The organism is Clostridium sp. AWRP, from assembly GCF_004006395.2.
In the GTDB taxonomy this organism is placed as follows: domain Bacteria; phylum Bacillota; class Clostridia; order Clostridiales; family Clostridiaceae; genus Clostridium_B.
The window spans coordinates 2479871-3402616 of record NZ_CP029758.2 but is presented as its reverse complement, the minus strand read 5'-3'; the positions used below and the strand labels follow the sequence as shown (position 1 = coordinate 3402616).

The window sequence follows — 922746 nt, the reverse complement described above, 5'->3', positions numbered from 1 at the left end:
ACCAAATGACCGAACAGGAAATTAAAGAGGCCAATACAGGAGATAAAGTATTTATATCAGGAAATCAAAAAATTGTTGATGTTATGGAAGACATTCAATTTGCAATAGCAGTTTAGGGGGGATTATATATGAATTCAATTGGAAATTATAATGAAGAAAAAACTATGTATGGTAACTTTGGTTCCGTATGGATTGACGATCAACAGGTTAGTGAGGCAACTGGACTTCAAGCAAAATTCAAGATGAATAAATCTGAAGTACCTATGTGTGGCACAATGTTTAAAAAATATAAGATAACATCTGTTGAAGGAAGTGGAACTTTGACTATGAATAAAGTTTCTTCAAGAATGATACTTTTGATAGGTGATTCAGTACTAAATGGGAAAGAACCTGTGTTTAATATTATAAGTAAATTGTCTGACCCAGGAAATGGAGGAACAGAAAGAATAAAGCTTATTGGAGTAAAGTTTGATGAATTGACACTTGCAAACTGGAAAGCAAAGAGCCTGGGAACAGAGTCAGTACCATTTACTTTCGAAGCTTTTGAAACATTGGATACTATTAACCCAAGTATAATATAAACTAAATTTGAGGAGGATTTTCGTATTATGAACAATAAAGTAGATTTGTTACTAAAATTGGATAAGACAAAACTTGTAAGACCAACAAGGGAAATTGAGATAAAAAGGCTTTCTGAAAATTTAGGAGAGCCTTTTGTTATTACTTGTCAAGCATTAACTTCTGATGAATATGAAGAATTGCAGGAAAGTGTGTCTTTGAGTGCTGACGGTAAAATAAATACTGATAAAAATATACAAGTAGAAACTGTAATAAGAGGAGTAAAAGATCCTAACTTGAATAATCAAAAGATAGTTGAATATTTTGGAGGTATAAGTGCATCTGATGCAGTAGGAAAGATATTTTTACCTGGAGAGGTAAGCTCAATTTATACTGTGGTAACTGAATTAAGCGGGTTTAATAAAGATGCAGTCAAAGAAATAAAAAACTTATCGACTCAGATGGGGAAATCAGGCTCATGTACGAACTCTGGAAAGAAAAAAGAATAACAAAGCCGTCTGAGTATTGGAATTATAGCTCTGGTGACAAATTGTTTACCAGAGCTTTTTGGAATAAGTATATTGAAGATAGAAACAATAAAGTGAAGGGTATGGAGATAAATAAAACACCTGTATTTCCAGTTAGTGTTATATAAATTGTATTTTTAAGTAAAAGGAGGTGAGCAATTGGCAGAAATAAAGACAAGTTTGAGTTTAGAAGACAACTTTTCAGCTCAAATAAAAAAAGCAATAGATAGAACAGATACTTTTGCTGATTCTGTAGCTAAAGCTAAAAAGCAGATGGAAGGTTTGTGTTCAAGGGAATTTAAAGTTAAAGGTAATACCGTAAAAAAATTAACTCAGACTAAAAGGGCTATGGAAAGTATGCGAAGAGATATTATAATAACCATAGCTGCTAAAGATGTTGCATCAAGTAGTATTAGTAGAATTGGAGGACACTTAAAGTCATTTGCATCAGAGACATTCAAGCCAACTATTAAGATTAAAGATGAAGCAAGTAAAGTATTGAAGGATATAAAACAAAAATTGACTAGTATAAGGAATGCCACAAAAAGTATTATAAATATGGATGTTGGTAAAAAACTATATGGCTGGACAATTGGAAGTGCTTCATCTAATGAACAGCAATTATTTAATATGCAATCTATAATGAATAGCAAAACAAAGGGATCTGAAATGATGGGTTTTGCTTATAAGGAAGCACAGAATAATTCACTTAAAAGTTCCGATACAATAAATGCAGTGGGACAACTTGCTTCAAATGGTTTAGATGCTAAAAAATATTTAGAACCATTAATGAATCTGAGTGTCTCACATAAAAATGCTTCTACTGAGGATATAGCACATGATTTTTCACTAGTTAAAAATGGACAAATGGGAGAAGCACTTGATGGATTAAAGAAACTAGGTATTAATAATGGATTAAAGAAACTAGGTATTAATAAAAGTGATTTAGAAAAATCAGGAATGAAGTTTAATGATAAAAATGAAATTACAAATATGAAAGGTGACCAGGCATTAAACTCTGTAATGAATATTATAAATTCTAAGTATGGCAATTCAACAAAAGATTATTCAAATACTGCCCAAGGATTAATAAACAGGGGACAAAATTCTATTGGAAGTATGGGAAGAAGCCTTGCAGGAATAAATGATAAAGGTGAAACTATAAAAGGAGGATTGTTTGATAATTTTAAGAAGCAGTTACAGGCAATAGACCCATTACTTGAGAAAATTCAAAAATCAAAAGCCTTTGCTGAATTGCAGAAAGAGATTGGCAATATAGCAACAGTTGGCGGAAACAAGCTGCAAGCTTTTCTGAAGTCTTTTGATAATCCAGCCAAAGTAAAACAATATGGAAATACTATTAAAACAATGGCTGGAGATATTAAAGCAGTTGGAACAGTTGGAATTCAATATATAAAGAATGTGTCAACAATACTTATGCCACTTATAAAAACAGCTGCTGCACATCCAAAATTATTTGCAGGGTTGTTTGTTGGACTTCAGGCAGGTAAAGGTGCTTTTAATATAGTATCTACTTTTAATAAAATAAAAAAAGAATTTCCAATTCTCAATACTGCGGCAAAAATGTTCGGCAAAAATTTTGGAAATGCAATGAAAACAGTTGGAACCATATTTGGCAGTGTAGGGAGAAACATTATAGGATTTGCTAAGTTAATACCAGGTGTACTTAATACTGTTATTGGTACAGTTAAATTATGGGTAGGTGTAATAGGAAATTTGTTAAAGAGTCGCCTTATTAGTACAATAAAAATTGTAGCATCTAGAATTATAAGTATTATTAGGTCAGTATTCTTATTTATACAGGCAAATCCTATAGTCTTAGTTATAACTGTAATAATAGGAGCATGTGTGCTTCTTTATGAAGCTTGGAAACATAACTTCGGTGGTATAAGAGATAAAACACATGAGGTTATTGAATTTGTAAAAACTAAAATTGAAAGTGTCAGAGAAACATTTGAAAGTGTCAAGAAACATGTGTCTGATTTTGTAGCAGATATTAAAAAACTTTGGGGCGGGTTAAGAGATTTTTTTGCTCATCCGATAAAGGGAACTATAAATTTATGGAAGAAGTTAACTGGTAGCGGAACAGAGAAGGGTAATGCATTAGGCACAAGCTATTTTGAAGGCGGATCTACCTGGATAGCTGAAAATGGACCTGAGATTGTAGAGCTTCCCTCAGGGAGTAAGGTATATAACAATAGGCAGACTACGAATATTTTAAAAGGAATGAATGCTCAGGTACCAAAGGCTCAAGGAATGTCCATGGTCCCAAAGTCTATGGGAGCATATGCACCAACGATTAATACATCTAAAATAGCAAACCAAATGAAGTCTTTAAAAACTCAATCCGTAAAATGGGGAAAGGATGTCCCAGGAAGTTTTGGAACAGGCATAAATAATAATATGAAACCTATAACTGATTCTGTAACTACCATGGCCACAAAAATAAAAGAGCTAATCCACTTTTCATCACCGGATAAAGGCCCATTAAGTGATTTTGATACCTATCCAGTTGACATGATGAAAACTTTTGGCAGTGGAATTAAAGATAATACAAAACTTGTAACTAATCCAACAACCAATATGAGTACACATGTAAAAGGTGTTTATTCAAACTTGAATACAGCTAGTCTTTCTTATGGATCTCAAACAATGCAGGAATTTGGTTCAGGAATTCAAGCGAGTGCTGGTAATGTAGTTGCAATAGTTAAAGCTCTTACAGATAAGGTTATTGAACAATTCAAGACAGGTTTTGGAATACACAGTCCCTCAAAAGTTATGTTTCAAATGGGTGGACATTTGATGCAAGGATTAATTAATGGAATGTCATCAAAAGATGTAAAATCGTTTATACAGAATTGGATAGGAAGTATAATGAGTGCAGCAGGTGGAACAGTAACTGGATGGCTAACAGCTGCAATAGCATTAACAGGTGCTCCAATGAGTTGGCTACCTGCATTACAGATGATTGCTATGGGTGAATCTGGAGGAGATCCAATGAGTATAAATTTATGGGATATAAATGCTCAAGAAGGACATCCTTCAAAGGGACTCATGCAGTTAATTGATGAAAATATGGAAGAATTTCATTTGCCCGGTATGACTGATATATGGAATCCTATAGAAAATGCAGCAGCTGCAATTAGGCTAATTGAACATGATTATGGAAATCCATGGAATACACCTGGAGTTAGAAGTGAAATGTCAGGAGGAGCTTATAAAGGATATGCAGTTGGACTAACAAGAGTTCCTTATGACAATTTCCCGGCAATGCTCCATGAAGACGAAAGAGTTTTAACTGCCAATGAAGCGCGTAACTATAATAAGAAAGCTGATGGAGCTTCAGTAATAATTCAAAAATTGGCGGATAAGATTGAAGTTAGAGACGATAGTGATATAGATAAAATAGCCACTGCTTTAGCTAAAAAGTTAAAGTCTGTGGCTTTTAACATGTAGGGGGTGTTTTAATTGAAAGAATTTTGGCTAATGCAGGGCAGTGAAAAATTAAGGCTGCCTGTTCCTCCTGGTAATTATTCTATAAAGGGCTCTAACAATAATTCAAGTTTTAGTGTAGAAAATTTTGGAGAAGTTAGTTTTTTGGGCAAAACCAATTTATGCGAAATAGGAGTTATAGAGACTTTTTTCCCAAATAAGAATTATACCTTCTGTCAGTATTTAGAATTTCCAAAGCCCTGGGATTGTGTAAATTTAATAGAAAAGTGGAGAGTTAGCGGCAAACCCATTCGTTATATAATAACGGATACACCTATAAATATAGCCTGTTCTATAGAATCTTTTGAATATAAAGAAAATGATGGAACAGGTGATATTTCTTTTTCACTTCAGCTTAAAGAATACAGAATAATAGATGCCACTACAAGAAAGTTCAATAGTCTATCAAATGGATATCAGAATGTAACTTTTTTAGCTGCAGATATAGCTGCGGTAAACAAAAGGCCAATTGATAAACAAACGCCGACTCAATATACGGTTAAAAAAGGAGATACTTTGTATCTAATAGCAAAAAAGGTGTATGGTGATGGTTCAAAATGGCAGGAGTTAGCTGAGAAAAATCTCATCAAAGATCCTACAGATATCCCTGAAGGGACAGTGCTTAAATTATGATTAAAATTTACAGTATGTATAAACGTTCAATAACTACGGACATAACAAATTACTGTAAAACAATAGTTTGGTCTGGCGATAAGGAACAGGTTGCAAGGAAACTGGAAATAACAATAGCCTATAGTATTTTTGACAAAAATCAATTAAACACGCAGATAGGTCCGGGCAATTTAATATGGATGCTGGAAGATGGAAAGGAATTGTTCAGAGGGTACGTTTTTGATAGAGACATAGAAAGCAGTAATCAGGAACTTACATTTACTGCTTACGATTACTTAATTTATTTCACAAAATCAAAAGGAACGTACAATTTTAAAAATGTATTACCTGAAGATATAGTTGGAGCTGTTTGTGATAACGCAGGAATACCTGTGGGGGACATCGGGAAATCAAATTGGAAAATAGATTTATTGGCCAAAGATAAGACTTTTTATGAAGTAATAATGATGGCTTATACTAAAGTTTGGCATCTGGATAATGGAAAATATAACTTTATGCCCTATGCTGAAAAAAACAAGTTGGGACTTATGAATATGGGAATTCCCATAGATAACTTGATAATTACTCCTGATATAAATGTAGGAAATACCTCATACAGTGATGCAATTGACAGTATGATAAACAAAGTAAATGTATATAAATCAGATGGAACTTACGTGGGTACTGCATGGCAAAGAGATTGGATTAATATGTATGGAATACTTCAAGATGTTTATGAGGCTGAAGAAGGAAAAGATGCTATGACAGTTGCAAATAGTATGCTGCATGGAGTAGACAGAACGGTTAAAATAAGTGTTTTAGGAAATACGAAATGTACTACTGGTTGGGGTGTAAATTTAGAAATCCCATATATTAGTGATCTTAGTAAAGTAACAATGTGTATTGATACGGATACTCATACCTGGGAAGTAGCTTCTGGGAAATATACTATGGAGTTAGACTTGAATTTTGAAACTAAAATGAAATTGATAGAGGAGGACAAATCTGAATGAATGTAAAGAATCCTTATAGTGAAATAATTAATTTGATGAGAGATCAGGGCTCGCAATATAATCCTTCATCAATTGAATTGGGAATAGTTTCAAGCACAGATCCTATAGTGGTACAATTGGGGGATTTACCTTTAGACAAAGACAACTTATATATTGCGGACTATTTAAAACAAGGATATTCGAGACAAATAAGTATACCTTCCACTGATGCTTCTGGCTCCACCTCCAATGGAAGCATCAGTTCCATAGGTCTTCCAAAAGCCAATTTAAACTTTTCAGATAGTGGATTAAAAGAAGGAGATATTGTTGCACTGATCAAAGTGAGTACAACTAGATACTTAATACTATTAAAGGTGGTGGCAGCATGAGCATACTTCCAAATCAAACTGTAGATATAAATACAGTAATTGAAAGTACTACACAATCTGATAATTTACCGATTCCAAAAGAATACGGGTGGGACTTTGAAAAAAATGAGTTTATTCTTAAAGATGGCAAATTTATAGTAGTGGAAGGAAATGAGGCAATAAAAATATGGATATGGAAGGTTTTAAATACGCCAAGGTACAGGTACCTGGCCTATACTTTAAATTATGGGAATCAAATAGAGGAATTAATAGAAAAATCACTTAGTAGAAGTGTAATAGAATCTGAAGCTAAAAGATATGTAGAGGAAGCACTGTCTATTAATCCATATATACAGGAAATCGAAAGCTTTAGTATAGAATTTGAAGGAAGTAGGGCAGTTATTAATTTTACAGCTAAAACTTTATATGGAGAGGTTGATATAAGTGTATAGTGAAGAAAATAGTCAGCAGATAATCTTGAACAGAATGTTAAATGATATACCTTCTGATATAGATAAATCAGAAGGTAGTTTTGTGTATGACGCTGTTTCTCCTGCTTCAAATGAAGCAGCACAAATTTATATTACAGATGATGAAATACTTAAGAGAACTTCACCATTTACTGCAGCAGGTACTGATTTAGAAAACATAACAAATCCTGTTGGAATTAAAAGAAAACAAGGTGATAAAGCAGCCACAAAACTTAGAGCTACAGGAGTGGATGGAACAGTTATTTTGGCAGGTACTTTTGTACAAACTAAACATGGCTTAACGTATGTAGTGCAAAATGACACTGTTTTAAACAATGGTCAGGCATTAGTAGATATACAGGCAAGGGATGTGGGAAGCAAATATAATGTACCTGCAAATACCATTACACAAATGACCATTATGATTCAAGGAATAATGTCCATTACCAATCCTGATCCTGTAATTAACGGATATAATATCGAAGACGATGATAGTTTAAGAAAAAGGTACTTTGAAAGGATGCAAACACCGGCAGCAAGTGGAAACAAAGCACAATATAAAAGCTGGGCCAAGGAAGTTACAGGAGTTGGAGATGCTAAAGTATTTCCTCTGTGGAATGGAAATGGTACCGTAAAAATAGTTATAGTTAATGAGAACAAAAGAGCTGCAGATCAACAACTAATTCAAAAGGTCAAAAATTATATAGATCCTGAACCTTCTTCACAAGGAGAAGGTCAAGCACCTATAGGTGCAGCTTTAACAGTAGTGTCTGCTTCGGAAAGGGCAATAAATCTATCTGCAAAAGTAATTCTTGCAGAGGGATATGTAATACAGCAGGTACAGGATAATTTTGCGGCTGCAATTGAACAGTACCTTAGCGATTTAGCATTTAAAGATACTTATGTAAGTTATGCTAAAATAGGCAGAGTGCTTCTTGAGGTTGATGGTGTTGTGGATTACAGTAATTTGATTTTAAATGATAATACGGTAAATGCAGCCTTGGACAATGAAGAAATTCCTGTAATGGGTACGATAGATTTGGGGGTGTGATAAATGGCATATCCACAAGAAGTAGATAAATTTATAGAAAAATTGAATAAGCTGGACAAAAATACCTATGTAATAGAAGAAGAGGTACAGTTAACAGATGGTATATATGAAGGTGAGCTGCAGCATGACAATGTGAGTTTGTCTTCCATAAATGTATATACGGGTTCAAAACTTACAGGAAGTAAAATAGAAAATGTTATAGTATCAACTCCAAGTCTTACACCATGGAAAAGGGATGTTAAAATATTTTCAAGCAAATCTACTGTTTATATTACCTATGAAACTACAGGGGATACAGTGGAATCGGATGATATAAATAAAGTACAGAATAGTATTATAAATACACAAACCGAACTGGATAGATATAAAAGTACTAATAACAACAGGGTATCTGACGATGAAGCTAAACTTGATGCGGTAGAAAATAATAAAGCGGAGAAGACATATGTTGATACTGAACTTTTAAAAAAATCAGATAAAACAGATACTTATACGAAGGAAGAAACGGATCAGAGAATACAAAATGTTGTAGGCGCTGCTCCTTCAGCATTAGATACTTTAAAAGAAATTGCCGATTCTTTAGGTGACGATAAAGATTTTGCTGGTACTATGACAAAAAATTTATCTCTAAAGGTTGATAAAGTTGATGGAAAACAACTTAGTACAGAGGATTATACCACAACAGAAAAAAACAAATTGGCCGGTATAGAAGAAGGTGCAAATAACTATATTCATCCAGCAACACATCCTGCTTCGATGATAACAGAAGATAAAAATCATAGATTTACCAATGATACTGATAAAGCAAATTTAAAGGATGTAAATAGTAAAAAACATATTCACAGTAATTTAAGTTTACTGGAAATTTTAACTCAAGATTTAATAGATGGGTGGAATAGTGCTGTAAGCCATATAACAGATAAAGTTAAACATATAACTTCAGATGAAAGGATGCTGTGGAATACAGTAAGCAGTAAGGCTGATAGTAATGATGTATATAGCAAAACTGACAGTGACAATAAGTTTACAACCAAGACGGAACTAAGTAATGCTGGTTATGGGAATATGCTGAAAAGTATTTATGATAAAGATGATGATGGTGTGGTAGATGGATCTGAAAAGCTTATAATACAAGATACAAGAAATGTGAAAACTTCTCCCGGAGATTATTCTAAAACGCTGTCAATTAAATTTAAAAATTCTTCAGTAGTAGGATTATCTGGTGGTACTTATTGTACAATTATAGGATTTAGAGGATGGAGTGATGATAGTGGGGATGCTGCCCACGAAATCGGATTTCAAAGTGATGGAGTGATAAAAGTTAGGACAGGTACCACAGCTTCAGGATGGGGAGCATGGAAAATGTTAAAGGGGTCTGTAACCTGGAATGATCTTAAGGGGGTGTAGTGAATGTATGGTAATAATCTTTATGGAACAATAGAGTATGCAGAAGATAATATTTCAGATGAAGAGATCAAGCCATATATTCCAGATCTAATGAAATATCTTCCTCCATGGTACTACAATACTTCAATAATGAATAAAATTCAAAATTCCATAGGAAAAGAAATGGGTTCGGCTAAGTACAATCAGCAGGATTTGCTTAAGCAATTTTTTATTGATACTGCAACTTGGGGATTAGGAATTATATGGGAAAAACCTTTGAAAATTGCCATAGATTTAAATAAGAGCTGCGAGGATAGACGTGAAATTATAAAAGCAAAGATGAGAGGCTCTGGAACAACTACAGCACAAATGATAAAAAATACTGCAGAGGCTTTTAGTGGAGGGGAATGTAATGTAATATTTCATCCTGAGGGATATTATTTTACAATTCAATTTGTTGGAATAAAAGGTATTCCTAAAAATATGGAAGTTTTTAAGAAAATGCTTGAGGATATTAAACCAGCCCACCTGGGATATGATTTTAAATATACTTATACAGTTTGGAACTTTTTGAAAAATAAAGGTCTTACAGTAAATCAGGCTAAATCAAATACATGGGATAGCCTAAAAGTTTATGATGGATAGGAGGATGATGTAAATGAAGAAAACAGCAAATTATGGGTTAAAAAAGCCAGAGGGTACAGATGTAGTAGATATACAAAATTTCAATGACAATGCTGATATTATTGATGCTGAATTAAAAAAGAGAGCTTTAAATACTCAAATACCAACTGTACCAGTTAAATCTGTAAATAGTAAAACAGGTGCTGTTACTTTATCTGCAAGTGATATAAAGGCAGCAGATGGGGCAACTTTAGAAGCTGCAAAAGGAAAAGTTAGTTCGCATATGGCAGATACTACGGCTCATGGTATTGGTGATAAAACTAAGCTTAATACAACTGCAAAGAATACTATAGTGGCGGCAATCAACGAGGTTTTTCAATCTGGCACTAGCGTAAAATCTAGTACGATTAGTGCCGTAAATAGTAAAGGACAAAGTCTTAGTACCACATCTACATGGGATCAGATTATAGCTGCTATAAATTCTATAGCAAGAGGACAAGGTAATGCAGTGGAATCTCAGGTATTGAGCGGAGTAGATTTTAGTAATGCAGATGGAAAGTTAAGGCATGGTACTATGCCAAATAATGGAGCAATAAATATTACACCTTCAGGTTCAGCGCACACAATACCTGCAGGATATACTAGTGGTGGTTCTGTTAGTGCTGTTTCAGTGCCTGTAGCAAATGTTTTATCTGGCACTACTATTGCAGGTCAAGTAGGTACTATGCCCGACTATAGTAATACTACAGATCAAATAATGAATTATCCTTCTTGTATAACTAAAATTGATAATCTTAATACCGATGGAGATGGAGTAAAATATGGAGTTTTACATGCAATAGTAAATATAAATGGCCATGTTAATGAAAATACAGAAATTCAACAACGTGTAAATGGATTAAATCCAGCAGTTATAAAAGCTGGGCACTCATTAGGTAAACCCGGTTTACTTACAGGTACTTTTACATCAGATGCAACAGCAACAATAGATGATATAGTATCTGATAAAACAGCTTATGTAAATGGAAATAAGATAGTTGGAACGGGAAATAAAGCCAAAAGATTTGTTAGTGGAACAGTCACAGCTGATAGTCAGGGCAATTTTGTAATAGAGCCTAATATTAATATCACTGTAGCTATCATTTCATTTACTTCGATTAGAGGACTAAAAATAACAGGTATTCTTATTATTCCTAATAGATTTGAAAGTCAGTTTTTTATAGGTTCAGATGGTAAAGTATATAGTGGTTATAGTGTAGATATTATGCAAGGGAGAATCAGGGGTTGGGTTGATGCTAATGTAGATGTAGAATATAAAATTTATGAATAGGAGGGCAAATAGCCGAATAAGACTACAAAGCATAATATAAAGGTATTGAATTACAGGTGAGAGGTATGACATGGGAAATGAAGTATTTAAAATTGCAGTTAACCAGGGAATATGGGTGGCGCTATTCGTAGTACTGTTTTTTTATAGTCTAAAAGAACAGGAAAAGAGGGATAAGAAAGCAGAGGAAAGAGAGAAAAAATACCAGGATATAATTTCAAAGCTTACAGATAAGTTTAACATTCTTGAAGATGTTAAAAAAGATGTGGCAGAGGTAATAGAATATTATTGCGAACCAAACCAGAAATTAACTTCCTAAACTTAAAAGCACCAAAACATCTAATAGTTTTACAGAAAGGTTGATACAAATGTATAGTGAAGAAAATAGTCAGCAAATAATTTTAGACAGACTGTTGAATAATACACCCTCTGATGTAGACAAATCAGAGGGCAGTTTTATTTATGATGCTGCGTCTCCTGTTTCCAATGAGATAGCACAAGCATACATAAATATGGATGTTATATTAGATAAAGCCTTTGCTAAAACAAGTTATGGTAAATGGCTGGATATGATATCCGAATCACATGGAGTTCCTAGAATCATAGGCAATAAATCAACAGGGCAAGTTACATTTACGGGAAAAGACAATACATCTATTTATAAAAATACAGTAGTTCAAACTAAGGCAGGATTAAGATTTATAACAGATAAGGATGTGGTTATTACAAATGGATCTGCATCAGTAACCATAACTGCAGAAGACATTGGAAGCAAATATAATGTACCTGCCAGTTCTATAGATCACTTAACTTTTAATATAAATGGTATAACAAGTATAAACAATGATGATGAAGTTAAAGGAGGAACCGATACGGAAACGGATGATTATTTAAGAAGCAGATTACTGGAAAAAGTTCAAAATCCACCTAGCAGCGGTAATATGCAAGATTATAAAAGATGGGCTAAGGAAGTAAGTGGTGTAAAATATGTAAAAGTAGTTCCACTTTGGAATGGGAATGGTACGGTAAAACTTATAGTTTCAGGGGAAAATGGAGCACCGCTGGATGAGACTGTACTTCAAAATGTTAAAGATTATATTGACCCTCATAACGGAACTGGAGAAGGTAAGGCACCTATGGGAGCAAATGTGACTATTGTTACATCAACGCAGATGAAAATAGATGTAAATATCTTAGGCTTAAGTATTAAAGATGGATATGAATTGAGTACTGTAAAATCTAACATTCAAGCAGTTGTAAACAAATATTTAAATGGTTTGAATCCAGGAAGCGTAATAAACTACAATAGCATTAGAGCTTCAGTAACTTTTGCAGAAGGTGTAAGTGATTTTATAAATGTAACAGTTAATTCAGAAACGGCTAATATAAATACTTCGGATGAACAAAAATCAGTTTTAAATACAATAACATATAGTTAGGGGGCGGGTATATGGATTTAAAATCTTATCTGCCGCCTTTTATTTTTGATTCAAAAGTATTAACAAACTTATTTGATGGATATGAAATTGAATTAGATACTTTGAATAATAATTTACAAGATTTATTAAATCAGTTATTTCCTCAAACCGCTTCATGGGGATTAAAGTTTTGGGAAGAGTTTTTAGGTATACCTGTAAATGAAAGTTTAGATATAATAATTAGAAGAAGCAAAATACTTTCCCAAATGGCAATGATTAGTCCAATGACCTTTAATAGATTCTGTTCCATAATTTCTAAATTTGCTGATAAAACAGAGGTAGAACAACATTTTAGTGATTATAGCTTTGATGTAACGCTTATTACAAAACATAATTTTAATATTAATTTGCAGGATATTGCTAAAACTATTGAGACTATAAAGCCAGCTCATTTGGGTTATTCATTTAATTTAGAAACTCAAAAGGATATAAACATTGCTGTAAAAAGGGAGTTTGCATTTAATCCTTTAAATATGTGCGGGGATTTTTATTGTGGAGATGGAATTGTTGTAAGCAGCTGTGGTAGGAGTTATTTAAGTTCAATAGCTGCTCACGCTGATTACAGTAAAAATATTAAAAATTATGACCTAACTGGAACAATAGTTTCTAGTATAAATCCAGACAATGAAAATGGAATAGCAACAATAGGAAGAGCTTATTCAGTAAATGAAAATATTAAAGCTGCTGAAAACCACCTATATGATACTCAATTAAGTAAAAATGATGTAAGTGCTTCTGTTGTAGGGAGCATTAATAATTTATCTTTACAAATACAGACTAAAAAAAGTAATACTATTAAGAATTACACACAAGCAGGAACAATTTTATCTAGTGAAAATGTAGATGGCGAAGAAGGAGAAACTATAATAGCAAAAACTTATGATTCAACAATTCGAGAGAATTTAAACAAAACTGATTCTATAAAAAAATATAATCAAGCAGGAGATATCCTGGCTTCAGAGGAGGAATATTTATGATAACTTCGATAGGCTTTAACAATGTATTAAATTATATTTCAGGCCTTATAAGCAAAGGCAGGTATGTTTTAGATGGAAATAATGTAGATGTACCTATATTGAGTAAAAATATAGATGGCAGTACTTTAACTGTAAATATATTTTTAGCAGATGGTACTGGGGGAGCAGTAACAGATATAAAGTTGATAGGTACTGACGGACAAGTATTTGCAGATAAGCCTGATACTATTGAAAAACTAGCAGCTCAAGGAGTGCTAGTTATTTTTAAATTTACAATTACGGAGGTATAGTAAATGGATTATAGTAAAACATTATGGAAAGACCATATCAAAGATCAAAATGGAAATGTTATTCAACAGGGGACGCCAGTATCTGCACAGCATTTAAACAATATTGAAAATGGATTAGCAACAGCAGTTGAAGAAATAAATAATAATGTAGGAATGATAAGAGAAACAATACCTAGTGGATTTACTACATTAAGTGATTTAGATTACGGTTATATGGCGACTAATCCTAATCAGATAAGGTTATCAAGTGACAGTGTAGCTTTTGTAAATGGATACAAGGTTACTATACCAGCAGGAACAATAATTCAATTAGATACACCTCCAACTTATGATCCAGTCGCTAAAACAGGAGTGGCTTCTAGGGATGATTTAGTATTTTTAGAGGTATGGAAAATGCCTGTAACAGATACAGGTGGAGAAAAGATAAATTGGAGAATAAGAGTAGTTGATGGAGTAGATTTTGACAAAGTATATCATTCTGGAAATACTACAGATAAATTCTTAGGGTGGGATGACCCATCACACTGTTCTAATATAACTATGCAAGGGGGTAATATATCTCCTACGTCTATTGATTTTCGTAATGTATTTAGAAATGCTAATATTTCTATAGGAGATTTTAAAGGAATAGATGATGCTGGTTTATGGTTATGGTATCCTTCTAGTGATTGGGAAATTCCTGATGCAAAGGACTATTCAAGGACAGTGGATGGTTATGTATATGCTATTCCAATGTTTAAGGTTAATAGAAGAAATTCTGGAGGATATAGTGTTAATAATGGCAATGGAAGTATTCTATGTTCCTTTATTAATATCAATAAGAATAATCAGGTTATAGGTGATACAGTTATATCATTAACTGGTAATAATAATGTTCCTTCAGTTGAGGGTATATTCATAGGTGATACAGTTAGATTTTACAGATATGATAATCCAAAGGATTACTTTATACGAACTATTACTGCTATAGACACTATTAATAAAACTGTCACATTAAACACTGGAATTCCAGAGAATATGACAGCAGGATGTTATTTCATGGTAAAAGAGACTTTAAGACCAGATTTACTATATGCAGATATAGTAGATGATAGAGATATATTAGATTTACGTCATCAAGTTTCTTTAACTGGATTTAATTATCAAGAACTTTTAGAGGAAAACTTTGATAAGTTATTAAGGGGAGAATTGCAAACAAAAGAAAGAACTAAAATGCTTAAAACTTATCATGGTATATCTAAAACACCTATAGATGCAAATACTGTTTTTTATGCTAGTTTTGATGGAACTACTACAGCGGAAGTAGGAAATACACCCACAATAATAGGTAGTCCTTCATTTAAATCTGGATTAACAGGATTAGGGGTAAAAGTAAATCAGAATAATAGATTAGAATACAGCTTAAATTTAGATACTGCATTGACATATACAATAGATTTTATATTAAATATGCATGATAATACCTTGTATAACAACTATATATTTATTGCTTGTGCAAATAATAGTTTAATAAATCTATTTAGTCTAATGCAAAGAGCCGATAATACTATAATGTTATATTATACGGATTCCTTAAATATGGATTTTATAATAGATAATAATAAAGAAAATCATATACGTATTATACGTAAAGCAACTTCAGCTAATATATATGTAAATGGAAAATTCATTGGTTCATTAACTGGACTTCCTGCTCTTGCTAGTGGGGAAAATACTTTAAAGATTGGTTCTTCTTCATCTGATGTAACTCCAATAATATCTGATTTATCTATATCTAATATAGATAGAGGTTCTACTTTTGCAACTTTACCACAAGATTTTATAGATGGTTATGCTAGAATAGCACCCGCATTTAATAGTCAAAGAAATGTATTTAGTGATGCATTAACTACAGAAACTAAGCAGGAACTTATAGATGTATCTGGAACAGGTAACAAGTCCTATATTAAATTAGGGGATGTTACTGATTGGATAAAAGATGATAGTACAAAGTGGAACGCAGGAGATAAAATAAAACTTGATACCTTAACTGGTGAGATAATAACTGGAGTAATAGATACAGATACAGCTATAGCTAAAATAATAAAATACGTTCCTACAGTAACAAGTGGAAGTTTTAATATTAATGTAGATGATATAAGTAAGTTATCAGTGGGAGATACCTTACATGAAATACAAGCTAATGGTACAGACTATAATCAGACATATACTATTACTGCTATAGATACTACAAATAATATAATAACTGTCACTTCTAATATTTATCCACTTTATCTATCAGCAGGAGATTTATTATTTGAAACTACTCCTTCATCTTCTTCACCTTTAGTTAAATTTAATGCTACTGGAACGGCACAAGCAGGAGGAGCAAATACTATTACATTACCTTCAACTTTTTCCACCACAGATGATGCTTATAATGGTTTAGTAATTAGTGTAGATAGTGGAACGGGAGCAGGACAGCAAAAAACAATTACAGATTATGTAGGAAGTACGAAAGTAGCAACTGTAGATAGTAATTGGACTATTGAACCGGACAATACTTCTGTTATTACTATTCATAATATAGATGTTGATGGTACATGGAGTGGATTAGGAACATCAGAAGCTATTTATACATTACCTGCAACATTACCTGACACTATGACTCACCAATATCTATCCTTAACTTATGCTATAACAGAAGTGTCTGGACAGGGTGGAATTCCCGAAGTACTTACACAAACATTAGCAGGAGAATATAAAGGGGATAAATTAAATCCTAATCCTAGTTATCATATACTAGATGATTTTGCAGGAAAAGTATCAGGAAGTGTAGTTGAAAATCCTAATATAGTAAGACATAACAATAATGGTTCACAAGCATCTTTAATACCACCTTTGAATTTTCCTAGTGAATTTAATCAGAATTCCTATAATGGTATACAAGTTTTAGATGGTAATAGTATGGGTGTAACCAATTTAACAAATAGTAGTATATCCCAACAACTATTTGCTTTTAATTTAATAGAAATAGTAGAAAGAAAATATGGAACTATATCAGGAAGTACAACAGCAGATAAAGTTACATGGTTAAAAGCTAATATAGCTAGTATTGTTTGTAATTGGTGGGGGTATGGTAGTTGCCCTAGTGGTAATAAAGCTTATTTTACACTTTGGAATCCTATTACAAATGAATGGCGTTCAAACAGTTATAATATTGCTAATGTACCTGCAAATTGCAGATGGACAACAGATGAATATGTACATGCAAGTGATTTAATTGATAATAACGGCTTTTTATTTGCTTTAGCTTATACAAATGCTTCAGACGGAACAACACCTTCTACTATTTTTACAGACTATATAAATATAGAAGTAACATTAAAAACTCCTTCTGGTTATGATGTTTTAGCTCCAGAAAATCTTAGAAGGGATTCAGGAAAGAGCAATATACTTCTAGTAAGAAAAGAAACTAAAGAAATACAATTAATGTTTGGTAGTGGAGATAATTTATCTGGAATAGTTACTTATGGTAATTATAATCCAAAACAAGGATTATTACCTCCTAGTAGTTTAGTTGGTGGATATAGTTTAGTAAAGCCAAAAGCTTATTTAACTACCCTAACCACCAGAGCTAGTAATATGCTATTTTCACCTAATACTAATTTTGATTTCTTAGATGAATATTTAGCTATAGATTCAACTATAAGTTCAGCACTTACAGATGGAAGTAAATTATATCCTAATAATGTCTATATGTGTTCTATGTTAGAATTAACTAAGATTATAGGCAATAGTCACTATTATTCTCCTGTGGACATAGGGAAAATTACATTTATAAATTCAGGTACTTTACAATTAGCAAATAACGCTTGGTTAATAAGATTCATGGATACTACACCATTTAATATTAATTCTCAATTTGTATATTTACTTTCTTTATTATGCAAGGATATAAATGGAATACTATATTTAATCATTTGTGCGGCTAATAAAGCATTGACTGAAATAAATATGAGTAATAATACCTGTAGGTTACTAGCATTTCAATTAGATAAAAAGCCCTTAATAAAAGGAGGTAACTAATCATGAAAGATATTTATGTAGGTAGATTTTCGGGGAAAGTAATTTCTTCCCCTTCTCCTGCTTGTATTACTATACAGGTAGATGATAATTTTGATTGCGAAAAAGTAATAGAAGTTCAACAGGGAGAAAAGCAGAAAACAGATGATAAAGGTAATTTGTTATATCTAGACAAAAATAAATTAAATGTACAAGACAATCCTACAGAGACAGCAGATTCCAGAGATGTAACAAAGACGGAAGATAAACAAGTAACTAATAAATGGGTGGATGATAAAGGAGTAGAACAATCCAAAACTATTACAGTTCAGGAACCTGTAGAATGTTATGATAATGAGCCTGTAATGATTCCTAATATGGTTGATACTATTATAAAATATTCTACTAATCCACAAGAGTTTACTTTGGATGAAATACTTGAAGCTAAATATAAAACTATACTAGAAAATTCACAGGAAGATAATATTATAGCAGATATGTTTATAGAAGAATCAGATATAGACTTAACTAATAAAGATCATAAAGCTAATACAGGTATAGGTATAATGGAATTACTACCTAATGGTCAAGTAGTAACCAAAAGTATCTCTTTAGCAAAATCTACTAGTATATTTACTCTATTAGAATTTAATACAGATGCAGGAGTAGATATCTGTATAAATAATACTAGGTTTGTAAATGGTACTATTACACTTGCAAGTGCTGTAGATAATGTAACTATAAAATTTGTTAATACAACTAATATGCATAAGGTAATTAAATCTTATGCTATCGGTTATTAGATAAGGAGAAGTTTATACATGATTAAACAAAAAAGAACTACCCAAAAGAATCCAAAAGAAAAAACAGATAAGGAAAAGATTGATGATTTACAAGCACAAGTTTTTCATTTAACAACTCAATTAATGGAGAAGGGGGCAATATAATAAATGGATTGGTTTGTATTTTGCAAGTATTATTATGATTTGGGTATAGCAAATAAAGATAATTTAAAAATCTATATAGCTAGAGGGAAAATAACAGCGGAAGAATATAAACAAATAACGGGTATGGATTATGAGGCATAATAAAATATAAGATTAAAGCAAGGACTAGAAGTAGTCTTTTTATTTTGCTTAAAAATACTTAAATGGGAGGGAATATATGGCGGTAACCATTAGCATTGTAATTGCATTATTATCTGCGACTATAGCTTTAATAAGCTTACTCAGGGTATTTAATAAAGACGGAAAGGGGGTGACACAGGATTTTACCAGAGTGGAAACCAAAATAGATTATATAGGTGGAGATATAAAGGAAGTTCGTGATGATGTAAAAGCCCTTGGATTAAGACAGGAAGATATGGCAGAAAGACTTGTAAAAGTAGAAGAATCTACAAAGTCAGCACATCACAGAATTGATGGATTGATCGAGAAAGTCAAATAAAGAAGGGAAATGATTTTATGAAAGGGATAGACGTATATGAAGGAGATAACATTTCAGATTGGAATGTTATTAAAAATACAGATGGCATTGATGTAGTAATTCAGAAGGCAACGCAGGGCATATCTCATATAGATAGCCTATTAAGTTACAGGTATCCTAGAATCAGACAGGCAGGTCTTAAACTAGGTTTTTATCATTTTGCTAATGGAGATAATCCGATAGCAGAGGCACAGCACTTTTTATCGGCAATTTCAGACTTAAAGAGTGATACTGTTTTATGGCTGGATATAGAGGGTGAGGAGAACTGGAGCAAAAGCCATGCAATCAATTTTACAAATGTATTTATCAAATATGTACAATCACAAGGATATAAGTTAGGAATATATTCTGGATACGCATTTTATAAAGATTATTTGGAAGGTAATATTCCAGAAGTTCCACTTTGGCTTGCCAGTTATGGCAAACAGCCGCCCTTATATCCAGACAGAGCATCATGGCAGTACAGCGAATCTGGAGAACTTAGAGGTGCAGTAGGTGCAGTAGACTTAGATTATTTTCTTGAAGACATATTTACTGGAGATATTATATCTAATAAGTTTGTAGATCAGATAAAAGCACTTCAGTATAATCTAAACTTGGACTATAATGCAGGATTATATGTAGATGGAAATGCAGATTCTAAAACAATGGCAGCATTAAGAGGTATACAAGATATTATTGTTAAAGGTCACAGATCTCATGTAGTATTGTGGATACAACAAAAGCTAGAAGGCTATGGTTATTTGAAAAAAGACAGTTATACTCCAATGATTTATGATGAGGCTACGTTCCAGGCTGTGACCAATATGCAAAAGAACTGGGGCAAAAGTACAGATGGAATTTTAGGACAAGAAACGTGGAGCATATTTTTAAACAATTAATTGAGAGAGCTACAGAAGCTCTTTTTTAATATATATAAATTTATGGAGGAATGTATAAATGATTAATTTTAATGATATTTTAGCAATTGGAGGAATACTTGTTGGTATAACTGGAAGTATATTTGGAGCAGTACCTTATTTAAGCAAAAAGAATTTTAACATGGATAAGATATTAAATACAACGGAGCAAACTCTTACTGCAGTAGAACCCTTGATTCAGCTTGCTAAAGCTGTTCCTGGCTTAAAATCAGAGGTAGTTTTAGTTGATTGGATGGAGCAAAAAGCTAAGGCAGGAGTAAAAAGTGCGCAGCAATTATATCATGCAGGGCTTTTAAAAAGTGATGAAGATAGATTTAAATCTGCCCAGGATACAGTATATGCTGCGTTAAAGGAAATTAATGTAGAACCTACATTAAACCAGAGAAAACTTATTTCTGATTTCATTCAGGAAGCCGTCAATGATCTCGGACATGCTACGCCTACAGAGACTGAAAAAAATGCCAAAATTCAAGAGGCACAGCAAGATTTAGTTAAAGTACAGCAAGAAAATGAACAATTAAGAAAAACTATATCTACTATACAAGGATTTGTAGCTGTCCCACAAGATACAACAAATTAGTTGGCTTAAAAATTTTTCTTTCATCTATTTCGGCATCTATTTTTTTGTGTGTCATGTTATAATTTTTTTTATATAGTTACTGGTTAGTTATAATAAAAGATGATAAACTTAGTATAGAATATATGAGTTAAGGCATTTGGAAGGAAATAACAAGTCGAAAATGCCTAAGGAAGGATGAAAGGTAAAATAATGAAAATAGAAAATTTAAAAGTATATGATCTAGAAGAAAGCATAAAAGCAAGTAAATATCCTATGGCAGTAGATACAGATAAATGTAATTCTGATATTACAAATACAGTTAAAAATCTAGCTAAATCACCTAAAGGAGAAGCACATGATCAATTTCTATCTGGAATACGTGTTGCCTTTGATTTAACATTTACTAATAAGGCATGGGTTGAGTTAGAAAGATATAGATTTATCACTTTCGTAAGCAGTCAGAGTACAATGCATAGAATATCTAAATTTGATTTATCCAAGCAGTATAATGAATATGTAGATAAAAGAATTATTGATATTATAGAAGAATTAAAGGATACATACAATAAAACTCAGGATAAAGAAGATTATTTAAAGCTTCTATACTCTAATCCTGCAGGATTTGAACTTACTGCAAGGCTAACTACTAATTATAGATGCTTAAAAGGTGTATATAGCCAGAGAAAGAATCATAGATTACCAGAATGGCGAGAATTTTGTAAGTGGATTGAAACTCTACCCTATGCTAAAGAATTGATAATTTAAATTATATAAAGTGAGCACTGGCTGAAACCAGTGCTTATTTTTATAATGCAGATATTTAAATTATAAATATTAAATGCTAATTAAAAAACGTAAATAATATGAGCAATATAGCCATAGGAATAACTGAAAACACAACTAATACTGCAGGTGGTATGTCATCTTCTTGTACAGGTCTATCGTTAAGTTTATTTAATTCTTCAATTGGCGGCTGTACAGTACGATCCTTTTCTATTGATTTTTGTCCTAGAGAACCTAAGTTTGCCATCAATATACACCTCCTTATATTAATTTTATACTTAAACAAAAATCTTCTTTTCATTAATCCTTATCTAAGTATACGTTTACAGAATATCCACATTTTAACTGAATTTGAAATAGTTTAATATATCTCTTATTTATATTATATACAAATGTTTCCGGTTTGTGAACATTATTTGAATAATTTATAAAATTTAATTTCACTAAATTTAGATTATATAAACAGAGTTCTTGGTTTCAGGTGGAGTTTTTTCTCCATCTGAAACTTAGAAATCGTTATCCAGGGACGTACCTGCTCTTTACTCCAACTTGGATAAGTGGGAGTATTAGAGCAGGTAGTCATCGGATAAATTATCTGCTAAATGTCTGGGTGTCTCCCAATAAATTAATGGAATTATTATCAACAATTATTCCGCCAGTATTTTTAATTGCATATACTGTATCTGTTTTTTCATTTAGTACTTTATTTATATAGTTTTTTTGTACTTCTGTTCCTTTATAATGAACTTCAATGTCAAAATCTTTAATGAAGTTTAATCCTTCATTATATGAGAATGTGTCGTAATCTTCATCGGGAGTGATATGATACTCTTTTATCTGAATCATTGCTCCAGCACTACTGCCAATAATTGTTCCAGTAAAATTTTCAATTTCATTTATTAAATCAAATTCATTTAAACGGTACATCATTTTATCAGGAAGACCTCCAGTAAAAAATAGTATATCACTGTTTTTTATTTTGTTTTTTGCGTTTCCCTCTGTATCTTCAAAATAATTTATACAGTTTATATTTTTTTCTTTGATTCCGCAGCTTAAAAAAGGTTTTATGATAGCTTTATAATGATTGCCATTATCTTTGCCAAACTCATTCTGCCAATCCACATTGTTTTTTATGTTTTCACCAAAAGAAAATGGGATTATTAGAACCTTATTACTACAATTTATATATTTTGATACTGCATCTTTTGCCCAAGTATCATTAAAATTATATAAGCTAAATAACATATTTACCATTGGTATTTCCCCTCACTAATTTTTCATAAATTTTTAATATAAACATAATTCTATTGTAGATATTATATCATATTGAAGATATTTTAAGCTTATCATAATTCTAAGGTAAGTTCATTTTGATGAAAGGAACAATAAAATTATGATAAATTCCTATTTATATAGGATATAATATAATTGCAAGAAAGTAGTGAAAATGGATAAACGGTGTTATATACACTTTTTCCCTACATGACAATGCATAAGATTATCCTATATAATAGTAGCATACTAAAAATTTTGGGGAGAAGGTTAAAAAGTAGTATGAAGAAAATAAATGAAATTTTTAGTGATTATGAAACAGAAGGTAACATAAGTGCTGCCATTGTAGAATCTGTAGCCTTAAGTAAAAAAACTAAAACTTTAGAAATGAAAATTAACTCAGATAAGTATATTGAAATAAAAGAAATCCAGCGCCTTAATAAATTTATAAGAGAAAGATTTTCACTAAAGAATTCTAAAATTGCTGTAAAGTATGCTGAAGATACAGATAAAAAACCCATAGAAGATGAATTGAAAAATATTATATTTTTGGTAGCAGATAAGCATCCTGCTTTGAGAGCAGTACTCTTAAATAATAGTGAATATGAAGTGAATGAGAATACCATAAACTTTAATTTAAAAATCTCAGTATCAGAATTTTTAAAATCTATGAATTATGATAAAAAGATCTCTAAGGCTATAAAAAGCATGTACGGTACAGAATATAAAATAAACTTTGTTGATAAATTAGGAAGTAAAGAATTAATAAAGTTTGAAGAGGATAAACGTGAAAGCGAAATGCTGTTTATTAAGAAGGAAATTAATAGTATACGAAGCAATAATGTTTCTAAATTGCCCAATAAGCCTGTAGAAAAAAATCAGGAAATGAAAACAGAAACTCATAGGAAAAAGGCTAATAATCCATTCTTGATATTTGGCAGAAGTAGTAGTATTAGGGAACCTGTAGTAAAAATTACTGATATTACACCAGATGAGGGTAAAATAGCTATACAGGGCGAAATATCCAATATGGAATCAAAGGAACTCCGAAGCGGAAAAATATTGATTTCTTTTGATTTATATGATGGTTCAAGTTCCATGACTTGTAAAGTATTTTGCAAGCCTGGTGAAGACAGTGAGGTATTATCCAGACTTAAAAATGCTAAGGGTATTAGGCTTTCTGGAAATTCAGGTTATAGCAAGTTTTCTCAGGAAATTGAGATTATTGCCAATACTATAATTGAAACAGAAGGCATGAAGAGAGTTCAGCGACAAGATAAATCTGAGGTGAAGAGGGTAGAACTTCATATGCATACCCAAATGAGCCAGATGGATGCTATGACCAGTGCTACTGATTTAATTAAAAGAGCCATGAGCTGGGGGATGAAATCAATTGCTATAACAGATCATGGAGTAGTTCAGGCTTTTCCTGAAGCACATAAACTTTTAGGAAGAGATAATCCAGATATGAAGATTATATATGGAGTTGAGGCCTATCTGGCACCGGATAAAAAGCCATCTGTAGTAAACCCTAAAGGGCAGATTATTGATACTACCTATTGTGTATTGGATTTGGAAACCACAGGATTTTCGCCAGTAACAGAAAAAATTACTGAAATAGGAATCATGAAAATCAAGGATGGAAAGGTAATAGACACATTCAGCACTTTTGTAAACCCTGAAAAGCCAATTCCGTTAAGAGTTGTAGAGGTTACAAATATAACTGATGATATGGTAAGAAATGCAGAAACCATAGAACAGGTATTTCCTAAAATGCTGGATTTTATTAAGGATAGTGTTTTGGTTGCACATAATGCTGAATTTGATGTGGGATTCTTAAAGCATAATGCCAGGATTTTAGGTTGTGATTTTGATTTTACATATGTAGATACCTTGTCCTTAGCACAGGAGGTCTTCCCTGATTTTAAGACCTATAAATTAGGGAGAATTGCTAAAAACCTTGGTATAAAGGTGGAAGTTGCCCATAGAGCTTTGGATGATGTGGCAACTACTGTTAAGGTGTTTAATGTAATGATTGAAAAGTTAAAAGAAAGGGGAGCAGAAGACCTTAAAGATATAGATGTATATGGGCGTGATGAGGCAGCTAAAAAGGAAGAGTATAAAAAGCTTAAAACTTACCATGCAATAATACTAGCGAAAGATTATGTAGGATTAAAGAATTTATATAAGCTGGTGTCTTATTCTCATTTGGATTATTTCTATAAAAAACCTCGTATATTAAAGAGTATGTATAAAAAATATTCTGAGGGTTTAATTCTTGGTAGTGCCTGCAGTGAAGGGGAGTTGTATCAAGCAATACTACTTGGAAAATCCGATGAAGAAATTGAAGAATTAGCAAAAGGATACGATTATTTGGAGATCCAGCCTCTAGGAAATAATGATTATTTAGTAACGACAGAGCAGGTACCTGGTAAAGAATATCTAGAGGAAATTAATAAAAAAATTGTAGCTCTGGGAGAAAAATTAAACAAACTTGTAGTTGCTACAGGAGATGTCCACTTCATGGACCCGGAGGATGAGATATACAGACGTATACTGGAAGCAGGACAGGGATTTAAGGATGCAGATAATCAGGCTCCATTGTATTTGAAAACTACAGAGGAGATGCTTGAGGAATTTTCCTATTTGGGAAAAGAAAAGGCCTATGAGGTGGTAGTTACAAATACCAATAAGATATCAGATATGTGTGAGCCAATTAGCCCTATTTCACCGGAGAAATGTCCACCCCATATAGATGGCTGTGAACAGACTATTAAGGATATTGCTTATGAGAAGGCCCATGAACTGTATGGAGATCCACTTCCGGAAATTGTTCAGTCCAGGCTGGACAGGGAGCTGGAATCTATTATAAAAAATGGCTTTTCTGTAATGTATATTATTGCTCAAAAACTAGTATGGAAATCAAATGAAGATGGCTATCTAGTAGGTTCTAGGGGATCTGTTGGTTCCTCTTTTGTAGCAAATATGACTGGTATAACGGAAGTAAATTCTCTACCACCCCACTATAGGTGTCCTAAATGCAAGTATTCGGATTTTTCGGATTATGGCGTTAAAAATGGATTTGACTTACCGGATAAAGTGTGTCCCGTTTGTGGAGAAAAGCTAGCTAAGGATGGTATAGATATACCTTTTGAAACCTTTTTAGGCTTTAATGGAGATAAGGAGCCAGATATAGATTTAAACTTTTCAGGAGAATATCAGGCAAAGGCTCATAAATATACAGAAGTTATCTTTGGAAAGGGCACAACCTTTAAAGCTGGAACTATAGGTACTATAGCAGAAAAGACAGCTTTTGGTTACGTAAAGAAATATTTTGATGAAAAAAATGTTCCAGTAAACAAGGCAGAAATAACTAGAATTGCAGCAGGTTGTACAGGTATAAAAAGAACTACCGGACAGCATCCGGGAGGAATTATAGTTGTGCCAAAGGGACGTGAAATTTTTGAATTTTGTCCCGTACAGCATCCTGCAGATGATCCTAATTCAGATATTATAACTACACATTTTGATTATCACTCTATTGACCAGAACTTATTGAAGCTTGATATACTTGGACACGATGATCCCACAGTTATAAGAATGCTGCAGGATATAACTGGGGTGAATCCCCATGAGATACCTATGGATGATAAGGAAACTATGTCTATATTTTCATCTACAGAAGCTCTAGGAGTAACACCAGAGCAGATAAATTCTAAGGTAGGAACCTTTGGTATTCCTGAATTTGGTACTAAATTTGTAAGGGGAATGCTTGTAGATACAATGCCAAAAGCATTTTCTGATTTAATATGTATATCAGGACTTTCTCATGGTACCGATGTGTGGCTTGGAAATGCAAAGGACTTGATTGATGATGGAATAGTTACATTAAGTGAAGCTATATGTACCAGGGATGATATTATGATTTATCTTATCAAAAAAGGTTTGCCGCCAAATAGTTCCTTTAAGATAATGGAACTGGTACGTAAAGGAAAAGTATCGAAGCAGCCTGAAAAATGGGCAGAATATGAGGCTTTAATGAGGGAACACAAGGTACCGGAATGGTATATAGATTCCTGTAAAAAGATAAAATATATGTTTCCTAAAGCTCATGCCGCAGCTTATGTAATGATGGCATTTAGAATAGCCTGGTTTAAGGTTCACATACCTAAAGCTTATTATGCAGCATACTTCACTATTAGAGCAAAGGCTTTTGACAGTGAATTTATGATATTTGGAAAAGAAAAGGTTATAGAAAAGATGCGAGAAATTCAAATCATGGGTAATCAAGCTACCCCTAAGGATAAGGATATGTATGATGACTTAGAGATAGTTTTGGAAATGTACGAGAGGGGATTTAAATTCTTACCAATTGATTTATATAAATCTCATTCTACCAAATTTATAGTAGAGGAAGATGGCTTGAGACCACCTATAAATAGTATATCTGGCATGGGAAATATCGCAGCAGAAAGTATATTTAGTGCAGCACAAGAAGAGCCCTTCAGCTCTATAGAGGATGTAAAGAAACGTGCTAAGATTGGGAATTCTGCTGTAGATTTACTTAAAAAATTTGGCTGTTTAAAAGGTCTTCCAGAAAGTGATCAAATAAGTTTTTTTGATGTAATTTAAATTATCAACCTGCAGCTTATATAGAATTTATATGAAAAGTAGGTTTTAAAAATAAAAGCAAAAAAAGCCAGGAATTATATAGACATAAATATTATAATATTTATAAATATTGGAGGTGTTTAAATGGAAAACCAAATTTGTCCGCACTGCGGTAAACTGAGAGACATGATAGTATCAGTTAATGAGATAGATGAAAAAGATGAAGAAGGAAAGTCCTTCAAAATAATAACAAATAACTATCACTGTTCAGTATGTAATACTTTTGTGTATTCTACTGATAAAAAAATTATTAAAGATAATTAAAAAAACCAGGGATTTAAAATATCCCTGGTAAAAAAAATTAATCGAAGAAGGCTAATGTTGAATTCATACAATATTATGTGTAGAATAAAATTATTTATACATGACTCACAAAAATTATCACATTATGCTATTACTTTATTTCTTCCAGCATTTTTAGCTTCGTATAATTTTTGGTCTACTTCTTTTATTAGATCTTCTTCATTAAGGTTCTCATCAAATAATGTTTTAACGCCAAAGCTTGCAGTGACTTTTATAGAGGCACCTTCATAATTAATTATAGTGTTTTCTATTGCTTTTCTCATCTTTTCAGCAACTTTTACTGCTGTATCTTTACTTGCATTTTTTAAACAAATTATAAATTCTTCTCCACCATAACGGGCTGTCCAATCTACATCTTTTCTAACAGAACCACTAAGTATAGAAGCAACCACTTTAAGGACTTCATCTCCAGCTACATGTCCATAAGTGTCATTTACTTTTTTGAAAAAATCTATATCTGCCATTATTAATGACAACGGCCTATTGTTTAATAAGCTATTTATTATGTCAGCTGGAAGTCTTTCGTATATAAATCGCTTATTAAAAACTTGTGTAAGAGGATCTAATACTATTAGTTCATTTATATGATTTACTGCATGGCGTATAGTGTCACTATCTTTATTTTCTATATTTTCTATAACTCCACTTTTAGTTACATCCTTGAGAAGTTCAAGAACTACTGGTAAATTATCAACTTCAAGTGGTATAGCAGTGATCATGTAGACTTTTGTGCCAGTGTACTCTATTTTTACAAAAGTTTCTTTTTCATTATAGGCTCTGGCAGAAACACAATTACTACATACTTTTCCCATCCTCCAAAGGTTATAACAAGAAGATTCCAATTCATTAACCTTGTTTAACTTTAAATCTAATAATTGCTTTTTTACTGGGTTTACTATCCTAATTACGTCATACAACGTCTTAAATATTGACATGGTGTTAATTAATGTATTCATACTAATACTTTTATTATTTGTATTAACTTTTTCCATATTGTTTCCTCCTAAAATAGAGTCCATTATTTTTAATGATATCATAAATATTATGTTTTCTGTAGTAAAAAAACTCCAGTAATTTTTTAAGTTATAAAACTAGCTATAATAGCAACCTGTTTTATTGCAATTACATACTTGTTAATTGAGAATGAAAAAGAAGATAGCTGACCGCTATCTTCTTTCCTTGTATTTAAAAATTTTATTTTCTTTAACTATTTTTTCAATTCTGCATTGTATACATCCATAGCAGCTTGAGCTACTTGCATGTCTTGTTCAACAGATCCGCCGCTTACACCAACACCACCTATAACTTTTCCGTTATATGAAAGTGGATATCCACCTCCAAAGGTGATCATTCTAGAAACAGACTGGACACCAAATAGAGGAGCTCCAGGTTGGGAAAGTTTTGAAACTTCGTCTGTTGGAAGCTTAAGAGTAGCTGCTGTATATGCTTTGTTTAATGAAATTTCTCTACTTGCCAGCAAAGCTTCTTCCATTCTTTGCTCTAAAATTAGATTACCGCCTTTGTCTACTGCGGAGAACCACATTGGTACACCGATTTCAGCAGATTTTTTCTCAACTGCAATAGCCATTTTTCTGGCTAGTTCAACATTAATTCCATAATCAGTTATTTTAGTGCCAGTTATATTTTTAGATGCCTCTGATTGTGTTATTACAGAGTTGCTCTTCAAGCCTTCAGCAATTTCTTTATATTTTTTTAAACCAGCTTGAGCTACTTGCATGTCTTGTTCAACAGAACCACCGCTTACACCAATAGAACCAATAACTTCGCCATTTAGTAGTAGAGGGAAACCTCCACCAAAAATAATTATATTGCTATTATTTTGTATACCATATAAAGATGATCCTGGTTGAGAGAGAGATGTAAGTTTACTAGTTGGCATTTTTAGTGCAACGGCAGTATATGCTTTACTCTGTGATATTTTTTCACTAGCTAAAATTGTTCCAGCCATTCTATTAATAGAAATTAAGTTTGCATCAGCATCGTCAATAGTAATATACATAGGAACCTTTATCTCTTTTGCTTTTGCCTCGGCTGCGGTAGTAATTTGTTTTGCAAGAGCTAAATTTACAATAGATCGGCCTACTTTGATATTAGTATTTTTGGCTTCAATTGTTGCAGGTTCTGTAGTAGTTTTTGATTCATTGTTTCCAGTAGTATTTTCACAGCCAGAAAAAGGTACTACAGACATAAGTGATAAAATTAATGCAAGAAATGATTTTTTATTTATTTTCATTAATAAGACTCCTTTCTTGGAATATATGATTTACTTAAAACTTCAAACGTACTTTTTATCCGATCGCTACCATTGCTAACACCCCCATCTTCTATCAAAGTGGGGGATAAGCACTGCTACGCGCCTGGATAACGATTTCTAAGTTTCAGATGGAGAAAAAACTCCACATGAAACCAAGAACTCTGTTTATATTTTTTCCTTAAAAGGAGAGGAATATGTACTTGTTAATTTTTATTAATGTTATATTGCTTTACATATTTGATAAAATCACTAACAGTAAGAGGTCTGCTAAAATAATATCCCTGAAGTTCATCACATCCTTCATCAATTAATCTGTTAATTTGTTCCTGTGTTTCTACACCCTCTGCAACGGTTTTTAGATTAAGAGTTTTTGCCATAGAAATAATACTTGGGGTAATATTCTTGTGATTTATATTTGCAATATCGTCTATGAAGGATTTATCAATTTTTAAATAATCTACAGGCAAATGAGTTAAATAACTCAGGGAAGAAAACCCTGTGCCGAAGTCATCTATTGAAATACCAATTCCTAATTCCTTTATTTCCAGCAAGTTTTGTATTGCTTCTTCAATATTCTGCAGCAAAAAACTCTCTGTTATTTCAATTGTTAAATCAATATTTTGAGAACTATTATCTTTGAAAATTTCTCTAATTTTTGAAACTAAATTGTTATTTTCAAATTGTTTTGATGAAATGTTAATTGATAATTTAATATTAATACCACTGCTTTTTAATACTTTATCAATTCTAAAAATTTCTTCTAATATCCAGTTACCAATAGGTATTATCATTCTATTGCTTTCAGATATAGGTATGAATTTATCTGGTGTAAATATTTTACCATCTGCTGTTTCCCACCTAATAAGGGCTTCAGCACCAACTACTTTAAAGTCATTTCCGTCAAAAGCAGTTTGCGGCTGAAGATATAAACTAAATTCATTATTGCGCAGCGCTGTAGTCAATCTTATGTGCATTTCAAGAATTTCATGATTTTTCCTTTCAATTTCCTTTGACGAAAAAGAATATATTCCTTTTCCGGATTCCTTTGCGTCATACATTGCAGCATCTGCTTTTCTAATTAAGCCTTCAACAGTACATTCATCATAGGGTGCCATGGATATTCCTATACTTACTCCTAAAGTTATTTCCTGGTCAAGTATATTATAAGGAATGAGTATTTTATTAATGATAGATTGTGCTATAGTTTTTACATATTCTTGATTTTCTACGTTTTCAAGTATTACAGTAAACTCATCTCCTCCTAATCTTGATACAGTATCAGATTTTCGAATATTGGATTTAATGCGGAATGCGACTTTTTTAAGAAGTAAATCTCCAGCTGCATGACCTAAGGAGTCATTAATGAATTTAAAACCATCTAAATCCATAAATAGCAAAGCTACTGCTTTTTTGTTGTCATTACCTCTTATAAGTGCCCTCTCAAGTCTTTCATAAAAGAGAGTCCTATTTGGTATACCCGTTAATGGGTCATAATAGGCAAGATTGTGAAGTTTATCTTCTGTCATTTTTAGTTTACTAATGTCTGTAGAAATAGCAATGTAATTTTCTACAGTCCCATCCGATCCATTCAAAGATGTTATTGACATCCATTTAGGATATAGTTTTCCATTTTTGGCTTTATTCCAAATTTCACCTTCCCAATAACCATTAGCAATTAAATTTTGCCACATATTTAAATAGAATTTTTTATTGTGACGGCCGGATTTAAGTATTCTAGGGTTTTTTCCAATTAAATATTCTTTTTTATACCCCGATATTCTTTGAAAAGAATCATTCACTTTGATAATATTTCCAGAAGCATCTGTTATCAATACACCTTCCATGGCAGTGCCGATTATTCTATATGAAATTAATAATTCATCATTTAGTTGTTTAAGGTTATTAGTGTATTCCTGCATTTTAGTTATATTGTGAAAGGTAAATAATCTGCCAATTTCAGATTTATCTGTATCAAAAATAGAAGATTTATATACTCTATAGTAAAAAGTTCTATTGTTGAAGTTAAAAGTAATTGTATATTCGCTGCTTGTATCACTTATTGTAGCAACGTGTTTTATATTTGGTACGAATTCTAATAGGTCATTAATTTTTATTCCTATAAAATTCATCTCTCGTTTAATATTAGATTTTTTATTTTTGAAAGACATTATAAGTTTAATGCCTGCTGGATTGATATCTATTATTTTGTTAGAAGAATCTACTATAATAACAATGTCTTTAATATTTTCTACTAGAAGATCTCTGGCAATTGGTACCATTACTAACTTGGGCATATGAAATATTCCCCAGTATAATACAATCAATGTTAATAGTATGCAAATAGGAGTAGCATCTATAAAGACTAATTTTGAATTAGAACTAATAAACAAAAAGTTGAGCCCGATTGATATAATTGTACCTATAAAAATAAATGTACTTTGTCTGCGATATAATTTTGGAGAATTTAGTGATCTTACCATGAGAATATAGCATCCAATCAAAATGCTGCAGTAGGTATAAATGAGATTAATGTAGAATCCGATATTTGGCACGTATAACAATATGGGAATACCATTAATATATGACATACTAACATGTGACATAAATTTGTAGGGTATACTGTTAGAAATTAAAGACAGTAATGATAATATTGGTATAATAAAAATTAATAAAATAAAGTAAAGATCTTTTCTATTTCTATTAGCATATTCATTTATTATTAACAGGTAAAGTGGTGATATAAATACTATACTGATAAATTCTATCTTCTGAAATAGAATTGCAATTTCGTTTGTTTTTATATAATAGCTAAGTATTTCCATTAAAAGCCATAAAGAAACAAGCACAGTACTTATGATCAATAACTTTGTGATGGCAGCATTTTTTACTCTATACAGAAGAACTAATAAAATTATAGAAACTGCAAAACTTATACTGAATAAAATTCCATACATGGTCATACTCCTCTAAACTAATCTATATACTGCTTATAATTTATTTTAAGTCATAACATGTACAATTACAAAATTTTTTGTAGAAATTTTATCTTTTGCAAGCATTGACTTAAAATTAAGGAAGCAGTAATAGATACTTTAATTAGATTAGAACAGTAAAGCAAATGGATTTTCCATCCTCACTTCTAACTGAAATCTTTCCATGATGAGCCTGTACAATGGATTTTGCAATGGAAAGTCCAATTCCATACCCTCCAGTTTCTCTGGATCTTGAGGAGTCCGCTCGATAGAATCTGTCAAATAACTTGTCTAAGTTTTCTTTATCAATGTCATCTGTTGTATTATATACTTCTAGCTTTGATCCTTTCTTTGCAGCAGACAAAGAAATTTTGATAGTTCCTTTCTCATTAGTATACTTCACAGCATTGTCCACAAGAGTAGAAACGAGTTGGTGGATACTATCTTCATCCCCATGTAAATTCAGTCCTGGTATAATGTCCATTAGAAATTTTTTATTCTGTGTTTCTGCAATGGTCGCAAATGGAGCGGCCGTTTCAAAAACTGAATCACTCAAATCAAAATCAGTAAACACCAATTTAATATTTCCTTCATCCATCTTTGAAAGTGTTAGTAAATTTTTTACAAGCTTATTAAGACGGAAAATTTGATTTCGAGTGCTTGTAATCCATTCACTTTTACCGTGAGTTAGTTCCAGCACATCTGCATTAGCTGAAATAATGGCAAGTGGCGTCTTGATCTCGTGTCCTGCATCAGTAATAAACTGTTTTTGTTTTTCCATATTTTCAATAATAGGATTAATCGCTTTTTTAGAGAAAATGGACACGAGAATAAACACAAGCAAAAGAGTTATTAGTGCAACTCCACAAGAAGTTAGTAAAAATAAAGTAGCTATCTGTATCTGGCTTCTACAATCAATGAATACAAGCATTAGACCATCCGGTTTATTTACTACTATATATTTATAGATGTCACTATATCCATTAGTTTTACCGCCATCTAGTACTTTATTGGCATATCCTGCTGCATCGGTTGAAGAAACAGCAGCAATATGGTTTGTATCAATTTCTCGGATACTACCGTCTTTATTGACCTTTACTATAAAATACCGTGTTTCAAACTGAGTTTCTGCATTCATTTGAAAACCAAATCTTTGCTCATTAGGTGGCAGCTTTCCTTTTTTATATATTGGAAACTTTCCCTGATTTTCTGAAAGAATTTTAAGGGCACCATTCACTTTACGGTCTATCTGATAAAGATTAACTACATTAATGGAGCCAAGGAGAATGAATACAACCAAAGCCAATGAACCCATTGTAATCATAATGAATTTTCTCTGTAATTTTTTAATCATTTAATCTCCTCCAATGTATAGCAGGAATCTCTCCTTGAATTAATTTTTACATTAGCACCTAAAGATGACAGCTTTTTACGCAGATAAGAAATGTATACCAGCACCACATTGATTTCAGCTTCCTCATCATATCCCCAAATTCTTTCAATAAACTGTTCTGTGGAAATTAAACATTTTGGATTATTCATTAGCATCTCAAGCATCTGAAATTCCTTGTTGCCAAGTCTTAGAGAGGATTTTTTACTTGATAATTCATAGTTTTCTTTGTTGAGGATAATATTTCCTACTTTAATTAAGTTTGGTGTAAATTCACTCTTTCGTCTGGTTATAGCATGAATTCTGGCTAGCAATTCCCCCATAGCAAAAGGTTTGCTTAAATAATCATCTGCGCCTGTATTTAGTCCAAGAATTCTATCTTCAATCTCAGCCTTTGCAGTAAGCATTAAAATAGGTGTATGTATTCCTTCTTTTCTTAGATTTTCTAACACCTCAAGGCCATTTATCTTTGGCATCATAATATCTAAAATAATTACATCATAACTTTTGGATAATCCATATTTTAATGCATCTGCTCCATCATATACAGCATCCACTGAATAATTGTTATGTTTTAAAATGATAGCTAGTGCATTTGACAATTCTTTTTCATCTTCTGCAAGTAAAACTCTCATAATATATCTTCTCCATCTTAAGGGATTTGAAAGGAACTAATAAGTCAAAGATGTGACGCAGTATGATAAAAAATAGGCTAGCATACTGACTGGTTATTTCTTTGAAAATCCCTAATATTGTATTTCATTTAACATATCTGAAATAGTTTGCAAATTTAAATCTGTTGAAGCAATTTCATCTGCACAACGTTTTAATTCATTTATAATCATTTTTTCATTAGAAATGTTTTTCTTGTATTTTAACTGGTGCTCTAAACTTGCCCAACAATCCATTGCAATAGTACGTATTTGAATCTCACAGTACACCATTTCAATCTTATTTTCTAGATGTAATGGCACTTGTAAAATCATATGATAACTACGATAGCCATTTGGCTTTGGATTGCAAATATAATCTTTTTCCTTAATAATCTTAATATCCTGCTGGTTCTTTAACATGTTTACAATCCAATAAATATCATCTAAGAATGGACAGATAACACGGATTCCAGCTGCATCGTGGATTTCCATTAAAGCACTTTCTACCGTAACAGGTAAATTTTTTCGCATCAATTTTTCTTTCATACTTTCAGCCGACTTAATTCTCGCCTTACAGTGTTCAATAGGATCTTTACATTGTTTTGCTACTTTGTATTTTCGAATAATATCCAATCTGGAGATAACTTCAATAATTGCTCCTTCTAATAGTATATAAGATTCTTTATAAAATTCATGTTCAGGTGACAATGTTTCATATTTAATGCCATATTTATACTGCTGCATCAGGTATTCCTCCTTACCTAAATAGTTATTTTCAATTTCTAATATCAATGAATCTTACCTATTGGAAGTGTTATAGTAGGTAGCCATCAGATAAAATATAACATTGTAACCTTAAATATAGGTTAAATTTATAATAGTATAAATAAATAACTCAACTTTTGCATATGTAAAAGTTTGACTTAATATAAAAAACTTGCGTCGCAATTTGATTAGTTGAGAATTGAGAGTGGAAAGTGGAGAGTTAATGTGGATTTTTTTCCGTTACACTACAAAAAATCTTTAATTAAATTTTGAAGCCTTGTTTCGCTAAAGTCAAACATTGATGGTTCATATAAGTTTAAAGATTTTTTGCGATAGCTAAAAATCAACCGTCACTCTCAACTCTCAATTTTCAATTTTCAACTTTCAACTTTCAACTTTCAACTTTCAATTAAAAAAATTAGGTCGTAATTTTTTTAAACTGCGAAAGTTGAGTAAATAATTCAGCATTTGTATTATAGTAGAGTTGCCCAAATGCTTGAATTTTGATAATATAATAATAAATCTGACAAATGGTCAAGCTATTTTCTATCAAGGAATCTTACTTAGTGGGAGTGTTACAGTAGGCAGCCATCAGATAAATGATATAGGGGGCAATTAAATGTTTAAAATTCAAAAGTACAATAACATATCACAAGAAAAACTTAATACAATGCCAAATGATTTATATGAAATTGGGGAAAATTTCGATAATCCAGACGGAATTCTTCTTAGAAGTTTCAATTTGCTTAATGCCGAACTTCCTCAAAATCTTAAAGCAATTGCAAGGGCAGGAGCTGGAGTTAATAATATAGCAATAGACAAATGTTCTGAAAATGGAATTGTTGTATTTAATACCCCAGGAGCTAATGCAAATGCTGTTAAAGAGTTAGTTTTAGCATCTCTTTTTCTTTCTTCAAGAAAGATATATAGAGGAATAAATTGGACTAAGTCTCTTAAAGGAAAAGGTGAAGATGTTGCAAAGTTAGTGGAGAAATCCAAAAGTCAGTTTCAAGGCCCAGAAATTAAAGGAAAAAAGCTTGGAATTATAGGACTGGGTGCTATAGGAGCAGCAGTTGCCAATGATGCACTTGCACTTGGTATGGAGGTAATAGGGTATGACCCATACATATCCGTAGATTCAGCATGGAATCTTTCTCGAAAGGTAGAAAAAGAGATGAATTTTGATAGCTTACTTGCTGAAGCAGATTATATTACTATTCATGTTCCACTAAATAATAATACAAAAGGTATGATTAATAAAGAAAAGTTTGCAATTATGAAAAAAGGTATGAAAATAATAAACATAGCAAGAGGTGGACTAGTTGTAAATAAAGATTTACTTGAAGCAATAGAAGATGGCACTGTAAGCTGCTATGTCACAGATTTCCCAGAGGATGAATTAATAGGAAATGATAATATTATTACAATTCCTCATTTAGGAGCTTCAACGCCTGAATCAGAGGAAAATTGTGCAGCTATGGCAATAGAGGAACTTAGAAACTTTCTTGAAAGAGGTACTATTAAAAATTCAGTAAATTTCCCAAATTGTGATCTAGAGTACAAAGGTCACATAAGGCTTTTAGTGGGAAATATCAATGTTCCTAATATGGTTGGACAGGTAACAACTATATTAGCACAAAATGAAATAAATATTGCCAGTTTGCTAAATAGTCATAAGGGAAAAATTGCATACAATATAATAGATGTTGATGGTAATGTAACTTCTGAGGTACTGGAAAAAATTAAGGCAATCAATGGAGTTGTAATGGTAAGAATTATTAGATAGTTATGCTATAGTTTCTTAATAAAAGGATAGCACATGGTATTTATTTTATATATAATGCATCACCTTATACTATACAAAGGTGATGCATTATTAATTAATCACAAAATTGAGAAAAAGTTAAATTAAATTTTTCAACTTACATTAATGTAACTTCATATTATCAACCAATACCTGTGAATTTTCAGTAATTTGTGTTATTGCTGCAGATACTTCTTCTAATGAACCGGCTTGAGTTGTGGCTATTTGGCCCAATTCATTTATAGTATCTATTATTACTTTCATATTATTGTTCATTTCGACAAGTGCTGATGAGATCTTTTTAGAAGATTCACTGCTATTTGATGCCAATTTCCTCATTTCTCCTGCTACTACAGAGAACCCCTTTCCATATTCTCCAGCTCTTGAAGACTCTATTGCAGCATTAAGTCCAAGAAGATTAGATTGTTTTGAGATGCTTTCAATTAAATTAATAGCCTCATTGCTTTCAGTTATTAATTTTTTTGTTACTTCAGTATTTTCTATAATATAATTTAACTTTTCAGACAATTTAACAGCATCGTTAGTAATTTCTGATATACTTGAGCTTGTTTCTTGAAGAGAACTCTTTAATTCTGATGTGGATTTTTTAATTTTTATAGCGCTTTCTATGTCTGTTGATAAAATTAATACGCCAACAACTTGTCCGTTTTTATTAATTGCAGGAATTATGGTAACTTTAGCATCTATACCATGTTCATTCTTATTAAATATAGCTCTAAATGTTTCCTTTTTATTAAAAATGGTATCACTGGCACCAACATTTTCAATAAGATTCATGTCGGATTTGTCGCCGGCTTTTACAGTAGATTTTTTATTTTTACTGTCTAGAGCATATATACATTTTTCTTTATCCCAAATTGTGATAACTGTATTTCCTTCAAGTGCTTCACTTATGACTGGTGCAGTATTAATCAATGATTGAAAAATTTTCTCCATTTATAATTCCTTCTCTCATAATTTTGTGAAATATTTTATTAACAATATATCACAATTTAGAAGCATTTTCTACTTTTAATAAAGAGTATATATTTCCAGTTGCTATAGATCAAGTTATACTTTTGATTATGAAGAAAATATGAACTTGAAGAAATATATCAAAGATGACATGCAGTTGTCATGTTATGTTTGATATATTATATAGTAAAATAAAATCTAAGAAGGTGGTAAAATGGAATTAATAAAGGTTACGGAAGAAAATATAGAGGAAGAACATATTTGCTGTGCAATTTCAAGCAATAAAGATTGCCAGGTTGTTTCAAAAAAAGAATGGCTGAAGAAACGTTTTAAAGAAGGACTGGTATTTTTAAAAGGAAATGTCAGGGGAAAGTGTTTTATAGAATATGTGCCAGCAGAAAATGCATGGTGTCCTATTGAGGCAAAGGGTTATATGTTTATTGACTGTCTGTGGGTATCGGGGCGATTTAAAGGAAAGGGATATTCAAATGAACTTTTGAATGCCTGTATTTCTGATAGTAGGGAAAAGGGGAAATTAGGGCTAGTCATATTGTCTGCTAAAAAGAAAATTCCTTATATTTCAGATTCTAAGTATTTAAAATATAAGAAATTTGAATTGGCTGATACTTCAAAGCCTTTCTATGAATTATTTTATTTGCCATTTCATGAAAATGTACTTAAGCCCAGTTTTATGAAACATATAAAAGTACCTTCAATTAAAGAGCAAGGTTTTGTTTTATATTATTCAAATCAATGTCCGTTTACTGCAAAGTATGTGCCTATCATTGAAAAGGTTGCTTCTGAGAAAAAAATTGCATTTAAATCAATACGATTTGAATCAACTAAGGAAGCAAGAATGTCCCCAGCACCGTTTACTACATATAGCTTGTTTTATAATGGTAAGTTTGTTACAAATGAAATCCTATCTGATAAGGCATTTCAAAAAATGATACATAAGGTTATTGATTAAATATAAGAGTATCCTGTAAGATTATATACGATATCATTTTCCGTGTCTATTCTGCAGGATACATTTTTATTTTAAATATAGGATAGAGTAATTAACCTATGTATGTCATATGTTAACGGCTTTTTATTTTCTTTATTAATTCCTGGGCAACTTTTTGTCCTGAAATTAACATACCTCCAAAAATTGGTCCCATTCTTTGACCACCAAAAGTTGCATTGGCAGCCATACCAGATACATAAAGACCAGGGTAAACTTCACGGGTATTTTCAACCACCTGTTCTTCTCCTCGATTTGCCCACATTGGCTTTTCGCCTTCCAAAGTTCCGTTAGGAGTGTTTAAAACATTTCCCATTCTGGTTACTAATTTATTTACAACTGATGCATCATGTCCGGTAGCATCAAGAACATATTTTGATTCTATCATTATAGGATCAATAGGCATTCTTGTTTTTTCAACAGCGGCCCAATTAATAACTAGACCTGAAATACATTTATCCTTAACAATTACATCTTCTACTGTAATCAAATTTAATATTCTGGCTCCAGATTGTGCTGCATTGAAAGTAAGTCCAGAAACACATTCAATGGAATCAGCTGTATAGTAATTTTCTTCATATTTTTTGTATCCAATGTTAGATTCATCAAGGATGCTTTTAGCACTTTCTTGAATAACGATCTGATTCATCATCATACCGCCGCCCCACATGCCGCCGCCAATACTCAAGCTGCGCTCTAAAAGGGTTGTTTTAATTCCAGCTTTAGCAAGATAGCTTGCAGCTACTAAACCTGAAGGACCTCCTCCAACAATAATTACATCTGAATGTAAAACATCTTCTAGTTTATTTTTGTAAGTATCAATAATAGCCTTTGAAATTTTTGTGTCTTCTAAATACATTTTTCTTTGCTCCTTTACTATGTAAATTGATAAATTAAAAAGCACACCCGTAGAAACAGGTGTGCTAAATATTTTAAACCTTCCCTACGCGGACATTACTCCGATCAAGTTATAAGAGTCAGGTACTTACTAGTCCTTTCTCAGCCCAAAACATGAGCTCCCCATTAAAATATAGTTACTATTTTGTTTTTGTTACTTTTAGTATCATTAATGACATCTAATTATTACTAACAGCTTTTATAATACCACTTATATATAATTTTGTTAATATAATTTTTTAAAATTTTTTACTTCTAAAAATAAATGGACGATGTTTAATCTATTATCAGCTAATTAAATACTTTTTTAAATAACTATACATTATGAATATTTTGACTAATAAATTATAACATATTATAACATATTATTAAGTAAAATCCGCTGATTATAAAAAAAATATCAAAATATTACTATTATTTTAAATAAAATGTAATAATATATGTTATAATTTTCAGTTTATGGAATAATATCAAAATAAAGAAATAGCAAATAAGTATGAAAGTATTATTTTCTATACAAAATATTCATTTTGTTTAATATGAGGAGGGGCTCTAATGAACTTATTGAAAAATGTAAAAGTAAAAGTAAGATTACTTATTTCTTATTTAATTGTAGCTGCATTGATTTTAATTGTAGGAATAGTGGGAACAATATCTTTAAAGAAAGTTTCAAGTAATTCCCAAAACATGTACAATCAAAATATGCAGATTGTTTATAAGTTATCTGATATGAACAGGAATTTATCTGATATAAGGTCAGATACCTTAAAAATGGTTTATCAAAAGAGTGATATAAAAAGGCAAGATGCTGAAAAAGATATAAATGCCAAAAAAAGCAATAATGCCGAATATATTAAAACTTTTGATACATTTCAAATGGATGCTTCACAAAAGAATGCATGGGAAACATTTAAAAATCAATTGAAAAGTTATAATGCTGAAGTTAAAAATATTGATGATTTTTCATCAAAAAAGGATTATGAATCTGCAGAAAGTGAACTGCTAAATAAAGCGACACCTATGAGAGAAAATATGTCTAAAAGTTTAAATGATTTAATAAATTTAAATCTCAATTATGCAAAAAACGATAATCAAGACGATGTAAAATTATACAATATGTCAAGTGTAATAATGGCTATATTGATAATTTTTGGATTTGCTCTTGCAATATTGATAGGATTGCTTACATCAAATGACATAAACAAGGTACTTCATGACATACTTAATTTTGCACATAAACTAGAGAGATATGATTTATCATATAAATCTTCAATGGCCAGAAAAGACGAATTTGGAGAAACTGTAGTTGCCCTTACAAATGCTAGAGACAATATAAAAAATCTTATTCACAATATAATGGAAAATTCTCAGGATATGAGTGCAGCCAGCGAAGAATTATCTGCTACTGTTGAGGAACTTTATTCTAAAACTGAAAATATGCAAAATGCTGTGGACAATATTACATCTGGAGTACAAGAAACAAGTGCATCTACTGAAGAAATTACAGCATCTATCCAGGAGGTTAATTCTAGTATAAGTGAGCTTTCACAAAAATCTTTAGATGGAAGTAATAGTGCAAACCAGTCAAAAGAGCATGCTTTAACTGTACAGGAAAGTGGTAAAAGGGCAATCGAGCGAACAAGAAAAGTCTATAATGAAAAAAGAGAAAAAACATTGCAGGCAATTGAAGATGGTAAAGTAGTAGAAAACATAAAAATTATGGCTGATACGATATCGAGCATAGCGCAGCAGACCAATTTACTTGCATTAAATGCAGCAATAGAAGCAGCAAGAGCTGGAGAAAAAGGAAAAGGATTTGCTGTAGTTGCGGATGAAGTAAGAAATCTTGCTGAGCAGTCTTCAGAAGCAACAACTGGTATTCAGGACACTATTTCAAAGGTCCATGAAGCATTTAAAAACCTGTCATTGAACAGCAATAATATATTGGATTTTGTACATATAGATGTGGGTAAAGGATTTGAAGCTTTTGGAAGTATGGGAAATCAATATTATAGCGAGGCTGAATTTGTAAGTAAAACGTCGGAAGAAATTGCGTCTATGTCAGAAGAACTTACTGCAACCATGAATCAGGTGAGTGAAGCAGCACAGAATATGGCAGAAGTAGCTCAGAAATCTTCAGAAGATGCATTTGTGATAAAAGAGAGTATAAATGAAACTACACAGGGAATTGAACAGGCGGCTAAAACAGCACAAATCCAGGCAGGCAGTGCTCAGAAACTTAATGAACTTGTACAAAAGTTTAAATTATAATTATGGGTTTCGAGGCAAATATTAAAACATTTACTATTTTTAAAGAAGAAAAGAGAATGGGTATAGATTTGTGTAAAAAACAAATCTATACCCATTCCCGAATGTTCATATGGTTTTAGACCTAGAAGAGATGCACTACGAGCTATAATTTAGTCATTGCCATTTTCTTTAGTGTATTCTTGGACTTGCTTTTTATGATTAATAAAGCAATTGTTAGTAGTAGTGTAAATACACCACATGAAAAATATCCAAAGCCTGCGCCTGCCTGTTGCATAACAGCACCTGCAAATGAATTCCCAATAGGAGCAGAACCTGAAGTAATTAAAGAATATATGCTCATAACTCGTCCCCTATACTCATTTGTTATATTAAGCTGTAAGATAGAATTTGACATGTTTAAAAATGTTAAATAGAAAAATCCTATAAACACTATCAAAATAGCAACTATATAATATTGCCTAAAAAAGTATGTAAATATTTGAGCTATTGATATTAATATTGCATCTCCAATTTGTATGGTCTTGCTAAGTCCAAGCTTACTTCTTAGTACCATAAAAATCGCACCGCTTAATGCTCCTACACCAAATGCTGATAAAAGAAAGCTGTACTCTTTTGCTCCCATTTTTAGTATTTCACTTGTGAATACTGGTATTATAACTTCTGAATTTGCTGAAAATACACATACTATAATCATAAGTAGAACTGTAAATTTTAAAATATCATTGTCTGCTATGTATTTAATACCATCTTTAATTTCTTTTATTACATTCTGATTATTTCTCTTTAACTTATTCTCTTTAACTTTTATTCTACATATTCCATAAATAACAGGTATAAAACTTATTCCATTAATAAAGAAACAGGTAGTAGTACCGAGTTTCACCATCAAGATACCTGCAATAGAAGGTCCAACAATCTTTGCCAAATTAATAACTGTAGAATTTAAAGAGATTGCATTCATCAAATCCTCTTTTCCTACGAGTTCAACGTAAAATGATTGTCTTACGGGTAAATCAATAGTTTGGGCAAATCCAAAAATCACTGCAAGTACAGCAATGTGCCAATATTTAGCCACATGTATCCATACTAAATAAGCTAATACAAGTGATTGTACCATAAAAATAACCTGAGTTAATATAAGCAGTTTTTTCTTAGAAAATCTATCTATAAAAACTCCAATAAACAGTGAAAATAAAAATACAGGCCCAAATTGAAAGACTCCTAATAATCCTAAAAGAAATGCTGACTTTGTAATACTATATACAAGCCATGCTTGTGCTGTTCTTTGTATCCATGTGCCCATTAATGAAATGCACTGCCCTGTCCAAAAATATCTAAAATTTTTATGCTTAAGAGCAGAAAATGTACTGTTTAATTTTGATATTAGTTGCATATTATATTACCTCTTATATTGCATCAAATTTTTCAGTAAAAACTAAATATACGAAAGTCTCTGTATACTTTTTATTAATACTCTTAGTCTATTATAAATCCAATAATGTTATTTGAATAATACTATTAATGTTATATAATTGATAGGATAATACTATAATAATTTAATTTAATGAGTTAAAATTCATATAAAGAGAGGATTTTATTAATATGGATTTTCATCAATTAGAATATGTAATAGCTATAGCAGAAGAAAAGAGCTTCTCTAAAGCTGCAAAAAAACTTTATATATCACAACCGTCTTTAAGTGAGTATATTATGAGATTGGAAAAACAATTAGAAGTAAAACTATTTGATAGATCTACAAGCCCCCTTACTTTAACTTTTGCGGGAGAAAAATACATTGAAACAGCTAAAAATATTCTTAATTCAAAGAAATGTTTAATGAAGGAACTTTATGATATATCAGATTCAAGAAAAGGACGTATTACAATTGGTATTCCAGTTCCTACAGAAAGGTATATTTTACCCTTGGTTCTGCCTGAATTTTATAAAAAATTTCCTAATGTAGAAATTGTTATTGAAGGATATTCTGCAAGACAGTTAGAAGAACTGCTAATAGCAGGAAAAATTGATATTGCCATTTTGCATTTACCAACACAAGATAGTCGTATAGTATATGAACCTATATCAATTGAAAGGGTATTTCTAATAGCTCCTCCAGGGGATCATACAGAGCTTGAAAAAAGGCAAAAGTTAGATTTTAGCTGCTTAAAAAATGAAAAATTTATCTTAATAAAGCCGGGGCATAGAATGAGATTCATCGCAGATGAATTGTTTAAACGTGCACAATTTAAACCTAATATTATTATTGAAGTTAGAAATATTGATACTGCATATAATCTTGCAAATGCAGGTATGGGCTTTACCTTAGTCCCAGAAAGTGTAATAAGTTTTTTTAACACAAACAATTACAAAAACTACTTTTTAATAGATGACATAAACTTCATACTTGCTGTGGCTTATAGAAAAGGAGATTATATAACAAAGGCATGTCACGAGTTTATTAAAATTACAAAAGAAGTTATAGCTTCAAAGCAGGGATAGGTAATATCTGATAATAAGATATATCATAAGATTTCTGAGTTAAAATAGAATAAACATATTAGAGATTGAAAATTTAGAAAAAAGCTACAAATATAATAAGTTGGAAAATCAATCATAAATTTTCTTACTAATGGTGTATAATAATATCTAAAGTTTTAGAGAGGGTGATGATAATATGCAAACTGTAACATTAGGAAAAACTGGACTAGTTGTAAGTAAAAATGGATTTGGGTCACTTCCAATACAGCGTATTTCAAAGAAAGATGCTGTATATTTATTGCAGAAGGCATTTTATAATGGTATCAATTATTTTGATACTGCAAGAGCGTATTCGGACAGTGAGGAAAAGCTTGGAGCTGCCTTTTTTTACATAAGAGATAGGATTACTATAAGTACAAAAACAGCAGCACAAAATGCTGATGATTTTTGGAAGGATTTAGAGCAAAGTCTTAAAAGTCTTAAGACAGATTATATTGATATCTATCAGTTTCATAATCCTGCATTTTGTCCAAAACCTGGTGATGAATCGGGACTTTATGATGCAATGCTTGAGGCAAAAAAACAGGGGAAAATCCGTTTTATCGGAATTACAAATCACAGATTGGCAGTAGCAAAAGAGGCAATAGAATCAAATTTATATGATACGCTTCAGTTCCCATTCTCTTATCTTGCAAGCAGTGCAGATATAGAAATTGTGAAAGCATGCAGGGAAAATAATATGGGTTTTATTGCAATGAAAGCTTTATCAGGAGGACTTATTACAAACTCTGCCATAGCATATGCATATCTTGCAAAGTTTGAACATGTTGCTCCAATCTGGGGTATACAGCGTGAGAGTGAATTGGATGAATTCTTGTCATATAATGATAATCCACCAGTTTTGACAGAAGATATGAAAAAGCAGGTTGAACATGACAGAAAAGAATTATCTGGTGATTTCTGCCGTGGATGCGGGTATTGTATGCCCTGCTCTGCTGGAATTCAAATTAATGATTGTGCAAGGATGAGTCTTCTTCTCCGCCGTGCACCGCAGAATGTATATCTATCAAAGGAGTGGCAGGAGAAGATGAAAAAAATAGAGGATTGTATTCACTGTAACAAGTGTATGAGCAAATGTCCATATGGCTTAAACACTCCGGAACTTTTAAAAAAGAATTACGATGACTACAAGACCTTTTTATAAGGGCTTGAAAGAAAATAACAAACCAAAGATGGAGCGGATATTTTTTATCTGATGATTAGAACTTTGTTTATCAGACAAAGAGGCAGGTTCCTTAGATAATGAATCCTATCTAAGGAATCGGGAACGTACCTAGATTTGATTTACACAAATCTGGGTACGTTCTCTTAAAAAGAAATTTTTCATTGACTTACACATTATTTTCTCTTTCATGTTTAACTATATCTTGAGCAATTTTATGAGCGTTTTTTGCTATTTCATCTGTATTCATGGTAATAAGCTTTCCATCTATTGAAACTATATTTCCGTTAACAATGGTCATTTTGGTATAACTTGAGTTCCCAAGGCATACTAATGAAACAAGTGGATCATGGCATCCGGCATATTCAATTCCGCTAAGATCAAATAATATTATATCTGCAGCTTTTTCGGTATCTAGCCTTCCAGTATCAGTTCTTCCAAGCACATCTGCTCCACCTCTTGTTGCAATCTTTAATATTTCATAAGCATTAAGTCCTTTTGTTCCATACTTTAAATGGTTTAGAAGGTAGGCACGTCTAACTTCCTCCCACATATTAGAACCATCATTACTAGCACTTCCATCAACCCCTATACTTATTTTTCCGCCTTTTTGAACGATTTCAGAAGTCCTGCAGATTCCACTGCTGAGCTTCATGTTGGATGAAGGACAGTGTGCAATACCTGTTCCATTTAATCTATCTATTTCTTCATCGCTAAGATATATACCATGTGCATACCAAACATCAGAGCCAACCCATTCAAGTTCTTCCATAAGTTCAAAAGGTCTTCTTCCGTATTTTTCAATGCAAAATTTCTCTTCATCCAGCGTTTCTGCAAGGTGAGTATGCATCATAACCCCTCTTTTTCTAGCTAAATCCTTCGTTTCAAGCATTAACTCTTTCGTAACTGAAAATGGTGAGCAGGGTGCTAGTGCGATTCTTGTCATTGCAAAATCATTTGCATCATGATACTTGCTTATAAGTCTATCACTATCTTCTAATATTTTATCTTCTTCTTGAACAACTGTCATTGGAGGAAGTCCTCCCTGATCCCTGCCTAAAGACATGGAGCCTCTTGTTGCAGTAAAACGAATTCCTATTTCTTTTGCTGCTCTGATTTCATCATCTATTAAAGTTTGAGGCTGATTGTTTGGAAATACATAGTGATGATCTGAAGTTAAGGTACATCCGGTTCTTAATAGTTCACTAAAACCAACTAAAGCACCATAATATACTGCATCGGGAGTTATGTTTTTCCAAAATTCGTACAATCCAATAAGCCATGGAAAAAGTGGCTTTTCTTGAACTTCTTTTATTCCTCTAAATAATGTTTGATATAAGTGGTGATGGGTATTTACAAATCCGGGCAAAGCTATAAGATTGGTACAGTCTATTAGCTCTGCTCTATCAGGTACACTAAGGTTCTTGCCTATTGAAGTTATTTTTGGACCTTCTATTAATATGTCTACATTTTTAAGTATTTCATCTTTGTCATTAAATGTTACTACAGTTCCAATATTCTTTAAAAGTAATGCTTTCATAATAAAACCCCCTTAAAAAACAAAAAAACCGCTTTGAATGAGTATATTTCAAAGTGGTTAACTCGACACTGATTTGTACAAATGTAAAGTTGTTTTTCTTCTAATATTATATTACCAATTTTATGAATACTTGTATAGCTTTTTATTATTTAAATTCTGTAAGGTGATTCCAATATCTTCTGGGCATGCAGCGGCTGCGCAGCCTTAAATTTTTACGTTCTTCTATGTTGACGGATTTATAAAAAGTTTTCCAGAGAGCTTCAAATTTGCCATCTGCTGAGTTTAAAATTTTAGCATCTTCCTTTTTAAATTCAGTTATGATAGCGGTCTTTTTGTTGTATATTATTGCAAGCTCTCTTTTTAAATCATGAATTATAAAATTCTGATCGGAAAATCTTTTTGCAAAATGATTGAGTATCAATGGTAAAATATTATGATCAGGTTCTATAGGAGCATAAAAACTTAAGGGTGCTATTTCTTTAAATCTTACAAATCCATTGAAGTTATGAGCTTCAGCAGTAACTTTTCTAATATATTTATCAACTAGAATTATAATATCATTATTTTTAGCCAAATTAATATTTGTACCATATTTATAGCAAAGTTTAAGATACTTTAAAGCAATGGAATTGGAATCTGGTATTCCACAAAGATATAAGTAATAAATATTTGTTAAAACTTTTCTGTTAAGTTTTTTTATGATGCTCTTATAAACTCTATCAAATTTATCGTACTCAGTTGAAATATTTAAAATTTCATTGAGAAATGAAGGTATATAGTCTTTTGACTTGGTTATGATGCAATCTCCTTTGCAGCTGTAGGCATAGAAAATAGCTGTAAGTAAACCTTCAAAAGTATCATCATATATATATTCTTTCAAGACATAACCTCCTATAATTCACCAGTAATTGAGGTGGACTTATCATTTAACAAAAGCAGCTTATTATTCGATGAAATTTTAGGGATAGTTAAATTATCCATATTATCAAAGAAACTTAATTGTTTTCCCTTATCTATTGAATTTAAATCAATTTCAGGAGAAAGAGCCTTCTTAATTCGCATATCATCAAATCTCACATTTCCATAATATCTGCCTTTGCAAGTAATAAAATATTGTGCTCTTTTAATGACTATGCCAAGTTTTTTTAGATCAAAAAAGTCCAGTGAACCAATTCTGCGAGCACTTATTATCTTATGTGCACCACGTATTCCAATTCCAGGAACCCTTATAAGAATGTTATAAGGAGCCTTATTTATTTCAATAGGAAATAGATGAATATTATTTAAGGCATAGGTCGTTTTAGGATCAAAGTTGATATCAAAGTTAGGATTTTTTTCATTTAATAATTCTTCTGCTTTAAATCCATAAACCCTCAGCAGCCAATCACCTTGGTACAGCCTGTGCTCTCTTAAAGTAGGTGGAGTTTTAATATCTGGAAGATTGGGAGTACTATTAACAGGAACATATGCGGAATAGTAAATTCTTTTTAGATCAAACTTGTTATATAAGTTTTCTGTTAAGTTTAGTATATTTAAATCATTTTCTTTTGTAGCCCCAACAATAAGTTGGGTGCTTTGTCCTCCAGGAACAAATACAGGTGAATTTTTATATTTTCTACGGTCATACTTATTTGCAACAATATTATTTTTAATATCACCCATAGGTTTAAAAATATCATGCTTATTTTTTTCAGGTGCCAATAGTTTAAGTGATTTTGCTGATGGCAGTTCTATATTTACACTCATTCTGTCTACAAGGGAACCAGCCTTTTTTATAAGGTCTTTGTCAGCCCCGGGAATTGCTTTCATATGAATGTAACCTCTGAAGTTATAGTCATTTCTTAGTTTATAAGCAACAGTTGTAAGCAGTTCCATTGTAAAGTCGGCATTTTTCACAATTGATGAACTTAAGAATAAACCTTCTATATAATTACGTCTGTAAAAATTCATGGTCAGATTTACAATTTCATCGCAAGTAAAAAAAGCTCTTTCAATATCATTGGATTTTCTATTGATACAGTACGAGCAATCGTATATGCAGCAATTTGTTAAAAGTATCTTGAGCAGGGATATACACCGTCCATCTGGAGTAAAACTGTGGCATATACCGCTTATATCTGCTGAACCAAGACTGCCTTTTTTTGAATGCCTATTTGAGCCGGAAGATGAACAAGATACATCATATTTGGCTGCAGAAGATAAAATTCTTAACTTTTCACCTATTTCCATACTTCATCACCAATCTTTGTATTTCTATGAATTAATTATAACTCATTTTTTATAAAAGAACAAGTGTTCGCAAACTGAAATTAGACTAGAAAAATGTATATGTAATGAATTTGTAATACTAGGATATTTAGCATCAAGTTGTAGTTAGGTGGAAGGTATAAAAACGTTTTATCTTGGGTATATTACGTCTGTAAATAAAGGGAGGTATTATTTATGCATATTCCAGACAATTATTTGAGCCCATCAACATGTGTTATTATGGGGGCTGTTATGCTGCCCATATGGGGAAGAGCGGTAAAAAAAGTAAAAAAGGAAGTAAGCAAGAGAAAGGTGCCTTTAATGGGAATAGCAGCAGCATTTTCCTTTCTAATTATGATGTTTAATATACCATTACCAGGAGGTACAACTGGTCATGCTGTGGGAGGTACATTAGTAGCAATTCTTTTAGGACCGGAAGCCGCATGTATTTCAGTTTCAACGGCTCTTTTAATACAAGCATTATTATTCGGTGATGGAGGTATTTTATCCTTCGGTGCAAACTGTTTCAACATAGCATTTATTTTGCCTTTTACCGGATACTATATATATGTATTTCTTAATAAAAGATTAAAAAGTGAAAAAAAAAGCTACATATCTGCCTTTATAAGTTCTTATATTGGAATCAACATTGCAGCTTTTTGTACAGCAATTGAATTTGGTATTCAACCTTTACTGTTTAAAGATGCTGTGGGTATGCCATTGTATAGTCCCTATCCTTTATCAATATCTATTCCAGCAATGATAATTCCTCATATTTTAGTAGCAGGAGTATTGGAAGGAGTAATTACTGCAGGAGTTTATGCTTATGTTAAAAAGGTTTCACCAGATGTTATTTATGAAGGTTCTGCTAAAAAAGCAAAACCTATTTATGGCTTAATAATTGCACTTATTGTATTTACACCCCTTGGACTTTTAGCTAAAGGAACTGCATGGGGTGAATGGGGAACAGATGAAATAAAAAATGTTGTAGGTTTTGTTCCAAAAGCAATGAAAGAAGGATTTAATTTTAATGCGATAATGCCAGAATATTCAGTTAATGGAATTCCTGAAAGTATAGGATATATTTTATCTGCAATAGCAGGAGTTGCACTATTGATTATTTTGTTTAAACTCATAAGTTTAAACAAAAAGTCCTCAGACAACAGCTAGAATATGGGTACAGTGGACATAGGTGTAAAAACTGGCTACGTGGTGGAATTAATACCCATTATGTGGCCAGCTCTTATTTCATTGGGATTGAAACAGTCATATCTATCTTATTTAATAAAAAAATGTATATATTAGAACTTAAAAGGTGGAATGGTGAGGAGTATCATCAAAAGGGTTTAGTACAATTAGGAGAATACTTAGAGCAATATGGACTTGATGAAGGGTATCTTTTAATATTTGATTTTAGAAAATTAAGTAATGAATTAGGAAAGCTGAAAGAAGCGGCTGTAACTATAGGGGACAGAAAAAAGAGTATAGTGGAAGTCTATTGTTAATGTAAGGTGAGATAAAAGGGCATCTAGTTATTGAGGTAACTAGGTCCTTTTTATAGTTTAGGAAGGTGTTAAAATGCTAGAAAGAGCTATAACTACAAATGTACCATTACACCAACAAATGAATCCTGATCCATTTGTTATCATATATGCATAAGCCATAACAGTGCTTTACTAAATCTTTTGGAAATTTCAGTAAAATGGCCGCCATTATTCCATTCCAGTGTTATGTTTTGTGTAGATACAAGTTGTTTTGACAATATAGAAAAGGTCTTTTTAGTGCAATCTCCAACTTTGGCCATGCGCTGATTTCGACTGCGTTCTTCACTTTTGCCAAGAGAGAGGTATATTTTTGCAGCAGTATTTATAGGAGAATTGGAACTCATGAATTCAATCCACCCATCATACCATAATGAACCAGATAAGCTTCCTACTTTTCCAAAGGTTTCAGATAGGTAAAGGCTGTATAAAGTTGCAAGCCCACCTAGGGAATATCCAATCAGTACAGTGTTTTCAGGTTGAGTTTTTGTCCTGTAATGTGTATCTATAAAAGGCTTGATAAGCTTAGTAAGGTTACTTAGATATTCATATGCACCTCCACTAAAGTCTTCTCTGTTTTTGCTTAAAGCTGGTGCAGGCCATGGAGAAAAATCATTATTCCAATTTTTTGATTCAATACTTATAAGTATAAAAGCACTGCAGTCTACATCAAAATGAGATTCTATGGAATTTAGCATTTCTTCAATATTGTTATCTCCGTTAATGTATACAACAGGATAATTAACATCAAGTATATTGTAGTCAGGTGGAAGGTATAGTGAACAATGATGCTCATTTATATTTAAATTTTGAATAGTTCCCTTCATATCTTTACTCCTTAAAATATGTAAATTAATAATTATTAATTTACAGCAAATTATGGAGAAGTACAAATTTTTTTTTGGTTTTATGAAGAAGCGTTTGTAATGAATTTGGAACAAGATAAAAAATACTTATGTGGGGGGTGTAAACCTCTATCTATAGGATATATGATAAAATAATAAAAGATGTTTATAGAAAGGAAAGTACTTATGATTAAAATTGCAGTTTGTGATGACGAAGTATTTCAGAGGATAGATATTGTAAAGAAAGTTAGAAATGTTTTAGAAAATAATTATGACAATGTTTGTTATGAAATAGAAGAGTATAGTAGTGGAGAAAAATTGATTTCTTCTGGATACTATTTTGATATTGTGTTCTTAGATATAAAAATGGACAAGCTTTCTGGAATAGATATAGCTAAGAAAATAAGAAAAAGCAATAATACTACCAAGATTATTTTTATAACGGCTTTTAGAGAATATGTTTTTGAAGCCTTTGATGTATGTGCATTTCATTATCTTATAAAGCCTATAGATGAGAAAAAAATATTAGAAGTTGTAGATAGAATTTTAAAGATGTTTGATGATGAAAAAAATAATGAAAAGTGCATTATAATTAATAAGGGAAAAAATACTACAATAAAGGTACTTTTAGATGATATAAGTTTTTTTGAGGTACAAAATAGAATTATAAGTATACATACTGAAAAACAAATTATACAGTATTATGATAAGATAGCAAATGTAGAAAAACAGGTTCCTAAAGAAAGTTTCTTTAGGTGTCATAGGAGTTACATAGTAAACTTTAAATATGTAATGAAATTTAATAAGACTGAAATAGTGCTTGATAATAATACAAAAATAATATTAGCAAAAGGTAAATATGATGAATTTTCTAGAGCCTTTTTAAGATATATAAAGAAAGGCAGAGTATAGAATATGCTTATTTTTAGTATAATAAAGAATCTATTATTTTTTGCTTCATGTGTACTGAATTTCTTTATTCCATATATATTACTAGAAAAGTTTTTAAGATTTAAAGTAAAATCTTGGTATGTAATTGTATTGATGCTAATAACATGTAATATACCTTTTCTAATTGTAAGTAAATTTAGCATTGAAAGTGTGTATCAATGGATACCAACAGCTATATGGATTTTTATCTTTTCTTTAATATTTTGTAAAGGTACATACTTAAAAAAAATCATAATAACTATAGCATATGTTTGTTTTAATGAGCTTATTCAGTATGTCACAATTCCTGTGACTTATATGATAGATTATTACGTTATTATAGCAAATTCATCTTATGAAACAGAACAAGTGAGAGCAATAATTAATTATATATTTTTAATTATTTTACAATTGTTGTATCTCTTAATACTCAATTTTATAGTGAAAAATCATTATTTTGATTATAAATTTAAGAATTTTAAGTATACGATATTTTTTGTTGTCCCTAATGTATTCATAGTATCATTAATATGTGAATATTTTAAACTATATTATAAAAATAATATGAGAAATTCGTTACTAGGTAATATCAAAATGTTGGGTTTTGCATTCACTGGATTAATTTGTGCCGTATTTACAGTAATAACTTTAGCTAAAATTGCACAAGAAAGTATTATAAGAGAAAGGGAATTACTTTTAAAACAACAGTTTAGTATACAAACTCAGCATTACAAAGATTTACAAGTACAAATTAGAAATACAAGAACATTTAGACATGATATAAATAATCATTTGATTTGTATCAAAAACTTATTACTTCAGGGTGACATAAAAAGTACAGAGAGTTATTTGAAAAAAATAACCAGTTCATTAGAAAAAATTAGTTTAAGGGTAAGTACAGGAAATTCATTTGCAGATGCCGTTATAAGTGAGAAATATAATATAAGTATAGACAAAGGGATAGATTTTAAGTGTGATGCCAAGATACCTAATAAAATAAAAGTTGATCCTTTCGATTTATGTATAGTACTTGGTAATGCCCTGGATAATGCGATAGAAGCTTGTGAAAAAATTACAGATAATAGCATAAAAAAATATATACATATAACGAGTACTATTAATAAATCATTTATAGTGTTTGAAATAAAAAATAGTATGAAAGGCTATATAAAAGAGAAGCATATTTCTACTGATAAATGTGATTATGTAAATCATGGAATAGGTATGATGAACATACAAAATATTGCGGATAAATATTTTGGAAATACATATATTGAAAGCAGAGAAAATATGTTTATATTAAATATTATGTTTCAAATTTGATATATATTCACTACAAATAAAAGCATGTTCACAACAATATATATTATTTTAAGTAAATACTTTCCGAGAATTTATATATAATTTTATTTGACAAAATGGAGGTATATACATGAAAATAAATATTATATCAAATACAATGATTAATAATATGAAACATAAAGCAAATAGTACTAGCACTGGTAAGTCAAGTCCTCTAGATAAAGAAAAATTACAGCTGCAGCAGCAAATGAAAAAAATTGAGGAAAGTGATGTTTCTGAAGAAACAAAAGATGAGTCAATTAAGGAAATTCAAAAACGTTTGTTAGAAGAAAAGTCTAATAAGTTGGATAAAAAATCAGAAACTAAAGAAGATACTAAACAAGAAACGGAAGAAGAAGCTTATGACAAATCTCAGGGTATAAATAAAGAAATTATGATGGGACTTATGTCAGCTTCGTTTCATCAAAGGAATGGAAGAGTTGCATATTCTGAATATAAAAAGGCTAAAGCAAAAGGAAATATGGGACAAGCTGAAATAGCATTAAATTATACTTCGTCTGAGATAAAAAAAACATCACAAAGTGCAAAGTTAATTCAAAAAGGAATTGGAGAATATAAAAAGCAATTGGATAAAATCAAGAAAAAAGATAATCCAGTAAAATCTACAGAGAATAAGCCTAATGCAGATGATAGAACAGTTGAAGTACATAATAAAGTTGATTCAAAAGAGAAAAATAGTGATAACAATACTATTCAAGTTAAAGGTGAAACTAGTGTAAAAAAGCGTAAAAATGTGAAGTAAACTTACTGTACCCTAAAAGTAATGACAATGGTGTACTTTTAGGGCATTTTCTTATTTTTACAAAGAAACAATATTATGCTGCTTTCTAAATTTGTTGTAAAGCTGATTTAAATTATAATCATTAATTTCGCCAACAAAAATTTCATTAACATATTTATGTAATAGTATTACAAATATGATATAATTTTTACGTATTTAGTCAAAACTGTCATTAAATTTGTAGTTACTACAGACATGTAATAACTATGGAGTAAGTATTACGAATAATATTTGTGAAAAGATACAGCAAATTATACGTATATTTTATGGAAGGTGGAATTTGTCATGGAAAAAGTAAGCAATCTGTTAAACAATAGTTTTAACTTAGAAAGAAACTTAAAGCAGCAGGTAAATGGTAAGTATGATTTTAACGAAATAATGAATGAACAAAACTTAATTAGCAGTTTAGACGGTAAACATAATTCTACAAGTGTTGTTTGTGATGAATTTTGAACAATGACAACTATAACAATACCACTTAAATTGCAGAAAGAAATGGCTGCTAATCCAGAAAAAAAGAAGTATGTTGACAGTGTTATAAAAGATTTTTTTGCACAGCAGCCTGCTCATAACAGTTTTCTTGCGGCTCGAGGTGATATTCAAACCCCGGCTACCATAACTTTTAATGAAGATGGATCATGGGTTGAAAGTGGTGGCTCTGTACCGTCACCTAAGAAACTAGCTGAAATTGAAAAAGCTAGAGAATTAAAACAAAAGAAAAAACAAGAAGATGATGATGAAGAGCAGCGTCAAATAGAAAATTATTATGAACAATTAGAACTTGAAAGTAAAATTAAGTATAATTTTCAAGTAAATAAAGTGAGTAATATAAGTGATACTGATGATTTACTAAATTGTTGTATATGTCAAGTGAAATTTAGGTCATCTGCTCATTGAATTTTAGGTCACTAATTATAAGATGTTACACCTATGAATTTTCATAGGTGCTAAATTTTAGCATTGGCTAAGAGACTCATGAAGTCTATAGGAGTCACCTGTCATGTCTATGATATGTGCTTTGTGTGTAAGCCTGTCTACCATAGCACTTGTTATAACTGGGTCAGCAAATATTTCTTCCCATCTGTCAAAGGATAAATTGGTGGTTATTATTATTGATTTTCTTGATGCCCTTAAAGAAAGATTTGTAAAAAGCAGCTCAGCACCTTCTTTATCAAAAGAAATATATCCAAGTTCATCTGCTATTACTAAGTCATACTTTTCAAATCTACGTTCAAAATAAGTTAATGTTTTCTGGCTGTTACATTCCTTAAGCTTAGTTATTAGCAATGGAATAGTGGTAAACAACACTTTGTATCCTTCCATACAAGCTTTTATACCTAGTCCTATACTTACATGCGTTTTACCTGTACCTGGATTACCTACTAAAATTACGTTTTGACCTTTTTCTATAAATGCCAGAGTACTGAGTTCAGGAAGCTTTTTCTGCATACCTTCAGGCAGATATTTTATGTCAATATCATCAAGGTATTTTCTATATGGAAACTTTGCATTACGTATCCGGCACTCAACTCCACGTTTATCTTTTTCATCAATCTCAAGCAGCAGTAGTTTGTGCAAAAATTCTTCATAATCTCTGGATTCCTCAATAACTTCCTCAAAGTGGTCATGTATTCCTCTGAGTTTGAGTATATTGCAGAATTCTTTAATCTCTTCATTGAATTTTATTTTCATCCCTATACCGTCCTTTCAAATTGTAGATTAGCAAGCTTATTGTACAAAGAAAGGCTTGTCCTTGACTTTTCCGACAGGGTATCTGTATAGTTTTTCCTAGTACTGTATTTAGTTTGTGAAGTATAATCGCAAATAGCCATCACTTTATCTCTACTCATATCCAGTGGCGATATTCTTTCTAATTTTATTAAGGCACTGGCAACATCATCAACACCTCTTTCATAGATAATCTCTAAAACTTCTAGAAATGTTTTTGCATCTTTGCTATAATATTTGTTGAATATGTTTTGTATTTTGGTGTCCTCTTGAAGCAGTGCTGTGCTTTTATGTAGGGCACCTGGTTTTTTATATAGAGTTTTAAGATAATGTTTGAGCTGAATATTCCAGCTGTGATTAAGATAGTTTCTTTTATGAACTGCAACAATGATATTTTCATGATAAATAACAATTTTATCTGTATATACTTTAACTAGCAGCATTTTCCCAACAAGGAAATCAGGTACTGAATAATGATTTTGACTTATTATAATAGTCGAATATTTGTCTACTCTATATTCTAGGGCAATACAGCTTTCAAATATAGGCAAGCGTGGATTTAAATGCATTTTTTCCTGATGAAATACTTCTAATGGAACTGTATCATTAGAAATAGGTTTACTATTTATCTGCATACAGCATTCTAATAGATGCTTGTTAGCATCTGAAATAGAGTCAAAACATTCCTTAATTTTAAATGCTTTTCTTCTTACAAATTCAACGCTTCTCTCTACATGTCCTTTCTCATTTCCAGCAGCAATGTTGCAAAATCGAAAATTGAATCCGTAATATATATAGAGTCCCATAAGAGCTTTTGTTGGTTCTTTTTCATAGGGCCCGACAAACTTTCTAACTGCAACTTTCATATTGTCATAAACCATACTTCTAAAAGAACCCTGACAGTGTTCAAAAAAATCAGCATGTGCCTGTTGAAATGCTGGAGTATCTTGTGATTTAAACAACATTGCAAAGCGATAGTTGCTTTTAGCAGCAGTAAATACTGCCATCTGATATTTTTTAAAGCCTTCTTCACCTATATTAAGTTTAACTTCTCCCCAGTCAAATTCACACACGTCACCATAATCATATTCCTGGCGAATAAAGGCTTCCTTGTGTTTTTCACATATCTCTTTTACAAGACGTTTTACAGTGGCATAACTTATATTAAACCCTTTTTTTAACAATTCTTCATGTATATCAAGTTTCTTGAGAGTTTGTTTTTGTCTTCCTTCTGCACGTTTTTTACGGTTGAGTTCTAAAAGGACTTCAATTTCCTCCATCATTTCAGGTGTTACTTTAGTAGGTCTGCGTCCATCAGAATTGTATTTAGGTTTCTCTACAATTGCTTGAATAAGCTCTGAAGGGTCCATTTCTGGATTAGTTTGTAGTAATTCTGACTTTTGATTCTGATATTCTTTAATATACTTGTTGACGGTATCCTTGCTAATATGTAACTCCCTTGCAATGGCTCTATTGCTCATTCCTTCAATGTGTTTTAAAATAATTTTCTGTTTCTGTAACAATTTAATCACTTCCCGCTATCCTCCTATTAGCATATTGCTAATAGGATATCATAATTTCTTCGTTAAGTGACCTAGTTTTCAATGAGCACTTGACCTAATATTAGATTAGCATAAACAATTGTCTTTTTTAATGAATCGATTATAAAAATTGAATATTTTAATTGAACACCACATTATTCAAGCTGAACCTTGTGGTATTTTTGTTTAGCTTTGAAAATATTTGTGATTGCTTTTACTAATATCAATAATATACATTTTATATACAACATTTCTCAAAGAAAAGGCAATAGTTTCTACTTCCTTAGAGGTTTAATTTTGATGATTCTATATATGTAAATTAGATTTGTTATTTTATGCATTATAACCATAATTTAGAGGAAATCTAGTTTTCTGTAGAAATGTACATAATAATCAAATTAAAGATATATTTGGGATAGTAAATATAATGTATATAATATTTATGATAGAAATGAAAATATGGGGATTTAGCATGAAGATTACGGTGAAAATAAGCAAAGATGCAGAACTTAAAAGAGAAAAATAAAATAACAGCAAATAAAATCAAGCGGTAATCTCTTTACTTCTTTATAATAAATGTGTAGGACGGTTGAAACGAGGTGAACAGACGAATGTACGAGTGGCAGAAGCAAATTCAAATAATCGTTGATGAAATTGACAAATGTATTAAAAATTATAATGATGAAGCCTTGACACTATGCTTTCTTTCTCGAAGGCTGGGTTATTCTGAATTTTATACAACGAGGAAATTCAAAGAAGTATCGGGTATGCAATTTAGGGATTATCTAGGGCATAGAAAATTAGCCTTTGCACTAAAAGAGGTTCGGGATAGTGAAAAAAGCATTTTGGATATTGCCTTTGATTATGGTTTTTCATCACATGAAGCTTTTACCAGAGCTTTCAAGAGGACATATGGGGTAACTCCAAGTGAATACAGAAAAAAGCCTAATCCTGTCGTTCTTCGTACAAAAATAAGCACTTTCGACCGCTACTTTTTAGGATTGGGAGAGATTGGTATGATAAAATCTACAGATGATGTTAAAATTTATTTTGTAACCATTCCCGCACACAAATTTTTGCACATTAAAAACTATGAGAGTAATGGATATTGGGATTTTTGGCAAAAGCAAAGTCTTATTCCAGGACAGGACTGCGAAACAATCTGCGGCTTACTGGATAGTATCAAGGGCAAATTGGATGATGATGGTGGGAGCGAATCTAACAGCGGCAGCGGTCAGATTATGGCGTACATTAATGATCCGGAAGGCAGACTTTGCGATTGGAGTATTCCACGTACAGAGTGTTATGGAGTACGTCTTCCTATTGATTATAAAGGCGAAGTACCACCACAAATGCTTATGATTGATGTTCCTGAATCCGAGTATATTGTTTTTGAACATGGGCCATTCGATTATGAGCAGGAAAATCGTAGTGTGGAGGAAAAGATTGAAAAGGCAATGGCAACTTTTGATTTTTCTGGCACTAGTTACTGTTTTGATACTTCTCCCGGTAGAATAATTTATTTGTATTATGATCCAGAACGATTTTTTAAGTATATCAGACCAGTGAGAAAGTAAATAAAATTGACTGCCTATTCACTATTGTTTTTCTAATGAGAAAACCAAAACTGAAAAGATAGCAAATACCTTGTGCTAAGGTTTTGCTATCTTTTCTTATACCAATAATTGAAACGGAGTAAAGTCAAACAAACTTAAGATGAAATTAAGATCATATTAAATCCACCTTAAACTCATACATATACAATCTAACTGAAGTCAAATACAGGAGGAAATATTAATGAATATAATGGAAGTTAGAGATGTAAAAAAGGTGTATGGTTCAAAACACGGTGGAAGTAAATCAAATGCACTAAATGGAGTGAGCTTTTCTGTTCAAAAGGGTGAATTTCTTGGAATTATGGGACCTTCAGGAGCAGGTAAGTCCACATTGTTAAATGTGATATCAACTATTGATACTCCAACATCAGGTACAATTGAACTTAATGGAAAAAGTTTTTTAAATCTTAATGAAGATGAATTATCAATGTTTAGAAGAAAGCAGCTTGGATTTATTTTTCAAGACTACAATCTTCTTGATACTTTAACCTTAAAAGAAAATATTATTTTACCACTTTCTTTATCTAAGGTAGATGTGGCATCTATGGAAGAGAAATTAAAAAAAATTAGCCGCATCTTGAATATTGAAGACATATTAGAAAAATATCCTTATGAAGTTTCAGGAGGTCAAAAGCAAAGGGCTGCAGCGGCAAGAGCTATAATAACTGATCCAGAAATAGTCTTTGCAGATGAGCCTACAGGAGCACTGGATTCAAAATCTTCAACAGAGCTTTTAAACAACCTTTCTTTATTAAATAAGGAAAATGGAGCCACAATTGTTATGGTAACTCATGATGCATTTGCAGCAAGCTACTGTGAAAGAATTATATTTATAAAGGATGGAATACTTGATACTGAGATTGAGAAAACAGCCAGTAGAAAAGATTTCTATAATAAAATACTAAGCACTCTTGCTAAAGTAGGGGGTGCTGAAAGTGACACTATTTAATCTTGGAATAAACAATGTAAAACACAATTTTAAAAATTATGTTTCCTATTTTATAAGTACGGTAACTTCAGTTTTTATCCTCATGATATTTTATTCCATATACTATAATCACGAAATACAATTATTTAGCTCAAGCAAGGTTAAGGTTGGTGCTATTTTTAAAGCTGCAGCTTTTGTAGTTATAATATTTTCAGCTATTTTCATAGGCTATGCTAACAGCTTTTTTATAAAAAATAAAAAGAAAGAAGTTGCTATATATTCATTGCTTGGTATGAAGAAGAAAGAAATAGGCACACTCATGTTCTTCGAAAATATCTTCCTAGGAATATTAGCCTTAATTGTTGGCGTACCATTAGGAGCATTTACCTCCAGATTCTTCTTAAAAATACTTAATGTATGTATAAAATCAAACAAGTCTATACAATATACTTTTGATATTAGATCTATATTAATGACGATTTTTGTTTTTATGATTATATTTTTGTTAAACTCCATAAAAGCTTATGGAATAATATATAAGTTTAGGCTTATAGAGCTTATACATGCGGCTAAGGAAGGAGAGAAGAAACCTAAATTTTCTAGAGTTTTAGCATTATTATCATTAATAATGGTTATCGGCGGATATATTGGTGTATTAAAAATGAATATGGAGTCTGGTGGAGTCCAGATGCTGTACAAAGGTCTCCTTATAATGCTGCTTGTTGTTGCAGGAACTTATATATTGTTCAACAATTTCATAATTTATATCTTTAAGCTATTTGAGAAAAATAAAAAAGCTTATTATAAAGGAGAAAATTTAATAGGAGTATCTCAAATAATCTACAGAATTAAAGGAAATTCTAATCTTCTGGCAACCATAGCTGTTGTATCTGCTGTTGCCATTACAGCATTATGTTTTACATTTAGTCTTAGCTTGACCCTTGATAAAATTGCACCAAGTGGATGTCCGTTTTCAATAATGTATCAAAGCGGCAGCAAGGAATTAAATAAAAAAGTTGAAGCTGTTATTAATAATCATAAAGAAATTAAAACAACTTATAAAACAGATATTGTAATGATAAATGGAAGTGGGCTTACACAAAAATATAAAGGTCCCTTTGGAAAAGATTTAAAAGCTCCTTTTGATATGTTTGTAATGTCTGCATCTGAGTACAGGGATATTGTAAATAATTCAGGTTTTAATGATGGTACAGATGTTGTTGATAGAGCTAAGGACATTAAAATTAATAAAGAAAATCAATGCTTTTTCATTGAAGTAAGCAATTCAGTTGAAGCAAGGGGAAGACTTGCAGGGGATCAGCTTAATGCAACTATTGGAGGAAAAGCTTATAAACTTGATATATCCGACTCAAGTAAGAAATGTGTTTTAGGAGTTAAATTTCAAAAAACAACTATAGTAGTACCAGATACATTTTTTAATAAGCTTTTAAATGATAATAGAAATAATACAACTGTTATAAGGGCATATAATTTTGACAATGCATTAAAAAGTGGAAGTGTTGTTACAGAGGCTTCTCAAATGATGCCAAAGGACAGAAATTTTTCTTCTTACTATGATATGTATACTGAGGTTCATACTTTGTATGGAAGCTATGTGTTTATAGGTGCATTCCTAGGTATACTCTTTGTTGTTTCCACTGGAAGTATAATGTATTATAAACAGTTAACAGAAGCTTATGAAGATAAGAATAGATACTCGGTACTTTCCAAAATAGGTTTAACTAAGAAAGAAACTTTAAGAATTATATCAAAACAACTGGGATTTATTTTTTTAATGCCGCTTTTATTTGGTATTCTTCATAGTATATTTCCACTTATGGCCTATATGAAATATCTCTGCGGCTTTTCAATAACACAGCTGGAATGGATGGGTATGACAATGGGAGTGTATGTAGTAATTTATTTATGTTTTTATCTTCTTTCTGTTAAATCTTATATGAAAATCATACAAAGAAAAATATAGAAAATTTAAAAATTATCTTGTATAATTAACATAAAAGGAGATGATGCTTTGTCCGCAAAAGGAATAACATATCAAGCAAAGGATGTACTTTTTAAAACTCTAAGTGAAATGTTTAAAGATAAAGCATTAATTATGTATGGATTGGATTATCCTAAGATAGTTGAGATGCTTCCAAATGAATTCCCAGAAGTAAAGGCAGATGAACGTAGAGCTGACAGTGTATTTTTACTGGAAGATGGTTCAATACTTTTGCTTGAATATGAAAGCAATAATAGAATAACAGAGAACATGTATAAATATATTGACTATGTTTTGAGAATTTCAAGAAAATATTACGAAGAAAATAGAAAGATTAAAAAAGTAAATGTGGCAGTAATATATGCAAGTAATATTGAAAAAGCGGAAAGCAGATTTAGTATGGGAAGCGTTGGAATAAACGTAAAATCTGTGTTTATGAAAAATTATGATGGAGATATTATATATAAAGATGTTGAAAGTAAAATTAAAGAAAACAAAATTTTAGAAGACATGGACCTTATGAATTTAATATTACTTCCACTAATGAGAAGCAAAAAGGATAAGCATGAACTTATTAAAGATACCATAGAATTAGCTAAAGAAGTAAATGACGAAAGAAATCAGTATTTTATTATAGCTGGAGTGTTAACTTCTACAGATAAGTTTATTGACGAAGAATATGCTAATGTGGTAAGGAGTTGGTTAAAAATGACTAAGGTAGAAAAAATATTTGAAAAGGAAAAAGAAGAAGCTATGAATCAAGCTGAAAAGGGTAAAGCAATAGAAATTGCTAAAAATATGTTGTTAGATAACGAAGACATAGAAAAAATAGTAAGATACACAAAGCTTAGTATAGAAGAAATCAATAAGTTGAAAGAGGTCATAGGTCTATAAATAAATTTATTCAGTTTGGTAAAGTTAAAAAAGCTCAAGTCGTATTCAATTTTAGACTTGAGCTTTTTATCTGCAATAATAAAAGAGGTGTTTTTGGGTGGATTTAGTAAGTAATGCAGATAAAAAAATATTACTTATAGATGATGAAGAAGATATAACGGATTTAATAGAGGATATTCTATTAAAGGAAGGATTTAAGAATATTAGAAAAGTTCACTGCGGATTAGATGGTATAAAAATATGTGAGAATGAAAGGCCTGATATAGTAGTACTTGATATAATGCTTCCAGACATTGATGGAATAGAGGTATGTAAAAGAATAAGGCAATTTTCTTACTGTCCAATTTTATTTTTATCTTCAAAAAATAGCGATGTTGATAAAATCGTTGGACTGAGTATGGGAGGAGATGACTACATTACAAAACCCTTTAGTCCAAGAGAAATTGCCTTTCGCATTAAGGCACAGCTTAGAAGACAGCAGTATGATGGTATAAAGGAAGACAGCAGTAGTGAAAATGAGAATATAATCATTGGCAGCATTACTATTGATAAGTTGCACAGTCAGGTATATAAGGATGGTTCAGAAGTAAAACTTACAGCAAAGGAATATAAGCTTCTTTTATATCTGGCAGAAAATTCAAATAAAATAGTCAATAAGGAAAGATTATGTGAGGTAGTATGGGGAGATGATTATTTTGGATATGATAATACAATCTCCGTTCATATAAGACATTTAAGAGAAAAGCTTGAGAAAAATCCTTCTAAACCGGAAATTATAGTTACTGTAATAGGACTTGGATACAAGCTTGTAAAGAGGAATGAATAGATGAAAAAATCAGGATATAAGATAATATTTAATTTATATTTTAAGTTTTTTATTGCCTTTCTAATTTTAATTTCAATTTTTTTAGGGATAGGGCTTTATCTATTGAATGTTAATATAAGTAGCGAGAATAGTTATGCTAACTGGAGCAGCTGGCCTGCATATTTTACATCTAATTTTTATAAAAAAATTAGTTTTGATAAAGGTAAACCAAAACTTAAGGATTCAGCAGTAGGTGAATTAAAAAAGTACAAGCTTTCTTTTCAAATTGTTGATAAAAATGGAGATGTGGCTTTAGAATATAATGAACCTAAAAGTGCCCCAAAACATTATTCTCCAATAGATACTGTGCAGTTATATAAAAATGGAGATAATGCAGGGGAACATACTATGTTTGTTGGAAGTGTTAATAACAGCGGAGAAAAGTGGACTTACATTATAGGTTTTCCTGCAAAAATATCAAAAATAACCTTATACATGAATTATAACAAGGTTTTAAAGATAAAGTTTGTTATATTGGCATTATTTATAGTACTTATACTTATTACTGCAGTTTATGGTATATGGATGAATCGCACATTGTTAAATATAACATCAGGCATAAGAAGACTTGCTTCAAATGATTATATTCCCATGAAGGAAAAAGGAACGTATAAGGATATAAAATGCAGTCTTAATATTTTAGATAGTAAACTTAAAGCCAGCGAAGATGAGAGAAAAAAGAATCAAACTTTAAGAGAGGAGTGGATAGCCAATATTTCACATGATTTAAAAACTCCACTATCTCCAATAAAAGGTTATGCAGAAATACTGAGTGATCCTAAGTATGATGTTACATCTCAGGATGCAAAAAAGTATGGAAAAACAATACTTAGAAATGCAGAAAATTTAGAGAGCATAGTTGAAAATTTGAATTTTACTTATCAATTGAAAAATGGAATGTTTCCTATAAATCGTCAAAGTCAAAATTTAGTGCGTTTATTAAAGGAAGTAGTTATAAGTATATTGAATAATCCTAAATATGAAAAAAGAAATATTATTTTTAACTGTGTAGAAGATATTGTAGATTTTAATTTTGACAATACACTTTTAAGACGGGCTTTCACTAATTTGATTTATAATTCAGTAATTCACAATTCTCCAGATACTGAAATAAGAGTTTCTATAAAAAAGGAAGATAAAATATATATAAATATTGATGATAATGGAAAGGGCATGTCAGAGGAAGAGGTGAAAAAGCTTTTTGAAAGATATTATAGGGGAACTAGTACTTCTGTAAATGTTAAAGGTTCAGGCCTTGGAATGGCAATTGCAAAGCAAATAATAGAAGCACACGATGGAAAAATTAATGTAAAAAGCAAGTTGAATGTTGGTACAAGCATATATATAGAATTCTCAAAAGAGAGGGTGGACATAATATGATAAAATGACCACCCTTTTTAAATATTGAGTTATAGGCTATTTATTCTTGAGAAAATCTACTAACATTTCTATTGTAAATTTGGCAAATTGTTTCTTATCTAAACCAAAGTGATTTGTATAGGTATTACCTGATAAAGAAAGCAATTGGAAAAAACCTGTAACAACAAAAACTGAGGAAAAGGCAAGTTCAGATATTTCTAAATCAGAACGAATACTCCCGTCAGTTTTTCCTTCATGAAACGTCTTTATTAGTTCCTCAAATAAACATTTGTCTAAATCTGTAAATTTATTACGATAAGGAACGTTCATACCTACAGATCTGGATTTTATAATTCCACTCATATTTATTAATTGTATCAGTTCAGGAAATTTGCAAAAATAATCATAATAGGTATAGTAAGATAAACGTATTTTTTCAAAGCCTGTAGTACCTTTCTGGATATCATTTTTCATCATGTCAAAAAGACGGTTATAACCTCTTAATGCAACGGCGAAAAATAAATCTTCTTTGCAGGTGAAATATCTGTAAATTGTCCTCTTAGTAAATTCACATTCCTTGGCTAGAGTGTCCATAGATACTTTTTCAAATCCATACTTACAAAATAGTTCTTCAGCTTTGGAAATAATGGCTTCTTTTCTTTCTAACTGTTCATGCTCACGTCTAGTTAATTCCTTCAAAAAACATCTCTCCCATCTGTTGACAAAGAAATAAGAAATAAGTATACTACCAGTATATTAGTATACCGATAGTATACTTTAATAAATAAATTTAGTCAAGCAATTGAGAGTGAAGGAGAGTGCAAAGTGGAGAGAAACATCAGACTTAATAAAATTTATATAATCAGGTTATTAGTTATATTGGTCTTAGTTTCGGCATTGGTTATTATGAGAAAAATTGAAACAGGTTTTCTCATTTATAGTAATGGAGCAAATGTGTTGGATATGCGGTTTGGATATAGTGCCAGCGATGTGTTTCAACTGTTTACAACTTTGGGTGCAGAGGGTAGGTCAATTTATGTAAAGTATTTACTAGATGACTTTATATTTACTGTGGTGTTTGCAATAGTACAGAATTATATTTTGAAATTCATTATGGGCAAAGCTGTGTTAAATAGTAAGTGGCATGTTTTACTGTATATAGCTTATTTGCGTGCCTTTTTTGATGTTATAGAAAACATTATTATACTTATTTTATTAAATAGTTTTCCATCAATGTTATTATCCCTTATAACAGCAGCAAGCAGTGTAACCAGATTAAAGTTCATAGTATATGGAATATGGATACTTACTGTACCTATTTCACTTGTTGTAAGACTAATAATGAGAAAAAAAGCAAAGGTAGGGGTGATATAATATGAAGTCAGTTGTGATTTATTACTTTTCAGGCACAGGAAACACTGAGATTGTTGCCAATATGATTAAGGAAGGGTTCTTTAATTACCAATACAATGTTACTGTAATAAGGATTGAAGATGTATTAAAGAATAATCTTAAAATAGACCTTGAAAAATACGATTTAGTTGGAATTGGGTGCCAAGTTATTGGGTTTGGCACTCCAAATATTGTACGTCATTTTATTAAACTTCTTCCTAAACAAAAATACAAAAAGACATTTATTTTCCGAACTGCAGGTGGCGTAACACCTATTAATTATAACGCTTCAAAGCCAATTATAAGAAAGCTTTCAAGAAAAGGATACAAAGTGTTTTATGAGAGGTTATTTTCCATAGGAAGCAACTGGATGAATAAATTTGATGATGAAATTATCAAACAGCTCTATGCGGCAACAGCCAAGAAGGCAGATATAATGTGCCAAGAAGTGATTCATGGCAAAAAACGAACACTTAAAACTGGCATTGGACTTAAGGTGCTTATGGAAGGTATGATGTTTATAATTTCACGGATAATTTTTTTGCTAGGAAAAGATTTGAAAGTCAATGAAAATTGTTCTCATTGCGGACTTTGCATAAAGAATTGCCCTGCAGAAAATATATATGAAAAAAATGAAAAAATTAATTTCAGACTTTCCTGTAATGGTTGTATGAGATGTGTTTATTCCTGCCCAAAATCTGCTATTAATTTTAAGTCCTTGACTTCTTTTCCAATACCAGGTGGCTATAACATAAAAGAAATACTAAAACAACCATCTGGTGATGGCAAAATAAAAAATAAAGTTCCTCCATTTTTTGATAGTTATATTAAAGATGACACGTTATAAATATAATTTAGATATTAAAAATCGTATGAATGAAAATAGTGAAGAATCCTTATCATTAAAGGATTCTTTACTATTTTAGGCTATTTACCACTTAAGATTGGATTTATGTTCAACATATTCAACTACTGTACCATCAGGATGTTTTACAGTCATATTCATCCCAGTTGGTACCTTTTTCAAGTCTCTAATAACAGCAGCACCATTATTTAATAAAAATTCTTTGAATTCAATGATGGAATCAACTAAAAATGTTGCTTGAGTATCTCTAAAAGCCTTTAATGTCTCATCAGAACCGCTTATTATTAAAGTATTTCCTACTGTTACCAATTCTAAATTTGCTTCAGGATATTTAAATCTATTTTTAGATTTTTCATTTAATATTTTTTCATAGAATTTTATTGCTTTTTCAATGTCATTTACATAAAAACGATTTAAAACTTTTTTTATTTCCATTTGATTATACTCCCTTTTAAAATTGATTTTTATTTTTGAAGTTACTATAATATTATGGTAATAGGTGTAACCATTCAAGTACGTACTTTTTTGTTACATACTAACAAAAATAGTACTATTGAGGAGGAAACAAGCTAAATGGCAAGAATATTAAAAAATCCCCAGTCTAATAAATCATGTCCAATAGCAGCAGTACAATATTTAATTTCAGGAAAATGGAAAATGATAATCCTTTTTCATTTAAACGAAAAAACAAGGAGGTTTAATGAACTTCAAAGGTTATGTAAAGGGATTTCTCAACCAGTACTTACCAAGCAATTAAGAGAACTAGAGGATGATGGTATGGTGCATAGGGAAATTTATAAGGAAGTACCTCCGAGAGTTGAATATTCATTAACAAAAATGGGACGCTCTTTTATACCTGTATTAAAAAATATGGGAGAGTGGGGGAAAATTTATATAAATTCTATGGAAGAAAATGAGTAATCATTCTATAAAGAAATAATATGCAATTGAAAATGTAAAGTTTTTAGCTTATTAAATTTATAATATAATGGTACTAGAAGGAAGTGATATTATATGAGAATTTTAGTTGTAATTCCATTAAGTGAAGATGAAAAACAAAAACTTAAATCAAAGATGCCAGAAGAGGAGTATATTTTTATATCAACTAAAGAAATTAGCAATGAAATTGTAAAAAGTGCTGATATAATTATTGGAAATGTTCCTCCAGAGTACATAAAGGGAAGTAAAAAGCTTAAATGGCTTCAATTAAACAGTGCAGGTACTGATGGATATTGCGAAGCTGGTGTAATTCCTGAAGGAGCATACCTTACAAATGCATCAGGCGCTTATGGACTTGCAATATCTGAACATATGCTCGGTATGTTATTTGAAATTAAAAAGAAGTTGAATTTATATTATATGAATCAGAAAAAACATATATGGAAGGATGAAGGAAATGTTACCTCAATAGAAGGAAGTACAACATTAGTTGTAGGTCTTGGTGATATTGGAGGGGATTTTGCTAGAAAAATGAAGGCACTTGGAAGCTATACCATAGGAGTAAAGAGAACTAAAGGACAAAAGCCAGAATATATTGATGAATTGTATACAATGGAAGCTTTGGATGAACTTTTGCCTAAAGCTGATGTAGTGGCTTTAAGTCTTCCTGGGACAAAGGATACTCACCATTTATTTAATAAAGATAAATTTAATTTAATGAGAAAAGATGCAATCATTCTTAATGTGGGAAGAGGAAGTTGTATATGTACTGAAGATTTGTGTGATGCTCTTGAAAATGAAATTATTAGTGGTGCAGGTCTTGATGTAACGCAGCCAGAACCGCTGCCACCTGAACATAGATTATGGGATGCGCCAGGGGTTGTTATTACTCCTCATATATCAGGATTTTTTCATCTTCCAGAAACTTTAAGAAGAATTGTTAACATAAGTATTGAAAATCTTGAATATTTTAAAAATCAGCAGCCATTAAAGAATATAGTGGATTTTAAAACTGGTTACAGAGTTAACAAGGAAAAAGTTTAATAGAAGTATATTAAATTATATATAAAGTCATAAGTAAGAGATATTAGTAAATAAAATGTTGCAAAAAGTGATAATGGCATTTATCACTTTTTTATTATAGTAAAATTGACTCAAAATAGTATTTGAAATTTTTAGTTTTATAATATACTTCTTAAATACCCATAAGAGAACTTACGCCTGAAATTTTTAAAAGTTTTACATCAGATGCTAAAACAAAACTAATCTGACAGGTTCTAAAGGTGATGTGTATTGGTTTGTTAATGAATGGAATAACTATCTTAAAGATAATATTTTAGATAAATCAAAGGATATTAAAGGAATTGTTTCTAAAGGAATGGATTTTATAAGCAATAAATTTAATAAAATTTCTTCATTAAAATATCCTGATAAAGTTGATTTGCCAGCGGCTTCTATAGCTATAATTAGAATTAACAATAATAAAGTAGAATATTTTTTACTTGGAGATTGTACACTTATAGTTGAGAATAATAATGGAAATTCAAGTATTATTAAACAGACTTTGCTTGATAAATTGGATAATATAGCTAAAGCTGAAATGAACGAGTTAATGTTAAATGAAGGAATAAGTTTTGTTGAAGCTAGACAGAGGATAAATCCACTGCTTATTAAACATAGATTGCTTAAAAATACTCCCAGAAGGTTACTGGACATTAGAATTTGATAAAAGTGCAGTAGAAAATTCTCTTTATGGGTATTTGGATTTGGAAGAATGTAAAAAGGCTTTATTAATGTCAGATGGGTTTTCAGCAATTTTTGATAATTACAAATATATGGAGGCTGATAACCTTATTTCAATTATTGAAAAACAAGGATTGCATCAAGTATATAAGACTTATTGAAAATGAGGATGCAGATGTAGTGAAATTTCCTAGATTTAAAAAAAAGTGATGACTCATCTGCAGTGATATTTTTACAATAAATTTAAGTGGTATTGTGCTAAAAATGAGGGGCTGTTACATTAAGAATAAATATTACAACATATTGTATATAAATTTTTTAATGTTTCAGTCCCTTTATCCGATCGCTATCATTGCTAATACCCCAATCTTCTTCAAGTGTGGGATAAGCACTGCTACGCGCCTGGATAAGTTCTTCTAAGGCTCAGATGGGTAAAATGCCTAAATGGCATTTTACGAGCTTTTGCTCAGGTAAGAGGTATTCCTCACAAGCAAACTCCACCTGAGTCTAAGAATCACTTGATATTTAAGCTAGAGTATTTGTCTCATAAGTTGTTGAATCTTCATTTTCTGATGATTTATATACAGCAAGTGCGTTTTTTACATGAGTACTATTTTTTTTATTATTTATAGAATCAGATACATTAGAAATTTTAGAAGAACCTTTTAGTGTATTCTTTATTTTTAATTTATTTGTAATACCAGTTTGCGTAGTGATATTATCTAATTGTTCTGGAATAGATTTACTTTTATTAGAAATATGTTTATTATTTTTAGCTTTTTTCCCAGAATTAGTTTTTTTAGTTTTTCCTTTCATTTTTGCAGATTGTTTTTCCTGTATTTTAGCTTCAATTGATTGGAGTTCACTTTTTAAAGGACTAATCAATTCATCTTTAGCCTTTGATGATGTAAAATCACCTTTTATACTACTAATTTTACTGTTTAAACTTGATTTTTTTTGTTCAAGACTTTGTATTTCATTATCAATTTGATTTTCATTTCCATAAATATCCTTTGGGGAATCATCATTGGAGCTGTTAAAACTATTGTTTAACATTGGATTATAAGTAGTTGAATTAATTTGCATACAAAACATTCCTTTCTTAAAGCAGTCCTCAATTAATAACTAATTATTTTTTACTTTAAGCATAATATTTAAAATAAATTTATTTTTTTCTGATATGATATCTAAAATTCCATTATATTTTTTTACTATAGTTTCTATATTAGATATTCCTATGCCGTGACTATTTTTATTCTTTTTTGTACTTATAATTTTATTATCCTTATATTGAAGTTTATTTGCGGAGGTATTTGAAACTTCTATTAGCAAATATAAATCGTGGATATAAGAATTAATGGTGATTTTCTTGTTAATAGTTTCGTCTTCAATTTTCATACAAGCTTCAATTGCATTATCTAAACAATTGCTTAATATTACGCATAAGTCTACAGAATCAAGTATAATTTCGTCAGGTATGATAAAGTTACAAATGAATTCAATATTATTCATTTTAGCAATATTGTATTTTTCATTTATAATGGCATCAGAAATTACATTTCCTGTTTTGATTTTATAGTTCAATTTTTTTATAGTTTGTCCAAGTGTGTATAAATACTTGTTTATTTCTTTTGTGTTTCCATTTTCAGCTAAAATCTTTAAACAAAGTAAATGATTATTCATGTCATGCTTAACACTACGTATACTACTATAGAGAGCTTCAAGATTTTTACTATGGTTAATTTGAAGTCTAAACTGTTGATCCATTAATAAGTTTGTTTGTTCAATTTTTTGTATTTCAATTACTTTTTTAAAGATGTATGCATTAATAAGTATAGAAATTAACAATATAATACATACAAATGGCACGACAAAGTAAATTTTGGGAAAAATTGAAAAAAGATAATAGCTTTTATTATCAACATGAATATATTGAGTAAAATAAAAAATTAATATCAAGCTATAAGTTGCAAAACAAGGAACAAACAAATATAAGCTTTGGTAAACATCTACAATTTTTTCTTTAAAGCTCAGAAAACTATTTATTTTTTTCAATAAGATAAATAATATAGTTAAGTTTATAGACTCTCTAGCAATGTTTAATGCTTACTTATTGATAAAGAGGATAAGCGTAGTAAGATAGTCACTGTAGATATGTAATGTCCAAGACCAGAAGTTATAGAAAAAATGAAAATAGCACTAAAAAACAAAGATAAAAAATTACAGGAAAAAGATATAGGAACATTCTCTGCATTGAAAATAAAAGTAAATAGAAATCCAGCTAAAGGCTTTAAAAATAATGTTAAGTATCTTAACATTATTTTGGGTATTGATATAGTTGTTCCTGAAGGTTATGGTATAGAGCTTATATCAAGTTCTATTGCTTTAAGTAATAAAGGTAAAATAGAATATAGCTGTCCTAAGGCATGTAAAGATATAGAAGCAAGAACAGGATACAGGAGAGATAGACATAATCCGAATAAATTAGAGCCTGTTTTTGGATATAAAGCAGTAATTATGACTTCAGTAGAAGTAGAACTGAATTTATAGATTCCTATTATGGTTGAAACGGGTTCAGGGAATATAAATGAAGCTGAAACATTTATAAAACTGAATAAAAAACTTAAAGAATATTCAGCTTTTGAGACAAAATATCATATTATGGATTCAGGTTATGACTATGAGTATGTGTATAAAGAAGTTAGAAAAGAAGGGGCAGTACCTATAATTGACTATAACTTTAGAAATGAAAAATTAACAAAGGAAGCTCTTAAACGTAGAGGATATGATGAATTAGGACGACCATATGCACCCTGTGGCAAAGTATGTAGCCCAAATGGGCATGATTCAAAAAGGAAGTCTGTAAAATATATATGTGGAAAGAAAGAAAAAGAATGTGAGAACTGCGAACATTATAATAAAAACATGGATATACAAAAGACATGTCTATAAGGGATAATCCACGTTTAACAATAGAAGTGCCAAGATGCAGCAAGAGATATAAACAAATAAAAAGCATAAGATCATCTTCTGAAAGAACTAATAGCTACGCTAAGCAGTGGAGTGGTTTAAACAACCTACGGTTAATTGGCACAGTTTCTCATGCAGTAAGAGTTACACTTGTATGTATAGTAGTTATGCTGAAAAAAATCATGGAGTTTATTGAAAAAATGACTTTATATTATAAAAATCCTGCTATCGCAGTAAAGATTTATGGTGAGTATAGGGAAAATACAAAACAAGTAGATTAGTTAACAATATTATGAAACGGGGTGATAAAAATACGTAAAAGTATATAACATTCATTTTTACTATTGGTATTAATGGCATCAAGGATATTGTCAGCTTTTTTAATTTGGCATAATTATCCTTGTATTTTTAAGACAATAAAAAACTAACCATAAAATTACCAATGTAAATTGTGGTAATCCATAGTTAGTTCTTAAATTAACTCAAGTATTAGTAACATCTCTATTGACAAGTTGCATAGTCAGGTATACAAGGATGGTGCAGAAGTAAAGCTTACAGCAAAAGAATACAAGCTTCTTTTATATCTGGCAGAAAACTCAAATAAAATAGTCAATAAGGAAAGATTATGTGAGGTAGTATGGGGAGATGATTATTTTGAATATGATAATACAATCTCCGTTCATATAAGACATTTAAGAGAAAAGCTTGAGAAAAATCCTTCTAAACCGGAAATTATAGTTACTGTAATAGGACTTGGATACAAACTTGTAAAAAGGAATGAATAGAATGAAAAAATCAGGATACAAGGTAATATTTAATTTATATTTCAAGTTTTTTATTGCCTTTCTAATTTTAATTTCAATTTTTTTAGGGATAGGGCTTTATCTATTAAATGTTAATATAAGCAGTGAAAATAGTTATGCTAACTGGAGCAGCTGGTCTGCATATTTTACGTCCCATTTTTACAAAGAAATTAGTTTTGATAAAGGCAAACCAAAGCTCACAGATTCAGCAGTAGATGAACTAAAAAAGTACAAGCATAAAAATTGAGTTTCCAAAGGAGAATTAAGTTTAAAAAAACAGCTCTACACCATGAAGTGATGAACTGCTTATGCATCAAAATCTATTTAGTTAATCAAAGAATATCTATTGCTCCATAGCCGTCAATTTGCACGATTTCTCCAAGATGTATAGGCACAGGAGCTTTATAAAACGGTGCATAAGTTACAAGAGTATGATATTCGCCGTTTTCGCCACAAACATCAGCTCCAGTTTGTCTTATTTTATTCACAAGCTCAGTCGTGAGTTCTCTGCCTAAGAATTCATCATCAAGATACTTATGGTCAACAACTTTAATAACAGCAGTAATGCCAGATTCAATTTCTTCTTTAACTAACGTTTCTCTGGAAGTTCCCCAAAGTGGAGTAATGCATTCAAGTTCTGCGGCATTACAAACGTTCTTATTCCATTCCAAATGCTCATCTATATCTATATCACCAAAGACGCACACCTCAGCACCCAGAGTTTTAGCTTGTAGCAAAGCATTTGTAAAAGCCTCAACATATTTCTGTCTTTCAGTAGAACTGGCTGTTATAATCGGTAAACCGATTGAGTCGGCACTCTTTTCCGCTATATTTTGTGATATGCCGTGGAACCACGATCTACCATCCCTTTCATTTATAGCAGTGATAAGACAGATAGGCTCGTGTCCCGCTTCAATCATTTTATACATGGCAAGAGCAGAATCTTTGCCAAAACTATAAGACATTGCAAATTTCAAATCTTTCACCTTCTCTTTAATTATTAATTATATAGGCTTTTAATGAATTTTTGAATACCTTAAGGTTTTTTCTATTGGATAAAGTTATATTCCGAGTATTTCTATCAATGGAATAGTTCCAGAGATTAAAGTTGTTTTTTCAAACAGAGCAATTAGCAACAAGCAAATATTTTTTTAGGATTTCAACATAATTATTATAGCACTTTACAACATAACTTTGTACAAGTATTTTTCAAGTATGGAAATGCACATTAAATATTGAAGCTTTAACCAATTGTCAATAGTAGCCATATAACTTATTGAATATTTTTCATAATAATTAAATTATACATACTATGAATGGTATAATCTTATATAAGATTATTTCAATATTTAAAATAGGTAGTATGAGTTTGTTAAATATTGCAAGTGGAATAATGGATTCTAATATGTAGTAAAAAGCTTTGGAATGTGCTAAGATATTTAAATAATAATCGTTGCAAATAGTGATTGTTTTTTGATTTAATAGGTAAAAATGTGCTGTATTTTTATTGTAGAAGTATTTAAAAAAATGACTTTTAATTGCTCAGCAAAAATTAATTATTTCATTTGGAGGTAGAGATGAGAGTTATTAGTGTCTCCAGCCTGAAGGGGGATGAAATCCTTGGAAGGCAAATTTATGATGAATTCGGTAGAGTTTTACTTAACGTTGGAGTAAAATTAAAACCTTATTATATTAAGAGAATTAAAGAAATTGGAATTAATTGTGTATATATTGATGACGATATATCGAAAAATGTGATTATTGAGGAAAGTGTTTCTCAAAAGACAAGGCAAATGAGTAAACATGCTGTTAGGCAAATGATTGGAACATACTGTCGAGAAGGAAAGACTGATAATAGCAGTATTATGAATTCAGTAGACGCAGTAATTGAAGATGTGGTATCGAATAAAGAGGTTTTGATAAATGTTGCAGAAATAAGTGCAAGTGATAACAATATATATTCCCATTCGGTAAATGTTTGTGTATTAGCTACAATAATAGGAACTCATATGGGATATGGTGTAATGAAGCTTAAAGATATAGCTACAGGTGCTTTGCTTCATGATATAGGTAAGATAAAAATTATGAATGATAGGAAACTTTTAGATAATTTTAAGACTAAGGAAGAATTAGATAAATACATTACATTAATGCATCCAAAGGTAGGTTATGATTTTTTAGGATCACAGTATATTTGGAATGCATCCGTAAAGGTAGTTGCATTAATGCATCATGAAAGAAGTGATGGCAGCGGATACCCTTTAAAATTACAAGGCGATGAAATAAACAAAATTGCAAAGATGGTGTCCATATGTGACGTATTTGATAATATGATATCAGGTAGAAATGGTTTCAAAAGTAAAAGTGTCAATGAGGTTATTGAATATCTTGTTGGTATGAGTAATACTTATTTTGATGCAGAAATGGTAAGAAAGTTCACTATGAATATAGCCGCTTTCCCAACAGGAAGTGGAGTTATTTTAAGTTCAAATGAAAAGGGCTTAGTGGTAAAGCAAAACAAATCAATGCCAATGAGACCTGTGGTAAAAGTTATATATGATAAAGCTGGAAATTTACTTTTAGAACCTTATGAAATTGATTTATTGAAAGAATTAACTCTTTTTATTACGAAAACTTGTGAGCTTTAAAATTAGGGGGGATTTTATGAAAGGTGAAGGCAATTACCCAAATGTTAATTATTCCAATGGTTTCTTGAAATTAATTCATAATACTTTTCAGAAATTTTTAGATGTAAATAGTAATAATTATCAGATTGAGTTAAAAAAATCATTGGAGGAAATAGGCTTATTTTTTGATTTGGATAGAATTTTTATCTATTACTTTTCTAAAGATCCTACTTTTATGCAAATAGAGTGCCAATGGAATAAGAAAGGTATAAAACCAAAAAGAGAGATCGAGGAGGAAGAGGTAGTTTATGCTTTCCCATGGCTGATTCGCCAGATTAAGAATAAGGATTTTGTTGTAGTGAATGATGTAGAAGAATTTCCTGATGAAGCAGTATTTGAAAAAGAGGCTTTTTTAAAGGAAGAAATCAAAACTTCTCTTATAGTTTCATTAAAAAGTGAAAATAAGTTAATTGGATTCATAGGTTATGAAAGTTTGTCAAAGCCTGTGACATGGAAAGAGGAGCAAATTAGAATATTAATAGACATTTCAAAGGCTTTTTCAAATACTAGGGCAAGAATTGTAAAGGAAAAAACATATAAAAAAGCTCTTAGAGGGCAGGCAATTTTACTTAATAATTCTGAATCGCAAATATGGGCATTAAGTAACGTTACTTCTTATGCAGCTGTAAATGAAGCCCATGCAAGGTTTTTTGGAAAGAATAAAAGTGATTTAGAATATCAGGATTTATACGATATATTTGATATAGATACTGCAAATAAACTTTCTGCAAGTAACTGGGAGTTATTTCAAAAGAGTGAGTCGGCAGAAAAAGAGATCGAGATTAGAAACTTCAAAGGTGAAAATAGACTGCTTCAAATTAAAAGTAAGCCCCAGAAGGATAAGACAGGTAATATCAAGTATCTTATTTGCACTGCTGAGGATATCACAGAGCAGAGATTAGCAGAAAGAGAGTTATACAAGGCAAAAGAACAAGCAGAAGCAGCAAATATTGCAAAGAGTCAGTTTCTTGCAAATATGTCTCATGAAATAAGAACTCCAATGAACGGAATATTTGGATTCCTCGATTTGCTTCAATCAACTAATTTGTCTTTAGAACAAAAAGACTTTATACGTGAAGCAAAATCTGCTTCAAAGGTATTATTGTATATTATTAATGATATACTGGATTTTTCAAAGATTGAAGCTAAAAAGCTAACCATGGAAAAGATTAGATTTAATTTAAGAAATACTATTGAAGATGCGGTTTCACTACTTGTTCCTAAGGCAGTAGAAAAAGGACTTGAACTTTATACCATGATTAGCGAAAGTGTTCCTGAAGAGGTTGTTGGTGATCCATCAAGGCTTAGACAGATATTAAATAATCTTATAAGTAATGCAGTAAAATTTACTAACAAGGGTGAAATTTCTGTTACAGTTGATTGTTTAAAGGAAGAAAATGAAACAGCTGTACTTAACTTTGAAGTAAAAGATACTGGAATCGGAATTCGTAAGGATCATATTAATAAGATATTTAAATCTTTTAGTCAAGCAGATACTTCTACAACTAGAAATTATGGAGGAACGGGGCTGGGGCTTGCCATATCTAGTGAATTGGTGAAAATGATGGGCGGTGAAATTCACGTTGAAAGTATATTTGGAAAAGGGTCTATATTTAAGTTTGATGTGAGATTGAAGATTGTAAAAAGAGCATCAGGGCAGAAATTTGCATTTGAAAAGCTTGATGGTATGAATATTTTAATTGCTAATGATGATGTAAATAACAGGAAAATCATTAATTCATATCTTAAAGAAACTGGTCTTAAAGTATTTGAAGCTGAAGACGGAAGTAGTGCCATTACCACAATTCTTTCAAATGCAAATACAAAAAACAAAATAAACATTGCTATCATAGACTGTCAAATGAATGATATGAGTGGTTATGAACTGGCCAATACGTTAAAAACAATACCTTTTTCAAAGGATATTAAATTAATACTTCTAACTAATATAACTCAAAAGGGAGATGCTGAGGCTGCGAAAGAATATGGTTTTTCATCATATTTGAGTAAACCTGTCAGAAGAGATGACTTACTTGCTTGTATTGCTATGGTATTGGGCCTTAAAAAAGAAGATGGAGAAGGACATCAGGTTATAACGAAGCATGTAGTTAAAGAAGTTCAAAATGCATTAGAACCAAGAATTTTATTGGTTGAAGATAATAAAATGAATCGTAAAATTGTTATAACTATGCTTAAATCACATGATATGATTTGTGATGTGGCGGTGAATGGTAGTGAAGCATTAAAAGCAGTGCTGCAAAAAGATTATGATGTTGTTTTTATGGACTGCCAGATGCCGGTAATGGATGGGTATGAGTGTACATCTAAGATAAGGATGTTAGAAGGAGACAAAAAGCATACTACAATTGTAGCAATGACTGCTAATGCTATGGATGGTGACTCAGAAAAGTGCATTAAAACTGGCATGGACGATTATATTAGTAAGCCTATTAATTTTGATAAGATGTTTAAGATGATAGAAGCCAATACTAAAACGAGAGAGTGTGTAGATGATTATAGTAAAATAATAGACGATAATATTGACTGCTTTATTAAAACTACAGGACTTGGAAAAGATGATGCAAAAGAAATACTTGAAGAATATATAAGATGTTTACCTGATTTATTATCAGATATTAGCAAGGCTATTGATGGTAATGATTTTGATAAATTGGCTTGGTTAGCTCACGAGTTAAAGGGTTCTTCTGGAACTCTAGGAATACTTTCTATTCATGAATTAGCAATAAAATTAGAGCAGGCAGCTTTAAAACATGAAATAGATGAATGTGCTAGATTTTTTGCTAAAATAAAAGATTTGCTTCACTAAAGAGGGTCTTTAAAAATTAGGGATATAAAGGAGTTTTTAATATGAAAAAGGTATTAATAGTTGATAATTCATCGTATATGAGGATGTTCGTAAAAAAGATTATTGAAAAGGGAGGTTTCCAAAGTATATTTGGTGCATCAAATAAACAGGAAGCAGTAGAGCTATTCAAGCTTGAAAAACCAGACATTGTGCTTTTAGATTTGAATATGTCTGAGGTTAGGATGGATGGTGTTGAAGTTTTAACTGATATAATGAAAATTGACCCTAACGCAGTTGTACTTATTATGTCAGCAGTAGGTCATGAAGAAGTGAAAGATGAATGTATAAAACTAGGAGCTAGTGGCTATATTAGGAAGCCTTTTCATACTGAAACTTTATTGAAGACATTAGAAGAATATAAATAAACTTAATGAATACATAGTGACCGTATTGGAGAAATGATGTGTTTTAAGGGTATAGAATTCTTTTTATTTTTAACAAATTAAAAGCTTCATGAATACATTAAAATGGAGGCATTGGCATAACAAGTTAATAGACTCCTTTTGTCCTAAGTATTTAAAAATACAATAGGAGGAATGATTTATGAAGATAATGAATGGAATAGACGTATATGAAGGAGATAATATTTCAGACTGGAATGTTATTAAAAATACAGATGGTATTTCTGTAGTAATTCAAAAAGCAACACAAGGTCTATATCGTGTAGATAGTTTATTAAATTATAGATATCCAAGAATTAAACAGGCAGGACTTAAATTGGGATTTTATCATTACGCAAATGGCAATGCTCCAACAGCAGAAGCAAAGCACTTTTTAGAAACTATCTCAGGATTGGAAAGTGACACTGTTCTGTGGCTTGATATAGAGGGAGAGGAAAATTGGAGCAGGAGCAATGCTATTAATTTTGCAAATGCGTTTATCAAATATGTACAGTCACAAGGTCGCAAGATAGGAGTATATTCTGGATATGCATTTTATAAAGATTATTTGTCAGGTAATATTCCAGATGTTCCACTTTGGATTGCAAGTTATGGAAGTCAGCCTTCCTTATATCCAGATAATGCTTCATGGCAGTATTCAGAAACCGGAAAATTAAACGGAGCTGTGGGATATGTGGACTTAAATTATTTTATAGAAGATATATTTACTGGAAATGTATCACCTGTTAAGCCTAATACTCTTGTGCAGCAGATAAAAGCGCTTCAGTATAATCTGAATTTGGATTATAATGCAAAATTAGCTGTAGATGGTATTGCAGGACCTGCCACGACTGCGGCACTAAAGGGAATACAAAATATCATTGTTAAAGGTCATAAATCTCATGTAGTGTTGTGGATACAGCAGAAACTTGAGCAATATGGCTATTTAAAGAAAAATTCTTATACTCCTATGGTTTATGATGAAGCCACTTTCCAGGCTGTAACTAATCTTCAGAAGAATTGGAGAAAAGCTACGGATGGTATTTTAGGTTCAGACACATGGGGTATATTTTTGAATAACTAAATTAAGGAAGCTGTGAAAATAGGTGCACCTCAAATGTTTTATACGTATCTAACATTTGGGGTGCACTTTATTACATGTATTTGTTTAAGTATCTGTATATAGTAGGCTCGGAAACCAAAAGAGCCTTAGCTACTTTAACTACAGCACCTTTCAAATTAAAAGCTCCTTTATCGTATAAATATTTTACTACACAAATCTTTTCATTAGCAGACATGCGTTCTGGAAGAATATTTATTTCAGATATAGCCTCATTGATCATGGTACATAAGAGATCGTCCACATTATCATAAAATTGCTCTTGTGTTTTTATGTTTTCACTTTCGCTCACGTCGGTATTTGATACAAAACTTAATCTATCCATTAAATCCTTGACTTTATTATAAGGTTCAATATCTATATTTACACAAAGTAATCCTATTATCTTGTTATCATTATTTTTAATAAAATAGCTTGAAGATTTGAAAGTTTTAAAATTACCTTCTGCTTTGTAGTTAGTTGCGTAATTTTTATTAGTATAAGTTTTATTCTGAATTATATTAAGAACTAAGTTAGTAAGGGGACTACCTATATTTCTTCCTGTTAAATGACCGTTTTTTATAAAAATTATAGAATTGTTAGGAGTAGTTATATCTTGGATTACTACCTCGCAGTTATCTCCTAGAATTTCAGAAATAAATTTAGCTACAGGTATGTACTTTTTTAATAATTCTCTGTTATTCAAATTTCTCACCCCAATTATTATTTAACTTATAACAATAAAGATAATAAATAAAAATAACAATATACCACTTAACGATAAAATTATTAAAATATATAAAAATACTTATTTAGATTATAACATTAAACTCACATATTAAAATACATATTTTTAAAATTTTCTATAAATATAATGCCTATAATGAAATATACAAGCATATAAAAATGCTTTTTTTAGAAAATAATATATTATATTCAATTAAATTAATGAAAAAGTATGCAGCTTAATTATAAAAATCGTAAAAATACATATGCTATAGCATTATTTTTAGCATAAAAATAAAAAAATATTAATAAATTTGTAATTTTACTATTGTATTATTTAAAATATGCAACTATAATACTTAATATAATAATATATTATTACTATTATAAAATATTATCACGATAAAAATGATAAATAAGCAAAAACACTTTGCATAAAATAACGAAAATATAAAAATACTTTTTAAAATGCTAACTACTATATTTTATTTCTAGATATATTTAAAAAGCAAATGAATAATAAACTATAAAATTATTCACTTGCCTTCTAATAATATTATTCTAAATAATAAGGGGGAACTAATAATGAAGAAGAAAAAAATACTTATCTTTTTACTTGTACTTGTTGTTATTACAGGATTATTTGCAGGATGTTCGTCATCTGACACAAGCTCTACTGGAGTAAGTACTACTTCTGGAGGAAAGAAAATAGATAAAGACAAAATAAAAGTTGGTTTTATTTATGATGGCAGTTTAGGTGATGGTGGCTGGGTTGATGCCCACAACGATGGAAGACTGGCACTTGATAAGATGGGAATCAAGACTATATATAAAGAAAATGTTCCAGAATCCCAGAAAGTTGAACCTGTTATAGAAGATATGATTAGTCAGGGATGTAATGTAATTGTAGCAGCTAGCTTTGGATATATGGATTATGTTTATAAGGAAGCACAAAAACATAAGGATGTTATATTCCTACATAATGCAGGATATAAAACAGCAGATAATATGGGCGCATATTTTGCTAAATACTATCAATCAACGTATTTAACTGGTATATTGGCTGGCATGAAAACTAAGACAAACAAAATAGGTGTAGTAGGATCTATGCCGATACCAGAATTATATAGGCAAATTAATGCTTTTGCATTAGGAGTACAGTCTGTTAACAAAAATGCTGTAGTAAATGTAAAGTGGACTCATACTTGGTATGATCCTGCAAAAGAAAAAGAAGCAGGTAAGGCACTTGTTGATCAGGGAAATGATGTTATAAGTGAAGAACAAAATACTACATCTGCTTTAGATCCTGCTGAAGAAAAGGGACTTGCAGGTATAGGATTTGATAGAGACAAGAAGAATGAAGATCCTAAAATGTACATGACAGCACCTGTTTATCATTGGGATGTGTATTATAAACAGCAAATTAATGATTTAATAGCTGGAAAGTGGAAATCTGAGAAATGGTTAAAGGGTATTGAATCAGGAGTTAATGATCTTGCACCAATTAGAGCAGAAAGTGCACCAGCAGGTGGAAAAGAAGCTGTAGAAAAAGCTAAAGCTGATATAATTTCAGGTAAATTGAAGATATTTGCTGGACCAATTAAGGATCAAAAAGGTGAATTAAAAGTTAAAGAAGGTCAGGTTTTAGATGACAATTATCTTGAAAAAATAGATTGGTTTGTACAAGGCATAAATGGTGCAAATGAAAAATAGGAAGGAAGTGTATCCTTTTGAATGAAGAATATTATTTAACTATGAAAAATATAACTAAAAAATTTGGTGACGTAGTTGCTAATAACAATGTTAATTTTAATGTTAAAGGTGGAGAAATTCATGCACTGTTAGGTGAAAATGGTGCAGGCAAAAGTACACTTATGAACATGCTGTCAGGAATATATATTCCTGATGGCGGTTCAATTTTTATACATGGCAGGGAAATTAGGTTTAAATCACCTACTGATGCTATAAAATCTGGTATAGGTATGATATATCAACATTTCAAACTTATAGAATCCATGACTGCAATACAAAATATTATTTTGGGAAAGAAAAAAAAGTTATTTTTAAATTATGATAAAGAGGTAAAAAAAGTTCAACAAATAAAAGACAAATATGGCTTTGATGTAGATTTAAACAAATACGTTTATGATATGTCTGTAGGAGAAAGAGAAAATCTTGAAATATTAAAGGTGCTGTATAGGGGAGCTGATATTCTTATTTTAGATGAACCCACAGCAGTATTTACCCCTCAAGAAACCAAGAAATTATTTAACTTAATGAAAAGAATGAAAAAAGAAGGATGTTCTATTATATTTATAACTCATAAATTAGATGAGGTTATGCAAGTAGCGGACACAATTACTATACTTAGAAAAGGTGAATCTGTAGAAACTGTTACAAAAGATAGTACTACACCTAAGGAATTAGTAGATAAGATGATAGGTTATCATGTAGATTTAGCTATAGAAAAATCAAATACGACTATTGGCAAATCCATATTAAAAGTTTCAGATTTAAACTTAATAAATGATTTGAACATTCCTATACTTAAAAATATAAATTTTGAGATACATGAAGGAGAAGTAGTTGGAGTCGCAGGAATTTCAGGATGTGGTCAGAAGGAACTTTGTGAAGCCATAGCTGGAATTACTAAAATATCTAGTGGAAAAATAGAATTTCAGGGAAAAGACATAACTGATAAAGATGCTTCAAAACTTTCAAAAGAAAATTTAGGAATAAGTTTTATACCGGAGGACAGGCTTGGTATGGGACTTGTAGGATCTATGGATATGGTCGATAATGTGTTTTTAAAATATTATAAAAAACAAAAAGGATTGCTACTCAAAAAAGATGATGTTGAAAAGAAAGCTGAAAAAATTAAAGAGGATTTAGAAGTAAAGACCCCAAGTATACATTATCCAATTAAAAATCTTTCTGGAGGAAATATACAAAAAATACTTTTGGGAAGAGAATTAGGATTAAATCCTAAGTTGATTTTAATGGGTTATCCAGTAAGGGGCCTTGATATAAACACTTGTTATACCATTTATAATTTAGTAAATGAAGAAAAGAAAAAAGGTACAGGTATATTATTTGTTGGAGAAGACCTGGATATACTTTTAAGTATTTGTGACAGAATTATAGTTATGTATTCAGGGGAGATAACAGGAAACTTTGAAAGCAAAAATGTTACAAAGGAAGCAATAGGATATAAAATGCTTGGCAATAAGCGTAAGGGTGATGAGATTTATGAAAATGAAGTTTGTTAAAAGAGAGAATATAAGTAAAAATAAAGAAGTGTCTATTAGAATAATTGCCATATTATTAGCTTTTGTTGTAATGGGAATTCTTTTTGCAGCACTTAAGTGCAATCCTATATCAGTTTATATTTCAATGTTTAAAGGTGCCTTTGGAGGTTCTAATCCAATTAAGCAGACTATAAATTCAGCTATACCACTTGCAATCACTGCCCTTGGAATCGCAATAGGTCTTAAATTAAAATATTATAATATAGGCGGTGAGGGTCAGATAATAATGGGAGCTTTTGGAGCTGCACTTGTTGCATTTCATTTTCCTAATATGCCATCTCCTATCCTCATCATTTTAATGTTTGCAAGTGGAGTACTATTTAGTGGAATATGGGGATTTATACCAGGCTTTTTTAAAGTGAAATGGAGGGCCAATGAAACTATAACTACCCTTATGATGAATTATATTGCATTAAAATTTGTAACTTATCTTCAATATGGTCCATGGAAAGATCCTAGTTCTTTGGGATTCCCTAAAATGCCTAATTTCTCTTCTAACGCAGTACTTCCAAGTGTCTTTGGCGTTCATATTGGATGGATAATAGCTATATTACTTGCTATTTTTGTATATATATTCTTAAATCACACTAAAACTGGTTATGAAATTTCTGTAATTGGTGAAAGCGAAAATACCGCTAAATATGCAGGAATAGGTATAAAGAAAACTACTTTAATTGCTATAGTACTTAGTGCTGTATTTTGTGGAATAACAGGAGTAATACAGTCTTCTGCTATAGAACAAACACTTTCTACTGAAATAACAGGTGGGGTTGGATATACTGGAATAATAATAGCTTGGATATCAAATTTAAACCCTGTTGTAAGTATTTTGGTATCAATTCTATTTGCAGGTCTTTTGCAAGGCGGATCGTTTATCCAAACAGCATTTGGTATACCAAATTCAGTAGCATCAATACTTCAGTCAGTAATTTTATTTTTTGTACTTGGAAGCGAATTCTTTATTAGGTTTAGACTGTCAAAGGGCGATGTAAATGAAAATTATAACGAAAATAAAAAAGTTGTAAATGAGGTGTAAATAATGAATGGAGTAATTAGCTTTTTAGCAGCAGCAGTAGTTGCAGGAACTCCCCTTCTTTTTGCAACACTAGGAGAAATTTTAACTGAAAAAGCTGGAAATTTAAATCTTGGCGTTGAAGGATTAATGCTTATGGGTGCGGTTATGGGATTTAGTATAGGATATAATACTGGAAATCCAATTATGGCTATTTTGGCAGCTATGGCAGCAGGAGCCTTTGGCGTTCTCATATATACGATTTTAACGGTTAACTTAAAAGCTAATCAGACAGTTTCAGGACTAGCTATATCTATATTTGGAACTGGATTTTCTAATTTTATAGGTAAAAGTATAGTTGGCAAGAATATACCAGGAGGTGTTAAAAGTTTTTTTGAACCTGTAAGTATACCAATACTTTCCCACATACCTTTTATTGGACCGATTTTTTTCCATCAGGATATTTTAGTTTATATTGGATATGCAGCTGCAATTATTATGGGAATTTATTTTTACAGAACTTATAAGGGATTAAATCTTAAAGCAGTAGGAGAGAATCCGGCAGCAGCAGATGCTGCTAGTATAAATGTAAATCTTTATAAATATATTCATATACTTATTGGTGGTGCACTTTGTGGACTTGGTGGTGCTTATTTATCACTGGCATATGTTCCTAGCTGGCAGGATAATGTTACAGCAGGTAGAGGTTGGATTGCAGTAGCACTGGTTGTATTTGCATCATGGAATCCTTATAAAGCTATTTTTGCATCTTATCTTTTTGGTGGACTTGATATCATTAGTTTTAGAATGAAAAATATGTTTATTTCTCAATATTTTATTGATATGCTCCCATATCTAGTAACTATTATAATACTGGTACTTGTATATATGAGAAAATCAAATAAAAATGCTCCACCTAAAGCATTAGGTAATGCCTATTTTAGAGAGGAACGTTAGAAAAAAAGTTTCAATAAATTTGCTTAAAGATTTTATGAAGAAAGTAGAGGAAAAGTGTAATGAGTAAAAAAGATCACTTATATTATTTAAGAAGGGCAAATGAAATTGCTAAAAATTCAAGAGAACATGGAAATACTCCATTTGGAGCACTGCTTGTAGATAAGGATGGTAATATACTTTTAGAACAGGAAAATATAGAGATAAGTACAGGAGATTGTACGGGACATGCTGAGGCTTCCCTTATGAGGAGGGCATCTCAAAAATATTCTAAAGAATTTTTAGCAGAGTGTACACTATATACTACTTTTGAACCATGTGTCATGTGTTCTGGTGCCATTTACTGGGGCAATGTAAGAACAGTTGTATATGGACTTACTGAAAAAGAACTTTTAAATCAAACGGGAAATGACAAGCAAAATCCAACTTTTGACCTTTCCTGTAGGGAAGTGTTTAAGAAAGGACAGAAAGACATTACAGTAATAGGACCTTTTAATGAATTAAAAGATGAAATATTAAAAACTCATGAGGGGTACTGGGGGAAAAGTAATTGAGAAGCTATTTGGAAATAAAAAAACTTATAGAATGTGGACTAGGTGAAGTATATTGTGATTTAAAACTTTCAAATGTTAATCTCGTAAATGTCTATTCTGAAGAAGTATATGGTACAAACATCTATATAAAAGATGGTAGAGTTGTGTGTATTGATCCTGATGTTAATCTGAAAACTGAAAAATCTATAGATTGCAGTGGAAAGTATGCTATTCCAGGATTCATTGATTCCCATTTGCATATTGAAACTACATTGCTTTCTCCTGAAGCACTTTCAGATGTAATAGTACCTAAAGGTACTACAACTCTCTGTGCAGATCTTATGGAAATTGCAAATGTATGTGGTATAGGTGGAATAAAAGCTCTGCTTAATTCCATAGAGAAACTACCTTATAGAACTTATATTGAAATACCATCAAGAGTACCTACGGCTCCGGGACTTGAAACTACAGGAGGGGTAGTGGAATTAGAAGAAGTTATAGAGGCGCTTAGTTGGGATGAGACGTTGAGCTTAGGGGAACTTGACCCTTCAAAAATACTGTGTAAAAAAGAAAAATATTTAAAGAAAATTGAGGCTTCGCTTAGTAGAAGAAAAATAATTAATGGGCATGCTATTGGAATAACAGGAAAGAATCTTAATGTGTATGCTGCTTCTGGTATGAGTGATGATCATGAATGTGTATCTTTTGAAGAACTTCTTGAGAGAATAAGACTTGGTATGGACATATTTATAAGAGAAGGAAGTTCTGAGAGAAATGTAGAAAAGCTTATAAAGGGAATTGTAGATAAGAAACTTTCTTTTGAACACCTTATGTTTTGTACAGATGATAAACATGCCAGTGATATAAAAAATGAAGGACACATCAATTATAATGTGAACAAGGCCATTTCTCTAGGGGTTTCTCCTATAAATGCAATTCAGATGGCAACTATAAATGCAGCAAAGCATTTTAGAGTAGAAGATGAAATAGGAAGTATTACTCCAGGAAGAAAAGCAGACATTCTGGTAGTAGAAAGCTTAGAAAATATAGAACCATCCATGGTATTTTTTGAGGGTAAACTTGTAGCTGAGCAGGGAAATTTAATTTCAAATAAAGTAAGTGCACAATATCCCATCTGGATAAAAAATACTGTAAAATTTAAAACCCCAATAATACCAGAATCTTTTAAGATAAACTCCAAATGTAATGATACAGCTTGTGTAAATGTCATAGAACTTATTAAAGATCAGATAATAAACAAGTGGATAAAAGCAAAACTTCCGGTAAAGGAAGGACTAATTCAAAATGATGTAGGAGAGGACATTTTAAAACTTGCAGTAGTTGAAAGATACGGAAAAACAGGTGGAGTCGGAATTGGATTTGTAAAAGGATTTAATATTAAAGATGGCGCACTGGCTTCTTCTGTATCTCATGATCACCACAATATAGTTTGTGTTGGAACTGATGATTATAATATGTCTACAGCAGTTAATGAAATTAAGGATATACAGGGAGGTTTTGTATTAGTAAAGCAGGGCAAAGTCATTGGAAAGATGATTTTACCTATTGGTGGGCTTATGAGTGACCATGATGCAGATTCTGTTATAGAGAAAATTACTAGTTTAAACAATCTTACACATGAGATAGGCTGTACTCTAGCTGCACCCTTTATGACATTGTCATTTATTTCCCTGCCTACTGTTCCGGAACTAGGGCTTACGGACATTGGACTCATTGATGTACTTAAGCATGAAATAATTTCTATGGAAAGTAAGAATGATAAATAAGAAGGATAGGAGTAGATAGTCAAAATACTGAAGCTAAGCTTCAGTATTTTGACTATCTACTAATAGAAATTTATTTAATATGATTAGTTTTGATGAATATATACTGGAGTTACTATTAACTCTATAGAATCATATATAGAATCTGGAATAACGCCAGTTCCCCCGATTATTTGTGCATGAGTATTTTTGAAAACTGTATATCTAATATAGTATATAGCATTATCTGTTGCAGGTGAGTTATCTTTGTCAACTAATACTAATGGGGCACTATATTTTCCAGCTAATGTGGAAGCAACTAATGCGTCTGCGTAAAGGTTATCCGGTATGACTGCACTTGCATTTGCTACATAAAGTTTATCATTTTTAAAGTCACTCTTGAATGTTTTTAACACAGCTAAGTTAGTATTAAACCTGTTTGATCCACCGTTTACTCTAACAGCATCTGAGCCAAAAGCACTCTTTATTGTATCGCTTATAACGTTTGAAGTTCCAACAATTGTAACCTTAGAATTGTTATCTTTTGCAAAGTTAATTACTGATTGAACTGAATCCTGGTCATTATTTGCTAATAACAGAATTTGTCCCTTTGCTGCTGCTACTGGTGCTACGGAAAGTGCATCGGCATATCCTTCACCTGATACTAAAACGACATTGTCTGAAGTTGTCCAATTTTTTGTACATATTCTAAGTCCCCTTATTTATTATACATTTGTTATATTGTGGTAATACAAGCATATAGTAACATATTGTAAGGTTTGAAACAATAAAAATGACTACTAATACAGTACAATATTACTGATATATATGGTCATTTTTTAATTTTGAAATTTATGGAGCCAATTTAAAACTTTATACGTCATATAATGTGAAAGGGAATTTTGATGGTAAAATTAAGTATATTTAATTCTAATTTTTAAAGATTGTATAGCAGGAGGAAATGTCTTGAAAGAGATGTTATTGATATATGGATGAGAAAATAGAAGAGTTAATGGACAGCTATGGAAATGACGTACTTAGAATGGCCTATCTATATTTAAAGGACAAGTATTTGGCTGAAGATGTTTTTCAAGAGGTTTTTATAAAAGTGTATAAAAATTTTAGTAAGCTCAAAAAAAGCAGCAGCGAAAAAAACTGGATTATGACTATTACAATAAATACTTGCAGGGATTTATTAAGAATTTCCTGGTTCAAGAAAGTTATTCTGTCAAAGGATGTGTATGATAATTCCTTTGTAGATATCTGTGAAAATGTAGATGACAAAGTCATAAATAAAATTCAACATGAAGAATTATTAAAACAGGTCATGGATATGCCTCGCAAATATAAGGAAATTATAATTCTTTACTATTATGAAGAATTATCTACAAGGGACATAAGTAAGGTACTGAAGATACCAGAAGGTACTGTGCGCAGTAGACTTTTTAGAGCAAGGTCAGTATTGAAATCCAATATAGATGGGAAGATTGAATATGAAAGATAATATGAAAAATTTTAGGGATGAATCAAATGAAATTCTAAAAAATATTTGTGTTACAGATGAATTAAAAAGAAAGACACTAGCAAGATGTAGTAACATAAGATCATTGCAATTAAAACCGGTTTTAATTGTATCAGCTGTTTTTGCCATTCTAATTTTTACGTTTAAATTGTACAATTTTTCTCATAAAACTGATATTGCACGCAGTTATGTAAAACCAGCTCAAAAATATGTAGATAAATCAATAAATAATGATCATAAAGGAACTAAAGATAATGAAACGTTAAAGGAAATATCAAAGGCTGATAAAATAGAGAATTCAATAGTACAGGATAAATCAAATGAAAAAAATTCTCCCCAAAATGTAAATTCAAATAAGGATACAACAATTCAAAATAAAAATGTTTTACCACAAAATACAGATAATTACGATGCTGAATCTCCTGGTACTAGTCAAAAAAATGAAAAAGATGATGATAAAAATCATAGTGAAAATTTAAGTGCAGTAAGACCTGGTGGAGTAGCTTCTCCAGCAGAATCCTTAAGTATGAAAGACGCTGAAAAATATTTTGAAAGTAAGGTGCTGCTTCCATCATATGTTCCTGAAGGATTTGAACTTTCAAATATATCTATTCCCTGTGAAGGAGTTAAAAGCATAAGCATAAAGTATAGTTTAAATTCCCAATATTTTACAATACAGGAAAGTAAGAACTTGTTAGGATTAAAAGGTGATAAAACCTTATATATTGGTGCTGGTAAGGCTTATGTAAATTACTTTAAAGATGAACAAGCAACAAGTGTATCATGGATAATGAATAATGTGGAATACTCTTTATATGGAAATATACAAGAAAATTCCCTAATTGACATAGCAAATTCAATTAAATGAATTATGAAGCGAAACCTAGAATCTATACGTCTAATAATTGAAAAAGATATTTAAAAGAGGAGGAAATTATATATGTTTAAAAAGTTATTTATACCTATGTGTTTTGTACTAACTGTAGGAGCTGTATATATGCCAGCTTCAGTAAAAGCTCAAGGAACATCTAAGATGCAATCTTCAGTATCTAATATCAGTAAGAATAAACTTATTATTAAGAATGGACCTAATATAATGTGCAATAAAATTGACTTTGAGACTATATCCTGTGATAATGCACCAAAAGCTTTAACTAATGGTATAGATTCCTGTAAATCCAGTGAAGGATTTTTGTACTATTTGGATAGCAGCACAAATTATCTATATGTAGCTGTAATGAGAGGACAAAAGCCTACAGGAGGTTACGATATTAAAGTAGATTCTGTAGAAGATGTAGAAGGAAGAGGAAATATAATTGTAAAGGAAACAGATCCGGACAAAGGGGCCATATTACCTCAAATTGTAACTTATCCCTATACTATAATAAAGGTTAAATTACCTGATTTTAGTATAAGCTTAAAAAATTCTTCAGGTAAGGTATATGATTATTTAGGTGCAGGAGAAAGCAATATAATAGGTGCTTCCTGGGTAATTGGTAATTTAGAAAATATATATACTGATAAAGATTATATATTTATAAAGGTTAAATATGAAAATGGGGATACCGAGCTTTTCTATGTAAAAAATAATGATGAAGGGAAAAATCAAATAAAGAATTTAAAAGTAAATAGTACTGTAAGTGTAAGATATGCACTTGGAACTCCAGAAAAGTACAATGGTGAAGCTGCATTTCCTTTAATAGATGTAAAAATGCCTGTAGATAAGAGTATGTTTACAGATAAAGGATGGGAGGATTTAAATTCAAAGGACTATTTGAATATTCTGCGGGATAAACAATGGACGATAAAGTTTAAAGATCAGCTTAATGAGCAGAATGTAAATGACTCAAATATATATGTAGTAGATAGTTCTGGAAATATAATTCCAACAGCATTGTCACTACAAGATGATAAGAAATCTGTAAAAGTTATTCCCTATAAACCTTATAAACTGGGACAAAAATATTACTTATTTATATCAAGCAAATTAAATGATAATACATCTTCTTTAAAAGGATATAGGATGGGTTTTCAAATATCAGATAGCATACGTATAAAATAAAATAACAAAGTCCAAATAATAAAGAACAGATAAAGATGATTTTCATCGTACCTCAGGAAATCTATAATTTTAATATTTTCTGACGTTAGGAAGAAAATTATCCTTATTTGATATTTGGACTTTAAACTTTGTTCTTTAAAAAAATGAAGGTTGATTTGTGTTTAGAAACTCTATAATCCTTCTGTAATTTTTTTTATACAGTCACAAAGCCAATCTACATAAGCATTTTCTCTCATAATGGCTCCTCGTAAAACGATATAGTCACCAAAACCAGAAGAAGGCACTTTAGATATATCCTTTACCTTTAAAAGCTCCTCCATGGAATTTTTAAGATAATTTAATCTTTTAGTATGTTTATCTAATTGACTTTTAAATTGTTTTAATAAAGTGTCAGTGTCCATTTCATCACAAAAATAAGCTTTAAGTCTAAAGACGTCTTTGGGAGTTGGCTCCAAAGGTTCATCTTTTGCAAGCCATTTTTGTAAAGATTCTTTTCCTTTTTCAGTTATAGAATATAATTTTTTTTCTAATTTTTCTCCTTGTATTACCGTTTCATATGAAATAAGACCTTCATCCGTCAATTTCTTTAATTCAGGGTATATTTGACTATGCTTAGCATACCAGAATTCTACTAATGCATCATTAAATTCTTTAGTTATATCATATCCAGTTGATGGTTTTCTATTAATAAGTCCTAAGATTGCGTATTTTAAAGTCCTCATATCTGTTAGCACCTCGTTCTTTCCATATAATCATTTTATCATGCATGAATATAAAGTAAAGTAAAACGTGAAAAATCAAACATGTAAATATTGACATGATTTGTAGTAATATATATAATATAGGTAAAGATAAATATGTAATCGTATTTATTGATAATTTCAACAGGAGCCAGCATTTTAATACTTATATTATTTAAATTTAGGAGTGGTTTTATGAATAAGTATAAAAAATTATTTGAACCAGTTAAAATTGGAAAGTGTGAAATAAAAAATCGTTTTGCACTAGCACCTATGGGTCCACTAGGACTAGCTGACAGTGAAGGAGGATTCAACCAAAGGGGAATTGATTACTACACTGAAAGAGCAAAAGGTGGCACTGGCTTAATTATTACAGGAGTTACTTTTGTAGATAATGAAGTTGAAGAACATGGTATGCCAAATTGTCCTTGCCCTACACATAATCCTGTTCAATTTGTAAGAACTGCAAGGGAAATGACGGAGAGAATACATGCATACAATGCAAAAGTATTTTTACAAATGTCAGCTGGATTTGGCAGAGTAACTATACCTACTAATCTTGGTGAATTTCCACCTGTTGCACCATCACCAATTCAACATAGATGGCTTGACAAAATTTGCCGTGAGCTTACAGTGGATGAAATTAAATCCATAGTGAAGAAATTTGGAGATGGAGCTTACAATGCAAAGAGAGCTGGTTTTGATGGAATTGAAATTCACGCTGTTCATGAAGGATATCTTATAGATCAATTTGCTATTTCGTTATTTAATCACAGAACAGATGAATATGGAGGAAGTTTGGAAAACAGACTTCGTTTTGCACGTGAAATAGTTGAAGAAATTAAAAATAGATGTGGAGAAGATTTCCCAGTAGTTCTCAGGTATTCACCAAAGAGTTTTATCAAAGATTTGAGGGATGGAGCACTTCCAGGAGAAGAATTTGTTGAAAAAGGAAGAGATTTAGATGAAGGAATTGAAGCCGCTAAATTACTTGTATCTTATGGATATGATTCATTAGATACTGATGTTGGATCATATGATTCATGGTGGTGGAGTCATCCGCCAATGTACCAAAAGAAGGGACTATATAGACCATATGCTAAATTAATGAAAGAAACTGTAGATGTTCCTATTATATGTGCAGGAAGAATGGATGATCCGGATATGGCACTTGAAGCCATTGAAAATGGCACTTGTGATATGATAAGTCTTGGAAGACCGTTACTTGCAGACCCTGATTATGTAAATAAGTTGAGGGCAAATAAATGTCAATCAATTAGACCTTGTATATCCTGTCAAGAAGGTTGTATGGGACGAATTCAACACTATTCAATGATAAATTGTGCAGTAAATCCACAAGCATGTAAGGAAAAAGACAATGCACTTCTTCCTATATTAAAGAAGAAAAAAGTTTTAATAGTTGGTGGTGGAGTAGCAGGATGTGAAGCTGCAAGAGTTTTAGCGCTTAGAGGCCATGAACCAGTAGTTTATGAAAAGAATTCTAGACTAGGTGGTAACCTTATTCCAGGTGGGGCACCAGATTTTAAGAAAGATGATATTGCCCTAGCTGATTGGTATGCAAATACATTAAAAGAATTAAATGTAGAAGTAAATTTAAATAGTGAAATTACTAAAGAACAAATTTTAAAAGCTAATTTTGATAGTGTAATAATTGCGACAGGGTCTACACCAAAAATATTCTCACTTGGAGACGATGATAAAGTATTTACAGCAGCAGATGTACTTACAGAAAAGAAAGATTGTGGAGGCACTACAGTTGTAGTTGGTGGTGGACTAGTTGGATGTGAAACTGCACTTTATCTTACTAAAAAAGGCAAAAAAGTAACTATAGTAGAAGCATTAAATAAAATACTTGCATTAAATGGACCGCTGTGTTCTGCAAACAGTGAAATGCTTGAAAGACTTATTCCCTTTAATGGTATTGATGTGAAAACAAGTTCTAAAGTTAAATCATATAAGGATGAAATTCTTGAAGTAGAAACGGAAAAGGGAACAGAAAAAATAAAATGCGATTCAATAATACTTTCTGTTGGATATAAAGAGGAAAATTCATTATATAAGGAATTAGAATTTGAAATTCCAGAAATTTATCTTTTAGGAGATGCACGAAAGGTTTCTAATATTATGTATGCCATTTGGGATGCATATGAAGTTGCCAATCACATATAGGGTTTGTAAATGAAAAATCAACTTATATTCTGGACATTGTTGTAAAAATGGGCCTGTATATAAGTTGATTTTTAAGTTAGGACCACCATAGGTGTAAAGTTAAAATAATATATAGCTCTAGGAGAGTGATAATTATGATTGGTGATGAAAGAGTTCTTGAAATTGTAAAAAGTATGAGGCTTCAAAAAGAAGCAAAAATAGAAAAGTTTAGTATTGTAGGCAAAGAGGTTTTTATTCCAACTAGAGAGGGGAAAACTCGCTGTCTAATTTATAGATCTAAAAATAAGAGATCAATGGTCCCGGTTTTTTTTGATGTCCATGGTGGTGGTTTTGTAATGGGATCGCCTGAAAATGACGATAAATTTTCTAACTTAGTTAGAAATGAATTAGATATAACTGTTATTTCAATTGATTACAGATTAGCTCCTGAGTATAAGTGCCCAACAGATAAAAATGATGTTTATGATGTTGTAAAGTATGTAAGCTTCCATAATGATGAGTTTGAAATTGATCCTAATAATATGGCAATTGGCGGACATAGTGCTGGTGGTAATATATCAACAGTAGTATGTATGATGGCAAAGAGAAAAAATGAATTTTCTTTTAAATGTCAGATTCTTGATTACCCACCGCTTGATTTAGCCACACCAGCCAGAAAAAAGTTCTATGTAGAAGGTGCAATACCACCTGAAAGAGCTGAAATATTTGATAAATGTTATAGAAGAGAAGAATACGCTAAAAATTCATATTGTTCACCAGTATTTGCAGCTGTTGACGAGCTTAAAGATCTACCACCAGCAATAGTTTTAACTTGTGAAATAGATTCTCTTAGAGATGAAGCAGAAGAATATGCTAAAAAACTTATAAAAGCAGGGGTCGAAACAACAGCAAAGAGATTTTATGGGGTATCCCATGGTTTTGCAATTTCTAAATTTGAATTGCCTCAAAGCAGTGAAGCACATAAAATGATGATTGATGGATTAAGAAAATATTTACTAAAATAAAAGTTTCAAATCTAGATTTAAGCAGCAATGTACATCTTTTGACTTATGTTGTATAATAAACAGAGTTCTTGGCATCAGATGGAGTTTTGACTCCACCTGATGCTTAGAAATCGTTATCCAGGGACGTAGCTGCTCTTTACTCCTACTTGGAGAAAAGCAGATATCCCAAATCTTTGATTTGGTGATAGTCGATTTCACAGAGTGCGTGGGAGCATTAGAGCAGGTAGTCATCGGATAAATTAAAAATTTGAATTGAAAATAGGAGGATGTACGATGGAGTGTCCTTATTGTAATGGGGAGATGGTTAAAGGCCATATATATGGGGATAACTATAGAATGAAATGGCTGCCTGAAGACAAGAAATTGTTTTTAGGAATATGGGCCAAAGGAGGTATTGAACTAGGAGAATCCGGTTGGATAGGAAGACCGAAAATTAAGGCATATATGTGTAAGACATGTAATAAAATTATCATTGATGTAGAACAAAATAAAGGATAATGAAAACCAGGGATTTAATTATCCCTGGAATAAGATGTTTAGGAAATTCGAGTTATACAAAGTAAGCTGTGTTGTGTAGTATAGGGGTTAAAAATAAAGAATTAAATGCTGGAGATTTATCATCTCCAGCATAAAGTAATACCAATATGTTAGAGAAAGAATATTATAGTTTGGGTGAAACTTAGATATTTAATAACTTTAACACATTAATATCCTTATGCTAATAGAATGTGCAGAACCTAAAATATTATGCTGGTAATTTGAGGATAAACATCCTTTTGTTTTAGAAGGTATAAAAAGTTTACTATATAAGAACCTATGTATATAGGAGGTGGTAAGCTTGGATAAGAAAAGAGTAAAAGAAATAATTGAGTCTAAAGGAGTTATAGAGGTAAAATATAAAGATAATCCCATATGGCTTGAAAGTATAAATACAGATGAAGATGGTAAAATACAAGTGAAAAATTTAAATACAAATAAACATTTTAATGTAGATATTGCAGATTTGAATGAATGAGTTTATTCTAAAATGTGCTAGGTAAAGCATAATAAAAATGAAGGAAGAATCTTAAGATTTCTCCTTCATTTTTTAGTTACTTACTCTTTTTCTGTCTAGATTGTTGATTTAATTTTTTAGCTTCATCTAAATCACTGCTATTTGAAACATTTGAGAAAGAAGATGAACTTTTGCCTGAAACTTGTGAGTTTAATTGTCTAGCTTCTTGAACATCGGGGCTATTATAACCGGTAGTGCTAGTAGCACTTGACATATTTCCCTGTTTGGATTGTTTATTCAATTTTTTTGCTTCTTGAAGATTTTTATCATTTTTATTCATAATAGTATCCTCCTTTAGTCTAATGGATTTATATTAAATATTTTAGATTTAATTCATATTGAATTATGCTACTTTAATATTTTGTCCTTGCGGCATTAATATATACTATAGAATATTAATGACTATTTCCCAGAAGAAGAAGACTCTTTTTGTAACTATTTTTAAAGTTTTACATAACATAAATTGAAGTATTTAATTTGGAGGATATTATGCATTTTGACGAATATGAATGTCCCTTTATAAATCACAATTATTGTGGATATAGGGGTGATATGAATATGCATGCTAGAAAAGCTGTAGCCCATATAACTGGAGGACCTTTAGCTCCTAATATAAGAGGTACTGTAACTTTTACTCAGGTACGTGGAGGAACTGAAGTTTCTGTAGAAGTAAATGGATTACCTCCTTTTAGACCAGCTATGAATGGAAATCCACAAATTGGACCCCATGGATTTCATATACACCAAAATGGGACATGTGCTGTAGGTAATCCTGAAGAACCATTTAAAGCTGCTGGAGGACATTGGAATCCAACCAATCAGCCACATGGCAATCATGCAGGAGATTTTCCAGTTCTTTTTTCAAATAATGGTTATTCTAGAATGACCTTCTTTACAAATAAGTTTAATGTTGCTCAGATTATCGGAAAATCAGTAATCATACATGAGAGTCCGGATGATTATAGAACTCAGCCTTCTGGAGCATCTGGTAAAATGCTAGCTTGTGGTGTTATTAAGGCAATGATGTAATTAAAAAAATGTTTACAGGGATGTTTCCTTTGTGTAAAAAACTTACATATGAGGCATCCCTTATTTAGCATATTATAAATTTATTATTTTACAAAAATATAAATATATTCACAATTACGTATTTTACAATGTATTTGGTGTATGATTTCTACATATATTAAAGAGAAGTATTAAAATAGGTAAAGGAGTACTAATATGCGTCAAAAGATATTAATTATTATTTCAGCTGTATTTGCATATTGTGTCATGTTTCTTGTAAGTTCAGCAAAAATTAATGTAATGAAGAAAACTAAACCAACACCCCAAAAAGTAATTCATAAAGAATCACCTTATGAAAAATACGGATATAATATAAATGCAGGTTTGTTAAGATATAAAAATAAATTGAATAATACAAGTACCCAAAAGGTGAGAATATATTGTATAGGCGAATCCAATACAAGAGGAGAATATTCCAGTGATGAGATAAATAAATCTTGGGTTGGTGTAATGAAGTCATCACTGCAAAATCAATTTGGAAATGCAGGGGAAGGATTTATTAGTATATACGAAGGTGCTCTTCCTTCTGGCACTAAACCTAGATGGAAACTAGGAACAGGTTGGAGTGTTTCTGGTGCTTCTAAAGAGTTCACTTCTAATGTCGGTGGTTTTGGTGGATGCTTTGGAATTTCTAATAAAAATATTTCACCAGCAGCTTTAACTTTCACTGGGAAAAATTTAGATTTATTATATTCTAAGGCAAAAGATGGAGGTACAGCTGTTGTAACCATAGATGGCAAAAAAGTAGGGACTATAGATTGTTTAGGAGAAACAGAAAGTTTTTCACATAGAGTTTCTTATTCAGGATTAACTAATACATCTCATACATTAGTAATAACTCCAAATAAAACATCCAATATTTTTATAGAAGGTGCAATTGCCTCATCAAGTACTACAGGAATTGAGATAGACAAGATAGCAATTTCTAGTAAAATGGCAAGTTATTTTACTACAGACACCACAAAGAAAATTTGGAATGTATCACCAAAGCCTAATTTAGTGCTGCTGTCTTTCGGACTTAATGAAGCAGGACGAGGTATTTCTGTTCAAGACTATAAGGAAAGTATGATGAATTTAGTGAGTTACTGGAAAGAAAGAGGCAGTGATGTATGCTTGGTGTCAAATCAAATGCCTGCTGAGACATGGACAACAAACTGGACTGCTTATGTAATGTCTTTATACGAAATAGCAGATGCTTATAATACAGGAGTTATAGATATTTATAAAGCTTATTATAAGGATTATACTGCTGCACAAAAAGAAGGTTTGTTTGGAATGGCTAAAAACGATTATTCAGGCGGAAGTGGAACAAATACAGCACATCCTAGTGACAAGGGTTATAAATATATTGGAGACATTATATATGGTAACCTGCAGTAATTTTAATGCTTTACAACCATTTAATCTCACTATATAATTGGATAAAGAAGAAGATAAAACCAGTTGTTAATGTTTACAAGGAGTGAGAAAAATGGTTAAAAATATTTTAGTACTTACAGGAAGCCCAAGAAAAAATGGTAACAGTGAAATGATGGCAGATGCATTTATTAAAGGTGCTAGGGCCAAAGGTCACATTGTAACGAAATTTGAAATGGCAATGAAAAATATTAATGGTTGTAAGGCTTGTAATACCTGCTGGAGTAAGGGTACTGCCTGTTCATTTCAGGACGATTTTAGTGAATTAGAGCCACTACTTGAAAGCGCAGATGTCATTGTATTTGTAACACCTTTATATTGGTCTGGTATCTCATCACAAATAAAAGCACCAATAGATAGACTATATGCTTATGTATCACCTAATTGCAAACGTCCACTTAAAATAAAGGAAAGTGTATTTATGATTTGTGGAGAAGGTAACGAAGATGGTATGTTTAATGGAGCAATTGAAACTTACAAAGGTATTATTGATTATCTTAAGTGGAACAATCTAGGAATAATTACTGTCCCAGGAGTGGCAGATAAGGGTGATATTGCTAATACTGATGCTTTAGAAAAAGCCGAAAATCTTGGCATGAGTATTTCTTTTATTTATTAGAGACAAGCATCATCTATATGAATTATAGATTTACTAAAAAATACATAATAGTAGGCACTAGCAATTTGCTAGTACCTACCTAAGCTTACCTTTTGATATTTAATACCAATCGTCATAATCACCATACATGATTACAGGGAATACGAATGGCATGAAAGGTCTATGCATCCATCTACGTCTTCTTCTACGTCTGGGTCTTCTACGTCGTCTTCTTCTAGGTCTCCCTTGCCTATACCCATCTTCAGGATCGAAGTCATATTCATCAGGATCTTCGTCCTCGTATTCATCATCTATTGGTTCATCATAATAAGACATTGAGTAATATGGACATATATTTTGGGAAATATCGAAGTCTTCAGTATTTTCTTTGCTACTGCTGTCGCTAGTAGAATTGATATTCATGTAATACCTCCGTGAAAATATTTATATTATATACTATGTTTAAAATTGAAATCTGTTAATAAAATATAATTATTTTAATTGGAAATTACTGTCCTTACTCTCAAATCATATTTTGACGGAATGTAAACAGAATTTTCTCCACTGACATCTTTTTTACTTCTTATGTTAATATCTGTAGGTGACAATGCAGCATGAATGTCAATTCTATCTCCAGGCTTTATGGAGCCGTCTTGAAATTTATAGGTTACATTTTTACCATTTACGGATACAGATGTAGGATTCAGTTTTCCACCAGTGCTCTCATTTGTAAATATAAAATCATCATAGTACAATCCATAAATACTATCGTCTATATCCTCATCAAATGCTATTGTTACAGAGTTATTTCCCGTGGTGCTGCGTGCAAACCATAAGCTGAAATTAGTTCTTGGAGGAAGCTGCATGCTATATACCTTGTCTGATACTTGTTGTAGAATACGCCCTGCTATATCTTTAGAGATTGAATTTCCAATTGTAAATAATGCATTAACTCCAGCTGACTTCACCGTGTCGATTTTTACGTTATCTTGAACCTCACTAGCAAAAGTAAGAATTACTTTCCTTCCCGATATAGTACCTCCATCGGGAGTCATTCCTGCAATTTTAAAGTCACTTAGGTTTAAATTGTCCAGATCAGAAGTTAGAATAAACTGTACCTTTAGGTCATCACCATCGTAAAAAAATTTTACAGTATTTGAAACAAGAGATGGCCCTGTACTATAATCTCTACTTATGTTATCAACATAGGCTATTCCTGATAAAGTATTTAGAGATTTATCCTTAACATATTCCACACCTACTTTGAGTACATTATTTTCTGAAGTCCCATAGCTTAATATATAATTAGATGGAAATTTAATGAGTACATAAGTATTATCTTCACCAGGAGTAATTACTGCATTATAAGGCAATGCTTCAGTGTCACCTGTACCATTTACAAAATAATAATTTGAAGGATTCTTTAGTGAATTTACATCCATGGGTTCATTGAAAAAAACAGCTATTTCTTGAGGATTATCTGATTTTTGAATTATAGCTGTAACTTTGGGATTTATGTTATCTATTCCATTAAAAGTTACAGTATAATCATCCATCACATTAGGTTTTAAATTAGTATCAATGATATTTTTAATAACTAAAGTGTATGTTAAATCTGTTAAAGCATTATCTCTTGTGAATTTTATATTATAGGAGATTGTGTTGTCATTACTTAACCTGGTAGCTGGTGCTATTTCATCAATTTTATAGGTTATGTCTGTTCCATCAGAATCAAGTAATTTATAATTTGATTTATTGGTTGCATATATATTCATTACATATTGGTTGAATTTTATGTTTATTGTTTGACTGTCGAGTATTTTAAATTGTGTAATTTGTGGTTTTACAGTATTATCTTCAACTTCAAAACTCGTACTGGAATTGTCATATATGTTATTGCCATAGGCGTCTTTGACATTGTCTAAGACACTTACAATATTACTACCAATATTAAGTAAAGAATTTATAATTCCTATTTCAACAATTTTATCATTTGATCCCGGGCAAAAGTCTATTGAGGAGGCCGCTATTGTATTTCCATTTATTTTATAATTATTTATATTAAGTGCGGTTTTAGTATCCATAGATCTACTGTAAGTTATATAAACAATGCCATCTGTAGTATAATTAGCTTCTGCAATTTGAGGATTGTCCTTTAATGAATTAACATTAAAATTTATAGAAGTTTCTTCTATAGGAAATCCTGCAGCGTCATCGAACTGTTCACCTGGGATTCCCCGGGAAATTTTAAAAGTATTGATGCCTTCTTTAAGGGGTGTATCAAAATAAAATGCTACTTTCATTGACCATACGCCTGATTTTTCATAAAAAGTACTTAAGGATGTATTTAATCCAAGGCCTACTATACTTTGACCATTGATTTTAATAGAAGATAGATTATCTGTCTTTATCCTTATTGCTTCTGAAAATTGAAGTATTAGTTTATTACTGCCGTACAATGTTAGTGCTTGTATTTTAGGTGCAGTTATGTCTAGAAAGATAATTTCCTTTTCAATTTTAGACGATATTACATTTAAATGCTTATCTAGCACAGTGCTTTTTACAGTAAAAATTATGTTTTTATATTGTGGATATGGATTTGAAAGGGTAACTAGTACAGTCCTATTATCATTCTGCATCGAAGCTGAAGATATATTGGGGGTAAGATCAATTCCGTCAATTTGATAATTTCCAACAAATTCAGCTGTTTCTTTGTTGATTTCAGTGTTGAATGTAATTTTAATTTGATTTAGTCCATTTGTAGTTATTGAAACTGCGTCACTGGAAATTGCGTTATTTATCTTTGAGATAATATTATCAGAAATAACGTTTTTTCCACCTATTGCATTTAAGTCTGTTAAATTAGTTGCTTTATTTTTTATGTAGTTTAATGCTTTCTCTGTAGATGGGGAATTATCACCATCTACAAGCACCAATGGAGATGACCACTTACCAGCTAAAGAAGAGGCTATAAGAGGATCTGGGAAATCTTCTCCACCTGCATTTGCTATAAACAGCCTATCATTTTTTAATATATCCTGGTATTCATTTAACATATTTAAATTGGTTTCAAATCTGTTAGCTCCACCATTTACTCTTTTCACAGCACCTATTTTATTGTACATAGTGTCATTTAATACATTTTGCGTACCAATAACTGTAACACTTGAATTGTTATTTTTAATAAAGGTTAAAACTGCTTCCATTGAGTCGTCATCATTGTTTCCAAGTAAAAGAATTTGTCCTTTAGCTGCTGCTATAGGTGCAGCTGATAGGGCATCTGAAAATCCTTTTCCTGAGACAAGCATAATATTTTGGGCACTAACACCTAATTTGACTAATTCATTGGCAACAGATACATTGGTTTCGTATCTACTTTTTCCGCTTAATTCTATTAAATTGTAACCATAACTTTTAAGTTCATCTCTTATATTTTGTGATACACAGGAGGTCCCTCCTATAATATATATGTTTTGGGGTTTTAAGGTGTCTAATGCAGATTTAGTATATGAATTAAGAAAGTTAGAAGTAGTTAAAAGTATAGGAGCATCTAACTTTTTTGCAAGGGTTACCCCACTTACTGCATCTGCATATATTTCACCACATACTAATACTACATTTTTGCTGCTAGTCCAATTTGTAGTTGCACTTTTAGCAGCAGTTGCATATCTATTAAATTCTCCGATCCTAGAAACCTGTCCAGAAGCAGCGTGAACTGATTTTGGCATTAAGATTAAGAAACAAATTAGAAATATAAATATGCTATTTATTATAAATCTTCCATAAGTTTTCCACATTTTACAATGCTCCTTATAAGGCATTTTTTTTCAAATGCTTAAATGATTTTAAATAGTGTAACTAATTTAATTGTAATTGTAATTTAGTATCTTCACAACTTATAAAATCTAGTATAAAATCTACTATTATGAAAATGATTATTTTTTATCCAGATTATTTTTTTATGAATATTTACATAATGTATATGGTGTCATATTGTTAGAGATATTGGGTAATATAATAGTGTCCTAGGGAAATGACCTTAGCGAAAATGAGGATAGTATAATTATATGTATCTATTGAAAGAGGTAAGTGCTGGTAGCTAACGGTGCTTACTTTCTTATTACAAAGAAGTAAAAAATTTAAAAACATTTATACTTATTAGTTTATATTACAACAAGTACTAAATATTCATTCAATTACCTAGAGTAATTTTTTTAAAAATGTAGAAACTTTAAATGTAAGCAGTAAAGTTTACTATAAAAAGGAGTGAGTACTATGACAAATAGTAATAATCCAGTAGTTCCACAAGCTAAAGCAGCATTAGATCAATTCAAAATGGAGTCAGCTAAAGAAGTTGGAGTAAATCTAAAGAATGGTTATAATGGAGACTTAACTTCAAGAGAAGCAGGCTCTGTAGGTGGAAATATGGTTAAAAAAATGGTTCAGGCTTATGAACAAAATTTAAAGTAAATATATGATAAAAAATCTGTACTCTAAATTAGGGTACAGATTTTTTATTAGAATCAAGACATATTGAAAAAATAACTAGTCGGTATGCTAGTCTATTTTGCGTCTTTGACTTGTTATTTTGTTTCATATGCTTAAGTTAACAACATTTTAATTCATAAAGTATTAAAAAAGTAAATAAATATTTAATATATTTGACACCATATTGTCACATATAATAGTTAACATTAGTAATATACCGATGAAACAAAGATAGCATAATATTTTGATCCCCAATTATTATATTATGAAAAATAGGCACTGGTTATTGCTAGTGCTTGTTTTTTATGTAGATAATTCAAAATATATTTTGAAAGTTTTATGAAATTTAATTCATTTATATATTTAAATGAATATATTATAATAATGGTAGAGGGGAGGAATGGCTTTGAAAAAAACTTATGTTTTAGACACCAATGTTATTTTGTATTCACCAGGGGCTATATTGACTTTTGATGATGGAGATGTGGTTATACCTGAAGTGGTACTAGAAGAGCTAGATGGATTTAAAAAGAATAAAAATGATCTTGGTGCCAATGCTAGGTATGCAGCTAGGCTTATAGATGACTTTAGGAAAAGCGGTAAGCTTAACCAAGGAGTGGACTTGCCAGGTGGTGGAAAGTTAAGGGTTGAAATGAACCACTATGATGTACAGCTGCCCCCAGCTTGGGATAAAAGCAAACCGGATAACAGAATAATACAGGTGTGTAAAGGCCTTAAAGAAAGTGGTGAAAATGTATGTTTGATAACAAAGGACATATTTGAAAGAATTAAGGCTGATATAATAAATATAGAGGTAGAAGATTTCTATGAAAAAGTTGTTCCCGAAGATGAAAGTCAATATACAGGAAGAATAGATGTATACGCTTCTGAAAAGGATATAATAGAATTTTATAGTAACAAATATATGAAAGTTGATAAAATAACTTGTTATAATGAGGAGAATGCAGAATATTTTGCTCCACCTCTTTATGTAAACGAGTTTATTATAATACATTGTTTGAGTAATCCTAAACAGACTGCCCTTGGAAGATTTGACGGTAAAGAAATAGTTTCACTTTGTTTTAAGGATAGTGCACCTCTTGGAATAGTTCCGAGAAATGTGGGTCAGAAATTTATGCTGGAGGCACTTTTAACAAATGCAGAAAAGGCTCCACTTGTGATAATAAAAGGTCCTGCAGGAACTGCAAAAACTTTATTTTCGCTGGCAGTAGGTCTCCATAGTATAATGGAAGAGGACAAAGGAAAGTATAGAAAGATGCTGGTATGCAGGCCTAATGTTACTATGGATGAAGATATAGGATTTCTTCCAGGTACAGAACAGGAAAAAATATCGCCTTTTATGAGGCCGATATTAGATAATCTAGAAATATTAGTGGATTCTGATGAAAAAGAAAGATATAAAAATGAAAAGGAATTAGCTGATAAAATAAGAGAATTATTTGACAGGGGAATTATAACTACAGAGGCAGTAGGTTATTTAAGAGGAAGATCTATTGTAAAAAATTGGCTCGTAATTGACGAAGCTCAGAATCTAACTCCAAAACAGGTAAAAGCAATTATAACAAGAGTTGGAGCAGGTACAAAACTGCTTTTAGTAGGGGATCCAGAGCAAATAGATCAAGCTTTTTTAGATTCGAGATCGAACGGGTTGTGTTATGCTTCAGAAAAGATGAAGGGAAGTAAGTTATGTTATCAAATAACGTTGAAACATGATGAATGTGAGAGGTCTCCTCTTGCATATGAAGCGTCAAAGAGACTGTAAATAGAAAATACAACTTTTGAAATATATGAAAAATTGCAAAAATATAATTATAATTTGAAACTTTATTTAAGAGCACTTTGGTGTTAAAAAATGGATTGTATATTTAACACCAGAGTGACTTTTCTATTTAGTTCTTTATATTATATAAAGTTTTTAGTATGTTCATAATTATTTCTATTTAAAAATTTTATCATTTATTGTACAATGTTGAAGGATATATTTTTTTAGAAAGGAAAGGTTTCAACATATGAAGAAGGGGAAAATTGAAGGCAAAAAGAAACGGCCAGTTTGGAAACTCATACTGTATTTCATATTATTTGAGTTTATATTTACCGGGATGACTGCTCCATTTTTAGTGTTTTACGGTCCTTTTGAAAATGTAAAGAAAACAGTAGTAGGTGCAGCCATGACCACTTTGAGTCATCAGTATATAGCAAAGATATTTTTATCAGATAGTGAAATACAAAAAATACTAAGTGAAAACAAACCTAAAAATATAGAAAAAGATAATTCACCTTTAAAATTTGAAAATAAGCATGATAGTAGTATAGAAAGGGAAGAAATAAGTGATGGAAGAAAGTTTAAAGGTTATATGCTTATAATACACGATCCGACTAGAGTTAAGGTAGGATACAGTAAAAAATTAGGCGTAGCTGGAGAACTTACAAGCCAAATAGCAAAAGATCATAATGCTGTAGCTGCTATAAATGGAGGAGGTTTTACAGATAGTTCTTCTAGTGATAGTGACAATAAGTGGACGGGTACAGGAGGAAAACCTACAGGCATACTTATGAGTAATGGGCAGATTGTTGCTAATGATATAACTGATCCTGATGATAAATCAAGAGGTGTAATGGCACTTACAAACAAAGGAGAACTTATAGTAGGACATCACAGCTTAAACGAACTGAAAGAGAGAAATGTTACAGAAGCCATATCTTTTGAACCTGCCTTAGTAGTGGGTGGAGAAGGTACCATAAAATCTGGTGACGGTGGTTGGGGAATAGCCCCTAGAACTGCAATAGGGCAAAGGTCAGATGGTGCTATTTTATTTCTTGTTATAGATGGACGACAAACTAAAAGTATTGGTGCTTCCCTGAAGGATGTTCAAAATATAATGCTTCAATATGGTGCAGTAAATGCTACAAATTTAGATGGAGGTTCTTCTTCAACTATGTATTATGAAGGAGATGTAATAAACAACACTTGTGATCCTCTAGGTGAGAGATCAGTGCCATCAGCTATTTACGTAAAACCATAGAAGGTTATAAGATAATTATTAAAGGGGAGTAACGGATGAAAAATTTTAAGAGAATTATTACTTGGATAACTATATCTCTGGCAGTACAATTTGCAGGATTGTTTTATATAAATAATTATTTTTTATCATCTCAAACAGAGATAAAAACCAAAAAAATTGTAAAGAGTGAGCCCAAAAAAGCAGATGTTGTTATAAAGGTACCAGAAGATGCTAATAATATTAGTGTTTCCTTTGATGGCAGGTATCTGTCATATTGTGAATCAAATGTTTTGAAAGTAGTGGATACAAAGAATGGGAATGAAAAAAATATAAAATTTAAGGATGGAGTTAAGGTATCTTTTTATAAATGGCAAAAAGATAGAAATAGAATACTTATAGCAGAAAAAGAAAGTTCTGATGACGGTTCAAAATTTGAATTATCATATTATGAAGCTGGTAAGGATATAAAAGAAAATATAAAAGCACTGGATTGGACAGATGAAAAAGCTAAAATTGATGATATAGAAGAATCTCCCTTTACCAATGTTATATATGTTAAAATGGAAAGTAGCGGGGAAAGGACAAATATATATAGAATTGACATAATGAATCAAATGCAAAAAGTAACTACAAGATCTTATATGGTAGGTAATATGGGAATATTATCTTTAGATGATAAACTCATATATGAAGATAAAGTATACAGTAAGATATATGTTACAGGCGATGATAGATCACTTACGATAAATGGGGTAGAAAATCCTGTTTGGGTAGGAGTAGATGAAAATGATAAAATATACATAGCTGATGAAAAGGACAATAAAATATCAAATATCTACTGTGGAACTGTAAATGACGGTGGAAGTAATTATCAAAACATAAATTTGGGCCAATCTGTAAATAAGGATGATGTGTTTGTTATGCCTTCAGGCAAAATATACATAAATGACAATTTAAAAGGAATTGTTACAGAAGTTACAAGCGGCAAACAATATGTATATAAAGGAAATTTTGTGCAAATATATGAAGGTGGAATTGCATCAATAAATGGTGGAAAGTTGCAAAAAGTAACGTTAAATTAGTAAAAAGAGGGGATGAAATTATTTGAATGAAATGATATTGAATAAGATACTTATTATACCAGGAATACTTATAGGGCTTACATTCCACGAATTTGCTCATGCCTTTGTGGCAGATAGATTAGGAGATAAAACAGCTAAATTTCAAGGAAGACTTACTTTAAATCCGTTTGCACATATAGATATTATAGGCTTTATAATGATATTACTTGTAGGGTTTGGATGGGCAAAGCCTGTTGAAATTAATCCAAATGCCTTTAAAAATAGAAATAAAGATGATTTGAAAGTTTCTGCGGCAGGTCCTTTGGCTAATTTAATAACAGCATTTTTAGCTGCACTTTTGACAGTGTTTTTATATAAATTTATATTTTCATCTAGTAATTATAATTTAGTTTCAAATATAGTAGTTAAAATTGTGTTGTATGTAGTAAATATAAATTGTATGTTGTTTGTGTTCAATTTAATACCTATACCTGGATTAGATGGATTTCATATACTAAGGGATTTGTTTCCTTCCTTTTACTATAATATATCAGATACTTTATACAGGTATCAGCTTATTATACTTCTTATATTTGTAGCTACACCAATTGCAAACTATGTGGTAGGTATTCCATCAATGGCTATATACTCTAAACTTATGACCATTGCAAATAGTATCATCGGATAGGCAGAGGAAGATTGTAAATTTATTCTTTATTTACAATCTTCCTATTATTTTTTGCTGTGAAGTGCAAAGTAATTGTTTATTTCTTCAAATATGGCTTGGACTCCATTACCCCAATTTGAATCTTCTGCATATTTTTTACCTATCCACATAAAAGGATTGTTTTCCTTTGGCCTATTTTGTGATAGATTTATGACAGTTCTGGCAGCTATTCTTGAAGAATCTTTTATATCAGTATTATATTCCTGCCAACTGTGATATACGTTAAAAGGGTTATTAGCTATTTTAGAGGCACTTGGAGTATTTACGGGTACGAAGTCCTGTTCTTGTCCTGTTATAGCAAATAGTAAAATTGGATTTAAATTGAACTCTCTTGCAGTATTCATTATAGTAGAAAAGTATGGATCTTTGCCCAGGAGTGAATTGCGGCTGCTTAAGTAGGATTTCAATTTATTTTCATCTATTGTTTGATATTTTAAATATTCAGGAAGATATACATTTGGAAAATTTTTTTTAGGATTTTTTAAAGATATTTGGTTAACTAGGTCTTTTAAATAGGTATTCGCACTTTCAGAAGTACTGGCTATATAAAAAGGGGTTTTAAATAGGTTTTTTTGAAAAAAAACTTGTCCTAATACTTGAGAAATTAAAATAAAAAATATAATTGAAGAAAATATTAGGAGTTTTTTATTAAATTTTAACTTGAAAGGTATAGTTGGAGCAGATGTAGTTTCAATAGTTCTATTGGGACTAGCGGATTCAGTTATTTTGTTATTTAGGTTTTCATCTGTAACAGGATCTATTTTTGAATTTGTTATCCCTAAATAGTTGTTTAAATCTTTTTCTTCAACTGTATTTTCTATGTTTGCATTTATCCAGCTGGTAATTTCTTTTATAAAATTTTTTCTTAAAGGTTCGATTTTAATACAGCAGAGAAATACATCATACATGAAAATTGAAGCTTTATTTTTAGAGAGGGTACTTTTCAAAGTGTTTATTTTTACAGTTTGTCTGTAACTTTCTGGCAGTTCCTTTAGATTCGTATCTAAAATATGGTGTATGGTGTTGGAAAGCATTTTTGCTTTTTCGTTGGATGGAATCTTAAAATATTTTTTATTAATGTATTCTTGCATTGTTTTTATATCATCAGTGTTAATTATCTTTTTGTTTTTTAGTTCTTCTATAAAGTAATCCATAATTTTCACAACCTGAATAGTATAATAATTTACTTATTATTATCGTATGTTGTAGAAAAAACTTTAATAATGTATAGAAAACAATATTTATATAATAGCATTGACAGTTTTGTAATTTAAATAGATAATTTATTTTGTGATTAAAAATTTGGAAAGGAATTTAGAATATGAGACTTAGAAAAAAATGGTGGGCTAGACCTGAAATGGAGGCTAGTTCTTTAACTATAATAGAACCACAAAAGTATAAGGGAAAATGGAAAAAAGAATTTAAAAATCAGAATGATATATATTTGGAGTTAGGCTGTGGAAGGGGAAAATTCTTGTATACACAGGCGCTAAACAATACTAATGTAAATTATATAGGCATTGATTTAAAAGATGAAGTTTTAATATATGCACTTAAAAAGATTCAAGAAGCTGAAGTTACAAATGCAAGGATAATGCCTATGAACATAGCTCAAGTTGAGGAAGTTTTCGATAAAGACGAGATAAGCAGGATATATATAAATTTCTGTAACCCCTGGCCTAAAAGGAGGCAAAATAAAAGAAGACTTACTCATACTGTATTTTTGAACAGGTATAGAAAATTTTTGAAATTAGGCAGTGAAATATGGTTTAAAACGGATGACAGGGAACTTTTTGAAGAATCTCAGGAGTATTTTAAGGAAAATGATTTTGAAATAAGGTATCTTACTTATGATCTTCACAGCAGTGATTTCACTCAAAATGTAGTTACAGAATATGAGGAAAAATTCACCTCACTTGGAATGAAAACTATGTTTTTAATAGCAAAGATGTTGTAACTAAATTATAATTGAAAGAAGACTTAAAAAAATTCTGTTTATCTCCTATTTCTTTGATATATGGAGGATTAAGATATGGATAAAAATACACTGAAAAGTTTTGCCATAGAAACAAGAAATGAGCTAATAGATAAAATAAAAGTGAAGGCTCGTCAATATGGTATAGAAAAGGATAGTGTAAAAAATTCAAAAATAGTTAGCAGTGATTCTATAGTTATTAATGGAAGGACTCTTAGCAAAGATGAAAAATTACAAAGAGAAAAGCTTATAAAAAAAATAGAAATTATAAATGAAAAAGGTGAAGATGGATATAGTAGTGTAATTGAGGAAGTTGCATATACTTGGTTCAATAGATTTACAGCATTAAGATTTATGGAAGTAAATAATTATATGCCTACAAGAGTTAGACCTTTATCATCTACAACTCCAGGAAGTGTTGAGCCTGACTTAATAAAAGAAGCAAGCAATGTGGACCTTCCAGTAGACAAACAAAAAATATATAAATTGAACTTAAATAATGATATAGAAGCATTATTTAAGTATATGATAATAGTTCAATGTAATTCTTTAAGCACAATTCTTCCATTTATGTTTGAAAAGATAGGACATTATACGGAATTATTGCTTCCAGATGGTCTTTTAAATGAGGGAGCTTTTGTTAGAAAACTTACAGACACTAATTTTATACCAGAAAGTGATTGGAAAAATGTAGAGATTATAGGATGGCTTTATCAATATTATAATTCAGAAGAAAAAGATAGAGTTATAAAAGCTAAAAAGAAATATAAAAAAGAAGAAATTCCATTTGCTACTCAGCTATTTACACCTGATTGGATAGTTAGATATATGGTTCAAAACTCATTGGGCAGGTATTGGGTGGAATCTCATCCGGAACATAATGAATTAAAGAAAGAGTGGGAATTTTACATTGAGAACCCTAATCTAGAATCAGATTTTGAAGAAAAATTAGCTCCATATATAAATAAAGAACTAAAGGTAGAAGATATTAAATGTTTTGATCCTGCTTGTGGTTCAGGGCATATATTAGTTTATATGTTTGATGTATTATATCAAATATATGAAAAATGTGGATATATGAATAGAGAAATACCAAGGCTTATTATAGAAAATAACCTTTATGGACTTGATATAGATGATAAGGCTTATAAGCTTGCTTGTTTTGCTGTTGTTATGAAAGGAATGAAGTATAATAATAGACTTCTTAGAAGTATAGAAAGAGAAGGAATAAGTATAAATATAGCGTCTATACAAGAAACTAATGACTTAAATGAAGGAGATATAGAGTATATAGCAGGAGAGCCTTCAGGAGAAAATTACGATAAGACAAAAGCTTTTATAGATCAATTCAAAAATGCAAAGATATGTGGTTCACTTATAAAGATAGAAGAGTTTGACAGAAAATTCTTAGAAAAAAGATGGAAACATATATTAAATGACCCTGTAGAGGATTTAGTGCAAGAGGAAAGTAGAAAAAAGGTTGTTAATATATTACCCAAATTAATGAAACAGACAAGCATAATGGTGAAAACATATGATATTTTATCAACTAATCCTCCATATATAGGAAATAAGTATTTAAATCCTATATTGGGAGAATTTATTAGTAAAAATTATTCAGCTGTAAAGTCAGATATTTTTTCAGCATTTATTGTATATAGTTTTTCTAAAGTTAAATATAATGGTCAATTGGCATTTATGACTCCGTTTGTATGGATGTTCATTAAATCATATGAAAAATTAAGAAATATAATTATTGAAACAAAGAATGTAAGCACTTTAATTCAGTTGGAATATTCAGGACTTGAAGAAGCTACTGTTCCAGTTTGTACATTCACATTAAGGAATTATAAAAGTAACATATTAGGTAATTACATTAAGTTATCAGAATTTAAAGGTGTTAAGAATCAGCCAATAAAAACAAGAGAAGCAATAGTTAATCCTGAGGTAACATATAGATTTATAATTAGTCAGACTAAAATGAACAATATACCAGGAAAGAGGTTTGGGTACTGGTTAACGGATAAGGAAATAGATATATTAAATAAAGCAAAAATAATAGATGATATTTCATTCCCTTGTACTGGAATGCAGACAGGAAGTAATAGTAAATATACAAGAGAGTGGTTTGAAGTAAAAAATAAGTCTATAAATTTTATGAATGAAAAAAATAATAATAAATATTGGATACCTTATCAAATGGGAGGAGATGCTCGTAAGTGGTATGGCAATATTTCAGAAGTTATATATTGGAAAAACAATGGAGAAAAAGTTAGAAGTGAAAAAAGTTCAGTTATAAGAAATGAAAGATTTTTTTTTAATTACAATGGGATAAGCTGGAAAAGAATAACATCTGGCATAAATACTATAAGAGTATTAAACAAAGGATTTATTTTTGACCAATCTGCAGATTCTATATTTGTAAAAGATGAATCAGACTTTAATTATATATTAAGTTTTTTTAACACTAAAATAATTGCTAATATTTTTGAGTTCATATCTCCAACATTGAATTTGACAGCAGGAACTGTTAAAGAAATACCAATATATATGGAGAAGAATAATAACATAAGAGATAAAATAAATTTAATTTGTCAAGACTGTATAGATATATCAAGAGAAGATTGGAACTATTTTGAAATCTCATGGAATTTTAAAAATCACCCTATATTAATGTATAAAAATAATAATGATAAGATAGAGCAAGCTTTTAATAACTGGGATAGTATCACAAAAAATCAATTCTATAAGTTAAAAGAAAATGAAGAAAAAATAAATAAAATTTTTATAGACATTTATGAACTTCAAGATGAAATAACTCCAGAAGTTGAAGAAAAATATATTACTATAAGAAAAGCAGACAAAGAAAGAGAAATTAAATCATTTATATCTTATGCAGTTGGTTGTGTATTTGGTAGATATTCTTTAGACCAGGAAGGACTGGTATATGCTGGAGGCAGGTTTGATTTTTCAAAATATAGAACATTTAAGGTGGATGAGGATAACATAATACCAATACTATCAGATAATTATTTTGAAGATGATATAGTAGCTAAATTTGTGGAATTTGTTAAAGTTACTTTTGGAGAAGAAAGTTTGTCAGAAAATCTTAATTTTATAGCTGAAACGCTTGGTAAGAAGAATAACGAAACGGCAAAAGATACTATAAGAAGATATTTCCTTAATGATTTTTTTAAAGACCATGTTCAAACATATAAAAAGAGACCTATATATTGGTTGTTTACATCAGGAAAACAAAAAGCTTTCAACTGTTTAATTTATATGCATAGATATGATAAAACAACTTTATCAAGAATAAGAAGGGACTATTTACATGAGCTTCAAGATAGACTTGATACAGAGAGAAAATCTTTATTAGATGTAATAGATGGAGCTTATGATACTAAAGAAAAGAATGATGATAAAAAAAAGCTTATAGCCACTGATAAGCAAATAGATGAGTTAAAGAAATATGATGGAGTTTTACATCATATGGTAGATATGCAAATAGAAATGGACTTAGATGATGGTGTAAAAGTAAACTATCAAAAGTTTAAAGGATTGTTAAGTAAAATATAACATAATAATGTAGTAAATGAGTATATATCATTTAAAATATATGATAGAAAAAGGTGAAAATAAAGTGAGTATTGTATGTATTGGAGATAGCATAACTTTTGGTTTTAGAGTTCGTAAAACAGAAAGTTGGGTTAGTGTATTATCTGAGAAAATAAAGGAAAACATTATTAATAAAGGTATACCAGGTAATACAACAGCTGAAATGAAGGAAAGATTTGAAAAAGATGTTGTTGAGTTTAAACCATCTAAAGTTCTAATTATGGGTGGAACTAATGATGTATTTTTAAAGATAAGTATTAATGATATTTTAAAAAACATAGATATGATGGTTCAGATGTGTGAAAAAAATAAATTTGTTCCTATAGTTTTAACGCCTCTTCCAGTTAAAGATGATATTGTAGAAAAAACATGGTTTAAGGATAGGGATTATAGAGAGGTTAATAACTATTTAGGCAAATTTCGGGAACTGTTAGTTGAATATGGTAAGAAGAAAAATATTGGAGTTATAGATATAGGAACTATTTTAGCTGCAAGTGGAAAAATGAAAGAATATTTCTTAGATGATGGAATACATGTGTCAAAAGAGATTCATAATGAAATAGCCCAAATAATAGTTAATTCAAATATAGTACAGTATAATTAAATAAGTGTATTTTTTAATTTTCTAAAATATATTAATAATTTATGAAATGTGTTTTAAACCAAGCTACAACTTTATTTATATAGCTTGGTTTAATATTATTGAATTTATATATAAATAGTTGGGAGCCTTTAAAAAATTTCTTTTATAAGGAAGATTAACGTTTTAATCCATAACTCCAATTACCAATTCCACCAAGGTTGTAAATTTCTTCAAATCCTAACTTATTTAGTATTTTAGAAGCTTGAGAAGCTCTCATACCGCTTTGACAGTATACTACAATAGGGGAGTCTAACTTTAATCCCATTTTTTTAATAGAATCTTCAAAATTTTGAACAGGAATATTTTTGCTTTTTGATATATGTCCTCTAGAATATTCTTCTGGGGTTCTAACGTCAATTAAAAGTGGGGGAGTTGAACTTTCCAGCATTTCTTTTAATTTTTTATCAGAAATTTTACTAGAAGATTTTTGTGTAAATAAATTAAAAAAACTCATTTGTTACCTCCATGAATGTTTGATAAACTGCTATCTTTATTTAATTATCTTAATTTACTTATCGTTTCACAACCTGTGTATCTTGGTCTAAAATTAATTTTTCAGAATTGGAATTAATTTCTTCAGACTTTTTAGGAACAAAGTTTAAATTTGATGTACTTTTGTAGCCACCAGTTATATTTTTAACCTTAAATCCATTTTGAGAAAGTATTCTCGAGGCAATATATCCTCTGAGACCAACTTGGCAATATTCAATTATTTCTTTATTTTTATCTAATTCTCCAAGTCTTTCTCTTAAATTATCTACTGGAATATTTAAAGCTCCTTCAATGTGACCATTATTAAATTCTATATCTGAACGAACATCTAAAAGAATAGTATTATCTTTATTACAATTTAAATATTCTTCTGGAGTGATAACTTCAGTTTTTCCAGTAATAACGTTTTCGGCTACAAAACCTGCCATATTTACAGGATCTTTTGCTGAAGAGAATGGTGGTGCATAACACAATTCAAGCTCCGTTAAATCTGATACTGTTCCACCAAATCTTATTGCTGTAGCAATAACATCAATTCTTTTATCCACACCATCGTAACCTATAGCTTGAGCACCTAAAATTTTACCTTCATTACTAAATATAAGTTTTAATGTTAAAGGGAGTGCACCAGGATAATAGGATGCATGGGAAACAGGATGAATAGTTATAACTTTGTAAGGTATATTAAGTTTCTTTAGGGTCCTTTCATTATTTCCTGTACTTGCAGCTGCTAAATCAAAAATTTTAATTATTGAACTACCTTGAGTACCCTTATAGGTTGAATTTAATCCTGATATATTATCTGCAGCTATTCTCCCTTGTTTATTTGCCGGTCCAGCTAAAGGTACTGCAGTATTTTGTTTGTTAACAAAATCAACTACTTCAATTGCATCTCCAACAGCATAAATATTTTCTATATTTGTTTGCATTTTGTTATTAACTAATATATGTCCTTTAGCACCAAGCTTTATTCCGCTATCTTTTATAAAATCTGTATCAGGAGTTACTCCAATAGCTAATATAGCTAAATCAGCAATAATTTTTGTATTACTGTTTAGAATAATTTCAACATTATGCTCACTAGCCTTATAAGAGATTACTCTATCGTTTAATATTAAGTTAATTCCGTTTTTTACAAGCTCTTTTTCTGCTGTAACTATTATATCTGAATCAAAGGGTGCAAGAATATGAGGAGCAGATTGAACTAAAGTAACCTGTAATCCTCTTTCTCTTAGATTTTCAGCCATTTCAACGCCTATATAACCACCACCAACGACAATAGCATTATTTATTCCCTCGTTATCAACCAATGATTTTATGTTATCTGTATCTGGTATATTTCTTAAAGTAAAAATTCTATTACTGTTTATATCTTCAAATTTGGGTTTAACAGCTTTTGCACCAGGGGATAACACTAAATAATCATAATTCTCTTCGTAAATTCCCTTATCTTTACTTTTTACTTTAACTACCTTTTTATTAACATCAACACCTATAACTTCACTATTAATTCTTACGTCTATGTTGAATCTATGGAACATACTTTCAGGTGTCTGAACAAGAAGCTTTTTTCTTTTTTTAATTGTTTCACCTATATAATAAGGCAAACCACAATTTGCAAAAGATATATATTCATCCCTTTCAAAAAGTATTATTTCGGAACTTTCATCCAATCTCCTGAGTCTTGCAACTGCAGATGCTCCTCCTGCAACTCCACCAACGACTAATATTTTTTTGCCCATTAAAACGCCTCCTTTTACTTGTATATTGTTATTATTAGTTAAACTCTATAAAATTATTTTTAGTTAGGATAAATATGTTTGATGCAGGCTAAAAGTGGAATAATAATTGTAGATTTTATTTAGAATTGATAAACTTGAAGAAAAAACTATTAAACCGGGAGTTTTGATTCCCGGTTTAATAGTTTACTTTAGTGCTTCCCTAGCTTTTTCTACTTCAAAATCAGCAATAAAATTTTTAATGTCTTTTAATTTTGTATCCTTTGGAATGGAATTAGGTATATTAAGTTTTTTATACAGTTCGTTTAAATCAATTTTAAATGCTTCAGATATTTCTTGCAAAGTCATATAACCTTTTATTTCTTCAGGATTTATTTTAATTTCAGAAGTTTTAGCTTCAAGAGATATTTTAGAAGGCGTATCCTGGTATATTCCTGTAAGTTTAGTAATGCCTATTCCTCCAAAGAACAATAAAATTACAAAGGTTAAAACAAATACTGGCTTAACGGATTTATTTTTAATTTTAAATTCTAAGGCATTTTTTTCAGGACAAGATAGTATACAAGTTTGACAATTAATGCATTCAGCAGATTTAATTTCTTTAAGCTCAGAAACTTTAATATTAACAGGACAATTTTTGCTGCATAGACCACAATTAATACAGTTATCATTATTTCTTACTATTTTTGCTGGACTTATTTTTGAAATTATACCGTAAAATGCACCCATAGGACAGAGGTATTTACAAAAGAATCTGTCATATAATAGAGAACCAACTATAGAGACTATGAGTATAATAAAACCAATTAAGTATTCACCAGTAAGGGATGATATGCCTTCAGATATATGCCCATATGCTGCCCAGGGATCATAAGGGTTCATCCACAAACCAGCAGTTTTCCATGCGAAATATAGTGTTGCTGCAAGAACAATATATTTAAGGTATCTTAATGGCTTGTCTATATTTTCTGGAACAATAAGTTTTCGTTTAAATATTTTTTTGCCCATAATCCCAAAGAACTCTTGAAGAGCACCAAAAGGACATATAAGCCCACAAAAGCTTCTCCTGAAAATCAATGCTATTAATAATGTTATGATAAGTAGGACAAGGGTGCCTGAAAATATTTTTTGTATGAATGTTCCAGCAAAAATCAAGCTGTAGAGTGATTCTAAGGCTCCATAGGGACACAGTGCATGTATAGATGGTGATTTGCCACCTCCAAGCAGTTGATGGAGGTAAGCTTCAATTGTAATAAGTATCAAGAATACTGCAAGTAAAATATAGCGTAAGTTTTTTAATAATTTATTGTTTTTCATTCATTTGCCCTCCCAATATTTTTAATTTAAATTTATCATAGGAAAGTTTCCCCTTTGCAAGTTCTTCACATATAGAAGCATTATAATTATTGCTTTCAATTTCATTTTTGATATTCAAAAATTCTTTCGTAGCTATTTCACATTTTGCATATCTCTCAATAAGTATAGGGGTATAAGAATTTGAATATTTAATATCTTCAATAATAGATTTCCTCTCTATAAATTCATCTGCAGTAATTGCACTAGAAGCATATTTTTCTTTAAGTATATCTAGAAGCTTTATTATAAAGGGATTTAAGGGAGGTTTATTTTTTAATACTAAAAATATTAAGACTGAAATAACTAATAGAAGAAATATTAAAATATAAGAACCATAAAACCCTAATCCCATATAATAGTCATGTCTCATCATAGTTTCACCTCATTTTTAGGTTTTGCTGGAAAAGAAATAGTTATTTTTGTTCCTTTTGTAAGTTCGCTTTCTATAGAAAAATGTCCATTTAAAACTTTTACTAATCTTTTTGCAATTGAAAGTCCAAGTCCGGTTCCGCCAGTGTTTGAAGTTCTTGATCTATCAGCTTTGAAAAATTTTTCGCCTAAATATTGAATTTCATCTTTAGGTATACCAATACCATTGTCTTCAATAGTTATACAAACATTTTCACTATGGGAATATGAGGATATCTTCAACTTACCTTTATTTTGTGAAAACTTAATTCCATTATCTAAAAATATTATGAGTAATTGCTTCAACTTGTCATAGTCACTAAATAAGGGTTGTAAATTATTCTGTAAAGATAGCTGCAAATCTATGGATTTAGCATCTATTATGGGTTTAATACTTCGTATGGTATCATTAACTAGCATATTGATATCCAGTTTATTAAAATCAATCTCTAATTTACCAGACTCCAATTTACTTAGATTGAGCAAGTCTTTAACCATTCGTTCAAGCCTGTTAGTTTCTTTTAAAAGTGTAATGCATGTGTCAGTTATATATGCTGGCTTTGTTACTCCATCTATAACTGATTCTAAATTACCTTTTATAACAGTTAAGGGGGTTCTAAACTCATGAGAAACATTTGAAATAAAATCTTTACGCATCTGTTCAAGTTTTTCTTTTTCACTTACATCTTGAATAAGAATTACACCACCTATAATTTGATTTAAGTTATTTTTTATAGGAGATATAGAAAAATTTAATACTTTATTTAGATATTCTTTTACAATAGAGTTTTTAGTATTATTTGATATAGCAAAATTAAATTCTTCAATTACATTTAAATTTAGTAATATTTCATTAACTTTTGTGCCTGATTCAATGTCTTTTAAAGACAGTAGGTCTAAGGTAGATTGATTCATATTTATAATATGAAAATTTGTATCTAGAGATAAAATACCCTCGTTCATACTTTTCAGTATATTACTTAACTTATTTTTTTCTTCAAAAAGCTTATCTATGGTGTACTCAAGTTTTAGAGATAATAAATCAAATGAATTTGATAATTCGCCAATTTCATCTTTTTGGTAGATATTTGTCTTTATTCCATAGTGACCTCTTGCCAGTTCAAGTGCAGATGAATTTATTTTTTTTAATGGTTTAGATATATTTTTGGAAAAATAATATCCCATAAATCCAGCAAGGCATATTTCGCCTATAAGAGTTAAAACTATATATATAAAAAATTTGTTCATAGAATTTGATAAATCATATAAAGAAGAATTAAGAATTACTGCACCTATTACAGTGCTGCTGCTATTTTTTATTGGAACTGCTGTAGTCATCATGTATTCTTTATAGTAAGGGTTGTATATTTCATCGTATGTTTCTGCACCAGTGAATACTTTTTCAGTAATAGAATTGTATGTTTTTTTCACATCAGCATAGTTAATGCTAGTGAGAACATTATCTTTATTATTTGATGCACTTATAATATTTTTACTAGAATCCAGTATCCAAAGTTTTGCGTTATCGATGGAGTTTATTAAATTTACAATATTTACAAAATCTTTTTCTTTAGTGTTTTCAGACATATAAGGGCTAATAGTATTTGAAATTTCCAAAGCATGTTTTTTCATGTTATTTCTTTTGATTTCATAGATGTTATTTTTAAATATACTTAATGCAATAATTCCAATTAAAAGAGTTGAAACGATAACGATTGTTAAAAAGCCAAGGGTAAGTTTAAAAGTAATATTTTTTTTAAACATCTTTTACCTCAAATTTATATCCTATACCCCAAATAGTTTTAATGTCCCAGTTATATTGTCCATTAAGGTGAAGCTTTGACCTTATCCTTTTTATATGGGTATCCACTGTTCTTGGGTCTCCAAAGTAATTCACACCCCATATGCTGTCCAGTAAATCATCCCTTGAAACTATTTTGTTAGGTGAACTTGATAGCATCCATAAAACCTCGATTTCTTTTTTTGTAAGATTAATGTTTTTACTGTTTAGTTTAACTGAGTAATTGTCAATGTCTAATTCAAGAGATTTATATTTAATTAGTGACATTTCATTATTTTCAGGAAGAGTGATCCTTCTTAAGACAGCCTTTATCCTTGCTATTACTTCCCCAGGGCTAAATGGCTTTACAATATAATCATCAGCACCGGAATTTAACCCTAAAATTTTGTCAGCATCTTCACTTTTTGCCGTTATCATTATTATTGGAGTATTTGATTTTTCTCTTATTTTATTGCAAACTTCAAATCCATCCATTAAAGGCATCATAATGTCAAGTAATATTAACTGTGGATTATAATGGTTAAATTTTAATAATGCCTCTTCTCCATCAAGGGCAAAAATTACGGTAAAACCCTCTTTTTCTATATAAGGCTTTAGGATTTTAATGATTTCTATATTATCATCAGCAATTAAAATATTTTTATCCATCTTGTATCACCTCGTTATCTTGTTTAGATTATATCATCCGTAATAATTAAAAGTGTGAAATAATTGTGGACTATAATTGTTATGATTGTGATTTCATTGCAAATACATTCAAGTAAATTTTAATAAATATAACACAATTAGGACACTTTTTTATATTCAAATTTGTTTATTATCATAGTATACCCAACAAATTGAAAGTAAAATTAAGGAGGAATGAAAATTGAAAGGAAAGAATTTTTTAGCAGCATTGGCGGTGGTGCTGGTAGTAGGAGCAAGTGCCACTGTTTATGCAGAAACAACAACTAATTATACAAATCATGGATTAGGATTTGGAAGAATAACTTCCATGAGAGGCTATGATTATGTATCTTCTGTATTAAAGGGCAAACTTGGAATGACGGACAAGGAAATAACTGATGGTCTAAATTCAGGAAAGACCATGTATGATTTGGCAAAAGACAAGGGTATGACTATAGAGGAATTCAGAACAGCACTAATTGAAGAAAAGTCAAAATCTATTGATGAATCAGTATCAAAGGGAACAATTACAAAAGAGCAGGGTGATTCTTTAAAAGAAAATATAAATGATAATATAAATAGCTGTAACGGTAATACTGGTCATATGCAGGGAAATGGTATGAGGGGAAAATGGCATAAGTAAATGAGAAATAGTATAATACATTGATTTTTGGTTACAAATTTAATGTATTATACTATTTTTTTATTTTCAGGGAATGTTAGTGTGACTAAGTCACTTAGATATTTAAATAATTAATTTATAATAAATTCATAAGAACTAAGCAATGGAGGGATTTAACTTGAAAAAATTTTTTAAATTGTGGAAAAAGTATTCATTTACATTATTAATTGCATTTGTATTATTGGGATTAATTGACCTTAGATTCTCAGTAGCAGCTGTCATTTGTATGGCAGGACCTATAATTGTGTCTGTATTTAAGGGGAGATTCTGGTGCGGCAATTTATGTCCAAGAGGAAACTTTTATGATAATATAGTTTCTAAATTTAGTAATAAAAGAAAAGTACCTAAGCTTTTAAAATCTTATTATTTTAGAATTTTAGTTGTAGTATTTATGATGACTATGTTTACATTAGGAATTAAACGAAATTGGGGAAATCTTTATGGTATTGGAATGGTATTTTATAGGATTATTGTTGTAACGACAATAATTGGTATAATATTATCTTTATTCTATAATCATAGAATCTGGTGTAGTTTTTGTCCCATGGGAACTATAGCATCAATAATATCAAAATTTAGAACTAATAAAAAAGTACTACAAGTATCATCAAATTGTGTTTCTTGTAAAATATGCGAAAAAAAGTGTTCGTTAGGAATAGTTCCTTATGAATACAAAGGTGACCTCCTGAGTCATCCTGATTGCATACAATGTGGAAAATGTGTAAGCGCATGTCCTAAAAAGGCAATAGGACATAATAAGATTGACTTGAAATCATTGTAATTATATGACAAAATTGTGGAGGAAAATAAATGGTTAATCATGATGGAAATTTAAGCAATAGGTTAAAAAGTATAAAATCTTTATATAAAGCATACCCGGTATTAGAGAAAATCGATATAAATAATAATGAAATATTAAAAAGAAAAGTAATTTTTAAAATTATACATTTTAATGAGTATGTAAAATTAATAGAGGAAACATGTGAAGGAGTTCCATTTGTCATAAAAGGGACAATAAAAATACAAAAAATTAATGAAGATGGAGATGAAACTAATCTTTATAATATAGAAGAAGGAGAATTTTGCCATGAAGCTTTGAGTTGTTTGTCAAACTTGAAATCTCTAAAAATAGTAGGTAAGGCGATTCAGGATTCTGAACTATGTATAATTCCATTTAACATAGTTGAAAAGTACCTTATAGAGAATAATGAGTTTTTATCATATATATATAAAGATTTATATAATAAATTTAATATTGTTATAGAGAACAAAGAAAGAATAATTCATGAATCTTTAGAATCAAGGCTTATCAGGTTACTTATTAATAAAGATAGTAATATAATTTATACAACACACAGTCAATTAGCCTTTGAGGTTGATTCGGTTAGAGAAGTTGTTAGCAGGAAACTAAAAGGTCTTGAAAAAAGAGGATATATAAAATTAGAAAGAGGAAAAATAGTAATACTTAAGGATTTGAACGAAATATTAAAAGACTAGACTTATTTTATGCTGGACTAAATGCTTCAGATTTTATATGTTTCAGTAAAAACAAAAAAGATACTTGCAAAGAGTAAATGAAGTACATTTATTGGGCATGTTCTTGCAGCATTGCTTGGAATTGTCACACCATTTTGTTCATGTTCTGCAGTACCGCTTTTTATTGGTTTTGTTGAAGCAGGAGTACTGGGATTCGGAATAGTATTTACCGGTTATTTATTTAATTTTGTAATAAGATAAGTTTTATTATGCTATGCACATATTGACAAAATTTAAGTAAAACAATAATATAACTATATAGTAATGTGCTTATATAGATACTCAACTTTCGTAATTTAAAAATATTCACATTAACTATTAATTTTTCATTCTTAACTATTATATATAAAAATATGGGAGGGTATAAATGGGAGAAATAGAAAAAGCTAAAATAATATCAAAACTACTAAGAGTATTGTCTAATGAAAATAGATTGGTGATAGTTTGCTATTTAATAGAAAAGCCTATGACAGTAAGTGAACTTCATGAAAAAATGAGTTATTTGACTCAACCAGCTTTGTCACAACATTTATCAATACTTAAAGCTAATAGAATATTGGATTCAAATAAAAGTGGATTGACAATAACTTATTTTATTAAAGACGAAAGGATAGTTAATATAATACAAGTATTGAAGGAAAACTATTGTAAATAAAATTTATGCTAAATGTAATTTGCATATTGACAAAAATAAAATAGCATCTTAATATAAGTATATAAGAAAGTTATTATATATTTATTAGGAGGTAATATTATGACAAAGGCATCAGAATATCATAAGCAAGGATATACCTGTGGAGAAGCTATAATTAAGGCGTATAATGAAAAGAATGGTACTAGCATTCCAATAAGCCTTGGCAGTGGCATGGGTGCAGGGTTTACTGTTGGAAGTACATGTGGAGCTGTTGGAGCTGCAGCTGTAATCATAGGTTTTATAAAGGGAAGAGAGAACGGTACAGACAAAAATGAAGCGAGAGGACTTACAAACGAATTAATGCAAGATGTAAAACAAAAATATGGCACAGAGACATGTAAAGATTTAAAGAGGAATGGTATAGGGTGTGCAGAAATTATAGAACATACTTTTGAAGGCTTAAATCATGTTTTAAATAAATAATAGGAAAAAATTTTTTAACTATTATATTGCTATATTTAAATATAACAATATAAATTTAACTTAAAAATAATTTGTTATATTTAAATATAGATTAAGATAAAAATATTAAAGGAAGGTGAATTTACTATGGTTAAGGTTACTAAGCGGGCAGTTGAAAAGTTTAATAAAATTAAGCAAAAAGATGAGAGTATGGTAAATGCAATGTTAAGGATTAGTTTTGGAGGTTATGGCTGAGGTGGTCCAAAATTACAATTAGCTCTGGATGAGTTAAAAAATAATGACGATATACTTGTTAAAGTAGAAGGCATGAATATTGTTTATAATTTGGAACTCGAAGCGTATGTAAATGGATCAATTATTGATTATTCAAATAATTGGTTTAGCCCAGGATTCACTATAAGTAGTCCCAATTCTTCTTCATGTTAAAAATACAAACAATTGTGGAATGAGGGGAAGTGGTTAAATGCATAAATTTGATATTAAAAAGTTAGAGAAATTGGATAATCCAAAAAGAAGAGAGAGTATGCCTCCTGAAGAAATTTTAAAAAAGTTTAAAATAGGGGATAAAGGTACATTGATAGATATAGGCTGCGGTATAGGTTATTTTACTATACCAGCATCAAAAATTATTACTAATGGAAATGTAATTGGTGTAGATATAATGACGGAAATTCTTGATATTGCAAGAGAAAAAGCAGAAGATATATCAAATATAGAATTTAAAAAGAGTGAAGAATATTCTTTCCCAGTAGAAGATAGCTCTATTGATTATGTTTTTGTATGTAATGTTGTTCATGAAATAGAGGATAAGGTAAGATTTTTCACTGAAGTAAAAAGAGTACTAAAAAATAAAGGATATGTTTATATAATTGATTGGGATAAAAGAGATATGAAAGATGGTCCATCTGTAAATGAAAGAATATCAAAAGAAGAATTAAGGAATATAGTTGAAAATTTAGATTTTACATTTTTAGAAGAAGTAAATATTAATACTGAGCATTATGGATTAAAATTTAAAATATAATGGAAAAGATATGTTTTAGTAAAAATTATTGATAATTATATCGCTATATCTGAATATATAAATGCAATATCATACATGATATTTGAAGAGAAGGGAAAAATTATAGATAAGAATTTTAATAAATATAATGCAACTGCTGAGATACTTAAATTATTATCATATCTGGTTGATAGTTAAAAGTCTTTTAGATAATGGAGAATATAATGATTGGAGGAAATATATATGAAAAAAGTAGTGATAGTTGGTGGAGTAGCTGGAGGAGCATCAGCTGCTGCTAGACTTAGAAGACTTGATGAAAATGCAGAAATAATATTATTTGAAAAAGGCGAATATATATCTTTTGCAAATTGTGGATTACCTTATTATATTGGAGAAACTATAAAGGAAAGAGAAAGATTATTAGTGCAAACTCCTGAGGCCATGAAGGCAAGTTTTAATATTGATGTTAGAGTAAATAGTGAAGTAATAACAGTAGATACTAAAAGTAAAAAAGTAAAGGTTAGCAGTAGAGACAAGGGTGAGTATGAAGAAAGCTATGATTATTTAATTTTATCACCAGGAGCAACTCCAGTTAAGCCTCCTATTCCTGGAATACAAAGTGATAAGATATTTACATTAAGAAATGTACCTGATACTGATGGAATAAAAGCTTATGTAGATAATGAAAATATAAAGAATGCAGTTGTAATTGGTGGAGGATTCATTGGTGTTGAAATGGCAGAAAACCTTAAAGAGAGAGGTTTAAATGTAGCTTTAGTTGAAGGGGCACCACACATATTAGCACCTTTTGATTCAGAAATGGTAACTTTTGCAGAGAAGGAATTAGAGGACAACGGCGTAGGAATTGTATTAAATGATGGAGTTAAAGAATTTAAAGAAGATGGAACAGGAGTAAATGTAATTCTAAACAGTGGAAAAACTTTGTATTCAGATATAGTTATACTTGCAATAGGTGTAAAACCGGATACAGCATTTTTAAAAGAGTCAGGAATAGAGTTCGGACCTAAAGGTCATATAATAGTAAACGATAAAATGGAAACTAAGGTGAAAGGTGTATATGCAGTAGGAGATGCTATTGAAGTAGTTGATTTTATAAATAGAAGTAAAACTGCCATTGCACTTGCTGGACCAGCAAATAAGCAAGGAAGAATTGCAGCAGATAATGTATGTGGTTTAAATTCAGTTTATAAAGGAACTATGGGAACATCAATTATTAAAGTATTTGGATTGACAGGTTCAAGCACAGGAAATAATGAGAGGACATTAAAAGCAAAGAACATACCATATAGGGCTATATACCTTCATCCCAATTCAAGTGCTGGCTACTATCCAGGTTCAGTGCCAATGACAATAAAGCTTATTTTTAATAAGGTCGGAAATATACTAGGAGCTCAAGCTTTTGGATATGCTGGAGTAGATAAGAGAATAGATGATATAGCCGTTACAATGAGGCTTGGTGGAACGGTTTACGATTTAACAGAATTGGAACTTGCATATGCACCGCCTTATTCTTCAGCTAAGGATCCTGTAAATATGGCTGGATTTATAGCGGAAAACGTTTTAAGCGGCAAAGATGAAATAATACTTCCAGAGAATATAGATAACAGAGATAAGGATAAAACACAGCTTGTTGATGTGAGGACTGAATTAGAATGCAGCAACGGCAGCATAGAAGGATCTATAAATATACCTTCAGAAGATATAAGAGCTAGAATGAATGAACTGGATAAAAACAAAGAAATATTAGTTTATTGTCAAGTAGGACTTAGGGGGTATATAGCTGCAAGAATTTTAAGGGCTAATGGATTTAAAGCCAAAAATCTAACAGGTGGATATAAAACCTATACTATGAGTAAGTTCAAACCAAGAGATGTTGTAATGAGTAATAGTGGTAAAGGCGGTTCTATGGATTTAAGAGGAAAAAAATCTAATGTAAGTTTGGAAAGTAATTTAAATGAATATAAAGAAGCTGATGAAGCCTATAAAAAAGGAGGCTTTGACAAAAACCTTGATGCTTGTGGAATATGCTGTCCAGGACCTTTAATGCGTGTTAATAGTAATATACAGGATATGAAAGAAGGAGAAGTATTAAAGGTAATGGCATCAGATCAGGGATTTTATGAGGATATAAAATCTTGGTGTGAAAGAACTAATAATGAACTTCTTGACAGGAAAAAAGATAAAGGTAATATAATAGCTTTTATAAGAAAAGGCAATAAAAAACAAGCAGCTCAAAATAGTGAATCAGTAAATAATGGCACCATTGCACAGAAAGACAATAAAACATTAGTTGTGTTTAGTGGAGATTTGGATAAAGCGTTAGCATCCTTTATAATAGCTAATGGAGCAGCTGCTATGGGTAAAAAAGTTACAATGTTTTTTACCTTCTGGGGACTTAATATTTTAAGAAAGCATGAAAAAGTTAGTGTTTCAAAGGGATTTATGGATAAGATGTTTGGCTTTATGATGCCTAGAGGAGCTAAAAGATTAAAACTTTCTAAAATGAATATGCTTGGTATGGGTACAAAAATGATGAAAATGGTAATGAGAAATAAAAATGTTTCTTCACTGGATGAGCTAATTAAAGCAGCTATTGACAGTGGAATAGAAATAGTTGCATGTCAGATGAGTATGGATGTAATGGGACTTAAACAAGAAGAACTAATAGATGGAGTTAAAGTAGGTGGTGTAGGATACTATCTAGGAGAAGCAGAGGATTCTAACGTTAATCTATTTATCTGATGACTACTTACTTGTAGCACGCCCACTTCCATTGAAGTGGGCTATACTTCAAATAATCTGCTAATATACTTATAAGCAAATTTCTAAGCATCAGATGGAGTTTTAACTCCATCTGATGCTTATTAACAGTTCCTTTCATAGAGTGCGTTGGAGTATTAAAATGGTTAGTTACGGGATAAAATATTAAAGTAGAATTGAAAGTTAGTTATAGATTACAATAGGTGTGGAACATAATGGAATTAGAATATTATGTAACAAAATTAGGAGGTTAAAAATAGTGAATAATATTATTTTATTTATTGTTATTGGATGTATAGCAGGTATTTTGAGTGGATTATTTGGTATAGGTGGTGGAATCATAATAGTACCTGCATTAATTTATCTATGTGGATTCACTCAGTTAAAAGCCCAGGGCACATCTCTTGCAATTTTGTTACCACCGGTAGGTATACTTGCATTTATAGACTATTACAAAGAAGGTCATGTCGATGTTAAAGCAGGAATATTAATATGTATATTTTTAGTTATAGGTTCAGTTTTAGGCGCTAAAATGTCTCATGTTATACCAGTAGATATTATGAGAAAATTATTTGGCATTTTAATGGTGCTAATAGCTGTTAAATTCATTTTCGGTAAATAAAAATTAATTTAATAAATGTTTTGTGAAAGAGAGAAATATTTAATTAGTTATTGAAAGTGATAATTTTAAATGATACTATAATATTAGTAAACCGGTTTCTAAAAGAAGAGGTGATATACATAAAGCCTGAGAAAAAAATTGTAATTGATGATGTGGCTAAAAAAGTAGGAGTGTCTAAATCAACAGTATCCAGATATTTAAACGGAAAATTTGAATATATGTCACAAAAGACTAGAAAAAATATCGAAAGGGTAATAGATGAATTAGATTATAAACCGAATAGTATGGCCAGAAGTTTAAAACTTAAAAAGAGTATGCTTATACAAATTATAATTGCAGATTTGACCAATCCATTTTCTTCTTTGTTAATAAAAGGTGTAGATGATGAATGTCGAAAGTATGGATATAAGGTTATAATAGCCAATACGGATAATGATAAAGATAAGGAAAGAGAATATCTTCTTTCTCTTACATCCCAGAGTGTAGATGGATTGATAATAAACGGTACTGGATATAATGGAAAATTACTAAAAGATATATTGGATCAAGGTATTCCAGTTGTAACTATGGACAGAATTATAGATGATAAGGTATTTGATTCTGTTACAAGTAATAACTATGATATGACATTTAAAACTATAAATTATTTAATTGATTCTGGGTTTAAAAATATAGCATTATTTACTCAGCATGTAGATAAAATAAGTGTGAGGATTGAGAGAGAAAAAGCGTTTTTAGATGCTTGTAATAACAGATTAAATAGTTCCAATTTTAATGTTTATACTATAGATAGACATGATACAGGAAGTGTGGAACTTAGTTTATTTGATTTCTTGAATAATTATAAGGGTAGTAAGGCAATATTTGCTGTTAATGGAGTAGTGCTTTTAAATGTACTGCAGTGTATAAATAAATTTAATTTAAAAATACCTGAGAATATAGGAATTTGCGGGTATGATAATTGGGGATGGGCATCTTTGATATCACCTGGAATTACTACTATATCACAACCATCCTATGACATTGGAATGAGATCGGCAAAAATACTTTTAGATAAAATAAATCAGGACAAAGGTGAGAAAAATATATGTATTTATTTAAGATCTAAACTTGAAATAAGAGGGTCTACTGTACTTAAATAAACTTGTGTACAACAAATGTAAACCGGTTTCTATAAAAAATAAATTAAAGTGTCTAAATAAATACAGATTAATTTATGAAAATGGAGGAACTATATAATGAGTGAATTTTTAACTATTGGAGAGCCATTGATATTGTTTGCTGCCACTGGAGAAAGTGAAATTGATAAAGAACTAAAAGATGTGAAATTTTATGAAAAGTTTTTAGCGGGAGCAGAAGTTAATGTATGTGTTGGACTCTCGAGACTAGGACATTCTACACAATATATTACTAAAATAGGACAAGATCCTTTTGGATATTTTATAAAAGAAAGCTTAAAAAAAGAAAAAATAGGAACAGATTTTATAGGGGAAACTGATGAATATTTTACGGGACACCAATTGAAATCAAAAGTTAGTTATGGGGATCCAAAGATATTTTATTTTAGAAAGAATTCTGCAGCATCTCATTTTTCAGTAGAGGATTTGAAAAAACTTGATGTAAATGGACTAAAGCATATTCATTTAACGGGTATATTCCCAGCACTGTCTAAAAATTGCAGGGAGTCTATTTATAAATTATTAGAAATTGCTAGGGAAAATAATGTTACAATTACATTTGATCCTAATTTAAGATTACCTCTATGGAAAGATAAAGAAGAAATGAAACGTGTAATAAATGATATAGCATTTAAGAGTGATATTGTGCTTCCAGGAATAAGTGAGGGATTAATATTGACAGGAAGTGATAATCCAGACGATATTGCAGATTTTTATTTAGATAAGGGAGTTAAAATTGTTATTATAAAACTTGGCAGTAAAGGTGCTTATGTAAAGTCTAAAGATGATTCCTTTATAGTAAAGGGCTTTAAGGTAGGAAAAGTTGTAGACACAGTAGGGGCAGGAGATGGATTTGCAGTTGGACTCATAAGTGGATTGTTGGAAGGTTTAGATATTAAAGAGTCAGTGCAAAGAGGAAATGCTATAGGAGCACTTGCTGTAATGTCTGCAGGTGATAATGATGGTTATCCAGATAAAATTCATCTTGATGAATTTATAAGTAAAAATAATTAGAATATAAAAACTCTGTTTATTTTAGCAAAATATATTGAATTTATGAAAGTATATGCTATAATAAAAGCATAACTACCATACAAGTATGGTTGTATGGTAGTATGGTTGTATGATTAAAAAGAAGGAGAATTAATAAATGATTCTTGAGACAGGAAAAAAGTTAACAAGTAAAAGGTTATATCAAATTTTAAAAGAAGAGATTATAAAATTGCATTTAAAGCCAGGACTTAGTATTTCTGAGAAAGGTATTTCAGAAAAGTTTGATGTAAGTAGAACTCCGGTTAGGGAAGCGTTTTTACTTTTATCTCAAGAAGGACTATTGGATGTATATCCACAAAAAGGAACTTTTGTGTCACTTATTGATTTGGATGCTGTAGAAGAAGCAAGATTTTTGCGTGAGCATGTCGAGAGAGCAGTAGTTAAACTTGCATGTAATGAGTTTCCAGAAGAAAAAATGTTTTTCCTTGAAATGAATTTGAAAGTTGAAAAAATGTGTATGGATAAAAACGACTACACAGGTTTTTTTCAAGCAGATGAGGAATTTCATAGGACAATTTTTGAAGGATGCAATAAAAAAAGAACCTGGGATACAATTTGTCAAGTTGAAGCAGATTTTCAACGTATCCGTGTATTATCATTGTCTTTGAAGTTAAAAATAGATAATGTATATTCACAACATCTGGTAATTACAGATGCAATAAGAGATAAAAAGCCAGATATAGCTGATAAAGTTATGAGAGAGCACCTGACTATGGTTAATTTTGATTCGGTTAAATTAAAAGAGAAGTATCAGGAATATTTTAAATAAATATATAAACTTGTAAGTTTATATATTTAGGTTACATGCAAACGTTATTATTAAAAAAAGAGATTTGTCAAGAATATTCTAAAATGGGATACGAGTATTCTTAACAAAATCTCAAAGTAAAAAATTATACAAAATATATTATATCACAATTTCAAAAGAATATATATTCTTTTAGACATTATTAAATGTTAAATGCTTATTTAAGGAGGCATGATAAAAATGAGTTATACAAAATTTTTTAATTTTGCAAAGTAAATATTTTTAGAAAGAAGGTAGCAATGTGGATTTAAATAAGGAAGGTATAAAGAAAAAAGATGACTGGAATAAAGTAGACATAAAATTACCTGAGTTTGATTATGATGAAATGTGCAAAAAAACTATAGAAAATCCAAAATGGGTTCATTTTGGATCAGGCAATATTTTTAGGGGATTTATAGCTGCACTTCAGCAAAAACTTTTAAATTTAAAAAAGGCTGATACTGGAATTGTTGCAGTGGAAACTTATGATTATGAAATCATAGATAAAATATATACACCTTATGACAATTTGAGTCTTCAAGTAATTATGAATCCAGATGGAAAGCTAAGTAATACTGTAATTGCAAGTATTGGAGAAAGTATTGCTGCAGATGGCAAAAGAGAAGAAAATTGGAAAAGGCTTAATGAAATGTTCTCAAATCCTTCACTCCAAATGATAAGCTTTACTATAACTGAGAAGGGATATAAATTAAAAAATTTAAATGGAAGCTTTACAGATGAAGTAGCTGAAGATATAAAAAATGGACCATTTAAACCTAGTAATGTAATGTCTAAAGTTACATCACTTTTATATACAAGATTTAAATCAGGAGAGCTTCCAATTGCAGTAGTTAGTATGGATAACTGCTCCCATAATGGAGAAAAATTATATAACTCCATTAATACAATTGCAAATGAATGGACTAAGAATAAATTAGTTGAGAAGGAATTCATTGATTATATAAATAATGAAGAAAAAGTTACATTTCCTTGGAGTATGATAGATAAAATTACACCAAGACCTTCTGACAAAGTTAAAAAACTACTTAATTCAATTGGGCTAAATAACATTGAGCCTATTATAACAAGCAAAAATACTTATATAGCACCGTTTGTAAATACCGAAGGACCGCAGTATCTTGTCATTGAAGACAGTTTCCCAAATGGACGTATGCCTCTTGAAGATGCAGGAGTGTATTTTACAAATAGAGAAACAGTAGAAAAAGTTGAGAGGATGAAAGTATGTACCTGTCTTAATCCGCTTCATACATCTATGGCTGTATTTGGATGTTTGCTTGGATATACTTTGATTGCAGATGAAATGAAAGATGATTGCATTACAAAACTTATAAAGAAAATAGGATATGATGAAGGAATGCCTGTTGTTACAAATCCTGGAGTAATTGCCCCTGAAGATTTCATAGGAGAAGTTATCAAAATAAGACTACCAAATCCATATATACCAGATACTCCACAGAGAATTGCAACTGATACATCACAAAAAGTTGGAATAAGATTTGGAGAGACAATTAAGGAATATGTAAAAAGAGATGATTTAGATCCAAAATCTTTAAAATATATACCTCTTGTTATTGCAGGATGGTGCAGATATATGCTTGGAATAGATGATAAAGGTGAAAAATTTGAAATTAGTTCAGATCCACTTTTAGAAACACTGAAAAAATATTTGTCAGGTGTAAAACTTGGAGGAAAGTATGTAGATGGAACCTTGAAACCAATACTTTCAAATGAAGATATATTTGGTTCAGATCTTTATAAAGTTGGACTTGGAGAAAAAGTTGAAAATTATTTTGCTGAGATGATTACAGGAGATGGTGCAGTTAGAAACACACTTAGAAAATATTTAAATTGCTAATTAGAGAAAGGGATGTTTTTTATGAAGATGACATTTAGGTGGTTTGGCGAAAATGATGATAGTGTTACACTTGATCAAATACGTCAAATACCAGCAGTTAAAGGAGTTGTAGGATTTTTACCTGATATTCCAGCTGGAGAGGTATGGCCTATGGAGCGAATACTTGAATATAAGAAAAACATAGAAGCTCATGGTTTGGAACTTGAAGTTATAGAAAGTGTAAATGTTCATGAAGATATAAAGCTTGGATTACCAACTAGGGACAAGTACATAGAAAACTATAAAGAAACAATAAAGAATTTAGGACAATCAGGTATAAAAGTAATATGTTACAATTTTATGCCAGTATTTGATTGGCTTAGAACAGATCTTGCATATAAACTTCCGGATGGATCTTATGCAATGTTTTATGATGATGATAAGTTAAAGGGAATAGATCCAATTGATCTTGTCAAAAGTACTGAAGAAAATTCAAATGGGTTTACACTTCCAGGCTGGGAATCAGACAGACTTAAAGAATTAAAAAATGTATTGAAGCTGTATGAAAATATAGATGAGGAAAAGTTATTTGAAAACTATAAATATTTTCTTAAAGCAATAATACCAACATGTGAAAAGTATGATGTAAAAATGGCAGTACATCCAGATGATCCTGCATGGAATGTATTTGAACTTCCTAGAATAGTACATTCAAAAGAAAATTTAGAGAGAATAGTAAAAATGGTGGATAGTCCTTATAATGGTATAACTTTATGCAGTGGAGCATTAGGATCAAGCACTAAAAATAATATACCTGAACTCATAAGATATTTTGGAGCTATGGGAAGAATACATTTTGCCCATGTTAGAAATATAAAAATACTATCTGAAAAACATTTCCATGAAGTATCACATTTATCAAGTGATGGCTCATTTGATATGTTTGAAATAATGAAAGCATATCATGATATAGGATTTGAAGGTTATATTAGGCCTGACCATGGAAGAATGATATGGAATGAAAAGGCAAGACCTGGATATGGATTATATGACAGGGCTCTTGGGGTAACTTATTTAAATGGATTGTGGGAAGCAATCAATAAAATGAGTAAATAGAAATTAATTTATATAAATAAAAAAAGACATATCATAATTTGTTAGGATAAAGACTACCATCTTAACATAACAAATTATGATATAAAATGTTTAGGCATCTTCAAAATTTAATATATCACAAATTAAATTAACTAACAAATGTGTTGAAACAGTTTTTATTATTTTTTAATATCCAAAAAACGTTTTCTAGTGCACAAGTTTAAGGGTATGTTTAGAATATCAAATATTTGCTATGTATTAAGTGTTTTTGTTATAAGAGGTTTTCTATAAAGCTTCTAATTAGAAGTCAAGTTACTAATTTAGCGTTATTACTAAATAAAATTTAGCTAAATTTATATAAATGGAATGGGAGGAAAAAGTTATGAAAATTTCAAGAGTTTATGGAAAAGATGATCTTAGAGTTGAAGAGGTAGAGATACCTAAAATTGCAAAATCAGATCAAGTTTTAATAAAAACAAAAAGAGTTGGCATTTGTGGATCTGATGTTCACTTGTATCATGGTGAAAATCCATTGGCTACACTACCAAGAGTTATGGGACATGAAGTTGTTGGTGAAGTTGTTGAAATAGGTAGTGATGTAAAAAATCTTAATGTTGGTGATCATGTTGTAATTGAACCAATTAACTATTGTGGAAAATGTTATGCATGTCGTCATGGTATGCCTAATGTATGTAAAGATTTATCTGTATTTGGTGTTCATGAAGATGGCGGTATGAGAGAATACTTTACAATACCTGAAAAACAATGTCATGTAATAAGTAAAGATTTAGATTGGGATACGGCAGTATTAGCTGAACCATATACAATTGGTGCTAATTCTACAGCGCGTGGTAATGTTGGTGTTGGAGATACTGTACTTGTTCAAGGTGCTGGACCTATAGGTATATGTATCCTTAAATTAGCCAAGATCAAAGGTGCTACAGTAATGATAACAGATGTTGTTGATGATAAGTTGAAATTTGCTAAAGAAAATGGTGCAGATAGAGTTGTCAATGTTGCAAAGGAAGATATTAAGGAGGCAGTTAAAGATTGGACAAATGGAGAAGGCGTAAATAAGGTTATTGATGCAGTTGGATCTCCAAAGACATTTGAACTTGGATTTAATTTGGCATCACCAGCAGGTACTATTGTTGTTTTAGGCTTTTCTGAAAAAGCATCACAAATTCCACAATTACCTATTACAAAAAATCAATTAACTGTTGTAGGTACTAGATTACAAGCATATCAATTTGCTAATGTCATTCGTCTAATGGAATCTGGAATGTTGAAAAATGATGGATTAATTACACATAAATTTAAGTTTGATGAAATTGAAAAAGCTTTTGATTTTATTGACGAACACTCTGAAGAGGTTAAAAAAATGATTCTTACCTTTGATGAGTAGCTAAAATTATTTTTGTATATTAGAAAATAAAGTTAAATTTTTTATAAATAGTAAAGAAGGTGTAGTAAAAATGCAGAAAAGTGATAATAATACTTATCAAATCGAAACAAAAGAATTAGTTAAAGTTGCTGCAAGTGGCTGGCTTGGAACTGCAATGGAATTTATGGATTTTCAGTTATATTCTCTTGCAGCAGCTATTGTTTTTAATAAAATATTTTTTCCAAATGCAAGTCCTGCCATGGGTTTAATAATGTCCATGGGAACATATGGAGCTGGATATGTTGCTAGGTTAGTTGGAGCATATATCTTTGGAAGAATTGGTGATAAAATGGGACGTAGAACAGTTCTTTTTGTTACTATAACTCTTATGGGACTTGCATCCACACTTATAGGTTTTTTGCCTACTTATGCAAAAGTTGGCATATTAGCTCCAATAGGATTAGTTGTACTACGAATTTTTCAGGGTTTAGGTGCTGGAGCAGAAATAAGTGGTGCTGGTGTTATGGTTGCTGAGTTTTCAAAGGTGAAAAATAGAGGTTTGATTGGTAGTTTAGTTTGTTTAGGAACTTCATCTGGTACATTATTAGCGAATTTAATTTGGACTATCATTCTAACAAATATTAGTGCAAACGATTTACTTACATGGGGATGGAGAATTCCATTTTTCGCCTCCTTTATTGTCATGATTGCAGCAATTTTAATTAGAATTTTTGTTAAAGAAAGTCCAGTTATGGCAGAGAAGAAAAAGTTGCTTTTAAAAGAAAGAGAAGAAATAGAAAAAAATAGTAAACCAGTTATAGTTAAGAGAAAAGGAAAAAAGAGTTTTGTAGTTGCTTTGGGATTACGTTTTGGACAAGCCGGCAATAGTGGTGTTCTACAAACATATCTAGCTGGTTTTGTTGTTACTGTTCTTTTGATGCAAAAAACTGTTGCAACAAATGCCAATATTATTTCATCTTTAATATCTTTTATAACTATTCCTGTGGTCGGATATCTTGGTGACAAATTTGGAAGAAGAAAAGTATATATGACGTTATCACTTGCCATGGCAGTTTATGCAATTCCAATGATGATGATGATTAATTCAAAAAATGTTGTTTTACTAACTATTGGACTAGTAATTGGTTTAAATATTGGTTGTCAAGGAATGTTTGCTTTAGAAAATGTAACGTTAAGTGAATTATTTGGATCAAAAAATAGAGTTACTCTGGTTTCTCTTGCTAAAGAAGTAGCAGGTCTTATAGCTACTGGTTTTGGACCTTTAATTGCAGCTAGTTGGGTATCAGCAGTTTCAGGCAGTTGGGTTCCAGTTGCTGTAATGCTTATTGTTTTTTCTTTAAGTACATTCTTTAGTTCTTATGTTTCTGAAGATGTCACTGGAAGAGATTTAAATGATTTAGATGATGCAATGTAAATTTAGTTTTATTTGACTTATATATGTTGATATTAATGAAAAATATATGGAACGCATGAAATATTTATAAAATTACTGTAAAAAATAATTTTAAGTAAGGAGATATATGCAATGATTGAAAAAATTGAAACTCTAAGAAAAATTGAAGAAGTAGGTGTAGTAGCTGTTGTAAGAGCTGAGACTCCAGAATCTGCCGAAAAAATTTCTAAAGCATGCATAGATGGTGGCATACCTGCAATTGAACTTACCTTTACAGTGCCTGATGCAGATAAAGTAATAGCTTCTTTAAAAAGTAAGTTTCCCAAAGATGAATTAATATTAGGTGCTGGAACAGTTTTAGATAGTGAAACTGCAAGAATAGCAATACTTGCAGGAGCCAAATACATTGTAAGTCCTGGTTTCAATTTAGAAACTGCTAAACTATGCAATAGATATCAGATACCTTATATGGCAGGTTGTATGACTGTAACTGAAATGATAACAGCAATGGAAGCTGGTGTATCTATAATAAAATTATTTCCTGGAAGTGCCTATGGTCCAAGCATAGTAAAGGGGATAAAGGCACCTCTACCACAGGTTCCTATTATGCCTACTGGTGGAGTAAGTCTTGATAATGTAGATCAGTGGATTAAAAATGGTTGCGTTGCTGTTGGAGTAGGTGGAAAACTTACTGGTGGAGCAAAAACTGGAGACTATGATAAAGTAACTGAAACTGCTAAGAAGTTCGTACAAAAAGTTAAGGAAGCAAGACTTTAAATTTGTTAATACCTGCCATTTTAGCTATAATGGCAGGTATTAATATTTATTTAAGTGATTTATTGGTTTCATTTTTAAATATCTACATAGAGCTTTAACAGTCTCATCTATAATACGATTCCTGTCAATTGAACTTTTATAAAAAGAAACATCGTCTACTACAGAATTTATAATAAGTGATGTAACTATGGCGGCAGCTTCATAGTCGTCTATATCAATGTATTCTTTATATAGTTTTATAAAATAAAGTGCAGCATCTTGTATTTTTTTCCTTTGCTCATCTGAAAGTGCTGCAACTTCTGGATCATAGTAGTAAAGTGTTTTTACTTCTCTTTGAAAATCCACAGACTTATCATGAATATCTATAAGTATTAACATGAATTCACGGAAACATTCTTCTGGTGATTTAAAAAGCAGCATTTTATTCATAAATTCATCTCGAAGCTTATCAAATTGTTCTTGATATTTTTTAAGGAGATCTAAAAAAATTGTATGTTTATCTTTAAAGTAAGAATAAAGGCATCCTATTGAAACACCAGCTTCTGCTGCTATTTCTGAGGTTGTTGTTTTGTAATAACCATTTTTACAAATTAATTTATAGCCGGCTTTAAGTATTTTATCTTTTTTTTCTATACTTCTTTTTTGCTGGGGTTCTCTTACTTTACGTTCATTTATCATGTTATCACATCCCTTATATCAACATTTTAAAGGAATAATAATAGGTTGTCAATAAAAAATATGAATAAAAGTTCTTATTTATATATTGACTTATGGATAAACTTGGCGTAATATAATCAACATAAACAAGAACAAATATTCACATTCTAATTTGGAGGCTATAATATGAATTCAATGAAAAGTAAAACAGGAATAAGTACAGTAATTATAATTATGCTTGGTACATTTATATCTAGCTTTGATGTAAATGTCGTAAATACTGCCCTGCCGATAATGCAGTCGTATTTTCATGCCAGTATGTCATCTATAGAATGGGTAATAGTAGGTTACTTAATGGTACTTGGTGCAACACAACTTACGTTTGGAAGACTTTCTGATATCCTTGGACATAAGAAAGTTTATGTGGCAGGTTTAATCTCATTTACAATAAGTTCTCTTTTTTGTGCACTATCAACTTCTATTGTCATGTTGATTGTTTTTAGAATTACTCAGGCAATTGGAGCTTCTATGATTTCTTCTAGTGGAAGTCCAATTATAATTGATACAGTAGATCCTAAAAATAGAGGAAAATCCTTGGGAATGATAGCTATTTCTGTAGCTGTAGCTGTTTGTACAGGTCCGGCATTAGGAGGACTTATAGCTTCTAAGGTAGGCTGGAGCAGTATATTTTTTATAAATATTCCAATTGGTATAATTGTTTCTGTATTAGCTATTAAAGTTATTAGAAAAGATGATAAAAGAAGAAATGAAGTTCAATTTGACTTTGCCGGGAGTACATTAATTATTGCTGCTATTTTCTTAATTCTACTTCCATTAAACCTTTTGAGTAAATCCTATTTTAATATAGGAAGTATTTTTTTTCTTTTAGGAGGTATTTTTGCACTCGTATTATTTATAATGTTTGAAAAGAAAGCAAAGCATCCAATACTTAACATGGAGCTTTTTAAAAATAAAGTTTTTACAGGAAGTACCTTTGCAACTATGTTTTTTTATATGGGAGAATTTATTCTAGCTTTTCTAGCTCCGTATTATTTACAGAAGATGAAAATGTTCACACCTTTTATGTCTGGAGTAATGATGTTACCTATGTCAATAGCTATGATTATAGCAGCTCCATTAAGTGGTGCAATCTCAGATAATTTTGACAGCCGCTATATAGGATGTATTGGACTTGCGGTAGTGACATTAGCTACTTTATTCGTTGGAGGATTTAATGCTTCAACACCAATTTTGATGATAACTGCAGTTTTCTTTATATATGGTTTTGGGGGAGGACTTTTTCAAACGCCTAATACTAGTGCAGTAATGGGAAGTGTAACTGCAGATAGAAGGGGAGTTGCTTCAGCAGCTCTTGGTACGATGAGAACTTTTGGGATGATGTCAGGGGAGGCAATTTCTGCAGCACTTATTGCCTTTAGCATGAACAATTCAGCATCTACATTCATATCAAAGGGGTTAAAAAGTACATTACTATGGCAGGCAGAATTTGGATTTGCAACTAAGGTTACATGTATTGCCGCAGCAATATGTGTTATAGCAGCAATAATATTATCATTTGCATGTGGAAAGGTTGCAGCACCATGTGAGAATGCTGCAGTTAAAACAAATTAGCTGCCTGATATAGTTATATTACCATCTGAAGATGAAAGATTAATATTCTTTTCTTTTAAAGAATGATCTACATTTGAAGCAAGATTATTAGTTACTTCACCCATATGTGATTTAGCAGATAAATTAAATTTTTCATCTTTAGGAAGTTTTAAGTTTATATTTCCTAAGTTTGAATTTACAGTAATATTACCACATATATTATCTAAGGAAATTTTGATATTGCTATCATGTACATCACATTGTATATCCTTTGAATTTGAATTTAATATGTTTACTTTGCTTAATTTAGATTTTATATATAGTTTATTTTTATAACTTTTTGGTATATCGATATTCAATCTTAAATTTTCACAACCACCAATACAAAATGTACCTATTTTACTGTCTGAGGTAACATTTAAAACATTATTTTCTATGTTGGCTTCAAAGTTATAAGTTCCAAATACAAATCCTTTTTTAAGCTTAGAAAAGCTGCATTGTATATCCCTTGAATCAGAAGATGTAATATTAACATCAAAATCCCCATTTAATGATATTTCCTCTAAATTTGATATTTCTTTTGAAGTAAAGATTCTTTGCGAATCCTCAGCTTTAGCTGGTGAGAAAAACAATATGCCTCCTGCTACAGCTAAAATTGCCACAAAAATTAATAATACTTTTTTTATCATGATGTTGCCTCCTAAGTTTCAAGCATTCAATTTTTTGAATTTAATATAAGTATATATTGCTAAAATTAATGTTTTATTAATGTAAACTTAATACAGCATTAAATTTGTGATAATTTTTACTTCTAAAATAATTTTTGATTTAAAAGTTTCCTACAGAAAAGCTGTTTTTACAAGGCTAAGAGTATTTAAAGGGCTTAATAGCTTGAACTTGACGCAGTTTAATAAGCATATTAAACTACTTAATATAGGAAATTATAAAACAATTGTCAATTTGGCAATTAAGGAGTAAAAAAATGAATTCAATTTTAATTGTAGACGATGATAAGGAAATTGTAGAATTAATAGATTTTTATATGAAGAATAATGGCTATAATACTTATAAAGCATTTAATGGTAAGGAAGCATTAGAAATCTTTGAAAAGGAACAAATAGATATTATAATATTGGACATAATGATGCCTCAGCTTGATGGCAAAGAAGTTTTAAGAAAAATTAGAGGGAAAAATAATACCCCTATAATATTTTTATCTGCTAAAGGTGAAGATATTGATAAAATTGACGGCCTGTTTCTTGGAGCAGATGATTATCTTGCCAAGCCTTTTAATACTCTAGAACTCGTTGCAAGGGTTAAAGCTCTTTTAAGAAGAAGCACTATGCTTAACACTCCCAAAGAAGTAAATAATATTACAGTAATTAATGAACATCTAAAATTAGATGAAACCACTTGTAAAGTATATAAGAATGATGTACAAATTCGATTGACTTCCTTTGAATATAAGCTTATATGTTTTCTTATAAAAAATAAAAATAAAGTTTTTACTAAAGGGCAGTTGTATGAAGAGGTATGGGGGCAGTGTTACCTTGGAGATGAAAAAATTATAATGGTTTATATAAGTAAGTTAAGAGAAAAAATAGAAGACAATCCTAAAGAACCTAAATTTATTAAGACCATAAGGGGTCTTGGTTATATATTTGAAGGTAATTAAAATTATGAAGATTAATTTTAATATTACTAAGAAAAAATTAGGTGTAAAAAGCTTCCTCATTATAAATTGTTTAATAACTTTTCTAATACTATATGTAATTATACAGCTGTCATATAAATCGTCAACCCTTATTGTAAAAAAATTTATTTTTAAGGATCAACAAATAAGCAATGTAGCAATGGCTTTTTATTATAATGAAGATTTTGATAAGATAAAATTAGGTGCCCTCTCTGAAATGGGCGCTTGGGAAGAAGTTCTGAACGAAGATAAAAAAGTAATCTATGTAAAAGGTGAAAAGAAAGATAACATAATGCAATATACTGAAGAACAGCTGTTTAGATTATCTTCCGTTGGAAATTACTCACCTCAAAATCCTTACTTTGGAGAAGTGTTTTCAGTAAAAGGAAAACATGGTGAGCCCTATGTTTTTCTTTACAAAATTGATAGAAGAAAACTTACACTTTCATTTACCTACAAACCTAATTTATATACTAAAGCTGACAGTCTTCTCTCTTTTAAAGTCTATGGTGTATTATATTTAATTCAGTTTCTTTATTTATTAATAGGTTTATATATTTACAGCCGTATAAGTTCAAAATTTATAACAAATCCTCTTAAAACCTTTGTACATAGTATAAAAAATTTAAAAAAACTTGATTATGCTACTAGAACTAACGTAAAAGGTTTAAAAGAACTTCAAGAAGTAGAAAATGAATTTAATGAAATGGTAATAGAACTTGAAAAGGTTAAAGAAGAAAATAAAAGAATAGATGCAAGTAAAAAAAGACTTTTAGTTGATATATCCCATGATTTAAAAACTCCTATAACCTCTATTCAAGGATTCTCCAAGCTTTTATTAGAAGAAAATGTAACCCTAGAGGAAAAAAATAAATTTTTAAAAATAATACATAATAAATCAGTATATTCTACAGAACTTATTGAGGATTTATTTGCACTTTCAAAACTAGAAGATTCAGAATACAGCCCTTCTTTAGTGAAACTTAACTTTACTGAATGGCTTAGACGTCTTATTGTAGAATACTATGAAGAATTTCAAAATAAGCACTTTAACCTAGATATTAATATTAGTGAATATCCTATTGTGTTCAAATTTGATGAGAAACTTATGAAAAGAGCAATTTCCAATATATTAAATAATGCTTTAAACCATAATGAAAGTTATACAAAATTAAAGATTGTATGTTATTTAAAAAATAATAATGTAATCTTAGAAATTGGTAATGATGGAGAAAGTATTGACAAATCAATAAGAGATGCAATATTTGAACCATTTGTAAAAAATAGTTCTAGTGGAAGCGGTCTTGGACTCGCCATAACAAAAAAAATTATAGAGAAGCATGGTGGAACTATAAAATTAACTTCCACTGAATTTGAAAAAAACTTATTTGTTATCTCTATTCCTCTTAAATTTTAGATTTTATTAAGGTTAGGTTAGCTTTATATTAAGGCTAACCTATTATTATGTTAAATGGAGTTATTATTTAAATTTAGGAGGAATACTATGCTTTCAATAAAAAATGTTTCTAAAAAATATTCAAACAATTTTACAGCCCTTTCAAATTTCAATCTTGAATTAGATAGAGGAATAATAGGTCTTTTGGGTGCAAATGGTGCTGGAAAATCAACGTTAATGAAGATGATTGCAACAGTTTCAAAACCAACTGAAGGTGTTATTACCTGGAATGGATGCAACATCCATAAAAACGGAGATGAACTTAGACATGCTCTAGGGTATTTACCTCAAAGCTTTGGAGTATTTCCTAATTTAACTGCGGTTGAATTTCTAAAATATATGGCAGCTTTAAAAGGACTTAATATGAAAAAAGCAGCAAACAGAATAAATGAACTTATTTATTTATTAAATCTTAGTGAAGCTGCAAATAAAAATATAGGAAAGTATTCTGGTGGTATGAAGCAAAGAATAGGTATTGCACAAGCTCTTCTAAATGATCCTAAAATTCTTATAGTAGATGAACCTACTGTTGGGTTAGATCCTAATGAAAGAATGAACTTTAGAAATCTAATTAATAGTTTATCAAAAGATAAAATAATCATATTGTCTACCCATATAGTATCTGATGCAGAAGCTTCAGCTGAAAAAATAGTTCTTATTGATAAAGGTAAACTTATATGTTTTTGTAAAAATGAAGAGCTTTTAAATTCATTACAAGGAAATGTGTGGGAATGCTTAACTGAAGAAAGTCACCTTAAAGAAATAAAAGACAACTATATAACAGGGAATATCATAAGAAGAAGTGAAGGAATGGTTGTAAGAATAATATCAGAATCAAAACCATTATCAAATGCATTAAGCGTGCTTCCTACCCTTGAAGATGCTTATATTTATTATACCTCAAAAAAGAGAGGTGAAAATATTGAATAGCATATATGAAATTTACTATATAGGAATATCTGATTTTTTAGATAGAATAAGAAGAAAAAGTACATTCATTATAACTCTTTTAATGATGTATATATCCTATTTATTCTTCCCACAGAATAACAGCAGCATTTACTATACATTAAATTATTCTTTTGGTGAATACTTTTATAGAGGTATTTATAATTCGGTATGGCTTGGCTGGGTTTCTACCATAGCCTTTATCAGCGTTGTAACTTTAATTGGCTTTTACTTTGTTAGGAATTCTATAAAGAGAGAGAAGGAACTTTTAATAGGTGAAATAACCGCTTCTATAGGAACAAAATCCTGGATATTTATATTTGGGAAAGCTTTTGGTAATTTATTATTTCTTCTGGTTCAAATGTTTGTAGTTATTATAATTACTATTATAATGCAATTTGTTAGAGGTGAAAGCTACTATTTACAACCAATTAAACTTTTAACACCCTTTTTAATATTAGCAGTCCCAGCTTGTTTTATTACAGCAGTTATAGCAATAATTTTTGAAGTTATTCCTTTTCTAAGGAACTCTTTTGGAAATATAGCCTATTTCTTCACTTGGTCTGGTATATTTATATACTCTATTACAAATAGAACTTTTATCTTAGCAGATGTTTTTGGAATAAATACTATTTCCAAAATAATATTAGAACAATTAAAGCATAGCTTTAAGGAGTTTTCCAGTGTAGATTCTTTTAGCCTTGGAACAAGCGGGCCGCTTCATAACAATATTAAAACTTTTATAATGGATAAAGTAACTATTGGTTTAAATATACTACTTGGAAGATTATTTTGGATTTTTATAGGGATCCTTTTGCTTTTTTTAGCCTCCATGTTTTTCAAAAGAACTTCTCTTATTAGAACAAAAGCTTCTGCAAATGTTAATAGTCTTGTAAAAGAAAAAGAATATACTTCTTTTAAAAGAACAGTGTTAAGTGAAATTTTTGAAAACAAAACTTATTCCAATAACCTCAGCATATTAAAAAGTAATCTTAAAATTATACTTGCTTATCCTAATTTATACTGGTATGCAGTCTTAATTTTCTGCTTTATAGGAGTATTCTTTTCAGAAGGCGACAACTTAAATAAACTTTTAATTCCTGTAATATGGATTTTACCTATTTTAATATGGTCTAAATTAGGTACTATTCAAATGGATTTTAATATGGAAAGTTATCTTTTAACTTATAAAAATTACAGGAATGCAGAGCTTTTAAATTCAGCTACTGCTGGAATTTTATTTACTATACTTATAAATACATCTGTGATAATAAAGTTTTTACTAATGCATAACTTTTTAAGAGCTGCTTATATTTTAATGGGAATCTTCTTTGTAAATTCCTTAGGAATTTTTATTGGAAATTTTGCTAGAAGTTCTACCGCTTTTGAAATAACTTATATAATTTTGTGGTATGTAGGTATATTAAATGGTTTAACAAATTTAGATTTTCTTGGCATTACCTCAAAGGCTGCAAACTGTCATATTCCAATTATATTTTTAGCAATTGGAGCTTTTCTCATAGCAGCTTCAATGGTAATAAAAAATAGTAGAATTAGGAGTTATTAATATGGATGTTGGGGTATAGGCAGCAAAACGCGGAAATTATACACTAAGGATTAAAAAATCAAGTTAATATATATAGAATTATTTTCTACCATGATTTAAAATAAATTCTTACATATTAAGATATAGATTACTAAATTAGATTGCAAATAAATTTATTTTTTCTGATCTTCTGTAATTCCTATATATCTTAAAGTTTGAGATTTTAGGGAATGATTGAATATATCCCATAAGCAATTCTAAACATGTACCATAAAATTATAGAGAAGCATGGTGGAACTATAAAATTAACTTCCACTGAATTTGAAAAAAACTTATTTATTATCTCTATTCTTCTTAAATTTTAGATTGACTATATATTACTCAAAAAATATGCAAGTAGCCATATTTTAATTATATTTTTGGTAATAGTGATCATAGTTAAAAACAATAGGGTATGTATTTTACATTAATACATACCCTATATAACTTTTATATAATTAGTTAATAACCTTAACCCAAATATTCATGTTTTCAAAGCCCCCGCATATATTGCAGTTATTTATTAGTTTACCTCTAAAGGTATAGTTGTGTTTACTTAATACAAAATTGATGCTGGGATTTATTGCTCTAGAAAGGCTATATAGACTAATAAATCCCATTTTCTTAAGATCTAATTCTAAAAAATAAATTATATTTGATAATATGCCTTTACCTCTGTAATCAGGATAAGTAGCACAATCAGTCATTTCTGCATTTAAGTTTTTTTTGTCTAAATCTGCCGATGCTGCTCCGACTATTTTTCCATTGTCCACAGCGACTTTGTATAAAACTTTTTTATTCATAGTTTGTTTTAAATATTCTTTGTCACATACAGGTGATGGGTACGTAATGAATATGCTAGAAAATAAAGCTATTAATTCATCTATATCATTTTCTGTAGCATTTCTTATATTGTATTTAAAGGTATTTTCTTTAAATACAAAGTTATTTTTAACATTTAAACTTTGTAGTAAAAATAGATTCTCTTTCTCTTCATTTTTATAGCTTTTTCTGCTATCTGTTATGAAATATGACATACAAAAAGCGTCTTTACCTTTAAAGAAAGCGTCAATTTTACCTTCTAGTTGGAATCCAGAATTAAAAAGAGTTTTGTAGGAATTAATATCACAATTGCAAATAATTTTGCTTAAATGATGATTTGAAGCAAAATGTATTATCTGTTTTACGCTTTGCAGTGATATATTATTAAAATTAATTATTTTTACACGATTATTAGTATGATCAACATATATATCATTTTCATCTATTTTGGTATGGTAATCATAATCAGATTTAGGTCTATTTATGAGCACTATTTATTTCCCTCCTTCTCATTCTAAAATTATCTTTTGGAATTAAGCAGTTTTTTTCATTTCTAAAAAGTTTTTCCAGCCCTTTAGACTCATAATTTTTAAATTTATCACATATTCCGCAATGTTTACATTTATGGGATTTATCAGAAGGCTCCGTGTAGGTGCACAATACTCCTTCATAGTTTCTAAGAATTAGTTTGTCAGGTGATTGAGAAACTACATATTGAGGATTAATAGGTATTTTACCGCCTCCTCCAGGGGCATCAATTACAAAAGTGGGAACTGCAAATCCAGAAGTATGTCCACGTAATAATTCCATAATTTCGATACCAGCGGATACAGGTGTTCTAAAATGTTCTATTCCTTCAGATAAATCGCATTGATATATATAATAAGGTCTTATTCTATTAGCTACTAATTTTTGTACAAGGCTTTTCATAATGTATGGGCAGTCATTTATATTTTTTAGAAGTACAGATTGATTTCCAAGAGGAATTCCAGCGTCAGCAAGCATATTACAAGCTAATATTGAGTCCTTGGTTATTTCATTTGGATGATTAAATTGTGTATTAATCCAAACTGGATGATATTTTTTTATAATATTGCATAGTTTAGAAGTTATCCTTTGAGGCATAACAACAGGAACTCTTGTACCAATTCTTATCACTTCAACGTTATCTATTTTACTTAATTCTTTTAATATAAATTCTAATTTTTCATCTGAAACACATAGTGCGTCTCCACCAGATATTAATACATCACGTACTTCTTTATGAGCTTTTATATATTTGAAAGCTCTTATCAAATTACTGGTTGATAAAGTTTTATCAGCATGTCCTGCAAAACGTCTTCTTGTACAATGTCTGCAGTACATAGAACATTGTTGGGTAATAAGTAGAAGGACTCTGTCTGGATATCTATGTGTCAATCCTGGAACTGGTGAATCAAGAGTTTCATGTAATGGATCATTACTGTCACATTTAGAAATTTCTGTCTCATAAATTGTCGGAATTGCCTGCCTTCTAATTGGACAATTATAGTCATTAGGGTCAATTAATGTAGCATAATAGGGTGTTATTGCCATTCGTAATTTCTTCAGACTTGCTTGTACACCATCTTTCTCTTTATCATTAAGATTTACAACTTGTTCTAATTCTGCTAATGTCGTAATTCTATTAGAAATTTGCCATTCCCAATTGTTCCATTCGTCTGGGGAAGTATTTCTCCATAATGGTATGTCTTTATAGTTCCTTTGCAAGTTAAAAAACTCCTTTCAAAAGTTCGTGATTTGTAAGATGATGCTTAATCACTGCAAAAAATAATAAGCTGCAGAGAAGTGAAATGCAACTTATTAAATCTACTAATTATATTTATAGTAAAAAAAGCACAAAATATATATTATATATTGAAACTTCCCTTCAATGCTTACGAGATTAGCTGACGGATTCGGATCGAAGAAATTAACCCTACCTATCACGTGGATAAGATTCACCCCAAAAATTGGTTCTCCCGCTCAAAGTGATTAAGCATTATCAATATTTAAATTATATATATAAGTATATCATAGCAACATATATATGTCAACATATATATGTTGCTATACTAAATTCAAACATATGCTAAATTAAATTTATTTTTTACTGGAATAGTTTTAGATTTGAAATTATAATTATAGATGGCATTATAGTATTATATATTTGGAAAATTAATTTTAATCATAGAATACTAATACTGAAGTGTAATAAATAAATTAATTAAAGATCATATATGGAGGTTGTTTTGATGAATAGGGAGCTTGTTTCTAAAGAGTATATTGTATCTAGAATGGAGGAATTGATATCAAAAAATGAAGGCCCTTTTAGTATTGTAATTGCAGATATTGACAATTTTAAAAATATAAATAATTTATATGGAAATGATATTGCTGATAAAGTAATAGAAAAGCTTATATTAATTTTAAATAATAATTTGTTACCTGAAGATAGTATTTATAGACATGGTGATGAATTTAATATATTACTTGCAAAACAAGGTGCTGAAAGGGGATTTATGCAATTAGAGGAAATAAGGAGGTATTTATCAGATAATACATTTGACATAAGTGATAATATGAAAACAGAAGATATTTATTTTACTTTAAGCTTTGGAATTGCAAGTTATCCAAGAGATGCTAAGAATGTAGTTGAACTTTTTAGAGTAGCAGATAGTGCTTTGTTTAGGGCTAAAGAACTGGGCAAAAATAGAATATGTCTTTCTGAATCAGAAAGTATGGTTTTAAAGTCTAACTATTTTACAAAAACACAACTTGATAGACTTTCTAGACTTTCTAAGTCAACAGATAGAACTGAAGCATTTCTTTTAAGAGAGGCTCTTGATGATTTGTTTAAAAAATATAGTAAATAATGTTTGTTATAAAAATAAAAGGCGTTTTATTTTTATAATAGGATGGCATAGGTATTAAAATTAATATAAGAACAGCAGTTAATTACTTCTGCTGCTGTCCTTATATTAGAATATCAGTTATAGTATAAAGTATTTCTTTAGTTTATTTACTTTAAAGCAAACTCAACAGCAGAAACAGCATGGATTGTTGTTGTGTCAAATATTGGGATATCTACATCTTTTTGTTGTATCAAAAGAGGTATTTCGGTACAGCCAAGAACTATTCCTTCAGCACCATTTAAATGCAGATTGTTTATTATTTGCTTATACTTTTCTCTTGATGAATTTTTTATTACACCTTTACATAATTCATTGTATATGATTTGGTGAATAACTTCTCTACCATCTTCATCTGGAATACTTACGTTTATATTGAATTTATCTTTAAGAACTTTTTTATAAAAACCTTCTTCCATAGTAAATTTTGTTCCAAGGAGTCCTACAGTTTTTATATGTTTTTCAATTATTTTTTTACCTGCAGCTTCTGCTATATGTAAAACCTTGATTCCAGCTTTGCTTTCTATATCAGGAGCTAGTTTATGCATTGTATTAGTACATATTATGATAAAATCAGCGCCGCCTTTTTTAAGACTTTGAGCAGCATTAACCATTATATTTGATAATTCCTCCCATTTATTTTGATGTTGAAGAATTTCTATTTCATTAAAGTCTACCGAATATAATATACATTCAGCTGAATGAAGTCCTCCTAAGGTTTTGTTAACAGTTTCATTTATAATTTTGTAATATTCTAAAGTGGATTCAAAACTCATACCACCTATTAAACCAATTTTTTTCAATTTAAACATCTCCTTTAAATTATTTCAGATATACTAAGTTGCAATAACTTTATACCTTTTATAATTTCTTTATTTTTAGGATAAGTAAAATTTAACCTTATAAAATTACCTTTTTCATCCTTTTTAGTGTAGAAGGAGTTTCCAGTGACATAATTTACTCCATTTTTTAAAGATATTTTTAAAAGTGAATTTAAGCAAATATTATCTGGAAGCTTACACCAAATATAAAAGCCACCTTCAGGTTTAAAAAACTTTATACTTTTAATATTGCTTGTAAGTTCTTCAGACATCAAATCTCTTTTTAGAGAATAGCTTTTTCTTATTTTTTTAATATGCTCTTTATAATAGCCCTGTCTCAAAAATTCACATACAATATGCTGACTTAAGGTATTTACATGTAAATCAGTAAGCTGCTTAAACAAACTCAGTTTAGCTATTACCCTTTCTGGAGCAGCGATCCAGCCAACTCTTAAACCGAGAGAAATTACTTTTGAAAATGTACTTAAATATATTACATAACCACTTTTATCTAATGCTTTTAAAGGCGGTAGATAGTTACCTTCATATCTGAGTTCGCCATAGGGATCATCTTCAATTATGGGGATTCCATATTTTTCTGAAATTTTAATGAGGTCATATCTTCTTTCAAGACTCATAGTGATTCCTGTTGGATTTTGAAAATTTGGTATGGTATAAATAAATTTTGGGTTAAATTTGTTAATTAAACATTCTAGTACATCAACTTTCATGCCGCATTTATCCATAGGAATACTTATGATTTTAGCACCCAGTGTCTGAAGAAGTTGGATAGCTCCAAAGAACGTTGGGTTTTCCACTAATATTACATCATTATAATTTACAAAAGTTCTTACAACTAAATCCAACCCCTGCTGAGAACCAGAAGTAACAATTATGTCGCTTGTAGATATTCTAACTTCTTTATTTAACATAAGTTTTCTAATTTCATTTTTTAAATCTTTGTTTCCAGATACGGGACTTTGAAAAAACATGTTTTTTGCTTCATTTTTTAATAAATCCATTTGTATTTTCTGAAATTCCAATTGAGGAAATAGATCTGGTGATGGCATACCGCCGCCAAACGAAATCATTTTGCTATTGATATCAGTATTCATAATTTTACTTATTGTATTATCAAAATTATTATTTGAACTTTTGCTGTATATTTCATCCCAAAACAAGCACTTTTTATGATCATTTTCTTCATGGTTGTCATAAAAGCTAATATAAGTGTCTCTTCTAGCATTTGAATCAATGAGACCTTTTTCTTTAAGCTTGTCATAGGCCTTAATTACTGTACTTCTATTAACTTTTAATGTATTTGCAAGTTGTCTTTCAGATGGTAATGTGTAGTTTTCAGGAAGTATTTTGGAATAAATCATATTTTTTATTTGATTTTCAATTTGAACGTATAAAGCAATTTTACTTTTTCTGTTTATTTTAATTTCCATACAATCACTCACTTAGCTAAGGTTGTTCTTAAGTTTATTATATCAACTTGGGCGTATTTCAAAAACATCCAGTTTAAATATTTATAATACCATCCAGACTTCGTTGACAAACAAACTGTCATATTATAAAATGAATTATATATTCAGTTTTACATTGGCGGAGGGTAAAATGGCTCAAATAAAAAAAGACAAAATTAGGCAGGCAATTGAAGGTTCAGCGATAGATATATTTCTGGAAAAAGGGTATCTGAATACAAAAATGAAGGACATCTCTGAAAAGGCTAATATATCAGTAGGAAATATTTATATTTATTTTAAAAACAAAGAAAATTTATTTTATACTGTTTTACCACAATCTTTTGTAGATGCTTTTAGAAATTATAATTCTAATATATTTCCAATATTAACAAAAGCCTTTTTTAATAATGAACAAGATTTACAAAAGTATATTCCAAATCATAAACAGGTAGAGGATTTAATAGCGAATCGTAAAAGATTATTGATATTGTTAAGGTGCAGTAAGGGTACAAAATATGAAAATTTGAAAGAAGAGATATTAGAAAATGTAATACAGCGGGAATGTAGTTATCTGCAAAAATATAATTTTGCAGATAACTGTAGGACAACTCAAAATTATAAAGTAATAAGAATGGTGTTTTACAATATGCTCAATATGCTGCTAGATTCCCTAGAAGGTGATATGAATGGGGATGAACGAAGAAATGTGATAAGATTTGCGTTTAAATACAATTATGATGGATTTAAAAGATTACTCACAGAATACACTAAGTAAGACTATTGCTGTATCTTAAACATAAGTCATAAATAGATTAGATATATTGTATAAAGTATTATAAGGCGGGGGATAAAATGATAGATTTATTTAGAGCATTTGCTACAAAGGATGATTTTTTTTATGATGGTGCATTTATTGCCAAGGTAAAATACCAACGATTTCAATCAAAATTAGAAAATGAAACTTACAAAAATGAGATTATGAAAAGAAATAGACGACTTTGTATAATTAATTGCAGTGGATATGTTAATAATGAAGTTGTAGAAACGTTAACAGTTTATTTAATGATGAATGCAGTAGTTAAAGAAGCTACTCAATTAGAACCTATCAAAGATGTGGGTACTTTATGGCGTAATTTTTCAAAAGAAGAAATTGTAGATTTTAGTCATCTTACAGGAGATATAAATTCCATTCATCTCACTGAAAATCCCGTTGTACAAGGATTGCTTATACTAAAAGAACTTTGTGATACAATTCAAACTAATGAAATAGAAGTAAAGTACGTTCATCCTGTTTATGGGGGTAATCCAGTTTATATAAAATACGAGGAAAATCTTATTGAAGGTTTTAGTAATGGTATATTATGCTTTAAAGCAACCCTGCTTTAAAATATGAATAAGAAAAGCATAAAATTACATTGAAAAAGGAGTAAAAACTTTATGATGAATGTAAATAGTGAAAAGTGTATAGGATGCGGACAATGTGTTAAAGATTGTTTTGCAAGAGACATAGAGATAATAGATGGTAAAGCTAAAATCAATAATATTACTTGCATAAAGTGTGGGCACTGTATTGCAGTGTGTCCTAAAAATGCAGTATCAACAGACGAATATAACATGGAAGATGTAAAAGAATATAATAAAGAAGATTTTTACATAGATGCTGATACTTTATTAAATTTTATTAAGTTTAGAAGAACTATAAGGCAATTTAAAGACAAAGAGGTAGAAGAGGAAAAACTACTTAAAATTGTAGAAGCTGGAAGATTTACCCAAACAGCAAGTAATATGCAGGATGTATCTTACATAGTTGTAAGAGATGGAATACAGGATTTAAGAAAATTAATAATTGAAAGTTTAAATCAAATTGGAGAAAAAATACTTAAAGATACAAATGAGAAAAATATACTTTATCAAAGATATGCTAAAATATGGATTGATATGTATAAGGAATATAAAGAAAACCCTAAAAATGATAGATTATTTTTTAATGCTCCAGTAGTAATAGTTGTTACGGCAAGACAGGAAGTAAATGGAGCTTTAGCATCGTCAAATATGGAACTTATGATTAAATCTTTAGGACTTGGAACGTTGTTTAGTGGTTTTTCTGTTGCGGCTGCCCAAATGGATGAAAAAATAAGTAAGTTTCTTGGAGTTAAGAAAGGGAGAAAGGTTGTAACTTTCATGATAGTCGGATATCCTAATGTGAAATATTTAAGAACTGTACCAAGGAGAAAAGCAGATATACGATGGAAGTAAATATTACAAATTACAAAGTGGTATATTGTAGGGCTTCAAAGAAGCCCTCTGTTACAAAGCAGATACCATGCATTTATTAAAAATGTTCATTTTTTCTATACGATTAAATGCTTCATTCATTTTTTGGGTATTTACTGTCATGGCAAGTCGTATGTATCCTTCACCACATTTACCGAAAGCATTACCAGGAAGTACAAGAACATGAGCCTCATTTAGCATTTTATCTGCTACTTCTTTTGAACTAAGTCCCGTATCTTTTATATTGACAAAAAGGTAAATACTGCCCCGTGGTTTTAAAACCGACATATTTGGTATTGAACAAATTCTATCATAGGCGTAAAAAATCCTCTTTTTATATTCGGAAACAATCTTAGGTTGTATTTTATCTCTATTTTTAAGTGCATGAATAGCAGCACGCTGGGATATTGAAGGTGAGGCAAACACATTATTTTCATTTATATCTTTAGCAGTTTGAATGATAAATGAAGGTGCAATAAGATAGCCTATTCTCCATCCTGTCATGGCATAGTTTTTGGAGAAACTGCCAATTGTAATTGTACGCTCACGCATTTTTTCAAGAGTAGTAATTGGAATAAATGGTTCCTCGTAGCTAAATAGTGTGTAAATATCATCTGCAATTATGATTAAATCATATTTAATGGCAATTTCTGCAATTGCTTTAAGTGTTTCTTTTTTAAAACATGCTCCTGAAGGGTTATTTGGTGTATTTATTATTATTGCTTTTGTTCTATTAGTAATTAAGTTTTCTAATCTTTTGGGATTTACTTGAAATCCTTCTTCTTCAAAGGTTTCAAGATGTACAGGAATACCTCTAGCTAGTTTTATTTGCTGTGGATAGGGAGTAAAATAAGGATCGTGTATTATGACTTCGTCTCCATCATCGAGAATAGCTTCTAGAGCAAGCCACATTGCATGACATCCACTTGTGGTGATCATGCATTCATCGCTTTTAACGTTATAATCATATTTATCTAAATAAAATTTGCGTATTTCTTTACGAAGTTCTGGATCACCTAAAGAGTCTGTATAGTGTGTATGACCATTCATGGCATCTTCAAATGCTTTTTTTATTATAATTTCGCTAGTTGTAATATCAGGATCTCCGAGACTGAAATCAATAATATCATCAAATTTTTTTAAAAGATCATTACTTTCACCCATTGGAGTGGATATACTATTCCAATATCTTTTAGATAAAAATTTATTTTTCATACTAAATTATCTCCTTATAATAAAAATTACTTCTGAAACGGTGTTTCAAAGACTATTATAGCATGTATAAAAATATTTTCAATAAATATTCAATAATGTTTATAAATATTCAATAATAAATTGACGTAATTTATAGATAATATTATTATATTAACATAGTGTAATAGAGGAGGGGTTCCTTTTTGACTAATAATTCACAAAATTATGATAGTATTTCTATGGTTGATAGAGCAATTCAAATTATAAATGAAATATATAAATCAGAGGTTCCTATTGGTGTTTCTGAAATATCTTCTAATCTTGATTTACCAAAGGCAACAGCATATAGAATTTTAAATACCCTTTTTCAAAATTCCATTATAGAAAAAGATAAAAATGGAAAATATGGTTTAGGATTAATCTTTATTCAGTATAGCGAAAAAGTGAAATCTAAAGTTGACTTAAATTTGATTGCGAAACCTTTTATGGTAGATCTTTCTGCAAAAACTGGAGAATCTACAAATTTGGGAATATTAGATGAGGATAATGTAGTGACAATTTTCAGTGTAAATGGAGAAAGTTCAGTACTTGTTTCAAGATTAATACCTGTATCTCCTCTGCATTGTTCATCTATGGGAAAAATATTTCTTAGTTATCAGGATGACGAAATTATTAAAGCTTACTTTAAAAGGCATAATCAAAAAAGAACAGTAAACACTATATCAAATTATGAGGATTTTTTGTTAGAAAAAAAGAAGATAATAGCAGAGCAAGTTTCTTACGATATAGAAGAGTATGAATATGGTTTAGGATGCATTTCTGCACCTATATATAATAGTAAAGGAAAGATTGCAGCAGGGATAAGTGTTTCAGGACCTATCAGCCGCATGAGGTTTAAAGGTATAGAGTATATTGAAAATGAGTTAAAAAATATAGCAAATAAGATTAGTGAGAAAGTGAAAGTATTAGGGATTAATATTACATATTAGGGTGGTTGTAAAGTAGTTATGGAAAAATCAGATATTAATCAATGACAAGTGAGATAAAGTGACTATAATAAAAATCACTTGTAATTTTTATATTAGCATCAAATGTTATATTTTTTCATACATTTTTTAAAATTGAAGATAATATGTATGAGAGGAGGAATTATTGTGGAAGGAGATAGAACTAAAGATGGTTCCATGGAACTGCCAATTGAAAAACACGATACTGCAGCATGGGCAAATATCCATAAGGAAAAATCAATTTCGAAAGTATCAGTGCCAAGTGAATTTGATGTTAAGAATGCTAAAGAATATGTAGATTCTAATGAAAAATAATTCCTATTATAAAAGACCTAACTGATTGGTTAGGTCTTTTATCTGATGGCTACCTATTTGTAACACTTCCACTTCTATCAAAGTGGAAGATAACAGTAGCTACGCCCCTAGATAATTCATCTAAACTTAGTGGGAGAAACAGAACTCTAAAGAGAAAGCGACTATCACCAAATCAAAGATTTGGGATATCTGCTTTTCCCACTAAGTAAGATTCATTGATTGTAATCAATATTTTATTGATGATAATTTCTTGTAAATATCATATCTTTCATGGGCATTGTTTTCAGATTCTTTAAATGCTTTTTCAACTGCATCAGGGAAGATAGTTTTTAATGAAGAATAACGGAGTTCTCCATTAATAAAGTCTATATATGATTTTGTAGGCTCTTTGGAGTCTAATATAAATGGATTTTTACCTTCCTGTTTTAATAGAGGATTATACCTATATAGGTGCCAGTAACCGGATTCAACAGCCTTTTTCTCTTCTGCCATACTAGTACCCATTCCAGTTTTAATACCATGGTTTATACAAGGTGCATAGGCTATGATTAGAGAAGGACCTTTATAAGCTTCTGCTTCTGTAATTGCTTTAATGGTATGGTTCATATTTGCACCCATGGCTATTTGAGTTACATATACGTATCCATAAGTCATGGCCATCAACCCAAGATCTTTTTTCCTTATTTTTTTACCGCTGGCAGCAAGTTTTGCAACTGCTCCCGTAGGAGTTGATTTTGATGATTGACCACCAGTGTTTGAGTAGACTTCTGTGTCCATAACAAATATATTTACATCATCACCTAAGGCAAGTACTTGATCTACACCACCAAATCCAATGTCATAGGCCCATCCATCACCACCGATTAACCAATGAGATTTTTTGATTAAATAATCTTTTTTCATAAATATTTCATTTAAAATACTATTATTTTTTAAACTTTCATTGCTCAGGATTTTTAGTATTTTTGCAGAAGCTCTTTTTGAAGTATCTGCATCATTGAATCCAGCAAGCCATTCTTTAAAGGCTTCTTTCAGTTCAGAATTAATGTCCATTGTCATGGCTGTTTCCATCAAATCAGCTAATCGTTCTCGCATTTGTTTTACACCAAGGAACATTCCATATCCGTATTCTGCGTTATCTTCAAATAATGAATTACCCCAGGAAGGCCCTTTGCCCAAATTGTTTGTAGTGTAGGCTATTGCAGGTGCACTTGCTCCCCAGATTGATGAACAGCCTGTTGCATTTGCTATCATCATTCTATCTCCATAAAGTTGAGTTAAAAGTTTAATATAAGGAGTTTCCCCACAGCCAGGACAAGCACCATTAAATTCAAGAAGAGGTCTTGCAAATTGACTTCCTTTTACTGTATGCAAATCCATTAATCCTTCTTTAGGAGTGATTTTGAAAGCATATTCAAAGTTATCAGACTGCTCTTCTATTTCTTCTTGTGCAGGTTTCATTATCAAAGCTTTTCCCGGAGCAGGACATATATCTGCACAATTTCCACATCCGGTACAATCAAGTGGACTTATTTGAATACGATAATGTAAATTTTCAAGGCCTTTACCAACAGTTTTTTTAGTTAGAAAATTTTCAGGAGCATTTTCTTTTTCTTTATCATCTAGTAAGCAGGCTCTTATTACACTGTGAGGGCAAACATAGGAACATTGATTGCATTGAATACATTTATCAAATTGCCATTCAGGTACGAAAACTGCAATTCCACGCTTTTCGTAGGCTGTTACGCCAAGTGGGTAAGAACCATCTTCCATTCCATTAAAAGCGCTGACTGGAAGTTCATCTCCTTCATGTCTTGCCATAGGTTTTTCAATTCTATTTATAAAATCAGGAAATTCTTTTTTTGGCACATCTGGATCTTTAGCATTTTTCCAGGATTCTGGTACAGTAACTTTATGGCCAGCATTTGTTCCTGCATCTATTGCTGCTTTGTTTGCATTAACTATAGTTTCGCCTTTTTTACCATAGGCATATTCTACAGAGTCTTTTAAGTACTGGATTGCCTGATCTACAGGAATTACATTGGCTAATTTAAAGAAAACAGCTTGCATTACCATATTTATTCTAGAACCTAATCCAACTTTTTGTGCTATTGAAATTGCGTCTACTATATAGAATTGTATGTTATTTTCAGCAATATACCGTCTCATTGAAGCTGGTAGATGTTCATCTAATTCGTTTTCGCTCCAAGGGCAGTTTAAAACAAATGTGCCATTTTCCTTCAATCCTTTTAATACATTTATATTGTAAATAAAGGACTTATTGTGACAAGCAGTATAATCTGATTCATAAACTAGATAAGGTGATTTTATTGGTTTATTGCCAAATCTCAAATGAGAAACTGTACTTCCACCTGATTTTTTACTGTCGTAGGAGAAATAAGCCTGACAATATAAATTTGTTTTATCGCCTATGATCTTAACTGCTGTTTTATTTGCACCTACAGTACCATCTGATCCCAAACCATAGAATTTACATCTTATAGTTCCTTCTGGTGTTGTATCTATTATTTCTTCCTCAGCCAGAGATGTATTTGTAACATCATCAACTATTCCAATTGTAAATCTATTTTTTGAATTAGGATTTTTAAGGTTTTTAAATACAGCTAAAATTTGAGAAGGTGTTGTATCTTTTGAACCCAATCCATATCTTCCACCAACAATTACAGGTTTATCTGCATTATTATAAAATAGATTTACTACATCTAAATAAAGAGGTTCTCCTGTAGAACCAGGTTCTTTTGTTCTATCTAAAACAGCAATTTTTTTAACTGTTTTAGGCAAATATTTAAAGAAGTAAGAAGAAGAAAATGGTCTGTATAAGTGTACTTTTATGAGTCCTACTTTTTCATTATTTTGTCTTAAATAATCTACAGTTTCTTCTACAGTATCACAAACTGATCCCATGGCAACAATTATAAATTCAGCATTTGGATCTCCATGGTAATCAAATGGATGATATACTCTTCCAGTAAGTTTTTCTATTTCTCTCATATAGCTTTCAACAATATCTGGAACAGCATCAAAGAACTTATTTGAGGATTCTCTTTGCTGAAAATAAATATCGGGATTTTGAGCAGTTCCTCTAACTGAAGGATGTTCAGGATTTAAAGATTTGTCTCTAAATCTTTGGATTGCATTATAATCAACTAATTTTGCAACATCATCATGGTCAATTACTTCAATTTTTTGATATTCATGAGATGTTCTGAAACCATCGAAAAAATGTAAAAAAGGAACACTGGCTTTAATTGCAGAAAGGTGGGCAATATTCGCTAAATCCATAACTTCTTGAACACTTGATGATGCTAAAAGTGCAAATCCAGTTTGCCTTGTTGCCATAACATCCTGATGATCACCAAAAATTGATAGTGCATGAGTTGCAATTGCACGGGCAGTTACATGAAATACTCCAGGAAGTAGTTCACCTGCAATCTTATACATATTAGGTATCATAAGAAGTAGTCCCTGTGAAGCAGTGTATGTAGTTGTCAGTGCACCAGCAGCCAATGATCCGTGGACAGCTCCAGCAGCACCGGCTTCGGATTGCATTTCAACAAGTTTAACTGGTTGACCGAATATATTTTTTTTACCATGGGAGGATAGATCGTCTACAAGTTCAGCCATCGGAGTAGATGGTGTTATGGGATAAACAGCTGCAACATCTGTAAAAGCATAGGAAGCTTCAGCAGCAGCTTGATTCCCATCCATGGTTTTTAAATTCTTTGTCATATTGTGCTTCCTCCTCTATAAATAATTTTTAACATATTTAGTATTTACAAAGTATGCCTATTGAATTCATGAATTTAGGTTAAATCCTTAATTATTAATTCTTAACTCTTAATTTTTAATTATATTTTATCCCATTTACGCTGAAAGCAGGTTTCATGAATGGAATTTTAGGGAGCATGAATATATGCACATTTTCTTCTAAAATTAAACTACTCAATATATAAACTTTAATTCCACAGTATTCATATTCATCATAAATTTCTTTTTTACTAAAATACTTTAAAACCTCAACACTGAGATTTGTGACTTTCGTCATCTCACCTGTTCAACAGCTTATGCAGTTAGAACGAGTTCTAATTAGAAAACAGCCTTGAATTTTTTTAGCATATTTAAGGGCTTTTTCTTGAATAGTTATCATATATTTATCGCCTCCATAAATTTTGTCAACAAGTTTTGTGTATACATAATTGAAATCTTAAAAAAAGTAACATATACTATAAGATATACTAGTATTCAATTAAAGGCAACTATTAATATTCTTAAACTATTAATTAAAAAAATTTTGTATGTGCGAAAGTTGAATATATAAAAAATAGTGTGGAGGAAAAATGCAGGGAATAAGATATTATTTCAGTGATTATAATGGAAATGTAGAAATAAAAAAATGTGAAAACTCAATACATTCATGTAAAGAACATTTTCATGATGAAGTTTCTATCGGATTAGTTGAAAAGGGAAACTGCAGTACAAAAATGCAAAGTGGGAAATATGAAATCTCGGAAAATACAATTTTGATAATTCCACAAAATACAGTTCACAAATGTACTCCTTATAGCTATAAAAATTGGAATTTTAGAATGATTTATATAAATGAAGATTGGTTTAAAACTGTATTTAATAGAGATAAATTGGATATAAAATTTTCATATATAAAATTAAACAAAATTGCATTTAAAGATGCTTATAAATTATTTGCAAACATTGAAAATAACATAATGAATATTGAAAATGAGACTAAACTTATAAATTATATTTCCTTTTTAGAATATAACAGGGACAAAAATTGGAATAAGCAAGCCGTTAAAGTTCCCAATTTAGCTGAATTAGAAAAAATTAAAAAATACATAGATAAAAATTATCTAAATAATTTAACTCTGAAAGATTTAGCTGAAATATCACATATGAGTAAATACTGCATAGTTAGACAATTTGAGAATTGTTATGGAATATCACCACACAAGTATATAACTAATTTAAGGATAAATTATGCCAAAAGGCTTATAAGAAAAAATAGAAATTTTACGGATGCAGCGTTGGAATCTGGATTTTATGATCAAAGTCATTTTATAAAATATTTTAAAGATTATACAGGAGTTACACCAGGTATGTATAAACAATAACTGCAGCCCACAAGTGCTGCAGTTATTATTAATGAAATTTTCTATTTTAATGTTGGTAAACTTCCGGTTAAGCTTGTAATTGTTTTTTTACTGCCGTATAAACAAATTCCAAGATAGTTTAATTCTGATGAATCAGTGCAAGATAATTTTTGTATGTAATCATCATATATTTTGCATTTTTGAGCTACGTCATTAAAGTCAATTATGGTTATTTCTTTGCTGTATTTTTCTTTTACTCTATTATAGAAATCTCTTATTTTATTTTTGGTTGATGATAGTATTGGTATTGGTATTTTAACAATTCCCTTATGTGGAAAGTTGTCGATATCAGAAACATCTTCACCAACAATACTTCCTATAGATTTACCTAAGGTACAACCTAAGATAGCTGAAGTATTGGCAATTAACCCTAAGGGCAATTCTCTATCAATTATAATAACGCATTTTTTATCAGTACAGTTCATATATAAATCCTCCTAAGTTTTTCTATAGTATAATATAATGATTTATTCATATATAGTAAAAAATTGCAGAGGTAAATTTAAAGTTTTATCAAGTGGAAGATTATATTGAAAGGAGCTATATAAGCATGAAAAAGCACTTAACTATTGCTTTTTCAGTTATACTTTCAGATGCTGGAGAAGCAACGCGTGCTCTGGAGATAGCAGATGGAATTAGAAAATTTTGTCCTGAGAACTATGAAGTAGACATAGTTTTTTTATCTACAGGGAGTAGGTTTGAAGAAAAAGTAATTTCTAATGGATTTAAAATTTATAAGTGTAATCCTAAACTTCCTGGAATAGGATTTCATCAGGATTTTAAACCTACTAGTTTTAATTTAATTGGTGATAAAAAACTTGCTTTTGAATTGATTAAGGGAGAAATTGATGCACTTAATGAATTAAAGCCTGATGTAGTTATACATGGCTTTTACCCAATAGCAGGTATTGCACGTAGAATGATTAATAAACCGGTGCCTGGTATTTGCTATCTTCCCATACCTTTACATGAAGACACTCTTAATAAATTGATGAAAGATATTCCAGACATGGTTAAGCCTCTAACCTATCTGCCATTAAAGCTTCGTAAAAAAATAATAAAATCTATACCAAAATCTTTAATGCTAAAAAATCCATCATTTGTGCAAACTAATATTAGAGAAGCTTTTAGAAAATTTAATTATAGAGGACAACCTATAAATAATTTATTTGATATGCTAAGAGCTGACTTTACAATTGTAAATGACTTTGAGGAATTTTATAAAGGTATCATGCTACCAGATACTTTTAAAATTGTAGGACCATTGTATGCATCTTCTTTAAATGATAGAGTAGTAGATGAAAATATTTTAAAAGTTTTTAACTCTGATAACAAGAATTTAAAAATTTTTTGTACTCTTGGAAGTTCAGGAAAAAAGGAGTACCTGTTTGAGGCTATAAAGGCGTTAACTCAAGGTATAGGCAAAAAATGGAGTGCAGTAATTTTAGCTCCTAAGGCAGTATGTCCAATTGATGAAGCAATTGCCTGTGCAAAAGATAGCTCAAATATTTATATAACAGATGCATTTGTACCAGCGCCCCTAGTTAATTCGCTTGCAGATGTAGTTATATCTCATGGTGGACAGGGTACAATACAAACTGCCATTGCAAGTGGAACACCCATTGTTGGATTTGCCATACAGCCAGAGCAGCAGATAAATCTTGATAATGTAGAAGCTAGAGGTGGAGCAATAAGAATTCCCATACACAAATGGAATGCAAATAACATACAATCTGCAGTAAAAACTGTAGAGAAAAATCCTTCTTATAAAGAAAGTATAAAGGAGTTGAAAAAAGTTTTGGATAGGGTAGATGGTAAGAAGAATTCTGCTCTTGCAATATGGAAATATATATTAAAGAACGTATCTTATAGTGTTTAAAAAAGCAGTAATTAAAACGAAGTTTTTATTGATGAAGAGTATAGAAGAAGGGGATTGGGAAAAAAGCTAATTGAATTTATAAATAATTATCCAACCATAAAAGATACAAGTAAATTTCTTTGGACAAAGTATGCTGAAAAATTATATTTCAAATGTGGTTTTAAAGAAGAAGATTGTTATAAATATATGTTTAACAGACCTTTAAGTTTATGAAATAATGTAGAAAGTGGAGATAAATATGGAATTTTTAATACAAATGTTAATTAGGACCTGTATAGAAACAGTATATTTGACAGGTATAATAATACTAGTTGGAATGTTACTTGGGGTTATGAGAAACTACACTATAAAAAATTTTGCTAGAAGTTTTGGCATGAAATCCATAATGATAACGGGCTTTATAGGGGTTCCAGTACATGAAATAAGTCATGCAATATTTGCAGCTATTTTTGGACACAAAATAACTGCCATAAAGCTTTTGCAAAAACCTGATGAAAATGGGGTAATGGGATATGTAGAGCACAGTTATAATCAAAATAGTATATACCAGCAGGTAGGAAACTTTTTTATAGGAACGGCACCTATATTTGGAGGTATCTTGTCTGTGGTTGCGCTACTGCATTTTATGATACCTAGAGCTTATGATGAATTTATAAGTATTTTAAAGGTAAATTCCCATGTAACTGTTATAAATAAAGCTGCAGCTATACATATGTTAAGTATGTATAAAGTCTTAGTGAAAACTATATTTTCTCCTGCTAATTTTCAGAATATATACTTTTACATATTTTTATTTATAGCAATCTGTATATGTTCTCATATATCATTGAGTTATGCAGATATTAGAGGAGCTTCAGGAGGATTAATTACTATATTTTTAGTATTGTTAATGCTTAATGTTCTTGGGTGGACAAAATATTTATCTATTGAAAACATAGTTAAATATAATGTTCTCATAACAGTTTTTTTGAGTTTAGCTGTACTGCTTTCTGCAATAACATTTCTAATAAGTTTAATTTTAACTATAGTAAAGCGCTGACCAAAAAATAAAATTAGGTATTTGAATTTTAAATATGGTGAAAATATATAGGAAACATTTGCATTGAAAGGAGGCATGAAATTGGAACGTTATGTTCTTGTATGTACTATAGGAGGTAATGCATTAAAGTTTCATGAAAAGTTGAGAAATGATGTATGCTATAAATTTCAAAAAAGCAATCATAAGATTCAAATAAAAATCCAGTAACCTATACACATCAATAATTGAAAGTTAAAAATTGAGTTAAGAATTAATAGTGAAAAGCGGAAGAAAAGCATCCATAACTATTAATTCTTAACTATTAATTCTTAACTACTTTTTATTTGCTATGTTACTTAAGGTATCTGCTACTACGGAAACTTCTTGAACATTAGCAGATACTTCTTCTATTGCAGATGTCTGTTGTTCTGTAGTTTCAAAAGTTGCGTTAGAAGTTTCTATTGCCTTATCTACAGATTCCTGTATTTTTTTAGTAAGGTCTGTTATTTTAGAAGCAGTTTCTTTAGAATCCTGAGATAGTTTCCTTATTTCTGCAGCTACTACACTAAATCCTTTTCCAGCTTCTCCAGCTCTAGCTGCTTCTATAGAAGCATTTAAACCAAGCATTTTTGTTTGATCTGCAATACTTTTTATGGAATTCAATATAGAATTTATATCCATAGATATATTTTTCACTCTGCTTATTTCCTCATTTAAAAGATGTTGATTGTTACTTACATTTACAGCTGAAGCAGCTAATTCTTCCATAGTTGCTGAAATTTGACCAAAGTTTTCAGATAAATTTTTAGTAGATACACCAAGTAAAAGTGCCTCATAACCTATTTTAGAAAGTGAATTTGCCACGATAAATAAAACTTCAGCAGCTGCTCTTACGCTTTTTTCACTTACTGTATAGACTTTGTTTGATGCATCTACATATCTATCAGCATTTATATCCATTTCTGCGGCATTTTTTCGAACGACTGATTCATCTACCTTAGAATAAGCAACTTGTCCACCAAGTATTGTTCCTATTGATTTACCTTCTATTATTATAGGAGCAGCAAAATCAATCAAACCCGCATGGCAAGTATAAATATACGGTTTGCCAAGCCTTGTTGCTTCTGAACCTCCCCTACGGTGTGACTCTGCACAGCGGGAAGTTCCTTTGGAAGTTGACTGGGTGAGATTTAAACAAAAGTCAGTGTAAGAGCTTGGTTTTGTTACAGGGTTCCCGTTTTTGTCAACTGTAACGCTTGCAATATTCATACTATCAGCAAAGTTATCCTGGAACTTTTGAAGTGTGCTAATATCTAAAACATCCTGTATTTCCAATGAATCTAAGTCAATTTTATCATTATCGGTAAATCTTATCATAAATATATCCTCCTATGTTATATAATGTAATAATGGTTTGCTAAAAAGTAATTAAACCATAGTCTATAATACTATATCGTATATAAAAAGCAAGGATTTAGTGATTATTATATGGAACTGAGGCTAATTATTAGTAAATGTATACAACTGTAAAACAAAATGTTATAAAAAGTGAGCAAAAAACTGGTTATTAAATAACCAGTTTTTTAACATATAAATCTTTTTCTTTTTTTAAGTCAAGGAATCCACTGTCATCAAGTAAAAGAGGATTTTTCAAATCATTCATGTTAACCTGGATAACTTTACAGCATTGCTCATTATTTAAAAGTACATTTTCACCCATATAGTAATTTACTATGTGATTTAAAAACATAGTGCAATATTGACAATCCAGTTTTCCAAGACTTTGCTGTTGAATAATTTCTAAAGCTTCAAAAGGGCCACTTAGTTCTTTACAATATCTATTGGAACTTAAATCATCAAACAAATCTGCAATAGCTATTACTCTAGCAAATTTATGAATTTTATCTTCTTTAATACCTAGTGGATATCCAGAGCCATCCATTCTCTCATGATGCATTAATACACCATAACTTACTGAAGAATCTAAATAGGGGATTTCTTTTACAAAATTATAACCTATGGCAGGGTGAGTTTTGAAAACTTTGTATTCTTCTGGGGTGAGATTTCCCTCTTTATTTATAATATCTTTACTTATCTTTATTTTCCCAAAGTCATGTAATACGGCTGAGTAAGTCAATAAATTTATATCCCTTTTGCTAAATCCCAACCATTTTCCAAGTATAAAACTTACGGCTGCTACGTTTACGCTGTGTCTGTAAATGGTATCATTGCCACTTCCATGGAATACTATATTTTTAATAACTAATCCTGTAGAATTAAACTCTTCCTGTATTTTTTCTGAAAAAGTTCTTACTTCCTTTATTTCAGGAGCTTTTAAATTAGAAATGGTATCAAATATATTTTCCAAGTTATAAGAAAATTCATTAAAAGTATTCTCAAGTTCCTCTACAGTTTCAATTTTAGCAGTTAAAGGATCTTCCGAAGTATCTTCTACATAAATTTCTACTTCGTCAACAATAATATTTTGTTTTAGCTTTTCTATAGCCGATTCCGTAATTGCAATATCTTTAGCTAACAGCATTTTATTTTCAAAGGTTATATCACTTGCTGATATCATTCCTGGTTTTAATTCACTTATTCGAACTAATTTCTTTTTTGACAACATACTATCTCACCTCATATAAATCATTAGAATAGCAATATATAGTAACTATGTATATGTTATCGTAGTATTATTGTATTTCTAAACATGTTTATAGCAAAATTTAATTTTATTTATACCTATATTTAAATTTGCATTCAATATATGGAACATATGAGGCTTCTAAGTGGAAAATCTAATTTTTAAAGCTGTGAATTGGAGCAGGAATTCTTCCACCTCTAGCTATAAAATTTTCACTTGAAAATTTACTTACAGGCATTATTGGTGCTTTCCCCAGAAGTCCCCCAAAATTTGCTTCATCTCCGATATTTTTTCCGTACACAGGGATTACTCTTACAGCAGTTGTTTTATTATTAATCATTCCAATAGCAGATTCATCTGCTATTATGGCAGATATAGTGGATTCAGGAGTATCACCAGGTATACCTATCATATCAAGACCTACAGAACATACACAAGTCATTGCTTCTAATTTTTCAAGGTTAAGAGCACCTGAATTTACTGCACTTATCATACCTTCATCCTCACTTACAGGTATAAATGCACCACTTAATCCTCCAACTTGAGATGCTGCCATTATGCCTCCTTTTTTGACTGCATCATTTAATAACGCTAGAGCAGCAGTAGTACCTGGACATCCACAGCTTTCAAGGCCCATTTCCTCAAGAACTCGCGCAACACTGTCTCCTACAGCAGGTGTAGGTGCCAGTGATAAATCTACTATACCAAAAGGAACGTGTAATATTTTTGAAGCCTCTCCAGCAACTAATTGCCCCATTCTTGTTATTTTAAAAGCTGTCTTTTTTATTGTTTCTGCAACTACATTGAAATTTTGCCCCTTAACTTCTTCTAGAGCACATTTTACAACGCCAGGACCACTAACACCTACGTTTATTATGGAATCAGCTTCTCCAACTCCATGAAATGCTCCTGCCATGAAAGGGTTATCTTCTACTGCGTTTGAAAATATTACTAATTTTGCACAACCTATACTCTCATTTTCTCTAGTGAGATAGGCAGTTTCCTTTACTATTCTTCCCATGTCCTTTACTGCATCCATGTTTATTCCTGCTTTTGTAGTTCCTACATTTACAGAAGAACAGACTTTTTCAGTGACAGCTAGGGATTCTGGTATGGACTCTATAAGTATTTTGTCACCTTTAGTATAACCTTTATGTACAAGTGCGGAAAAACCTCCAATAAAGTCAATACCTAAAGTTTGGGTAGCTTTATCTAAAATTTTGGCATATTCTACATAGCTTTTATCAGAACTTGCTTGGGCTATGAGTGAAATAGGTGTAACGGATACTCTTTTATGTATTATGGGTATACCATATTCTGTTTCAATCTCTTTGGCGGTTTTTACTAGGTTTTCGGCCTGCTTAGTTATTTTATCGTAAATTTTAGTTCTTGCTTTTTTGCCATCACTATCTATACAATCTAAAAGCGAGATACCCATAGTTATGGTTCTTATGTCTAGATTTTCTTTGTCAATCATGTTTATGGTTTCCATAATGTCTTTAGTATTTATCATTTAACTCAACTCCTTAGTTTAAATTTGGTGCATAGAAGTAAATATGTCTTCTCGTTGAAGCTTAATGACAACTCCTATTTCTTTAGCTTTATTTTCAAGGTCATTCTTTAGTTCTACAAAATCTGTTTTCATTTTTGATAAATCAACTAGCATTACCATTGTAAAATAGCCTTCTATGAGAGTTTGGTTTATGTCTAAAATATTTATGTTATTTTCAAATAGTACGGAAGTTACCTTGTAAATAATACCTGTTTTGTCTTCTCCAAGCACGGTTATAAATGATTTCATTTTATAATCCATCTCCTTTAAATAGTTTGTATTGATTAATTCTATTATTAGCAATTATAAAAAAAAAGACCAAATTAAATTAGTCTCTGGAAAATAAGATTTTAAACAATAACTATTAATTTACTCAATAATTATTATTTTGTATAAAATCCTCTGTCCCTTGTACCTGAGAGTTTCACCCAACTTTGGCTTTCCCCTTCGGTGCTCATAAGAGTCTCTCCAGAGGTTCGTCTAATAACGGTTTAAAAGTTTAATCCCATTATTTTCATCCGACCCTTTTAAATTATCACAATTATATCATATTAAAAAAGCCAATTCAAATATATTATTGCAAATTTCACTTAATGAATGTCATAAGTTAAGTTGATGTTAAAAAAAGTTTTATTTAACATTAACTTAAAAATACCATATTAAAATAAAACATATAATTGATGCAAATTTATATGTTGGAGGAATTTTATGTTAAAAAAACTACATTTAAACATCTCAAAGTTATCTTTTGGTAAGGAGAAAAAGTTTAATCTATCTTTTTTTAATAGTGTGGGAGTAAAAATAGTTTGTGAGATTGGAATACTTATAATATTCATATGCAGTATATTAGGATTGACATCTTATTACAGTGCTTATAGAGCTATGGAAGATAGTATAAAATCTTCGCTTGAAAGTAGGGCAGTAGAATCTTCTAAACTCATAGATGCGACTTTAAAACAGGACGTTAAAGCAATTGAAGAGTTAGCATCAAATGACATTATAAAATCAATGAATACTTCAATGCAGATATCTCTTCTTAAGATGAGAGCAAAACAATTAGGATATGTGAACTTAAATGTGATGGATTCAAGTGGTATGATTTATATGCAAACTGGTGAAAAGACTAGAGCTAATTTAGAGGATACCAAGAATTATTACCTTAAAAATGCGTTAAGTGGGAAAATATCGATTTCAGATCCAGTGATGAATACAGATGGGCAGCAGATAATGGCGGTGGCAGTTCCAATAAAAGATTCTTATGAAAAAATTGTAGGAGTATTATTTTCAAATGTAAGTATGGAAAGTTTAAATAAATTAGTTCAAAATGAAAAGCTGGGTAAAAGCGGATACTGCTTTATAATAAATAAGGAAGGGGTTAAGGTAGCACATAAGGATTTGAAACTGGTGCTAAATAAAGATAATACTATAGAAGATGAAAAAAAAGATCATTCTTTAAATGAACTGGCGATTTTAGAAAGAAATATGATAATGGGTAAAAGTGGCTCGGGATACTATAAAAAAGATAATGAAGATATGTTTATGGCCTATGCACCAATAGCTGATTCAAATTGGTCATTGGGGCTTACTATAGATAAGAGTGAAATATTTAGTGAAGTAAATATGTTAAAATACAAAATAATTATGATAACTGTTCTATTTATTATGATAGGATTCTTTATAGGGTTATTTATAGCTGGGACTATAAAAAAACCACTGCATAAAATAAGAAAGTATGCCCTGGAGTTATCAAAGTTTAATTTAAACTACAGAATACAAATTGACAAAAGAGATGAATTTGGAGATACGGCTTCAGCATTAAACTATGCAATGAATGAAATAGAGTATATTATAGAACAAGTAAAACTAAAAAGTGGAGAAGCTTTGGAAGCTGCGGATAATGTAAATAAAATGTTTGAAAAATCCCATTCGGAAATAAAATTGGTTTCAGATGAATCTTCACAAATATGTTCTAATATGCAGGAAAACTTATCTTCTATAGAAGAAGTTAACCAAAAGATATCAAATGTAAAGTATGAAATAAAAAACTCAGCAAAAGAGGCAAATCAAGGTCTGGATCTTGCAAAAAACATAAGGGAAAGGGCTTTAAATATTAAAAAAAATACGGAAAGCTCAAAACATGACTTTGAAAATTATTATACACAGTATAGTGATGAATTAAGAGATGCACTGGAAAATGTGAAAGTAGTAAAAAATATTTCTATAATGGCTGAAGAAATAAAAACTATATCAAATAGAACAAATATATTAGCATTAAATGCCAATATAGAAGCTGCAAGGGCTGGTGAATATGGCATGGGATTTATGGTGGTGGCAGAAGAGGTAAGAAAATTAGCTATGCAATCTTCTGATATGGTAGGTAATATACAATTAAATGTAAAAAATGCTTTAAAATCTGTAGAGAAACTAGCCCTATCAGCGGAGAGTATATTGAAAATTTTAGAGGAAAATATTTTGTCGGATTACAGAAAAATGGTGGACATAAGCAAAGATTATGAAAAGGATGGATTGAGATTTGAATCTGTATTAAAAAAGTTTTGTGGGCTTATGGAAAATATAGATGAATCTTTTTTAGTAATAACTAAAATAATGTGTATTATAGTAGACTCGTCAAATAATGGAACTAAGGCATCTGCAGATATATCAGAGAATATAGATGAAATAGCAAATGAAAATAGGGCAATATCTTTGTATACTATGAGAAATGCAAGTGGATCTGAGGAGCTTCTTCACATTTTAAGTAAATTTAATGTATAATATTAATTGAAAAGTAAATTTTATGTTAATATAGGAAGTGTGAAATTTATATGGAAAATTTAGGCGGGAAAGTAGCAATAGTAACAGGAGCTTCCAGAGGAATAGGAAGAAGTGTTGCTGTAAATTTAGCAAAATGCGGTGCAAATGTAGTAATAAATTATAAAAAAGATGAAAAAGGGGCTTATCAAACTTTAGATATGGTAAAACAAGCTGGTTCCGTAGGAATGGTAGTACAAGGAGATGTTAGTTTATATAGTAATGCTGAAAGGATGGTACAAGGTACCTTAAGTAAAATGGGAAGAGTAGATATACTTGTTAATAATGCAGGAATTTCTAAAATAGGACTTTTTATAGATATGAAAGAAGATGAGTGGAATTCTATTATAGATGTGAATTTAAAGGGAGTACTTAATTGTACGCACTCTGTATTAAAACATATGATTTCTAAAAAATCAGGATCCATAATAAATATTTCTTCTATGTGGGGAAATGTAGGTGCTGCTTGTGAATCCATTTATTCTGCATCTAAAGGAGCTATAAATCTTTTTACAAAATCTATTGCGAAGGAAATGGCACCTTCGAACATAAGGGTAAATGCAGTTGCACCAGGGGTAATTGATACGGAAATGAACTCCTGGTTAAAAGAAGATGAGAAGAAAAACTTAATGGAAGATATACCTATGGGCAAATTTGGACAATGTGAAGACATAGCCAAAACTGTATGCTTTTTGGCAGGCGATTCATCCGCATATATAACAGGACAGATAATAACCGTAGACGGTGGAATGATATGAGAAATGAACCTTTAGTGTAATATACATATAAAATAATAGTAGTAGTGGACGATAAATAGAATATGGAAAAAATTAATTTTAGTAAAAGGGATGGTTAAAATATTGATGTTATAGGATGAATAATTATGAACAAAGTTATAATATTAGATGATATGATATATGTAAGATATAGGGTGAGACGTGTATTAGAAGATGCGGGTATTGGGGTATATGAATGTGGAAATTCCTTTGAGTTCTTTAATAGGTTATATGATAAAAAGGAAGAAATAAATTTGATAATACTTGAGGTGGGATTAAGCACTGAAGATGGATTTGAAGTACTTAAAAAGATAAAGGCTAAAAAATTAAACATTCCTGTAATGATACTTACAAAATTAAATTCTAGAGAAGCATTTATAAAAGGTATAAAAGAAGGTACTTCAGAGTATATATTAAAACCTTTCAATAGTAAAAATTTAGTTAAAAGAATAACGAAACTCATAAAATCTACTAGAAATTCAGATAGACCAGAAGAAATAGTATATTTGAATTTTCAAGAGTATATTGCCAGACAAATTGAAAAATGTGGGGCACAAAATAAAAAGCTTTCAATTATCATGGTAAGCTTAATAAAAAAATATTATACAGAACAAGATGAGAAAATAGAAGTAAAGGATAGTTACCTTATTTTACTTGATTTAGTTTATGAAAAGTTGAGAAGTCTTTTTAAGGTACCAGATTTATTTGAAAAATATGGATTATCTACTTTTATAAGTGTAGTTCCAGACTGCAATTATAGAAAAATTGTTTCAATTGTTCATGAAATGGAACATATTTACAATAAAATAAAAATTATGAATGAAAAGTATAGAGAATACGATCTTAAATGCAGCTATGTTATTTTTCCTGATGATGGAACAAATAAAAAATATTTAATGGATAAATTAAATATTAAAATGAAAATGAAGATAAATAAAGAAAAGTAATGTTTTTTGGCAATAAAAAATAATATTGTGTAGAAATTTCTACACAATATTATTTTTTATTTATTTTATGTAATCTGAATGAACATATCCTGTTAAAGAACCAACAGTTACTTTATACCAACGTCCATCCGTGCCTGTTATGGTTACTTTGGTTCCAGAAGATAGAGTGGATATAATACGACCAGTCCAGGGATTATTTCGTAAGTTTAATACCGAAGACTTATTACTTAATGTTACAGTACCAGTTTTCAAAGTTGTAGACTGAACTTTTGCAGCAGTTGTTACTATGGACTGTGAATTGCTTATGTAGCTAGAAGAAACATATCCTGATTTTCCGTTTGCAGTTACCTTATACCAGCTTCCGCTAGTTCCTAGTATATTTACAGCGGTACCATTAGCAAGTGAGCCTATTACAGAACCTCCAGGAGATGTTCTTAAGTTTAAAGATGATCCACTGTCATTAAGCTTGACATAACCTGATTTTGCAGAAGCTGGAGATAAATATTGTGCTTCCGAATTAGAAGAAGGATGACTACTAGTACTAGATTGTGAACTTGCGTTTATAAAAGAAGAACTCACATATCCGTAAGAAGAATTATATTTAATTTTGTACCAACTTCCAACTGATCCTACTATAGAAACGGATTGACCTTTCTTTAATCCTCCTATAACGCTAAAGGATGTAGCCGCCCCATTTCTTACATTCAATGTGGAACTGCTATTTGAAATATTAACAATTCCTGTTTTAGAAATATTAGTAACAGGAGTTGAATTTGAATTACTGTGACTACTAGGTGAGGGATTATTAGCTGGAATGGATTTCCTGCCATCTCCTACATATATATATCCTTTAAGATATAAATTTCCTCTATTTTTTATAGCTTCTTTTGAAAGCGTTTTTTCACTTCCATCATAGTTGCCTCTTATATTGAAGTTGCCTTCGTTAAAATATACGGTATTTCCGCTTACTTCTTCTACAAAACCAACGTGACCGTACCCATGTGGACCTCCACCCCATACAATTATGGAATTTGCTTTAGGTTCCAATCCATAAGGGTATACGTTTGAACTGGCATTTGCATACCACCAATCCACTGCATTACCGTAAAATTGTGATGGTAGTGCAATTCCTAATTTTTCAAGTACTCTTCCATAAGTAAACCAGGTACATTGCCCGGTGTATCCTGATTTTGCAAATATATTTCCAACAGCAGTATAAGCGCTACTGCTCATATTTGGTACATCAGCGGCATATACAGTACTTACCAAGCCCTTACTATTCATAAGAGATGCTGACATAAAAAAAGCAAAGATCAGTTTTTTGGACGTGTTCATGCTCTTTCCTCCTGAAATTATAGTATATTTAAAAATAACATTTTAAATTCATATAAATTTTATATAATATACTTATTTTTAATAATGTTAAAAAAATGTTTAATTTAATTATACTATGGTTTAAAATAATTTTCCATTAGTTTTAGTAAAGTTTTCATATTTTATACTATAAAAAATAAATAAAATTGGAAACTTACTGTGTCAACTAATTTTGAAAATGTCCCAAAAAGTTTTAATTATTAGCACCAGCAATAGCTGGTGCTTTGTTACGCTTATAACATTATTTTTAGGTATAGCAAACACATCCATCAACTTAAAGTTTTTTAAGTAAAAGGGCTTTTTAGTTCTTTAAGCTATGTTTTCTTTTTGTCTATGAGCCTGCTTATTGCAATAATGTTCAAATGAAGCCTGCTTCCATGGGTGACTCATCGGCGGTATATAGTGTTTCTTTGGAGTTTTTGAGGTCTTCGCAAGATCAAAATTTTTTGATGAAGGAACATGATCCGGAAGCAATTCAAGTGCATAAACTTTTTCGTTTGCACAAAAATATAGATCATTGTTAAATGCCTTTATTACTATACCGCAGGTACCTTTATGGTAATATACTGGGTGACCATTAGCATCTACTGGAAGATAATATCCTTTATTGTATTTTACACAACTCCCATTGTCTACTTTCCTACTAGCAAGTACACCAAGAATTAAATTGATTTTCTCAATATCAGGTTGCGTTTCGAATACAGATTTGATATTATCAACAGGTAAAGCAAATCGAGCATTGAATTTTTTTATGTAGGAGTTTAAAAATTCATTTGCCTGCTCAATCGTGCTTATACCAGCTAAACGCAATTCGATAGGAAGTCGTGATTGCAGTGTTTGAAACATTCGTTCCACACGCCCCTTGGCTTGTGGAATGCTGCTGGTTTTAATCTCAATTCCTAACTGCTTGCAGGCATAACCGAATTGGGTAAAAGTGTCCTCTTCGATAGAAGGGGATTTCTTTTGTTTATACTCAAAAACTGTACGCCTATCGGTGTAAAACATATAAGGAATACCATAGGTTTTCAATATTTGCTCAAGTACATGGTAATATCCATTTAGCGTTTCTTGAACATCGAAATAAGCACCTACAATAGCACCTGTGGCATCATCTACAGCTATATGAAGCTGACTTTTTTCTCCACCAAACCAAGGATGAAGAGAAGCATCCATCTGAAGCATTTCTCCAAAGTAGGCACATCTCGGACGCCTAGGATGAGCATCTTCGATAGCAAGAATAGAACTTTGAATAACACTAGCCTGCTTTTTTGACTTTGTAGATTTTTGCATATCTTTAAGTTTAGTGTATAGAGCCTTCTTAGAAGAACGTTTTGCCTTAGGAGACAGGATGAATTCCTGCAAAAGGATGGAACGTATAGTGTTTGATGAAACTTTGATTCCTTCAAATTCTTTTAAGAGTTCTGAAAAATGAGTTAAATTGGTGCCTTCATATTTTGTTCGATATAAGTCAACAATAGTCTGTTTTGTAGAATTATCTAAAGCATGGACAGGTTTTTTACCACGATTTCCATGTATAAAAAAGGCTTTTCCCTGCTCTTTATACCCTTTAATCATTCTGTTAATGTGCCTAACAGTACAGTTAATCTGTACAGCAGCTCTTTGCTTGTTACCATTGCTCTCTACTAATTTCTTGATTATGTTATATTTTGCATTCTCATTCATTGTTAAAACTACCTTTCTGATTTTGTCCACCTCACTTCTTAGTCATGAGGTTTTATTATACTATAAACTTATTTATTTGGGACATAATCAAATGCGGTATACTAAGACATTATCACAATTCAATCATAAAAATAAATAAAATTGGAAACTTACTGTTGACATAAAGAATAAACATGTTATAATTGAGAACAAATAGATTAAGAATTAATTTATAAAATTAGTGGCATTATTTGCAATGGAGGGTAAATTCAATGAAAAACATCATTAGAAAGGAAATAGAAGCAATAAGTGAAAAATATTATTTTAACTTTACTTTTAGCTGGGGCTATTTTTATTTTAGCGCTAGTTACTTTTGCTTCCCAAAAAAATTGAATCCTTTTCTAATGAGTAATATAATTGTAGATACATGATTGAATAATTTTACGTACACAAAATGTATTTGATTAATTTAGGCAGAGCTCATTAGGAGCCCTGCCTTTTTTATATCATTAATTAAAATTTCAAGGTAAATAACTTCTAAAGCTAGCGTAGAAGTTAATAATATAAAATTTTAGGAGGTACTAAAAATTGATAGTTATTATGAGACCACAAACCACACAGGAAGAGATAAATATGCTTAAACAAAAAATTGAAAGTGAGAATGAGGTAACAGTGAATGTAATAAACGGAAAAGAATGTTCTATATTAGGACTTGTTGGAGATACTACAAAAGTGGATGCAGATAAAATAAGAGCTAATGAATTTGTGGAAAATGTTGAGAAGGTACAGCAGCCGTACAAACTGTCCAATAGGCTATTTCATCCGGATGACACTGTAATAAAAGTAAAAAATGCTTCTATAGGTGGGGATGAGCTGGCTGTTATAGCAGGACCCTGTTCTGTTGAAAGTGAAGACCAAATTGTAAAAATTGCACAAGATGTAAAAAAAAGTGGCGCTAAATTTTTAAGAGGTGGGGCATTTAAACCAAGAACATCACCTTACAGCTTCCAAGGTCTCAGAGCTAGAGGATTAGAGCTTTTAAAAATAGCAAAGCAGGAAACAGGGCTGCCTATAGTAACTGAGATTATGTCTGCGGATATGATAGACAAATTTGTGGAGGATGTGGATGTGATACAGGTAGGAGCAAGAAATATGCAAAATTTCGAACTTTTAAAACAGTTAGGTAAAACAAATAAGCCAATTCTTTTAAAGAGAGGACTTTCTGCTACTATTCAGGAGCTTTTGATGTCTGCAGAATATATAATGTCTGAAGGAAATGAAAATGTAATACTTTGTGAAAGAGGAATAAGGACTTTTGAAACTTATACAAGAAATACTTTGGACTTAAGTGCTATTCCTGCCATAAAAAGATTGAGTCACCTTCCAGTAATAGTGGATCCAAGTCATGCTGCAGGACTTTGGTGGATGGTAGAGCCATTAGCTAAGGCAGCAGTGGCAGTAGGGGCTGATGGACTTATGATAGAAGTACACAATGATCCTGCTAATGCAAAATGTGATGGACAGCAATCCATAAAACCAAAAGTATTTGAACAGCTGATGAACGATATAAGCAAAATTCCAGGAAAAAGAATTCATAAAGCATATGATACTGCAAATGTATAAAAATTTTAAGACAGGGGGAATATGGATTGGACGATTCTGATTTTAAACTTAATATAGCAATTGTAGGAATGGGGCTTATTGGCGGGTCTTATGCCATGGCCCTAAGGCCACTAAATACTGAGCAGATTATTGGAATAGATAATGATAAAAAGGCACTTGAAAGTGCCTTGAATATGGGAATTATAGATAGAGCCTATGAAAATGGTGGAAGTTTTTTAAAAGAAATTGATCTTATAATAATTGCCCTTTATCCTAAAGATACGGTTAAATTTGTAAAGGACAACTTTAAATATTTAAAAAATGGAGCTATTATAACGGATACTTCAGGTATAAAACAGTGTGTGGTGAGTGAAATAAATTCATTCTTGCCACAGCACTTGGAATTTGTACCAGGACATCCTATGGCAGGAAATGAATTTAAAGGTATTGCGGGAGCTTCCAAAGATATTTTTAAAGATGCAAATTATATAATAACTCCTACAGCTAAAAATAGCTCTAGAGGTATTGAATTAATAGGTAAAATGGCTAAAAAAATAGGGTGCAGCAATGTAACTTGTATAAGTCCCGAAAGGCACGATAGAGTAATTACTTTTACAAGTCAACTTCCTCATGTTATAGCTGTATCTCTTATGAATTCACAGGATCAGAATGAAGAAAACATAAAGTCATTTACAGGTGGAAGCTTTAGGGATGCAACTAGAGTAGCCCAAATTAACACTTCACTGTGGGCTGAACTATTTACTATGAATTCGGATATGTTAGTGGAAGAAATAGAAAAGTTTGAAGAAAGTATTAATTTATTAAAAAAAGCTATAATATCTAAAGATGTAGATTCTATAAAAAATATTTTTGAAAAAGCATCCTCCAGTAGAAGAGAATTAGTTAAAAGATAAGGATGGTGATTTTGGTGAATACAATTTCTATAAATATAAATCTTAAGAAGAAACAATATAAAATTTATATGGAAAGAGGAATTTTAACTTCCATAGGAAAAAAGTTACGCCAAGTTTATGAGGGAAGAACTTTAGTTGTAATTACGGATAAAAATGTTGAACGATTATATATTCAAGAATTGAAGCAATCTTTTTTGGATAACGGATTTAAAGTAAATGTCATATCTATAGAACCGGGAGAAAAAAGCAAAAGTTTGGATATGCTAAAGGAAATATATGAAAATTTGTGTGAATTGAAGATAAAGAGAAAGGATGTAATAGTTTCTCTTGGAGGAGGAGTAGTTGGAGATTTATCAGGTTTTGCGGCAGCTACTTATTTGAGAGGGATAAGTTATGTTCAAATACCAACATCACTTTTGGCACAAGTAGACAGCAGTATAGGTGGGAAGGTAGCTGTGGATCTTCCTTGGGGAAAAAATCTAGTGGGAAATTTTTATCACCCGGATGCTGTATTTATAGATCCAGAGGTACTTAAAACTTTAAGTGATAGATTTTTTAGTGATGGAATGGCTGAAGTTATAAAGTATGGTTTTATAAAGGATAAAACTATTTTAGAAGATCTAAATTCCTATAAAAGCAAAGAAGAAGCTTTGAACAATATAGAAAATATAATATATAAATGCTGCAGTATAAAAAAGCAACTGGTAGAAGAAGATGAAAAAGATTTAGGAAATAGGATGCTGCTAAATTTTGGACACACCTTGGGGCATGCCGTTGAAAGATATTATAATTACAGTAAATATAGTCATGGAGAAGCAGTTTCTATTGGTATGGCATATATAACAGGAAGAACGGAAGAACTTTCTATTACTAAAGAAGGTACTTATTCTTATATGGTAGATATTTTAAAAAAGTATGGGCTTCCAGTTTATATACAGGGTGTGGATAAAAATGTTTTAGTAGACACCATAGCACTGGATAAAAAATCTTCAGATAAAAATGAAATTAATTTAATAATGGTTGAAGAAGCAGGAAAGAGCAGGATAAGAAATACTAAATTGTCTGAAGCAGCTAATTTTTTATTTCCTGAAAATCTAATCAAATAAATAGAAAGGGAGCAGTTTATGAAATATGTATCTATAAAACCTACCAAACTTAAAGGGAAAATACAAGTTCCTCCTTCTAAAAGTGTATGCCATAGAGCACTCATATGTGCTGCTTTAGCTCAAGGGGAAAGCAATATAAAAAATGTGGATTTTTCAGAAGATATAGAAGCTACTTGTAGTGCTCTAAAAGCTTTGGGGGTAGATATTAAAAGAGATAAGCATACTTTAAATGTAACAGGTAGTTCTGTTATTAGAATGAAAAATTCAAATATACACTGCTTTAAATCTGGTTCTACTATTAGATTTTTAATACCTATAGCTGCTACTTTAGGAGAAAAGGTGACTTTTACGGGAGAAGATAAATTAGTAGAAAGACCTCTAGATGTTTACTATGATATATTTGACAGGCAAAAAATTTTTTATAGTAATTTTAAAGGTAAATTGCCTTTAACTATAAATGGAAAGCTAAAGCCTGGGGAATACAGGGTAAAGGGAAATATAAGTTCCCAATTTATAAGTGGCCTTTTGTTTGCGCTGCCTCTTTTAGGTGGAAATTCAAAAATAGTAGTGACCACAGAACTTGAATCTAAATCTTATGTAGATATTACGCTGGATATGCTAAAAAAATTTGAAGTTTATGTGGATAAAAAAGACTATAGAGAATTTTTAATTAAGGGAAATCAGACCTATAAAAAAAATAACTGTAATATAGAAGGAGACTTTTCTCAGGCCGCTTTCTGGATGACGGCAGGAGCTCTTGGAGATGGAATTATATGCTCTAGTCTTAATATGAATTCTCTTCAGGGAGATAAGGTTGTAATAAGGATATTAAAAGATATGGGAGTTGAAATTGAAGAAAAAGGTGATACTTTAAAAGTTAATCCTTCTAAAACTCATGGAATGCACATAGATGCTTCTCAGTGTCCTGACTTAGTACCAGTACTTGCGGCACTGGCATCTGTAAGCAGTGGTACCACTGAAATTACAAATGCAGCTAGACTTAGAATCAAAGAATCAGATAGACTTAAGGCTATATCTACGGAATTAAATAAACTTGGGGCAGATGTAAAAGAAAGAGAAGATGGACTTATTATAAATGGTAAGGAAAGACTCAAGGGAGGAAAAGTTACAAGTTGGAGAGATCACAGAATAGCAATGGCACTGGCTGTTATATCTTCAAAATGTGTAAATCCTATGATAATGGAAGAAGCTGAATATGTTAAAAAATCATATCCTGGTTTCTGGCAAGATTTTATACAATTGGGAGGTAATATAGATGAGTGGAATGTGGGGGAATAAGATAAAACTATCAATTTTTGGAGAATCTCATGGAAAAGCTATAGGTATTGTAATAGATGGACTAAAGGCTGGAACAGAAATTGATTTAGAGTACATAAGAAATCAGATGAAAAGGAGAGCACCAGGCTTTAGTAAACTTTCTACTCCTAGAAAAGAGCAGGATGAATTTGAAATTTTAAGTGGATATTTTAATGGAAGAGCCACGGGAACTCCTCTTTGTGCAGTGATACAAAACAGCAATACTCATTCTAAAGACTATGAAAAAACAGCTTCTCTTTTAAGACCTGGCCATGCTGATTTTACGGGAAGAATAAAATATAGAGGATTTAATGATTACAGAGGCGGTGGACATTTTTCAGGCAGACTTACAGCACCTATAGTTTTTGCAGGGGCTTTATGTAGAAAGATATTAGAGGAAAAAGGTATATTTATAGGCAGCCATATAAAGAGTATAGGTACAATTGAAGAACCAAAATCCTTTAAATTCACTTCTATAGAAAAAAGTAGTTTAGAAAAACTTTCTGAAAGTAAATTTCCAGTTTTAGATGAAAACTGTGGTGAAAAAATGCAGCAGAACATTTTAAAGGTAAAAGAAGAAGGAGACTCATTAGGAGGAATTGTAGAAACTGGAGTTATAAATTTGCCACCAGGCATAGGAGATCCTTTCTTTGATTCCGTAGAAAGTACTATTTCGGGGCTTTTATTTTCTATACCCGCAGTAAAAGGGGTAGAATTTGGAGAAGGTTTTGATATATCAAAAATGAAGGGTTCTGAAGCAAATGATGAATATTTTATATCAGACAATAATGATATAAAAACCTACACTAATAATAATGGAGGAATTTTGGGAGGAATTACAGATGGAATGCCGCTTATATTTAGAACTTGTATAAAACCTACTCCATCTATATCAAAAACTCAAAAAACTGTAGATGTTGAAAAAGGAGAAAATGCACATTTAGAGATAAAGGGAAGACATGATCCCTGCATTGTACCTAGAGCAGTGCCAGTAATAGAAGCAGCTGCAGCACTTTCACTGCTCAATTTGATGGAAGATTAAATTACTTCAGGAGGTGATATTTTGGAAGATTTAGAGTATTTAAGAAATCAAATAAATGAAATAGATAAAGAAATGATTGAACTTTTTGAAAAGAGGGCAAAAGTATCTCGCAAAGTGGCAGAATATAAAATGGAAAATTCTATGGATATACTTGATAAATCAAGAGAAGAAGAGGTAATAAAGGTTAACTTGAAAAATCTTAAAGATAAATCTATAAAAGATGAAACTAAAACCTTTTTGAAGAATGTTATGGAAATAAGCAGAAGCATACAAAAAAGAGAATTCAAACAATCTTCTAAAAGTAGTGAAATTAAGTCTAAAGGGCAAAATAGTGATGCATTTAAAATTGGATTTCAAGGAGTACCGGCATCTTTCAGTCATGAAGCACTGTTAGAGTATTTTGGAAATAAATCAGAAGCATTAAACTTTGAAAGCTTTAAAGATGTATTTGAAGCTCTAAAAAATGGGACTATAAAGTATGGTGTTCTTCCTATTGAAAATTCTTCTACAGGAGGCATTCCACAGGTTTATGATCTTATAGGAAAATATGATTTTTATATAGTTGGAGAAAAATGTATTGAAGTAAATCATAACTTATTGGGAGTAAAAGGAGCGTCTATTTGCGATATAAAAGAAGTTTATTCTCACAGTCAAGCATTTATGCAGAGTAGTAAATTTTTGCAAAAACATAAAAATTGGAAGCTAAATCCTTATTTTAATACGGCTAGAAGTGCTAAATATATAAGTGAGCAAAATGTTAAAAGTAAAGCTGCTATAGCAAGCAAAAATGCAGCAAAGCTTTATGGACTTGATATAATAGAAAAAAATATAAATTATAATAGCAATAATTACACTAGATTTATAATAATAGGAAAAAATATAAAAAATGATAAACAATGTGACAAGATAAGTATATTAATTACTTTGCCTCATGAACCAGGAACTCTTTATAATGTTTTGAAATATTTTCATGAAAATAATTTGAATATGACTAAAATAGAATCAAGACCTATAATAAACAAATCCTGGCAGTACTTCTTTTATATTGATTTTAATGGAAATGTTATGGATAAAGATACTAGGTATGCTTTAAAGGGTATAGAAGAAGAAAGCGGATATTTTAAACTTTTGGGGAATTACAAAGGAGATTGTTTTTAGATAGTAAATAAATAGGAGGCGATTCATATGAGCAACTTGCAGGGACTTATAGGGGAAAAGTTATCACACAGTTATTCAGCTGTAATACACAAATTGGTTTTAGAAAAATTGGGCATAAATGGAGAATATAATTTATTCGAAATAGAACCTCAGAACTTAGGTAAAAGTATGGAGGCTTTTAAAGTTTTAGGATGCAAGGGAATAAATGTAACCATACCTTACAAAATTGCCGTTATGAACTATATGGATGATATATCAGAAGAAGCAAGGAATATAGGTGCTATAAATACTATAGAATTTAGGGAAAATAGTTTAAAAGGATATAATACAGATTACTATGGCTTTGGTCTTACTCTAAAAAAGAATTATATAGATGTATTAAATAAAAATGTAGTGATACTTGGCACAGGAGGAGCATCTAAAGCTGTAGTCAGGTATGTTTTAGATGAAGGTGCCTCAAATATTATCTATGTGAGCAGATATCCTGAAAAAATTAAGCAAAGTGATTTTGAAGTTATTTCTTATGAAAAATTCAGAGAAATAAAAAGTGGAGATATAATAGTGAACTGTACTCCCTGCGGTATGTACCCTAATTTAAATAATTGTCCTGTAAATAAAAAGATATTGGCCAAATTTAATACAGCTGTAGATTTAATATATAATCCTGAATATACACTTTTTTTAAAGATGGGGAAAGAAATGGGACTTAAAATTGCAAACGGACTATATATGCTTGTAGCACAGGCTGTGGCAGCAGAAGAAATTTGGCATAAAAAGAATATATCTTTAGAAACTATAAATGAAATATATGATGAATTAGTTAAAATAGAGTACAACAAATAGGGAGGAATATAATTATGGAGACAGAGACTAAAAACATAGTTCTTATAGGTATGCCTGGATCAGGAAAAACTACTTTAGGCAATCTTTTAGCCTCTAGATTAAATAGAAAATGTATAGATTTAGATGATTATATAGAATCAGAAAACGGATGTAGTATTCCAGATATCTTTAAAAACGGTGAAGAATGTTTTAGAAAATTAGAATCAAAGGCAGTAGAGAAAGTAAGTGTAGAAAAAAATATTATAATAGCTACAGGAGGTGGGGTAATAAAAAAGAAGTGCAATATAGAAAATTTGAAAAAGAACGGAATTGTAGTTTTTATAGATAGACCTTTAGAGAATATAATTTCTGATGTTGATATATCAGGGAGGCCTCTTTTAAAGAAAGGAATTAATGAAATAGAAAAGATTTATAATGAAAGATATGATATCTATAAAGCATATTGCGATTTTTCAGTTCACAATATACTGAATCTTGAAACAATAGTAGATGATATAGTTAAATCTTGTAATGAATATCTGTAGTAAAAAGCTGAAGACGAAGAGATTTTGTCTTCAGCTTTTTAGCATATTCTCTGACTTACCAATAATATTATAATATGTACGGTGTATTATATACTTAATAGTATTTTTCTATTTTAAGGTAGGAGAGGATAGCTGTGGAAAAACTAAAATTAAAGCTAAAATCTATTTTGCTTGAAATTTCTATCATAATTATAATACTTTTAATTGTTTGCGTAGCGGCATTTGTAGACATAAGGTCTGGCAGGGAGTATTCTGCCAGTAATAGTACAACTAAAGAAATGTATTTAAGTATTCAGCAGAGCCAAAATGAAGTTCAAAATTTGAAAAATAACCTCCAAAAAGAGCAAAATAGTTTAGAAAAATTGAAGAGTCAGGTAGATTCTACAAAGTCTCAAGGAGAAACCAGTAAGTGGAATAATACAGTTATAGCATATAATACTCAACTTGAACAATATAATGTAGACATGAAAAATTATAACGATAAGTTTAAAATATATAATCAAAGAGTGAAGCAATATAAGAAAATGGACAAGAAAAATAAAAATGTAATAGAATGGATTAAGAGTATAATTGGCATAGATTGATAAATTAATGTAAAATATAATAAAAATACTACAAAAGGTAAGTGATGATTATGAAAAAGAAGCACATAATTTTCCCATTGTTATTTCTTGTTTTTGGCACAGCTATAATAGCAACTATTTCTGGGTTATCTATAAAAAGATATATTAGGCAAAATGAATTTAAAAATATTTCAGCTAAAAATAATGTAACCGAAAAGGACATACAGGCGCAAAAAGGAAAGTTGTTTTTTGAAGCTCCAAAGCAAAAACCGGAAAAAACTTCAATAAAAATTTATAAGGGAAAAAGGATAATGGAATTATATGGAAACAATGAATTAATTGGAAGGTTTAAAGTTGGACTTGGAAGAGTCCCCTCAGGTAAAAAAGAAAAAGAAGGGGATTTAAAAACTCCAGAAGGAACCTATTATATATGTTATATAAATCCTAAAAGTAAATATGATTATTTTTTTGGAATAAGTTATCCAAATATAGACGATGCTAAAGAAGCTTTAGATAAGAAAGTCATAGGTAAAATTAATTATGACAGAATAGAATGGGCTATAAATAATAAAGAACAGCCGCCCTGGCATACTTCACTTGGGGGAGAAATAGGAATACATGGTGGTGGCTCTAAATACGACTGGACTTATGGATGTATTGCTCTATCCAACAAAGATATGGATATACTAAAAAAATATGTTGGACTTAAAACTACGGTAGAAATATATCAATGAATATATTAAAAATTGAAAATTTGTTATAAATAAGAATATATATGGTAAAAAAGGTGCAAAATAAAATAGAGAAAACATATATGAGGTGGTGCCTATGACTCATCAGAGATGGTTTAAAGTTTTTTTTATTTTATTTTTAGTAGTACTTTTTTTAAGCAGCGGATTTATAATAATGCAGTATAAGTCAAATTCTATGGCTAAAGATTTGGAAGAATACAGATCCTATTATTTTGTAATTACAGGAGATAAAACCATATGTAAGATTGACACGGTTACAAATCAAATTATAAGTAAAATTAACGTGGAGGGTAAACCAGAGGACATTCAAATTTCACCGGATGGTAAAATTCTGGTAGTAGTTACCTTAAATTCTAAAGATGAGGATGATACAGGATTTTTGTTATTTTATCAGATTAAGGATGATAAGCTTTTAAAAAAATTGGAGGTAGGCAAACATCCTTCAAAAATTTCATTTACTCCAGATAAAAAATACGCACTTGTAGCCAATAAAGAGAGCAATGATATGTCTTTAATAGATTTTCAAAATTACACCGTACTTCAATCTATAGCTGTGGGAAGGAAACCTAAGAACTTTTGTATATCTTATGATGGAACGTATTGTTATGTGGCAAATACAGGAGAGGATACTTTAAGTGTAGTGGATATGAGAAGTTTTAAAAGTATAAAAAAAATAAGAGTAGGTAGATATCCTACTGACGTTACTATAGATAAAGCTAATGGAAATATTATGGTAACTTTAAGTAGGGAAAAAGCTGTGGCTCTTGTGAATCCCAACACAGAAAATATCGAAAAAGTAGATTTGGATGATAAACCTACAAAAATATATAATTAAATTTATGCTTAATAATTTTGGGTATATAAAAAATAAACTAATTATTTTTTATATACCCAATTTGTTTATTTTGTACATAAACTGTAATCTTATGTGTAATCATTCTGGTGTAAAAAATATATATATAAGAAAGGTGGTACTAAATATGTTTTTTAAAAGCAAAATAAAAAAGATTGTGCATGTTGAAGGAATGAGTTGCAGCCACTGTGTCGATCATGTTAAATCAGCTTTAGAATCAGTAGATGGAATTTCAAGTGTTAAAGTTGATTTAAATAGCAAAACTGCAGTGGTAAAATGTTTACAAGAGATAAATAATTCTGACATAGAAGCTGCTGTTAAAGATGCAGGTTATGAAGTGACAAGTATAGAAGAAGGATAGAATAAAGTATTTTATAAGCTACAATGAACAATTGAAAATTTGTTAGATATATGTAAAGCATTAAAAGTAGCTATGTAAAAATATTATATTGTTAACCTTACACAGATATATTGTTGACAACATTGCTTGGTTGAATTACCATTTATACATATAAAATTTGAAAAATTATTTTAAGATTTGAATAAAAAGGCATTTATAATTGTGTATATTCCATTTTTAATGAGGATTTCTTGAAAGCAGTAATTATTACATTTATGCCTTCAAGATTGAATAAGGAGTTGAGGAAAGATTAATACTGAAAAAAACAATTTAAGGTGTAAAAAGGTTTATATAATAGGAGGACTTAGAACTCCAATAGGCAAAACTAACGGATGTTTAAGAGATTTTCTTCCTGAAAAACTAGCAGCTTTCTTAATTCGCAGACTCATACATAAGTATGCTCTCCAGAAAGATTCCATAGAGGAAATTATTCTTGGAAATGCTGTTGGACCGGGTGGTAATCTTGCAAGACTCAGCTTACTAGAAGCAGGTATGCCCTTTGATACAGTTGGTACAACTGTAGACTTTCAGTGTGGTTCCGGACTGAAAGCTATAAATTTAGCAGGAAATTTAATAAGATCCGGTCAGAGGAATATTGTCATAGCAGGTGGAGCAGAAAGTACAAGTCTAGTTCCCAACAAGCAGTACAATCAAAAGGACACTAGATATAAGGGAAAAAATATATTTTACAAAAGAGCACAATTCTCACCTTATTCAATTGGTGATCCTGATATGGTAGAAGGGGCTGAGAATACAGCAAAACATTGTAATATTACTAGAAAGGATATGGATATATGGGCACTTCAAAGCCATAACAAGGCATTAGCAGCAAGAAGCAAAAATAAACTTTACGATATAATCTGCGGTATACAAACTGATAAAAAAATCATTAAAGAAGATGAAAATATTAGAAGAAATCCTTCGTTAAAGCTTATGGAGAGAGCTATCCCAGTTCTTGGAGAACAGGGCACTATAACCGCAGGAAATGCTTGCAGTACTAATGACGGAGCAGCTCTTATAATTATGGCATCAGAAGAAGCGGTACAAAAATACAGTTTGCATCCCCAAGCCATATGGGTTGGTGGAGAAAGTGCAGGTGTTGACCCAAACCTGTTTCCACTTGGGGCTATTGCTGCTTCAAGAAAGCTTCTTAAAGTATATGATTTTGGAATTGATGATATGGATTTTATAGAGATAAATGAAGCTTTTGCTGTAAAGGTAATTGCATTTTTACAGTATTTTAATTACCATAAAGATAGAGTGAACATATTTGGAGGAGCATTAGCTTATGGACATCCTTATGGGGCATCAGGAGGTATTATAATGCTTCATCTTTTGGAAGCTTTAAAGGATAAAAACAAGAAAAAAGGAATGGCAACATTAGGAGTTGCAGGAGGGCTTGGAGAGGCAACTATCATAGAGAGGTGTGATTAGTTTAATATGTTGATTTTTTCAGGAATATTTAATAACGCAAAAAAAAATCCAGAAAAAATGTGTATGACTTTTGATAAAAGAATTATTTCATATGGAGAACTTGCAAAAAACATAAATGAAAAGGCAGTATTTTTGTCAAAAAAGTATGAAGCAGGAAATAAAGTAATAATAAAAAATATAGATCCAATAGACGCAATAATTAATCTTTTAGCCTGTTCTAGAGCAGGATTAATTTCAATTCCAGTGGAAGCTAAAACAACTCCCTTGAAATTAAAAAAAATAGTAGAAAAAGTTAAACAATGCTGTATTATAGATGAAAGATTTCATTTTGAATGTGAGGATAAAGAAGATTCAAAATTACCCCATATCGAAGATACATGTATTTTCCTTGCAGCTTTGAGTTCCGGAACTACAGGACATAATAAAGTTATATGGAGAGATCATAGCAGTTGGACAAGTGCTTTCAAATATCAAAGTGAGATGTTTAATATAAGTTCTAGTGATGTACTTTTTATTGTAGGATCCCTTTCATATACAGGAAATCTTAACAGCGTAATACATATGTTAAATGAAGGTGGCAGTGTAGTATTCTCTAAAAGCATTTATCCAGGCAGATGGATAAGGGAGATTCAACAAAATAATGTTACGAGTATATTTATGGTGCCTGCACGCTATAGAATATTGTTAAAGGAACTTAAGATGAACCTTAGAGGTGTAAATTCTATACTAAGTGCAGGAGACAAACTTGATTCGAAAACAGTATATTTATTGAAAAATCGATTTCCAAATGCCAGCATTTGCGAATATTATGGTGCAAGTGAATTAGGCCATGTGTCTTATATAAATTTTAGAGAAAATAATATGACAGATAGCGTTGGAAAAGTATTTCCGCAGGTAAAGCTATGGATAAAGGATGGACTGGTATGGGTAGAAAGTCCATATATAGCTCCTGACTTTAAACCTAGAGCTTCTGTTGGCGATATAGGAAAAATTGACGGAAAAGGAAATTTATACATTTTAGGAAGAAGAAATAACACCATAAACAAAGGTGGTGTAAAAATACTTCCTTATAGTATAGAGAAGGTACTGGATGCAAATCCTGAAATACTTAAATCTGTGGTATACGGTGAAAAACATCCAATAAAAGGTGAAGAAATATGTGCAGTAATTGTACCAAAAACTGATGTACTTACTGTTGAAAATATTAGAAATTACTGTAAAAACAATCTCGAATCATATATGCAGCCAAGGAAAATAAAAATAGTAAAAGATTTAAAATTGAATTCTAGTGGTAAAATTGATAGGAAATCTCTGATATAGGGAGAACATAAAATAGAATAACAGAATAAAAATTATTTTAAATTACTATAGGATTAAAATGATATGTTCCTATAGTAATTTTTATTTTAGACAGATAACTAATTAAATTGAAATATTACTAATATGCTTTAGGACATAAGTTAGTTTTAAGCCATAAATCCCATATATAATAATATTATTAAAAACATGTTATAAATTTTATTGACAACTAAAATACATTAAAGTATACTTAAAACATAAATATATGAACACATGAACATATGTTAATAAAATTGAGAGGCGGATTAGCATGAATAATACTATGGAAGCAAAATTGCAAGATAATATAAAGTTAAAAAATAATTGTAATAATCATAGCAAAAAAGAGTTCATCCTTGAGGGGCTTGATTGTGCACATTGTGCTGCAAAAATAGAAAATAAAGTTAATGAGCTTCCTAAAATAAAGAATGCCTCTGTAGATTTTTTATCTAAAAAGCTCAAATTTGAATTATATAATGAGAAAGAATTTAATAATGCCATGGAAGATATAAAGTCTATAGTTAAAAAATTAGAACCAGATGTAAAAGTTATATATGAAGTTAATGAAAAATCAAGAAAAATTGGTGATTTACCTAAAGAAAAAAATAAAAAAATTGGAGATATAATTTCAATAATTGGTGTTTTGATATATATTACAGGCGTAATATTTAAATTTTCATTTCAAGTTGAATTCACACTTTTCCTTTTAAGTTATATTGCTATTGGAAAGGATGTACTCTGGAAAGCAGTTAAAAATATTTTTCGAGGACAGGTATTTGATGAAAATTTTTTAATGTGTATTGCAAGTATAGGCGCTTTTACAATTGGACAGTTTCCTGAGGCTGTTGCAGTTATGTTTTTTTATAAAATAGGTGAATATTTTCAAGATAGGGCAGTAAATAATTCAAGAAAGTCTATAGCAAACCTTATGGATATAAAACCTGAATTTGCAAATGTAAAGACTGAATCAGGATTTAAAAATACGAATCCTGAAGATGTAAATATAGGTGAGCTTATTTTAGTAAAACCAGGTGAAAAAATACCTTTGGATGGAGAAATTGTAGAAGGAAAATCTATGGTGGATACTTCTGCATTAACTGGAGAATCTCTTCCAAAAGAAGTAGGATGCAAGGATATGGTGCTTGGTGGATATATAAATAAAAATGGAGTTTTAACTTTGAAGGTAACTAAGAGTTTTAAAGAATCTACTGTAGCTAAAATATTAGATTTAGTTGAAAATGCCAGCAGTAAAAAAGCTCCTACAGAAAATTTTATTACAAAGTTTGCTAAATATTATACGCCTACAGTTGTGGCATTTGCAATAGGGCTAGCTTTATTGCCACCATTTTTAATGGGAGGGGAAAGTTTTTCTAAATGGATTTATAGGGCTCTTGTATTTTTAGTAGTTTCCTGTCCTTGTGCACTGGTTATTTCAGTACCTCTTGGATTCTTTGGAGGAATAGGAGCAGCTTCTAAAAATGGAATTCTTGTAAAAGGCGGAAATTACCTTGAAGCCTTAAATAGCATAGATACAGTAGTCTTTGATAAGACAGGAACACTTACTAAAGGAATATTTAAAGTTACCCAGGTAAAAGCTTTTAATGGTTTTACAGATGGAGATGTTTTAAAGTATGCAGCTTTTGTAGAATCTTATTCTAACCATCCTATAGCTTTGTCTATAGTGAAGCAGTACAATCAAGATATAGATAGAAATTTAATAAAGAATTATGCTGAGATTTCAGGTGAAGGTATTAAAGCAGCGGTAGATGGAAGAGAAATTATTGCAGGAAATTCCAGACTTATGGAAAAAGAAAAAATAAATTATGATATGTCAGAAGTTATTGGAACTGTAATTCATGTTGCACTCGATAAAATTTACATGGGTTATATAGTGATATCTGATGAAGTAAAAGAAGATTCTAAAGATACAATTAAAATGTTAAAAGATATAGGAATAAAGAAAACAGTTATGCTTACAGGAGACAATAAAAAAATTGGAGAAGCAATAGGATATAAGTTAGGATTAGATGAGGTTCATGCACAGCTTCTTCCGGATCAAAAAGTAGAAAAATTAAATGACATAATCACTGAAAAATCTTCTAACAGAAAAATGATTTTTGTAGGAGATGGAATAAATGATGCTCCTGTGCTTGCAAGAGCAGATGTTGGAATTGCTATGGGTGGTATTGGTTCAGATGCTGCTATTGAAGCTGCAGATGTAGTTATTATGACAGATGAACCTTCAAAAATAGTAACTGCTATTAAAATATCTAAGAGAACTAAAAAAATAGTATCCCAAAATATAGTATTTGCCCTTGGAGTAAAACTGGTGATTTTAGTTTTAGGAGCTGTGGGAATAGCTAATATGTGGGAAGCAGTTTTTGGAGATGTAGGGGTAGCTCTTATAGCAGTATTAAATTCTATGAGGGCAATGAAAGTAGAAAAAGCTAAGTGTTAAAATAAATATGACTAATAGAGTTTCTAAACAAAAAATAAACTTATGTTGCGAATATTTTTACAACCACAAGTACGGTTAAATATTTCTACGCATGAGTTTATTTTTTTAGTTAGAACGCTTGTATTCATCATGTATATTTTAGTATACTTTCACTTCCATATGTAAGATCAATTATCAAATGATTCTTAGGTTCAGGTGGAGTTTGCTTATAAGGAATACTTTTTCTCCATCTGAACCTTAGAAGAACTTATCCAGGTGCGTAGCAGTGCTTATCACCCATTTTGAAAAAGATAGGGGTTAGCAATGGTAGCAATCGGATAAAATGAATATAAATTGTACCTATAGGAAAACATTTATTATATAATTAATATGGAGATTCTAAGTTGAAACATACTTTAGTATATTTATGAGTATAAGCTCAAATTTTACTTAGGATTTTACATATAAACTTTAGAAAAATAGGGGGAAGAACATGATAGAAGAATTACATAAATTGCAAAATGGTACTGATATAAGGGGAATTGCAATTGAAAATCCAGAAAAGAAAGTTAATTTGACTACTGTAGAAGTAAAGGTTATAGCAGGTGGGTTTGTAAAATGGCTTAAAGACAAAAAAAATATAAGGAAAGAAAAAATAAAAATTGCAGTAGGCATGGATTCTAGATTGTCAGGACCTGAAATTAAAGAAGTTATTTTAAATGAACTTGTAAATTTGGGATGTAGTGTATATGACTGCGGACTTTGTACTACCCCAGCTATGTTTATGACTACTGTACTGGGAGATTATAAATGCAATGGATCTATTATGATAACTGCAAGTCATTTGCCTTATTATTATAATGGATTAAAATTTTTTACTGAAAATGGTGGATGTGAAAAAGAGGATATAAAATACATATTAGATAGCGCAGAGGATAAAGGATTTAAATACCCTTCGTACAAAGGAGAAATTTCTAAAGTTGACTTTATTGACACATATTCAAGTTTATTAGTTGAAAAAATTAGGAAAGGTATAAATTTAAATGAAAATTACGAAAGGCCCCTTTCCAAGTTTAAGATTATCGTAGATGCAGGTAATGGAGCAGGAGGTTTTTTTGCAAGTAAAGTTCTAAAAAAATTAGGCGCAGAAGTTGAAGGAAGTCAGTTTATTAATCCAGATGGAAGATTTCCAAATCATATTCCTAACCCTGAAGCAAAAGAAGCCATGGATTCCATTAGAAAGGCAGTACTTGAAAATAAAGCAGATCTTGGTATAGTATTTGATGCAGATGTAGATAGGGCGGCTATTGTAGATGCTGGAGGTATGGAGATAAATCGAAATTCCCTAATAGCTTTAATATCTTCTATAATTTTAGAGGAACATCCAGGCAGCACTATAGTAACTGATTCTGTAACTTCAAATGGATTAAGTGAATTTATTGAAAATTTAGGTGGAAAACATCATAGATTCAAAAGAGGTTATAGAAATGTAATAAATGAGGGAATAAGGCTAAATGACCAGGGTGAAGAATGCTACCTGGCTATTGAAACTTCAGGACATGCAGCACTTAAAGAAAATTACTTTTTAGATGATGGAGCTTATTTGATATCTAAAATATTAGTAAAAATGGCTAAACTTCATAAACAAGGTAAAAGTATAGAGGACTTAATAAAAAGTCTGAGAATTTCACCTGAAAGTTTAGAGTTTAGATTTAATATTTTAAACAGTAGTTTTAAAGACTATGGATATAAAATACTGGATGATTTAAAGAACTATGTAAAAAAAATCAATGGATGGAATGAAGCACCTAATAATTATGAAGGAGTTAGAGTAAATTGTAATAAACTTAATGGAGATGGATGGTTCCTTCTTAGGATTTCTCTTCATGAACCAGTATTGTGTTTGAATATAGAGTCGGATTCCAAAGAGGGAATAAAAGTTATTATGGACAATTTAAAGAATTTTTTAATAAACTATAATGAACTTAATATTAGTAGTTTTAAATAGGAAAATGTGTTATTATATGCTATACTAAATATGCAATTTGTACTATACATGTTAATAATGATATACTATAATATATTATATAGTATATCATTATTGCTTTTATAAATTAAATAAATTGTATATATTAAAAAGGAGAAAATGACCATGATTTTCTATGATGAGAATAATTTAGATATAATAGAAAAAGACTTAAGATATCTTCAATTATTATCTAGAGAATATCCCACAATATCTAGTGCCAGTACGGAAATTATAAATCTTCAGGCTATATTGAATTTACCAAAAGCTACAGAACACTTTATAAGTGACATTCATGGAGAATATGAATCTTTTACTCATATGCTTAGAAATGCATCTGGTGTAATAAAGAGGAAAATTGATGATGTGTTTGGAAATTCATTGAGAGAAGAACAGAAGGCATCACTGGCAACCCTTGTATATTACCCTGAGAGAAAAATAGAATTAATTAAGGAAAAAGAACACAATTTGGAAGAATGGTATAGAATAAGTTTATATCAATTAATTGAATTGTGTAAGAATGTATCTTCAAAATATACTCGCTCTAAAGTGAGAAAAGCACTTCCAGCTGATTTTTCATATATAATAGAAGAACTGCTTCACGACCAGGATGATAAGGTAGATAAACAAGCGTATTATAATGGTATAATAAAAACTATAATAGATATAAATCGTGCACCTGAATTCATTATAGCTATTTCAAATGTAATACAAAGGTTAGTTGTAGACAGGCTTCATATAATAGGGGATATATATGACAGGGGACCAGGAGCTGAAATTATAATGGATGCTCTTATGAAACATCATTCTGTGGATATTCAATGGGGAAATCATGATATGCTCTGGATGGGAGCGGCAGCTGGCTGCGAAGCTTGTATAGCTAATGTACTTAGAATATCGCTTAGATATGCTAATTTGCATACTATTGAAGATGGATATGGAATAAACTTACTTCCGCTTGCTACTTTTGCTCTTGAATTCTATAGAGATGATCCTTGTAAGAATTTTATTCCTAAGACTTTAAACAAGGATATAAGTAAAAATGAACTTAATTTACTGGCAAAAATGCACAAGGCCATAGCTATAATGCAATTTAAATTAGAGGCAGAAATAATAAAAAGGCATCCTGAATTTAAGATGGATGATAGGCTTTTACTTGATAAAATAGATACAGAAAAATGGGAAATAGATATATATGGTCATAATTATAAGTTAAATGATAGCAAGTTCCCTACTATAGATTGGAATGACCCATATAAACTTACGGATAGGGAACAAGAATTAATTGAAAAGTTGACTAGTTCTTTTGTAAACAGTGAGAAACTTCAAAGACATATTAAATTCTTATATGGTAAAGGAAGTATATACCTGGTATATAATTCAAATCTTTTATACCATGGCTGTATTCCATTGAATAAAGATGGTAGTTTTAGAGAAGTTAAAATAGGAAAGATAAGCTACAGTGGCAGAGAACTTTTAGATAGGTATGACCGTTTAGCGAGGGATGCTTTTTTCTTTAAAAATAATACAGAAAGTAAAAAATATGGTATGGATATGATGTGGTATATGTGGTGTGGAGAGGATTCACCTGTGTTTGGAAAAATTCGAATGACAACTTTTGAAAGGTATTTTATTGATGATAAACTAGCACACTATGAAAAGAAAAATTATTACTATCAGTATAGAGATGATGAGAATGTATGCAAAAATATATTGGCAGAATTTAATTTGCCACCTGAGAGCTCTCACATTATAAATGGTCATATTCCAGTAAAAACTAAAGAAGGAGAAAGTCCCATAAAGGCAAATGGAAGGCTACTTGTAATAGATGGAGGGTTTTGCAAGGCATATCAGCCTGAAACTGGAATAGCAGGGTATACTTTGATATATAATTCTTATGGATTGCTGCTTACTTCTCATGAACCGTTTGGTGCTATAAAAAATGCTATAGAAGAGGATAAAGATATTTTATCTTCTACAGTGATTTTGGAACATGTAACTAAAAGGAAAAGGGTAGAAGATACAGACATAGGAAAGGATCTAAAAAAACAGATAGCTGATTTGGAAAAGCTTTTAATAGCATATAGGAAGGGATTAATTAAAGAAGATAACAATCAAATTGAGTGAAATTATCAATAAGGGGATTTGCTATGCTAATAAATTAGTGTGACAGCCCCTTTAATTGTCAACTGTCCGTTGTTAATTTCCAAATTTTACGCTATAACAATGAAGAAAATATTTTGCAAAAAGCTTCAAAAAATTTAGTGAAAAGAGATAAATTATCAAAGTATTTAGTACTAGCTATCTTGCTGTTTTTAAGATCATGGAAAAATAAATCTTCAAGTTCCACGGTAGTATCCTCATCATATATCATTGCATTTATTTCATAATTTAATTGATAGCTTCTTATGTCCATATTAGCAGTACCTATAGTACATATTTTACCATCTATAGATGTGGTTTTAGAGTGAATAAAACAATTTTTATTATAGAAATAAACCTTAACACCACTTTTAGCTAAATCTGCTAGGTAGGTTCTTGAAGCATAGTATACCAATATATGATCATATCTTCCAGGAAATAGTATCCGTACATCTATACCGCTTAAAGATGCAATTTTAAGTGTATTTAATATACTTTCAGTAGGTATGAAGTAAGGAGTTGTAATGTAAATATGATCCTTTGCCATGCTAATCATCTTTAAAATGGCTTGTTCAATAGCTGGAAATTCAGAATCTGGACCACTCTTTACCAGCTGCATTATTTTATTGCTGCTTCTGTCTGGTGAAATTTCAGGAAAAATTTCTTTAAAGTTTCCGTCATAAAAGAAATATTCTTTATTAGCAGACTTTATTGTGACAAAGTCATCTATGAATACTGCCTGAAGTCCCAAAACAAAATCACCTTTTACCATTATATGAGTGTCTCTCCAATATCCATATTTACTCTTTCCTATATATTCATTTCCTATATTTATGCCACCTACAAAACCTACTTTTCCATCAATAACTACTATTTTTCTGTGATTTCTATAGTTTATCTGGGTATTTATGTACTTCAAAATTGGTGCTAGGAAGTAAGAATATTGTACTACGTTAACTCCGGCACTTTTTAAATCATTTATATACTTTTTATCAAGTCCTATACAGCCTACCCTATCCAATATGAGACGTACGTCCACACCACTTAAACATTTTTTTATCAATATATCTTTTATTTCATTCCCAATTTCATCACTTTTTATTATGTAATATTCCATATGAATATGATGTTTTGCATTTAGTAATTCTTTTTTAAGATATTCAAATTTTTCAGCTCCATTTTTGAATATCTTTATGGAGTTGTTTGTAAACAATGGTGACTCACTGTTTTTAGAAAGAAGTTCAATTAAAGAGGTATAAGTTGTATCTTTTACATTTTTAATAGCTTCAGATATTAACTCTTTTATATTTACATTTGTTTCATTGTTAAGTTTATGCTTTTTCCAATTTCGCCCTAAAAATATGTAAGCTATTAAACCAAAAGGAGGCATAACTATAAAAATTAGCAGCCATGCAATTGTTTTTTCGGGATTTTTTCTTTCTAACATTATAATGACTATGGACAATATGGCATTTATTATAAAAATTGAGTAAAAAATATTTCGCATAAAAAAATGCCTCCTATTAAAGTCTATATTAATTGGTAAATTACCTATAATAATAGTTTGATTTTTATAGGTAGATAATATACACTTTTTATATGAAAATTATAACATTTTTATAATTTTTTATAAGTGTAATACGATAAAACCTGTGCTATAATAATAGTATAAAATATAATAAAAATCCACTATAATATAATTGGGAGGGAATAAATTGTTAAAATGCCAAATATGTGGTAAACCAGCGGATAAACATCATATAGTTTATAGATCTCAGGGAGGAGTGGATTTCCCTTTGAACTTTAAATATCTTTGTTCAGAACATCATAGAGGAAAGAGCGGACCTCACAAAAATAGAAAATTGGACTTGTTGTATAAAGTGGAAATGCAGCAAAAGCTTGAAAAATTACTTTACAAAGAGTTTTATACGTTGGATGAATTAGTTAATCTCCTACAAATAAATAAAGGAATGTTAAAAAAACTTCTAAAGGAATATAAATTGTATAAAGAAGGATACAGAAGTTTTGATGTTATATATAGATTAATGGGAAAAAAGAAATACACAAAATATATGCTTGAAGAATATTATGATTTTATAGGAAACTTTTAACAACACAGCTTTTTGAAATGGATGTTTCATGCTGTTAAATATCTGGAGATAAGTGAGTAAGTATAAAAACTTGTCATTTATTATAATATAGATTTTTTAATAAAAATTATCTCTCGATAAACGCTTTATATTAACTTAAATTTTACGAAATATATTAAAAGGGATAATGGATGTAAGTCGCTTTCTAAAAAAGATTAAGTTAGATAAGGGGGTTATTAACATGAAAGAGAATATACTTATGCTGTTAACGTTGGAGGAAATAAGTAATATAACTAAGGGGCTAAAACTTACTATAGAAGCTGTAAAGAACGATAATGTTGAAATTGATGAAAAATTAGAAGATGATATAGAGGAAGTACTTAAAAAGTTACTTCAAGTAGAGGCCGAATGTTCAAGATAGTATTATGAGGGTCAATTATTATTTCTTCTTAAGATTAATAATTGACCTTGTAATTAAGTTCTTCGATTCTAAGATTGTGTAATTTCAAATTTAAATAGTATATTTAAAATAAAAGTATTAAGGAGTAGAAAGACATATGAATATAGCATTTTTTCTAACACCTAAAGAGGAAGTTGTTTGTGAAACTCCAAATTCAACTATGAGACAGGCACTGGAAAGAATGGAAAGACATAGATATACAGCAATTCCACTAATTGACAGTAGCGGTAAGTATGTTGGAACTCTGACAGAAGGTGATTTGTTGTGGAAATTAAAAAATACTCCAGATTTGAATTTTAAAAATACCAGTAAAGTATTGTTGAAACAAATTTCTAGGCGTATGCATAATAAACCAGTGAAAATTAATTCTAACATGGAAGACTTGGTATCACTTGCGGTAAATCAAAATTTTGTACCTGTAATAGATGATAAGGACATATTTATAGGTATCATAAAAAGAAGTGACATAATAAACTATTGTTACAGACAAATATTTAATGAAAATAATAACTCAGCTTATGGTGCTAAATAAAAGTGAAAATACTTATTGACATGAAGAAGAATAAGTGATAACATATACTTAATTTAATAATAAATCCTTTGACGAGGAATAGTAGCAATATTATTAAAGTTATAGAGAGTTGGGAATGGTGGGATCTCAATACTATTGTATGTTGTGAATGGACCTAAGAGGAGTAAATTGAAATTGGCAGAGCGAAGAGTAGTGGTTAACGTATTCCATACGTTATAATGGATAGGACATGTTAGTGTCTGAAAAAGAGATGCTTTTTAAAGTATAATTTAGGTGGTACCGCGGATATCTCCGTCCTAGTTTTTAGGATGGAGTTTTTTTATTTTATTAATTTATTAAAAAGAAAAGTTAGTTAGAAAGAAGTATAGGTGGTGTATGCTATGTTGTGAAAGAAAAATAAAGAAAATTTATTTATAGATAATTGTAATAATATCAGTTGTATTTTTAATTTAAAGAATATTCAAATTAGATGGAATATTCAAACTTTATTTTAAGGAGAGTGTAAATATGAACTTAAAAAAGATGATTATAAATTCTATACTACTTGCTATAGGTGCAGTGCTGCATCAAATTACACCACCACTTATACTTGGAATGAAACCAGATCTTTCTCTTGCAATGCTTTTTATAATACTTGTGTTTAATAGGGAATATAAAACTTGTCTCTGTGCAGGTATTGTAGCAGGTATTCTGGCAGCCGCAACTACTGCTTTCCCTGGTGGACAATTTGCAAATGTAATAGACAAATTTGTAACTATAAATATAATGTTTGTGCTTATAAAACCTCTTAGAGATAGGATAAATAACCAAATAACTATTCTATTAGTTACTGCTGTAGGTACAATTATAAGCGGCTCCACATTCTTAATGGTAGTATTGCTTACAGTAGGATTAAAGACAAGTTTTACAGCATTGTTCTTATCTGTAGTTTTACCTGCTGCAGTTATAAATACCATAGCAGGAGCAATTTTATTTAATATAATAAATGTAGCTTTAAAAAGAGGAGCTATAAGACAAATATAAAAGCTATATAGATTGTAAATTTTAAAATTAAATCTATAATCACTCAAAAATGCTAAAGGTATAAATCTTGCTTGGATTTATACCTTTAGCATTTAAATCAAACTGGTAACTTGGATAGGTTTAATTGTAACGTTAACTGTCCATAGAGTTTCTAATTGAAATTTGTCATTACATGCTCTGTATAAGTAAACTTTCTATTTAGAAACTCTATATTATTTGTTATATTTTTTTAATATTCCTTCCAGTATTCGGGCATGACGTCCTTCATCCTTGGAAGCTGAATTGAAAAATTCTTTTGCTGCATCTATTTTTTGTCCTTCTGCTTTTAGAGCATCTTCACGTTTTGAATTGTTTGCAAAAATTTCTCCTTCTAGCATTTGCTTTATATCTTGGAAACAATCATCTGTTATCATATTGTTCAATTCTGCACAAGTTGCAGCATGTTCTACTTCTTCTTTTGCAAGAACTTTTAGTATTTCGGCAATATCGCCATATCCCTGCCTTTGAGCCTGACGTGCTATGGCAGTATATAATCCTGCTTCCTTGGTTTCACCATTAAAAGTTTGTTTTACAGACCTTTCCAAATTAGTTCCCTTAGTATCTCCTAAAGTTGTTTCATAAGATAATTTTACATTTTCCATATTAATACCCTTCCTTTTTTTAAATATTTTTATGTGATAAATAAGATTCCTGTATTTTGTCTGCTATTTTTGAATTGTCCAATTTTATATCATTCAAGTATAGGAGCACACTGCCGTTATAATCTTTTGGGTTACCAAATAAAATTACTTCGCAGGCACTTCTTAAAATATTTATTATGCAATCTTCATCGTGGTATGCATTACAATTTTTACATTGATTTAGTATAAAGCCAACAGTGTCTATTACAGAGGATTCATCAAAAACTTTTGTATCAAATAAAGGAATGTTTTCTATTTCATTTTCTAGAAATTGTTCGTTAGATTTAAGACAAGCAAGTAGATCTTTTTTACAATATCCTATAATGCAATTGGAAGTATCACACTTACCTCCGCAGTTTTCCTTTCCTAAACAACAGGTTTCTACAGATGTTATTAGGGAATTGAAATCTATATCAGTTTCCATATCATATCATCTCCTCTTTATAACAATAATTATATAATATTTATTATTAGTTGTAAAGGGATTATCTTAAATTTTCCAAAAAACTCAAGTTAAAATATAACTTATAATAATATTTCCTCCAATGCAAATAATAAAGAAAATAATAATTTTATTTAAGAGGGAAGTATGTACATATTAATTTTTGCTATAGGTTTTATTATAGGAATATTATTAAATACTGCAATAGAAAGTATCTCATATAATATTATTAAAAGTAATAAAAAAACCGGGAGTATTTTTATACCTATTATTTGTAGTCTATCCTTTGAAGTACTATTTTTACGATTGGGGTTTACTATTGTACTCGCTAAGGCAATGGTGCTGACATCAATTTTAGTTATAATTTCTTTTATTGATCTGAGGTATAGAATTATACCTGATTTTATGGTCATTATAGCTTTGAGTATGGGAATAATGTTTTCCTTTTTCATTAGGAGTTCATTTACAGATACAATACTTGGAATGATATTTGGAGGAGGAATAATGTTTTTATTATCCCTTGTTCCTAATGTTATGGGTGGTGGAGATATAAAGCTTATGTTTGCTATTGGCTCTTTTTTAGGATTAAAAAAAGCCTTGTGGACAATTTTTTTATCTTTTGCTATGTCTTCTATAGTTGGAATTATTTTAATATTAATTAAAGTAAAAGGAACTAAAGATTACATTCCATTTGGTCCATTTTTATCACTAGGAAGTCTTATTTCACTATTAATTTTTATGTAAATTTAATTTGGTCTGGTTGTACTTTAAATGAAGGGAGAATATGATGAATAATATAAACTTGGATATTAATGCTATTAATAAAATAATCAAAAATGTAATAGATGAGATAAGTTCAAGTAGAGGGCAAGTACTTAGTATTGTTGATTATATAAGAAAAGATCACGAAGATTTAAAGCTTAAACTAGATGAAATTAAAAAAGATATTGCTAGTGTTATAGATGAAGTTGACGAACTGGAAGGACAGGATAAGGCGGCTAGAAGAAGATTGGCTCATGTATCTGCAAATTTTAATAAGTATACTGAAGATGATATTAAGGAAGCTTATGAAGCAGCATCTGATATGAGAATTAAGTTTTATACGAAGATAAATGAAGAAAAGTCATTGAGGAAAGAAAGAGATAGCCTAGAAATAGCCATAAAAAAGATAATGGATAATATTGAAAGTGGTGAAAGGATAATTAATCAAATAAGTATTGCTATGGGTTATTTAGAAGGGGATGTTCTTTCTGCTTTAGAGGGCTCAGATAAGAATTCCGAAATGTTTATTGGCATAAAGATTTTAGAAGCTCAGGAAAGTGAAAGAAAAAGAATTGCAAGGGATATTCACGATGGGCCGGCTCAACATATGGCTAATGCAGTTATGAAAGTAGATATATGTAAAATGATTATTGAAAAAAATTTGGAAGAGGGACTTAAGGAATTAGAAGATTTGAAGGAAAGTGTTAAGGTGGCATTAAAAGAAGTTCGAAGTATTATTTTTGATTTAAGACCTATGTCTTTGGACGATTTAGGTTTAAGGCAAACTATAGATCAAACGGCAAATACTATTTTCAAAGAGTCAAATATTGATATAAAGATAAAAATGAAGCCAATCCAAATGGAAATAGAACCTATTATTCAAGTAGCAGTATATAGAATTGTTCAAGAAATATTTAATAATATCAGGAAACATTCTAAAGCAAAGCATGCAAAGGTAAGAATGGATTTTGGTACAAAGTATTTAATGCTAATAATAAATGATGATGGTGTTGGGTTTAATGTAGAAGAGACTTTAAAGAGGGTAAAGACAAAAGGAGCTTCCTATGGACTTATTGGAATTTTAGATAGAGTAAAACAACTTCAGGGAGAAATTGAAATCAAATCCTCTGAGAAAGTAGGCACAACTTACACTGTTAAGCTTCCTATTAATCGAGAGGTGATAAAAAATGAAGAACAAGGTGATTAGAATATTAATTGTCGATGATCATGATATAATAAGGCAGGGGTTAAAAAGGATTATAAGTTTTGAAAGTGATATGGATATTGTATGTGAGGCAGAAAATGGAGAGAAGGCTCTGGAATTTTTAAAATATCATGAATTAGATGTTGTTGTGTTGGATTGTAATATGCCAATTATGGATGGTATTCAGGTTCTTAAAAGTATAGAGGATAAAGACAATAAAATTAAGGTTATAATGTTAACTGTTGAAGATGATAGAAAGACCCTTAATATGGCTATAAGTATTGGAGTGGACGGCTATATGCTTAAGGATTCAGCTGGAACAGATATTGTAGAAGCAATTAGAAAAGTATATAAGGGTGAAAAATACATTGATAAGTCTTTGGTTTCCACACTTTTTTCTGACATAAAAATTAAGGCAAAGAAAGCATCTAGTATTTTAGATAATCTCTCAAAAAGGGAAATTGAAGTGCTTAATAAAATTTCAAAAGGATTTAGTAACAAGGAAATAGGAGAGCAGTTGTACATTTCTGAGAAAACAGTTAAAAATTATGCTACAAATCTTTTTAAAAAAATAAATGTAGACGATAGGGTCCACGCCGCAATTGTTGCAATAGAAAATAATATTGATGAATATTATAGAAGTAAATATGAAACTTAATGATAGGGTAATTACTTATAAAAATAGGGACTTTCGTCTCTATTTTTTTCTGACTTTTTTACCTATGATATGTGACTTTTGCAATCTGCCAAGTTAAAGACGGTAGATTTATAATAAAATCAACAAGAAAATAAATTTAAGGGGGATGAATAATATGCTGCAAAAATTTAAAGGATATGTCTTAAATAAATTAAAAGAAGAAAAAGGACAAGGTATGGTTGAATATGCACTAATAATAGGACTTGTAGCAATAGTAGTTATTGCCGTATTAGTACTACTTGGACCAGCGATTTCTTCAAAATTTCAGGATATAATAAATGCCCTTCAATAAAATAGAAAAAGTTCTGCCGAGGTTTTTCCAAAATACTCTAATCACAAAAATATGGTTAGAGTATTTTGAAAATTAATCAAAAGGAAGTGGTTATATTGAAAAACTTAAAGAATGAAAAGGGGCAGGCTTTAGTTGAATTTGCAATGATTCTTCCAATACTTCTATTGCTTGTGATGGGAATAGTTCAATTTGGAATGGTAATAAATTCCTATCTTACTATCGAAAATGCATCGAGAGAAGGTGCAAGGGCAGGAATTATAGGCAGCACTGATGAGGAAATTCGATATTTAATTGCAGCTACTTCTCCTAATTTAGATCCTAAGAATTTAACAGTAACTATAACTCCCGATGAAAGCAGCAGAAGATCCGGTGATAGCCTTATTGTAAAAGTAACTTATAAATATAATCTCACTGTTCCAATTATAAGTAGTCTTTTCAATAATGTAATAGAATTAAATGGACAGACAACTATGAGGGTTGAGTGAGGAGAGATATAAATGAGAAAGTTAAATGATAGAGGAAATGTTGCTATTATTTCATGTCTACTCATTACTGCATTACTTGGGTTTACTGCTTACGTACTTGATGTAGGTATGGTTTATATAGAAAAGACAAAGTTAACAAATGCAATCGACTCAGGGGCTTTAGCAGCTGTACTTGAATTACCTGATAATGACATGAAGGCAAGGAGTGTAGCTGTAGATTACCTTCAAAAAAATAATGTAGATCCAGGTCTAGCTGTAATAACTTTTGGTGCAGATCATAAGAGTATTCAAATAGAAGAAGTTAAAAATGTAAAGCACCTATTTGCTCAAACAATAGGAATAAACAGCAGCGATATAAAGGCTAAGACAAAGGCTGTGGTTGCACCTGCAAAATCAGTAACAGGTGGGATAAGGCCTTTTGCTGTGGAAGCATATAAATTTTCTTATGGAGACTTAGTAACACTTAAAGAAGATGCAGGAGATGGATACTCAGGAAATTATGGTGCAGTTTCCCTTGGTGGGTCTGGTGAAAGTGTTTTTAGAGCAAATGCACTATATGGTTACAGTGGAACGATATCAGTAGGTGATTACATAGATACTGAACCGGGTAATATGTCAGGAGCTTGTAATGAGATAAAAAAGTATATCAACTCTGAATACAGCACTTTTGATAATTTCCCAAGAGATTCAATAAGACTGTGGATAATGCCTTTAGTAGATTCTTTAGCCGTAAGTGGACAAAAGTCAGTATTAGTAGTAGGATTTGCAGCGTTTTATGTAGAGGATGTAACTAATAATTCAGGAAAAATAGAAGTTAAAGGAAGGTTTGTTAGATTTGTTTTAAATTGTCCGGCTGATACAAATTTAAGTGACACAGGGTTATATGGTGCAAAATTGTCAAAATAAGTAGGATTGCTCATATGAGATGAAGGAGGATAGCGATGAAAGGCAGAGGACAAAAATTGATATTGATATCTTTTATTTTAGCGCTAATAGCTGCAGCCGCTGCTTTTATATATTTACAATCGTTGAAATCGTCAAGTGAAGCGGCTAAAAAAACAACAATTTTAGTAGCAGCTGAGACAATATCTTCAGGAACCCTTATAGATAAGAAAATGGTAAAAAAGGTACAGGTGCCTTATAATCCTATTTTTGATAACTATATTAAGGATTTTTCAAAAATTGCTGGAAAATATGCAACTCAAACAATTTCAAAAAATGAAGGGTTTCATATTGATAAACTTTTGGAGAAAGGTGGAGATGAACTTAATTTAAAAATGGATAATGATTATAGAGCGATTTCTATTAGTGTTACAGGTGATTCAGGGGTTTCAGGATTGTTAAAACCAAAAGACTATGTGGATATCATTGTGTATACATCTGAAAAGAGGGATGGAACAAAAATAGTTAGACCAGATGAAGCAAAAATTGTATTACAGAACATCCAGGTATTAGCAGTAGATAAACAAATAAACAGAGAGAATAAAGAAAATAATAGTAATAAAAGCAGTGATAATGGAAAAGCACCGACAAATTTTTTAGTAACCCTATCAGTTAAGGTATCAGATCTGGAAAAGGTAATACTTGCTCAAAGTATAGGAAGTATCAAGTTAGCTCTTAGACCCTTAAAAGATAATAATACCACTGAAACAAATGGAACAACATGGGAAGAACTATCTGTTAATGATAATAGTAATGAGGTGTCAGATCATAGTAACGATAACAATTTAAGTAACATAAGTGGTGAAAAGTATAAAAGCTATACAGTGGAACCTGGGGATACGTTAAAAAGTATTAGTACACAATTTTATGAAAATGAAGACAAATATACAGCTATAAAAGAAGCAAATAATATACAGGATGAAAATTTAATACTAACTGGAGAAGTAATTAAAATTCCAATACTTGGACAGTAGGGGGATGAAACAATGAATAAGATTAGGGTATTAATTGCAGATGACATTGAAGAAACTAGAAATGTAATAAAAAAAATATTGAAGTTAGATAAAGAAAATATTGAAGTTGTAGGAGAAGCGGATAATGGTGAAGAAGTATTTAAAATTATACCAAAGGTAAAGCCTGATGTGGTTTTGATGGATATTAACATGCCTGTTTTAAATGGCTTAGAAGCTACTGAAAAAATAACCATGGAGTACCCTTCTGTAATGGTAATTATTATGTCTGTTCAAGCTGAAAGTGAGTATTTAAAAAAGGCAATGTTTCATGGTGCTAAAGAATATATAATAAAACCTTTTAACTATAATACCTTAATTGATACTATAATAACAACTTATGAAAAGTGCAGGGAACGACAGGTAAAGCTTACAGGAAGTACAGAAAAGGTGAAAGATGCAAAAACTATAGCTTTCTTTAGTTCTAAAGGTGGTGTGGGAAAATCAGTTTTGGCTGTTAATACAGCTATTATTTTAAGTAAGGAATCCGATAAAAAAGTACTTCTTATGGATATGGATTTACAGTTTGGTGATATATCCATGCTGGTTAATAAGTATAATGAAAAGACTATTTTAGATGCAGTAGAGGATGGACAAATAGATTCTTATGAAAATATAAAACCTTATTTATATAAATATAATGATAATCTTGATATATTCTTTGCTCCTCAAAAACCAGAAGCAGCGGAATATATAACAAAAGAAACTATTGAGAAAATAATGAAGGTTGTAAGAAAAGAATACGACGTAATTGCTGTAGACACAGGTATTAATTTTAATGATAGCACCCTTTATATTTTAGATATGGCACAAAAAATACTTATGGTGTCGACTATGGAGATTATAGCTCTTAAGAATACTAAATTGGGTCTTAAAGTTATGGAATCCGTTGGATATGATAAAGACAAAGTTAAGCTTGTTATAAATAGATTTAATGTAAAGTACGGAATAAACAAAAAAGAAGTGGAGATGGCTTTTAAGGATAGTGTCTTTGCATTTATACCAGATGAGGAAAAGACTGTTATTCCTTCAGTAAATAAAGGAATTCCTTTATGTCATGATGACAAATATTATAAATTAAAAGTAGGAAAGGCACTGGATGAAATGTGTAAGAGCTTGATTGAATGATTTTCAAAGAAATAACCAGTCAGTATGTGAAGAATGTGTGACTTGTTATTTTCTTTCAAATAACTAAGTAGGAGGAATTACTATGTCTCTTATGAAAAGATTGGAAGAAATAAATGTAGATAAAAAAGCCAATAAATCTGTTAAGGAAGAAATGGATCCTTATTATGAATTGAAGATGAAAATTCAAAACAGGGTAATTGAAGAACTTGATATAGATTTTAGTGAAATTTCTGAACATAATCAGGAATTAAAGAAAAAAATTGATTATATTGTTACCAAGCATATTGAAAAGGAATCACTAAATATGACTAATAATCATAAGAAAAAAATAAAAGAAGAGCTGTTAAATGAAATTATAGGATTTGGTCCGATTACAGGATTGCTTTTAGATAACAGTGTTACTGAAATTATGGTTAATGGTCCAGAGTATGTATATATTGAAAAAAACGGAAAGCTAGTACTTACAGATGCTAAATTTAAAGATGATAATCACGTACTTCATGTTATAAAAAAAATTGTAGCACCAATTGGAAGGAGAATAGATGAAAGTTCACCTATGGTAGATGCTAGACTTCCTAATGGTTCTAGAGTAAATGCTATAATATCCCCCTTAGCCATTGATGGTCCCTCTATTACCATTAGAAAATTTGCAGAAGATCCATTTAAAGTAGAGGATTTGGTTAGCTTTGGAACAATGACTCAAAGCATGGCAAAACTTATAAAATATTGTGTAGAAGGAAGATTAAATGTAGTTGTTTCAGGTGGTACAGGAAGTGGTAAAACTACTACGTTAAATGTTCTTTCCTCATTTATACCTGAGAATGAACGTATAGTGACCATTGAGGATGCAGCAGAACTTCAGCTTTCTCAGGAGCATGTGGTAAGGCTGGAGACAAGGCCTGCAAATGTAGAAGGAAAAGGGGAAGTTACTATAAGGGATTTAGTTAGAAATAGTTTAAGAATGCGTCCTGACAGAATTATTGTAGGTGAGGTTCGTTCCGGAGAAGCTTTGGATATGCTGCAAGCTATGAATACAGGTCATGATGGATCTCTTACAACAGGACATGCTAATTCACCAAGAGATATGTTATCTAGAATTGAAACCATGGTGCTTATGTCGGGGATGAATCTTCCAATTAAGGCTATCAGAGATCAGGTGGCTTCTGCTATTGATATAATAGTTCAGCAATCAAGGCTCATGGATGGAAGTAGAAAAATCACTTATATAACGGAGATCCAAGGTATGGAGGGAGATGTAATTATACTTCAGGATATATTTAAGTTTGAGCAAAGGGGCGTTGATAATAGGGGAAAAGTAAGAGGAGAATTTGTTTCTACAGGTATTATGCCCAAATTTGTACAGAAGCTTAAGGAGAAAGGTATAAATGTACCAGCAGATATTTTGAGATAATTTCTTAAAGCAAAATCAAGGAGGAGGGTTTATTGATATATGTCATAGTAACAGTGATATTTTTAATGGTGTGGCTTTTTATAAGCACTGTATTAATTGCCTTATTTAGTAAAGATAAACCTATTCGTAAGCTTAAATATTTTGATGAGGATTATGGTATTTCCCAAAAGTATAAAGATAATAAGAAGGACAGGATAAGCATATTAAAAACTCTATCAACCTTAATTCCTAAGATTTGGTTAAATAAAAAGAAAGATAAAAAGCTTGAGGTTGAACTCATGAAGGCAGATTTATCTATTACTGTAGAGGAACTTCTGGTTATAAAAATACTATTTTCATCTGCTTTTGCTTTCCTGACATTTGCAGTTTTTAAAAATTATTTTATTATTATTTTAATTTACATTCTAATATGGAACGTTCCCAAATTTATAATAAGAAAGAGGAAAAAAGATAGAATCAAGCACTTTGACAGTGAATTAAATGAAGGTATAACTATAATTTCAAATTCTTTAAAAGCAGGATATTCTTTCTTACAAGCTATAGCCGTAGTATCAGAAGAGACCAGTGATCCTTTTTCAAAGGAATTTAAGAAATTACTTAAAGAGATGAGCCTTGGTATTTCTGAAGAAGATGCTTTAAAAAATTTGCTTAATAGAGTTGAATCAGAAGATCTTAGACTTATAGTAAATGTTATTTTAATACAGAAAGATATAGGAGGAAATTTATCTGAAGTACTTGATAATATTTCGGAAACTATAAGGGAGAGACAAAAGATAAAAAATGAACTAAAAACACTGACAGCTCAGGGAAGATTATCGGGCATTATTTTAATGCTTATACCTATTTTTTTAGGAGTAGCGATTTATCTTTTTAACAAGGAGTATATACTTTTGCTATTTACAACTTCTATTGGTTTAATTATGGTAGCGGCTGCTGTATTAAGTGAGCTTCTTGGATTATTAATGATAAGAAAAATTATTAATATAGATATGTGAGAAAGGAGAGAAGTACATGCTTTATCTTGCATTTTTTATCTTCTTTTTATCAATTTTTTTTCTTTCCTATGGAATACTAATAGTTATAAATGGTGACAAAATAAAAATTGAAAAGAGATTTACAGATCTTAACGAGCTAGATAATAAATTAGAAGAAAAAATTGAAAATAAGACTTTTTCAGAAAGAATGATAATGCCTTTTTATGAGAACTTTAGTAAGGTTCTGCTTACCATAACGCCTCATCAAAAAATTGTAATGCTTAACAAAAAGCTAGAAAGAGCAGGGGTTTTAAAAAATAGTACTGCTCAAAAATGGATGCTTAAAAAGAGCATGATTATCTTGATTTTTTCTACAATTCTAGGAGTACTAGTGCTAATGGTTGATTTTAATATAATGAAAGTTATTGTTTTTACAATACTTGTAGTGATAACTATTAATGTCTTCTTTAATTTTTATCTATCAAGAAGAATTCAAAATAGAAAAAACAAAATTTTAAAGGACTTACCTTATACTTTAGATTTAATTACAGTTAGTGTTGAGGCAGGTTTATCCTTTGATGGTGCTATAGCTAGAGTTATAAGTAATATAAGTGGAGAACTTTGTGACGAATTTGCAAAGAGTCTTAAAGAAATTACTATGGGAATAGAGCGAAAAGCCGCGCTTAAGAATATGAGTGAACGTTGTGACGTAAAGGAACTTTCCATGTTTATTAGTTCATTAATTCAGGCAGATGAATTGGGAGTAAGTTTAAGCAAAGTGCTCAGAATTGAATCTGCAAATTTGAGAGAACATAGAAGGCAGGTGTCTAGAGAAAAGGCCATGAAGGCTCCTATTAAAATGCTTTTTCCATTAATATTTTTTATTTTTCCTACCATATTTATAATTATACTAGGTCCTGCCGTTATAAGGATGATTACTATATTTGCTAAGAGGTGATAATGTGGTCAAGATTTTAATGTATGAGTCAGAGGTTATAGCTGAAATATTTATAGCAGATAGTTTTGTTAAAAGATTTTTAGGGTTTATGTTTCGGAAAAAACCACATCATGAGGGAATTTTGATTAAGCCTTGTAACAGCATTCATACATTCTTTATGAAATTCTCTATTGATGTTTTGTTTGTAAGTGAGGACATGAAAGTGATAAAAAAAGTAGAAGACCTGAAACCAGGGAAGATTATAATGCCCCAGGGAAAAGCTAAAATGGTTATAGAAGGAAGCACTGGAACATTTAAAAATGTTGAAGAAGGAAAATTAATAGAGATTCGTCAAAAAATTTACATAAAGTAAAAGAATGCAATCTTTTTTACGATTCAGAATAAAGCTTCATGCCTTCAATGATACTTTTCTTTTTGATGTATGAAATAAAGTTATGAACAGCAGGAGGAAAAATCCTATTTTTCTTATAAGCAAGGTAAATTTTCCTAGAGTATTTGGGATTAGTGATTGTTAGTTTCTTTACTTTTGCATGTTTTAGTGCAGGTGCTTCTGCTATGATAGATATACCAAAGTTTGCAGAAACTAGAGCAGTAATTGCATATTCATCTGCAGCTTCACAAATTATTTTGGGTTTTATATTTATACTCTTCAGTAAGTTAGAAATAAATTTTCCAAGACCAGAATCTTTGTCATATCCCACTAAAGGATAAGGTTTGATATCAACAAGATCAATATTATTAAATTTTCCAAGAGGGTGGTTTAGTGGAACTATAACAAATAGTTCTTGTTCAATAATTGGCACAAAGGTTATATCTGGTTCCTCTTCTGAATAAGATGAAAAAATCAGGTCATATTTATCACTTTTTAAGCCTTTAATAAGTTCATTTGTAAATCCTTGGTTGAATGTAAAAGTAACATTTTTATTCTCTTCTAAATCTAAAAAGTTACGTACTGTATTTGGAATGTACTGATGTGCTAAGGGAGAAATATATGCAATGTCAACATGTCCTGCATCACCACTGGCTAACTGCTTCATCTTTTTTTTAGCATTTTCCAATTCATCGAGAATTCTTTCTACATCTTTTAAAAATATACGACCATATTTTGTTAGTGTGACATTTCTACCTTGCTTTTCAAATAAACAAAGACCAAGTTCTGATTCTAAATTCGTCATTGAATTACTTAAACTTGGCTGAGAAATATTTAGTTCAGATGCTGCTTTTCTAAAGTGTTCAAGCTTTGCAACAGTTCTAAAATAATATAGTTGATTTAAATTCATATAATATTCCCTCCAATATACATTAAAAATAATATACCATAATTCATAGAGAAAAGCTATCAATAATCATAAAAATATGTATTAGAATTATGGAAGATAATGAATTATAATGTAATTAAGAAATGTTAAAAAAATAACTATTATGTCATTAAAGGTAATAATATGTTTATAAGTTGAGAAAGATTTTAATATAGAAATGTACTTTTATTGAATTATCTAGGGGCGTAGCTGCTGTTATCAGATAAATTTAGTTAAAAAATAAAAAAGATTGGCATTCAATTTTTTTATGAGTTGCGATAACGATTACTATAAAATCGGAAGGAATGAAAATATGAAAAGTATAGTAAAAGTTAAAAATGTAAAATTAGGGGAAGGAATTCCTAAAATTGCAGTACCTTTTATGGGAAGAACTAATGAAGAGTTAATAGATGATGTTAAATACTTAAAGGCAATCAGCCTTGATCTTGTGGAATGGAGAATTGATTACTACAAGGATGTAGAAGATATTGAAAAGGTAAAAGAAATTTTAACTAAGCTTAGAGTTCAATTAGGTGATATTCCACTACTGGTAACTTTTAGAACTGCAAAAGAAGGTGGAGAAAAGGAAATTACTCCAGAATATTATGTTGAACTCAATAAGGCAATTGCATCAACTAAGAATGCAGATTTAATTGATGTTGAATTATTCATTGGTGATAGGAAAATAGTAAAAGAAATTGTTGATACAGCACATGAAAATGGAGTAAAGGTAATTATGTCAAATCACGATTTTCATAAGACTCCATCAAAGCAAGAAATAGTATCTAGACTGTGTAAGATGCAGCAACTGGGAGCAGATATACCCAAGATAGCAGTTATGCCTTCAACTCCTGATGATGTACTTGAACTTTTAAGTGCAACTAATGAAATGAGACGTGATCACGACCAAACTCCAGTTATTACTATGTCAATGGGACCTCTTGGAGTTATAAGCCGTTTAGCAGGTGAAACTTTTGGTTCAGCACTTACTTTTGGTTCAGCTAAAGCAGCATCAGCACCAGGACAATTACAAGCAAATGAATTAGATAAATTACTTAGACTTATAACATCAACTAAATAGTAGACTATAAGTAAAAATAAAATACGAATGGGAGAGGTTACTATGACAGAAAGAATTACAGGACATACAGAACTTATAGGATTGATTGCATATCCCATAAGACATTCAAGTTCACCAGCAATGCATAATGAAGCATTTGCAAAATTAGGACTTGACTATGCTTATCTTGCATTTGAAGTTGGAAATGAAGAACTTGAAGATACTATAAAGGGTTTTAGAGCAATGAAAGTACGAGGAGCAAATGTATCAATGCCCAATAAAACAGTAGTACATAAATATCTAGATAAATTGTCAGAGGCAGCAGAACTTTGTGGGTCAGTAAATACAATTGTAAATGATAATGGCGTTTTAACTGGACATGTTACAGATGGTATTGGATATATGCAATCATTAAAGGATAATGATATAGATGTAATAGGAAAGAAAATGACAATAGTAGGTGCTGGTGGAGCTGCTACAGCAATTCAAGTACAAGCGGCACTAGATGGAGTAGCAGAGATATCAATATTCAATAATAAGGACAAATTTTTTGAAAGAGCTAAGAAGACAGTAAAAGATATAAATGAAAGAACTAAATGCAAAGCTAAATTATATGATTTGGCTGATCTTGATAAATTAAAGGAAGAAATAGCAGATAGCTACTTGTTTGCTAATGCAACAGGAGTAGGAATGAAACCTTTAGAGGGTAAGACATATATTCCAGACAAAAGCTTTTTGAGGCCAGATTTAATTGTGACAGATACTGTTTATGCACCAAGAGAAACAGTACTTCTAAAAATGGCAAAGGAAGTAGGATGTAAGAAGATAATGAATGGACTAGGAATGATGTTGTTCCAGGGAGCAGCAGCTTTCAAATTGTGGACGGGAAAAGATATGCCTATTGAACATATGAAGAAAGTATTGGACATTGAATATTAAAATAGGGATTGTATTTTAGTATTTTTGCGAGAGGTATTGAGCTTTAAGCTCCTTACCCTTGCTATGTTGTTTTTTTAAAGATAAATTTCGGAAAATTCTGTATTTTAACTGAATATGTTTTTTCGTATGCACTTGAGAGCATCAAATTTTTTGTAGCATATACTTTTATCATATTTGTTATGAGCAAGGTAGAATATATGAAAATGGAGGAATAGAAAATGACAAAATATAAAAATATTTTTAGTTCACTAAAAGTAAAAAATATGATAGTAAAAAATAGAATAGTTATGCCGCCAATGGGTACAAATTATGCAGCAGAAGATGGAGAAATCAATGAAGAACATATTAAATATTATGAGCAAAGAGCTAAAGGTGGAACTGGATTAATAATTATAGAGAACGTAGCTGTTGATTTTCCACTAGGTTCAAATGGAACCACACAACTTAGAATAGATCAGGATAGTTATATGCCTGGACTGTATAAATTAACTGAAAGATTACACAGATATGGTGCAAATGTTGCAGTACAAATCAACCATTCAGGTGCATCAGCAGTTCCATCTAGAATAGGTTGCCAGCCGGTTTCTTCTTCAAATATACCTTCTAAAACTGGAGGAGCTGTTCCAAGACCACTTGAAAAACATGAAATACTAGATATAGTCCAAAAATATGCTGATGCAGCAAAGAGAGTTCAAATAGCCGGTTTTGATGCAGTAGAAATACATGCAGGTCACTCATATTTGATAAGTCAATTTTTATCTCCTCTCTATAATAAACGTACTGATGAATTTGGAGGGAGCGTTGAAAATAGGACAAGATTTGGAAGAATGGTAATTGATAGTGTGAGAAAAGCAGTAGGCCCTAAATTTCCAATATTATTGAGATTTAGTGCAGATGAATTTTTAGAGGGTGGTAATACTCTAGAAGATACATTAGAAATATTAGAATACTTAAATGATGAAGTTGATATATTTGATGTATCTGCAGCTTTAAATGATTCAATACAATATCAGATAGACAAGGCAGATCTTAAAGATGGATGGCGTTCATATATGTCTAAAGCTGTAAGAGATAAGTTCCATAAACCAACAATAACAGTAGGAAATATAAGAGATCCAAAAGTAGCTGAAAAAATATTAGCTGATGGAGAAGCAGATTTAATAGCAATAGGTCGTGGATTAATTGCTGAACCTAAATGGGTATTAAAAGTTAAAAATGGAGAAGAAGACATGCTTAGAAAGTGTATATCATGTAATGTTGGATGTGCAGGACATAGAATAGGTTTAAACAAGCCAATAAGATGTACAGTTAACCCAGATATTATATATGAAGATGCTTATAAAAAAAGAAAAGTTACAAAACAAACTAATGTAGTTGTTATAGGCGGTGGAACTGCTGGACTTGAAGCAGCTTGTACAGCAGCAGAATTAGGATGTACCACATTTTTATTTGAAAAGAAAGCATATGTAGGTGGACTTGCAAGAGAAATATCAAAATTCCCAGCTAAGTACAGAATAGCTTATTTTCCTAGTTATCTAATAAAAAGAGCTGAAAACTTAAATAACCTAACAATATTTACAAATACCAGAGCTGATATTAAGAAAATAGAAAATCTTAATCCGGATTTAATAGTAAATGCAACTGGATCAAAACCATTACTTCCTCCAATAAAAGGACTTGAAGAAAATATAGGTAAAGAAGGAGGAAAAGTAGATTCAATTTTTGGTATATTTAGTAAAATTAATGAATTTGAAAAAATGGATCTTACAGGTAAAAAAGTGGTTGTTATAGGTGGTGGAGCTGTAGGCTTAGATGTTATAGAATTTTTCTCAGAAAGAAAAGCAAAGACTTCAATAGTTGAAATGCTTCCTATGCTTGGCAAAGATTTAGATGTAGTATCAAAATCAGCTGTAAAAGAAATGCTGAAAAAATATAATGTTGATGTAAATACAAGTACAGCTCTTGTGGAAGTAAATGAAGATAACTTCAAGGTTAAAAAAGATGAAAAAGAAGTAACGATGAATTTTGATTATGGTTTCGTATGTCTTGGAATGAGATCACAAATTGAGGGATTAAAAGAAATTCAAGAGTACTTCGGAGAAAAGGATGTTGAAATAGTAAATATAGGTGATAGTGTTAGAGCAAGAAAAATAATTGATGGCGTTAGAGAAGGAAGAGATGTTATTCTCGCATTAGAAAAAATAGGTGTACTGTAATTTTCGTTTGTTGTAAAGGTTTTATGATAATTAAGCATATTTAATAACAAAATTTTTGATGGAAAGAGGAATGTATCATGACTAATGAATGCAAGAAAAGTACTTGTAAGCCGCCAATCACAGTAAGTTCATGGACATTAGGAGATCAATGTAAATTTGAAGAAAGAGTTAAAGCTGCAAAAGAAGCAGGTTATGATGGAATAGGTCTTCGTGCCGAAACATATGTAGATGCATTAAACGAAGGTTTGTTCGACGCTGATATTCTTGATATTCTTAAAAAATATGATATGAAAGTTACTGAAGTTGAATATATTACACTTTGGGCTGAAGATAATCGTTCTTATGAACAAAAATACAAAGAGCAAATATGTTTCCATATGTGTGAATTATTTGGAGTTCAACATATAAACATTGGTTTAATGGAAACTTATAGTGTAGAACATACTGCACAGAAGTTAAGAGAATTATGTCAAAGAGCAGGCAAATATATTATTGGTGTTGAGCCTATGCCATACAGTGGTATTCCAGATATCAAAAAAGGTTGGGAAGTAGTTAAAGGCGCTGGCTGCGATAATGCCAAACTTATCTTGGATACATGGCATTGGGTAAGAGCAAATCAAGAAAATGATATTAAATTATTAGAAGGCATTCCAGCTGATAAGATTGTATCTATACAGATTAATGATGTTTATGAAAGACCTTATGCAAAATCCATATTAAGAGATGAATCAATGCATGACAGACTCGCACCAGGTACTGGAATTAATGCAACAGAAGGTTTTGTTCGTATGATCAAAGAAAAGGGAATCAAACCTGTATGTATTGGTGTTGAAGTAATAAGCGATGCTATTTTATCAAAAGGTGTTGCTGAGGCAGCTAAATTTACATATGACAATGCTAAAAAAGTGCTTGACAAAGCTTGGCCAGAGGTTTCTCCAAAGACAAAATAGTAAGTGCAATCAATCTTAAAAAGTGAAAGGATGATTTATTTTATGATATTTAAATCTATGTTTACACCAATAAAAATTGGTCCTATGACAGTTCCAAATCGTTTTGTAGTTTCGCCTATGGGAAATAATTTTGCAAATACCGATGGGTCTATGAGTGACAAATCTTTGGCATATTATAGTGCTCGTGCTCGCGGCGGTTTTGGATTAATTACTTTTGAGGCTACTGTTGTTGATAAGAAAGCTAAGGGAGGAATTCGTAAACCTTGCTTATATGATGATAGTACTGTAGAAAGCTTTAAACGTGTTATAGATGCATGTCATGAGGCTGGTTCAAAAATATCCATTCAACTTCAACATGCTGGAGCTGAAGGAAATGCAGAAGCTGCTGGGTATCCTTTAAAAGCTGCCTCTGCAATTCCAGCAGCAGTAGGTCGTGATATACCTATAGCTATGACAAACAAAGAAATTTATGAATTAATAGAGGTATATGGAGATGCAGCAGTACGTGCAAAAAAAGCAGGAGCTGATGCAGTTGAAGTACACTGTGCACATGGCTATTTGGTTAGTAGTTTTATTTCTCCAAGAACAAACAAGCGTGTGGATGAGTTTGGTGGATGTTTTGAAAATAGAATGAGGCTACCTCGTCTTATTATTGAAAATATACTTAAAAAAGTTGGACATTCTATGGCAATTATTTGTCGTATAAATGGATCAGATGAAATGGATGGAGGGCTAGATGTTCACGACAGTGCAGCAGTTGCTGCTTATTTAGAGGAATGTGGATCAGATGCTATCAATGTTTCACGTGCGGTACATCTTCATGATGAGTATATGTGGGCACCTACGCTTGTACATGGAGGATTTAATGCTGAATTAGTTACGGAAATTAAAAAAGCAGTAAATATTCCTGTTATTGCTGTAGGACGCTTTACAGAACCATATTTTGCAGAATTATTAGTTCGTGAGGGAAGATGTGACTTGGTAGCATTTGGACGTCAGAGTTTAGCTGATCCAGATACACCTAATAAAGCTGCAGCTGGATGTTTGGATGAATTAAGTCCATGTATTGCTTGCCTTCAAGGATGTGTTTGTAACATGTATCAAGGAAAGCCAATAACTTGTCTTGTTAATCCGCTGCTTGGAAGAGAAGCTGAACTTAAGAAAGTAGATACTAGCAAAAAAGTAGTAGTTGTGGGCGGTGGAGTTGGCGGTATGCTTGCAGCATGGATATCTGCTAAGAGAGGACATGATGTAACATTATTTGAAGCAACTGATACACTTGGTGGACAAATGCGTTTAGCAGCTTATCCTCCTGGAAAAGGCGATATTACAAATTTAATACGCAGTTATATTACTAAATGTAAAAAGTATGGTGTAAAAGTTTGTTTAAATACAAAAGTAACCCCTGAACTTATAACTGAAGAGGAACCGGATGCAGTAATTCTAGCTACTGGAGCAACACCACTTATATTACCTATACCAGGAATTAATGAATCTGGATTAATTCATGCAGTTAACCTTCTTGACGGAAAAGATTCCTGTGGCAAAAATGTTCTTGTTGTAGGTGGTGGAATGGTTGGATGTGAAGTTGCTGATTTCTTAGCTGAATTAGGCCACGAGGTTACTGTTATTGAGCTTCGTGATGAAGTTGGAGCTGATGTAATTTCAGAGCATCGTAAATTTTTAATGAAGGACTTTGATAAATATAAAATTAGGACTGTTACTGGAGCTAAAGTTGCAAAGTTTTTTAAAGGTGGAGTTTCGTACACACTAGCAGATAATAATGAATACAAGTTAGAAGGATTTGACTCCGTTGTCCTTGCTATGGGATCACATAACTATGATCCATTAAGTGAAGAAGTTAAAAAAGTTGTAAAAGAAACTTATGTTGTTGGTGATGCAACAAGAGCACGTAGAGCAATAGATGCAACAAGAGAAGCATTAGATGCAGCACTTAAAATATGATAATAAAATGTTGAAACAGTTTTAGGAGGCTTATATTTATGGAAAAAAGAATTTCAGGAACGACATCATTATACAGCTTAATAGGGACGCCGGTAGGTCATTTAGGATCTCCTGCTATGTATAACTACAGTTTTCAAAAGTTGGGAATAGATTCTGCCTATTTAGCTTTCGATATTTCTCTAGAAAAAGTTCCTGATGCTATTTCAGCTATTAGAACATTAAATATAAAAGGATCAAATGTTACAATGCCATGTAAAAATGAAGTAATTAAATATATGGATGAATTATCTCCTGCCGCGCGTATAGTTGGAGCAGTAAATACTATAATCAATAATAATGGAAAGTTAACTGGTCACATCACAGATGGTGTTGGGCTTGTTCGCAGTTTAAAAGAACAAGGTGTAGATGTAAAAGATAAAAGTATAACTATTATAGGTGCAGGTGGCGCTGCAACAGCCATTCAAGTGCAGTCTGCATTAGATGGAGCTAGGAGAATTTCAATATTTAACATAAAAGATGACTTTTATACAAGAGCTGAAAAAACTATTGAGAAGATAAAAAAAGAAGTGCCGGAATGTATCGTAGAGGTATTTGATTTAGCAGATAGACAAAAACTTAGAGAAAAGATTTCATCTTCAGATATTTTGGTAAATGCAACAAAAGTAGGAATGTACCCACATAAAGATGAGTCTCCAATAAAAGATACTAAAATTTTTAGAAAAGGTTTAGTTGTATCAGATACAGTATATAATCCCAGGAAAACAAAGTTTTTAAAAGATGCTGAAGCTGCTGGCTGTAAGATAATAGAGGGTACAAAAATGTTGTTATGGCAAGGAGCAGAATCTTTTAAATTATATACTGGGTTAGAAATGCCAGCTAAGGAAGTTGAAGAATTATATTTTAAATAGTTTTTTAAGGTATGTACTTAAATTTTATTGTAAATATTTTAAATTGGGTTGGATTTTGTGTCCAACCCGACTATTGAGGGTAAAAGGTTAAGAAATTAACAATAAAGTAAAAATTACAAAGATGATAAATTTATCCGATGACTACCCGCACTAATAATCCCACTTCTTCTTCAAATGGGAGTAAAGAGCGGCTACGTCCCTGGATAACGATTTCTCCTAAAGGATAACGCCTTCTAAGTGATGAAGCACTTAGAGTCCTGTTAATAAGCATCAGATGGAGTTAAAACTTCATCTGATGCCAAGGACTCTGTTATATGCATTAAATAGATGGATACATTAAAAAATAACGTTTTCTTGAGAGAGTGAAAGGAGTAAGGAAATGAATAATAAAAAATATTATCCGACGGCTTTGGCATTATATTTAGCCTATTTTATACATGGTATTGGAGTTTCAATTTTAGGACAGTACAAACAAAGCTTTGCGGGTGTATGGGGTGCAAAAACATTAGCTAATGGTACTTTTGATGTAAGTGTAGTACTTGCTGTTATTGCTGCACTTGGATTAGGACGTCTTATTGGATATCCTTTTGCTGGACCTGTTTCGGACAAGCTTGGAAGAAGAGTCTCTGGATTAATAGGTATAGTTTTTTATATCTTATATTTTATAGGTATTATAATAGCACCAAATATGTATGTTGCATATATATTTGCACTAATCGGTGGAGCAGCTAATTCATTTTTAGATACATGTATCACTCCATCTTGCCTGGAAATTTTTGTAAATTCAGGTGACGTTGCTAACATGTTTACAAAGTTTTCTATATCATTAGGACAACTTTTGCTTCCGTTTGGGATAGGTTTTGTTTCAGCAAGCCATATGTCGTATAAAACAATCTTTATTGTAACAGCTATTTTACTTGTTATAGATGGTATTTTGATTGCAACTATGCCTTTCCCACCAATGAATAATAATGCCAAGGGTAAACCTAAAGAAGAAAAGATGAAATTTACAGTGACTAGTATTGCATTAATTTGTATAGGTTTTACATGCACTTCTACATTCCAGTTATGGTTAAATTGTAACCAAGAATTAGGAAAGTTATATGGACTTGCTAACCCAGGACAAATTCAATCATACTATGCAGTAGGATCAATGCTTGCTGTATTAATAACAGCAGTTCTTGTAAAAGGATTTCTTAAACCAGTTAGGGTACTTGTTCTATACCCTTTAATTTCTACAATTATGCTTATAATTATATATTTTATACAGACACCAACTATTTGTTTAATAGGTGGATTTGTAATTGGATTTACAGCAGCAGGTGGAGTGCTTCAGTTGGTTACATCTACAGCAAATGCAATGTTTCCAGCAAATAAAGGTAAGATTACTTCTATAGTTATGATTGCATCTAGTATAGCAAACTATGTTATTTTAAATGCTGCAAGTGTTATAACAAAATCAGGCGGTGCAAATGGGTCAAGATATGTTGTATTATTCAATGCTGTAATCACTATTATAGGAGTCTTACTTGCAATATTTGTAAATAGACAATATGCAAAACATGCAATAGAACAATAGAAATAGAGTTTAATAAATAAATTTAATTGCAGATATTACAATACCTGCAATTAAATCATATATATTTCAAAAAAATAATTGTTTGAAAATTTTTGAAACTTTAATTGCGAAAATTAAAATTAATTCAAACAAATTTAATCAAGAATGGAGGAATAGCAATGCGATAATATGACACGAATAATTTAGAAAAAAGCAACTAAAGAAAGGTGGTTTACATGGTTTTTGAAATGTTTTGATGTTAAGTGAGTATGATGGTTATTGGTATAGGAATTGTATGTTAATTTTAAAATTATGTTAAATCAATAGTTAAATTAAATAATTTTTTATAAAGGAGGAATATATTAATGGAAACTTCAACAAAAAAAATACCTGGAGCAAGATGGCTGTATATTATGCCAGTATGCTTTATTACAACCTTTTTCTATTTTATAGACCGAAATATTATAAGTATAGCGCTGCCAGGAGGTCTTCAGAAGGGGCTTGCATTAAATTCTACAATGGCAGGTTTAGTAGCAGGTGTTTTTTCAATCGGCATATTGTTTCTTTCTGTACCAGCGGGGCAGATGGCTCAAAAAGGAAAGGTTAAAAAATTTGTTTCATTTTGTATTATTGGATGGAGTGTATTTACTATACTTACTGCATTCGTTCAAAATGGATGGCAGCTAGTGGTAGTTAGATTTATTATTGGATTTTTTGAAGGTGCATTTTCTCCAGCAATCACTACTATATTTACATTTTGGTTTCCAGATAAACATGGAGAACGAAATAGAGCAAATTCAACTTATTTTACAGCTATTTCAATAGCAGCAGTTTCTATGGGACCTATTGGAGGAACTCTCATACAATTTTATGGATGGAGAAATTTATTTATCATACTTGGTGTATTAAGTTTAGTAGGTTTTGTTTTATGGCAATTTATTATATTTGATAGACCTGAACAGGCAAAATGGTTGAGTAAAGAAGAAAGAGATTACATAGAAACAACTATACAGCAAGAACGTGAAGAGGCTAAAAAAGTAGCAGGGGATGTTGAAGTAAAAGGTGAAAAGTTGCCTTTAGGGCTTCTACTGCGTAACAAATATGTGTGGTGCTTATGTATTGTAGGTTTTACTGTAAATATTGGCCAGTTTGGATATACAATTTGGATGCCGACTATGATTAAAACTATTACGAAAACTAATATTTTAAATGTAGGTTTTATATCCATAATACCAAATATATTTACGGTAATCGGACTTTGGTTGTGGACTTATCTTGCAACTAAGATAAAGAGTAGGAGACTTACTACAGGTTTACCACTTATTATGTTTGCTGCATCTTTGGTAATAGCAAGTTTACCGTTAGGGTTAAACCCAGTAATTAAAATTGCACTATTATGTCTTGTTAGTATATTTGTACAAGGACATATGCCAAGTTATTATTCAATACCATCTCTTGTACTGGTAAAAGAACTTGATGGTCCAACAAGAGGTTTGATGGCTGCAGCTATGGGATTAGGATCATTTGTTGGACCATATGCAGTAGGTTATTTAATTACATTAACTGGTTCATCAAGTGTTGGAATGTACTTTTTAACAGCCATGCTTGTAATAGGAGGCTTGTCTACTCTAATATTACCTAAAAATATGGTAGCAGGTTCTTCAGAATCTAAATAAGTATAAAGCTTATGATAACGTTTGTAATCTATTGTCAAACTTTAATTATTAAGCGGTGATTATATTCTGTAATATTTATACAATAAAAATATTACTACAATTAGGAGGAGATTGTTATGTTGACTAATAATGATGGAATTGGTGTGGAAGTATCAAATGAGGCATTAATAATGTTGGATGTAGAAAAGGTTTTTAAAAAAACTTACTTAGATGTTCCATATGCCAATGAAAGTAAACATCAGAAAATGGATATAATTATTCCAAATAAAGGAGAAGGTCCATTTCCAGTAGTTATTAATATTCATGGAGGTGCATGGTTCTTTGGAGATAAGAGAAATGTGCATACAAGGTCAGCAATTCAGTTAGCTTTTGAAGGATATGCTGTTGCAACTATCAATTACAGATTAAGTGGTGATGCAAAGTGGCCTTCACAAATATATGATTGTAAGGCAGCTGTAAGGTTTTTAAGAGCAAATGCAGATAAGTATAATATAAAAACAGATAAAATTGCAGTGTTAGGAAGTTCAGCAGGAGGACATCTTGCTGCGATGCTGGGGGTCACAAATGGACGCCCTGAGTATGAAGATCTATCAATGGGTAATTCAGAATGTTCTAGCGATGTACAAGCTGTAGCAACATGGTTTGGAGTTTTTGATTTTGTTAATACAGAAAATCATAAAAGACAGCTTGTTAGAGAAGGAGAAACTTATAAATATCAAGATGATGGTGTTGCAGACCGTCTAATGGGATGCAGCATGGAACAGAACAAAGATAAATATATTTCAGCATCTCCAATTTATCAGATGAGAAAGAATATGCCTCCAATGTTAATTCAACAGGGTACATCTGATAAAGTAGTGCCATATCTTCAAGCAATAGAGTTCTTTAATAAGTATATAAAGATTTGTGGAGATGAAAATGTACATATTGATTTGCTTGAAGGGGCTGGTCATGGTGATGATGCCTTTAGAACTGATGAAAATATGTACAAAGTTATTAGGTTTATGGATAAATATATTATGGGAGTTAAAGATAGGACATATGGTCCAATTCCTAAGATACCAATGACTAAATAAATATTAGAAAGTTATTATTTAAGGAGTGACATATAATGAGAGTAAAATTACATCCTGGATACGAGGTGTTAGAAAATCTTCCATCTGATGTAAAAGAGGCAAACAAGTTGATTGAAGCATTTAAGCATTGTGATATAGCCGATGATATTGAAATATATGATTCAAAAGTTCCTGGCATAGATGGTGAACCTGATGTGCCAATAAGGGTTTATAGAAAAAAGGGCAGTTCTAAGGCTCCATTAATTTTAGGCATACATGGAGGAGGATTTGTAGCTGGAAATATAGATAATGATAATGTTAGAGATGTTGGATTTGTAGATAATGTTCCATGTACTGTCATTTCAGTAGACTACAGATTGGCGCCTAAACATCCTTATCCTGCACAACTCAAGGATTGTCTTGCTGCATTAACTTATGCACATGACCATCCAGATGAATTTGGTATAGATCCTGAAAGAATTGCAGTATTTGGAACGAGTGCAGGTGGCGCAATTGCAGCAGGATTATGCTTGTATTTGCGTGATCATAATGGCCCTAAAGTTTGTATGCAAATTTTAAATTTTCCTACTGTGGATTATTTAGCTAATACAATGTCAGCTGCGCAGATGTTTGATGATGTACCTATGGTTAAAGGTAATGGTTTATCTGATGTATGGAAATTATATCTTGGTGATCATGGATTTAAAGGAATTCAACCTCCATATTATGCAGTTCCTGCTTTAGCAAGAGATTTATCTGGTTTGCCAGCTGCATTTGTTGTTACGCTGGAATATGATCCACTTCGTGATGAAGGTATAGATTATGCTAGAAGATTAATGGAATTTGCAGTACCTACAGAATTGTATAGTTTGCCGCGTGTTTGTCATGGTTTTGATATGGTACCTGCTAATTTGACATTGTGGATAAGAGAGGGCATGTATAATTCCCTTAGACGTGAATTTAATATGCTATAAGTATACAAGCTTAAGAAGAATATATTAGAATGATTTAAAAAATAAAACTACTTTAAATAATAAGGTAGTTTTATTTTTTTGTGTAAATACAAGTTATATTGATTGCTTTTTAACTATATAAATAATATAGAAAATTAAAAGGCAGTGTGATAGGTAAATGAATACTCGAAACAAGGTTATATGTCCTTTAATCGCAGATAAGGAACATAGTTCAAAGACTTTTACCAGAGAAGCTATAGATTTAATTGAAATGGGAAAGACAAAAAAATTAAATGCTATATGGCTTGAAGTAACAGGATGTTCAGGAAATATTATTTCTTTTTTAAATAGTGAAAATCCTGGACTCGATTATATTTTAGAAAAACTCATTAATTTAAAATACAACAATACTCTAATGACTTCAGAAGGGGAGTATGCTTTTAAACAATTCTTAGATACATTGAATACTGAATTTATACTATTAGTAGACGGAGCAGTATCTACTGCCCAAAATGGTTTTTATAATATTGTTGCAAATTATGAAGGAAAACCTGTTACTGCACTTGAAGCTGTAAAAATGGCAGGAGAAAAAGCAAAGTATGTCCTTTGTGTAGGAACTTGTGCATCCTATGGTGGAATTTCTGCTGCCAGGCCAAACCCTTCAGAAAGCAAAAGTGTTAAAGAAATACTAAATCGTGAAGTCATAAAACTTCCAGGCTGTCCATGCCATCCGGATTGGGTAGTTGGAACTTTAGCACACTTGGTTGCTTTTGGAAAACCACAATTGGATAAAGAAGGAAGACCTCTTCTTTTTTATGGAATTACCATTCATGATAGTTGTACAAGAAGAGGATTTTTTGATAACAGAATTTTTGCAAAGAAATTTGGAGAAAATGGATGCATGTTTAAACTTGGATGCAGGGGACCTGTAACTAAAACAGATTGTCCTAGGAGAAAGTGGAATGGATACGTGAACTGGCCTGTTGAAGACAATACTAACTGTATAGGATGTGCAAATTCTAGATTTCCAGATGGTATGGAGCCATTTGTAAGGTACTAATAAGGAGGATGCTATGAAAAAGAAAATTACAATTGATCCAATTACGAGAATAAGCGGTTTTTTGGAAACTAAAGTGCAAGTAGAAAAAAACATTATAGTAGATGCTGAAACTAGTGGATTGCTTTTTAGAGGATTTGAAAAAATGTTAAAGAACAGAGAGCCGCTGGATGCAGTATATTTTACAGAAAGAATTTGTGGAATATGTTCAACAGCTCATGCTGTTGCAGCTGCGGTAGCTCTTGAAGATGCTTTGAAGATAAAAATTAGTGTAAATGATTCGTATATGCGTAATTTAATACATGGTTTTGAATTTATACAAAATCATATAAGACATTTTTATAATTTGACCATACCAAGTTATGTAAAGATGCCCGATGTAAATCCTCTTTCTTCAGATCAATATGAAGATTATAGATTGCCTTATAACCTAAATAAAAAGATAAGTGGAGATTATATTGAAAGTATTAAATACAGCAGGTTAGCCCATGAAGGGCTGGCTACCCTTGGAGGAAAAGCTCCCCATAATCATGGAATTTTTGTTGGAGGAGTTACCATAAATATAGATTCATATAAACTCACAAAAGTTAAATCTATTATTTCTCAAATTAATAAATTTGTAAGTAGTGTTATGTTAGAGGACATGAATATAATTTCAAAATACTATGCTGATTATTTTAAAATGGGAGGAGCTTATGGAAACTTTATGACTTATGGAATTTTTGACAAGTATGCTGATCCTGAGATAAGTTATGTAGGGCCTTCTGTATTAATAAATGGACGAAAGTATAATTTCAATAGTAATAAAATTACGGAAAACATACTCCACACCTGGTATACAAGCGATGATGAAACGATAAATTTATCTAAAGAAACAGGTTACAGCTTTATAAAATCGCCAACCTATGATGGCTATTCTATGGAAGTAGGACCTCTAGCAAGATTGATACTTTCAGGTGAGTATACTGGAGGAAGTTCCTGTATGGATAGAAATGTTGCCAGAGTACTTGAAACAAAAAAGATTTTAGAAATTATGCAAGGACTTGCAGATAGGATTCAGTTGATTCCATCAAAGCAAAGAGTATATGAAATCCCAGATAAAGCATTTGGTGAAGGATTAATTGACACAACTAGAGGATCTTTAGGACACTGGATAAGTATAGAAGATAAATTTATAAAGCATTACAATATTATAACTCCTACAGTGTGGAATATGGGACCAAGGAATCAATCAGGTGCACCTGGAATTGGAGAAAAATCTTTAGTTGGAACGAAAATAAAAAATATAAAACAGCCTATAGAAGTTGGGAGAATTATGAGATCCTTTGATCCTTGTGTTTCCTGTGCAACTCATTTGATAAGTGATAAATATGAACCAGTAGATGTACAGGTTATAGTATGAAAGCAAAAGTTATTGCTTTAGGGAATATATTAATGGAAGACGACGGCATTGGAATTAAGATTCTGGAAAATATAGAAGAGGAACTTGCACATAATCATATTGAATCTATAATTGGAGAAACAGATGCTGAATATTGCATTTCCCAAGTAAAAGATGGTGATTTTATATTTATAATAGATGCTTCTTATAATGGAAAAGTTCCAGGTACGATAACAGTTGCCAGCTTACAAGATTATAAGTGTAAAAAGAAATATTATACTCAGCACAGCTATAGCTTCATAGATTTGATAGGAGTTTATTACAAATCCTTAACTGGATTTATTATTGAAATTGAAGCAGCTAGTATAAGCTTTAAATTGGGACTTAGTGATAACTTACAGAATAAGCTTAAGGCTATTTCAAAAGATGTATTGAAAAATATTTTTCTGAGATTGAATGATAGAGCAGGGGAGGAAAAATAGTTGGATTTCTATTTAATGAAAAAGCTGAAGACAATTAGGCAAAAAATAACTTTTTATAAGAAAAGTAGTATGTTTGCTGTGTGTCCTTTTATAAAAAGTCATTATAGACATCTTACGAATATTCAAATAGGGGAATTAGAAAAACTAATGAATGTAATGAACAAAGATATAGTAAGACAGGAAAAACAATTTACTTTGGAAGAACTCTCGAAATACAATGGTGCCGGTGGTTTTCCGGCGTATATTGCTGTAAATGGAATAGTGTATGATGTGAGTTTGTCTCCAGTATGGGGTGGAGGGACGCATTTTGGTCTGTATGCTGGAAAAGACTTAACTTTACAATTTAACGCATGTCACAGTGGAGAAACAAAGATATTAAATGGCCTACCTAAAGTGGGAAGGCTAAGGATTTAATAATAAATTAGTTAAAAAAGGGGTAAATAATAAATGCACGATATGATTTTGTTGAGTAAAATATCCAGAGCTTTAAACGAATGCTGCAGTTTAAATAAGATTTCAAAGATAAGTAAGGTAGTTATAGCTGTAAATAGTTGCAGCCATGTTAATACATCTAATCTTTATGATTATTTAAGAAACTATAATGAAGATATAACTGATGAATTAACAGAAGTTAAAATTCAAATTGAAAATTTACCTGATCAAATGGCAATAATTAAAAATATAGAAGGTTACCAATGTGAAGATGAAAAGTAGAAATGATATTATGGATTTGGACGGCATAATTAAAAAGGTTATTTGTGTTATTGTAAAACTATTTCTATAATCAAAAGTTGACAGGAAAACAGAAAGCAAATTATACTTATAATGAAAAGATGGTGAAACATATGAAAATATTGCTTATGAAAATTACCTTGAGAGCGTCCTGGGTTCATTCATTAAAAGAAAAAAGAATGGTAGTAAAAAGCATAGTTCAAAAGTTAAAAAATAAGTTTAACGTATCTGTGGCAGAAGTTGATGAACAGGATGTTCATCAAATGATAGTTATAGGAGCTGCAGGAATATGTGGAACTTCTGCACAAGTAGATTCAACAATGGAAAATATCATAACTTTTGTAGAAAACAATACTGACGCAGAAATAATAGATATTCAAAAAGAAGATGTTGAAGGTATATGAGGCAGCATTTAATTAATAGTTAAGAATGAAGAATTAATAGTTAATGTGGATTTTTTTCGTTATACTACAAAAAATCATCTTTCACTATTAATTTTTCGTTATTAATTCTTAACTTGCAAGGTGTGATTCACAAAGTTTTCATATTAAGTCAAAATTTTGTATGCGTGGAAGCCAATTACTTAAATAATAAGGGGTGTACATATGAGAAAAAAATTAATTAGTTTACTTTCTGTTTTTATGTTTGTATTTATATTTTTTGGTGTGAAAGTTAGTGCTGCTTCACCGGAATCTATAAGATTAGGTGGACAAGATAGATATGAAACCTGTTCACAAATAGTAAACCAGGGTTGGAAGAATTCCAACTATGCAGTTATTGTGAATGGATATAACTTTCCAGATGCTTTAAGCGCGTCAACCTTAGCTAAAAAATATAATGCACCAATACTTTTAAATGGCAGTGATAAATTAGAGAATACTACAATTGAGCAAATAAAGAGATTAAGTGTTAAACAAGTTTTTATTGTAGGAGGCACTGGAGTTATAAGCAATGAAGTTGAGGATGAGCTTCATGGGATGAATATATCAACTGAAAGATTTTCTGGACTTAACAGAACTGAGACCTCTGTATCAGTGGCAAATCAAATAGGGACATCTAATGGAATAATTTTAACTACAGATAGTGATTATACTGATGCACTTTCTATAGCTTCTATAGCTGCAAAATTGCAAATGCCAATTATATTAGTTCCAAAGGATTCAGTACCAGATTCAGTAAGTCAATTGGTAGAAAATAAAAATATACCAGTAACCTATGTATTGGGTGGACAAGACATAATAAGTAATTATGTGTCTTCCAAATTTCCAAATGTTAAGAGGATTTCTGGCAGCGATAAATACGAAAGAAATATAAATATAATAAATGCTTTTTCTGATAAATTTGATTTTAGTTCGATTTGTCTGGCTTATTCAGAAGACTTTGCAGATGCACTAAGCGGATCAGCTTTGGCTGCATTAAATTCAAATCCGATAGTTTTAGTAGGAAGCAGTATAGCTCCTGTAACACAATGTTTTATAGAGAACAAAAGCTTTAGCAAGTTATATGTATTTGGAGGTGAGGCTGGTATAACTGGAGACGTAGTAGCAACTTTGACAAATAGCAAAATGTCGGACAATCCTCAACCATCACCACAACCGCAGCCAGTACCAGTTGACCCATCACCTGAGCCAACTACACCAACAGATACTTCTGCTTCCCATTCTGAGCTGCAGAAAAATCTTTATAATTATCTTAGCGATGAAGATCATAGACAATCAGTTTTAAACAGAGCTATTGAACTTCACGGTGGTGACACAAGCAATAACTGTGTATATTTTCAAAGTGAAGCTTTGAGAAGATCAGGGCTTACTGATTTGCCAGAGTCGGTATGTAATACTGTGGGGCTTACATCACAGCTTTTACAAAGAGGGTGGACTAAGTGTAAGGATTTAGCACAACTTCGACCTGGAGATATATGCTTTACAACGAATGGTCCAAGCCATACCTATACTTTTATGAAGTGGTGTGATCCAAAAAGTTATGATTATGCTTATATATGTGATAACCAGGGAAATGAGTATGGAGGAAATGCTTATCATAAGAGAAATGTGGATTTTGCTACAGTATTAAAAGATGCTATTGCTTATTTTATGTATGAAAACTAAATTCATGATGTTTCTAAGTAAAAAATATAACTTATACTTCAAATAGTTTTTTCAAATTACAAATTGTAAGTCATTAAGGCATATACTTGAAATGAAAGAAATATTGTAAGAAAATTGCTTATGGACTTTTAAATATGGACATTAATGGAAAAACTAGAAGATACTATAGAGTGGACTTTAAAAACAGTGGGAATGTCAGGGTATGAAGATAAAAGCCCTCACAATTTAAGTGGTGGACAAAAGAAGAGAATTGCACTTGCAAGTGTACTTGCTATGAAACCAAAAGTTATTTAAGAATTTATAATTTTCACAGAACATATTTTATAGTTTATCTTATTTAAGAGAAGTTGTATGATAATACTTAGTTGTAGGTGTTTTTATATAACTTCTCTTTTTCTATCTAGAATATTTTTGTAAAATATTTTAAATATTTAAGTTTTAAATTTAAATCATATTAAATTTAAAACTTAAATATACGAAAATAGAATTAATAGATTCAAATAGGAAAGGGGATTATTATGTCTATAAAAAGAAAAATACCAGTACTAATAGCAGCTGTTATTGTTGTTCTAATGGTCATAACAACTTTCTTTGTTAGCAATCGAACTAGCACCATAGTGGAACAGAAAACTAATAGTGAAATACTAGGAATAGCTGGAAGCGCTTCAGAAACCATAAGTGTAATAATAGAAAAAGAAGCTTTAGCAGCTAGAATTTTTTCAGAAAAAAATGTAGTTAAAAATTTAGTACAGGTAAATAAAGATTCTCCGAACAGTGAAGATTTTAATAAACAACAACAGGATATGAATTTAGCTTTACAGGACTATGTAAAAGAAGCTAAAAATCTTGAGCAAGCATTTTTAGCAGATGCTAAAGGAAATATAATTTCAGATAGTGACAAAAGCGGCATAGGTAAAAGTTTAAGTGATAGATCCTATAATAAGCCTACACTTGAAGGTAAAAGTTCTATAAGTGAAATGGTTCTATCAAAAATAAGTAGCAAACCTATAGTAGTTTTTACAAATCCAATTAAAGTAAATGATCAAATTTTGGGATATGTTGGAATGGCCATATATGCAAATAGTTTTTCAAAATATTTAACGGGCGTCAAAATGAGGGATTTTTCATCTAGTTACAGTTTCTTGATGGATAACAAAGGTAAAATAATTTACCATCCTGTTAAAGAAAAAATAGGAAAAGACCCAGATATTGATGAACTTAAAACTATATATGATAAATTAAATAGAGGTGAAAGTATAAAAGAAGGTTTAGTGAAATATGTTTTTAACAAAGTGGATAAAATAGCAGGTTATACAGTTATACCTGAAACAAACTGGGTTATAGTAATAACTGCTGACAGGTCAGATATGCTGAAAGATATAAGAGCTACAACTTATGTTATAATACTTATAGCAATGGTGCTGTCAATTATAGCAATAGTAATAGGTTATGTATTTTCATTAAAAATTACAAATCCTATTATAAAAATAGTTGATCTTATAAATAGAACAGCTAAATTAGATTTGAAAAATGATAAAAGTTTTGAAAAACTATACAAATATAATGATGAAGTTGGAACAATGTCTCGTGCTATAGCAAACATGAGAAAAGTATTGAGGGAAATGGTTGAAAATATGAAAGAAGCTTCAGGCACAATAAGTTCTAATGCGGTTATGGTTGAAAATTTAATTGTTGAATTAAAAGGGTATGCTCAAGAAACTGCATCAGAAAGTGAAAATCTTTCAGCAGGTATGCAGCAAAATGCAGCTACTGTAGAGGAAGTTTCAGCATCTTCTGATGAAATGAGTGGGGCAGTGAATTCTATGGCTAAAAAAGCTACAGATGGTTCAGTTAATGCTAATAGTATTGCACAGAGAGCAGAAAATCTAAAACATGATGCTGTTAGATCGAATGAAAGTACTAATGAAATATATACAGTAGTGAAAAGTGATTTGGAAAAGGCTATTGAAAAGTCTAAATCTATAGAAGAGATAAATTCCCTCTCCATTGATATACTTTCAATAACAGATCAAACTAATTTACTTGCGCTAAATGCTTCTATAGAAGCAGCTAGGGCTGGTGAGGCTGGTAAAGGCTTTGCTGTAGTAGCTGAAGAAGTTCGTAAACTAGCTGAAGAATCTTCTACAACAGCTAGTAATATTCAAATTGTAGTTGGTAAAGTTACAGAAGCAGTAGAAAATTTATCAAATAGTTCTTCAAAAATTCTTAATTTTATTAATGAAACTGTTTTAAATGATTATGCTAAATTAGTGAAAACTGGTAACCAATATAATGAGGATGCTGAAATGGTAAACGATTTCATGACTGACTTTAGCGCTGTAGCAGAAGAACTAAGCTCTTCTATTGAAGGAATAACTAATGCCATAGGAGAAGTAGCTAATACTGTGAGTGATGGTGCTAGAGGTGTCACTGAAATAGCTAGTAAGGCAAGTAGTATAAATGAAAAATTAAGTGATATAAAATCTACTGCTGAAGATAATAAAAAGAGTGCAGATAATCTGCAGAATATTATAAACAAATTTAAAATTTAACTTTTTTGTTATTAATTCAATAGAGTATTAATTTTAAAATTGCACAAAATTTAAATACACAACTAATAAGTACTTCAATAAAAATCTATCAAAATCCTAAAGGGGGAATTAATTATGTCAAGTAGAAGTAATAAATCATTAGTTCCAGAAGCAAAAGAAGGTCTGGATAGATTTAAAATGGAAGCAGCTAGAGAAGTTGGAGTAGATTTAAAAGATGGATATAATGGTGATATTACAGCAAGGGAAGCTGGATCAGTAGGAGGACAGATGGTAAAAAGGATGATAGAATCCTACGAACAGAATTTAAAGTAGAATAAATATTAAAAAATAGACCGGGCGATTGAAAAATCTCCCGGTTAATTTTTATATGAAAGGTTTTGCAGTGGTATAATGTATGTATATTTGAAAATAGTAATTAATTAAAATATGAACTTTCGCAGTTTAAAAATATTGCGACCTAAATGAATTCACAATTCATAGTTCACAATTCACAATTTCGGTAGATTTTTCTCCGCTGTGCTACGAAAAATTTTAAATTTAAAGCTTATTGAAGCTTTGCTTCAATGGTGCTATATTTTAGATTTTCTGAAGTTTTAACGGAAGAAAATCATCCTTAATTGTAAACTGTGCATCGTGCATTGTGAATTAATTGTTTCGCAAATTTTTTATATTATGTCAAAATTTTATATATGCCAAAGTTGAGTTAAAATTAAACTAAAGGAGGGGGACGGGTTTATGCCTGAAAAATATTGGCCAGAAACAGTAGTATTATGGGGAGCTGGTGCTACTAAAAATTTGGGACTTCATCCTACAAGTGAGTTAATACAATTGGTTCTAAAAATCAGTAAAAATGATTTTTCATTTTTGAAAGATAAAGACGAAAAACTAGCAAGTGCTTTTAAAAAATTAGTAACAGAAGACCTGATTAAGGATTCTAAATTGTCAAAAATTTATGATTTTAAGGCCCTTGAAACTATAATAAATACAAATACTAAGTTTAATATGCATGAATTATTTACTATGTTAGATCAACTTATTGATAATAACATGGGCTTTAATGCATTTTGTGCTGGAAAAAGAAAATTTTTAAGGGTAGAGAGAGTACAGGCAGCTAAAAGATGTCTTATACTTCTTATTGAAGAATTGGAAAGATTGAGTATACAAAAGGTACCTGGATATATGGATGAAGAAAAAATGGAACCTTATTATCAATTTGGAAGAATTCTTGCTGAGCTTATGGTAGAGGAGGCAAAAGTATTTGAAAGCAGAGGATATAAGATGGATACAAGGAGGTTTTACCTTTATTCCTATGCTATAATATCTTTTAACTGGGACCCTGTAATACTTTGGAATATATTTAATGTGCACAAAGAAGTGAACATGGATCCTATTTATTTAGAAAATGGATTAAAGCTTCAGCTATATGATGATTTTGGAACTCAAATAGCTTCTGCTGGATTAGACGGAAATGAATGCGAAATACGGTATACGACAAATGAATCCCAGTGCAAGGTTATAAATGATTATAGCTATCCTTCTAGAACAATGAGAATAGGTAAAGTATTATTTCCTCACGGAATGTTTGGATCAAGGATTTGCCCTGAATGTGGAAAATCTATAGTAACCTTTGCAGAAAGATGGGATAGATTATCTTCAGAAATTTTTGGACCTTCTATTTTAAAACCTTTACAAAGAAATTGGAAGTATAGGACACCTAAGGAAAAGTTAAATAAGAGAGGAGCAATAGAATGTCCTTATTGTGGACAGATAACTTATCCCTATGATATGACACTTATAATACAAAGCCTTTCTAAAAAAAAGAATATACCTGCTTTAGAAGAGTTAAAAACCGAGATGGGACTTCTTATAAAAAATGCAAAACATATAATTTTTGCAGGATACAGTTTGCCTATAGACGATATTATGGTCAAAACTTTTTTTATGTCATCTATATCGGGAAATGATAAAGAAAAATTAAAATGTACTGTTATAAACTATGATGACAAATATAAAGGGGCAGATTGGCTAAAGGGAGAAAAAATAGATGAGTACATAAGAAAATCTAAAAATAATTCTGTTGTAGAATGTATAAAAAATGTATGTGACATATTTCCTAAAGAAAATGTACGGGTTTATTTGAAAGGAATACCTGATATATTTATGAAAAACGGAAAATGTAGTAGGGAAAAGGTAATAAATTTACTGTATCCTAAAGAGTGTTTTAAAGATGGCTTTCCAATAAAACGAGATTAATGCTATATTTATCATTTATATATTGAACTTTTGGTTAAACATGATAAAATTAAATCGTCAGTATTTATTAAAATAAAACTGAACTAAATTTTATAAAGGAGGGTCCGTGTTGTATCTATATAAGGCATTTTATTTCAAATGCCTAAGAACAACAACGGAAAAAATTATGGAAAGACAAATAAAAAGTCATTCAAAGTTTGGAATTAGACAGATTACTGTAATTGGAATGCTGTCTGGAATTTCTATTGTACTGGGAATCACAGGACTGGGTTTTATACCTATTCCGCCGGTAAAAGCCACTATAATGCATGTACCTGTCATAATAGGTTCTATTTTAGAAGGACCTGTAGTTGGTGCCTCAGTAGGGCTTATTTTCGGTATATTTAGTGTGATTCAGTCTATAACTGCACCTACACCACTTTCTTTTGTATTTATGAATCCACTGGTATCAGTTTTACCTAGAGTACTCATAGGTATAATACCTTATTATGTATACAGGTGTTTGAGTATGAAGAAAAAAATTATTCCTATAGGAATAGCTTCAGCAGTAGGCTCATTGATGAATACCATTGGGGTTTTAGGAATGATATATGTTATATATCTTGGATCTTATGCAAAGGCTTTGAATATAAGTTCAAGTGCTGCACAAAAGGGAATTATAGCTGTGGGTATTACAAATGGTATACCTGAAATGATTTTATGTATACTTATTACAATATCTGTAGTTACTGCGGTTACTAAGATAAAACACAAATAGATGCAATTATGTTTTATCTTAAAGTGATAAATATAAATAAGGGCTGTTTCACTAATTAATATCAGCATTTTTAACACGTATACATGTTTTTAAACAGTTGACAATTGATAGTGGAGAATTGAAAAGCTATGGGTGATTTTCTTATGCTAATACTTTAGAAAATCTTAAATATAGTAACATTGAAGTTTTGCTTCAATTAACTGGAAACTGTCCATTTTCAATTCTCAACTTTTAAGCAGATTTATCTATAAAAGGGACTGTTCAAAGCAATTTAAAAAATTGCTATTGCAACATTCCCTTTTGATATAGGAGGAAAAAATGAAGGAAATAATATTTAATAGTATAGAGGGAATGAGAATAGGAAATTCTCAAAAATTAAATGGACCTACAGGTTGTACTGTACTTGTGTTTGAAAAAGGAGCAAGTGCTGGAGTTGATGTAAGGGGAGGTTCTCCAGGTACAAGGGAAACTGATCTTTTAAATCCCGTAAACTTAGTAGATAAGATTCATGCTGTAGTACTTGCAGGAGGAAGTGCTTTTGGGCTCGATGCAGCGGGAGGAGTAATGCAGTACTTAGAAGAAAAGAGCATTGGTTTTGATGTATCAGTTACAAAAGTGCCTATAGTTTGTGGAGCTGTTTTATTTGATTTGAATATAGGAGATTTTAGAGTAAGACCAGATAAGACTATGGGATATGAAGCTTGTAAAAATTCAGAATTAAATCTGTGTGAAAATGGAAATATAGGTGCTGGAGCAGGTGCAACTGTAGGAAAGATACTTGGAAGTGAACATGCAATGAAGGGTGGACTTGGAACTTTTGCAGTTCAGATTGGAGGACTTAAGGTAGGGGCTGTAGTTGCAGTTAATTGTCTTGGAGATGTAATAGATAGCAAGAGCCAGCGTATAATTGCAGGAGCCCTAAATGAGGATGGAAAATCTTTTGCAGGCACTGAAAAAGTAATGATTGAAAGATATTCTGAAAAGAAGAATCTGTTTAATGGAAATACTACTATTGGAGCTGTGGTAACCAATGGAAATTTTACAAAAACACAAATGAACAAAATTGCTTCAATGGCACATAATGGCTATGGAAGAGCAATGAGACCTGCCCACTCTATGTTTGATGGAGATACTATTTTTGCTGCATCATGTGGAAAAGTAGAAGCTGATTTAAGTGTGGTTGGATTTTTAGCTGCTGAAGTTATGGAAAAAGCTATTGTAAGAGCTATAAAAAGTGCAGATTCAATTTTACAATATAAAAGTTATAAAGACCTTTAAGTATGTATGGATGCATAGAAATCGTTATCCAGGGACGTACCTGATCTTTACTCCAACTTGGAGAAAAGCAGATGTCCCAAATTTTTAGATTTGGTGACAGTTGCTTTCACAGAGTGCGTGGGAGTATTAGAGCAAATAGTCATGGGATAAAAATAACTTTATATAGCATTTGTGATAAAATATAATTGTTAAAATGGTATAGTGATTTTAAATAAAAATTAAACTATAACAATAACAGAATGGGAGATGAAATTTAATGGACAGTGATAATGAATTAAATTCAATGAATGAAGTTATGGATCAAATTGATTCGTCTATGAAAAATGTGAGAAATGGAGAAGTAGTAAAAGGTAAAGTAATCTCTATAACTGATGAACAGGCTACGGTAAATATTGGTTATATAGTTGATGGAATATTGCCTAAAAATGAAATATGTAAAGATGAAAATGTAAATGTGGATGAAGTCTTAAAAGTTGGGGATGAGATATACGTTTATGTAATTAAAACAAATGATGAAGATGGAAATGTACTGTTGTCAAAAATTAAAGCAGATAGGGAAATATGTTGGGACAGACTTACTGAGCTGCTAAAGGATGACAAAGAATTTGAAATAGAGGTAAAACAAGTGGTAAAAGGTGGAGTAATCGCTGATTTATATGGCCTTAGAGCATTTATACCAGCTTCACAACTTTCAGTTAAATATGTTAGTGATTTAAACGAATTTTTAGGAAAAACTCTTTTGGTGAAGATAATAGAACTGGATAAAAGTAAATCAAGAATCGTGTTATCTAGGAAGGAAGTAGAAAAATTAGAGGTTGAAAAGAAAAAAGAAAAACTTTGGAGCAGCATATCTAAAGGAGATAAGGTAAAAGGAGTAGTAAGCAGGATAACTGGATTTGGAGCTTTTATTGATTTAGGTGGTGTAGAAGGACTTGCACATATTTCAGAACTTTCATGGAGAAGAATAAAAAATCCTTCTGAAGTAGTGTCTGTTGGAGATTGTGTAGAGGTATATGTGCTGAACGTGGATAAAGATAAAAATAGAATATCACTTTCCTTAAAGGATACGGAAAAAAACCCGTGGGATAATATGGATGAAAAGTATAGCGTAAATGATATAATAGAGGGAACTGTGAGCAAGATTATAAATATAGGTGCATTTGTAGAAATTGAACCAGGAGTAGAAGGACTTGTCCATATTTCAGAAATATCTGAAGAACATATTGCAAAACCATCTGATGTATTAAAAGTAGGTGATAGAGTAAAAGTAAGGGTATTGGACATAAATATAAAAGATAGTAGAATATCGCTTAGTATAAAAGATGCAGTAGATAATCCTAAAGATAATTTTAAACAGTATTTAGATGAAGATGAAAGTGGAGTTACCCTCGGGGATTTACTAAAAGATAAATTAAAAAACATAAAATTTGAATAAAAGTGTTTTCAAAATCATGAAATAATTATATAATTTAAAGACAATATGCAAATTTATTAACACTTTCAAGTAAGATTTTAAAATATGATTATAATAGTAACAATTTAAATAGTAAAATATATTATACAATCCCTGTAAATAAATGAGGATGAAAGTTGGTGCCCATATGGCCTTTGTATTAGCTGATGTGATAAATATATCCGAACTTAAAAATTTAATGGAAAGATTTTATTCTATAACTTCAATAGCCTGTTATGTAAAAGATATAAGTGGAGAAGTACTTAATATAAATTCACAAAAATACATACATATATTTGATAAATTAGGTGATGACAAAAAAGAAGAATATATATTAAATCAAATTATAAACGAAAGGGAAATAGGAGTTTTCGAGGGATATGGTAATTTAGTTTACATAGGTATACCAATTACCATAAACGAAGAGCATATTGGCACAATTTTTTTAAATCCTGTTTTTCTTCAAAAGTCTGATAAAGATTGTTTTAAAGTTAAATTTGAAAAATTTAACTTTGATGAAGGAAAATATAAGCTTCTAATAAAAAATACACCTGTTATTTCGGAAAGGTATATTGAAAAAATTACCCAGTTTTTTCATTATGGGTTGATATTAGCACAAAAGACGGAAGATGGATTTATCATGGATTTGGATACAAATAAAAAGCTAAATCAAAGTTATGTAGAACTTTTTGGTATATATGAACAATTATGTGCATCAGAACAGCAGCTTAGATCTAAATATGATGGGATAAAAAAATTGGCCTATTATGATCAATTAACTAACTTACCTAATTGGAATCTTTTCAAAAAGGAAGTTGAGAAGAGAATAGAAAAAAAATCAGGGGATAATTTTTCTATATTCCAAATAGATTTGGATAATTTTAAAAATATAAATGATATCTTTGGATATGAGTATGGAGATAAACTGTTAAGAAAAACAGGAGAGGTTTTAAGCCAATTGCATTTGGGCATGGTTGCAAAGATGGGCGGAAGTGAGTTCTTAATTTTAAAAAATGGATATGATAATAAACGGCATTTGGAAAACATAGCTCAGTGTATGATAAATACTATAAGTGGACTTTGGAATATAGATGGAACGGAAACTTTAATATCGGTTACTGTAGGAATAACTGTATATCCTAGAGACGGAGAAGAAGTTGCCACTTTACTTAGAAATGCAGATATAGCGTTAAATAGAACTAAATTGATAGGTAAAAATTCTTATAAATTGTTTGAAAAATCCATGTACAATGAAATTTTGAAAAAAGTTGAGATGGAAAAGGAACTGAGAAAGGCAATAAAAAATAACGAATTTATTTTATACTACCAACCTCAAGTGGATATGGAAAATACAAAAGTAGTAGGGTTTGAAGCCTTAATTAGATGGAATAGTCCTAAATTAGGATGGGTTATGCCTTTGGAATTTATAAATTTGGCAGAGGAAACAGGACTTATAATACCTATAGGAGAATGGGTTTTGAAAACTGCTTGTTCTCAAAATAAAATATGGAAGGATAATGGATATTCTTATGATTTCATATCCATAAACGTGTCACCAATACAACTTAAAGAGGATAATTTTGCATATACGGTGAAAAAGGTTCTGGAGGAAACTGAATTAAAACCAGAATACTTGGAAATAGAAATAACTGAAAGTGTTATGATGGAATCTCTTGAAAGTAATCTTAAGGTGATAAATGAGCTCAAAAATATTGGAGTAAAAGTTGCACTTGATGACTTTGGAAGTGGATATTCTTCTTTGAACTATTTAAAAAGTATTCCAATAAATACGCTTAAAATTGATAAGACTTTTATAGATGGCATATGCAGTGATTATTATGAAGACATTATAACGGAAGAGATAATAAAGCTTGCCCATAGAATGAAATTGGAAGTAGTGGCAGAAGGTGTTGAAGAAGAAGATCAGATTGAATCTTTGAAAGGTAAAAATTGCAATAAAATCCAGGGATATTATTTCGGAAAACCAATGCCGTCAGAAGATATAAAAGATTTTTTAAAAAAACAGCTTTAATGTAATAAATGCCATAATATTTATTACATTAAAGCTGGCTTACCTTCTGGTAAGTCAATGACTTAACGTATATTTTTAACTGTCACAAATAGTTCCAACACCAAAATCAGTATTGTTCCAAAGTACTTCTATATTTTGTTCTCTATCCAAAAACGAATAATTTTCTTTAAACCAATTTATCAATTTTTCATCTCTTTCTATGCTTGTGGAATTTTGTGTAAATATATTTATGCATCCATATTGAAAGTATTTAAGCAGATACTCTATATCTTTTTTTATCATTTCAGTGGTCTGTCCTTTTATGCCAACTAAAAGGCATATAGACTTAAAATATTTGGCAACTTCAGCTGGACCGGAAAAAACAGCACCTTTATGTAATATCTTATTTCTGAAATTATCGTCAAAGGTTTCAATACCACATTTAAATATTATAGGTACTTTAAAAAAATCCTCCATTTCATGAAGCCTGTCTTTGTAAAGCCAGTGGCTTTCAAAAAATAACTTTTTTATGCCTTTTGAAACTACCACAGATCTAATGTATTCCAGCGTTTCAAGGGGTAATTCAAAGCAGCTTCCTGAATTTATGGTTTCTAGAGTTTTATATTTTCCTGTAACTTTTTTGAGAATGTTCTCATTAAAAGTTATATTTGAATTAGTGTCTGTGCTGTTGTCATCTATGTAATCACAAAAACTGCAGTGTCCCCATATGCAAGGAGAGGCTTTAAGTAAAACAATCTCCCTGGGATTTTTTTGTGTTACTAAGCTGTATCTTATCATATTAAAATCCTCCCTATTTAGTGCATTTATCTTAAAATATGTTCAGCTTTAAAGATTTGCGTGTTTATAATACTACAAAATTAATAAGAATGTAAAGAAGAGTTATTGCCAGGATTAAAAATTTGTTAATTGTGAATTCTTGACTGCATTTTAAGTAACATTTATCTAAAAAAATAATTTTTTAGATAAATGTTACTTTTTTATAAATTCAGGGAGGAAAAAACAATATATTGTAGAATATATAAAATGGGCTATATAATTACAAAAATTTTACTAAAGGAGTGTAGTGTAAAATGAAAAATTTAAAAAAATCTTTATTAAGCAAAACAATGAAAACAGTAGGTTCATTATCTCTATTTTTGGCAGCAATAGTTATAACTCCTACGTCATTAGGTGGTGCTCATCAGCCCAAATGCCCTGATGAATTTTTAAAGTAATTATTCATCTTTTTGTAAATGCTGTAGTTAAAAATTTTTACACAGAGCATAAGAACATTAATTTGCAATCTACAGCATTTATAGAAAATATCCCAGAGCTAAAGGAGGAATTCATACGTACCTTATTGTAAGAGAAATAGTACTAGATGTTATAGAAGTGGTACTTCTTTTAGGGATTTTTGAAGCATTATATGATGAAAAAAAATTTATAATACAGAATAAAATTAAAACAGGGTTATTTTGTATATTGGCTACTTTTATAACTTATTGGTGTACATGTCATATGTCAGTAGCATATCATTCACTGATTCCTATAGTAGTTGATATTTTATTACTTTCATTAACTTTAAAAATAAAAATTTTTGATTCTACAGTTATAGTATCGTTATTAATTACAATAATTTTTACTACGGAATTTTTTATCCAAACCATTGAAATGTTTATATTTAACATAGATTTGAATCAGATTTTTTTAAATTCTGAATATCTTTGGATTTTTATAATAGTTACTAAGATCTTGCAAATACTTATTGTATTAATGATTTTCAAATTCAACTTATATTTTATTAAACTCAAATTATTTAAAAAAGAAGGGGTTATATTTGCTAATTTAATAATTGAATTAGGCGTATTTGCTATATTTGTATTTTGTATTAATTATGGTATTTTTAATATAGACAATATTCAAATCTATAATATTATTATTTTTAGTATTTATTTTGTATTTTTAATAGCAAAATTTAGGAGCTTAAAAGAAAAACATACCCTTGTAAACATAAATGCTAAGTATAAAGTTCAAGAAAGCCAAATTAAAAATATGGAAGAAATAATTAGTATAATAAGGCAGGAAAAACATGATTTTGCTAATCACATAAATGTCATACAAGGACTATGTATGTTAAACAAGCCTAATACTGTTGAAAGAATAAATGACTATGTGTTAAAAATTTCAGATACCGTACATTCCTCTTTTAAGTACTTGGATACAGGAAATGATTACATAGATGGACTATTGTCTATCAAAAATAACTATGCTGCGAAAAATAATATAGATTTTGAAGTGATGATCGATGAACCTTTTGACTTGATAAAAATTAGGCAGGATGAGTTGATAAGCATTATAAGTAATCTAGTAGACAATGCTTTTGAGGCATTCCAATCTAAAACATATACAGATTATAAAGAGATCGCCGTAAGTACCTTTAGAGAGCATGAGGATTTTTGCATTGAAGTAGCTGACAATGGGGATGTTATTTCAGAAAGTATGAAAAAAAGGATTTTTGATAAAGGTTTTTCTACGAAAACCAGCAAAAAAAGTGACCATGGTTTTGGACTATACATTATCAAACAGCTAGTTGAAAAAAATAATGGAAATATACATGTTGAAAGCACTGCAGAAAACACTAAATTTTTAGTAAAATTTAAGATAGAAGGATAAATAAATGGATGAACTTATAGGATCTATAGTAAAGAAAATTTCTGAAACAAACCCACAATTTTCTGATTTGGAACTAAAAAAGATGGAATATGGATTACTTTGTATCTTTGATGAAATAACAAAAATTATTCCATACTTTATTATATTTTGGCTGTTTTCATTGCAGCAGTATTATATAGTTATTCTTATATTTTTTTGCCCAATAAGGATATTCTCAGGAGGGTATCATGCAAAAACCTATTGGGGATGTTTTTTCATTAGTTTTATTGCATTTTTATCTATAATAATTGTTGGAAAATATGTTTCATTTAATACATACATATTGTTGATGTTGGAGTTTATTTCCTTTGTACTTATTTGTATTTTTTCTCCTGTAGATAATATTAATAAAAGGATAAAAAGTAAAGAACGAAGAATGAAACTTAAATATGTTTCTATAGCAATTACGTCCTTTTTAATTATATTATGCTGCTTTTTACCACATAAGTTTTTAAATACTGCAGTAATATCCATTGCTAGTGCAGCAGCATTTATGGTTGCTGGTAAATTCAAATAATTAATAATTTTAACAAGAACTGGTATCTACCAATTCTTGTTTTTTGCTTTTAAATACAGTTTATGAATACTATGGTGGTATTTCCAATAGATTAATATTTATAAGAATTTCCTTCCTTTCTATACTAAATTGAGAGAGGAGGGAATAGTATGAGTGAAATTGAAGAAATATTGCAAAAAATAACTGAATTAAGAAAAAAGCTAGAGAATTTAATTGAGCAAAAGAAAAATTTGCTTGATCCAGAAGTTGTTGTTGCAAGTCAAATGTTGGATTCAATTTTAAATGAATACAATAGAATAGTAAAAAGTAAAACGGACAGTTAATAAGGCGGGCGCACTAATTAATTAGTGTGCCCAGCATTTATCTATAAAATTGCTATTGAAATAACCCCATATAAAAGTTAGCATACTGGGAAATAATAGAGGGTATCAATTTAGAACAAAAAAACTATTGACATTATATTTGTTGTGCTTTATAATATATATTGCAGTTACAAAAAATTCCCTAGTTTTTATAGGTAGAGGAATAAATTAGTACACTTAAGTATATAACCTATAAATTAATGATTTCTATGGTGTTTTTAATTTATGGATACTTATTCATATATAAGAAGAAGGAAATCTGTTTAGCGTTGGGGTGTAGCCAAGTGGTAAGGCAATGGACTTTGACTCCATCATTCGTAGGTTCAAATCCTGCCATCCCAGCCATTGGTTTACTAGCTCAGTTGGTAGAGCACATGACTTTTAATCATGTTGCCCGGGGTTCGATTCCCCGGTAAGCCACCAATTTAATGAAGGTTGTAGTTTTGTGGTAAAGTTGTAACGTGGAAAAATCCTAATATTTATTTTTTATATGCAGGTGTGGCGGAATTGGCAGACGCACTAGACTTAGGATCTAGCGCTTTACGGCGTGGGGGTTCGACTCCCTTCACCTGCACCATTGATTTACAAGAAAGTTCAAGTTATGAATGATAAGAATAGCTTGTAGGTTACACATAGGTATAATAAAAGGATTTTATTGCAGGAATTAGACTTATCATCTAATTCCTATTTATTTTATTATCTAAAAAATAGATGAAAGGACGATTGTGCGCATGGATGTTACCTGGCAGAGTATAATATTCGAACTTATGTTGTTATTAGTACTCACGGTGATTAATGCATTTTTTTCAGCCATAGAAATGGCTATAGTTGCTTTAAACAAAAGTAGAATTAATTATTTAGCAGAAGAGGGAAATAAAAAGGCAAAGAAAATATTGAAGTTATTAAAAGAACCAAATAATTTTCTAGCTACTATACAGGTGGGCATAACTCTTGCTGGATTTTTAGCTAGTGCGTTTGCAGCTACTACATTGTCGGAGAAGTTTTCATTTTTTTTGGTTAAACTTCACGTTCCCTATAGTGACAAACTGTCTGTAATTATAATTACAGTGCTATTATCATATGTTACCCTTGTATTTGGAGAATTATTTCCAAAGAGAATTGCACTTCAAAAATCAGAAATGATATCAATGGCATTAATAAATCCAACTTTGTTTATAAGTAAGTTGATGTTACCCTTTGTAAAATTACTTTCAGGTTCTACTAATATCCTTTTAAAAATATGTAACATAAGTACAGAAAATATTGAAGATGAAGTATCTGAAGAAGAAATTAGATCCATGATAGAACTTGGACAGGAGACAGGAGTTTTTAATCAATCTGAAAAGAAAATGATAGAGGGAATATTTAAGTTTGATGATAAGCTAGCAAAAGAAGTTATGACTCCTAGAACAGAAGTATTTGTTATAGATATAAATGATATAGATTCAGATACAATTGAAAGTATTATTGAAGAAAAATATTCTAGAATACCTGTTTATATGGATGATATAGACAATATAATAGGTATATTGTATGTTAAGGATCTGTTTGTGAAACTTATGAAAACTTCTGCAGATAATATAGATATAGAGCCACTACTTAGAACACCTTATTTTATACCGGAAAATAAAAATATAGATGTACTTTTTAAAGAACTCCAAAGTACTAAAAATCATATGGCAATTTTAATTGACGAATATGGTGGATTTTCTGGAATTGTAACTATAGAAGACTTGATTGAAGAGGTAATGGGAAATATATTCGATGAGTATGATGATAATGACCAGTATATAAATAAAATTGATCAAGATACTTATTTAGTAAGTGGATTAGTATCAATAGATGAAGTAAATGAATTTTTGAATTTGGAATTGGAATCAGATAACTCAGATACTATAGGTGGCTTTGTAATAGAACTCTTAGGAAGTATTCCTAAGGAAGGAGAAGAAAATACTGTTGAATATGAAAATATAATTTTCAAAGTGGAAAAAGTAGATGAGAAGAGGATAGAGAGCTTAAAGATATATATTCCAAATGAAAGTCATAGTAATGAAAATTAAATGTGTAATTGTTTTGTAGTATATAAGTATTTTAAATATAGTTTTATTTTTCAAGAAAGGAAGATATGAAGATATGGGATTAGATAAAATGTTTTTTAAAAAATTTTTACAGGGTGTTTTTTCAGACACTGTAGTAGTTAAATATTGGGATGGTTCTGAAGAAAAGTATGGAGATGGAGACATAAAATTTAAAGTATGTATGAATAAACCCATTTCTGAAAAAGACATACTGCGAGATCCTTTTCTTACTTTAGGAGAGGCATATATGGATGGGGTTCTTGATTTTGAAGGAAATATTAGAGAAATATTAGAATCAGTATATAAGAATAAAGAAAGTTTTTTAAATAAGGCAGATGTATTTTCCAAAGTGTACAAAATACTTCCAAATACTTTAAAGAGAAGTAAAACGGATGTACAGTATCACTATGATCAGGGAAATGACTTCTACAGTTTATGGCTTGATAAAACAATGAGTTATTCTTGTGCATATTTTAAGTATGAAAATGATTCCCTTTATCAGGCACAATTGAATAAGGTAGATCATATATTGAAAAAACTTAATTTAAAAGAGGGACAAACACTTTTAGATATAGGATGTGGATGGGGAGAACTCATTCTCATGGCTGCAAAAAAATATGGAGTAAAAGCTGTAGGCATAACTTTAAGTAAGGAACAATTAAAAAAAGCAAATGAAAGAATAAAAGAAAATAATTTACAGGAGCAAGTTGAAGTTAGACTGGCAGACTATAGAGAAATTGCAGATAAAAAAGAAAAATTTGATAGAATAGTAAGCGTAGGAATGATTGAACATGTGGGAAGAAAAAATCTGTCTACTTATATGGAAGATGTAAGAGATATGTTAAATTCAGGAGGAGTGTCACTTCTTCATTGTATTACTGCACAAACAGAAGGAGAAGTTAATGAATGGATAAAGAGATACATATTCCCAGGAGGATATATACCATCTATAAGGGAATTAGTTAGTTTAATGGCAGATAATGATCTTCACCTTGTGGATGCAGAAAGTTTGAGACTTCATTATTTTAGAACATTAAAATGTTGGGCTGAAAATTTTGAAAGTGCTATGGATGAAGTTAAAAAAATGAAAGATACTAGATTTATAAGAATGTGGAGACTTTACTTAAATGCTTGCGCTGCTTCATTTCATTATGGGGTAGTAGATATACATCAGTTTGTATTTACAAAAGGACTTAATAATGAACTGCCAATGACAAGAAAATATTTGTATGAAGATTAAAATTATTGTAAAATCAGGGTTATAGACCCTGGTTTTTTTAAGTGGTATAATTACTCATTAAAAAAACTAATTTAAAAAAGTGGGTGATGAAAATAAAGTATGAAGAAATAAGAGAAATGCTTTTTAAAAATGATTTCCAAGGAAATAGTCTTGTTATAGATGGAATAAGCGGCAGTGGTAAAACTACTTTAGCACAAGAAAAATATAGACGTATGATTGAATCTCAAAAAATTAAAAGTGAAGAGATTTTAGTATTTGTTATGAATTTAAATCAGATAATGGCATGGAAGAGGAATCTTTCTTTTAATTTTTGTGGTCAGTGTAAAATAAAAACTTATGCCAATTTTGTAAAAGAAGAAATTATAAAATATTGGCCAATAATTGAAAAAAGTTGTAAGTTGGTAAGAAAAGGTGAAATAAGGCCTGAATTTGTAAATTATGATACTTCAAAGTACATGATGAAAATGCTAATTGATTATTATAGAAGAAGAAAAGGATACTTTTTAGATATAACAGCAGAGTCTAAAAAAATTGCTGGGACTTTCATATCAAACATGAGTCAAGCTGCATGTTCATTAATTGATATGGATAAAATAGGACACAGGTTATATAATTCTTTAAAATTGAAGAAAAATGTAAATGCCAAGAATTTTGATAAGATGGATGAAGTAATAATGCATTACACCAAAAGTTTTTTGAATTCAGGAACTATTGATATAGCTATGGCGATACAGCTTTATAACAAATATTTACTTAAAGATGAAGGTTATTTAAAAAAACTTGAGGATATAAAATATGTACTGGTAGATGACATGGATGAAATGTGTGCTGCTGAACTTAATTTAGTACAAATAATTTCTCAAAATGCACATAGGTGTTACTTTTTTTCTAATATGGAGGCAGGGTTTTGTAACTCCTATGGTTCAGATATAGATTTTATAAAGAAAAGTAAATTTTCTAGCGGTGAACTTATAAATTTAGAGGAACATTTTTTATGTAGTTCTGAGTTTTGTCACATTTTAGAAAGCCCCAATAAATTCAAATGCTCAGATAATATTTATACGGATACAGGGTCCTCCCTAAGAAGTGAAATGATTGAAAAAATCGGAGATAAGTTAAAAGAGCTTATAGATACTGGGATACCTCCGGGAAATATAGCTATTATATGTCCTATAAACGATTTTGTATTGAATTATGAATTACAAAGTAGGTTTAAAGATGCACCTTTTGAAATCAACAATTTAGGAAAGAAAAGCAAACTGATGGATAATGTGTATGTTCACTGCATTATAATGATTATATGCATGTGCATTGAAGATATAGAATATAACTTTACAATGGATGATTATAGAAAACTTTTTTCAACGCTTTTGGTCACAGATGCAAAAACTTCATGGATTTTATCTAAGGAAGTTGTAAATTTTCGAAAGCTAGGGGATTTAACGGATACTCAAAAGAATATTATGGGAGATGAGAGAGTCTCTAAATATAACTATATTATAAATTGGATAAGAAACTGCAGCAAAAATATTAGAAGTGGCAGTATAGATATGCCAGAGCTTATAAGACTAATATTTTTAAATATTATGATAGAACTTCCAGATTCAAGAGAAAACATAGGTATATGTGAAAATTTAGGTGAGTTGGCAGATAGGTTTATAAATACTCTTGATAAATTTAAAACCATAGATAACCCATCACAAAAATTCGTAGATTTTATAATAAACGAAGCTGAAAATTTTTGTTCCTTTAGAGACATAGAAGATATGTATTTTGAAAAAAAGAATGTAATTTTAAGCAGTGCCTTTAATTTCCTAACCAGTAATATAAAAAGTTCTGTACAAATTTGGACTGATGTGACGAGTGATTTGTGGAGTCCTAGAAATATAAAAAAATTTTCAAATGACTGTGTGTTAAGGAAGAGTTGGAATGAAAATGTTGTGTATACAGAGGAAATTGAAACAAGAAATAGAAAGAGAAATTTATATAGTGTAGCCAAAGCACTTTTAAGGAAGTGTAGTGGTAGAATATATTTATATGGAAGTAAATATTCTGAAATGGGATATGAGCAAAATGGAGGATATATGGATATATGAAATTTAGAGATGATCAGCTGCCTATAATGAAATATAAAGGCGGTACTATGGCAGTTTCTGCAGTGCCTGGGGCAGGGAAAACCTTTATTACAGCACAGCTTGTTTGCAAAATAATAGAAGAAAAATTGAACAAGCCTGGAAAAGTACTTGTAGTTACATATATGAATAGTGCTGTAAATAACTTTAAAAATAGAATTTCTCACATGCTTGAGGAGAGAGGAATAGATTCAAATAATGACTATGAAGTTATGACAATACACGGTCTTGCAATGAAAGTATTACAGGAGAGGCCGGATGTAGCGGGATTAGATGAAAATTTTAAGGTAATAGATGATGTACAAAAGATCTTCTATTTAGATAATGCTGTAAAGATGTGGAGAAAGCTCGGAGGAGAAAAGATATACAGAAGTCTTTTAAGTGAGTATGGTACTAAAAAGTATGATGAAAAAGGTGAGAGATGGTGGAAAGATTTTTTACAAATATCAGATGTGCTTATAAGTGAATTAAAATTAAATAGAATAACTCCTAAAAAAGTAGAAGAAAACAGAGAGCTCTTAGGAAATAATAGTATAATTCATATTTTAAATTATATTTATTCCAGATATGAGAAAATGTTGAGTTTAAATGGATATGTGGACTATAATGACATACTTGTACTTGCTTATAAGGCACTGATTTCAGATGAGGATTTGAGAAAAAAGTTTCAACAAAAATATAGTTTTGTATTTGAAGACGAATGCCAGGATTCAAATTTGGTGCAGTGTGATATACTGTCCATTATTTCTGAAAGGATAAGTGCAGATAATAAGAAGAGAGAATGTAATTTGGTTCGGGTAGGAGATTTAAATCAAAGCATAATGGGGAGTTTTACATCTTCAAATCCCATATATTTTAAACAATTTTTAAGAGAAGCAGATGAAAATTATGTAATGAACAGATCAGGCAGAAGCACAAGGAATATAATGAATTTAGCTAATTTCTTAGTTGAATACACGGTAAAAAATCATCCAGAGGAAAGATGTAGAGGGGCGCTTAGATATCAAAAAATACATTCTGTAGAAGATATAGAAGATTTGAAAAACCCTGAAGTTGACGAATATGGTATCTATGCATACAGCATGAGCTCCTGGGAAGATGTAAAGAGAAAGACTATAGGAGAGGTAAAAAGTTTTAAAAGAAAGCATCCAGATATGACACTTGCTATATTAATTCCATTTAACAGCCATGTAAAAGAAATAGCAGAAGAGCTTAGAAAAAATGAAATAGAATGTGATGAACTGTCAAGCACATCTTCAGAGAGACTTAAAATTATAAATATTTTAGGGAAAATGTTAGGATTTTTGGGAGAACCGGACAACCTTGTAAAATTTAGAAATTTGATGTATGAAATTATAGATGGAGACAATGAAAAAAAGAATGTTATAATAAATAATATTACAAGTTTTAAAATTGAGGATATACTAGAAGAAAGTGTATTTAAGACTACGTCTGTTTGTAAATTAGAGGAGATAGACAAGAATATATTTGAAGATTTTATATGTAAATTGAGAATGGTAAAAGATATATTGAGCAATTTGAATATGCCTTTGCAAGAATTGATTCTATATATAGGGTATAAACTTAAATTAAATAATGAAGATAAAGCTATCCTTCAATATGTAGCATCTTATGTAAGGCATAAGAATGCTGAAAATAATTCTGTGACTTTGGATGAAATTTCACAGGAACTTTTAGATATAAGAAGTTCTGCATTTACACATATATGCAATGTAATTTATGATATAAGGGGATATGAGCCAGTCCCAGAGAAAGTTACGGTTACAACTTATCATAAATCAAAAGGCTTAGAATGGGATTGTGTATTTTTATTGTATTTAAATAATTATATATATCCCTATAGCATTAAGGGAAAATTTAGATCAGAACATTATTACTTTAAAGATGAATTTAAAAATCCCACAGCTATAGGAAAAGCAGAAGTACAAAAGCTACTTCAAAATGATGTTTACTACAACCCTATTATAAAGGCTAGGGAAGAAGTGGTATGTGAAAAAATACGACTTTTGTATGTGGCTATAACAAGGGCAAAGAAGTACTTAATACTCATGGCCCACTATGATGAAAACAAAAAAGACTGCCCATCTAAGTATTTTGAAGTCATAAAAAAGTTCATTTGTGAGAATAAACAGAGTTCTTAGCATCAGATGGAGTTTTGACTCCACCTGATGCTTAGAGATCGTTATCCAGGGACGTAGCTGCTCTTTACTTCCACTTGGAGAAGTGGGATTATTAGAGCAGGTAGTCATCGGATAAAATTTAGAAGGTATAAGTGGTGAAAGTTTTGGATATAAGTAAATTGGAATATTTTTATTACAGTCAAAATTCTATAAATACATTTATAAAGTGTCCTCTTAAGTTTAGACTGAAGTACTTGGAAAACTTATCCTGGAAGAGGGAAGGTTCTGTAGAAGAAAGTTATTATGAGAATATAAAGCAGGGATTGGATTTTCACTTAATATGTGAAAGGTATTTTGCAGGGATTCCACTGGGAAAATTAAATGATGATGACTTAATAAAAAAGGTAAATTCTTTAAAGGACACATTTAAAATAAACAAAAAAAATAATTATTTAGTAGAGTATGAAGTGAAAATGACAAAAGATGTCATGAGACTTCAGGCAAAGTATGATTTGATAATAGTAACACCGGATAAAAAAATTCAAATATGGGATTGGAAGACGGAAAATAGAAAATTATCCATAGAAGAGATGAAAAAAAGAGTTCAAACTTTAGTATATATGTATGTATTAGCTGAAAATGTTGAAAATATGTTTGAATTTGAATGTAATCCGGAAGATATAACAATGAACTTTTGGCAGCCTCAATACGAAAATGATATTATAACTATAGAGTATAGCAAAAAGGTTCATATTGAAAATGAAAAGTACCTGAGTAAAATAATAAGAAATATAAATTCCTATGATTTTTATGGCTTTAATAGCAAACTGTACTCATCCCATTGTAAGTTTTGTGAATTTAATTATCTTTGCAATAATAAAAAAATACACAAGTAGTAATATATGGAAATAAGTATATTTATTATAGATAATGGACTTATAGGCGGAGCTCTGGGTACTATATTGTGAAATTTCACAATATTGCGTATAAACATAAAAAATCACTTTTTTCATGTATAATAAATCAGGTATATTACGAAAAAGGGGATAAAATTATGGATATAAGTAACTTTGTTGTTTTGAAGGAGCATGAAAACGGGGATTTTGAATATGGAATAAAGCTAATACCAAAACGTGCAATGGACAAATTTGTAGATAGCATTTTCATTTCTAATGTTAGCAATGTAGGAGGATGCAGCAATTATAAAATTTCCTTTCAAAAAAGATGCGGCTTTAATACTGTACTAAATGATTTTAAACTTGGAGAAAAAGACTTTTTAAGTTATATAGAATTTTTAAGTGAATTTAAAAGTTCTAGTTTTAAAAGCAGTAAGTTTAAAGTACGCAATTTTGGAGAAATAGAATTGACTTACTTGCAGAGTGATATAATAAAAATATCTTCAACAAATGACTGTAATAAATTATTTTTTACTATATCAAAAGAAGAATTAGCATACTATATATGGATTTTAAAGAAAGTTCACAGGGAAAATTTGGACAACTCTTTTAATCCTTATAAAAATTCTACTATGAATCCTATAACTAGCATGGAAAAAAGGGAGCTGTATACTGAAATTTTATATACTTTGATAGATGGAGCTTTGGACAGCAATAATAAGAAATTATTTTACTCGCTGTGTAACAAATTGAAAATAAGCTGCTGGAAAGTTAATTAATACTTAGCTTCCTGGCAGCTTAATTTAATTTGCAATGGACAGATTACAATGAATTGTGAATTATCTTCTTACTCTAAAGTGATATTCAGGGGTGTTTTCTGTAATTGTTTTGAATTCATATCCCAATTCCTTGTAATGTTTTATTATTTTAGAGAGTACCACACAGGTGTTTTTATTTTGACTGTCACAATGAGCAAGTAAAAATATTTTATTTGGATTGACGCACTTTCCAGTACCTTCTTTGTATAATTGGTCAACTGATGTGTTATAATCTATGCCGTCGGACAAAGGTAAATTCCAATCATATATCTTATAGCCTGAAGAATGAAGTTTTTCAAGAAGTGAATTAGTTAAGTGTCCATTACTTCCTGTGGGAAATCTTATTATTTTAGGTGCAAATCCTACTACTTTTTCAATTTCGATGCTAGTTTTATTCATTTCATCGAGAAAAGAATCAGAGCTTGAATATATTTTACTTGATTTATGAGTATATGTATGGAGACCTATACTGTTACCTTCATTGAATATTCTTTTTACTATATCCTCTCTTCCTTGAATTTTACAACCTATTATAAAAAAAGTGGCCTTTACGTTTTCTTCTTTTAAAGTATCAAGTATTTTTGGTGTAACTTCTGTACTTGGTCCATCATCGAAAGTAAGGTATATTGTTTTATTACAGGAAATTTGTTCTGAGGTGTTCGGTGAAGATGCAGAAACTGCAGAATTTAAGCTTATACATAAAATATAGAATATGGTTAATAAAAAATATTTAACTTTCATTAAAATGTCCCTTCTATTCCTAGTTTTTATCTATAATAGTATGTGTTCTTACAAATTTTTTTATAAGTTTATAACATGAAAATTGTTAAAATAGATTTTGTCTATAGCATATAAGTGTGATAATATATGTTATATTGGCTTTTTATGATATTTTAATTATTTTTACGTATACGAGGTGAAAGATAGTGGAAGTTTATTTTGACAACAGTGCAACAACTAGACCTTATGATGAAATAATAAATTCAATGGCAGAAACTATGAAAAATTATTATGGAAATCCATCTTCTTCTTATTCTCTAGGATTGAAAGCAGAGTTAAAGATGAATGAAAGTAGAGATATAGTGGCACATACCCTAAATTGTAGTAGAGATGAAATAATATTTACTTCTGGTGGAAGTGAAAGTAATAACTTTTTAATAAGGGGTTTTATAAAACCTGGACAGCAAATTATAACTACAAAGATAGAACACCCAAGTGTTTTAAATACTTGCAAAGCACTAGAAAGACAAGGAGTAAAAGTTGTTTATTTAAATGTAGATAACAGAGGAAAAGTAGATCTTGAAGAACTTAAAAGAAGCATTAATAAAGAAACTAGAATAGTAAGTATAATGCACACTAACAATGAAATTGGAATGGTACAGGACATAGAAACTATAGGAAAGATTATAAAAGAAAAAAATAGTGGAGCAAAGTTCCATGTAGATGCAGTTCAAGCCTATGGGAAGTATGATATTGATGTTAAAAAATGCAATATAGATTTGCTATCTGCAAGTGGACATAAAATACATGGACCAAGAGGAGTAGGCATTGCCTATGTAAAAAAAGGTCTTAGACCTGAACCACTTATATATGGAGGGGGACAGGAAAAAGGGTTTAGATCGGGCACTGAAAATTTGGCAGCTGTTGTTGGATTTGCGGAAGCGGCGGAGAAAGTATACAAAAATAGAAAAGAAAGTTTTAGTAAAGTAACATGTGTAAAAAATTATTTTATAGAAAAACTTAAAGCTATATCTAATATTAAAATAAATAGTGATGGGAATGACTATTCACCCTATGTATTAAGTGTATCTTTTATAGGTGTACGAGGAGAAGTATTACTACACTTGCTGGAGGAAAAAGGTATATATGTATCTACAGGGTCTGCGTGTTCTGCTAAAAATAATGAAGATAGTCATGTGCTTAAAGCTCTGGGGTTGAAGAAGGAAGAAATTAAGGGAACTATAAGATTTAGCTTTGATGAAGATAATTCAAAAGATGAAGTTGATTATACTTTAAATGTACTGGATGAATCTTTAAAATTTTTAAGGAGTGTGGGTAAATGAGAAAATTGTTACTTTTAAAATATGCTTCAGAGATATTTTTAAAGGGATTAAATAAGGGCAGATTTGAGAAGAAGTTAAAGGATAATATAAAAAATGTTCTTGGAGAGACTAAATACGATTTTGTTGTAGATGAGGGAAGATGGTTTATAGGCTGTGATAATATGGACGAAGCTATTGCAAAATTAAAAAAGGTATTTGGAATAGCTGAAATTTGTATAGTAGATGAAGTAGAACCAGATATGGATAGTATAAAGGAACAATGCCTTAAAAGTATACAGCAAAATTCAGGAAGTACCTTTAAAGTAATGACTAAAAGGGCAAATAAAAAATTCCCTCTTAATTCTATGGAGGTAAGTAGAGAAGTTGGAGCTTATATTTTAAAAAATACTGAAAATTTAACAGTAGATGTAAGAAAACCAGATTTCTTTGTAAATGTAGAGATAAGGGATAGTGCTTATGTATATTCAAAAAGGATAAAAGCCATAGGTGGAATGCCTTATGGAACAAATGGAAGTACAATGCTTATGCTTTCAGGAGGAATAGATTCACCAGTAGCTGGATATATGATGGCTAGAAGGGGAGTCAGATTAAATTGTGTATACTTCCACAGCCATCCTTATACTAGTGAAAGAGCTAAGGAAAAAGTCAAGGAATTGGCTAGAATATTGAGGGAATATACAGGGACTATAAATCTCTATGTAACTCCTTTTACAGAAATACAGATGCAGATAATTAAAAATTGCAGGGAAGATGAACTAACTATAATAATGAGACGATTTATGATGAGAATAGCCTGCAAGTTGGCGGAGAAATACAATGTGGATTCAGTAACTACAGGTGAAAGTGTTGGACAGGTGGCAAGTCAAACTATGGAAGGCTTAATTGTAAGCAATGACGTAGCAGACAGACCAGTTTTCAGGCCTCTTATTGCCATGGATAAAGTAGACATAATGGATGAAGCAAGAAAAATTGGTACTTATGAAACTTCAATACTTCCTTATGAAGATTGCTGCACTATATTTGTGCCAAAGCATCCTAAAACTAAGCCTAGAGTTTCCGAAATAAGAAAGGCTGAAAGTGTTTTGAATATAGAAAGCTTGGTAGAAGAAGCAGTTAAAAATACGGAACTTTTCAATTAAAAAAAGGAGGACAGCTTTACCTATTGTAGTTGAGAATATAGATGGATTTGTGTAAAATAGATTTGATTTAGTTTTATATAACTGGAAATTTTGATTTTCAGTTATATTTTTTTATATTTGAGTAATACTAATACTGATTAATATTACATTCTTATTGTTTGTATAATATACTTAATTATGCAATAAAATAAGAAAAAATATAAAAATTTTAGCTAAATCTTAGAGTATCTCTTCGCCTAGTTTATCATTAAACACAATAGTTAATTGTGCCAATGTCATTCCCCAATTTTGGGATGGAGAAGTCCATTTTTCCATGACTTTCTCAGTAGCTAGGTAAAGAGATTTTCTAAGTGCTTCATCATTTGGAAATACTGTTCTTATCTTCGTAAACTTTCTAAGCTGTCGGTTGAAACCCTCTAATGCGTTTGTAGTATAAATAATTTTCCTGATTTCCGGTGAGTAATTAAAATATGTTGATAACTTATCCCAGTTATTATACCAGGATTCAATTACTATACTATACTTCTGATCCCATTTTTTCTTTAGATTATCCAGGCCGTTAATTGCAGAATCTTCAGTAGGTGCTTTATATACGCATTTTAAATCTTTCATAAATTCCTTTTTATCTTTGGAAGCTATATACTTAATAGAATTTCTTATTTGGTGTATTATACAATTTTGAATACTAACATCCGGAAATACGGATTTTATTGCATCTGGAAGCCCTTTTAGTCCATCCATACAGGCAATCAGTATTTCTTTTACTCCTCTATTTCTTAAATCATTGCAAACTGACAGCCAGAATTTTGCTCCTTCGGCTTCACCAATCCATATGCCCAAAATATCTTTATATCCTTTCATATCAAGGGCCATACATATATAGGCAGCTTTTGTGACTATTTTATTTTCTTCCCTAACCTTAAAATGTATTGCATCCATATAAACAATAGGATACACGTCATCCAGTGCCCTATTCTGCCATTGTGCAGCTGAATCCATAACTTTATCAGTTATTTTTGATATCATTGTTGGCGATACATCGATGCCATATAATTCTTCCAGTTCTGACTGAATGTCTCTTGTAGACATACCTCTTGCGTATAATCCTATAATTTTCTTATCCAGTTCATTGCATACAGTTTCATATTTTTTTACAACTTTAGGTTCAAAGTCAGCTTTTCTATCTCTTGGTATATCAAGATTTACATCACCAACACTGCTCCTAATACTTTTCTTTGAGTATCCATTTCTATAATTTTTATTTTCTGAATCCTCACTTCTTTGATATTTTTCTCTGCCAAGCAGTTCTTCCATTTCTGCCTCAAGCATATTTTGTATAACATCCTTTAAAAGTCTCTGCAGCAAACCATTTCTGCCAACTACGTCCTCCATAGTTTTGCATTTTTTAACTTCTTCCTTATAATCGATATCTGGTACTTCAATTTCTTTCATTTGAAACTCCTCCTAATTTATTTAAGAATATTGTTCCAAATCTTCCATTCCATTATACAAAAATAATGGGTATAGATTTGGTTTTTACACAAATCCATACCCATTCCCTTGTAGTTGGCTGTACCTCCCTTTTTAATTATTCTTCACATCCATGACAGCTGTCACAGCTGCTGCAGTTAGAAGTCTGGGGCTTGAATACAGGATCTAAAGTAAATCCTCCAAGTCCATTTTCACTTCCACACAGCAATATAAAACCGCTAAATTGTATAAACAGATCACTATCTACGATAAAAGTTATGTCTTTTACTTTTTGAATCAAATCATGATCTTTTTTTTCATCTACAGATATGTTAAAAGATGGTCCGTGGCAGGTCATGCCAGCCAAATATATTCTTATAGCACCAGAAGTTGCGTTATTCTCATCTAAAAATTTTTTGAATTCCTGGTAAGCTATATCGCTTATTTTTAAAAAATCCATATAAAAAACCTCTCTTAAAATTATATTTTGTATATTTATTGTATCAAAAATCTTAAAGTTATACTATTAAAAGTTGTGATAAAATATAACTTGTAATAATTCAAATTGAACTTTTAATGAATTGGAGAGATAAAGTATGAATAAAAAAGATTTGGCAAGTATAAGAAAAGAGTTCAAACTAGGAAGTTATGTACTTCCTATTAAAGAGGTATACAGTGTGTATCTGAAAAAGGATAATGGAGAAATAATAACTAGAGAACTGGAACATTTTGAGATGATGGAAGTGGAAAAAAGGGAGCTGTATTTGAATAACTTTAAAAAAGTGCTTACGGGAACTCTGGATTCTAAAATATTTGAATTGGATTTTAAAGAAAGCAGTGGCGATGAAGATGGTGAACACACTCAAAACATATTATATCAAGCGCTAAATTCTGGACAAAATATATCTGAATTTGGAGATAAGATAGTAGATAAAGTTTCTAAAAATTATACTTATGATACAGATGTAGTTATAAATTTTGTAAAAGCAGAATATTATAATGCAGGTAAGAAAAAGGGAGATGAGGATTCTCCAGAGGAATATGTACATGCTATAGAATTTATATTGTGTAGTGTGAATAAGGTAGAAATTCCTAAAAAGGTACTAAAATTTGATTATGCTGAAATGAGATTTAAACCAAATTCTGCACTAGATATGGTTATAAATTTAAATTCACCGCTAGATGGATTTATGTTTCCAAGTTTTTCTTCCCAGTATGTAGATATAAATAAAGTGATATATTATTCTCAAAAGGCAAAACAAATAAACAGTTCTTTTGTCCAACAAGTATTAAATTGTACTATAAAGCCTACAGCGGTAGAAGAAAAAGAAAGTTTTAATGCTATATTAGGTACAGCAGCAGGGGGCAAAATAAATCCCGATACAATGCAGGAAATATATGAAAAAATGAATGAAAAACTAAGTGAAGAAGAAGAGGATGAGGAAGAAACTACTTTAGATATGAAACAAGTAACGGAAGTGCTTGGAGAAAGCGGTATAGAAAATCCACAAGTTGTAAAAAGCGCATTTGAGGAAGTATGTGGGGGAGACTATGAATTTAAAGTTAGAAATATAATTCCTGATTTTAAAAGTAAATCTATAAAGATAGAGAATGAAGATACAAGTATAACAATAAATCCCCATGACTTGGGAAGTGTAAAACAGGTAGTAAATAAAAATGGGAGAAAATGTATACTTATAGAATTAAAAGATGATATGGTGGTAAATGGTCTTAAACTTGAAACTGAAAAAATGGAAGATTATATATAAGTTTTAGTATTTCGTCTAAATTTAATTGCTTAAAAGAAAGTATAGTATTATGAGGAATATCTATATAGGTTTAGGACAAAGTATGATATAATAAACTAAAAAATTTTCTGATTTAATTTTCCATAAAGAAAATATTATTTAGAAATTAAGTTGTTAAGGAACAGTATAGATTGAAGGCTACAGGGTAAACAATTTAAATTATTTATTAGGGGGAGTGGGCGTATTGGAAAATGCAATATACATGCTTCAAAAAAAGTTAAAACAATCAAATATTGAATTTATATTTTCAGGAACATTTTCTCAAGGATTAATAGAAGAACTTGGAATAGCTCTAAAGCAAAGAATGCAGCTTCAGCAAGCTAAAAAGAGGAAAATTAGTTCGGCTTTTTTCACTTTTGTTGAACAAACACAAAATATTAAACAATATGAGGTATCAAAAGAAAATACAGAAGATTTTTTCGCTATAGTTGGATCTGGTGTAATAGCTATTTCAAAAACTGATTCAGGATATTGTGTAAATTCAGGTAACACTATATTAAACAGAGATATTTCAAGTTTGAAAGAAAAGCTAGATAAAATAATATCTATGAATTATGAAGAGCTTACTGATTATTTTAGAGAAGTATCAAGAAGAGAAATCGATATGAATAATGGAAGGTGTGGGCTTGGTTTGATTCAAATTGCAAGAAAAGCCACTAAAAAAGTTGAATATAACTTTGAGAAAATAGATGACAGTTATTCCTATTACACATTAACTGTTACGGTATGAGGTGAAAAATGAATAATTTTATGGTTGAAAGTACAAAAAGTACTCCTTATGTAGAGTTTAATTCAGAACATAATGAACTGGTTTTCAAAGGAGAGTCTTATCCAGAGAATGCCTATAGTTTTTATGAACCCATTTATAAATTGATAGATGAATATTTTATTAATTTTAAAAAATTAACTGTAAATTTTCAACTTTCTTATATCAATACTAGTAGTATAAAGTGCCTAATTATATTGTTTGATAAGCTTAATACTAATTATAAAAGTGGAAAGGATATTATTATAAATTGGTATTATGACGAAGATAATGGCTTTGATTATGACATGGGACAAGACTTTAAAATGGATATAGATATTCCTTTTAACTTTATTGCAATTAATGATGAGGAATAAGAAATGAAGAAAAAAGAGCCATCTAAAGAATTTAGCCAATCTTATATAAAAAATATTTTTAGAATAATTTTTATATCTGGTATAATTATATCTTTTGCAGTAATTGCTACAGCTTTTTTAGGATATATAAATATAAAAAATTCTCTTATAGCTAAAGCTAAGTCCCAAGACATTGTTTTTATGGTAAAATCAATGGCATCTAAGATAGATGGACGTATTGGCAGGGCTGTTGAAACTTCTTATATTTTTGCACGAGATCCCTTGAATGTAGAGTGGGTAAATGGAAAAGAAAAGGATCAAAAGGTTGGGAAATTGGTTCTAAGCAATTTGAAAAGCATTGCAACTTCCTATGATTATAATTATTTTTTTATAGCAGGAGTAAAAACAAAAAATTATTATTTTAGGCAAAGTTTAAATAAAAACGATAAAAATTTTATAGTGTTGTCGGAAAACAATCCTGAGGATAGATGGTTCTTTGAAACTCTTAAATCTAAAGAGCAAATGAGTTTTAATGTAAATTATGATCGTGTAATGGATGATACTTTTCTTTTTGTAAATACAATTATGGGAAGTGTAGAGAATCCTGTTGGTATAACTGGTGTTGCTTTAAGTCTCAAAAGCATAACAAAGGAATTTAAAGAATTTAAAGTAGGTAAAAAAAGCAACCTATGGATGGTAGATGAAAAAGGTGTAATTAAACTATCTGATAAAAGAGAAGATGTAGGAAAAAGAGTTGGAGAATTTTTACCAAAAGATGCTGTTAAGCAGATTCAAAATCGACCTGTTGTAAATGTTAAAGTAGCACAATATTATGATTCTAATAATGAAATTATGGACTATGCTTACTGTAAGTTAAACTCCACTGATTGGACTCTATTTTATGAAATTCCCAGAAAAGAAAGTATTTCTCTTATTGACTCATTAAGAATTAATACTACAATAACTGTAATTTTAGTTTTGTTATTTTTTATACTTCTATATTACTTTATTTCTAAAAAAATTGCCAATCCATATAAACAAGCTATGATGATTAATGAGGAACTTGAAAATAAGGTTAATGTAAGGACTCAAGAGTTAAAAGAGTCTAATGAAAAAGTAAAAGATAGCATTGAATATGCTAAAAGGCTGCAGGAATCTATATTACCTTTAGATAAGGAAATAAAAAGAGTCTTTACAGATAGTTTTGTGATTTGGAGACCTAGGGATATAGTTGGAGGAGATTTTTTTTGGCTAAAAGAAATTGATGATATGATTATATTAGCAATAGGGGATTGTACAGGACATGGTGTCCCAGGTGCACTTATGACTATGACTGTAAATGCAATATTACATAATATAGTAACTACTATAAATAATGATGATCCTAGCATAATATTAAAAGAACTTCATGCCAATCTTAAAGAAACTTTAAATAAAAGCTCTAATCCTCAAAGTGTAGATGATGGACTGGATATAGCATTATTTTGTATAAATAAAAAATCTAATGTGGCGTATTGTGGTGCTAATTTGGATTTATATATTAAGCGTGATAAAGAAGTAAAAATTGTTAAACCTCAAACTAGAGGAGTTGGATATGGTTATATAAAATTAAATCAATCCTTATGCAGTGAGGTTATATCAGCCGAGAAAGGAGATATACTTATTGTTAGCACTGATGGTTTTATCCATCAGAATGGGGGACCCAAAAACTATCCTTTTGGAAAGAAACGTTTGTATAACATGATACAAAAATGTGAAGCTCAAGATTTGGATTCAATGAAAACTGAATTTGAAACCACATTGCAGAATTATATGGGAAGTAAAGAGCAGAGAGATGATATTACTGTTTTTGCATTTAAGGCAAAATAACTATAGATATGGGGGAAAAAGTAATGCCAGGTGATTCTGATTTTTTTGAAGCTGAAAAAGCATTGATTAAAGAAGCACGAGAATTAATTAATGGTAAAAAGTGTGATAAAGAAACTTTATTGAAAAGTTTTACTATTCTTACTGAACAGTTTGATAAACTCATAAGAGATGTTGAAAAGATAATAAAAATTAGTGATGGTCAACAAGAATACCTTCATAGAATTCAGGGTGATTTAAAAAAGGAAATTGAAGATAGAATAAGAGCAGAAGAAAAGCTAAAATATTTTGCAGCTATAGATTCACTTACGGGATGCTATAATAGAGGCATGGGATTAGCATTTTTAGATAATGAATTGAATGCTGTAAAGAGAAATAAGAGTTTCTTTTCTATATGTTATATAGATGTAAATGGATTGAAATATGTAAATGATAATTTTGGACACTTTGAAGGCGATGAACTTCTGGTAATGGTTTGTAGATTTATAAAAAAAGTTATAAGAAGTAATGATATTTTATGTAGATTAGGAGGAGATGAATTTTTAATTATTTTTTCAAATAGCAAAGAAGAAAATGTAGAAAAAGCTATAGAAAGAATTAATTTTGACATAAATTCAGAAAATGAAAAGAAGCTGAAGCCTTATTCTGTTTCATTTAGTTATGGAGTATTCCAAGTGGATTATGGTAATAGTTTAAGTATTGATGAAATTATCCAAAGAGCAGATGCAAAAATGTATAAAAATAAGCAAAAATATAAGAAATTAGGACAAGATTGAGATCTATATAAGGTTTACAGCTTGAAAGTTAACTTATACGAATCATGTAATGACAAATTTAATCACGTTAAAAACTTTAATAAGTCTAAAGCTCGATATTTTGAAAATCTAAGAACCTTAGCTAAATTCATACTTCAAACATATCTAAATTTCTAAGATTTTCTAAAATACCTAGCTAAGACTTATGGAAAAGTTTTTAAATGTGCTTTCAATTTTGTCATTACATTTTATGTATAAGTTGATTTTTTGATTAGAAACTTTATAGACTATTTATAAATGAGGAATATTCAGCATACAATTTTAATTTATCCTCTGTAGTAGCAAAAGAAAAGTTTATTCCATTTTCCGTAACTTTTTTAATATCTTCAAGATCAAAATTTTGATATTTTACAAGATATTCAAACTCCTTAGTGATAGTAGTATTTGATACAGTTGTATTATCTGTATTTACAGTTACAGCAAGTCCATAGTCTAAATATTTTTTTATAGGATGTTCTTCGTAAGAATTTACAGCAGAAGTATTTACATTACTAGTTATACACATCTCCAATGGAATTTTATTTTTTGCTAGGTATACAAGGGTGTTTTTATCTTTATAGGCATAGGTCCCGTGGCCTATTCTTTCAGCGTGCAGCAAATTTATGGATTTCATTATATTTTCCACTATACCTGTTTCACCAGCATGTACAGTACGGTGAATATTATAGTCTTTAGCTAAATCAAAAGGTTTTTTGTGTATTTCGGGTGGGAAGTCTGCTTCGTTTCCTGCTAAATCCAGAGCAACTACTCCTTTACCTGCATATTTTTTGGCTGAATTGATAAGTTTTACGGCTTTTTCTACAGGTTCATGTCTTAAAGCACATATAATTAAATTTGACATGACATTTAGGTTACTTCTTCCATAATTCATAGCAGAAAGCACAGTTTCTATAACTTCATCTAAAGTTAACCCACCATCTAAATGGTTTAAAGGAGCAAATCTTATTTCAATGTACTTTATGTTTTCTTTTAACGCATCTTCTAATAATTCTAGTGTAACTCTATATATGTGTTCCTTTTTTTGCATTATTTTTATAGGTAAATAGAACTTATTTAAATATTCTTTTAAGGAATTACATTTCCCTAATATTTTAACTTCTTTCTGAAAGTTACTTAAATCATCATTTATAGTAAGAATATGTTCTTTTTTTGCAATATCCAAAATGGTTTCAGGTCGTATACTGCCATCTAAATGACAATGGAGATCTGTTTTGGGAATAAGTTTAATAAGTTTATTTAGGTTCATTGGTGTCCTCCTATTTTTCATCTTATTGGAATATTTATGGAAATTTTATATTATAATACCATTATTAATAAAATATTTCAATATAAGTACCATATTTCATAGCAATTTATATAAAAATATATTTTTAACAAGTATTGTAATTTATTAAAGAAAGTAATACAATAAAAAATGTTAGTAAAAAATTTTCACGGGGATGGTAGATTTATGGAACAAATGGAAAAAATTAGAAAAGAATTAAATGAATTAGTTATTTTAAGTAATGATTTGTGTAGGGGAGAAGTATTAAGGCTAAGTCAGGAATTGGACAAGCTAATTTATTTACATTATAGAAATATGAATAATTGTAGAGAAAATATGAGCTCATCTCTAATTTCTTAGAGGTTGAACAAATTTTTTATATTAGGTTATTAAAAAACTTATCCAGGTGTATCTAAACATGATATTTGTAGAAATGTATTAAAAACGGATGAAAAAGTTAGATAACTTATTTAAGTGAAGAGTAGATGTGCTGTAGTTATTACTTTATATGATATAATAATTTTTGTTCCGTTGGGATATGACAGCAAGGTTGAATTATTTGAAAGTGGATTTATAAGTTAATTTTCAAGTAATGTTGACAAAATAAAAAAGACATGATATACTATAAAAGTTGTCGAAGTGAGACAGCAAAATGATCCTTGAAAATTAAACAGAGGAAGATATAAGTACAACTTATTTAGAATAAACCAGCAATTCTTTTGAGCTGCGAGAGCAGCTAAAAAAGTAATTTCGTAATTTGGTGTATTACATTTAGTAATATACTAAAATCAATAATAACGAGTAGTTCAAGGAAAGCCTTGAGCGAGGAGCGGAGTTTACTTAAGTAAATGAGCACCACAGCGAAAGGTTTGACGCAGAAATGCGAAGTTAGTGTTGATTTTCTATAGAGCCATATAAACTTTTAAATTAAGAGTTTGATCCTGGCTCAGGACGAACGCTGGCGGCGTGCTTAACACATGCAAGTCGAGCGATGAAGCTCCTTCGGGAGTGGATTAGCGGCGGACGGGTGAGTAACACGTGGGTAACCTACCTCAAAGAGGGGGATAGCCTCCCGAAAGGGAGATTAATACCGCATAATAATCAATTTTCACATGGAAACTGATTTAAAGGAGTAATCCGCTTTGAGATGGACCCGCGGCGCATTAGCTAGTTGGTAGGATAACGGCCTACCAAGGCGACGATGCGTAGCCGACCTGAGAGGGTGATCGGCCACATTGGAACTGAGAGACGGTCCAGACTCCTACGGGAGGCAGCAGTGGGGAATATTGCACAATGGGCGAAAGCCTGATGCAGCAACGCCGCGTGAGTGAAGAAGGTTTTCGGATTGTAAAGCTCTGTCTTTGGGGACGATAATGACGGTACCCAAGGAGGAAGCCACGGCTAACTACGTGCCAGCAGCCGCGGTAATACGTAGGTGGCGAGCGTTGTCCGGAATTACTGGGCGTAAAGAGTGCGTAGGCGGATATTTAAGTGAGATGTGAAATACCCGGGCTTAACCCGGGCACTGCATTTCAAACTGGGTATCTGGAGTGCGGGAGAGGAGAATGGAATTCCTAGTGTAGCGGTGAAATGCGTAGAGATTAGGAAGAACACCAGTGGCGAAGGCGATTCTCTGGACCGTAACTGACGCTGAGGCACGAAAGCGTGGGTAGCAAACAGGATTAGATACCCTGGTAGTCCACGCCGTAAACGATGAGTACTAGGTGTAGGAGGTATCGACCCCTTCTGTGCCGCAGTAAACACAATAAGTACTCCGCCTGGGAAGTACGATCGCAAGATTAAAACTCAAAGGAATTGACGGGGGCCCGCACAAGCAGCGGAGCATGTGGTTTAATTCGAAGCAACGCGAAGAACCTTACCTGGACTTGACATACCCTGAATATCTTAGAGATAAGAGAAGCCCTTCGGGGCAGGGATACAGGTGGTGCATGGTTGTCGTCAGCTCGTGTCGTGAGATGTTAGGTTAAGTCCTGCAACGAGCGCAACCCCTGTTGTTAGTTGCTAACATTTAGTTGAGCACTCTAGCAAGACTGCCGCGGTTAACGCGGAGGAAGGTGGGGATGACGTCAAATCATCATGCCCCTTATGTCCAGGGCAACACACGTGCTACAATGGGCAGTACAGAGAGAAGCAAGACCGCAAGGTGGAGCAAACCTCAAAAACTGCCCCCAGTTCGGATTGCAGGCTGAAACTCGCCTGCATGAAGTTGGAGTTGCTAGTAATCGCGAATCAGAATGTCGCGGTGAATACGTTCCCGGGCCTTGTACACACCGCCCGTCACACCATGAGAGCTGGCAACACCCGAAGTCCGTAGTCTAACTTAGGAGGACGCGGCCGAAGGTGGGGTTAGTAATTGGGGTGAAGTCGTAACAAGGTAGCCGTAGGAGAACCTGCGGCTGGATCACCTCCTTTCTAGGGAGTCGAAAGATAGAGTATAATCTATCTTATAAATTGATGGTTTAAGTAAGTTTACAATCTACTCTGTTTAATTTTGAAGGATCATAGATTCTTCTTTCATTTTACAACCAATTAGGAAAGTAAAATGAAAAATTGTCCTTTGAAAATTGCACAGTAAATAAGAAATTAAAAAATTGATAGTAACAAGCAGATCAAGGAAAAACATGAGCGAGGAATAGAGTTTACTTATGTAAATGAGTACCGCAGCGAATGATTTTGACGAAGATATGCGAAGTTAATAGCAATTTTTAAAAGTAAAGCTAAGGTTATAATATAACCTTTGTAGTAGATGTGTTTCATTGTTGAAATACAGTTTATGTATCGTTTTAAACATTTAAGATGATACAAAGAAAATTGATAGTAACGAGCAGATCGAGGAAAGATTTGAACGAGGAGTGGAGTTTACTTATGTAAATGAGCACCGCAGTGAAAAGCTTGACGAAGATATGCGAAGTTAATAGCAATTTTCGATAATGAAAGGTCAAGCTACAAAGGGCGCATGGAGGATGCCTTGGCACCAGGAGCCTAAGAAGGACGCGATAAGCTGCGAAAAGCTCTGGGTAGGCGCAAATAGCCAGAGAACCAGAGATATCCGAATGGGGAAACCCACCTAGCAAACACTAGGTACTGCAAACTGAATACATAGGTTTGTAGAGGCAAACCCGGGGAACTGAAACATCTAAGTACCCGGAGGAAGAGAAAGAAACATCGATTTCCTAAGTAGCGGCGAGCGAAAGGGAAAGAGTCCAAACCAGGAACTTGTTCCTGGGGTTGCGGATAGATTATAAATACTGTGAAGTGCTAATTGAAGAGAGCTGGAAGGCTCTGCCGGAGAAGGTAAAAGCCCTGTAAATGAAAGCAAAGAACAGTCAGATCTAATCCAGAGTACCACGAGACACGAGAAACCTTGTGGGAAACAGGGAGGACCACCTCCCAAGGCTAAATACTACCTGGTGACCGATAGAGAAGGAGTACCGTGAGGGAAAGGTGAAAAGAACCCCGGGAGGGGAGTGAAATAGAACCTGAAACCGTGTGTCCACAAACAGTCGAAGTACGTAAAGTACGACGGCGTGCTTTTTGTAGAACGAGCCAGCGAGTTACGATGTGCAGCAAGGTTAAGTACTTAAGGTACGGAGCCGGAGGGAAACCGAGTCTGAAAAGGGCGCGAAGTTGTATGTTGTAGACCCGAAACCGAGTGACCTATCCATGGCCAGGTTGAAGCGGAAGTAAAATTCCGTGGAGGACCGAACCACGTTGGTGTTGAAAAACCATGGGATGAGCTGTGGATAGCGGAGAAATTCCAATCGAACTCGGAGATAGCTGGTTCTCCTCGAAATAGCTTTAGGGCTAGCGTCGGAAATGAGTAATGGAGGTAGAGCACTGAATGGGGTAGGGGCTGACAACAGTTACTGAACCTTATCAAACTCCGAATGCCATATACTTGAATTCCGGCAGTCAGACTGCGAATGATAAGATCCGTGGTCAAAAGGGAAACAGCCCAGACCACCAGCTAAGGTCCCAAAGTGTAAGTTAAGTGGGAAAGGATGTGTGATTTCTAAGACAACTAGGATGTTGGCTCAGAAGCAGCCACTCATTTAAAGAGTGCGTAATAGCTCACTAGTCAAGAGATCATGCGCCGAAAATGTCCGGGGCTAAAACTTACCACCGAAGCTGTGGACTCGAAAGAGTGGTAGAGGAGCATCCTGTATGAGTAGAAGTCGTACCGGAAGGAACGGTGGATTGTACAGGAGAGAGAATGCTGGCATAAGTAGCGAGAAATAAGTGAGAATCTTATTGGTCGAAAACCTAAGGTTTCCTGGGGAAGGTTCGTCCGCCCAGGGTAAGTCGGGACCTAAGCCGAGGCCGAAAGGCGTAGGTGATGGACAATCGGTTGAAATTCCGATACCGCATAAAAGCGTTTGACAAAAGGGATGACGCAGGAGGATAAGGTGTGCATACAATTGGATGTATGTCTAAGCACCGAGTCAGGTATACCAGGAAAATCCGGTATATCAATGATGAGGTGTTATGGGGAACCTGTAAGGGGAAGTACCTGATTTCACGCTGCCGAGAAAAGTCTCTATGGAGTTTTTATGTGCCCGTACCGCAAACCGACACAGGTAGGTGAGGAGAGAATCCTAAGACCATCGGAAGAATTGTTGTTAAGGAACTAGGCAAATTAACCCCGTAACTTAGGGAGAAGGGGAGCCACGCAAGTGGCCGCAGAGAAAAGGCTCAAGCAACTGTTTATCAAAAACACAGGTTTCTGCTAAAGCGAAAGCTGAAGTATAGGAGCTGACGCCTGCCCGGTGCTGGAAGGTTAAGGGGAAGACTAAGCGTAAGCGAAGGTCAGAACTTAAGCCCCAGTAAACGGCGGCCGTAACTATAACGGTCCTAAGGTAGCGAAATTCCTTGTCGGGTAAGTTCCGACCCGCACGAATGGCGTAATGATTTGAGCACTGTCTCGACAACAAATCCGGCGAAATTGAAGTGCAAGTGAAGATGCTTGCTACCCGCGATTGGACGGAAAGACCCCGTAGAGCTTTACTGCAGTTTAGCACTGAATTTCGGTATTGTCTGTACAGGATAGGTGGGAGACTAGGAAGTAGTGGCGCCAGCCATTACAGAGTCGATGTTGGGATACCACCCTGACAGTACTGGGATTCTAACCGGGCTCCATGAAACTGGAGACGGGACAATGTTAGGCGGGCAGTTTGACTGGGGCGGTCGCCTCCTAAAAAGTAACGGAGGCGTACAAAGGTTCCCTCAGAAGGGTTAGAAATTCTTCGAAGAGTGCAAAGGCAGAAGGGAGCTTGACTGCGACACAAACAAGTGGAGCAGGGACGAAAGTCGGGCTTAGTGATCCGGTGGTACCTCGTGGGAGGGCCATCGCTCAACGGATAAAAGCTACCTCGGGGATAACAGGCTGATCTCCCCCAAGAGTTCACATCGACGGGGAGGTTTGGCACCTCGATGTCGGCTCGTCGCATCCTGGGGCTGAAGTAGGTCCCAAGGGTTGGGCTGTTCGCCCATTAAAGCGGCACGCGAGCTGGGTTCAGAACGTCGTGAGACAGTTCGGTCCCTATCCGTCGCGGGCGCAGGAAATTTGAGAGGAGCTGTCCTTAGTACGAGAGGACCGGGATGGACCGACCGCTGGTGAACCAGTTGTTCCGCCAGGAGCATAGCTGGGTAGCCAAGTTGGGAAGGGATAAACGCTGAAAGCATCTAAGTGTGAAGCCCACCTCAAGATAAGATTTCCCATAGCGTAAGCTAGTAAGACCCCTCGAAGAACACGAGGAGATAGGTCAGAGGTGTAAGCAGGGCAACCTGTTAAGCTGACTGATACTAATAGGTCGAGGGCTTGACCAAATGAAAAGCGAAAGAAAAAAGTTTACTGTGCAATTTTGAGAGGACAGAACAATTTGAACTCTTAAAAGATAATATATAAGAAAGCTGATAGCAATTTTTGATAATTTAATGAGACTCAATCAGCTAAAGCTGATGAGTACCGATTTATACCAAAATCAAAGATTTTGACAAATCGGTATCTGGTGGTAATGACGTGAAGGTAACACCCCTTTCCATACCGAACAGGAAGGTTAAGCTTCAGAGTGCCGATGGTACTGCAGGGGAGGCCCTGTGGGAGAATAGGTCGCTGCCAGGTAAGTAAAATACCCATTGTGTAGAATATTCTATGCAATGGGTATTTAAGTATATGTCGAAAAGTAAAAATTAAAAAAGAAATGAAAGTAACTCAAGCTACTTTCATTTCTTTTTAACCACAAATATATTATTTTTGTTTAACAATTCTTTCAATCCTATCTTTAGTTTCTTTAGGAAGCTTTATATCATAGTATCTTACAGAAGTGTTGAAATCCATATCAAGTGCTATACTTGCCGCAGTTTTTGTAGACAATATATTGTTGCTGCCAGGCATTTCACGTACAGCCATAATTTTGTTTATCCTTTTTTGAAGTAATAGTAATTTATCAAAATCTTTATTCATAAAGGTTTTATAAGTCTCGACCATTAATTTTGCTTGAGTATTAGTTTGAGTTCCTACAATACCATTTCCACCTATTATAAGGTTTGGTATAAGGTATTCATCGATTCCAGAGAAAACAGCAAAGTTTTTATGGATACTTTTAACCTTTTCTACAAAATTTCTTACATTAGCTAGGGATGGAGTAGTATCTTTTACGCCGCCATTTGCTATGTTTTCATATTTATTAGCTAATTTTAAGACTAAATCTGGAGATAAATTTACCTTTGTATTTTGAGGAATATTGTATAATATCATAGGCAAATTTGTATTCTCTGCTATAATGGAGAAATACTCAAAAACATGATTGTCATCTAACTTAAAGTAAAATGGAGGTAAAACCAATATTGCATCTGCATTATTCTCCTCTGCAAATTTACCCAGTTCAATAACCTCTTTTAAATTGGTACTACCTGTGCCAACTATTAATTTAACTCTTCCATTTATAACTTCTGATGCAAATTTTATGTACTGTTTTTTTTCTTCAAAAGTTAAATTAAAAAATTCACCTGTAGTTCCTAGTATGCATATTCCATATATTCCATCAGAAATTAATTTTTCAATCATAGCTTTATTTGATTTATTGTCAAACTGACCGTTTTCATCAAAAATAGTTATCATTGGTGTAAAAACACCTTTTAGCATAATACAATTCCTCCCAAGTTTTAGTATAATACTCCCATTAAATTAGAAATATTAACCTTTTTATATTATAATTATAATAAGATTAATTTTAAATGAATAACCTTACAACATAATTATCGTATTTATCGGAGTATATAGCAATGTTCAATTGCACAAATATTAATCGTTATCAGTTAAACATTTTCATTTATGTGCACATTGTAGCAGAATAAGATTTGCTCTTATTATATAGTCAGGGGGAAGATCAAATGGATATTAGCGCCAAATTGGCTGAAGAAATAGCGGATAGAACTATGAAAGCTGTGAATAAAAATATTAATATAATGAATAAACAGGGTATTATAATAGCATCAGGTAATAAAGATAGAATTGGAAGCGTTCATGAGGGTGCAGTTCTTGCAATTGGAAGAAAATCTGAATTCAGTATTGATGAAAACCAATGTAGAAAATTGAATGGAGTAGAACAGGGTACAAATATAGTTATTGAATTTGAACATGAAATTGTAGGAGTAATAGGTATTACTGGAAAAAGAGATGAGGTTATAGGCTACGGTAAGCTTATCAAAATGACTGCAGAAATGATAATAGAACAAGCTTATGTTATGAAGGAACTTGAATGGAGTAATAGAGTTAAAGAGGATATGATACTTTCACTTATTAAAAATGATCAGGGATCATTTCGTTTGCTTGAAAAGTATACTAAAAAATTTAAAATAGCTTCTAATTATCCGATGACTATTTTTATTATACAGGTTAATTTTAAACAGATTTCAAATAGAAAAGATTTGGATATACTGAAAAACATAGTGTCAATTTTGGAGGGTAATCTTAAAGAATCATTAGTAGCAGTTATTGATTCGAAAACTATTGTTTTATTATATAAGTGTCCAAATATAAAATATAAAGCTATAACTTGTAAGGATAGAATAGAAGGGATTTATGAGAAAATACAAGATCAAACTAATACTGATGTAAAAATATCTGTTGGAAAGGTATATACTAAACTAAGTGATATGCATAAATCCTATGAAATAGCCAGAGAAACACTTTTATTTGGAGAAAAAAGCCATCCTGATAATAACGTATACATTTTTGATGTATTGAAGTATGAGATGCTATTTTTTCAGGATAATGCACAATGGAAAATCAATGAATTAAAGGATTCTTATGGACTAATTGAACTAAATGATAAGAATGGTGAATTAAGAGAAACACTAAAAGTTTTTATAGAAGAAAATGGAGAGTTAAATAAAGTATCAAATAAATTATTCATACATAGAAATACCCTTAATTATCGTCTTAACAAAATATATAAGATTACTAATATGAATCCTAAAAATTATATTGATTTATTTTGGCTGTACTGCTCTATTATTAATTTTGAAACTAATAAAAATTAGTGGTTATAATTATATAAAGAAGGGGATTGATATTTTGAGTTTAATAAGTGATGAAGAGATAGAACAAATTAGAAACATAAATCAAAAAAGACTGGTAAAATTACCAGACGGAACTTTAGTACCGGCATTAGGACAAGGCACATGGTATCTGGGTGAAAATTCACAAACGAGAAAAAGTGAAATAGAAACTCTTAGAATGGGAATAAGACTTGGAATGACACTTATAGATACAGCAGAAATGTATGGAGATGGTGGTTCTGAAGTTTTAGTAGGACAGGCAATAAAGAACATTAGAGACAAGCTGTTTATTGTATCTAAAGTGTATCCGCACAATTCAGGATTTTCAAATATAGTTACTGCTTGTGAAAATAGTTTAAGAAGATTGAATACGGATCATTTAGATTTATATCTCTTGCATTGGAGAGGAAGTGTGCCTTTTGAAGAAACTATAAAAGGCATGGAAAAATTAAAAAAGCAGGGAAAGATATTGAGATGGGGAGTATCGAATCTAGACACAGAAGATATGAAAGAATTTTTTAGTTGTAAAGATGGAGAAAATTGTATGGTTAATCAGGTATTATATCACCTGGGATCAAGGGGAATTGAATTTGATTTACTGCCATGGCAGAGAAAGCATAACATGCCAATTATGGCGTATTGTCCAATTGCCAAAGGTGGTAAACTGAGAAGGCAGTTATTAGATAATCCTATATTAATAGATATGGCGAAAAAATATAATGCAAAGCCATTACAGATACTTTTAGCCTGGAGCATAAGGGCAAAGGATGTTATTGCAATTCCTAAAGCTTCTAGTGAGGAACATGTAATAGAAAATGCGAGAGCTGGGTTAATTGTTTTATCTAAAGAAGATTTAATTGAACTTGACAGGATATTTCCAAAGCCTACTAGAAAAGTGACTTTGGATGTACTTTAGGCATTTTCAAAGAAATAACAAGTCAGTATGCTAGCCTATTTTTTATCATACTGCGTCGGTAGAACTCTTAGATAGGATTCACTATCTGCGGAACCTATCTCCTTGTCTGATAAAAAATATACGTCGCATCTTTGACTTTTTATTTTCTTTCAAATGCCTTAAAAATTTTTATTTGGATTAATCTTTGAAATACATCTTCGTTTTGGGTATAATTAATGGAATAAAACTTTATTCAGATATGTAAATATTTATCATAACGGAGGGAGTATTATGAAAATAAATCAATTACCCAAGTATTTCAAAGAAGTTGACGGTGAACTGTGGTTTGAGGAGTTTGAAGTTGAGAAAAAAAATTTAAAAATCACTTATAAAGTTAAGAAGGTACTTTCTTATTTGAAATCCCCCTATCAAGAGATAGCTTTGATTGACACTGCGGCATTTGGCCCATGTCTTGCACTAGATGGAATAATGCAGTCCACTTCTGCAGACGGGTTTATATACAATGAAATGATAACCCATATTCCAGTGCTTACACATAAAAAACCAGAAAAGGTTTTGGTAATTGGTGGAGGAGATTGTGGGGCAGTGCGTGAACTTTCAAAGTATGAAGAGCTTAAAGCAATTGATATGGTTGAGCTGGATGAAATAGTAACAAAGGAATGTATAAAGTTTCTTCCAAAGATAAGTGGAGGAGAAAATTTTGATAAAAGGGTGAATTTCAAATTTGGAGATGGAGTTCAATATGTAAAAAACACAGATATTAAATATGATGTAATAGTAGTTGATTCACCAGATCCAGAGGGACCTGCCAAAGATTTATTTGGAGAAGAATTTTATAAAAATGTGAAAAAAACATTGAATTCTGACGGAGTAATGGTATGTCAAAGTGAATCTCCAATGCTGCATCGTGATATAATTGAAAGTACGAGAAAAATATTAAAGGATAACTTTAAAATTGTAAAAACATATGTAGCTTTTGTTCCTACTTATCCTGGAGGATTGTGGAGCTTTACAATGGCATCAGATGTCTATGATCCTTGCAATATAGATGTAGATAGATTGCCTTTAAATACCCGTTATTTAACAAAACAAATTGTAAAGTCCTGCTTTGACCTTCCAAATTTCATAAGTGATTTAAAATAAAGAATAATAAATTTAGCTAACATTGTTATGTTAGCTAAATTTATTTGGGGAGGATTATATGGTAAATAGTTTAAATGTAAAGGCAGTTAAATCTGATTCTCCAGTTAAATTAAAACCTTTACTAATATCAATTTTAATTGGAGTACTAATTTGTTTTATACCTAAACCCAATATGGTACCTAGAAATGGATGGTACCTCTTGGCAGTGTTTATTGCTATTATAGTTGCCTGTGCTTTAGGTGCTGTATCACTTGGACTAGCATCCTTTATAGGCATATTTATTTTAACTTCCACACACATTATTACAGTAAAAACAGCATTTTCGTCCTATGCAGAAGGAGTTATTTGGCTAATTGTATGTGCTGATTGCCTTTCTATAGGAATAACTAAAACAGGCCTTGGCAAAAGGATTGCCTATAATCTCATTAAGAAGATAGGTAAGAGAACTATAGGCGCAGGATATTCTTTGGTTATATGTGAAATTATATTGTCTATGTTGATTCCAAGTTCTGCTTCTAGGTCTTGTGGAATAGTATTTCCTATTGCAAAATCTTTATCAAGAGCTTATGGATCAAAAGTTGGAGATGGAACTGAGAAAAAAGCAGGAGAATTTTTAATGCTTACGGCACTACATAGTAATCTTATTTCATCTTCTCTATTTATGACATCTTCGGTTGTAAATTTACTAGCAATTACTATGGCTAGAGATTTGGGAGTAAAAGAGAATATAACTTTTGGTATGTGGTTTTTAATGGCATTACTTCCATCATTGATAGCTTTTATAGTTATACCTATAATCATTTATTTTTTATGTCCTCCAGAAATAAAAAAGATGGACAATGTTAAAGAATTGATGGATAAAAAATTAGAAGAATTAGGACCTATAAGTAAATCAGAGAAACTAATGATTTTTGTATTTACAATAGTAGTTTTCCTTTGGATCATTGGTAATAAGATAAATTTAGATGTTACAACTGTAGGTGTCTTAGGACTCATAATATTAATTTCCACAGGAATTGTGTCTTGGAAAGAATTTACTGGCAAAAAAGAAATATGGAATTTACTCATATGGCTAGGAGCATTTATGATGATGGCAGGTCAATTAAACAAATTGGGAGTTATTAAATGGATAAGTAGTATAGTAAGAGACCACATATATACAAAATCATGGATGCTTACACTAATTATAGTATGTATTATAATGTATTATTTGCATTACTTGTTTGCAAGTAATACGGTACATTTTACTGCCCTATTTTCAGCCTTTTTAACTATATTGTTAAGTGCTGGAGCTCCAACAATAGTATCTATATTTTTACTAGTTAACATATCAGCTTTAAGTTCGGGACTTACTCATTATGGATTAGCACAAGGAGGAGTTTATTTTTCGGAAGGATATGTTGAGCAAAAGAAGTGGTGGTTTGTTGGCTTTTGTGTTTCAATAGTACATCTTTTAATCCTTATTGGAATTGGGATGTTGTGGTGGAAATTTATTGGAATATATTAAGTATTTATTTACAAACCTTTTTAAGTTCTAAGCCTCTATTATGAGAAATCATATATTCTTAAATAAGGCACTATGCAATTACATAAAAACAAGAAGTGATAGCTATGACTATTTATGCAATTGAATATTGATATTACTTTAAAAAAATATGATGATTATATTGGAAGAGAGCAGAGGAGGTATTAGAATGTGTAAGGAGAATGGAATTGGACTTATCAGTAAATACATTCAAACTTCTGGTGGACTTGAAGCTGTTGGAAGAGAAGTTAAACAATTTGGAAAAAGAGCTTTTATTATTGGAGGACAAACTGCACTTGGAGTTTCCTTTGATAAAATAGAACAAAGCCTGAAAAGCGAAGAAATCGATTATAAGGTACATATATTTAGTGGCTATTGCACAATAGCACAGATAAACCGTATTGGAGAAGAGGCAAACGAATTTAATGCTAATGTTATTATAGGTATTGGAGGAGGAAAGGTTTTAGATATAGCTAAAGCTGCAGCCGATATTTTTAGTAAAAAAATTGTTACAGTACCAACTACTGCGGCACAATGTGCAGGTTATTCTAGTTTTAGTGTAATATACTCTGATGATGGAGTGGTACTAGATAATATGCTTCTCAAACATAAAGTAGATTGTGTAATTATAGATACAAATATTATTGCTAAAAAATGTCCTTCTCGTATGCTGGCGGCTGGGATAGGAAACGGAATGGCAATGTATCCAGAAATTCAGTTTAGAATGTCATCTTGTCTCAAGTTAAATAAATCAAGTTCAATGTCTTTAGCTATGCAGATGGTGAAATTTACCTGGAACAAATATATAGAAATGAGCAGAAAGGCTGTAAATGATGTAAACAATAATTGCAATTCACAGGAAGTAGAGGACACAGTTTGTGCTAATATTGTATTAACTGGTATGGCATCGTCCTTGGCTAATAGCGGAAATCAGTTGGCAATTGCACATTATTTTTATAATTGCATAACCAAGTATTTTAAAGAACAACAAGCTAAGTTTTTTTATGGAGAATTAGTTTCTTTGGGAGTATTACTTCAAATGAAAATTAATGGATGTTCAAATGCTGAGATTGAGCAATATAAAAGCTTTTTACGATCCATTAATTTGCCGATTACATTAAGAGATATACAATTAGATGCTACGGAGAAAAATTTGAGGATTATTGGTGAATATATTGCTAGTAAAATAAAATGTGGTGAAGAGGATAAAAAGTTAATTTGGAATAGTATGCAATCTATGTGGTAAGCTTAGAACCATTAACAGGAGATACTAGCATAATTAGCATTTATCCAAGTGAAATACCTTAGTACTATTTGCACTTGTAATAATATCAGGAAAATATTTATGCATATATATATAAAAGTAGCTATGATAACGGTTAAAATTTATTCAGATGAACATTGAAGCAAAAATAAAAAAATATGATAATATAAATGATTTATATTTTATAGAAATACAGAATTTGGAGGAGGCTTAATATGATTAGTAAAGGTACACCTATTGTAACAGATATGAAGGTTATTCCAGTAGCAGGATATGATAGTATGTCATTAACATTAAGTGGAGCTCATGCACCATTTTTTACAAGGAATATAGTTATTATAAAAGATAATTCAGGTAATACAGGGCTTGGTGAAATACATGGAGGAGAGCATATTAGGAAGGCTTTGGAAAATTATAAGCCATTTGTTATAGGCAAACATATAGGTGATTATAAGGGTATAATATATGAATTAAAAAATAAGACTTGGGGTGCGGATCAAAATAATGGGGAAGGTATTCAAGAACTTGATTTAAAAAACTTGTGTTTTGTGGTTCATGCTGAAACTGCTGTTGAATCTGCATTACTGGATTTGTTAGGACAATATATGGATCTTCCAGTAGCATCTTTACTTGGAGATGGTAAACAAAGAGATGCTGTGAGAATGCTTGGTTATTTATTTTACGTAGAAGATAAGAATAAAACGAATTTATCATATATTGATGAAAGTAATAGCAAGGACCCATGGTTTAAAATAAGAAGAAAGAGAATGGTAACTGTAGAAGATATTATCGAAGAGGCTCATGCAGTAAAAGAACGTTATGGAGTAAAAGATTTTAAATTAAAGGGAGGAGTATTTGAAGGAGAAAAGGAGATAGAAACTATAAAAGCTTTAGCTAAAGAATTTCCAGATGCTAACGTCAATATAGATCCTAATGGGGCATGGTCTTTAGAAGAAGCTATAAGGTTATGTAAGGATGCTGGTACAGCTTTATCTTATGCTGAAGATCCTTGTGGTCCAGAAAAAGGTTTTTCAGGAAGAGAGATTATGACTGAGTTTAAGAGAGCTACAGGACTAAGAGTAGCAACAAATATGATAGCAACAGATTGGCGCCAGTTTGGTCACTGCCTTTTATTAGATTCACTCGACATAATTTTAGCAGATCCTCATTTTTGGACAATGAATGGTGCAGTACGTGCAGCACAAATATGTAATGAATGGGGATATACTTGGGGTTCACATTCAAATAATCACTTTGATATATCATTAGCAGTATTCACTCAAGTTGCTGCCGCAGCCCCAGGAGAAATTACATCAATGGATACTCATTGGATTTGGCAAGATGGACAATACTTAACTAAAACTCCATATAAAATATCTAATGGGTTGATAGAACTTCCTAAAAAGCCAGGGCTTGGTTTGGAGGTTGACATAGACAAGGTTATGAAAGCTAATGAATTATACACTAAAATGAGTTGTGGAGATAGAGATGATTCTATATCCATGCAGTATTTAATAAACAATTGGGAATTTGATAGTAAAAAACCGTGTATGGTAAGGTAAATTATAAATATATAGAGAAAGAGTTGCATTAGTATAAAATGAAGCCTTTGTTAAGGATATTTTATATTAATACATCTCTTTTTTTTAATCCTTTATATAGTAAAAATAAAAGAATTAATGCAATATATTATATATATTTTAATTGAATATTCAGAGAAAAATTGAAATTTTCTAAAAATATTTATGCATATAGATGAAAAAATGACTCTGATAATGATTAAAATTTGTGCAGGTGAATATTGAAGGGAATATAGAAAAATATGATAATAAAACTACAAAGTATTTATAAGAATTCTATAGTACTCAATTTTAAGTATTTTAGTATATCATATGATTATCCCAAGGTTGTATTAAAAGTAAAATTAAAAGTAAAGTAAATGTTTGCAATAAAATAATTTATTAGATTAGGAGATAATTTTATCAAAGTATGTTATAAAATTTTAAATAATTTGATAAAACACGATTAAGGAGGAGTTTTACATGTCATTAGTTATAGTTGGTATTGGAGTAATATTGCTTTTGGTATTGATGATACCTTGTAAACTTAATGGATTTATTTCTTTAATATTGGTTTCGTTGGTAGTAGGTGTTCTTGAAGGAATGCCACTAGGAAATGTTACTAAATCTATGTATAAAGGTATTGGAGGCCAGTTAAATAGTTTAATACTTATACTTGCATTTGGAGCAATGCTTGGTAAACTTATGTCAGATTGTGGAGCTGGACAGCGTATTGCCACTACCTTGATTAATAAGTTTGGAATGAAAAGAGTTCAATGGGCTATGCTGGTAACATCAATTATTGTAGGAATCACAATGTTTTTTGAAGCAGCATTCATTCTATTAATACCAATTATTTATAGTATAGTTAAGGAAACAAAGTTACCTTTAATCTATGTTGGATTTCCAGCTGTTGTTGCATTGTCAGTAACACACAGTTTTTTACCACCTCATCCTGGTCCAACTCTTGTGGCTTCTGCATTTAAAGCTAGTGTAGGAGAAACACTTCTTTTAGGACTAATTCTTGCAATTCCAGGGGCTATAATAGCAGGAATTTTATTTTCAAAAACAAATATTGTAAAAAATGCTAAGACGCATATACCAGAAGGTTTAACTACAAGTAAGTTGTTTACAGATGAAGAAATGCCTAGTTTTGGAAAGAGCTTATTTACAGCAATTATACCTGTAATTTTAATAGCTATTTCCGAATTTAGTGGAATGTTTCTTCCTAAAGGATCTTCACTTTTAAAATACATTAAGTTCTTTGGAGATGCACCTATAGCATTGATGATTACAGTAATTATTGCAATGTTTACTTTTGGATTTGGATGCAATAGAAGCTTAGACGATATAACAAAGAGTATGAGTGAGTCTGTAAAAGCTATTGCAATGATTATTCTTATAATTGGTGCAGGAGGAGCGTTTAAACAGGTATTAGTTGATTCTGGAGTAGGAAATACAATTGTTTCTATAACAAAAGGATTGAATTTTTCACCAATAGTATTGGCGTGGTTTATTGCAGCAATTTTGAGGACAGCACTTGGATCAGCTACTGTAGCAGTAACGGCTGCAGCAGGATTAGTAATGCCGCTGGCAGCTTCATCAGGAGTTAATAGTAGTTTAATGGTACTTGCAGTTACTACAGGAAGTATATTTGCATCTCATGTAAACGATCCTGGATTTTGGATGTATAAAGAATACTTTGGACTATCAGTAGCAGATGCAATAAAAACTAGGACAAGTTATACGTGTATTCTTTCTGTTATTGGTTTAATTGGTGTTTTGATCCTAAATATTTTTGTACATTAGTCAATTTAAAAGGTATCTGATTCACTAGATGCCTTTTAAATTATATATTACATTTTATTATAAAAGTAAGAGTTCTAATGCTGATTATTGTAAGTTTACTAAAAACCATATATTTAATGTTATGAATGTAATAAAAAAGGAGAGCTAATATGGAAATAAAAAAAGGTGGAATAGTATCTAAATTATTGGAAAATGTATATATCCCAAGGATGTTTAAGGTAAAGCAAATTTTTCCACGACCTATTATTGAATCAAAAAACATACCTGAACTAGTAAAAAAAGAACTAACACAAAAGAAATTTTCTGATAAGATTAAACCGAGAATGAATATTGCTATTACAGCTGGCAGCAGAGGTGTTGCTAATGTAGCTATTATAACAAAATCCATAGTAGATTTTGTAGCATCTAAAGGAGCAAATCCATTTGTTGTTCCTGCAATGGGGAGTCATGGTGGGGCAACTGCTGAAGGACAACTCGAATTATTAGCAGGTTATGGCCTTACAGAAGAGTATTTAGGATGTCCAATTAAATCTTCTATGGAAGTCAAAATGATAGGACATACAGAAGACGGCAGAGAAGTGGTAATAGATAAAAATGCTGCAGAAGCTGATGGCATTATAATTTCATGTCGTATTAAACCTCATAATGCCTTTAGAGGTAAATACGAAAGTGGAATTATGAAAATGATGGCAGTTGGTTTAGGTAAGCAGGTTGGAGCAGAGCATGTTCATGAACAAGGAATGCAAAATATTGCAAAGAATATACCTATTATAGGAAATGCAATTATTAAACATGCACCAATTCTCTTTGCCATACCGTGTATAGAAAATGCTTTTGATGAGACATGTAAGATAATAGCAGTTAACAGCGATGAAATTGCAGAAGAAGAGCCGAAGTTATTACAAGAGGCTTTTGCTAATATGCCTAAGATTATAGTTGGAAGATGTGATGTACTTGTTGTTGATGAAATAGGAAAAAATTATAGTGGAACAGGTGTGGATCCTAATATTACAGGAACATTTTCTACAAAATATGCATCAGGTGGTGTAAAAGTACAGAGAACGGCAATGCTTGATATAAGTAAAGAATCTCATGGAAATGGTTTAGGTGTAGGACTTTCAAATGTTATAACAAAAAGACTGTTTGATAAATTGGATTTAGAAAAAATGTATCCTAATTGTATTACAAGTACAGTACTGGAATCTGCAAGGATACCTTGTGTTGTGGCAAATGACGAAGAAGCTATACAGCTTTGTATTAGAACATGTGTGGAAATTAATAAAAAGGAGCCAAAGATAGTAAGAATACCTAACAGTTTGCATATTGGTCATATTATGTTATCAGAGGTCTACTATGATGAAATGAAAAACTACCCTGATCTAGAAGTGGAAAGTGAACCAGAATATATGCAATTTAATGAAGAAGGAAACCTGTAATAGAAAGCTTCTTTCTTTATTAAATTACAACTTGAAGGGTATTATGCATATCTATAAAAATAAGTTGACGTTAAAGATTAATATATGTGCAATTGAACATTGAATAGAAAATTTGAAAGTATAATAATTATATTATAAAGTAATATAAGTTTTATTGAAAAACAAAGGAAAACGTTATTATGGAGGTTAGAATATGAATGACAATAAAAATATGATAAAGAATACACCTGTTGTTACTGAAATGCAAGTTATTCCTGTAGCAGGACATGATAGTATGTTATTTAATTTGAGTGGAGCACACGGACCTTTTTTTACACGTAATATTGTGATTTTAAAGGATAATGCAGGAAATGCTGGTGTTGGAGAAGTGCCAGGAGGCGAAGCTATACGTAAGACAATAGAGGATTCAAAATCGTTAGTTGTGGGACAAAGTATTGGAAAATACAAATCAATAATTAGAAATGTAAAAGAAACTTTTTCATCTAGGGATTCTGGTGGACGTGGACTTCAGACATTTGATTTGCGTACTACTATACATGCAGCTACTGCAATAGAAGCAGCATTACTTGATTTAATGGGAAAATTTCTTAATGTACCGGCCTGCGAATTATTAGGTGAAGGTCAGCAGAGAAAATCAGTTAAGATTTTGGGTTATTTATTCTTTGTAGGTGACAGGAAAAAAACAAATTTACCTTATGTAAGTGAACCTGATTCAAAGGATGATTGGTCACGATTACGTATTGAAGAAGCAATGACTCCAGAAGCTGTTGTAAGACTTGGAGAAGCTGCACAGGAACGTTATGGATTCAAAGATTTTAAATTGAAAGGCGGAGTTTTAAGTGGAGAAAAGGAAATAGAAGCTGTAACAGCTTTGGCTAAACGTTTCCCAGACGCTCGTATAACTCTTGATCCCAATGGATCATGGTCATTAGATGAAGCTATAAAGTTGTGCAAAAACATAAAAGGTGTTTTGGCTTATGCCGAAGATCCTTGTGGAGCTGAAAATGGTTTTTCAGGACGTGAGGTCATGGCTGAATTTAGGAGAGCTGTTGATTTGCCAACTGCTACTAATATGATTGCAACAGACTGGAGACAGATGGTTCACTCTCTTCAGCTGCATTCAGTAGATATTCCGTTAGCTGATCCACATTTTTGGACAATGGAAGGTTCAGTGCGAGTAGCACAAACTTGTAGAGATTTTGGACTTACCTGGGGTTCACATTCAAATAATCATTTTGATATTTCACTTGCAATGTATGCTCAAACAGCAGCTGCAGCTCCAGGAAATGTAACTGCAATTGATACACACTGGATATGGCAGGATGGTCAGTATTTGACTAAAGATCCATTTAAGATTGTAGGTGGTATGATAGATATCCCAGACAAACCAGGCTTGGGTGTAGAGATAGATATGGAACAAGTCAAGAAAGCTAATGAATTATATACAAAAATGTCATTAGGGGCACGTGATGATTCAGTTGCTATGCAATTTTTAATTCCAGGTTGGAAGTTCAATAATAAACGTCCTTGTTTAGTAAGATAAAATATGTTTTTATTTAGGACTGCTACACTAATTATTAGTGTAGCAGTCCTAAATTTATATGTGAGAGTATAATCATTAATACGTTATCCTTGTATTGAATTTATCTCTGTTTACAAATATGAGTTAAAGAGTTATGCATATATATGAAAAAATGCTTATGATAACGATTTAAGTTTGTGCAGCTGAACATTGAATGAAGTGTTGGAAAATATGATAATAAACTTGTAAACATTTATGAAAGTCTTAAGGCATTAAAATAACCTAGGTAAATAATAAGTTAATTATTAAACAATCATGGAGGAATAAAAATATGTATACGGAAAAAAAACCTACAAAAGTACGTTTTTTGATATTACTAATGCTTTTTGTGGCTGTTGCAATCACATATCTTGATAGGGCTAATTTATCAGTTGCGGGAACTGCAATTCAAAAGCAGCTGAAAATAAATTCTACACAGTTGGGAATCTTATTTTCGGCATTTACATGGTCTTATGTTATAGTTCAAATACCAGTTGGAATGATATTAGATAAAATTGGAGCAAGATTCTTATATGGTGGAGCTATGGTATTATGGGGATTTTTTACATTTATTATGGCATTTAGTTCGCAGGGATTGTTTGCAGGGATTGGTGCTTCATTTATGGTACTTATAGTTTGCAGAATATTGATTGGAATAGCTGAAGGACCTGCTTTCCCGAGTAATACAAAAATAGCAGCACTTTGGTTTCCAAGTAATGAAAGGGCTAGAGCAATAAGCATTTATTCATCTGCACAATATATAGGATTAGCAGTATTTACTCCTATATTGGCTATGATGGTTGCTAAAATAAGCTGGGAATCAGTATTTTATCTTTCTGGTGGAATTGCAATCGTTTTTGGTATCATATGGTTGACTGTATACAGAGACCCTAAAGACAGTAAAAGTATAAACCAAGAGGAATTAGATTATCTAAAAAATAATGGTGCTTACAATCCTAATGAAATTGGAGAAAAAAAGGAAGATAAGATTTCATTAAATGAGATTTTATATGTAATAAAGCAAAGAAGAGTGTGGGGAATCTTTATTACACAATTTGCGGTAGCATCTACTTTATATTTTTTTATGACATGGTTTATTGTTTACCTTCAAAAAGGATTAAAATTACCAATACAAAAAGCGGGATTTATGGCAATATTACCTTACATGATGGCCATGGTAGGAGTCTTATTTGGAGGGTTTTTAAGTGATTATTTATTGAAAAAAACATCATTGACTGTGGCTCGTAAAGTACCAATAGTTGCAGGTTTACTTTTTACATCCATTTTATGTTTAGCGAATTTCTTTGAAAAGACACCTATTGTAGCTGTAATTATTTTATCAATTGCATTTTTCGCAAATGCGGCTTCTAACTTAGGTTGGGTAGCTCTAAGTGATGTTTTACCTAAAAGTATGATAGGTAGAGTCGGAGGTGTACTTAATCTTTGTGGAAATTTGTCTGGTATAGTTAGTCCAATAATTTTTGGAGTCTTACATCAAAAAACTGGTAATTTTCATTTAGCCATGGAGTATACTTCTGCAGTTGCTGTTGTTGGAGCTTTGGCGTTTCTGTTTATAGTAGATAAAGTGGAACCTGTTGATTTAAGTAAAAAGTTTCATTCAAGCGAAAATATGAAAGTTGTTAAGTAACAACAAAAACTTTTATTATAGTATAGGATTTGACATTGACATTAAGTTCAATGCTAAATCCTATTTTATATATAAGAGGTAGGATCAAAAATAAGTTATGCAAATAGATAAAAAGGAAATATTAAAGGTAAATGATATTTGTGCAACTGAATATTGTTTCATTTGTAAAAAAGTACAATAATAAAATAGAAATAAATGATAAATAGTAAACGCTTTTAATAGAAACATCTAACTTTAATATAGAATTTAGATATATTAGAAAAGCTAGGTTATTGAATAGATTTTAGGCAATAGGAGGGTTTAAACATGAAAAAGGATTTTAGTATTTTGCTGGCACCAGATTCCTTCAAAGAGAGTATGACTGCAAAAGAAGCTTGTGAAGCTATGGAAAAGGGAATAAAAAAAGTAAATAAAAATATTAAGTGTATACAAGTCCCTATGGCTGACGGGGGAGAGGGAACAATGCAATCTCTTGTTGATGCTACAGGAGGAGATATATATAAATTAAAAGTAATTGGACCGCTTGGAGATGAAGTAGAAGCTGAATATGGTATTTTAGGAGACGGCGAAACAGGCATTATAGAAATGGCTAGTGCAAGCGGAATAGGTCTGGTGCCAAAAGAAAAGAGAAATCCACTCATAACAACAACTTATGGAACAGGACAATTAATAAGAGAGTGTTTAAACCACAATATAAAAAAATTGTTAGTTGGCATAGGGGGAAGCTCTACTAATGATGGTGGTGTAGGTGCAATTCAAGCTCTAGGTGGAAAATTTATTAATAGAGATGGAAAGGAGATTAGATTTGGCGGTGGTGAGTTAGGTAAAATAGAAAAAATTGATTTAACAAATTTTGATGTTCGCTTAAAGGACGTGAAATTAGAAGTAGCTTGCGATGTTACTAATCCTCTCTGTGGAAAAGAAGGGGCTTCTAATGTCTTTGGACCACAAAAAGGAGCTACTCCCGAAATGATTAAAGTATTGGATAATAATTTAAAGCATTATGCTAAGATAATTAAGGAACAAATTAATGTAGATGTATTAAATATACCTGGAGCAGGTGCGGCTGGTGGATTAGGAGCTGGACTTATGGTTTTCTTAAAAGGAGAACTGAAAAACGGTATCGATATAGTTATAGAATATTCTAAGTTGGAAGAAAAAATTAAGCAAGCAGATGTAGTTTTTACAGGTGAAGGTAGTATTGATTTCCAAACGCAATATGGAAAAACTCCAATTGGAGTAGCTATGATAGCAAAGAAATACAATAAACCTGTAGTAGCACTGGCAGGTAGTGTTGAAAATGGTATAGATGTACTGTATGAAAAGGGAATAGATTCAATTTTTAGTATTGTTAGAGGTGTGACCACATTAGACTGTGCTCTAAAAAAAGGCAGTGAAAATATAGAGAAAACAGTTGAAAATATAGTAAGATTAATGAATGTAAAATAGTTAAAATAATATATAAGGAGGTTAAAGTTAAATGGATAGTAATCAATTAAAACCTTTGTATATTAAAGTTAACCCTGAAGACAATGTGGCTATAATAGTAAACAAAGGTGGACTTAAAAAGGGAACTACTTTTGAAAATGGATTGAAATTACTGCAGGATATACCGCAAGCTAATAAAGTACTTTTAAAAGATATTTCAAAAGATGAACCTTTTATTAGATATGGAGAAATAATTGGATTTTCAAAAAAAGATTTAAAAAAGGGAAGTCGGGTATCACATGATGAAGTTAGACTACCTAAGGCACATTCTTTAGATGAATTAAAAAGCGGTAAAATGATTGATAAATATAAACCTTTACAAGGTTACACATTTATGGGATATAAAAATGAAGATAGCAGCGTTGGAACTAAAAATATACTTGGAATAACTACAACAGTTCAATGCGTACAAGGTGTTGTCAATGTTGCAGTAGAAAGAATCAAAAATGAGCTTTTACCTAAGTATAAAAATGTTAATGCTGTTGTGGCTTTGAATCATTTATATGGATGTGGTGTTGCAATACATGGTGATAATTCTGAAATCCCTATAAGGGCAATAAGAAATTTATCCCAAAATCCTAATTTTGGTGGACAAATGCTGACGGTATCCCTTGGATGTGAAAAATTAGTACCTACATTACTTTTTCCTGAAATAAAAGATGAAAATCTTGTAATACTACAAGAATGTTTTGGATTTGATAAAATGATTGATGAAATTATGAAAAGAGCAGAAAAAAAACTTAAAAAGCTAAATTCAAGAGTTAGAACCAAATGTCCAGTATCTGATTTAGTAGTTGGACTTCAGTGTGGTGGAAGTGATGCTTTTTCAGGAGTTACGGCAAACCCAGCAGTAGGATTTGCAGCAGATTTATTAGTTAGATCAGGCGCAAAGGTAATGTTTTCTGAGGTGACTGAAATTAGGGATGCAGTTCATTTGCTGGCACCTAGAACAGTTAGTGATGAAGTACTTGCAAAACTTGTTAAGGAAATGAAATGGTATGATAAATATTTGGATGAATCACATGTTGATAGAGATGCTAACCCTTCACCAGGAAATAAAAAAGGTGGACTTTTAAATGTTGTGGATAAAGCACTTGGATCAGTAGCTAAATCAGGTAGTACAAGCATAGTGGATGTATTATCTCCAGGAGAGCGTATTAGAAAAAGAGGTATGACCTATGCTGCAACACCAGCAAGTGATTTTGTTTGTGGGACAATGCAGTTATCATCAGGTATGACTTTACAAGTGTTTACTACTGGAAGAGGTACTACATATAATTTAATGATTGCCCCTGTTATAAAAGTTTCAACTAACACAGCACTTAGAGAAAAATGGAATGATTTAATAGATTTAGATGCAGGTAGAATTGCCACAGGTGAAAAGACAATTGAGGAAGTTGGCCTAGAACTTTTCAAATTGATAATAGATATAGCTAGTGGAACTAAAAAAACTTATGCAGATGTACATGGAATTTATAATGCATTATCAATCTTTAATCCTGCACCAATTACGTGATAATTGCCTTGGTGACAAAATAGTAGATGGATGTAGATTATAAAATGTTATGCATATATATAAAATAGTTTGCTAGTAATAAATTATATTTGTGCAAATGAACATTGAATGATAAATGCAAAGGTATGATAATATTATTATAAAATAGAAATACAGGAGGATTGACTTATGAAAGTAGGATTTATCGGACTTGGAATAATGGGAAAACCAATGTCAAAGAATTTAATAAAGGCAGGTTATGACCTTGTAGTTTATAATCGCAGTAAGGCATCAGAAGAGGAACTCCAAAAAGCAGGAGCTGAAAGAGGAGCTTCACCAAAAGATGTTGCAGCTAAAAGTGATGTTATAATAACGATGCTTCCAAATTCTCCACAGGTTAAAGAAGTTGTCTTGGGAGAAAATGGTGTTATCGAGGGAATAAAAAAGGGCTCTGTATTTATTGATATGAGTTCCATAGCACCACTTGTTTCTAGAGAAATAGCTAAAAAATTAGAAGAAAAAGGAATTGACATGCTAGATGCTCCAGTAAGTGGTGGAGAACCAAAAGCTATTGACGGAAGTTTATCTATGATGGTAGGCGGAAAGAAAGAAGTTTTTGAAAAATATAAAGATTTACTTTTGAAAATGGGCACAAGTGCAGTACTATGCGGTGATGTTGGTGCAGGTAATGTAACAAAGTTAGCAAATCAGGTAATTGTTGCATTAAATATAGCAGCTATGTCAGAAGCTTTTGTACTAGGAACTAAAGCTGGAGTATCTCCAGAATTAATATACAATGCTATTCGTGGAGGACTAGCTGGAAGTACTGTATTAGATGCTAAAGCTCCAATGGTACTAGATAGAAATTTCAAACCAGGATTCAAAATTGACCTACATATAAAAGATTTAAATAATGCTGTTGAAACTGCAGCAGGAGTAGGAGCACCACTTTTCCTTACAAATCAAGTATTAGAAATGCTTAGAAACTTGCATTTAGATGGAGAAGGGCAAAGCGATCATTCTGCCCTAGTAAAATTCTATGAGAAATTAGGAAAAGTTGAAGTAACTAAATAATTTTGTAGGAATCTGAGGAATTTTAAAACAAAAAGTAAACTTACTTGTGCTTAAGATTAACATAGGTAAATGTAAAAAAGGATTTAGCATTGAGACCAGACTCTTGATACTAAATCCTTTTTTATTGGAAATCCTTTTCATTAATTATTAACAGCTGTGTTTTGAAAAAGGCATAGAAGTTCATTTTTTCTATTTACTTCTGTTTTTCTATAAATATTATGAACATGAGTTTTAGTAGTGCCAATTGATATATATAATAGATCACTTATTTCTTGATTACTTTTGTTTTCTAATAAAAGGTGAATAACTTCTTTTTCACGGTTAGTTAAATTGTAAGTACTGCAGAAAAAATTTAGCTGCTTTTCAAATTCAGAAGTATTTGTATTTGCATATGTAGAATAATTTTTAGTGTGGAAAATACTATGAAGAACTTTATAGGATATTTTAATGGCCATAATAGAGAAAAAAATAGATAAAATATCTTGACTAAAGTTTCTTTCATTTATATTCTGCAGTGGTAAGTAAACACTTAATCTGGCTAAATTTGGAATCATAATACTATCTTCTAGAGCAATAAAAATTGTAATGATAAAAGTCATGATAAAAAATATTCGGTATGGCTGTATACTAGCTTTATAGTCAGAATTGGCAGAGAACTTGTGGCAATAAAAATAAAAAAAGCAAAGACTAATGATATATAGTTGTTGTATTCCATAAAAGCATTCCAATTTCATGATGGATTCGGGCAATGTAGTCAAATAAATAGAAAGCAAGAAAAATGATATTGGAAATAATGAATGTTTTATATGAAAGTCTTTTTTTAATAATGTAAAAGTAATTAGTGAATAAAAAATTAATATTGCTGTTGTAACTAGTACTTTTAAAGGAGGATATGTAATATGTGGAACTACACTTATATTAAAATTAATGCCATATAGGAAAAATTCAGCATCATAAATTATAAACTCATCTAAAATAAAAAAGGTAAAAGTAAGGCCGCTGTATAAATAAATCTTTTTTTTAGAATAACAGTAAGCAAGGAAACAGCTGGTAGACGCCATGGCGTACATAACAATTAAAAAAATATTATAAGAAAAGAAAAATAATTTCATTTTACAATCTCCTTTCACAGTGTTAGCTCATCTAGAAACTATTGCATTCCATTGAACATAAAATAATTTTATCATTTTTCTAATGAAAAAAATAGTCAAATTACAAAAATAGATAAAAGTTTATGTCAGTTTATATAGTAAATATAAAAAATATATCCAAGGGTATAGAGATTATATACCTATAGATGGATTTATAATTCTCCTCCAGATGGTAAGCTAGGAAATGCAAGTTCATGAAAATGAACAAACAACAATAAAAAATATAAATTTTTAGGAGGAAGAAAAAATGGCAGTAAAAGATTTTATTGACACAAATGATTTTAAAAAGGAGGATTTAATAGATATTGTAAATCTGTCCTTAAAGTTAAAGAAATGTATCAAAAATGGATATTATCCACAGTTACTCAAACATAAAACATTAGGAATGATTTTTCAGCAGAGTTCAACTAGAACAAGAGTATCTTTTGAAACAGCAATGGAACAACTTGGTGGACATGCCCAGTACTTAGCGCCAGGTCAGATTCAGTTGGGAGGACATGAAACTATCGAAGATACAAGCCGTGTTTTATCTAGATTAGTAGATATTCTTATGGCACGTGTAGACAGACATAAGAGTGTAGCTGATCTTGCAAAAAATGCTACAGTACCAGTAATTAATGGTATGTCTGATTACAATCATCCAACTCAAGAAATGGGAGACATTTGTACTATGGTAGAACACTTACCAGAAGGAAAAAAATTGGAAGATTGTAAAGTTGTATTTGTAGGAGATGCTACTCAGGTATGTGCTTCCTTAATGTTTATTACAACTAAATTAGGAATGCATTTCGTTCAATATGGACCAAAAGGTTATCAGTTAAAGAAAGAACTTACTAAGATTGGAGAAGAGAACTGTAAAGTATCCGGTGGCTCATTATTGATTACAGATAACGAAGATGAAGCATTAAAGGATGCAGATTTTGTTTATACCGATGTTTGGTATGGCTTATATGATGCTGAACTTTCTAAAGAAGACAGAATGGCAATATTCTATCCTAAATATCAAGTAACTAAAGAGATGATTGCAAAAGCAAGCCCTAATGTAAAATTTATGCATTGCCTACCTGCAACAAGAGGAGAAGAGGTAGTAGATGAAGTAATAGATGCAGACTATTCTATCGTGTTTGATGAAGGTGAAAACAGATTGACAGCTATGAGAGGATTGCTTGTATATTTCTTAAATCAAAATGCAAAAGAAGAAGATAAAGTTGCACAAATGAGGTCTAGAGCTGAATTGGAAGTAGTTTTAGATGCTATTACTTCAGAAAAATAGATTGGGGTGTATAAAATGGATGAATTAATGACAAACCCAGAAGTAGATGCCAAAGAGAGAGAGTTAGGTACAAAACCTGTAAAGAGTTTATATGCAAGATATAGCTTTGTTACTTTAGTTGGAATGATAGCACAATGTATTATGGTTATGTTTGAGGGAGTTATTATAGGTCGTGGATTAGGAACTTTAGGATTAGCTACAATAAGTATTATTATGCCACTTGAAAATTTAAGCCTGGCACTAGGGGGATTCTTTGGGGTTGGTATCAGCAGTATTGCAGCAATAAAGTTAGGTAATAATGATCATGAGGGTGCTAGAAAAGTGTTTGCACAGGGATTTTGGCTTTGTACAATATTTATGATTGTATTGTCAGCTCTTATTTTTACTAATGTAGGAAAAGTTGCTGGATTTTTAGGTGCAACGCCTCAAATTACAGGTGATGTGGTAAAGTTTATAAAAATATTTATGATAGGATATCCATTTTGTGTAATTGGACAAGTATTGTGCTATGTATTAAGAGTAGATGAAAAGCCAGGAATAGCTTCTTTCTTTATGTCCTTTTCATCTGTAGTTGCATTAGCAGAACTATTCTTATCTGTAATTGTTTTCAAAATAGGAATTGCTGGTGCTGCTATTTATTATGCATTGTCAATAGGATTATGGTTTGGCTGTATATATTATTTCTTATTAGATAAAAAGACTTTATTTAAAATCAAATTATCTGACTTAAAAATAGACTTCGATAATATAGTACCTTCATTAAAAACAGGATTACCGTTCTTTATTATACAAGCAGGTACATTTATTTTTGGCATTGTGATTAATAATATGCTTGGAAGGCTTGGAAATGAAACAGATATTGCTGCTTTTTCAATTATTAATGGTTATGTCATTTATATTCTTATGATGATTTGTAATGCTATGCTTGGTGGTGTTCAGCCAATTGCTAGTTACAACTATGGAGCTAAGAATGGAAGTCGTTTGAAAGAATTAATTAAATGTAGTGTTTCAAGTAATTTTATTATAATTATGATACTTGTCATAATTACTGAAATATTTGCTAGACCAATTATTAGTGCATTTGCTGGAAATGATACGGGACTTGTAAATTCAGCGGCATTTTATACAAGGATAGTAGTTTCTTTTGCGGCTTTTGGATTTACTTCTAATTTGATTTCAGGATATTATCAGGCAGTGGACAAGGTTGCAATATCTACTGTAATTGGAATAAGTCGTTATGTGTTGTTTGCTATTCCAATTATATTTGTATTGGTAAAACCATTTGGTATGATGGGAATTTGGTACAGTCAGCCAGTTGCTGATATACTAGCATGCGTATTGTCATTAATTTTATTAGCAAGAGAAATAAAATCCATTAATAATTTGGGATAGTTTGGTGCTTAGAAAGGGGAAGTTTATGAATAAAGCAGATGTTGTTTTAAAAAGTAATCATATTTTTACAGGAACTTCAAAAGAAGTTATGGAGGGTATTGTTGCAGTTAAAGATAATAAAATCATTTATGTTGGAAGTGCATCTTATTTAGATGAACTAACTGACGAGCATACAAAAATATATGATTATGGTGATCAAATAATTATACCAGGATTTCATGATGCTCATGTCCACACCTTAATGTCAGCACTTATGTTTGATAAAAAAATACTGCCTATTGAAGGTTTTTCAGAACAGGAATGTGTAGATGCTATTGGTGATTTTGCAGATCGATTTGGAGAAGATGAATGGGTAATTACAACAGGCTGGTATCTTCCTGTGTGGGAAAATAAAGTGTTACCTACAAAGGCTTCTTTAGATGCAGTTTATCCTAATAGGCCTGTGGCAATGCTATCAGGAGATTGCCATGCATTGTGGCTTAATTCCACAGGACTTAAAAAATTAGGGATTACTGAAGAGTCAACTCCACCAGTTGGAGGAAAATATGGGAAGGACGAACAAGGACATTTAACTGGTGTTTTCTTTGAAACGGCAGCCTTTAGTGCTACTTCAGAAATCTTAGAGTCTAATGATGATTGTTTACTTAATGCATATATAAAGTTTCAAAATCATTTAGCAGAAAATGGAATAACATCTATTTGTGATGTGTCCATGATGCCTGTTGAAGGAAGAGATCAACTTAAAGATGATATATATCAAAAGTTATTAGATGAAGATCTATTAAAGGTACGTGTTAATATGTTTCCAACTATAACAAAAAATTTGGAGCGTCCTTTAAAGATGAGAGAAAATTATAAAGGTACTATGTTGAAATTTGGAGGAACTAAGCAGTTCTTTGATGGTGTTTCAAGTACACATACTGCATATCTTTCAGAACCATATTCTAATGCTTATTTTGAAGGTGACAATGGGAGAACTACCATTGATCCAAAAGATATGGAAGATCTTATTATGTCAGCAGTAGAAAATGATATGAGTATCAGAATTCATACAATTGGAGATGGAGCTATACACCTAGCTTTAGGTTCTTTTGAAAAAGCAGAAAAGAAATATGGAAGAAAGCCAAATTTACAGCATACTTTAGAGCATTTGGAAAATATTCAAAAAGAAGATATAAAGCGTTTGGCTGATTTGCATGTAATTGCATCTATGCAGCCTGGACACTGTCTAATAGATCCAGCAGGCATTGAAAAGGATTTAGGATTGGAAAGAAGTAAATTAATGTGGACTTTCCGTGATATGCTTGATAGTAATGTTACACTGGCATTTGGAACTGATTCACCAATTATTGATACAATTCCTTTGCTCACAATTTATTATGCTGTTACAAGAGAAAATGTACAGGGAGAACCTGAAGGAGGTTGGGAACCTCATCAGAAGATTTCAGTAGAAGAGGCATTGATAGCTCACACTTATGGTTCAGCATGTGCTGCTGGCCGCGGAAATGAGCTGGGCACATTGGAAAAAGGTAAATTGGCTGACATTACAGTCATCGACAGAGATGTTGTTAATTTGTCACCTAAGGAGCTTCTAAATGCTAAAATATGCTTTACTATGACTAATGGAAAAGTAGTATATAAGACAGAGTAGTAGTTTTAAATAAATTTTATCTAATTAGTATTATAGATTAACTTTAATAATCTAAATATATTATATTAAGGAAGGTATTTATTGTGAAAACGTTAATGTCAATACCTAAAGAAGATGGATTTAGAATGCCAGGAGAATTTGAGAGGCATAATGGATGCTGGATGATTTGGCCTGAAAGAACGGATAACTGGAGACTTGGAGCAAAACCAGCACAAAAAGTATTTGTTGAGGTTGCAACTGCTATTAGTGAATTTGAACCAGTAACTGTATGTGTCAGCAATTCTCAGTATGATAATGCAAGAAGCAAACTTTCAGGGCAGGTGCGTGTAGTGGAAATGTCCACAGATGATTCATGGATGCGTGACTGTGGTCCTACTTTTGTAACCAATGGAAAGGAAGTAAGAGGAATTGACTGGACTTTCAATGCATGGGGTGGTTTGTTAGATGGCTTGTATTTCCCATGGGACAAAGATGATCATGTTGCTAGAAAAATTTGTGATATCGAGAGAAAAGATAGATATCGCCTGGATGACTTTATTTTAGAAGGTGGTTCAATTCATGTAGATGGTGAGGGTACGTTGATTACAACGGAAGAATGTCTATTAAGTAAGGGACGTAATTCTCATCTTACAAAATTAGAAATTGAAGATATATTAAAGAAATATTTAAATCTGGAAAAAATTATCTGGATCCCTTATGGAATATACAATGATGAAACGAATGGGCATGTAGATAACATTCTTCAGTATATTGCTCCAGGTGAAATCGTTCTTGCGTGGACAGAGGACAAAGATGATTCACAATATGCTATTTCTGAAAAAGCATATGAAATTCTAAGTAGGGAAAAGGATGCAAAAGGTAGAAATCTAAAGATTCACAAATTAATGTTACCTAAAAACATTCTAATTACGAAGGAAGAAAGTGAAGGAGTGGATTCTGTAGATGGTACTCTTCCACGTTGTGAAGGAGACCGACTTGCAGCCTCTTATGCAAATTTCTATATTGCTAATGGAGGGGTTGTATTCCCAATGTTTGGAGACCCTAATGATGAAAAAGCAAGAAAAAATCTTGAAACTTGCTTCCCGGGACGTAAGGTAGTTGGAATATATGCTAGAGAAATTCTGCTTGGCGGAGGAAACATTCATTGTATTACACAGCAACAGCCTGGTATAAAATAATTAGTCATAGAAATTTTTATAAAAAAGGAGAAGAAATATGTCAAGAATTGTGATTGCCCTTGGTGGAAATGCCCTAGGAAAAACTCCAATAGAACAGCAAAAAATGATAGATAATGCAGCTCCATCGCTAATTGGATTAATAAAACAGGGACATGAAATTATTATAAGTCACGGTAATGGTCCTCAAGTAGGTATGATCAGCCTTGCACTTGATATTGCTTCAGCTAACAATGATAAAGTTGCAAAATTTGAGTTACCAGAGTGTACGGCTATGAGTCAGGGATATATAGGATATCATTTGCAAAAGGGCTTAAAAAAAGAACTAAAGAATCAAGGAATGCCATGGAATGTGGCAACTGTAGTAACGCAAATGTTAGTAGATAAGAATGATAATGCTTTTAAGTGTACTACAAAACCAATTGGCGGATTTTACTCTAAAGAGGAAGCATTAAAGATGATGGAAGAAAATTCTAAATTGGTGATGAAAGAGGATGCAGGAAGAGGTTACAGACAAATGGTTGCATCTCCTAAGCCTGTTGACATAGTGGAAAAGGACTCCATATTGAATTTGCTTGATCATGAATTTATAGTTATTGCATGCGGAGGTGGTGGCGTACCAGTTATTTTAGATGAAAATGGAGATTATAAAGGTGTTCCAGCTGTTATTGATAAAGACTTTGCTTCTGCAAAGCTTGCAGAACTTGTAGACGCAGAATACTTGTTTATTTTAACAGCAGTTGATCGTGTTGCTATTAATTATGGGAAGCCAAATCAAAAAGAATTAAAAGAGGTATCGGTTAAAGAAGCAAAAGCATTAGCTGAAGAAGGACACTTTGCTCCTGGAAGTATGCTTCCTAAAGTAGAAGCTGCTATTCAGTTTGCAAGTAGTAAGCCTGGTAAAAAAGCTGTAATTGCTTCTTTAGAAAAAGCACCACTTGCAATGCAAGGACTCAGTGGAACTCTAATTAAAATGTAGCACAATAGTAATTTTAAATATACCTGGTGAGGTTAATAGTTTCACCAGGTATTGATTTAAAAAAATATAATTATAGTACATTCAAAAATTGTAGAAGCTATGACTAATGTCGTTAAAACCTCTTATAAGAAGGTAGGTGAAGAAAATTTACAAAACTTGATTAAAGAAATGTTGGGTTCTAATTCGGACTCTGGTACACTAGGAGTAGGTATATGGTTTGAACCTAATAAATTTGATTCCACATTAAAGTACTTTGGACTATATGCATATAAGAATGAAGGTAAAGTAGTTTTTATAGATGCGTATAGAACTGGGCAGGATGATTATTTTAAAGATAGCTGGTATAAGGTAAATATTAATTCTAAAAAAACTGTAAAGTGGTCTTCGGCACTGTGGGATTCACTTGCTAGTAATACTACTTTAAAAGTAACTTTAGTTTCTGCAACATAACCTATTTATGACGATAATCATAATTTTATAGGTATAACTTCTGCTGATATTGACATAAGTTCTATTCAGGAGAATATTGCTAACATAAAGATTGGAAAGAGTGGAAGGGATTTTTTAATAGATGAAAAAGAATTATATGCAGGTGTAACTTTTCTAATGAATTAAGTTCTTCTAGTGAAAATTTGTCTGAAACAGTGGCAAAAGTTAATTCACAGTTTCAAACTATTAATGAAGCTATGAAAGAAATTAATGGAGGGGTACAAGAAACTACAGCTACTGCGGAAGAAATATCAGCTTCTATGACTGAAATTGGAGCTAATGTCAATACTTTATCGGATAAAGCACTTGATGAAAGCAATAACTCATTAAAAATAAGGAAAAGAGCTTCAGAAGTTGAACAGAATAGCAGCAATGCAATTCATGAAACTGAATTAATTTATGGAGAAAAAGAAAACAAAATTATTGAGTCTATTAAAGAGAGTAAAGTAGTTGAAGAAATTGATATAATGGCAGATACTATAGCAGATGTAGCCAAACAAATAAGTTTGTTATCTATAAATGCAGCCATTGAAACTGCAAGAGCATGGGAAAAAGGTAAGAGTTTTGCGGTAGTTGCTGATGAAGTAAAAAAACTAGCAGAACAAACCTCTGAAGCTGTTAAGAACATAAAGGAGATTATTAGTAAAGTGAAAAATGGATTTACTAATCTTTCAAATAATAGTAATGAATTATTAGTTTTCATGAATAAAAATGTAAGAACTCAATTTAAGTACTTTAATAGCATCGCAGTCCAATATCAAGGAGATGCTAAATTTGTAAGTGACATGTCTAAAAATTTAGCAGAGTCATCTCAACGGTCAGCTGAAAATTCAAATCTTATTCATAAAAGTATGGATCACTCTGAATTAGCAATGGATCAGATATTAAAAACTTCTCTAGATCAAGCTGAATTAGTTCAAAAATTGAATAAGCTAATACAAAAATTTAAAATAAGCTAATTGGAGAAAAATATTTATCCATACATTAGAACAGAAATAGAGTTATTGAATATAATAACTAATGGTAGTAAATAAAAAAGGAGCGTATATATATTTGAGTATATATGTAGTCCGTCCAGGGGATTCTATATGGTCTATAGCCAGAAGATTTGGAGTTTCTCCGGACAGTATAATAAAGGCCAATGACCTAAATCCAAGGGAAAGTTTAGTAGTTGGACAATCAATTGTAATTCCATCAAGGGAAAGAGGCTATAGGGTTAAAGCAGGAGATTCACTGTGGTTTATAGCCCAAAAGTTTGGAGTTTCCGTAAACAGCATACTAAGTTTAAATAACATGTCAAGTTCTTCTGCTATTTATCCAGGCATGATACTTAGGATACCTGAAAAATCCAAAAACTATGGAACTATTGAAACAAATGGTTTTATACAACCTTCTACTGATGAAAAAGAAACTAGAATTGTAATTGATGCAGCACCATATCTAACTTATATAACTCCTTTTAGCCATCATATTAGTGTGGATGGGGGATTGACTCCACTTAGAGATGAAACAATTATTGCGGTTGGAAAAAATAATAGGGTTGCACCATTACTTTCAGTTACAAATTTATCTGGAAAAAACTTTGATACTGAGTTAATAGGAAAGTTCCTTAATGATGACAATGCTCAGAATAATCTTATAAATAATATGATAGATATGATGAGGAGAAAAGGTTATTATGGAACTATAGTAGATTTTGAAAGAATTCCACCAGAAGACAGAACTAAGTATAACCGCTTCCTGGAGAAATTAGTGGCAAGGCTTCACCCACTGGGATATGTAGTTGGAACTGCATTGGCACCTAAAACATATGATGTAAAAGCTGGTGCATGGCATGGAGCTCATGATTACAGAGCCCATGGAAGGATAGTTGATTTTGTAATAATAATGACTTACGAATGGGGTTGGTCGGGAGGCCCACCTATGGCCGTCGCTCCAATTAATGAAGTGAAAAAAGTAATAAATTATGCAGTAACTGTAATACCTCCTAATAAGATAATGATGGGAATGCCGCTTTATGGATACGATTGGACACTTCCATACACTCCAGGAGGAGAATTTGCAGAAAGCGTAGGAAATAGAGAAGCGGTGGATAGAGCAAGAAGATATGGAGCTGTCATAAGGTATGATCAAAAATCACAATCGCCATATTATAACTATATAGATGAAGAAAGGCGGCAGCATGTAGTTTGGTTTGAAGATGCAAGAAGTGTAGAGGCCAAATATAAACTTGTAAATGAATATGGACTTCGAGGTGTTAGCTACTGGGTTTTAGCAAAGCCATTCCCAGAAAACTGGCAGGTACTTGATAATATGTTCAATATTGAAAAAGTTATACCAGCTAGGTGATATGGTTAGAATATAACTGCTTAATATGAAAATTTTCATATTAAGCAGTTTTTTTGTACCTATTTTACATAAAAAGTATAATTCACTTTTTTAATGTCTTAATTTGTAGTTAAAAATTTATATTGATATACACATTAAAGAACACAAAAACAATAGATAAGGCTGCTATTTAAAAAGATTAAATGTGCGCTCGTTTTTTATTATCATTTAAATACAAGATGTTAATTAAACGTAACATACAGTTAACTAATTGAAACGTTATATATTTTACAAGATATATAATACATAATAGAATGGCTTTAAACCGTATTCCTATATTTGGCATGATATTTGCTTAGTTTATATTATGTAAGTCGAGGATTTGTTTATTACAAATTTAATTATGAATTAATGCAAATAAGTTTATAAAGGAGGATAGTTATGATATTTAGAAACTTTAATGAATTAATTGAGAAGGTTAAAAATACTGGATCAATGAAAAAGGTTGCAGTAGCTGTAGCACAGGATGAACATACCTTGCAGGCTGTATTCAGAGCAAGAAAAGATAATATTGTAGATCCCATATTAATAGGAGACAAAGCAAAAATAAAAAAGGTACTTGGCAATTTGAATGAAAGCTTATCAGATAGTGCTATCGTAGATGAGGAAAGTGATGTATTAGCAGCAGAAAAAGCTGTGGCATTAGTTAATGAAAATAAAGCAGATTTCATTATGAAGGGAAAAATTCAGACTGCAGATTTATTAAGGGCTGTAGTAAATAGGGAAAAAGGACTTAGAACAGGGAATATAATGTCTCATTTTGTTCTTAATGAAATACCTAACTACCATAAGTTAATAGTGACTACAGATGGTGGAATGGTGATGTATCCTGATGTAAATCAGAAAAAGCAAATTATTGAAAATGCAGTAAATGTACTTAGAACTATGGGATATGATAAACCCAAAGTAGCAGTTTTAGCTGCGGTTGAAAAGGTTAATCCTAAAATGCCTGAATCTGTTGATGCTGACATGTTGAAAAAAATGAATCAAAATGGAGAAATTAAAAATTGTATTGTAGAAGGTCCTATTTCTTATGATTTAACTATGAGTAAGGAATCTGCAGAAATTAAAGGCTTTGATAGTCCTGTTACAGGAGATGCTGATATTTTGATTGTGCCGAACATTACTGCAGGGAATATATTGGGAAAATGTTTGGTATATTCTGCAGGGTCTAAAATGGCAGGATTTATTGTTGGAGCAAAGGTTCCTATTGTTTTAACATCAAGGGGAGCTTCTGCTGAAGAAAAATATTTATCATTAGTATTATCTGCATCTGCAGTTAAGTAATTAAAGAATAAAACATGTACTAAGGAGAGTGAAAATATGAAGAAATTATTAACAGCAAATGAAGCAGTAGCTCGGGGTGCTTATGAATCAGGAATAACCTATGCAGCAGCATATCCAGGCACACCAAGTACTGAAATAATGGAAAATATAGCAACTTATAAAGGTGATATTATTGCAGAATGGGCACCAAATGAGAAAGTTGCATTGGAGTCAGTAATAGGTGCATCAATTGCAGGAGCAAGAACATTGGCATCTATGAAACATGTTGGTGTAAATGTTGCAGCTGATCCATTATTTACATTTGCCTATACAGGTGTAAATGGAGGAATGGTATTAATAAGTGCCGATGATCCAGGATTACATTCATCCCAAAATGAACAGGATAATAGACATTATGCTAAATCTTCAAAAATTCCTATGTTGGAGCCAAGTAATAGCCAGGAATCAAAAGATATGGTTAAGGTTGCTATGGAATTAAGTGAAAAGTATGATACTCCCGTAATGATGAGAATGACTACAAGGGTATGCCACAGTAAGTCCTTAGTTGAGATAGGTGAGAGAACTGAAGTACTTAAAAAACCTTATGTGAAAAGTCTTCAAAAATATGATGTAGTACCAGCAGTATCAAAGGTATTGCATGAAAAAGTTGAAGAAAGACTTAATAAACTTGAAGAACTTTCCAATAAAACACCATTGAATTTTATTGAATGGAATGACAAGAAAGTAGGCATCATTTCAGCAGGTGTTGCTTATCAGTATGCAAGGGAAGTATTTGGAACAAATGCATCTTATCTTAAGTTAGGTTTTACATACCCACTTCCAATGGAAAAAATAAGAGAATTTGCAAAACAAGTTGATACTCTTTACGTAATTGAAGAACTTGATCCTTTTATGGAAGAACAAATAAAGGCTGCAGGTATTAATTGCATTGGTAAGGGGAAAATACCTATTACGGGAGAACTTAACCCTGATATAATTGCAAAAGTATTGCTTGGAAAAGAAAATAAAACAATAAGCTATGATGAGTCTATACTTGCTAAAAGACCACCTGTGTTGTGTGCAGGCTGTCCACATAGGGGATTTTTCTACGAGCTTTCTAAAAGAAAAAATGTTATGGTGTCAAGTGATATTGGATGTTATGGCTTAAGCAATGCTGCTCCACTTAATGCAAAAGATACATCTATGTGTATGGGAGCAGGTTTTAGTATGGCTCATGGAGCTCAGAAAGTATTCAATAAATTTAATGATAACATGAGAGTTGTTGCTGTACTTGGTGATTCAACGTTTTTTCATTCTGGAATGACAAGTCTTCTTGATGCTGTTTATAACAGAAGTAATGCCGTTTTCTGTATACTTGATAACAGAATTACAGGAATGACAGGACATCAGCAAAATCCAGGCACTGGATTTACACTTCAAGGAGATCCTACTAATTTGACAGATGTTGAAGCAGTAGTTAAGGCACTAGGTGTTAAAAAGATTAAAGTAATTAATCCATTGAAGCTAGATGAAGTGAAGGAAGCATTGGATTGGGGACTAACACAGGACGAACCTGCTGTTATAATAACAAAATGGCCTTGTGTGCTTAAAAAGCCTTCACAAAAAGATAAGGATGATTTTGGAGACTACAAGGGATTATGTAGTATTGATGAAGAAAAATGTGTAGGTTGTAAAGCTTGTATGAAGACAGGATGTCCTGCACTTATATCTGATAAAAACAGTAAAAAAGTAACAATTGATAAAACTCAGTGTGTGGCATGTGAACTTTGTGTTCAAGTATGTCCTAGAAATGCTATTAGTAGGGTGGGTGAATAATATGAATGATACGATAGAAATAAAAAATGTTATGCTGTGTGGAGTAGGCGGGCAAGGTACTATACTTGCTAGTAAGATATTATCTACAGGCCTTGTAGATGCTGGATACGATGTAAAAATGGCTGAAATTCACGGTATGTCGCAAAGAGGAGGAAGTGTTACTACACAGGTTAGATATGGCAAAAAAGTATATTCGCCAATTATAGGAAATGGCTCTGCAGATATTCTTGTTTCTTTTGAAGCTATGGAAGCATTAAGATATTTAAAGGAATTAAAGCCAGATGGACATGTAGTAGTAAATGAATATAAGATTCCAACTTCTACAACGCTTGCTGGACTAGAAGAATATCCTGAAGATGTAATCGAAGTAGTAAAGAGTAAGGCTAATACAAATGTAATTGATGCTGCAAAAATTGCTGGAGATTTAGGAAATAAGAAGGCAATGAATGTGGTATTACTGGGTTCATTGATAAAGCTTATGAAACTTGAAAATTTAAATTGGGAAGATGCAATTAAGAAATGTGTAAAACCTGCTTTTATAGAATTGAATATTAAAGCATTAAATGAAGGAATGAAAGTAGTACAGTAAAGTTCATATTAAGAAGGCAAAATTTAATTTTGCCTTCTTAATAATAAAGAAATGATATTTATTATAAAATTTGTAGCATAAATGTTGTAAAAGGTTACTAAAGGAGGAACAAACAGTGGACTATGATATACTAGCTATCAATCCGGGATCTACTTCAACAAAGATAGCAATATATAGAAATGAAAAAGAAATATTTTGTAAGACACTAGAACATCCTGAAAGTGAAATTGAAAAGTATAATAGAATCCAAGATCAATTTGAGATGAGAAAAGATGCAGTCCTTTCATTATTAAAAGAAAATGATTATGATATTAATAAATTATCTGCTGTAGTTGGAAGAGGAGGAATGGTTCCATCTGTAAAACCGGGAGCCTATAAGGTAAATGATGTAATGGTAAATAGGCTTAAAAATAATCCTATTGTTGAACACGCTTCCAATCTTGGTGGATTAATTGCTTATGAAATCGGGAATATGCTTTCTATACCTTCATATATATATGATTCTGTTAGGGTAGATGAATTAAATGATATAGCACGTATATCCGGTATGCCAGATATACCTAGAACAAGTACTTGTCATGTTTTAAATTCAAGAGCTATGGCAATGAAAGTAGCAAAAAAATATGGTAAAAAGTATTCTGATATGAATTTTATTGTTGCTCATATGGGTGGTGGAATTTCTATAAGTGTCCATGAGAAAGGTCATATAGTTGATGTAATGGCTGATGATGAAGGAACATTTTCGCCTGAAAGAGCAGGAAGAATACCTTGCAAGGAACTTGTAGATTTATGTTATTCTGGTAAGTTTGATAAGAAAACTATGCATAAAAAATTAAGAGGAAATGGTGGATTAAAAGCATACCTTAATACGGCTGATGCTAGAGAAGTTGAAAAAATGATTGAAGAAGGAAATAAGAAAGCAAGGGTAGTATACGAGGCTATGGCATATCAGGTTTCTAAAGGGATAGGTGAACTTGCGACAGTAGTAGAAGGCAAAGTAGATGCTATTATTATTACAGGTGGAATAGCATATTCTAACATGATGACTAATTGGATAAAAAAACGTGTAGAGTTTATTGCACCAGTTGAGATTATGCCTGGTGAAAATGAAATGGAATCTCTAGCATTAGGAATTCTTAGGGTACTAAAAGGGGAAGAAGAGGCTAAAAAATATACTGAATAAAAATGGGACAAACATTATATGACAATGTTTGTCCTTTAAAATATAAAGAAAAAATATGCTATATATTAATGCAAAAGTAATTAGGAAGTTTGCCCATACAAATTGGTGTTTCCATACTTGTTGGTGTATGGTATGTAGTTGCTGGTGTTGATAAGTTTCAAAGATTGCTGTTTAAATTATTTGATAAATAAAGTAGCTCATATGAAGTGAATATTATAGAGCAAGCAGTGAACTATGTTAATCGTTATAACTTTTGATAATTCTTAAATTTCAGTATAAACTTATTTATAGAGTAAAGATGTATCTACTAAATGATAGTAAGGGATGAATATTTATGGATAGAAAAATAGGTGTCATTGCTTCTGATATGGAACTAAAAAATAGTTTTATGCAGTTATTTGCAAAAGAAGTCAATAAGGGTAACATGATTATTGATATTTTAAAACCAGATAATATGGAAAAACAGGGCATAATTCTAGAAAGCAAAGGTGTGAAAGCAATTATAGCTAGAAGCGGTGGATACCGCCATACCATTGGAAAAGTAAGTGTTCCTGTTATAAATCTAAAGGTAACTACTTTAGATATTTTGTATGCAATAAAAACTGCAAGTAAGTATAAGAAAGATGTAATATTGATTATCTCAGACTTAGAATACTTTGATTATGATGAGTGGAAAGATGTAATTAGTGAGAATGTAATAATTGAAAGGTTTTGCGATGCTGAAAACATAGAAGATAGAGTAAAGAAATATGCTGAAAGAAGAGAAAGTGTTGTAATAGTTGGAGGAGGAATTCCTTGTGCTTGTGCTAGAAGACTTGGTATGAATAACGTCCACATAGGTGCTAGTGATGAATCAATTTATGAAGTGGTAGCACGTGCTGAGGAATTAATAGACAATCTGAATGAACAAAAATTAAAAAATGAAGTCTTAAAAAAAATTTTAGATGGGGTGCACGATGCTGTTGTTGCAATAGATCGACGTTGTAATGTTATATTGTATAATAAAAAAGCAGAGGAGTTGCTAAAAAAGCAAGCAAGAAATGTGATAAATAAAAGTGTAGTAGATGTTTGTCCAGAACTTAGCTTTATGGTGGAATTTTTAAAAAATAATACTAGTGAGAGTAACGAACTAAAAAAACTAAAAAAAATAACGGTTATGGCAAATACTTCAATATTAAGCTTAGATGAAAATACCTATGGTGTTCTGTGTTCTTTTCAAGATGTAACTAAACTTCAAAGTTTAGAGAAAAAGGTAAGGTATGAATTAAATAAAAAAGGACTTATAGCCAAGTATAAGTTTGAAGATATTATTGCAAATGACCCTGTAATGAAAAATACATTAGCAAAGTCAATTAAAATAGGACTAAGTGATGGTACTGTGATGATTTATGGAGAAAGTGGTACTGGTAAGGAAATGATTGCACAAAGTATACATAACATAAGTAGTAGAAAAGATGGGCCTTTTGTGGCAATTAATTGTGCAGCTATTTCAGAAAATCTCTTGGAAAGTGAACTTTTTGGATATGAGGAGGGAGCATTTACTGGAGCTAGAAAAGGTGGAAAGCCTGGATTATTTGAACTTGCCCATAAAGGTACTCTATTTCTAGATGAGGTAAATAGTATTTCTCCTAATTTACAAGGAAAGTTATTACGTGTTTTAGAGGAAAAGGAAATAATGAGAATAGGATCAGATTATGTAATTCCATTAGATGTTAGAATTATAGCTGCTGCAAATGAGAAATTAAAAAGCAAGGTTGAAGATGGAACTTTTAGAGCGGACTTATTTTATCGATTAAATATTTTGAAAATGAGAATTCCTCCCCTTAGAGAAAGGAAAAAAGATATAATCCCATTATTTAAATATTACGTAAAAATTTTATCAAACGAAAGTAATGGAATAGAAATAAGTAAAGAAATTGAAAAAAAGCTTCTTGATTATCCCTGGAAGGGTAATGTAAGAGAACTGAGAAATATTGCTGAAAGGTATGTAATTTTTAGCGAATTAGATTTAGATGAAAATGAAAATGGAATTATAGAGGATAAAAGAGATTCTATTAGAGAAGATTATGATCCTAATGGTAATAACTTAATTGACCTAAAAAAAATTGATCGTTTTGTAGAAGAAAAAGTAATAGAAATGCTTGCAGGCAAAGGAATGACAAAAACGGAAATAGCCCAAAAACTTGGTATAAGCAGAACAGCTTTGTGGAAAAAATTAAATCGTAATGAGAATGGAGGGAGTACGAATGGTAGAAAAAAGTAAATTATATGGTAATAGAATAAGGGGAAAGTGTAAGATATTTAAAAAATATAAAATTAATGCTTTTTCAAAAAGCTTCTTATCAAGGAAAAGAAGGCGTTTGTCCACACTGTCATTCTAGAAACTTTTATCTAGATAGAGAGTCTACACATTCTATTTGCGAATTATGTGGTATTGAAGGTGACATTAAAATTGTAGATGGTAAGGTAAAATTTGAATTTCCAGAAGAACAGTTAGAACATGCACATGATACTTTATCTGGGAAATTTAAGCACGGTGATGATGTTGGAAAGACTATATCTACAATTGCAGATATGAAAAAAACTGATAAGTATAAACAACGTTTGGAAAGTTATAAAAACTTTATTACAGCAACAATGCCAGAAAGGTAAAAGTTTAAAATAAGATGATTAGTATAAAATTTTAGTTTAGCTGTAATATCAGGTATGGCAATGTAAAATGACCGTATTGAAGAAATTGAGCCTGTGATAAAAAGTCTGTAAATCAAATAAAAACATAAAGCTTTCTATGATAAAATAAAAATTATAGGAGGCTTTTTTTATGGCAAGGAAAAAAGATGTTTATAAGGTAAAACCAATGACAGATGGTAAGAGAAATATTATAACTTCTCTTATAAGTGAGTATGATATCAAATCTGCAGAGGACATTCAAGATGCACTGAAAGATCTACTGGGAGGAACTCTTCAGGAGATGCTGGAAGGTGAGATGGACAACCATCTTGGCTATGAAAAGTATGGACGCTCAGATGAAGCTAACTACAGGAATGGTAAGAAAAGCAAGAAAGTACGAAGTAAATATGGTGAAGTAGAGATTGATGTACCTCAAGATAGGAACAGTACATTTCAGCCGCAGGCTGTAGCAAAGCGCCAGAAGGACATATCAAGCATAGAAGACAAAATAATATCGATGTATGCAAAAGGTATGACTACAAGACAAATATCTGAAATTATTGAAGACATATATGGTTTTGAAGCAAGTGAAAGTATGATATCTAACATAACAGACCGCATATTACCAGAGATTGAACAGTGGCAGCAGCGTCCATTGTCTACAGTTTATCCAATTGTTTTCATAGATGCAGTACATTTTTCTGTTAGAGATAATGGTATAGTAAAAAAACTTGCGGCCTATATAATCATGGGAATAAATGATGCCGGAATAAAAGATGTGCTTTCCATAAATATAGGTGAGAACGAGAGCAGCAAATACTGGCTTGGTGTTTTAAATGAGCTTAAAAACAGAGGAGTTAAAGATATTCTTATACTTTGTGCAGATGGTCTTTCTGGCATAAAAGAATCTATAAATGCGTCCTTTCCGGACACAGAATACCAAAGATGCATCGTACATCAGATAAGAAATACACTTAAATATGTATCTTATAAACACAAGAAAGATTTTGCAAAGGATCTTAAGAGTATATATCAGGCTCCATCTGAGGAAACTGCTCATAAAAATCTGGAAATTGTAACTAAGAAGTGGAATGATAAATATCCAGGATCTATGCGAAGCTGGTTGAAAAATTGGGACGCCATAACCCCTATATTCAAATTCTCACCAGAAGTGAGAAAAGTAATATATACAACGAATGCCATAGAAAGTCTTAATAGCACATACCGCAGGTTAAACAGTCAAAGAAGCGTGTTTCCAAGTGATACTGCACTTCTAAAGGCACTTTATCTTGCAACATTTGAAGCAACTAAAAAATGGACGTCAGTCCTCAGAAACTGGGGTAAGGTTTATGGTGAACTATCCATAATGTATGATGGCAGACTTCCCCAATAAAATTTTTATAAAAATAACGCCTTTTTTCTTAGGCGTTATTGACATACTTATTTTTAAATTATATATTTGAAATTAAGACAGAAATAATTTTTTACACAGCTGTCTTTCTAAAATATCATAGAAAGCTAATTTACAGAAAAAATCTCACACTCTCAAGAAATTTGATATGGTTATTCTATTTAGTTAAGAAAAATAATATTTTTCAGGCGTTATATAACCATTAGAAGCATGTATTCTTTGCCTATTATAAAATATCTCAACATATTCAAATACAGTAGCACGAGCTTCTTTACGTGTTTTAAAGTGATTTCCATAAAGCCATTCACATTTCATTTTACCCCAGAATGATTCCATAGGAGCATTATCCCAGCAGTTATTTTTACGGGACATACTTGCATATAAATCCATACTTATTTATTAAATTTTGGTAATCGTTTGAGCAATATTGTGACCATCTGTCCGAATGTAGAATAACACTGTTAGTCTTCCTACATGTTGATATGCGTTGATTACTAATTCTTTTGTCATCTTTTTATATTCATTCCTTTCGATTCGCTCAAGGCACAAAATATAATGAAAATACTTGGCTTCGAGCAAATTTTTGTTTTATTATTAAGTCATAGGGGTTTCGGTATACTACAAATCACGGATGGGGCTGTCTGACTTGTCAGATGACCGTATTTTTATATGTGTAGGCCGCCTTTTCAAGCACAAATAAGTGTACCTTTGAGTACGCAACCTTATCTTTGTTTTAACAATATCGTTTAAATGCTAGACTGTCAGTCAATGCCATTTCTTCCTATAATTTTTAGAAACTTTTAAGTTTAGAAAGGAGTACCCTATGGCTTTGAAAATCGTGTATAAAATCTACGAACAAATATTGGAGTCCAGTGTACAATGTCTTAGAAAAAAACTGACAAGAAAGATGCGAAATGGATTGCTGACCTGTTTAAGCATGATCTTGTTGACGGTTATATTACACCTGAACAGGCTGGTAAATTAAAGATCATCAAAAAACATCTTGAAGATTTAGAATCCTGGAAAACAGAGTTAGAAGAACTAATTCTTTCGCTGGCCAATCCCTATCAGCAAGAACTTGATCTAATTCTAACTGCTCCATCATTTAGAAATCCCTTCTCTGAAATAACTGTGATTTTAATGACACAGTTTCAAGGTTATAAAATCAAGTCAGTTACCTAACCTTAACTTGCTGAATATTTAATTTTTAACCTTCATTCATAGGCTTTCGCTTTTTTTAATATTTCATTTTCTTCTTTAATTCCGTTTATAAAAAGCAAGGAGGCCGCGAGTTAAGAATGAATAGAAGTATCCAAGCCGAAGGCTCTTTTATAGAGATAAAACAGAATATGGGATTCCGTAGATATCTAAGTAAAGGTAAACAGAATATTTTGGCAGAAAATGTTCTGTTAGCAACAGCCCCTAGTTGAGTTGACAAAAATTATTGTTCCCGTATAATTAAATTGTACCTTTTTACAAATGAATAATAATTAATTATATAATATAGCTGATAATATATTAAATATTTGGATATACAAAGAGGGAGAAGAAAAAATGGATAACTCAAATGTGGAAATAGATTCCATGCTACGAAAAAAAATTTTGGATACTTTAGATAATCAATCTGCCATTAATATTCAGGTTAATTTTTGGCTTAATGAAATGATGAAATATCACGGAGTTAATTATTCTGCATATCGTATAATCAGACTTTTAAGAAGATATCCTGATGGAATTGAACCTTCAGTCATTGCTGATAAATTAGCTATTATAAGACAAACTGCAACCAATATGGTAGATGATTTGCAAAAAAAATATTTGGTAAAAAGAATTCCGCATCCAGTGGATAGAAGACGTGTTATTGTTAAATTAACACAAGATGGTATAGAACTTGCCAATAAATTAGTAGAAGAAATGGCAAGTGTACAAAACAATGTATTATCGCAATTTACTAAAGAAGAGATGGAAAAATATTTAGATATAAGAACAAAAATTATAAAGTATACGGAGGATGAAATTAAAAAAAGATATGCAGAAGAAGGTTAAAAATCTTTTGGTAAAAATACATCATATTTGAATATATGGTCTGAGTCAAGTACCATCAGCTGAACTCAACATCATAAACTTAAGAACTTTTTAGTATTACTACTGACATTTTTTATTGAATAAAGCGTTAACTAATTATTTGAAGTCAAAAAAGATCAAAAGAATCTTATTTCAATAAGGGTAAATTTTTCTTTAAACAATCCTATTGTTATATTTTTATTGACATTGATAGGATATTTATATTTACGTTTCTATGTTTCTTTTTCTATATTTTTATTTGACGAATGTAAGGTTCTGTAGCATATTATAAACAACTATTTGTGCCCAAAAGTTTTGATATACACATAGTGTTGCTTTCCCTGTAACACTTTTTAACTTCATTTTATTCTTCAGGGTATGATATTTTTTCTCAATTTTCCATCTCTAAAAATATAGATTTCCTATTTCTTTTCCACTAAATTCAATTGGAAAATTTGTTATCAAAGCGAGTTCATTTTCAGATGGTAATTTAGATAAAATGATTCTCCATGAAGTATACTTTTTTGTCCTTAATTTTTCGACAATTTAAAGATACTACTTACTAAAGATCTCACCTCACCTTTGGCATGATTATTAGCGCATTCTCTCAAAAATGAAAAAACTTTATAGTTTAATTTTTTACTATGCTGTAAATATCTCTGTTTTGAAATATTCATAACACAATATATGAAAGAGGCATTTTTTTTAAATCTATTAATATAGTTATTAAACATATAACCACCTCTGCTTTTATTTTAATGTATATATATAAATAAGGAAACCTGATAAACAAAAATGTTAATCAAATTCCCTTAAGTTTATGATGTTGGGCATTACCGGTGGTTGTCTCGATAATAAAAGAAGGTTGAATTTAGCTAATCAAATTCAACCTTCTTTTATTTTTATAAAAATTCATACTTAAAATTTAAGGGAATATTGAAAAATAATATTGTAATCGGCTTCATTATGTGCTAACATTTGATTATAAAGTTATTATCAAAATATTTATTATTTTGCGATTATAGTATATATTGTTTATAATTCCTTGTTTTATAATTCTATAGTTTAATAATAGATACGTATGATATATATAACTAATTTAAAGTTGTTATATTATATTATAAATTTATCAAATATTTTATTAATATTAAGGAGGCAAAATATGAGTAAAATCGTTGTAGAACCATCAAGAAAGGTGCCAGTCTTTGATGAAGCTGATATTTTAGTTATTGGTTCTGGTCCTGCCGGACATTCAGCAGCTATTGCAGCCTCGCGTGCTGGTGCTCAGAAAGTAATTCTTGTGGAACGTTATGGACATTTGGGAGGTATGGCTACAGGAGGCTTTGTTATTTTAATTCCGCATATGTCATTTGGAAAGGAAAGAATGATTGCAGGATTGCCACAGGAATGGATTGACCGTATGGGTAAACTTCCATATGGCTCTATCGGACCTAAAAAGGAAGAAACAGGAAGTACAGACTCAGAACTCTTAAAAAAATGGGCTGGTTATTGGGGGTTCGTACTTAATGGCAGTATTAATTATGGCGCTTATTTAGATCCAGATCAACTAAAAGTTGTATTCGATCAAATGATTAGCCAAGAAGGTAAAAAAATTATTCCTTATCTAGAATGTTGGGGTGTTGGCGCTATAATGGATGGTGATACCATAAAGGGTGTGGTCATTGAAAGTAAGGAAGGACGGAAAGCAATTCTTGCAAAGGTCGTAATCGATTGTACAGGCGATGCTGACATTTGTTCATTTGCAGGCGGTGCCTTTGATGAAGACCGTGACCAGTCACTTAGAAGTGCAAATACAGCATCTGTTTATCGCTTAGGCGGAATAGATTTTAGGTCATTTGCAGAGTGGAAATCAGATAATTTTCAAGAGTGGTATAAAGTTCATATGCCTAATATGGCTAAGATTACAGGTTTTAAGATGTCTCCTCATGCAACACCGCGTAATGATCAATGCTGGATAAATAACTGGCTTCCGAAATACTGCCTAGATATCAAGGACTTAACAGAAACACAGATGAGCGTACGCCGTACAATGTTTAAGGCAATAGAGTATTTGAAGAAAAATATTCCAGGTTTTAAGAATGCATATTTAATAGATATAGCACCCCAGACAGGTACACGTGGCAGCAGAAGAATTCATGGACTATATAAATTGACGAAGGAAGACCTAGGCAATACTTATGAACATGAGGACACCATATCAGTAGTTCCGCCATTCAATTTTAATGTTTGCCAGACACCTACTGAAATACCTTACAGGGTTATGGTACCTGTGAAAATTGAAAATCTTTTAGTTGCCGGACGTTCTTTCTCATCAACCCATGAAGCTAATGACTGGTCAAATCTTATTCCACACTGTGCAAGCTTGGGACAAGCAGCTGGAGTAGCAGCAGCAGTATCATTAGAAGATAATACAAACGTACGTCAAGTAGACATTAAGAAGGTACAAAAAATATTAAAAGATCAGAATGTTTATCTTCCAAGGTAAAGACATTTTATATTTAGGGGATGTGTAACCATATTGTTAAATAATTTTAGGTAATACAATATGAAATTGTGCGCAATAAAGCGAAAAAACATGGGAGGATAATATTATGTCAGAAGTTAAAAAAACTGATTTTGAAAATATGACATCCAAGAAAAAGACACTTTGTGCTATTGCAATCTTGATCTGTGGTTTTGCATATTGGTCTACTAGGTACAAGGCAAATGCTCTTCTGCCGATGATTTCAGGAGAATTAAACGGCCTTACATATTATTCATGGGCACCTATGGTGTTCAGTTTAACAGGTGCTATTGCCGCACCATTTTGGGGTAAGATGGGTGACATTTATGGTAAGAAAAAAATACTGCTAATTCTATTAGCTCTGATGATAGCCGGCGAGGGATTATGTTTTTCTGCTACAAATATCTGGTTTTTTATTGCTGGATATGCAGTTAATGGATTTGGTGCTGGAGCTATGCAGGGTACTTACATGGCACTTTTAGGTCAATTATTCCCTCCAACAGAACGTGGTAAAATAGGCGGAACTATACTTTCAGTAATGAGTGTAGTCCAATTGACCCTGCCTACATTTTCAGCCGTCATTTCAGAACACTGGACATGGAGATATGTATTTGTACTTACAGCAATAATTTTTCTTATAACATTTTTATTTGTAATGTTTACTATTCCTAATGTTACTAAAGAAAATGTTGATAAAAGAGTTGATATTTTGGGAGTTATAGCACTTGCAATTTCTGTTTCCAATTTCTTATTGGCTTTGTCTTGGGGAGGATCACGATATAAATGGAGTTCTCCTACGATTATTATCATGCTGTTAATAACAGCAACAATTTGGGTTTTATTTTTAAAACATGAAGCAAAAATCCCAGAGTATGCAGTAATATCTACTAAATTACTCAAAAATAAAAGCTTTTTAATGTGTTGTCTTATTTCTGTAACTATGACATTCGGACTTACATGTGTAGCAACTTATCTAAGCCTTTATGTACAAGGTGTTATGGGAGTTTCAGCAACTATTTGTGCAACACTTGAAATTCCAGCAGGCTTTATAGGTATTTTCATGGGCACTTTTGCAGGAATCCTAATGGATAAAACTAAGCATTATAAATGGATGCTTGTGCTAGCTCCTTCATGCACAGTGGGAACTATGTTGTTCTTTGGGTTTATGCCTGCTACAATAAGTTTAATGGCAATAATTGTTGTCAGAGCTTTTTATAACATATGCGGAGGCTCGTGGATGCCTTCTATTAATACCCTAAGTGCTATGTCCTATGTTGATCAGGAAGATTATGGTGTTGGCAATGGTACACTATTTTTCTTTACTTCATTAGGAAATGCCCTTGCACCAGCACTGCTTGGCTCTGTACTAAATGCTGCCTATGCTAAAAATATTGCAAGCGCTATATCCAATTTTTCTTTAACTCCAAAACAAGGATCATTGGTATCTACGGCACGTGTGTTGGTAAATAAAAAGTCATTAAATCAATTGCATGCAGCATTTACTGATCCATCTCAATATAATGTGGTTGTACAAGCTGTAAGACATGCTTTACAGATGTCTTTACGTACAGTATTCTTGACTGCAGCTGGTTTCATATGTATCGGTGTTGTTTCTGCACTATTGCTAAAGGAGATTCCTTTAGACCAGGTGCCATATAAGACAAAATTGAGAAAATAATTTTATCATGATTCATTTTCTTATTAGCATTCTTTTACGCATAAGTTAATAAGAATTATTTTTAACAAATTATCAAGTTATAGTTATATATCAATTAAAAGAAGGTTTAAGTATGACAGTAAAAGCATATATCATCGATGATAATTTGGAATATTTTAACAACAACAGTGAAATTAAATGCCATATAGAAAACAATTCTTTCGAAGATAATGACGCAAATACTGATAATGAAAATAAAGAAAAAAGTAGTCCTGAATTAAAATTTATTGTACCCGGTTGTATTACAGGAAATAATTGTAACAACTGTGGAAATTGTCATTAGATATACCGAAAAACAACTAAATTCCATAAAACAAGGGAGTGTCGCACTTAAGTAATTAGTGTGGTGCTTCCTTGTTTGTGCAAAATGGTCTATAGCAATTTAAAAATACTTATAATGTGGATACATGGATTTCTTAACTTCAGTGGCTGTTCATATGAAGATAGGGCTGAGTTAATAAATGTTATATTGGAAGAATTAAGTCATTGACAGTTTATCTTATATAGTGACTAAATTTTACATAATATATGGATTGATTATGTATGTGTAATCTAAGCATGGTTAACAAATAGTAAAAAAATAATTAATACAATTTACAGTATTTCTAATTTATGAAGTTATGGTCCAGCTTTAAATTTTGGCATATTCAGAATAAAAGCTTGATCATAGACAAATTTAGTGGTATGCTTTGCACAAATCTTAGAAAATCTTCCTCAAAAATTTCCCATTTGAGAATCTTTAGCCATCTCTAATTTTAGAGATTTTAAAATAACTTTGAAGTAATCAAACATGTCTATAATTCCTCCACCAGATGCAAAAACTGTATTAAAATACAAGATTATATCTGTCCATTTTTTTGTAATATTTTAAGCATCTGACGTGGTGCTGCCTGATTCTCCCTTATACGGGAGTAAGTAGAATATACATCTGTTAAATCCATCTCCTCAATAAATTGACTTAGCAAACGCACCGAATCATCATCTGGGATTATGTACTCAATATTTAGTGGAAGTTTTAATTGATAATTTCCACGATTTGAAGTATAATTTTTATGTAAATTAATGTATTTAGGCATATATTAATTTTACCATAAATCTTTCACTCTTCTGAGTGAGAGATTTATTTTTTTATATAATAAAAAACTGCCGCACTAATTTTTTAGTGTGACAGCCACATTTCCAAATAAATTTTATCCCGTATATTCTACCTTACACAAACCTATGGATGTTCCCTACCTCAGATTATATTTTAAACTTAGATACTTCTTTGTTCATGCCATCTGTCATGGATGCCAGTGTATGTGCTGTTGCGGCTACTTCTTCAGAAGATGCATTCATTTCCTCAGAAGATGCAGCTATTTCTTCAGATGAAGCTGAAACCTCCTCTGAAACGGCAGATATCCCTTCAACCTTCTCAAGGATGGAAGACTTCTCATCGTTGATGTTTTCTGTAAAATCATTAACTGCCTTTATTTTAGATCCTATATTGCTTACTCCACTGACTATTTTCTTAAATGATTCAATTGCAGTATTTACAACGGAAATCTGAGAAGTAAGTTTTTCTTTTATATCTTCTGAAGATTTTACCATTACCTTTGAGTCATTTGAAACATTTTTTATAAGATTACTTATATTTTTTGAAGATTCTGTTGTTTGCTCTGCTAATTCCCTGATTTCTTCCGCAACTACTGAAAAACCTTTACCTGCCTCTCCTGCTCTTGCTGCTTCAATTGCTGCATTTAGTGCAAGAAGATTAGTTTGCTCTGCAATACTATTAATTAAATCTGTTATTTCATTTATTTTATCTATGTTTTCGCCAAGCCCTGTAGTCTTTGATACGAAATCATTAAATGAATTACTTAATGTATTCATGGATTCAGCCAGCTTTTCCATTTCAGCATTGCTTTCTGTTGACATTGTATTTATGCCTTTTGCATTAGAATCCACTTCTTTAATAGAGTTATTAATTTGTCCTAATTCTTCACCAAATTTATTTAATGTAGTTGTAATATTTACTAAATTTTCAGCCTGGGTACTTGCACCCTTTGCAACATCCTGCATTGATACTGCAATATTATTTGACGAAGATGACATTTCCTCCGATGTTGCAGATAGGTTATCTGCATGACTGCTTATTTCAGAAGAATTTGTTTTAACAGTACTAATCATGCTTACAATTGATTCCTGCATGGTTTTTATGGCTCTTGAAAGTTCTCCTGTTTCATCTTTATTTTTTAAACCTTTTAAAGATACAGAGCCGCTCAAATCTCCTGTAGTAAGTACACTCAAATATTTAACTGCTTCGATAAGATTTTTAGTAATACTGTTTGACAACATGTAAACTAAAATAATACCTGCAATTATGAAAATTACTGACAATACACTTACCCAAATCTTTAAGACATTTGCTCCCTTTAAGACATCTGATCCTTGTGCAGTGATTGCAATTGACCAGTTTGTACCTTTAACAGGTGCATACCCTAAATATTTGCTTACACCAGTATGTGTATATTCTCCAATTCCAGATTCACCATTCATCATTTTTTTCTCAATATCTGCAAGAGGCTTAAAATTAGGATTCTTTTTAACATTTTCATTAACATTGTCACCCTTTAACACTAGGTCCTTATCAATATGAGCAACCGTAGTACCCTGTTTGTTTATCATGAATGCCTGTCCAATTTTACCAAAGGTTATATCTTTTGTCATATCGCTTAATGCATTGCCATCCCTTGTTGCAGCAAGTACTCCTACAACTTTATCTCCATTTTTTATAGGTGCTGCATATACCAAAACCATAGAATTTGTTGTTTTACTTAAAGTAGGATCAGATACGCTTTTTTCACCTGCCATGGCCTTCTTGAAATAATCTCTGTCTTTAATGTTAGTTTTCGTATCATCAGTAGTTTCAGCATCTCCATTCTCATCTGCAATATACATTCTTATATGTCCACTTCTTTTTACTTCGGCTTTTAATATTGCTTCTTTATTTCCCCATGAATTATTCATGTCACTTATCTGTGGTTCTGCTGCTATTGCTTCTAAAGCATTAAGCTGATTTTCTACCCTGCTTTGAACGGTTTTTGCAGATTGTTGTGCCATTTGAGGTAAATTTTCATTTAAATTACTAATTAGAGCATTAGATGAAATGTTATAAGAAATTAAACCTAATCCAATGCAAATAACTAGTAATAATACTCCAAAACACACTATTAATTTTGTTTTTATACTTCTCATAAAATACCTCCAATTTTATTATTTTGCATATATCATCATCATGTATAGTATACATCAAATTAACCCTATTTTTCTATATTTTCTCATTTTATTTGTAGAATATTGAGAATATATGTATCTAATTATGTTACTATTTATGAAAATGGTAAATCAAATTTGGGAAAATATAAAAAATATCCTTTTATTATCATTAAGCTACAAATGTATATTGTGTGGACTCTTTTAATTTTTTATTTTTAAATGATTTAGCATCCATGATAATTATCATAGAGTTTCTCTTTTTTAAAGGTAAGATATAAAAAAGAGATCAAGGGTATAAAATTTAGAAGCTACTATTAGAAGCTACTATTAGAAATTGATAGTATAAGGCCTTATTAATATAATTACTTGAAATAACATTAATAGAATTTTAAATTTCGAATTGAGAGGCTTGAAGTTTTTTTATGGTCACACAAATATTAATGATTTTATGAAGTCCTTTTTATTGCAAAATAATATAACTGTTATAAAAAGATAATCTGTAAATTTGTAGAGTAAACAGATTGTTTATAGACTTTACTTATTCATAGCTTATTTTGTGATATATTATTATATTCATAAACTCAGTAACTAGGCCACTTGTTGATGATGTTAATTAACATGGTCGGGAGGCCTACCTATGGCCATCGCTCCAATTAATGAAGTGAAAAAAGTAATAAATTATGCAGTAACTGTAATACCTCCTAATAAGATAATGATGGGAATGCCGCTTTATGGATACGATTGGACACTTCCATACACTCCAGGAGGAGAATTTGCAGGTACTTGATAATATGTTCAATATTGAAAAAGTTATACCAGCTAGGTGATATGGTTAGAATATAACTGCCAAATTAGTTTTTCATTATAATTTAATTCCAAAGACTGTTTAATGCTATTTTATATATGGTGTTAAACAGTTTTCTATTTAGCTTGCTTTTGTATAATTTACTATTAGTTTGTTTAATTTCTATGGATTCTTTCACTGATTATACTAATTGTTATAATAGATTTTTGGAGGATATCTTGACCTGTATATATGTTGTTTTTAATAAAGCAATTCACGTTTTATGGTATCAAAACTTATCCCCATATATATTTAGAGAAATAGTAAGAAAATTAATTAGCCAAATTTTGATGTTTTTTTAATAGTTTTGTTGACAAAGGTGACAAAATGTGATAAATTTAAACCATACCACATATGTGAATTAAATTCACGTATATGAATAACAAAAGGAGGGAGTTTTATGATTGCAAAATTTATTAAGAGTAGTTCGTGAATTTCCTAATATTTGTTCTGCAATCTGAATAGACAAATATTTGATAAGATTAGCATTTAATTTGTCTCAGGGTAATATAGCATTGTTCATTTTTGTAAAATTGTAAGATTGTTAAAATGCATTAACATTTGTTATGTATACGTTTTAATTTAGTACTTTTATTATAAGTGATATGAAAACCTTTTGAGTAAGGCAATAATATAATATAATTTACATTACATGATCATTGGGCAATTCGGAGCATATCGCGAATGTAAAAAATAATGTTTTTGCATTAAGTTAGATTAAAAAAAGGGGGATTATTAAATGAGTGAAGAGATAAAAAAAGCAGTTCCTAACGGACGCTGGTTACATATACTTCCACCATTAGTCTTAGTGTATATAGTTGCTTTTATGGATCGTACAAATATCAGCTTTGCACTTGCAGGTGGTATGGACAAAGATTTAGGCATGACTGCTACAATAGCTGGTTTGGCATCAGGAATTTTCTTCTTCGGATATATGTTTTTACAGATACCTGGAGGAAGATTAGCAGAGCGTGCAAGTGCAAAAAAATTTATAGCATGTACTATAGTTGCTTGGGGAGGTCTTGCAGCATTATCAGGTATGGCTCAAAGTACATCCCAAATACTTATTATTCGATTTTTACTTGGAGTAGCAGAAGGTGGAGTTTGGCCAGCAATATTAACTATTATTAGTCACTGGTTTCCAGTACACGAACGAGGCAGAGCAAATGCAGTTTTTATGATGAATGCTCCAATAGCTTCAATAATAACAGGCCCTTTGTCAGGTTTTATTGTATCAGCATTTAGCTGGAGATATGTATTTATTATTGAAGGAGCAATTGCTATAGTACTATTATTTATATGGTTTCCACTTGTTGCTGACCACCCTAAAGATGCAAAATGGATAAGTAAAGAGGAGCAAGAGTATATCGAAACAGCTCTTCGTAAAGAGCAGATAGCATTAAGTGGTACTGTATCTGTAAGAAAGATACCACTTTTAGAAGTTATGTCCAGTAAATTGCTATGGATTTTATGTATCATATACGGATGTTATCAGGCAGGTATCTACGGATATTCTTTATGGCTTCCTAAAATTATACAAGGTGTAAGTAAGAGTGGTATGACTGGAATAGGGTTACTTTCCACAATACCTAATATAATTGCTATATTTGGATTGATTTACTTTTCAAGAAAGTCAGATAGTACAATGAACAGAAAAAAGTATACAGCATTACCTATGATAGGATTTGCAGTATGCTTGTTTATATCAATACAATTCAAGGCTTTTAATCCTTTAGCTTCATTTGCATTTATAGCATGCTGTGGATTCTTCCTATACTCAGCAAACAGTGTATTCTGGACTATACCAGCTCAGGTGTTTGAATCTGATATGGCTGCACAATCTCGTGGAATTATCAACATAATTGGAGGACTTGGTTCATTTGTGGGCCCTTATGCAGTAGGATTTCTTACAACAGCTATTAATACATCGGCAGGACTATATGCGTTAATAATATTATTAATTATAGCATTTGTTTTAACAATAGTATTGCCAATAGAAAAAGATAAAGGAAGCATAGAAGCTTAAAGTATAGTTTGTTAAAAATAAATATTATATATAATAAAAAAAGGAGTGATTTTATATGGAATTTGGTACAATGGGAAGAAAAATTAAAGAAATAAGAGCATATGTTGTAGAAGGTGGTGGAGCAGATTATCACGATCAAAAGCAAAGTCATTGGATAGTTAATCAAATAGCTACACCAATGAGTGTTTATCCAGAATATAAAATGACTAGAACAAGTTTTGGTATCAATGCACTTAAATCATTGGTAGTTGAAGTAGAAGCAGATAATGGTGTTGTAGGTTTTGCAGTATCAACTGGAGGATATCCTGCAGCTTGGATTGTTATGAATCACTTAGATAGATTTGTTGTAGGACAACCTGTTGAAAATATAGAGAAAATTTGGGATCAAATGTACAAATCAACTATGTATTATGGACGTAAAGGAGTTGTCATGAATGCTATTTCTGCAGTAGATTTAGCTCTTTGGGACTTGCTTGGACAATTAAGGCAGGAACCAGTATATGCTATGCTAGGAGGAAAAGTTAGAGATGAATTAAACTTTTATGCAACAGGACCTCGTCCAGATCTTGCAAAAGAAAAAGGATTTATAGGAGGGAAATTACCACTAATTTATGGACAAGCAGATGGTGAAGAAGGACTTAAGAAAAATATAGAACGTCTTGCTAAATATAGAGAAGAATGTGGTGATGAATTCTGGTTAATGTGGGATTGTTGGATGGCATTAGATCTTCCATATGCTAAGAAATTAATGCAAAAATCAGCAGAATACGATCTTAAATGGATAGAGGAATGTTTTAACCCTGATGACTACTGGGCTTATAGAGATTTAAAGAAATCAGCTCCTAATAATATGATGGTAACTGGAGGGGAACATGAAGCTACAAGGTATGGGTTCAGAATGTTAATGGAGATGTGTGATATTGATATAATTCAGCCAGATGTTACATGGTGTGGAGGTATGACTGAATTAAAGAAAATTGGTGATTTAGCTAAGGCCTATGGCAAAATGGTTATTCCTCATGGCTCAGGTCCTTATTCACACCACTTTGTAACTTCACAGACTAATTCACCATTTACTGAATATTTAATCATGAGTCCGGATGCTGATGCAGTTATACCACAATTTTACCCATTATTGTTAGATGAACAAGTTCCTACAAATGGTAAATTAGTAGTAAGAGATAAGCCAGGATTTGGTGTTACTCTTAACAGAGAACATGGTTTAATTGAAATTAAAAAGGGACAGAGAATATAGATATTAAAATAATAGTTGTTAGAAAATTACTCAGATTTTAGGAGCTATATTAATAATCGGGGAATGAATGGTTTTGAATTTGTTCCCTGATGTATTCTTCTCATTTTTAAATTCTATTGTAATCTATACATTAGTTAAATCTATTTTATTAATTTAATTGACAAGTATAGATGAAAAATAGTAAATTTAATATGTACATGAATTTAATATACATACATGAATAATTTGAGAGGATGATAGTTTATGGCTGTAAAATCTGCTGAAAGAGTGTTACGAATTTTTGAGCATTTATCCGCATATCCTGATGGACAAACAATTAATGAAATCAGTACACAACTAGGGTATGCAGCTAGTAGCACCCATGCTTTATTAAAAACTCTTTTAGAGAATGGTTATTTATATATTGATGAAATGAAAAGGTATATGCTTGGTCCCAAATTGATTCAGTTGGGAAAAAGTGCATCTTCACATATGAGCATTAATAAAATAGCGCAACCTTTATTAGAGGAAACAATGGAAGAGTTAGAAGAGACAATTTTTATGGCTGTTCTATTTAAAGAAGAGGTTACTTACGTTGCTAAAGCAAATAGTTATAAAACGGTAACAACAAATGCACAAATTGGAAGTAGAAAACCTATCTATTGTACAGGATTGGGTAAAGTTTTTTTAGCATTTATGGATACTGATGAAAGGTCGTTAATATTAAATAATCTTGATTTTAAAAAATTCACAAATAATACAGCAACATCTAAAGAAGCATTGTTAAAGCAATTAGTTTCTTTTAAAAGTCAAGGTTATGCTATTGATGATGAAGAAATTGAAGAAGGACTTTATTGTATTGCAGTGCCAGTTTTTGATGCATCAAAACGTGTTATAGCTGCATTGAGTGCTTCAGGTCCAAAACAGAGAATGTTATCTAAAAAGGAACATATTATAAAAAAAATGCTATCAGTATCACATTTATTATCTTACCAATTAGGTGATGTAAAATGAGATAGAAAGAAGGACTGAAATGGTTAATTTAAAAGGAGTTTACCCACCTATTATTTCTATTTTTGATAAAGATGGAAATTTTGATGTGGAAGCAAATAAAAAACAAGCTGACTATTTAATAAAAAGTGGAGTTGATGGAATTACTTATCTTGGTACATCTGGAGAATTTTCTTCTATGAATATCAAACAGAAGAAAGAAATTCTTGATGTAATGGTACCCTATGTACAAAGTAGAGCTAAGGTTATTGTAGGGGTTGGAGAATGTAATTTATTAGATACATTAGATATGATTAAATATGTTGAAAAATTAGAAGTTGACAGTGTTCTAGTAGTAAATCCATATTTTAATATATATACAGATGATATGATAATTGCTTATTATGATAAAATTGCAAAATCTACGGATCTACCAGTACTTATTTACAATATACCTGATTTAAGTGGATACAATTTTAGTGCAGATGTTGTAAAGGCTATTGTACAAAATAATAGCAATGTGACTGGAATTAAAGAATCATTAAATGATTTAGAGCATATTAAAACTATTGTTAAAATTAAAGATATAAATCCAGATTTTGTTGTATATGCTGCGTATGAAAATTTAGCATATGACGCATTAAATCTTGGAGCAGATGGATTTATCAATGCAACTGCAAATTTTGCTCCAGAATTCACAGTTAATACTTATCAGTCATTTATGAAAGGTGATATAAAAAAATGTAAGGAATATGCATCAAAGATGAATGATGCTATGAAAATCTATAGTTTTAGTAAACCTATCTATTTAGCTTGTAAACAAGCTGCTTATTCTAGAATTATTGGAGAAGATAAATTTGAAATTTTACCAGCTTTGTCATTAGATGAGAAAACTAAATTTAATATAAATCAGGTTATGAAAGAATTAGGGTTGTTGTAAGAACAATGATAACAATTGAATAGACAAATATTAAGTTAGTGTGAAATTAGATATAAAGAAATACTAATAAAAAGTAATGTAGAACTTTCTTATTATGAATATTAATTGGAGGAAAAAACTATGATAAATAGATTTGTTTTAAACGAAACATCATATCATGGAATAGGTGCTATTAATAGTATTGCTGATGAAGCAAAAATAAGAGGATTTAAAAAAGCATTTGTATGTTCAGATCCTGACTTAATTAAATTTAATGTAACTAAAAAAGTACTGGATGTATTAGATAAAAACGGATTAGTATATGAAGTATATTCTAAAATTAAGCCAAATCCAACTATTGAAAATGTTCAAACTGGCGTAAGGGCTTTTAAGGCATGTGGTGCTGATTATATTATTGCTATTGGTGGTGGTTCATCAATAGATACTGCAAAAGCGGTAGGCGTTATTGTAAAAAATCCTGATTTTGCTGATGTAAGAAGCTTGGAAGGTGCTGCTAAGACTAAGAATAAGAGTATTCCTATTATCGCAGTTCCAACTACAGCAGGTACTGCAGCAGAGACAACAATTAATTACGTTATTACTGATACAGAGAAAAACCGTAAAATGGTATGTGTAGATCCACATGATATACCAGTTGTTGCAATAATTGATCCTGATATGATGTCATCTATGCCAAAAGGTTTAACAGCAGCGACAGGTATGGATGCACTGACACATGCTATTGAGGGATTCATAACAGCAGGAGCATGGGAGCTATCTGATATGTTTCACTTGAAAGCAATTGAAATTATTTCACGTTCTTTAAGAGGTGCAGTTGATAATACACAAGAAGGTAGAGAAGGAATGGCACTTGGTCAGTATATAGCTGGTATGGGATTTTCTAATGTAGGACTGGGTATTGTGCATTCTATGGCACACCCACTTGGAGCGTTTTATGATACACCTCATGGCATTGCTAATGCAATTATCTTACCAACTGTTATGGAATATAATGCAGAAGCAACTGGCGATAAATACAAATATATAGCACAGGCTATGGGAGTTACAGGAACTGAGAATATGAGTGTAGAAGAATACAGAAAGGCTGCTGTAGATGCAGTTAAAAAACTAGCCGAGGATGTTGGAATTCCTACAAACTTAAAAAATATTGTAAAGAGAGAGGATATCCCTTTCTTAGCACAGTCTGCTTATGATGATGCGTGCAGACCTGGTAATCCAAAAGAAACAAGCGTTGAAGATTTAATAAGCTTGTATGAATCGCTTATTTAAGTTTATTATTAAAAAAATATAGCGTTGGTACTGTATAAATGCAAGTGTTAAACTATTATAAGGTTGGCATTTGCACTTATTTTACTATAAATGATAAAAAATTTATATTTACAATGTAATTCTATTTTGAATATGTATTGTATGAAATTGGTGTGATAAAATTGATTTAAATGATGAATTTATTATTTTATAATTTTATAATGTGTTCTCATATTAAGTTTTAATAGTTAGGAATGGGGAGGAATTTTATGTTTACTGATGCTAGAAGCAAAAAATAGGAATTAACATTGTATTAGCATACGCTGGGGCTCCTGTATGTGCAAATCGATTTTGCTGTACTATTATGGATATATATAGTTGTATGAGAATAGATGATAATCTAGGACAAAATATATCTTCTTTTTATGCAGAAATATTAAAAATCAAAAATATTGTTAAAGCTTCAAAAGAAGGGAAAAAAGTATTATTTTTATTAGATGAAATTTTTAAAGGAACTAATTCAAAAGACAGGCATACAGGAGCTATGATTTTAGTAAGACAATTAAGTAGAACTGGAAACTTGGGATTTATATCTACTCACGATTTAGAGTTAGGTGAAATGGCAAACCATAAAGACTCAAAGGTTAAAAATTATCACTTTTCTGAATATTATAGAGATAGTATGATTTATTTTGATTACAAATTGAAAGTTGGAATTTCAACTACAAGAAATGCCATGTATTTAATGAAATTAGCACTGAAATTCAAAGAAATTGATGATAAGTATGGATTTCAACCACAATTATGTGTATACAACTGTGCTGAGTATGGGAACTTATCAGAACAGATTAAAGTTAATCAACAGTTATCTGACCCATATGCAGGTTTTGTAAATTTAAATGGAACAAAGATAGGAGAGGGTATTCAAAGTTCAATTCCTAGCATAGAATTTCTTGCAAAAGAGTATGGAGATGCTAAAAGTGATATATTGTTTGATTATAAAAGTGTTATATGTAAATGGACTGATATGCATTTTGACAGAAACCCTAATCTGGATAAATCAATTTTATTTTTAGATTTGAATACAAGCGTTATGTGGAGATAGCAAATATAATTCCCAAGAATTGTATCTGCTATCTCCTTATTTAATGTAACACATAAAAAGTGTTAGCAAGTCTTCAAACTGTTCTTATATGGTTGCTAATTACTAGGAATGTTGTCGTTATTTATTTTACCAATCATCATCATTATTACTGCACCTAAAATTGATATTACAGCAGTATTTAAGAATCTATATGGTATGAAGTAGCATGATACAATTAATAGGAAAGTAATTATTATAGAAATGTATTTAAGCTTCCTTCTTCGTTCTTTACTTTTTATTCTTTTATTAAAGTTGTCTACTGGAGCAAAAATGCAAACAAATATAAATGAAATAATTAATAAGGGTATTAAGATAATACTATTAAATGAAATATACTTACCTATAATAATCATTCCTAAAAATATAATAAAGCTAATAAAGAAGCATCCCCAGTAAGTTTTTGCATGATATCCACCTGAAAATAATCTAATGGGACAGAAAAATATGAGAATAATTATGTAGTATTTTTGAAGTGAAAGCAGCCAGAATATAATAAAATATGGAATAATTTTTGTTATTTCATCAAAAATACAAAGTAAGCCATATTCCATCTTTTTTAGTTCCAAATCAGAAAATTGTGGGTTTGTTTCAGAAATTTTCTTTACTATAGATCCTATAAGTTCATCCATTTATTTATCCTTCTATCTTAAATTTTACTAAAAATTTAGTGTTTTCTGCAGTGCTTTCCACATATATATTTCCATTATTTTTTTCAACTAGCTGTTTGATAATGTATAGTCCAAAACCATGGTCACTTTTTTTGCTGGTTTTCGTAGAAAAGCCCTTATCAAAAATCTTTTTTCTCATGTCTTCTGGAATGACATCCCCATTATCAGCTACTTCAATATAAAAATATTCATGTTCTCTAAAGGTACTAACAGCTATCTCTTTATAATTGGTATATGATTTAGATTGGAATGCTTCAAAAGCGTTATCCACTAAATTACTTATAATGCTTATTAATTGATCCTGCCTGATTTTTATCAAATCAAAAGGTTCATCAATCATTACATCAAATTCTATATTATTTTTTATGGCATAGTTATTTTTGATGGACAACAATCCATCTATGTAATCATTTCCTGTATCCAAGTACTTAAAAGAAGATTGTATGGTATCTGAAATTTTCAGCACATAGTCGTTTATTTTTTCAACAGTATTAGGCTTGTTTAACAGGCATAATCCCTGTATAACATTTATGTGATTGGCAAAGTCATGCTTTTCTTGCCTTATTATACTAATTATTTCTTCCATTTGTTTAATATGATGTTGTTGAACTTTATAATTCATGCGTATATTTACAGCTAATTGTTTTTCTTTTAAACTTCTAAATTTTGATATTAAAAATATAAAATAAATAATAAAGATAATAAGATTATAGATTTGTATATTTTTTATACTGAAAATACCATAGTTTACACAAATTATAAATATAGTAAACACTCCTAATTCAAGTATTAAATTAGCAAAGATAGCTCCTTCTTCTTCAAATAATTTAAGTTTGGTAAAGTATGAACTAAACTTAAAAATTAATGCTACAATAATTATTTGTAATATTTTAGATATTATCATTAAAATATTAAAATACATAGAATTCAAAAAGATTTGATTTAAGTTTATATTAAATATAAGTATCTCGATAACTTGAATAACAGTTTCTGTAGTTAAAATTATTGTAAAAAATAAAGAGGTTATAACTGCAGAATGAAAAATTTTTATTTTTGTAATGCAGGCAAGTAATAAAATGTCAAATATAACAAGTAATAGTGTGTGGTAAACTAACGTGATATGGTATGTACTCCAATAAGTTACAAAGATATATAATATAAAAAATAACCCTGTTCTAATTTTATTATGTATTATAAACTTCTTTTTATCATACAGTGATTCAAAAATGACTAAAAAAAGTAATGCTTCTATAATATCTAATATTATTTCATGTAAGGCAACATACATATAATTTTCACTTCGCTTTCGCATTTTTTATAAATGTTGTAGATTAAAAATTAATGTTTTTGGATTTTTTATAAAATTTTTAATTACAACATTTATAAAAACTAAAGTATTAAGTAATTACTACTTTAAGAGATCATCAGGACACTTTGGTTGGTGAGCGCCTATTGCAGATGTTGGAACTATAACGATTGTTGCCAAAGACAAAGACAAGTCACCTACCACTTTCATACTTTTCTTCAATACATTTTCTTTTAAATTTTTCATTTTTTATATCCTCCTAACTAATAAGTATTTATTTATAAGTTCTACAAAATATTGAATTATCCTTCTATAATTTACAATTTTGCAAAAAAAAAAAATAAAACTTAAAAAAATTAAGTTTTATTTACCTAAAGTTTCGGGTGTTTTTCAAGAAAGCTTAATGAAGTAAGTTTATAATAAGAGACGATAAGCTTGTCCAGTTCTTGACTTACAGATAATATTTCTTCATCAGTAAATTCACCAGAATCTAACATAGTATATAGTTTATTTCTTACTTTTTCTAACGTTTCTTTCATTAACTTTACATCCTTACCAATTTTCAACAACTTAAATAGTATACTATAAAAATATAAATTGTACAAATCAAATTTGAAACTTTTTTGATTTTTAAAAATATATAAGGATAATGTAAACTTCAATTCGTAATTTGGGTGTAGCTATCCAACCCTGCTATACTAGAGCCAAGGTTGGATCAAGAAGCTTCCTTACTTCTGCGGAATAACTAGCATACAACTGAATAAATTCAATAAAGGGAAATACACCCAAATATTGACCAGAATATATTATAACGGACTTTTACTTTCTTTTATCTTTAAAGCTTTCAGATAACTTGCTTATAAGTCCAATGTTTTTCATTTTTAGAATTATTGTATCTATAAAATTACGAAAATATACCTGTGAAAGTATATGAAAAAATGTGGTACAATTTTTATATCAATTAAATCACAATCGTAAATTATTGAGGTAAAAATTAAAAGAAATGCTTTCATTCATGACATTTGCTGTCTTAAGAAAGGAATGGATATAAGTATGAAAACAGTGGTAATATATAAATCAAAAACAGGTTTTACAAAGAAATATGCAGAGTGGATTTCAAAAGAATTATCAGCAGATATTTTTGATGCAGTAAATGTTAATATTAATATGCTGGCTAAATATGATACCATAATTTATGGTGGTAGTTTGTATGCCGTAGGCATTATTGGCATAAATTTAATTACAAAAAACTTTAATAAATTAAGAAATAAAAAGATTGTAGTTTTTGCCACAGGGGCATCACCTTCAAGAGATGAAGTGATAACTGAAGTTAGAAATAAAAACTTTACTACAGATCAACAAAAGTCTATCAAATTTTTCTATTTAAGAGGTGGATTTAATTATAGTAAACTAAATATTTTTGATAAATTTCTTATGACACTATTGAAATGGAAAATAAAAAATAAAAAGCAGGAAAATTTATCGCCTGATGAAATAGGTATGCTTTCTATATATGATAAATCAGTAGATTATACAAATAAGAAAAATATAGAAGAAATAATAACTTATATTAATTCGTAAAGTTCTTTTCTTGTGATGCAATTAAGTGTTATCAAAATGCAGGATTTGTTAAAGAAAAAGTAAATAATTTACTGAAACGCCGTATTATTTAAAAAATTTTACGGTGCCCTAATATATGCCAAATATAATTGCTAGTAACAAAGTAAAATTAATAATAGTAATAATAATGCTAATATAGTTTACCTCCAAGACAACCACCATTTTTAAGATAATAATTATGGCATAATATTTTATCGTTGTGACGCAAGATAAGAAGATTCTGAACCTACTACTTAAATTTTTCTGGGTTCTCTACATACCATTCTGTATAGCCACAGATAGGACATACATATGGATATAACTCACTATATTCTTTAGCAAAAGGCTTTATTGGAACCTTATAAGCTGTTAAATTGAACATTGTACCTGTTTTTGCAACACATTTTGTTAATTTGCTATTACACTTTGGACATAAATGTTCCATAGAAATTCCTCCCTTCATTCACAATTAATTTATCGTATTTAATTTCTTTTTTAAGATAATCTCTAACTTTTATAATAAACAATATTTTACAAATGCGAACTAACTCACTCTACAATATTATCACTTAATCCCATACTTTAGAATGGTTTTTGCAGCTATGATTCTCTTATTGTTTATATGTTAACAATGTTGAAGTCTAAGATTTAAGCCACTTCTAAGCGCACAAGTATAGATAAACCAACAAAACCTATGTTAATACAATAATTGAATAGAAAGTTAAATTTGTATAAAATGTAAGGCAATTATGGATAATATAATCTTAACATAGGCAAGAATTTTAGCACTTTATATAAAAATTTTTATATAAATGTACTTTACCTACTTCTGTAACCTCTAACTCTCTACTTATTAGAGATTTTTTAATCCAACATAATTCAATCAATCCAGCAGCAATTATGTGTCCTAATTTACCAGCTATATGATATTCTTTTTCACTCCAATCATAACATTTAACACCATTTAAAGAATTTATATCTTTAAATTTACTTTTTATAATTCCTAGTTCAATAAATTTTTTATAACCTAATTCAGTAATATAGAATATATCATTTTCTAATTTAATATAGTTAGATTTTAAAAGAGATTCTTTAAGTTTTACTCCTAATTTTCCGGCAACATGATCATAACAAAGCCTTGCATATCTTAAAGCATGTGAATGTATAGATTGATTTAATGAATTTATTTTAGGTGATTTTGAAAGTTTCATAAGTAATTCAAGCAACTTTGCAATATCGTCATTAGCTAATTTAAAATATCTATATCTACCATATGCATATTTTTCAATTATTCCAGCACTAACCATTTTAGATAAATGAAAGGTTGCTGTTTGTGGTTTAATACCTGCTGTCTTAGCTAATTCTCCGGCTGTACGTTGTCCTCCAAGTAGGCTCATAAGCATTATACATCTAGAAGGCTCTGCTATTAATGATGCTATATCATTTACCATAGGATCTGGTTTCAAAACAATCTCCTCCCAATTTGTATATATTGAAAATGTCATTTCCATATTCATCGAAATAATCTTGTTTTATAATTATATCATAAGTTAACTTAAAATTTTATTTAGCGTGGAGGCTTTTTATGAAAAAATTTAAAAACATTAAACTATGCGTTTTTGATGCATATAGTACATTATTTGATATTAATTCAGTCACAAAAATAAATTGCGAAAAATTAGGGGATATAGCAGAACCTTTTTCAAAACTTTGGAGATCTAAACAATTAGAATATTCTTGGTTACGCAGTCTTATGAATAGATATGAAGATTTTTGGTATATAACTAAAGAATCTTTAGATTATGCTATGGATTATTTTAATGTTAAAGATAAAGTTTTAAAATTAAAACTTTTGAACACATATGAAAATATTAATTGCTACGAAGAAGTTCCTGAAGTTTTATCTGAATTAAAAGAAAGAAAAATATCCACTGCAATATTATCCAATGCTTCGCCCAATATGTTAGATAAGGCAGTTAAAAATTCTAAAATAGATCAATATATTGATAACTCATTTTCTGCGGACAGCCTTAAAATGTATAAACCATATTCTAGTGTTTATAATTTGGTTATTGAGAAATATAATCTCGCAAAGAATGAAATATTGTTTATTTCTTGTAACACTTGGGATATCGCTGGCGCAAAAAGCTTTGGATTTAATGCATCTTGGATAAATCGTTTTAATGGTAAGAAAGAAGTATTGCCTTTTGAACCCGATGTTGAGTTCAAATCTTTAATTGAACTGCCTAATGTACTATAAATGTTCAATTAAAATGTTCAATTATAATACTTTTAGTACAATAGGATAATTCTATAATTTGTAAATTTCTTAAAAGACGTATCAATCGTTGATGCGCCTTTTTGTTATATTAATTACCATAGTTTAGATAATTTGTTCGTGGACATGTTCACTGATATTACACAGCTTTTTTCATAAATAGCAATTTCATATTATAACATTTAATTTTCAGTACATGATACGAATGCTGTTTTTACCTCAACTTGTTTATGTTTTATTATTCTAATTTTATAATTAATTCTTCTTTTCTAGTCTTAACCATTGGTATAATCTTAGTAGAGCTATATTTGTAAGTGAGAATATGTATCACAAGTAAGATCCTGAATATTTTATCAAGAAAATTAAGTTAACCAGTGGTTAATTTTTGTGAATAAAAAATGAAAATGTTTCAATTTAATACAAACTTAAATAATGATGCAAGGATTAACACCTGCAAAGAAGCAGTGCTATTTTGTAGTGTATGGAAAACAGCTCCAGCTTATGAGAAGTTACATGGGAACTGCAGCAGTAACTAAAAGATTAAATGGTAGGATTTCTAATATACCATAGTGAATCAAAATGTGGTAAGAGCATTTTTGTCTGCCCTTGGACACAAAAATATTTAAAGTCAAAAGAAAATAAATAAGTGTAAAAATGTTGAGAATGTATTTAACAAACAAACTTATTTATGAGCATAAACATTTGATTCTACAATTTGATTAGAATATAATATTCTTAATTATGTGATGTAAAAGTAAATTTTTGTAAAGAAGGTTAATGAGATGAATAAAGACAAATGTATAAAGAAGCAAAATATTTTATATTTAAATATTTTTGTTGTTTCAATATTATGCTATTTTTATGCATTATCATTTACAACGTTGGAATTATGGAAACAAGTATTAATTATATTGGCAGCAACTCTTATTATTTTAGTTGTAGAATTTTCAATATTGTATGCATTCAAGAAGCATATTAAACATAAAAAGTTCAACTGAAAGTAAATTAAAAATAATAATATGTGTATTTAGTGTCCTGTTAAACTAGAGAAATGGTTTTAATTAGTTCTACTTTTTATGTTATTAAAGGCAGTTATAAATATTCATTCAGTAAAATATGAGCATAAAAAAAGCAACAATCACTTTATATAGCAGATTTAAAAAAAGAATTGGAAGAATAAATCAAGTTTGTGGAGGAAATAGGATATGGCTTCTAGTCAAGAGTATTTGGACTTTATTATTGGACAGTTAGATACACTGAACAATATTTCCTATAGAAAAATGATGGGAGAATATATATTATATTTTCAAGGAAAGATTTTTGGAGGAATATATGATGACCGTTTTTTGGTTAAGATAACCAAAGCTAGCAAACAGCTCATGTTAGGGGCAACAGAGGAATTGCCTTATGATGGTGCAAAACCAATGCTTTTAGTTGATGATGTTGATAATAAGAAGTTCTTATATCAACTGATTACTGAGCTTTATAAAGAACTTCCTGCTCCAAAAGTAAAAAGGAAAAAGTGATTTTTAAGTTTAAGGTAGTAGTATAACTAGTAATTTGAATTGGTGGTTATTTATATAAAGTCAAAAAAGACAAAGCAAAGAAAGTCGAGAAATTCTCTTTCAAGGTTTCTATAATAGAAATTGTCAGGAGGTGATACAGATGATAGAAAAAGTGGAAGCAGTTCAACGAATGCAAAATTATATTGAGGCTCATTTAACGGAACGCATTACGTTGGCAGATTTGTCTGAAGCTGCCTTTTTCTCTTCGTGGTATTCCGCCCGGTTATTCAAAGAACTGACTGGGTTGGCTCCGGCAGATTACATCTGGCGGCTCAAACTGTCCAAATTAGCACTCCGGCTGCGCGATGAGACCTGCAGGATTATCGATGTGGTCTATGATATGGGATTTGGAAGTGTGGACGGCTACCAACGAGCATTCTTTCGGGAATTCGGCTGTAACCCCAAAGAATATGCTCTAAATCCGATTCCTTTGTATTTGTTCACTCCATATGGCGTAAAATTTAGATAACTTTGGAAGGAGTCAAGTAACGTGGAAAATATAAAAAATGTCTTTATTCAGGTAATTGATAAACCCTCCCGCAAAGTTATTATCAAACGCGGTCAAAAGGCAATGGAATATTGGGCGTATTGTCAGGAGGTTGGTTGTGACGTATGGGGTATGATCACAAGTATGAAATCTTTGTGTGGAGAACCAGTGTGTCTCTGGCTACCTGAGCAGTATCGCAAACCCGGAACCTCGAAATATGTTCAGGGCGTTGAGGTAGATGCTGATTACAACGGTCTCGTTCCCGATGACTTTGATGTGATCGCATTGCCGAAGGTTAAATATCTGATGTTTCAGGGAGAACCCTTCACGGAAGAAAACTACTGTGAGGCAATTGAAGCAGTGCAAACCTCTATGAACCGCTATGATCCGACAGTCATTGGATATGCCTGGGATGATACAAATCCCCGCATACAGTTAGAACCCATTGGTACGAGGGGATATATCGAACTACGGGCAGTTAAGTAAGTACTTGATTATGAAATTATAAGCATAATGTAAAGCTGGTAAAATTCAATTTGTCGGATTAAATTTTGAAGTACTTTTGGTTAAATATGTTAAATATATAAAATAAAGTCAAAAAAATAGCTTCTGATTATTATCTAAAAAGTTATACAAACACTGTTAAAAATAATATTAACTGTAATTATAACAATGGTTTAGCTGAAGGAAGTGTAAATAAACTTAGGTTAGTTAAAGGAGTTATACATGGACGTAATAGCTTTTAAAAGATATTACGTCTTGAACTAATAAAAATCAACTAAAGTTGGAAAGAACATATTTGACACTTACTATTTAAGCACTAACTTTTAATAAGTGTTTTTTAAATGGAGTTGTCGCACTAAAAAATTAGTGCGGCAGTTTTTTATATAATAAAAAAATAAATCTCTCACTCGGAAGAGTGAAAGATTTATGGTAAAATTAACATAATGGAATTGATTCTGAATATATAGTATGGCTTACTATAGGTGCTAAGCCTACAGATACAGCAATGGTGATTCCATTTATAAAAAGCATGAAGAACTTCTTGTATTTTAAGTATTTTAAAATTACTAGTGAAAAAACAATTTATACATGTGAAGATTGCAGTAACTGTAAATATAAGAGTAAATGTATAAAAGGACATAACTGTAAAATTCCATTAGAAGAAAGAGTTAAAAATTTTGAAACTTCAAAGCTGTTGAACATGCTTCGCAAAGAGAATCTTGAAAGAATTGTAAGTGAAGAAAGCTGCGAATTAACAATGAATAGAAGTATCCAAGCCGAAGGCTCTTTTGCAGAGATAAAAAAGGATATGGGATTTCGTAGATATCTAAGTAAAGGTAAAAATAATATTTTGGCGAAAAATGTTTTGTTAGCGATGGCACATAATATAAATAAGCTCCATAATAAAATTCAGTCAGATAGAACAGGGACATATCTTTTTCAACTTAAAAAGAGTGCTTAATTTTAAAATTTTAAAGATTTCTGTGTTAGTGGTAAAAAGTCTTAATATCGAGGGCTTATTAAACTGCGTCATTTTTTAGTTATCAAGCTTATTTTGCTTTGTTTCATCCAATCCCAAATATCTAATTATTTTTGATTGGCTATCATTTAACGGATTCATCAATATCCTTCTTTTCATACCGTTTTCCTTGATAACAAATATTAAAACATTATGAAATATTGAAACTATAGACTTTAATGTAAGTTTTATCATTTTTATTTTTCCAGGACCAATTATGATTTCGCCTCTTCAAGTGCATCTTGTATTTTTACAGTATCCTTGTAAATATCAAATCTAAGAACATATTTATACTTCTGTTCATAATATTCTTGTATTAAATATAACGGTTTGTGGCTGTCACATAAATTTACTATCATCATTTCAGCTAAAGTTCCATATGAAATATCGGGCTTCCGTCCATTGGATTTTGAAAGAGATTTTTCAATTATTTCAGAGACTTTTAGTTTTTTACAGATACCAGCTGCAAAATTCATTTTTCCATGAAAATATGCTCTTACATTTTCAAGTATATTTTCCATTGTCTGAATTTCTCCTATGATACTTTATAATAAAATCATAGACAAAATACAACTAAAAATATACAGAAAATTAATTGGTTGGTTGGAAAATTTAGTTATGCAAAATATGAGTTATATGTATAAATCAATAAATTTAAATATACGGATGTTTTTGACAATTGAATAATATGGTGGATTATATTATTAATGTTGGCTAATTCAGAATAGTAAAATATTATATAAAAAAATAAAAATGTTTATAATGAATACATGGGTGGGTTTTATTACCTAGTTGGTAAAAAATATTGAAAAATTGTAATAATGATATAAAAACTTTTAATAAATATGAAAAAACATGAGAATATTTTTTATTATTAACGTTATATAGAGTGTAAGAGCTTTTACAAAATACCTGTTTATAGGGAGAGTTAATATGAAACTAAATGAAACAAACTATATTCAAAAACTAAAAAAAGGAGATGATAAGGCCTTAGATTATATCATAGACCAATATCTTCCATTGGTTAAAGGCACAGTACGCAAGATTTTGCTGCAATTCAACGATTCAGGATTTATAGAAGAATGCATTAATGACGTTTTTCTTTCTGTGTGGAACAATGCTGATAAATTTAAAGGAAAAACAGAAGATTTTAAGAAATGGATTTTTGCCATATCAAAGTTTAAAGCTATTGATTATTATAGGACAAAGATTAAGGGTGCAGAGGTTGTTTTAGACACTATTGAGATTTTAGGTGAGGCTTCTGCTGAAGATGAACTGGTTATTTTAGAAAATAAAAATGAAATAATGAGACTAATAGATGATTTGGAGCCAGTGGATAGAAAAATTTTTGTTCTAAAATTTATTTTAGGGTACAAGTCCACAGAGATAGCTGAAAAATTGAATATAACCAAAGCAGCTGTAGACAATCGAATATACAGAGAAAAACGAAAACTTAGAAAAAAATTGATAAAATCAAATTTGGAGGTAGTTTAGTATGAAGGACATTTACGAAATCCTAAATGATGTTGATATAGATGAAAAAGAATTTGAAGAGGCTTGTGTAAGTGAGGAATATAAAGCTAGAATTAAACTTAATTTAAGAAAGACTATAACTAAGAAAAAATTAAGTGGTAAAAAGAAGGCAGTAATTGTAGCTACTTTAACTTTCATTATTTGTTCTTCCATAATATCAGTTAATCCAGCATTAGCAAATGGAATACCAGTGATTGGGGATTTATTAAATAAGAACTTAATTAGTGTAAACAAACAGTACAAAGATTACATTGATGTTATTGGCAAAACAAAATCTGATCAAGGTATAGATGTAACTTTTGAAAGTGCAGTAGCAGATGATAATGAGCTTTTCTTAAACTTTATTGTGAAAAATAACAATAAGGAAATTAAAGATGACTATGTAGATGCTCTTATGATACCTACATCATTGAAGGTAAATGGCGAAAGATTAGATATAGGTAGTGGAGCTTCATGGGAGTTTATTGATAATAATACTGTTAAAGTACTTCAGAAAATTCACTGGTCTCAATATGAGAAAAAAGATAAGATGAATATAGATATGGATGTAAGTAAACTTTATGGCAAGAAAGGAAACTGGGGAGTCAGTTTCTTCATTGATAAAAGCAAGTTAGTAAAAAATACAGTTAAATGTAGCGTTAATAAACAAATTGGAATTAATGGTATAGAGGGAAAAGTAGATACTGTTATAGTCTCACCTTTAACAGTAGTCATAAAGGGTACAGGAGATATTAATAAATATGTTGAGAAAAAACAATATGTGGATTTTATAGCATTTAATGATAAAGGGTGTGGCTTGTTATGGAATGGAAGCGGAAATGACAATTCAGCAAATTTAAGTAGATGGTCAACAAGGTTTATTAATACAGGAAACTCAAATAGCATAACAGTCATACCAGTATATATCGCGACTAATCAAGAACAAAAAAAGCTTCCTTCTGTAAAATTAGATGTTAGTACAGCACCTAAACCACTAGTATTACCTATAAATGCGGATATAAGTCTTAAGATAAAGGATTACTTTATTGAAGGTGATTATTTAGTTATAAAGGAAGCTATGCAATACAATGGTAAAGAGAGTCTAAGAAATGTAATTAATACACCAACATATTTGGCTGTTGATGGTAACGAAATAAGGGAAGCTACTGATGATATTGCTAAGAGTCTATATAACAAATATAGGAATGATACTCAGCCAATATGTATATATAAAATTGGAAAATCTAGAGATATTAAGATAGGAACATATGACGGTTCCAATTTAACAATTATGAAGGATAAGAGTATTACAGTTAAAACAAAATAATAATTAGATGGTTTAAATAATAGTTAAAAGAATTAGCAATTTTTTAGAACACCACGTTATTCATTTGAATTTTGTGGTGTTTTTGCATCGCATTTCAAATATTCTGAGAATGAAATATTTGAGACACAACGTTTGATACTTTAAACACGAACGAAGGCTTTTGATAACTGAATAATACAGTGTTAAAGGTACCTATACTTTTTATATACCTGTGAAAATATATGAAAAAATGTGCTACAATTTTTATATCAATTAAATTACAATTGTAAAATATTTTTAACTAATTCATGTGTTGTTAAGAAAGAATGATAATTATATTTTAAGGGAGGGATTTATAGTGACTGAACAAGATATTTTAACTGTCGAGGATGTATTTTGTATGTTAGATTCAAAACTTGAAAAAATATATTGATGAACAATATTCTTATCTTGTGCCACAATGATAGATTATTACGAACATCATATATATAATGATGAACCAAAAAAATTATAGATATATTATCAATTTGTAAATAATCTCTAAACACTAATTCATCAGAGATATGTGGGTTTCCTTTTTGATAAAATAGACAGTCCTAATTATCAAATGGAAAACCCAAAATTGTATTATCATTTCTTGAGTATTCTCTTTAAACTTCCGATATCTAATAAATTCACTGTTTCAAATTTCCCTTTATAAAACACAGCATAGTTATTAAAAACAAAAGGCAATTCCTTTGCCTTTTGTAGTATATCCACTTGAATTGAAGATACAGGAACATTATTCATTTCACAATACTGTTTTATCTTCTCAATGTTTTTATAGATATAAGGGCATTGCATATCATAATAAATTGTTAAATCTCTACATTCAATTTCTTGCTTTTTAGAATTTTGTGTGAATTTTGGTGTTGTTCCATCAAAAGAAAGTGCAAGTAGTTCATATCCATTGTTGGTAGTATCAACAACCTCAAAACCAAACTTCTTTGCAAATGATTGATCAGAAAGCCAATGTTTTTGTTTCTTCGCTCCGAGCATACAAATGCCTGATTTACCCTTTTCTCTTGCATCTGCCAAGCAATACTCCATTAGTGATTTTCCATATCCTTTTCCTTTATAACTACCGGAAACCCATAAACAATATATATAGTAATAGTTATCACCGGTTATAGGAACCCAAGCTGTTTCAACAGGAGCATATTCAATAAAAACTGCTGCCTTTTCATTTAACTTTCTAAAAACATGACCTTCATTTAGTCTATCAGAAAGCCATTGTCTTTTTTTGTCAATACCTTGGTGGGGTTTTTTACTGTGTATAATACAGCATAAATGTTCATTAGCAAGATTTTCTGTTGTTAAGTTAACAAAATCAGTACACATATTTTAATTTTCCTCTCTTATAAATTCTGATTTATTTTCATTCAAATCATCTATACAAATTGCTATTTAGCATAATACTTAGTCTTAAATTGAAATTAATAATCAACTTAAAATTGGAAATTACCTATATTCTAAAATCTCATCAATCATTTCATATAGTTTTTTTGGATTTTCTATCATAATCATATGGCATGCATTATTAATAAACCTAAAATCTAATTTTGATAATGCTTCATTGGATAAATTTAAGTCAGTAATTTTATTTTTATATTCTGGCCTGTTTCTATCACCATAGATAGCATATACTTTTTGCGTAAGTTCTTTTAAATATTTTGTATAGTCAAATTCCTCTTGAATAGATTTAAATAAATTTGAAGTATAAAACTTTCTTTCTTTTTGAAACATTGTAAGAATATCATTACCATATTCGGTCATATGCTCAACAGTCATTAGATTTCGATAGAACTCATTTGCTGGTCTTAAATTTGTGTCTAAGTAAATTATCTTATTAAACTTCATTTTATATTTCGAAGCTAATTGTAAAGCAACTATTCCACCAAGACTATGTCCAATAACTGCATCATAAGGTTTACCATTATAAGTTTCATAAACCCATTTTGAAATAGTATCTATATCATTTGCTTTTTGTGTAATCTCATGTGGGTATTCTACATAAACCACTTCATAATTATCTAAATATGGGCGAAGATTATCCCATATTTTGCGTGTACAATTAACTCCGTAAAGCAATAATATTCGCATTTTAATACCTCTCAATTATCTATTTATTTGAGTTCAAACTAAACAATTAAGCTACTCTATAAATTACTATTTACTGAGTTGTTTTACATTTTTCATAAGCCGCATTGATTTATTATTTTGAACAGCGTTTATTTCAATCTCCCAAAATATCAAATTATAATAAAATTATAACACCAATCTAAAGTATTAATAAATAGGAGTGATAGTGTGTTTTATTTATCAAAAGGTCAAAAACAAATAGTGGATCTATTAAAGCAATTTGGACATCTTACTATTTCTCAAATTAGGATCTAACGGGAATGAATAATATAGATAAATTAATAGAATCTCTTACATATAAAAGGATACCCTATTAAAAAAGAGAAGGTGACCTTCTCTTTTACCCATCAGTTATACACTCCACCACAGGGAGTTACCCATAAACCTTTTTTGCTTTTAATTTCAGGAAATATAAATTTAAACAATAATATTCCATTTTGACTATTAATTAATACTCCTCTACCCGAACATATACTTTAATAAAAGAATAAAAATATTAGCATCCATTTCCGTTTATACTCCATTCATTGCATATAATTTATTTATACATGTTTCGTAGCTCCTTACATTTATTCATTAGATTATATTTTAGCAAACATATAATATATAAATTTCATTGATGCTTGCTATCCCTAATAACTTTTTTAGCCTTTAAATAGAATAAAAGTTCTTTTTTATCTTCTATACTCCAATCTTTAAAGTCCTGAAGCAGATTAATTATATGAATAAAATCTGCATCATCAATGGTGCTAGAGAATATACTATCCTTTGAATCTTCTATGAAATAAGAAATTGGGGTTTCAAGGGCAGTAGCAATAAGCTTTAGATTTTCAAAGGAAGGATTGCTTCTGCCATTTTCTATATCACTTAAAAAGGATATAGATATTTTACCATTAATTTTAGAAGATAATTGTTTTAATGAAAGTCCAGTTGCTTTTCTAATTTTTCTTAATTTAGTTCCTATTATACTCATAATATAAGCCTCGTTTATTCCGTAAATAACGTAATAATTAGAGTATAAACAAAATCAGAAAGAATGTAAAATAGCAAGAAAAAATTGCAATGATTACGTGTATAACATAATTATTGCTTGAATTAATACGCTAAAATCGTATAATAATATTATGGAGGTGGGAAATTTGGACAATATAGGTAAAAAGGTTAAGGAAGAGAGATTGAAAAAGAGATTAAAACAGTATGAGTTAGCAAATAAGGCAGGCATTTCTAATACATATCTTTCAGATGTTGAGGTTGGCAGAACAAATCCTTCAATAAAAACATTGGACAAACTATCGAAAATTTTAGAAGTGGATATTAGAAAATTTCTCTAATGTTACATAATTAGTATTCGAGGTGATGAAAAATGATAATAATTTATAGTATAAAATAACTGATATTAATAATAGAATTAAATACGTATAAATAATACATATTTTACTTCCTTTAGACTAATATATTCTCAAAATTATCCACCACTTTTTATGTCAAAGATAAATAACAAGTAATGTAGATATTAGCAAGAGGTTAGGGGACGATATATTTTGAATGAATCAAAAGATAGATTGACAATTAAAGAAAAGATAGAAAATTTAAGAGAAAAACTTAATAATGATATTATTAGAAATATAGAACACAAAGATATTGAAGAGAGCAAAAGTATATTAGCTACAAGTGAAGAACTTGATAATGTTATAGTTGATTATATCAAGAATTTTAATCAAGAAATTTGAAATATTTTATTGAAAATAGGATGTATTACTTGTAGAATCGCTTTCAAGCAGTAATACAAAAAAATTACCTACTAAAATTAGAATTTTGTGGAAAATTTATTTATAGTTTTGTAAATAATGAGTATACACTTGTCATAAAAAATTTAAAAATAAAATTAAAGGTTATAAGATAGAAGATAAAATTTGTTATGAAGTGTAAATTAAATTTGCTGCATTTTATATTTATTTTGTTTTTGTTGTTTTAGCACCGGCAAAAATAGTAGAGGCAGACATAGAAATTGGAGCTCTAAGCGGTTCTTATGCGGTTTTAACTAGCAGTGCTAGTGCTATCTCGGTTTTTAAACCTTTTATACAGCATTAGGGAAGGTCTTATTTTTAAACCATTTCGTTTTTTCTCTCAAGCTTGCAATACATTTTTTCCTGCTGTTTTGTTGTAAATTGAAAGTAAATTTCTGTATTTGTAACAGATTTGTGCCCAAGCCACCATTGTAGTTCTTTTATATCCATGTCAGACTCTGCCAAATGAACTGCTGTAGTATGCTTTATAGAATGAAAATGATATTTACTTTTATCATAAATATTAGCATGAGAACAATATTTTTTCATCATATAATCAAGAGTTTGTCTGGAAATTGGTTTTCCTCTTTGGCTTTTAAATAAAATTTCAGAATTAGATGATAATTTGCTTTCATGTATATACTTATCTAATGCATTTTTAGTTTTAGTATCAAGTCTTATAGTATTATTGTAACTGCCCTTTAATCTTTTGCAGTAAAGTTCACCCTTGGAAGCATTATAATCTTCCAATTTAATTAAAGCAATTTCAGAGGCCCTCAAGCCGCATCTATAAGCAACTCTAAAAATTGCTAAATCTCTAACTGCATGTATACTATCTAAACTGATAATGGCTTTAAAAAGATTTTTTGCTTCTTCTTGGGTAAGATATTTTATTTTTCTGTCACTTTTTCTTTCCATTTAGTTTCCTCTTTTCAAAATAATTATACATTATAAATATTTTGTATAATAAATTATAACATAATATTGAGTAAAATCCAATTATTATAAGAAGAATATCAAAGTAATGTTATAATTTGCAATAAAATGGAATCAAAAATAGAATTATTTTTAATTTATGGAATTAAATTAAAAATAATGAATAAAAGATAAGTATAAAATCATCATTTTTAGAACAAAATATTTATTTCGTCCTAAATAATAATATGACGTTTTTTATTAACCAGAGTGAAATTTTAAAGTTTTGAGGTGTTGTCCTATAAATAAATACTTATTTATTACAAGATATTTACTTAATAGTGTATTTCTTTTCATTTCATTTCTTTTTATATGGAGTCAATTTTTTAAAAATAAAGGACATTTATTAAATCCATCATCTTCTGTATGGATAAGAATGCTATATGGAATTACTGCAGGAGCTTTAGGTGGATTTTTGATACCTTTTATCATGGAAGGTAAAGATTACATACCGGTAGATTTTCAAAATTTTGCTATACTTATTTCAGCAATAAACGGTGGATTTTTGGCCTCATTTATTACTGGTTTAGTAATTTCTTTCTTTTCGATAGTATTTGTGGGAATAAGTTATCAAACAATACTTACATCAATTACAATATTAAGTATAAGTGTTGGCTGTGGACTTATTTCTAAATGCAATGTACAGAAAGCAGAAAAATGGATATACATGATTAGTAGTAGCTTGATTCTGCATTTCCTTTTTATGAATATAGTATTGTCAACTGCAAAAATTAATAACACAATTTACAAAAAATTTATTATATATTCAATTTTAACAATTATATTTGGATTTATAATATATTATATTTGTAAGTATATAAATCAATCAAGTTTGCTTTTTATGCACTTTAAAGAAGATTCCTACAAGGATTTTTTAACTGGGCTTAATAATGTTAGAAATTTCAACAACTTGTTTAATGATTTATCTAAAAAGGCAGCTGAGAGAAAAGAAAGACTTTCACTTATTATGATAGATATTGATTGGTTTAAAAAAATTAATGATACATATGGACATCCTTCAGGTGATGAAGTGCTAAAACAAATTGCTTTAATACTTAAAAGGACATGCAGGTCTTTTGACATAATTTCAAGAAACGGTGGGGAAGAGTTTTCAATATTATTAATAAACTGTTCTAATACACAAGCTATAGAAATTGGTGAACAAATAAGAAAAGCAATAGAAAATCATGAATTTATACTATCTACGGGTGAAAAAATTAATGTTTCTGTATCTATTGGTGTTACAACTTATCCTGATATTGTCAATAGTATTGAAGAAATTATAGAAAGTGCAGATATCGCTCTATATGAAGCAAAGCATACAGGTAGAAATAAGGTAATTCCATATTATTAATTTTATTTGTAATATTCTAATTTTAAATAAGGCTTTTGCCATAAGGAAAGATCTGTGTGTAATAATCTCAGGAGGAGATATTCCCCATATAGACTCTGTAACTTTGAGTATTCCTAGACCAAGTTTGTCAGATTCAAATAAAAGAAGTGCCACAATGTTAGTTTTGAATTTGTTTATTCAGATGAATATAACTAATAATAAATTAGATTCATAAAGTGAGCAGGCATGTGGAAAATACTTTTAGAAAAAGATATTTGCCACACGCCATTTTTATGTAAAATATAATATTAGGGGAGAATCTTATAACTATTAAAATTATTTTGTAGCGAATTACCTTTGTATAAAATTACTTTATTTTTACCTTCATTTTTAGCTTTATATAGAGCAGTATCTGAATCACTAAGTAGATTATCTATATTGTCAGTTATACTAGGATAAGTTGAAACTCCTGTTGAAATTGTTATATGAACAGTGGTTTTATCAGAAATATGAAACGAATAAGCTTCAACATTTTGCCTTATTCTTTCAGCAACTTGGACTGCGTCTGCAGCTGGACAATTTAATAGTAATATAGAAAATTCATCACCACCATTACGAGATATAATATCAAAGGCTCGGCATGTGTTGGTTAGAATGTTAGCCAAATTTTTCAGTACAATATCACCTGAACCATGACCATACTTATCATTTATTTCTTTAAAATGGTCAATATCTAGAAATATTAATGATAAATATTGAATTTCCTCTTTTTTTTGTACTGCAATGTTAATTCGATGTAAACTTTTATCAAATTGCCTTACGTTATTCAAGCCAGTTAAAAAATCTATTGAAGCTTCCGTTTTAAGATTTCTATATGCTTCAAAAGCTTTTGATAAATGTTCCATAAATTTATATATAAAATATGTTAAAAGTAAATCATTAATATAGTAAATTATTAGAAACTGAATTAACAGCTGCGTATTTTTAATAAGAATTATACTTCCAATAGAGCTTACTATCAATGAATATAAAGTAGAATAAACCCATTTATTTTTTATTGTTGTTTTAGTATTTGAGATAAAAATAAATCCAATTACTAAAAACAAATTAGTAACTAAAAAAAACATAGAAACTATAGAAAACCTAAATATCAAGAAAAATAGAATATTAATTATAACAGTAGTTACAATTGTAGATAAAATTCCTCCATAAAGAGATGATAAAATAATTGGTAGAGCATGAAAATTGATTGATAAATCAGGCATAACTTTTATAGGAAATAGTATCAATAATATTTCTAGTATCCCACCAATCATACCAATAAAGAGTTTTTCACGTATAGTTGTTGATGACTTTGAAATTAGTATTTTATCTTTAAAAAAAATACTAAGGACACTTATAGAGGTTATCAAAACACAAGAATTGATAAAAAATTCAATAATCATCATATACACCTCTCTACTCAAAATAATTTTGTTAAATATTAAGTCTATATGATAATCGGATAGTATTATACTAACTTTATACTTAATAAAGGCGAATTTACTATTTATTTGTTTAAATATGTCGAAAAATAATTATTTTTCATAATAGTATTTTAATTAAATTATATTGTTAAAACAATAATATGATAAATTTATCTTCTGACAAAAATGAAATTACAGATTATAATGGAAAACAAGAACAATGATTTTTGAGAATTAAATAATGCGGTGTGAAAAAAGAAGTAATTAATGATTATATATGTAGAGGAGATTGCTATGTTGCATATATTAATGACAATACAGTTGGAGTTTTTGTGTCGGTTAAGACAGGGCCTTTAACTTTGGAACTTGCAAATATTGCAGTTTTGGAAAGATTCTTATTTTGTCTATCATCAGCAGGCAGTCCAATTTTATCTTAAATTTGGACTGCCTGCTTTTAGAATATACCACTAAGTTTAATCCATTGTGACCATGTAGTTTTAAAGTTGTCATCATTTTCAACACAATATATATAAAATCTTTTTATTAATTTAGCTCTTTGTTTGGAGCGGTTCATTAGGTATAGTTCATCTCTAAGTAAGTTCTTTCCTCCTAGTAAGACCTGTCTATTCATTATATTTTGGAGACTAACATTTTTAGCGTTTTTCATAATATCATACATTACCATAAAAGTACCTGTTCTTCCCACTCCGCCTTTACAATGAAAATGCAGCCAGGTATTTTTGGGCAATGACTTAACGAATTTTATAAAATAATCAACCATGTCATTAGTAGGCTTTTCTTTATCTGTTACTGGTATACGCATATATGACATACCATAGCTTTGAACTAATTTTTCTTCATCTTCAACCTTCTTCGGTATTAATATTTTATTGCCAATATATAGTGGTTTGTTTAATAAGATGCTTTGTAATCTCGTATTCTCATCAAATAAAACTTCTTCTTTAGTTAAACCTTTATTAGCTTTGTTTCTGTTACCTGACCAACTTATCGCTATACCGTTAATAAATCCATGTGATTCTTGTCTTAAGTCAACTATAATTATTGGCATAGCATCACCTAGGGATTGTTTAATTAACATAAGACTACTTTCAGAAAATTGAGAACTGCCAGATATATTTAAATTAGCTAATCCATTTAAGTTTATAACTTTATTACCTTTAAAATTAGTTAAATCAGTAGTTTTACGAAAGTGTTTAGATAACTTTTTTGTATTATTAGAATTTATAACAAGGTGCATATCATTATTTGGGGGTTCATAATAGCGTTCTTGTATCATTCTATCATTCATATGCAAGCTATATTTATAAAAAAATGGATTCCAATAAGCAGGTACTTTATATGGACAACAGTGTAAATAATAATAAAAATACAAATATTTACACAAACAAGCATACCAGCCATAATGGTTATGTTTAAAACTATCCTCAACTAAATTGTAATTTGTGGAGTTATTTAAAATTATTTTATTTTGTTCCATATATAATTCTCCATAAAAGTTCTTCACATTATATTGTATGATATTAACTCATATTGTTCTTAATTATTTCTACCAATTTTATAATTTTATTATGGAATTAGTGCTTTTTATTACTGGGTATAAAGATATGTTTATCAATTAAATATTATATGAAAAAGGATGAAGCAAATAAATTTAGAATTAGTAAATTTATATCACAACAAGGGAAATGTAATACATGTGGGGAAAAGGTAGCGATAATATCAAAGCCTAACCTATTGGCATCACATCAAGTTAGTAAAGTTATGGTTGAGATAGTTGCAAAATCATCAGGTAATAAGTTAAAACATATGATGAAATTAATGCATAAATTACCAAAGTTGATAGCTGAGACGAAAGAAAAATATGATTAAAGTTAATGTATATCAGGGAGTATACATGATACCTATAGGTTAAAAAAGTAGGAAATTATTTCTCTAAATCTTTCGTTGATGAAACTGCCATTAAAAAGGATATCACCAATATAGCCGTATCTGATGCCGATACACTCCTCATAAAATAATCAACTAAAGTCATTGTAAGCATTGTTGATATTGTATCTAATATAACGAATAGTATCTTTGCTAATTTCATAGTAATTTTATCAAGTGATAGCAAGATTTTCGGAAGCCATAATGCAAAAATTTCTATTGGGAAACCTACTACAGCTACTATCGCAAAAAATAAAATAATACTCCTAATTGAATAATACTTAAAACCGAATAATTGCATTATTCCTCCACCAAATATTGAAACAACAGAAATACTTGCTATTAAAATTATGGCTACAATTCCATAACCTATAATTAATTTTAATAATTTTTTTAGTTTTTTTATCATTCATTTACCTCATAAAATAGAAAGGACTATTTATTGTCAAAAACATAGTAAAACTTCATGTATGAAAACATGGCATTGAGTTTTATAGTTTACCTTTTTGAATTCTTATATCTATCTAAAAAATATTTTAAATATAGAAATCTTTTTTCTATATCATTTTTCCAATCATCAAGTTGATTTAATCCGGAATACCTATATCATTATTTGAAGCATTAGTAATGGGATGGAAATTTATGATTATTCGATATGCTATTAATATACCTGTAATTATTCTAATAGCGTATATTACAGATAAAGTTATTTCATCAAATGAGAAGAAAACCATTTATGAAAATGTTGAAATACTTAAATAGAAACTTTATCTTCTATTTATTGGAGTTTAAAAAAAGGAGCTTAACCTGGGGACTCTGTCCCCAAACCCTTGAAGTTTATCACTATCTGTTTCTGGAAGAACATCAATAGACTTTAAGGTCGCTCCTCAGCAGTAGCTTATCCTTTAGCAAAATTATCATTACCTTTTTTATTAAAAACTTCATTCCATGTTTTTTCTGCATATGGTACAAAGTCTTCTGCTGATTTTGTTATTTTTTTATGAAATTCATTGTCATGAAGCATTTTTTCTGCTCCCGAATCGTCAGGTTTTGCGCCAACCTCATTACATACATTAATTATAACGTTTGTGTTATCTATCATCATACATGGTCTTAGCATATTTTTATTATAAGGTTGTATTGACCTTAGCTTTTTGAAAAAAGGATCCCTAAAAGCATCAATTAAATGCCTACCTTTTAAGTTAACTGTTGAAAAGTGAGAAAATATACAAGGTTCAACATCTTCTTTTGAATTAACATGAAAATAATATTTACCTGCTATACACCCACCTACATATGGGGCATCATTAAAGAAATCTAAAGTAAAATAGGGTTTATTAGATCTTATTTCTCTAGTTCTTCTGCCAAGGTAATCTCTCTGTTCTGCTGTAAGCATCATATTAAAATCTTCATCTTCGCCATTAACAGGCATGAATAAAAAGTACCAACTCATTTTAGAACCTTTTTCAATTAACATATCTGTGAATTCATCACTGAGTACGGTGTTTATATTAGTTTTTGTAACTGCTGAAGATACTCCGAATAATATACCCCTTTCATGGAGCATGTCCATAGCTTTTAAAACTTTTTGGTATGTTCCTTTTCCCCTACGAGCATCAGTATCATTTTCAAATCCCTCAATTGAAAGCATAGGTATTACATTACCGCATTTCTTGATCCTATCTGCAATTTTTTCATTGAGTAAAAGTCCACTAGTAAATGGTGTAAACATTACATCGTCATATTTTTCATATATATCCAAAAGATAATCATTGAAGAAAGGCTCGCCACCTAGAATAATAATATAATAAATTCCAAGATCTCTTGCCTCTCCTATAATTCTATCAACTTCTTCAGGAGGAATATCATCTTTCTTACTGTAGCTTGAAGCATAACATCCTTTACAGTGAAGTGGACACCTCATGGATGGACTTAAAAGCATGACAAATGGTATTTTAGTATTTTCTTCATCCATGTATTTTTGCCTTTTAGGACCAGCATACCAATTTGCATTTGCAAAAAAGTTAGTAAAAAACTTCTTTAAACATTTAGTATCTGTATTTTTTAAAATATCCTGAATAAATTCATGTTTGGATTTATCGTTGTTGTAGTAATTCTCAACAAACTCAATCTGAGCTAATGCAGACTTATCTTTTGTCAGCATTTTAATAGCTGAAAATATCTTATCTACATTTTCTCCTGGGTTTTTATCAAGATAATTAACGATTTTGTTTACAATAGCTTGTTTAGTGTTTTTTTCTAAAGCATTTTTTATTTTCATATAAGAGTCCTCCTAGTAAATTTTTTAAAAATTTTGGCCTATTAACTGCTAAAAAAATTTGTTCGCTTATATCCCCATGAAATTTTTAGTATATTATACAAGTACTATAAATTAAAATTGAACTAAAGAATATAATTCATCTTTATTTTCTTGAGTTATCCCAATATATCTAAGAGTGATCTTTTTTGATGAATGATTAAATGTATACATAATAAGACCAATATTGTATCTGCTCGCCTTATAAGTCCAGTATCCCCATGTTTTTCTTAAGCTGTGAGTACCAAAATTCTTTATATGCAAACTTACAGCTGTAGCTTTTAGAATTCTATAAGCTTGTGTGACACTTATGGGTTTATTTAAGCCTTTTCTGCTCTGAAAAATATAAAAAGTTTGTCCAAGATTATTATGTTCTATATAGGTATTTAGAGCTTTTTTAAGGCTGTTATTTAATTTGATTTTCTTTTTTTGAATTACAAGATCATCCTTGAAACTAAGATAGGAAGTCATTAGATCTTGTACTTTAACTTTAATTACGTCACTAATCCTTAATCCCGTGTTTAATTGAAATTTTGCTAACAGCCAGTCTCTTTCACTTTTATTTTTTAAATGCATGAGCAAGGCGTCTATCTTATTTTTATCTTTAATTGGATCCACAACCATCACTTTTTCCTCCTGAAAGTTATGTATTGTTTTCTATATTATATCACAAAAACAATACATTGAAACAAAAAATAATATAAAAATATGAATATTATGTATATATTTTAAACTATGTAGTTTAAAATTGAATTATGCAGTATTTGTTAAAAGGCAAACTTAAAAAAGCAAAAGCCTGATGAATTTCTATCAGGCCTTTGCTGATATTGTCATGGAATTATATAGTAATCAACTCATATTCACGGTTGCCAAGACCTACTTTTTCTGCATGGGCAAGGCAGGTACGCCACTCCGATTCTGGTGTGGAGTTGGTAAAATGGTCATGATGATCTTTAAAGTTAGGTTTTGACATATTGTCGGATAATTGGCTGTTTGGCAGCGGTGTAGCTGACATACAGGCATCCACACAGGCCTGATCCAGTGCTAATGGATCGAAGGAAGCGAACATGCCTAAATTTGGTAGGATTGGAGCATCATTTTCGCTGTGGCAGTCACAGTTAGGTGAAACATCTATCACAAGGGAAATGTGAAAGCAAGGGCGACCGTCTACTACCGCTTTGGTGTATTCCGCCATGCGGCAATTCAATTCCTTATTGGCTGCCCAGTTTGTAAATGCGATAGCGCCAAAATTACATGCACCTAAGCAGCGTCCGCAGCCTACACAGTTTTCTGTATTGATAGTCATTTTCTTTTTTACATCATCAAACATCAAACCATTATTGGCGCACTCTCTTTGGCATCTGCGGCACCCCTTACACTTCTCCTGTATGATATGAGGTTTACCATTAATATGTTGGTCTTTTTTCCCAGCACGAGATCCGCAGCCCATACCAATGTTTTTGATGGTACCACCGAAGCCGGCTGCTTCATGGCCTTTGAAGTGAGTCAGGCTGATAAGTATGTCAGCATCCATAATTGCATGACCGATTTTTGCCTCTTTTATATATTCACCACCTATTACCGGTACTGTGATATCATCGGTACCCTTTAGGCCATCACCAATGATGACGGGGCAGCCTACTGTAAGTGGAGTAAAGCCATTTTCCCATGCACATTCTAGGTGCTCAAGGGCATTCTTGCGGCTGCCAGGGTACAGGGTATTACAGTCAGTTAAAAATGGCTTTCCACCAAGTTCTTTAACAACGTCGGCTACAGCCTTTGCATAATTTGGACGCAGAAAACCTAAGTTGCCTAGTTCACCGAAGTGCATTTTGATGGCAACGAACTTGTTATCCATGTCGATTTGTTCGATATCTGCTTTTTTAATTAGCTTTTTTAACTTGGTTGGAAGACCTTCTCCAAGTTTTGTACGAAAATCTGTAAAATATACCTTTGATTTTTTCATTATAATCACCCCTGTTTTAAAAAATATTGATTGATTTTATGTATTCTGTGCGGTGAAATCACCTATAGCTTCCTTTTCCTAATTTTAAATTTACTATATCATATTTATTGTAGTAGATAAAGTTAGCTTTAGGTCAAGAGATTTTTTATAAATTTAAAGATTGTAATGAAAGAGTAACGTCTTGAAGGGCCATTCTAATACTCCGAATAGCATTTTTATGAATAAGAATAAAAATGTTATAAGCTCGGTGAAGTCGGCTGAGAGTACACCCTAACGGGTCAAGCTGAGGAAATGCGAATTAGAGGTAGTCGAGTGCATGATAGGTCGGGAATCCATAAAATACTTATGGTAAGAATGGTCATGGATAAATAAGTGACTGACGAAATTCTGAATGAAAGAGTCTAGAATTATACATGATAGAAATATCATGCCTATCTAAAAACATAGGGTTTGTGGGGACGAGTAAAATACACCGTTATGAAAATCCTTATATTGTTAAAGGCAGTATCAAGCAAACAGGTTTAGAGGAATTACCTAAGAGTATATGCAAGGATAAGATTATTGGAACGTGGTAAGCTGATACCGTGGAGGACTTATTTCCTAAAAAGTGGTTTCAAGGAAAGATGTAAATTATAACTTGCTTTAATATCAGTGAAAGTAGTGGCACAGTACCATTGAAGCTGATGAAAGTCAGTGGAGGGATAGCCACAAGTCAATATTTACAATAAAATTTACAAATACAATAATTATTAGGTTCGTGTAAGACTAAGAGAGATGAAAATCGTGAGGTGAGTAATCGACTAATGGCAACAAATGAAAAGAAGTTGAAAAAGAGACGAATGGTAAGGAATAATGAGTATTATGATATTCAAAAAATATTTGATGAACTATACAGAAAAAGCTTAAGTGGTAAGAAATTTGATAACCTGCTAAGTTTAATACTAAACGAACAAAATATATTATTAGCATACAGAAACATTAAGAAGAATAAGGATAGTAAAACAAAAGGAACTAATGAAAATACAATTATGGACAGCTTCAAAAGCATTTTACTTTTTTAAATTTTTGTATCTATCTAAAAAATATTTTAAATACAGAATTCTTTTTTCTATATCATTTTTCCAATCATCAAGTTGATTCAATCCGGTGTCAGTAATAGTATAAATTTTTTTTGCAGGTCCTGAATTAGTTGTATCCCACGAAAATATTACTGCACCATCATCTTCAAGTTGCTTAAGAGTACGGTATATAGCTCCTTGGTCACACTGAAAATCAGGTATATTTTCTATAAGTGAAGTATATATTGCACCACCATATGCAGAACATTCAGCTAGTGTCAGTAAAATAAATGCAGGAAGATGACGAGATTGTTTTCTTTTACCAGTCATAAAATATCTCCTTTTTATTTATAGTATAATAACATTATATTACTTCATACATCTTATTGCAAATAATATATTAGTGTTATTGACACTATCAAAAAATAGATGTATGCTAATAGTGTTAAATACACTATTATATTTATTACACTATGATGTTTAATTTTACACAACTAATTGTATGAGGAGGTAAAAGAATTTTATGTTTACTATGGGATTATACTTTTTAATGTTTATTTTAGTACTTGTATCACTAATTAAAAGCCGCGAAAAAACTTTACTGGCTCTAAAAAAAGCTTGGAAGTCTTTTGAAAATATCTTGCCGTTATTCCTTTCCATATTGTTTATTATAGGGATTATGCTTGCTATTTTAAGCCCGCAGGTTATTTCAAAAATAATGGGTCATCAATCTGGTATATTAGGTTTAGCGTTAGCTGCACTTATTGGATCTTGTACTGTAATACCTGGTTTTGTCACATTTCCATTAGCAGCTACTTTGCTAAAAAATGGAGCTGGTATGGCTCAAATAACAATGCTTATATCAACGTCAGTCATGGTTGGAATTATTACAATTCCTATTGAATCAAAATATTGGGGTAAGAAAGCCACATATGTTAGAAATTCACTTGCCCTTGTGTTTTCTTTTGCAATTGCTTTTGTGATGGGAGTGTTAATATGATGAAAAGAATATTAAAAAGATATAGAACTTTTGGTATTATTTTAATAATAAATTTAATTTTATTGTTAGTAAAACCTTCATTGGGAATAAATTCGTTAGAGGGAACGGCAGATAATTTAAAGGAACTGCTTGCTATTATGCCACCGATCTTTATTTTGATGGGGCTTTTGGATACTTGGGTACAAAAGGAAACAATGATAAAACTTATGGGAAAAGGTTCAGGATTAAAAGGTATGATTATTGCTTTTCTATTAGGTTCATTTGCTGCTGGACCGGTATATGTTTCTTTCCCTTTTGCTGCAGTTTTGATGAAAAAGGGAAGTGCTTTTTTCAATGTGCTAATTTTTATAGGAGCATGGTCTGCTACAAAAATACCTATATCATTATTTGAAGCATCAGTAATGGGATGGAAATTTATGATTACCCGATATGCTGTCGATATACCTATAATTATTATAATAGCATATATTACAGATAAAGTTATTTCATCTAATGAGAAGAAAACCATTTATGAAAATGTTGAAATACTTAAATAAAAATTTAATATTATAGATAGATTAAAATTTTTATACTATATTTTATGTATAATAAAAGGTGTAAAGAAAAATATAAAGGAGAATATGATGATAAAGAATAATTTAAAAATAGAAAATATCCCTGCAATTTTGTGGGGTAAAAAATCGGATAAATTATTTGTAGCGATACATGGTAATATGTCAAATAAAGAAGACGATGCCATTACTATAATTTCAACACCTATTGGACAAACACTCTATTGGGATTACTACTGCTATGTAAAAGAACATCCTATTTCTGCTTGGAATAAACCAACTTCAATTCTTTATGGTTCAGAAGATAATTTGTGTGAGTTTAATGTGATAGCTTCATTTGTAAAACGTTTCAACTGCAATTTACAGGTTATGGAACAAGGAGAGCATTATTTCCATACCGAAGAACAACTACAATTTTTAAGACAGTGGATTAAAAAATATATCTAGGGTTAATGAGTTTAATACTTAGTAAATCTATTGAATTAGGATATAGGAAAATTGCACATTTTACAAAATGCGGATACAAGTTTGGAAACTGGTATGATATGATTTGGATGGAGAAAATTATCGGAGAGCATTCTGAAAATCCAAAACCAGTAATTCCAATTTCAGAATTTCAATTTAGAAAGGAAATAAATTAAATGATACGTTTGCTTCAAGAAGAAGATATAGAAATTGTTTGTAAAATTGTCAATGATAATTGGAGGTCTGTATATGATGGCTATGTAAATGAACAATTGCTCAATGATAATGGTTGTTTTAATAGGAAAAAGAGATTGAAAGCAGATTTCTTATCTGATAGATTATCAAACTATGTTTATGAATGTAATGGGCATATTGCAGCACTATTATCTATTGGAGATACAGTTGATGATGATAAAATAGGAGCTTTTGAAGTTTGGCGTATTTATATTTCGGAGGCTTATCAAAATCTAGGCATTGGAAGTCAATTGATTAACTTTACAGAGCAGCGGGCGTTTAAATATGGTTATAAAGAAATTGTCATATGGGCTTTTAAGGGAAATAGTAGAGCTATTTCATTCTATAAAAAACATGGATATATAAAAGATAAAGAAGAATATTTTGGAGAGCCATATTTAACGTATGCTGTTAGATTTAATAAAAAATTAAATAAGTAAGTTCAAAATTAAAATATCGACTAATATACTTTTTTTATTAAACTTCACTTTATAACATCTCCTTTGGAGTTACAACATTGTAATATTGACGTAATTAAATACCCAAAGCACTAAATTATTTTAGTGTTTTGGGTGCTGAATTATTTGATCCTAATTTTATTTGTGCAATAATCAATGTTACTATTGGTAAGATTACTTGAAATGGAACAGCATAATACATATATATATTATTAGCCCAATGAAACATTTCCATAGTATTATTATATAGTATTTGTGATAAATTTATCATAAGAAGTCCTATCGGAGCAGCCATTATTTCGTAATTGTTTATATTAAATACTTTAGCAATGCCTGTTGATGCTGCATACAAGCACACGCTTACTTTAACAAATCCCATGAATATAAATATCAATGCAATAACAATTTCAAATCTTTCAATAAAATCACCTATTTTAATCGTTCTTGTGGATGTATATGGAGGGAAGTATAAATCTGTAGTTGTTTGAACTCCTAGAACAATGATATTATTAATAGAAGATAATAAAAGATATGTGCCACTTATTAATAATCCTGTAAGAAATACCTTGAATATTTTCTTTTTATTTCTCAGTGAGTGAAAAACTGTAGTGAAGATAACTGACTGGGTAAATGGAAAAGAAAAAGAAGAAAATGCTCCTAGTAAAACTTGTTTTGTATCGTTATATAATATAGGCTTTAAATTTATAAAGTGGGCGTTAGTATAGAGAAGAGGTACAATAATTAATGTAATTACCATAAGTAATGGTAAAAAAAACATGGAAAAACGACCTAAAACCTCAATACCGGATTTTACAATCCAAATGCACAATAAACCAAGAAAAATAGCAAAAATGAATTGAGGTGTTTCGGGAAATGAAACAACATTTACAAATTCGGAAAAAACTCTTATTACTAAAGCTCCCAGATGGAATACATACCAAATAAATAATACTGAAATTGCTTTACCCAATTTTTTACCAAGTACATACTGAAAAATATCATATAGATCTTTTCCAGGAAAATTATTAAGTAGTTTTGAATAGACAAAAACCATCGGTAGTGATATAAGTATTCCTAGTGCGATGGATATCCAAGCATCTTGTTTTGCATTTTTAGAAACTCCCAGTACAATGGAAGTACCAATCAGGAACATAGTCAATATACATACACCTTGGGAATTGGATATTACTTGTTTATCCATGTATTTTCCTCCTTTCAATTAACCTTGCAGTTTGAATATAAACTCAATAAATCTTCTTATTGGTACTGCTGAGCTAGGAACTTTGACATGGAAGGCAGAGAATATATCAAGTATAAGTGAAAATAGCATGAAAGATGCATAAATAGTAAGCAATTTCCAATTTTTAATACTAATTATTGGAATTAAGTCATGTATAGTAAAGAATATAATTATAAAAAGATATAAAGCAAATAACATTATAGATTACATCCCTCTTCTAATTGCATTTGAATTAATTGAGCTATTTCGAAGCTGAATTTCTACATTTACGTTTACATTTATGTTTTTAAAGACATCGTTCCATTCATCTTTAACATCATCCCAAGCTGAAGGCATGTCAGCCCTTATATGTTTACCAAATCCAAAAATATCAGCATCATATTTATTTTGTACTTTATTAATAGTATTTTTTATTGACTTTTTTAGCGATTTTTCAGAGGCTTGTTTGAGGACATTTAGATTGTTTTTATTGATAAAATTTTTGCTTCCTTCAATCTCTGCAATTGATGCATCTATTCTAAGATTCATGTCGATACTTAGTTTCCCATCTTTGTATACTGGCTTAATTTTTGTTTTGTTTCCAAATACTTCTAAGGTTATGTTGGTATTTTGGATGCCATCTGAAATTTTTTCAACCAATAGTGTTTTGTCAATTTGATCTGTTGCAAAAAGAAAATATTTTGATTCTTTTCTATTTAAGAATCCTACAAGTATATCTTTTTTAAATACGGCTGTACCATTTAATTCTACAATTTGCTTATCAGTATTTGTTTTTATATCGCAGAGAGGTAAAACAGGAGATATATCGCTTTCTTCAATATCATTAACCAGTTCATAAACCCTTACAATAGGTTCATTGCCAAGTATTTTTTGATTTTCTACCATTTTAGTAATATCAAAACACTTTAAATTTGAGCTTACAGTCTTACTTTGAAGAATTTCTTTTGCTGTGGCTCTGTTTGAAATTAGCACATACATTTCTTCTCTTATTTCAGCCCCTCTGTAACATAAGTCAAGTGATGGAATGACACCTTCTTCTGCTATATCCTTACTTATAATAAAAACTCTTGCGTGACCCCAATATAATTTTTTACCAGTAAAATTTATCATATTTCGTATTGCATCAAATATAGTGTTTCCTTCGGATTCAATTACATTCGATATTGTTTTGGCTCCTTCTCCGGACATTTGAAAGTCAAGTATTTCTGCACTTACTATATATTTATTGTTTTTCTTATCCTTATCCAGTGAAAGTCCTGTTACAAGTGAATATTTTTCAATATCTGTATAATTCCAGCAGCCGGATAATAGTACTGAGGATAATAGTAATAGTAAAACGGGAAGTATTCTTTTTTTGATCTTCAATTTTTACTACCTCCAGATGATTTCCTTATTAAATTATTGGCAGCAATAAATTTTGGACGGTATTTCATGTAAAACCAGGGAGCTCTTATAGCAGTATCTTTTAAATCTTGAGGTTTTAATGTCATGAGACTGAGCATGTAAGGTACTCCAAAAGAACGCATTTTGAATAAATGAATCATTAATCCTATGATTCCAAAAATAAAACCATACAGTCCTAATATGGAAGAAAATATTAATAATATTATTCTCAATAAAATAGAGGCTCCTTTAACTTTTGGAATCGCAAGTCCAGTTATTCCTGTAAGGGCTATGACAATTATCATTGGTGCACTTACAAATCTGGCATCAACTGCTGCTTGACCTAATACTAGTGCACCCACTATGCTGAAAGCCTGCCCAATTTGATTTGGCATTCGCACACCAGTTTCCCTAAGAATTTCAAATGTTAGTAAAAGTCCCAAAGCTTCTACTACAGTTGGAAAGGGTACATCCTGTCGTGCCGCAGATATGCTTATAGCAAGTGGTGTAGGTATTGCTTCAATATGGAATGTAGTTAACGCTATAAAAAGTGAAGGCAGGCTTATAGTTATTATAAAACTTAGTATTCTCAGCAATCTGCTTATGGAAGAAAAATAAAAATTAATATAATAATCTTCATTAGCCTGGAAAAGTTCAATAAAAATATGTGGCACAGTTAACACAATAGGAGTGGCATCTACCATTATTGCAATACGTCCTTCCAATAATTTGGCTGCAACGATATCTGGTCTTTCGGTATTTCCTATTGTCTTAAATGGCGAAAAAGGTTCATCATTAATAAGTTCTTGTATGTAACCAGAAGCTAAAGTTCCGTCTATATCAATGCTATTTAGTCTTTTATTTAACTCATCAAGTATTTTGTTATTGACGATACCATCTATATAACATAAGCAAATTTTTGTTTGTGTTCGTGTGCCTAAAACTCTAAATTTAAACTTTAAGTCTGGAGTTAATAGTTTTCTTCTTACCATGGAAATATTTACCATAAGAGATTCTGTAAATCCTTCTCTTGGACCTCGTATTGTTTTTTCTCCTTCTGGCTCTTTAATCTCTCTACTTTTCCACCCAATAGTACTTACAATTAAAGCTTCTGATTCACTTCCTAAAAAAAGAACTGTATTGCCATTTAAGATGGATTCAATGATCTTATTTACATCATTAGTTTTGTTAACGTTGTTTGAAAAGATTATGTGATTCAAAATATTTTCAATGTTACTATGTTCTTCATTTAAATAGGTACTTTCAATTATTGGCTTTATAATATTTGTGTTTATTGTTTCATTGTCTATCATTTCTTGAAGAAAGATTATGCAACATTTAACACTATTGTTTTTTTGGTTTTCGAAATATCTTACGACAAGTGTATCATCATCATTAAAGATCTCTTTAATTAGACTTACATTTGACTGAAGAGAATTACTAAGTATGTAATTCTCTAAAAAGCTTTCATGTGAAGTTTTGTTATTAGATTTTGTGTGTTCATTACACATAGTTATAATAAGCCACCTTAATATATAATTTTATAATATTATTTATCAAAGTTGTGGATAACATACATAGTTCTATATAATTATTTAATTTTATTATTCTATGTTATCAAGTATAAAATTTTAGATTTAAAAGTTACAAAAAAATGATGATTATTAAGGAAAATATAAAAGAATTGAAATTTTGTTAAAAGCCAGTCTCTTTCATTTTTATGTATCAAATTATATGTATCTATAAAACGGGAAAGCGATGATTAAAGTTTAGAATATATTTTTATATATTAGAAAATAATATTAAAAGTTATAATAGGTTAATATTATTTGAAAATCATAAAAGGAGAGAATATGAAATTCAAGAAAAATATAATTCCAAGGATAATATGTACAGTTATAATTTTGGTTATTAATATAATTTTGTTTACTGGAGCAGCAAAAGCTTTTAAGAGTGGGTGAAGTATCTGAAAATGAAGTCAAAAGTATACTAAAAAATAGCAGAAGGTTGCAAAATCAAAAAAAATATTCAAAAGCTATAGAAGGATATAATATAGTTTTAGAAAATAAGAATATGTCTAAAAGTATTATAAACGAAGCAAAAATATGTAAACTGCTTGCAGAGAGGAAAGTGCCAGTTTTAGATAAGTATTCTTTCCTCCCGGAGTATATGAATATTGGGAAAAGTGGTGCCGACTATTATAAAAACAATAAGTGTAATTACACATTATATAAAGAATATGATCCTGTAAAAAAATATTTTAATTATCAGCCGGATTGGGCTTATCTTGAGTCTCCTAGTTTTAAATATGATAAAAATGGCATACCTATGGTAAAATACAATGGCAAATTTTATTACAATGCAGTTACTATATGCCAATATGCACTTTATTTATATGATGGATATATGGATACTGGAGCTAATAAAGATAAATTTTTAAATACAGCGGATTTTTTAATAAAGAGTATAAAAAAAGATGGATCTCTAAGATATGAGTTTAAATTTGGATATTATGAGTGCTTAAATGAAGGATGGGCTTCAAGTATGTCCCAGGGGCAGGCACTTAGTGTATTTACTAGAGCCTATCATTTAACTAAAAATTCAAAGTATATAAATGCAGGACAGAGAGTACTTAAATATCTTTTAACGCCTGTTTCAGAAGGTGGTGTTATGGATAATCTAAGTGCTTTAGATAAAAGTCTTGAAGACAAGATATTTTTTCAGCAGTATGTGGGAAAAACGTCTACCTATACATTAAACGGGTATATATTTACATTGATAGGTTTATATGATTGGAGCAGTGTACACTGTCCTCAAAATATATACTATTCTAACATGGCTAAAAGATACTGGAATAAAGGACTCCTAAGCTTAAAATATATACTGCCCTATTATGATATAGGGAATTTCACATCCTATGATTTATATCACATTATAAAAAATGGACCTCCCAGCAGTTCTGACTTTTATCATTGTATTCACATTGAAGAAATGAATGTGCTTTATAATATTACGGGGGATGAATATTATAAAAATATAAGAAATATGTGGATATCTTATGTTAAAAATTAGTATTTGAAAGGTTTAAAAATTAATGCTGGTAGTGTAACATTATAGTTATATGTGAGGTGTATTGCTATGAAAAAAAATCTTCTCAGCATTGATTGGGATTATTTTATTCCTATAAGAGAGGAATGGTGCGGCTCTTATATTGAGAATAAGAGAACAAATATTATATTGTGGTATAGGAGATATTTTAAAAATAGGCAAATGGGAGAAAACATTGAAAAAACAGTTAGAACCGGTAATGAACTGAAAGGCTTTTGGAGTAAAATAAAACAATGTTTTTTCATAGAAAGTAAAGCTAAGGTATATGTATCTGACTCCCATAAGTTTTCTTATTTCATAGCTCAAAACAATAATTGTGATGAAGTTATAAATTTTGATGCACATTCTGATTTGGGTTACGGTGGGATGAAGTCACTTGATTTTGAATTGAATTGTGCCAATTGGCTTGGAAAACTTTTAAAAGACAGTATTGTAAGAAAGGCAAGTATAGTTTATAGTCCTTATACTTATGAAGAAAAAAGTGAATTTGAGGAAATAAATAAATCGTTTTCTATAAAGTATCCTAAGGTAGAGCATTTAGTAAATAAGAACATAAATGTAATTCACATATGTAGGTCGGGAAGTTGGACTCCTCCCTGGCTTGATAATGAATTTTATAAGTTCATAAATGACTTGCATATGCCATACAAAATTATGAAATGTCCTAAAAGGTGCTGGAATCCTGGAGAGCTTACACTCTCGGATAAAATATATATAATGCTTTGAAAATGTGTTTAATTTTGTAAAGCAGTACTTAGTATAAAAACTAAATACTGCTTTTTGTATAATGTTACTTTGTATAGAATTTTTTAATAGTTTCGCACACAAAGTTAACTTCATCTTCAGTTATTTCAGGGTATATAGGAAGAGCTAAAACTTTAGTTGAAAGTTTTTCAGCTACAGGGAAATCACCCTTTTTATAGCCTAAATAATCAAAGCATTTTTGAAGATGAAGAGGGATTGGATAATAAATACTAGTTCCAATTTCATTTCCCTTTAAGTATGCAGCAAGTTCATCTCTTTTTTCTACTAATGTATTAAATGCATAATATACTGGCTTTTGATTTCCTTTAACTGTAGGAAGTTTTATATAGTCACAATCAGCAAGTCTTTCTTTGTACCAATCAGCTACCTTTTGTCTTTGTTTAAGTGCATTATCTATATATTTTAGTTTAACTAAAAGTACAGCAGCTTGAATAGAATCAAGTCTTGAATTATATCCTATATAGTCATAATGATATTTTTTAGAAGCACCATGTACTCTAAGCATTTTAGCAGTTTCAGCTAACTTGTCATTATTAGTTACTATCATTCCTCCGTCGCCATAACCACCTAGTGTTTTTGTTGGAAAAAATGAATAAATACCAATATCTCCTATAGTACCAGAATGTTTGTATTCACTTGAGGAACCTCCCCACTGCATTCCAAAAGCTTCTGCAGCGTCTTCTAAAACACTTAAATTATGCTTGGATGCTATATTCATTATTTTGTCCATGTCTGCCATCTGTGAAAAAAGATGTATTGGTAATATACTTGCAGTTTTTGAAGTTATTTTTTCTTCTATTTTATTTGCATCTAGATTAAAAGTATCTTCATCTACATCAACAAAAACTGGTTTTGCATTTAATTTAGCTATACAAGAAGTTGAAGCTAAAAATGTAAAAGGGGAAGTTATAATTTCATCTCCAGCTTTAAATCCAAGTGCATGAGAAGAAACCAAAAGTGCATCTGTTCCAGAAGCTACAGCTATAGCATGCTTAGCTCCTGTATATTTTTTTATTTCTTCTTCAAGTTCTGATACTTGAGGTCCAAATATAAAACTTCCACTTTCAAGTACAGCTGATATAGCCTTATCAAATTCTTCTTTCTTTTCTAAGTATTCTCTTGTAGGTGTAAAAAAATTAACTTTCATTTTTCGTCCTCGCTTTCAATTTATTTCATGACTTTTTCTACAGCAGAAATTAATTCTTTAACGACATATTCTGCATCTTCCAATTTAAGAAGAGAATAAACTGGTACAGAAATTTCATTTGCATAGTGATTATATGCATTTGGATAATCCTTTATATCGTAACCTAAATTTTTGTAAAGTGTAAACATAGGTAAAGGAGTATAGTGAACATTAGTAGCTATATCTTTTGCCGCAAGGGATTTTATTACTTCATTTCTTTGATCTTCACTAAAGTCTTTTATGCGAAGAAGATATAAGTGGTATGAAGTTTCACGTATAGCATCTTTTTTAAATGGAATTATAGCCCAATCCTTTTCACTTAAAAATTTAGTATATAAATCAAATATAGCTTTACGTTTTTTTAGCATTTCTTCATATCTTGGGAATTGTGCCAAACCTATAGCTGCAGCTATATCAGTTAAATTGCATTTACCTCCATCGGTAACTATATCATATTTCCATGCACCTGCCTGCATTTTGGAAAGAGCATCTTTTGATTGACCGTGTAGGGATTCCAACTTAAAATCCTTATATAAGTCTTTTTTACCAAATTTATCATTCTCGCTAAATGTTATTGCACCACCTTCGGCAGTAGTGAAATTTTTTACTGCATGAAAGGAGAAAACGTGGAAATCAGCTTGCGAACCAACTCTTTTGCCTTTGTATTTTGCACCAAAAGAGTGAGCGGAATCCGATACAAAAATTATATCCTCACGATTTTTATCCTTTAATATTTTGCGAACAGCATCATAATCTATAGGTACTCCTGCAACATCTACTGTATATATAGCTTTTGTCTTAGGTGTTATAGCATCTGCTAATTTTTCTAAATCAATTAAGAAAGAATCTTTTTCTATATCTACTAACTTTGGTTTAATTCCTCTACGTATCGCTGCACTTGCTGTTGCAGTATAAGTATAAGGAGTAGTTATGACTTCATCTCCTGCTTTTATGTCAAATTCCTTCAATACAAGTTCTAGTCCAGCAGAATTACTGTTTACAGCTAGTGCTTTATCACTATTACAATATTCAGCAATCTTTTTTTCAAATTCAGTACATTTTGGACCTGTAGTAATCCATCCTGATTTTAAAACTTCTACAACTGCGTTTATTTCGTCTTCACCTATATCTGGTGGTGAGAATGGTATTTTCTTATTCATTTATAATCAATCCTTTCATTTTGTTTCGTTGTTTATTATATAAGTTTTTAGATTGTAGGTTGATGTATAAAACTATTTCCTACTTTCAAAAAAACCAGTATCTTTTGTTATATAAATATACCCATTTTTGTTTATTTCAGACTGCAAGTACTCTGCAAAGGATTCAAGTTTATTTTTGTCAAATGTAGTTTTTGTGTTGCCAGGCATAGAAAATATATAATCTATGAGAGGAGATGCAGCTGTTAGCTTTAAGTTATCACTATATCTTTTCATTTTTACATTCTTAAACCACTTAGAGAGTTTTAACAGACCATTTTCAAGTTGAAAACTTTCTGTAATATTAAAACTATCTGTAGTTATATTCTTAAAGTTATATTTTTTAACGATTTCTCTCATTTCCTTCATATGATTTTTACCTACAGTTGAGGCATAAAAATAACCTTTAGGTTTTAAAACACGATAAATCTCTGAAAGGGATTTGTCTACATCACCTACATGGTATAATACATGATTTGCTATTATTACATCGAAACTATTGTCCTCATAAGGTATATTTTGTACATCTGCTATTTTAAATGTAAATCTTTTTGAATTAATGCCTAAATTATTTTTTGTATCCTGAAGCATTCCAGGGGAAAAATCAGTAAGAGTAATGTCCCAACCTTCAGGAATTTTATCTAGATTTTTTTGCCATAATTCCCCATTACCACATCCAAGTTCCAAAATAGAAGATTTGAAAGGAATATTTAATTGATTAAAAAACCATTTCATCCATCCTCGCTTATTTGTGCTGAAAAGTTCATGAATTCTTATTCTGGCTTTTAAATTAGAGGCATTTTCGTATTGTTCCATCCACTTTTGATCTGTATTTACTATGCTTATTATGTTTATAAACTTGTTCCAATTGAGTTCCTTGTTATTGTCAAGCATATGAACAGCTTCATCTATGGATTTTATTACAGCTTCAATGTGGTATATTTTTTCTTTCATTATCTTTTTTTGTATTTGGAGAGATCTTTTTAAGTCACCCTGATTTAAATCATAGTTCATTATTTTAGATATATCCTCAAGTGAAAGACCTATAAATTTAAGAGTAAGTATTTTTTGAAGCTTACCAAAATCTTCAACATTATATAATCGGTGACCAGACTCAGTATAGGAACAGGGTTTTAAAAGACCTATTTTGTCATAGTACCTTAAAGTCCTCAAGGTAACACCTGATTTTTGGGCGAATTTGCCGATACTTACTAATTCTGATTTATGGGAACTCATTATTTATCACCTCTGCCTAAATTATTGTAACACATGACGTAAGGTAAGGTACAACAAAAACTTTTATTTTTAAATATATTTTTGTGATATTATGGTTATATTAGCATAAATAAAGGGTTTGTGTTGAATATAAAATCATTATATGGTAATATCAAATAAAAGTATTTGATATATAATTTATTTTAAAGGAATGTTTATCATGAACATGGACTTTTTCAATATTTTCTACTTTATTCTGTTGTTTATGTGCATAACTGCAGTTTTTTCTGGCGTTTTACAGGTACATAAAAATTTTAAAGAAAGTATTAGATATAATTTAATAGAATGTATAGTTTTAAGGGCATTGAGTTATCCTAAGAAATTATATATAAAACAGTATGTCAGTTATGAAAAATATAAAGTGTGGATATACTTTACACAACCTTATTTAAAAATAATGTTTTAAAATATAATAATTTATAGATAGGAGATATTATATGAACATTATTTTTAATTTACTGGGCGCTTTGCTCAATCATGTATTCAATTTTACGGGAGATTGGGGCATTGCAGTTGTTGTTCTCACTTTAATTGTAAAGGTATTTTTGATGCCTATGTCTATGAAACAAAGGTTCAGCATTTTAAAGCAGCAGAAAGTTGCTAAAAAGATGGAAGACATAAAAATTAGGTATAAAAATGATAAGCTTAAGATGGAAAAGGAAATCCAAAACTGTTATAAGAATAATTTAAAAAGTATGATGGGATGTTTGCTTACAATTATTCAGCTTCCCATAATAGGAGGACTCTATAAAACCATTATAAGCATGCCTGTAGTTTCAGGTACGGTGCTTATACCTTGGGTAGCTTCAATAAAATTAAGCGATAGTTATTTCATAGTGCCTATAATGTATTCGATCATTTCAATGCTGCCTGGTCTAGTAAATTCTATAGATTATTTTAAAGTCTATAGGGAAGTGCAGTACAATAAGATGTCAGCTATACTTCCTGGAGTAATTGGACTTTTAATAACAATTAAAGCTCCAATAGCACTTGGATTGTATTTTATAACATCTAGTATTTTTTCACTTGTAGAAGAGATAGCCTTTAGAATTTATATTAAAAACAAGGAATTTGTATAGATATTTAGAAAAGGCATTTACTTATAAAAAATGCCTTTTCTTTAAATCAGAGAATCCAAATCGTGATTTGGTCAGGTAACGATTACCACTCTGATGTACATATAAATAAGTAAATAAGTTTTAGAAAAGGATGGTTAACTTATGGAAGAAAGCAAGAGTTCATCAAATTTTATTAAAAACATAGTAGAAGAAGACATGAAGTCAGGAAAGTATAAAAAAATAATAACAAGGTTTCCTCCAGAACCTAATGGATATTTACATATAGGCCATGCAAAGTCAATAGTTTTAAATTTTGGATTGGCAGATGAATTTGGTGGAAGAACTAATTTAAGATTTGATGATACTAATCCTTCAAAAGAAGATACGGAATATGTAGAATCAATAAAAGAAGATGTAAAATGGCTTGGATATGACTGGGATGAATTGCATTTTGCCTCCAGCTATTTTGATGAAATGTATAAAAGAGCGTTACTTTTAATAAAAAAAGGTAAGGCTTTTGTGTGCGATTTGACACCAGATGAAATAAGAGAATATAGGGGTACTTTAACTAAACCTGGTAAGGAAAGCCCTTATAGAAATAGAACTGTAGAAGAAAATCTTGAATTATTTGAAAGAATGAAAGATGGAGAATTTAAAGATGGAGAAAAAGTTTTGAGAGCTAAAATTGATGTGACTTCTCCTAACATAAATATGAGAGATCCAATTATATATCGTATAGCACATGCCCCACATCACAATACTGGAGATAAATGGTGTATATATCCTATGTATGATTTTGCACATCCCCTAGAAGATGCAATTGAGGGAGTAACTCACTCCATATGTACACTTGAGTTTGAAGATCACAGACCTCTTTATGATTGGGTAGTGCGTGAATGTGAAATGGAAAATGTTCCAAAGCAGATAGAATTTGCTAGACTTAACATTACAAATATGGTAATGAGTAAAAGAAAACTTAAAAAATTAGTAGATGAGAATTTTGTAGATGGTTGGGATGATCCACGTATGCCAACTATTGCAGGACTTAGAAGAAGAGGATTCACACCAGAATCTGTCTGTAAATTCTGCAAAGCTATAGGCGTGGCAAAAGCAAGTAGTGTAGTAGATTCTCAAATGCTAGATTACTTTTTAAGAGATGATCTGGAAACAAAAGCACCTAGAACTATGGCTGTTTTAAGACCACTAAAAGTCGTAATAACAAATTATCCTGAAGGACAATGTGATACTTTTGAAATTGAAAATAATCCAGATGATCCTACAGCAGGAACTAGAAAAGTATCTTTTTCAAAGGAAATATACATTGAACAAGAAGACTTTATGGAAAATCCACCTAAAAAATATTATAGGTTATTTCCGGGAAATGAAGTTAGATTAAAAGGTGCTTATTTTATAAAATGTGAAGAAGTCATAAAGGATGAAGAAGGAAATATAAAAGAGCTGCACTGCAGCTATGATCCTGCATCAAAGGGCGGAAATAGTCCTGACGGAAGAAAAGTTAGAGGTACACTTCACTGGGTAAATGCAAGTACTGCAATTCCAGCAGAAATAAGACTTTATGAACCCTTAATTTTAGATGAAAAGGAAGAAGAAGGCAGTGATTCATTTTTAGATAATGTAAATTCAAAATCCTTGGAAATATTAAATGGATTTTTGGAGCCTGATATGAAAAATGTAAAATCAGGCCAAAAATTTCAATTTTTCAGACATGGATATTTTAATGTTGATCCTAGGTTTTTTCAAGAAGGTAAGCTAGTATTTAATAGAATAGTATCCCTTAAGAGTTCTTTTAAAATAAAAAAATAATCTAAAAAAACTATAGAGAAGTTATAGACTATAACTTCTCTATAGTTTTTTTATGCCAATGAATAATTTCAGACTCTTTAGAATATATCATTAAAGAGTTAAAACAAATTACAAAATGATTACATTTTGTCATAATGTATAGTAAAATACGATTATTTATTATACTATAAATAGGGAAATTAATGAAGTGAAATTAAAGGAAGGTATCGAAATGCTATTTTTTAATTTTACCTGGGCATTTTCAAAGAAATATTTAGTCAGTGTGCTAGACTATTTGACTTGTTATTTTATTTAAATGCTGTATGACATTAGAATCTTATTAGGGAGATGGAACTGATGAATAAATATGATGACAAAATTAAAAAAAATAGAATCATCAAAAGAAGAAATAATGTAATTATAGGAGTAATTTTATTATGTGCTTTTGGTTGGGCATTTTTTATAGGAACTAAAGTTGCATATAAAAAACATGCAGTAGTAACTACTTCTAATAAAGTAGCGCATCAGAAAAGCGCTGAAGAAAAGCAGCAGGAGGAACTAAAACAAAGATTTACAACAAAACAGCCTGCAGGAGCGTATATGCCCTGGAAAACCAAGAGAACAGATGGAAAGAAAGTGGCTTACTTAACTTTTGATGATGGTCCTTCCCCAAATACTTTAAAAATACTTGAAATTTTGAAGCAAAATAATATAAAAGCAACTTTCTTCTTAATTGGACAAAATGCTGAGAGAAATAAGGACTTAGTAAAAGAAGAAGTAAAAGAAGGACATGTAGTTGGAAATCATACGTACAGTCATGAACTTAGATACAGGCAAGATCCGTCAGTATTTGTAAGTGACATAAATAGGTGTGATGAAGTGATTAAGTCCATAGTTGGAAAAGATTATAATTTGAAACTTATGAGATTTCCGGGAGGTTCTTTTAACACTCGTCATTTAAACTTGAATCCTTTTAAAGATGCAGTTACAAAAGCAGGATATCATTATGTGGATTGGAATGATTGGATTGGGGATGCTATGAGAAATAATGTTCCTGTGGATGTTTTATTAAATGAGCTTAGAAAATACAGTAATGACAATACTGTAGTAGTTTTAATGCATGATGCTGCCACAAAGGGAACAACAGTACAAGCTCTTCCCGAAGTAATACAGTATTTAAAGTCAAAAGGATACACTTTTGAAACATTAAATTAGAGTAATTGAAAACTTCTGCCTTCAATAAATACAAAGATTTATTCACATATACATTTTTTAAATCATAGATTAAATTATATGTACATTAATAATATTTATTCGGAGGCGGCTTCTTATGTGTGGAATTGCAGGATGGATTAATTTAAAAGAGGACATTTCTAAAAACAGAGATGTTATTTTAAATATGACAGATACTTTAAAGAAAAGAGGACCTGATGATGCAGGCTATTACTTTTCTAAAAATGCACTTTTAGGGCACAGGAGACTTGTAGTTGTGGATCCTTCTGGTGGTGTTCAGCCTATGTCAAAAAGTGTAGGTGGCAGGAGATATATTATTGTATACAATGGAGAACTTTATAATACTGAGGATTTAAGAAAATTACTTATAAAAGAAAATTATTCTTTTAAATCCTATTCTGATACAGAGGTACTTCTAACCAGTTACATTCACTGGGGAGTAAATTGTTTGAAACATATAAATGGAATATATGCTTTTGCAATATGGGACGAAAGTAAAAATCAGATATTTATGGCAAGAGATCCGTTAGGAGTAAAACCACTATTTTACACAGTAAAAAATAATTCACTTATATTTGGTTCGGAAATAAAAACATTACTGGCGCATCCCTTTATTGAACCTGTAGTTGATAGGGATGGTTTGACTGAAATATTTGCCCTTGGTCCTGCTAGATCTTTGGGTGGAGGTGTATTTAAAGGCATATATGAAGTACCACCTGCTAATTATGTTTTATATGATAGATATGGTATTAAGCTGCGAGAATACTGGAAACCACAGTGTAAAGTTCACAATGAAGATACAGAAACAACAGCTCAGCATGTAAAAACACTGCTTGTGGATGCTATTAAGAGACAGCTTGTAGCAGATGTACCCGTTTGTACACTGCTTTCAGGAGGACTTGATTCTAGTATTATATCTACAGTAGCTGCAGCAGAGTTTAAAAAGCAAGGGAAAACTTTAAATACCTACTCTATTGATTATGAAGATAATGACAAATATTTTAAAGCAAATTCCTTTGAACCTACACCGGATAGAGTCTGGGCACTAAAAATGTCGGATTATATAAAAAGTGTTCATCATGGGATTATAAATACAAGTTCTGATTTAGCAGATGCCCTTTATGATTCTGTAAGAGCTAGTGATTTGCCAGGAATGGCAGATATTGATTCCTCACTATATCTTTTTTGCAAGGAAATAAGGAAAGACAATACAGTTGCACTGTCAGGAGAATGTGCAGATGAAATTTTTGGAGGATATCCGTGGTATAGAAGACCTGAAGACATTAATGCAGATACTTTTCCATGGTCAAAATCTATTAATTCAAGAAAGGAAATATTGTCTGGTGAATTAAAGGCACTTGATTTGGAGGAATATCTAAATGAACAATATAAAAGCAGTATAAAACAGGTGCCTCACATAGATGGTGAATCCAAATTAGAGTACAGAATGAGAGAACTGTTTTATTTAAATATAAAGTGGTTTATGATAACACTTTTAAATAGAAAAGATCGTATGAGTATGTCTAATAGTTTAGAAGTTAGGGTACCTTTTGCAGATTATAGATTGGTGGAGTATGCTTTTAATATACCACCGGAGATAAAATTTTATAAAGGCAGGGAAAAGGGATTACTGAGAAAGGCACTAGAGGGAATACTGCCAAAGGAAATTGTTGAAAGGAAAAAGAGTCCTTATCCAAAAACTCATAACCCGGAATATACAAAAATAGTTACAAAACGGATGTCAGATATTATGAAAGATAAGAGTTCTCCTATTTTACCACTGATAGATAAAAAATCAGTTAAGACATTAATAGATACAGGAGGATCTTCTTTTAAAGCACCTTGGTTTGGCCAACTTATGAGAGGACCACAGCTTCTTGCTTATCTTATTCAAGTAAATACATGGCTTAAAGAGTATAATATCAAGATAGAATTTTAAGAAATAGAGTTTCTAGCTTGAAAGTTAACTTATAAAGATCATGTAATGACAAATTTCAGCACCATAAAAACTTTTGACAAGTCTAAAGCTCGGTATTTTGAAAATCTAAGAACCTTATATAAACTCGTACCTCAGACATATCTAAGTTCCTAAGGTTTTCTAAAATACCTCGCTAAGACTTATGGAAAAGTTTTTAAAGGTGCTTTCAATTTTGTCATTACATTTTATGTATAAGTTTAAAATTTGGAAATTAGGAAATCTCGTACAAGAAGTATTCCTAAAAATGAATGTATAGAAGAACTTAAGGTGCGTCATAAACTTATTTTTGTGGTAAAAAATATTGATTTTCTCTTCTAACTGATAATTTTTGAGAAAATTCCTTTGCAAATTTTATATAGTTAGCATCATTCATGTTTTTTGATTGAGATGGACAGTAACGAATACAGCGGAAACAAGAAATACAGAGTTCCGAGTTAATTGTGCTGCAATCTGAAGCTATAGCACCTACAGGACAATTTTTTACACACAGTCCGCATTTAGTGCAAGTATCACTTGTATGTGGACGAAAAGTCCCACCGTTACCGCCTTCCACATATGGACGGTTCCCTTTTATAGGTAGTTTTGCATTGCCTTTGCAGGGAACTTTTTTTAATGTTTCCAAAAAGTTTTTTGCAAATTGCTGATTTTCTTTCTCATCAGATGCATTTGGCCTACCTACTTGAATTTCACCAAATGTATGCTGTCCAACTAGAGCTGCGGCCGCTTGTACTACAAATCCATTTGATTTTACAAGGTCAGCTAGTTCCAAGAGTGCATCATCATAATCTCTATTACCGTAAGTAACTGTTACTATACAGGGGGTTTGTTTTCCACTAATATTACCAAGACGTTGTGCTGCTATTTTTGGAATACGGCCCCCGTAAACAGGTGTCCCAAATACAACAAAATCATTTTCAAAAAATTTAACCTTTGTTTCTCTTGCTGCATAAGTTGTAAGATCTACTCGTCTAAAGTCCTTTCTTTCTGCTTTTTCTGCCAATTCACCTGTAATGCTAACTACACTCTTTTCGGAAGTCCCTGTTGGTGAAAAGTAAATTGCAGTATAATTCATAGTGTATTCCTCCCAGTTTTATTGATTTTTAATAGTATAACAAATTGGTTTTTATTTAGCATCCTTTAATACAGCATTCATGCTGCCAGTTTTATAACCTAATAGATCTAGGGTTACGTATGTAAAACCTATTTCTTTTAATTTTTGTCCAACCTTATCCATCAAATCTACATTGAAAAACTTAGCTCTTTCTTCTGGAGCAACTTCAATTCGAGCAATCTCATTGTGATGTCTTACCCTAACTTGTTTAAAACCTAAATCCAGAAGAAATTGTTCTGCATCTTCTACCATTTTTAGTTTTTGACTGTTGATCTCATTTCCATAAGGAAATCTGGAAGATAGGCATGCAAAAGAAGGCTTGTTCCAGGTTGGAAGTCCCATTCTTTTTGAAAGATTTCTAATATCTTCTTTGGTAAGTTCAGCTTCTTTTAGGGGACTTAATATGCCTAGTTCTTTAGCTGCTTTCATACCAGGTCTAAAGTCTCCAGTGTCATCTAAATTTGCTCCATCTAAAACATAAGCTGCATTATTTTCTTCTGCAATTTTTTTTAGTTTTGAGAATAATTCTTTTTTACAGTAGTAACATCTGTCTACAGGATTTTCTTTATATCCTTTAATATCTAGTTCTTCTGATTCTATAATTAGATGTCTTACACCTATTGATCTGGCATATTTTTTAGCTTCTTCCAATTCCCTTTTAGGATAAGTAGATGAAGCAGCGGTAACTGCTATTACTTTATCTTCAAGGATATCATGGGCAATTTTTAACAAAAAAGTACTGTCCACTCCACCTGAAAAAGCAATTACTCCACTTTTAATATTTCTTAAATTTTCTTTTAAGTCCTCTAGTTTTAAATTTGTTATATCCATAATTATCCCCCTAATATGCTATAGTTTTAAGTTTATGTATAGTATAACATAGAATTTGCAATATGATTTAAAATCGTATACTTGTGTGTTAAAATGAAATATATATTAAAAACAAAGATACATAGGGGGGCTTTTTATGAAAAGCACAAATTTAAAAAATATTTTTGAAATAAGATATGTAAAACTAGCTTTTGATTCAGTATCTATCTATAGAAATTTACTTGAAGATGAGGTAATAAGAAATTTGAGAAATCTTATAAGCTATATTGATATGGGGAAAATCAATATAGGTTGTGCTGTAAACATGTACAATGATTTCTTTTTTAAGTTAGTAAACAGTGGATATTGTTCTCTACAGGAGTATATCATGGATAAATTGATTTTTAATGAAAATCCATTTTCCATGAAAGCTGAAAACAAAGAATTAAAAAAAGAAGAAGATGTAATTAAGGAAGCTGCTAAAAATGATTTAAGAAATCTTTGCTGTATTGCTAAATTAACTTCCGCAGATGTAAAGGAAAGTTTGCTAAAGTATATTTCTGACGGCAAATTAAAACAGATAGTAGAGAGATTACCGGAGTGGAAAGTAGAAGTTGATTTTGAAGGTATAAATAGTCCAGGGTATGTAAGAGACATAAAACAAAAACTTTATAATAGTGATAACTGGGATGAGTGCATAGATGATATTCAAGATTTTCATAAGCACTATGGTTGTGGAATTTTTGCTCGTTATAGGGCTTTTATATGGGAACATATTGAGGGTAAAGGCTGCTTTAGAGGAATTGAAAGTCCTGATCCTATTGATCTTTCAGACCTTATTGGATATGCGAGAGAGCATCAAATAGTAATAGAAAATACACTGCAGTTTTTAAATGGATTTTTTGCAAACAATGTACTTCTTCATGGAGATAGGGGTACAGGTAAATCGTCCACGGTAAAAGCCATACTCAATAAATATTATACTCAAGGACTTCGTATGATTGAACTTCCAAAATCTTATCTTGTTGATTTTCCCAATATAATAAGAAAATTAAAAAACAGGCCTGAAAAATTTATTATATTTATAGATGACCTTGTATTTGGGGATGATGAAGAAAGTTATACTGCACTTAAGTCTATACTTGAAGGGGGACTTGAAAATAAATCTTCAAATATTATAATATATGCTACATCAAATAGGAGACATCTTGTAAAAGAATATTTTAATGAGAGAATGACGTCTTCCTATTCCGGATCAGAAGGGGAAGTACATGAAGGAGATAGTGTGCAGGAAAAACTTTCACTGGCAGATAGATTTGGAATAAATGTAGTATTTGTATCTCCAGATAAAAATAAGTATTTGCAGATTGTAGATGGAATAGCTGAAAGAAGAAAATTAAATATAGACAAAGATACTTTACATAGAGAGGCTCTTAAGTGGGAACTCTGGTATAATGGACGTTCTGCAAGAACTGCAAGACAATTTGTAGATTGGATAGAAGGGCATAACATTATAGAGAAAAATAATATTAATTAAAAGAAAAACTCAGGAAATCAAGTTCCTGAGTTTTATTTATTCAGATAAATCCTTAAGCTTGTCTACCAATTCGGATAAGTTATTTATGGAAGAATCTATTTCGTGAATTTTGGAGAATTGGTTATTAAAAGTATCTTTTGTTGATGCAAGACCTTCAGATATTTTGGCTACAGATTTTTCTATTTCAGTTAATGTAGAATTTATTTCGTTTATAGACTTACTGCTGGAGTTAGATAACTTTCTTATCTGGTTTGCTACTACTGTAAATCCTTTTCCCTGATCTCCAGCTCTTGCTGCTTCAATAGATGCATTTAATCCCAGTAGATTAGTTTCAGATGCTATATTTCTTATAAAATTTAAAACTTCATCTGTATTTTTAGTTTTATCAGAGGCATCGTTTACTTCTGATAATAGTACTTCATTATGTTCTGTCATTTCATCTATATCAGAAGATAGTACACTTGAGGTTTCTGAAAGAGTTTCTATTGCACTTGACAGTACTTTAGACATCTCAACAAATTTATTGTGCCTCTCCAAACTTTTTACGAGTACTATGCTTCCTATTATTTCATTACCTTCCTTTACAGGTAGTCCTATAGCTTTTATTTCTACACCAAAAGTTTCTTTAGGAACTATAGTAGAAATAGGTTTTCTTGCTTTTATACATTCATAAGCTGCGCCAGTAGGTCTTAAAGGATCACCTGGTTTTGCATTCATATTAATGTTTTTGCTATTTACTACTCTTAAAAAATGAGTTGTAGTTGACATGGTAAAGGCTATTTCATCATCAAAAAAGTAATGCATATAGGGGATTAAAGTATCAAAAGCTTGTTGCAACTTATTAGTAATTTCTAATTCATCCATAAGTATTATGTACCTCCAAATTTTTATGGTATAGTTAAACATTTTCACATATAACTATATCATATATTTTAAATAAGACAAATTTCTAATTGTGACTAGCAAAAATTAAAAGTAACATTTATTAACTTGATTAATATTATAGAAGTATAGAACAGATGATGAAAAGTGAGAATCAATAAATATTTATAAAAATATTAAAAGAAGACAAGGAGGGAAACTTTATGTCATGTAGATGTGGGGGTTACGGAAAAGAGGTAGTAATAATTATAATATTATTATTACTATGCTGCGGTTGTGGATGCTAGTAGTTACTAATCTTAAAAATGTAAGTTTTTCAACTTAATAGTAACCTTTATAAACTTAATTAATATAATAAAGTGTAGAGCAAATGATGAGAAATTAGATAGCTTAGAATTATTTTAGGAAGATAAGGAGGGTTCTTTATGTCATGTTGTAGACGCGGTAATAGAGGAAAAGAAGTAGTAATAATAATAATACTGTTATTGTTATGTTGCGGTTGTGGATGCAGATAATTGTACAATAAGTAGTAGAGAAGGAAACGAAATTTTCGTTTCCTTTTCTCTATTTAAAATGAAAGGTATTATTATCTGTTATTTACTCTTTAGACTTAGTAACATATGTTACAGATTTTGTGACTGCATTTTATTATAATATAGACAGTAAAGTAAGGAGGAGAAAATATTATGATAAGAAAAATTGTTAATATAAATAAAGAGAAATGCAATGGATGTGGACTTTGTGTAAATGCATGTCATGAAGGTGCTATTGAACTTATAAATGGAAAAGCTGAACTTATAAGTGATGAGTATTGTGATGGACTTGGTGACTGTCTTCCTGAATGTCCCACAGGAGCTATAAGCATAATTGAAAGAGAAAGTAAGGATTATGACGAGGAACTAGTTGCTAAAAAGGCTAAAGAAAAGGAAAAGAAAGAAGTTATGCCCTGCGGATGTCCGGGTACAGCATCTAGAAAGATAGAGAGAGCGTCAGGTAAAAATGTGCATACAGATAAAAAGAATTTAGAAGATTTTAGTGCTGCTTCTGAGTTAACACAGTGGCCTGTTCAATTAAGACTTATAAATACCAATGCACATTATCTTAGAAATGCAAAGTTACTTGTAGCTGCTGATTGTACTGCATATGCCTGTGGAGATTTTCATAAAAAATTCATAAGGGATAACATTACGGTAATAGGATGTCCTAAGTTAGATGACATTAAATATTATGAAGATAAATTAACTGAAATTATAGAAAAAAATGATTTGAAAAGTATAACTGTAGTGAGAATGGAAGTACCATGCTGCTCAGGTATTGTAAATGCAGTGAAAAATGCAATGCTTAGGGCAAAGACAATAATTCCTTATGAGGAAGTTATAATATCAATTTAAACAATTCACAATTTAGTCAATGCACAATTCACAATGCACAGTGCACAGTTAATGAAATTTTGCCTGAAGGCAAAATAAATTTAATTGATTTTCAGCAAAAGCTGAAAATCTTCATTAATTGTGAACTGTGAACTGTGAATTGTCAACTGTTCTCAAAGGTTCCATATACTACTGGCTTATAATTTTGAATCATAATTTTGCCTTTACTTATGAGGGTATGTATTTTTAGTTTTTTATCCAATAAAATTAGATCAGCATCATAACCTTCAAGGAGAGAGCCTTTATGTTCAAATTTTAGAAATTTTGCAGGAGATGAAGTGAAAGGAATGAGAGATTCTTCCATAGATAGCCCTATTTTTATACATTCTCTTATTGACTCCATATCTGTAGATGGAAGCCCTACCGTTAATTTTGTTAAATTGCCTTTATCATCAAATATAGGCATGCTTCCTCCTGCATCAGAGCTCATAGTTACATGATAAGGAGATATATTTTCCTTTAGAATTTTACTGTAGAGTTCAGGGGCACTTTGAGCAGTATCCCCTTCATTTTTAATTCCAGTAGTTATATCTATAAATCCGCCTATTTTTAAATATTCTAAAGCTTGCTTGGATACTAAACTGTTTCTATTTACATGTGTAGGCAGCAAGTTTTCAAAAGGTATGTCTGATTTATCTATTAAATCAAATAGAGGAGTCATACCTTTTTTACCATCTCCTAGATGCATGTGAAGTACACCACATTTGCCTGAAATGATTCCACCTATTCTCGTTTCACAAGCTAAATGTATTAAATCTTCTTCAGAAGGATGACTGTCCCTGTGATCGGATACAGCTATTTCACCAGCCCCTATTATTTTATCTACAAGTACAATATCTCCTCTCACACTGTCTGTAAGAGTCCTTGTGGGAACGGAGTAACATCCTGTCCAGCAGTATGTTGTTATGCCTTCCTTTTCAAGAGCCCGGGCTTTAGCTATAAGTCCACCCATGTTTCTTGTAATTCCATCTGTTCCCAAAAGCCCTACACAGGTAGTGATACCGTTCAAAGTAAGATTTGTAAGGTTTAGTTCAGGAGTTCTGTTATTAAAGCCTCCTTCACCTCCGGCCCCGTTTATATGTATGTGGAGATCAATTAAACCTGGAATTGCAATTAAGTCATCGCCATCTATTATTTCAACTGTAGGGAAATTACTAGATGGAAAGTCTATCTTTTTAGATATGTAAGCTATTTTATCAAAACAGGTTAATATACTTTTTTTCCCCATGGATTTAGGATTAAATAATTCTACATTTTTTATTAAAATCATTTTTTAGCACATCCTTAAATATATTTTGCTACTACTTCTATTATAATTTAAATATAAAAGTTTTAACCATTTTAAATATATTTATCTAAGCCTCTTATAGAAATTTCTCCCGATATTAATTTTTCAAAAGAACCATTTTTATATTGTACGATTAATCTACCATCCTCAGCTAGATCTACAGCTTTTGCCTGTCTTTCATTTTTATTTTGAATTATACGTATATTTTTACCTATAGCAGCAGAATTATTTTTGCATACTTCTATAGAGGATTCAATAGTTCCTTTTTGAATAAATTCTTCATATAGAGGTTCAAAATTATTTAATATAGTTCCTAAAATAATTTTTCTATTCATAGTTGATCCTGTCTCTATTTTAAGAGAAGAGGCCTTATTTAAAATGTCTTCTTGGAAATCTTCTTTATTTAAATTTACATTTACGCCTATTCCAGTAATTACATAATTTACTTTATTTAACTCGCCGCTCATTTCTGTCAAAATACCGCAAACCTTTTTACCATCTATTACTATATCATTTGGCCATTTTACTTTAGCTTCTATTTTTAATTTTTTTAATCCCTGTATTATGGCAGCAGCAATTATTTGTGTTATCTTTGGAACTTCCATAGGATTTACATTCGGCCTCAATATTATAGAAAAATATATGCTTTTATATTTAGGAGATGACCATGATCTCCCGATCCTGCCCCGCCCTGCAGTTTGTTCCTCAGCTATAATTATAGTCCCATTTTCTTCTCCTTGTTCAGCTAATTTTTTTGCAGTTGTATTTGTAGATCCTATACTTTCATAATGAATAATTTTTTTGCCTATATATTTTGTATTCAAATAGTCTTTAATTTCTTCAAAAGTAAGTATATCAGGGGAATTTATAAGTTTATATCCTTTTTTAGAGGAAGAGTCTATAGTATAACCTTCTTCCTTTAATGTTTTTATATATTTCCATATAGCAGTACGGCTTACACCTAATTTTTCACTTATAAGTTGACCGGAAACAAAGTCATTTCTATTTTCTTTTAGTAAGTAAAGAACTTCATAATGTTTCATGTAAAAACCACCTTATTATAATACTTAATGGTATTATAACACAGTTATACTATTAAATATTTGTTAGGTTTATATTAAAAAAATAAAATTTATCTGTAAATTCTTGCTTAAAAGTAATATAATCAACTTAAAGAAGTTAATATTAAATAGGGGGTTTTCTTATGTTAAACGGAAAAAAAATTCGTGATATAAGAGTAAGTTTGGGATATACTACTTTGGATATTCAAAATCTTGCTAAAGATACCAGATTTCAAACTTCAATTTCAAAATCTTATTTGGAAGAATTGGAGAGAGGAGATAAGAAAAATCCAAGCCTTGAAAAAGTTGCAGTGATTGCAAAGATACTTGGCTGTAAAATTGATGATTTAATATTAAGTGCATGATTGCCATAAAAACTTCTTAAATAAAATTTATAATAGATGAATTATTTTAAAACACTTATATAATTAAGGATTTATCACTGAAGGTGTAGATGATCTCAGGATAAATCCTATTTTTTATTTTAATCTCTCAAGTGATAAAAAATTAAATTGAGTTCTAGCTTAAAAACAGACATTAGACATATACTAATTAGAAGAGAAGGTGGAAATTATGTTAGACTTATGCTTACTAGGATGTGGAGGGAGTATGCCTGTGCCAGATAGGTATCTTACATCTATGATAGCATCTTATAATGGAAAAAAACTACTTATAGATTGTGGTGAGGGAACTCAGGTTAGCTTAAAAATACTTGGCTGTAAGATAAAAAATATAGACGTAATTTTATTTACACACTTTCATGCAGACCACGTAGCAGGCCTTCCAGGATTGCTTCTTACCATAGCTAATTCTGGAAGAAATATGCCTATTACTATAATTGGGCCTATTGGATTAAGAAAAGTAATAGAGGGACTTATGGTAATAGCGCCTGTGCTCCCCTATAGCATAAACTTACTTGAACTTTGTGGTAAAGAAAGTTACTTTGAAAAAATAGGAGATTTTAATATAGGTGTATTGTCTGTAGACCACGGAATGCCCTGTTTTGCATATTCCATAGGTGTAGATAGAAATAGAAAATTTGATAGAGACAAGGCTTTAAAAAATCAAGTGCCGTTAATCCTTTGGAACAGACTTCAAAATGGAGAAAAGATAGAATATGGAGAAAAAATATATACTCCTGAAATGGTACTTGGAGACAAAAGAAGTGGATTAAAAGTGTCTTATTGTACGGATTCAAGGCCAACCCATGAATTAGTGCAATTTGTAGAAAAATCTGATGTATTTATATGTGAGGGGATGTATGGAGAAGATGAGAATATTTCAAAGGCCATTCAGTATAAACATATGCTATTTTCAGAAGCAGCTGCTCTTGCAAAAATGGCAGAAGTGGGAGAATTGTGGCTTACTCATTTTAGTCCTTCTATGCCTAAACCAGAATTGTATCTGCAAAATGCTCAAAGTATATTTAAAAAAACAGTGCTTGGAAAAGATAGATATGTAAAAAGTATAAATTTTAGAGATTAGAAATTACAAATAAATGACTATGACCTGGGTAGTAATATTATATGTTTTACCATATAATAAAATTATGAGAAAAATTTTATTGTGAGGTGATTTTTTAAATGATAGAACATCATAATGATATGGATACATTTTTTAAGAACTTAGAGGAAGATATTATTCTTTTTAAAAATAAAGCACTGGTAAATATAAATGAGTATATGTTTATGCTCTACTGGAAGATAGGAAATTTAATTTTAATGCGAGAAAAAGAAGGCTGCCAGTCGGAATTTATAAGTGAAACAGTAGAATATCTTAAAGGTAAGTTCCCAGGTAATCTATGTTTTACAGAAAAGAATTTAGAAAATATGGCTAGATTTGCTGAAGAATATAATTCTCAGGATTATGTAAATCGATTATCATCTAAAATAAGCTGGTCGTGTAACTTAATTCTCATGAATAAGATAAGAAATATTGATAAAAGAAAAGAATACATAGATAAGATGTGGGAAAAGGATTGGTCCGTTGAAGATTTAATAGGGGAGATAGATAAAGAGTGCGGAATTCAGGACTTAGATTATGCAGAACTTTTTAATACAGAATCGCCTGAAAAAGAAAATATTGAAAATAAAGGTATTATTACTTCTGAGGAAAAAAATTCTGAAGAAGAAAAGGATGAAGAGAAAAGTAAAACAAAATCTGAAGACAGTTTTTGTTTCATAAAAGACACCATTTCAAAAGAACATGGAGAAGATCTATCTGAAGATCATATTAAAAAATTTTCTCCTATACTAAAAGATGAGTATCTCATGGATTTTATGGACATTTCAGATGAAATTGAAGAAAAGGTTTTTCAGCAGCATTTTATAAAGAGTGTAGTAGAATTTTTTCTAGAACTGAATTCTGGATTTGCCCTAGTTGGAAAAAAACATCATATGGAACTTTCAGGTGGAGATTATTATGAGGATTTACTTTTTTACAATTTGAAAATAAAATGTTATATAGCTGTTGAACTAAAAATAGGAAAATTTAAGCCAGAATATCTTGGAATTTTAACTTTCCATCTTTCTGCCATGGATGACTCAGTAAGAGATGAAGGGGACAACTCATCTATAGGTATAGTTTTATGTAAGGATGGAGAAAAGCTAATTGTACAGTATGCCTTTAAGGACGTAGATGATCCTAAAAATGCAGAATATATGTTAAGTGAAAATATTCCAGAGCAATTTGAGGGAATATTACCTACTATAAAGGAGATAGGACGTGGAATTAAGATAAAATTAAAAGATTGAAAAAAAGGATATTGAATTAAACTTCAGGACTATAAGGCATTTGAAAGAAAATAACAAGTCAAAGATGCGACGAATATTTTATTTCTTTGAAAATGCCTAATAAACCTGAGGTTTTTTTAAGGACAAATTTCGGTACTTACTAAAGGATGTGATTTAATATGGAGTCAAAAAACAGAAATATAATAATTGCAATAATGCTAGCTACATTTCTTGGTGCAGTAGAAGGAACTGTTGTAACTACGGCTATTCCAACTATTGTGAAAAGCTTAAATGGGTTTGAATTAATGAGCTGGATATTTTCTATGTACTTACTTACTTCTACTATAACTACGCCTATATATGGTAAATTGTCAGATTTATACGGAAGAAAAAATACCCTAATTGTGGGAATATCAATATTTTTATTAGGAAGTTTTTTATGTGGAATATCTATGAATATGTATTCACTTATAGCTTTTCGTGCTCTTCAAGGAATAGGTGCAGGTTCAATATTTACAGTAACATATACTATAGTTGGAGATTTATTTGCTGCTTCTGAAAGGGCAAAGATTCAAGGATGGGTAGGTACAGTATGGGGAATTGCCAGTCTACTTGGTCCTTTCTTAGGAGGCTTTCTAATAGACACACTCTCCTGGCACTGGATATTTTTTATAAATATACCTTTCGGAATAATTTCTATAGTGCTTCTTAAAAATAATTTAAAGGAGAATTTTAAGAAGAGAAAAGTAAGAATAGATCACATGGGAACCCTGGTTTTAACTACCTCTATAGTACTTATTCTGTATGGATTTTTAAGTGTGGGGAAAAAAAGTTCTTCTGACCTGCTTTACCCAGTTATATGCATAGGTACAGCTTTAGTACTTATGTTTGTATTTTATTTTGTGGAAAAAAAGTCAGAGGAACCTATTATGCCTTTTAGAATATTTACAAGAGTCAACATAATTGTCAGTATAATAGGCTTTTTAGTATCAGCTTCGCTAATCGCAATTGATGTATATATGCCAATTTATATTCAAAATGTGCTTGGATTTGGAGCAACTGTTTCAGGTATTTGTATTGCCCCTATGTCATTTACCTGGCTTATATCTTCTATAGTTCTTTCAAAATGGCTGACTATATATAAGGAAAAAAGTATAATTTTAATATGTTCCATTATATTGTTGCTTTCCAGTTTTATTTTATTGACTTTTAGTGTAGGTTCAACATTACCTTGGATTATATTGTGTATTTCTATAATGGGTTTTGGGTTTGGAGGTACTTTTACAATTGTCACTATAGTGGTGCAAGATTCTGTAGATTATGCTATGAGAGGAGCAGCTACGGCATCAAATATTCTTCTTCGAAATTTAGGACAAACTATAGGCGTGAGCATATTCGGCACTATATTTAATTTAAATATAATAAAGTATTTTCAAAATATAGGAATTAAAGGTATAAATCCAAGCAATCTTTATTCTTCATCCATTTCAAATAGTGGTGTTTCACTTCAAATGATAAAGGAATCTTTGATTTCAGGGTTACATCTTTTATTTATATGTGTTATTGGAATAAATTTGATTTCTTTCTTATTTGGATTGCTTTTTCCAAAAGGCTTTAAAATCAGGTAAAAAAATATTATATATTATCGTAAGATACTTGATTTTAAATACTCATGTTACAAAATATAGTTTCATACAATATACTAAGAACAATATAGAAAGGTATATTTATGAAGAAAAGAGATGGATATTATATTCAATTAGATAATGCAGCTGAAAACATGCTTAGGAGGGCAAATTTTTTAGGATGTGGGCATAATGGAATTGTTTATTTATTAGAAGATAATAGTAAAGTGATTAAAATATTTAAAAGCAAATATGTTTGCAGAAGTGAATATAACATATTACAAAAAACTAGTAAGAGCAAGTATTTTCCTAAAATATATTGTCATGGACTTTATTATATTGTGAGAAGTTATGCAAAAGGAGAGAGACTTGATTATTACATTAAACAAAATGGGTTAAATGAAAAAGTTGCAAAGAACATTATTAATCTTATTAAAGAGTTTCAGAAACTCAAGTTTACTAAACTGGATATAAGGTGTAAGGACTTATATTTATGTAAAGATTCTTCCATAAAAGTAATAGATCCTAAAAATAATTATTCCAAATGCTGCGATTATCCAAGACATTTAATGAAAGGATTAGATAAATTGGGAGTACTAGATGAATTTTTAGAATTTGTAAAAGAAGACTATGGCGAAGTTTATGAAGATTGGAACTATAAAATAAAAAGGTACTTATGCAGGGGGATAAAGTAATAGATATTTAATACACTTCAGTGTATATTTAAAGTATAATTATTTATAAATACAGTGGCAACAGGGAGGCAAATATGGTTTTTATAGTAACAGCATTACATTGTGAGGCAAAGCCATTTATAGAAAGGTTTGATTTAAAAAGGGATAATTCCGTAAATAAATTTCAAGTTTTTAAAAATGAAGAAATTGTACTTATAGTAAGTAAAACTGGAGCAATAAATATGGCTTCTGCTTGTGCATATATTATAGCTAAATTTGAAGCTGATCAATACGATACCTTTATAGATATAGGCGTTTGTGGAAGTAAAGATAGAACTTTTAAAATTGGCACATCAGTACTTTGTAATAAAATAATTGATAACATTACGGATAAGGATTTTTATCCTGACATGATATTTAAACATCCTTTTAAAGAGGCATGTTTGGAAAGTTTTGCAAAAATATTAGATAAAAATGATCTAGAAAAAATAAGAGGGGACATTGTAGACATGGAAGGGGCTGCTTTTTTTCAAGCGGTATCTATATTTATGCCGCCCCATAGAATTTATTCTTTGAAGATAGTATCTGACTATTTGGATGGAACAAATGTAACTTCAGAAAAGGTTACTGAATTAATTTTTGAACAGTCAGATGAAATATGTAGTTGGATACAGGATATCGAACACGAATGTGCAAAACCTAAGGATATATTGGATGAAAAGGATATGAACTATATAAATGAAATAGTATGCAATTTTAATTTATCTGTTTCTATGCAGCATCAGTTAAGGAAGTTAGCTAAAGGATATAAGGTTAGAAATGATAACTTAATCCTAGCTCTTGAGCCCTTTACACAGATTTACTGTAAGACTAAATATGAGAGGAAGATGTATTTTGAAAAACTTGTACAGCAGCTTGAACTTATGTAGTTTTTCTCATATTTATGTGGAAAAAGGGGTTATTGAAAATAAAAATACAAAGAGGATACTGTCTAAGTTTAAAAAATCCGATGTTATAAAAATAAATCATTATAAAGATGTATTTTGTAGACACAATCAAGATTTTCTGGTGCAAAAAAAGTCTCCTAAACTAATACTTGCACGAAATGACGGAAACTTAATTTACGAAGGTGCAAGAGTATGTGATGATTTTGGAAACGAACATTTTTATTATACTTCATCTATTATGAATTGCTTGTATAATTGTGAGTATTGTTATTTGCAAGGAGTTTATTCTTCTGCAAATATAGTTCTATTTGTGAATTTGGAAGATGTTTTCAAACAGGTGGAGTGTATTCTAAAAAAGCACTCCGTTTATTTATGTATATCTTACGATACGGATCTTATGGCCTTTGAAAATATAACAGGTTTTGTTAGAAAATGGATACAGTTTGCAGAAAATCATAATAATTTAAAAATAGAGGTAAGAACTAAAAGTTCCAATTTCAAAAGTATAGAAGATGTAGTACCGCAGGATAATGTGATACTTGCATGGACTCTTTCACCGGAAGAAATTTGCAGGAAATATGAAATGAGTGCTCCAAGTTTTAAGCTCAGATTGAATAGTATTAAAAGTGCTGTAGATAGAGGATGGAAGGTGAGAGTTTGTTTTGATCCACTGTTATATGTACATAATTGGGAAAAGTATTATAAAGATTGTATAGAAGGTACATTCAGGGTTATTCCGGAAGAAAATATACAGGATGTGAGCATTGGTGTATTTAGAATTGGAAAGGATTATTTGAAGAACATGGAGAAAATGAATCCACAATCGCTATTACTGGCGTATCCATTTAAAAATGAAGATGGAACCTGCAGTTATTCAGAACAGCACCATAAGCTTTTGGTGAATTTTGTATATGATCTGGTTTGCAAATATGTTAAAAAATCTAAAGTGTTTGTACAATAAAAACAATACAAAATTATAGAGAAGGTGTAAGGATGAAAACGGCAATTGTAACGGGAGCTTCTTCAGGTATAGGATTTGAAATAGCTCAGAAACTGCTGAATATGGGTTATAAGGTTTATGGATTTGGTAGAGATTTTTGCAAGGTAGAATTTGATAGCCCCAATTTTATAAGAGAAATTTGTGATATAACAAATACAAATAAATTCTTCCAGAGAATAGATGAAATAAAGGCCAAAGATGAAATATTTTTACTTGTGAATAATAGTGGAGTAGGATATTTTGGCCCACATGAAGAATTAAATCCTAGAAAGATACATGAAATGATAACAGTGAATTTAGAAGTACCTATGGTACTCAGTAGTATACTGATGAGGCAGCTTAAGAAAAATAAAGGAATTATAATAAATATATCATCAGTTACGGCAAAGGAGATAAGTACTTATGGCTGTGCTTATTCTGCTACAAAAGCAGGGTTAACTCATTTCTCTGAAAGCCTTTTTAGTGAAGTGAGAAAAACAGGTGTAAAAATAATAACAATACATCCAGATATGACGAAATCAAATTTCTATAGAAATGCAAATTTCAGTGAAGATGATAGCAGCGAAGACTTTTATATAAATTGTAAATATATAGCAGATGTAGTGGAATGGGTACTTGAGGAACCTTCTAACTTGGTAGTAACAGAACTTACTTTAAAACCTCAGAAGCATAGAATAAAGAGAAAGTAGTAAAATATCCACAAATATAATATATTTGTGGATATTTTTAACTTTTATAACAGAAGGTTTAATGTTATAATACAGGTGTATTTTGTTAAAAAAATAACTAAGATTAGGAGTGGTTAAAGATGTCAAGAATTATTATTTCTACGGGAAAATATGTACAGGGAAACGGCGAACTTAAAAATATATCTAACTACGTTGAAAATCTTGGAAATAGTTTTTTTATCATAGCTAGTGAAAATGGAATTAAGAGAACAAGAGGTACAATAGAAGAAAGTTTTAAAGGAAAGGATTCTTCGTTAGCATTTGAAGCTTTTAATGGAGAATGTTCCAAGAATGAAATAGATAGATTGTGTAAAAAATTAAAAGAAAATAGAAATAATGTTGTAATTGGTATAGGAGGAGGAAAAATATTTGATACAGCAAAAGCTGTAGCATATTATGCCAAAATACCAGTTGTAATAGTTCCAACTATAGCAGCAACAGATGCTCCATGTAGTGCACTTTCTGTAATATATACAGATGAAGGGGTATTTAGTGAATATCTGGCGCTTCCTAAAAATCCAGATCTTGTACTGGTAGACTCATCTATAGTTGCAAAAGCACCTGTAAGACTTTTAGTTTCGGGTATGGGAGATGCATTAGCTACTTATTTTGAAGCAAGGGCTTGTGTCAAATCAGGGGCTGTTACTATGTCAGGCGGAAAGGCTACAAAAGCTGCTTTTGCACTTTCAAAGTTATGCTATGATACGCTTTTAGAAGATGGTCTCAAAGCTAAAATGGCGGTTATAAATAAAGTCCCAACTAAAGCTGTGGAAAATATAATTGAGGCAAATACCTATTTAAGTGGAGTTGGATTTGAAAGCAGTGGACTTGCAGCTGCCCATGCTATTCATAATGGATTTACAGTACTTAAGGAATGTCATGGATTATATCATGGAGAAAAAGTTGCTTTTGGAGCTTTAGTTCAATTGATGCTTGAAAACAGTCCTATGGAAGAAATAGAAGAGGTTATAGATTTTTGCTTGCAGGTTGGTCTTCCAATTACATTAAATGATTTGGGTATTAAGAAAGTAAATAATGAAGACATAATGAAAGTAGCTGAAATTTCCTGTGCTGAAAATGACACTATGCATAATATGCCATTTGAAGTTACAAAGGAGGACGTATATTCTGCTATACTTGCTGCAGATGAATTAGGAAAGCAATATAAATAAGGAATATAAGTAAAAAATCAACTTATACGCAATATAAGTTGATTTTTTACTTAGAAGTCTATATATTTTGAGAGAAGGAGCTCTGTTAGTATTTTTGCTATGATACTTTCAGCTCCTTGATTTGAATTTACTTCATTTTCCATTATTCCATCCATGCCTCCTCTTGTAAAACTATCTACAAGTGATTTTTTGGCGGAATTTTTACCTAAAAACCATTCATAACATAATTTTGCTTTATCCAAGTATTTTGCGTCTTTAAGTAATTTGTAAGCTTCCATATACATGAGGGCTGTTCCGCAGGCTTCTAAAGGCTGTTCATCAAATTCAGACGGGTGAGAATCTCCCTTTTTAAACCAGGTATTGTTTCCTATAGGTTTGAAATAACCTTTTCTAAAACAATGTTGTTCTAAAAAATTTAAAGCCTCTAGAGCAATATTTAAATATTCCTTACTATTTAATGTATTGCTGCTTTTTAAAAGGCACCAGGGAAATATGCCATTAGCATAAGTGAGATTATTTTCAAACCACTTCCAGGAATCACTACTGTAACATTTAAAATTTTCTACAAGAGAATCTGAAAGCATAGTTATATCTTCTTTTACAGTATGCTTTGAAATTTTAAATGTAGAACTGGTTTCTAAAAGTTCGCTGTAAATAAAGTTTAGTCCCAAAAGGCAGTAAGCTTTACTGTGAATGTAAGACAATGATTTTACATTGGGTAAGGCTTTTGATATCATATTTTCAGCTGCATGTTTTATAGAGGATGGAATAGTTTTTGATTGGAACATATATCCTAGTGACCACAGGCATCTTCCAAAACAATCTTCAGAGCCTTCCTCTTCAATGAAATTTCTATTGTAATCCATAAAATTTTTAAAGGTTCCCCTTTTATTTTGAGCATAGAGTAAAAATGAAGTGTATGTAAAGATTAATTTTATATACTTTTCACTTTTGAATTTTTCATACAGCATTACAGCTGTAATGAGAGCTCTTGCATTATCATCTGTAGTGTATCCTGAGTTCGGATCTGGAACTGAAAATACACTGTGCTGTATCATTCCGGTATCATCAGTCATGATAAAAAGGGGCGTACAATCTTTTTCTTCAAAGGTAATCATATATTACACCACCTGAGTTGCAATTTCACTGCTTTTTATAACAGAAGCAAATAGATTTTCATATTGTGCTGCAACAGAAGGCCATCTCATTTTTATGCCTAACTTCATGGTCGAATTTTCCATATTACGCCGTTTAATAGGGTTATCTAATAAGAAATTTACAGCCTTTGCCAGTGAATCTGCATCTTTAAACTTTGCGAGAATTCCTCTATTTTTGCTTAGCATTTCTTGTGCATACCTATAAGGAGTAGAAACAATAACTCTACCATAGCCTGCTGCATAGGCCAAAGTACCACTTACAGCCTGTTCTTTACCTAAATAGGGAGTCATGTATATATCAGATAAAGTTAGGTATTGCACTATTTCTTTTTTTGTAAGATATTTGTTTACGAATTGTACATTGTTCTTAATATCAAATTGTGATACTAAATTCTTAAGTCTATTTCTATAACTTTCACCTTGTTCCTTTTTTACACAAGGATGAGTTTGACCTAACACAAGATAAAGAACTTCAGGATGTTTCTTTGCTACTTTTGAAATAGATTCTATAGCATATTCAATGCCCTTTCCAGGACTTAGAAGTCCAAAAGTACTTACTATGCTTCTATCTTTGTATCCTAGTTTTTCTTTTAAACAATTTCTATCTTCTACAACAATATCCGGGACTCCATGAGGAATAAGTATGATTTTGTTTTCAGGAATATTATATGTGTTCATCAAAATTTTTATAGAACTTTTTCCCATAGTAATGACTTTCTGGCTCTTATTACCTAGAGTTTTGAGTATAAATTTTTGTTTCTCAGAAGGCATTGAAAGTATGGTATGAAACGTAGTTATAAATGGAATATTTAAATTATTTACAAAATCTAATATATATTCTCCGCAGTCCCCGCCATATATTCCATATTCATGTTCTAATGCAACTAAATTAGTATCGGAATTATTTAGCATATTAGCAAGATGAATATAGGATTTTTTGTCAAATTGATTTAATGTGAAGGATACTTCCTTTGGATATTTATAATTTTCATCATTGACAGCAGCTATTTTATAGGAATTAGAAGAAAATTTATTTCCCAAATTTTTCACAAGATCGGCAGTAAAAGTAGCTATTCCACAGGCACGTGGCGGATAGGTACTCAAAAATACTATATTTTTTTTCAATGATATCACCTCTTAAGTTTTTATATTGCAAGTAAATTATTATTATAATTGTTTGAAACATAGGCTGAATTAGTTATGTTGCAATATTTTTCTATAGTGCAATCTGAAGCTACCACAGAATTTGTCAGATTAACATTTTCATGTACATTTATTCTATCCCACAGTACACTCTTGCTTACATTGCAGGAAACACCAATATGGCAATTATTACCTAAAACTACATAAGGACCTATCTGAGAGTTTGCTTCAATGATACAGTCCTCACCTATAAATACAGGTCCTATTATTTTAACACTGGGATGAATTTTGACACTTTTATTTTTAAAAATTATATTACTCTTATTTGTAAGATTTTTTGTTTTCATAAGTTTATTGCAGTTGCTGTACAATATATCTACATGTGCTTTTATATATTTTTTTATTGTGCCTATATCTATCCAGTAGTCGGTGTATTTGTAGGCAGCCATTTTATAGCTTTTATTCAAAATCAGGGGATAAGTGTCTTTTTCTATAGATACAATCTCCTTTTCAGGTATTTCTTTTAGTACTTCTGGCTCAAATATATATACTCCTGCATTTATCCATTTTGAGTTGGTTTCTCCTTCTTTAGGTTTTTCTTTAAAAGCTTTTATATAGTTGTCTTCATCAAATTCTATAACGCCATACTGAGATGGATCTTTTACTTCAGTCATAGCTATGGAAACAGAAGCTTTCTTTTCTCTATGAAATTTTATGAAATCAGAGTAGCATAAATTATGTACTATGTCTGAATTCATGATTATAAAAGTGTCATCAAAGAAACTTTCGGCATTTTTTATGGCACCTCCTGTACCTAAAGGCAAGTCTTCGGAGATATAATGTATTTTTAATCCATATTTTTTACCATCACCTAAATAATTTTCAATATAATCAGATTTATAACAGGTGCTTATGACAATTTCACTAACACCAGATTCTTTTAACTTTAGTATAGTTCTTTCTATAAGCGGTTTACCCATAATTGGAACCATGGGTTTTGGAAGTTTGTCTGTCAAAGGCCTTAGTCTAGTGCCCTTGCCTCCAGCTAAAAGTAATGCTTTCATATTGATTCCTCCTTATGCTGAATAAATTTTTAAAATTTAATAAACATCTTAATATATAATTACAAAGATGTTTAGGCATTTTCAAAGAAATAACCAGTTAGTATGCTAACCTATTTTTTATCATACTTTATCAACAGAACCCTCAGATAGGATTCACTATATGCGGAATCTGCTTTCTAGTCTTATAAACAAAGTTCTTGGCATCAGATGAAGTTTTAAACTCCATCTGATGTTTAGAAATTGTTATCCAGGGACGTAGCCACTCTAATGTTCACACTTCTTCAAGTGTGAACATTAGAGTGGGTAGTCATGGGATAAAAAATATTCGTCACATTTTTGACTCGTTATTTTCTTTCAAATGCTTTTATTAATAAATATTTTTCAGTTATTAACAATTATCTTTTTAAAGGTAATGCTTTTAGATAACTATTGCCGATCTTAAACTTAAAGTAAGAGATCAGGTTAAGATATGAATTTATAACTGTGAAATTTAAGATATTTTTAAACCACCAAATTGATAGTAATTTATGGTATATATTGTTAATAATTTTATTTTAATCCAAAAAGACTATTATGTCAACCATATTTTTAAAAATTCTAAATATAAAATTAATTAAAGCCTGAAGATAATGTTATAATAAAATAGATAATAAATAGAATTATGTCTATGTTTTAAGTTAATTAGCTATAGGAGGAATTTTATGAAAAAAAAGATAGGTACATTTATAATGTCATTTATGATTATAATTTCAACCCTATTTGCAGCAGGTTGTTCTAATGATTCAACTGCAACTTCAGCTTCAGCTAAAAAAGATAAAATTAAAATAGCTGCTTTAAAGGGACCTACTGGAATGGGTATGGCAAAACTTATGGAAAACAAAAATGATTATGATATCACTGTTTATAATTCTGCTGATCAAATAGTGTCTAAAATTGTAAACGGAGAATTGGACGGTGCAGCAGTTCCATCTAATCTTGCACCAATTCTATACAATAAAACCAAAGGTCAAGTTGAGTTAGTTGGAATAAATACATTAGGTGTTTTATACATTGTGGAAAATGGAAATACAGTAAACAGTATAGCTGACTTAAAGGGAAAGACCATTTACTCAAGTGGTAAGGGCTCTACTCCTGAGTATGTGCTAAATTACATATTAAAGAAAAATGGATTGGAACCAGGAAAAGATGTGACTATTGATTATAAAATGGATCACAGTGATTTAGCTGAAGCAATAGCATCTAAAAAAGTGAATCTGGCTGTTTTACCAGAACCTTTTGTAACTACAACTAAAATGAAGGATAGTAATTTAAGAATACCTATAGATTTGACAAAAGAATGGGACAAGGCTTCCCAAGGACAAAGCAAGCTTGTAATGGGAACTTTAGTTTTTAGAAAATCATTTATAGATAAGAGAGGAAAAGATTTAGATACTTTCTTGAGCAAATATAAAGAATCAGTAGATTTTGTAAATAAAAATAAACAAGAATCAGGAAAACTTATAGCAAAGGAAAGTATAATTCCAAAGGCTAAAGTAGCAGAAATGGCTATTCCAAAGAGTAATATAGTATTTATAAGTGCTAAAGATGGAAAACAAGCTCTGGAAAAATTTTATGAAGTTTTGAATGAGAATAATCCAAAATCCATTGGAGGAAAAATGCCGGATGAAAATTTCTATTACAGTGGAAACAAAAATAATTAAAAAACTATCTATACTGATATTTTGGATGCTGATTTGGGAGCTTTGCTCCCTTTTTATGAATAATTCTCTTCTTTTACCGTCACCCTTTGAAGTATTAAAAACTCTAATAATTCTAATGGGGAAAAATTATTTTTGGGAAAGCGTTTTTAATAGTATATTAAGAGTGATTATTGGAATTTTATTATCCATAGCTATTGGAATTATAACTGGTGTAATTGCAGGAATGAATAAATTTATAGAAGAATTATTGGAACCTCTTGTGGTTACTGTAAAATCTACTCCAGTTATATCTATAATTATTATAGCCTTAGTGTGGTTTAATTCATCTAATGTGGTGATTTTCACAGCCATACTTATATGCTTTCCAATAATATATACAAATGTAATTGAAGGTATAAAGTCTGTAGATAAATATTTAATACAGATGGCAAGTGTATATAATGTAAAGCAAAAGTATGTGATAAAAGATATATATCTACCAAGTATAAAAAATTATATTATATCAGGAATATTTATGTGTCTTGGAATCGGATGGAAAGTTTCAGTGGCATCTGAAGTATTAAGTACTCCTAATTATTCTATAGGACTAAATCTTTTAAATGCTAAAACAACTTTGGAAACATCAGAACTCTTTGCTTGGACTATTGTAATTGTAATTTTAAGTTTTATTTTTGAAAAAATATTTAAGTATTACTTGAGTAGAGCAAAAAAGTAGTTGTTTACTAGAATTGTAAATTGTGCATTGATAAAGAGGGGGATTTTATGGAAGAGCAAAATGAAGACCAATATGAAGTTACAATAAATAGATTGAGTAAATACTATGAGGAAGTACCTGTTTTTTATAATTTGAATATGAAATTTTTGAAAAATAGGATTACAGCTATTCTTGGACCTTCAGGATGTGGCAAGACCACATTGTTAAATATAATAAGTGGAATTGAAAAAGATTATAATGGAGAAGTTAATTTAAAAGGAAGTACCATATCTTATGTGTTTCAAGAGGATAGATTGATTCCATACCTTAGTGTATATGATAATGTTGCTTTTGTATTAAAATCTACTATGGACAAAGGTAGAGTAGATTTAGCTGTAAGAAAATTTTTGAATATGGTAGAATTGTGGGATTATAAAGACAAGCTTCCTTACAAATTAAGTGGAGGAATGAAAAGAAGAGTTGCACTTGCCAGGGCGTTTGCTTATAAAAGTGATTTGCTTTTAATGGATGAGCCCTTTAAGGGACTTGATGATAGATTAAAAAGTGATATAATAGAGAAATTTTTAATGATTTACAGCGAAAATAGAAGGACCATTATACTGGTCACTCATGACAAAGCGGAAGCTGAACAATTAGGTGATGTGATCTATTCACTGGATTAAAAATTAAGAATTTACTAATATATGGCTGGTATAAGTGAATTTTATACTTATACCAGCCATATTAGCTATTTAGAGCTTATTACATATTGAGCCAATTCAGACATTTGACTTTCACTTAAATTGCCCATAGAAGTAAGTTGATAGTTTATACCATTATCTTTCCACTTTAATGCACATTCTTGGCTAAACTTTTCTTTGAGCTTAACATTTTTTTTCGGACTTCCCATACCAATTAGAACTTCCTTGCCATCTTTGATATCCTGCTTTTCTTTAGCTGAAAATTTAGTGCCTTCAGGTGCTTCATGTACTTTATATTGTGTAAAATATCCTGTAATGCTGCCCATTTTTACAGGTACGGCATTTTTAAATATTGGATCATCTGCTTCTACAGATCTCTTTGAAGCTCCAAGAGATAAGGTTGTTTTTCTATCATTATTTATGGAATAGGTTGCATATGCGCCTCTATTATCATATTGGTTGTCTGGGGTTGCACCATTTATATGCCCATCTACACCAGCTTCAACCAGTTTATATCCTCCAGAGAGAGAGTTAGGTATTTTTACACTGTAACCTAAATCCTTTTGTAAATCTGCTTTAGATGGAGTTTTATTGTAATTCTTCATATCTGTATAACCATCAACATGTTTACCTATACTTTGAAGAGCTGAAGCCCTTAAATTTGGTGATGCAACAACTGAGCCTGCCAGTATAAGAAATCCGCAGGAAGCAGCAATGACAGTTTTTTTAATATTTAAACTAAAAGGTAAGAATTTTTCTCTAGACATATATTTATCACTCCTATTTGATTTAATTTCAGATTTTATATTTTCAAACATGTTATCAGATGGTACTATACCCTGAGATTTGTTTAATAAAGCTCTTTTTATATTTTTATCAAATTGTTCTTGATTAAGCATTTTCATTACACCTCACATCCTTATTATCATTAAAATAGTAACCTTCAAAATTTTCAGTTAAAAATTCTTTCTTAAGTAATTTTCTAGCATTATGCAGCCGAGATTTTATCGTACCTTCAAAACATCCTAATACATGTGCTATTTCTTTTATGGACAACTCATTATAATAGTATAGGATAACTGTTGTTTTTAAAGGCATACTCAATTTATCAAGGGCCTTATCCACAAGATGTTTTATTTCATTTTTTTCTGTTATGTCAGATAGTGAGTTGCTTGAAACTGTATTTTTATCATTGATATCATCAATACACAGGTTGTTTTTTTGTTTTGAACAGTACCTCCAGCATATTCTTGTAAGAAGGCGATAGAACCATGATTCAAATGCCTCTGCTTTTTTTAATTTCTTTATTTGATTGAAACATTTTATAAATGCTTCTTGAGCTATATCTTCTGCAATATCTTTTTGACCGGTTATAAGATATACAGTACGTACAGCTTTTACACTGTATTCTTCAAATAATATATTAAAGGCATCTAGATCACCTTCTTTGCAGCGCTGTATTATGTCGATGTTATTCACTTAATTACCTCCTCTTTTAGGTGCACCTATTATATAAGAGACACCTTAGCTCAAAAAGGTTCAAAAATTTATTATAATTTAATTATAATTCTTTATAGAGTGTCTAAATAGAAAGTTTACTTATACCAGCCATATACTAACAAATTTCATAATACTAAAAACTTTTTATAAGTCTAAAGCTTGGTATTTTGAAAATCTAAAGAAGCTTATATAAACTCGTACCTCAGACATATATAAGCTTCTAAGATTTTCTAAAATACCTCACTAAGACTTATAAAAAAAGTTTTTAAGTGTAATTTCAATTTTGTTAGTATATTTTATGTATAAGTTAAAATTTCAATTAGAATCACTTATATATAGATAATTAACTCTGTCATTAAACTTATCTAAATTACCAGTTCGATTTAAATAGTAAAGTTATAGATTCAACCAAGATTTATCTGATTGCTACTGTTGCTAACACCACTATTACACTCTACGAAAGCGACTATCAAAGTGGGGGAACAAGCACTGTGGATACACGCCTGGATACGATTTCCTCTAAAGGATAACACCTTCTAAGTGCTAGAGGTACTAAGAAGCTTGAATAAGCATCGTTGGAGTCAAAACTCAACCTGATGTCAAGAGATCTGCTTATAATTAATAATTTTGGGCACTTATAGATTTAGTTTTAAACTTTACAATCTACATAAGTATTCTAACTTAAAAATCAACTTATACATAGGTATATTTTCACAATAATGAAGCTCTTTTAAATACTTAACGAGCTGAAGTTTGTAAAAAATATACGGAGTATAAGTTGATTTTCTGGTTACAAACTTTAGATGAAAAGTTTAATTACAATTGGTATAGTAACTATTGAAAGCAGTGATGAAAAGGATACTATAAAAGCAGAATACTCTTTATTCTTGTTAAAGTTTTCTGCAAAAATTGTTGTAAACGCTCCTGCAGGCATAGCTTGCATTAAGATTAGTGTCTTTAATACCATAGAATGTTCTTTAAATAAAAGTGAAACTATGTATAATGCTGCTGGAATAAGTATAAGTTTTATGAGTGAACCATAGTACATACTCTTGTCCTTAATGATTTTGCTAAGCTCACTTCTTGACAATAAACTTCCTATTATAAGCATAGATATGGGGGTTGTCAGACCTCCCACCATTTTCATTGTGCTCATAAACATAGGTGGGATTTTTATTGAAAATACCATAATTAAAAGCCCGATTACTGCAGAAACTATTCCTGGATTTTTAAGAGATTTTATTACTTCTTTAAAGCTGCTTGTATTATTAAATAACATTACACCATAAGTCCATACAAAAATATTGAAAACCATGTTAAATATAGCAGCATAAACAACTCCCTCATTTCCAAAAATACTTTGAGCTACAGGAAATCCCATAAAGCCGCAGTTTGAAAACACCATTGCAAATTCAAGAACGTTCTTCTTGCTTTTATCAACTCCTATAAGTAAAGGCTTTACGAATAGTGGAGTTAATATAAATATTATGAAGCTGTAAATAAAAGTCCTTATAATATTATCTGCAATATTTGAACCATAAGAAATACTAAATGAAGAAATAACTAAAAAAGGAGTGGTTATTTCTACTAATAGCCTGGACAATCCATTTGATAAATTTTCATCTATAATATTTTTCTTACCACCATAAAAACCTACTAATGCAACTAAAAATAATGATATTATTTGAGTTATTACTGTATTTGTTCCCATATACTAACCTTCCTATTATTCTTATAAAAAATTATATAAACAAATTTATCATATACAGATAATATGTAAGTTGTCAAACATTAAGTTAGCAATTGAAAAGCTTTTATATCTGATTCAAATAGCGTATAAAGGGGGATAAATAAGAAATTGAAATAAATATTGACTTATTAGTAAATAAGATTTACACTAATGCTTGATAAACTGGTTCTTTCTATACAATTCGTTAGAATTATGGAATGGAAAAGTTTAGCGGCAATAAATTTTACATTGCGGCAACATAGACGAGCCTTGGGAGCAAGTTACCTTGTCTCGATTATTTTAAGTCAAGTTATCAGCAACGTACCTAGTACAATTTTGAACTTTTTTTTATAGTAGAATGTGAAAAATGGGGTTTTATCATGGAAATGAATTTAATTTGTTCTGAAAATATGACCAGAGTATTAGAAGAAATACTTAATACCCGGAAAATAGAAATTAATAAGGATGCCAAGGTGTGTGTAATTGAAAAAGGATTTCCTTTAGAAAAGGGAAAAATAGGCATATATTTTGATATGACGACCATAAATGTTTTAATGGATTATTTAAATGAAATTTCAACAAGCAAAGAAGAATTTAAAAATATAATTACAGGAAGATGTGAAAAGGACGAACTTAAAGTCTTAACTTATGATGAAATTTACTATTTTGAAGCTATGGGTAATGACGTTTTCGGCAGAACAAGGGACAAAAAATATAAAGTAAAGGAAAAGCTTTATGAGTTAGAAGAAAAGCTGGAAAGTAAAGGATTCATAAGAGTGAGTAAATGTTTTGTTGTAAATATAGAGAAGGTAGATCGTATAATTTCCTGGTTTAATAGTAAGCTTATATTAAAAATTATGAATATAGATGAAGAGGTTTATGTTACACGAAAATATTTGAACGATTTTAAGAAATTTCTTGGCGTATAGAGAGGTTTATAAATTTTGGGGTGATTTGAATATGAAGGAAAATGTAAAAGATTTTTTATTTAACTTAATAATATCTATATTTATTGGATTATTTGTTGGTATGTGCCAAGTAACGGTTGTAAATATGAATGGCGTAGTTGCGTCTATATTAATTATATCTTGTATACTTGGTGGTGTAATTGGAACAATTTCTAGGCTTATGTTTATATATATATTTGGTATAAAACAAATGGATGTAAAGGTAGCGTTTATAGTGGTATTTGCTATAATTGGAGCTATTTCTTGTATCCCATCCTTATATTATCATTTGGTTTATAATGAAAAAATTGTAACAGTGACATTAGCCTCAATTTTAATATCAGCGGAATTTCTAGGAATGAGCTTTTGCTACTATTCCTATAAAAAATATTTGAAGTTTAATTTAAAACTTATAAGTAAGAAAAAACAACTAAGAAGAAATCGTTAAATGTGTCAAAAAGTAACTAAATAAAAAGTAAGGTTCAAAATTCTATGTGAATCTTACTTTTATTTTATCTACTTTTTTAAATTTACTCTAACGGCATAGCCAGTCGTTATTTTATATACTCCCTGCAGAGAAACTACATTTTTATTTAAAGATTTAAATTGAGATTTATCATTTCTAGTATCGTATTTAATGTAAAAGTCATATTTACCATCGCTGTCAAAATCTATACTTTGAGAAATTACTTTAGGTATATTTTTACCTGTATAATCAACTTCAACAAAGCCTTTAGATCTATCAGAAAAAAGGCCCTGAAATACAGGCTTGTGTATTTTTATGGTATAATCCTTGAAAGAAATAGTCTTATTTATTTCACCGCCAGTATATATAGGAGAAACTTTTAGTGAAGTTATATTAACAAACTCTTTAGCCCAGAAGTCATTAGCTATAAAAGTGGCTAGTACTACAAATAAGGATAAAACAGCAGCAGTATACCCTAAAAAAGCTTTCAATTTGATCATTTTTAATCCGCCTTTCTCTTTATTATTTAATTACTTCTAAAAAAAGCTGCCTGTAGTTATAAGTTTTAAAAGTCTATATACTCCCTTAATCATAGCTCCACCGCCAATTGTAAGCGCAAAAATATATGCAGGATAGAGAAATAAATACCTTGATAAATTAGTTTTTACACCTATTTTTGTACCTTTTATGTGATAAGATACAGCAGAAACAGGGCATGTATCTATACATTTTCCGCATTTGGTACAGGTTATTAAAGCTTTTCCATTTGCAAGACTGTTCTCATCTATCGAGTAAGTTGGGCATTCTCGTACACACTTTTTGCAATTTAAGCATTTGTTTTTATCTATTCTTATTTCAAATATATTTATTTTGTTAGAAAAGGATTGGAAGGCTCCGAAGGGACAAAATAGTCCGCATTGAGTTCTTTTCCCAGTAAGTATAGGCAGTATTATAACTAAAATTAAGAATAAGGAGTAAAAAACTATAGTTTTAATTAACACTATTGTGGAAGTTATTTGTTCTGCTTCTGTAACTGCTTTAAAGGGACAAAGCCAATCACAGTAAACAGGAGCAAGAGTAGCAGCAGACAATAAAACAATGGATATTAAAATAGCAAAGGATAAATAAGTCCACTTTCTATTTATTTTCAACTTTGGCTTTTTACATAGTGAAGAACAGCCTTCATCAAGTCCTCCATAAAAACAAGCCCAACTGCACCAGCCCCTTCCAAAGGCTATACTAGCGCCAAGCCAAATTACTATCATACTTGCAATGCTAGCAAATCCAGTTAAAAGTGAACCGGGAAAAATTATGGTTTTGGTTAAAGCAGCAGGTATTATAATCATTGGAATTACCATATGACAAAATGGAGTTTCTCCATTAATAAAAGTGGATTCATTATAGAAAATGCTGCCTCTAACTTCTATTAAATTAGTCATAAAACTGACTGCAAAAAGTAAGGCATATATTACAAAAAATATCTTCCTATATTTATAAGTTTTCTTTGTGTACACCATAAGAAAAAATATTATATTTATAAAAACGTAGCCTATGGAAAAAGAAATTCTCATTAAAGGTTCCTTTGGAAGGGAACTGCCGCCGCTTAACAAAACAATACTTAACAGTAATATTGGTATACAAGCAGCTACTGATTTTGCAAACTTTTTGCCTGTACTTGTTTCTGCTATTTTTTTAGTTTCTAAATTATTCAATTTAACATCATCTCCTTAAAAAGCATCATTATTCCTGAATACATGTAAAACACTCCAATTATCAAAGAACACATTTGACCTATTAATTTAATTTGCTTACCTTTTAAAACACCTATAAATGGAATGGGTATGAAATAAACAGCAGTGCCTACGAAAAAGGCAGCAAAGTAAAAAATACTGCTGAGGATATTAGTAAAGAAAGCAGCATCTGAAAAAGCTAAAATGAATGGTGGACATACATTTATACCTGTTAAAAAGCCTAAAAGAACTACAGTAGTAAATCCTTTTTCTTTATTTGAGTAGTTAGAAAACTTACTAAAGTATTTAATATTGCAAAATCTATGTGACTTTGAAAATGTGTAAACTATAAGTGTAAATGATAAAAATATATAAGACAGTGCAAATATAATTTCTTTATAGTGAGATTGTTTTATTATAAAGTTTCCTGTAATCCACGCCAAAAGAGCAAATAGTATATAACCAAGAAGTCTTCCTAACATGAATTTGGATAAACAAATAAAATTCCATTTTGTCTTTTTATCTTCACTTAAAATATAGGGAACAAATACAGGAATACAAGAAGCAAGGCAGTAGCCTCCGCTTGAAAGTCCCAAAATGAATCCTTTGAACATAAATTAACCTCCTTTTTATTACAAATTTATTATATTGAGTTTTATAAATGTAAGCTATAGTTTTCTTTTAACATGCAATATAGAGCATATAAGATGCATTAGAATAAATAGTATTATAAATACGCTCAAGAAAATTATGGCGTTTTTAGAATACTTTTAAATATTTTCTATATGAAGTTTCAATTTAATATTAATAAAAACATAAAGCTAATAAATGAACATATCGAAAAATATTGTAATGATAAAAGTTATAAGATAATTAATTGGAGGTGAAGTTAATTGATAAGAATTAAAAGTATTAGAACAAGAACTATTATAGCTATTCTTCCCGTTACAATAATCATTTTAATTATTTTATCAGTACTAAGTTATTATACTGGAAGAAAAATTATCAGCCAGCAAATTGATAGTAAAATATCTTACAAAATGAATGAACTAAAATTATCAGTTAATAACAGAATTACTTCACACAATAGAATTGCTGAGACTTTAGCAAGAACTATTGAAGTTTCAGGAAATACCATGTCTACAGATGATTATAAGAACTTAGTACAAAAATATGCCGCAATTAATGATGATACTTTTGGAGTAGGGGTATGGTTTGAACCATACAAATATAAAGATAATATAAAGTTTTTTGGACCTTATGCCTATAAAGATAATGATAAAGTTATATATACAGAAGATTATATGAAAGATGATTATAACTATCCTTCTCAGGATTGGTATAAGGCAGTAAAAACCACAAAAGATAAAGTGAGTTGGACTCCTCCATTTTATGACGATAATACAAAGGTTACTATGGCAACTGCTTCGGCACCATTTTATGATGAAAAAGGTAATTTTATTGGAGAAACTAGTGCAGATATTAATTTAACTAATCTACAAGATATGGTTAATAAAATTAAATTTGGTGAGTCTGGAAAAGCTTTTCTCATTGCAAGTGATGGATCATATATTGCTGGCGTAGATTCAAAAAAAGTAATGAAATCTAAAATAACAAGTGATTCCAAATTTTCACTTATTAGTAAAGATATACTAAGCGGGAAAGATGGTAATGGTTTTTATATGGAGGACAACGATGAGAGAGCCATTTATTATACACCTATAGCTTCAACAAATTGGATATTGGGTATTACTGTTTCACAAAAGGAATTATACAGCCCTTTACAAAACTTAGTATCTATACTTGTTATACTTAGTATACTTTTAATAGTAATAATTACTGCTGCCATATTATTTTATAGCAATTACATAACAAAAAATATAAAGCAAGTTACTAAATTGACTTCTATTATCTGTGATGGAGATTTAACTCATACTCTGGATGTTAATTCTGAAGATGAATTGGGTCATATGAGTCAGAATTTAAATAAAATGTCATCGAATTTGAAAACAACTTTTCATTCTATTAGCAATAACCTTGACAATGTTGTAGGTACATCTGAAGAGCTAACTGCGAGTGCAGAACAAACTGGGGAGGCTGCTGAACAAGTAGCCCTATCAATGCAAAAAGTATCTCAACATGTTGAAGCACAAACTAAAGATACAGAATATATATCTGAAGCAGTTGCACAAATTCATGCAGGTATAAAAAATATAAAAGAAAATGTAAACTTAACAACTCAATTATCTTTTGATTCTACAAAAGTGGCTAAAAATGGTAATAATATAATAAATGATGCAATACATCAAATGGAGAATATAAGTTTACAGGTTTCTGAATCAACACATATTGTGAATGTGTTAGGTGAAAAATCTAAAGAAATAGATAGTATTATTAATATAATAAATAACATATCTGAACAAACAAACATTCTTGCCTTAAATGCTGCAATAGAAGCAGCTAGAGCAGGGGAACATGGAAGAAGTTTTGCTGTAGTTGCTGAAGAAGTTAAAAAATTAGCAGAACAATCAGGAACTGCATCAGGAAAAATCGGTGATCTTATAAAGGAAATACAGCAGCATATTGCTAGTGCAATGGCAGCTATGGGTAAAGGAAATGCATCAGTAGATATGGGGAAAATTATGGTAAATCAGGCTAGTAACTCATTTAAGGATATAAGCGTTTCTGTTAAAGATGTTGCAGAACAAATGGCTCAAGTAGAAGAGATTATTGAAGGGTTACACAGTCATTCTAATAATATGGTAGATAAAATACAAAATATTTCTGATATTTCAACTAAATCTTCTAATTACATTGAAACTGTTGCAGCAGCTTCAGAAGAACAAACTGCACTTATGAAACAGGTATCATTTGCTGCTCAATCATTGACTCAAATAGTGATAGAATTACAAAGTAAAATATCTGAATTTAAAGTCAATTAATATAGGTATGATTTTTGAGTGAATAATAAAATAAAAAGTAAAGCTTAAATAAACACTAAAACTTTATTTGAACTTTACTTTTTTGTTTATATTCAATTACAATCTTCTCTAACGTAATTTTGTATAAGTTCTTTTTTAGGATAATTTTTTTATTATTTTTATCACAGGTTTCTTATCCATGTATATAGAAAAAGCATACTAGTACATTTGAGAATTAATTTCTATGAATTTAATATACATATAAGTATAAGGATAAGTTATGAATTTACGAGGTAGGGGAGATTACATGAATAATAGGCAAATCTTGATAGGACAACTAGAAACAATAAGAAAAATGATAATTAGAATTCATGGGTTAGATCAAAAAAGAGCTAAGTATGAGAAAAAAGGAAAGAGACAAGTTCAAATTTCAGGGAGTTTATTTGTGCTTTTCCTTTCATTTGGAATAATTTCAAATGAATCTTATAACAGCATAGCTTCTTTGAGTAGTTTTTTTATTGGAAAAGATGTTAACACAAATATTTTTAAGTATTATGCATCACAATTTACTGCAATTTTAGCAGGTATATTTATTTTAACAATTATATATAGGTTAGCTTCTAAACGAATAAATAGTAATATAATTGGCCAAATTGTTATTGAAATTCAGAAACTACGCACACGTGTTGAACAAAATGGGGTTGTACATAGTGACTACTGTAATGAAAATGCGTTAAATGCATTTATAGGATATTTAAAACGTGGGCAAGCAAGAAACTTGCAGGAGTGCATAAATTGTTACACAAATAGTCAATATGTAGATAGAATTGTCAATGGATTGGAAGGAAAGCATACATTTTTGCAGTAGAATTTAACTGTTCAATGGATGAAGAAATTTTTTGCAAAGCTGTTGATTGTTTAGATGATATGCCTTTTATGAAGCTAACTATCTCTTCTTAGTTCACGTACTATAGTAAAGACCTCCTCATCAGTAGTCTGTTCAAAGTTTTTATAATGTAAGCCTACAGCATAAAATTCATCGGGTATAAATAGGCATATAACTTCATCTACAATTTCCTTCAATAAAGAAATTGTATCCCGTGGGGCTACTGGTACAGCTAGAATAATTTTTTTTGCAGCGTGTTTTTTAATAGACTTTATAGCGGCCTGTATTGTAAAACCAGTTGCAATTCCATCGTCAATAATTATTACTGTTCTATTCTTTACATAGGGAAAACTTTCATTTCCTTTATATTTATTTAATCTTCTTTTAATTTCTTTTATTTGGTTAGATAATTCTTTTTCTATATACTCCTTGGATATATTTAGCATATGTATATATTCTTCATTTAAAAGATAGGTCCCATCTGAAGATACAGCACCAATGGCAACTTCTTTATTACGAGGTGAACCTATTTTCCTTGGAATGATTAAATCCCATTCAAATCCAAATTTTTTTATAGTTTCACAAGCTGTTACTATTCCTCCTCTTGGAATAGCAAGAACAATAGGGTTTTCATTTTTAAATTTCTCAAGTTTTATAGAAAGCTTTTCACCAGCATCTTTTCTATCTACAAACATATTATCAACTCTTCCCTAATTATATAGATTAGTTTAAGTTGAAAATATAGAATTATGCAAGAGATTTTAAATTTTTCTCTATATATTATATAATAGTAACATAATATATGGCAGGGAGGTTTGTCTTTATATGAAGAATATACTGACACAAGAAAATATTGACAAATTAAGAGAAGAATTAGACTATAGAATGACCGTAAAAAGGGCTGAAATAGCAAAGGAAAAATTAGTAGCTGCTGCACACGGCGATAGGTCTGAAAATGCAGAGTATAAAGAAGCTTGTGCAAACTACAGAGAAAATGATAATAGAATTCAGTATCTATTAAGTATGATTTCAACTGCAACTGTAATAGATGTTAAAAGTGCAGATAAATCGGTAATAGGTGTTAATAGTAAATTTAAAATTAAATTTGTGGAGGATGAAGATGAAGAAATTGTATCGTTAGTAACTACTATAGATGCCGACCCAGAAAATATGCGTATAAGCATAGAGTCAGATTTAGGAAAAGCATTAGTAGGAAAAAAAGTTGGAGATACAGTTGAAGTTAATGCTCCAAGTGAAAAATATGCGGTAGAAATATTAGAAATGTTATAGTAAGTTTTATTTTAAATGATACATACAGTATCTGTTCTAATATGAAAGATAACTGGGTTACGAAATTAGAAGATAAATATTTTTAAAGAGGGACTGTAAAATGCAGCCTCCTATGATAAAATCAAAATATCATAGGAGGCTATTATAAATTTAACTGATGATTATAGACTGAAAACTTTATTTTTGTATTATACTAAAATTATTGACTTTTTATATAAGAAATTAATAAGGAGATTAAAACAAATGAAAACAAAAAATAAATTCCCTAAATTATTCAAGATAAATGAAATACAAACTTTAGTACTTGGTTTCTTGATAATAATACTATTGGGTGCAGTACTTTTACATCTTCCTATTTCATCTACAAACAGAGCATATACGAGTTTTATAGATTCACTATTTGTATCAACCTCGGCTACATGTGTAACAGGACTTGTAACTGTAGATACGGGAAATCACTGGAGTTATTTTGGAAAAGTAGTAATTATGATACTAATTCAAGTTGGTGGCTTGGGATTTATGTCATTTTCAACTCTATTTGCACTAATTATTGGAAGAAAAATTACGTTAAAGGAAAGAATGATAATACATGAATCTTTAAACTCATTTAATCTACAGGGACTTGTTAAAATGTCAAAATACATATTAATTTTTACTTTTTTAACTGAATTTATAGGAGCTGCAATTTTATCTTTTCAATTCATACCTCAATTTGGATTTATTAAAGGATTGTTTTTTTCAGTATTTCATTCTATATCTGCTTTTTGCAATGCAGGTATAGACTTATTTGGGGATGGAAAAAGTTTAACTTCTTATCATAACAATACCCTTGTTATATTTACAATAAGTTCTTTAATTATAATTGGAGGTCTTGGATTTTATGTATGGCAGGAATTATGGAGTATATTTTATAGCTCAAAGCGAGTTAAGTTATCACTTCATTCAAAAGTAGTACTTATTACAACTTGCATTTTAATAGTTTCAGGTGCAGTATTATTTTTTATATTTGAAAGAAACAATACTGCAACTATAGGCAATATGAGTACAAAAGGTAAAATAATGTCTTGTATATTTGCATCCATTACACCAAGAACTGCAGGTTTTAACTCTATTTCACTTGCTGATATAAATGGAAATAGTAAACTGTTAACTATGATACTTATGTTTATAGGAGGTTCACCAGGTTCTACAGCTGGGGGAATAAAAACGACTACCATAGCTATCATTATATTAACGGTTTTATCTATAATAAGTGGTAGGGAAAATACTGAAATTTGTAATAGAACAATAAATAAAAATACAGTGTATAAGTCACTGGTAGTTTTATCCATAGGAATAATTGTAGTATTTGTATCTTCAATCATGTTATCTATAACTGAAAGTGGAATTACTATGGAAAGTATATTGTTTGAAAGTGTATCTGCTTTTGGAACGGTAGGACTAAGTTTGGGTATTACACCTGATTTAACTTCTTTTGGTAAATTGATTATATCAATGGTGATGTTTTTAGGAAGATTAGGAGGCCTTACAATAGTACTGTCCATAGTAAAGAGAACAACCCCTAATTCTATAAAATATCCTAAAGGCAGAATATTAATTGGATAGAATAAACTTAAAAAATGGAGGAAATATGATGTCAAAAAAACAATATGTAGTTTTAGGCTTAGGTAAATTTGGAGCTTCAGTAGCTACAACACTTTACAATTTAGGTAATGATGTACTAGCAGTGGATTCAAAAGAAGAAGTAGTACAGGAAATAAGCCCGTATGTAACTCAAGCTATACAAACGGATATATCTGATGAAGAAAATTTAAAATCTCTTGGTGTTAACAACTTTGATGCTGCTATAATAGGGGTAGGTACTAATCTCCAAGGTAGTGTTATTGCTACTCTTATATTAAAGGAAATGGGTGTAAAATATATTCTTGCTAAAGCAAATACGGAAATTCACGCAAAAATATTATATAAAATAGGTGCTGACAAAGTGGTTTTCCCTGAAAGAGATACTGCGTTTAGAGTTGCTCATAGTTTGGCATCAGAAAATATACTTGAACTTATAGAGTTATCTTCAGAATACGGTATAACAGAAATATTTGCATTTAAAAAGTGGTATGACAAAACTTTAAAAGAGTTAAACATAAGATCTAAGTATGGAATAAATATTATAGCTATAAAAAGAAATGATACCATTTATGTATCTCCTAAATCCGATTATAAAATATTAAAAGGTGATATTTTAATTGTCATAGGTAAGTATGATGAAATTGAAGAGCTAAAGTAAATTAGCTGCTTATGATGGTTCTAACTGGACATGTTATGGAGAAATAGCAGATTCTGATAGAAGGTAGAGGAGAATTTATGAATAATGATAATTGTACAATAAAAATAACACCAGAAGTATCAAGAGCGGATGAGTCAGTTGATATAGAAATAAATGGTCTTTCAAAAAATGAAAAAGTTACAATTCGTGCGGTAAGCAGCGATTATTACTGCATTAACACTTCTATACTTGAGATAGGTGATAATACATTGTGGGAATCTTATGCGGTCTTTGAAACAGATGAATGTGGAAATATTGATTTGAAAAATGCAGTGCCAGTTGATGGAACTTATAGCAATTGTGATAAAATGGGATTATTTTATTCTATGAGGCCAAGGCAGATCCGTAAGAGCAAGTTAATACAAAAGTTAAGTAATATAAATGAAAATAGAAAGTACAAAATTACATTTACAGTAGAGAAAAATGGAAAAATAATTGCATCAAAGGAACATACAAAGGTTTACTGTGATGACACAATCGAAAGTATTGATATAGTAGAAAAAAATCTCTTAGCAAGATATTTTACTTATAAAGATAATATAAAACACCCTGCAATAATTGTTTTAAGTGGAAGTGATGGTAGAATTGAAAAAGCACAGGCAATTGCTGAACTATTTGCCATGAGAGGATATTCTGCATTAGCGGTTTGCTATTTTGGACTTGAAGGAATACCAGAGGATCTTAACATGATACCACTTGAGTACGTTGAAAATGCAGTAAAGTGGCTAAAGAGGCAGGATACTGTTGACGAAAACAAGATAGCTATATATGGAAGATCTAAGGGTGGTGAACTGGTGCTCCTTGCAGCATCTATGTTTAAAGATATCACCTGTGTTATTGCAAATACTCCAAGTTGCTACGTATATGAGGGGATTAAGAATGGAAAACTTCCCTCTCATCATTCTTCATGGATGTATAGAGGTCGCGAAATACCTTATCTAAAATTTAGTTTCCATATTATACTGCGATTGATAATAAAAATGATGAAAAAAGAAAAAGGAGCACTGGCATGGATGTATAAAAAACTAATTGAAGAAGGCGATAGGGACAAGGCTACTATTGCATTGGACAAGATAAATGGATCTGTTTTAATGATATCATCAGCAGCAGATGAAATATGGCCTTCAAAAATGCATTCAGAAACGGCTTGCAGTATATTTGAAAAATCACATTTTAAACATGAATATAAGCACATTACCTTTGCAAAGTCAGGTCATATGTTGACAGTGCCTTTTCAGTCAATATATCCATCAGAGAAATATCCATATGATGTAGAAAGTTGGGCACAGGCAAATATGGACTCGTGGAATGAGACAGTCAAATTTTTAGAGAAGTGGGCAAGCAAATAAATATTAAATATCAAATTTGATGAATAGAAACATTCAACTTTGCTTACAGTCACTTCGTTTTCTTAACTTGATGTCATTGAATTAGAATATTCAATTGCCCACTTACATAAAGTTGATAAAACAGGTAAAAGGGTTTTACCCTTTTCTGTAAGAGAATATTCTACTTTAGGAGGAACCTCAGCATAGACAAATCTATTCACTAATTGATCTTCCTCCAATGCTCTAAGCTGCTGAGTAAGCATTTTTTGAGTAATATTTGGCAAGGCCCTCTTTAACTCATTGAATCTCAGAGTATTTTCACCTAAGTGCCATATAATAAGAGGCTTCCATTTGCCGCCTATGATGTCTAAAGTTAATTCCATGGAACAGCTGTATTCATTACCTTTAAATTTCAACATTTGCTATATTTAGCGATGGGACATATAACTTACAGAGCTTTAGTATATTGTCATCACTAATATTCACCTCTCTTCATTATAATAATTAGTTATTATAAGTATACAAATGGGTACTATATTACTTAAAAGTACCTACTTCCATAAAATGATAGTACAGTATATAATATCTCTTGTAAAGTATTTTACAACATTAATTTGAAATTACAACAGAAATATGAAATTTTATTGAATTAGAAACTATGCAAACTTATTATATGACAAGGAGGATTGTGATATGAGAGTAATAGCTATTAATGGAAGTCCTAGAAAAAATCATAATACAGCAACTTTATTAAATAAGGTTCTTGAAGGAGCCGCTTCTCAAGGGGCTGAAACAGAAATTATTCATCTGTATGATTTAAACTTTAAAGGTTGTGCTAGTTGTTTTGCATGTAAATTAAAAGAAGGTAAAAGTTACGGTAAATGTGCCATGGTAGATGATCTTTCTCCTGTGCTAAAAAAGCTGGATACAGCAGATGCAGTGGTTTTAGGTTCGCCTATATATTTGGGTAATGTTACGGGTGAAACAAGATCATTTATGGAAAGACTATTTTTTCCGTTGATAGAGTATACTAATCATCCTACACTTCTGCCTAGAAATATTCCTGCAGCATTAATATATACAATGAACATATCTGAAGAGAAAATGAAAAATATATGTTTAGATAAATATCTTGAATCTAACGAAATGCTATTTAAAAAATTCTTTAGAAAATGCAAAACATTGTATTGTACTGATACTTACCAATTTAATGATTATTCAAAGGTAGTTTCAGATATGTTTGATTATGAAAAAAAGCTCAAAAGGCATAAAGAAGTATTTCCCAAAGATTGTGCTAAAGCATTTGATATAGGAATTGAATTTGTGAAACACAAAATTTAAGAGGTGAATATTAATGGATTTAATTAAAGTAGATAAATCATTATGTATAAAATGTGGAGCGTGTACAAAAGTTTGTCCTACTACAGCTTTATATATGAAAGAAGATGGGCCTGAAGCTAATAAAAATTCTTGTATTGCTTGTGGACAATGTTCTGCTGTATGTCCTTATGGTGCACTTGATAATGTTAAAACTCCACTATGTAATCAAGTAGATATAAAAGAGTTTAAAGGCTTAGATTCAAAAACTGCTGAATATTTTCTGAGATCCCGAAGGTCAATAAGATGTTACAAAAATATACCTGTGCCTTATGAAGAGTTGTTAAAACTAGTTAATATTGCACGTTTTGCTCCTACTGCTAGCAACTCACAAGGAGTATCTTATATTATCGTAAAAGATAAAAAAATATTAGAAAAATCTACTGAAATAATAGTTAAGTGGATGGAAGATAATATTGAACTTCATTGGAGTTTTTCAAGACATATAAATAATTATAGAAAAAATGGCATAGATTCAATTTTACGTGATGCTCCTAATATTATATTAGCAACTGCTCCAAAGGATTTTAAAAATGGAAGAGAAAATAGTATTTCTGCATTATCCTATGTTGAATTATTTGCACCTACATTAGGATTAGGTTCTTGCTGGGCGGGATTATTTGAATTTTGTGCATTTTCAAATCATGCTCCATTATTAGATTTATTCAATATTTCCAAAGATAAAGTAATAACAGGTGCACTTATGGTTGGATATCCTAAATACAAGTATAAAAGGTTAGTAGATCGTGATAAATTGGATGTTGCATTTATATAAACAAAAAAATGGCATGATCAAATTGAGCTTTGATCATGTCATTTTTTTTGCTTTCTGTTTTCTCTAAATCTGCGAACTTTTATAAGAGTTGCGCAGGTATTGTCACACCATTTTCGTGTATGACTTTTACTTTCATCATAAAAAACCCATCTACAGTCAGGATTTTCACAAAGTTTAATTCTGTCTATATCGTATTTTGAAATCATTTGAGCAAAAGAAGAAATTATTTCAAATATGATTAGATCTGAATTGGATTTAACAGGAACAGTTTTTATGCAAAATCTATCTTCATTTTTTTCTAATACCTTATAAAATGAAGAAGCTTTAAGATAATCATTTATTTTATTTATGTCTTTTAAATCTAATGTTTTTTTTATACATAGTTTATTTATGACGTAACTTAAAAAATCTCTAAGTTCTAATAATTTATTAACCATTTCTTTATCAGGTATATGAGCAGCTGATAAATTCCATTTTGCACAAAAATCTTTCAGCCAATTTTCATCCTTTAGAGGATCCTTAAAAATTTTGTGAGTTTTGTACCATTGACTATTGATAAAATCCATACATAAGAACTCCATTTTATGTAACCTCCATTATATATATTGACCGTTACTTAGGCCGATGTTATTATTTAATTATACCAATGTAACTGTATTATGTAAAATTGATAGTTACACTATATATATTAAAAAGAGGGGTGCGGGTAAATGAAAAACTATGCAAATAATTTCATAAAGAAGGTTGAAGAATATGGTTTTAAGGCACAAGTTATTTCCTTTAAACATATGGAAGAAATAAGATTAGACATAGAAAATATGAAACAAACTTATGAAGATATCAATGTTAATATTGGAAAATATTTAAATAAGTTTGATTATAAAGTATCAGATGATTTTTTAAAACCAAAATCAATTATTATTATAGCGGTTCCACAGCCAGCAGCAAGAGTATATTTTACTTTAGGTTTAAAAAGGTATGCTGTAATTATGCCTCCAATGTATTTATTAAATTCAAGCAGTGAATTTGAGAAAAAACATAAGAAAATATCTGAGATAACTGAAATTGCTGAGAAGATACTTTCCTATGAAAATTTTAAGGCAATTAAGGTTAATATTCCATGTAAGCCATTAGCAGTAAAAAGTGGACTAGGTACATATGGGAGAAATAATATTTGTTATATAAATGGTGAAAGCAGCTTTTATTGGCTTGGAGTATATGTATCAGATATGCCTTGCGAAAATGACTCCTGGATGAAATATACCGTTATGGCTACATGTAAAAATTGTGATCTGTGTTTAAAAAATTGTCCTACAGGAGCAATAGCAGAGGATAGATTTATAGTACATGCTAACAAATGTATTACACTTCAAAATGAAGATAGCGGAGATTTCAAAAAAAGCTTAAGACCAGAGTGGCACAATTGCTTAATAGGTTGTATGAGATGTCAAATTATCTGTCCTGTAAATAAAAAATGTATAACTAGCATAAAGGATATTACCGAATTTAATGATTGGGAGACAAGAAAAATACTTGCTAAAACTCCATTAGAGGAATTGCCAGAAACAACCTACAAAAAGCTAGAATCAATTAGTTTTATAGAAGACTATAAATTACTTCAACGCAATTTGAAAGTTTTAATAATGAAATGATTTAAAAGATAAGTTATAATAATCATAATATGGCATATATTGTGCAGATATAATTATGGAGGAGAAAATGAGCAGTAATAATAAAAGTAAAATTACTTTATATTTAATGAGACATGGACAAACCATTTTAAACAAAGCTAATAGAACTCAGGGATGGTGTGATGGAGTTCTTACTGGGGAAGGAATTGAGGTAGCTGTAAATACAGGGCTTGGACTTAGAAATGTTAAATTTAAAGCAGCCTACAGCAGTGATTTGGGTAGGGCAGTGAAAACCGCAAAAATTGTTATAAAGGAAAATAGGGCAAGTGAAAATTTACAGTTAAAAGAACTTGAAGGACTAAGAGAAATGTATTTTGGAAAATACGAAGGAGAACTTGAGAGTATAATGTTTAAGGATATACTTAACTACCTTAATGTAAGTTCCTTTAAGGAAGCAGAAGAAAAGTATGATTTCCAAAGAGAATACTGCAATTCATGTGCAGCTCTGGATGATACAAAGGAAGCGGAGTGTTATGATACAGTAATAAAAAGAGTTATGAAAACACTAACAGGGATATGCATGGAAAATTCTGATGGTGAGAGTGGAAATATACTTGTAGTAGCTCACGGTGGAATAATTAGATTGATTATTGATTATTTGGACAAGAATTTTAATGTGCGAGATATGGATAATTCAAGTATATCCAAGATTACATATGAAAATGGAAATTTTAAAGTAGAATCTGTAAATGACACTAGTTATAGTGAAAAAGGTAAAACTATGAAATGTGTCTTGGAATAATAAAATTGAAAGTGGCATAATCAAGTAAAGTTTTATTTGATTATGTCATTTTTCATTATCTGAATAAATTTTCGCTTATAAAAATAATTTATGTTGAATTGTGCGGAATTGAATTGATTTACATGGAATTAACTTATTTGTAAAGTTGTCTTAACAAGCTAAGTGCATAATTCTAGTTGTAGACAACTTGAAAGGAGATTAGTGTATGAAAAAGTTAATATTTATACTACTAGATGGACTTACGAGAAAAGGTGCAAAAGATCATATGGGATATTTATGGCATATGGTTGAATACAAAAAAGCTAAATATGTAAATATAAGAGGTGAACTTCCCAGTCTTTCTAGGCCTTGTTATGAAACTATATTTACTGGTACACCTGTGTGTGAACATGGTATAACATCTAATAATATTACACGCAATTCAAATATGGAGAATATTTTTTCTTTAGCTAGAAAAAGTAATTTATCTACAGGAGCTGCAGCTTATAGCTGGATAAGTGAATTGTATAATATAAGTCCCTTTAATAATATCCGTCATAGGCAACTTCATGATGATGATTTGAATATTCAACATGGTATTTATTATTTTGATGACAGTTATCCTGATACTCATTTATTTCTAGACGGAGAATATTTAAGAAATACATATTGCCCAGACTTGTTGGTGATTCATCCTATGGGATTGGATTTTGTTGGACATAGGTATGGTTCTAGTTCTAGAGAATATGAATCAAAGTTGGTTGAAATGGACAGCATTCTAGCCAATTTAATACCATTATGGTTAAAAGATGACTATTCAATAATAATAACTTCTGATCATGGAATGAGTGAATTAGGAAATCATGGTGGCAATGTTGATTTGCTTAGAAACTTACCCTTATTCATATTTGACAACAGTGTAGATTTTGAAAAAGAAGAATACTCACAGCTTATAGTCGCACCGCTAATATGTGAAATACTTAAAATAGATCCGTCACCCTATATGAAATTTAAATTTAAGTAATAATACAAAAGTTTAAAGGAGCGAAGATATGTTTAAAAATTCTAAAAGAGCCATAATATTAAGTTTAATTGTTACATCAATATTTACATCTACACTTGCAGGATGCGGAACCAAAAGAGATGCTGTAAAAACAAATAGTAATGATGCACAGCTTCAAGTCAGGCCTACAAAAGAAGCTGTAAAAAAAGAAGGAAAACTTATTTCTTATGGTATGCCTGATACTTGGGCAAACTATATCGAAATTTTTAAAAATGTTGAAAATCAATATGGAATAATTCATCAAGATACAGACATGACAAGTGTAGAAGAACTTTCAAAATTCAAAGCTGAAAAAGATAAACCAGTAGCTGACATAGGTGATGTGGGAATAACTTTTGGTGATATTGCTAAATCTCAAAATATAGTACAACCTTATAAAAACAAATATTGGAATGATGTCCCTGACTGGGCTAAAGATAAAGATGGATATTGGACAGGTGCTTATACAGGAACTATAGCCTTTTTTGTGAACAAGAAGCTTGTAAAAGACGTACCCCACAGTTTTAAAGAGCTTTTAAACCCTGAATATAAAAAATGTATATCTGTAGGAGATGTAATGAAGGCTGCAGAATCACAAAATGCTGTACTTGCGGCAGCATATGCAAATGGTGGAGATGAAAAAAATATTCAGCCGGGTATTGATTTTTTTAAGAAGTTAAATGCTATGGGCAATTTAAACAATGTTGATGAAAAAGTAAGTAATTTTCAAAAAGGAGAAATTCCAATTGGTATTGTGTGGGATTTTAATGCTTTAAATTATAAAAAACAAATTGATCAAGCAGGTGATTATGAAGTTGTAATTCCTACTGATGCTACAGTTATGAGTGCTTATGTATCAATAATAAACAAATATGCTCCTCATCCAAATGCAGCTAAAGCTTTCCAGGATTATTTATTTAGCGATCAAGGTCAAATAAATTTGGCTAAGGGATTTGCAAGGCCTATTAGAAAAGTTAATCTTCCTGAAGATGTAAAAAAACAAATGCTGCCAGATAGTGATTATAAATCTGCAAAAACTATAAAGGATTATACTGTGTGGAATAAAACATGTAAGGAGATACCGGACTTATGGAAACAAAATATATTAGCACAATAAAAAATGAAATAAGAAGGAGAAGCCTTTTATGGCTTCCTTTCATATTTTTAATAATTTTAGTTTTATCATTTGAAATAATACCTGGAATTTATGTATTAATAAATAGCTTTATTACAAATAGTGGAATAGGACTTTCTAACTATACAAAAGTATTTACAAGTAAATTTTATTTAAAGTCTTTAACGAATGGGTTAACTGTATCTATTTGTTCATCATTAGTCGGTTTGATTATAGGTACTTGTGCTGCAATATGCTTAAAATCGTTAAAGAAGGATATTGCTGAAAGATTAGTTTCTATTGTGAACATGACTTCTAACTTTTCCGGAGTACCTCTTGCCTTTGCTTTTATTGTATTACTTGGAGCTAATGGGTTGATTACCATATTTTTTAAAAGCAAACTAGGCATTAATTTATACAACAGTGGATTTGACTTATATTCTTGGATGGGGATAATTCTTGTGTATATATACTTTCAAATTCCTTTATCAATAATGCTCATGTATCCTGCTGTTTATGCAATAAACGACGATATTATAGAGGCAGCTTCAACGCTTGGTGCAAGTAAATTTACTATTTGGACTAAAATAGAAATACCTACATTACTACCTTCATTAGCTGGAAGTTTATGTATCCTTTTGGCAAATTCACTAGGTGCCTATGCAACTGCTTATGCTCTAGTTGGTTCTAATAAAAATCTAGTTGCCATAACTATTGCAAATCTTGTATCTAATGATATAGCTTCTGATCCCTCACTAGCTAGTGCATTGTCTATGGTTTTAGGTGGAATTTTAATGATATTTGTTTTTGTGAAAATTAAACTTATTAAAAACATAGATTAAATTTTGGAGGAAAAGAAATGAAAAAGAGTATAGGGAAAAAGATTTTTTTAGTACTATTATTTATATATTTATTTGTACCAATGCTCGCTATAATTCTGTTTTCTGTGGCAGGCAGTTGGGATACAACTATTTTGCCTACAAGCTATACTTTTAAATACTATAGTTTGATATTAGGAAATTCTCAATTTAAATTAGCATTATTAAGAAGTGCGGTTATAAGCATTTTGACTTGTTTAATAAGTATTATCATTATGGTTCCAAGTATATACCTTGCTAGTTTACATTTCAAAAAGTTGGAAAAGATTTTTGATGTATTGTCATTACTTCCTTTTATTATGCCAGGTGTGGTACTTGTTATAGGGCTTATACAGATCTATTCTAAAGACCCTATAAATATATCTGGAACCATGTGGATATTATTAGGAGCATATTTTATAATATGTTTACCATTTATGTATCACTCTATAAGAAATAGTTTTAGGGGAATAAATGCACCTAATCTTAAGGAAGCTGCAATGATTTTAGGCTGCACTGAATTTCAAGCATTTATTAAGGTTATAGTGCCCAATATAATGAGAGGATTGATATCTGCAGTACTTTTATGTGTAGCAATATTATTTGGCGACTTTGCCTTAGTTAACCTATTGGTTGGCAGCTCATACCAGACTGTTCAGATGTATCTTTATAATATTTTAAGCCAAAATGGTCACGCAGCTAGTGCAGTTGTAACAATTTATACAATTGTTATATTTGTTATTTCATATATTACAACAGTATTAACAACACCAGGAAAAAAATGGAGGGTTAAAGAATAATGGACTATATTTTAATAAAGGGGCTAAATAAGAATTTTAATAAAGTAAAGGCTTTAGCTAATATAAATATTAGCATAAAAAAGGGTGAATTTGTATCATTACTTGGACCATCCGGATGTGGAAAGAGTACTTTGCTTAGAATAATAGCTGGACTAGAAGATCCAAGTAGTGGAGAAATTTCTGTAAATAATAATGATTTAGCAAACATTCCAGTTAATAAAAGAAATATGGGGATGGTATTCCAAAGTTATTCTTTATTTCCCAATATGACTGCTAGAGAAAATATAGCTTTTGGACTTAAATTAAAAAAAGTACCGCAAGAAGAAATAAAAATTAAAGTTCAGGAAATTATAAATTTAGTTGGTCTCAATGGGCGTGAAAATCATTATCCAGGCCAACTTTCTGGAGGACAACAACAAAGAGTAGCACTTGCAAGGGCTTTAGTAGTAAACCCTGATGTACTTTTACTTGATGAACCACTAAGTGCTTTAGATGCTCAAATACGAATTACCTTGAGAAAGCTAATAAAACAAATTCATAATAAATTTAAAATAACAACACTTTTTGTTACACATGATCAAGAAGAGGCTTTATCTATTTCAGATAGAATATTTATTATGAATAAAGGAGAAATTGTTCAGTATGGTACCCCTGAAAAAATTTATAAAAATCCAGAGACAAAATTTGTTGCAAATTTTGTTGGAACTTATAATCTTTTAACACCTAAATTTTTAAATCAACCTGAGGATTGTAGTAATATTTTTATACGACCTGAACATATTAGCATTATTTTAGAAGATACGGTAATTGGTAAAAACACTTTCAGGGGAGTTATTAGCAATGTATATTTTTTAGGCAATATTGTTAGACTAAATGTAATTGTAAATGATACGATGCTGCTAATTGATACGTTAAATAGAGGCGATAATGTTTATTATGAAGGTGAAAAAATAAATGTCTATGTTCCAAGTGATAAATGTTTAAAAATAAAAAGTTAGAAATCTGGAGGAAAATAAATGCTTGCTGGAGAACGACAGGAACAAATATTTAAGCTTATAAGAGAGCAAAAAAATATAAAAACATCTGAACTTATGGAAATTTTTAATGTTTCAAATGAAACTATAAGAAGAGACTTAGATTATCTTGAACAACAAGGTTGTCTAAAGAAAGTATATGGTGGTGCAATTTTAACTAAAAAATTAAGCTGGGAACCTTCATATAATGAGAGAGCATTAATAAATAAAGAAGAAAAAAAGGCAATTGGAATAGAATGTGCTAAGTTAATAAATGATAATGATATAATTTTTATGGATTTAGGTACAACTCCCCTAGAGGTTGCAAAAAATTTAGGAGACAAGCTAAATTTGACTATTTTTACTACTTCCCTTTACGTGGCAGGGTTTGCAACTGAGCAATTAGATGCAAAATGTATAATTTTAGGTGGAGAAGTTAGGAAAAAAGAAAAATGTTTAAATGGTCCTCTTACTGAACTTGTTTTAGAGCATCTTCATTTTGACAAGGCAATACTTTCAGCAGGTGGAATTGATGATGAAATTGGTCTTAGTGATTATGATTTAAATGATGTAAGTGTAAAAAAGAAGGTAGTAAATTGTGTGGATGAAGCCATAGTAGTTTCTGATTCTTCTAAATTTGGTGTAAAAGCCCTTTCACAGGTAGTACCATTAAAAAGTTTATCAGTTATAGTCACAGATAATAATATAGATAAAAAGTGGAAAGAAGAGATAATTAAAAGTGGTGTAAATTTGATAATTTGTAATTTAAACTAAAAACTCACTCTTAATTTGTAAAAAGTGTTTTTGTGTGATGAGAGGGTCTGCTGCAATAGCCATTTTAAATAAATCTGATTAAGAATTGAGACTGGCGTACTAATGACTAGCAGCAGACTCCTTAAATATTAAAAATGCTTTGTAATTTCCTGTTGTATTCTGCTTATTTCTTTAGGTCTTAATCCAGTTTCGTCTTTGATTTCTTTACTGGTTTTACCAGAAATAAGCATTTCTCTAGCTTTTTTCTTTTTTTCATCTAAGCTATCATAACTCATGCATAGAACTCCTTTCTATATTTTGCCTTCCATTTTCATTCTAGCTTTAGTTACATCATGCTCATTGAGGCCTGTAACTTCTTTTATCTCTCCCATACCTGTACCTTTATGAAGTAAATCTTTAGCTTTTTCCATGGATTTTTCATGATGACCTTTATTTTGATGTGATTTCATCGCTTAAGCCTCCTAATTTGTTTTATTAATAACTTTATATATAGAATGTTAATTTTCAAAAATTAATCCAAATGTTTTTCTGGTGGAGAACCAAACTTTATTCTTGAACTTTCATCCTGAGGGTCATGGTTTATATTTTTCTTTTTAAATCTACTGTCTTCTTTTTTATTATTAGTAGTCTTACGTATTTTGTTTTGCATAAATGTCTCTCCTTTCTAATACAATGTAGGTTTTCCTCAAAACTAGTTTTTATGCTTGGTTTTAAATAGTATGAGTTTACTTTTCTAATATATTTAGTAAATCTTAAGATTTACTTTATTATTTTTTGAATATTTTATTTTAATATGTATATACAAAATAAATATTTTAGGTAATAATGATATTAAGTTAAATAGGGAGGGAATTATAGTGGATATAAGATTGAAAGAAAAGGTAGAACTAATGGTAGAAAACTATAGTGAACTTAAAAGCAATTTTAAATGGGATACAAGCTTGTTAAAACACTTTTGTGCAATGATGCATGCAGCAAGAGGTGAAAAGGTAAATATAGATAAAATTGAAGAAATAAAAAAGTATATAAAGCAGGAAACAGGATGGACATCTGATTATAGAGGGAATAATGGATTAATTATAGCTACTCTTTTATGTTTTGAAGAGGATTATAAAGGCTTTTTTCAAAAAATGATTGAAATTCATGAAAAAATGAAACAGGAAGGTTTTAGAAAAAGTACATATCTGCCGCTGGCTACTTATACCTTTGCAGAAGATGTTCCTAGAGAGTATTGGAATTCTAAAATCCAGAGAATGAAAGAATTCTATAAAAATATGAAAGAAAATCATTTTTGGCTAACTTCTACTGATGATTATGTTTTTGCAGCGGTACTTGCTGCTACAGATTTGGATGTAAGACAAACTATGGAAAAAGTAGAAGAGTGCTATAAAGAATTAAATAAGGGAGGATTTTGGAAGGGAAATGATCTTCAGACATTATCTCATATTTTGGCACTTGGAGAAGAGTCCGTTTATGAAAAATGCAAGAAGGCAAATAGACTTTATAATAAGCTTAAAAATGAAAAATGCAGTCTTAGATACAATGGCCTGGCAACACTAGGAGTGTTAACTCTTATTGCAGATGATGAAGATCAAATAGTTAGAGAAATAAAAGAAGTCAGTGATTTTATTCATAAGAAGCCTGGATATGGCATATGGAGTTTAGATAAATATACTAAAACAATTCTTTCAGCTAATTTAGTTTGTGACTTCTATGTAGATGGTATGAAAAAGGGAGTAATTAAAGTAGCTTTAGCAAATAGTATTAATGCTATTATTATTGCTCAAGAACAGGCAGCAATTGCAGGATGTGCTGCAGCAGCTGCTGCTGCGTCAGCTTCTTCATCGAGTTCATCATAGATAAATTCAAACAGGGATTTTTTGTTAAGCAGGATTGTTTTGGAAATAGCCAATCCTGCTTGACTAGCTTTACCATAAGCCAATGTTATTGTTGTGAATTTTAGGTAAGTTTTTAACTTACTCTCAATAGCTTCACTTATTTTGGTGTATAAATTGGCTGTTATATATATCATTATACAAACCGCCTTTAGCTAATAATTCGCTGTGGTTTCCTTGTTCAACAATATTTCCTTTGTCCATGACCAGTATCTTATCTGCATTTTTTATTGTAGATAATCTGTGTGCTATTATAAAGCTTGTTCTTCCTTTCATCAGATTATCCATGGCATTTTGTATTTCTAATTCTGTACATGTATCTACACTTGAAGTTGCTTCATCAAGTATTAAAATATATGGATTTGCTAAAATAGCACGGGCAATACATAAAAGTTGCTTTTGTCCTTGTGATATTGAAGAGTTTTCATCATTTAAAACTGTATCATAGCCATGAGGAAGTGTTCTTATGAAATAATCAGCTCTGGCAAGTTCTGCGGCTTCTTTGATTTCTGAAATTGCAGCTTTTTCTCTGCTGTATGCAATATTATCTTTAACACTTCCATCAAATAGCCATGAATCCTGCAGGACCATTCCAAATAAAGATCGCAAATCACTTCTTTTAAGTTCAGTTATATCGATACCGTCAATTTTAATTTTCCCATCATTCAATTCATAAAATCTCATAAGCAGGTTTATTAAAGTAGTTTTTCCTGCACCTGTTGGTCCAACTATAGCAACTTTTTGTCCTGCTTTTACCTCTAGGTTTATTCCTTTAATTATAAGATCTTCTCTATATCCAAACTGTACATTTTCAAAGGTTACATTGCCCTTTGGATTTAGTATTGTTTTATAGTTTATAGGGTCTGTTTCTGACTCATCCTCATCTAAAATTTCAAATACACGCTCAAGTGAGGCAATAGCTGCCTGCATTGAATTTAAAATATAAGCTGCTTCAGTTAACGGCTCTGATGCTTGATCTACATATTGAAAGAAGGCTTGTATTAGTCCTATTGAAAGCCTGCCTTGAATAACAAAGACAGCACCAAGAGATGCTATTAGCACATATCCTATTTGATTCATCAGACGGATTAAAGGATCTATAGCATAGGTAATAAATTGTGCTCTTTTTTCATCAGAATACAATTTATTATTAGTTATTTCAACGCGATTAATTATTTCTTCTTCCATATTAAAGGTCTTTACAACCATCTGACCGGTAAAATATTCTTCTATTTGTCCATTAAATTTACCTAAGGATTCCTGTCTGTTTGAAAAATAATTTATGCTCTTTTTCCCAATTATAGAGGTAGCGATACCTCCCATGATAATAGTGAAAATGGCGATTAAAGTTAGTATCCAATTTATTGAGAGCATGAGGGATACAGCTCCTATAATTGTGAGTACTGCCGTAATAAATTGCATCATACCTGACTGCAGTGTCTCAGATACTTTTTCCAGGTCATTTGATATTCTGCTTAGAATTTCCCCTTTTTTGTGTGTATCATAATATTTTAAAGGAACTTTTGAAAGTTTTGTACTTATATTTTTCCTTATAGATAATACCAAGGTTTGAGATACAGCAGCCATTATGTTCTGCTCAATATAATTGGCCAATGAGGATAGTAAATATATAATAAGAAGTATCAATGAAAGCCTTTTTATGATATTAAAATTTATATTGAAGTGACCAGTATGTGATACATTCTTTATTCCTTCATAAATAGTATTGATAGCTTTGCTAAAAATTAATGGAGCAGTCATTGTAAAGGCTAAGCTTATGATAGTAAAAAATATGACAATAATTATTTTCCACTTTTGATTTAGAAGTAATTTTATTAATCTTATAACAGTTTTTCTTGTGTCTTTAGCTTTCTCTACGGACATTTCAGTATCAAAAGAAATTGCATCTGTTGAATTTTCTTCATTTAGCATATCAGTTCCTCCTCACTTAATTGTGATTCAGCTATTTTTAAATATATGGGACAACTTTTAAGGAGTTCTGTGTGGGTACCTATTCCGGCTATTTTTCCTTCTTCCAGGACTACAATTTGATCTGCATCCATAATTGTGCTTATTCTTTGGGCAATGGTTATGACAATTGAATCTTTTAATCTAGGTTTTATGGCTTCTCTTAACTTTGCATCTGTTTTATAATCCAGGGCAGAAAAACTGTCATCAAAAATGTATATATCACTGTCCTTAATTAAGGTCCTTGCTATGCATAATCTCTGCCTCTGCCCGCCTGAGAAATTATTGCCACCTTGTGATACAAAGGATTCATAGCCTAGATTTAGCTCAGAAATAAATTTATCCGCCTGAGCCATTTTTGCAGCACTTTTTATCTCATTTATAGTTGCATCCTTTTTCCCGTGCCGTATATTGTCAACTATGGTTCCACTAAATAGGAATGCTTTTTGAGGTGAAAAACTTATCATATTTCTTAAATTTTTTTGAGAAAAATATTTTGTATTGACACCATTAATTAAGATTTTACCACCTTGTATTTCATGTAATCTTGGTATTAATTTTCCAATAGTACTTTTCCCTGAACCAGTGGCTCCTATGATTGCAGTAGTTTTACCGCTTTCACATACAAAGCTAACATTTTTTAAAACAGGTTTTTCGGCATCTTTATAGGAAAATGTGACATTTCTAAATTCTAAGGTCTTTCTATTATTTGAAATGGCCTCAGTTATTTTTTCATCTACTATTTCAGGTTTGTATTGTAATACTTCCAATATACGAATTGAACAGGTACTAGCACGTGGTATATTAATTAATACAATAACAGCCATTACTAGATAGACCAATATTATTATTGCATATTCAATAACGGCCATAATGTCTCCTACCTGCATAGTTCCTCTATTTATTCTTATTGTTCCAAACCATAAGACAGCAACAGCACAAACATTCATTATAGCCATTATAGTTGGCATAACTACAGCAAATGTCTTATTAAGTTTTACATTAATATCTGCATAATTTGTAAATGCAGCATCTATTAATTCTTTTTCATGTTTTTCTCGGTTAAAAGCACGTATAATTCGTATTCCTGAAATATATTGCCTTACTCTAGAATTTATTTTATCTAACCCAACTTGGATTTTATTCGATAAATTTATTACTTTTTTACTTATAAGCATAATAAATATTATAAAAATTGTTCCTGCTATAGAGATTATAAGAGCCATATATTTATCTTTGGAAAAAGCTAAAAACATTCCTACCAGAGTTATAAATGGAACTGGAATAATCATTTCAAAAAACATGGTTAATGTATTTTCAATCTGATTTACATCACTTGTACATCTTGTAATTAAAGATGAGGTGGAAAAATGTTTAAAATCATTTATTGACAGTTCTTGCGCGTGAAAAAATATTTTGCTTCTAATATCTCTGGAAAGTGTTGATGATAAATTTGAAGAAAAATATGTAGAAATTATGGCAAGTATTCCTGTAAATACAGCAGTTCCTATCATTATTCCGCCAGTTCTTAATACATAATGTATGTTACCTTTTATTACACCGTTATTTATTATATCTGCAGTTAATGTTGGGATATATAAGGTACCTACAGTTTTAAGTAAAATTATTACAAATAGTGAGCCTAAAAGTATTTTATTAACTTTAAAGTGTTTAAATAGCTTTAGCATGATAATATCCTTTCATATGTAATTTTTATGTATAAGCAATATTATAAACTGTACAGTAACTTGACAGTCAATACTTTTCAAGATAGAATATCTTCAAAAAGAAAGTTATTATTAGATATTATAATAATTATAAAAGGTATAGGTTATGAATGATTTTATAAGTTCAAAAAAATATTTAACTATAGGGGCTTTTTCTAAGTTGTCTGGTATAAACAGAAAAAATTTAATATATTATGATAATGTAGGAATATTGAAACCTATATTTGTAAAGGAAAATGGCTATAGGTATTATTCCTATAGTCAATTAGATGAAGTAAGCATTATCCTTGCTTTAAAAGATTTAGATATACCATTAAAGAAAATAAAGAACTATATGGAAAATGTATCTCCTCGTAATCTTATTAACTTAATTACTGACCAGAAGCAAAAAATACTAGAGGAACTCAATAGGTTAAATCAAATGAATTATATTATAGAACGGCGAACTAGTAATATTCCTGTTATATCTAATATTAGTTGTGACAAGATTTTTTTGGAAAATTGTAAGCAAGAATTGTTGTTTTTAGGACCGGAAATGAAATTTCACATTGACAATTTTGAAGAAGATTTTATTAGTTTTATAGATTATTCAAAAAGTAAAAAATTAGTTTATGGTTATCCATTAGGTGTCTATCTTGATTATGATGGGGCAATTGAGGATAGCATCAAAACTTATAGATATTTTTATAAGGTTTCTCAAAATGTAAATGTAGAAAAAACCATAAAGCCAGCAGGACTTTATGTTATAACTTATAATAATAGCTATTTAGCTGAAGACATGAAAAATTTTGATAAATTAAACGAGTTTATAGAGAATAATCATCTTAACATTTGTGGAAGTGTTTACATAGAAAATATGTCAGATGAAATAATAACTAAAAACCCCAATAAATATTACTCAAAAATGTCTGTGAAGGTAAAAAAACAGGGGATACAGTATGGTGTTTGGAAGTAGAGCAAGCATTAGAAACTTATAATCCTGAATTAGTTGTTATTTTTGCAGGTGCTGCACAGTTGACAGAGAGAGGTATCCCCATTACCATGAATAAAGAGGATATATTTCATATTTGCAAAAAAGTGCCAGAGTCTAAAGTGATTGTTGTTCACATGGAGGCTTGGAATCACTGCGGCCTTATGAGAGAGAAACTAAGAAGTTTTTTAAAGAATAATTCGCTTTTAGGACAGGTTTCTATTCCAAACGATGGAGAATATATGGAATATTGAGTAATAAATAATAATGTACTAGGAGGAAGGTTTGTACAGTTAAAGTCTACAGATGAAGTTGAATTTTAGAGAGGGACATCAAAATCAACAGTAAACAATATGACAGTATTTTATAAGTGATGTCATATTGTTTTTTTATTATAAAGGTGGTATTATTATTTTAAGATGACTGGTCAAAATAAAATAATCACATATTAGGGGGAATTGTATGCCTAAAGTTGGGATGGAGCCTATAAGAAGAAGTCAAATAATTAATTCAACACTAGAGTGTATTTGTAAGGTGGGTATAGAAAAAATGTCACTGGACATGGTGGCAAAACAGGCTAATTGTTCTAAAGGTGTTATTAGTTACTATTTTAAAAGTAAGGACAATCTTATTCTTGAAGCCTTTAAAGCATTTTTAAGCTATTATGGTACAAAGATAAATAGTGAGGTAAGGAAGAATATGACCCCATTTCAAATTCTGAAAATAGTTCAGAAAAATGCTTTGCCAGAGTATTACAACATTGATAAGGAATCGGAACCTAAATTAAATGTATCTGAAATTCATGGGGTGGGGTCAATGAATATTCCGCCAGCAAAAAAAGCTAAGTTATTTGTAAGTTTCTTTTCAAGGGCAATGGTAGATGCAAAGCTGCAGGCAGTTTTACATGAAGTATATAAAGGCGATTGTAAAGGAATTTCATCAATTATTAATTATGGAAATAAGGTTGGTGACTTTAGAGAAACGGATATAAATAAGTCTGCTTATGCAATAATAGCATTGTATATAGGTATAAGCATGCTGAGAGTAGTTGGCTTTAAACCAAAAGAAATCCATGATGATATTGATGTATTTTGGAGTGTTTTAAATAGCATGTTTGGTAAATAGTGAAAGGAGTTGAATATCTATGCCATTAAAAACTGGTCGATTTTATGAATGTGCTGAAGTTAAAGTAGATAAAAACAAATGTACAACCTGTGGACTTTGTGTAAAAGTATGTAAGGGAGCACCATTATTTATAGAAAATAAAATTGTTAAAGTAGACCATAGTCGAGTATTTGGATGTATTGCTTGTGGACAATGTATGGCAGCTTGTCCAAATAAAGCGATAAAAGTTATTGGCAGAGATATAACGCCAGATGATGTCATGGAATTACCAAAGTTTCAAGACAGAACCAATTATGAAAATTTAAAGTCATTAATGATGTCTCGTAGAAGTGTGAGAAATTATAAAAAACAAAAAGTAGAACGTGAAATAATAAAAAAAATATTAGAAGCATCAGCGACAGCTCCTAACGGTCTTGGAAGTTCCGATGTTGAAGTTTTGGTTTTAGATGGCAATGAAAAAGTGGAAGAATTTACACTGGATTTAATCAATATTTTGAAAAAAAATAGATGGCTGTTTTCACCTATAATGCTTAAAATTTATAGGCTATTTATAGGAAAGGATGCATATGATTCTTTAAAAACTTTTGCTTCAACTGCTATAGAGACATTTATAAAAAATTATGATGAAGGGAAGAACTGGCTAACATATTCTGCACCGTTAGCAATGTATTTTCATGCTTCTCCATATGCTGATCCTGCTGATCCATATATTCCTGCAACTTATGCAATGCTTGCAGCACAATCATTAGGATTAGGAAGTTGTATGCTTGGTACACCAAATGTACTGTTAAACTTTTTTGGAAAGAAAATAAAAGAAAAGTATGGGATACCATTGAAAAATAAAAATGGTATTATGGTCATATTTGGCTATTCTGATGTTAAATATAGTTTTGCGATAAAAAGAAGATTTTCAAATATTAAATTTTATTAGTACGGCAAAAGAGTTTAATTTTGAATGAAAGAATATCGATTTAAAGAAAAAATGAGTACAGGCTAGCTTAAAAATAAGTCTAATACTCATTTTCCCAATAATTACATATCGATTTCAGTAAATTTTTTTTAGATCATTAATAAAATTTAAAACCATAGACTCTTTTGTTGCCCAAGAAGTTACAAGGCGAATAACAGAGTTATATTTATCTGATTTTCCAGCCTTACTGATTTCCTTCCTAAGTAAATCTGCCATGGCATTTGCATGCCTTGCCAAATCAAAATATAAGTCATCTTTGAAAAGTCCTAAGAATTGTCAAAAATCTCCTCTTACATTTTCATTAACTTTCTTTTTCTTATTACTAAAATGTTATACCTTATATTGTAATATTGTAAAAGTCAATACTATTGGAACTTCTTTACTAAAACCCTTATTTCGACCAAAATCGCTTGACGTTTCCAAGGTGAAGTGATAATATTATGAATATTGTATAGAAAAAATGTAATAACATTCGTATAGCACAAACATATATTAATACTTTGTTTAATATGAAGTGATTCTTAGATTAAGATCGGATAAACTTAAAAATACAAAGGAGGGCTACTTATAATGAGAAAAAAAGTACTTTATTTAATGTTAGTACCTGGAATTTTAATAATTTTGTTCTTTTTAATGGCACCACTTATAAATATACTAATTCCTACAGTTGTAAGTGATAAAGGTATTACACCTAAGTTGTACTTATCTTTCTTTAAAGATAGTTATTTAATGAACATATTTTTTCGTACTCTTAGAATAGCAATTATAACGACTATTGCTTGTATAATACTTGGAGTACCAGTTTCTTATTATTTATCAAGAAGTGATAAAAAAATAAGAGGATTACTTCTTGCACTTACGGTATTTCCACTCTTAACCAACTCTATTGTTCGTGCATTTGCATGGATGACTATACTTGGTAAAAATGGAGCTATAAACACGCTACTTATAAATTGCCATATTATAAGTGAACCACGAGAAATTCTTTATACGGAGTTTGCAATAATTATAGGAAGTGTATACTTATTTTTACCCCTTATGATTGTTTCTTTGGTTGGAGTTATGGAAAATATTAATAGTGATTTCGTAGAAGCTGCCCAAAGTCTTGGTGCTAGCAGAATAGCAGCCTTTTTTAAGGTCATTTTTCCACTAAGTGTTCCAGGAATGATAGTGGGAAGTATTCTTGTTTTTACTGGTGCATTAACAGCATATACAACACCCCAACTTCTTGGAGGAAATAAAAACACAGTGCTTGCAACGCTCATATATCAAAAGGCTATGACACTAAGTGATTGGACAGGCGCTTCTGTAGTTTCTGCTGTAATGATCATAGCTACATTGATTGTTATGTTTGGAATTAATAAATTTGCATCAAGATTATATGAAAGGGGTGTATAGAATGAAAAAAAATAAGTTGCTTACATTATTCGTATTTCTTGTATACATATTTCTATTTGGACCGCTTTTGATAGTTGCTGTAACAGCTTTTGGAACAGATAATTTCATAGCATTTCCACCTAAGCATATAGGAATAAGATGGTTTATACATGTTTTCCAGTCACCAACTTTTATGACTACGTTAGGTATAAGTTTGGAAGTATCCATAGCTGCAACTTTAATTGCACTTATTGTTGGAATACCTGCATGTTATGTGATTAGTAGAAATGATTTTAGAGGAAAAAAGTTTATTAACAATATATTTCTATCACCAGTTACAATACCAGGAATAGTACTTGGATTTGCACTTTTTAGATTTATAACAATTACTCTTAAAATGAATATTTTAACTAGCTTATTAATTGGACATGTTGTTATAGTAATTCCATATATAATAAGGGTCATTGGCTCAAGTCTTGGAGGATTGGATTATTCTATTGAAGAAGCTGCTATAAGTCTTGGAGCTTCTAGAATAAAAACATTTTTCCTAGTTGTTATGCCCAATATAACGTCTGGCATAATTGCAGCTTTTATGTTGGCATTTATAAATTCCTTCAATAATGTACCTGTATCTATATTTTTAACAGGACCGGGAGTCAGTACACTGCCAATAAGTATGATGAGTTATGTTGAATACAATTATGACCCTAGTGTTTCAGCTCTTTCAGTCATATTGATGTTTATGACTATTATAATAATGTTTATTGTTGAAAAAACTTTGGGATTAAATTATTTTACAAAATAAAATATGGAGGTGCTACATGGCTTTAATAAATTTAAAAGATATTGCAGTTTCTTATGATGGAAAAACAAATATATTAAAAAAATTAAACCTTGATATTGAAAAGGGAAAGTTGGTTTCACTTCTTGGACCAAGCGGATGTGGAAAGACTACTACATTGAGAGTAATAAGCGGCTTCTTAGAGCCAACAGGTGGTCAATTTATATTTGATGGTAAAGACTATACTAAAATACCTGTTAACAAGAGAAATTTTGGAATGGTATTTCAAAGTTATGCACTTTTCCCTCATCTCAATGTTTTTGATAATATAGCTTTTGGACTCAAAATGAGAAATGTAGATAAAAAAACTATAACTGAGTCAGTTAATAAATTTCTTGAAATAGTAGATTTAAAAGAATATGGCAAAAGGTATCCTGCAGAATTGTCAGGAGGACAAAGACAGAGAGTTGCTATAGCTAGGGCACTGGTTATAAAACCTGATCTTCTTTTGCTAGATGAGCCACTTAGTAATTTAGATGCTAAATTGAGATTAAAAATGAGGGTAGAAATTAGGAAATTGCAGCAGCGTTTTGGAATTACAACTGTTTTTGTAACTCATGATCAGGAAGAATGTTTTTCCATATCAGATAAAGTTGCAGTAATGAATAAAGGTGTAATTGAACAATATGATACTCCAGAAAAAATATATTCAAAGCCTAATACAGAATTTGTTGCAAAGTTCGTAGGATTCGAAAATTTTATTGACTTAGAATATGTTAAAGATGATGTATTTAATGCAGATCACAATATTGAAATTCACATTAAAAATCATGAAAATGTTCCTGGTAAAATAAAAGCTACTGTAAGACCTGATGATATTAAAATATTAGCATCTGATTTTACAGACAAGGAAAATATACTAGATGGAACAATTGAAGTTAGAACATATTTAGGAAAAGCATATCAGTATTCTGTCAATACAAAGCTTGGATCAATTATTGTAAACAATGGAAATGACGAAGTGTATGATATTGGAAATGAGGTAAAGCTTTATTTACCTTCAAATAAATTAATAATTGTTAAAAAATCTGAGGAGGAATAAAAAATGAAAAAATTACCTTTAGCTTTAGCATCCATATTTTTGCTATCAACACTTTCTGGATGTGGAAGTGCAGCGCAAAGTACAGATTCAAAAAGTGATCAAAAGCAGCTTGTAATATCAACATGGGGGTTAAATGAAGATGCTCTTCAAAAAGATGTTTTTAAGCCTTTTGAGAAAGCAAACAATGTAAAAATAGTTTTGGAAACAGGAAATAATGGAGAAAGATTAACTAAACTTAAAAATAATCCAAACAGTAACGTTGATATAATGTACCTTGCGGAATCTTTTTCTGAACAAGGCATACAAGATGGATTATTTGAAAAAATTGATTATAGTAAAGTACCAAATGCAAAGAAAGTAATACCTAAGGCACAAAAGTTTATAACTGAAGGATATGGTCCAGCATATACTTTAAATAGAGCAGCTATAGTTTATAATCCTGAAAAAGTAAAGGGAAATATAGCTTCATGGAAAGATTTATGGAGTCCTGACTTTAAGGGTAAAATAGCAATACCTGATATAACAACAACATTTGGACCTGCTATGGTTTGTGCAGCTTCAAAGAAGGATGGTGTTGATGTGACAAGTGATAATGGTGCAGATGCATTTAAATCACTTCAAGCTTTAAAACCAAATATAGTTAAGACATATACTAAATCTTCTGATCTTGTAAATATGTTTTCTAATGGAGAAATAACAGCTGCAGTTGCTGCGGATTTTGTTTATGGTTCAATTAAAAAAGCAGTTCCTTCAGTAAAATTTGTTGATCCAGGCGAAGGAGCATATCTTAACTTTAATACTGTAAATATAGTAAAGAGTTCAAAAAATAAAGAGTTAGCATTGAAATTTATAAATTATGTATTAAGTGCAGAAGTTGAACAAAAAACATCTAAAGATGTAGGAGAATCACCAGTTAACAGCGATGTAAAATTACAAGGTACGGAAACGCAGGGCCTAACATATGGAGATGAAGTTGAAAAATCAAATGTTTTGGATTTCAAGTTTATAAATAAGAACAATAAAGACTGGATTGATAAGTGGAACAAAATTTACAATAATTAGTTTTAATTTTAAATAGAAGACATCTGAAAAATAATGAATCCATATGCTGATGAACTTATTTTTTCAGATGTCTTATTTACGTTTAAGAAAGGTGATCATATGGAAGCAGATTTAATCATAAAAGATGTTTATGTTTTTAATGTTTATTTTAAAAAATTTATATACGGTGATGTATCAATATTAAATGGAAGGTTTTTATATATAGGTAAGGATTGTCATGAAAAAATAAGTGCAAGAAATATTATAGAAGGTAATAAGAAATATCTAATACCAGGCCTTATTGATATACATATGCATATTGAAAGTTCAATGACTACACCAACAAACTTTGCAAATGCTGTTATTAAGAATGGAGTTACAACAGTTGTTGCTGATCCACATGAAATTGCAAATGTGTTTGGAATAGAAGGCATAAAAGCTATGATAAATTCTGACAGGCAGCATATAATGGATATATTTTATGGCATTCCAAGTTCTGTACCATCAACATCAGCTAAACTTGAAACTACAGGTGGACAAATAGGCATAAAAGAAGTATCAGAACTTATAAAAAATGACCGTATATGGTGCATTGGTGAAGTTATGAATTTTAAGGATTTAGTTTATAGTGAAGATTCACTTATAAATAATATAATTAAATTGATAAAAAAGGAAAAACCTCATTTCAAAATAGAAGGACATTGTCCTAAAATATCAGGACTTGATCTAGCAAGATATATATATCAAGGGGTAGATGCAGACCATACTCAGCAAAATCCAAAATCCATTGAGGAAAAGATATCAAATGGTATGTTTTTAGAAATTCAAGAAAAATCAATGACGAAAGAAAACATGGAATATTTAATTTCCAATGATTTATATGAGCATTTTTGCTTTGTTACTGATGATACAATGGCAGATAAATTAATTACTTCGCATTTGAATGGACTTGTTAAAAAAGCCATTGAAATGGGTATGAAACCGGAAATGGCTGTTTATGCAAGTACTTTTATTCCAGCAAGAAGAATGAATTTTTATGATAGAGGAAGCATTGCACCTGGAAAGATAGCTGATTTTATTTTATTAGATGATTTAAAATCATTTAGTATAAATGAAGTATATAAAAATGGTGAACTTGCATGTAAGGGTGTTAGTGAAAAAAAAGAACATGAGTTTCCAAATCACTTTTATAAAAGCATTAAAATGAATCCAGTTAGAGACTCAGATTTTTCAGTTAAAGCACCTGTAAAAGAGGGTAAAGTAAAATGCAGAATAATGAAGGTTCAAAGTAATAGTACATTTACAAAAGAAGAAAGTGATTTTGTAGAAGTGAAAGATTGGAGGCTTTCTTTTGAAACTTCTAAGTATGCACTTATTACGGTTTTTAATAGATATGATAATACTAAAAAAAGATCTTATGGACTTGTTTCAGGCAGCGTAATCGAAAGAGGAGCAGTTGCTTCTAGCTATGCTCATGACCATCATAATTTAATGGTAATGGGAAAAAATGCAGAAGATATGAAGGCAGCAGCAAATTGGGTTATTAAAAACAATGGGGGTTACTGTGCAGCTTTGAATGGAAAAATTATAGCAAGTCTTGCTCTTCCCGTTGGTGGAATATTGTCTGAAGAACCAGTCGAGTCCATAGCTTTAAATTTAAAAAAAGTGAGGATGGCATTAAAGAAACTTGGATATAAACATAATAATGAAATAATGTCTTTTAGTACGCTATCTCTTCCAGTAAGCCCGGAACTAAAAATTACGGATAAAGGTCTTATAAGAGTTAATACCCAGGAAATAGTAAGCTTATTTTGTGAGTAAATATCGAAATTATTTATATGAGGATGATTTTATGGATAGAACAATAATAAAAAATGTAAATATAATTACTATGAATAAAGAAAAAGAAGTAATAGAAAATGGAGTAGTAGTTATAAATGAGAATATAATTGAGGATATAGGAAAAAGTGAACTTTTAAAGAAATATGCTGGAGAGAAAGTAATAGATGGAAATAACGGAATATTAATGCCTGGCATGGTAAATACCCATACTCATGCATCTATGTTGCCATTTAGAAGTCTTGGAGATGATTTAGCCGATAGGCTTAAGAAGTATATATTTCCACTTGAAAGCAAGTTTGTCGATAGGAAGTTTGTTTATGAAGGAGCAAGAGCTGGAATAGCAGAAATGCTCTTAGGCGGAGTTACAACATTTGCTGATATGTATTACTTTGAAGATGAAGTTGCAAGGGTTGCAAAGAAAATGGAAATTCGTGCAGTATTGGGTGAAACAGTACTTAATTTTCCATCACCAGATTCTAAAGAATCCTATGGAGGAATTGAATATGGTGAAGAGTTCATTAAAAACTGGAGAGAAGAAGAATTAATAACTCCAGCAATAGCACCTCATGCTCCCTATAGTAATGATACTGAGCATTTAGTAAAAGCGCATAATATTTCTCAAAAATATCATATTCCAATGATGATGCATGTAGCAGAAATGGATTATGAAACTGAAAAATATAAAAAGGAATACAACATGACACCTGTACAATATTTAGATAGTATAGGAATTTTAGACGAAAATTTTGTAGCAGCACATTTAATAAATATAACGGGTGAAGATTTGGAGATTGTCTCCAAAACTAAGATTGGAATAGCTCACAATATGGGTGCAAATTCAAAAGGAGCAAAGGGGGTTTCACCAGCAGTTAAAATGTATAAAAGAGGTATGAAAATAGGACTAGGAACTGATGGACCGATGAGTGGCAACACTCTTGATATAATAACTCAAATGGCTCTTGTTGGCAAAATTCATAAATTAGTTAATAGAGATAGAACTCTTTTCCCAGCTGCTGAAATAATTGAAATGGCAACTATTGGTGGTGCAAGAGCACTAAATATGGATAAAATTATAGGATCTATTGAGAAGGGAAAAAATGCAGACTTAGTCGTAATCGAAACTAAATCTATGAATATGCAGCCTATATATGATTATTATTCAGCAGTAGTTTATTCTGCTAACCCAGCAAATGTGGATACAGTAATTATAAATGGTAAAGTTCTTGTAAAGGATAGAAAACTTATAGGTATGGATATTAATGATATTATAGATAATGTAAATAGCATTAAAAATAGTATAATTAAATTTTTCTAAAGAAAAGTGAAATATATATAAGAAAACGGATAGAGTAGAACTATCCGTTTTTTTTAAAACAAGTAATTTTTACATTGATAATAGAAATGCCTTCAGACAGAGTGTTAATTTGTTCCATTGATAATTTAGTAAGTATGTAATAATATTTTAGTAATACACTGTTAACCGGAGGTATCATATGAAAAAATTTATTTTACCTATCATCCTTATAGCTTTATTAGTAGGTATATCTCCAGCTTTTAATGATTCTAATATGCACAGTCATATTAAGGCAGATAAAGGAATTCTAAATTTAAGTAATTATGATTTTGAGAAAAGAGGAAATGTAAAGATTGAAGGGCAATTGGAGCTGTATGTGAATAAACTTCTTAAACCAGAACAAGTGCAGTATGAAAAAGCTGATAAGTATTTAATTTTACCAGATAAATTGACAACACAGTTAAATGGAAAAAATACTGGATATATGACAGTGCACTTGAAAATATTTCTTCCAGAAGGGGTTGTCTATGGGCTTAGAATAGGAAGTTTTTTATCAGCTTCAAAGATTTGGGTGAATGGTGTTTTACAAGGACAAGTTGGACAAGTAGGTAAAAGTTATGAGAAAGAAAAATCTATATACTTGCCAAGTTATATATATTTTACAGCACAAAATGGAGCGGCTGATATAGTAATTCAAGCATCCAATTACAGAATCCTTTATCCAGTATTAAAACCTTTTGATCTTGGACTTAAGGATAGAATTATGAATAGATTCATAGTAAATGCTGGTGGTGATTTAATTATAATAGGAGTCCTATTTATTGTAGAATTGCTATTTTTATGCTTGTATACACGTTTGAAGAATAATAAATTTTTCCTATATTTTTCTATATTATGTTTACTTACACAGCTAAGGTGTTTGATTTTAAATGAAAGAATAATTGTTCACATTTTTCCCAATATGCCTTTTGAATTGCTTAGCAAAACAGCAGCAATCACATATTATTTATACATACCAATTTATATTTTACTTTTAAGAAAATTATTTCCGGATTTTCCTAAAAAGTTAGTTGATATATCATTGTGCTTTTCAATAGTCTTTACCACTATATGCCTTATAACTAATAATACTTTTTACGATAGATTATCTTTTTTTGGTGAAGCTATTTTGATATTTATTGTGATTGGTATATTACTATTTTTTATAAAAAAAGTAAGAAAAAAAGAAGGAATAATATCATTTGTGGCATTTATTACTTTAATTGCTACAGCAGCAAATGATATACTCATAAACAATGGGATGATATATGGCAGGTATGGTTTTCAAGTAGGTATGCTTATTTTTGCCTTTTTAGAAACTTATGTAATTGTAATGCAATATTCTGATGAGATAGTTAATGCAGAAAAACTAAAGATAGAAAATCGTATTATATATGAAAAGTCCATTAGAGATGACCTCACAGACTTGTATAAAAGAAATTATATTGAAGAAATATTAGATAAAGTTATAAAAAAATATATAAATGAAGGTGAAATATTTAGCATAATGATGTTTGATGTGGATTATTTCAAATTGATTAATGACAATTATGGACATCTACAGGGTGACAAGGTTTTAAGTGATATAAGTAAAATAATAATTGAATGTATAGGTGATACAGGCTATGCAGGAAGATATGGTGGGGAAGAGTTTATTGTCATTTTACCTAATACCAAACAAAAAATGGCAGTAGAAATAGGAGAAAAAATTAGAAGTAGTATTAATGATTTTAAATGGCAAGATGACATAAAAGTTACTATAAGTGGCGGATTGTATGAAAATAAGTCAAATACAAATATGGAATGTATAAAAATTGTCGATGATTTATTATATGAAGCTAAGAATAGTGGAAGAAACAAAATTGTAGTATAGCTAAATATGTTGAACTGAGTAGTATGTCAAACTTTTTAACACGTACACATATTTTTAAACAGTTGGCAATTAACTGTCAACTGTTCATTGTCAATTCTCATCTTTTAAGCGTATTTATCTACAAAAGTTTATATTAGATGAATTTGGTATCAGTTTTAGCTAATAAATTTGTAATTTCCTTGTCTGGTGTAGACTCTGTAATAATTGTATTTATATCATAAAGGGTAGCAAATTTATAAGTACCATCAATGTAAAATTTACTATTTTCCATAACCAAAAATATTTCTTTACTGCCATTTATTATGGCTTTTTTTGTGTTCCCATCTTCTACATCAAAAGTAGTGACACTTTTATCAAATATGTTTACTCCACAGCTTCCTATAAAACATTTGTTGGGCTTGTAGTTAATGATACTTTCAATAGCCATTGAACCTGTAAAGCCATCTAAATCTTTGCTAAGAACTCCTCCAGTACAAATAACTTTAATGTTATTATCTTGTTTATTTAGTATTGAGATTATATCCAGCATATTGGTTACCACTGTGAGCTTCTTTGGGCTCTTTGAAAGCTTTTCGGCCAGCATCATATTTGTAGTTGATATATCTAGAAAAATCGTTTCATTTTCAAAAATAGAATTAAAGGCTTTTTCAGCTATAATTTCTTTTGATTCTACACTGATATTTTTCCTTATAGAAATGTCCTGCTTGGGAGCTGATTGTCTAACAGATACGGCACCTCCATAAGTCCGCTGTAGCAAATTTTTATTTTCTAATATTTTCAAATCCTTTCTAATGCAGTCCTCTGTTACATTAAATCTGGAGCTTAAATTTTTGACAACAACTTTTCCCTCTTTATGTAAAATGCTTATTATTTTATCATGTCTTTCTTCTGGAAACAAAAGTTACCTCCCCTTTATGTTACATAATTGAATCTTATTGATTCATACTAATATTATTATATCAAAATTTCATTTATAATGTGGAAATACATTGAAGAATTCAAAAAAGATTATGATTGGAGCAAATGTAAAATGGCATAGATAAGATAATTAATGTTTTTACTGAGGAGGATATAATAATGAATGACATAATAAATGGAGACCTTGTTGTATTAGATTTAGAGGCTTCTTCTAAAGAAGAAGTTATTAGAAAGCTCTCAAAGCTTATAGAAAAACAGGACAAATTAATAGATTTTGATGGCTATGTCAAACAGGTATTTGAAAGAGAAGAGGATTTTCCTACATCTATAGGATTTGATGTAGCTATTCCCCATGGAAAATCTGACTCCGTAAAAAGTGCTGCAGTAGCTTTTGCTAGACTAAAAAAAGAAGTTAAGTGGAGTGAAGAAGAATCGGTAAAGTATGTATTTTTAATTGCTGTACCAGAGAAAGAAGCCGGAGATAGGCATTTGCAGATCCTTGCTCAGCTCTCCAGAAAGATTATGAGAGAGGAGTTTAGGACTAAGCTACAGGAAGCTTCTAGCATAGAAGAGATATTAGAAGCATTAGATAGTTAAAAGTTGAGATATTAAATAATAAGAGTGGAGGTAAGTAAAATGGATGATTTAAAAGATTTATTAAAAAATACAAGACAGCATCTAATGACAGGTGTTTCATACATGATTCCTTTTGTTGTATCAGGAGGAGTTTTATTAGCACTTTCAGTTTTATTATATGGTTCAGCAGCAGTTCCACCTAAAGGAACAAGGTTGAATGATTTGTTTAATATAGGAGCAGCTGGACTTGGATTAATGGTTCCTATATTAGCAGGATTTATAGCGTTTTCAATGGTAGATAGGCCAGGTATAGCACCAGGAGCTATTGGTGGTTATCTATCAAATCAAATTGGAGCGGGATTCTTAGGAGGAATTATAGCAGGTTTGCTTGCGGGTATAGTAGTCTTTTATTTAAAGAAAATAAAAGTTCCTTCTATTATGCGTTCTGTAATGCCGATATTTGTTATTCCACTAATAGGTACATTTATCATTGGTATACTTATGGTTTGGGTTATAGGAACTCCTGTTGCAGGAGCTATGACGGGAATGAAGACTTGGCTAGAAGGGTTAGGTACTGGAAATTTGGTGCTTTTAGGAATAGTTTTAGGTTCAATGATAGCTTTTGATATGGGAGGTCCGGTAAACAAAGTTGCATATGGATTTGGAGCGGCAATGGTAGGAACGATAAATCCTACAACTGGAATGGCAAGCCCTATAGCATTAAAAATAATGGCAGCTATAGGTGTTGCAATATGTACCCCTCCAATTGGTATGGGTGTAGCTACTTTTTTAGCACCTAAAAAGTACTCAACGGAAGAAAAAGAAGCAGGAAAAGCTGGTATATTGATGGGGTTAATAGGAATAACAGAAGGAGCTATACCTTTTGCTGCATCGGATCCGTTAAAGGTTATTCCTTCTTTAATAGCGGGTTCTGCCAGTGGAGCAGTTACTGCAATGTTATTAGGGTCTGGAAATCCTGCACCTTGGGGTGGATGGATAGTACTACCAGTAGCTACTGGTAAATTTGGATACATTATAGCTACTTTGGTAGGTGTTGCTGTAACAGCATTGATGGTAAATGTTTTAAAGAAACCAGTCACAGAAAAACGTAATGATGATCATGGTGGAGATGGTGAAGAATTAAATTTGGATTTCGAATAAGGCATTTGAAAGAAAATAACAAGTCAAAGATGCGACGAACATTTTTTATCCGATGACTACCCACTCTAATACTTACACTTTTCCAAGTGTGAGCAAAGAGTGGCTATGTCCCTGGATAACAATTTCTAAGCATCGGATGAAGTTTAAAACTTCATCTGATGCCAAGAACTTTGTTTATCAGATAAGGAGGCAGGTTCCGCAGATAGTGAATCCTATCTAAGGGTTCTACCGACGCAGTATGATAAAAAATAGGCTAGCATACTGACTAGTTATTTCTTTGAAAATGCCTAATATAAACTAAAACAAGATAATAGGAGATGAATTAGAATGAAGATCTTAGCAGTTACGGCTTGTCCATCAGGAGTTGCACATACGTATATGGCTGCAGAGGCATTGGAAAAAGCAGCAAAAGCCAAAGGAATTGAGATAAAGGTTGAAACTCAAGGCTCAATAGGCATAGAAAATAAAATTACTATGGATGATGTAAAAGATGCAGATGTAGTTATATTAACTAAAGATATTGGTATAAAGGAAACAGAAAGATTTAGCGGATTGCCAACCGTCAAAGTTGGAGTTAGCGATGTAGTTAAAAAATCAGATCAAATAATTGACAAAGTTGAAGCGTATGTTAATAGTAAAAAACAATAATAAATAAGCTGTTGGTTACTCCAACAGCTTATTTGATATAATTTAAATATTTGAAAGAAGTGGGAAGCATAATGGTGAAATTTGCTGTAATAGGAACAAGTAAAATCACTGATAGATTCATAGAAGCAGCTAAGTTATGCAAAAATTTTGAACTAACTGCAGTGTATTCAAGGACAAAGGAAAGAGCTTTAGAATATGGAAGTAAATATGAAGCTGCATTGGCATATGATGATTTAGATGAACTTGCAGCAAGTACAGAAGTAGATGCTGTTTATATAGCTAGTCCAAATAGTTTTCATGCTTTTCAGTCAATTAAAATGTTAAGGGGTAAAAAACATGTATTGTGTGAAAAAACTATAGGATCCAATAAAAAAGAATTAGAGCAGATGATAAAAGTAGCTAAAGAAAATGGAGTAATTCTTTTAGAAGCAATGCGTTCTGTATTTGATCCAGGATTTAAGGCCATAGAGAACAATCTTATTAAGCTTGGAACTATTAGAAGGGTTACATTTCAATATTGTCAATATTCTTCCAGATATGATAATTTCAAAAAAGGAATTGTTGAAAATGCATTTAATCCCATTTTTTCTAACGGTGCACTAATGGATATTGGGGTATATTGCATTCATCCATTAGTTAAGCTTTTTGGAATGCCTAAAAGTATATGGGCAAATTCTGTAATTTTACAAAACGGAGTGGATGGTGCTGGAACTATTATGGTGAACTATGGAAATATGCAGGGGGAACTTTTATACTCTAAGATTACCAACTCTAAATTACCAAGTCAAATTCAAGGCGAAAAGGGATGTATGCTCATAAAAGAAATAGCTGATACAAGGCAAGTTACTATTATATATAATAATGGAAAAGAAGAGTATATAAATATCAATAAGTATGATAACAATATGTATTATGAGGTAGAAGAGTTAATTAGGCTTATTCAAATAAAGGAAAATGCAGATGAGTATAATAAGTGCTCTCTTATGGAACTTAATATAATGGATGAAGTGAGAAGAAAAATGGGGATTAAATTTCCAGCAGATGTTTAGGCATTTCTTTCAAATGTCTTAAAGCTAATATCATAACGTAAAACAATAATAAACAATAAATAATAATACAAATATTGTTGTAAAAATCTAAAAATTACTGTATAATATAAGTGTAAATAATAGATAACAATAAAAATATTCTATAGGTAATAAAGAAGGTGAGTTGTATGGAAGAGTTAATTCAAACGGACAGAATAGCCTGGTTAAAGAAAAAAATGATGGATGAGCCAAGATACGTATCTATTGAGCAAGCACTTATTATCACAAAAACATATAAAGAAAATGAAGATAAACCCACTATTATTAAAAGGGCACTTGCTTTAAAAAATGCACTGACACACTTGAATATTGCAGTAGAACCAGAAGAGATGATTGTTGGAAATCGTACAATGGGTGTAAGATATGGTGTTGTATTTCCCGAAAGCGGAAGCTCCTGGGTTGATCGTGAAATAGAAACCCTTCCAACAAGGCCTCAAGATAGATTTAATGTAAGAAAAGAAGATATTACTACTTTTAGAGAATTTATTAAACCATATTTTAATGGAAAATCCTTGGAAGATGTAATTAGAAAACGGTATGGAAAAGAGATAGATGAAATTGCAAAGGTAGTTAAAATCAATCAAAAAGATCATGCACAGGGGCATATTTGTCCAGATTGTGAAAGCTGGTTAAAATATGGACCTGAGGGGTTAAAAAATCAAGCTGTTTTAAGATTAGAAGGTGCTTCTAAGGAGCAGCAGTATTTTTTAAACAGTGTCATTTTGGTTATGGAAGGTACTCAAAGGTTTATGATGCGATATCATGATCTTTTAATAGAAAAATCAAAGGAAGAATCAAAGGAAGAAAATAAGGCTAACATGCTTCAAGCTGCATTAAATTGTAAAAGCTTGAGTATGAATCCTCCAAATTCTTTTCATGAAGCTGTACAGTCTATTTGGTTTTTATTTGTTATTCTTCACATGGAATCAAATGCATCTTCTTTTTCACCAGGTAGAATGGATAAATTCTTGTATCCATTTTATAAAAAAGACATTGACAGTGGAAAGATTGATAATCAAAAAGCTTTGGAAATTATAGAATGTCTTTGGCTTAAATTCAATCAAATTGTCTATTTAAGAAATTCACACAGCGCAAAGTTTTTTGCAGGTTTTCCAATTGGATTCAATGTTGTAATTGGCGGCCAAGATGAAAAGGGTAGTGATTTTTTCAATGAATTATCTTTTCTGTTTTTGAAGGCACAAGAACATTTGGGACTACCACAGCCTAACTTATCAGTAAGGCTTCATAAAGAAACTAATGATAGGATTCTAAAGGAAGCAGTAAAAGTAGTATCAAAGGGAAGTGGAATGCCCCAATTTTTTAACGATGAAGCTATTATTTCTTCCATGGTGAAGTTAGGTGTAAAAGAAAAAGATGCAAGAGATTATGCTGTTGTAGGATGTGTGGAAATCACTACTCAGGGAAATAATCTTGGTTGGAGTGATGCTGCTATGTTCAATTTAGACAAAGCATTGGAGTTAACTTTAAACAATGGAAAGTCTCTATTGAGTGGAGATAAAATTGGTCCTGATTTAGGAAATTTAACTGATTATGAAACTTTTGAAGAATTGGAAGAAGCTTTTGCAAAGAGTGTCACTTATTTCATGGATAAAATGATACTAGCCTGTGAAGAAGTAGAAAAAGCACACATGGATATATTGCCATCTCCATTTTTATCTTCTGTAATTGACAATTGCATTGAAAAGGGAATGGATGTTACAAAAGGAGGAGCTGTTTATAACTTTTCAGGAATTCAGATGATACAAATAGCTAATCTGGCAGACAGTTTAGCTGCTATTAAACTTTTGGTATATGAAGAAAAGAGAATATCAAAAGAAGATTTACTAAAAGCACTGCAAAACAATTTTGAAGGATATGAAGTAATACGTACTATGCTGCTCAAGCGTGCACCAAAGTATGGCAATGACATTGCTTATGTTGATGAACTTGGTACAAAGTGGGCAAGATTTTTTAGTAAAAAGTTAAGCCACTATACAAATTATCGCGGAGGCAAATACCATACAGGAATGTATACCGTTTCTGCTCATGTACCTATGGGAGAAAATGTTGGAGCTTCACCAGATGGAAGATATGCAAAAACACCTCTGGCAGATGGGGGGATGTCTCCCGTATATGGAAGAGATATTACCGGTCCAACAGCAGTACTAAAGTCAGTTTCTTCATTAGACAATTATTTAACAACTAATGGTGGACTCTTAAATATGAAGTTTTTACCTGAATTTTTTAAAACTGAAAGCAATATAGATAAGTTTGCTAAATTTTTAAGAACTTTTGTGGATTTAGAAATACCACATATACAATTCAACGTAGTGAGAAAAGAAGATTTGATTGCAGCACAAAAAAATCCTGAAAATTATAGAAGTTTAACTGTTAGAGTGGCGGGATATACTGCTTATTTTACAGAATTAGCAGGAGAACTTCAAAATGAAATTATTGCTAGAACAAGTTATGGTAATATATAAGTGCAGGTGATTAAATGATTGGTAAGGTATTTGATGTTAGGAGATTTTCAACACATGATGGAGAGGGAATTAGAACCACAATCTTTTTAAAGGGATGTCCACTTCACTGCGTGTGGTGCCAAAATCCGGAGGGATTTTCCTTAGATCCTAAGCTCATGTACTTAGAAAATCAGTGTATACACTGTGGAAACTGTATTAAAGCGTGTAAAAATAAATCCATTACTTTAAAGAATAACAAGCTTTATATTGATAAAAGTGCTACAGATGAGTGGAAAGAGCCTATAGATGTGTGTCCGGCAGGATGCTTGACTATGGATTGTAAGTTATATACTGTGGAGGAATTAGTAAAGTTTGTATTAAAAGATAAAGCATTTTTTAAATATGGTGGAGGAGTTACCTTATCGGGGGGAGAACCACTTTTTCAAAAAGACTTTGCGATATCCTTACTAAAAATGTTAAAAGAAAATGGAATCCATACAGCAATAGAAACTTCACTTTATGCAGCTAAAGCTACAATTAAGGATGCTCTTTTTTATTTGGATTCTATTTATGCAGATCTAAAGGTATTTAATAGGAAAAAACATAAAGAGTTAACTGGAGTTTACAATGATAAAATAAAAGAAAATATAAGATTTATATTGGAATCAAATAAAAAGAGTAGGGTAATTATTAGAACGCCGCTTATTCCAAAAATGACAGCAACTAAAGAAAATATTTACGCTATAGCTAAATTTATTACTGGCATTTATCCAGATGTAAAATATGAATTATTGAATTATAATCCTCTTGCCAAGGCAAAGTATAATTTAGTGGAAGAAGAATATTGCTTTTACGATAATCCTAAAATGTATACTGAAGATGAAATGGATGAGTTTAGAGAAGTGGCAAGAAGTGCAGGAGTAAAAAGCCTTATTATTGAAGGTTAAAATAAATTGCAATATGCAGTGGAAGAAAGGAAATCAGATTTATGAAACTTATTGTAGATTTTGCAAATTTAGATCAAATTAAGGAAATGTATGCTTATTATCCAATAGATGGAGTAACTACTAATCCATCTATTCTAGCTAAAGAAGGAAAAAATCCCTATGAGGTATTAAAGGCAATTAGAAAGTTTATTGGAAAAGATGCAGAACTTCACGTACAAGTTGTTTCCAAAGATGCTGAATCAATGGTTAGAGAGGCACATAAAATTCAACAAGAATTGGGCTCTAGTACTTATGTAAAGGTTCCAGTATCAAGAGAAGGATTAAAGGCAATAAAGGCTCTTGCAGCAGAAGGTGCTAATATTACAGCAACTGCTGTTTATACACAGATGCAGGCTTATTTGGCAGGAAAAGCTGGTGCTAGCTATGCAGCTCCATATGTAAATAGAATTGACAACATAGGTGCAGATGGTATAAAAGTTGCAAAAGATATTCATGATATATTTAAAAAGAATGATTTAAAAACAGAAGTTCTTGCAGCAAGTTTCAAAAATTCACAACAAGTTTTAGAATTAGCGAAATATGGTGTTGGTGCCGCAACAGTTGCTCCAGATGTAATTGAAGGATTAATTAAATTGGATGCAGTTGATTCTGCAATAAAGGCATTTACAAGAGATTTTGAAAAGCTGTGTGGTGAAGGAAAAACTATGCTAGATTGTTAATTTAAGATGGAGCCTGCTTCAAAATTATTTTGAGACAGGCTCCATGTATTTGTAAGAGAACGTTAAAAAATTTTAATATTAAAATTCTTTGAAGATTTCTTTCTTTGCACCACAAACTGGACAATCACTTACATTATCACCCATGTATGTATATCCACAAATTGGACAAACATATATCTTTTGGTTTGGAATATCTTTTCCTGATTTAGCTGCTTCCTGTGCACCCTTAAACATATTTGCATGTATTTTTTCAGCTTCCAGTGCAAAATGAAATGACCTTTCAGCATCTTTTTCATTTTGAAATCTTGCAGTTTCAAGATATACAGGATACATTTGATCTACTTCATGAAGTTCTCCATTTATTGCACCCTGGATGTTTTCTACAATATTGGTATTTCCAAATACAGCACCAGCTGCAACTGTATTGTCACCAACTTGATTTTTAAGTACATTGAAATGATTTTTAGCATGTGCCCATTCTGCATAGGCTATGCCTCTAAAAAGTCTAGCAATGTTAGGATATCCAGCTTTCTCAGCGTGATCTCCCCAAATAAGATATCTCATATGAGCCATGCTTTCTCCACCGTATGCAGACCGTAAAAAATCAGCGGTCATTGCATTATTTAATGCCATTTTGTACACATCCTTTCACATTTGTAATATTATTATTATCTATAATTCATATTAATATTCATATGTAAATTAAATTGCTTACATGATACCCATCAGCCACTGCATGTGATATTGTGACAGTAAATGGCATTTAGTTATCTTTTTATATAATTACTATACATATTTCTCACATCATTTAACTTATCCATTTTTCTCATATAATCATCAGCGCATAAAGCAATTTTAAGAATAAGACAATCAATAATAGATATTGAAGAAATTGCTGAATGATATTCAGTAGGGTCTCCTCTATAATTATATAATGTAATATTAGAAATGTCATTTATAGGAGAAACCAATAAATCGGTAAATGTTATTAAGGAATAATTAACTTTTTTCTTATAATCAAGTAAAATAGAGGATTCAGGAAGAATTTTAGAATAACTAAATAGTAGTACTAAGTCTTCCTTTGATATATTAATTAAATCTTCGTAAATAGAAGAACCACCTTGAATAGAAAAAAATTCTATACCAAATCTTTTAAGTCTATATTTAAGTATTTCAGCAATTCCCATAGAAACATCTGGTGCATATATGTATCTTTTTTTCTTTGCAAGTATAAGGTTAGCGGCATTATTAATTTGAGAGGAAGTTATATGCTCTAAAGTTTTTTCTATCGTATAAATGTCTCTTAGGATTATTTCTTTCATTGAATTATCACTATTCTCTAGTTTAGAAATTGTATTTTTTAGCTTTGAAGCAGGTGTTGTATTTGATTCCTTTTTTAGTGCTTGTTTAAAAGCTTTTATATTCTCGTAACCTATTTTGTTCCAGAACCTAGATAAAGTTGAATGACTTATACCAAGTTGTTTGGCAATATCAGTTGAAGTTACATAGAGAATGTCCTTTTTATTTTTTAAAAGGTAATCTACAATAATGACTTCGCTGGGTGTAAGATATTCATGCTTTTCTAAAATATTAGTCCACAAGTCCATAAAATCCCTCCTAGATATATAAATTATACTATATTCTAATAAATTTTTGCAATAAAATGTGCAAAAATAAAAAAATGAAAATAAATAACCAATACTTAACATAAACGAAATGTATTCTTAAAGTAAAAATGAAAAAATATAAGCAGAAAAAACGTAGATAAAAAAGTATAGACAACAAAATAAAGGAGTGAAAAGAATATGATACCAGTGTATTTTAGCTCTACATTAATGTGGAACTCTTCCCTAGAAGAAATATTCAAAAAAGCTTATACAGAAGGATTCGAAGGTATTGAATTTTGGGCACAGCATTTTGAAAGCAGAGGGTATTCTGAAAAGGAGTATAAGGAACTTAAAGAAATATACCCTATAAAAACAATAATTCATAGTTATAGTTGGGATCTAAATATGTCCTCTATAAATGAAAGAATTAGAGCCACATCTATAAATGAAATATTTAAAGCTGTTGACCTAGCTTATAATCTTTCAGCAGAAGAAGTAACTGTACACCCGGGAAAAGAAAGTATAGTTTGTTTTAAAGAATATCAGAAAAAACTATTAAGAGCTTCCTTAAAAGACATTCTTGAGTATTCGAGAAAAAAGAAAATGAAAATTTCAATTGAAATTATGGAAAAAATAGCAAAGGAACTTATAACAACGGATATTGAACTTAAAGATGTTCTTAAAGATTTATATTGGGAGTTTACATACACCGTTGATACTGCACATTGTAGTAATGAATACGAAGTGATGCACTATTTGGAAAACATCCATGGAATTTCAAAAATACATATAAGCAATAAAAATGGCAATAAGATTCATATCCCTTTAAATCAAGGAGACTATGATTTTTCAAAATTAATTTTCAGTTTAGCTAAGAAAAACAAGCCTTTAGTAATTGAAGGTTTTGACGACAGTAATGAGGTTTCAGTTCTTAACAATGATATTAATTATATAAAAAGTATTAAGGAGGAATTTTTATGTCAAAGATAAAAAGAATATTAATTGGATTTTTAGCAGTAGCAACTATAAGTACTGGATTATTAGGGTGTCAACAGAAAAAAGATGCTAAAAAAACTTCATTAGATGGTGAGATAACACTTTATACATCACAACCTGAAGAAGATATTCAAAAGTTAATTCAAGGTTTCAACAAGAAACAGCCAGGTATTAAAGTTAAAGTATTTAGGTCAGGAACTGAAGAAGTCGTAAGCAAGGTGCTTGCTGAGAAAGCATCAAGTTCTGTTCAGGCAGATGTATTATTTGTTTCAGATGCAGTAACTTTTCAAACGTTAAAAAATAAAGATATGCTTTTGACTTACAAATCACCTGAATTAAAGGGAATAAATAGTCAATTTATTGATAAAGATAATATGTTTACAGGGACTAAAGTAATATCAACGGGTATTGTTATAAACACAAATAAGGTAAAGACGGAGCCAAAATCTTTTAATGATTTGTTAGAGGCAGAAGCAAAAGGAAATGTTATTATGCCTAGCCCATTGTATTCTGGTGCTTCAGCATATAATTTATCCGTAGTGACAAGAACTAAGGGATTAGGATGGAATTTTTATGAAGGATTAAAGAAGAATGAAGTAACTGTAGATAAGGGAAATGGAGGTATAATTAAAGCTGTTGCTGATGGACAGAAAGCATATGGCATAGTTGTTGATTACATGGCAGTTAGAGCAGCAAAACAAGGATCACCAGTTAAGTTTATTTACCCATCTGAAGGAGTACCTGTAATTACAGAACCGATTGGAATACTAAAGACAACTAAAAAAGCAAAATTAGCACAAGCTTTTGTGGATTATGTTCTTTCAAAAGATGGACAAACATCAGAGGCAAGTATGGGTTATGCTCCAATAAAATCTGATGTGAAAGCACCAGAAGGTTTAAAAACTATAACTGAGTTAAAGACTATTTCTGGGGATAATGAAGAATTATTAAACGCAAGAGAAGGAGACAAGAAAAAATTCAGTTCTATATTTAATTAATTTACTTCTGTGAGAAAATAAATAATCTTTAACGAAGTTGTTTTCCATGGAGGGATTGTATGCTAAGCTTTTTGAAATGTAATAGATCAAAGATTCTAAAAATACTATTTTACTTATTTATTATAATTACGTTTATTATGCCTATAGTGAGACTTGTAATTATGAGTTTTAAAGTGTCCAATGGATATTCTTTAGGCAATTACGGTGAATTGCTAAAAAGTCAAAGGACGATTTTATCCATAAAAAATACCATTATAATAGGTGCTGTTTCTAATTTAATTTCTATGCTATTGGGTGCAATTTTTGCTTTCATGATAGCTTATACCAACATAAAAAGAAAAAAGCTAATGGAGTTATTAGTATTGTTACCGTTTATTATACCTTCATATATTGTAACTCTTTCATGGAGCAATCTATTATTACCCAATGGTACTATAAATAATATTATTGCAAAATTAGGAATGGGGAAAATAAATATTTATTCAATTCCAGGAATTGTATTTGTACTTGGAATTTCCAATGTTCCTATAGTATATCTTATAACTTTAAATATGCTCAGAAAAATTCCTAGGGATTTAGAATGGGCATCTAGAGTTTTAGGATATAACAAATGGGAAACTCTGTATAAGATAAACCTGCCACAGGTAATGCCAGCATTAATTGGAGGAGGAATACTGTCATTTTTAGCAGCAATAGATAATTTTGCAGTGCCGGCATTTTTAGGAATATCCTCTGGAATACCTGTTTTGAGTACATATATATATGAGAAAGCTATAGCTTTCGGACCAGCTTCTTTTAATTATGCTGCTGTCTTATCAGTAATAATTTCCATTATAGCTATAGTAGGAACAGTTTTACAGGGGCTGTTAGTTAAAAAAAGTATTAATATAGATAGCATAAAAGATGATTATTCAGTAAGAATTGAGTTCTCCAAAAATGTTAGAAAGTCTGTAGAGATTATTACTTTTGTATTTCTAACTTCAATAAATATAATCCCCATAATAACAATGATAACTTCATCATTTCAAAAAGCATATGGTACAAAGTTTACATTAAAAACAATATCCTTTGAAAATTACAGTTTTCTTTTTAACAATGAAGGAGTTAGGTCTTCTATACTGAATAGTTTAGTATTGGCGACTACAGCTACTATATTTTGTATAATAATAGGTACTTTTATTGCTTATATTAAAGTTAGAAAAGATTCAGAGTCAATGAAACTTGGAGAAATGGCAGCTACACTTACTTATGCAGTACCTGGGATTGTTCTAGCTTTGGCTATGATATTTCACTGGGTTGAGCCATTACCAGGAATTAGACCTGGTATATATGGGACTATAAAAATCTTGATAATAGCGTATGTAACTAGGTATCTGATACTCCAAATAAAGGGCAGTACTAGTGCAGTAATAACAGTAGAAGAAACAGTCGAAGAAGCAGCGAGGGTTGCTGGAGCATCTAAAATAAAAATCTGGTTTAATATAATGATTCCGCTTTTATCAAAGCAAGTATTATCAAGTGCATTTTTAATATATATATCAGCTATGACTGAATTAACAATATCTTCAATGTTAGCTTCTGCAGGAACAAAGACTATAGGACTTACTATTTTTAACTTTCAACAAGCTGGAAATTATAACATTTCTTCAGCAATGTCAACAATAATAGTTTTATTGGTTTTAACAATTTATTTTATTCCTAAGTTAATAAAAATTAAAAATTTCAGGGGGGATAAAGATGTCAATTAAGATAGACAGTATAACTAAAAAGTTTGGAAATTCAACAGCATTAAATAAAATATCTGTTAATATCGAGGATAAAGAGTTTATTGCTATACTTGGGCCATCAGGTTGCGGAAAAACCACATTATTAAGGTTAATTGGTGGTTTCATAAAGCCTTGTGAGGGTACTATAATGCATGGAGAAAAACTATACTCATCAAAAGATTATCTGCTGCCAGTGGAAAAACGCAATTTAGGAATGGTTTTTCAATCCTTTGCATTATGGCCACATATGAATGTAAAAGAGCATGTAATGTTCCCACTGGATAGTAGTAAGCATAGAAATATGAGTAATGCAGAGAAGGATAAATTAGTTAACAAAACATTAAAGATGACTGGATTGGAAAAACTTTCAAATAGATTTCCTGGTGAGTTATCTGGAGGGCAAAAGCAGAGGGTAGCATTGGCAAGAGCTATTGTGGGTAAGCCATCTATGTTATTAATGGATGAGCCTCTAAGTGCATTAGATGCAGAGCTTAAGATTGAAATAAGAAAGGAAATACAGAATATTCATAAAGTGACAAGCACTACTATAGTTTATGTTACTCATGATCAAAGCGAGGCACTAGCTATGGCGGATAGAATAATAGTAATGAGAGATGGAAATATAGAGCAGATAGGTACTCCAAATGAAATATATTTAAATCCTCAGAATGAGTTTGTTGCTACCTTTGTTAGCAAATGTAATATTATTAAGGGAAAATGGGAGAAGGATAGCTTTAAAGTAAAAGGTACAAATATTGTATATGATGGAAAAGGTATAGCTGACTATTTTAAAAGAAATAATATATATCCAGTAAGACCTGAACAATTTGAAATTTCCAATGATAAGAATGGTATTAAAAGTAAAATAGTCAATAAACAGTATCAGGGTAGGGAAATACATTACACAATAGATTGTGAAGGAAAGCTAATTACAGTATATGATTCGAATTTAAAAAAATATGATATTAATGAAAATGTAAGTTTAATAAAAAATTAGTAAGGAGATATAAAAATGAAGGCACTCATGGATTTACACGTTCACACGATTTCAAGTGGACATGCCTTTAGTACTTTAAAGGAAAATATAGAAGAAGCTAAGCTTAAGGGACTAAAGGTACTTGGAATATCTGATCATGCAAGGGCTATGGAAGGAACTGCCCATCCGTTTTATTTTGGAAATCTTAGCATTATTAATGAAAAAATAATGGGTATTAGAATTCTAAAGGGTATTGAGGCAAATATAATCAACTTTCAAGGAAATATTGATGTAAATCAAGAATTAGCTTCAAAATTGGATTATGTGATTGCAAGTTTGCATCCGCCATGTATAAAGGCAGGAACAGTAGAAGAAAATACAAAATCTATTATAAGAGCTATGGATAATCCATATGTAAAAATTATTGGTCACCCAGATGATAATAGATTTTTGCTGGACTATGAAAAAGTAGTACTTGCAGCTAAGGAAAAAAACATATTGCTGGAAATGAACAATTCTTCATTATCTTCAAGAAGTCAGAGAGAAAATTCAGTGGAAAATCAGAAGAAGTATTTAAATTTATGTAAGAAATATGAGGCAAAAATAATTCTTGGAAGTGATGCACATATTTATTATGATGTTGGGGAATTTACAAACTGTTTCAACTTGCTAAAGAATGTAGAATTTCCTGAAGAACTTATATTTAATTCTAATACAGATTCATTAAAGTGGTTATTGGAAAAGAAATAAAGTGGCGTTTGCATTAAAATATATCCAAAATCGTGTAAAGTTAATATAGGATGCTGTTACACTAACAATTAGTGTGCAGCTCCTTATTAAATTTATCTATTGTTTCTTGTATGCTGTTAATTAATTTGCTTACATGATATCCATCAGCCACTGCATGTGATATTGTGACAGTAAATGGCATTAACCATTTTCCGTTTTCTTTATGATATTTCCCATAGGTTATAATTGGCATTAAAGATGGATTGGATTCACTGCTGTATGTTGAATATCCTGTAAATGTAAGCCATGGGACACAAGATATGCAGTAGAAATTTTTAGGCTGGTTTGGCTTAATTTTTACACCTTTAATATGTGAGTATTTTTTCATATCACATTTATAATTATCATAAAATTTATAAAAGTCATCTGTATATTCTGACCAAATGTCTGAAAATGTATGATCATCTTTATGAAAAATTGTATAGTTAGGATGGACAATATCATATACAATTAATTGATTGTTTTCTCCAAAACGCATACGAAATTCCGACATAGAATTTATGTTATAACTAACACAATATATAAATGAAGGATAAAATTTTAAATTATTTTTTCTTAATGATTCCTTAAATAAAGTAACATCAAGATTTGCGGTAATACTATAGGCACATTTAAGCTGCTTGGTATAATATTTAAAGTGTTCACGTCTTTCCCATTTTTCAAAATCAACTATATGAAACATAAACTAACCCCTTATTCCTTGTACTATATTATAGATTATTTACTCAACTTTCGCAGTTTAAAAACTTTGCGGCCTAAATGAATTCACAATTCACAGTTCACAATGCATAATTTCGGTAGATTTTTCTCCGCTGTGCTGCGAAAAATTTTAAATTTGAAGCTTATTGAAGCTTTGCTTCAATGGTGCTATATTTTAGATTTTCTGAAGTTTTAACGGAAGAAAATCATCCTTAATTGTGAACTGTGCATCGTGCATTGTGAATTAATTGCTTCGCAAAGTTCTTATATTAAATCAAAATCTTATATGTGCGAAAGTTAAGTTATTTATATTCTAATTATAGCATAGGATGTTTGTTTAATAATATTAGCTATAATTATTTTGACCAATATCTTGGGCGGATTATCATTATAGGCAGTTTTGTATGTGAATTACCCCTAGCTGTGTTGATTTGGGACTGAGTAAGAAAGATGCTTTTTGAGATATTGGCTCCGCTGAGATCAGCATCTCGCAGGTCAGCTCCAATTAGATCAGCATAACTTAAATCAACTCCTCTAAGATTTGCAGCAATAAGGCATGTTCCCCTTAAGTCTGCACCTCTAAGATTAGTTTTTCTCAGGTCTGCACCAAAATAATCTAATCTGTGAGATAAAGGGTTCTTTTTATGAACTTTGGAGCGTATAAGCTCGCTTGTATTTCTAAGTACTACATTAACCTTTTTTCTATGATTTTCTACATCTAGTGATAATAGAAAATCAATGTCAAGAATAGTAAGGCCTTCAGTATTTTCAATTAAGGAGTTTATATTTTTTTTGATACTGTTATCTGCTTGCAGGGTATAAGCTTCAGAAAGATACCATAGTATTTCGTGAAGCTGTCTCATAATTAAGAAGGCATCAAACATTTTCTTAGCATATTCAGAGTCTTCATGCCAATCACGCCCGCTGCAGGTAATCTGGGCTAATTTTTGACCAGCACCAAAGCAATCATAGGCAGTACAACCTTTAAGACCTTTGTTCCTAAGATTTTTGTGAACAGAGCAGGTGAAGTTTGATTGCAAATTTATACAGGGATTACCTGCGTCTTTGTTAGTTGGGAAACCTTCGGATGCTGAGAAGTATAATGCAACGCAGCATAATCCAAAACATTTTTTACAGTCAACTCTCAATTCTTTATTACGTTTATCTTCATGTTTATATATCATATTTTTAACATTCTCCTAATTTGTATATTAGTTAATATATTTGAAGGGATAACAAATCTTCATTTCTATCAGCAATATATTTATAGCAATCATAAACTCCCTGATTATAAAATTCTGGAGCTAATTCTTCTACTATAAAATCTAGTATCAAGCTTGAGGCTAAATCACCCAATTCTTCATCTCTTTCGTTTAGAAAATAGTCCTTTATTGTAGAAATCATTTCTTGTTTTTTTTCTTTGCTTAATTTAATTTTGTTCATTATAGCATACCTCCATTTAAAATTGTTATTTTTCATAATTCTAAAACAGTTTATTAATTATATCATAATTCTTGTCATAATTTTTAATACTTATGTGTTAATATTATAGATACCAAATTTAATAAAAAAGGTATCAAGTATATTCTAGAATATATTAATCAAAAGCTTTTGAACAAGAGTACCTAGAAGGAGGAATACAGTCAAAAATATGGGTGTTATCAGTTATTTTAAGAAGAAAAAATATGAGCAAAATTTTAAAGCTGTATATGAGAAATATTATGACACCATCTTCAGAAGAATTTCCTACCTTACTGGGGACATGCATGCAGCTGAAGATTTGGCACAGGAAGTATTTATGAAATTATATAATTCACCACCTGACCACAATAACATTGCTGCATGGTTAAATAAGGTTTCTACCAATACTTCCTACAATTATATAAGAAATAAAAAAATTCATGAGGGAAAAAATGAGATGATTTACAAAAAAGAAACAGATAATGTTATTTCAATTGAAGAAGTTGCAATTAATAATTGTGAAGTAGATTTAACTAAAAAAGTACTGAATGCACTTCCACCTAGAGATCGTATGTGTCTGGTTCTTAAATTTTCAGGATACAAATATAGTGAAATTGCAGAAATGATTGGAGTAGATAAAAACTCTGTAGGTACACTTATATCGAGAGCACAAAGAAAATTTAAAGAAAGCTATTTAAGCTTAGAAGAGAGAGGTGAATAAAAAGTGAAGTGTCTAAGTGAAGGAAGCATTCAAGCATATATTGATGGAGAACTTAGTAATACTGAAATAAAAGAAGTAGAAATGCACCTTTTTCAATGTGGAAAATGCAAAGAAGTTTATAAAGAATTGAAGTCTATAAATAGTTTTGCCGTGGAAAAGCTTCAGGATTATGAGAGAGATTTTAAAATAAATCATGTAGAAATAGAAAATAGGGATATTGAAGTAAAAAATAGAAAAGGAGATTTTAGAAATATGAAAAAATATAAAAAAATAGCAGCAGCTGCTTGTGCAGCACTTGTCATAACTACTTGTGTTTCTGTAGAGCCTATAAGAGCATCAGTTATTAATGCAGTTTCAATTTTTAGAGCAAAGGATATTAAAAGTGTAAATATTTCATTGGATGATATTACAAAACTTAAAACTGAACTCATAAACCATAAGGCAGATATTAATATTGATAAAATAGGCAAAGTTAAATATCAGGGCGGTGAACAAAAAAATGTTACTATAGATGAAGCAAAAAAAACACTGCCATTCACAATATCTATACCTCAAAATATGCCATCAAAAGAAGTAAAGAATATTTTAATAAATAAACCTTCCAAAATGGATTTCACCCTAAATGTGGAAAATATAAATGGGCTTCTTAAGTCTTTAGGAGGAAAAAAGCTGTTTCCTAAAGACTTAGATGGAAAGACTTTTTCTCTAAACATGGCTGGAGAGTTAAGCATTATGTATGAAGATTCAACAAATGGTGAGCGTATAGCTGTGTCAGAAACCAAAGTACCGGAAATTGTGGCACCTGATGGTGCAGATGTGGATCAAATATTTAATGCTCTTTCAGATCTTTCAGTACTGCCGCAAGATATGCAAAATCAGCTGAAATCCATGAAGGATTGGAAAAGTACTTTGTATATTCCAAATGTAGGAGGAAAAGCTGAAGAAATGAATATAAATGGCATGAAAGCCATTGGATGCTTTGATACCGATCAAAATGACAAAGAAAAGAAACATTCTTCCATTTTAATTCTTAAAGACAATGTTTTAGTTAGCATTGATGGTAATGTAGATAAAAATAAATTACTGGAAACAGCAAAGTCTATGAGGTGATAAATTTGGTAATTGAAACAGAAAATCTTTCTAAAATATATGAGAATAACAAAGGATGCAGAAATATAAATATATCTGTATCTAAAGGTGAAATTTATGGATTTCTAGGACCTAATGGTGCAGGAAAAAGCACATTTATAAAAACCATTGTGGGACTGCTGTTTCCCACTTCAGGAAATGCACGTATATTAGGTAAGCCTATTGGGGATTTGGAGACCAGGAAAAGGATAGGATATTTACCTGAACTTTTTAAATATCAAGAATGGATGACAGGATTAGACCTCCTGTCCTTCCACTCTTCATTATATAAACTTGATAAGAAGACTTCTTCTATGAAAATAGAAGAAGTCCTTGAAATTGTTAATTTAAAGGGGGCTGAAAAAAGTAAAATAGGTACTTATAGTAAAGGCATGCAGCAGAGAATAGGAATTGCAAGTGCTCTTCTTTGTGATCCTGAGCTTCTTTTTTTAGATGAACCTACTTCTGCATTAGATCCTATAGGTAGAAAAGAAGTTAGAGATATTATGTTGAAACTAAAAGATATGGATAAAACTGTATTTTTAAATAGTCACCTTTTAAGTGAAGTAGAAATGATTTGCGATAGTGCAGCTATTATAAGTAAAGGAAGTATTGTAAAACAAGGAAAAATCAATGATCTTTTAGAAGGAAACACTGTTTTGGATATTCATGTAGAAAATATAAGTAATGAAATTTTAAATAAGCTTGAAAAAATTGATGAAGATATTATTTTTGATGGAAAAAATATTAAAATGCATGTTAAGGAAAAATATGAAATACATGAGGTTGCTTCACTAATTATATCAGGTGGCGGAAAACTGTATGGACTTACTCCTCACAGAAATAGCCTGGAAGACATATTTATAAAACTTATTGAAGGAGGTGAAGAATAATGTTTAGTATTGCACTTTCCACTTTTAAGGAAATTTATAGAAAGAAAATCTTTCATTTTATAGGCATATTGACCATAGTGTACCTTATCCTTTTAACTATTATTTTTAAATTTACAAGTAATAATGCGATTGGTAATAATGGCATGATAGATATGATTGCTAATCTTTCTTCAACTATTTCTATAATTGGGTTTTATTTTTCCAGCATACTTGTAGCATTTTTAACTATAATGCTCTCCATAGGAATGGTTTCTTTTGAAATAGAAAATGGAACTATTTTAACCATTTTAACAAAGCCAATTAAGAGAGAGGAATATATACTTGGGAAATACATGGGTACAGCTATTCTCATTATTTTATACAGCATTTTTCTTTATATAGCAGTAATTATTATTTCCACTGCAAATAAAATATCTATGGTAGAAACCTTTGGCATAGCATCACTTGCTAAGGGATTCTTGTTTTTTATTTTGCAGCCTTTGACTATATTATCAATATCTCTTTATGGAAGTACTAAATTCAAAACCTTAAATAATGGGATAGTAATAGTGGCTTTATATGTACTTGGATTAATTGGTGGAGTAATGGAGCAAGCAGGAGCATATATTAAAAATGATTCTCTTTCCACAATTGGAATAATTTCAAGTTTAATTTCTCCTTTTGAAGTAATTTATAGAAAAATGATTTCTACTATTTTTACTTCTTTAGGGACATTTAATCCTATGGCAGGTTTTGGTTTTGGTATATCAGGAAAGTCTACTACACCAAGTGTATGGATGATGGTTTATGTATGTGTATACTTAGTATTTTTCATATTTATGAGTATTAAAGGATTTGCTAAAAAAGATATTGGCTAAAAATACATGGTAGTAATTTATTTACTGCCATGTATTTGTCTTACGTATATTTAACTTAAAAGGCGCTAGATGAATAATTAATCTTTTGCTTTTAGATATATTTGGCTTTCCCATTTTGTTTTTTATACTGCATAGGAGTCATACCAGTAATTTTTTTGAATGTTTTTGAAAAATGTTTCTCATCAGAAAAGCCAACTTTTTCAGCAATATTGTAAATTAGTTCGTCACTTGAAGAAAAAAATTCCTTGGCTTTTTCTACTCTATAGTTAATAATATATTTTATAATACTTGTACCAATCTCTTTTTTAAATATCTGACTTAAATATGAGTTGCTAATATTTAAGCTGGATGCAATAAGATTTACAGTAATATCCTCCATATAGTGAATATGTATAAAGTTTAATACTTGAATAACTATAGAATTCTTTATCATATATTTGTTGGAAAGCTCAGACTTGAGCTGATTTATAGAATCTATAAACTCACTGCATTTATCCTCTATTGAGGTAAAGAATACTTTTTTGTGAGGTAAGTTCCTTGGTAATATTTTTTTATATAGATTGCTATACCTGTCAACCAATGTGGATGATAATGAAGCCTGGCAATAATAATAAAGATTATAGTCAAGACTTGGTTTTACAATATCTAAAAATAGTTTATATATTAACTTATTTAATTTTAAATTAAAAATATCATAATTTATAAGTTCTTTTATTTGTTTTAGAGTGTTGTCTACTAGGGGATAGTCTATTTCTTTTTTTATTGAATTGATATATTTTTGAGTGAGTAATTTAGCGTCAGAACAGAAAAAATTATATGCCTTTAAATAATGGAAAGATTCATAAGCATCTCTCATATTTTCAATGTCTTTGATATAGCTGCTCATATATCTGAATGCTGTCTTAGATTTTGTTACGTTATTCAATTTGTTAGTAATTTCAAAAAGTTTATTTTGTTTGCTAGCAATACTTCTACAATTAAAATCATTGATAATTATGCACAAAATATCGGGATTAATATAAAAAACCTCACCTCCACTGTACTCGTCAAGAACGGTTTGACATTCTTTAATAAATTCTTCTCCAGTTAAGTAGTAAATATTTTTATTTAAGTAGTGGTCTGAATATTCAATCTCCATAAGATTACAAATATATACGTAGTAACCGTAATTATTTAGATTTAAGTGTACTTTTTTTTTATAATATAAAAATTCACTTTTAATTACTCCGCGTAAAATATCTTTTAGATATTCTGTTTTTTCTAGCTGACTGATTCTGAAGTCCATTACCAAATTTGAATTTTTGCCTTCACCAATATAGTTAAAATGACAAGTATATTTTTCACTTAAAGACTGAGTAAAAAAGAATTTTATTTTATTAATATAAGTAATGTCTTTGTGACTTGTAATAGAGTAGATAATTTGATTTTCTGAAATAACATTAAAAATTAGAATCATTGGATATATATTTGACATTGCTAAATCATAGAAAAAGTTATGAATTTTATATACAGGGTGTTTAAGTTGAAGAATTATAACTTGAGCATTAAGTTCTATTGCTTTTTCAATACTGTTTTTATAAGAGTTAGCAATATAAGAAATAGAAAAATTACTTTTAGTTGTTCTGTAGAAGTTATATATCATATTAGCAATTTTATCTTCTGCATATAAGATAACCTTAGAAAACATTTACATAGTACCCCCCCAGACTATCTAAATTACTAGTATAGATTTTTAACTATGATTTTATTGTATATATATATTAGAAATTTGTAAATATTATTTCCCAAATATATAAAAAGTTATGTGTTAAAAAAATACATTTAAGAATAACAGATAAGTGAATTAATATAGAAAAGTACACGTTTTCATAAAAAAAACACACTTAAGTTAAGACTAAATAATATAAAATTAATAATTGAGAAGTGGTGAATAAAATAAAAAGGAGGAGCTAAGTTTTTAAGATATGCCATTTTATTTGGAAGGTACATTTTGCAATCGTTTACTATTATTAAAGAGTTTTAAAACTTGTAAGTTATGCTGTATATCTGTTTTTATTTTGTTTAATTTGATAATACAAGTATAAATTTGAAAAGGAGTTGATGAAATAATGGAAAAAACAGTGAATTTGTATGAAAAAAGTGGTGATAAGCCTGGATTTTATAAACTCCCTACCAAAGAAGTAGTGGGATATTCCCTTGTAGATGGAGGAATGAATTTAGTTTTTCAGTCAATTTTAATGTTTCTCACATTCTATTATACCGATGTTTACGGATTAACTGCTGTAGAAGTTTCTGTTATGTTTCTTATTTCTAGAGGATGGGATATGATATGGGACCCTACTATGGGTGTTATTGCAGAAAGAATGAATCCAAAGCATGGTAAGTACAAAAGTTATCTTATTTATGGAGCTATTCCCTTTGCTCTTGCAGGTATTTTGACTTTTACAGTACCTAATTTGGGACATACGGGCAAATTGATATGGGCATATGCTACGTACAATTTGATGCTCACATTATATACTTTCATAATTAATCCATATGTATCTTGTACAACTGTCATGACAGCAGATCCTATGGAGAGGACTAGGCTAAATTCCGTAAGAATGATGTTTGCTCAGTCTGGTGGTGTGGTAGTTGCACTGTTTATTCCTATTTTATCGCAGTTTTTCGGTAGAGGTAATGCAGCAAAAGGTTACCAGATGACTATTATTTTACTTTCTATTATTTGTGCGTCTATCTTGATTTATAGTTATACTACTTTGCATGAACGTATCAGAGTAAAATCTCATCTAGATCCAGTTACTTTTAAAGGATTTATTTATCAGATTACACATAATAAACCAGGTGTCGTATTATTTTTACTGTTTGTAGGCGTTTATGCATTTTCGTCTATACAATCAGCTTCAGGAATTTATTATATGACTTATAACGTAAATAGAAAAGATCTAGTTGCTTTATTTTCTATGTTGAATGTTTTACCTTCAGTTGTGGCAGTTCCTTTTGTGCCTGCGCTTTTTAGACATATAAAAAAGAAAAACACTGTTGCACTTGGTTTGAGTTTAGGTGCCATTGGATCAGCAGCTTTATATATCATTCCGGTTTCACAAATTGCAGCAATGATGATAGCTAAATCAGTAGCTGCATTTGGCTATGGTATACTTATGGGCAGTTTGTGGTCAATCATTCCGGATGCAGTTGAGTATGCTGAGTACAATACTGGCAAAAGACATGCCGCAGTTGTGTACTCACTTATTACTCTTGGATTAAAGGTTTCATTAGCAGTAGGGGGAGTTATACCTACATTGATATTAGCTAATGTTGGATATATTCCTAATGTACCTCAAACTGCAAAATCTTTGAATGGAATTTTAATTATGACATCTATTTTGCCAGCTGTTGTTTGTGTAGTTACATTGATCATATTCATGGTATTCTATAATTTAACAGAAGAAAGAGTAGCTGATATAATGGCTGAATTAGATATAAGACATAAAAATGATAAAGAAAATTGTTTGGTTGAGTTAGTAGAGGAAATCCCTGACCAATCAACAAAATTATAAATATAGGAAGGTGTTATTATGGAAAAGAAGCTTAGTGATTTTTCAATGAATGCATTTTCACTTAAAGGTAAGGTAGCTGTGGTTACAGGTGCAAATCAAGGTCTTGGTATGGCTTATGCTGTTGCTTTTGCAAAAGCAGGTGCTGATCTTTTTATACCTCACTTTACTGATGATGTATCTGAAATTAAGAGCCTCATAGAAGAAACTGGCCAGAAGGTTAAGTTCTTGCAAGGAGATTTAACGAAAAAGGATTATATTGAGCAGGTTGTAAATACGTGCTTGAAAGAATATGGTAAAATTGACATTTTAGTAAATAATGCAGGTGGAAGTACGTTTGCGGAATTTTTAGAGTATCCAGATTCAGCATGGCAGAAGATTATTGATATTGATTTAAATTCTGTGTACTATCTCAGCCACAGGGTAGTTAAAGAAATGGTTAAACAAAAATCCGGTAAGATTATAAATATTGGTTCAGCATTATCCTTTACTGCGGATAAAAAGTGTCCGCCATATACAGCAAGTAAACATGCTATTCTTGGTTTGACAAAGGTATTTGCCAATGAGGTTGGCAAATATAATATTCAAACCAATGCAATTTGCCCTGGCTTCTTAGCAACTGATGTTAACAAGGAGTTACGTGCTGATAAAAATTTTTACGATAAAATTACAAATAGAATTCCAAGTGGCCGCTGGGGTGAACTTAATGATTTAATGGGAACTGCCGTATTTTTAGCAAGTAGTGCATCAGATTATATTAATGGATGGTATATAAGTATTGATGGTGGATTCCAGACAACATTATAAAATAAGGAGGTTTTAATTTATGAAGACTATTGCTTGTGTTAAGGTAGGAAGTTTAAAAGATCCTGATGTTAATAAAAGGGGACGTGTTCAGGTTATAGATATGCCTGAGCAGGAAATGGGAGATGAGGATGTTAAAATAAAGGTTGCTTACTGTTCAATATGTGGTTCTGATCCACATGTAATAGAAGGAGTTTTTGGCCTTGAACCTCCCTTTGGACTAGGACATGAGATTTCAGGTACTATTGTGGAAATTGGTAAAAAGGCTACTAAAAAGGGATTAAAAGTAGGGGACAAGGTTGCAGGAAACTTTTTAAGATTTTGCGGTACATGTTATTATTGCCGAAATGGTCAGGAGCAGTTCTGTGAATATCAGGATAATAAGCCTGGTATGTCCGAATATGTAGTGTGGCATGAATCCCAGGTTTTTAAAGTCCCAGATGATGTCAGTTTAGAAGAAGCATGCTTGTTAGAACCTGTGTCAATTGCAGTTAGAATTGTGGACAAAACAAATATGAAGATCGGTCAAAGAGTTGCTATTTCAGGAGGAGGACCTATAGGATTATTGTCACTTCAAGCAATGAAAATGTTTGGAGCTACGTCACTTACACTTATAGAACCTATCAAGGAAAGACAGGAACTTGCCAAAGAATTTGGTGCTGATTATGTTATTAATCCTTTGGAGCAGGATGTGTGTGTAGAATCTAATAAAATAACTAATGGATTGGGTTTTGATCTTGTAATAGAGGCTTCGGGATCACCTAATGCTGCACCGGCAGCCAGTGAAATAGCTGCAAAAGGAGGAACTGTTCTTTATATTGCAATGTTTCCTAAAAACTATAATATGCCCCTAAATCTATATGACAAATTGTATAATAAGGAATTGACTATTTCTAGTATAAATGTAGCTCCATATGCATTTCCACGTGCCGCTCAAATTATGCCTAGAATGAACTTGAAACCTTTTATACAGAAAATTTTCACTATTGATCAGGCAGAAGAAGCTTTTGCTGCTCAAATTAGTGGAAAATATCCTAAAATACTTATTAAGTGTAATGATTTTTAACAACCTCTATTATAAATAAATGAAAAAAGGAGATGCCTATTATGTATTGTAATGTTGATATGGAACAAGTTAAACAATTAGAAGATAAGGCAGTAGAGATTCGAAAAAAGTTATGCTCATTTATCTATGAAATAGGTATGGGTCACCTTGGAGGGGAATTGTCTATTGTTGATATGGCTGTTGCTCTCTATTACAAGTACATGAACTATGATCCTAAAAATCCTAAATGGGAAAAAAGAGACAGATTGATTTTAAGTAAAGGTCATTGTGGAGAGACATTGTATACTATATTTTCAGATTTGGGAATGTATACAATGGAATATATGATAGAACATTTTGAAACCTTAGATACTGCTAAATTTGGCATGCATCCTAATAGAAAATACGTTCCTGCTATTGAAGCATCAACAGGTTCTTTGGGGCATGGATTATCTATAGCTACTGGTTTAGCATTAGGTGCTAGAATGTCAAAGGCCTACTGGAGAACCTTCTGTATCATAGGAGATGGTGAAATTGAAGAAGGTTCAAATTGGGAAGCCTTTATGGCAGCAGGACACTATAAGCTTGGCAATCTTGTAGCAATTGTTGATAAAAATCGTCTACAGATGACTGGCTTCACAAGGGATGTAATGAATATTGATCCTTTAGGAGATAAAATAAAAGCTTTTGGATGGGATGTTATAGAGATTCAAGGAAATGACATGTATGAAGTTTGTAATGCCCTGCAATCTCTTCCACCAGCAGATCCGGAAACTAGAAGAAAGCCAATATGTATTATTTCAAATACCACTAAGGGCTGTGGTGTTTCATTTATGGAAAATAATGCAGTATGGCATGGCGGTGGAATTGCCAAAGAGCAGTTGGACGAGGCACTAAAATCAATAGAAAATAATAGAAAGGTGAGATAAATTATGGCAGTTGAAACAACTTTCGATTTTGATCAGATGTTATCATCCGCAAGAGAAGCTTATGGGGTCGAACTAATGAAAATGGCAGATGAAGGATTAGAATTTGCATTTACTTATTCTGATAATGTTGCACCATCCACATCTACAGGAAAGTTTATAAAAAAATATCCTGAACGTTGTTTTAATATTGGCATTGCGGAAGCCAACCAGGTTGGTATATCTGCTGGATTAGCTCTTTCTGGCAAAATTGTATTTTCACAAGTATTTGGACCATTTCTTCCTTTGAGGGCAGCAGATCAGATACACACAGATATTGCTTATAATGATGTGCCTGTAAGATTGATTGGAACTCATTCTGGAGTTACATCTGGTGGAGGTCCTACCCACAATGTTATTGCTGATTTGTCATTTTATAGAGCAATACCAAACTTGACAATTTGTGTTCCAGCAGATGCAGGTCAGTGCAGGAAAGTGGTAAGAGAATCAATGACTTATAAAGGACCTATGATTATCCGTATTGCAAGAGGTGCTGAGCCAGATGTATATAAAGATAACAATTATGAATTTAAAATTGGTAAAGCTATTGCTGTAAAGGAAGGTAATGATTTGACTTTAATTGGGACAGGTAACAGCGTGTATTGGTCTCTTATGGCAGCAAAGGAGCTTGCAGAAACAGGTGTAAATGCCAGAGTTATAGATATGCATACTATTAAACCTTTTGATGTTGATATAGTTTTAAAATCTGCAAGGGAAACAGGTTTTATTGTAACTGTCGAGGATCAGAGCATTAATGGTGGTCTTGGTGGTGCAGTAGCTGAGGTTATAGCAGAAGCTGGTATAAATTGCAAGTTTAAGAGAATTGGTTTACCTGATGAGTTCAGTGTTATTGGGCCTGATACTGAGATCTACAAATATTATGGACTGGATTCACATAGTATTGCTGAAACAGTAAAAAAGATGCTTGCTGCTGCTACTGGTAAGTAAGAAACAGTGTATAGAGGCTGTAAGAACATGATCTATAGGCCCATCAAAATAAGGACATGTGAATTATACACAAGGCTATTAAAAGTTATATTAAGCAGGTGAAATATATGAAAATAGGAATTTTGACAAGTGGAGGAGATGCTCCAGGAATGAATGCTACTATAAGAGCAGTAGTAAAATCTGCAAATTATAATAGCATAGAAGTTTTGGGTATAAAATACGGGTATAAGGGCTTGATAGAAGAAGATATAATAAAATTATATAATTTAGATATAGACGGTATTGCAGAAAAAGGAGGCACTATACTAAAAACGGCTAGGTGTCTAGAATTTATGGATGAAGGTGGAAGAAAAAAAGCTTTAGAAACATTAAAAAAATTTGAATTAGATAGTCTTGTTGTAGTTGGAGGAGATGGGTCTTTTCAAGGGGCGGAAGAACTTAGCAAGCTAGGAATAAAGGTTATAGCATTACCAGGAACTATAGATAATGATTTGGCTTATACAGATTATTGTATAGGGTTTGATACAACTTTAAATACAGTTTTAGAATGTATAGGTAAAATAAGAGATACAGATTCTTCCCATGAAAAAACTACTATTGTAGAGGTAATGGGAAGGTATTGTGGTGATTTAGCGCTATATTCAGCTTTAGCTGGAGGAGGAGAAATAATATCTACTCCTGAAAAAAAATTAGATTTTAATACTATATGTAATAAATTGAGCAAAAATATAAGCAGCGGAAAAAATGATAATGTGATAATAATAACTGAAAGAATGTATGATATAGAAGAACTTCAAAATTATATAGAAAAAAGACTAAATATTAGTATAAGAAACACTGTTTTAGGGTTTATACAAAGAGGGGGAAATCCGTCTGCTTTTGATAGAGTATTAGCGAGTAAAATGGGGGTTAAAGCTGTAGAACTATTGATAAAAGGTTTTGCAGGAAGGGCTGTTGGAATTAAGGATAACAAAATAATAGATGTAGACTTCAGCAAGGTAAATAGCAAAAATACTGATAAACAAAAGGAATATGATTTATTAAAGTTGCTCTTATAGATTTTCACACTATGGGTTTAGAAATAGCGGTTAAATATAAAGTATCGCATAGAATTGATATGCATTTAAAAGAAAATTAGAGGCACATTGAGAAAGTACTGCCTCTAAATTTTCTAAGAAAGCGATTGCACTCTTTACTTTTTAAAAGTAGTAATTTAACTACTGCCATGTATTTATTTGCTTTACATACATAGTCCTTGAAAAGAAAAAGTAAATTGTCTGGAGTAGAAAATAAATTCCAACTATAATCATTAAATAAAGGCTAAGGCTTGTTTGTAATATATTGCTTAAGGCCTTTATTGCAAAACTAGTGTGAATAAAGGATACTGCAAAAGGGAGAAAGAACATTATAAAGCATTGAGTACTTACTATTTTTTTTATTTCATCTGTAGACATTCCCATTTTTTTAAGAGCTGTAAATTCATGCTTATCATTTTGAATTTCATTAAATAATTTAAAGTATATTATGCTGCAGGTTGCTATAAAGAACAATACTGAAATAAAGGTTCCTATGAAGAAAAATGTAGACATAACTTCCATCATTTTAGAAAAGCTTAATACTCTTTCAGAAAAACTGTTTTTCATTTCCTTTGGAATTTCACTTTTTATCTTTGATACTGAATTTACTGCTTTAAATCCATTTTTTATAGTATAACCATAATAAACTTGAAGATTATCATCCTTAATATCAGCTTTAAGTTTCTTAAAGTCATCATCGCTTATTACTGCAGTATTAGAGTTCTGTTTATCCTTATTAATTATTCCACCATTTATTTCATTTTTAAGCTTTAAATTTATGGAAGTATCTTCGGTATTTAATTTTAAATAATTTTTATCAGCAAATAATTTTGTATCTTTAGTTGCAATGACATTATGATAGTGAACAATTACTTCACCATTATTTAATTTAATAGGTGTTTTCTTTTGCTCACTTGCTAAAACATTATAATCAGTATTGGACATAATATAGAAATTTTTTCTATTTACGAGTTCTTCAAAATTTGAGTGCTTATTTGAAGATAAGTCATTATTAGTTGCTTTTATAAGAATAATTTTACTTTTATATTTTATTTCATTTCCATAGGATTTAAAAACTTTTTCTACTTCTTTAGGAGATATTACATTGTGTGCATTTAATCCATTTTCAATAAAACTTATGTCTTGTGGGTAGTCTAGCATAGTTTGTTTTTGTACAGTTTTTTGAAATGAGTATACGCTTGCAGAAGCTGTCAAGGTTACAGCTGAAAGTATTGAAACAGCAAATAGTATTTTTGTATTGTCACTGAGTTTATATATTATTTGAGACAGTGTTATCATATTGATGCCTTTATAAAAGATTTTATTATTATTTTTAAGTTTACTTGTAATGTATATGCTGAATTGAGAGTACAGCATATAGGTGCCAGTTACTACTACAATTAAAATAGGGAACATAGTGAGTACAATAGCCTGACCTGAAAAAACCGCTAAAATGTATCCAAATACAATTAATATTATAGATAAAACTGATTTTTTACTAGAAAATTTAGGTACTGGCTTTGCAACCCGTGAGCCTTTTAAAAGTTCTATTATATTATTGCTCTTTATCTTATAACTTGCTTTTAAACAGGTTATTTGAAACAATACTAAAAAACATACTGAAGTTAATAGTACAGCTTTAATTGATATGGTAAAGGGGATTTCAGCATTCAAAATCAAAATAGCTGAAATTGCCATAAAAAATAATTTGGAAAAAAGAATACCAAAGATGACCCCTGTTGTTATTGAAAATAAAGAAACAATGAAGTTTTCAAAAATAACATAATTTCTTACCTGGCTTTTTGTCAGTCCAAACATTGATAAAAGTCCAAATTCCTTTTCTCTTGATTTTAAAAAACTTGATATGGAGTAGTTAGTAAATACAACTGTGAATATGAGTATTACAAACTCACAAAGATAAACTGTTTCTGTCATAATTGCTCCAGCCTGGCCCATGTTTTTTAAACTGGAAGCCTTAGGATTTAAAAGAAAATTTCCAAATATGAAAAATACCATAACTACAAAAGTATTGCTTAAATAGTACATTATAAATTTATTTAAATTTCCCTTTATATTTTTAACAGCGATGTTATGCAATGTCATTATAATGACCTCCTATTAAAGTAAGTGAATCCATAATTTCCTTGAAGAAAGCTTGACGATTACCTCCTTTTACAATTTCTAAAAAGAATCTTCCGTCCTTAATCATTATTATTCTTTTACAAAAGCTGGCTGCAAAAGGATCATGAGTAACCATCATTATAGTTGCTTTTCTTTCATTATTTAAATTAGTCAAAGATTCCATAACATCCTGAGAAGCTTTAGAATCAAGATTTCCAGTAGGTTCATCTGCAAGTATTATAGATGGACTATGAATTAGTGCTCTTGCACAAGCGGCTCTTTGCTGCTGGCCACCTGAAGTTTCATAAGGCCTTTTATCTAAAATCTTTCTTATATTTAAAAGTGAAGCAATATCATCTACTTTTTTTTCTATTTCATGAGTATTTGTTTTATTAAGTACTAGTGGAAGTATTATATTTTCCTTTATTGATAGGGAATCTAGTAAATTGAAATCTTGAAATATGAATCCAAGTTCCTTTCTCCTAAATAGTGCAGCTTTCTTTTCGTCAAGTTTTTCTGGATTAATTTCATTTATGAAAAGTTCTCCTGAGGTTGGAGTATCTATTGTTGCAAGAATATTTAAAAGGGTACTTTTCCCACTTCCTGAAGGCCCCATGACCCCTACAAATTCTCCTTCATCTATGCTAATATTAAATTTATCAAGGGCTTTTACCTGTAAGCTTCCTCTTTTATCACCATAAATTTTACTTATATTTTCAGCTTTTAATACTGACATGTTATCATTCCTTTCATCTATTAATCTCATGTCTGCTGTCCATAATATTCTCATTTTTTTAGATGAGAAATATCTTGAACTTTATGTATATATTATAAAAAAATTAGAGAAATCAATGTATCGATTTCTCTTTCAAATACAATTTTAATCTTACAATATTGAAAGATTAAAATTTAAACAAGTTTTTACCCTTGAAAAATACAATAGAAAAGGTGGAACCTTTGCCTTCTTCCGATTCTACAAGGATTTCATGACCAAGTTTGTCACATATTTTTTTTGTAAGATACATTCCCATACCTGTAGATTCATCACTTTTTCTTCCATTTTTACCTGTAAAGAAAGCATTAAATACTCTATTTAAATCTTCTTTTGGTATACCTATTCCTTCATCACTTATGGATAACATAATTTTTGAATTTTCATCCTTGATTTTAAATGTAATATATTTGTTGTCCTGAATTTTCAGCTTTGAATATTTTATAGCATTTATAACTATTTGATTTATTACAAAGTAAATCCATTTTTTATCTGTTTCTACTGTTATATCTGTATCAGATGTAATTTTAGGAAATACATGGTTCCTTATGAGCGCTTTCTTATTGTCATTTAAAACATTTCTAACAATGGATATAATGTTTAAGCTTTCTACATTAAAATCCAGATTAAATTCATTAACTCTTGCATTACAAAGCATCATATCAAGACCATGAGATAACTTTTCATTTTCTTCTAATATACTGTCAAATAGAGCTCTATTATCTTCATTTATTTCATCTTGAAGTATGAGATTCATAACAGATACAGGAGTTTTCATTTGATGTACCCATTTATTTATAAAATTTATGTATTCTTTGTGTGTTTCTTCGTATTTTATAGTTCTTTCACTACATATTTTATAAGTTTTAAGCAAGAGTTTTTTAAATATTTCCTGCTCACGAGTGCTGCAACTTCCTATATTAAGTATATTATCTAAATCTTCATTTGAATTTAGCATTATGTTAAGTTGATTATAAAAATGTTTATTTTTTAAGTAGTCATATATCAAAAATAGTATAAAAAAGATTATTGAAATTAACCACGCATAAAGTATGTTATTATTCATAAGTTCAATTTTGTTTATGATTAAAGTAAGATACATTACAAGTATAACTGCAGCAGTAGTTAAAAAATAAATTACTGCAAAAGGTATCTTATCCTTAAGAAAGTCTTTAAAATTCATTTATTTCACCTGCTTTGTTTTACCAATTAGGTACTATTTTATAACCTTGCCCACGCTTGGTTTCAATAACTTTAGTAATTCCAAGTTCTTCAAGCCTTTTCCTAACTCGGGTAATGTTAACAGATAAGGTATTGTCATCAACAAAATCTACATCATTCCATAAAACTTCTAGCAAACTTTCTCTGGAGACAATTTTATTTGCATTTTTGATCAGAGAGTATAAAAGTTGAAATTCTTTTTTGCTAAGTTCTATTTTTTTACTTTGATATTCTACTATGTTTTGATTTAAATGCAAAAAAAGTCCATTTGATTCAAATACTTCACTGCTGCTGTTTTCGGAATAACTGCCATAAACTCTTCTTATAACTCCTTTTATTTTTGCAATGAGTACTTCGTAGGAAAAAGGTTTGGTTATATAATCATCCCCTCCATTTTCAATGGCCATAACTTGATCCATATCAGAATTTCTAGCTGAAAGAAATATTATAGGTACATTAGATATTGTTCTTATATCTCTGCACCAGTAAAAGCCATCATATAAGGGTAAGTTAATGTCCATGAGAACAAGATGGGGGTTATTTTTAATAAATTCAGTTTTTATATCACAAAAATTATTTACACAGCAAGTTTGATATCCATACTTCTTAAGATGATTTCTTATAAGACTATTTAATTTTTTATCATCTTCAATTAGCATTATATTGTACATTTAATACACCTCTTAAAAGTAATGTTGCTTATTTACATTTTATCATAATATAATATAATTAATAATTCATTTTCAATTGGAATGAATAAAAATTAAGAAAGGATGCCTAAATAATGATAGAACAAAAAAATAAGTGTAAGGTTATTTTTATAACATTAGTTTCTGCAGTACTTTTTTGCTTACTGATAGTTATGATATCTCTTTCACCACTTTCTAAATCCGGTCTACATGCCAATAAATTCAATTCTTTTGGCATGTGGTCATCTGTAGGTATTATTTTATTATTTTATATAGTACCTTTAATGATTTATATATTAGGAATAAGAGCAGTGAGATTTGTATTGGCATTTGTTCTTGCAATTGGAATATTATCAGATTTTTCATTAATAACAGTTGTTTTTATTTCTAATTTGTTTGCTAAAAATTTATTATATACATTAATAGGAGTTATTTGCATTGCATCATTAATTGTAAATGCTATTTGGTTTTTGGTAGTATTTCATTCATCATCAAAATGATGTCAAATGTGATTATACAAGAAAGGATAATTCTATGATAATTAATTCAGCAGCAAATTGCATATCGGTTTTAAGAATATTTCTTGCAATTATGATGTTATTTGTAAGACCTTTGAGTGAATCATTTTTTGTAATTTTTCTTGCTTGTCAAATTACTGATGTTCTTGATGGATATTTAGCAAGAAAAACACATACCCAAAGCAAACTAGGTGATAATCTTGATTCTATTGGGGATTTTATAATGATATTGGTATTAATAATTGTACTGTACCCAGTTATTAAACCGACAATTAGAATTATCATCTGGGTTGCCATTATAGCAATGATTAAAATAATATCAATGATAGTGATATTTATAAAGTATAAAACTTTTGAGATGCTTCATACTTATGGAAACAAATTCACAGGATTTATACTGTTTGTGTTTATAATATCACTTGCTTTTGTGCAATCAAATATGATTATTTATATAGTTTGTACTATTGCAAGTATTTCTGCTATTGAGGAATTATTGATTAATTTATCTTCAAGTGAATTACAAATAAATAGGAAAAGTTTATTTACAAAATAAAGCAGATATAAGAATTATTATTGGAGTGATAAAAATTGAGAGAAAAAATATTAGTAGTAGATGATGAAGAGGATATAATATCTTTTTTAAAAGATTCATTGGAGGAAGATGATTATGAAGTTTTTACTGCTTCTAGTGGTGAAGAAGCCTTGGAAAAAATAAAGTTTTATCCAGATTTAATATTGCTTGATATCATGATGCCAGGTAAAAGTGGATATGAGGTATGTAATGATATAAGAGATATAGTAAGCTGTCCAATTATCTTTTTAACTGCTAAAGGAGAAGAAAGAGACATAATTAAGGGTCTTGCTTCTGGTGGAGATGATTATATTCAAAAGCCATTTAGTTTAAGACAATTAAAAGCAAGAATACACGCTCATTTAAGAAGAGAAAAAAGAAACACAAATAATTGTGAAAAGGCTAATTTATATTTTAAAAATGTAAGTATAAACTTAAGAAATAGAGAAGTTTATTGTAATGGCCAGTTAGTAATTTTAACTAAGAAGGAATTTGATATAATTGAATTTTTATCAGTAAATTGTGGACAAGTTTTTTCAAAGGAACAGATATATGAGAAAGTATGGGGTTATGATGCTGAAGGAGATTCAGCATCGGTAGCGGAGCATGTTAAAAAGATAAGACATAAGATTCAAAGCTTTGATACTGAAGAAGAATATATTTCTACTGTCTGGGGAGTAGGGTATAAGTGGGAAAAGTAAGATTAAGCCAAAAATCTGGTTTAGTCTATTTTTTATGCAATAAGTATAATAACTTTTATAAATAAAATTTAAAACTTTAAGAAAACTTTAAAATTGCCTCTTATAATTACCTTGTGTTCAAAAAGTATTAGTAATTAGGAGGCATTAATTTATGTCAAGTGAAAAAATTGCAGTTAAAAATGTGAGCAAAAAAATAGGGAAAAAAACTATATTAGAAAACATTTCCTTCAATGTTCATGAAGGTGATATCTGCGGCTTTATTGGACCCAACGGTGCAGGAAAAACTACTATGATTAGAATAATAACAAATCTAATTTCACCTACGGAAGGAGAAGTAACTATAAACGGAACTAATGTAGTAAAAGAAAGAAAAAATGCATTATTAAAACTTGGAGCAATAGTTGAAGAACCTATATTCTTTCCATATATGTCAGGAAGAAAAAATCTTCAGAACTTAGCTATGTTAAATCCAGGTATGTCAAAGTTTGAACAAAAAGAAAAGGTGGAGGAGGTTTTAAAGATAGTAGACCTTCAAGATAGAGGCTGTGATAAAGTTAAAACTTATTCCTTAGGAATGAAGCAGAGACTTGGTATTGCACAAGCACTTTTAAACAATCCAGAAGTAATTATTTTAGATGAACCTGCAAATGGACTTGATCCAATGGGCATGAGAGATTTAAGAGAACTTATATTTAAGCTCCAAAAAGAAAAGAAAATAACTTTCTTTATATCAAGTCATTTGTTAGATGAACTTCAACAGCTTTGCAATAGATTTGTAGTAATAAACAAAGGAAAACTTGTATGGCAGGGAAGTAAGGATGACCTAGAATCAATGGGCAAAAGCGGCAGATTAGAGGATGCCTTTATAAAATTAGTAAGTGGATGTTAGGAGGAAGATGTGATTATGAAACAATTATTTATTAGTGAATGGCAAAGATTGTGGAATAGGAAATCTACTTGGATTTCATTTATGCTAATACCACTGGCAATTATAATTGCTATAAAACACTATATTAAAATAGATGCTTTAATTACTCCAAATAGCCCTAAATATGTTTCTTGCTTAAATTTTCCAAGCGTAATCTTAAGAAACGAAAGCATATTGTTTTTTGATGTTATAGTAATCCTTCTTATTATCATGGCTGTAACCAGTGAGTATAGAGAAGGGCAAATGAGAATGGTAATGCTAAGAAGTTTTTCTTTTAGTGAGATTTTCAAAGTAAAGTATCTAGTTACATTGAGTACAGTATTTTTACTTTTAATTACGAATTTTATTTTAAGCAGTTTTTTAGGATATTTAGCTTTACCAAAGCAGGAAGTTAAGTTTCCTTATTATTCAAGTAAATTTACAATAAATGAAAGTATGATCTACAATATAAAATACTATGTTATTGCCTTTTTAGCTTTAGCTGCTGTTATATCAGTTATTATGTGTATATCAATGATGTGCAAAACTACTATAGGTGCACTTTCAGCTAGTTTAGCATTTATACTTGTATCTATAATTTTACCAGAGATATTTTCCTTCCTTATGGATAATACTTCTCAAATATATAACATTTTGTACTTTTCGTTTATTACAAGAATTCAATATATAGGGATAGAAACACTTTTAGCACAAACGCCCCAGCAAGTGGGGATAATATTTACATCCATTGCTTTTCACATAATTGTTTTTTATTTAATTGCACATAGTTTATTTAGTGATCAAGATTGTTATTGTTAGGAGGTAACACGAATATGAAAAGATTAATAGCTTCAGAATTTCAAAGAATTTTTGAGAATAGAAGAAACCAATTACTATTAGCATTTTATTTAGGTATGATAATACTAATGTGTATATTTAGGTATATAAGTCCGCAGGGCTCCTATGATGGTGTAGATTATAATGTAGATTTGAACAGACTTAATTTTTCACCTTTTACATTTTATGAAATAAGAGTAGAACTAATATATTTAATTTTGCCTATTTTATTTATATCTTCAATTAATTATGAACAATCCATAGGTGCTTTTAGAATGTATGTAACAAGACCTTATAAAAAATATGAATTTATAGTAAGCAAATGGGCAGCCTTAACTGTAACTACCTTTATACTAATGTTCATAGCGTTTATAATAAGTACAATTTTCGGATATCTGTTTATGCCTAATGTATCAAGTGTAAGGTTTTATAAAATACAACAGGAATTTTCAATGTCTGGAGCACTTTTATACACTGCTAAATTTTTCATTATACAATTTATAATAGCTTTATGTGTCTTATCAATATCAAGCATTATAGGATTAGTAATAAATAATCCTATAATTTCAATTTTAGCTGTTATAGCTGCACTCTTAGGCTTGAGCTTATATATAAAACTTTTTGAGTTTTTGGATAAAACTACAGAATATGGTTTTCATGTTTTATCAAATACAGCTCCTATGAGTTTTTACATTACTTTAATAAGCACCTTGCTTGGGGGATTACTTGTAAGTATATTTTTATGGCAAAAGAAAGATTATCTTTATTAGGAGCTGGTTTTATTGAAAAAAATTATAATTATAGTGATTTCTGCATTTATATTTATACTAATAGGCATTGGAATTAATAACCAATATAGTAAATATAAATTAAATAAAGTTGTACAGGCTTTTAAAACTAAAGCGGTGAATTTAAAAACAGTAAAGTATAATAGTGGTTTTGAAGATTTGATGCCTTTAAAACCTATATTAAAGGATAAAAGAATTGTTGCCATGGGAGAAGCTACTCATGGAACTAAAGAATTTTTTCAGATGAAACATAGAATGTTTCAGCTCCTTGTGGAAAAAATGGGTTATAATGTTTTTGCCATGGAAGCTTCACAACCTGATTGTATGGCAGTAAATGACTACATTTTAAATGGTAATGGTGACCCAATTAAGCTTATAAAAAATTTGGGATTTTGGACCTGGGATACCAAGGAAGTTTTAGATATGGTAGAATGGATGAAGGAATATAATAAAACACATGAAAAGAAAATTAAGTTCTATGGTTTTGACATGCAGTCCAGCCATACAGCAGCTGAAAATGTTATAAATTATTTAAATAAAGTTGATCCATTCTATGAAGTGAGTGTACATGAAGTGCTTTCAAAGTTTAATGACAGAACATTGGATTATGGAGTAAAAAAGCAGCTCCCAATTGATGGCATTAAGGAGATAAAAAATATTTTTCAAAAAAACAAAGATGAATATATAAAAAAGTCTTCAAAAGAACAATATGAGCTTTATATGCAAAATTTAAATGTCATATGTGAGTTTTATGATATGTTCGGCACAGGAGGCAGTGATTTTCAAAAAGAAACTAAAAGAGATAAATATATGGCCGAAAATGTAAAGTGGATTTTAGATCATGAAGGAGAAGACAGCAAGATAATGTTGTGGGCACATAATTTACATGTGTCAAAAGGAATAGACAAGTTTGGTAGTTCAAATTCAGATTATCCAGAAGGAAATGTAAAGAGAATGGGCTCAAATTTATATGATATGTATGGCAATAAAATGTATGTTATTGGCTTTGAGTTTAATAAAGGTGACTTAAGAGCTAACTATACAAATAAGGAAAATGGACAAACAGTTAATGGAAAATGTACCTTAAAAGCAGCAAAAGAAAATTCAGCAGCATACATCTTTTCTAAGGTAAATCCTATTTTTTTCATTGATTTTAACACTTGTAAGAAAAATAAATATGCAAAAAACATTTTGTCAAAACCTCAATATTGTCATGATATAGGTGCCGTTTTTCCTGGAGAAAATAAAAGCTTTGAGTCTGAAATTTTAGACCTTCGATATGATGGATTGATATTTGTAGATACTACAAGTAGTGCAAAGCCTAACTAATTATATAGGAGCAGATTACATATGGGGAAATTAAATATAATAAAAAATATAACTTTTAAGAGACAATTTATGATTTCAGTGATTTTGGTGATTATATTAAGTGTTTTTTTTGCCATAGTAGGTTTAATATTGGATATTTATCTTATTGATAAAGGAGTAATATTACGAGCAGGTTATTATAGTGATTTAGTACCTGGAATAAAACAATATATAAATAAGAATAAGGATAAAATATTAAATAAAGATTTTAAAAATGAACTTGAAAAAGTAATACCTACAGCTGGTATTGAATATGAGGTAGTAGATTCAACTGGCAAACTTTCTTATGGTTATTTTAAAAAGCCTATTGCATCAGAAGTGCCTATAAGCAAAGATCAAACAACCAAAATTAATGGACGGATAAACCCAGAAATTATAATGTCTATCCCTATTATAGATAACAAAGACTTAAAAGGAATGGTTATATTAAAATATTATATAAGAAGTAGTGCTAAAAATCCTAAGTTTAATTTTATTGCTAGGTATTCAGATACTTTTGTAATACTTTCCCCATTTATGTATATCATATTATTTAGCATATTCTTTGGCCGTAGATTTAACAAGAAATTAAATGTACCTTTAAAACAGTTAATGGAGGCTGCAGAAAGAATAAGAGTTAGGGACTTGGAGTTTAAGATAAGTTATGAAAATAATAATGAACTTGGAAAACTCTGCAAGTCATTTGAGAATATGAGAGTAGATTTAAAGAAGTCATTAGAAAACCAGTGGAAAATGGAAGAAGAGAGAAGAGAAATAGTAAGTAATGTTGCACATGATTTAAAAACACCCATTACAATTATAAAAGGGCATGTAGAGGGACTTTTAGAAAGTAAGAAATTGGACAAGGATAAGCTATATAGGTATTTAAATTTAATAAACAGGAATATAGATAGAATGTCCAATCAAGTTCAAAGAATAAATTTACTAACTAAGATTGAAAGTGAAACTTTTAAACTAAGTGATAGTGAATGTGATTTAGTAGCTTATATAAATGAAAAAAGTATGGATTATGATGCACTAGCACAGGGCAAAAAAGTAAAATTTGTATGTACTATTCAAGATTTGAGAAGTTCTAATGATCTAATAAAAATAGATACTTATGTATTGTCAGAAATACTTGATAATTTAGTTTCAAATAGTTTAAGGTTTACTAAAGAAGATGGAAGAATAACTTTAAATTTGAAGTTAAATTCAGATAAAGTTATTTTTTCTGTTTGTGATAATGGATGTGGATTTTCAAGAAAAGATTTAGAAAATGTATTTAAAAAGTTTTATGAGGGGGATGAATCCAGGTCAAAGGAAAAAGGACATTCAGGTTTAGGACTCTATATTGTCAAAACTTTGGCAGACAAATTAGGTGGTGATGTTGAAGTTAAAAATAATGATGGAGGTGGAGCTGAAGTTAGAGTTTGTATACCTATAAAAAATCCAAATAAACAAAGTTCTTGGCATCAGATGGAGTTTTAACTCCACCTGATGCTTAGAAATCGTTATCCAGGGACGTAGCTGCTCTTTACTACCACTTGGAGAAGTGGAAGTATTAGAGCAGGTAGTCATCGGATAAAAGTGCATAGTAAAAGAATTATTTATATAGCAGTGATTTAACTTTTACATCAGTATCCGTTTTTGAAAGTGGAGTATTGACAATTAATTTTAAGTTTGAGCTATCAGAAATATCAAAACTGTTAAATTCAAAAGTCATTGTACCTACAATTGGATGGTTGATTTTTTTATGGATTTCACTTTTTATCTGTACATTATGTTTTGACCAAAATAGATTAAATTCTTCATTTTTGATTTCAAGATTATGGACAAAGCTAACCATCCAGGGATCATCAATATATTTTGCATAATTTGAACGAAACCGAGATATTATTCCTTGGGAGGTAGATTCCCAATCTATAAACAAATTTTTATAATCAAAATTGTTGAACATCATCCATATAATATTTCTCTGGGTTACCTGGATTTTATTAAAGTTTGCAAATACGACACTTGCTGATTTATTCCATGCGATAACATTCCATCTTGCGTCCATGATATAAGATGGGCTTAATATTAAATTATCTAATACATGCTGGAGAGATGTATTTACAGTTGATTGATATAAGGGGATAGCAGATGGAGGTACTTGCTTTGCCAGAGTATAAAGGTGTACTCTCTCCTGTTTATCAAGCATTAGTGCCCTTGACAGACTTTCTATAACTTCTGCAGAAACGTTTATAGGTCGTCCTTGTTCAAGCCATGTATACCAGGTTAAGCTTACGCCTGAAAGATATGCAACTTCTTCTCTTCTAAGACCTGGAGTACGACGTCTTAAACCTTCTGGAAGCCCTACTTGTGATGGTGAAATTTCACTTCTCCTTATTTTTAAAAAGTTTCCTAGTTCTTCATAACGTTGTTCTTCCATATTTAAAATCCTCTTTCTATCCTATTATAATTTATACTAGTATAAATTAACTCCTATTACAATTATAAATGATGAGTTAATATATTTACAACAATATAAATGGAGGAATATTAAATATGAAAATACTATTTTTAAATGGATCACCTAGGAAAAATGGATATACGGTTGCTATAATGAAATGCATTGAAAAGGCAATTGACCCGAAGCATACTGTGGAATGGATACATGCATATGATTTAAATATAAAACCATGCCGAAGTTGTTTAAAGTGCAGACCTGATAGAATATGTGTTCTTTCAAAAGATGATGGGCATGATGTATGGCATAAAATTTGTTCTGCTGATGCAGTAGTTATTGGCAGTCCTACTTATTTTGGAAATATGTCAGGACCTTTAAAAATACTTATTGATAGGAATCTTACTGCTTTTGAGAAAATGGGTTCAAGTGGACTTGAAAAGCCCATTCCTCTTCACAAAGGTAAAAAGGCTGCTGTGGTTACAGCATGTAATTCTCCATTTCCAATTAGTCAGCTTATAAACCAAGGTAAAGGTACACTACAGGCTGTGGAAACGGTGTTTAAAGCTGGAGAATTTAGTGTAATTGGCAGTATAATTTTAGATGGAGCAGGTTTTAGAAATGGCATTCCATTAGAAATTCAGGAACAAGCAAAAATTATCGGAGTAAAGTTGCAATCATAATTAGATTATATAAGATTTAAATTAGAAATGGATGAGAGCCTAAAGCCCTTATTTCTAAGGATTTTAGACTCTCATTTGTTAGTTATTTAAGAAAATATCTTTTGCAACTGAAACGGCATTTAGGACTCTTGGGAAACCAACGTAAGGGATGCACTGTAGAAAAACTTCTACAATTTCTTTTTCTGTTATTCCAACATTTAAGGCGCCATTAATATGAACTTTTAGTTGCTTTTCACATCCACCTAATGCAGTTAGTGCAGATAAAGTAACAAGTTCTCTCTGTTTCAAGTCAAAAGTTGGTCTGGTATAAATGTCACCAAAAGCAAATTCAATAATGTATTTTCCTAAGTCTGGAGCAATATCTTTAAGAGATTCTACTACTTCTGTTCCCCCTGTTCCATCAACTTCCTTAAGCTTATTTACTCCTTTTTCATATCTATTTTCCATAATTGAAATACCTCCTAATTTTATGATAGTATTATCATATATGATGGAGTTAACTCCATGTCAATAGGGGGAATTGAATTGAATTATTATATTGGAGAGTTTTCTAAAAAGATTGGTTTGAGTATTGATACATTGAGATATTACGAGAAACTTGGTTTAATTTATCCTGAGAGGAACAAGATTAATAGAAGAATATATAGTGAAAAAGATATAGAGTGGTTAAAGTTTATAATTCGTCTAAAAGAAACAAATATGCCCATTAAAGATATACAATATTATTCTAAATTGAGATATGAAGGAGACAAAACACTGGAAGAACGATTAAAATTATTAGAAGAGCAAATGTATAGGTTAACTTTTGAAAAAAGTAAAATAGAAGATAATATACTGAATCTTGAGAAAAAAATCAATACATATAAGAAAATGATAGCTAAGACAAAGTTTTTAAAGTAAAAGATATTGCAAAGCCCCATTAGTAATTCTTATACCTTCTATTTAAATGAGGTAAGCAGAGGACTTCTCAAAGGCATTGTTCTTCAAGGTTAGAAAATAATATGCTATAATATACAATATATAATAAAAATTCCATTAAGGAGGTATAAAAATGAGTTCATCTGTAAATAGTATTTCTAGTGGTAATTCTTATGCTTATCCTGTAGTAACAGATAGTAAAGATAGCAGCAATGATACAAAGAAATCAAAAAAAAGTAAACAAGTTATATCAGAAAAAGTAGGAAAATATTATTGTACATATGTAGTAGATGAAAGTAATAATAAGCATTTAATAAGTAAAATTCCTATTGATAAAATGGAAAAGAAAAAATTATCGCAAAATTTAGCAGGGTATGATGCAGCACAATACTGCTTATCTGCTTTATCAGGTAAAAGCCATATGTCTATCGACCATAAGGTAAAAAAGCAAGGTGCTAATGAAACGGACTTATTACAATTAATGAATGTTTTAAAGGGAGGCACATTTTAAATTAAAGTTATATTTAACTGCTTTATATTTAACATAGAGTAGTTAAATATAACTTTTTATTGAATGACATCATTCATTATGATATTATAGACTTAATGAATGATGTCATTCAAAGTGAGGAGGAAAAAATGAGCAGGACAGTTAAAGAACCAGAAGAGAGGAAAAAAGATATATTAAAAGCAGCACAAAGGCTGTTTAGAGAAAAAGGCTATGAAAAGACAGTCATAAGTGACATTGTAAAATTAGCAGGTATAGCTCAAGGTACATTTTATATTTACTATAAGTCCAAAGAGGATGTTTTTCTTGCAGTACTTGAAAATTTATCAGAAGAAAGAGTTGGAAAAATTATTGATATTCAAAAACGAGAAGAGCTAAATGCAATTCAAAAGTTTAATTTAATTGCAAAAATTGAATTTGACTTAAATAGAAGACAAGATGATTTGTTTTTAGAGCTTCATACTGAAAAAAATGCTGGGGTTCACCAAAAATTTATTATAAATTCTATAAATAAACTAATACCTGTTTATGCTTCAATTATAGAACAGGGAGTAATTGAGGGAGCATTTAATACTAAGTATCCAAAACAAGCTGCAGAGTATATGCTAGTAGCTACTGGATTTATGTTTGATCCTGGAATTTTCCATACAAATCTTGAAGATTTAAAAATAAAGGCTAAAGCTTGTGAAGATATAGCTGAAAGAATATTAGGAGTACATAAAGGAAGCTTAAATATACCTAATATTGGCCAATTAGTGAAGGGAGAAAATTAATTATGAAGGTAATTTTTAAAGATGAGCAATTTTCATTTCAGGTACTGAGACTTCTTGGAGGAGCTGTTTCTGGAGCTTCTGATATAGGAGAAGTAATTTCAACTGCAAACAAGATATTGGAAGGAGATTTTGAAAGTTGGTGCACAGAATGGACTAAACTTGCAAAGAGAATTCATGCATTTGCAGACAAATGTTATTTGGAAGGCCATTTGGTTAGTGCAAAAGGGGCATATCTCAGAGCTTCTAATTATTATAGGACAGCTGAATTTTATTTGCATGAGAATCCAAATGATTCAAGAATAAATGAACTCTATGATGCAGGTGTTAAATGTTTTTCCAAGGTTATGAAATTAAATAAACCTGTTATAGAAGCTGTTAAAATACCATACGAAAATATAACATTGCCAGGACATTTTTATCATGGAGGAGATGAAAAAAAACCTGTTTTAGTAGTTGTGAATGGATTTGATGGAACTAAAGAAGAATTTTATGGAATGGCAATGTCAGCCTTAGCAAGGGGTATGAACTTTTTTACCTTTGAAGGTCCTGGACAGGGAGAAGCTGTTAGAAAGCAGCATTTATTCTTTAGATATGATTATGAAAAAGTTGTAACACCTGTAATAGATTATCTAATTTCAAGAAAAGAAATAGATCCAAATCGTATTGTGCTTATGGGGGAAAGTTTTGGAGGATATCTTGCCCCAAGAGCGGCAGCATATGAAAAACGTATAGCAGCTTGCATTGCTAATGGAGGGGTATATGATTTCATGGGGTTCAGGAGACCTTCTAATTTTTCAAGGGAAGGTTTTTTCAAATATGTGCGTAATAATACAGAAGAAGTTAATAACAGTATGTGTGAAGAAATGAAAAAAAGTTCAGCGATTAAGTGGTCAATTTCAAATGCAATGTATGTATTTGACGCAAAGACGCCTGCTGAGTGTTTCCTAAAAACAGAAAATTATTACCTTAAAGGAACAGCAGAAAAAATTGAGTGTCCTACACTTGTTATTGATACTGAAAATGAAGGATACTTTAAAGGACAAGCAAAACTTCTCTATGATAATCTCAAGTGTAAAAAGGATTTTATGCTTTTTACTAAAGAAGAAGGAGCTGAAGAACATTGTCAGGTTGGAGCTAAGTTAATTGCAGGTGAACGTATTTTTAACTGGATTGAAACAATTTTAAATAAAAAGCATTAGAATATGGAGTATATATTTTAAGAAAAGAGTGTACCATGAATGTTTCTATTTTGACATTTATAGGTGCATTTTTATTTTTTGGTAAATCTTCAATTACAATTAGCAGAATTTACATATTTATCAATTTATGAGTAGTATAATTTAATTACAAAATTTTTTATATTTGTGGATAGAATATGTTAATTGGAGGGGGAGATATTTGTGAACAGTTTAAATCCATTTAAGATTATATATAATATTGAAAATGAATCATTAGAATTTGAAAAAATGGCTGTTAAGGATGCGGTAGGTGCTGCAATTATTTATGTGATTATACTGTGTCTTATAGGAGGTTTTACAAGAGCTTTTTCTATAAATGACAAATCTCAATTAGAGATGTTTATGCTCAATACAATTATGGCATTAATGATACTTGCTGTAACTACAATTATATTTTACAAACTTTATATAATTAGGTCAGATAAGGATCTTTTTTTAAAAGAAGTTTATAAAAAATTTACTATAAGAAATATTTTTTATGTAACTGTAGCTATAGTGGGATTTGAAGTTATTTCCAATAATTTAGTGATTTTTGTGCTTGATCCTTTTAGTAAAATACTAATGCCTAAATCTATGTTGAAATCTATTGGTGAAATTATTCAAATGCCATTTATCATATATGTTTGCATTGTTGGACCTGCTATGGAGGAATTTGTATTTAGAGGAGTTATACTTGGAGGATTATTAAAGAAATATTCAGTTAAAAAGTCAATAATAGTATCAACTTTATTATTTGGTATAGTCCACTTAAATGGAATCCAATTTATTAATGGCTTTTTACTAGGTGTTTTACTAGGATATGTTTATGTAAAAACAAAATCAATATACCTATGTATGTATTCTCATGTGTTATTTAATAGTATTGCGTTTGTACTTGCATATGTACCACATATGTATAAAATTCAAAATTTAATTGCAGTTGTTTCCCTTACAATTTTAGGAATTGTATTTATAATTTATGGATTAAAAAAAGTAAGTAATTTCCGGCATTTAGATAAAATTTTATGAATATTAAAAAATATATAACATGAGTTAGTTCCATGCTGCAATATATCAATGAATCTTATTTAGTGGGAAAAGCAGATATCCCAAATCTTTGATTTGGTGATAGTCGCTTTCACAGAGTGCAAGCAGATATCCCAAATCTTTGATTTGGTGATAGTCGCTTTCGCCGTGTGCGTGGGAGTGTTACAGTAGGCAGCTATCAGATAAAAACTTTAATAAAAACTACATATTTGAAAAATAATACTAGGGATTAGAAATTTGATTTAAAAAGGAGAAAACTGATGAAATTTGTAAAAAAAGTATTCTTAGTTTTTAGTATTATCATTATTTTTTGCAGCGATATAGGGCATGCTTCAGTAAGTTTAAATAGTAAAAATGGAAAGGTTATGTTTAATGAAATGCTCTGTACAAGCAAAAAATATCATGTTTTAGGAAAATTTGATTCTGCGATTAAAGGATATAATTCAATATTAAAGAGTAAGGCACCAAGGTATATTAAAAATGAGGTACTTGTCTATAAAAAGTTAGCTGATGTAAAAAAACCAATTTCTACAAAATACAGATATTGTCCCGATTTTATTCAAGTAGTATCTAAATCAAAAGAGGAGTATAAGTTAAAGGGATATTCAGCTGAATTGAGTCATTATTATAGTCCTTATAAGTGCTATTTTGATTGTGAAAAGAGTAATTATGAAAACTGTGCTGATTTTAAGTTCGATTCAAATAATATACCTATGCATAAATATAATGATGAGTTTTATTATAACCCTGTATCAGTAGAATTGTATGCATTGTCTATGTATGGCAAATATATAAATGGAAATGATACGAAAAAAAGTTTTTTAAACTGTGCGGATTTTTTAATTAATTATATGGATAAAAGAGGTGCTCTAAAATATAACTTTGCATACAATCACTATGATGACTTGAAACCGGGATGGACATCGAGCATGGCACAAGGTCAGGCATTAAGTGTATTTGAAAGGGCATTTAAAATAACGGGAGATAAAAAATATATAGAAGCTGGAAATAAAGCTCTAAAATATCTTATTACACCTGTTTCAGAAGGAGGTGTGATGGATACACTGGAGGCACTGGACACAAATTTAAGAAACAAGATATTTTTTCAAGAGTATGTAAATACTACTAGTTCCTATACATTAAATGGATATATTTTTACTCTAATGGGATTATATGATTGGTGGCACGTTAAAGAAGCTCAAAACAAGTACTATTCTAATATTGCCTATGAGTATTTCAATAAGGGAATTGACAGCCTTAAATGTATTTTGCCTTACTACGATATTGGAGGTTTTACGAGTTATGATTTGTACTATATAACAAACAATTCCAAACCCAATAGTGCAGGATACTATCACTCCGTACATGTAAAGCAGCTTGACACAATATATTATATTACCAAAGACAAGTACTTTAAAGACATGAGGGATTTATGGAATAGTTATGTTACACTTATATAAAAAATAAATTCTGAAGATAAAACTAAATCCAAATATAATCCTGTTAAAAAGAGTTAAATTATGAAATAGAGGTTTGCTGTACTAATAGGCCTTATCATATCAAAAAATGGAGCTATGGTTTAACATAGTTCCATTTTTGATGAATCTTACATACCAAATATTTACAAAATAAAAATTATTTTTTTATTTCTATTTTTTTTTGTAATATATAGCAGGAAAATCTAAATTATTGTAGAACTTATAAATTAAAACATTATAGGAGGTATATGAAAAATGAAAAATTTAAAAGAGAGTGTTTTAAAGAAAAGTATGAAAATGGTAGGTTATTTGTCTTTGTTTCTAGCAGCATTAGTTATAACTCCAGCATCATCAGGTTGTGGTCATCAACCAAAATGTCCTGATGAACTTTTAAAGTAATATACTAACTTATGATTTTTTATAAATGTTATGATTAAAAATATTAAATTGTAACGTTTATAAAAAATCAAATTTAAAAACAAAGGGGATAGTATATGATTATTATAAGAGAAATAGCATCAGATACTATAGAAGCTTTACTTATTTTAGGTATTTTTGAAGCGTTATATGATAAGAAAAAATTTGTGATTCAAAATAAAGTTAGGTCAGGACTATTTTGTATACTGTTTATTCTTGGAACTTATTGGAGTACATTTCATATCTCCTTAACTTATCATTCACTTATTCTTGTAATATTTGATATTTTATTACTTGCCTGGGTTACAAAAATAAGAATATTTGATTCTATGGTTATAGTTTGTTTATTTTTTACAATAGTTTTTAGTACAGAATTTTTTATTGAAGTTATTGAAATGTTTGTATATAATGTAGATTTAAATCAAGTCATTTTAGAGTCTAAATATATTGAAATCATGATAGCAATTTCTAAAGTATTACAAGTTTTTATTGCAGCTGTGATTTTTAAATTTAATTCCTATTTTGTTAAACTTAAAATATTTGAAAAAGAGGGGGCTGTTTTTTCTAACTTAATAATTGAATCAGGAGTAGTTACTCTCTTTGCATTTTGTATTAACTTTAGCATTCTTAATATAAAAAATATACAAACCTATAATATCTTAATTTTTACTGTATATTTTATATTTCTAATTTTTAAATTCAAAAATTTAAAAGAAAAACAAACACTTGTAAATATAAATTCTAAGTATAAGGTTAAAGAAAGCCAAATTAAAAATATGGAGGAAATAATTAGCATAATAAGGCAGGAAAAGCATGATTTTGGAAATCATATTAATGTTATACAGGGACTATGTTTGTTAAACAAGCCTAATACTGTTGAAAGAATAAATAACTATGTGTTGAAAATTTCAGATACCGTAAAATCAACTTTTAAATACTTGGATACGGGAAATGATTACATAGACGGATTGCTATCTATCAAAAACAATTATGCTGTGAAAAATAATATAGACTTTGAAGTAATGATTGATGAACCCTTTGATTTGATAAAAATTAGACAGGATGAATTGATAAGCATAATAAGTAACCTGGTAGACAATGCTTTTGAGGCATTTCAATCTAAGTCATATACAGATTATAAGGAGATAGCTGTAAGTACTTTTACAGAACATGAAGATTTTTGTATTGAAGTAGCTGATAATGGGGATGTCATTCCAGAGAACATAAGAAAAAAGATTTTTGATAGAGGGTTTTCCACAAAAACCACTAAGAAAAGTGATCATGGCTTTGGTTTGTATATTATTAAGCAATTAGTTGAAGAAAATAATGGAAGAATATATGTGGAAAGTAGTCCTGAAATCACTAAGTTTTTAGTGAAATTTAAGATAGAAGGATAAATAATGGAACTAACCTAAGGTAGTTCTATTATTTATCTCTGAGAATTATAGGTATCGAATTAGTATTTCCTGTTTTCAATTTTTAAGTTGCCCATTTTTAGTGAAGACATAAATAATTTTGGTATTTGATAAATACATATGTAAATTATTGCAGCAAGAATAACTCCTCCAACAATATCTATGATTGAATGTTGTTTTATAAATACTGTAGAAGCACATATTAATAGTGCAGCTATAAATGATAAATTTTTAATTAAAGTTTTATCTTTTAATTTATAACAGTTAATTAAGCCTATATGAACTCCAATGGAATTACAAACATGAATGCTTGGAAATACATTGTTTGTGCCATCATGGTCATAAATAAAATTAACTAGCCTAGAAAAAATATCATTACCTGGTACACTTGGTCTGGGAAATTGAGAATTTGGATATAGTATAAATATTATAAAGGAAATAGTCATGCTTAATGAAAGAAATAGTTCCATTTTATAGAAATCTATTTTTGATACAAAACCAAGATATACAAAACCGATAGACATATAAGCAAACCAGAAATAATACGCTAAAACGAATTCTTTCACAAAAGGTATTTTAGAATCAAGATAAGAATACATAATATGTTGAGAAACTATAGTTTTTTTTAGATATGCAAACCATAAGGTTAAAAATATAAATATAGTTAACGACAAAAAGTGGTTGTATTTTTTATTTGCCTTTTTATTCTGTTCCATAAACAAAATCCTTTCTCATGTTAAGGTTCAAATTGTGTAAATTAGCCATTTCTTATTTTTATTATAATCCTAAAAGTATTGATAATAAAGAGTTTCCTAAAATATTTCCAACCGGTTTCTAATTTTTAAAATTATAATAAGAGATCTATATAAAGATTTTAGTATAGATGAAGTTAAGAGAAATCATAATCTAGTAGAAAGGCGTGTTAGTAAAAATACAAATATAGTGAACTGATTATTAGAAATTATTCAAGTATATAAATAAGATTTAAAATAGATACATCTTAAAACCTGTACTTTAATGGGTCAATACAGGCTTTGACAGTATTTGTCAAAATATAAATTTATTAATAAAATGATAGCATTAAATAGTAATTTATTCAATAGGTAATAGCATATAATTATATATAGAATCTAGATCAACCCTCAGTTAGGCATATCTTTTTCGATATAATTTAATTGTTTTTAAAATTTCAATAAATTAACAAATTGTTATTCTTTAATTTACCATAATTATGGTTTAATGTGATATAATGTATTTAGTAGCAATAAATTATGTTATGCAAATTACCTCCTCCCGTAATTGCTATATGAGTGGATTGCAGGTATAATGGGTTGACACAATGGGAGGAGGTAATATGAATGAGCTTTTTCTTTTTGTGCATTATAGTGCTTTCCATAACTGAAGTATCGAGTTTGTGTATTTTATCAGTATTTTGTTATAAACAAGATAAAATTAAAATGTTTTTTGAAAGCAAGACAAGTGTTTCAAAAGATAAAGTTTTAAATGATGTTAGGGTCGATGTAGATAAACCTAAAAAAGAAAATAGCAAGTAGCTTCGGCTAAAAGCTACTTGCTCATATAAGTTTTTTCATGCATGACATAGTTTTGTGAATGTATACAGCTTCCTGTAATCCACTCACCCTACATATTTACTATTATATTACAAACTAGGTGAAAAATACACTATATAATTAAAATTTGTGTTATATTTTTATTATTTAAATTTACAACATGAACATCTCCTAATTATTTTAGTTATTTTAAAATATTAAATGTATTGATGACATTAAAAAGGAAGCTCCGGAAATCCGGAGCTTTTTCAATTTCTACATTAATGTATGGATTATAATTGTTCTACATATTTCTTGGCATCCCTTAAATTAAGATGCAAATCATGTTTAGCTTCTTTAATTGCTCTAATTTTTTTGCCCTGAGATAGAAGCAACCTTAATTTATCATCAATATCAGAATCGTTATCTGATATTATAATCATATTTTCTGAGTTAGATTTTTTCCTTACCTTATGGATAACATGAACTAAAGCTCCAGCTGAAAGTAATCCAATTGCAAATAATTTTGTTTTATTTTTCATTATGAACCTCCCCTAAATATGTAATATTTTTTATAGTATACCATATATAAGTTAGAAATTTGTATATAAAAATAAATTTCTAATTTGTATTGTTAAAAAAATGATTTTGCAGGGGACTATAATATAACAGTGTATATGAAAAATTCACTTTCAACAAAGGATTATGATGGCATGAAAACTATGGCTGCTAAAGTGTATGCTCAACCTACTATGACTTATACTGGTTCACCAAATTTTATCTTTATTGGAGGTACTGTGAATTATACTATAAGTGAAGTAAATGGTTCTGGCAGCGCACAATATAGATTTGTGGTTATGAATGGAAGCAGCATAGCAGCTGATAGTGGTTATTTAAGTTCAAATACTTTTAGTTTTAAACCTGCAGTTGCAGGAAGTTATCAAGTAATAGGATACCTTAAGGATTCACTATCCGAAAAAGCCTTTGATGTTCAAGGTACCTTAAATTTAAATGTATATAATCCTCAAATCAAAAATTTAGATGTAAGTGGATACTTTTATGTAGGAACTGCATTAAGTTTTTATGCTAACAGCACAGGTGTAAGTCCTTCAGGGATGGGTTAAGTACAAAGAGCTATGATAGTATAAAGCAGTTTAATATTACAATAAATAGTAAGCCTTTGTATATTGCTACATTGCCTTTAAGTTTAGGAATGAGAAGTAATGATGTAGCAGCACTGCAGAATGTTTTAATAAAATTGGGATACAGTATTTCTAGTGCCACAGGATATTTTGAAAGCCAAACTAACAATGCAGTAATAGCTTTTAATGAAAACAGGAACTTTGATATTTATTCAAGGTTCCTGTTTTCAAGTTGTCATTTAGTCCAGCAAGTCTTTGGCTTTGGTATAATTAAAAATAGGTCCTTCAAGGCAAACGTAAGTTTCATTTATCTTACAGTGGCCGCATTTACCTACTGCACAAGACATTTTTCTTTCAAATGATACCCATATTTTAGAATCTTCAACACCATTTACAAGTAACTCCCTACCTGCAAAATGCATCATTATTGGAGGACCAACCATAATTACATTGTAGTCTCTAAAGCTGCTAAATGGGATTTTTTTGATGTGTGCAGTGACCATTCCAGTTTCAAATCCCTCTGCTTTATCATTGTCTAAGGTGCAGATCATATTGAATTTAGACTTGAATTTTTTAAGATCATAGTCAAATAAAACGCAGTTTATATCTTTGAAACCTATAATCACATTAACTGATTTGATCTCATCCGGGTGATCATAAAAATAGTTCAAAAGAGTTCTAACTGGAGCTAGACCTGTTCCACCAGCAATTACTATCAAATCCTTGTTCTTGAATTTATCTATCGGCCAGGAGTTTCCATAAGGTCCTCTCATAAACAACATATTTCCAGGCTTTAGAGCAAAAAGACCATTGGTAAGTCGTCCTACTTTTCGTATAGTGAACTCAATCCAGCCATTTCCTTTGCCACTTACAGATATTGGAGCTTCACCTACTTTGGGGATTGATAGTTGAAAAAATTGGCCGTGTTTGGTTTCAACGTCACACTCTACCCTGAAGGTGTATTCTGCATTAGTTTCATGTATGATATTTAGAATTTTATGTGGTGACGGTAGTGTGATATTTTTCATTATTTAGTCACCTCCGTAGATGATTTTTTCTCATTTGATATTTTTGCTGCTTCTTCACTCAATTTGCTTATAGTATCAGAGAATGAAATCTCTTGAGGGCATCGTTTAATGCAGCGGCCACATCCCACACACATATGTTCATCTCCACCAAAGCGTGAATTGTAATCATAGACCTTGTGTAAGGTTTTAAATCGCATCCTTTCACCAGCTGTATTTCTAACACCATGTCCACCAGCCATAATTGTGAAATCTTCAAGCATACAGGATGACCATACTCTTCTTCTCTCTCCGTTAAGGCTGGTTTCATTATATATTATGTCTCTGGTATCGAAACAGCTGCATGTTATGCAGACTGTATTGCAAGCACCACAACTTAAACACTTATCATTGAAGTCTTTCCAAAATTCTAAGTTGTACACTTTTTTCAAAGTGTTAGTGCTATCGATTTTTGGTAATTTAACTTTTTTTTGATTGTTTTGAACGAACTCAGGAGTAAAGTTCCTTGAAGTTTCGCCGTCAAAGTATTTTTTGAATTCATTATCTTTGATTTCTACTAGTAAGCCATTTTGCTCGAACCTTACTGCGGCACTGTAATTGTCAGTTTGATTTGAACCCATGGACACACAGAAGCAATTATCAAACTCTTCCCGGCATTCCAACATAAAGATTTTTAATTTATTACGCAGCCGTTTATAATAGTTATCCTCCTGATTACCATTTTTAAGGAAAATGGTGTCTAATCTCTTAATGCCGTTAATATCACAAGGACGTGCAAAGAGAATGATATCTTTACTATTATCAATGCTACTTTCTTTACAATTATCTTCAGTAAAATAAAGAAGCGTCTGACTAATAGGATAAAAGACTTCCTTTGGTGAAAAATCGGATTTTTCATCATAAACGATCTCTGATACCGAATTAATTTCATCGTAACGTATTAAGTCGGTATTAGGCTTCCAACCGCGGTTTTTAAAACGCTTTGGAGCATAAATTTTATATTCCTTTTTTAGTTCATTGATTATTTGATTCATTCTTTCCGAACTTACATAGTAACCCAATGATTAATCCTCCTATCTTTCTATAAATTCTTTTATAACACATATTTATATTCAATCTGTCAAACTTTTCAAAATTGCATAATCCAATTCCAAGTAGCTATCAGTGATTTTTCCAATCCCTTTATAAAATTTTGTATCAGCATATCTTTCTATATCAGAACAAAATCTAGGAACCCAATTCAACAGATGCTTACTTAGAAAATCCATCTGCTCTTTTATACAGGACAGGAATTTTGATTCATCCTGTGTGCCTAAAATGTATTGTGTCTCATGGCATAGAAAAGCCATAAATTCCAGTTCTAAAGATATATGGTCTTCATAAAATTCAGACCCTTCATCATCATTTTTTTTAAGACCTTTTGCGGCATATATCGACTTTACTTGATCATAAGCATCCTGCATAATAATCTTTTTTTTACTAGTATATACTGATTCGTATGGGAAGGCAGCAGAGCCGTCTGCTATACCTGCAGCAAGAAAAATTTTTGCATAGTCGCTGGCTAGGTCGGTAATTGGATCACTGCTGCAATTATCAAGATATTCTCTAAGTATCCGGTATCCTTCACTGAGTTTAGTTTGGCAGCACTCTACAGGAAAGTTCATAGCTTTCATTTGTGTAAGTAACGGTTCATCTATTTCTATTTTATAAAGACGTATCAAAAAACGATATAGATTCTCACGGCTTTTCATAAGCTTCAAGGAATCTGATTTTCTATCCACCTATCTTTTCCTCCCATCTTGTTCGTTACACTCCTGTGGAATAACATCAATCCATTTGTCACGGCGCAAAATGTATCGAACAGAAGGATGATTACCAAAATCACGAAGACTGTATACATTTTCACTCCCAGCTTCTTTTAGTGCTATTGATACATCGCTATTAGGATCGTTGATATCACCGAAATATAGGGCTCTGCTGGAACAAGTTTTTACACATGCAGGTTTTTCACCATTTTGTGTTAAATGAGAGCAAAGAGTACATTTATCCATTACCTTCATTTCGTTGTTGAAGTTGTTTATTTCGTAAGGGCAGGCTCTATGACAGCTTTTACAACCAATACATTTTTCTTTGTCAATAACAATAACACCGTCCTCACTGCGTTTATAACATGCCCCTGTAGGACAGACTTTGACACAAGCAGGATCCTCACATTGCTGACACATCACTGGTAAAAAATACATTTGTATATCTGGATATGTTCCAGTGGGGCCTATGGTCAATAATTTGTTCCTTGAGGAGCCGAGAGCAACTCCATTCTCCATTTTACACGCTACCTTGCAGCCATAGCAGCCAATACATTTATCTACATCAATTACCAAAATATTCTGTTTCATTACTTAACCACCTCCGTAGGATCAGATGGCTGAGGAAGCCATGCCTTAAACTGCTCAGGTTTTGTCCAGACACCTTTTGGTGGACCATCATCGGCTCTTGAAATTTTCACAAGATAGCCTCTTAAAGTGTACGTACCAACAACATCATTAAATGGAGCAGTTGATTTTGAAAGTACATTGACGTTCATTTCACGCCATCCTTCGGTCTCAGTATGATAATTTTCGGGGAAAGTAAAACGCTCCATGTATACGGTTCCGGGATTTATGCCTTTTGTTACATTAGCTTTTGCTTTAATTTTACCCCTTAGAGATTCTACCCATACCCAGTCTCCATGGGAAATACCATAAGTTTTTGCAGCTGTAGGGTGAATCCATATTTCAGGCACAGGATACATCTCCCTTAACCATGGGACATTTCTTAATGTATTATGATGATAAAAAGGAATTCGTCCATTGGTCATAACTAAAGGATACTCTTTAGCCAGTTCACTGCCTTCAAGAGGACTTTCAGAAGGCTCTAAGTAGTATGGCAGTGGATCGTAGTCTTTTGAAGCAGGAGGTAATTTATATGTTGAATAAGGCATTCCTGTTCTTCCTAAAGTAATAAGGCTTTCCAAGTAAATTTCAATTTTCTTAGAAGGTGTATCAAATCCTCTTGCCTTACCTGTCTTTGGATCGATCTGTTTGTAAACATAGTACTGTTTCCACTCATTTTTAGGCAAGAATTCAAAAGGAGCTTTTTTCTTGAATTCATCCCATGTCATATCAAAAACACTTGTACAACGATTAAGAAGCTCTTCCATGCTATCCCAGTAAGGAAGATCAGCACCCATATATTCTTCATCAAATGATTTCTTACAGCTTTCATGTCCAAGTTCTGCACAGCGTTTTGCCAGCTTTGACCAAAACAACGTTTCATCCATGGTTTTCCATAGGTGTGTAACAGCTTGTCTAGCAAAGACTTTATTACATGATTCTACAGGCATATCTGTTTCTAGCCATTCTGATGCGGGGAGGAGTAGATCTGCATAGTTAGAGAATGAAGTAGGATACATGTACATATGTACAATAAAGTCCATTTCTTTAAGAGCAGGAACCCATGATGCACTCTCAGCAACAGCACCTAACTTATTACCGGATCGTTCAATCCATACTCTTGGTTTATAAGGTTTTCCGGTAATAATTGCATCCCTAACACTGGAAGGTTGAGCTGCCCACCACTGAAGAAGCCCTTTGTATTCGGTACCACCCAGACGCTTTTTTAGTTGTTCTTCAGGAAGCATTTTCTGGGCAGGTGGGACTATATACGTTAAAACAGGTGTAGCACCACTTGTTGCAAAACGCTGCATCAACGTTCCAGGTTTTTCAATATTACCCATTAGTGCATTTAGGTTAACTGCTGCCATAGCTGCTTGTACTGAGTTAGGGCTTTGGTCGGTAGCAACACCTAGGTTAAGACCTGAAGGGGAATTTTGTGTGTATAAATTAATAGCTTCTTCAATTTTGTTTACATCAAGCCAACAGGTTTTTGCTGCCTTTTCAAGAGTATAAGGTTCAACCCTCTCCTTTAAAAGCTGAAAACCAGTTTTACATTCAATTCCGTTCACCATGAAAGTTCCTTCGAGCGCAGGAGCTAGGTTATCATTCCAAGGATAGGTAAGTGGCTTAGCTGAGTTAGTTTTTGTATCCCACACCATAAAGGTATCGGGGATTTTGTGGTTATTACTTTTATCAGCACGCAATAACATCTTAGTTTTGACGTCTACAAGGTAGGGCAGATTTGTCCATTTCATGACAAAATCTTCATCGTAAAGTTTTTTATCGATAATGTAGCGTGTCCAAGCCAACATGAGTGCCACATCGCTTCCAGGCCTTATAGGTAACCAAACATCAGCCTTGGCTGCATCTGGAGTCATACGAGGGTCGATTACAACGGTTTTTACTCCATTGGCACGAAGGTCTGCAACGGCGCCTCCGCCCATTGCAGGACTGGAGTATGAAGGAGCGGATCCCCACATGACTAGACATTTGATTGGTGTCTCATCGGAATCGTAAATTTCTAGACAGTTTGAATCGGCGATACTGTAGTCCGAACCGCCATACATCAGACCATTGGCTAATGTACGTGGTAGATAACATTGAGCACAACCAGGCTCAAACCAGTTAGGAGTACCAAATACATTACAAAATCTAGAAATACTCCAAAACTCAGGGTTTCCACCTCCTCCAGTAGAGCATATTACAGCTTCTGCCCCATATTTTTCACGGGTTTCCATGAGCTTATTGGCAAGAATGTCAATAGCTTCATCCCAAGAAATACGCTTCCATTTATTTTCACCTCGTTTGCCAACTCTCAGCATTGGATACTTATTACGATTTGGATTATAAAGAGCTTGTATGCCTGAGAGTCCTTTGGCGCACATTGATCCTTTGTTCATTGGATTCTCAGGATCGCCTTCAAGCTTGATTACTTTCCCATTCTTAACATGGGCAATAACACCACAATTGGAAATACATGCTCTACAACATGTTCTGACGATTTTAGCCGTAGATGATGCATCATCCTGTACTGACTCACTTTTTACTAATCCATTTGAGCCGTTAATAGCTGATGTAATTCCTGTTATGTTTGTTGCACTAAGAAAATCGTTCGTATTCGTTTTTTGATTTTCCATTTGTTTACCTCCTTTACTACTAATAGGCTTAGATAATTATGTGCATATTTTGTGAATAAATTAATTATCTAATTTTAAGATACCATCTTATATACTAGCTTTCCAATTCAAAAAAAGCTGATTGCTTATTCCAAAAATGAATAATTGACTTTATAGTTCATATTTTTCTTAACTGTATTGTACAGGTAATTCATGTAAAATGGTTTGCTGTAAAATAAAGGAAATCACTGAACGGAACTCATATTGGATTTGAATAAAGTAACAGCAAGTTCATTTGCTATTTTTGATATTTAAACTTGCTGTTATGGAGAGTGCAATTAAATTTTAGATTGTGTATAAATTATTTAACTCCAATTTAGATATGATTAATAATATGCATCAGGGAGGACACAGGATTTTATAGAGAACTTCTAAGATTTATTTTTGTTATTTGCCATTTTAGCTATTAACATATTGACTAGTTCGTTAATCTTAGGATTCTTTTGACTATGTTTATTAATAAATGCACCTAGTGTAATTGAAATACTAGGTGAAAATGGTATTAAAACAACATTATTAAATGATGAATTACTTGCTAGTTTACGTGTTGTTAAAGCAGCACCATAGTTAGCTTCTACACCACTCAAAATAGTTTCAGGTCTTCCTCTAAATATAATATCTGGAGCAATATCATGTTGTTCAAAAAAAGCCATACATAAGTTAGATATACATGTATAGGGTTCCATTAACATAAGAGAAGAATTTTTTAATTGTTCTGGAAAAATAAAATGTAATTTTGCTAAAGGAGTATCTTTGTGAACAGCTAAAACAAGTTCATCTTCAGCAGCAGGAATAAAAAGAATTTTACTATTATCTGGATTTTCTCCATACCAATAAGTTAGTGCTATATCAAAACTATTATTTTGCAATCTATGAAATAGTCGTGGTTCTTCTAGTTCTACTAGATTGATTAGAAAAGAAGGATTCTCTAGTTCAAAGCGACTCATTGGAATATATAAATTAAAATTACCGATAATAGGCAAAGACAGTACTGTTATTCTATCTTTATAACCAGGCTGTAGTTTTTTGGACATATATGTTAAACGATAAATCTCGTCTAATGTATGCCTAGCTTGGGGTAATAATCGTTTCCCTTCAATAGTTAATTTTACACGTCTATGTTTACGATTAAAGAGTTGAACACCTAATTCACGTTCTAATGCTTGTATTTGTTTACTAACAGAAGATTGAGCAATATTTAGCTCTAAGGCAGTTTCCATATAACTGCCAGTATCTACTACAGTTATAAAATATTTTAATTGTTCTTCTGTCATTTTACCTCACCTATTCTGTTTTTTAATTAATTATATAATAACTTGAAATTGATTACAAGCATCATTTTTGCATAGGATTCTTTCGATTAATAGATATTATATTTTCAGAATAAAAGTCTTTCCTTTAAAATATAATAGCAGTAGGAGGTGAATTTATGTTTTGTAACGTATTTAAGGTAAATGGAGAAAAGCATATTGGAAAACTTATTATAAGTATTGTAATTGCAGAAGGAGTCGGAGCTATTAGTGCTTTTCTAGGAATGTCTAACCGAGAAATGTACAGTCAGCTTGTTAAACCTGTGTTTTCACCGCCTGGCTGGATATTTCCTATAGTGTGGATTATTTTATTTTTTCTTATGGGTACAGCTGCATATAGAATATGGATTAAAGGAAAGCAGGGAGAAGATGTTAAGAGGGTGCTGGCGCTGTATGTTGTCCAACTGGTATTAAATTTTATGTGGACAATTATATTTTTTAGATTTCAGTTATATGGTTTAGCTTTTCTAGAACTGATGATTTTGTTAGTATTTATTTTAATGACGACTTTTGAGTTTAGTAAAATTGATAAAACAGCAGCTTATTTAATGATACCATACATACTTTGGGTGTCATTTGCAGGCATATTAAATTATGCAATATGGATGCTAAATAAATGACATATATAATTAGGTATTGTTGTGAGAATATTTGAGATTTTGCATATTCACTCTTGAATGTTAAAATTAACTATTTTACGTTCAGAAGTGAATTTTTGTTTTTAAAGATATGTATAAAAGAATTAAACTTTGATATAATATGTGTTTAAATTTGCCTTTTTAGCATGTTGACCAATTTTTGTTATTGTAGTAACATAGAAATTGGATAGATAATGTAAAAATTAAATAAAATTAGTATCCCAGGGGGGCTGGTGTTACCGGCTGAGAGTAAGAATATAATTCTTAGACCCTATACCTGATCTGGTTAATGCCAGCGTAGGAAGAGGTTTTTATGTAATTGATAAATAAAGGTACAAGCTTCCTAAGAGGTTTGTACCTTTTATTTTTAATTAATAATGTGTATGTCAGATGAAAAAGGAGTAATTTATTATGAAAACGTCTATGAAATTATACGAAAGTGTAAAAGATATATGGGATTCTTACTATGAACATCCATTTGTAAAGCAAATAGGAAAGGGAAACTTGGAAATAGATAGATTCAAGTTTTATATGATTCAAGATTACATATATCTTTTGGATTATGCAAAAGTGTATGCCTTAGGGGTGGTAAAATCCAGTGAAGAAAGTATAATGCAGGGATTCTCAAAGATGGTGGACAATATATTAAATGGAGAAATGAATATTCATAGGCATTATATGAAAAAAATAGGCATTAAAAAAGAAGAAATAGAAAATGCTAAAGCTTCTATTGAAAATATTTCATATACAAGCTATATGCTGTCTGTGGCTCAAATGGGAGATTTAATGGATTTAACTACTTCTCTTTTAGCTTGTATGTGGAGTTATTATTTAATTGGTAAAAAATTGAGTAAAATAGATGGGGCACTGGACAATGAGTTTTATGGACAGTGGATAAAAGGATATATATCTAGTGATTATGAAAAGGAGACTAGGTGGGTGATAGATTTGTTAGATTATTTGACAGAAAATATATCGAAAAAGAAATTTAGCAGGTTAAAGGAAATATTTATAAATACAAGCAAGTATGAATATATGTTCTGGGACATGGCTTATAACAAGGGGATGTGAAATCATGCTGAAATTTAAAAATGTAAGTTTCAAATACGAGGAAGATCCTGATTTTATTATAAAAAATCTCGATTTTGATGTAGGTAAAGGGGAATTTATAAGTATAGTAGGTCCCAGCGGATGTGGAAAAAGTACTGTATTTAGACTTATTTGTAAGCTGGAAAAGGCTTTTGGGGGAGATATAATTTTAAAAGATAAAAATATAAATGATTTAAAAGGTTACATAGGATACATGCCGCAAAATGATCTCCTTATACCCTGGCGAACTATACTTCAAAATGTATATCTTCCCCTTGAAGTTAAAGGTGAAAATTTAAAAAAGGCACAGGTTCAGGCAGAAAAAATGCTAACAGATTTTGGACTTGAAAAATATAAAAATAAATATCCAAAGGATTTATCAGGAGGTATGCGGCAAAGGGCGTCTTTTGCAAGAACTCTGCTTACGGGAGCAGAGGTGCTGCTTTTGGATGAACCGTTTAGTGCATTAGATGCTATAACAAGAGTTTCTATGCAGGAATGGCTCATTGATAAATGGCTAGCTTTAGATAAAACTATATTATTTATAACCCATGATGTAGAAGAAGCTCTTTTTTTATCAACTAAGATATTTGTTACATCAGAAACTCCAATAAGAAAATTTAAAGAAATAAAAGTGCCTCTCAACTATCCAAGGACTAGAAGTATGATAGATACACCTCCTATATTAAAGATAAAAGAGGAACTTATAAGTGAACTAAAAAAGGGGGTTAAGCTGTGAAAAGGTATAGATCATCCATAATAGTTGCTGTATTGTTTTTTGCAATATGGCAGGCTCTAGCAATGTATATAGATGCAATGTATATACTGCCTTCTCCTACTGCCATTTTAGAAAAAATATGGGAACTTAAAGATGTTTTATTTTTAGTACATCTTCCTGCTACTCTTTTGATTACTATTGAGGGACTTTTTATATCTATAGTGCTTGGGGTAGTGATTGCTGTGGCTATGAATATAAGTGAAAGAATACAAAGAGCTCTCTATCCAATTGTAATTGTAACCCAAACAGTTCCAATTACTGCACTTGCACCTATATTCATACTTTGGTTTGGATACGGTATATGGAGTAAGGTACTTGTAACGGTACTTATAACATTTTTCCCTATAACTATAAATGTATATGACGGACTTCGTTCTACAAGAAAAGATATGGAAGAACTTTTAATTACCTATGGTGCTAGCAAAAAAGATATATTTATGAAGTTAAAGTTTCCGGCTTCACTCCCTTACTTTTTTTCTGCACTTAAAATGGCAGTACCTTTAAGTGTAGTGGGGGCAGCTGTAAGTGAGTGGCTTGGAGCAGAAGCAGGCCTTGGATATTTTAGTAAGAGAATGATGACACAAATGGATGGGGCAGGAGTGTTTGCACCTATTGTCATATTATCACTAGCTGCTCTAATTTTAGTGGAAATATTAAATGTTTTAGAAAACAAAATAGTAAAATGGAGGAATGAAGTATGAAAAAAAATAAATATTTATCTTTTGTAATGGCATTCTTATTGATAGCTGTTATGTTAGTAGGATGTGGAAATAGTAGTGATTCATCGAAAGGTAAGGATGGCAAGTTAGAAAATGTGGATTTAGTACTTGATTGGTATCCAAATGCAATACACAGTTTTATATATGCTGCTATTAAAAATGGATATTATAAGGAAGAAGGACTTAATGTAAACATTAAATTTCCATCAGATACTACAGATCCCCTTTCACTTCCAGCAGCGGGAAAAGCTACTATTGGAATATACTATCAACCGGATATTGTAATTGCAAGAGCAAATCAGGGTGTTCCTGTAAAATCTATAGGAGCTATTGTACATACACCGCTTAATGTAATAATAGCTTTAAAGGAAAAAAATATAAATTCACCGAAAGATCTTCAAGGAAAGACTGTAGGTTATTCGGGGAATTCTTTAAATGTTCAATATGTAAAAACTATGGTAAAAAAAGAAGGTGGAGATCCAAATTCTGTTAAAATGGTTGATGTAGGATTTGATTTATTATCTTCTATGGTAACTAAAAAAGTAGATGCAACTACAGGAGGACTTATAAATCATGAGGTTCCAGTACTTCAAAATGAAGGACATCCTGTAAATTATTTTGATCCTGCAAAGTATGGAGTGCCAAATTATTATGAAGAAGTATTTGTAACTAGTGACAAAACTCTTAAGGAAAAACCTGAAGTACTTAAAAAGTTTATGAAGGCATCTCAAAAGGGATTCGAATATACTAAGAAAAATCCTAAGGCAGCTTTAAAAATACTTATGGACAACCAAAAAAAGGATAGCTTCCCTCTAGTACAAGCAGTAGAGGAAAAAAGTATGAATATACTTCTTCCTAAGATGGAGTCAAATGGTGAGCCTTTCTTGAATCAGGATAAAAGTGTTTGGCAGAACAATATAGATTGGTTAAAAAAACAAGGACTTTTAAAGAAAGATATAAAACCAGAAGATCTTTATGTAAATATTTTGGACAATAGTAAGTAAGATTAATAAAATCACAGTCTTAGAAATATAATATCCTAAAACTGTGATTTTATTAACTTTGTTAAGAATACATATGGATTGTTTGTCCTGACATATAACTTGATTCGTTGGAAGCTAAGAATACATAGGCTGGAGCAACTTCAAATGGCTGGGCAGCTCTTCCCATTGGTGTTTTTGAACCCCAAACGGCAACTTTATCTGCAGGTAATCCTGCTGGAATTAGAGGTGTCCAGGTTTCACCTGGGGCTACACCATTTACACGTATACCTTTTGAAATTAAACTGCGGGCTAAATTTATAGTGAAATTGGCAACAGCAGCTTTTGAAGCCTCATATTCTAGGGATATTCCATAAGGAGGATTGAAAGCAACTAGTGAAGAAGTATTGATGATAGAACTGCCTGGTTTCATATAAGGTAAAGCTGCTTTGGTTAAATAAAAATAGGAAAATACATTTATACGAAAAGTCCACTCTAATTGCTTGCTAGATACTTCTTCTATAGAATTATTGTAATAAAGTACTGCAGCATTATTTACAAGAATATCTAATTTACCAAAATGATTTATAACTTCTTGAATTATAATTTTACTATTTTCTTCGACCCCTATGTTGATTGGAATGGTTAAACATCTTCGCCCCAATTTTTCTATTTTAGATTTTGTTTCTTCTGCATCCACATGTTCATTTAGATAGACAATGGCAATATCAGCCCCTTCTTTTGCATAAGCACATGCTACAGCACGCCCGATGCCGCTGTCTCCTCCTGTTATTAAAGCTACTTTGTTTAATAATCTTTTTCCTGTTTGATATTGTGCACATAATGGTGGTTCGAAAATTGGTCTAGGTGTCATAATATATTCAATACCAGGTTGATGTGGCTGGTGTTGAGGTGGAAAAAAGCGCGGGAATTTGCATCTAATGTGATTTGAATGCATATAATAGTTCCTCCAATATTGTAAAGTACTTCTATATAATATATGAATTTCAAAAATATGTGTGATTGTAAACCACAATTTTTGAAACAGTGTAAACTTTTAGAAGTATAGGTCTTATAGCATTTTATCTGTAACTATGATAAAATATATTTCGTATTTTGTACGGTTAAAAAAGTTATATATATTAGCTATAGGATAAAAATAATATATGGAGAAAACAAAATGAAAAATGAAAAGATGTTTCAGATAAACGAAATTTCTATGATAATTGGAGGTTTCGCAGTACAAGCTATGATTTATGAAGTTTCTTGTTACCCTAGTCCTGGTCTGGTGTCACCTGTGTCCTGTGGTGCTCATAAGGATATGAACTTTTTTACTTTTATAGACAGCACTTCTGTTTTAAGCAGATATATGACTATGTTTGTTCAAGAAGGACTTTCAGATAAATCCTATAAAGAACTATTTAATAGTATTAGAAATTTAGGAATGGAAGCTGAAAAAGATATGTTTATTAAGACAAAAGAAGTTAATACCCACAAAGGAATGCTATTTTTAATGGGTGTTACCTGTGCAGCTGTAGGAAAAGCCATTTATGAGGGGAAAAAATTTGGTAAAATTAGAAGCATTATAAAACAAATGACAAAGGGTATAGTTTCAAAGGAACTTTTTACTTTAAAAGATAGTACAAATTTAAGTCATGGAGAAAAATTATTTATTAAATATAAAACAGAAGGTGTACGGGGAGAAGTAGAGAGAGGATTACCTACAGTTTTTGATTTTTCCCTGGATTTTTATAAGAAAAATGTGGATTTAAATACTAATGATAGATTGGTACATACTCTTATTGGAATAATGCAAATTTGTGATGATTCAACTATAATATACAGGCATTCGCCTGAAGTTTTAGAGGAAGTTAAAGAAAAAGCTAGGGAAGTACTTTCAGCTGGAGGAATGAGGATTAGTGAAGGAAGAAAAAAAATAAATGATCTCTGCAATGAATTCATAGAGAAAAACGTAAGCCCAGGAGGAAGTGCAGATTTATTAGGGGTAACTGTGTTTTTATATTTAGTAGAAGAATATATGAAAAGTTTATAGAAGTAAGTGATAAGGTAGCTGCATAAATTTATGTTTTATGCAGCTACCTTATTTGTTTTTATATAAAATTTTTATAAAAATAGGAGTATTTTTATTACTTCCATACTGGAATTTAATGTTAAAACATATATTAATAAATGTTAATATACTTAACATTTGTTGAAAGAAATGTTTCTAAAAAGAAGACTATAAGACTATTTTAAAGCCTGAATACGATTATAAGAAGAAAAATGCAAGAATTTATTTAAATAAATGTTTAGTTTTGTTACAAATGTTTTGACAAAACTAAATAAGTTTGCTATTATATTAGTAAATTAAGAAAGAGATTAAATTAAAAACTATAAGGGATATTGTTATAAACAATTTAATTTAGCATTTATTTATAAGTTTAATATAAAAAGGAGGCACGGTTAGGTTTATTACTGAGCCTAACTAGAAAAGTATGGGTATGAATGTAAAAGAAGAATCCTTAAAATTACATAGAGAAAAGCATGGTACCATAGAAGTCGTTGGAACAATGCCTTTGAGAAACGGCGATGATTTGGCAGTAGCTTATACACCAGGTGTAGCAGGTCCATGTCTGGAAATTGCCAAGGATAAAGAAAAGGCATATGAGTATACAATAAAAGGAAAGACAGTAGCTGTAGTTACAAATGGAACCGCAGTATTAGGACTTGGGAATATAGGATCAGCAGCTGGACTTCCGGTAGTTGAAGGAAAAGCATTATTACTTAAAAGATTTGCAAATGTAAATGCAATACCAATATGCGTAGATTCTACAGATCCTGATGATATAGTAAAAACTATTAAAAATATTGCACCGGGATTTGGCGGAATACATCTTGAGGATATAAAAGCACCTGAATGTTTTTATATTGAAGATAAGCTAAAAGAAGAATTAGATATACCAATATATCATGATGACCAGCATGGTACTGCCATTGCAGTTTTAGCAGGCCTGTACAATGCTTTAAAAATAGTAAATAAAGATATTACTAATATAAAAGTTGTTATAAACGGTGCCGGTGCTTCAGGTATTGCAACAGCTAAGCTTTTGATTTCGGCAGGAGTAAAAAACATAGTACTTTGTGACATAAACGGTATAGTTTACGAAGGAGATGACCGCTTAAACGAACCTCAGAAACAAATAGCAAAGGTAACAAATAGAAGTTTAGAAAAGGGAACATTAGAAGATGCAATGAAGAATGCAGATGTTTTTATAGGTGTTTCTGCTGGAAATGTAGTAACTGGTGAAATGGTAGAAGGTATGAACAAAGATAGTATAATTTTTGCGTTAGCCAATCCAACACCTGAAATAATGCCTGAGGAAGCAAAAAAAGCAGGAGCTAAGGTTATAGCAACAGGAAGGTCAGATTTTCCAAATCAAATAAACAATGTTTTAGTTTTTCCGGGAATTTTCAAGGGAGCTTTAAGTGTAAGAGCTAGGGAAATATGTGATGAAATGAAAATTGCAGCAGCTAAAGGACTTGCAAATTTAGTAAAGAAAGATGAATTAAATGAAGAATATATAATACCAAGTGTATTTAATAGAAATGTTTGTGATGCAGTTTCCAAAGCAGTTATGGATGTAGCGCAAAAAAATAATAAATTTACAGCATAATTATGTATTTGTTGTTGACTTAGAGAGGAGGTGGCTGCAGTGGAATACCTTAGTTTACAAGAAGAAATAATAGATAAAAGAGATTTTAGAAGACTGCAGGAAGTAGAACAATTTCTTTTAAAACAGGGACTAAGATTTGATAAAAATGTAGAATACACAGTTGCTATATATGAAGAAGATAAAATAATTGCTACAGGGTCCTTTGAAGATAGAATTTTAAAATGTATAGCCGTAGATGACAGCTGTAGGAGCATGGGAATCTCGAACAAAATAATATCTGAACTGGTAGCAGAAGAATACAGACGTGGAAACAGCCACCTTTTTATTTACACGAAGCCTAAGAACTATAAAATGTTCAGTGATATGGGATTTTATAAAGTGGCCAAGGTTATGGACAAAGTTCTTTTGCTGGAAAATGATCCTTTAGGTATATATAAGTTTATAGAAAAGTTAAAAAAGAAGAAGGTAGATGGAAGGGTAGTTTCAGCTCTTGTTATGAACTGCAACCCTTTTACTCTAGGTCATAAGTACTTAATTGAAAAGGCTTCTAGAGAAAGCGACGTAGTTCATGTATTTATAGTATGGGAGAACAAATCAGTTTTTCCATCTGATGTGAGATACGAATTAGCCAGGCAGGGAGTACAGCATTTAAACAATGTAATATTTCATAAAGGTGAAGATTATGTAATTTCAAGCGCAACTTTTCCATCCTATTTTATAAAAAAGCAGAATGAGGTAGCCAGGCTGCAGTCGCTGCTGGATATAGAAATCTTCACTAAAAACATAGTACCTGCGTTAGGTATTACTAGAAGATATGTAGGAGAGGAACCCTTTTGTGATGTTACTAGAACTTACAATAATGTGATGAAGGAAGTGCTTCCTCCTTGTGGCGTAGAAATTATGGAAATCCCAAGGTTTAGTACAAATGAAGAAGTTATTAGTGCATCAAGGGTAAGAAATCTCATAAAAGAGAAGAAACTTTCACAGGTAAAAGATTTAGTACCGGACACTACCTACAGATTTTTGTGTTCAAAAGAGGCAATACCAATAATTAATAAAATTGAAAATAAAAGAGATTTAATATAGGAGGTTCACTTATGGAAATAAAAAAAGCTGCTATAGCAGGAACATTTGAGTCCAGCGATATTACGATATCAGTACAGCCTAATCCAGAGAATGAGGTGGCTATAAAGTTAAAAAGTTCTGTGGAAAAACAATTTGGAGACCAGATAAAAAAAGTTATAATGGATACTCTAAAGGAACTAGATGTAAAAAGTGCCATTGTAGGTGCCAATGACAAAGGGGCTTTAGATTGTGTCATAAAAGCAAGGGTACAAGCTGCAGTTATGAGGGCAGCAGAAGAAACAAAATTCAACTGGGAGGTGGAAAAGTAATGTACAAGTTAAGAAGAACAATGATGTATGTACCGGGAAACAATCCAGGAATGGTTAAGGATGCACATATATATGGAGCAGATTCTCTAATGTTTGATTTAGAGGATTCAGTATCCCTAAATGAAAAGGATACAGCTAGATTTTTAGTATACAATGCACTAAAATCTATAGATTATGAAGGTATAGAAACAGTAGTAAGAATAAATGGTCTTGATACGCCTTTTGGAATGGAAGATTTAGAGGCAATAGTAAGGGCACAACCTGATGTTATAAGACTTCCAAAGACAGAATGTGCACAAGATGTCATAGATGTAGAAAAAGAAATCGAAAGAATTGAAAAGCAATCAGGAATACCTGTTGGAAAAACAAAAATTATGGCAGCTGTTGAAAGTGCTATAGGAGTTATGAATGCCTATGAAATAGCTACAGCAAGCAAGAGACTTATGGGAATAGCAATAGGGGCAGAAGATTATGTTACAAATTTAAAGACAACCCGTTCTTTAGATGGAATAGAACTTCTTGCAGGAAGAAGCCATGTATTATTAGCTGCCAGAGCAGCAGGAATATATGCCTTTGATACAGTATTTTCCGATGTAAACAATGAAGAAGGATTCATAAATGAAGTAAAACTTATAAAGCAGTTGGGATTTGACGGAAAGTCCGTAATAAATCCAAGGCAAATTGCCCCTGTTCATAAGATATATACACCTTCACAAAAAGAAATAGATAAATCCGTTCGTGTTATAAGAGCTGCAAAAGATGCTGCAGAAAAAGGATCTGGAGTAGTTTCGCTAAATGGGAAAATGGTAGATAAACCTATTATAGAACGTGCACAGAGAGCTTTGATGTTAGCAGAAGCTTCAGGTATATGCGTAAGTGAAGGAGGAGAAGACATTGACTAAGAATAAAATAGGAAGAGAAATACCAGATTACATAGAAGGAATTGGAAAGCTGGTACCTTATGGCGGACCGTTTGATTTTAAACCAACAAAGAAAAAATTTGCAAGAAAAATATCCAGTATAAAACCTGGAGAAAGTAAATTGCTTGAGAGCATAAAAGAAGCTGTAATAAAGACAGGATTAAAGGACGGCATGACAATATCATTCCACCACCACTTTAGAGCTGGAGATTACATATTAAATATGGTGCTGGACGTTATAGCTGAAATGGGAATAAAAAACTTAACTTTAGCACCAAGTTCTTTAAGCAGTGTTCATGAACCAGTAATTGAACACATAAAAAATGGTGTTGTTACTAAAATCATAACTAGTGGTGTTAGAGGACCACTTGCAGAAGCTATATCAAATGGAATATTAGATACACCTATTATAATACGTTCCCACGGTGGAAGAGCAAGAGCTATAGAAGCAGGAGATTTAAAAATAGATGTGGCATTTTTAGGCGCACCTAGCTGTGACGACTATGGAAATGCCAATGGATATACAGGAAAATCTTTTTGTGGTTCATTAGGATATGCTAAAATAGACGCAGAGTATGCAGACAAAGTAGTACTTATTACAGATAATTTGGTACCATATCCAAATGTACCTGCAAGTATAGAACAAAATAATGTAGACTATGTAGTTAAGGTAGATGCAATTGGTGATCCTAAGGGAATAGCATCCGGGGCAACAAGATATACAAAGAACCCAAGAGAACTTTTGATTGCACAGTATGCAGCAGAAGCAATAGAAGCTTCAGGATATTTTGTACCAGGATTTTCAATACAGAGTGGTTCCGGTGGAGCATCCCTTGCAGTAGCAAGATTTTTAAAGGAAAAGATGATTGAAAAAAATATTAAAGCTAGCTTCGCATTAGGTGGAATTACAGGCCAGTTTGTAGAAATGCAAAAAGAGGGCCTTATTTCAAAAATCTGTGATGTACAGAGCTTTGACTTAATAGCAGCAAAATCCATAGGAGAAAATCCAGATCACTATGAAATAAGTTCATCCCTATATGCTAATCCACATAATAATGGATGTATTTCTAATAAATTGGATATAGTTATATTAAGTGCACTGGAAGTAGATACAGACTTCAATGTAAATGTAATTACAGGTTCAGATGGAGTAATTAGGGGAGCATCAGGTGGACACTGTGATACTGCAGCAGGAGCAAAACTTGCCATGATAGTTTGTCCACTTATTAGAGGCAGAATACCTACTGTTGTGAAGAAAGTAAATACTGTAATAACTCCAGGAGAAACAGTAGATGTAGTAGTTACAGACAGGGGAATAGCAGTAAATCCACTTAGAAGTGATTTACTTGAAAAATTTAAGAAAGCAAAGCTGCCAGTATGTACTATAGAAGAGTTAAGAGAAAAGGCAGAAGAAATTACAGGAAAACCTAAGGCTATTGAATATGGTGATAAGATTGTTGGTGTAGTTGAATACAGAGATGGTACTATTATCGATGTTATAAAGCAAGTAAAATAGTGAGGTAATAATTATGGAAAATGCAAGCAATATACTTGATGAAATACTTGAAGCTAAAGAAAAAAGGTCACAAATTCAAAAAGAATTATTGAATATATTTAAAGTTACACTAATTTCATTTACATTAAATGTACCAGGAGCAGAAAAAAATAATGAATCCTTTGCTAAGCTTCATAAAAAGGGGATTTGCTTGCTGGAAGAAGAGTTAAAAAAGAATAATATAGATATACTTCACAAAATGGTAAATACTTCTGCTGCTGGTGCTGAGGCATTTTTAAACGTAGATGCAGATGCAATTAGTGTAAAAAGAATCACTGTATCTATTGAAGAAAACCATGAGCTTGGAAGAATATTTGATTTTGATGTATTCACTAAAACTGGAAAGCAGATTAGTAGGACAGACTTAGGTGTAAGTGAGAGAAAATGTCTTTTATGCGGTGAAAATGCTAAAGTATGCGGAAGAAGCAGACGTCATTCCGTGGAAGATCTTTTAAACAAAATTTATTCGTTAATGGATAAGTTCTTATAGCATGGTATACCAAGATTGTTAAAATGAAGGAGGGAAGTATGTCTCTCCTTTATTATATTATTAATAATGGCATTAATTAGAATTTGAATAATGGCATCCTACTAAAATTCATTTAACATTTGACTATAATTAAAAACAAATGTTAAATGAAGTATTAAGTTAACGAACAGCACAGATAAAATATTATGTAACAATATGACAATATTTACGATTAAATAGATAATATAGGGAAAAATCTGCACTTTTACTTTTAACAGTTGTTAAATATTTTAACAACTGTTTGACAATAAGAATAAAATCTGTTATTATAATACCAAGGATATGGTAAACATATAAATTTTTTATTAGTTGATAACGTTTATAAATAAGTCTTAAATTAATTCATATGAAAAATTTGGATGAGTTTGAACAAAATATGAAAACGTAATAAAATGATGCAAGTAAGATAATTGATTTTTAGATACAAGTATTTGATGAATTAGGAGGCAATTTATATGAGTTTACAACTAAAAAAAATTGATGTTACAGATTTAAGACCTATTAGAGAGATAGTATTAGAAAGACTTAGAAAGGCAATCTTTGATGGAAGCTTTGAATTGGGAGAAAGATTAGTTGAAAGTTATATAGCAGAGGTAATGGGAGTAAGTAGAACTCCAGTTAGAGAAGCACTGAGGCAGTTAGAGATTGAAGGATTAGCAGTTAATGTTCCTAGAAAAGGTACCATAGTTAAAGGTATTTCAAGGGAAGATGCTTTAGAAATTTATGAAATTAGGGAAGTACTTGAAGGATTAGCAATTAGATCAGTATGTGCAAATATTTCTAAGTTACAAATAATGCTTCTAAAAGAAAATAATATGAGAATGAAACAGGCTATAGAATTAAAAGATATTGATGAGTACAATAAGTTGCATGAAGAGTTTAATAATATTATTTTACATATTAATAATAATAAAAGGCTTATAAATGAAATGAAACATATTTATGAATACTTAATAAGTCTTAGAAGTATAACTTTATCCGATGATGAAGCAAGAAAAAAAGCATTTGAAGAACATAAGGCAATAATTGAGGCTATTGAAAAACAAGATGAAGAATTGGCAGAAAAATTAGCAAGAAAACATGTAAGAGAAGCAAAAAAACGTTTTATAGAGAGTAAGAAAAATTGATATACATTTGTACGAATTGAATTGTATACAGGTATACAATTTATATAAAATTTAGTATTCAAATGTATTTGTTTAAGAAAGGTAGGAAGTAATAATGGCAGAAAATATAACTAGAAAGATTATTAAAGCCCATTTAGTGAAAGGAGAAATGACTGCAGGAGAAGAGATATCTATTAAAATTGACCAAACCTTGACTCAAGATGCTACAGGAACTATGGCATATTTATCTTTTGAAGCATTAGGCCTGCCGAGAGTTAAAACAGAAGTTTCAGTAAGTTATATAGATCATAATACTCTACAAACAGGCTTTGAAAATGCAGATGATCATGCATTTTTAGAGACTATTGCTCAAAAATATGGTATATATTGTTCAAGACCAGGAAATGGGATATGTCATCAAGTACATTCAGAAAGATTTGCAGTACCAGGAAAAACTCTTTTAGGTTCAGATAGTCATACGCCTACTTCTAGTGCATTAGGTATGATAGCTATAGGAGCTGGTGGAATGAGTGTAGCAATGGCTATGGCAGGACAACCATTTCCACTAATTATGCCTAAAGTAATTAATGTCAAATTAACTGGAAAATTAACAGCAGGAGTTGCGGCTAAAGATATAATACTAGAGCTTTTAAGAAGAATGACTGTTAAAAATGGAGTAGGAAAAGTAGTAGAATATAGCGGTTCAGGAGTAGAAACTTTAAGTATACCTGAAAGATGTACTATAACTAACATGGGTGCAGAATTAGGTGTTACTACATCCATTTTCCCGAGTGATAAGCTTACTTATGAATTCATGAAATCACAGGGAAGAGAAGACGATTGGGTAGAACTTAAAGCAGATGAAGATGCTGAATATGATGAATTAATAGAGATAAACCTTGATGAATTAGAGCCAATGGTTGCTAAACCACATATGCCAGATAAAGTAATTAAAGTAAGAGAAGCTAGAGATGTAAAAGTTAGCCAGGTATTCATTGGAAGCTGTACTAATTCATCTTACTCAGATTTAGCTAAGGTTGCAGTTATATTAGATGGTAAGATTGTAAATCCTGAAGTAAGTCTTTGTATAGCACCAGGATCAAGACAAGTTTTTGAAATGATAACTAGAGATGGCATACTTCAAAAACTAATTTCCGCTGGAGCAAGAATTCTAGAAAGCGCATGCGGTCCTTGCATAGGTATTGGACAAGCACCACAATCAGGTGGAGTATCATTAAGAACAAATAATAGAAACTTTATTGGAAGAAGTGGTACTGCTGATGGACAAATTTATTTGGCAAGTCCAGAAGTTGCTGCTGCTAGTGCTATAACTGGAGTAATAACAGATCCTAGGGATTTAGATGGTATAAATTTAGAAGATTTAAAGAAAGTAAAAGAATCAACAGAACGTATTATAGATGATAGGATGATACTTTCGCCAATAGACAATACAGATGATGTTGTTGTAAGAAGAGGTCCAAACATCAAACCTTTACCGTTAAGAGGGGCAATGGAAGACAATGTAGACGGTAAAGTACTTTTGAAGGTTGGCGATGACATTACAACTGATGATATTATGCCAGCTGGATCAAAAATTCTTCCTCTTCGATCAAATGTACCAGCAATTTCGCAATATGTATTTTATGGAATAGATAAAACATTCCCTAAAAGAGCAAAAGAAAACAATGGTGGAATTATTGTGGGAGGAGTAAATTATGGTCAAGGATCTAGTAGAGAACATGCGGCACTTGCACCTATGTATTTAGGAGTAAAAGCTGTTTTAGCTAAATCTTTTGCTAGAATCCATCATGATAATTTAATCAACTATGGTATATTACCATTAAGATTTAAGGATCAATCTGATTATGACAAAATTAGTCAAGATGATGTTTTAGTAATAGATAATGTTAAAGATAAAATTAGAAATAGTGAGTTTGTAATATTGAATAAAACAAAGAACATAAAAATAGAAGCTTTTGCAACTATTTCAGATAGACAAAAAGATGTGTTATTAAGTGGTGGACAACTAAATTATATCAAAAAATTATTATAATTAATTGATAGTAAACAATTTTGATATATTTGGAAACGTTACGTTAAACTGCGCTATCGGAGGGTTAAATCCTGTAGCAGTAGAAACTGGGTTAAAAATGGGAGCTAAAGTAAGTATGCTTTCCAAAATGAAATATTTATTAAGTTTATTATACGAGGAGGAATATTCATGATAAGTTTAATTGTAGTACTAGCAATAGCAATTTCTATTGCCTTAGGATATAAGACGAATATTAATACAGGATTTTTTGCTATTGCTTTTGCATACATAATCGGATGTTTTGTTTTAAATCTAAAAGCTTCAGCAATTATTGCAATGTGGCCAATCAGTATTTTCTTTGTAATTTTTGCAGTTTCACTTTTTTATAACTTTGCTCTTGTAAACGGTACATTGGAAAAGCTTTCTCAGCATCTTTTATATGGATGCCGTAAGGCTCCAAAGTTACTTCCATTTGCTGTTTTCTTTGCAGCAGTATTAATTGCAGGCTTAGGTGCAGGATTTTTTACAGTAATGGTGTTTTTGGCTCCTCTTACACTAATGCTTTGCGAGAAAACAGGCATGAGCAGACTTGTGGGTGCAATTGCATTAAACTATGGTGCACTAGCAGGTGCCAATTTTATGACAAGTGCTAGTGGAATTGTATTTAAAAGCTTGATTGAGAATGCAGGTTTTAAAGATTCAGGATTTGTCTATACAACATATATCTTTATTATTACTATGATTATTCCTATTCTTGTAATTTCAGGATTTATAATGTTCTCAAAAAGTATTAAGAATATGGGTAAACACATTGATATAGAAAAGCCTAAGCCATTTAATCAAAAGCAAAAGATAAATCTTTATCTTATAGTTCTTATGGTAATTATAGTTCTTGCACCACCGATTTTACATATAATTATGCCTAAAACCGCTATTATTACATTTATAAATTCAAAAATGGATGTGGGACTTGTTTCAATTATATTCTCCGTTATTGCTTTTATGTTTAATCTTGCTGATCAAAAGACAGTTATTGCAAAGGTTCCATGGAGTACTCTTATTATGATTTGTGGTGTCGGTATGCTAATATCCGTTGCAATCAAAGCAGGAACTATAAAATTACTTGCAAGTTGGATTGGCGGTAATATGCCTGTTCTATTGGTTCCTATAGCACTTTGTGTGGTTGGTGGTATAATGTCATTCTTTAGCAGTACATTAGGTGTTGTTACTCCTGCACTTTTCCCAATTGTTCCATCAATTGCAGCTGCTACAGGACTTAATCCTGCTATTCTGTTTATTTGTATCGTTATTGGTGCACAGGCAACATCCATATCACCATTTTCATCAGGTGGAAGTCTTGTATTAGGTTCTTGCGTAAATGAGGAAGAACGTACTAAATTGTTTCCAAAGTTGCTTTTTTGTGCAGTCCCTATGTGTCTTGCGGTTTCAACAGTGGTAAGTATAATTATTTCTCTTATCATTAGGTAGACCATATTAGTATAGAAATTAACTATAGGCGGCGAACTAATAAAAATGGTTTGTCGCTTAAGTAATTAGAAAAGATTTTTAATGAAGTCAAATATTTAATTGTGGAAACTTTAAGCAGTATATACTTAGAATCTAACTATCTATAAAGGAAGGGGCTTAGAAAAAATTATGAAAGTAAATATTACAGAAACTGTACTTAGAGATGCAAATCAATCTCTTATTGCCACTAGAATGCCTTATAGTGATTTTGAAGATATTCTTCAAAAGATTGATGAGGCAGGATTTTATTCTATAGAATGTTGGGGAGGAGCTATTTTTGATTCCTGCTTAAGGTATTTAAATGAAGATCCTTGGGATAGGCTTAGAAAAATAAGAACAAAGGTGAAAAAAACTAAGCTTCAGATGCTTTTAAGAGGTCAAAATTTATTAGGATATAAGCATTATCCAGATGATGTAGTTAGAAAATTTATCAAACATTCTGTTAAAAATGGTATAGATATAATAAGAATATTTGATGCCTTAAATGACTTTAGAAATATCGAGACAGCAGTAGATGAAACAATTAAATGTGGAGCTCATGCTCAAGGAACTATTGTATATACTATAAGTCCTATACATAATATTGAAAATTATATTCAACTTGGGAAACAGCTTGAAAATATGGGGGTAAATTCTATCTGCATAAAAGATATGGCAGGTATTATGGCGCCTCAGGAAGCTTATGATCTTGTAAAAGCACTTAAGAAAGTTGTAAAAAAGCCGATTTTTATTCATACACATTGTACAACTGGACTTGCTCCTTTTACATATCTTAAAGCAATTGAAGCAGGATGTGATGGAATAGATACCGCTATATCATCATTCTCTGGTGGAACTTCTCAACCGGCTACTGAAACAATAAATTACACTCTAAGAGATATGGGTTACGAAACAGAATTACAGGATGATAAATTAAAAAATATAAACGATTTTTTTAAACCAGTGAAGGAAAAGTTCATTAAGTCTGGACAACTTGATCTTTATGTACTTGGAACTGAAACAGATGCGCTTGTGTATCAAGTACCTGGAGGGATGCTTTCTAACCTTATTGCGCAATTAAAACAGCAGAATGCTTTAGATAGGTTTGATGAAGTTTTAAAGGAAATACCAAAAGTTAGAAAAGATATGGGATATCCACCTCTTGTAACACCTATGAGTCAGATGGTAGGTGTTCAAGCAGCTATTAATGTTCTTTCAGGTGAAAGATATAAAAATATATCAAAGGAAATAAAAGCATATTTGAGAGGAGAGTATGGAAAAGCTCCTGGTCCCGTTAATTCCGAACTAATTAAAAAGGTATTAGTAGAAGAAAAGCCAATTCAAGGAAGATTTGCAGATACACTTCCTTTTGTATTTGATTCAACTAAAGAAAAGATAAAGGAGTTTGCAAAAACTGATGAAGATGTACTTTCTTATATTCTATTTCCACAGATTGCAGAAAAGTTTTTAAAGGAAAGAGAAGAAAGAAAGTCAGTGAAGGTTTTCTATACTATAGAAAGTTGTAGGAGATGATATGATTGACATTTTTTAATAGCCTTAAGGTTTCACTTTTTGGCATAACAATAGTGTTTATGGTGCTTATTATATTAAATATTTTAGTAAGGATTCAATCTGCTGTGATTAGGTCAATAAATAAAAAAAATAATCAGAGGTTAAAAGTAGAAAAAGATAATAAGTTGGAACTCAAACAAAACATCAAGGTATCAGGTGAAAAGTTAAAGCTTATTAATACTGATGAGAGGACAGCAGCTATTATCATGGCAATTGTAAGTGATGAAAGTAAAATACCGCTTGAAGAACTTCAATTTAAAGTGATTAAGTGTCTTGATTAACTATTAATTATATATAGAACGTGGCAATTAATAATTGCTGCGTGAAGATAAGGAATACAGGAGGAATAATATGAAATATATTGTAACGATTAACGAAAAAAGGTATGAAGTACAGGTTGAAAAGGGAGAGGCTAGCGCTGTACTTATGGATAATAATTTAGCTTCGAATATAAAACATAATGAAAAGGTTGAAGCTAGAGATGATGTGAGAAAGACTTCTGATTCTTTAAAGGTTGATCAAAACAAAGCTTCAGTTGAAGACACTATTAAAGCTCCAATACCCGGAGTAGTAGTTGATATTAAAGTTCAGGAAGGAGCTTCCGTAAAAAAAGGAGACATACTTTTTATAGTTGAAGCAATGAAAATGGAAAATGAAATAATGTCACCTAGAGATGCTGTAGTATCTAGGATCATGGTGTCAAGGGACAAATCTGTAGAATTAGGTGATGTTCTAGCTTATTTAAAGTAAGAGGGAGGGAGTATTTATATGTCATTTTCATTTACTGATACTATAATAAAGATATATAATCAATCTGGTTTTAATGCAATCACATGGCAGCAGCTTGTAATGCTTGCTGTTGCATGTGTACTTATATATTTAGCGATAGGAAAAAAATTCGAACCTTTGCTGCTTTTACCTATAGCGTTTGGTATGTTGTTGGCTAATTTGCCACTTGCTGGACTCATGGATCCACCTAAATCAGGTTCTACTGAACCAGGAGGACTTCTGTATTATCTATATATGGGAGTTAAGATGGGAATTTATCCGTCTCTAATATTTCTTGGAATAGGTGCTATGACAGATTTTGGACCTCTTATTGCAAATCCTTCTAGTCTATTCCTAGGAGCTGCTGCTCAACTTGGAATATATGTAGCATTTATAATTGCAATTGCTTTAGGTTTCTCTCCTAATGGAGCAGCTTCCATTGGAATTATTGGTGGTGCTGATGGACCAACAGCTATATATGTAACTACTAGACTTGCACCCGACCTATTGCCAGCAATAGCTATAGCGGCATATTCTTATATGGCTCTTATTCCACTTATTCAGCCACCTATAATGCGTTTGCTAACAACAAAAAAGGAACGAGAAATAAAGATGGATCAGTTAAGAGAAGTTACCAAGCTTGAAAAAATTGTGTTTCCTATAGGTGTAACAATTATAACAGTAATACTTCTTCCATCTGTAGCACCACTTATTGGAATGCTCATGATGGGTAACTTAATTAAAGAATCTGGAGTTGCGGATAGACTTTCAGACACAGTACAAAATGCACTTATGAATATAGTTACAATTTTTTTAGGAACTACAGTTGGAGCTACTGCTGTAGCAGAAAGATTTTTAAGACCTGAAACCTTAAAGATAATAGCTTTAGGACTCTTAGCATTTTGTTTCAGTACAGTTGGTGGAGTACTTTTAGGAAAGATAATGTGTTGGATTACAAAGGGAAAGATAAATCCGCTGATAGGATCAGCAGGTGTTTCTGCTGTGCCAATGGCTGCTAGAGTTTCTCAAGTAGAGGGACAAAAGGCAAATCCATCTAATTTTTTGCTTATGCATGCAATGGGACCTAATGTATCAGGTGTTATTGGTTCTGCGGTTGCAGCAGGCGTACTTTTAGCACTCTTTGGAAAGTAGTAATGTATATTAGCGGTCTACACATATAAATATGCGATCATCTGACAAGTCAGGCAGCCCATTCACCATCCTGTGCTTTGTAGTATATATAAATTTCTATGACTTAATAATAAAACAAAAACTCGCTCGAAGCCAGGTATTTTCATTATGTTTTGTGCCTTGAACGAAGCGAAAGGAATGGATATAAATATGAAAAATATAATGTTTGTTGCAGTATCGGAAAAAATGAAAGAAGTAGCTTTGCAAGTGAATTCTGACATGGGTTTAGATATTCCTGTTATAGTTAGTTCTATGGAAAAAAGCAGAGATATTGTAAAAAGCAATCCTAATATAAATGTTTTTATTAGTCGAGGCAAGACAGCAAAATTACTACAACAATTTTCTGGCAAAACTGTAGTTTACGTTACATGTTCAACCGGTGATATTCTAGAACCCATACAGAGGCTAACTGCTTATGGAATTGATAAAATTGCTGTAGTAGCATCACCATTTTTAATTGGTGAAGGTTTTTATGATTATAAAGTGGGAAACACGGAAATATATATTCGTCCCTATGAATTAGAAGAGTTGGATAAGTTAGTTTTTAAACTTGAAAAGCAAGGAATAAGAGGTGTTGTTGCTGGATCAACTGCAATTAGGGCAGCAAAAAAGTATGGTATGAAAGTTGAGCCGCTAGATACAAAAAAAGTTTCTATTAAACGGGCTATAGATGAAGCTATTGGAATTGTTAAATCAAAAGAAAATGAATATTTACAGGAGAAAAAAAGGGCTGAAGAGATTCGCCAATATGCTTCCAAATTATATTCAGCTATAGAACAATCTAATGCTGCTGTTGAAGAACTAGCTTCTTCTTCAGAGGAACTTGCTTCTATGAGTCAGGAAACTGCTAATATTATAACTAAAGCCTTCAAAGAAGTAAATAATACTTCATCAATATTGGAAATTATTCAGCAAGTGGCTAAGCGTACGAATTTGTTAGGTTTGAATGCCGCTATTGAGTCATCAAGAGCCGGCGAATATGGAAGAAGCTTTTCTATTGTTGCATCGGAAATTCGTAAATTATCTGCGGAAAGTAAGGTTTCTGCCAGCAAAATAGGTGCTATGCTGAATGGATTACGCAATTCTGTTGAATTTGTATTAAAAAATGTTGAACAAAGTAATGCTATTACACAGGAGCAAGCGCAGGCAAGCCAAAATATTGCTCATATGTTAGAAGAACTGAACAATGTCGGAGGCAAGCTAATAGATATGATGAAAAAATAAAATAGTTTTATAGCAGGTATACCAAGGTTGTTAAAATAAAGGAGGGAAGTATGTCTTTCCTTTATTTTGATATAATAAAATAAAAGAGAACGTACATAGATTTGTGTAAATCAAATCTATGTACGTTCTTTTTATGTATGTAGAACTGGTAATAGTGGTAATAATAAGTATAAATAATTTTTGAGAGGAGATCTAAATATGAATATACTGGAAGTACCAGACATTGATTTAAAAAAGGAATTAAAGAAGTGTAATAGTATGGAGGACTTAGTAGGTAAAAATGGACTTATGCAAAGGTTATTTGGAGGCATAATACAGCAGTTTTTAGAAGCAGAAATGGAAGAACACCTCGGAAGAGAAAAATATACAAGGCTGTCTGACGAAGATAAAAACTATAGAAATGGATATAGTTCTAAAAATATTAGGACCAGTTTTGGCCCGGTTAAAGTAGATGTACCAAGGGATAGAAAGTCTGAGTTCGAACCTAAGATAGTCAAGAAATATGAAACTGTTTGCAACGAACTTGATAAGAAAGTTATAGGTTTATATGCACGTGGTATGTCTGTAGATGATATAAAATCAGAGATAGATGAACTTTACGGAGTAGATATATCCCCTGCAATGATATCCAAAATTACAGATAAGGTTATGGATACAGCCCTAGCATGGCAAAATAGAGCTCTTGATCCAATGTATCCTATAGTATATATGGATGCCTTGTATTTTAAAGTCAGAGATGAACATAGAATTGTAAATAAAGCTGCCTATGTTTGTATGGCACTTGATGTAAAAGGCCATAAAGACATACTTGGAATATGGGTTGGCGAACAGGAAGGAGCAAAATACTGGTTATCTGTATGCAATGATCTTAAAAACAGGGGTGTTAAAGATATTTTAATAGCCTGTATGGACGGACTTAAAGGGCTTCCAGATGCAATCAAAGTAGTTTTTCCTGAAGTTAACATACAGAATTGTATAATACACCAGATAAGAAATTCTATAAAATATATACCTTCAAAGAATGTTAAGGCTTTTATGAAGGATTTAAAAGAAGTATATAAGGCAGTTAATGAAACAATGGCAAGTCAGGCATTACAATCACTGAATGATAAATGGGGAGATAAGTATCCTATAGTTATACAGTCATGGCAAAATAACTGGGAAAATCTATCTACATATTTTGATTTCCCTCAAGATATAAGAAAAATAATATATACAACTAATGCTCTGGAAGGTTTCAACAGACAACTTAGGAAATTCACTAAGGTAAGGACGGTATTTCCTACAGACGATTCCCTTCTAAAAGCTCTATACCTGGCAACCGAGCAGATAATGCTTAAATGGACGGCACCTTCTTCAAACTGGGCAAATACACTGGCTCAATTAACCATAATGTTTAAAGATAGAATAGAGCCATATATATAAAGATAAAGCCTGTACTATTTTGTATAAAGATGAATAATAATAGTATTATTGCTAACAATACTATTATTAGAAAGCTAAATCACACTATTATTAGTTATTTCCTAAAAAATAAAAATTACTACAGGAATTTAATCCTATAGTAATTTCCAAATAAATTTTATCCCGTCTATTCTATTTTACACAAATCTATGGATGCTCCCAAATAAAGTATTAATGTTGTCTTTTGGATATAATGTTCTGGAGATTTTTTATAAGTTTTTCCTTTTTTGTTATGGAAGTTTTTAAATTATTAATTTGTCTTTCGAAAGAGACATTTTTATTTTGCATAATATTTAATCTATCCTTTAAATCTTTTACTTCCCTCAATTTTTCATCTAATATAGGTTTATATGCAGTATCAATAGTTTTTTTCTTATCAAAAAATAAATTCAAATTTCGCATACCAAAAATAATTGACTTTTCAATTCTTTTTAGATATTTTAATATTAAGGTATATACTTTATCCATTTTAGACACCTCTATATAATTTTATAAAATTATAAGCTATAGAGCAATAGCTATATATTAACTCAACTTTTGCAGTTTTAAAATATTACGACCTAAATGGATTCACAATTCACAGTTCACAATGCACAATTTTGGTAGATTTTTCTCCGCTGTGCTGCGAAAAATTTTAAATTTAAAGCTTATTGAAGCTTTGCTTCAATGGTGCTATATTTTAGATTTTCTGAAGTTTTAACGGAAAAAAATTATCCTTAATTGTGAACTGTGCATCGTGCATTGTGAATTAATTGCTTCGCAATATTCTTATATTAGTCGCTAATTTCATATGTGTGAGAGTTGAGATATTAGCAAATTGGAAAAGAGGAATGTATGTGAATGAAAATGAGAATATGCTGCATAAATTTATAAAAAACTATACTGAAAATAAACAAAATAGAGCCGGAAATTTAGAAACAAAAAAAGAAAAGTTAGAAATTCAATTAAGGAAGGAAGAAGAAAAATTAGATAAACTTTCAGCTATTAAGAAGGAACTTATTTCAAAGGAAAAATCTTATGATGAAGTTTACGCCTATCTTTTGCAAATATTGAAATCAAGGGGTATACTATTTGATATTCCAAGAAGTGCAGTAGAAATTGAAGAATGGGATAATTTGTATATAAAAAGGAAACAGGGAGTATACAGTCTGATAGATAAAAATCAACAGGTTGTATACTCTATAGATGAAAAGTACTATGATTCTATAGAACATATAGTTACTAATTACAAGTATAGTGCAGTTGTAGTAAGAAAGGATGCTTATTTTTTAAAAGTGCAAATCAGAATATTATAATATCTCTATGCTATAATGAAAATATAGATTATGTTACAGGGGTGAAATCATTGCTTAGTAGTGCTTTGGAAATTCTACATAAATATTATGGGTATAGTGACTTTAGAAAGGATCAAGGAAAAGTAATTGAAAGTATACTAAAGGGGAAGGATACTCTAGCTGTAATGCCCACTGGAGGAGGTAAATCCATATGTTATCAGATACCCGCAGTGCTATTTGATGGGGTAACAGTTGTAATATCTCCACTTATTTCACTTATGAAAGATCAAGTAGATAACATAAAGGATTTAGGAATAGGAGCGGCTTATATAAATAGTTCTATTTCACACCAGGATATTTTGTATATATGTGAAAGCTTAACTGCAGGAAATATAAAAATTTTATATGTGGCTCCAGAAAGATTGGAGTCTTCTGAATTCTGCCAGATTATAAAAAGAATAGATGTGTCTCAAGTAGCAGTAGATGAAGCACACTGTGTTTCTCAGTGGGGACATGATTTTAGAACTAGCTATACATATATATGGAGATTTATAGAAAACCTTTCTAAGAGACCTGTAGTTACAGCTTTTACAGCTACAGCTACTAGAGAGGTTAGAGAAGATATTGTAAAGCAAATAAAGCTGAATAAACCTGAGGTTTTCATATCTGGTTTTGATAGAGAAAATTTGAAAATTGGATGTTTGAAAATTGGAAATAGGCTAGGGTATATGCTAAAATACATAAAAACTAATGAAGAACAATCTGGAATAGTATATGCAGCTACTAGAAAAGAAGTGGATAGCATATATGAAAAACTTAAGGAAAATAATATAGCTGTTACTAGATATCATGCTGGTCTTTCTGATAAAGAGAGAAAAAATAATCAAGAGGATTTCGTATATGACAGGGTAAATGTAATAGTTGCGACAAATGCCTTTGGAATGGGTATTGATAAGTCAAATGTAAGATATGTTATTCATTACAATATGCCTAAGAACATAGAAAGCTATTATCAAGAAATAGGTAGGGCAGGTCGTGATGGAGAGAAGAGCGACTGCATTTTAATGTTTGCTCCTCAAGATGTTATTACTCAAAAATATCTTATTGAAACAAGTATTCAATCTCCTGAAAGAAGATTAAATGAATATAAAAAACTTCAACAAATGATAGATTTTGTACATTACAATGGATGTTTACGAAAATATATATTAAATTATTTTGGAGAACAGGTGGACTATGAAGAATGTGGAAACTGCAGTAATTGTGTAAGTGAAGGAGAATATGTAGATAAAACTATAGATTGCCAAAAAGTACTTTCTTGTATATATAGAATGAAAAGAGAATTTGGAGTAAATATGATAGTAGATGTACTCAGAGGTTCTTCACAGAGAAAAGTGATTCAGTATGGATTTGATAAGTTGTCTACTCACGGCATAATGAAAAATTATTCAAAGGAAGAACTTTCAAATTTCATAAATACACTTATAGCTCATGGGTACATTTCATTAAAAGAGGGAGAATATCCTACTGTGGTATTGAATTCTAGATCCATAAAGGTTCTAAAAGGAGAAGAAAAAGTAACCTTAAAGGAAATAGTTAAAGCTAAAAAGATTACTTTAAATAATGATTTGTTTGAAATTTTGAGAGTTTTAAGGAGGGAAATAGCAGGCGAGGAATCCATACCTCCTTATTTGATATTCCCGGATACTACGCTAAAGGAACTTAGCAGTAGGTGTCCTGTAAATTTTGAGCAGATGATGGATGTATCTGGTGTAGGTCAATTGAAATTAGAGAAATATGGTGAAAGATTTTTAGAAGCTATAAAAAACTATTTGGATGAGAGTAAAATTAAACCACAGTGGATTTTTAAAAATGAGTTAAAAAACGATAAAAATGGGAAAAACGACAAAAATTTAAAGCTAAAAACTTATGAAATAACGGCAGAGATGATTAAAGAGCACAAAGACCTTGAACAAATAGCAAAAGACAGGCAAATTACTGTATCTACGGTACTTTCACATATAACAAAGTATGCAGAAGAAAAGGGTGCTTTAAATTTAAATATAAATTTTGGTGGAATATTTACAGATGAAGAAGAAAATCAAATTTTAAAAGTTACGAAACGGGTAGGAATATCAAAATTGAAACCTATAAAAGAGAAACTTTCTGAAGATATAAGTTATGATAAGATAAAGGCGGTTATATTAAAAGACTATATTTTAATAGATAAAAATGCATAAGGAGGCGAAATGCTGTTTGAAAATAAAATTTAAAGCAGCAAGTATATTATGAGTGAACTTTCTAGAAGATTAAATCAGTGTAGAAAACCTGCAGGGGAAGTAGGAAAATTTATAGCTAATTCTATGAATGAAGACCACTTTGAAGTTACTACCTGGGGGCTAGATAAAATTTCTATTAAGGAAGATGATACTATTTTGGATATTGGCTGTGGAGGTGGAAGAACTATAAACAGATTAGCTAATATAGCCAAAAAGGGAAAGGTCATAGGGGTAGATTATTCTATTGATTGTGTTAACTGGTCCAAAGAATTTAATAAAGAGTTTATAGATGAAAAAAAAGTGGAGATATATAATGCAAATGTAGAAAAACTCCCTTTTGAAGATGATAAATTTAATGTAGTAACTGCAGTTGAAACAATATATTTTTGGCCTGATTTATTAAAAAGCTTTAAAGAAGTTAAAAGAGTTTTAAAATCAAATGGAACTTTTACAGTAATAAATGCCATGTACATAAGTGATAAATTTAAAGATAGAAATGACGAATATATGGATAAAATGACTATGCACACCCCGGAACAGTTAAAGCAGCTTTTTGTAGATGCAGGTTATGAAGATGTATCTATATGTGTATGTGAGGAAAATAACTGGATGTGCTGCAGCGGAAGGGCATAATATAAGTTCAACTAAGATTGATTTAATATGAGTGGGAGATGTTAATATGAAGTTTTTAACATATCTGTATAAAGAAAAAGAATCCATAGGAATTTTAAAGAACAACTCTGTCATAGATTTTGATAATGTATTTAAAAATATAGGAGAAAAAAATCCACCTAAAACTATGCTGGAACTTATAGATTATCTGGACGATTGTAAATTGAATATAATTAAAGAGTGCATAGATAAGAAAGGTATAGAAACTATATCAATAGATAATATTAAAATTGAAGCTCCTATACCATATCCAAGGAGAAATGTTTTTTGTCTTGGAAAAAATTATGCAGAACATGCTAGGGAAATAAAAATTACTAGAATAGCTGGAAATGGTATTCCAGAGGTACCAATTTATTTTACAAAGGCAGCATCACCAGCTGTGGGAACGACCGACAATATTGAATTTTCTAGAGAAGTTACAAATCAAGTAGATTATGAGGTTGAACTTGCAGTTATAATAGGCAAAGATGGTAAAAATATAAAAAAAGAGGATGCTGAAGAGTATATTTTTGGGTATACTATAATAAATGATGTATCTGCAAGAGATCTTCAAGGAAAACATATACAGTGGTTTAAGGGAAAAAGTTTGGATACATTCTGTCCTATGGGACCTTACATAGTTCATAAAACTGAAGTACCATTTCCCGTTAATTTGGATATAAGTTGCACTATAAATGGAGAGGTAAGGCAAAAATCTAATACAAAGAATTTAATTTTTGATATACCTTATATAATAAGTGATTTGTCTAAAGGTATTACATTAAAAACTGGTGATATTATATCAACAGGCACACCAAGTGGGGTTGGAATGGGATTTACACCAATTAAAGTGTTAAAACAAGGTGATATAGTTGAATGTAGTATTGAAAAAATAGGAACTTTGGTAAATAAGGTAGTAGAACTTCATTAGTGCATTAAAAATAAAAAGATTGTATGCATACAAAATGTATAAATTACTTTAGATTTAAAAAATCTTCAATAGTTATTTTCTATTGAAGATTTTTTTAACTTTGTATTTTAAGGTATTTCAAATCAATACAAAACAAAAAATTTTTAAATTTATATTGAATTATTATTAATATAAATGTATAATTATAAAATATCAATAAATTAGTATGAAGATATTTCTAATGTCTAAAGTAAAGTTTAAGGAAATATTTGTTTCCTATATTTATAAAAAATGCTTTTAAGGGGGAAGAAAAATGATAGATTTAAAGGGTAAAAGTTTTTTAACATTAAAAGATTTTACAAAGGAAGAGATAAAGTATTTTATTGATCTTGCAAAGAAGTTAAAGAAAGAAAAATATAGTGGAACGGAAAAAAAGAGATTGCAAGGGAAAAATATTGCCCTTATATTTGAAAAAGATTCCCTGAGAACAAGATGTTCCTTTGAGGTCAGTGCTTACGATGAGGGTGCAAATGTAGTTTATATAGGTGCCCAGGGAAGTCATATGGGTAAAAAAGAATCTGTGAAAGATACGGCTAGAGTAATGGGAAGGATGTTTCATGGTATAGAATATAGGGGATTTTCTCAAAGAGATATGGAGGTACTGGCAGAATATTCAAAAGCACCTGTATGGAATGGACTTTCAGATGAAGATCATCCAACTCAGGTGTTAGCGGACTTTCTGACTATAGAAGAACACATAGATAAACCATTAAAAGATGTAAATTTTGTTTACATTGGAGATGGAAGAAATAATATGGCAAATGCCCTTATGATAGGTGCTTCAAAAGTTGGAATGAACTTTAAAATAGCAGCGCCTAAAGAGCTTTTCACGGAAGATGATCTAGTTAAAGAGTGTAAAAAGGTAGCCGGGGAAAGTGGAGGCACTATTACAATTACTGAGGATTTGTATAAAGCTGTAGAAGGGGCAGATGTCCTTTATACTGATGTATGGCTTTCCATGGGAGAGGAAAAAGAACTTTGGAAAAAGAGAATAGAAACTTTAATGCCATATCAAATAAATAGCAAGCTTATAGAGGCTTGTAAAAATAAAAATGTTAAGTTTATGCATTGTCTCCCAGCTTTTCATAATACGGAAACTAAAGTAGGGGAAGAAATATATAAAAAGTTTGGATATGAAGCACTAGAGGTAACTGAAGAAGTATTTGAGGGACCTAATTCTATAGTGTTTGATGAAGCTGAAAACAGGCTTCATACTATAAAGGCTGTTATGGTGGCAACTTTAAGTAATATTTAGAAAGAAGGAATAAAATGAATTCCATATTGTATTTAGAAGATGGAACTGTATTTATGGGAAAAGCCATAGGATACAAAGCAATAACGGCAGGAGAGTTGGTTTTTAATACCTCTATGACAGGATATCAAGAAATACTTACGGATCCATCCTATAGGGGACAGATAATAACAATGTGTTACCCTTATATTGGTAATTACGGGATTAACTATAACTTTAGTCAATCTGGTGAGATACAGGCTAAAGGTATGGTAATAAAAAATATGTATAATAATACATCACACTATTTGAGTGAAAATAGTTTTGAAAATTTTTTAAAGGAAAATAAAGTTGTAGGTATAAGTGGTATAGATACACGGAGTATAACCAAAAAGATAAGATCAAGTGGAACTATGAAATGTGTAATATGCAGTGAAAATGAATCTATAAGTGAAATAAAAAGAATGCTAAATTGTTATGAAAATAAAAATTTAGTATCTCAGGTAAGTACAAACTCCATAAAGCATATTTCAGGAAATGGACCTAAAGTTGCACTTTTAGATTTTGGAAGCAAAAAGAACATTATTGAAAATTTGAAGGATAGAGACTGTGATATAACAATATTTCCTTACAATACTTCTTATGAAAGTATAATGAGTATAAATCCTAAAGGTATACTTCTAAGTAATGGCCCTGGAGATCCTAAGAATTTAGGAGAGATAATGGGTACTATAAAAAAGTTAATAGGTAATTTACCTATATTCGGAATATGTCTTGGACACCAATTATTATCACTTGCACTTGGAGGAGATACCTATAAGATGAAGTTTGGTCATAGAGGTGGAAATCATGGTGTATATGATAAAGATATAGATAAAGCTTTTATAACATCTCAAAATCATGGCTATGCAGTTAAAAGAGAAAGTTTAAATAAAGACAGTATTGAAGTAACTCATTTTAATTTAAATGACCATACGGTAGAGGGAATTAAACATAAAACGTTACCTATATTTTCAGCACAATTTCACCCTGAAGGCTCTCCAGGACCTACTGATACGGGCTATTTATTTGATAAATTTTTGAGATTAATGACTTTAGTATAAATAAGGCATTTTTAAAGAAATAATAACTAGTCAGTATGCTAGCCTATTTTGACTTGCTATTTTCTTTCAAATGCCTAACAAGGAGAAGTGATATAATGCCGTTAAGAGAAAACTTGAAAAAGGTTTTGATAATAGGATCGGGTCCTATAATAATAGGTCAGGCTGCGGAATTTGATTACTCGGGAACACAGGCCTGCGAGGCTATAAAAAAAGAGGGAATACAAACTGTTCTGGTAAATAGTAATCCTGCTACTATAATGACTGATAAAAATATTGCAGACAAGACCTATATAGAACCTTTAACTGTTGAATCACTAGAGGCAATAATAGGAAGAGAAAAACCAGATGGGGTTTTAGCTGGATTTGGTGGACAGACTGCCTTGAATTTGGCCATGGAGCTTAATGAAATTGGGGTATTTAAAAAATACAATGTAGAACTTCTTGGAATAAAAACTGAATCCATAAAGAATGCGGAAGATAGGGAAAGCTTTAAAAATCTAATGAACGAGATAGATGAACCTATAGCTATAAGTGAAATTGCTACAAATCTAGAAGAATGCAAAAAGTTTTTAGATAAAGTCAGCCTTCCAATTATAATAAGACCTGCATATACCTTAGGAGGAACCGGAGGCGGTATTGCAAGTACTTATGAGGAATATATGGAAATATGTGAAAATGGATTGGAAGAGAGTCCTATAAATCAAATACTTCTTGAGCAAAGTTTAGCTGGGTGGAAAGAATTAGAATATGAAATAATGAGAGATAAAAAGGACAACTGCATGGTAGTTTGTAATATGGAAAATTTGGACCCTGTGGGAATACACACAGGAGACAGCATAGTGGTAGCTCCATCTCAGACACTTAATGATAGAGAGTACCAGATGCTTAGAAGATCTGCTATAAAGATAATAAGGACCTTAAAAATAGAAGGTGGATGTAATATTCAATTTGCATTAGATCCTAATAGTAATAGGTACATGGTTATAGAAGTAAACCCTAGAGTAAGCAGATCTAGTGCACTGGCCTCAAAAGCAGCAGGATATCCTATAGCTAAAATTGCAGCTAAAATTGCCCTTGGATATACTTTAGATGAACTTAAAAATTATGTTACAGGAAATTCCAGTGCACTGTTTGAACCGGCTCTAGATTATTGTGTAGTTAAAATGCCTAAGTGGCCTTTTGATAAATTTAAAACTGCAAACAGGACTTTAAAAACTCAGATGAAAGCTACAGGAGAAGTTATGGCTATAGATAGGAGTTTTGAAAGTGCTCTTTTAAAAGCAGTTATAAGTTTAGAAGGAAAAATAATAGGACTGAAATTAGATAAATTTGAAAATATGAGCAAAGATGAAATAATAGCAAAGATAAATAACCAGGATGATGAAAGACTTTTTGCTTTAGCAGAAGCTCTTAGAAAAGGAATGACTATAGATGAGCTTCATGAATTAACCAAAATAGATGAATGGTTCTTAGGTGGAATAGAAAATATAGTGAATATGGAAAATGAATTGACAAGCAATGTGCCAAATGTTGAAACTATTCAAAAAGCTGAAATCATGGGATTTACAGATGAATATATTTGCAAATTAATAGGTATGAAATTAGAAGATTTAAAGAAACTTAGAGAAGTAAATGGCATAAAATCTGTTTATAAAATGGTAGATACCTGCAGCGGGGAGTTTGAAGCAAAAACCTCTTACTATTATTCTTGTTATGATTTAGAAAGTGACAATGTTGTTTCAGATAATAAGAAAATACTTGTAATAGGTTCAGGACCTATTAGAATAGGACAGGGAATAGAGTTCGATTACTGCTGTGTTAATGGTGTGTGGGCTATAAAAAAAGCAGGTTATGAAGCTGTTATAATAAATAATAATCCAGAGACAGTAAGTACTGATTTTGATATTTCAGATAAGTTGTATTTTGAGCCCCTTTATATAGATGACGTTATGAATGTAATAAATGAGGAAAAAGTGGATGGAGTTATAGTACAATTTGGAGGACAGACTGCACTTAATCTATCTAAAAAGTTAAATGACAGAGGAGTAAATTTACTTGGCACATCCTTTGAATCTATAGATTTGGCAGAAGACAGGGAAAAATTTAGAGTACTTCTTAAAGAACTTGACATAAATTCACCTGTAGGTGGATCTGTAACAAGCCTTGAAGAAGCAGATAACTTAGTAGCTGAAATAGGTTATCCTGTTATTGTTAGACCATCTTATGTAATAGGTGGTAGGGCTATGAAGGTTGTCTACAATTATGAAGAGCTCTGTAAATATTTAAAAGATGCCGTAAATTTATCTAAGGAACATCCTGTTCTTGTAGATAAATATATAGTGGGAAAAGAAATAGAAGTAGATGCCATATCAGATGGTAAAGATTTAATAATTCCTGGAATAATGGAGCATATAGAGAAAACAGGGGTACATTCTGGGGACAGTATAGCGGTATATCCAGCATCAGATTTACCAGAGAATGTGCTTAAAAAAATAGAAGATTATACAGTAAAGATTGCCAAGAAGTTGAATGTTAAAGGACTTTTAAATGTTCAATATGCTTTTGACGGAGATAAGGTGTATGTAATAGAAGTAAATCCAAGAGCATCGAGAACTGTACCTATTTTGAGTAAAGTTACTAATATTCCAATGGTAGAAATAGCTGTAGGAGTTATGTTAGGTAAAAAAATAAAAGATTTTCACTATAAACAGGATATGTATAAGTACAGCAATATTTACGCAGTTAAAATGCCTATATTCTCCAATAAAAAGTTATCTGGAGTGGAAGTAGCTCTTGGACCTGAGATGAAATCTACAGGAGAAGTCTTAGGAGTGGATTTTGATAAAGACAAGGCTATATATAAAGCATTTAAAGCTTCAGGAGTTAAGATACTGCAAGAAGGAAATCTTTATGTTTCTGTAAATGATATAGATAAAAAGGATTCACTAAATGTAATCAAAAAATATGGAGAACTTGGATTTAGTATAAGTGCATCCAGAGGAACTTATAAGTTCTTAAGTGAAAATGGAGTAAAATGCAGTGAGTTTGATTTAGATACTGCAGTGGAATATATAAAAGATAAGAAAATAGATATAGTTATAAATACAGCCACTCAAGGATATAACACTACAAGGCAAGGTTTTATACTCAGGCGTACAGCTTTAGCTCATGATAAAATAGTATTTACATGCTTGGATACAGCAAATGCCTACATTAATGCTATTTTGACAGAGAAAAATGAAGAAAATATAGAATACAGAACTATGGGTGAATATTTGCAGAAACCAGCACTTAGAAGTTAATAATTATATGGGGCTTACAGTTAGAGAGTTAACTTATACAATATTATATAATGACAAATTTCATCATCATAAAAACTTTTAATAAGTCTAAAGCTTAGCATTTTGAAAACCTAAAGGGACTTAGATAAACTCGTACCTCAGACATATCTAAGTCCCTAAGGTTTTCTAAAATACCAAGCTAAGACTTATTTATAAAAGTTTTTAAGTATGATTTCAATTTTGTCATTATATTTCATGTATAAGTTTAAGTCTCAATTAGAAATTCTACATATGGATATTCTAACTTAAGAATCAACTTATACGCAGTCATATTTTTACAATAATGAAGTTCTTTTAAATATTTTGCATATAAGCCTTAGTAAAAAATTCGTAAAAACTTAGAGCTTTTGAATTGTCTGAGGTATGAGTTTTCAAAAGTTCTTAGCTTTTTTAGAATTTTTTACTTAGACTTATCAAAATATTTAATGAACTGAAGGTTGTAAAAAATATCCGTAGTATAAGTTGATTCTTTGTTTAGAATTCATATATGGTAATGAAATTTGTCAGCATTAGTTCTCTTCGAAGGTAGACTTAACTTGCCTTAAAAGTACCCTGATTGGAAGATGCTGCGGGCAGTTATCTTCACATTTTCCGCAGTGTATGCAGGAAGATGCCTTTGATTTTTTTGGCATATTATTATACTTATTAAATATAGATTCTTTACTTTTATACATAAAGTAATTATTATACATAGAAAAAATATTTGGAATATCTAAATCTACCTTGCAAGGGGAACAGTACCCACAGCGGGTGCATTTTATTTTCATAAGGGCATTGAATTTTTCTTTTGCTTGTTCTATTAAATCCATGTCTTCCTCAGAAATTGAATTAGGAAAAGTTTTTGATGCTATAGATATATTTTCATTTACTTGTTCTAAAGAATTCATTCCACTTAGTAATACTGATACTTCAGGATGATTTAGTACCCAGCTTAAAGCCCAGTCAACCGGACTTTTTTTTACTTTTGATTTATTGAATATGTTGTTTATATCTTCTGGAAGATTACCAGATAAAAGTCCACCTTTTAAAGGTTCCATTACAACTACTGATAGACCTTTATCGGCTGCATATTCTAGTCCATCTATACCTGCCTGGTAATCCTCATCTAAATAATTAAATTGGATCTGGCAAAATTCCCAGGGAAATAGATTTATTATGTGTTTGAAAGCCATTAAATTATCATGAAAAGAAAAGCCTACGTGATTGATTTTACCGTCCTCTAGGGCTTTATTTAAAAACTTAAAAACACCCAGGTTTTCCAGCTTATCCATTCTGTCTTTGGTCATGGCATGGAGAAGGTAATAATCAATACAGTCTATGCCAAGCCTTTTTAATTGTTCATTCAAATATTTATCAAAATCTTCATATTTTTCTACTAGCCATACAGGCATTTTAGTTGCAATTCTAACTTTTTCTCTGTAACCATCTTTAAGTACTTTACCTACTAAAATTTCACTATTTCCGCCGTGGTAAGGATATGCTGTATCTAGATAATTTACACCATTATCAATTGCATGTCTTATGATTTTTAGTGCTTCTTTTTCATTAATTTTTGAAGAATCGTTGTTCATTATTGGAAGTCTCATGCATCCAAAACCTAAAGTAGATACTTTAAAACCATCTTTACAAAATTTCCTGTATTGCATAAAATATCCTCCTTAAAATATATTTATGTGCATAAACTCTATAATAAGTATAGTACAGTGATAGTTTAGTTCTGTCAACGCAGTAAAATCATGCTATAAAATTTCTTACTGTTAGAAGTTTGTCAGCCTATTTTTTACAGCCTCTATACGAATGCATAATATAAATCCATGAGCAACATAATATAAGTAGAGAACCCAAATCTTCGATTTGGTGTGAATCACTTACTCATTCGACTGATAAGGAGAAGGAGTTACCCAAATTAGAACCCAAATCTTCGATTTGGTGTGAATCTACTTACTTATTTATAAGGAGCCTATATTATGAAAAAGAAGATAATTATAGAAGCACTATTATTGATTTGCGTATGTGTAAGCCCTGTAAAGGCATTGACAGATGATTATTATACCACAATGAAACAGGATATTTTGTGTCTTATGATGGCCTACCCAGAATATATTACAGATTTGGAAAAAGGCAATGATGGAAAGGTATATGTACTTACAAAGTCCGGTAAAAAAATTTTATATGATGATAAGAGCAGCAAAAGTTTCCAACAAAAAATGTATGATACGGATCTACAGGACATGATGGAACAGTCCTATCCAATAGGCACTATAAATGGAGTAATGGAAAAGAATTTTGATCCTGGAAGAATTAGGACATATCCACTTTTAAAAGAAGTTTATGGCTGTGATAGAAAGTCTATAGAATCTAATCTTAAAATGGCTAATCTAGGATATAGGAGATTTCAATTTAATGGCAATAATAATGCCTCTAAATCTCTTGAAAATGCAGTAAAAGAGTTGTTGCCTATTTCTCAGACAAATCCAAAGGTTTCCAGGGCATTATTTCCTAGTAGTGGTACATTTAATTACAGATGTATTTCGGGAACTAGCTTACTAAGCCCACATTCTTTTGGAATAGCTATTGATCTTGCTAGAGATAGGAGAGATTATTGGAAATGGGTGACTAAAGAAGAAGGAGATAAGAGAATACAGGAATACCCAAAAGAAATTGTAGATGCATTTGAAAAAAATGGCTTTGTATGGGGTGGAAAGTGGAGTCATTTTGACATTCTGCATTTTGAATACAGGCCAGAAATAATTTTAAAATCAAGATATTTTGGACAAAAAAATAGTGACAGTAAATTTTGGTATTCACAGGCACCCCACAATAATAAATTGGTAAATGGATATATTCAAAAGATAGATGAAAAATTAAAGTAGTAATAAATATGAAACCTTGGGTGAAATTCACAGAGTGATTATTATTCTAATTGGGAATAATAACTATGCAAAGTATATGATAATTCTACGTAGTTAGTAAATTAATTATATGAGGAGTATGGTTATGAAAATTTCTCTAAAAAAAAGATTTCTCCAAATCATGGTTATCACTTTGTTCATATTTCTGATATGCCCGTTTTGTAGGCCTAAAGGTGAAGAAATTAGTACAAAAGAAGAGGTTGCAAATTCTATACAAGATATATTCCAAAACAGGAATAGAGCTATATTAAATGGAGATTTAAAATTAATAGAAGATAATTATGATAGAAGTACAAAATATGGGAAATGGGCTTATGAGCACGAAGAACAGAAGATGAAATATCTTAAAAATTGGGGGGAAAAGCAGGGAGTAAAGTTTACTGAAATTATGCCAGAGGTAATGATCAATAGAATTAGAGGTAAGGATGATAAGTATTCTGTAAACTTAATATGTTCCACAAAATATAGTTATATATATGAAGATGATCCAATAAAAGTTAATAGCTGTAAAATTGGTACTTCTCATGTTTTGAATATTTCAAAAAAAGGGAACAATTGGGTAATAAGTAAGGAGTGGTATAAAGATCCTTTTGCTGATTCTCTAAATTTAGGAAATTTAAAAGTTGACGCTATAAATCAATATATAAAATCTCAACAATCAAGAGATTTTTCTAATATGAACAATAGAAGAAAAGGAGCAGTAAAATATGCAGATAGGTACTGTGGAATAGCGTCGGATAAAGAGTATGGGTATAGCTACAATAGAAAGTATAGAAATTATAATTCACGGGGAGGAGATTGTGCAAATTTTGCATCGCAAATACTTCATGAAGGAGGTAAGTTTAGAAAAAATTCTGGCTGGAGTTATGATGGTTCTGGAGCCACTAGATCTTGGTTAAATGCAGATGGATTTAAGAGCTATATGATATACAGCGGAAGAGCTTCACTAGTAGCCCATGGAAGTTATGAAAAAGTATATAAAGCTTCTTATAAACTTTTGCCTGGAGATTTTGTAGCCTATGAAAAGAAAGGAGATATAACTCATATTTCAGTAGTAACAGGTGCGGATTCTAAAGGATATTCTCTTGTAAGCTGTCATAATACAGATAGAAATAGAGTACCTTGGGACCTTGGATGGAGTGATAAAAATATAAAGTTTTGGCTAGTTCATGTGAATTATTAGAGAAGCTGCTGTATAGTGAATAAATATTTATTATACAGCAGCTTCTCTTACTAAGTAATATGATTTATTGATGCTGTTAGTTTAGTTCAAGTGTAATATTACCTTTAGCCTTTATTCCTATGCAGTCAAGCTTAATATTTTTAGCATCTTCCTTTGAAATTGTTAAGGTTTTGTTTGTTGGGTTTATCTTTTCAAATAATACTTTTTTATCATTATAAATTTTTATGGATACATTTCCACTTTTTATATCTGTATTTATTTTTATACTATAGCTAGTTTTATGAGAGGTTATTTTATACGATTCTATCCCATTAAAGAAATCAAAATCAGCTGCGAATATATTATTTTGAAAATTAGAACTCCAATATTTTTGAAAGCCATTAAAATCCAATTCTTCAAATTGAAATTCATCTGTACTGTTAAAATTTAGTGAGTTATTGCTTGCAAAATTATTATTTTCACTAGAATTCATATTGTACACGGAGCCATGGCCTTTCATAGAATTTATTAAGTAATTCATAATGCTTTCATAGTAAGGTTTGGAATTGTAGTTATTACTATTTGGTTTTGCCTTAGAAATACCACTTGTTAATCCTACTGTGGTAATAGCAGTGATAACTAAAATTCCACATATTATATTTTTTAAAGAACTCTTTTTATGTTTTGATATCATAGTAATTCTCCTTTTGATTTCGGAATTATTTACAGCCATAGGAGCTGAAGTAATTAACGAAGGTGAGTTATTCTCTAACTGCAGTATTTTTATAATTGTGTTTCCATAATTTATATTTCTATCTATGCCTAAATACCTAAGGGCATAAGCATCACAGGATGTTTCACAATCCTGTTTCATTTTATAAAAACCATATCGTATTATTGGATTGAACCAGTAAACAGTGTTTAAGATTATTATAATCCAGTTAATAAGTAAATCTTTTCTCTTTAAATGGCAGAGTTCATGTATTATAATATGTTTAAATTCATCTTCTGAAATATTTTTTATAATATTTTGTGGAATAAATATTGTAGGTTTAATTAATCCGCATAAGCATGGATTGATTGATTTATATGGGTACATTAAAGATACACTTTTATTTATATTCATTATATTTAGGCAGCTGTTCAATATATTATTGAAATTAGAATCTTTATTACTTATTGCGTTTTTCTTTATAAGTTGAATTTTTCTAATTTCATATAATGTATTAGCTATAAAAAATACTATTCCCATTAGCCATATAAAAAACAGTATGCTTTTATAATTTATTTTTTTATTTAAACTCTCTATATTTTTATTTTTGCTTAAATTACCAGGAACATTGGAATCTTTAAGTTTATTTTTAGATATATTACTTGTTTTTAAATAATATTTACTGGAAATAGTTTCTTCCTTCTCAGTTACAGCACTAAATATGTTAAATATGCTCAAATTACTTTCGGGCCCATAGGGCATAATGAGTTTTATTATTAAAAGAAACCATATGAAATAATGAAATTCAGCTTTTAATTTTTTCTTTAATAGCATCTTTATTAAAAGTATTAGTATAACTAGCACGCTTCCATTAAGTGATGCCATAAAGATGGTTTTTATTAAAGTTGACATATAAGCACCTCTTACTCATGCTTTTTATTTAAAATATCTTTCAGTTCTTTAATTTCACTTTCAGATAATTTTTTGTTCTCAACAAAGTTTAATACCATTGAGATGACAGAGCCATTGAATATTTTATTTAAAAAAGAATTGCTTTCTGCATTTATATAATTTTCTTCCTGAACTACAGCATAATAGTAATATTCTTTACCCTCCTTGTTAAAGCCAATTACATTTTTTTTTAATAATCTATTTATTAATGTCTTTACGGTGTTAGGTTTCCACTTAGTTTTATCTGATAGTTGTTCTATAATTTTATTTGCAGTTATATTGGGACTTTTCCATATTATCTTCATAATAGTAAGTTCTGCATCTGAAATGCTTGATATTTCGTTCATGGATATATGCTCCTTTCATTTCTGTTTACACGTGTAATTCGTAATTTAATATTACATCTGTAAACGGAAATAGTCAATACGTTTTTCTTAATTATAAATAGTCAACTGTTTAAAAACATGTATATGTGTTAAATGGGCTGATGTACTAATTAATTAGCACATCAGCCCATTAGAAATCTGGTTACATTCTATCCATTAAAGGAATATTTTCAGTGAATTTATTTACTACACTTTTTATATTGTTTTGGACATTTCCTATGGCTTTTGATTTACCTACAGAAGAGTCTTCTGTGCCTTCTACCAGTATATAGTCAAATTTATTCACTCCTAAGAATTTAAATACATCTCTAAAATAATCGATGGCATGATTAAACTTGGAATTAAATATTTTAGGATATACTGCTGCTGAAGATTGAATATAGACCATATTCCTCTTTTTATCATCTAAAAGGCCTTTTATGTCTTCCTCAGAAATTTTAATTAATCTGTTATTTATTATAATACAATCTAAATAGGATTTAAGCCTTGCTGGATAACTTACACTCCACATAGGAGCTGCAATAACATAAGTATCTGCACTTAAAAATTGATTGCATAGTTCATTTATTCTGTCTACTATTCTTTTATCTTCATCTGATAGGGCATTGTAATCATTTCCTGAAACTAATTCGGCCCTGCCTTTAAATATCCTATGGTTTATTTCAGGAATATTTTCATTGTATAGATCCAGTTCTTCTACCATATAATCTGCATTTTTCGATAAGAATTCTTTTACAAAGTTTCTACCAACAGTTTTGCTGACAGACAAAGATTCTGGTTTTGTATTTGCAGTTATATATAATAATTTTTTCAATTTATATACCTCCCAATTAAAAATATTTTAAGTGTTGTATGTCTTCATTATATTTTTAACCTAATATCTTAATTTATGCTAGATCATAGGAGTGTATAAACTAATAAAATAGGGAAATGATATAAAAAGAATATATTTTACTATTTAAAAGAAAGATATACATGGAAGTGGGGAAAGATGTATGTTGTTTAAATTAAGTAAAACTCAACAGATAACTGGTAATATATATGTGGTAAGATCACTCATTTCTAATTTTTTTATATATTCTGATTTCAAAACAACCATATGTTTTGATACAGGATTTATACCTTCCCTTGTAAATCGGGAATTAAAGAAAATAAATATTGAGCCTAAATCTGTATCTCATGTATTTTTAACTTATCCTAATTTTTATCATGCAGGATGTATTAAATTATTTAAAAATGCTGATATCTATTTTTCTGCTGAAACTTCTTTAAGAAAATCAGGAAAGAGTATGTTTTCTTGTAAAAGTGAGGAAAATGAAAAATACAAAAAACTTAAAGATGGTGATGTAGTAGACGTAGATGGTATAAGAATAAAATCAATTGTATTTCCTAAGCATAAATTAGGGTCTATATCATATATGGTTAATGATGATATTCTCTTTATATAAATACTGCTATGGAAGTTTACCTTTTAAAAAATTAAATATTAGATTAAAAAGCATCCCTAAAGTATTTGTATCAATGCAAAAAATTTAGGGATTATTTTAGTTATTTAAATAGGTATGTTGACTTTATTACTAGACTAGTGTATTATTATATCAGCACACTAGATAAGCTACTTGTGGAGGTGATAAAATGGATGTTGAATTTGATTCCAATATACCAATATATATGCAGATAATAGATATTGTAAAGAGAAAAATAGTAAAAGAAGAATTGAAACCAGGAGATAAACTGCTTTCTGTAAGAGAAATGTCCTCAAAACTTAAAGTAAATCCCAATACTATTCAAAGAGCTTATCAAGAATTAGAGAGAAATGATATTGCTTATAAGCAAAGAGGAACGGGTACTTTTATAAAGGAGGATATATCTATGGTAGAAAAATTAAAAGAAGAAATGGCTCAGAATATTATATATAGTTTTATAATAGGAATGAAGGAATTAGGATTTTCTTCAGATGAGATAATAAAAATTGTAGAAGAAAAAGTACAGGAGGGTAAATAGATATGGAACCGCTGCTTAAGAGCACAGATTTAAAAAAGATTTATTTTAGAAAACAAGCTTTAGATGGGCTTAATTTAGAAATCCAAAAAGGAAAAATAACAGGATTGTTAGGTCCTAATGGAAGTGGCAAAACTACTTTTTTGAAGATTGCAGCAGGAATATTAAGGCAGAGTTCAGGCGAAATACTTATAAATGGGAATAAGCCTGGTACAAAGACAAAAGCTGAAGTATCCTATTTGCCAGATAAGGATTATCTTTTTAAATGGATGAGGATAGAAGATGCAGTTAACTTTTTTAAAGATATGTACGCAGATTTCGATGAAGATAAAGCTCAGGACATGTTAAAGTTTATGAATTTGGATCCAGATAGTAAAGTTAAGACTTTATCAAAGGGAATGAGCGAGAAATTATATTTAAGTTTAGTACTTTCAAGAAAGGCAAAACTTTATATACTAGATGAACCTTTAGGTGGAGTCGATCCTACAACTAGAGAGAAAATACTAGATGCAATACTTGAAAATTATACGGAAAACAGTTCTGTGCTTATAACCACACATCTTGTTAGCGATATTGAGAGATTGTTTGACGATGTGGCTTTTATATCTGAAGGAAAAATAGTACTCTTTGGAAATGCAGAAGAACTTAGAAATGAGAAAAAAATGTCAATAGATGAAATATACAGGGAGGTATTTAAGTAATGTTTAAGTTAGTAAAATATGACCTTCAAGGATATTTTAAAGATTTTTTGATTATGATATCTGCTATAGTAATCTTAAATGTAGCATTGTTTACTAGAGTAAATGTTTGGAATTCAGCATCAATATTAGCCTTAAATATGGCCATAGGATTTGCAGCAGAAATTATAGTTGTCATATGGAATGTAAAATTATTTAGCAGGGATATACATGAGGATACTTCTATTTTACTTTTTACCCTTCCTAAGAGTGGAAAAAATATATTGATGAATAAAATTGTCACAGCTCTTATACAAATGGTTATAGTACAATTTGTTATATTTATTTTTACGGCTATGTGGATTCAAATATTTAAAGTTGTTCAAGGTGGGGTAATTGATATAAAAGTGACTTTTTTAGAACTAATAAGAATTGTAAATGTTAAATTTGTATTATTTTCAATTATAGTAGTTTTGATTATATACATTACCTTTTTGCTTACTGTATATATTTCCATAACTTTAAGTAAAGTGGCAATAAAGAATAGAAGATTTGGAAAACTTGGGTCTTTTATAATATTTGTAATTTTATGTATAACTCAGGGAAAAATAGATGAATCCATTTCTGGCATATTTCCTCAAAGCTTTAAATTGAATGTGTTAAACTTTAATATGGCTTCTCATACTCCTGTTAATATTACAACATCTGGAGTTGACATTAATATAGCATCAATTTTTATGTCTATAGCAATACTTGTAGGATTATTCTATGCTACAGCATATCTTATAGAAAATAAATTGGATTTATAGAGTTTCTAAACGAAAAATCAACTTATACTCTGTATATTTTTTACTAAGCTTTATTTACAAAATATTTAAATGAGCTTCATTGTTGTAAAAATATGCCTGCGTATAAGTTGATTTTTAAGTTAGAAAACTTCTAAACTTCTTTAAATATATTGTTGTGTAAATTATAATATAGAATTATATTATAATTATGTATGTAAGTTTTTGAGTTGAAAGTTGAGTTAATTAAAAAATAATATATTTTAGGAGATATTTAAATGAGCAAGACTATTTTAATGGTAGATGATGAAGAAAGAATGAGGTTTCTCATAGAAGCCTATTTAAAAAGTGAAGGATTGAATATGATTCCAGCAGGAAATGGTCAGGAAGCACTAGAAAAATTTAAAGAAAATCATGTTGATTTAGTAGTGCTGGATATAATGATGCCTGTAATGGATGGATGGACGGCATGTAAAGAACTTAGAAAGATTTCCAATGTGCCTATAATTATGCTTACAGCTAGAGCTGAGGATGAGGAGCAGCTTTTAGGATTTCAACTTGGGACGGATAGTTATGTAACTAAGCCAGTGAGTCCAAAAGTATTGGTAGCCAAAATAAAGGCACTTTTGAAAAGAACATATTCTGAGGAAGAAAATCAAAATAAGCAGAATAGTTATGACGGACTCTACATAAATAAGGAAGGTCATGAGGTTAAAGTAGATAATGAGAATGTATATCTTTCTCCAAAGGAATTTGAATTACTTTGCTATTTAATAAAAAATAAGGATATAGTTTTAAGTAGAGAAAAAATTTTAGATGCAATTTGGGGAATAGACTACTATGGAGACCTTAGAACAGTAGATACCCATGTTAAGAGACTCAGAGAAAAACTAGGAGTTAAATCCTATTTAATAGCCACCGTTAGAGGAGTAGGTTATAAATTTGAGGTAAAAAAGCAATGAAAATAAGCCATATCATAAGTGAAAGCAAACTTGTTACCAGAATAAGAAAAAATATAACATGGAAATTGTTTGTAATAACGGCTCTGGTGTTTATAATTTTTATAAGCAGTACATTAACATTTCAGATGCTATTTTTTGGCAGGTTTTATATAAACAAAAAAGAAAGCAATATGCTAAATCAGGTTGAAAAGTTTAGAACGCTTTATAATAAGACAAATGATGAAGATAAGATAGCTAATTTAATTAGAAGATTTGAACAGGATAATAACGCTAAAATAGTTATAATGGATAGAAGTGGAAAAATAAAATTTATAACAAGACCGGAAGACCAAAGTTATGATAAAGTTAGAATAAAAGCTATAAATGATATTATAGTAGATTGGACTATGAATTCTGATTTATTAGAGCAAGTAAAAAGAGATAATAGGTCTGTAACTGTAATTACCGAAAAAAAAATTAATGGTACAAAAAATATATTAACAGTTGTACCTAATAAAAAAAATATGGAGATAATATTTTCAATTACATCCTTGCAGCCTGTAAATGAAGCATCTTCAGTAATAAAGGAATTTTACTTTTATTTTTATATAGGTGCCATAGTTTTAATTTTGATATTATGTTTAATGTATACTAATATGGTTTCAAAGCCCTTAGTAAAATTAAATGACACAGCAAAGAAAATGGCAGCACTTGATTTCTCTGAAAAGTGCAATATTAAAAATAAAGATGAAATAGGAAATTTGGCAAGTACTTTAAACTTCTTATCATACAATTTAGATAAAGCACTAACTTCAGTTAATGCAGCTAATGAGAAACTGGAAAAGGATATAAAAAAAGAAAGAAATATAGATAAGGCTAGAAAGGAATTTATAGCTGCGGTTTCCCATGAACTTAAAACTCCAATAAATCTAATAGGAGGATATGCAGAAGGGTTAAAAGATGGAATATTTAAAGAAAATGAAAGAGACCAGTATATTGATATCATAATAGATGAGAGTAATAAGATGGCAAATTTAGTATCAGATATGTTAAATTTATCACATCTTGAATCTGGGACCATGAAACTTTCTAAAGAGGAGTTCTTTATAGATGATCTTATAGAATCTGTAATAAAAAGATTTTATAAAGTCATAAAGGATAAGGGTATAAGCATAAATTGTAATATTATAGCAAAAACTAAAATCTGTGCAGATTGGGACAAAATGGAGCAAGTAATAACCAATTTTACAACTAATGCTATAAAAAACACTTATGAAGGAGGAATTATAACTTTTGCTATTGAAGAAGAACCTAATAAAACTATTGTGTCTGTAGAAAATACAGGTAAGGGTATACCAGAAGAGGAATTAGGGAAAATTTGGGATAACTTCTATAAACTAGACAAATCAAGAAATAGAAAGTTAGGCGGTACGGGTATAGGTCTTGCTATAGTGAAGAATATATTGATACTTCATGGATATAAATATGGTGTTAAAAACACAGACAATGGTATAAAATTTTATTTTGTTGTATGTAAAGCTTAAGTATGTTAACGATTTATTAATAATTTGTTAACATACTTGCCATGCAAGTGTCACTTATATATTGTAAAATTCTTTTTATAAATTAAAATACTCGGTTATAAAAAGGAGAAGAAATGAAGATTACGGATATAAAAAATAGTAAATTATATAACTTTGCAGTGGATATAAGAAATAGCAGATTATTTAATCTTGTGGTTAGTTTACTATTTGATAATTCAGATATAATTTTATTTTTTATTATAATTTTTTGGAAATTAATATCTTATGAAAAAGATATATCATCCAGCTTTGTACCAGTATCTGTAAGACTTGCAATAGCTGCTTCTATATTGATATTGATAAGTTTTTCACTGCTTCTTAAAAAAAAGAGCAGAATAAGTTTTTTATATACAGTAGATATAATAATAAGTTTAATACTTATAGCAGATTTAATGTACTATAGGTATTTTAAAGACATTACTACAGTAGCAGCTATAAAAAATGCTAAACTGTTAAAAGGTGTATCTGCAAGTGTAACTAGTGTAGCTAGTGTTAAAGACTTGTGGTATCTGGTAGATATACTTATTTTAGTTCCTTTAAAAAGGAAGTATAAAAAAGCAGAGTTCGGTATAGTTCCTATGAGAAGAAGGCTGGTGAGTTTTATAGTGATTTTGGCAGTAGGAGTAGGTATCAATGCAAAAACATTTTATAGGGTATCTAAAGAACAACCTACACTCTTAACTGCCATGAGCAACAGAATATATTTAACTACGATGATAGGAAATGTAAACTTCCATATAGTAGATTCATATAACTATATAAGCACGAGCCTTAAAAACTCAAAAAAACTATCTACGGATGAAGAAAATAAGATAAAAACTTTTTTACAAAATAATAATAATACCACAGGAGAAACTAATTTTAAAGGTTTGGCTGAAGGTAAAAATTTAATAGTAATTCAGGTAGAAGCACTTCAGGGGTTTGTTATAAATCAAAAAATAAATGGACAGGAGATAACACCAAATTTAAATAGATGGGTAAATAAGTGTATGTATTTTGATAACTACTATTATCAAGTTGCAGGGGGGAACACCTCTGATGCAGAACTTATGTCAAATAATTCACTGTATCCTGCACAGTCAGGAGCAGCTTACTATACCTATAGTGGAAATAAATATGATTCTATAGCAAGTGAACTAAAAGATAAAAATTATTATACTGCAGCACTTCATGGTAATACTGAAGGATTCTGGAATAGAAATGTTATGAACAAAGCTCAGGATTTTGATGACTTTTTTGGAGAACACAGCTTTGATGCAAGTGAACAGATAGGACTTGGAATTAGTGATAAGTCGTTTTTAAATCAGTCTCTTGAAAAGATGAAGACTTTTAAACAGCCCTATTATTCTTTCTTAGTTACATTAACAAGTCACTATCCTTATGAGGCCGTGGACAAGTATGGAAGTTTTGATGTAGGTCAATATAAAGGTACTCTTCTTGGAAACTACTTACAAGCAATACATTATACAGATGCACAGCTTGGAGAGTTTTTAGATAAGATGGAAGAAGAAGGAATGATGAAAAATTCTATTGTGGCGCTATATGGAGATCATTTTGCTATACCAAAGGATAATATAAATCAGCTTTTTAGTTTTGAAAATGAAAGTAGAAATGATGATTATGCTTGGTTTAAATATCAAAAAGTACCTTTATTGATCCATTTTCCAGGAGACAAGTATGCAGGAGTTAATCACAAGTATACTTGCCAGATGGATCTATATCCTACTTTAGCAAATCTATATAATTTACCTAAAAACTATATGTTTGGTAAGGATATGTTAAATGGGGACAGTGAAAAAGTTGTTTTTAGAAATGGTTCCTTTATAGATGGAAAAAATTTATATGTGTCTTGGACAAATACTTATTATGATTTAGCAACAGGAAATAAAATTTCAGAAACGGATGCACTTAAAAAGGAAAAAGAAGAGTATACTAAGGAATTAGAATACTGTGATGAGCTTCAAAATCATAATTTAATAAAAACCTTTGATCAGCAGAAAACAAATTAGTTAAATTTTTTAGTATATGAAACGAACTTTAAGCATAGTATTTATAGATATATAATTTAAAGCGAAAAATGATATATGATAACTAAAAGTATATTACAGTTTGTTTTTACTATATTTATATTTATTATACCTATAAGTTTAGTGGTTTTGGTATATGTTGACTTGAAGGAATTAGTTTATAAAATAAAAAACATTCGAAGGAAATAGTAAAAAATAATTTATTTAAATTATTTTTTACTATTTTAAATTATATGCTATAATTGAGTTATACTAATAAGTGAAGGAAGAGAGGAAATAATATGGATTTTGTAAATAAAAGTTTTCCGGTGATTTGGAAAGTATTGTTGGTATTAGTGGTAGCTTTTATTTTGGTAAGAATAGTACCTTTTGTTGTGGTAGCTGGAACTGTATTATTTGCATTTGTAAAAATAAAAAAATATTTTAAAAGTAAGAAAAATACTTCATCTAAAATGGAAAATATGAATAATATGGTTGACGATAAAGAGGACCCATTTAATTTCTCTAATAAAAAAGTTATAGATGTAGAATATGATGAAGTTAAAAAGTAAAATATATTAAAAACTGCCTGGTGCAGTTTTTAAATGAAAGGAGTTGAAAACCTTTTAATAAAGGTTAGCATATGATAAATACGGCTATAATTACAATGAGTGACAAGGGATCTCAGGGTAAGCGAGAAGATAAAACGGGGCCTGCTATAGAAAATATGTTAGATAAGTCCCAATATAAGGTTGAGTATTATAAAGTTATACCAGATGAAATAGAAGAGATAAAAAAACAATTGTGTTATATATGTGATGACTTGAAATTAAATTTAATTCTTACTAATGGAGGAACTGGTTTTTCTGTGAGAGATGTAACACCAGAGGCGACTTTAGAAGTTATAGATAAAAATGTGCCAGGAATTGCTGAGGCAATGAGAATGAAATCATTAAGTGTAACTCCAAAGGCAATGTTGTCTAGGGCAGTTAGTGGAATAAGAAAGAAAACTTTAATTGTAAATCTTCCAGGAAGTCCAAAGGGTGCTGTAGAAAATCTTGAGTTTATATTGCCGGCACTTCCGCATGGAATTGATATACTCATGGGTTGGGATTCTGAATGTGCTAGATAACTTTAAACAAAGGAGGACAGATTTATGGAACTTACTCATATAAACGATCAGGGTAGAGCTAAAATGGTAGATGTAAGTGAAAAAGGTAATACTGAAAGAAAAGCAGTTGCTGCAGCTTCCATATACATGAAAAGGGAGACTCTAGATATCATTGCACAGGGAAAGGCCAAAAAGGGAGATGTGCTTTCTGTAGCCCAGGTAGCAGGAATAATGGCTGCAAAAAATACTTCAAGTTTAATTCCCATGTGTCATCCATTAAATATATCTGGATGTGACATAAAGTTTGTATTGGACTTTGAAAAAAATAAAGTTGACATTGAAGCTTCTACGAAAATTGTGGGAAAGACAGGAGTAGAGATGGAGGCATTAACGGCAGTTAGTACAGCAGCTCTAACTATATACGATATGTGCAAGGCTGTTGATAGGGGAATGATAATATCTGATATTATGCTTCTTGAAAAAAGTGGAGGGAAATCTGGTATATTTAAGAGGAAATTTTAATCACTTTTATAGTTAGGAGGAAAACTATGGCTAAAGTCATTTCAGTAAACATAAGTGAAAAAAAAGGTGAAATAAAAAAACCTATAGGCAGAGGATTTTTTAAGAAAGATAATGGTCTTGAAAATGATGCTCATGCAGGAAAATGGCATAGGCAAGTTAGTTTACTTGCGCAAGAAAGTATAGATAAAATGACAGCACAGGGAGTAGAAAATTTATCTAGCGGTAAATTTGCAGAAAATCTTACTACAGAAGGCATTGTGCTGTATGAACTTCCTGTAGGCACCAGACTTAAAATAGGTGAAGTACTTATGGAAGTAACACAGATAGGTAAGGAATGTCATAAAGGATGTGCTATACGACAGCAGGTAGGAGATTGTATTATGCCAAGAGAAGGTATATTTACAAGAGTTATTGAAGAAGGATGGATATCTGATGGAGATAGCATAACTTTAGTTAATTAATAGTTATGAATTATTTTATTCCGTTAGAACTGAAGAAAATCTAAGATGTGATATTATTTAAACTTTGATTCAATAAGTTTCAAATTATAAATTTTAAATATGGATTTTAACTAAAAATAAACTTATACGTAAGAATATTTTTGCAATAAACAATAACATTTAAATATTTTGTATATAAATTTTATGCTTAGACTTATCAAAATATTTAACGAGTTTGTGTTTATAAAAATATCTGAAGTATAAGTTTATTTTTTACTTTCAAGCTACATTTTATTAATCGTGAATTTTTACATCTAAAAGATCAAGTATGAACATAAAAAGCGGAATACCTATAAGAAATCCCCAGGCACCCATTATATGTTCTGAAACTATAAGTATTATAAACGTAAAGAATATAGGAAGTTTTACTTTTGAAGACATTAATTTCGGATTTAAAACATAACTTTCAATAATATGAATTATGGCAACCATAATTAGTACGTATATAACTTTTGTAAATCCACCTATACTGAAGGCAATCATAGAAAGAGGGATAAGTGATATTATAACTCCTGCTACAGGAATTAAGCTGAGTACAAATATCATAAATCCAAGTGTAACTAATTGTGGAAAGTTCATAATGGAAAGCATTATAACAGATATAATGGTATTAAAAAATGCTATAATAATCTGAGCTTGCATTACCTTTCCAAAAGAATTTAAAAAGTTTTTACCGAAAAAACACAAGTAGTCATATAATCCTGATACTTTGCTGTCTTTGAATTTTTTCAAGAAATCAATAATATTATGTTTTCCAAGTATGAAAAATAAACTTAACATTATAGAAATAAATATGTTTACACTCCATTTCCCTACGTTTGTTGCCAGTTGAAGGGATATATCGAAACCAGATTTCAAGTAACTTTTTATATCTATTTGTCCTATCATAGTGACTAAATATTTTTGTAATATATCTAAACGCGAATTAGTACTAGCAGGATGCATTTGAAATTGTGAAGCATGATTTATCATATATTTTGTTTGATTTATTAGTTGAGGAATATAATTTACAACTAACAATACAATAAGTAAAAACAACAGCGAATATAAAATAATTGTTGTAATTTTTTCTTTTGTTGCAGTAACGTTTTTAATGTGTTTCAACAGAAAATTCTGAAGACTATTCATTATATAGGAAAATAGAAAGGTTAACAGGAATAAATCAATTATAGATTTAGACCAATAGACCACTAATATTAAGCAAGTAAAAAAAAGTACTCGTTTTGTGGATTCTTTTGAAAAAAATTCTTTGATAAAAGACATCTGATCTCTCCTTAAATTTATTGTCATTATATTATATATTATAGAAAGTATTTTACCCAAAATTCAAGTAGTATTTTATATAAAAACAAGTAATTTTGATAATAATTTTTTAATTTTATGTTAATATAACGAGTCTGGTCTTTAAATTAACTCGTTCAAGGAAATATTTTGACAAATTTTATTATTCTAAAAAATTTTTTAATGAGTCTAAGCTTTGTATTCTAGGCATTAAATTTGAAATATAAAATATAATTATAGTAAATAATATTTGACATGCAAACATATGTTCGGTATAATAATTTTAAGACAACATAATGATTGCAATTTTTAGTACAAATTAATAAATATCAATCTTAGGAGGTAAAATGAGTAATTATAATATATTTGTAAGTATAAATTATAAGGGAGATAAATCTGAAGAATTATATAAGAAGACTAAAGTAAATAATTTCAATATAAATTCAAATAAATATCTAATAGGCGGTGGCATTTATAACAGTAAAAGGGGCGGAAAGATTGTATTTACTGCAAAAACTTTAGAAGAGATAAATCAAATAACTAAAAAGAAACCTTTGCTAAAAAATAATATACCTATGAAATACAGTATAGCATTTATTCCTAAGAAAATATATTAAATTGTGAAATACATATTTTTTATTTCCGAATTTTTTAATATTACTATTGCATAATTATAATATTAAATGTATAATTATAAAAAATGAGGGGGCAAAAAATATGAAAAAAATAGGTATGATAATGTTAAGTGCAATTATGGTGTTTACACTTTTTACAGGATGTGGTAGTAATGCAGGAGAACAGGATAATTCCCTTAATAGAGTTAAGGATGCAGGCAAATTAACTATAGGATTAGATGATTCCTATCCACCTATGGAATTTAGAGATAACAAGAATAAATTGTCCGGGTTTGATATAGATTTAGGCAATGCACTTGCTCAAAAATTAGGGGTAAAGTTAAATATAGTAGTCACAGATTTTAATGGTATAGTTTTAGCACTTCAGTCAGGAAAATTTGATGTTATACTAGCTTCTATGAGCATAACTGACGAGAGAAAAAAGAAAATAGATTTTGTAGGACCTTATATTGATGGTGGACAAATAATAATAACTAAAGCTGGAAATAGTTCTATAAAAACTAAAAATGATTTAAAAGGTAAGGTAGTAGGCGTACAACTTGGGGCTACAGGGGAGCAGGCTGCTGCGAAAGTAAGTGGAATAAAAGAAATTAAAAAATATGACAAGATAACAGAAGCTTTCCACGAGGTTAACATAGGTAGAATTGATGCAGTAGTATGTGACGCTCAAGTTGGACGATATTATATTTCAAAAGATAAAAGTAATTATGTTATTTTGCAGGATAGACTTACAAAGGAACCTATAGGAATAGGTATAAAAAAGAAGGATAAAAAGTTAGAAGAAGCTTTAAATAAGGCATTAGATGATCTTAAAAAGGATGGAACTATGTCTAAACTATCAACTAAATGGTTTGGATATGATATATACAAATAATATCGACAGCAGGTTCTCTGTTTAAAACATAGGGAACCTGTTAAATTTTTATTGTTTATTTATTTCAAATATAAATTCATTTTTATGCATTAATTCAAGGATATGAAGGGATAAGTATATATGATGTATAATATTGGGATCGTTAAGATCTATTTTCATAATCTGTTTTATCTTATCAATACGATAAAACATTGATGCACGATGTATATGTAGTATGTTTGCAGATACTGATTGATTTCTATTATTCATCAAATATACATAGAGACTTTTAGTTAAACAGGTGTTATTTTTACGATCATATTGAATTAGCAAATGTAGAGAAGGGTGACAAAATCTCTCTATATTTTCGTAAGTAGAAAGATTATCTAGTAAATCGTATACTACATAATCTTCATATATATAAAATACCTTGTCAATATTAAGGCTAACCCCAAGTTCAATTGCCTTTAATGATTGTTTATAATAATATTGTAAATTCGTAAAATCTGTTATGCAGTTACTAAGTCCCGCATATAGATTATTTTTTTTAAGAAATTTTTTAAGAACTTCAAATTCATTTTCAAAAATGCTAATTTTTGTATTATGGTTAATGAGCAAAACAATATGATTATTATATATAAGTGATTTATTTTCTTGAATAATACCAGAAATTTTATATCTCAAGTATGTTAATGGTATTTTTTTTTGAGAATACTGGTTGATATCAAAAATAAGTATATAAACTCCTGAGCTAATATCAAAATTCAAAGACCTTACTTTATTCATCACTAGTTCCTTATCTGTAACAGCATTATCTAACAAATCTTTTAGAAAGCTTTCATAAGTGGTACCTTTAGTGTATTTGTAGAATTTGTCGTTTCTCATTTGAGTTTCGATTACATCACATAATAATGAAACGAGTTCAATATCTCTATCTTTAAAAGGTCTTTCTGCTTCAGTAACTGATATATATCCTATGATAATATTATCAATTGTAACTTTCTCAATAATCATATTATTATCATCTATACCTTTTACCATAACAGGACAGTTTTGCCTATCAACTTTTTCCCATATTCTACTAAATTTTGCAGACTTCATGGCATCGTTGGAAAAGTAACCTTTTTTTATATGTTCATCCCAATAATGACCAATAGACTTGTTACATATGGAATTGGCTATAATTTTGCTGCTAGTATCATTAAATATAATAGGATTTCCGAGAAGTTTAAATCCAATATCTATAATATGTTGAATACCTTTTTCATGTATGAGTGCATTTAATAGTTCTTCCATATATATATCTACATTTTTAAGGTCTAAGATAATGTCCTGTATTTCGTTGAAAAGAATATATTTATTTTTATCAGTATCAATTAAAAGAATATTTGAATTTTTAAAATGGTCAGGGACTTTATAATGACTTACACACAAAAGGTTTACTGGATAGCTTGCTGTTTGAAGATTTGTTAAATCTGAAGAGTCTCCAACGTATAAAGTATTTGGATAAAAGGATTTTGTTTCACTTAAGAGTAATTTAACTAAGGTGATCTTTGTAAATTTTTCATTTTTTAATATTAATTTGTGAGTGTAGTTTACTAATTTAGATGAAAGAATTTTAATATCTATATTCATATGAAATCACCTCATAATAAAGTATATTACAAAGTGTAACGTTTTGTAAACTTACTTTTTAACATTTGTAGGATGACTTGCAAGCTTTAGACAATTATAATTATAAATATAAATAGACTAATTCTATAAATAATGGGGGTATGGAGTTATATGAAAAATGGACTAGAACTATATAATGAGCATTTAGGAAGACTTGAAAAAGTTATAGCACTGAAGAAAGCAGACAGGACACCTATTAATTTAAATGCAGATTCTTTTTGTGTTAGAGCAGCAGGAGGAAAGCTAGCAGATCTTGTGACAAATATGGAATACGGAAATGAACTGTTACTTCAAGGTATGAAGTCATTTGGTGATATTGATTGTACGCTGGGATATGGATGCTTTCCTCAAACTAAAGGAGCTTTTTTCCTTTCAAATATTAAGTTACCTGGACGTGAATTACCTGAGGATGCTCTTTGGCAAATTGATGAAGTTGGATTTATGACAGAAGATGATTATGACACTATAATTGACAAAGGTTGGAATAAGTTTTATATAGATTTTTGTAAAAATAGATTAGGAGACCCTTTAAAGATAATGGAGGATATAATAAAAATACAGCCTAAAATAGTACAGAGTTATAAAGATGCAGGTATTGTAGCAATAATAGGTAATGCTATGATAGGAGCTCCTTATGAGACCTTGTTTGCTGGTCGTTCAATAAAAAATTTTGTTAAAGATTTGATAAGAATACCTGATAAAGTCATAGCTGTAATGGACGTTATGGCTGAAGAAAGTTATGAGGATTTAAGAAAAGCAATACGTGCTGATAAACCTTTAGCAGTATTTTCAGGAGGATCACGTATGGCAGGAGATTTTATATCAGAAAAAGCTTTTGAAAAATTTGCATGGCCATATTTAAAAAAAGGTGTTGAAGTTGCGGTAGAAGAAGGGGCAAATGTTTATCTTCATTCGGATTTATGTTGGAATCGTTTTTTAGATTATTTATGTGATCTTCCAAAAGGCAAATGTATTTTCCATCCTGACAGTACAACAGATATTTTTAAAGCGGGAGAAGTACTTAAAGGACATATGTGCATTATGGGAGATGTTTCACCTTCACTTTTAACATTAGGTACACCGGATGAAGTATATGGGTATAGCAGAAAATTGATTGATCGATTTGCATCACAAGGGTTTATTATGGCTGCAGGATGCTGCATACCGGCAAATGCAAAAGTAGAGAATGTAAAAGCAATGGTTGCAGCTGCTTTAGAATCATAAAGTGTATATTGCGAATAAAGAATAGTACAAGTAACAGTCCTGGTGTAAACGGTTTGAATAATTATTAAAATAAAAGGGGTGAAATAATGGAAAATGTAAGTGGAAAAAAGTCATTATGGATATTTGCAATACTCTCTTTTGGATTTTTGATAATGGCAACGGGAACTACTTCTCCTGCGCTGGCAAATATATCTCAAGCCTATCCTAAATTACCGTTTAGTTTGGTTGTGCTTATTGCTACTATACCTACTTTGCTTTTAATTCCATTTTCATTAATATCAGGTAAACTAGCTGGTACGGTTATAACTTATAAAAATCTTACTATTATTGCAATAGTTCTATTTTTAATAGGTGGAGTTGGTCCTTATTTTATAAGTAACTTTGGTTTAATTCTTGTTATGAGAGGAATTTTAGGAGCGGGGCTTGGAATAATGTCACCTCTTGGTGGTGCTCTTACATTAACTCTTTTTGAACCAAAGGAAGCGGAAAATCTTATGGGTGCAGGTGTTGTTGTTGGAAACGTTGGCGGCATAGTATTTCAACTTCTTGGGGGAATATTTTGTGCAGTTAATTGGAGATTTACTTTCCTTGCTTATCTTTTAGGAGCAGTATCACTTATTATAGTTATATTTTTCTTTCCAAAAGTTCCCTTGACTGCAAAATCCAATTCTGAAAAAGTTAAAATGCCGGCATACGTATATATATGGTCAAGTATATATGGAATTTTAATGTTATTAGTATATCCAATGTTTACAGGAATGTCTTCGCTAATTCTTACAAATCACTATGGAAATGCTGCTGGAGCGGGATTGGCACTTACCATGTTTACAGTTGGCGGAATGATAGCAGGAGCAATCTTTGGAACAGCATTTAGAATGTTGTCCAAGTTCGCTATTCCTATAGGTATTGTATTAACTTCTGTGGGATTTATATTCTTTGCATGTGGAACGAATTTAATTCTTTTTATAATTGGAGCAACTATTGTTGGTATAGGGTTTAGCCTTTCTGGTACCGCTATCATGATGCAGGTGGGAAGAGCAGTCCCAGCATCTGGAACTGCTGTTGCAATGTCTATTGTCATGGCATTTATGAGTATAGGTGGTTTTGTTTCAGGATTTGTATTTGCATTTATTGAAAAAATATTTAATATAACATCATTGAGATTTCCATTTGAATTTTCACTTGTATGTTTTATTATTTATGCAGTTATCCATTTAGTGGTGAATTTTAAGACTCCAAAAAAGCAAAAGGTTTCAATTTAAAATTATTTAGATAAACAGAGTTAATGTTATTTAATAAATAAAAAATTGTTAATAATTTCAATTAAATGGAGGGATTAATATGAAAACTGGGAAAGAATTGTATGATGAACATCTTAACAGACTTAAAGGTGTAATAAATATGAAAAAGACTGACAGGGTACCAATTGTACTTAATGCAGATGCTTTTTGTACCAAGAACGGAGGAGGCAAGTTATCAGATCTTGTCAATGATGTAGTGTATGGAAATATGGAATTATTAAAGGGTATGCAGGCACTTGGAGATATTGACAGCATAGAGATACCTGGGACATACCCTCCATCTATGGGTGCATTTTTCCTTTCTAAAATTAAAGTACCAGGAAGAGAATTGCCTGATAACATGATTTGGCAGATTGATGAAAAGTCATATATGACGGAAGATGATTATGATACTATAATTGATAAAGGATGGAATTACTTTTTTATGGAATATGCCAAAAAGCATATTCCTGAAGGACTTAAGGAAGTAGAGTATTTTAGTCAATTTGCTCCACAAATAGAGCAAAATTTTGTTGATGCAGGGATTGTTCCCTTATGCCAGGGCAGTGTAATGACCGGTGCACCATTTGGTGCTTTGTGTCCTGCACGAGGAATATCTAAATTCCTTATTGATTTACACAAGATTCCTGACAAGGTTCAGGCAGCTATGGATGTTATAGAAGAGGAAAATGAGAAAGTGTTAAGGAAGCAAGTCCGTGAAGTAAAACCTTTAGCAGTATTTGCAGGAGGTGCTAGGGAAGCAGGCGATTTCCTTTCTTTAAAGGCATTTGAAAGATTTTCATGGCAGTACACAAAAAGAATTATAGATATTATTGCAGAGGAAGGTTCTGTTGCCTACCTTCATCTGGATATGAGTTGGGACAGATTTATAAATTATTTCCTTGACTTGCCTAAAGGTAAATGCATTTTTTCACCAGATAGCACAACGGATATTTTTAAAGCTGGAGAAGTATTAAGAGGGCATATGTGTTTCATGGGAGATGTTGCACCTTCGCTTTTAACTTTAGGTACTCCAGATGAAGTTTATAAGTATGCCAGAAGATTGATTGAAGAGTTTGCACCTCAAGGGCTTATTATGTCATCAGGATGCAGCATACCTCCAAATGCCAAAGTTGAAAATGTAAAGGCTATGGTTGCGGCTGCCCTTGACAATTAGTACATCTGAATTGAATAAATATTTTTGTTAAATTTACATTAAATATAGCATCATTGTAGTAAATCTGCAATGGTGCTATATTTTTTAGTTAATAATTAAGACAAGTTATTATCAATAGAGATATATATCACTATTGATAATAACTGTGCGAGTGATATAATTATTGTGACAAATTTTGATAAGGCATTTTAAAAAATAACAACTCAAAGATGTGACGAATATTTTTTTAAAATGTCTAAGTAGGGAGGAATAAGTTTTGGAGAAGATTGCACTTATAACAGATAGTACTAGTGATTTAAGTAATAGCACTATAGAAAGATATAATATAAAAGTACTTCATTATAGGATAATATATAAAGACAAGGAATTTATAGATAAAGTAAGTATAACTCCAGAATATGTATATAACAATTTAGATAAGGAAATACCTACATCGTCTATGCCATCTATGAGTGAAATGGAAGGTTTGTTTACAAATTTAGAAAAAGAAAATTACACACATGCTATAGTTGTAACCCTTTCAGCTGGATTAACTGGCTTTTATAACGGAGTAAAGTTAGTAAGTGAAAATCACCCTAAAATTAACACATATATATTTGATTCTAAATCAATTTCTCTTGGAGAGGGTTTTATAGTAACTAGTTGTGCAAAACTCATAGAAAAAGGTGTAAGTTTTGACGAGATAGTTAGGACAATACCAATTGTAAGGAGTAAGATAGATCTATTTTTTGTAGTTGGAACTTTAGAATATTTAAAAAAAGGTGGTAGAATAGGTAAAGTAGCAGGCACCATAGGGGAACTTCTAAATATAAAGCCTATTGTATCAATTGATAATAATGATGGAAAATACTATACATACGATAAAGTAAGGGGAAGAAAGAAATCCTTGAGTAGGTTGGTTGAAATTGCAAATGAAATTCTTGACAAAAAAAAGTGTAAACTGTGTATTGTACATGGTCATGCACTAGAGGATTCAAAAAAAATATTTGATGCAATAAAAAATCATAAAAATGTAACTTCTGCAATTTTTGGTGGAGCACTAAGTCCTGTAGGAGGAGTTCATAGTGGGCCTGGATTAGTTGGGTTAGTATTATTTGAGGAAGAATAAATTCTATGAATAAATTTGATCCTAAAGAAAACATAAAGGAAGAAGAAAAATTTCTTTATAAAGAATATAAAAAGAAACTAGCAGAGTTAAAAAAGGTAAAAAAGGAACAAGAAGCTGTAGGGCAGGTTTTTACAAAAGGACTTCTCCCTATATATGCACTTTATATTTTAAGCATAAGTCCAACTAATGGAAATGATATATCTCATAAAATAGGAGAAAGGACAGGAGGAAGGTGGATACCAAGTACAGGAGGAATCTACCCAATCCTAAGAAAACTGGAAAAGGATAAGTTAGTAATTGGCAAATGGGATAACTCTAAAAATAAAATGCAAAAAATATATACTCTTACAGATTTAGGAGTATGTGAATTGAAAAATAGAAAAAATCTTCTAAGAGATAAAATAGAAGATTCTCTAGAAGTATTTAAAATTGTATATAAAGATTTGTATGACGAATTAGAAGAGAATAAGGATTTATCCGATGACTAGCCACTCTAATACTCCCATTTATCCAAGTGGAAGGATTAGAGTGGCTGCGTCTCTAGATAACAATTCCTAAGTGGTTGTTGCACTAAGAAATTTACATACGAAATATTGTTTTATTATATTAACTGTTACTTTTAAAATAATCTTCCTTAAATTTTTTAAAGGAATAACTTACAGGTTTGTTTACTCTATATAATCCATATAGTAGTACTATAATTGCAAAGCCAAAGGACACTATATTTGTTAGTACAGGTGATGTGAAACCTGCTAATATTTTATCTTCTAGCATCATATTTAAGGATGTATGGGCCAGTACAGCACCTCCTAAGTATATAACCATAGGGTGTTTATTCATAAGTTTTGCTACAAACTGACTCCCAAAAAATATTATAGGAATATTTAATACTAATCCAAATATTATACTGGGCACATGTCCATGAGCAGCAGCAGCTATTGCAAGTACATTATCTAGACTCATGGTAGCGTCAGCTATTACTATACTTGATATTGCACGGAAATATTTATTTGAAGTACTGACTTTTATATTTTCCTTTTCAGATTTAGGACTTATAAAATTCCAGGTTATTTTTATAAGTAAAATTCCACCTATTAATTTTATAGGAAGCCATTCTATTAACATTATGTAAGTGATAAGGCAAGCAAATATTATTCTTAGAAAAATCGCAGCAAATACCCCAATCATAGAAGCAGATTTTGCATGTTTCTTTGGTAAATCCTTAGTTGCTAGTGCTATAACTCCAATATTATCACCACTTAATACTATATCTAATAAAGTAATTTGTAAAGCTCCTAGCAAAAAAGTAGTTAAATTATCCACGCTGTTTACTCCTTTTATCTCCTAATTTTTAAATTAAGTTAGTATTGTATAAAGTAATATATTCATTAAATATGATGAATATTACCTATTTATTTTTTCTATAGTTTATTGTAACACATAAATAAAAAGATATAAAGCATATAAAACAAAACAATTTATCATATAATGTGGTTTTTATATCTATATATATTTCAAATAATGATGAGTATAGAAAATTCTGACTTATTATTTTATTTAATTCCTATGTGTGATAAAATTAAATTTGAACAGATGTTTATATGAAATTAAAACGATTGCAAATAGGGGGAAATTAAATGAAAAACTATACTAATTTATTTAGAATTAAGTCAAATGATAAGTGGGGTTATATGGATAATAATGGACAAATTATTATAGAACCTGTATTTCAATATGCATGGGATTTTTGGGATAGTTTAGCTGCTGTTAAGATGAACAATAAATGGGGATATATAGACTGCAACGGAAAAACAGTTATAGACTATAAATATAAACAGTCATGGAATTTCTCTGATGGATTTGCTCCTGTAAAAATAAAGGAAAAGTGGGGGATTATAGATCATAATGATAATATGGTCATAGAACCAAGTTTTAATTTTATTGATGAGTTCTCAAATGGAATGGCACTGGTAAACAAAAATAATAAGTATGGTTTTTTGGATAAAAAAGGTAATTATCCAATAGCATTGAAATATGAAAATGCCTTTAGTTTTTCAGAAGAGGTTGCTAGGGTAAATAATGGTGACAGGTGGAAATACATTAATAGCAAAGGAGATGAAGTAATAAACTGCGATTTCGATTGTGTCTTTGACTTTCATGAAGGATTAGCTCAAGTTATGAAAAACTTTAAATATGGATTTATTGATAAATCGGGTAATTTAGTTATAGAACTCAAATATGATAGTACAGATGGTTTTTATGAAGATACAGCCAATGTAAAAATAGGTGAAAAATGTGGATACATAAATAAAAAAGATGAATTTGTTATAGATCCTATTTTTGATGAAGCTCTTAATTTTAGTGAAGGACGAGCTTTTGTGAAGATGAAGGATAAATGGGGATGCATTGATAAAAGTGGAAGATTTATATTGAAACCTCAATTTGATGATGTAAATAATTTTTGCAATGGAGCAGCTATGGTAATATTGGATGATAAATATATATATATTGACAAAGAGGGAAAAAGAATTTGGAAAGAACAGTAGATACAATTGAGAATTAAAAGTTAAGAATTAAGAGTTAAATGGGCATAGATTTGTGTAAGAGTGAATCCATGCTCATTTATTATTGAATATAATGCAATTTTTTGGACATATAAAATTTTTAATTAATATAAAAAACTTGCGAAGCTTTGCTTTGCAAAGTTTTTAAACTGCCAAAGTTAAGTCTATATTTTTATGGTTCTTAGATATATAATAGGTTTTGTGACTTAATTATTATGAATGCGTTTGGAGGACTGAATATTTTGAAGTTATATATTTCAGACTTGGATGGAACTTTATTAAATTCAAATCAAGTCGTAAGCAAAAATTCAATTAGAATTATAAATAAGTTAATAGATTCAGGATTAAAATTTACTATTGCTACAGCTAGATCCTATGAAGCTTGTAAAAGTATATTGGAACCATTAAATCTAAATATACCTATTATTTTAAATAATGGAGCTTTCATATATGATACTACTTTGGCTAAAAATATAGTAGAAAACTATTTAGATGAGTGTGCGGCTTATTTTATTTTAAAATATTATAAATTAAAAAAAATTTCACCTATAGTGTCTGCAGTGGATTCAAATGGAAATAAAAAGATATTTTATAGGGGTATTTTTAATGAAGGACAAAATATATACATAAATTCAAGAATAAAGCATGGCGATACAAGGCTTACTGAGGTAAGTGATTTTTCAGAAATAGTTAATTATAATATAATAAATATTTTTGCAATAGAAGCAAAGGGTGTTTTGGATGAAACATATCAATTATTTACAAAAATAATAAAGGGAAGTTTTCATTACACAGAGGAAATTTATGCGAAAGGTTTTTTCTGGCTTGAATCAATGAATTATAATGCTAATAAAAGATTAGCAGCTAAATACTTAAAGGAAAGTTTGAAAGCAGACAAGCTTATTTGTTTTGGAGATAATTTAAATGATGAACCACTTTTTGAACTTGCGGATGAAAAATATGCAGTTAAAAATGCATATGATGAATTAAAAAAGTTGGCTACAGGAATTATTGATTCAAATAATGAGGATGGAGTGGCTAAATTTCTTGAGAATAATATTTGTAATAGTTAAAAAATATTATTTGTGGCAAATGTATAATAAAGGTTTGAAGATGGTATAGTAGGGTTAAACCTATGTTGAACTAAATTTAGTAATAGTATATAATATAATTATACCCCCTCTAGGGGGGAGGGAGGAAAAATGAACGAAGAAAAAAAGAAGGCCATACAAGCTTTAAAAACTTCAAAAGGACAAATAGAAGGTATAATAAGGATGATTGAGGAAGGAAGATATTGTATTGATATATCTAATCAGATGGTTGCAGCTCAATCATTACTAAAAAAAGCTAATTTGCTTATTTTAAAACAACATCTTAATAATTGTGTAAAAGATGCTTTTATTAACAATAGTGGTGATGAAAAGGTAGATGAGATAATAGGTTTACTTTCAAAGTTACTAAAAGAGTAATATACAACTAAAAAATATACGCCTCCTCTTGCTTCTTATCTTATATTAAAGGTTTTACATCTAGCAATGTAGGAGGTGTAAAATAAAAGCGTAAATGATAACTTATAATGAAATACCACCCCTCAGGCGGGGGGTAAATATAATATTGAATGTAAAAGTTCAAAATATAAATAGTAGTTTTAAAGTTATATATCAGAACAGAAGGAGGAAGGAGCAATGACAAAAAGGACATTAAAAATAGAAGGAATGACTTGTGCAGCTTGTGTTAAAGCAGTGGAAAGAGCTTCAAAAAAACTAGATGGTGTGTTAGATGCTAATGTTAATTTGGCAACGGAAAAATTGAGTGTAAGTTTTGATGAGTCAAAGGTTAATGTTCCAGACATACAGTGTGCAATAGATAAAGCTGGCTATAAGGCTTTAATTGACACTACAAATAAAGTTTTGAAAATAGAAGGAATGACCTGTGCAGCTTGTGCTAAAGCAGTAGAAAGGGTTTCAAAAAAACTAGAAGGCGTATATGAAGCAAATGTAAATATTGCTACAGAAAAGCTAAGTATAGCATTTGATGCTTCAAAAGTTAATGTTCAAGATATAAAAAAGGCAATAGAAAAGGCAGGATATAAAGCTTTAGAAGAAGAAATATCTGTAGATACAGATAGGGGGAAAAAAGAAAGAGAAATAAAGTCGTTATGGAATAGATTTGTAATATCTGCTGTATTTGCAGTTCCATTACTTATAATAGCTATGGTACCAATGATTAGTGAAAAATTAGGATATATGCTTCCACAGGCTATAGACCCAATGAATCATCCGCAGTTTTTTTCAATAATACAGTTACTTTTAGTATTACCTATAATGATTGTTGGTAGAAAGTATTTTACTGTTGGATTTAAATCATTATTTAGAAGAAGTCCCAATATGGATTCACTTATAGCAATAGGTTCATCTGCTGCTTTTATCTATAGTGTTTTTGCAGTATATGAAATTTTTATAGGAAACACAAACTATCATTTATATTTTGAATCAGCGGGTACAATACTTACTCTTATTACATTAGGTAAATATCTGGAATCTGTTGCTAAAGGAAAAACTTCAGAAGCTATAAAAAAGCTTATGGGGCTTGCACCAAAAACTGCTACTATAATTAGAGAAAATAAAGAAATAGAAATTTCCATAGATGAAGTTGAAGTTGGAGATATAATTGTAGTAAAACCTGGTGAAAAAATACCTGTAGATGGAGAGGTTACAGAGGGAATTACTTCAGTAGATGAATCCATGCTTACAGGTGAAAGTATACCTGTAGAAAAAAATCCTTCCGATAAGGTTATTGGAGCAAGCATAAATAAAAATGGTTCTATTAGGTATAGAGCTACAAGAGTTGGCAAGGATACAGCACTGGCGCAGATTATTAAATTAGTAGAGGAAGCTCAGGGGTCAAAGGCTCCTATTGCAAAATTAGCAGATGTTATATCAGGATACTTTGTACCGGTAGTAATGGCATTAGCTACAATTGGTGCTTTAGCTTGGTACATACATGGTGAAACAGGAGTATTTTCACTTACCATATTTATATCAGTGTTAGTAATTGCGTGTCCTTGTGCTTTAGGATTGGCAACACCAACTGCTATTATGGTTGGTACCGGAAAAGGTGCTGAATATGGAGTGCTTATAAAAAGTGGTACTGCACTGGAAACAGCACATAGAATTCAAACTATAGTATTTGATAAAACTGGAACTATAACTGAAGGTAATCCAAAGGTTACAGATATAGTTACAATTCCAGATATAGATGAAAACTATTTGCTGCAATTAGCAGCTTCAGGTGAAAAATCATCAGAGCATCCTTTGGGAGAAGCAATAGTCAAAGAAGCTGAAAATAGAAAAATTGAATTAAAAAAATTGGATTCATTTAAAGCTGTACCAGGTCATGGAATAGAAGTTAATATAGAAAACAGTAAAATATTGCTTGGTAATAGAAAACTTATGGTTGAAAGTAATATCTCCTTAGAAAAATTAGAGGAAAAATCACAAGTTTTAGCAGATGAAGGCAAAACTCCAATGTATGTTGCTGTTAAAAATAAGGCAATTGGTGTAATTGCTGTAGCGGATACAGTTAAAGAACACAGTAAGAGGGCTATAGATAAACTTCATTCTATGGGAATTGAAGTGGCAATGATAACTGGAGATAACAAGAAAACTGCTGACGCTATAGCTAAACAGGTTGGAATAGATAGAATACTTGCAGAAGTTTTACCACAAGATAAGGCGAAGGAAGTTAAAAAACTTCAAAGTGAAAACAAGAAAGTTGCCATGGTTGGAGATGGTATAAATGATGCGCCAGCCTTAGCACAGGCTGATATAGGTATAGCTATAGGGTCTGGTACGGATGTAGCCATGGAATCTGCAGATATAGTTCTAATGAGAAGTGATTTAATGGATGTAGTCACAGCTATAGATTTAAGCAAGAAAACAATAAAAAATATAAAGGAAAACTTGTTCTGGGCTTTTGGCTATAATAGTTTAGGAATTCCGGTAGCTATGGGAGTGCTTCACATATTCGGGGGACCACTTTTAAACCCAATGATAGCAGCTCTTGCCATGAGTTTAAGTTCTGTATCAGTTTTAAGTAATGCTTTAAGATTGAAAGGCTTTAAGCCATCAATATAAATAAACATTTATAAAATGAAGGGTGGAATAAATTATGAAAAAGAAGATAATCGTTGAAGGAATGAGCTGTGGACACTGTGTTAATCATGTAAAAACAGCATTGGAGGAAATTAAAGGTGCATCCAATGTATCTGTTGATTTAGACTCTAAAACAGCTTTAGTTGAATTTAGTGGCGAAATTAAAGATGCTGATATAAAATCTGCTATTGAAGATGCAGGTTATGAAGTTGTTTCCATAGAGCAAGCATAAAAATACTCCCCTTAGTATAAACAGAGAGAACGTACATAGATTTGTGTAAATCAAATCTATGTACGTTCTTTTTATGTATGTAGAACTGGTAATAGTGGTAATAATAAGTATAAATAATTTTTGAGAGGAGATCTAAATATGAATATACTGGAAGTACCAGACATTGATTTAAAAAAGGAATTAAAGAAGTGTAATAGTATGGAGGACTTAGTAGGTAAAAATGGACTTATGCAAAGGTTATTTGGAGGCATAATACAGCAGTTTTTAGAAGCAGAAATGGAAGAACACCTCGGAAGAGAAAAATATACAAGGCTGTCTGACGAAGATAAAAACTATAGAAATGGATATAGTTCTAAAAATATTAGGACCAGTTTTGGCCCGGTTAAAGTAGATGTACCAAGGGATAGAAAGTCTGAGTTCGAACCTAAGATAGTCAAGAAATATGAAACTGTTTGCAACGAACTTGATAAGAAAGTTATAGGTTTATATGCACGTGGTATGTCTGTAGATGATATAAAATCAGAGATAGATGAACTTTACGGAGTAGATATATCCCCTGCAATGATATCCAAAATTACAGATAAGGTTATGGATACAGCCCTAGCATGGCAAAATAGAGCTCTTGATCCAATGTATCCTATAGTATATATGGATGCCTTGTATTTTAAAGTCAGAGATGAACATAGAATTGTAAATAAAGCTGCCTATGTTTGTATGGCACTTGATGTAAAAGGCCATAAAGACATACTTGGAATATGGGTTGGCGAACAGGAAGGAGCAAAATACTGGTTATCTGTATGCAATGATCTTAAAAACAGGGGTGTTAAAGATATTTTAATAGCCTGTATGGACGGACTTAAAGGGCTTCCAGATGCAATCAAAGTAGTTTTTCCTGAAGTTAACATACAGAATTGTATAATACACCAGATAAGAAATTCTATAAAATATATACCTTCAAAGAATGTTAAGGCTTTTATGAAGGATTTAAAAGAAGTATATAAGGCAGTTAATGAAACAATGGCAAGTCAGGCATTACAATCACTGAATGATAAATGGGGAGATAAGTATCCTATAGTTATACAGTCATGGCAAAATAACTGGGAAAATCTATCTACATATTTTGATTTCCCTCAAGATATAAGAAAAATAATATATACAACTAATGCTCTGGAAGGTTTCAACAGACAACTTAGGAAATTCACTAAGGTAAGGACGGTATTTCCTACAGACGATTCCCTTCTAAAAGCTCTATACCTGGCAACCGAGCAGATAATGCTTAAATGGACGGCACCTTCTTCAAACTGGGCAAATACACTGGCTCAATTAACCATAATGTTTAAAGATAGAATAGAGCCATATATATAAAGATAAAGCCTGTACTATTTTGTATAAAGATGAATAATAATAGTATTATTGCTAACAATACTATTATTAGAAAGCTAAATCACACTATTATTAGTTATTTCCTAAAAAATAAAAATTACTACAGGAATTTAATCCTATAGTAATTTCCAAATAAATTTTATCCCGTCTATTCTATTTTACACAAATCTATGGATGCTCCCTAAACAGATTGGGGCTGTCTACTCTAAGGGGAGTATTTTGCTTTAGTTTGTGTACATTTTCCTAAATATAAATACATTAATGTTTAAACTAGAAATTAACCTTTTGCCCATTATACATATACTGCAATAGCTTTTTCATTTCTTCCTCAGTTATTGCTCTAGGATTGGCTCCAGTGCAGGCATCCATCATAGCATTGTGAGCTATAAAATCCAGGTTTTCATTAAAATCGTTTTCGTTTATACCATAATCTTTTATGGTGAGAGGAATATCCATCTCTTTGTTCATAGTACGAATCATTTCTGTTAATGAATCTATTAATTCATCTTCATTATTTCCTGATAGATGGAGTTTTTTAGCTATTTTAGCATATCTTTCTGAACAAGCTTTCTTGTTAAAATCTATAACATAAGGTAAGTATATGGCATTAGCACACCCATGAGGTATGTGAAATACTGCACCAGTTTTATGTGCTATACTATGAGTTATTCCAAGGAGTGCATTTGAAAATGCCATTCCAGCCAGACATTGGGCTATATGCATATGGCCCCTGGCTTCTTTATCCTCTTCATAGGATTTCAATAAATATTTATGAATCATGGTTATAGCATGCATAGCAAGTGGATCTGAGAAATCTGAATGTAAACTTGCTACATATGCTTCAATTGCGTGAGTAAGTGCATCCATTCCAGTGTGTGCTGTAAGCTTTTTAGGCATTGTTTCCGCAAGAGACGGATCTATTATAGCTATATCAGGGGTAAGGTTAAAATCTGCAAGAGGATATTTTATTTTAGCTTTATAGTCTGTTATTACAGAAAATGATGTTACTTCAGTTGCTGTTCCACTTGTAGAAGGTATAGCAACAAATTGTGCCTTTTGCCTTAATTTAGGAATTCCGAAAGGGACTACCGCTTTTTCAAATGTAAAGTCGGGGTATTCGTAAAATATCCACATTGCTTTGGCAGCATCTATGGGAGAGCCTCCACCTATTGATACTATCCAGTCTGGGTTAAAGTCTCTCATTACTTTAGCACCATTCATAACAGTATCAACAGATGGGTCAGGCTCAACACCTTCTATTAATTTAACTTCCATACCAGCTTCTTTTAAGTATTCTTCAACTTTGGCTAAGAATCCAAATCTCTTCATAGATCCTCCGCCTACAACAACTACTGCTTTATTTCCATCTAAATTTTTTAAGTTTTCTAAGGCATTTTCACCAAAGTAAATATCCCTAGGTAAAGTAAATCTTCCCATTTTTGTCCTCCTTATTATTAAGTTATATTACTTTTTTAGAATTTAATTATTGGGGTAATTAAATTTTTGGTTTATATTTAATTAAATATATAAGCAAGTATTGTGCCAGTATATTTTTTATCATGAAAAGATTGAATATAGATGGATATTTTATAGAGTTTAGTTACCTTTTTGAAAGACTGTTGTAAAAAGCAACAATTTCCTTTAAAATATTGTTGCTTTTTACAACAGTGTTGCTTTTGTACACACTTTAAGAAAAATTAATTTGATATTTTTTTATCTTTTTATACAAAGTACTTCTATTTATTTCTAAAATTTTAGAAGCTTTTGACATATTATGATTACAATTATTTATACAATTTATTATTGCTTTTTTTTCCCATTCTTCTAATGAGCACATATCATAGGCAAGGTTTGTAGCACAAGGACTAGTTTGCTTATTTACTGAAAGATTATTTTGAAAGTCAAAAGAGGTATTCCCATTCATATTTACGATGTTTTCAATACAATTTTCTAATTCTCTCACATTTCCGGGCCAATTATGGTTTAAAAGCTTTTGATATATATCAGGTCTTACTGTTGGAATGGGTTTTTTTAGTTTAAAAGCTTTTATCTTTAAAAAATAGTTTATTAGTACTTTAATATCCATACCTCTTTCCCGCAGTGGCGGTACATATATAGGTATTACATTTAGTCTGTAGTATAAGTCTTCGCGAAAAGTTCCTTTCTTTATCTTTTGTCTTAAATTTTTGTTGGTAGCGGCTATAATTCTTACATCTATTTTGATGCATTTATTTCCACCTATTCTCGTAATGCAGTTGTCCTGGAGAACCCTTAAGAGATTTACTTGCATATCTAAAGGCATTTCCCCAATTTCATCTAAAAATAAAGTACCACCATTTGCAAGTTCAAATTTTCCTGCACGTCCTCCACGTTTTGCACCTGTAAATGATCCATCTTCATATCCGAACAATTCACTTTCTATTAGATTTTTTGGTATGGCACCGCAGTTTATTGCTATAAAACTTTTGTTTTTTCTATTACTGTCATTGTGAATTGACTGCGCAATAAGTTCTTTTCCTGTACCACTTTCACCTTGAATTAGTACAGTGGAAGGACTGTTAGATATATTTTTTAATTGTTCTTTTAAATTTATCATTTTTTCGCTGTCACCAATTATATCATCAAATGTGTAAGCAGCAGATCCACTTGTATATTTGTTAACCAAGTTATATACATTTTGTATATCTTTAAATATAACTACCATACCAGTTACAATATTACTTTTATCTTTTATAGGATATACATTTAAATTAAACCTTTTCTTATCATCCGAATATAAAATTTCCTTATCCGTATATACATTCCCTGATTTGAGTTCATCAAGTATATACTGCCAGTTATGTAAAACTTTATGAACATTTTTATCTATAATATCTTTTTGGTTTATGCCGAGGAGACTACAAGCACTGTTATTTATAGCCTTGACTATTCCGCTATTATCTACAGCAAAAATTCCAAAATCCATGGAATTCATGATTTTATTTAAGTATTGGTATGCTTTAAATAATTCATTTTGAGACTTATTTAATTTTAAGTGATTTTCAATGGACTTTACTGCTGATACAACAAGACCCAATGTATGGGGATGAGCCAATTGACGTTTTCCAGTTAAAGTTAGACATCCAATTATGTCTCCGTTTTCATCATGTATGACAGACGCACAGCAGGTATAAATCTGAAAAGTATTTATAAAATGTTCTTTGCCTGAAAGTTGAACCGACAAATTTTCAAAAAGAGCAGTCCCTGCTGCATTTGTACCAGCACTTTTTTCACTCAAATCAACACCTTCTGCTATTCCAGCTTTTGCTTGTTCTATTACAATATCTTTGTCACCTATGATAGTCAATACAATTCCATTTTTGTCTGTGAGATATAATGAGAAACCTGACCCACTTAAAAAATCATAAAGTATTTCCATAAATGGTTTTGCTATTTTTATAATATCCATGTTTTCTTTTATTAAGTTGTCGAATTCTCTGCGGCTAAGTGTTCGTTTAGGTTTTGGTATACCTTTTTCTATATGGTATTTAATACATCTATTAAGAGACCTACTGACTATTTCACTATGAGTAAATGGTTTAAACATTATTAGATTACCTTCCTTTTTATATCAATGAATCTTACTTAGTGGGAAAAGCAGATATCTCAAATCTTTGATTTGATGATAGTCGCTTTCTCTTTAGAGTTTTGTTTCTCCCACTAAGTTTAGATGAATTATCTAGGGGCGTAGCTACTGTTATCTCCCACTTTGATAGAAAAGCAGATATCTCAAATCTTTGATTTGGTGATAGTCGCTTTCACAGAGTGCGTGGGAGTGTTACAGTAGGTAGCCATCAGATAAATAGATTTATCTTAGGGTATTATTATAGTTATGTTTATTTTGAAATTATAATATATAATTTTATCATAAATTAGGTGTATATGTTGACTTACCCATAGTATATATTAATTAAATTTTAAATTGGTAATTAGAAAGATTTATAAGTTTATCCGATCACTACCATTGTTTTAGGTAAAAAACTGCCGCATTTTTTAATGCGACAGTTCTTTCATATTTATGAATTTTTAGAATGTAACTACTGATTTAATTAAATCTTTTGGCTTGTTTTTCATAAGCAAAAGAGCCTTTTCAATATTTTCTGCACCATCAAATACATGAGTAACAAGTTTGCTCAAATCAACACGTTTATATAGAACAAGGTCTCTTAGCATTTCCATTCTAAGACGTCCACCGGGACATAACCCTCCTCTTATAGTTTTGTGAGCCATGCCGCAGCCCCATTGAACACGAGGTATTGGCAAAGTATCACCGCTTCCATGGTAGTTGATATTAGAAATTACGCCGCCAGGTTTAACCATAGTTACTGCTTGCGCCAGTGTTTCAGCACCACCGCCTGCCATGATTACACGGTCTACACCTTTACCATGAGTTAAGTCCATTATTTGTTCAACTATATCACCATTTTTATAATTTACAATATCAGTTGCTCCATAAAATTTAGCTGTTTCAACACAAACAGGTCTACTTCCAACACCGATAATTCTGCCTGCTCCTCGAAGTTTTGAACCGGCTATTCCCATTAATCCAACGGCTCCTATACCAATTACTACAACACTGGAACCCATTTTTATGTCTGCAAGTTCTGCACCATGAAAACCAGTAGTCATCATGTCTGTCATCATAACTGCGCTTTCTAAAGATATTTCATCTGGAAGTATTGCAAGATTCATATCTGCATCGTTTACATGAAAGTAATCTGCAAATACGCCGTCTTTAAAATTGGAAAACTTCCATCCTGCAAGCATACCATTTGAATGCTGCTGAAAACCAGCTTGGACTTCTAAGGATCTCCAGTCAGGTGTTGTGCATGGTACTATAACTCTATCCCCAACTTTAAAATCTTTAACTTCGCTTCCGACTTCAGCTATTTCACCTACAGCTTCGTGACCTAAAATCATATTTTCTCTATTACCAAGTGCTCCTTCAAAAACCGTATGTATATCTGATGTACATGGGGATACAGCTAGAGGATGTATAATAGCATCATAAGGACCTGGTACTGGGTTTTTCTTTTCAATCCATCCTAATTTGTTAATACCTAACATTGCAAAACCTTTCATAATAGAACCTCCTAATAAATTAAATTTAAAAATTTTAGTAAATAAAATGGTATTTTTAAATATCTATTAAATATATAAGCAAATGTTGTGCCAGTATATTTTTTATCATGAAAATGTTGAATTTAGGGGGCTAGGGTTTATAAAGTTAATATAGATAATTCAAAAATGCCGTAAAAAACAACATTTTTCAAGAAAATAATGTTGTTTTTTACAACAAAGTTGTGTTTACATACACTTTAAGAAAAATTAATTTGATATTTTTTTATCTTTGTGTACAATGTGCTTCTATTTATCCCCAGAAGTTTAGAAGCTTTTGCAATGTTACCATTACAATTATTCATACAATTTATTATTGCTTCTTTTTCCAAGTCCTTTAATGAACATATATCGTATTCAAATTTTGTAGTACAAGGATTAGTTTGGCTATTTACTGAAATACTATTTTCAAAATTAAAAGATGTATTTCCATTCATATTTACGATATTTTCAATGCAATTTTCTAATTCTCTCACATTTCCGGGCCAATTATAATTTAAGAGCTTTTGATATATATCAGGTCTTATTATTGGAATGGGTTTTTTAAGCTTAAAAGCTTTTATCTTTAAAAAATAGTTTATCAGTATTTTAATATCCATATCTCTTTCCCGCAGTGGAGGTACATATATAGGTATTACATTTAGTCTATAGTATAAATCTTCACGAAAAGTTCCTTTGTGTATTTCTTCCCTCAAATTTTTATTAGTAGCGGCAATGACTCTTATATCTATTTTTACACATCTGTTCCCGCCTATTCTTGTGATACAGTTTTCCTGAAGGACTCTTAAGAGGTTTACTTGCATATCTAAAGGCATTTCCCCAATTTCATCCAAAAATAAAGTACCACCATTTGCAAGTTCAAATTTTCCTGCACGGCCTCCATGTTTTGCACCTGTGAATGATCCATCTTCATATCCGAACAATTCACTTTCTATTAAATTTTTGGGTATGGCACCGCAGTTTATTGCTATAAAACTGTTGTTTTTTCTATTGCTGTCATTGTGGATGGACTGTGCAATAAGTTCTTTTCCTGTACCGCTTTCACCTTGAATTAGTACAGTGGAAGGGCTGTTAGATATGTTTTTTAACTGTTTCTTCAAATTTATCATTTTTTCACTGCTGCCAATTATATCATCAAATGTGTAAGTAGCAGACCCACTTGTGTACTTATTAACCAAGTTATATACATTTTGTATGTCTTTGAATATAACTACCATTCCAGTTACAGTATTATTTTTATCTTTTACAGGATATACATTTAAATTAAATCGTTTCTTTTTATCAGAATATAAAGTTTCTTTATCTTCATATACATTTCCTGATTTAAGTTCATTAAGTATATGTTGCCAGTTAAATAAGACTTTATCTACACTTTTATTTATAATGTCTTTATGATTTATGCAAAGCATGTTGCAACCACTGTCATTTATAATTTTAACTGTTCCGTTGGTATCTATAGCTAAAACTCCAAAATCCACAGAATTCGTGATTTTGTTTAAGTATTGATAAGCTTTAAATAATTCATTTTGAGATTTATTTAATTTTAAATGATTTTCAATGGATTTTACTGCTGCTACAACGAGACCTAATGTATGTGGATGAGCCAATTGACGTTTCCCAGTTAGATTTAGACATCCGATTATATTTCCTTGTTCGTTGTGTATGACAGATGCAGAGCAGGTACAAATCTGAAAAATATTTATAAAGTGTTCTTTACCTGAAATTTGAACTGACAAATTTTCAAAAAGAGCAGTTCCTATTGCATTTGTACCTGCACTTTTTTCACTCATATCAGCACCTTCTACAATTCCAGCTTTTGCTTGTTCTGTCAATATATCTTTGTCACCTATAATAGTTAATATAATTCCATTTTTGTCTGTAAGATATAATGAAAAACCTGACCCATTTAGAAAATCATAAAGTATTTCCATAAATGGTCTTGCTATTTTCATAATATAGTTGTTTTCTTTTATTAAATTGTCCAATTCTTTACGGTTAAGATTTCGTTTAGGTCTTGGGATACCTTTTTCCATATGATATTTAATGCATCTATTAAGAGACCTATTGATTATTTCATTATGAGTAGATGATTTAAACATTATTAGATTACCTTCCTTTGTATATCATAAATAACTTTATGCTAGTTATAGTTATGTTTATTTTGAAATTATAATATATAATTTTATCATAACTTGGGTGTAAATGTTAATTTATTCACAGTAGATATTAATTAAATGTTTAATTCATAATTAAAAAAATTACAGGTGAGGGTATCCACCTATAATTCTCAATATTTAAAAAATATGAAATAAATCATATAATATAACTGTGACAAATGATATAAACAAAAACAAGTATACTATATTTACATGTTTGAAAATTTTTATGTTTTTTTGTTTATCATGTCTAACCAACCTATCAAATATGCACATGAAACCTATAACTACCAGTACATTTCCCCAATAAACATACTTTATAGCTATTTCATTTGCAGTGCTAAATGAAAATCCTAAAACAATATAAATAATAACACTCTTTAATATAAAATTTAAATTTTTACTCATCAAATTTCTCCATCTTAGTTAATTAGATTATAGTCTTATTTTGTATATATTATATATTATCACAATTCTATAATTAAGCATATATTAAAATACAATAATCTTATATTGAAAAACAATAAAAAAATATTGAAATTCAATTTAAATTGATATATAATACAATAAAATATAAAAAGAGGATTAATTATGAAAAAAGTTGTATAGGTACTGTATACAAGACAGATGCTTTAAAAAAACAGGCTTCTATAGTAATTCAAAAGCTTAATAGAGAAGTAAAAACAATTGAACAGACAGGAGAAGAATAGACTGTGTAATTTAAGAAATATATGATAATTGGAGGGATGAATATAATATGTTTTGTAAAAGAATAAATTTAATGGGAAAACTTATTGTTAGATTTAATGGAGAAAAAAACTTTATAATAAGCTTTTTAAATGTGATTCTAAATATTTTCTTTGTAATGAGTTTAAGTAGTATGTTAATATTTCCATTTTTTTTAGCACTACCTTTTAATATTCCTATAAAACATTTGATTTTTTTGGAGTTGGAATTAGCATTAACTAGCCTTATACTTTATGAGTTAAAGAATGTAATAGAGAGAATTAAAAAAGATAAGATATTTATTATTGAAAATGCAGATGGATTTACTAAAATAGGTATGTATGTTTTCCTCGGGGGTATTGTATATGAAGTAAATAGTATAATAAATGCATATTGTGAACCGCCATTTAGGCTTGATGGAATGCTGTTTAGATTTGGGGACGATGGAAATTTGAAACCCGATATTTTTGTATTTATAATAATAGCATGTATTTCTCTCGTTATTGGGGAGGTGCTCAGGAAAGCAGTAAAAATAAAAAATGAAAATGACTTAACTATTTAGGTGGGATAGATTATGGCAATTATAGTTAATTTAGATGTAGTGATGGCGAAAAATAAAATTTCTCTTTCAGAACTTGCAAATAGGGTAGGAATTACTAATGCCAATTTGTCAATACTCAAGAATAACAAAGCAAAGGCAATAAGATTTTCAACACTCGAGGCAATTTGTCGTGAACTCAGCTGTCAGCCTGCAGATTTATTAGAATATAAAAAAGAATAATAAATACTCTTTTCAAGTTAAAAATACGATAAGGAGAATTTTAAAATGAATGGAAAAAATAAAACTTTACTAATTATTGCAATTATATTTATGGCATTTAATCTGCGATCACCTATTACTGGAGTTGGTTCACTTATCAGTATAATAAAAACACAGTTAAATCTTTCTGCAAGTTCATCAGGAATTATTACAACCATTCCTTTGATTGCATTTGCAGTTGTATCGCCTTTTGTAAGCAGGCTAAGTCAAAAATATGGTTCAGGACACCTTATGTTCTATGCACTAATTTTTTTGGCAGCTGGAATTATGATTCGTTCTTTTACAGGGACAGCAGGGTTATTTATTGGAACAGCCATTATTGGTATAGGAATAGCAGTGGGCAATGTAATGATTCCAAGTATTATAAAATCTGAGTTCCCCTTAAAGATTGGAATGATAACAGGCATTTTTACTACCTCAATGTCTATTTTTGCAGGTATATCTTCTGGAATTAGTGTGCCACTTTCAAAAGATGTAGGGTTAGGTTGGAGAAATGCACTGGCAATTTGGTTTATACTTGTAATCGCTACTATGATAATCTGGATTTTTGAGTGGAATTTACAATTGAAAGGAAAAAATCAATTTGCAAATGACAGTCTTAAGAAAAATGTGTACAAGTCATCTATTGCCTGGTATGTTGCTCTGTATATGGGAATACAATCATTTTTGTATTATTGTTTTGTGGCCTGGCTTCCTACGATTTTACAGGCAAAGGGAATTAATGTTGAAACTGCGGGATATTATGCTTCGGCTTATCAAATAATTGCGATTCCAGCATCCTTTGTTGTTCCTTTACTAGCAGTAAGAAGGAAAAATCAGAAGCTAGTAACAGGTATCATTTCCTGTATTTATGCAGTTAGTATATTCATGTTTTTGATTGCAAACAGTACTATGATTATTGCAGTTTCTGTTCTACTATGCGGTTTATGTTCAGGAGGCTGCATTAGCCTTGCAATGTCCTTTATTGGACTTAGAAGCAGCGGGGCAGGGGAGGCAGCAAAATTATCAGGAATGGCACAATCGTTAGGCTATACCCTGGCAGCTATTGGACCTTTTATAATTGGAAGTGTATTTGATTTATTTCATTCCTGGAATATACCACTTGCGGGATTAATTATTATGGCAATATGTCTTCTTATTGTAGGAAATAAAGCAGGCGAGGATGTAACGATATAATTATAGAATGAGAAATGAGCATAGATTGTGTTTGCTGCACAAAAATCCATGCTCATTTCCTATAGGACTAATCCAATTTATTTACCAAATAAGCTATATTTTCAGAAAATCTCTTTACTGTTCTCATTCCTTCTTCATCTTTTAAAGCTTCACCAGGTTTTTGTCCGAAGACTACATTCCAGTATGTTGAGCCTGGTATAATCATGTCATTGTAGAGATAGAACATAAGCATTTCCTGTATCGATGATGTTTGGCCAGCACGCCTTGCAACAGCAATAGGTCCTCCTACCATTCTGGATAAGAAATTTCCACCTTTCATAGATGCCATAGCTATTCTTTGAAGTGCTGTCATAAGCTCTGCTCTTGCAGTTCCCCAATAAACAGGTGATGCTACAATGAGTCCCTTAGCACACTTTATTTTTTCAATTATTTCATCAAATCCATCATTATAGCCTCCTTGAGGGTTCATGGAATCTTTTAAGTTCATTCCAGCTAAGGATACAACTTCAGCTGAAACTCCATTTTGCTCTATTACTTTTGCACATTCTTTAAGGACTTGCATAGTGTTGCCTTCTGGATTTGGACTTCCGCTTAACAATATTACTTTTTTCATATGTAATATCTCCCTTCAATTTTAGAATATAATTATTATTACATAATCATAGTCCTAAATAAAGACAATATCAATATTACATTGCTTTGCATGATTAAACTTTATAGCTAATCAAAGTAATATTATGCTAATTGTTTGACTGAATTTGTTTAAATTTGGGAAATAAGTTGGAAATAGTGCAAATATTTATCAAATTATGTTATCATTAATATAAGAGATATATCATAAAACCCACTCTTGTAAAGGTTATCAAAAGGAGGATACAAAATGAAAAGTATTAAAACTAAGTTAATGTTATCCATGGGACTGTTACTTTCAATTATATGTATTGGTCTTGGAACAATTTCATATTATAATTCGTCAAAGGCCTTAATTGGTAATGTAAATGAAGTTCTACCTCAAATAGCAAAAGAGTCTGCAAAAACTGTTCACAGCAGAGTGGAAAGTCAGCTGAATGCTTTAGAAGTTATAGCTAATCAAACACAGATAAGTGATATGAACAATTCATGGGACAATAAAAAGGTTATATTAGATGCAGAAGTAAAAAGAAGCGGACATATTGAGATGAATATTGTAGATAAAGATGGAAATGCTATAAATACTAATGGTAAAACAGCTAATATAAAAAATAGAGATTATTTTAAGAAGGCTCTAGGAGGCCAAAAAAATGTATCTGATCCTGTTTTAAGTAAAACACAAAATGCTATGGTTATAATATATGCTGCACCTATAAAAAATGGAAATCAAATTGTGGGTGTGATTACTGCAGTAAGGAATGGTAAGGCATTAAGTGATATAACAAAAGATATTACCTTTGGGAAAAGTGGACAAGCATTTATGATAAATAAGCAAGGTACGACGGTTGCCAATGTAAATGAGCAAATGGTTTTAAAAGGAGACAATATTAATGAAGATGCTAAAAAAGATCCTAAATTAAAGCCTCTTGCAGATATTGAGAAAAAAATGATAAGTGGTGAGTCTGGAGTAGGAGAATATACTTATGGTGGTGTAAGAAAATATTTAGGATATGCACCTGTTAATGGTACTAATTGGTCCATTGCAGTTACTTCGCCAAAAACTGAAGTATTAAGTTATTCAAGCACTTTAAAATTATGGGTTGGTGCAGCATCTATAGCTTTTATAATCTTAGGTTTGATTTTTGTATTTATGTTTTCACAAAAGGTTATTAAAAATATTATTGCAGCAATTAAATATTTAGAGACCATATCTTCTGGTGATTTGAGTTCAAAAATAAGTCCTAAATATTTAGAACTTGAGGATGAAACTGGTACTCTAGCAAGAGCTGTAAAAATAATGCAGGAATCAATTATAAGTATGATAAAGACTATTAGTACAAACTCTTCAGAAATTAACAGTCATGCGGACAATTTATCTTCAATATCAGAAGAAATAGCAGCTTCATCAAGTGATGTTGCAACGTCAATGCAGGATGTTGCAAAGGGTGCAAGTTCTCAGGCAGAAAATTTAGTAAACATTACAGATATACTAAATAAATTTGGAAGCGAACTAGTTGAAATCATTGCTTCTATAAAAGAAGTTGATTCTAATGCAAAGGGTATAAATACTATGTCTGCAAAAAGTAATACTGAAATGGAACAGCTTGCTCAGTCTATGAATAAGTTGAGTGATTCTTTTAATGATTTTATATCAAAGACTACTACCCTTGGTCAAAATATAAAACAGATAGATGAAATAACAAATCTAATTAATAGTATAGCAGAGCAGACCAATCTTCTTGCATTGAATGCGGCAATTGAAGCAGCAAGGGCAGGAGAGGCAGGTAAAGGTTTTTCAGTAGTTGCAGAAGAAATTAGGGAATTGGCAGAGCAGACAACGGAATCTTCAAAGAATATAAGCACATTGATAAGTAATGTATCAAGTGATTCAGATGTAATAGCTAAATCATCAGGAGATATAAAAAATGAGTTAAATTCACAAATTTTAATTGTAAATACTACAATTGATTCCTTTAAGCTTATAGTAAATGAAATAGCTAAAATTAATTCTAAAATTAATGTGGTCACAAATTTAACAGCAAATATTGACAATGAAAAATCTGAAATAATAGGTAAAGTTGAAGAAATATCTTCTGTTGCACAAGAAGTTTCAGCTTCATCAGAGGAGATAGCAGCATCGTCTGAGGAAATGAATGCATCCACTGAGGAAGTAGCAGCAACAGCACATACTTTGGCAGATATGACCAATGATATGAAAAAAGAAGTTACTAAATTTAAACTTTAGAAAATATGATACTTGAAAAACAGTTAGTAACACTAAGCATACTAACTGTTTTTTACAATTACTTATCTATTAGATTTTTTTCAAATTCCTCTACCATTTTTTTAGTCATTAAGCCGCCAACCAGTCCGCCATTATGGCCATTTAATTTTGAAGTATTGTTTCCCTTATAGCTGTCGTTAAATTCCATGCTAAATTCATTTGAATACTTTGTTTTTAATTTATCCAGTTTTGGTTTTGCTTCTGGAACTAAAGGTCTTCTACTCATAATGCAACACCTCCATTTCAATATTAGTTTTATACTTTTATGCAAACATATACTTAGTAAATTGTTCATTTATTTGACAGTTAATTTAATCTCATAGTAAAATGTAAATAATATAATAAATTTTAGAAGAACTTATGTATGTATTGTCAGATATGAGGAGATGAAATAATACATATATTTTTACTTAGATTATACAAAAGGGGACAAGTATTATGAATAAAAAATTTATCAAAGTAACTATGGCTTTAACCTGTGCCATTATAGCATCATCTTTTCACAATGTTTTTGCGGACAGTGGAAAGTATTACAATATTTCTAGAATATATGGTGTTAACAGGTATGAAACCTCTGCAAATATAAGCAGACAATTTGATTCAAAGGAAGTAAAAAATGTGATATTGGCATCAGGAAAAGATTTTCCAGATGCTCTCGCAGGTTCTGTACTTTCAAAAAAATTAAATGCACCTATTTTGCTTATGGATGATGTTAATGATCCTTCTCAGTATGACTCTTTAAGTTATATAGAAAGTCATGTATCTAAAGATGGAACTATATATGTTTTAGGAGGAGATGCATCTGTAAGTCCACAGGTTATAAGTTGTTTGAATAAGTTAGATTTTAACAATATAAAAAGACTTGGAGGAAAGAATAGATTTGAAACCAACAATTCCATAGTTGATGAAATAAATCCTTCAAAAGGTACTCCTGTAGTGCTTGTAAATGGATTAAATTTTCCAGATGCACTTAGTATATCAAGTGTAGCAGCTTCTAAAGGATATCCTATATTTATGAGTTTATCTAATTCTATTCCAGATAGCATAATTCAGAAGATAACTTCTATAAATCCATCTAAGATCTATATAGTTGGTGGAACAGGTGTATTGGATAGTCAAGTTGAAGATCAGCTTAAAAATGCTATGGCTTATATAAAAAGCGATGATTTAGTTAGAATTAGCGGCAGTAATAGGTATGAAACCTCAATTAAAATAGCTAACTATTTTAATTTGGATTCCAAAAGCGTAATTTTAGCTAATGGTGAAAATTTTCCAGATGCTCTATCTGGTAGTGCACTTGCTTCAAAATTAAATGCACCTATAGTTTTAACTGATGGAGTAAATGCAAATGTACAAAAAAAATACATAGATGATTCAAAATACACAAGCCTATATATTTTGGGTGGGCAAGGTTCTGTAAATTCTTCCATAGAAAATAGTTTTAATGGTACTAAATTAGATCTTGATGGAGATTTTCAAGGAAATAAAATAATTGATTTTAAAACTGCTGATGTAAATAATGATGGAAAACCTGAGAATGTTATATTAGCCTGTAAAGGTGATAATTTAAGTCCAATATTATATGTGCAGGATGCTTCAGATGGAAAAGTAATTGATTCCAAGACTATTAAAGACTTTTCATCTGGGGAAGGGGATATCGTACTTGCAGACATAAATGGAGATGGAACCCCAGATATTACAGCAGTAGTTGAAAATGGGGGAAATAGTTATATACAAACTTGTGATATAGAAACTTTAAAAGATAATAAATTTGTTGAACTTGGAAAATATGGTGCTGAAAATTGTTTAAATCCTTTTCCTGAGAGTGACCTTTCTTTTAACCTTGATGGATATGATACATTAAAAATGTATTCAAAATCTCTTGATAAGACTTGTTCTGTGGATTTGACAGGAGATGAAGGCATACAAAATATTAAAAAGGATGGAGAAAGTTTAGATCTATACGTAGGCCATGGACCAAGATTTACAGTGTCTGACATAGATGGTGATGGAGTATATGAATTAAAGGTTTATGAAGATATATCGGGAAGCTGTCATGCAGATGTGATTGGATGGGCCAAAGGATCTTATAAATACAAGGATTCATCTTTGAAACTTATTAATATTGATATGGGAAGTTATTATCCTGTAAAGTAAAAAATAGCATATAAAAACATCCTTCTTATGGGGATGTTTTTTTACATACATGTAATTAATTACTTTCCAGATGTGTATAATTGAAGCTTCTGTGATCTACTTTTCCAGTAATATCAATTCATTATTGTACACTTTGAAATTAAATTATGTTAAAATGATTTTATATATTATATATTTAGACATTTGAAAAAATAGGATAGCATACTAATTGGTTATTTCTTTGAAAATGTCTTACACCTATGGAGTTGTTAAAATGACGCAAAAAACTGTTTTAAAGCAAAAGCCTCAATTGAAAATTAAACCACCTCCTATGTATAAAGTAATTATACACAATGATGACTATACTACAATGGAATTTGTAGTTGAAGTTTTAATGAAAATATTTGAAAAAAGTGCTGTAGAAGCTACTAAAATAATGTATGATGTACATAGAAGAGGTATAGGAGTAGCAGGCGTATATGTTTATGATATTGCTGCTACTAAAATAATGCAAGCTGTAAAGATGGCGGAGAGCAGTGGGTTCCCACTAAAATTTAGTATGGAAGAGGAATAATTATGAAACTAGATAGAATAGTAAATGAAATTATGACTGCAGCTTACAATGAAGCAAAATATTGTAAGCATGAATATTTTACACCAGAACATTTATTATACGCTGCTTTATTTTTCCCGGAGGGAATGGAAATAGTAGAAGGATGCGGCGGAAGTGTACAGGATATAAAAAATGATTTGCTACAGTATTTTAGTGATAATATACAAGTTACAGAAAAAAAAGAGCCGCTAGAAACTGTAAGCTTGCAAAATATAATAACTTCTGCAGGCGAACATGTTTTAGCAGCTGAAAAGGAAATAATAAAATTAGGAGATATTTTTATATCAATATATGACGAAGAGCAAAGCTTTGCTAGCTTTTTCCTAAAAAAACAAGGGATAAAGAGAATAGATATATTAAATTATATAACTCATGGAACTCCAGCAAATATGTTTAATTATAATATTGAGGATGATGCTATATACTCATCGGACGAACAGGATATGCCCTTATTTTTTCAAATAGCAGATTTCTCAGTAGAACTTACTGAAAAAGCAAGAAATGGTGAAATAGATCCTTTGATTGGCAGAGATGATATACTTAGTAGAACAATTCAGGTGCTTTCAAGAAGAAACAAAAACAATCCAATTCATGTTGGAGATCCAGGGGTTGGAAAGACAGCTATTACAGAAGGATTGGCGCACCTGATTGCAGATGGCAAAGTGCCTAAAAATTTAAAAGACAGTAAAATATATTCCCTGGATATGGGTTCTATTTTAGCAGGCACTAAGTACAGGGGAGATTTTGAAGAAAGAATAAAAAATATATTGAAGAAAATAGAAAAGGAAGATAAGGCTATAGTATATATAGATGAAATACACACTATAATAGGAGCAGGATCTGTATCTGGTGGGTCTCTTGATGCTGCAAATATTTTAAAACCTTTTTTGACCAGTGGAAAAATTAGATTTATAGGTTCTACTACTTATGACGAATACAAAAAGATATTTGAGAAGGATAGGGCTCTTGCCAGAAGATTTCAAAAAATAGAAGTACCGGAGCCTACTGCAGAAGATACGTATAATATACTTTTAGGAATAAAAGGACAATATGAAAAATTTCATAATGTGGTTTATGAAGATGAAGCCTTAAAAGCAGCAGTAGATTTATCCATAAAATATATAAATGATAGGTATTTGCCAGATAAAGCTATAGATGTAATAGATGAAACTGGTGCCTATGCAAGACTTCATGGAAAAGATGAAGAACAAATAGTTATTGAAAAAAAGCATATAGAGAAGACAATTTCATCTATGGCAAAGATACCAGAGAGAACATTATCACAGGATGAGACAAAAGTTCTTAAGAATTTAGATAATATTCTTAGAGAAAAGATATTCGGGCAGGATGAGGCTGTTAAGGCTGTAGTAAGGGCAATTAAAAGGTCTAGAGCTGGATTTAACGAAGACAACAAAACCGTGGCAAATCTACTTTTTGTAGGGCCAACGGGTGTGGGAAAGACAGAAATAAGTAAACAGCTTTCAAATGCTTTAAATATTCCATTAATAAGATTTGACATGAGCGAGTATCAGGAAAAGCATACAGTGGCAAGGCTTATTGGCTCACCACCAGGATATGTGGGATATGAAGAAGGTGGACTTCTAACAGATACTATAAGGAAAACTCCTTACTGCGTGCTGCTTTTAGATGAAATAGAGAAGGCACATCCAGATGTACTTAATATAATGCTGCAGCTTATGGACTATGCTACTCTTACAGATAATACTGGAAGAAAAACTGATTTTAAAAATGTAATACTTATAATGACTTCAAATGCAGGAGCCAGGTATTTGGGAAAATCACTTATGGGATTTGGAAATAGAATTGTAAAAGATGATGCAATCTCTCAGGAAGTAAATAGAGTATTTTCTCCAGAATTTAGAAATAGATTGGATGAAATAATATTTTTTAATGGAATGAATGAACAGATGGCATATCGTGTAGCGCAAAAAGCCATGGGTGAATTTGAAAAGCAACTTTTAACTAAGAATATAAAAATAACAGTTACAGATAATTGCTATAAATGGTTGGCACAAAAAGGCGTGTCACTAGAATATGGTGCAAGAGAGATCATGAGGATAGTACAGCAGGAAATAAAACCTTATTTTGTAGATAAAGTGCTCTTTGACAATAAAATTAGAGATACCGTTAGCGTTATAGATATAGAAAATGACAGCATAAAGATTAAAGTAAAAGGACAATAAGTTAAATATTGGAGGGGATCTATGACGGAAGGATGAGTTAAAGTGAAAAAAGTAAGCAAGATTATTGTAATTAGTTTGTTGGCTTTTATTGTAATGACTGCAGGTATGTTTTCTGCAAAAGTTATGGCAAGCGGGACTTCAGACACCGATAACAAACCAGTTCATGGCAAAGTTATTAAAATACATGCAAGTGGAGATAAGAATTCCCAAAGATTTTCCAATGCAGATGTAAAAATTATATCAGGAAGTCTTAAAGGCAAAGTGATTACAGTTCAAAATTTTGCAGGTGGGCAAATCAAAGATGAAGGAAGCAGTACACAGAGCTTTGCAAAAGTAGGAGATGAAGTATTAGTCAATATACAATATGAATCAAAAAACAATGTGAAAAAAGCTTATATTTATGAAATAGTAAGGTATAAATGTCTATATGGATTGGCTGCATTTCTAATCATATTACTTATAGCTATAGGTGGATTAAAAGGATTTAAATCCGTAATAACTTTAGCCATAACTGGAATCGTGGTAATAAAAGTGCTTATACCACTTATACTACAGGGATTTAACCCAATGATAGTATCTATTGCAATATGTATTTTTGTAACCATAGTGAATTTGCTTATAATAAGTGGTAAAAATGAAAAAACACTTGCGGCTATTATAGGAACCTCTGGTGGGGTACTTATTGCAGGGGCTATAGCGTTCTTTTCAAATTCTATAATGAGATTAAATGGACTTACTGATGATCAAATGCAGTCTATTATATATACTTCACAAAATGCCAATTTCAATTTTTCAGGTTTGTTGTTTGCAGGAATAATCATGGGAGCACTTGGGGCAGTTATGGATGTAAGTATGTCTATAGCCTCATCTATAATGGAGATAAAAGAGGTAAAACCTGATATGACTATGAAGGAACTTGTGAAATCGGGCATGAATGTGGGAAAAGATATTATGGGTACTATGGCCAATACTTTGATACTTGCTTATGTAGGAGGGGCCATGTACATAATGATTATGATTTCATCTTACTCTTATAGTACAGCTATTTCTACAGCATTAGACCAGGATATTATTGCTTCTGAAGTTTTAAAAGCTCTGGCAGGAAGTATAGGCCTTATATTTGCGGTGCCTATAACAGCAGTTATAACAGCGTTTTTAATTAAACTGAACAAGAGTAAGGAAAAGTAACATTTTTTCATCTAAAACAATATTATAATACAGTGAAACAATTTGAAAATATGGAGATGAACATTAATGGAAACTGTTGTAAATTTTTATGTTGTTTTAGATGAAAATGGAGAAAATAAAAAAGAACTGAAGAGTCAAATAACATCAGATAATCCTATATTTACAAATGTACAAAGTGGGGATACTATAATTCCTAAAGAAGGCAGCGAAGAATATATGGTTTTAAAAACCGTAAGAAATTTTGCAAAAGAAGAACTAGAGATATATATAAGAAGAATAAAAAGTAAAGATGAAGTAATTGATGAAATAGAAGAACTGGCTAATAAGACTGTAAAATCAGTATTGGATTCTATTAAAGATACATTTGACTTTGATAAAAAAGAGTAATTTAAAAGGAGCTGTACACTAAAAAATTAGTGCACAGCTCTTTTTGATAGCAAAATGAAATAAATGGATTTTACAAAAATAGAAATAAATTTGGATAAAGGTGTGAAAACTAACTATAAAAAGCTTAAAGAACTACTATGTAAAATGTAATTCTAATTTTAAGGAGAAAAGTATGGATGAAGATTATAAAAATCTCAAAATTGCAGAAAAAGGTGCACGCATCAGTATTATAGCTTACATAGTTTTATCGATGATTAAATTGACTTTAGGATATTTTTATCAATCTAAAGCACTTACTGCTGATGGGGTCAATAATTCCACGGATATAATTGCGTCACTGGCTATTATTATAGGACTCAAAATATCTGGAAAACCAGCAGACGATAATCATGCCTATGGTCATTTAAGAGCACAGACTATATCCTCAATTGTTGCTTCTATCATAATGATAGGTGTAGGTTTAGATGTAATTTACAATGCAGTGTACTCTACTATTTTTTTAAAGAACAAGGCACCAGATATGATTTCAGCAGTGGTCGCCATTATTTGCGCAATACTTATATATGCAGTTTATGTATATAATAAAAGGGTTGCACTTAGAATTAAAAGTTCTGCACTTATGGCTGCTGCAAAAGATAATCTCTCAGATGCTTGGGTAAGTATGGGTACTGCAGCCGGAATTATAGCTTCTCAATTTGGATTCCCCTGGATAGATCCATTGGCAGCAGTACTGGTAGGAATTTTAATTTGTAAGACAGGTGGGGAAATCTTTAAGGAAGCAGCGCATAATTTAACAGATGGTTTTGACAGCAAGCAGTTAGATAGTATAGTTTCTAAAATAAAGGAAATTGATGGCGTTAGCTGTGTAAAAGGTACGAAAGCACGTGTTCATGGTAATAATATTTTGATTGACATTGTAATAGGAGTTAATTCTAAGCTCACTGTAGCTAAAAGCCATGAAATTACAGAAGAAATAGAAGAAATGTTAAATAGAAAATTTAAAATCAAACATGCAATTATACATGTAGAACCGGATTCAAAATAATATTATTATTTTGAATCCTTATTTACTATAAAAATTCCTGTACATACAAGCACAAGAGCTGCAATGTTTTCAATATTAAAGATACTTTCACCTAAAAATATAGAAGATAGAATGGTACCTGCCACAGGAATTACAAAATTAAACATGGAAATAAATCCAACCTTATTATATTTTAATAGCACTGTCCAAATTGAAAAGGCAGCAGCTGATAACATTGATAAATATAATAAAATAGCAGTAGAGCCAATTGTAAAGTTTGTTACATAGCCTTTATTAAAAACTCCAAGAGCTAAAAGAGCTAAACCTCCTATAAGAAGTTGATATCCTGTTACAAACACTGAATCTATATTTTTGCAGATTTGTTTTCCATAAATTGAAGATGCAGAAAATACAAAAGCAGATAATATGATAAAACCTTCACCTGTAAATTTAAAGCTAAAACTTAAAAGTTCACTACTGAAATTTACAATTAGTACACCAATAAAACCAAGTATACAGCCTATAGCTTTTTTAGTATTTATTCTATCATTTTTATACAAAAAATGAGCTAGTACTACACTGAAAAATGTAGCAGTGGAATTCATTATAGAGCCTTTTGACCCTGTGGTATTAGCAAGTCCAATATAGAAAAATATGTATTCAAGAGTAGTTTGAGTCAACCCAAGTATGATAATCTGTTTGACATTTTTTTTAGTTATTGAAAATATGTTTTTAGAAGAAAATAGAGCTATTATTAAAACCATTAATCCTGCAAGTATGAATCTGTAGCCGGCAAAAGATAATTCTGAAAATATATCTTTTGAGCCTATCTTAAAAAGGGCATACCCACTTTTAACTCCAGGGTAGGCACTTCCCCATAGTATGCAGCAAAAAGATGCAAGTAGTATTACTATTTTTTTATTTGTAAAAAAACTTTTGTTGTCCAATTCTGTCAAATCCTTTCTTTAAGCAATAATTATATTATACATTTTTTAAAAATTAAATGAAGGTAAAATTTTGGATACAGCTCAAATAAATGTTGAGTTGAAATCAAGCTTAATTTATAATTGTACTGTGATATTTGGAAATATTTTAAAAGAGTTTTATAGGTTGACTTCACTAATCTAAATATATTATATAAGGATGGTTAGTTTTGCTGGAAATAAATGAGTTATATAAGGTAAAAGGAGATATTGTAATAAATAGTATAACATTTAAAGTTGCGAAGGATAATTTGATAAATATAGAGTGTAGTGATCAAATAAGCGATTTATTGGTTGATCTTATTTTGGACAAAGAGGTGCCTACTAAGGGAAAGATATATATTAATGGAGAAGATAACAAAACTTATATAAGAAAAAATATGAAACATATAGGCGTTGTATTTAGAAAAGAAGGTTTTTATGAAAATATGACTGTAAAATCCTATATGAAATTTTATAAGAATATGGCCAATTCTAAAGTCAATTATAAGAAAATAATGGTGAAACTTGCTCTTATAGATATTGAAAATACTAAAATAAGCAAGCTTACTTATTCTCAAAAAAGGAGACTTAGCTTTGCAAGGGAATTGCTTAAAGAACCTAAATTTCTAATATTTCAAGAACCTATACTTAATATGGACAGATATGATGCAAAGCTTATAATACAAAGCATGGATCAATTGATTTCAGATGGTGCAATTGTAGTCAATACTTCTGTATCTTTTAAGGATATACTACTCCTTGGTGGAAAATCCTATAGCGTAGATGAAAATGGATTAAAAGAAATACAGAGAGAGGAAAACAGCCGGGAAGAATTAGATAGTGGAGATGAGACAGTATATAAAATTGAAAAGATTCCTGCTAAAATTAATGAAAGAATGATTCTCTTTGATCCTATGGAAATAGATTATGTAGAAAGTGAACAGGGTGTAAGTAACTTAAACATAAAAGGAGAAAAGTTTCCATGTATGCTGCCGCTTACAGAGCTGGAAAAAAGGCTAAAGCATTTCGGATTTTTTAGATGTCATAGATCTTATTTGGTAAATCTTCAAAGGGTACGTGAAGTTGTGATGTGGACAAGAAATAGTTATAGTTTAAGTCTCGATGATAAAACTAAAAGTTCTATTCCACTTTCAAAAGGGAGAATGAAAGAGTTAAAAGATATCCTAAATATATGATACTTTTAACTCAAAATGTGAAAATTCATCTTTAAAAAAGCAGTATTCATAAGTTATATTACTCTTTTCATGTTGATTTTATGGTTTAATAGCAGCATTTGTATAATAATTAACCATAGTAAAATTGAAAGGAGTTTTTAAATATGGGAAATATTATTTCTATTAGAAATCTTAGAAAAGATTTTGGGGAAAATGCAGCAATTAAAGATTTAACTCTGGATGTTAAAGAAGGAGAAATATTTGGATTTTTAGGACCAAGTGGGGCTGGAAAAACTACTACAATTAGGATACTTACCTGTCAATTAATGCCAACAGGCGGCGATGTGGAAATATTTAATAAAAGTTTACAAGCACAAAAAAAAGATATTTTTAAAAATATAGGAGTACTTTCAGATAACAGTGGGTTATACGAAAGACTTACAGTTGAAGATAATTTGATGCTATTTGCAAAGATAAATGGAGTAAAAAAGAAAAATATAGATGAAATACTTGAAAAAGTGAAAATGACAGAGTATAGAAAAAGGGATGTGAAAAAACTATCTAAAGGAATGAAACAAAGACTTATGATAGCAAGAGCAGTAATTCACAAACCTAAATTATTGTTTCTTGATGAACCTACATCATCTTTAGATCCTGGAACGGCTTTAGAAGTTCACAAACTGCTTCTTGAGCTTAATAAAGAAGGGACAACTATATTTTTAACTACTCATAATATGTATGAAGCTGATAAGCTGTGTCATAGAGTAGCTTTTTTAAATGAAGGAGAGATAGTTGATATAGGAGTTCCTAAAAAATTAAAGTTAAAATATGCAAAAGACGATATCAAAGTTGTTTTAAGAGATAATGAAGAAGTAACCGTGAAGAATAATAGAGATGGAGCAATTAAAATTAAAAACTGGATGGAAGATGAAAAAATTTTATCCATTCATTCAATGGAGCCAAATCTTGAAGAAATATTTTTAGATATTACAGGGAGGGAATTATAATGGAATTTTCAATGAGAAGAGTAAATGCATTATTTAATAAGGAGTTAAAGGAACTGCCTAAGAATATAAACGTACTTTTTATGGCTGCACTTCCAGTAATATTTTGTGTTATATATTTAAAGATATTTAGAAATATAATGAATTTACAAGAAGGAAAAATGTATATTTTAAATACGATACTTAATATGAACTTGGTTATGGTGGCTACACTTATAATGGCCATGTTAATAGCAGAGGAAAAGGAAAAAAATACATTGAGGACTCTTATGTTAACTTCGCTTTCTCCTGTAGAATTTTTAATTGGAAAGGCACTTATAACTATTTTCATTTCAGTGATTGTAAATATAGCTATATTTTTTATGTTGGGGATTCAACTGCAGTATTTGTTAATGTATTTTATTATAACGATTGTAGTTTTAATTAGTATGGTAGAAATTGGAGCTGTAATTGGAATTATATCTAAAAATCAAATGGCAACAGGGACTATTGGTACCCCTCTATGCATGTTTTTATTTATGATACCTTTGCTTTCAGGATTAAATAAAACTTTTTATAAAATTGCCACTTTACTGCCAAATTACAATTCAATAGTGATTCTTAAAAAAGTTTTTGATGGCAAAAATATACTTGAAGGTTCTGGTTATAATATATTTGTAATTTTTGCATGGATAGTAGGTTCATCCTTTGTCTTTGCTTATGTTTATAATAAGAATGGAATATCAAGTGATTCTTAGGTTCAGATGGAGTCAAAACTCCATCTGATGCTAAGGACTCTGTTTATAGCTGATATATAAGTACAGTAAAAGGATAGCTTGTACTATTGACAGAAAAATATTAATCTTGTTATAATTTAAATAGTTGAGTTATGTTTTGATAGTTTGTGCTATTTATAATACTTTGCTGCTTTTATAAGTTGTGTTTAGCTTGTTTTAGATATAATAGACGTATAAAATATTGCTTTTCAATAAGATGTAATTATAAATAACTCAACTTTTGAAGTTTAAAAATATTGCGAAAGTTGAGTAAGCAATATGTAAGTAGAAAGGAAGGTGAATGATTTGAAACTGAATTTAATGCGACTTTTAGCTGAATACCAGGAAGCTAATAAGGAAGCGGCTCTGATTACAGTTGTTTCTTCAGAGAGTATAAATAATTGCAGCGTTGGTGCAATGATGATGGTTAATGCAGAAGGTGAAGTTCTGGCTGGCAGTTTAGGAAGTGAACTTATTGAAAAAAAGGCCGCTGATCAGGGGAAGGTATGTATCAACAGGGGACTTTCACGGAAGGTTTTATTCGATACTCCGGAAGGTAAAGTTGAGATTTTTATCAATAGTTTTTGCAATCATGATAGTTTGATAATAGCAGGAGCAGGTACAGTTTCATATAACATTTATAAATTTGCAAGGATGCTTGGCTATCGAGTTACAATAGCTGATAACAGATCAGATATGTTGTCTAAAGAGAGATTTCCTGAAGCTTATGAGCTCCTTTTAGGTGATATCGTTGAAAACCTTAAATTGTGTTCCATAACAGAAAGTACAAATATCGTGATAGCAACACACCATCATGAATTTGATGAGAAGTCACTGCAAGCTGTTATTTCTTCTCCAGCCCGTTATATAGGAGTTTTGGGTAATAGCCGCAGGGTAGCAGGTTATTTCAAAAACTTGAAAACGATTAACATTACGGACGAGCTTATAAAAAAGGTTCATTCGCCTATAGGCCTTGATCTTGGTGGAAAAAGAACAGCTGAGATTGCTCTGTCAGTGATGGCTGAAATTCAAGCTGTAAAATATCAGCGTTCTGGTGGTTTTATTAGTCAAAAATAGGTACACATTTTAATAAGAAATATTTTAAAGGGAGTGTTAATATGGATAATCATTTTGAAGAAGATGTGAAAAAGGCACGTGAATTTCATGGCCATTTATGCAGCGGTATTATTTTAGGTGTAAGAATTGCTCGTGCAGGATTGAACTATTTGGGAATTGAAGAACCTGCAAAAAATAAAAATTTTATAGTATTTGTAGAAACAGATAGATGTTTAACAGATGCTGTCCAAGCTGTAACAGGATGTTCATTAGGGAAAAGAAGGTTGAAGTGGATAGATTATGGGAAAATGGGTGCCAGCTTTATTGATATGAATACACAAAAGGGTATAAGAATTGTTGTAAATGCTAAGAAAAATCCTTCCCCAGATGAGGACACACTTTCCTTTTGGAAGCAGTTTACTGATGAAGAATTATTCAAATTTGAGCCTGTTCAGATAGATATAAAAAAAGAAGATTTGCCAGGAAGGCCTACTAAGAGTGTAAAATGTGAAATTTGCCATGAAAAAGTTATGGATGGCAGAGATGTCATTAAAGATGGAAAGATATTATGTAAGGCTTGTGCAAACGGTTCTTATTATAAAAAAATTTAGATAGGGGGAAAACGTGTGTGGCAGATATACGATGATCTTATTAATGAAATCCCCGATGATTTAACAGTACTTGAATGTATGGTTGGGGCTTCATGGACTCTTGTACGTTCAGAAAAGGGACTAGGTATTGTTAAGACTATTAAAGGTGGCAAGCAAGGAACTAAACTTAGTAATATTTCTGGAATGCAGCTTAAAAGACTTGCTGAATATTCAAAGTCATGGAATATGCTTGAAGCATCACTTGGGATGGCGGCAATTAATGCAGCATTTAATAATTCTTCACAAATTAAGGATATCACTGGTGAGCCAGTGCCTGAATCCGATGATGCAGAAAAGTATAATGCTTTTAAAATTTTAGAGCCCAATATGATAGGTAAAAAAGTGTCAGTTATTGGTCATTTCCCGGGTATTGAGAAGCTTAATAAAATGTGTGAATTATCTATACTTGAAAGAGAACCACAAGCAGGGGATTATCCTGACTCAGCTTGTGAGTATTTGCTTCCAGAGCAAGACTTCGTATTCATTACAGGAACAGCATTTACAAACAAAACAATGCCTAGATTGATTCAGCTGTCTAAAAAAGCTGAAATTGTTTTAGTAGGTCCAAGCGTACCGGTTTCTAAGATTTTATTTAATTATGGAGTCAAACTCATAGCAAGTTTTATTGTAATTGAACAGCAGCTTATTTGGAAAGCAGTTCAAGAAGGTAAAAAAATGAATATATTTAAAAGTGGAGGCAGAATGGTATGCATTCATTCACAAAGAAATTAATGCTGGCCATTAAAACACATTATCAACAATAAACATATTTGAAAGGGGTAAATGCAAAATGATAAGAAAAAAGAAATCTAAGATTTTTCCTATAATGATGATTTTTTTATTAATTTGTTCCGTATTTTTTAGCTTGACAGGCTGTGGAAAAAAAGCAGAAACGCCAAAAGCTACTACACAAACAATTACTGATGATGCAGGAAGAAAAGTTACGATTCCTAAGAAAATTAATAAGTGCTATTATACTAGTCCTATTGGTATGATTATGGTATATTCCCTTGCACCAGACAAGATGGCTGGATTGTCAATGAAACTCACGGACAGTGAGAAAAAATACATACCTTCAAAATATACATCACTTCCACTTTTGGGTGGTTTACAGATGAATGGCAATATTAATACAGAACAATTGGCAAAAGTTAAACCAGATGTAATATTTTCAATTGGCCCTGATGATATTAACAAAGCATCAGTAAGTACTGCAGATAAATTACAACAACAGATTAATATTCCGGTTGTTGTAATTAATAGCAGTTTTGAAAAAATAGATAAAGCTTATGCACTTATGGGAAAGATACTTGGAGCGGAGGACAAGGCAAAAGAACTTACAAATTATTGTACCGATACTGTTAAAGAAGTTACAGAAGCAACTAAAAATATACCTAAAGAGAAAAGAGCTAATGTTTATTATGCTGAAGGCCCAAAAGGTCTTACAACAGAGCCATCTGGCTCAAGCCACGCTTTGGTACTGGATATGGTTAATGGAAATAATGTTGCTAAGGTCAAAGCAAAGCCAGGAAGCGGTATGAGCGATGTTTCAATGGAACAGGTTTTGTCATGGAATCCCGATGTAATACTTTCATGGGGAAAGGATGATGGAGGTGCTTCTGATTTAATTAAGACTAGTGAGGAGTGGAAAAATATTAATGCAGTAAAGAATGGTAAAATATATGAAATACCTAGTCTACCTTTCAATTGGTTTGATCGTCCACCTTCTGTAAATAGGTATTTAGGCTTGAAGTGGTTAGCTGCAACTTTATATCCAGATGTCTATAAAGTTGATATGGTTAAGGAAGTAGAAAAGTTTTATTCTCTTTTCTATCATATTGATATATCTGATAATGATGCAAAAGCTTTACTAAATAATTCTGCTAAATAGGTAATAATTAAGAAAGGATGTTATAGTTTATGAAAGCTGATAGCGTTACATTTAGTCCTATAGGAATTGTAAAATCCAAAATAACAGATACCAAAATTATGCCGTTAAGTGGAGTTGATGCCCAAATAGAAGTATTTCCAGAGTTCTTAGAAGCATTGGAGCGTATTGATGAGAGTTCACATTTATGGATTTTGTCATGGCTTCATAAAGCACCGCGAAATTTAATGAAGGTTGTGCCTAAGAAAGTTAATCCATTATCAGATGAATTTGGTGTGTTTGCAATTAGATGTCCAGCTAGACCTAATCCAATTGCTTTAAGTTTGGTTAAGCTGGAGAAGGTTGAAGGAAACGTTCTTTATGTTACTGGTCTTGATGTTATTAATGAGACACCTGTTCTTGATATTAAACCTTACTTTAAGAATGATATAGTGTTGTCTCATCGGGAGCCAGATTTAAATCGTAAAAATACAATGTCACAGGAGAGTGAAGGTGAATAGTATGTTAGATCTGAATAATAGCAAGACTAAGGCGGAGGCGCTGAGTAGACTGTTTCAAAAATGTCCCCCACAGCGTCAAATTGAAACTGTTTCTATATCAGAGGCCGTTTATAGAATACCTGCTAGAAACATATATTCCTGCAATACACTGCCTACTTATAGAGCTTCAATGATGGATGGTGTAGCGGTGTCTTCCAGTTTTTTTAAAGATGGCATGCCTGATACTTCTCATTGGATAGAAGGAAGAGAATACTCAAGAGCAGATACAGGTGATGATTTTGATGATCGTTATGATGCGGTAATACCGATTGAAAAGGTTTCTTTTGATGCACAGGGGAGAATTAAGTTTCAAGAGAAAATTGAAGTTAAAGAAGGAATGTGTGTAAAAAAAAGAGGAAGTACTATTAAAGAAGGCGATTGTGTATTAAAAGCTGGAATGCCAATACGTCCCAGTGATTTGGCAGCTTTGGTTATAGGCGGAATTGTCCAGGTGCCAATCATAAAAAAGCCAGTGGTAGCTTTTATTCCAACAGGCAGTGAACTTGTGGTTGCTGGTACAGAACCACAAAGAGGTCAAAATATTGATTCCAATAGTATTATGGCCAAGCATATGATTATTGAGATGGGAGCTGAACCTCTGTGTTATCCGATTGTAAAAGATAACCCTGAAAGTATTGAAATTGTTTTAGAGAAATCATTAAAACAAGCAGATATTGTTATAATGAATGGAGGATCTTCTAAAGGTGGAGAGGATTTTACTACAAAAGTGTTTAAAAGCAAAGGGGAGGTTCTATTACATTGGGTTAAAGCAGGTCCTGGAAGACCAATGAGTATGGCAATTATCAATGGAAAACCTGTTATTAATTTGCCTGGACCTGCTTTAGCAGCATATTATGGGTTAGATTGGTGTATTAGAAGTATAGTTAATAAGTATTTAGGTATACCTATGATAAGACGTCAAAAGGTTACTGCTATTCTTACCGAGGATATGCCTTGCCCGAAGCCAATTTCATTTTTGTGTAAGATGGATATAGGGAAAAAGACGGATGGGACATATGTAGCAACTCCTGTTCCTTTTAAAAACTCCTCTATTGGTATGTGTTTGGGAACAAATGGACAGTTTATTTCAGAAATTGGTGAAGGAGAGTATAAAAAAGGAGATGTTATTGAAATAGAGTTACTTTGTAGTGAAGAATTTATATTTTAAAAGACATACAAACAAAGCATCAGATGAAGTCAAAACTCCATCTGATGCCAAGAACTATGTTTATTAAAAAATCTATTTATAAACTGTTACAGACATGGTTTTGAAAACGACATATAGTTCAGTTCCTTTTTCAATCCCCATTTCAAGTAAAGATTTTTTGGTTATAAGTGCTTTTATTGGGATACCAATATTAACAACAACCATTGCACTGTCATCATTATTTATAATATCAATCACATTGCCTTTAAGGAGGTTTCTTGCACTGCTCTCAAATGTCCCCTTAGCTAATATAATATTTTCCGGACGGATAGAAATTTTAACATTTCCCTCAAGTTTAGAGTTAACACATATGCTGACGGATCCAATATTTGCAAAGGTTTCACCATTTTTATGGCTTAAGGTTGCCTCATATATATTTTCATAGCCGTTAGATTTTAGAAGGTAAGTTTCAAACTGAGTGTCAGATATACGAATATACCTTCCTATATGGTGAGCTTGAAGCTCGCCCCGTTTAATCATTTCATATATAGTACCTTTTGTTAATTTAAGTTTTTGTGCAATCTCTTCTGGTTTATATAAAATTTCTTCATTCATTTGACTCACCTGCTTTTGTATTTTATTTATTATATTATAGCATTATATAGAAAAAAATTTTATGCTACAATATATTAGAACGAAATGTACATATATTGTACATCTTTTAAGAGGGGTAGAATATGAATAAGACAATTGGATTATTTGCTCATGTGGATGCAGGAAAAACTACTTTAGCTGAGCAGATTTTGTATCATACAAAAAGTATTAAAAATTTAGGAAGAGTAGACCATAAGGATTCATTTTTAGATAATAATGCTATAGAGAAGAATAGAGGAATTACTATATTTTCCGATCAAGCTGTATTTAAGTATAAATCTTCTACTTATTATTTGGTAGATACGCCTGGACATGCTGATTTTTCATCCGAAATGGAGAGAACCATTGAAATAATGGATTATGCCATTGTTATCATAAGTGCAGTTGAAGGGGTTCAGGCACAGACTGAGATAGTGTGGCAGCTTTTGAAAAATCACGGGATACCTACATTTTTCTTTATAAATAAAGTGGATAGGGCTAGAGCAAATGTAGAAGGTATACTTAAAGATATTAGAGTAAACTTAACAGAAGATGTATGTTTTATTCCTGAATCCATACAGTTAGATAAAATCAGTAAAGAGATTATGGAGTTTGCAGCAGAACGCAGTGATAAACTTCTTGAAAGGTATATAGAGGAAGATTTTACAAATCAATTATGGATGGATTCTATAAGAGACATGATATATAAAAGTAAGTTATTTCCTTGCATGAGTGGGTCTGCCCTTCAAAATAAGGGAATAGATGATTTCTTAGAAAAATTAGATATGCTTACTTTTACAAAATATAATGATAGAGAAAAATTTCAAGGAATTGTATATAAAATACGCCATGACAAGCAAAAAAATAAAATTACTTACATAAAAATACTAGAAGGTACTTTAAAAGTTAGAGATGAAATTGCAGTGAATACATCTCAGAATTGCTATGAAAAAGTAACACAAATTAGAATCTGTAATGGTGATAAATTTAAAACAGTAGATGAAGCATCAGCAGGAGAACTTGCTGCAGTGTCAGGCTTATCAAATTCAATTGTAGGGTGTGGACTTGGAAATTGCCATAGAAAAGTTAATTATGAGATGGTTCCAGCGTTAAAATCAAAAGTAATATTTGACAAAAGTTTAAATGAAAAAGATGTATTAGCTTGTTTTAAGGTTTTAGAAGAAGAAGATCCTGCGCTTAAAGTAAGTTGGGATGAAAAACTAGGTGAGATACAGGTAAATATTATGGGAACAATTCAGCTGCAAGTGCTTAAAGAACTAGTAAAGGAAAGATTTGATTTATCTGTAGATTTTGGAGCTTGTGAAATTTTATATAAAGAAACTATAGGGGAAATTTCTTATGGCTGTGGACACTTTGAACCTTTAAGACATTATGCAGAAGTATATCTTAAATTGGAGCCAGGAGAGAGAAATAGTGGTATTTCATTTTACAATGAGTGCAGCACAGATGACCTAGACATAAATTATCAGAAATTGATAGGCAAACATATTTATGAAAGGGATCATCACGGTATTTTAACAGGTTTTCCTATAACTGATATAAAAATTACACTTATTACAGGAAGATCCCATGTTAAGCATACTTGTGGCGGAGATTTTAGAGAGGCAACTTTTAGAGCACTTAGGCAGGGACTTGAAGGTGTGAAAAACATACTTTTAGAGCCCTATTATAGATTTAAAATTAAGGTAAGAGCAGATTATATTGGAAGAGTTTTATCTGATATACAAAAGTTAAAAGGCTCTTTTGAAAATCCTAATAATTTGAATGGTGAAGTTATTATAACAGGTAGAGGACCAGTATCTACATTTATGAGTTATGCTGTGGAATTTACCTCTTTTACAAAAGGAAGAGGTAAAATTAATTTTGTATTAGATGGCTATGATATTTGCCATAATGAAGAAGAAGTCATTGAAAAGATAGGCTATGATAAAAATGCAGATATTGAATATACATCTACTTCGGTATTTTGCTCTAAAGGACAGCCCTTTTTAGTAAAGGGAGAAGAAGCAAGAGAATATATGCACTGCTTAAAGTAGATTTTAGTTTTTAGGAAAACATCTGAAAGGGTATTAATTCGTAATTGTAAGGATATGACGAATTAAATAAATAATGAGATGAAATTCTTAAAGTAAGGGGAAATAAATGAGTAATTTAAGTTATCATTGTAAGTGGAGAATAGAATTAGCAAAACAGATTTGTGAAAAGGTAAAAATTATAGAAGGTGTTAAAGCAATAGTTATTGGTGGTTCAGTCGCAAGAGGTTACGCTGATGAATATTCAGATTTAGAAATACCTATATTTTGGGATAAGCTCCCCAATGAGAATACCCGAAAGCTTATAGTTAAAGAACTGAATGCAGAATATTTCTATCCGTACAATTATGAAGCAAATGAGGACAATGTAATTTTACAAAAGAATATATTCTTAATACTTCTTGCTTTAAATAAACTATACTTTCCTACATTTAAATGGATGTATAAATCACTTGAGACTTTTAAAATTAAACCTGAAAATATTGAACAAAGATTTAGAGATATTTTTACCTATCCACCAAAGGAGGCATATGAGAATACTTTAGTTATTATAATGGAGACCCTAGATATAATAAATGAAGTATATCCAGAACTTAATACAAGTGTAATTTTAAGTAAACTAAAATCTGATCGAATACCTCATGACAATCCGGTAAATATTTGGGTTTAACTATCTTTATATTCTTATATTGATTATTAAATTGCAACTTTAAAATTAAATGGAGGTTAAATATGATAGATTATAGTGAACAAAATAAAAAGGCTTGGGAATATAATGCATATGATTTTTGGGTAAATACATCAGGAAAACCATCCGATAGAGCTAAGAAAGATTTAGAAGATCCGATAAGAATGTTGAAAAGATATGCAGGATATTTTGATACTTATGAAGGTATTAAAATTGCTAATATTTGCGGTTCATGTGGTAAAAAAGCAATTCCATTAGCAATTTTGGGTTCAGAAGTTACAATCTTTGATATTTCAGAAGATAATAAAAAGTATGCACTTGAAGTTGCAGATGAAGCCAATGTTGATATTGATTTTATAGTTGGTGATGTATTGAAAGTTGATATGAACAAATATGAAAAATATTTTGATGTGGTCTTTATGGAAGGAGGAATCCTTCATTATTTCCATGATATCAACCAATTTATGAAAATAATGAAGCAGCTTTTAAAAACAAATGGAAAAATGATTTGCAGTGATTTTCATCCGTTTCAAAAAATATCAGATATACTAGGGCTAGAACAGCCGACAATGAGTTATTTTTCAACAGATGTATTTGAAGGTGAAATGGCTCATGCAAGATTTTTCCCAGATGAGATTTGCAGACAAATGCCATTATGTAGTTATAGAAAATATACTATTAGTGAAATCATTAATGCAGTTATAGAAAATGGATTTACTCTTAATAGATTTGATGAACATCAATCTTGGACAAATGAAGATGTACCTGGAGAGTTTACAATTATAGCAAAGAAAATTAGATGTAAATAAGGAGAGTCAATATGAATGAAAAAGTTCCTAATATCTTAAGACCTATGTTATATGAATATGAGGTAAATTTAAAAAAATATTTTGGCAGTAAGATATTTGGTGTGTACCTTTATAATTCTGTCGCTTTAGGTGGTTTTGATAAGGATAAAAGTGATATTGACTTTATTACAATACTAAACAAAGATTTTGAAGACAAAGATATATCAATAGTAACTCTTATACATAATGAATTAAATAGTAAATTTAAATATGCTAAAAGAATGGAAGGTATGTATCTTACTAAAGATAAGGTAGGAAAACCTAATTCCAAAATAGAACCTTATTTATATTTTTGTGATGAAAAACTCAATAGTTATGGTTATTATGATATAAATTATGTTACTTGGTGGACATTAAAATATAATGGAATACCTATAAATAGTCCTAATGTTAGCAGCCTAAATATAAATGTTCAGTGGAATAATATTGTAGAAACAATGAATTATAATTTAAATAGTTATTGGAAAAACAAATTGTGTGAAAAGAATATATTTTTATCAGATGAATGGATTGAATTTGCTGTTTTGACATTATGCAGAATATTATACACCCTTGATAATAAAAGCATAGCTACTAAAATTGAATCTGCTAAGTATACAATAATGAATATTCCTGATGAGTATAAATTAATTATTGAAGAGGCTATAAGAATTAGAAAAAACTCTTGTGATAGATCTTTATATGAAACAGAATTTAAAAGAGAAAATGAATTAAAATTTTTTGCGAATTATTTAATAAATTATTGTAATAAAAAATATAGTTTTGTGGTAACGAATTTAATTTGAATATTTTAAATTTGAAGTATTATTGATTATGTGATGTAAAAGAAAGTTTATGTGAAGTAAAGCTAGCTCTAATATGAGAGGTGAAATATGATAAATGATATTAACGTAAAGTTTGCTGCACTTGATGATTTATATTCTTGGATGAAATTTCCTAGGGCTTGAAACTGAAGATGAGTTATCAAAGAATAATATGGATGATTTTATACATAGCTTTTGGTTCGGAAGCTGAAATTTTTGCGAATTGAATGAAATAAAATTGTCCAAGTCTTGATGAGAAAATGAAAAAAATTAAAGAAGTCTATAAAGATGAAGAAAATTTTAAAATTGCTAAAGCATCAGCATTGGTTGTGAGTGAAGGATATGGTGAAAAGACAAGATTAGAAGAAACAATTGATTTTGCTAAAAGATGTCAGTATAAAAATATAGGAATTGCATTTTGTGTTGGCTTATCTAGCGAAGCTAAGATTTTAAGTAAAGTTCTTAGTTATAATGGATTTACTGTAAATTCTGTAATTTGTAAAAATGGAGGTATATCAAAAGATTTTATTGATATAGATTCAAATGTACCAATGTGTAATCCAATAGGTCAGGCAAATTTTTTAAATGAAGCTAAAACAGATTTAAATATTATTTTAGGTCTATGTGTTGGACATGACTCTTTGTTTATAAAATATTCAAAAGCTCCAATAACTGTTTTTGCAGTAAAAGATAGGGTTTTGGCACATAATCCGTTAGGTGCAATATATCAAGCAGACTCTTACTATAAAGATAAGCTATTTCCTAAAAAGAAATAATATTATCTTTGTAATAAGATATTAATACACAATATTTTAATTAAAGTAACAATTAAAAAGTTAATAATTTATTGAAACGCCGTATTATTTTAAAAATTTTATGGCGTTTTTTATGTTCGTAAAACAAAAATTATATAAATCAATAAATTTCAATGTATAGATACTATTTGATAATTGAATAATGTTGTGTTTAAAAGTAAAGTTGTTTTATACTTGTTTCAATAAAATGTAAAATTAGATCCATGTAAATATGGTACAATTATTATAAGTTAATGTAAAATAGAAGTATTATTGGTATAAATAATGTCTATAGGGGTGAATAGAGATGATGTTAAACATTCTTTTAACTCCATGCAAAGTCATAGGGTAGAGCTTGCATGGAGGAATGATCTACTTGATTTTGACTTTGCATTTTCAATATTAATATTGAAAAGGAGTAAAGTTGAAATGAAAAATAATTATTTTAATAGTGAACTAAAAAATTTTTATATATTTATAATAGGACAATTTGTATCTCAGTTTGGGAACAAAATTACAAGTTATGGATTGATTCTCTGGTCATATAAGCAAAGTGGATCTGTTTTGTTTATGTCATTACTTTCGGTATGTTATTTAGTACCAGAAGTATTGTTTAATTTTATTGCAGGTACCATTAGTGATTGCTGGAACAAGAAAAAAATCCTGTTGATTTCAGATGTTATAGCAGCTATGTTTTCATTAAGTATAATTCTTATGATGATTACAAATACACTTGAAATAGAGAATCTATACGTTATAAATTTTATGCTTGGAATAACGGATGCATTTCAAAATCCAGCTTCAGATGTTGTGGTATCTGCAATTGTATCTAAAGATAATTATATTAAAACAAATAGCATGTTTAGTTTCTGTGATTCTTTTACAGGGATATTTTCACCCATTGTCGCTACTGCACTTTATGCATTTTATGGCTTGAAGCTTATTGTAGCTATAGATTTATCAACATTTGTTTTTGAATTTGTCACTTTAGTCTTTTTTGTTAAAATTCCATCAGTAGATGTATCTGGAAAAACAAAAAAAGATGGATTATGGAAACAATGCAAATCTGGTATGCAGTATTTATTTAAAAGTCGGGGCATATTAAGCATTATTTTATTTATGGCATTTGTCAATTTTATTGCAGCAATTTACAATACGAATCTGGCTCCAATGGTACTATCTAGAACTGATAATAATTACAATGAACTTGGAATTGTAAGCAGTACGGAAAGTATTGCAGTACTGATTGGCAGTCTTCTTGTTGTAAAAATACCGCAGTCATCTAAAAGGATACCTCTTATCTTAAATGTAATGACATTTTCATTCTTGTTTGGCAATACTCTTCTGGGAATTGGCCACAATTATTATGTATGGACAATAGCAGTATTTGCCGGAAGTTTGCTGGTACCATTGTTAATGGCTAATGTTGATTATATAATGAGAACAAAAGTACCATTTGAGATGCAGGGAAGAGTATTTTCAGCACGGAATACTTTGCAATATATGTCAATCCCGATAGGAAATCTGTTAGGTGGTTTTTTAGCCGACAAAGTGTTTGAGCCATATATGAAAAAATCAGCTTTGATTCCAGCATTATTAGCAAAAGTAGTTGGTGATAGTAATGGAAGTGGTATTGCTTTACTATATGTATGCATTGGCCTCATCGGTTTTGTAGGATGTTGCTTATTTAGATTAAACAAAAGTATGAGAAAACTAGATAGTGTATGTAAATAAGGTGGATTACATTTATTTATAAATTATACTATTAAAAATCTAGGGAAGTGGGACACATTATGTCAAAAAATGATAGTATGCTAGCAATTTTATGGATGCTGAATTCAGGTACAAAAATAACTGCAAAGCAAATATCTGAAAGGTTAGAAATAAACATAAGGTCAGTTTATCGTTATATAGATGCATTGTGTGCTAGTGGAGTGCCAATAATATCGGAGTCTGGTCATAATGGCGGATATAGTTTGCTTAACAATTTTATCCGAACACCTCTGTTTTTTGACATTGAAGAGAAAAAATCACTTTTGCATGCTGCCACTTTTGCAATGGAAGCAGGATATCCTTTTATGGAAGCACTAAATAGAGCAACATCAAAATTAAAGATGTTCTCGAATCAAGAACAAGAAAAAGTTCTCAATCGTCATTTAGTGGGATTTGAAGTAGTGAGTCGTATTTGTGATCCAGCTGTCAAACCTATATTAATGGTAATTGAGCAGTCTGTTGCTAATGAATGCTCTGTGGAAATTGAATACTGTACAGGTTATGAAGGACATCCTAAGCGCAGGGTTGTTGACCCCTATGGGATGCTTTACTGGAATGATAAATGGTATGCTATTGCATTTTGCCATCTTAGGAATGAAATTCGCAGCTTTAGGGTAGATAGAATAGTAAATATTATAAGCACTAAAAATTCGTTTAAGCGTCCTGAAGCTTTTTCGGCACGTGAGTTTTTTACAAAAAACTTATTATCGAATACAGAAAGCAAAGTAGGACTTTGCACTTTAGTAATTGAGGGCAAATCAGAAGCATTGAATGACCTTTGTGCACATTGGTTTTTAGGATATCATTTGATAGAACGAACTGAATGCAGAGCTAATTTTTTAATGGATAAAAAATCAATCCATACCTATGTTCCTCATATTCTACTTCAATATGGTAAATCAATAAAGGTGATTGAACCAGATAGTTTTAAAGATGCTATGGAAGCAATTCTTAAAGATTTGATGGATTATTATCTTCACTGACTGAGTTTGTCAGTGAAGATAATATATAATAGATCGAGATGGAGTTTGAGACCATCCTGTAGCAAATAGCAACAATCAAGTGAATGTGGAGGAATAGAAAATGAAGAATATAGTATATCTTTATGTATTTGATACAATGGCAGACTGGGAAATAGGTTATTTAAGCGCTGAAATCAATTCAGGAAGGTACTACAAAAAGGGATTAATACCGCTAAAAGTAGTAACTGTAGGAATTACTAAGACCCCTATTACTACAATGGGAGGTCTGAAAGTATTGCCAGAAATTGAACTTAAGGAGTGTAGTGTTAAAGATGCGGCTGCTTTGATTCTACCTGGTGGGAATACATGGACAGAGGCAATTCATGCTCCAATTGTAAGAATGGCTGAAGAATATTTAGAGAAAGGTATTGTTGTAGGAGCAATTTGTGGTGCTACAATAGGACTTGCTATGGGGGGAGTATTAGATAAACGAGCTCATACAAGCAATGACTTGGGGTATCTTAAAATGGTCTGCCCAAGCTATGATGGAGAAAAGTATTATAAGCAGGAATGTTCAGTAACTGATGGAAATTTGATTACTGCTTCTGGAATAGCTCCCCTTGAATTTGCTTTGCATATATTGAAAATTCTAGATATATTCTTACCGGAAACCATAGATTCCTGGTACAATCTTTATAAAACACAAGAGTCAAAATATTTCTTTAAGCTTATGAAGTCAATCCAATAAAATAGCTTAAAGTGTGTAAGGCAACGGTTAGAGGTTTTTATTACAAAAAATTAAGGCTTCAGACTTATGTTCTGAGGCTTTTGCTATTGTTGGAGGAATTATGAAAAAGTGTAAATCATGTATTTAGAGTGACAAAGTAGATAAAAATCATATGTTTTATATGCTTCCAAAATGCATAAGAAATTGACAGAAATATTACTAGTTTATCAGTTAAATAGTCAGGGTTGTTCATAAAAATAACTAATCAGTAGGTTATTTTATACACCTAAAACTTAAAGTTTGCTGTTGTAGATGGACAATTGATACTGATTTTTGTAATGGAAATCAACATTGATTGTCCATTGTATATTAAAGAATAAGGAAGCCTATGATTTTACGCTTGAAGATGAAGTTATTGCATATGAGGAATCATCAAAACTTAAAGAAGCTTTGTACAAGCTTCAAGATATGGATACACTTTTTCTATTTGTAATAAAGTAAAGTTTGGCACTTTCAATTATGTTGTAATTTACTAATTTGTCGTTGTTTTTTGTTTGAATATGGTATAATAAATTAAACTTATCAGAGGACTTGTAATCAAAAGATTATTTAAGTGGGATAAGATCCGAAAAGATCTTGTTCCACTTTTTTTCTGGTTAAATATACTATTTTAACAACTTCGTTTATTGTACTTTTTAGAAGTTAAAGGAGGGTAATTATTAAATGTATTTGAAAACAGATAGACTGATAATTCGTGATTTTGATAAAAAAGATGCTGCGGGATTGTATGAATATCTTCAGCACCCACCTGTACATTGTTTTATGAGTGAAAAATTAGATTCACCTGAGGAAGCAGAAAAAGAAGTGGAGCAAAGGGCCAAAGAAGGTGAACACTTCGCTGTTTGCTTGTCCGATACGGATTCAATTATCGGGGATGTTTTTGCCATAAAAGAGGAGCCTGATACATATAGTGTGGGATGGAATTTCAACTTAAAATATGGCAAGAGCGGTTATGCAACTGAAGCGGCAAAAGCGTTAATGGATTTTCTCTTCAATAAAGATGCAAGGAGAATATATGCTTATGCTGAAGACGATAATATTCCATCTCAAAAGCTTTGTGAGAGACTTGGAATGAGAAAAGAAGGACTCTTTATTGATTTTATATCTTTTGTGAACAACCCAGATGGAACTCCGTATTATGAAAATACCTACCAATATGCCATTCTAAAAAGAGAGTGGATGTAGATAAAATGAAAGTGGAATTCCTACTTTTTCTCTTCTATTTAAAATTGTAAAGATAAGGTGTATCTATTAAGAAATTAAGATAGATACACTTTATTTTTATTTGTAATAAAGTAAAGTTTTACATTTATAAACTATGTTATAATTTAGTGAAAAATAAAATAGTAATTTAAGGTGTAGTACTATAGTAATTTATGAAAGAAGGTAATATAATGATAAATGTTACAATGCGTATGGCAACTAAAGCAGATGCAAAAGAAATTTTGAATATATACAAACCTTATGTAAAAAATACTGCAATCTCTTTTGAATATGAAGTTCCATCTGTTGAAGAATTTACTGAGAGAATTAATAATATATTGAAAAAGTATCCATATATAGTAGCGATAGATAACGATCAGATTATTGGTTATGCATATGCTTCATCATTTAAAGAGAGAGTTGCATATGATTGGGCTGTTGAAACTACTATATATTTAAGTCAGAATTGTCGGGGTAAAGGTGTAGGAAAAAAATTGTATTTAGCCTTGGAAGAAATATTAAAGAGACAAAATATCATTAACTTAAATGTATGTATAGCTTATACAGCTACTGATAATGCATATCTTACCAATTCCAGCACATATTTTCATAAACATTTAGGATATAGGAAAGTAGGTTGTTTTTCAAAATGCGGATACAAGTTCAAAAACTGGTATGATATGATTTGGATGGAAAAAATAATCGGAGAACATTCTGCAAATCCAAAACCAGTTATTCCAATATCAGAATTGAATGAATTACAATTATAAACTATAAAATTGTAGGGGGGCCACTTGTGAATATAAGGAAAGTTTCAAAAGATAAGAAAGTATATATCGACCTGTTGTTATTGGCTGATGAACAGGAAAACATGATAGACAAGTATCTTGAACGTGGCGAAATGTTTGTTCTAAACGACAATGGAGTAAAAGCCGAATGTGTGGTCACTAAAGAGGAGAACGGTATTTATGAGCTTAAGAATATTGCGGTTATGCCCGATTGTCACCGAAAGGGCTATGGAAAAAGACTGATAGATTTTTTGTTTTTACATTATACTGATTGTAATGTGATGTTTGTTGGAACAGGCGACGTTCCTTCTACGCTCAATTTTTATCAGAAATGCGGATTTTCAGAATCACATCGAATACAAAACTTCTTCACGGACAACTATGATCATTCGATGTTTGAAGACGGAAAACAGCTTGTTGATATGGTATATCTGAAACGGGAACGATAAATTCTATAAGTTCAGCCAAGGTTTCACAACGACCACCTGGGGATGTTTTAATACTGTCAATTTTCAATTATTTAGAAATATGGATATAACTTAAAAGGGCTATTACGATAATTAGTGTAATAGCCCTCTAATATTAACATTTTTATTGACTAATGTGTAACATTAGCTTATAATATATTACACAATATTATTTAATTATATCATAAAATTAAATAAATGTCAACAAATATTTTCGAGGAATTTAAGGGAAAAATTATTTTTGTACAGTTTACAATGTATAATGTATAATTTACTATTGTTAATTTGGGGGAGGAAAACAATAAATGAAAATTGAAAATGGAATTTATATGCTTGAAATACCAACTAATATAATGGAAATGCCAATTGACATTAATCCAACAGTGATTTGGGATAAGGATTCATTAGCTCTGATTGATACTGGATGTCCAGGCCAGTTACAGCAGATTCATGAAGCATTTGATAAAGAAGGAATACCATTTAGTAAGCTGAACATGGTAATCCTAACTCATCAGGATATTGATCACGTTGGCAGTATTTCTAGCATTTTGGAAGAAATGCCTGGCAGGGTTAAGGTTTTTGCTCATGAGAAAGAAAAAGCATATATAAATGGTGAGAAAAAGCCTGTTAAACTTGCTGAACTTGAAGAGAGATTGGATTACTTGCCTGATAATATAAAAATAGTATATGAAAAACTAAAAGTAGGTTTTGAGCGTAGTAGAGTTAATGTAGATGAAATATTGATTGATGGGGAAGAACTACCGCAGTTTGGAGGAATCACTGTTATACACACACCAGGTCATACACCAGGACATATTTGCCTATACATTAAAAAGTGGAAGCTATTAATTGCTGGAGATATCCTTAGTATCAAAGAAGGTTTGCTTGTTAGAGCAGACCAAGATATTAATTATGATAACGAATTAAATATGAAATCCATGGAAAAATTGATGAAATATGATATTGAGACAGTAATTTGTTATCATGGCGGCGTCTATAGAGGTGATGTTAATAAACGTATATCAGAATTGGTATATGTAGATAAATAATAATTTTGAAAGGGGAATAAGATATGGCTTCTAGTCAAGAATATTTAGATTTTATTATTGGGCAATTAGATACACTGGAGGATGTTTCTTTCAGAAAAATGATGGGGGAATACATTTTATATTTCCGGGGAAAGATTTTTGGAGGAATATACGATGACCGCCTTTTGGTTAAGATAACCAAGGCGAGTAGACAGTTGATATTGGAGGCGGTAGAAGAGTTGCCTTATGATGGTGCAAAACCAATGCTTTTGGTGGATGATGTTGATAATAAAGAGTTTTTATATCAATTGATTACGGAGATGTATGAAGAACTTCCTATTCCAAAAGCAAAAAAGAAAAAGATTTGTTGAGTAAATCAGTAAATTCTAAATTTACAGTGGAGATTATTTATATTTTAGTGAGTAAGGATGTGATAAAAAATGATATTAAAAACTGATAGACTGATCTTACGTCCTTGGAAAGATGAAGATGCACAGCAATTATATAAATATGCAAAAGATCCCAATGTAGGACCTATAGCAGGGTGGCCTATTCATACTGATGTTGAAAACAGTCGTCAAATTATTAAAGATGTTCTTTCTGTGAATGAAACTTATGCGGTGGTTTTAAAAGGTAATGATTTACCAATTGGTAGTATAGGACTTATGATTGGTGAAAAAAGCAACATGACTTTAAGAAATGATGAAGGTGAAATTGGTTATTGGATTGGTATCCCTTATTGGGGACAAGGGCTAATTCCAGAAGCAGTTAATGAGCTTATGAGACATGGTTTTGAAGAACTTGGACTTAAAGTTATTTGGTGTGGGTATTTTGATGGTAATGAAAAGTCTTGGCGTGTTCAAGAAAAATGTGGTTTTCAATATCATCATACAGAAAAAAACATAGAATGGCATCTAATGAATGATATCAGAACAGAACATATCACTTGCATTACAAAAGAAGAATGGTGCAGCAGACTATAAGTGCAATACTTGCCCTTTAGAGTTAGTACACTATATGATTAAAGGAAAATGGAATTAATTATTTAAAAGAACATGGTATGGAAAAAATATTGATTGAGAGGGGAGTTACTACTGTTTCCTTTGCAATAGTATTAGAAGACAAAGATGCGTATCCAGTAACAGGTGGCTTTACATGGATACATTGGCTTGTAGCTAACATTACACGTAATGAATTGAAAGACAACGAAAGCCAGACATCAGATGATTTTATACAAGGTATAAATAGTTGGACTAGTTTACAAGGAAATCAACAATCAAGAAAGCTATCTTGTTATTATGGTGGTATGATACCACCAGATAAGCCACATTTATTTTTGTAGGTGAGAATGTATGAGATAAAATATCTATCTACTCCTCCAACAAGTTTAGAAACCTTTAAACCATATCTTTTTAATTCTGATTCTTGTGAGGCTGGTATTAACGCTGTACTACCTATAATTATAATTTTATTATAACTTATTTCTGAAAATTTGTGTCCACCTTATGTGTAGTTAATACAGTCATATAAATTCTAAATATATCTTGACATAGTAAGGCATTTAGATTAAAATCAAACTAATCAAACTATAAAAGTATTATTAGTTTGATTCTATAGTTGAATATGAAAATGACTTTAACAAAAAAGGAGAGATGAAAATGAATGATTATGTAATTAAATGTGGAACACTGATTGATGGAACTGGACAACCACCAATTAAAAATGCAAAAATTCTAGTTAAAAATCAAAGAATCGTAAGGATAGAACAAAAAAACGGGACAGATTTAGATAACTATCCTCATATTGTTGATGCTTCTGAAAAAACAGTATTACCTGGATTAATAGATTCTCATAAGCATATTTTTAATTGTGGTGGCTCAAATGTTGGAGTTGGGTTGAATCCTTCTCAAGTAAAAGAGAATATACACCAAATATATAAAGGTGGTGTAACCTCAGTACTTGACTTGGGGTCTCCATATGATATAAAATCATTAAATGAGATACCTGAAAAAAAGCCAAAAATATTTTATGCAATTTCCATTCTTACTTGTCCCAACGGTTATCCTGGTGAATACATGGATCGTAAATTTTACAAACTGGGTTCAGTAGCAGAATGTGAAACGGAGCAAGATATTAAAAAAGCTGTTAAAAAACTGTACGAAATGGGCGTATCTGTTATAAAGACTGCTGTCGTAACAAGAACCTTTGATGGAAAACCTCAAGCTTGTTGGACGGATAAACAATTGCAAATGCTTACAGATGAGGCACATAGTTATGGACTTCAAGTATGTGCACACATAACCTATAAAGATGATTATGCACAAGCTGCACGTTGTGGAATTGATAGTATACACCACGCTGCATTTGATGGAAAGATGTATGAAAAAGACCTTGAAGAAATGATTAGTAAAGGTATTATTTTTGTTCCAACATTGAGTTTAATTGATTTGATGGTGGCGGGACTTAAGGAGAAATGGATTAGTAATCAAAACTATAATCCACCAGTAAACGAAGAGATTAAAGAAAATATGCAAATTTTCACAAAGGCGTTTCACGATGGTCCTGATGATAAGCCAGTTGGTGATTTGTTTATAAAAGTTGCAAAATCAGAACTTTGCAAAATTCCGAAGGTTCAACTTGAAAATGTTAAAGAGTATATAAAACGCGGAGGAACTGTTGCAATGGGTACTGATTCTTCTCTTGGATTTTCACTTCATACAACCCCTGTAAGAGAAATTGAATTACTTGCAGCAGCTGGTTTATCAAATATTGAAGCGATAAAAGCATCTACACTAACGGCAGCCTCTGTTTTTGGGAAAGATCATGAAATAGGCTCAATTGAAACAGGTAAATTGGCTGATATTATAGTTGTTAACGGGGATGTTACCAATGATTTATCTGCCCTTGGAAATACTGAAATAGTATTTATTAATGGAGAAAAAGTATATGAAAAGTAATATTTAAAGGAGAAGTGTTTTGAAAATAAATAATTGTGATATTATTGATAGAATATATGAAGAGACATTAAACTTGATTTTTACTTATGGTGCAAAAGGATGGACCATGGATACGGTATGTAAAAAAAGTGGTATTGCGAAAGATACTCTTTATAGAATTATTAGTAAAAAGGAGGAACTTATTAAAGATACTCTTTTAAAAGAACTTGATAAGCATAATAAAGCAATGCAAGATTTATTAATCCAAGATAGAGACTTCTTTTGCACACTAAGAGATAGTGCAACCCTTTTGTCGGAATTTATTGCAAAATTTTCTTTAGATAAGTTAAGTCAGATTTTTCTTCAATATCCTAGCGTGGAAAAAGCAATCAATAATGGTATGGAAGAATATTTTCAGAGCTTTACAAATTTTCTTAATGAAGGTAAAAAATCAGGACTGTTAAAAGAAAGTGTAGATACAAATCTACTAATTAACTTCATACATTCCTGTGTTATGCAAATTCTTAAGCACCCAGAAATATATAATGCGACCAAAGACACAGAAGTGTTATTAGATTATTTTATTGATGGAATAAAGGGATAATATTAATTCTGGTGGTTTTAAATCATAGCAAACAAAAATTTCCAATTTTTGTAACGACCTCAGGGGGTTGTTGTGAAACTTTATTTATACATATACATATTTATTGTATTCAAAATCAATCGATTGATATAAAAAATTAAAATAGGGCTATAATTAATTTGAAAAATATGTATATAAAAAATATAAAAACACTTATAAGTATTTCACTCATGTCTTTAATTTTAACTACAACTTTATCAACTAGTTCAATTAAAGCATCAAAAATTGGAATGACTCACTATGTAACAAGAACATAAGGTTTATGGTGAACTATCCATAATGTATGATGGCAGACTTCCCGAATAAAATTCTTATAAAAATAACGCCTTTTTTCTTAGGCGTTATTTTTATAAGAATTTTTAAATTATATATTTGAAATTAAGACAGAAAAAGTCTCACACTCTCAAATTTATCTTTATTGGAATAGGATTCTTCTGCTCTTTTTTGGGCTTCAAATAATTAATTAACGCTTTATTCAATAAAAAATCTCAGTAGAATATGATATTGTAAATAAAGCAGTTAATATTATTAATGAAGCTATTGATTTTTTAACTTATAAGTAAATTGACACAATTCATCACTAAATATATTTGGACAATTGATAGTGAATTGGGTATACTATAAAAAACGATTTGAATTTTAAAACATACTTAGATTGCATTATATTAAAAAATCAGAAAATGTCCATATTGGAGATGAAAATTTGAATAAGCACATGAATTTATTTAATGAACAGATACAGAAAACAAAAATAGAATATGGGACTAGTAGTTTACCTGTAAGTGATGTACTTAAGATACCTATTTTTAAAGGATGTAAATTAATTTCAGGTGAAAGTGGAATAAATAAACAGTGTAAGGATTTAACTATACTTGAAACTCCTGATGGTGTTGATTGGCTAAGAGGGGGAGAATTTTTGGTAAGCTCTGGGTATGCATTTAAGGACAATAAAGAAAAATATGATGATATTATATATAGGCTTCATCAAAAAGGAGTATCGGCATTTGGAATAAAGAGGAATAGATATTTAAAGATGATACCAGAAAAAATGATTGAGCAATCTTGTAAATATTCACTGCCCCTTATTCTTTTACCATTTGAATTAATATATACAGATGCAGTATCACAATTTTATGAGGCACTTTTTTATAATAAGAACAAATATCTTTTAGAACAAAAATCCATTCTTGAAAAATTTAACAATATAATTATAAATGGTGAAAATACACAGCAAATTGTAGAATTTATAGCAATGCTTACTGATTCAAGTGTTTTAATATTTGATTGTGTGTATAATCTTATATCAAAAAGTGTAAAAAGCTCACAACATGGATTAATAATAGAAAAAATCATAGACAATATAGGTAAGTTTTATGAAGTAAATAGTAATAAGCAAATTCAGGTTGACAATGTATATATAAATAAGCATGAAATAAAGAATAGAGATAAAACTTTAGGATATTTTATAAGGATAGGAGATGATTTGGAAGATAAAGTTTTGAGAAAAACAATTAATTATGGATGCTGGATTATATCTTCCAAGATGGTAAATAATGTAGGAGATCATTTTAACAATTTAAAAATTAAGAAAATGGTTACTGAAATCATAATGAATAAAGATAATCTAAGTAAAAGTTTCTTTTTAAATATACGCGAAATTTTTCAATGGACAGGTAAAGATAAATTTGTTGGAATATGTTTTCACTTTTTATATAATGATTCAATAAAAGATAAGATTAACGATTATAAAAAACAATTTTATGATATTATCTTAATACGTATATTGGACAAGAATGGTTTCTTAATTACAGAGAAGCACAATAATGTTTTTGTACTTTTTCCATTGAGGGATAATATTTTACAGGACATAAAGAAAAAAGTACAAATTTTATGTAAAAACTGGAAAGATGAAATTAGTATATCTTACGGAATTTCAGATAAATATGCAGATTTTACATATATTAAAAATATGTATTATGAGAGTATGATATCTGCAATATTTCCTACTAATAATTTAATTGCTAAAAATGATTCGCTGAGATTTGCAAAAATTATTGGATTACTTGAAGATAATAAAGAATTGTACAATTCCTATGATAGTATAATTTCAAAATTGGAGGACTACGATTCTAAACACAATGCTATGTTATTAGAGACATTGAAAATGTATTTGATTTACAATATGAATAAAAAATATACTTCGGATAAATTGTTTATTCATGCTGAAACATTAAGATATAGGTTAAATAAAATTAAGGAAATTACCGGTTATTCTTTAAACACATCAGAAGGAATTTTTATGTTATACATGGGGATAATAATTTATGAGGTTCAAAAATCAAATTGATAAATTACAAAAAATACTGCATGATATTTAATATAAATCAAAAAAAGCTATAGTTTTTATGAATTATCATAAAAAACTACGGCTTTTTTTATGAAAGTGCTTATATTAATTGCTCAAAGTTTTTGCTATCATCTAAACAATAAATAAATTAAGGGGGTGGTTAAATGAGTAAAACCGTTAATATAGGTTTGATTCAAATGAATTCAAAGCTTGGAGATGTAGAGGAAAATGTAAAAAGAGCTGTAAGCTTTATAAAACAGGCAAGCTGTGAAAAAGCGGATATAGTATGTTTACCTGAACTTTTTGCTACTGGATATAATCTTGATATTTTAAAGAATCAAACGAACATTTTGGGAGAAAATTATTATGATTTTATAGTAAAGAATATGTCCGAGGCTGCAAAAAAATATAATGTTTTTGTGATTGCTCCTTTTGGAGAAGTAAGAGGAATAAAAGGTGTGCTATATAATTCAGCTGTGTTATTTGATAATGGTGGTAATATTCTTGGAAGTTATGCAAAAACTCATCTCTGTGGTGCTGAAAAACTTTATTATAGGGAAGGGTCAGACTATAAGGTTTTTAATACTAAATTGGGGAAAATAGGAATTATCATATGTTATGATGCTGGATTTCCAGAAGCATGTAGAACATTGGCACTTGAAGGAGCAGATATGGTGTTTATTCCTGCAGCATGGAGAATACAAGATGAATATATGTGGGATCTCAATCTTGCTCAGAGAGCTCTTGAAAATGTACTTTTTACTATAGGTGTAAATAGAGTTGGAATAGAAGGAGATTTGCATTTATTTGGGAAAAGTAAAATATGTGCACCAAACAGTTCGATTATAAAGGAATTGCCAAAAGATTTGGAAGAAGTTGATGTTATAGAAATTGATCTTGATGATATAAGTAAATTTAGAAGTGAAATACCATATTTGAGAGACAGAAAGCCACTTATCTATAAAAAAATTGTTGAAGAATACTAATGAAAATTGAGGAGTGATTTAAATGTCAAAAGAAAAAGCAGGAGACGATTATGCATTAAGCAGAGTGCCCAGTAGTGTAAGAAGACCTATGTGGGAGGTACTTATAATAAGACTTGGTTGTTTGGCATGTGTTTCACAAGTTATGCTTGGAGCTGCTCTTGGTTATGGAATGACATTTTGGGGTGCCTTCTGGGCTACAATATTTGGAAGTGTTATTCTCCAGGCAGTAAGTTTTGCTATAGGTGCAGCAGCTGCTAAAGAAGGACTTTCTACAAGCCTTCTTTCAAGATGGTCTGGATTTGGAAAAGCTGGTTCATCAATAATAGGAGGAATTATAGCAATATCTCTGATGGGGTGGTTTGGAATACAAAATTCTGTTTTTGCAGAGGGGATATACAAAGCAACTGGAATTTTTAATATGCAAATTTGGTCTGCTATTACAGGTCTCGCAGTTACAATTATAGTAGTTTACGGATATAAGGTATTAAGTATTACAGCTGATATTACTTTACCACTTTTCTTGTGTACCATGGTATATGCTGGATTTAAATTGTTGTCGGGACATGATATAGGAAATCTTATAATGAATGCACAACCTGCAGGAAAAATTCTTTCTATGGGTGCTGCAACAACTATGGTTGCAGGAGGATTTATAACAGGTGCAATAATAACTCCTGATTTAAGCCGTTATATGAAAGGACCTAAAGATGTCTTTGCCGCTACTCTTGTAAGTACATTTGTTGGTGAATTAACTATAAATTTACTTGGTGTTTTAATGGCTCTTGCAGTTAGGACAAGTGATATTGTAAGCATAATGTTGTCTATAACAGGATGGCTTGGTGCAGGTATTGTAATTTTTTCTACACTTAAGATAAATGATATAAATTTATATTCAGCAAGTCTTGGTATAACTAACATGATAGATGCTATATTTAATATAAAATTAAATAGGTCTGCTGCTACTTGGGCAATAGGAATATTTAGTACAATTTTATCTATGTTAGGTATTATAAATTATTTTCAGAGTTTCTTGACTTTACTTGGGGTTACATTACCTCCTGTTGCAGGTATTATTTTTGTTGATTATTATATATTAAAAAGAGATAGAAAATTACTTGAAGCAACAAGACATGATGAAAATCTTCCAGAGAGCTGTGAGATAATAAATCCTATTGCAATAGCATCATGGATTATAGCATCAATTATTGGAAAATTCATAAATATAGGAATACCTGCAATAATGTCTCTACTTGCTGGCGCAATTATTTACTACTTAGTATCTATGACATATAAAGTTGTAACTAAAAGTGAAAAAATTGAATTTAAGAGAACTGGGGATATATAACAATAATTATTGCTAGTAGAGGTAAATTGGGAAGAGATGAAGATGAAAATTTAAATAAGATAGCCAATATAATAAATGAGGAAAAATCTCTATGTATGAGTGATGATGCAGCATTTGAAAAGATGCTTAATAGTGTATCAGATAAATTAGTACAATTAATAGTAAATGAAGGGAAGTAAGGCTATGAGGAAAATAGGTGTTAAAGAAATTGAGGATATAGCAGTTGGAGCTGCAGTATATGGTACAGGTGGCGGAGGAGATCCATATGTTGGCAAACTTATGGCTATTGATGCTATAAAAACTTATGGAGAAGTTACACTACTTGATGTGGATGAAGTACCAGGGGATGCAATTGTTGTACCTAGTTCCATGATGGGGGCACCGACTATTTTAATTGAAAAAATACCTAACGGTAAAGAAGCCTTAAGTGCTTTTTCACTTTTAAAAGATTATCTTGGAAAAGAAATTTCTGCTACAATTCCAATTGAAGCAGGAGGGCTTAATTCTATGATACCTTTTGCAGTGGCAGCAGCACTAGGTATACCTGTTGTAGATGCAGATGGAATGGGAAGAGCTTTTCCAGAACTTCAAATGGTAACTTTTAGTCTTGGTGGAGTAAAATCAACTCCAATGATATTGTGTGATGAAAAGGGAAATGCTACTATGTTTAATACTATAAACAATAAGTGGACTGAAACTTTAGCTAGGGCTGTAACTGTAGTATCTGGTGGCTCAACGATGATGGCAAGTTATGCTATGACAGGGACTCAAGTCAAAGAAACTTCAATTAAAGGAATTATAAGTAGAACTGAAAAAGTTGGACGTGCAATAAGAATAGCAAAAAATAATAATACAAATCCTGTTGATGCGGTACTCAAAGCAAGTGGCGGATTTGAATTATTTAAAGGTAAGGTATGTGATATATTGAGAAAAACAGACGGTGGATTTGTGCGTGGAGAAAATAAAATGACAGGTATTGATGAATATAAGGGAAAATCAATTAAAATTGAATTTCAAAATGAAAATTTAATGGCACAGACTGATGATGGAAAAGTACTGGCTACAGTTCCAGATCTTATTGTTGTACTTGATATTGAAACGGGACATGCTATAACAACGGAAACACTTAGATATGGAAACAGGGGAGTTGTAATCTGCATACCTTGTGATGAAAAATGGAGAACTGAAGCGGGAATTAGAACTGTAGGACCAAAATATTTTGGCTATGATGTAGAGTATGTTCCTATTGAACAAAGAATCAAAAGTGGAATGGGGGAGTTTTAAAATGAAATATAGAATTGGTATAGATGTTGGGGGAACCAACACGGATGCAGTAATTCTTGATGAAAGTTTAATTCCTGTAGCGAAAATAAAAACGCCAACTACTTTAGATGTAAGTTCAGGAATATACAAGTCACTTTTGGAAGTTTTAAGAATAAGTGATGTACCAAGAGAAGATATAAAATATGCTATGCTTGGAACTACACACTGTACTAATGCAATTGTTGAACGTAAAAGGTTAAACAAAGTTGGTGTTATAAGGATTGGACTTCCTGCTACTACAGCAATAAAGCCAATGACAGGATGGCCTGAAGATCTTAAAGAAGCAATAGGTGATTTTAGGTATATGGTTAAAGGCGGATTTGAATTTGATGGAAGTGAAATTTCAACACTTGATGAAGAATATTTGAGAAAAATAGCAAAGGAAATAAAAGGAAAAGTCAATTCTATAGAAGTTACATCTGTATTTTCACCTGTATCAAATGAACATGAAATCAAAGCTGCAGAAATTTTTAAACATGAGATGCCCGATGTACCAGTATCTCTATCGTCTGAAATTGGAAGTATAGGTTTTCTAGAACGTGAAAATGCAAATATATTAAATGCATCTCTGGTAGATGTTGCAGAGACTACTGTTAAAGGCTTTATAAAAGCACTTAAAAATGAAAATATAAACTGTCAGGTTTATATTGGGCAAAATGATGGTACACTTATGTCTGTGGATTATGCAATGAAATATCCCATACTTACTATTGCCTGTGGACCAACTAATAGTCTTAGAGGAGCTTCTTATCTTGCAAAACAAAAAAATGCACTTGTTGTAGATGTAGGAGGGACAACTACGGATATTGGTGTACTTATAAATGGATTTCCTAGGGAGTCTTCTACTGCAGTTGAAATAGGAGGTGTAAGAACAAATTTCCGTATGCCAGATCTTGTATCTATAGGACTTGGTGGAGGAACTGTTATACGAAAAGTTGATAATAAAGTTTCAATTGGACCTGATAGTGTTGGATATAAACTCATAGAAAAGGCACTGTGTTTTGGAGGAGATACGCTTACTGCTTCGGATATAGTAACCTCACTTGGTATAGTTAAAATAGGTGACAATGCAAAAGTAAAAGAAGTTGACTCAAACATGGCAAAAGAAGTATATGAAAAAATAATAGATATGGCAGAAGGGTCAATTGATAGGATAAAGACAAATGCAAGTGATATGAAAGTTGTATTGGTAGGTGGAGGAAGTGTGCTCCTTCCAGATAAATTGGCAGGAGCATCAGAAGTAATAAGACCCGATTATTTTGATGTAGCAAATGCTATTGGTGCAGCAATAGCCCAGATAAGTGGCCAGGTTGAAAGAATATTTATGCTTGATAAGATCGGACGAGACGAAGCTATCGAAGAAGCCAAAAATATGGCTATTGAACAAGCAATTAAAGCAGGGGCTGATCCTTCATCCATAGAGATTGTAGATATTGATGATGTACCACTTGCGTATATTCCAGGAAATGCAACAAGGATAAGAGTGAAAGCTGCAGGAGATCTCTTAAAATAACTATACTTGGAGGAATAAATATGATATTAAAGCAAGCCATTGATATATATGAATTACTGGATGATCCGGAGATAGATGGAGAAAAAGTTGTGGATTTTTTCAAAGAAAATGGCATAAAGGATATTAATAGCACAAGAATATTTGGTGATAAAGGATATACTGATTTTGTAAAAATAAGAATTTCTGGAATCAATGGAAAATCTCAAGGTGGATCTGCACCTACTCTGGGTGTTGTTGGAAGGCTTGGAGGTATTGGAGCAAGACCAGATGTCATTGGAATGGTGTCTGATGGAGATGGAGCGGTAGCAGCACTTACTGCAGCTTACAAGCTTGGAATTATGAGCGATAAAGGGGATAAATTAAAAGGTGATGTAATAATATCTACTCATATTTGCCCTAATGCTCCTACTTTGGAGCATAAGCCTGCTCCATTTATGAATTCACCGGTTAATATGTATACTATGAATGAAAATGAAGTTGAATCAAAAATGGATGCTATACTATCTATTGATACTACAAAAGGAAATAAGATTGTTAACCATAAAGGAGTGGCAATATCTCCTACGGTTAAAGAAGGATATATACTTAAGGTATCCTATGATTTACTCGAAATACTAGAAAAAACTAGTGGAGAAAAGGGAGTTACATTTCCAATAGCTGTGCAGGATATTACTCCTTATGGAAATGGAATTTCTCATATCAATAGTATATTACAGCCATCTACTGCGACAAGCTCGCCGGTTGTTGGGGTAGCAATAACTACAGAATCGCTAGTTGCAGGGTGTGACACGGGTGCAAGTCACATAGAAGACATATCACTGGCAGCAGGCTTTGCAATAGAAGTAGCTAAGGCTTTTGGAAAAAATAATTGCAGTTTTTACGATGAGGATGAATTTAAAAAATTGAATGAAATTTATGGTAGTATGACCAAGTTACAAAAGTAAGATAAAAAATAATTATCAGGAAAATAATAATATTAAAACTGTTTGCTATTACAGAAGCGTGTATTATAGCTATAGTTAAAATGTCTATCTGAATGAATATTAAGTCAAATTTCAATTTATATCGCAGAATAAAATGAATATAATTCACATTTTTCATATTCAACATAACAATTAAAAAGTAAATAATTTACTGAAACGCCGTATTATTTTAGAAATTTTATGGCGTTTTTCATATATTATAGGTTAATGTAAAATAGAAGTATTATTGGTATAATAATGTCTATAGGGGTGAATAGGGATGATGTTAAACATTGTTTTAACTCCATGCAAAGTCATAGGGTAGAGCTTGCATGGAGGAATGATCTGCTTGATTTTGACTTGTGCATCGTAAATTGTGAATTAATTGCTTTGCAAAGTTCTTATATTTATTATTAAATTGCAACTTTAAAATCAAATGGAAGTTAAAATGGATTTACTCTTAATAGATTTGATGAACATCCATCTTGGACAAATGAAGATGTACCTGGAGAGTTTACAATTATAGAAAAGGAGAATTAGATGTAAATTTGGAGTATTATTAATTATGTGATGTAAAAGAAAATTTATGTGAAGTAAAGCCAGCTCTAATATGAGAGGTGAAATATGATAAATGGATATTAACATAAAGTTTGCTGCACTTGATGATTTATATTCTTGGATGGAATTAATTAGACTAGTAAGTTGGAATTTCCCAGGGCTTGAAACTGAAGATGAGTTGTGTTATGAGTTTGGCTACCCACAACAGAAATTTATATTACACAGAAAATGAGTGGAATGTATTGTTGTGATGATTCAAAATATTCTTATATTATAAATTAGGAATTATTTGTATAGTATTCAGATAAATAGTAAACTTGGGGGAGGGGGATAGGTAATGGATTATCGGATAAATGAGAAAATATCAGTTTTGAATTTAGCAGATTTACGTCAATCGGTTGGTTGGAATATCATATGATTTCTGCCATTTATGGAGAAAAAGAATTGAGAAGTTTTTATGAAAAATTTGGCTTTTATACAATGCTTTGCGGACAAATTGAAATACATAAAAGTGAATAAGTGGTAATGTAAATAGTAAATTTATAGTGGATATTATTTATATAATGTGGAAGGGAGAGTTATATAATATGCTTGAATTAATACGGAGAAATGCCATATATGTAGATGGGTATAAAGAATACTGTCAAGAATTTTGGAATCATGACATCCGTTATTTTCGGCCGACAAATCCTGTGTTGATTGATGAAACCTGGTTTGAAAGAACTAAAAGCTGGTATGATAAAAAAGAGTTAGGATTGATTTCTGATCAACCTGTAAGTTTTCATTACTGGGCGGTTGATGGGGATAATTTTGCTGGTGAATTCCAATTGCGGACAGAACTATCGGAGGAAGTCATGACTGGAATTGGAAGTATAGGCTATTCTGTTCGTGTAACCGAACAGGGAAAAGGCTACGGAACAGAAATATTAAGACAAGGACTTATTATAGCAAAAGACCACCAGCTTGAAAAAGTTTTACTGACGATCAATGATGAAAACATATTGTCGGCACATATATGTGAAAAACTTGGTGGTGTGTTAATGGATAGAATATCTGCTTATAATAAGGTATTTATATAATGAATAGGAGTATGTATGTGGAAGAGAAAGATATAGTATTTAAAACCAATCAAAGTTGCTTTATTTATAGGGTTGCAGCAATTATTATCAAAGACAACAGATTGCTTATGGCAAAACATGAAGATTATCCATGTTATTATACAGTTGGAGGAAAGGTTAGAATAAATGAAACTTCGGAGGAAGCCGTTGTCCGTGAGGCTTATGAGGAAACAGGAATTGAATTTGAAATTGATAGACTTTCCTTTATTCAAGAAAGATTTTTTGAAATAGAAGGAGAACATCATCATGAAATTGTTTTTTATTTTTTAATGAAAAAAATACTAATATAAGTTTACACTGTAGAAATTTTACAGATCAAGGCTCCAAAGAAAGTCTGCATTGGCTGCCTATTGAAAGTTTAAATAAGACCTATATAATTCCAGAGTTTTTTAAAACTAAATTATTAGGAAGTATAGTTGGTGTTGAACATATTGTTACCAAAGAATAATATCGATTATTTTATGCATAACTTTTAGTTCGGAATTTGAATAAAGTGCGACGTAAATGCTGAAAATTAAAATATGAACGATGATCTTTGAAAATGGAATAATGCAGTGTTAAAGATACCTATACTTTTTATATAACTGTGAAAATATATGAAAAAATGTGGTACAATTTTTATATCAATTAAAGCATAATCGTAAAAAGCGGTGAAGTGAAAATTACTTATTTAATTTAGATATATAGGTGGAGGATGAACATGATATTCAAAGAATTTGGCAACAAAAATATGCCAGTTATTATTTTTCTTCATGGGGGAGGATTGTCATGGTGGTCATGGAAATTACAAATTGAAGCATTACAAAAGGATTATTGCATCATCACACCGATTATTGATGGGCATGGTGATGCTTGTGACACTACTTTTGTAAGTATAAAAAAATCAGCTGAGCAGATTGTAAAATATATAAAAGAAAATTATAATGGAAAAGTTTTCGCACTCTGCGGTCTTTCTATTGGTGCCCAAATTGTTGTTGAAATATTATCTCAAGAATCCGATATTACAGAAAATGCTGTTATAGAAAGTGCGTTGGTTTATCCTATCAAAATGGCAACCTCACTAATTGTACCAATGTATAATATGTGCTATGGGCTAATTAAAAAAAGATGGTATGCAAAACTACAAGCTAAAACATTGAATGTACCTAAGGAATTATTTGAGAGCTATTATTATGACAGTTCGCGAATGACAAAAGAATCATTAATCAACATTATGAAAAGTAATGGAGATTATTCAATGCCACAAGCGTTATACAAAACAAAAGCGAAAACATTAATATTAGTTGGTGAGAAAGAATTATCAGTAATGAAAAAATCTGCAATTCTACTACACAAGACCATTAATGGTAGCTTTTTAAAAGTTATTGAAAAAGGTGGACATGGTGAAATTAGTTTAATTTATCCAGACAAATATCTTAATTTGTTACAACAACTTTTTATAAATAATTGTAAATAAGATAAGAAGAATACTTGGTTACATTTAATTCGTATTCTTCTTATTTGACGCGACAACTGAAAAAATAGACAGTTTGCAAAAACACTGCATTATTCAAAGTTGAATTATGTGATGTTTTTGCGTCGCATTTCAAAGACTATTTGTATCTATTGTAAATTTACAATATAAACTCTTTCTTCTTATAAGACGTATCAATTGTTTATATTAATTACTATAGAAAATAAATTATTGAGGTAGGGTAAAAATTAATGATAGAGGTTAAAAATTTAAACAAAACGTTTAAAGTAACACGGAGAGATGATGGAAGGCTTTCAGCACTTAAAGCATTGTTTAAAAAGCAGTATATTAATATTAATGCATTACAGGATGTAAGCTTTAATATTAAGGAAGGTGAGATGGTTGGTTATATTGGACCAAATGGTGCTGGTAAAAGTACTACTATAAAAATATTGAGTGGTGTTTTAATGCCTGATAGCGGTACATGTGTTATAAATGGACGTGTACCATGGAAAGAAAGAATAGCTCATGTTAAAGAGATTGGTGTTGTATTTGGACAGCGATCTCAGTTGTGGTGGGATATACCCGTTATTGATTCTTTTAATTTACTTAGAGATATTTATAAAGTCCCTGAAAAAGAGTATAAGGAAAATTTGAAGATGGTTACTGATTTACTTGATATTGAAAAGATAATCAAGACACCTACAAGACAGCTTTCACTAGGACAAAGAATGCGCTGTGAGATTTCTGCATCTTTGCTTCACAGCCCTAAAATACTTTTTTTAGATGAACCAACTATTGGATTAGATGCTGTTTCAAAAAGAGCAGTGAGAGAGTTTATATCCAATATAAATCGTGAAAAGAAAACAACTCTTATTTTGACAACACATGACATGCAAGATATTGAAGCTTTAACTAATCGTATCATTTTAATCGGGAAGGGTCGTATTTTATTAGATGGTTCTATTAGTGATTTAAAAGAAAAATACAATAACAAAAAAACACTTAGCATAGAGTATAGTGGGCAGGTGCCAAAATCATTTGTACGTTTTATTCCTATTGTATTTATTGCAAGTATACTACCAGAGCCATTTAGACTAAAAGCACCGGAACATCCTGAACAATTTTTAGCGTTTTTAATATCTATGCTACTTGCATTTTTACTTGTTGTTGCATTTTGTATGCTTATTTATATAACAACCTTTTATACGTTGTCACCTATGGGAATACGTATGGTTATGTCTTCGCTTGTGGAATTTTTAGCAGGAGGGGTTATACCATTGCCATTTTTTCCAGATGCAATTCGAAAAATAATTAATTTTATTCCTTTTGCATCAATGCAAAATACACCTTATAGGATTTATAGTGGTAACATTAATGGAATGGGAGCAGTATATAGTATTTTGCTGCAACTATTTTGGACAATCGTATTAGTAGTAGGAGGTAAATTACTGATAAAGAAAGCATTGAAGCGCATTGTTGTACAAGGAGGTTAATATGAAATTATATTTTCATTATATGAAGGTTTATCTAAATTCTATTATGCAATATAAAATTTCTTTTTTCTTAACAGTAGTTGGTCAATTTTTAACATCATTTTTTGCTTTCTTAGGTGTATATTTTCTATTTCAAAGGTTCAATCAAATTAAAGGCTTTTACTATGGAGAAGTATTACTTTGTTTTGCAAATGTTTTGTTATCTTTTTCATTAGCAGAATTTTTTGCAAGAGGGTTTGATCAGTTTGATGGTATGTTATCTAATGGTCAATTTGATCGTATTATGGTAAGACCTCGAAGTGAAATATTTCAAACATTAGCCTCTCAGTTTGAAATAAGCCGAATTGGAAAATTAATACAGGCGGTTGTAATATATTATTATGCCATACCGAAAAGCAAAATAAATTGGACGTTAGACAAGGTTGCTGTTGAAATAATTATGATTATAAGTCGGGTTATTTTATTTGCCACTCTATTTTGGATTTATGCAGCTATTTGCTTTTTTACGACACAAGGGCTTGAAGTATTTAGTATTTTGACAGATGGTAGTAGAGAGTTTGGACGGTATCCTATAAGTATATATGGAGAAAAAATTTAAAAAATTTTCACCTATATTATTCCATTGGCATGTGTGCAATATTACCCATTACTTTACTTAATAGGAAGAAGTAGTAGTATACATTATGCGTTATCACCAGTTTATGCTACAATAATTGTTTTACCAGCGTATTACTTATGGGAATTTGGGATTAGACACTTTAAATCAACAGGTTCTTGAAGAAATATCAAAATTATATGAAATTACATCTGAGAAAAATCAAATGTTAGCAAGAGAATATATGCACTGCTTATAGTAGATATATGATGAAATGCCATAAATCTACTTGTACTTTTACATCAATCTTGTTTAATTATTTAGTGGAATATACGATGATTAAATATAATTTAGGGACTCCCTTAAAATTATTATTTGTTTCGTATAATTTTATAGATGAGGTGATGTAATGGCAGATATTGCTCATTTACTCCATGAAAATAGAGATGAATTCATTAGTGAAAATAAAAATTTTATATATAAATGTACTTATACTATTTCAAAAAGATATCTTCAATGGGAAAATGATGATGAACTGAGCATTGCGTTGATTGCATTTAACAAGGCTTGTGATAATTATACAGAAACCAAGGGGAATTTTTACGCATATGCAAAAATTATAATTAGGAATGCGTTAATTGATTATTTTAGAAAAAATAAAAATTCACCTTTACTTACTTTTGACGATAGTGACTGCAGTATGGAAAGATTAAATAATGCCAATTCCATAACAAATTTTCAATTGGAAGTGGAAAATAAAAATAGAGCAGATGAAATTATTGAATTAAATAAAAAACTTATGGAATATAAAATCGATTTTAAAAGTCTTGTAAATAATAGTCCAAAGCATAAGGATACAAGAGACAGTATTTTAAAACTTGTGTTAAAAATATGTAACAATAGTGAAATTAATAGTTTTATATTAAATAAAAAGCAGCTTCCCGTTAAGCAAATTTGTATATATACTGGATGCAGCAAAAAATTTATTGACAAGTGGAGAAAGTATATTATTGCTCTATTTATATTATTTAGCAGTGAAAATTTTATGTATATAAGGTCATATTTAAATGTAAAAGTGGGTGAGAATGATGGGTAAAAAAGAAGGTATAGTAGTAAGTATAGAAGGAAAATATGCTAATTTACTTACTCCTTATGGTGAATTTATAAAAGTAAATTGTGGTGGTAAAAAACTCCATACTGGCGAAAAGTTTGAGGGAGATGAAGTTCTTCACAGATTAAGTTTTTTTAATACAAGAAAGATAATAGCAGCAGCCTGTATAATATTTGTATTGTTAGTAGGTGGTGGTGTAAAAGCCTACTATACTCCTTCAGCTACTGTTTTAGTAAATATAAATCCTAGCATTGAGCTAAAGGTGAATTTTTTAAATAGAATCATTTCTTTTAAAGGGTTAAATGGTGATGGAAATAAAATATTGAGTGAAGTGAAAATAAATAATAACAATATAAATGATGCTTTAAAAATAATAATTGACCAGGCTAAAAAGGATAAATTTATTGATAAGAATTATGTCAAAACTATATCAATTGACATTAGTGGTAAAGACATAGATGTTTCTGATTTTAAATCAAATATGGCATCTTCTAATTTAAGTGTAAAAATTGAAGCTAATGGTAATATTATTTTAAATAATAAACCAAAGGATAATTCTAATAACAAGAACTTAAATAGCAGTGATAAAGCTGCTGTTAAAGAGAGTGTTCCAAGCAGTGAAGAAGGTTTAAGTGATGAAAAAGAGGATAAAACATTAAATAATAGCACTAGCAGCGAAAATAAATTTAAAAATGAAAATAATCCGTCAAGTGTAGGTAATTCTTCAAGTGAAAGTAATTCTGGTTCATATAAAGAAAAAGACAAAGGTGAATCTAATGTAAAACCGTCACAAAATTCAGATAGCAGTAAAATTAAAGAAAATCAAAGCTCAAATAAAAAAGCTGAGGAAAATATGAGCAGTAAGCAAAATAATAATTCCAATAAAGATAATTCGCACCAGGAGAATTCTAACGGAAATAAGAAAAAATGAAAGAGTAAGACCTGTGGAAAATAATCTTACAGGTCTTATTCTTTTATTTCCCTACAGCTTGGTTTAGTGCATTTTGTACTGCATCTGTAAACCCTTTGCTGCTGTAGGTAGCTCCAGATACTGCATCAACAGAAGTTGATTGTGTTGAAATTATTTCATCGGGCAACGTACTTTCTATATTTTGATAAAATCTAGGTGTGTCTTCTGTAGATATTGTTTGAATATCAGTAATTTTACCATTTTTTATAGTGACAGAGACTTTTGTTGTACCTTCTCTAAAGCCGGTTCCAGTTCCAGTATAAGTTCCGTCTTTATATTTACCTTGTACTGTATTGGAAGAAGAAGTACTTATACTTCCGTTAGAATCATTTTTCTGAACCATAGTTTGAGTGGCAGCTGCATTATTTATAGAAGATGTGTTTTGCCTGCTTAACATAGTATTTCCTAGGTTTACAAGACCGTAAATTCCAATAAACAGAGTTATAATAGCTGAACATGCAAGTTTTGACTCTACATTTTGTCCAATTATGTTTACACTAGTATTTTTCCTAGGGCATACATCTATGCATTTTAAGCAATTTATACATTCTCCACCATGTACGCTATTTGTACTATAAAGTTTTAATCCCATAGAACAATTATTTGTACATACCCTACATTTACCACATTTATCATTAGGTTTTTTGATTTTGAATATACTTATTTTAGATAACAGTGAGAATACAGCACCTAAGGGACACAAATATCTGCAAAAAAATCTTTCAATAAAAATATCTCCTAAAGTTATTAGAACTAAAAGTACAAAGCCTATAGTTAAAGTTGATATAACCTTAGAAAAATCTGTTATTTGAGCAAAGGCATCCCAAGGACTTGTACCTTGTAGGATATTACTTCTACTATTGTATCCAGCAATTAGAAGTAATAACAGCACTACGTATTTTACATATTTGAGTTTAGAGTCTAGTTTTTCACTTATTTTAAAATTAATTTTAAATATTCTTTTCGATATAATATGAACCCAATCATTAAAAGTACCGAAGGCACAAAACCATCCACAAAAAAATCTGCCTGCAAAGATAGTAAATAGTATGCATATTGAAAACTCCAGCAACTGTGGAAATGCTTGAATGAAATTAAAGTTTCCTTTAATAATCATCTGAAAAATATTTTTTAGTTCACTAAAGGCCATTATATAAAGGCCAGGTAGTAAAAAAAATAAAATTAATTGTACGATGTGCCTTGCAATTTGTATTTTCCCTATTTTTTTTGCCATTTTTATAGCTCCTTTTCAATTTATAGTTTTGTTGTTTCACTATAAAATTAAATTATTATAGAACTATTATAAAAAGGCAACCTTAAAAATAGATTAAAATTCAATAATTTTATTTAAAATCCGCCAGCTCCGCCACCTCCGGCAGCACCATCACTGCTGCTTCCAGAATAATTATCTGATGCAACACTTGAATTACCTGAAGATCCTGTGTTAAAAGAATTGTATATATTACTGCTAAAGGTGTCATCTTTGTCAAACGTAGAACTGTCAAAAATTAAATAGTAGTACAGCCAACCCATATCTTCTGAAGGAGTTCTAAAAGAATTTTTAAGCTTAGACATACTATTTTGTTTTATATTTAAGGCTTCTGCATAAGGAATATAGGTTTCAATGTTGGAATTTTTTATATTATATTCTAAGTCCATATTTTGTACATGAGATTTAAATTTAATCCATTTTTTATATTGAGATTGTCCATAAGCACTTTTTTTACAGCAGCACATTGCTCCATAGACAATCATGAAGATTGATATGATTAAACTAAAAATACCTGCATGAGCTTCAGTCATAAGTGAAATAGTTGAAAAGATCAATTCAACTACAGCAAGAATAATTATAAACATTCCTGCTTTGGAAGCTTCAATATCGTAGTAATTTCTTGATTTGGATTCTTCTTTTATAAGGTTTAACCAATTTGCAAAATTACTATGAGATGAGGATCTTTTACAATGCTTTTTTATTTCCAGGGTGTTTACATTTTGGCCGCTGCCCATTATGTCAAATATCCAATGCATAAAGTATTTTTCGTGTTTTAATAGCAGCCAATCGGGTTCTTTATTTTTTATAATTAAAAAGTTTAATTTTTTTTCAGCACTATCCAATATGTTTTTCTCAATAGTTAAGTAACCTTTTCTCCATAAGTCAAGTATTGTAGCGTAGATAGTTCTTCCATTTATAGTTCTTGCAGTTAAATAAGCTGCAACTGCAGGTGTACAATCTTCAGGAATCTCAACAGGAGAATATACACTATAAGATGTATCTTCAACTTTGCTAAATTTTTTTGGTGTTTTAAATATTAAAAAGATGGAAAGAAAACACAATACTGCATCTATAATGTTTACTATATTTCTTACAAGTATAATATGAGCTATTTTTTCCTGCTGCTGCTTTTTATAGTTTGTCTCTTGACTTAAAATGGTATTTAGCATGTTTTTATTACTTATATTTTTACATAAAGGTATTAACTTGCTTGGAAAAAGCAACCTTACCTGCACCAGCTCCTTTGATTTTACATGAGGAAAAAAGTAATCTACATTTCCATTTTTTATAGTGTATTCTCCATTTGAAATGCCATGGTAATAGGCTTTTATATATTGCTTGTCAATGTTTTCTGGAAGATTAATGTGTATCTTTAAATTGTCTATTTTAGCCTCATTATAGTCTGACCAGTAGGTGTAGTAAAATTCACCAATATCATTATATTTTACTGATACATTTTTTATAGTATAGGTTATTTTAAAAGTTTTTTTCTCATTTTTTGAAGGACAATAAATTTTAATTCCAAATAAATTCGTACCTTTTGATAATATTTCAAATACACCATTATCTCCGTTTTTAACATTAGAACTTTCTTTAAATGGAACTTCACTACCATTCTGTGATATAAGTGATACTTTAAGGTTGTTTATACCTTTGGTTTTTATAGTAGATATATCCCGATAGGCTCCATTATAGTTATCTTTAAAATTGTAGGTTATAATTTCTTCCACATTTATAGAACCATCTTCTTTTATAGTGGTGTTTATATTGAACATGGATAAATCCACCCCACCTGAAGCGCAGACTTTAAAAGAGTGAATTGAAATTGCAAAAAATAATATAAAGGTACTTATTAAAAGCTTTTTTAAAAATTTCATTATTATTCTCCTATTAGTTTTTTTCATAAGTTATAAAACTGTATTTTATATTGTTATAGCAATGTTCTTTGAATTCGATTACATGGTAATTATCTTTGTTAAATTTAGGAAAATAAGTATCGCCTTTTTCATGAGAGTGAATTTTGGTAAGGTATAATTTATTGCAGTAGGGGAGTAATTGCTTATAAATTTCCCCTCCGCCTGAAACAAAGTTTTCTGTAGGGGAATCTTTGTATTTTAAAACGTCTTGAACATGGTGGAGTATTTCTACTCTTTCATCTAAAATGTTATAGTTTGTATCTCTTGTTATGACAATATGTTTTCTTTTAGGAAGTATACATGGGAGGGATTCGAAAGTTTTTCTTCCCATTATAATGGATTTACCATAGGTGATGTCTTTAAATCTTTTTAGATCCTCTGGTATATGCCAGATTAGTTTATTGTCCCTGCCAAGTACATAATCTTCATTTAAAGCTGCAATTATATGTAACATTACGTGATTTCCTCCTGTCTATTTAATACTAAAGTATATGTAAATAGTATATCATAATTTCTTATAAATTTTTACAAAAATATTATAGAGTTTCTAATTGAGAGTTAACTTATACGATATTATATAAGTTTAAATTTCAATTAGAAACTCTATAGGTTTTCTGACTTAATATAAAAATATTGCGAAGCAATTTTTTAAAACTGCGAAAGTTGAATTAGTCCTTCTTTACAATATCCATAATCAAACCATTGGCATATACCGCATATATTTTTGAAGCTTTCATAAGTTATTTTTTTGCGTATAACATCTAAAAGATCTCTATAGTAGTATACTTTATTTTTATCTATTTCAAATAGATCTAATACTTTTTTGTCTAAGTAGTCCACTTTATATTGATGCTCACAGGATTTGTCGCCTATATTATGTGGACAGCAAGAACAAAGGATGTCTGTTTTGGCTATAATCTTCACCTGTGTGGAAGGGGCATTTTTTAAAGTATAAACAATCTTATCCATATTTTTAGTAAAATTTTCACTATAACCGTAACCTCTATACCCCTGTATACATAATAGATGATGAGCTCTTAGTGTTAACATTTTATAAGATTTGTTTTTATGAGGGCTTGTCGAACTCTACTACCCAATATATAAGCAATTATAACTTTTATGGTATCCAAAGGTATAAATGGAATAGCACCTACAAATATGGATTTTTCTATTGAAATTTTTGTTATAAATGAAAGCTGAAGTATTCCAATTGCATAACAAAATATTAATGAAATCATTAGCCCTATAATTGATTTAATAAAAGATAGTTCTTTTTCTGAAATTTTTCCTATGATGTAAGCTATAATGGGATAAGATATGAGATATCCTCCAGTTGGTCCCAATACTACACTTAAACCGCCATGAAAATTTGCAAATACAGGTACGCCAACTGCTCCTAAAAGTACATATACCAATTGAGATAATGCACCAAGTTTACTTCCTAAGATTACTGCAGATATGTAAACTGCTAATATTTGAAAGGTTATAGGCACAGGACTAAATGGCATCGGTATAGAAATTTGAGCTAAAATAGCTGTTAAAGCTGTAAATATAGCTGTTGTAGTCATTTCTCTAAGTTTTAAGTTCATATTTTTTCCTCCTTAATAATTGTTAACCTATACAATATTTACGTTGACAATAAAATTATAATAATTATTTAATGAATTGTCAACGTAAAATACATATTAAAGTTAACAATATATTAGAAGCATAATAAAAAATAGATGTGATACATTAAACTTTTCACATCTATAACATTATAAAATTTTTTATACTATATATGCCATATGCCTTATTCCCAGTTAAATTCAATTTCATAATAATATTTTTTTATAAAGGACATTTTATTTTTATGCCTAGCGTATTTTAATGCTTCATTGTACATTTTATCTTTAGATTCTTCATTAAATTCAAAAGATTTTATTGTGCTAATATATATTCCAGTCTTAGTCAGCCGTTTTATTACTTCCCAATGCATTTAATATCCCCCCATATTATTTGCTGCATATATATTATTTATAAAATGTGGTTTTATAATTTAAGTATACTATTTGTATCTGAAATATTATACTTAAATTTGTCTACTATATTTTACACATTGTGACTTTTTACAAAAATAAATTTCTAATACCAATTTAATATGACTGTCATTGATATTTAAATACTTGTACAATTAAAATAGGGAAAGACCAAATAATGTTAGATTTATATTTAAAAATTCTATAATTTGGAGGGATATTGATGAATCCAGTTAATGTAATAAATAGTGAAAATCCATGTAATATAGTTGCAAGTATTCCACATGGATCTAGTAAAATAACTTTGGAAATGAAACAAAGCATGAAAAAAGGAGTGGTGCTTCCAAACAATGATTGGTTTTTAAATAACCTTTATGATTTTTTACACGAGTTAAATATAACTGTAGTGTCGGCTAATTACAGCAGATATGTTATAGATGTAAATAGAAATATTGAAAATAAATATGTACAGGGTAAATATACAAAGTCCTTAGTATATTATAATACTACCTTTGACAAAAAAATTTATGATAAACTTTTGAAAGAGGAGAAAATAGAAGAACGAATAAAAAATATCTATGATGTATATCATTTTTGCTTGCAAAGGGAAATAGACAAAATTTTAAAGCTAAAGAATAGAGCCTATTTGTTGGATTTACACAGCTTTTTTGAACAGTCGAAAGCAGATATAATACTTGGAACCCGTGAAGGAAAAACTTGTTCTAAAGAATTTTTAAGGGTGGTATATGACGCGCTTACTTCTCAGGGGTTTAATGTAAAAGTTAATGAAAAGGGACTAAGGGGAGGGTATATAGTATCTCATTACAGTTCTATGAAAAATGTTGAGGCCATACAAATTGAAATAAGGTATACAGCATATATAGAAAATAGATATTTTGGTGAAGAAAAAGTTAAAAGTATAGACAACACATTATTTAACGATGCTAAACGACGGCTGTATAAAGCTTTTTCCCATATAAAAGAAAAATTAGACATTATGGATTAATAAAGTGAAAATTAGACAAACAAGGTAAAAAGTATAGTAAATTTATTGATTAAGTTCTGCCGGTTAACTATAATAAAAATAATAGTTAATATAATTTTTAAAGATAATATAAGGAGAGTAGATTTTTATGATTTCTATAAATGAATTAGATTATGTAAAACGTATGTGTGAATCACAAGCGGAAATGATACCAGGTGGGGTAGTATATTTTATTACTGAGAAAAGTAAAGTTGTTTGGAAAAAGGAATCAAAGATATTTGATATGAAGTCAATGGATATTGGATTTGATTTAAGTCAACATAATTTAAGATTAAAAGCATTAGAGGAAAAGAAAAATGTTACAGAGAACATTTCAAAATCTAAATATGGAGCACTTAAAATTTTTGAAGAACCTATAACTGATGAAAATGGACAAGTTACTGGGGTGTTTTGTTCTGTATTTTTAAAATCACATCCTGTAGCAAAGGCATTTAAGAATTTTGCACCAATATTAGTTGAAATGTTTCCAGAAGGAGCTTTTTTTATTTTATCTGACTTGGAAAAGGTTACTAGTGTACAGCGATCTGAAAAATTTGATATACCTGCTATTAAGCCGGGAGTTTCATTTTTAGATAATCCTGCATCTGTAGTAAGTAAGGCGATTCAAACTAAAAAATTTGCATCAGAGAATATAGATGCTTTAGGGGACTTAGGAGCTGTTAGGATGGCAACTTATCCATTATGTGATGAGGATACAGGTGATGTTGTGGGTACTTTTGGAATGATTATACCTAGAGGGGTTACAGTGAATTTGAAAAATATGTCCAATGATCTTACGGAGAATATTACAGGAGTATCCTCTACTATTGAAGAATTAGCTGCTTCAGCATCTGAAATACATACAAATGAGCAGAATCTGGATAATGAAATAAAACAAATAATATCTTTGTCGGAAGAGATAAATGAAGTATCTTCTTTAATAAAAGGTATTTCAGATGAGACTAAGATGCTTGGATTAAATGCCTCAATTGAAGCAGCTAGGGCAGGAGATGCTGGAAAAGGTTTTGGAGTAGTTGCACAAGAAATCAGAAAATTATCAGAACAGTCAAGAAGTACAGTGCCTAAAATTGCAAAGTTAACAGATAATATCAAGGAAAAGGTTGAATCTTCTAGCAAGATGAGTCAGAATTCATTGACTTCAAGTCAAGAGCAGGCAGCGGCTACACAGGAAATAACAGCTAGTATAGAAGAAATTACATCTATGTCAGAAAATTTAAATCAAATTGTAAATAGTTTATAAATTGTAATAATTCACTAAAAGTATGGATTAAGATTCATACTTTTTTTTAATGTAATTGTAAAGGTGGAATTTAGTAGTATCTCTATTGGATGTTGTTAAAACATAAAAAATAGTATATACTGGTGTATATACATCAAATTGTAGTATAAAAATATTGGTATGGTATAAAAATATTAATATATTATAAAACAAAAATATTATTGTAGAGGTGTAATATGGACAAAACATTTTTAATAAATGAAATAAATAGGTTGAAAAAAGAAAAAAATGCGTGCATATTGGCACATAATTATCAACTGCCAGAAGTTCAAGATATAGCAGATATTGTAGGGGATTCTTTTGCACTAAGTAGAGCTGCTGCTAAAATGGATAATGAAGTTATAGTATTTTGTGGGGTTAAATTTATGGCAGAAAGTGCAAAAATACTATCACCAAATAAAACAGTTTTACTTCCTTCAAAATATGCAGGATGTCCTTTAGCAGAATGTATAGATGAAGAGCAACTTATGGAGGAAAAAGAAAAGCATCCAGAAGCAGCTGTAGTATGTTATATAAATTCTTCTACTGAGGTTAAGGCTATAAGTGATATATGTTGTACGTCTTCTAATGCAGTTAAAGTTATAGAAAGCATGGATAAGGATGAGATATTATTTGTACCAGATGAAAATCTTGCCAGTTATGTAGCCGAAAAAGTTACAGATAAGAAAATCATACCTTGGTCAGGTGGTCACTGCATAACTCATGCCAGAATAACTATAGAAGATGTTAAAAAAATAAAGGAAGAGCATCCTGGAGCTGAAATGCTAGTACATCCTGAAGTTTCAAAAGAAATAAGGGATAGTGCTGAATTTGTTGGAAGTACGTCACAGATAATTGACTATGCAAAGAAATCACCAAATAAGGAATTCATCATAGGTACTGAAATAGGGGTACTTCATAAAATGAAAAATGATAATCCTGAGAAGAAGTTTTATTTATTAAGTCCAAGACTTGTGTGTCAAAATATGAAAATGACTACACTAAAAGATGTCCACAATTCTCTTTTAAATATGGAACATGAAATATTTATTCCTGAATCAATGAGAATAAAGGCATTGGGTTCCCTTGAGAAAATGTTACGTATTGAATAAATTCTATATAGGCTGGTGATGTAAAGTGGAAAGAAGATATTTAGCAAACTATAACGTGAATTCCTGTGAAAGCAAGAGCTTTGATGTAGTTATAATTGGAGCAGGAATAGCAGGACTTTATACTGCTTTAATGCTTTCTAAAAATTTAAAAGTAGCGGTTTTAAGCAAAAAGGATGTATATGATTGTGATTCATATCTGGCTCAGGGAGGAATTGCAGCAAGTATACAAAATGATGACAGACAGCTTCATGTAAAGGATACTATAAATGCAGGATGCTATGTTAATGATTTGGAAGCTGTAAATGTACTTGTAAATGAATCTGAGAAAGCTATAAATGATTTGGTTAGTCTTGGAGTTAAATTTGATAAAAACTCCCAGGGTAATTTTTATAGGTCTTTTGAAGGAAATCATTCTATTCCAAGGATACTTCATGTAAATGGAGATTCTACAGGAAAAGCTATAATGGAGGTTCTTGTAAACCAGGCTAAAAATGCTCCCAATATAGAAATAATACCTAATATCTTCGCCCTGGATATTGTTGATAACAAAAATAAATGTTGTGGTATAATGACATTTTACAAAAATAAATTTGTTTATTTAAAATCAAAGTGCTGCGTAATAGCCTCTGGTGGAATTGGACAGTTATTTTCTAAAACTACTAATGTAGATGTACTTACAGGAGATGGAATTGCCATGGCAATAAGGGCAAAGGTAACCTTAGAAGATATGGAATACATTCAGTTTCATCCTACAGCTTTATACTCTAAAAATAATGAGGAAAAAATGTTTCTAATATCTGAAGCTGTAAGGGGAGAAGGTGCGGTACTTAAAAATAAATGTGGAAACAGGTTTATGAAAGAATATGATTCAAGGATGGAACTTGCTCCTAGGGATATTGTAGCTAGAGCAATTAGTGATCAAATGAAAAAAACTGATTCCAATTATGTTTATTTGGATGCTACTATGTACGAAAAAAAATTTTTAGAAAATAGATTTAATAAGATTTATAGTGAATGTAAAGACAATGGTATAGAAATGTATAAGGATTACATACCTGTAACTCCAGCTGAGCATTATTTTATGGGTGGTATTAAGGTGGATTTGTTTGGAAGAGCTAGTATGGAAAACCTTTATGCAGTCGGAGAATGTGCTTGTACTGGGGCTCATGGGGCAAACAGGCTTGCCAGCAATTCTTTAATGGAAGCCCTGGTTTTCGGAAAAAGGGCTGCGGAGGATATCTTAAATAAAGTAAAAGTTATAGATGAAGATAACTTTGAAAACAGTGAATTTATTCCTCAATGTAAAGAAAGTCACATGAACTTTTCAAAACTTAAGCAAAATCTGAAGATATTAATGGAAAATAATTTAGGAATAGTTAGAAGAATTGATAACATTAAAATTGCATTAGAGGTTGTAGATGAAGTTCTTTTTAAATTTCAATATATAAATTTTAAAAGTATTGAGCAAGTAGAAGTTTATAATATGTATGAAGTTGCTAGAAGTATAATTAGGGCTACTTTGGAAAGCAAGACTTCTATAGGAAGTAATTATATAGAAGAGTATTCTAAAGATAATTTAGTTTTGAGGTGATTGAATTTGAATTACTTAATAGTTGATAAGTTAATAAAAAATGCTCTTATAGAAGATATAAATTACGGTGATGTTACTACAGATAATTTGCTTTTAGAAAGTGAAGTTTCAAAAGGAAGATTTATTGCAAAGGAGTCAGGTGTTATTGCTGGAATTTATGTGGCTAAAAGAGTATTTGAAATTGTGGACAGCAGTATAAGATTCAACGTCAAGGTAAAAGATACTTCTAAAGTGGAGAAAGGTGATGTTATTGTAGAACTAGAGGGAAATTCTAAATCTATATTAAAAGGAGAAAGGGTTGCCCTTAATATACTTCAAAGAATGTGTGGAATTGCAACTAAAACTAATAAGATGGTTGATTTAGTAAAGGATTATGATGTGAAAATAGTAGATACAAGAAAAACTCTTCCTGGATTTAGAATTTTGGATAAGTATTCTGTTACAGCAGGAGGAGGATACAATCACAGGATGAATTTGTCTGATTTTGTAATGATTAAAGATAATCACATAAGGGCAGTAGGTTCTATAACGGAAGCCGTAAAAAGAATAAAAAGTAAAATTCCATTTACAGCTAAAGTAGAAGTAGAAGTAGAAAATCTCGATCAGCTGAAAGAAGCGGTTAATACTGAAGTTGATGTAATTATGTTGGATAATATGGATGTAGATACTATGAAAAAGGCTGTGAAATTTGTAGATAAAAAGTTTATTTTAGAAGCTTCAGGAAATGTCACCGAAGATACTATAGTAGATATTGCCTCTACTGGTGTTGATATAATATCTATAGGTTCTCTTACACATTCTGTAAAAGCAATGGATATAAGTTTAAGATTTATCTGATGGCTACCTACTGTAACACTCCCAAGCATACAGCGAAAGCAAATAAGATTCATTAATATAGAGTTCCAAATTCTAAAGTTATGAATAGTATATTAAGAGGAACAAATGAGGTGATGACATTGGCTATAGAAAACTTGAAAGAGTTAAAAAGTCAATTGGAACTGGATGCAACTAGATTAAGAGAAAGTATATGTATAAAAGACAGTCTTTGTATTAAAGATAAGATATGGGATACTGACGATATGTTTAAAGATATAAAACAGAGGGTTATACTTGAATATATTGAAAAACTGCTGGATAAAATTAAATCTTAGTAAATAACAGAGAAAACCATCAGCTAAACTAAGCTGATGGCTTTTTTTCATCTTCATTATACTCAAAGTTACATTCTTTAAGAGGTACTATTTTTGTCTTCTTAATAATCTTATATCCAATATACAAAGATATAAATATAGGAATACACATATAATTTGTTACAAAATCAAACCAGCTAAATGTTTTAGCTTGAAATACCCATATATTAGAACCGAATATAACAATTATACAAAGTATAATAGATATAATAGGTGCAAATGGATATAATTTAGCCCTATATTTTAAATCTTTCAAATTTTTGCCTTGTGCAGTGTATGCTTTTCTAAATCTATAATGGCAGATAGCTATACCTAACCATGCAAAGAAGGCTGTGATACCAGAAGCATTATATAGTATATAATATATTTTCCCATCTCCAATCAGAGAGGCGAAAAAAGCAAAACAAGCAATAACAGTTGTGGCGTATAAAGCAGTTGTAGGGACACCATGTTTGTTTACTTTTGATAAAAATTTAGGTGCTTTCCCTTCTTTGGATAGGGAATAAAGCATACGTGAAGCTACATAAAGACCTGAATTACCGCAGGAGAGAACAGATGTTAAAATTACTGCATTCATAATACTTGCCGCAATTGCCAGACCAGATCTTTTAAATACCATGGTAAAAGGACTGTATGAAATATTATCTGCACCACTTTTTAATAAGTTTGGATCGGTGAAAGGTACTAAAAACCCAATTACTATAATTGCCCCCATATAAAATAGTAAAATACGCCAGAAAACATTTTTTATAGCTTTAGGAACATTTTCTTCAGGATTTTCCGATTCACCTGCAGCAAGGCCAACTATTTCTGTTCCGGAGAAAGAAAATCCTGCAACCAAAAATACATTAATAATAGCAGATATTCCGCCAACAAAAGGTCCTTTCTTCCCAGAAGCATCTGATAGTACCCAATTACTTAATCCAGGTGATTTTCCACCTAAAATGCCAAATATCATGAGAACACCTACTATAAGGAATACTATAATTGTGACAACTTTAATACTTGCAAACCAATATTCACTTTCACCGTAAATTCTTGCTGAAAGAATATTTAAGATAAAAATTATTACTAAAAATAACATACTCCATAAAGTAGTATTGGTATTTGGAAGCCAGAATTTAACAATCATTGAACCTGCAACCAATTCAGCGGCAACGCATATTGCCCAGCAAAACCAGTAATTCCATCCAAGGGTAAAACCTAATGCAGGGTCAATGAATCTTGTAGCATAAGTTTCAAAAGATCCTGATATAGGTAAAAGTGTTGCCATCTCGCCGAGGGATGTCATCAAAAAGTAAACTAAAATTCCCATAATTACATAAGCTAAAACAGCACCGCCAGGTCCAGCTGTGCTGACAGCACTGCCGCTGGCAAAAAATAAACCGGTTCCAATTGATCCTCCTATGGCGATCATGTTCATATGTCTGGCTTTTAGAGTCCTTTTAAGTTGACCTTGTTCATTTGATTTTGAATTTGTGTCCATTTTAAACTTCCTCCTTTTGTTTAACAATAAAACATATAGTTATTTACCTATGGGACACGCATATTCACATGTTCTGCAATATTTTATAACATTAACGGGTTCTTTTGTGGAAACTTCAGGTATAGTCAAAGGTTTAATGCTAGCTACATCTTCTTCCATTTGTATATTACACAAGGTTCTATCGAAATTTCCAACTCTTCCAGGTAGTTCACTTCTACCTAATTCTGAAGGAAAATATATTTCCTTAGCAAATGCACCTTTTTTGCATTTTTCCCAGCACTTAATTTTGCAGCTTTTACATGGATCGTATGCAGAAGGTCCGGTTGATTGTAAATCTAAACTTAAACCAAGTGCTCTTAATCTTACATGAGGACCATATTCAGGTGTAACCAATAAGTTATTTCTACCTATGCATCCTAATCCAGCCACTACTGCTGAATCTTTTAAGAATATTCCGCCCTTTTCCACATGATAATTAAAAGAATAGGTTTCTATACCTTCATTTTCCAATGTACTTTTAACACTTTTGGTAATACTAATTAATTTTTTATTGCCTATAGTATTATGATCTTCAATCCAATAGTCCACAGCAGGATTGTCTACAGGATGATGATAAGCTAAAATAAGTACACTTTTTATTCCCTGGGGCCATAGAACCTCTGTTAGAAATTTATCTTTTTCTCCACGCATATAAGTTCCAACACCGTTGTATTTAGGCATTTTAGGTACTACAGTAAATGCAGGGGCTTTTTTTAGGTCCTCAACATTTGCAATTCCTGCTAGAGAAGCTCCAGTTTTTAGTCCAAGTTTTATAATTTCTTTTGATGTAAGTTTGTCCATAATTTGTACTAATGTATTTTAATATGTAAAAATACATTATTCACTTCCTCTCTTTAAGTAATGTATTTTAAATTCATGAATTTTTTACCGAAAAATAAAAAATCCTCTTTCTAAAAAGAAGAGGATAAATAGCATAGGTTATTATGAGAGTTTATTAAAAAAACATCTCTCCCTCATCTTTCAGAATTATTATGATCTGCTGGAATTAGCACCTTTACATGTTTACGCATGGGCAAAGCATGAGGTTGCTGAAACTTCATAGGGCCAGTCCCTAAGTTTCTCTTGATAAGGATTTATTTAATTTTTTGTAAAATTCTTATTAACTAATATGTATTATATATGTTATGTTTTTCAATGTCAATAAAAATCTAATTATGTTACAGGACATATGATTGAATTGTGATAATGTCTTAGTATACCGCATTTGATTATGTCCCAAATAAATAAGTTTATAGTATAATAAAACCTCATGACTAAGAAGTGAGGTGGACAAAATCAGAAAGGTAGTTTTAACAATGAATGAGAATGCAAAATATAACATAATCAAGAAATTAGTAGAGAGCAATGGTAACAAGCAAAGAGCTGCTGTACAGATTAACTGTACTGTTAGGCACATTAACAGAATGATTAAAGGGTATAAAGAGCAGGGAAAAGCCTTTTTTATACATGGAAATCGTGGTAAAAAACCTGTCCATGCTTTAGATAATTCTACAAAACAGACTATTGTTGACTTATATCGAACAAAATATGAAGGCACCAATTTAACTCATTTTTCAGAACTCTTAAAAGAATTTGAAGGAATCAAAGTTTCATCAAACACTATACGTTCCATCCTTTTGCAGGAATTCATCCTGTCTCCTAAGGCAAAACGTTCTTCTAAGAAGGCTCTATACACTAAACTTAAAGATATGCAAAAATCTACAAAGTCAAAAAAGCAGGCTAGTGTTATTCAAAGTTCTATTCTTGCTATCGAAGATGCTCATCCTAGGCGTCCGAGATGTGCCTACTTTGGAGAAATGCTTCAGATGGATGCTTCTCTTCATCCTTGGTTTGGTGGAGAAAAAAGTCAGCTTCATATAGCTGTAGATGATGCCACAGGTGCTATTGTAGGTGCTTATTTCGATGTTCAAGAAACGCTAAATGGATATTACCATGTACTTGAGCAAATATTGAAAACCTATGGTATTCCTTATATGTTTTACACCGATAGGCGTACAGTTTTTGAGTATAAACAAAAGAAATCCCCTTCTATCGAAGAGGACACTTTTACCCAATTCGGTTATGCCTGCAAGCAGTTAGGAATTGAGATTAAAACCAGCAGCATTCCACAAGCCAAGGGGCGTGTGGAACGAATGTTTCAAACACTGCAATCACGACTTCCTATCGAATTGCGTTTAGCTGGTATAAGCACGATTGAGCAGGCAAATGAATTTTTAAACTCCTACATAAAAAAATTCAATGCTCGATTTGCTTTACCTGTTGATAATATCAAATCTGTATTCGAAACGCAACCTGATATTGAGAAAATCAATTTAATTCTTGGTGTACTTGCTAGTAGGAAAGTAGACAATGGGAGTTGTGTAAAATACAATAAAGGATATTATCTTCCAGTAGATGCTAATGGTCACCCAGTATATTACCATAAAGGTACCTGCGGTATAGTAATAAAGGCATTTAACAATGATCTATATTTTTGTGCAAACGAAAAAGTTTATGCACTTGAATTGCTTCCGGATCATGTTCCTTCATCAAAAAATTTTGATCTTGCGAAGACCTCAAAAACTCCAAAGAAACACTATATACCGCCGATGAGTCACCCATGGAAGCAGGCTTCATTTGAACATTATTGCAATAAGCAGGCTCATAGACAAAAAGAAAACATAGCTTAAAGAACTAAAAAGCCCTTTTACTTAAAAAACTTTAAGTTGATGGATGTGTTTGCTATACCTAAAAATAATGTTATAAGCGTAACAAAGCACCAGCTATTGCTGGTGCTAATAATTAAAACTTTTTGGGACATTTTCAAAATTAGTTGACATAAAAATCTAATTATGTTACAGGACAATATGAATGTTGCTGAAGATATGAATAAACTTATTAAATAGATTTTGGTTATTTTGAACCTATTTATGAAATTGTAGAAATCTATAAAAAATGGAAATGACACTATTTTATTAAAAGGTCATTTCCATTTTTCTATGTTATTGAAGACTATCCAAATTATAAGGTGTCTCTTGATATACATAGTAATTCAGCCAGTTTATAAATAAAAGGTTGGCATGACTTTTCCAAGTTGCTCTAGGTTGTTTGGTTGTATCATTATAAGGAAAATAATTTTTGGGAATCTCTATGGGCAAATTAGCTGCTACGTCTCTATCATATTCTGATTTTAATGTTAAGGTATCATATTCAGGATGACCTGTTACAAAAATTTGACGTCCGCCTTTTGTTGAAAGTATATAGACTCCGGCATCTTTTGATTCTGAAAGTATTTCCAATTCAGGTACTTTTTCAATATCTCCTTTTTTTACACAGGTATGTCTTGAATGAGGTGCGTAAAATATATCGTCAAATCCTCTAAGCAACTGTGTATTTTCTTCATTTATTATATGTGGAAAAATACCAAACATTTTTTTATCTAAAGTATATTTTGGAATACCAAAATGGTGGTAAAGTCCAGCCTGAGAACCCCAACATATGTGTAAAGTTGAATATACATTTTTTTTACTCCAGTCCATTATTTCAGTTAATTCATCCCAATAGTCAACATCTTCAAATTTCAGTTTTTCAACAGGTGCTCCTGTTATTATCATGCCATCAAATTTTCTATCTTTTATTTCATCAAAAGTTTCATAATACTTGAGAAGATATTGTTCTGAAGTATTTCTTGATCTGTGGGATTTAGGATATATCAATGTTATATCAATTTGAATAGGGGAGTTACTAAGCAACCTTAAAAGTTGTACTTCCGTAACGGTTTTAACCGGCATTAGATTCAATATGACTATATTAAGAGGCCTTATATCTTGTTTTAATGCACGCCTTTCATTCATTACAAATATGTTTTCAGCCTTCAGCGTTTTAGAGGCTGGAAGATCGTTAGGTATATTTATTGGCATAAAAAATCCTCCTTTATATATAGGTAGCTTAGGCATTTTCAAAGAAATAACTAGTCAGTATGCTAGGATATTTTTTCAAATGCCTTAATCAAATAAAAATCTTATTTTGAATATTTAAGTAGTGAATAGATATACAAAGGAATAGGCTAATTTAAATAATTTGTATAATAAAAAAGCTGCTTTCATAAGAAAAACAACTTTTAATACTAATTATAGAAACTATTTTCCTTATCTTTCAGAAATAATCTGCTGGAATTAACACCATACATTCAAATGAAAAATGTTGGTTGTCGGGTTTCATAGGGCCAGTCCCTCCACCGCTCTTGATAAGATTTAAATTGACTTTATTTAATTTATTATATAGTATACTAAAATTGAACTTTTGTCAAATACAAGTTGTCTCAATATCAATAAATAATTTGAAAATTCACAACAATGAAGAAAAAGAAATGTTGGTAAATATTTAATTCTGTGGTACAATAAAAATTAATATTTCATGCTGATTGTAGTGATTAGACAGCATGATGTATAAAAGCAATATTCATTATAATATTAATAAATCAAAGAGGTGGGGATTTAATTATGGAAGCAAAGTTAGAAAAAAGGTATGGCCTTATTACTGCTATAGCCATGGTCATCGGAATTGTTATAGGTAGTGGTGTATTTTTTAAAGCAGAAAAAGTTTTAACTGCAACAGGTGGAAATCTTACACTTGGTATACTGGCCTGGGTTATAGGTGGTATTATTATGATTTCTTGTGCCTATACTTTTGCGGTAATGGCAACTAAGTATCAGTATGTAAACGGTGTAGTAGATTATGCAGAAGCTACTTTGGGAAAAAAGTATGCATATTATGTTGGGTGGTTTATGGCACTCATTTACTATCCAACATTGACGTCAGTATTAGCATGGATTTCGGCTAGATATACTTGTGTATTACTTGGATTCTCAATTACAGGTGGAGAGTGTATGACTATTGCAGGCGTATATTTGATAGCAAGTTTTGCGTTAAATTCACTGTCACCAATTTTAGCAGGTAAATTTCAAGTTAGTACAACCATTATAAAACTTATTCCACTAGCTTTAATGGCTGTAATTGGAACAGTTGTGGGTGTGGGTAATGGTATGATTGCATATAATTTTACAACGGTAGTAAAAGAAGTTAATACTTCTAATGCACTGTTTACAGCTGTTGTTGCTACAGCTTTTGCTTATGAAGGATGGATCATTGCTACAAGTATTAATGCAGAGTTAAAAGATGCAAAGAAAAATCTTCCATTGGCGCTTGTTGGAGGAACTTTTGTAATTATGATTATTTACATACTCTATTATGTAGGACTAGCTGGAGCAGTAACAAATAAGGTTATGATGGCTGGCGGTGAAGCAGGAGCTAAATTGGCTTTCCAAACAGTTTTTTCATCAGTAGGTGGTTCACTGCTGTTTGTATTTGTTATCATTTCCTGCCTTGGAACTTTAAATGGATTAATGCTGGGATGTACTCGAGGTATTTATTCTTTAGCAGCAAGGAATATTGGACCAAAACCAGATGTATTTAAGCAAGTTGATAATGTGACAAATATGCCTACTAATTCATCTGTATTTGGACTGCTTCTTTGTGGTATATGGTTATTATACTTTTATGGTGCTAACTTAACAAAACCTTGGTTTGGATTTTTCTCTTTTGATTCTTCTGAATTACCTATAGTTACTATCTATGCATTATACATTCCTATTTTTATTATGATGATGAAAAAGGAAAAGGATTTAAACCCATTTAAGAGATTTATAGCACCTATTATTTCCTTAGCTGGATGTGTTTTTATGATAATTGCTGCTTGCTTTTCTCATAAAATGGAAGTCGCTGCATATCTGATTGTCTTTGCAGTTGTAATGATTTTTGGAGCTATGTTTTGTAAAGAAAAAATTGAGGAATAAGGATAAGAATAGAATTTAATTGAATGCATAAAAACAAAGGGTTAAAGTATTTAGCCCTTTGTTTTTATTTTTTGATATCTATATTAAAAGATATTGACATAGATGCATGTTAATATTATAATGTTAATAACAAATAGTTAATAACAAGACTTAAGCATGTAGGTGACAATATGGATAAGAAGCAGCTTGAAAATTTAAGTTACATAAGTTTGATAATATTTTTTAGGAGGAATAAATTATGTTTGGATTTAAATTTATAAAATTTCAACCAAGTGAGTATGTATTAAAGTATAGGAATGGTAAAATTGTAAGGGAAGGTGCTGGAATATCATTTTATTATTATGTTCCAACCACTTCAATTGTTCTTGTCCCTGTTGGAAGTGTGGATTCACCTTTTATTTTTGAAGAAGTTACTTCAGATTTTCAAACGGTTACGGTTCAAGGACAGGTTACTTTTAGAATTGTCGACCAAAAGAAAATTGCAGGAGTTTTAAATTATACACTTGATATGAAGAAAGGAAAGGGCTATGTTTCCGATGATCCTAAAAAACTTCCACAGAGGGTAATAAATATTGTAAGGGTGCTAACTAAAAAGACAATTGAAAATTTGGAGCTCAAGGATGCTATTAAATCAAGTGAAATACTTGCAAGTGAGATATTGAGTAAGATTAAAAAAAGTGAGGAGATAGAACTTCTTGGAATTGAAATACTTGGACTTTCAATATTAAATATTGTTCCAAATAAAGAAACTGCAAGGGCATTAGAAGCTCAGACAAGAGAGAAAATCTTGAAGAAAGCAGATGAAGCTATTTATGAGAGAAGAAATGCTTCAATTGAGCAGGAAAGACGTGTAAAGGAAAATGAATACAATACGGAGATAGCAGTTGAAAACAAGAAAAAACAAGTTAGAGAAACACAACTTGAAGCAGAGAGGACTTTCCAGCAAAAGCAAAATGAACTCAAACAAGAAAAGATGAATTTTGAAACTGCACTTGAAGAAAAAAAGAGAGCACTTGTTGACATCTCTGTAAAAAATTCAAAAGTTAGAGCTGATGCAAAAGCTTATGAGTTGTCAGCTGTTATGAAGTCGCTAGAAGGAATAGATTCTAATATAATACAATCTCTTGCAAGTATTGGAATGCAGCCAAATAAATTAGCAGCACTTGCCCTTCAAGAACTAGCAGAGAATGCAGGAAAAATTGGACAGCTTAATATATCACCTGATCTTTTTCAAGAAATACTTAAAGGGAGAAATTAGTTATGGTAAGATTAACTGAAAATAAGATAGTTATAATAAAGAGGAAGACAGGCCTTGAAGAATTAATTGCAAGATATAATACAATTGAACAGGCAAAGTTTTATATCGAACATCTTGGAAGTGACTTTTCAGATTATATCACTGAAGATAAAATTTATAAACAAGCTGTATCTAAAGCTCAAAGTCAACTTGAAGGATTAGGCAGAACTCAAATTGTGGATAGGGATTTTGTACCTAACTTTATATTTGGGGGTAATGATTTAGTGGTAGTTATAGGACAAGATGGTCTTGTGGCAAATACTTTAAAGTATCTTTCAAATCAGCTTTTAATTGGTGTAAATCCTGATTCTTCAAGGTGGGATGGAGTGCTTCTTCCATTTAAAGTTGATGATCTTAAATTGGTTGTTAAAGATGTCTTTAATGTAAAAAGACAAGTTAAAGAAGTTTCCATGGCAAAAGCAGCTTTAAATGATGGACAGAGTATTTATGCTGTAAATGACTTGTTCATAGGACAAAAAAGTCATGTATCTGCTAGGTACAATATAAAGTTAGGCAAAGATGAAGAACATCAATCTTCAAGTGGAGTTATTGTATCTACTGGTCTTGGTTCAACAGGATGGCTCAAAAGTATACTTACAGGTGCTATAAATATTATAAATAATACATCTAATTCAGATCTTAAAATCAAGCAAAAAAATAATCCAGCTTGGGACATTGATTATTTGTACTTTTCTGTACGTGAGCCTTTCCCAAGTAGAACTACAAAAGCAGATATAGTTTTTGGAAAAATTAAAAAAGGATCTCAACTAAAGATATCATCTCAAATGCCTGAAAATGGAGTCATATTCAGTGATGGCATTGAAAGTGACTACCTTAAATTTAACTCTGGTATAGAAGCCACAATCACACTTGCTGAAAAAAAGGGACATCTAGTTATATGATTTTATAAAACTCTAAGTAGGAATAAAAATGTTTTACTAACTTCCGGAAGTTTAATTTAGTCTTTAAAATTAAAGAGTATACTCTTTAGGTGGATTACCTGAAAAATTGGCTATTACAGCTTTTGCATCTTTAAGATAAAAAATTTCAAAAATTGGGTTTTCTGCTGACTTGTAAAGTGATTTCACTAGACTACTGTTCTCTATAATAGCTTTTTTAGTTTCCATATCATTTGAAAATACAACTTTACCATTTAATCTTATCCATGCAAATTTTGGACTTGATGTTGAAATTTCAATATAGGGACATTTTTGAAGTTGGGCAAAAACGTCTTTTTTATTGTTTGTGCAGAAATATAGTTTCCCTTCTTTCTCAAGCATAAATTGGAAAGGACGTACTTTTGGTTTACCGTCTAATCCTACAGTTGCAAAATATTGCACTGGATTTTCTTTTAAAAATTTTACTACTTCGTTCATCTTAATGAACCTCCTTTAAAATTGAACTTGCAATTTGCTACTTACAAATTTATAATAATATTCATAATATCAAATGTAAAGTAAGCACTTAAAAGTACTGTAGTTACCTAAAGTATACTATTGTGTGCTTATAACATTTTTAAAGGAGAAACTTTTATGGATAAAAAAGATTTGCCTGCATGCCCAGTTGAAACTACACTCTCACTCATAGGTGATAAGTGGAAAGTTTTAATCATTAGAGATTTGCTTACAGGTACCAAAAGATTTGGAGAATTAAAGAAGTCGGTTGGAAGTATTTCACAAAAAGTTTTGACTCAAAATTTAAGGCAGATGGAGCAGGATGGTCTTGTAAATAGAAAAGTATATGCTGAGGTTCCACCTAGAGTTGAATATTCACTGACAAGCCTTGGATTCAGTTTAAAGCCAATACTAGATGTCATGTGGAGTTGGGGAGAAGAGTATAAAAAATGTAGTTTAGGTAATAATTTATGCTAATTGAAAATATTATTTTACTTATACTTATTTTGCTTTTATATATAATAGTATGGTATTATGTCGGAAGAAAAGTAAAAGGGGTATTTTTAAAGAAAAATAAAAATTTAAAAAAGAGACTGTATTGGATTGCATTTTGGTTCATAGCTTTTTCTTATATTATAAGTTCTATATTTAAAAGTGTTGTATCAGTAAACAACATATTAGCTTCACTATTAACACTAATAGGAGCATTATCCCTAGGAATTTTTTATTACTTGCTTATATTATTTCTGCTTACGGATGTGGTAAAATTTATTTTAAAAAAGGTAGGGTTTAATGGGAGAATTAGAAATTATATAAGTGCCATATATGATGACGGAATTTCAATTTTTATAATAGTTTTAATTATTTTTTCTTTTGGCATGTGGAATGCCCTTCATCCAGTCGTAACAAATTATAGTATAGATATAAATAAAAGTGCAGGTAAAATAAACTCACTAAACGTGGTAATGGTGTCAGATGTACACATGGGCATAATGATTAAGGAAAAAGGTATTGATAAAATGGTGAATTCCATAAATAAATTAAAACCTGACATAGTTTTCTTTTGTGGAGATATGGTTGATGAAAGCACAACTACAAAGTTAAAGAAATATTACGGACAAGCTTTTAAAAGGATAAACTCAAAGTATGGTGTATATTACATTACAGGAAATCATGAATATGGAGAAAATTTATCTGAAACAATTAGTTATATGAATGAAGCAAAAGTTAAAGTACTGCAGGATAAGGCAGTTAAAATAGACAATAGTTTTTATGTGGTAGGTAGAAAGGATGCTGATAGCGGCGAAAAGATAAAACCGCTAAATGAAATTTTGAAAAATGCAGACAAATCCCTACCTATTATAGAATTAAATCATAGACCGGTGGGTATTGAGGAAGCTCATAAGGAAAATGTGGATTTACAGCTTTCGGGACATACTCACAGGGGACAATTTTTTCCCAATAATCTTATGACAAGTCTTATTTATGAAGATGACTATGGATACCTTAAAAAGGATAATTTTAATTTAATAGTTACTTCTGGTTATGGAACCTGGGGACCTCCTATAAGAATTGGAACAAAAGGTGAAATAGTAAACATTAAAATTAAGTTTAAGTACTAGGTGTATGAATTATAAATAAGAAAAACAAAGCAAGTAAAACATATATTTGCTCTGTTTTTCTTATCTGTAGAAGCTGCAGGTAAAACTGATTTTTTTTATAAATAGATTTTAATTAGAAGCAACAGGTATTCTTAATGAAAGGCATGTAAGGCCTCCGTCCATTTTTTCAAATTCAGACATTTCAACTTCAACGATTGTATAACCTGCATCTACTAAATTCTTCTTTGATTTTTCAAATCCTTTTGGAATTATAAGATTACCATTCATCATTATACAGTTTGCTGAATATGCCTCATCATCATCTACTTTTATAATTTTGAAATCTTTAAATGAATCATTATTTATAAATTCACCAGCTCCAATAAAGGTATTTTTCTCTAAATAAACTATTCCTGTTTTAAGATGAAGTATTTTTTTAACAGGTATTGTTGAAGCTGTATATCCATATTTGTTTAGTATTTCTGTAAGCTGTTTTGCACCTTCGGAATTTGTTCTTTTTGATTGACCTATATAAAAATGATTTTCAGCCCTTAATATGTCTCCACCATCAAGGCATGCATCACCAGATAAAAATTCTATGTTATTATAAAATTTTTTAAGCACATCGATTATTTCTTTTTCTTCGCCTTTTCTTGACTCTGCACCGGGTTTTGTTATTATAGCACATTTTTCAGTTACAATTGCTACATCTTCTACAAATGTTGAATCAGGATACTTTTCATCAGCATCTAGTATAGTAACACTACATCCACATTTTTCTAATGCTTTAATGTATTGCTCATGTTGTTTCAATGCCTTTTTATAATCAGCTTTTCCAAGGTTTGACGTAGTTATTCCATCTGCAAAATTTTTGCTTGGTTTTCTTACTATTACGTTTTTTATCATAATAATCAGCTCCTTATAATTTTAACAATTAATTAAAGCAAAACTTATGCCAATATTGAAACCTACTAATACCGCTATTTTTTTCTAAAAAAGCGAAAATTTTTTTGCTTTTTAGAAAAATTTTTTTCACTTTACTTATCTATGTTATATTTTGACAATTTGTAATTAAGAGCTTGTCTTGATATTTTTAGCATTTTTGCTGCGGCAGTTGTACTAGTAGTGGTTTTTATAGCATTTTGAATAATGCTTTTTTCGTAATCTTGAACAAGTTCTGTTAGAGATTTTTCAGAAATTGTAAAATTCGTGATTTTGGAATGGGTATTTTTTATAGAAAAAATGTAATCAGGTAAATCTTCTACGGTTATAATATCGTTATATGTTAAATTAAAGGCAGATTCTATAACATTTTTTAATTCTCTTACGTTTCCTGGCCATTTATAATTTTTAAATATGTTTTTAACAGAACTATCAATTCCTTTAATGGATTTTCCCATTTTATTATTATATTCTTTTATAAAATGATCACATAAAAGTTCAATATCATTTTTTCTATCCTTCAAATCAGGTAAGTTTATTTGAATAACCCCAATTCTATAGAAAAGATCTTCCCTAAGCTTGTTTTCAACGATAGATTCTAAAGGAGATTCATTCATTGCTGAAATTATTCTAACATTTATTTTTATACTTTCAGCTGAACCAATTCTTCGTATTTCTTGATTTTCAATTGCCTTTAAGAGTTTTGCTTGCATAGATATTTCCATTGAATTTATTTCATCAAGAAAAAGAGTACCACCATCAGCAGCTTCGAATAATCCTTTTCTATTTTCAGCTCCTGTATAACTCCCTTTTAATGTACCAAATAAAATACTTTCAAGAAGTGTTGCTGGAATGGCTGCACAGTTTTGTGATATAAAAGGATTAGAAGATCTGGTACTATTTCTATGTATGGATTGAGCTATAATTTCTTTTCCTGTGCCTGTATGTCCGCAAATTAAGACTGATGAATCGGATCTTGATACCTTTAATACTTTTTTCTTTATTTTTATCATGGTATCATCACAAGTAATTATATCATCAATATTATAATATCTGCTTCTATTTTTATTTCTTTCTTTTAATTGTAATGTTATATCTTTTCTTTGTTTTTTAGGATCAATATATGCTGAAATTTCAACGGCACCAATAGTTTCAGATTTGGACCTTATTGGAAAAGTTGAATTTACTGCATTTATTTCGATTCCTTTATAATTTACAACATGCTGAGTTTCATTAAGAATTGCTTTTCCGGTTTTTAATACTTTTAGTAAACTGCTATTATCTTTATTTAAATCTGGATATATGTCACATAGATATTTTCCTATTACTTCTTCAGCATAGAGGTTGTAAATATCCGTTCTAAAGTTATCAGAATACTTAATTATTCCATTGTTATCTATCAATACTATTGCATCAATATAATTGTATAAACTTAATATTTGCTTAATATAGTTCTGTAACATTTTGGTCACCTCAATTTATTATCTTACATTTGAAATTAAATGTATAAAGTAACATTAAATTTTAGATTCAAATATTATTTAATCATAATTTTACACCATTTTACAAGTGGTTTAAAGTTATCTAAAAATGTGAATAAAAAAATAGTTAAATATTCTAATTATTGATGGTTTGATTACTCAAAATGAAGAAAAGTCAATTATTTATTATAAGGAAAAAGTTACACTAAAATTAGAAGTATAGTTAGAAATAACTTATAATAAATCCTGCATTTGCATATTCAAAATGTACTTTTGAAAGATATTAGAAAAGAATTATCTAAATTTGTCATAAAAAAGCACTACTTGTTTTTTAATGTCTGCTATGATAAAATTTAAGTTAAATTTAGATGCAGGAGGGAAATTATGACACATTTACTTGAGCCACTAAACAGTGGTAAATTAGTTTTAAAAAATAGATTAATTATGCCGCCTATGGCTACAGAGAAATCTGAAGATGATGGAAAAGTAAGTAGTAAGCTTTTGGAACATTATGATGAAATATCTAGGGGAGGGTATTTATCACTCATTATAGTTGAACACAGCTTTATTGAACAAGAAGGAAAAGCTAGCAAAAATCAGCTTTCTGTTGCAGATGACAGTACAATAGAAGGTTTAAGAAAAGTAGCTGATACTATTCATAAAAACGGTTGCAAGGCAGTTATGCAGCTCAATCATGCTGGGAGTGCAACCACAGTGGCAGTTACAGGAAGTGTTCTAGTTGCACCTTCAGCTGTGGAAAATCCTTTTATGAAATCGGGTATTCCAAGAGAACTTACTTATGATGAAATTCAGAATATAGTTAAAAGCTTTAGTGATGCTGCTATTCGTGTAAAGGTAGCTGGTTTTGATGGAGTAGAAATTCACTCTGCTCATGGATATCTTTTGAATCAATTTTATTCTCCACTTACAAATAAAAGGACTGATGAATATGGTGGAGATGATGTAAAGGGTAGAATTAAAATTCATCTACAAATAATAAAGGCAGTACGTGAAGTTGTAGGATCTGAATTCCCCATTTTTATGAGATTGGGAGCTTCTGATTACATGGAAGGTGGAACTACACTTGAAGATAGTAAAGTTGCGGCTTGTGAATTTGAAAAAGCAGGATTGGATGTTTTAGATATTTCAGGAGGATTTTGCAGATTTACCATACCGGGAAATAACTCTCAGGGATATTTTTCAGAACTTAGTGGAAGTTTGAAGCAGTTTATATCAATGCCTGTTATATTAACTGGAGGTATTACAAAAGCTGAGGCTGCAGAGGAATTTCTTGTAGATGTAAAAGCTGATCTCATAGGTGTAGGAAGAGCCATGTATAAAGATTCTGCTTGGGCTAAAAGAGCTATTGAGGGTTTTGAACATAGTAAATGTTAGTATATTTCGGGAGCATACCTGGATTGGTTTACATAAATCTAGGCACGCTCCTTATTTTAATTTCATAAATGTCTTATAAGTTACAAGAGATGCCTTTTACAGACTTTTTAGCTGCCATGATTTTAAAATTGTATTTTAGCTAAAGAAAGTATTTTTGAAGCTGTAGCATCGTCAGTAATAAGTGTATTTATATACTTTCCACGTAGGGCTCCTAAAATTGCTTTGGCTTTAAATTTACCAGCAGCAATACCTATTACATGCTTTGCTTGGCGTATAGCAGAAGTATCTATTCCTATGACTTTTTGGTTTATGTCAACATCTACTTCTTCTCCTAGATCATTGTAAACACGTCCGTAAATACATCCTACAGCTTTTAGATCATCTAAATTGTATTGCTTAACTCTTTCTAAATAATTTGCCCAAAGGGAAGAAGAGAACATAGCATCTATTGTACCTACTCCTGTAAGAATTATATCTGATTTATTTGCAAAGAATATTGTATCGCTTAATACAGGTTCATGCATGAGTGCCTTTCTGGCATAATCATTATCTACATAAAGAGGAGCATATAAATATTTGCATTTACCTCCATATATTCTTGCCATACGTCTCATGAGTTCTTGAGAATCTACAATAGTATTATCTTTAGCAGCAGAGCCTACTACCTGTACAGTAGTTATTGGTAGCTTCTTTTTTGGCTTCAAATTTTTTATTAAATTTAAAAGAGTTTTACCCCAAAGTACACCTATAATAGAATTTTCACTAATTAAATCATCTACATATTGAGCTCCTAATTTTCCTAGTGTACTTAAGGTTTCTTCATAAGCAAGCATTTTATTATCAAGCACGAGGGCATCTTTTAAATCAAAATTTTCTTTTAAAATATTTTCTAATTTAGGAACTCTACTGTGGGGTTTGTTTATGGTGATTTCTACTACATGTTTGTCACGAGCTTCTTGAAGTAATTTAGAAACTTTAAATCTAGTAGTAGATAATTTACTTGCTATTTCACTTTGAGTCATATTTAATTCATAATACATATCAGCCAATTTGGCAAGAAAATTTAATCTTTCAGCTTCATTTATTTTTTCAAATTCATCTATCATGTTTAACCTCTCAACTAATTTTATATTTAGTGTAAATTCAAAAACAACTTTTAATTAACTTAGAAATAATATTACTAAAGGAAACTACTGATAATCCTGCACACACAAACTAATTATAATAGAACTAATTTGCTTTTTCAAGACAATGGGGGAACCTTAAAAATTTAATTTACAATTTTATGTAATTAAATAAATATTTTAGCTAACTAATATCTTGCCATCAATTTTGAATTTTATAAGTAAATCATGCAAGTTTAACACAAAAGTATATAAAGTTAACTCTTGTTTCACTAATGATATAATAATACTATTATGTAAAGGCTAAAATTCGTATAATACTAATTTTACAGGATAATTTTAAAACATTTGTATAATATGTAAACTAATGTTGACTTTGCTAATTAAATCTGTTATTATGAAATCGTAGTCAAATGATTGCAAAATTAGATATATATCTACATATTTGAAAACAATTTTACATTATATTTGAAATTGATTTTATGAACTAATGTACAAATTAATAACCTGTGTTAATACTAAATTGCATAGGAATCAATTGAAGATTAAATACAATTAAGCATGGTTTTATTTTCAATGTAAACGTTACTACAAAAACATATTAATATGTTCTTAAATTTATATGGGGATATAATTGAAAATTTAAATAACATAAAGTGATTATGTGGGATAAAAGAATCACCAGTGGTGGTGATGTAGAAAATGAATTCTTATGAGTTTTCTAATACAATATTAAAATTTAATAAGAGGTGAATATTTAATGACAAATCATGATATTTTATTGCTTACTATTGCATTATGCAGCGTTATATTGTTGGTACTTCTCATTGTTTCAAAATTACATTTTCATGCTATGGTAGCTCTATTAGTAGTTTCAGTTGGTGTAGGACTTACAGCTGGTCTAGATATGAATAAAATAGTAAAATCAATTACAGATGGTGCTGGTGGTACACTAGGAGGTGTGGGATTGCAAGTTGCACTTGGGGCAATGATAGGAAAACTATTAAGTGTTTCGGGCGCAAGTGACAAAATTGCTTCAACAATCTTAAAAGGTTCTAGTAACAAAACTTTACCATGGTTTATGTGTGGAGTGGCGTTTATTATTGGAATTCCAATGTTCTTTGAAGTAGGGCTAATTATGCTTTTACCAATAGTGTTTAGTGTTGCTGCAAAACTTGAAAAGCAAGGGAATCTAAAAGGATCAGCATATATTCATATTGGGGTTCCGGTTATAGCAGCTTTGGCAACAATGCATGGTATGGTTCCGCCGCACCCTGGTCCTTTGACTGCTATTGCAGGTATCAAAGCAAATCTTGGGGTTACATTGATTTATGGTATTATTTGTGCAATCCCTGCAGCAATTATTGCAGGACCAGTATATGGCGAATTTATTGCACCACGTATGACAGTTCGTCCTGATAAACAACTGCTAGAGCTATATGCAGCATCTTCAATTGATTCACAAGAAAAAACTTCAGACTTAGGTGTTTCATCAGCAAGTTCATTTATCGTTGCATTATTGCCAATGTTACTGATGCTTACCGATGCACTTGCAAAAACATCCTTTAAAAAAGCGGTATTGTTGAATAAAATAACAGGATTCATTGGTAATCCAATAATGGCCTTATTAATCGGTCTATTAGTAGGAATGATATGTTTTGGATATGCAAAGGGAGTAGATACAAAAAAACTTCATGATGAACTCGGCGCTAGTCTAAAACCAATTGCTAATGTCTTATTAATTATAGCTGGTGGTGGCGCCTTTGCAAAGGTACTTACTAATTCTAATGTTGGAGTCGCTATCAATCACCTTTCATCTGGAATACATGTTTCTCCTATTTTATTAGGATGGCTGGTTGCTGCTTTATTATCTGTCTCAACAGGTTCTGCTACTGTTGGTATTGTTGGTGCAACTGGCTTGTTAGCACCGCTTGCTGCGGCTAATCCAAGCATTAGCAAGGAATTACTAGTAATTGCCATTGGTTCAGGATCATTATTCTTTAACTATGCAAATCATGCAGGTTTTTGGTTAGTAAAGGAGTCATTTAGTATGTCAATGGGTGAAACCTTTAAAACTATTACGATGGTCCAATCAATTGTAGGATTGGTTGGATTGGCAATGACACTGTTGTTGAATTTTCTGCCTCGTTTTTAAAAGATTAAAGAGGATGAGAATTTTTACTTGCCTATGCTGAATATCAATAGATCATATTAAAATTGAACGAAAGTATTAAAAAGGAATGGAATCTTAACTAATATAAAGTTCCATCCTTTTTATCTTATATAACTTTTCTACCATAAACATACAAACAAATTACAATTTTACATAATAAAGTATGTATTTTAATTAAATTAGTATTTTATGGCTGATTTTGAATTTTACAAGTAAAGAAAATGGGACTATTTACAAAAGTATAAAATAGTAACAATTGTTTCAATAATAATATACAAAATTTAAAATATAAAGATTAATATTAATATATAGCCTGTTTTAGAAAATAATCTTAAAACATTTGTATAAAATGCAAACTAATGTTGACTTTGCAAAATGAATCTGATATCATTAAATCGTAATGAAATAATTTAAAAATTAAGTATATATCTATTGGCTGGTGAAATATTCTATTCTGATTTTTGGTAAATAGGAACATGTATTAATATGTAAAGTGTAAACATTTGCTTAGATATATATTACAAATAAAATTAGTTAATACAGGAGGAAAAAATGAAATGCAAAGATAATGCTTTAGAAGATGTTATTGATTTACATATCCATACTGCACCTGATATTAGAGAAAGAAGGTTAAATGACATTGAACTAGTAAAGGAAGCAAAGAGAGTTGGTGCACGTGCTGTTGTTTTAAAATCACATGTAGTACCTACAATGGATAGAGCATGGATTGCACAACAATTAGTTAAAGGAATTCATGTGTTTGGTGGAATTGTTTTAAACCCTCAAATGGGAGGACTGAATATTGCAGCAGTAGAAAATGCTATTAAAATGAATGCAAAAATTATTTGGTTACCAACGTCATTTGCTGCTAATGAACGTAAACAAAAAGGAATGTCAGATGGTGTTGAAGTAATTAATAATGGACAGATTGTTTCTGAACTTGTAGAAATTTTAAAGTTAATTGCAAAGCATAATGTTGTTCTGGCTACAGGTCACTTATCGCCATATGAAATTAGAGTGGTTGTTGAAAAAGCAAAGGAAATAGGTGTAAAGAAAATTTTAATAAATCACCCTGAATGGCCTACTGTAGATATGTCTTTGGATGATCAAAGAGCACTAATAAAATATGGGGTGTATTTTGAAAGATGTTACGCACACCGTGTAAATGGTAAATATGAGAAGAATTTTTCAATAAATTTGAGAGCAATTGAAAGTTTAGGATATGAATCCACAATCATATCCACTGATGGAGGCCAGGTTGAGAATCCTGTGTGGAGTGAAGAATTATACGAGTATATATCGTTTTTGAAAAATTCAGGATTATCTGAAGAAGCTGTTAATAATATGACAAAAATATACCCAGCAAAAATGTTAGGTCTTGATTAGGCAGTAAATGAAATTTTATTACATTATGACAGGGAGGAAATTATGATTAAATTATATGACGAAGGTGCATATTTATTAAATGGAGAAGAATTGTACTTTGACAATAAAGAATGCAATGAAAAACTTAAAGCAAAATTAGGAAAAGATTATGTTAACAAGGAAGAAGCTAAAAAACAAACTATAACTTATTCTATACTGCAGAATCATAATAAATCAAAAGATAATGTAAACTTAAATATTAAATTTGATGCTCTTGCTTCTCATGACATCACTTTTGTAGGAATTATACAAACATCTCGTGCCAGTGGGCTTACAAAATTCCCAATACCATATGTGCTTACTAATTGCCACAATAGTCTCTGTGCTGTTGGTGGAACAATTAATGAAGACGACCATTTATTTGGATTATCTGCTGCAAAGAAATATGGAGGAATATATGTTCCACCTCACTTAGCGGTTATTCATCAGTATATGCGTGAGATGATGGCAGGTTGTGGAAAGATGATTTTAGGATCAGACAGTCATACCCGTTACGGAGCACTTGGTACAATGGCAATAGGTGAAGGCGGCGGAGAACTTGTTAAACAACTGCTGTCTCAAACATATGATATATCCTATCCTGGAGTTATAGGAATTTATTTAACAGGGAAACCACAAAAGGGTATAGGACCACAGGATGTTGCCTTGTCTATAATTGGTGAAGTATTTAAGAATGGCTTTGTTAAAAACAAGGTAATGGAATTTGTAGGACCTGGAATAGAAAACTTATCTGTAGAATACAGAACTGGCATTGATGTAATGACTACTGAAACTACATGTTTGACTTCCATATGGAAAACTGACAGCAAAGTTTGTGATTACCTTGAATTACATGGAAGAAAAGAGGACTATAAAGAATTAAATCCTGGAAGTGCTGCATATTATGATGGAATTGTATATGTTGATTTGTCAAAAATAAAATCTATGATAGCAATGCCTTTCCACCCAAGTAACGTATACACTATTGAAGATCTTAATGCAAACCTTTATGATATATTGGATAAAGTAGAAAAAGATGCTAGAAGGAGAATGTCTAACAAAAATCTTGATTTTTCTTTAAAAGAAAAGATAAGAGATAATAGATTATATGTAGAACAAGGATGTATAGCAGGATGTGCTGGAGGTAACTATGAAAATATTTGTGAAGCTTCCAGCATATTAAAGGGAAAATCTATTGGAAATGATGAGTTTACATTAAATGTTTATCCTTCCAGTCAGCCTGTTTATTATAGCTTAGCTCAAAACGGAATTGCTGCAGAATTGATGCAGACAGGAGCAATAGTTAAGACAGCTTTCTGTGGACCATGTTTTGGAGGAGGAGATACACCTTCTAATAATTCACTCAGCATAAGACATACAACTAGAAACTTCCCTAATCGTGAAGGCTCAAAACCTAATGATGATCAGCTTTCTTATGTGGCACTTATGGATGCACGTTCAATAGCAGCAACAGCTGCTAACAAAGGATTTGTTACAGCAGCTACAGATTTAGATGTAGATTACAATATACCTAAATATTATTTTAATAAGACGATTTATGATAACCGTGTTTATAATGCTTTTGATAAAGGAAATAGTGATGTGGAATTAAGATTTGGACCTAATATAAAGAACTGGCCGGATATGCCTGAGCTTTCAGATAACTTAATACTAAAAGTGTGTTCTTTAATCAAAGATCCTGTAACTACAACAGATGAATTGATACCTTCAGGAGATACATCTTCTTATAGGTCAAATCCATTAAAGCTTTCAGAGTTTACACTATCGCGTAAGGATCCTGAATATGTTGGAAGATCAAAACAGATTCAAAAATCAGAAAAAGATAGACTTGCAGGAAAGTCTCCTTTTGATGCAAATAGGGATCTAGAAAAAGTATTTAGTGTAATAAAAGAGGAGTTTGGCAATATAAATACAAGTAATACAGGTATAGGAAGCATGATATATGCAGTAAAGCCTGGAGATGGTTCTGCTAGAGAACAGGCAGCCAGCTGTCAAAAAGTTTTAGGCGGATATGCTAATATTGCAAGAGAATATGCTACTAAAAGATATCGTTCAAATTTGATTAATTGGGGTATACTTCCTTTTGTTATGGAAGATGAACCACAATTTGAATGCGGTGATTATATATTTATTCCTAATATAAGAAAGGCTGTTGCTGAGAGACCATCTGAAATAGATGCTTATGTGGTAAAGGGGAGTCTCAAAAAGTTCAGTGTAAAAATTGACAAACTTACTGAGAAGGAAGTAAATATATTGTTAGATGGATGTTTAATAAATTATAATAAAACAGATAAATAATCTAGTGTAATAGATTTAATTGGTAATAAAAGTTTTAACAGAAATATTGTTGTGAACGATAAATGTATGATTAATATTTAGAATATAACTGAAAAGCTGCATTGGATGGAGGATTAACTTCAAGCTAATGCAGCTTTTTATTTAAAATACAATAAATTATTATTTTGAGGCAATTTTACAAAAGTCAGGAAGAAAATAGGGGTGCTCGTTGTGCATGATAACTATTATAAATCTTATGAAATCTGAAGTATTTTTAAGATGAATTAAGAAATACAGAAGATTAATAATATAGATACAGATAATAAGCATTGAGAATTTTTATTATATATGATTATATATATGTAATATAAATATTAGCACAGAATGTTGATAAAAAATAGTACAGATGGTAAATAAAACATTATAGAGTTTGTTTACACACAAGGGAGGAAAAAGAATTGGATAAAATTGTTTTTGGTGAAGCTAATAGATGTATTGGATGTAAAGTGCCCCAATGTAAAAAAGGATGCCCTGTAAGTACCCCTATAAATGAAGTAATAAAACTTTTTAAAGAGAACAAAATAAAGGAAGCCGGGAAACTTCTTTTTAAAAATAATCCCATGTCAGCTATTTGTTCACAAGTTTGTCCACATGAAAAGTTTTGTGAAGGCCATTGCGTGCTTGGTAAAAAAGGAACTCCTATAAAGTTTGGACTTATCGAAAAATATATATCGGACTTTTATCTTAATTTTATAACGTCAGCTGATATAAAAAAGTTGAATAAAAAAATTGCAGTAGTAGGATCAGGTCCAGCAGGATTGAGTATTGCTTTTATAATGGCAAGAAAGGGATATGATGTGACTATATTTGAATCCCATGAAGATATAGGAGGAGTTTTGAGATACGGAATACCTGCATTTAGACTTCCAAAAGATATTTTGGACAGGCTTAAAGATAAACTTTTCCATATGGGAGTTAAGATAAGGCCTAATACTCTTATAGGTCCTGTTATAACTGTTGAAGATTTGTTTAGGGATGGATACAGGGCGGTTTATATAGGAACAGGAGTGTGGAGCCCAAGGAACTTGGGACTTAAAGGAGAAACTTATGGAAATGTGAATTATGCCATAGATTATCTTAAGAATCCTGAGTCCTATAATTTGGGAGATAAAGTTGCAGTTATAGGTGCAGGAAATGTTGCTATGGATGCTGCAAGGACCATAATTAGAAATGGATCAAATGACGTAACTATAATTGCAAGAAGTGATGAAGAACATGCAGGAGCAGATAATATAGAAATCGATTATGCCAAACTTGATGGAGTGAAATTTCTCTATAAAATGGCACCAGTTGAAATAACAGATGATGGAATTAAAATAGTTCCAACTGAAGTATCATTTGATGAAAATACCGGAAAAAAGAAAGTAATGCTAAAAGATGAGGAAGAAAAGCTTTTTAATGCAGATTCTATAATAATTGCTGTAGGCCAGGGGCCTAAGGCAAATATAGTAAACAATTCTGAAGGAATAGAAGTGAATTCCAGAGGCCTTATACAAACAGATGATTCAGGAAGAACTACAAGGTCTGGGGTTTTTGCATCAGGTGATGTGGTAACAGGTGCCAAAACTGTTGTTGAAGCAGTAGAGGTTTCAAAACATCTTGTAAATGCTATGGAAGAATATATAAATACTATGGATAAAAGATTTGAAAATTCAGATAAAAATTAAAAAATATTTTTATTGAAATTCCATATCTTAAGGTGTATATTAATAATGTAGTAAAAAGTATATAAATTGGATGAATACAGTGCGAGATAACATCTAGTTGTTGACCGAAGAAGCAATGATATACCGCCACGGTTATATCAAAAACTTTCAGGTAAAGGGAGCGCTGTGGGACAAAACTCTGAAAAAGCTGCTAAAAAAGCAGTACCAAAGGTGAAAGATATGTAATATCGAAACTCTCAGGTAAAAAAACAGAGGATATGTGGACTATTGGGTAAATAGTCTCCATATCCTTTTTTAATGCGTAAAAATATGAAGGGGGTCTTATGTTATGGAAGAATTAAAGAAAACTCCGCTGTTTGATGCCTATAAGAAATACGGTGCAAAAATAATAGATTTTGCAGGATGGGATATGCCGGTTCAATTTGAATGCATAACAGCTGAACATCAAGCAGTGCGTAAAAAAGCAGGATTATTTGATGTCTCACATATGGGAGAAGCAGATATAACAGGAAAAGATGCACTAGAATTTGTTCAAAATTTAATAACAAATGATGCAGCTAAGATTAAAGAAAATCAAATATTATATACACCTATGTGCTATCCAGAAGGTGGAATAGTAGATGATATACTTGTTTATAAATTTACAAATGAGCACTTTTTTCTCGTAATAAATGCTGCAAATACGGATAAAGATATTGATTGGATGAAAAAAAATAAGGGAAATTTTCAGGTGGATATAAAAAATATATCTCCTTCAATTATACAGCTTGCAATTCAGGGACCAAATGCACAAAAAATACTTCAAAAATTGACGGATACAGATTTAAATAGCATCAAGTTCTATTTCTTTAAAAAAGATGTACTAGTTGCAGGAAAAAAGTGCATGGTTTCAAGGACAGGATATACAGGAGAAGATGGATTTGAAATTTACTCAGGGACTGAAAATGCAGAGTATCTATGGGACAAAATTCTGGAAACTGGTAAGGAAGATGGCATAAAACCAGCAGGACTTGGTGCAAGGGATACTTTGAGATTTGAAGTTAGCTTGCCTCTTTATGGAAATGAATTGTCTGACTCGATTACACCTCTTGAAGCAGGTATAGGAATTTTTGTAAAATTGGATAAGGACAATTTTATAGGTAAGGATGCTCTTGTAAAGCAGAAAAAAGAAGGACTAAAGAGAAAAATAGTTGGTTTTGAAATGAAGGAAAGAGGAATTTCAAGGCACGGATATGAAGTTTTTGCAGAGAATAAGAAAATAGGAGAAGTAACCACTGGATATCGCTCACCTTCTTTAAATAAAAATATAGGTTTTGCTTTAATTGATTCTAAATACGCACCCATTGGAACTTCTATTTCTATAAAGGTGAGGAATAAGCTTTTAAAGGCGGAAGTAGTTAGTAAAAAATTTTATAATAAAAATTATAACAAATAGCGGGGAGGATTTATAAATGAAAACTATAAAGGAATTATTGTATTCAAAAGATCATGAATGGATAAAAGTTGATGGGGACAAAGCTTATGTTGGCATTACAGATTTTGCCCAAGATTCTTTAGGAGAGATTGTTTTTGTTGAACTTCCTGAAGTGGATTCAGAATTCTCAAAAGGTGATGTATTTGGAACAGTCGAATCTGTAAAGGCAGCGTCAGATTTGTGCATTCCAGTTTCAGGTAAGGTATTAGAAGTAAATGAGGAACTTGTAGATAGTCCTGAGGGTCTCAATGAAGATCCTTATAAAAACTGGATAATTTCAATTGAAGTATCAGATGAATCGGAATTGAAAGACTTACTTGATGCAGCAAACTATGAAAAAATATGTGATAAGGAGTGATTTATATGCATCCTTATTTACCACTTACAGAAGAAGACAAGAAAATTATGCTGGAGAAAATAGGAGTAAGCAGCATAGATGATCTGTTTTCTGATATACCAGAAAGTGTTCGTTTAAATAGAAAATTGAATATAAATGATGGAATGTCCGAGCTTGAGGTGGAATCCTACATTAAAGACATTGCAAAATCAAATAAAAGCTTGGATGATCTAACCTGCTTTTTAGGTGCAGGAGTTTATGACCACTATATACCTTCTGTGATAAAGCACATAACGTCAAGGTCTGAGTTTTATACTGCCTATACTCCTTATCAAGCTGAAATAAGCCAGGGTACACTTCAGACTATATTTGAGTACCAGACGGTTATGGCTAATTTAACAGGTATGGAAGTTTCAAATGCTTCAATGTATGATGGAGCTACAGCTTGTGTGGAAGCAGCACAAATGGCTGCAAATGTGACAAGACGTAAAAATATAGTTGCCTCAAAAACTTTAAATCCTGAAGTTAGAAAGGTTCTTAAAACCTATTTGAGATTTAAAAATTTAAATCTAATAGAAATAGATGAAGCAGGTGGAGTTACTGATATAGAAAAACTTAAAGGCGAGATTAATAAGGATACAGCAGCAGTTATAGTTCAAACACCAAATTTTTTAGGACTACTAGAAGAGCTGCAGGATGTGGAGAAGTATGTTCACGATAATAAATCCCTTTTAATAGTATTTTGTGATCCTATTTCTCTTGGAGTATTAAAGAGTCCTGGAGAATATGGAGCAGATGTAGTTGTAGGTGAAGGACAATCTCTTGGAAACAGTATGAATTACGGCGGCCCTTATCTTGGATTTTTAATTACTACTAAAAAATATTTGAGAAAGATTCCAGGAAGAATTGTGGGTGAAACTACGGATTCAGAAGGTAAGAGAGGCTATGTACTAACACTTCAGGCAAGAGAGCAGCATATAAGACGTGAAAAGGCTTCTTCAAATATATGCTCCAATGAAGCACTAAATGCACTGACAGCACTTATATATTTAACTACCTTAGGTAAAAAGGGAATTAAAGAAGTAGCTTATCAAAATGTTCAAAAATCTCATTATGCATTTAAAAAACTTACTGAAAGCGGAAAATACAAAGCTGTATTTGACAAACCATTTTTCAATGAATTTGTAGTTGCTTCAAAAAATTCAGTACAAGATATAAATAAGACACTGCTTGAAAATAAAATATTAGGTGGATATGATGTTGAGAAACAATATCCTTCTTATAAAAATTCCATGCTTTTATGTGTCACTGAAAAGAGGACAAAGAATGAAATTGATAAATTAACTTCTGTATTGGAGGGAATTGAGTAATGAAAGAGTATAACAAACTTATTTTTGAACTTTCCAAAGAAGGCAGAAAGGCCTACTCCCTTCCTAAATGTGACGTACCAGAAGAAGGTATTGAAAAATTGCTGCCTGAAGAATTTATAGGCAAAGAGGAGCCTGAGCTTCCAGAAGTAAGTGAAGTAGATGTAATAAGACATTTTACACTGCTTTCTAATAAAAACTTTGGTGTGGATACAGGATTTTATCCTCTTGGTTCCTGTACAATGAAGTATAATCCTAAAATAAATGAAGATATGGCAGATTTTAAGGAGTTTACGCAGCTTCATCCCTATCAGCCAGAAGAGACTACCCAGGGAGCTTTAAGACTTATGTATGAATTAAGTCAAAAACTTGCTGAAATAACAGGCTTTGAAACTGTATCTCTTCAGCCGGCAGCAGGAGCTCATGGAGAACTTTCAGGACTTATGATTATAAAAGCTTACCATGAAAAAAGGGGAGATTTTAAGAGAAAAAAGATTATAGTTCCTGATTCAGCTCATGGTACAAACCCAGCTTCAGCTTCTTGTGCAGGGTTTAAAATAATAGAAGTGAAATCGGATGAAGATGGAACAGTGGACATTGAATCTTTGAAATCCATATTAAGTGATGAAGTAGCAGGACTTATGCTTACAAATCCAAATACACTTGGACTTTTTGAAAAAAATATTATGGAAATAGCAAAACTTGTTCATGAAGCCGGGGGACTCCTTTACTATGATGGCGCTAACATGAATGCCAATATGGGAAAGACAAGACCTGGAGATATGGGATTTGATGTATGTCATATGAACCTTCACAAGACCTTTTCCACACCTCATGGCGGCGGCGGACCAGGAAGCGGGCCTATAGGAGTTAAGAAGCAACTTATGGAATTTTTACCTGTTCCTGTAGTTTCTAAAGACGAAGATAAATATTATTTAGATTATGACAAACCTTATTCCATAGGAAAAGTAAGGAGCTTTTATGGAAACTTTGGAGTTATGGTAAAGGCATTTTCCTATATTTTGAGTATGGGAGCAGATGGACTAAGGGAAGTTAGTGAAGATGCAGTCTTAAATGCCAATTATATAAAGGAAAGACTTAAGGATTATTATAATATACCAATAGATACAGTTTGTAAACATGAATGTGTACTTGGCGGTTTGAAAGAAGATGAAAATGGAGTTACAACCATGGATGTGGCAAAAAGACTTTTGGACTATGGATACCACCCTCCAACTATATATTTTCCATTAATCGTAAAAGAAGCGATGATGATAGAACCTACAGAAAATGAAAAGTTGGAAACACTGGACGAATTCATAGACGATATGATAAGCATTGCAAAAGAGGCTAAGGAAAATCCCGACATAGTAAAATCAGCACCAAATACAACTATAATTAAAAGATTAGATGAAGTAAAAGCAGCAAGAAAACCTGTAGTTAAGTGGAATAAAGCTAAGTAGAGTTTCTAAACGAAAAATAAACTTATATAGAATTCCTAAGCAAAAAATCACCTTATATGCCTACATATAAGGTGATTTTTAAGTTAGAAAGTGTGGCATAAGTTTATTTTTAGCTAGAAAACTTGTATATTTAATTTTACATAGAGTGGGACCGAAGGCTGTAAATAAGTGACAATATAAAACCATGTTCAAAAAACGAACTGTAGTCAAAAAACGAACACTATTTTTTGATTGATTTGATTAAAAAATGAACATATATAATAAAAATATAAAAGAAACTACCTAATTTGGACATTTTAGACAATGGCATATATATTGCTTATAAATAAATAATGATTCTAAATTTAAATATTACTAAAACATTTGATTTTCATGGTAATTATATATAAGGTGAATTAGAAATTGTTATTATGACGGGGGGATTATAATGAATGCAGCTATTTGTAAATTGGGCAATGCAGTTGTATCTAAGCCGTATATAGAACATTCACATAGAAGATGTAAAGAGTTCAGTATTGATTCACACCAGGTATTTAGTAAAAAAATAATACATGATGCTGAATTACAGAAAAGATTTGCAGCTAACAGAAATTTAATATTGACTGCAGCACCTTATATGGAGCAGTTGATTAATTTTGTAAAAGGATTTAATTTTTTTGTATTACTTACAGACGGAGAAGGATGCATATTAAATGCATTAGGTGATGAAAAAATACTCGAAGAAGCCTTTTCTTTAAAAATGATACCGGGAGCTTTTATGAATGAAGAAAATATTGGAACAAATGCTATGAGTGTAGTTATAAAAAGTAAGCTGCCAGTTCAAATTTCTGGAGATGATCATTTTATTAATGCATATCATAGGTGGACGTGTTCTGCGGCACCTATAAAAGATAATAAAGGAAAACTTATAGGTGTATTGAATCTTACTGGATATATTGAGTTTGTACATTCCCATACCCTTGGTATGGTTATAGCAGCGTCAAATGCTATAGAAGAAATGCTTAAAGTAGAAGAGTACAATAAGATTCAAGATATGAATTACAAGCATATAAAAAATATATTTAATTCCAGCCCTGTTGCTATAATAACCTCGGATATAAATGGCAAGATAAAAATTTGCAATAAAAAGGCACAGGATATGTTTGGCATAAGGGGTAATAAGTTAGAGACAAACAATATGGAAGATATTATAGAAAACTGGAATAATATAAAAACACCTATATATTTAGGAGAAAGTACTTCAAAAGAAACAATTATGGTTGCACTAAGAAATAAGATTCAGTATCAAGTAACTACTAGTTCAATATACAATTGTGATGATGATAATATTGAGATAGTTTATGTTTTTGAGAAATTAAAAAAGGTAAATAAAAAAAATAATGGCCAGGCTTACTATACTTTTGGTAAAATAATGGGTCAGGATGAAAACTTTACAAAAGTAGTAAATTATGCAAAAAAGATTTCAGATAGTAAATCAACTATACTTATAATGGGGGAAAGTGGTACGGGAAAAGAAGTGTTTGCACAATCAATTCATAATTACAGCAGAAGGGTAGATGGACCATTTGTAGCTTTAAATTGTGGTGCCATCCCTAAACAGCTTATAGAGTCAGAGCTTTTTGGATATGAAGAAGGAGCTTTTACAGGAGCCAAAAAGGGAGGCAACCTTGGAAAATTTGAATTGGCAGATGGCGGAACTATAATGCTGGATGAAATTGGAGAAATGCCCCTTGATATGCAGACAAAGCTCCTAAGAGTTGTACAGGAAGGCGTAATAACGAGAATTGGGAGCTCAAAGTTTATACCTGTAGATGTAAGAATTATAGCTGTGACAAACAGAGATTTAAAAAAAGAAGTAGAAGCTGGAAGATTTAGAAAAGATTTATATTATAGATTAAATGTGCTGCCTTTATTCTTACCTCCACTTAGAGAAAGAAAGAGGGATATACCCCTTCTTATTCAACATTTTGTTAAGAATATAGCACAAAAGTTAAATAAAAAGGAGCCGGTTATATCAGAAGAATACTTGAAGAAAATGATTAACTATAACTGGCCCGGGAATATAAGAGAATTGGAAAATTTGGTTGAACTAATTATAAACACTGAATCCATACCAGCAGGTTATTTTACGGAAGAAGACTGTGATAATGAGGTACTTGTGGATATTAGTGATGAGTGTTTAAAGCTAGATTATATGGAAAAAGAACATGTAATTAAGGTATTGAAGAAGTTTAAGGGGAATATAACCCATTCAGCAAAAGCACTTGGTATAAGGAGAAATACTCTATACAGCAAGATAAAAAAGTATAATATACAAATGTAATATTTTTTATTCGAAAAAATATAGAGGGCTTACCAGCAAATATATTGTTGGCAGCCCTATAATTATGTTTTTATATGAGAAAAGAAAAAAATGACTAAAAATCGAACACTAATCAAAAAATGAACACCACTTTTTGATTACTTTGATCTAAAAATGAACACAACATAATAAGCATCATAAAAACACTACCTAATTTGGACACTTTCAACATTGGCATACTTATTGCTTATATAAATAGTAACATTAAATATTTCGACCAACATTAAAACACATCTGCAATTTGTAATATGAATGTCACTTAAATTACAAGTTGTAGGTGAAAATTGAGGAGGTATAGTATGCTAAAAAAGTATTTAATTATTAATGGAGTTAAAAGGACTATTATAGCAGATCCAGAGGGATCTTTGGCAGATGCTTTAAGAAAACAAGCATTTCTTACTGGAACAAAGGTTGGATGTAGAAAAGGAGAATGTGGTGCTTGCTCCGTAATTTTGAATGGTAAAGTAGTAAGATCTTGTATAACTAAGATGAAAAGGGTTCCAGATGAAGCAGAAATTATAACTATAGAAGGAGTTGGCGATGAAAAACATCTTCATCCACTGCAGTTAGCATGGATGGTTCACGGTGCAGCACAGTGTGGTTATTGCACACCTGGATTTATAATTTCAGCTAAAGTATTACTTGAGCACAATAGTAATCCATCAAGAGAAGATGTTAGAGCCTGGTTCCAAAAACACAGAAATGTGTGCAGATGTACAGGATATAAGCCATTAGTTGATGCAGTAATGGAAGCAGCAAGACTTATGCGTGGTGAAGTAACAAAAGAAGAATTATGGTATAAGCTTCCAAAGGGAAAAAGCCTTTTAGGTTCAGATGCTATACGTCCTTCTGCTCTTGCAAAAGTAACAGGAAACTGGGATTTTGGAGCAGATTTAGGATTAAAGATGCCAGAAGGTACATTACACATTAAGCTAGTACAGGCTACAGTATCTCATGCAAACATATTATCTATAGATACTTCAGAAGCAGAAAAAATGGAGGGAGTTTATAGAGTACTAACCTATAAAGATGTACCGGGTACAAATAGAATAAATGGATTGGCTTTCCCTACAAATAAAGGTGATGGACTTGAAAGACCTATATTAAATGATAAAAAGATTTTCCAATTTGGTGATGCAATAGCTATGGTACTTGCAGATACACCATGCCAAGCAGAAGCAGCAGCAAAAAAAGTAAAAGTTGAAATAGAAGAGCTTCCGGCATATATGAGTGCACCAGCAGCTATGGCTGAGGATGCTATAGAAATTCATCCTGGAACACCAAATATTTATTTTGAATGTGGTACTGTAAAGGGCGAAGATACAGCACCTTTGATGGATAAATTAGAATATGTTGTTGAAGATGATTCATATGTAGGAAGGCAGCCGCATCTTCCACTTGAACCAGATGTTGGATGTGCATATATTAATGAAGATGGAAAGTTAATTATACATTCAAAGAGTGTAGCACTTCATTGTCATGCAGCTATGGTAGCTGACGGTATAGGAGTACCTTTAGATGATCTTTATATAGTTCAAAATCCTACAGGTGGTACTTTTGGATATAAATTTAGTCCAACAATGGAAGGCCTTTTAGGTGTAGCTGCTTTAGTAACTAAAAGACCAGTATATCTTGAGTTTAATATGTATCAGCAAATAACTTATACTGGGAAAAGGTCACCTTTCTTTATGCATGTTAAATTAGGTGCTGATAAGGATGGAAAATTTACTGCATTAGAAAGTGATTGGTCTTGTGATCATGGTCCATATTGTGAATTTGGTGATCTTTTAACTACAAGAGGTTCACAATTTATAGGTGCCGGATACAATATTCCAAATATAAGAGGAGAAGGAAGAACAGTTGCTACAAACCATGCTTGGGGTTCAGCATTTAGAGGATATGGTTCACCACAAAGTTTATTTTCTTCAGAAGTTTTAGTAGACAAAATGGCTAAGAAGATGGGTGTTGATCCTCTTGAATTGAGATATAAAAATGTTTATAGAGAAGGAGATAAAACCCCTACAGGTTGTGATCCAGATGTAATATGTCTGCCAACTATGATTGAAACGTTATTCCCATTATATAAAGAAGCCAAGGAAAGAGTTAAAAATAAGAATGTTAACTCTGGAGATAAAAAATATGGAGTAGGAACTGCCTTATTAATTTATGGCTGCGGCCTTGATGGCCCAGATAGCTCAAATGCATGGGCAGAATTAACTGCAGAAGGAGTTACTGTAGGAAACTCCTGGCAGGATCACGGTCAAGGAGCTGACATGGGAACTTTAACTATAGCTCATGAAACTTTAAGACCTTTAGGATTAGAGCCAGAAGATATCAAGTTAGTTATGAATGATATGGAGTTTACTCCAGACAGCGGTCCTTCAGGTGGAAGTCGTTCTAACGTTTTAACAGGAAATGCTACTAGAGTTGCTTGCGAAAACTTACTAGCAGCTATGAAAAAGGACGATGGCACTTACATGAGTTATGATGAAATGGTAGCTGCAAAAAAACCTTTAAAATATGCTGGAAAATGGACAGCACCTTGTACAGCTCCTGATCCAGCAACTGGTCAAGGAAATCCATTCCCAACTTATATGTATGGTGTCCTTATGTCAGAGGTAGAAGTAGATACTACTACGGGAAAAGTTAAGGTAGAAAAACTTACTATGATATCAGATGTAGGAACTATAGTAAATAAACTGGTAGTTGATGGCCAAATGTATGGTGCTTTAGCACAAGGTATAGGACTTGCTTTAAGTGAGGATTTTGAAGATTTAAAGAAACATACTACACTTACAGGCTGTGGAATACCACAAATTAGAGACGTACCTGATGATATACAAATAATATATCAAGAAACACCAAGACCAAATGGCCCTTATGGTGCTTCAGGTGCAGGTGAAATGCCGCTTTCAGCACCTCATGCTTCTATAATTAATGCAATTTATGATGCTTGTGGAGTTCAGATAACAAAATTACCTGCACGTCCAGAAAAGGTATTAGCTGCACTTAAAGAATTAGAAAAATAGTAAGAAAACAATTTAAATATCTCTCTAAATGAATCAGAAACAAGTAATTGGATAATGATTTCTAAGAGCTAAAAAGACTGAAAGGTCTGTTAATAGCCATCAGGTGGAATTAAAATTCCATCTGATGGAAAGAAATCTATTGATGTTAAAAATTACAGGATAATGTTTTCATAGTTTCTGGTTCATTTTTATTTAAAAAGGGGGAAGGAGTTATATGGATTTAAATAAATTGTTAGATAAAGAGAATTTATGTATTGCAGATAAACCTTCAGCATGTATATCTGCATGTCCTATACACGTGGATGTAAAAACTTTCATTGATGCAATAGAGCAAGATGATTTTAAAAAAGCTTATAAGGTTATGGCTAAAAAGATGCCTTTTACTAGAATAGTAGGAAGTATATGTGATCACCCTTGTGAAAAGGCATGCGTAAGAAATAAATTAGGTGGATCTGTAAATATACATGAACTTGAAAAAGCCGTAGTAAAAATAGGTCTTTCTTCTAAAAAAAGAACAATCCCAATACCTAAGAATGGGAAAAAAGTGGCAGTAATAGGTGCAGGTATAAGCGGCATTACAGCTGCTTTTGATTTAGATAAAAAAGGATATCAGGTTACTATTTATGAAAAAAGTGATAAGATAGGCGGCAGGATATGGGAATTTCAAGGAGATGAACTTTCCAAGGAAACAATAGAAGAAGAATTGACAGTAATGAATAAGGAAGGTATAAAAATTAAGTTCAATGAATTTGTAGATGAAAAGAAATTAGAAGAAATAGTAAATAACTATGATGCAGTTTATATAGGAACAGGTGTTTGGAAAAAAGATTTAAAAGTAAACACACAAACTTATCAAGTAGAAGATAGTTCTTTGTTTGCAGGAGGAAGAATTGTAAATCAAAACAATTCAGTTATATTTTCAATAAGCTCTGGAAGAAGAGCGGTCATATCTATTGATAGGTATCTTCAAAAAATTTCTCTTACAGTGGCAAGAGAAAATGAAGGTGCTTATGATACACCTTTAAAACTTAAATTAGATGATATAGAAAGAGTAGAGGCAATTAAAAAAAATTCTTTAGAATATAATAAACAAGAAGCCATTAAAGAAGCAGGCAGATGTATAAAATGTCAGTGTACAGAGTGTTCAAATGTTTGTGTTCACTTAAGAAAATATGATGTTACACCTAAAAAATATATAAGGCAAATAAATCACAATGAAGTTATAATATTAGGAGATCATTATGCAAATGAAATGATTAATTCCTGTACTCTTTGTGGACTTTGCGGTGAAGTATGTCCTTCTAATTTAGATATGAAGGATATAATACAAGAAACTCGTGAAAGTATGGTAGAAAGAGAAAAAATGCCTGTATCAGCTCATGATTTTGCACTTAAGGATATGGAATTCAGCAATAGCAAATATTTTTCAATGGTAAAAAATCAGCCAGGATATGAAAAAGTTAAATATATGTTTTATCCAGGATGTCAATTGCCGGCATCTTCTCCGGAATATATACCTGAAATATATAAATATCTTATGGAAAATATCAAAGATGGAGTTGGAATAATGCTGGGCTGCTGCGGTGCACCAGCAGATTGGGCTGGAAGACAGGATTTACTTGAGAAAAATATAAAGGATATACGAAATAAGTGGGAAGAGGCAGGAAAACCAACTTTCATTTTAGCCTGTTCCAGCTGTTACAGTATGTTTGAAAAATATATGGGGGATATGAAATTCATATCTCTATGGGAAGTTATGGATAAGTATGGAGTGCCTGAGGGCAATAAAATAGAGGAAAACAATACATTGACTGTACATGATGCATGTTCAACTAGATATAATAAAGAAATTCAAGAAAGTATACGAAATGTAGCAACTTCCCTGGGGTATAAAATAAAAGAGCTTAAATTTTCAAAAGAAAAAACTAAATGCTGTGGTTATGGCGGACTTGTGTATTTTGCAAATAAGGAACAATCAAAGGACTTTATAAAAGATAGAATAAATGAAAGTAACCTGGATTATTTAGTTTATTGTTCAATGTGTAAGGATTTATTTATAGATGAGGGTAAAAAAACTTTTCATATTTTAGATTTAATTTACAGCGATGATTTAGAAAAAGCTGCTTTAAGAAAAATACCTACTCTTTCACGCAAGCGTGAAAATAGAACACTTCTTAAAATTAAACTTTTGAAAGAACTGTGGAATGAGGAAGTAAATGATTTAATAGAGCATTATGAGTTTAAATTAAACATACCTGATAATGTTCAAAATCAAATGAAAGATAGACTGATTTTACTTGACGATATAGAAAAAGCTATAGATAATGCCGAAAAAAATAAAGAAAGATTTTTTAATCCTGAAAATTCACATTATTTATGCAGACTTAGAATTAGTAATGTAACTTATTGGGTAGAATATGAAAGAGGCAAGGATGAAATTTTAGTGAAAAGTGTGTATAGTCACAGAATGGAAATAGTGGAGGAATAATTATGAATGTTATCAAAGAAGGAACAACTCCATGGATTTGTGATAAGTGTAGTAAAGAATTAGAACTTAAAAAGGTAAAAGTTTGTTATCTTGGTGGAAATTTTGAAGTTGAGCTTATGCAGTGTCCTAAGTGCAAGATGGTAATTATAGAGGAAGATTTAGCCTTAGGTAAAATGCTGGAGGTGGAAAAAGGACTGGAGGATAAATAATGAAATGCTGTAATGCTTATGAGAGTGATGATATGAAAAATATTACAGGAGAGACTCTAAGGCCTGGGGGATTTACATTGACAGATAAAGCAGTGAAATTTTGCAAACTTTCTTCAAAAGATTCTGTAATGGATTTAGGCTGCGGTACGGGAGCTACATTAAATTATTTGTGTGAAAAATATAATATAAGTGCAGTTGGCCTTGATCCTTCTCAAAAGTTAATAAACAAAGGTAAAAAAATATATAAAAATTTAAAATTTGTCTGTGGGAAAGGTGAAAAAATTCCATTTTATAATGCAGAATTCAATGGGGTTTTTGCAGAATGTACCCTTTCCCTTATGGAAAATTTAAATAATGTTATAGGGGATGTCTTTAGAATATTGAAACCTGGTGGGTGGTTTATTATTACAGATGTGTATGCAAGAAAAACTGAATTTATCCATAAACTTCATGAGATTTCAGTTAATAGTTGTATGAGAGGTCTTCATAATTTAGATGAACTTAAAAATACAGTTGAAAATATAGGTTTTCATGTAGAACTTTTGGAAGATTGCAGTGATATGTTAAAAGAACTTATGGTAAAGACAATATTTACTTATGGATCCATGAGCATTTTTTGGAATAAAGTATCTAGCTGTTCTATAGATGGTTGTGAATTTCAGCAGCTATTAAAAAATTGTAAGCCTGGCTATTTTATAATGATAGCGAAAAAGGAGGATGAATGTTATGAATGATACTGCTTTCCGTATATACAAATTAGCTTCATCGGGATTTTGCTGTACTCAAATAATTCTTAAATTGGCTTTAGAAGATGAAGAAATAGAGAATACAGATTTGATAAAGGCTTTAAATGGATTTTGTGGAGGACTTGGTTCCGATGAAAAAGTATGTGGAATTTTAACTGGAGGCATAGCAGTTATAGGACTTTATGCAGGAAAAGGTGAGCCAAGAGAATGTCATAGTGAAAATTTTCAGCCCATGTTAAGTGAATATATAAATTGGTTTAAAGAAGAATTTGAAAGTACTGAGTGTAGAGATATAATAGGAATTCAAAGAATAAGTGATGAAAATGGCAATATAAATTATCCTGTGAAGTGCGGAGAAATACTTCTCAAAAATTATGAAAAGATTCAACAGATAATATGTAAATATGGATATGATTTTGGAGATAGGGATGATGATGTGTGAAAAGTGAAGATATAATTTCTGAAACTCAAAGTTTATGTCCAATTTGTTTAAAAAAGATTGATGCAAAAAAAGTTTTGGATGGTAGTAAAGTTTATATGGAAAAATATTGCCCAGATCACGGACAATTTAGAACTATTTTGTGGAAAGGTAGTATTCCCATGAAAACATGGGTTAGGAATAAGAAAAGGGCTTATATAAAAAATCCTTCTACAAAGGTTGAAAAAGGATGCCCATTTGACTGCGGCCTTTGCAGTGAGCATAGGCAGCATACATGTACAGGTTTAATAGAAGTTACTCAAAGGTGTAATTTAAAATGTAAATTTTGTTTTGCAGATTCTTATGCAGGTAAGGAAGAAGATATTCCCATAGAAAAAATAAAATTTATGTATGAAAAATTAATGGAATCTTCTGGAGGTTGCAATGTACAGTTGTCAGGGGGAGAACCTACTATTAGAGATGATTTGCCCGATATAATAAAATTAGGGAGGAAACTTGGATTCAAGTTCATACAGGTGAATACCAATGGTATACGTATGGCACAAGATGAGGATTATGTTAAAAAATTAAAGATATCAGGACTTAGTTCTATTTTTTTACAATTTGATGGTACAACGGATTTGATATATAGAAAATTAAGGGGAGCTGAACTTTTGAACATTAAGGTGAAGGCTATAGAAAACTGTAGAAAGCATAATATAGGTGTAGTTCTCGTGCCGACTATAGTTCCTGGAATAAATGAGGATAATATAGGAGAAATCATAAATTTTGGATTGAATAATATGCCTGCAGTAAGGGGAGTACATTTTCAACCTGTGAGTTATTTCGGAAGGGTACCATCGATTCCCAAAGAAGAACAAAGAATTACCCTCCCTGAAATCATGGAAAATATAGAAAAACAAACATCTGGAAAATTTAAAATAGAAAGCATGAAACCTCCTGGATGTGAAAATGCACTTTGTTCTTTTCATGGCAATTATATATATAAAGATAAAAAGGAATTAATAAATGTTACAAATAATTCTAAAGGCTGCTGCAGCAAAAATGAGAAGGCAGAAGAGGGGGCAAGAAAAGCCAAGGAATTTGTTTCACGAAACTGGTCTTCTAGAAAAGTAACTAATCCTAATACAAAGGTGAAGTTTAGTAAAATTGATAGTTGGGATAAGATATTATACAACATAAATAATTATTCTTTCAGTATATCTGGCATGGCATTTCAAGATATCTGGAATGTGGATTTGGAAAGAGTGAAGGACTGCTGTATTCATGTAGTAAGTGAAGAAGGAAAACTTATACCATTTTGTATGTACAATATTACAGATGCAGGAGGAAATTATATTTATAGAAATTGCAAAGTCAAAATGAAAATGACATCCCTTGAAGCATAGATAGTTGATGAAGAAAAAGTACATGATAATAGGGGGAGAGGGTAATTATGGAGGATATTTATGAAACAATAAATGAGCTTTTAGATAAAAAAGAGAAATTTGTTTTAGCTACTGTTTTTAAAAAATCGAAATCTGTGTCTAGAGAAGAGAGTACCAAGATGGTTATAAAAGAAGATTTTTCAATTATAGGAACTATAGGCGGTGGTATATTTGAAGCTGCAGCTATAAAATTGTCTTCAAAAGTTTTTGAAAATGGTGCATATATAATTAAAAAATGTTTACTTACTAGTGAAAAAACTGAAAAATTAGAAGCAGCATGTGGTGGAGACATTAAATTGCTTTTGGAATATGTGGATTACAATGACAGTAAAATGGTGGAAATGTATAAAAATGTTCAGAAGCTAAAAAGAAGAGGAGATAATTTTGTAATTGTAACTAGGATTCCTAAAGAAGGAAAGAGCATAAAAGGTATAGATAAATGGGTTTGTAGTGAGTCATCACTTTATGGTGAAGAAGATGAGAAAGTTCAGTGTGTAATAAGGAGGATAAGAGAAGAATTTAAACATGTTACTATACAATATATTGCTCTAGAGGGGGGGCATTATTTAATAGAACCTGTTTTAAATAGTAAAACCTTATATATAATAGGGGCAGGACATGTATCACAAAAAATCGCAGAAGTAACAAAAATATTGGATTTTAAAACTATTGTTATAGATGATAGGAAAGAATTTGCAAATAGAGAAAGATTTAAAGATATTGAGGAAGTAAAAGTAGTTCCTTCTTTTCAAAATATACTTAAATATATAAATGTAGATAATAACAGTTATATAGTAATAGTTACTAGGGGACATGCCTATGACAAGGAAGTTCTCGGGCAAATGCTTAGAACTGATGCAGAGTATATAGGTATGATAGGAAGTAAGGCCAAAAGAGAATTTGTATATAATTGTCTTTTAGATGAAGGGTATACAGAGGAAGACTTAAAAAGGGTACACAGCCCTATAGGTATTACTATATTTGCGCAAACTCCTGAAGAGATAGCAATAAGTATTGCAGCAGAACTTATAAAAGTTGAAAGGGAGTCTTTCAATCAAAAAAATAGAATTGAAGCTATGATTATTTAAATATGATGTTCTTCTACAATGGGAAAATAGAAGAATGTTAATGGACTTGAAAATTGTTATTATGATGGGGGGATTATAATGAATGCAGCTAGTTGCAAATTGGACAATGCAGTTGTATCCAAGCCTAATATAGAACTTTCACATAGAAGATGTAAAGAGTTCAGTATTGATTCACACCAGGTATTTAGTAAAAAAATAATACACGATGCTGAATTACAGAAAAGATTTGCAGCTAACAGAAATTTAATATTGACTGCAGCACCTTATATGGAGCAGTTAATTAATTTTGTAAAGGGATTTAATTTTTTTGTATTACTTACAGACGGAGAAGGATGCATATTAAATGCATTAGGTGATGAAAAAATACTCGAAGAAGCCTTTTCTTTAAAAATGATACCGGGAGCTTTTATGAATGAAGAAAATATTGGAACAAATGCTATGAGTGTAGTTATAAAAAGTAAGCTGCCAGTTCAAATTTCTGGAGATGATCATTTTATTAATGCATATCATAGGTGGACGTGTTCTGCGGCACCTATAAAAGATAATAAAGGAAAACTTATAGGTGTATTGAATCTTACTGGATATATTGAGTTTGTACATTCCCATACCCTTGGTATGGTTATAGCAGCGTCAAATGCTATAGAAGAAATGCTTAAAGTAGAAGAGTACAATAAGATTCAAGATATGAATTACAAGCATATAAAAAATATATTTAATTCCAGCCCTGTTGCTATAATAACCTCGGATATAAATGGCAAGATAAAAATTTGCAATAAAAAGGCACAGGATATGTTTGGCATAAGGGGTAATAAGTTAGAGACAAACAATATGGAAGATATTATAGAAAACTGGAATAATATAAAAACACCTATATATTTAGGAGAAAGTACTTCAAAAGAAACAATTATTGTTGCACTAAGAAATAAGATTCAGTATCAAGTAACTACTAGTTCAATATACAATTGCGATGATGGTAATAATATTGAGATAGTTTATGTTTTTGAGAAATTAAAAAAGGTAAATAAAAAAAATAATGGCCAGGCTTACTATACTTTTGGTAAAATAATGGGTCAGGATGAAAACTTTACAAAAGTAGTAAATTATGCAAAAAAGATTTCAGATAGTAAATCAACTATACTTATAATGGGGGAAAGTGGTACGGGAAAAGAAGTGTTTGCACAATCAATTCATAATTACAGCAGAAGGGTAGATGGACCATTTGTAGCTTTAAATTGTGGTGCCATCCCTAAACAGCTTATAGAGTCAGAGCTTTTTGGATATGAAGAAGGAGCTTTTACAGGAGCCAAAAAGGGAGGCAACCTTGGAAAATTTGAATTGGCAGATGGTGGAACTATAATGCTGGATGAAATTGGAGAAATGCCACTTGATATGCAGACAAAGCTCCTAAGAGTTGTACAGGAAGGCGTAATAACGAGAATTGGAAGCTCAAAATCTATACCTGTAGATGTAAGAATTATAGCTGTGACAAACAGAGATTTAAAAAAAGAAGTAGAAGCTGGAAGATTTAGAAAAGACTTATATTATAGATTAAATGTGCTGCCTTTATTCTTACCTCCACTTAGAGAAAGAAAGAGGGATATACCCCTTCTTATTCAACATTTTGTTAAGAATATAGCACAAAAGTTAAATAAAAAGGAGCCGGTTATATCAGAAGAATACTTGAAGAAAATGATTAACTATAACTGGCCCGGGAATATAAGAGAATTGGAAAATTTGGTTGAATTAATTGTAAATACAGGATCTATACCAGCAGGTTATTTTACACAAGGAAATTGTGATAATGAGGTACTTGTGGATATCAGTGATGAGTGTTTAAAGCTAGATTATATGGAAAAAGAACATGTAATTAAGGTATTGAAGAAGTTTAAGGGGAATATAACCCATTCAGCAGAAGCACTTGGTATAAGGAGAAATACTTTATACAGCAAGATAAAAAAGTATAATATACAAATGTAATATTTTTTATTCAAAAAATATAATTAGAGGGTTACCTACAGATATGCTGTTGGTAACCCTCTAATTATATTTGAAAAATAAGGTTTAAAAAAATGTAGGTGATTCCAACATTTTGAATATGGGTATTAATTATTGCTCATAATAACAATGAAATTAATAGTTCTTCCAATAATATAAAATCAAGGAGGTACAATATGTTAAAAAAGAGTTTAATTATTAATGGAGTCAAAAGGACTGTTATAGCAGATCCTGAGGCATTTTTAGCAGATGTTTTGAGAAAACAATTACATCTGGTTGGAACAAAAGTTGGATGCAGAAAAGGAGAATGTGGTGCCTGCTCTATAATTCTAGATGGAAAAGTTGTAAGAGCTTGTATAACTAAATTTAAAAGAGTTCCTGATGAAGCAAATATTATAACTATAGAAGGAGTTGGCACCAATGAGCATCTTCATCCACTACAGTTAGCATGGATGGTTCATGGCGCTGCACAGTGCGGATTCTGTACTCCTGGATTTATAGTTTCTGCAAAGGCACTTTTAGATGAAAACACAAATCCGACTAGGGAAGAAGTAAGAGATTGGTTCCAAAAACATAGAAATGTATGTAGATGTACGGGATACAAACCCATAGTTGATTCTGTAATGGAAGCAGCAAAACTTATGCGTGGAGAAATAAGAAAGGAAGATATATGGGCTAAACTTCCTAAAGATGGAACTTTGCTTGGTTCAAGTGTAGTACGTCCATCTGCTCTTGCAAAAGTAACAGGATCATGGGAATTTGGAGCAGATCTTGGATTAGAACTTCCACCAGGAACACTGCACATCAAATTAGTTCAGGCAACGGTATCCCATGCCAATATAATATCTATAGATACTTCAGAAGCAGAAAAAATGCCTGGAGTATATAAAGTAATAACATATAAAGATGTACCAGGCAGCAATAGAATAAACGGTTTGGCTTTCCCATCCAATAAGGGTGATGGACTTGAAAGACCCATATTAAATGATAAGAAAGTTTTCCAATTTGGAGATGCTTTAGCTATGGTTTTGGCAGAGAATCCAGCTGTAGCTGAAGAAGCAGTGGGAAAAGTTAAAGTAGAGTTAGAAGAGTTACCAACTTATATGAGTGCACCAGCTGCTATGGCAGAAGATGCTATAGAAATTCATCCAGGAACACCTAATATTTACTTTGAATGTGGTACTAAAAAAGGTGAAGATACAGCACCTTTAATGGGTTCTCTTCCTTATGTTGTTGAAGATGATTTTTATGTTGGAAGACAACCACATTTACCACTTGAACCAGATGTTGGATTCGCATATTTTGATGAAGACGGGGATTTAATGGTACATTCAAAGAGCGTTGGAATACACATACATGCAGCAATGGTTGCAGATGGAATAGGAATACCACTGGAAAAACTTAAAATAGTTCAAAATCCTACAGGAGGTACATTTGGTTATAAATTTAGTCCAACAATGGAAGGTCTTCTTGGAGTAGCTGCTATGGTAACCAAAAGACCTGTATACCTTGAATTCAATATGTATCAGCAAATAACTTATACAGGAAAGAGATCTCCATTCTTCATGCATGTTAAATATGGTGCAGATAAAGATGGAAAGATAAAGGCGCTGGAATCAGATTGGAGTGTAGATCACGGTCCATATTCTGAATTTGGAGACCTTTTGACAATGAGAGGAACTCAATTTATAGGTGCTGGATATAATGTTCCAAATATAAGAGGTGCAGGTCGTACCGTAGCTACAAATCATGCTTGGGGTTCTGCATTTAGAGGATATGGTTCACCTCAAGCTCTTTTTGCATCAGAAGTAGCAATTGATGAGTTAGCTGAGAAGGTTGGAATGGATCCTCTAGAATTTAGATATATGAATGTTTATAGAGAAGGGGATACAACTCCAAATGGATGTCCTCCAGATGTAATTTGTCTGCCTCAGGCAATAGATAAATTAAGGCCATTCTATAATGAAGCAAAAAAGAAAGTTAAAGATAAAAATAATGCTAGTTCTGGAGATAAAAAATATGGTGTGGGAGTTTCACTTCTCATATATGGATGCGGCCTAGACGGTCCAGATACATCAAGAGCTTGGGCTGAAATTACTCCGGAAGGTGTTACTGTAGCAAATTCCTGGGAAGATCATGGCCAAGGTGCTGATATGGGAACACTCACAATTGCTCATGAAACTTTAAAACCTTTAGGAATAAAACCTAAACAAATTAAGCTTGTTATGAATGATATGAAATTTACACCAGATAGTGGCCCTGCAGGTGGAAGCCGTTCTAACGTTTTAACTGGTAATGCTACAAGAGTTGCCTGTGAAAACTTAGTAAACGCTTTGAAAAAAGAAGATGGAACTTATAGAACTTATGATGAAATGGTAGCTCAAGGGCTTCCAGTAAAATATGATGGAGAGTGGACTGCACCATGTACTGCTTGTGATGTAGAAACAGGCCAAGGAAATCCATTCCCAGTATATATGTATGGTGTACTTATGGCAGAAGTAGAAGTTGATGTCAACACAGGAAAGACTAAAGTTGAAAATCTTACTATGGTTTCAGATTGTGGTACTATAGTAAATAAAATAGTAATTGAAGGACAGCTTTATGGTGGATTAGTTCAAGGTATAGGACTCGCTTTAAGCGAAGATTTTGAAGATTTAAAGAAACATGTTACACTTACAGCTTGTGGAATACCTCAAATAAAAGATGTTCCAGACAATATAACACTTATTCATCAGGAAACACCAAGACCAAATGGCCCTTATGGAGCAGCAGGAGCTGGAGAAATGCCGCTTTCAGCACCACATGCAGCAATAATTAATGCAATATATAACGCTTGTGGAGCTCGTATTACTAAATTGCCAGCTTTGCCTGAGAAGGTTTTAGCGGCACTTAAGAAATAAGAGATAATTTGTATTAGACATATCTCTATAAAGGAATCAGAAGCAAATAATTTCTACGTTTTATATTGAAGTGTTTTTTTAAAAGTTTCTGGTTCCTTTTTGTTATAGATAATTAACTTAATATTCGTAGTTTAAGTAAATTGGGAAGCAAAGTTTTTTGAGTTGAGAGTTGAAAATTGAGAGTTGAGAGTGAAGGTTGATTTTTAGCTATCGTAAAAATCTTTAAATTATATAAGTCAGCAATGTTTTGCTTTAGCAAAACGAGCTATTAAAATTTAATCAAAGATTTTTTGTAGTGTAACTAAAAAAATCCACATTAACTCTCCACTTTCCACTCTCAATTCTCAACTAAAAAAATTTTATATGTGCGAAGGTTGAGTTAATAATCGATAAAGGAAGGTGAGAAGTTTTATGGATTTAAATAAACTACTGAATAGAAGAGAGTTATGTATTGGAGACAAACCCTCAGCCTGTATAGCAGCATGTCCTTTACACATGGATGTGAAAGCTTTTATTGAAGAAATACAAAAGGGAGACTTTAAAAAAGCTTATAAAATTATGTCTAAGAAGGTTCCTTTTGCAAGAATAGTAGGAAGTATATGTGACGAGCCTTGCAAGGGTGTATGTCCTAGAAATAAATTAGGTGGAGGCATTAATATACATGAACTTGAAAGGGCGGCAATAGAGTTAGGTTTTTCTTCTCCAAAAAGGTCTATTACTATACCTAAAAATGGGAAAAAGGTTGCAGTAATAGGTGCAGGTATAAGTGGTATTGTTGCTGCTTTTGACTTGGATAAAAAAGGATACCAAATTACTGTCTACGAAAAAAGTGATAAAATAGGTGGAAGATTGTGGAATTTTGAAGAGAAACAACTTTCAAAAAAGACAATAGAAGAAGAATTAGAAATAATGAATAAAGATGATATAATAATTAAGTTCAATGAATTCGTAGATGAAAAAAAATTGGAGGATATACTCAATACCTATGATGCAGTTTACATGGGGACAGGAACTTGGAAAAAAGATTTAAAAGTAAATCCACAAACTTTCCAGGTGGAGGACAGTTCTTTATTTGCAGGTGGAAGAGTTGCAAACAAAAACGATTCAGTCATACTTTCCATAAGCTCTGGAAGAAGGGCAGCCACATCCATTGACAGATACCTTCAAAAAACTTCTCTTACAGCAGCTAGGGAAAATGAAGGTGCTTATGATACTCCTTTAAAACTTAAATTAGATGATATAGAAAATGTAGAACCTATTAAAAGGACTTCTTCAGTATATAATGAAAAGGAGGCAATACAAGAAGCACAAAGATGTTTAAAATGTGAATGTTTACAGTGCGCTAGAAATTGTCCACATTTAAGAAGATATAATACTGAACCTAGGAAATATATAAGGCAAATAAATCACAATGAAAACATAGTACTAGGAGATCACTATGCAAATGAAATGATTAATTCATGTACCCTTTGCGGACTTTGTGGTGAAGTTTGTCCTTCAAATTTGGATATGAAAGATGTAATACAAGAGACTCGTGAAAGCATGGTAGAAAGAGGAAAAATGCCTGTGTCAGCTCATGATTTTGGACTTAGAGATATGGAATTTAGCAATAGTAAACATTTTTCTATGGTAAAAAATCAGCCGGGATATGAAAAGGTGAAGTATATGTTTTATCCTGGATGTCAGCTGCCTGCTTCTTCTCCTGAATATATACCTGAAGTATATAAATATCTCATGGATAATATTAAAGATGGAGTTGGTATAATGCTAGGCTGCTGCGGTGCACCAGCAGATTGGGCTGGAAGGCAGGATTTAGTGAAGAAGAATATGGAGGATATGAAAGATAAGTGGAAAAAAGCAGGAAATCCAACTTTTATTTTAGCCTGCTCAAGTTGTTATAGAACCTTTAAAAAGTATATGCCGGATATTAAACTTATTTCTCTGTGGGAAGTTATGGATAAATATGGTGTTGCATCAAACAACAAAACAGATGAAAAGAAAGTACTAGCTGTACAAGATGCATGTTCAACTAGACATAATAAAGAAATTCACGAAAGCATAAGAAATATAGCAGACAAATTGGGATATAAAATAAAAGAACTTAAGTTTTCAAAAGAAAAAACTAAGTGTTGTGGTTATGGTGGTTTAGTATACTTTTCAAATAGAGAGCAGTCTAGGGAATTTGCAAAAGATAGGATAGGTGAGAGTAATCTGGATTATTTAGTTTACTGCGCAATGTGCAAGGATCTATTTATAGATGAAGGTAAAAAAACTTTCCATATCTTAGACTTAATTTATAGCAGTAATTTAGAAGAAGCCGGGTTAAGAAAAGTTCCTAGTCTTTCAAAACGGCATGAAAATAGGGCACTTGTTAAAAAGAAACTTTTAAAAGAAATATGGAATGAGGAAATAAATGATTTTAAAAAGGATTATGGATTTAAATTAAATATACCAGACAATGTGCAAAATCAAATGGAAGAAAGACTGATTTTGCTTGAAGATATAGAAAAAGCAGTAGATAATGCACAAAAAAATAAAGAGAGATTTTTTAATCCTAAAAATTCTCACTATTTATGCAGACTTAGGATTGGCAGTGTTACCTATTGGGTAGAATATGAAAAAAATGAAAATGAAATTTTTGTTAAGGATGTTTACAGCCATAGGATGGAAGTGGTGGAGGAATAGCTATGAATATTGATAAAGAAGAGAAAACTCCATGGATTTGTGACAAATGTAATAAAGAATTAGAACTTAGACAGGTAAAGGTTCTATATCTTGGAGGAAATTTTGAAGTTGAACTCATGCAGTGTCCTAAGTGTAAAATGGTAATTATAGATGAGAAACTTGCATTAGGAAAAATGAAGGAAGTAGAAAAGGGACTGGAAGATAAATGATGAAGTGCTGTAATGGTTATGAATTTGGAAATAGGGATGACTAGTAAAGTTGAAGGGGAGATGGCAAAATGAAGCTGACACCACTTGAAGCATGGATAGTTGATAAAACAGGAATAAAGAAAAAAAGTACGGAATCTTTAGAAAATTATCAGTTAAATAAAATAAGAAAAATTATAGACTATGGGAAAAAATATAGTAAATTTTATAAGGAATATTTGAAAGATATTCAAGGAAATGATATAAAGTCCTTTGAAGATTTTGAAAAAATTCCTTTTACGCTGCCAGAACATATAAAAGAAAATTCAAATAATTTTTTATGTGTACCTCAAAGAGATATTGCGAGAATAGTAACCTTAAGAACTTCGGGAACAAGTGGGGAAGAAAAAAGAATATATTTTACGGAAAAGGACTTAGATCTTACTGTAGAATTTTTTAAATATGGTATGCAGTGTATTGTAAATAAAAATGACAGGGTATTGGTGCTTTTACCAGGAAATAGTCATGGTAGTATAGGAGATTTACTAAAGAAAGCATTAAAGGATATAGATATAACATGTTATGTTCAAGGTGTACTTGTAAATCCTAAGGATACTGCAGAATTTATCAAGGAAAAATGTATAGATTGTATAGTTGGGATTCCACTGCAGGTACTGTATTTTTCCAGAGTAGAGTCTGAAACATTTAAAGCCAGCATAAAAAAAATTCTTCTGAGTGCTGATTATGTGCCAGAAACATTAATAAGAGAAATTACACATAAATTTAGTTGTAAAGTTTTTACACATTATGGCATGACAGAAATGGGGTATGGAGGAGGAGTAGAATGTGAGGCTTTAAGTGGCTACCATATGAGAGAAAATGATTTGTATTTTGAAGTAATAAATCCACGTACAGGAAAAGTAGTAAAAGATGGAGAGTATGGTGAGATAGTATTTACAACTCTTACAAGAGAAGGAATGCCTTTAATAAGATATAAAACAGGTGATATAGGATGTTTTAAAGCAGGTTTGTGTGCCTGTGGTACTTTTTTAAAGACTATGGAAAGAGTTCATGGAAGGATGGAAAATAAAATTGTAATAGGTAAAAATAAATTCCTATCTATGAGAGATTTGGATGAAATAATCTTGTCTTTTGAAGAGGTAATAAATTATAATGTTTATATTGAAAAGAAAAATATTCTCTATATAGATATTGCTGTAAAAAGGGAGGAGGATTTTTACAAATTAAGAGGGAATATTAAAAATAGTGTAGAAAAAATTCCATCAGTAAGGGAAGCATTAATTGATGGAACTTTAGAAATTGTATTAGGTTATATGAAAAAAAGTATAGAAATAAAAAATAGTATGGTAAAGCGAAAAATATATGACTATAGAGGGAGGGGATAAATTTGGAAGATATATATGAGATAATAAATAATCTTTTAGATAGAAAAGAAGACTTTGTTTTGGCCACTATTCTAGAAAAGTCTGGATCTGCACCTAGAGAAGAGGGTACCAAGATGATTATAAAAAGGGATTTTTCTATTATAGGAACTATAGGTGGAGGCATATTTGAGGCATTGGCCATAAAATTATCTTCAAGGATATTTCAAAATGGAGCTTATATAATTAAAAATTGTTCACTTACAAATGAAGGTGCAGAGGCTTTAGGTGCTGCATGTGGTGGAGATATTAAATTGCTTCTAGAGTATGTAGATTATAAAGACAGTGACATGGTGGAAATGTATAAAAATGTGCAGAAACTGAAGAGAAAAGGTGATAATTTTGCTATTATAACTAGAATACCTGGAGAAAGAAAAAGCATAAAAGGCATAGATAAATGGATTTGCAGTGAAGCATCATTTTATGGAAAAGAAGATGAGAAAGTTCAGTACATAATTAGAAAGATAAGAGAAAATTTTAAAAATGTTACTATGCAGTATATTGACGTGGAAGAGGAACATTATTTAATAGAACCTGTTTTAAATACTCAAACCATATATGTAATAGGTGCAGGACATGTAGCACAAAAAATTGCAGAAGTGGCTAAAAATCTGGATTTTGACATTGTTGTTATAGATGATAGACAGGAATTTGCAAATAAGGAAAGGTTTAAAGATGTAAAAGAAGTAAAAGCAATTCCTTCTTTTGAAAATATTCTTAAATATATAAAAGTAGATAGCAATAGTTATATAGTAATAGTTACAAGAGGCCATGCTTACGACAAGGAAGTACTAGGACAGATGCTTAAGACTAATGCAAAGTATATAGGGATGATAGGAAGCAAGACCAAAAGGAAGTTCGTTTATGAGAGCCTTTTGGATGAAGGATATACAGAGGAAGATTTAAAAAGGGTACATAGTCCTATAGGTGTTTCTATATATGCACAAACTCCTGAAGAAATAGCAATAAGTATTGTGGCAGAACTAATAAAAGTAAAAAGGGAGACTTTTAATGGGAAAAGATAAGTTAGGGGCCATTATTATTTCAGCAGGATATTCTTCAAGGATGGGAGACTTTAAACCACTTTTGAAATTTGGAGAATGTACTGCAGTGGAAATGATAATAAATACTTTTAAGGCTTCAAAAATTGATGATATTGTAGTAATAGTAGGCCACAGGCAAAATGAAGTAATAGATGTAATTAAAGATTTAGGAGTTAGGTGGGTAAAAAATGAAGATTATTCAAAGGGCATGTTTTCTTCCATAGTAAAAGGGATGGAAGTATTGCAAGAGGATGTAAAAGGATTTTTTATGAATCCTGTAGATATACCTCTCATAAAAACACATACTGTAAATATGTTAAAAGATAAATATATGGAGTGTGGTAAGGGTATTATATATCCCAAGTTTAATGGAAAGTCAGGGCATCCTCCCTTTATAGATTGTAAGTATAGGTCAGAAATAATGAAAAGTGATGGTGAAGGTGGATTAAAGAGAATACTCCAAAAGTTTGACAATGATTCTATAAGAGTTCCGGTTCCAGACCAGGGAATATTGATGGATATGGATATTAAAGAAGACTATAAAAAATTGCTTGAACATTTTTATTTAAGAGCACCTAATTTGGAAGAATGTTATTGCATTTTAAACTTATATGGTGTACCTTGTAATATAAGGAGACATGGAGATAAGGTGTCAGAAATAGCTCTAAATATTTTAACTAAGTTAAATAGTAAAGAATATAATTTCAATAAAGATATAATGTTAGCTGCAGGGCTTTTGCATGATTTGGCTAGAAAAGAAAAAAATCATGCTAAAGAAGGGGCGAAAATATTAAGTGACTTGGGTTACCCGTATGTAGCAAAAATAATAGCAACTCACATGGATATAGAGGTAAGTGAAGAAGATAATATTACAGAAGGAGAACTACTGTACCTGGCAGATAAAGTTGTTCAAGAAGATGAATTAGTAGGATTAGAAAAAAGATTTTCTGAATATTCTTCAAGATTTTCAAATAATTCTGAAGCATTAAACAAAGTGAGGAAGAGGTTTGGGGAAGCCAGAAAAATTGAAAAAAAGATAAAAAGCGTATTGGGGAAAGATTTTAGTTATGAGTAGAAAAATATATTTAATAAGACATGGTAAAATAAATGCAGGCACTGAGAAACGTTACATAGGAATTACAGATATACCTCTAAATGAAGAAGGCACTGTACAAGTACTAAAGCTAAAAAAATTCTTTAAAAAAATAGACATAGAGAAAGTATATCTAAGTCCACTAAAAAGATGTGTTGAAACAGCACATATAATTTTAGAAGGTAGAAATATAGAAAATATTATAGTAAATGAATTAATGGAAATAAACATGGGTGAATGGGAAGGAAAAACTTTTAGTTCTATTAAGAGTTCTTTACCGGAGCAGTTTAAAAGTAGAGGAGAAGATATAGGAGGTTTTGTACCAACAGGGGGAGAAAGCTTTAAAAATCTTGAGAAAAGAGTTATCCCTGTTTTTAAATCTATTATAAGCAGTAGTAGCGGTAATATAATTATAATTGCCCATGCAGGAGTTAATAGAGTCATACTAAAGAATATTTTATCAATATCTATGCAGGACATATTTAAAATAAATCAACCCTATGGGTGTATAAACGAGCTTTCCTTTAATAATGGGAAATGGAATTGGAAATTGTTATTATAATGGGGGGAATTGTAGTGAACACAGTTACTTCTAAATTAGATAATGAAGCTGTATATAAAACGGATGTGGAACTTTCGCATGAAAGATGTAAAAAGTTTGGCATTGATTCACACCAGGTTTTTAGTAAAAAAATATTATATGATAATGAATTACAGAAAAAATTTGCAGCTAACAGAAATTTAATATTGACTGCGGCACCTTATATGGAGCAGCTAATTAATTTTGTAAAGGGTTTCGATTTCTTTGTATTACTTACTGACGGAGAAGGATGTATATTAAATGCATTGGGAGACGAAAAAATACTTTCGAAAGCTTTTTCTTTAAAAATGGTACCAGGGGCTTTTATGAATGAAGAAAACATTGGAACTAACTCTATGAGCATGGTTATAAGCACTAAAATGCCAGTTCAAATTTCTGGAGATGATCATTTCATTAGAGCATACCACAAATGGACGTGTTCTGCAGCACCTATAAAAGATAGTAAAGGAAGACTTATAGGTGTATTGAATCTTACTGGGTATGCTGAATTTGTACATTCTCATACTCTTGGGATGGTTATAGCAGCGTCAAATGCCATAGAAGAAATGCTTAAAGTAAAAGAATGTAATAAGATTCAAAATATGAATTACAAGCATATAAAAAATATATTTAATTCCAGCCCTGTTGCTATAATAACTTCCGATATAGATGGTAAAATAAAAATTTGCAACAAAAAAGCACAAGATATGTTTGGTATAAGAGGTAACAAGTTAGAAACAGATAAGATGGAAGATATTATAGAAAATTGGAATGATATAAAGACATCCATATATTTGGGCCAAAGTACTTCAAAAGAAACAAACATAGTGGCTGTGAGAAACAAAACTCAATATCAACTAACTACCAGTTCTATATACAATTGTGAAGATGATAACATTGAAATAGTATATGTTTTTGAAAAAATTAAAATAGCAAAGAAAAGAAATGACGGACAGGCTTACTACACTTTTGATAAAATAATTGGTCAAGATGAAAGTTTTATGAGAATAATAGAATATGCAAAAAAGATTTCGGATAGTAAATCAACTATACTTATAATGGGAGAAAGCGGTACAGGAAAAGAGGTATTTGCACAATCCATTCATAATCACAGTAGTAGAGTAGATGGGCCTTTCATAGCTTTAAATTGCGGTGCTATTCCTAAACAACTTATAGAGTCAGAGCTTTTTGGATACGAAGAAGGAGCTTTTACAGGAGCTAAAAAGGGTGGAAACATTGGAAAATTTGAATTGGCAGATGGTGGAACTATAATGCTGGATGAAATTGGAGAAATGCCACTTGATATGCAGACAAAGCTTCTAAGAGTTGTACAGGAAGGCGTAATAACGAGAATTGGAAGTTCAAAATGTATATCTGTAGATGTAAGAATTATAGCTGTCACGAATAGAGATTTAAAAAAAGAAGTGGAGCGCGGAAGATTTAGAAAGGATTTATATTATAGGCTAAATGTATTGCCTTTATATTTGCCTCCACTTAAAGAGAGAAAAAAGGATATACCTCTTCTTATTCAATATTTTATTAAAACTATATCAAAAAAGTTAAATAAAAAGGAGCCAGTTATACCAGAAGAATATTTACAAAAAATGATTAATTACAGCTGGCACGGAAACATAAGAGAGTTAGAAAATGTAGTGGAGTTAATTATAAATACTGAATCTGTACCTGCAGGTTATTTTTCAGAAGAAAATTGTAATAATGAAGTACTTGTGAATATTAATGAAGACTGCTTAAAGTTGGATTATGTGGAAAGGGAACATTTAGTAAAGGTGTTGAAAAAGTTTAAGGGAAATATAACTCATTCAGCAGCAGCACTTGGAATAAGGAGAAATACTTTATACAGTAAGATTAAAAAATATAAAATAGAAATGTAAATTACTTAGTGGGAAAAGCAGAGAACTTAAATCTTTGATTTAAGTTCTCTGCTTTTCTCTAAAAGATAACGCTTTCTAAGTGATGAAGCACTTAAAAGCCTGTTAATAAACATCAGATGGAGTCAAAACTCCATCTGATGCCAAGAACTCTGTTTATAATATATTATTACAAAATTAATATATATTGACAGAAATATAATTCGGAATTATAATAAAAATGGACTAACTAGTTAGTATAAGTAAAAACAAGACAATCACACATTATATGCTATATTAAATTAACTTATTTGAATATAGATTATATCATATTTAACTCTTCAATATTCTAATTTACAATCATTTTTAATAATAATGTATTAACACATTATTTAAATTTCTATTTCTGATATTTAAATGCAAAAATTACAATAACTTAAAAGGAGGCAGCTTAATGGAAGGCATATATATTGTTAAGGGTAATATTATATTTACTAAAATTTTTGGCAAATTTGAAGTATTTGAAAATGGGTATATTGTAGTTGAAGGTAAGTGTGTTAAAGGTGTATATAAAAATCTTCCTGAAAAGTTTAGTAAGATAAGGATTATAGATTATGGAGACGCAATTATAATACCAGGATTTGTTGATTTGCATTTACATGCATCACAATATGGAAACCTAGGATTAGGACTTGACAAAGAACTTATGCCATGGCTCCAAGAGTATACTTTTCCTGAGGAAGCAAAATATGCAGACATTAACTATGCAAAAAAGGTGTACTCGGCTTTAATAAGAGATTTGTGGAGATTTGGTACCACAAGGGCATGTGTTTTTGCAACCATTCATAAAGATTCAACAAAACTTTTAATGGATTTATTTGGGGAGTCAGGACTATCAGCATATGTGGGAAAAGTAAATATGAACAGAAATTCGCCAGAATATTTGGTAGAAAATACAGAAGATTCAATTTATGATACAGAAGAAATATTGAAGGAATATTGTACAAAATATGAACTTGTAAAGCCTATAATTACACCTAGATTTGTTCCAAGCTGTAGTATGAAGTTATTGAAAAGCTTAGGAAACTTAGCTAAAAAATACAATGTCCCAGTACAATCACATTTATGTGAAAATAATGATGAAGTTAGTTTTGTTAAAAAGTTACATCCAGATTGTAAAAATTACGCTAGAGTATATGACAGAGCAGGACTATTGGGGGATGTACCTACTATTATGGCTCATTGTATTTTGGTAGATGAAGATGAAATTGGATTAATGAATAGAAAGAATGTATTTATTGCTCATAATCCTAGTTCAAATTGTAATTTATCAAGTGGAATTGCACCTATTAGAAGGTTTGTAACAAGAGGTATACCTGTAGGGCTTGGAAGTGATATATCTGCAGGACATAGTTTGTCAATGACAAATGTAATTGTAAATAGTGCTCAGGTATCAAATTTAAAATGGCTTGAAAGCAGTAAAGTAGATAAGTCTTTTAGTACTGCGGAATTATTTTATCTGGCAACAAAAGGTGGAGGAAAGTTTTTTGGTAAAGTAGGAAGCTTTGAAAATGGGTACGAGTTTGATGCTCTCGTTATTGATGACAGCAATTTAGCTATATTTAGACAATTGTCAATAGAAGAAAGGCTGCAAAAGTTTATCTATACTGGAGATGACAGAAATATTAAGGAGAGATATGTAGCGGGCAAAAAAATAGAGGAGCCTAAGTGTTATTAAAAATAAAGTTCTTTAACTTAACAGGTTTTGAGAACTCTAAATAATTTTATAATGGGGGTTAATTTATGGAAAGTGGAGTTAATGGACAGAAAAATTCGTTTCTAGAATCATTCTTTAAGTTAAAAGACAACAACACAAATGTAAAGACAGAAATTCTAGCTGGATTCACTACTTTTATTACTATGGCCTATATAATATTTGTTAATCCAAGTGTTCTTAGAATAGCGGGTATGAATTCAGCAGGTGTAGTTGGAGATGCGGCTTCAAAGTTTAATGTAGGCTCTGATCCTATTGTGTCAGCGGTATTTGTTGCTACTTGTCTAGCTGCTGCTGTTGGGACATTTATAATGGGGTTCTACGCAAATTTGCCTTTTGCTCAAGCTCCAGGTATGGGTCTTAATGCATTCTTTACTTACACAGTATGTTTAACATTGGGTTTTAACTGGCACCAAGCTCTTACTGCAGTATTGACTTCAGGTATTTTGTTTATAATTATTACAGTTACATCCATACGAGAAAAAATTGTTGATGCCATACCTCAAAATTTAAAATATGCTATGTCTGGTGGTATAGGACTTTTTATTGCACTTATTGGTTTAAAAAGTGGTGGAATAATAGTTTCAAATAAATCAACACTTGTTGGATTTGGAAATTTTGCACAACCAGGAACATTGCTTACTATAATAGGGGTTTTAATAATTGGCGTACTTATGGCAAGAAATGTTACAGGGTCTATTCTTATAGGCATTATTTTAACCACACTTATAGGTATACCACTTAAAGTTACTTCTCTTGCAAATTTACACATCTTTAGTGCACCACCTTCTCTTGCACCTACTTTTGCAGCTTTTGATTTTTCCGGCCTTTTTTCAAAAGGAGGCACTTCTATAGCAGGAGCAATTTTGAGTTTTATTATGGTTGTTATAACAATTTGTTTGGTTGATCTTTTTGATACTATTGGAACACTTGTTGGAACTGCTACAAAGGCAGGGATGGTAGATGAAAACGGTAAAGTTTTAAGACTTAAGAAAGCTCTTATCTGTGATGCAGTAGCAACAACTGCAGGATCATTTTTTGGAACAAGTACTATTAATACTTATGTTGAATCAACCTCTGGTGTTACGGCAGGAGGAAGAACCGGTCTCACAGCAGTAACCGTAGGTATATTATTTATTCTTTCATTATTTTTTTCAGGACTTGTTGGAGTAGTTCCTTCACAGGCTACAGCACCAGCACTTATTATAGTAGGTGCCTTAATGATGGGAGTAATCAAAAATATAGATTTTGGTGACTTTACAGAAGCATTACCATGTTTCTTTGCTATTTCATTAATGGCTTTTAGTTATAGTATAGCAAATGGTATAGCAGTTGCAATGATCATTTATCCTATAGTAAAAATAGCTACTGGTAGAGGTAAAGAACTCAGTCCAATAGTGTATGTTCTTGCTGTATTATTTGTACTAAGGTATTTACTACTTCCGTTTGAGTAGAGTAATATATATATTATATATTTAACTTTTACAATGAGATTTTAACTTAATTTAAATATAATGCGAAGCAACTTTTTTAGTTAATAGTTAAGAGTGAAGAATTAATAGTTAATGTGGATTTTTTCCGTTACACTACAAAAAATCTTTAATCAAATTTTTGAAAATTCGTTTTGCTAAAACAAAACATTACTAATAATTTTTCATTATTAATTCTTAACTTACGAAGCTTTGCTTCGCAAAGTTTTTAAACTGCGGAAGTAATATCATAATAGGGCATTTTAATAGATTGGAGAAGTGAGTAGATGAATGAATTGACAAGTAAAATCAATGCTGCTATGTGCAGGATAAAAGCAGAACTTGTGCTGAAAGATGCTTTTATAATAAATGTATTTACTCAAACTGTTGAAAAAAAGGATATTGCAATAAATGATGGTATAATTGTAGGAACGGGTAAATATGAGGGAAACCATGAAATTAATTGTAGTGGTTTTTTTGTAGCACCAGGGTTTATAGATTCTCACGTTCATATAGAATCTTCCATGGTAACTCCAGAAATATTTTCTGATTTAGTTATTAAAAAAGGTGTTACTACAATTATTGCAGATCCCCACGAGATAGCAAATGTTTTAGGGGAAAAAGGTATAGAATTTATGCTGGAAAATAGCAAAAGAGGTGATGGAGATATATTTTTTATGCTTCCATCTTGTGTTCCAGCAGTAGATTTTGAAGATAATGGTGCAGTGCTTGAAGCAGATAACTTAAAAAAGTTTATTGAAGATCCTCAAGTTTTAGGACTTGGAGAAGTAATGGATGTTAATGCAGTTGCTTCGGGAAATAAAAAGATGTTGGAAAAAATTTTAATGGTAAACAAGTATGGAAAAAACATAGATGGACATTGTCCTAAAATTAATGATAAAGAACTTAATGCTTATTTATGTGCCAACATTAGAACAGATCATGAATGTACCAATTATGAAGAAGCTTTAGAAAAAGTGAGAAATGGGATGTATGTAATGCTTAGGGAAGGATCTGCAGCTAGAGATCTGAAAAAATTATTACCTGCAGTAAATGACAAAAATTATAGTAGGTTTTTGTTTTGTACTGATGACAGACATATTGAAGATTTAGTAGATGAGGGCAGTATAGATAATTGTATACGAACTGCCATAGATGAAGGATTAGATGCTATAAAAGCATATACGATAGCATCTTTTAATGCAGCTAATTGCTATAACTTAAGAGATAGAGGTGCTATTTCACCTGGTATGAAGGCTGATTTGGTAATATTTGAAGATATGAAAAAATTGAAAATTAAAAATGTGATTAAGGATGGTAAGGTACATAAAAGTGATCATATGTTTAAAAATGTTTTTGCTAAACCCTCAGTAAATGTAGATTATATAAAAGAAGACTTATTTAAGATTAAGGCTAAAGGTAACTTTGTAAATGTAATAAAAGTGAAGCCGGGAGAACTAGTGACTAAAAAAGAAAAGAGAAAAGTTAAAATAAATGAAGGATTAGTTGAATGTGTTGAAAGTAAGGAAGAAGTTGTAAATAAAATAGCTGTAATAGAAAGACACAAAAACAGTGGAAAACATTCTGTTGGGTTCATAGAAGGCCTAGGACTCAAAAAAGCTGCCATAGCTCAGACAATAGCCCATGATTCTCATAATATAATTGTAGTAGGTGACAATGATAAAGATATGGAGATAGCAGTGAATAACATTATATGTAATAATGGAGGTATAGTATTTGTATCTGAAGGTAAATTGCTAGAGTATTTAAAATTACCAATAGGTGGACTTATGACATCTGAGAACCCATCTTTTGTAGTAGATAAAATTACAAAATTAAATTCATTAGCAGTAAAGTTTGAAATTAAAAAAGAAGTTGATCCATTTATAACACTTGGATTTATGGCACTTCCCGTAATTCCAGAGATAAAAATAACTTCAAGAGGATTATTTGATTATTCTAAGTTTAGTTTTATAGATTTATTTTCGGATATTTAAATACAAATTTTGCGTAAAATTTAAACTTAGAGTATAATTTTATAGTAGATTATAATTGTTACGAGAAAGAGGTTATATTATGCCAAAAGATGCAAAAAAGAATATATTAAATGCTGCTATGAAAGTAATTGCTAGAGAAAAAATAAGTGGTACCCGTATGCATATGATTGCAAAAGAAGCTGATAGAAGTCAGGCTAATTTGCATTATTATTTTCCCACTAAAAATGATATAATGATAGCCCTTTTAAATGATATACAAAAGCAATTTTCAGAGAACCGTAAGAAATATATTGATTTAGACAATAAAAGTGTTTTAGAAAATATGAGGGGATTTTTTGAACAAAAGGAAGATGACATTTTAAATAATAAAGAATTGGACTATGTACAACTTGATTATTGGGTTCAAGGTACAGTAAATGATGAGATAAGGAAAAAATTTCAGAAAACCTTTAACATATGGCGCAGTAGTATTGGTGAAGTTTTAAATAAAGGGGAATTTAAGGATACTGTAGATAATGAATATAAAGATATGCTAACATATATAATGGTATCTTTAATGTTAGGGGCGTCACTACAGTATCTTATTGATGAAGGTAAGTTTGATTTAAAAAAGTATTTTGATGTAGCCGAAAGGCTTATTGAACAGTGTTTAAAAGATGAAAATTAGTATTTTTATACTAAGCAAGATCATATAGTCTTAAATTGTACATATATGAAAGTTACAGCTAGATAAGGAGTAGGATATGGAGAAAAAGAAAAAAATAACAGGAGGTATAATTGTTGCTGCAGGAAAAACGTCAGAGAAAAATGAAACATATCCACTGCGCAAAATTGGTTCTATCACTATAGTAAAAAGAATTGTCTTAACTTTTCAAAAGGCTGGAGTTTCACCAATTGTGGTAATTACCGGGTATAAATCTGAGGAAATTGAGCACAATTTAGCTTATTATGGAGTTATATTTTTGTATAATGAAAAATATGAAAATTCACAAATGCTTGATTCTGCAAAAATAGGACTGGATTTTTTAAAAAATAAGTGCGATCAGGTAATATTTAATCCAGTAAGTGCCCCGCTATTTACACCGGAAACTATTCAAAAGATGATAGAATGTAATAAGCAGTTACTATTACCATCTTATCATGGAAAAACTGGACACCCTCTTTTGATATCTTCTAAATTAATCCCTCAAGTTTTAAAATATGATGGTAATGAGGGGATGGAGGGAGCTATCCAAAACATTGGGGTTGAAAGACAGCTTATGGATGTGGAAGATGAGGGGATTTTAAGTGATACAGGAGACCCCTGCCAATTGGAAAAACTCCTAAGAAAACATAACCAGCGTATTTTACATCCTTTTGTTAAAATAAGTATTGAAAAGGAATCTTTGTTTTTTAATTCAAGAACAAAGTTACTTTTGATTTTAATTCAGAATACACATTCTGTACGAAATGCATGTAAACACATGGCACTTTCCTATAGCAAAGCGTGGAACATGCTGAATCAGTTGGAAGAAGAATTAGGATATGCAGTGGTTAAGAGAAAACATGGTGGACGAAATGGTGGAAAAACTTATTTAACCGAAGAAGGTATGGAATTTTTAAAAAAATATGAGCAATTTGAACACAATGTCCGTCAATATGCAAAAGATGAATTTGATAGAATATTTTAATGCAAAAAGCAAGTTCTTTTCACAAAGAATTTGATAAAGGTTAGCCTCCTATTTTATAATAATTGTAACAATAAATTGTTAAATTTTTATAAAATAGGAGGTTATTTATGTTTACATTAAATATTAATGGTAAGGATGTAGCTTCGAATACTGATAAACCCCTATTGCGTTTTTTAAGAGATGATTTGAAAATCACTTCTGCAAAGGACGGTTGCAGCGAAGGTGCATGTGGAACGTGCACTATTTTAGTAGATGGAAAAGCAGTAAAAGCTTGTGTACAAAAAGTATCAAAATTTGAAGGAAAGAAAATCTTAACTGTTGAGGGATTAAGTCACAGGGAAAAAGAAGTTTATGAATATTGTTTTGGAGAAGCAGGTGCAGTACAGTGTGGCTTTTGTATTCCTGGAATGGTAATTTGTGCAAAAGCTCTATTAGATGTCAATTCTAATCCAACAGAGTTAGATGTAAAAAAGGCAATTAGAGGTAATATTTGCCGCTGTACTGGATATAAAAAAATTGAAGAAGCTATTTTAATGGCAGCAAAATATTTTAGGGAAAATCTTCAGATACCAGCTCCTGTAGATAAATTGAAGATGAATCAGAAATTTAAGCGTGTGGATGTAGACGAAAAAGTAAATGGAACAGGCATTTTTGTAGATGATATGGAGCTGCCTGGAATGATTTATGCTAAAACAGTTCGATCTAAATATCCAAGGGCTATTGTAAATAAAATTGATATAAGCAAGGCAGAAGCTCATCCGGATTGTGTGAAAATTTTACTGGCAAAGGATGTTCCAAATAATATTATCGGACATATAAAACAGGATTGGGATGTAATGATTCCAGAAGGTGGGACAACCAGATATATAGGAGATTCATTGGCACTTGTGGCAACTTATCATAAGGATAAGCTGGATGAAGTGTGCAAATTAGTTGATGTAGAATATACAGAATTGGAGCCAATTACTTCTCCTGAAGATGCCCTAAGAGCAGATGCACCTTTAATTCATTCAGATGGAAATATTATGAGTCGTTCTATTCTTCAACGTGGAAATGCAGATGAAGCAATTAAAAATTCTAAATATGTAGTGACGAGGAAATATAAAACTCCATTTCAGGAACACGGATTTATGGAACCAGAGTGTGCAATTGCAGCACCTGAAGGAGAAGATGGCATTTTACTCTATTCTGGCTCACAATCTGTTTATGACGAGCAGCGTGAAATTTCAAATATGCTTAAAATTCCAAAGGAAAAGGTACACTGTCATTCTCAGCTTGTTGGAGGAGGATTTGGCGGTAAGGAAGACATGAGTGTTCAACATCTTGCAGCATTAATGGCATGGTACACAAAAAAACCGGTGAAGGTAAAGTTTTCAAGGCAGGAAAGCTTAGATTATCATGTTAAACGTCATGCAATGGAAATGGAATTTACAACAGCTTGTGATGAAAATGGATATTTAACAGCTATGAAAGGCGTAATTATTGCAGACACAGGTGCCTATGCATCTCTTGGTGGACCTGTATTACAAAGAGCATGTACTCATGCAGCAGGACCATATAATTATCAGAATATTGACATTTTAGGTATGTCAGTTTATACAAATAATGTGGTTGCTGGAGCATTTCGTGGTTTTGGTGTAACACAAAGCTGTTTTGCTACTGAAAACAATATTAATTTATTGGCAGAGATGGTGGGAATTTCACCTTGGGAAATACGTTACCGTAATGCAATCCGTCCAGGACAGGTACTTCCAAATGGTCAAATAGCAGATGAAAGTGTTGCTATGGCAGAATGTTTGGAAGCTGTTAAAGATGTATATGAATCAAATCCTTATGCAGGAATTGCTATAGCTTTTAAAAACAGTGGAACTGGAGTGGGAAATAAGGATATTGGCCGCTGCATTTTATCTGTAGAAAATGGAAAAGTTTATATTAAAACTTCTGCAGCTTGTATGGGACAAGGAATTGCAACAATGTGTACTACCATATTATGTGAAACAACGGGTTTAAATCCAGCACTTACTGTTCATGAAAGAGCAGATACCTTCTATACACCTGATTCAGGAACTAGTACTGCATCTAGACAGACTGTGGTAACTGGGGAAGCTGTAAGGCGTGTATCCGAAAAATTAAAAGCAGAATTGGACAAAGGATTGACTCTTTTGGATTTAGAAGGAAGAGAATTTTATGGTGAATATTCTGCAAAGACAGATCCAATGGGATCTCCAAAGAAAAATCCAGTAAGCCATGTAAGCTACAGTTATGGAGCTCAGGTTGTTATCTTGAATGAAGAAGGAAAAGTTGAAAAAGTAGTTGCAGCTTATGATGTTGGAACACCTGTCAATATTCAGGCTGTTGAAGGACAAATTGAAGGTGGCATTGTTATGGGGCTTGGATATGCTTTAACAGAAGAATTTAAAGTTGAAGGCGGCTATCCTAAGACAAAGCTAGGTACACTAGGACTTATGCGATCAACAGATGCTCCAGAACTTGAAGTTATTCTTGTACAAAGTAAAGAAAAGATTCCTGAAGCCTATGGGGCAAAAGGCTGTGGAGAATTATGTTTGATTCCTACAGCGCCAGCTTGTTCTCATGCATATTATAGATTAGATGGTAAATTCCGTAGTCAGCTGCCGTTAAAAGGTACATTCTATAAAAAGTTAAAAAAATAGTATATTACTCTTTTATATAAACTAAAATTTTGCAGAGTTTTATGAATTGAATATAGGGAGGTATTGTATGAAAAACATTAGTAAGTCTGTAAAGAAAAAAGATCATGAATTAAAAATAAGTGGCCAGGCCCTTTATGTAGATGATCATGTGATGGATGATATGCTTTACGGCAAATTATTGCATTCCACAAAGGCAAGGGCAAAAATAATTAATATCAGTATTCCTAAATTACCTGATGGTTACTTTGTTGTTGACAAAAATGATGTAACAGGTGTAAATCGTGTTGCAATTGTGGAAAATGATACACCCGTTTATGCTGAAGATACTGTGGAATATGTAGGTGACCCTATTTTGATGGTTGTGGGACCTAGCCTTAAAGAAGTCAATAGAATTTTAAGTGAAATTATTGTAGTATATGAAGAACAGGTTCCCGTTTTGGATATGCAAAAATCTAATACAGTATTTTTCCATTATAAGTGTGAAAAAGGAGACATTTGTAAGATTTTAAAAGAAGCTGATCAGGTTTTTGTTGAGACATTTCAAACTGGTTATCAAGAACAGGCGTATCTTGAAACTCAGGGGATAATTGCTTATCCACATGATGGGCGAATGACAATACGTGGTTCTATGCAGTGTCCTTACTATGTGTATGGTGCAGTTTCCAAAGCTTTAGGATATGATGAAAAAAATATTCAGATTATTCAGGATGTTACTGGGGGAGGATTTGGAGGTAAGGAAGACTTTCCTTCTATACTTGCATGTCAAACTGCAGTGGCAGCTAAAAAGGCAAACAAACCAGTGAAAGTAATATTTGATAGACGTGAAGACATGGAGTTTACCTCAAAGCGTCACCCATCTATCTGTACCTATAAAGTAGCAGTTAAAGATGGTGAGATTACAGGTATGGATATTGACGTACTGTTTAATAGTGGTGCATATACAACCCTTTCTCCTGTTGTTTTACAGCGTGGAGTAATTTGTGCAAACGGCGTATATCGAGTAGAAAACTTGCGTATTGTGGGACGTGCAGTTAAGACAAATACAGTACCTTGTGGTGCATACCGTGGTTTTGGTGCTCCACAGACTTTCTTTGCAGTAGAGATGATGATGGATCACATTGCAAAGAAAATGGGTGTTGACTCCCTTGAACTGAAGGAAAAATATATTGTTAAACAGGGAGATTCTACTTCTACAAGTGGAAAGTATCATTTCCATGTATCTCTGCCTGAAATGATTAAGCGAGCTGATGAACTTGCTGACTATCGTAAAAAACGTCAGATGTATAAAAATCAAAAGGGACGATACCGAAAGGGTATTGGCATGTCATTATTTTTCCATGGCTGTGGTTTTACAGGAAGTGGAGAACGTGATCTCATAAAAGCTGTTGTAAAAATTAGAAAAAATGAAGATGATACAGTTGAACTTTTAGTAAGCAATTCGGATATAGGTCAGGGTATTAAAACTACTTTTTCTAAAATTGTTGCAGATACCCTTGGAATTTCTTATGATAAGGTGCTTATAAATAATCCGGATACAGACCATGTACCTGACTCAGGGCCTACTGTAGCAAGCCGTTCTTTAATGGTAGTTGGAGAATTGCTTAGGCGTGCAGCAGAGAAATTGAAAGGAGAGTGGAAAACTGGAGAAGAACAGATTGTAGAAGAACATTTTGTGGAGCCTGACTTTATAATTCCATTTAGCCTTGAAAAATTCAAAGGAGATGCATATCCAACCTTTTCCTGGTCTGTTAATGTTATTGAAGTAGAGGTGGACACACTTACTGCTATTACAAAGGTAATTGGAGCATGGGGTATTTTTGATGTTGGTGTTCCTATTGATATGAACATTATACAAGGACAGATGCAGGGAGGTTTTCTTCAGGGAATTGGATATGCTTCCATGGAGCAGATGGAATGCAATGATAAAGGCATAATACGTAATAATAGCTATAGTGATTATATTATTCCTACAGCAGTAGATGTTCCGAAGCTTGTAACTGAAATAGTAGATAATCCATATAGCTGTGGCCCATATGGAGCTAAAGGTGCTGGAGAGCTTCCTCTTGTTGGTGCAGCTCCAGCTTATGTGGAAGCTATGGAAAATGCACTTGACGTAGACTTAAATAAAGCTCCATTTACTCAAGAGGACACTATGAAGGTTTTGCAGGAGGTGCTTAAGTAATGATAAAATTTATTCTTAACGGAAAAGAAGTTACATCTACTGCCAGGGGAAGTGAGCGTTTGCTTGATGTACTTAGAAATGAGTTACACATTACTGGTGTAAAGTGCGGCTGTAAGGAAGGTGAATGTGGTGCCTGTTCTGTTATACTTGATGGCAAACTAGTTAATTCCTGTATGGTAGCAGTAGGCAGTATAGAAGGTAGTAGCGTTATGACTATTGAAGGATATCGTGAAACTAAACGTTTTGAAGTTCTTGATAAGGCATATGCTTCTGTTAGTGCTGTACAGTGTGGCTTTTGTATTCCAGGTATGATACTTGCGTCTGAATGCATACTTTCTAAAAATCCAGATCCTACAGAAGTGGAGATTAGAGAAGGCATTTCTGGAAATCTATGTAGATGCACTGGCTATAATGCTATTGTTAAAGCTATTGGTATTGCAGCAAAGGAGGGGAAAGGTTTATGGTAAATAGTTATAGACCATCATCTTTAAAGGAAGCATTGGATATTCTTGCAAAAGAGGAGGTTACTCCTTATGCAGGAGGTACGGATTTAATGATTAAGGCAGATGAAAATGCTAGATATTTGTTCTTAAACAAAGTATCTGAGATGAAAAATATAGTAGAGGATGAAGAGTATATTCATATCGGTGCAGGGTGTACTTTTACGGATATTATTGAAAATCAATTGACTCCTGCTATTTTAAAAGAAGCAGTATCACAAATTGCAGCACCTGCAATTCGAAATTTAGGCACTGTTGGAGGGAATATATGTAATGGCTCACCTAAAGCAGATAGTGCACTTATCTTTTTTGTTACGGATTCTAAACTGCGTATTGTAAGTAGTAAAGAGGAGAGGATTATTCCTATTAATGAATTTTATCTTGGTAGAAAAAAGACTTCCCTCAAAAAAGATGAACTGCTTGTTGAAATTCTCATGAATAAAGAAGGATTTGACAATTATTATTATAAAAAGGTAGGGGCAAGAAATGCCTTAGCAATTTCCAGGGTATCTTTTGCTGGTATTCTTAATGTAGAAAACAATAAAATCTGTAATTGCAGTACAGCATTTGGTGCAGTTAAAGATGTTGTTATAAGGATGCCTGTTATTGATAGAATGCTCATTGGTAAGACTATCGAAGAAGCAAAAGCTGTTAAGAAGGAGTACCTTGCAGCATATGATAAGGTTATTATCCCTATAAAAGGAAGGGTTTCAGCAGAATATAGAAAGATTGTATGTATGAATTTACTTCGTGATTTCCTTGAAAGCAATGGGATTTAACTTCCAAGTAAAAAGTTAACTTATACCAGACATATACTAACAAATTTCATTACACTAGAAATTTGTTATCCGATCGCTACCATTGCTAATACCCCCCCATCTTTTATCAAAGTGGGGGGATAAGCACTGCTACGCGCCTGGATAAGTTCTTCTAAGATTCAGCTGGAGAAAGTCATCCTTATAAGAAAACTCCATCTGAACCTAAGAATCACTTGATAAGTCTACATATCCATTAATATCATCACTGTAGTTATTAATATTATTGTTATTAGATTTAACTTACCCTGATTTAATTTGACTAAGTTCAAGTAGAATTGTTGCGGCATAAAGCTTGTCTTCTTTTGGTAAACTGTTAAATACATTCATCCAAGATTTTCTAACATTATAAGGTGCATTAGCAAACACACCACTTTTTAATTCATCTGGAGAATGTATACATGGATTCATTTCATGTATACATGACTTAAAATCATTGGAAACTTTACTATTATAAGGATTGATAACTATTTTGTTACTTGCATTTTTATAATCTAATTTTATTTCCACAATACTCCTCCCATTAAGTTTCTATAAGTATAATTATAGTCATTAACTTCATGTTATATCGTATGGCAATAAAATAAATTTATGGAAAATATAATATTAAATTAAAATATTAGTAACTATTAATTTTTAATATTTAACTCTTAACTTAAATATAATTACGTGTGCCTTATAACTCTACCGTAATTTCCTTTACATACAATCCTATTTTTTACAGCAAGTTTTCCGTTTAACAACACATATTTTACACCAACAGGCGGTTTAGTTGGGCTGTTATAATCTTCATAACCTGTGATTTTGTCAAAATCAAATATAGTGATGTCTGCTATATTGTTAGGAGCTAATTTACCAATATTTTTTAAACCTAGAGTAACTGCAGGAAATAATGTTGATTTGTATATGGCATTTTCAAGGCTAATAGCCTTTTTTTGTCGTACAAATTTACCTATGAAAAGAGGATAATTACCATAGAAACGTGGATGTGGAACACCTGCAGGTATGCTATCTGAACATACCATCTGTAGAGGATGGCGTATGAGTTTTATAGTGTCTTCTTCTGAAAATATGTTTAAGGTTACTATTCCAATTCCTGCATTTTCTTCAATAAGTAGTTTAGATATAAAGTCTACCGGGTGTATTCTCAAGTCTTTTGAAATGTCGCCAACGGTTTTTCCAATGTACTTCAAATTTTTATCTTTTTTAAGTGAAGTGATGAGTATACCATCCCAACCAGCTATTGCACTGTAATTATCCCACGCAGGGTAATGTATCTTTGTATTAGAAAGTTCATTTTTAACTCTATTTAATACTTTAGCATCCTTTAATTTTTCTAATAAGGTACCTTCTCCTTCTTTTGTAAGCCAGGGTGGTAAAAGTTGAGTCATTAAGGTACTGCCGGAGAGATAGGGATGTTCATCAAAAGTAATGTCTATACCGTCATCAATTGCTTTTTCTATGATTTTGATAAGTGAGTCAGCATTCAAGCCTAATTTACTTGAATTATAAGATCTCATATGGGAAATCTGAAGCTTTACATTAGATTCTCTGGCAATCGATATAATTTCTCCTAAAGCATTATTAATAGTGTTATCGTGATTTTTAACATGAACCATAACAATTCCATTATAACTTTTTACAACTTTACACATAGCAATTAGTTCATCTCTGCAGCTAAAAATACCTGGCATATATTGAAGACCTAGAGACATTCCAAAAGCACCTTTTCTCATAGCATCATCTACTAACCTGCACATGTGGTCAATTTCATATTGCGTAGGTATTTTAGGGCTAAATCCCATTACACTTGTCCTGACAGCACCCTGAGAAATTAATGAAGCGTAATTGTTTTTTAATCCCATTGAATTGATTTTAGTCATATACTCATTCAGGTCAGAAAAGTGCCATTTTAGATCAGCACCTCCAACTATTCCAACAACATAATTTTTCCATGCAGTATTCTGACTTTCTATATATGGAAAAATTCCTAAGCCACATTGACCCACAAGTTCAGTAGTAACCCCTTGAAGTAACTTTGAATTTCTAAGGCTTTCACAAGTAAAAGGTACTAGATCATTATGGCTGTGTACATCAATAAACCCTGGAGAAACTATTAATCCAGAGGCATCAATAACTTCATTTGCTTCACTTGATATATTTCTCCCTATACTCATTATTTTTTCATCCTTAATTCCTATATCTGCAGTATAAGGAGTAGTATTTGTACCATCTACAATTAAACCATTTTTTATTAAAATGTCTAACATTTAAATTACCTCTTTTTTAAAATTTTAATTAGAATCAACTCAACTTTTGCAGCTTAAAAACAAATTAGTTTTCTTACGTAAGGAAGGAAAACTTACCTTCATTGTCCTCTGTCCTTTGTCCTCTGTCCTTTGAAAAGCTGCTTGGTAATTCTTTTATATTAAGTCGAAACTTTACATGTGTGAAAGTTGAGTACTCACTATATAAAAATAAACTTATACGTAGAAATATTTTTACAATAAACAAGCACATTTAAACATTTTGCATATAAGTCTTAGTGGAAAATTTATATACAAAACTTAGGACTTTTGAATTGTTTGAGGTACGAGTTTTCAAAAGTCCTAGATTTGTATAAATTTTCTGCTTAGACTTATCAAAATGTTTAACAGGGCTTGTGGTTGTAAAAATATGCGGAGTATAAGTTTATTTTTCATTTAGGTTATTTATATTAAACTTTGATAGTCACCATCCCAAGTAATGTTTCTATATACCTTCGGATCAGTATTTCCTTCTGTACTAATGAGTAAAACGTTAGAATTTTCATCAAGTTTCAATGTTTCACGTAAGTCCCTATATTTATCCTTTGAAGAAATGGATAGGAGTCCTGCTGTTACAGCTCCTGATTCTCCAGATATTATTCTATCATCACCTTTAAGAGGATTTCCTAAGACACGCATTCCTCTTGCTGTTACCCAGTCAGGGACTGATACAAATACATCAGCACAGTATTTCAAGATATCCCAGCCCATAGGGTTAGGTTCACCACAGGCAAGTCCAGCCATTATCGTATTCATTTCTCCTGTGACCGCCTCAATTTTACCTGCTTTGCAGGATCTATAAAAACAATCAGCTTTTTCAGGTTCTACGATGATAATTTTTGGTGTATTTTTTTCAAATGTAGAAACAAATACACTTGCTATAACTGAAGCAAAGGCTCCTACACCTGCTTGTAAAAATATATGAGTTGGAATAGTTCCATGTAACTGTTCAATAGCTTCTTGTGCTAGAGTAGAATATCCTGTCATGATCCATTTGGGAATTTCAGTATATCCTTTCCAAGCTGTATCTTGAATGATTTCCCATCCATTTTTAGAAGCTTGCTGGGCTGTAAAACGTACTGCATCATCGTAATTCCAATCAGTTATACTGACATCTGCGCCAAATTCAGCTATGTTGTTTAATCTGTTTTGAGTGCTTCCTTTAGGCATGTACACAATACACTTGTATCCCATTTGTTTTGCCATCCAGGCTACCCCTCGTCCATGATTTCCATCTGTAGTGGCAACAAAAGTAATGTCCCCTAAATCACTTTTTACTTTCTCAGATTTTAGTACTGAAAATGGAAGTTCTGATATATCCTTGTCTAATTTTTGTGCGAGATGTTTTCCTATGGCATAAGAAGCTCCCAGCACTTTAAATGAATTTAATCCAAAACGAAAAGATTCATCTTTTACAAAGATATTAGATAGTCCTAAAAAGTTTGCCAATCCATCCAACTTAACAAGAGGAGTTTTTTTATATTGTTCAAAACTTTCATGGAAAGTTTTAACTTCACATAAATTTTTTTTGCTTAATAAAGGTGTATGTGCTTTAACATCTTTTTTATTATTAACAATCCATTTCAACAACAAGTCGCCTCCAAATTATAAATTTTTAATAATAAATCAATTTTAAATAAACATTACTAACTAGTTAATCCACTTTTATTATAATTCTGAATTATCTTCATGTCAATATATTGGCATGAATGGTTTTAAATAGTAGATTGCGTGCTTTTAACAGGCACTACTAATATTTTTGTGGAGTATTTTCAGAGGAGACTTCAATATTAGTAACATTTTTTTCACCGTGATTTAAAAATGCATTGAGAATTATTGCAACTACAGACGCAGAAACTATACCACTACTGAAGATTGATTTGAAAAATTGAGGAGTATGATCAAGTATATTAGGAACAATAGTAACTCCAAGACCTATGCCAATAGAGCAGGCAACAACCAGCATATTTGAATTCTTGTCGAAGTCTACACTTGAGAGCATTTGTATACCGGCTACGGCTACCATTGCAAACATTATGGTTGTAGCTCCACCTATAACAGGTTGGGGAATGATTGTAGCTAAAGCTGCAAATTTAGGGATCAATCCAAGACATATGAGAATAAAACCGGAAACGATTACTACAAAACGACTTTTTACTTTACTTAAAGCTAGAAGTCCCAAATTTTGATTGAATGTTGTGTAAGGAAAGGAATTGAAAATACCACCTAGAATTGTGGCAAGTCCTTCAGCTCTAAGGCCTCGTACGATGTCATTTTCTGTAATTTTTCTTTCGCATATTCTACCTATTCCAAGATATGTTCCAGTTGATTCGATCATTACTGTAAGCATGACAAAGGTCATCATAATAATAGAGGCAAGATTAAATTTTGGTATACCAAAATTTAATGGACGAACAAAACTTATCCATTGTGCACTTGCAACTACTGAAAAATCTACTTTCCCCATAAATGCAGCCACTATTGTGCCTAAAATAATTCCATTTAAAACAGAAATTGCTTGAAAAAATCCTTTAAAGAATTTATTGGAGAATATAACAACTATCATTACAAATGCGCCGAGTAAAAGATTAGAAATGCTTCCAAAATCTTTAGCTCCTGAACCACCACCAATACTATTAATGCCCACGTTAATTAGAGAAAGACCTATCATAGTGACTACTGTACCTGTTACAACTGTTGGAAAAAATCTTAACACTTTTCCGTATATTGGTGCAATTAATACCACAACAAGAGCTGCTACTATTATGGAACCATAGGCTGTTGGCATCCCATAACTTTTGCCGATAATAATAAGTGGACCAACAGCAGCGAAAGTACACCCTAAAATTGCAGGCAGCTTAATGCCTACATAAGGTCCTATACCAATTGCTTGAATTAAAGTTGCAATACCACAAGTAAATAAATCTGCAGCTACTAAAAGTTCTAATTGTCTGGGTGTCAAACCTACAGAAGCACCAATAAGTAAAGGTACGGCTACAGCACCTGCATACATTGCAAGTACGTGCTGTAGTCCTAAGGTAAAAAGTTTTGGAAGAGGAAGCATTTCGTTTACTTTGTCTACATTTTTTACAGATTGTTCTGACATTTGTAAAACCCCCTATTAAATTTATTTAATATTTCAACTTTTGCACATATGAAAGTTGAATTAATTACTATCTAATCTAATACTCGACCTTATACATATCATAAAAGAAATTAATAAAAATGATGAATTTTGGTTTTTGTTTTTTTAAGGGAATAAGAGTCGAGTTAGATATCTAAGATGCCTGTACCTGAGAAGTAATAGGTAAACACATTACAGCAAAGCATTATAGTGAATTGTAAATATAAAATGGATTTACTAGTTAGTATAATTTATTCTAATAATATTAATAGTATTTTGTCAATATTGTAATTAAACAAAAATTGTACAATATAGAAACTCTAAGTAATATTAAACATTATTTTACTTTAAAAGAAAAATATTTTAATGTTGACAAAGATATTTTATTATTATAAAATCAAATTATACTAACTAGTTAGTCCAACTTTTAAATATACCATATCTAAGACAAAATATATCGATATTAAAATGTTAAAATATACTAATTCAATCATTGCAATTAGGAGGCATATCTTATGGAAAAATTAAAAGAACTTATCCAAAATTTAAAAAAACTAGATTATAAAAATATGTATAGTAATGATTTTTTTTTAACCTGGGAAAAAACAGACGAAGAGCTTAAGGCAGTTTTTACAGTAGCTGATATTTTACGACAGATGAGGGAAAATAATATATCACCGCGTATATTTGATAGTGGACTAGCAATTTCATTATTCCGTGATAATTCCACAAGAACAAGATTTAGTTTTGCAAGTGCATGTAATTTACTTGGCCTGGAGGTTCAAGATCTTGATGAAGGAAAGTCACAGATTGCTCACGGCGAAACTGTTCGTGAAACAGCAAATATGATTTCTTTTATGGCAGATGTTATAGGCATTAGGGATGATATGTTTATAGGCAAAGGGAACAAGTATATGCATAAAGTATCAGAATCAGTTCAAGAGGGATATAAAGCTGGGATTCTTGGACAGCGCCCTACCCTTGTAAGCCTTCAGTGTGATATAGACCATCCAACTCAATGTATGGCTGATTTACTCCATTTAATTCATTATTTTGGTGGAGCTCAAAATCTTAAAGGCAAAAAACTAGCTATGACTTGGGCCTATTCTCCTTCCTATGGCAAACCATTATCCGTACCTCAAGGAATTATTGGTTTAATGACGAGAATGGGTATGGAAGTTACGCTTGCACATCCTGAAGGATACGATATATTGCCGGAAGTAGAGAATGTTGCAAGAAAAAATGCTGAGATAAGTGGAGGTAAGTTTATTAAAACTAACTCCATGAAAGAAGCTTTTGAGAATGCAGATATAGTTTATCCAAAGAGCTGGGCTCCATTTGCAGCCATGGAAAAGCGTACTAACTTATATGGAGAAGGTAAATTTGATGAAATAGAGGTACTTGAAAAAGAGCTGCTAAATCAAAATGCAAATTATAAGGACTGGGAATGCACAGAAGAAATGATGAAGCTCACTAAAGATTCTAAAGCATTATATATGCACTGTTTACCTGCAGATATTACGGGAGTAAGCTGCAAGCAAGGTGAAGTAGCTGCTTCTGTATTTGATCGTTATCGTGAAGAACTTTATAAACAGGCAGGATATAAACCTTACATTGTTGCTTCAATGATTTTTTTAAGTAAGGTGAAAGATCCTGTAAAAACACTTACAGAGATTATTGATTCAAAGCCACCGAGATTTTTAGCAAAATAAAATGTAAAAGTATATCTTAGGGGGAATATAAATGAGTGATAGAATGCGCCCTATTTCTTTTGAAAAAATGCTTATTTGGGTTATAAAAGAATTAAAAGGAAAGGAATCTATTTTTGGAATTCATAAAGATAAATTTTATAAAAATGAAAGTGGAAAATCAATTGAAGTGTTTGGTGAAAAGCTATCTTCACCCCTTGGACCTGCTGCTGGGCCAAACACTCAATTGACTCAGAACATTGTCTCTGCCTATTTAACTGGGAGCCGATTTATTGAATTAAAAACAGTACAGGTTATTGATGGAGAAGATCTAGCAGTAGCTAAACCTTGTATTTGTGCACAAGATGAATGCTACAATGTGGAATGGTCTACGGAACTAAAAGTATCTGAGGCTTTCTGTGAGTATATAAAAGCCTGGTTCTTGCTTCATATTTTAATGAAGGAACTTAATTTAAGCAGGCAAAGAGATTTCATGTTTAATATGAGTGTAGGATATGATTTAGATGGTATTAAATCTTCTAAAATGGATAACTACATTGAAGGCATGAGAAATGCCTCTAATACAAAAGTATGGAATGAGTGTAAAAAAGTAATTATTTCTCATATGAATTTGTTCTCCAATTTTAATGAAAAAGATTTAGAAGAAATATCTCCAATTGTCTGTTCGTCTATTACAGTATCTACGCTGCATGGATGCCCTCCAGAGGAAATAGAAAAGATATCAAATTATTTACTAAAAGAAAAGAATTTAAATGTTTTTATAAAGATGAATCCAACTCTTTTAGGAGAAAAATTTGTTAGAAATACGCTTAACACAATGGGATATGGTTATATAACATTAAATGGAGATCATTTTAAAAATGACTTACAGTATGGGGACGCTGTGGCAATGCTCCAGCGTTTGAAAGATACTGCAAAGACGTTGAATTTAGAAATAGGAGTTAAACTTACTAACACTTTACCAGTCAAAATTGAAAACAAAGAATTACCTGGAGAAGAAATGTATATGTCAGGACGTTCTCTTTTCCCTCTTACAATATCCTTGGCCAGTAGATTAGCTGAAGAATTTAGTGGAGATTTGCAGGTATCCTATTCAGGAGGAGCAGATTTCTTTAATGTGGATAAAATTTTAACTACAGGAATTCAGCCAGTGACATTTGCAACCACTATCTTAAAGCCAGGTGGATATGAGAGAATAACGCAAATGGCTCAGAAGGTAGAGAAAAAGCTTAAAGGTAAATTCTCAGGAATAGATACAGATATGTTATCAAAATTGGCAGAAGAAACTTTAAAAGATGGTCATCATCTTAAAAACTCAAGAATTGTAGAAAGTAGAAAAATTTCTGAGGAACTTCCTACTTATGATTGTATGACAGCACCTTGCAGCATAGGATGTCCTATAAATCAGCAAATTCCTGAATATGTGGCTTTAGTAGGTAAAAAGAAATATGATGAAGCCTTTTCTATAATTGCTAAGGACAATGCCTCACCGGCAATTACAGCAACTATTTGCAATCACAATTGCCAGTTTAAGTGTACTAGATTGGACTACGATTCATCTGTCTTAATTAGAGACATGAAAAAAATTGCTGTCTTAAATGCTGAGAAGAAGTACATTGAAAATATCAAACCTCAAGATATAAGAAATAATAAAAAAGTAGCAGTTATAGGTGCAGGTCCTGCAGGACTTTCAGCAGCTCTTTTCTTGAGAAGAAATGGTATGGATGTAACTGTAATGGATAAAAAAGAAAAACCTTATGGTGTAGTAAGGTATGTTATTCCGGATTTTAGAATTCCGTCTGAGATGATTGACCATGACTTTGAGCTTGTAAAGAAACAAGGAGTGAAATTTAAATTTGGAATTAATGAGAATTTTAATATAGATGGATTGAAAGAAAAATATGATTATATTATCTTAGCAATAGGTGCCTGGAAACCAGGAAAATTATCTTTAAAAGAAGGTAAGGAAAAAGCAGTGAATGCCATCGCGTTTCTTGAAAGATATAAAGCAGAAAAAGAAAACATTGATTTAGGAAAGCATGTTTTCATTATTGGAGGCGGAAATGTAGCAATGGATGCAGCAAGGGCAGCCAAGAGAATAGCTGGAGTGGATACTGTTTCAATTGTATATAGAAGGACCAAGGAATATATGCCTGCAGATTCTGAAGAATTAAAGTTAGCTATTTCTGATGGCATTGTATTTAAAGAACTTCTTGAACCGATAGCTATTAAAGATAATAAATTAGTTTGTGAAGAGATGATATTAGGAGAAAAAGATACTTCAGGTAGGAGAAGTCCTGTTTCAACTGGCAAAGAGGTTGTATTAGATGCAGATACGGTTATTGTTGCCGTAGGAGAAAAAGTGGATAGTGATTTATTAAATAGAAATGGAATAGAATTAAATTCTAAGGATTTCCCGAAACTGAATGAGGCTTGTGAAACTAATATTTCCAATGTATATATTCCAGGCGATGCTAAATGTGGACCGGCCACTATTGTTAAGGCAATAGCAGATGGAAAGGCAGTTGCCAAGAATATATTGTCAAAAGAAAAATTGAACAATGATTTTGAAAAAAAAGTTATCCCTATAGATGAAAAACAAATATATAGTAGAAAGGGTATACTAAGTGATCCTGGAAGCTGTGAAGAAGAATATAAAAGATGTCTTTCCTGCAGCAATATTTGTGAATTGTGCGTTGATGTTTGTCCAAATAGGGCAAATGTAGCTATTAAAGTAGGAGGCTTTTCTTCTCCTCATCAGATTATACATCTAGATGGTATGTGTAATGAATGTGGAAATTGTGCAGTTTTCTGTCCATATAAGGGAAATCCGTATAAAGATAAAGTGACAGTCTTCTGGAATGAAAATGACTTTGAAAATAGTACGAATAAGGGATTTTGTGTTATTGATATTAAAAAAGGCATTTGTAAAGTTAGAGAGGAAAGCGGCAAAGTTGTCATGTACACTGTTGGTGAGGATAATATTATCTCAAAAGAAATGGAATGTATAATTAAAAGTTGCATAGATAAGTACAGTTATATGCTGTAACCCAATATTTGGAATTTAGGAGGGGAAATGTATGCTATTAATTGGGAATGGTAAGCTTATTACTAGGGATGATGCTAGGCCAATTATTGATAATGGATGTATTGCTGTTTCTGGAAATAAAATTATTGAAATTGGCTTGACAGAAGAATTGAAGAAAAAATATAAAGATGCAAGATTTATTGATGCAAAGGGTAGGCTTGTTATGCCAGGATTTATTAATACCCATATGCATTATTATAGTACTTTTGCAAGGGGGATGGCTAATGACAGTCCTCCAGCAAAAAATCTTATGGACATACTTACAGGATTGTGGTGGAGACTCGATAAGGTATTAACTCCAGAGGATATTTATTATAGTGCTATTGTACCGATGATTGATGAAGTTAGAAATGGTGTTACAACTGCTTTTGATCACCATGCAAGTGCTTATTCAGTTAAAGGCAGTTTATTTAAGATAGCTGAGGCTGCAGAAAAGATAGGTATCCGAAGCAGCCTATGTTATGAAACTTCAGATAGAGACGGAGAAAAAATTACTGATGAAGGTATTGCTGAAAATGTGGACTTCATTAAGTATTGTAATGATAAAAAAGATGACATGATTAAAGGTATGTTTGGACTTCATGCTTCTATGACAATTTCAGATAAAACTTTGGAAAAATGTATGGATGCCATAGAAAATTTAAATACAGGTTTTCATGTTCATACAGGAGAGGGAATACAGGATCTGGAAATAACTAAACAAAAATATGGCAAGGGCATTGTACAGAGATGGTATGATGCAGGAGCACTTTCTGATAAGACAATTTTAGTCCACTGTATTCATGTTTCTGATGAAGAACTAGACTTGATCAAAGAAAAAAATGCAATAGTTGTTCACAATCCTGAATCCAATATGGGTAATGCTGTAGGTGTATCTCCTGTACTTAAAATGTATAAAAAAGGAATTCTATTAGGACTTGGTACAGATGGCTATACTTCAGATATGATGGAATCTTATAAGGTTGGAAATATTATTCATAAACATGCTGCCGGAGATTCTACTGTAGCTTGGACTGAAATTCCAGAAATGCTTTTCTATAATAATAGAAAAATTGTTGAAAGATTTATTGATGGAAAAATTGGCATTTTAAAAGAAGGAGCACTGGCAGATATAATTATTGTAGATTACAATGCACCTACACCAATAAATGAAAACAATATTAATTCACACTTACTATTTGGCATTAATGGACGTTGTGTAGATACAACAATTATAAATGGTAAAGTTATTATGGAAGATAGAAAACTTGTAGATGTTGACGAGGAAAGAATTATGGCAAGAAGCAGGGAACTTGCACAAGATCTCTGGAAGCGTTTCTAAAGATAGGTGAAATAGGGGGAATTTTAAATGAAATTGGATTTGAATAAAGAAGAAATATTAAAGATGGCAGAAAAATATAAACCTGAAATATGTAGATTTTTGAGGGACATGGCTCGAATTCCAAGTGAAAGCTGTGGCGAAGAAAAAGTTATACTGAGAATAAAAGAGGAAATGGAAAAAGTAGGTTTTGACAAAGTAGAGATAGATCCCATGGGTAATGTACTTGGATATATAGGACATGGAAAACACCTTATTGCCATGGATGCCCATATAGATACAGTAGGGATAGGCGATAGAAATCTATGGAAATATGATCCCTATGAAGGCTATGAAGATGATGAGATTATTTTGGGAAGAGGTGTCACAGACCAGGAGGGAGGAATGGCCTCCATGGTTTATGCAGGTAAGATAATTAAAGATCTTGGACTTGAAGGGGATTATACATTAGTAGTAACAGGTACTGTTCAAGAAGAAGATTGTGATGGCTTATGCTGGCAGTATATAGTCAATGAAGATAAAGTAAAGCCAGAATTTGTAGTTATAACGGAACCAACTTCATTAAATATATATAGAGGACATAGGGGAAGAATGGAGATAAAAGTTACAACCCATGGAATTAGCTGCCATGGTTCTGCACCGGAAAGAGGAGATAATGCAATTTTTAAAATGGCGCCTATATTAAATGAGCTAAAGGATTTAAATGAAAAATTAATCAATGATGAATTTTTGGGAAAGGGTACACTAACAGTATCTGAAATATTCTTTTCATCACCTTCAAGATGTGCCGTAGCAGATGGATGCAGCATTTCTGTTGACAGGAGGCTTACTGCTGGTGAAACCTGGGAGTATGCAATTGATCAAATTAAGAAGTTACCTTCGGTTAAGGCTGCAAAGGCTGAAGTTGAAATGTACACTTATGAAAGACCTTCTTATACAGGATTAAAATATCCAACGGAATGTTTCTTCCCAACTTGGGTGCTGCCTGAAGACCATAAAGTATGTCAAAATGTTGTAACTTGCTATAAGGATTTATTTAAGAGTGAGCCAAAGGTAGATAAATGGACATTCTCTACAAATGCAGTTTCCATTATGGGAAGATATAAAATACCATGTATAGGTTTTGGACCAGGCCACGAAGATCAAGCACATGCACCTAATGAAAAGACCTGGAAAGATGAATTAGTGAAATGTGCAGCAATGTATGCACTTATTCCAATATCCTATGTAAATAATTATACAGACAAATAAGACTTATGGAGGAATGTTATAATGGGATTTTGTAAATTGGTTATAGCATTAGGTGGAAATGCACTTCAAGAACCTGGTACGAAAGCTACAGCTGAGGCACAACTAGAAGTAATAAAAAAAACTTGCGAATATATTGCAGATATAAGCTGTAAGGGATACGAGCTTGTAATAGTCCATGGAAATGGTCCTCAAGTAGGAAGAATTTTGCTTGCATCGGAAGCAGCTAATAGTGTTACACCATCCATGCCTTTTGATGTATGCAGTGCCATGAGCCAGGGATATATAGGATATCACATTCAGCAGTCACTAAGAAAGGCTTTAGATAAGAGAAACAAGAAAGTGCCAGTGGTAACACTTATAACTCAGGCAATAGTTGATAAAAATGATGCTGCATTTAAAAATCCAACTAAACCCATAGGTACTTTTTATAGTAAGGAAGAAGCGGAAAAACTTAAGAAAGAAAAAGGTTACGTGATGAAAGAAGACTCTGGAAGAGGGTGGAGAAGAGTAGTGGCTTCGCCAGTTCCAAAGAGAATAGTTGAACTCCCGGCAATTAAAGTGTTGTGGGATTCTACTATTTGCGTGGCAGCTGGAGGTGGAAGCATTCCTGTTGCCCAAAAGGAAGATGGATCATTAGAGGGTGTTGCGGCAGTCATAGACAAAGATCTTGCAGCTGAAAGACTTGCGGAAGATGTAAATGCAGATATTCTTATGATACTTACAGAAGTTGAAAAAGTATCACTTAATTTCAAAAAAGCTAATCAAATTGATCTTAGTCACATTACGGTGGCAGAAGCAGAAAAGTATATTGAAGAAGGTCATTTTGCTCCAGGGTCAATGCTCCCAAAAGTAAAAGCAGCAGTGATGTTTGCAAAGTCAAATTCCCGCCATAAGTCAATAATTACTTCACTTTACAAAGGTGAAGATGCCCTTGAAGGTAAGACGGGAACAGTTATTACTTTAGATAGATAATTAATTGCTGAAGTTTCCCACATACGAAAATTTCACTTAATATAAGAAAATTGCGAAGCAATTAATTCACAATTAAGGATGATTTTCTTCCGTTAAAACTTCAGAAAATCTAAAATATAGCACTATTGAAGCAAAGCTTCAATAAGCTTCAAATTTTAAATTTTTCGTAGTACAGCGGAGAAAAATCTACCGAAATTGTGAATTATGAACTGTGAATTGTGAATTCATTTAGATCGTAATTTTTTTAAACTGTAAAAGTTAAGTTAATTATACTTTATGCCTTTGTGTTAAAATATATAAAAAGGAGGCTTTGATTATGGGTATAGTACTTGAAGGCGGAAAAATTGTAACTGCTGTGGATTCTTATTGTTCAGATATAAGAATAGAAGATGAAAGAATTGTTTCAATAGGAAATCATATAAAAAAAAGTGGAGATGAAGTCATATCTGTAAAAGGATGCTATATTTTACCGGGTGGTATAGATACTCATACCCACTTTGATTTGGAAAGTGGTTCTACCGTAACTGCAGATAATTTTGAAACTGGAACAAAAGCTGCTTTAGTTGGAGGTACCACTACAATATTAGATTATGCTACACAAAATAGGGGAGAGACACTAAAAGAAGCCTTAAGAAAGCAGCATAAAAAATCAGACGGAATGTGCTATTGTGATTATGGATTTCATATGGGTATTACGGATTGGAATGATAAGACATCTTATGAAATGGAAGATATGGTTAGAGAAGGGGTAACTTCATTTAAATTATATATGGCCTATAAAAAAACGCTTCAGGTAGATGATGGTGTAATATTTGAAGTTTTAAAAAGAAGTAAAGAGTTAAAGAGCTTGATAACTTTTCACTGCGAAAATGGTGATATTATAGAAGCACTTATAAGTGAAGCTAAATCAAAGGGAAACAAATCCCCTTATTATCATCCATTGACAAGATCTGCTTTAGTTGAAAAAGAGGCGATTGTAAGGCTTCTTAATATTGCAGAAATTGCACATGCACCAGTATATATTGTACATCTAAGTACTAGAGAAGGCTTATTAAGTATTTTAGATGCTAAAAAGAGGGGAATAAAAGTTTATGCTGAGACTTGTCCTCAGTATCTGCTGCTGGACGATTCTTGCTATGGAGATAAGGACAGCGATAATTTTGAGGGAGCAAAATATGTAATGTCACCTCCCCTTAGAAAAACATATGATAATGATGCATTGTGGAAGGGGATAAGCTCCAGAGAGATAATGACCATTGGAACAGATCACTGCTCTTTTAATTATAAAGGTCAAAAAGAAGTTGGCATTGATGACTTTAGCAAGATTCCAAATGGGGCTCCAGGTGTAGAACATAGAATTGGGCTTATGTATACGTATGGAGTGTTAAAAAACAGGATAAGTATGAATGAAATGGTTGCACTTACTTCGACTAATGCTGCTAAATTATTTGGGCTTTTTCCACAGAAAGGAACTATTGCAGTGGGCAGCGATGCTGATATTGCAGTATGGGATCCTGATTTTTCTAAAGTTATTAGTGTTAAAAATCAAATGCAAAATGTAGATTACACTCCTTATGAAGGTTTTGAACAGAAGGGAAGAGTGCTGCATGCTTTTTTGAGAGGAAATAAGGTTGTATTTAATGGAAAATTCATTGAAGATAAACCTCTTGGGAAATATTTGTATAGGAAAACCCAGCCAGAAGGTATAAGTTATGACAAAGGTTTCTGATGATGATTTTAGACGAATTCCCTTATTTGAAAAAGTAAACAAATCTACGTTGAAATTGATGCAGACAAAGGCTTTTAAGATAAAACTTACTAAATGTGAAGAATTGTTTTGCGAAAAAGACAAAGTGGATAAAATTTATATTGTTTTAAGTGGAAAAGTAACTATGTATAAGATATCAGAAGATGGACAAAAAAGGGTTGTATATATTTTAGGCAGAGGAGAATTTATAAATGAAGTCATTTTTGACAATTTACCTGCATCCATAAGTTGTGAAGCTTTTGAAGATAGTTATATATTGTATTTTTTTAGAAATGACTTGTTAAAAATAATGGCAGGGGATTTTGAACTTACGCATATTATAATTAATTCCATGGCTAAAAAAATAAGAAGACTCTACAGGCAATTGAAAAACACCGTACCTATAAAAATGGATAAAAAGCTTGCAGCAAAACTCTGGAAATTGTCCAGAGATTACGGAGTGGAAACAAAAGAAGGCATAGTTATTGACTTGAATATAAGCATAACATATTTAGCTGAGATGCTTGGTAGTACAAGAGAGACTATTTCACGATGCATGAACAATTTTGAAAAAAAAGGTATGATAAAATTTCATCATAAAAAGATAATAGTTATAGATCCCAAGGTGCTGTCAATGTATTTCAGGGGAGTTTAGTGGAAAGCTGTATTTGCAGAAAATGATGCAAATGCAGTTTTTTATTTTTTGACCATAACGTGATTTGTATCACGTTAAATTTTCTACATTTATGATATGTTAAATATATAACAACGATGATTACATGCTGTTAGGTTTATAAAAATTCTAAGGAGGGAATTGACGAATGGGATTTCAAATTAGTAATGTGGAATTTGATAATTTTTTAAAAAAGCTGCAAAAAGAGTACAAAATCTATGCTCCAGTGAAATTAAAGGGTAAGGGAAGATTTTCGGATACAGATGTAGTTAGGTATGCAGAGATAAATACTATTGAAGAAATAATATTTGATGAAAAATCAAACTTTTCACCAAAAGAAGTGATACTTCCAATAACTAAAACCTTGTTTTATTTTACAGAAGATTCTGTAATGGAACCAAAAGTGGATGACAAAAAGATATTGATATTTTTAAGAAGCTGTGACATCAATGCTGTAAGGAGAGTTGATGAAATTTATTTGAGAAATGGTGTAGAAGATCCTTATTATAAAAAAGTAAGGGATAAAGTAAAATTTGTACTTATGGAATGTGAGCACAGCTTTGAAAACTGTTTCTGTGTAAGTATGGGCAGTAATAAGACAGAAAACTATGACTTATTTGTAAAGTATAAGGATGGGAAAGTTTCAGTAAAGTGTAAAGATGAAAGCTTTAAAAATTACTTTGATGGAATGACAGAATGTAATGTAGAACCTAACTTTGTAACAGAAAATGATGTAAAGGTTAAAATTCCTGAAAATATGGATGTAAGTGTATTTAATGCTCCACTGTGGGAAGAGTATTCTTCACGATGTATTTCTTGTGGAAGATGTAACCTTGTTTGTGGAACATGTACATGTTTTAATATGCAGGATATTTTCTATAAAGATAATAAAAATGTAGGAGAGAGAAGAAGAGTGTTGACTTCCTGCCAGATTGATGGGTATACGGATATAGCTGGGGGACATAGTTTTAGACAGGATAAAGGACAGAGAATGAGATTTAAAGTTATGCATAAAGTTTATGACTTTAAGAAAAGATTTGGATATAACATGTGTGTTGGATGTGGAAGATGTGATGATGCATGTCCAGAATATATATCTTTTTCAAATTGTGTTAACAAGTTGAATGATGCAGTGGGAGAGGTGAAATAAATGGAAAATGTATATTTGCCAAAGGCTAGTAAAATATTAGATATTACAAAACATACGGATATTGATTATACATTTAAAATGGAATTTGAAGGAGCTGTGAAGCCTGGACAATTTTTTGAGGTTTCCATACCTAAATATGGAGAAGCTCCTATATCTGTATGTGAAATAGGAGATGGATATATAGGTTTAACTATAAGACGTGTGGGAGTAGTTACAGATGTCATTCATACTTTTTTTGTAGGAGATACTCTATTTATGAGGGGACCTTATGGAAACGGTTTTGACTTAGAGACATACAAGGGAAAAGAACTTATTGTAGCTGCAGGAGGAACTGGGCTAGCACCGGTAAAAGGTATTATAGATTACTTTGCTGATAATAGAAATGAAGTTACAAATTTTAATGTTTTAATGGGATTTAAGTCACCAGAGGATATATTGTTTAAAAAGAATATAGAAGAATGGAGAAAAAATGTTGGTGTTACTTTAACAGTGGACAAGGCTTGTGAAGGTTATGGTGGGAATGTAGGTTTAATTACTACTTATATTAAAGATTTAAATATAAATAATGTGGAAGAAGCTCAGATAGTAGTAGTAGGTCCTCCAATAATGCTTAAATTTACTATAGCAGAATTTTTGAAGAGGGGAATTAAAGAGGAAAATATTTGGGTTTCTTATGAAAGAAAGATGTGCTGTGGTTTAGGAAAATGTGGTCATTGTAAAATGGACGATACATATATTTGCCTTGACGGTCCGGTATTTAATTATGTTAAAGCTAAACTTTTAATGGATTAAAAAAGGAGGACGATTATGGATATTAATACAAAAGTTCTAAAAAAGAATGCATTTAGAGTGACTAAGGAAAGAGGAAAGACGGCCATAAGGATTAGGGTACCAGGTGGATATATCGAAGCAAAATATTTTGAAATAATTCAAAAGGTTGCACAGCAATATGGAAATGGAACAATTAATATTACTACAAGACAGGGCTTTGAAGTACCTGGTATTGATATGAAAAACATTCCTGAGATAAATGAGATGATACAACCTGTTATAGAAGGTCTTGAAATAAATCAAACTGATCCTAAAAATGGATATTCAGCATCAGGAACAAGAAATGTTACTGCTTGTATAGGAAATAAAGTCTGTCCTTTTGCAAATTATGATACAACTGCTTTTGCAAAGAGAATAGAAAAAGTTATATTTCCAAATGACTACCATGTAAAAGTAGCATTAACTGGATGTCCAAATGATTGTGCAAAAGTAAGAATGCATGATTTTGGAATTATAGGAATGACAGAACCGCAGTATGAAAGTTATAGATGTGTGGGCTGTAAAGCTTGTGTTAAAAATTGTAAACTAAGATCTGCAGATGCACTCAAATTTGAAAATTTTAAGGTCCTAAGAGATGATAAAAAGTGTATAGGTTGTGGTGAATGTGTGGACAAATGCCCAATGGGGGCATGGACAAGAAGCAATAAGAAGTATTTTAAATTAACTATCCTGGGTAGAACGGGAAAGAAAAATCCAAGATTAGGTCAGGATTTCATTAAATGGATAGATGAAGATAGCATTGTGAAGATAATTTTAAATACCTATGAATATATAGATAAATATATAAACAAAAATGCTCCTGGTGGAAAAGAACATATAGGATATATAGTAGATAGAACAGGGTATCAGGAATTTAAAAAGTGGGCTTTAAAAGATGTAAATTTAGACCCTAAAGCTGAAGTTGCTGAGACTATAAATTGGTAAAGCATTTAAATTACAAATAGGAGGGGAAATAATGGATATTGTAAGTGTTAAAGGAAATTCCAAACAAGGATTAACAGGAGCAACCTTAGGCTTTTTTGTAGGATTTGCAGCAGTTGCACTTTATGGTGCTACAGCTGCTGTGTTTAAAAAAAGTTTTATAGATTTGAATCCTATTTTACTAGCACTTCTTATTGCAATACCAAATTTATCAGGATCACTGCTTAGAATTCCATTTGCAGCTTGGGTTGACGTAGATGGAGGAAGAAAACCCTTCATTACATTACTTATACTTTCAATAATTGGCATGACGGGGCTCTATATAGTTATGGCTTTTTTTAGGCAGGATTTAAGTAACTGCTATTCCCTGCTTTTAATATTTGGGGCACTGTCAGGCTGTGGCATAGCTACCTTTTCTGTAGGAGTTAGCCAATCGTCCTATTGGTTTTCACAAAATAAGCAGGGAGTTGCACTTGGCATATATGGTGGAGTGGGAAATCTAGCACCTGGAATATTTACACTTTTGCTTCCAAACGTAGCACTGCCACTTTTAGGATTATCAGGTTCTTATTTGGCCTGGTTGATATTTTTAATAGCAGGAACTATAGCATATTTTATTATAGGAAAAAATGCGTGGTATTTTCAACTAATCCATGCAGGAGTGGGAAGAGAACAAGCAAAGATGACAGCTTCAAAGAAATATGGTCAGGAACTATTTCCTAATGACAAAGTTAGTGAAAGTCTTATTATTTCTGCAAAGACATGGAAGACCTGGGCACTTGTTGTAGTGTACTTTACCACATTTGGAGGCTTTTTAGCACTAACTAGCTGGTTTCCAACATATTGGACAACCTTTTTCAAGTTGAACTTGAAAACTGCAGGTTTATTAACTGCCATTTACTCAATTACTACATCTATTGTAAGAATTTATGGTGGAAAGATAGCAGATAGAGTTGGAGGAGAATCTACATCCATTACAGCACTCTTTATAATGCTTGCAGGTACAATATGCATGTTTATTGCTTCTTCACTGCCTCTAGCTATTATAGGAATTTTACTTTTAGCTGTAGGAATGGGTGTGACAAATGCTGCTGTATTTAAAATACTTCCTAAAGAAATTCCCCATGCTATTGGAGGTGCTTCTGGATGGGTCGGTGGATTGGGAGCTTTTGGAGGTTTTGTTATACCGCCTTTAATGGCATCCTTTATAGATAAGACAGGCAAAAGCTTAAGTGGTTATTCTAGAGGATTTGTAATATTTATAGCACTTGCTTTGATTTCCCTTCTTATTATAGGTTTGTTGAAATCTACTTCAAAGGGTAAATGATTTTGAAATTTAAATCATGTATTTTCAGTAAAAAATATTGAGAAGTGGAGATGAATTACGTGGAAGTAAAACAATCAACTTGTAATTATTGTGCACTTGGATGTAATCTGGACTTTTATGTTGAAGATAATAAAATAAAGAAAATACTTCCTACTAAAAGTTATCCGGTAAATGATGGATTTTGCTGTATAAAGGGATTAAATTTAAATAAGCAGTGCAGAAAATTTAAATCCAGTAAGTTACCTCTTTTGAAAGATAAAAGTGGGAAGATGAAAGTAATTTCTTGGGAGGATGCCTTTGAAACTTTTGCTTTCAAAATGAGATCTATTCAAGAAAAATACGGAACTGAAAGTGCAGCGTATTTGAGTACCGGTCAAATAACAACAGAAGAAATGGCTCTATTGGGGTTTATAGGGAGATGCTGTATGCAAATAAATGGGGATGGAAACACAAGACTTTGTATGGCTACGGCAGCTGTAGCACATAAACAAAGCTTTGGATTTGATGCACCTCCTTATACATTAAAAGATTTTGAAATTTCTGACACTATTATATTAATTGGAGCAAATCCTGTGGTTGCTCACCCTATAATGTGGAGTCATATAAGAAAAAATGAAAAAGCTAGAGTAATAACTATTGATCCTAGAAAATCTGAAACAGCAATTAACTCAAATTTATGGATAGATATCAAGCCAAAATCTGATATTATACTTTTTTATACCCTTGCAAACGTACTTATAGAAAAGAACTGGATTGATAGAGAATATATAGAGAAATATTCAGAAGGCTTTGAAGGATTTAAAGAACATGTGAAAAAGTATACTTTAGAGAATGTAGAAAAAAGAACGGGGATTTCGAGTAAAAGGGTAATGGAACTTGCGGAAATAATTCACAATAGTAAAAAAGTTTCATTTTGGTGGACTATAGGAATAAATCAAGGGTATGAGGCAGTTAGAACTGCACAATCAATAATAGACCTTGCAGTTATTACGGGAAACATAGGAAAAGAAGGTACTGGAGCAAATTCAATAACAGGTCAGTGTAATGCTATGGGTTCAAGAATATATAGTAATACTACAGCTTTATATGGAGGCAGAGACTTTGATAATCCAAAGCATAGAGAAGAAATTGCTTCTATTTTAGATGTTCCTTGTGAGATGATACCCAAAAAGCCAACCATACCTTACAATAAAATTATAGATAAAATAAACGGCGGAGAAATTAAGGCATTGTGGGTAATTGGAACAAATCCTAGACATTCCTGGGCAAATAACGAGGAATTTGAAAAAGCAGTTCAAAAATTAGAATTCTTGGTTGTCCAAGATATATATGATGATACGGATACTTCTAAATTATGTGATTTATTTTTACCTTCTGTTTCAGCTCTCAAAAAAAAAGGATTTTTTATAAACACGGAAAGGCGTTTGTCAGCTGTAACTCCAGTGCTCAAAAAAGAAAAAGATGAACTTACAGATTACGACATATTACTTGGAATAGGAAAAGCGCTGAAAGTAGGAAAACCCTTAGAAAAATGGAAGACTCCAAGACATGCATTTGAGCTCATAAAACAATTTAGTAGTAAAATGCCCTGTGATATAACTGGCATTGATTATGATATGCTGGTTTCATCAAAGGGAATACAATGGCCCTTTAAAAATGGTGATATATTAACTAGTGATGAGAGAAGATTATTTGAAGATAATAAATATTTTACAGCAGATAAAAAAGTAAAGCTCATTTATGAAGATGCAGCTCAAAAACCCTTTACCCAAACAGAGAAATTTCCATACATATTTAATTCAGGTAGGGGAACTGTAGGACAATGGCATACCCAGACTAGAACTAGGGAAATTGAATTTGTAAAAAATAGCTGCTTTACAGATCCTTATGTTTTCATAAACTATAAATTAGCTGAAAAGCTGCATATAAAGGAAAATGAAAAAGTTGTGATTTTATCGGCAAATGGACATAAAAATGAATTTAGGGTTGTACTGACAATAAATGTAAAAGAAGACCAATTATATGCTCCAATTCACTATATAGAAACAAATTCATTAACTCCATCTATATTTGATCCTTACTCAAAAGAACCTTCTTATAAATATGTGCCTGTAAATATTGAAAAAGTTTCGGAAGTTAGGAGCTGATAATTTTGAAAAGAATAAAGATAGATAGAAGTAAGTGTATTGGATGTCTTACTTGTACCACAGCCTGTATTGTTTCACATGATTGTGTTGATAATAGAAGTAGAATTACGCTGAGTAGTAAAGGAAAATACGCTCCTATATTTTGCAGGCACTGTGACAGACCAGAATGTGTATATACGTGTATGACTGGTGCTATGAGAAAAAACCCAGATACCGGTATTGTAGAGTACGATAAAAATCAATGTGCAAGCTGCTTTATGTGTATAATGGCATGTCCTTATGGAGTGCTAAAGGCAGATAGTGAAAATAATAGAGAAATTATGAAATGTGATATGTGTCAGCATACGGAAAGTAAAAGTCCGCAGTGTGTAGCTAGATGTCCTATGCATGCTATTACTTTAGAGGAGGTATAGGGTATATGACCTACGTTGTAATAGGGGCCTCTGCATCTGGTATAAATGGTGCAAGAACTCTTAGAAAACTTGAACCTAATGGAGATATAATATTGGTTTCAAAAGATGAATATGTCTATTCCAGGTGTATATTACACCATTATATTAGTAATAAAAGAAATATAGATGCACTAAATTTTTCAGAAAAGGATTATTTTAAAAAGTACAATATAAAATGGATGAAAGGAATTACAGTAGATAAGCTAAAAGATAAAGAGCATGAAATAGAGCTTTCAGATGGCAGCAGCTTAAGTTATGACAAGCTTCTTATAGCAAGTGGAGCAAGTTCTTTCATACCTCCTGTGGAAAATCTTAGAGGAGCAAATAATGTAGTAGGACTTAGAAATTTGGAAGATGCACAAAAAATAAAGGATGCAGCTAAAAAAGTAAAAAATGTAGTTGTACTTGGAGCAGGCCTTATAGGAATTGATGCAATTACAGGGCTTTTAGGTTATGGATTAAATGTTTCAGTTGTAGAAATGAACGACAGGATTTTGGCAGTTCAGCTTGATAAATATGCAGCAGGCAAGTATGAAAATTTATTTAAAAAAAATGGAGTAAATTTAAAACTAGGAGTTAGAGCAGAGAAGCTTTTAGTTGATGAAGCCAATAATCCTAAAGAATTGCTTCTAAATACAGGTGAAATAATTCCTTGTGAGTTTGTAGTTGTATCAGCAGGAGTTAGAGCAAATACTGACTTTTTACAGGGGAGTAATGTGGAATTTGACAAGTTTGGACTTATTATCGATGAAAAGGGGCAGACAAATATAGAGTATGTATATGGTGCAGGTGATGTAACTGGAAGAAATCCAATTTGGCCTACAGCTGTTAAAGAAGGAATTGTAGCAGCTAGTAATATGGCAGGAAAAAAGCTTTTAATGACAGATTTCTTTGGAAGTAAAAATACCATGAATTTTTTAGGACTAGCAACTATGTCTTTGGGAAATGTATCAGCTCCAGATGAAAGTTATAAAGAAGAAATAGAAACTAAAGATGGTAATTACAAAAAAGTAATACATAAAAATGGTATAATATACGGTGCTATAATTCAAGGGGATTTATCTTACGCAGGTATATTGACTCAACTTATTAGGAGAAAAATAAATATTTCAGCTGTTAAGAAATCCATTTTTGAAATAGACTACTCAGACTTTTTTAATATAAAGGAAAATTTAGAGTATACTTTCTAAAAAGTATACTCTAAATTTATGAAAAGGATAATATTAAAGGAAAGCCGGGGCTTTTATATTTACAGATTAGATGTATAATATGATATAGAAATGATTACTACAATATTTTAGTAAAGGTTATGGAGCTGGTGCTTGATGCAAAATTATTTTACGAATGCAGTTAATATAGCTAGGGACATATGTAGAAGAAAACTTAATAAAGGTGATATAGCAGTGGATGCTACTATGGGAAATGGAAATGACACGGAGCTTTTAGCAGAACTTGTAGGAGACTCTGGAAAAGTTTATTCTTTTGATATACAGGAAGCTGCCCTTCAAAATACAGAGGAAAAGTTAATGAAAAACAATGTATCTGGATGGGTAAAATTAATACATGATGGTCATGAAAACATGGACAAATATGTAAAAGATAAAGTGAATCTCGTTATTTTCAATTTGGGGTATTTGCCTAAAGGGGAACATTCTGTTACAACAAAATCAGCAACTACACTGGCTGCACTTAAAAAAGCTTTGAATTTAATATGTAAAAATGGAATAATAATTTTAGTTGTATATTATGGACATGAAGAGGGAAAGTTTGAAAAAGAAGAACTGGAAAAATATACAGAAAAATTAAATCAAAAGGAATATAATGTAGTGAATTTATGTTTTACAAATCAGATTAATAATCCACCTATGATCATTGCAATTGAAAAAAGATAATTGTTTGACGCAAAAGGATATAAATGCTAATATACAATTAGTTTTAGGAGGCGATAGGCAATGGAAAAAATTGCAAGTTTTACAGTTAATCATTTAAAATTACAGCCAGGTGTTTATGTATCCAGAAAAGATAAGTTTAAAGATGTAGTCCTGACTACTTTTGATATAAGAATGACAAGACCAAATTTTGAACCTGTTATGAATACAGCAGAAGTTCATACTATTGAACATTTAGGTGCAACTTTTTTGAGAAATCATAAAGTGTATGGATCTAAAACTGTGTACTTTGGACCTATGGGGTGCAGGACAGGCTTCTATTTAATATTAGAAGGAGATTATAAGTCAGAAGATGTAGTAGATTTACTTAAAGAAATGTATAAGTTTATTGCAGATTTTGAAGGAGACGTACCTGGAGCAGCTGCAAAGGATTGTGGAAATTATTTAGATATGAATCTTTCTATGGCAAAATATCTAGCAAATAAATTTCTAAAGGAAGTTTTAACAAATATCACAGATAAAAATCTAAATTACCCAGACTAATGCTTGAAAATATATTTTAAACAAAAAATCAACTTATACTACGTATAAGTTGATTTTTAAGTTAGCCTAATTAAAAATTTAAACTTATGCATGAAATGTAATGACGAAATTCAAGTTATAAGTTCTATATATGGGAAGTTTGCTATTCAGGCTGCTCAACTTGTAAAGAGGTATAATAAATCGTATAATATGAAATAGAAGTTTTTACAATATAGTAAATTTTAAACCAACATTGTTTTGTATCTAATAAATAAGGCATTTTCAAAGAAATAACTAGTCAGTATGCTAGCTTATTTTTTATCATACTGCGTCGGTAGAACCCTTAGATAGGATTTACTATCTGCGGAACCTGCCTCCTTGTTTGATAAACAAAGTTCTTGGCATCAGATGAAGTTTTAAACTTCATCTGATGCTTAGAAATTGTTATCCAGGGACGTAGCCACTCTTTGCTTACACTTGGAAAAGTGTAAGCATTAGAGTGGGTAGTCATCGGATAAAAAATATTCGTCGCATCTTTGAATTGTTATTTTCTTTCAAATGCCTAAAGACAAATATAATGATATTAATAAAGCATGAAAGGAAATAAATATGGGTAAAATATTGGTATTGGCTGAAAAGCCTTCTGTAGGAAGAGAAATTTCGAGGGTCTTAAAATGTCGTAAAAAAGGCAATGGATGGTTAGAAGGGGAAAAGTATATTGTGACTTGGGCTTTGGGCCACTTAGTTACTTTAGCAGATCCGGAAGCTTATGATGATAAATATAAAACTTGGAAGCTAGAAGATCTACCAATGCTTCCTAAGTATTTAAAGCTTGTAGTTATAAAACAAACCGGAAAACAATTTAATGCAGTAAAGGAACAATTAAATAGAAAAGATGTAACGGAAATTGTTATTGCTACAGATGCTGGAAGAGAAGGTGAACTAGTAGCAAGATGGATAATTGAAAAGGCTAGAGTAAATAAGCCTATAAAAAGACTTTGGATTTCTTCTCAAACAGATAAAGCTATTAACGAAGGCTTCAGAAATTTAAAACCTTCATCACAATATGATAATTTATATAGGGCAGCACAGTGTAGGGCAGAAGCAGATTGGATTGTGGGACTTAATGTTACAAGAGCATTAACTTGTAAGTATAATGCTCAGCTTTCAGCAGGAAGAGTTCAAACTCCAACTCTAGCTATGATTGTTCATAGAGAAGAGGAAATTAAAAACTTTAAACCAAAGGATTATTACAGTATAGCTGGAAATGCCAATGGATATACTCTTCAATGGCAAAATGGTAGAGGACATTTTAATACTTTTGATGAAAACTTTGCAAATAAAGTAGTATCAAAAGTTAATGGTCAAAATGGGAAAATAGTTGATGTAATAAAAAGCAATAAGAAAAAATATGCACCAGCACTTTATGATTTAACAGAGCTTCAAAGAGATGCCAATAGATTTTTTGGTTACTCTGCAAAGCAGACACTTTCTATAATGCAAAGATTGTACGAGAATTATAAATTTTTAACTTATCCAAGAACGGATTCAAGATATATTTCAGCTGATATAGTACCTACGCTGCCAGAGAGATTAAAAGCAATATCAGTAGGAAATTATAGCAAATTTGCCATGGAGATTATGAGAGGAAAAATAAGAGCACATAAGAGCTTTGTAGATGATAGTAAGGTTTCAGATCATCATGCTATAATTCCAACAGAGGAAAGAGTTATTCTTTCAAAGTTAAGTAATGAAGAAAGAAAAGTGTATGACTTAGTAGTTAAGAGGTTTTTAAGTGTTATGCTTCCTCCTTTTGAGTATGTGCAAACAACTGTAAAAGCAGAAGTTAATGGAGAAAATTTTGCAGCTAGTGGAAAGGTAATTAAATCAAAGGGATGGAAAGCTGTATATGATAAGGATGAAGACTTTGATGATAATGATGGACTGCATGAAAATCAATTAAAGGAACAGGTACTTCCGGACTTAAATAAAGGGGATAATATAAAGCTTACGGCAGTTAAAATGCATAAGGGACATACTAAACCACCTGCAAGATTTAATGAAGGAACGTTGTTATCTGCTATGGAAAATCCACAAAAATATATTAATATGAATAAGGAATACGCAAAAACTCTTGGGGAAACAGGTGGACTTGGAACAGTTGCTACAAGAGCTGATATAATTGAAAAATTATTTAATACCTTTTATGTAGAGAAAAAAGGTAAGGAGATAATCCCAACTTCTAAAGGAAAGCAGGTTGTGGAATTGGTTCCAGAAGATTTGAAATCACCACTTTTAACTGCAAAATGGGAAACTGACCTGAATTTGATAAGTAAGGGAAAACTAAATGATAAAAGTTTCATAGGTAATATGAGGAATTATTCAGTAAAGCTTGTGGAAGATGTAAAATCCAGTAGTAATAAATTTAGGCATGACAATTTATCAGGAACTAAATGCCCTAAATGTGGTAAATACATGCTTGAGGTAAATGGAAAGCATGGAAGAATGCTTGTATGCCAGGATAGGGCTTGTGGCCATAGAGAAAATTTAGCAAGATTAACTAACGCAAGATGTCCTGAATGTCATAAAAAATTGGAACTTAGAGGACATGGAGACGGCCAAGTTTATGTTTGCATAAATAATAATTGCAATTTTAGAGAGAAGGCATCATCCTTTAATAAAAGATTTGACAATAAGCAAGGTAAGAACAGTAAAAGAGATGTAGCAAATTATATGAAGAAGATGAAAAAGGAAAGTGAAGTTCCAATGAATTCAGCTTTAGCAGATGCATTGGCTAAATTGAAATTAAAATAATAAAGGCTATTTTATTGTTTAGCATAATTAGAAAAATTAGTAAGTGAGGGATGTTATTATGGAAAACTTTATTTTTAAAAATGCTACAGAAATTATTTTTGGTAGGGATACCGAAAATCTTGTAGGAAGTAAGGTAAAGGAGTATTCAAAGTCAGATAAAATACTTTTTTGCTATGGGGGAGGAAGCATAAAGAAATCTGGTCTCTATGATAGAGTTATAAAGTCTCTAAAAGAAAATGGTATTGAATTTATAGAACTTCCAGGGATTAAACCTAATCCAAGATTAGGGCCTGTTAAAGAAGGTATAAGATTATGTAGAGAAAATAATATAAAATTTATACTATCTGTAGGAGGAGGTAGCTCAGCAGATACGGCTAAAGCTATTGCTGTAGGAGTACCATATAAAGGAGATGTATGGGATTTTTATATGGGAAAAGCTGAAGTAAAAGAGGCTCTTCCTGTAGGGGTTGTAATAACATTACCTGCTACAGGCACAGAATCTAGTAATAGTTCTGTTATTATGAATGAAGATGGTTGGTTTAAAAAAGGATTAAATACAGTACTCATAAGGCCTGCTTTTTCAATTATGAATCCTGAACTTACTTTTACACTGCCAGAGTATCAAACTGCTTGTGGTGCTTGTGATATTATGGCACATATAATGGAAAGATATTTTACAAATGTGAAACATGTAGATCTAACTGATAGGCTTTGCGAAGCTGCACTTAGAAATGTTATAAATAATGCTCCAATAGTTTTAAAAGATCCTAAAAATTATGATGCTAGGGCAGAAATTATGTGGACTGGTACTATAGCTCATAATGATATGCTTAGTACAGGTAGAATAGGCGATTGGGCTTCTCACAAAATTGAACATGAGTTAAGTGGGGAAACAGATATTGCTCATGGAGCAGGACTTGCAATTGTATTTCCTGCATGGATGAAGTATGTATATAAACATGATATCAATAGATTTGTACAATTTGCAGTAAGGGTATGGGATGTGGATTTATCTTATAGCTCCTGTGAAGATATTGTACTTGAAGGCATAAGGAGAATGACAGCATTTTTCAAGAGCATGGGGTTACCTGTAACTTTAAAAGAAGGAAGTATAGGAGAAGATAAAATTGAAGAAATGGCTAATAAGTGTACAGATAATGGAACTAAAACTGTAGGACAATTTGTAAAACTAAATAAAGATGATATTGTAAAAATATTAAATCTAGCTAAATAATATTGAGTTAAATTGCAATTAATAATGGTCTGGTATATTTTATAAGAATATACCAGACCATTATTAATATACGTGTTATATTAATAACTTATTAAGCACAGTTAATAGTATTTTCTACAGCATAGTTATTTTCCTTTTCTATATGACGCATATTGCAAAATACATTGCTGCACCTTGAGCAGCAGTGATCATCTCCATTTACAACTATGCTTTTATCTGCTCCATAAACATAAGTTAAGGATTTATGAGGATATACACAATTATTTACCATTTTAACATTATGAAACTCGGCATTCCTAAGTTTGCCTAGAATGTTATTTTGATATTCTAATTCTATTTCTCCATCGCCAGGAGCTACTTTATGAGTAATACCTAAATTTATTTTAGAAGCTTTACCACATATAATATGATGCAGTTGAGAACTTACGTTAAATAGATAATTACTAGACATGGAATCTAGTAATAGAGCTTCATAAAAATTGCCACTTTCAAACATTTCATTTATTTTATTAGTACATTTTTCTCCTAAAGTTATTAGACAATATATTGTAAACTTGCATTTAGATAACATATTTAAATTAATACTTTCATCTTTTTCTTCCATTTTAAAAATTCCAAGTGGATTTGAATGATCTTTTAGTATAGGTAGTAAATTTTTGTACATCTTATCCAGTTCATTATATTGAGGCATTTTACCATAAGATTGTACCATCTTTATAACCCTATCCTTATTTAATTGAAATTTAAAATTAGAAATTATATTCATTTGCCTCACCTCACATTAATATCTAAACTTCATAACTATATTATATTAAAATATAAGGATAATTGCAAGCAAAAATATGAATTTATTCATATTTATTTTACCTAAAATATTGCGTGTCCAATTAATGATAGATAATAGTATGTATAATAACGCTTTTAACTAATTCTAATTAATATTAAAAGTCCAATTATAGTTCCAATAAGGAATATGATTGACTTGGACTTGCAAATCCAATCTGTGGTTTCTAATTTAGAACTATAGTTTAGGTAGACTATACTCAACTTTCGTACATATAAAATTTTTATTATACTTTGTGAATTAATGGTTAAAAGATTTTCATGTACATGTATAAGTTGAATTAAAATGAGGAATTATATAATAGATGCCAGAGAAATTATTGAATAAAGCAAAAACTTACAATTCAAAAAATATAAGTACATTTTTTAATGATTATAAAATAGCAAGTATTATTTTACAATATTATAAAAAATACCTATTATTTTTGTAATAATTTTATTAAATAATATTGAATTATACAAAAAATGATGATATGATTAATGAAATATTCATTTTAAGAATAATTTATTATTCATTCTATTTATAAGGGGGAGATACTATATGAAAAATATTTTTAGAACCAAACCCATTGAGAGTCTTTTGGCAGAGACAAAAGGAAAGGATGGTTTATCCAAAGTATTAGGCTCTTTTGAACTTACTATGCTAGGCATAGGCGCAATTATAGGTACGGGTATATTTGTATTAACAGGAATAGCAGCAGCAAATTATTCTGGGCCAGCACTTGTAATATCATTTATTATAGCAGGACTTGCTTGTGGATTTGCAGCACTTTGCTATGCAGAGATAGCAGCTATGGTTCCTGTAGCGGGAAGCGCATACACTTATGGTTATGCGGCACTTGGAGAATTTTGGGCATGGATTATAGGATGGGACTTAATTCTTGAATATGCTTTTGCAATTGGAACAGTTGCAATTGGATGGAGCGGCTATTTTACTAGTATTGTAGCTGATTTGGGCTTGAAACTTCCGACAGCTATTACAAAAGCACCTTTTGAAGGCGGACTAATAAACTTACCTGCAGTAGCTATACTTGTAATAATAACAGGCATATTGGTAGCAGGCGTAAAGCAAAGTGCAACTACAAATAATATAATAGTTGCTATAAAGTTAGCAGTAGTACTTTTATTCATAGTATTAGGTGTTAGTCATGTTAATACTGCAAACTGGCATCCATTTATGCCTTATGGATGGAAAGGAGTTTTCTCAGGGGCATCAGTAATATTCTTTGCTTATATAGGATTTGATGCAGTTTCAACTGCAGCAGAAGAAGTAAGAAATCCGCAGAAGGATTTACCTAGAGGAATTATAGCATCTTTGATAATTTGTACTGTATTATATATTGTAGTATCAGCCATATTAACAGGAATGGTTCCATATCTGAAGTTTAAAGAAACAGCAGCTCCAGTAGCTTTTGCACTTCAGCAGGTAGGAATAAATTGGGGATCAGCTTTAGTTTCAGTTGGAGCAATTTGTGGACTGACTTCAGTTTTAATTGTTATGATGTTTGGTCAAACTCGTATATTGTTTGCAATGTCAAGGGATGGACTTCTACCTAGAGTATTTGGACACGTTGATCAAAGGTTCCATACACCTGTAAAAAGTACTTTACTTGTTGGTATCATAACTATGATTGTAGCTGGATTTACACCAATAGGTATTGTTTCTGAATTAACTAACGTAGGCACGCTAGCAGCATTTATAATAGTATCTGCATCAGTTATAGTTTTAAGAAAAAAAGAACCGGATAGACCTAGAACATTCAAAGTTCCTTTTTCACCGATTACACCTCTTCTTGCTATGGCAGCTTGTACTTTCTTAATAATCAATCTGCAAAAGGTAACTTTGGTAAGATTTGCAGTGTGGCTTGTTATAGGACTTATATTATACTTTGTATATGGGTATAAACACAGCACTGTAAATGGAGATAATTCAATTGATGAAAGTGCTATATAAAGAAATGAACAAAATTTAATATTAGGTGGAGCTTAGCTCTATCTAAAAAACTAGGTATAGTAAATTTACTATACCTAGTTTTTTCTGTTGCTATGTAAACAACATACCACTAATAAAGAATATACAAAATTCATAAATTATATAAAACAGTATAAAATAAATTTATTTTTTTAATATTCAGATAAATACAATTCATAAATAAATTGTATAGTCTATGCATTTTGCATAATTGAATAAACAAAGAGTATACATTTCAATGTATAGATGCATATTAAATAATTATAAATATACACCCTACAAAATTATTAAACATTAAAAAAATATATAAAAAAATCATAAAATCATATTGAATTGTATAAAAAATGGTGGTATTATTAATAATAAATTCATTTTTAGAAATAATACTGGCATGGTATTATAATATTATAATAATGACAGCATTGTTTTTTAGTTAAATTTAGGGGGGCAATTGACGTATGAAAAATATTTTTAGAACAAAACCCATCGAAAGTCTTTTGGCAGAGACTAAGGGAAAGAATTCCTTAGAGAAATCATTGGGAGCTTTCGAACTTACTATGTTAGGTATAGGGGCAATAGTAGGTACAGGGATATTTGTACTGACAGGAATAGCAGCAGCAAAATATTCTGGACCAGCACTTGTAATTTCATTTATCATAGCAGGGCTTGCTTGTGGATTTGCAGCACTTTGTTATGCAGAGATAGCAGCTATGGTTCCTGTAGCGGGAAGCGCATACACTTATGGTTATGCGGCACTTGGAGAATTTTGGGCATGGATTATAGGCTGGGATTTAATTCTTGAGTATGCTTTTTCAGTTGGTACAGTGGCGATTGGATGGAGTGGATATTTTGTTAGTATTTTAGGAGATTTGGGTATAAAACTTCCAAATATTATTACAAAAGCACCTTTTGAAGGCGGACTAGTAAATTTACCTGCAGTAGCTATACTTGTAATAATAACAGGTATATTGGTAGCGGGTGTAAAACAAAGCGCAACTACAAATAATATAATAGTTGCTATAAAGTTAGCAGTAGTACTTTTATTTATAGTATTAGGTGTTAGACATGTTCATCCTGCAAATTGGCATCCATTTATGCCTTATGGATGGAAGGGAGTTTTCTCAGGAGCGTCGGTAATATTCTTTGCTTATATAGGATTTGATGCAGTTTCAACTGCAGCAGAAGAAGTAAAAGATCCAAAGAAGGATTTACCTAGAGGAATTATAGCATCTTTGATAATTTGTACTGTATTATATATTGCAGTGTCAGCTATATTAACAGGAATGGTTCCATATCTGAAATTTAAAGATACAGCAGCTCCAGTAGCTTTTGCACTTCAGCAGGTAGGAATAAATTGGGGATCAGCTTTAGTTTCAGTTGGAGCAATTTGCGGACTAACTTCAGTTTTAATTGTTATGCTATTTGGTCAAACTCGTGTATTGTTTGCAATGTCAAGGGATGGACTTTTACCTAGAGTATTTGGACAGGTTAATCAAAGATTCCATACACCTGTAAAAAGTACTTTGCTTGTTGGTATTATAACTATGATAATAGCTGGATTTACACCAATAAGTGTTGTTTCAGAACTCACTAATATAGGTACACTAGCAGCATTTATAATAGTATCTGCATCAGTTATAGTTTTAAGAAAAAGAGAGCCAGACAGACCTAGATCATTTAAAGTTCCGTTTTCACCAGTTACACCTATTTTTGCTATGATAGCTTGTGCTTTTTTGATATTCAATTTGCAAAAGGTTACTTTAATAAGATTTGCAGTATGGCTTGTTGTTGGACTTATAATATACTTTGCATATGGAAATAACCACAGTGTTATGAACGATGAGGATTTTGCGAGTACACAAGATGCAGCAAAATAATTTTTGCTTATTAGGTCATGTTTATATAGCATGGCCTAATTTCATAATAGCGTAGGAATTAAATAATAGTTTTGAATTTATTTTCTAAAAATTAAAAAAACTATTGACATTTAAAAAATAAGATAGTATTATATGATATATATACTAAACGTGAAAGCATAATTAAATTGAAAATTAGATAGAAAAAATGAGGATAGGGAAGAGTAATTAGTGAAAGATTTCAAAGAGAATGAGGTTAGGTGAAAGCTCATAAATTATTAGCTAGTGAAAATCACCCTGGAGTTGTTTAACTGAAATATAAGTAAGTTATACCGGCAGAGCCGTTAATTGAATTAAGTAAAAAATTGGGTGGTACCGCGGACCAAACTTCTCGCCCCAGATGGCAGAAGTTTGGTCTTTTTATAATATAAAAATATAATATAAAAAGGTATAAATTTAACTTAAACAAGTAAATAAGTGTAAAAAAAGAATAAATAAGTATGTTAAAAAAATAACAAACAACTTATTTTTTAATCTAACTAAGTATAAATTATTATATTATTTGATAAAATAATTGATTAATATATAAATAAAAGGGGGACTTAGGTATGAAAATGAAAGGTGCTGAAGTACTATTAAAATGTATGATGGAGCAAGGCGTAGATACTGTATTTGGATATCCAGGAGGGGCTGTTTTACCTATTTATGATGCACTATATGCTGCCAAGGGGAAAATAACTCACATATCAACTTCACATGAACAAGGGGCTGCTCATGCTGCAGATGGATATGCAAGATCTACAGGAAAGGTAGGAGTTGTAATTGCAACATCAGGTCCGGGAGCTACTAATACGGTTACAGCAATTGCTACAGCTTATATGGATTCTGTACCTATTGTAGTATTTACAGGACAGGTTGCGAGAAGTCTTCTTGGAAAGGATTCTTTTCAAGAAGTAAATATTAAAGATATTACTGCATCCATAACTAAAAAGAGTTGCATTGTAGAAAAGGTAGAGGATTTAGCTGATACTGTAAGAGAGGCATTTCAAATTGCAGTTAGTGGAAGACCAGGACCTGTAGTAGTAGATATACCTAAAGACGTACAATTAGCTGAAGTAGAATATGAACCTTCTAGAAGCAGACTTTCTGAAATTAAAGAAAAGAAATATTTTAATTTAGATGAGTATGGAGACAATTTAAATAAAGCAATAGATATGATAAATAGGAGTGAAAAACCTGTAATTTATTCAGGTGGAGGAACTGTAACATCAGGAGCTCAAAATGAATTGATGGAACTTGTAGAAAAAGCAGATTCACCAATTACGTGTTCACTTATGGGAATAGGAGCTTTCCCGGGAGACAATGAATATTATATGGGTATGGTTGGAATGCATGGAAGCCGCTGTTCAAATTATGCAGTAAGTAATTGTGATTTATTAATAGCTATAGGAGCTAGGTTTAGTGATAGGGTTATAAGTAAGGTAAGTGCCTTTGCTCCAAAAGCAAAAATAATACACATAGACATTGATCCTAAGGAATTTGGGAAAAATGTGGATATAGATGTGGCAATAAAAGGAGATGTAAAAGAGGTACTTCAAAAGCTTAATTGCAAATTAAAAAAGTCTGACCACAGAGATTGGATGGAAAAAATAAAACAGTGGAAGAAAGAACAGTGTGAACCTTTTAAAGAATGTAAATTAAGTCCTAAGTTTATAATAGATACTTTGTACAATATAACAAAAGGAGACTGTATAGTTACTACAGAAGTTGGCCAAAATCAAATTTGGACTGCACAATATTTTAAATTTTTAAAGCCAAGGACATTTGTATCTTCAGGTGGACTTGGAACTATGGGTTTCGGACTTGGAGCTTCTATAGGAGCATCTATGGGTAATCCAGGGAAAAAAGTAATAAATATAGCAGGGGATGGAAGTTTTAAAATGAATTCTACAGAGCTTGCCACTGTTGCCAAATATAAACTTCCTATTGTACAATTGCTTTTAAATAATCGTGCATTAGGCATGGTATATCAATGGCAGGATATGTTCTATGGCAAGAGATTTTCAAATACAGAACTTGGACCAGATGTTGATTTCATGAAACTTGGAGAAGCGTATGGTATAAAGACTTTTAAGATAGAAGACAATAGCCAGGTAGAGAAATGCTTAAAGGAAGCTCTTAACTTAAATGAACCTGTAATTATAGAATGTGATATAGATAGGAAAGAGAAGGTATTTCCTATTGTACCTCCAGGAGCAGCTATATCGGATCTAGTAGAAGAGTAAACACAGGAATAAAAAAGAGGGTCGTTTGTTTGCCCCCTTTTTTATATTTAAGCTTTTTTTACCACCCTACCTTGAAATAAACTATAACAGTACATAATCATACAGGTTATATAGGAATTTACTATAGTCATAAGAAGAGCTTGAATTATTCTAGGCACCCATAAGAACATAAAGCCTTTGGCCATAAGAGCAGGAGTAAATATGAGCAATATATAAGTATTTATAGTGCATATTAAAACTCCAGATATACCAATTGCAATTATTAATTTAAAATAATTGTTATTTACAAAATCATAGGATTTTATCATATTTTTCTTAATAACTACATTTATAATGAAAATCATAATACCTATAGCACCTATTAGCATAAGGCCTGTACTAAGATATTGAGACTTTTTTCCTAAAGATGTCAGTAGTTGGCCTAAAGTGCTGTGGTTTACAAACCTTATTATAACAAAGTTTAAAAGTCCTACTAAAAAAAGGATTCCAAAGAAGATATTATAGCAATTTCTTACTTTGTATTCTTCAGCATTTTTAATGTTTTTCCATATAAGTGCGGGTAAAATACCAGCTGCTATGTTGGTTATAGTAAACAATGGAATGTACCCACCTATAGGTGTTATTACATAGCCAAGTAAATCAATCAGTCCACCAGCAATTCCACCATATAATGGCCCAAATAAAATACCAGGCATTATATAACATATGGCTTCGAAGCTTATTCTCATAGTGAGCATACCAAATGCAGCTATGGATATAGAAAATGATCTTAAAACGATTGCAATGGCAATAAAAACAGCAGTAGTGGCAAGAAATTTTGTGTTCATTCTACTTTTCATACTTTTTACCCCCAGTGTTATAAATATTAAATTAATTTACACAGAGCAAAAAATCACATAGAAACACCTCTTTTCTCTTTAATGTAGTCACATTAAAGAGAAAAGAGGTAAGTACAAAATCTCTTTAATGTAACAGCGGAAGCAATATCACATCGTAAGCTTTAAATTATAAAGTAAAATTATTTAAGCTTTTCGTTTAGAGACAACCTCCCATTCTCTAACACTTTACGCGTAATATTTACTCTGCTACCTTTGTCTTAATTATACAAAATAATTCCATTATTGTCCACACATTTTGTATAATTTCTAACTTTTCAAAATATTAGTTTTATTCAATTAAATCCAATACATCTCTATAGACTAAGACATTGGATATACCAGCATAATATCTTATTATTCCATCGATTACTGTTATAGGTGGTTTAAATCCTTTTTTTATCAGGTTCTCCACTTTTATGGATTCTTCATTTATAGGAGAGTTTTTAGCTAATTCTATAAAGTGAATATCTACATTTTCTTTCATATGATTTATAGTTAGAAAATTTATTAGATTGTAGTATAAATCTAAGGTTTTTACCTGTATAGTTTTGCTGCTATTAGTAGATTTACAACCTTCACATTTTCCAGAACAAGAACTGTGTTTGTTATTACAGCTATCACCAGTTATTATTGCATCCTTATTTCCATATACATTAATTTTAATTTTTGAACCCATAGTTTAAATCCCTTCCTATTATATACTTGATAAAAATTATAATATCATAATTTAAGCTTTTTATACAATTAACTATAGTTGACAAAAGCAATATTTAAAAATATGATATAGTATATTATAGTATGTCACTATGATTTCTACATAAAAAGTACACTTTGATAGGAGAGGTAATAATGAAAAGAGAAATCTATATGGATTATGCAGCTACAACTTTTGTAAAACCAGAAGTAGCAGCAGAGATGAGTCCATATTTTACTGAGTATTTTGGCAATCCTTCCTCTATTTATCACATATCTAGGAAAAGTAAAATGGCTATAACTGAAGCTAGAGGAAAGATAGCAGATGCTATAAATGCAAATAGAGATGAAATATTTTTTACAAATGGAGGTTCTGAATCTGACAACTGGGCTATAAAGGGAATTGCATCTGCAAATGCAGGTAAAGGAAATCATATAATAACTACAGGTATAGAACATCATGCAGTTATAAATACCTGTAAGTATTTAGAGAAGCATGGTTTTAAAGTAACTTTTCTTCCTGTAAATGAATATGGAATAGTTAATTTAGATGAAATTGAAAAAAGTATAACAGATAATACTATACTTATATCTGTTATGTTTGCAAATAATGAAATAGGTACAATAGAACCTATAAAAGAAATAGGAAGTCTTTGTAGAAAAAAAGAAATATTGTTTCACACGGATGCAGTTCAAGCAGTGGGAAATGTAGAAATTGATGTTAAAGCTATGAATATAGATTTATTGTCTATGGCGTCCCATAAATTTTATGGCCCTAAAGGTATGGGAGCTCTTTATATAAAAAAGGGAGTTAAGATAGATAGTTTAATCCACGGTGGAGCACAGGAAAGGGGAAGAAGAGCAGGAACGGAAAATATTGCAGGAATAGTTGGAATGGGAAAAGCTATTGAAATTGCTGTAAAAAATATGGATAGTGAAAGTAATAGGTTGACTTATTTAAGAAATAAATTAATTGAAGGACTTTTAAAAATACCTGGCACTAAACTAAATGGTGATAAAAGTAATAGACTGCCAGGTAATGTAAATGTAACTTTTGATTCTATAGAGGGTGAAATTTTGGTTATGGCTTTAGATGGAACCGGAATATGTGTGTCTACAGGAAGCGCCTGCTCAGCAGGGGCAATAGAACCATCTCATGTACTTACAGCTATAGGGTTATCAAGAAATCAGGCAAATGGTTCATTGAGGCTTACTATAGGAGCAAATACTACAGAAGATGAAGTGGACTTTGTTATAAATGAAATAGGTAATACGGTTTTAAAATTAAGAGAAAATAATAAAAAATGGCAGCAAATAAAAGATTGATTAAAAATACTTTGATTAGAATAGGTGATAAAATGAAGAAGAAAGTAGTAGTAGGTATGAGTGGTGGAGTTGATAGTTCCGTTGCAGCATACCTTTTAAAAGAGCAAGGGTATGAAGTTATAGGAGTCACAATGCAGGTATGGCAGGATGATAAATATTATGAAGGAATGGAAGGTGGATGCTGTTCTTTAAGTGCTGTAGATGATGCAAGACTTGTAGCATATAACCTAGGCATTCCATATTATGTCATGAATTTTAGAAATGAGTTTAAAAAGTGTGTAATAGATTATTTTATAGATGAATATACAAAGGGAAGAACTCCAAATCCTTGTGTAGCTTGTAATAAATACATAAAATTTGATGAACTTTTAAAAAGAGCTATGGATTTAGGGGCGGATTATGTGGCTACAGGACATTATGCTTCAGTGGAAAAAGTAAATGATAGATATGTACTTAAAAAGTCAAAGGATAGTAAAAAAGATCAAACCTATGCATTATATAATTTAACCCAGTTTCAACTAGAACATACTTTAATGCCTTGTGGAATTTATAAAAAGGAACAAATAAGAGAAATAGCAAAGAAGATAGGTCTAGCAGTTCACAATAAAAATGACAGTGAGGAAATATGTTTTATTCCAGATAATGATCATGGTTCTTATATAAAAAGAGTTGCTCCCAATAAGGTGAAAGAAGGAAATTTTGTAGATAAACATGGTAAAGTTCTTGGAAAGCACAGAGGAATTACTTACTATACAATAGGACAGAGAAAAGGACTTGGAATAGCATTTGGAATTCCAATGTATGTCATAGACATAAATCCACTAAAAAATGAAGTTGTTCTTGGTGGAGAAAAAGATATTTTTAAAAACAAATTAATTGCAAAGGGATTAAATTTTATGCCTTTTGAAAAATTGGATAAACCTATGAGGATACAGGCAAAGATAAGATATTCAGCTAAGCCTGCTGATGCACTTATAAGTGCTATAGACGAAGACAGGGTTAAGGTTGAGTTTGATGAAAATCAAAGAGCTATTACAAAAGGACAGTCTGTAGTATTTTATGATGGAGATATCCTTGTTGGTGGAGGAGTTATAGACAGCTTATACTAGAGTTAATAGTGAAAAGGATACGGTACTTGTATAATAGAATAAAGACGTATATTAAGAACTTTGCGAAGCAAAGCTTCGCAAGTTAAGAATTAATAATGAAAAATTAATAGTGAAGGATGATTTTTAGCTGTCGCAAAAAATCTTTAAATTTATATAAATCAGGAGAATATAGATGGATTTGTGTAAAATAGATTTGATTTAGTTTTATATAACTGGAAATTTTGATTTTCAGTTATATTTTTTTATATTTGAGTAATACTAATACTGATTAATATTACATTCTTATTGTTTGTATAATATACTTAATTATGCAATAAAATAAGAAAAAATATAAAAATTTTAGCTAAATCTTAGAGTATCTCTTCGCCTAGTTTATCATTAAACACAATAGTTAATTGTGCCAATGTCATTCCCCAATTTTGGGATGGAGAAGTCCATTTTTCCATGACTTTCTCAGTAGCTAGGTAAAGAGATTTTCTAAGTGCTTCATCATTTGGAAATACTGTTCTTATCTTCGTAAACTTTCTAAGCTGTCGGTTGAAACCCTCTAATGCGTTTGTAGTATAAATAATTTTCCTGATTTCCGGTGAGTAATTAAAATATGTTGATAACTTATCCCAGTTATTATACCAGGATTCAATTACTATACTATACTTCTGATCCCATTTTTTCTTTAGATTATCCAGGCCGTTAATTGCAGAATCTTCAGTAGGTGCTTTATATACGCATTTTAAATCTTTCATAAATTCCTTTTTATCTTTGGAAGCTATATACTTAATAGAATTTCTTATTTGGTGTATTATACAATTTTGAATACTAACATCCGGAAATACGGATTTTATTGCATCTGGAAGCCCTTTTAGTCCATCCATACAGGCAATCAGTATTTCTTTTACTCCTCTATTTCTTAAATCATTGCAAACTGACAGCCAGAATTTTGCTCCTTCGGCTTCACCAATCCATATGCCCAAAATATCTTTATATCCTTTCATATCAAGGGCCATACATATATAGGCAGCTTTTGTGACTATTTTATTTTCTTCCCTAACCTTAAAATGTATTGCATCCATATAAACAATAGGATACACGTCATCCAGTGCCCTATTCTGCCATTGTGCAGCTGAATCCATAACTTTATCAGTTATTTTTGATATCATTGTTGGCGATACATCGATGCCATATAATTCTTCCAGTTCTGACTGAATGTCTCTTGTAGACATACCTCTTGCGTATAATCCTATAATTTTCTTATCCAGTTCATTGCATACAGTTTCATATTTTTTTACAACTTTAGGTTCAAAGTCAGCTTTTCTATCTCTTGGTATATCAAGATTTACATCACCAACACTGCTCCTAATACTTTTCTTTGAGTATCCATTTCTATAATTTTTATTTTCTGAATCCTCACTTCTTTGATATTTTTCTCTGCCAAGCAGTTCTTCCATTTCTGCCTCAAGCATATTTTGTATAACATCCTTTAAAAGTCTCTGCAGCAAACCATTTCTGCCAACTACGTCCTCCATAGTTTTGCATTTTTTAACTTCTTCCTTATAATCGATATCTGGTACTTCAATTTCTTTCATTTGAAACTCCTCCTAATTTATTTAAGAATATTGTTCCAAATCTTCCATTCCATTATACAAAAATAATGGGTATAGATTTGGTTTTTACACAAATCCATACCCATTCCCTAAATCCCCAGTAATGTTTTGCTTTAGCAAAGCAAGTGATGAAAAACTTAATCAAAGATTTTTTGTAGTGTAACGGAAAAAAATTCACATTAACTATTAATTCTTCATTATTAACTATTAATTAAAAATATTGTTTCGCAATATTTTTAAAATAACTCTTAACGCCTAATTTCCAATTAAAATCCTGCATAGTATGTTATTCTAGTTCCTAGGGCATAGAATGATAGTCCAATTAATGCTGTCATAATTACATATGTATATGCATGCAATTTATACTTTAATTGAAAAAGTTTAAAATCCTCGTACATAAAGGAAGAAAAGGTGGTATAGGCTCCTAAAAATCCATCACACAAAAGAATATATAAGTTTCTAGAAATGTGAGAGCTGCTAAGTATTCCAAGCAGCAAGGCTCCTGTTATATTTATGATAAAAGTTCCTAGGGGAAATAGAGACTTAAATTTTTTATTTACCAAGTTACCAAGACAAAATCTAGCTAGGCTTCCAATTATGCCGCCAATTCCAACTATTAAAAAGTTCATTTTTACGTCCTCCTATTGTAGTATATTTCAAATGGAAGTTCCCTTATTTTTATAATCAGTATCATCTAATTTATCTAAATCAACAGAGTAGTTGAGGTTTAATTTTGAAACTAATTTTATAGAAGTAAATTCTCCAAGATAAGCAAAGGCAAGTCCCAAAATTAAAGAAATACAAATATAGCATATAGCTAAAATAGGGTGGTTTGAATTTATAAGTGATACAGTTTCTTTGCATAAGGTAGAAAAAGTAGTATAAGCTCCTGCAAATCCAGTACATATTCCTAACTTTATATTTGAAGATACAACTGAAGTATAAACAGTAGCAGTGGTTACGAAGGCTAGAATAAAGGCTCCTGTTATATTTATAAATAAAGTATTTATAGGAATTAAAGTTAAATAGGTACTTATTTTTATATTTTCTAATGTAAATCTTAAAATTGCACCTAAAAAACCACCCAGTCCTATGTAAATATATTTTTTCAATTTAATACCCCCTGTGAATTTGGCTACAAAAAATGCTCCTACTTTTTGATTAAAGTAGGAGCTATCAGCCGTAAGCAATTAAAGGTGAGCTCCATCACCTATAAAAATAGATTTCTACAATATATACATTTTATTATACTACTTATATTATATTTTTTGCAAATAAAAAATACGCAAAAGCATAACAATGGTTACAGATAATTTATATAGAGTAATGTATCATATTAATTGGATAAGTTATATTTGTATCTTCTATTAGGAATATATTTAAAAGGATGGAAGACTTCCATTGTTTTTAGAAGCTTCTAAAATAATTTACCATATATATGATATAATAATACAAAATAGATATTTTTAGTATGAATATATTATTAAGATGTGGTAAATATATATTTAGTAATTATTTTTAATGGAAAATAATATTTAATATGTATTTTTGTAGATAAAGTGAAATTGAAAAGGAGGTCAGGACATATGTTATCTTATGCTAACAGAGATACTAAAATTGATGAGGGAATTTTATTAAAAAAAGTTAATATTAATGGAAATTTATGTGCAGGGTATGGTGAGATATTTATAAATCAGATTTATCAAAATTGCAGTAATGAAAATATAGAAGGAGTTTACATTTTTCCACTTCCAGCTGCAGCTATAATATCTGGTTTTGAAGCAGAAATAGGTGGAAGAACTTTAAAGGCAGTAGTTGAAGAAAAAGATAAGGCACTTCAAATTTATGAAAATGCAAAGCTTAGAGGAGACAGCACTTTTTCCCTAGAAGAATTCAGTCCCCACTTATTTAAAATAAGCATAGGAAAAATAATTTCTGGAGAAACTGTTAAAATAAAACTTTCCTACATAGAGGAACTAGATTATAAAGATAGTACATTTAAACTTACAATACCTGCAATTTCACAACCTAAGATAATAAGAAACAGATCCAAAATTGAAGAACTAAAGGATAACTTGGTAAACAAATTAGGTATAAGAAAAACTAAGGAAGAGAACTTTGAATTTAAGGTAAACGTAATAGTGGAATCCTTAAGTAAAGTTGATTTTAGGTGTCCCTATCATAATATAAAGGTGGAGAGGGAAGGTGACACAGTAGCTAAAATAAGCTTAGAAGAAAACTACTATTTAACAGATAAAGATTTTATATTGTTTATGAGGGAAAGAGAAACCTTAGAAGCAGATGGAATGATATATGAGTATAAGGAAAATGATGAGGAAAAAGGGATAGTTTATATGAGAATGATTCCTAAACTTGATCCTTATGAAGAAGATATTACAGAACATTATGTATTTTTAATTGATATTTCAGATACGATGAAAGGTGAAAAGTTAGAACAAGCTAAAAATGCACTTCAACTTTGTATAAGAAATCTATCAAAAGGAGATACCTTTGACATGATAGCCTTGGGGAATAAACTAATTAGTTTTTCTCAAAATGGACTGATAGAGTTTAATGCAGATTCACTAAGAGAAGCATCTAAGTGGATAGATAGTTTAAAAACGGAAAAAGATGCGGATATATTTGGAGGGATAAAATACAGCCTTGAAAATGAAGGATCTGAAAATACTATACTTCTTTTTACAGATGATTCAGTAGAGGATGAGGAAAAAATACTTTCCTATGTGAATGAAAATATTGGGGATAATAGAATATTTACTTTTGGAATAGATTCTTGTGCAAATAATTATTTTTTAAATAAGTTAGCCCATGAAAGTTATGGAAAAGCAGAATTTATAGATATAGGTCAAAGAATTGAAGATGTGATTTTAAGGCAGTTTAATAGAATACAAAGTCCTCAGGTAGACGGTATAGATATAGATTGGGGAAGGTTACAAGTTAATTCTACTTATCCAAGGACTATTGAATATATGTATGATAGAGAACCTTTTTCTATATTTGCAAGTGTTACCGGGGAAGTAGAGGGACGAATAACTCTAAAAGGGTATGTGGATGGAAAGGAATATTTGAGAAGAATAGATATTGATAATTTTAGCACAGAGGAAAATGCCAGCTTACTTAGAAAGGTTTGGGCTAGAAAAAAGATGAAATCTTTAGAAATGAATATGAAAGCACAGAGGGGACAAGAGAAAGAAGAAATGAAAAGAAAGTTAATAGAACTTTCTAAAAAAAGTGGCTTCATAAGTCCTGAAACTACTTTTATATTGATGGAATTAAGAGAAGAACCAGTACTTGGCATTCAGCTTAAGAATATAATTCCAATAAAAGTAAATGAAAGTACTTTAGGTGAAAAAATAAATGAAAACTTAGAAAGTGGGTTCTTGTATAGAAGTTTTACCAATGATAAAGAAGATAAAGAATATGACAATGACAATTCATATTTGGATAAAAAGTATACTAGAGAAAAGCTTATACGAATAATAGCTAAAAATCAATTTGCAGATGGAGCTTTTGTAGATTATGAAGATAGCAATTTAGAGGATAAAATAGAAACCACTTCTATGGTAATGCTGGCATTTATAATAGGAAGGGAAAATATAGACATATATACAAATCAATTAAATAAAGCTGCAACTTTTATATGTGACAGTTATGATCAGGTTGATTTTAATGTGAGAGATGATATTTTAGAGATGTCTATCCTGGCACTGAATAATATAAAGAAGAAGAAAATACTAAAGGACAAATATGTTTTAAAAGTTGATCATATAATAGAGAAATTGTGTGAAAATTTATATCCTAAAGAGGATACAAAGCACATATTAAAGAATTTAATGGATAATTCATTTAAAAGAAATGTAGCATCTCTTTTTAAATCAAGTGAAGATGGAAAATATATAGAAGAAGAAATAACTATAGTTGAGGAGAGAAATTCCATATTTAATATGGCAAAACTTGCAGTACTTAAGGCACTAAAGAATTAAAAAGAATCATTAGGTGGTATCATATTGATAAAATATGATTGATATAATATAGTAATAATAGTCCCTGGTTTGATTATGTGCAGATAATTGATATTTTGCATACACTTAAACTTAAGTTGTAGGAGAGAATATTAAGGCAAAATTCATATAAATAGTAATGTTAAGGAAATACTTCAGAAAATATATCTGGAGTATTTTTCTTAATATTATATTAAATTTGTTAATAAATCATTGATATTTATAAAATATAAATATATAATTTACATTATGTATTTATGTATGTATGAAATATTTAAAGTTTAAAATGTTTAAATTTTAAACCTTTCTATAGTATGTAGGGTAGTAAAGGAGAATTTTAATGAACTGTGAAAAAGATAAATCATCACTTATTGAAGATATAAAAAAGGGCTTATATAATTTTGTTATCATAAGTAGATTTGTAATGAATGAGATAAATTATGAAGAAAAACTTTCTATTTCGCAGTTGTTCTTTTTATATTTATTTGAAGAAAGTGAATCCTACAAAGTTAGTGAACTTGCTGAAAAACTTGGAATAACTCCTTCAGCTGTTACAAATTTAAGCAATAAATTAGTTGAAAGCCAATTTATACATAGGTTTAGACCAGAAGACAACAGGCGGGTAGTTATGATATCTTTGACAGATAAAGGAAAGCAATTCCTAAAAAAAATGGGTGAAATAAAATCTAGATTTTTGGCAGAAGCACTTTCGGAGTTGAATAATGATGATTTAAAAAATATGAGCTTAAGCTTTTTAAAATTGAATTATGCTCTCCAAAAGTATAAAAATAGAAAATAATAGATTGCTATATTGTTATAAAGGAGGAGAAAAATGAACTTAACTGAACTATCTGTAAAAAAGCCAGCTGCAATAACCATGGTTATATTGTTTTTGCTAGGGCTTGGTATATTTGGATATACACATCTTGGCGCAGATCTTATGCCTTCTATGGACATACCAGTAATTTCTATATCAACTACTTATTCTGGTGCCAGTTCAGAAGACATAAGAAAGGATGTCGTAAAACCTATGGAGGATGCAGTTGCAGGCATAAGCGGCATTGATAGAATTAATTCTACAGCTAGAGAAGGAATGGGACAAACTACTATAATATTCAAATCTAGCGCAAATATGAATACAGCCTTTCTAGATGTACAAAAAGCTGTAGATAATGCACAAGGTAAACTTCCTAAAAATGCAGATAAGCCTATTTTATTTAAGCTAGATACAGGTGCTATGTCTGCTTTAATGTTATCCGTATCTGGAAACTTATCTTATGATGAACTTTACAATGAGGCAAATAATATAACTGAGGCTCTAAAAAAAGTTCAAGGTGTAGGAAATGTATCTCTTGAAGGAATACAAAAAAAGCAGCTGATAATAAAATTAAATAAATCTGCGGTAGAATTTTATGGTATAAATTTAAATACTTTAACTTCTAAGCTGCAGTCAGATAATATAAATATGCCTGCAGGCCAGATAAAGCAGGACAAATTAAATCAATCTGTAAGAGTTATAAGTAAATTTGAAAGTGTAGATGAAGTAAAAAATTTGCTCATACCGACTTCAGGAAATGCTACTGTTCGTTTAGGAGATATAGCAGATATAAACTTAGAATATCCTGAAGAAGATCAACGTACTAGAATGAATGGAAAAAATACTATAGGAATAAGTATACAAAAGCAAAGTGATGCAAATGTAGTTGAAGTTGTAAACAATGTTAAAAAGGAAATTGCCGGGTTAAAAAAAGATATGCCATCTAATATTAGATTGGATACAGCATATGACAGTACTACGTTTATAAATTCTTCTATTTCTCAAATAAAGCATACTTTAATAGAAGGTGTAATAACAACTGCTCTAGTTTTACTAATATTCTTAAAAAGCTGGAGATCTTCACTTGTAATACTTGTAGCCATACCAACGTCTCTTATTGCAACTTTCTTTATGATGTATGTTATGAAATTTACTATGAATATAATGTCTCTTATGGGATTATCTCTTTGTGTAGGTACTCTTGTAGATGACTCGATTGTTGTACTAGATAACATACAGCGGCATCTGGCTATGAAAAAAGATCCACAATCTGCAGCTATAGATGGACGTAAAGAAATAGGACTTGCATCTATTGCCATAACTCTTTGTGATGTAGTTGTATATCTTCCTGTTTGCTTTATGACAGGTATGGTAGGAACTTACTTTAGGGAGTTCGGGCTTACTATAGTTTTTGCCTCGCTATTTTCCTTATTTGTAGCATTTACTATAACTCCTATGCTGGCATCAAGACTTCTTAAAACAGAAGAAAATAGACAAGCAAAATCAGGAATGTTAAAAAGTAAATTTAAACGAAGCATATTTTATAGAATACTTAATGGAATTTCAAATTCTATGGATAATATAACAGCTAACTATAAAAGATTTCTTATATGGTGTCTGGATCATAGAAAAAGGGTACTTGCCATAAGTGCAGTGGTATTAGTAGCGACTATTGCATTGATACCTATAGGTGCTATAGGAACAGAACTTATGCCAACTACAGACGAGAGTAATTTTAGTATAAGCATGAATTTTGATTCTGGAACCAGTTTAAATGAAATGGACAAGAAAGTTAAACAAGTAGAAAACTATTTACATAGTGTACCTGAAGTTAGTACATATTATTCCATGGTAGGGTCTATGAGTGGCAGCGTAATGATGGATAGTTCTTCAAATTCTGCAACTATGTATGTAACTCTTTATCCTAAAAATGATAGAAAAAGATCTCAAACTGAAGTGGCAAAACAAGTTAGAAAATGGGGAAATGCAACTTTAGCCGGAACAGATTTCTCTGTGAGTGAATCCGAAGCTGGAGGATCAGGTTCAAGTAAGCCTATATCTATTGAAATATTAGGAAATAATACGGACACTGTAACTGAAATATCAAATAAGGTAGAGCAAATAATAAAAGGTATTCCGGGAATTACAGATGTAGGTAATTCTACAAATGCAAGTCAAAGCGAACTTAGAATTAAAATAGACAAGTTAGCAGCAGCACAATATGGTGTATCCATATCAGATATATCATCTACACTTAGGACAGCAATTCAAGGTTCTTCTGCTGGGACATATAGTACTAGTGATGATGATTATGATATAAAAGTGAAATTTCACGATGGTGACATAAAAACTCCTTCAGATATAAGTGGAATAAAAGTGTTAAGTCAATCTGGACAATCTATACCAATAAGTGAAGTTGCATCTATAGTAAGAACTAATAGCCCGCAATCTATATCCAGAAAGGATAGACAGGATGTAGCTACAGTTTCTGCAAATATTGAAGGAAGGTCTCTTGGAACTATAAGTCAGCAGATAGGTGAAAAATTAAAGTCACTATCTGTACCAGAAGGTTATAAAATTCAATTTGGTGGGGATCAGAAGAGTATGGGAGACAGTTTTACTTCTCTTGGAGAAGCACTGGGAGTATCATTAATACTTATTTACATGATACTTGTTGTACTTTACGAATCCTTCTTAACACCATTTATAAGAATGTTGTCACTGCCTTGTGCACTTGTTGGAGCTTTTGGAATACTTGCTATTACGGGTAAAACTTTAAATATGATGTCCTTAATAGGACTTATAATGCTTGATGGATTAGCTTCTAAAAATGGTACTTTATTGATTGATTATACTAATACTCTCATAAAACGTGGATATAGTTTAAGAGAAGCATTAATTGAGTCTGGTGAAAGAAGATTAAGACCTATAATGATGACTTCTTTAACTATGATTGTGGGCATGCTGCCAGCAGCTTTATCTATAGGTGAAGGCAGTGAATTGAAATCAAGTATGGCTGTCTTAGTTATTGGAGGAATGATTGCATCAACTATTTTTACTCCTATAATATTACCTATAATTTACTTGATGATGGACAATTTGAAGAATCGTATATTTAAAAAAAGAAAAAAACAGCCAGAAATGCAGGAGGTGTAATTTATGAAATTTAGCGTTTTAAAATCCAAAAAAAATATTGTAAAGATAGTAGTTGTTTTATTAGTAGTTTTAATGGTAGCTGCTATAGTTCATAACGTAATTAAAAATAAAAAAGTAGAGTCACAAAATAAAATTCAAAATGTAAATGTTGCTGAAGCAAAATTAGATTCTTTGACAACAACTGTAGATTATTCGGGAAAATTAAATTCAGATAAAGATGTATCTATATCTCCTAAAACACCAGGCAAAGTTAAAGATTTAAACGTAAAAGTAGGTAGTACTGTAAAAGCTGGAGATATACTTTTTACTCTTGATTCAACTTCACTGCAGGCACAGCTTCAACAGCAGCAGGCAAGTATACAATCTGCAAAAGCAAATCTAGATAAAACTAAAAGTTCTGGAGTTGAACAGCAGATTGTGCAGCAGCAGCAGGCATTAAATACGGCACAGATAAATTATAATGATGCTAAAAATAGTTATAATAGGCAGCAAAGCTTATATTCTGCAGGGGCTGCACCAAAACAGGATTTAGACAATGCTACTACAAAATTGGAGAATGCAGAAGCTTCACTTTCTGCAGCACAGCAAAACTTAGACTTGACCAGGCAAAAAGTTGGACCTCAATCGGTGGAAGTAGCTCAGGCTCAAGTAAATCAGGCACAAGCTGGATTAAAATCAATTCAAAGTCAAATTGATGATACTGTAATTAAATCACCTATTTCTGGTGTTGTATCTGCTGTGAATATACACCAGGGAGAAATTACTTCAGGTGCTCAGGCATCCGTAACCATAGTAAATTCAAGTTCAATTATGGCTGAAGTAAATGTGCCAGATTCTATGCTTTCAAAAATTAAAGTTGGACAGTCTATACCTGTAACAATTCCTTCTCTTTCAGGTAAAAAATTGACAGGAACTATAGATACTATAACACCTAATGCAGACAGCAAAACTCAGCAATATCTGATTAAAGTAAGAATATCTAATTCAGATGCGAGGTTAACATCAGGAATGTATTCAAAAGTGTCATTTCCTGATCAGGTTAAAAATAATGTAATGACAGTACCCAATGAAACTGTAAAAATTGAAAATGGAGTCCCATATTTGTTTGCAGTAAGGAGCAATAAAGTAAAGAAAATAGCTGTAACTACGGGACTTTCAAACGATAAAGTTACTGAAATAACATCTTCTAACATAGAAGCTGGTGATAAGATAATAACTTCGGGACAAACATTCTTAAATAACGGAGATAAAGTTAAAGTAATAGATTAATATAAAAAAAGTATGTGATCTTAATTGATTACATACTTTTTTTATAAATATTTTATATTTCTATATTTTCAAACATAGAGATTCCCTTTGAATTTACAGCTTTATACAGTATAAAATTTGCTGCTATTATTATGCAAAGTCCCAAGACAGCGACTTCATTTATGTAGCTGTAAAAATTAATCATTGAAAATATTAATATACCTGTGAATATAAAGCTAATTATCATATTTATAAAGGTATTGAAATTTTGTTTTACAGCTTTTACTTCGTTATCCCAGTGCAGCTTTGGAAATCTCAAATCAATTAAAATTCCAGTCATGGAGGTAAGCAGTATTCCTATAAAACTAACTAAAAGTGAAATAACTGAGAAGTATATAGGCAGTTTTACAAGTAAAGTCAATCCTATTAAGATTAGAAATATGCTTGTAATTCCAACAAGAACACCAGAAATCACTTTTGCCATAATTTGAGTACTGTAGGAAACTGGTAAGTATTTTTTTACAAATATGTTTTCTCCTTCCCTTGATATGGCTGTGGAAGTTATGGAATTGGAAGCTCCCAAAATTAATCCTGCAGCTAGAGATATTACGATACAAATCATTGTAGTAGTTGAGGTTACCTTAATATTCACTAGAACATTTAATTCGTGAAAAGAATCCGGTCGAACTAAAAATGGTATAAAAAGTACAATAGGTATTATAATATTTGCTAAGATGCAATTCATAAAATACACGGGTGTTCTGAAAATAGATTTAATTTCCTGAAGTAGTAGAGCTTTAAACTTAGAATTTGTAGAGGAAGTTTTATTTAATTTTGAATAATCCAGTTCTCTTCTCTTTGCAGAAATTTCACTGCCGCCTTGAGCACCTTTAAAATACAAATATTGACCGAGTACTGAAAATAGTAAAATTACAAGAATATTTAACACTATAAATAAAATTAAGTTTTCAAATCCCCTAAAGTTTGAACTATATACTAGAGAACTTGCAGACAATGTACTCCCTGGAAAAAACCGGTTTGAAAGAGATACTAGAGAATTGTTTCCTTCATTTATCATCCTGAATATGTTTCCATAATTTTGGGATGATACAGTCATTTTTTGAAGTACTACATTTAAACCTATTGCAAATAACATTGCAAAAATTCCACCTAAAATTTTTAATATATCACGGTGTTTGCCTATATTTGTAAAGCTCATTATTATCATATTTAAAATTGAAGCTGCAGCTATAGGTATAATAGGTACTATTAAAAATAGTACTGCACTGTATGTAAAATAAAGTGGTCCCCCACTGCTTTTGTATCCATACACTAGCAAAATAGGAAGTAGTATAAAAATTTCAGTAAGATATTCATATATGAGTATTACAGTGAACTTGGAAAGTAGAATTTCCCAAGGCTTTAAAGGCAGTGGCAGCAGAAGGTCTATATCTTTTGAAAAATATAGTACATTTATAGAGTAAAGTATGGCGAAGAAGAATATAAATATACTTGTAAAAGATATGCCAAGAGATAAAATTAAGCCCTGTTGACCTATTTTGTAGAGATAGTCATAAGCTGAGGACACAAAAAGAGAAAATAGTTTTATAGTAGGTAAGAGAGCCAGTAAAATGATTATCCAAAGGGCTGCTTTTCTAATTTTATTATTTTTTTTCATACTTGCAGAATTACTTCCGTTTTTTAACAATACTTTAGTTAAAACTATATACTTATTCATTACCAGTCATCTCCAAGAAAATATTTTCCAGGCTTTCATTTTCATTGAACTTATTTTTTAATTCTTGAAAAGTTCCGGAAAATGAGAGGGAGCCTTTGTTTACAACTGCAAGTCTATCACATAATTTCTCTGCCACTTCTAAAACATGAGTTGAAAAAAATACGGTGTTTCCTGCACTTGCATGTTCTTTCATCATTTCTTTTAATGTATAGGAGGATTTAGGATCAAGTCCTGTCATAGGTTCGTCTAATATCCAAACACTTGGATTGTGGATTAGAGCACCTATAATTATTATTTTTTGCCTCATGCCGTGGGAATAACTCTGAATCTGGTCACCTAAAGCATTTGATATTTCAAACCTTTTGGATAAATTTTTAATTTTAGATCTTCTTTCTTCAGATTTAACTCCATATATATCTGCCATGAAATTTAAATATTCTATCCCTTTAAGTCTTAAAAACATATCCGGGCTGTCAGGTACAAAACCAAATTGATATTTGGCCTCTATAGTTTTTTCATTTATGTCTATGTTGTTTATTCTTACAGTTCCACTGTCTGCTTTTATTATTCCTGTCATGATTTTTATGGTGGTAGTTTTTCCAGCACCATTTGGACCTATAAATCCAAATATTTCTCCATCGGGTATACTTAGATTTAGATTGTCTACTGCTTTTGAAGATGAATTGTAGCTCTTGTTTACCCCTAATAATTCAATCATAATTTTCCTCCAATTATATTTTAAATATAGAGTTTCCAACTGAAATTTAAACTTATACTATATTGTAGAAATATCTTTGCACATAAGCCAATTTTCAAGTTAGAAAACCTGTAGTACAGTGTTATATTAGTATTATATTTAATAATTTACTTAAAAGCAAATTACGTCTAATATGTATTCTATTTTTAAAAGCTTTATTATTGTGGTAAAATGAAACCGTAAATATTTTAAACAATGGTAGGTGATTAAAATGAAACAGAATACTATAGATATAATAGGAAATTGGCATGATTTTAGAATAAAAATAGTTATGGAAAGTATAATTGTGGGAATTATTTCTGGAATAATATGTGTATCTTATAGATATTTGTTGGAAAAAGCTATACAATTTGCTCGTTTTATTTATTCATTTGAGCTTAAAAATATATGGTTTATACCCATTTGGGTAATAATCCTTATAGTTTCGGGATATATGGTTGGAACCATAGTACATAAAAATCCTATGAATTCTGGAAGTGGAATACCACAGGTAGAAGGAATACTAATAGGACGGTTCAGCATGAATTGGTGGAAAGTAATACTAGGTAAATTTGTAGGAGGAGTTATATCCATTGGAGCAGGATTATCTCTTGGTAGAGAAGGACCTTCTATACAAATAGGTGCGGCAGTAGGACAAGGAATTGGAGAGATATTAAAAAAAGATGATGCAGAAAAGAAAATTTTAATAACATCAGGTGCTAGTGCAGGACTTGCAACAGCTTTTAATGCACCTCTTGCAGGATGTATATTTGCTTTAGAAGAAATTCATAAAAATTTTTCTCCCATAATTTTAATGTCAGCCTTAACAGCTTCCATAACTTCTGATTTTATAGCTAGAGAAGTTTTGGGAGCTAATCCAGTTTTTAATTTTAAAAATATAATAGCTATGCCACTTAAGAATTATATTTATATAATAATACTTGGAGTTATACTTGCTGTATTTGGCTGGGTATTTAATTATTCACTTTTGAAATTCCAGGATATATATAATTCTCAAAAGTGGCTTAATTCAAAAACAAAACCAATAGTTGCTTTTTTAATAGCAGGTGTAGTAGGACTTATACTTCCACAGATTTTAGGAGGTGGAAATGATTTTGTAATTTCTCTTACAAAATCTAATTTTACTATTGGAATTTTAATTTTAATACTTGTAGGAAAATTTTTATTTACAATGACATCTTATGGCTCTGGAGCTCCAGGGGGTATATTTTTGCCTCTTTTAGTTATAGGTGCACTCATAGGAAATATTTATGGACAATTTATTCATATTTTTTTAGGATTACAAAATTGTTATATAAATAATTTTATGATTCTTGGGATGGCAGGATATTTTTCAGCTGTTGTAAAATCTCCAATTACAGGAATTATACTTATTACAGAAATGTCAGGTTCTTTTACCAACCTTTTATCAGCATCAGTTGTAAGTATAACTTCTTATGTTGTGTCAGATGTTATAAATTCAAAACCTGTATATGAACTTTTACTTGGAAAAATGCTTCAGAAAAATGAAAAAAATGAAAAACAAAGTGGAAAAACCATGCTTGAAATACCAGTTTGTATGGGATCTTTTATTGAAGGTAAAAAAATAAAGGAAGTTAAATTTCCAGAAAAAGCTCTTATTGTAATGCTTAAAAGAGGAGAAGAAGAGATAATACCAAAAGGTAATACAGTTATCTATTGTGGAGACTATTTAATGGTGATTGTAGATAAAGTTCATGAGAATAATGTGAGAAAAGAAATGATAAAATTAAGTGAAAGGTATCTAATAAAGTAGAATATTTTAGTTTTTTATTGAGAAAACATTATTTTTATAGTTTTTTTAATGGAAATATTAATCAATAATAAATATGTAGTATTATGTAATAAAATCCCTTTTTATATAATACTATTATTGCAGTAGTTTCTTATTTGACTGCTTATATATTAAAGTCTGAACCAATATATGAAATTTTACTGGAAAAACTTTTAATTAATTAGGTGATGCTTATGGAAAACTATATAAAATTTATAGCTAAGGCCTGGAAAGATTTTATAGAAGAAGGATATTTAAATAGTGCAGTACGGCCTGAAATTGCTGAATCCTGGCAAAGGTGCAAAAATTATGAAGTAGATCCCTTAAACGGTAGAGGAAATAGTATTCTTACAGGAGACAGTATTACTTATCGACTGGAACAAAATGAAGATCTAATTTCTATTGCAAAACCTGTAGTAAAAAGCCTATATGATATTGTAGCAGGGTCTGGATTTGTAATTATGTTAGTGGATAAAGAAGGATATGTTATAGAATCATTAGGGGATAGTAAAATACTGAAAAGAGCAGATAAATTGAAATTTGTAGTAGGTTCTCTCTGGACGGAAAGGGAAGTAGGAACTAATGCTATAGGTACTGCACTGTATTTGGACAAGCCGATACAAACTATTGGAGCAGAACATTATGGCGTAAAACAGCATTCTTGGACATGTTCTGCAGCACCTATTCACAGTGAAGATGGGGATGTAGTAGGGTGTATTAATATGTCAGGAAATTATTATGATGCGCATTTGCATACTTTGGGTATTGTTACAGTAGCAGCTCACGCTATAGAAACTCAATTTGATCTTACTATTTCAAATAAACTTATGAATACCACTTTTGACTCAGTAACAGAAGGCATGATTGTACTTGATAACAAATTAAATATAAAGAAGATAAATGATAAGGCATTAAATATTTTAAATATGAAGAGTGAAAAAGCAATAAAATTGAATATTACGAGTATTATACATAATGTGGATTTTAAAAATATATTAAATGGCAGGGCAGATAATTGTAATGATATAGAATGTGATTTTTATGTCGAAGGTAGTAGAATCAAATGCCTTATAAGTGTATTGGCAATGAAAGTGAAAAATAAAATAATGGGAATAGTTATAACTTTTAGAGAATGTAAATATTATCACAAGCTTGTTAAAAAAGTTATGGGATATACGGCTTCCTATAAATTTGACGATATAGTTACTGTTAATTCTAAAATGAAAGAAATAATAAAATTTGCTAAAAAAGCAGCAAGAAGTGAATGCAATATTTTAATAGAAGGGGAAAGTGGCACTGGAAAAGAACTTTTAGCTCAATCTATTCACAATTATAGTGAAAGATGTGAAGGCCCTTTTGTAGCTATAAATTGTAGTTCTATACCTAGAGAACTTGTAGAAAGTGAGCTTTTTGGTTATGAAAAAGGAGCTTTTACGGGAGCTTTAAAGCAAGGAAAGCCTGGAAAGTTTGAATTAGCAGATGGAGGAACTATTTTTTTGGATGAAGTAGGAGAGCTTCCCCTTGATATACAGTCAAAGCTTTTAAGGGTTCTTGATAATAATAAAATTACAAGAGTTGGAGGAACTTATGAAAAACAGCTAAGTGTAAGGATAATAGGAGCTACAAACAGGGTGCTTAAGGATGAAATTAGAAAGAAAAATTTTAGAAGTGACCTTTACTATAGATTGAGTGTGATGAATATAAAAACTGTCCCACTTAGGGAAAGAAAAGAAGACATAGAGCTTTTAATTAAATATTTTATGGAAGAATTGAATTCTAAAAGTTTGTGCAAGAAGAAAGTAGTGGAAAAAGCATACATAGAAAAGATTAAAGCTTATGATTGGCCTGGAAATGTTAGAGAACTTAGAAATGTAATAGAGAGGGATTATTATTTAAGTGAGGATAAGATGGTTCCTTTGGATCATTTAGAAAAAGAAGTTTATGAAAAAAATGTCTACTCCGATCCAGTAAATATTAGCGTGCTTCCAATGGATGTTTTAGAAAAAGAAAACATTGAAAATGCACTTGAAAAGTGTAAGGGAAATATATTAAAAGCTGCAAAATCTTTAAATATCAGTAGATCTACCATGTACAGAAAAATGAAAAAGTATGGAATAAAAAGTGTGTCAAAATGACCAGAAAAAAATAGAATTTTCAAAATAGGACACTAACTATGTACCATAATGACACATAGTACCTTTGAATGCATTTTTAACAGCTTCTTTGCTTTTGGTATGACTTTTGCTTATAAAATATAGTGAATATATTAACAGGTATATGTAAACTTTAATATTGCCATACTATTATAAAAAGGAGAGATAATTATGAAAGCTGTATTGTGGTATGATAAAAAAGATGTAAGAGTAGAGGAAATTGAAGAACCTAAGGTAAAAGAAAATGCTGTAAAAATTAGAGTGAAATGGTGTGGTATATGTGGTTCTGACTTACATGAATATTTAGGAGGACCTATATTTATTCCAGTAGGTACACCACATCCTTTAAGCAAGAGTACAGCACCAGTAGTTTTAGGACATGAGTTTTCAGGTGAAGTAGTTGAAATAGGCAGCAAGGTTACAAAATTTAAGGCAGGAGATAGAGTTATTGTAGAACCTATAGTTGCTTGTGGAAAGTGTCCTGCTTGTCTTGAAGGAAAATATAATTTATGTGAAGCCTTGGGATTTCATGGACTTTGTGGAAGCGGTGGTGGATTTGCTGAATATACAGTATTTCCTGAAGATTTTGTCCATAAGATACCAGATACTATGGACTATGAGAAGGCTGCACTTGTTGAGCCTATGGCAGTTGCCCTTCATTCTCTAAGAGTTGGAAACTTTACTACAGGAAATACTGCTTTGGTTTTAGGTGCAGGACCTATAGGACTTGCAACTATTCAGTGTTTAAAGGCAGCAGGGGCAAGAATTGTAATTGTATTTCAGAGAAAATCTGTAAGACAGGAATATGCTAAGAAATTTGGAGCAGATGTAGTTTTAGATCCAAATGAGGTAGATGTAATTGAAGAAATTAAAAAACTTACAGGCGGCGTGGGTGTAGATACAGCTTTTGAAACAACAGGTGCAAATGTAGGGATTAATACGGCAATTCAAGCTTTAAAATATGAAGGTACTGCGGTAATAACCAGCGTATGGGAGAAAAATGCAGAAATCAATCCAAATGATCTTGTATTTACAGAAAAGAAGGTAGTTGGTACTCTTGCATATAGACATGAATTTCCTTCTACAATAGCACTTATGAATGATGGAAGGATAAACACAGACGGATATATTACAAAGAGAATAGTGCTTGATGACATTGTAAAGGAAGGATTTGAAACACTTACAGGACCTGAAAAGAAAAAGCACGTAAAAATAATTGTAACTCCTGATAAGTCATTATTGTAAAAAGTACTTGTAAAATTGATAAAAAAATGAATTCAACAAATTATGTGTTTGAATTCATTTTTTTTTGTTGCAAATTAACATCTATATAAAAATAATGATATACTTAGATATAATTGAAAATTTCAAGCTATATTGAGGAGGCCAAAAATGAGTTTTAAGAAAAATGTATATGATACAATGAGGAAACTAATATCTGTGCCAAGCATATCTGGTACAAAAGAAGAGTGTGTGGCAGCAGAAAAAATATATGAAAAAATTTTGGAGATACCTTATTTTAAGGACAATCCTGAAAATTTGGGTATAGAGCAAATCGAAAATGATCCTTTAAGAAGAAGCTTTGTATGGGCAGTAGTAAATGGCAAGGAAAATTCACCAAATTCATTTATACTTTCAGGACATTTAGATGTAGTTGGAGTAGAAGAATTTGGGCATTTAAAATCTATGGCTTTTGATGTAGATAAATGTACTAAAAGAATTTCAGAATTGAAGTTAGATGAAGATGCCATGGCGGATTTTAAATCAGGAGATTGGATATTTGGAAGGGGAACTGCGGATATGAAGTTTGGAGTGGCCCTCAATATGGAACTTTTAAGAGAATTCAGTAAAGCGAGAAACTTTAAGGGAAACTTATTGCTTTTAGTAGTTCCCGGTGAAGAAAGCAACTCCGAAGGAATGATTGCTGCAGCACCATTTCTTCTTAAATTAAAGGAAGAGAGAAAGTACAATTACTGTGGCATGATAATATCAGAGCCAAGTATACCTGAAAGAGGAGAAAAAGGAAGCAAAAGATTATACATAGGTAGTGTAGGTAAAATTATGCCTTTATTTTTTTGTGTGGGAAAAGAAACTCATGTAGGGGAGTCTTTAAGAGGATTAAATCCAAATTTGCTAGTTTCAGAGATAAACAAATTAATGGAATGTAATCCAGATCTCTCAGACAGTGTTTATGATACTGTAACTCCGCCGCCTATGTGTTTAAAGCAAATGGATTTAAAGGAGATGTATTCCGTACAGAGCCCATTGTATTCCACTGCATATTATAATATATTGACTCTTCAGGCATCTTATGATGAAATACTAGCTAGTTTGAAAGAACTGGCTCAGAATGCTTTTGAGAATGTTTTGAAGGATATTTCAAAAAAGAGAGAAAAATTTACAAAAAGATCCTCACAGAAATTGAAATTTGATGATGCAGAAGCTTGTGTAATCACTTATAAAGAGATGTTATATGAAGTTAAAAGCACACATAAGAATTTTGAAAAGTACATAGATGAAAAGGTAAAAGAATGGAAAAATGAGAAATTGGATAACCAAACTATAGCTATAAATATAGTAAAGGCAACTTATGAGCTATACGAAAATAAGAGACCTATGATTATAATTTCATTTATTCCTCCTTATTATCCGCATAAACATTTAAAAGCTGAAAATAGTGAGGATGGTAAATTTATAAATGCTGTAGATAGTACAATTAAGTATGCAGAAGAAAAATTTCAGGAAAGCATTATAAAAACTAATTATTTTATGGGTATATCTGATGCAAGTTATACAGGAATTAACCCAGATATACCACTTGCTGAATTGATTTCGAATATAGTTGGATATGACATAATATATAAACTTCCAGTAAAAGAACTGTCTAAGCTAAATATTCCTGTAGTGATTTTTGGTGGGCAGGGAAAAGACCTGCACAAATATACTGAAAGATTAAATGTGCCTTATTCCTTTGAGGTGATACCTAAACTTTACAGGCATATGATTTATTATATGTTAAGATGATAAATATGTATTTCTCGTAAGGTAGGGGAGAGAAACCTCCCCAAGTGTTTACCTTTTAGGTAAAATAGCAGCACAATACTACCTGTACATATTAATTAAGTATATATACAGTAACATATCTTCTACCCCAGTTTTCTGCTTCTGACTCCGAATTTACAAATAAATCTATTATATTTCCCTTTATAGCTCCACCGGTGTCACAAGCTACGGCATATCCATATCCTTCTACATAAACTTTTGTCCCCAATGGAATAACTCGAGGATCAACAGCAATAGTGCTGTATCCATTTGGATTTCTTACAGTTGCAGAACCTGATGCTGTGATAGCATCTCCACAATATGCAGTTGCCTCCATGGTAAGTGCTTGTGAGTATGAAAGTGAACCTGAACCACCACGAGATAAGGTAGGTGAAGAAGTTCTTATTTCAGGTATTTGAGGAGCCTTCTGAGCAGTTTGAAGAGCTATTAACTGCTGTTCCTTTGCGGTAGCCTGGCTTAATAGTTCTTTTTGTTGTTGTATGTCATTATTTAATTTTGATAAAGTAGATTCATTACTTACTTTTAAAGATTGTAGCTTAGTATTTTCAGCACTTAAAGCTTTTTGCTGACTTTGTATAGCTTGTTCATTTTGTTTTAGTTTTGTAATAACTTGATTATCGAATTTCATTACGCGTGTGATTGAGTCAACTCTGGATATAAAATCACTTAAGTTGTTTGAAGATAAAAGTACCTGGAGATAACCATTTGTACCGGTTGTGTACATAGCTTTTACTCTTTTTTTAAATAAATCATTTTGCGATTTTGAAGCATCTTGTGCTTTTGACAATTTGATCTGTGTATTTTTAATGTTTTTAGCAATAGTATTCATATCTTTTTTATTGCTTTCAATTTTTTCGATTACTCCATCAATTTGCTTATTTAAAGTATCAACTTTTACCTGAAGCTCCTTTTTGTTATTTTGAGTTTGTGTTAATTCTTCAGACGTACTGGCTGAAGAAGCGAAAACATTGCTGAAAGTAGAACCTACTAACGCAAACGCTATAATAACAGATAAGGCTTTTTTATTCAATGTATTTTCCCCCTTAAAACATTATTAAGTTTAAAGAAAACTTACTAATGTTTTTTATTATACCATTAATGTATACAAAAACTCAAGTTTATATGAATTTTGTATGCAAATAGAGGATAGCTAAGAGTACACTATAAGCGAGATTGACTATTACAAAAAAATTTATTTTTAGGCTATTGACAGTAACCAAAACTTATAGTAAACTCATCTTTAAAGATAAAAGCTATGATAGGATTAATTAGATATGTTAATATTTTTTTTACAGAGAGTGGGGTAAGGTGAAAACCCATAAATATACATATTGAAACTCACCCTGGAGCTGTAGGCTGAATGTTTAGTAGGTCTAATCGGTTTTTTAACCGTTATGTTAATTAAGTAAAAAAAATGGGTGGTACCGCGGCAGACTTTTCGCCCCAGCGAAAAGAGCTGTTTTTTTATACGTTAAAATATATCAGTTGAAGATAAGCTGATATATTTTTTTACTTATTTTGCTTAATTGGGTACTGCTAAACTAATTCACAATGCATAATGTACAATTCATTGTGAATTCATTGTTTCGCAATTTTCTTATATTAAGCCCAAATTTCATATGTGCGAAAGTTGAGCTAAATAAAAGACCAGATGAAAGAATTTGTCAAATAAAAAGGGGGAAATAACATTGAAAAGTGAAATAATTGAAAGTTTAAAAAGTATTGTGGGAGAAGATTGGATTACATATGATTTGTCTAAGATGCAGAGATATCTTTATGATGAGACAGAACCTCTGCTTCGTCCAGAAGCATGTAAGGACTGTGTAGTAGTTAAACCTGGTTCTGCAGAAGAGATATCAGAGATATTAAAATATTCAAATAAGACTTTGACACCTGTAGTTGCAAGGGGCGGCGGTACAGGAGTAGTTGGAGGAGTTATTCCTACAGAATCCAGCATAATTTTATCTCTTGAAAGATTGAATAAAATTGTTGAATTTGATGAAAAAAATTTGATGATTACAATTGAAGCAGGAGCTACCCTAGCTGATTTACTAGAAGAACTAAATAAACAGGACAAACTATTTTTTCCTATACATCCTGGGGATGAAGGAGCTCAAATTGGCGGTATGGTAGCAACAAATGCTGGCGGCACAAAAGCAGTAAAGCATGGAATCATGAGAAATCATGTTAAAGCTTTGGAAGTAGTTTTACCTACAGGTGAAATAGTGAATGTAGGAGGAAAGCTTATAAAAAACAATATGGGCTATGATCTCTTACATATGATGATTGGAAGTGAAGGAACTTTAGGAATAATTACAAAAGTAACATTAAAGCTTTATGCACAAAATAAGTATAATGGAACACTTTTGGTTTCTTTTGATACAAGACGTGAAGCTTGTGATGCAGTACCTTGTATACTTCAAGAGGGAATTACACCGCTTGCTGTGGAATATATGGATAAAATTATTGCACAAAATGCTGCACAGCAGCTTGGAACTAAGTGGCCTGCAAATAAAGGATCTGTAGATTTAATTTTTATGATTGATGAGCCTACAGAAGATGCACTTTATGCCAGCAGCGAAAAAATTGTAGAAATATGTGAAGAACATAATGCAGTAGATAGTATAATAGCGGAAACTACAAAGGAGCAGAGAAATATTTTGGCAATAAGGAGCAATGCATATGGTCCTTATAAGGACAATATAGCAGATGCACTTGACATAGCAGTTCCGCCTTCAACTGTACCGGATTTTTTTGATGACATAACGGCACTTGGAGAGAAATATGGGAATCATATTTTGTCTTTAGGACATATAGCAGATGGAAATATACACAATTTTATTATGGGGGATAACGGTAAACTTCCTTCCTATTATGAAGAGTTAAAAGAGGAAATGTACAGAACTGCACTAAAATATGGCGGAACAATAACAGCAGAACATGGTACAGGAAAAACAAGAAAGAAACATATGTCGCTGCAGTTTACAAAACGAGAGCTTGAAATTATGAAGGGTATACGAAAGGTATTTGATCCAAATGAGATTTTAAATCCAGGTACTATAATTGATTGAGTGTAAAAAAGTAAGGAGGGTTACCTCCTTACTTTTTTACACCATTTCATTTATTTCATCTATGGCAGCTATATTCATAATTGATCTTTTATCAAGTACTGATGTAAGTATAAAGGTTACAAGGCATACAAGCCATTCCATGAATATTACATGAGGAAATATTCTAAAGGAAGGTATTAGCTGCCATAAAAATAGGGCTACTACTCCTGCAAGGGTAGTGAAAAAAGCAGAACTTTTTTTGCAAAGTTTAGGAGCAAACATGGTAAATAGAAATATAAGTGTAAATGCAGTGGAAAGACTTAAGCCCATGGATATAGTTTTTAATATACCTGACATGGAAAGGGCAAGTATAAAAGTAAATATACCTAAAAGAACTACAGAGGATTTAGTCATTATTAAAAGTTTTTTATCATTTACTTTAGGATTTATATATTTTTTGTATATGTCATTTGTAAATAAGGTAGATGCACCTAAAAGCAAATTGCAAGCTGTAGAAACATCTGCTGCCCAGAGTGCTGCTAAAGTTATTCCAGCTGCTACAGGGTTTAATGACAAAATCATTTTAGGAAGTGCCATAGTAGCACTTACATGAGGAAAAGTAGTTCTTGCAGCCATACCTATAAGAGCACATAAAAAACCTATTGGAATCATGAGAAGGCCACCAAGTATAAAGCTCTTTTTTGCAGTCTTTGCATCCTTAGCAGCAAAAGCCAATTGTACAGGACCCTGCATAGACAAAACTTGTGTAGTCATAACAAGTATCCAACCTAAAATTACCCATGTACCAACTCCTTTAATAGGGCTGAAATAAGGTACACTTTGAGGAAGATGAAGTTTTATATTCTGAATTCCTCCGCTTTTTGATACAGCTAATATAGTACATAGTATAATTCCTGTATATTTTAAAGGAACGTTAAATGAATTACATAATCCGGCAGACCACATTCCTCCTATAAAGGTTATACCAACAAATACACAAGCACTTACTATCATACCTGTTTTTATAGTGAATATACCAGGCAAAAGTGAGGATAAAATAGCTCCACCTGCAATGTATTGAAGAGATACAACTACAATGAGAATAATTATCTGGCATGCTACACAGACAGCAACACCTTTTTCATCATAAAATTTTGAAAATAATTCAGGAACAGTAGATACATTGAATTCCCTATATTTACTTGCAGCTGCAAGACCCATAACTATAGCTGCGATTCCCCAGGCTGTGCAGTACCAACCTGCTGAAAGTCCTACATCGTAAGCTTGTTCAGCGACCCCTATGGTTGAAGCACCGCCAATAGCAAGGCCTATAAGTGAACAGGTTACAAGTGGAGTTGTAAGCTGTCTACTGGCTAAAGTATAGCTTTCGCCGCCACCTTGAGCTTTCTTTTTAGCAATAAAACTTATTACAAATAACATGGATATATAGCAGATGATGATTATTAAAGATACGTTCATTTTAAAACCCCCTATTTATTTAATTCACAGTTCGCAATACACAATGCACAATTCATGGTTTACAATTCATAGTGAATAACGCACGCATTATATAGTTTTTACAAGTTTCAGTAGTAAGTTACAGCTGCAAGTGTTTTCTGTACAGTGACAATGTACAGAATTACAGTGTACACTGTAAAAGTATTTAGTACTAAAGTGATATGGTAAATATTAATTGAAATTACTCAAAAATTGTACAAAAAAACGCCCCTACACAAGGGACGAAAAAGTCGCGGTACCACCCTACTTGAGCAAAATAAATTTGAAAAATAAAAAAAGCACCTGCGATTAAGGGACGAAATAATCGTGGTACCACCCTACTTGAACAAATAAATTTATTGCTCATCTCTTACTCTTAACGAGAGTTAACCGGATCAACTTACTTTAAAAAATTTCAGCCTACAGCTCAGGAATGTATTTCATAAAGCACATCAGACAGTTTACACCAACCACTGACTCTCTTTGCAACGTACTTAATTACTTCTTTCCATCATAACTTGTAAGATGTATCATAACTTGTAAGATGTATTATAGATTGAATTCTATATAAATACAAAATTCAAAATAGCTGTTTTTGGATAAATAGATTAATTTTGCTATCAATATCTAGCTGTAGATATTGATTACGGACTATTTCAAAAGAAAAATCAATGTATACTTCGAATATAACAATAATTGATATTTAGACTTTAAACTTTGTTATTTATTTTTAAAGTATCATAATCTATTAGTTATAATGGATGGGGGTACTTTTTATTTTATTTCTGTATGCAATGAAAAAGAACATAAGTTTGTATAGAATTGTAATTCATGGCAAAACTAATACTAAATTTTATATTTTAGTGGAAAGAGATGATTGCTGTGGATTATAATAAAGTTGAGGACGCAGTACTTAAAAAAGCACTTGGTATATTCGGGCAGAGTGCAGTAAATTTTTTTAAAATAGATACTAAAATAATTGCTCCCTGCAGAGACGGAAATAAAGAATATAGAAATAAAAACTGGTTATACTGACTATTTATTTTATACTGATAATGGGAATTATCTCCATTTTGAGTTTCAAACTACCGATAAAAGAGATGATATAAAGAGATTTTTATATTACGATGCCTCGCTTTTTTACAGGGATAAGAAAAAGGTTAGAACTGTTGTGATATATTCTGCAGATATAGAAAGTGCAGATGAATATATAGATGCAGGTACTATAAAGTACGGAGTAGAGGCAGTTTACATGAAACAATTTGATGGGGATGAAAAGCTTGAATATTTAAAGAAAAAGATAGAAAGAAGAGAAAAATTAAGCAATGAAGATATACTCATACTCACGATGCTGCCGCTTATGAGTGGAAAGGGTAGCAGGAGCGAGAGGGCAATTGAAAGTATAGAGCTTACAAATAATCTCGAAGACAGTGAAAATAAACTTCAAAGTTTGAGCTTGTTATATGCTCTACTAGATAAACAGAGTTCTTGGCATCAGATGGAGTTTTGGCTCCACCTGATGCTTAGAAATCGTTATCCAGGGACGTAGCTGCTCTTTACTTCCACTTGGAGAAGGGGGAGTATTAGAGCAGGTAGTCATCGGATAAATTCGGAGATGAAACTAGCAGAAAAAAATTAAAGGAGATGATAAGGTTGACGGAAATAGGAAAGATGATAAGGGACGAAGGTATAGAAGAAGGAAAAACTAAAGGAAAATCAGAGATAATTATAAGACAAATTTTAAAGAAGTTTAAAAAACTCTGGGGGTTGACGATTTTTATGTTTGTAGGTAATTAGCGGTTTCAGGTTGATTTTCGAGATTTTCACAAAAGTTTTCTCAAATATTGTATTTTTATGAATGCTGATGTATTCTATATTCGATGGGTTTTTAGAATACCTATGAGGAATTGAAACTTTGGTAATTCCAAATAGAAATGCTGCCATTCTATTAGTTTTTAGAATACCTATAAGAAATTAAGAAATTAATTAGTGATAAGTTAAATGTGACAAGTATTAAATTAAGAATTAATAGTGGAGGAAAGTATAGGGTTGAAATAACAAAGAATAAACAATATTTGATATTTGAACTTTGAGCTTTATTATTTGTAAATGGTGAGGGGTTAAATAGTATGAATATTAAAGATGTTAATATGGATATTGACTCTAAATTAAGCAAGCTTATTTTTTTGATGATTACGCTAGTTGCTACGCCAATTCATGAATTTGGACATTTAATAGGGTACAAGCTAAGTGGAATACCTGCAAAATTTACTTTTAGTTATACAGAGACCCAAAACGGTTTAGAAAACTTATGGGGATGCCTTGGAGGACCGGCATTAATTTAATATTAGCAGTAATTGGATGCATCATGGTTTATATCTTTAAAAATAGGAAAAAAGTGTACATAGGAGTGTATTTTGCTATAACTATGTGCCTTACAAGGTTAATTGCATATCTATTATTTATAATTATAAATCCTGATAATATGTTTGCAATTAATGATGAAGGTTTGATTGCAAAATTTTTGAATGTACAAATATGGCAGGTATATGTTTTTTTTATAGCTGCATTTATTTTTGTATTGGTAATTTTAAGGTCAATAAAAAAAGAATATTTTTATAAGTGTTTTAAATATGCTTTCGTATTTTACTTCTTTATAGATATATTATTTACAATTAGAATTTATTAGAAAGAAAGGTTATATGTATGAAGAATTATGATAATAAACTGAGTTCTTGACATCAGGTTGAGTTTTGACTCCAACTGATGTTTATTAACAGGATACTTAGTGCTTCAGCACTTAGAAGGCGTTATCCTTTAGGGGAAATCGTTATCCAGGCGCGTAGCAGTGCTTATCCCCCAACTTTGATAGAAAATCAGATATCCCAAATCTTTGATTTGGTGATAGTCGCTTTCACAGAGTGCGATAGGGATATTAGCAATGGTAGCAATCGGATAAATAACTCTGAAGTTATTGCAATAGCTTTAGAGTAAGGAAAATTAGAAGATAATGCTCATGCCTTTTTCTTTAAACTCATTTAGAGTATTTATATGTTCGGTTTCATCTACATAACCAAGGCCATTTGCAAGAATAGTCACGTTGAATCCATTTTTCACGAGGTCAAGTATTGTTTCTTTAACACAGTACTCGCTGGCAATTCCACATATTATAATGTTTTTGTCAAGTACCTCATGGAGTCTTCTATTTTTAGTATTTATTGCATTGTAGGCTGAATATTCTTCAACATCATCGTTCATACCTTTTTTAAAAATAATTTCAGGATTTTGTGGAGATTTATTTTTATCCTTTATTCCAAGAGTAAATTTTTCAGAAAGTAAAGCTCCTTCAGTGCCTTCTACGCAGTGAATGGGCCACATTCCACCATTTTTTTGAAATGACTTATTTGTAATTTCGTGAGAGTCACAGGAATAAAGTACATTAAGATCAGGGTTTTTACTTATAAAATCTATAATATGCAGTATAGCATTTTCTGAATTTTTACATGCAAGACTGCCATTTATAAAATCATTTTGACAATCGATGACTAATAAAGATTTTTTACTCATAATATTTACCTCCAGTTAACGTTTAATTATTACTAATCTACTATTTAAGTATAAGTTTATCAAATTTATTTTATGCAGTTTGAGGTTTATTGAGTAAAATAGATATGCCAAATGTGCAATTTTCTTTAAATTTCATAGTTTTTAGCTTATAATCAGATTTTATTTGATAGAATTATAATAGCTAGATGCAATTTTCAAATGTTTTTGTAAATTTATATTGACTATTGTAAAATGATATTGTATTATTTAAATAATATATAACTTGTATGGACAAGTTTGGAGGGCAACATGTTAAACAGAAATAGTTTGGTACCACTTTATGCACAACTACAGCGTATCATAAGAGATGCTATAATAAATGAAATTTATAAAGATGGAGAGAAAATACCTTCAGAAAATGAATTTGTTGAAAAATATAGCATTACGAGAACTACTATAAGAAAGGCTATTTCAAATCTTGTCAATGAAGGTTTACTCTATAAAGTTCATGGTAAAGGTACTTTTGTGTCTCTTAGAAAAACCAAATACAATGTGTGGAATTTTAGTGGCTTTACAGATTATATAACTAAAAGACAGGAAACTCCAGTATCAAAGGTACTTGAAAGTAAGATCATAAATGAAGATGGAGAAAGGTTTTTCAAACTAGTAAGAGCTAGGGGAGTGGAAAAAGAAAATCATATATGCTGGCTCACATTGGATACTTCTATTACACCACTTAGTGTATTTCATGATATTAACAAGTATGATTTTTCTAGGAAGTCTTTATACACTACAATGAAAGAAGAGTATGGTATTATGCCTAAGACCGCTGCTTTAACTATCAGTGGCATAAAAGGTAATTCAACTACTAAAAGTATTTTTAATCACGAAGAGGGTGTAGTTTTAACTAAAGCAGAAGGAAATGTTAAGGATGTAGGTGGAATAGTCATAGAAAGAGTTAGTGTAATTTATGGTCCAGATATAGATTTTAAAATAGTTACTAATATATAAATACGATAAATGTATTTATATATTTCATAAACAGACTTGTACGTACGACTGTACAAATATTAATGAGGTGATAAAATGAAAAATAAAATTTTAGGTGCATTATATGGTATGGCTATAGGGGATGCCATGGGAATGCCTTCTGAGTTTTGGACCAGAAGAAAGATAAAAGAATATTTTGGTAAAATAGAAGGCTTTTTAGAGGGTCCTAAAGAAAGTGAGCTGGCAATGTATTATGCTAAAGGACAATTTACGGATGATACAGGTGAAGCCATAGCAATTTTAAAATCATTGATTAAAACGAATTTTGTACCTGATAAAAATGATATAGCTGATGAACTTATAAAATGGGCCATAGCTCACAATGCCTTTGAATATAACATATTGGGGCCTAGTTCAAAAGCAGCTTTAATGGCAATAAGGGAAGGTAAAGATCCAGAAGAATTCACTTGCAAGGCAGAGACAAATGGAGCTGCTATGAGAATTGCACCTATAGGATGTTTATTTTCCTGTGAAGATAAGGACAACTTAATAGAATATGTAGTAAATGTGAGTAGTGTAACTCATAACACAGATGTGGCTTTAGGTGGAGCTAGTATGGTTGCAATGGCTGTAAGTTCTGCTTTAGAAGATAAGTCCTGGGATGAAATTATAAAAAATTCTATAGAGGCCTATACTAAAGCAAAAAGTTTTGGTGCAGAGACATTTTCTCCTTCCTTGTTGGAAAGATTGAATTTAGGACTTTATTATGCAGATAAATATAAAGACGATAGTGAGTCTTTTTTACAAAAAATATTTGATGTAATAGGTACTGGAGTGCTTACGAGTGAATCTGTTCCTGCAGCAATGTCAATAGCTTATTATGCAAAAGAGCCTGAACTGTGCAGCATTATGTGTGCCAATTTGGGAGGGGACACGGATACTATAGGTGCTATGGCAACGGCTATATGTGGTGCCAAATCTGGAATAGAAAATATTGATGAGAAATGGATTGAACTTATAAATGAAAAAAATAGGGTGGATTTTAATATCTACTCAGATAAGATAAATAATTTTAGAAACAAAAAGTAAAAAAGGGGGAATAATCAATGAGCAGTATAAATACATCACCGTTTTTATCGGTTGAAGAAAGAACAGGTAAGCCTAAAGAATTATTTGCCATATGGTTTGCCAGCAATATTGGATTCTTGGGGTTAGTTTATGGCGCTATGATAGTAGGATTTGGGCTAAATTTTCTACAATCCATTCTTGCTGCAGCAGTAGGTGCACTGTCTTTTGCATTAGTAGGATATCTAAGTTTATCTGGGAGAGATACTGGAGGAACTACGTTTTTGCTTTCTAGAGCAGCTTTTGGAATAAATGGAAACTTCATTCCTAATTTTCTTGGTTGGCTTAACTTAATTGGCTGGCTGGCAGTAAATGTGGTTACAGGAACTTTGATTTTACTTTCACTGTTTAATTCCTTTGGAATACGTCAAAATAAAACGATTACTATAATAGCACTGGTAATATTTGTAGCACTTATATTGGTTTCTAACATTTTTGGACAAGATTATTTAGTTAAAATTCAAACTATACTTTCATATGTATTTGGAATATTAACTTTGTTTATATTACTCATATTAATACCAAGAACCAATTGGAATCAATTATTTGCTATGAAAAATGGGAGTTGGCTTATGAGTTTTTTACCTGCAGTTTCAATTATTGCAGCTGGTACTGGTATAAGTTGGAGCATAGCTGCAGCAGATTATAGTTGTTATCAAAAGCCTAATACATCGTCTGCATCTGTCATTGCTAGTGTTACTTTCGGAGCATTTATACCACTATTTGTAATAATGGGCGCAGGAATACTAATGAGTACATCAGTACCAGACCTTGCAACGGCTTCGAATCCAATTCAAGCTATAGGTAAGGCTTTACCTAAATGGGTAACAGTTATTTATTATATAACAGCTTTGGGTGGTTTTATACCTCAATGCCTAATAAGTTTAAAATCAGCAAAAGTTAGTCTTGAAACTTTAAATATAAATGTAAGTAATAAGACAGCTATAACGGTACATGCAATAATAATGATACTTTTACCTATTTATGTACTATTTATTTCAAAAGATTTTTTAGGCAATTTTCAAATTTTCTTGGGATTATTAGGAATAGGATTAGCAGCTTGGGCAGCAGTGTTTTTAGTAGATTATAAGTATATTAGAAAAAATTTAGGTTATAAAGAGGAATTACTAACAAACAAAGATATGAATTCAGTGAATAGAAAGGGTGTATTTAGCTGGTTTGCTGGAGTAATAGTAGGGTTGCTATTTACAAATTGTTCATTTTTCAGTGGTCCTTTTGCAAAGGGAATGTTCAAAGATAATAGCCTTGGAATTTTACTTGCATTCATAGTAAGTGCTGTAGTTTATTATATTTTAATTGTAATTACAAAAGAAAATAAAGGGGTGAAAAATAATGCCTAAAATATTGGTTATGGGTGCAGCAGTTATAGATATAATTTTAAAATTAGATAAGCTGCCTAAAAGCGGAGAAGACATTACAGCAGAGCATAAAGAAACTGTAGTAGGAGGATGTGCATATAATGTAGCTAATGTGCTTAAATATTTAAAAGTAAAGCATGATTTATGTGTACCTGTTGGAATTGGAAACTATTCTAATATAATAAAACAGCAATTAAAGGAAGACGGATATGATGTATTTATAGAAGATTGTAGCGAGGACAATGGATGGAATTTATCCATAGTGGAAAGTGATGGAGAAAGGACATTTATCACTGTACCTGGTATAGAAACCAAATGGAAAGAAGAATGGTTTAAAAACATTAACATAGATGAATATGACTACATCTATGTATCTGGATATGAATTGGAAGGAGCTTCAGGAGAATCTATAGTAAATTTGTTACAAAATAAAAAACAGAAATGTACTATAGTTTTTGATGCAAGTCCAAGAATAGAATATATAGATAAAAATGTATTGGATAGACTATTTAAAATGGGTACCATTATTCATTCAAATAGAAAAGAGATAAGTGTTCTTATAGGAGAAGAAAATTTAGATGCAGCAATTAATAAAGTATATGATATTACGAAAAAGCCTGTAGTTGTAACTAGAGGAAAAGATGGTTGTAATTATTATAGTGAGAAGGAAAGTGGAAATGTACCTACAGAAACAGTGAATGTAAAAGATACAATAGGAGCTGGAGATTCACATACAGGTGGATTTATAGCAGGATTATGTATGGGACTGTCTCTAGAAAAAGCTTGTGAACTTGGCAATAGCATAGCCAGTAAAGTAGTTCAAAATCAAGGTAGCAAATTAAAATAAAAATATTATATCCTGTATTATAGGCACAGAAAAAAGTTTATAATATAGGATATTTTTAGTTAAGAAAGACGCATTTGAATGCTTCTATATTATAATATATTATTATATTTTGGAATACTGCTTATTGTTATTGGTATGATTTTAAATAGCTGTATTGTTGACAAGAAAGAAGAAAAAGAAGAAGTCTATGAAGATATAGTGTAATTTAATTCATTTGTAGGACTTTTATTTTAACTCTAGCTTTTCAAATTTAATTATGCCAACAATTGTTGTGGTTACAATGATAATGACTGATGAAAGTATAATACTGTATGGATCGATTTTAAATGCTCCCATGTCTATAAGCATAAAAATAGGGGAATATTTCATGATGCTTTTAAAACTGGGAGGATAACTTGTTATTAAAATCATAGCTAATATGATAAGTGTTATAAGTATTAATTTATTTCGTATAAACATGGCTAAACACATATAAATGCTGGTTAAACTTGAAAGTATTAAGGCTGCAAGAATGGTAAATTCAATTGATTTGATTAGGTCATTAAAAGAAAGAAACTCTTTAGAACAATTTATGAAGCTACTTGCAGCTATCGTACCGAATAGTAAAAGAGCGATTAGTATAAGGCCTGATAAGGATGCTATAAGAAATTTTGACATATAAATTTCAGCTCTTTTATGGCCATATACTATGATATTGTTTATTGTACCATTTGAAAATTCATCTAATACAAGGCTGCCAACTATAAATATTAAAATTACAGCTATACAAGGGGAGAGTCCAAAAGATGAACAAAAAAACTCAATTGCCTTTGGATGAAGCCTATCTTTAAAATTATTGACTAAGAAACCAAATTCATTTCCTTGATAAGAAGTTTCGAGTATTTTAAGTATAGCTTTGCTGTGAAAGAATAAGCATATGGAATATATGATTAAAAATGATGTAATCATTAAAGAACTAAAAAACGTCTTGTTGTGCTTTAATTTATATATTTCAAATTTCAATAAGTTATACATCACTTAACTTTCCTCCAACCATATTTTTGAAATAATTTTCAAGGTTATCTGACTCGGGTGTCAGCTGTAGTATTGTAATACCTTCTTTAAAAATTGCAGATGAAATCCTTCCAGGATTATCAACATAATCGTATAGTAATATAGTATCATCTGGCAAAGTTTTAAAATTGTGAGTATTTAAATTTTCTTCTAGAACAAGAGCTGCTCTATTTACATCACTAACTTTGATTTTTAACCTTTTATTAAATCTTTCATTTAGCTCTTTTAAAGTAAATTCATCTAATAGTTTCCCATTATGAATAATTCCATAGCAAGTTGCAAAGTCATAGAGTTCTTTTAAAATGTGGCTTGAGATGAGAATTGTTGTATTCATATTTCTATTTAATTGCAGTAAAATATCCTTTATTTCCATAATTCCTATTGGATCAATGCTGTTTATAGGTTCATCTAATATTAAAAGTTCTGGATCTCCAATTATTGCCATGGCAATACCTAGTTTTTGTTTCATGCCAAGAGAAAAATCACGTATTTTTTTATTCTTTAAACTATTTAAATCTAAAAGCTCCAGTACTCTTCTTATACAATCCTTTCCAGGAATGCCTTTTTGAAGTCTGCAAGCTTCTAAATTTTCATAAGCTGTCATATTTGCATATAAAAAAGGCCTTTCAATTAGAGCTCCAAGCCTTCTTCTTGCAGTATGAAGACCATTTTCTGTAATCTCACCAAATAATTCAATTGTTCCAGAAGTTTTTTGTGCGAGGCCTGCTATCATTTTAAACAGTGTGGTTTTACCTGCTCCATTTTCACCTATAAATCCATAAATATCTCCACGATTTATATTCATATTTACATTTTGAATTGCTACTTTGTCATTGTACCTTTTGCTTAAGTTTATAGTCCTTAGAATAGTTTCCATGTAAATGCTCCTTTTATCTAACCATCAAGTTTATAACCTATACTCCATATGGTTTGTATGTAATCCTTGCCTGCACCTGCATTTGACAGTTTATTTCTCAAATTACTTATATGTACAGTGAGAGTATTATCATCACATAGATAATTGCTTCCCCATACACTTTCAAATAAGTTAGCTTTTGAAAATACCTTCTTTGGATAACTCATTAAAAGTTTTAAAATATCAAATTCTCTTGTAGTTAAAACTACATTTTTTGAGTTATTTACATGTACTTCTCTAGTGTCTTTATTTAAAGAAATTTCTTTGTACTTTATTATGTTTCCTTTTGGCATTTCACTTGAAAATTCCATGTATCTTCTTAAGTTTGAGTCTATACGTGCAGATACTTCTTCTATATTGAAGGGCTTGGTTATAAAATCATCGGCACCTATTCTTAAAGTTTTTATTCTAATATCAATATCGTCTATTGCAGAAATTATTATAACAGGTATATGGCTATTTTTTCTTATCTTAAGCAAGAGTTCTTCACCATTCATTCCAGGAAGCATCAAATCAAGTAAAACCATGTCCCAAGTTTTATCTTTCAAATATATCAATGCTTCTGTTCCAGAGTAAGCAGCTTTTGCAGTATACCCATTTATCTCCAGCATATCACACAATAATTTATTTATATCACTGTCATCTTCAACCACTAAAATCTTGATGTTATCCTTCATTTATTTTTCCTCAACTTTTTATTAATTTCCACTTGCAGAAAATATATAAAATATTTTTGTCAAGTTTAGCATAAATCAATCCATTCATCTTGTCCATAAGGCTTTTTGCAATTGATAATCCAAGGCCTGTATTACTGCCATTGGATCTTGAATCATCTGCCTTGTAAAATCTATTAAATAGTAAATTTAAATCTCTATCCTTTAAGTTTTCAGCTAGGTTTGAAGTTATTATAACTGCAAAATTGTTATCTTGTTTTAAAGTTATAGAAACTTCTCCTTGTGCATGTTTTAGCATATTTGTAATTAAATTCTGAATTACACGTTTAGAAGCTGCTTTGTTTGCTGCAGCAATTATATCTTTGCTAGGCAAATTTATCTTTGGTGTTATGTCTTTAACTGTAAAATTATCATAAAGTGATGTAATAACCTCACATAATATATTATTTAAATTTACATGCTCTACTTTAAGATTGTATTCTGGAGACTCTATAATCGAAAGTTCAAAGAAATCATTTAACAGTTCTTTGAGAAAATAAGCTCTTTTTAAAGCTATATTTATGTATTCATCTTGCTTTTTACAAGAAAGTTTCTTTGATTTTATCATCTCAATATAGCCAACTACGGAAGTCAGCGGTGTACGCAAATCATGAGATATATTAGCTATAGATTGTCTTATTCCATATTCTGTTTGTTTTTGCTTTGCCTTGTTTTGAATATTTATGTCAATGTGCTTGTTTATACTTGCAGCTAATTTTTCAATATCGCTGTCAAAGAGTTTAATATCTATCTTCTTATTTGATTTCAAATTATTGTAGTCATCAAGTTGATTTGTGATATTTCTAATTTCAACTTTCATAAAAATCAAACGGGCAAGTAAAAGAAGATAAAAAATCATTAAAATCATTATTATAAAGTTCATTTACTTACTCATTCCTTTCAAGGCTTTTATATAACCATTATAATTGAAGTATGAAGAATATTCCAATATATACTTTTTGCAATGTCAATTAAATGCTTGTCAGATTGTGCTAAAAATGAAACTAGTCCTGCGAATTGTTTAGAGACCTCTTGCCGTACAACAAAATAAAAAATTTGTACATTAATCAAATTAAGTAATAAAATTTACAATAATTTAAATCGGGTTTGCCTTAATTTATTACTTTAATTGGGTTATTAGATTGATGGCTATGGAGTGGTACCCTCAAATTAGATACTCCTAAAGAAGCAATTAAAGAAAATAAAGGAATACCATAGAAATGATATCTAGGAGCAACCTCAACAAGTAAATGCAATAATACCATGCCCAATATAAATATAACTAATAGTAAAGAGTATTTAGATTTAACATTTTCAGAATATGAAATAATATAAAGAATGCATAATGTTAGTAAAAAATAATAATATAATAACGAAATCGCAATTCCTAAAATAAAGTATATATTGATATTGTTACCTAAATTATTTGAAGAACCAAGATTATAGGTAGCACTAGGATTATTTACAATAAAAACCGCATCTATATCACCTAACCACATTATCTTAAATTTATTGATAAATAAACTGATATTTTCTTTTATTCCTTGCTGTTTAAACCTATGTAAAGCTTGTTTTAATAAGTAGTCATGAATTTCTTGTGGTTTCATTTTACTTTCGCTTTCAATTTTACTGACCTTTATAGAATCATCATAGTTCCATATTCCACCATACTTTGCATCAGAGCCTATATACATAGTAAACCCTACTGGAAATGATGCAGCATCTCTCTTAATAACTGTAGAAATAGTAGAATTTATTATTAGATTTGATATAAAATAAAATATCAAAAATGCAAAGATTAATATAAATTTGGTAAACACAACATTAAAAATGTATCCTTTTTGTTTATAAAAAGTAAAATAGAAAATTAAAACCGATAAAACTATTAGTATACCTAGTGGGCGCAATGCATTTGTTAATGCACAAAGTATACCAAGCATACAAAAAGAAATGATTGATGTCAAAAAGTTTTTTAACTTTTTAAGTAAAATAATTAGTAAACATAAAAATAAAAAAAGTAAAAAAGTAAAAATATATTCTGCACAAATAATATTTGTATATAAAATTTGAGATGGACACAATGCCCATAGAACTGCTGTCCAAAACCCACATTTCACATTTTTGATTTCAGAACCGATTATAAATAGAAAAACTGATATTCCACAAGCTAGTATAATATTTAATATATTAGCCACAATAGCAAACGATCCAAACAACTTATAAAATATAGCCAATAAAGATGGGTACCCTATAACATGAGGAAACATAGAAATATAATTATTAAACGCAATACTACCTTTAGATAATTTTGATGCAAGTGTATGATACGTTAAAAAATCATTGGATGGTATTACTTTTATAAAAGTAATACTTAATATTCTAGGTAAACTAGTAACAATAAGTATAATCACCAGTTGTTGCCACAATCTTAGTGAGATATTCTTAAGTGAAAGTTTATTATATGCCCAAATAAACAAGATTGAAAATAAACTCACAAAAAGTAAAAAAAATAGCTTAATAAAAAAATTCAAAGTGATATTTTCATTGATCCTAAAAGTAGTGTCATATAAAAGTAAGGCAAAAATAAAAATTAAAAACGACGCAAATAATAATAAAATAATTTTTTCAACACATTTTGTGCCAATTGTTTTTATATTCTTTATAAAATACATGAAGTGCTCCCTTCAAAAATCAGAACTTAGATTAACAGAACCAATAAAAATAGGTTTATATACAATAAGTTAACTCCCCTTTATAACTTTTTTATTTCAATATAATTTTAAAATCTAATTACTAAGCAGTCATGAAGAAATTCCTAAGAAAGTCTTAAGTTCTAATTTTTGAAATAGATATTGTCATCACATATGTAAGTAAATAAAAATGTAAAGTATCATAAAAAGAAATAATAAAAAATCAACTGGTATTTAATATGACGTTTTACACAATTTGGACTAAGTTCTTGACAGTACCAATTCTCGGTGATAAACTAAATATATAGAAATTTAGAAAACGTTTATTTGATGTATTAATTAAAAATTAATATTTTTGTCACTCTGAAGCGAAGGTGTCCTGAGATAAAGAGCGGGCAGTAAAAAAGTAATATATTGTGCATTATTTATCTGATGGCGGCCTACTGTAACACTCCCACTTTGATAGAAGTGGAAGATAACATTAGTTGCGTCCCTAGATAATTCATCTAAACTTAGTGGGATAAACAAACTCCACTAAGTAAGATTCAGTGATATATAGTGATATATTATGACCGCATTTAAACTCTTCCCAAACTTGGGAAGAGTTTTTTTACATAGAAGATAAAAATGAAATACCATAGGGGGTTAAAAAATGCTGAAAATAGCTATATACGGAAAAGGCGGTATTGGGAAATCTACAATTACCAGTAATTTATCAGCAGCCTTTGCCAAGCTCGGGAAAAAAGTTATTCAGATAGGATGTGATCCTAAAGCAGATTCCAATAGCAATTTGCTTGGAGGAAAAACATTAATGCCTGTAATGAATTATATGAGAGAATTTGATGCAGATCCAGAAAAAATTGAAGATATTTCAAAAGTAGGTTTTGGCGGCGTTCTGTGTATAGAGACTGGCGGCCCTACACCAGGACTTGGTTGTGCAGGCAGAGGAATTATTACTACATTTAATTTATTGGAGGATTTAAATCTTTTTGAAGAATATAAGCCAGATGTTGTACTTTATGATGTTTTAGGCGATGTAGTTTGCGGTGGATTTGCAGCACCTATTCGTGAAGGATATGCTGAAAAAGTACTAATTGTTACTTCTGGTGAAAAAATGGCCCTCTATGCAGCAAATAATATAAATAGTGCAGTTAAAAATTTTGCAGATAGAGGTTATGCAAAGGTGTTTGGTATCGTATTCAATCATAGAAATATTGAAAATGAAGAAGAAAAAGTAAAAGATTTTGCCCATAAGGAACATCTTCCTATTGTAGGTGATATCCCAAGAGACAATAATATCAATCATTTTGAGGAGATGGGGAAAACAGTTATTGAAGGAGATCCTAACCTTCCAATAAGTGAGTGCTTTTTCAATTTAGCCAAATTATTGATTAAAAGTGAGGAAATGAAATGAAAAAAGAGTCATATTATATTACAGCAGAAAATTTAGCCGCAGAAGGTAAAGATAATATTCCTGCAGAACTTATTTCGAATACTCATTTGATTTACAGTTCACCAGCAACTCTTTCTTTTAATTCACCTGGTGCGCAGGGGTTTGGAGTTAAGCGAGCAGGACTAGCAATACCAGGGTCAGTTATGCTTTTAGTAGCTCCAGGGTGCTGCGGCAGGAATACAACAACATTAAGTGAACAGGGTGGATACAGTGAGAGAATGTTCTACCTGGTAATGGATGAAACTGATATTGTTACTGGAGCTCATTTGAAGAATATTCCACAGGCAGTTGAAGAAATTTGTAAGTGTACACCAAGTATGCCGTCAGTGGTTATGATTTGTATTACATGTGTTGATGCACTCCTCGGAACAGATATGGAGCGTGTTTGCAGAAAAGCTATGGATAGGGTGGATATTCCTGTTCTTCCCTGTTATATGTATGCATTAACAAGAGAAGGCCGTAAGCCTCCTATGGTACATGTAAGGCAGTCCATTTATTCGCTTCTTAAACCAATGGAAAAAAAGCTGGATACAGTTAATATACTGGGATATTTTGCTCCACTTATAGAAACCTCAGAACTATATGATTTGCTGCGCCATATTGGCATGAAGAAAATAAATGAGATCTCCCGCTGTAAAGATTTCGATGAATATATGCATATGGGAGAGGCAAATTTTAATCTTGTATTGAATCCAGAAGCAAGATTTGCAGCAGATGATATTATGAAACGACTGAATATTCCGTCAGCAGAGCTTATAAGACTGTACCAGATAGATAAAGTGCAGAATCAATACAGGATTTTCACCAGTGCTCTTGGTACAAGCTTTGATGATCAAAAATATTATGATGAAGCAAAAAAAGCCATAGATGAATTAAAAGCTGCTTATCCTGATATAACCTTTGCAGTAGGTGAAGCAATGAATGCTAATTCTTTTGAGCTCTCCTTGGCACTTTTAAGATATGGATTTGAAGTAGCTGAAATATATGCTAGTCTTACGGCTGAAGATTTTGTTTATATTAGAAAAATTGCAAAATTGAGTCCTAACACTAAGATTTATTCTAATCTTGAACCTACCATGATTTATTATGACTGCAGTGAAGAAAAGATTGATATAACCATTGGCAAAGATGCAGAGTACTATCATCCTGATTGTGTAAATGTACCTTGGAATGAGGACATTCAGCCCTTTGGGTATGCTGGTGTAAAAAAATTATTTGAGGAATTAAAACATTCATTGGATTGTTTTGGTAAGGAGGCATAGATGAAAGGATTAAGAAAATACATACCACCTTTTGCACCAGATCAGTCTGGTGCAGCATCTGTTCTTTATAAGCTTGGGGGAATTATAGTTATCTGCGATGCAGGGGGATGTGCTGGTAACGTATGTGGATTCGATGAGCCCAGATGGGCTGCAGAAAAAAGTGCCATTTTCAGTGCTGGTCTTCGTGATATGGATGCTATACTGGGACGTGACGACAGGCTTGTGGCAAAACTTTCAGATGCTGCTAAAAAAGTGAAAGCTAAATTTGCGGCGATTATCGGAACTCCGGTACCCTCAGTTATTGCTACTGATTACAATGCAATAAAGAGGATGTCAGAAAAGAAACTTGATGTACCGGTTATTACCATAGAAACTACTGGTATGGATTTATATGATGTGGGGGCTGAAAAAGCTTATCTTAAAATGTTTAAGACATTTTCAAAAGATGGCCTCACAGTAGATGAAAAAAGTATTGGTGTAATTGGTACAATCCCACTTGATGTAAGTGATTTAAAGGAAGCAGATAAAATAGAAATGACACTAAAATGTAAGAATTTCAAAAATGTTTACTGCTACGGTATGGAATCGGATTTGTCAAAGGTAGAGGCGGCTGGGAGTGTATTTAAAAATATAGTAGTATCACCTGCTGGATTAAAGGCTGCACAGTATTTAAAAGAGAGATTTGGAACACCTTATGAAGTTTATTATCCGCTGGTAGGAGATATGTTACAGGATGAGATGAAAGGACAGTTTAAAAGTTTTGAGGGTAAAAAAGTTTTAGTAATACATCAGCAGGTTATAGCAAATTCTATTAGAGATAAAATAAATGAAAATGTGAATTCAGACGTAACAGTTGCTTCATGGTTTATGCTAAAGGATGAGCTTAAAGAAGCAAAGGATATTTCTCTTACAGAAGAGGATCAGTTTGTAGAACTTGTAGAACGAGGAAATTACGATGTAATTGTAGGTGATAATATATTGAAACGTGCAATACCTAACTTTAAGGGAAGTTATGTGGGCACACCACATTTTGCAGTTTCAGGAAAGATGTGTATGATATGAAAAATTATAAAACTTTGTCAATTAGAGTCTATGGTATTGTACAGGGAGTTGGATTTAGACCTACAGTAAGCCGTCATGCAGATAAAAATCATATACGGGGAAGCGTATGCAATAAAGGACCTTATGTAGAAATATGGGCTCAAGGCAGTGAAAGTGAATTAGAAGGTTTTTTGTACGATTTAGAACACAATCCTCCAAAGCGTTCATCAATATTAAAAATTGATGTGCATGAAGAGAGAGAGTCGGAAAAATTTCAAGACTTTGAAATTATTGAAAGTGAACATGTGCAAGGTGAGATTTTTGTATCTCCTGATATTGCTATTTGTCCAGAGTGTAAAAGGGAACTTTTTGATAAGAATAACAGACGATATCTTCATCCCTTTATAAATTGTACGTGCTGCGGACCAAGACTTACTATTTTAGATTCCATGCCTTATGATCGTGTACGTACCAGCATGGGTGAATTTCCAATGTGCCCGGAGTGTGAATATGAATATACTCATGCAGAAACTCGAAGATATGATGCACAGCCGGTATGCTGCAATGAATGCGGCCCGGAGGTTTACTTAATTGGAAGAAGTGAGCGGGGCAGGGCTGCAATTACTTATACAAGACAAGTAATCCGTGATGGAGGAGTAGCCGCTATAAAGGGAATTGGAGGTTTCCATCTTTGCTGCGATGCGTCAAACCAGAAAGCTGTAGAGAGGCTTAGAAAATTAAAGACAAGACCTGCAAAACCTTTTGCAGTTATGATGCGGGATATGGAAACTGCGGAACGTGAATGTGAAGTTACAAAAGTTCAAAAAGAAGTATTGGATGGACATCAGAAACCAATCATACTTCTGAAAAGGAAGCCAAATGGAATGGTTTGTGATGCTGTGGCACCTGATAATCCCAAGGTTGGAGTGATGCTTCCCTATGCTCCTTTGCAGCTTTTGATATTTACATATGATGATGATATAGTTATGCCGGATTGCCTTGTTATGACAAGTGGCAATACATCAGGTGCACCAATATGCAGGGATGACAATGATGCAATAACAGAATTATCAAAGATGTGTGATGCTATTTTATCACATAACCGAATGATTCGTATTCGTGCAGATGATTCGGTTATGGATTTCTTTGAAGAAAAACCTTATATGATAAGGCGTTCCAGAGGATATGCACCGCTGCCGTTTATGGTTTCAAAGGGATTTAAAGGAGAAGTACTGGCAGTTGGAGGTGAACTCAAGAATACTTTCTGTATAGGCAAAAATGATTTGTTTTATCAATCCCCTTATATTGGTGACATGGAAGATTTAAGAACAGTAAAAGCATTGAAAGAGTCTATTATAAGAATGGAAACTTTGCTTGAGACGAAGCCAACAATTGTGGCATGCGACATGCATCCAAAATATAATACTACTTACGCCGCACAGGAAATTGGAATTCCCGTGCTGCAGGTTCAACATCATTATGCACATATCTTATCCTGCATGGCTGAAAATGATTATTCTGATCCAGTTATAGGAGTTTCATTTGATGGAACAGGATATGGAACAGATGCAACCATTTGGGGTGGAGAGCTATTAGAAGCTACTTATGATGGATTTGAAAGGCTTGGCAGCATAAAACCTTTTGTCCAGATTGGTGGTGACATGTCAGCTAAAGAGGGCTGGCGAATTGCAGTATCCATGATTTACAGTATATACAAAGATAAAGCAAAAGCAGCTGAAGTTGTAAGACAGCTTAAATTATGTGATGAAAAGAACTGTGATGTTCAATTTATGATGGCTGACAACAAAATAAACAGTATAACGTCTACAAGTGCAGGGCGTTTGTTTGATGCTGTAAGTGCTATCTTGAATATCAGAAAACAATCATCTTTTGAAGGGGAAGCTTCTACTACCCTTGAATTTGCAGCAGAAGCTTATGAAGAAAAACATGCAGTTCGTAATAGTGGCAGCAAAATTCCTGATGAAGATAGTATTGAACTTTCAAATCTTGTTTATAAAAATTCAGATGGACAGTTAATTTTGGCAACAGATGTTTTAGTAAAGAAAATTATAGAGGAAACTTTAGCAGGGAAAGATGCAGCGATGCTTGCTTACTTTTTCCATGAAAGATTGTCAGATATGATTGCAGCTGGATGTATACAAGCTTCTAGAAATACTGGGATCAAAACCATAGCGTTAAGCGGAGGAGTATATCAAAACCAGTTATTATTAAAAATGAGTTTGGAATGTTTGAGAAAACTTGGATTTAAAGTTTTAATTCATAGTTTGCTGCCGCCAAATGATGGTGGAATAGCGTTAGGTCAGGCAGTGGCAGCAATGAGACATATAAATAAATTGAAAAAAGGGGAGGAGAATAACTATGTGTGTAGGTTTACCAGCAAGAGTTGTAAAGGTTAAAGAAGGAATGGCTCTAATTGATGCTTCAGGAGCAAAAAGAAAGGTATCTGCAGAATTAATCGATGAATTGGAACCAGGCGATTATGTTATGGTTCATGCAGGAATTGCCATTTCAAAAATTACAAACGATGATCAGAGTGAAACAGATAAAATCATGGAGGAATTATAATGGCTGAGAACATAAAAAAAACTGCAAAGGAGATTATTGAATCCTACGACGGGACTAAGATTCGTATTATGGAAGTTTGCGGAACTCATACCCATGAGATATTCAGGCTGGGAATCAGGAATATCATACCAGAGAATATTGAACTGATATCAGGACCGGGATGTCCGGTTTGTGTTACACCCGTTGGCTTTATTGATGAAGCTATTATGCTGGCGCTTGACCATAATGCCACCATATGTACCTTTGGAGATTTAGTAAGAGTACCTGGTTCAGAAATGAACCTTGCTGGAGCCAGATCAAAAGGCGCCAAAGTTCAAATAGTATATTCACCTATTGATGCTTATGAGTATGCTAGAGACCATCTTGATGAGCAGGTAGTATTTTTATCAGTAGGATTTGAGACAACCACACCTGCCAGCTGTCTGGCTGTAAAAAAGGCAAAAGGTGCAGAACTTAAAAATTTTGCATTACTTACGGCAAACAAAACCATGCCGGGAGTATACAAAACACTAAAAAATAGCGCAGATGCATTTTTATATCCTGGCCATGTACATGCTATTACAGGTACGGAGCTATGTGAGTCTTTAGTTAACGAAGGTGTTAGCGGAGTAGTAACAGGTTTTACTGCAAATGAAATCATGACAGCACTTGCTGTAGTAATCACAAAATTACAAGAAGGAGGCAGCTTTTTTAAAAACTGTTATCCGAGAGTTGTAACACATGAGGGCAGTAAAGCGGCTCAGACTATTGTATCAGAAGTTATGGAGGACTGCGATTCTGAATGGAGAGGTCTTGGCGTTATCAAAAATTCAGGCCTTAAATTGAAGGAAGCTTATAAAGAGTTTGATGCTAGAGAAAAATTTCATTTAGGAAAAGTAGAGGGAAGAAGCAATCCGGCGTGCCGATGTGGTGATGTTTTGCAGGGAAAATGCAAGCCGTCAGATTGCAAAGTATTTGGCAAAGGGTGTACACCACTACATCCTGTTGGAGCTTGTATGGTATCTAATGAAGGTGCATGTTCAGCATATTATCAGTATGGAGGAAAAATAAATGGATAAAACAGTTACACTAGCTCATGGAGCTGGAGGAAGACAAACATCAGAATTAATAGATCAGGTTTTTAGAGCTCATTTTTCGAATCCTGACCTGACAGCAGATGATGCTGCATTATTGAACATTAAGGGAGGAAAACTAGCATTTACAACAGATGGATTTATTGTTTCTCCATCTGAATTTCCAGGTGGAAACATTGGTAAATTAAGCATTTGTGGTACAGTAAATGACTTATCCTGTATGGGGGCGAAACCTTTGTATTTATCGTGTGCCTTTGTCATTGAAGAGGGCTTCCCAATGGACAAGTTAGAGAAAATTGCAGCAGCCATGGAAAAGACTGCAAATGAAGCAGGGGTTAAAATAGTAGCTGGAGATACAAAGGTTGCTGGAAAAGGCCAAGTTGATGGTGTATTTATAACAACGACAGGTATAGGACAGATTATGGAGGATGCTAATACCTCTGGCTTTAATGCAAAACCTGGTGATGCGGTTATTGTAACCGGTGATATAGGGCGACATGGATGTACTGTTTTGCTGGCACGAAATGAGTTTGGAATTGACGCAGATGTAACCAGTGATTGTGCACCATTATGGGGAACAGTAAAAGCTATGTTTGATACGTCAAAAGATATTCATGTAATCAGAGATGCTACGCGTGGAGGTGTCGGTACGGTATTATATGAAATTGCCGAGCAGAGTAAAGTCGGAATTAGGTTGGATTCAAAGAGTATACCGGTAGCAGATGGTGTAAAAGGTGTATGCGGCATGCTGGGACTAGAACCATTATATCTTGCATGTGAAGGAAGACTTGTGGTTTTTGCTCCAAAAGAAATTGCTACCAAACTTGTGGATACATTACATAAAGGAAAATATTCCAAAGATGCGGCAATCATTGGTGAGGTAACTTGTGATATGCCGGGACGTGTTATTGTAAAAACAGAAATCGGTGCTGAAACGTTGCTGCCGCCTCCAGGAGGAGAATTGCTTCCAAGAATATGTTAATACAATAAAGCGATAATAGATGAATTCTAGTAAATTAGAATATGGAGGAAACACATTATGATAAAAATTGCAGTGTATGGAAAAGGTGGCATTGGAAAATCTACAACAGTTTCTAACATATCAGTTGCACTTTCTGATAAAGGAATAAGGGTTATGCAGATAGGATGTGACCCTAAAGCTGATTCTACAGTTTCACTTCATGATAAAAGAAACATGAATACGGTGCTTGAACTTGTAAGAAAAAAGAAGAATGATTTTAATCTGGAAGATATGGTTACTGTTGGGTACAATGGCGTCATATGTGTGGAAGCAGGTGGACCTAATCCAGGACTTGGATGTGCAGGCAGGGGAATTATAGCAGCACTAGAAAAATTGAAGGAAAAAGGTGCCTATGAGGTATACAAACCAGATGTGGTAATATATGACGTATTAGGTGATGTAGTATGTGGAGGGTTTTCTATGCCAATGCGTAAGGGCTATGCAGATGAAGTATTTATTATAACCTCAGGTGAAAACATGGCTATTCATGCAGCTGCCAATATTGCAACGGCTATAGAAAACTTTAAAAACAGAGGTTATGCTGGCCTTGGAGGTCTTATTCTTAACAGAAAAGATGTGAAAAATGAATACGAAAAAGTAAGCGAATTGGCAGGGGATATTCATTCAGAAATAGTTGGTACCCTGGACAGAAGTGAAGTTGTCCAGGAAGCAGAAACTTTGAATAAGACGGTAATAGAAGCATTTCCCGAAAGTGATATGGCAAAACAATATAGAAAGCTGGCAGAGATTATCATGAGGATATGTGGAAAGGAGATATCATGCTTATAAATGTATCTGAACAAGTTGATGAGACGGGTATCTGTACTTCAATAAAAGATGCTGCATTTCCTGCACCCTTTGTATCTGGACTTGAATATAATGCTCCTGCCAGGGGATCATGGAATATAGTCCATATTGGAATGCTTATTCCAAAGTCACATCAGATATATGTATGTGCAGCAAATTGTTTAAGAGGAGTTGTTCTTACAGCAGCAGAAATGGGTACATTGGACAGATTCTCAACTATAGCTGTGAAGGAAAATAATGTGCTTGAAGGTGACATGGAAGAACTTATCATTGAAGGTGTGTCGGATATACTCAATAAACTTCCACAAAAACCTCCAGCAGTTCTCATATACCCCGCCTGTATACATCATTTTATGGGATGTGATTTGGAACTAGTTTACGGAGAATTAAGAAAAAGATATCCAGATGTGGCCTTTGCAGAATGCTATATGGATCCAATTATGAGAAAAAGCGGTCTGACTCCGGATGAGAGAATGAGACGTCAGCTTTATAGTATCCTTGAACCATTGAAGATTAACAAAAAAAGCATTAATATCATTGGTAACAATATTCCTACGGATGAAAGTAGTGAGCTTATACGGATCATCCGCGAAAATGGATATGAACTGAAAGATATTACTTTTTGCAAAACCTATGATGAATATCTTAATATGGCTGAAAGCTGTGCAAACATATCTTGCCTTCCTGCTGCAATACCAGGTGGAGACTATTTACAAGATAAATTAGGACAGAAGCACCTGCATTTGCCTTTATGTTATGGATTTGATGAAATAGCAAAAAATTTGAATACATTGAACGAGTATTTGGGGTTACCAAAAAAAGAATACACAGATGAAAAGTCAGCAGCTTTAAATGCTTTGAAAGAAGCAAAAAAAGTCATTGGTGGTGCAAAGATTTCCATAGATTATACAGCTGTTCCAAGGCCTTGTGGGCTTGCTCGATTGCTTGTAGAGAATGGATTTAATGTGGACAGGCTGTATGCAGATTCATTTACAAAATGGGACAAGACAGATTTTGACTGGCTTGTAAAAAACAAACCTGAGATTAAAGTGTATGCTACAGTACATGCGAAAATGGGTGTTCTGGATAGAAAATGCAGTGAAAAAAGCCTTGCAATAGGGCAGAAGGCTGCTTATTTTACAGGAAGTGAATACTTTGTGAACATAGTGGAGGGCGGTGGCATGTATGGCTTTGATGGAATTGTGAGGCTTGCTGGACTTATGAAAGAGGCCTTTATATGTCCTAAAGATGTACGAAAGCTTATACAAATCAAAGGATGGAGGTGTGATTGCTGCTTATGAAACAGGCATCAGCATTTATTTCAACATATACCGCAGATGTGTCAGGTGTTTGTTCCGCACTATATGAATTAGGCGGGATGACTGTAATGCATGATGCATCAGGGTGCAATTCAACGTATACTACTCATGACGAACCACGCTGGTATGATATGGACAGCATGATCTATATTACAGGACTTTCTGAAATGGAAGCTATCATGGGTGATGATGAAAAATTAATACATGATATTGTGACAGCTGCAAAAGAGTTACATCCTAAATTTATAGCTATTGCAGGTACACCTATTCCGATGATGATAGGCACAGATTTTCCAGCTATTGCAGAAGTGATTGAAAATGAAACTAAGATTCCTACGTTTGCTATTCAAACAAATGGGATGCACTCTTACATATGTGGGGCAGGACAAGCTCTTACTGAAATAGTAAAACGATTTACCCTAACGGGTCTATCTAAAAGAACAAAAAGTGTAAATGTACTTGGAGCTACGCCCCTGGATTATTCAGTAAACAGCAGTGTAGACAGCATTAAAAGACGATTAACTGAAGCTGGTTTTCAGGTTTTATCTGTATGGGCAATGGGAAGTACATTGGAGCAAATGAAACAAGCTGGAGCTGCAGAAGTAAACTTAGTTGTTTCTTCTACTGGACTTTTAGCAGCAAAAGAATTACAAAAAAAGTTTGGGACACCATATGTTGTGGGCGTTCCAATGGGAGATAGTTTTGCAGCTGTAGTAATAAAATCACTGGATAAGGCAATTAATACAGGGAAATCCCAAATTGCATATGATAAACGAGCTATGTGTGGTGGTGACACGGTTATTATTGGAGAAAGCATTTATTCCGAATCATTAGCTGCAGCACTTGTGCTTGAAAAGAATATGAAAGTTAAAGTATTATGTCCTTTAGAAACGGAAGCTGATTTGTTATTATCAGAAGATATTTTGGCAGAAGATGAAGATAGTATAATGTTGCGTTTGCAAAATGCTGCAGTTGTGATTGCAGATCCTATTTATAGCAGGATTATTCAGCCTGGTACTAAATTTATATCACTTCCACATGAAGCTTTTTCAGGAAGAATTTATAGAAAAGATATTCCAGATTTGGTTGATAATATAGATATAATAAAGTGAAATAAAAAAGAATATTGTAATTGAAACCCACGACAGATGTAGTGGGTTTTTACCGTTTCCAACGGTTAATGAGTTGCTTCATAACTTTTATGGATTAATTAGAAAAGTTATTTCTTTAAAAATTAGATAATGTGGGGTACTATGGAAAATGATAAATATTGAACAAGATGAGAGGTATAGAAAAAATATGAAGAGAGAAAGGTTATTGAAGAATATTAGTGCACAAATAGAAAAAGGAAACCATATTATTGGTGTAGCAACAGGTACGGGAATGACGGCAAAATATGTAGAAAAAGGTGGAGCTGATTTTATCTTAGTGCTAAATTCTGGTAGGTTTCGGCAGATGGGGAGAAGTTCATTAGCGGGCTTTCTACCATTCTGTAATAGCAATGATATGGTAATGGATTTTGCTTCAAAAGAAATACTACCATTAGTAAAAGATATGCCTATTATTTTTGGATTTAATGCAACTGATCCTACAAAAGATATGGAAAATTACATAGATAAAATAAAAAGTATGGGCTTTTCTGGTATTAATAATTATCCTACAGTCGGATTGATAGACAATCAATTCAGCGAAGCACTTGAAGAAGCTGGATGTAATTATTCAATTGAGGTAGAAGCAATAAGAATAGCTCATAGGAAAAACATGTTTACAGTTGCATTTGTATTTAATGAAATGCAAGCAGAGCAAATGATTAGTGCTGGAGCTGATGTTATTTGTGTACATTTGGGCTTAACAGGAGGGGGATTATTAGGAGCAAAAAAAGTCTTTTCACTGGAAGCTGCAAAGGTTAAGGCAGCTAAGATATTTAATAAATGCAATGAGTTAAAGCCCAGTGTAATTAAATTAATATATGGTGGACCTGTAAAAACACCAATTGATGTTCAATATATGTATAGTAATAATAAAGATTTAATGGGATATGTAGGTGGCTCGGCATTTGAGAGAATTCCATCAGAAAAGTCCATTACAAATATAACAAAAGCTTTCAAATCATCAGCTCAACTTAATGAAGATGATTTAATGGTTAAGATGTTAGATGGAATTACAAAGCATTATAATTATGTTGAATTTGTTAAAGAATATGTTGTTCAAAATTACATGAATGATATTTCATTTTTAGATTTAGCTAAAGTAGCCCATGTATCTAGAGGTTACTTAAGCAGTTTGTTTAAAAGAGAAGTAGGCTGTAGTTTTCCAGAATATCTAGTTAAGTTTCGTATAAATAAAGCAGCAGAGATTATAATCAAAAAGAATATCCAATTATCCCACCTGGCAGCATTGGTTGGTTATAAGGATTATGCACAGTTTAGTAAAATGTTTAAAAAATATAAAGGTTGTTCTCCAAAACAATATAAATAAAAAAATATGACATAAGCACAAAAACATAGTACATAATAACGTTTACACAGAGACATAAAAAAAGTATGATTATTTTGTAGTTAATCATACTTTTTTTATGAGAACGTTCTCCAAAATATTTTCCTAGTAGTGTACATATTAGGGAAGGATAAAGTTGTAGAGGAGGCTAAGTAATTGAAAACTATTGCTATTGCAGGAACATTTGACACAAAAGGTTCTGAATATTTATACGTAAAAGAATTAATTGAAAATTTGGGATTAGGTACTTTTACTATTCATACAGGTGTATTTGAGTCAACTTTTGAACCAGACGTGTCAAATAGTGAGGTAGCTGAGGCAGCAGGTGCAGATTTAAAAGATATAGTTGCTAAAAAAGATAGGGCATGGGCAACAGAAGTATTATCAAAAGGTATGGAAAAATTAGTACCTGAATTATATAAGCAGGGTAAATTTGATGGCATTATTTCTTTTGGGGGTTCTGGAGGAACTTCCTTAGTAACACCAGCTATGAGGGCATTACCTATAGGTGTACCAAAGGTTATGGTTTCAACAGTTGCTTCAGGAAATACGGAGCCTTATGTAGGTACTAGTGATATTGTCATGATGCCTTCTGTAGTAGATGTTGCAGGCCTTAATTCGATTTCAACAAAGATTTTTACAAATGCTGTATTCGCAATCGCAGGTATGGTTAAATTTGAAAATACAAAAGTTGTAGATAAAAAACCATTGGTTGCTGCAACTATGTTTGGTGTAACGACACCATGCATAACAGCTGCAAGAGAGTACCTTGAAAAAAGAGGCTATGAAGTTCTTGTATTTCATGCAACAGGTGTAGGTGGACGCTCAATGGAAGCTCTCATTGATGGAGGTTTTATTGAAGGCGTATTGGATCTTACAACTACTGAGTGGGCAGACGAAATTATTGGAGGGGTCTTAAATGCAGGACCTGATCGTTTAGAGGCAGCAAGCAGTAAGAGTATACCGCAAGTTGTATCTGTAGGTGCACTTGATATGTGCAACTTTGGCCCATATGATACAGTACCAGAGAAATTTAAGAAACGTAATTTGTATAAACATAACCCTACAGTAACACTTATGAGAACAAATGTAGAGGAAAATAGAGCAATTGCTGAAAAATTAGTTGAAAAATTAAATTTAGCTAAAGAAAAAACAGCTTTGTTTATACCTCTAAAAGGAGTATCTGGCATTGATGTAGAAGGTCAACCTTTTTATGGCCCAGAAGAGGACAAGGTTTTATTTAATACATTAATAAATAACGTAAACAAAAATGTTGTGGAAATAATAGAGATGGATTGTGATATTAATGATGTGAAGTTTGCACAAGCTGCAGCTCAAAAGTTAATAGATATGATGAAAAAATAGTAAATTTAAATTATAGGAGGAATTATTTATGAATACAAAGACAAGAAGCGAAATTATTGCAGGTTTCAAGAAACAAGTTAAAAGTGGGAAAGTATTAGTAGGAGTAGGAGCAGGAACAGGTATTACAGCTAAGAGCAGTGAGGCCGGTGGTGCTGATATGCTTATTATATATAACTCTGGAAGATATAGAATGGCAGGAAGGGGTTCTCTTGCAGGTTTATTATCCTATGGAGATGCTAATAAAATTGTAGTCGAAATGGGAGCAGAAGTACTTCCAGTTGTAAAGGATACTCCAGTGCTTGCTGGTGTTTGTGGAACTGATCCTTTTAGAGTTATGGATATATATTTAAAACAGTTAAAAGAGCAGGGATTTAGTGGAGTTCAAAATTTTCCAACAGTAGGTTTAATTGATGGTGTATTTAGACAAAATCTAGAAGAAACAGGCATGGGATATGGACTTGAAGTTGAAATGATTAAAAAAGCACATGAATTGGATATGCTTACAACGCCATATGTTTTTGATCCAGAACAAGCAAAAGCAATGGCAGAAGCAGGAGCTGATATTTTAGTTGCACATATGGGTCTGACTACAAAAGGTACAATTGGTGCTAAAACAGCACTTACATTAGATGATTGTGTTGAGAAAATTGAGGCTATAATTAAAGCAGGCAGATCAGTCAATCCAGATATTATGGTAATTTGCCATGGTGGACCTATTGCAGAACCAGAAGATGCTGAATATGTAATTCAGAGGACAGAAGGAATAGATGGTTTCTTTGGGGCATCTAGTATTGAAAGACTTGCAGCTGAGAGAAGTATTAAAGAGCAGACAGAATCATTTAAAGTAATAAAAAAATAATAATTTAAAGGCTAATCTTGTTTTTATAGACTAGCCTTGATTTTTTCTGAGAATGTTTTTTGAAATTCATCTAAATATGTATAAAAACGTAAATACTATGTATACGTGTTAAAAGGGAGACATACTAAATTAATTAGTATGCCACTTCTATTGTTATATTTATATGTTTAACTCTCTTCTAGGTATCCTAGATTTTGTACCTCTTTCTATTTCTTCTAAAGTTCTTTTATCCTTTGGATCTACAAATAGACAAGTACAGCCTTTTTCACCGGCCCTTCCTGTTCTACCAATACGATGTATATATGACTCTACATTTTCCGGAATATCATAATTATATATATGAGTAACTCCACTTATATCCAGTCCTCTAGCGGCAACATCTGTAGCTATCAAATACTGAATATCTGCATTCCTGAAAGATTTCATTATTCTTTCACGTTTTGATTGAGGTATATCACTATGCAGTTTTTTACAATTGTATCCACGTTGATATAGTGCAATTTCAAGATCGTCTACTCTTCTTTTAGTTCTGCAAAATATAATAGCCATAAATGGATTATCTTGATCCATAATATTACACAAGGCATCTTGTTTTTTTCTATCAGTAGTTTCTATTACATATTGTTTAATATTATTAAGTGTAACTTCTTCTTTTTTAATGGAAATCACTAAAGGGTCAATCATGTATCTATAAGCTAATTTTTTAACATCAGAATTCATAGTTGCAGAGAAACATAATGTTTGACGTTTTTTAGAGACTTCTTTTATAATATCTTCTACATCATTTTTAAATCCCATAAGCAGCATTTGATCTGCTTCATCTAATACTAATGTTTTTAATTTGCTAAGATCTATAGTCTTTCTATGAAGGTGATCTAAAAGTCTACCTGGAGTTGCAATAATTAGATGGATGTTTCTCTTTAGTTTTTTTAACTGAGAACCTATATTTTTCCCACCATATGCAGCTAAAATATTTACATTTTTAGCTTTTTTTAGTTTTAGAGCTTCTTCTGTTATTTGAATAGCAAGTTCTCTTGTAGGAGTTACAATCAGTGCTTGAGTTGAATTTATATTAGGTGATATATTTTGAAAAATAGGAAGCAAAAAAGCAAGAGTTTTTCCAGTACCCGTTTGTGCTTCAGCTATAACATCTCTTCCTTCTCTAATAAATTTAATACTCTCCTGTTGAATTGGTGTTGGTTTAGTAATACCAATGTGTTTCAATTCAGTTATTATATTTTCACTAATTTCTAGTTCCTTAAAATCCATTTTTTCATACCTTTCATTTCATTATTAATGTGTATTTTTAATTAGTTAAGTCAATTAATAATAGCATATTACTGCAATTAATACTAATGTTGTCCTTAAGTTTTTACATTATGATAGTACAATGGTATATTTTTATATGGGAACTTATTATTGATGATTATATTTAACTTAATTTTCGCAGTTTAAAAACTTTGCCAAGCAAAGCTTTTGAAAATAGCAAAGTTCGAATAACAAAGAACAGATAAAGATGATTTCCCTCGTACCTCAGGAAATCTATAATTTTAATATTTTCTGACGTTAGGAAGAAAATTATCCTTATTTGATATTTAAACTTTGAACTTTGTTCTTTAAAAATATTGCTTCGCAATTTCCTTGTTAAGTTAAAATTTTATATGTGTGAAATTTGAGTATTTAATAAATTATAATTTATTGTAAATAAAGTTAAAGACATAAATTTTGGAGGTATCAACTAAATTGAAGTCACTTATTATAGCTGAAAAACCAAGCTTGGCAATGAGTATTGTCAAGAGCATTGGTAATATGGAAAGAAATAATGGATATTTTGAAAATAAAAATTATATAGTTACTTTTGCCTATGGTCACTTACTTCAACTTTACGATGTAGATGATTATTTTGGAAGAGAAAAAACAAAGTGGACTTTGAAAGAATTGCCCTTTGTACCAAAAGAATTTAAATTTAGATTACGAAAAGATGAGGGAGTAAAAAAGCAATATGAAATAATAAAATCACTAATAAAAAGAAATGATGCAAAGGAGATAGTGAATTGTGGTGATGCAGATAGAGAAGGGGAAGTAATTGTAAATAATATAATATTTAGAGCTTTTGAAGAGGAACATGTTACCAAACCTATTAAAAGATTATGGCTGCCGGAACAAACAAGACAAACAATTATACAAAGTTTAAAAGATTTAAGAGATGATATAGAATATAAAAATCTATATGATGAAGGATTGGCAAGAACGTATTTAGACTGGAGTTATGGAATAAATTTAACAAGGTATTTAAGTATAAAATCGGGGTCATTTTTACCTGTAGGACGTGTTTTAATTCCTATTGTGAAATATGTATATGATAGAGATGAAAAAATTGAAAATTTTAAGCCAGAAACTTATTTTGAGATAGGCGCTGTCATAAATAAAGATAACTTACATATAAAAGCTAAATTAAAAGATAGAAAATTTGCAGCAAATGAAAGAGATAAAGCTGAAAAATTATTGAATAACTTGAAAGATAAAAAGGCTATAGTTGATAAAGTTGAAAAGAAAAAAGTTAAAAAGCAGCCGCCTAAGCTTTTTTCATTGGATACTTTACAAAATAAAATGTTTAAGGAAGAAAAAATGTCTTTGGATGATACTTTAAAGAATTTACAGAAACTATATGAAGAGGGATATACCACATATCCAAGGACTAATACAGAGTACCTGGCGGAAAATGAAAAAGATAGAATAAAAAGTGTAATTGCAGCAGTAAAAGAAAATTTTAATGTAGATATATCTTTTAAGGATAACAAGAAGATTTTTAACAGTAAAAAAGTAGAAAGTCATAGTGCAATCACTCCAACCATAAAAATTCCACGAAAGGAAAAATTATCGGAAGGTGAAAAAAAGGTTTATATTGCAATAAAAAATAGATTTATAAGTAATTTTTTAAATGAAGAAACAATAATAGAAGAAACTAGTGTAGTAATAAAAATAGATGATGAAATTATTCAATTAAAGGGAAATGTTATAAAAAGTCCTGGCTTTTTAAAATATGAAAAATCTAAAAAGGAAAATGAATTGCCTCAATTTGTAGAAGGAGAGGAGTTAGATACTAAATTTTCAGTAGATCAGAAAGAAACCCAAAAGCCTGGTAGAGTAACAGAATCTGAACTAAACAATTTCCTTAAAAATCCTTTTAAAAAGCAAGAGGTAGAAGATTTACAGGGTGAAAATGATGATGAAGAATATAAATTAATACTTGAAGGTTGTGAAATAGGCACTGTTGCAACAAGGGCAGGTATAATTAAAAATGCAAAAAAATATGAGTATATAAAAGAGCTCAAAGGTCACTTAGAGTGTGAGAATAAAGGTAAAAAACTTATAGAAGCACTTGAAAAATTAAAGATTGATTTAAATAAAGAAAAAACAGTTGAATTTGGTAAACAGCTTAAAAAAGTTTATAAGGATGAAATAGGAATAAATGAAATAATAGATAAAGTAAAAGATGAATTAAGTAGCATTGTTCAAAATGGTAATAAAATTAAAATAGAAAAGCTGTATCTATATAACAATAAATCAGACAGTAAAATTAAAATAGAAAGCATGGGAAAGTGTCCTGTATGCCATGAAGGAGAAGTTGTTGAAAATAAATCAGGGTATGGTTGTAATAGATGGAAAGAAGGTTGCAAGTTTTTTGTAGGCAATAAAATAGCAGGAAAAGAGATTTTAAAAACCCATGTAAAAAAACTTATTAAAGATTGTAAAACTAATGTCATAAAAGGATTTAAGAGTAAAAGCGGAAAGAAATTTAATGCTTCTCTGGTAATTAATAAAGAAGGCAAAATTGTATTTAATTTTGAAAATGAAGTTTTAGGAAAATGTCCATGCTGCGGACATGATATTGTAGAAGGTAAAAATGCTTTTGGATGCAGCAATTGGAAGGAAGGGTGTAAATTTACTATATGGAAAAATGATAAGTATTTGGCGTGTATGGGTAAAAAGCCTACTAAAACTATGGTTTGTGAACTTCTTAAGAATGGTAAAGCTAAAATTAAAGGTTTAAAAGGCAAAGATGGAAATATTTTTGATGCATATTTTATGCTAATAAAAAATCAGAATGAAAATAAGGATAAATATCCATATAAGTGGAAAATGATAATAACAAAATAGTAATTTTATATAACAAAAAGAAGGAAAACATGGTTATTTATAGAATAATAAAAGTAAAATAATTGATTATGTTCCTATATTATTTGAAGATATAGGAACATAGTGAGAAGCAAAAAGGGTATATGAAGGAGGAAAGGTTATGGATAGGGGAAGTTTCCATCTAAAGGGCGATATCAAAAATTATGTAGAAAAAATGGAATACGACCAAGAAGAAATAGCTATGTTTTTATTAGGTTATCTTATGGGAGAAATGAGAAATGCACAATGGAAAGATATTCATAAAAATTCTCAAAAAAGTTCAATTAATGCAGAAGATAGGGAATCTATATTTAACAAACTCAATTGTACCGGCATAAACGAAATCAAAATAATGGGACTTACTAAAGAAATTTTTGGAAAGCTAGAACAAGGAAAAGTGAAGGGATATACTAGGGCAATTTTTAATGAACTAAAGAGAATTCTAGATTTAGATATTAAAAAGTGGAAGATGAATAAGCAGCAAAATTTGTTTTATGTATTGTCCGGTTATGTATACAATACTGCAAGTATCATGTTAAGTGATAAAAAGGGGAAGAGGGCAGTTTGACATTTAAGTTTTTTGATCTACAGTTCTACAGGCAATGAAATTACAATTTGACCACCGCCCGTATATGCATCATTTTGTATATGAAGGCTGCCATTGTGTGCCCTAATTACTTTATCTGCAAAAGTTAATCCAATACCATAATGACCTGTTTGACTTCGGCTTTTATTATCAGTATAAAATAGTTCTGCAGCTTTTTTGAGTGCTTCAGGTGAAAAGCCATTTCCAGAGTCAGTAAATACAAAAGAAGTTAAATTGTTTTTAAAATGGACCTGTAAGCTTAAGGATGTTTCATCTGGAGTATGCTCAAGTGCATTTATAATGATGTTCATAAATGCTCGTTTCATTGAGGAAAAGTCAATGTTCCACATTAGTTCTTTTGGAATACTGATGTCAAGTACAAAATGAATATGACGGTTTCCAATAGAGGCTAGTGTATCTTTTTCAATTACATGTAAAAATTTATTTATATTGCTTTTTTCTTTATGCAGGGAAGTGGCTTGATCATTTTTAGAAGCTTCAATTAAAAGCTCGGTATAATGCTCTATTTCACCTGTTGCTTCTATGATTTCATTTGTATAATCTAATGCATTTTCGTCTTTTTGTGTAAGACTTAATAATTCTGCATTTCCTTTAATGACAGTAATGGGTATTTTAATGTCATGAGCCAATGCGCTAATTTGTTCACCTTTGTTTTTTTCTTGCTCAAATTGGCAGGTTAAGGATTTTTTAAGACTGCGGCGCAAACTATCTAAGGAATCCATAACTTTTTGATGTTCTATAAAGTAAGAATTTTGCACCTCAAAATCTAAATCTTTATCTTCAATTTTTTGAGTGATGAAGCTAAAAGTGTTTAATTCTCTTTTTATCTTATTTGAAAACTGCAGTGAAAGAAAATATAGTGTAATTAACAAAATAATAGTAAAAAGCAAAGTAATAGTTAATTCAGGATAAGGTATCAGATTCCGAAGAGCTGGGTTTGCAAATTGCATGATCAATTTGTAATGAATTACGCAGTATTCTTTTGGGCGCTCGATTACATCATAAACATTTCCGAAAAAGTCAGCTCCTGTAAACTGATGATTTTTAATACGTAATTTTACTTTTTTAATTTGGGACTTATTCATGGTACTTTTTTTTACATCTAAAGTTTGTTTGTCTAAAATTGTATATTTTAAATTTTCAGGTATTAATTCAGAAGGTACTTCTTTAGTACTTTTTATACTTGGTGTTACTTTTTCCACTAATTGCTCTGAATAGCTAGCTGGCAGCAGCATTTTATTATTAGAGATATAACTAAAAATAAAAAGTAAAGCAAGAAAAAGTATAATAAAAGAAAACCCCACTTTTAGGATAAATTTAATAATATAGATTTGAAAGGATGTTTTTTTTACTTCCACATGTATCCAACTCCCCACACTGTTTCTATAGGAAAACAATTATATTCTTTAAATTTATTGCGGATTAATCTTATATATTCAGTGATTACCGAAAATTGAGTGTCACTGTCCAAATCATAAATTGCCTCAAAAATTGCCTGCTTTGTAAATACTTTGCCTCTATTAAGTGCTAAAAATTCGCAAATATTATATTCATTTTTAGTAAAAGCAATGACATTATTATTGACCAGTATTTCCTTCTTATCAAAATCAATTGTAATATCACCATATACTAATTTTTTTGTTGATTTGCCGCGATTTTCACGTCTAAGGTATGCTTCAACACGAGCATTTAATTCCATTACTCCAAAAGGTTTTGCTATATAATCATCCCCGCCAAAGGCTAACCCTTTTACGATGGATGATTCGTCTGTTTTTGCTGTTAAAAAAATAATCGGAGAATCTACTGCACTGCGTATTTTCTGACAAAGTTCAAAGCCATCTATCTCTGGCATCATTACATCCAGTAAAATCAGATCATATCCACAAAAATCTTCTATAGGAATATTTTCTGGATTTTGAAGTGTAATTACTTCATGATGGTTTAATTCCAAAGCATTTTTTATCAATTTTAAAATTCGCCTGTCATCATCTACAGCTAAAATTTTTGCCATGTTTTACCCCCTATTATTTATATGATACTTTTATTGATTATTTTTGTCTACCTTCCCAAAAGTGAAAGGAAAGTATATAGAATATAATACAGCAAATTGTCATTATTACCATAGATATTAGCCCTGCATTTAGCCCATTTGGGGTATATGAGAAAAAAATTTCTTTTGGGAGAATTTTCCTTTGAAGCTTGTATTGAGACATAACTATAAAGTTTATAAACCGTATAGGCCACACCCAGGGCAAGAACATCCAAACACTATCTCCCTGTGCTGTAGAGGCTACAGCACAAATTATGACCCCGGCAAATCCAGCTATATTACAAACAGCTGTATTAAAATGATAAGCTAAAATTAAGTATAAACTATAGAGGAAAATAACACATAAAAATATGAAAGCCCCTGTTTTAAAATATAAAAGATAGTTTATGCTGTTTACACGCAATATAAGTTTCATGGATATGAAAAATAGTAATATAGCAAAAAATATAGCTCCCAAACACATTGTAAGTAACATGCACAGTTGACTTATAAAAGAAGTTGTTTTATGGGAAAGTTTGCTAAGCATTATTTGACAATGCCCAGCTTGCTTTTCTTGATCAGCAATTAGCGCGCAAAGTACTGCAGCAAGTAATGAAAAGGCAAACCCTATCAGTTTAAAAAAGTTACCAAATATCCCCAAATCACTTGATTTACCAAGCCTTGTAAAAGTCATAAGACAAACTAAGAGGAAAGGCAGTACAATATGTGCCCGGAGAAAAATACTGTGTTTATTTTTAAAAAATTCTGCTTTGTAGCTGTGCCAAAGTTCACTCATATTAACGTACCTCGCTTTTTTTAAATGAATAAGTGGTAAAAGTTATTAGAATTAGAAATAGAAAAATTCCTATTAAAATACCAACTGGAATAACTGATGAATTTAATAAGCTGCTTCCTGGTTGTAGGGGTAGTCCATTTGGATGGTAATGCAATATTGGACACTGCAGTCTAAGAGGGAAGGTCCATGGAGATAGCCACCACAAAGAGGAGGGGGCATAAGTTGCACCGAGCTCCATATTAGCTGCACAGGTTGCAAGTAATAGGACAAAAAGATTTATCTTTTTACTTAACCATAAGCATAGAGGAATTTGCCAGAGGGATGTAATCCAGCTTGTGATAATGGATATAAGACAATAGTAAAATGGTACACTATTTGTTTGTGTTCTAGTAAAGATCATATTTAATATAGTAAGAATTACACATAAAAAAATGGAGGATATCAATGTAAATGATGATAAAATTGTAATTTTAGATATCCAGCTTTTCTTTAAATCAATGGGAAAAGAAAAAATCGTCTTATAACCTGTGCTGCTTTGTTCAAGTTTGTGAAACATACTTGTAGTTAAAGCAATTAAAGCTGGCATCCATAATAATGACCAATGATTTACAGAAGTAAAAACAGAGTCAGCAGTGAAATATCCAAAGCCTAAAAAATCAAAAGTAAAGCTAAGAATAATACATAATATAGGCATAAAAATAAGTATTTTACGAAGCATAGTTCTTTTTGTTTTTAAATTTTCAGCAATTAGATACTTGTTCATCGGGCAATCCTTCTTCCTCTAGTAGTTTTTTCTGCGACACTCATAAATAGTTCTTCTAAATCTTCACCTGGATTAACTTTTCCTTGGTAACCTAATATGCCATGGCTCATAATTCCAACATAATCTACGATCTGCTCTACTTCTGCTAAAATGTGGCTGGATAGTATTACAGTCATCCCTTCCTCAGGAAAGGATTTTATGAGTTTCCGTAAGTCTTGAATACCAATAGGATCTAATCCATTAGTTGGTTCATCTAGTATGAGTAACTTAGGATGATTTAAGATTGCAGTGGCAATTCCTAAACGTTGTTTCATTCCCATAGAGAAATTTTTAGCTTCCTTTTTCCCTGTATCTGTTAAGTCTACAATTTTTAGTACTTCCTTAATACGTTTGTTAGGTAATCCTAAAAGGGTGGTATGAACTTTTAGATTTTCCTCTGCAGTTAAATTTCCATAAATAGGAGGCTGTTCAATTAAAGCACCAATATTTCTTAAATCCTTACGGGTCCATATATGACCATCAAAAATGATTTTACCTGAAGTTGGCTTTAACAGTCCTGTTAGCATTTTTAATGTAGTGGATTTTCCTGCACCATTAGCACCAAGAAGTCCGTAAATGTGATTCCTTGGAATTGAAATGTCAAGTTCATTTACAGCACAATCCTTTTTAAATACTTTCGTTAATTTTTGGGTTTCCAATAAATAATCTTTTTCCATAATTAATACTCCTTCCTTATGTACAAGAAGAGAATATCAAATAAAAATCAAAATTTTAACAAAAAAACAATGCTTTAAAATAAATTGTATTAATAAGTGAATTTAATATTAAGGTGTAATAAGATATAAAATATGAATACAAATGTAAAATATGAGCTCAATTGTAAAGTATTCCAGAAAAATATCGAATATTGAAATAGGTCGTTAAATTGTGAAGGGAGACGAATTTTAATGAAACAGTGGTTTAACAATTTAAAAATGGTTCAAAAAATAATGTCAATATCTATTTTAACATCTTTATTTATAATAATAGTAGGTATAATTGGAGGAGGATATATAAAACAAATAGGTAAAAATGCAGCTGATATGCATAATGAAAATTTAGTTGGTATAAATGATATTAGAGCTTTAAAGGACAATCAAATGGAAATTAGGGCAGATCTAATTTCTCTTGTATATAAAAGAAATAGAAATGAACTTGATAGTATAAAAAAGGAGATAGCTAATGCAAAAGAAGATAATACTAAAATTATGAATAATTATGAAAGTTCTATTACAAAGGATGAAGATAGAAAGTTATTTTCAGAACTAAAAAAGTCAGTAAATGAATATGGAGACATTTATGAGCAAGTTATAAACCTTGTTAGTGAAAATAACTACGATGAAGCACTTAAGATTTTCCCTAAAGTTACCCCCGTAAGGAAAAAAATGAATAGTCAAATAGATAACATGATTAATCTTAATGTTAAGTGGGCTGATGAGAAGGATACATCTAACGATAAAATGACAGCGAGTGCTTCCATTTTTATTGTAATTGTAACTGTTTTAGGGATGGTTGTTTCTGTCTTACTGGGAATACTAATAGCTAAGCTGATGTCGGAGGAAGTAAAGAAAATATTACAATTTGGAGAAGTTATTGGAAGAGGGAACTTAACACAAAAAATAGATGTTAAGAGTAACGACGAAATTGGTAAGCTTGCTGAAGCTTTAAACAAGTCAGCAGAGAATGTAAGAAATTTAATTTTACAAATTAGTAATAGTTCTACAGATATAAGTGCTTCTAGTGAAGAACTGTCTGCAACAACAGAAGAAGTTTATGCTAGCATAGAAACTGTAAATGAGTCCACTGAACAAATAGCAAAGGGAAATGAAAATTTAAGTACTGTAACGGAAGAAGTGGATGCTGCTGTTCAGAAAATAAACTCAACTACAGCTGAACTTGCAAATAAGGCTGATAACGCATCATCTTCAGTAAAGAAAATAAAAGCACGGGCAGCTGAGGTGAAAACTAAGGCTAAAGCAGATATAGAAAATGGAGATAAAATTTATAGTGAAAAGTATGATAACATTATAAATGCCATAGAAGCAGGAAAAGTTGTTGATAAGGTAAAAGTAATGGCTGATTCCATAGGAGATATAGCAGAACAGACAAGTTTATTGGCTTTAAATGCAGCTATAGAGGCATCTAGTGCAGGAGAACATGGTAAAGGATTTGCAGTAGTAGCGGAAGAAGTAAGGGGACTGTCAGAGGAATCAGCAAAGGCGGTTACACAAATTCAGGGTATGGTAGTACAAGTTCAAGATGCTTTTAATAATTTATCTAACAGTGCAAAAGATATACTGGAGTACATAAATGATAATGTAAAACCAAGTCAGAAACTGCTTCTGGAAACAGGTATAGCCTATGATAGGGATTCTGAATTTATGAATAATATGGCTGTAGGTATAGCATCAGCTTCAAACAAAATGAGTCAAACTGTAGAGCAAGTAACGGCAGCTATTGATAATATATCCTCAACTACGCAAGAATCTGCATCAGGATCTGAAGAAATATTAGGCAGTGTAAGTGAAGTTTCCACTGCAATACAGGATATAGCAAAATCTGCACAAACTCAATCGGAACTTGCACAAAATCTTGATGAAATGATTCACAAATTTATCGTATAGATATTTAAAAATTTATAAGTTCTAAGTATCATAAAAAAACATGCGAATATAATCGCATGTTTTCTTATCTGATGAATTACTTGATTTAGAATGCTGAATTTGATTAGAGTTTACCATTTCGTATGAATTCATTTAACCTTTTATTTTTTATAAGCTTTATAAAAAAATACATAATAATTACAAATCCTACTATCTCAGTTAGGTAATAGGAGGGATCTGTAAGAAGTCTTTGAAGTGTTCCTTCTGCCCAATTTCCTTCTGGTCTTTCAGGAAATTTGAATCCTAAAAATGGCCAAAAAAGTATTCCTTTATAAAGCTGCATACTGTCAAGCATTAGATGGATTGAGGTTGAAATTCCAAGTGTGAAAACACGGTTCCCTTTATTTCTTTTAATACGACCTATACCTATTAATAGGAGCAAAAGGGAAAATAAAAGGGTATGTCCAAATATACGACTATTATGGAAGGTATCTCTAAATAGAAATGCTCCTATGGGCTTATCTATGAGGTCAGGAAGTATTGCCCCAACAAGAACAAATCTATAATCAATTGTTTCTCTTTTACTCATCTTTTCATAGAATTTGAAAACTGCTGTTGTGGGGCCAAGGTGTCCGAAAAAAACCATATATTTATCTCCTAACCTAATTATTTATTTTAATCATTTGTCTTTTGTGGTTCATCGTATTCTTTGCCAAAAGTATCTACAGTTACGTTTTTCATCTTTTGGTCTTCATAAGGTTTATCGTTGTAATCTCTTTCTTGTGCTACGATTTCATCTACTGCATCAATCCCTTCTACAACTTTTCCAAAAGCAGCATACTGGCCATCAAGGTGAGGCGCATTATCTGTCATTATAAAAAATTGAGAGCCTGCAGAATTAGGAGCCATAGTTCTAGCCATGGAGATTACACCTTTTTCATGTTTCAAATTATTTTCAAAATTATTTGCTGAAAATTCACCCTTAATTGAGTAACCTGGGCCGCCCATTCCTGTACCTTCAGGATCTCCTCCTTGAATCATGAATCCAGGTATAATCCTGTGAAAAATTGTACCATTATAAAATCCCTTTTTAACTAATGATATAAAATTATTTACTGTATTTGGGGCGGTGCCGGGATAAAGTTCTATTTTTATTAATTTATCGTTTTCCATTTCAATTGTAACTATAGGATTTTTCATTTATGTTCCTTCTTTCATTAAATTTGTATGTATTTATACAATAAGTTTTATTACAGCTTCTGTCAAGTAAGTAATATGTTAAATAAGATGAACAATTAATAAGTTAAAAGAGGAACGTGCCTAGATTTAATTTACACTAATCTAGGCACGTTCTTTTATAATATGTTCAATTATTTTATAGCTTAAACGTATTTATATCTGAGCCTAATTTTACAGCCATATTAGATAAATTCTCTGATACTTCTGCTACTTCCTTCATAATAGCCATTTGTTCTTCTGAGGAAGCTGCTATACTTTGTATACTTTCTGATGACTCCTTAGAAATATCTGATATTTTGTTTACTGAATTAACCATATCCTGTATTGAAGTTGTAATTTGGTTTACTCCCTTAGCTACATATTGTATTTGATCAGAAACACTACTTATATCTTTTAATATTTCATCAAAAGAAGATCCTGTATTTTTAACTAAATTAATACCCACTTTAACTGATTTGCTGCTTTCTTGCATGGAAGTAACTGCTTTTTGAATTTCATTTTGTATTTCTTTAATAAGTACATTGATTTGAGTAGATGAATTAGATGACTGTTCTGCTAATACTCTTACTTCTTCTGCTACAACGGCAAATCCTTTTCCATGTTCTCCGGCTCTGGCAGCTTCTATAGCTGCATTTAAGGCAAGTAAATTAGTTTGTTCCGATACATCTATGATAATAGAACTTATATTTCCTATTTCTCCTGATTTACTATTTAATATATTTACAACTTTTGATAATACTGTAGTATTATTATCTATGATTTCCATTTGTTCTACAGCATTATTTACCACACTTGTACCTTCTTCTGCTTTTTTATAAGTCTCAACAGAATGATTTGTAACGTCTTGTACCTTTTCGGATATTTTATCTATATCTCCATAAATATTGGTCATACTATTTACTGTTTTATCTGCATCTGCAACTTGGCTGCTGCTGCCTTCAGCTATATGAGAAACGGATGTTGCTATTTGACTTGCAGTGGTTTCTGTCTGCTCCGAACTAGCAGCTAATTCCTCTGAAATAGAAACTATCTGTTCTATACTTTCAGAGACCCCTGAAATCATATTTTTTAAGCCTTCAGTCATACTATTTAAATTTTTACTCATAATATTTAACTCATCTTTTGTGTTTATTTCTAATGTTTTTGTTAAATCTCCCTTAGAAACAGCATGTACTAATTCATTAACTTTTGATATGTTTTTCCTAATTTGTCTACTAAAGCAGATTGCTACAAATATGCTTAATGCAATAATTATTAAAAATGTAATTATTGTTTTAAAAAGGAAAGATTTAAGTGGAGCATATAATTCTGATTGAGAAATAGTTATGGCTATTGTCCATCCTGTTTCTGGGACTGTAGTATAATATACTCTATATTTATCATTATTTTGGTAGAAAGTGTTTTCACCACTTTTCTGTTTTACAATGTCATTTCCAATAGCTGCTAAACTACTATTACTGTCATTTGAAATCTTAACTTTCATAATTTTGTTTTTATCTGGGGATGATATGTATGTTCCATCACTACTTAAAAGAAATGCTCTACCACTTGTACCAAATTTCATGTCTTGTATAGCCTTTTGTAGACTGGTTAAATCCATATCTGCTGTAGTAACACCAATAAACTGTTTGTTTTGATCGTAGAAAGGTGATGCTGCAGTAACCATGGTAACTTTACTAGTATCATCATAGTATGGTAGAGACCAAACTAAACTCTTATTAGTATTTTTTGCGTTTTTATACCAATCATACTTAAAATAATTATAAGTTTCATTACTATACTCATCTGTATATTTTACATTACCGTTATTTTTATATGCATAGGGACCATAGTATTTTTGGCTTGCACTATATTTATTTGGTTCATACCAGACTCCTGATCCATATGTTTCTTCATTAGTTTTTACAAAGTTTTCCAATAAGGATTTATAAGCATCTGGGCTGAAACTACTGCCTGAAGTCTCGGCTACCTTGGCCAGAGTTTCAGCTACTTTACCATTCTTTAATAGAAGTTTCTGCATATTTTCTACAGACTCGTGTAACTTGTAGTCCATTTTCTCATCAATTTGATCATTGATCATGTTTTTAGAATTAGTATATCCAATAAAGGATACTATAAATGTTCCAAGTAAAACTAATGGTAAGATACATGCTAAAATTTTTCCTTGCATATTCCTTAAATTCAACTAAATTACCCCTTTTCAAATGTTATTATATGGATTCTTTAATATTAATGTGGATTGCGTATATTATTTATGCTTTGTACATACAAAAGTGCAATTAGTTTAGTATTATAAAAACCCCTTTCTACCATATCATAAGGGAAATTTTAACTCAATTATATTTGAAAAGAAGTATATATTTTCAAATATATTGTAACAATTATGCTATACTTGTTAATATTTTTTAAAATTTAGTCATAAAATTGTTTATTGAGGGCTTTTATAAAATATAGAGATGCTATTAACTGCATAAAGTCAAATATTTAGAGCAAAATAAAATGTAGACATAAAAGTTTTAAGGAGGGTTTATATTATGAATTCAACTTTAATGGCTCCAAATGCTCAGTATCAATCATGTATTGATTCTTGCAATAAATGTATGCAATTATGTGAGGAATGTTTCAGAATGTGTCTGTCAGAGCCAGATGTAAAGGCAAGAGAACATTGTATAGTTGATTTAGTTGATTGTGCAGAAATTTGTAGAACAGCTGCAACTGCCATGGCTAGAAGAGGATATCATGTAAATGATATTTGCAATTTGTGTGCAACAACTTGTGATGAATGTGCATCAGAATGCAGCAAATTCAATGATGAACACTGTAGAATGTGCGCAGATGCATGTCGTCAATGTGCTGATGAGTGCAGAAGAATGAGTACTATGTAAAAATAATTTATTGATAAAGCATAGTCACAAAAAAGAAACCTCTTTGTGTTTTCACGAAGAGGTTTTTTGTAGTATTTTTATTAAACATTATATCTTTATTATTATAATTGCTTTGATATAGTATATAATGAAAATGTGTAAAAATGAAAAATCTAGTAAATATAATTTTGGAGGGATATTTAGTAGTAAAATATTATGTTTTAGGATGGTGTTTAGCGTGAAAAATTTAAAAGATCACAAGGGTATAGGATACCTTTTAGTTGCCTTTGGAATAGTAAACATACTATATTTTATTAGTTGTTTCATAGTATTTAGCAGGTTTGTGAATTTTTCAGAATTTTTTGTTATGTTCGGAATTGTTTGTGTAATCCTAGGAATTTATAAAATAAAGTTTTATGAAAATAATTTTAATAAAGTGGTGAAAAGATTTTTGACAGTTTTAAAAGTTTTTATATCCATAATTGCTATTTCATTTATTTTTGTTGAAGGATGCATTTTTGTAAGTGCTAATGAAGGTCATAATAAGAAACCTGATTATATTATGATTTTAGGTGGTGGGATCAGCGGAAGAAATATGCTTCTAGTTCAGCTTCAGAGGACTCAAGAAGCACTTAAATATATAGAACAAAATCCAGGCATAAAAGTCATTGCTTCAGGGGGACAGGGACGTGGAGAAGATATATCGGAAGCAGAAGCTATGAGGATATACCTTGTTCAGCATGGAGTAAAGAATGAAGATATAATAAAGGAAGAAAAATCCAAAAATACTTTGGAAAATATGAAATATACTAGGGAGATTTTGAAGAAAATAGATGGTAGGAAAAATATACAATTAGCTGTTATTACAAGTAATTTTCATGTTTTTAGAGCTAAGTTTTTAGCTAAAAGATATGGCTTTCGAGTTGAGGGTGTTCCTGCCCCTGTAAACTATTTGCTGCTGCCTAATTATTGTGTAAGAGAATATTTTGGGGTTGTTAAATCTTTTATTTTTGATAGATAGAATATATTAAAGTAATTGATAAAAAATCATAAAATTTTCTTGACAAATTTCATAACATGTTTTACTATTGTTACATAACATAAATATTACGAAGTAAGGAAGAAAATGCGCTATGATAAAAGATGAGGACATTAAAATTGTTGATAAAGCTATACATGAACTGATATATAAAATGATTAACAGTAAATTTTTAAATGATTATTCAGATAAAACAAAAAAAATATCTATGCTTGATTTTAGAGTTCTAAGAGTAGTAGCAGAAAACCCAGGAAAACAGATAAAGGATTTACTTAATATATTGCAAATCCCTAATAGTACACTTACAAGCGTTATAAATCGTCTTGAAAAGCGTGGAATTGTAAAGAGAGTTATAAGTCCAGAAGATAGACGCTCATTTAATCTTGAAATCACTGATGAAGGCAAAATTGTTCAAGGAGAACATATGAAGTTTGATTATGAAATTGCTAAAAAATACTTGGAAGCAACAGAAAATGATCAGGAAAAACAATTTCTCATTAAATTTTTAAGGAGATTAGCAAAGTCTTTGTAAAAAATTTGTTTGAATTCAAACAAATTTTTTTTAATAAATTATTACGAACTATAAAATATTTAGCTTTCAAAAATTTTATTAATTGGAGGTATTAAAATGAAAGTAAAAGTATATCGATTTGAACCAACAGTAGAAGAAGGTGAACATTATGACTGTTTTGATGTTCCAGTAATTTTTGAAGAAAAGTGGACTGTAATGAATGTTCTCGATTATATTCAGGAACATTGTGACAGCAGTTTGAGCTATTACAAACACAGTGCCTGTGGCCATGGAATTTGTGGAAGATGCACTCTTATGGTTGATGGTACTCCTTCTCTTGCATGTACACATGTAATAGAGAAGGGCGATGAAATTGTCCTTGAGCCTTTAAAAGGGAGAAAAAAAGTAAAGGATTTGGTTACTATATAAAAAATATAGGAGGAGGTAAATAAAATGAGTAATTTAAAAAGTAATGAGGAACCAGCAGTTAAATTTGCAAAGCTTATGGCTGAACTGTATTATTTTATGGCACAGGAAATGGTTGAGAGAATGGGAGAAGAAAATGGAAAAGATGCAATTTTATCTGCAGTTAAGAAGTTTGGCAAAGCAAGGGTAGATGCGATGAAAGCTGAAGCAAAGGAAAAAGGTTTGGATTTAAATAATCCTAGAACCTATGCTGCCGTTAGAGATATGCCTTCAAATGGCTGGAAATATTCAGATAATGATCAATCAGAAATTACTTATTGTCCTATGGGGGACATATGGTCACAATATGGGAAAGCTGGTATGGAGTTAGGACATCTATATTGTGAAATAGATCATATTTTGTTTGAGGCTTTTGGTATGAAACTGGAGAGACCATATTGCATTGCAAAAGGTGATAAAATTTGTAAATTTAATCTAAAAATGTTATAAAAATAGGAGGCTGTTAAAATGCAAATAGATAAGATAATTGATACTGACATATTAGTTGTTGGAGGATCTGGAGCAGGATCAATGGCAGCTGTGACAGCTGCAAGAAAAGGAGCAAAAGTACTACTTGCAGTAAAAGGAAAACTTGGGAAAAGCGGAAATGCCATTATGGCAGGGGCAGGATTTTCTATGGATGGAGAAACTGCATATTATAAATATGGACTTAAGGAAGCAGATCCTAAAAATACGAAGGAAAAATTATTTGAACAAATTGTAAAGCAATCTTTTTATCTAAGTGATCAAAATATGGTTGAGCAGTTTGTAAGTGATTGTGATGGGTGCTGCTTTGAACTTAAACAGTGGATTGAAAAAGCAGGACACAAGGTTGCATTTTTTGGAGAAGAAGGATATATAACCTCAGGTAAAGCTGTAGGAGATGGATGCCGATTCGGAGTTAATAAAGAGAGCGGTATTGATGTTATAGAAGATTTTATAGCAGTGGATATTTTAATGGAAGATAAAAAAGCTGTAGGTGCAGTGGGCATAGAAGTATATACAGGAGAAATTATTGAAATCAGATCAAAGTCAGTTATTTTAGCTACTGGCGGATATCAGCCTTATTCCTTTAAATGCACTGTTTCTGATATGACTGGCGATGGAATGGCTATGGCATATCGTGCAGGAGCAAAGCTTGCGGATATGGAATTTTTATTATATATACCAGCAGTTGCCCTTTCACCATCAGTATATAAAGGTTCAATTTATCCTTTCTTACATTCCAGTATGTCAATGCCTATTGTTAAAAATGGTAAGGGAGAATCAATTTTAGATAATATACCTGAAACTTTACTTAAAATGGCTAAGGAAAGTGAAATGGGAAAGCTTATATTTACGTATTATTATGGAGATCAAATTGCAAGAGGAAAAGGAACTCCAAATGGAGGTGTATATTTTGATTATTCAAATGTGCCTTTTGATATTTATGAAAAAGCTTTAAAAAAATCTGAGCCATTAATGAACATGTGGTATAGAAAGGGATTCTATCAAGGAAACAACTTGAATACTTTTGTTGAAAATATTAGAAAGGGAATTCCATGGGAAGTAGGTATTGGCTCAGAATACAGCATGGGCGGCATTGAAGTAGACGAAAATATGTACACTGGAGTACCAGGACTTTATGCAGCTGGTGAGACTACAAGTGGTGTATTTGGAGCTATGAGGGTTGCAGACGGACTTATTGAAATGCTTGTACAGGGTTATAGAGCAGCATTGTCCGCTTGCAAATATATACAAAATGTAAATGAACCAAGCATGAAAAATACCAATATTGATAGTATAATTAAAGATATTTTTTCACCTCTTGAAAGAAAAGAAGGAGTTAGCCCTATAAAAATACACAGAAATATAGAAAAGACAGCTGATACCGGCTTTAACTTTAGAAGAAATGAGGAGGGACTTACAAAAACTTTAGATGAAATTTTAAAAATATATAAATATGACATAAGCGAAATGAGTACTAAAAGTAAAAATATAGTTTATAACTATGAATGGATAGAATCGATACAGGTTCGAAATCTTTTAACTTGCACAGAAGCAGGGGTAAGAGCTGCCCTTATGAGAAAAGAGAGTAGGGGTACACACATACGTGATGATTATGAATTTGTAGATAATGATAACTGGCTTTTAAGGATTATGAGTTCAAAAGGTGAAGACGAAACTATGAAATTATCAACCAGAAAGCCTAAAGTAACAACAATGGAACTTCCAGGTGGTAAAAATAAGAATATTCCTGATTATATGCTTTCAATGTTAAAGTAAGATAAGACATACTTTTCGAGTAAATTTTTACTCGAAAAGTATGTCTTATTAAAAATAACTATAAATAACTATATTAGATGTAAGGTTTTCCTGTAGTAGATACTGGGTTTTGGCCCATTGATCTGGCAATAGACAATCCTATCTTTCTAGCAGCAATTACCGATTGTCTTACAGCACCTGGATCTCCTGTGACAGTTATGATAACTTCATTTGAATGGGCAGTTCCTTGGCTTGGACTTAAATAACTAACAAGTTCAACATTTGCAGTTTTAAGTGCAGTATCTGCCATTACGACACCAATTCCAGCTGGAGCACCTACAATTATTCCAAAAGCTTTTCCAATAGGGGCACCAAAACCTTTGTTTAAAGCGAGACTTGCTCTTGCAGTGTAGTGCAATTCAATATGGCCTGAATCAAATCCATAAACATCTCCGAAATTTCTTTCTGTTTTACTAAGGGCGATTTCTACTGCTCTTCTTACATCAGATACATCTTCTGCTGCAAGTATGATCAAACAACCATGTCCTGCCCCACCTTTTGTATCTCTTGGAAGTTCAACACTTGCAACTTCTGTATTAGTAGCCTTTACTGCTTCGTCAGCAGCCATGATTTGAGAACCTGCTCCTGTTCTGTTACTTATAATTCCTATTGAACGGTGTCTTTTATCTAATCCAATCTTCTCATGCAAAGAACTATCCACATTTGCTATAACAAGACCTACTGTATCTCCATATTTTACTGTTCCCACAAATTCAGTTATTGATGATGGTACACTCATTATATATGTCTCCTTTTGAGGTCAATACTTTCTTGTGCTTTTTTACCTCTGCTAAATTTTTATCTGTTGATTTTATAATTTTACTAATTTATTTCTTCAGAGTCAAATTTTTTTGAAACTATTCTATATAAAATTTAGCTTATTGGCATAATTTATATATGAAGTATCTAAATAGTATAATTATATTTATTATTTAGATGTAGTCTAATACAAGAGTATATTGCTATTTAAAAATTATGGAAAGTACATGGAGAAAGGATATGGTTTATAATTTAAAATATCCTAGGAATCCTAAAATACGAAAAGAAAGGCTAATATGAAATACGACATTACTGTCTCTTAAATCAATTTCTAAGACATCCTCAATCTTTTGAAGACGGTATTTTATAGTATTATAGTGTACATTCATAAAATATGATGTTTTTTGTATATCAAAGTTATTTTGAATATAAGTATAAAGACTAAGGGCATAAGATGTCCCATTTTCTTTATCATCATTAATCAATTTTAAAATGGAAGGATCACAAAATTCCTCAAGTTTTTCTTTAAAAGAGCAGGCTTCAAATAAGTGATAGACAGCATAGTCATTATAAAGATAGAGGTTATCTTTCTTATTTAACTTGTATCCTAGTTTGGCAGCTTTAATTGACTGTACATGAAATTTAAAAATTTCCATTATATTGTGAAAACATCGGCTTACACCTGCAACAACTTGATTATCTGATAATAATTTTATAAAAGCATTATGCAGGTAACTATCTATTATTGGTTCTTTAGGACTTTTTTTAGTAACTAGTGTAACTATATGATCATTATATATAACTGTATGGTAGTGGTGAAAAATACTGTTGATTAATCCTTTTACATGGCATAATTTTACGGTTAAATCAAAAATATCATTTTTTACATAAAAACTTAAAATGTAGAAAGTAGTATACTGATTAGCGATGAATTGATTTTGTATTTCTTCAATGGAAATCTCTGAAATCATATCTCCTTTTAACAAATGTATCATTAATGTTTCAATAGGAGATTCAGGTATAAAAAAACTGTATTTGCTTTTTTCTACTGCTAGTGCTAGAGTATTACAAATTATAGGGATAATCATTATATCACTTTTCGTGATTTCTTTGTTATATTCCAATATTTTCAGATAAGCAATTAAAGTGTTATTTAAACGTATTCTTCCAATAATTTGTTTGTGTTTTAAAGTACTAGTATTCCACATAATGTCTGGAGCTATGCTGTTCTGTACTGTCAAGTTTAAATTTTGCTGATTTATGTATTCTAATGGTATATGTCCAGTCGTAATATAATTCTTCCATACGGGCTCATCTATACTATCATCAAAACCTGAATAATTAATTAAATATAAGAATGAATCTGCTAAAAGCACTGGATTTCCAAGAATTTCTGCACAAATATTTAAAATTTGTTGGACATCTTTTTCCTTGTTTAAAGCATCAAATAGTTTTTCAGCACAATTTGTTTTATATTCATTGTGGAAAAATAAGTCCTGGAGTTCGTTAAAGATTTTTGTTTTGCTTATATCTTGATTAATTGCAATGTAATTTACCATAGGATTATCCTTCAAATAGTTAGGTACATCTCTATTGGTAAGAAGTAGTAAATTAACAATTTTGTTAGAAGAAATGTTTGGAAGCAGATTAGAGATACTTGCTAAATATATATCTTTTGAGTCTAATGGTAAATCATTGTTATTAAGAAACTTACAGCATCTCACATGGGAGTTGTGTTTAACTCTAAAAGCAGGGTTGTATTTCATTAAGTTATTAACAATTTCACTCATCAGAACTGACATAATTATCTCCCTTATGTAAAGAATTTAATTTAATTATAGTTCATATGGATGATTTTAACAACATTGTAATTGTAAAAGTTTACAACGATTTGATTATTTTTTCTCAAATTGTAACATTGTAGCAATATACGGATTTTGGTAACATTGATGTGGAAGAAAACTGAAGTGAGTTTATATTTTTACTAATTTACGTGGGGGTGTTATTAGTATGAAAAGTAATAAGGAATTGTATAATGAACATTTGGAAAGGATCAAGAAGAACATTGCAATGCAAAAAACGGATAGAACACCTATTATGCTTCACGCAGGAGCATTTTTACTAAGATATTCAGGTGGAAAGCTGTGCGAATTTGTAACAGACAATGAGGCAGCAGAAGACAAAGTAGTGAATTCATTGAAATCCATAGGGGATATAGATTGTGTCATTACTCCAGTTCGTTTGCCCACAACAAGTGGACTAGCTTACCTCTCAGCTTCAAGGGTACCTGGGCGTGAGCTTAAAGATGATGCACAGTGGCAGATAGATGAAATTGGTAAAATGACTGAAGAAGATTATGACATCATCATTGATAAAGGTTGGAATTACTTTTTTAAAGACTTCTGCGAAAAAAACCTGAAAAGTTCATGTGATGATATGAAATATTACGGTACTATTGCCGATAAAATTGCAAAAAAATATACAGATGCAGGTTGTGTCATACTAACAACTGCAGTAGCAGGAGGGCCGTTTACTGTTTTTAGTGGAGCACGTACCATACCTAAATTGATGAGGGATATGCATAGGATGCCTGAGAAAGTTGAAGCGGCATTCGATGCGTTTATGGTGGATAAGTTAAATGATTTAAGAAAACAAATACGTGAGAAAAAACCACTTGCTGTATTTGTAGGCGGAGGTCGTGGAGCAGGAGACTTCTTATCTATGAGAGATTTTGACCGCTATATGTGGAAATACATGAAGCAGAATATAGACGTAATTCTTGAGGAAGGATCCAATATTTATTTTCATTTAGATCTGGATTGGAGCCGCTTTCTAGACTATTTTCTTGATGTCCCTAAGGGCAGGGCAATTTTTCATCCTGACAGTTCAACTGATATATTTAAGGCTAAAGAACTTCTTGGCGGACGTATGGCTTTTATGGGAGATGTTGCACCATCACTCCTATCACTAGGAACACCGGATGAAGTATACGATTATAGCAAAAAACTTGTAGATGAATTTTCACCACAGGGATTCTTTATGGCTGCAGGCTGCTGTGTACCTCCTAATTCAAAACCTGAAAACGTTAAAGCAATGATTGCAGCTGCAATGGGCAAGTAATAATAGAAAGCACTTTATATAACAGGAGTTTGATAATTTTTAAAATTATTATACAGAAAAGGAGCAAAATGATATGAGTGAAAAAAAATATGGTTTAACAGTAAAAATTGCTGTGTTAACTTTGGCAGCCATGTTATATACAACGAGTATGACCACACCGGCACTTGGTGAAATAGCAAAGGCGTTTCCTAATGTAAGTGCTACTGAAGTTAAACAGATTTCGACTATACCGTCTTTGATGATGATTATATTTTCCTTGGTACCTGGACAACTCGAGCGATTTATGTCCAAAAAGGCGGTAATATATTTATCGTTTATTCTAATGTTTATTGGAATCCTGCCTGCTTTCTTTGGAGGTATGACTTTAATATTATTTACCAGGGTTTTATTTGGTGCTGGACATGGAATGTTATTTCCTTATGCTGCCTCTATGATAGCTTATTTATTTGAAGGTGAAGAAAGAGACGCACTAATGGGATATAAGACATCTGTGGGGGCTGTTTCTGGTATAATATTTCAGGTAGTTGGCGGTATTTTAGCTGTGTACAGTTGGAGATATGCTTTTCTTGGATTTTTGCTTATGATACCATCATATTTAATGGTAATGTTCATGCTTCCTGAACCAGACAAAAAATCCACTCAAACTGAAACATCCGTTTCAAAAGGAAAGGCGACTATCAATACTTATATAATTGCCATACTAAATATGATATTGAATATTATGACATTTTCCTTTATGACAAATGTATCTATAGTTATGGTATCAGGTAAGATAGGAAATGCTGCTCAAGCTGGTTTTGTGCTTACGCTATTTACTGTTGGTTCTTTTATTGCATCTATGATGTATGGCAGAATTATAACAAAAATATTTAAGAAATTCACTATTGTTCTTGGAGTGGGATTCTTAGGTTTATCATTTCTTTTACTAGTAAATGTAAACACATATTTAATGTTTTGTGTGGCAGGTGTTATTTATGGACTTGGTTTTGGAACCTTTAATCCGGAAATTGTTCTTAAAGTTATTAAAAGTTCATCAGCACCTGCAGCAATTTCAACAGGTATTCTTTTTGCACTACAGGGTTTTGGACAATTTTTATCTCCCTTTGCCCTAACAGCTGTTACCAGAATGTTTGGAATTACTGGCCCAAAGGCAGCATGGAATGTTGCTGCAGTAGGTGTTTTAGGTATTGCTATAATTCTCTGTGTGGTACTGGTTTTTACAAAAACGGAGGAAAGATCATTTGCTGAAAAAAGGTAATGAATAGAACTATTTTAAAATAGATTTAAATTTGGGGGTGTAATAAAATGAATCCACAAGAAATGACTGAGATATGTAATAAAAGAATGATGGCTGCTCTGAATATGGAAAAGCCAGATAGAATTCCAATATTGTTTTCTGGACACTGTTATTACAATTTTATAGATCCGACAATGGTTATAGCTGATTTCTGGAGAAGACCTAGGTTGGTAGATGAAAATCTTATAAAGGCTGCAAAGCTTCCTATACTGAAAGAAATAGATTCACCACCAATGGTTTCCCTTGGAATGCCAGCGGAAACTAAACATCAAAGTTTTGCAGCTAAGTGGTTTGCAAAAATGAAAGTACCTGGTCGTGAATTGCCCGAAAATGCACTCTGGCAAATTAGTGAACAGGGACCGATGACTGAAGAGGACTATGATATTATCATAAATAAAGGTTGGAATTATTTAAAACAGGAATTATTAAAAAGAATTGGATTTGATCCTGATGTACTGCCAAAACCAGATATGAATTATGCCAAGGATCTGCAAGTAAAAGTAGCAGCTCTTGGTAAACAAAACATTGGGAGGGCAGGGGGAATGCTACCTTTTCCACCTTTTGAAGTTTTAAGTGGTGCGCGTAAATTGCCTAAGTTTTTTAGAGATTTGTATCGTATTCCAGATAAAGTAAGAGCTGCTTTAGATGTTGTAGAGGATGAATGTGTAGAAGAATCAGCTAAATTGATAGATGCCATACCTGGTGTATATGGTTTTATTGGAGGAACTCGTGCAGGTTGTGACTTCATATCATCAAAAGTTTTTGAAAAATTCTACTTTTCATATTACAGAAAGTTAGTACCTATGATGCATAAAAAAAATGTAAAAGCCTGGCTGCACATGGATGGCAATTGGGAATTGTTTTTACACTATTTTGGAGAATTTCCTAAAGCTTCATGTGTATGGGATCCTGACCATATAACCGATATTCGTAAAATTAAAGAAATACTTGGAGATAAGATGTGTATTACAGGTAACGTACCTCCGGCACTTACATCTGTTGGTACACCTGAAGACTGTTACAATTATGCAAAAGATCTTGTAGAATTATTTAAAGATGATGGTGGCTTTATTATGAATTCAGGTTGCAGTGTTCCACCAAATGCAAAGCGTAAGAACGTAGAAGCTGTTGTATTGGCAACACTAGGCAAATAGAGAAGGTTATATTATGAAAAAAAAGAAGTCCGTTTATACTGTCAAATCTTTGCGTTATGGTGTAACAAATGGTTTTACAACAATGATGACAATGTTAACTACTACTTACTGGGCAATATTTTTAACTTCTGCAGTTGGGGTTGAAACAGCAATAATGGCAACAATTTTAACTTTTAGCAGTATTGTTGATATGATTTCAATACCTATATGTGGTATAGTACTGCAAAAAGGCAGGTTAAGGGGTGGCAAATTCCGCCCGTGGTTAATTATTGGTGGTGTACTTGCTGCTTTATTTCGTTGGTTAAGCTTCACAGATTTAGGCCTTACTGCATCAGGTAGGGCAATATGGTTTGCTGGTACTTACATTCTTGGATATGTATTTTTCAATTTGGCTTACTCGGCCTTTATGGGTATACTACCTCTTATGGCTAAGACTCCTGATGAGAGAGTTTCATATTCAGCTTGTCGTGTAATGTGCAATTCAGCTGGGAAATTTTTATTTAGTTTAACCAGTGTTGGATTGATAGCGTTTTTAGGGAAAAATAGTGAGGCCACCGGTTATTCCATGTTTGCATTATTACTTAGTGTCATGGCTTTTTTAGGCTTTTTTCAGCTGTTCTTTGCGGCAAAAGAGTATGATGTTATTACACCATTAGAAGATAAATCTGGAAAAGTTAAAGATCAATATGACGCATCAATATGGGAAATGATAAAATATACAATTTCAAAGCCTTTTCTTCTTTATCTTCTTGGTGCATCATGTAAAGGTACAATTTACTTCATTATTACAGGACTTGCGGCATATTATTATACGTATGTAACTGGTAGTAAATTAATGCTTACTACATTTTTATCTTTAAGTACATTTCTAATGATTTTTGGTTCCTTCATTACTCCCTTTATAAGTAGACTAGCAAAAGGTTCACGTAATATGTACATTTTGGGTATGGCGATATATGGATTGTGTCTTGGATCTGCCTACTTCTTTGGAAAAACAGGTATATCCTTTACAGTTATTATGTGTCTTGGATATATAGGCTATTCATTTTCACATGCAAGCGAATCTGCCTTATACTCAAACATTGTCGACTATACTAAGTGGAAAACTGGCAAGGACTTGAAGCCTTTCATGATGACATTGTTTTCACTTGTACCAAAGATAGGTACAACTATAGGAAGTGCTGTTCTTGGTTTTGGGCTTGTTGCAGTTGGTTTTCAAAAAAGCAATATAACACCACATGCAGTTAATGGAATTAGATTATTAATGAGTGGCATACCTGCTGTCTTGTCAGTTGTATGTATTATAGCACTTTTGGTATTTCCTCTTACAGATAAAAAGGTTATAGAGATGCAGGCTGATATGGTAAAGAACAAAGATTTTTGATATCCAGTATAGTATTGCATGTTAAATAATTATAAAATACTTCAGCACAGTGGATTAAGATGTGCTGAAGTATTTTTATTTATTGTAGGAATATTGGCATAAAAAATGCTTGATAAAAGTGCATATAATCGTGTACATATTCACAATTAAATAAGTTTGAGAAAAGGTGAGGAAATATGCATATAAAAAGAATTACTGTAATAATGTGGAATACTTATGCTAATGTTATGAAAAAAGCTAGGTTAAATGTAAAGGATTTATTGGATATTAGGGTTTATTCAGCTAGGCTTTTAAATGAAGGAAAGGAAGACTTAATACAGGCACTTAAAAATATGGAAGAATCAGACTTAATTATGTTATATAGATCTTCTGAGCAAGTATGGGATGAAATAGAGCAAAAAATTAGAAATATTAATGTTCCTGTTATATGTAATGCTAGTGATTCAATACTTTGGTCACTTTCCAATGTGAATATGAAAGTAGTGGCTAAATGTCAGACTTACATAGTTTATGGGGGAACAGAAAATTTTACTAGAATGATTTATTATGTATGTTCTAAAGTGTTAGGATTAAATTTAAAATATAAGGAACCGCTTAAACTTCCATGGGAAGGAATTTATCATCCTGATGCAAAAAGATTTTTCCCTAATTTGGATGACTATTTTAAATGGTACTACAAAGTTAAAGGTGTTCCTACAATAGGAATGATTATATCTAGAGTCAACTGGGTAAACAATAATATAAATACGGAAAATAGAATTATAAGGTTTTTAGAAGAGAAGGGATACAATGTAATCCCTGTATTCTGTTATTCATTAAAAGATAATAAACTTGGCACTAGGGATGCAGGTGATATAGTAAAAGATTATTTTTTCGATAAAGAAGGCCAGCTTATTATTGATGGTTTAATAAAGATGACCTCTTTCTTTTTGATGTCCAGATCTAAAAGCAGTGATTATATTGGAGAAGAAGTTGATTTAGAGAAAGTAAATTTATTAAAAAAGTTAAATGTACCTGTTTTTCAGCCTGTATTTGATACATGGATTGAAAACGTTAAACAAAATTGGAGTAAGTCGCCTGGAGAAAAGATCATCGAATAAAAATACTTCAGCACAGTGGATTAGATGTGCTGAAGTATTTTTAATTAGAAATAACATTTAAGGGTTTAAGTGTTTAAGTGTTTAAGTGTTTAAGGGTTATTAAAATGTTTTTTCAAACATATATTCACTATTTTAATTCAAGCATTTTTTGTGCCAATTGAGTATGGTTGAAATGTCAATATATTATTTTAGCTTATTATCATAATGATAAAAAAGTAGTATCATAATGATAATAAACTTCTAATTTTATCATAATGATACTACACTGCTTGATATGTTATCAAAATGTGATCTGTGTGAGTAAGTTCAATCTTTACATAGATTTTTTACTATTATTTTTATAAAAGCAGGTTATGTAGTTTTATCGGCAAGTGCTCCAATTACAGTAAAAAAGCTAGTAAATCTATTTTGAAATTGAATTATATTTTCAAATATAAATATTACAAAATTTTACTACAAATATAGCTTTATATGGAAATTTAACAGTTAAGTAAACTTATTGCAAAAGTTGGCACAAAAATTGCTTTGTTAATAATATTATAACTATTAATGGGGGTTTTAAAATGACAAAGAATAAAGATGTAGTACAATTAGTAAGAGCTGCGGTACTTGTAGCAATAGCATTGATATTACCATATTTTTTTCATGGTATAAATAATGCAGGAAGCATTTTTTTACCAATGCACATTCCAGTGTTAATTGCAGGTTTTTTACTTGAACCTAAATATTCAGTTATGGTAGGAATAGTAGCTCCAGCGTTGAGCTCACTGTTTACAGGTATGCCGCCAATACCATACTTATATGTGATGATAGTGGAGCTAGCTGCATATGCATTTTTAATATCTGTTTTATATAATAAATTTAAATTTAAAATATATACATCCTTAATTTTAGGGATGATAGGTGGTAGAATAGTAAGCATGATTGGAACTTTTTTAATACTTCATATTATTATGACTAGGCCATTCAATTTTATATCTGTAGTTTCAGGACTATTTATTACAGGAATTCCGGGAATAATAATACAGCTTATATTTATACCAATTATAGTAAATATACTTGAAAAAAATGTTGGTAAGGTGGGAATGAAAAATGCAAGATAAAGAATTTTTTAATGAAGTAGCTGAAAAATGGGATACGATGTGCTGCCATCCAAGAGAAAAGGTGGATCACGTAATTGAAAGCATAGGTCTTGCTGAAGGAAAGAAAGTATTGGATATAGGAAGCGGAACAGGAATAGTAATACCTTATCTGGAGAAAAAAGTAGGAAAAAGTGGCAGCATAACTGCACTTGACATTGCAGGAAATATGATACAAGTTTCTAAAAGAAAGAATAAGTACCCAAATTTAAATTTCCAGGTAGCTGATTTTTTTCAATATGAGAGCAGCAAAAGTTATGATTGCATAGTGGCTTATTCATGCTATCCTCACTTTAAAAATAAGGAAAAGTTCTTTGAAAAATCTTATAGCTTATTAAAAACAGGAGGAAAGCTTGTCATAGCCCATGTAGAAAGTAAAGACGTAATAAATTTACGTCACAGTAAAATAGAAGACAAGTTAGATTCCAATGCACTTGTAGATGTAGGCAAATTAGCTGAGTTTGGAGAAAAAAGAGGATTTATTTCTAGTTATACACAAGATGATAGCGAATTTTACATATATGTGGGTAAGAAGTTTTAATTTTTATGATAAATTTTTACAAAAATAATTCAGCACAGTGGATTAGATGTGCTGAATTATTTTTAATTAGAAATAGTGTTTAAAGAGTTTTAGTTTTAAGGGCTATTAAAATGTTTTTCAAACATATATTCATTGTTTTATTAAAGCATTTTTTATGCCAGTTAATTATTATTGAGATATCAATAAGCTGCTTTAAAACAGTATCATTATGATAAAAATATCAGTATCATTATAATAATACTGATATTTTTATATCATAATAATACTAGTTCCTTTAACTTATTCTCAAAATTTTAAATATTGGAAAGGAAGTTTATAAATTGGAAGACACAGACTTTTTAGAAGATGTAAATAATATGTGCAGAATTGATATGGACAGCATACTAGAATACGATATATCATCTTTTGTACTTCAGGCTATATTTGATTGCTGCTATGATGGCCTCATAATTACGGATGAAAATCTTTTAATAAAAAAAGTAAATATAACAACCGTTAAGATATTGGGAGTGAAAGAAGAAACATTATATACAACTTATTTAAATGATATATTAAAGGATGATTTATTGAAAAATGTAGTGCTTACTGGTGAAAGTAAACAAGCCCAGGACTGCAGCTTTTATATAAATAGCAATAAGATAAGATGTGTTATAAATTTGGTTCCTGTAAAATTGAGAGGGAGAATTATAGGATTAGTACTTGCACTTAGAGATACTAAAGATCTACATAAAATGGTAAACAATGTAGTTGGATATAAAGCTTCTTTTACTTTTGATGATGTTATTACTAAAAATGAAAGAGAACAAACTGTTGTAAAATTGGCTAAAAAAGCGGCAAAAACAAACTGCAATATACTTATAGAAGGTGAAAGCGGTACGGGAAAAGAAGTATTTGCTCAATCTATTCATAATTACAGTAATAGAAGCAGAGGACCTTTTGTAGCTGTAAACTGTGCTGCAATTCCCCGAGAATTAGTGGAAAGTGAACTATTTGGATATGAAAAGGGTGCCTTTACAGGTGCATCAAAAGGAGGAAATCCAGGGAAATTTGAATTAGCGGATGGAGGTACAATATTTTTAGATGAAATAGGAGAACTCCCACTGGATATTCAGTCCAAGCTTTTGAGAGTACTGGACAATCTTAAAATAGTTAGAGTAGGTGGCAATTATGAAAAGTCTATTGATGTAAGGGTGATTGCAGCAACAAATAGAATGCTTAAAGATGAAGTGAAAAACAAAAATTTTAGAGGAGACCTTTATTACAGACTTAATGTTATGAATATCCATCTTATTCCTTTAAGAGATAGAAAGGAAGATATAGAACTTTTAGCACAGTATTTTGTAAGCCAGCTTAATACTAAAAATCCGTGTGATCCTAAGTATATAAATCCATCCTATATAGAAAAGTTGAAGATGTATAATTTTGAGGGAAATACAAGAGAACTTAGAAATGTGGTAGAAAGGTCTTATTATCTCTGTGAGGAAACTATGATAACTCCAAAGTATCTTATGGGCAAGAACGTGAAAGTTGAAATGCCAATAAATAATGATTCTCTAAAACAAATATTGCCTTTAGAAATAGTAGAAGAGAAATGTATACGAAATGCACTTCAATATTGTAAGGGAAACGCTATGAAAGCGTCTAGATTATTACAAATAGGCAAGGCTACTATATATAGAAAAATAAACAAATATGGCATAGACTTAGATTTGTACAGCAGTAAAGTTGAAAGTTGAGTTAAATATAACTTAAGTATACTTTATCAGAATGAAACTATAATATCATTATGAAACAAAATAATATCAGAATGATATTATAGTTTATTTTTTGGTATTGCTTTTGAAAATATTTCCCAGAATGAGTATGGATTTTGTTTAGAAAACTGTATTATTTGATAATATTTTCACTAATATCAAAAATATTACTGCATAGTGTCAATTTGGCATAAATATTGCTGCATAATTTTAATGTGACAAATTAACCAATATTACTATAATTTAGGGGGGATAAGGTTGAAAAAATACTTAGGAATAGTAGTTTGTTTTGTAATGCTTATAACTATGGCCTTTACAGGCTGTGGAAATTCAACAGCTACTTCAAATCAATCTAATGAAGAAAAAGGGAAGACACTTGTTTATGGAGCTGAATTTGAAGATGAAAAAATAAATTCAGTATTAACAGCATCACATGCATTTGCTACAGATTTAGTTTTTAGAGGGCTTATGAAATTTGATGAAAATAATGTTCCAAAACCTGAAATTGCTAAATCTTATACAATATCTAAGGATAAGTTAACTTATGATTTTATACTTAAAAAGGGAATTAAATTTCAAGATGGAACAGAAATTAAGGCAGATGATGTGGTATTTACTATAAAAACTATATTAAATGACAAAGTAAATTCAGAATTGAAGCCTGAATTTGAAAATGTAAAAGATATTCAGAAAGTTAATGATTATGAAGTTAAGATAACTCTTTCAAAAGTTTTTCCAGCATTTTTGGATAAAATGACAGTAGGATTGGTTCCAAAGCATTGTTTGGAAGGAAAAGATGTAAATACTGCAGATTTTAATGTAAAACCTATAGGAGCAGGTCCTTTTAAGGTTGAGAAATGGAATAAGGGAAGCAATTTGATTTTAACAAAATCTAAATATTATTATGGAAAAACTGGAAATATAGATAAGATAATATTTAAGTTTCTACCTGATGCTAATGTAAGAGCCATGCAGCTTCAAACAGGAGAAGTTAATATAGCTCCAGTTGCACCTTCTGAGGTTGCAAAACTTGAGAAAAACAGTAAAGTAACAATTTGTAAAGCACCTACAGCAGATTATAGAGGCATAATGTTTAATTTTAGGACAAAACCTATGTTTAAAGATGTAAATGTTAGAAAGGCACTTAATTATGCTACAGATAAACAGGGCATAGTAAAAGGAATACTCCTAGGATATGGCGAAGCAGCTTATTCACCACTTCAATTAAATAAATACAACAATCCTAATGTAGAAAAGTATGAGTATAATTTGGATAAAGCAAATCAACTTTTAGAGCAGTCAGGATGGAAAAAAGGAGCAGATGGAATAAGAGAAAAAGATGGGCAAAAACTTCAATTTACCTTATTTGCCAGGAACAATGATGAGGTTAGGGTTAAAATTGCAGAATATGTATCTTCACAAGCCAAAAAAGCTGGATTTGATATAAAAGTTGATGCAAGAGACCCTAAAGCTGAAAAAATAAAAGATACAGAAGCTTTTGTACTAGGATGGGGAAGTCCTTTTGATGCAGATGATCATACGTATAAAATATTTAGATCAGATCAATTTGAAAAGGGAAGCGGATTTAATTTTGGGGACTATTCAAATCCTCAAGTAGATGATTTACTTGAAAAGGCAAGAACTACTTCTGATGATAATCAGAGAAGAAAATATTATGATGAGTTTCAAAAGGTAGTAGCAGAAGACCCAGCATTTAGTATGGATGTGTATTTGACTGCACTTTATGGCATTGACAAAAATATATCTGGATATACACCTAAAAGAGTTTTAGGACATCATGGAGAAGGATTTTTGTGGAATGTTGAGGAGTGGAATATTAAATGATATCTAGGTTTGTAGTTAGAAGGATAATTCAGGGATTTCTGGTTATATTCTGCCTTAGTATAATAAGTTTCGCTATTATAAATGTTGCACCGGGAGATCCGGCAACAGCTTTGTATGGTGATTTGGCTGATAGGTTGACTACAGAAGAGAGAAATAGGATAAATGAAAACTATGGAGCCAATAAACCTGTAACTGAAAGATATATTAAATGGGTTAAGGGGGTAGCCAGGGGAAACCTTGGCGTATCCTATGTTGAAGGAAGAGAAGTAACTGCAATATTAAAAGAGAAAATACCAAATACACTTAAATTAGTTTCGTGGACCATAAGTCTTATACTTGTATGTTCCCTTTTGCTAGGGTTAAAGGCAGGGTTTAATGAAAATTCCTTTTGGGACAAATTCGTAAGCGGTATGAGTGTGTTTTTTTATTCCATACCTTCTTTTTGGCTTGCTCTTGTATTTATAATTTTGTTTTCCGTATGTTTGGGATGGCTGCCATCTGCAGGAAATAAAAATATAAATGGTAGCGGAGGGTTATTTTCTAATTTAAAGTATTATATTATGCCTGTATCAGTACTTGTAATTGCCCATGCAGGAGCTTATGCCAGGTTTGTACAAGAAAAAGTTAAAGAAGAAGTAAACAGTCATTATGTAATAGCAGCAAAAGCAAATGGAATGGATGACAGAAAAATAATGAAGGGTATTGTAAAAAATGCATTGGTACCATTTATGAATTATTTGGGCATAACTATACCAAGCTTCTTTGGCGGGTCTGTTGTAATAGAAACCGTGTTTTCCTGGCCGGGACTTGGAATGTTGAATGTTAAAGCAGCTAATTCAAAGGATTACCCGCTTCTCATGGGTGCTATATTTATGACAGGTATACTTGTAGTTATATCCATAATGATCACGGATATACTGCAGCTAGTTGTAAATCCTTCTCTCAGGAAGCAGGTGTAATATATGAAAAAAAATAAAAGGTATCTAATATGGGTTATCCTTCTCTGCGTCATAGTATTAGCCTCCATATTTGCTCCATTTATATCAAAGTACAATCCTGTAGAAGTGAAACTTGGCAATGTACTGCAAAGACCGGGAGATGGTCATATAATGGGAACGGATGCCATGGGGAGAGATGTGTTCTCAAGGGTACTTTATGGCGGAAGAGTATCGCTCAGTGTAGGTTTTATATCAGTAATTATATCCACTACCATAGGAATTATATATGGAGGAATAAGTGGATATTCAGGTGGCAAAATTGATAATTTTATGATGAGAATTTTAGATATATTTTTAGCTGTACCAACCCTTATTATAATGCTGGCATTACAGACAATAATAAGGGGAGGAATTGTGAGTATTATACTTGTAATTGGATGTACTGCATGGATTCCTACGGCTAGAATAGTGAGATCACAGTTTATAGAACTTAGAGATAAAAACTTTGTAAAGTCTGCCATAGCAATGTCTACACCACTTTGGAAAATAATCATAAAGCATATGCTTTTAAATAGTATGCCTGCAATTATAGTAATAGCCACTTTAACTTGTGCGCAGTCAATATTTATGGAAGTTTCAATGAGTTTCCTTGGGATAGGAGTGCCTCCAGGAACTCCATCCTGGGGAAACATGTTAAACAATGCTCAAAATGACATAATGACAGGAGCCTGGTGGGTAGCTGTATTCCCGGGAATTACTATAGTAATTTCAATGCTTTGCATCAATTTTATTGGTGAACATTTGAAAAAGAAAGTTACTTATGTATAGAGGGGGATTTAGGAATGAATAAGAAAAAAGTAGTGAGTATAGTACTAAGCTGTATGCTTATCATTTCGGTTGTATTTACAGGATGCCAAAGTACAGCACAGAATACAGACACTAAGAAAGCTTCAACAAATAATGGTAAAACGTTAGTGTATGGAGCAGAATTTGAAGATGAAAAACTAAATCCAATATTAACAGAAGGCTATACTAATCAACAAATTTTTACAGGACTAATGAAATTTGATGAAAATAATGTTCCTAAACCTGAAATAGCAGAATCATATACTATTTCCAATGATAAACTTACCTATGATTTTAAATTAAAAAAGGGAATAAAATTTCATGATAAAACAGAGGTTAAGGCAGAAGATGTAGTTTTTACTTTAAAAAGTATATTGAATGAAAAAGTAAATTCTGAATTAAAACCAGAATATAAGGAAATAAAAGATGTTCAGGCCGTTAATGATTATGAAGTTAAAGTAATATTAAAAAAACCTTTTCCACCACTATTAGATAAACTTACTGTAGGAATAGTTCCAAAACATTGCTTTGGTGGACAAGATATAAACACCGCTAAATTTAATCAAAATCCTATAGGAGCAGGGCCTTTTAAATTTGTTAAATGGGAAAAAGGAAGTAATATTACGTTGGTTAAATTTAAAGACTATTATGGGAAAACTGGCAATATAGATAAATTGGTAGTTAAATTTATACCAGATTATAATGTTAGAGCAATACAACTTCAGACAGGAGAAATAGATGTAGCTTATCTAGAGCCAAGTCAGGTTAGTAAAGTAGAAAAATTAAACAATGTTAAGGTATATAAAGTTGATACAGCAGACTATAGGTGTATGATGTATAACATGAAAAAAGACATATGGAAAGATGTAAATGTACGACAGGCATTTAATTATGCATTAGATAGGAAAGGAATGGTGAATGGAATATTATTAGGATATGGTTCAGAGGCTTATTCACCGCTTCAGATAAATAAGTTTAACAATCCTAATGTAGAAAAATATTCTTACAATTTAAATAAGGCTAATAGTCTTTTAGAAAGTGCTGGATGGAAAAGGGGAAATGATGGAGTAAGAGTAAAAGGTGGTAAAAAGTTAGCATTCACTTTAACGGCCCCGAAAACGGATGAGGTTAGGGTTAAAATGGCAGAATATCTTGCTGAACAATTTAGAAAGATAGGCGCAGAAGTAAAGGTGGAGGCACTTGATTGGAATGCTATAAAAATAGCTGAATGTGATGCATTTGTGCTTGGATGGGGGAGCCCTTTTGATGCTGATGATCACACGTTTAAATTATTCCACTCAAGTGAAGTAAATGGTGGAGACAACTATGGTTCATACTCAAATCCAAAGGTAGATGAAGCACTAGAAAAAGCAAGAACTACATCGGATGAAAATGAGAGGAAAAAATGTTATGCAGAGTTTCAAGAAGAATTAGCAAAAGATCCACCATATAATTTTGGAGTTTATTTAAAAGCATTATTTGGTGTAAACAAGAGGGTTTCAGGGATTAGAGAAAAAGTACTTGGACATCATGGAGCAGGTTTTTTGTGGAATGTAGAACAGTGGAATGTGAAATAAAAATTAAATTAAACTTGATTTAATTTGAGAGTTGATATCTAAAATTTTAACTAAAAGATGGAGGTATCAAATGGATAATATTTTAGAAGTTAAAAACTTGAAAGTTGCATTTAAAACTAAAAATAGTATAAAAGAAGTTGTAAAAGGAATTGACTTTCAAGTAAAAAGGGGTAAAGTTACTTGTATCGTAGGTGAAAGCGGAAGCGGTAAAACCATGACAGTGATGTCAATTATAAATGTATTACCTAAAAATGCCTTTATAGAAGACGGCAGCATAGTATTTAACAATGGGAATATATCCAAATTAAATAATAGTGAAATGAAAAAAATAAGGGGAAAAAAGATTTTTTCAATATTTCAAAATCCGATAAATTGTTTTAACCAATCCATAACTATGGGAAATCAATTATATGATTTAATATCTAGTAACATGGATATTACGAGAGAAAAATTCAATGATAAGATTTGTACTATAATTGAAAGCTTAAATTTAAAAAATCCAAAGGTTATATTAAATCAGTATCCTTTTCAGTTAAGTGGAGGTATGCTGCAAAGAATGATGATAGCTGCAGCTATTTTTATGGAACCGGATATTATAATAGCAGATGAGCCTACAACAGCTCTTGATGTTACTACGCAAAAGGAAATATTAAAACAATTTAAATTAATTCAAAAAAAATTCAATACCACTATACTTATTATTACACATGATTTTGGAGTTGTGGCAGAAATTGCAGATTATGTATTTGTAATGCAAAAAGGCAATTTAGTTGAAAAAGGAAATGTGTTTGAAATATTTAACAATCCTAAACATGAATATACAATATCCCTTATAAAGGCAACCTTTGATAGAAAGGAATCAGAAGTATGTTAGTAGAGGCAAGAAATCTATCTAAGATATATAAAACCAAGTTATCACTTGTAAAAAGCAAAAATGAAACCATAAAGGCTGTAAATTACGTTTCCTTTTCAGTGGATTCCAATCAAATTGTAGGACTTGTGGGAGAAAGTGGATGCGGCAAGAGTACACTTTCCAGGCTCCTTATAAGACTTGAAAAGCCTACAGAAGGTGTTATTAAGTTCAACGGAGAGGATATATGGAAGTACAATAGGCGAGGCTTAAAGAAATTCAGAAGAAAAAGCCAGATAATATTTCAAGATACTCTTACTTCTTTAAATCCCAACATGAAAATTTTAGATTCCCTTATGGAACCTTTAGATAATCATTTTAATATATCACGGGGGGAAAAGTTAATTAAAATAAATGATATAATTTCTTTTGTAAATTTGGAAGAGGAATTGCTATATAAATATCCTGGTGCTTTAAGCGGAGGAGAGAGGCAGAGAATTAACATATGCAGGGCACTTCTTTTAAATCCCCAGTTTTTAATATGTGATGAGATAATATCCAGCTTAGATGTGTGCACTCAAGCCTGTATACTCAATTTAATAAAAAAGCTGAATGATTTAGAGGGTACTGGAATACTTTTTATTTCCCATGATATAAGTGCAGTAAAATATGTATGCAGCAAAATTCTTGTCATGTATAGGGGAAGTATAGTTGAAGTGATAGACAATACAAATGAAAATTATAAAATAAAACATCCTTATACCAAAAGCTTGTTGAATTCAGTTCCTATAGATAATCCGAACAAAAGAAGTATAATTTAGGTTACAATTAAGTACTGTAATAGTTTCATAATGATAAAAAGTCTCAAAATAATACTTTATTGTATCATTTTGAGACTTTTTTAAACTTAAATCACGAAATATAGGGTTAATATGCCTGGTATAAAATTTGCTATGTATAAATATATACATAAAAATAGAAAATTTTCTACACAAGGAGGGGCTTAATGGGAAAAATTGAAAATTACTGGAACAATCGGGCAAATACATATAGTGAAATGATAAGTGAGGATATAAACAGTTTTAAAAAGGAAGCCTGGAGTAAAATAATTAAAAATAAGGCGGGAGATAATGTAAAGGTATTAGATATAGGTACAGGTCCTGGCTTTTTTGCAATAATCATGTCGCAAATGGGATATGATGTAACTGCTGTAGATTGTTCCACAAGTATGCTTGAGGAAGCTAAATCCAATGCACAGTTGGCAGGAGTAAAGGTTAAATTTATGAAAGGTGATGTGGAAAATTTAAACTTACCTGTAGAAAACTTTGATTTAATAGTAAATAGAAATGTTACATGGACTTTAAAGGAACCTGAAAAGGCTTATAAGAATTGGTTTAGCCTTTTAAAAAAAAGCGGCAAATTACTTATTTTTGATGCCAATTGGTATTTGAGGTTGGCAAAACCTGAACTTGAGCAAGAATATACAAATGATATAAAATTGGCTATTGATATGGGCTATGATTGTAAAACCAATGAAAAACAGAGATCAAATTGTAAGGATATTGCAAGGAACCTTCCGCTGACGTATGAACTGCGTCCTGAATGGGATAAAAGGGTACTTGATCAATGTGGATTTAAAAAAATAATTATTGAAGAGGATATTTCAGATAAAATATATACAGAAGAAGAAAAAGTAGCTTATAGGACAACGCCTATGTTTAGTATATGTGCTTGTAAGTATTAATCAACAAAAGACTGAAAGGGGGTGAATACATTTATGATTTTTAATGGAGAACATGAATATAAATACCATCATATTGAGAATCACAGCGGTGATAAATGTGAACACAGCCATGATCATGCTGCTGCAGGTGAAGAATTAAAAGGCTGCAGCTCAGATTTAGATAAAGAAGAAAAAACTTTGAAGATATTGTTGGATCACTGGGTTGAACATAACAGATCTCATGAAGGTGAATTTAAAAACTGGGCTGAAAAATCAAAAGCAATGGACAAGGGGAAAACAGCTGAATTTATACAAAAAGCTGTGGAATTTATGGAAAAGTCTAATGAAATGCTCATAGAGGCTAAGAAAAGTATGTAATATTATAATGACCTGCAAATAATTATTTTGTAGGTCATTGCTGTGAAGCATTTTCAAGAAAGGGTGAAAAAAATAATTTGCGAAAATACATAATGAAAAGGTTATTACATTTAGTACCTGTTTTATTTGGAATTACTTTTTTAACATTTGCACTTACATATTTTTCCCCAGGTGATCCAGCACTCTTGATGCTTAGTGCAACAGGTGTAACCCCTTCTCCAGAACTTGTACAAAAAGTTAGAGAAGAATTAGGACTAAATAACCCTTTTTTATTTCAATACTTACATTGGTTAGGTGGTGTATTTACAGGAAACTTTGGCACTTCCTATAAATACAGCAGACCTGTGTTAGATTTAATATTATCAACTTTGCCAGCTACTTTTAAGCTTGCAGGTGCATCACTTGTTATGATGATATTTATAGCACTGCCTTTGGGTATTATGTCAGCATTACATAAAAACAAGGTATTAGATTATATAATTAGAATTATATCTTTTTTTGGAATATCTATGCCAGGATTTTGGGTTGGATTATTACTTATGTATATATTTTCAATTAAATTTAAACTTTTACCGGTTGTAGGTGACACAGGATGGAAAAGTATTATATTACCTGCAGTTACTTTGACAATTGCAATGGCATCAAAATATACAAGGCAGCTTAGGGCGGCTATACTGGAAGAAATATCCCAGGATTATGTAATTGGAGCTAGAGCTAGAGGGGTTAAAGATAGAGCAATACTATTTGGGCACGTTTTAAAGAGTTCATTATTGTCAATTGTAACTTTACTAGGTTTATCTCTAGGATCTTTACTTGGAGGAACAGCTATAGTTGAGACTATTTTTTCCTGGCCTGGAGTTGGAAAATTAGCTGTAGAAGCTATATTTAACAGAGATTATCCAGTAATACAAGGATATGTTGTATGGATGACGGTTATATATGTAATAATTAATATGATTGTAGACATTTCATATTATTTTCTAGATCCAAGGATCCGTTTGGAAAAGAGGGCTTAACATGGGAAACTTTAGGATGTTTATAAAGAAAAATAAATTATTTATATTTCTATGCATATTAGCGGTAATTTTAATTTTAATAAGTTTATCTGCAAACTACATAGCTCCGCATGATCCTCTTAAAACAAATATGACCAATGCACTTCAAGGTAGAAGCAGTAAGTTTCCATTAGGTACAGACAACCTTGGAAGATGCCTACTTTCAAGATTGTTATATGGAGCATCTACTTCTCTAAAAATGACTTTTTGTCTAGTTATAATAGTATTTATAGTTGGAACAGCATTGGGAACAATAGCCGCATATTTTGGGGGTATTGTTGACACAATTATAATGAGATTTTCTGATATTTTTCTTGCTTTTCCAGGTATCATTTTTGCTATAGCTATTGCAGGAGTGCTTGGACCTAGTTCCATGAATGTTGTTATAGCTTTAGTTGTAGTGAATTGGGTTAAATATGCAAGAGTAAGTCGAAGTTTAGTAATGTCTGTAAGAAAAAAGGAGTACATTAAAGGAGCTAAAATGGGAGGTGCTAAAGAATATCAAATAATTTTAAAATATATATTACCTAATATAATACCATCACTTATTGTAATAGCTACTATGGACATAGGAACTATGATGCTTGAAATATCATCTCTTTCATTTTTAGGCCTTGGGGCTCAGCCGCCAACTCCTGAATGGGGATACATGCTTAACGAAGGCAGAAATTATATGCAGACTTCACCAGGACTTATGATATATCCAGGTGCTGCAATATTTATAACTGTGATGATATTTAATTTACTGGGAGATAGCATAAGAGATATATTAGATCCTAATAAAGAATATTAAAGGAGATTAGAAAAATGAAATTTAAATTAAAAAGAAAATTAGCATTAATATTTACAACAGTGTTATTATGTACAAGCTTTTCGGCCTGTACAGGAGGAAATTCTGCTGATAAAGGCAGCAGTGATAAGCAAAAAAGCATTACATTTGGGACAAATCAGTTTCCAAGTAATTTGGACCCGGCTTCTGAATGGAACGGTTGGTTTGTTTCTATGTTTGGTGCAGGAGAAACTTTGGTAAAACTTAATAAGAATATGCAAGTAGAGCCCTTACTTTCTGACTTCTGGAAAAGAGTAGATGACTTAACCTGGAAATTTCACATTAGAAAAGGAGTTAAATTTGATAATGGCAAACCAGTTACTGCTCAGGCTGTAAAAGCATCCCTTGAAAGAACATTGAAAATGAATCCAAGAACAAAAGAAATATTACTTATTGATTCTATGACTGCAGATGGACAAGATATAACTATAAAAACTAAAAGTTCAAGTGAAGCATTTTTATCAAATATGGCAGATTCTTCAGCAATAATAGTAGATGCAAGTGCTTCAGCAGACACCTTTGCTAAAGCTCCAGTGTGCACAGGCCCTTTTAAGGTTAAATCATATACTCCAAATTCAAATGTAGTAGTAGAAAAAAATAAAGATTATTGGGGAGATAAAGCTAAGGTAGATAAAGCAACTTTTAAGTATATTAAAGATGATAATACTCGTGCAATGGCGCTTCAATCAGGAGAAATCGATGTAGCACAAAACATTCCAAGTAATAATATGTCATTATTCAAAGATAAATCTAAGTACAATATAGATAAAATAACTAGTTTAAGAATAATAATGTCCTATGAAAATTTAAATAATGAGTTCTTGAAAGATCCAGCAGTACGTAAAGCTATTTCTTTAGCAGTTGATAAAGATACTTATGCTAAAACACTTCTTAAAAATAGTGCTGTGCCTGCAGTTGGACCTTTCCCAGAATCACTGCCTTATGGAAATAAGAACCTTACAGGATATAAATATGATAAAGCAGCAGCAGTTAAGCTTTTAAGCGATGCAGGATATAAAGATACAGATGGGGATGGCATACTAGAGAAAAATGGCAAAAAATTAGAACTGAATTTATCTTTTTACACAACTCGTTCAGAGCTTCCAATAATTGCACAAGCAATGCAGGCGAACCTTAAAGAAATTGGTATAGGCACTAAGTTGCAATCTTATGAGGATGTTTCCCAGATACTAAAAAGTGGAAACTTTGATTTGTGCTTGTATAGTGTAAATACTGCTACTTCAGGGGACCCACAGTCATTCTTGGAAGTATACTTTAAAACTGATGGAACTGCAAACTATGGCAAATATAGTAATGCAGAGGTAGATTCTCTTATTGATAAGCTTAAAACTGAAAAAGATATTAAAGAAAGAAGCAATATTGCTACAAAAGTACAGCAGAAATTGTTAGAAGATAACTCTAATTTATTTCTTGTTACTCCAATGCTTAATGTAGTTAGTAAAAACACTGTTAGTGGAGTGACAATGTATCCTGTTGATTATTATTTATTAAATAATAAGGTAAGCATAAAATGATAAGCCAAAAGATTTTAAGTATAAATAATTTATCAGTAAAATACGGTATGCAAGAACCTGTTGTAAAAAATATAAACATGTCAATTGCAAGTAAGGAGATAGTAGGAATAGTTGGGGAAAGCGGCAGTGGAAAATCAACACTTATACGTGCCGTACTAGGTATATTGCCTAAAGGAGCTGTTATTTCTTCAGGAAATATAATTTATAAGGATAAAGATATTCTTAAGTATTCTAAGAAAGAATGGCAAGAAATACGTGGGAATAGAATGGCTATTGTTTTTCAGGATGCAGGAGGATCATTGACTCCTATTAAAAAGGTTGGTAATCAATTTATTGAAAGTATAAGAAGTCATTTTAATATTTCAAAAGCTGAGGCATATGATAAAGCAGTTAATATGCTTGCAAAAATGAGGCTTCCTGATACAAAGCGTATAATGAATTCTTATCCTTTTGAACTTAGTGGAGGCATGAAGCAAAGAGTAGGTATAGCCATAGCCATGACTATGAAACCAGAAATATTATTGGCAGATGAGCCAACTAGTGCACTTGATGTAACGGTACAAGCACAGGTGGTCAGGCAGATGATGGAGCTTAGAGACAATTTCAATACAAGCATAATAATAGTTACACATAATATGGGAGTAGCATCTTATATGTGCGATAAAATAGGAGTAATGCAAAGTGGCGAATTGGTTGAGTGGGGAAATAAGGATGAGGTGATAAACAATCCAAAGTGCCAATATACTGTAAAACTCTTATCAGCAATACCTGAATTGGAGGAATGTAATCTTGCTTCAAGAGAAAGAACCAATATTGACAATAAAGAATGTTGTAAAGCGATTTGATTTGCAAGATGGAAAAAAGTTAACTGCAGTTGATAATGTAAGTTTAGAACTATATTCAGGAGAGTGTTTGGGGATAGTTGGGGAAAGTGGCTGTGGTAAAAGTACTTTAGCAAATGTAATTACCAATTTGGAAACTTTGACTTCAGGAGAGATTATTTATAATAAGAGAGATATTTCAAAGTTGAAGGGGGAAGAACTTAGACAAAATCGAAGAAAGCTCCAGATGATATTTCAAGATCCTTCTGAATCCTTCAATCCCCGTATGAGGATTGGACAAATTATAAGTGAGCCACTTTTAAATTTTAAACTTATGAATAAAGCTGATGCAGAATTGAAGACGAAAAAACTCCTTGAAATGGTGGGGATTAGTGATGAATTTATGAACAGATATCCCCATCAGCTAAGTGGAGGACAAAAGCAAAGGGTTGCAATAGCAAGAGCCCTATCTTTGGAACCCGAAATTATAATATGTGATGAAGCTACTTCTGCGTTAGATGTTTCGGTGCAGGAACAGGTGCTTAAGCTTCTTATAAATTTGAAAAAAGAAAAGGGACTATCATACATTTTTATATGTCATGACTTAGCAGTAGTTAGAAACATAAGTGATAGAATTATCGTAATGTATCTTGGGCGTATTGTTGAAACAATTGACAGTGATAGACTTACTACTGCTGCAGTTCATCCATATACAAAGGCACTTTTAGCATCAGTATTTTCTGTTAAAGAAAGAGAAAATACTGAAATAGAAATAATAAAAGGTGAGCCGCCAAGTCCTTCTGATATACAGCCAGGCTGCAGTTTTAATTCCAGATGTACAAAATGCAAAGATATATGCTTTAATGAAAAACCTGAATTAAAAGAAATAGAAAAAGGTCATTTAGTGGCCTGTCATTTATCCGATGACTAATTATGACAGGGGGATATTGATTAATGCAAATGTTAAAAGTAGGAAATATATGTGCTAAAACTGGAGAAAAAGTATCAGGTTATGTACAAGTAAAGGGAACGGATATAGAACTTCCAGTTACCATTATTTGTGGAGAAAAGGAAGGAAAAACAGTATTTATTTCTGGAGGTGTACATAATGCAGAATATGTGGGAATTGAGACAGCAATTGAGTTAGCTAATGAGATTCTACCATCACAGTTAACAGGAAATCTTATTATATTACATTTGATGAATAGGACGGGATTCGAACATCGGACTATGAGTATGGTATATGAGGATGGCAAAAATTTAAATAGAGAGTTTCCTGGAAATGTACAGGGAACAACTGCAGATAGAATCTGTCATACGGTTGTAACAGAATTTCAAAAAAATGCAGATTATTATATTGATCTTCACTGTGGAGATGGGTATGAAGAGCTAACACCTTACGTATATTGTGTAGGAGTTGCTGCTCCAGAAGTCGTTAAAGCAGCAAGAGGTATGGCTGAACTAGTAAATGTCCCTTATTTGGTGCAGTCTCCTTGCGGCAGTGGAGGTTCTTATAATTATGCTGGTTCCTGTGGAATTCCTAGTATTTTGATTGAGAGAGGTTGTATGGGACGGTGGTCGAAAGAAGAAGTGAAAATAGGAAAAGAAGATGTTAGAAATGTCTTACGCTATTTGGGATTATTAGAGGGAGATGTTTCTGAAAGAACTTATCATCCTGTTGATGTGGGAAATGTGGTCTGCAAAAATGCCGAACATACTGGCTGCTGGTATCCAACAAAAAGAGCAGGAGATAATTTTAAAAAAGGAGAAATATTAGGGTACATTAAGGATTATTTTGGCAATGTTTTGGAAACCTGCGCTGCTGAGATGGACGGAATATTACTCTATCAAGTTAGTAGCTTGTGTGTTATTAAGGATAGCCCTATGGTGGCCTATGGAGAAAAGCAAAATCAATAATAGTAATCCAAATTCTTTTTCATTTATGGGGAAATCATTTCTGTGATTTCTCCTTATATAGATATGTTTAAAAAAATAGAATCATAAATGAAGGAGGCAGTATAATGGCTTTAGAGAAAATAGCAAAGTATTGGTCAACTCAAGCTGATGGATATTCTGAAATTAATCAGGAAGAATTGGAAAAAGAGCAAAGAGCCGTATGGTTAAAATTAATTGAAGACAACATACTCAAGGGAAGCTGCTTAAAAGTACTTGATATTGGATGTGGTCCCGGATTTTTTTCTATACTGATGGCGGAAAATGGTCATAGGGTAACCTCTATAGATTTCAGTGAAAAAATGTTAGAAAATGCAAAAAAGAATACAAAAAAATATGAAGTAGAAGATAGAATTGATTTTTTAAAAATGGATGCACAGAGTCTTACATTTGAAAATGAAAGTTTTGATTTGATATTGAGTAGAAATATCACATGGACACTTGAAAATCCAAATCAAGCTTATAAGGAATGGCTGCGTGTATTAAAACCTGGCGGATGTTTTATGAATTTTGATGGAAACTGGAGAATGAATTTATATGACAAGAATTTAGCAAGATTATGTGAAGAAGACAAAAAAAAGCTAGTCAAAATGGGGTATGAGGTCAAAGATGATGGACATGGTAAAGAACAGGCTGGAGATTCTTTGAATAATCTTCCTTTGAGTAATATATTAAGGCCATTATGGGATGTTGAAACACTTATTGAATTAGGATGCACAAATATAAAAATATTAACAAAACTACCACATAATATTATGAATGAATATTATAGCATTTTATATACACATATGCCAATGTTTATGGTTAGAGCACAGAAGGGATAGAAAAATTTATTAAGTGATAGTAAGGCTAATGAAAGGCAAATAAACGACGAAAGAATGGATGTAAGCTATAATGATTAATTTGAAGAAGAGTATTAATTTAACAGAAGGCGTTATATGGAAGCAGATACTACTTTTTGCACTGCCACTTTTGGGATCCAGCTTGATTCAACAATTATATAATACAGTTGATTTGATTTTTGTTGGAAATTATCTTGGCAAAGAAGCTGCAGCAGCAGTTGGAGCTAGTTCCTTGATTATTACCTGCTTGGTAGGATTTTTTACGGGAATGTCAGTAGGGGCAAGTGTTGTTATTGCTAATATTGTTGGATCAGGGAAAAAAGAGAAATTAAAAGATGCAATACATACGGCAATAGGACTGAGTTTTATTGGGGGAATAGTACTTTTCATTATTGGATACATAGGTGCACCATATTTTTTAAAGTGGATGAATGTTCCAGGGGAAATACTGAAACCAGCTGTTTCATATATAAGAATCTATTTTTTAAGCCTCATTTCCATTATTACCTATAATATGGGCTCCGGTATTATACGAGCTATGGGTAATTCTAAAATACCAATGTATATACAACTTTTTGGTGGAATTGTTCATGTATTAATGGACGCATTGTTTATAGCTATTTTTGAAAATGGCGTTAATGGAGTTGCATGGGCAACGCTTTTATCGCAGACGGTAACTGCTGTACTGATATTATATTATTTGACACATTTAGAGAGTAAATATAGATTAGAATTTAGAAAAATACGAATACATAAAGATATACTGTTACCTATTCTTAAAATTGGAATACCGTCAGGGTTTCAAAGCATTGTAATAACATTGTCCAATGTTATTGCACAATATCATATTAATAGCCTAGGTGTAAATGCAATTGTTGCATTTACAGCATATTTTAAAGTAGAATTGCCTATTTATCTTCCAATTGTAGCTTTTGGACAAGCAATTACAACGTTTTCAGGGCAGAATATAGGTGCAGGAAATATTAAAAGGGTAAAAGAAGGAACGAAGGTATGTATACTGATGGGAATAGGTGTAACCATGGTATCAAGTATGATTTTGTTGATATTTGGACGCCAAGCTTTTGGAATATTTAATCATGATAGTGTGGTAATTGATTATGGAATTCGAATAATAAGTACTTCATTTCCCTTCTATTGGATTTATGTTGTTTTGGAAGTATTGGGCGATACTATAAGAGGTGCAGGAAAAGCGACTCCACCAATGGCGATTATATTATCTAATATATGTGTGCTTAGAATTGTATTGCTCTTTACTATAATGCATTTCTATCATGATGTTCGGGGAGTAGCAATTACATATCCCATAACCTGGGCTACAACAGCATTTTGTATGGCTTTATATTACCTAAAAGGTAATTGGGCAAAGAAGTTAGGCACTAACAAAAAAATAATTAGTCCCAATTTGCAAAAAATATAGATAAATCTATCAGTATCAAAATAAAACTAAATTAAAGCAATTTATCAATATGATACGAGAAAATATTCAAAATGATAAACAGAGTTCTTGATTTCAGATGGAGTTTTTTCTCCATCTGAAAATTATTAACAGGATTCTTAGTGCTTTAGCACTCAGAAGGTGCTATTCTTTAGGGGAAATCGTTATCCAGTGTAGCATCGGATAAAATTTATAATTTTAAGTAGGAATATTGCAAGCTGAGAGATTGGCATATAAATTGCTTTCTAAAAATAGTATAGTTTTGAAATAAATTTAATTATTTAAACCCTAAACTCTAAAATAAAAAATACTTAAGAGCAGTCCCTCCTGCGCTTAAGTACTTTTTATTTTATTTTGACAATTTTGTTGTACATTTATTTTATTGGATGACTATATGACCTAATATCCCCACGCACTCTGTTTGTGCAAAGCAAAATAATAGGCATAAAATTTGCGGTATTGATATATAGCTTATATATTTGTATAATTAAAATATATGTACAAAGTATGTATAAATAATGTTTAAAGGGGAATGTTTTATGAAAAAATTAGTTGTTAAAGATAAGTCTTTATGTATGTCTTGTTTAAGTTGTGAAATGGCTTGTTCTGAGGCATTTTACAAAACCTATGGCAATTCTTGTATTAAGATTGATGAAGGAAAAGATGGATCTGTAGATTTAAAAGTGTGCAACCAATGTGGAGTATGTGCTAAAAAATGTCCTGAAGAGGCCATTAAACAAAATGCTAAGGGAATATATATGATAGATAAAAAAGCTTGTACTGGATGTGGTACATGTGTAGAAGCCTGTCCAAAAGGTATTATTGTAAAAGTAGAAGACAAGCCTAATCCAAGTAAGTGTATGGCATGTGGTATTTGTGTTAAAGCTTGTCCTATGGGAGTGCTTGAAATTCAAGAAGATTAAAATGTTTAATAATGGATTTATTGAGAAAATAATGTTGACTTTTCAAAATTTATATACTACTATTAACATAGAAGTAATAAAAATTTAATATTTTTACTGTTAGGTGCTGTCAAATTGATAGTTAAAAGGGAAAGTGTAAAAAACACTGCAGCCCACCGTTACTGTATGGAGGATGAAACCCTAATTATGTCACTGGATTTTTATATCCGGGAAGACAGGGGAGTAAGATGAATCTGAGCCAGGAAACCTGCCTGATATGTCGTTTGATTCTTTCGGAGGGGAAGATAATACTGTGTTTGCTGTTTATAATTAAAAGTAAACGATTATACTGGTATAAAAAGAACCCTTGTGGTTCTTTTTATTTGTTTTATGCAGTAAAATAGTATGAATTTGTATTGGTAAATGGAGACCTTCGAAAGGGGTCTCTTTTGTTATATTAAGCATTATAAAAGTAGACAAGCATATTGTAATTTTACCCTTTCGAGGAGGTGATATTTAGGGTAAGGTCTAAAAATAAATAGCATCAGATTACTAAATATGGAGGTGAAATAGAGTAAAGTTCCAAATGACAAAAAATAAAATTTGAAGGAGTGCATTTTAATGATTAGAAGACTAAAGAACAAATTATTTGCAACTTTATGTGTGGCAGCATTGACCTTAGGAACTGTGGCAGTCCCATCTTCTTTTAACAGTGTACAAGCTGCTGGAACTACAAAAACTGTTTATGTGGATGTTGAGAAAAATGTTTTAGGACAGGATCCTATTTTGCAGCCAAAAGCAGTTACACTCAGTGATACGGCTACCATTGCTGATGCTACAAAACAGGCCGTAGGTGATGGAAATGTAAATATAGTTCCAAGCCAGTATGGAAGCTACATAACAGGCTTTAAAGATACTACAGATAATCAAGCAGCTTTTAACAACAACTATAAATTTAAGACTGTACTTAATAATATAACTAAGGGTATTGTTTTTGACACTACAAAAGCGTACAAACAAAATATTGTTACTGATCCAAATTATTTAAGTGAAAAAGAATGTGATGGAATCTCTGGATGGATGTTTACAGTAAATAATAAATTGAACCATGACAGCACTCCTTATAATGGAGGTACAACATTAACTAATGTACCAGATGGAGCTGTAATTCGCTGGGAATTTACAGCAGCAATGGGAGCAGATATGGGACTAAATAGTGCATATTTACCAACTGAAGCTTCTAATGGATATTATGATTGGAGCACTGCTGTATTTGCTGATCCATTCTTTATAAGAGCAGACAAAACAGCTTTGATTACTAAATTGGCAACAACTGCTAAACCAGCTAGTGTAAGACATGGACGTAATCAATATATTGCAGCACAATATGCACTTAAAAATCTGACAATTAGTCAACATGATGTTGATAATACATTAAACAACTTAAATAATGCACTTAAATAGTGCAATGAGGAGATTACATTTTGTGTAATCTCCTATATGCACTTTTGGAAATTGGGAGTGAAAATTAAATGATAAAAAAGAAAAATGCTCTATCAAAATTTTTAAGCATTTTAGCTATAATTTGTTTTATGTTTAGTACCTTTCCTTCTTTACCGGTACTAGCGGAAGGGGCCAATCCTTCACTTGCTGCTGATACAAAGGGCCAATATATTATTAATTCAGTAGAGGATATTAACAAGTTTAGGACAGATTTAAATAATGGGATAGATTATACCAATAAAATAGTAGTTTTAGGTTCAGATGTAACAATTACTGATGATGTAAAATTAACACCTACTACTGGTACCTTTCAAGGTTTTTTTAATGGACAGGGACACAGCATAAAAAATTACAATGATTCATTAACAGGATTTGTTTGTAGAATAGGTAGTAATGGAGTTATTACTAATTTACATATGGGTATGAATGTATCCAACGCTGGCGGATTAGAAGAGAACAGTGAACTAAAACCGGGACTTTATTATTATGGTTCTATTACAAATGAAAATGAGGGCAAAATAAGCTTATGTAGTGTAGAAGGAACTGTTACTACTGATAGCCGCGAATTAGGGGAAAATGGATCATTCAGTATTGGTGGAATTGCAGGTATGGTAGATGATTCTAACAATACTAATTGTGTTGTAGAAAATTGTTACAGCAGGCTTAAAATTCAGGCTAAAACTGATGATAAATATGTGCAATCTGCAGCTGGAATAGCTTTTGAAACAGATAGCAGTGATCGTACTAAAATAATTAAGAATTGTTATGCAGCAGGACAGATAACATGTTATGAAGGAGCAGTGGGAATTGGATGTGGAAGTTCTGGTAATTATCCAAGTAGTTACTATGATAAAGATGTCACCACTGTTACAGATGATACATTAGGTGGTGTTCCAAAATCTACAGCTGAAATGAAACAAAAATCCACATACGTTGGCTGGGACTTTGATAAGATATGGGATATTGATCCAAGTAAAAATGATGGTTATCCTTATTTAAAATCAAATCAGAAAAATGATGGTCCAGTAACTCCTGCTATTGATATGCCCGTAGATGTGAATATCAATATAGCAGATAAAACTGTAAGTAAAGATGGGACAGTTGATCTAACAGCAGATTACACATGTTCACTTACGTGTTCAGATCAAGAAAGTATTAAATTATATAATGTAAAAGTAACTTTAGATGGGAAAATAAATTTCTCGGGCTTTACAGGAGAAAAAATACCAATGAACTATATGCCTGCTCAAGGTGATTCGCGGGAGTTAACTTCGGATGTATTAAAAAGGTACCTCAAAATTACCTATGATGACAATAAGAAATACAAATTTGAAATAGGTAATGTTACATTCAATAATCCAAATTTTTATGGTAATGGAATAACAACAGTTCCTGAAGATGAACAAAAGCAGCAGGTAGAAGATGCGAAGAAAGCAGAAGATATACTTTATAACAAATTAAATATAGGACAGGGGGATGTACGTGCATTTACCTGGAGTGGAAATAGAGCTGCTGCACCGGGAACGGAAGGAACTATTGTATTAGATGACTATGTATGGGAAGTATTTTCATCAGCACGTTCCGGATATAAAGGTGTGAGGAAAGGATTTTATGATGACTGGTTCAAGAACATACAAAATGGTCTGGAAAAGATGAAAGAAGCAGGGATAACAGCCGGGGATGTAAAGATGACTGAGTGGGATAAACTGGTTCTAGCAATTACCGCTATAGGATATGACCCGAGGGACATAAAAGCTTATGATTTGATAGATATTGTCTCAAATAACGATTATTTAGATGTCTCAAATCAAACATTTTCAGAGCAGTATGCAGTAATGGCACTGACATCTTATAATTATCCTATTTCCCAGGATGGAAAACACATTGATATAGAGAAATGTATACACAGGTGGGCTAAAAGCGCATTAGCAACAAAAGGGGCGGATGGTTCTGCGGTATTGCCCAATTCAGCGCCTGATATGTGGACAATGCAGTTCCAGCCAATTGCAGCATATTATGACCCTAATGCAAAAGAAGGGGATAAATACTATGATGTAAAACAGGCTATGGAACATGTATTTGCACAATTTTCAAATGCACAGACTTACAAAGGTTCTTTCTGGGGAGCATTTCAAGCGGATTATAATAACCCATGGACCAATGCCCAGGTATATATGACACTTGGTATGGCACATGCGAATATATTTGACAGTAAATATATAAAAAATGGGAACAGTATTTTAAATGGTGCACTTCAATTTTATGATATTAAGAACGGCACCACCGAGTTTGACAACCACAGTTATGAACCGGCACAGATGTGCAGGGGACTTGATTCACTTGTAAGGGCATATGAAGGAAGAAACTCGATATTCGACTGTACAGATGTGAAGAATTCCACAGTACCTGTAAATAATGCCATAACTCAACTGCCAGATGTAGATAAGCTTACTTCAGCTGATAAAGACAAGGTTGATGCAGCAGAGAAATTGTATGATGCCTTAAGTGATGCACAAAAATCATCCATGAAGCAGGAAACAGTGGGTAAGTTAACAGCAGCAGAAAAAAAGGTATCAGGATCTCAGGGTGAAACAAAACCAATAAAGATAACTAACCTTACAAAGGACAGTTCATTTAAATTGGGAAATGATGCAAAGGTATCTGTAAAGGCAGAAAATAATTCTGGTAAAGACAAGGATGCATCGCTATTAGTAGCACTATATGATGGAAGCGATAAATTTGTGAAATATGTATGTGGAAAGCAGACAATTAAAAATGGAAATTCATCTATTTTAACAGGCATTATGAAACTTCCAGAAGAGGGAATATATAAATTGAAGGCGTTTGTATGGGACAGCCTTGAAAATATGAATCCCCTTTCAGATATTATAGATATATCCGTTCAGTCAAATAAATAAAATACTTTTAAGATGGGTTTTGCTAGAGATATTGGCAAAACCCATAAATTAAAGATATGAATTGTTATTATAGTAGGATATATTGGAGATGACATTTTTACTCATTCCACAGTTGGCTGTGAGAATTTAAGTTAGGTGGCTGCTATAAACATGTCAAAAAATGCGGTAATTGAAGAGATTAATAATAAATATGCAATTCAACTTATAGAAATATTAAATACTGATAATGTATTACAAGAAAAATTAGGTTGTAAAAAGTGTATAATATCAAAGGATGAATTTATCAAACACAATAATGAATGGTCTGAAAACACAAACTCGGAAATATTTGCTATTGTTTTGAATAATAATGCAATTGGTATGATATCGTTAAGTTATCAGAGTATAGAAGAGAAGAAAGCAAAAATTGGTTATTGGCTTGGGAGTAAGTATTGGGGAAAAGGATATGCAGGCCAAGCTTTTTCGCAAATATTGGAGTATGCTAAAAGGAAAGAAATAAAATATTTAAGTGCTAAAATCGTAAAAGATAATCTAGCTTCTAGAAGAATTTGGGAAAGGCATAGTGCAAAAATGGAATTAATAAGAGATAAGATGTACGTGTCTATAGTATTATAGAAATTTCTACTATTTTCATATAAGTAAATTTATTTCGTCAGTCTGAGAAAATGAGTCTGTTTTTGTAAAAGCTTATTATAAAGTGTAATAAGGAGGAAAAGAATGAAATTTTCGAGAAAAGTTATTGTAATTTTATCTTCTTTTATAATAATTATTGGAGGATTTATTATAAGTCACATAACCCCTTCGATGTCTATTAGAACATTTATTTTTGTGAGAGGATATCCAGTGAGAGCATTTAAAGTAACCGTACATGTCAACAAAGGACAGTATAATATGGATAAGAACATTCTTGATAAAGAAAATGCTATGATTTACACTATTGTTGGTTACGATTTGTATGATAAAGCAACAGGAAATGTAATAAGCAATTATAAAGTCAGAAAAATGGGACTTTTATATTTTACTGAAGACTATGGAGAATGCTAACTATTTTTAAAATATGTATTAAATTGAAAATTCATATTTAGTTCTATATTTAGAATATAATCAACTTTGGTATACTAAGACATTATCATCTTTCGTTCAGAAATATCTTTATATTAATGAAAACAATGTTGACTTTTGAAAAATTATGTACTAATCTTAATATAAAGATAATAAAAATTTAATATTTAGTATTAGGTGCTGTCAAATGCGATAGTTAAAAGGAAAAGTGTAAAAAATCACTGCAGCCCACCGTTACTGTATGGAGGATGAAACCTTAATTATGCCACTGGATTTTTATATCCGGGAAGACAGGGAAGTAAGATGAATCTGAGCCAGGAAGCCTGCCTGATATTATGTTAATTCTTTCGGAGGGAAAGATGTTACTATTTTGAGCTGTTTATAATTAAAAGTAAACGGTTATATTGACATGAGAGAACCCTAGTGGTTCTTTTTTAGCTTATAAGCTTATGTTATATATAAGAGACCTTCGTAAGGAGGTCTCTTTTGTTATATTAGACACTATAAACAGAGTCCTTGGTTTCAGGTGGAGTTTTTTCTCCATCTGAAACTTAGAAATCGTTATCCAGGGGCGTAGCAGATGTTATCTCTCACTTTATAAGGAGATGGGGGTATTACGGCTGGTAGCCATCGGATAAAAAATAGACAGATATATTGCAATTTTACCCTTTTGAGGAGGTGATATTTAGAGTAAATCCTAAAGATAAACAATATTAAATTATTAATTATGGGGGTGAGATAAGATAAAGTTTTAAGAAAAAATTGTTTACAACTTTATATGTGACGCAGTATTAGCATTGAGAGTTGCAGCTGTCCCATCTTATTTTAACAGCGGCCTGTGGCAGTATTTATTTTATTATATAGCCAGTACCTTTATCTGATACCTTTATTTAATCTGCCTGATGGTGCTGTAAATTCGTTGAAAATTTTCAGCAGTATGTGGATGTGATTTGGGACTAGCAAGATATCTTCCAGATGGAACACTTAAATATTGATATCATAATTGGAACAGTAAACCAACATATATATCGAAAATGACAAATCATGCAAATAAAACAAATATAACTTATAATAATTAAACTCAATTAGAAAAATTGGAAGCTATTCAAACTGATGTTAATAATGCAGCTAATGTTCTGGATATTAAGACAGTTGCTTCTATAAAATAAGAGTAAGTTTCTTTATTGATTAATTAAAAGTTTTAGATGGATACCAGGTTAAGTAGAGTTTTTTAACCTGGTATTTTACATTTGTTACTGATTTAATTTAAAAATAAGAGAGGTGTAATATGAAAAACATCAGAGAAAAATATATCTCCATATTAATAACCTTTATGATGATAGTGAGTATGATAGGGATAAATGTAGGAAGTGTTTTTGCAGATGAAAATAGTAATGATATAAATGTTAATGTAGCAGTAGTAGGAATGTATAATGAAAATCTTTTCAGTCCACAGCAAATTAAAGTAAAAGAAAATGCCACTGCTGAAGATGTATTGAAAGCTACAGGATTAGATGTAGAAGTTAAAGATACCGGAATGGTAGATAGCATAGCTGGACAGAAAAATGGTACTGATGATGGTAATTACGGATCTCAAAGTGGGTGGATGTATAAAGTTAATTATACAACGCCTCAAAATTATCCTAAAGTTCAAAGTGTAAAAGATGGAGATTATCTATTATTTTTTTATACTAAAAATTATGATGATTTATTGCCTAGCTATGATTCAACTCAAAATGATTTTGTAAATGTAACCCTAAAAAGTATACAAAAGTATAATAGCTTTAGTGAACAGATTATTGTATTGAATAATAACTCTATTAATACTGCAATCATGGAAGGTTTAAAAAAGCATGGACAAGATTTTGATAAATCCTCTTTAGCAGCAGGAGCTTTAATGTCAAAGGATGATACGCAGTTTTGGAGTTACATTTTAAATGGTGACAACAGTACTTATAATCAAAAGGATACACAACTAAAGGATGGAGATACAATAACAACATTTAAAGATGACGATCAGGGCATAAAAGAAGTAGAATCTATAGCTTTAGATAAAACGGAAGCTAACTTGATTGAGGGAAATACACTGAATCTCACAGCTGCTATAACACCAAAGGGTGCATTTAATACAAAAATAGATTGGTCAAGCAGTGATTCTACAGTAGCAACAGTGGATGGAAACGGAAAGGTAACAGCAGTAATAACGGCAGTATCCGAAGACAACAGAAATGTAGAGGCACAGTGCATAGTTACAGTAGCCAACACACCAAAACCAATACAGATAACTAACCTTACAGAGGATAGTTAATTTAAATTAGGTGAGGATGCAAAGGTATCTGTAAAGGCAGAAAATAATTCCGGTAAAGACCAAGATGCATCTCTATTAGTAGCACTATATGATGAGGGTGGTAAATTCATCAACTATGTATGCGGAAAGCAGACAATAAAAAATGGAAATTCATCTATTTTGACGGGTATTATGAAGCTTCCAAAAGAGGAAATATATAAATTGAAGGCATTTGTATGGGACAGCCTTGAAAATATGAATCCCCTTTCAGATATTATAGACATATCTGTTCAGTCAAATAAATAAAAAGTAAAAAAGCTTCTATAGGATTAATTAGTTATTCTGTAGAAGCTTTTTATTATATAGCCAGTACCTTTATCTGATACATTAAAAGAACGTACCTAGATTTAGTTTACACAAATCTAGGTACGTTCTCCTATTAGAGGTTAATGTCAATAAAAATTTTATGGAGCCTGTGATAAAAAGTCTGTAAATCAAATAAAAACATAAAGCTTTCTATGATAAAATAAAAATTATAGGAGGCTTTTTTTATGGCAAGGAAAAAAGATGTTTATAAGGTAAAACCAATGACAGATGGTAAGAGAAATATTATAACTTCTCTTATAAGTGAGTATGATATCAAATCTGCAGAGGACATTCAAGATGCACTGAAAGATCTACTGGGAGGAACTCTTCAGGAGATGCTGGAAGGTGAGATGGACAACCATCTTGGCTATGAAAAGTATGGACGCTCAGATGAAGCTAACTACAGGAATGGTAAGAAAAGCAAGAAAGTACGAAGTAAATATGGTGAAGTAGAGATTGATGTACCTCAAGATAGGAACAGTACATTTCAGCCGCAGGCTGTAGCAAAGCGCCAGAAGGACATATCAAGCATAGAAGACAAAATAATATCGATGTATGCAAAAGGTATGACTACAAGACAAATATCTGAAATTATTGAAGACATATATGGTTTTGAAGCAAGTGAAAGTATGATATCTAACATAACAGACCGCATATTACCAGAGATTGAACAGTGGCAGCAGCGTCCATTGTCTACAGTTTATCCAATTGTTTTCATAGATGCAGTACATTTTTCTGTTAGAGATAATGGTATAGTAAAAAAACTTGCGGCCTATATAATCATGGGAATAAATGATGCCGGAATAAAAGATGTGCTTTCCATAAATATAGGTGAGAACGAGAGCAGCAAATACTGGCTTGGTGTTTTAAATGAGCTTAAAAACAGAGGAGTTAAAGATATCCTCATACTTTGTGCAGATGGTCTTTCTGGCATAAAAGAATCTATAAATGCGTCCTTTCCGGACACAGAATACCAAAGATGCATCGTACATCAGATAAGAAATACACTTAAATATGTATCTTATAAACACAAGAAAGATTTTGCAAAGGATCTTAAGAGTATATATCAGGCTCCATCTGAGGAAACTGCTCATAAAAATCTGGAAATTGTAACTAAGAAGTGGAATGATAAATATCCAGGATCTATGCGAAGCTGGTTGAAAAATTGGGATGCTATAACCCCTATATTCAAATTTTCACCAGAAGTCAGAAAAGTAATATATACAACGAATGCCATAGAAAGCCTTAATAGCACATACCGCAGATTAAACAGTCAAAGAAGCGTATTTCCAAGTGATACTGCACTTCTAAAGGCACTTTATCTTGCAACATTTGAGGCAACTAAGAAATGGACGTCAGTCCTCAGAAACTGGGGTAAGGTTTATGGTGAACTATCCATAATGTATGATGGCAGACTTCCCGAATAAAATTTTTATAAAAATAACGCCTTTTTTCTTAGGCGTTATTGACATACTCATTTTTAAATTATATATTTGAAATTAAGACAGAAATAATTTTTTACATAGCTGTCTTTCTAAAATATCATAGAAAGCTAATTTACAGAAAAAATCTAACACTCTCATTTTAATGAGTAAAATAGAATTCCCATAGTATCACTTTTTTTTACAGCTTCAAGTTCAATTCTTATATTTTTAACAGCATTAACCATATTAATTAAACTAGCGTTTGTTTCTGTAATTCCGCTTGTCTTCAGGTTGCAATCTGGATTAATCCAAAGTTTATTAATATCTAATGTACTAAGTATTACTTTTATGAGAGTTTCTATCTCTTTTATGTCTGGTAGTTTAGGGGAATGCACATCATATATTCCAGGACCTATTTCAAATTTAAAATTACTTTTCTTTAATAAATTTAGTAATGAAAAATTAGATTTGGCGGTTTCTATAGAAATAACATCTGAATCCATAGATTCTAGTACTTTAAATATATCTTCAAATTCACTATAACACATGTGTGTATGAATAGAAGTTTTTGATTTTATCTTAGAATGTGTTAGCTTAAAAGCAGGAATTGCCCAATCTAAATATTTTTTATGCCAATCAATTTTTCTTAATGGCAGTTTTTCTTTCAGTGCAGCTTCATCAATTTGAATTATTTTTATTCCTTCTTGTTCTAAATCTAATACTTCATCTCTAATAGCAAGTCCTATTTGATAAGCTATTTGTTTTAATTCTAAATCTTCTCTTGGAAAGGAGCAATTTAAAATTGTTATAGGTCCAGTAAGCGTACCTTTAACTGGTTTATTGGTTTGTTTTTGAGCAAATTTAATCCAATTTGTTGTTATTGATTCAGTACGTTTTACATCTCCAAAAATTATAGGAGGTTTTACAGTTCTAGTGCCATAAGATTGTACCCAACCATTTTGAGTAAATAAAAAACCTTTAAGATGTTTTCCAAAATATTCAACCATATCATTTCTTTCATATTCACCATGTACTAATACATCTAAACCTGCCTCCTCTTGAAAATGAATTGTATCTTTAATTTTTTCTTTAATGCTGGTTTTATATTGATGCTTTGAAATGTTACCGTCTTCATAATTTTTCCTGAGTTTTTTTATTTCGTCAGTCTGAGGAAATGAGCCTATTGTTGTTGTTGGAAGAATGGGAAGTTTTAAATATTCTTTTTGAATTTTTCTACGTTTTTCAAAAGGATCTTTCCTTATGAAATCTTCTTTTTTTAAATTTTTCACTTTTTTTCTAACTTCTAAGTCATAGCATAATTGATGGTTTCTCTTTTTTTTCAAAATTTCTTGATTTTTTAAGTATTTGATGCTAATTTTATATTCATTACACTGAAGTAGTTCTTGCAAATCTGTAAGTTCACTTAATTTTTCCTCTGCAAATGAAAAATTTTCTATGTATTGAGTGAAACACGTAAATTTTTTTAACTTTGGTTTTCTTGTATTTAATTTTTCTTCTTTAACTGTATAAGGTACATGAAGAAGAGAACAAGAGGTGCTTATATAAATTCTATCTTTATCAATATGTTTACTTAGTTCTTCAATAATTTTGATGCTATTATTATAATCATTTTTCCATACATTCTTTCCGTTAATAATTCCAGCTATTAATAGTTTATTTTTGGGAAATCCATATTTTTTAATTAGGTCTATATTTTTCTCACCTTCAACTAAATCTAATCCTATTGCATTAAATTTCATATCACTAAAGTATTTATAAATATCTCTTACATCGCCAAAATAAGTTTGAAGTAATATTTGAAATTTATATTTTCTATTTATAATTTTGTCATAAGCAGTTCTAAATAAAAATATATCTTCTTGTGTTAAATCTGTTACTAAAATAGGCTCATCAATTTCAATATAACTTATATCCTGTCTTTCGAACTTATCTAATATAGCTGTGTATACATTTGTAAGCTCATCCAGGCATTCTTTAAATGTTCTGTTTGTTTTTAAATATGAAAGCTTGAGAAATGTAAAAATTCCTATTATAACTGGCTTTGTATCAATTTCCTCATCTTTAGCTTCCTTATATAAATCAAAAGGTTTAGTATCATTTAGGCAAAAATAAGTATAATTATCTATTTCAGGTACTATATAATGATAATTAGTATTAAACCATTTTTTCATAGGCAAAGCTTTTACATCCAGGTTATCATTTTGATAACCTCTTGCCATTGCAAAATATGTGTCTAATTTAGAAAGTTTGAGCTCTTTATAACGTTTTGGTATGATATTTAACAGAAATGCCATATCTAACATATTATCGTAATATGAAAAGTCATTAGATGGAATAATATCTATTCCCACTTCTTTTTGGGTTGTCCAGTATTCTTTCCTTAGTTGTTTTGCAGTGAACTTTAGCATATTTGAATCTATCTTTTTTTTTAAGTAAGATTCTACTGCAAACTTTAGTTCTCTGTGCACTCCAAGTCTTGGGTAACCTACAATTGTTGATTTTATCATTTTTATTCCTCCTTAATCTTCACTCCCAAAGATTTGATTATTTTAAATATAAGGCAGGTTTCCTGACTTATCTTCATCCTACAGATCTCCCTTCCCGCTTAATGTAGTGGCTATTGAGATTTTCGTCTGAAATACAGTAGTGGGTGCTGATCAAGATTCCAACTTGATTCCCTTTTAACTTCCTTTTAAAGAAGCACCTTATATTTCAAAAAGCTATTAGATACAATTGATCTTTCAAGCTTGTTTAAGAATTATTATATTATTAAATAATAATTATAGTATTATATGGCGATAAATGTCAATGATCAATTATATTATTGACATTAAACTGTAATAGGTATAAATTATAATTAAGTTCTATAAAGACAAATATAGGTTTAATCTAATTTGATTAATTAAAAGGGAATCAGGTGAAAATCCTGGACTATCCCGTAGCTGTAATAGAGGAGTTTTAGTATATTATGCCACTTAAATATTGGGAAGGCGTACTAAAATGGTGAATCTTGAGTCAGAAGACCTACCTATATTTTACACAAATATCTCTACGAGTGATAGGGGGAGTGTTATGATGATAGTTTTGTTAGATTTTCTATAACTAATCAAACATTTTTATAATATTTCCTTTTAACGCTTTTGTTAAAAGGAATTTTTTTTAAGGGAGGATTTTTTTATGAATCGTTATTTTTACCAGACGCAGTTTTCTGAATATAAACCAGGATTAATTTCTTATTTAAATAAAAGTAATAAAATAAAATTAGAAATTAATAATGTATATTTTTATAAGTATCTCAAAAAAGTAGTGGGATTTTATAAAGAACTTGAAAATTATTATAATACTTATTCATTAAAAGAAAAAGAAATTGTGGAACAAGATGGAATAAATATTCAAAATATTAATGAAGTTCTAAAACTTGATATATATTTATATAACATTATAATTATGTATCAAGACGATACTATATTTGAAGAAGATTTTGAATTTAGTGATAGCTTAAAGAAATGGATTCATTGTATTGATGAAAATACTTTACTTGCATACTTTAACAGCGGTTATGACGGAGATACTTTAAATGACAAAAAGATATTCTGTGATTTTTTACCTCAAGAATTTAAATTTGACAATTTGGAAAAACGAGTTAATATAATTTAAAAATAAATATGTAGTTATCTTTACAGCTTAAATAAGCATATAGATATTTTTGTTAATAAAAAATTATATGAGCAAAATAGAATTTCTTATAGAAGATTATGTTGACTTTTAAAAAATTATGTACTAATCTTAACATAAAGATAATAAAAATTTAATATTTAGCATTAGGTGCTGTCAAATGGGATAGTTAAAAGGAAAAGTGTAAAAAGCACTGCAGCCCACCGTTACTGTATGGAGAATGAAACCCTAATTATGTCACTGGATTTTTATATCTGGGAAGACAGGGGAGTAAGATGAATCTGAGCCAGGAAGCCTGCCTGATATTATGTTAATTCTTTCGGAGGGGAAGATGTTACTATATTTAAGCTTGTTTATGATTAAAAGTAAACGGTTATATTGACATGAGAGAACTCTAGTGGTTCTTTTTTAGTTTATTAGTCATATAGAATATTTATGTAATAAAAGGGACTTTCGAAGGAAGGTCTCTTTTATTATGGTACGCCTAGCATGGACGCAATCTTAAGGGTGAAAGTCCCTAGCGTGGAATGCATAGTTTAAGACAAGGGGGTCCATGGTGACGTGGAATCTGGAGGAAGTGGGCGGCAAAATACATAAATCAAAAGAGGTGAGAAAATGAACAGATTTAAAGATTTAACAGGAAAGAAATTTGGACGTTTAACAGTTATGTCTGTTGCAAATAAAAAATATAAAGATAGGGGTGTTATTTGGAACTGCTTATGTGACTGTGGAAACAAAGTAAAAGTTAGAGAAAGACATTTAATAGATGGCGGAACTAGAAGTTGTGGATGTTTGATGATAGAACATACTAAAATTATTCAGGTTAAAGCAACTAATGTAGATAGGTTTAAAGGAACAAAAATAGGCCAATTAACACGTAAAATTTCTTCTAGTAATTCTAGTGGTTACAAAGGTATTAATTGGGATAAAAAAAGAAGTAAATGGAGAGTACGTTTAACTCTTGCAGGAAAAGAAAAACATTTAGGATATTTTGATAAATTGGAAGACGCAATAGAATGTAGAAAAAAAGGTGAGGAAAAATATTTTAAGCCTATAATTGAGGAATACAAAAAGTCTTCGAAAATTTTAAGCGTATCTTTTTAAGGAGATGGTATACAAGCAAGAACTTAAAAATTAATAATATTAAGATTAGTTTATATTACATAATCTTAGAATTTAGAAAGGAGAATGAAATGAAAAAGATATGGAAAAAGGCAAGTTTTGTTATGATGCTTATATTTACATTAATGACATTTGCACCATACACGGTTATGGCAGATACCGTACCAACAACATCAACGCCCTCTTTAACTCAAGATAAAGATGGAAATTATACGGTAAGTTCAGTAAAAGACTTAAACAAACTCAGGGGGGATATTGATAAGGGAATAGACTATTCGGGTAAAAATGTTCTGTTAACTCAGGATATTGATGTAGGTAAATCTGAATTACCTTTGAAATCTTTTACAACACAAAATACGTTTAATGGTACTTTTAATGGAAAATTTCATACTATAAGTAACTATAATGATCCCAAATCTGGTTTATTCAATATTATTAATAAAGATGGTATTGTGGAGAATGCTAGGATTGATGCTAACGTAGTTATTGAAGGTGATAAAATTGAAAATTATGGACTAATTGCTAATGAAGCAAGTGGAACAATTATTCGCTGTTTTTCAACAGGAACAATTACAAATAAGGTTAAAGTTTTTTTTGAAGCAGGAATAGTTGCTAGGGATACAATTGGACAAACAAGTAGTATTGCAGCTGGGTACTTAAAAGATTGTTACAGTAATGTAATTATTGATAATCAATCATCAGAGGAAATGGTGAGATATGCAGGAATTTGTTCAATGGGTGGTGAACAATTAGATCACTGCTATTTTTATGGTAAATTTACAGGAAATTATACTGGTGAACATAGCGATAAATGCCAACCAATCCTATGTTCAACCTATTATGATAGTAAAACTGGAGTTACCACAAGTGCAGAAAATTGTGCATATGATAAAGATGTATTAGGTTATACCCCATCTTCTTCTGATAATGGTAACCCCAAAGGTTATACAACTGCAGAAATGAAAAATAAAGATACATATACAGCTCTAGACTTTGATTTTGATAAAACCTGGAAAATAGATTCTTCAAATAATGGATATCCATATTTAAATTCAGAAAACACACAAAAAACAGCAGCAAAAGTGACTGTAGATGTGCAGGTAACGGCTGATGATAAAACTTATATTGTTCCTACTTCCCCAATTATTTATAATACAGATGATAGTCTTAAGACAACGGCAACTTTTAAAATAGTTCCAAGATCTGATGAAGATAAAGAGCTAATAAGCAAATATAATGTTAGCGCAACCTATAGTGGAGATGTATTTTTAAATGCACCAACTATTGGAGACGTGCCTATAGATATTGATACCAGTAAGGTTAAGATAAATTATAATTCAAATGAGGATTATCAGTTTGTACTTGGTAAAGTTCTGTCGTCAACTGCTAAACTCCTTGATAATGGTGCAGCAGGACCTACACAAGATGAACAAAAGCAGCAGATTGAAGATGCAAAAAAGGCAGAAGATATTCTTTATACCAAATTAGGCACCAAACTAGGTATTACAGGAGATGTACCTAAATTTAGCTGGGGTGGAGACAAATCTGCAGCTCCAGGAAAAGAAGGAACTGTTACTTTTTCAGATGAGGACTGGGGAATATTTTCATCGGCACGTTCTGGCTATACGGGAATAAGAGCAGGATATTATGATGACTGGTTTAAGAGTATACAGACAGGCTTGCAGAAAATGAAAGATGCAGGGGTAACTGCTCGGGATGTAAAGATGACGGAATGGGAGAAGTTAGTTCTGGCAATTACTGCTATAGGCTATGATCCAAGAGATATAAAAGCTTATGATTTAATAGACATAATTTCAAATAAGGAGTATGTGAAAGCATCAAATCAATATTTTACGCCGCAGTATGCAATTTATGCATTAACTTCTCGTAATTATATTGATCTTATTCCTAATGATGGAAAGCACATTACTAAAGATGATTTAGATGGATATATACATGAATGGGCCAAGGGTGCACTTGGGTCAAAAGGTGCTGATGGGTCAGCAGTAATAGGAAATACTACTCCTGATATGTGGACTATGAAATTACAACCAATTGCAGCTTATTATAATCCAGATGCAAAACCAGGAGACAAGTACTATGACGTAAAGCAGGCTATGGATCATGTATTTGCACAGTTTTCAAATGCCCAGACTTATAAGGGATCTTTCTGGGGCGGCAGTGTAGATCTTGATGGCAAAATTGATTTAAATAATGCCTGGACCAATGCCCAGGTGTATATGACACTTGGAATGGCACATGCCAATATTTTTGACAAGATGTATATAAAAGACGGCAAGACTATTTTGGATGGTGTACTTGAGAAGTTTGATGTGAAAAATGGTACTACTGATTTTGATAATTCATCTTATGAATCTGCACAAATATGTAGGGGATTGGATTCGCTTGTACGTGCAGCTGAAGGCAGAGTCTCAATTTTTGATTGTACAGATGTCAAAGATTCTACAGTCCCTGTAAACAATGCAATAGCAGCACTGCCGGATGTATATAAAATTACTTCAGCTGATAAGGAAAAGGTTGATGCCGCAAGAGATGCATATGATAAATTAAGTGATGTTAAAAAAGCTTCAATAAAGCAGGAAACGATGGATAAATTGACTGACGCAGAGAAAAAGCTGTCACAATCACAGCCAGTAAAAGTAACAGGAATAGGTCTTGATAAAACGAGTGCATATCTAATGAAAGGAGATACACTGCAGCTTACAGTGGCTATAACGCCTAAATATGCAACTAATACAAAAATAGATTGGTCAAGCAGTGATCCTACAGTGGCATCAGTGGATGAAAATGGAAAGGTAACAGCATTAAAAAAAGGAACAGCCGTAATAACAGCCGTATCTGAAGACAACAGGGATGCAAAAGCACAGTGCACAATAACAATAAAAGAAAATGTAAGTGTGACGGGAATAATTCTCGACAAAACAAGTGTTAAGTTGATACCAAAAGCTGCATTGCAGCTTATGCCAACCATAACACCAAACGATGCAACTAACCCAAAGGTGGATTGGTCAAGTAGTGATCCTACAGTAGCAGCGGTAGATAAAAGTGGAAAAGTAACGGCAATAAAAGTAGGAACCGCAACTATAACTGCAAATACTGAAGATGGAAATAAAACGGCATCTTGTGCTGTAACAGTTGTTGATGGTCAGGGAGCTATTGTTATTAATAATGTAAAGTTGAAAAACAAACTTGCCCTAGCAGCAGGAAAAGACAGTGACTATGAGGGATATTTCACACCGGATGATCTAGCATCTATAAAAGGAACTATTGACCTTTCAAATTTAGATATTACCGATAGTGATATGGATGTAATGAAATATCTTAAAGGAGTATCAGCTATAAACCTGTCGGATAACAAAGATTTAACAAACCTTAGTTTTAAAAAACTTAAATTTGACTGGACAATACCAAAGGGTTTGGACTTTAGTGGATGTACAGGTATGAAAGACATAAAAAATAAAATGTTTGCATTTGCTTCTAGTAAACTGACTTCTATTAAATTACCTGAAGGAATACCAAGTATTCCTTTTTCATGTTTTTCAAATAGTAAACTTTTAGCTTCTGTAGAAATTTCAAATACGGTTAAAAGTGTAGGCAACTTAGCTTTCAGTGGCTGCACGTCACTGGAATATATGAAAATACCAGGTAGTGTAACACAATTGGGAAATGGATGTTTTTCGGGTTGTACCAATCTTTCTGTATTAGACTTAACAGATACAAGTTTTACTAAGGACAATACTAAAGACACAAAATATCCTGATTCTACCATGATAATTTGTGGTAAAAATGCTAAACTATCACCCGGTCAGATATCAATAAAAACAGGTGGAGTTCAAAAAATTGCAAATGAAATTCCATCAGATAAAGGGGTTGTATGGGGAAGTACTGATGCAAATGTGGCTAAAGTTTCAAGTGAAGGTGTAATAACAGGAGTTAATCCAGGAACGGCATATATTTATGCAAAAACAGATGATGATAGTTATGGAGGAGTTTGTGCTGTAACAGTAACTAAGGATATACCGCCGCAGCCAGTAAGCGTAACAGGTATAAGTCTTGACAAGACAAGTACAAGTCTTACAGAAGGAGATACACTGCAGCTTACAGTAGCTGTAACGCCGAATAATGCAGCAAATAAAAAAGTAGATTGGTCAAGCAGTGATAAAACTATAGCAGCAGTAGATGAAAACGGAAAGGTAACAGCAGTAAAGGCAGGAACAGCAACAATAACAGCAGTGTCTGAAGACAACAAGGATGCAAAGGCACAGTGTACAGTTACTGTTACGGAAAATAATACGCCAAAACCAATAAAGATAACTAATTTGACAAAGGATATTTCATTTAAATTAGGCAATGATGCGAAAGTATCTGTAAAGGCAGAGAATAATTCTGGTAAAGACAAGGATGCATCACTATTAGTAGCACTATATAATGAGAGTGGTAAATTCATCAATTATATATGCGGTAAGCAGACGATAAAAAATGGAGATTCATCTATTTTAACAGGTATTATGAAACTTCCAGAAAAAGGAATATATAAATTGAAGGCATTTGTATGGGACAGTCTTGAAAATATGAATCCTCTTTCAGATATTATAGATATACCTGTCCAGTCAAAATAAATAAACAATAAAAAAGCTTCTATAGGATGAATTAGTTATTCTGTAGAAGCTTTTTATTACCTGTACAAGTTTTTCAGGAAAATAATGTTGACTTTTGAAAAAATATGTACTAACCTTAATATAAAGATAATAAAAATTTAATATTTAGTATTAGGTGCTGTCAAACGTGATAGTTAAAAGGAAAAGTGTAATAAACACTGCAGCCCACCGTTACTGTATGGAGGATGAAACCTTAATTATGTCACTGGATTTATATCCGGGAAGACAGGGGAGTAAGATGAATCTGAGCCAGGAAGCCTGCCTGATATGTAGTTAATTCTTTCGGAGGGGAAGAGGTTGATATTTTAAACTGCTTATAATTAAAAGTAAACGGTTATATTGACATGAGAGAACCCTAGTGGTTCTTTTTTAGTTATTAGATATTATATAAAGCTACGAGATAATTAAAGAAATAAATTAAACAAAAAATATGAAAGGCAAGGGTGAATCTTATGGATGAAAATATGAAATTAGAAGAAGAGAAGGAATTATATTCAAATAGGGTGGAACTTTCCGGAACTGTATACGATTTTCAGTTAGAATTTATGAAAGTATACAAAAAAGATGTAGAAGATAGTGTAAAAATATTTATGAGCCCACAACAAGCAAAGAGCATGAGTATGATTTTATTGAAATCAATTGAAAATTATGAGAATACTTTTGGAGAAATCAATATAAATCCTAAAAAATGATACTGAATTAAGTGACAGGCATTTTTAGGACAAGCTTACTAGACAGTATTTAATAACAAAAGTCATAATATTGTGGTTCACATTAATTTAATAAAAATTTTATAAATTATTGACAAATAAATAAAAGAGATGTAACATGAAAGTAATGACAATTGTAAATTAAATAATAATATTGAACAGGTTTCTTTTTAAGGAATTAATAGGGAAAGTGGTTAAAAGCCACTGCAGCCCCCGCTGCTGTAAGGAAGATGAAATTCACAATATGCCACTGAAGATATAATCTTTGGGAAGGTGTGAAAAGTAAGATGATACCAAGCCAGTATACCTGCCTGTTACAAGTGTATATGGTTCTTTCGGTGGGAAAGGTAAGTATTCAATGCCAATAACATCTGTTTACATTAAATATTCATAAATTCATGTCGTATACTGGAGACCTTCGAAAGAAAGAGGGTCTCTTTTTATCTTTTATTTACACAAATATATTTTTACGTTAACTTAATCTCACCTGAATTACCACCTAGTTTATTTTTCACAAAGGTTAAAAATATGATTGCCATTACATTTTAATTTCCAGGAGGTGATATAAAAATTTTATCATTGTCTTTTAAATTTGGACAAGCAACAATTAAAAATTTGGAGGAGTGTATAAAATGATTAGAAGATTAAAAAACAAATTATTTGCAACTTTGTGTATAACAACATTAACTTTGGGAGCTGCGGCTGCACCATCTGCTTTTAACAGTGTTCATGCTGCCTCAGCTGCTCAAACAAAGACTGTCTATGTGGATGTTGAGAAAAATGTTTTAGGACAAGCACCTATTTTACAGCCAGTAAAAGTTACACTCAGTGATACGAATACTATTGCTGATGCTACAAAACAGGCTGTAGGTGATGGAAATGTAAATATAGTTTCAAGCCAGTATGGAAGTTATATAACAGGTTTTAAGGATGCTACAGATAATCAAGATGCTTTTAAAGATTATTTATTTACGAACAATCTTAAAAAATTAACTAAAGGTATTGTTTTCAGAAAAGATTTACCACATCAACCTATTGTTACCGATGTAAATTATTTAAGTGAAAAGGAATGCGATGGAATTTCAGGTTGGATGTTTACAGTAAATAATGAATTGAATCATGACAGTACTTATTATAACGGAAGTACAGCATTAGATAATGTACCAGATGGAGCTGTAATTCGTTGGGAATTTACAGCAGCAATGGGAGCAGATATGGGGCTAAATAGTGCATATTTACCAACTCAGGTTACTTCTGATGGATATTATAACTGGGCGACTACTAAACTTGTTGATCCATTTTTTACAAGAGCAGATAAAACAACACTTATAGCAAAAATGGCAAATCATGCAAATAAAACAGATACAGCTTATACAAATGCATTAACTCAATTAGAAACTTTACAAGCTAAACAAAAGAATGTTGATGCTGCAGCTGGTGCTTTATAATAAAAGCAGATTTTCCCTAATTGATTAAGCAAATCTTTTAGATTGATACCGGGTTAAGATGTATTTTTTAACCTGGTATTTATTATATAATTTTAGAAAAATTAGAAAGGAGAACAAAGTGAAAAGGATATGGAAAAAAATCAGTCTTGTTATGATGCTTATATTTACTTTAATGACATTTGCACCATATACTGCTAGGGCAGATGCTTCACCATCGGTATCAATGCCATCTTTAACCCAGGATACAGATGGAAACTATACTGTAAGTTCAGTAGATGACTTGAACAAACTCAGAGGAGATATCGATAATGGCATAGACTATTCAGGCAAAAAAGTTATTTTGATACATGATATTGATATAAGTAAATCAAGTGTTCCTTTAAAATCCTTTACAACTAATAAAAATTTTGATGGTACTTTTGACGGAAAGTTTAACACTATAAGTAGTTATACAGATGCAGTATCCGGTTTGTTTGGGATTGTGGGAAAAGACGGAATTGTAGAAGATGTTAAAGTTAATGCAAATGTAACCGTTACAGATGCAAGTAAAGTAATTACTTCAACTTCAATTGAGGATGCAGCTTATGGGTTGATTACTAATCAAAGTGCAGGGATAATATCTAAATGTTCTACAAAAGGTATGATTAGAACAAATGAAGATAGTAATGGTACTGTTGCAGGAATAGTTGGTGATAGTGCTTTTACAGATGATGACTGGAATGAAATAGATGGGAATATAAATAATTGTTATAGCAATGTTACTTTTGATAATACAGCTGATGGCAGTAGATGTAGTGGAATTTGTACACAAACGAGTATGAACCCAGGTAGAAGCGTGGATCACAGTTATTTTTATGGTAAAATTTTAGGAAAATCAAATAAGTTTCATCCAATTATAAGTTTGGGTGATGACAGTGCATCTACCTGTGCATATGATAGTGATGTACTGGGATTTTCAAGTCCTTCCTTTATGGGAAGTCCTGTAGGCTATACTACAGCACAGATGAAAGATAAAGACAGCTACATAAAGCTTGGATTTGACTTTGATAAGATCTGGAAGATAGATCCTTCTGTAAACGATGGCTACCCTTACTTAAACCCTGATAGTTCAACTAAGACAGTAACAAAGGTAGTAGTAGATGTGCAGGTAACAGTCCCAGACAAAATGTTTGTCCCTGGAACTGAACCTATTAAGAATACAGATGATTGTCTTAAAACGACGGCAACTTTTAAGGTAGTTCCGGAATTTGGTAAAGATGCCGATTTAATAAGCAAGTATAATGTTACTTGTGATGGAAATGTATTTTTTGATGCACCAACTATAGGAAATGTACCTATAAGTATTGATTCCAGTAAATTAAAAATAAATTATACTCCAAATGAAGATTACCAGTTTATACTTGGCAAAGTAATTCCATCTACTGCCAAGCTTCTTGACAATGGTGCGGCAGCACTTACACAGGATGTGGAAAAACAGCAGGTAGAAAATGCAAAGGAAGTAGAAAATATACTTTATGATAAGTTAAAGATAGCACAGGGGGATGTACCAGAGTTTACATGGGATGGAAATAAAGCAGCTGCACCTGGAATGGAAGGTACAGTTGTATTAAATGATTATGTGTGGGAAGTATTTTCATCAGCCCGTTCCGGATATACAGGTGTAAGGAAAGGATTTTATGATGACTGGTTCAAGAATATACAAAATGGACTGGAAAAAATGAAAGAGGCAGGGATAGCAGCCGGGGATGTAAAGATGACCGAGTGGGAAAAGTTAGTACTTGCAATTACTGCTATAGGATATGACCCAAGAGATATAAAATCCTATAATTTATTGGATATTATATCAAATAAAAATTATTTAGAAGTATCTCCGGAATATTTTACGCCGCAGTATGATGTTTATGCATTAACTTCTTATAATTATATGGACTTCATTCCTAACGATGGAAAACATATTAGTAAAGATGATATAGAAAAAAATATACATGTATGGGCAAAAAATGCACTTGGGTCAAAAGGTGCAGATGGATCTGTAGTAGCAGAAAATACTGCCCCTGATATGTGGACTATGGCGCTGCAGCCAATTGCAGCATATTATAATCCCAATGCAAAAGAAGGAGACAAGTATTATGATGTAAAACAGGCTATGGACCATGCATTTGCTCAATTTTCAAATGCCCAGACTTATAAGGGTTCTTTTTGGGGTGGCTTTGTAAATACTGATGGTACATTTGATTTAAATAACCCATGGACAAACGCCCAGGTGTACATGACACTTGGAATGGCCAAGGCTAATGTTTTTGATAAGGAATATATAAAAGATGGTAAGACTATATTTGATGCTATACTTGAAGGATTTGATGCCAAAAATAAAACTACCCAATATGACAATTTAACCTATGATCCAGTGCAGATATGCAGAGGAATAGATTCACTTGTAAGGGATTATGAAGGAAGAAACTCAATATTTGACTGTACAGATGTTAAGAATTCTACAGTGCCTGTAAATAATGCCATAGCAGCACTGCCAAATGTGGATAAGCTTACTTCAGCAGATAAAGACAAAGTTGATGGGGTAGAAAAATCGTATGATGCCTTAAGTGATGCGCAAAAATCATCCATGAAGCAGGAAACAGTGGGCAAGTTAACTGCAGCAGAGAAAAAGGTATCAGGATCACAGGGTGAAACAAAACCAATAAAGATAACTAATTTGACAAAGGACAGTTCATTTAAATTGGGCAATGATGCAAAGGTATCTGTAAAGGCAGAAAATAATTCTGGTAAGGACAAGGATACATCGCTATTAGTAGCGCTATATGATGGAAGCGATAAATTTGTGAAATATGTATGCGGCAAGCAGACGATTAAAGATGGAGATTCATCTATTTTAACGGGTATTATGAAGCTTCCAGAAGAGGGAATATATAAATTGAAGGCATTTGTATGGGACAGCCTTGAAAATATGAATCCTCTCTCAGATATTATAGATATACCTGTTCAGTCAAATAAATAAAACTTATTTACGAGTAGTCAACATTATTTTCATAAATATGAAAATAATGTTGACTACTTAAAATTTATGTTTTATACTTAACATAAAAGTAATAAAAATTTAATATTTAGTATTAGGTGCTGTAAAATATAACAGTTAAAAGGGAAAGTGTAATAAACACTGCAGCCCACCGTTACTGTATGGAGGATGAAACCTTAGTTATGTCACTGGAATTATATCTGGGAAGACAAGGGAGTAAGATGAATCTGAGCCAGGAAACCTGCCTGATATGTTATTAATTCTTTCGGGGGGAAGATAAGTACTATAATTATGTCGTTGTATTATGTGTAAACAATTACGTTAAGATATAAAAAAGGAAGGCCCTTTAAGGACTTTCCTTTTTTTTCTTAGGGAAAAAACTCCTTCTGTTATTAAAGAAGGAGTTTTTTATTTTAGGGAATAAATGTATTTGATTTACACATATTTAAATACTACAAATTATTATTTTAATTTAGAAAGGGGTAAAAAATGAAAAAACTTTGGAAGAAAATGAATTTGGTGATAGTATTGCTATTTACGTTAACAATATTTGCGCCTTACTCAGCTCTGGCGGCAGATGTAACAACATCCACACCGTCTTTGATTCAGAACACAGAAGAAAATTACACTATTAGTTCAGTAGAAGACCTGAATAAATTTAGAGAGGATATTGACAATGGAGTAAATTATCTAGGGAAGAAGGTTATTCTGACACAGGATATTGATATCGCCAAATCAGATGTACCTTTAAAATCTTTTACTACTAATAAAGGCTTTGATGGTACTTTTGATGGCAAGTTTTACACCATAAGCAATTATACAGATTCAAAGTCAGGTTTATTTGGAATTGTAGACAAAGATGGTATTGTAGAAAATGTGAGAATTGATGCTAATGTAACTACTAAAAATTCAACTATAAAAGCTAATGGTAGTTCAAATTATGGATTAATTGCTAATGAAGCTGGGGGTACGATTGCCTGCTGTTCTTCAACAGGAACAATTACAGATACAACAACGGATGTTTTTGTTATAGCAGGAATTGTTGGCAATGATGATTTATATAGATTGGTAGGTGGGAAAAATGTAGACACACCTGGAACTTTGAAGGATTGTTATAGCAATGTGACTTTTGACAATGAAGTAAAAAATGAAGAATATTCTGTGGTACGTTCAGGAATTTGTCGACAAAGTGGTGAGAAGATAGATCACTGTTATTTCTATGGAAAATTTATAGGAAATGATGGAGGATATACCGGTGATGGCTGCCCAATTGTGAGCGATACTTACTATAATATGAACACTAAAGTTACAACAATGCCAGAGAACTGTGCATATGATAAAGATATATTAGGAACTAAATTTTTTTGCGCTAATGATTCAAAAGGCTATACTACTGAAGAAATGAAAAATAAAGATACGTATACTAAACTGGGGTTTGATTTTGATAAAACCTGGAAAATTGATTCGTCTATAAATGGTGGATATCCTTATTTAAATTCTGAAAATACAGGTACAGATAAAGTAGCAACTAAAATACCTGTGGATATCCAGGTGACAGCTGAGGATAGAACTTATGATCCTGCTAAGAGTTCCGATGAAAATATTAAAACAAAAATAGACTCTATAAAAGTAATTGCTGAATCTGATGAGAACGCAAATTTGATAAGTCAGTATGATGTTAAGGCCGTCTATAGTGGAGATGCAGTTTTTAATGCACTTACTATTGGAACTGTACCTGTAAGTATTGATGTCAGTAAATTGAAAATTACATATAATTCAAATGATGATTATCAATTTATATTAGGTAAAGTTCTGCCCGCATCTGCTAAATTAAATGATGATGGGGCACCAGGACCTACACTAGATCAGCAAAAGAAGCAGATTGAAGATGCAAAAAAGGCAGAAGATATACTTTATAACAAATTAAAAATGGCACAGGGAGACGTGCCAGAGTTCACCTGGAGCGGAAATAAAGCTGCTGTACCTGGAGTTGAAGGTACTATTGAATTAAATGATTATGTATGGGAAGTATTTTCATCAGCACGTTCCGGATATACAGGTGTGAGAAAAGGATTTTATGATGACTGGTTTAAAAGTATACAAACTGGTTTGCAGAAAATGAAAGATGCAGGGATAACTCCTGGAGATGTGAAGATGACAGAATGGGAAAAATTAGTTCTAGCAATTACTGCCATAGGTTATGATGCAAGAGATATAAAGGCCTATGATTTAATAGATATAATTTCAAATAAAGATTATTTAAAAGTATCGCCTGAATATTTTACACCTCAGTATGACATTTACGCATTAACTTCATATAATTATATTAATTCTATACCAAAAGATGGAAAACATATTACTAGTGAGGATATAGATAAAGAAATACACGACTGGGCTAAGAATGCGCTTGGAACAAAAGGTGCAGATGGATCTGAAGTAGTATCCAATGCAGTATCTGATATGTGGACTATGCAATCTCAGCCAATTGCAGCTTACTATAACCCTGATGCAAAAGAAGGGGACAAGTACTATGATGTGAAACAGGCTATGGATCATGTATTTGCACAATTTTCAAATGCCCAGAGCTACAGAGGTTCTTTCTGGGGAGGTTTTAAAAATAATGGCATACCAGATTATAATAACGCATGGACCAATGCACAAGTATATATGACACTAGGAATGGCAAATCAAAATATATTTGATAAGAGATATGTTAAATGTGGTAAGACTGTTTTAGATGGTGTACTTGAGAAATTTGACCTTGAAAAAGGAACTACTGTCTTTGATAATTCAAGTTATGAACCGGCACAAATATGTCGTGGATTGGACTCACTTATAAGGACAGCTGAAGGAAGAAATTCTATATTTGACTGTACAGATGTGAAGAATTCCACAGTACCTGTAAATAATGCTGTAGCAGCACTGCCAGATGTAGACAAGCTTACTTCAACCGATAAAGACAAAGTTGATGGGGTAGAAAAATTGTATGATGCTTTAAGTGATGCACAAAAATCATCCATGAAGCAGGAGACAGTGGACAAGTTAACTGCATCAGAGAAAAAGGTATCAGGATCTCAAGATGAAACAAAATCAATAAAGATAACTAATATGACAAAGGACAGTTCGTTTAAATTGGATAATGATGCGAAAGTATCTGTAAAGGCAGAAAATAATTCGGGTAAGGAGCAGGATGCATCGCTGATAGTAGCATTATATGATGGAAGTAATAAATTCATCAATTATGTGTGTGGTAAGCAAACAATTAAAAATGGAGATTCTTCTATCTTGACCGGTATTATTAAGCTTCCTGAAAAAGGAATATACAAATTAAAGGCATTTGTATGGGACAGTATAGAGGAAATGAATTCCCTTTCAGATGTTATAGACATACCTGTTGAGTCAAATAAGTAAACTTTTTCTAAATATTATAAGTATATTTATTGGACAGGATAAATAATTAATACTTATGTAGAAATTTAATTATATACATGGAGATGATGAAATAAATGTTAAAAAGGAAAATTGAAATGATAATCTGTGTTTCTATGGTATGTTCCATGACATTTACTGCAGTAGATTCATTGAATTTGAACCGTGTCTATGCAGAAACCTCTAATACAGATACATCTGTGGCAGGTGAAACACAAAGATTTACAACAGATAACAGCCAGGGATCTATTGTTATTAATAATGTAAAGCTGAAGAGTAAACTTGCACAAGCAGCAGGAAAAGGAAGTGATTATACAGGAGATTTGACGTCAGCTGACCTTGCATCAATAAAAGGATCAATTGATCTATCAAATTTAGATATTAAAGATAGTGATATGGATGTAATGAAATATCTTACAGGAGTATCATCTATAAATTTATCCAATAATACAGCTATAACATATAATGGATTTAATAAAAAATATTTTGACTGGACAACACCAAAGAATTTGAACTTCAGTGGATGTACAGGAATAAAATTATTTACTATGGCAAGTTATGGTATGTTTGCATTTTCAGACTGCAAGAATTTAACATCTATAGATTTACCAGAGAGAATACAGGCTATTCCTATAGGCTGCTTTACAGGCTGCACAGGATTGACTTCTGTGAAAATACCGGCTTCAGTTTTATCTATAAGAAAAACTGCCTTTCAAAATTGTACTTCACTTAAGTGTGTAAAGGTTCAAGGCAGCACAAACACACTGGAAGATGATTGCTTTTCAGGCTGTACAGGACTTTCTATACTTGATATGACAGGTACAAAGCTTATATCCAAAGATACTACAAGTATAGGGTGTCCCTCTACTACAGTATTACTATATGGCCAGGACGGTAAATTGTCACCAGGGGAAGTATCCATAGGAGTTGGCGAAACAAAGGCTGTTACTTCAGAAATTCCATCTGATAAAACTATTACATGGGGAAGTAGTGATACTAGTGTGGTAACAGTTTCAGATAAAGGTGAAGTAACAGGAGTAAAACCGGGAACAGCATATGTTTATGCAAAAGCCAGTGATGATACTTACGGTGGACTTTGTAGTGTGACTGTGACTGATAATGGTAAAGATAAAGATAAATCCATGCAGATAACTACCGATTTGGCAAAAGGTACAACGTTTAAACTTGGAAATGATGCTAAAATATCTATAAATGTAAAAAATAATTCTACGGAGACTCAAGAAGCTTCATTGATATTGTCATTGTTTAATAAAGACAATAATAAGTTTATAAGTTCTGTATCCGCACATAAGAATATTGCAGCAGGGGATTCAGCTGATTTAACGGGTAGTATGAAACTTCCAACACAAGGCAACTATGAAATAAGGGCATTTGTTTGGAATAATTTAGATGATATGAGACCTATTTCTGATGTCATAACTATACCAATTAATGATACAGGTAAATAACTAACTTAAAATAGTTTTAGTTATATACAATGGACACAGCTTATGATATTAAGTGGGATTTAAAATATTTATTACCAGGTTGTGAAATAAGTTGGTAATAAAATTATATATAATAATTAGTTTACGACTAATTTAAGGAGGTCAATATGAAAAAAATTGTTAGTAAAGTTATTACACCTTTATTTGTATTAGGTATTGCAGTATCAGGATTAGGGGGAAGTGTAGGTGCAGAGGCAGTTTCAACCACTCCTGCTAATACAGATACTAATTCAACTTCAGCTGTAACTGAATATAGAATTTCTGGAAACGACAGAATAGAAACTTCACTTAAGATAAGTGAAAATGGATGGAAGGATGGAGCAGATACGGTAGTTATAGCACAGGGATATGGTTATGCAGATGCCCTTTGTGCTGCACCACTTGCTAAAAAAAATAATGCACCTATAATTCTTTCTAGTAAGGATTCAATAAGTGGCAGTACTATAGTTGAGCTTAAAAGGCTTAAAGCTAAAAAGGCATTTGTAATAGGAGGAACAGGTTCTTTATCAGATAATATCACAGCTCAACTTAAAAGTATTGGAATAAAGGATACTGAAAGACTTGGTGGGGCAGACAGATATGAAACTTCTGTAAAAATAGCACAGAAACTTGGAAGTGTAAGTAGTGTTGTAGTTACTTCTGGAAGCGGTTATGCAGATAGTCTTTCCATAGCACCTATAGCTGCAAGCCAAGGTATGCCAATACTTTTAACTAGAAGTGACGGTATGCCAGATGTAGTTGAAAACTATATAAAGGGACAAAGTGTAAGCAAAACTTACGTAGTAGGTGGTACTGCTGTTATTAAAGATGATGTGAAGAATTCACTACCAAATGCTGAGAGGCTTGGAGGTGCCACAAGGTTTGATACAAATCTTGCTATACTTCAGAGTTTTAAATCTGATCTTAATTTTGACAATGTATATGTTGCAGAAGGAGATGGCCCCAATGGAAATGAGTTTGCAGATGCCCTTTCAGGTGCAGCTCTTGCAGCACAGAAATCAGCTCCATTGGTGTTGATTTATAAAAATATGACCTCAGATAGTGCAAATTTTATAGCGTCTAATATGTCTAAAAAAACAGTCGTTACAGCGTTAGGAGGTACTATGGTAGTCCCTGATACAGTTGTCAGCGGTGTTGTTAAGGAATATAATGATAAAAATTCCAATTCAAAACCAAATCCTAATCCTAATCCTAATCCGGTACATCAAGGAGGATCCAGTGGAGGATCTAGTGGAGGATCCAGTGGAGGTAATACTATACAAGAGGATAAACTTGTAAGCATTGATGGAAAAAGCAATGGAGGACTTAATTTGACTATTACTGAAAAAGCAGATAAGTCTATAACAATACAAGCTAATAGTAAAAATAGTACTGATTATATTACCATTACTTTATATGATGAAGAGGGTAATCTTAAATATATAGAGCAGACTACAGGTCCTATGAATTTAAGTACTATACTTGACTCAGGAAAATATAAAGGAGTTATAAAGGCTTCAAGTACAGATAAGATAAGCATATCAGACTTCCAAGTTAAGTAGTAACATAATAGATGGAACGTACTTAGGGTTGTACAATGTAAGCATAGATGAGGCTGTGGCACTAAAAAATTAGTGCGACAGTTTTTTGTCTAAAAAAATAAATCTCTCATTCGGAAGAGTGAAAGATTTTCGGTGCGTTTGCTAAGTTAATTTATTGAGGAGATGGATTTGCAAAGGGAATCTTGGAAGAATTGTGAGGAAGAAGGCTGTGAGTTAAGAATGAATCGAAGTATCCAAACCTATGGATGTTCTCATTTTTTAAAAAATAAAAATTACTACAGGAACTTAATCCTATAGTAATTTTTATCGTTTCTATTTTACACAAATCTGTGGATATTCTCGGATTACAGATATTATAGTTTAAGAATTTTATTAAGCTCTTCATCAGTTAAATCATGGTGATAAAATTTGCTGTAAAAATCTTTTACTGCTTGTTTTATATCTACAGATGTATCATTACTATAAAATACAGTAGATAGCCACAATGGTTCAAGTACACTTTCAGGTGACCCACTCATCCAGGAGTGTATTCCAGTTGGTTGTATATGAAGCTTTTCTTCTGCAAAGGCAACTGTTTTATCGCCAGAAATTGAATATGATGCATACTCAGGAAGTCTAACAGTATATTTGTTATCAGAAGTAGTAGTACTTGTTACAATTACGTTATCTGTATCTGTTAGCATTTCCCAGGCTCCATACATTCCAGGCCCAACCTCAACTGCATTATTTGAATCAGGTTTATGATAAGAAAGAGGATCCTGATATTTTATATTTATCATCTGCAGTGCACTTTTAAATAAATTTCTATTTGTTCCTTCTAGTTGTACATAGGAATATCTAAATCCAGAATTTATATTGTCAGAAAGCGTTTTCCATGTAGTACCGGAACTGCCTTCAGACACTACTTTCGATGTGATATTGTTAATTGCATCTAGATTTGAATTATATTTATTATAATTGTCAACAGAATCAGTAACATCTGTTCCAGTAGAGACAAAAAATTTATCTGCATAAAAAGTAAAATGTCTGTGACCATAAGATTCAATTTTGGAATTACTCTTAGATGATTCACTTGTGTAAGGATATTTGCTGTGAAGAGAAGAGGAATCACCGTCAATATTTTTAACATAATAGTCTTTAAATTCCTCTGCCATTTTATCTGCAGGTACTGTAGATTGCCCGTCATTAGTTGTACACTTATCTTTCAGCATTTCTCCAAAATAATAAACATTGTGTAATATCATTTTATAGGGATCAGAATTAAAATTGGTATTGTCCACATCAGAAGAGGATGTTTCCTCTATAGAAAAAGTTTGAATTTTTGCGTTAGTTAATATGTCTTGTGCTGATTTACCACTTCCACTAAAGGTATTGTTGTCACATATTACTACTTGTGGCCTCTGATCAGCAGGAATATCAACTATTTCTTTAGCTTGTGTAGTTGTCATTGCTTGTCCGTAAACAGGCATATATGGTTTTGCACTTGATGCATTTTTAAAAACACCAGTAAACATATTATTGTCTAAATTATCTTGAGATGTTGCTGCTAGTGTACCACCTAACATTTCCACCATATCAGCATAAATTCCTGCAGCTGCAACATTTCTTACATTTTTAGGAATTTGCCTTTCCTCACCATCAATGCTTGCTGTTTGAGTTCCTGCAGGTGAAAAAGTACCTCCAGCATTGTTAGAACCCTCTCCTGTACCCTTAGAGCTGTTATTACCAGAACTGCTAGGCTGAGTATTATTTTGAGTGTTACTTGCACCGGTATTACTGCTTTGACTTTTACTATTTATGGCTGCTGTACCGGATTGACCTAGAGTAGCGCCACTACCTGGTTGTCCTTCACTTGATATTTTAGACTTACCATTGTCTGAAATTTTATTTTGTGTACTTGAATCATTTGATGAGTCATCATTTGACTGTTGTTTTTTTGCTAGATCCATTTGGGAAGATTTTAATTTTTGCTGTGCTACGATTTTTGCATTAGGTGAAACAACGCGAACCACCGGACTTGGTGCACAGGAAGATAAAATCATAACAGATGATGCAAGTAAAATAATGAAACACTTTCGAATGATCTTCATCTTTATAACCATCTCTTTCCTTTTTTTGGCTTTTTATTTTGACATACTTTTGAACATAAACTTGAATTTTAATCAAATTCCCTATAGTAAAACTATTCTAATTATAATTAATTATAACAAATTATTCTACTAAATCAAAATAGAAATGACAATTTTTAAGTAGAATTTCCAAAAAATCGAAGATAATTCATTATAGATTGAAATGATGTTGACTTTGTGAATTCTATATCTTATAATTAGTTTTGAAATACTGGATAATCTACAAAATAATCTACAAAAAGTTAATATTTAATATTAGGTGCTATTATTGGATAGTATAGTTAAAAGGAAAAGTGGAAATAAGCCACTACAGCCTACCGCTGCTGTATGGAGGATGAAACCTCAGTATACCACTGGATATATATCTGGGAAGGTGAGGAAGTAAGATGAATCTGAGTCAGAAGGCCTGCCTATTATTTTGTTAATTCTTTCGGCGGGAAAGATATTACATAACTTATTAGAGCTGTTTATAGTATATGCATAAACAGTTAGTTAAAGTATAAATTAAGAGCCCACCAGGGCTCTTTTGTTTTTAATAAGATTTATTTAGATGGGTTATCATGTGTTTTATTTAATTAATGTATGAGGTTTCATAAGCAATTATTAAAAGTGTGCATAAAGGAGGACTTTACTATGGAAAATGCAAATAAACTTTTTACAGAAAATAATCCTGAGAGTTGTAGGAATACTATCAATAGGGTAATTGATAACGTTTCTAAAGTAATTATTGGGAAAAGGCAGGCTATTGAAATTATTGTATTAGCATTGGTAAGTGGGGGACATGTTCTTATTGAAGATATTCCGGGTGTTGGAAAAACAAGTATGATTTCAGCATTATCACGTTCGGTGTCATGTAAATTTAAAAGAATTCAATTTACTCCTGATGTTATGCCATCTGATGTTACAGGCTTTTCTATATATAATCAGAAAACTGGCAAATTTGAATTTCGGCCTGGTGCAGCAATGAGTAATTTTGTACTTGCAGATGAAATTAATCGTGCTTCACCAAAAACACAATCAAGTCTTTTGGAAGTTATGGAAGAAAAACAGATTACAGTAGATGGACATACTTATGTATTGGATGAGCCATTTATGGTATTTGCCACTGAAAATCCTGTTGAATATTTAGGAACATATCCTCTTCCTGAGGCACAGATTGATCGTTTTTTAGTACGAACTTCATTGGGATATCCAAGTCTTGAGGAAGAAATGCGTGTAGTATCACAGGGATCCAAAGCTAAAAAAACTCTTAAATCAGTGGCTTCGGGTGAAGATATTTTGAAAGTCCGTGATGAGGCAGAGAAGGTTCATGTAGATGATTTGGTGCTGCATTATATCATTGAACTTTCAGAAGCAACACGAAATCACCCTGAAATTTTAATTGGAAGTAGTCCTCGTGGGTCTATTGCTTTGTATAAAATGAGTAAGGCTTATGCATTTTATATGGGACGTGATTTTGTACTGCCAGATGATGTAAAAAGAATGGCACCTTATGTATTACCTCATCGTCTAGTTCTGAACCATGCGGCTAAAACTAAAAAGAGAACAGATTCTCAAATTTTTCAGGAAATTATGGAAAAGGTAGCTGTACCTATTATAAAAAATGATGAAAAATAGATGTATTGGATCTACGTGAATGAGGAGGCTATAGAAAATGTATCGTAAGATTATTTCTTATATAGTAGTACTGCTCTTGTTACTTTTACCTGGATTTTATCTGAAAAATCCCTTTGGATATTTGCCGTGTATTTTTTTCTTAATGGCAAGTGTATTTTCTTTATTGTATGTCTTAGCCCTACGAAAAGCTATTGTATTTTTGCAGCCGGTAAATAATATGAGCTGCGAGAGAAATATGAAAAAACAATTTTCTGTTGTTATACAAAATAAGTGGTTTTTGGCATGTTCTAGAATTACTTTCCGTTTTTATAGAAATAATTTATTTGGACAAGTTTCACAAGTAAACGATATAAATACGACTCTAAGTCCAAAAGAAAAAAAAACATTTAATTTTGACATAAAATTTAATCATCTTGGAACTTATGAGGCAGGAATTTCTTCTGTACGTATTTATGATTTATTAGGAATTTTCTATTTGACTTATAAAGATTTTAACAAAAGTTATATTACTGTAAAACCCCATTGTTTTGATGTGGATAATTTGGATTTCTATGATGTAGCAGGAAAACAAATTAGTTTGTCAGTGTCAAAGTCTAAGATGGAATCAGATGATTATAGTGGTGTTAGGCAATATATGCTAGGTGATCCTATAAAGAACATTCATTGGAAAATTTCTGCACATACTCGGGAGTATATGGTTCGAACATTTGAAAGTTACGCAAGTAAAGGTGTTAGCGTTTATATGGATTTTGAAGCAAAAGCTTATTCAAATGAAATTTTACTATCTATTTATGACTGCATTGTAGAAACGGCTTACTCAGTAGCCAATTATGTGCTTGGTCAAAAAGAGTGTGTTGAATTAATTTACAATAAAGATGGAAGTGCACAAACATTATTGCCAAGAAATCGGTTAGATATGGATGATATGATTCTAAATTTTTCAGGGATTTCTCCAGTACATGATAATCAATTGGTGGAAATGTTTGAAGATAATGCAACACGGCAATATGGGCTGGATGTAATTATAGTTTGTACACCAAATTTGAATGGAACATTAGTTGAATATTTAATAGAGGCTAGAATGCTTAGGAAAAAGGTATATCTATTTTATATTAGTCCTAAATCAAAAAAAGAAAATTTTAGTGATGATGAAAAATCAATGCTTAATGATTTAACAAGTTCTGAAGTCAATTATTTTGTAATCTCTTCTGCAGATGAATTACAGAGTAGTGAGGTGAAAGAATATGCATAAGAATGTGTTATGGATAAGTAAGGGCATAGAATATTTGTTAACAGAAATTATGATTGTGTCTATTGTAGAAAATATATTTCCAGCGTTCACTATTGACCCTTTGTTGACATCTAGTTTAGCAGGCGTTGTTTTATGTTCTGCAGTCCCTTTGTGTATACTCAATTTATGTTTTTTTTCTAAGAAATCTAGTATGATTTCTTTATTTGTGTGGGCTGTGTTAGCTGTTGTATGTATGATTTTAGCAGGAGATGCTGGAATTTTCTCGGATTTAAAGAATTTTGAATATTCGTATGCATTTTATATTATTATTTTTATTACGGCCATTATTACTTTTATAGCATCCAAATTTAGATGGGCTTTGATTACTTTATTTATAGTGGGTATTATGATATTTTCAGCACTGACTGTTTTAGCATATGAAACTAAGTGGGTGTTTTTAGTGGCTTTCCTTATAAGCACTACAGTTCTGTTTGCATTTGAATTTTATTATAATACCATAAAAATTTCACATGCAAAAAAAAGTAGACCTTTTTATTATACAGTGATGGCTTTTATTTTTTGCTTAACTTGTATGGCAGCTTCTGTCGGGGGGTATAGTATTGTACAAACAGCAAATTTTCCTGTACAAAAGCCAGCTATACTTTCTAATCCAACTTTTTTGAAAATAGCTGAGGAGTATGGATTTGCGACACTTGTAAGTGCACCACCGAAGTCTGTTCAGCAGTCTAGACAAAATGTTCGCCAGCAATCTCCAACCCATGAGGATAAAAATATTGCCCGACGCAAAGATAATGGAAATAACAGTAAAGTTAATTCTGGGGCGTCTAATTCTGCATCAACCCCTAAAAAAAGTTTACAGAAAAAGGGACCAAGTAAAGTTAAAACAATAAGGTATTTAAAAAAGATTTCTATTATATCAATTATTGTTGCTATTTTAATAGTAATTATGTTAACTTTTATACTTAAAAAATTGTCTAGAGTTATGTGGTATAAAAATTTATTAAAAACTGATCGAAAACATCAGGTTATTCAGTTATATTATCGAATTTTAAAAATTTTATCTGCTTTTGGATATAAGAAAATAATTAGTGATACGCCGTTAGAATTTGCGTGTCAGTTAAATAATATTAAAAGTGGAATTTACTTTGAAAATTTTAATTTTATACAAATTACTAATGCCTTTACAGAAGTTAACTATGGAGGAAAAGTTGTAAAAGATAATGATTACAATGAGCTGATTTCATTTTATAAAAGGTTACTGTTCTATTGTCGTAAAGATTCTGGAATTTTTAAATTTGTATTGAAATACCTTTTTGTATAAGTTTAAGTACATAATATTCATAAATATACTATAATAGCATAAATTTTCATATATTGGTGTTGACTTTTAAAAATGTATGACATATACTTAACATAAAAGACATAAAAATTTAATATTTGATGTCAGGTGCTGTTAGTTAAATAGTTAAAAGGAAAAGTGTAATAAGCACTGCAGCCCACCGTTACTGTATGGAGGACGAAACCCTATTTATGTCACTGGAGTTATATATCTGGGAAGACAGGGAAGTAGAATGAATCTGAGCCAGGAAGCCTGCCTGATGTTTTGTTAATTCTTTCGGAGGGGGAGATATTAAGTAGTTTAAGTAGAATTATCAATTGCTTAAACTATGTTATATAATATATGTAAAAAAAAGAACCCTTTTAGGGTTCTTTTTTTATTATGTTTTTGGCTACGATTACATAGTTCATAGTATTTATAGGAGGGAAGGTTTGAAATAATGATTTGTACATTTTGTTGTATACATATTTAAGGAGTGATGAATGTGAAAGATTTTAAGTTAAAAAGTGTAGCAGTAGTTACGGTAATGTTTATGATACTAGGCATGATTGGTAGTGAAGGCATTACAGTTTTTGCAGATAGTGCAGTACATGTAACTAGTGTAAGTATAACTCCATCTTATATAAATGATAGGACAAAGTTAATAGAGGGAAGTACTATTCAATTAACAGCAAAAGTATATCCAGCCAATGCCACTAATAAAAATATTATTTGGTCCAGTAGTAATGATGCTGCTGCATCTGTGGATAAGGATGGAAAAGTAACTATAAATGGCGGAGATGCTCCTGGGGGTGTAACCATAAAAGCTACTTCAGAAGATGAAAATAAATCAGCAACTTGTTGGCTGCCAGCTATATATGCTAAGACAACTAAATTGACTGTGGATAAATCTAAAGATTATACCGTAGTAGAAGGTCAAACTATATATAGTGGCGATATATCTATAAAAAGGGAACCTTCAAATGCTGCTTACCCTAAACTTTCGACTAGTGATCCATCTGTAGTTTCTATAGATAGTCGTAATAATATTAAAGGGTTAAAAGCAGGAACTGCAGTTGTAACAGTTGCTGCAGATGGAGGAGCAAGTAGTATTAAGGATTGTTTTGTAGTTACTGTAAAACCGGTAGTTCTGCCAACAGAAATTACTTTGGACAAAACAAGTGCATCTGTAGGAGTAAAGGGAAGTATTACATTAAATGCAGCTGTAAAACCCGAAAATGCTACTGACGAAAATTTAGATTGGTCAAGCAGTGATCAATCAATAGCTACCGTAAGTTATTTTGGTGGTGTAGTTACAGGAGTGAAAGAAGGTACAGCTATCATAACAGCTAAAAGTTCTGATGGTAATGTAGCGGCTTCTTGTGAAGTTACGGTAACACCCAATATTCCTGTAACAGGGATAAAACTGGATAAAACAAGTGTATCTCTAGTAGAAGGTCAAACTCTTCAATTAAATGCTGCTGTAGCACCGGATAATGCTACGGTTAAGAATGTAAATTGGACAGCACCTTTTGGTGGACCTGTGTCAGTAAATTGGAGCACTGGATTGATTACTGCAGAGAGTCCGGGAACAGCTATTGTAACTGCAATATCTAAAGATAACAGCAGCGTTACGGAATCGTGTTCAGTAACTGTTGTACCTAAAAACCCTGTAGAGGAGATAAAATTGGACAAAACTAAGGGAACTCTAATAGAAGGATCTACTTTTGATCTAACCTCTAATATACATATAAATCCAGAAAATGCAACTTATAAGGATGTTAACTTTACGAGCAGTGACACTAGTATAGCAACTGTAAGTGATGCTGGTATTATAACTGCAATCAAAACAGGTACAGCAGTTATAACTATAACTTCTCAAGACAATAATAGTGTTAAAGCCGAATATACAGTTGTAGTGAATCCTAAAGTACCTGCAACGGGAATAACCTTAAATAAAAGTCAAGGAACGCTGCTTGCTGGACAAGTATTGCAGTTAGTTCCAACTTTACAACCGGTTAATACTACAGATGAAAATGTAAAATGGTCTACTAGTGACAGCAATATAGCTACTGTGGATGATTATGGAATTGTAAAAGGGATTAAAGGAGGAACAGCAACTATAACAGCAGCTACAGAAGATGGTCAAAAAAGTGCATCTTGTACCATAACTGTAAGTGAAAAAGTTCCAATAACAGCGATAAATTTGGATAAAGCAGAAGGTTCTTTAGTTGTAGGAAGTTGTATATATTTAGGTGAAACTGCACATGTGCAGCCAGAAAATGCTACATATAAGACTGTAAAATGGATTAGTAGTGATTCAGATGTGGCAAGGGTATTTAATGACTATTCAGGAGCGGTAACAGGAGTAAAAGAAGGAACTGCAACTATAACTGCTGTTTCTAATGATGATAATACTATAAAGGCCGAGTACAAATTGACTGTAATTCCAAAAATTTCTGTTACAGGTATAACATTGGACAAAACTGATGAAACATTATCAGCAGGAAATAGCATTAAACTTGTACCAACTATACAGCCAGACAATGCTGCAGATAAAAATGTAACCTGGGCAAGTAGTGATACTAGTATAGCAACTGTGGATAGAGATGGAAAAGTGACAGGAGTAAGTGCAGGGGGTCCAGTAGTAATAACGGCTACTACAGAAGATGGAAAAGAGACAGCAACTTGTAATATAACTGTAACTAAAAAAGTGGATGTAACGGGTGTAACTCTTGATATATCAAGCAAGGATTTGGAAGTAGGGGATGAGTTCCAGTTGATACCTACTGTAAATCCAGACAATGCCAGCAATAAAAACGTAACTTGGTCAAGTAGTGATACTACTATAGGTTCAGTTGATGAAAATGGTAAGGTAAAAGCACTTAAAGCGGGTAAGGTAGATATAACGGTAACTACAGACGATAGTAAGAAAACTGCAGTCTGCAGTGTTAATGTTAATGATAAAGATTTAAAAGATAAAACGATAGAATTAACCAACCTTACAAAGACTTCTAATGAGGATGGAAGCTTTAATCTGGGTCAGGATGCAAAAATCAGTATAAATGCTAAAAATGTTTCAAGTAAGGATGTGTCAGTTAAATTTAAAATAGCATTGTATGATGATTCAGATAAAATTATAAAATATTCATCTGCAGAGAAGAGTATAAAAAATGGATCTTCTGATATCCTTACAGGTACTATAAGAATTCCAGCAGATGGTAAATTCAAAATAAAAGCTTTTGTTTGTGATGATTCGATGAATCCACTTTCAGATATTATTGAAATACCTGTTAAGTGATATTTAACTTAATAAATTTTATATTTAGGGGGGAGAACATGAAAAAAATTTTAAGCAAACTTATTGTATTTTTATTTGTAGTTGGTATAGCTGTATCTGGATTTGGATCTAATGTATATGCTGACTCTACTAAAAGTAGTTCATCTAGTAAAGATACTAGCGTAGCAATAACTAAGGACAGGCTTTCTGGAAGTGATAGAATAGAAACTTCACTCAAGATAAGTCAAAGTGGGTGGAAAAATGGATCAGATACAGTAATTATAGCACAGGGGTATGGATATGCGGATGCACTTTGTGCTGCACCACTTGCTAAAAAGAACAATGCACCTATAATTCTTTCCAACAAAGATTCAATAAGTGGCAGTACTATAATTGAGCTTAAAAGACTTAAAGCTAAAAAGGCATTTGTAATAGGGGGAACAGGTTCTTTATCAGATAATATCACAGCTCAACTTAAAAGTATTGGAATAAAGGATACTGAAAGACTTGGCGGGTCAGATAGATATGAAACTTCAATTAAAATAGCAAAAAGTATTGGAAGTACTGATAGTGCTGTAGTTGCCTCAGGAAATGGTTATGCAGACAGCCTTTCTATAGCACCTATAGCTGCAAGTAAAGGAATGCCGATACTTTTAGTTGGTAGTATTGGTATTCCAGATGTAGTAAACAATTATATAAAAGGTATGAACATAAAAAATACTTATGTAGTAGGTGGAACTGCTGTTATAGGAGATAATGTAAAAAATTTATTACCAAATGCCAAAAGATTAGGAGGAGCTACAAGATTTGATACAAACCTTGCTATATTAGAAAACTTTAAATCTGATCTTAAATTTGATGATGTGTATATTGCAGAGGGAAATGGAACAAATGGTGATGAATTTGCAGATGCTTTATCAGGGTCAGCTCTTGCAGCTCAAAAATGTTCACCTATAGTGCTTATTTATAAAACAATAAGTACTAATACTGCAAACTTTATAAAATCAAATATGTCCAAAGATACTGTCCTTACGGCTTTAGGGGGTACATTAGTAGTTCCTGATGCAGTTTTAGGTGGTATCGAAGATTTATTCAATGGCAAAACTCCTAGTGCTGGCATAGGAGATCCAACTGCTCCAACTGCGTCAACTACTCCAACTACTACTGGAGGTAGCACTACAGCAGCTACTACAGGAAAATTTAAGTTAATAATAACTAAGGATAATGGAAAGCAAATTCTAAAGTCCTTTGATATGGACACCAGCAATTTACCATTTACGCAGAGTTCAGATAAAGAAAATAAGGACAATGTAAATTCATGGACTTATTTAGAAAAGGTAGCTGCTATAACTAAACTTCAAGGACCGGGATTTATAAACGGTATACAACTGAAAGATCCTTCAAATTCTCCAAATATATTAAATGTATTTCTTAAGGATATGCCTATTGCAGAAAGGCAGGCAGGTTATTTTGGTATAGACTGGTTTATATATAAAGATGGAGTAATGGCTAAAGAGGATAAAGGTCACGGTCTTACAACAGGTAATCTTCCACAAACTGCCAATAGATATATTACACCAGTTGGAGCACTTAATGTATATCCATATCCAGGAGATACACTGATTTTTGACTATCACAAGTGGGATTGGCATTCACTAGTAGCACCTAATTATTCGGGAGCAATTCCTCTTGAGTTACATAAAATACCAACTACAATTCAAGCAGGACAATCTTTTAAATTACAGGTACAGGTAGTATATAGGGGAATCTACAATGTAAGTGTAAAGGTAGATGGACAAGAAGTGGCAAAAACAGATATAGATGGATATGCAACTATATCTATAAATAATCCAGGAACCCATAAGATAACTGCCGAAAAAGATGGTGGAATTGTTGAGAAAACAATAACTGTTTCAGGAGGAGGAAGCAGTGGAGGAAATAATCCACCTGAAAATGATACACAACTTGTAACAATAGATGGAACTAAGAACCAGGGTTTAAATTTAACTATCACTGAGAAAACAGATGGAACTATAAAAATAGACGGAAGCAGCAAATACAATAATGATTACATTACTATAAATTTGTATGACAGCAAAGGTAACTTAGTTTATGTAAATCAGTGCTCAAATGGAGCTATGAATTTAAGTACAAATCTTTCATCTGGAGATTATACAGGAGTTATAAAGGCTTCCAGTACTGATAAGGTAAACGTACCACAATTTAGTGTAAAATAATTTTAAAATGTGAGGTGAGATATGAATATGACAAAATTAAAGGGAAAGTTCATGTGCCTTGTAGTATCCCTATTTATGATTGTGGGTATTATAGGCAGTGGCACCGCAAGTGTTTTTGCTGATGGTACTCCAGAAAAAATACATGTATCTCTTATAATTGATGGATATAAAGGAAATATACTGAATGAAACAAATCTAGAGGCTAATAAAGGAGAATCAGTTAAAGATCTGTTGGAAAGAACATTAAAGAACAAGGGAATAAAATTTGCAAATGCTAGTGGAAGTTATGTATCAAGTATAGATGGAGAAACAGAGTTTGATAGACCACAAGGACCGGATAAAGATGGAAACAAGCGTCATAACGATAGTGGATGGAAATACAGTGTAAATGGAGTTTTCCCAGATCATGGGTTAAGTGCAGAATATATCAATATGGATGGTGAAGAAATACACTGGATTTATGTTGTTGGTGCTTGGGATACGGAAGGTTTTAGAGACGTGGATTCAGTTAAACTTGATAAGGAGAGCTTGAACTTAGATGGAGGAGCATCTGACACTCTTACAGCTACGGTTAATCCTTCTGATGCCACTGATAAAGGTATAATATGGAGCAGCAGCGATGAAAAAGTAGCAACAGTTGATAAAACTGGTAAAGTTACGGCTCTTAAGGCAGGTAAAGCAACTATAACTGCAGCTTCTATAGATAATACAAAACATTTTGTAATTAACTATACTCCTCAATTGGCAACTTGTGCTGTGACAGTAACTGGGGATGCACCGTCAGTACCAGTAGCAGGTATTACTCTTGATAAAACAGGAACGGTAGCAGCAGGAAAGACTTTGCAGTTAAACGCATCAGTGCAGCCAGATAATGCAACAGATAAAAATATAAGCTGGACAAGTGATAAAACAGATATAGCAGCAGTAGATAAAAATGGAGTTGTAACAGGAGTAAAAGAAGGAACAGCAACTATAACAGCAACAACAGAAGATGGTCAAAAAACAGCAGCTTGTACTGTAACAGTAAGTGGAAGTGATACACCGTCAGTACCAGTAACAGGTATTACTCTTGATAAAACAGGAACGGTAGCAGCAGGAAAGACTTTGCAGTTAAACGCATCAGTACAGCCAGATAATGCAACAAATAAAAATATAAGCTGGACAAGTGATAAAACAGATATAGCAGCAGTAGATAAAAATGGAGTTGTAACAGGAGTAAAAGAAGGAACAGCAACTATAACAGCAACAACAGAAGATGGCAAAAAAACAGCAGCTTGTACTGTAACAGTAAGTGGAAGTGATACACCGCCAGCACCAGTATCAGTAACAGGTGTTACTCTTGATAAAACAGGAACGGTGATAGTCGGAAAGACTCTGCAGTTAAATGCATCAGTACAGCCAGATAATGCAACAAATAAAAATGTAAGCTGGACAAGTGATAAAACAGATATAGCAGCAGTAGATAAAAATGGAGTTGTGACAGGAGTAAAAGAAGGAACAGCAACTATAACGGCAACAACAGAGGATGGTCAAAAAACAGCAGTTTGTACTGTAACTGTTCAAAGTGATAATAGCAAGGCTTATACAGAAGTTATAACAAATCTTATAAATGGTATAAGTTCAAATAAATCTCAATTAACTGAAAATTTTGGGGATTGGACAGCCTTTGGACTTGAAAGAGCGGGCAAGAGTACAAGTATTCCTAGTAATTACTTAGACTCATTGACTCAAAGAGTTAAAGATCATACAAAAGACGGAGTATTGGATTTGAGACAGACTACTGAATATGAAAGACTTACTTTAGCAGTACTTGCATGTGGAGGAGATCCTCTAAATATAGCAGGACAGAATCTTATAGAAAAAATATATAATAGTGATCGTATGGAAGATCAAGGTATAAATGCCTATGTATTTGGTCTTATAGCAATGGATGCTGGTAATTTTATTGTACCAAGTGGTGCAACATGGACAAGACAGAAGCTTATAGACAGTATTTTGGATTGTAGAACTAAAGATGGAGGATGGTCTTATGGTGGTACTAGTGCAGATCCTGATATGACAGGTATGGCAATTTCAGCTCTGGCACCATATAAATCTCAGAGTAAAGTAAGTGATGCCGTAAATGCAGCGATAGATGCATTGTCAAAGATTCAAGAAGCTGATGGAAGTTATGCATCTTGGAATACAAAAAATAGTGAAAGTTGTTCTCAAACTATAATAGGTCTTTGTGCAAATGGTGTTGATCCTGTTAATGACAGTAGATTTGTAAAAAACGGTAAGAACTTAATGGATGGGTTATTGAGTTTTGCTACAAAGACAAAAGATGGATTTGGACATGATTCTACCTCTTATAATGGTATGGGTACAGATCAAGCACTTGAAGCATTAGATGCTTATAATATGTTTAAGGCAGGAAAAGGATCTTTGTATAGAGGATATAATGTAAATCCTGCTAAAAATATGCCGGTAAAAATAGCACCAGTTACAATTCCAACTTCATTTAAAGTTGGAGATGATGCGGTGGTAAGCGTAAAAGCAGAAAATATATCTTCTGAAGATAGTTCTGCATCATTAATATTGGCACTATATGATAACACTGGAAAATTTGTAGACTATGTTGTTTCAAGTCAGCCTATTAAAAGTGGTGATTCAACTACTTTAACTGACATGATGAAGTTACCAACATCCGGACAATATACATTAAAGGTTTTTGTTTGGGATTCCATGGATGCAATGAATCCTCTTTATGATGGTACAGATATATCTGTAAAATAGAATTATAAAAATGTTAAAGAGTGGCTGGATTTTACAGCCATTCTTTAAGCAGTTAAAGGAAGTGAAGCCCAAAATGACTAATGATAATGAACAAATTAAATTCTTATCTAAAAAGGAGAGTGTCAAACGTTATATAGATTTTAAGCAGTATCATGTACTTACAGTTTCCTTAGTGTTTCTCTCCATGATGATAATTATATTTTCTACAGATAACCCAGTGGTACTTGCTTCCGTATATGTGTTTATTATTCCCATTATAATATTTTGCAAAGAAAAGCACAGATTTAAAACAGGGTTCTATTATTTTATTCCAATTGCTATTTTAATAATAGGAATAAATATGCTTTTTGTAAGTTCAGGAAGTACTACTCTTTTTTATCTTTTTCACAAAAGATTTACGCTAGAAGCTATAATTTATGCGGTAGTTATGTGCTTTAAGTTTTTAGCTATGATATATCTCTTTTTTATACTTGAAATTATGATTGATTCAGATGAAGCGGTTTCGTATTTTTCTTCTATAATGCCTAAATCTACTTTAATGCTTATGATAAGTTTTAAGCTTATTCCAACTATGAAAGATAGATTTAAAAATTTAAAAGAAATTTATGAAATAAGGGGAGTAATATTTAATAAGAAAAAGGCCAAAGAAAAAGCATCAAGCTATGTACCTGTAATGTCAGTGCTTTTGGAAGATTCCATGGAAGGGTCTTTTGATATAGGAGAATCTGCTTATGTTAGAGGATTTTTGAGTGGTCATAGAAGTGTGTATGAGAGACAGGAACTTAAAGTTAGGGATTGGAAAGTAATAGCTTTAAGTATTGCTCTTATGATATTTTTTGGTATATCTCAGTTTAAAAAGTGGGTTGAATTTAATATATATGATGGCGTAAGTAGTGTAAACTTTTTTAATATTGGAATAGCTGTAATTTTTGTTTTTATAGCAATTATTACATTTACAATAATTTTTAATAGTGAGGAGACGAGTTATGTCGTATATAGAAATAAATAATTTAAATTTTACATATCCATTGGAAAAGAAAAGGTCATTAAAAGATATAAATTTGTCCCTTGAAAAAAATGATTTCCTTCTTATAGCAGGAAGATCAGGCTCAGGAAAATCAACGCTTGCTAGAGCTATTATTGGCACAGTACCTAATTTTTATGGGGGAACCATAGGCGGTGAAATAAAAATAGATGGAAAAGATGTAGGAAATATGAGCCATAAGGATAGAGCAGAAAATATAACTATGGTTTTTCAAGATCCTGAAAGGCAGCTTATGATGAATAAAGTACATAGAGAAATAGCTTTTGGACTTGAAAATGTAGGTGCAGATGAAGATGTTATAAAGAGGAGAGTTTATGAGGCACTTCAATTTACTGGAATACTTCATTTAGCTAATAGAGATGTAACTTCCCTATCTGGAGGAGAAAAGCAAAAAGTAGCAGTGGCTTCTGCACTTGTATATATGCCAAGATGTATAATTTTGGATGAGCCTACTTCACAGCTTGATCCATCATCTGCAGAAGAAATGCTTAATTTGGTTAAAAAAATAAACGAAGAACTTGGAATAACGGTTATAGTTATAGAACAAAGAGTAAATAGATGGTTTGATACTGTAGATTCTATAGCTATTATGAATGATGGAAAATTAAAATTGTTTGATGATAAAAAGGATTTTTATTATAACTGTGATGAAAGGCAGTTTATGTTTATGCCAGATTATCTTAAATTTTTTAAAAAAAATAATTTTAAAAGTATGCCTAAAGATTTCAAAGATGCCCGGGTAAAAATTTTAAATACTGACTTCAGTTTGAAAAATGAAGAAAAGGCAGCTGACAAAGAAACAAATGAATCCGTTATATTATTTACAAAAAAATTAAATTGTAAATATGATAATAAGGAAGTATTAGAAAATTTAAATTTTGAGATAAAAAATGGAGAATTCATAAGTATAATGGGAGCTAATGGTGCAGGAAAGAGTACTCTTTTAAAATGCATAATGGGACTTAAGGATTATGAAGGCACAATAAAGCTTTATGATAAAAATGTAAAAAAAATGAATATAAGAGAAGTGGCACATCACGTAGGATATGTATCCCAAAATCCAAATGACTATTTATCAAAAGATAGTGTTTACGAAGAGATTAAATTCACTATGGATAATTATGGCATATATGATGAAGATACAATTGAAAATGTGTTAAGGGAACTTGAAATATATGAATTGAGAGAGAAGAACCCTAGAGATTTAAGCGGTGGTCAGCGTCAGAGAGTAGCAATAGCAAGTATACTTGTTTTACGTCCTGAAATAATTTTATTAGATGAACCTACACGAGGACTTGAAGGTGAGCTTAAGGATAAGTTAGGGAAATTGCTTCAGAATTTAAATGAAAAGGGTACTACTATTATACTTGTAACCCATGATACGGATTTTGCCAGCAAATTTTGTAGAAGGTATATGATTATGTTTAATGGAAGTATTGTAGCAGATGGTAGTAAGGAAAAAGTGCTTGGAGATGGAATATTTTATACCACATCAATTAATAAACTGCTTAGAGATAAAGATAAAAATATATTTACATTAGAAGATGCACTTAGAAGGTGTGTAGTATGAAGAAATTAATAATTATAATTACTGCTATTATAATTGTAGTGCTTATGGCACTTACAGTAAAAAGTGATTTTCAAACTGGTGTTTCATCTATGTGTATGATAGGTGTATTTGTTATATTATTTATGAGTTATTTTTATTTTGAAAAGAGCAATGCAGGTACGAAGGAAATAGCTATTATAGCTACATTAAGTGCTTTTGCTACTGTTGGAAGGATAGCTTTTGCTCCCATACCAAATGTAAAGCCTGTTACGTTTCTTGTTGCATTGACCGGTTTTGTATTTGGACCTTACGAAGGATTTTTGGTTGGGAGTACTACAGCATTTTTGTCAAATATATTTTTTGGGCAGGGGCCATGGACCCCATGGCAAATGTTTTCTTGGGGACTTGTAGGAATTATAGCAGGCTTTTGGGGCAAAAGAGGAAAAAAGGTATCTGCCTTTAAATTTTCAGTAGTGTGTTTCTTATTTGGATTTATGTTTGATTGGATTATGGATCTCCAATATGTAATTGGATTTATAAAACCGTTAAATTTTTGGACGTTTATAGGAGGATATGTATCTGGACTGACTTTTGATGTACTTCATGGAGGGAGTTCCTTTATATTTTCAATAATATTTTATGGCAGTTTTTTGCCTGTATTTCAACGTTATAAGAGAAAGCTTATTATAAGTTATATAAAATAATATAAGGAGGACATAAATTATGAATATAAAGGGCAGCAAAAAAAAATATGCTGTAGCAATAGTGGCCTTTATCATCTTTGTAGGACTATTTATTTTAGGACTTAAGGCAAATAAAATATACTCAAATGTTATTACAAATAAACAAATAGCCTCACAAAAAGAGCAAGCAAAATCCACTAATAAAATTAATAAAGATACTAAATCTAAAAATTCAACTAATCCTTCTACTGTTACTTCAGATGGTATCGTAAAAGTTACAGCTAAAGATCCTAAGAGTAAGTGCACTTTTCAAATTATTGATACAGTCCATGGAAATAAAATGATACTTGCAAAAGATGTGGATAGTAGTATGGAAGGACAAAATGTAGGATATATAACAGAAAGAATTTTAGATAATGCCAAAATAAATTATAGGTGTACTGGTTCTGTATCTACAATATATTTTGCAGCTATAAATGGACTTGAAGAGAAAAAAGCAGGAAAACTTTCTGGATGGTGCTACTATATGAGGAAAAAAGGCGACAATGCATTTCATAAACCTAATGTAGGAAGTGGACAATGGACATGGCACAGTGGCGATGTAATAGTTTGGAGGTATCTTGCAGATGGAATTCACGATGGTTATGAAGGTGATTGGGGGAAAAGTAGTTTTTAATAAATAATTTTGGAGGGAAAAATATGAAAAAAGTTGTTAGTAAATTAGTTGTATTTTTGTGTACATTAAGTGTTGCAATGTCTGGTTTTGAAGTAACTACAATGGCAGATGCTTCAAAAGATTCTACCAGTGGAACTATAGTTAAGGATAGAATCTATGGAAGTAATAGAATTGAAACGTCACTTAAAATAAGTCAAAATGGATGGCCGAATGGTGCTAATACAGTTGTTCTAGCACAAGGGTATGGTTATGCAGATGCTCTTTGTGCAGCACCTCTTGCTAAGAAGCTTAATGCACCAATAATTCTTTCAGGACAGAATGCATTAAGTGATAACATTATGAGTGAAATAAAAAGACTTAAAGCAACTCAGGTATTTTTAATTGGAGGAGCAGCTTCGTTATCTGAAAATATAGTAGCTCAATTAAAAAGTCTTGGAATAAGTGATATACAAAGACTTGGAGGAACAAATAGATATGAAACTTCAGTGAAGATAGCCCAAAAAGTTGGTAATGCAGATAGTATTGTAGTTGCCTCAGGAAATGGTTATGCGGATAGTCTTTCTATAGCGCCTATAGCTGCAAGTAAAGGTATGCCAATACTTTTGTCTGGAAGTGATAATCTTTCAAGTGAAGTAAGTAATTATATAAAAAATAACAATGTAAAAAAGACTTATGTAGTGGGTGGAACTGCTTCTATAGGAGACAGTGTAAAAAGTGTATTGCCAAATGCAGAGAGATTAGGAGGGGCTACAAGATTTGAAACAAATCTTGCTATACTTAAGAATTTTAAATCAGATCTTAAGTTTAGTCATGTATATATAGCAGAAGGAGATGGACCTAGTGGAAATGAATTTGCAGATGCACTTTCAGGTTCAGCTCTTGCAGCACAAAAATCTGCACCTATGGTACTGGTTTATAAAAGTGTTGCTGCCAATACTTCAAATTTTATAAAATCTAATATGTCAGGTAATGTAGTGCTTACAGCTTTAGGAAGTACTGCAGTAGTGCCGGACTCAATTTTGGACGAGCTTGAAGGAATATCTAAGGGAACTTCTTCAACTGTAGATGCTGCTTTGGATTCAGCTATAAATAAAATACTTTCAGAAGGAGTGGAAGGTGAGTGGCAAGCTTTAGGAGTGTCAGAATATGGTAAAACAGTTCCAGAAAGCTATTTGACTAATCTTAAAAAGAATTATAAATCAATGCTACATCAACCTACAGACTATGAAAGAATTACCCTGGCACTTATGGCTATAGGACAAGATCCTACAAATTTTGATGGGTTTAATTTTATAGAGAAAATTTATAATAATAAGGAATTGGCAGATCAAGGTATAAACGCTTATGTATTTGCACTTATAGCACTTGATTCTGGAAACTTTACTATACCATCAAATGCTGTAAACAGTAGGCCTAGTTTAGTTAAAGAAATATTAGCTGAAAGAACAATTGATGGTGGGTGGTCTTATGGAGGTGTTACTGCAGATCCTGATATGACAGCTATGGCGCTTATATCTCTTGCACCTTATACTAATGAACCAGATGTAAAATCTGCAGTAGATAAAGCTTTTGATAAACTTTCTTCTCTTCAGCAGATTAGTGATGGAGGATATTCATCTTGGGGTACAGCTAACAGTGAAAGTGCTTCTCAAGTTGTAATAGCTCTTTGTGCAAATGGTATAGATCCAACAAGTAAGGCATTTACTAAAAATGGGAAAACACCTATAGACTCAATTTTAAGTTATGAAGTTGAAGGCGGTGGATTCTGTCATGTAAAAGGAACAGGCTATAATGGAATGGCAACAGAACAAGCGGTTCAAGCACTTGAAGCGTATAGAATGTTTAAGGGGCAATCAGGAAAATGCATATATAGATTCAAGTAAATTGCTTTATACTATTTATTTAGCCAGGGACAGTGGATTCCCTGGCAGATATTTTTATTAGGTCTAGGATAATAATAAAATATATTAAGGGGATGATAGATGTGGATAAAAAGAAAAAGTATATTATAGCTGCAGTGGCTTTTGTTATTTGTGCAATTATGTTTACATTTGCTATAAAGGCTGAAAGGCTTTATAGTGAGAGCCTTATGAATAAGCAATCAACTTCTCAAGAAATAGGTAATAAATCTTCATCAAGTTCTGACAATAAGCAAAAAAGTAACAAAGATTCAAGTAGTAAAAATTCTAATGAAAAGATAACTGTTAAACAAGGAGATCCAGAAGAAAATAATTCCTTTCAATTTATTGATACAGTACATAGAAATAATGTATTTTTAAGAAAAGATGTAAATAATATGGATGGACAAACAGTAGGGTATATAACGGAAAAACTTTTAGATGAGGCTAAGATAAATTATAAGTGTACCGGATCTGTTTCCACTATATACTTTGCAGCTATAAATGGTCTTTATGAAAAAAAAGCAGGAAGACTATCTGGTTGGTGCTATTATGTTAGAAAAAAAGGTCAAAACAAATTTGTGAAACCAAATGTTGGCAGTGGACAGTGGATATATCATACTGGGGATATAGTAGTTTGGAAATACCTTCAAGATGGCATACATGATGGTTACTCAGACAATTGGAAATAATATAATTTGTGGGAGGCTCCAAATGAAAAAATCTATTTTATTTTGTTTAATTTTAGTGATAGGTTTAAGTGGGTGTAGTACTATTAAAAGTACAAAAGACATTAAATCTTCTAGTATAAGTGTGATAAATAAGCAGGATGTTTTTATAATGGCGGGTAAAATTACTACAGATAATAGTGTAGATGTAACGTCCAATATTTCTGGAAGAGTTTCAGAAATATCAACTGAATTAGGTAAAAAAGTAAGTTCAGGAGATATGATTATAAAATTAGATACTTCTGATCTCCAAAGCAGAGTTGATCAAGCTCAATCAGCTGTAAGTACGGCGCAGTCAAATTTAAATAATGCACAAAAAAATCCTTTAAATACAGCAGATGTTAGCCAATATCAGTCTCAATTGATTCAAGCTCAGGCAGAATTAAAGAATTCCCAAACTTCTTTAAAAGATGCTACTATTACAGCTCCTATCTCAGGTATGGTAAGTTCTAAAAATGTGAATGTAGGGGATATGGTTATTCCAGGGAAAAAACTTATTTCTATAGTAGATAATAGTAAGTTGTACGTAAATGCATATGTGCCGACAAATATTTTAAACCAGATTCAAGTTGGACAAAGTGTAAATGTAAAAGTGCCTGATCTATCCGAAGAAGATGAATTTAAGGGGAAAATAGCTGTTATAAATTCAAAGGTGGATACCCAAAGCTCAAATGTACTTGTGAAAATAACTTTTGATAGTAAAAATAAGGGCTTAAAACCAGGTATGTTTGCAGAAGTTGGATTGAAATAATGAAAAAGGTGGGTTAATATGAAACTTGGTATAGTCATTAATACAGTTAAAAATCGTAAAAAATTAGTTATAGGAATATTAGCAGCAGTTTTAATAATGTTTATTGGTTGGGTTTCCTATTATGTATATGAACACGTGTATTATGTATTTACTGATGATGCAAAGGTTACTGCAGATGTGATTAAAGTAGGTTCACAAATTCAAGGAAAAGTACTACAATTTAATGTAAACGAAGGAGATTTAGTTAGCAAAGATGAAATATTGGCACGTCAGGATATGGATAATCTCCCGGATTCTAGCATAGACCAGTCTTTGATAAAATCACCTATTGACGGTATTGTTGTAAAAAAAGAAGCAAATGCGGGGGAAGTTTTATCTCCAGGAAAAACTACAGCACTTTTAGCAGATTCTGAAAATTTTTATGTTACTGCCAAGATAGACGAAACAAAAATAAGAAGATTAAAGGTTGGACAACCTGTTCAAATAACTATAGATGAATATGGTTCACAAAAATTTCAAGGAAAAATAAAATCTATAGGTGAAATGACAGAAGATGCGATAAATCCCACAGCATATTCAACTGACGGAAAGCATAACAGAAAAGTTGAAAAAATACCTGTAAAAATTGTATTTAACAATTCTAAAAAATTAAAAAGTCAGCTTACATTGGGTACCAATGCCTCTGTAAAAATTTGTGTAGTAAACGAAAATACTAAAAGTAAATAGGAGATGTAAAAAATGCTAAAGTTAATGAATTTATCTACATATAATTATGATGTTGAAAGATTTCATTGTAATAAAAGTAATATCATAAACTTTTTAAAAAAACATAAAATGAATGGTATTGAGCTTTTACATCCCATAGGGTTAGATGAAAATATTATTCCATGTAATCTTGTTAAAGGTGTCCATTTAAAGTATTATCCTACATGGCTAGATTTTTGGAATAATAATACACAGGAACTTTTAAAACAATTCAGAAGTTTGGACGTTGTTGAAAAATATTATGGTGGTACTAATAGGGAGGTTATGATAGAGCATTATAGAAAAGAGATTAGAATGGCCGATAAGATCGGTGCAGAATATGCCGTTCTTCATGTGGCTCACGTACAAGAAAGGCATGTTTTCAATTATGATTTTACGTATACTGATGAAGAAATTATAGATGCTGCTAGCAATCTAATAAATGAAGTTTTTAAAGGTATGGATACAAACATAAAATTACTATTTGAAAATGAGTGGTGGCCTGGATTTACCATGTTAAGTTATGAAAATGCATATAGGTTATTAGATAAAGTTAATTATTCAAATAAAGGATTTGTATTAGATACATCACATTTAATGAATACAAATTTACATCTTAAAAATGAAAAGCAGGGAATTGAATATATAATGAATATTGTAAAAAATTTAGGGGAATTGAAAAAATTAATAAAGGGTATACATCTTAATTGTTCATTATCAGGTGAATACGTAATGGAAAAAATAAATAGCACAAGGGAAAAAGAGTTTACGTTACCTCCAATGAGTGAAGAAATGTATATGCATGTTTTCAATATAGACAGCCATAAGCCCTTTACAGATACTTGTGTAAAAAAGTTACTGGATTTTATAAAACCTGAATATCTTGTCTATGAGCTTGTTGCAAGTTCTATTGGAGAGTTAGAGCAATATATCGATGCTCAAGATGCAGCATGTTTACTATAATAGCACATTAAAGATTATACTTGACATAAAAGAGAAATTGTGAGAAAATCAATATAGATGTTTTTATTTGTTTAAATAGTATTTGGAATATTACAGAATTTTTTTATAATTAAAATATTTAATGCATTTTACTTGACAAATGAATGATGTAAGTATATAATGTAAACATAATCAAATAATAAAGTATGTGGTTTACGTAGGTAATTAAAAGGGAAAATGGTGAAATTCCATCACAGCCCCCGCTACTGTATTGGGTGACGATTTTAAATTTCCACTGGAGTATTCTGGGAAGGAATTAAAGAGGATGATCCTATAGTCAGGAGACCTGCCTGTACTTTTGAAATGATCTTTCGGAGGGAAAGATTAATGCATTGGTAATTTTTTAGGCTATGCTGTTATAAAATGGATGTAGCTATATAATGTGTTAATTAGGGACTTCTAAAAGAAGTCCCTTTTTATATATTGGTGTTAACTTAAACATATCTAATCCCTTTAATGCTGCTGTTGCAATGGTGTGCAACAGCAGTTTTTTTAATCTATTCAAATAGAAAAATCCCAATATATTGAGATAATAAATTTGAAAAACTCAAATTCTCTGAAAATTATACGAAATATTTGACAATAATATATATAATATGTATAATATAAATGTATTTTGAATATTAATTAAATATTGATATTTTAAGGTGCTTCAATTATGAAGAGAATAGGGAAAAAGGTCAGAAACCTTTACAGCCACCGTTACTGTGAGTAGGGATGAAATCTAGTGAACACTGGCATATGCTGGGAAGTTTAGAGAGTAAATTGATCTACGAGTCAGGAGACCTGCCTTAGAATAATTAACGACAGCTTCGGTAGGAAGTGTGTAGTAATATTTGTTTACATAATAGTTATATGTTTTATTGCTGATTTTTATCAATAAATACTGCTAACATTATGTAAGTTTAATGGTATGCTATATTAGCCTGCAGGTTGCTGCAGGCTTTATTTGATTACAAATTTTTAAATTAATCAAGCTAAAAGAAAATTGGAGTGTTCTACGAAAAGTTTAAAGGAGGTGTAAAATGAGCAAAATTGTTATTTTAGGTATCGCATTTTTGATGTTCGTATTTTTCTTGAAAATGGGAAAAGGGCATGGCAACACTTATGAGAATAGTACACATCATCATCATAGAATGGGGCATAAACATGGCGAAGGATTTTCAATTGATTTTTATGCTTATAACTCTAAAATTAGGCATTGGAATCCTAGCTTTAAGGTATGTGTTTCTGTTTTGATATTGGTTCTTTGTATTGTATTGGACAATCCATATGTATCTGCTGTGGTGATTATTGCGATGGCCTATATAACTATTGAAAAGGGAGAACTTCCAGCACATGAATACTTGTCAGTAATGACTATTCCGATAGTATTTATTCTTCTTGGGACTTTTACTATTGCTATTGATTTTTCAACACACCCTATAGGGCAGTATAATCTGTGTCTTGGTTTCTGCTATGTATTTACTTCCCAGGTAAGTATTAAGAAAGCTGTGTTTTTAATTCTAAAGGTTTTCGCAGCTGTCAGTGCACTGCAAATGATGGCACTATCAACTCCATCATCTGAGATTATATGTGTGCTTAGAAAGGTACATGTTCCAAAGCTTATTGTAGAACTGATGAATATCATTTATCGTTATATTTTTATTTTAATGGATGTGTATTCTAAAATGAAAAACTCTGCAGAGTCCCGTCAGGGATACTGTGATTTTAAAACTTCCTGTTATACATTTGGAAACATTGGAAGCAATATGCTGGTTACTTCATTGAAAAAAGCAAGCTCTTACTATGATGCTATGGAAGCTAGATGTTATGATGGAGAGCTTATATTTTATGAAGAAGATAAAAAAGTAGAAACAATACAAATTGTCACAGCAGTAGTATTCATAATTTTTTTAGTTTTACTCTGGGGCTTTACAAAATAGAGAGGAGCTATTATGGGAAAAACAATATTAAAGGTTGAGAATTTGTACTATACCTATGGCAATGGAAAGCCTGCATTAAATGGAATAAATGTGGATATCCATGAAGGTGAGAAGATTGCTGTTATTGGATCCAATGGATCTGGCAAATCTACATTTTTCTTAAATATTAATGGCGTATTTACACCAGAACATGGAAAAATTATTTATCGTGATACGGTAGTTAATAAAAAAAACTTAAAAGAACTCAGAAAAAATATTGGAATTGTATTCCAGGATGCGGATAATCAAATTATTGCATCTACGGTTATGGCGGAAGTTGGATTTGGCCCCATGAATTTAAAGCTCCCAAAGGAAGAAGTAAAAAAGAGGATTGAAGAGGCTCTGGCATATATGAATATTTCTGACTTCAAAGATCGACCTCCTCATTATTTGAGCGGCGGTGAAAAGAAACGTGTAACCATTGCAGATATTATTGCTATGAAATCAGAAATTGTTATTTTTGATGAACCTACGGCAGCACTGGACCCTTTAAATGCTATGATGTTAGAAGAAGTTTTAGCAAAACTTTCATTAGAAGGAAAGACCATGCTTATTTCTACTCATGATGTAGATTTTGTATACAGATGGGCCGAAAGAGCTATTGTATTCTGTGATGGTAAAATTATTGCAGATGGAACACCATTAGAAATTTTTAAAAATAGGTCAATTTTAAAGCAGGCGAATTTAAAACAGCCAACTATGCTGGAGGTTTATGAGCTGCTTGTAAAAAAACATTTGATGCAAGATACGAAAACTTATCCGAAGAGCACAGAAGAATTAAAGAAAATACTTGAAAAGCAGACATCTTTTCTAGGTGTGTTAACTTAGATTATCATAAATTAAAAACAACATAAGGGGGAAAGTAAAATGGATCAAAAAGAAAAGAAAATTATTACTATAGCAGCAGCTTTTGCGTTAATTTTTGGAGTAACTCCAGTAGCAAATGCAATGCACATCATGGAAGGATATCTTCCACCAAAATTTTGTATTATGTGGGGTGCTATTTCCTTACCATTCTTAATAGCAGGTTACTTGTCAATTAAGAAAACATTATCTAAAAACCGTAAGTCCATGACCATTATTGCTATGGCAGGTGCATTTATTTTCGTACTCTCATCTTTAAAAATTCCATCAGTAACAGGAAGTTGTTCACATATGACTGGTACAGGACTTGCTGCAATTTTATTTGGACCAACCGCAGTAGCTATACTAGGTATCATTTGTCTGATTTTCCAGGCAATTCTACTTGCTCATGGAGGACTTACTACTCTTGGTGCTAATACTTTTTCTATGGCTATTGCGGGTCCACTAGTTTCTTATGGAATCTATAAATTATGCCAGAAGATGAAAGTTAATAAAAATGTAGGTATTTTTTTGGCAGCGTCAATTGGTGATGTATTCACTTATTGTGTAACCAGTTTTCAGCTTGCACTTGCATATCCTTCTCAAAATGGTGGTGTTCTAGCATCTGTATTTAAGTTCCTTGGAGTATTTGCACCAACACAAGGTCCACTGGCAATTATAGAAGGTATTCTTACTGTTGTTATAATTATAGGACTTGAAACATATGCAAAATCTGAATTGACAGGCATTGGATTTTTAAAGAGAGGTGAAAACTAATGACAAATACAAAAAAGAAGGTTACTATTTTATTAGTTATCGCTGTATTGATTGCTTCTATACCATTATTTACATTAAGAGGTGCTAAATTTGAGGGTTCAGATGATGCAGGAAGCGCAACTGTTTCACAGATTACAGGTAAAGAGTATCATCCGTGGGCTACACCTGTCATGGAACAATGGATTGGAGGAGAATTACCAGGAGAAGTTGAAAGCTTTTTATTCTGTGTACAAACAGGTATAGGAGTTGGTGTTGTAGCATTTTTAATGGGAAGATTTGTAGAAAGAAAAAAAATAGAAAATGAACAAATGGGGAATAAAGAAATAAAGAAATAAAGGTCAAGTAATATTTTAAATTAATAGTTAAGAATGAAGAATTAATAGTTAATGTAAATTTTTCCCGTTACACTACAAAAAATCTTTCGCTATTAATTCTTTATTATTAATTCTTAACTTGTGAAAGTTGAGTCTATGATTAATGGTGGAATAATCTCAAATTTGAAAATGCCATTACCATATCATAGTTGTTACAAGCTTTTATTACAATGTCATCTCTTATAGAACCACCTGGCTGGACAATATACTTTACACCGCTTTTAGAGGCTCTGTCTATATTATCTCTAAATGGGAAAAACGCGTCAGATCCTAAAGATACGCCTTGAAGTTTTGAAAGCCAATCCTTTTTTTCATCTAAAGTAAGTCTTTTAGGAATTTCAGTAAATACATCTTTCCATCCCATAGTTTCCTCAGGAGTTATGTCATCGCGGAGATACTGGTCTATTACATTATCCATTTCAGGTCTTTTAAGCCCTTCTTTAAAAGGCAGGGACAGTACCTTAGGATGTTGTCTTAAAAACCATATATCTGCCTTTGATGCAGCAAGTCTTGTACAGTGAACTCTTGACTGCTGGCCTGCTCCAACTCCAATTACTTGACCGTCTACTGCGAAACAAACTGAGTTAGATTGTGTGTATTTTAGGGTGATCATTGAAATTAGAAGATCTCTTTTAGCACTTTCTGGCATATTCTTATTATCTGTTACTATGTTTTTTAAAAGATTCTCTGTTATAACTGCGTCATCCCTTTTTTGTTCAAAAGTTACTCCAAATATCTCTCTTTTTTCCATTCCTTCTGGTTCATAATTTGGATCAATTTGAATTATACAGTAGTTCCCTTTTTTCTTTGTCTTTAAAAGTTCTAATGCTTCTTTGCTGTAGGATGGGGCAATTATTCCATCTGAAACCGATGCTTTAAGTATTTTAGCAGCAGATAAGTCAACTTCATCACTTATAGCTGCAAAATCTCCGTAGGAGGACATCCTATCTGCTCCTCTTGCCCTTGAATAAGCAACAGCTGCAGGGGAGAGTTCCATATCTGAAACTGCATATGCCTTTTTTAATATATCATTTAGAGGCACTGCAACTGCAGCACCTGCAGGACTTACATGCTTAAAAGAAGCAGCACTACAAAGTCCTGTGGCATTTCTAAGTTCCTTTACAAGTTGCCAGGAATTAAAAGCGTCCATAAGATTGATATATCCGGGTCTTCCATTCAATATTTTAAAGGGAAGAGAGCCTTTTTTTATATAAACTCTTGCAGGTTTTTGGTGTGGGTTGCACCCATATTTAAGTACAAATTCATTCATTTCCATTTATAAAATACCTCCATTTTAAATTTAAGCATAAAAAACCTGGGTAAATTATATAATTTACCCAGGCGGTCGATATCTTTTTAATCATGCTCCCTATGGTAAACTCCATTTCCGCCAGTTACATGATTATTTTATGCAATTTATTAAATTATATTATATTGAAAATGACATGTCAAACAAATTGTTGGAAAATTTATTTTAAGCTGTTATAAATCACTTGTAAATTATATTTCATGCTTTGAATGTAATTTTTATTATCTTCATTTCCTTCTATTGTATATATTTTTTCTGTTTTTGCTCCTACTTCTTGCATATATAATATTACTAGTTGAAAAGGAATTTGTCAATAAATACTAGAAACTTAGAAATCTGTTTATTTTTAGGAGTGTGATAGCAAAGTTAACATTGACAAGTTATGTTTGAATAGTTTACAGTAAAATTAAATAATTTGTAAAATGTTATAAAGGGGATAATTAAAAATGATAATATTTAATATACCCGGGAGAAGGAATATTACCATAAAAAATGTTATTTTTGATTTTAATGGTACTCTTGGACAAGATGGGATTTTAATTGACTCTGTGGGGGATAAATTAAAGGAGTTAGCAGGCAAAGATGTTAATATTTATATTATTACGGCAGATACTTATGGAACTGTAAAAAGGCAGTGCCAGGGTCTTCCAGTTAAAGTTAAAGTATTTAATAAAGAAGATTCATCTAAAGATAAAAAGTATATGGTTGAAAAGCTGGGATGTGATGTTACTGCATCTGTTGGCAATGGAAGAAATGATCTGGAAATGTTTAAAAATAGTATTATATCTATTTGTGTTATTGGGAGAGAAGGATGCTTTACTAAATCTTTGATAGAATCTGACATAGCAGTTACAAATATTTTAGATGCTATAGATTTATTGTTAAACAATGATAGAATTAGAGCTACACTTAGAACATAAGCGAAAGTAAAAAATAAAAGGAGGAAGACATATGTGGGTTGTACTCGGATATATAGCTGCTATTATATTAGTAAGCATATTAATATCAGTATTTTCAAATATTAAGTCAAATAATGAAATTAGGAGAAGAATAGAAAATGATTGGGGTGCAGAGGATGAAGAAAAATATACGGAAGATGACTTAAAGAGTACAGCTGAATACTTTAATAATAGAAAAGAAGTGGAAAAAGAAACAGTTTTTATTGATGAAATTACCTGGAAAGATCTTGATATGGATAGTATTTTTAAAAAAATAAATAATACAGAAAGTAGTCCAGGAGAACAGTATTTATATAATATGCTAAGAGAACCTATATACGATGAGGGGAAACTTAAACATAGAGATGAATTAATAAAATTTTTTCAAAATAATAGTAAGAATAGAAAAAGCATACAATATATTCTGGCAAAATTAGGGAAAAATAGGTCTTGTTTTATAACTGATTACTTTTACAATAGAGATAATAAGAGAAAGTCATTACTGCTTTACTATAGAATTTTGTCCTTAATCCCTTTTGTAGGTGTAGGATTAATATTTTTGAATCCATATATTGGACTCGCTACCGTCATATTGTCCTTTTCCTATAATATATTTGTATATTATAAAGAAAAAAATAGGATAAAGCATAAATTTGAATCCTTTATGTACATACTTAAAATAGTAAAATATGCTGGAGATATTTTGAAAGAAGATATAAAAGAGTTTAAAGATTACAATGAAAAATTAAGGGAATCTCTTAAAAAGCTAAGATCTATAAAAAGACTTTCTTTTGCTTCAAGAAATAATGGTACAGATGTAGGTATAATAGCTGAGTATACTAGCATGTTTTTACTTACGGATTTAATTAATTATGAAAAAATGTCAAATGCTCTTATGGAAAGAAGCAGTGAGTTTAAAGTAATATTTGAAGTAATTGGAACTATAGATAGCTGTATGTCTATTGCAGCTTATAGGGAAAGAATAAAAAATTATGTTACGCCAGAGCTTATTAAATGCAGAAGAAAGCAGGAAAATGTGAATGTGTTTAAAGATATAAGGCATCCCCTTATGGAAAAATCTGTGCCAAACTCCATAGAGATTTCAGATTCCATCTTAATTACAGGGTCCAATGCATCAGGTAAATCAACTTTTTTAAAAACAGTAGCTATAAATATTATTTTAGCTGAGACAATATATACCTGCCTTGCTTCAGAATTTAAATGCTGTTATTTCAAAATATATACATCTATGGCTTTGAAAGACGATATATTTAGCAATGAAAGCTATTATATAGTAGAAACTAAATCTTTAAAGAGAATTATAGATAATTTAAATGAGGATATACCTACTATATGTTTTGTAGATGAAATTTTACGAGGAACCAATACTGTAGAAAGAATTTCAGCTTCTTCTCAAGTGCTAAAATATTTAACTTTAAATAATTGTATATGCATTGCAGCTACCCATGATGTGGAACTTACTCATATACTTGAAAGATATTTTGAGAATTATCATTTTCAAGAAAGTATTGAAAATAATGAGATAAAGTTTGATTATAGAATCCATGAAGGAAGGGCTACCACTCAAAATGCAATAAAACTTTTAGGTATTTTAGGATATAATGATGCTATTGTAAAAAAGGCGCAGGATAAGGCAAACAGATTTTTAACTGAAGGTATATGGGAAGTAGAATAATTTCAATATTATATATAATTATAATAGTGAGCATTCAATTTACAATTGAATGCTTTTTGTATGCATTAATGCTTTTATGTTAAGTATTATTATAACGTTTTTATGATAATGTTTACAAATGGGTTGAACAATTGCTTAATTAGATGATATAATAACTATATCATAATAAAACACTATATTATGAAATAAAATGTTTTCTTATATAACTATATATAATGTTATGTTATGATT

General features: G+C 31.1%; 815 protein-coding genes, 3 tRNA genes, 3 rRNA genes, 14 pseudogenes, 22 riboswitches and 4 other annotated features (1 of these 861 running past the window's edge). Of the genes and pseudogenes, 635 read left to right on the top strand and 200 right to left on the bottom strand.

Going from position 1 to position 922746, the window contains the following annotated elements:
- The 24 genes from DMR38_RS15635 to DMR38_RS15525 all read left to right on the top strand — a co-directional run.
- Positions 1-116: the end of a phage tail sheath subtilisin-like domain-containing protein gene (locus DMR38_RS15635; protein ID WP_127722190.1), read on the top strand. Its footprint begins 997 nt before the window's first position; the window shows 116 of its 1113 coding nt (coding positions 998-1113); its start codon lies off the left edge, out of view; its stop codon occupies positions 114-116.
- 12 nt (positions 117-128) lie between these two features.
- On the top strand, positions 129-581 hold the full coding sequence (locus DMR38_RS15630) for a phage tail tube protein (RefSeq protein WP_127722189.1): 453 nt from the start codon (positions 129-131) through the stop codon (positions 579-581).
- A gap of 27 nt (positions 582-608) precedes the next feature.
- A complete protein-coding gene (locus DMR38_RS15625; RefSeq protein WP_127722188.1) occupies positions 609-1067 on the top strand; it encodes a hypothetical protein in 459 nt (152 codons plus the stop codon).
- A gap of 177 nt (positions 1068-1244) precedes the next feature.
- On the top strand, positions 1245-4562 hold the full coding sequence (locus DMR38_RS15620) for a transglycosylase SLT domain-containing protein (protein WP_127722187.1): 3318 nt from the start codon (positions 1245-1247) through the stop codon (positions 4560-4562).
- Positions 4563-4574: 12 nt separating this feature from the next.
- A complete protein-coding gene (locus DMR38_RS15615) occupies positions 4575-5231 on the top strand; it encodes a LysM peptidoglycan-binding domain-containing protein (RefSeq protein WP_243124320.1) in 657 nt (218 codons plus the stop codon).
- The gene (locus DMR38_RS15610; RefSeq protein WP_127722186.1) at positions 5228-6223 is read left to right on the top strand and encodes a hypothetical protein; all 996 of its coding nucleotides are present in this window, start codon (positions 5228-5230) and stop codon (positions 6221-6223) included. The genes DMR38_RS15615 and DMR38_RS15610 overlap by 4 nt, the downstream gene beginning before the upstream one ends.
- The gene (locus tag DMR38_RS15605) at positions 6220-6591 is read left to right on the top strand and encodes a DUF2577 domain-containing protein (protein WP_127722184.1); all 372 of its coding nucleotides are present in this window, start codon (positions 6220-6222) and stop codon (positions 6589-6591) included. Before DMR38_RS15610 ends, DMR38_RS15605 begins: the two co-directional genes overlap by 4 nt.
- Entirely contained in the window at positions 6588-7022 is a 435-nt protein-coding gene (locus DMR38_RS15600) for a DUF2634 domain-containing protein (RefSeq protein ID WP_127722182.1), read from the top strand. Before DMR38_RS15605 ends, DMR38_RS15600 begins: the two co-directional genes overlap by 4 nt.
- Positions 7015-8091, top strand: coding sequence for a baseplate J/gp47 family protein (locus DMR38_RS15595; protein ID WP_243124319.1), 1077 nt, complete (start codon positions 7015-7017; stop codon positions 8089-8091). The genes DMR38_RS15600 and DMR38_RS15595 overlap by 8 nt, the downstream gene beginning before the upstream one ends.
- 3 nt (positions 8092-8094) lie before the next feature.
- Complete coding sequence (locus DMR38_RS15590; protein ID WP_207670762.1) at positions 8095-9498, top strand: hypothetical protein; 1404 nt, start codon at positions 8095-8097, stop codon at positions 9496-9498.
- Between the two features lie 3 nt (positions 9499-9501).
- Complete coding sequence (locus DMR38_RS15585) at positions 9502-10122, top strand: YmfQ family protein (protein WP_127722181.1); 621 nt, start codon at positions 9502-9504, stop codon at positions 10120-10122.
- 13 nt (positions 10123-10135) lie between these two features.
- Positions 10136-11431 carry a hypothetical protein gene (locus DMR38_RS15580; RefSeq protein ID WP_127722180.1) on the top strand — a complete coding sequence of 432 codons (1296 nt, stop codon included), beginning with the start codon at positions 10136-10138 and terminating at the stop codon, positions 11429-11431.
- A 70-nt stretch (positions 11432-11501) separates the two neighbouring features.
- Positions 11502-11747 (top strand): BhlA/UviB family holin-like peptide, encoded by a 246-nt coding sequence (locus tag DMR38_RS15575; RefSeq protein ID WP_127722178.1) that lies wholly within the window; start codon positions 11502-11504, stop codon positions 11745-11747.
- Between the two features lie 49 nt (positions 11748-11796).
- Positions 11797-12867 carry a baseplate J/gp47 family protein gene (locus DMR38_RS15570; protein ID WP_127722176.1) on the top strand — a complete coding sequence of 357 codons (1071 nt, stop codon included), beginning with the start codon at positions 11797-11799 and terminating at the stop codon, positions 12865-12867.
- Positions 12868-12878: 11 nt separating this feature from the next.
- Positions 12879-13883: a putative phage tail protein gene (locus DMR38_RS15565; protein ID WP_127722174.1), complete on the top strand. Its 1005-nt coding sequence runs from the start codon at positions 12879-12881 to the stop codon at positions 13881-13883.
- Positions 13880-14173: a hypothetical protein gene (locus DMR38_RS15560; protein ID WP_127722173.1), complete on the top strand. Its 294-nt coding sequence runs from the start codon at positions 13880-13882 to the stop codon at positions 14171-14173. The genes DMR38_RS15565 and DMR38_RS15560 overlap by 4 nt, the downstream gene beginning before the upstream one ends.
- 3 nt (positions 14174-14176) lie before the next feature.
- Positions 14177-18241: a hypothetical protein gene (locus DMR38_RS15555; protein ID WP_127722172.1), complete on the top strand. Its 4065-nt coding sequence runs from the start codon at positions 14177-14179 to the stop codon at positions 18239-18241.
- Positions 18242-18243: 2 nt separating this feature from the next.
- On the top strand, positions 18244-19020 hold the full coding sequence (locus DMR38_RS15550; protein ID WP_127722170.1) for a hypothetical protein: 777 nt from the start codon (positions 18244-18246) through the stop codon (positions 19018-19020).
- Positions 19021-19038: 18 nt separating this feature from the next.
- The gene (locus DMR38_RS22570; RefSeq protein WP_279230787.1) at positions 19039-19164 is read left to right on the top strand and encodes a hypothetical protein; all 126 of its coding nucleotides are present in this window, start codon (positions 19039-19041) and stop codon (positions 19162-19164) included.
- Positions 19165-19167: 3 nt separating this feature from the next.
- On the top strand, positions 19168-19305 hold the full coding sequence (locus DMR38_RS15545) for an XkdX family protein (protein ID WP_127722169.1): 138 nt from the start codon (positions 19168-19170) through the stop codon (positions 19303-19305).
- Between the two features lie 76 nt (positions 19306-19381).
- The gene (locus DMR38_RS15540; RefSeq protein ID WP_127722167.1) at positions 19382-19663 is read left to right on the top strand and encodes a hypothetical protein; all 282 of its coding nucleotides are present in this window, start codon (positions 19382-19384) and stop codon (positions 19661-19663) included.
- A 17-nt stretch (positions 19664-19680) separates the two neighbouring features.
- Positions 19681-20583 carry a GH25 family lysozyme gene (locus DMR38_RS15535; RefSeq protein WP_127722166.1) on the top strand — a complete coding sequence of 301 codons (903 nt, stop codon included), beginning with the start codon at positions 19681-19683 and terminating at the stop codon, positions 20581-20583.
- 58 nt (positions 20584-20641) lie between these two features.
- Entirely contained in the window at positions 20642-21202 is a 561-nt protein-coding gene (locus tag DMR38_RS15530; RefSeq protein ID WP_127722165.1) for a hypothetical protein, read from the top strand.
- A gap of 174 nt (positions 21203-21376) precedes the next feature.
- Complete coding sequence (locus DMR38_RS15525; protein WP_243124318.1) at positions 21377-21946, top strand: hypothetical protein; 570 nt, start codon at positions 21377-21379, stop codon at positions 21944-21946.
- A 76-nt stretch (positions 21947-22022) separates the two neighbouring features.
- On the opposite strand, the gene DMR38_RS15520 is transcribed toward DMR38_RS15525, so the two are convergent.
- Both DMR38_RS15520 and DMR38_RS15510 read right to left on the bottom strand, forming a co-directional pair.
- Positions 22023-22211: a hypothetical protein gene (locus tag DMR38_RS15520; RefSeq protein ID WP_127722161.1), complete on the bottom strand. Its 189-nt coding sequence runs from the start codon at positions 22209-22211 to the stop codon at positions 22023-22025.
- A 344-nt stretch (positions 22212-22555) separates the two neighbouring features.
- Complete coding sequence (locus DMR38_RS15510; RefSeq protein WP_127722160.1) at positions 22556-23218, bottom strand: Type 1 glutamine amidotransferase-like domain-containing protein; 663 nt, start codon at positions 23216-23218, stop codon at positions 22556-22558.
- A 300-nt stretch (positions 23219-23518) separates the two neighbouring features.
- On the opposite strand from DMR38_RS15510, the gene polC reads away from it, so the two are divergent.
- On the top strand, positions 23519-27868 hold the full coding sequence (gene polC, locus DMR38_RS15505; protein WP_127722159.1) for a DNA polymerase III subunit alpha: 4350 nt from the start codon (positions 23519-23521) through the stop codon (positions 27866-27868).
- 123 nt (positions 27869-27991) lie between these two features.
- On the top strand, positions 27992-28171 hold the full coding sequence (locus tag DMR38_RS15500) for a hypothetical protein (protein WP_127722158.1): 180 nt from the start codon (positions 27992-27994) through the stop codon (positions 28169-28171).
- 122 nt (positions 28172-28293) lie between these two features.
- On the opposite strand, the gene DMR38_RS15495 is transcribed toward DMR38_RS15500, so the two are convergent.
- From DMR38_RS15495 to DMR38_RS15470, 6 genes are all read right to left on the bottom strand, one after another.
- Positions 28294-29202 (bottom strand): GGDEF domain-containing protein, encoded by a 909-nt coding sequence (locus DMR38_RS15495; protein ID WP_127722156.1) that lies wholly within the window; start codon positions 29200-29202, stop codon positions 28294-28296.
- Positions 29203-29417: 215 nt separating this feature from the next.
- Positions 29418-30464, bottom strand: coding sequence for a heme-binding protein (locus DMR38_RS15490; protein ID WP_127722155.1), 1047 nt, complete (start codon positions 30462-30464; stop codon positions 29418-29420).
- A 224-nt stretch (positions 30465-30688) separates the two neighbouring features.
- Positions 30689-33439: an EAL domain-containing protein gene (locus DMR38_RS15485; RefSeq protein WP_127722154.1), complete on the bottom strand. Its 2751-nt coding sequence runs from the start codon at positions 33437-33439 to the stop codon at positions 30689-30691.
- A 142-nt stretch (positions 33440-33581) separates the two neighbouring features.
- On the bottom strand, positions 33582-34811 hold the full coding sequence (locus tag DMR38_RS15480; protein ID WP_127722153.1) for a HAMP domain-containing sensor histidine kinase: 1230 nt from the start codon (positions 34809-34811) through the stop codon (positions 33582-33584).
- Positions 34808-35482 carry a response regulator transcription factor gene (locus tag DMR38_RS15475; protein ID WP_127722151.1) on the bottom strand — a complete coding sequence of 225 codons (675 nt, stop codon included), beginning with the start codon at positions 35480-35482 and terminating at the stop codon, positions 34808-34810. Before DMR38_RS15475 ends, DMR38_RS15480 begins: the two co-directional genes overlap by 4 nt.
- Before the next feature lie 111 nt (positions 35483-35593).
- Positions 35594-36244 (bottom strand): GTP pyrophosphokinase family protein, encoded by a 651-nt coding sequence (locus DMR38_RS15470; RefSeq protein ID WP_127722150.1) that lies wholly within the window; start codon positions 36242-36244, stop codon positions 35594-35596.
- Between the two features lie 640 nt (positions 36245-36884).
- Here DMR38_RS15470 and DMR38_RS15465 point away from each other — a divergent pair.
- Complete coding sequence (locus DMR38_RS15465) at positions 36885-38051, top strand: phosphoglycerate dehydrogenase (RefSeq protein ID WP_127722149.1); 1167 nt, start codon at positions 36885-36887, stop codon at positions 38049-38051.
- A 141-nt stretch (positions 38052-38192) separates the two neighbouring features.
- On the opposite strand, the gene DMR38_RS15460 is transcribed toward DMR38_RS15465, so the two are convergent.
- Positions 38193-39026, bottom strand: a complete 834-nt coding sequence (locus tag DMR38_RS15460) for a methyl-accepting chemotaxis protein (RefSeq protein ID WP_127722148.1) — start codon at positions 39024-39026, stop codon at positions 38193-38195.
- Positions 39027-39258: 232 nt separating this feature from the next.
- Here DMR38_RS15460 and DMR38_RS15455 point away from each other — a divergent pair, with 232 nt between their 5' ends.
- Positions 39259-40014, top strand: a complete 756-nt coding sequence (locus DMR38_RS15455) for a GNAT family N-acetyltransferase (RefSeq protein WP_127722146.1) — start codon at positions 39259-39261, stop codon at positions 40012-40014.
- Positions 40015-40126: 112 nt separating this feature from the next.
- On the opposite strand, the gene DMR38_RS15450 is transcribed toward DMR38_RS15455, so the two are convergent.
- Positions 40127-40909: a sulfide-dependent adenosine diphosphate thiazole synthase gene (locus DMR38_RS15450; protein ID WP_127722144.1), complete on the bottom strand. Its 783-nt coding sequence runs from the start codon at positions 40907-40909 to the stop codon at positions 40127-40129.
- A 64-nt stretch (positions 40910-40973) separates the two neighbouring features.
- A riboswitch (TPP riboswitch) is annotated at positions 40974-41083 on the bottom strand.
- A 419-nt stretch (positions 41084-41502) separates the two neighbouring features.
- Between DMR38_RS15450 and DMR38_RS15445 the strand changes: the two genes are divergently transcribed.
- A complete protein-coding gene (locus tag DMR38_RS15445) occupies positions 41503-43218 on the top strand; it encodes a methyl-accepting chemotaxis protein (RefSeq protein WP_127722143.1) in 1716 nt (571 codons plus the stop codon).
- Positions 43219-43360: 142 nt separating this feature from the next.
- Here the strand turns inward: DMR38_RS15445 and DMR38_RS15440 are convergent, their stop codons facing one another.
- Positions 43361-44611: an MFS transporter gene (locus DMR38_RS15440; protein WP_127722142.1), complete on the bottom strand. Its 1251-nt coding sequence runs from the start codon at positions 44609-44611 to the stop codon at positions 43361-43363.
- Between the two features lie 209 nt (positions 44612-44820).
- On the opposite strand from DMR38_RS15440, the gene DMR38_RS15435 reads away from it, so the two are divergent.
- Together DMR38_RS15435 and DMR38_RS15430 are read left to right on the top strand one after the other, a co-directional pair.
- The gene (locus tag DMR38_RS15435; protein WP_127722140.1) at positions 44821-45717 is read left to right on the top strand and encodes a LysR family transcriptional regulator; all 897 of its coding nucleotides are present in this window, start codon (positions 44821-44823) and stop codon (positions 45715-45717) included.
- A gap of 175 nt (positions 45718-45892) precedes the next feature.
- Entirely contained in the window at positions 45893-46900 is a 1008-nt protein-coding gene (locus DMR38_RS15430; protein WP_127722138.1) for an aldo/keto reductase, read from the top strand.
- Between the two features lie 187 nt (positions 46901-47087).
- Here DMR38_RS15430 and DMR38_RS15425 read toward each other — a convergent pair whose 3' ends face one another.
- From DMR38_RS15425 to DMR38_RS15415, 3 genes are all read right to left on the bottom strand, one after another.
- Positions 47088-48458: an 8-oxoguanine deaminase gene (locus DMR38_RS15425; protein WP_127722137.1), complete on the bottom strand. Its 1371-nt coding sequence runs from the start codon at positions 48456-48458 to the stop codon at positions 47088-47090.
- 145 nt (positions 48459-48603) lie between these two features.
- Positions 48604-49338 carry a TIGR03915 family putative DNA repair protein gene (locus DMR38_RS15420; protein ID WP_127722136.1) on the bottom strand — a complete coding sequence of 245 codons (735 nt, stop codon included), beginning with the start codon at positions 49336-49338 and terminating at the stop codon, positions 48604-48606.
- Between the two features lie 11 nt (positions 49339-49349).
- Positions 49350-50687, bottom strand: a complete 1338-nt coding sequence (locus DMR38_RS15415; RefSeq protein WP_127722134.1) for a putative DNA modification/repair radical SAM protein — start codon at positions 50685-50687, stop codon at positions 49350-49352.
- Positions 50688-50900: 213 nt separating this feature from the next.
- Between DMR38_RS15415 and cbiM the strand changes: the two genes are divergently transcribed.
- Positions 50901-51875, top strand: coding sequence for a cobalt transporter CbiM (cbiM, locus tag DMR38_RS15410; protein WP_127722133.1), 975 nt, complete (start codon positions 50901-50903; stop codon positions 51873-51875).
- 110 nt (positions 51876-51985) lie between these two features.
- A pseudogene (locus DMR38_RS15405) lies at positions 51986-52210 on the top strand (AAA family ATPase); the annotation flags it as partial.
- Positions 52211-52350: 140 nt separating this feature from the next.
- Here DMR38_RS15405 and DMR38_RS15400 read toward each other — a convergent pair.
- The gene (locus tag DMR38_RS15400; protein ID WP_127722131.1) at positions 52351-53073 is read right to left on the bottom strand and encodes an alpha/beta hydrolase-fold protein; all 723 of its coding nucleotides are present in this window, start codon (positions 53071-53073) and stop codon (positions 52351-52353) included.
- 204 nt (positions 53074-53277) lie between these two features.
- On the opposite strand from DMR38_RS15400, the gene DMR38_RS15395 reads away from it, so the two are divergent.
- From DMR38_RS15395 to DMR38_RS15380, 5 genes are all read left to right on the top strand, one after another.
- On the top strand, positions 53278-54003 hold the full coding sequence (locus tag DMR38_RS15395; protein ID WP_127724099.1) for a LytTR family DNA-binding domain-containing protein: 726 nt from the start codon (positions 53278-53280) through the stop codon (positions 54001-54003).
- Between the two features lie 612 nt (positions 54004-54615).
- Positions 54616-55344, top strand: a complete 729-nt coding sequence (locus DMR38_RS21930) for an ATP-binding protein (RefSeq protein WP_175413031.1) — start codon at positions 54616-54618, stop codon at positions 55342-55344.
- Between the two features lie 109 nt (positions 55345-55453).
- Complete coding sequence (locus DMR38_RS15385) at positions 55454-56125, top strand: hypothetical protein (protein ID WP_127722128.1); 672 nt, start codon at positions 55454-55456, stop codon at positions 56123-56125.
- Positions 56126-56449: 324 nt separating this feature from the next.
- Positions 56450-56617, top strand: a complete 168-nt coding sequence (locus DMR38_RS21925; protein WP_175413030.1) for a hypothetical protein — start codon at positions 56450-56452, stop codon at positions 56615-56617.
- 3 nt (positions 56618-56620) lie between these two features.
- On the top strand, positions 56621-57061 hold the full coding sequence (locus tag DMR38_RS15380) for a DUF6033 family protein (RefSeq protein WP_127722127.1): 441 nt from the start codon (positions 56621-56623) through the stop codon (positions 57059-57061).
- Positions 57062-57118: 57 nt separating this feature from the next.
- On the opposite strand, the gene istB is transcribed toward DMR38_RS15380, so the two are convergent.
- Both istB and istA read right to left on the bottom strand, forming a co-directional pair.
- Positions 57119-57856, bottom strand: coding sequence for an IS21-like element helper ATPase IstB (gene istB, locus DMR38_RS15375; protein ID WP_127722126.1), 738 nt, complete (start codon positions 57854-57856; stop codon positions 57119-57121).
- Positions 57857-57858: 2 nt separating this feature from the next.
- Positions 57859-59424 (bottom strand): IS21 family transposase, encoded by a 1566-nt coding sequence (gene istA, locus DMR38_RS15370; protein WP_127722124.1) that lies wholly within the window; start codon positions 59422-59424, stop codon positions 57859-57861.
- Between the two features lie 620 nt (positions 59425-60044).
- Here istA and DMR38_RS15365 point away from each other — a divergent pair.
- From DMR38_RS15365 to DMR38_RS15340, 6 genes are all read left to right on the top strand, one after another.
- Positions 60045-61010 carry a helix-turn-helix transcriptional regulator gene (locus DMR38_RS15365; RefSeq protein ID WP_127722123.1) on the top strand — a complete coding sequence of 322 codons (966 nt, stop codon included), beginning with the start codon at positions 60045-60047 and terminating at the stop codon, positions 61008-61010.
- Positions 61011-61230: 220 nt separating this feature from the next.
- Positions 61231-61998 carry an ABC transporter ATP-binding protein gene (locus tag DMR38_RS15360; RefSeq protein WP_127722122.1) on the top strand — a complete coding sequence of 256 codons (768 nt, stop codon included), beginning with the start codon at positions 61231-61233 and terminating at the stop codon, positions 61996-61998.
- A complete protein-coding gene (locus DMR38_RS15355) occupies positions 61985-63961 on the top strand; it encodes an ABC transporter permease (RefSeq protein WP_127722121.1) in 1977 nt (658 codons plus the stop codon). The genes DMR38_RS15360 and DMR38_RS15355 overlap by 14 nt, the downstream gene beginning before the upstream one ends.
- A gap of 48 nt (positions 63962-64009) precedes the next feature.
- The gene (locus tag DMR38_RS15350) at positions 64010-64873 is read left to right on the top strand and encodes a transcriptional regulator (RefSeq protein WP_127722120.1); all 864 of its coding nucleotides are present in this window, start codon (positions 64010-64012) and stop codon (positions 64871-64873) included.
- A gap of 97 nt (positions 64874-64970) precedes the next feature.
- Positions 64971-65699: a response regulator transcription factor gene (locus tag DMR38_RS15345; protein ID WP_127722119.1), complete on the top strand. Its 729-nt coding sequence runs from the start codon at positions 64971-64973 to the stop codon at positions 65697-65699.
- Positions 65700-67118: a HAMP domain-containing sensor histidine kinase gene (locus DMR38_RS15340; protein ID WP_127722117.1), complete on the top strand. Its 1419-nt coding sequence runs from the start codon at positions 65700-65702 to the stop codon at positions 67116-67118.
- Positions 67119-67154: 36 nt separating this feature from the next.
- Here DMR38_RS15340 and DMR38_RS15335 read toward each other — a convergent pair whose 3' ends face one another.
- Positions 67155-67796: a TetR/AcrR family transcriptional regulator gene (locus tag DMR38_RS15335; protein ID WP_127722116.1), complete on the bottom strand. Its 642-nt coding sequence runs from the start codon at positions 67794-67796 to the stop codon at positions 67155-67157.
- A gap of 126 nt (positions 67797-67922) precedes the next feature.
- Here DMR38_RS15335 and DMR38_RS15330 point away from each other — a divergent pair, with 126 nt between their 5' ends.
- Together DMR38_RS15330 and DMR38_RS15325 are read left to right on the top strand one after the other, a co-directional pair.
- Positions 67923-68471: a hypothetical protein gene (locus tag DMR38_RS15330; RefSeq protein WP_127722115.1), complete on the top strand. Its 549-nt coding sequence runs from the start codon at positions 67923-67925 to the stop codon at positions 68469-68471.
- 1 nt (position 68472) lies between these two features.
- Positions 68473-69336: an EFR1 family ferrodoxin gene (locus DMR38_RS15325; protein WP_127722114.1), complete on the top strand. Its 864-nt coding sequence runs from the start codon at positions 68473-68475 to the stop codon at positions 69334-69336.
- Positions 69337-69420: 84 nt separating this feature from the next.
- Here DMR38_RS15325 and DMR38_RS15320 read toward each other — a convergent pair whose 3' ends face one another.
- Positions 69421-69789: a VOC family protein gene (locus tag DMR38_RS15320; protein WP_127722113.1), complete on the bottom strand. Its 369-nt coding sequence runs from the start codon at positions 69787-69789 to the stop codon at positions 69421-69423.
- Positions 69790-69927: 138 nt separating this feature from the next.
- Here DMR38_RS15320 and DMR38_RS15315 point away from each other — a divergent pair, with 138 nt between their 5' ends.
- The 4 genes from DMR38_RS15315 (at position 69928) to DMR38_RS22355 (ending at position 72197) form a co-directional block, all read left to right on the top strand.
- Positions 69928-70275, top strand: a complete 348-nt coding sequence (locus DMR38_RS15315; protein WP_127722112.1) for a helix-turn-helix domain-containing protein — start codon at positions 69928-69930, stop codon at positions 70273-70275.
- A gap of 93 nt (positions 70276-70368) precedes the next feature.
- Positions 70369-71337: a D-2-hydroxyacid dehydrogenase gene (locus tag DMR38_RS15310; protein WP_127722111.1), complete on the top strand. Its 969-nt coding sequence runs from the start codon at positions 70369-70371 to the stop codon at positions 71335-71337.
- A 244-nt stretch (positions 71338-71581) separates the two neighbouring features.
- Positions 71582-72019, top strand: coding sequence for a hypothetical protein (locus DMR38_RS15305; RefSeq protein WP_243124317.1), 438 nt, complete (start codon positions 71582-71584; stop codon positions 72017-72019).
- Positions 72020-72059: 40 nt separating this feature from the next.
- On the top strand, positions 72060-72197 hold the full coding sequence (locus tag DMR38_RS22355; RefSeq protein WP_243124316.1) for a hypothetical protein: 138 nt from the start codon (positions 72060-72062) through the stop codon (positions 72195-72197).
- A gap of 364 nt (positions 72198-72561) precedes the next feature.
- Here the strand turns inward: DMR38_RS22355 and DMR38_RS15300 are convergent, their stop codons facing one another.
- Entirely contained in the window at positions 72562-73122 is a 561-nt protein-coding gene (locus DMR38_RS15300) for a hypothetical protein (RefSeq protein WP_127722110.1), read from the bottom strand.
- A gap of 39 nt (positions 73123-73161) precedes the next feature.
- Entirely contained in the window at positions 73162-73803 is a 642-nt protein-coding gene (locus DMR38_RS15295; protein WP_243124315.1) for an ATP-binding protein, read from the bottom strand.
- 420 nt (positions 73804-74223) lie between these two features.
- Between DMR38_RS15295 and DMR38_RS15290 the strand changes: the two genes are divergently transcribed.
- The 5 genes from DMR38_RS15290 (at position 74224) to DMR38_RS15270 (ending at position 76056) form a co-directional block, all read left to right on the top strand.
- Entirely contained in the window at positions 74224-74586 is a 363-nt protein-coding gene (locus tag DMR38_RS15290) for a hypothetical protein (RefSeq protein WP_127722108.1), read from the top strand.
- Between the two features lie 9 nt (positions 74587-74595).
- Positions 74596-74988 (top strand): transposase, encoded by a 393-nt coding sequence (locus tag DMR38_RS15285; protein ID WP_127722107.1) that lies wholly within the window; start codon positions 74596-74598, stop codon positions 74986-74988.
- Positions 74979-75287 carry a hypothetical protein gene (locus DMR38_RS15280; RefSeq protein ID WP_127722106.1) on the top strand — a complete coding sequence of 103 codons (309 nt, stop codon included), beginning with the start codon at positions 74979-74981 and terminating at the stop codon, positions 75285-75287. Before DMR38_RS15285 ends, DMR38_RS15280 begins: the two co-directional genes overlap by 10 nt.
- 231 nt (positions 75288-75518) lie before the next feature.
- Complete coding sequence (locus tag DMR38_RS15275) at positions 75519-75791, top strand: winged helix-turn-helix domain-containing protein (protein WP_243124314.1); 273 nt, start codon at positions 75519-75521, stop codon at positions 75789-75791.
- A gap of 1 nt (position 75792) precedes the next feature.
- Positions 75793-76056 (top strand): hypothetical protein, encoded by a 264-nt coding sequence (locus DMR38_RS15270; protein ID WP_175413029.1) that lies wholly within the window; start codon positions 75793-75795, stop codon positions 76054-76056.
- Between the two features lie 85 nt (positions 76057-76141).
- On the opposite strand, the gene DMR38_RS15265 is transcribed toward DMR38_RS15270, so the two are convergent.
- Complete coding sequence (locus DMR38_RS15265) at positions 76142-76786, bottom strand: diphthine--ammonia ligase (protein WP_127722105.1); 645 nt, start codon at positions 76784-76786, stop codon at positions 76142-76144.
- Positions 76787-77386: 600 nt separating this feature from the next.
- On the opposite strand from DMR38_RS15265, the gene DMR38_RS15260 reads away from it, so the two are divergent.
- From DMR38_RS15260 to DMR38_RS15245, 4 genes are all read left to right on the top strand, one after another.
- Entirely contained in the window at positions 77387-78457 is a 1071-nt protein-coding gene (locus DMR38_RS15260; protein ID WP_127722104.1) for an HD-GYP domain-containing protein, read from the top strand.
- Positions 78458-78473: 16 nt separating this feature from the next.
- Complete coding sequence (locus DMR38_RS15255; RefSeq protein ID WP_127722103.1) at positions 78474-81323, top strand: response regulator; 2850 nt, start codon at positions 78474-78476, stop codon at positions 81321-81323.
- A 41-nt stretch (positions 81324-81364) separates the two neighbouring features.
- Positions 81365-81727 carry a response regulator gene (locus tag DMR38_RS15250; protein ID WP_065077886.1) on the top strand — a complete coding sequence of 121 codons (363 nt, stop codon included), beginning with the start codon at positions 81365-81367 and terminating at the stop codon, positions 81725-81727.
- 178 nt (positions 81728-81905) lie between these two features.
- Positions 81906-82826, top strand: a complete 921-nt coding sequence (locus DMR38_RS15245) for a GH25 family lysozyme (RefSeq protein WP_175413028.1) — start codon at positions 81906-81908, stop codon at positions 82824-82826.
- Between the two features lie 70 nt (positions 82827-82896).
- Here DMR38_RS15245 and DMR38_RS15240 read toward each other — a convergent pair whose 3' ends face one another.
- Entirely contained in the window at positions 82897-83556 is a 660-nt protein-coding gene (locus DMR38_RS15240) for a PAS domain-containing protein (protein WP_243124313.1), read from the bottom strand.
- Between the two features lie 596 nt (positions 83557-84152).
- Between DMR38_RS15240 and DMR38_RS15235 the strand changes: the two genes are divergently transcribed.
- Genes DMR38_RS15235 through ade (DMR38_RS15210) form a run of 6 tightly spaced genes read left to right on the top strand, consistent with a single transcriptional unit; the run spans position 84153 to position 91161 of the window.
- On the top strand, positions 84153-85280 hold the full coding sequence (locus tag DMR38_RS15235; protein WP_127722101.1) for a BMP family ABC transporter substrate-binding protein: 1128 nt from the start codon (positions 84153-84155) through the stop codon (positions 85278-85280).
- A gap of 17 nt (positions 85281-85297) precedes the next feature.
- On the top strand, positions 85298-86836 hold the full coding sequence (locus DMR38_RS15230) for an ABC transporter ATP-binding protein (RefSeq protein ID WP_175413027.1): 1539 nt from the start codon (positions 85298-85300) through the stop codon (positions 86834-86836).
- Entirely contained in the window at positions 86817-87911 is a 1095-nt protein-coding gene (locus DMR38_RS15225; RefSeq protein WP_127722100.1) for an ABC transporter permease, read from the top strand. Before DMR38_RS15230 ends, DMR38_RS15225 begins: the two co-directional genes overlap by 20 nt.
- A 3-nt stretch (positions 87912-87914) precedes the next feature.
- Complete coding sequence (locus DMR38_RS15220) at positions 87915-88844, top strand: ABC transporter permease (protein WP_127722099.1); 930 nt, start codon at positions 87915-87917, stop codon at positions 88842-88844.
- A gap of 59 nt (positions 88845-88903) precedes the next feature.
- Positions 88904-89395, top strand: coding sequence for a nucleoside deaminase (locus DMR38_RS15215; protein WP_127722098.1), 492 nt, complete (start codon positions 88904-88906; stop codon positions 89393-89395).
- Positions 89392-91161 carry an adenine deaminase gene (ade, locus tag DMR38_RS15210; protein ID WP_127722097.1) on the top strand — a complete coding sequence of 590 codons (1770 nt, stop codon included), beginning with the start codon at positions 89392-89394 and terminating at the stop codon, positions 91159-91161. The genes DMR38_RS15215 and ade (DMR38_RS15210) overlap by 4 nt, the downstream gene beginning before the upstream one ends.
- 83 nt (positions 91162-91244) lie before the next feature.
- On the opposite strand, the gene DMR38_RS22565 is transcribed toward ade (DMR38_RS15210), so the two are convergent.
- Positions 91245-91844: a cell wall-binding repeat-containing protein gene (locus DMR38_RS22565; RefSeq protein ID WP_279230817.1), complete on the bottom strand. Its 600-nt coding sequence runs from the start codon at positions 91842-91844 to the stop codon at positions 91245-91247.
- A gap of 281 nt (positions 91845-92125) precedes the next feature.
- On the opposite strand from DMR38_RS22565, the gene DMR38_RS15200 reads away from it, so the two are divergent.
- From DMR38_RS15200 to DMR38_RS15190, 3 genes are all read left to right on the top strand, one after another.
- Positions 92126-92641, top strand: a complete 516-nt coding sequence (locus DMR38_RS15200) for a sigma-70 family RNA polymerase sigma factor (protein WP_127722095.1) — start codon at positions 92126-92128, stop codon at positions 92639-92641.
- Positions 92631-93527 (top strand): DUF4367 domain-containing protein, encoded by an 897-nt coding sequence (locus DMR38_RS15195; RefSeq protein WP_175413026.1) that lies wholly within the window; start codon positions 92631-92633, stop codon positions 93525-93527. The genes DMR38_RS15200 and DMR38_RS15195 overlap by 11 nt, the downstream gene beginning before the upstream one ends.
- A gap of 72 nt (positions 93528-93599) precedes the next feature.
- Positions 93600-94721 (top strand): protease complex subunit PrcB family protein, encoded by a 1122-nt coding sequence (locus tag DMR38_RS15190; RefSeq protein ID WP_127722093.1) that lies wholly within the window; start codon positions 93600-93602, stop codon positions 94719-94721.
- A 170-nt stretch (positions 94722-94891) separates the two neighbouring features.
- On the opposite strand, the gene DMR38_RS15185 is transcribed toward DMR38_RS15190, so the two are convergent.
- Positions 94892-95443: a PadR family transcriptional regulator gene (locus DMR38_RS15185; protein ID WP_127722092.1), complete on the bottom strand. Its 552-nt coding sequence runs from the start codon at positions 95441-95443 to the stop codon at positions 94892-94894.
- Positions 95444-95656: 213 nt separating this feature from the next.
- Between DMR38_RS15185 and DMR38_RS15180 the strand changes: the two genes are divergently transcribed.
- The 4 genes from DMR38_RS15180 to DMR38_RS15160 all read left to right on the top strand — a co-directional run bounded on the left by DMR38_RS15180 (position 95657) and on the right by DMR38_RS15160 (position 99670).
- Positions 95657-97651 carry an FAD-dependent oxidoreductase gene (locus DMR38_RS15180; RefSeq protein WP_127722091.1) on the top strand — a complete coding sequence of 665 codons (1995 nt, stop codon included), beginning with the start codon at positions 95657-95659 and terminating at the stop codon, positions 97649-97651.
- Positions 97652-97785: 134 nt separating this feature from the next.
- Positions 97786-98655 carry an alpha/beta hydrolase gene (locus tag DMR38_RS15175; protein WP_127722090.1) on the top strand — a complete coding sequence of 290 codons (870 nt, stop codon included), beginning with the start codon at positions 97786-97788 and terminating at the stop codon, positions 98653-98655.
- 273 nt (positions 98656-98928) lie between these two features.
- Entirely contained in the window at positions 98929-99153 is a 225-nt protein-coding gene (locus tag DMR38_RS15165) for a PF20097 family protein (RefSeq protein WP_127722089.1), read from the top strand.
- A 340-nt stretch (positions 99154-99493) separates the two neighbouring features.
- Positions 99494-99670, top strand: a complete 177-nt coding sequence (locus DMR38_RS15160; RefSeq protein ID WP_127722088.1) for an H-type small acid-soluble spore protein — start codon at positions 99494-99496, stop codon at positions 99668-99670.
- 76 nt (positions 99671-99746) lie between these two features.
- Here the strand turns inward: DMR38_RS15160 and DMR38_RS15155 are convergent, their stop codons facing one another.
- Complete coding sequence (locus DMR38_RS15155; RefSeq protein ID WP_127722087.1) at positions 99747-99989, bottom strand: hypothetical protein; 243 nt, start codon at positions 99987-99989, stop codon at positions 99747-99749.
- Positions 99990-100198: 209 nt separating this feature from the next.
- On the opposite strand from DMR38_RS15155, the gene DMR38_RS15150 reads away from it, so the two are divergent.
- The 3 genes from DMR38_RS15150 (at position 100199) to DMR38_RS15140 (ending at position 102812) form a co-directional block, all read left to right on the top strand.
- Positions 100199-100738: a superoxide dismutase family protein gene (locus tag DMR38_RS15150; RefSeq protein WP_127722086.1), complete on the top strand. Its 540-nt coding sequence runs from the start codon at positions 100199-100201 to the stop codon at positions 100736-100738.
- 195 nt (positions 100739-100933) lie between these two features.
- The gene (locus DMR38_RS15145) at positions 100934-102157 is read left to right on the top strand and encodes an SGNH/GDSL hydrolase family protein (protein WP_127722085.1); all 1224 of its coding nucleotides are present in this window, start codon (positions 100934-100936) and stop codon (positions 102155-102157) included.
- 91 nt (positions 102158-102248) lie between these two features.
- Complete coding sequence (locus DMR38_RS15140) at positions 102249-102812, top strand: flavodoxin family protein (RefSeq protein ID WP_127722084.1); 564 nt, start codon at positions 102249-102251, stop codon at positions 102810-102812.
- 99 nt (positions 102813-102911) lie between these two features.
- On the opposite strand, the gene DMR38_RS15135 is transcribed toward DMR38_RS15140, so the two are convergent.
- Together DMR38_RS15135 and DMR38_RS15130 are read right to left on the bottom strand one after the other, a co-directional pair.
- Positions 102912-103214 carry a hypothetical protein gene (locus tag DMR38_RS15135; protein WP_127722083.1) on the bottom strand — a complete coding sequence of 101 codons (303 nt, stop codon included), beginning with the start codon at positions 103212-103214 and terminating at the stop codon, positions 102912-102914.
- A gap of 74 nt (positions 103215-103288) precedes the next feature.
- On the bottom strand, positions 103289-106588 hold the full coding sequence (locus DMR38_RS15130) for a cell wall-binding repeat-containing protein (RefSeq protein ID WP_175413025.1): 3300 nt from the start codon (positions 106586-106588) through the stop codon (positions 103289-103291).
- Positions 106589-107066: 478 nt separating this feature from the next.
- Here DMR38_RS15130 and DMR38_RS15125 point away from each other — a divergent pair, with 478 nt between their 5' ends.
- The 5 genes from DMR38_RS15125 to DMR38_RS15105 all read left to right on the top strand — a co-directional run bounded on the left by DMR38_RS15125 (position 107067) and on the right by DMR38_RS15105 (position 112051).
- Positions 107067-107261, top strand: a complete 195-nt coding sequence (locus tag DMR38_RS15125) for an alpha/beta-type small acid-soluble spore protein (RefSeq protein ID WP_063553959.1) — start codon at positions 107067-107069, stop codon at positions 107259-107261.
- Positions 107262-107685: 424 nt separating this feature from the next.
- Positions 107686-109062: a PhoH family protein gene (locus DMR38_RS15120; RefSeq protein WP_127722081.1), complete on the top strand. Its 1377-nt coding sequence runs from the start codon at positions 107686-107688 to the stop codon at positions 109060-109062.
- 247 nt (positions 109063-109309) lie between these two features.
- Positions 109310-110323 carry a phosphodiester glycosidase family protein gene (locus DMR38_RS15115; RefSeq protein ID WP_127722080.1) on the top strand — a complete coding sequence of 338 codons (1014 nt, stop codon included), beginning with the start codon at positions 109310-109312 and terminating at the stop codon, positions 110321-110323.
- Positions 110324-110358: 35 nt separating this feature from the next.
- Positions 110359-111384, top strand: a complete 1026-nt coding sequence (locus DMR38_RS15110) for a hypothetical protein (protein WP_127722079.1) — start codon at positions 110359-110361, stop codon at positions 111382-111384.
- 31 nt (positions 111385-111415) lie between these two features.
- Positions 111416-112051 (top strand): site-2 protease family protein, encoded by a 636-nt coding sequence (locus DMR38_RS15105; protein WP_175413135.1) that lies wholly within the window; start codon positions 111416-111418, stop codon positions 112049-112051.
- Between the two features lie 44 nt (positions 112052-112095).
- Here DMR38_RS15105 and DMR38_RS15100 read toward each other — a convergent pair whose 3' ends face one another.
- Positions 112096-113244, bottom strand: coding sequence for a hypothetical protein (locus DMR38_RS15100; protein ID WP_127722077.1), 1149 nt, complete (start codon positions 113242-113244; stop codon positions 112096-112098).
- 167 nt (positions 113245-113411) lie between these two features.
- Between DMR38_RS15100 and trmB the strand changes: the two genes are divergently transcribed.
- From trmB to DMR38_RS15085, 3 genes are all read left to right on the top strand, one after another.
- Complete coding sequence (trmB, locus tag DMR38_RS15095) at positions 113412-114047, top strand: tRNA (guanosine(46)-N7)-methyltransferase TrmB (RefSeq protein ID WP_127722076.1); 636 nt, start codon at positions 113412-113414, stop codon at positions 114045-114047.
- Between the two features lie 75 nt (positions 114048-114122).
- Positions 114123-117644, top strand: coding sequence for a BREX-1 system adenine-specific DNA-methyltransferase PglX (gene pglX, locus DMR38_RS15090; RefSeq protein ID WP_127722075.1), 3522 nt, complete (start codon positions 114123-114125; stop codon positions 117642-117644).
- Between the two features lie 40 nt (positions 117645-117684).
- Complete coding sequence (locus tag DMR38_RS15085; RefSeq protein WP_175413024.1) at positions 117685-118287, top strand: GDSL-type esterase/lipase family protein; 603 nt, start codon at positions 117685-117687, stop codon at positions 118285-118287.
- A 154-nt stretch (positions 118288-118441) separates the two neighbouring features.
- Here the strand turns inward: DMR38_RS15085 and DMR38_RS15080 are convergent, their stop codons facing one another.
- The 6 genes and pseudogenes from DMR38_RS15080 to DMR38_RS15055 all read right to left on the bottom strand — a co-directional run bounded on the left by DMR38_RS15080 (position 118442) and on the right by DMR38_RS15055 (position 124770).
- Entirely contained in the window at positions 118442-118780 is a 339-nt protein-coding gene (locus DMR38_RS15080) for a rhodanese-like domain-containing protein (RefSeq protein ID WP_127722073.1), read from the bottom strand.
- A 139-nt stretch (positions 118781-118919) separates the two neighbouring features.
- Positions 118920-120560, bottom strand: a pseudogene (locus DMR38_RS15075) (CoA-disulfide reductase); the annotation flags it as partial.
- Positions 120561-120743: 183 nt separating this feature from the next.
- Positions 120744-121874, bottom strand: coding sequence for a 4Fe-4S binding protein (locus DMR38_RS15070; protein WP_127722071.1), 1131 nt, complete (start codon positions 121872-121874; stop codon positions 120744-120746).
- Positions 121861-122286 (bottom strand): SHOCT domain-containing protein, encoded by a 426-nt coding sequence (locus DMR38_RS15065; protein ID WP_127722070.1) that lies wholly within the window; start codon positions 122284-122286, stop codon positions 121861-121863. The genes DMR38_RS15070 and DMR38_RS15065 overlap by 14 nt, the downstream gene beginning before the upstream one ends.
- Positions 122283-124085, bottom strand: a complete 1803-nt coding sequence (locus DMR38_RS15060) for an ATP-binding protein (RefSeq protein WP_127722069.1) — start codon at positions 124083-124085, stop codon at positions 122283-122285. Before DMR38_RS15060 ends, DMR38_RS15065 begins: the two co-directional genes overlap by 4 nt.
- Positions 124078-124770 carry a response regulator transcription factor gene (locus DMR38_RS15055; protein ID WP_127722068.1) on the bottom strand — a complete coding sequence of 231 codons (693 nt, stop codon included), beginning with the start codon at positions 124768-124770 and terminating at the stop codon, positions 124078-124080. Before DMR38_RS15055 ends, DMR38_RS15060 begins: the two co-directional genes overlap by 8 nt.
- 220 nt (positions 124771-124990) lie before the next feature.
- On the opposite strand from DMR38_RS15055, the gene DMR38_RS15050 reads away from it, so the two are divergent.
- The 18 genes and pseudogenes from DMR38_RS15050 (at position 124991) to DMR38_RS14970 (ending at position 142072) form a co-directional block, all read left to right on the top strand.
- Positions 124991-125431 (top strand): hypothetical protein, encoded by a 441-nt coding sequence (locus DMR38_RS15050; protein ID WP_127722067.1) that lies wholly within the window; start codon positions 124991-124993, stop codon positions 125429-125431.
- 157 nt (positions 125432-125588) lie between these two features.
- Positions 125589-126251: a 4Fe-4S binding protein gene (locus DMR38_RS15045; protein WP_175413023.1), complete on the top strand. Its 663-nt coding sequence runs from the start codon at positions 125589-125591 to the stop codon at positions 126249-126251.
- 29 nt (positions 126252-126280) lie between these two features.
- Complete coding sequence (locus tag DMR38_RS15040) at positions 126281-126967, top strand: Crp/Fnr family transcriptional regulator (protein ID WP_127722065.1); 687 nt, start codon at positions 126281-126283, stop codon at positions 126965-126967.
- Between the two features lie 48 nt (positions 126968-127015).
- Positions 127016-127177, top strand: a pseudogene (locus DMR38_RS15035) (permease); the annotation flags it as partial.
- A gap of 196 nt (positions 127178-127373) precedes the next feature.
- Positions 127374-127661 carry a metalloregulator ArsR/SmtB family transcription factor gene (locus tag DMR38_RS15030; protein WP_127722064.1) on the top strand — a complete coding sequence of 96 codons (288 nt, stop codon included), beginning with the start codon at positions 127374-127376 and terminating at the stop codon, positions 127659-127661.
- Positions 127662-127760: 99 nt separating this feature from the next.
- Complete coding sequence (locus DMR38_RS15025) at positions 127761-128123, top strand: C-GCAxxG-C-C family (seleno)protein (protein ID WP_127722063.1); 363 nt, start codon at positions 127761-127763, stop codon at positions 128121-128123.
- 126 nt (positions 128124-128249) lie between these two features.
- Complete coding sequence (locus DMR38_RS22645; RefSeq protein ID WP_347562531.1) at positions 128250-128549, top strand: iron-sulfur cluster biosynthesis family protein; 300 nt, start codon at positions 128250-128252, stop codon at positions 128547-128549.
- 37 nt (positions 128550-128586) lie between these two features.
- Entirely contained in the window at positions 128587-129147 is a 561-nt protein-coding gene (locus DMR38_RS15020) for a class I SAM-dependent methyltransferase (protein ID WP_127722062.1), read from the top strand.
- A 222-nt stretch (positions 129148-129369) separates the two neighbouring features.
- Positions 129370-131889, top strand: coding sequence for a DsrE/DsrF/DrsH-like family protein (locus DMR38_RS15015; protein WP_127722061.1), 2520 nt, complete (start codon positions 129370-129372; stop codon positions 131887-131889).
- 277 nt (positions 131890-132166) lie between these two features.
- Positions 132167-132529: a sulfite exporter TauE/SafE family protein gene (locus DMR38_RS15010; RefSeq protein ID WP_127722060.1), complete on the top strand. Its 363-nt coding sequence runs from the start codon at positions 132167-132169 to the stop codon at positions 132527-132529.
- A gap of 56 nt (positions 132530-132585) precedes the next feature.
- A complete protein-coding gene (locus tag DMR38_RS15005) occupies positions 132586-133671 on the top strand; it encodes a LacI family DNA-binding transcriptional regulator (RefSeq protein WP_243124598.1) in 1086 nt (361 codons plus the stop codon).
- Positions 133672-133767: 96 nt separating this feature from the next.
- Complete coding sequence (locus DMR38_RS15000; protein ID WP_127722059.1) at positions 133768-134721, top strand: sugar kinase; 954 nt, start codon at positions 133768-133770, stop codon at positions 134719-134721.
- 136 nt (positions 134722-134857) lie between these two features.
- Entirely contained in the window at positions 134858-135529 is a 672-nt protein-coding gene (locus DMR38_RS14995; RefSeq protein WP_127722058.1) for a GntR family transcriptional regulator, read from the top strand.
- Between the two features lie 280 nt (positions 135530-135809).
- Positions 135810-137423 (top strand): mannitol dehydrogenase family protein, encoded by a 1614-nt coding sequence (locus DMR38_RS14990; protein ID WP_127722057.1) that lies wholly within the window; start codon positions 135810-135812, stop codon positions 137421-137423.
- A 21-nt stretch (positions 137424-137444) separates the two neighbouring features.
- Positions 137445-138518 carry a mannonate dehydratase gene (gene uxuA / locus DMR38_RS14985; protein WP_127722056.1) on the top strand — a complete coding sequence of 358 codons (1074 nt, stop codon included), beginning with the start codon at positions 137445-137447 and terminating at the stop codon, positions 138516-138518.
- Between the two features lie 361 nt (positions 138519-138879).
- Entirely contained in the window at positions 138880-139902 is a 1023-nt protein-coding gene (locus DMR38_RS14980; RefSeq protein WP_127722055.1) for a zinc-binding alcohol dehydrogenase family protein, read from the top strand.
- A 70-nt stretch (positions 139903-139972) separates the two neighbouring features.
- The gene (locus DMR38_RS14975) at positions 139973-141316 is read left to right on the top strand and encodes an MFS transporter (RefSeq protein WP_127722054.1); all 1344 of its coding nucleotides are present in this window, start codon (positions 139973-139975) and stop codon (positions 141314-141316) included.
- A 111-nt stretch (positions 141317-141427) separates the two neighbouring features.
- Entirely contained in the window at positions 141428-142072 is a 645-nt protein-coding gene (locus DMR38_RS14970; protein WP_127722053.1) for a bifunctional 4-hydroxy-2-oxoglutarate aldolase/2-dehydro-3-deoxy-phosphogluconate aldolase, read from the top strand.
- Between the two features lie 39 nt (positions 142073-142111).
- Here the strand turns inward: DMR38_RS14970 and DMR38_RS14965 are convergent, their stop codons facing one another.
- Positions 142112-142750, bottom strand: a complete 639-nt coding sequence (locus DMR38_RS14965; protein ID WP_127722052.1) for a TetR/AcrR family transcriptional regulator — start codon at positions 142748-142750, stop codon at positions 142112-142114.
- 165 nt (positions 142751-142915) lie between these two features.
- Here DMR38_RS14965 and DMR38_RS14960 point away from each other — a divergent pair, with 165 nt between their 5' ends.
- A complete protein-coding gene (locus DMR38_RS14960; protein WP_243124311.1) occupies positions 142916-144361 on the top strand; it encodes an MFS transporter in 1446 nt (481 codons plus the stop codon).
- Here the strand turns inward: DMR38_RS14960 and DMR38_RS14955 are convergent.
- A complete protein-coding gene (locus tag DMR38_RS14955) occupies positions 144358-145029 on the bottom strand; it encodes a DUF4097 family beta strand repeat-containing protein (protein ID WP_127722051.1) in 672 nt (223 codons plus the stop codon). The genes DMR38_RS14960 and DMR38_RS14955 overlap by 4 nt on opposite strands.
- Positions 145030-145322: 293 nt before the next feature.
- Between DMR38_RS14955 and DMR38_RS14950 the strand changes: the two genes are divergently transcribed.
- The 4 genes from DMR38_RS14950 (at position 145323) to DMR38_RS14935 (ending at position 150004) form a co-directional block, all read left to right on the top strand.
- Positions 145323-146015, top strand: coding sequence for a response regulator transcription factor (locus DMR38_RS14950; protein WP_127722050.1), 693 nt, complete (start codon positions 145323-145325; stop codon positions 146013-146015).
- A gap of 4 nt (positions 146016-146019) precedes the next feature.
- Positions 146020-147450 carry a HAMP domain-containing sensor histidine kinase gene (locus tag DMR38_RS14945; protein ID WP_127722049.1) on the top strand — a complete coding sequence of 477 codons (1431 nt, stop codon included), beginning with the start codon at positions 146020-146022 and terminating at the stop codon, positions 147448-147450.
- An 87-nt stretch (positions 147451-147537) separates the two neighbouring features.
- A complete protein-coding gene (locus DMR38_RS14940; protein ID WP_127722048.1) occupies positions 147538-148419 on the top strand; it encodes an ABC transporter ATP-binding protein in 882 nt (293 codons plus the stop codon).
- Entirely contained in the window at positions 148412-150004 is a 1593-nt protein-coding gene (locus DMR38_RS14935) for a hypothetical protein (protein WP_127722047.1), read from the top strand. The genes DMR38_RS14940 and DMR38_RS14935 overlap by 8 nt, the downstream gene beginning before the upstream one ends.
- A gap of 476 nt (positions 150005-150480) precedes the next feature.
- Here DMR38_RS14935 and ablB read toward each other — a convergent pair whose 3' ends face one another.
- The gene (gene ablB, locus DMR38_RS14925) at positions 150481-151335 is read right to left on the bottom strand and encodes a putative beta-lysine N-acetyltransferase (protein ID WP_127722046.1); all 855 of its coding nucleotides are present in this window, start codon (positions 151333-151335) and stop codon (positions 150481-150483) included.
- On the bottom strand, positions 151322-152593 hold the full coding sequence (gene ablA, locus DMR38_RS14920; RefSeq protein ID WP_127722045.1) for a lysine 2,3-aminomutase: 1272 nt from the start codon (positions 152591-152593) through the stop codon (positions 151322-151324). Before ablA ends, ablB begins: the two co-directional genes overlap by 14 nt.
- 149 nt (positions 152594-152742) lie before the next feature.
- A riboswitch (cyclic di-AMP (ydaO/yuaA leader) is annotated at positions 152743-152874 on the bottom strand.
- Positions 152875-153117: 243 nt separating this feature from the next.
- On the opposite strand from ablA, the gene DMR38_RS14915 reads away from it, so the two are divergent.
- Positions 153118-153738 (top strand): GGDEF domain-containing protein, encoded by a 621-nt coding sequence (locus DMR38_RS14915; protein ID WP_127722044.1) that lies wholly within the window; start codon positions 153118-153120, stop codon positions 153736-153738.
- A 146-nt stretch (positions 153739-153884) separates the two neighbouring features.
- On the opposite strand, the gene DMR38_RS14910 is transcribed toward DMR38_RS14915, so the two are convergent.
- Entirely contained in the window at positions 153885-154577 is a 693-nt protein-coding gene (locus DMR38_RS14910; RefSeq protein ID WP_127722043.1) for an aspartate/glutamate racemase family protein, read from the bottom strand.
- A 14-nt stretch (positions 154578-154591) separates the two neighbouring features.
- A complete protein-coding gene (locus DMR38_RS14905; RefSeq protein ID WP_127722042.1) occupies positions 154592-156046 on the bottom strand; it encodes a PLP-dependent aminotransferase family protein in 1455 nt (484 codons plus the stop codon).
- Positions 156047-156215: 169 nt separating this feature from the next.
- On the opposite strand from DMR38_RS14905, the gene DMR38_RS14900 reads away from it, so the two are divergent.
- The 3 genes from DMR38_RS14900 (at position 156216) to DMR38_RS14890 (ending at position 158320) form a co-directional block, all read left to right on the top strand.
- On the top strand, positions 156216-156839 hold the full coding sequence (locus DMR38_RS14900; protein ID WP_127722041.1) for a TetR/AcrR family transcriptional regulator: 624 nt from the start codon (positions 156216-156218) through the stop codon (positions 156837-156839).
- Positions 156840-156916: 77 nt separating this feature from the next.
- Positions 156917-157450, top strand: a complete 534-nt coding sequence (locus tag DMR38_RS14895; protein ID WP_127722040.1) for a MaoC family dehydratase — start codon at positions 156917-156919, stop codon at positions 157448-157450.
- A 51-nt stretch (positions 157451-157501) separates the two neighbouring features.
- Positions 157502-158320: a nitroreductase family protein gene (locus tag DMR38_RS14890; RefSeq protein WP_127722039.1), complete on the top strand. Its 819-nt coding sequence runs from the start codon at positions 157502-157504 to the stop codon at positions 158318-158320.
- A 51-nt stretch (positions 158321-158371) separates the two neighbouring features.
- Here the strand turns inward: DMR38_RS14890 and DMR38_RS14885 are convergent, their stop codons facing one another.
- Positions 158372-159553 carry a pyridoxal phosphate-dependent aminotransferase gene (locus DMR38_RS14885; protein ID WP_127722038.1) on the bottom strand — a complete coding sequence of 394 codons (1182 nt, stop codon included), beginning with the start codon at positions 159551-159553 and terminating at the stop codon, positions 158372-158374.
- A 182-nt stretch (positions 159554-159735) separates the two neighbouring features.
- On the opposite strand from DMR38_RS14885, the gene DMR38_RS14880 reads away from it, so the two are divergent.
- Together DMR38_RS14880 and DMR38_RS14875 are read left to right on the top strand one after the other, a co-directional pair.
- Positions 159736-160521, top strand: a complete 786-nt coding sequence (locus tag DMR38_RS14880) for an IclR family transcriptional regulator (RefSeq protein WP_127722037.1) — start codon at positions 159736-159738, stop codon at positions 160519-160521.
- A gap of 147 nt (positions 160522-160668) precedes the next feature.
- Positions 160669-160854 (top strand): DUF3787 domain-containing protein, encoded by a 186-nt coding sequence (locus tag DMR38_RS14875; RefSeq protein ID WP_175413022.1) that lies wholly within the window; start codon positions 160669-160671, stop codon positions 160852-160854.
- Between the two features lie 225 nt (positions 160855-161079).
- Here the strand turns inward: DMR38_RS14875 and nifJ are convergent, their stop codons facing one another.
- Positions 161080-164604, bottom strand: a complete 3525-nt coding sequence (gene nifJ, locus DMR38_RS14870) for a pyruvate:ferredoxin (flavodoxin) oxidoreductase (protein WP_127722036.1) — start codon at positions 164602-164604, stop codon at positions 161080-161082.
- Positions 164605-165212: 608 nt separating this feature from the next.
- Between nifJ and DMR38_RS14865 the strand changes: the two genes are divergently transcribed.
- Positions 165213-166004, top strand: coding sequence for an AraC family transcriptional regulator (locus DMR38_RS14865; protein ID WP_127722035.1), 792 nt, complete (start codon positions 165213-165215; stop codon positions 166002-166004).
- A gap of 41 nt (positions 166005-166045) precedes the next feature.
- Here the strand turns inward: DMR38_RS14865 and DMR38_RS14860 are convergent, their stop codons facing one another.
- Positions 166046-166468 (bottom strand): DUF2000 domain-containing protein, encoded by a 423-nt coding sequence (locus DMR38_RS14860; protein ID WP_127722034.1) that lies wholly within the window; start codon positions 166466-166468, stop codon positions 166046-166048.
- Between the two features lie 125 nt (positions 166469-166593).
- Between DMR38_RS14860 and DMR38_RS14855 the strand changes: the two genes are divergently transcribed.
- The 4 genes from DMR38_RS14855 (at position 166594) to DMR38_RS22560 (ending at position 169168) form a co-directional block, all read left to right on the top strand.
- Positions 166594-167922 (top strand): nucleotide disphospho-sugar-binding domain-containing protein, encoded by a 1329-nt coding sequence (locus DMR38_RS14855; RefSeq protein ID WP_127722033.1) that lies wholly within the window; start codon positions 166594-166596, stop codon positions 167920-167922.
- 27 nt (positions 167923-167949) lie between these two features.
- Positions 167950-168135, top strand: coding sequence for a GNAT family N-acetyltransferase (locus DMR38_RS14850; RefSeq protein WP_279230816.1), 186 nt, complete (start codon positions 167950-167952; stop codon positions 168133-168135).
- 25 nt (positions 168136-168160) lie between these two features.
- Positions 168161-168961: a hypothetical protein gene (locus DMR38_RS14845; RefSeq protein ID WP_127722032.1), complete on the top strand. Its 801-nt coding sequence runs from the start codon at positions 168161-168163 to the stop codon at positions 168959-168961.
- Between the two features lie 81 nt (positions 168962-169042).
- Positions 169043-169168, top strand: a complete 126-nt coding sequence (locus DMR38_RS22560; protein ID WP_279230786.1) for a hypothetical protein — start codon at positions 169043-169045, stop codon at positions 169166-169168.
- 105 nt (positions 169169-169273) lie between these two features.
- On the opposite strand, the gene DMR38_RS14835 is transcribed toward DMR38_RS22560, so the two are convergent.
- From DMR38_RS14835 to DMR38_RS14820, 4 genes are all read right to left on the bottom strand, one after another.
- Complete coding sequence (locus DMR38_RS14835) at positions 169274-170317, bottom strand: PocR ligand-binding domain-containing protein (RefSeq protein WP_127722031.1); 1044 nt, start codon at positions 170315-170317, stop codon at positions 169274-169276.
- Between the two features lie 190 nt (positions 170318-170507).
- Complete coding sequence (locus tag DMR38_RS14830; RefSeq protein WP_127722030.1) at positions 170508-171566, bottom strand: HD-GYP domain-containing protein; 1059 nt, start codon at positions 171564-171566, stop codon at positions 170508-170510.
- A gap of 172 nt (positions 171567-171738) precedes the next feature.
- The gene (locus DMR38_RS14825) at positions 171739-173097 is read right to left on the bottom strand and encodes a PFL family protein (protein WP_127722029.1); all 1359 of its coding nucleotides are present in this window, start codon (positions 173095-173097) and stop codon (positions 171739-171741) included.
- A gap of 18 nt (positions 173098-173115) precedes the next feature.
- Positions 173116-173385: an ACT domain-containing protein gene (locus DMR38_RS14820; protein WP_063600686.1), complete on the bottom strand. Its 270-nt coding sequence runs from the start codon at positions 173383-173385 to the stop codon at positions 173116-173118.
- A 143-nt stretch (positions 173386-173528) separates the two neighbouring features.
- A riboswitch (glycine riboswitch) is annotated at positions 173529-173618 on the bottom strand.
- A 226-nt stretch (positions 173619-173844) separates the two neighbouring features.
- Between DMR38_RS14820 and DMR38_RS14815 the strand changes: the two genes are divergently transcribed.
- The 3 genes from DMR38_RS14815 (at position 173845) to DMR38_RS14805 (ending at position 177670) form a co-directional block, all read left to right on the top strand.
- On the top strand, positions 173845-175911 hold the full coding sequence (locus tag DMR38_RS14815) for a methyl-accepting chemotaxis protein (protein ID WP_127722028.1): 2067 nt from the start codon (positions 173845-173847) through the stop codon (positions 175909-175911).
- Positions 175912-175961: 50 nt separating this feature from the next.
- Entirely contained in the window at positions 175962-176705 is a 744-nt protein-coding gene (locus tag DMR38_RS14810) for an SDR family oxidoreductase (protein ID WP_127722027.1), read from the top strand.
- A gap of 125 nt (positions 176706-176830) precedes the next feature.
- The gene (locus DMR38_RS14805) at positions 176831-177670 is read left to right on the top strand and encodes a response regulator (RefSeq protein WP_127722026.1); all 840 of its coding nucleotides are present in this window, start codon (positions 176831-176833) and stop codon (positions 177668-177670) included.
- Positions 177671-177730: 60 nt separating this feature from the next.
- On the opposite strand, the gene DMR38_RS14800 is transcribed toward DMR38_RS14805, so the two are convergent.
- Both DMR38_RS14800 and DMR38_RS14795 read right to left on the bottom strand, forming a co-directional pair.
- The gene (locus DMR38_RS14800; protein WP_127722025.1) at positions 177731-179005 is read right to left on the bottom strand and encodes an SH3 domain-containing protein; all 1275 of its coding nucleotides are present in this window, start codon (positions 179003-179005) and stop codon (positions 177731-177733) included.
- A 348-nt stretch (positions 179006-179353) separates the two neighbouring features.
- Positions 179354-180727, bottom strand: a complete 1374-nt coding sequence (locus tag DMR38_RS14795) for an ISNCY family transposase (RefSeq protein WP_127720638.1) — start codon at positions 180725-180727, stop codon at positions 179354-179356.
- A 251-nt stretch (positions 180728-180978) separates the two neighbouring features.
- On the opposite strand from DMR38_RS14795, the gene DMR38_RS21920 reads away from it, so the two are divergent.
- The 18 genes from DMR38_RS21920 (at position 180979) to DMR38_RS14710 (ending at position 201142) form a co-directional block, all read left to right on the top strand.
- Entirely contained in the window at positions 180979-181137 is a 159-nt protein-coding gene (locus DMR38_RS21920) for a hypothetical protein (protein ID WP_175413021.1), read from the top strand.
- 157 nt (positions 181138-181294) lie between these two features.
- Positions 181295-182329, top strand: a complete 1035-nt coding sequence (gene aroF / locus DMR38_RS14790; RefSeq protein WP_127722024.1) for a 3-deoxy-7-phosphoheptulonate synthase — start codon at positions 181295-181297, stop codon at positions 182327-182329.
- Positions 182330-182355: 26 nt separating this feature from the next.
- Complete coding sequence (locus tag DMR38_RS14785) at positions 182356-183222, top strand: prephenate dehydrogenase (protein ID WP_127722023.1); 867 nt, start codon at positions 182356-182358, stop codon at positions 183220-183222.
- A gap of 68 nt (positions 183223-183290) precedes the next feature.
- A complete protein-coding gene (aroB, locus tag DMR38_RS14780) occupies positions 183291-184328 on the top strand; it encodes a 3-dehydroquinate synthase (protein WP_347562552.1) in 1038 nt (345 codons plus the stop codon).
- Between the two features lie 18 nt (positions 184329-184346).
- On the top strand, positions 184347-185627 hold the full coding sequence (gene aroA, locus DMR38_RS14775) for a 3-phosphoshikimate 1-carboxyvinyltransferase (RefSeq protein ID WP_127722021.1): 1281 nt from the start codon (positions 184347-184349) through the stop codon (positions 185625-185627).
- Positions 185605-186687 carry a chorismate synthase gene (gene aroC, locus DMR38_RS14770; RefSeq protein ID WP_127722020.1) on the top strand — a complete coding sequence of 361 codons (1083 nt, stop codon included), beginning with the start codon at positions 185605-185607 and terminating at the stop codon, positions 186685-186687. Before aroA ends, aroC begins: the two co-directional genes overlap by 23 nt.
- A 21-nt stretch (positions 186688-186708) precedes the next feature.
- Positions 186709-187845 (top strand): prephenate dehydratase, encoded by a 1137-nt coding sequence (gene pheA / locus DMR38_RS14765; protein WP_127722019.1) that lies wholly within the window; start codon positions 186709-186711, stop codon positions 187843-187845.
- Between the two features lie 27 nt (positions 187846-187872).
- On the top strand, positions 187873-188688 hold the full coding sequence (aroE, locus tag DMR38_RS14760; protein ID WP_127722018.1) for a shikimate dehydrogenase: 816 nt from the start codon (positions 187873-187875) through the stop codon (positions 188686-188688).
- A 14-nt stretch (positions 188689-188702) separates the two neighbouring features.
- Positions 188703-189212: a shikimate kinase gene (locus DMR38_RS14755; protein WP_127722017.1), complete on the top strand. Its 510-nt coding sequence runs from the start codon at positions 188703-188705 to the stop codon at positions 189210-189212.
- 134 nt (positions 189213-189346) lie between these two features.
- Positions 189347-189796, top strand: a complete 450-nt coding sequence (locus DMR38_RS14750) for a hypothetical protein (protein ID WP_127722016.1) — start codon at positions 189347-189349, stop codon at positions 189794-189796.
- Positions 189797-189846: 50 nt separating this feature from the next.
- Positions 189847-190509 carry a L,D-transpeptidase family protein gene (locus DMR38_RS14745; RefSeq protein WP_127722015.1) on the top strand — a complete coding sequence of 221 codons (663 nt, stop codon included), beginning with the start codon at positions 189847-189849 and terminating at the stop codon, positions 190507-190509.
- A 94-nt stretch (positions 190510-190603) separates the two neighbouring features.
- Entirely contained in the window at positions 190604-191362 is a 759-nt protein-coding gene (locus DMR38_RS14740) for a YncE family protein (protein WP_127722014.1), read from the top strand.
- 145 nt (positions 191363-191507) lie between these two features.
- Positions 191508-191741, top strand: coding sequence for a heavy metal-associated domain-containing protein (locus DMR38_RS14735; RefSeq protein ID WP_127722013.1), 234 nt, complete (start codon positions 191508-191510; stop codon positions 191739-191741).
- 288 nt (positions 191742-192029) lie between these two features.
- Positions 192030-193214 (top strand): thiolase family protein, encoded by a 1185-nt coding sequence (locus DMR38_RS14730; RefSeq protein ID WP_127722012.1) that lies wholly within the window; start codon positions 192030-192032, stop codon positions 193212-193214.
- Positions 193215-193220: 6 nt separating this feature from the next.
- Positions 193221-194534: an AMP-binding protein gene (locus tag DMR38_RS14725; protein WP_127722011.1), complete on the top strand. Its 1314-nt coding sequence runs from the start codon at positions 193221-193223 to the stop codon at positions 194532-194534.
- 289 nt (positions 194535-194823) lie between these two features.
- The gene (locus DMR38_RS14720) at positions 194824-197010 is read left to right on the top strand and encodes a heavy metal translocating P-type ATPase (protein ID WP_127722010.1); all 2187 of its coding nucleotides are present in this window, start codon (positions 194824-194826) and stop codon (positions 197008-197010) included.
- A gap of 472 nt (positions 197011-197482) precedes the next feature.
- Positions 197483-198997, top strand: a complete 1515-nt coding sequence (locus tag DMR38_RS14715) for a phosphomannomutase/phosphoglucomutase (protein WP_127722009.1) — start codon at positions 197483-197485, stop codon at positions 198995-198997.
- Between the two features lie 144 nt (positions 198998-199141).
- Entirely contained in the window at positions 199142-201142 is a 2001-nt protein-coding gene (locus DMR38_RS14710) for a fructose-1,6-bisphosphatase (protein ID WP_127722008.1), read from the top strand.
- Positions 201143-201233: 91 nt separating this feature from the next.
- Here DMR38_RS14710 and cls read toward each other — a convergent pair whose 3' ends face one another.
- Positions 201234-202664, bottom strand: a complete 1431-nt coding sequence (gene cls / locus DMR38_RS14705) for a cardiolipin synthase (RefSeq protein ID WP_127722007.1) — start codon at positions 202662-202664, stop codon at positions 201234-201236.
- Positions 202665-202872: 208 nt separating this feature from the next.
- On the opposite strand from cls, the gene DMR38_RS14700 reads away from it, so the two are divergent.
- From DMR38_RS14700 to DMR38_RS14685, 4 genes are all read left to right on the top strand, one after another.
- Positions 202873-203268 carry an HNH endonuclease gene (locus DMR38_RS14700; protein ID WP_127722006.1) on the top strand — a complete coding sequence of 132 codons (396 nt, stop codon included), beginning with the start codon at positions 202873-202875 and terminating at the stop codon, positions 203266-203268.
- Between the two features lie 220 nt (positions 203269-203488).
- Positions 203489-203668 carry a hypothetical protein gene (locus DMR38_RS14695; RefSeq protein ID WP_013239540.1) on the top strand — a complete coding sequence of 60 codons (180 nt, stop codon included), beginning with the start codon at positions 203489-203491 and terminating at the stop codon, positions 203666-203668.
- 136 nt (positions 203669-203804) lie between these two features.
- Positions 203805-204239 carry a CBS domain-containing protein gene (locus DMR38_RS14690; protein WP_127722005.1) on the top strand — a complete coding sequence of 145 codons (435 nt, stop codon included), beginning with the start codon at positions 203805-203807 and terminating at the stop codon, positions 204237-204239.
- Positions 204240-204298: 59 nt separating this feature from the next.
- Positions 204299-204541: a binding site (T-box leader), on the top strand.
- Between the two features lie 205 nt (positions 204542-204746).
- Positions 204747-205262, top strand: a complete 516-nt coding sequence (locus tag DMR38_RS14685) for a tryptophan transporter (protein ID WP_127722004.1) — start codon at positions 204747-204749, stop codon at positions 205260-205262.
- A 212-nt stretch (positions 205263-205474) separates the two neighbouring features.
- On the opposite strand, the gene DMR38_RS14680 is transcribed toward DMR38_RS14685, so the two are convergent.
- Together DMR38_RS14680 and DMR38_RS14675 are read right to left on the bottom strand one after the other, a co-directional pair.
- Positions 205475-205903, bottom strand: a complete 429-nt coding sequence (locus tag DMR38_RS14680; protein ID WP_127722003.1) for a ferritin family protein — start codon at positions 205901-205903, stop codon at positions 205475-205477.
- A 19-nt stretch (positions 205904-205922) separates the two neighbouring features.
- The gene (locus tag DMR38_RS14675) at positions 205923-206366 is read right to left on the bottom strand and encodes a hypothetical protein (protein WP_127722002.1); all 444 of its coding nucleotides are present in this window, start codon (positions 206364-206366) and stop codon (positions 205923-205925) included.
- A gap of 165 nt (positions 206367-206531) precedes the next feature.
- On the opposite strand from DMR38_RS14675, the gene DMR38_RS14670 reads away from it, so the two are divergent.
- The 12 genes from DMR38_RS14670 to DMR38_RS14615 all read left to right on the top strand — a co-directional run bounded on the left by DMR38_RS14670 (position 206532) and on the right by DMR38_RS14615 (position 216599).
- Positions 206532-207128, top strand: a complete 597-nt coding sequence (locus tag DMR38_RS14670; protein WP_127722001.1) for an A24 family peptidase — start codon at positions 206532-206534, stop codon at positions 207126-207128.
- Positions 207129-207168: 40 nt separating this feature from the next.
- Positions 207169-208353 (top strand): sensor histidine kinase, encoded by a 1185-nt coding sequence (locus DMR38_RS14665; RefSeq protein ID WP_243124309.1) that lies wholly within the window; start codon positions 207169-207171, stop codon positions 208351-208353.
- Complete coding sequence (locus tag DMR38_RS14660; RefSeq protein WP_127722000.1) at positions 208334-209008, top strand: response regulator transcription factor; 675 nt, start codon at positions 208334-208336, stop codon at positions 209006-209008. The genes DMR38_RS14665 and DMR38_RS14660 overlap by 20 nt, the downstream gene beginning before the upstream one ends.
- 154 nt (positions 209009-209162) lie before the next feature.
- Entirely contained in the window at positions 209163-209339 is a 177-nt protein-coding gene (locus DMR38_RS14655; RefSeq protein ID WP_127721999.1) for a Flp family type IVb pilin, read from the top strand.
- A gap of 86 nt (positions 209340-209425) precedes the next feature.
- Complete coding sequence (locus tag DMR38_RS14650) at positions 209426-209824, top strand: TadE family protein (protein WP_243124594.1); 399 nt, start codon at positions 209426-209428, stop codon at positions 209822-209824.
- Positions 209825-209836: 12 nt separating this feature from the next.
- Positions 209837-210730, top strand: coding sequence for a Tad domain-containing protein (locus tag DMR38_RS14645; RefSeq protein WP_127721997.1), 894 nt, complete (start codon positions 209837-209839; stop codon positions 210728-210730).
- Positions 210731-210765: 35 nt separating this feature from the next.
- Complete coding sequence (gene cpaB / locus DMR38_RS14640; RefSeq protein ID WP_127721996.1) at positions 210766-211740, top strand: Flp pilus assembly protein CpaB; 975 nt, start codon at positions 210766-210768, stop codon at positions 211738-211740.
- Positions 211741-211752: 12 nt separating this feature from the next.
- Entirely contained in the window at positions 211753-212904 is a 1152-nt protein-coding gene (locus tag DMR38_RS14635; RefSeq protein ID WP_127721995.1) for a response regulator, read from the top strand.
- An 82-nt stretch (positions 212905-212986) separates the two neighbouring features.
- Positions 212987-214315 carry a CpaF family protein gene (locus DMR38_RS14630; RefSeq protein WP_127721994.1) on the top strand — a complete coding sequence of 443 codons (1329 nt, stop codon included), beginning with the start codon at positions 212987-212989 and terminating at the stop codon, positions 214313-214315.
- 32 nt (positions 214316-214347) lie between these two features.
- Positions 214348-215310, top strand: coding sequence for a type II secretion system F family protein (locus DMR38_RS14625; protein WP_127721993.1), 963 nt, complete (start codon positions 214348-214350; stop codon positions 215308-215310).
- A 16-nt stretch (positions 215311-215326) separates the two neighbouring features.
- Positions 215327-216247: a type II secretion system F family protein gene (locus DMR38_RS14620; protein WP_127721992.1), complete on the top strand. Its 921-nt coding sequence runs from the start codon at positions 215327-215329 to the stop codon at positions 216245-216247.
- Between the two features lie 4 nt (positions 216248-216251).
- Positions 216252-216599 carry a DUF192 domain-containing protein gene (locus DMR38_RS14615; RefSeq protein WP_243124308.1) on the top strand — a complete coding sequence of 116 codons (348 nt, stop codon included), beginning with the start codon at positions 216252-216254 and terminating at the stop codon, positions 216597-216599.
- 16 nt (positions 216600-216615) lie between these two features.
- Here DMR38_RS14615 and DMR38_RS14610 read toward each other — a convergent pair whose 3' ends face one another.
- A complete protein-coding gene (locus tag DMR38_RS14610) occupies positions 216616-217527 on the bottom strand; it encodes a LysR family transcriptional regulator (protein ID WP_127721990.1) in 912 nt (303 codons plus the stop codon).
- Positions 217528-217858: 331 nt separating this feature from the next.
- Between DMR38_RS14610 and aroD the strand changes: the two genes are divergently transcribed.
- From aroD to DMR38_RS14480, 25 genes and pseudogenes are all read left to right on the top strand, one after another.
- Positions 217859-218626, top strand: a complete 768-nt coding sequence (aroD, locus tag DMR38_RS14605) for a type I 3-dehydroquinate dehydratase (RefSeq protein WP_127721989.1) — start codon at positions 217859-217861, stop codon at positions 218624-218626.
- 42 nt (positions 218627-218668) lie between these two features.
- Entirely contained in the window at positions 218669-219544 is an 876-nt protein-coding gene (locus tag DMR38_RS14600; protein WP_127721988.1) for a shikimate dehydrogenase, read from the top strand.
- Between the two features lie 218 nt (positions 219545-219762).
- Positions 219763-221760, top strand: a complete 1998-nt coding sequence (locus tag DMR38_RS14595) for an FAD-dependent oxidoreductase (protein WP_127721987.1) — start codon at positions 219763-219765, stop codon at positions 221758-221760.
- A 77-nt stretch (positions 221761-221837) separates the two neighbouring features.
- Positions 221838-222710 (top strand): sugar phosphate isomerase/epimerase, encoded by an 873-nt coding sequence (locus tag DMR38_RS14590; protein ID WP_127721986.1) that lies wholly within the window; start codon positions 221838-221840, stop codon positions 222708-222710.
- 42 nt (positions 222711-222752) lie between these two features.
- Positions 222753-224675 carry an FAD-dependent oxidoreductase gene (locus tag DMR38_RS14585; RefSeq protein ID WP_127721985.1) on the top strand — a complete coding sequence of 641 codons (1923 nt, stop codon included), beginning with the start codon at positions 222753-222755 and terminating at the stop codon, positions 224673-224675.
- Positions 224676-224713: 38 nt separating this feature from the next.
- Positions 224714-225583 carry a shikimate dehydrogenase gene (gene aroE / locus DMR38_RS14580; RefSeq protein ID WP_127721984.1) on the top strand — a complete coding sequence of 290 codons (870 nt, stop codon included), beginning with the start codon at positions 224714-224716 and terminating at the stop codon, positions 225581-225583.
- Positions 225584-225962: 379 nt separating this feature from the next.
- Complete coding sequence (locus DMR38_RS14570; protein WP_127721983.1) at positions 225963-227162, top strand: MFS transporter; 1200 nt, start codon at positions 225963-225965, stop codon at positions 227160-227162.
- Between the two features lie 344 nt (positions 227163-227506).
- A complete protein-coding gene (locus tag DMR38_RS14565; RefSeq protein ID WP_127721982.1) occupies positions 227507-228817 on the top strand; it encodes an MFS transporter in 1311 nt (436 codons plus the stop codon).
- Between the two features lie 116 nt (positions 228818-228933).
- The gene (locus tag DMR38_RS14560; RefSeq protein WP_127721981.1) at positions 228934-229893 is read left to right on the top strand and encodes an alpha/beta hydrolase; all 960 of its coding nucleotides are present in this window, start codon (positions 228934-228936) and stop codon (positions 229891-229893) included.
- 35 nt (positions 229894-229928) lie between these two features.
- Positions 229929-230846, top strand: a complete 918-nt coding sequence (locus DMR38_RS14555) for an alpha/beta hydrolase (protein ID WP_127721980.1) — start codon at positions 229929-229931, stop codon at positions 230844-230846.
- A gap of 157 nt (positions 230847-231003) precedes the next feature.
- The gene (locus DMR38_RS14550; protein WP_127721979.1) at positions 231004-231885 is read left to right on the top strand and encodes a hydrogenase small subunit; all 882 of its coding nucleotides are present in this window, start codon (positions 231004-231006) and stop codon (positions 231883-231885) included.
- Positions 231886-231898: 13 nt separating this feature from the next.
- Positions 231899-233284: a nickel-dependent hydrogenase large subunit gene (locus DMR38_RS14545; RefSeq protein WP_127721978.1), complete on the top strand. Its 1386-nt coding sequence runs from the start codon at positions 231899-231901 to the stop codon at positions 233282-233284.
- Positions 233281-233745: a hydrogenase maturation protease gene (locus DMR38_RS14540; RefSeq protein ID WP_127721977.1), complete on the top strand. Its 465-nt coding sequence runs from the start codon at positions 233281-233283 to the stop codon at positions 233743-233745. The genes DMR38_RS14545 and DMR38_RS14540 overlap by 4 nt, the downstream gene beginning before the upstream one ends.
- A complete protein-coding gene (locus tag DMR38_RS14535; RefSeq protein ID WP_243124307.1) occupies positions 233746-234159 on the top strand; it encodes a cytochrome b5 domain-containing protein in 414 nt (137 codons plus the stop codon).
- 33 nt (positions 234160-234192) lie between these two features.
- Positions 234193-234459 (top strand): hypothetical protein, encoded by a 267-nt coding sequence (locus DMR38_RS14530; RefSeq protein WP_127721976.1) that lies wholly within the window; start codon positions 234193-234195, stop codon positions 234457-234459.
- A gap of 131 nt (positions 234460-234590) precedes the next feature.
- A complete protein-coding gene (locus DMR38_RS14525) occupies positions 234591-234881 on the top strand; it encodes a DUF503 domain-containing protein (protein WP_065079538.1) in 291 nt (96 codons plus the stop codon).
- 201 nt (positions 234882-235082) lie between these two features.
- The gene (locus DMR38_RS22340; protein ID WP_127721975.1) at positions 235083-236582 is read left to right on the top strand and encodes a cell wall-binding repeat-containing protein; all 1500 of its coding nucleotides are present in this window, start codon (positions 235083-235085) and stop codon (positions 236580-236582) included.
- A 107-nt stretch (positions 236583-236689) separates the two neighbouring features.
- A pseudogene (locus DMR38_RS14515) lies at positions 236690-236873 on the top strand (ATP-binding cassette domain-containing protein); the annotation flags it as partial.
- A gap of 227 nt (positions 236874-237100) precedes the next feature.
- Positions 237101-239134 (top strand): methyl-accepting chemotaxis protein, encoded by a 2034-nt coding sequence (locus DMR38_RS14510; RefSeq protein WP_127721974.1) that lies wholly within the window; start codon positions 237101-237103, stop codon positions 239132-239134.
- Positions 239135-239248: 114 nt separating this feature from the next.
- Positions 239249-239446 (top strand): alpha/beta-type small acid-soluble spore protein, encoded by a 198-nt coding sequence (locus DMR38_RS14505; protein WP_127721973.1) that lies wholly within the window; start codon positions 239249-239251, stop codon positions 239444-239446.
- A gap of 423 nt (positions 239447-239869) precedes the next feature.
- On the top strand, positions 239870-241387 hold the full coding sequence (locus DMR38_RS14500) for a hypothetical protein (protein ID WP_127721972.1): 1518 nt from the start codon (positions 239870-239872) through the stop codon (positions 241385-241387).
- A 166-nt stretch (positions 241388-241553) separates the two neighbouring features.
- Positions 241554-242144 carry an ECF transporter S component gene (locus tag DMR38_RS14495; protein WP_127724083.1) on the top strand — a complete coding sequence of 197 codons (591 nt, stop codon included), beginning with the start codon at positions 241554-241556 and terminating at the stop codon, positions 242142-242144.
- Between the two features lie 318 nt (positions 242145-242462).
- Positions 242463-243422 (top strand): P1 family peptidase, encoded by a 960-nt coding sequence (locus DMR38_RS14490; RefSeq protein WP_127721971.1) that lies wholly within the window; start codon positions 242463-242465, stop codon positions 243420-243422.
- 256 nt (positions 243423-243678) lie between these two features.
- The gene (gene rpsA, locus DMR38_RS14485) at positions 243679-244857 is read left to right on the top strand and encodes a 30S ribosomal protein S1 (protein ID WP_127721970.1); all 1179 of its coding nucleotides are present in this window, start codon (positions 243679-243681) and stop codon (positions 244855-244857) included.
- 142 nt (positions 244858-244999) lie between these two features.
- Positions 245000-246907: an EAL domain-containing protein gene (locus DMR38_RS14480; protein WP_243124306.1), complete on the top strand. Its 1908-nt coding sequence runs from the start codon at positions 245000-245002 to the stop codon at positions 246905-246907.
- 75 nt (positions 246908-246982) lie between these two features.
- On the opposite strand, the gene DMR38_RS14475 is transcribed toward DMR38_RS14480, so the two are convergent.
- A complete protein-coding gene (locus DMR38_RS14475; protein WP_127721969.1) occupies positions 246983-247684 on the bottom strand; it encodes a radical SAM protein in 702 nt (233 codons plus the stop codon).
- A 293-nt stretch (positions 247685-247977) separates the two neighbouring features.
- Here DMR38_RS14475 and DMR38_RS14470 point away from each other — a divergent pair, with 293 nt between their 5' ends.
- The 13 genes from DMR38_RS14470 to DMR38_RS14405 all read left to right on the top strand — a co-directional run bounded on the left by DMR38_RS14470 (position 247978) and on the right by DMR38_RS14405 (position 259743).
- Entirely contained in the window at positions 247978-248121 is a 144-nt protein-coding gene (locus DMR38_RS14470) for a cyclic lactone autoinducer peptide (protein WP_127721968.1), read from the top strand.
- A gap of 283 nt (positions 248122-248404) precedes the next feature.
- A complete protein-coding gene (locus tag DMR38_RS14465) occupies positions 248405-249559 on the top strand; it encodes an ATP-binding protein (protein WP_243124305.1) in 1155 nt (384 codons plus the stop codon).
- 4 nt (positions 249560-249563) lie between these two features.
- On the top strand, positions 249564-250115 hold the full coding sequence (locus DMR38_RS14460) for an accessory gene regulator B family protein (protein WP_127721966.1): 552 nt from the start codon (positions 249564-249566) through the stop codon (positions 250113-250115).
- Positions 250116-250264: 149 nt separating this feature from the next.
- On the top strand, positions 250265-250438 hold the full coding sequence (locus DMR38_RS14455; protein WP_127721965.1) for an aspartyl-phosphate phosphatase Spo0E family protein: 174 nt from the start codon (positions 250265-250267) through the stop codon (positions 250436-250438).
- 309 nt (positions 250439-250747) lie between these two features.
- Positions 250748-250822 (top strand) — tRNA-Gln (locus tag DMR38_RS14450).
- A gap of 2 nt (positions 250823-250824) precedes the next feature.
- Positions 250825-250900 (top strand) — tRNA-Lys (locus DMR38_RS14445).
- Between the two features lie 69 nt (positions 250901-250969).
- Positions 250970-251054: transfer RNA gene (locus DMR38_RS14440), tRNA-Leu, on the top strand.
- Positions 251055-251208: 154 nt separating this feature from the next.
- Positions 251209-252537: a hemolysin family protein gene (locus DMR38_RS14435; protein ID WP_127721964.1), complete on the top strand. Its 1329-nt coding sequence runs from the start codon at positions 251209-251211 to the stop codon at positions 252535-252537.
- Between the two features lie 73 nt (positions 252538-252610).
- On the top strand, positions 252611-253795 hold the full coding sequence (locus DMR38_RS14430; protein WP_127721963.1) for a cyclopropane-fatty-acyl-phospholipid synthase family protein: 1185 nt from the start codon (positions 252611-252613) through the stop codon (positions 253793-253795).
- A gap of 86 nt (positions 253796-253881) precedes the next feature.
- A complete protein-coding gene (locus tag DMR38_RS14425) occupies positions 253882-255891 on the top strand; it encodes a UvrD-helicase domain-containing protein (RefSeq protein ID WP_127721962.1) in 2010 nt (669 codons plus the stop codon).
- Positions 255888-258089: an ATP-dependent helicase gene (locus DMR38_RS14420; RefSeq protein WP_127721961.1), complete on the top strand. Its 2202-nt coding sequence runs from the start codon at positions 255888-255890 to the stop codon at positions 258087-258089. Before DMR38_RS14425 ends, DMR38_RS14420 begins: the two co-directional genes overlap by 4 nt.
- Before the next feature lie 134 nt (positions 258090-258223).
- Positions 258224-258964 (top strand): PD-(D/E)XK nuclease family protein, encoded by a 741-nt coding sequence (locus tag DMR38_RS14410; RefSeq protein ID WP_243124304.1) that lies wholly within the window; start codon positions 258224-258226, stop codon positions 258962-258964.
- 158 nt (positions 258965-259122) lie between these two features.
- The gene (locus tag DMR38_RS14405; protein ID WP_127721959.1) at positions 259123-259743 is read left to right on the top strand and encodes an IDEAL domain-containing protein; all 621 of its coding nucleotides are present in this window, start codon (positions 259123-259125) and stop codon (positions 259741-259743) included.
- 60 nt (positions 259744-259803) lie between these two features.
- On the opposite strand, the gene DMR38_RS14400 is transcribed toward DMR38_RS14405, so the two are convergent.
- Positions 259804-260523 (bottom strand): polysaccharide deacetylase family protein, encoded by a 720-nt coding sequence (locus DMR38_RS14400; protein WP_127721958.1) that lies wholly within the window; start codon positions 260521-260523, stop codon positions 259804-259806.
- Positions 260524-260708: 185 nt separating this feature from the next.
- Between DMR38_RS14400 and DMR38_RS14395 the strand changes: the two genes are divergently transcribed.
- Together DMR38_RS14395 and thiI are read left to right on the top strand one after the other, a co-directional pair.
- Complete coding sequence (locus DMR38_RS14395; RefSeq protein ID WP_127721957.1) at positions 260709-261845, top strand: cysteine desulfurase family protein; 1137 nt, start codon at positions 260709-260711, stop codon at positions 261843-261845.
- The gene (thiI, locus tag DMR38_RS14390) at positions 261842-262984 is read left to right on the top strand and encodes a tRNA uracil 4-sulfurtransferase ThiI (protein WP_127721956.1); all 1143 of its coding nucleotides are present in this window, start codon (positions 261842-261844) and stop codon (positions 262982-262984) included. The genes DMR38_RS14395 and thiI overlap by 4 nt, the downstream gene beginning before the upstream one ends.
- Before the next feature lie 219 nt (positions 262985-263203).
- Here thiI and DMR38_RS14385 read toward each other — a convergent pair whose 3' ends face one another.
- Both DMR38_RS14385 and DMR38_RS14380 read right to left on the bottom strand, forming a co-directional pair.
- Positions 263204-264436, bottom strand: a complete 1233-nt coding sequence (locus DMR38_RS14385; RefSeq protein WP_127721009.1) for an IS256 family transposase — start codon at positions 264434-264436, stop codon at positions 263204-263206.
- Between the two features lie 136 nt (positions 264437-264572).
- A complete protein-coding gene (locus DMR38_RS14380) occupies positions 264573-264914 on the bottom strand; it encodes a HesB-like protein (protein WP_127721955.1) in 342 nt (113 codons plus the stop codon).
- A gap of 136 nt (positions 264915-265050) precedes the next feature.
- Here DMR38_RS14380 and DMR38_RS14375 point away from each other — a divergent pair, with 136 nt between their 5' ends.
- From DMR38_RS14375 to DMR38_RS14355, 5 genes are all read left to right on the top strand, one after another.
- Positions 265051-266223 carry a DUF4317 domain-containing protein gene (locus DMR38_RS14375; RefSeq protein ID WP_127721954.1) on the top strand — a complete coding sequence of 391 codons (1173 nt, stop codon included), beginning with the start codon at positions 265051-265053 and terminating at the stop codon, positions 266221-266223.
- A 223-nt stretch (positions 266224-266446) separates the two neighbouring features.
- Complete coding sequence (locus DMR38_RS14370; protein WP_127721953.1) at positions 266447-266992, top strand: SiaB family protein kinase; 546 nt, start codon at positions 266447-266449, stop codon at positions 266990-266992.
- Positions 266993-267000: 8 nt separating this feature from the next.
- Positions 267001-267384: a DUF1987 domain-containing protein gene (locus DMR38_RS14365; protein WP_127721952.1), complete on the top strand. Its 384-nt coding sequence runs from the start codon at positions 267001-267003 to the stop codon at positions 267382-267384.
- Between the two features lie 3 nt (positions 267385-267387).
- Positions 267388-269232, top strand: a complete 1845-nt coding sequence (locus tag DMR38_RS14360; protein WP_127721951.1) for a SpoIIE family protein phosphatase — start codon at positions 267388-267390, stop codon at positions 269230-269232.
- A gap of 23 nt (positions 269233-269255) precedes the next feature.
- A complete protein-coding gene (locus DMR38_RS14355) occupies positions 269256-270005 on the top strand; it encodes a GGDEF domain-containing protein (protein ID WP_127721950.1) in 750 nt (249 codons plus the stop codon).
- A 259-nt stretch (positions 270006-270264) separates the two neighbouring features.
- Here DMR38_RS14355 and add read toward each other — a convergent pair whose 3' ends face one another.
- Positions 270265-271290, bottom strand: a complete 1026-nt coding sequence (gene add, locus DMR38_RS14350; RefSeq protein ID WP_127721949.1) for an adenosine deaminase — start codon at positions 271288-271290, stop codon at positions 270265-270267.
- A 204-nt stretch (positions 271291-271494) separates the two neighbouring features.
- Here add and DMR38_RS14345 point away from each other — a divergent pair, with 204 nt between their 5' ends.
- The 4 genes from DMR38_RS14345 to rrf all read left to right on the top strand — a co-directional run bounded on the left by DMR38_RS14345 (position 271495) and on the right by rrf (position 277450).
- The gene (locus DMR38_RS14345) at positions 271495-271668 is read left to right on the top strand and encodes an aspartyl-phosphate phosphatase Spo0E family protein (protein WP_127721948.1); all 174 of its coding nucleotides are present in this window, start codon (positions 271495-271497) and stop codon (positions 271666-271668) included.
- A gap of 563 nt (positions 271669-272231) precedes the next feature.
- Positions 272232-273741, top strand: a 16S ribosomal RNA gene (locus DMR38_RS14340).
- 524 nt (positions 273742-274265) lie between these two features.
- A 23S ribosomal RNA gene (locus tag DMR38_RS14335) occupies positions 274266-277155 on the top strand.
- A gap of 178 nt (positions 277156-277333) precedes the next feature.
- Positions 277334-277450 (top strand): 5S ribosomal RNA (gene rrf, locus DMR38_RS14330).
- The 16S, 23S and 5S rRNA genes sit together here, the layout of an rRNA operon.
- Before the next feature lie 126 nt (positions 277451-277576).
- On the opposite strand, the gene DMR38_RS14325 is transcribed toward rrf, so the two are convergent.
- The gene (locus DMR38_RS14325; protein ID WP_127721947.1) at positions 277577-278473 is read right to left on the bottom strand and encodes a dihydrodipicolinate synthase family protein; all 897 of its coding nucleotides are present in this window, start codon (positions 278471-278473) and stop codon (positions 277577-277579) included.
- A gap of 248 nt (positions 278474-278721) precedes the next feature.
- Between DMR38_RS14325 and DMR38_RS14320 the strand changes: the two genes are divergently transcribed.
- The 13 genes from DMR38_RS14320 to garR all read left to right on the top strand — a co-directional run bounded on the left by DMR38_RS14320 (position 278722) and on the right by garR (position 296809).
- A complete protein-coding gene (locus DMR38_RS14320) occupies positions 278722-279873 on the top strand; it encodes a sugar diacid recognition domain-containing protein (protein ID WP_127721946.1) in 1152 nt (383 codons plus the stop codon).
- 34 nt (positions 279874-279907) lie between these two features.
- Positions 279908-280807 (top strand): aldo/keto reductase, encoded by a 900-nt coding sequence (locus DMR38_RS14315; protein WP_127721945.1) that lies wholly within the window; start codon positions 279908-279910, stop codon positions 280805-280807.
- A gap of 270 nt (positions 280808-281077) precedes the next feature.
- A complete protein-coding gene (speE, locus tag DMR38_RS14310; RefSeq protein WP_127721944.1) occupies positions 281078-281950 on the top strand; it encodes a polyamine aminopropyltransferase in 873 nt (290 codons plus the stop codon).
- Positions 281951-282008: 58 nt separating this feature from the next.
- Positions 282009-283457, top strand: coding sequence for a DASS family sodium-coupled anion symporter (locus DMR38_RS14305; protein WP_127721943.1), 1449 nt, complete (start codon positions 282009-282011; stop codon positions 283455-283457).
- A gap of 187 nt (positions 283458-283644) precedes the next feature.
- On the top strand, positions 283645-284721 hold the full coding sequence (locus DMR38_RS14300; RefSeq protein WP_175413020.1) for an iron-containing alcohol dehydrogenase family protein: 1077 nt from the start codon (positions 283645-283647) through the stop codon (positions 284719-284721).
- A 233-nt stretch (positions 284722-284954) separates the two neighbouring features.
- Positions 284955-286301, top strand: a complete 1347-nt coding sequence (locus tag DMR38_RS14295) for an enolase C-terminal domain-like protein (protein ID WP_127721941.1) — start codon at positions 284955-284957, stop codon at positions 286299-286301.
- A gap of 480 nt (positions 286302-286781) precedes the next feature.
- Positions 286782-288107: a gluconate:H+ symporter gene (locus DMR38_RS14290; protein WP_127721940.1), complete on the top strand. Its 1326-nt coding sequence runs from the start codon at positions 286782-286784 to the stop codon at positions 288105-288107.
- A gap of 149 nt (positions 288108-288256) precedes the next feature.
- Positions 288257-289543: a lactate racemase domain-containing protein gene (locus DMR38_RS14285; RefSeq protein WP_127721939.1), complete on the top strand. Its 1287-nt coding sequence runs from the start codon at positions 288257-288259 to the stop codon at positions 289541-289543.
- A gap of 193 nt (positions 289544-289736) precedes the next feature.
- Positions 289737-291086, top strand: coding sequence for a glucarate dehydratase (gudD, locus tag DMR38_RS14280; RefSeq protein WP_127721938.1), 1350 nt, complete (start codon positions 289737-289739; stop codon positions 291084-291086).
- A gap of 310 nt (positions 291087-291396) precedes the next feature.
- Positions 291397-292752 carry an MFS transporter gene (locus DMR38_RS14275; RefSeq protein WP_127721937.1) on the top strand — a complete coding sequence of 452 codons (1356 nt, stop codon included), beginning with the start codon at positions 291397-291399 and terminating at the stop codon, positions 292750-292752.
- A gap of 306 nt (positions 292753-293058) precedes the next feature.
- Positions 293059-294201, top strand: a complete 1143-nt coding sequence (locus DMR38_RS14270) for a glycerate kinase (RefSeq protein ID WP_127721936.1) — start codon at positions 293059-293061, stop codon at positions 294199-294201.
- A gap of 31 nt (positions 294202-294232) precedes the next feature.
- Positions 294233-295756, top strand: a complete 1524-nt coding sequence (gene garD, locus DMR38_RS14265) for a galactarate dehydratase (protein ID WP_127721935.1) — start codon at positions 294233-294235, stop codon at positions 295754-295756.
- Between the two features lie 168 nt (positions 295757-295924).
- The gene (gene garR / locus DMR38_RS14260; protein ID WP_127721934.1) at positions 295925-296809 is read left to right on the top strand and encodes a 2-hydroxy-3-oxopropionate reductase; all 885 of its coding nucleotides are present in this window, start codon (positions 295925-295927) and stop codon (positions 296807-296809) included.
- 140 nt (positions 296810-296949) lie between these two features.
- On the opposite strand, the gene DMR38_RS21905 is transcribed toward garR, so the two are convergent.
- Complete coding sequence (locus tag DMR38_RS21905) at positions 296950-297363, bottom strand: LuxR C-terminal-related transcriptional regulator (protein ID WP_175413019.1); 414 nt, start codon at positions 297361-297363, stop codon at positions 296950-296952.
- Between the two features lie 844 nt (positions 297364-298207).
- Between DMR38_RS21905 and ptcA the strand changes: the two genes are divergently transcribed.
- The 15 genes from ptcA to DMR38_RS14175 all read left to right on the top strand — a co-directional run bounded on the left by ptcA (position 298208) and on the right by DMR38_RS14175 (position 316244).
- Positions 298208-299233, top strand: a complete 1026-nt coding sequence (gene ptcA / locus DMR38_RS14250; protein WP_127721932.1) for a putrescine carbamoyltransferase — start codon at positions 298208-298210, stop codon at positions 299231-299233.
- A gap of 15 nt (positions 299234-299248) precedes the next feature.
- Positions 299249-300625, top strand: a complete 1377-nt coding sequence (locus DMR38_RS14245) for an MATE family efflux transporter (RefSeq protein ID WP_243124303.1) — start codon at positions 299249-299251, stop codon at positions 300623-300625.
- Positions 300626-300650: 25 nt separating this feature from the next.
- Positions 300651-302276 carry an amidohydrolase gene (locus tag DMR38_RS14240; protein ID WP_127721931.1) on the top strand — a complete coding sequence of 542 codons (1626 nt, stop codon included), beginning with the start codon at positions 300651-300653 and terminating at the stop codon, positions 302274-302276.
- Between the two features lie 83 nt (positions 302277-302359).
- Complete coding sequence (gene aguA / locus DMR38_RS14235) at positions 302360-303454, top strand: agmatine deiminase (RefSeq protein WP_175413018.1); 1095 nt, start codon at positions 302360-302362, stop codon at positions 303452-303454.
- A gap of 37 nt (positions 303455-303491) precedes the next feature.
- Positions 303492-304430, top strand: a complete 939-nt coding sequence (gene arcC / locus DMR38_RS14230) for a carbamate kinase (RefSeq protein ID WP_127721930.1) — start codon at positions 303492-303494, stop codon at positions 304428-304430.
- 99 nt (positions 304431-304529) lie between these two features.
- A complete protein-coding gene (locus DMR38_RS14225; RefSeq protein WP_127721929.1) occupies positions 304530-304880 on the top strand; it encodes a hypothetical protein in 351 nt (116 codons plus the stop codon).
- Positions 304881-305062: 182 nt separating this feature from the next.
- On the top strand, positions 305063-305878 hold the full coding sequence (locus tag DMR38_RS14220; RefSeq protein WP_127721928.1) for a methyl-accepting chemotaxis protein: 816 nt from the start codon (positions 305063-305065) through the stop codon (positions 305876-305878).
- 94 nt (positions 305879-305972) lie between these two features.
- Entirely contained in the window at positions 305973-307268 is a 1296-nt protein-coding gene (locus tag DMR38_RS14215) for a glycoside hydrolase family 18 protein (protein ID WP_127724075.1), read from the top strand.
- A 420-nt stretch (positions 307269-307688) separates the two neighbouring features.
- The gene (locus tag DMR38_RS14210; RefSeq protein ID WP_127721927.1) at positions 307689-308594 is read left to right on the top strand and encodes a bifunctional enoyl-CoA hydratase/phosphate acetyltransferase; all 906 of its coding nucleotides are present in this window, start codon (positions 307689-307691) and stop codon (positions 308592-308594) included.
- Positions 308595-308630: 36 nt separating this feature from the next.
- Positions 308631-310409 (top strand): indolepyruvate ferredoxin oxidoreductase subunit alpha, encoded by a 1779-nt coding sequence (iorA, locus tag DMR38_RS14205; protein WP_127721926.1) that lies wholly within the window; start codon positions 308631-308633, stop codon positions 310407-310409.
- Position 310410: 1 nt separating this feature from the next.
- Positions 310411-310998: an indolepyruvate oxidoreductase subunit beta gene (locus DMR38_RS14200; protein WP_127721925.1), complete on the top strand. Its 588-nt coding sequence runs from the start codon at positions 310411-310413 to the stop codon at positions 310996-310998.
- 115 nt (positions 310999-311113) lie between these two features.
- Positions 311114-312181 (top strand): butyrate kinase, encoded by a 1068-nt coding sequence (buk, locus tag DMR38_RS14195; RefSeq protein ID WP_127721924.1) that lies wholly within the window; start codon positions 311114-311116, stop codon positions 312179-312181.
- Positions 312182-312515: 334 nt separating this feature from the next.
- Complete coding sequence (locus DMR38_RS14185) at positions 312516-314444, top strand: sigma 54-interacting transcriptional regulator (RefSeq protein ID WP_127721923.1); 1929 nt, start codon at positions 312516-312518, stop codon at positions 314442-314444.
- 56 nt (positions 314445-314500) lie between these two features.
- Positions 314501-314833: a TFIIB-type zinc ribbon-containing protein gene (locus DMR38_RS14180; RefSeq protein WP_243124302.1), complete on the top strand. Its 333-nt coding sequence runs from the start codon at positions 314501-314503 to the stop codon at positions 314831-314833.
- 205 nt (positions 314834-315038) lie between these two features.
- Positions 315039-316244, top strand: coding sequence for an IS256 family transposase (locus DMR38_RS14175; protein ID WP_175413132.1), 1206 nt, complete (start codon positions 315039-315041; stop codon positions 316242-316244).
- A 183-nt stretch (positions 316245-316427) separates the two neighbouring features.
- On the opposite strand, the pseudogene DMR38_RS22335 reads toward DMR38_RS14175, so the two are convergent.
- Positions 316428-316775: pseudogene (locus DMR38_RS22335) on the bottom strand (IS3 family transposase); the annotation flags it as partial.
- Positions 316776-317509: 734 nt separating this feature from the next.
- On the opposite strand from DMR38_RS22335, the gene DMR38_RS14160 reads away from it, so the two are divergent.
- The 5 genes from DMR38_RS14160 (at position 317510) to DMR38_RS14125 (ending at position 322850) form a co-directional block, all read left to right on the top strand.
- Complete coding sequence (locus DMR38_RS14160) at positions 317510-317692, top strand: transposase (RefSeq protein ID WP_347562551.1); 183 nt, start codon at positions 317510-317512, stop codon at positions 317690-317692.
- Positions 317693-317816: 124 nt separating this feature from the next.
- Positions 317817-318308: a MarR family transcriptional regulator gene (locus DMR38_RS14155; protein WP_127721920.1), complete on the top strand. Its 492-nt coding sequence runs from the start codon at positions 317817-317819 to the stop codon at positions 318306-318308.
- A 1180-nt stretch (positions 318309-319488) separates the two neighbouring features.
- The gene (locus DMR38_RS14135; RefSeq protein WP_127721919.1) at positions 319489-320832 is read left to right on the top strand and encodes an FAD-dependent oxidoreductase; all 1344 of its coding nucleotides are present in this window, start codon (positions 319489-319491) and stop codon (positions 320830-320832) included.
- A gap of 106 nt (positions 320833-320938) precedes the next feature.
- Positions 320939-322528 carry an MFS transporter gene (locus DMR38_RS14130; protein ID WP_127721918.1) on the top strand — a complete coding sequence of 530 codons (1590 nt, stop codon included), beginning with the start codon at positions 320939-320941 and terminating at the stop codon, positions 322526-322528.
- 112 nt (positions 322529-322640) lie between these two features.
- Positions 322641-322850, top strand: a complete 210-nt coding sequence (locus DMR38_RS14125; RefSeq protein ID WP_127721917.1) for a hypothetical protein — start codon at positions 322641-322643, stop codon at positions 322848-322850.
- 431 nt (positions 322851-323281) lie between these two features.
- Here DMR38_RS14125 and DMR38_RS22555 read toward each other — a convergent pair whose 3' ends face one another.
- The 3 genes from DMR38_RS22555 to DMR38_RS14115 all read right to left on the bottom strand — a co-directional run bounded on the left by DMR38_RS22555 (position 323282) and on the right by DMR38_RS14115 (position 325804).
- Positions 323282-323404 (bottom strand): hypothetical protein, encoded by a 123-nt coding sequence (locus tag DMR38_RS22555; protein WP_279230784.1) that lies wholly within the window; start codon positions 323402-323404, stop codon positions 323282-323284.
- A 2-nt stretch (positions 323405-323406) separates the two neighbouring features.
- Positions 323407-323643, bottom strand: a complete 237-nt coding sequence (locus DMR38_RS14120) for a hypothetical protein (protein ID WP_347562530.1) — start codon at positions 323641-323643, stop codon at positions 323407-323409.
- Positions 323644-323809: 166 nt separating this feature from the next.
- On the bottom strand, positions 323810-325804 hold the full coding sequence (locus DMR38_RS14115) for a methyl-accepting chemotaxis protein (protein WP_127721916.1): 1995 nt from the start codon (positions 325802-325804) through the stop codon (positions 323810-323812).
- 640 nt (positions 325805-326444) lie between these two features.
- On the opposite strand from DMR38_RS14115, the pseudogene DMR38_RS14110 reads away from it, so the two are divergent.
- The 7 genes and pseudogenes from DMR38_RS14110 to DMR38_RS14080 form a co-directional block, all read left to right on the top strand.
- Positions 326445-326637 (top strand): annotated as a pseudogene (locus DMR38_RS14110) (hypothetical protein); the annotation flags it as partial.
- Between the two features lie 771 nt (positions 326638-327408).
- Positions 327409-328695 (top strand): MFS transporter, encoded by a 1287-nt coding sequence (locus DMR38_RS14105; RefSeq protein WP_127721915.1) that lies wholly within the window; start codon positions 327409-327411, stop codon positions 328693-328695.
- Between the two features lie 55 nt (positions 328696-328750).
- Positions 328751-329950, top strand: a complete 1200-nt coding sequence (rhmD, locus tag DMR38_RS14100; RefSeq protein WP_243124301.1) for an L-rhamnonate dehydratase — start codon at positions 328751-328753, stop codon at positions 329948-329950.
- A 243-nt stretch (positions 329951-330193) separates the two neighbouring features.
- A complete protein-coding gene (locus DMR38_RS14095; protein ID WP_127721914.1) occupies positions 330194-330943 on the top strand; it encodes an IclR family transcriptional regulator in 750 nt (249 codons plus the stop codon).
- A gap of 19 nt (positions 330944-330962) precedes the next feature.
- Positions 330963-331859: a dihydrodipicolinate synthase family protein gene (locus DMR38_RS14090; RefSeq protein ID WP_127721913.1), complete on the top strand. Its 897-nt coding sequence runs from the start codon at positions 330963-330965 to the stop codon at positions 331857-331859.
- A 120-nt stretch (positions 331860-331979) separates the two neighbouring features.
- The gene (fucO, locus tag DMR38_RS14085; RefSeq protein WP_127721912.1) at positions 331980-333128 is read left to right on the top strand and encodes a lactaldehyde reductase; all 1149 of its coding nucleotides are present in this window, start codon (positions 331980-331982) and stop codon (positions 333126-333128) included.
- A gap of 274 nt (positions 333129-333402) precedes the next feature.
- Positions 333403-333864, top strand: a pseudogene (locus DMR38_RS14080) (DNA mismatch repair protein); the annotation flags it as partial.
- A gap of 443 nt (positions 333865-334307) precedes the next feature.
- On the opposite strand, the gene DMR38_RS14075 reads toward DMR38_RS14080, so the two are convergent.
- The 4 genes from DMR38_RS14075 to DMR38_RS14060 all read right to left on the bottom strand — a co-directional run bounded on the left by DMR38_RS14075 (position 334308) and on the right by DMR38_RS14060 (position 336764).
- Positions 334308-334880: an accessory gene regulator B family protein gene (locus DMR38_RS14075; protein ID WP_127721911.1), complete on the bottom strand. Its 573-nt coding sequence runs from the start codon at positions 334878-334880 to the stop codon at positions 334308-334310.
- A 4-nt stretch (positions 334881-334884) separates the two neighbouring features.
- Entirely contained in the window at positions 334885-336207 is a 1323-nt protein-coding gene (locus tag DMR38_RS14070; RefSeq protein WP_127721910.1) for an ATP-binding protein, read from the bottom strand.
- Positions 336208-336327: 120 nt separating this feature from the next.
- Positions 336328-336471: a cyclic lactone autoinducer peptide gene (locus tag DMR38_RS14065; protein ID WP_127721909.1), complete on the bottom strand. Its 144-nt coding sequence runs from the start codon at positions 336469-336471 to the stop codon at positions 336328-336330.
- A 125-nt stretch (positions 336472-336596) separates the two neighbouring features.
- Positions 336597-336764 carry an aspartyl-phosphate phosphatase Spo0E family protein gene (locus tag DMR38_RS14060; RefSeq protein WP_127721908.1) on the bottom strand — a complete coding sequence of 56 codons (168 nt, stop codon included), beginning with the start codon at positions 336762-336764 and terminating at the stop codon, positions 336597-336599.
- 514 nt (positions 336765-337278) lie between these two features.
- Here DMR38_RS14060 and DMR38_RS14055 point away from each other — a divergent pair.
- Positions 337279-337806 carry a flavodoxin domain-containing protein gene (locus DMR38_RS14055; protein WP_127721907.1) on the top strand — a complete coding sequence of 176 codons (528 nt, stop codon included), beginning with the start codon at positions 337279-337281 and terminating at the stop codon, positions 337804-337806.
- Between the two features lie 268 nt (positions 337807-338074).
- Here the strand turns inward: DMR38_RS14055 and DMR38_RS14050 are convergent, their stop codons facing one another.
- Together DMR38_RS14050 and DMR38_RS14045 are read right to left on the bottom strand one after the other, a co-directional pair.
- A complete protein-coding gene (locus tag DMR38_RS14050) occupies positions 338075-338269 on the bottom strand; it encodes a hypothetical protein (RefSeq protein ID WP_127721906.1) in 195 nt (64 codons plus the stop codon).
- A 337-nt stretch (positions 338270-338606) separates the two neighbouring features.
- Positions 338607-339290, bottom strand: coding sequence for a helix-turn-helix domain-containing protein (locus DMR38_RS14045; protein WP_127721905.1), 684 nt, complete (start codon positions 339288-339290; stop codon positions 338607-338609).
- Positions 339291-339409: 119 nt separating this feature from the next.
- On the opposite strand from DMR38_RS14045, the gene DMR38_RS14040 reads away from it, so the two are divergent.
- The 6 genes and pseudogenes from DMR38_RS14040 (at position 339410) to DMR38_RS14015 (ending at position 343619) form a co-directional block, all read left to right on the top strand.
- Positions 339410-340084 (top strand): haloacid dehalogenase type II, encoded by a 675-nt coding sequence (locus DMR38_RS14040; RefSeq protein WP_127721904.1) that lies wholly within the window; start codon positions 339410-339412, stop codon positions 340082-340084.
- A gap of 450 nt (positions 340085-340534) precedes the next feature.
- Positions 340535-340672: a recombinase RecT gene (locus DMR38_RS14035; RefSeq protein WP_243124300.1), complete on the top strand. Its 138-nt coding sequence runs from the start codon at positions 340535-340537 to the stop codon at positions 340670-340672.
- Between the two features lie 212 nt (positions 340673-340884).
- The gene (locus DMR38_RS14030) at positions 340885-341100 is read left to right on the top strand and encodes a hypothetical protein (protein WP_127721903.1); all 216 of its coding nucleotides are present in this window, start codon (positions 340885-340887) and stop codon (positions 341098-341100) included.
- Positions 341101-341307: 207 nt separating this feature from the next.
- Positions 341308-341628 (top strand): TfoX/Sxy family protein, encoded by a 321-nt coding sequence (locus DMR38_RS14025; protein ID WP_127721902.1) that lies wholly within the window; start codon positions 341308-341310, stop codon positions 341626-341628.
- Between the two features lie 139 nt (positions 341629-341767).
- A pseudogene (locus tag DMR38_RS14020) lies at positions 341768-342640 on the top strand (AraC family transcriptional regulator).
- 523 nt (positions 342641-343163) lie between these two features.
- Positions 343164-343619, top strand: coding sequence for a transposase (locus tag DMR38_RS14015; protein WP_243124299.1), 456 nt, complete (start codon positions 343164-343166; stop codon positions 343617-343619).
- A 75-nt stretch (positions 343620-343694) separates the two neighbouring features.
- Here the strand turns inward: DMR38_RS14015 and DMR38_RS21900 are convergent, their stop codons facing one another.
- Positions 343695-343871: a hypothetical protein gene (locus DMR38_RS21900; protein WP_175413017.1), complete on the bottom strand. Its 177-nt coding sequence runs from the start codon at positions 343869-343871 to the stop codon at positions 343695-343697.
- Positions 343872-343891: 20 nt separating this feature from the next.
- Entirely contained in the window at positions 343892-344197 is a 306-nt protein-coding gene (locus DMR38_RS14010) for a DUF4277 domain-containing protein (RefSeq protein WP_127721901.1), read from the bottom strand.
- A gap of 412 nt (positions 344198-344609) precedes the next feature.
- Here DMR38_RS14010 and DMR38_RS14005 point away from each other — a divergent pair, with 412 nt between their 5' ends.
- Together DMR38_RS14005 and DMR38_RS14000 are read left to right on the top strand one after the other, a co-directional pair.
- The gene (locus DMR38_RS14005) at positions 344610-345170 is read left to right on the top strand and encodes a sigma-70 family RNA polymerase sigma factor (protein WP_127721900.1); all 561 of its coding nucleotides are present in this window, start codon (positions 344610-344612) and stop codon (positions 345168-345170) included.
- A 1-nt stretch (position 345171) separates the two neighbouring features.
- Positions 345172-346515, top strand: coding sequence for a DUF4179 domain-containing protein (locus DMR38_RS14000; protein ID WP_127721899.1), 1344 nt, complete (start codon positions 345172-345174; stop codon positions 346513-346515).
- Between the two features lie 609 nt (positions 346516-347124).
- Here the strand turns inward: DMR38_RS14000 and DMR38_RS13995 are convergent.
- The 3 genes from DMR38_RS13995 to DMR38_RS13985 form a co-directional block, all read right to left on the bottom strand.
- Complete coding sequence (locus tag DMR38_RS13995; RefSeq protein ID WP_127721898.1) at positions 347125-347874, bottom strand: GNAT family N-acetyltransferase; 750 nt, start codon at positions 347872-347874, stop codon at positions 347125-347127.
- Between the two features lie 120 nt (positions 347875-347994).
- On the bottom strand, positions 347995-348636 hold the full coding sequence (locus DMR38_RS13990; protein WP_127721897.1) for an alpha/beta hydrolase: 642 nt from the start codon (positions 348634-348636) through the stop codon (positions 347995-347997).
- Between the two features lie 652 nt (positions 348637-349288).
- The gene (locus DMR38_RS13985) at positions 349289-349648 is read right to left on the bottom strand and encodes a helix-turn-helix transcriptional regulator (protein ID WP_127721896.1); all 360 of its coding nucleotides are present in this window, start codon (positions 349646-349648) and stop codon (positions 349289-349291) included.
- Positions 349649-349814: 166 nt separating this feature from the next.
- Between DMR38_RS13985 and DMR38_RS13980 the strand changes: the two genes are divergently transcribed.
- Both DMR38_RS13980 and DMR38_RS13975 read left to right on the top strand, forming a co-directional pair.
- The gene (locus DMR38_RS13980) at positions 349815-350006 is read left to right on the top strand and encodes a helix-turn-helix transcriptional regulator (RefSeq protein WP_175413016.1); all 192 of its coding nucleotides are present in this window, start codon (positions 349815-349817) and stop codon (positions 350004-350006) included.
- A 210-nt stretch (positions 350007-350216) separates the two neighbouring features.
- Entirely contained in the window at positions 350217-350405 is a 189-nt protein-coding gene (locus tag DMR38_RS13975) for a Spo0E family sporulation regulatory protein-aspartic acid phosphatase (RefSeq protein ID WP_127721894.1), read from the top strand.
- 375 nt (positions 350406-350780) lie between these two features.
- Here the strand turns inward: DMR38_RS13975 and DMR38_RS13970 are convergent, their stop codons facing one another.
- Positions 350781-351380: a tyrosine-type recombinase/integrase gene (locus DMR38_RS13970; protein WP_127721893.1), complete on the bottom strand. Its 600-nt coding sequence runs from the start codon at positions 351378-351380 to the stop codon at positions 350781-350783.
- Between the two features lie 433 nt (positions 351381-351813).
- Between DMR38_RS13970 and DMR38_RS13965 the strand changes: the two genes are divergently transcribed.
- Together DMR38_RS13965 and DMR38_RS22640 are read left to right on the top strand one after the other, a co-directional pair.
- The gene (locus tag DMR38_RS13965) at positions 351814-352791 is read left to right on the top strand and encodes a GGDEF domain-containing protein (protein ID WP_127721892.1); all 978 of its coding nucleotides are present in this window, start codon (positions 351814-351816) and stop codon (positions 352789-352791) included.
- On the top strand, positions 352784-353005 hold the full coding sequence (locus DMR38_RS22640; protein WP_347562550.1) for a hypothetical protein: 222 nt from the start codon (positions 352784-352786) through the stop codon (positions 353003-353005). The genes DMR38_RS13965 and DMR38_RS22640 overlap by 8 nt, the downstream gene beginning before the upstream one ends.
- A gap of 73 nt (positions 353006-353078) precedes the next feature.
- On the opposite strand, the gene DMR38_RS13955 is transcribed toward DMR38_RS22640, so the two are convergent.
- Positions 353079-354218 (bottom strand): diguanylate cyclase, encoded by a 1140-nt coding sequence (locus DMR38_RS13955; RefSeq protein WP_243124298.1) that lies wholly within the window; start codon positions 354216-354218, stop codon positions 353079-353081.
- 266 nt (positions 354219-354484) lie between these two features.
- Here DMR38_RS13955 and DMR38_RS13950 point away from each other — a divergent pair, with 266 nt between their 5' ends.
- Complete coding sequence (locus DMR38_RS13950) at positions 354485-354673, top strand: hypothetical protein (RefSeq protein WP_127721891.1); 189 nt, start codon at positions 354485-354487, stop codon at positions 354671-354673.
- Positions 354674-354690: 17 nt separating this feature from the next.
- Here the strand turns inward: DMR38_RS13950 and DMR38_RS13945 are convergent, their stop codons facing one another.
- The gene (locus DMR38_RS13945) at positions 354691-355734 is read right to left on the bottom strand and encodes a protein-tyrosine phosphatase family protein (protein ID WP_127721890.1); all 1044 of its coding nucleotides are present in this window, start codon (positions 355732-355734) and stop codon (positions 354691-354693) included.
- 149 nt (positions 355735-355883) lie between these two features.
- Here DMR38_RS13945 and DMR38_RS13940 point away from each other — a divergent pair, with 149 nt between their 5' ends.
- Positions 355884-356126, top strand: a complete 243-nt coding sequence (locus DMR38_RS13940) for a hypothetical protein (protein ID WP_127721889.1) — start codon at positions 355884-355886, stop codon at positions 356124-356126.
- 55 nt (positions 356127-356181) lie between these two features.
- On the opposite strand, the gene DMR38_RS13935 is transcribed toward DMR38_RS13940, so the two are convergent.
- From DMR38_RS13935 to DMR38_RS13910, 4 genes are all read right to left on the bottom strand, one after another.
- A complete protein-coding gene (locus DMR38_RS13935; RefSeq protein WP_127721888.1) occupies positions 356182-356592 on the bottom strand; it encodes a YrvL family regulatory protein in 411 nt (136 codons plus the stop codon).
- A 489-nt stretch (positions 356593-357081) separates the two neighbouring features.
- Positions 357082-358464 carry a radical SAM protein gene (locus DMR38_RS13920; protein ID WP_127721887.1) on the bottom strand — a complete coding sequence of 461 codons (1383 nt, stop codon included), beginning with the start codon at positions 358462-358464 and terminating at the stop codon, positions 357082-357084.
- A gap of 111 nt (positions 358465-358575) precedes the next feature.
- Complete coding sequence (locus DMR38_RS13915; protein WP_127721886.1) at positions 358576-359124, bottom strand: tyrosine-type recombinase/integrase; 549 nt, start codon at positions 359122-359124, stop codon at positions 358576-358578.
- Positions 359125-359338: 214 nt separating this feature from the next.
- Positions 359339-360466, bottom strand: coding sequence for a DUF362 domain-containing protein (locus DMR38_RS13910; protein WP_127721885.1), 1128 nt, complete (start codon positions 360464-360466; stop codon positions 359339-359341).
- A gap of 803 nt (positions 360467-361269) precedes the next feature.
- Here DMR38_RS13910 and DMR38_RS13905 point away from each other — a divergent pair.
- Complete coding sequence (locus tag DMR38_RS13905; protein ID WP_127721884.1) at positions 361270-361527, top strand: hypothetical protein; 258 nt, start codon at positions 361270-361272, stop codon at positions 361525-361527.
- Here the strand turns inward: DMR38_RS13905 and DMR38_RS13900 are convergent.
- Entirely contained in the window at positions 361516-361854 is a 339-nt protein-coding gene (locus DMR38_RS13900) for a helix-turn-helix transcriptional regulator (protein WP_127721883.1), read from the bottom strand. The genes DMR38_RS13905 and DMR38_RS13900 overlap by 12 nt on opposite strands.
- Before the next feature lie 193 nt (positions 361855-362047).
- On the opposite strand from DMR38_RS13900, the gene DMR38_RS13895 reads away from it, so the two are divergent.
- From DMR38_RS13895 to DMR38_RS13875, 5 genes and pseudogenes are all read left to right on the top strand, one after another.
- Entirely contained in the window at positions 362048-362524 is a 477-nt protein-coding gene (locus DMR38_RS13895; RefSeq protein ID WP_127721882.1) for a permease, read from the top strand.
- Entirely contained in the window at positions 362521-363060 is a 540-nt protein-coding gene (locus DMR38_RS13890; RefSeq protein WP_127721881.1) for a permease, read from the top strand. The genes DMR38_RS13895 and DMR38_RS13890 overlap by 4 nt, the downstream gene beginning before the upstream one ends.
- 87 nt (positions 363061-363147) lie before the next feature.
- On the top strand, positions 363148-363522 hold the full coding sequence (locus DMR38_RS13885; protein ID WP_127721880.1) for a hypothetical protein: 375 nt from the start codon (positions 363148-363150) through the stop codon (positions 363520-363522).
- Between the two features lie 32 nt (positions 363523-363554).
- Positions 363555-363716: pseudogene (locus tag DMR38_RS13880) on the top strand (GNAT family N-acetyltransferase); the annotation flags it as partial.
- The gene (locus DMR38_RS13875) at positions 363717-364214 is read left to right on the top strand and encodes a GNAT family N-acetyltransferase (protein WP_127721878.1); all 498 of its coding nucleotides are present in this window, start codon (positions 363717-363719) and stop codon (positions 364212-364214) included.
- 115 nt (positions 364215-364329) lie between these two features.
- Here the strand turns inward: DMR38_RS13875 and DMR38_RS13870 are convergent, their stop codons facing one another.
- The 3 genes from DMR38_RS13870 to DMR38_RS13860 form a co-directional block, all read right to left on the bottom strand.
- Positions 364330-365433, bottom strand: a complete 1104-nt coding sequence (locus DMR38_RS13870; protein ID WP_127721877.1) for an endospore germination permease — start codon at positions 365431-365433, stop codon at positions 364330-364332.
- Positions 365434-365676: 243 nt separating this feature from the next.
- Positions 365677-366837, bottom strand: coding sequence for a Ger(x)C family spore germination protein (locus DMR38_RS13865; RefSeq protein WP_127721876.1), 1161 nt, complete (start codon positions 366835-366837; stop codon positions 365677-365679).
- Complete coding sequence (locus DMR38_RS13860; RefSeq protein ID WP_127721875.1) at positions 366834-368366, bottom strand: spore germination protein; 1533 nt, start codon at positions 368364-368366, stop codon at positions 366834-366836. Before DMR38_RS13860 ends, DMR38_RS13865 begins: the two co-directional genes overlap by 4 nt.
- Positions 368367-368808: 442 nt before the next feature.
- Between DMR38_RS13860 and DMR38_RS13855 the strand changes: the two genes are divergently transcribed.
- Both DMR38_RS13855 and DMR38_RS13850 read left to right on the top strand, forming a co-directional pair.
- Positions 368809-369927 carry a D-glucuronyl C5-epimerase family protein gene (locus tag DMR38_RS13855; protein ID WP_127721874.1) on the top strand — a complete coding sequence of 373 codons (1119 nt, stop codon included), beginning with the start codon at positions 368809-368811 and terminating at the stop codon, positions 369925-369927.
- A 66-nt stretch (positions 369928-369993) separates the two neighbouring features.
- Entirely contained in the window at positions 369994-370689 is a 696-nt protein-coding gene (locus tag DMR38_RS13850) for an arginase (RefSeq protein WP_127721873.1), read from the top strand.
- Positions 370690-370753: 64 nt separating this feature from the next.
- Here DMR38_RS13850 and DMR38_RS13845 read toward each other — a convergent pair whose 3' ends face one another.
- The 3 genes from DMR38_RS13845 to DMR38_RS13835 form a co-directional block, all read right to left on the bottom strand.
- Positions 370754-371875 (bottom strand): DegT/DnrJ/EryC1/StrS family aminotransferase, encoded by a 1122-nt coding sequence (locus tag DMR38_RS13845; RefSeq protein ID WP_127721872.1) that lies wholly within the window; start codon positions 371873-371875, stop codon positions 370754-370756.
- Between the two features lie 20 nt (positions 371876-371895).
- Complete coding sequence (locus DMR38_RS13840; protein ID WP_127721871.1) at positions 371896-373074, bottom strand: DegT/DnrJ/EryC1/StrS aminotransferase family protein; 1179 nt, start codon at positions 373072-373074, stop codon at positions 371896-371898.
- Between the two features lie 72 nt (positions 373075-373146).
- Positions 373147-374346: a MerR family transcriptional regulator gene (locus tag DMR38_RS13835; protein ID WP_127721870.1), complete on the bottom strand. Its 1200-nt coding sequence runs from the start codon at positions 374344-374346 to the stop codon at positions 373147-373149.
- 476 nt (positions 374347-374822) lie between these two features.
- Between DMR38_RS13835 and DMR38_RS13830 the strand changes: the two genes are divergently transcribed.
- The 4 genes from DMR38_RS13830 to asnB all read left to right on the top strand — a co-directional run bounded on the left by DMR38_RS13830 (position 374823) and on the right by asnB (position 380418).
- Positions 374823-375464 carry a membrane protein insertase YidC gene (locus tag DMR38_RS13830; RefSeq protein WP_127721869.1) on the top strand — a complete coding sequence of 214 codons (642 nt, stop codon included), beginning with the start codon at positions 374823-374825 and terminating at the stop codon, positions 375462-375464.
- 141 nt (positions 375465-375605) lie between these two features.
- Complete coding sequence (locus DMR38_RS13825; RefSeq protein WP_127721868.1) at positions 375606-377267, top strand: glutamine--tRNA ligase/YqeY domain fusion protein; 1662 nt, start codon at positions 375606-375608, stop codon at positions 377265-377267.
- Between the two features lie 336 nt (positions 377268-377603).
- The gene (locus DMR38_RS13820) at positions 377604-378461 is read left to right on the top strand and encodes a polysaccharide deacetylase family protein (RefSeq protein WP_127721867.1); all 858 of its coding nucleotides are present in this window, start codon (positions 377604-377606) and stop codon (positions 378459-378461) included.
- Between the two features lie 115 nt (positions 378462-378576).
- A complete protein-coding gene (asnB, locus tag DMR38_RS13815; RefSeq protein WP_127721866.1) occupies positions 378577-380418 on the top strand; it encodes an asparagine synthase (glutamine-hydrolyzing) in 1842 nt (613 codons plus the stop codon).
- Between the two features lie 319 nt (positions 380419-380737).
- On the opposite strand, the gene DMR38_RS13810 is transcribed toward asnB, so the two are convergent.
- A complete protein-coding gene (locus DMR38_RS13810) occupies positions 380738-381529 on the bottom strand; it encodes a 4Fe-4S binding protein (protein WP_127721865.1) in 792 nt (263 codons plus the stop codon).
- Between the two features lie 51 nt (positions 381530-381580).
- Positions 381581-382399, bottom strand: a complete 819-nt coding sequence (gene larE, locus DMR38_RS13805; RefSeq protein ID WP_127721864.1) for an ATP-dependent sacrificial sulfur transferase LarE — start codon at positions 382397-382399, stop codon at positions 381581-381583.
- 136 nt (positions 382400-382535) lie between these two features.
- On the opposite strand from larE, the gene DMR38_RS13800 reads away from it, so the two are divergent.
- The gene (locus DMR38_RS13800; protein ID WP_127721863.1) at positions 382536-383915 is read left to right on the top strand and encodes an ATP-binding protein; all 1380 of its coding nucleotides are present in this window, start codon (positions 382536-382538) and stop codon (positions 383913-383915) included.
- A gap of 36 nt (positions 383916-383951) precedes the next feature.
- Here the strand turns inward: DMR38_RS13800 and DMR38_RS13795 are convergent, their stop codons facing one another.
- The gene (locus DMR38_RS13795; protein WP_127721862.1) at positions 383952-384779 is read right to left on the bottom strand and encodes a methyl-accepting chemotaxis protein; all 828 of its coding nucleotides are present in this window, start codon (positions 384777-384779) and stop codon (positions 383952-383954) included.
- 704 nt (positions 384780-385483) lie between these two features.
- Between DMR38_RS13795 and DMR38_RS13790 the strand changes: the two genes are divergently transcribed.
- A complete protein-coding gene (locus tag DMR38_RS13790) occupies positions 385484-386188 on the top strand; it encodes a 4Fe-4S dicluster domain-containing protein (RefSeq protein ID WP_127721861.1) in 705 nt (234 codons plus the stop codon).
- A gap of 142 nt (positions 386189-386330) precedes the next feature.
- On the opposite strand, the gene iadA is transcribed toward DMR38_RS13790, so the two are convergent.
- Positions 386331-387497, bottom strand: a complete 1167-nt coding sequence (gene iadA / locus DMR38_RS13785; RefSeq protein ID WP_127721860.1) for a beta-aspartyl-peptidase — start codon at positions 387495-387497, stop codon at positions 386331-386333.
- A 71-nt stretch (positions 387498-387568) separates the two neighbouring features.
- Entirely contained in the window at positions 387569-388558 is a 990-nt protein-coding gene (locus DMR38_RS13780; RefSeq protein ID WP_127721859.1) for a biotin--[acetyl-CoA-carboxylase] ligase, read from the bottom strand.
- A 161-nt stretch (positions 388559-388719) separates the two neighbouring features.
- On the opposite strand from DMR38_RS13780, the gene DMR38_RS13775 reads away from it, so the two are divergent.
- The 9 genes from DMR38_RS13775 to DMR38_RS13735 all read left to right on the top strand — a co-directional run bounded on the left by DMR38_RS13775 (position 388720) and on the right by DMR38_RS13735 (position 397454).
- The gene (locus DMR38_RS13775) at positions 388720-388941 is read left to right on the top strand and encodes a helix-turn-helix transcriptional regulator (protein ID WP_013239313.1); all 222 of its coding nucleotides are present in this window, start codon (positions 388720-388722) and stop codon (positions 388939-388941) included.
- A gap of 208 nt (positions 388942-389149) precedes the next feature.
- On the top strand, positions 389150-390061 hold the full coding sequence (locus tag DMR38_RS13770) for a ribonuclease Z (protein WP_127721858.1): 912 nt from the start codon (positions 389150-389152) through the stop codon (positions 390059-390061).
- Between the two features lie 98 nt (positions 390062-390159).
- Complete coding sequence (locus tag DMR38_RS13765) at positions 390160-391329, top strand: PDDEXK nuclease domain-containing protein (RefSeq protein ID WP_127721857.1); 1170 nt, start codon at positions 390160-390162, stop codon at positions 391327-391329.
- Positions 391330-391487: 158 nt separating this feature from the next.
- The gene (locus tag DMR38_RS13760) at positions 391488-392936 is read left to right on the top strand and encodes an MDR family MFS transporter (RefSeq protein WP_127721856.1); all 1449 of its coding nucleotides are present in this window, start codon (positions 391488-391490) and stop codon (positions 392934-392936) included.
- Positions 392937-393037: 101 nt separating this feature from the next.
- Positions 393038-393628, top strand: a complete 591-nt coding sequence (locus DMR38_RS13755; protein ID WP_127721855.1) for a serine/threonine protein kinase — start codon at positions 393038-393040, stop codon at positions 393626-393628.
- 74 nt (positions 393629-393702) lie between these two features.
- Complete coding sequence (locus tag DMR38_RS13750; protein WP_127721854.1) at positions 393703-394536, top strand: hypothetical protein; 834 nt, start codon at positions 393703-393705, stop codon at positions 394534-394536.
- Positions 394502-395515 carry a spore photoproduct lyase family protein gene (locus DMR38_RS13745; RefSeq protein WP_127721853.1) on the top strand — a complete coding sequence of 338 codons (1014 nt, stop codon included), beginning with the start codon at positions 394502-394504 and terminating at the stop codon, positions 395513-395515. The genes DMR38_RS13750 and DMR38_RS13745 overlap by 35 nt, the downstream gene beginning before the upstream one ends.
- 32 nt (positions 395516-395547) lie before the next feature.
- The gene (locus DMR38_RS13740; RefSeq protein WP_127721852.1) at positions 395548-396243 is read left to right on the top strand and encodes an SDR family oxidoreductase; all 696 of its coding nucleotides are present in this window, start codon (positions 395548-395550) and stop codon (positions 396241-396243) included.
- Positions 396244-396362: 119 nt separating this feature from the next.
- Complete coding sequence (locus DMR38_RS13735) at positions 396363-397454, top strand: glycerol dehydrogenase (RefSeq protein ID WP_127721851.1); 1092 nt, start codon at positions 396363-396365, stop codon at positions 397452-397454.
- Between the two features lie 50 nt (positions 397455-397504).
- Here the strand turns inward: DMR38_RS13735 and DMR38_RS13730 are convergent, their stop codons facing one another.
- The 3 genes from DMR38_RS13730 to DMR38_RS13720 are packed head-to-tail and all read right to left on the bottom strand — an operon-like array spanning position 397505 to position 400818.
- Complete coding sequence (locus DMR38_RS13730) at positions 397505-398572, bottom strand: glycosyltransferase (protein WP_127721850.1); 1068 nt, start codon at positions 398570-398572, stop codon at positions 397505-397507.
- A gap of 3 nt (positions 398573-398575) precedes the next feature.
- Entirely contained in the window at positions 398576-399736 is a 1161-nt protein-coding gene (locus tag DMR38_RS13725) for a glycosyltransferase family 4 protein (protein WP_127721849.1), read from the bottom strand.
- 20 nt (positions 399737-399756) lie between these two features.
- The gene (locus tag DMR38_RS13720; protein WP_127721848.1) at positions 399757-400818 is read right to left on the bottom strand and encodes an NDP-sugar synthase; all 1062 of its coding nucleotides are present in this window, start codon (positions 400816-400818) and stop codon (positions 399757-399759) included.
- Positions 400819-401519: 701 nt separating this feature from the next.
- On the opposite strand from DMR38_RS13720, the gene DMR38_RS13715 reads away from it, so the two are divergent.
- Genes DMR38_RS13715 through DMR38_RS13705 form a run of 3 tightly spaced genes read left to right on the top strand, consistent with a single transcriptional unit; the run spans position 401520 to position 403895 of the window.
- A complete protein-coding gene (locus tag DMR38_RS13715) occupies positions 401520-402518 on the top strand; it encodes an ABC transporter substrate-binding protein (protein WP_127721847.1) in 999 nt (332 codons plus the stop codon).
- Positions 402481-403233, top strand: coding sequence for an ABC transporter permease subunit (locus tag DMR38_RS13710; protein ID WP_127721846.1), 753 nt, complete (start codon positions 402481-402483; stop codon positions 403231-403233). The genes DMR38_RS13715 and DMR38_RS13710 overlap by 38 nt, the downstream gene beginning before the upstream one ends.
- 47 nt (positions 403234-403280) lie before the next feature.
- Positions 403281-403895 (top strand): ABC transporter ATP-binding protein, encoded by a 615-nt coding sequence (locus DMR38_RS13705; protein ID WP_127721845.1) that lies wholly within the window; start codon positions 403281-403283, stop codon positions 403893-403895.
- A 65-nt stretch (positions 403896-403960) separates the two neighbouring features.
- Here the strand turns inward: DMR38_RS13705 and DMR38_RS13700 are convergent, their stop codons facing one another.
- From DMR38_RS13700 to DMR38_RS13690, 3 genes are all read right to left on the bottom strand, one after another.
- Positions 403961-404818, bottom strand: coding sequence for a DUF4179 domain-containing protein (locus DMR38_RS13700; protein ID WP_127721844.1), 858 nt, complete (start codon positions 404816-404818; stop codon positions 403961-403963).
- On the bottom strand, positions 404805-405392 hold the full coding sequence (locus tag DMR38_RS13695) for an RNA polymerase sigma factor (RefSeq protein WP_013239297.1): 588 nt from the start codon (positions 405390-405392) through the stop codon (positions 404805-404807). Before DMR38_RS13695 ends, DMR38_RS13700 begins: the two co-directional genes overlap by 14 nt.
- A gap of 820 nt (positions 405393-406212) precedes the next feature.
- Positions 406213-407124 (bottom strand): AEC family transporter, encoded by a 912-nt coding sequence (locus DMR38_RS13690; protein WP_127721843.1) that lies wholly within the window; start codon positions 407122-407124, stop codon positions 406213-406215.
- 398 nt (positions 407125-407522) lie between these two features.
- Here DMR38_RS13690 and DMR38_RS13680 point away from each other — a divergent pair, with 398 nt between their 5' ends.
- Positions 407523-408071, top strand: coding sequence for a LytTR family DNA-binding domain-containing protein (locus DMR38_RS13680; RefSeq protein WP_127721842.1), 549 nt, complete (start codon positions 407523-407525; stop codon positions 408069-408071).
- Positions 408072-408102: 31 nt separating this feature from the next.
- Positions 408103-408537, top strand: a complete 435-nt coding sequence (locus tag DMR38_RS13675) for a hypothetical protein (protein ID WP_127721841.1) — start codon at positions 408103-408105, stop codon at positions 408535-408537.
- A gap of 68 nt (positions 408538-408605) precedes the next feature.
- Here DMR38_RS13675 and DMR38_RS13670 read toward each other — a convergent pair whose 3' ends face one another.
- Genes DMR38_RS13670 through DMR38_RS13660 form a run of 3 tightly spaced genes read right to left on the bottom strand, consistent with a single transcriptional unit; the run spans position 408606 to position 410899 of the window.
- A complete protein-coding gene (locus DMR38_RS13670; RefSeq protein WP_127721840.1) occupies positions 408606-409055 on the bottom strand; it encodes a hypothetical protein in 450 nt (149 codons plus the stop codon).
- A gap of 36 nt (positions 409056-409091) precedes the next feature.
- The gene (locus tag DMR38_RS13665) at positions 409092-410267 is read right to left on the bottom strand and encodes a 4Fe-4S binding protein (RefSeq protein ID WP_127721839.1); all 1176 of its coding nucleotides are present in this window, start codon (positions 410265-410267) and stop codon (positions 409092-409094) included.
- Complete coding sequence (locus DMR38_RS13660) at positions 410264-410899, bottom strand: sulfite exporter TauE/SafE family protein (protein ID WP_127721838.1); 636 nt, start codon at positions 410897-410899, stop codon at positions 410264-410266. Before DMR38_RS13660 ends, DMR38_RS13665 begins: the two co-directional genes overlap by 4 nt.
- Positions 410900-411178: 279 nt before the next feature.
- On the opposite strand from DMR38_RS13660, the gene DMR38_RS13655 reads away from it, so the two are divergent.
- Both DMR38_RS13655 and DMR38_RS13650 read left to right on the top strand, forming a co-directional pair.
- Positions 411179-413227, top strand: coding sequence for a methyl-accepting chemotaxis protein (locus DMR38_RS13655; RefSeq protein ID WP_127721837.1), 2049 nt, complete (start codon positions 411179-411181; stop codon positions 413225-413227).
- A gap of 286 nt (positions 413228-413513) precedes the next feature.
- Positions 413514-414074 carry a hypothetical protein gene (locus DMR38_RS13650; RefSeq protein ID WP_127721836.1) on the top strand — a complete coding sequence of 187 codons (561 nt, stop codon included), beginning with the start codon at positions 413514-413516 and terminating at the stop codon, positions 414072-414074.
- A 74-nt stretch (positions 414075-414148) separates the two neighbouring features.
- On the opposite strand, the gene DMR38_RS13645 is transcribed toward DMR38_RS13650, so the two are convergent.
- Positions 414149-414787, bottom strand: coding sequence for a phosphoribosyltransferase (locus tag DMR38_RS13645; protein WP_127721835.1), 639 nt, complete (start codon positions 414785-414787; stop codon positions 414149-414151).
- 130 nt (positions 414788-414917) lie between these two features.
- On the opposite strand from DMR38_RS13645, the gene greA reads away from it, so the two are divergent.
- From greA to DMR38_RS13620, 4 genes are all read left to right on the top strand, one after another.
- Positions 414918-415382, top strand: a complete 465-nt coding sequence (gene greA / locus DMR38_RS13640) for a transcription elongation factor GreA (RefSeq protein WP_127721834.1) — start codon at positions 414918-414920, stop codon at positions 415380-415382.
- A 225-nt stretch (positions 415383-415607) separates the two neighbouring features.
- Complete coding sequence (locus tag DMR38_RS13635; RefSeq protein WP_347562549.1) at positions 415608-416987, top strand: TrkH family potassium uptake protein; 1380 nt, start codon at positions 415608-415610, stop codon at positions 416985-416987.
- A gap of 28 nt (positions 416988-417015) precedes the next feature.
- Positions 417016-417663 (top strand): TrkA family potassium uptake protein, encoded by a 648-nt coding sequence (locus DMR38_RS13630; protein WP_127724069.1) that lies wholly within the window; start codon positions 417016-417018, stop codon positions 417661-417663.
- Between the two features lie 77 nt (positions 417664-417740).
- Complete coding sequence (locus tag DMR38_RS13620; RefSeq protein ID WP_175413015.1) at positions 417741-419051, top strand: acyl-CoA thioesterase/bile acid-CoA:amino acid N-acyltransferase family protein; 1311 nt, start codon at positions 417741-417743, stop codon at positions 419049-419051.
- A gap of 62 nt (positions 419052-419113) precedes the next feature.
- On the opposite strand, the gene DMR38_RS13615 is transcribed toward DMR38_RS13620, so the two are convergent.
- The gene (locus DMR38_RS13615; protein WP_127721831.1) at positions 419114-419449 is read right to left on the bottom strand and encodes a helix-turn-helix domain-containing protein; all 336 of its coding nucleotides are present in this window, start codon (positions 419447-419449) and stop codon (positions 419114-419116) included.
- Positions 419450-419723: 274 nt separating this feature from the next.
- On the opposite strand from DMR38_RS13615, the gene DMR38_RS13610 reads away from it, so the two are divergent.
- Together DMR38_RS13610 and DMR38_RS13605 are read left to right on the top strand one after the other, a co-directional pair.
- Entirely contained in the window at positions 419724-420371 is a 648-nt protein-coding gene (locus DMR38_RS13610; protein WP_127721830.1) for a flavodoxin family protein, read from the top strand.
- A gap of 13 nt (positions 420372-420384) precedes the next feature.
- Complete coding sequence (locus DMR38_RS13605) at positions 420385-421182, top strand: nitroreductase family protein (protein ID WP_127721829.1); 798 nt, start codon at positions 420385-420387, stop codon at positions 421180-421182.
- Positions 421183-421220: 38 nt separating this feature from the next.
- Here DMR38_RS13605 and DMR38_RS13600 read toward each other — a convergent pair whose 3' ends face one another.
- Positions 421221-421748 carry a CGNR zinc finger domain-containing protein gene (locus DMR38_RS13600; protein ID WP_175413014.1) on the bottom strand — a complete coding sequence of 176 codons (528 nt, stop codon included), beginning with the start codon at positions 421746-421748 and terminating at the stop codon, positions 421221-421223.
- 144 nt (positions 421749-421892) lie between these two features.
- Between DMR38_RS13600 and DMR38_RS13595 the strand changes: the two genes are divergently transcribed.
- The 8 genes from DMR38_RS13595 to DMR38_RS13560 all read left to right on the top strand — a co-directional run bounded on the left by DMR38_RS13595 (position 421893) and on the right by DMR38_RS13560 (position 429194).
- The gene (locus DMR38_RS13595) at positions 421893-422834 is read left to right on the top strand and encodes a 4Fe-4S double cluster binding domain-containing protein (protein ID WP_127721827.1); all 942 of its coding nucleotides are present in this window, start codon (positions 421893-421895) and stop codon (positions 422832-422834) included.
- A 67-nt stretch (positions 422835-422901) separates the two neighbouring features.
- The gene (locus tag DMR38_RS13590) at positions 422902-423615 is read left to right on the top strand and encodes a histidine phosphatase family protein (protein ID WP_127721826.1); all 714 of its coding nucleotides are present in this window, start codon (positions 422902-422904) and stop codon (positions 423613-423615) included.
- A gap of 205 nt (positions 423616-423820) precedes the next feature.
- Positions 423821-424618 (top strand): alkaline phosphatase family protein, encoded by a 798-nt coding sequence (locus DMR38_RS13585; protein WP_127721825.1) that lies wholly within the window; start codon positions 423821-423823, stop codon positions 424616-424618.
- Between the two features lie 28 nt (positions 424619-424646).
- Complete coding sequence (locus tag DMR38_RS13580; protein ID WP_127721824.1) at positions 424647-425753, top strand: extracellular solute-binding protein; 1107 nt, start codon at positions 424647-424649, stop codon at positions 425751-425753.
- Complete coding sequence (locus tag DMR38_RS13575; RefSeq protein ID WP_127721823.1) at positions 425726-426592, top strand: ABC transporter permease subunit; 867 nt, start codon at positions 425726-425728, stop codon at positions 426590-426592. The genes DMR38_RS13580 and DMR38_RS13575 overlap by 28 nt, the downstream gene beginning before the upstream one ends.
- 17 nt (positions 426593-426609) lie before the next feature.
- Entirely contained in the window at positions 426610-427407 is a 798-nt protein-coding gene (locus DMR38_RS13570; RefSeq protein WP_127721822.1) for an ABC transporter permease, read from the top strand.
- Positions 427407-428405 carry an ABC transporter ATP-binding protein gene (locus tag DMR38_RS13565; protein ID WP_127721821.1) on the top strand — a complete coding sequence of 333 codons (999 nt, stop codon included), beginning with the start codon at positions 427407-427409 and terminating at the stop codon, positions 428403-428405. Before DMR38_RS13570 ends, DMR38_RS13565 begins: the two co-directional genes overlap by 1 nt.
- Positions 428406-428423: 18 nt before the next feature.
- Entirely contained in the window at positions 428424-429194 is a 771-nt protein-coding gene (locus DMR38_RS13560) for a DeoR/GlpR family DNA-binding transcription regulator (protein ID WP_127721820.1), read from the top strand.
- 128 nt (positions 429195-429322) lie between these two features.
- On the opposite strand, the gene DMR38_RS21895 is transcribed toward DMR38_RS13560, so the two are convergent.
- The 3 genes from DMR38_RS21895 to DMR38_RS21885 all read right to left on the bottom strand — a co-directional run bounded on the left by DMR38_RS21895 (position 429323) and on the right by DMR38_RS21885 (position 429843).
- Positions 429323-429469: a hypothetical protein gene (locus DMR38_RS21895; protein WP_175413013.1), complete on the bottom strand. Its 147-nt coding sequence runs from the start codon at positions 429467-429469 to the stop codon at positions 429323-429325.
- A 15-nt stretch (positions 429470-429484) separates the two neighbouring features.
- Entirely contained in the window at positions 429485-429643 is a 159-nt protein-coding gene (locus DMR38_RS21890; RefSeq protein ID WP_175413012.1) for a hypothetical protein, read from the bottom strand.
- Between the two features lie 62 nt (positions 429644-429705).
- Complete coding sequence (locus DMR38_RS21885) at positions 429706-429843, bottom strand: CPC_1213 family protein (RefSeq protein ID WP_175413011.1); 138 nt, start codon at positions 429841-429843, stop codon at positions 429706-429708.
- 208 nt (positions 429844-430051) lie between these two features.
- Here DMR38_RS21885 and DMR38_RS13555 point away from each other — a divergent pair, with 208 nt between their 5' ends.
- Entirely contained in the window at positions 430052-431053 is a 1002-nt protein-coding gene (locus tag DMR38_RS13555) for a DUF4003 domain-containing protein (RefSeq protein WP_175413010.1), read from the top strand.
- Positions 431054-431185: 132 nt separating this feature from the next.
- Here DMR38_RS13555 and DMR38_RS13550 read toward each other — a convergent pair whose 3' ends face one another.
- Together DMR38_RS13550 and DMR38_RS13545 are read right to left on the bottom strand one after the other, a co-directional pair.
- Positions 431186-433021, bottom strand: a complete 1836-nt coding sequence (locus DMR38_RS13550) for an ABC transporter ATP-binding protein (RefSeq protein WP_127721819.1) — start codon at positions 433019-433021, stop codon at positions 431186-431188.
- Positions 433015-434745, bottom strand: a complete 1731-nt coding sequence (locus DMR38_RS13545) for an ABC transporter ATP-binding protein (protein WP_127721818.1) — start codon at positions 434743-434745, stop codon at positions 433015-433017. The genes DMR38_RS13550 and DMR38_RS13545 overlap by 7 nt, the downstream gene beginning before the upstream one ends.
- A gap of 145 nt (positions 434746-434890) precedes the next feature.
- Between DMR38_RS13545 and DMR38_RS13540 the strand changes: the two genes are divergently transcribed.
- The 4 genes from DMR38_RS13540 to DMR38_RS13525 all read left to right on the top strand — a co-directional run bounded on the left by DMR38_RS13540 (position 434891) and on the right by DMR38_RS13525 (position 437810).
- Positions 434891-435739, top strand: coding sequence for a MerR family transcriptional regulator (locus tag DMR38_RS13540; protein WP_127721817.1), 849 nt, complete (start codon positions 434891-434893; stop codon positions 435737-435739).
- Positions 435730-436008 carry a hypothetical protein gene (locus tag DMR38_RS13535; RefSeq protein WP_243124297.1) on the top strand — a complete coding sequence of 93 codons (279 nt, stop codon included), beginning with the start codon at positions 435730-435732 and terminating at the stop codon, positions 436006-436008. Before DMR38_RS13540 ends, DMR38_RS13535 begins: the two co-directional genes overlap by 10 nt.
- A 208-nt stretch (positions 436009-436216) precedes the next feature.
- Positions 436217-436879 carry a TetR family transcriptional regulator gene (locus tag DMR38_RS13530; protein WP_127721816.1) on the top strand — a complete coding sequence of 221 codons (663 nt, stop codon included), beginning with the start codon at positions 436217-436219 and terminating at the stop codon, positions 436877-436879.
- A gap of 19 nt (positions 436880-436898) precedes the next feature.
- Positions 436899-437810, top strand: coding sequence for a nitroreductase family protein (locus DMR38_RS13525; protein ID WP_127721815.1), 912 nt, complete (start codon positions 436899-436901; stop codon positions 437808-437810).
- A 114-nt stretch (positions 437811-437924) separates the two neighbouring features.
- On the opposite strand, the pseudogene DMR38_RS13520 reads toward DMR38_RS13525, so the two are convergent.
- Positions 437925-438125, bottom strand: a pseudogene (locus tag DMR38_RS13520) (threonine aldolase); the annotation flags it as partial.
- A 294-nt stretch (positions 438126-438419) separates the two neighbouring features.
- Between DMR38_RS13520 and DMR38_RS13515 the strand changes: the two are divergent.
- From DMR38_RS13515 to DMR38_RS13485, 7 genes are all read left to right on the top strand, one after another.
- Positions 438420-439247, top strand: coding sequence for an ABC transporter permease (locus DMR38_RS13515; protein WP_013239264.1), 828 nt, complete (start codon positions 438420-438422; stop codon positions 439245-439247).
- 1 nt (position 439248) lies between these two features.
- A complete protein-coding gene (locus DMR38_RS13510) occupies positions 439249-440031 on the top strand; it encodes an ABC transporter permease (RefSeq protein WP_013239263.1) in 783 nt (260 codons plus the stop codon).
- A 16-nt stretch (positions 440032-440047) separates the two neighbouring features.
- Positions 440048-441109, top strand: coding sequence for an ABC transporter ATP-binding protein (locus DMR38_RS13505; RefSeq protein WP_127721814.1), 1062 nt, complete (start codon positions 440048-440050; stop codon positions 441107-441109).
- Positions 441110-441112: 3 nt separating this feature from the next.
- Complete coding sequence (locus DMR38_RS13500) at positions 441113-442171, top strand: ABC transporter substrate-binding protein (RefSeq protein WP_127721813.1); 1059 nt, start codon at positions 441113-441115, stop codon at positions 442169-442171.
- 33 nt (positions 442172-442204) lie between these two features.
- Positions 442205-443971 carry an adenine deaminase C-terminal domain-containing protein gene (locus DMR38_RS13495; protein ID WP_243124296.1) on the top strand — a complete coding sequence of 589 codons (1767 nt, stop codon included), beginning with the start codon at positions 442205-442207 and terminating at the stop codon, positions 443969-443971.
- A gap of 31 nt (positions 443972-444002) precedes the next feature.
- Positions 444003-445307 (top strand): amidohydrolase, encoded by a 1305-nt coding sequence (locus tag DMR38_RS13490; protein ID WP_127721812.1) that lies wholly within the window; start codon positions 444003-444005, stop codon positions 445305-445307.
- Between the two features lie 178 nt (positions 445308-445485).
- Entirely contained in the window at positions 445486-447198 is a 1713-nt protein-coding gene (locus DMR38_RS13485; RefSeq protein WP_127721811.1) for a diguanylate cyclase, read from the top strand.
- 133 nt (positions 447199-447331) lie between these two features.
- On the opposite strand, the gene DMR38_RS13480 is transcribed toward DMR38_RS13485, so the two are convergent.
- Positions 447332-448096 carry a DeoR/GlpR family DNA-binding transcription regulator gene (locus DMR38_RS13480; RefSeq protein ID WP_127721810.1) on the bottom strand — a complete coding sequence of 255 codons (765 nt, stop codon included), beginning with the start codon at positions 448094-448096 and terminating at the stop codon, positions 447332-447334.
- 179 nt (positions 448097-448275) lie between these two features.
- Between DMR38_RS13480 and DMR38_RS13475 the strand changes: the two genes are divergently transcribed.
- From DMR38_RS13475 to DMR38_RS13440, 7 genes are all read left to right on the top strand, one after another.
- Positions 448276-448713, top strand: coding sequence for a PTS sugar transporter subunit IIA (locus tag DMR38_RS13475; RefSeq protein WP_127721809.1), 438 nt, complete (start codon positions 448276-448278; stop codon positions 448711-448713).
- Between the two features lie 39 nt (positions 448714-448752).
- On the top strand, positions 448753-449853 hold the full coding sequence (locus DMR38_RS13470) for a PTS fructose transporter subunit EIIC (protein ID WP_127721808.1): 1101 nt from the start codon (positions 448753-448755) through the stop codon (positions 449851-449853).
- A gap of 327 nt (positions 449854-450180) precedes the next feature.
- Positions 450181-450501 (top strand): PTS fructose-like transporter subunit IIB, encoded by a 321-nt coding sequence (locus DMR38_RS13460; RefSeq protein WP_127721807.1) that lies wholly within the window; start codon positions 450181-450183, stop codon positions 450499-450501.
- Positions 450502-450572: 71 nt separating this feature from the next.
- Positions 450573-451550: a Gfo/Idh/MocA family oxidoreductase gene (locus DMR38_RS13455; RefSeq protein WP_127721806.1), complete on the top strand. Its 978-nt coding sequence runs from the start codon at positions 450573-450575 to the stop codon at positions 451548-451550.
- 167 nt (positions 451551-451717) lie between these two features.
- Entirely contained in the window at positions 451718-454072 is a 2355-nt protein-coding gene (locus DMR38_RS13450; protein WP_127721805.1) for a formate C-acetyltransferase/glycerol dehydratase family glycyl radical enzyme, read from the top strand.
- 14 nt (positions 454073-454086) lie between these two features.
- A complete protein-coding gene (locus tag DMR38_RS13445; RefSeq protein ID WP_127721804.1) occupies positions 454087-454998 on the top strand; it encodes a glycyl-radical enzyme activating protein in 912 nt (303 codons plus the stop codon).
- A gap of 41 nt (positions 454999-455039) precedes the next feature.
- Positions 455040-455717 carry a fructose-6-phosphate aldolase gene (locus DMR38_RS13440; protein WP_127721803.1) on the top strand — a complete coding sequence of 226 codons (678 nt, stop codon included), beginning with the start codon at positions 455040-455042 and terminating at the stop codon, positions 455715-455717.
- A gap of 78 nt (positions 455718-455795) precedes the next feature.
- Here the strand turns inward: DMR38_RS13440 and DMR38_RS13435 are convergent, their stop codons facing one another.
- Together DMR38_RS13435 and DMR38_RS13430 are read right to left on the bottom strand one after the other, a co-directional pair.
- A complete protein-coding gene (locus DMR38_RS13435; RefSeq protein ID WP_127721802.1) occupies positions 455796-456350 on the bottom strand; it encodes a rubrerythrin family protein in 555 nt (184 codons plus the stop codon).
- Between the two features lie 134 nt (positions 456351-456484).
- Complete coding sequence (locus DMR38_RS13430) at positions 456485-457324, bottom strand: MurR/RpiR family transcriptional regulator (protein WP_175413009.1); 840 nt, start codon at positions 457322-457324, stop codon at positions 456485-456487.
- 198 nt (positions 457325-457522) lie between these two features.
- Between DMR38_RS13430 and DMR38_RS13425 the strand changes: the two genes are divergently transcribed.
- From DMR38_RS13425 to DMR38_RS13405, 5 genes are all read left to right on the top strand, one after another.
- Positions 457523-458314 carry a sugar phosphate isomerase/epimerase family protein gene (locus DMR38_RS13425; protein WP_127721800.1) on the top strand — a complete coding sequence of 264 codons (792 nt, stop codon included), beginning with the start codon at positions 457523-457525 and terminating at the stop codon, positions 458312-458314.
- The gene (locus DMR38_RS13420) at positions 458302-459318 is read left to right on the top strand and encodes an ABC transporter substrate-binding protein (protein ID WP_127721799.1); all 1017 of its coding nucleotides are present in this window, start codon (positions 458302-458304) and stop codon (positions 459316-459318) included. Before DMR38_RS13425 ends, DMR38_RS13420 begins: the two co-directional genes overlap by 13 nt.
- Before the next feature lie 161 nt (positions 459319-459479).
- Positions 459480-461066 (top strand): iron ABC transporter permease, encoded by a 1587-nt coding sequence (locus DMR38_RS13415; protein ID WP_207670761.1) that lies wholly within the window; start codon positions 459480-459482, stop codon positions 461064-461066.
- Positions 461056-462081: an ABC transporter ATP-binding protein gene (locus tag DMR38_RS13410; protein WP_127721797.1), complete on the top strand. Its 1026-nt coding sequence runs from the start codon at positions 461056-461058 to the stop codon at positions 462079-462081. Before DMR38_RS13415 ends, DMR38_RS13410 begins: the two co-directional genes overlap by 11 nt.
- 15 nt (positions 462082-462096) lie before the next feature.
- On the top strand, positions 462097-462810 hold the full coding sequence (locus DMR38_RS13405) for a phosphatase (protein WP_127721796.1): 714 nt from the start codon (positions 462097-462099) through the stop codon (positions 462808-462810).
- A gap of 61 nt (positions 462811-462871) precedes the next feature.
- Here the strand turns inward: DMR38_RS13405 and DMR38_RS13400 are convergent, their stop codons facing one another.
- The 3 genes from DMR38_RS13400 to DMR38_RS13390 form a co-directional block, all read right to left on the bottom strand.
- On the bottom strand, positions 462872-463531 hold the full coding sequence (locus tag DMR38_RS13400) for a chloramphenicol acetyltransferase (protein WP_127721795.1): 660 nt from the start codon (positions 463529-463531) through the stop codon (positions 462872-462874).
- Between the two features lie 373 nt (positions 463532-463904).
- Positions 463905-464732 carry a pentapeptide repeat-containing protein gene (locus tag DMR38_RS13395; protein WP_127721794.1) on the bottom strand — a complete coding sequence of 276 codons (828 nt, stop codon included), beginning with the start codon at positions 464730-464732 and terminating at the stop codon, positions 463905-463907.
- Between the two features lie 31 nt (positions 464733-464763).
- Complete coding sequence (locus DMR38_RS13390) at positions 464764-464991, bottom strand: DUF2164 domain-containing protein (protein WP_127721793.1); 228 nt, start codon at positions 464989-464991, stop codon at positions 464764-464766.
- A gap of 208 nt (positions 464992-465199) precedes the next feature.
- On the opposite strand from DMR38_RS13390, the gene DMR38_RS13385 reads away from it, so the two are divergent.
- The 4 genes from DMR38_RS13385 to DMR38_RS13370 are packed head-to-tail and all read left to right on the top strand — an operon-like array spanning position 465200 to position 468608.
- On the top strand, positions 465200-465730 hold the full coding sequence (locus DMR38_RS13385; protein ID WP_127721792.1) for an RNA polymerase sigma factor SigX: 531 nt from the start codon (positions 465200-465202) through the stop codon (positions 465728-465730).
- 3 nt (positions 465731-465733) lie between these two features.
- Positions 465734-466840, top strand: coding sequence for a zf-HC2 domain-containing protein (locus tag DMR38_RS13380; RefSeq protein ID WP_127721791.1), 1107 nt, complete (start codon positions 465734-465736; stop codon positions 466838-466840).
- 5 nt (positions 466841-466845) lie between these two features.
- On the top strand, positions 466846-467751 hold the full coding sequence (locus tag DMR38_RS13375; protein ID WP_127721790.1) for an ABC transporter ATP-binding protein: 906 nt from the start codon (positions 466846-466848) through the stop codon (positions 467749-467751).
- Entirely contained in the window at positions 467751-468608 is an 858-nt protein-coding gene (locus DMR38_RS13370) for an ABC transporter permease (protein ID WP_127721789.1), read from the top strand. Before DMR38_RS13375 ends, DMR38_RS13370 begins: the two co-directional genes overlap by 1 nt.
- Before the next feature lie 91 nt (positions 468609-468699).
- Here the strand turns inward: DMR38_RS13370 and DMR38_RS13365 are convergent, their stop codons facing one another.
- On the bottom strand, positions 468700-470082 hold the full coding sequence (locus DMR38_RS13365) for an AraC family transcriptional regulator (protein WP_175413008.1): 1383 nt from the start codon (positions 470080-470082) through the stop codon (positions 468700-468702).
- 634 nt (positions 470083-470716) lie between these two features.
- Here DMR38_RS13365 and DMR38_RS13360 point away from each other — a divergent pair.
- From DMR38_RS13360 to pfkA, 6 genes are all read left to right on the top strand, one after another.
- Complete coding sequence (locus DMR38_RS13360) at positions 470717-472168, top strand: MFS transporter (protein WP_127721787.1); 1452 nt, start codon at positions 470717-470719, stop codon at positions 472166-472168.
- Between the two features lie 18 nt (positions 472169-472186).
- Positions 472187-472972 carry an SDR family oxidoreductase gene (locus DMR38_RS13355; RefSeq protein WP_127721786.1) on the top strand — a complete coding sequence of 262 codons (786 nt, stop codon included), beginning with the start codon at positions 472187-472189 and terminating at the stop codon, positions 472970-472972.
- A 19-nt stretch (positions 472973-472991) separates the two neighbouring features.
- Positions 472992-474035, top strand: a complete 1044-nt coding sequence (locus DMR38_RS13350) for an alcohol dehydrogenase catalytic domain-containing protein (RefSeq protein ID WP_127721785.1) — start codon at positions 472992-472994, stop codon at positions 474033-474035.
- A gap of 41 nt (positions 474036-474076) precedes the next feature.
- Positions 474077-474943, top strand: a complete 867-nt coding sequence (locus tag DMR38_RS13345) for a transketolase (RefSeq protein ID WP_127721784.1) — start codon at positions 474077-474079, stop codon at positions 474941-474943.
- Between the two features lie 3 nt (positions 474944-474946).
- On the top strand, positions 474947-475927 hold the full coding sequence (locus DMR38_RS13340; RefSeq protein WP_127721783.1) for a transketolase C-terminal domain-containing protein: 981 nt from the start codon (positions 474947-474949) through the stop codon (positions 475925-475927).
- 107 nt (positions 475928-476034) lie between these two features.
- A complete protein-coding gene (gene pfkA, locus DMR38_RS13335; protein WP_127721782.1) occupies positions 476035-476985 on the top strand; it encodes a 6-phosphofructokinase in 951 nt (316 codons plus the stop codon).
- Between the two features lie 159 nt (positions 476986-477144).
- On the opposite strand, the gene DMR38_RS13330 is transcribed toward pfkA, so the two are convergent.
- From DMR38_RS13330 to DMR38_RS13315, 4 genes are all read right to left on the bottom strand, one after another.
- Complete coding sequence (locus tag DMR38_RS13330) at positions 477145-479106, bottom strand: ABC transporter permease (protein WP_127721781.1); 1962 nt, start codon at positions 479104-479106, stop codon at positions 477145-477147.
- On the bottom strand, positions 479093-479860 hold the full coding sequence (locus tag DMR38_RS13325; RefSeq protein WP_127724063.1) for an ABC transporter ATP-binding protein: 768 nt from the start codon (positions 479858-479860) through the stop codon (positions 479093-479095). Before DMR38_RS13325 ends, DMR38_RS13330 begins: the two co-directional genes overlap by 14 nt.
- Before the next feature lie 166 nt (positions 479861-480026).
- Positions 480027-481079 (bottom strand): sensor histidine kinase, encoded by a 1053-nt coding sequence (locus tag DMR38_RS13320; RefSeq protein ID WP_127721780.1) that lies wholly within the window; start codon positions 481077-481079, stop codon positions 480027-480029.
- Between the two features lie 19 nt (positions 481080-481098).
- Positions 481099-481788 carry a response regulator transcription factor gene (locus tag DMR38_RS13315; RefSeq protein ID WP_127721779.1) on the bottom strand — a complete coding sequence of 230 codons (690 nt, stop codon included), beginning with the start codon at positions 481786-481788 and terminating at the stop codon, positions 481099-481101.
- A 113-nt stretch (positions 481789-481901) separates the two neighbouring features.
- Between DMR38_RS13315 and DMR38_RS13310 the strand changes: the two genes are divergently transcribed.
- The 8 genes from DMR38_RS13310 to DMR38_RS13275 all read left to right on the top strand — a co-directional run bounded on the left by DMR38_RS13310 (position 481902) and on the right by DMR38_RS13275 (position 488963).
- Positions 481902-482306, top strand: coding sequence for a DUF5391 family protein (locus DMR38_RS13310; RefSeq protein ID WP_127721778.1), 405 nt, complete (start codon positions 481902-481904; stop codon positions 482304-482306).
- Between the two features lie 34 nt (positions 482307-482340).
- On the top strand, positions 482341-482877 hold the full coding sequence (locus DMR38_RS13305; protein ID WP_127721777.1) for a CDP-alcohol phosphatidyltransferase family protein: 537 nt from the start codon (positions 482341-482343) through the stop codon (positions 482875-482877).
- A gap of 35 nt (positions 482878-482912) precedes the next feature.
- Positions 482913-483596, top strand: a complete 684-nt coding sequence (locus tag DMR38_RS13300; RefSeq protein ID WP_127721776.1) for a response regulator transcription factor — start codon at positions 482913-482915, stop codon at positions 483594-483596.
- A gap of 151 nt (positions 483597-483747) precedes the next feature.
- Entirely contained in the window at positions 483748-484485 is a 738-nt protein-coding gene (locus DMR38_RS13295; RefSeq protein ID WP_127721775.1) for an ATP-binding cassette domain-containing protein, read from the top strand.
- Positions 484486-484500: 15 nt separating this feature from the next.
- The gene (locus tag DMR38_RS13290) at positions 484501-485322 is read left to right on the top strand and encodes an ABC transporter permease (protein ID WP_243124295.1); all 822 of its coding nucleotides are present in this window, start codon (positions 484501-484503) and stop codon (positions 485320-485322) included.
- A gap of 14 nt (positions 485323-485336) precedes the next feature.
- The gene (locus tag DMR38_RS13285) at positions 485337-486110 is read left to right on the top strand and encodes an ABC transporter permease (RefSeq protein ID WP_127721773.1); all 774 of its coding nucleotides are present in this window, start codon (positions 485337-485339) and stop codon (positions 486108-486110) included.
- Positions 486111-486122: 12 nt separating this feature from the next.
- Positions 486123-487457, top strand: coding sequence for an erythromycin esterase family protein (locus DMR38_RS13280; RefSeq protein WP_127721772.1), 1335 nt, complete (start codon positions 486123-486125; stop codon positions 487455-487457).
- Positions 487458-487478: 21 nt separating this feature from the next.
- Positions 487479-488963, top strand: a complete 1485-nt coding sequence (locus tag DMR38_RS13275) for a HAMP domain-containing sensor histidine kinase (protein ID WP_175413007.1) — start codon at positions 487479-487481, stop codon at positions 488961-488963.
- Between the two features lie 115 nt (positions 488964-489078).
- Here DMR38_RS13275 and DMR38_RS13265 read toward each other — a convergent pair whose 3' ends face one another.
- Positions 489079-489906, bottom strand: a complete 828-nt coding sequence (locus DMR38_RS13265) for a helix-turn-helix transcriptional regulator (RefSeq protein ID WP_127721771.1) — start codon at positions 489904-489906, stop codon at positions 489079-489081.
- Between the two features lie 116 nt (positions 489907-490022).
- Between DMR38_RS13265 and DMR38_RS13260 the strand changes: the two genes are divergently transcribed.
- Positions 490023-490604 (top strand): flavodoxin family protein, encoded by a 582-nt coding sequence (locus DMR38_RS13260; protein ID WP_127721770.1) that lies wholly within the window; start codon positions 490023-490025, stop codon positions 490602-490604.
- A 78-nt stretch (positions 490605-490682) separates the two neighbouring features.
- On the opposite strand, the gene DMR38_RS13255 is transcribed toward DMR38_RS13260, so the two are convergent.
- Positions 490683-491051, bottom strand: a complete 369-nt coding sequence (locus DMR38_RS13255; protein WP_127721769.1) for a carboxymuconolactone decarboxylase family protein — start codon at positions 491049-491051, stop codon at positions 490683-490685.
- 78 nt (positions 491052-491129) lie between these two features.
- Between DMR38_RS13255 and DMR38_RS13250 the strand changes: the two genes are divergently transcribed.
- The 8 genes from DMR38_RS13250 to DMR38_RS13215 all read left to right on the top strand — a co-directional run bounded on the left by DMR38_RS13250 (position 491130) and on the right by DMR38_RS13215 (position 498359).
- The gene (locus DMR38_RS13250) at positions 491130-491504 is read left to right on the top strand and encodes a MerR family transcriptional regulator (protein ID WP_127721768.1); all 375 of its coding nucleotides are present in this window, start codon (positions 491130-491132) and stop codon (positions 491502-491504) included.
- A gap of 151 nt (positions 491505-491655) precedes the next feature.
- Positions 491656-492033: a hypothetical protein gene (locus DMR38_RS13245; RefSeq protein ID WP_127721767.1), complete on the top strand. Its 378-nt coding sequence runs from the start codon at positions 491656-491658 to the stop codon at positions 492031-492033.
- A 128-nt stretch (positions 492034-492161) separates the two neighbouring features.
- Positions 492162-492803 (top strand): TetR/AcrR family transcriptional regulator, encoded by a 642-nt coding sequence (locus DMR38_RS13240; RefSeq protein ID WP_127721766.1) that lies wholly within the window; start codon positions 492162-492164, stop codon positions 492801-492803.
- A gap of 2 nt (positions 492804-492805) precedes the next feature.
- The gene (locus DMR38_RS13235) at positions 492806-494002 is read left to right on the top strand and encodes an alpha/beta fold hydrolase (protein ID WP_127721765.1); all 1197 of its coding nucleotides are present in this window, start codon (positions 492806-492808) and stop codon (positions 494000-494002) included.
- A 201-nt stretch (positions 494003-494203) separates the two neighbouring features.
- Entirely contained in the window at positions 494204-495049 is an 846-nt protein-coding gene (locus DMR38_RS13230) for a type II CAAX endopeptidase family protein (protein WP_127721764.1), read from the top strand.
- Between the two features lie 278 nt (positions 495050-495327).
- Positions 495328-496527 (top strand): D-glucuronyl C5-epimerase family protein, encoded by a 1200-nt coding sequence (locus tag DMR38_RS13225; RefSeq protein ID WP_127721763.1) that lies wholly within the window; start codon positions 495328-495330, stop codon positions 496525-496527.
- A 273-nt stretch (positions 496528-496800) separates the two neighbouring features.
- Positions 496801-496944 carry a cyclic lactone autoinducer peptide gene (locus tag DMR38_RS13220; protein ID WP_127721762.1) on the top strand — a complete coding sequence of 48 codons (144 nt, stop codon included), beginning with the start codon at positions 496801-496803 and terminating at the stop codon, positions 496942-496944.
- A 95-nt stretch (positions 496945-497039) separates the two neighbouring features.
- Positions 497040-498359, top strand: a complete 1320-nt coding sequence (locus DMR38_RS13215; RefSeq protein WP_127721761.1) for an ATP-binding protein — start codon at positions 497040-497042, stop codon at positions 498357-498359.
- Between the two features lie 59 nt (positions 498360-498418).
- Here the strand turns inward: DMR38_RS13215 and DMR38_RS13210 are convergent, their stop codons facing one another.
- Positions 498419-499093 carry a phosphatase PAP2 family protein gene (locus DMR38_RS13210; protein WP_127721760.1) on the bottom strand — a complete coding sequence of 225 codons (675 nt, stop codon included), beginning with the start codon at positions 499091-499093 and terminating at the stop codon, positions 498419-498421.
- Positions 499094-499735: 642 nt separating this feature from the next.
- On the opposite strand from DMR38_RS13210, the gene DMR38_RS13205 reads away from it, so the two are divergent.
- Positions 499736-499930 carry a hypothetical protein gene (locus DMR38_RS13205; protein ID WP_013239402.1) on the top strand — a complete coding sequence of 65 codons (195 nt, stop codon included), beginning with the start codon at positions 499736-499738 and terminating at the stop codon, positions 499928-499930.
- A 290-nt stretch (positions 499931-500220) separates the two neighbouring features.
- Here the strand turns inward: DMR38_RS13205 and DMR38_RS13200 are convergent, their stop codons facing one another.
- Positions 500221-500469 (bottom strand): hypothetical protein, encoded by a 249-nt coding sequence (locus DMR38_RS13200; RefSeq protein WP_127721759.1) that lies wholly within the window; start codon positions 500467-500469, stop codon positions 500221-500223.
- Positions 500470-500604: 135 nt separating this feature from the next.
- Here DMR38_RS13200 and DMR38_RS21880 point away from each other — a divergent pair, with 135 nt between their 5' ends.
- Both DMR38_RS21880 and DMR38_RS22325 read left to right on the top strand, forming a co-directional pair.
- The gene (locus DMR38_RS21880; RefSeq protein ID WP_175412882.1) at positions 500605-501051 is read left to right on the top strand and encodes a hypothetical protein; all 447 of its coding nucleotides are present in this window, start codon (positions 500605-500607) and stop codon (positions 501049-501051) included.
- Positions 501052-501140: 89 nt separating this feature from the next.
- Positions 501141-501206, top strand: a pseudogene (locus DMR38_RS22325) (hypothetical protein); the annotation flags it as partial.
- Positions 501207-501308: 102 nt separating this feature from the next.
- Here DMR38_RS22325 and asrB (DMR38_RS13190) read toward each other — a convergent pair.
- The 6 genes from asrB (DMR38_RS13190) to DMR38_RS13165 all read right to left on the bottom strand — a co-directional run bounded on the left by asrB (DMR38_RS13190) (position 501309) and on the right by DMR38_RS13165 (position 508478).
- Positions 501309-502097, bottom strand: coding sequence for an anaerobic sulfite reductase subunit AsrB (asrB, locus tag DMR38_RS13190; RefSeq protein WP_127721758.1), 789 nt, complete (start codon positions 502095-502097; stop codon positions 501309-501311).
- Positions 502097-503155: an anaerobic sulfite reductase subunit AsrA gene (gene asrA / locus DMR38_RS13185; RefSeq protein ID WP_127721757.1), complete on the bottom strand. Its 1059-nt coding sequence runs from the start codon at positions 503153-503155 to the stop codon at positions 502097-502099. Before asrA (DMR38_RS13185) ends, asrB (DMR38_RS13190) begins: the two co-directional genes overlap by 1 nt.
- A 51-nt stretch (positions 503156-503206) precedes the next feature.
- The gene (locus tag DMR38_RS13180; RefSeq protein WP_127721756.1) at positions 503207-503875 is read right to left on the bottom strand and encodes a molecular chaperone TorD family protein; all 669 of its coding nucleotides are present in this window, start codon (positions 503873-503875) and stop codon (positions 503207-503209) included.
- Positions 503876-504490 (bottom strand): 4Fe-4S dicluster domain-containing protein, encoded by a 615-nt coding sequence (locus DMR38_RS13175; RefSeq protein ID WP_127721755.1) that lies wholly within the window; start codon positions 504488-504490, stop codon positions 503876-503878.
- Positions 504490-507165: a molybdopterin-dependent oxidoreductase gene (locus tag DMR38_RS13170; protein ID WP_127721754.1), complete on the bottom strand. Its 2676-nt coding sequence runs from the start codon at positions 507163-507165 to the stop codon at positions 504490-504492. Before DMR38_RS13170 ends, DMR38_RS13175 begins: the two co-directional genes overlap by 1 nt.
- Positions 507166-507575: 410 nt before the next feature.
- Positions 507576-508478, bottom strand: coding sequence for a LysR family transcriptional regulator (locus DMR38_RS13165; protein WP_127721753.1), 903 nt, complete (start codon positions 508476-508478; stop codon positions 507576-507578).
- Between the two features lie 155 nt (positions 508479-508633).
- Here DMR38_RS13165 and DMR38_RS13160 point away from each other — a divergent pair, with 155 nt between their 5' ends.
- The 5 genes from DMR38_RS13160 (at position 508634) to DMR38_RS13140 (ending at position 512742) form a co-directional block, all read left to right on the top strand.
- Positions 508634-509134 (top strand): TspO/MBR family protein, encoded by a 501-nt coding sequence (locus DMR38_RS13160; RefSeq protein WP_127721752.1) that lies wholly within the window; start codon positions 508634-508636, stop codon positions 509132-509134.
- A gap of 231 nt (positions 509135-509365) precedes the next feature.
- Positions 509366-509473: riboswitch (TPP riboswitch) on the top strand.
- 90 nt (positions 509474-509563) lie between these two features.
- On the top strand, positions 509564-510223 hold the full coding sequence (gene tenA, locus DMR38_RS13155; RefSeq protein WP_127721751.1) for a thiaminase II: 660 nt from the start codon (positions 509564-509566) through the stop codon (positions 510221-510223).
- Positions 510224-510227: 4 nt separating this feature from the next.
- The gene (locus DMR38_RS13150) at positions 510228-510980 is read left to right on the top strand and encodes an ABC transporter ATP-binding protein (protein WP_127721750.1); all 753 of its coding nucleotides are present in this window, start codon (positions 510228-510230) and stop codon (positions 510978-510980) included.
- Positions 510977-511720 carry an ABC transporter permease gene (locus tag DMR38_RS13145; protein WP_127721749.1) on the top strand — a complete coding sequence of 248 codons (744 nt, stop codon included), beginning with the start codon at positions 510977-510979 and terminating at the stop codon, positions 511718-511720. The genes DMR38_RS13150 and DMR38_RS13145 overlap by 4 nt, the downstream gene beginning before the upstream one ends.
- Positions 511717-512742: an ABC transporter substrate-binding protein gene (locus tag DMR38_RS13140; protein ID WP_127721748.1), complete on the top strand. Its 1026-nt coding sequence runs from the start codon at positions 511717-511719 to the stop codon at positions 512740-512742. Before DMR38_RS13145 ends, DMR38_RS13140 begins: the two co-directional genes overlap by 4 nt.
- Positions 512743-512803: 61 nt before the next feature.
- On the opposite strand, the gene DMR38_RS13135 is transcribed toward DMR38_RS13140, so the two are convergent.
- Positions 512804-513676, bottom strand: coding sequence for an SDR family oxidoreductase (locus DMR38_RS13135; protein WP_127721747.1), 873 nt, complete (start codon positions 513674-513676; stop codon positions 512804-512806).
- Positions 513677-513898: 222 nt separating this feature from the next.
- On the opposite strand from DMR38_RS13135, the gene citG reads away from it, so the two are divergent.
- The 17 genes from citG (at position 513899) to DMR38_RS13055 (ending at position 531614) form a co-directional block, all read left to right on the top strand.
- Complete coding sequence (citG, locus tag DMR38_RS13130) at positions 513899-514771, top strand: triphosphoribosyl-dephospho-CoA synthase CitG (RefSeq protein WP_127721746.1); 873 nt, start codon at positions 513899-513901, stop codon at positions 514769-514771.
- Between the two features lie 442 nt (positions 514772-515213).
- Positions 515214-516392, top strand: coding sequence for a malic enzyme-like NAD(P)-binding protein (locus tag DMR38_RS13125; RefSeq protein ID WP_127721745.1), 1179 nt, complete (start codon positions 515214-515216; stop codon positions 516390-516392).
- 39 nt (positions 516393-516431) lie between these two features.
- Positions 516432-517478 carry a [citrate (pro-3S)-lyase] ligase gene (citC, locus tag DMR38_RS13120; RefSeq protein ID WP_127721744.1) on the top strand — a complete coding sequence of 349 codons (1047 nt, stop codon included), beginning with the start codon at positions 516432-516434 and terminating at the stop codon, positions 517476-517478.
- Between the two features lie 11 nt (positions 517479-517489).
- Positions 517490-517786 carry a citrate lyase acyl carrier protein gene (citD, locus tag DMR38_RS13115; protein WP_127721743.1) on the top strand — a complete coding sequence of 99 codons (297 nt, stop codon included), beginning with the start codon at positions 517490-517492 and terminating at the stop codon, positions 517784-517786.
- Complete coding sequence (gene citE, locus DMR38_RS13110; RefSeq protein WP_127721742.1) at positions 517786-518688, top strand: citrate (pro-3S)-lyase subunit beta; 903 nt, start codon at positions 517786-517788, stop codon at positions 518686-518688. Before citD ends, citE begins: the two co-directional genes overlap by 1 nt.
- Positions 518681-520222 (top strand): citrate lyase subunit alpha, encoded by a 1542-nt coding sequence (gene citF, locus DMR38_RS13105; RefSeq protein WP_127721741.1) that lies wholly within the window; start codon positions 518681-518683, stop codon positions 520220-520222. The genes citE and citF overlap by 8 nt, the downstream gene beginning before the upstream one ends.
- 13 nt (positions 520223-520235) lie before the next feature.
- Complete coding sequence (citX, locus tag DMR38_RS13100; protein ID WP_127721740.1) at positions 520236-520751, top strand: citrate lyase holo-[acyl-carrier protein] synthase; 516 nt, start codon at positions 520236-520238, stop codon at positions 520749-520751.
- A gap of 494 nt (positions 520752-521245) precedes the next feature.
- Positions 521246-521917, top strand: a complete 672-nt coding sequence (locus tag DMR38_RS13095) for a GntR family transcriptional regulator (RefSeq protein ID WP_127721739.1) — start codon at positions 521246-521248, stop codon at positions 521915-521917.
- 94 nt (positions 521918-522011) lie between these two features.
- Entirely contained in the window at positions 522012-523949 is a 1938-nt protein-coding gene (locus DMR38_RS13090) for an aconitate hydratase (RefSeq protein WP_127721738.1), read from the top strand.
- Positions 523950-523953: 4 nt separating this feature from the next.
- Positions 523954-524121 (top strand): DUF6282 family protein, encoded by a 168-nt coding sequence (locus DMR38_RS21875; RefSeq protein WP_175412881.1) that lies wholly within the window; start codon positions 523954-523956, stop codon positions 524119-524121.
- Positions 524118-525416 (top strand): SLC13 family permease, encoded by a 1299-nt coding sequence (locus tag DMR38_RS13085; RefSeq protein ID WP_127721737.1) that lies wholly within the window; start codon positions 524118-524120, stop codon positions 525414-525416. The genes DMR38_RS21875 and DMR38_RS13085 overlap by 4 nt, the downstream gene beginning before the upstream one ends.
- Positions 525417-525584: 168 nt before the next feature.
- Complete coding sequence (locus DMR38_RS13080) at positions 525585-526967, top strand: oxaloacetate decarboxylase subunit alpha (protein WP_207670760.1); 1383 nt, start codon at positions 525585-525587, stop codon at positions 526965-526967.
- A gap of 5 nt (positions 526968-526972) precedes the next feature.
- A complete protein-coding gene (locus DMR38_RS13075) occupies positions 526973-527287 on the top strand; it encodes an OadG family protein (protein WP_127721735.1) in 315 nt (104 codons plus the stop codon).
- Between the two features lie 70 nt (positions 527288-527357).
- Positions 527358-527756 carry a biotin/lipoyl-containing protein gene (locus tag DMR38_RS13070; protein ID WP_127721734.1) on the top strand — a complete coding sequence of 133 codons (399 nt, stop codon included), beginning with the start codon at positions 527358-527360 and terminating at the stop codon, positions 527754-527756.
- A gap of 18 nt (positions 527757-527774) precedes the next feature.
- On the top strand, positions 527775-528926 hold the full coding sequence (locus tag DMR38_RS13065) for a sodium ion-translocating decarboxylase subunit beta (RefSeq protein WP_127721733.1): 1152 nt from the start codon (positions 527775-527777) through the stop codon (positions 528924-528926).
- A 159-nt stretch (positions 528927-529085) separates the two neighbouring features.
- Positions 529086-530189, top strand: coding sequence for a PrpR N-terminal domain-containing protein (locus DMR38_RS13060; protein WP_243124294.1), 1104 nt, complete (start codon positions 529086-529088; stop codon positions 530187-530189).
- A 198-nt stretch (positions 530190-530387) separates the two neighbouring features.
- Entirely contained in the window at positions 530388-531614 is a 1227-nt protein-coding gene (locus DMR38_RS13055; RefSeq protein ID WP_127720047.1) for an IS256 family transposase, read from the top strand.
- A 210-nt stretch (positions 531615-531824) separates the two neighbouring features.
- On the opposite strand, the gene DMR38_RS13050 is transcribed toward DMR38_RS13055, so the two are convergent.
- Complete coding sequence (locus DMR38_RS13050; protein WP_127721732.1) at positions 531825-532121, bottom strand: hypothetical protein; 297 nt, start codon at positions 532119-532121, stop codon at positions 531825-531827.
- Positions 532122-532489: 368 nt separating this feature from the next.
- On the opposite strand from DMR38_RS13050, the gene DMR38_RS13045 reads away from it, so the two are divergent.
- The 7 genes from DMR38_RS13045 (at position 532490) to carB (ending at position 542463) form a co-directional block, all read left to right on the top strand.
- The gene (locus tag DMR38_RS13045) at positions 532490-532948 is read left to right on the top strand and encodes a hypothetical protein (RefSeq protein ID WP_127721731.1); all 459 of its coding nucleotides are present in this window, start codon (positions 532490-532492) and stop codon (positions 532946-532948) included.
- Positions 532949-532998: 50 nt separating this feature from the next.
- Entirely contained in the window at positions 532999-535167 is a 2169-nt protein-coding gene (recQ, locus tag DMR38_RS13040) for a DNA helicase RecQ (protein WP_127721730.1), read from the top strand.
- Positions 535168-535215: 48 nt separating this feature from the next.
- Entirely contained in the window at positions 535216-535839 is a 624-nt protein-coding gene (locus DMR38_RS13035) for a class I SAM-dependent methyltransferase (RefSeq protein WP_127721729.1), read from the top strand.
- 46 nt (positions 535840-535885) lie between these two features.
- Positions 535886-536788, top strand: coding sequence for a fumarylacetoacetate hydrolase family protein (locus DMR38_RS13030; RefSeq protein WP_127721728.1), 903 nt, complete (start codon positions 535886-535888; stop codon positions 536786-536788).
- A gap of 292 nt (positions 536789-537080) precedes the next feature.
- Positions 537081-538082: an ornithine carbamoyltransferase gene (argF, locus tag DMR38_RS13025; RefSeq protein ID WP_127721727.1), complete on the top strand. Its 1002-nt coding sequence runs from the start codon at positions 537081-537083 to the stop codon at positions 538080-538082.
- A 14-nt stretch (positions 538083-538096) separates the two neighbouring features.
- Positions 538097-539161 carry a glutamine-hydrolyzing carbamoyl-phosphate synthase small subunit gene (gene carA, locus DMR38_RS13020; RefSeq protein WP_127721726.1) on the top strand — a complete coding sequence of 355 codons (1065 nt, stop codon included), beginning with the start codon at positions 538097-538099 and terminating at the stop codon, positions 539159-539161.
- Positions 539162-539256: 95 nt separating this feature from the next.
- The gene (gene carB / locus DMR38_RS13015; protein ID WP_127721725.1) at positions 539257-542463 is read left to right on the top strand and encodes a carbamoyl-phosphate synthase (glutamine-hydrolyzing) large subunit; all 3207 of its coding nucleotides are present in this window, start codon (positions 539257-539259) and stop codon (positions 542461-542463) included.
- A 548-nt stretch (positions 542464-543011) separates the two neighbouring features.
- Here carB and DMR38_RS13010 read toward each other — a convergent pair.
- The gene (locus DMR38_RS13010) at positions 543012-544148 is read right to left on the bottom strand and encodes an aldo/keto reductase (RefSeq protein WP_127721724.1); all 1137 of its coding nucleotides are present in this window, start codon (positions 544146-544148) and stop codon (positions 543012-543014) included.
- A 321-nt stretch (positions 544149-544469) separates the two neighbouring features.
- Between DMR38_RS13010 and DMR38_RS13005 the strand changes: the two genes are divergently transcribed.
- Both DMR38_RS13005 and DMR38_RS13000 read left to right on the top strand, forming a co-directional pair.
- The gene (locus DMR38_RS13005) at positions 544470-545375 is read left to right on the top strand and encodes a M15 family metallopeptidase (protein WP_127721723.1); all 906 of its coding nucleotides are present in this window, start codon (positions 544470-544472) and stop codon (positions 545373-545375) included.
- A gap of 124 nt (positions 545376-545499) precedes the next feature.
- Complete coding sequence (locus DMR38_RS13000) at positions 545500-546597, top strand: amidase domain-containing protein (RefSeq protein ID WP_127721722.1); 1098 nt, start codon at positions 545500-545502, stop codon at positions 546595-546597.
- Between the two features lie 76 nt (positions 546598-546673).
- Here DMR38_RS13000 and DMR38_RS12995 read toward each other — a convergent pair whose 3' ends face one another.
- The 3 genes from DMR38_RS12995 to DMR38_RS12985 form a co-directional block, all read right to left on the bottom strand.
- Positions 546674-548200, bottom strand: a complete 1527-nt coding sequence (locus DMR38_RS12995; protein WP_127721721.1) for a M56 family metallopeptidase — start codon at positions 548198-548200, stop codon at positions 546674-546676.
- An 11-nt stretch (positions 548201-548211) separates the two neighbouring features.
- Positions 548212-548586 (bottom strand): BlaI/MecI/CopY family transcriptional regulator, encoded by a 375-nt coding sequence (locus DMR38_RS12990; protein WP_127721720.1) that lies wholly within the window; start codon positions 548584-548586, stop codon positions 548212-548214.
- A gap of 181 nt (positions 548587-548767) precedes the next feature.
- Complete coding sequence (locus DMR38_RS12985) at positions 548768-549439, bottom strand: NAD(P)H-dependent oxidoreductase (protein ID WP_127721719.1); 672 nt, start codon at positions 549437-549439, stop codon at positions 548768-548770.
- Between the two features lie 181 nt (positions 549440-549620).
- Here DMR38_RS12985 and DMR38_RS12980 point away from each other — a divergent pair, with 181 nt between their 5' ends.
- The 11 genes from DMR38_RS12980 (at position 549621) to DMR38_RS12930 (ending at position 558712) form a co-directional block, all read left to right on the top strand.
- Positions 549621-550073 carry an MBL fold metallo-hydrolase gene (locus tag DMR38_RS12980; protein ID WP_127721718.1) on the top strand — a complete coding sequence of 151 codons (453 nt, stop codon included), beginning with the start codon at positions 549621-549623 and terminating at the stop codon, positions 550071-550073.
- 187 nt (positions 550074-550260) lie between these two features.
- Entirely contained in the window at positions 550261-550629 is a 369-nt protein-coding gene (locus tag DMR38_RS12975) for a GntR family transcriptional regulator (RefSeq protein WP_127721717.1), read from the top strand.
- A gap of 2 nt (positions 550630-550631) precedes the next feature.
- A complete protein-coding gene (locus DMR38_RS12970; protein ID WP_127721716.1) occupies positions 550632-551327 on the top strand; it encodes an ABC transporter ATP-binding protein in 696 nt (231 codons plus the stop codon).
- Entirely contained in the window at positions 551327-552112 is a 786-nt protein-coding gene (locus DMR38_RS12965) for a hypothetical protein (protein WP_127721715.1), read from the top strand. The genes DMR38_RS12970 and DMR38_RS12965 overlap by 1 nt, the downstream gene beginning before the upstream one ends.
- 254 nt (positions 552113-552366) lie before the next feature.
- Positions 552367-553050 (top strand): response regulator transcription factor, encoded by a 684-nt coding sequence (locus tag DMR38_RS12960; protein ID WP_127721714.1) that lies wholly within the window; start codon positions 552367-552369, stop codon positions 553048-553050.
- The gene (locus tag DMR38_RS12955; protein ID WP_127721713.1) at positions 553047-554573 is read left to right on the top strand and encodes a HAMP domain-containing sensor histidine kinase; all 1527 of its coding nucleotides are present in this window, start codon (positions 553047-553049) and stop codon (positions 554571-554573) included. The genes DMR38_RS12960 and DMR38_RS12955 overlap by 4 nt, the downstream gene beginning before the upstream one ends.
- Positions 554574-554686: 113 nt before the next feature.
- A complete protein-coding gene (locus DMR38_RS12950; protein WP_127721712.1) occupies positions 554687-556621 on the top strand; it encodes an LTA synthase family protein in 1935 nt (644 codons plus the stop codon).
- 299 nt (positions 556622-556920) lie between these two features.
- Positions 556921-557190 (top strand): hypothetical protein, encoded by a 270-nt coding sequence (locus DMR38_RS12945; RefSeq protein ID WP_013239155.1) that lies wholly within the window; start codon positions 556921-556923, stop codon positions 557188-557190.
- Between the two features lie 71 nt (positions 557191-557261).
- Positions 557262-557750, top strand: a complete 489-nt coding sequence (locus tag DMR38_RS12940; RefSeq protein WP_127721711.1) for a MogA/MoaB family molybdenum cofactor biosynthesis protein — start codon at positions 557262-557264, stop codon at positions 557748-557750.
- 24 nt (positions 557751-557774) lie between these two features.
- Entirely contained in the window at positions 557775-558251 is a 477-nt protein-coding gene (gene moaC / locus DMR38_RS12935; protein ID WP_127721710.1) for a cyclic pyranopterin monophosphate synthase MoaC, read from the top strand.
- A 26-nt stretch (positions 558252-558277) separates the two neighbouring features.
- Positions 558278-558712: an MOSC domain-containing protein gene (locus tag DMR38_RS12930; protein ID WP_127721709.1), complete on the top strand. Its 435-nt coding sequence runs from the start codon at positions 558278-558280 to the stop codon at positions 558710-558712.
- A gap of 273 nt (positions 558713-558985) precedes the next feature.
- Here the strand turns inward: DMR38_RS12930 and DMR38_RS12925 are convergent, their stop codons facing one another.
- On the bottom strand, positions 558986-560014 hold the full coding sequence (locus DMR38_RS12925) for an AI-2E family transporter (RefSeq protein ID WP_127721708.1): 1029 nt from the start codon (positions 560012-560014) through the stop codon (positions 558986-558988).
- A 365-nt stretch (positions 560015-560379) separates the two neighbouring features.
- Here DMR38_RS12925 and DMR38_RS12920 point away from each other — a divergent pair, with 365 nt between their 5' ends.
- Positions 560380-560649: a hypothetical protein gene (locus DMR38_RS12920; protein ID WP_063556479.1), complete on the top strand. Its 270-nt coding sequence runs from the start codon at positions 560380-560382 to the stop codon at positions 560647-560649.
- Positions 560650-560749: 100 nt separating this feature from the next.
- Entirely contained in the window at positions 560750-561541 is a 792-nt protein-coding gene (locus DMR38_RS12915; RefSeq protein ID WP_127721707.1) for an ABC transporter substrate-binding protein, read from the top strand.
- 48 nt (positions 561542-561589) lie between these two features.
- Here DMR38_RS12915 and DMR38_RS12910 read toward each other — a convergent pair whose 3' ends face one another.
- Positions 561590-563155 carry a helix-turn-helix domain-containing protein gene (locus tag DMR38_RS12910; protein ID WP_127721706.1) on the bottom strand — a complete coding sequence of 522 codons (1566 nt, stop codon included), beginning with the start codon at positions 563153-563155 and terminating at the stop codon, positions 561590-561592.
- A 150-nt stretch (positions 563156-563305) separates the two neighbouring features.
- Between DMR38_RS12910 and DMR38_RS12905 the strand changes: the two genes are divergently transcribed.
- The 5 genes from DMR38_RS12905 (at position 563306) to DMR38_RS12885 (ending at position 568471) form a co-directional block, all read left to right on the top strand.
- Positions 563306-564418 carry a uroporphyrinogen decarboxylase family protein gene (locus DMR38_RS12905; RefSeq protein WP_127721705.1) on the top strand — a complete coding sequence of 371 codons (1113 nt, stop codon included), beginning with the start codon at positions 563306-563308 and terminating at the stop codon, positions 564416-564418.
- A gap of 86 nt (positions 564419-564504) precedes the next feature.
- Entirely contained in the window at positions 564505-565680 is a 1176-nt protein-coding gene (locus DMR38_RS12900) for an MFS transporter (protein ID WP_127721704.1), read from the top strand.
- Positions 565681-565759: 79 nt separating this feature from the next.
- Entirely contained in the window at positions 565760-566875 is a 1116-nt protein-coding gene (locus DMR38_RS12895) for a uroporphyrinogen decarboxylase family protein (RefSeq protein ID WP_127721703.1), read from the top strand.
- Between the two features lie 256 nt (positions 566876-567131).
- Positions 567132-567983, top strand: coding sequence for a DegV family protein (locus DMR38_RS12890; protein ID WP_127721702.1), 852 nt, complete (start codon positions 567132-567134; stop codon positions 567981-567983).
- A 5-nt stretch (positions 567984-567988) separates the two neighbouring features.
- On the top strand, positions 567989-568471 hold the full coding sequence (locus DMR38_RS12885) for a PadR family transcriptional regulator (protein WP_127721701.1): 483 nt from the start codon (positions 567989-567991) through the stop codon (positions 568469-568471).
- A gap of 118 nt (positions 568472-568589) precedes the next feature.
- Here DMR38_RS12885 and DMR38_RS12880 read toward each other — a convergent pair whose 3' ends face one another.
- Positions 568590-569306, bottom strand: coding sequence for a TerC family protein (locus DMR38_RS12880; RefSeq protein WP_127721700.1), 717 nt, complete (start codon positions 569304-569306; stop codon positions 568590-568592).
- Positions 569307-569620: 314 nt separating this feature from the next.
- On the opposite strand from DMR38_RS12880, the gene DMR38_RS12875 reads away from it, so the two are divergent.
- From DMR38_RS12875 to DMR38_RS12850, 6 genes are all read left to right on the top strand, one after another.
- Positions 569621-570529, top strand: coding sequence for a WG repeat-containing protein (locus DMR38_RS12875; protein WP_127721699.1), 909 nt, complete (start codon positions 569621-569623; stop codon positions 570527-570529).
- Positions 570530-570789: 260 nt separating this feature from the next.
- Positions 570790-571620 carry an HAD family hydrolase gene (locus DMR38_RS12870; RefSeq protein ID WP_175413006.1) on the top strand — a complete coding sequence of 277 codons (831 nt, stop codon included), beginning with the start codon at positions 570790-570792 and terminating at the stop codon, positions 571618-571620.
- Between the two features lie 129 nt (positions 571621-571749).
- Complete coding sequence (locus DMR38_RS12865) at positions 571750-572016, top strand: metal-sensing transcriptional repressor (RefSeq protein WP_127721697.1); 267 nt, start codon at positions 571750-571752, stop codon at positions 572014-572016.
- Between the two features lie 216 nt (positions 572017-572232).
- Positions 572233-574683 carry a heavy metal translocating P-type ATPase gene (locus DMR38_RS12860; RefSeq protein WP_127721696.1) on the top strand — a complete coding sequence of 817 codons (2451 nt, stop codon included), beginning with the start codon at positions 572233-572235 and terminating at the stop codon, positions 574681-574683.
- Positions 574684-574717: 34 nt separating this feature from the next.
- Positions 574718-574933, top strand: coding sequence for a copper ion binding protein (locus tag DMR38_RS12855; RefSeq protein ID WP_127721695.1), 216 nt, complete (start codon positions 574718-574720; stop codon positions 574931-574933).
- A 138-nt stretch (positions 574934-575071) separates the two neighbouring features.
- Entirely contained in the window at positions 575072-576298 is a 1227-nt protein-coding gene (locus DMR38_RS12850; RefSeq protein ID WP_127720047.1) for an IS256 family transposase, read from the top strand.
- Between the two features lie 288 nt (positions 576299-576586).
- On the opposite strand, the gene DMR38_RS12845 is transcribed toward DMR38_RS12850, so the two are convergent.
- From DMR38_RS12845 to DMR38_RS12825, 5 genes are all read right to left on the bottom strand, one after another.
- Positions 576587-577753, bottom strand: coding sequence for an iron-containing alcohol dehydrogenase (locus tag DMR38_RS12845; RefSeq protein ID WP_127721694.1), 1167 nt, complete (start codon positions 577751-577753; stop codon positions 576587-576589).
- Between the two features lie 250 nt (positions 577754-578003).
- Complete coding sequence (locus DMR38_RS12840) at positions 578004-579902, bottom strand: sigma 54-interacting transcriptional regulator (RefSeq protein ID WP_127721693.1); 1899 nt, start codon at positions 579900-579902, stop codon at positions 578004-578006.
- 479 nt (positions 579903-580381) lie between these two features.
- Complete coding sequence (locus tag DMR38_RS12835) at positions 580382-581437, bottom strand: NAD(P)-dependent alcohol dehydrogenase (RefSeq protein ID WP_127721692.1); 1056 nt, start codon at positions 581435-581437, stop codon at positions 580382-580384.
- Positions 581438-581673: 236 nt separating this feature from the next.
- The gene (locus tag DMR38_RS12830) at positions 581674-583572 is read right to left on the bottom strand and encodes a sigma 54-interacting transcriptional regulator (RefSeq protein WP_127721691.1); all 1899 of its coding nucleotides are present in this window, start codon (positions 583570-583572) and stop codon (positions 581674-581676) included.
- A 195-nt stretch (positions 583573-583767) separates the two neighbouring features.
- Positions 583768-584037, bottom strand: a complete 270-nt coding sequence (locus tag DMR38_RS12825) for a hypothetical protein (protein WP_127721690.1) — start codon at positions 584035-584037, stop codon at positions 583768-583770.
- 143 nt (positions 584038-584180) lie between these two features.
- Between DMR38_RS12825 and DMR38_RS21870 the strand changes: the two genes are divergently transcribed.
- From DMR38_RS21870 to DMR38_RS12810, 4 genes are all read left to right on the top strand, one after another.
- The gene (locus DMR38_RS21870) at positions 584181-584339 is read left to right on the top strand and encodes a hypothetical protein (protein ID WP_175413005.1); all 159 of its coding nucleotides are present in this window, start codon (positions 584181-584183) and stop codon (positions 584337-584339) included.
- Positions 584340-584410: 71 nt separating this feature from the next.
- Positions 584411-584917, top strand: coding sequence for a DUF2975 domain-containing protein (locus tag DMR38_RS12820; protein WP_175413004.1), 507 nt, complete (start codon positions 584411-584413; stop codon positions 584915-584917).
- Positions 584918-584929: 12 nt separating this feature from the next.
- On the top strand, positions 584930-585136 hold the full coding sequence (locus tag DMR38_RS12815) for a helix-turn-helix transcriptional regulator (RefSeq protein ID WP_063556455.1): 207 nt from the start codon (positions 584930-584932) through the stop codon (positions 585134-585136).
- Positions 585137-585181: 45 nt separating this feature from the next.
- The gene (locus DMR38_RS12810; protein WP_127721688.1) at positions 585182-586351 is read left to right on the top strand and encodes an MFS transporter; all 1170 of its coding nucleotides are present in this window, start codon (positions 585182-585184) and stop codon (positions 586349-586351) included.
- A 67-nt stretch (positions 586352-586418) separates the two neighbouring features.
- Here DMR38_RS12810 and DMR38_RS12805 read toward each other — a convergent pair whose 3' ends face one another.
- Positions 586419-586964, bottom strand: coding sequence for a flavodoxin family protein (locus tag DMR38_RS12805; protein ID WP_127721687.1), 546 nt, complete (start codon positions 586962-586964; stop codon positions 586419-586421).
- A gap of 267 nt (positions 586965-587231) precedes the next feature.
- On the opposite strand from DMR38_RS12805, the gene DMR38_RS12800 reads away from it, so the two are divergent.
- On the top strand, positions 587232-589226 hold the full coding sequence (locus tag DMR38_RS12800; RefSeq protein ID WP_127721686.1) for a methyl-accepting chemotaxis protein: 1995 nt from the start codon (positions 587232-587234) through the stop codon (positions 589224-589226).
- Between the two features lie 58 nt (positions 589227-589284).
- On the opposite strand, the gene DMR38_RS12795 is transcribed toward DMR38_RS12800, so the two are convergent.
- Positions 589285-589491, bottom strand: a complete 207-nt coding sequence (locus DMR38_RS12795) for an alpha/beta-type small acid-soluble spore protein (protein ID WP_127721685.1) — start codon at positions 589489-589491, stop codon at positions 589285-589287.
- Positions 589492-589703: 212 nt separating this feature from the next.
- Here DMR38_RS12795 and DMR38_RS12790 point away from each other — a divergent pair, with 212 nt between their 5' ends.
- The 6 genes from DMR38_RS12790 (at position 589704) to DMR38_RS12765 (ending at position 596838) form a co-directional block, all read left to right on the top strand.
- On the top strand, positions 589704-591422 hold the full coding sequence (locus tag DMR38_RS12790; protein WP_127721684.1) for a cell wall-binding repeat-containing protein: 1719 nt from the start codon (positions 589704-589706) through the stop codon (positions 591420-591422).
- A gap of 253 nt (positions 591423-591675) precedes the next feature.
- Entirely contained in the window at positions 591676-591975 is a 300-nt protein-coding gene (gene clpS, locus DMR38_RS12785; protein ID WP_127721683.1) for an ATP-dependent Clp protease adapter ClpS, read from the top strand.
- A gap of 2 nt (positions 591976-591977) precedes the next feature.
- A complete protein-coding gene (gene clpA, locus DMR38_RS12780) occupies positions 591978-594218 on the top strand; it encodes an ATP-dependent Clp protease ATP-binding subunit ClpA (protein WP_127721682.1) in 2241 nt (746 codons plus the stop codon).
- Between the two features lie 42 nt (positions 594219-594260).
- A complete protein-coding gene (locus DMR38_RS12775) occupies positions 594261-595406 on the top strand; it encodes a YibE/F family protein (protein WP_175413003.1) in 1146 nt (381 codons plus the stop codon).
- Positions 595407-595472: 66 nt separating this feature from the next.
- Positions 595473-595793: a hypothetical protein gene (locus DMR38_RS12770; protein ID WP_127721681.1), complete on the top strand. Its 321-nt coding sequence runs from the start codon at positions 595473-595475 to the stop codon at positions 595791-595793.
- 172 nt (positions 595794-595965) lie between these two features.
- Complete coding sequence (locus DMR38_RS12765) at positions 595966-596838, top strand: cation diffusion facilitator family transporter (protein WP_127721680.1); 873 nt, start codon at positions 595966-595968, stop codon at positions 596836-596838.
- Between the two features lie 5 nt (positions 596839-596843).
- Here DMR38_RS12765 and DMR38_RS12760 read toward each other — a convergent pair whose 3' ends face one another.
- Entirely contained in the window at positions 596844-597764 is a 921-nt protein-coding gene (locus DMR38_RS12760; RefSeq protein ID WP_127721679.1) for a DMT family transporter, read from the bottom strand.
- A 206-nt stretch (positions 597765-597970) separates the two neighbouring features.
- On the opposite strand from DMR38_RS12760, the gene DMR38_RS12755 reads away from it, so the two are divergent.
- The 9 genes from DMR38_RS12755 (at position 597971) to DMR38_RS12715 (ending at position 606017) form a co-directional block, all read left to right on the top strand.
- Positions 597971-598978, top strand: coding sequence for a LytTR family transcriptional regulator DNA-binding domain-containing protein (locus DMR38_RS12755; protein ID WP_127721678.1), 1008 nt, complete (start codon positions 597971-597973; stop codon positions 598976-598978).
- A 143-nt stretch (positions 598979-599121) separates the two neighbouring features.
- Complete coding sequence (locus DMR38_RS12750) at positions 599122-599964, top strand: ABC transporter ATP-binding protein (RefSeq protein WP_127721677.1); 843 nt, start codon at positions 599122-599124, stop codon at positions 599962-599964.
- The gene (locus DMR38_RS12745; protein ID WP_127721676.1) at positions 599964-600698 is read left to right on the top strand and encodes an ABC transporter permease; all 735 of its coding nucleotides are present in this window, start codon (positions 599964-599966) and stop codon (positions 600696-600698) included. The genes DMR38_RS12750 and DMR38_RS12745 overlap by 1 nt, the downstream gene beginning before the upstream one ends.
- A 339-nt stretch (positions 600699-601037) precedes the next feature.
- Positions 601038-601793, top strand: a complete 756-nt coding sequence (locus tag DMR38_RS12740) for an XdhC/CoxI family protein (RefSeq protein ID WP_207670759.1) — start codon at positions 601038-601040, stop codon at positions 601791-601793.
- 41 nt (positions 601794-601834) lie between these two features.
- Complete coding sequence (locus DMR38_RS12735; RefSeq protein WP_127721674.1) at positions 601835-602383, top strand: FmdE family protein; 549 nt, start codon at positions 601835-601837, stop codon at positions 602381-602383.
- Between the two features lie 15 nt (positions 602384-602398).
- Complete coding sequence (locus tag DMR38_RS12730; RefSeq protein ID WP_127721673.1) at positions 602399-603154, top strand: DUF364 domain-containing protein; 756 nt, start codon at positions 602399-602401, stop codon at positions 603152-603154.
- A 58-nt stretch (positions 603155-603212) separates the two neighbouring features.
- On the top strand, positions 603213-604313 hold the full coding sequence (locus DMR38_RS12725) for an ABC transporter substrate-binding protein (RefSeq protein WP_127721672.1): 1101 nt from the start codon (positions 603213-603215) through the stop codon (positions 604311-604313).
- A gap of 29 nt (positions 604314-604342) precedes the next feature.
- Positions 604343-604810, top strand: coding sequence for a tRNA (N6-threonylcarbamoyladenosine(37)-N6)-methyltransferase TrmO (gene tsaA, locus DMR38_RS12720; protein WP_127721671.1), 468 nt, complete (start codon positions 604343-604345; stop codon positions 604808-604810).
- Position 604811: 1 nt separating this feature from the next.
- The gene (locus DMR38_RS12715) at positions 604812-606017 is read left to right on the top strand and encodes a molybdopterin molybdotransferase MoeA (RefSeq protein WP_137440575.1); all 1206 of its coding nucleotides are present in this window, start codon (positions 604812-604814) and stop codon (positions 606015-606017) included.
- Positions 606018-606089: 72 nt separating this feature from the next.
- Here DMR38_RS12715 and DMR38_RS12710 read toward each other — a convergent pair whose 3' ends face one another.
- Positions 606090-606611 carry an excisionase family DNA-binding protein gene (locus DMR38_RS12710; protein WP_127721669.1) on the bottom strand — a complete coding sequence of 174 codons (522 nt, stop codon included), beginning with the start codon at positions 606609-606611 and terminating at the stop codon, positions 606090-606092.
- Positions 606612-606733: 122 nt separating this feature from the next.
- Between DMR38_RS12710 and DMR38_RS12705 the strand changes: the two genes are divergently transcribed.
- The 33 genes and pseudogenes from DMR38_RS12705 to DMR38_RS12550 all read left to right on the top strand — a co-directional run bounded on the left by DMR38_RS12705 (position 606734) and on the right by DMR38_RS12550 (position 638141).
- On the top strand, positions 606734-608686 hold the full coding sequence (locus DMR38_RS12705) for a TetM/TetW/TetO/TetS family tetracycline resistance ribosomal protection protein (RefSeq protein ID WP_127721668.1): 1953 nt from the start codon (positions 606734-606736) through the stop codon (positions 608684-608686).
- 106 nt (positions 608687-608792) lie between these two features.
- Positions 608793-609353 (top strand): nucleotidyltransferase domain-containing protein, encoded by a 561-nt coding sequence (locus tag DMR38_RS12700; protein WP_127721667.1) that lies wholly within the window; start codon positions 608793-608795, stop codon positions 609351-609353.
- A gap of 62 nt (positions 609354-609415) precedes the next feature.
- Positions 609416-610180, top strand: coding sequence for a class I SAM-dependent methyltransferase (locus tag DMR38_RS12695; RefSeq protein WP_127721666.1), 765 nt, complete (start codon positions 609416-609418; stop codon positions 610178-610180).
- 11 nt (positions 610181-610191) lie between these two features.
- Positions 610192-611004 (top strand): aminoglycoside adenylyltransferase domain-containing protein, encoded by an 813-nt coding sequence (locus tag DMR38_RS12690; RefSeq protein WP_127721665.1) that lies wholly within the window; start codon positions 610192-610194, stop codon positions 611002-611004.
- Between the two features lie 254 nt (positions 611005-611258).
- A pseudogene (locus DMR38_RS12685) lies at positions 611259-611798 on the top strand (DUF1847 domain-containing protein); the annotation flags it as partial.
- Between the two features lie 351 nt (positions 611799-612149).
- Positions 612150-613550 (top strand): MFS transporter, encoded by a 1401-nt coding sequence (locus DMR38_RS12680; protein ID WP_175413002.1) that lies wholly within the window; start codon positions 612150-612152, stop codon positions 613548-613550.
- Positions 613551-613609: 59 nt separating this feature from the next.
- A complete protein-coding gene (locus tag DMR38_RS12675; RefSeq protein ID WP_127721663.1) occupies positions 613610-614572 on the top strand; it encodes a WYL domain-containing protein in 963 nt (320 codons plus the stop codon).
- A 100-nt stretch (positions 614573-614672) separates the two neighbouring features.
- A complete protein-coding gene (locus tag DMR38_RS12670; protein WP_127721662.1) occupies positions 614673-615299 on the top strand; it encodes a type 1 glutamine amidotransferase family protein in 627 nt (208 codons plus the stop codon).
- 330 nt (positions 615300-615629) lie between these two features.
- The gene (locus DMR38_RS21865; RefSeq protein ID WP_175413001.1) at positions 615630-615779 is read left to right on the top strand and encodes a hypothetical protein; all 150 of its coding nucleotides are present in this window, start codon (positions 615630-615632) and stop codon (positions 615777-615779) included.
- A 222-nt stretch (positions 615780-616001) separates the two neighbouring features.
- Positions 616002-616523, top strand: a complete 522-nt coding sequence (locus DMR38_RS12660; RefSeq protein ID WP_127721661.1) for a GNAT family protein — start codon at positions 616002-616004, stop codon at positions 616521-616523.
- 206 nt (positions 616524-616729) lie between these two features.
- A complete protein-coding gene (locus DMR38_RS12655) occupies positions 616730-617311 on the top strand; it encodes a GNAT family N-acetyltransferase (RefSeq protein WP_243124592.1) in 582 nt (193 codons plus the stop codon).
- Between the two features lie 26 nt (positions 617312-617337).
- Positions 617338-617778 (top strand): GNAT family N-acetyltransferase, encoded by a 441-nt coding sequence (locus DMR38_RS12650; RefSeq protein ID WP_127721659.1) that lies wholly within the window; start codon positions 617338-617340, stop codon positions 617776-617778.
- Positions 617779-618101: 323 nt separating this feature from the next.
- Positions 618102-618845, top strand: coding sequence for an MBL fold metallo-hydrolase (locus DMR38_RS12645; protein ID WP_127721658.1), 744 nt, complete (start codon positions 618102-618104; stop codon positions 618843-618845).
- Positions 618846-618868: 23 nt separating this feature from the next.
- On the top strand, positions 618869-619195 hold the full coding sequence (locus DMR38_RS12640) for a TfoX/Sxy family protein (protein ID WP_127721657.1): 327 nt from the start codon (positions 618869-618871) through the stop codon (positions 619193-619195).
- Between the two features lie 69 nt (positions 619196-619264).
- Positions 619265-619807, top strand: a complete 543-nt coding sequence (locus tag DMR38_RS12635; protein ID WP_127721656.1) for a GNAT family N-acetyltransferase — start codon at positions 619265-619267, stop codon at positions 619805-619807.
- Positions 619808-619884: 77 nt separating this feature from the next.
- The gene (locus DMR38_RS12630) at positions 619885-620166 is read left to right on the top strand and encodes a hypothetical protein (RefSeq protein ID WP_127721655.1); all 282 of its coding nucleotides are present in this window, start codon (positions 619885-619887) and stop codon (positions 620164-620166) included.
- Between the two features lie 316 nt (positions 620167-620482).
- Positions 620483-621781 carry an amidohydrolase family protein gene (locus DMR38_RS12625; RefSeq protein ID WP_175413000.1) on the top strand — a complete coding sequence of 433 codons (1299 nt, stop codon included), beginning with the start codon at positions 620483-620485 and terminating at the stop codon, positions 621779-621781.
- A gap of 19 nt (positions 621782-621800) precedes the next feature.
- Positions 621801-622364, top strand: coding sequence for a TetR/AcrR family transcriptional regulator (locus DMR38_RS12620; protein WP_127721653.1), 564 nt, complete (start codon positions 621801-621803; stop codon positions 622362-622364).
- A 167-nt stretch (positions 622365-622531) separates the two neighbouring features.
- Positions 622532-622660, top strand: coding sequence for a hypothetical protein (locus DMR38_RS22550; RefSeq protein WP_279230782.1), 129 nt, complete (start codon positions 622532-622534; stop codon positions 622658-622660).
- A gap of 446 nt (positions 622661-623106) precedes the next feature.
- Positions 623107-624750 (top strand): PucR family transcriptional regulator, encoded by a 1644-nt coding sequence (locus DMR38_RS12615; RefSeq protein WP_127721652.1) that lies wholly within the window; start codon positions 623107-623109, stop codon positions 624748-624750.
- A gap of 164 nt (positions 624751-624914) precedes the next feature.
- Complete coding sequence (locus DMR38_RS12610) at positions 624915-625736, top strand: nitrilase-related carbon-nitrogen hydrolase (protein WP_127721651.1); 822 nt, start codon at positions 624915-624917, stop codon at positions 625734-625736.
- A gap of 22 nt (positions 625737-625758) precedes the next feature.
- Complete coding sequence (locus tag DMR38_RS12605) at positions 625759-627081, top strand: cytosine permease (RefSeq protein ID WP_127721650.1); 1323 nt, start codon at positions 625759-625761, stop codon at positions 627079-627081.
- A gap of 26 nt (positions 627082-627107) precedes the next feature.
- The gene (locus DMR38_RS21860; RefSeq protein ID WP_175412999.1) at positions 627108-627260 is read left to right on the top strand and encodes a hypothetical protein; all 153 of its coding nucleotides are present in this window, start codon (positions 627108-627110) and stop codon (positions 627258-627260) included.
- Between the two features lie 4 nt (positions 627261-627264).
- A complete protein-coding gene (locus DMR38_RS12600; protein ID WP_127724055.1) occupies positions 627265-628365 on the top strand; it encodes a DUF917 domain-containing protein in 1101 nt (366 codons plus the stop codon).
- A gap of 1 nt (position 628366) precedes the next feature.
- Entirely contained in the window at positions 628367-629917 is a 1551-nt protein-coding gene (locus DMR38_RS12595) for a hydantoinase/oxoprolinase family protein (protein WP_127721649.1), read from the top strand.
- Positions 629918-629937: 20 nt separating this feature from the next.
- The gene (locus DMR38_RS12590; RefSeq protein WP_127721648.1) at positions 629938-630861 is read left to right on the top strand and encodes a DUF1177 domain-containing protein; all 924 of its coding nucleotides are present in this window, start codon (positions 629938-629940) and stop codon (positions 630859-630861) included.
- Between the two features lie 1139 nt (positions 630862-632000).
- Positions 632001-632516, top strand: coding sequence for a GNAT family N-acetyltransferase (locus DMR38_RS12580; RefSeq protein ID WP_127721647.1), 516 nt, complete (start codon positions 632001-632003; stop codon positions 632514-632516).
- A gap of 17 nt (positions 632517-632533) precedes the next feature.
- The gene (locus tag DMR38_RS12575; protein ID WP_243124293.1) at positions 632534-632845 is read left to right on the top strand and encodes an NUDIX domain-containing protein; all 312 of its coding nucleotides are present in this window, start codon (positions 632534-632536) and stop codon (positions 632843-632845) included.
- A 410-nt stretch (positions 632846-633255) separates the two neighbouring features.
- On the top strand, positions 633256-634011 hold the full coding sequence (locus DMR38_RS12570) for an alpha/beta hydrolase (RefSeq protein ID WP_127721646.1): 756 nt from the start codon (positions 633256-633258) through the stop codon (positions 634009-634011).
- Between the two features lie 248 nt (positions 634012-634259).
- Positions 634260-635504, top strand: a complete 1245-nt coding sequence (locus DMR38_RS22635; protein WP_127721645.1) for an ATP-binding cassette domain-containing protein — start codon at positions 634260-634262, stop codon at positions 635502-635504.
- A 1-nt stretch (position 635505) separates the two neighbouring features.
- Positions 635506-636282: pseudogene (locus DMR38_RS12560) on the top strand (ABC-2 family transporter protein).
- 226 nt (positions 636283-636508) lie between these two features.
- Positions 636509-637195 carry an RNA polymerase sigma-I factor gene (sigI, locus tag DMR38_RS12555; protein WP_127721644.1) on the top strand — a complete coding sequence of 229 codons (687 nt, stop codon included), beginning with the start codon at positions 636509-636511 and terminating at the stop codon, positions 637193-637195.
- Positions 637185-638141, top strand: coding sequence for an anti-sigma factor domain-containing protein (locus DMR38_RS12550; protein WP_127721643.1), 957 nt, complete (start codon positions 637185-637187; stop codon positions 638139-638141). Before sigI ends, DMR38_RS12550 begins: the two co-directional genes overlap by 11 nt.
- A 43-nt stretch (positions 638142-638184) precedes the next feature.
- Here the strand turns inward: DMR38_RS12550 and DMR38_RS12545 are convergent, their stop codons facing one another.
- The 6 genes from DMR38_RS12545 to DMR38_RS12520 all read right to left on the bottom strand — a co-directional run bounded on the left by DMR38_RS12545 (position 638185) and on the right by DMR38_RS12520 (position 643347).
- Entirely contained in the window at positions 638185-639414 is a 1230-nt protein-coding gene (locus DMR38_RS12545; RefSeq protein WP_127721642.1) for a 4Fe-4S binding protein, read from the bottom strand.
- A gap of 113 nt (positions 639415-639527) precedes the next feature.
- Positions 639528-641330 (bottom strand): DUF2207 domain-containing protein, encoded by a 1803-nt coding sequence (locus DMR38_RS12540; RefSeq protein WP_127721641.1) that lies wholly within the window; start codon positions 641328-641330, stop codon positions 639528-639530.
- 13 nt (positions 641331-641343) lie between these two features.
- Positions 641344-641823, bottom strand: a complete 480-nt coding sequence (locus tag DMR38_RS12535; protein ID WP_127721640.1) for a dihydrofolate reductase — start codon at positions 641821-641823, stop codon at positions 641344-641346.
- A gap of 194 nt (positions 641824-642017) precedes the next feature.
- On the bottom strand, positions 642018-642419 hold the full coding sequence (locus DMR38_RS12530) for a DUF1284 domain-containing protein (RefSeq protein WP_127721639.1): 402 nt from the start codon (positions 642417-642419) through the stop codon (positions 642018-642020).
- On the bottom strand, positions 642413-642958 hold the full coding sequence (locus tag DMR38_RS12525) for a biotin transporter BioY (RefSeq protein WP_127721638.1): 546 nt from the start codon (positions 642956-642958) through the stop codon (positions 642413-642415). Before DMR38_RS12525 ends, DMR38_RS12530 begins: the two co-directional genes overlap by 7 nt.
- 203 nt (positions 642959-643161) lie before the next feature.
- Positions 643162-643347, bottom strand: coding sequence for a hypothetical protein (locus tag DMR38_RS12520; protein ID WP_127721637.1), 186 nt, complete (start codon positions 643345-643347; stop codon positions 643162-643164).
- 263 nt (positions 643348-643610) lie between these two features.
- On the opposite strand from DMR38_RS12520, the gene DMR38_RS12515 reads away from it, so the two are divergent.
- The 6 genes from DMR38_RS12515 to DMR38_RS12490 all read left to right on the top strand — a co-directional run bounded on the left by DMR38_RS12515 (position 643611) and on the right by DMR38_RS12490 (position 649544).
- Positions 643611-644393, top strand: coding sequence for an N-formylglutamate amidohydrolase (locus DMR38_RS12515; RefSeq protein ID WP_127721636.1), 783 nt, complete (start codon positions 643611-643613; stop codon positions 644391-644393).
- 127 nt (positions 644394-644520) lie between these two features.
- Positions 644521-645672 carry a methyl-accepting chemotaxis protein gene (locus DMR38_RS12510; protein WP_127721635.1) on the top strand — a complete coding sequence of 384 codons (1152 nt, stop codon included), beginning with the start codon at positions 644521-644523 and terminating at the stop codon, positions 645670-645672.
- A gap of 215 nt (positions 645673-645887) precedes the next feature.
- Positions 645888-646802 (top strand): quinolinate synthase NadA, encoded by a 915-nt coding sequence (nadA, locus tag DMR38_RS12505; protein ID WP_127721634.1) that lies wholly within the window; start codon positions 645888-645890, stop codon positions 646800-646802.
- A 25-nt stretch (positions 646803-646827) separates the two neighbouring features.
- The gene (locus DMR38_RS12500; RefSeq protein ID WP_127721633.1) at positions 646828-648393 is read left to right on the top strand and encodes an L-aspartate oxidase; all 1566 of its coding nucleotides are present in this window, start codon (positions 646828-646830) and stop codon (positions 648391-648393) included.
- Between the two features lie 6 nt (positions 648394-648399).
- Positions 648400-649230, top strand: coding sequence for a carboxylating nicotinate-nucleotide diphosphorylase (nadC, locus tag DMR38_RS12495; protein WP_127721632.1), 831 nt, complete (start codon positions 648400-648402; stop codon positions 649228-649230).
- A gap of 80 nt (positions 649231-649310) precedes the next feature.
- A complete protein-coding gene (locus tag DMR38_RS12490) occupies positions 649311-649544 on the top strand; it encodes a hypothetical protein (protein ID WP_127721631.1) in 234 nt (77 codons plus the stop codon).
- Between the two features lie 28 nt (positions 649545-649572).
- On the opposite strand, the gene DMR38_RS12485 is transcribed toward DMR38_RS12490, so the two are convergent.
- Together DMR38_RS12485 and DMR38_RS12480 are read right to left on the bottom strand one after the other, a co-directional pair.
- Positions 649573-651069: an amino acid permease gene (locus DMR38_RS12485; RefSeq protein ID WP_127721630.1), complete on the bottom strand. Its 1497-nt coding sequence runs from the start codon at positions 651067-651069 to the stop codon at positions 649573-649575.
- A 39-nt stretch (positions 651070-651108) separates the two neighbouring features.
- Entirely contained in the window at positions 651109-651909 is an 801-nt protein-coding gene (locus DMR38_RS12480) for a hypothetical protein (protein ID WP_127721629.1), read from the bottom strand.
- Between the two features lie 170 nt (positions 651910-652079).
- Positions 652080-652201, bottom strand: a riboswitch (SAM riboswitch).
- Between the two features lie 223 nt (positions 652202-652424).
- Between DMR38_RS12480 and DMR38_RS12475 the strand changes: the two genes are divergently transcribed.
- Positions 652425-653798 (top strand): ISNCY family transposase, encoded by a 1374-nt coding sequence (locus DMR38_RS12475; protein WP_127720638.1) that lies wholly within the window; start codon positions 652425-652427, stop codon positions 653796-653798.
- Between the two features lie 312 nt (positions 653799-654110).
- Here DMR38_RS12475 and metA read toward each other — a convergent pair whose 3' ends face one another.
- Complete coding sequence (metA, locus tag DMR38_RS12470; protein ID WP_127721628.1) at positions 654111-655028, bottom strand: homoserine O-succinyltransferase; 918 nt, start codon at positions 655026-655028, stop codon at positions 654111-654113.
- A gap of 225 nt (positions 655029-655253) precedes the next feature.
- Positions 655254-655361: riboswitch (SAM riboswitch) on the bottom strand.
- Between the two features lie 249 nt (positions 655362-655610).
- On the opposite strand from metA, the gene DMR38_RS12465 reads away from it, so the two are divergent.
- The 3 genes from DMR38_RS12465 (at position 655611) to DMR38_RS12455 (ending at position 659162) form a co-directional block, all read left to right on the top strand.
- Positions 655611-656963: an APC family permease gene (locus DMR38_RS12465; protein ID WP_127721627.1), complete on the top strand. Its 1353-nt coding sequence runs from the start codon at positions 655611-655613 to the stop codon at positions 656961-656963.
- A 238-nt stretch (positions 656964-657201) separates the two neighbouring features.
- The gene (locus tag DMR38_RS12460) at positions 657202-658221 is read left to right on the top strand and encodes an SPFH domain-containing protein (RefSeq protein ID WP_127721626.1); all 1020 of its coding nucleotides are present in this window, start codon (positions 657202-657204) and stop codon (positions 658219-658221) included.
- A gap of 2 nt (positions 658222-658223) precedes the next feature.
- A complete protein-coding gene (locus tag DMR38_RS12455) occupies positions 658224-659162 on the top strand; it encodes a sugar kinase (RefSeq protein WP_127721625.1) in 939 nt (312 codons plus the stop codon).
- A gap of 69 nt (positions 659163-659231) precedes the next feature.
- On the opposite strand, the gene DMR38_RS12450 is transcribed toward DMR38_RS12455, so the two are convergent.
- Positions 659232-659636, bottom strand: a complete 405-nt coding sequence (locus DMR38_RS12450) for a pyridoxamine 5'-phosphate oxidase family protein (protein ID WP_127721624.1) — start codon at positions 659634-659636, stop codon at positions 659232-659234.
- A gap of 156 nt (positions 659637-659792) precedes the next feature.
- Here DMR38_RS12450 and DMR38_RS12445 point away from each other — a divergent pair, with 156 nt between their 5' ends.
- Positions 659793-660131, top strand: coding sequence for a helix-turn-helix domain-containing protein (locus DMR38_RS12445; protein ID WP_127721623.1), 339 nt, complete (start codon positions 659793-659795; stop codon positions 660129-660131).
- On the top strand, positions 660125-661276 hold the full coding sequence (locus tag DMR38_RS12440) for a metallophosphoesterase (RefSeq protein ID WP_127721622.1): 1152 nt from the start codon (positions 660125-660127) through the stop codon (positions 661274-661276). Before DMR38_RS12445 ends, DMR38_RS12440 begins: the two co-directional genes overlap by 7 nt.
- A 108-nt stretch (positions 661277-661384) precedes the next feature.
- On the opposite strand, the gene DMR38_RS12435 is transcribed toward DMR38_RS12440, so the two are convergent.
- Together DMR38_RS12435 and DMR38_RS12430 are read right to left on the bottom strand one after the other, a co-directional pair.
- Positions 661385-662161 (bottom strand): arginine deiminase-related protein, encoded by a 777-nt coding sequence (locus DMR38_RS12435; protein WP_127721621.1) that lies wholly within the window; start codon positions 662159-662161, stop codon positions 661385-661387.
- 131 nt (positions 662162-662292) lie between these two features.
- Positions 662293-663660 carry a sigma 54-interacting transcriptional regulator gene (locus tag DMR38_RS12430; protein ID WP_127721620.1) on the bottom strand — a complete coding sequence of 456 codons (1368 nt, stop codon included), beginning with the start codon at positions 663658-663660 and terminating at the stop codon, positions 662293-662295.
- 402 nt (positions 663661-664062) lie between these two features.
- On the opposite strand from DMR38_RS12430, the gene DMR38_RS12425 reads away from it, so the two are divergent.
- Complete coding sequence (locus DMR38_RS12425; RefSeq protein ID WP_127721619.1) at positions 664063-665073, top strand: NADH:flavin oxidoreductase; 1011 nt, start codon at positions 664063-664065, stop codon at positions 665071-665073.
- 122 nt (positions 665074-665195) lie between these two features.
- On the opposite strand, the gene DMR38_RS12420 is transcribed toward DMR38_RS12425, so the two are convergent.
- Positions 665196-666179, bottom strand: a complete 984-nt coding sequence (locus tag DMR38_RS12420) for a sugar-binding transcriptional regulator (protein WP_175412998.1) — start codon at positions 666177-666179, stop codon at positions 665196-665198.
- Between the two features lie 778 nt (positions 666180-666957).
- Here DMR38_RS12420 and DMR38_RS12415 point away from each other — a divergent pair.
- The 34 genes from DMR38_RS12415 (at position 666958) to DMR38_RS12250 (ending at position 717062) form a co-directional block, all read left to right on the top strand.
- Positions 666958-668352: a gluconate:H+ symporter gene (locus DMR38_RS12415; RefSeq protein ID WP_127721618.1), complete on the top strand. Its 1395-nt coding sequence runs from the start codon at positions 666958-666960 to the stop codon at positions 668350-668352.
- Positions 668353-668922: 570 nt separating this feature from the next.
- Positions 668923-669756 (top strand): DUF6282 family protein, encoded by an 834-nt coding sequence (locus DMR38_RS12410; RefSeq protein ID WP_127721617.1) that lies wholly within the window; start codon positions 668923-668925, stop codon positions 669754-669756.
- Positions 669757-669798: 42 nt separating this feature from the next.
- Positions 669799-672093, top strand: a complete 2295-nt coding sequence (locus tag DMR38_RS12405; RefSeq protein WP_127721616.1) for a hydratase — start codon at positions 669799-669801, stop codon at positions 672091-672093.
- A 437-nt stretch (positions 672094-672530) separates the two neighbouring features.
- Complete coding sequence (locus DMR38_RS12400) at positions 672531-673799, top strand: NAD(P)-dependent oxidoreductase (protein ID WP_127721615.1); 1269 nt, start codon at positions 672531-672533, stop codon at positions 673797-673799.
- A gap of 168 nt (positions 673800-673967) precedes the next feature.
- A riboswitch (glycine riboswitch) is annotated at positions 673968-674061 on the top strand.
- 66 nt (positions 674062-674127) lie between these two features.
- Positions 674128-675234 carry a glycine cleavage system aminomethyltransferase GcvT gene (gcvT, locus tag DMR38_RS12395; RefSeq protein WP_127721614.1) on the top strand — a complete coding sequence of 369 codons (1107 nt, stop codon included), beginning with the start codon at positions 674128-674130 and terminating at the stop codon, positions 675232-675234.
- Positions 675235-675250: 16 nt separating this feature from the next.
- Positions 675251-675631: a glycine cleavage system protein GcvH gene (gcvH, locus tag DMR38_RS12390; RefSeq protein ID WP_127721613.1), complete on the top strand. Its 381-nt coding sequence runs from the start codon at positions 675251-675253 to the stop codon at positions 675629-675631.
- A gap of 5 nt (positions 675632-675636) precedes the next feature.
- A complete protein-coding gene (gene gcvPA / locus DMR38_RS12385; RefSeq protein WP_127721612.1) occupies positions 675637-676980 on the top strand; it encodes an aminomethyl-transferring glycine dehydrogenase subunit GcvPA in 1344 nt (447 codons plus the stop codon).
- Positions 676980-678440 carry an aminomethyl-transferring glycine dehydrogenase subunit GcvPB gene (gene gcvPB, locus DMR38_RS12380; RefSeq protein ID WP_127721611.1) on the top strand — a complete coding sequence of 487 codons (1461 nt, stop codon included), beginning with the start codon at positions 676980-676982 and terminating at the stop codon, positions 678438-678440. The genes gcvPA and gcvPB overlap by 1 nt, the downstream gene beginning before the upstream one ends.
- Before the next feature lie 427 nt (positions 678441-678867).
- Entirely contained in the window at positions 678868-680763 is a 1896-nt protein-coding gene (locus DMR38_RS12375) for a sigma 54-interacting transcriptional regulator (RefSeq protein WP_127721610.1), read from the top strand.
- Positions 680764-681101: 338 nt separating this feature from the next.
- Entirely contained in the window at positions 681102-683831 is a 2730-nt protein-coding gene (locus tag DMR38_RS12370) for a molybdopterin-dependent aldehyde oxidoreductase (RefSeq protein WP_127721609.1), read from the top strand.
- Positions 683832-684045: 214 nt separating this feature from the next.
- Positions 684046-686319: a pyridine nucleotide-disulfide oxidoreductase/dicluster-binding protein gene (locus DMR38_RS12365; protein WP_127721608.1), complete on the top strand. Its 2274-nt coding sequence runs from the start codon at positions 684046-684048 to the stop codon at positions 686317-686319.
- A gap of 2 nt (positions 686320-686321) precedes the next feature.
- Positions 686322-686528 (top strand): DVU_1557 family redox protein, encoded by a 207-nt coding sequence (locus DMR38_RS12360; RefSeq protein WP_013239059.1) that lies wholly within the window; start codon positions 686322-686324, stop codon positions 686526-686528.
- Entirely contained in the window at positions 686528-687262 is a 735-nt protein-coding gene (trsM, locus tag DMR38_RS12355; protein ID WP_127721607.1) for a DVU_1556 family methyltransferase, read from the top strand. The genes DMR38_RS12360 and trsM overlap by 1 nt, the downstream gene beginning before the upstream one ends.
- Positions 687255-687716, top strand: a complete 462-nt coding sequence (locus DMR38_RS12350; RefSeq protein WP_127721606.1) for a DVU_1555 family C-GCAxxG-C-C protein — start codon at positions 687255-687257, stop codon at positions 687714-687716. Before trsM ends, DMR38_RS12350 begins: the two co-directional genes overlap by 8 nt.
- Entirely contained in the window at positions 687713-689101 is a 1389-nt protein-coding gene (trsS, locus tag DMR38_RS12345) for a radical SAM (seleno)protein TrsS (RefSeq protein ID WP_127721605.1), read from the top strand. Before DMR38_RS12350 ends, trsS begins: the two co-directional genes overlap by 4 nt.
- 47 nt (positions 689102-689148) lie before the next feature.
- Positions 689149-690228, top strand: a complete 1080-nt coding sequence (locus tag DMR38_RS12340) for an XdhC family aldehyde oxidoreductase maturation factor (protein WP_127721604.1) — start codon at positions 689149-689151, stop codon at positions 690226-690228.
- Positions 690229-690306: 78 nt separating this feature from the next.
- Positions 690307-692205 (top strand): sigma 54-interacting transcriptional regulator, encoded by a 1899-nt coding sequence (locus DMR38_RS12335; protein ID WP_127721603.1) that lies wholly within the window; start codon positions 690307-690309, stop codon positions 692203-692205.
- 194 nt (positions 692206-692399) lie between these two features.
- The gene (locus tag DMR38_RS12330) at positions 692400-695123 is read left to right on the top strand and encodes a molybdopterin-dependent aldehyde oxidoreductase (protein ID WP_127721602.1); all 2724 of its coding nucleotides are present in this window, start codon (positions 692400-692402) and stop codon (positions 695121-695123) included.
- A 411-nt stretch (positions 695124-695534) separates the two neighbouring features.
- Positions 695535-697808, top strand: coding sequence for a pyridine nucleotide-disulfide oxidoreductase/dicluster-binding protein (locus tag DMR38_RS12325; protein ID WP_127721601.1), 2274 nt, complete (start codon positions 695535-695537; stop codon positions 697806-697808).
- Between the two features lie 2 nt (positions 697809-697810).
- Positions 697811-698017 carry a DVU_1557 family redox protein gene (locus DMR38_RS12320; protein ID WP_065078026.1) on the top strand — a complete coding sequence of 69 codons (207 nt, stop codon included), beginning with the start codon at positions 697811-697813 and terminating at the stop codon, positions 698015-698017.
- Positions 698018-698085: 68 nt separating this feature from the next.
- Positions 698086-699399 (top strand): DVU_1553 family AMP-dependent CoA ligase, encoded by a 1314-nt coding sequence (locus tag DMR38_RS12315; protein WP_127721600.1) that lies wholly within the window; start codon positions 698086-698088, stop codon positions 699397-699399.
- A gap of 2 nt (positions 699400-699401) precedes the next feature.
- Positions 699402-700460: an XdhC family aldehyde oxidoreductase maturation factor gene (locus tag DMR38_RS12310; RefSeq protein ID WP_127721599.1), complete on the top strand. Its 1059-nt coding sequence runs from the start codon at positions 699402-699404 to the stop codon at positions 700458-700460.
- On the top strand, positions 700447-701553 hold the full coding sequence (locus tag DMR38_RS12305; protein ID WP_127721598.1) for a DVU_1551 family NTP transferase: 1107 nt from the start codon (positions 700447-700449) through the stop codon (positions 701551-701553). Before DMR38_RS12310 ends, DMR38_RS12305 begins: the two co-directional genes overlap by 14 nt.
- Entirely contained in the window at positions 701546-702133 is a 588-nt protein-coding gene (cobC, locus tag DMR38_RS12300; RefSeq protein WP_127721597.1) for an alpha-ribazole phosphatase, read from the top strand. The genes DMR38_RS12305 and cobC overlap by 8 nt, the downstream gene beginning before the upstream one ends.
- Entirely contained in the window at positions 702133-704043 is a 1911-nt protein-coding gene (locus DMR38_RS12295) for a sigma 54-interacting transcriptional regulator (protein ID WP_127724051.1), read from the top strand. The genes cobC and DMR38_RS12295 overlap by 1 nt, the downstream gene beginning before the upstream one ends.
- Before the next feature lie 430 nt (positions 704044-704473).
- Positions 704474-705757, top strand: coding sequence for a guanine deaminase (gene guaD, locus DMR38_RS12290; protein WP_127721596.1), 1284 nt, complete (start codon positions 704474-704476; stop codon positions 705755-705757).
- 65 nt (positions 705758-705822) lie between these two features.
- On the top strand, positions 705823-707247 hold the full coding sequence (locus DMR38_RS12285) for an NCS2 family permease (protein WP_127721595.1): 1425 nt from the start codon (positions 705823-705825) through the stop codon (positions 707245-707247).
- Positions 707248-707549: 302 nt separating this feature from the next.
- A complete protein-coding gene (ade, locus tag DMR38_RS12280) occupies positions 707550-709259 on the top strand; it encodes an adenine deaminase (RefSeq protein ID WP_127721594.1) in 1710 nt (569 codons plus the stop codon).
- 79 nt (positions 709260-709338) lie between these two features.
- Positions 709339-709926, top strand: coding sequence for a TetR/AcrR family transcriptional regulator (locus tag DMR38_RS12275; RefSeq protein ID WP_127721593.1), 588 nt, complete (start codon positions 709339-709341; stop codon positions 709924-709926).
- A 76-nt stretch (positions 709927-710002) separates the two neighbouring features.
- Entirely contained in the window at positions 710003-710929 is a 927-nt protein-coding gene (locus tag DMR38_RS12270) for an NTP transferase domain-containing protein (protein ID WP_127721592.1), read from the top strand.
- Positions 710930-711036: 107 nt separating this feature from the next.
- On the top strand, positions 711037-713601 hold the full coding sequence (gene xdh, locus DMR38_RS12265; RefSeq protein ID WP_127721591.1) for a selenium-dependent xanthine dehydrogenase: 2565 nt from the start codon (positions 711037-711039) through the stop codon (positions 713599-713601).
- Positions 713602-713668: 67 nt separating this feature from the next.
- Complete coding sequence (locus DMR38_RS12260; RefSeq protein ID WP_127721590.1) at positions 713669-715783, top strand: xanthine dehydrogenase family protein molybdopterin-binding subunit; 2115 nt, start codon at positions 713669-713671, stop codon at positions 715781-715783.
- Positions 715783-716250, top strand: a complete 468-nt coding sequence (locus tag DMR38_RS12255; protein WP_127721589.1) for a (2Fe-2S)-binding protein — start codon at positions 715783-715785, stop codon at positions 716248-716250. Before DMR38_RS12260 ends, DMR38_RS12255 begins: the two co-directional genes overlap by 1 nt.
- On the top strand, positions 716244-717062 hold the full coding sequence (locus DMR38_RS12250) for an FAD binding domain-containing protein (protein WP_127721588.1): 819 nt from the start codon (positions 716244-716246) through the stop codon (positions 717060-717062). The genes DMR38_RS12255 and DMR38_RS12250 overlap by 7 nt, the downstream gene beginning before the upstream one ends.
- A gap of 279 nt (positions 717063-717341) precedes the next feature.
- Here the strand turns inward: DMR38_RS12250 and DMR38_RS12245 are convergent, their stop codons facing one another.
- The 4 genes from DMR38_RS12245 to DMR38_RS12230 form a co-directional block, all read right to left on the bottom strand.
- Positions 717342-717608: a hypothetical protein gene (locus DMR38_RS12245; RefSeq protein WP_127721587.1), complete on the bottom strand. Its 267-nt coding sequence runs from the start codon at positions 717606-717608 to the stop codon at positions 717342-717344.
- 155 nt (positions 717609-717763) lie between these two features.
- A complete protein-coding gene (locus DMR38_RS12240; RefSeq protein ID WP_127721586.1) occupies positions 717764-719368 on the bottom strand; it encodes a D-aminoacylase in 1605 nt (534 codons plus the stop codon).
- A 441-nt stretch (positions 719369-719809) separates the two neighbouring features.
- Positions 719810-720991: a diaminopropionate ammonia-lyase gene (gene dpaL / locus DMR38_RS12235; RefSeq protein WP_127721585.1), complete on the bottom strand. Its 1182-nt coding sequence runs from the start codon at positions 720989-720991 to the stop codon at positions 719810-719812.
- A gap of 163 nt (positions 720992-721154) precedes the next feature.
- Positions 721155-722510 (bottom strand): nucleobase:cation symporter-2 family protein, encoded by a 1356-nt coding sequence (locus DMR38_RS12230; protein WP_127721584.1) that lies wholly within the window; start codon positions 722508-722510, stop codon positions 721155-721157.
- Positions 722511-723043: 533 nt separating this feature from the next.
- Here DMR38_RS12230 and ygeW point away from each other — a divergent pair.
- The 18 genes from ygeW to DMR38_RS12135 all read left to right on the top strand — a co-directional run bounded on the left by ygeW (position 723044) and on the right by DMR38_RS12135 (position 746573).
- Positions 723044-724240 carry a knotted carbamoyltransferase YgeW gene (gene ygeW / locus DMR38_RS12225; RefSeq protein WP_127721583.1) on the top strand — a complete coding sequence of 399 codons (1197 nt, stop codon included), beginning with the start codon at positions 723044-723046 and terminating at the stop codon, positions 724238-724240.
- Between the two features lie 31 nt (positions 724241-724271).
- Positions 724272-727286: a putative selenate reductase subunit YgfK gene (gene ygfK, locus DMR38_RS12220; protein ID WP_127721582.1), complete on the top strand. Its 3015-nt coding sequence runs from the start codon at positions 724272-724274 to the stop codon at positions 727284-727286.
- A gap of 31 nt (positions 727287-727317) precedes the next feature.
- Complete coding sequence (gene ssnA / locus DMR38_RS12215) at positions 727318-728646, top strand: putative aminohydrolase SsnA (protein WP_127721581.1); 1329 nt, start codon at positions 727318-727320, stop codon at positions 728644-728646.
- 27 nt (positions 728647-728673) lie between these two features.
- Entirely contained in the window at positions 728674-729894 is a 1221-nt protein-coding gene (locus DMR38_RS12210) for a YgeY family selenium metabolism-linked hydrolase (RefSeq protein WP_127721580.1), read from the top strand.
- A 21-nt stretch (positions 729895-729915) separates the two neighbouring features.
- Positions 729916-730866: a carbamate kinase gene (gene arcC, locus DMR38_RS12205; protein WP_127721579.1), complete on the top strand. Its 951-nt coding sequence runs from the start codon at positions 729916-729918 to the stop codon at positions 730864-730866.
- Between the two features lie 316 nt (positions 730867-731182).
- Complete coding sequence (gene hydA, locus DMR38_RS12200) at positions 731183-732595, top strand: dihydropyrimidinase (RefSeq protein WP_127721578.1); 1413 nt, start codon at positions 731183-731185, stop codon at positions 732593-732595.
- A complete protein-coding gene (locus DMR38_RS12195; protein ID WP_127721577.1) occupies positions 732579-733268 on the top strand; it encodes a Crp/Fnr family transcriptional regulator in 690 nt (229 codons plus the stop codon). The genes hydA and DMR38_RS12195 overlap by 17 nt, the downstream gene beginning before the upstream one ends.
- A 166-nt stretch (positions 733269-733434) precedes the next feature.
- Positions 733435-734436: an anaerobic sulfite reductase subunit AsrA gene (gene asrA, locus DMR38_RS12190; protein WP_127721576.1), complete on the top strand. Its 1002-nt coding sequence runs from the start codon at positions 733435-733437 to the stop codon at positions 734434-734436.
- On the top strand, positions 734437-735228 hold the full coding sequence (gene asrB / locus DMR38_RS12185; RefSeq protein WP_127721575.1) for an anaerobic sulfite reductase subunit AsrB: 792 nt from the start codon (positions 734437-734439) through the stop codon (positions 735226-735228).
- Between the two features lie 15 nt (positions 735229-735243).
- Positions 735244-736191, top strand: coding sequence for a sulfite reductase subunit C (gene asrC / locus DMR38_RS12180; protein ID WP_127721574.1), 948 nt, complete (start codon positions 735244-735246; stop codon positions 736189-736191).
- Positions 736192-736222: 31 nt separating this feature from the next.
- Positions 736223-737515, top strand: a complete 1293-nt coding sequence (locus DMR38_RS12175; RefSeq protein ID WP_127721573.1) for an MFS transporter — start codon at positions 736223-736225, stop codon at positions 737513-737515.
- Positions 737516-737574: 59 nt separating this feature from the next.
- The gene (locus DMR38_RS12170) at positions 737575-739662 is read left to right on the top strand and encodes a molybdopterin-dependent oxidoreductase (RefSeq protein ID WP_127721572.1); all 2088 of its coding nucleotides are present in this window, start codon (positions 737575-737577) and stop codon (positions 739660-739662) included.
- 5 nt (positions 739663-739667) lie between these two features.
- The gene (locus DMR38_RS12165) at positions 739668-740075 is read left to right on the top strand and encodes a 4Fe-4S dicluster domain-containing protein (protein ID WP_063556352.1); all 408 of its coding nucleotides are present in this window, start codon (positions 739668-739670) and stop codon (positions 740073-740075) included.
- A gap of 5 nt (positions 740076-740080) precedes the next feature.
- Positions 740081-741304: an FAD-dependent oxidoreductase gene (locus tag DMR38_RS12160; protein WP_127721571.1), complete on the top strand. Its 1224-nt coding sequence runs from the start codon at positions 740081-740083 to the stop codon at positions 741302-741304.
- Between the two features lie 135 nt (positions 741305-741439).
- A complete protein-coding gene (locus DMR38_RS12155; protein ID WP_175412997.1) occupies positions 741440-742006 on the top strand; it encodes a class I SAM-dependent methyltransferase in 567 nt (188 codons plus the stop codon).
- Positions 742007-742066: 60 nt separating this feature from the next.
- The gene (locus DMR38_RS12150) at positions 742067-742546 is read left to right on the top strand and encodes an S-ribosylhomocysteine lyase (protein WP_063556345.1); all 480 of its coding nucleotides are present in this window, start codon (positions 742067-742069) and stop codon (positions 742544-742546) included.
- Between the two features lie 588 nt (positions 742547-743134).
- Entirely contained in the window at positions 743135-745339 is a 2205-nt protein-coding gene (locus tag DMR38_RS12140; RefSeq protein ID WP_127721569.1) for a DNA topoisomerase III, read from the top strand.
- A gap of 58 nt (positions 745340-745397) precedes the next feature.
- Positions 745398-746573, top strand: a complete 1176-nt coding sequence (locus DMR38_RS12135; RefSeq protein ID WP_127721568.1) for an iron-containing alcohol dehydrogenase — start codon at positions 745398-745400, stop codon at positions 746571-746573.
- Positions 746574-746664: 91 nt separating this feature from the next.
- Here DMR38_RS12135 and DMR38_RS12130 read toward each other — a convergent pair whose 3' ends face one another.
- Positions 746665-747339: a 5-methyltetrahydrofolate--homocysteine methyltransferase gene (locus tag DMR38_RS12130; RefSeq protein ID WP_127721567.1), complete on the bottom strand. Its 675-nt coding sequence runs from the start codon at positions 747337-747339 to the stop codon at positions 746665-746667.
- A gap of 618 nt (positions 747340-747957) precedes the next feature.
- Here DMR38_RS12130 and DMR38_RS12125 point away from each other — a divergent pair.
- From DMR38_RS12125 to ilvB, 3 genes are all read left to right on the top strand, one after another.
- Positions 747958-749370 (top strand): amino acid permease, encoded by a 1413-nt coding sequence (locus tag DMR38_RS12125; protein WP_127721566.1) that lies wholly within the window; start codon positions 747958-747960, stop codon positions 749368-749370.
- A gap of 476 nt (positions 749371-749846) precedes the next feature.
- Positions 749847-751265: an amino acid permease gene (locus DMR38_RS12120; RefSeq protein ID WP_127721565.1), complete on the top strand. Its 1419-nt coding sequence runs from the start codon at positions 749847-749849 to the stop codon at positions 751263-751265.
- 181 nt (positions 751266-751446) lie between these two features.
- Positions 751447-751646, top strand: a binding site (T-box leader).
- 206 nt (positions 751647-751852) lie between these two features.
- On the top strand, positions 751853-753529 hold the full coding sequence (gene ilvB / locus DMR38_RS12115) for a biosynthetic-type acetolactate synthase large subunit (RefSeq protein ID WP_127721564.1): 1677 nt from the start codon (positions 751853-751855) through the stop codon (positions 753527-753529).
- A 47-nt stretch (positions 753530-753576) separates the two neighbouring features.
- Here ilvB and DMR38_RS12110 read toward each other — a convergent pair whose 3' ends face one another.
- Positions 753577-754368: a folate family ECF transporter S component gene (locus DMR38_RS12110; protein ID WP_127721563.1), complete on the bottom strand. Its 792-nt coding sequence runs from the start codon at positions 754366-754368 to the stop codon at positions 753577-753579.
- 131 nt (positions 754369-754499) lie between these two features.
- Positions 754500-754616: riboswitch (THF riboswitch) on the bottom strand.
- Positions 754617-754696: 80 nt separating this feature from the next.
- Positions 754697-755083, bottom strand: a complete 387-nt coding sequence (locus tag DMR38_RS12105; RefSeq protein WP_127721562.1) for a hypothetical protein — start codon at positions 755081-755083, stop codon at positions 754697-754699.
- Between the two features lie 173 nt (positions 755084-755256).
- Between DMR38_RS12105 and nifS the strand changes: the two genes are divergently transcribed.
- The gene (nifS, locus tag DMR38_RS12100) at positions 755257-756426 is read left to right on the top strand and encodes a cysteine desulfurase NifS (protein ID WP_127721561.1); all 1170 of its coding nucleotides are present in this window, start codon (positions 755257-755259) and stop codon (positions 756424-756426) included.
- A gap of 32 nt (positions 756427-756458) precedes the next feature.
- Positions 756459-757535, top strand: a complete 1077-nt coding sequence (gene mnmA, locus DMR38_RS12095) for a tRNA 2-thiouridine(34) synthase MnmA (RefSeq protein WP_127724049.1) — start codon at positions 756459-756461, stop codon at positions 757533-757535.
- A 350-nt stretch (positions 757536-757885) separates the two neighbouring features.
- Here mnmA and DMR38_RS12090 read toward each other — a convergent pair whose 3' ends face one another.
- From DMR38_RS12090 to DMR38_RS12080, 3 genes are all read right to left on the bottom strand, one after another.
- Positions 757886-759118, bottom strand: coding sequence for an IS256 family transposase (locus DMR38_RS12090; protein WP_127721009.1), 1233 nt, complete (start codon positions 759116-759118; stop codon positions 757886-757888).
- Between the two features lie 284 nt (positions 759119-759402).
- The gene (crcB, locus tag DMR38_RS12085) at positions 759403-759765 is read right to left on the bottom strand and encodes a fluoride efflux transporter CrcB (protein ID WP_127721560.1); all 363 of its coding nucleotides are present in this window, start codon (positions 759763-759765) and stop codon (positions 759403-759405) included.
- Positions 759766-759792: 27 nt separating this feature from the next.
- Positions 759793-760248 carry a CrcB family protein gene (locus DMR38_RS12080; RefSeq protein ID WP_127721559.1) on the bottom strand — a complete coding sequence of 152 codons (456 nt, stop codon included), beginning with the start codon at positions 760246-760248 and terminating at the stop codon, positions 759793-759795.
- Positions 760249-760296: 48 nt separating this feature from the next.
- Positions 760297-760356, bottom strand: a riboswitch (Fluoride riboswitch).
- Between the two features lie 366 nt (positions 760357-760722).
- Here DMR38_RS12080 and DMR38_RS12075 point away from each other — a divergent pair.
- The 4 genes from DMR38_RS12075 to DMR38_RS12060 all read left to right on the top strand — a co-directional run bounded on the left by DMR38_RS12075 (position 760723) and on the right by DMR38_RS12060 (position 768400).
- The gene (locus DMR38_RS12075; protein ID WP_127721558.1) at positions 760723-763140 is read left to right on the top strand and encodes a VIT and VWA domain-containing protein; all 2418 of its coding nucleotides are present in this window, start codon (positions 760723-760725) and stop codon (positions 763138-763140) included.
- A 358-nt stretch (positions 763141-763498) separates the two neighbouring features.
- Entirely contained in the window at positions 763499-763957 is a 459-nt protein-coding gene (locus DMR38_RS12070; protein ID WP_127721557.1) for a MarR family transcriptional regulator, read from the top strand.
- 33 nt (positions 763958-763990) lie between these two features.
- Complete coding sequence (locus tag DMR38_RS12065; protein WP_127721556.1) at positions 763991-767131, top strand: efflux RND transporter permease subunit; 3141 nt, start codon at positions 763991-763993, stop codon at positions 767129-767131.
- Positions 767132-767134: 3 nt separating this feature from the next.
- A complete protein-coding gene (locus DMR38_RS12060) occupies positions 767135-768400 on the top strand; it encodes an efflux RND transporter periplasmic adaptor subunit (protein ID WP_127721555.1) in 1266 nt (421 codons plus the stop codon).
- Between the two features lie 52 nt (positions 768401-768452).
- Here DMR38_RS12060 and DMR38_RS12055 read toward each other — a convergent pair whose 3' ends face one another.
- Entirely contained in the window at positions 768453-770117 is a 1665-nt protein-coding gene (locus DMR38_RS12055) for a transporter (protein ID WP_127721554.1), read from the bottom strand.
- Positions 770110-770835, bottom strand: a complete 726-nt coding sequence (locus tag DMR38_RS12050) for an ABC transporter ATP-binding protein (RefSeq protein WP_127721553.1) — start codon at positions 770833-770835, stop codon at positions 770110-770112. Before DMR38_RS12050 ends, DMR38_RS12055 begins: the two co-directional genes overlap by 8 nt.
- 250 nt (positions 770836-771085) lie before the next feature.
- Between DMR38_RS12050 and DMR38_RS12045 the strand changes: the two genes are divergently transcribed.
- The 4 genes from DMR38_RS12045 (at position 771086) to DMR38_RS12030 (ending at position 777843) form a co-directional block, all read left to right on the top strand.
- Positions 771086-772648 (top strand): ClC family H(+)/Cl(-) exchange transporter, encoded by a 1563-nt coding sequence (locus DMR38_RS12045; protein ID WP_127721552.1) that lies wholly within the window; start codon positions 771086-771088, stop codon positions 772646-772648.
- 212 nt (positions 772649-772860) lie between these two features.
- Positions 772861-774801, top strand: coding sequence for a sigma-54-dependent Fis family transcriptional regulator (locus DMR38_RS12040; RefSeq protein ID WP_127721551.1), 1941 nt, complete (start codon positions 772861-772863; stop codon positions 774799-774801).
- A gap of 189 nt (positions 774802-774990) precedes the next feature.
- Positions 774991-776064, top strand: coding sequence for a 2,3-butanediol dehydrogenase (locus tag DMR38_RS12035; RefSeq protein ID WP_127721550.1), 1074 nt, complete (start codon positions 774991-774993; stop codon positions 776062-776064).
- Between the two features lie 147 nt (positions 776065-776211).
- Positions 776212-777843, top strand: coding sequence for a M20/M25/M40 family metallo-hydrolase (locus DMR38_RS12030; RefSeq protein WP_127721549.1), 1632 nt, complete (start codon positions 776212-776214; stop codon positions 777841-777843).
- A gap of 91 nt (positions 777844-777934) precedes the next feature.
- Here DMR38_RS12030 and DMR38_RS12025 read toward each other — a convergent pair whose 3' ends face one another.
- Positions 777935-778912 carry a 3D domain-containing protein gene (locus tag DMR38_RS12025; RefSeq protein ID WP_127721548.1) on the bottom strand — a complete coding sequence of 326 codons (978 nt, stop codon included), beginning with the start codon at positions 778910-778912 and terminating at the stop codon, positions 777935-777937.
- A gap of 216 nt (positions 778913-779128) precedes the next feature.
- Positions 779129-779331, top strand: a binding site (T-box leader).
- Positions 779332-779570: 239 nt separating this feature from the next.
- Between DMR38_RS12025 and DMR38_RS12020 the strand changes: the two genes are divergently transcribed.
- Entirely contained in the window at positions 779571-780953 is a 1383-nt protein-coding gene (locus tag DMR38_RS12020) for an FAD-binding oxidoreductase (RefSeq protein WP_127721547.1), read from the top strand.
- 36 nt (positions 780954-780989) lie between these two features.
- Here DMR38_RS12020 and DMR38_RS12015 read toward each other — a convergent pair whose 3' ends face one another.
- Positions 780990-782411: a sodium:solute symporter family protein gene (locus tag DMR38_RS12015; RefSeq protein ID WP_127721546.1), complete on the bottom strand. Its 1422-nt coding sequence runs from the start codon at positions 782409-782411 to the stop codon at positions 780990-780992.
- 327 nt (positions 782412-782738) lie between these two features.
- Positions 782739-782953: a binding site (T-box leader), on the bottom strand.
- A 358-nt stretch (positions 782954-783311) separates the two neighbouring features.
- Between DMR38_RS12015 and DMR38_RS21855 the strand changes: the two genes are divergently transcribed.
- From DMR38_RS21855 to DMR38_RS12005, 4 genes are all read left to right on the top strand, one after another.
- Positions 783312-783464, top strand: coding sequence for a hypothetical protein (locus DMR38_RS21855; RefSeq protein ID WP_175412996.1), 153 nt, complete (start codon positions 783312-783314; stop codon positions 783462-783464).
- 136 nt (positions 783465-783600) lie between these two features.
- The gene (locus DMR38_RS21850; protein ID WP_175412995.1) at positions 783601-783978 is read left to right on the top strand and encodes a hypothetical protein; all 378 of its coding nucleotides are present in this window, start codon (positions 783601-783603) and stop codon (positions 783976-783978) included.
- Positions 783979-784082: 104 nt separating this feature from the next.
- Complete coding sequence (locus tag DMR38_RS21845) at positions 784083-784226, top strand: hypothetical protein (protein WP_175412994.1); 144 nt, start codon at positions 784083-784085, stop codon at positions 784224-784226.
- Positions 784227-784558: 332 nt separating this feature from the next.
- Positions 784559-784774: a hypothetical protein gene (locus DMR38_RS12005; protein ID WP_127721545.1), complete on the top strand. Its 216-nt coding sequence runs from the start codon at positions 784559-784561 to the stop codon at positions 784772-784774.
- A 655-nt stretch (positions 784775-785429) separates the two neighbouring features.
- On the opposite strand, the gene DMR38_RS12000 is transcribed toward DMR38_RS12005, so the two are convergent.
- The gene (locus DMR38_RS12000) at positions 785430-785996 is read right to left on the bottom strand and encodes an isochorismatase family protein (RefSeq protein ID WP_127721544.1); all 567 of its coding nucleotides are present in this window, start codon (positions 785994-785996) and stop codon (positions 785430-785432) included.
- Positions 785997-786284: 288 nt separating this feature from the next.
- Between DMR38_RS12000 and DMR38_RS11995 the strand changes: the two genes are divergently transcribed.
- The 5 genes from DMR38_RS11995 (at position 786285) to DMR38_RS22545 (ending at position 790520) form a co-directional block, all read left to right on the top strand.
- On the top strand, positions 786285-786986 hold the full coding sequence (locus DMR38_RS11995; protein ID WP_127721543.1) for a GntR family transcriptional regulator: 702 nt from the start codon (positions 786285-786287) through the stop codon (positions 786984-786986).
- Between the two features lie 75 nt (positions 786987-787061).
- A complete protein-coding gene (locus tag DMR38_RS11990) occupies positions 787062-788054 on the top strand; it encodes an ADP-ribosylglycohydrolase family protein (protein WP_127721542.1) in 993 nt (330 codons plus the stop codon).
- Between the two features lie 17 nt (positions 788055-788071).
- Positions 788072-789451: a cytosine permease gene (locus tag DMR38_RS11985; protein ID WP_127721541.1), complete on the top strand. Its 1380-nt coding sequence runs from the start codon at positions 788072-788074 to the stop codon at positions 789449-789451.
- The gene (locus DMR38_RS11980; protein ID WP_127721540.1) at positions 789444-790316 is read left to right on the top strand and encodes a PfkB family carbohydrate kinase; all 873 of its coding nucleotides are present in this window, start codon (positions 789444-789446) and stop codon (positions 790314-790316) included. Before DMR38_RS11985 ends, DMR38_RS11980 begins: the two co-directional genes overlap by 8 nt.
- 78 nt (positions 790317-790394) lie before the next feature.
- Positions 790395-790520, top strand: a complete 126-nt coding sequence (locus DMR38_RS22545; protein WP_279230780.1) for a hypothetical protein — start codon at positions 790395-790397, stop codon at positions 790518-790520.
- Between the two features lie 21 nt (positions 790521-790541).
- Here DMR38_RS22545 and DMR38_RS11975 read toward each other — a convergent pair whose 3' ends face one another.
- The 5 genes from DMR38_RS11975 to DMR38_RS11955 form a co-directional block, all read right to left on the bottom strand.
- Complete coding sequence (locus DMR38_RS11975; RefSeq protein WP_243124590.1) at positions 790542-791330, bottom strand: ABC transporter permease; 789 nt, start codon at positions 791328-791330, stop codon at positions 790542-790544.
- Positions 791323-792246: an ABC transporter ATP-binding protein gene (locus DMR38_RS11970; protein ID WP_127721538.1), complete on the bottom strand. Its 924-nt coding sequence runs from the start codon at positions 792244-792246 to the stop codon at positions 791323-791325. The genes DMR38_RS11975 and DMR38_RS11970 overlap by 8 nt, the downstream gene beginning before the upstream one ends.
- A gap of 17 nt (positions 792247-792263) precedes the next feature.
- Complete coding sequence (locus DMR38_RS11965; RefSeq protein ID WP_127721537.1) at positions 792264-792962, bottom strand: response regulator transcription factor; 699 nt, start codon at positions 792960-792962, stop codon at positions 792264-792266.
- A gap of 10 nt (positions 792963-792972) precedes the next feature.
- On the bottom strand, positions 792973-793881 hold the full coding sequence (locus DMR38_RS11960) for a HAMP domain-containing sensor histidine kinase (protein ID WP_127721536.1): 909 nt from the start codon (positions 793879-793881) through the stop codon (positions 792973-792975).
- 229 nt (positions 793882-794110) lie between these two features.
- The gene (locus tag DMR38_RS11955; protein ID WP_127721535.1) at positions 794111-795670 is read right to left on the bottom strand and encodes a hypothetical protein; all 1560 of its coding nucleotides are present in this window, start codon (positions 795668-795670) and stop codon (positions 794111-794113) included.
- 670 nt (positions 795671-796340) lie between these two features.
- Here DMR38_RS11955 and DMR38_RS11950 point away from each other — a divergent pair.
- The 13 genes from DMR38_RS11950 to DMR38_RS11890 all read left to right on the top strand — a co-directional run bounded on the left by DMR38_RS11950 (position 796341) and on the right by DMR38_RS11890 (position 810970).
- On the top strand, positions 796341-797102 hold the full coding sequence (locus tag DMR38_RS11950; RefSeq protein WP_127721534.1) for a nitrogenase iron protein NifH: 762 nt from the start codon (positions 796341-796343) through the stop codon (positions 797100-797102).
- Positions 797099-798403: a nitrogenase component 1 gene (locus DMR38_RS11945; RefSeq protein ID WP_127721533.1), complete on the top strand. Its 1305-nt coding sequence runs from the start codon at positions 797099-797101 to the stop codon at positions 798401-798403. Before DMR38_RS11950 ends, DMR38_RS11945 begins: the two co-directional genes overlap by 4 nt.
- Positions 798404-799465, top strand: a complete 1062-nt coding sequence (locus tag DMR38_RS11940) for a nitrogenase component 1 (protein ID WP_127721532.1) — start codon at positions 798404-798406, stop codon at positions 799463-799465.
- On the top strand, positions 799462-801861 hold the full coding sequence (hypF, locus tag DMR38_RS11935) for a carbamoyltransferase HypF (RefSeq protein ID WP_127721531.1): 2400 nt from the start codon (positions 799462-799464) through the stop codon (positions 801859-801861). Before DMR38_RS11940 ends, hypF begins: the two co-directional genes overlap by 4 nt.
- Positions 801824-802030, top strand: coding sequence for a HypC/HybG/HupF family hydrogenase formation chaperone (locus DMR38_RS11930; RefSeq protein ID WP_023161800.1), 207 nt, complete (start codon positions 801824-801826; stop codon positions 802028-802030). The genes hypF and DMR38_RS11930 overlap by 38 nt, the downstream gene beginning before the upstream one ends.
- Positions 802030-803088 carry a hydrogenase formation protein HypD gene (gene hypD, locus DMR38_RS11925; protein ID WP_127721530.1) on the top strand — a complete coding sequence of 353 codons (1059 nt, stop codon included), beginning with the start codon at positions 802030-802032 and terminating at the stop codon, positions 803086-803088. Before DMR38_RS11930 ends, hypD begins: the two co-directional genes overlap by 1 nt.
- Positions 803081-804085 (top strand): hydrogenase expression/formation protein HypE, encoded by a 1005-nt coding sequence (gene hypE, locus DMR38_RS11920; protein ID WP_127721529.1) that lies wholly within the window; start codon positions 803081-803083, stop codon positions 804083-804085. Before hypD ends, hypE begins: the two co-directional genes overlap by 8 nt.
- 57 nt (positions 804086-804142) lie before the next feature.
- Complete coding sequence (locus DMR38_RS11915) at positions 804143-804913, top strand: nitrogenase iron protein NifH (RefSeq protein ID WP_127721528.1); 771 nt, start codon at positions 804143-804145, stop codon at positions 804911-804913.
- Positions 804886-806232, top strand: coding sequence for a nitrogenase component 1 (locus tag DMR38_RS11910; RefSeq protein ID WP_243124292.1), 1347 nt, complete (start codon positions 804886-804888; stop codon positions 806230-806232). Before DMR38_RS11915 ends, DMR38_RS11910 begins: the two co-directional genes overlap by 28 nt.
- Complete coding sequence (locus DMR38_RS11905) at positions 806229-807362, top strand: nitrogenase component 1 (protein ID WP_127721527.1); 1134 nt, start codon at positions 806229-806231, stop codon at positions 807360-807362. Before DMR38_RS11910 ends, DMR38_RS11905 begins: the two co-directional genes overlap by 4 nt.
- Positions 807363-807549: 187 nt before the next feature.
- Positions 807550-808728, top strand: a complete 1179-nt coding sequence (locus DMR38_RS11900) for a phosphoenolpyruvate hydrolase family protein (RefSeq protein WP_127724045.1) — start codon at positions 807550-807552, stop codon at positions 808726-808728.
- Between the two features lie 174 nt (positions 808729-808902).
- A complete protein-coding gene (locus tag DMR38_RS11895) occupies positions 808903-810111 on the top strand; it encodes a Tm-1-like ATP-binding domain-containing protein (RefSeq protein ID WP_127721526.1) in 1209 nt (402 codons plus the stop codon).
- A gap of 28 nt (positions 810112-810139) precedes the next feature.
- The gene (locus DMR38_RS11890) at positions 810140-810970 is read left to right on the top strand and encodes a phosphoenolpyruvate hydrolase family protein (RefSeq protein WP_127721525.1); all 831 of its coding nucleotides are present in this window, start codon (positions 810140-810142) and stop codon (positions 810968-810970) included.
- A gap of 159 nt (positions 810971-811129) precedes the next feature.
- On the opposite strand, the gene DMR38_RS11885 is transcribed toward DMR38_RS11890, so the two are convergent.
- Positions 811130-812239, bottom strand: a complete 1110-nt coding sequence (locus DMR38_RS11885) for a DEAD/DEAH box helicase (RefSeq protein ID WP_127721524.1) — start codon at positions 812237-812239, stop codon at positions 811130-811132.
- 474 nt (positions 812240-812713) lie between these two features.
- On the opposite strand from DMR38_RS11885, the gene DMR38_RS11880 reads away from it, so the two are divergent.
- Positions 812714-815131, top strand: coding sequence for a type IA DNA topoisomerase (locus DMR38_RS11880; protein WP_127721523.1), 2418 nt, complete (start codon positions 812714-812716; stop codon positions 815129-815131).
- A 139-nt stretch (positions 815132-815270) separates the two neighbouring features.
- Positions 815271-815717, top strand: a complete 447-nt coding sequence (locus tag DMR38_RS11875) for a TM1802 family CRISPR-associated protein (protein WP_127721522.1) — start codon at positions 815271-815273, stop codon at positions 815715-815717.
- 17 nt (positions 815718-815734) lie between these two features.
- On the opposite strand, the gene DMR38_RS11870 is transcribed toward DMR38_RS11875, so the two are convergent.
- From DMR38_RS11870 to DMR38_RS11850, 5 genes are read right to left on the bottom strand one after another with little or no spacing between them, the layout of a single operon-like run.
- Positions 815735-817114 carry a HAMP domain-containing sensor histidine kinase gene (locus tag DMR38_RS11870; RefSeq protein WP_127721521.1) on the bottom strand — a complete coding sequence of 460 codons (1380 nt, stop codon included), beginning with the start codon at positions 817112-817114 and terminating at the stop codon, positions 815735-815737.
- Positions 817105-817767 carry a response regulator transcription factor gene (locus DMR38_RS11865; protein ID WP_127721520.1) on the bottom strand — a complete coding sequence of 221 codons (663 nt, stop codon included), beginning with the start codon at positions 817765-817767 and terminating at the stop codon, positions 817105-817107. Before DMR38_RS11865 ends, DMR38_RS11870 begins: the two co-directional genes overlap by 10 nt.
- Before the next feature lie 37 nt (positions 817768-817804).
- Positions 817805-818581, bottom strand: a complete 777-nt coding sequence (locus DMR38_RS11860) for a lantibiotic immunity ABC transporter MutG family permease subunit (RefSeq protein WP_127721519.1) — start codon at positions 818579-818581, stop codon at positions 817805-817807.
- Position 818582: 1 nt separating this feature from the next.
- Positions 818583-819344, bottom strand: a complete 762-nt coding sequence (locus DMR38_RS11855) for a lantibiotic immunity ABC transporter MutE/EpiE family permease subunit (RefSeq protein ID WP_127721518.1) — start codon at positions 819342-819344, stop codon at positions 818583-818585.
- Complete coding sequence (locus DMR38_RS11850; protein ID WP_127721517.1) at positions 819341-820060, bottom strand: lantibiotic protection ABC transporter ATP-binding protein; 720 nt, start codon at positions 820058-820060, stop codon at positions 819341-819343. The genes DMR38_RS11855 and DMR38_RS11850 overlap by 4 nt, the downstream gene beginning before the upstream one ends.
- A gap of 231 nt (positions 820061-820291) precedes the next feature.
- Between DMR38_RS11850 and DMR38_RS11845 the strand changes: the two genes are divergently transcribed.
- Complete coding sequence (locus DMR38_RS11845; protein ID WP_127721516.1) at positions 820292-822007, top strand: methyl-accepting chemotaxis protein; 1716 nt, start codon at positions 820292-820294, stop codon at positions 822005-822007.
- A 103-nt stretch (positions 822008-822110) separates the two neighbouring features.
- Here DMR38_RS11845 and DMR38_RS11840 read toward each other — a convergent pair whose 3' ends face one another.
- From DMR38_RS11840 to DMR38_RS11830, 3 genes are all read right to left on the bottom strand, one after another.
- The gene (locus tag DMR38_RS11840) at positions 822111-822632 is read right to left on the bottom strand and encodes a metal-dependent hydrolase (protein ID WP_127721515.1); all 522 of its coding nucleotides are present in this window, start codon (positions 822630-822632) and stop codon (positions 822111-822113) included.
- 29 nt (positions 822633-822661) lie between these two features.
- Positions 822662-823186, bottom strand: coding sequence for a peptidylprolyl isomerase (locus DMR38_RS11835; RefSeq protein WP_127721514.1), 525 nt, complete (start codon positions 823184-823186; stop codon positions 822662-822664).
- A gap of 175 nt (positions 823187-823361) precedes the next feature.
- Positions 823362-825410 (bottom strand): methyl-accepting chemotaxis protein, encoded by a 2049-nt coding sequence (locus DMR38_RS11830; RefSeq protein ID WP_127721513.1) that lies wholly within the window; start codon positions 825408-825410, stop codon positions 823362-823364.
- A 349-nt stretch (positions 825411-825759) separates the two neighbouring features.
- On the opposite strand from DMR38_RS11830, the gene DMR38_RS11825 reads away from it, so the two are divergent.
- From DMR38_RS11825 to DMR38_RS11800, 6 genes are all read left to right on the top strand, one after another.
- Complete coding sequence (locus DMR38_RS11825) at positions 825760-826110, top strand: four-helix bundle copper-binding protein (protein ID WP_127721512.1); 351 nt, start codon at positions 825760-825762, stop codon at positions 826108-826110.
- A 217-nt stretch (positions 826111-826327) separates the two neighbouring features.
- Complete coding sequence (locus tag DMR38_RS11820; protein ID WP_127721511.1) at positions 826328-827110, top strand: YdcF family protein; 783 nt, start codon at positions 826328-826330, stop codon at positions 827108-827110.
- A gap of 112 nt (positions 827111-827222) precedes the next feature.
- Positions 827223-827660: a MarR family transcriptional regulator gene (locus tag DMR38_RS11815; protein WP_127721510.1), complete on the top strand. Its 438-nt coding sequence runs from the start codon at positions 827223-827225 to the stop codon at positions 827658-827660.
- 96 nt (positions 827661-827756) lie between these two features.
- Entirely contained in the window at positions 827757-828068 is a 312-nt protein-coding gene (locus DMR38_RS11810; protein ID WP_127721509.1) for a 2Fe-2S iron-sulfur cluster-binding protein, read from the top strand.
- A gap of 24 nt (positions 828069-828092) precedes the next feature.
- A complete protein-coding gene (locus tag DMR38_RS11805; RefSeq protein ID WP_127721508.1) occupies positions 828093-828554 on the top strand; it encodes an L-2-amino-thiazoline-4-carboxylic acid hydrolase in 462 nt (153 codons plus the stop codon).
- A gap of 18 nt (positions 828555-828572) precedes the next feature.
- A complete protein-coding gene (locus DMR38_RS11800) occupies positions 828573-830369 on the top strand; it encodes an FAD-binding protein (RefSeq protein ID WP_127721507.1) in 1797 nt (598 codons plus the stop codon).
- A 73-nt stretch (positions 830370-830442) separates the two neighbouring features.
- Here DMR38_RS11800 and pduB read toward each other — a convergent pair whose 3' ends face one another.
- Positions 830443-831147: a propanediol utilization microcompartment protein PduB gene (gene pduB / locus DMR38_RS11795; protein WP_127721506.1), complete on the bottom strand. Its 705-nt coding sequence runs from the start codon at positions 831145-831147 to the stop codon at positions 830443-830445.
- A gap of 265 nt (positions 831148-831412) precedes the next feature.
- Complete coding sequence (locus DMR38_RS11790) at positions 831413-832969, bottom strand: helix-turn-helix domain-containing protein (protein ID WP_127721505.1); 1557 nt, start codon at positions 832967-832969, stop codon at positions 831413-831415.
- Between the two features lie 208 nt (positions 832970-833177).
- Between DMR38_RS11790 and DMR38_RS11785 the strand changes: the two genes are divergently transcribed.
- The 31 genes from DMR38_RS11785 to DMR38_RS11630 all read left to right on the top strand — a co-directional run bounded on the left by DMR38_RS11785 (position 833178) and on the right by DMR38_RS11630 (position 869769).
- Complete coding sequence (locus tag DMR38_RS11785; RefSeq protein ID WP_127721504.1) at positions 833178-834287, top strand: uroporphyrinogen decarboxylase family protein; 1110 nt, start codon at positions 833178-833180, stop codon at positions 834285-834287.
- A gap of 73 nt (positions 834288-834360) precedes the next feature.
- Positions 834361-835545, top strand: a complete 1185-nt coding sequence (locus tag DMR38_RS11780) for an MFS transporter (protein ID WP_127721503.1) — start codon at positions 834361-834363, stop codon at positions 835543-835545.
- A 47-nt stretch (positions 835546-835592) separates the two neighbouring features.
- Complete coding sequence (locus DMR38_RS11775; RefSeq protein WP_127721502.1) at positions 835593-836738, top strand: uroporphyrinogen decarboxylase family protein; 1146 nt, start codon at positions 835593-835595, stop codon at positions 836736-836738.
- Between the two features lie 13 nt (positions 836739-836751).
- The gene (locus DMR38_RS11770) at positions 836752-838122 is read left to right on the top strand and encodes an MFS transporter (RefSeq protein WP_127721501.1); all 1371 of its coding nucleotides are present in this window, start codon (positions 836752-836754) and stop codon (positions 838120-838122) included.
- Between the two features lie 176 nt (positions 838123-838298).
- Positions 838299-839222 carry a cobaltochelatase subunit CobN gene (locus tag DMR38_RS11765; protein ID WP_127721500.1) on the top strand — a complete coding sequence of 308 codons (924 nt, stop codon included), beginning with the start codon at positions 838299-838301 and terminating at the stop codon, positions 839220-839222.
- 563 nt (positions 839223-839785) lie between these two features.
- Positions 839786-840325 (top strand): ECF transporter S component, encoded by a 540-nt coding sequence (locus DMR38_RS11760; RefSeq protein WP_127721499.1) that lies wholly within the window; start codon positions 839786-839788, stop codon positions 840323-840325.
- A complete protein-coding gene (locus tag DMR38_RS11755; RefSeq protein WP_127721498.1) occupies positions 840315-840902 on the top strand; it encodes a class I SAM-dependent methyltransferase in 588 nt (195 codons plus the stop codon). Before DMR38_RS11760 ends, DMR38_RS11755 begins: the two co-directional genes overlap by 11 nt.
- Before the next feature lie 356 nt (positions 840903-841258).
- Entirely contained in the window at positions 841259-842638 is a 1380-nt protein-coding gene (locus DMR38_RS11750) for a sigma 54-interacting transcriptional regulator (protein ID WP_175413129.1), read from the top strand.
- 312 nt (positions 842639-842950) lie between these two features.
- Positions 842951-844501, top strand: a complete 1551-nt coding sequence (locus tag DMR38_RS11745) for an ABC transporter substrate-binding protein (protein WP_175413128.1) — start codon at positions 842951-842953, stop codon at positions 844499-844501.
- Positions 844498-845460 carry an ABC transporter permease gene (locus DMR38_RS11740; protein WP_127721495.1) on the top strand — a complete coding sequence of 321 codons (963 nt, stop codon included), beginning with the start codon at positions 844498-844500 and terminating at the stop codon, positions 845458-845460. Before DMR38_RS11745 ends, DMR38_RS11740 begins: the two co-directional genes overlap by 4 nt.
- 3 nt (positions 845461-845463) lie before the next feature.
- A complete protein-coding gene (locus DMR38_RS11735; RefSeq protein WP_127721494.1) occupies positions 845464-846267 on the top strand; it encodes an ABC transporter permease in 804 nt (267 codons plus the stop codon).
- A 14-nt stretch (positions 846268-846281) separates the two neighbouring features.
- Complete coding sequence (locus tag DMR38_RS11730) at positions 846282-847862, top strand: ABC transporter substrate-binding protein (RefSeq protein ID WP_127721493.1); 1581 nt, start codon at positions 846282-846284, stop codon at positions 847860-847862.
- Positions 847863-847932: 70 nt separating this feature from the next.
- Entirely contained in the window at positions 847933-848736 is an 804-nt protein-coding gene (locus tag DMR38_RS11725; RefSeq protein WP_127721492.1) for an ABC transporter ATP-binding protein, read from the top strand.
- Entirely contained in the window at positions 848730-849533 is an 804-nt protein-coding gene (locus tag DMR38_RS11720; protein WP_127721491.1) for an ATP-binding cassette domain-containing protein, read from the top strand. Before DMR38_RS11725 ends, DMR38_RS11720 begins: the two co-directional genes overlap by 7 nt.
- A 185-nt stretch (positions 849534-849718) precedes the next feature.
- Positions 849719-850456, top strand: a complete 738-nt coding sequence (locus DMR38_RS11715) for a class I SAM-dependent methyltransferase (RefSeq protein ID WP_127721490.1) — start codon at positions 849719-849721, stop codon at positions 850454-850456.
- A 33-nt stretch (positions 850457-850489) separates the two neighbouring features.
- The gene (locus DMR38_RS11710) at positions 850490-850813 is read left to right on the top strand and encodes a hypothetical protein (RefSeq protein WP_127721489.1); all 324 of its coding nucleotides are present in this window, start codon (positions 850490-850492) and stop codon (positions 850811-850813) included.
- Positions 850814-850890: 77 nt separating this feature from the next.
- Entirely contained in the window at positions 850891-851829 is a 939-nt protein-coding gene (gene nikB, locus DMR38_RS11705; RefSeq protein ID WP_127721488.1) for a nickel ABC transporter permease, read from the top strand.
- A 1-nt stretch (position 851830) separates the two neighbouring features.
- Complete coding sequence (gene nikC / locus DMR38_RS11700) at positions 851831-852661, top strand: nickel transporter permease (protein WP_127721487.1); 831 nt, start codon at positions 851831-851833, stop codon at positions 852659-852661.
- Between the two features lie 14 nt (positions 852662-852675).
- Positions 852676-854232 (top strand): ABC transporter substrate-binding protein, encoded by a 1557-nt coding sequence (locus tag DMR38_RS11695; RefSeq protein WP_127721486.1) that lies wholly within the window; start codon positions 852676-852678, stop codon positions 854230-854232.
- Complete coding sequence (locus DMR38_RS11690; RefSeq protein WP_127721485.1) at positions 854229-855077, top strand: ABC transporter ATP-binding protein; 849 nt, start codon at positions 854229-854231, stop codon at positions 855075-855077. Before DMR38_RS11695 ends, DMR38_RS11690 begins: the two co-directional genes overlap by 4 nt.
- Entirely contained in the window at positions 855022-855984 is a 963-nt protein-coding gene (locus tag DMR38_RS11685) for an ABC transporter ATP-binding protein (RefSeq protein ID WP_127721484.1), read from the top strand. The genes DMR38_RS11690 and DMR38_RS11685 overlap by 56 nt, the downstream gene beginning before the upstream one ends.
- A 23-nt stretch (positions 855985-856007) precedes the next feature.
- The gene (locus DMR38_RS11680) at positions 856008-856970 is read left to right on the top strand and encodes a M14 family metallopeptidase (RefSeq protein ID WP_127721483.1); all 963 of its coding nucleotides are present in this window, start codon (positions 856008-856010) and stop codon (positions 856968-856970) included.
- Between the two features lie 104 nt (positions 856971-857074).
- Positions 857075-857830: a class I SAM-dependent methyltransferase gene (locus DMR38_RS11675; RefSeq protein ID WP_243124291.1), complete on the top strand. Its 756-nt coding sequence runs from the start codon at positions 857075-857077 to the stop codon at positions 857828-857830.
- A 70-nt stretch (positions 857831-857900) separates the two neighbouring features.
- Entirely contained in the window at positions 857901-859286 is a 1386-nt protein-coding gene (locus DMR38_RS11670) for an MATE family efflux transporter (protein ID WP_175412993.1), read from the top strand.
- Between the two features lie 557 nt (positions 859287-859843).
- Entirely contained in the window at positions 859844-860227 is a 384-nt protein-coding gene (locus tag DMR38_RS11665) for a 4Fe-4S binding protein (RefSeq protein WP_065079296.1), read from the top strand.
- Positions 860228-860311: 84 nt separating this feature from the next.
- Positions 860312-860497, top strand: a riboswitch (cobalamin riboswitch).
- Positions 860498-860827: 330 nt separating this feature from the next.
- A complete protein-coding gene (locus tag DMR38_RS11660; RefSeq protein WP_127721481.1) occupies positions 860828-861670 on the top strand; it encodes a hypothetical protein in 843 nt (280 codons plus the stop codon).
- 68 nt (positions 861671-861738) lie between these two features.
- The gene (locus DMR38_RS11655; protein ID WP_127721480.1) at positions 861739-864627 is read left to right on the top strand and encodes a cell surface protein; all 2889 of its coding nucleotides are present in this window, start codon (positions 861739-861741) and stop codon (positions 864625-864627) included.
- Between the two features lie 150 nt (positions 864628-864777).
- Positions 864778-865242 (top strand): GNAT family N-acetyltransferase, encoded by a 465-nt coding sequence (locus tag DMR38_RS11650; protein ID WP_127721479.1) that lies wholly within the window; start codon positions 864778-864780, stop codon positions 865240-865242.
- Positions 865243-865344: 102 nt separating this feature from the next.
- Positions 865345-865671: a hypothetical protein gene (locus tag DMR38_RS11645; protein WP_127721478.1), complete on the top strand. Its 327-nt coding sequence runs from the start codon at positions 865345-865347 to the stop codon at positions 865669-865671.
- Positions 865672-865847: 176 nt separating this feature from the next.
- Positions 865848-866035, top strand: a riboswitch (cobalamin riboswitch).
- A gap of 942 nt (positions 866036-866977) precedes the next feature.
- Positions 866978-867997 (top strand): Ig-like domain-containing protein, encoded by a 1020-nt coding sequence (locus DMR38_RS22310; RefSeq protein ID WP_243124290.1) that lies wholly within the window; start codon positions 866978-866980, stop codon positions 867995-867997.
- A 566-nt stretch (positions 867998-868563) separates the two neighbouring features.
- Positions 868564-869769, top strand: coding sequence for an IS256 family transposase (locus DMR38_RS11630; protein WP_175413103.1), 1206 nt, complete (start codon positions 868564-868566; stop codon positions 869767-869769).
- A 152-nt stretch (positions 869770-869921) separates the two neighbouring features.
- Here the strand turns inward: DMR38_RS11630 and metE are convergent, their stop codons facing one another.
- The gene (metE, locus tag DMR38_RS11625) at positions 869922-872294 is read right to left on the bottom strand and encodes a 5-methyltetrahydropteroyltriglutamate--homocysteine S-methyltransferase (protein WP_127721477.1); all 2373 of its coding nucleotides are present in this window, start codon (positions 872292-872294) and stop codon (positions 869922-869924) included.
- A 34-nt stretch (positions 872295-872328) separates the two neighbouring features.
- Positions 872329-872510: riboswitch (cobalamin riboswitch) on the bottom strand.
- A gap of 140 nt (positions 872511-872650) precedes the next feature.
- A riboswitch (cobalamin riboswitch) is annotated at positions 872651-872834 on the top strand.
- A gap of 130 nt (positions 872835-872964) precedes the next feature.
- Between metE and DMR38_RS11620 the strand changes: the two genes are divergently transcribed.
- The 9 genes from DMR38_RS11620 (at position 872965) to DMR38_RS11570 (ending at position 890930) form a co-directional block, all read left to right on the top strand.
- Entirely contained in the window at positions 872965-873444 is a 480-nt protein-coding gene (locus tag DMR38_RS11620; RefSeq protein WP_127721476.1) for a hypothetical protein, read from the top strand.
- 149 nt (positions 873445-873593) lie between these two features.
- A riboswitch (cobalamin riboswitch) is annotated at positions 873594-873780 on the top strand.
- A 297-nt stretch (positions 873781-874077) separates the two neighbouring features.
- Positions 874078-874566, top strand: a complete 489-nt coding sequence (locus DMR38_RS11615) for a hypothetical protein (RefSeq protein ID WP_127721475.1) — start codon at positions 874078-874080, stop codon at positions 874564-874566.
- An 89-nt stretch (positions 874567-874655) separates the two neighbouring features.
- Positions 874656-879224 (top strand): Ig-like domain-containing protein, encoded by a 4569-nt coding sequence (locus tag DMR38_RS22305; RefSeq protein ID WP_243124289.1) that lies wholly within the window; start codon positions 874656-874658, stop codon positions 879222-879224.
- Positions 879225-879359: 135 nt separating this feature from the next.
- A riboswitch (cobalamin riboswitch) is annotated at positions 879360-879544 on the top strand.
- A gap of 171 nt (positions 879545-879715) precedes the next feature.
- Complete coding sequence (locus DMR38_RS11595; RefSeq protein ID WP_127721474.1) at positions 879716-879955, top strand: DUF3467 domain-containing protein; 240 nt, start codon at positions 879716-879718, stop codon at positions 879953-879955.
- A gap of 161 nt (positions 879956-880116) precedes the next feature.
- Positions 880117-880303: riboswitch (cobalamin riboswitch) on the top strand.
- A gap of 302 nt (positions 880304-880605) precedes the next feature.
- Positions 880606-881421, top strand: a complete 816-nt coding sequence (locus tag DMR38_RS11590; RefSeq protein WP_127721473.1) for a hypothetical protein — start codon at positions 880606-880608, stop codon at positions 881419-881421.
- A 118-nt stretch (positions 881422-881539) separates the two neighbouring features.
- Entirely contained in the window at positions 881540-884434 is a 2895-nt protein-coding gene (locus tag DMR38_RS11585; protein ID WP_127721472.1) for a cell surface protein, read from the top strand.
- Positions 884435-884531: 97 nt separating this feature from the next.
- Positions 884532-884716: riboswitch (cobalamin riboswitch) on the top strand.
- A 225-nt stretch (positions 884717-884941) separates the two neighbouring features.
- On the top strand, positions 884942-887863 hold the full coding sequence (locus tag DMR38_RS11580) for a cell surface protein (RefSeq protein WP_127721471.1): 2922 nt from the start codon (positions 884942-884944) through the stop codon (positions 887861-887863).
- A gap of 95 nt (positions 887864-887958) precedes the next feature.
- On the top strand, positions 887959-889350 hold the full coding sequence (locus DMR38_RS11575) for a leucine-rich repeat protein (protein WP_127721470.1): 1392 nt from the start codon (positions 887959-887961) through the stop codon (positions 889348-889350).
- A gap of 146 nt (positions 889351-889496) precedes the next feature.
- The gene (locus tag DMR38_RS11570; RefSeq protein WP_127721469.1) at positions 889497-890930 is read left to right on the top strand and encodes a cell wall-binding repeat-containing protein; all 1434 of its coding nucleotides are present in this window, start codon (positions 889497-889499) and stop codon (positions 890928-890930) included.
- 353 nt (positions 890931-891283) lie between these two features.
- On the opposite strand, the gene DMR38_RS11565 is transcribed toward DMR38_RS11570, so the two are convergent.
- Positions 891284-893020, bottom strand: coding sequence for a hypothetical protein (locus tag DMR38_RS11565; RefSeq protein WP_127721468.1), 1737 nt, complete (start codon positions 893018-893020; stop codon positions 891284-891286).
- Between the two features lie 279 nt (positions 893021-893299).
- A riboswitch (cobalamin riboswitch) is annotated at positions 893300-893488 on the top strand.
- 204 nt (positions 893489-893692) lie between these two features.
- Between DMR38_RS11565 and DMR38_RS11560 the strand changes: the two genes are divergently transcribed.
- The 19 genes from DMR38_RS11560 to DMR38_RS11470 all read left to right on the top strand — a co-directional run bounded on the left by DMR38_RS11560 (position 893693) and on the right by DMR38_RS11470 (position 918533).
- Complete coding sequence (locus DMR38_RS11560; RefSeq protein WP_127721467.1) at positions 893693-894676, top strand: MoxR family ATPase; 984 nt, start codon at positions 893693-893695, stop codon at positions 894674-894676.
- A gap of 37 nt (positions 894677-894713) precedes the next feature.
- Positions 894714-895928 (top strand): DUF58 domain-containing protein, encoded by a 1215-nt coding sequence (locus DMR38_RS11555; RefSeq protein ID WP_127721466.1) that lies wholly within the window; start codon positions 894714-894716, stop codon positions 895926-895928.
- Positions 895921-897249, top strand: a complete 1329-nt coding sequence (locus DMR38_RS11550) for a hypothetical protein (protein ID WP_127721465.1) — start codon at positions 895921-895923, stop codon at positions 897247-897249. Before DMR38_RS11555 ends, DMR38_RS11550 begins: the two co-directional genes overlap by 8 nt.
- A 107-nt stretch (positions 897250-897356) precedes the next feature.
- Positions 897357-897542: riboswitch (cobalamin riboswitch) on the top strand.
- Between the two features lie 209 nt (positions 897543-897751).
- Positions 897752-900547, top strand: a complete 2796-nt coding sequence (locus DMR38_RS11545) for an Ig-like domain-containing protein (RefSeq protein ID WP_175412992.1) — start codon at positions 897752-897754, stop codon at positions 900545-900547.
- 38 nt (positions 900548-900585) lie between these two features.
- Entirely contained in the window at positions 900586-902763 is a 2178-nt protein-coding gene (locus DMR38_RS11540; protein ID WP_127721463.1) for a cell wall-binding repeat-containing protein, read from the top strand.
- A gap of 21 nt (positions 902764-902784) precedes the next feature.
- Positions 902785-905538, top strand: a complete 2754-nt coding sequence (locus tag DMR38_RS11535; RefSeq protein WP_127721462.1) for an Ig-like domain-containing protein — start codon at positions 902785-902787, stop codon at positions 905536-905538.
- 10 nt (positions 905539-905548) lie between these two features.
- Positions 905549-906547 (top strand): energy-coupling factor transporter transmembrane component T, encoded by a 999-nt coding sequence (locus DMR38_RS11530; RefSeq protein WP_243124288.1) that lies wholly within the window; start codon positions 905549-905551, stop codon positions 906545-906547.
- Positions 906525-908153: an ABC transporter ATP-binding protein gene (locus DMR38_RS11525; RefSeq protein ID WP_127721461.1), complete on the top strand. Its 1629-nt coding sequence runs from the start codon at positions 906525-906527 to the stop codon at positions 908151-908153. Before DMR38_RS11530 ends, DMR38_RS11525 begins: the two co-directional genes overlap by 23 nt.
- Complete coding sequence (locus tag DMR38_RS11520; RefSeq protein ID WP_127721460.1) at positions 908150-908836, top strand: ECF transporter S component; 687 nt, start codon at positions 908150-908152, stop codon at positions 908834-908836. Before DMR38_RS11525 ends, DMR38_RS11520 begins: the two co-directional genes overlap by 4 nt.
- Before the next feature lie 19 nt (positions 908837-908855).
- A complete protein-coding gene (locus DMR38_RS11515; RefSeq protein WP_175412991.1) occupies positions 908856-909491 on the top strand; it encodes a DUF4430 domain-containing protein in 636 nt (211 codons plus the stop codon).
- 23 nt (positions 909492-909514) lie between these two features.
- Entirely contained in the window at positions 909515-911374 is a 1860-nt protein-coding gene (locus tag DMR38_RS11510) for a cell wall-binding repeat-containing protein (protein WP_127721459.1), read from the top strand.
- Positions 911375-911466: 92 nt separating this feature from the next.
- A complete protein-coding gene (locus tag DMR38_RS11505) occupies positions 911467-912081 on the top strand; it encodes a DUF4430 domain-containing protein (RefSeq protein WP_243124287.1) in 615 nt (204 codons plus the stop codon).
- Positions 912082-912103: 22 nt separating this feature from the next.
- Complete coding sequence (locus DMR38_RS11500) at positions 912104-912868, top strand: efflux RND transporter periplasmic adaptor subunit (protein ID WP_127721457.1); 765 nt, start codon at positions 912104-912106, stop codon at positions 912866-912868.
- Positions 912869-912886: 18 nt separating this feature from the next.
- On the top strand, positions 912887-913594 hold the full coding sequence (locus tag DMR38_RS11495; protein ID WP_127721456.1) for an efflux RND transporter periplasmic adaptor subunit: 708 nt from the start codon (positions 912887-912889) through the stop codon (positions 913592-913594).
- A 12-nt stretch (positions 913595-913606) separates the two neighbouring features.
- Positions 913607-914575: a TIM barrel protein gene (locus DMR38_RS11490; RefSeq protein WP_127721455.1), complete on the top strand. Its 969-nt coding sequence runs from the start codon at positions 913607-913609 to the stop codon at positions 914573-914575.
- A gap of 171 nt (positions 914576-914746) precedes the next feature.
- Positions 914747-914923: riboswitch (cobalamin riboswitch) on the top strand.
- Between the two features lie 319 nt (positions 914924-915242).
- Positions 915243-915423, top strand: a riboswitch (cobalamin riboswitch).
- 273 nt (positions 915424-915696) lie between these two features.
- On the top strand, positions 915697-916539 hold the full coding sequence (cbiQ, locus tag DMR38_RS11485; protein ID WP_127724037.1) for a cobalt ECF transporter T component CbiQ: 843 nt from the start codon (positions 915697-915699) through the stop codon (positions 916537-916539).
- A 12-nt stretch (positions 916540-916551) separates the two neighbouring features.
- Positions 916552-917406: an energy-coupling factor ABC transporter ATP-binding protein gene (locus DMR38_RS11480; RefSeq protein WP_127721454.1), complete on the top strand. Its 855-nt coding sequence runs from the start codon at positions 916552-916554 to the stop codon at positions 917404-917406.
- A 39-nt stretch (positions 917407-917445) separates the two neighbouring features.
- Positions 917446-918198: an energy-coupling factor ABC transporter permease gene (locus DMR38_RS11475; protein WP_127721453.1), complete on the top strand. Its 753-nt coding sequence runs from the start codon at positions 917446-917448 to the stop codon at positions 918196-918198.
- The gene (locus DMR38_RS11470) at positions 918198-918533 is read left to right on the top strand and encodes an energy-coupling factor ABC transporter substrate-binding protein (RefSeq protein ID WP_127721452.1); all 336 of its coding nucleotides are present in this window, start codon (positions 918198-918200) and stop codon (positions 918531-918533) included. Before DMR38_RS11475 ends, DMR38_RS11470 begins: the two co-directional genes overlap by 1 nt.
- A gap of 139 nt (positions 918534-918672) precedes the next feature.
- On the opposite strand, the gene DMR38_RS11465 is transcribed toward DMR38_RS11470, so the two are convergent.
- Both DMR38_RS11465 and DMR38_RS22300 read right to left on the bottom strand, forming a co-directional pair.
- On the bottom strand, positions 918673-919848 hold the full coding sequence (locus DMR38_RS11465; protein ID WP_127721451.1) for a phosphoribosylaminoimidazolecarboxamide formyltransferase: 1176 nt from the start codon (positions 919846-919848) through the stop codon (positions 918673-918675).
- Positions 919849-919900: 52 nt separating this feature from the next.
- Positions 919901-919980, bottom strand: a riboswitch (ZMP/ZTP riboswitch).
- Positions 919981-920041: 61 nt separating this feature from the next.
- Positions 920042-920158, bottom strand: a pseudogene (locus DMR38_RS22300) (ABC transporter substrate-binding protein); the annotation flags it as partial.
- Between the two features lie 169 nt (positions 920159-920327).
- Here DMR38_RS22300 and DMR38_RS11455 point away from each other — a divergent pair.
- On the top strand, positions 920328-920801 hold the full coding sequence (locus DMR38_RS11455; RefSeq protein WP_127721450.1) for an HAD family hydrolase: 474 nt from the start codon (positions 920328-920330) through the stop codon (positions 920799-920801).
- 31 nt (positions 920802-920832) lie between these two features.
- Entirely contained in the window at positions 920833-922515 is a 1683-nt protein-coding gene (locus tag DMR38_RS11450; protein ID WP_127721449.1) for a DNA mismatch repair protein MutS, read from the top strand.
- Positions 922516-922746: the final 231 nt, after the last annotated feature.

What these genes read in the sequence shown, in the direction of transcription:
- DMR38_RS15630 (WP_127722189.1), top strand. Translation starts at nt 129, where the DNA reads ATGAATTCAATTGGAAATTATAATGAAGAAAAAACTATGTATGGTAAC.
- DMR38_RS15625 (WP_127722188.1), top strand. Translation starts at nt 609, where the DNA reads ATGAACAATAAAGTAGATTTGTTACTAAAATTGGATAAGACAAAACTT.
- DMR38_RS15610 (WP_127722186.1), top strand. Translation starts at nt 5,228, where the DNA reads ATGATTAAAATTTACAGTATGTATAAACGTTCAATAACTACGGACATA.
- DMR38_RS15605 (WP_127722184.1), top strand. Translation starts at nt 6,220, where the DNA reads ATGAATGTAAAGAATCCTTATAGTGAAATAATTAATTTGATGAGAGAT.
- DMR38_RS15600 (WP_127722182.1), top strand. Translation starts at nt 6,588, where the DNA reads ATGAGCATACTTCCAAATCAAACTGTAGATATAAATACAGTAATTGAA.
- DMR38_RS15590 (WP_207670762.1), top strand. Translation starts at nt 8,095, where the DNA reads ATGGCATATCCACAAGAAGTAGATAAATTTATAGAAAAATTGAATAAG.
- DMR38_RS15585 (WP_127722181.1), top strand. Translation starts at nt 9,502, where the DNA reads ATGTATGGTAATAATCTTTATGGAACAATAGAGTATGCAGAAGATAAT.
- DMR38_RS15580 (WP_127722180.1), top strand. Translation starts at nt 10,136, where the DNA reads ATGAAGAAAACAGCAAATTATGGGTTAAAAAAGCCAGAGGGTACAGAT.
- DMR38_RS15575 (WP_127722178.1), top strand. Translation starts at nt 11,502, where the DNA reads ATGGGAAATGAAGTATTTAAAATTGCAGTTAACCAGGGAATATGGGTG.
- DMR38_RS15570 (WP_127722176.1), top strand. Translation starts at nt 11,797, where the DNA reads ATGTATAGTGAAGAAAATAGTCAGCAAATAATTTTAGACAGACTGTTG.
- DMR38_RS15565 (WP_127722174.1), top strand. Translation starts at nt 12,879, where the DNA reads ATGGATTTAAAATCTTATCTGCCGCCTTTTATTTTTGATTCAAAAGTA.
- DMR38_RS15560 (WP_127722173.1), top strand. Translation starts at nt 13,880, where the DNA reads ATGATAACTTCGATAGGCTTTAACAATGTATTAAATTATATTTCAGGC.
- DMR38_RS15555 (WP_127722172.1), top strand. Translation starts at nt 14,177, where the DNA reads ATGGATTATAGTAAAACATTATGGAAAGACCATATCAAAGATCAAAAT.
- DMR38_RS15550 (WP_127722170.1), top strand. Translation starts at nt 18,244, where the DNA reads ATGAAAGATATTTATGTAGGTAGATTTTCGGGGAAAGTAATTTCTTCC.
- DMR38_RS22570 (WP_279230787.1), top strand. Translation starts at nt 19,039, where the DNA reads ATGATTAAACAAAAAAGAACTACCCAAAAGAATCCAAAAGAAAAAACA.
- DMR38_RS15545 (WP_127722169.1), top strand. Translation starts at nt 19,168, where the DNA reads ATGGATTGGTTTGTATTTTGCAAGTATTATTATGATTTGGGTATAGCA.
- DMR38_RS15540 (WP_127722167.1), top strand. Translation starts at nt 19,382, where the DNA reads ATGGCGGTAACCATTAGCATTGTAATTGCATTATTATCTGCGACTATA.
- DMR38_RS15535 (WP_127722166.1), top strand. Translation starts at nt 19,681, where the DNA reads ATGAAAGGGATAGACGTATATGAAGGAGATAACATTTCAGATTGGAAT.
- DMR38_RS15530 (WP_127722165.1), top strand. Translation starts at nt 20,642, where the DNA reads ATGATTAATTTTAATGATATTTTAGCAATTGGAGGAATACTTGTTGGT.
- DMR38_RS15525 (WP_243124318.1), top strand. Translation starts at nt 21,377, where the DNA reads ATGAAAGGTAAAATAATGAAAATAGAAAATTTAAAAGTATATGATCTA.
- DMR38_RS15520 (WP_127722161.1), bottom strand. Translation starts at nt 22,211, where the DNA reads ATGGCAAACTTAGGTTCTCTAGGACAAAAATCAATAGAAAAGGATCGT.
- DMR38_RS15510 (WP_127722160.1), bottom strand. Translation starts at nt 23,218, where the DNA reads ATGGTAAATATGTTATTTAGCTTATATAATTTTAATGATACTTGGGCA.
- polC (WP_127722159.1), top strand. Translation starts at nt 23,519, where the DNA reads ATGAAGAAAATAAATGAAATTTTTAGTGATTATGAAACAGAAGGTAAC.
- DMR38_RS15500 (WP_127722158.1), top strand. Translation starts at nt 27,992, where the DNA reads ATGGAAAACCAAATTTGTCCGCACTGCGGTAAACTGAGAGACATGATA.
- DMR38_RS15495 (WP_127722156.1), bottom strand. Translation starts at nt 29,202, where the DNA reads ATGGAAAAAGTTAATACAAATAATAAAAGTATTAGTATGAATACATTA.
- DMR38_RS15490 (WP_127722155.1), bottom strand. Translation starts at nt 30,464, where the DNA reads ATGAAAATAAATAAAAAATCATTTCTTGCATTAATTTTATCACTTATG.
- DMR38_RS15485 (WP_127722154.1), bottom strand. Translation starts at nt 33,439, where the DNA reads ATGTATGGAATTTTATTCAGTATAAGTTTTGCAGTTTCTATAATTTTA.
- DMR38_RS15480 (WP_127722153.1), bottom strand. Translation starts at nt 34,811, where the DNA reads ATGATTAAAAAATTACAGAGAAAATTCATTATGATTACAATGGGTTCA.
- DMR38_RS15475 (WP_127722151.1), bottom strand. Translation starts at nt 35,482, where the DNA reads ATGAGAGTTTTACTTGCAGAAGATGAAAAAGAATTGTCAAATGCACTA.
- DMR38_RS15470 (WP_127722150.1), bottom strand. Translation starts at nt 36,244, where the DNA reads ATGCAGCAGTATAAATATGGCATTAAATATGAAACATTGTCACCTGAA.
- DMR38_RS15465 (WP_127722149.1), top strand. Translation starts at nt 36,885, where the DNA reads ATGTTTAAAATTCAAAAGTACAATAACATATCACAAGAAAAACTTAAT.
- DMR38_RS15460 (WP_127722148.1), bottom strand. Translation starts at nt 39,026, where the DNA reads ATGGAGAAAATTTTTCAATCATTGATTAATACTGCACCAGTCATAAGT.
- DMR38_RS15455 (WP_127722146.1), top strand. Translation starts at nt 39,259, where the DNA reads ATGGAATTAATAAAGGTTACGGAAGAAAATATAGAGGAAGAACATATT.
- DMR38_RS15450 (WP_127722144.1), bottom strand. Translation starts at nt 40,909, where the DNA reads ATGTATTTAGAAGACACAAAAATTTCAAAGGCTATTATTGATACTTAC.
- DMR38_RS15445 (WP_127722143.1), top strand. Translation starts at nt 41,503, where the DNA reads ATGAACTTATTGAAAAATGTAAAAGTAAAAGTAAGATTACTTATTTCT.
- DMR38_RS15440 (WP_127722142.1), bottom strand. Translation starts at nt 44,611, where the DNA reads ATGCAACTAATATCAAAATTAAACAGTACATTTTCTGCTCTTAAGCAT.
- DMR38_RS15435 (WP_127722140.1), top strand. Translation starts at nt 44,821, where the DNA reads ATGGATTTTCATCAATTAGAATATGTAATAGCTATAGCAGAAGAAAAG.
- DMR38_RS15430 (WP_127722138.1), top strand. Translation starts at nt 45,893, where the DNA reads ATGCAAACTGTAACATTAGGAAAAACTGGACTAGTTGTAAGTAAAAAT.
- DMR38_RS15425 (WP_127722137.1), bottom strand. Translation starts at nt 48,458, where the DNA reads ATGAAAGCATTACTTTTAAAGAATATTGGAACTGTAGTAACATTTAAT.
- DMR38_RS15415 (WP_127722134.1), bottom strand. Translation starts at nt 50,687, where the DNA reads ATGGAAATAGGTGAAAAGTTAAGAATTTTATCTTCTGCAGCCAAATAT.
- cbiM (WP_127722133.1), top strand. Translation starts at nt 50,901, where the DNA reads ATGCATATTCCAGACAATTATTTGAGCCCATCAACATGTGTTATTATG.
- DMR38_RS15400 (WP_127722131.1), bottom strand. Translation starts at nt 53,073, where the DNA reads ATGAAGGGAACTATTCAAAATTTAAATATAAATGAGCATCATTGTTCA.
- DMR38_RS15395 (WP_127724099.1), top strand. Translation starts at nt 53,278, where the DNA reads ATGATTAAAATTGCAGTTTGTGATGACGAAGTATTTCAGAGGATAGAT.
- DMR38_RS21930 (WP_175413031.1), top strand. Translation starts at nt 54,616, where the DNA reads ATGTTGGGTTTTGCATTCACTGGATTAATTTGTGCCGTATTTACAGTA.
- DMR38_RS15385 (WP_127722128.1), top strand. Translation starts at nt 55,454, where the DNA reads ATGAAAATAAATATTATATCAAATACAATGATTAATAATATGAAACAT.
- DMR38_RS21925 (WP_175413030.1), top strand. Translation starts at nt 56,450, where the DNA reads ATGGAAAAAGTAAGCAATCTGTTAAACAATAGTTTTAACTTAGAAAGA.
- DMR38_RS15380 (WP_127722127.1), top strand. Translation starts at nt 56,621, where the DNA reads ATGACAACTATAACAATACCACTTAAATTGCAGAAAGAAATGGCTGCT.
- istB (WP_127722126.1), bottom strand. Translation starts at nt 57,856, where the DNA reads ATGAAAATAAAATTCAATGAAGAGATTAAAGAATTCTGCAATATACTC.
- DMR38_RS15365 (WP_127722123.1), top strand. Translation starts at nt 60,045, where the DNA reads ATGTACGAGTGGCAGAAGCAAATTCAAATAATCGTTGATGAAATTGAC.
- DMR38_RS15360 (WP_127722122.1), top strand. Translation starts at nt 61,231, where the DNA reads ATGAATATAATGGAAGTTAGAGATGTAAAAAAGGTGTATGGTTCAAAA.
- DMR38_RS15340 (WP_127722117.1), top strand. Translation starts at nt 65,700, where the DNA reads ATGAAAAAATCAGGATATAAGATAATATTTAATTTATATTTTAAGTTT.
- DMR38_RS15325 (WP_127722114.1), top strand. Translation starts at nt 68,473, where the DNA reads ATGAAGTCAGTTGTGATTTATTACTTTTCAGGCACAGGAAACACTGAG.
- DMR38_RS15320 (WP_127722113.1), bottom strand. Translation starts at nt 69,789, where the DNA reads ATGGAAATAAAAAAAGTTTTAAATCGTTTTTATGTAAATGACATTGAA.
- DMR38_RS15315 (WP_127722112.1), top strand. Translation starts at nt 69,928, where the DNA reads ATGGCAAGAATATTAAAAAATCCCCAGTCTAATAAATCATGTCCAATA.
- DMR38_RS15310 (WP_127722111.1), top strand. Translation starts at nt 70,369, where the DNA reads ATGAGAATTTTAGTTGTAATTCCATTAAGTGAAGATGAAAAACAAAAA.
- DMR38_RS15300 (WP_127722110.1), bottom strand. Translation starts at nt 73,122, where the DNA reads ATGCAAATTAATTCAACTACTTATAATCCAATGTTAAACAATAGTTTT.
- DMR38_RS15295 (WP_243124315.1), bottom strand. Translation starts at nt 73,803, where the DNA reads ATGGATCAACAGTTTAGACTTCAAATTAACCATAGTAAAAATCTTGAA.
- DMR38_RS15290 (WP_127722108.1), top strand. Translation starts at nt 74,224, where the DNA reads ATGAAAATAGCACTAAAAAACAAAGATAAAAAATTACAGGAAAAAGAT.
- DMR38_RS15285 (WP_127722107.1), top strand. Translation starts at nt 74,596, where the DNA reads ATGGTTGAAACGGGTTCAGGGAATATAAATGAAGCTGAAACATTTATA.
- DMR38_RS15280 (WP_127722106.1), top strand. Translation starts at nt 74,979, where the DNA reads ATGTCTATAAGGGATAATCCACGTTTAACAATAGAAGTGCCAAGATGC.
- DMR38_RS15270 (WP_175413029.1), top strand. Translation starts at nt 75,793, where the DNA reads ATGAAAAAATCAGGATACAAGGTAATATTTAATTTATATTTCAAGTTT.
- DMR38_RS15260 (WP_127722104.1), top strand. Translation starts at nt 77,387, where the DNA reads ATGAGAGTTATTAGTGTCTCCAGCCTGAAGGGGGATGAAATCCTTGGA.
- DMR38_RS15255 (WP_127722103.1), top strand. Translation starts at nt 78,474, where the DNA reads ATGAAAGGTGAAGGCAATTACCCAAATGTTAATTATTCCAATGGTTTC.
- DMR38_RS15250 (WP_065077886.1), top strand. Translation starts at nt 81,365, where the DNA reads ATGAAAAAGGTATTAATAGTTGATAATTCATCGTATATGAGGATGTTC.
- DMR38_RS15245 (WP_175413028.1), top strand. Translation starts at nt 81,906, where the DNA reads ATGAAGATAATGAATGGAATAGACGTATATGAAGGAGATAATATTTCA.
- DMR38_RS15235 (WP_127722101.1), top strand. Translation starts at nt 84,153, where the DNA reads ATGAAGAAGAAAAAAATACTTATCTTTTTACTTGTACTTGTTGTTATT.
- DMR38_RS15225 (WP_127722100.1), top strand. Translation starts at nt 86,817, where the DNA reads ATGAAAATGAAGTTTGTTAAAAGAGAGAATATAAGTAAAAATAAAGAA.
- DMR38_RS15220 (WP_127722099.1), top strand. Translation starts at nt 87,915, where the DNA reads ATGAATGGAGTAATTAGCTTTTTAGCAGCAGCAGTAGTTGCAGGAACT.
- DMR38_RS15215 (WP_127722098.1), top strand. Translation starts at nt 88,904, where the DNA reads ATGAGTAAAAAAGATCACTTATATTATTTAAGAAGGGCAAATGAAATT.
- DMR38_RS15200 (WP_127722095.1), top strand. Translation starts at nt 92,126, where the DNA reads ATGGATGAGAAAATAGAAGAGTTAATGGACAGCTATGGAAATGACGTA.
- DMR38_RS15195 (WP_175413026.1), top strand. Translation starts at nt 92,631, where the DNA reads ATGAAAGATAATATGAAAAATTTTAGGGATGAATCAAATGAAATTCTA.
- DMR38_RS15190 (WP_127722093.1), top strand. Translation starts at nt 93,600, where the DNA reads ATGTTTAAAAAGTTATTTATACCTATGTGTTTTGTACTAACTGTAGGA.
- DMR38_RS15185 (WP_127722092.1), bottom strand. Translation starts at nt 95,443, where the DNA reads ATGAGGACTTTAAAATACGCAATCTTAGGACTTATTAATAGAAAACCA.
- DMR38_RS15180 (WP_127722091.1), top strand. Translation starts at nt 95,657, where the DNA reads ATGAATAAGTATAAAAAATTATTTGAACCAGTTAAAATTGGAAAGTGT.
- DMR38_RS15175 (WP_127722090.1), top strand. Translation starts at nt 97,786, where the DNA reads ATGATTGGTGATGAAAGAGTTCTTGAAATTGTAAAAAGTATGAGGCTT.
- DMR38_RS15165 (WP_127722089.1), top strand. Translation starts at nt 98,929, where the DNA reads ATGGAGTGTCCTTATTGTAATGGGGAGATGGTTAAAGGCCATATATAT.
- DMR38_RS15155 (WP_127722087.1), bottom strand. Translation starts at nt 99,989, where the DNA reads ATGAATAAAAATGATAAAAATCTTCAAGAAGCAAAAAAATTGAATAAA.
- DMR38_RS15150 (WP_127722086.1), top strand. Translation starts at nt 100,199, where the DNA reads ATGCATTTTGACGAATATGAATGTCCCTTTATAAATCACAATTATTGT.
- DMR38_RS15145 (WP_127722085.1), top strand. Translation starts at nt 100,934, where the DNA reads ATGCGTCAAAAGATATTAATTATTATTTCAGCTGTATTTGCATATTGT.
- DMR38_RS15140 (WP_127722084.1), top strand. Translation starts at nt 102,249, where the DNA reads ATGGTTAAAAATATTTTAGTACTTACAGGAAGCCCAAGAAAAAATGGT.
- DMR38_RS15135 (WP_127722083.1), bottom strand. Translation starts at nt 103,214, where the DNA reads ATGAATATCAATTCTACTAGCGACAGCAGTAGCAAAGAAAATACTGAA.
- DMR38_RS15130 (WP_175413025.1), bottom strand. Translation starts at nt 106,588, where the DNA reads ATGTGGAAAACTTATGGAAGATTTATAATAAATAGCATATTTATATTT.
- DMR38_RS15125 (WP_063553959.1), top strand. Translation starts at nt 107,067, where the DNA reads ATGACAAATAGTAATAATCCAGTAGTTCCACAAGCTAAAGCAGCATTA.
- DMR38_RS15115 (WP_127722080.1), top strand. Translation starts at nt 109,310, where the DNA reads ATGAAGAAGGGGAAAATTGAAGGCAAAAAGAAACGGCCAGTTTGGAAA.
- DMR38_RS15110 (WP_127722079.1), top strand. Translation starts at nt 110,359, where the DNA reads ATGAAAAATTTTAAGAGAATTATTACTTGGATAACTATATCTCTGGCA.
- DMR38_RS15105 (WP_175413135.1), top strand. Translation starts at nt 111,416, where the DNA reads ATGATATTGAATAAGATACTTATTATACCAGGAATACTTATAGGGCTT.
- DMR38_RS15100 (WP_127722077.1), bottom strand. Translation starts at nt 113,244, where the DNA reads ATGGATTACTTTATAGAAGAACTAAAAAACAAAAAGATAATTAACACT.
- trmB (WP_127722076.1), top strand. Translation starts at nt 113,412, where the DNA reads ATGAGACTTAGAAAAAAATGGTGGGCTAGACCTGAAATGGAGGCTAGT.
- pglX (WP_127722075.1), top strand. Translation starts at nt 114,123, where the DNA reads ATGGATAAAAATACACTGAAAAGTTTTGCCATAGAAACAAGAAATGAG.
- DMR38_RS15085 (WP_175413024.1), top strand. Translation starts at nt 117,685, where the DNA reads ATGATAGAAAAAGGTGAAAATAAAGTGAGTATTGTATGTATTGGAGAT.
- DMR38_RS15080 (WP_127722073.1), bottom strand. Translation starts at nt 118,780, where the DNA reads ATGAGTTTTTTTAATTTATTTACACAAAAATCTTCTAGTAAAATTTCT.
- DMR38_RS15070 (WP_127722071.1), bottom strand. Translation starts at nt 121,874, where the DNA reads ATGAAAAACAATAAATTATTAAAAAACTTACGCTATATTTTACTTGCA.
- DMR38_RS15065 (WP_127722070.1), bottom strand. Translation starts at nt 122,286, where the DNA reads ATGATGAGACATGACTATTATATGGGATTAGGGTTTTATGGTTCTTAT.
- DMR38_RS15060 (WP_127722069.1), bottom strand. Translation starts at nt 124,085, where the DNA reads ATGTTTAAAAAAAATATTACTTTTAAACTTACCCTTGGCTTTTTAACA.
- DMR38_RS15055 (WP_127722068.1), bottom strand. Translation starts at nt 124,770, where the DNA reads ATGGATAAAAATATTTTAATTGCTGATGATAATATAGAAATCATTAAA.
- DMR38_RS15040 (WP_127722065.1), top strand. Translation starts at nt 126,281, where the DNA reads ATGGTTAATCATGATGGAAATTTAAGCAATAGGTTAAAAAGTATAAAA.
- DMR38_RS15030 (WP_127722064.1), top strand. Translation starts at nt 127,374, where the DNA reads ATGGGAGAAATAGAAAAAGCTAAAATAATATCAAAACTACTAAGAGTA.
- DMR38_RS15025 (WP_127722063.1), top strand. Translation starts at nt 127,761, where the DNA reads ATGACAAAGGCATCAGAATATCATAAGCAAGGATATACCTGTGGAGAA.
- DMR38_RS15020 (WP_127722062.1), top strand. Translation starts at nt 128,587, where the DNA reads ATGCATAAATTTGATATTAAAAAGTTAGAGAAATTGGATAATCCAAAA.
- DMR38_RS15015 (WP_127722061.1), top strand. Translation starts at nt 129,370, where the DNA reads ATGAAAAAAGTAGTGATAGTTGGTGGAGTAGCTGGAGGAGCATCAGCT.
- DMR38_RS15000 (WP_127722059.1), top strand. Translation starts at nt 133,768, where the DNA reads ATGAGTGAATTTTTAACTATTGGAGAGCCATTGATATTGTTTGCTGCC.
- DMR38_RS14995 (WP_127722058.1), top strand. Translation starts at nt 134,858, where the DNA reads ATGATTCTTGAGACAGGAAAAAAGTTAACAAGTAAAAGGTTATATCAA.
- uxuA (WP_127722056.1), top strand. Translation starts at nt 137,445, where the DNA reads ATGAAGATGACATTTAGGTGGTTTGGCGAAAATGATGATAGTGTTACA.
- DMR38_RS14980 (WP_127722055.1), top strand. Translation starts at nt 138,880, where the DNA reads ATGAAAATTTCAAGAGTTTATGGAAAAGATGATCTTAGAGTTGAAGAG.
- DMR38_RS14975 (WP_127722054.1), top strand. Translation starts at nt 139,973, where the DNA reads ATGCAGAAAAGTGATAATAATACTTATCAAATCGAAACAAAAGAATTA.
- DMR38_RS14970 (WP_127722053.1), top strand. Translation starts at nt 141,428, where the DNA reads ATGATTGAAAAAATTGAAACTCTAAGAAAAATTGAAGAAGTAGGTGTA.
- DMR38_RS14965 (WP_127722052.1), bottom strand. Translation starts at nt 142,750, where the DNA reads ATGATAAATGAACGTAAAGTAAGAGAACCCCAGCAAAAAAGAAGTATA.
- DMR38_RS14960 (WP_243124311.1), top strand. Translation starts at nt 142,916, where the DNA reads ATGAATTCAATGAAAAGTAAAACAGGAATAAGTACAGTAATTATAATT.
- DMR38_RS14955 (WP_127722051.1), bottom strand. Translation starts at nt 145,029, where the DNA reads ATGATAAAAAAAGTATTATTAATTTTTGTGGCAATTTTAGCTGTAGCA.
- DMR38_RS14950 (WP_127722050.1), top strand. Translation starts at nt 145,323, where the DNA reads ATGAATTCAATTTTAATTGTAGACGATGATAAGGAAATTGTAGAATTA.
- DMR38_RS14945 (WP_127722049.1), top strand. Translation starts at nt 146,020, where the DNA reads ATGAAGATTAATTTTAATATTACTAAGAAAAAATTAGGTGTAAAAAGC.
- DMR38_RS14940 (WP_127722048.1), top strand. Translation starts at nt 147,538, where the DNA reads ATGCTTTCAATAAAAAATGTTTCTAAAAAATATTCAAACAATTTTACA.
- DMR38_RS14915 (WP_127722044.1), top strand. Translation starts at nt 153,118, where the DNA reads ATGAATAGGGAGCTTGTTTCTAAAGAGTATATTGTATCTAGAATGGAG.
- DMR38_RS14905 (WP_127722042.1), bottom strand. Translation starts at nt 156,046, where the DNA reads ATGGAAATTAAAATAAACAGAAAAAGTAAAATTGCTTTATACGTTCAA.
- DMR38_RS14900 (WP_127722041.1), top strand. Translation starts at nt 156,216, where the DNA reads ATGGCTCAAATAAAAAAAGACAAAATTAGGCAGGCAATTGAAGGTTCA.
- DMR38_RS14895 (WP_127722040.1), top strand. Translation starts at nt 156,917, where the DNA reads ATGATAGATTTATTTAGAGCATTTGCTACAAAGGATGATTTTTTTTAT.
- DMR38_RS14890 (WP_127722039.1), top strand. Translation starts at nt 157,502, where the DNA reads ATGATGAATGTAAATAGTGAAAAGTGTATAGGATGCGGACAATGTGTT.
- DMR38_RS14885 (WP_127722038.1), bottom strand. Translation starts at nt 159,553, where the DNA reads ATGAAAAATAAATTTTTATCTAAAAGATATTGGAATAGTATATCCACT.
- DMR38_RS14875 (WP_175413022.1), top strand. Translation starts at nt 160,669, where the DNA reads ATGAGAGGAGGAATTATTGTGGAAGGAGATAGAACTAAAGATGGTTCC.
- nifJ (WP_127722036.1), bottom strand. Translation starts at nt 164,604, where the DNA reads ATGACAAAGAATTTAAAAACCATGGATGGGAATCAAGCTGCTGCTGAA.
- DMR38_RS14865 (WP_127722035.1), top strand. Translation starts at nt 165,213, where the DNA reads ATGCAGGGAATAAGATATTATTTCAGTGATTATAATGGAAATGTAGAA.
- DMR38_RS14860 (WP_127722034.1), bottom strand. Translation starts at nt 166,468, where the DNA reads ATGAACTGTACTGATAAAAAATGCGTTATTATAATTGATAGAGAATTG.
- DMR38_RS14855 (WP_127722033.1), top strand. Translation starts at nt 166,594, where the DNA reads ATGAAAAAGCACTTAACTATTGCTTTTTCAGTTATACTTTCAGATGCT.
- DMR38_RS14845 (WP_127722032.1), top strand. Translation starts at nt 168,161, where the DNA reads ATGGAATTTTTAATACAAATGTTAATTAGGACCTGTATAGAAACAGTA.
- DMR38_RS14835 (WP_127722031.1), bottom strand. Translation starts at nt 170,317, where the DNA reads ATGATAAGATTTACCGATAATGATAAAATTGACTTAGATTCATTGGAA.
- DMR38_RS14830 (WP_127722030.1), bottom strand. Translation starts at nt 171,566, where the DNA reads ATGTTGTCAAAAAAGAAATTAGTTCGAATAAGTGAATTAAAACCAGGA.
- DMR38_RS14825 (WP_127722029.1), bottom strand. Translation starts at nt 173,097, where the DNA reads ATGATAAATACTAAAGACATTATGGAAACCATAAACATGATTGACAAA.
- DMR38_RS14820 (WP_063600686.1), bottom strand. Translation starts at nt 173,385, where the DNA reads ATGAAATCATTTATAACCGTGCTTGGAGAAGACAAAACAGGTATTATT.
- DMR38_RS14815 (WP_127722028.1), top strand. Translation starts at nt 173,845, where the DNA reads ATGTTAAAAAAACTACATTTAAACATCTCAAAGTTATCTTTTGGTAAG.
- DMR38_RS14810 (WP_127722027.1), top strand. Translation starts at nt 175,962, where the DNA reads ATGGAAAATTTAGGCGGGAAAGTAGCAATAGTAACAGGAGCTTCCAGA.
- DMR38_RS14805 (WP_127722026.1), top strand. Translation starts at nt 176,831, where the DNA reads ATGAACAAAGTTATAATATTAGATGATATGATATATGTAAGATATAGG.
- DMR38_RS14800 (WP_127722025.1), bottom strand. Translation starts at nt 179,005, where the DNA reads ATGAACACGTCCAAAAAACTGATCTTTGCTTTTTTTATGTCAGCATCT.
- DMR38_RS14795 (WP_127720638.1), bottom strand. Translation starts at nt 180,727, where the DNA reads ATGAATGAGAATGCAAAATATAACATAATCAAGAAATTAGTAGAGAGC.
- DMR38_RS21920 (WP_175413021.1), top strand. Translation starts at nt 180,979, where the DNA reads ATGAAAAACATCATTAGAAAGGAAATAGAAGCAATAAGTGAAAAATAT.
- aroB (WP_347562552.1), top strand. Translation starts at nt 183,291, where the DNA reads ATGGAAAGAGGAATTTTAACTTCCATAGGAAAAAAGTTACGCCAAGTT.
- aroA (WP_127722021.1), top strand. Translation starts at nt 184,347, where the DNA reads ATGAAATATGTATCTATAAAACCTACCAAACTTAAAGGGAAAATACAA.
- aroC (WP_127722020.1), top strand. Translation starts at nt 185,605, where the DNA reads ATGAGTGGAATGTGGGGGAATAAGATAAAACTATCAATTTTTGGAGAA.
- aroE (WP_127722018.1), top strand. Translation starts at nt 187,873, where the DNA reads ATGAGCAACTTGCAGGGACTTATAGGGGAAAAGTTATCACACAGTTAT.
- DMR38_RS14755 (WP_127722017.1), top strand. Translation starts at nt 188,703, where the DNA reads ATGGAGACAGAGACTAAAAACATAGTTCTTATAGGTATGCCTGGATCA.
- DMR38_RS14745 (WP_127722015.1), top strand. Translation starts at nt 189,847, where the DNA reads ATGAAAAAGAAGCACATAATTTTCCCATTGTTATTTCTTGTTTTTGGC.
- DMR38_RS14740 (WP_127722014.1), top strand. Translation starts at nt 190,604, where the DNA reads ATGACTCATCAGAGATGGTTTAAAGTTTTTTTTATTTTATTTTTAGTA.
- DMR38_RS14735 (WP_127722013.1), top strand. Translation starts at nt 191,508, where the DNA reads ATGTTTTTTAAAAGCAAAATAAAAAAGATTGTGCATGTTGAAGGAATG.
- DMR38_RS14725 (WP_127722011.1), top strand. Translation starts at nt 193,221, where the DNA reads ATGTTGATTTTTTCAGGAATATTTAATAACGCAAAAAAAAATCCAGAA.
- DMR38_RS14720 (WP_127722010.1), top strand. Translation starts at nt 194,824, where the DNA reads ATGAATAATACTATGGAAGCAAAATTGCAAGATAATATAAAGTTAAAA.
- DMR38_RS14715 (WP_127722009.1), top strand. Translation starts at nt 197,483, where the DNA reads ATGATAGAAGAATTACATAAATTGCAAAATGGTACTGATATAAGGGGA.
- DMR38_RS14710 (WP_127722008.1), top strand. Translation starts at nt 199,142, where the DNA reads ATGATTTTCTATGATGAGAATAATTTAGATATAATAGAAAAAGACTTA.
- cls (WP_127722007.1), bottom strand. Translation starts at nt 202,664, where the DNA reads ATGCGAAATATTTTTTACTCAATTTTTATAATAAATGCCATATTGTCC.
- DMR38_RS14695 (WP_013239540.1), top strand. Translation starts at nt 203,489, where the DNA reads ATGAAAGAGAATATACTTATGCTGTTAACGTTGGAGGAAATAAGTAAT.
- DMR38_RS14690 (WP_127722005.1), top strand. Translation starts at nt 203,805, where the DNA reads ATGAATATAGCATTTTTTCTAACACCTAAAGAGGAAGTTGTTTGTGAA.
- DMR38_RS14685 (WP_127722004.1), top strand. Translation starts at nt 204,747, where the DNA reads ATGAACTTAAAAAAGATGATTATAAATTCTATACTACTTGCTATAGGT.
- DMR38_RS14680 (WP_127722003.1), bottom strand. Translation starts at nt 205,903, where the DNA reads ATGGAAAATGTAAAATTATCTTATGAAACAACTTTAGGAGATACTAAG.
- DMR38_RS14675 (WP_127722002.1), bottom strand. Translation starts at nt 206,366, where the DNA reads ATGGAAACTGATATAGATTTCAATTCCCTAATAACATCTGTAGAAACC.
- DMR38_RS14670 (WP_127722001.1), top strand. Translation starts at nt 206,532, where the DNA reads ATGTACATATTAATTTTTGCTATAGGTTTTATTATAGGAATATTATTA.
- DMR38_RS14665 (WP_243124309.1), top strand. Translation starts at nt 207,169, where the DNA reads ATGATGAATAATATAAACTTGGATATTAATGCTATTAATAAAATAATC.
- DMR38_RS14660 (WP_127722000.1), top strand. Translation starts at nt 208,334, where the DNA reads ATGAAGAACAAGGTGATTAGAATATTAATTGTCGATGATCATGATATA.
- DMR38_RS14655 (WP_127721999.1), top strand. Translation starts at nt 209,163, where the DNA reads ATGCTGCAAAAATTTAAAGGATATGTCTTAAATAAATTAAAAGAAGAA.
- DMR38_RS14645 (WP_127721997.1), top strand. Translation starts at nt 209,837, where the DNA reads ATGAGAAAGTTAAATGATAGAGGAAATGTTGCTATTATTTCATGTCTA.
- cpaB (WP_127721996.1), top strand. Translation starts at nt 210,766, where the DNA reads ATGAAAGGCAGAGGACAAAAATTGATATTGATATCTTTTATTTTAGCG.
- DMR38_RS14635 (WP_127721995.1), top strand. Translation starts at nt 211,753, where the DNA reads ATGAATAAGATTAGGGTATTAATTGCAGATGACATTGAAGAAACTAGA.
- DMR38_RS14630 (WP_127721994.1), top strand. Translation starts at nt 212,987, where the DNA reads ATGTCTCTTATGAAAAGATTGGAAGAAATAAATGTAGATAAAAAAGCC.
- DMR38_RS14620 (WP_127721992.1), top strand. Translation starts at nt 215,327, where the DNA reads ATGCTTTATCTTGCATTTTTTATCTTCTTTTTATCAATTTTTTTTCTT.
- DMR38_RS14610 (WP_127721990.1), bottom strand. Translation starts at nt 217,527, where the DNA reads ATGAATTTAAATCAACTATATTATTTTAGAACTGTTGCAAAGCTTGAA.
- aroD (WP_127721989.1), top strand. Translation starts at nt 217,859, where the DNA reads ATGAAAAGTATAGTAAAAGTTAAAAATGTAAAATTAGGGGAAGGAATT.
- DMR38_RS14600 (WP_127721988.1), top strand. Translation starts at nt 218,669, where the DNA reads ATGACAGAAAGAATTACAGGACATACAGAACTTATAGGATTGATTGCA.
- DMR38_RS14595 (WP_127721987.1), top strand. Translation starts at nt 219,763, where the DNA reads ATGACAAAATATAAAAATATTTTTAGTTCACTAAAAGTAAAAAATATG.
- DMR38_RS14590 (WP_127721986.1), top strand. Translation starts at nt 221,838, where the DNA reads ATGACTAATGAATGCAAGAAAAGTACTTGTAAGCCGCCAATCACAGTA.
- DMR38_RS14585 (WP_127721985.1), top strand. Translation starts at nt 222,753, where the DNA reads ATGATATTTAAATCTATGTTTACACCAATAAAAATTGGTCCTATGACA.
- aroE (WP_127721984.1), top strand. Translation starts at nt 224,714, where the DNA reads ATGGAAAAAAGAATTTCAGGAACGACATCATTATACAGCTTAATAGGG.
- DMR38_RS14570 (WP_127721983.1), top strand. Translation starts at nt 225,963, where the DNA reads ATGAATAATAAAAAATATTATCCGACGGCTTTGGCATTATATTTAGCC.
- DMR38_RS14565 (WP_127721982.1), top strand. Translation starts at nt 227,507, where the DNA reads ATGGAAACTTCAACAAAAAAAATACCTGGAGCAAGATGGCTGTATATT.
- DMR38_RS14560 (WP_127721981.1), top strand. Translation starts at nt 228,934, where the DNA reads ATGTTGACTAATAATGATGGAATTGGTGTGGAAGTATCAAATGAGGCA.
- DMR38_RS14555 (WP_127721980.1), top strand. Translation starts at nt 229,929, where the DNA reads ATGAGAGTAAAATTACATCCTGGATACGAGGTGTTAGAAAATCTTCCA.
- DMR38_RS14550 (WP_127721979.1), top strand. Translation starts at nt 231,004, where the DNA reads ATGAATACTCGAAACAAGGTTATATGTCCTTTAATCGCAGATAAGGAA.
- DMR38_RS14545 (WP_127721978.1), top strand. Translation starts at nt 231,899, where the DNA reads ATGAAAAAGAAAATTACAATTGATCCAATTACGAGAATAAGCGGTTTT.
- DMR38_RS14540 (WP_127721977.1), top strand. Translation starts at nt 233,281, where the DNA reads ATGAAAGCAAAAGTTATTGCTTTAGGGAATATATTAATGGAAGACGAC.
- DMR38_RS14530 (WP_127721976.1), top strand. Translation starts at nt 234,193, where the DNA reads ATGCACGATATGATTTTGTTGAGTAAAATATCCAGAGCTTTAAACGAA.
- DMR38_RS14525 (WP_065079538.1), top strand. Translation starts at nt 234,591, where the DNA reads ATGAAAATATTGCTTATGAAAATTACCTTGAGAGCGTCCTGGGTTCAT.
- DMR38_RS22340 (WP_127721975.1), top strand. Translation starts at nt 235,083, where the DNA reads ATGAGAAAAAAATTAATTAGTTTACTTTCTGTTTTTATGTTTGTATTT.
- DMR38_RS14510 (WP_127721974.1), top strand. Translation starts at nt 237,101, where the DNA reads ATGTCTATAAAAAGAAAAATACCAGTACTAATAGCAGCTGTTATTGTT.
- DMR38_RS14505 (WP_127721973.1), top strand. Translation starts at nt 239,249, where the DNA reads ATGTCAAGTAGAAGTAATAAATCATTAGTTCCAGAAGCAAAAGAAGGT.
- DMR38_RS14500 (WP_127721972.1), top strand. Translation starts at nt 239,870, where the DNA reads ATGCCTGAAAAATATTGGCCAGAAACAGTAGTATTATGGGGAGCTGGT.
- DMR38_RS14495 (WP_127724083.1), top strand. Translation starts at nt 241,554, where the DNA reads ATGGAAAGACAAATAAAAAGTCATTCAAAGTTTGGAATTAGACAGATT.
- DMR38_RS14490 (WP_127721971.1), top strand. Translation starts at nt 242,463, where the DNA reads ATGAAGGAAATAATATTTAATAGTATAGAGGGAATGAGAATAGGAAAT.
- rpsA (WP_127721970.1), top strand. Translation starts at nt 243,679, where the DNA reads ATGGACAGTGATAATGAATTAAATTCAATGAATGAAGTTATGGATCAA.
- DMR38_RS14480 (WP_243124306.1), top strand. Translation starts at nt 245,000, where the DNA reads ATGAGGATGAAAGTTGGTGCCCATATGGCCTTTGTATTAGCTGATGTG.
- DMR38_RS14475 (WP_127721969.1), bottom strand. Translation starts at nt 247,684, where the DNA reads ATGATAAGATACAGCTTAGTAACACAAAAAAATCCCAGGGAGATTGTT.
- DMR38_RS14470 (WP_127721968.1), top strand. Translation starts at nt 247,978, where the DNA reads ATGAAAAATTTAAAAAAATCTTTATTAAGCAAAACAATGAAAACAGTA.
- DMR38_RS14465 (WP_243124305.1), top strand. Translation starts at nt 248,405, where the DNA reads ATGTCAGTAGCATATCATTCACTGATTCCTATAGTAGTTGATATTTTA.
- DMR38_RS14460 (WP_127721966.1), top strand. Translation starts at nt 249,564, where the DNA reads ATGGATGAACTTATAGGATCTATAGTAAAGAAAATTTCTGAAACAAAC.
- DMR38_RS14455 (WP_127721965.1), top strand. Translation starts at nt 250,265, where the DNA reads ATGAGTGAAATTGAAGAAATATTGCAAAAAATAACTGAATTAAGAAAA.
- DMR38_RS14435 (WP_127721964.1), top strand. Translation starts at nt 251,209, where the DNA reads ATGGATGTTACCTGGCAGAGTATAATATTCGAACTTATGTTGTTATTA.
- DMR38_RS14430 (WP_127721963.1), top strand. Translation starts at nt 252,611, where the DNA reads ATGGGATTAGATAAAATGTTTTTTAAAAAATTTTTACAGGGTGTTTTT.
- DMR38_RS14425 (WP_127721962.1), top strand. Translation starts at nt 253,882, where the DNA reads ATGAAAATAAAGTATGAAGAAATAAGAGAAATGCTTTTTAAAAATGAT.
- DMR38_RS14420 (WP_127721961.1), top strand. Translation starts at nt 255,888, where the DNA reads ATGAAATTTAGAGATGATCAGCTGCCTATAATGAAATATAAAGGCGGT.
- DMR38_RS14405 (WP_127721959.1), top strand. Translation starts at nt 259,123, where the DNA reads ATGGATATAAGTAACTTTGTTGTTTTGAAGGAGCATGAAAACGGGGAT.
- DMR38_RS14400 (WP_127721958.1), bottom strand. Translation starts at nt 260,523, where the DNA reads ATGAAAGTTAAATATTTTTTATTAACCATATTCTATATTTTATGTATA.
- thiI (WP_127721956.1), top strand. Translation starts at nt 261,842, where the DNA reads ATGAGAAAATTGTTACTTTTAAAATATGCTTCAGAGATATTTTTAAAG.
- DMR38_RS14385 (WP_127721009.1), bottom strand. Translation starts at nt 264,436, where the DNA reads ATGAAAGAAATTGAAGTACCAGATATCGATTATAAGGAAGAAGTTAAA.
- DMR38_RS14380 (WP_127721955.1), bottom strand. Translation starts at nt 264,914, where the DNA reads ATGGATTTTTTAAAAATAAGCGATATAGCTTACCAGGAATTCAAAAAA.
- DMR38_RS14375 (WP_127721954.1), top strand. Translation starts at nt 265,051, where the DNA reads ATGAATAAAAAAGATTTGGCAAGTATAAGAAAAGAGTTCAAACTAGGA.
- DMR38_RS14365 (WP_127721952.1), top strand. Translation starts at nt 267,001, where the DNA reads ATGAATAATTTTATGGTTGAAAGTACAAAAAGTACTCCTTATGTAGAG.
- DMR38_RS14360 (WP_127721951.1), top strand. Translation starts at nt 267,388, where the DNA reads ATGAAGAAAAAAGAGCCATCTAAAGAATTTAGCCAATCTTATATAAAA.
- DMR38_RS14355 (WP_127721950.1), top strand. Translation starts at nt 269,256, where the DNA reads ATGCCAGGTGATTCTGATTTTTTTGAAGCTGAAAAAGCATTGATTAAA.
- add (WP_127721949.1), bottom strand. Translation starts at nt 271,290, where the DNA reads ATGAACCTAAATAAACTTATTAAACTTATTCCCAAAACAGATCTCCAT.
- DMR38_RS14345 (WP_127721948.1), top strand. Translation starts at nt 271,495, where the DNA reads ATGGAACAAATGGAAAAAATTAGAAAAGAATTAAATGAATTAGTTATT.
- DMR38_RS14325 (WP_127721947.1), bottom strand. Translation starts at nt 278,473, where the DNA reads ATGCTAAAAGGTGTTTTTACACCAATGATAACTATTTTTGATGAAAAC.
- DMR38_RS14320 (WP_127721946.1), top strand. Translation starts at nt 278,722, where the DNA reads ATGGATATTAGCGCCAAATTGGCTGAAGAAATAGCGGATAGAACTATG.
- speE (WP_127721944.1), top strand. Translation starts at nt 281,078, where the DNA reads ATGAAAATAAATCAATTACCCAAGTATTTCAAAGAAGTTGACGGTGAA.
- DMR38_RS14305 (WP_127721943.1), top strand. Translation starts at nt 282,009, where the DNA reads ATGGTAAATAGTTTAAATGTAAAGGCAGTTAAATCTGATTCTCCAGTT.
- DMR38_RS14300 (WP_175413020.1), top strand. Translation starts at nt 283,645, where the DNA reads ATGTGTAAGGAGAATGGAATTGGACTTATCAGTAAATACATTCAAACT.
- DMR38_RS14295 (WP_127721941.1), top strand. Translation starts at nt 284,955, where the DNA reads ATGATTAGTAAAGGTACACCTATTGTAACAGATATGAAGGTTATTCCA.
- DMR38_RS14290 (WP_127721940.1), top strand. Translation starts at nt 286,782, where the DNA reads ATGTCATTAGTTATAGTTGGTATTGGAGTAATATTGCTTTTGGTATTG.
- DMR38_RS14285 (WP_127721939.1), top strand. Translation starts at nt 288,257, where the DNA reads ATGGAAATAAAAAAAGGTGGAATAGTATCTAAATTATTGGAAAATGTA.
- gudD (WP_127721938.1), top strand. Translation starts at nt 289,737, where the DNA reads ATGAATGACAATAAAAATATGATAAAGAATACACCTGTTGTTACTGAA.
- DMR38_RS14275 (WP_127721937.1), top strand. Translation starts at nt 291,397, where the DNA reads ATGTATACGGAAAAAAAACCTACAAAAGTACGTTTTTTGATATTACTA.
- DMR38_RS14270 (WP_127721936.1), top strand. Translation starts at nt 293,059, where the DNA reads ATGAAAAAGGATTTTAGTATTTTGCTGGCACCAGATTCCTTCAAAGAG.
- garD (WP_127721935.1), top strand. Translation starts at nt 294,233, where the DNA reads ATGGATAGTAATCAATTAAAACCTTTGTATATTAAAGTTAACCCTGAA.
- garR (WP_127721934.1), top strand. Translation starts at nt 295,925, where the DNA reads ATGAAAGTAGGATTTATCGGACTTGGAATAATGGGAAAACCAATGTCA.
- DMR38_RS21905 (WP_175413019.1), bottom strand. Translation starts at nt 297,363, where the DNA reads ATGATTCCAAATTTAGCCAGATTAAGTGTTTACTTACCACTGCAGAAT.
- ptcA (WP_127721932.1), top strand. Translation starts at nt 298,208, where the DNA reads ATGGCAGTAAAAGATTTTATTGACACAAATGATTTTAAAAAGGAGGAT.
- DMR38_RS14245 (WP_243124303.1), top strand. Translation starts at nt 299,249, where the DNA reads ATGGATGAATTAATGACAAACCCAGAAGTAGATGCCAAAGAGAGAGAG.
- DMR38_RS14240 (WP_127721931.1), top strand. Translation starts at nt 300,651, where the DNA reads ATGAATAAAGCAGATGTTGTTTTAAAAAGTAATCATATTTTTACAGGA.
- arcC (WP_127721930.1), top strand. Translation starts at nt 303,492, where the DNA reads ATGTCAAGAATTGTGATTGCCCTTGGTGGAAATGCCCTAGGAAAAACT.
- DMR38_RS14225 (WP_127721929.1), top strand. Translation starts at nt 304,530, where the DNA reads ATGACTAATGTCGTTAAAACCTCTTATAAGAAGGTAGGTGAAGAAAAT.
- DMR38_RS14210 (WP_127721927.1), top strand. Translation starts at nt 307,689, where the DNA reads ATGATATTTAGAAACTTTAATGAATTAATTGAGAAGGTTAAAAATACT.
- iorA (WP_127721926.1), top strand. Translation starts at nt 308,631, where the DNA reads ATGAAGAAATTATTAACAGCAAATGAAGCAGTAGCTCGGGGTGCTTAT.
- DMR38_RS14200 (WP_127721925.1), top strand. Translation starts at nt 310,411, where the DNA reads ATGAATGATACGATAGAAATAAAAAATGTTATGCTGTGTGGAGTAGGC.
- DMR38_RS14185 (WP_127721923.1), top strand. Translation starts at nt 312,516, where the DNA reads ATGGATAGAAAAATAGGTGTCATTGCTTCTGATATGGAACTAAAAAAT.
- DMR38_RS14180 (WP_243124302.1), top strand. Translation starts at nt 314,501, where the DNA reads ATGCTTTTTCAAAAAGCTTCTTATCAAGGAAAAGAAGGCGTTTGTCCA.
- DMR38_RS14175 (WP_175413132.1), top strand. Translation starts at nt 315,039, where the DNA reads ATGACAGATGGTAAGAGAAATATTATAACTTCTCTTATAAGTGAGTAT.
- DMR38_RS14155 (WP_127721920.1), top strand. Translation starts at nt 317,817, where the DNA reads ATGGATAACTCAAATGTGGAAATAGATTCCATGCTACGAAAAAAAATT.
- DMR38_RS14135 (WP_127721919.1), top strand. Translation starts at nt 319,489, where the DNA reads ATGAGTAAAATCGTTGTAGAACCATCAAGAAAGGTGCCAGTCTTTGAT.
- DMR38_RS14130 (WP_127721918.1), top strand. Translation starts at nt 320,939, where the DNA reads ATGTCAGAAGTTAAAAAAACTGATTTTGAAAATATGACATCCAAGAAA.
- DMR38_RS14125 (WP_127721917.1), top strand. Translation starts at nt 322,641, where the DNA reads ATGACAGTAAAAGCATATATCATCGATGATAATTTGGAATATTTTAAC.
- DMR38_RS14120 (WP_347562530.1), bottom strand. Translation starts at nt 323,643, where the DNA reads ATGCCTAAATACATTAATTTACATAAAAATTATACTTCAAATCGTGGA.
- DMR38_RS14115 (WP_127721916.1), bottom strand. Translation starts at nt 325,804, where the DNA reads ATGAGAAGTATAAAAACAAAATTAATAGTGTGTTTTGGAGTATTATTA.
- DMR38_RS14105 (WP_127721915.1), top strand. Translation starts at nt 327,409, where the DNA reads ATGAGTGAAGAGATAAAAAAAGCAGTTCCTAACGGACGCTGGTTACAT.
- rhmD (WP_243124301.1), top strand. Translation starts at nt 328,751, where the DNA reads ATGGAATTTGGTACAATGGGAAGAAAAATTAAAGAAATAAGAGCATAT.
- DMR38_RS14095 (WP_127721914.1), top strand. Translation starts at nt 330,194, where the DNA reads ATGGCTGTAAAATCTGCTGAAAGAGTGTTACGAATTTTTGAGCATTTA.
- DMR38_RS14090 (WP_127721913.1), top strand. Translation starts at nt 330,963, where the DNA reads ATGGTTAATTTAAAAGGAGTTTACCCACCTATTATTTCTATTTTTGAT.
- fucO (WP_127721912.1), top strand. Translation starts at nt 331,980, where the DNA reads ATGATAAATAGATTTGTTTTAAACGAAACATCATATCATGGAATAGGT.
- DMR38_RS14075 (WP_127721911.1), bottom strand. Translation starts at nt 334,880, where the DNA reads ATGGATGAACTTATAGGATCTATAGTAAAGAAAATTTCTGAAACAAAC.
- DMR38_RS14070 (WP_127721910.1), bottom strand. Translation starts at nt 336,207, where the DNA reads ATGTATGTTGCCTTACATGAAATAATATTAGATATTATAGAAGCATTA.
- DMR38_RS14065 (WP_127721909.1), bottom strand. Translation starts at nt 336,471, where the DNA reads ATGAAAAATTTAAAAGAAAATGTATTGAAGAAAAGTATGAAAGTGGTA.
- DMR38_RS14060 (WP_127721908.1), bottom strand. Translation starts at nt 336,764, where the DNA reads ATGAAAGAAACGTTAGAAAAAGTAAGAAATAAACTATATACTATGTTA.
- DMR38_RS14055 (WP_127721907.1), top strand. Translation starts at nt 337,279, where the DNA reads ATGAAAACAGTGGTAATATATAAATCAAAAACAGGTTTTACAAAGAAA.
- DMR38_RS14050 (WP_127721906.1), bottom strand. Translation starts at nt 338,269, where the DNA reads ATGGAACATTTATGTCCAAAGTGTAATAGCAAATTAACAAAATGTGTT.
- DMR38_RS14040 (WP_127721904.1), top strand. Translation starts at nt 339,410, where the DNA reads ATGAAAAAATTTAAAAACATTAAACTATGCGTTTTTGATGCATATAGT.
- DMR38_RS14035 (WP_243124300.1), top strand. Translation starts at nt 340,535, where the DNA reads ATGATGCAAGGATTAACACCTGCAAAGAAGCAGTGCTATTTTGTAGTG.
- DMR38_RS14030 (WP_127721903.1), top strand. Translation starts at nt 340,885, where the DNA reads ATGAATAAAGACAAATGTATAAAGAAGCAAAATATTTTATATTTAAAT.
- DMR38_RS14025 (WP_127721902.1), top strand. Translation starts at nt 341,308, where the DNA reads ATGGCTTCTAGTCAAGAGTATTTGGACTTTATTATTGGACAGTTAGAT.
- DMR38_RS14015 (WP_243124299.1), top strand. Translation starts at nt 343,164, where the DNA reads ATGGTGATTCCATTTATAAAAAGCATGAAGAACTTCTTGTATTTTAAG.
- DMR38_RS21900 (WP_175413017.1), bottom strand. Translation starts at nt 343,871, where the DNA reads ATGATAAAACTTACATTAAAGTCTATAGTTTCAATATTTCATAATGTT.
- DMR38_RS14010 (WP_127721901.1), bottom strand. Translation starts at nt 344,197, where the DNA reads ATGGAAAATATACTTGAAAATGTAAGAGCATATTTTCATGGAAAAATG.
- DMR38_RS14005 (WP_127721900.1), top strand. Translation starts at nt 344,610, where the DNA reads ATGAAACTAAATGAAACAAACTATATTCAAAAACTAAAAAAAGGAGAT.
- DMR38_RS14000 (WP_127721899.1), top strand. Translation starts at nt 345,172, where the DNA reads ATGAAGGACATTTACGAAATCCTAAATGATGTTGATATAGATGAAAAA.
- DMR38_RS13995 (WP_127721898.1), bottom strand. Translation starts at nt 347,874, where the DNA reads ATGTGTACTGATTTTGTTAACTTAACAACAGAAAATCTTGCTAATGAA.
- DMR38_RS13990 (WP_127721897.1), bottom strand. Translation starts at nt 348,636, where the DNA reads ATGCGAATATTATTGCTTTACGGAGTTAATTGTACACGCAAAATATGG.
- DMR38_RS13985 (WP_127721896.1), bottom strand. Translation starts at nt 349,648, where the DNA reads ATGAGTATAATAGGAACTAAATTAAGAAAAATTAGAAAAGCAACTGGA.
- DMR38_RS13970 (WP_127721893.1), bottom strand. Translation starts at nt 351,380, where the DNA reads ATGGAAAGAAAAAGTGACAGAAAAATAAAATATCTTACCCAAGAAGAA.
- DMR38_RS13965 (WP_127721892.1), top strand. Translation starts at nt 351,814, where the DNA reads ATGCTATATGGAATTACTGCAGGAGCTTTAGGTGGATTTTTGATACCT.
- DMR38_RS13955 (WP_243124298.1), bottom strand. Translation starts at nt 354,218, where the DNA reads ATGATGATTATTGAATTTTTTATCAATTCTTGTGTTTTGATAACCTCT.
- DMR38_RS13945 (WP_127721890.1), bottom strand. Translation starts at nt 355,734, where the DNA reads ATGGAACAAAATAAAATAATTTTAAATAACTCCACAAATTACAATTTA.
- DMR38_RS13940 (WP_127721889.1), top strand. Translation starts at nt 355,884, where the DNA reads ATGAAAAAGGATGAAGCAAATAAATTTAGAATTAGTAAATTTATATCA.
- DMR38_RS13935 (WP_127721888.1), bottom strand. Translation starts at nt 356,592, where the DNA reads ATGATAAAAAAACTAAAAAAATTATTAAAATTAATTATAGGTTATGGA.
- DMR38_RS13920 (WP_127721887.1), bottom strand. Translation starts at nt 358,464, where the DNA reads ATGAAAATAAAAAATGCTTTAGAAAAAAACACTAAACAAGCTATTGTA.
- DMR38_RS13915 (WP_127721886.1), bottom strand. Translation starts at nt 359,124, where the DNA reads ATGGTTGTGGATCCAATTAAAGATAAAAATAAGATAGACGCCTTGCTC.
- DMR38_RS13910 (WP_127721885.1), bottom strand. Translation starts at nt 360,466, where the DNA reads ATGAAAAAATCAAAGGTATATTTTACAGATTTTCGTACAAAACTTGGA.
- DMR38_RS13905 (WP_127721884.1), top strand. Translation starts at nt 361,270, where the DNA reads ATGGCAACAAATGAAAAGAAGTTGAAAAAGAGACGAATGGTAAGGAAT.
- DMR38_RS13900 (WP_127721883.1), bottom strand. Translation starts at nt 361,854, where the DNA reads ATGACTGGTAAAAGAAAACAATCTCGTCATCTTCCTGCATTTATTTTA.
- DMR38_RS13895 (WP_127721882.1), top strand. Translation starts at nt 362,048, where the DNA reads ATGTTTACTATGGGATTATACTTTTTAATGTTTATTTTAGTACTTGTA.
- DMR38_RS13890 (WP_127721881.1), top strand. Translation starts at nt 362,521, where the DNA reads ATGATGAAAAGAATATTAAAAAGATATAGAACTTTTGGTATTATTTTA.
- DMR38_RS13885 (WP_127721880.1), top strand. Translation starts at nt 363,148, where the DNA reads ATGATAAAGAATAATTTAAAAATAGAAAATATCCCTGCAATTTTGTGG.
- DMR38_RS13875 (WP_127721878.1), top strand. Translation starts at nt 363,717, where the DNA reads ATGATACGTTTGCTTCAAGAAGAAGATATAGAAATTGTTTGTAAAATT.
- DMR38_RS13870 (WP_127721877.1), bottom strand. Translation starts at nt 365,433, where the DNA reads ATGGATAAACAAGTAATATCCAATTCCCAAGGTGTATGTATATTGACT.
- DMR38_RS13860 (WP_127721875.1), bottom strand. Translation starts at nt 368,366, where the DNA reads ATGTGTAATGAACACACAAAATCTAATAACAAAACTTCACATGAAAGC.
- DMR38_RS13850 (WP_127721873.1), top strand. Translation starts at nt 369,994, where the DNA reads ATGAAAAAAAATCTTCTCAGCATTGATTGGGATTATTTTATTCCTATA.
- DMR38_RS13845 (WP_127721872.1), bottom strand. Translation starts at nt 371,875, where the DNA reads ATGAAAGTTAATTTTTTTACACCTACAAGAGAATACTTAGAAAAGAAA.
- DMR38_RS13840 (WP_127721871.1), bottom strand. Translation starts at nt 373,074, where the DNA reads ATGAATAAGAAAATACCATTCTCACCACCAGATATAGGTGAAGACGAA.
- DMR38_RS13835 (WP_127721870.1), bottom strand. Translation starts at nt 374,346, where the DNA reads ATGAGTTCCCATAAATCAGAATTAGTAAGTATCGGCAAATTCGCCCAA.
- DMR38_RS13830 (WP_127721869.1), top strand. Translation starts at nt 374,823, where the DNA reads ATGAACATTATTTTTAATTTACTGGGCGCTTTGCTCAATCATGTATTC.
- DMR38_RS13825 (WP_127721868.1), top strand. Translation starts at nt 375,606, where the DNA reads ATGGAAGAAAGCAAGAGTTCATCAAATTTTATTAAAAACATAGTAGAA.
- DMR38_RS13820 (WP_127721867.1), top strand. Translation starts at nt 377,604, where the DNA reads ATGAATAAATATGATGACAAAATTAAAAAAAATAGAATCATCAAAAGA.
- asnB (WP_127721866.1), top strand. Translation starts at nt 378,577, where the DNA reads ATGTGTGGAATTGCAGGATGGATTAATTTAAAAGAGGACATTTCTAAA.
- DMR38_RS13810 (WP_127721865.1), bottom strand. Translation starts at nt 381,529, where the DNA reads ATGAATTATACTGCAATTTACTTTTCACCAACAGGGACTTCCGAAAAG.
- larE (WP_127721864.1), bottom strand. Translation starts at nt 382,399, where the DNA reads ATGGATATAACAAATTTAAAACTAGAGGACTTAAAAGAAAATTTAAGA.
- DMR38_RS13800 (WP_127721863.1), top strand. Translation starts at nt 382,536, where the DNA reads ATGAAAAGCACAAATTTAAAAAATATTTTTGAAATAAGATATGTAAAA.
- DMR38_RS13795 (WP_127721862.1), bottom strand. Translation starts at nt 384,779, where the DNA reads ATGGATGAATTAGAAATTACTAATAAGTTGCAACAAGCTTTTGATACT.
- DMR38_RS13790 (WP_127721861.1), top strand. Translation starts at nt 385,484, where the DNA reads ATGATAAGAAAAATTGTTAATATAAATAAAGAGAAATGCAATGGATGT.
- iadA (WP_127721860.1), bottom strand. Translation starts at nt 387,497, where the DNA reads ATGATTTTAATAAAAAATGTAGAATTATTTAATCCTAAATCCATGGGG.
- DMR38_RS13780 (WP_127721859.1), bottom strand. Translation starts at nt 388,558, where the DNA reads ATGAAACATTATGAAGTTCTTTACTTACTAAAAGAAAATAGAAATGAC.
- DMR38_RS13775 (WP_013239313.1), top strand. Translation starts at nt 388,720, where the DNA reads ATGTTAAACGGAAAAAAAATTCGTGATATAAGAGTAAGTTTGGGATAT.
- DMR38_RS13770 (WP_127721858.1), top strand. Translation starts at nt 389,150, where the DNA reads ATGTTAGACTTATGCTTACTAGGATGTGGAGGGAGTATGCCTGTGCCA.
- DMR38_RS13765 (WP_127721857.1), top strand. Translation starts at nt 390,160, where the DNA reads ATGATAGAACATCATAATGATATGGATACATTTTTTAAGAACTTAGAG.
- DMR38_RS13760 (WP_127721856.1), top strand. Translation starts at nt 391,488, where the DNA reads ATGGAGTCAAAAAACAGAAATATAATAATTGCAATAATGCTAGCTACA.
- DMR38_RS13755 (WP_127721855.1), top strand. Translation starts at nt 393,038, where the DNA reads ATGAAGAAAAGAGATGGATATTATATTCAATTAGATAATGCAGCTGAA.
- DMR38_RS13750 (WP_127721854.1), top strand. Translation starts at nt 393,703, where the DNA reads ATGGTTTTTATAGTAACAGCATTACATTGTGAGGCAAAGCCATTTATA.
- DMR38_RS13740 (WP_127721852.1), top strand. Translation starts at nt 395,548, where the DNA reads ATGAAAACGGCAATTGTAACGGGAGCTTCTTCAGGTATAGGATTTGAA.
- DMR38_RS13735 (WP_127721851.1), top strand. Translation starts at nt 396,363, where the DNA reads ATGTCAAGAATTATTATTTCTACGGGAAAATATGTACAGGGAAACGGC.
- DMR38_RS13730 (WP_127721850.1), bottom strand. Translation starts at nt 398,572, where the DNA reads ATGATTACCTTTGAAGAAAAAGATTGTACGCCCCTTTTTATCATGACT.
- DMR38_RS13720 (WP_127721848.1), bottom strand. Translation starts at nt 400,818, where the DNA reads ATGAAAGCATTACTTTTAGCTGGAGGCAAGGGCACTAGACTAAGGCCT.
- DMR38_RS13715 (WP_127721847.1), top strand. Translation starts at nt 401,520, where the DNA reads ATGAAAAAAAAGATAGGTACATTTATAATGTCATTTATGATTATAATT.
- DMR38_RS13710 (WP_127721846.1), top strand. Translation starts at nt 402,481, where the DNA reads ATGAAAATTTCTATTACAGTGGAAACAAAAATAATTAAAAAACTATCT.
- DMR38_RS13705 (WP_127721845.1), top strand. Translation starts at nt 403,281, where the DNA reads ATGGAAGAGCAAAATGAAGACCAATATGAAGTTACAATAAATAGATTG.
- DMR38_RS13700 (WP_127721844.1), bottom strand. Translation starts at nt 404,818, where the DNA reads ATGAAAATGCTTAATCAAGAACAATTTGATAAAAATATAAAAAGAGCT.
- DMR38_RS13690 (WP_127721843.1), bottom strand. Translation starts at nt 407,124, where the DNA reads ATGGGAACAAATACAGTAATAACTCAAATAATATCATTATTTTTAGTT.
- DMR38_RS13680 (WP_127721842.1), top strand. Translation starts at nt 407,523, where the DNA reads ATGGAAATGAATTTAATTTGTTCTGAAAATATGACCAGAGTATTAGAA.
- DMR38_RS13675 (WP_127721841.1), top strand. Translation starts at nt 408,103, where the DNA reads ATGAAGGAAAATGTAAAAGATTTTTTATTTAACTTAATAATATCTATA.
- DMR38_RS13670 (WP_127721840.1), bottom strand. Translation starts at nt 409,055, where the DNA reads ATGATCAAATTGAAAGCTTTTTTAGGGTATACTGCTGCTGTTTTATCC.
- DMR38_RS13660 (WP_127721838.1), bottom strand. Translation starts at nt 410,899, where the DNA reads ATGTTCAAAGGATTCATTTTGGGACTTTCAAGCGGAGGCTACTGCCTT.
- DMR38_RS13650 (WP_127721836.1), top strand. Translation starts at nt 413,514, where the DNA reads ATGAATAATAGGCAAATCTTGATAGGACAACTAGAAACAATAAGAAAA.
- DMR38_RS13645 (WP_127721835.1), bottom strand. Translation starts at nt 414,787, where the DNA reads ATGTTTGTAGATAGAAAAGATGCTGGTGAAAAGCTTTCTATAAAACTT.
- greA (WP_127721834.1), top strand. Translation starts at nt 414,918, where the DNA reads ATGAAGAATATACTGACACAAGAAAATATTGACAAATTAAGAGAAGAA.
- DMR38_RS13630 (WP_127724069.1), top strand. Translation starts at nt 417,016, where the DNA reads ATGTCAAAAAAACAATATGTAGTTTTAGGCTTAGGTAAATTTGGAGCT.
- DMR38_RS13620 (WP_175413015.1), top strand. Translation starts at nt 417,741, where the DNA reads ATGAATAATGATAATTGTACAATAAAAATAACACCAGAAGTATCAAGA.
- DMR38_RS13615 (WP_127721831.1), bottom strand. Translation starts at nt 419,449, where the DNA reads ATGTTGAAATTTAAAGGTAATGAATACAGCTGTTCCATGGAATTAACT.
- DMR38_RS13610 (WP_127721830.1), top strand. Translation starts at nt 419,724, where the DNA reads ATGAGAGTAATAGCTATTAATGGAAGTCCTAGAAAAAATCATAATACA.
- DMR38_RS13605 (WP_127721829.1), top strand. Translation starts at nt 420,385, where the DNA reads ATGGATTTAATTAAAGTAGATAAATCATTATGTATAAAATGTGGAGCG.
- DMR38_RS13600 (WP_175413014.1), bottom strand. Translation starts at nt 421,748, where the DNA reads ATGGATTTTATCAATAGTCAATGGTACAAAACTCACAAAATTTTTAAG.
- DMR38_RS13595 (WP_127721827.1), top strand. Translation starts at nt 421,893, where the DNA reads ATGAAAAACTATGCAAATAATTTCATAAAGAAGGTTGAAGAATATGGT.
- DMR38_RS13590 (WP_127721826.1), top strand. Translation starts at nt 422,902, where the DNA reads ATGAGCAGTAATAATAAAAGTAAAATTACTTTATATTTAATGAGACAT.
- DMR38_RS13585 (WP_127721825.1), top strand. Translation starts at nt 423,821, where the DNA reads ATGAAAAAGTTAATATTTATACTACTAGATGGACTTACGAGAAAAGGT.
- DMR38_RS13580 (WP_127721824.1), top strand. Translation starts at nt 424,647, where the DNA reads ATGTTTAAAAATTCTAAAAGAGCCATAATATTAAGTTTAATTGTTACA.
- DMR38_RS13575 (WP_127721823.1), top strand. Translation starts at nt 425,726, where the DNA reads ATGGAAACAAAATATATTAGCACAATAAAAAATGAAATAAGAAGGAGA.
- DMR38_RS13570 (WP_127721822.1), top strand. Translation starts at nt 426,610, where the DNA reads ATGAAAAAGAGTATAGGGAAAAAGATTTTTTTAGTACTATTATTTATA.
- DMR38_RS13565 (WP_127721821.1), top strand. Translation starts at nt 427,407, where the DNA reads ATGGACTATATTTTAATAAAGGGGCTAAATAAGAATTTTAATAAAGTA.
- DMR38_RS13560 (WP_127721820.1), top strand. Translation starts at nt 428,424, where the DNA reads ATGCTTGCTGGAGAACGACAGGAACAAATATTTAAGCTTATAAGAGAG.
- DMR38_RS21895 (WP_175413013.1), bottom strand. Translation starts at nt 429,469, where the DNA reads ATGAGTTATGATAGCTTAGATGAAAAAAAGAAAAAAGCTAGAGAAATG.
- DMR38_RS21890 (WP_175413012.1), bottom strand. Translation starts at nt 429,643, where the DNA reads ATGAAATCACATCAAAATAAAGGTCATCATGAAAAATCCATGGAAAAA.
- DMR38_RS21885 (WP_175413011.1), bottom strand. Translation starts at nt 429,843, where the DNA reads ATGCAAAACAAAATACGTAAGACTACTAATAATAAAAAAGAAGACAGT.
- DMR38_RS13550 (WP_127721819.1), bottom strand. Translation starts at nt 433,021, where the DNA reads ATGCTAAATGAAGAAAATTCAACAGATGCAATTTCTTTTGATACTGAA.
- DMR38_RS13545 (WP_127721818.1), bottom strand. Translation starts at nt 434,745, where the DNA reads ATGCTAAAGCTATTTAAACACTTTAAAGTTAATAAAATACTTTTAGGC.
- DMR38_RS13540 (WP_127721817.1), top strand. Translation starts at nt 434,891, where the DNA reads ATGAATGATTTTATAAGTTCAAAAAAATATTTAACTATAGGGGCTTTT.
- DMR38_RS13530 (WP_127721816.1), top strand. Translation starts at nt 436,217, where the DNA reads ATGCCTAAAGTTGGGATGGAGCCTATAAGAAGAAGTCAAATAATTAAT.
- DMR38_RS13525 (WP_127721815.1), top strand. Translation starts at nt 436,899, where the DNA reads ATGCCATTAAAAACTGGTCGATTTTATGAATGTGCTGAAGTTAAAGTA.
- DMR38_RS13515 (WP_013239264.1), top strand. Translation starts at nt 438,420, where the DNA reads ATGAGAAAAAAAGTACTTTATTTAATGTTAGTACCTGGAATTTTAATA.
- DMR38_RS13510 (WP_013239263.1), top strand. Translation starts at nt 439,249, where the DNA reads ATGAAAAAAAATAAGTTGCTTACATTATTCGTATTTCTTGTATACATA.
- DMR38_RS13505 (WP_127721814.1), top strand. Translation starts at nt 440,048, where the DNA reads ATGGCTTTAATAAATTTAAAAGATATTGCAGTTTCTTATGATGGAAAA.
- DMR38_RS13500 (WP_127721813.1), top strand. Translation starts at nt 441,113, where the DNA reads ATGAAAAAATTACCTTTAGCTTTAGCATCCATATTTTTGCTATCAACA.
- DMR38_RS13495 (WP_243124296.1), top strand. Translation starts at nt 442,205, where the DNA reads ATGAATCCATATGCTGATGAACTTATTTTTTCAGATGTCTTATTTACG.
- DMR38_RS13490 (WP_127721812.1), top strand. Translation starts at nt 444,003, where the DNA reads ATGGATAGAACAATAATAAAAAATGTAAATATAATTACTATGAATAAA.
- DMR38_RS13485 (WP_127721811.1), top strand. Translation starts at nt 445,486, where the DNA reads ATGAAAAAATTTATTTTACCTATCATCCTTATAGCTTTATTAGTAGGT.
- DMR38_RS13475 (WP_127721809.1), top strand. Translation starts at nt 448,276, where the DNA reads ATGAATGACATAATAAATGGAGACCTTGTTGTATTAGATTTAGAGGCT.
- DMR38_RS13470 (WP_127721808.1), top strand. Translation starts at nt 448,753, where the DNA reads ATGGATGATTTAAAAGATTTATTAAAAAATACAAGACAGCATCTAATG.
- DMR38_RS13460 (WP_127721807.1), top strand. Translation starts at nt 450,181, where the DNA reads ATGAAGATCTTAGCAGTTACGGCTTGTCCATCAGGAGTTGCACATACG.
- DMR38_RS13455 (WP_127721806.1), top strand. Translation starts at nt 450,573, where the DNA reads ATGGTGAAATTTGCTGTAATAGGAACAAGTAAAATCACTGATAGATTC.
- DMR38_RS13450 (WP_127721805.1), top strand. Translation starts at nt 451,718, where the DNA reads ATGGAAGAGTTAATTCAAACGGACAGAATAGCCTGGTTAAAGAAAAAA.
- DMR38_RS13445 (WP_127721804.1), top strand. Translation starts at nt 454,087, where the DNA reads ATGATTGGTAAGGTATTTGATGTTAGGAGATTTTCAACACATGATGGA.
- DMR38_RS13440 (WP_127721803.1), top strand. Translation starts at nt 455,040, where the DNA reads ATGAAACTTATTGTAGATTTTGCAAATTTAGATCAAATTAAGGAAATG.
- DMR38_RS13435 (WP_127721802.1), bottom strand. Translation starts at nt 456,350, where the DNA reads ATGGCATTAAATAATGCAATGACCGCTGATTTTTTACGGTCTGCATAC.
- DMR38_RS13430 (WP_175413009.1), bottom strand. Translation starts at nt 457,324, where the DNA reads ATGGACTTGTGGACTAATATTTTAGAAAAGCATGAATATCTTACACCC.
- DMR38_RS13425 (WP_127721800.1), top strand. Translation starts at nt 457,523, where the DNA reads ATGATACCAGTGTATTTTAGCTCTACATTAATGTGGAACTCTTCCCTA.
- DMR38_RS13420 (WP_127721799.1), top strand. Translation starts at nt 458,302, where the DNA reads ATGTCAAAGATAAAAAGAATATTAATTGGATTTTTAGCAGTAGCAACT.
- DMR38_RS13415 (WP_207670761.1), top strand. Translation starts at nt 459,480, where the DNA reads ATGAGTTTTAAAGTGTCCAATGGATATTCTTTAGGCAATTACGGTGAA.
- DMR38_RS13410 (WP_127721797.1), top strand. Translation starts at nt 461,056, where the DNA reads ATGTCAATTAAGATAGACAGTATAACTAAAAAGTTTGGAAATTCAACA.
- DMR38_RS13405 (WP_127721796.1), top strand. Translation starts at nt 462,097, where the DNA reads ATGAAGGCACTCATGGATTTACACGTTCACACGATTTCAAGTGGACAT.
- DMR38_RS13400 (WP_127721795.1), bottom strand. Translation starts at nt 463,531, where the DNA reads ATGTTTCATATAGTTGATTTTGAAAAATGGGAAAGACGTGAACACTTT.
- DMR38_RS13395 (WP_127721794.1), bottom strand. Translation starts at nt 464,732, where the DNA reads ATGATATATAAACATGAAGATAAACGTAATAAAGAATTGAGAGTTGAC.
- DMR38_RS13390 (WP_127721793.1), bottom strand. Translation starts at nt 464,991, where the DNA reads ATGAACAAAATTAAATTAAGCAAAGAAAAAAAACAAGAAATGATTTCT.
- DMR38_RS13385 (WP_127721792.1), top strand. Translation starts at nt 465,200, where the DNA reads ATGGGTGTTATCAGTTATTTTAAGAAGAAAAAATATGAGCAAAATTTT.
- DMR38_RS13370 (WP_127721789.1), top strand. Translation starts at nt 467,751, where the DNA reads ATGTTTAGTATTGCACTTTCCACTTTTAAGGAAATTTATAGAAAGAAA.
- DMR38_RS13365 (WP_175413008.1), bottom strand. Translation starts at nt 470,082, where the DNA reads ATGTCAAATATATATCCAATGATTCTAATTTTTAATGTTATTTCAGAA.
- DMR38_RS13360 (WP_127721787.1), top strand. Translation starts at nt 470,717, where the DNA reads ATGGAAAAAACAGTGAATTTGTATGAAAAAAGTGGTGATAAGCCTGGA.
- DMR38_RS13355 (WP_127721786.1), top strand. Translation starts at nt 472,187, where the DNA reads ATGGAAAAGAAGCTTAGTGATTTTTCAATGAATGCATTTTCACTTAAA.
- DMR38_RS13350 (WP_127721785.1), top strand. Translation starts at nt 472,992, where the DNA reads ATGAAGACTATTGCTTGTGTTAAGGTAGGAAGTTTAAAAGATCCTGAT.
- DMR38_RS13345 (WP_127721784.1), top strand. Translation starts at nt 474,077, where the DNA reads ATGTATTGTAATGTTGATATGGAACAAGTTAAACAATTAGAAGATAAG.
- DMR38_RS13340 (WP_127721783.1), top strand. Translation starts at nt 474,947, where the DNA reads ATGGCAGTTGAAACAACTTTCGATTTTGATCAGATGTTATCATCCGCA.
- pfkA (WP_127721782.1), top strand. Translation starts at nt 476,035, where the DNA reads ATGAAAATAGGAATTTTGACAAGTGGAGGAGATGCTCCAGGAATGAAT.
- DMR38_RS13330 (WP_127721781.1), bottom strand. Translation starts at nt 479,106, where the DNA reads ATGACATTGCATAACATCGCTGTTAAAAATATAAAGGGAAATTTAAAT.
- DMR38_RS13325 (WP_127724063.1), bottom strand. Translation starts at nt 479,860, where the DNA reads ATGTCAGTATTAAAAGCTGAAAATATAAGTAAAATTTATGGTGATAAA.
- DMR38_RS13320 (WP_127721780.1), bottom strand. Translation starts at nt 481,079, where the DNA reads ATGAATTTTAAAGACTTTCTTAAGGATAAGATACCTTTTGCAGTAATT.
- DMR38_RS13315 (WP_127721779.1), bottom strand. Translation starts at nt 481,788, where the DNA reads ATGTACAATATAATGCTAATTGAAGATGATAAAAAATTAAATAGTCTT.
- DMR38_RS13310 (WP_127721778.1), top strand. Translation starts at nt 481,902, where the DNA reads ATGATAGAACAAAAAAATAAGTGTAAGGTTATTTTTATAACATTAGTT.
- DMR38_RS13305 (WP_127721777.1), top strand. Translation starts at nt 482,341, where the DNA reads ATGATAATTAATTCAGCAGCAAATTGCATATCGGTTTTAAGAATATTT.
- DMR38_RS13295 (WP_127721775.1), top strand. Translation starts at nt 483,748, where the DNA reads ATGTCAAGTGAAAAAATTGCAGTTAAAAATGTGAGCAAAAAAATAGGG.
- DMR38_RS13290 (WP_243124295.1), top strand. Translation starts at nt 484,501, where the DNA reads ATGAAACAATTATTTATTAGTGAATGGCAAAGATTGTGGAATAGGAAA.
- DMR38_RS13285 (WP_127721773.1), top strand. Translation starts at nt 485,337, where the DNA reads ATGAAAAGATTAATAGCTTCAGAATTTCAAAGAATTTTTGAGAATAGA.
- DMR38_RS13275 (WP_175413007.1), top strand. Translation starts at nt 487,479, where the DNA reads ATGGGGAAATTAAATATAATAAAAAATATAACTTTTAAGAGACAATTT.
- DMR38_RS13265 (WP_127721771.1), bottom strand. Translation starts at nt 489,906, where the DNA reads ATGGAAGAACAACGTTATGAAGAACTAGGAAACTTTTTAAAAATAAGG.
- DMR38_RS13260 (WP_127721770.1), top strand. Translation starts at nt 490,023, where the DNA reads ATGAAAATACTATTTTTAAATGGATCACCTAGGAAAAATGGATATACG.
- DMR38_RS13255 (WP_127721769.1), bottom strand. Translation starts at nt 491,051, where the DNA reads ATGGAAAATAGATATGAAAAAGGAGTAAATAAGCTTAAGGAAGTTGAT.
- DMR38_RS13245 (WP_127721767.1), top strand. Translation starts at nt 491,656, where the DNA reads ATGAGTTCATCTGTAAATAGTATTTCTAGTGGTAATTCTTATGCTTAT.
- DMR38_RS13240 (WP_127721766.1), top strand. Translation starts at nt 492,162, where the DNA reads ATGAGCAGGACAGTTAAAGAACCAGAAGAGAGGAAAAAAGATATATTA.
- DMR38_RS13235 (WP_127721765.1), top strand. Translation starts at nt 492,806, where the DNA reads ATGAAGGTAATTTTTAAAGATGAGCAATTTTCATTTCAGGTACTGAGA.
- DMR38_RS13225 (WP_127721763.1), top strand. Translation starts at nt 495,328, where the DNA reads ATGAAATTTGTAAAAAAAGTATTCTTAGTTTTTAGTATTATCATTATT.
- DMR38_RS13220 (WP_127721762.1), top strand. Translation starts at nt 496,801, where the DNA reads ATGAAAAATTTAAAAGAGAGTGTTTTAAAGAAAAGTATGAAAATGGTA.
- DMR38_RS13215 (WP_127721761.1), top strand. Translation starts at nt 497,040, where the DNA reads ATGATTATTATAAGAGAAATAGCATCAGATACTATAGAAGCTTTACTT.
- DMR38_RS13210 (WP_127721760.1), bottom strand. Translation starts at nt 499,093, where the DNA reads ATGGAACAGAATAAAAAGGCAAATAAAAAATACAACCACTTTTTGTCG.
- DMR38_RS13205 (WP_013239402.1), top strand. Translation starts at nt 499,736, where the DNA reads ATGAGCTTTTTCTTTTTGTGCATTATAGTGCTTTCCATAACTGAAGTA.
- DMR38_RS13200 (WP_127721759.1), bottom strand. Translation starts at nt 500,469, where the DNA reads ATGAAAAATAAAACAAAATTATTTGCAATTGGATTACTTTCAGCTGGA.
- DMR38_RS21880 (WP_175412882.1), top strand. Translation starts at nt 500,605, where the DNA reads ATGAAAAATTCACTTTCAACAAAGGATTATGATGGCATGAAAACTATG.
- asrB (WP_127721758.1), bottom strand. Translation starts at nt 502,097, where the DNA reads ATGAAAAATATCACACTACCGTCACCACATAAAATTCTAAATATCATA.
- DMR38_RS13175 (WP_127721755.1), bottom strand. Translation starts at nt 504,490, where the DNA reads ATGAAACAGAATATTTTGGTAATTGATGTAGATAAATGTATTGGCTGC.
- DMR38_RS13170 (WP_127721754.1), bottom strand. Translation starts at nt 507,165, where the DNA reads ATGGAAAATCAAAAAACGAATACGAACGATTTTCTTAGTGCAACAAAC.
- DMR38_RS13165 (WP_127721753.1), bottom strand. Translation starts at nt 508,478, where the DNA reads ATGACAGAAGAACAATTAAAATATTTTATAACTGTAGTAGATACTGGC.
- DMR38_RS13160 (WP_127721752.1), top strand. Translation starts at nt 508,634, where the DNA reads ATGTTTTGTAACGTATTTAAGGTAAATGGAGAAAAGCATATTGGAAAA.
- tenA (WP_127721751.1), top strand. Translation starts at nt 509,564, where the DNA reads ATGAAAACGTCTATGAAATTATACGAAAGTGTAAAAGATATATGGGAT.
- DMR38_RS13150 (WP_127721750.1), top strand. Translation starts at nt 510,228, where the DNA reads ATGCTGAAATTTAAAAATGTAAGTTTCAAATACGAGGAAGATCCTGAT.
- DMR38_RS13140 (WP_127721748.1), top strand. Translation starts at nt 511,717, where the DNA reads ATGAAAAAAAATAAATATTTATCTTTTGTAATGGCATTCTTATTGATA.
- DMR38_RS13135 (WP_127721747.1), bottom strand. Translation starts at nt 513,676, where the DNA reads ATGCATTCAAATCACATTAGATGCAAATTCCCGCGCTTTTTTCCACCT.
- citG (WP_127721746.1), top strand. Translation starts at nt 513,899, where the DNA reads ATGAAAAATGAAAAGATGTTTCAGATAAACGAAATTTCTATGATAATT.
- DMR38_RS13125 (WP_127721745.1), top strand. Translation starts at nt 515,214, where the DNA reads ATGGGTATGAATGTAAAAGAAGAATCCTTAAAATTACATAGAGAAAAG.
- citD (WP_127721743.1), top strand. Translation starts at nt 517,490, where the DNA reads ATGGAAATAAAAAAAGCTGCTATAGCAGGAACATTTGAGTCCAGCGAT.
- citE (WP_127721742.1), top strand. Translation starts at nt 517,786, where the DNA reads ATGTACAAGTTAAGAAGAACAATGATGTATGTACCGGGAAACAATCCA.
- citX (WP_127721740.1), top strand. Translation starts at nt 520,236, where the DNA reads ATGGAAAATGCAAGCAATATACTTGATGAAATACTTGAAGCTAAAGAA.
- DMR38_RS13095 (WP_127721739.1), top strand. Translation starts at nt 521,246, where the DNA reads ATGAGTTTACAACTAAAAAAAATTGATGTTACAGATTTAAGACCTATT.
- DMR38_RS13090 (WP_127721738.1), top strand. Translation starts at nt 522,012, where the DNA reads ATGGCAGAAAATATAACTAGAAAGATTATTAAAGCCCATTTAGTGAAA.
- DMR38_RS13085 (WP_127721737.1), top strand. Translation starts at nt 524,118, where the DNA reads ATGATAAGTTTAATTGTAGTACTAGCAATAGCAATTTCTATTGCCTTA.
- DMR38_RS13080 (WP_207670760.1), top strand. Translation starts at nt 525,585, where the DNA reads ATGAAAGTAAATATTACAGAAACTGTACTTAGAGATGCAAATCAATCT.
- DMR38_RS13070 (WP_127721734.1), top strand. Translation starts at nt 527,358, where the DNA reads ATGAAATATATTGTAACGATTAACGAAAAAAGGTATGAAGTACAGGTT.
- DMR38_RS13065 (WP_127721733.1), top strand. Translation starts at nt 527,775, where the DNA reads ATGTCATTTTCATTTACTGATACTATAATAAAGATATATAATCAATCT.
- DMR38_RS13055 (WP_127720047.1), top strand. Translation starts at nt 530,388, where the DNA reads ATGAATATACTGGAAGTACCAGACATTGATTTAAAAAAGGAATTAAAG.
- DMR38_RS13050 (WP_127721732.1), bottom strand. Translation starts at nt 532,121, where the DNA reads ATGGATAAAGTATATACCTTAATATTAAAATATCTAAAAAGAATTGAA.
- DMR38_RS13035 (WP_127721729.1), top strand. Translation starts at nt 535,216, where the DNA reads ATGAGTGAACTTTCTAGAAGATTAAATCAGTGTAGAAAACCTGCAGGG.
- DMR38_RS13030 (WP_127721728.1), top strand. Translation starts at nt 535,886, where the DNA reads ATGAAGTTTTTAACATATCTGTATAAAGAAAAAGAATCCATAGGAATT.
- argF (WP_127721727.1), top strand. Translation starts at nt 537,081, where the DNA reads ATGATAGATTTAAAGGGTAAAAGTTTTTTAACATTAAAAGATTTTACA.
- carA (WP_127721726.1), top strand. Translation starts at nt 538,097, where the DNA reads ATGAATTCCATATTGTATTTAGAAGATGGAACTGTATTTATGGGAAAA.
- carB (WP_127721725.1), top strand. Translation starts at nt 539,257, where the DNA reads ATGCCGTTAAGAGAAAACTTGAAAAAGGTTTTGATAATAGGATCGGGT.
- DMR38_RS13010 (WP_127721724.1), bottom strand. Translation starts at nt 544,148, where the DNA reads ATGCAATACAGGAAATTTTGTAAAGATGGTTTTAAAGTATCTACTTTA.
- DMR38_RS13005 (WP_127721723.1), top strand. Translation starts at nt 544,470, where the DNA reads ATGAAAAAGAAGATAATTATAGAAGCACTATTATTGATTTGCGTATGT.
- DMR38_RS13000 (WP_127721722.1), top strand. Translation starts at nt 545,500, where the DNA reads ATGAAAATTTCTCTAAAAAAAAGATTTCTCCAAATCATGGTTATCACT.
- DMR38_RS12995 (WP_127721721.1), bottom strand. Translation starts at nt 548,200, where the DNA reads ATGTCAACTTTAATAAAAACCATCTTTATGGCATCACTTAATGGAAGC.
- DMR38_RS12990 (WP_127721720.1), bottom strand. Translation starts at nt 548,586, where the DNA reads ATGAACGAAATATCAAGCATTTCAGATGCAGAACTTACTATTATGAAG.
- DMR38_RS12980 (WP_127721718.1), top strand. Translation starts at nt 549,621, where the DNA reads ATGTTGTTTAAATTAAGTAAAACTCAACAGATAACTGGTAATATATAT.
- DMR38_RS12975 (WP_127721717.1), top strand. Translation starts at nt 550,261, where the DNA reads ATGGATGTTGAATTTGATTCCAATATACCAATATATATGCAGATAATA.
- DMR38_RS12970 (WP_127721716.1), top strand. Translation starts at nt 550,632, where the DNA reads ATGGAACCGCTGCTTAAGAGCACAGATTTAAAAAAGATTTATTTTAGA.
- DMR38_RS12965 (WP_127721715.1), top strand. Translation starts at nt 551,327, where the DNA reads ATGTTTAAGTTAGTAAAATATGACCTTCAAGGATATTTTAAAGATTTT.
- DMR38_RS12960 (WP_127721714.1), top strand. Translation starts at nt 552,367, where the DNA reads ATGAGCAAGACTATTTTAATGGTAGATGATGAAGAAAGAATGAGGTTT.
- DMR38_RS12955 (WP_127721713.1), top strand. Translation starts at nt 553,047, where the DNA reads ATGAAAATAAGCCATATCATAAGTGAAAGCAAACTTGTTACCAGAATA.
- DMR38_RS12950 (WP_127721712.1), top strand. Translation starts at nt 554,687, where the DNA reads ATGAAGATTACGGATATAAAAAATAGTAAATTATATAACTTTGCAGTG.
- DMR38_RS12945 (WP_013239155.1), top strand. Translation starts at nt 556,921, where the DNA reads ATGGATTTTGTAAATAAAAGTTTTCCGGTGATTTGGAAAGTATTGTTG.
- DMR38_RS12940 (WP_127721711.1), top strand. Translation starts at nt 557,262, where the DNA reads ATGATAAATACGGCTATAATTACAATGAGTGACAAGGGATCTCAGGGT.
- moaC (WP_127721710.1), top strand. Translation starts at nt 557,775, where the DNA reads ATGGAACTTACTCATATAAACGATCAGGGTAGAGCTAAAATGGTAGAT.
- DMR38_RS12930 (WP_127721709.1), top strand. Translation starts at nt 558,278, where the DNA reads ATGGCTAAAGTCATTTCAGTAAACATAAGTGAAAAAAAAGGTGAAATA.
- DMR38_RS12925 (WP_127721708.1), bottom strand. Translation starts at nt 560,014, where the DNA reads ATGTCTTTTATCAAAGAATTTTTTTCAAAAGAATCCACAAAACGAGTA.
- DMR38_RS12920 (WP_063556479.1), top strand. Translation starts at nt 560,380, where the DNA reads ATGAGTAATTATAATATATTTGTAAGTATAAATTATAAGGGAGATAAA.
- DMR38_RS12915 (WP_127721707.1), top strand. Translation starts at nt 560,750, where the DNA reads ATGAAAAAAATAGGTATGATAATGTTAAGTGCAATTATGGTGTTTACA.
- DMR38_RS12910 (WP_127721706.1), bottom strand. Translation starts at nt 563,155, where the DNA reads ATGAATATAGATATTAAAATTCTTTCATCTAAATTAGTAAACTACACT.
- DMR38_RS12905 (WP_127721705.1), top strand. Translation starts at nt 563,306, where the DNA reads ATGAAAAATGGACTAGAACTATATAATGAGCATTTAGGAAGACTTGAA.
- DMR38_RS12900 (WP_127721704.1), top strand. Translation starts at nt 564,505, where the DNA reads ATGGAAAATGTAAGTGGAAAAAAGTCATTATGGATATTTGCAATACTC.
- DMR38_RS12895 (WP_127721703.1), top strand. Translation starts at nt 565,760, where the DNA reads ATGAAAACTGGGAAAGAATTGTATGATGAACATCTTAACAGACTTAAA.
- DMR38_RS12885 (WP_127721701.1), top strand. Translation starts at nt 567,989, where the DNA reads ATGAATAAATTTGATCCTAAAGAAAACATAAAGGAAGAAGAAAAATTT.
- DMR38_RS12875 (WP_127721699.1), top strand. Translation starts at nt 569,621, where the DNA reads ATGAAAAACTATACTAATTTATTTAGAATTAAGTCAAATGATAAGTGG.
- DMR38_RS12865 (WP_127721697.1), top strand. Translation starts at nt 571,750, where the DNA reads ATGAACGAAGAAAAAAAGAAGGCCATACAAGCTTTAAAAACTTCAAAA.
- DMR38_RS12860 (WP_127721696.1), top strand. Translation starts at nt 572,233, where the DNA reads ATGACAAAAAGGACATTAAAAATAGAAGGAATGACTTGTGCAGCTTGT.
- DMR38_RS12855 (WP_127721695.1), top strand. Translation starts at nt 574,718, where the DNA reads ATGAAAAAGAAGATAATCGTTGAAGGAATGAGCTGTGGACACTGTGTT.
- DMR38_RS12850 (WP_127720047.1), top strand. Translation starts at nt 575,072, where the DNA reads ATGAATATACTGGAAGTACCAGACATTGATTTAAAAAAGGAATTAAAG.
- DMR38_RS12845 (WP_127721694.1), bottom strand. Translation starts at nt 577,753, where the DNA reads ATGGGAAGATTTACTTTACCTAGGGATATTTACTTTGGTGAAAATGCC.
- DMR38_RS12840 (WP_127721693.1), bottom strand. Translation starts at nt 579,902, where the DNA reads ATGTTTAAACCATTTACTCATAGTGAAATAGTCAGTAGGTCTCTTAAT.
- DMR38_RS12835 (WP_127721692.1), bottom strand. Translation starts at nt 581,437, where the DNA reads ATGAAAGGTTTTGCAATGTTAGGTATTAACAAATTAGGATGGATTGAA.
- DMR38_RS12830 (WP_127721691.1), bottom strand. Translation starts at nt 583,572, where the DNA reads ATGTTTAAATCATCTACTCATAATGAAATAATCAATAGGTCTCTTAAT.
- DMR38_RS12825 (WP_127721690.1), bottom strand. Translation starts at nt 584,037, where the DNA reads ATGAGTAAAAATTTAAATTTTATATTAAAGAGTGTTATTATTTATATT.
- DMR38_RS12820 (WP_175413004.1), top strand. Translation starts at nt 584,411, where the DNA reads ATGGGAAAACTTATTGTTAGATTTAATGGAGAAAAAAACTTTATAATA.
- DMR38_RS12815 (WP_063556455.1), top strand. Translation starts at nt 584,930, where the DNA reads ATGGCAATTATAGTTAATTTAGATGTAGTGATGGCGAAAAATAAAATT.
- DMR38_RS12810 (WP_127721688.1), top strand. Translation starts at nt 585,182, where the DNA reads ATGAATGGAAAAAATAAAACTTTACTAATTATTGCAATTATATTTATG.
- DMR38_RS12805 (WP_127721687.1), bottom strand. Translation starts at nt 586,964, where the DNA reads ATGAAAAAAGTAATATTGTTAAGCGGAAGTCCAAATCCAGAAGGCAAC.
- DMR38_RS12800 (WP_127721686.1), top strand. Translation starts at nt 587,232, where the DNA reads ATGAAAAGTATTAAAACTAAGTTAATGTTATCCATGGGACTGTTACTT.
- DMR38_RS12795 (WP_127721685.1), bottom strand. Translation starts at nt 589,491, where the DNA reads ATGAGTAGAAGACCTTTAGTTCCAGAAGCAAAACCAAAACTGGATAAA.
- DMR38_RS12790 (WP_127721684.1), top strand. Translation starts at nt 589,704, where the DNA reads ATGAATAAAAAATTTATCAAAGTAACTATGGCTTTAACCTGTGCCATT.
- clpS (WP_127721683.1), top strand. Translation starts at nt 591,676, where the DNA reads ATGACGCAAAAAACTGTTTTAAAGCAAAAGCCTCAATTGAAAATTAAA.
- clpA (WP_127721682.1), top strand. Translation starts at nt 591,978, where the DNA reads ATGAAACTAGATAGAATAGTAAATGAAATTATGACTGCAGCTTACAAT.
- DMR38_RS12770 (WP_127721681.1), top strand. Translation starts at nt 595,473, where the DNA reads ATGGAAACTGTTGTAAATTTTTATGTTGTTTTAGATGAAAATGGAGAA.
- DMR38_RS12765 (WP_127721680.1), top strand. Translation starts at nt 595,966, where the DNA reads ATGGATGAAGATTATAAAAATCTCAAAATTGCAGAAAAAGGTGCACGC.
- DMR38_RS12750 (WP_127721677.1), top strand. Translation starts at nt 599,122, where the DNA reads ATGGGAAATATTATTTCTATTAGAAATCTTAGAAAAGATTTTGGGGAA.
- DMR38_RS12745 (WP_127721676.1), top strand. Translation starts at nt 599,964, where the DNA reads ATGGAATTTTCAATGAGAAGAGTAAATGCATTATTTAATAAGGAGTTA.
- DMR38_RS12740 (WP_207670759.1), top strand. Translation starts at nt 601,038, where the DNA reads ATGCGACTTTTAGCTGAATACCAGGAAGCTAATAAGGAAGCGGCTCTG.
- DMR38_RS12735 (WP_127721674.1), top strand. Translation starts at nt 601,835, where the DNA reads ATGGATAATCATTTTGAAGAAGATGTGAAAAAGGCACGTGAATTTCAT.
- DMR38_RS12725 (WP_127721672.1), top strand. Translation starts at nt 603,213, where the DNA reads ATGATAAGAAAAAAGAAATCTAAGATTTTTCCTATAATGATGATTTTT.
- tsaA (WP_127721671.1), top strand. Translation starts at nt 604,343, where the DNA reads ATGAAAGCTGATAGCGTTACATTTAGTCCTATAGGAATTGTAAAATCC.
- DMR38_RS12715 (WP_137440575.1), top strand. Translation starts at nt 604,812, where the DNA reads ATGTTAGATCTGAATAATAGCAAGACTAAGGCGGAGGCGCTGAGTAGA.
- DMR38_RS12710 (WP_127721669.1), bottom strand. Translation starts at nt 606,611, where the DNA reads ATGAATGAAGAAATTTTATATAAACCAGAAGAGATTGCACAAAAACTT.
- DMR38_RS12705 (WP_127721668.1), top strand. Translation starts at nt 606,734, where the DNA reads ATGAATAAGACAATTGGATTATTTGCTCATGTGGATGCAGGAAAAACT.
- DMR38_RS12700 (WP_127721667.1), top strand. Translation starts at nt 608,793, where the DNA reads ATGAGTAATTTAAGTTATCATTGTAAGTGGAGAATAGAATTAGCAAAA.
- DMR38_RS12695 (WP_127721666.1), top strand. Translation starts at nt 609,416, where the DNA reads ATGATAGATTATAGTGAACAAAATAAAAAGGCTTGGGAATATAATGCA.
- DMR38_RS12690 (WP_127721665.1), top strand. Translation starts at nt 610,192, where the DNA reads ATGAATGAAAAAGTTCCTAATATCTTAAGACCTATGTTATATGAATAT.
- DMR38_RS12680 (WP_175413002.1), top strand. Translation starts at nt 612,150, where the DNA reads ATGCAAAGTCATAGGGTAGAGCTTGCATGGAGGAATGATCTACTTGAT.
- DMR38_RS12675 (WP_127721663.1), top strand. Translation starts at nt 613,610, where the DNA reads ATGTCAAAAAATGATAGTATGCTAGCAATTTTATGGATGCTGAATTCA.
- DMR38_RS12670 (WP_127721662.1), top strand. Translation starts at nt 614,673, where the DNA reads ATGAAGAATATAGTATATCTTTATGTATTTGATACAATGGCAGACTGG.
- DMR38_RS12660 (WP_127721661.1), top strand. Translation starts at nt 616,002, where the DNA reads ATGTATTTGAAAACAGATAGACTGATAATTCGTGATTTTGATAAAAAA.
- DMR38_RS12645 (WP_127721658.1), top strand. Translation starts at nt 618,102, where the DNA reads ATGAAAATTGAAAATGGAATTTATATGCTTGAAATACCAACTAATATA.
- DMR38_RS12640 (WP_127721657.1), top strand. Translation starts at nt 618,869, where the DNA reads ATGGCTTCTAGTCAAGAATATTTAGATTTTATTATTGGGCAATTAGAT.
- DMR38_RS12635 (WP_127721656.1), top strand. Translation starts at nt 619,265, where the DNA reads ATGATATTAAAAACTGATAGACTGATCTTACGTCCTTGGAAAGATGAA.
- DMR38_RS12630 (WP_127721655.1), top strand. Translation starts at nt 619,885, where the DNA reads ATGGAAAAAATATTGATTGAGAGGGGAGTTACTACTGTTTCCTTTGCA.
- DMR38_RS12625 (WP_175413000.1), top strand. Translation starts at nt 620,483, where the DNA reads ATGAATGATTATGTAATTAAATGTGGAACACTGATTGATGGAACTGGA.
- DMR38_RS22550 (WP_279230782.1), top strand. Translation starts at nt 622,532, where the DNA reads ATGTATATAAAAAATATAAAAACACTTATAAGTATTTCACTCATGTCT.
- DMR38_RS12610 (WP_127721651.1), top strand. Translation starts at nt 624,915, where the DNA reads ATGAGTAAAACCGTTAATATAGGTTTGATTCAAATGAATTCAAAGCTT.
- DMR38_RS12605 (WP_127721650.1), top strand. Translation starts at nt 625,759, where the DNA reads ATGTCAAAAGAAAAAGCAGGAGACGATTATGCATTAAGCAGAGTGCCC.
- DMR38_RS12600 (WP_127724055.1), top strand. Translation starts at nt 627,265, where the DNA reads ATGAGGAAAATAGGTGTTAAAGAAATTGAGGATATAGCAGTTGGAGCT.
- DMR38_RS12595 (WP_127721649.1), top strand. Translation starts at nt 628,367, where the DNA reads ATGAAATATAGAATTGGTATAGATGTTGGGGGAACCAACACGGATGCA.
- DMR38_RS12590 (WP_127721648.1), top strand. Translation starts at nt 629,938, where the DNA reads ATGATATTAAAGCAAGCCATTGATATATATGAATTACTGGATGATCCG.
- DMR38_RS12580 (WP_127721647.1), top strand. Translation starts at nt 632,001, where the DNA reads ATGTGGAAGGGAGAGTTATATAATATGCTTGAATTAATACGGAGAAAT.
- DMR38_RS12570 (WP_127721646.1), top strand. Translation starts at nt 633,256, where the DNA reads ATGATATTCAAAGAATTTGGCAACAAAAATATGCCAGTTATTATTTTT.
- DMR38_RS22635 (WP_127721645.1), top strand. Translation starts at nt 634,260, where the DNA reads ATGATAGAGGTTAAAAATTTAAACAAAACGTTTAAAGTAACACGGAGA.
- sigI (WP_127721644.1), top strand. Translation starts at nt 636,509, where the DNA reads ATGGCAGATATTGCTCATTTACTCCATGAAAATAGAGATGAATTCATT.
- DMR38_RS12550 (WP_127721643.1), top strand. Translation starts at nt 637,185, where the DNA reads ATGATGGGTAAAAAAGAAGGTATAGTAGTAAGTATAGAAGGAAAATAT.
- DMR38_RS12545 (WP_127721642.1), bottom strand. Translation starts at nt 639,414, where the DNA reads ATGGCAAAAAAAATAGGGAAAATACAAATTGCAAGGCACATCGTACAA.
- DMR38_RS12540 (WP_127721641.1), bottom strand. Translation starts at nt 641,330, where the DNA reads ATGAAATTTTTAAAAAAGCTTTTAATAAGTACCTTTATATTATTTTTT.
- DMR38_RS12535 (WP_127721640.1), bottom strand. Translation starts at nt 641,823, where the DNA reads ATGTTACATATAATTGCAGCTTTAAATGAAGATTATGTACTTGGCAGG.
- DMR38_RS12530 (WP_127721639.1), bottom strand. Translation starts at nt 642,419, where the DNA reads ATGTTAACACTAAGAGCTCATCATCTATTATGTATACAGGGGTATAGA.
- DMR38_RS12525 (WP_127721638.1), bottom strand. Translation starts at nt 642,958, where the DNA reads ATGAACTTAAAACTTAGAGAAATGACTACAACAGCTATATTTACAGCT.
- DMR38_RS12520 (WP_127721637.1), bottom strand. Translation starts at nt 643,347, where the DNA reads ATGCATTGGGAAGTAATAAAACGGCTGACTAAGACTGGAATATATATT.
- DMR38_RS12515 (WP_127721636.1), top strand. Translation starts at nt 643,611, where the DNA reads ATGAATCCAGTTAATGTAATAAATAGTGAAAATCCATGTAATATAGTT.
- DMR38_RS12510 (WP_127721635.1), top strand. Translation starts at nt 644,521, where the DNA reads ATGATTTCTATAAATGAATTAGATTATGTAAAACGTATGTGTGAATCA.
- nadA (WP_127721634.1), top strand. Translation starts at nt 645,888, where the DNA reads ATGGACAAAACATTTTTAATAAATGAAATAAATAGGTTGAAAAAAGAA.
- DMR38_RS12490 (WP_127721631.1), top strand. Translation starts at nt 649,311, where the DNA reads ATGAATAGTATATTAAGAGGAACAAATGAGGTGATGACATTGGCTATA.
- DMR38_RS12485 (WP_127721630.1), bottom strand. Translation starts at nt 651,069, where the DNA reads ATGGACACAAATTCAAAATCAAATGAACAAGGTCAACTTAAAAGGACT.
- DMR38_RS12480 (WP_127721629.1), bottom strand. Translation starts at nt 651,909, where the DNA reads ATGGACAAACTTACATCAAAAGAAATTATAAAACTTGGACTAAAAACT.
- DMR38_RS12475 (WP_127720638.1), top strand. Translation starts at nt 652,425, where the DNA reads ATGAATGAGAATGCAAAATATAACATAATCAAGAAATTAGTAGAGAGC.
- metA (WP_127721628.1), bottom strand. Translation starts at nt 655,028, where the DNA reads ATGCCAATAAATATACCTAACGATCTTCCAGCCTCTAAAACGCTGAAG.
- DMR38_RS12465 (WP_127721627.1), top strand. Translation starts at nt 655,611, where the DNA reads ATGGAAGCAAAGTTAGAAAAAAGGTATGGCCTTATTACTGCTATAGCC.
- DMR38_RS12460 (WP_127721626.1), top strand. Translation starts at nt 657,202, where the DNA reads ATGTTTGGATTTAAATTTATAAAATTTCAACCAAGTGAGTATGTATTA.
- DMR38_RS12455 (WP_127721625.1), top strand. Translation starts at nt 658,224, where the DNA reads ATGGTAAGATTAACTGAAAATAAGATAGTTATAATAAAGAGGAAGACA.
- DMR38_RS12450 (WP_127721624.1), bottom strand. Translation starts at nt 659,636, where the DNA reads ATGAACGAAGTAGTAAAATTTTTAAAAGAAAATCCAGTGCAATATTTT.
- DMR38_RS12445 (WP_127721623.1), top strand. Translation starts at nt 659,793, where the DNA reads ATGGATAAAAAAGATTTGCCTGCATGCCCAGTTGAAACTACACTCTCA.
- DMR38_RS12440 (WP_127721622.1), top strand. Translation starts at nt 660,125, where the DNA reads ATGCTAATTGAAAATATTATTTTACTTATACTTATTTTGCTTTTATAT.
- DMR38_RS12435 (WP_127721621.1), bottom strand. Translation starts at nt 662,161, where the DNA reads ATGATAAAAAACGTAATAGTAAGAAAACCAAGCAAAAATTTTGCAGAT.
- DMR38_RS12430 (WP_127721620.1), bottom strand. Translation starts at nt 663,660, where the DNA reads ATGTTACAGAACTATATTAAGCAAATATTAAGTTTATACAATTATATT.
- DMR38_RS12425 (WP_127721619.1), top strand. Translation starts at nt 664,063, where the DNA reads ATGACACATTTACTTGAGCCACTAAACAGTGGTAAATTAGTTTTAAAA.
- DMR38_RS12420 (WP_175412998.1), bottom strand. Translation starts at nt 666,179, where the DNA reads ATGATAGATGAATTTGAAAAAATAAATGAAGCTGAAAGATTAAATTTT.
- DMR38_RS12415 (WP_127721618.1), top strand. Translation starts at nt 666,958, where the DNA reads ATGACAAATCATGATATTTTATTGCTTACTATTGCATTATGCAGCGTT.
- DMR38_RS12410 (WP_127721617.1), top strand. Translation starts at nt 668,923, where the DNA reads ATGAAATGCAAAGATAATGCTTTAGAAGATGTTATTGATTTACATATC.
- DMR38_RS12405 (WP_127721616.1), top strand. Translation starts at nt 669,799, where the DNA reads ATGATTAAATTATATGACGAAGGTGCATATTTATTAAATGGAGAAGAA.
- gcvT (WP_127721614.1), top strand. Translation starts at nt 674,128, where the DNA reads ATGGAAGAATTAAAGAAAACTCCGCTGTTTGATGCCTATAAGAAATAC.
- gcvH (WP_127721613.1), top strand. Translation starts at nt 675,251, where the DNA reads ATGAAAACTATAAAGGAATTATTGTATTCAAAAGATCATGAATGGATA.
- gcvPA (WP_127721612.1), top strand. Translation starts at nt 675,637, where the DNA reads ATGCATCCTTATTTACCACTTACAGAAGAAGACAAGAAAATTATGCTG.
- gcvPB (WP_127721611.1), top strand. Translation starts at nt 676,980, where the DNA reads ATGAAAGAGTATAACAAACTTATTTTTGAACTTTCCAAAGAAGGCAGA.
- DMR38_RS12375 (WP_127721610.1), top strand. Translation starts at nt 678,868, where the DNA reads ATGAATGCAGCTATTTGTAAATTGGGCAATGCAGTTGTATCTAAGCCG.
- DMR38_RS12370 (WP_127721609.1), top strand. Translation starts at nt 681,102, where the DNA reads ATGCTAAAAAAGTATTTAATTATTAATGGAGTTAAAAGGACTATTATA.
- DMR38_RS12365 (WP_127721608.1), top strand. Translation starts at nt 684,046, where the DNA reads ATGGATTTAAATAAATTGTTAGATAAAGAGAATTTATGTATTGCAGAT.
- DMR38_RS12360 (WP_013239059.1), top strand. Translation starts at nt 686,322, where the DNA reads ATGAATGTTATCAAAGAAGGAACAACTCCATGGATTTGTGATAAGTGT.
- trsM (WP_127721607.1), top strand. Translation starts at nt 686,528, where the DNA reads ATGAAATGCTGTAATGCTTATGAGAGTGATGATATGAAAAATATTACA.
- DMR38_RS12350 (WP_127721606.1), top strand. Translation starts at nt 687,255, where the DNA reads ATGAATGATACTGCTTTCCGTATATACAAATTAGCTTCATCGGGATTT.
- DMR38_RS12340 (WP_127721604.1), top strand. Translation starts at nt 689,149, where the DNA reads ATGGAGGATATTTATGAAACAATAAATGAGCTTTTAGATAAAAAAGAG.
- DMR38_RS12335 (WP_127721603.1), top strand. Translation starts at nt 690,307, where the DNA reads ATGAATGCAGCTAGTTGCAAATTGGACAATGCAGTTGTATCCAAGCCT.
- DMR38_RS12330 (WP_127721602.1), top strand. Translation starts at nt 692,400, where the DNA reads ATGTTAAAAAAGAGTTTAATTATTAATGGAGTCAAAAGGACTGTTATA.
- DMR38_RS12325 (WP_127721601.1), top strand. Translation starts at nt 695,535, where the DNA reads ATGGATTTAAATAAACTACTGAATAGAAGAGAGTTATGTATTGGAGAC.
- DMR38_RS12320 (WP_065078026.1), top strand. Translation starts at nt 697,811, where the DNA reads ATGAATATTGATAAAGAAGAGAAAACTCCATGGATTTGTGACAAATGT.
- DMR38_RS12315 (WP_127721600.1), top strand. Translation starts at nt 698,086, where the DNA reads ATGAAGCTGACACCACTTGAAGCATGGATAGTTGATAAAACAGGAATA.
- DMR38_RS12305 (WP_127721598.1), top strand. Translation starts at nt 700,447, where the DNA reads ATGGGAAAAGATAAGTTAGGGGCCATTATTATTTCAGCAGGATATTCT.
- cobC (WP_127721597.1), top strand. Translation starts at nt 701,546, where the DNA reads ATGAGTAGAAAAATATATTTAATAAGACATGGTAAAATAAATGCAGGC.
- DMR38_RS12295 (WP_127724051.1), top strand. Translation starts at nt 702,133, where the DNA reads ATGGGGGGAATTGTAGTGAACACAGTTACTTCTAAATTAGATAATGAA.
- guaD (WP_127721596.1), top strand. Translation starts at nt 704,474, where the DNA reads ATGGAAGGCATATATATTGTTAAGGGTAATATTATATTTACTAAAATT.
- DMR38_RS12285 (WP_127721595.1), top strand. Translation starts at nt 705,823, where the DNA reads ATGGAAAGTGGAGTTAATGGACAGAAAAATTCGTTTCTAGAATCATTC.
- ade (WP_127721594.1), top strand. Translation starts at nt 707,550, where the DNA reads ATGAATGAATTGACAAGTAAAATCAATGCTGCTATGTGCAGGATAAAA.
- DMR38_RS12275 (WP_127721593.1), top strand. Translation starts at nt 709,339, where the DNA reads ATGCCAAAAGATGCAAAAAAGAATATATTAAATGCTGCTATGAAAGTA.
- DMR38_RS12270 (WP_127721592.1), top strand. Translation starts at nt 710,003, where the DNA reads ATGGAGAAAAAGAAAAAAATAACAGGAGGTATAATTGTTGCTGCAGGA.
- xdh (WP_127721591.1), top strand. Translation starts at nt 711,037, where the DNA reads ATGTTTACATTAAATATTAATGGTAAGGATGTAGCTTCGAATACTGAT.
- DMR38_RS12260 (WP_127721590.1), top strand. Translation starts at nt 713,669, where the DNA reads ATGAAAAACATTAGTAAGTCTGTAAAGAAAAAAGATCATGAATTAAAA.
- DMR38_RS12255 (WP_127721589.1), top strand. Translation starts at nt 715,783, where the DNA reads ATGATAAAATTTATTCTTAACGGAAAAGAAGTTACATCTACTGCCAGG.
- DMR38_RS12250 (WP_127721588.1), top strand. Translation starts at nt 716,244, where the DNA reads ATGGTAAATAGTTATAGACCATCATCTTTAAAGGAAGCATTGGATATT.
- DMR38_RS12240 (WP_127721586.1), bottom strand. Translation starts at nt 719,368, where the DNA reads ATGTTAGACATTTTAATAAAAAATGGTTTAATTGTAGATGGTACAAAT.
- DMR38_RS12230 (WP_127721584.1), bottom strand. Translation starts at nt 722,510, where the DNA reads ATGTCAGAACAATCTGTAAAAAATGTAGACAAAGTAAACGAAATGCTT.
- ygeW (WP_127721583.1), top strand. Translation starts at nt 723,044, where the DNA reads ATGGAAAAATTAAAAGAACTTATCCAAAATTTAAAAAAACTAGATTAT.
- ygfK (WP_127721582.1), top strand. Translation starts at nt 724,272, where the DNA reads ATGAGTGATAGAATGCGCCCTATTTCTTTTGAAAAAATGCTTATTTGG.
- ssnA (WP_127721581.1), top strand. Translation starts at nt 727,318, where the DNA reads ATGCTATTAATTGGGAATGGTAAGCTTATTACTAGGGATGATGCTAGG.
- DMR38_RS12210 (WP_127721580.1), top strand. Translation starts at nt 728,674, where the DNA reads ATGAAATTGGATTTGAATAAAGAAGAAATATTAAAGATGGCAGAAAAA.
- arcC (WP_127721579.1), top strand. Translation starts at nt 729,916, where the DNA reads ATGGGATTTTGTAAATTGGTTATAGCATTAGGTGGAAATGCACTTCAA.
- hydA (WP_127721578.1), top strand. Translation starts at nt 731,183, where the DNA reads ATGGGTATAGTACTTGAAGGCGGAAAAATTGTAACTGCTGTGGATTCT.
- DMR38_RS12195 (WP_127721577.1), top strand. Translation starts at nt 732,579, where the DNA reads ATGACAAAGGTTTCTGATGATGATTTTAGACGAATTCCCTTATTTGAA.
- asrA (WP_127721576.1), top strand. Translation starts at nt 733,435, where the DNA reads ATGGGATTTCAAATTAGTAATGTGGAATTTGATAATTTTTTAAAAAAG.
- asrB (WP_127721575.1), top strand. Translation starts at nt 734,437, where the DNA reads ATGGAAAATGTATATTTGCCAAAGGCTAGTAAAATATTAGATATTACA.
- asrC (WP_127721574.1), top strand. Translation starts at nt 735,244, where the DNA reads ATGGATATTAATACAAAAGTTCTAAAAAAGAATGCATTTAGAGTGACT.
- DMR38_RS12175 (WP_127721573.1), top strand. Translation starts at nt 736,223, where the DNA reads ATGGATATTGTAAGTGTTAAAGGAAATTCCAAACAAGGATTAACAGGA.
- DMR38_RS12160 (WP_127721571.1), top strand. Translation starts at nt 740,081, where the DNA reads ATGACCTACGTTGTAATAGGGGCCTCTGCATCTGGTATAAATGGTGCA.
- DMR38_RS12155 (WP_175412997.1), top strand. Translation starts at nt 741,440, where the DNA reads ATGCAAAATTATTTTACGAATGCAGTTAATATAGCTAGGGACATATGT.
- DMR38_RS12150 (WP_063556345.1), top strand. Translation starts at nt 742,067, where the DNA reads ATGGAAAAAATTGCAAGTTTTACAGTTAATCATTTAAAATTACAGCCA.
- DMR38_RS12140 (WP_127721569.1), top strand. Translation starts at nt 743,135, where the DNA reads ATGGGTAAAATATTGGTATTGGCTGAAAAGCCTTCTGTAGGAAGAGAA.
- DMR38_RS12135 (WP_127721568.1), top strand. Translation starts at nt 745,398, where the DNA reads ATGGAAAACTTTATTTTTAAAAATGCTACAGAAATTATTTTTGGTAGG.
- DMR38_RS12130 (WP_127721567.1), bottom strand. Translation starts at nt 747,339, where the DNA reads ATGAATATAATTTCTAATTTTAAATTTCAATTAAATAAGGATAGGGTT.
- DMR38_RS12125 (WP_127721566.1), top strand. Translation starts at nt 747,958, where the DNA reads ATGAAAAATATTTTTAGAACCAAACCCATTGAGAGTCTTTTGGCAGAG.
- DMR38_RS12120 (WP_127721565.1), top strand. Translation starts at nt 749,847, where the DNA reads ATGAAAAATATTTTTAGAACAAAACCCATCGAAAGTCTTTTGGCAGAG.
- ilvB (WP_127721564.1), top strand. Translation starts at nt 751,853, where the DNA reads ATGAAAATGAAAGGTGCTGAAGTACTATTAAAATGTATGATGGAGCAA.
- DMR38_RS12110 (WP_127721563.1), bottom strand. Translation starts at nt 754,368, where the DNA reads ATGAAAAGTAGAATGAACACAAAATTTCTTGCCACTACTGCTGTTTTT.
- DMR38_RS12105 (WP_127721562.1), bottom strand. Translation starts at nt 755,083, where the DNA reads ATGGGTTCAAAAATTAAAATTAATGTATATGGAAATAAGGATGCAATA.
- nifS (WP_127721561.1), top strand. Translation starts at nt 755,257, where the DNA reads ATGAAAAGAGAAATCTATATGGATTATGCAGCTACAACTTTTGTAAAA.
- mnmA (WP_127724049.1), top strand. Translation starts at nt 756,459, where the DNA reads ATGAAGAAGAAAGTAGTAGTAGGTATGAGTGGTGGAGTTGATAGTTCC.
- DMR38_RS12090 (WP_127721009.1), bottom strand. Translation starts at nt 759,118, where the DNA reads ATGAAAGAAATTGAAGTACCAGATATCGATTATAAGGAAGAAGTTAAA.
- crcB (WP_127721560.1), bottom strand. Translation starts at nt 759,765, where the DNA reads ATGAACTTTTTAATAGTTGGAATTGGCGGCATAATTGGAAGCCTAGCT.
- DMR38_RS12075 (WP_127721558.1), top strand. Translation starts at nt 760,723, where the DNA reads ATGTTATCTTATGCTAACAGAGATACTAAAATTGATGAGGGAATTTTA.
- DMR38_RS12070 (WP_127721557.1), top strand. Translation starts at nt 763,499, where the DNA reads ATGAACTGTGAAAAAGATAAATCATCACTTATTGAAGATATAAAAAAG.
- DMR38_RS12065 (WP_127721556.1), top strand. Translation starts at nt 763,991, where the DNA reads ATGAACTTAACTGAACTATCTGTAAAAAAGCCAGCTGCAATAACCATG.
- DMR38_RS12060 (WP_127721555.1), top strand. Translation starts at nt 767,135, where the DNA reads ATGAAATTTAGCGTTTTAAAATCCAAAAAAAATATTGTAAAGATAGTA.
- DMR38_RS12055 (WP_127721554.1), bottom strand. Translation starts at nt 770,117, where the DNA reads ATGAATAAGTATATAGTTTTAACTAAAGTATTGTTAAAAAACGGAAGT.
- DMR38_RS12050 (WP_127721553.1), bottom strand. Translation starts at nt 770,835, where the DNA reads ATGATTGAATTATTAGGGGTAAACAAGAGCTACAATTCATCTTCAAAA.
- DMR38_RS12045 (WP_127721552.1), top strand. Translation starts at nt 771,086, where the DNA reads ATGAAACAGAATACTATAGATATAATAGGAAATTGGCATGATTTTAGA.
- DMR38_RS12040 (WP_127721551.1), top strand. Translation starts at nt 772,861, where the DNA reads ATGGAAAACTATATAAAATTTATAGCTAAGGCCTGGAAAGATTTTATA.
- DMR38_RS12035 (WP_127721550.1), top strand. Translation starts at nt 774,991, where the DNA reads ATGAAAGCTGTATTGTGGTATGATAAAAAAGATGTAAGAGTAGAGGAA.
- DMR38_RS12030 (WP_127721549.1), top strand. Translation starts at nt 776,212, where the DNA reads ATGAGTTTTAAGAAAAATGTATATGATACAATGAGGAAACTAATATCT.
- DMR38_RS12015 (WP_127721546.1), bottom strand. Translation starts at nt 782,411, where the DNA reads ATGAACGTATCTTTAATAATCATCATCTGCTATATATCCATGTTATTT.
- DMR38_RS12005 (WP_127721545.1), top strand. Translation starts at nt 784,559, where the DNA reads ATGAATATTAAAGATGTTAATATGGATATTGACTCTAAATTAAGCAAG.
- DMR38_RS12000 (WP_127721544.1), bottom strand. Translation starts at nt 785,996, where the DNA reads ATGAGTAAAAAATCTTTATTAGTCATCGATTGTCAAAATGATTTTATA.
- DMR38_RS11995 (WP_127721543.1), top strand. Translation starts at nt 786,285, where the DNA reads ATGTTAAACAGAAATAGTTTGGTACCACTTTATGCACAACTACAGCGT.
- DMR38_RS11990 (WP_127721542.1), top strand. Translation starts at nt 787,062, where the DNA reads ATGAAAAATAAAATTTTAGGTGCATTATATGGTATGGCTATAGGGGAT.
- DMR38_RS11985 (WP_127721541.1), top strand. Translation starts at nt 788,072, where the DNA reads ATGAGCAGTATAAATACATCACCGTTTTTATCGGTTGAAGAAAGAACA.
- DMR38_RS11980 (WP_127721540.1), top strand. Translation starts at nt 789,444, where the DNA reads ATGCCTAAAATATTGGTTATGGGTGCAGCAGTTATAGATATAATTTTA.
- DMR38_RS22545 (WP_279230780.1), top strand. Translation starts at nt 790,395, where the DNA reads ATGCTTCTATATTATAATATATTATTATATTTTGGAATACTGCTTATT.
- DMR38_RS11975 (WP_243124590.1), bottom strand. Translation starts at nt 791,330, where the DNA reads ATGTATAACTTATTGAAATTTGAAATATATAAATTAAAGCACAACAAG.
- DMR38_RS11970 (WP_127721538.1), bottom strand. Translation starts at nt 792,246, where the DNA reads ATGGAAACTATTCTAAGGACTATAAACTTAAGCAAAAGGTACAATGAC.
- DMR38_RS11965 (WP_127721537.1), bottom strand. Translation starts at nt 792,962, where the DNA reads ATGAAGGATAACATCAAGATTTTAGTGGTTGAAGATGACAGTGATATA.
- DMR38_RS11960 (WP_127721536.1), bottom strand. Translation starts at nt 793,881, where the DNA reads ATGAACTTTATAATAATGATTTTAATGATTTTTTATCTTCTTTTACTT.
- DMR38_RS11955 (WP_127721535.1), bottom strand. Translation starts at nt 795,670, where the DNA reads ATGTATTTTATAAAGAATATAAAAACAATTGGCACAAAATGTGTTGAA.
- DMR38_RS11950 (WP_127721534.1), top strand. Translation starts at nt 796,341, where the DNA reads ATGCTGAAAATAGCTATATACGGAAAAGGCGGTATTGGGAAATCTACA.
- DMR38_RS11945 (WP_127721533.1), top strand. Translation starts at nt 797,099, where the DNA reads ATGAAAAAAGAGTCATATTATATTACAGCAGAAAATTTAGCCGCAGAA.
- DMR38_RS11940 (WP_127721532.1), top strand. Translation starts at nt 798,404, where the DNA reads ATGAAAGGATTAAGAAAATACATACCACCTTTTGCACCAGATCAGTCT.
- hypF (WP_127721531.1), top strand. Translation starts at nt 799,462, where the DNA reads ATGAAAAATTATAAAACTTTGTCAATTAGAGTCTATGGTATTGTACAG.
- DMR38_RS11930 (WP_023161800.1), top strand. Translation starts at nt 801,824, where the DNA reads ATGTGTGTAGGTTTACCAGCAAGAGTTGTAAAGGTTAAAGAAGGAATG.
- hypD (WP_127721530.1), top strand. Translation starts at nt 802,030, where the DNA reads ATGGCTGAGAACATAAAAAAAACTGCAAAGGAGATTATTGAATCCTAC.
- hypE (WP_127721529.1), top strand. Translation starts at nt 803,081, where the DNA reads ATGGATAAAACAGTTACACTAGCTCATGGAGCTGGAGGAAGACAAACA.
- DMR38_RS11915 (WP_127721528.1), top strand. Translation starts at nt 804,143, where the DNA reads ATGATAAAAATTGCAGTGTATGGAAAAGGTGGCATTGGAAAATCTACA.
- DMR38_RS11910 (WP_243124292.1), top strand. Translation starts at nt 804,886, where the DNA reads ATGTGGAAAGGAGATATCATGCTTATAAATGTATCTGAACAAGTTGAT.
- DMR38_RS11905 (WP_127721527.1), top strand. Translation starts at nt 806,229, where the DNA reads ATGAAACAGGCATCAGCATTTATTTCAACATATACCGCAGATGTGTCA.
- DMR38_RS11900 (WP_127724045.1), top strand. Translation starts at nt 807,550, where the DNA reads ATGAAGAGAGAAAGGTTATTGAAGAATATTAGTGCACAAATAGAAAAA.
- DMR38_RS11890 (WP_127721525.1), top strand. Translation starts at nt 810,140, where the DNA reads ATGAATACAAAGACAAGAAGCGAAATTATTGCAGGTTTCAAGAAACAA.
- DMR38_RS11885 (WP_127721524.1), bottom strand. Translation starts at nt 812,239, where the DNA reads ATGGATTTTAAGGAACTAGAAATTAGTGAAAATATAATAACTGAATTG.
- DMR38_RS11875 (WP_127721522.1), top strand. Translation starts at nt 815,271, where the DNA reads ATGGATAGGGGAAGTTTCCATCTAAAGGGCGATATCAAAAATTATGTA.
- DMR38_RS11865 (WP_127721520.1), bottom strand. Translation starts at nt 817,767, where the DNA reads ATGGCAAAAATTTTAGCTGTAGATGATGACAGGCGAATTTTAAAATTG.
- DMR38_RS11860 (WP_127721519.1), bottom strand. Translation starts at nt 818,581, where the DNA reads ATGAGTGAACTTTGGCACAGCTACAAAGCAGAATTTTTTAAAAATAAA.
- DMR38_RS11855 (WP_127721518.1), bottom strand. Translation starts at nt 819,344, where the DNA reads ATGAACAAGTATCTAATTGCTGAAAATTTAAAAACAAAAAGAACTATG.
- DMR38_RS11850 (WP_127721517.1), bottom strand. Translation starts at nt 820,060, where the DNA reads ATGGAAAAAGATTATTTATTGGAAACCCAAAAATTAACGAAAGTATTT.
- DMR38_RS11845 (WP_127721516.1), top strand. Translation starts at nt 820,292, where the DNA reads ATGAAACAGTGGTTTAACAATTTAAAAATGGTTCAAAAAATAATGTCA.
- DMR38_RS11840 (WP_127721515.1), bottom strand. Translation starts at nt 822,632, where the DNA reads ATGGTTTTTTTCGGACACCTTGGCCCCACAACAGCAGTTTTCAAATTC.
- DMR38_RS11835 (WP_127721514.1), bottom strand. Translation starts at nt 823,186, where the DNA reads ATGAAAAATCCTATAGTTACAATTGAAATGGAAAACGATAAATTAATA.
- DMR38_RS11825 (WP_127721512.1), top strand. Translation starts at nt 825,760, where the DNA reads ATGAATTCAACTTTAATGGCTCCAAATGCTCAGTATCAATCATGTATT.
- DMR38_RS11815 (WP_127721510.1), top strand. Translation starts at nt 827,223, where the DNA reads ATGATAAAAGATGAGGACATTAAAATTGTTGATAAAGCTATACATGAA.
- DMR38_RS11810 (WP_127721509.1), top strand. Translation starts at nt 827,757, where the DNA reads ATGAAAGTAAAAGTATATCGATTTGAACCAACAGTAGAAGAAGGTGAA.
- DMR38_RS11805 (WP_127721508.1), top strand. Translation starts at nt 828,093, where the DNA reads ATGAGTAATTTAAAAAGTAATGAGGAACCAGCAGTTAAATTTGCAAAG.
- DMR38_RS11800 (WP_127721507.1), top strand. Translation starts at nt 828,573, where the DNA reads ATGCAAATAGATAAGATAATTGATACTGACATATTAGTTGTTGGAGGA.
- pduB (WP_127721506.1), bottom strand. Translation starts at nt 831,147, where the DNA reads ATGAGTGTACCATCATCAATAACTGAATTTGTGGGAACAGTAAAATAT.
- DMR38_RS11790 (WP_127721505.1), bottom strand. Translation starts at nt 832,969, where the DNA reads ATGTCAGTTCTGATGAGTGAAATTGTTAATAACTTAATGAAATACAAC.
- DMR38_RS11785 (WP_127721504.1), top strand. Translation starts at nt 833,178, where the DNA reads ATGAAAAGTAATAAGGAATTGTATAATGAACATTTGGAAAGGATCAAG.
- DMR38_RS11780 (WP_127721503.1), top strand. Translation starts at nt 834,361, where the DNA reads ATGAGTGAAAAAAAATATGGTTTAACAGTAAAAATTGCTGTGTTAACT.
- DMR38_RS11775 (WP_127721502.1), top strand. Translation starts at nt 835,593, where the DNA reads ATGAATCCACAAGAAATGACTGAGATATGTAATAAAAGAATGATGGCT.
- DMR38_RS11770 (WP_127721501.1), top strand. Translation starts at nt 836,752, where the DNA reads ATGAAAAAAAAGAAGTCCGTTTATACTGTCAAATCTTTGCGTTATGGT.
- DMR38_RS11765 (WP_127721500.1), top strand. Translation starts at nt 838,299, where the DNA reads ATGCATATAAAAAGAATTACTGTAATAATGTGGAATACTTATGCTAAT.
- DMR38_RS11760 (WP_127721499.1), top strand. Translation starts at nt 839,786, where the DNA reads ATGACAAAGAATAAAGATGTAGTACAATTAGTAAGAGCTGCGGTACTT.
- DMR38_RS11755 (WP_127721498.1), top strand. Translation starts at nt 840,315, where the DNA reads ATGCAAGATAAAGAATTTTTTAATGAAGTAGCTGAAAAATGGGATACG.
- DMR38_RS11750 (WP_175413129.1), top strand. Translation starts at nt 841,259, where the DNA reads ATGTGCAGAATTGATATGGACAGCATACTAGAATACGATATATCATCT.
- DMR38_RS11745 (WP_175413128.1), top strand. Translation starts at nt 842,951, where the DNA reads ATGCTTATAACTATGGCCTTTACAGGCTGTGGAAATTCAACAGCTACT.
- DMR38_RS11740 (WP_127721495.1), top strand. Translation starts at nt 844,498, where the DNA reads ATGATATCTAGGTTTGTAGTTAGAAGGATAATTCAGGGATTTCTGGTT.
- DMR38_RS11735 (WP_127721494.1), top strand. Translation starts at nt 845,464, where the DNA reads ATGAAAAAAAATAAAAGGTATCTAATATGGGTTATCCTTCTCTGCGTC.
- DMR38_RS11730 (WP_127721493.1), top strand. Translation starts at nt 846,282, where the DNA reads ATGAATAAGAAAAAAGTAGTGAGTATAGTACTAAGCTGTATGCTTATC.
- DMR38_RS11725 (WP_127721492.1), top strand. Translation starts at nt 847,933, where the DNA reads ATGGATAATATTTTAGAAGTTAAAAACTTGAAAGTTGCATTTAAAACT.
- DMR38_RS11720 (WP_127721491.1), top strand. Translation starts at nt 848,730, where the DNA reads ATGTTAGTAGAGGCAAGAAATCTATCTAAGATATATAAAACCAAGTTA.
- DMR38_RS11715 (WP_127721490.1), top strand. Translation starts at nt 849,719, where the DNA reads ATGGGAAAAATTGAAAATTACTGGAACAATCGGGCAAATACATATAGT.
- DMR38_RS11710 (WP_127721489.1), top strand. Translation starts at nt 850,490, where the DNA reads ATGATTTTTAATGGAGAACATGAATATAAATACCATCATATTGAGAAT.
- nikC (WP_127721487.1), top strand. Translation starts at nt 851,831, where the DNA reads ATGGGAAACTTTAGGATGTTTATAAAGAAAAATAAATTATTTATATTT.
- DMR38_RS11695 (WP_127721486.1), top strand. Translation starts at nt 852,676, where the DNA reads ATGAAATTTAAATTAAAAAGAAAATTAGCATTAATATTTACAACAGTG.
- DMR38_RS11690 (WP_127721485.1), top strand. Translation starts at nt 854,229, where the DNA reads ATGATAAGCCAAAAGATTTTAAGTATAAATAATTTATCAGTAAAATAC.
- DMR38_RS11680 (WP_127721483.1), top strand. Translation starts at nt 856,008, where the DNA reads ATGCAAATGTTAAAAGTAGGAAATATATGTGCTAAAACTGGAGAAAAA.
- DMR38_RS11675 (WP_243124291.1), top strand. Translation starts at nt 857,075, where the DNA reads ATGGCTTTAGAGAAAATAGCAAAGTATTGGTCAACTCAAGCTGATGGA.
- DMR38_RS11670 (WP_175412993.1), top strand. Translation starts at nt 857,901, where the DNA reads ATGATTAATTTGAAGAAGAGTATTAATTTAACAGAAGGCGTTATATGG.
- DMR38_RS11665 (WP_065079296.1), top strand. Translation starts at nt 859,844, where the DNA reads ATGAAAAAATTAGTTGTTAAAGATAAGTCTTTATGTATGTCTTGTTTA.
- DMR38_RS11660 (WP_127721481.1), top strand. Translation starts at nt 860,828, where the DNA reads ATGATTAGAAGACTAAAGAACAAATTATTTGCAACTTTATGTGTGGCA.
- DMR38_RS11655 (WP_127721480.1), top strand. Translation starts at nt 861,739, where the DNA reads ATGATAAAAAAGAAAAATGCTCTATCAAAATTTTTAAGCATTTTAGCT.
- DMR38_RS11650 (WP_127721479.1), top strand. Translation starts at nt 864,778, where the DNA reads ATGTCAAAAAATGCGGTAATTGAAGAGATTAATAATAAATATGCAATT.
- DMR38_RS11645 (WP_127721478.1), top strand. Translation starts at nt 865,345, where the DNA reads ATGAAATTTTCGAGAAAAGTTATTGTAATTTTATCTTCTTTTATAATA.
- DMR38_RS22310 (WP_243124290.1), top strand. Translation starts at nt 866,978, where the DNA reads ATGAAAAACATCAGAGAAAAATATATCTCCATATTAATAACCTTTATG.
- DMR38_RS11630 (WP_175413103.1), top strand. Translation starts at nt 868,564, where the DNA reads ATGACAGATGGTAAGAGAAATATTATAACTTCTCTTATAAGTGAGTAT.
- metE (WP_127721477.1), bottom strand. Translation starts at nt 872,294, where the DNA reads ATGATAAAATCAACAATTGTAGGTTACCCAAGACTTGGAGTGCACAGA.
- DMR38_RS11620 (WP_127721476.1), top strand. Translation starts at nt 872,965, where the DNA reads ATGAATCGTTATTTTTACCAGACGCAGTTTTCTGAATATAAACCAGGA.
- DMR38_RS11615 (WP_127721475.1), top strand. Translation starts at nt 874,078, where the DNA reads ATGAACAGATTTAAAGATTTAACAGGAAAGAAATTTGGACGTTTAACA.
- DMR38_RS22305 (WP_243124289.1), top strand. Translation starts at nt 874,656, where the DNA reads ATGAAAAAGATATGGAAAAAGGCAAGTTTTGTTATGATGCTTATATTT.
- DMR38_RS11595 (WP_127721474.1), top strand. Translation starts at nt 879,716, where the DNA reads ATGGATGAAAATATGAAATTAGAAGAAGAGAAGGAATTATATTCAAAT.
- DMR38_RS11590 (WP_127721473.1), top strand. Translation starts at nt 880,606, where the DNA reads ATGATTAGAAGATTAAAAAACAAATTATTTGCAACTTTGTGTATAACA.
- DMR38_RS11580 (WP_127721471.1), top strand. Translation starts at nt 884,942, where the DNA reads ATGAAAAAACTTTGGAAGAAAATGAATTTGGTGATAGTATTGCTATTT.
- DMR38_RS11575 (WP_127721470.1), top strand. Translation starts at nt 887,959, where the DNA reads ATGTTAAAAAGGAAAATTGAAATGATAATCTGTGTTTCTATGGTATGT.
- DMR38_RS11570 (WP_127721469.1), top strand. Translation starts at nt 889,497, where the DNA reads ATGAAAAAAATTGTTAGTAAAGTTATTACACCTTTATTTGTATTAGGT.
- DMR38_RS11565 (WP_127721468.1), bottom strand. Translation starts at nt 893,020, where the DNA reads ATGAAGATCATTCGAAAGTGTTTCATTATTTTACTTGCATCATCTGTT.
- DMR38_RS11560 (WP_127721467.1), top strand. Translation starts at nt 893,693, where the DNA reads ATGGAAAATGCAAATAAACTTTTTACAGAAAATAATCCTGAGAGTTGT.
- DMR38_RS11555 (WP_127721466.1), top strand. Translation starts at nt 894,714, where the DNA reads ATGTATCGTAAGATTATTTCTTATATAGTAGTACTGCTCTTGTTACTT.
- DMR38_RS11550 (WP_127721465.1), top strand. Translation starts at nt 895,921, where the DNA reads ATGCATAAGAATGTGTTATGGATAAGTAAGGGCATAGAATATTTGTTA.
- DMR38_RS11540 (WP_127721463.1), top strand. Translation starts at nt 900,586, where the DNA reads ATGAAAAAAATTTTAAGCAAACTTATTGTATTTTTATTTGTAGTTGGT.
- DMR38_RS11535 (WP_127721462.1), top strand. Translation starts at nt 902,785, where the DNA reads ATGAATATGACAAAATTAAAGGGAAAGTTCATGTGCCTTGTAGTATCC.
- DMR38_RS11530 (WP_243124288.1), top strand. Translation starts at nt 905,549, where the DNA reads ATGTTAAAGAGTGGCTGGATTTTACAGCCATTCTTTAAGCAGTTAAAG.
- DMR38_RS11525 (WP_127721461.1), top strand. Translation starts at nt 906,525, where the DNA reads ATGTCGTATATAGAAATAAATAATTTAAATTTTACATATCCATTGGAA.
- DMR38_RS11520 (WP_127721460.1), top strand. Translation starts at nt 908,150, where the DNA reads ATGAAGAAATTAATAATTATAATTACTGCTATTATAATTGTAGTGCTT.
- DMR38_RS11515 (WP_175412991.1), top strand. Translation starts at nt 908,856, where the DNA reads ATGAATATAAAGGGCAGCAAAAAAAAATATGCTGTAGCAATAGTGGCC.
- DMR38_RS11510 (WP_127721459.1), top strand. Translation starts at nt 909,515, where the DNA reads ATGAAAAAAGTTGTTAGTAAATTAGTTGTATTTTTGTGTACATTAAGT.
- DMR38_RS11505 (WP_243124287.1), top strand. Translation starts at nt 911,467, where the DNA reads ATGATAGATGTGGATAAAAAGAAAAAGTATATTATAGCTGCAGTGGCT.
- DMR38_RS11500 (WP_127721457.1), top strand. Translation starts at nt 912,104, where the DNA reads ATGAAAAAATCTATTTTATTTTGTTTAATTTTAGTGATAGGTTTAAGT.
- DMR38_RS11495 (WP_127721456.1), top strand. Translation starts at nt 912,887, where the DNA reads ATGAAACTTGGTATAGTCATTAATACAGTTAAAAATCGTAAAAAATTA.
- DMR38_RS11490 (WP_127721455.1), top strand. Translation starts at nt 913,607, where the DNA reads ATGCTAAAGTTAATGAATTTATCTACATATAATTATGATGTTGAAAGA.
- cbiQ (WP_127724037.1), top strand. Translation starts at nt 915,697, where the DNA reads ATGGGAAAAGGGCATGGCAACACTTATGAGAATAGTACACATCATCAT.
- DMR38_RS11480 (WP_127721454.1), top strand. Translation starts at nt 916,552, where the DNA reads ATGGGAAAAACAATATTAAAGGTTGAGAATTTGTACTATACCTATGGC.
- DMR38_RS11475 (WP_127721453.1), top strand. Translation starts at nt 917,446, where the DNA reads ATGGATCAAAAAGAAAAGAAAATTATTACTATAGCAGCAGCTTTTGCG.
- DMR38_RS11470 (WP_127721452.1), top strand. Translation starts at nt 918,198, where the DNA reads ATGACAAATACAAAAAAGAAGGTTACTATTTTATTAGTTATCGCTGTA.
- DMR38_RS11465 (WP_127721451.1), bottom strand. Translation starts at nt 919,848, where the DNA reads ATGGAAATGAATGAATTTGTACTTAAATATGGGTGCAACCCACACCAA.
- DMR38_RS11455 (WP_127721450.1), top strand. Translation starts at nt 920,328, where the DNA reads ATGATAATATTTAATATACCCGGGAGAAGGAATATTACCATAAAAAAT.
- DMR38_RS11450 (WP_127721449.1), top strand. Translation starts at nt 920,833, where the DNA reads ATGTGGGTTGTACTCGGATATATAGCTGCTATTATATTAGTAAGCATA.